At 64.7% G+C, this 893930-nt stretch carries 783 protein-coding genes, 4 tRNA genes, 7 pseudogenes and 2 riboswitches (2 of these 796 cut by a window edge); of the genes and pseudogenes, 391 read left to right on the forward strand and 403 right to left on the reverse strand.

Annotated features, from left to right (window positions below):
- Positions 1–554, reverse strand: the 5' portion of a protein-coding gene (locus KSS93_RS01640; protein ID WP_217886890.1) for a PA_0111/PP_0108 family redox-active disulfide protein. It extends 25 nt beyond the left edge of the window; 554 of the gene's 579 nt are visible here — the first part of the coding sequence; it begins with the start codon at positions 552–554; its stop codon lies off the left edge, out of view.
- Positions 520–1263 (reverse strand): SURF1 family protein, encoded by a 744-nt coding sequence (locus tag KSS93_RS01645; RefSeq protein ID WP_217886891.1) that lies wholly within the window; start codon positions 1261–1263, stop codon positions 520–522. The genes KSS93_RS01640 and KSS93_RS01645 overlap by 35 nt, the downstream gene beginning before the upstream one ends.
- Before the next feature lie 51 nt (positions 1264–1314).
- Between KSS93_RS01645 and KSS93_RS01650 the strand changes: the two genes are divergently transcribed.
- Complete coding sequence (locus tag KSS93_RS01650) at positions 1315–1518, forward strand: twin transmembrane helix small protein (protein WP_217886892.1); 204 nt, start codon at positions 1315–1317, stop codon at positions 1516–1518.
- Between the two features lie 147 nt (positions 1519–1665).
- Here the strand turns inward: KSS93_RS01650 and KSS93_RS01655 are convergent, their stop codons facing one another.
- Genes KSS93_RS01655 through coxB form a run of 4 tightly spaced genes read right to left on the reverse strand, consistent with a single transcriptional unit; the run spans position 1666 to position 5868 of the window.
- Positions 1666–2553, reverse strand: a complete 888-nt coding sequence (locus KSS93_RS01655; RefSeq protein WP_217886893.1) for a cytochrome c oxidase subunit 3 — start codon at positions 2551–2553, stop codon at positions 1666–1668.
- 16 nt (positions 2554–2569) lie between these two features.
- A complete protein-coding gene (locus tag KSS93_RS01660; RefSeq protein ID WP_217886894.1) occupies positions 2570–3118 on the reverse strand; it encodes a cytochrome c oxidase assembly protein in 549 nt (182 codons plus the stop codon).
- A gap of 10 nt (positions 3119–3128) precedes the next feature.
- Positions 3129–4712 (reverse strand): cytochrome c oxidase subunit I, encoded by a 1584-nt coding sequence (ctaD, locus tag KSS93_RS01665; RefSeq protein ID WP_217841131.1) that lies wholly within the window; start codon positions 4710–4712, stop codon positions 3129–3131.
- A gap of 28 nt (positions 4713–4740) precedes the next feature.
- Positions 4741–5868 (reverse strand): cytochrome c oxidase subunit II, encoded by a 1128-nt coding sequence (gene coxB, locus KSS93_RS01670; RefSeq protein WP_217886895.1) that lies wholly within the window; start codon positions 5866–5868, stop codon positions 4741–4743.
- Between the two features lie 383 nt (positions 5869–6251).
- Between coxB and KSS93_RS01675 the strand changes: the two genes are divergently transcribed.
- Complete coding sequence (locus KSS93_RS01675) at positions 6252–6893, forward strand: hypothetical protein (protein ID WP_217886896.1); 642 nt, start codon at positions 6252–6254, stop codon at positions 6891–6893.
- Positions 6894–7032: 139 nt separating this feature from the next.
- On the opposite strand, the gene KSS93_RS01680 is transcribed toward KSS93_RS01675, so the two are convergent.
- From KSS93_RS01680 to prlC, 6 genes are all read right to left on the reverse strand, one after another.
- A complete protein-coding gene (locus KSS93_RS01680) occupies positions 7033–8568 on the reverse strand; it encodes a SulP family inorganic anion transporter (protein ID WP_217886897.1) in 1536 nt (511 codons plus the stop codon).
- 188 nt (positions 8569–8756) lie between these two features.
- Positions 8757–9476, reverse strand: a complete 720-nt coding sequence (locus tag KSS93_RS01685) for a carbonic anhydrase (RefSeq protein ID WP_217841127.1) — start codon at positions 9474–9476, stop codon at positions 8757–8759.
- A 500-nt stretch (positions 9477–9976) separates the two neighbouring features.
- A complete protein-coding gene (locus KSS93_RS01690) occupies positions 9977–11035 on the reverse strand; it encodes a PA0069 family radical SAM protein (RefSeq protein ID WP_217886898.1) in 1059 nt (352 codons plus the stop codon).
- A gap of 80 nt (positions 11036–11115) precedes the next feature.
- Positions 11116–13131, reverse strand: coding sequence for a M3 family metallopeptidase (locus tag KSS93_RS01695; protein WP_217886899.1), 2016 nt, complete (start codon positions 13129–13131; stop codon positions 11116–11118).
- 133 nt (positions 13132–13264) lie between these two features.
- Positions 13265–13543 (reverse strand): YheV family putative zinc ribbon protein, encoded by a 279-nt coding sequence (locus KSS93_RS01700; RefSeq protein WP_217886900.1) that lies wholly within the window; start codon positions 13541–13543, stop codon positions 13265–13267.
- Positions 13540–15591 carry an oligopeptidase A gene (prlC, locus tag KSS93_RS01705; RefSeq protein ID WP_225917287.1) on the reverse strand — a complete coding sequence of 684 codons (2052 nt, stop codon included), beginning with the start codon at positions 15589–15591 and terminating at the stop codon, positions 13540–13542. Before prlC ends, KSS93_RS01700 begins: the two co-directional genes overlap by 4 nt.
- Before the next feature lie 102 nt (positions 15592–15693).
- On the opposite strand from prlC, the gene KSS93_RS01710 reads away from it, so the two are divergent.
- Together KSS93_RS01710 and KSS93_RS01715 are read left to right on the forward strand one after the other, a co-directional pair.
- Positions 15694–16242, forward strand: a complete 549-nt coding sequence (locus KSS93_RS01710) for a gamma carbonic anhydrase family protein (RefSeq protein ID WP_217886902.1) — start codon at positions 15694–15696, stop codon at positions 16240–16242.
- A 103-nt stretch (positions 16243–16345) separates the two neighbouring features.
- Positions 16346–16993, forward strand: a complete 648-nt coding sequence (locus tag KSS93_RS01715; RefSeq protein ID WP_217886903.1) for an HAD family hydrolase — start codon at positions 16346–16348, stop codon at positions 16991–16993.
- Positions 16994–17123: 130 nt separating this feature from the next.
- Here KSS93_RS01715 and KSS93_RS01720 read toward each other — a convergent pair whose 3' ends face one another.
- Positions 17124–18215 carry an aminopeptidase gene (locus tag KSS93_RS01720; protein WP_225917288.1) on the reverse strand — a complete coding sequence of 364 codons (1092 nt, stop codon included), beginning with the start codon at positions 18213–18215 and terminating at the stop codon, positions 17124–17126.
- A gap of 67 nt (positions 18216–18282) precedes the next feature.
- On the opposite strand from KSS93_RS01720, the gene KSS93_RS01725 reads away from it, so the two are divergent.
- Positions 18283–18696, forward strand: a complete 414-nt coding sequence (locus tag KSS93_RS01725; protein ID WP_217886905.1) for a PA0061/PA0062 family lipoprotein — start codon at positions 18283–18285, stop codon at positions 18694–18696.
- Positions 18697–18751: 55 nt separating this feature from the next.
- Positions 18752–19165: a PA0061/PA0062 family lipoprotein gene (locus tag KSS93_RS01730; RefSeq protein WP_217841119.1), complete on the forward strand. Its 414-nt coding sequence runs from the start codon at positions 18752–18754 to the stop codon at positions 19163–19165.
- A gap of 70 nt (positions 19166–19235) precedes the next feature.
- Here KSS93_RS01730 and KSS93_RS01735 read toward each other — a convergent pair whose 3' ends face one another.
- Together KSS93_RS01735 and KSS93_RS01740 are read right to left on the reverse strand one after the other, a co-directional pair.
- Positions 19236–19469: a DUF1161 domain-containing protein gene (locus KSS93_RS01735; protein ID WP_217841118.1), complete on the reverse strand. Its 234-nt coding sequence runs from the start codon at positions 19467–19469 to the stop codon at positions 19236–19238.
- Between the two features lie 73 nt (positions 19470–19542).
- The gene (locus tag KSS93_RS01740; RefSeq protein WP_217886906.1) at positions 19543–19968 is read right to left on the reverse strand and encodes an OsmC family protein; all 426 of its coding nucleotides are present in this window, start codon (positions 19966–19968) and stop codon (positions 19543–19545) included.
- 153 nt (positions 19969–20121) lie between these two features.
- Between KSS93_RS01740 and KSS93_RS01745 the strand changes: the two genes are divergently transcribed.
- Positions 20122–21126, forward strand: a complete 1005-nt coding sequence (locus KSS93_RS01745) for an LLM class flavin-dependent oxidoreductase (protein WP_217886907.1) — start codon at positions 20122–20124, stop codon at positions 21124–21126.
- Positions 21127–21206: 80 nt separating this feature from the next.
- On the opposite strand, the gene KSS93_RS01750 is transcribed toward KSS93_RS01745, so the two are convergent.
- Positions 21207–21428, reverse strand: coding sequence for a DUF1161 domain-containing protein (locus KSS93_RS01750; protein WP_217886908.1), 222 nt, complete (start codon positions 21426–21428; stop codon positions 21207–21209).
- A gap of 103 nt (positions 21429–21531) precedes the next feature.
- The gene (locus KSS93_RS01755) at positions 21532–21747 is read right to left on the reverse strand and encodes a dodecin (protein ID WP_003253076.1); all 216 of its coding nucleotides are present in this window, start codon (positions 21745–21747) and stop codon (positions 21532–21534) included.
- Positions 21748–21900: 153 nt separating this feature from the next.
- On the opposite strand from KSS93_RS01755, the gene KSS93_RS01760 reads away from it, so the two are divergent.
- Positions 21901–22224, forward strand: a complete 324-nt coding sequence (locus tag KSS93_RS01760; RefSeq protein WP_217886909.1) for an ElaB/YgaM/YqjD family protein — start codon at positions 21901–21903, stop codon at positions 22222–22224.
- Here the strand turns inward: KSS93_RS01760 and KSS93_RS01765 are convergent.
- Positions 22221–23117, reverse strand: a complete 897-nt coding sequence (locus tag KSS93_RS01765; RefSeq protein ID WP_217886910.1) for a LysR family transcriptional regulator — start codon at positions 23115–23117, stop codon at positions 22221–22223. The genes KSS93_RS01760 and KSS93_RS01765 overlap by 4 nt on opposite strands.
- Positions 23118–23341: 224 nt before the next feature.
- Here KSS93_RS01765 and trpB point away from each other — a divergent pair, with 224 nt between their 5' ends.
- Positions 23342–24559 (forward strand): tryptophan synthase subunit beta, encoded by a 1218-nt coding sequence (trpB, locus tag KSS93_RS01770; RefSeq protein ID WP_217841112.1) that lies wholly within the window; start codon positions 23342–23344, stop codon positions 24557–24559.
- Complete coding sequence (gene trpA / locus KSS93_RS01775; protein ID WP_217886911.1) at positions 24556–25365, forward strand: tryptophan synthase subunit alpha; 810 nt, start codon at positions 24556–24558, stop codon at positions 25363–25365. The genes trpB and trpA overlap by 4 nt, the downstream gene beginning before the upstream one ends.
- A 70-nt stretch (positions 25366–25435) precedes the next feature.
- On the opposite strand, the gene KSS93_RS01780 is transcribed toward trpA, so the two are convergent.
- Entirely contained in the window at positions 25436–25768 is a 333-nt protein-coding gene (locus tag KSS93_RS01780) for a DOPA 4,5-dioxygenase family protein (protein WP_217886912.1), read from the reverse strand.
- Positions 25769–25821: 53 nt separating this feature from the next.
- Between KSS93_RS01780 and KSS93_RS01785 the strand changes: the two genes are divergently transcribed.
- Positions 25822–26421: an NAD(P)H-binding protein gene (locus KSS93_RS01785; protein WP_217886913.1), complete on the forward strand. Its 600-nt coding sequence runs from the start codon at positions 25822–25824 to the stop codon at positions 26419–26421.
- Between the two features lie 15 nt (positions 26422–26436).
- On the opposite strand, the gene KSS93_RS01790 is transcribed toward KSS93_RS01785, so the two are convergent.
- Positions 26437–27336, reverse strand: a complete 900-nt coding sequence (locus KSS93_RS01790) for a choline sulfate utilization transcriptional regulator (RefSeq protein WP_217886914.1) — start codon at positions 27334–27336, stop codon at positions 26437–26439.
- A gap of 108 nt (positions 27337–27444) precedes the next feature.
- Between KSS93_RS01790 and betC the strand changes: the two genes are divergently transcribed.
- The 3 genes from betC (at position 27445) to KSS93_RS01805 (ending at position 31615) form a co-directional block, all read left to right on the forward strand.
- Positions 27445–28962 (forward strand): choline-sulfatase, encoded by a 1518-nt coding sequence (betC, locus tag KSS93_RS01795; RefSeq protein WP_437182097.1) that lies wholly within the window; start codon positions 27445–27447, stop codon positions 28960–28962.
- Positions 28963–28976: 14 nt separating this feature from the next.
- A complete protein-coding gene (choX, locus tag KSS93_RS01800) occupies positions 28977–29900 on the forward strand; it encodes a choline ABC transporter substrate-binding protein (RefSeq protein WP_217886916.1) in 924 nt (307 codons plus the stop codon).
- A gap of 149 nt (positions 29901–30049) precedes the next feature.
- Entirely contained in the window at positions 30050–31615 is a 1566-nt protein-coding gene (locus KSS93_RS01805; RefSeq protein WP_217886917.1) for a SulP family inorganic anion transporter, read from the forward strand.
- Between the two features lie 139 nt (positions 31616–31754).
- Here the strand turns inward: KSS93_RS01805 and aroE are convergent, their stop codons facing one another.
- Both aroE and hemF read right to left on the reverse strand, forming a co-directional pair.
- Complete coding sequence (gene aroE / locus KSS93_RS01810; protein ID WP_217886918.1) at positions 31755–32579, reverse strand: shikimate dehydrogenase; 825 nt, start codon at positions 32577–32579, stop codon at positions 31755–31757.
- Between the two features lie 25 nt (positions 32580–32604).
- Positions 32605–33516, reverse strand: coding sequence for an oxygen-dependent coproporphyrinogen oxidase (gene hemF, locus KSS93_RS01815; RefSeq protein WP_217886919.1), 912 nt, complete (start codon positions 33514–33516; stop codon positions 32605–32607).
- Between the two features lie 133 nt (positions 33517–33649).
- On the opposite strand from hemF, the gene KSS93_RS01820 reads away from it, so the two are divergent.
- Complete coding sequence (locus tag KSS93_RS01820) at positions 33650–34627, forward strand: NADPH:quinone reductase (protein WP_217886920.1); 978 nt, start codon at positions 33650–33652, stop codon at positions 34625–34627.
- A 7-nt stretch (positions 34628–34634) separates the two neighbouring features.
- Here the strand turns inward: KSS93_RS01820 and KSS93_RS01825 are convergent, their stop codons facing one another.
- The 4 genes from KSS93_RS01825 to dprA all read right to left on the reverse strand — a co-directional run bounded on the left by KSS93_RS01825 (position 34635) and on the right by dprA (position 37169).
- Positions 34635–34940: a Txe/YoeB family addiction module toxin gene (locus KSS93_RS01825; protein ID WP_302474051.1), complete on the reverse strand. Its 306-nt coding sequence runs from the start codon at positions 34938–34940 to the stop codon at positions 34635–34637.
- Entirely contained in the window at positions 34906–35190 is a 285-nt protein-coding gene (locus KSS93_RS01830) for a type II toxin-antitoxin system Phd/YefM family antitoxin (protein WP_217886921.1), read from the reverse strand. Before KSS93_RS01830 ends, KSS93_RS01825 begins: the two co-directional genes overlap by 35 nt.
- 282 nt (positions 35191–35472) lie before the next feature.
- Positions 35473–36030 (reverse strand): L-threonylcarbamoyladenylate synthase type 1 TsaC, encoded by a 558-nt coding sequence (tsaC, locus tag KSS93_RS01835; RefSeq protein ID WP_217841101.1) that lies wholly within the window; start codon positions 36028–36030, stop codon positions 35473–35475.
- A 41-nt stretch (positions 36031–36071) separates the two neighbouring features.
- On the reverse strand, positions 36072–37169 hold the full coding sequence (gene dprA, locus KSS93_RS01840; RefSeq protein WP_217886922.1) for a DNA-processing protein DprA: 1098 nt from the start codon (positions 37167–37169) through the stop codon (positions 36072–36074).
- A 208-nt stretch (positions 37170–37377) separates the two neighbouring features.
- On the opposite strand from dprA, the gene def reads away from it, so the two are divergent.
- Genes def through KSS93_RS01865 form a run of 5 tightly spaced genes read left to right on the forward strand, consistent with a single transcriptional unit; the run spans position 37378 to position 41909 of the window.
- The gene (gene def, locus KSS93_RS01845; protein ID WP_038707094.1) at positions 37378–37884 is read left to right on the forward strand and encodes a peptide deformylase; all 507 of its coding nucleotides are present in this window, start codon (positions 37378–37380) and stop codon (positions 37882–37884) included.
- 59 nt (positions 37885–37943) lie between these two features.
- The gene (gene fmt / locus KSS93_RS01850; RefSeq protein ID WP_217886923.1) at positions 37944–38876 is read left to right on the forward strand and encodes a methionyl-tRNA formyltransferase; all 933 of its coding nucleotides are present in this window, start codon (positions 37944–37946) and stop codon (positions 38874–38876) included.
- Positions 38873–40183, forward strand: coding sequence for a 16S rRNA (cytosine(967)-C(5))-methyltransferase RsmB (gene rsmB / locus KSS93_RS01855; protein WP_217886924.1), 1311 nt, complete (start codon positions 38873–38875; stop codon positions 40181–40183). Before fmt ends, rsmB begins: the two co-directional genes overlap by 4 nt.
- A 26-nt stretch (positions 40184–40209) precedes the next feature.
- The gene (trkA, locus tag KSS93_RS01860; RefSeq protein ID WP_217886925.1) at positions 40210–41583 is read left to right on the forward strand and encodes a Trk system potassium transporter TrkA; all 1374 of its coding nucleotides are present in this window, start codon (positions 40210–40212) and stop codon (positions 41581–41583) included.
- An 11-nt stretch (positions 41584–41594) separates the two neighbouring features.
- Complete coding sequence (locus tag KSS93_RS01865; protein WP_217886926.1) at positions 41595–41909, forward strand: tetratricopeptide repeat protein; 315 nt, start codon at positions 41595–41597, stop codon at positions 41907–41909.
- 154 nt (positions 41910–42063) lie between these two features.
- Here KSS93_RS01865 and KSS93_RS01870 read toward each other — a convergent pair whose 3' ends face one another.
- A complete protein-coding gene (locus tag KSS93_RS01870) occupies positions 42064–42951 on the reverse strand; it encodes a lysophospholipid acyltransferase (protein ID WP_217886927.1) in 888 nt (295 codons plus the stop codon).
- Positions 42952–42992: 41 nt separating this feature from the next.
- Positions 42993–43544 (reverse strand): DNA-3-methyladenine glycosylase I, encoded by a 552-nt coding sequence (locus tag KSS93_RS01875; RefSeq protein WP_217886928.1) that lies wholly within the window; start codon positions 43542–43544, stop codon positions 42993–42995.
- A gap of 83 nt (positions 43545–43627) precedes the next feature.
- Here KSS93_RS01875 and glyQ point away from each other — a divergent pair, with 83 nt between their 5' ends.
- From glyQ to KSS93_RS01895, 4 genes are all read left to right on the forward strand, one after another.
- Positions 43628–44575: a glycine--tRNA ligase subunit alpha gene (gene glyQ, locus KSS93_RS01880; RefSeq protein ID WP_217841093.1), complete on the forward strand. Its 948-nt coding sequence runs from the start codon at positions 43628–43630 to the stop codon at positions 44573–44575.
- Positions 44572–46626: a glycine--tRNA ligase subunit beta gene (glyS, locus tag KSS93_RS01885; RefSeq protein WP_217886929.1), complete on the forward strand. Its 2055-nt coding sequence runs from the start codon at positions 44572–44574 to the stop codon at positions 46624–46626. The genes glyQ and glyS overlap by 4 nt, the downstream gene beginning before the upstream one ends.
- A gap of 3 nt (positions 46627–46629) precedes the next feature.
- Positions 46630–47157 (forward strand): D-glycero-beta-D-manno-heptose 1,7-bisphosphate 7-phosphatase, encoded by a 528-nt coding sequence (gmhB, locus tag KSS93_RS01890; protein ID WP_217841091.1) that lies wholly within the window; start codon positions 46630–46632, stop codon positions 47155–47157.
- 65 nt (positions 47158–47222) lie between these two features.
- Positions 47223–47993 carry a lysophospholipid acyltransferase family protein gene (locus KSS93_RS01895; RefSeq protein WP_217886930.1) on the forward strand — a complete coding sequence of 257 codons (771 nt, stop codon included), beginning with the start codon at positions 47223–47225 and terminating at the stop codon, positions 47991–47993.
- Between the two features lie 213 nt (positions 47994–48206).
- Here KSS93_RS01895 and KSS93_RS01900 read toward each other — a convergent pair whose 3' ends face one another.
- A complete protein-coding gene (locus KSS93_RS01900; protein ID WP_217841089.1) occupies positions 48207–49826 on the reverse strand; it encodes an MFS transporter in 1620 nt (539 codons plus the stop codon).
- A gap of 97 nt (positions 49827–49923) precedes the next feature.
- Positions 49924–51573, reverse strand: coding sequence for a GMC family oxidoreductase (locus KSS93_RS01905; protein WP_217886931.1), 1650 nt, complete (start codon positions 51571–51573; stop codon positions 49924–49926).
- Between the two features lie 239 nt (positions 51574–51812).
- Between KSS93_RS01905 and KSS93_RS01910 the strand changes: the two genes are divergently transcribed.
- The gene (locus tag KSS93_RS01910; RefSeq protein ID WP_217886932.1) at positions 51813–52700 is read left to right on the forward strand and encodes a LysR family transcriptional regulator; all 888 of its coding nucleotides are present in this window, start codon (positions 51813–51815) and stop codon (positions 52698–52700) included.
- Here KSS93_RS01910 and KSS93_RS01915 read toward each other — a convergent pair.
- The 3 genes from KSS93_RS01915 to KSS93_RS01925 all read right to left on the reverse strand — a co-directional run bounded on the left by KSS93_RS01915 (position 52689) and on the right by KSS93_RS01925 (position 55836).
- Positions 52689–53507 carry a sulfite exporter TauE/SafE family protein gene (locus KSS93_RS01915; RefSeq protein WP_217886933.1) on the reverse strand — a complete coding sequence of 273 codons (819 nt, stop codon included), beginning with the start codon at positions 53505–53507 and terminating at the stop codon, positions 52689–52691. The two genes, KSS93_RS01910 and KSS93_RS01915, sit on opposite strands and share 12 nt — an antisense overlap.
- Complete coding sequence (locus KSS93_RS01920; protein WP_217886934.1) at positions 53504–54778, reverse strand: NAD(P)/FAD-dependent oxidoreductase; 1275 nt, start codon at positions 54776–54778, stop codon at positions 53504–53506. Before KSS93_RS01920 ends, KSS93_RS01915 begins: the two co-directional genes overlap by 4 nt.
- 173 nt (positions 54779–54951) lie before the next feature.
- The gene (locus KSS93_RS01925) at positions 54952–55836 is read right to left on the reverse strand and encodes an MBL fold metallo-hydrolase (protein WP_217886935.1); all 885 of its coding nucleotides are present in this window, start codon (positions 55834–55836) and stop codon (positions 54952–54954) included.
- Between the two features lie 369 nt (positions 55837–56205).
- On the opposite strand from KSS93_RS01925, the gene KSS93_RS01930 reads away from it, so the two are divergent.
- Entirely contained in the window at positions 56206–57519 is a 1314-nt protein-coding gene (locus KSS93_RS01930) for a sigma-54 interaction domain-containing protein (RefSeq protein ID WP_217886936.1), read from the forward strand.
- Between the two features lie 22 nt (positions 57520–57541).
- Here KSS93_RS01930 and KSS93_RS01935 read toward each other — a convergent pair whose 3' ends face one another.
- From KSS93_RS01935 to dnaA, 8 genes are all read right to left on the reverse strand, one after another.
- Complete coding sequence (locus KSS93_RS01935; protein WP_217886937.1) at positions 57542–58354, reverse strand: hypothetical protein; 813 nt, start codon at positions 58352–58354, stop codon at positions 57542–57544.
- Between the two features lie 30 nt (positions 58355–58384).
- Positions 58385–59971 (reverse strand): asparaginase domain-containing protein, encoded by a 1587-nt coding sequence (locus KSS93_RS01940; protein WP_217886938.1) that lies wholly within the window; start codon positions 59969–59971, stop codon positions 58385–58387.
- A gap of 22 nt (positions 59972–59993) precedes the next feature.
- Entirely contained in the window at positions 59994–60878 is an 885-nt protein-coding gene (locus KSS93_RS01945) for a hypothetical protein (protein ID WP_217886939.1), read from the reverse strand.
- On the reverse strand, positions 60875–61690 hold the full coding sequence (locus KSS93_RS01950; RefSeq protein ID WP_217886940.1) for a hypothetical protein: 816 nt from the start codon (positions 61688–61690) through the stop codon (positions 60875–60877). Before KSS93_RS01950 ends, KSS93_RS01945 begins: the two co-directional genes overlap by 4 nt.
- Before the next feature lie 418 nt (positions 61691–62108).
- Complete coding sequence (gene gyrB / locus KSS93_RS01955; protein WP_217886941.1) at positions 62109–64529, reverse strand: DNA topoisomerase (ATP-hydrolyzing) subunit B; 2421 nt, start codon at positions 64527–64529, stop codon at positions 62109–62111.
- A gap of 4 nt (positions 64530–64533) precedes the next feature.
- Positions 64534–65637: a DNA replication/repair protein RecF gene (recF, locus tag KSS93_RS01960; protein WP_217886942.1), complete on the reverse strand. Its 1104-nt coding sequence runs from the start codon at positions 65635–65637 to the stop codon at positions 64534–64536.
- Positions 65638–65652: 15 nt separating this feature from the next.
- On the reverse strand, positions 65653–66756 hold the full coding sequence (dnaN, locus tag KSS93_RS01965) for a DNA polymerase III subunit beta (protein ID WP_217886943.1): 1104 nt from the start codon (positions 66754–66756) through the stop codon (positions 65653–65655).
- A 40-nt stretch (positions 66757–66796) separates the two neighbouring features.
- Complete coding sequence (dnaA, locus tag KSS93_RS01970) at positions 66797–68326, reverse strand: chromosomal replication initiator protein DnaA (protein WP_217886944.1); 1530 nt, start codon at positions 68324–68326, stop codon at positions 66797–66799.
- Between the two features lie 580 nt (positions 68327–68906).
- On the opposite strand from dnaA, the gene rpmH reads away from it, so the two are divergent.
- The 22 genes from rpmH (at position 68907) to KSS93_RS02080 (ending at position 90893) form a co-directional block, all read left to right on the forward strand.
- Entirely contained in the window at positions 68907–69041 is a 135-nt protein-coding gene (rpmH, locus tag KSS93_RS01975) for a 50S ribosomal protein L34 (RefSeq protein ID WP_002551315.1), read from the forward strand.
- A gap of 13 nt (positions 69042–69054) precedes the next feature.
- A complete protein-coding gene (gene rnpA / locus KSS93_RS01980) occupies positions 69055–69459 on the forward strand; it encodes a ribonuclease P protein component (protein WP_217843679.1) in 405 nt (134 codons plus the stop codon).
- Positions 69452–69697 carry a membrane protein insertion efficiency factor YidD gene (gene yidD / locus KSS93_RS01985; protein WP_011536514.1) on the forward strand — a complete coding sequence of 82 codons (246 nt, stop codon included), beginning with the start codon at positions 69452–69454 and terminating at the stop codon, positions 69695–69697. The genes rnpA and yidD overlap by 8 nt, the downstream gene beginning before the upstream one ends.
- Before the next feature lie 2 nt (positions 69698–69699).
- Positions 69700–71382: a membrane protein insertase YidC gene (gene yidC / locus KSS93_RS01990; RefSeq protein WP_217886945.1), complete on the forward strand. Its 1683-nt coding sequence runs from the start codon at positions 69700–69702 to the stop codon at positions 71380–71382.
- Positions 71383–71466: 84 nt separating this feature from the next.
- A complete protein-coding gene (gene mnmE / locus KSS93_RS01995; protein ID WP_217886946.1) occupies positions 71467–72837 on the forward strand; it encodes a tRNA uridine-5-carboxymethylaminomethyl(34) synthesis GTPase MnmE in 1371 nt (456 codons plus the stop codon).
- Between the two features lie 512 nt (positions 72838–73349).
- Positions 73350–75242: a tRNA uridine-5-carboxymethylaminomethyl(34) synthesis enzyme MnmG gene (gene mnmG / locus KSS93_RS02000; protein WP_217841076.1), complete on the forward strand. Its 1893-nt coding sequence runs from the start codon at positions 73350–73352 to the stop codon at positions 75240–75242.
- A complete protein-coding gene (rsmG, locus tag KSS93_RS02005) occupies positions 75239–75883 on the forward strand; it encodes a 16S rRNA (guanine(527)-N(7))-methyltransferase RsmG (protein WP_217886947.1) in 645 nt (214 codons plus the stop codon). Before mnmG ends, rsmG begins: the two co-directional genes overlap by 4 nt.
- 18 nt (positions 75884–75901) lie before the next feature.
- On the forward strand, positions 75902–76693 hold the full coding sequence (locus KSS93_RS02010; RefSeq protein WP_217841075.1) for a ParA family protein: 792 nt from the start codon (positions 75902–75904) through the stop codon (positions 76691–76693).
- A gap of 9 nt (positions 76694–76702) precedes the next feature.
- Positions 76703–77575, forward strand: a complete 873-nt coding sequence (locus tag KSS93_RS02015) for a ParB/RepB/Spo0J family partition protein (protein ID WP_217886948.1) — start codon at positions 76703–76705, stop codon at positions 77573–77575.
- Between the two features lie 149 nt (positions 77576–77724).
- Positions 77725–78132 carry a F0F1 ATP synthase subunit I gene (locus tag KSS93_RS02020; RefSeq protein ID WP_217841073.1) on the forward strand — a complete coding sequence of 136 codons (408 nt, stop codon included), beginning with the start codon at positions 77725–77727 and terminating at the stop codon, positions 78130–78132.
- Positions 78133–78148: 16 nt separating this feature from the next.
- Positions 78149–79018, forward strand: coding sequence for a F0F1 ATP synthase subunit A (gene atpB / locus KSS93_RS02025; RefSeq protein WP_217841072.1), 870 nt, complete (start codon positions 78149–78151; stop codon positions 79016–79018).
- Positions 79019–79162: 144 nt separating this feature from the next.
- On the forward strand, positions 79163–79420 hold the full coding sequence (gene atpE, locus KSS93_RS02030; protein WP_003097235.1) for a F0F1 ATP synthase subunit C: 258 nt from the start codon (positions 79163–79165) through the stop codon (positions 79418–79420).
- Between the two features lie 59 nt (positions 79421–79479).
- Positions 79480–79950, forward strand: coding sequence for a F0F1 ATP synthase subunit B (locus KSS93_RS02035; RefSeq protein ID WP_217841071.1), 471 nt, complete (start codon positions 79480–79482; stop codon positions 79948–79950).
- A gap of 12 nt (positions 79951–79962) precedes the next feature.
- On the forward strand, positions 79963–80499 hold the full coding sequence (locus tag KSS93_RS02040) for a F0F1 ATP synthase subunit delta (RefSeq protein ID WP_217841070.1): 537 nt from the start codon (positions 79963–79965) through the stop codon (positions 80497–80499).
- 21 nt (positions 80500–80520) lie between these two features.
- The gene (atpA, locus tag KSS93_RS02045; RefSeq protein WP_217841069.1) at positions 80521–82065 is read left to right on the forward strand and encodes a F0F1 ATP synthase subunit alpha; all 1545 of its coding nucleotides are present in this window, start codon (positions 80521–80523) and stop codon (positions 82063–82065) included.
- A gap of 48 nt (positions 82066–82113) precedes the next feature.
- Entirely contained in the window at positions 82114–82974 is an 861-nt protein-coding gene (atpG, locus tag KSS93_RS02050; protein WP_003253195.1) for a F0F1 ATP synthase subunit gamma, read from the forward strand.
- Positions 82975–83001: 27 nt separating this feature from the next.
- Positions 83002–84378 (forward strand): F0F1 ATP synthase subunit beta, encoded by a 1377-nt coding sequence (atpD, locus tag KSS93_RS02055; RefSeq protein WP_016489910.1) that lies wholly within the window; start codon positions 83002–83004, stop codon positions 84376–84378.
- Positions 84379–84422: 44 nt separating this feature from the next.
- Positions 84423–84842, forward strand: a complete 420-nt coding sequence (locus KSS93_RS02060) for a F0F1 ATP synthase subunit epsilon (RefSeq protein WP_217841068.1) — start codon at positions 84423–84425, stop codon at positions 84840–84842.
- A gap of 121 nt (positions 84843–84963) precedes the next feature.
- Positions 84964–86331, forward strand: a complete 1368-nt coding sequence (glmU, locus tag KSS93_RS02065; protein WP_217886949.1) for a bifunctional UDP-N-acetylglucosamine diphosphorylase/glucosamine-1-phosphate N-acetyltransferase GlmU — start codon at positions 84964–84966, stop codon at positions 86329–86331.
- Between the two features lie 379 nt (positions 86332–86710).
- Positions 86711–87478: a DeoR/GlpR family DNA-binding transcription regulator gene (locus tag KSS93_RS02070; RefSeq protein ID WP_217886950.1), complete on the forward strand. Its 768-nt coding sequence runs from the start codon at positions 86711–86713 to the stop codon at positions 87476–87478.
- A 12-nt stretch (positions 87479–87490) separates the two neighbouring features.
- Positions 87491–89323 carry a glutamine--fructose-6-phosphate transaminase (isomerizing) gene (glmS, locus tag KSS93_RS02075; RefSeq protein ID WP_217886951.1) on the forward strand — a complete coding sequence of 611 codons (1833 nt, stop codon included), beginning with the start codon at positions 87491–87493 and terminating at the stop codon, positions 89321–89323.
- Positions 89324–89597: 274 nt separating this feature from the next.
- Positions 89598–90893, forward strand: coding sequence for an MFS transporter (locus KSS93_RS02080; protein WP_217886952.1), 1296 nt, complete (start codon positions 89598–89600; stop codon positions 90891–90893).
- Positions 90894–91040: 147 nt separating this feature from the next.
- On the opposite strand, the gene KSS93_RS02085 is transcribed toward KSS93_RS02080, so the two are convergent.
- The 8 genes from KSS93_RS02085 to KSS93_RS02120 all read right to left on the reverse strand — a co-directional run bounded on the left by KSS93_RS02085 (position 91041) and on the right by KSS93_RS02120 (position 99304).
- Entirely contained in the window at positions 91041–91904 is an 864-nt protein-coding gene (locus KSS93_RS02085; RefSeq protein WP_217886953.1) for an aldose 1-epimerase, read from the reverse strand.
- A gap of 24 nt (positions 91905–91928) precedes the next feature.
- A complete protein-coding gene (locus tag KSS93_RS02090) occupies positions 91929–92852 on the reverse strand; it encodes an EamA family transporter (protein WP_217886954.1) in 924 nt (307 codons plus the stop codon).
- Between the two features lie 190 nt (positions 92853–93042).
- A complete protein-coding gene (locus KSS93_RS02095; protein WP_217841050.1) occupies positions 93043–94323 on the reverse strand; it encodes a TRAP transporter large permease in 1281 nt (426 codons plus the stop codon).
- Positions 94324–94851, reverse strand: coding sequence for a TRAP transporter small permease (locus tag KSS93_RS02100; protein WP_217886955.1), 528 nt, complete (start codon positions 94849–94851; stop codon positions 94324–94326). It abuts the gene before it with no gap.
- Positions 94852–94917: 66 nt separating this feature from the next.
- A complete protein-coding gene (locus KSS93_RS02105) occupies positions 94918–95889 on the reverse strand; it encodes a TRAP transporter substrate-binding protein (protein WP_217841048.1) in 972 nt (323 codons plus the stop codon).
- 65 nt (positions 95890–95954) lie between these two features.
- The gene (locus KSS93_RS02110) at positions 95955–96836 is read right to left on the reverse strand and encodes a glucurono-1,5-lactonase (RefSeq protein WP_217886956.1); all 882 of its coding nucleotides are present in this window, start codon (positions 96834–96836) and stop codon (positions 95955–95957) included.
- 22 nt (positions 96837–96858) lie between these two features.
- Positions 96859–97665 (reverse strand): NAD-dependent epimerase/dehydratase family protein, encoded by an 807-nt coding sequence (locus KSS93_RS02115; RefSeq protein WP_217886957.1) that lies wholly within the window; start codon positions 97663–97665, stop codon positions 96859–96861.
- A 400-nt stretch (positions 97666–98065) separates the two neighbouring features.
- Positions 98066–99304 (reverse strand): OprD family porin, encoded by a 1239-nt coding sequence (locus KSS93_RS02120; RefSeq protein WP_217886958.1) that lies wholly within the window; start codon positions 99302–99304, stop codon positions 98066–98068.
- Positions 99305–99723: 419 nt separating this feature from the next.
- On the opposite strand from KSS93_RS02120, the gene hcnA reads away from it, so the two are divergent.
- From hcnA to hcnC, 3 genes are read left to right on the forward strand one after another with little or no spacing between them, the layout of a single operon-like run.
- The gene (gene hcnA / locus KSS93_RS02125) at positions 99724–100038 is read left to right on the forward strand and encodes a cyanide-forming glycine dehydrogenase subunit HcnA (RefSeq protein WP_217886959.1); all 315 of its coding nucleotides are present in this window, start codon (positions 99724–99726) and stop codon (positions 100036–100038) included.
- Entirely contained in the window at positions 100035–101429 is a 1395-nt protein-coding gene (gene hcnB, locus KSS93_RS02130) for a cyanide-forming glycine dehydrogenase subunit HcnB (protein WP_217886960.1), read from the forward strand. Before hcnA ends, hcnB begins: the two co-directional genes overlap by 4 nt.
- Positions 101430–101431: 2 nt before the next feature.
- Entirely contained in the window at positions 101432–102682 is a 1251-nt protein-coding gene (gene hcnC / locus KSS93_RS02135) for a cyanide-forming glycine dehydrogenase subunit HcnC (RefSeq protein WP_217886961.1), read from the forward strand.
- A gap of 114 nt (positions 102683–102796) precedes the next feature.
- Here the strand turns inward: hcnC and lpdA are convergent, their stop codons facing one another.
- Positions 102797–104197 (reverse strand): dihydrolipoyl dehydrogenase, encoded by a 1401-nt coding sequence (gene lpdA, locus KSS93_RS02140; protein WP_217886962.1) that lies wholly within the window; start codon positions 104195–104197, stop codon positions 102797–102799.
- A gap of 213 nt (positions 104198–104410) precedes the next feature.
- On the opposite strand from lpdA, the gene cfaB reads away from it, so the two are divergent.
- The gene (gene cfaB / locus KSS93_RS02145) at positions 104411–105595 is read left to right on the forward strand and encodes a C17 cyclopropane fatty acid synthase CfaB (protein WP_217886963.1); all 1185 of its coding nucleotides are present in this window, start codon (positions 104411–104413) and stop codon (positions 105593–105595) included.
- Positions 105596–105639: 44 nt separating this feature from the next.
- Here cfaB and cls read toward each other — a convergent pair whose 3' ends face one another.
- Complete coding sequence (gene cls / locus KSS93_RS02150) at positions 105640–107079, reverse strand: cardiolipin synthase (protein WP_217886964.1); 1440 nt, start codon at positions 107077–107079, stop codon at positions 105640–105642.
- A 130-nt stretch (positions 107080–107209) separates the two neighbouring features.
- On the opposite strand from cls, the gene KSS93_RS02155 reads away from it, so the two are divergent.
- On the forward strand, positions 107210–107737 hold the full coding sequence (locus KSS93_RS02155) for a DUF3617 domain-containing protein (RefSeq protein ID WP_217886965.1): 528 nt from the start codon (positions 107210–107212) through the stop codon (positions 107735–107737).
- Here the strand turns inward: KSS93_RS02155 and folE2 are convergent, their stop codons facing one another.
- Positions 107738–108619, reverse strand: a complete 882-nt coding sequence (gene folE2 / locus KSS93_RS02160) for a GTP cyclohydrolase FolE2 (RefSeq protein WP_217886966.1) — start codon at positions 108617–108619, stop codon at positions 107738–107740.
- A gap of 24 nt (positions 108620–108643) precedes the next feature.
- Complete coding sequence (locus tag KSS93_RS02165; RefSeq protein ID WP_217886967.1) at positions 108644–109021, reverse strand: glutamine synthetase; 378 nt, start codon at positions 109019–109021, stop codon at positions 108644–108646.
- Positions 109022–109135: 114 nt separating this feature from the next.
- Here KSS93_RS02165 and zigA point away from each other — a divergent pair, with 114 nt between their 5' ends.
- From zigA to KSS93_RS02180, 3 genes are all read left to right on the forward strand, one after another.
- Complete coding sequence (zigA, locus tag KSS93_RS02170) at positions 109136–110344, forward strand: zinc metallochaperone GTPase ZigA (protein WP_217886968.1); 1209 nt, start codon at positions 109136–109138, stop codon at positions 110342–110344.
- Positions 110341–110973, forward strand: a complete 633-nt coding sequence (locus KSS93_RS02175) for a DUF1826 domain-containing protein (RefSeq protein WP_217886969.1) — start codon at positions 110341–110343, stop codon at positions 110971–110973. The genes zigA and KSS93_RS02175 overlap by 4 nt, the downstream gene beginning before the upstream one ends.
- 130 nt (positions 110974–111103) lie before the next feature.
- Complete coding sequence (locus KSS93_RS02180; protein ID WP_217886970.1) at positions 111104–112075, forward strand: CobW family GTP-binding protein; 972 nt, start codon at positions 111104–111106, stop codon at positions 112073–112075.
- On the opposite strand, the gene KSS93_RS02185 is transcribed toward KSS93_RS02180, so the two are convergent.
- Positions 112076–112468, reverse strand: a complete 393-nt coding sequence (locus tag KSS93_RS02185) for a DUF3301 domain-containing protein (RefSeq protein WP_217841032.1) — start codon at positions 112466–112468, stop codon at positions 112076–112078.
- 119 nt (positions 112469–112587) lie between these two features.
- Between KSS93_RS02185 and pdxY the strand changes: the two genes are divergently transcribed.
- Complete coding sequence (gene pdxY, locus KSS93_RS02190; RefSeq protein ID WP_217886971.1) at positions 112588–113454, forward strand: pyridoxal kinase PdxY; 867 nt, start codon at positions 112588–112590, stop codon at positions 113452–113454.
- A 59-nt stretch (positions 113455–113513) separates the two neighbouring features.
- Here pdxY and KSS93_RS02195 read toward each other — a convergent pair whose 3' ends face one another.
- On the reverse strand, positions 113514–113999 hold the full coding sequence (locus KSS93_RS02195) for an acyl-CoA thioesterase (RefSeq protein ID WP_217886972.1): 486 nt from the start codon (positions 113997–113999) through the stop codon (positions 113514–113516).
- Positions 114000–114323: 324 nt separating this feature from the next.
- Here KSS93_RS02195 and KSS93_RS02200 point away from each other — a divergent pair, with 324 nt between their 5' ends.
- Positions 114324–116084 carry a cation:proton antiporter gene (locus KSS93_RS02200; protein WP_217886973.1) on the forward strand — a complete coding sequence of 587 codons (1761 nt, stop codon included), beginning with the start codon at positions 114324–114326 and terminating at the stop codon, positions 116082–116084.
- 366 nt (positions 116085–116450) lie between these two features.
- Here the strand turns inward: KSS93_RS02200 and KSS93_RS02205 are convergent, their stop codons facing one another.
- The 3 genes from KSS93_RS02205 to uvrD all read right to left on the reverse strand — a co-directional run bounded on the left by KSS93_RS02205 (position 116451) and on the right by uvrD (position 120259).
- Positions 116451–116858 carry an SMI1/KNR4 family protein gene (locus KSS93_RS02205; protein ID WP_217886974.1) on the reverse strand — a complete coding sequence of 136 codons (408 nt, stop codon included), beginning with the start codon at positions 116856–116858 and terminating at the stop codon, positions 116451–116453.
- A gap of 115 nt (positions 116859–116973) precedes the next feature.
- Complete coding sequence (locus KSS93_RS02210; protein ID WP_217886975.1) at positions 116974–117822, reverse strand: Tim44 domain-containing protein; 849 nt, start codon at positions 117820–117822, stop codon at positions 116974–116976.
- Positions 117823–118075: 253 nt separating this feature from the next.
- Complete coding sequence (uvrD, locus tag KSS93_RS02215; RefSeq protein WP_217841026.1) at positions 118076–120259, reverse strand: DNA helicase II; 2184 nt, start codon at positions 120257–120259, stop codon at positions 118076–118078.
- Between the two features lie 240 nt (positions 120260–120499).
- On the opposite strand from uvrD, the gene KSS93_RS02220 reads away from it, so the two are divergent.
- Positions 120500–123376 (forward strand): putative bifunctional diguanylate cyclase/phosphodiesterase, encoded by a 2877-nt coding sequence (locus tag KSS93_RS02220; protein WP_217886976.1) that lies wholly within the window; start codon positions 120500–120502, stop codon positions 123374–123376.
- Positions 123377–123397: 21 nt separating this feature from the next.
- On the opposite strand, the gene KSS93_RS02225 is transcribed toward KSS93_RS02220, so the two are convergent.
- Both KSS93_RS02225 and zwf read right to left on the reverse strand, forming a co-directional pair.
- Entirely contained in the window at positions 123398–123715 is a 318-nt protein-coding gene (locus KSS93_RS02225; protein WP_217886977.1) for a hypothetical protein, read from the reverse strand.
- An 88-nt stretch (positions 123716–123803) separates the two neighbouring features.
- Entirely contained in the window at positions 123804–125246 is a 1443-nt protein-coding gene (gene zwf / locus KSS93_RS02230; protein WP_217886978.1) for a glucose-6-phosphate dehydrogenase, read from the reverse strand.
- A gap of 103 nt (positions 125247–125349) precedes the next feature.
- Here zwf and hexR point away from each other — a divergent pair, with 103 nt between their 5' ends.
- Together hexR and KSS93_RS02240 are read left to right on the forward strand one after the other, a co-directional pair.
- A complete protein-coding gene (hexR, locus tag KSS93_RS02235) occupies positions 125350–126216 on the forward strand; it encodes a transcriptional regulator HexR (protein WP_217841022.1) in 867 nt (288 codons plus the stop codon).
- Positions 126217–126359: 143 nt separating this feature from the next.
- Positions 126360–126578 carry a PA3496 family putative envelope integrity protein gene (locus KSS93_RS02240; protein ID WP_217886979.1) on the forward strand — a complete coding sequence of 73 codons (219 nt, stop codon included), beginning with the start codon at positions 126360–126362 and terminating at the stop codon, positions 126576–126578.
- Here the strand turns inward: KSS93_RS02240 and KSS93_RS02245 are convergent.
- Positions 126520–127467: a LysR family transcriptional regulator gene (locus KSS93_RS02245; RefSeq protein ID WP_217888666.1), complete on the reverse strand. Its 948-nt coding sequence runs from the start codon at positions 127465–127467 to the stop codon at positions 126520–126522. The two genes, KSS93_RS02240 and KSS93_RS02245, sit on opposite strands and share 59 nt — an antisense overlap.
- A gap of 204 nt (positions 127468–127671) precedes the next feature.
- On the opposite strand from KSS93_RS02245, the gene KSS93_RS02250 reads away from it, so the two are divergent.
- The 4 genes from KSS93_RS02250 to KSS93_RS02265 all read left to right on the forward strand — a co-directional run bounded on the left by KSS93_RS02250 (position 127672) and on the right by KSS93_RS02265 (position 132726).
- Positions 127672–129087, forward strand: a complete 1416-nt coding sequence (locus tag KSS93_RS02250) for an acetyl-CoA carboxylase biotin carboxylase subunit (protein ID WP_217886980.1) — start codon at positions 127672–127674, stop codon at positions 129085–129087.
- Between the two features lie 11 nt (positions 129088–129098).
- Entirely contained in the window at positions 129099–130907 is a 1809-nt protein-coding gene (gene oadA / locus KSS93_RS02255) for a sodium-extruding oxaloacetate decarboxylase subunit alpha (RefSeq protein ID WP_217886981.1), read from the forward strand.
- 218 nt (positions 130908–131125) lie between these two features.
- Positions 131126–132451, forward strand: coding sequence for a type II toxin-antitoxin system HipA family toxin (locus KSS93_RS02260; RefSeq protein ID WP_217886982.1), 1326 nt, complete (start codon positions 131126–131128; stop codon positions 132449–132451).
- Entirely contained in the window at positions 132448–132726 is a 279-nt protein-coding gene (locus KSS93_RS02265; protein ID WP_217886983.1) for a helix-turn-helix domain-containing protein, read from the forward strand. The genes KSS93_RS02260 and KSS93_RS02265 overlap by 4 nt, the downstream gene beginning before the upstream one ends.
- A 281-nt stretch (positions 132727–133007) precedes the next feature.
- On the opposite strand, the gene KSS93_RS02270 is transcribed toward KSS93_RS02265, so the two are convergent.
- Genes KSS93_RS02270 through KSS93_RS02280 form a run of 3 tightly spaced genes read right to left on the reverse strand, consistent with a single transcriptional unit; the run spans position 133008 to position 134776 of the window.
- Entirely contained in the window at positions 133008–133682 is a 675-nt protein-coding gene (locus KSS93_RS02270; protein ID WP_217886984.1) for a GNAT family N-acetyltransferase, read from the reverse strand.
- 5 nt (positions 133683–133687) lie between these two features.
- Positions 133688–134134: a GNAT family N-acetyltransferase gene (locus KSS93_RS02275; RefSeq protein ID WP_217886985.1), complete on the reverse strand. Its 447-nt coding sequence runs from the start codon at positions 134132–134134 to the stop codon at positions 133688–133690.
- A 12-nt stretch (positions 134135–134146) separates the two neighbouring features.
- Entirely contained in the window at positions 134147–134776 is a 630-nt protein-coding gene (locus tag KSS93_RS02280) for an FMN-binding negative transcriptional regulator (RefSeq protein ID WP_217886986.1), read from the reverse strand.
- A gap of 90 nt (positions 134777–134866) precedes the next feature.
- Between KSS93_RS02280 and pdxR the strand changes: the two genes are divergently transcribed.
- Positions 134867–136399 carry a MocR-like pyridoxine biosynthesis transcription factor PdxR gene (gene pdxR / locus KSS93_RS02285; protein WP_217886987.1) on the forward strand — a complete coding sequence of 511 codons (1533 nt, stop codon included), beginning with the start codon at positions 134867–134869 and terminating at the stop codon, positions 136397–136399.
- A 164-nt stretch (positions 136400–136563) separates the two neighbouring features.
- On the opposite strand, the gene KSS93_RS02290 is transcribed toward pdxR, so the two are convergent.
- The 4 genes from KSS93_RS02290 to aspA form a co-directional block, all read right to left on the reverse strand.
- Entirely contained in the window at positions 136564–137667 is a 1104-nt protein-coding gene (locus tag KSS93_RS02290; RefSeq protein WP_217886988.1) for an extracellular solute-binding protein, read from the reverse strand.
- A 2-nt stretch (positions 137668–137669) separates the two neighbouring features.
- Complete coding sequence (locus KSS93_RS02295; protein ID WP_217886989.1) at positions 137670–138710, reverse strand: histone deacetylase family protein; 1041 nt, start codon at positions 138708–138710, stop codon at positions 137670–137672.
- Between the two features lie 215 nt (positions 138711–138925).
- Positions 138926–139918: an AraC family transcriptional regulator gene (locus KSS93_RS02300; protein WP_217886990.1), complete on the reverse strand. Its 993-nt coding sequence runs from the start codon at positions 139916–139918 to the stop codon at positions 138926–138928.
- Between the two features lie 242 nt (positions 139919–140160).
- On the reverse strand, positions 140161–141585 hold the full coding sequence (gene aspA / locus KSS93_RS02305) for an aspartate ammonia-lyase (RefSeq protein WP_217886991.1): 1425 nt from the start codon (positions 141583–141585) through the stop codon (positions 140161–140163).
- A gap of 182 nt (positions 141586–141767) precedes the next feature.
- Here aspA and KSS93_RS02310 point away from each other — a divergent pair, with 182 nt between their 5' ends.
- From KSS93_RS02310 to KSS93_RS02330, 5 genes are all read left to right on the forward strand, one after another.
- Complete coding sequence (locus KSS93_RS02310; RefSeq protein ID WP_217841009.1) at positions 141768–142703, forward strand: LysR substrate-binding domain-containing protein; 936 nt, start codon at positions 141768–141770, stop codon at positions 142701–142703.
- 171 nt (positions 142704–142874) lie between these two features.
- Positions 142875–143366: a 5-(carboxyamino)imidazole ribonucleotide mutase gene (gene purE, locus KSS93_RS02315; RefSeq protein WP_016489856.1), complete on the forward strand. Its 492-nt coding sequence runs from the start codon at positions 142875–142877 to the stop codon at positions 143364–143366.
- A 10-nt stretch (positions 143367–143376) separates the two neighbouring features.
- On the forward strand, positions 143377–144459 hold the full coding sequence (locus KSS93_RS02320; protein ID WP_217886992.1) for a 5-(carboxyamino)imidazole ribonucleotide synthase: 1083 nt from the start codon (positions 143377–143379) through the stop codon (positions 144457–144459).
- Between the two features lie 97 nt (positions 144460–144556).
- Positions 144557–144802: a GlsB/YeaQ/YmgE family stress response membrane protein gene (locus tag KSS93_RS02325; RefSeq protein ID WP_217886993.1), complete on the forward strand. Its 246-nt coding sequence runs from the start codon at positions 144557–144559 to the stop codon at positions 144800–144802.
- Positions 144803–144853: 51 nt separating this feature from the next.
- Positions 144854–145387 carry a DUF3299 domain-containing protein gene (locus tag KSS93_RS02330; RefSeq protein WP_217841007.1) on the forward strand — a complete coding sequence of 178 codons (534 nt, stop codon included), beginning with the start codon at positions 144854–144856 and terminating at the stop codon, positions 145385–145387.
- A gap of 120 nt (positions 145388–145507) precedes the next feature.
- Here KSS93_RS02330 and KSS93_RS02335 read toward each other — a convergent pair whose 3' ends face one another.
- Complete coding sequence (locus KSS93_RS02335) at positions 145508–146404, reverse strand: D-hexose-6-phosphate mutarotase (protein WP_217886994.1); 897 nt, start codon at positions 146402–146404, stop codon at positions 145508–145510.
- 70 nt (positions 146405–146474) lie between these two features.
- A complete protein-coding gene (locus KSS93_RS02340) occupies positions 146475–146873 on the reverse strand; it encodes an acyl-CoA thioesterase (protein ID WP_003253317.1) in 399 nt (132 codons plus the stop codon).
- 347 nt (positions 146874–147220) lie between these two features.
- Between KSS93_RS02340 and KSS93_RS02345 the strand changes: the two genes are divergently transcribed.
- From KSS93_RS02345 to KSS93_RS02380, 8 genes are all read left to right on the forward strand, one after another.
- A complete protein-coding gene (locus KSS93_RS02345; protein WP_217886995.1) occupies positions 147221–148510 on the forward strand; it encodes an MFS transporter in 1290 nt (429 codons plus the stop codon).
- Between the two features lie 189 nt (positions 148511–148699).
- The gene (locus tag KSS93_RS02350) at positions 148700–149698 is read left to right on the forward strand and encodes a phosphate ABC transporter substrate-binding protein PstS (protein WP_217886996.1); all 999 of its coding nucleotides are present in this window, start codon (positions 148700–148702) and stop codon (positions 149696–149698) included.
- A 148-nt stretch (positions 149699–149846) separates the two neighbouring features.
- Positions 149847–152135 carry an ABC transporter permease subunit gene (locus KSS93_RS02355; protein WP_217886997.1) on the forward strand — a complete coding sequence of 763 codons (2289 nt, stop codon included), beginning with the start codon at positions 149847–149849 and terminating at the stop codon, positions 152133–152135.
- 17 nt (positions 152136–152152) lie between these two features.
- Positions 152153–153823 (forward strand): phosphate ABC transporter permease PstA, encoded by a 1671-nt coding sequence (gene pstA, locus KSS93_RS02360; RefSeq protein ID WP_217841002.1) that lies wholly within the window; start codon positions 152153–152155, stop codon positions 153821–153823.
- A gap of 102 nt (positions 153824–153925) precedes the next feature.
- A complete protein-coding gene (gene pstB, locus KSS93_RS02365) occupies positions 153926–154759 on the forward strand; it encodes a phosphate ABC transporter ATP-binding protein PstB (RefSeq protein ID WP_217886998.1) in 834 nt (277 codons plus the stop codon).
- Between the two features lie 203 nt (positions 154760–154962).
- On the forward strand, positions 154963–155733 hold the full coding sequence (gene phoU / locus KSS93_RS02370; RefSeq protein ID WP_217841000.1) for a phosphate signaling complex protein PhoU: 771 nt from the start codon (positions 154963–154965) through the stop codon (positions 155731–155733).
- A gap of 162 nt (positions 155734–155895) precedes the next feature.
- On the forward strand, positions 155896–156804 hold the full coding sequence (locus KSS93_RS02375) for a response regulator (RefSeq protein WP_217886999.1): 909 nt from the start codon (positions 155896–155898) through the stop codon (positions 156802–156804).
- A 187-nt stretch (positions 156805–156991) separates the two neighbouring features.
- The gene (locus KSS93_RS02380) at positions 156992–157891 is read left to right on the forward strand and encodes a peptidoglycan DD-metalloendopeptidase family protein (protein ID WP_217888667.1); all 900 of its coding nucleotides are present in this window, start codon (positions 156992–156994) and stop codon (positions 157889–157891) included.
- A gap of 374 nt (positions 157892–158265) precedes the next feature.
- Here KSS93_RS02380 and KSS93_RS02385 read toward each other — a convergent pair whose 3' ends face one another.
- The 3 genes from KSS93_RS02385 to phoB all read right to left on the reverse strand — a co-directional run bounded on the left by KSS93_RS02385 (position 158266) and on the right by phoB (position 161779).
- The gene (locus tag KSS93_RS02385) at positions 158266–159606 is read right to left on the reverse strand and encodes a hemolysin family protein (RefSeq protein ID WP_217840997.1); all 1341 of its coding nucleotides are present in this window, start codon (positions 159604–159606) and stop codon (positions 158266–158268) included.
- A 138-nt stretch (positions 159607–159744) separates the two neighbouring features.
- Entirely contained in the window at positions 159745–161016 is a 1272-nt protein-coding gene (phoR, locus tag KSS93_RS02390; RefSeq protein WP_263975047.1) for a phosphate regulon sensor histidine kinase PhoR, read from the reverse strand.
- A 73-nt stretch (positions 161017–161089) separates the two neighbouring features.
- A complete protein-coding gene (gene phoB / locus KSS93_RS02395) occupies positions 161090–161779 on the reverse strand; it encodes a phosphate regulon transcriptional regulator PhoB (RefSeq protein WP_003253341.1) in 690 nt (229 codons plus the stop codon).
- 175 nt (positions 161780–161954) lie between these two features.
- On the opposite strand from phoB, the gene KSS93_RS02400 reads away from it, so the two are divergent.
- Positions 161955–162323 (forward strand): COG4315 family predicted lipoprotein, encoded by a 369-nt coding sequence (locus tag KSS93_RS02400; RefSeq protein WP_217887001.1) that lies wholly within the window; start codon positions 161955–161957, stop codon positions 162321–162323.
- A gap of 208 nt (positions 162324–162531) precedes the next feature.
- Here the strand turns inward: KSS93_RS02400 and ubiA are convergent, their stop codons facing one another.
- Positions 162532–163422, reverse strand: a complete 891-nt coding sequence (gene ubiA, locus KSS93_RS02405; protein WP_217887002.1) for a 4-hydroxybenzoate octaprenyltransferase — start codon at positions 163420–163422, stop codon at positions 162532–162534.
- Positions 163422–163979 (reverse strand): chorismate--pyruvate lyase family protein, encoded by a 558-nt coding sequence (locus tag KSS93_RS02410; RefSeq protein ID WP_217887003.1) that lies wholly within the window; start codon positions 163977–163979, stop codon positions 163422–163424. Before KSS93_RS02410 ends, ubiA begins: the two co-directional genes overlap by 1 nt.
- Before the next feature lie 158 nt (positions 163980–164137).
- Between KSS93_RS02410 and KSS93_RS02415 the strand changes: the two genes are divergently transcribed.
- From KSS93_RS02415 to KSS93_RS02430, 4 genes are all read left to right on the forward strand, one after another.
- Positions 164138–164305 (forward strand): rubredoxin, encoded by a 168-nt coding sequence (locus tag KSS93_RS02415; RefSeq protein WP_011536423.1) that lies wholly within the window; start codon positions 164138–164140, stop codon positions 164303–164305.
- A 33-nt stretch (positions 164306–164338) separates the two neighbouring features.
- Positions 164339–165487, forward strand: coding sequence for an NAD(P)/FAD-dependent oxidoreductase (locus tag KSS93_RS02420; RefSeq protein ID WP_217887004.1), 1149 nt, complete (start codon positions 164339–164341; stop codon positions 165485–165487).
- Between the two features lie 186 nt (positions 165488–165673).
- Positions 165674–165970 carry an HU family DNA-binding protein gene (locus KSS93_RS02425; protein ID WP_054884748.1) on the forward strand — a complete coding sequence of 99 codons (297 nt, stop codon included), beginning with the start codon at positions 165674–165676 and terminating at the stop codon, positions 165968–165970.
- A gap of 142 nt (positions 165971–166112) precedes the next feature.
- Positions 166113–166487, forward strand: coding sequence for a helicase (locus tag KSS93_RS02430; RefSeq protein WP_217887005.1), 375 nt, complete (start codon positions 166113–166115; stop codon positions 166485–166487).
- Between the two features lie 180 nt (positions 166488–166667).
- On the opposite strand, the gene KSS93_RS02435 is transcribed toward KSS93_RS02430, so the two are convergent.
- The 6 genes from KSS93_RS02435 to exbB all read right to left on the reverse strand — a co-directional run bounded on the left by KSS93_RS02435 (position 166668) and on the right by exbB (position 173387).
- Entirely contained in the window at positions 166668–168071 is a 1404-nt protein-coding gene (locus KSS93_RS02435; RefSeq protein WP_217887006.1) for an aminoacyl-tRNA deacylase and HDOD domain-containing protein, read from the reverse strand.
- A gap of 78 nt (positions 168072–168149) precedes the next feature.
- On the reverse strand, positions 168150–170228 hold the full coding sequence (gene recG / locus KSS93_RS02440; protein ID WP_217887007.1) for an ATP-dependent DNA helicase RecG: 2079 nt from the start codon (positions 170226–170228) through the stop codon (positions 168150–168152).
- Between the two features lie 3 nt (positions 170229–170231).
- Positions 170232–171158 carry a hydrogen peroxide-inducible genes activator gene (locus KSS93_RS02445; RefSeq protein WP_217840988.1) on the reverse strand — a complete coding sequence of 309 codons (927 nt, stop codon included), beginning with the start codon at positions 171156–171158 and terminating at the stop codon, positions 170232–170234.
- Between the two features lie 94 nt (positions 171159–171252).
- The gene (locus KSS93_RS02450) at positions 171253–171987 is read right to left on the reverse strand and encodes an energy transducer TonB (protein ID WP_217887008.1); all 735 of its coding nucleotides are present in this window, start codon (positions 171985–171987) and stop codon (positions 171253–171255) included.
- Entirely contained in the window at positions 171984–172412 is a 429-nt protein-coding gene (gene exbD, locus KSS93_RS02455) for a TonB system transport protein ExbD (RefSeq protein WP_217840986.1), read from the reverse strand. Before exbD ends, KSS93_RS02450 begins: the two co-directional genes overlap by 4 nt.
- A 3-nt stretch (positions 172413–172415) precedes the next feature.
- The gene (exbB, locus tag KSS93_RS02460; RefSeq protein ID WP_217887009.1) at positions 172416–173387 is read right to left on the reverse strand and encodes a tonB-system energizer ExbB; all 972 of its coding nucleotides are present in this window, start codon (positions 173385–173387) and stop codon (positions 172416–172418) included.
- Between the two features lie 192 nt (positions 173388–173579).
- On the opposite strand from exbB, the gene KSS93_RS02465 reads away from it, so the two are divergent.
- Positions 173580–174437 (forward strand): SDR family oxidoreductase, encoded by an 858-nt coding sequence (locus KSS93_RS02465; RefSeq protein ID WP_217887010.1) that lies wholly within the window; start codon positions 173580–173582, stop codon positions 174435–174437.
- Positions 174438–174510: 73 nt separating this feature from the next.
- Here the strand turns inward: KSS93_RS02465 and KSS93_RS02470 are convergent, their stop codons facing one another.
- The 5 genes from KSS93_RS02470 to KSS93_RS02490 all read right to left on the reverse strand — a co-directional run bounded on the left by KSS93_RS02470 (position 174511) and on the right by KSS93_RS02490 (position 179289).
- Positions 174511–175236, reverse strand: a complete 726-nt coding sequence (locus tag KSS93_RS02470) for a hypothetical protein (RefSeq protein WP_217887011.1) — start codon at positions 175234–175236, stop codon at positions 174511–174513.
- A 59-nt stretch (positions 175237–175295) separates the two neighbouring features.
- Positions 175296–175676 carry a RidA family protein gene (locus KSS93_RS02475; protein ID WP_217887012.1) on the reverse strand — a complete coding sequence of 127 codons (381 nt, stop codon included), beginning with the start codon at positions 175674–175676 and terminating at the stop codon, positions 175296–175298.
- Between the two features lie 24 nt (positions 175677–175700).
- Positions 175701–177809 carry a bifunctional GTP diphosphokinase/guanosine-3',5'-bis pyrophosphate 3'-pyrophosphohydrolase gene (spoT, locus tag KSS93_RS02480; RefSeq protein ID WP_217840982.1) on the reverse strand — a complete coding sequence of 703 codons (2109 nt, stop codon included), beginning with the start codon at positions 177807–177809 and terminating at the stop codon, positions 175701–175703.
- A gap of 59 nt (positions 177810–177868) precedes the next feature.
- Positions 177869–178132 (reverse strand): DNA-directed RNA polymerase subunit omega, encoded by a 264-nt coding sequence (rpoZ, locus tag KSS93_RS02485; protein ID WP_008091595.1) that lies wholly within the window; start codon positions 178130–178132, stop codon positions 177869–177871.
- Positions 178133–178416: 284 nt separating this feature from the next.
- On the reverse strand, positions 178417–179289 hold the full coding sequence (locus tag KSS93_RS02490) for a LysR family transcriptional regulator (RefSeq protein WP_217840981.1): 873 nt from the start codon (positions 179287–179289) through the stop codon (positions 178417–178419).
- 207 nt (positions 179290–179496) lie between these two features.
- Here KSS93_RS02490 and KSS93_RS02495 point away from each other — a divergent pair, with 207 nt between their 5' ends.
- The 3 genes from KSS93_RS02495 to KSS93_RS02505 all read left to right on the forward strand — a co-directional run bounded on the left by KSS93_RS02495 (position 179497) and on the right by KSS93_RS02505 (position 183306).
- Positions 179497–180879, forward strand: coding sequence for a glutamine synthetase family protein (locus tag KSS93_RS02495; protein ID WP_217887013.1), 1383 nt, complete (start codon positions 179497–179499; stop codon positions 180877–180879).
- Between the two features lie 4 nt (positions 180880–180883).
- Complete coding sequence (locus KSS93_RS02500; protein WP_217887014.1) at positions 180884–181660, forward strand: gamma-glutamyl-gamma-aminobutyrate hydrolase family protein; 777 nt, start codon at positions 180884–180886, stop codon at positions 181658–181660.
- Between the two features lie 107 nt (positions 181661–181767).
- Positions 181768–183306, forward strand: a complete 1539-nt coding sequence (locus KSS93_RS02505) for an APC family permease (RefSeq protein ID WP_217840978.1) — start codon at positions 181768–181770, stop codon at positions 183304–183306.
- A gap of 32 nt (positions 183307–183338) precedes the next feature.
- Here the strand turns inward: KSS93_RS02505 and gmk are convergent, their stop codons facing one another.
- On the reverse strand, positions 183339–183959 hold the full coding sequence (gmk, locus tag KSS93_RS02510) for a guanylate kinase (protein WP_217887015.1): 621 nt from the start codon (positions 183957–183959) through the stop codon (positions 183339–183341).
- 13 nt (positions 183960–183972) lie between these two features.
- Complete coding sequence (locus KSS93_RS02515; protein WP_217887016.1) at positions 183973–184836, reverse strand: YicC/YloC family endoribonuclease; 864 nt, start codon at positions 184834–184836, stop codon at positions 183973–183975.
- Positions 184837–185061: 225 nt separating this feature from the next.
- Here KSS93_RS02515 and rph point away from each other — a divergent pair, with 225 nt between their 5' ends.
- Both rph and KSS93_RS02525 read left to right on the forward strand, forming a co-directional pair.
- Positions 185062–185784: a ribonuclease PH gene (gene rph, locus KSS93_RS02520; RefSeq protein WP_217887017.1), complete on the forward strand. Its 723-nt coding sequence runs from the start codon at positions 185062–185064 to the stop codon at positions 185782–185784.
- Positions 185785–185810: 26 nt separating this feature from the next.
- Positions 185811–186176, forward strand: coding sequence for a DUF4870 domain-containing protein (locus tag KSS93_RS02525; RefSeq protein WP_217887018.1), 366 nt, complete (start codon positions 185811–185813; stop codon positions 186174–186176).
- Positions 186177–186294: 118 nt separating this feature from the next.
- Here KSS93_RS02525 and crc read toward each other — a convergent pair whose 3' ends face one another.
- Positions 186295–187074, reverse strand: coding sequence for a catabolite repression control protein Crc (gene crc, locus KSS93_RS02530; RefSeq protein ID WP_217840974.1), 780 nt, complete (start codon positions 187072–187074; stop codon positions 186295–186297).
- A gap of 80 nt (positions 187075–187154) precedes the next feature.
- Here crc and pyrE point away from each other — a divergent pair, with 80 nt between their 5' ends.
- On the forward strand, positions 187155–187796 hold the full coding sequence (gene pyrE / locus KSS93_RS02535; RefSeq protein ID WP_217887019.1) for an orotate phosphoribosyltransferase: 642 nt from the start codon (positions 187155–187157) through the stop codon (positions 187794–187796).
- A 66-nt stretch (positions 187797–187862) separates the two neighbouring features.
- Here pyrE and KSS93_RS02540 read toward each other — a convergent pair whose 3' ends face one another.
- From KSS93_RS02540 to coaBC, 7 genes and pseudogenes are all read right to left on the reverse strand, one after another.
- Positions 187863–188522 (reverse strand): DUF799 domain-containing protein, encoded by a 660-nt coding sequence (locus KSS93_RS02540; protein ID WP_217840971.1) that lies wholly within the window; start codon positions 188520–188522, stop codon positions 187863–187865.
- Positions 188519–188887 carry a DUF4810 domain-containing protein gene (locus tag KSS93_RS02545; protein WP_217887020.1) on the reverse strand — a complete coding sequence of 123 codons (369 nt, stop codon included), beginning with the start codon at positions 188885–188887 and terminating at the stop codon, positions 188519–188521. The genes KSS93_RS02540 and KSS93_RS02545 overlap by 4 nt, the downstream gene beginning before the upstream one ends.
- Before the next feature lie 30 nt (positions 188888–188917).
- Complete coding sequence (locus KSS93_RS02550) at positions 188918–189598, reverse strand: CsgG/HfaB family protein (RefSeq protein ID WP_217887021.1); 681 nt, start codon at positions 189596–189598, stop codon at positions 188918–188920.
- 111 nt (positions 189599–189709) lie between these two features.
- On the reverse strand, positions 189710–190615 hold the full coding sequence (gene argB / locus KSS93_RS02555) for an acetylglutamate kinase (RefSeq protein WP_217840968.1): 906 nt from the start codon (positions 190613–190615) through the stop codon (positions 189710–189712).
- Positions 190616–190645: 30 nt separating this feature from the next.
- A pseudogene (locus KSS93_RS02560) lies at positions 190646–192019 on the reverse strand (phosphomannomutase/phosphoglucomutase); the annotation flags it as partial.
- 134 nt (positions 192020–192153) lie between these two features.
- Positions 192154–192609: a dUTP diphosphatase gene (dut, locus tag KSS93_RS02565; protein ID WP_217840966.1), complete on the reverse strand. Its 456-nt coding sequence runs from the start codon at positions 192607–192609 to the stop codon at positions 192154–192156.
- 5 nt (positions 192610–192614) lie between these two features.
- Complete coding sequence (gene coaBC / locus KSS93_RS02570; protein ID WP_217840965.1) at positions 192615–193826, reverse strand: bifunctional phosphopantothenoylcysteine decarboxylase/phosphopantothenate--cysteine ligase CoaBC; 1212 nt, start codon at positions 193824–193826, stop codon at positions 192615–192617.
- A 129-nt stretch (positions 193827–193955) separates the two neighbouring features.
- On the opposite strand from coaBC, the gene radC reads away from it, so the two are divergent.
- A complete protein-coding gene (gene radC / locus KSS93_RS02575) occupies positions 193956–194636 on the forward strand; it encodes a RadC family protein (RefSeq protein WP_217887023.1) in 681 nt (226 codons plus the stop codon).
- An 83-nt stretch (positions 194637–194719) separates the two neighbouring features.
- Here radC and KSS93_RS02580 read toward each other — a convergent pair whose 3' ends face one another.
- Positions 194720–196309: an ABC transporter substrate-binding protein gene (locus KSS93_RS02580; protein WP_217887024.1), complete on the reverse strand. Its 1590-nt coding sequence runs from the start codon at positions 196307–196309 to the stop codon at positions 194720–194722.
- 363 nt (positions 196310–196672) lie between these two features.
- On the opposite strand from KSS93_RS02580, the gene rpmB reads away from it, so the two are divergent.
- Positions 196673–196909, forward strand: coding sequence for a 50S ribosomal protein L28 (gene rpmB, locus KSS93_RS02585; protein WP_054894119.1), 237 nt, complete (start codon positions 196673–196675; stop codon positions 196907–196909).
- Positions 196910–196920: 11 nt separating this feature from the next.
- Positions 196921–197076 (forward strand): 50S ribosomal protein L33, encoded by a 156-nt coding sequence (gene rpmG, locus KSS93_RS02590; RefSeq protein ID WP_003253507.1) that lies wholly within the window; start codon positions 196921–196923, stop codon positions 197074–197076.
- 74 nt (positions 197077–197150) lie between these two features.
- Here the strand turns inward: rpmG and KSS93_RS02595 are convergent, their stop codons facing one another.
- Together KSS93_RS02595 and KSS93_RS02600 are read right to left on the reverse strand one after the other, a co-directional pair.
- Positions 197151–197351 (reverse strand): I78 family peptidase inhibitor, encoded by a 201-nt coding sequence (locus tag KSS93_RS02595; protein WP_217840962.1) that lies wholly within the window; start codon positions 197349–197351, stop codon positions 197151–197153.
- An 80-nt stretch (positions 197352–197431) separates the two neighbouring features.
- Positions 197432–197791: a cupin domain-containing protein gene (locus tag KSS93_RS02600; protein WP_217840961.1), complete on the reverse strand. Its 360-nt coding sequence runs from the start codon at positions 197789–197791 to the stop codon at positions 197432–197434.
- Between the two features lie 196 nt (positions 197792–197987).
- On the opposite strand from KSS93_RS02600, the gene KSS93_RS02605 reads away from it, so the two are divergent.
- A complete protein-coding gene (locus tag KSS93_RS02605; protein ID WP_217887025.1) occupies positions 197988–199481 on the forward strand; it encodes an aldehyde dehydrogenase in 1494 nt (497 codons plus the stop codon).
- 200 nt (positions 199482–199681) lie between these two features.
- Complete coding sequence (locus KSS93_RS02610) at positions 199682–200821, forward strand: MFS transporter (RefSeq protein WP_217887026.1); 1140 nt, start codon at positions 199682–199684, stop codon at positions 200819–200821.
- Between the two features lie 166 nt (positions 200822–200987).
- Here the strand turns inward: KSS93_RS02610 and KSS93_RS02615 are convergent, their stop codons facing one another.
- Positions 200988–202544 carry a phospholipase D family protein gene (locus KSS93_RS02615; RefSeq protein WP_217887027.1) on the reverse strand — a complete coding sequence of 519 codons (1557 nt, stop codon included), beginning with the start codon at positions 202542–202544 and terminating at the stop codon, positions 200988–200990.
- Positions 202545–202604: 60 nt separating this feature from the next.
- A complete protein-coding gene (locus KSS93_RS02620; RefSeq protein WP_217887028.1) occupies positions 202605–204035 on the reverse strand; it encodes an aminotransferase-like domain-containing protein in 1431 nt (476 codons plus the stop codon).
- Between the two features lie 177 nt (positions 204036–204212).
- Here KSS93_RS02620 and KSS93_RS02625 point away from each other — a divergent pair, with 177 nt between their 5' ends.
- Entirely contained in the window at positions 204213–204443 is a 231-nt protein-coding gene (locus KSS93_RS02625) for a DUF1127 domain-containing protein (RefSeq protein ID WP_217887029.1), read from the forward strand.
- Positions 204444–204578: 135 nt separating this feature from the next.
- On the opposite strand, the gene KSS93_RS02630 is transcribed toward KSS93_RS02625, so the two are convergent.
- A complete protein-coding gene (locus KSS93_RS02630) occupies positions 204579–205871 on the reverse strand; it encodes an NAD(P)/FAD-dependent oxidoreductase (RefSeq protein ID WP_217887030.1) in 1293 nt (430 codons plus the stop codon).
- A gap of 152 nt (positions 205872–206023) precedes the next feature.
- Here KSS93_RS02630 and KSS93_RS02635 point away from each other — a divergent pair, with 152 nt between their 5' ends.
- A complete protein-coding gene (locus KSS93_RS02635) occupies positions 206024–206377 on the forward strand; it encodes a YkgJ family cysteine cluster protein (RefSeq protein ID WP_217840954.1) in 354 nt (117 codons plus the stop codon).
- Positions 206378–206495: 118 nt separating this feature from the next.
- Here the strand turns inward: KSS93_RS02635 and dadR are convergent, their stop codons facing one another.
- Entirely contained in the window at positions 206496–206984 is a 489-nt protein-coding gene (gene dadR / locus KSS93_RS02640; RefSeq protein WP_003258963.1) for a transcriptional regulator DadR, read from the reverse strand.
- A gap of 155 nt (positions 206985–207139) precedes the next feature.
- On the opposite strand from dadR, the gene dadA reads away from it, so the two are divergent.
- From dadA to KSS93_RS02665, 5 genes are all read left to right on the forward strand, one after another.
- A complete protein-coding gene (dadA, locus tag KSS93_RS02645; protein WP_217887031.1) occupies positions 207140–208441 on the forward strand; it encodes a D-amino acid dehydrogenase in 1302 nt (433 codons plus the stop codon).
- A 130-nt stretch (positions 208442–208571) separates the two neighbouring features.
- Positions 208572–209645: an alanine racemase gene (gene alr, locus KSS93_RS02650; RefSeq protein WP_217887032.1), complete on the forward strand. Its 1074-nt coding sequence runs from the start codon at positions 208572–208574 to the stop codon at positions 209643–209645.
- A 110-nt stretch (positions 209646–209755) separates the two neighbouring features.
- The gene (locus KSS93_RS02655) at positions 209756–210304 is read left to right on the forward strand and encodes a cupin domain-containing protein (RefSeq protein ID WP_039581939.1); all 549 of its coding nucleotides are present in this window, start codon (positions 209756–209758) and stop codon (positions 210302–210304) included.
- Positions 210305–210458: 154 nt separating this feature from the next.
- The gene (locus KSS93_RS02660; RefSeq protein ID WP_217843677.1) at positions 210459–210863 is read left to right on the forward strand and encodes a c-type cytochrome; all 405 of its coding nucleotides are present in this window, start codon (positions 210459–210461) and stop codon (positions 210861–210863) included.
- Between the two features lie 229 nt (positions 210864–211092).
- Positions 211093–212949 carry an acetyl-CoA hydrolase/transferase C-terminal domain-containing protein gene (locus tag KSS93_RS02665; protein WP_217887033.1) on the forward strand — a complete coding sequence of 619 codons (1857 nt, stop codon included), beginning with the start codon at positions 211093–211095 and terminating at the stop codon, positions 212947–212949.
- A 35-nt stretch (positions 212950–212984) separates the two neighbouring features.
- Here the strand turns inward: KSS93_RS02665 and KSS93_RS02670 are convergent, their stop codons facing one another.
- Entirely contained in the window at positions 212985–213557 is a 573-nt protein-coding gene (locus tag KSS93_RS02670) for a xanthine phosphoribosyltransferase (protein WP_217840949.1), read from the reverse strand.
- Between the two features lie 63 nt (positions 213558–213620).
- Positions 213621–215630 (reverse strand): DNA helicase Rep, encoded by a 2010-nt coding sequence (gene rep, locus KSS93_RS02675; RefSeq protein WP_217887034.1) that lies wholly within the window; start codon positions 215628–215630, stop codon positions 213621–213623.
- A 300-nt stretch (positions 215631–215930) separates the two neighbouring features.
- On the opposite strand from rep, the gene KSS93_RS02680 reads away from it, so the two are divergent.
- Positions 215931–217598, forward strand: a complete 1668-nt coding sequence (locus KSS93_RS02680; RefSeq protein ID WP_217887035.1) for a putative bifunctional diguanylate cyclase/phosphodiesterase — start codon at positions 215931–215933, stop codon at positions 217596–217598.
- Here the strand turns inward: KSS93_RS02680 and KSS93_RS02685 are convergent.
- The gene (locus tag KSS93_RS02685; RefSeq protein ID WP_437182101.1) at positions 217519–218979 is read right to left on the reverse strand and encodes a NorM family multidrug efflux MATE transporter; all 1461 of its coding nucleotides are present in this window, start codon (positions 218977–218979) and stop codon (positions 217519–217521) included. The two genes, KSS93_RS02680 and KSS93_RS02685, sit on opposite strands and share 80 nt — an antisense overlap.
- 153 nt (positions 218980–219132) lie before the next feature.
- Between KSS93_RS02685 and KSS93_RS02690 the strand changes: the two genes are divergently transcribed.
- On the forward strand, positions 219133–220062 hold the full coding sequence (locus KSS93_RS02690; protein WP_217887036.1) for a LysR substrate-binding domain-containing protein: 930 nt from the start codon (positions 219133–219135) through the stop codon (positions 220060–220062).
- 465 nt (positions 220063–220527) lie between these two features.
- Entirely contained in the window at positions 220528–222432 is a 1905-nt protein-coding gene (locus tag KSS93_RS02695; RefSeq protein WP_217887037.1) for a methyl-accepting chemotaxis protein, read from the forward strand.
- Between the two features lie 119 nt (positions 222433–222551).
- Here the strand turns inward: KSS93_RS02695 and hglS are convergent, their stop codons facing one another.
- A complete protein-coding gene (hglS, locus tag KSS93_RS02700; protein WP_217887038.1) occupies positions 222552–223937 on the reverse strand; it encodes a 2-oxoadipate dioxygenase/decarboxylase HglS in 1386 nt (461 codons plus the stop codon).
- A gap of 184 nt (positions 223938–224121) precedes the next feature.
- A complete protein-coding gene (locus KSS93_RS02705; protein ID WP_217887039.1) occupies positions 224122–225012 on the reverse strand; it encodes a LysR family transcriptional regulator in 891 nt (296 codons plus the stop codon).
- Between the two features lie 134 nt (positions 225013–225146).
- Between KSS93_RS02705 and amaB the strand changes: the two genes are divergently transcribed.
- Positions 225147–226637: an L-piperidine-6-carboxylate dehydrogenase gene (gene amaB / locus KSS93_RS02710; RefSeq protein WP_217840941.1), complete on the forward strand. Its 1491-nt coding sequence runs from the start codon at positions 225147–225149 to the stop codon at positions 226635–226637.
- Between the two features lie 147 nt (positions 226638–226784).
- A complete protein-coding gene (gene amaA / locus KSS93_RS02715) occupies positions 226785–228071 on the forward strand; it encodes an L-pipecolate oxidase (protein ID WP_217887040.1) in 1287 nt (428 codons plus the stop codon).
- Between the two features lie 375 nt (positions 228072–228446).
- On the opposite strand, the gene KSS93_RS02720 is transcribed toward amaA, so the two are convergent.
- On the reverse strand, positions 228447–229874 hold the full coding sequence (locus KSS93_RS02720) for a mechanosensitive ion channel family protein (protein WP_217887041.1): 1428 nt from the start codon (positions 229872–229874) through the stop codon (positions 228447–228449).
- A 338-nt stretch (positions 229875–230212) separates the two neighbouring features.
- On the opposite strand from KSS93_RS02720, the gene ycaC (KSS93_RS02725) reads away from it, so the two are divergent.
- From ycaC (KSS93_RS02725) to KSS93_RS02740, 4 genes are all read left to right on the forward strand, one after another.
- Positions 230213–230842, forward strand: coding sequence for an isochorismate family cysteine hydrolase YcaC (gene ycaC, locus KSS93_RS02725; protein ID WP_217887042.1), 630 nt, complete (start codon positions 230213–230215; stop codon positions 230840–230842).
- Between the two features lie 117 nt (positions 230843–230959).
- Complete coding sequence (locus tag KSS93_RS02730; RefSeq protein ID WP_217887043.1) at positions 230960–231526, forward strand: antibiotic biosynthesis monooxygenase; 567 nt, start codon at positions 230960–230962, stop codon at positions 231524–231526.
- Between the two features lie 41 nt (positions 231527–231567).
- Positions 231568–232386 carry an alpha/beta fold hydrolase gene (locus KSS93_RS02735; protein ID WP_217887044.1) on the forward strand — a complete coding sequence of 273 codons (819 nt, stop codon included), beginning with the start codon at positions 231568–231570 and terminating at the stop codon, positions 232384–232386.
- A 352-nt stretch (positions 232387–232738) separates the two neighbouring features.
- Entirely contained in the window at positions 232739–234580 is a 1842-nt protein-coding gene (locus KSS93_RS02740) for an amidohydrolase (protein ID WP_217888668.1), read from the forward strand.
- 185 nt (positions 234581–234765) lie between these two features.
- On the opposite strand, the pseudogene KSS93_RS02745 reads toward KSS93_RS02740, so the two are convergent.
- The 3 genes and pseudogenes from KSS93_RS02745 to KSS93_RS02755 form a co-directional block, all read right to left on the reverse strand.
- Positions 234766–234945, reverse strand: a pseudogene (locus KSS93_RS02745) (MFS transporter); the annotation flags it as partial.
- Between the two features lie 38 nt (positions 234946–234983).
- Positions 234984–236237, reverse strand: coding sequence for an OprD family porin (locus KSS93_RS02750; protein WP_217887045.1), 1254 nt, complete (start codon positions 236235–236237; stop codon positions 234984–234986).
- 367 nt (positions 236238–236604) lie between these two features.
- Positions 236605–237516: a LysR substrate-binding domain-containing protein gene (locus tag KSS93_RS02755; RefSeq protein ID WP_217887046.1), complete on the reverse strand. Its 912-nt coding sequence runs from the start codon at positions 237514–237516 to the stop codon at positions 236605–236607.
- Between the two features lie 273 nt (positions 237517–237789).
- Here KSS93_RS02755 and ycaC (KSS93_RS02760) point away from each other — a divergent pair, with 273 nt between their 5' ends.
- Complete coding sequence (ycaC, locus tag KSS93_RS02760) at positions 237790–238419, forward strand: isochorismate family cysteine hydrolase YcaC (RefSeq protein ID WP_111533157.1); 630 nt, start codon at positions 237790–237792, stop codon at positions 238417–238419.
- A gap of 83 nt (positions 238420–238502) precedes the next feature.
- On the opposite strand, the gene KSS93_RS02765 is transcribed toward ycaC (KSS93_RS02760), so the two are convergent.
- The 5 genes from KSS93_RS02765 to KSS93_RS02785 form a co-directional block, all read right to left on the reverse strand.
- Positions 238503–238880 carry a hypothetical protein gene (locus KSS93_RS02765; protein ID WP_217887047.1) on the reverse strand — a complete coding sequence of 126 codons (378 nt, stop codon included), beginning with the start codon at positions 238878–238880 and terminating at the stop codon, positions 238503–238505.
- A gap of 473 nt (positions 238881–239353) precedes the next feature.
- Entirely contained in the window at positions 239354–239503 is a 150-nt protein-coding gene (locus KSS93_RS02770; RefSeq protein ID WP_217888816.1) for a hypothetical protein, read from the reverse strand.
- Between the two features lie 177 nt (positions 239504–239680).
- Positions 239681–239977 carry a DUF6124 family protein gene (locus KSS93_RS02775; RefSeq protein ID WP_217887048.1) on the reverse strand — a complete coding sequence of 99 codons (297 nt, stop codon included), beginning with the start codon at positions 239975–239977 and terminating at the stop codon, positions 239681–239683.
- 841 nt (positions 239978–240818) lie between these two features.
- Positions 240819–242606, reverse strand: coding sequence for a monovalent cation:proton antiporter-2 (CPA2) family protein (locus KSS93_RS02780; RefSeq protein WP_217887049.1), 1788 nt, complete (start codon positions 242604–242606; stop codon positions 240819–240821).
- 176 nt (positions 242607–242782) lie between these two features.
- Positions 242783–243742, reverse strand: a complete 960-nt coding sequence (locus KSS93_RS02785) for a GlxA family transcriptional regulator (protein WP_217887050.1) — start codon at positions 243740–243742, stop codon at positions 242783–242785.
- A 231-nt stretch (positions 243743–243973) separates the two neighbouring features.
- On the opposite strand from KSS93_RS02785, the gene KSS93_RS02790 reads away from it, so the two are divergent.
- Positions 243974–244339, forward strand: coding sequence for a helix-turn-helix transcriptional regulator (locus KSS93_RS02790; RefSeq protein ID WP_217887051.1), 366 nt, complete (start codon positions 243974–243976; stop codon positions 244337–244339).
- A gap of 69 nt (positions 244340–244408) precedes the next feature.
- Positions 244409–245035, forward strand: a complete 627-nt coding sequence (ycaC, locus tag KSS93_RS02795; protein WP_217887052.1) for an isochorismate family cysteine hydrolase YcaC — start codon at positions 244409–244411, stop codon at positions 245033–245035.
- Positions 245036–245322: 287 nt separating this feature from the next.
- Here ycaC (KSS93_RS02795) and KSS93_RS02800 read toward each other — a convergent pair whose 3' ends face one another.
- The gene (locus tag KSS93_RS02800; protein WP_217887053.1) at positions 245323–250422 is read right to left on the reverse strand and encodes a trifunctional serine/threonine-protein kinase/ATP-binding protein/sensor histidine kinase; all 5100 of its coding nucleotides are present in this window, start codon (positions 250420–250422) and stop codon (positions 245323–245325) included.
- A 256-nt stretch (positions 250423–250678) separates the two neighbouring features.
- Between KSS93_RS02800 and KSS93_RS02805 the strand changes: the two genes are divergently transcribed.
- The 3 genes from KSS93_RS02805 to KSS93_RS02815 all read left to right on the forward strand — a co-directional run bounded on the left by KSS93_RS02805 (position 250679) and on the right by KSS93_RS02815 (position 252579).
- Positions 250679–251671 carry a response regulator gene (locus tag KSS93_RS02805; protein WP_217887054.1) on the forward strand — a complete coding sequence of 331 codons (993 nt, stop codon included), beginning with the start codon at positions 250679–250681 and terminating at the stop codon, positions 251669–251671.
- A gap of 23 nt (positions 251672–251694) precedes the next feature.
- Positions 251695–252045 carry a response regulator transcription factor gene (locus KSS93_RS02810; protein WP_217888669.1) on the forward strand — a complete coding sequence of 117 codons (351 nt, stop codon included), beginning with the start codon at positions 251695–251697 and terminating at the stop codon, positions 252043–252045.
- 132 nt (positions 252046–252177) lie between these two features.
- Positions 252178–252579 (forward strand): DoxX family protein, encoded by a 402-nt coding sequence (locus tag KSS93_RS02815; protein WP_217887055.1) that lies wholly within the window; start codon positions 252178–252180, stop codon positions 252577–252579.
- Positions 252580–252701: 122 nt separating this feature from the next.
- Here the strand turns inward: KSS93_RS02815 and KSS93_RS02820 are convergent, their stop codons facing one another.
- The 6 genes and pseudogenes from KSS93_RS02820 to KSS93_RS02845 form a co-directional block, all read right to left on the reverse strand.
- Positions 252702–253718, reverse strand: coding sequence for an alpha/beta hydrolase (locus tag KSS93_RS02820; RefSeq protein ID WP_217887056.1), 1017 nt, complete (start codon positions 253716–253718; stop codon positions 252702–252704).
- 31 nt (positions 253719–253749) lie between these two features.
- Positions 253750–253995, reverse strand: coding sequence for a DUF2790 domain-containing protein (locus KSS93_RS02825; protein WP_217887057.1), 246 nt, complete (start codon positions 253993–253995; stop codon positions 253750–253752).
- A gap of 191 nt (positions 253996–254186) precedes the next feature.
- Positions 254187–255674, reverse strand: coding sequence for a YifB family Mg chelatase-like AAA ATPase (locus KSS93_RS02830; RefSeq protein WP_217887058.1), 1488 nt, complete (start codon positions 255672–255674; stop codon positions 254187–254189).
- A gap of 388 nt (positions 255675–256062) precedes the next feature.
- A complete protein-coding gene (gene mgtA, locus KSS93_RS02835; protein ID WP_217887059.1) occupies positions 256063–258753 on the reverse strand; it encodes a magnesium-translocating P-type ATPase in 2691 nt (896 codons plus the stop codon).
- Between the two features lie 857 nt (positions 258754–259610).
- A pseudogene (locus tag KSS93_RS02840) lies at positions 259611–259862 on the reverse strand (TOBE domain-containing protein); the annotation flags it as partial.
- Between the two features lie 12 nt (positions 259863–259874).
- The gene (locus KSS93_RS02845) at positions 259875–260138 is read right to left on the reverse strand and encodes an accessory factor UbiK family protein (protein WP_217840914.1); all 264 of its coding nucleotides are present in this window, start codon (positions 260136–260138) and stop codon (positions 259875–259877) included.
- Between the two features lie 407 nt (positions 260139–260545).
- On the opposite strand from KSS93_RS02845, the gene glnK reads away from it, so the two are divergent.
- The 3 genes from glnK to sutA all read left to right on the forward strand — a co-directional run bounded on the left by glnK (position 260546) and on the right by sutA (position 263024).
- Positions 260546–260884, forward strand: a complete 339-nt coding sequence (gene glnK / locus KSS93_RS02850; protein WP_002555808.1) for a P-II family nitrogen regulator — start codon at positions 260546–260548, stop codon at positions 260882–260884.
- A 49-nt stretch (positions 260885–260933) separates the two neighbouring features.
- Positions 260934–262265 (forward strand): ammonium transporter, encoded by a 1332-nt coding sequence (locus tag KSS93_RS02855; protein WP_217887060.1) that lies wholly within the window; start codon positions 260934–260936, stop codon positions 262263–262265.
- 429 nt (positions 262266–262694) lie between these two features.
- Positions 262695–263024, forward strand: a complete 330-nt coding sequence (gene sutA, locus KSS93_RS02860) for a dormancy-specific transcriptional regulator SutA (RefSeq protein ID WP_217887061.1) — start codon at positions 262695–262697, stop codon at positions 263022–263024.
- A gap of 295 nt (positions 263025–263319) precedes the next feature.
- Here the strand turns inward: sutA and KSS93_RS02865 are convergent, their stop codons facing one another.
- From KSS93_RS02865 to lptM, 6 genes are read right to left on the reverse strand one after another with little or no spacing between them, the layout of a single operon-like run.
- Positions 263320–264015 carry an HAD family hydrolase gene (locus KSS93_RS02865; RefSeq protein WP_217887062.1) on the reverse strand — a complete coding sequence of 232 codons (696 nt, stop codon included), beginning with the start codon at positions 264013–264015 and terminating at the stop codon, positions 263320–263322.
- A complete protein-coding gene (gene xerC / locus KSS93_RS02870; RefSeq protein ID WP_217887063.1) occupies positions 264012–264911 on the reverse strand; it encodes a tyrosine recombinase XerC in 900 nt (299 codons plus the stop codon). The genes KSS93_RS02865 and xerC overlap by 4 nt, the downstream gene beginning before the upstream one ends.
- Complete coding sequence (locus tag KSS93_RS02875; RefSeq protein WP_217887064.1) at positions 264911–265609, reverse strand: DUF484 family protein; 699 nt, start codon at positions 265607–265609, stop codon at positions 264911–264913. The genes xerC and KSS93_RS02875 overlap by 1 nt, the downstream gene beginning before the upstream one ends.
- Before the next feature lie 13 nt (positions 265610–265622).
- Positions 265623–266453 (reverse strand): diaminopimelate epimerase, encoded by an 831-nt coding sequence (dapF, locus tag KSS93_RS02880; protein WP_217887065.1) that lies wholly within the window; start codon positions 266451–266453, stop codon positions 265623–265625.
- Between the two features lie 4 nt (positions 266454–266457).
- Positions 266458–267705: a diaminopimelate decarboxylase gene (lysA, locus tag KSS93_RS02885; RefSeq protein WP_217887066.1), complete on the reverse strand. Its 1248-nt coding sequence runs from the start codon at positions 267703–267705 to the stop codon at positions 266458–266460.
- A 9-nt stretch (positions 267706–267714) separates the two neighbouring features.
- Positions 267715–267909: an LPS translocon maturation chaperone LptM gene (gene lptM, locus KSS93_RS02890; RefSeq protein ID WP_217887067.1), complete on the reverse strand. Its 195-nt coding sequence runs from the start codon at positions 267907–267909 to the stop codon at positions 267715–267717.
- 235 nt (positions 267910–268144) lie between these two features.
- Here lptM and cyaY point away from each other — a divergent pair, with 235 nt between their 5' ends.
- From cyaY to rnk, 3 genes are all read left to right on the forward strand, one after another.
- The gene (gene cyaY / locus KSS93_RS02895; protein WP_016502185.1) at positions 268145–268477 is read left to right on the forward strand and encodes an iron donor protein CyaY; all 333 of its coding nucleotides are present in this window, start codon (positions 268145–268147) and stop codon (positions 268475–268477) included.
- Between the two features lies 1 nt (position 268478).
- A complete protein-coding gene (locus KSS93_RS02900; RefSeq protein WP_217840905.1) occupies positions 268479–268697 on the forward strand; it encodes a DUF1289 domain-containing protein in 219 nt (72 codons plus the stop codon).
- A gap of 149 nt (positions 268698–268846) precedes the next feature.
- Positions 268847–269257 (forward strand): nucleoside diphosphate kinase regulator, encoded by a 411-nt coding sequence (gene rnk / locus KSS93_RS02905; protein ID WP_011536336.1) that lies wholly within the window; start codon positions 268847–268849, stop codon positions 269255–269257.
- 386 nt (positions 269258–269643) lie between these two features.
- Here rnk and KSS93_RS02910 read toward each other — a convergent pair whose 3' ends face one another.
- The 3 genes from KSS93_RS02910 to KSS93_RS02920 all read right to left on the reverse strand — a co-directional run bounded on the left by KSS93_RS02910 (position 269644) and on the right by KSS93_RS02920 (position 273300).
- Positions 269644–272514: a class I adenylate cyclase gene (locus KSS93_RS02910; RefSeq protein ID WP_217887068.1), complete on the reverse strand. Its 2871-nt coding sequence runs from the start codon at positions 272512–272514 to the stop codon at positions 269644–269646.
- A 188-nt stretch (positions 272515–272702) separates the two neighbouring features.
- A complete protein-coding gene (locus tag KSS93_RS02915) occupies positions 272703–272948 on the reverse strand; it encodes a TIGR02647 family protein (RefSeq protein ID WP_217887069.1) in 246 nt (81 codons plus the stop codon).
- Between the two features lie 52 nt (positions 272949–273000).
- Positions 273001–273300, reverse strand: coding sequence for a hypothetical protein (locus KSS93_RS02920; protein WP_217840902.1), 300 nt, complete (start codon positions 273298–273300; stop codon positions 273001–273003).
- A 144-nt stretch (positions 273301–273444) separates the two neighbouring features.
- Here KSS93_RS02920 and KSS93_RS02925 point away from each other — a divergent pair, with 144 nt between their 5' ends.
- Positions 273445–274113 (forward strand): glutathione S-transferase, encoded by a 669-nt coding sequence (locus KSS93_RS02925; protein WP_217887070.1) that lies wholly within the window; start codon positions 273445–273447, stop codon positions 274111–274113.
- Between the two features lie 125 nt (positions 274114–274238).
- A complete protein-coding gene (locus tag KSS93_RS02930; RefSeq protein WP_217887071.1) occupies positions 274239–274910 on the forward strand; it encodes a glutathione S-transferase family protein in 672 nt (223 codons plus the stop codon).
- A 95-nt stretch (positions 274911–275005) separates the two neighbouring features.
- On the opposite strand, the gene argH is transcribed toward KSS93_RS02930, so the two are convergent.
- On the reverse strand, positions 275006–276400 hold the full coding sequence (argH, locus tag KSS93_RS02935; RefSeq protein ID WP_217887072.1) for an argininosuccinate lyase: 1395 nt from the start codon (positions 276398–276400) through the stop codon (positions 275006–275008).
- Positions 276401–276698: 298 nt separating this feature from the next.
- Here argH and KSS93_RS02940 point away from each other — a divergent pair, with 298 nt between their 5' ends.
- The 7 genes from KSS93_RS02940 (at position 276699) to rsd (ending at position 283050) form a co-directional block, all read left to right on the forward strand.
- The gene (locus KSS93_RS02940; RefSeq protein WP_217887073.1) at positions 276699–277445 is read left to right on the forward strand and encodes a LytR/AlgR family response regulator transcription factor; all 747 of its coding nucleotides are present in this window, start codon (positions 276699–276701) and stop codon (positions 277443–277445) included.
- 120 nt (positions 277446–277565) lie between these two features.
- The gene (hemC, locus tag KSS93_RS02945; RefSeq protein WP_217887074.1) at positions 277566–278507 is read left to right on the forward strand and encodes a hydroxymethylbilane synthase; all 942 of its coding nucleotides are present in this window, start codon (positions 277566–277568) and stop codon (positions 278505–278507) included.
- Positions 278504–279283: a uroporphyrinogen-III synthase gene (locus KSS93_RS02950; RefSeq protein WP_217887075.1), complete on the forward strand. Its 780-nt coding sequence runs from the start codon at positions 278504–278506 to the stop codon at positions 279281–279283. The genes hemC and KSS93_RS02950 overlap by 4 nt, the downstream gene beginning before the upstream one ends.
- 31 nt (positions 279284–279314) lie before the next feature.
- Positions 279315–280415: a uroporphyrinogen-III C-methyltransferase gene (locus tag KSS93_RS02955; protein ID WP_217887076.1), complete on the forward strand. Its 1101-nt coding sequence runs from the start codon at positions 279315–279317 to the stop codon at positions 280413–280415.
- Positions 280412–281650 (forward strand): heme biosynthesis HemY N-terminal domain-containing protein, encoded by a 1239-nt coding sequence (locus KSS93_RS02960; protein WP_217887077.1) that lies wholly within the window; start codon positions 280412–280414, stop codon positions 281648–281650. The genes KSS93_RS02955 and KSS93_RS02960 overlap by 4 nt, the downstream gene beginning before the upstream one ends.
- Positions 281651–281851: 201 nt before the next feature.
- Entirely contained in the window at positions 281852–282349 is a 498-nt protein-coding gene (locus KSS93_RS02965; protein WP_217887078.1) for a disulfide bond formation protein B, read from the forward strand.
- Positions 282350–282579: 230 nt separating this feature from the next.
- The gene (gene rsd / locus KSS93_RS02970; RefSeq protein WP_217887079.1) at positions 282580–283050 is read left to right on the forward strand and encodes a sigma D regulator; all 471 of its coding nucleotides are present in this window, start codon (positions 282580–282582) and stop codon (positions 283048–283050) included.
- Position 283051: 1 nt separating this feature from the next.
- On the opposite strand, the gene KSS93_RS02975 is transcribed toward rsd, so the two are convergent.
- On the reverse strand, positions 283052–283717 hold the full coding sequence (locus KSS93_RS02975) for an FKBP-type peptidyl-prolyl cis-trans isomerase (RefSeq protein WP_217887080.1): 666 nt from the start codon (positions 283715–283717) through the stop codon (positions 283052–283054).
- 224 nt (positions 283718–283941) lie between these two features.
- Between KSS93_RS02975 and KSS93_RS02980 the strand changes: the two genes are divergently transcribed.
- A complete protein-coding gene (locus KSS93_RS02980; RefSeq protein ID WP_217887081.1) occupies positions 283942–284991 on the forward strand; it encodes an AlgP family protein in 1050 nt (349 codons plus the stop codon).
- On the opposite strand, the gene KSS93_RS02985 is transcribed toward KSS93_RS02980, so the two are convergent.
- Entirely contained in the window at positions 284967–285446 is a 480-nt protein-coding gene (locus KSS93_RS02985) for a TIGR02444 family protein (protein WP_217887082.1), read from the reverse strand. The genes KSS93_RS02980 and KSS93_RS02985 overlap by 25 nt on opposite strands.
- A gap of 50 nt (positions 285447–285496) precedes the next feature.
- Between KSS93_RS02985 and KSS93_RS02990 the strand changes: the two genes are divergently transcribed.
- From KSS93_RS02990 to KSS93_RS03010, 5 genes are all read left to right on the forward strand, one after another.
- Positions 285497–287407 (forward strand): ATP-binding cassette domain-containing protein, encoded by a 1911-nt coding sequence (locus KSS93_RS02990; RefSeq protein ID WP_217887083.1) that lies wholly within the window; start codon positions 285497–285499, stop codon positions 287405–287407.
- Positions 287407–287991, forward strand: coding sequence for a mechanosensitive ion channel family protein (locus KSS93_RS02995; protein ID WP_217840888.1), 585 nt, complete (start codon positions 287407–287409; stop codon positions 287989–287991). The genes KSS93_RS02990 and KSS93_RS02995 overlap by 1 nt, the downstream gene beginning before the upstream one ends.
- A 160-nt stretch (positions 287992–288151) precedes the next feature.
- Positions 288152–288784 carry a LysE family transporter gene (locus KSS93_RS03000; RefSeq protein ID WP_217840887.1) on the forward strand — a complete coding sequence of 211 codons (633 nt, stop codon included), beginning with the start codon at positions 288152–288154 and terminating at the stop codon, positions 288782–288784.
- Positions 288785–289026: 242 nt separating this feature from the next.
- Positions 289027–289269 (forward strand): DUF2789 domain-containing protein, encoded by a 243-nt coding sequence (locus KSS93_RS03005; RefSeq protein WP_217840886.1) that lies wholly within the window; start codon positions 289027–289029, stop codon positions 289267–289269.
- A 70-nt stretch (positions 289270–289339) separates the two neighbouring features.
- Positions 289340–289978, forward strand: coding sequence for an NADH:ubiquinone oxidoreductase subunit N (locus tag KSS93_RS03010; protein ID WP_217840885.1), 639 nt, complete (start codon positions 289340–289342; stop codon positions 289976–289978).
- A gap of 6 nt (positions 289979–289984) precedes the next feature.
- Here the strand turns inward: KSS93_RS03010 and KSS93_RS03015 are convergent, their stop codons facing one another.
- The 7 genes from KSS93_RS03015 to KSS93_RS03050 form a co-directional block, all read right to left on the reverse strand.
- Positions 289985–290422: a CBS domain-containing protein gene (locus KSS93_RS03015; RefSeq protein WP_217887084.1), complete on the reverse strand. Its 438-nt coding sequence runs from the start codon at positions 290420–290422 to the stop codon at positions 289985–289987.
- A gap of 350 nt (positions 290423–290772) precedes the next feature.
- Positions 290773–291237: a DUF805 domain-containing protein gene (locus KSS93_RS03020; RefSeq protein ID WP_437182102.1), complete on the reverse strand. Its 465-nt coding sequence runs from the start codon at positions 291235–291237 to the stop codon at positions 290773–290775.
- Between the two features lie 21 nt (positions 291238–291258).
- Entirely contained in the window at positions 291259–291609 is a 351-nt protein-coding gene (locus tag KSS93_RS03025; RefSeq protein ID WP_217887085.1) for a DUF4190 domain-containing protein, read from the reverse strand.
- 175 nt (positions 291610–291784) lie between these two features.
- The gene (locus tag KSS93_RS03030) at positions 291785–292480 is read right to left on the reverse strand and encodes a protein phosphatase 2C domain-containing protein (protein ID WP_217887086.1); all 696 of its coding nucleotides are present in this window, start codon (positions 292478–292480) and stop codon (positions 291785–291787) included.
- Positions 292481–293185, reverse strand: a complete 705-nt coding sequence (locus KSS93_RS26440) for a hypothetical protein (RefSeq protein WP_225917289.1) — start codon at positions 293183–293185, stop codon at positions 292481–292483.
- The gene (locus tag KSS93_RS03045; protein ID WP_217888671.1) at positions 293182–293826 is read right to left on the reverse strand and encodes a hypothetical protein; all 645 of its coding nucleotides are present in this window, start codon (positions 293824–293826) and stop codon (positions 293182–293184) included. Before KSS93_RS03045 ends, KSS93_RS26440 begins: the two co-directional genes overlap by 4 nt.
- A 160-nt stretch (positions 293827–293986) precedes the next feature.
- Positions 293987–294063, reverse strand: a tRNA-Arg gene (locus tag KSS93_RS03050).
- A gap of 262 nt (positions 294064–294325) precedes the next feature.
- Here KSS93_RS03050 and KSS93_RS03055 point away from each other — a divergent pair.
- From KSS93_RS03055 to KSS93_RS03090, 8 genes are all read left to right on the forward strand, one after another.
- On the forward strand, positions 294326–295075 hold the full coding sequence (locus tag KSS93_RS03055; RefSeq protein WP_217887088.1) for a GntR family transcriptional regulator: 750 nt from the start codon (positions 294326–294328) through the stop codon (positions 295073–295075).
- A complete protein-coding gene (locus KSS93_RS03060) occupies positions 295072–296796 on the forward strand; it encodes a fumarate reductase/succinate dehydrogenase flavoprotein subunit (RefSeq protein WP_217887089.1) in 1725 nt (574 codons plus the stop codon). Before KSS93_RS03055 ends, KSS93_RS03060 begins: the two co-directional genes overlap by 4 nt.
- Positions 296797–296878: 82 nt before the next feature.
- Positions 296879–297124 (forward strand): 4Fe-4S dicluster domain-containing protein, encoded by a 246-nt coding sequence (locus KSS93_RS03065; protein ID WP_008096634.1) that lies wholly within the window; start codon positions 296879–296881, stop codon positions 297122–297124.
- A 119-nt stretch (positions 297125–297243) separates the two neighbouring features.
- Positions 297244–298650: an ABC transporter substrate-binding protein gene (locus tag KSS93_RS03070; protein WP_217887090.1), complete on the forward strand. Its 1407-nt coding sequence runs from the start codon at positions 297244–297246 to the stop codon at positions 298648–298650.
- A 15-nt stretch (positions 298651–298665) separates the two neighbouring features.
- Positions 298666–299448, forward strand: coding sequence for an ABC transporter permease (locus KSS93_RS03075; protein ID WP_217887091.1), 783 nt, complete (start codon positions 298666–298668; stop codon positions 299446–299448).
- Positions 299448–300299, forward strand: a complete 852-nt coding sequence (locus KSS93_RS03080; protein WP_217887092.1) for an ABC transporter ATP-binding protein — start codon at positions 299448–299450, stop codon at positions 300297–300299. The genes KSS93_RS03075 and KSS93_RS03080 overlap by 1 nt, the downstream gene beginning before the upstream one ends.
- Positions 300296–301261, forward strand: coding sequence for a HEAT repeat domain-containing protein (locus tag KSS93_RS03085; protein WP_217887093.1), 966 nt, complete (start codon positions 300296–300298; stop codon positions 301259–301261). Before KSS93_RS03080 ends, KSS93_RS03085 begins: the two co-directional genes overlap by 4 nt.
- Entirely contained in the window at positions 301261–301536 is a 276-nt protein-coding gene (locus tag KSS93_RS03090) for a DUF971 domain-containing protein (protein WP_217887094.1), read from the forward strand. The genes KSS93_RS03085 and KSS93_RS03090 overlap by 1 nt, the downstream gene beginning before the upstream one ends.
- A gap of 240 nt (positions 301537–301776) precedes the next feature.
- Here the strand turns inward: KSS93_RS03090 and KSS93_RS03095 are convergent, their stop codons facing one another.
- Positions 301777–302640 carry an ABC transporter ATP-binding protein gene (locus tag KSS93_RS03095; protein ID WP_217887095.1) on the reverse strand — a complete coding sequence of 288 codons (864 nt, stop codon included), beginning with the start codon at positions 302638–302640 and terminating at the stop codon, positions 301777–301779.
- Positions 302637–304223: an ABC transporter permease gene (locus tag KSS93_RS03100; protein ID WP_217887096.1), complete on the reverse strand. Its 1587-nt coding sequence runs from the start codon at positions 304221–304223 to the stop codon at positions 302637–302639. The genes KSS93_RS03095 and KSS93_RS03100 overlap by 4 nt, the downstream gene beginning before the upstream one ends.
- 301 nt (positions 304224–304524) lie before the next feature.
- Here KSS93_RS03100 and KSS93_RS03105 point away from each other — a divergent pair, with 301 nt between their 5' ends.
- Together KSS93_RS03105 and KSS93_RS03110 are read left to right on the forward strand one after the other, a co-directional pair.
- Entirely contained in the window at positions 304525–305568 is a 1044-nt protein-coding gene (locus tag KSS93_RS03105) for an ABC transporter substrate-binding protein (protein WP_217887097.1), read from the forward strand.
- Between the two features lie 28 nt (positions 305569–305596).
- Positions 305597–306502, forward strand: a complete 906-nt coding sequence (locus KSS93_RS03110) for a TauD/TfdA dioxygenase family protein (protein WP_217887098.1) — start codon at positions 305597–305599, stop codon at positions 306500–306502.
- 106 nt (positions 306503–306608) lie between these two features.
- Here KSS93_RS03110 and KSS93_RS03115 read toward each other — a convergent pair whose 3' ends face one another.
- On the reverse strand, positions 306609–307532 hold the full coding sequence (locus KSS93_RS03115) for a LysR family transcriptional regulator (protein WP_217887099.1): 924 nt from the start codon (positions 307530–307532) through the stop codon (positions 306609–306611).
- Between the two features lie 191 nt (positions 307533–307723).
- On the opposite strand from KSS93_RS03115, the gene KSS93_RS03120 reads away from it, so the two are divergent.
- The 5 genes from KSS93_RS03120 (at position 307724) to KSS93_RS03140 (ending at position 316522) form a co-directional block, all read left to right on the forward strand.
- The gene (locus tag KSS93_RS03120; protein ID WP_217887100.1) at positions 307724–310060 is read left to right on the forward strand and encodes a TonB-dependent receptor; all 2337 of its coding nucleotides are present in this window, start codon (positions 307724–307726) and stop codon (positions 310058–310060) included.
- A gap of 17 nt (positions 310061–310077) precedes the next feature.
- Positions 310078–311751 (forward strand): aryl-sulfate sulfotransferase, encoded by a 1674-nt coding sequence (locus KSS93_RS03125; protein ID WP_217887101.1) that lies wholly within the window; start codon positions 310078–310080, stop codon positions 311749–311751.
- Between the two features lie 376 nt (positions 311752–312127).
- Positions 312128–313570 (forward strand): NADP-dependent succinate-semialdehyde dehydrogenase, encoded by a 1443-nt coding sequence (gabD, locus tag KSS93_RS03130; RefSeq protein ID WP_217840868.1) that lies wholly within the window; start codon positions 312128–312130, stop codon positions 313568–313570.
- Positions 313571–313752: 182 nt separating this feature from the next.
- A complete protein-coding gene (gabT, locus tag KSS93_RS03135; protein ID WP_217887102.1) occupies positions 313753–315030 on the forward strand; it encodes a 4-aminobutyrate--2-oxoglutarate transaminase in 1278 nt (425 codons plus the stop codon).
- A 130-nt stretch (positions 315031–315160) separates the two neighbouring features.
- Positions 315161–316522 carry an HDOD domain-containing protein gene (locus KSS93_RS03140; RefSeq protein ID WP_217887103.1) on the forward strand — a complete coding sequence of 454 codons (1362 nt, stop codon included), beginning with the start codon at positions 315161–315163 and terminating at the stop codon, positions 316520–316522.
- 339 nt (positions 316523–316861) lie between these two features.
- On the opposite strand, the gene KSS93_RS03145 is transcribed toward KSS93_RS03140, so the two are convergent.
- Together KSS93_RS03145 and desA are read right to left on the reverse strand one after the other, a co-directional pair.
- Positions 316862–317845, reverse strand: coding sequence for a GGDEF domain-containing protein (locus tag KSS93_RS03145; protein WP_217888672.1), 984 nt, complete (start codon positions 317843–317845; stop codon positions 316862–316864).
- A 139-nt stretch (positions 317846–317984) separates the two neighbouring features.
- Positions 317985–319169, reverse strand: a complete 1185-nt coding sequence (desA, locus tag KSS93_RS03150; protein WP_217887104.1) for a delta-9 fatty acid desaturase DesA — start codon at positions 319167–319169, stop codon at positions 317985–317987.
- A gap of 150 nt (positions 319170–319319) precedes the next feature.
- Here desA and dibA point away from each other — a divergent pair, with 150 nt between their 5' ends.
- Entirely contained in the window at positions 319320–321215 is a 1896-nt protein-coding gene (gene dibA, locus KSS93_RS03155; RefSeq protein WP_217887105.1) for a phosphodiesterase DibA, read from the forward strand.
- 57 nt (positions 321216–321272) lie between these two features.
- Here dibA and KSS93_RS03160 read toward each other — a convergent pair whose 3' ends face one another.
- The 9 genes from KSS93_RS03160 to tcyJ all read right to left on the reverse strand — a co-directional run bounded on the left by KSS93_RS03160 (position 321273) and on the right by tcyJ (position 330206).
- Positions 321273–321917, reverse strand: coding sequence for a methionine ABC transporter permease (locus KSS93_RS03160; RefSeq protein ID WP_186731846.1), 645 nt, complete (start codon positions 321915–321917; stop codon positions 321273–321275).
- A complete protein-coding gene (locus KSS93_RS03165; protein WP_217887106.1) occupies positions 321907–323025 on the reverse strand; it encodes a methionine ABC transporter ATP-binding protein in 1119 nt (372 codons plus the stop codon). The genes KSS93_RS03160 and KSS93_RS03165 overlap by 11 nt, the downstream gene beginning before the upstream one ends.
- A 1-nt stretch (position 323026) precedes the next feature.
- On the reverse strand, positions 323027–323827 hold the full coding sequence (locus tag KSS93_RS03170; protein WP_217887107.1) for a MetQ/NlpA family ABC transporter substrate-binding protein: 801 nt from the start codon (positions 323825–323827) through the stop codon (positions 323027–323029).
- A complete protein-coding gene (locus tag KSS93_RS03175) occupies positions 323820–325208 on the reverse strand; it encodes an LLM class flavin-dependent oxidoreductase (protein WP_217887108.1) in 1389 nt (462 codons plus the stop codon). The genes KSS93_RS03170 and KSS93_RS03175 overlap by 8 nt, the downstream gene beginning before the upstream one ends.
- Positions 325208–326389, reverse strand: a complete 1182-nt coding sequence (locus tag KSS93_RS03180) for an SfnB family sulfur acquisition oxidoreductase (RefSeq protein WP_217887109.1) — start codon at positions 326387–326389, stop codon at positions 325208–325210. The genes KSS93_RS03175 and KSS93_RS03180 overlap by 1 nt, the downstream gene beginning before the upstream one ends.
- 91 nt (positions 326390–326480) lie before the next feature.
- Positions 326481–327722: an SfnB family sulfur acquisition oxidoreductase gene (locus KSS93_RS03185; RefSeq protein ID WP_217887110.1), complete on the reverse strand. Its 1242-nt coding sequence runs from the start codon at positions 327720–327722 to the stop codon at positions 326481–326483.
- Between the two features lie 262 nt (positions 327723–327984).
- Positions 327985–328743: an L-cystine ABC transporter ATP-binding protein TcyN gene (gene tcyN / locus KSS93_RS03190; protein WP_217887111.1), complete on the reverse strand. Its 759-nt coding sequence runs from the start codon at positions 328741–328743 to the stop codon at positions 327985–327987.
- Between the two features lie 3 nt (positions 328744–328746).
- Complete coding sequence (tcyL, locus tag KSS93_RS03195) at positions 328747–329415, reverse strand: cystine ABC transporter permease (protein WP_217887112.1); 669 nt, start codon at positions 329413–329415, stop codon at positions 328747–328749.
- Complete coding sequence (gene tcyJ, locus KSS93_RS03200; protein ID WP_217887113.1) at positions 329412–330206, reverse strand: cystine ABC transporter substrate-binding protein; 795 nt, start codon at positions 330204–330206, stop codon at positions 329412–329414. The genes tcyL and tcyJ overlap by 4 nt, the downstream gene beginning before the upstream one ends.
- A gap of 365 nt (positions 330207–330571) precedes the next feature.
- Here tcyJ and epsC point away from each other — a divergent pair, with 365 nt between their 5' ends.
- Both epsC and betT read left to right on the forward strand, forming a co-directional pair.
- A complete protein-coding gene (gene epsC, locus KSS93_RS03205; RefSeq protein WP_217887114.1) occupies positions 330572–331504 on the forward strand; it encodes a serine O-acetyltransferase EpsC in 933 nt (310 codons plus the stop codon).
- Positions 331505–331838: 334 nt separating this feature from the next.
- Entirely contained in the window at positions 331839–333800 is a 1962-nt protein-coding gene (gene betT, locus KSS93_RS03210) for a choline transporter BetT (protein ID WP_217888673.1), read from the forward strand.
- Between the two features lie 118 nt (positions 333801–333918).
- Here betT and tauD read toward each other — a convergent pair whose 3' ends face one another.
- From tauD to tauA, 4 genes are all read right to left on the reverse strand, one after another.
- Positions 333919–334752, reverse strand: coding sequence for a taurine dioxygenase (gene tauD, locus KSS93_RS03215; RefSeq protein WP_217887115.1), 834 nt, complete (start codon positions 334750–334752; stop codon positions 333919–333921).
- Between the two features lie 116 nt (positions 334753–334868).
- Positions 334869–335708 carry a taurine ABC transporter permease TauC gene (tauC, locus tag KSS93_RS03220; RefSeq protein ID WP_217887116.1) on the reverse strand — a complete coding sequence of 280 codons (840 nt, stop codon included), beginning with the start codon at positions 335706–335708 and terminating at the stop codon, positions 334869–334871.
- The gene (gene tauB, locus KSS93_RS03225; RefSeq protein ID WP_217887117.1) at positions 335705–336493 is read right to left on the reverse strand and encodes a taurine ABC transporter ATP-binding subunit; all 789 of its coding nucleotides are present in this window, start codon (positions 336491–336493) and stop codon (positions 335705–335707) included. Before tauB ends, tauC begins: the two co-directional genes overlap by 4 nt.
- A gap of 116 nt (positions 336494–336609) precedes the next feature.
- Entirely contained in the window at positions 336610–337581 is a 972-nt protein-coding gene (gene tauA, locus KSS93_RS03230; protein ID WP_217887118.1) for a taurine ABC transporter substrate-binding protein, read from the reverse strand.
- A gap of 547 nt (positions 337582–338128) precedes the next feature.
- Here tauA and KSS93_RS03235 point away from each other — a divergent pair.
- The 8 genes from KSS93_RS03235 (at position 338129) to KSS93_RS03270 (ending at position 345499) form a co-directional block, all read left to right on the forward strand.
- Positions 338129–339475, forward strand: a complete 1347-nt coding sequence (locus tag KSS93_RS03235; protein ID WP_217887119.1) for an OprD family porin — start codon at positions 338129–338131, stop codon at positions 339473–339475.
- Positions 339476–339640: 165 nt separating this feature from the next.
- Positions 339641–340279 carry a peroxiredoxin gene (locus KSS93_RS03240; RefSeq protein WP_217887120.1) on the forward strand — a complete coding sequence of 213 codons (639 nt, stop codon included), beginning with the start codon at positions 339641–339643 and terminating at the stop codon, positions 340277–340279.
- Between the two features lie 491 nt (positions 340280–340770).
- Positions 340771–341364, forward strand: a complete 594-nt coding sequence (gene ssuE / locus KSS93_RS03245) for an NADPH-dependent FMN reductase (protein WP_217887121.1) — start codon at positions 340771–340773, stop codon at positions 341362–341364.
- Positions 341365–341459: 95 nt separating this feature from the next.
- Positions 341460–342425: a sulfonate ABC transporter substrate-binding protein gene (locus tag KSS93_RS03250; RefSeq protein ID WP_217887122.1), complete on the forward strand. Its 966-nt coding sequence runs from the start codon at positions 341460–341462 to the stop codon at positions 342423–342425.
- A gap of 59 nt (positions 342426–342484) precedes the next feature.
- On the forward strand, positions 342485–343633 hold the full coding sequence (gene ssuD / locus KSS93_RS03255; RefSeq protein ID WP_217887123.1) for an FMNH2-dependent alkanesulfonate monooxygenase: 1149 nt from the start codon (positions 342485–342487) through the stop codon (positions 343631–343633).
- A 9-nt stretch (positions 343634–343642) separates the two neighbouring features.
- Entirely contained in the window at positions 343643–344440 is a 798-nt protein-coding gene (gene ssuC / locus KSS93_RS03260) for an aliphatic sulfonate ABC transporter permease SsuC (RefSeq protein ID WP_217887124.1), read from the forward strand.
- Positions 344440–345252, forward strand: a complete 813-nt coding sequence (gene ssuB / locus KSS93_RS03265) for an aliphatic sulfonates ABC transporter ATP-binding protein (protein ID WP_217888674.1) — start codon at positions 344440–344442, stop codon at positions 345250–345252. The genes ssuC and ssuB overlap by 1 nt, the downstream gene beginning before the upstream one ends.
- A 31-nt stretch (positions 345253–345283) precedes the next feature.
- Complete coding sequence (locus tag KSS93_RS03270; RefSeq protein WP_008095172.1) at positions 345284–345499, forward strand: TOBE domain-containing protein; 216 nt, start codon at positions 345284–345286, stop codon at positions 345497–345499.
- 42 nt (positions 345500–345541) lie between these two features.
- On the opposite strand, the gene KSS93_RS03275 is transcribed toward KSS93_RS03270, so the two are convergent.
- The 5 genes from KSS93_RS03275 to KSS93_RS03295 all read right to left on the reverse strand — a co-directional run bounded on the left by KSS93_RS03275 (position 345542) and on the right by KSS93_RS03295 (position 356238).
- Positions 345542–350989 carry a hypothetical protein gene (locus tag KSS93_RS03275; protein ID WP_217887125.1) on the reverse strand — a complete coding sequence of 1816 codons (5448 nt, stop codon included), beginning with the start codon at positions 350987–350989 and terminating at the stop codon, positions 345542–345544.
- Positions 350990–351071: 82 nt separating this feature from the next.
- On the reverse strand, positions 351072–351710 hold the full coding sequence (locus tag KSS93_RS03280) for a TetR/AcrR family transcriptional regulator (protein WP_217887126.1): 639 nt from the start codon (positions 351708–351710) through the stop codon (positions 351072–351074).
- A complete protein-coding gene (gshA, locus tag KSS93_RS03285; protein WP_437182104.1) occupies positions 351710–353287 on the reverse strand; it encodes a glutamate--cysteine ligase in 1578 nt (525 codons plus the stop codon). The genes KSS93_RS03280 and gshA overlap by 1 nt, the downstream gene beginning before the upstream one ends.
- Positions 353288–353527: 240 nt before the next feature.
- Complete coding sequence (locus KSS93_RS03290) at positions 353528–353911, reverse strand: PaaI family thioesterase (protein WP_217887128.1); 384 nt, start codon at positions 353909–353911, stop codon at positions 353528–353530.
- On the reverse strand, positions 353911–356238 hold the full coding sequence (locus KSS93_RS03295) for a Tex family protein (protein ID WP_217887129.1): 2328 nt from the start codon (positions 356236–356238) through the stop codon (positions 353911–353913). The genes KSS93_RS03290 and KSS93_RS03295 overlap by 1 nt, the downstream gene beginning before the upstream one ends.
- A 228-nt stretch (positions 356239–356466) precedes the next feature.
- Between KSS93_RS03295 and ompR the strand changes: the two genes are divergently transcribed.
- Positions 356467–357207 (forward strand): osmolarity response regulator transcription factor OmpR, encoded by a 741-nt coding sequence (gene ompR, locus KSS93_RS03300; protein WP_217887130.1) that lies wholly within the window; start codon positions 356467–356469, stop codon positions 357205–357207.
- A 104-nt stretch (positions 357208–357311) separates the two neighbouring features.
- The gene (locus KSS93_RS03305; RefSeq protein ID WP_217840836.1) at positions 357312–358625 is read left to right on the forward strand and encodes an ATP-binding protein; all 1314 of its coding nucleotides are present in this window, start codon (positions 357312–357314) and stop codon (positions 358623–358625) included.
- Positions 358626–359009: 384 nt separating this feature from the next.
- On the opposite strand, the gene rimK is transcribed toward KSS93_RS03305, so the two are convergent.
- Together rimK and rimB are read right to left on the reverse strand one after the other, a co-directional pair.
- Positions 359010–359915, reverse strand: coding sequence for a 30S ribosomal protein S6--L-glutamate ligase (gene rimK / locus KSS93_RS03310; protein ID WP_084942096.1), 906 nt, complete (start codon positions 359913–359915; stop codon positions 359010–359012).
- A complete protein-coding gene (gene rimB, locus KSS93_RS03315; RefSeq protein WP_217887131.1) occupies positions 359912–360394 on the reverse strand; it encodes a retropepsin-like aspartic endopeptidase RimB in 483 nt (160 codons plus the stop codon). The genes rimK and rimB overlap by 4 nt, the downstream gene beginning before the upstream one ends.
- A 109-nt stretch (positions 360395–360503) precedes the next feature.
- On the opposite strand from rimB, the gene KSS93_RS03320 reads away from it, so the two are divergent.
- Positions 360504–360905, forward strand: a complete 402-nt coding sequence (locus KSS93_RS03320; RefSeq protein ID WP_217887132.1) for an RNA-binding S4 domain-containing protein — start codon at positions 360504–360506, stop codon at positions 360903–360905.
- Positions 360906–361000: 95 nt separating this feature from the next.
- On the opposite strand, the gene KSS93_RS03325 is transcribed toward KSS93_RS03320, so the two are convergent.
- Positions 361001–361801, reverse strand: a complete 801-nt coding sequence (locus KSS93_RS03325) for a phosphatase PAP2 family protein (RefSeq protein WP_217887133.1) — start codon at positions 361799–361801, stop codon at positions 361001–361003.
- A gap of 109 nt (positions 361802–361910) precedes the next feature.
- On the opposite strand from KSS93_RS03325, the gene hslO reads away from it, so the two are divergent.
- From hslO to KSS93_RS03340, 3 genes are all read left to right on the forward strand, one after another.
- Entirely contained in the window at positions 361911–362810 is a 900-nt protein-coding gene (gene hslO, locus KSS93_RS03330) for an Hsp33 family molecular chaperone HslO (protein ID WP_217887134.1), read from the forward strand.
- Between the two features lie 179 nt (positions 362811–362989).
- Positions 362990–364537, forward strand: coding sequence for a phosphoenolpyruvate carboxykinase (locus KSS93_RS03335; RefSeq protein ID WP_217887135.1), 1548 nt, complete (start codon positions 362990–362992; stop codon positions 364535–364537).
- 395 nt (positions 364538–364932) lie between these two features.
- On the forward strand, positions 364933–365367 hold the full coding sequence (locus KSS93_RS03340) for an acyl-CoA thioesterase (protein ID WP_217887136.1): 435 nt from the start codon (positions 364933–364935) through the stop codon (positions 365365–365367).
- On the opposite strand, the gene KSS93_RS03345 is transcribed toward KSS93_RS03340, so the two are convergent.
- The 12 genes from KSS93_RS03345 to fdhD all read right to left on the reverse strand — a co-directional run bounded on the left by KSS93_RS03345 (position 365357) and on the right by fdhD (position 378475).
- Positions 365357–366010 (reverse strand): response regulator, encoded by a 654-nt coding sequence (locus tag KSS93_RS03345; RefSeq protein WP_217840827.1) that lies wholly within the window; start codon positions 366008–366010, stop codon positions 365357–365359. The two genes, KSS93_RS03340 and KSS93_RS03345, sit on opposite strands and share 11 nt — an antisense overlap.
- A gap of 152 nt (positions 366011–366162) precedes the next feature.
- Entirely contained in the window at positions 366163–367236 is a 1074-nt protein-coding gene (locus KSS93_RS03350; RefSeq protein WP_217887137.1) for a protein-glutamate methylesterase/protein-glutamine glutaminase, read from the reverse strand.
- Complete coding sequence (locus KSS93_RS03355; RefSeq protein ID WP_217887138.1) at positions 367233–368033, reverse strand: CheR family methyltransferase; 801 nt, start codon at positions 368031–368033, stop codon at positions 367233–367235. Before KSS93_RS03355 ends, KSS93_RS03350 begins: the two co-directional genes overlap by 4 nt.
- Positions 368034–368036: 3 nt before the next feature.
- Positions 368037–368549: a chemotaxis protein CheW gene (locus tag KSS93_RS03360; RefSeq protein WP_217887139.1), complete on the reverse strand. Its 513-nt coding sequence runs from the start codon at positions 368547–368549 to the stop codon at positions 368037–368039.
- A gap of 12 nt (positions 368550–368561) precedes the next feature.
- Positions 368562–370181, reverse strand: coding sequence for a methyl-accepting chemotaxis protein (locus KSS93_RS03365; RefSeq protein ID WP_217887140.1), 1620 nt, complete (start codon positions 370179–370181; stop codon positions 368562–368564).
- Positions 370160–372160, reverse strand: coding sequence for a chemotaxis protein CheA (locus tag KSS93_RS03370; protein WP_217887141.1), 2001 nt, complete (start codon positions 372158–372160; stop codon positions 370160–370162). The genes KSS93_RS03365 and KSS93_RS03370 overlap by 22 nt, the downstream gene beginning before the upstream one ends.
- A 4-nt stretch (positions 372161–372164) precedes the next feature.
- A complete protein-coding gene (locus tag KSS93_RS03375) occupies positions 372165–372494 on the reverse strand; it encodes an STAS domain-containing protein (RefSeq protein WP_217887142.1) in 330 nt (109 codons plus the stop codon).
- On the reverse strand, positions 372494–372859 hold the full coding sequence (locus KSS93_RS03380) for a response regulator (protein WP_217887143.1): 366 nt from the start codon (positions 372857–372859) through the stop codon (positions 372494–372496). Before KSS93_RS03380 ends, KSS93_RS03375 begins: the two co-directional genes overlap by 1 nt.
- Positions 372860–372880: 21 nt before the next feature.
- Positions 372881–373969, reverse strand: a complete 1089-nt coding sequence (locus tag KSS93_RS26625) for a methyl-accepting chemotaxis protein (protein ID WP_217887144.1) — start codon at positions 373967–373969, stop codon at positions 372881–372883.
- Between the two features lie 330 nt (positions 373970–374299).
- Entirely contained in the window at positions 374300–374779 is a 480-nt protein-coding gene (locus KSS93_RS03390; RefSeq protein ID WP_217887145.1) for a YMGG-like glycine zipper-containing protein, read from the reverse strand.
- Positions 374780–375293: 514 nt separating this feature from the next.
- On the reverse strand, positions 375294–377639 hold the full coding sequence (locus tag KSS93_RS03395) for an FdhF/YdeP family oxidoreductase (RefSeq protein ID WP_217887146.1): 2346 nt from the start codon (positions 377637–377639) through the stop codon (positions 375294–375296).
- An 8-nt stretch (positions 377640–377647) separates the two neighbouring features.
- Positions 377648–378475 (reverse strand): formate dehydrogenase accessory sulfurtransferase FdhD, encoded by an 828-nt coding sequence (fdhD, locus tag KSS93_RS03400; RefSeq protein ID WP_217887147.1) that lies wholly within the window; start codon positions 378473–378475, stop codon positions 377648–377650.
- Positions 378476–378650: 175 nt separating this feature from the next.
- On the opposite strand from fdhD, the gene lysM reads away from it, so the two are divergent.
- Complete coding sequence (lysM, locus tag KSS93_RS03405) at positions 378651–379091, forward strand: peptidoglycan-binding protein LysM (protein ID WP_217840815.1); 441 nt, start codon at positions 378651–378653, stop codon at positions 379089–379091.
- 112 nt (positions 379092–379203) lie between these two features.
- Here the strand turns inward: lysM and yrfG are convergent, their stop codons facing one another.
- Entirely contained in the window at positions 379204–379866 is a 663-nt protein-coding gene (yrfG, locus tag KSS93_RS03410) for a GMP/IMP nucleotidase (protein WP_217887148.1), read from the reverse strand.
- 64 nt (positions 379867–379930) lie between these two features.
- On the opposite strand from yrfG, the gene nudE reads away from it, so the two are divergent.
- Together nudE and cysQ are read left to right on the forward strand one after the other, a co-directional pair.
- Positions 379931–380497, forward strand: a complete 567-nt coding sequence (nudE, locus tag KSS93_RS03415) for an ADP compounds hydrolase NudE (RefSeq protein WP_217887149.1) — start codon at positions 379931–379933, stop codon at positions 380495–380497.
- Positions 380494–381327 (forward strand): 3'(2'),5'-bisphosphate nucleotidase CysQ, encoded by an 834-nt coding sequence (cysQ, locus tag KSS93_RS03420; RefSeq protein WP_217887150.1) that lies wholly within the window; start codon positions 380494–380496, stop codon positions 381325–381327. Before nudE ends, cysQ begins: the two co-directional genes overlap by 4 nt.
- Positions 381328–381558: 231 nt before the next feature.
- Here cysQ and KSS93_RS03425 read toward each other — a convergent pair whose 3' ends face one another.
- From KSS93_RS03425 to rfbB, 7 genes are read right to left on the reverse strand one after another with little or no spacing between them, the layout of a single operon-like run.
- Positions 381559–382014: a thioesterase domain-containing protein gene (locus KSS93_RS03425; RefSeq protein WP_217887151.1), complete on the reverse strand. Its 456-nt coding sequence runs from the start codon at positions 382012–382014 to the stop codon at positions 381559–381561.
- Positions 382011–383420 (reverse strand): sigma-54-dependent transcriptional regulator, encoded by a 1410-nt coding sequence (locus tag KSS93_RS03430; RefSeq protein ID WP_217887152.1) that lies wholly within the window; start codon positions 383418–383420, stop codon positions 382011–382013. Before KSS93_RS03430 ends, KSS93_RS03425 begins: the two co-directional genes overlap by 4 nt.
- Positions 383417–385231 carry a sensor histidine kinase gene (locus KSS93_RS03435; protein WP_217887153.1) on the reverse strand — a complete coding sequence of 605 codons (1815 nt, stop codon included), beginning with the start codon at positions 385229–385231 and terminating at the stop codon, positions 383417–383419. The genes KSS93_RS03430 and KSS93_RS03435 overlap by 4 nt, the downstream gene beginning before the upstream one ends.
- Before the next feature lie 38 nt (positions 385232–385269).
- Positions 385270–386130, reverse strand: coding sequence for a dTDP-4-dehydrorhamnose reductase (rfbD, locus tag KSS93_RS03440; RefSeq protein ID WP_217887154.1), 861 nt, complete (start codon positions 386128–386130; stop codon positions 385270–385272).
- On the reverse strand, positions 386127–386675 hold the full coding sequence (rfbC, locus tag KSS93_RS03445; protein ID WP_217887155.1) for a dTDP-4-dehydrorhamnose 3,5-epimerase: 549 nt from the start codon (positions 386673–386675) through the stop codon (positions 386127–386129). Before rfbC ends, rfbD begins: the two co-directional genes overlap by 4 nt.
- Positions 386662–387546 carry a glucose-1-phosphate thymidylyltransferase RfbA gene (gene rfbA, locus KSS93_RS03450; protein WP_217887156.1) on the reverse strand — a complete coding sequence of 295 codons (885 nt, stop codon included), beginning with the start codon at positions 387544–387546 and terminating at the stop codon, positions 386662–386664. Before rfbA ends, rfbC begins: the two co-directional genes overlap by 14 nt.
- Positions 387543–388622: a dTDP-glucose 4,6-dehydratase gene (rfbB, locus tag KSS93_RS03455; RefSeq protein WP_217887157.1), complete on the reverse strand. Its 1080-nt coding sequence runs from the start codon at positions 388620–388622 to the stop codon at positions 387543–387545. The genes rfbA and rfbB overlap by 4 nt, the downstream gene beginning before the upstream one ends.
- A 168-nt stretch (positions 388623–388790) precedes the next feature.
- On the opposite strand from rfbB, the gene KSS93_RS03460 reads away from it, so the two are divergent.
- Both KSS93_RS03460 and aguA read left to right on the forward strand, forming a co-directional pair.
- Entirely contained in the window at positions 388791–391691 is a 2901-nt protein-coding gene (locus KSS93_RS03460) for an aminotransferase (RefSeq protein WP_217887158.1), read from the forward strand.
- Positions 391692–392115: 424 nt separating this feature from the next.
- Positions 392116–393222, forward strand: a complete 1107-nt coding sequence (aguA, locus tag KSS93_RS03465) for an agmatine deiminase (RefSeq protein ID WP_217887159.1) — start codon at positions 392116–392118, stop codon at positions 393220–393222.
- Between the two features lie 494 nt (positions 393223–393716).
- Here the strand turns inward: aguA and KSS93_RS03470 are convergent, their stop codons facing one another.
- Positions 393717–395801, reverse strand: a complete 2085-nt coding sequence (locus KSS93_RS03470; protein WP_217887160.1) for a TonB-dependent receptor — start codon at positions 395799–395801, stop codon at positions 393717–393719.
- Positions 395802–396308: 507 nt separating this feature from the next.
- Between KSS93_RS03470 and KSS93_RS03475 the strand changes: the two genes are divergently transcribed.
- Positions 396309–397610, forward strand: coding sequence for an OprD family porin (locus KSS93_RS03475; RefSeq protein ID WP_217887161.1), 1302 nt, complete (start codon positions 396309–396311; stop codon positions 397608–397610).
- A 229-nt stretch (positions 397611–397839) separates the two neighbouring features.
- Here the strand turns inward: KSS93_RS03475 and KSS93_RS03480 are convergent, their stop codons facing one another.
- The 5 genes from KSS93_RS03480 to KSS93_RS03500 form a co-directional block, all read right to left on the reverse strand.
- A complete protein-coding gene (locus KSS93_RS03480) occupies positions 397840–398091 on the reverse strand; it encodes a YfhL family 4Fe-4S dicluster ferredoxin (protein ID WP_011531711.1) in 252 nt (83 codons plus the stop codon).
- Positions 398092–398212: 121 nt separating this feature from the next.
- On the reverse strand, positions 398213–398692 hold the full coding sequence (gene coaD / locus KSS93_RS03485) for a pantetheine-phosphate adenylyltransferase (RefSeq protein ID WP_217840800.1): 480 nt from the start codon (positions 398690–398692) through the stop codon (positions 398213–398215).
- A 111-nt stretch (positions 398693–398803) separates the two neighbouring features.
- On the reverse strand, positions 398804–400402 hold the full coding sequence (locus KSS93_RS03490) for a GMC family oxidoreductase (RefSeq protein ID WP_217887162.1): 1599 nt from the start codon (positions 400400–400402) through the stop codon (positions 398804–398806).
- Positions 400403–400522: 120 nt separating this feature from the next.
- Positions 400523–401008: a twin-arginine translocation pathway signal protein gene (locus tag KSS93_RS03495; protein WP_217887163.1), complete on the reverse strand. Its 486-nt coding sequence runs from the start codon at positions 401006–401008 to the stop codon at positions 400523–400525.
- A gap of 13 nt (positions 401009–401021) precedes the next feature.
- A complete protein-coding gene (locus KSS93_RS03500) occupies positions 401022–402446 on the reverse strand; it encodes a coniferyl aldehyde dehydrogenase (protein WP_217887164.1) in 1425 nt (474 codons plus the stop codon).
- A gap of 170 nt (positions 402447–402616) precedes the next feature.
- On the opposite strand from KSS93_RS03500, the gene KSS93_RS03505 reads away from it, so the two are divergent.
- Both KSS93_RS03505 and KSS93_RS03510 read left to right on the forward strand, forming a co-directional pair.
- Positions 402617–403282, forward strand: coding sequence for a TetR/AcrR family transcriptional regulator (locus tag KSS93_RS03505; RefSeq protein WP_217887165.1), 666 nt, complete (start codon positions 402617–402619; stop codon positions 403280–403282).
- A 35-nt stretch (positions 403283–403317) separates the two neighbouring features.
- Positions 403318–404172, forward strand: a complete 855-nt coding sequence (locus KSS93_RS03510) for a sulfurtransferase (protein WP_217887166.1) — start codon at positions 403318–403320, stop codon at positions 404170–404172.
- Positions 404173–404297: 125 nt separating this feature from the next.
- On the opposite strand, the gene KSS93_RS03515 is transcribed toward KSS93_RS03510, so the two are convergent.
- From KSS93_RS03515 to KSS93_RS03545, 7 genes are all read right to left on the reverse strand, one after another.
- Positions 404298–405545: an IS256 family transposase gene (locus tag KSS93_RS03515; protein ID WP_217884661.1), complete on the reverse strand. Its 1248-nt coding sequence runs from the start codon at positions 405543–405545 to the stop codon at positions 404298–404300.
- A 908-nt stretch (positions 405546–406453) separates the two neighbouring features.
- Positions 406454–407446: a hydrolase gene (locus tag KSS93_RS03520; RefSeq protein ID WP_217887167.1), complete on the reverse strand. Its 993-nt coding sequence runs from the start codon at positions 407444–407446 to the stop codon at positions 406454–406456.
- 60 nt (positions 407447–407506) lie between these two features.
- Positions 407507–408865 (reverse strand): M16 family metallopeptidase, encoded by a 1359-nt coding sequence (locus tag KSS93_RS03525; RefSeq protein ID WP_217887168.1) that lies wholly within the window; start codon positions 408863–408865, stop codon positions 407507–407509.
- Positions 408858–410138: a M16 family metallopeptidase gene (locus KSS93_RS03530; RefSeq protein ID WP_217887169.1), complete on the reverse strand. Its 1281-nt coding sequence runs from the start codon at positions 410136–410138 to the stop codon at positions 408858–408860. Before KSS93_RS03530 ends, KSS93_RS03525 begins: the two co-directional genes overlap by 8 nt.
- A 94-nt stretch (positions 410139–410232) precedes the next feature.
- Positions 410233–410826 (reverse strand): 16S rRNA (guanine(966)-N(2))-methyltransferase RsmD, encoded by a 594-nt coding sequence (rsmD, locus tag KSS93_RS03535; protein ID WP_217887170.1) that lies wholly within the window; start codon positions 410824–410826, stop codon positions 410233–410235.
- The gene (locus KSS93_RS03540; protein WP_217887171.1) at positions 410826–412319 is read right to left on the reverse strand and encodes a M16 family metallopeptidase; all 1494 of its coding nucleotides are present in this window, start codon (positions 412317–412319) and stop codon (positions 410826–410828) included. Before KSS93_RS03540 ends, rsmD begins: the two co-directional genes overlap by 1 nt.
- Positions 412312–413667: a M16 family metallopeptidase gene (locus KSS93_RS03545; protein WP_217887172.1), complete on the reverse strand. Its 1356-nt coding sequence runs from the start codon at positions 413665–413667 to the stop codon at positions 412312–412314. The genes KSS93_RS03540 and KSS93_RS03545 overlap by 8 nt, the downstream gene beginning before the upstream one ends.
- A 233-nt stretch (positions 413668–413900) precedes the next feature.
- Here KSS93_RS03545 and ftsY point away from each other — a divergent pair, with 233 nt between their 5' ends.
- The 4 genes from ftsY (at position 413901) to rpoH (ending at position 418057) form a co-directional block, all read left to right on the forward strand.
- Positions 413901–415400, forward strand: a complete 1500-nt coding sequence (ftsY, locus tag KSS93_RS03550; protein ID WP_217887173.1) for a signal recognition particle-docking protein FtsY — start codon at positions 413901–413903, stop codon at positions 415398–415400.
- The gene (ftsE, locus tag KSS93_RS03555) at positions 415397–416068 is read left to right on the forward strand and encodes a cell division ATP-binding protein FtsE (protein ID WP_011531723.1); all 672 of its coding nucleotides are present in this window, start codon (positions 415397–415399) and stop codon (positions 416066–416068) included. Before ftsY ends, ftsE begins: the two co-directional genes overlap by 4 nt.
- Positions 416065–417093: a permease-like cell division protein FtsX gene (gene ftsX / locus KSS93_RS03560; protein WP_217887174.1), complete on the forward strand. Its 1029-nt coding sequence runs from the start codon at positions 416065–416067 to the stop codon at positions 417091–417093. Before ftsE ends, ftsX begins: the two co-directional genes overlap by 4 nt.
- A 109-nt stretch (positions 417094–417202) precedes the next feature.
- Complete coding sequence (gene rpoH, locus KSS93_RS03565; protein WP_217887175.1) at positions 417203–418057, forward strand: RNA polymerase sigma factor RpoH; 855 nt, start codon at positions 417203–417205, stop codon at positions 418055–418057.
- 224 nt (positions 418058–418281) lie between these two features.
- On the opposite strand, the gene mtgA is transcribed toward rpoH, so the two are convergent.
- Positions 418282–419010, reverse strand: a complete 729-nt coding sequence (gene mtgA / locus KSS93_RS03570; protein WP_217887176.1) for a monofunctional biosynthetic peptidoglycan transglycosylase — start codon at positions 419008–419010, stop codon at positions 418282–418284.
- 64 nt (positions 419011–419074) lie between these two features.
- Between mtgA and KSS93_RS03575 the strand changes: the two genes are divergently transcribed.
- The 5 genes from KSS93_RS03575 to KSS93_RS03595 all read left to right on the forward strand — a co-directional run bounded on the left by KSS93_RS03575 (position 419075) and on the right by KSS93_RS03595 (position 422446).
- Positions 419075–419446 (forward strand): DUF423 domain-containing protein, encoded by a 372-nt coding sequence (locus KSS93_RS03575; RefSeq protein WP_217887177.1) that lies wholly within the window; start codon positions 419075–419077, stop codon positions 419444–419446.
- A gap of 103 nt (positions 419447–419549) precedes the next feature.
- The gene (gene thiS / locus KSS93_RS03580) at positions 419550–419750 is read left to right on the forward strand and encodes a sulfur carrier protein ThiS (protein ID WP_166885687.1); all 201 of its coding nucleotides are present in this window, start codon (positions 419550–419552) and stop codon (positions 419748–419750) included.
- A gap of 54 nt (positions 419751–419804) precedes the next feature.
- On the forward strand, positions 419805–420617 hold the full coding sequence (locus KSS93_RS03585) for a thiazole synthase (RefSeq protein ID WP_217887178.1): 813 nt from the start codon (positions 419805–419807) through the stop codon (positions 420615–420617).
- Between the two features lie 9 nt (positions 420618–420626).
- Positions 420627–421349, forward strand: coding sequence for a tRNA (guanosine(46)-N7)-methyltransferase TrmB (gene trmB / locus KSS93_RS03590; protein WP_217887179.1), 723 nt, complete (start codon positions 420627–420629; stop codon positions 421347–421349).
- 836 nt (positions 421350–422185) lie between these two features.
- Positions 422186–422446, forward strand: coding sequence for a hypothetical protein (locus tag KSS93_RS03595; protein ID WP_217887180.1), 261 nt, complete (start codon positions 422186–422188; stop codon positions 422444–422446).
- A gap of 55 nt (positions 422447–422501) precedes the next feature.
- On the opposite strand, the gene KSS93_RS03600 is transcribed toward KSS93_RS03595, so the two are convergent.
- The 9 genes from KSS93_RS03600 to KSS93_RS03640 all read right to left on the reverse strand — a co-directional run bounded on the left by KSS93_RS03600 (position 422502) and on the right by KSS93_RS03640 (position 429079).
- Positions 422502–422828 (reverse strand): DUF3392 family protein, encoded by a 327-nt coding sequence (locus KSS93_RS03600; RefSeq protein ID WP_217887181.1) that lies wholly within the window; start codon positions 422826–422828, stop codon positions 422502–422504.
- Between the two features lie 9 nt (positions 422829–422837).
- Entirely contained in the window at positions 422838–424016 is a 1179-nt protein-coding gene (hemW, locus tag KSS93_RS03605) for a radical SAM family heme chaperone HemW (RefSeq protein ID WP_217887182.1), read from the reverse strand.
- Positions 424013–424609 (reverse strand): RdgB/HAM1 family non-canonical purine NTP pyrophosphatase, encoded by a 597-nt coding sequence (rdgB, locus tag KSS93_RS03610; RefSeq protein ID WP_217887183.1) that lies wholly within the window; start codon positions 424607–424609, stop codon positions 424013–424015. Before rdgB ends, hemW begins: the two co-directional genes overlap by 4 nt.
- A complete protein-coding gene (locus tag KSS93_RS03615; RefSeq protein WP_217887184.1) occupies positions 424606–425040 on the reverse strand; it encodes a DUF4426 domain-containing protein in 435 nt (144 codons plus the stop codon). The genes rdgB and KSS93_RS03615 overlap by 4 nt, the downstream gene beginning before the upstream one ends.
- 25 nt (positions 425041–425065) lie before the next feature.
- A complete protein-coding gene (gene metW, locus KSS93_RS03620) occupies positions 425066–425686 on the reverse strand; it encodes a methionine biosynthesis protein MetW (protein ID WP_217840775.1) in 621 nt (206 codons plus the stop codon).
- Positions 425687–425693: 7 nt separating this feature from the next.
- Positions 425694–426833, reverse strand: coding sequence for a homoserine O-succinyltransferase MetX (gene metX, locus KSS93_RS03625; protein WP_217887185.1), 1140 nt, complete (start codon positions 426831–426833; stop codon positions 425694–425696).
- A gap of 88 nt (positions 426834–426921) precedes the next feature.
- On the reverse strand, positions 426922–427512 hold the full coding sequence (locus KSS93_RS03630) for a YggT family protein (protein WP_217887186.1): 591 nt from the start codon (positions 427510–427512) through the stop codon (positions 426922–426924).
- 23 nt (positions 427513–427535) lie between these two features.
- Entirely contained in the window at positions 427536–428354 is an 819-nt protein-coding gene (gene proC / locus KSS93_RS03635; protein ID WP_263975041.1) for a pyrroline-5-carboxylate reductase, read from the reverse strand.
- Positions 428355–428392: 38 nt separating this feature from the next.
- Positions 428393–429079 carry a YggS family pyridoxal phosphate-dependent enzyme gene (locus tag KSS93_RS03640; RefSeq protein ID WP_217887187.1) on the reverse strand — a complete coding sequence of 229 codons (687 nt, stop codon included), beginning with the start codon at positions 429077–429079 and terminating at the stop codon, positions 428393–428395.
- Positions 429080–429146: 67 nt separating this feature from the next.
- Here KSS93_RS03640 and KSS93_RS03645 point away from each other — a divergent pair, with 67 nt between their 5' ends.
- The gene (locus KSS93_RS03645) at positions 429147–430142 is read left to right on the forward strand and encodes a type IV pilus twitching motility protein PilT (protein WP_217887188.1); all 996 of its coding nucleotides are present in this window, start codon (positions 429147–429149) and stop codon (positions 430140–430142) included.
- A gap of 108 nt (positions 430143–430250) precedes the next feature.
- Here KSS93_RS03645 and KSS93_RS03650 read toward each other — a convergent pair whose 3' ends face one another.
- Entirely contained in the window at positions 430251–430895 is a 645-nt protein-coding gene (locus KSS93_RS03650) for a C40 family peptidase (protein ID WP_217887189.1), read from the reverse strand.
- Between the two features lie 157 nt (positions 430896–431052).
- Between KSS93_RS03650 and KSS93_RS03655 the strand changes: the two genes are divergently transcribed.
- Positions 431053–431478: an NINE protein gene (locus tag KSS93_RS03655; protein WP_217887190.1), complete on the forward strand. Its 426-nt coding sequence runs from the start codon at positions 431053–431055 to the stop codon at positions 431476–431478.
- A gap of 107 nt (positions 431479–431585) precedes the next feature.
- Here KSS93_RS03655 and KSS93_RS03660 read toward each other — a convergent pair whose 3' ends face one another.
- From KSS93_RS03660 to KSS93_RS03670, 3 genes are all read right to left on the reverse strand, one after another.
- Positions 431586–432278, reverse strand: a complete 693-nt coding sequence (locus KSS93_RS03660) for an SPOR domain-containing protein (RefSeq protein ID WP_217887191.1) — start codon at positions 432276–432278, stop codon at positions 431586–431588.
- A 1-nt stretch (position 432279) separates the two neighbouring features.
- On the reverse strand, positions 432280–434016 hold the full coding sequence (gene argS, locus KSS93_RS03665; RefSeq protein WP_217887192.1) for an arginine--tRNA ligase: 1737 nt from the start codon (positions 434014–434016) through the stop codon (positions 432280–432282).
- 189 nt (positions 434017–434205) lie between these two features.
- Positions 434206–436425: a primosomal protein N' gene (locus KSS93_RS03670; protein WP_217887193.1), complete on the reverse strand. Its 2220-nt coding sequence runs from the start codon at positions 436423–436425 to the stop codon at positions 434206–434208.
- A gap of 169 nt (positions 436426–436594) precedes the next feature.
- Between KSS93_RS03670 and rpmE the strand changes: the two genes are divergently transcribed.
- The 3 genes from rpmE (at position 436595) to KSS93_RS03685 (ending at position 439082) form a co-directional block, all read left to right on the forward strand.
- On the forward strand, positions 436595–436810 hold the full coding sequence (rpmE, locus tag KSS93_RS03675) for a 50S ribosomal protein L31 (RefSeq protein WP_054891182.1): 216 nt from the start codon (positions 436595–436597) through the stop codon (positions 436808–436810).
- Between the two features lie 2 nt (positions 436811–436812).
- Positions 436813–437634, forward strand: coding sequence for a thermonuclease family protein (locus KSS93_RS03680; protein WP_217887194.1), 822 nt, complete (start codon positions 436813–436815; stop codon positions 437632–437634).
- A gap of 179 nt (positions 437635–437813) precedes the next feature.
- Positions 437814–439082: a malic enzyme-like NAD(P)-binding protein gene (locus tag KSS93_RS03685; RefSeq protein ID WP_217887195.1), complete on the forward strand. Its 1269-nt coding sequence runs from the start codon at positions 437814–437816 to the stop codon at positions 439080–439082.
- Positions 439083–439186: 104 nt separating this feature from the next.
- Here KSS93_RS03685 and KSS93_RS03690 read toward each other — a convergent pair whose 3' ends face one another.
- The gene (locus KSS93_RS03690; protein ID WP_437182116.1) at positions 439187–441637 is read right to left on the reverse strand and encodes a penicillin-binding protein 1A; all 2451 of its coding nucleotides are present in this window, start codon (positions 441635–441637) and stop codon (positions 439187–439189) included.
- A 119-nt stretch (positions 441638–441756) separates the two neighbouring features.
- Here KSS93_RS03690 and pilM point away from each other — a divergent pair, with 119 nt between their 5' ends.
- The 11 genes from pilM to KSS93_RS03745 all read left to right on the forward strand — a co-directional run bounded on the left by pilM (position 441757) and on the right by KSS93_RS03745 (position 456847).
- Positions 441757–442677 carry a type IV pilus biogenesis protein PilM gene (gene pilM, locus KSS93_RS03695; RefSeq protein WP_217887197.1) on the forward strand — a complete coding sequence of 307 codons (921 nt, stop codon included), beginning with the start codon at positions 441757–441759 and terminating at the stop codon, positions 442675–442677.
- Positions 442677–443213 (forward strand): PilN domain-containing protein, encoded by a 537-nt coding sequence (locus KSS93_RS03700; protein WP_217887198.1) that lies wholly within the window; start codon positions 442677–442679, stop codon positions 443211–443213. Before pilM ends, KSS93_RS03700 begins: the two co-directional genes overlap by 1 nt.
- On the forward strand, positions 443210–444223 hold the full coding sequence (locus tag KSS93_RS03705) for a pilus assembly protein PilP (RefSeq protein WP_217887199.1): 1014 nt from the start codon (positions 443210–443212) through the stop codon (positions 444221–444223). Before KSS93_RS03700 ends, KSS93_RS03705 begins: the two co-directional genes overlap by 4 nt.
- Positions 444177–445400 carry a type IV pilus secretin PilQ gene (locus KSS93_RS03710; protein WP_437182117.1) on the forward strand — a complete coding sequence of 408 codons (1224 nt, stop codon included), beginning with the start codon at positions 444177–444179 and terminating at the stop codon, positions 445398–445400. Before KSS93_RS03705 ends, KSS93_RS03710 begins: the two co-directional genes overlap by 47 nt.
- Positions 445401–445404: 4 nt before the next feature.
- On the forward strand, positions 445405–445923 hold the full coding sequence (gene aroK, locus KSS93_RS03715; RefSeq protein ID WP_217840759.1) for a shikimate kinase AroK: 519 nt from the start codon (positions 445405–445407) through the stop codon (positions 445921–445923).
- Positions 445924–446022: 99 nt separating this feature from the next.
- Positions 446023–447120, forward strand: coding sequence for a 3-dehydroquinate synthase (gene aroB / locus KSS93_RS03720; RefSeq protein ID WP_217887201.1), 1098 nt, complete (start codon positions 446023–446025; stop codon positions 447118–447120).
- A gap of 15 nt (positions 447121–447135) precedes the next feature.
- A complete protein-coding gene (locus tag KSS93_RS03725) occupies positions 447136–448734 on the forward strand; it encodes an AAA family ATPase (protein ID WP_217887202.1) in 1599 nt (532 codons plus the stop codon).
- A 375-nt stretch (positions 448735–449109) separates the two neighbouring features.
- Positions 449110–453555, forward strand: a complete 4446-nt coding sequence (gltB, locus tag KSS93_RS03730; RefSeq protein WP_217887203.1) for a glutamate synthase large subunit — start codon at positions 449110–449112, stop codon at positions 453553–453555.
- 107 nt (positions 453556–453662) lie between these two features.
- Positions 453663–455081 (forward strand): FAD-dependent oxidoreductase, encoded by a 1419-nt coding sequence (locus KSS93_RS03735; protein ID WP_217887204.1) that lies wholly within the window; start codon positions 453663–453665, stop codon positions 455079–455081.
- A 238-nt stretch (positions 455082–455319) separates the two neighbouring features.
- Positions 455320–456384: a uroporphyrinogen decarboxylase gene (gene hemE / locus KSS93_RS03740; protein WP_217887205.1), complete on the forward strand. Its 1065-nt coding sequence runs from the start codon at positions 455320–455322 to the stop codon at positions 456382–456384.
- A gap of 115 nt (positions 456385–456499) precedes the next feature.
- Positions 456500–456847 (forward strand): NirD/YgiW/YdeI family stress tolerance protein, encoded by a 348-nt coding sequence (locus KSS93_RS03745; protein WP_217887206.1) that lies wholly within the window; start codon positions 456500–456502, stop codon positions 456845–456847.
- A 76-nt stretch (positions 456848–456923) separates the two neighbouring features.
- On the opposite strand, the gene KSS93_RS03750 is transcribed toward KSS93_RS03745, so the two are convergent.
- Positions 456924–458165 (reverse strand): MFS transporter, encoded by a 1242-nt coding sequence (locus KSS93_RS03750; protein ID WP_217887207.1) that lies wholly within the window; start codon positions 458163–458165, stop codon positions 456924–456926.
- 124 nt (positions 458166–458289) lie between these two features.
- Here KSS93_RS03750 and KSS93_RS03755 point away from each other — a divergent pair, with 124 nt between their 5' ends.
- Both KSS93_RS03755 and KSS93_RS03760 read left to right on the forward strand, forming a co-directional pair.
- On the forward strand, positions 458290–459195 hold the full coding sequence (locus KSS93_RS03755; RefSeq protein ID WP_217887208.1) for a LysR family transcriptional regulator: 906 nt from the start codon (positions 458290–458292) through the stop codon (positions 459193–459195).
- Positions 459196–459247: 52 nt separating this feature from the next.
- Positions 459248–460021, forward strand: coding sequence for a ParA family protein (locus KSS93_RS03760; protein WP_217887209.1), 774 nt, complete (start codon positions 459248–459250; stop codon positions 460019–460021).
- Between the two features lie 347 nt (positions 460022–460368).
- On the opposite strand, the gene trxC is transcribed toward KSS93_RS03760, so the two are convergent.
- The 7 genes from trxC to betI form a co-directional block, all read right to left on the reverse strand.
- A complete protein-coding gene (trxC, locus tag KSS93_RS03765; protein ID WP_217887210.1) occupies positions 460369–460803 on the reverse strand; it encodes a thioredoxin TrxC in 435 nt (144 codons plus the stop codon).
- A gap of 110 nt (positions 460804–460913) precedes the next feature.
- Positions 460914–462374, reverse strand: coding sequence for a protein adenylyltransferase SelO (gene selO / locus KSS93_RS03770; protein ID WP_217887211.1), 1461 nt, complete (start codon positions 462372–462374; stop codon positions 460914–460916).
- Positions 462375–462537: 163 nt separating this feature from the next.
- The gene (mscK, locus tag KSS93_RS03775) at positions 462538–465846 is read right to left on the reverse strand and encodes a mechanosensitive channel MscK (protein WP_217887212.1); all 3309 of its coding nucleotides are present in this window, start codon (positions 465844–465846) and stop codon (positions 462538–462540) included.
- Between the two features lie 35 nt (positions 465847–465881).
- Positions 465882–467624 (reverse strand): potassium/proton antiporter, encoded by a 1743-nt coding sequence (locus tag KSS93_RS03780; RefSeq protein ID WP_217887213.1) that lies wholly within the window; start codon positions 467622–467624, stop codon positions 465882–465884.
- A 249-nt stretch (positions 467625–467873) separates the two neighbouring features.
- Positions 467874–469571, reverse strand: coding sequence for a choline dehydrogenase (gene betA / locus KSS93_RS03785; RefSeq protein WP_217887214.1), 1698 nt, complete (start codon positions 469569–469571; stop codon positions 467874–467876).
- Between the two features lie 77 nt (positions 469572–469648).
- On the reverse strand, positions 469649–471121 hold the full coding sequence (gene betB, locus KSS93_RS03790) for a betaine-aldehyde dehydrogenase (protein ID WP_217887215.1): 1473 nt from the start codon (positions 471119–471121) through the stop codon (positions 469649–469651).
- A 38-nt stretch (positions 471122–471159) separates the two neighbouring features.
- Positions 471160–471816, reverse strand: a complete 657-nt coding sequence (betI, locus tag KSS93_RS03795) for a transcriptional regulator BetI (RefSeq protein WP_217887216.1) — start codon at positions 471814–471816, stop codon at positions 471160–471162.
- A 551-nt stretch (positions 471817–472367) separates the two neighbouring features.
- On the opposite strand from betI, the pseudogene KSS93_RS03800 reads away from it, so the two are divergent.
- Both KSS93_RS03800 and KSS93_RS26840 read left to right on the forward strand, forming a co-directional pair.
- Positions 472368–473893: pseudogene (locus tag KSS93_RS03800) on the forward strand (BCCT family transporter); the annotation flags it as partial.
- A gap of 46 nt (positions 473894–473939) precedes the next feature.
- The gene (locus KSS93_RS26840) at positions 473940–474296 is read left to right on the forward strand and encodes a hypothetical protein (protein WP_437182107.1); all 357 of its coding nucleotides are present in this window, start codon (positions 473940–473942) and stop codon (positions 474294–474296) included.
- A 219-nt stretch (positions 474297–474515) separates the two neighbouring features.
- On the opposite strand, the gene KSS93_RS03805 is transcribed toward KSS93_RS26840, so the two are convergent.
- The 4 genes from KSS93_RS03805 to gpmI all read right to left on the reverse strand — a co-directional run bounded on the left by KSS93_RS03805 (position 474516) and on the right by gpmI (position 479722).
- Entirely contained in the window at positions 474516–475277 is a 762-nt protein-coding gene (locus KSS93_RS03805; protein WP_217887218.1) for a divergent polysaccharide deacetylase family protein, read from the reverse strand.
- A 9-nt stretch (positions 475278–475286) separates the two neighbouring features.
- Positions 475287–476621 (reverse strand): S41 family peptidase, encoded by a 1335-nt coding sequence (locus KSS93_RS03810; RefSeq protein WP_217840725.1) that lies wholly within the window; start codon positions 476619–476621, stop codon positions 475287–475289.
- A gap of 86 nt (positions 476622–476707) precedes the next feature.
- A complete protein-coding gene (locus tag KSS93_RS03815) occupies positions 476708–478006 on the reverse strand; it encodes a murein hydrolase activator EnvC family protein (RefSeq protein ID WP_217887219.1) in 1299 nt (432 codons plus the stop codon).
- A gap of 180 nt (positions 478007–478186) precedes the next feature.
- The gene (gene gpmI / locus KSS93_RS03820; RefSeq protein WP_217887220.1) at positions 478187–479722 is read right to left on the reverse strand and encodes a 2,3-bisphosphoglycerate-independent phosphoglycerate mutase; all 1536 of its coding nucleotides are present in this window, start codon (positions 479720–479722) and stop codon (positions 478187–478189) included.
- Between the two features lie 206 nt (positions 479723–479928).
- Here gpmI and KSS93_RS03825 point away from each other — a divergent pair, with 206 nt between their 5' ends.
- Genes KSS93_RS03825 through secB form a run of 3 tightly spaced genes read left to right on the forward strand, consistent with a single transcriptional unit; the run spans position 479929 to position 481121 of the window.
- Positions 479929–480342 (forward strand): rhodanese-like domain-containing protein, encoded by a 414-nt coding sequence (locus KSS93_RS03825; RefSeq protein ID WP_217840722.1) that lies wholly within the window; start codon positions 479929–479931, stop codon positions 480340–480342.
- A 1-nt stretch (position 480343) separates the two neighbouring features.
- A complete protein-coding gene (grxC, locus tag KSS93_RS03830) occupies positions 480344–480598 on the forward strand; it encodes a glutaredoxin 3 (RefSeq protein ID WP_138220426.1) in 255 nt (84 codons plus the stop codon).
- A 40-nt stretch (positions 480599–480638) separates the two neighbouring features.
- The gene (secB, locus tag KSS93_RS03835; RefSeq protein ID WP_217840721.1) at positions 480639–481121 is read left to right on the forward strand and encodes a protein-export chaperone SecB; all 483 of its coding nucleotides are present in this window, start codon (positions 480639–480641) and stop codon (positions 481119–481121) included.
- A gap of 163 nt (positions 481122–481284) precedes the next feature.
- Here the strand turns inward: secB and trmL are convergent, their stop codons facing one another.
- On the reverse strand, positions 481285–481746 hold the full coding sequence (trmL, locus tag KSS93_RS03840; RefSeq protein WP_217887221.1) for a tRNA (uridine(34)/cytosine(34)/5-carboxymethylaminomethyluridine(34)-2'-O)-methyltransferase TrmL: 462 nt from the start codon (positions 481744–481746) through the stop codon (positions 481285–481287).
- On the opposite strand from trmL, the gene KSS93_RS03845 reads away from it, so the two are divergent.
- On the forward strand, positions 481745–482182 hold the full coding sequence (locus KSS93_RS03845; RefSeq protein WP_217887222.1) for a hypothetical protein: 438 nt from the start codon (positions 481745–481747) through the stop codon (positions 482180–482182). The genes trmL and KSS93_RS03845 overlap by 2 nt on opposite strands.
- Positions 482183–482601: 419 nt before the next feature.
- Here KSS93_RS03845 and ntrC read toward each other — a convergent pair whose 3' ends face one another.
- From ntrC to glnA, 4 genes are all read right to left on the reverse strand, one after another.
- Complete coding sequence (ntrC, locus tag KSS93_RS03850) at positions 482602–484038, reverse strand: nitrogen regulation protein NR(I) (RefSeq protein ID WP_217887223.1); 1437 nt, start codon at positions 484036–484038, stop codon at positions 482602–482604.
- Positions 484035–485120, reverse strand: a complete 1086-nt coding sequence (gene glnL / locus KSS93_RS03855) for a nitrogen regulation protein NR(II) (protein ID WP_217887224.1) — start codon at positions 485118–485120, stop codon at positions 484035–484037. Before glnL ends, ntrC begins: the two co-directional genes overlap by 4 nt.
- A 254-nt stretch (positions 485121–485374) precedes the next feature.
- Complete coding sequence (locus KSS93_RS03860; protein WP_217887225.1) at positions 485375–485617, reverse strand: chorismate mutase; 243 nt, start codon at positions 485615–485617, stop codon at positions 485375–485377.
- Between the two features lie 149 nt (positions 485618–485766).
- Positions 485767–487173: a type I glutamate--ammonia ligase gene (gene glnA, locus KSS93_RS03865; protein WP_217887226.1), complete on the reverse strand. Its 1407-nt coding sequence runs from the start codon at positions 487171–487173 to the stop codon at positions 485767–485769.
- Between the two features lie 492 nt (positions 487174–487665).
- Between glnA and thiI the strand changes: the two genes are divergently transcribed.
- The 3 genes from thiI to KSS93_RS03880 all read left to right on the forward strand — a co-directional run bounded on the left by thiI (position 487666) and on the right by KSS93_RS03880 (position 491830).
- Positions 487666–489120, forward strand: coding sequence for a tRNA uracil 4-sulfurtransferase ThiI (thiI, locus tag KSS93_RS03870; protein WP_217887227.1), 1455 nt, complete (start codon positions 487666–487668; stop codon positions 489118–489120).
- Positions 489121–489248: 128 nt separating this feature from the next.
- Entirely contained in the window at positions 489249–491069 is a 1821-nt protein-coding gene (typA, locus tag KSS93_RS03875) for a translational GTPase TypA (protein WP_217887228.1), read from the forward strand.
- A gap of 167 nt (positions 491070–491236) precedes the next feature.
- On the forward strand, positions 491237–491830 hold the full coding sequence (locus KSS93_RS03880; protein WP_217887229.1) for a YjaZ family protein: 594 nt from the start codon (positions 491237–491239) through the stop codon (positions 491828–491830).
- Positions 491831–492007: 177 nt separating this feature from the next.
- Here the strand turns inward: KSS93_RS03880 and KSS93_RS03885 are convergent, their stop codons facing one another.
- The gene (locus tag KSS93_RS03885; protein ID WP_016712459.1) at positions 492008–492412 is read right to left on the reverse strand and encodes a YkgJ family cysteine cluster protein; all 405 of its coding nucleotides are present in this window, start codon (positions 492410–492412) and stop codon (positions 492008–492010) included.
- A 184-nt stretch (positions 492413–492596) separates the two neighbouring features.
- Here KSS93_RS03885 and KSS93_RS03890 point away from each other — a divergent pair, with 184 nt between their 5' ends.
- From KSS93_RS03890 to KSS93_RS03900, 3 genes are all read left to right on the forward strand, one after another.
- Positions 492597–495062: a glycogen/starch/alpha-glucan phosphorylase gene (locus tag KSS93_RS03890; RefSeq protein ID WP_217887230.1), complete on the forward strand. Its 2466-nt coding sequence runs from the start codon at positions 492597–492599 to the stop codon at positions 495060–495062.
- A gap of 202 nt (positions 495063–495264) precedes the next feature.
- Positions 495265–496275, forward strand: a complete 1011-nt coding sequence (locus tag KSS93_RS03895) for a class 1 fructose-bisphosphatase (protein WP_217840709.1) — start codon at positions 495265–495267, stop codon at positions 496273–496275.
- A gap of 3 nt (positions 496276–496278) precedes the next feature.
- Complete coding sequence (locus KSS93_RS03900) at positions 496279–496875, forward strand: DUF924 family protein (protein ID WP_217840708.1); 597 nt, start codon at positions 496279–496281, stop codon at positions 496873–496875.
- Positions 496876–497000: 125 nt separating this feature from the next.
- Here the strand turns inward: KSS93_RS03900 and KSS93_RS26845 are convergent, their stop codons facing one another.
- Both KSS93_RS26845 and KSS93_RS26850 read right to left on the reverse strand, forming a co-directional pair.
- Positions 497001–497831, reverse strand: coding sequence for a methyl-accepting chemotaxis protein (locus tag KSS93_RS26845; RefSeq protein ID WP_404668583.1), 831 nt, complete (start codon positions 497829–497831; stop codon positions 497001–497003).
- A 24-nt stretch (positions 497832–497855) separates the two neighbouring features.
- Positions 497856–498938: pseudogene (locus tag KSS93_RS26850) on the reverse strand (HAMP domain-containing protein); the annotation flags it as partial.
- 180 nt (positions 498939–499118) lie between these two features.
- Here KSS93_RS26850 and bamE point away from each other — a divergent pair.
- Both bamE and KSS93_RS03915 read left to right on the forward strand, forming a co-directional pair.
- Positions 499119–499373: an outer membrane protein assembly factor BamE domain-containing protein gene (bamE, locus tag KSS93_RS03910; RefSeq protein WP_079230016.1), complete on the forward strand. Its 255-nt coding sequence runs from the start codon at positions 499119–499121 to the stop codon at positions 499371–499373.
- Complete coding sequence (locus tag KSS93_RS03915) at positions 499370–499942, forward strand: lipocalin family protein (RefSeq protein WP_217887232.1); 573 nt, start codon at positions 499370–499372, stop codon at positions 499940–499942. The genes bamE and KSS93_RS03915 overlap by 4 nt, the downstream gene beginning before the upstream one ends.
- A 220-nt stretch (positions 499943–500162) precedes the next feature.
- Here the strand turns inward: KSS93_RS03915 and KSS93_RS03920 are convergent, their stop codons facing one another.
- Positions 500163–501527 carry a formimidoylglutamate deiminase gene (locus KSS93_RS03920; RefSeq protein ID WP_217887233.1) on the reverse strand — a complete coding sequence of 455 codons (1365 nt, stop codon included), beginning with the start codon at positions 501525–501527 and terminating at the stop codon, positions 500163–500165.
- A gap of 144 nt (positions 501528–501671) precedes the next feature.
- Between KSS93_RS03920 and hutC the strand changes: the two genes are divergently transcribed.
- The 17 genes from hutC (at position 501672) to KSS93_RS04005 (ending at position 522297) form a co-directional block, all read left to right on the forward strand.
- The gene (gene hutC, locus KSS93_RS03925) at positions 501672–502382 is read left to right on the forward strand and encodes a histidine utilization transcriptional repressor HutC (RefSeq protein WP_217888676.1); all 711 of its coding nucleotides are present in this window, start codon (positions 501672–501674) and stop codon (positions 502380–502382) included.
- On the forward strand, positions 502379–502954 hold the full coding sequence (locus tag KSS93_RS03930) for a HutD/Ves family protein (protein WP_217887234.1): 576 nt from the start codon (positions 502379–502381) through the stop codon (positions 502952–502954). Before hutC ends, KSS93_RS03930 begins: the two co-directional genes overlap by 4 nt.
- Before the next feature lie 381 nt (positions 502955–503335).
- Positions 503336–505015, forward strand: coding sequence for a urocanate hydratase (hutU, locus tag KSS93_RS03935; RefSeq protein ID WP_217887235.1), 1680 nt, complete (start codon positions 503336–503338; stop codon positions 505013–505015).
- 91 nt (positions 505016–505106) lie between these two features.
- Positions 505107–506075, forward strand: coding sequence for an ABC transporter substrate-binding protein (locus tag KSS93_RS03940; RefSeq protein WP_217887236.1), 969 nt, complete (start codon positions 505107–505109; stop codon positions 506073–506075).
- Positions 506076–506101: 26 nt separating this feature from the next.
- Positions 506102–506953: an ABC transporter permease gene (locus KSS93_RS03945; protein WP_217887237.1), complete on the forward strand. Its 852-nt coding sequence runs from the start codon at positions 506102–506104 to the stop codon at positions 506951–506953.
- The gene (locus KSS93_RS03950; protein WP_217887238.1) at positions 506950–507780 is read left to right on the forward strand and encodes a quaternary amine ABC transporter ATP-binding protein; all 831 of its coding nucleotides are present in this window, start codon (positions 506950–506952) and stop codon (positions 507778–507780) included. The genes KSS93_RS03945 and KSS93_RS03950 overlap by 4 nt, the downstream gene beginning before the upstream one ends.
- Entirely contained in the window at positions 507777–509294 is a 1518-nt protein-coding gene (locus KSS93_RS03955; RefSeq protein WP_217887239.1) for an HAL/PAL/TAL family ammonia-lyase, read from the forward strand. Before KSS93_RS03950 ends, KSS93_RS03955 begins: the two co-directional genes overlap by 4 nt.
- A gap of 21 nt (positions 509295–509315) precedes the next feature.
- A complete protein-coding gene (gene hutH / locus KSS93_RS03960) occupies positions 509316–510848 on the forward strand; it encodes a histidine ammonia-lyase (RefSeq protein WP_217887240.1) in 1533 nt (510 codons plus the stop codon).
- Positions 510849–511060: 212 nt separating this feature from the next.
- The gene (gene hutI / locus KSS93_RS03965; RefSeq protein ID WP_217887241.1) at positions 511061–512266 is read left to right on the forward strand and encodes an imidazolonepropionase; all 1206 of its coding nucleotides are present in this window, start codon (positions 511061–511063) and stop codon (positions 512264–512266) included.
- A gap of 211 nt (positions 512267–512477) precedes the next feature.
- Entirely contained in the window at positions 512478–513281 is an 804-nt protein-coding gene (gene hutG / locus KSS93_RS03970; RefSeq protein ID WP_217887242.1) for an N-formylglutamate deformylase, read from the forward strand.
- A 103-nt stretch (positions 513282–513384) separates the two neighbouring features.
- Positions 513385–514356 (forward strand): prolyl aminopeptidase, encoded by a 972-nt coding sequence (gene pip, locus KSS93_RS03975; protein WP_217887243.1) that lies wholly within the window; start codon positions 513385–513387, stop codon positions 514354–514356.
- Positions 514353–514790, forward strand: a complete 438-nt coding sequence (dtd, locus tag KSS93_RS03980) for a D-aminoacyl-tRNA deacylase (RefSeq protein ID WP_217887244.1) — start codon at positions 514353–514355, stop codon at positions 514788–514790. The genes pip and dtd overlap by 4 nt, the downstream gene beginning before the upstream one ends.
- Positions 514791–515053: 263 nt before the next feature.
- Positions 515054–516781: a glucan biosynthesis protein G gene (locus tag KSS93_RS03985; RefSeq protein ID WP_217887245.1), complete on the forward strand. Its 1728-nt coding sequence runs from the start codon at positions 515054–515056 to the stop codon at positions 516779–516781.
- Positions 516774–519341, forward strand: a complete 2568-nt coding sequence (mdoH, locus tag KSS93_RS03990; protein ID WP_217887246.1) for a glucans biosynthesis glucosyltransferase MdoH — start codon at positions 516774–516776, stop codon at positions 519339–519341. The genes KSS93_RS03985 and mdoH overlap by 8 nt, the downstream gene beginning before the upstream one ends.
- A 236-nt stretch (positions 519342–519577) precedes the next feature.
- Positions 519578–520375, forward strand: coding sequence for a transporter substrate-binding domain-containing protein (locus tag KSS93_RS03995; RefSeq protein ID WP_217888677.1), 798 nt, complete (start codon positions 519578–519580; stop codon positions 520373–520375).
- Positions 520376–520607: 232 nt separating this feature from the next.
- Positions 520608–521570, forward strand: coding sequence for an amino acid ABC transporter permease (locus KSS93_RS04000; RefSeq protein ID WP_217887247.1), 963 nt, complete (start codon positions 520608–520610; stop codon positions 521568–521570).
- Positions 521563–522297 (forward strand): amino acid ABC transporter ATP-binding protein, encoded by a 735-nt coding sequence (locus tag KSS93_RS04005; protein WP_217888678.1) that lies wholly within the window; start codon positions 521563–521565, stop codon positions 522295–522297. The genes KSS93_RS04000 and KSS93_RS04005 overlap by 8 nt, the downstream gene beginning before the upstream one ends.
- A gap of 130 nt (positions 522298–522427) precedes the next feature.
- Here the strand turns inward: KSS93_RS04005 and KSS93_RS04010 are convergent, their stop codons facing one another.
- The 12 genes and pseudogenes from KSS93_RS04010 to ubiE all read right to left on the reverse strand — a co-directional run bounded on the left by KSS93_RS04010 (position 522428) and on the right by ubiE (position 532849).
- Positions 522428–524398 carry a methyl-accepting chemotaxis protein gene (locus tag KSS93_RS04010; protein WP_217887248.1) on the reverse strand — a complete coding sequence of 657 codons (1971 nt, stop codon included), beginning with the start codon at positions 524396–524398 and terminating at the stop codon, positions 522428–522430.
- A gap of 324 nt (positions 524399–524722) precedes the next feature.
- Complete coding sequence (locus tag KSS93_RS26855; protein WP_437182118.1) at positions 524723–525595, reverse strand: methyl-accepting chemotaxis protein; 873 nt, start codon at positions 525593–525595, stop codon at positions 524723–524725.
- Positions 525578–526639, reverse strand: a pseudogene (locus KSS93_RS26860) (methyl-accepting chemotaxis protein); the annotation flags it as partial. The gene KSS93_RS26855 and the pseudogene KSS93_RS26860, both read right to left, overlap by 18 nt.
- 98 nt (positions 526640–526737) lie before the next feature.
- Complete coding sequence (locus KSS93_RS04020; RefSeq protein WP_217887250.1) at positions 526738–527445, reverse strand: 16S rRNA (uracil(1498)-N(3))-methyltransferase; 708 nt, start codon at positions 527443–527445, stop codon at positions 526738–526740.
- Complete coding sequence (tatC, locus tag KSS93_RS04025; RefSeq protein WP_217840689.1) at positions 527442–528233, reverse strand: twin-arginine translocase subunit TatC; 792 nt, start codon at positions 528231–528233, stop codon at positions 527442–527444. The genes KSS93_RS04020 and tatC overlap by 4 nt, the downstream gene beginning before the upstream one ends.
- Positions 528230–528601 carry a Sec-independent protein translocase protein TatB gene (tatB, locus tag KSS93_RS04030; protein WP_217887251.1) on the reverse strand — a complete coding sequence of 124 codons (372 nt, stop codon included), beginning with the start codon at positions 528599–528601 and terminating at the stop codon, positions 528230–528232. Before tatB ends, tatC begins: the two co-directional genes overlap by 4 nt.
- Before the next feature lie 3 nt (positions 528602–528604).
- On the reverse strand, positions 528605–528880 hold the full coding sequence (locus tag KSS93_RS04035; RefSeq protein ID WP_217887252.1) for a twin-arginine translocase TatA/TatE family subunit: 276 nt from the start codon (positions 528878–528880) through the stop codon (positions 528605–528607).
- 161 nt (positions 528881–529041) lie between these two features.
- Positions 529042–529377, reverse strand: a complete 336-nt coding sequence (locus tag KSS93_RS04040; RefSeq protein ID WP_217887253.1) for a phosphoribosyl-ATP diphosphatase — start codon at positions 529375–529377, stop codon at positions 529042–529044.
- 2 nt (positions 529378–529379) lie between these two features.
- Positions 529380–529772, reverse strand: coding sequence for a phosphoribosyl-AMP cyclohydrolase (gene hisI, locus KSS93_RS04045; RefSeq protein ID WP_217887254.1), 393 nt, complete (start codon positions 529770–529772; stop codon positions 529380–529382).
- A 73-nt stretch (positions 529773–529845) separates the two neighbouring features.
- Positions 529846–531459, reverse strand: a complete 1614-nt coding sequence (gene ubiB, locus KSS93_RS04050) for a ubiquinone biosynthesis regulatory protein kinase UbiB (protein WP_217887255.1) — start codon at positions 531457–531459, stop codon at positions 529846–529848.
- Positions 531456–532079: a ubiquinone biosynthesis accessory factor UbiJ gene (locus KSS93_RS04055; protein WP_217887256.1), complete on the reverse strand. Its 624-nt coding sequence runs from the start codon at positions 532077–532079 to the stop codon at positions 531456–531458. Before KSS93_RS04055 ends, ubiB begins: the two co-directional genes overlap by 4 nt.
- On the reverse strand, positions 532079–532849 hold the full coding sequence (ubiE, locus tag KSS93_RS04060; RefSeq protein WP_217840682.1) for a bifunctional demethylmenaquinone methyltransferase/2-methoxy-6-polyprenyl-1,4-benzoquinol methylase UbiE: 771 nt from the start codon (positions 532847–532849) through the stop codon (positions 532079–532081). The genes KSS93_RS04055 and ubiE overlap by 1 nt, the downstream gene beginning before the upstream one ends.
- 125 nt (positions 532850–532974) lie before the next feature.
- Here ubiE and KSS93_RS04065 point away from each other — a divergent pair, with 125 nt between their 5' ends.
- From KSS93_RS04065 to KSS93_RS04075, 3 genes are all read left to right on the forward strand, one after another.
- Positions 532975–533250: a polyhydroxyalkanoic acid system family protein gene (locus tag KSS93_RS04065; protein ID WP_217887257.1), complete on the forward strand. Its 276-nt coding sequence runs from the start codon at positions 532975–532977 to the stop codon at positions 533248–533250.
- 271 nt (positions 533251–533521) lie between these two features.
- The gene (locus KSS93_RS04070; protein ID WP_217887258.1) at positions 533522–533941 is read left to right on the forward strand and encodes a phasin family protein; all 420 of its coding nucleotides are present in this window, start codon (positions 533522–533524) and stop codon (positions 533939–533941) included.
- Positions 533942–533951: 10 nt separating this feature from the next.
- Complete coding sequence (locus tag KSS93_RS04075) at positions 533952–534716, forward strand: phasin family protein (protein ID WP_217887259.1); 765 nt, start codon at positions 533952–533954, stop codon at positions 534714–534716.
- Positions 534717–534817: 101 nt separating this feature from the next.
- On the opposite strand, the gene KSS93_RS04080 is transcribed toward KSS93_RS04075, so the two are convergent.
- The 14 genes from KSS93_RS04080 to gshB form a co-directional block, all read right to left on the reverse strand.
- The gene (locus KSS93_RS04080) at positions 534818–535432 is read right to left on the reverse strand and encodes a TetR/AcrR family transcriptional regulator (RefSeq protein ID WP_217887260.1); all 615 of its coding nucleotides are present in this window, start codon (positions 535430–535432) and stop codon (positions 534818–534820) included.
- Positions 535433–535436: 4 nt separating this feature from the next.
- Entirely contained in the window at positions 535437–537119 is a 1683-nt protein-coding gene (gene phaC, locus KSS93_RS04085) for a class II poly(R)-hydroxyalkanoic acid synthase (RefSeq protein ID WP_217887261.1), read from the reverse strand.
- 171 nt (positions 537120–537290) lie between these two features.
- Positions 537291–538142 (reverse strand): poly(3-hydroxyalkanoate) depolymerase, encoded by an 852-nt coding sequence (gene phaZ / locus KSS93_RS04090; RefSeq protein ID WP_217887262.1) that lies wholly within the window; start codon positions 538140–538142, stop codon positions 537291–537293.
- Between the two features lie 61 nt (positions 538143–538203).
- On the reverse strand, positions 538204–539883 hold the full coding sequence (phaC, locus tag KSS93_RS04095) for a class II poly(R)-hydroxyalkanoic acid synthase (RefSeq protein WP_217840675.1): 1680 nt from the start codon (positions 539881–539883) through the stop codon (positions 538204–538206).
- Positions 539884–540220: 337 nt separating this feature from the next.
- Positions 540221–540598, reverse strand: coding sequence for a gamma-butyrobetaine hydroxylase family protein (locus tag KSS93_RS04100; protein ID WP_217887263.1), 378 nt, complete (start codon positions 540596–540598; stop codon positions 540221–540223).
- A gap of 175 nt (positions 540599–540773) precedes the next feature.
- Positions 540774–542117 carry an ATP-dependent protease ATPase subunit HslU gene (gene hslU, locus KSS93_RS04105; protein WP_217840673.1) on the reverse strand — a complete coding sequence of 448 codons (1344 nt, stop codon included), beginning with the start codon at positions 542115–542117 and terminating at the stop codon, positions 540774–540776.
- Between the two features lie 74 nt (positions 542118–542191).
- Positions 542192–542722 (reverse strand): ATP-dependent protease subunit HslV, encoded by a 531-nt coding sequence (gene hslV, locus KSS93_RS04110; protein ID WP_011536056.1) that lies wholly within the window; start codon positions 542720–542722, stop codon positions 542192–542194.
- A gap of 289 nt (positions 542723–543011) precedes the next feature.
- Positions 543012–544283 (reverse strand): dihydroorotase, encoded by a 1272-nt coding sequence (locus tag KSS93_RS04115; protein ID WP_217887264.1) that lies wholly within the window; start codon positions 544281–544283, stop codon positions 543012–543014.
- The gene (locus tag KSS93_RS04120; protein ID WP_217840671.1) at positions 544280–545284 is read right to left on the reverse strand and encodes an aspartate carbamoyltransferase catalytic subunit; all 1005 of its coding nucleotides are present in this window, start codon (positions 545282–545284) and stop codon (positions 544280–544282) included. The genes KSS93_RS04115 and KSS93_RS04120 overlap by 4 nt, the downstream gene beginning before the upstream one ends.
- A 12-nt stretch (positions 545285–545296) precedes the next feature.
- Positions 545297–545815, reverse strand: coding sequence for a bifunctional pyr operon transcriptional regulator/uracil phosphoribosyltransferase PyrR (pyrR, locus tag KSS93_RS04125; protein WP_217887265.1), 519 nt, complete (start codon positions 545813–545815; stop codon positions 545297–545299).
- 58 nt (positions 545816–545873) lie between these two features.
- Positions 545874–546299: a Holliday junction resolvase RuvX gene (ruvX, locus tag KSS93_RS04130; protein WP_217887266.1), complete on the reverse strand. Its 426-nt coding sequence runs from the start codon at positions 546297–546299 to the stop codon at positions 545874–545876.
- A complete protein-coding gene (locus KSS93_RS04135; RefSeq protein WP_217887267.1) occupies positions 546299–546868 on the reverse strand; it encodes a YqgE/AlgH family protein in 570 nt (189 codons plus the stop codon). The genes ruvX and KSS93_RS04135 overlap by 1 nt, the downstream gene beginning before the upstream one ends.
- 251 nt (positions 546869–547119) lie before the next feature.
- A complete protein-coding gene (locus KSS93_RS04140) occupies positions 547120–548025 on the reverse strand; it encodes an energy transducer TonB (protein WP_217887268.1) in 906 nt (301 codons plus the stop codon).
- Positions 548026–548116: 91 nt separating this feature from the next.
- Entirely contained in the window at positions 548117–549070 is a 954-nt protein-coding gene (gene gshB / locus KSS93_RS04145) for a glutathione synthase (RefSeq protein WP_217887269.1), read from the reverse strand.
- Between the two features lie 244 nt (positions 549071–549314).
- Here gshB and pilG point away from each other — a divergent pair, with 244 nt between their 5' ends.
- The 7 genes from pilG to trhA all read left to right on the forward strand — a co-directional run bounded on the left by pilG (position 549315) and on the right by trhA (position 559362).
- Positions 549315–549716, forward strand: coding sequence for a response regulator (gene pilG, locus KSS93_RS04150; protein ID WP_217840665.1), 402 nt, complete (start codon positions 549315–549317; stop codon positions 549714–549716).
- 47 nt (positions 549717–549763) lie between these two features.
- Positions 549764–550129 carry a response regulator gene (pilH, locus tag KSS93_RS04155; RefSeq protein WP_217840664.1) on the forward strand — a complete coding sequence of 122 codons (366 nt, stop codon included), beginning with the start codon at positions 549764–549766 and terminating at the stop codon, positions 550127–550129.
- Positions 550126–550680 carry a chemotaxis protein CheW gene (locus KSS93_RS04160; RefSeq protein WP_217887270.1) on the forward strand — a complete coding sequence of 185 codons (555 nt, stop codon included), beginning with the start codon at positions 550126–550128 and terminating at the stop codon, positions 550678–550680. Before pilH ends, KSS93_RS04160 begins: the two co-directional genes overlap by 4 nt.
- 48 nt (positions 550681–550728) lie before the next feature.
- Positions 550729–552750, forward strand: coding sequence for a methyl-accepting chemotaxis protein (locus tag KSS93_RS04165; protein ID WP_217843662.1), 2022 nt, complete (start codon positions 550729–550731; stop codon positions 552748–552750).
- 20 nt (positions 552751–552770) lie between these two features.
- Positions 552771–558038: an Hpt domain-containing protein gene (locus tag KSS93_RS04170; RefSeq protein ID WP_217888679.1), complete on the forward strand. Its 5268-nt coding sequence runs from the start codon at positions 552771–552773 to the stop codon at positions 558036–558038.
- Entirely contained in the window at positions 558031–558504 is a 474-nt protein-coding gene (locus KSS93_RS04175; protein WP_217887271.1) for a chemotaxis protein CheW, read from the forward strand. The genes KSS93_RS04170 and KSS93_RS04175 overlap by 8 nt, the downstream gene beginning before the upstream one ends.
- A 240-nt stretch (positions 558505–558744) precedes the next feature.
- Complete coding sequence (gene trhA, locus KSS93_RS04180) at positions 558745–559362, forward strand: PAQR family membrane homeostasis protein TrhA (protein WP_217840661.1); 618 nt, start codon at positions 558745–558747, stop codon at positions 559360–559362.
- Here trhA and KSS93_RS04185 read toward each other — a convergent pair.
- Both KSS93_RS04185 and KSS93_RS04190 read right to left on the reverse strand, forming a co-directional pair.
- Entirely contained in the window at positions 559359–560078 is a 720-nt protein-coding gene (locus tag KSS93_RS04185; RefSeq protein ID WP_217840660.1) for a 16S rRNA (uracil(1498)-N(3))-methyltransferase, read from the reverse strand. The genes trhA and KSS93_RS04185 overlap by 4 nt on opposite strands.
- A 160-nt stretch (positions 560079–560238) precedes the next feature.
- Complete coding sequence (locus tag KSS93_RS04190) at positions 560239–561645, reverse strand: adenosylmethionine--8-amino-7-oxononanoate transaminase (RefSeq protein ID WP_217887272.1); 1407 nt, start codon at positions 561643–561645, stop codon at positions 560239–560241.
- A 350-nt stretch (positions 561646–561995) separates the two neighbouring features.
- Between KSS93_RS04190 and KSS93_RS04195 the strand changes: the two genes are divergently transcribed.
- From KSS93_RS04195 to KSS93_RS04205, 3 genes are all read left to right on the forward strand, one after another.
- Positions 561996–563840, forward strand: a complete 1845-nt coding sequence (locus tag KSS93_RS04195) for a flavin monoamine oxidase family protein (protein ID WP_217887273.1) — start codon at positions 561996–561998, stop codon at positions 563838–563840.
- A gap of 223 nt (positions 563841–564063) precedes the next feature.
- Positions 564064–564615 carry a cytochrome b gene (locus KSS93_RS04200; protein WP_217887274.1) on the forward strand — a complete coding sequence of 184 codons (552 nt, stop codon included), beginning with the start codon at positions 564064–564066 and terminating at the stop codon, positions 564613–564615.
- Between the two features lie 34 nt (positions 564616–564649).
- Complete coding sequence (locus KSS93_RS04205; RefSeq protein ID WP_217840655.1) at positions 564650–565228, forward strand: YceI family protein; 579 nt, start codon at positions 564650–564652, stop codon at positions 565226–565228.
- A gap of 86 nt (positions 565229–565314) precedes the next feature.
- Here KSS93_RS04205 and rhlE2 read toward each other — a convergent pair whose 3' ends face one another.
- From rhlE2 to ahcY, 4 genes are all read right to left on the reverse strand, one after another.
- The gene (gene rhlE2, locus KSS93_RS04210; RefSeq protein WP_217887275.1) at positions 565315–567222 is read right to left on the reverse strand and encodes an RNA helicase RhlE2; all 1908 of its coding nucleotides are present in this window, start codon (positions 567220–567222) and stop codon (positions 565315–565317) included.
- Between the two features lie 223 nt (positions 567223–567445).
- Positions 567446–568225, reverse strand: a complete 780-nt coding sequence (locus tag KSS93_RS04215) for a substrate-binding periplasmic protein (protein WP_217887276.1) — start codon at positions 568223–568225, stop codon at positions 567446–567448.
- Between the two features lie 155 nt (positions 568226–568380).
- Positions 568381–569226: a methylenetetrahydrofolate reductase [NAD(P)H] gene (metF, locus tag KSS93_RS04220; protein WP_217887277.1), complete on the reverse strand. Its 846-nt coding sequence runs from the start codon at positions 569224–569226 to the stop codon at positions 568381–568383.
- A gap of 164 nt (positions 569227–569390) precedes the next feature.
- Complete coding sequence (gene ahcY, locus KSS93_RS04225) at positions 569391–570800, reverse strand: adenosylhomocysteinase (protein WP_217887278.1); 1410 nt, start codon at positions 570798–570800, stop codon at positions 569391–569393.
- A gap of 21 nt (positions 570801–570821) precedes the next feature.
- Positions 570822–570917: riboswitch (S-adenosyl-L-homocysteine riboswitch) on the reverse strand.
- Between the two features lie 180 nt (positions 570918–571097).
- Here ahcY and KSS93_RS04230 point away from each other — a divergent pair.
- The gene (locus tag KSS93_RS04230; protein WP_012274534.1) at positions 571098–571499 is read left to right on the forward strand and encodes an acyl-CoA thioesterase; all 402 of its coding nucleotides are present in this window, start codon (positions 571098–571100) and stop codon (positions 571497–571499) included.
- Between the two features lie 95 nt (positions 571500–571594).
- On the opposite strand, the gene KSS93_RS04235 is transcribed toward KSS93_RS04230, so the two are convergent.
- Positions 571595–572830, reverse strand: a complete 1236-nt coding sequence (locus KSS93_RS04235) for a cation:proton antiporter (RefSeq protein WP_217887279.1) — start codon at positions 572828–572830, stop codon at positions 571595–571597.
- A gap of 248 nt (positions 572831–573078) precedes the next feature.
- On the opposite strand from KSS93_RS04235, the gene KSS93_RS04240 reads away from it, so the two are divergent.
- Both KSS93_RS04240 and KSS93_RS04245 read left to right on the forward strand, forming a co-directional pair.
- The gene (locus KSS93_RS04240) at positions 573079–573912 is read left to right on the forward strand and encodes an EamA family transporter (RefSeq protein ID WP_217887280.1); all 834 of its coding nucleotides are present in this window, start codon (positions 573079–573081) and stop codon (positions 573910–573912) included.
- Positions 573913–573939: 27 nt separating this feature from the next.
- Positions 573940–574326 carry an MAPEG family protein gene (locus KSS93_RS04245; RefSeq protein WP_217887281.1) on the forward strand — a complete coding sequence of 129 codons (387 nt, stop codon included), beginning with the start codon at positions 573940–573942 and terminating at the stop codon, positions 574324–574326.
- A 279-nt stretch (positions 574327–574605) separates the two neighbouring features.
- Here KSS93_RS04245 and mltA read toward each other — a convergent pair whose 3' ends face one another.
- Positions 574606–575757 carry a murein transglycosylase A gene (gene mltA / locus KSS93_RS04250; RefSeq protein ID WP_217887282.1) on the reverse strand — a complete coding sequence of 384 codons (1152 nt, stop codon included), beginning with the start codon at positions 575755–575757 and terminating at the stop codon, positions 574606–574608.
- A gap of 119 nt (positions 575758–575876) precedes the next feature.
- Between mltA and KSS93_RS04255 the strand changes: the two genes are divergently transcribed.
- Positions 575877–576323: a c-type cytochrome gene (locus KSS93_RS04255; RefSeq protein WP_217887283.1), complete on the forward strand. Its 447-nt coding sequence runs from the start codon at positions 575877–575879 to the stop codon at positions 576321–576323.
- A gap of 45 nt (positions 576324–576368) precedes the next feature.
- On the opposite strand, the gene KSS93_RS04260 is transcribed toward KSS93_RS04255, so the two are convergent.
- The 4 genes from KSS93_RS04260 to KSS93_RS04275 form a co-directional block, all read right to left on the reverse strand.
- Entirely contained in the window at positions 576369–576764 is a 396-nt protein-coding gene (locus KSS93_RS04260) for a DUF1090 domain-containing protein (RefSeq protein WP_217840645.1), read from the reverse strand.
- 60 nt (positions 576765–576824) lie between these two features.
- Entirely contained in the window at positions 576825–578486 is a 1662-nt protein-coding gene (gene ligB, locus KSS93_RS04265) for an NAD-dependent DNA ligase LigB (RefSeq protein WP_217887284.1), read from the reverse strand.
- Between the two features lie 147 nt (positions 578487–578633).
- Positions 578634–579824 (reverse strand): methionine adenosyltransferase, encoded by a 1191-nt coding sequence (gene metK / locus KSS93_RS04270; RefSeq protein ID WP_217887285.1) that lies wholly within the window; start codon positions 579822–579824, stop codon positions 578634–578636.
- Positions 579825–579842: 18 nt separating this feature from the next.
- Complete coding sequence (locus KSS93_RS04275) at positions 579843–580835, reverse strand: ArsR/SmtB family transcription factor (protein WP_217887286.1); 993 nt, start codon at positions 580833–580835, stop codon at positions 579843–579845.
- A gap of 295 nt (positions 580836–581130) precedes the next feature.
- Between KSS93_RS04275 and tkt the strand changes: the two genes are divergently transcribed.
- The 9 genes from tkt to KSS93_RS04320 all read left to right on the forward strand — a co-directional run bounded on the left by tkt (position 581131) and on the right by KSS93_RS04320 (position 590592).
- The gene (tkt, locus tag KSS93_RS04280) at positions 581131–583128 is read left to right on the forward strand and encodes a transketolase (protein WP_217887287.1); all 1998 of its coding nucleotides are present in this window, start codon (positions 581131–581133) and stop codon (positions 583126–583128) included.
- 129 nt (positions 583129–583257) lie between these two features.
- Positions 583258–584319, forward strand: a complete 1062-nt coding sequence (gene epd / locus KSS93_RS04285; protein WP_217887288.1) for an erythrose-4-phosphate dehydrogenase — start codon at positions 583258–583260, stop codon at positions 584317–584319.
- 12 nt (positions 584320–584331) lie between these two features.
- Complete coding sequence (locus KSS93_RS04290; RefSeq protein ID WP_217840639.1) at positions 584332–585495, forward strand: phosphoglycerate kinase; 1164 nt, start codon at positions 584332–584334, stop codon at positions 585493–585495.
- A gap of 32 nt (positions 585496–585527) precedes the next feature.
- Positions 585528–585746 (forward strand): hypothetical protein, encoded by a 219-nt coding sequence (locus KSS93_RS04295; protein WP_217887289.1) that lies wholly within the window; start codon positions 585528–585530, stop codon positions 585744–585746.
- A gap of 161 nt (positions 585747–585907) precedes the next feature.
- Positions 585908–586237, forward strand: coding sequence for an MliC family protein (locus KSS93_RS04300; protein ID WP_217840637.1), 330 nt, complete (start codon positions 585908–585910; stop codon positions 586235–586237).
- Positions 586238–586337: 100 nt separating this feature from the next.
- Positions 586338–587402 (forward strand): class II fructose-bisphosphate aldolase, encoded by a 1065-nt coding sequence (fba, locus tag KSS93_RS04305; RefSeq protein WP_008093958.1) that lies wholly within the window; start codon positions 586338–586340, stop codon positions 587400–587402.
- Between the two features lie 215 nt (positions 587403–587617).
- A complete protein-coding gene (locus KSS93_RS04310; protein WP_217887290.1) occupies positions 587618–589735 on the forward strand; it encodes a putative bifunctional diguanylate cyclase/phosphodiesterase in 2118 nt (705 codons plus the stop codon).
- A gap of 39 nt (positions 589736–589774) precedes the next feature.
- A complete protein-coding gene (locus KSS93_RS04315) occupies positions 589775–590275 on the forward strand; it encodes a M48 metallopeptidase family protein (protein WP_217840626.1) in 501 nt (166 codons plus the stop codon).
- 14 nt (positions 590276–590289) lie between these two features.
- A complete protein-coding gene (locus tag KSS93_RS04320) occupies positions 590290–590592 on the forward strand; it encodes a winged helix-turn-helix domain-containing protein (protein ID WP_217840625.1) in 303 nt (100 codons plus the stop codon).
- An 11-nt stretch (positions 590593–590603) separates the two neighbouring features.
- Here KSS93_RS04320 and KSS93_RS04325 read toward each other — a convergent pair whose 3' ends face one another.
- Positions 590604–591056 carry a GNAT family N-acetyltransferase gene (locus tag KSS93_RS04325; protein ID WP_217887291.1) on the reverse strand — a complete coding sequence of 151 codons (453 nt, stop codon included), beginning with the start codon at positions 591054–591056 and terminating at the stop codon, positions 590604–590606.
- Between the two features lie 202 nt (positions 591057–591258).
- Here KSS93_RS04325 and KSS93_RS04330 point away from each other — a divergent pair, with 202 nt between their 5' ends.
- The gene (locus tag KSS93_RS04330; RefSeq protein WP_217887292.1) at positions 591259–591996 is read left to right on the forward strand and encodes a substrate-binding periplasmic protein; all 738 of its coding nucleotides are present in this window, start codon (positions 591259–591261) and stop codon (positions 591994–591996) included.
- 144 nt (positions 591997–592140) lie between these two features.
- Here the strand turns inward: KSS93_RS04330 and yccS are convergent, their stop codons facing one another.
- The 4 genes from yccS to mdtD form a co-directional block, all read right to left on the reverse strand.
- Positions 592141–594324, reverse strand: coding sequence for a YccS family putative transporter (gene yccS, locus KSS93_RS04335; RefSeq protein WP_217887293.1), 2184 nt, complete (start codon positions 594322–594324; stop codon positions 592141–592143).
- A gap of 228 nt (positions 594325–594552) precedes the next feature.
- On the reverse strand, positions 594553–595734 hold the full coding sequence (locus tag KSS93_RS04340; RefSeq protein WP_217887294.1) for a BaiN/RdsA family NAD(P)/FAD-dependent oxidoreductase: 1182 nt from the start codon (positions 595732–595734) through the stop codon (positions 594553–594555).
- Positions 595735–595870: 136 nt separating this feature from the next.
- The gene (gene dbpA / locus KSS93_RS04345) at positions 595871–597208 is read right to left on the reverse strand and encodes an ATP-dependent RNA helicase DbpA (RefSeq protein ID WP_263975049.1); all 1338 of its coding nucleotides are present in this window, start codon (positions 597206–597208) and stop codon (positions 595871–595873) included.
- A 109-nt stretch (positions 597209–597317) separates the two neighbouring features.
- Positions 597318–598745 carry a multidrug transporter subunit MdtD gene (gene mdtD, locus KSS93_RS04350; RefSeq protein ID WP_217887296.1) on the reverse strand — a complete coding sequence of 476 codons (1428 nt, stop codon included), beginning with the start codon at positions 598743–598745 and terminating at the stop codon, positions 597318–597320.
- Between the two features lie 120 nt (positions 598746–598865).
- On the opposite strand from mdtD, the gene KSS93_RS04355 reads away from it, so the two are divergent.
- The gene (locus tag KSS93_RS04355) at positions 598866–599102 is read left to right on the forward strand and encodes a hypothetical protein (protein ID WP_217887297.1); all 237 of its coding nucleotides are present in this window, start codon (positions 598866–598868) and stop codon (positions 599100–599102) included.
- A gap of 100 nt (positions 599103–599202) precedes the next feature.
- Here the strand turns inward: KSS93_RS04355 and KSS93_RS04360 are convergent, their stop codons facing one another.
- Genes KSS93_RS04360 through KSS93_RS04370 form a run of 3 tightly spaced genes read right to left on the reverse strand, consistent with a single transcriptional unit; the run spans position 599203 to position 603800 of the window.
- Positions 599203–600531, reverse strand: a complete 1329-nt coding sequence (locus KSS93_RS04360; RefSeq protein WP_217887298.1) for a TldD/PmbA family protein — start codon at positions 600529–600531, stop codon at positions 599203–599205.
- Positions 600531–601973, reverse strand: a complete 1443-nt coding sequence (locus tag KSS93_RS04365) for a TldD/PmbA family protein (protein ID WP_217887299.1) — start codon at positions 601971–601973, stop codon at positions 600531–600533. Before KSS93_RS04365 ends, KSS93_RS04360 begins: the two co-directional genes overlap by 1 nt.
- Before the next feature lie 30 nt (positions 601974–602003).
- A complete protein-coding gene (locus tag KSS93_RS04370; RefSeq protein WP_217887300.1) occupies positions 602004–603800 on the reverse strand; it encodes an acyl-CoA dehydrogenase in 1797 nt (598 codons plus the stop codon).
- Between the two features lie 221 nt (positions 603801–604021).
- Between KSS93_RS04370 and KSS93_RS04375 the strand changes: the two genes are divergently transcribed.
- From KSS93_RS04375 to KSS93_RS04385, 3 genes are all read left to right on the forward strand, one after another.
- The gene (locus KSS93_RS04375; RefSeq protein ID WP_217887301.1) at positions 604022–604378 is read left to right on the forward strand and encodes a type II toxin-antitoxin system RelE/ParE family toxin; all 357 of its coding nucleotides are present in this window, start codon (positions 604022–604024) and stop codon (positions 604376–604378) included.
- 29 nt (positions 604379–604407) lie between these two features.
- A complete protein-coding gene (locus tag KSS93_RS04380) occupies positions 604408–604692 on the forward strand; it encodes a helix-turn-helix domain-containing protein (protein WP_217887302.1) in 285 nt (94 codons plus the stop codon).
- 327 nt (positions 604693–605019) lie between these two features.
- A complete protein-coding gene (locus tag KSS93_RS04385; protein ID WP_217887303.1) occupies positions 605020–605256 on the forward strand; it encodes a hypothetical protein in 237 nt (78 codons plus the stop codon).
- Between the two features lie 162 nt (positions 605257–605418).
- Here the strand turns inward: KSS93_RS04385 and putA are convergent, their stop codons facing one another.
- Positions 605419–609372: a trifunctional transcriptional regulator/proline dehydrogenase/L-glutamate gamma-semialdehyde dehydrogenase gene (gene putA, locus KSS93_RS04390; protein WP_217887304.1), complete on the reverse strand. Its 3954-nt coding sequence runs from the start codon at positions 609370–609372 to the stop codon at positions 605419–605421.
- 359 nt (positions 609373–609731) lie between these two features.
- Here putA and putP point away from each other — a divergent pair, with 359 nt between their 5' ends.
- The 9 genes from putP (at position 609732) to KSS93_RS04435 (ending at position 620517) form a co-directional block, all read left to right on the forward strand.
- Entirely contained in the window at positions 609732–611207 is a 1476-nt protein-coding gene (gene putP, locus KSS93_RS04395; RefSeq protein ID WP_217887305.1) for a sodium/proline symporter PutP, read from the forward strand.
- 166 nt (positions 611208–611373) lie between these two features.
- Entirely contained in the window at positions 611374–612210 is an 837-nt protein-coding gene (locus KSS93_RS04400) for a 23S rRNA (adenine(2030)-N(6))-methyltransferase RlmJ (protein ID WP_217887306.1), read from the forward strand.
- Positions 612211–612412: 202 nt separating this feature from the next.
- A complete protein-coding gene (locus KSS93_RS04405; protein WP_217887307.1) occupies positions 612413–614170 on the forward strand; it encodes a carbamoyltransferase family protein in 1758 nt (585 codons plus the stop codon).
- Positions 614154–615284 carry a glycosyltransferase gene (locus KSS93_RS04410; protein WP_217887308.1) on the forward strand — a complete coding sequence of 377 codons (1131 nt, stop codon included), beginning with the start codon at positions 614154–614156 and terminating at the stop codon, positions 615282–615284. The genes KSS93_RS04405 and KSS93_RS04410 overlap by 17 nt, the downstream gene beginning before the upstream one ends.
- Positions 615284–616180, forward strand: coding sequence for an antimicrobial resistance protein Mig-14 (locus KSS93_RS04415; RefSeq protein ID WP_217887309.1), 897 nt, complete (start codon positions 615284–615286; stop codon positions 616178–616180). Before KSS93_RS04410 ends, KSS93_RS04415 begins: the two co-directional genes overlap by 1 nt.
- A gap of 2 nt (positions 616181–616182) precedes the next feature.
- Positions 616183–617610, forward strand: coding sequence for a PIG-L deacetylase family protein (locus KSS93_RS04420; RefSeq protein ID WP_217887310.1), 1428 nt, complete (start codon positions 616183–616185; stop codon positions 617608–617610).
- Positions 617607–618569, forward strand: coding sequence for a glycosyltransferase family protein (locus KSS93_RS04425; protein WP_217887311.1), 963 nt, complete (start codon positions 617607–617609; stop codon positions 618567–618569). The genes KSS93_RS04420 and KSS93_RS04425 overlap by 4 nt, the downstream gene beginning before the upstream one ends.
- A 24-nt stretch (positions 618570–618593) precedes the next feature.
- Positions 618594–619361: a glycosyltransferase family 2 protein gene (locus KSS93_RS04430; RefSeq protein WP_217887312.1), complete on the forward strand. Its 768-nt coding sequence runs from the start codon at positions 618594–618596 to the stop codon at positions 619359–619361.
- Entirely contained in the window at positions 619354–620517 is a 1164-nt protein-coding gene (locus tag KSS93_RS04435; protein WP_217887313.1) for an O-antigen ligase family protein, read from the forward strand. The genes KSS93_RS04430 and KSS93_RS04435 overlap by 8 nt, the downstream gene beginning before the upstream one ends.
- Positions 620518–620627: 110 nt before the next feature.
- Here the strand turns inward: KSS93_RS04435 and KSS93_RS04440 are convergent, their stop codons facing one another.
- Positions 620628–621260, reverse strand: a complete 633-nt coding sequence (locus tag KSS93_RS04440; protein WP_217887314.1) for a phosphotransferase — start codon at positions 621258–621260, stop codon at positions 620628–620630.
- 109 nt (positions 621261–621369) lie between these two features.
- On the opposite strand from KSS93_RS04440, the gene msbA reads away from it, so the two are divergent.
- Both msbA and hldE read left to right on the forward strand, forming a co-directional pair.
- Entirely contained in the window at positions 621370–623172 is a 1803-nt protein-coding gene (msbA, locus tag KSS93_RS04445; protein WP_217887315.1) for a lipid A export permease/ATP-binding protein MsbA, read from the forward strand.
- A gap of 130 nt (positions 623173–623302) precedes the next feature.
- Positions 623303–624724, forward strand: coding sequence for a bifunctional D-glycero-beta-D-manno-heptose-7-phosphate kinase/D-glycero-beta-D-manno-heptose 1-phosphate adenylyltransferase HldE (hldE, locus tag KSS93_RS04450; protein ID WP_217840598.1), 1422 nt, complete (start codon positions 623303–623305; stop codon positions 624722–624724).
- 391 nt (positions 624725–625115) lie between these two features.
- On the opposite strand, the gene KSS93_RS04455 is transcribed toward hldE, so the two are convergent.
- The 4 genes from KSS93_RS04455 to KSS93_RS04470 all read right to left on the reverse strand — a co-directional run bounded on the left by KSS93_RS04455 (position 625116) and on the right by KSS93_RS04470 (position 628625).
- Complete coding sequence (locus KSS93_RS04455; RefSeq protein WP_217887316.1) at positions 625116–626075, reverse strand: metal ABC transporter ATPase; 960 nt, start codon at positions 626073–626075, stop codon at positions 625116–625118.
- A 37-nt stretch (positions 626076–626112) separates the two neighbouring features.
- Positions 626113–626925, reverse strand: a complete 813-nt coding sequence (locus tag KSS93_RS04460) for an aldo/keto reductase (protein WP_217887317.1) — start codon at positions 626923–626925, stop codon at positions 626113–626115.
- Positions 626922–628097: an NAD(P)/FAD-dependent oxidoreductase gene (locus KSS93_RS04465; RefSeq protein ID WP_217887318.1), complete on the reverse strand. Its 1176-nt coding sequence runs from the start codon at positions 628095–628097 to the stop codon at positions 626922–626924. Before KSS93_RS04465 ends, KSS93_RS04460 begins: the two co-directional genes overlap by 4 nt.
- A 195-nt stretch (positions 628098–628292) precedes the next feature.
- Positions 628293–628625, reverse strand: coding sequence for a DMT family transporter (locus tag KSS93_RS04470; RefSeq protein WP_217887319.1), 333 nt, complete (start codon positions 628623–628625; stop codon positions 628293–628295).
- Positions 628626–628713: 88 nt separating this feature from the next.
- Between KSS93_RS04470 and KSS93_RS04475 the strand changes: the two genes are divergently transcribed.
- Together KSS93_RS04475 and waaA are read left to right on the forward strand one after the other, a co-directional pair.
- Positions 628714–629604 (forward strand): LysR family transcriptional regulator, encoded by an 891-nt coding sequence (locus KSS93_RS04475; protein WP_217840593.1) that lies wholly within the window; start codon positions 628714–628716, stop codon positions 629602–629604.
- 11 nt (positions 629605–629615) lie between these two features.
- On the forward strand, positions 629616–630887 hold the full coding sequence (waaA, locus tag KSS93_RS04480) for a lipid IV(A) 3-deoxy-D-manno-octulosonic acid transferase (RefSeq protein ID WP_217887320.1): 1272 nt from the start codon (positions 629616–629618) through the stop codon (positions 630885–630887).
- A gap of 96 nt (positions 630888–630983) precedes the next feature.
- On the opposite strand, the gene KSS93_RS04485 is transcribed toward waaA, so the two are convergent.
- Complete coding sequence (locus tag KSS93_RS04485; RefSeq protein WP_217887321.1) at positions 630984–632417, reverse strand: TolC family outer membrane protein; 1434 nt, start codon at positions 632415–632417, stop codon at positions 630984–630986.
- A gap of 160 nt (positions 632418–632577) precedes the next feature.
- Positions 632578–632684, forward strand: a riboswitch (TPP riboswitch).
- 153 nt (positions 632685–632837) lie between these two features.
- Here KSS93_RS04485 and thiC point away from each other — a divergent pair.
- Together thiC and cytX are read left to right on the forward strand one after the other, a co-directional pair.
- Complete coding sequence (gene thiC, locus KSS93_RS04490; RefSeq protein ID WP_217840590.1) at positions 632838–634718, forward strand: phosphomethylpyrimidine synthase ThiC; 1881 nt, start codon at positions 632838–632840, stop codon at positions 634716–634718.
- Between the two features lie 152 nt (positions 634719–634870).
- Positions 634871–636154, forward strand: coding sequence for a putative hydroxymethylpyrimidine transporter CytX (gene cytX / locus KSS93_RS04495; protein ID WP_217887322.1), 1284 nt, complete (start codon positions 634871–634873; stop codon positions 636152–636154).
- Here cytX and KSS93_RS04500 read toward each other — a convergent pair.
- A complete protein-coding gene (locus KSS93_RS04500; RefSeq protein ID WP_217887323.1) occupies positions 636123–636869 on the reverse strand; it encodes an RsiV family protein in 747 nt (248 codons plus the stop codon). The two genes, cytX and KSS93_RS04500, sit on opposite strands and share 32 nt — an antisense overlap.
- A 185-nt stretch (positions 636870–637054) precedes the next feature.
- Between KSS93_RS04500 and KSS93_RS04505 the strand changes: the two genes are divergently transcribed.
- The 9 genes from KSS93_RS04505 to KSS93_RS04545 all read left to right on the forward strand — a co-directional run bounded on the left by KSS93_RS04505 (position 637055) and on the right by KSS93_RS04545 (position 646418).
- Complete coding sequence (locus KSS93_RS04505; protein WP_217887324.1) at positions 637055–637672, forward strand: NUDIX domain-containing protein; 618 nt, start codon at positions 637055–637057, stop codon at positions 637670–637672.
- On the forward strand, positions 637663–638115 hold the full coding sequence (locus tag KSS93_RS04510) for a DUF1249 domain-containing protein (RefSeq protein WP_217887325.1): 453 nt from the start codon (positions 637663–637665) through the stop codon (positions 638113–638115). Before KSS93_RS04505 ends, KSS93_RS04510 begins: the two co-directional genes overlap by 10 nt.
- An 85-nt stretch (positions 638116–638200) precedes the next feature.
- Positions 638201–639004 (forward strand): 3',5'-cyclic-AMP phosphodiesterase, encoded by an 804-nt coding sequence (gene cpdA, locus KSS93_RS04515; RefSeq protein WP_217887326.1) that lies wholly within the window; start codon positions 638201–638203, stop codon positions 639002–639004.
- Positions 639005–639215: 211 nt separating this feature from the next.
- A complete protein-coding gene (locus KSS93_RS04520; RefSeq protein ID WP_217887327.1) occupies positions 639216–639824 on the forward strand; it encodes a YqiA/YcfP family alpha/beta fold hydrolase in 609 nt (202 codons plus the stop codon).
- 36 nt (positions 639825–639860) lie between these two features.
- On the forward strand, positions 639861–641765 hold the full coding sequence (gene parE, locus KSS93_RS04525; RefSeq protein ID WP_217887328.1) for a DNA topoisomerase IV subunit B: 1905 nt from the start codon (positions 639861–639863) through the stop codon (positions 641763–641765).
- Positions 641762–642748 carry an esterase-like activity of phytase family protein gene (locus KSS93_RS04530; protein WP_217887329.1) on the forward strand — a complete coding sequence of 329 codons (987 nt, stop codon included), beginning with the start codon at positions 641762–641764 and terminating at the stop codon, positions 642746–642748. Before parE ends, KSS93_RS04530 begins: the two co-directional genes overlap by 4 nt.
- Positions 642745–643263: a retropepsin-like aspartic protease family protein gene (locus KSS93_RS04535; RefSeq protein WP_217887330.1), complete on the forward strand. Its 519-nt coding sequence runs from the start codon at positions 642745–642747 to the stop codon at positions 643261–643263. The genes KSS93_RS04530 and KSS93_RS04535 overlap by 4 nt, the downstream gene beginning before the upstream one ends.
- Positions 643264–643273: 10 nt before the next feature.
- Positions 643274–645532 carry a DNA topoisomerase IV subunit A gene (parC, locus tag KSS93_RS04540; protein WP_217887331.1) on the forward strand — a complete coding sequence of 753 codons (2259 nt, stop codon included), beginning with the start codon at positions 643274–643276 and terminating at the stop codon, positions 645530–645532.
- A gap of 175 nt (positions 645533–645707) precedes the next feature.
- Positions 645708–646418: a PqiC family protein gene (locus KSS93_RS04545; RefSeq protein ID WP_217887332.1), complete on the forward strand. Its 711-nt coding sequence runs from the start codon at positions 645708–645710 to the stop codon at positions 646416–646418.
- 303 nt (positions 646419–646721) lie between these two features.
- Here KSS93_RS04545 and KSS93_RS04550 read toward each other — a convergent pair whose 3' ends face one another.
- Positions 646722–648170, reverse strand: a complete 1449-nt coding sequence (locus KSS93_RS04550) for a histidine kinase (RefSeq protein WP_217887333.1) — start codon at positions 648168–648170, stop codon at positions 646722–646724.
- Between the two features lie 136 nt (positions 648171–648306).
- On the opposite strand from KSS93_RS04550, the gene serB reads away from it, so the two are divergent.
- Complete coding sequence (gene serB, locus KSS93_RS04555; RefSeq protein ID WP_217887334.1) at positions 648307–649521, forward strand: phosphoserine phosphatase SerB; 1215 nt, start codon at positions 648307–648309, stop codon at positions 649519–649521.
- Between the two features lie 167 nt (positions 649522–649688).
- Here serB and asd read toward each other — a convergent pair whose 3' ends face one another.
- Genes asd through KSS93_RS04570 form a run of 3 tightly spaced genes read right to left on the reverse strand, consistent with a single transcriptional unit; the run spans position 649689 to position 652951 of the window.
- Entirely contained in the window at positions 649689–650552 is an 864-nt protein-coding gene (asd, locus tag KSS93_RS04560) for an archaetidylserine decarboxylase (protein WP_217887335.1), read from the reverse strand.
- Positions 650553–650561: 9 nt separating this feature from the next.
- Positions 650562–651371: a rhodanese-like domain-containing protein gene (locus KSS93_RS04565; protein WP_217887336.1), complete on the reverse strand. Its 810-nt coding sequence runs from the start codon at positions 651369–651371 to the stop codon at positions 650562–650564.
- Between the two features lie 44 nt (positions 651372–651415).
- A complete protein-coding gene (locus KSS93_RS04570) occupies positions 651416–652951 on the reverse strand; it encodes an HDOD domain-containing protein (RefSeq protein WP_217887337.1) in 1536 nt (511 codons plus the stop codon).
- 130 nt (positions 652952–653081) lie between these two features.
- On the opposite strand from KSS93_RS04570, the gene motA reads away from it, so the two are divergent.
- Positions 653082–653933, forward strand: coding sequence for a flagellar motor stator protein MotA (motA, locus tag KSS93_RS04575; RefSeq protein ID WP_217887338.1), 852 nt, complete (start codon positions 653082–653084; stop codon positions 653931–653933).
- 3 nt (positions 653934–653936) lie between these two features.
- A complete protein-coding gene (gene motB / locus KSS93_RS04580) occupies positions 653937–654971 on the forward strand; it encodes a flagellar motor protein MotB (protein ID WP_217887339.1) in 1035 nt (344 codons plus the stop codon).
- Positions 654972–655183: 212 nt separating this feature from the next.
- On the opposite strand, the gene KSS93_RS04585 is transcribed toward motB, so the two are convergent.
- Both KSS93_RS04585 and rsgA read right to left on the reverse strand, forming a co-directional pair.
- Positions 655184–655666: a TIR domain-containing protein gene (locus KSS93_RS04585; protein WP_217887340.1), complete on the reverse strand. Its 483-nt coding sequence runs from the start codon at positions 655664–655666 to the stop codon at positions 655184–655186.
- Between the two features lie 203 nt (positions 655667–655869).
- Positions 655870–656901 (reverse strand): small ribosomal subunit biogenesis GTPase RsgA, encoded by a 1032-nt coding sequence (gene rsgA, locus KSS93_RS04590; RefSeq protein WP_217887341.1) that lies wholly within the window; start codon positions 656899–656901, stop codon positions 655870–655872.
- A 105-nt stretch (positions 656902–657006) separates the two neighbouring features.
- Here rsgA and orn point away from each other — a divergent pair, with 105 nt between their 5' ends.
- Together orn and KSS93_RS04600 are read left to right on the forward strand one after the other, a co-directional pair.
- On the forward strand, positions 657007–657549 hold the full coding sequence (gene orn, locus KSS93_RS04595; protein ID WP_217840569.1) for an oligoribonuclease: 543 nt from the start codon (positions 657007–657009) through the stop codon (positions 657547–657549).
- Between the two features lie 92 nt (positions 657550–657641).
- Complete coding sequence (locus KSS93_RS04600; protein WP_217887342.1) at positions 657642–658253, forward strand: trimeric intracellular cation channel family protein; 612 nt, start codon at positions 657642–657644, stop codon at positions 658251–658253.
- Between the two features lie 112 nt (positions 658254–658365).
- Here KSS93_RS04600 and queG read toward each other — a convergent pair whose 3' ends face one another.
- Positions 658366–659430, reverse strand: coding sequence for a tRNA epoxyqueuosine(34) reductase QueG (gene queG, locus KSS93_RS04605; protein WP_217888680.1), 1065 nt, complete (start codon positions 659428–659430; stop codon positions 658366–658368).
- A gap of 65 nt (positions 659431–659495) precedes the next feature.
- Here queG and KSS93_RS04610 point away from each other — a divergent pair, with 65 nt between their 5' ends.
- The 13 genes and pseudogenes from KSS93_RS04610 to KSS93_RS26870 all read left to right on the forward strand — a co-directional run bounded on the left by KSS93_RS04610 (position 659496) and on the right by KSS93_RS26870 (position 673985).
- Positions 659496–660350, forward strand: a complete 855-nt coding sequence (locus KSS93_RS04610) for an NAD(P)H-hydrate dehydratase (RefSeq protein ID WP_217887343.1) — start codon at positions 659496–659498, stop codon at positions 660348–660350.
- Positions 660347–660796 (forward strand): tRNA (adenosine(37)-N6)-threonylcarbamoyltransferase complex ATPase subunit type 1 TsaE, encoded by a 450-nt coding sequence (gene tsaE, locus KSS93_RS04615; protein WP_369992299.1) that lies wholly within the window; start codon positions 660347–660349, stop codon positions 660794–660796. Before KSS93_RS04610 ends, tsaE begins: the two co-directional genes overlap by 4 nt.
- Positions 660797–660823: 27 nt before the next feature.
- Positions 660824–662254, forward strand: coding sequence for an N-acetylmuramoyl-L-alanine amidase (locus KSS93_RS04620; protein WP_217887344.1), 1431 nt, complete (start codon positions 660824–660826; stop codon positions 662252–662254).
- A complete protein-coding gene (gene mutL / locus KSS93_RS04625) occupies positions 662251–664155 on the forward strand; it encodes a DNA mismatch repair endonuclease MutL (protein WP_217887345.1) in 1905 nt (634 codons plus the stop codon). Before KSS93_RS04620 ends, mutL begins: the two co-directional genes overlap by 4 nt.
- 1 nt (position 664156) lies before the next feature.
- Positions 664157–665128, forward strand: a complete 972-nt coding sequence (gene miaA, locus KSS93_RS04630) for a tRNA (adenosine(37)-N6)-dimethylallyltransferase MiaA (RefSeq protein WP_217887346.1) — start codon at positions 664157–664159, stop codon at positions 665126–665128.
- 93 nt (positions 665129–665221) lie between these two features.
- Complete coding sequence (gene hfq, locus KSS93_RS04635) at positions 665222–665482, forward strand: RNA chaperone Hfq (RefSeq protein WP_023629894.1); 261 nt, start codon at positions 665222–665224, stop codon at positions 665480–665482.
- An 18-nt stretch (positions 665483–665500) separates the two neighbouring features.
- Positions 665501–666802: a ribosome rescue GTPase HflX gene (hflX, locus tag KSS93_RS04640; protein ID WP_217840563.1), complete on the forward strand. Its 1302-nt coding sequence runs from the start codon at positions 665501–665503 to the stop codon at positions 666800–666802.
- A 96-nt stretch (positions 666803–666898) separates the two neighbouring features.
- Complete coding sequence (gene hflK / locus KSS93_RS04645; protein WP_217887347.1) at positions 666899–668098, forward strand: FtsH protease activity modulator HflK; 1200 nt, start codon at positions 666899–666901, stop codon at positions 668096–668098.
- Positions 668098–668967: a protease modulator HflC gene (hflC, locus tag KSS93_RS04650; RefSeq protein ID WP_217887348.1), complete on the forward strand. Its 870-nt coding sequence runs from the start codon at positions 668098–668100 to the stop codon at positions 668965–668967. Before hflK ends, hflC begins: the two co-directional genes overlap by 1 nt.
- Positions 668968–669260: 293 nt before the next feature.
- Positions 669261–670448 (forward strand): ATP phosphoribosyltransferase regulatory subunit, encoded by a 1188-nt coding sequence (locus KSS93_RS04655; RefSeq protein WP_217887349.1) that lies wholly within the window; start codon positions 669261–669263, stop codon positions 670446–670448.
- Positions 670449–670504: 56 nt separating this feature from the next.
- Positions 670505–671797 carry an adenylosuccinate synthase gene (locus KSS93_RS04660; RefSeq protein ID WP_028688256.1) on the forward strand — a complete coding sequence of 431 codons (1293 nt, stop codon included), beginning with the start codon at positions 670505–670507 and terminating at the stop codon, positions 671795–671797.
- A 1069-nt stretch (positions 671798–672866) separates the two neighbouring features.
- A pseudogene (locus tag KSS93_RS26865) lies at positions 672867–673079 on the forward strand (methyl-accepting chemotaxis protein); the annotation flags it as partial.
- A gap of 201 nt (positions 673080–673280) precedes the next feature.
- On the forward strand, positions 673281–673985 hold the full coding sequence (locus tag KSS93_RS26870) for a methyl-accepting chemotaxis protein (protein WP_437182119.1): 705 nt from the start codon (positions 673281–673283) through the stop codon (positions 673983–673985).
- Between the two features lie 99 nt (positions 673986–674084).
- On the opposite strand, the gene KSS93_RS04670 is transcribed toward KSS93_RS26870, so the two are convergent.
- From KSS93_RS04670 to KSS93_RS04690, 5 genes are all read right to left on the reverse strand, one after another.
- Positions 674085–675650: an ABC transporter permease gene (locus tag KSS93_RS04670; RefSeq protein ID WP_217887351.1), complete on the reverse strand. Its 1566-nt coding sequence runs from the start codon at positions 675648–675650 to the stop codon at positions 674085–674087.
- Positions 675650–676666, reverse strand: coding sequence for an extracellular solute-binding protein (locus KSS93_RS04675; protein ID WP_217840557.1), 1017 nt, complete (start codon positions 676664–676666; stop codon positions 675650–675652). Before KSS93_RS04675 ends, KSS93_RS04670 begins: the two co-directional genes overlap by 1 nt.
- A 371-nt stretch (positions 676667–677037) precedes the next feature.
- Positions 677038–678063, reverse strand: coding sequence for a methyltransferase (locus KSS93_RS04680; RefSeq protein WP_217887352.1), 1026 nt, complete (start codon positions 678061–678063; stop codon positions 677038–677040).
- Positions 678064–678192: 129 nt separating this feature from the next.
- Positions 678193–678279: transfer RNA gene (locus KSS93_RS04685), tRNA-Leu, on the reverse strand.
- Between the two features lie 87 nt (positions 678280–678366).
- Positions 678367–678453, reverse strand: a tRNA-Leu gene (locus KSS93_RS04690).
- Between the two features lie 271 nt (positions 678454–678724).
- Between KSS93_RS04690 and rnr the strand changes: the two genes are divergently transcribed.
- The 8 genes from rnr (at position 678725) to KSS93_RS04730 (ending at position 688405) form a co-directional block, all read left to right on the forward strand.
- Positions 678725–681307, forward strand: coding sequence for a ribonuclease R (rnr, locus tag KSS93_RS04695; protein ID WP_217887353.1), 2583 nt, complete (start codon positions 678725–678727; stop codon positions 681305–681307).
- Positions 681304–682050 (forward strand): 23S rRNA (guanosine(2251)-2'-O)-methyltransferase RlmB, encoded by a 747-nt coding sequence (gene rlmB / locus KSS93_RS04700; RefSeq protein WP_217840554.1) that lies wholly within the window; start codon positions 681304–681306, stop codon positions 682048–682050. The genes rnr and rlmB overlap by 4 nt, the downstream gene beginning before the upstream one ends.
- Before the next feature lie 279 nt (positions 682051–682329).
- The gene (gene rpsF / locus KSS93_RS04705; RefSeq protein WP_194790233.1) at positions 682330–682755 is read left to right on the forward strand and encodes a 30S ribosomal protein S6; all 426 of its coding nucleotides are present in this window, start codon (positions 682330–682332) and stop codon (positions 682753–682755) included.
- Positions 682756–682783: 28 nt separating this feature from the next.
- A complete protein-coding gene (rpsR, locus tag KSS93_RS04710; RefSeq protein WP_003249563.1) occupies positions 682784–683014 on the forward strand; it encodes a 30S ribosomal protein S18 in 231 nt (76 codons plus the stop codon).
- Positions 683015–683047: 33 nt separating this feature from the next.
- The gene (locus KSS93_RS04715) at positions 683048–683914 is read left to right on the forward strand and encodes a hypothetical protein (protein ID WP_217887354.1); all 867 of its coding nucleotides are present in this window, start codon (positions 683048–683050) and stop codon (positions 683912–683914) included.
- A 20-nt stretch (positions 683915–683934) separates the two neighbouring features.
- Positions 683935–684381 (forward strand): 50S ribosomal protein L9, encoded by a 447-nt coding sequence (rplI, locus tag KSS93_RS04720; RefSeq protein ID WP_011535934.1) that lies wholly within the window; start codon positions 683935–683937, stop codon positions 684379–684381.
- A gap of 112 nt (positions 684382–684493) precedes the next feature.
- The gene (gene dnaB / locus KSS93_RS04725; protein ID WP_217840552.1) at positions 684494–685891 is read left to right on the forward strand and encodes a replicative DNA helicase; all 1398 of its coding nucleotides are present in this window, start codon (positions 684494–684496) and stop codon (positions 685889–685891) included.
- A gap of 213 nt (positions 685892–686104) precedes the next feature.
- Positions 686105–688405, forward strand: a complete 2301-nt coding sequence (locus KSS93_RS04730) for a YgiQ family radical SAM protein (RefSeq protein WP_217887355.1) — start codon at positions 686105–686107, stop codon at positions 688403–688405.
- A 31-nt stretch (positions 688406–688436) separates the two neighbouring features.
- Here the strand turns inward: KSS93_RS04730 and KSS93_RS04735 are convergent, their stop codons facing one another.
- Complete coding sequence (locus tag KSS93_RS04735; RefSeq protein WP_217887356.1) at positions 688437–689024, reverse strand: cytokinin riboside 5'-monophosphate phosphoribohydrolase; 588 nt, start codon at positions 689022–689024, stop codon at positions 688437–688439.
- 344 nt (positions 689025–689368) lie between these two features.
- On the opposite strand from KSS93_RS04735, the gene azu reads away from it, so the two are divergent.
- Entirely contained in the window at positions 689369–689815 is a 447-nt protein-coding gene (gene azu / locus KSS93_RS04740) for an azurin (protein ID WP_217887357.1), read from the forward strand.
- 96 nt (positions 689816–689911) lie between these two features.
- Here the strand turns inward: azu and nadE are convergent, their stop codons facing one another.
- A complete protein-coding gene (gene nadE / locus KSS93_RS04745) occupies positions 689912–690739 on the reverse strand; it encodes an NAD(+) synthase (protein ID WP_217887358.1) in 828 nt (275 codons plus the stop codon).
- Between the two features lie 3 nt (positions 690740–690742).
- On the reverse strand, positions 690743–691948 hold the full coding sequence (pncB, locus tag KSS93_RS04750) for a nicotinate phosphoribosyltransferase (protein WP_217887359.1): 1206 nt from the start codon (positions 691946–691948) through the stop codon (positions 690743–690745).
- A 527-nt stretch (positions 691949–692475) separates the two neighbouring features.
- Here pncB and KSS93_RS04755 point away from each other — a divergent pair.
- The 6 genes from KSS93_RS04755 (at position 692476) to KSS93_RS04780 (ending at position 698985) form a co-directional block, all read left to right on the forward strand.
- Complete coding sequence (locus KSS93_RS04755) at positions 692476–693612, forward strand: branched-chain amino acid ABC transporter substrate-binding protein (RefSeq protein WP_217887360.1); 1137 nt, start codon at positions 692476–692478, stop codon at positions 693610–693612.
- A gap of 154 nt (positions 693613–693766) precedes the next feature.
- Positions 693767–694681, forward strand: a complete 915-nt coding sequence (locus tag KSS93_RS04760; RefSeq protein WP_217887361.1) for an ABC transporter permease subunit — start codon at positions 693767–693769, stop codon at positions 694679–694681.
- A 2-nt stretch (positions 694682–694683) separates the two neighbouring features.
- Positions 694684–695985, forward strand: a complete 1302-nt coding sequence (gene livM / locus KSS93_RS04765; RefSeq protein ID WP_217887362.1) for a high-affinity branched-chain amino acid ABC transporter permease LivM — start codon at positions 694684–694686, stop codon at positions 695983–695985.
- A complete protein-coding gene (locus KSS93_RS04770) occupies positions 695982–696857 on the forward strand; it encodes an ABC transporter ATP-binding protein (RefSeq protein WP_217887363.1) in 876 nt (291 codons plus the stop codon). Before livM ends, KSS93_RS04770 begins: the two co-directional genes overlap by 4 nt.
- Complete coding sequence (locus KSS93_RS04775) at positions 696854–697570, forward strand: ABC transporter ATP-binding protein (RefSeq protein ID WP_009683302.1); 717 nt, start codon at positions 696854–696856, stop codon at positions 697568–697570. The genes KSS93_RS04770 and KSS93_RS04775 overlap by 4 nt, the downstream gene beginning before the upstream one ends.
- 647 nt (positions 697571–698217) lie before the next feature.
- Entirely contained in the window at positions 698218–698985 is a 768-nt protein-coding gene (locus KSS93_RS04780) for an SDR family oxidoreductase (RefSeq protein WP_217887364.1), read from the forward strand.
- An 82-nt stretch (positions 698986–699067) separates the two neighbouring features.
- Here the strand turns inward: KSS93_RS04780 and KSS93_RS04785 are convergent, their stop codons facing one another.
- The 3 genes from KSS93_RS04785 to KSS93_RS04795 form a co-directional block, all read right to left on the reverse strand.
- Positions 699068–700156, reverse strand: coding sequence for an AGE family epimerase/isomerase (locus KSS93_RS04785; protein ID WP_217887365.1), 1089 nt, complete (start codon positions 700154–700156; stop codon positions 699068–699070).
- 77 nt (positions 700157–700233) lie between these two features.
- Entirely contained in the window at positions 700234–700866 is a 633-nt protein-coding gene (locus KSS93_RS04790) for a TetR family transcriptional regulator (protein ID WP_217887366.1), read from the reverse strand.
- 123 nt (positions 700867–700989) lie between these two features.
- Positions 700990–701400: a phage infection protein gene (locus KSS93_RS04795; protein ID WP_217887367.1), complete on the reverse strand. Its 411-nt coding sequence runs from the start codon at positions 701398–701400 to the stop codon at positions 700990–700992.
- 338 nt (positions 701401–701738) lie between these two features.
- On the opposite strand from KSS93_RS04795, the gene KSS93_RS04800 reads away from it, so the two are divergent.
- On the forward strand, positions 701739–703805 hold the full coding sequence (locus KSS93_RS04800) for an AsmA family protein (protein ID WP_217887368.1): 2067 nt from the start codon (positions 701739–701741) through the stop codon (positions 703803–703805).
- Between the two features lie 111 nt (positions 703806–703916).
- On the opposite strand, the gene KSS93_RS04805 is transcribed toward KSS93_RS04800, so the two are convergent.
- Together KSS93_RS04805 and osmE are read right to left on the reverse strand one after the other, a co-directional pair.
- A complete protein-coding gene (locus KSS93_RS04805) occupies positions 703917–704444 on the reverse strand; it encodes a ferritin-like domain-containing protein (RefSeq protein WP_217840538.1) in 528 nt (175 codons plus the stop codon).
- Positions 704445–704479: 35 nt separating this feature from the next.
- Positions 704480–704821 (reverse strand): osmotically-inducible lipoprotein OsmE, encoded by a 342-nt coding sequence (gene osmE, locus KSS93_RS04810; RefSeq protein ID WP_217887369.1) that lies wholly within the window; start codon positions 704819–704821, stop codon positions 704480–704482.
- A gap of 124 nt (positions 704822–704945) precedes the next feature.
- Here osmE and KSS93_RS04815 point away from each other — a divergent pair, with 124 nt between their 5' ends.
- Entirely contained in the window at positions 704946–705836 is an 891-nt protein-coding gene (locus tag KSS93_RS04815; RefSeq protein ID WP_217887370.1) for an esterase/lipase family protein, read from the forward strand.
- 337 nt (positions 705837–706173) lie between these two features.
- Here the strand turns inward: KSS93_RS04815 and KSS93_RS04820 are convergent, their stop codons facing one another.
- Positions 706174–707052, reverse strand: coding sequence for a DMT family transporter (locus KSS93_RS04820; protein ID WP_217887371.1), 879 nt, complete (start codon positions 707050–707052; stop codon positions 706174–706176).
- A 128-nt stretch (positions 707053–707180) separates the two neighbouring features.
- Between KSS93_RS04820 and KSS93_RS04825 the strand changes: the two genes are divergently transcribed.
- Positions 707181–707465 (forward strand): PsiF family protein, encoded by a 285-nt coding sequence (locus tag KSS93_RS04825; protein WP_217887372.1) that lies wholly within the window; start codon positions 707181–707183, stop codon positions 707463–707465.
- A gap of 70 nt (positions 707466–707535) precedes the next feature.
- A complete protein-coding gene (locus tag KSS93_RS04830) occupies positions 707536–708543 on the forward strand; it encodes an AI-2E family transporter (RefSeq protein ID WP_217840533.1) in 1008 nt (335 codons plus the stop codon).
- Between the two features lie 164 nt (positions 708544–708707).
- Here KSS93_RS04830 and KSS93_RS04835 read toward each other — a convergent pair whose 3' ends face one another.
- Positions 708708–709979: an Hsp70 family protein gene (locus tag KSS93_RS04835; RefSeq protein ID WP_217887373.1), complete on the reverse strand. Its 1272-nt coding sequence runs from the start codon at positions 709977–709979 to the stop codon at positions 708708–708710.
- Between the two features lie 163 nt (positions 709980–710142).
- Here KSS93_RS04835 and cbpA point away from each other — a divergent pair, with 163 nt between their 5' ends.
- Together cbpA and KSS93_RS04845 are read left to right on the forward strand one after the other, a co-directional pair.
- The gene (gene cbpA, locus KSS93_RS04840) at positions 710143–711102 is read left to right on the forward strand and encodes a curved DNA-binding protein (protein ID WP_217840531.1); all 960 of its coding nucleotides are present in this window, start codon (positions 710143–710145) and stop codon (positions 711100–711102) included.
- Positions 711103–711104: 2 nt separating this feature from the next.
- Positions 711105–711410, forward strand: coding sequence for a chaperone modulator CbpM (locus KSS93_RS04845; RefSeq protein WP_217840530.1), 306 nt, complete (start codon positions 711105–711107; stop codon positions 711408–711410).
- A 195-nt stretch (positions 711411–711605) separates the two neighbouring features.
- Here the strand turns inward: KSS93_RS04845 and KSS93_RS04850 are convergent, their stop codons facing one another.
- The 6 genes from KSS93_RS04850 to urtA form a co-directional block, all read right to left on the reverse strand.
- Positions 711606–712121: a GNAT family N-acetyltransferase gene (locus KSS93_RS04850; RefSeq protein ID WP_217887374.1), complete on the reverse strand. Its 516-nt coding sequence runs from the start codon at positions 712119–712121 to the stop codon at positions 711606–711608.
- A 31-nt stretch (positions 712122–712152) separates the two neighbouring features.
- On the reverse strand, positions 712153–712851 hold the full coding sequence (gene urtE / locus KSS93_RS04855; RefSeq protein ID WP_217887375.1) for an urea ABC transporter ATP-binding subunit UrtE: 699 nt from the start codon (positions 712849–712851) through the stop codon (positions 712153–712155).
- A gap of 99 nt (positions 712852–712950) precedes the next feature.
- Entirely contained in the window at positions 712951–713808 is an 858-nt protein-coding gene (urtD, locus tag KSS93_RS04860) for an urea ABC transporter ATP-binding protein UrtD (protein WP_217887376.1), read from the reverse strand.
- Complete coding sequence (urtC, locus tag KSS93_RS04865; RefSeq protein ID WP_217887377.1) at positions 713805–714884, reverse strand: urea ABC transporter permease subunit UrtC; 1080 nt, start codon at positions 714882–714884, stop codon at positions 713805–713807. Before urtC ends, urtD begins: the two co-directional genes overlap by 4 nt.
- Positions 714884–716371 carry an urea ABC transporter permease subunit UrtB gene (gene urtB, locus KSS93_RS04870; RefSeq protein ID WP_217887378.1) on the reverse strand — a complete coding sequence of 496 codons (1488 nt, stop codon included), beginning with the start codon at positions 716369–716371 and terminating at the stop codon, positions 714884–714886. Before urtB ends, urtC begins: the two co-directional genes overlap by 1 nt.
- A gap of 139 nt (positions 716372–716510) precedes the next feature.
- Positions 716511–717776, reverse strand: coding sequence for an urea ABC transporter substrate-binding protein (gene urtA / locus KSS93_RS04875; RefSeq protein ID WP_217887379.1), 1266 nt, complete (start codon positions 717774–717776; stop codon positions 716511–716513).
- 527 nt (positions 717777–718303) lie between these two features.
- On the opposite strand from urtA, the gene KSS93_RS04880 reads away from it, so the two are divergent.
- Positions 718304–718603, forward strand: a complete 300-nt coding sequence (locus KSS93_RS04880; protein ID WP_217887380.1) for a hypothetical protein — start codon at positions 718304–718306, stop codon at positions 718601–718603.
- A 90-nt stretch (positions 718604–718693) separates the two neighbouring features.
- Here KSS93_RS04880 and KSS93_RS04885 read toward each other — a convergent pair whose 3' ends face one another.
- Positions 718694–725638, reverse strand: coding sequence for a Tc toxin subunit A-related protein (locus KSS93_RS04885; RefSeq protein ID WP_217887381.1), 6945 nt, complete (start codon positions 725636–725638; stop codon positions 718694–718696).
- Between the two features lie 437 nt (positions 725639–726075).
- Between KSS93_RS04885 and KSS93_RS04890 the strand changes: the two genes are divergently transcribed.
- Positions 726076–727551 (forward strand): zinc metalloprotease, encoded by a 1476-nt coding sequence (locus KSS93_RS04890; protein WP_217887382.1) that lies wholly within the window; start codon positions 726076–726078, stop codon positions 727549–727551.
- Between the two features lie 142 nt (positions 727552–727693).
- On the opposite strand, the gene cycA is transcribed toward KSS93_RS04890, so the two are convergent.
- From cycA to cbiE, 11 genes are all read right to left on the reverse strand, one after another.
- The gene (gene cycA, locus KSS93_RS04895) at positions 727694–729100 is read right to left on the reverse strand and encodes a D-serine/D-alanine/glycine transporter (RefSeq protein WP_217887383.1); all 1407 of its coding nucleotides are present in this window, start codon (positions 729098–729100) and stop codon (positions 727694–727696) included.
- 227 nt (positions 729101–729327) lie between these two features.
- A complete protein-coding gene (locus KSS93_RS04900; RefSeq protein ID WP_217887384.1) occupies positions 729328–730692 on the reverse strand; it encodes a PepSY-associated TM helix domain-containing protein in 1365 nt (454 codons plus the stop codon).
- Between the two features lie 55 nt (positions 730693–730747).
- Positions 730748–732814, reverse strand: a complete 2067-nt coding sequence (locus KSS93_RS04905) for a TonB-dependent copper receptor (RefSeq protein ID WP_217887385.1) — start codon at positions 732812–732814, stop codon at positions 730748–730750.
- Positions 732815–732883: 69 nt separating this feature from the next.
- Positions 732884–733333 (reverse strand): DUF2946 domain-containing protein, encoded by a 450-nt coding sequence (locus tag KSS93_RS04910; protein ID WP_217887386.1) that lies wholly within the window; start codon positions 733331–733333, stop codon positions 732884–732886.
- An 18-nt stretch (positions 733334–733351) separates the two neighbouring features.
- Positions 733352–733837: a copper chaperone PCu(A)C gene (locus KSS93_RS04915; RefSeq protein ID WP_217887387.1), complete on the reverse strand. Its 486-nt coding sequence runs from the start codon at positions 733835–733837 to the stop codon at positions 733352–733354.
- 49 nt (positions 733838–733886) lie between these two features.
- Positions 733887–734276 (reverse strand): DUF2946 domain-containing protein, encoded by a 390-nt coding sequence (locus KSS93_RS04920; RefSeq protein WP_217887388.1) that lies wholly within the window; start codon positions 734274–734276, stop codon positions 733887–733889.
- Positions 734277–734464: 188 nt separating this feature from the next.
- Positions 734465–735319 carry an SPFH domain-containing protein gene (locus KSS93_RS04925; RefSeq protein WP_217840517.1) on the reverse strand — a complete coding sequence of 285 codons (855 nt, stop codon included), beginning with the start codon at positions 735317–735319 and terminating at the stop codon, positions 734465–734467.
- A 27-nt stretch (positions 735320–735346) separates the two neighbouring features.
- Positions 735347–735784, reverse strand: coding sequence for an NfeD family protein (locus KSS93_RS04930; RefSeq protein ID WP_217887389.1), 438 nt, complete (start codon positions 735782–735784; stop codon positions 735347–735349).
- Positions 735785–736198: 414 nt separating this feature from the next.
- A complete protein-coding gene (locus tag KSS93_RS04935) occupies positions 736199–736921 on the reverse strand; it encodes a cobalt-precorrin-6A reductase (RefSeq protein ID WP_217887390.1) in 723 nt (240 codons plus the stop codon).
- Positions 736918–738012 (reverse strand): cobalt-precorrin-5B (C(1))-methyltransferase, encoded by a 1095-nt coding sequence (locus KSS93_RS04940; RefSeq protein WP_217887391.1) that lies wholly within the window; start codon positions 738010–738012, stop codon positions 736918–736920. Before KSS93_RS04940 ends, KSS93_RS04935 begins: the two co-directional genes overlap by 4 nt.
- Positions 738005–739216 (reverse strand): precorrin-6y C5,15-methyltransferase (decarboxylating) subunit CbiE, encoded by a 1212-nt coding sequence (gene cbiE / locus KSS93_RS04945; protein WP_217887392.1) that lies wholly within the window; start codon positions 739214–739216, stop codon positions 738005–738007. Before cbiE ends, KSS93_RS04940 begins: the two co-directional genes overlap by 8 nt.
- 212 nt (positions 739217–739428) lie before the next feature.
- On the opposite strand from cbiE, the gene cobG reads away from it, so the two are divergent.
- The 7 genes from cobG to KSS93_RS04980 all read left to right on the forward strand — a co-directional run bounded on the left by cobG (position 739429) and on the right by KSS93_RS04980 (position 746064).
- The gene (gene cobG / locus KSS93_RS04950; protein WP_225917291.1) at positions 739429–740754 is read left to right on the forward strand and encodes a precorrin-3B synthase; all 1326 of its coding nucleotides are present in this window, start codon (positions 739429–739431) and stop codon (positions 740752–740754) included.
- Positions 740747–741373, forward strand: a complete 627-nt coding sequence (locus tag KSS93_RS04955) for a precorrin-8X methylmutase (RefSeq protein ID WP_217887394.1) — start codon at positions 740747–740749, stop codon at positions 741371–741373. Before cobG ends, KSS93_RS04955 begins: the two co-directional genes overlap by 8 nt.
- Positions 741373–742104 (forward strand): precorrin-2 C(20)-methyltransferase, encoded by a 732-nt coding sequence (locus KSS93_RS04960; RefSeq protein WP_217888681.1) that lies wholly within the window; start codon positions 741373–741375, stop codon positions 742102–742104. Before KSS93_RS04955 ends, KSS93_RS04960 begins: the two co-directional genes overlap by 1 nt.
- On the forward strand, positions 742101–743792 hold the full coding sequence (cobJ, locus tag KSS93_RS04965; RefSeq protein ID WP_217888682.1) for a precorrin-3B C(17)-methyltransferase: 1692 nt from the start codon (positions 742101–742103) through the stop codon (positions 743790–743792). Before KSS93_RS04960 ends, cobJ begins: the two co-directional genes overlap by 4 nt.
- A 236-nt stretch (positions 743793–744028) precedes the next feature.
- On the forward strand, positions 744029–744709 hold the full coding sequence (locus KSS93_RS04970; RefSeq protein ID WP_217887395.1) for a hypothetical protein: 681 nt from the start codon (positions 744029–744031) through the stop codon (positions 744707–744709).
- A 58-nt stretch (positions 744710–744767) separates the two neighbouring features.
- Positions 744768–745448, forward strand: coding sequence for a hypothetical protein (locus tag KSS93_RS04975; protein ID WP_217887396.1), 681 nt, complete (start codon positions 744768–744770; stop codon positions 745446–745448).
- The gene (locus KSS93_RS04980; RefSeq protein WP_217887397.1) at positions 745441–746064 is read left to right on the forward strand and encodes a hypothetical protein; all 624 of its coding nucleotides are present in this window, start codon (positions 745441–745443) and stop codon (positions 746062–746064) included. The genes KSS93_RS04975 and KSS93_RS04980 overlap by 8 nt, the downstream gene beginning before the upstream one ends.
- On the opposite strand, the gene KSS93_RS04985 is transcribed toward KSS93_RS04980, so the two are convergent.
- From KSS93_RS04985 to prmA, 8 genes are all read right to left on the reverse strand, one after another.
- Positions 746061–746657, reverse strand: coding sequence for a MarC family protein (locus KSS93_RS04985; RefSeq protein WP_217840506.1), 597 nt, complete (start codon positions 746655–746657; stop codon positions 746061–746063). The two genes, KSS93_RS04980 and KSS93_RS04985, sit on opposite strands and share 4 nt — an antisense overlap.
- A 131-nt stretch (positions 746658–746788) precedes the next feature.
- Positions 746789–749551 carry a hybrid sensor histidine kinase/response regulator family protein gene (locus KSS93_RS04990; protein ID WP_217887398.1) on the reverse strand — a complete coding sequence of 921 codons (2763 nt, stop codon included), beginning with the start codon at positions 749549–749551 and terminating at the stop codon, positions 746789–746791.
- 135 nt (positions 749552–749686) lie between these two features.
- The gene (purD, locus tag KSS93_RS04995; RefSeq protein WP_217887399.1) at positions 749687–750982 is read right to left on the reverse strand and encodes a phosphoribosylamine--glycine ligase; all 1296 of its coding nucleotides are present in this window, start codon (positions 750980–750982) and stop codon (positions 749687–749689) included.
- Between the two features lie 147 nt (positions 750983–751129).
- On the reverse strand, positions 751130–752737 hold the full coding sequence (purH, locus tag KSS93_RS05000; RefSeq protein ID WP_217887400.1) for a bifunctional phosphoribosylaminoimidazolecarboxamide formyltransferase/IMP cyclohydrolase: 1608 nt from the start codon (positions 752735–752737) through the stop codon (positions 751130–751132).
- Between the two features lie 79 nt (positions 752738–752816).
- Positions 752817–753137 (reverse strand): DNA-binding transcriptional regulator Fis, encoded by a 321-nt coding sequence (gene fis / locus KSS93_RS05005; RefSeq protein WP_008093076.1) that lies wholly within the window; start codon positions 753135–753137, stop codon positions 752817–752819.
- Positions 753134–754147 carry a tRNA dihydrouridine synthase DusB gene (gene dusB / locus KSS93_RS05010; RefSeq protein ID WP_217887401.1) on the reverse strand — a complete coding sequence of 338 codons (1014 nt, stop codon included), beginning with the start codon at positions 754145–754147 and terminating at the stop codon, positions 753134–753136. Before dusB ends, fis begins: the two co-directional genes overlap by 4 nt.
- A gap of 175 nt (positions 754148–754322) precedes the next feature.
- Positions 754323–755633 (reverse strand): DUF3426 domain-containing protein, encoded by a 1311-nt coding sequence (locus KSS93_RS05015; RefSeq protein WP_217887402.1) that lies wholly within the window; start codon positions 755631–755633, stop codon positions 754323–754325.
- Between the two features lie 42 nt (positions 755634–755675).
- Entirely contained in the window at positions 755676–756554 is an 879-nt protein-coding gene (gene prmA, locus KSS93_RS05020; RefSeq protein ID WP_217887403.1) for a 50S ribosomal protein L11 methyltransferase, read from the reverse strand.
- Positions 756555–756741: 187 nt separating this feature from the next.
- Between prmA and KSS93_RS05025 the strand changes: the two genes are divergently transcribed.
- A complete protein-coding gene (locus KSS93_RS05025) occupies positions 756742–760629 on the forward strand; it encodes a dermonecrotic toxin domain-containing protein (protein ID WP_217887404.1) in 3888 nt (1295 codons plus the stop codon).
- A gap of 175 nt (positions 760630–760804) precedes the next feature.
- Here KSS93_RS05025 and accC read toward each other — a convergent pair whose 3' ends face one another.
- From accC to KSS93_RS05055, 6 genes are all read right to left on the reverse strand, one after another.
- Positions 760805–762160, reverse strand: coding sequence for an acetyl-CoA carboxylase biotin carboxylase subunit (gene accC / locus KSS93_RS05030; RefSeq protein ID WP_217840499.1), 1356 nt, complete (start codon positions 762158–762160; stop codon positions 760805–760807).
- 17 nt (positions 762161–762177) lie between these two features.
- The gene (gene accB, locus KSS93_RS05035; RefSeq protein ID WP_217887405.1) at positions 762178–762639 is read right to left on the reverse strand and encodes an acetyl-CoA carboxylase biotin carboxyl carrier protein; all 462 of its coding nucleotides are present in this window, start codon (positions 762637–762639) and stop codon (positions 762178–762180) included.
- 100 nt (positions 762640–762739) lie between these two features.
- Positions 762740–763192, reverse strand: coding sequence for a type II 3-dehydroquinate dehydratase (gene aroQ, locus KSS93_RS05040; protein WP_011535870.1), 453 nt, complete (start codon positions 763190–763192; stop codon positions 762740–762742).
- Between the two features lie 177 nt (positions 763193–763369).
- Positions 763370–765133, reverse strand: coding sequence for a protein-disulfide reductase DsbD (locus KSS93_RS05045; protein ID WP_217887406.1), 1764 nt, complete (start codon positions 765131–765133; stop codon positions 763370–763372).
- A 161-nt stretch (positions 765134–765294) separates the two neighbouring features.
- Positions 765295–767256: a methyl-accepting chemotaxis protein gene (locus KSS93_RS05050; protein WP_217887407.1), complete on the reverse strand. Its 1962-nt coding sequence runs from the start codon at positions 767254–767256 to the stop codon at positions 765295–765297.
- 175 nt (positions 767257–767431) lie between these two features.
- Positions 767432–769048 carry a response regulator gene (locus KSS93_RS05055; protein WP_217887408.1) on the reverse strand — a complete coding sequence of 539 codons (1617 nt, stop codon included), beginning with the start codon at positions 769046–769048 and terminating at the stop codon, positions 767432–767434.
- Between the two features lie 250 nt (positions 769049–769298).
- Between KSS93_RS05055 and KSS93_RS05060 the strand changes: the two genes are divergently transcribed.
- Together KSS93_RS05060 and KSS93_RS05065 are read left to right on the forward strand one after the other, a co-directional pair.
- On the forward strand, positions 769299–770366 hold the full coding sequence (locus KSS93_RS05060) for a DUF2333 family protein (protein WP_217887409.1): 1068 nt from the start codon (positions 769299–769301) through the stop codon (positions 770364–770366).
- 1 nt (position 770367) lies between these two features.
- Complete coding sequence (locus tag KSS93_RS05065) at positions 770368–770904, forward strand: NUDIX hydrolase (RefSeq protein ID WP_217887410.1); 537 nt, start codon at positions 770368–770370, stop codon at positions 770902–770904.
- A gap of 398 nt (positions 770905–771302) precedes the next feature.
- On the opposite strand, the gene aceF is transcribed toward KSS93_RS05065, so the two are convergent.
- The gene (gene aceF / locus KSS93_RS05070; RefSeq protein ID WP_217887411.1) at positions 771303–772940 is read right to left on the reverse strand and encodes a dihydrolipoyllysine-residue acetyltransferase; all 1638 of its coding nucleotides are present in this window, start codon (positions 772938–772940) and stop codon (positions 771303–771305) included.
- Positions 772941–772953: 13 nt separating this feature from the next.
- On the reverse strand, positions 772954–775599 hold the full coding sequence (gene aceE, locus KSS93_RS05075) for a pyruvate dehydrogenase (acetyl-transferring), homodimeric type (RefSeq protein WP_217887412.1): 2646 nt from the start codon (positions 775597–775599) through the stop codon (positions 772954–772956).
- Positions 775600–775982: 383 nt separating this feature from the next.
- Here aceE and glnE point away from each other — a divergent pair, with 383 nt between their 5' ends.
- The 8 genes from glnE (at position 775983) to KSS93_RS05115 (ending at position 786037) form a co-directional block, all read left to right on the forward strand.
- Complete coding sequence (gene glnE, locus KSS93_RS05080) at positions 775983–778916, forward strand: bifunctional [glutamate--ammonia ligase]-adenylyl-L-tyrosine phosphorylase/[glutamate--ammonia-ligase] adenylyltransferase (RefSeq protein ID WP_217887413.1); 2934 nt, start codon at positions 775983–775985, stop codon at positions 778914–778916.
- Positions 778917–779076: 160 nt separating this feature from the next.
- Positions 779077–780126 (forward strand): lipopolysaccharide heptosyltransferase II, encoded by a 1050-nt coding sequence (waaF, locus tag KSS93_RS05085; RefSeq protein ID WP_217887414.1) that lies wholly within the window; start codon positions 779077–779079, stop codon positions 780124–780126.
- Complete coding sequence (waaC, locus tag KSS93_RS05090; protein ID WP_217887415.1) at positions 780127–781185, forward strand: lipopolysaccharide heptosyltransferase I; 1059 nt, start codon at positions 780127–780129, stop codon at positions 781183–781185.
- Positions 781185–782309 carry a glycosyltransferase family 4 protein gene (locus KSS93_RS05095; RefSeq protein WP_217887416.1) on the forward strand — a complete coding sequence of 375 codons (1125 nt, stop codon included), beginning with the start codon at positions 781185–781187 and terminating at the stop codon, positions 782307–782309. The genes waaC and KSS93_RS05095 overlap by 1 nt, the downstream gene beginning before the upstream one ends.
- Positions 782306–783112, forward strand: a complete 807-nt coding sequence (gene rfaP, locus KSS93_RS05100) for a lipopolysaccharide core heptose(I) kinase RfaP (protein WP_217887417.1) — start codon at positions 782306–782308, stop codon at positions 783110–783112. Before KSS93_RS05095 ends, rfaP begins: the two co-directional genes overlap by 4 nt.
- Positions 783112–783846, forward strand: coding sequence for a lipopolysaccharide kinase InaA family protein (locus tag KSS93_RS05105; RefSeq protein WP_217887418.1), 735 nt, complete (start codon positions 783112–783114; stop codon positions 783844–783846). Before rfaP ends, KSS93_RS05105 begins: the two co-directional genes overlap by 1 nt.
- Positions 783843–784595, forward strand: a complete 753-nt coding sequence (locus KSS93_RS05110) for a lipopolysaccharide kinase InaA family protein (protein WP_217887419.1) — start codon at positions 783843–783845, stop codon at positions 784593–784595. The genes KSS93_RS05105 and KSS93_RS05110 overlap by 4 nt, the downstream gene beginning before the upstream one ends.
- Positions 784595–786037, forward strand: a complete 1443-nt coding sequence (locus KSS93_RS05115; protein ID WP_217887420.1) for a lipopolysaccharide kinase InaA family protein — start codon at positions 784595–784597, stop codon at positions 786035–786037. Before KSS93_RS05110 ends, KSS93_RS05115 begins: the two co-directional genes overlap by 1 nt.
- Positions 786038–786340: 303 nt before the next feature.
- On the opposite strand, the gene KSS93_RS05120 is transcribed toward KSS93_RS05115, so the two are convergent.
- The 8 genes from KSS93_RS05120 to KSS93_RS05155 all read right to left on the reverse strand — a co-directional run bounded on the left by KSS93_RS05120 (position 786341) and on the right by KSS93_RS05155 (position 797659).
- Entirely contained in the window at positions 786341–789097 is a 2757-nt protein-coding gene (locus KSS93_RS05120; protein WP_217887421.1) for a dermonecrotic toxin domain-containing protein, read from the reverse strand.
- A gap of 65 nt (positions 789098–789162) precedes the next feature.
- Complete coding sequence (locus tag KSS93_RS05125; RefSeq protein ID WP_217887422.1) at positions 789163–789339, reverse strand: DUF4175 domain-containing protein; 177 nt, start codon at positions 789337–789339, stop codon at positions 789163–789165.
- Entirely contained in the window at positions 789336–790448 is a 1113-nt protein-coding gene (locus tag KSS93_RS05130; protein WP_217887423.1) for a PepSY-associated TM helix domain-containing protein, read from the reverse strand. The genes KSS93_RS05125 and KSS93_RS05130 overlap by 4 nt, the downstream gene beginning before the upstream one ends.
- Positions 790449–790582: 134 nt before the next feature.
- Complete coding sequence (locus KSS93_RS05135; RefSeq protein ID WP_217887424.1) at positions 790583–792994, reverse strand: TonB-dependent siderophore receptor; 2412 nt, start codon at positions 792992–792994, stop codon at positions 790583–790585.
- A gap of 399 nt (positions 792995–793393) precedes the next feature.
- Positions 793394–794338, reverse strand: a complete 945-nt coding sequence (locus KSS93_RS05140; RefSeq protein WP_217887425.1) for a FecR domain-containing protein — start codon at positions 794336–794338, stop codon at positions 793394–793396.
- Positions 794335–794853, reverse strand: a complete 519-nt coding sequence (locus KSS93_RS05145; RefSeq protein WP_217887426.1) for an RNA polymerase sigma factor — start codon at positions 794851–794853, stop codon at positions 794335–794337. The genes KSS93_RS05140 and KSS93_RS05145 overlap by 4 nt, the downstream gene beginning before the upstream one ends.
- Before the next feature lie 161 nt (positions 794854–795014).
- Complete coding sequence (locus tag KSS93_RS05150; RefSeq protein WP_217887427.1) at positions 795015–795725, reverse strand: 3'-5' exonuclease; 711 nt, start codon at positions 795723–795725, stop codon at positions 795015–795017.
- Positions 795722–797659: a DUF294 nucleotidyltransferase-like domain-containing protein gene (locus tag KSS93_RS05155; RefSeq protein ID WP_217887428.1), complete on the reverse strand. Its 1938-nt coding sequence runs from the start codon at positions 797657–797659 to the stop codon at positions 795722–795724. Before KSS93_RS05155 ends, KSS93_RS05150 begins: the two co-directional genes overlap by 4 nt.
- A 211-nt stretch (positions 797660–797870) precedes the next feature.
- Between KSS93_RS05155 and KSS93_RS05160 the strand changes: the two genes are divergently transcribed.
- Complete coding sequence (locus KSS93_RS05160) at positions 797871–798314, forward strand: response regulator (RefSeq protein ID WP_217887429.1); 444 nt, start codon at positions 797871–797873, stop codon at positions 798312–798314.
- A gap of 122 nt (positions 798315–798436) precedes the next feature.
- Here KSS93_RS05160 and KSS93_RS05165 read toward each other — a convergent pair whose 3' ends face one another.
- Positions 798437–800614 carry a malate synthase G gene (locus KSS93_RS05165; RefSeq protein WP_217887430.1) on the reverse strand — a complete coding sequence of 726 codons (2178 nt, stop codon included), beginning with the start codon at positions 800612–800614 and terminating at the stop codon, positions 798437–798439.
- Between the two features lie 426 nt (positions 800615–801040).
- Here KSS93_RS05165 and KSS93_RS05170 point away from each other — a divergent pair, with 426 nt between their 5' ends.
- Complete coding sequence (locus KSS93_RS05170) at positions 801041–801559, forward strand: glycine cleavage system transcriptional repressor (RefSeq protein ID WP_217887431.1); 519 nt, start codon at positions 801041–801043, stop codon at positions 801557–801559.
- A 331-nt stretch (positions 801560–801890) separates the two neighbouring features.
- On the opposite strand, the gene rarD is transcribed toward KSS93_RS05170, so the two are convergent.
- Positions 801891–802778 carry an EamA family transporter RarD gene (rarD, locus tag KSS93_RS05175; protein ID WP_217887432.1) on the reverse strand — a complete coding sequence of 296 codons (888 nt, stop codon included), beginning with the start codon at positions 802776–802778 and terminating at the stop codon, positions 801891–801893.
- A 64-nt stretch (positions 802779–802842) separates the two neighbouring features.
- Positions 802843–803817, reverse strand: a complete 975-nt coding sequence (locus tag KSS93_RS05180) for a serine/threonine protein kinase (RefSeq protein ID WP_217887433.1) — start codon at positions 803815–803817, stop codon at positions 802843–802845.
- Between the two features lie 276 nt (positions 803818–804093).
- Here KSS93_RS05180 and KSS93_RS05185 point away from each other — a divergent pair, with 276 nt between their 5' ends.
- The gene (locus KSS93_RS05185) at positions 804094–808212 is read left to right on the forward strand and encodes a DUF1592 domain-containing protein (protein ID WP_217887434.1); all 4119 of its coding nucleotides are present in this window, start codon (positions 804094–804096) and stop codon (positions 808210–808212) included.
- Position 808213: 1 nt separating this feature from the next.
- On the forward strand, positions 808214–809557 hold the full coding sequence (locus KSS93_RS05190) for a DUF1552 domain-containing protein (RefSeq protein WP_217887435.1): 1344 nt from the start codon (positions 808214–808216) through the stop codon (positions 809555–809557).
- 1 nt (position 809558) lies between these two features.
- On the opposite strand, the gene KSS93_RS05195 is transcribed toward KSS93_RS05190, so the two are convergent.
- Together KSS93_RS05195 and KSS93_RS05200 are read right to left on the reverse strand one after the other, a co-directional pair.
- On the reverse strand, positions 809559–810323 hold the full coding sequence (locus KSS93_RS05195; protein ID WP_217887436.1) for a TOBE domain-containing protein: 765 nt from the start codon (positions 810321–810323) through the stop codon (positions 809559–809561).
- A gap of 57 nt (positions 810324–810380) precedes the next feature.
- A complete protein-coding gene (locus tag KSS93_RS05200; RefSeq protein WP_217887437.1) occupies positions 810381–811118 on the reverse strand; it encodes a ComFC family protein in 738 nt (245 codons plus the stop codon).
- A gap of 90 nt (positions 811119–811208) precedes the next feature.
- On the opposite strand from KSS93_RS05200, the gene bioB reads away from it, so the two are divergent.
- The 9 genes from bioB to KSS93_RS05245 all read left to right on the forward strand — a co-directional run bounded on the left by bioB (position 811209) and on the right by KSS93_RS05245 (position 821865).
- On the forward strand, positions 811209–812267 hold the full coding sequence (gene bioB, locus KSS93_RS05205) for a biotin synthase BioB (protein ID WP_217887438.1): 1059 nt from the start codon (positions 811209–811211) through the stop codon (positions 812265–812267).
- A 2-nt stretch (positions 812268–812269) separates the two neighbouring features.
- The gene (bioF, locus tag KSS93_RS05210) at positions 812270–813442 is read left to right on the forward strand and encodes an 8-amino-7-oxononanoate synthase (protein WP_217887439.1); all 1173 of its coding nucleotides are present in this window, start codon (positions 812270–812272) and stop codon (positions 813440–813442) included.
- Positions 813435–814166, forward strand: a complete 732-nt coding sequence (locus KSS93_RS05215) for an alpha/beta fold hydrolase (RefSeq protein WP_217887440.1) — start codon at positions 813435–813437, stop codon at positions 814164–814166. Before bioF ends, KSS93_RS05215 begins: the two co-directional genes overlap by 8 nt.
- A complete protein-coding gene (gene bioC, locus KSS93_RS05220) occupies positions 814159–814983 on the forward strand; it encodes a malonyl-ACP O-methyltransferase BioC (protein ID WP_217887441.1) in 825 nt (274 codons plus the stop codon). The genes KSS93_RS05215 and bioC overlap by 8 nt, the downstream gene beginning before the upstream one ends.
- 1 nt (position 814984) lies before the next feature.
- A complete protein-coding gene (gene bioD, locus KSS93_RS05225) occupies positions 814985–815665 on the forward strand; it encodes a dethiobiotin synthase (RefSeq protein ID WP_217887442.1) in 681 nt (226 codons plus the stop codon).
- 154 nt (positions 815666–815819) lie between these two features.
- Positions 815820–816098 (forward strand): pyrroloquinoline quinone biosynthesis protein PqqE, encoded by a 279-nt coding sequence (locus KSS93_RS05230; RefSeq protein WP_217841462.1) that lies wholly within the window; start codon positions 815820–815822, stop codon positions 816096–816098.
- A gap of 260 nt (positions 816099–816358) precedes the next feature.
- Entirely contained in the window at positions 816359–818164 is a 1806-nt protein-coding gene (locus KSS93_RS05235; RefSeq protein WP_217887443.1) for a phenylacyl-CoA dehydrogenase, read from the forward strand.
- A gap of 515 nt (positions 818165–818679) precedes the next feature.
- Positions 818680–819963 carry a GGDEF domain-containing protein gene (locus KSS93_RS05240; RefSeq protein WP_217887444.1) on the forward strand — a complete coding sequence of 428 codons (1284 nt, stop codon included), beginning with the start codon at positions 818680–818682 and terminating at the stop codon, positions 819961–819963.
- Between the two features lie 123 nt (positions 819964–820086).
- Positions 820087–821865: an acyl-CoA dehydrogenase C-terminal domain-containing protein gene (locus KSS93_RS05245; protein ID WP_217887445.1), complete on the forward strand. Its 1779-nt coding sequence runs from the start codon at positions 820087–820089 to the stop codon at positions 821863–821865.
- 329 nt (positions 821866–822194) lie between these two features.
- On the opposite strand, the gene KSS93_RS05250 is transcribed toward KSS93_RS05245, so the two are convergent.
- Complete coding sequence (locus tag KSS93_RS05250; RefSeq protein ID WP_217887446.1) at positions 822195–823118, reverse strand: LysR family transcriptional regulator; 924 nt, start codon at positions 823116–823118, stop codon at positions 822195–822197.
- Between the two features lie 210 nt (positions 823119–823328).
- Here KSS93_RS05250 and KSS93_RS05255 point away from each other — a divergent pair, with 210 nt between their 5' ends.
- Complete coding sequence (locus KSS93_RS05255; protein ID WP_217887447.1) at positions 823329–824600, forward strand: aspartate aminotransferase family protein; 1272 nt, start codon at positions 823329–823331, stop codon at positions 824598–824600.
- Between the two features lie 156 nt (positions 824601–824756).
- Complete coding sequence (locus KSS93_RS05260) at positions 824757–824915, forward strand: YqaE/Pmp3 family membrane protein (RefSeq protein ID WP_009681539.1); 159 nt, start codon at positions 824757–824759, stop codon at positions 824913–824915.
- 34 nt (positions 824916–824949) lie between these two features.
- Here KSS93_RS05260 and KSS93_RS05265 read toward each other — a convergent pair whose 3' ends face one another.
- The 12 genes from KSS93_RS05265 to KSS93_RS05320 form a co-directional block, all read right to left on the reverse strand.
- On the reverse strand, positions 824950–826758 hold the full coding sequence (locus KSS93_RS05265; RefSeq protein ID WP_225917292.1) for a S9 family peptidase: 1809 nt from the start codon (positions 826756–826758) through the stop codon (positions 824950–824952).
- Positions 826751–827899, reverse strand: a complete 1149-nt coding sequence (gene pqqE / locus KSS93_RS05270; RefSeq protein WP_217887448.1) for a pyrroloquinoline quinone biosynthesis protein PqqE — start codon at positions 827897–827899, stop codon at positions 826751–826753. Before pqqE ends, KSS93_RS05265 begins: the two co-directional genes overlap by 8 nt.
- Positions 827871–828146: a pyrroloquinoline quinone biosynthesis peptide chaperone PqqD gene (gene pqqD, locus KSS93_RS05275; protein WP_217887449.1), complete on the reverse strand. Its 276-nt coding sequence runs from the start codon at positions 828144–828146 to the stop codon at positions 827871–827873. Before pqqD ends, pqqE begins: the two co-directional genes overlap by 29 nt.
- On the reverse strand, positions 828143–828898 hold the full coding sequence (gene pqqC, locus KSS93_RS05280; protein ID WP_217887450.1) for a pyrroloquinoline-quinone synthase PqqC: 756 nt from the start codon (positions 828896–828898) through the stop codon (positions 828143–828145). The genes pqqD and pqqC overlap by 4 nt, the downstream gene beginning before the upstream one ends.
- 39 nt (positions 828899–828937) lie before the next feature.
- Complete coding sequence (gene pqqB / locus KSS93_RS05285; RefSeq protein WP_217841470.1) at positions 828938–829849, reverse strand: pyrroloquinoline quinone biosynthesis protein PqqB; 912 nt, start codon at positions 829847–829849, stop codon at positions 828938–828940.
- 84 nt (positions 829850–829933) lie between these two features.
- Positions 829934–830005 (reverse strand): pyrroloquinoline quinone precursor peptide PqqA, encoded by a 72-nt coding sequence (gene pqqA / locus KSS93_RS05290; RefSeq protein WP_003243383.1) that lies wholly within the window; start codon positions 830003–830005, stop codon positions 829934–829936.
- Positions 830006–830171: 166 nt separating this feature from the next.
- A complete protein-coding gene (gene pqqF / locus KSS93_RS05295; protein ID WP_217887451.1) occupies positions 830172–832475 on the reverse strand; it encodes a pyrroloquinoline quinone biosynthesis protein PqqF in 2304 nt (767 codons plus the stop codon).
- Positions 832476–832561: 86 nt separating this feature from the next.
- Positions 832562–833356 (reverse strand): carbon-nitrogen hydrolase family protein, encoded by a 795-nt coding sequence (locus KSS93_RS05300; protein WP_217887452.1) that lies wholly within the window; start codon positions 833354–833356, stop codon positions 832562–832564.
- A 16-nt stretch (positions 833357–833372) separates the two neighbouring features.
- Positions 833373–835055: a flavin monoamine oxidase family protein gene (locus KSS93_RS05305; RefSeq protein ID WP_217887453.1), complete on the reverse strand. Its 1683-nt coding sequence runs from the start codon at positions 835053–835055 to the stop codon at positions 833373–833375.
- A 162-nt stretch (positions 835056–835217) separates the two neighbouring features.
- Positions 835218–835532 carry a helix-turn-helix domain-containing protein gene (locus KSS93_RS05310; protein WP_217887454.1) on the reverse strand — a complete coding sequence of 105 codons (315 nt, stop codon included), beginning with the start codon at positions 835530–835532 and terminating at the stop codon, positions 835218–835220.
- Positions 835510–835872: a type II toxin-antitoxin system RelE/ParE family toxin gene (locus KSS93_RS05315; protein ID WP_217887455.1), complete on the reverse strand. Its 363-nt coding sequence runs from the start codon at positions 835870–835872 to the stop codon at positions 835510–835512. The genes KSS93_RS05310 and KSS93_RS05315 overlap by 23 nt, the downstream gene beginning before the upstream one ends.
- A 289-nt stretch (positions 835873–836161) precedes the next feature.
- Positions 836162–836623: an Lrp/AsnC family transcriptional regulator gene (locus KSS93_RS05320; protein ID WP_217887456.1), complete on the reverse strand. Its 462-nt coding sequence runs from the start codon at positions 836621–836623 to the stop codon at positions 836162–836164.
- Between the two features lie 147 nt (positions 836624–836770).
- Here KSS93_RS05320 and KSS93_RS05325 point away from each other — a divergent pair, with 147 nt between their 5' ends.
- Complete coding sequence (locus tag KSS93_RS05325; protein ID WP_217887457.1) at positions 836771–837460, forward strand: CatB-related O-acetyltransferase; 690 nt, start codon at positions 836771–836773, stop codon at positions 837458–837460.
- 363 nt (positions 837461–837823) lie between these two features.
- Here KSS93_RS05325 and KSS93_RS05330 read toward each other — a convergent pair whose 3' ends face one another.
- Positions 837824–838201, reverse strand: a complete 378-nt coding sequence (locus tag KSS93_RS05330; protein ID WP_217887458.1) for a hypothetical protein — start codon at positions 838199–838201, stop codon at positions 837824–837826.
- Between the two features lie 485 nt (positions 838202–838686).
- On the opposite strand from KSS93_RS05330, the gene KSS93_RS05335 reads away from it, so the two are divergent.
- Entirely contained in the window at positions 838687–839823 is a 1137-nt protein-coding gene (locus tag KSS93_RS05335; protein ID WP_217887459.1) for an RNA ligase RtcB family protein, read from the forward strand.
- The gene (prfH, locus tag KSS93_RS05340; RefSeq protein ID WP_217887460.1) at positions 839823–840443 is read left to right on the forward strand and encodes a peptide chain release factor H; all 621 of its coding nucleotides are present in this window, start codon (positions 839823–839825) and stop codon (positions 840441–840443) included. The genes KSS93_RS05335 and prfH overlap by 1 nt, the downstream gene beginning before the upstream one ends.
- Before the next feature lie 99 nt (positions 840444–840542).
- On the opposite strand, the gene KSS93_RS05345 is transcribed toward prfH, so the two are convergent.
- The 5 genes from KSS93_RS05345 to rpsU all read right to left on the reverse strand — a co-directional run bounded on the left by KSS93_RS05345 (position 840543) and on the right by rpsU (position 848880).
- Positions 840543–840619 (reverse strand) — tRNA-Ile (locus tag KSS93_RS05345).
- Between the two features lie 16 nt (positions 840620–840635).
- The gene (locus tag KSS93_RS05350) at positions 840636–844379 is read right to left on the reverse strand and encodes an EAL domain-containing protein (protein WP_217887461.1); all 3744 of its coding nucleotides are present in this window, start codon (positions 844377–844379) and stop codon (positions 840636–840638) included.
- Between the two features lie 106 nt (positions 844380–844485).
- Positions 844486–846336: an RNA polymerase sigma factor RpoD gene (rpoD, locus tag KSS93_RS05355; protein ID WP_217887462.1), complete on the reverse strand. Its 1851-nt coding sequence runs from the start codon at positions 846334–846336 to the stop codon at positions 844486–844488.
- A gap of 67 nt (positions 846337–846403) precedes the next feature.
- Positions 846404–848386, reverse strand: a complete 1983-nt coding sequence (gene dnaG / locus KSS93_RS05360; protein WP_217887463.1) for a DNA primase — start codon at positions 848384–848386, stop codon at positions 846404–846406.
- 278 nt (positions 848387–848664) lie between these two features.
- Positions 848665–848880 (reverse strand): 30S ribosomal protein S21, encoded by a 216-nt coding sequence (gene rpsU / locus KSS93_RS05365; RefSeq protein WP_003255575.1) that lies wholly within the window; start codon positions 848878–848880, stop codon positions 848665–848667.
- A 205-nt stretch (positions 848881–849085) separates the two neighbouring features.
- Here rpsU and tsaD point away from each other — a divergent pair, with 205 nt between their 5' ends.
- A complete protein-coding gene (tsaD, locus tag KSS93_RS05370; protein WP_217887464.1) occupies positions 849086–850111 on the forward strand; it encodes a tRNA (adenosine(37)-N6)-threonylcarbamoyltransferase complex transferase subunit TsaD in 1026 nt (341 codons plus the stop codon).
- A 26-nt stretch (positions 850112–850137) separates the two neighbouring features.
- Here tsaD and plsY read toward each other — a convergent pair whose 3' ends face one another.
- Positions 850138–850707 carry a glycerol-3-phosphate 1-O-acyltransferase PlsY gene (gene plsY / locus KSS93_RS05375; protein WP_217887465.1) on the reverse strand — a complete coding sequence of 190 codons (570 nt, stop codon included), beginning with the start codon at positions 850705–850707 and terminating at the stop codon, positions 850138–850140.
- Positions 850708–850781: 74 nt separating this feature from the next.
- On the opposite strand from plsY, the gene folB reads away from it, so the two are divergent.
- Both folB and folK read left to right on the forward strand, forming a co-directional pair.
- Positions 850782–851138, forward strand: a complete 357-nt coding sequence (folB, locus tag KSS93_RS05380) for a dihydroneopterin aldolase (RefSeq protein WP_217887466.1) — start codon at positions 850782–850784, stop codon at positions 851136–851138.
- The gene (gene folK / locus KSS93_RS05385; protein WP_217887467.1) at positions 851129–851638 is read left to right on the forward strand and encodes a 2-amino-4-hydroxy-6-hydroxymethyldihydropteridine diphosphokinase; all 510 of its coding nucleotides are present in this window, start codon (positions 851129–851131) and stop codon (positions 851636–851638) included. The genes folB and folK overlap by 10 nt, the downstream gene beginning before the upstream one ends.
- Positions 851639–851744: 106 nt before the next feature.
- Here folK and KSS93_RS05390 read toward each other — a convergent pair whose 3' ends face one another.
- From KSS93_RS05390 to KSS93_RS05440, 11 genes are all read right to left on the reverse strand, one after another.
- Positions 851745–852842: a tRNA nucleotidyltransferase/poly(A) polymerase-related protein gene (locus KSS93_RS05390; protein WP_217887468.1), complete on the reverse strand. Its 1098-nt coding sequence runs from the start codon at positions 852840–852842 to the stop codon at positions 851745–851747.
- A gap of 59 nt (positions 852843–852901) precedes the next feature.
- A complete protein-coding gene (locus KSS93_RS05395) occupies positions 852902–854470 on the reverse strand; it encodes a SpoVR family protein (protein ID WP_217887469.1) in 1569 nt (522 codons plus the stop codon).
- Entirely contained in the window at positions 854467–855738 is a 1272-nt protein-coding gene (locus tag KSS93_RS05400) for a YeaH/YhbH family protein (RefSeq protein WP_217841489.1), read from the reverse strand. The genes KSS93_RS05395 and KSS93_RS05400 overlap by 4 nt, the downstream gene beginning before the upstream one ends.
- A 118-nt stretch (positions 855739–855856) precedes the next feature.
- The gene (locus KSS93_RS05405) at positions 855857–857779 is read right to left on the reverse strand and encodes a PrkA family serine protein kinase (RefSeq protein ID WP_217841490.1); all 1923 of its coding nucleotides are present in this window, start codon (positions 857777–857779) and stop codon (positions 855857–855859) included.
- A gap of 281 nt (positions 857780–858060) precedes the next feature.
- The gene (glpE, locus tag KSS93_RS05410; protein WP_217887470.1) at positions 858061–858390 is read right to left on the reverse strand and encodes a thiosulfate sulfurtransferase GlpE; all 330 of its coding nucleotides are present in this window, start codon (positions 858388–858390) and stop codon (positions 858061–858063) included.
- Positions 858387–859259 (reverse strand): symmetrical bis(5'-nucleosyl)-tetraphosphatase, encoded by an 873-nt coding sequence (locus tag KSS93_RS05415; protein WP_217887471.1) that lies wholly within the window; start codon positions 859257–859259, stop codon positions 858387–858389. Before KSS93_RS05415 ends, glpE begins: the two co-directional genes overlap by 4 nt.
- A complete protein-coding gene (apaG, locus tag KSS93_RS05420; protein ID WP_217887472.1) occupies positions 859259–859639 on the reverse strand; it encodes a Co2+/Mg2+ efflux facilitator ApaG/CorD in 381 nt (126 codons plus the stop codon). Before apaG ends, KSS93_RS05415 begins: the two co-directional genes overlap by 1 nt.
- Before the next feature lie 177 nt (positions 859640–859816).
- Complete coding sequence (gene rsmA / locus KSS93_RS05425) at positions 859817–860617, reverse strand: 16S rRNA (adenine(1518)-N(6)/adenine(1519)-N(6))-dimethyltransferase RsmA (protein ID WP_217887473.1); 801 nt, start codon at positions 860615–860617, stop codon at positions 859817–859819.
- Positions 860614–861603 carry a 4-hydroxythreonine-4-phosphate dehydrogenase PdxA gene (gene pdxA / locus KSS93_RS05430; RefSeq protein WP_217887474.1) on the reverse strand — a complete coding sequence of 330 codons (990 nt, stop codon included), beginning with the start codon at positions 861601–861603 and terminating at the stop codon, positions 860614–860616. Before pdxA ends, rsmA begins: the two co-directional genes overlap by 4 nt.
- Positions 861600–862919: a peptidylprolyl isomerase SurA gene (surA, locus tag KSS93_RS05435; protein WP_217887475.1), complete on the reverse strand. Its 1320-nt coding sequence runs from the start codon at positions 862917–862919 to the stop codon at positions 861600–861602. The genes pdxA and surA overlap by 4 nt, the downstream gene beginning before the upstream one ends.
- On the reverse strand, positions 862900–865710 hold the full coding sequence (locus KSS93_RS05440; RefSeq protein WP_217887476.1) for an LPS-assembly protein LptD: 2811 nt from the start codon (positions 865708–865710) through the stop codon (positions 862900–862902). Before KSS93_RS05440 ends, surA begins: the two co-directional genes overlap by 20 nt.
- A 131-nt stretch (positions 865711–865841) precedes the next feature.
- Between KSS93_RS05440 and KSS93_RS05445 the strand changes: the two genes are divergently transcribed.
- Genes KSS93_RS05445 through KSS93_RS05455 form a run of 3 tightly spaced genes read left to right on the forward strand, consistent with a single transcriptional unit; the run spans position 865842 to position 868292 of the window.
- Positions 865842–866861: an aminoglycoside phosphotransferase family protein gene (locus KSS93_RS05445; RefSeq protein WP_217887477.1), complete on the forward strand. Its 1020-nt coding sequence runs from the start codon at positions 865842–865844 to the stop codon at positions 866859–866861.
- Positions 866858–867529: an N-acetylmuramate alpha-1-phosphate uridylyltransferase MurU gene (murU, locus tag KSS93_RS05450; RefSeq protein ID WP_217887478.1), complete on the forward strand. Its 672-nt coding sequence runs from the start codon at positions 866858–866860 to the stop codon at positions 867527–867529. Before KSS93_RS05445 ends, murU begins: the two co-directional genes overlap by 4 nt.
- Before the next feature lies 1 nt (position 867530).
- Positions 867531–868292: a TerB family tellurite resistance protein gene (locus tag KSS93_RS05455; protein WP_217887479.1), complete on the forward strand. Its 762-nt coding sequence runs from the start codon at positions 867531–867533 to the stop codon at positions 868290–868292.
- A gap of 85 nt (positions 868293–868377) precedes the next feature.
- Here the strand turns inward: KSS93_RS05455 and KSS93_RS05460 are convergent, their stop codons facing one another.
- Positions 868378–869376 carry an alpha/beta hydrolase family protein gene (locus tag KSS93_RS05460; RefSeq protein ID WP_217887480.1) on the reverse strand — a complete coding sequence of 333 codons (999 nt, stop codon included), beginning with the start codon at positions 869374–869376 and terminating at the stop codon, positions 868378–868380.
- 95 nt (positions 869377–869471) lie between these two features.
- On the opposite strand from KSS93_RS05460, the gene KSS93_RS05465 reads away from it, so the two are divergent.
- The 13 genes from KSS93_RS05465 to KSS93_RS05525 all read left to right on the forward strand — a co-directional run bounded on the left by KSS93_RS05465 (position 869472) and on the right by KSS93_RS05525 (position 883844).
- Entirely contained in the window at positions 869472–871874 is a 2403-nt protein-coding gene (locus KSS93_RS05465; protein WP_217887481.1) for a PAS domain-containing sensor histidine kinase, read from the forward strand.
- On the forward strand, positions 871871–872500 hold the full coding sequence (locus tag KSS93_RS05470) for a response regulator (protein ID WP_217887482.1): 630 nt from the start codon (positions 871871–871873) through the stop codon (positions 872498–872500). Before KSS93_RS05465 ends, KSS93_RS05470 begins: the two co-directional genes overlap by 4 nt.
- A gap of 282 nt (positions 872501–872782) precedes the next feature.
- Positions 872783–873895 carry an ABC transporter ATP-binding protein gene (locus KSS93_RS05475; protein ID WP_217841504.1) on the forward strand — a complete coding sequence of 371 codons (1113 nt, stop codon included), beginning with the start codon at positions 872783–872785 and terminating at the stop codon, positions 873893–873895.
- Between the two features lie 40 nt (positions 873896–873935).
- Positions 873936–874970: an ABC transporter substrate-binding protein gene (locus KSS93_RS05480; RefSeq protein WP_217887483.1), complete on the forward strand. Its 1035-nt coding sequence runs from the start codon at positions 873936–873938 to the stop codon at positions 874968–874970.
- 119 nt (positions 874971–875089) lie between these two features.
- On the forward strand, positions 875090–876337 hold the full coding sequence (locus tag KSS93_RS05485) for an ABC transporter permease (protein WP_217887484.1): 1248 nt from the start codon (positions 875090–875092) through the stop codon (positions 876335–876337).
- An 11-nt stretch (positions 876338–876348) separates the two neighbouring features.
- Positions 876349–877176: an ABC transporter permease gene (locus KSS93_RS05490; RefSeq protein ID WP_217887485.1), complete on the forward strand. Its 828-nt coding sequence runs from the start codon at positions 876349–876351 to the stop codon at positions 877174–877176.
- Positions 877177–877374: 198 nt separating this feature from the next.
- The gene (gene rpe / locus KSS93_RS05495) at positions 877375–878049 is read left to right on the forward strand and encodes a ribulose-phosphate 3-epimerase (RefSeq protein WP_217887486.1); all 675 of its coding nucleotides are present in this window, start codon (positions 877375–877377) and stop codon (positions 878047–878049) included.
- A complete protein-coding gene (locus KSS93_RS05500) occupies positions 878046–878864 on the forward strand; it encodes a phosphoglycolate phosphatase (RefSeq protein ID WP_217887487.1) in 819 nt (272 codons plus the stop codon). The genes rpe and KSS93_RS05500 overlap by 4 nt, the downstream gene beginning before the upstream one ends.
- A 70-nt stretch (positions 878865–878934) precedes the next feature.
- Positions 878935–880416: an anthranilate synthase component I gene (trpE, locus tag KSS93_RS05505; protein ID WP_217887488.1), complete on the forward strand. Its 1482-nt coding sequence runs from the start codon at positions 878935–878937 to the stop codon at positions 880414–880416.
- Positions 880417–880490: 74 nt separating this feature from the next.
- Positions 880491–881084 carry an aminodeoxychorismate/anthranilate synthase component II gene (locus tag KSS93_RS05510; RefSeq protein ID WP_217887489.1) on the forward strand — a complete coding sequence of 198 codons (594 nt, stop codon included), beginning with the start codon at positions 880491–880493 and terminating at the stop codon, positions 881082–881084.
- 9 nt (positions 881085–881093) lie between these two features.
- Positions 881094–882143, forward strand: a complete 1050-nt coding sequence (gene trpD / locus KSS93_RS05515; protein WP_217841512.1) for an anthranilate phosphoribosyltransferase — start codon at positions 881094–881096, stop codon at positions 882141–882143.
- On the forward strand, positions 882140–882973 hold the full coding sequence (gene trpC / locus KSS93_RS05520; protein WP_217887490.1) for an indole-3-glycerol phosphate synthase TrpC: 834 nt from the start codon (positions 882140–882142) through the stop codon (positions 882971–882973). The genes trpD and trpC overlap by 4 nt, the downstream gene beginning before the upstream one ends.
- A gap of 166 nt (positions 882974–883139) precedes the next feature.
- Positions 883140–883844: a lipoate--protein ligase family protein gene (locus KSS93_RS05525; protein ID WP_217887491.1), complete on the forward strand. Its 705-nt coding sequence runs from the start codon at positions 883140–883142 to the stop codon at positions 883842–883844.
- On the opposite strand, the gene crp is transcribed toward KSS93_RS05525, so the two are convergent.
- On the reverse strand, positions 883841–884488 hold the full coding sequence (gene crp / locus KSS93_RS05530) for a cAMP-activated global transcriptional regulator CRP (protein WP_217843504.1): 648 nt from the start codon (positions 884486–884488) through the stop codon (positions 883841–883843). The genes KSS93_RS05525 and crp overlap by 4 nt on opposite strands.
- Positions 884489–884676: 188 nt before the next feature.
- Between crp and KSS93_RS05535 the strand changes: the two genes are divergently transcribed.
- Positions 884677–885099, forward strand: a complete 423-nt coding sequence (locus KSS93_RS05535) for an OsmC family protein (RefSeq protein ID WP_016715792.1) — start codon at positions 884677–884679, stop codon at positions 885097–885099.
- A gap of 24 nt (positions 885100–885123) precedes the next feature.
- Here KSS93_RS05535 and KSS93_RS05540 read toward each other — a convergent pair whose 3' ends face one another.
- The 7 genes from KSS93_RS05540 to hemJ form a co-directional block, all read right to left on the reverse strand.
- Positions 885124–885552: a hypothetical protein gene (locus tag KSS93_RS05540; protein ID WP_225917293.1), complete on the reverse strand. Its 429-nt coding sequence runs from the start codon at positions 885550–885552 to the stop codon at positions 885124–885126.
- Positions 885549–886586 (reverse strand): DUF2157 domain-containing protein, encoded by a 1038-nt coding sequence (locus KSS93_RS05545; RefSeq protein ID WP_217887492.1) that lies wholly within the window; start codon positions 886584–886586, stop codon positions 885549–885551. Before KSS93_RS05545 ends, KSS93_RS05540 begins: the two co-directional genes overlap by 4 nt.
- Before the next feature lie 10 nt (positions 886587–886596).
- Positions 886597–887244: a 2-polyprenyl-3-methyl-6-methoxy-1,4-benzoquinone monooxygenase gene (gene coq7, locus KSS93_RS05550; RefSeq protein ID WP_217887493.1), complete on the reverse strand. Its 648-nt coding sequence runs from the start codon at positions 887242–887244 to the stop codon at positions 886597–886599.
- 66 nt (positions 887245–887310) lie between these two features.
- A complete protein-coding gene (locus tag KSS93_RS05555; protein ID WP_063542456.1) occupies positions 887311–887649 on the reverse strand; it encodes a histidine triad nucleotide-binding protein in 339 nt (112 codons plus the stop codon).
- Positions 887650–887713: 64 nt separating this feature from the next.
- Positions 887714–888490 carry an SDR family NAD(P)-dependent oxidoreductase gene (locus KSS93_RS05560; RefSeq protein ID WP_217887494.1) on the reverse strand — a complete coding sequence of 259 codons (777 nt, stop codon included), beginning with the start codon at positions 888488–888490 and terminating at the stop codon, positions 887714–887716.
- Between the two features lie 51 nt (positions 888491–888541).
- Positions 888542–889495, reverse strand: coding sequence for an NAD(P)H-dependent flavin oxidoreductase (locus tag KSS93_RS05565; protein WP_217887495.1), 954 nt, complete (start codon positions 889493–889495; stop codon positions 888542–888544).
- Between the two features lie 30 nt (positions 889496–889525).
- Complete coding sequence (hemJ, locus tag KSS93_RS05570; RefSeq protein WP_217887496.1) at positions 889526–889951, reverse strand: protoporphyrinogen oxidase HemJ; 426 nt, start codon at positions 889949–889951, stop codon at positions 889526–889528.
- A gap of 140 nt (positions 889952–890091) precedes the next feature.
- On the opposite strand from hemJ, the gene argC reads away from it, so the two are divergent.
- A complete protein-coding gene (argC, locus tag KSS93_RS05575) occupies positions 890092–891126 on the forward strand; it encodes an N-acetyl-gamma-glutamyl-phosphate reductase (RefSeq protein WP_217887497.1) in 1035 nt (344 codons plus the stop codon).
- Between the two features lie 145 nt (positions 891127–891271).
- Complete coding sequence (gene erpA, locus KSS93_RS05580; RefSeq protein WP_050703544.1) at positions 891272–891622, forward strand: iron-sulfur cluster insertion protein ErpA; 351 nt, start codon at positions 891272–891274, stop codon at positions 891620–891622.
- Positions 891623–891683: 61 nt separating this feature from the next.
- Here erpA and KSS93_RS05585 read toward each other — a convergent pair whose 3' ends face one another.
- Positions 891684–892775, reverse strand: a complete 1092-nt coding sequence (locus KSS93_RS05585) for an anhydro-N-acetylmuramic acid kinase (protein WP_217887498.1) — start codon at positions 892773–892775, stop codon at positions 891684–891686.
- 3 nt (positions 892776–892778) lie between these two features.
- A protein-coding gene (locus KSS93_RS05590; RefSeq protein WP_217887499.1) for a peptidoglycan DD-metalloendopeptidase family protein crosses the window boundary here: on the reverse strand, positions 892779–893930 show its 3' portion. The gene runs 264 nt beyond the window's last position; only the last 1152 of its 1416 coding nucleotides appear in the window; its start codon lies off the right edge, out of view; it ends in the stop codon at positions 892779–892781.

Here is an 893930-nt window from a genome sequence, read left to right on the forward strand (position 1 = left end):
AGGTGGCGCAGGTCGTCCAGCACCTGCTTGCCGTTGGCCTTGGCGTCGTAGCGCAGCACCAGGTTGCCGTGGGGGTCGACGATCCACAGCTGCGGGCCGGGCGCGCTGACGCCCTGGCGGTAGCGCTGGGTGTCCAGGCCATAGCGCTGCAGCTGCGGGTATTCGCGGCCCAGCAGCGCCTGGTAGTCGGCATCCAGCGGCTGCGCGGCGGCCAGGGCATGGCTGGCACGGCTGGCATCGCGGCCCAGGCCAATCTGGATCTGCCGGGCCAGGTACACCAGTTGCTGGCAGTCCGCGGCGCAGGCCTCCGGGGCGCTGACCAGCAGTTGCCAGCGCTGATCGTGGCCGTCGATGCCGATATCCGCCCGGCCCTGGCCGGTGCCGATCATCTCGCCGTGGTAGCTGCGCCCGTCGGGCACCCAGAAATTGAGCTTGTACATGCAGGTGGCGAGGACCATCGGCCCCAGCACCACCAGCAGAATCAGCAGCAGTTGCAGGCGCCCGCGGGCCCTGCGGCCCTCAGGCACGTTCAGCGGGGTGGTGGCGGCGGCCATGGCGGTTCTCCTTGTTGTGACGGTGCCAACCGAAGTACAGGTAAAGCAGCACCAGCGTGGTGGCCAGGGCGAACCACTGGGTGGCGTAGCCCAGGTGCTTTTCCGGGCCCATGGCGACCACCGGCCAGTCCAGCCGGTAGCTGGCCGGGCCCGCTTGCAGGCGCAGCTCGAAGGCAAAACCCTCGCGGCCCAACTGCTGCCACAGGCCGGCCGGGTCGATGGCGGTCAGCAGGTGTGGCCACTGGCCGCCTTCGGGGTCGGGGTGCAGCTGGAAGGTCTTGCCGGGGGCGACGTACACCGTGGCGTCCAGCGCCAGCGGCCGGGCAGGGGTGTCGAAGCGCACCGGGATGCGCCGGTCGGGCCAGGGCAGCCAGCCGCGGTTGACCAGCAGCCACTGGCCGCTGGCCTGGTCATGGAAGGGTTGCAGCAGCTCTACACCGGCCTTGCCGTCGCGCATCTGGTTGTCCAGCAGCAGGCTGTGTTCGCTGTCGAAACGGCCGTACAGGTGCACGGGGTAAAAAGCGGGGTCGGGCAATTGCCCAAGCTGCGCCGCCGCCACCGGCGCCTGCAGCTGGCGTTCGGTGTAGGCGTCCATCAGCGCGCGCTTTTCATCGGCGCGGCCGAGCTGCCAGCAGCCAAGGGCGATCAGCCCCGGCAGCAGCGCGAGCAGCACCAGCGTGGGTACCAACCCCGGGCGGAACGGCCTCACAGTGGCACCGCTATACTTGTGTTCATCCCCGCATCCCCCCGGAGTTTGGCCATGCTCAAGGCCGCGATCGTCCTGATGCTGCTGGCCACCATCGCCAGCCTGTTCAGTGGCCTGGTGTTTCTGGTCAAGGATGACGACCAGTCGACCCGGCTGCTCAAAGCCCTCACCGTGCGTGTAACCCTGGCGGTCCTGACCGTCGGGCTGGTGGCCTGGGGGTTCATCAGCGGGCAGCTGGTGTCCCACGCGCCGTTCTGAAGCGTTGCACTCCCTCTGTAGGAGCGGCCTTGCGCCGCGATGGGCTGCGCAGCGGCACCAGGATCTCAGCTTCGCCGCAAAGATTGCCCGGGCTGCTGCGCAGCCCATCGCGGCACAAGGCCGCTCCTACACGTACCGTGCTGCGCTTCAAAGCACGTACACGAAGATAAAGAGCCCCACCCACACCACATCGACGAAGTGCCAGTACCAGGTGGCCGCTTCAAAACCAAAGTGCTTGTCTGGCTGGAAATGCCCGCGCAACACCCGGCACAGCATCACGATCAGGATCACCGTACCCAGGGTCACGTGCGCGCCATGGAAGCCCGTGAGCATGAAGAAGGTCGCGCCATAGATGCCCGACCCCAAGGTCAGCCCGAGCTGGGTGTAGGCCTCGTGGTACTCGTAGGCCTGCAGCGCCAAAAAGCCCAGCGCCAGCAGGATGGTCAGCCCCAGCCACAGCTTCAGCGCCCCGCGGTGGCCCTTGCGCAGGGCGTGGTGGGCGATGGTCACGGTGACGCTGGAGCTCACCAGCAGGATGGTGTTGATCAGCGGCAGGTGCCACGGGTTGATCACCTCCTTGGGCGGCGGGAACAATTTCGGGTCGGGGGTGTGCAGCAGCGGCCAGACGAACTCGAAGTTCGGCCACAGCATGTGCGCCACGCCCTTGTGCCCTTCACCGCCCAACCACGGCCCGGCCAGCACCCGCACGTAGAACAGCGCGCCGAAGAAGGCCATGAAGAACATCACCTCGGAGAAGATGAACCAGCTCATGCCCCAGCGGAACGAGCGGTCCATCTGCGCGCTGTACAGCCCGGCGTCGCTCTCCTTGACCACCGCGCCGAACCAGCCGAACAGCATGTACGCCAAAAACAGCCCGCCGACGAAGAAGATCAGCGGCCCGTGGGATTCGGGGTGGCCGGCCTTGAGGTCGTTGAACCAGGTGCCCAGGCCGAACACGGTGATGAACAGGCCGATCGTGGCAATGATCGGCCACTTGCTCTGCGCCGGGACGTAGTAGTGCTCGTGGCTTGCCATGGCGGTTCTCCTTCCCTCAACGGGCGGCCTGGGTCGCGGCAGGGGCGACTGGCGGGTGGCGAGCGGTGATGTCGAACAGGGTGTAGGCCAGGGTCAGGTGTTTCACCGAGGCCGGCAGGTCGCGGTCGACGATGAAGCGCACCGGCATCTCGATGCGCTCGCCGGGCTGCAGCACCTGCTGGGTGAAGCAGAAGCATTCGGTCTTGTGAAAGTACGCCGCCGCCTCGGCCGGGGTAATGCTGGGGATGGCCTGGGCGCTCATGGGGTGTTTGGTCGGGTTGCGGGCGATGAAGATCATCTGGTTCACCGCCCCCGGGTTGACCTCGATCTGGTCGGCGGTGGAGTGGAACTCCCAGCTCATGTCGCCGGCGTTGGTCGACATGAACTGCACCCGCACCGCGCGGCTCGGGTCGCTGACCTGGCTGCCCTCGTACTGCCCGCCAGTCTTGCCGTTGATGCCGAAGGCACGGCACATCACGTCGTAGATCGGGACCAGGGCAAAGCCGAATGCGAACATCACCACCGTCAGCAGCAGCAGGCGGGTGACCAGGCGGTTCAACGACATCGGCAACCTCCTACTTCACGTCCGGCGGGGTCTGGAAGGTGTGGTACGGCGCTGGCGACGGCACCGTCCACTCCAGCCCGTCGGCGCCATCCCAGGGCTTGGCCGGGGCCGGCGCGCCGCCGCGGATGCACTTGATGACGATGAACAGGAAGAACACCTGGGTAGCGCCGAACAGGAAGGCGCCGATCGAGGAAACCATGTTGAAGTCGGCAAACTGCAGGTTGTAGTCGGGGATGCGCCGCGGCATGCCGGCCAGGCCGACGAAGTGCATGGGGAAGAAGGCCAGGTTCATGCCGATGAACGACAGCCAGAAGTGCAGCTTGGCCAGGGTTTCGTCGTACATGTGCCCGGTCCACTTGGGCAGCCAGTAGTAGGCCGAGGCGAAGATGCCGAAGATCGCCCCGGGCACCAGTACGTAGTGGAAGTGCGCCACCACGAAGTAGGTGTCGTGGTACTGGAAGTCGGCCGGGGCGATGGCCAGCATCAGCCCGGAGAAGCCGCCGATGGTGAACAGGATGACGAAGGCGATGGCGAACAGCATCGGCGCCTCGAAGGTCAGCGAGCCCTCCCACATGGTGCTCACCCAGTTGAACACCTTCACCCCGGTGGGCACGGCGATCAGCATGGTGGCGTACATGAAGAACAGCTCGCCCACCACCGGGATGCCGACCACGAACATGTGGTGGGCCCAGACGATGAACGACAAAAACGCAATGGCCCCGGTGGCGTACACCATCGAGGTGTAGCCGAACAGCGGCTTGCGCGAGAACGCCGGGATGATCGAGCTGACCGCGCCGAAGGCCGGCAGGATCATGATGTACACCTCGGGGTGGCCGAAGAACCAGAACACGTGCTGGAACAACACCGGGTCACCGCCACCTGCGGCGCTGAAGAAGCTGGTGCCGAAGTGGATGTCCATCAGCATCATGGTCACCACGCCGGCCAGCACCGGCATCACCGCAATCAGCAGGAACGCGGTGATCAGCCAGGTCCAGACGAACAGCGGCATTTTCATCAGGGTCATGCCAGGGGCGCGCAGGTTGAGAATGGTGGCGATCACATTGATCGCGCCCATGATCGAGCTGATGCCCATCAGGTGAATGGCAAAGATGAAGAAGGTCACGCTGGCCGGGGCATAGGTGGTCGACAGCGGCGCGTAGAAGGTCCAGCCGAAGTTCGGCCCGCCGCCCGGGCTGAACAGGGTCGAGACCAGCAGCAGGAAGGCCGCCGGCAGCAGCCAGAAGCTGAAGTTGTTCATCCGCGGCAGGGCCATGTCCGGCGCGCCGATCATCAGCGGGATCATCCAGTTGGCCAGCCCGACGAAGGCCGGCATCACCGCGCCGAACACCATGATCAGCCCGTGCATGGTGGTCATCTGGTTGAAGAACGCCGGCTCCACGATCTGCAGCCCCGGCTGGAACAACTCGGCGCGGATCACCATGGCGAACGAGCCGCCCAGCAGGAACATGCTGAAGGCAAACCACAGGTACATGGTGCCGATGTCCTTGTGGTTGGTGGTCAGCACCCAGCGCATCAGGCCCTTGGCCGGGCCGTGGGCGTGGTCATGGCTGTGGTCGTCGATCACTGCACTCATGTCCTGTCTCCTGCACTCTGGCCGCGGTTCATTGCGCTTCTGCCTGCTTGAGCGCGAGCACGTCTTTCGGCGTGACCATGTCGCCCTTGTTGTTGCCCCAGGCGTTGCGCTCGTAGGTCACCACCGCGGCGATATCGACTTCCGAGAGCTGCTTGCCGAACGCGGCCATGGCGGTGCCGGGCTTGCCGTGGAAGACGATGCTCAAGTGGCCTTCCTTCGGCCCGGTGGCGATCTTCGAGCCCTTGAGCGCCGGGAACATCGGCGGCAGGCCCTGGCCTTCGGCCTGGTGACAGGCCACGCAGGTGGTGTGGTAGACCTTGTCGCCACGCTCGACCAGCTCTTCGAGGGTCCACTCCTTGCTGGTCAGCTCCTTGAGCTTGGCGGCATCGGCCTTGCGCTCGGCCAGCCAGGTGTCGTAGTCGGCCTTGCTCTTGACCTCGACCACCACCGGCATGAAGCCGTGGTCCTTGCCGCACAGCTCGGTGCACTGGCCGCGGTAGATGCCGGGCTTCTCGATGCGGGTCCAGGCTTCGTTGACAAAGCCCGGGATGGCGTCGCGCTTGACCGCAAAGGCCGGCACCCACCAGGAATGGATCACGTCGGCAGCGGTCACCAGAAAGCGCACCTTGGCACCTACCGGCAGCACCAGCGGCTGGTCGACCTCCAGCAGGTAGTGCTCATCCTTCGGCGCCTTGTTGTGGATCTGCTCGGCGGGGGTGGCGAGGTTGCTGAAAAACTCCACGTCCTGGCCCAGATACTTGTAGTGCCACTTCCACTGGTAGCCGGTGACCTGGATATCGATGTCCGACTCGCTGGCGTCGTAGATGTCGATCAGGGTTTTCGTCGCCGGGATGGCCATGACCACCAGGATCAGGAAGGGCACCACCGTCCAGAGGATTTCCACCCAGGTGTGCTCGTGGAAATGCGCAGGCTGCTGGCCGGTGGAGCGGCGGTGTACCACCATCGACCAGAACATCGCGCCGAACACCACGACGCCGATGATCACGCAGATCCAGAAGATGGTCATGTGCAGGTCGAACACGGCGTGGGAGACGTCCGTCGCCCCGGGTGCCATGTTCACGGTCCATGCGGCATGTGCCTGACCGAACACCGACCACAGCAGGAGGCCCATCCAGACATGTGGATGTCGCATCATTGCGGGTTCCCCTTATCGTTCTTGTTGTCCCGGAGGCGTGGACGACCTGCTACGACGACAAAGGGGGAACGGTGGCCAAGACTGCCTGGCTTCGACGACCGAGCCCCCTGCTTAAGGCAGTCGGGCCTCATCAACGAATCACGTTTCAAGCGGAGTATAGACACCGACCAATGGCGCGCAACGCGGGGTATGAAATCATCTTAACCAAACCACACGTTCGCTCTGGAACCCTCGTGCTAGCTGGGCTGTGGCGCAGTAATGGCACATTGATATAACCGATTTCCTACCGCTGTGACCGGTTTATAACAAATGCGTCTTAGGTATTCCGTATACCGAGCTAACTTAGTGTCTTCCGTTTGTAACGCCTTGTCCCTGGAGTTGTCATGAACATCGCTGCTGTACGCGAGCAGATTAGCCAAGCCGAAAAACACGAAAAACAAACAGACCAACTGAAAACACGCCTCGCACAACAATTGCCGCACCTGCACCCTTCCATTCAACTCCCCCAGCAGGACGCCCAGGGAACCTTGGAACGCTTCGTCAGCGCCTACATCAACGAAGTACCCGAGTTGCTCGAAGCCGCACACAACGTTGCGCTGGAAGCCGGCATCGAATCGCAGATCAAGCCGGTGCTGAAAATCGCCGAAGCTTACTTCCTGCAGCCGCCCAGCGTGATGGCCGGGCATGTCGGCCTGGATTGCCTGCTGGACGAGGCCTACCTGGCGCACCGCCTGGTGGAAGAAGTCAACGACCTGTACATCCGCCACTTCCAGCAGCCGCTGATCCCGGTGGACACCACCGTGGCCAACCTGATCGCCCACCAGCTGATCGGCGAAAGCTTCGCCAACCAGCTCGATGAAGTGGTGCACCACTCGGTGGACGAGATGCTCGATGACGAAAGCTTTGCCGTGGAGTCGGTGGAAACCTACCGCGACAAGCTCAGCAGCCCGCAAACCGGCGCCGCCTGGAAACGCTGGCCGTGCCTGTCGCGCCAGCTGGGTGTGGAGTTGGGCCAGTCGGCCTGAACTTGAAGTCATCTGTCCCGGCCTCTTCGCGGGCAAGCCCGCTCCCACAGGTTCAGCGCTGCCCTTGAAGGTTGCGCATTACCTGTGGGAGCGGGCTTGCCCGCGATGGGGCCCTTTCAGGCAACCGAGCTGCCTGGTTTCAAGCCCCAACCCCCGCCGTGGTGCGCAACCTTCCCTCGACCCGGCGCTTCAACCGCCGCTGCTCAAGCACCAGCCGCGAGCCATTGGCCGCACCGCTGCGCCCCCAGTCTTCCAGCAGCTCCAGGCAGGAATGATCGATGTAGCTCAGGTTACTCAGCGGCACATGCAGCGTGGTCCCCGCCGGCACGGTGCCCAGCACCTGGGTCAGCGCCGGTACCTTGAGGAAAGTCGCCGCACCGCTCAGGCGCAGTTCCATGTGCCCCGGCTTGGCCAGCTCGACCAGGTTGATCTTCAGCCGCGCCGCCTTCAGCGCAAGCTTCAGCAAGGTCAGGGCAAAGCCCAGCAACACGCCGGTCAGCAGGTCGGTGAAGATGATCGCCAGCGCTGTCGCCGCATAGGTGAACATCGGCATGCGCCCATAGCGGCCCAGGCCGCGGAACGCCTTGAAGTCCACCAGCTTCACCCCGGTGTACACCAGCACCCCGGCCAGGCTCGCCACCGGGATCTGCTGCAGCACGCTGCTGAGCACCACCACGAACGCCAGCAGCCACACACCGTGCAGAATCGCCGAGGCGCGGGTTTGCGCGCCGGCCTGCACGTTGGCCGAGCTGCGCACGATCACCCCGGTCATGGGCAATGCACCGAGCACGCCGCAGAGCATGTTGCCGATACCCTGGGCCGACAGTTCACGGTCGAAGTCCGAGCGCTGGCCGCTGTGCATGCGGTCCACGGCAGCGGCCGACAGCAGGGTTTCGGCACTGGCGATGAAGGCCAGGGCGAAGGCCGCCACCAGCAGGGTCGGGTCGGCCAGCTTGAGCAGGTCGTCCGGGCGCAACCAGTCGATGGCCTCGGACAGGTCCGCCGGCACCTGCACCCGGTTCACCGGCAGCGCCAGCCACAGGCTGACAGCTGTCATCGCCGCTACCCCCAGCAAGGCGCCGGGGATGAACCTCAAGCGCTGCGGGCGCAAGCGCTCCCAGCCCCACATGATGGCGATGGTGCCCAGCCCCAGCGCGCCAGCCTGCCAGCCGACCCCCGGGGTCTCGATGGGCAGCGCCGCCGCCAGGGTGGCGGGGAAGCCCAGCAGGTTATCCACACCCGAAGGCTGCGGCGCGGTGTCGAACATCACATGCACCTGGGACAGCACGATCAGCACGCCAATACCCGCGAGCATGCCATACACCACAGCCGGCGCAGTGACGCGGAACCAGCAGCCCAGGCGCAAGCGCCCGGCCAGCAGTTGCAGCAACCCCGCCAGCAGCAAAATCGGCCCGAGCATGGCCATGCCGTGCTGGCGCACCAGCTCGAACACCAGCACCGCAAGGCCTGCCGCCGGGCCGCTGACCTGCAGCGGCGAGCCGGCCATGAAACCCACCACCAGGCCGCCGATGATGCCGGTGATCAGGCCCTTGGCCGGCGGCATACCCGAGGCGATGGCGATACCCATGCACAAGGGCAGGGCAACCAGAAAAACCACCACTGAGGCCAGCAACTCACGCGGCAGTGCCGCTTTGATCTGTGTCTTGTTCACCATGAAGCTCCTTTCTCAAACGCGGCCATCCTGCTGGCCGCTGGCACGGGGAACCCTGAATTGCGCCCACGGGCGGGCCGCCAGCGGTTTTGCCGGCAAGGCATTCAGGGAAATTCAAGGCAGGCGAAGGCCGCGCCGCACCCTGTGGGTGCAGCCGGCTATCAAGGTTTTACTAAAGCTGGACGGGTCGCTTAGTAGCGGCCTCTCGGAGTGGCGCTGGGGATCGGCTGGCCTGCGACCAGCGGCATGAAGCTGTCGCTGGCGGCGTCGTAGGCTTCGATCTGGCTGGTTTCGATGTCGTACAGCCAGCCATGGATATGCAGTTGGCCTGCGGCCAGGCGCGAAGCCACCGACGGGTGGGTGCGCAGGTGGTGCAACTGGGCGATGACGTTTTCCTTGGTCACCAGCTGCATGCTTTCGTGCTCGCTGCCGCAGGAGCAGTTGTCCTCGACCACGGTACGGGCCACTTCGGCGTGGCGCAGCCAGGCCGAAACGGTCGGCATCTTGTCCAGCGAATGCGGGTTGAGCACCGCGCGCATGGCGCCACAGTCGGAGTGGCCGCAAATGATGATGTGGTGAACGCCCAGGGCCAGCACCGCGTATTCGATGGCGCTGGAAACACCGCCGTTCATCTGGCCGTAAGGCGGTACCACGTTACCCACGTTACGGGTAACGAACAGGTCGCCCGGCGAGCTTTGGGTGATCAGCTCGGGGACGATGCGCGAGTCGGCACAGGTGATGAACATCGCGCGGGGCTTTTGCGCAGTGGCCAGCTTCTTGAACAGCTCTTGCTGCTCGGGGAAGACTTCGGTGTGGAACCGCAGGAAGCCGTCGACGATATGCTTCATGGCAGCATCGGCGCTTTCGGCGGGTGCAGCCGGGACGGCCTTGGTAGGGTCCTTGACGGGCATGATTCATCCTCTTGGCGGTTTGTTGGTACGTTCCATGTTACCGGGGAAAGATTATGGCTATGCGAGGATTTAGATGACACGCACAGGTAATTAATCACAGCCGCGGTGGACTGATTTCCTACGCTAGCGAAGAAAACTTAACTGAAACTTAATTGCGCAGGCTCTAGAACGGGCGTTCTAGATGAATAAGGCGGGAATTGGATAATAGCAAAAAAGCATCAAGTGCCAATACCCAGTAGTGGTTTTATTGGGTGGCATTAGTGGTGTTCGGGGGTAATTGTTTTTGTGCTGGCTGGCAAGCGGGCTCCTACAGGTGCAGCGCCTGATTCAGGCCCTGCGCGATCCTGTGGGAGCGGGCTTGCCCGCGAAGCAGGCAACGCAGTGCATGGCACCGGCTGCGCCGGTGTTCGCGGGCAAGCCCGCTCCCACAGGGATCGCACCAGCTTTTAGAAACTGAGCAAGACAGTTGCTCCTACAGGTTTTTGTGCTGGGCTCAAACATCAAAACAACGCCATCTGCCCACCCGGCGGGCAGAACGCCGTGCAATCCAGCGCCAGCGCTTCACGCCCTTCGAACCCCAGCTGCCGCGAGGCCTTGGCAAAACGTTGCGCCAGCAACTCGGCGAACACCCCTTCACCGCGCATGCGCGCGCCAAAGCGGCTGTCGTACAGCTCGCCGCCACGGCTCTGGCGCACCAGGCTGAGCACATGGGCGGCGCGCTGCGGGTAGTGATCGTGCAGCCACTGCTCGAACAGCGGCGCCACCTCCAGCGGAAGGCGCAGCATCATGTAGGCCGCGCTCTGCGCGCCGGCGCCCTTGGCGGCCTGCAGCAGGCGCTCCAGCTCGCTGTCATTGATCATCGGAATCATCGGCGAACACAGCACGCCCACCGGCACCCCGGCCTCACGCAGCACCCGTATCACCCGCAAGCGCGCCTTGGGCGCCGCCGCCCGGGGTTCGAGCACGCGCTTGAGCTCGTCATCCAGGGTGGTCAGGCTGATCATCACCCGCACCAGGCGCTGGCTGGCAAGTTCGGCCAGCAGGTCGAGGTCGCGCAGTATCAGCGCACCCTTGGTGACGACGGTGACCGGGTGGCGAAAACGCAGCAGCACCTCCAGCAGGCGCCGGGTGAGCTGCTGTTCGCGCTCGATGGGTTGATAAGGGTCGGTATTGGAGCCCAGGTTGATCGGCGCGCACACGTAGCCGGGCTTGCTCAGTTGCTGGGCGAGCACCTCGGCAGCGTTGGTCTTGGCGATCAGCCTGGTTTCGAAATCAAGGCCCGGGGAGAGGTCCCAGTAGGCGTGGCTGGGGCGGGCATAGCAGTAGATACAGCCATGCTCGCAGCCGCGGTAGGGGTTGATCGAGCGGTCGAAGGGCAGGTCAGGCGAGGTATTGCGGCTGATGATGGTCTTTGCCGTCTCGATCCGCACCTCGGTGCCTTGAGTGAGGGGCACTTCCTGATACCAGCCATCATCCTCTGCAACAGACTGGGTGGAGGCAAAGCGATTGTGCGGGTTGTTGGCAGTGCCACGGCCTTTGAGTGACGCTGGAGGAAACATGTGCCACCTCTGGATACTGTATTTACATACAGTAATCGAGGCGGCACCTGCGTTCCAGCGCCATCGGTCACCCGATCCGCTCAATCCAACCCATGAAAACGCATGAACCGCTCGGCACTCACCGGCCGCTCCAGAAACGCTTCAATACCCTCGAGCAGTGGCCGCGAGACGCCAGGAGCAAAGATTTGCTCAAACAACGCCCTCCCGGTGGCCGGGTCGAGCAGCCCTGCGGCTTCGAAGCGGGTGAACAGGTCCCAGGCATGCAACTCTGCCCAGAGATAGGCGTAATAGCCTGCGTCGTAACCGCTTGCCAGATAGTCGAAACCCTGTAGCGGTTTTTCAAAACCGGCCATCGGCCAGAGCCCCGCCTGTGCATGGCTGTGCAGCACACGCTGCTCGACAGAGCGCCCGTCCCTGGGGGTGTGGTGGATATCCAGATCGAGCAGGGCATGACTGAGCAACGTGGCACAACGGCTGCCATCGCTTGCCTGCATGTGCTCGAGCAAATCGGCAATCTCCTCGGCCTGCAAGGAGCCACCGTCCAGATAGTGCGAAGAGATACTGGCAAGGTAGTCGGCATTCCACACCCAGCACTCGAGCAGCTTGCCCGCCACCTCGACGCCATCACTGCCAAGGCGCCGCGCATCCGACAGCAGATGATTGCCTGTCTGCGCCAGCAGGTGCTGCAGGGCGTGGCCGAATTCGTGGAAGAGCTTCTTCAACGCCAAGTGATCGAGCAGTGGCTGCTGCCCGTCCACACCCGGCGGAACATCGCTGAATATTATCGACACCGCACGCTGGAAAATCCCCTCGGCATCGGTGCGCCGGTTCCACGGACTGACTGTCATCACCATGTCAGGGGTCTTGCCCTCATGCTGAACCACATCCAGATATAAAAAACCTATCGAGGCATGATCGCGCTGGACCTCGAAGGTGATTACCGACGGGTGCCATACCGACGCCTGTGGCAAGGCTTGCAGATGCAGGCCGAACAATGTCCGGGCCAGCTCGCTCAGTGCATCGATCACCTTGCCCAGAGCAAAGAATTCACGCATTCGCTGCTCGGACAAGCCTGCAGCCTCCCCGCGTTGCACCCGGCGCAGGTACTCAAGGTCCCAAGGCTGCGGATCGTCGAGCCCCTGAGTTGCGGCGAACGCACGAAGCCGGTCATTGGCCGCCAGCATCCGTGGCTGTATGCGCACCTGCAAATCATCGAGAAAAGCCAGTACCCGCTCCATTATCCTGCTGCTTTTGCGCTGCATGCTCATCTGCGGGTAATTATCGAAGCCCAGCAACTGTGCCTGGTCCTCGCGCACCTGGGCCAGTGCCTGCATCACCGGGCCGTTGTCAGCGGTCGGGTCGTCACTGGCACCGCGCGTCATATAAGCGCGATAGACCTGCTCACGCAGGCTGCGCACCTGCGCATGCGCCATGACGGTCTCGTAGGTGCCCTGATCACAAGGAATCAGCCAACCAGGCAGCGAGGCAGCAATGGCCTTGTCGCGAAACTCGGCGCACGTCTGTGCAGACAGGCCCGCCAGCCGCTGCTCGTCATCCACAACGATAACCGCCGCCTCCACCGAGAAACCAAGGTTGGCGAAAAACTGCCCTTCAAGTTCACGGATACGCTTCTCGTAACTTTCCAGAAGCAACTTGCCCGCGTCGTCGAGCAACGCGCCGCCCAGCCGGTACTCTTCAAGAATCAACCGCAGTGTGGTTTTTTTGTGCTGACCCAGTTGCCTGCCAATGTCGCTGTCGGCCAAGTCCTGATATAGCCGCAACAACGACACATTGCGCAGCTTGCCCTTGAAACAGGCATCGACCGGGCCCCGCCACGTCTGGATCACTGCGCGCCATTGCTCGCTGCGGCCCATCAACGGAATGAAGGAAAAGATCACACCCTGTAATCGGGCATCCAGCGCGTCCACCGCCAGCACCAGATCATCCCAGGTCGGCAATGACTGCTGATGCACGATCACTCGCTCGATACCATGCTGGTAATCGCTGACCGCGCGCTCGATGGTCGCATGAGCCTGTTCTGGGGTGATGTTCGTATAGTCCAGAAGCTGGTCTGGGCCGATCTCGACGATGCTCATAGGTAGGCAAGCCTGCAGGAAACGTGAGCACCCGGTAGAGGTGCCCGGTGCAGGCATGACACAGAAAAACCCCCACCCGTTGCAGGTGGAAGCGCGCCATCGGCAAGCTGCGGCTGCCGATGGCGCGATGAGCTTACTCGCTCGGTTTCTTGAGCTTCGGGTTGGGGAAGAACTGCACCGTCTGCACGGTCTGCGCCTTGACCGGGGTGGCCTTGGGCGCCAGCTGGTTGACCCGGGTGCCGATCTCCTTGGGTACCGACAGGCCCTGCTCGTTCAGGGTGTCGGTGAACCCGCAGGCCACGCACTCGCGGTGCGGCACGCCGTCCTCGTTCCACATCATCAGCTTGTCCATCTCGCTGCAGGCCGGGCACACGGCCCCGGCAATGAAGCGGCGCTTGGTCTTGTCGCTCATGCCGCCGCGCCCTCGCTCAGGCCGCAGTGGCGCAACAGTGCATCGATGGACGGCTCACGGCCACGGAAGTCGACGAACAGCACCATCGGCTCGCGGGAGCCGCCACGGGCCAGAATCGCCTCGCGGAACGCGCGGCCGGTTTCGGCATTCAGCACGCCTTCTTCTTCGAAGCGCGAGAAGGCATCAGCCGACAGCACTTCGGCCCACTTGTAGCTGTAGTAACCGGCCGCATAGCCGCCGGCGAAGATGTGCGCAAAGCTGTTGGGGAAGCGGTTGTACGCCGGCGGGCGCATCACCGACACCTCGTCGCGCACGCCTTCGAGCACCTGAAGAACGCCACGGCCATCGCCGTGGGTGGCGTGCAGTTCGAAGTCGAACAGCGAGAACTCCAGCTGGCGCACCATCATCATGCCGGACTGGAAGTTCTTCGCCGCCAACATCTTGTCCAGCAGGTCCTGGGGCAGCGGCTCGCCGGTCTCAAAGTGGCCAGAGATCAGCGCCAGGCCCTCGGGCTCCCAGCACCAGTTCTCCATGAACTGGCTCGGCAGCTCCACCGCATCCCACGCCACACCGTTGATGCCGGACACGCCGGCATGCTCGATGCGGGTCAGCAGGTGGTGCAGGCCATGGCCGAACTCGTGGAACAGCGTGGTGACTTCATCGTGGGTCAGCAGCGCCGGCTTGCCGGGCGCGGCCGGGGTGAAGTTGCACACAAGGTTGGCCACAGGGCTTTGCAGCGCGCCGGCCGCAGTGCGGCGACGGTCGCGGGCGCCGTCCATCCAGGCACCGCCACGCTTGTTGGCGCGGGCGTACAGGTCGAAGAAGAAGCGCCCGACGTGCTGGCCGTGCTCTTTGATTTCGAACAGGCGTACATCCGGGTGCCAGGCGTCGAAGCCCTTCAGTTCGGTGATTTCGATGCCGTACAGGCGCTGCACGATGCTGAACAGCCCGCCCAGTACCTTGTCGATCGGGAAGTAGGCGCGCAGGGCTTCCTGCGACACGCTGTAGCGCTGCTCGCGCAGCTTCTCGCCGAAGTAGCCGGCGTCCCAGCTGGCAAGCTCGGGGGTGCCTTGCTCGGCGGCATAGGCCTTGAGCTGCTCCAGGTCTTGGGCGGCGAACGGCTTGCTGCGCTTGGCCAGGTCGCGCAGGAAGCTCAGCACTTGGTCGCTGGACTCGGCCATCTTGGTGGCCAGGCTCAGCTCGGCGAAGTTCGGGTAACCCAGCAGGGCTGCCAGTTCCTGGCGCAGGTCGAGGATCTGCTCCATCACCGGGCCGTTGTCGAACTGGCCGGCGTTCGGGCCCTGGTCGGAGGCGCGGGTGCAGTAGGCGGCGTACAGCTCTTCGCGCAGGGCGCGGTCGCTGGCGTAGGTCATCACCGCGTAGTAGCTGGGGAATTCCAGGGTGATCAGCCAGCCGTCGAGGCCCTTGGCCTGGGCGGCGGCGGCCATCTGCGCCTTGGCCGAGTCGGTCAGGCCGGCCAGTTGCGCTTCGTCGGTGACGTGCTTGGTCCAGGCCTGGGTGGCATCCAGCAGCTGGTTGGAGAAGCGGCTGCCCAGCTCGCTGAGCGTGCTCTGCACCTCGGCGTAACGCTGCTGCTTGTCGGCCGGCAGGTCGATACCCGACAGGCGGAAGTCGCGCAGCGCATGGTCGATGATGGTTTTTTGCGCCACGTCGAAGCCTGCGGCTTCGGGGCTGGCGGCCAGGGCCTCATAGGCTGCGAACAGCGCACGGTTTTGCCCAAGCTCGGTGGAGTAGGCGCTCAGGGCCGGCAGGCACGATTCGTAAGCCTCGCGCAGCTCCTGGCTGTTGCACACCGCATTGAGGTGGCTGACCGGGCTCCAGGCAGCGCCCAGGCGGTCGTTGAGTTCGTCCATGGCCAGCACCAGGCCGGCCCAGGTGGGGTTGTTGCCCTGCTGTTCGAGGATGTCGGCGATGGCCTTGCGGTTGTCGGCAAGGATCTGCTCGATTGCCGGCAGCACGTGCTCGGCGCGGATCGCCGAGAAGGGCGGCAGATCATGGGGCTGCAGCAGCGGGTTGTTCGCACTCACGGTTCGGGTACCTTGGCAGGAGAAACACGGGACCATCTTAATTACAATCGACGCCGACCGCAGCAGGCAGCCTGCCTATCGGCATTGCAGAGGAACACTATCATGGCCCTTCGGACGTTCCGGGAACACACGCCGAAAGTTGGACCGCGCGCCTTCGTCGACCGTTCGGCGGTGGTCATCGGCGATGTCGAGATCGGCGAAGACAGCTCGATCTGGCCACTGACGGTGGTCCGCGGCGACATGCACCGCATCCGTATCGGCGCGCGCACCAGCGTGCAGGATGCCAGCGTGCTGCACATCACCCACGCCGGCCCCTTCAACCCCGACGGCTTCCCGCTGATCATCGGCGACGAGGTGACCATCGGCCACAAGGTGATGCTGCATGGCTGCACCCTGGGCAACCGCATTCTGGTGGGTATGGGCAGCACCATCATGGACGGCGCCATCGTCGAGGACGAGGTCATCATCGGCGCCGGCAGCCTGGTGCCGCCGGGCAAGCGCCTGGTCAGCGGCTACCTGTACATGGGCAGCCCGGTGAAGCAGATCCGCCCGCTGAGCGAGCAGGAACACAAGTTCTTCCCTTACACCGCCGGCAACTACGTCAAGCTCAAGGACCAGCACCTGGCCGAAGGCTACGACCAACCGCAATGACCGCATTCGCGGGTAAACCCGCTCCCACAGGCTCCACGAAACCCTGTGGGAGCGGGTTTACCCGCGAAGCAGGCAACACACGACTTCAGGTGGGACCCTTTACATGCACCAGCAAAACATCCTCTTCGACCTCGACGGCACCCTGACCGACCCGCGCCTGGGCATCACCCGCTCGATCCAGTACGCCCTGGCCAAGCTTGGCATCGACGAGCCGGACCTTACGCGCCTGGAGCACTTCATCGGCCCGCCCCTGTTGCAGGCGTTCATGCAGTTCTACGGTTTCGACGAGGCCAAGGCCTGGGAGGCGGTGAACTTCTACCGTGAGCGTTTCAAGGTTACCGGCCTATACGAAAACCAGGTGTTCGACGGCGTACCGCAGCTGCTGCAGGCCCTCAACGGCCAGGGCCGCACCTTGTATATCGCCACCTCCAAACCCTGGGAGTTCGCCCGCGAAATCGCCCGCCACTTCGCCTTCGACCAGCACTTCAAGGTGATCTATGGCAGCGAGCTGGACGGCACCCGCACCAACAAGGTCGAGCTGATTCGCCACCTGCTGGATGAACAAGGGCTGGACCCGGCGCAAACCCTGATGATCGGCGACCGCAAGCACGACCTGATCGGCGCTCGCAGCAATGGCTTGCAGGCGGTGGCGGTGGGCTATGGCTTCGGTAGCCGCGAGGAGCTGGAGGCCGAGGCGCCGGCGTTCCATTTCCAGACCCTGGCCGAGATGCACCAGGCGTTCGTGGGCTGAATATTCGGGGCCGCTTTGCGGCCATTCGCGGGCAAGCCCGCTCCCACAGGGTTGGTGGCGCTGCTGAAGTCGGCGCATTACCTGTGGGAGCGGGCTTGCCCGCGAAGGGCTGCAACGCAGCCCCAACCGCTCATGGGCTTGCCATCAGCTTGCCTAGCACGGCTTTCCTCTCGTCGATCGGCATCCCACCCAACGCCTCAACCCGCCGGTAAAACCCCTCCCAATCCCCACCCACCTCAGCAAACAACTGCGAAAACGCCGGCACCCACTGGTCATACAGCCCGAACGGCAGCAACTTGGCGTTGTTCATCGGCGCATACACCCAGGCATCGAAACGCCGGTCACCCTGCCAGTCGCGGTCCCGCACCTCACGGTATTCACTGCGCAAACGCTCGAACTCAGCCTGCTTGGCCGCCCGCTTGCCGGCCTCATCCAGAGGCCCGGCATAGATCGCCTGCAACCGCTCACGGCTGCCCAGCACCAGCCGGATGAACTGGTCACGCTGCGCCGAGCCGCCATCTACCGCCGCCGGCAGGCCACGGGCCGCGCGCCATTGGCGGGTGCCTTCCTGCTCGACGAACGAGGCGAACGACTCGTTGAACTCGGTATCGTCCTTCACATAAAAGCGCTGGTGCGCAAGCTCGTGGAAGATCACCGTGGCCAGACGCTCGTCACCCCAGCCGACCATGCTCGAGAGGATCGGGTCGTCGAACCAGCCCAGGGTCGAGTAGGCCTCCACACCACCCACATAGACATCCAGCCCCTGCTGGCGCATCAGCGCCGCCGCACCCCGGGCCGCGCCTGGCTGGTAATAGCCGCGATAGGCCACGCAGCCGGCGATGGGGAAGCAGTGGGTCACTGGCTGCAGCGACAGCTCCGGGGTGGCGAACACGTTCCACACCACATAAGGGCGGCCCAGTTCGGCATACACCCGGTAGCTGCCGTTATCCGGCAATTTCAGGTGTTCGCTCGCAAATACCCGCGCCTGCTCGGCGAACAGCAGGCGCTGGCGCAGTACCGGGGTGGTGGCGGGGTTGTCGATCACCTGTTGCACCGGCTGGCGGGCCCGCAACAGCTGCCACTGCCCGTCGGCCAGCTGGCCGTAATAGCCCAGGCTGGAACAACCGCTCAGCAGGGCGCCGAGGGCAACGGGAACCAAGCGGGTGAAAACGCGGTCGAGTGCCGGGCGGCCGGTACGCCTGAAAAGAAAAAGTCCATGCATCGAGGCTGTCTGTCTCGCTTGTCGGCCGAATGCCACCAAGACTATCTCGCCAAGGGGGAGCTTCGCCATGCGTACCCGGTTTGCCGTGGGCACACTGATGCTGCTGTCCGGTTGTACCACCTTGCCCGACCCGGACCCGAACCAGGCCTGGGTTGACCTGGCCGCGCACGACAACACTTCGCTGCACGCGGTGCAGGTGGACGAGCGCGACTGGGCCGACAACCGTTATTTCCAGGTTCAGCCCGGCAGCCACGAGCTGACCGTGCGCTACCAGTTCGCCGTGGCGCCCGGCAATATCGGCCCGGTCGACGAGCCGCTGTGGCGCGACTGCCAGCTCAACCTCACCTTCAAGGGCTTCGACGCCGGCCAGCGCTACCAGATGCAGGCCGGCAGCATCGGTTTCAGGCCCTGGGTGAAGCTGTACGACCAGCAGCGCAAGCTGATCGGCCAGGGCGAGCCGGCAGGCTGCCAGCGCACCTGAACCCCGTGAACGGCGCTATGCTTATGGCCTGTGAACCGCGAGCGGGAGTTTCACCATGCGCCAGCCAATGATGCTGATCGCCCTCAGTACCCTGGGGGCTTGCGCAAGCCCCTTGCCCCCCGTCGACCCCGGCAAGGCCTGGGTCGACCTCTACACCATCACCCCCGGCCGCACCATCATGGCCGACCGCCTGGACGGCAAGCGCCTGAACGATGGCCGCTACTTCCAGGTGACCCCGGGCAAGCACGAGCTGGTGGTGCGCTTCGATTTCGAGGTGTATTCCGGTGGTTTCACCACCGACCCCACCGAGCGCATCTGCTACCTCACCGTGCGCTACAACGACTTCAAGGCCGGCGAGCGCTACCGCCTCGAAGCCCGCGCCCCGGTGATGCAGCCTCAGCTGCTTATGTACGACGCCAGCCGCAAGGTGGTGGTGGACGAGCCGAGCGAGGTGTTCTGCATTCCCTGAAAACAATCGCCTGCAGGCCGGCACAGCCCCTGCAGGAGCCGGCTTGCCGGCGATGAGGCCCGCGAACGCTTTACCGATCGTTCTTCTGGTAAACGATCTTCTTGGTCCCGCCCTCACAGCTGCCAACGATCATGTTCGGGTCGCTGACCTCGGCGTTGGGCACGATCTCCAAGGTGTAGGAGGTCACCCCGCGCGCCTGGATCTTCGCTTCGATCTCGGCCTTGAGTTCCTCGCACGGCTTGGGTGCAGCCAGTGCAGCCGTGGCCAGCAACGAGGCCAGCACGGCAAATGCTACGCGAATCATGGGACGCTTCCTCAATGGGCAGGCGGCGCTGCCGACGCTGTTTAGACTACCGCACAGCACCGCCGTTGCGCCGCTACTGCAGCAAGCTGGCATCCAGGCTGATGGTCGCATTCAGCACCTTGGACACCGGGCAGCCGGCCTTGGCCTTGTTGGCGATCTCCTGAAACTGCGCCTCGCTGGCACCCGGCACCTTGGCCTTGAGGGTCAGGTGCACCGCGGTGATGGCAAAGCCGTCGGCCTGCTTGTCCAGGCTAACTTCGGCGTGGGTGTCGATGCGCTCGGGGGTGAGCCCGGCCTCGCCCAGCATCATCGACAGCGCCATGGAGAAACACCCGGCGTGGGCAGCGCCGATCAGCTCTTCCGGGTTGGTGCCCGGGGAGCCCTCGAAACGGGTGTTGAAGCCGTAGGGTGCGTCCTTGAGCGCGCCGCTTTCGGTGGAGATATGGCCCTTGCCTTCCTTCAGGCCGCCTTGCCAGACTGCCGATGCTGTCTTCTTCATGTTGCCTCCTGATCGCAGGTTGAATACCTCAAGTTGTGAGGCCAGCGCCTACGCCAAGTTCAGATCAATCTGCCAGCAGGCATTGAATAAGCCGAATGCGCCCATACAGAGTTCGTAGGGCCTGCGGGCCAACCATTCATTGCGGAGGCTCCGATGACGCACCTGCGAGACCTGAAAATTTCCACCCTCGACCTGGTGCCCGTGCGCGCCGACAGCGGCCCGGCGCAGTCGCTGCGCAACTCGCTGGACCTGGCGCAACATGCCGAACGCTTCGGTTACCACCGTTTCTGGGTGGCCGAGCACCACAACATGGACGGTATCGCCAGCTCCGCAACTGCGGTGCTGATCGGCTACCTGGCCGGCGGTACCTCGAGCATCCGCGTCGGCTCCGGCGGGGTGATGCTGCCCAACCATGCGCCATTGGTGGTCGCCGAGCAGTTCGGTACCCTGGCCAGCCTGTACCCGGGCCGCATCGACCTGGGCCTGGGCCGCGCCCCGGGCTCCGACCAGATGACCGCCCACGCCCTGCGCCGCGAGCGCTCCGGCAGCGCCGACGACTTCCCCGATGATGTCGAGGAGCTGTCGCGCTACCTGGGCCCGCGCACCGATGATCAAAAAGTGATCGCCGTGCCCGGCCACGACACCGAGGTGCCTATGTGGCTGCTCGGCTCCAGCCTGTTCAGCGCCCAGCTGGCCGGCATGCGCGGCATGCCCTACGCCTTCGCCTCGCACTTTGCGCCGCGCTACATGCACGAGGCCATTCGCATCTACCGCGACCACTTCAAGCCGTCCACCACCCTGGCCAAACCCTACGTGATGCTCGGCGTGCCGATGGTGGTGGCCGACACCGACGAAAAGGCCGAGTACCTGGCCACCTCGGTGTACCAGCGCATCCTCGCGCTGATGCGCGGCCAGAGCCTGATGCAGCGCCCGCCGGTAGAAAGCATGAACGGCCTGTGGCTGCCCCATGAGCGTCAGGCAGTGGGCGATTTTCTGGGCCTTGCGATGATTGGCAGCCCGCAGAAGGTACGGGCCAAGGTGGAGGTGTTGCTGGAGCAGACCGGCGCCGATGAACTGATCTTCACCAGCGACCTGTACGAGCATGCGGACCGTATCCGGTCCTATGAGCTGATGGCGCAGGCCCTCAAGGCCGAGTGAACGTCTTCGCGGGTAAACACGCTCCCACAGGCGATGCATGGCCATGTGGGAGCGGGTTTACCCGCGAAGAGCCCAACGCATCACTTGCGGTTGTAGACAATCTCTTTGGTCCCGGCCTCACAGCTGCCGATCACCTTGCCCGCCGGCGAGCCCTTCTCGACGATCTCCAGGGTGTAACCCTGCACGCCCTTGGCATCCAGCTTGGCGGCGATTTCCGCCTTGAGCTCTTCACAGGGCTTGCCCGCCGCCATCGCCCCACCGGCCAGCAGCATCAGCCCCGTCGCAACGATCAACTTCTTCATCTAGCGCATTCCTTGTACAGATCAAAGTCGAAAAGGGCGCAACCGTAGCGCCCTGTGCATCTATCTACCCCATCACAACGGGCAAAGCCAGCCCGGGCGGGTATCAGCTGTTGGCGATCCGGAAGCCCACCTTCAGCGTCACCTGAAAATGCGCGGCCTTGTTGTCGCGGATATGCCCGCGGGTATCGACCACTTCGAACCATTCCAGGTGCTTGATGCTCTTGCCGGCCTCGGCCAGGGCATTGTTGATCGCCTCTTCGATGCTGGTCGGCGAGGACCCTACCAGCTCGATCTTCTTGTAGGTGTGATGGTCAGTCATGGGTGCTCTCCTTACCGTGAAGTGTCCGTTGAGCCTAGCAGCGCAGGCCTGGTTTACCTGCGAGCCGGCACCTGGGGCGAAAGTTCGATCGCACTTTCGCCGCACCGCGCAGTCGCACCTTTTACAGCCAACCCACTGCGAAGGAGAGTCACCATGGCCCACAACTCGCTGCGCAAAGCGTCGCTTGAAAGCATGGAAGCCGAGATCGAGAGCCTGCTCAAGACCCTCGAACACCTCAAACACGATGCCTCGGAAGAAACCCACAAGACCATGAAGGCGCTGCGCGGCAATGCCGAAAACGCCCTCAAGCACTCGCGCAGCCTGCTTAGCGATGCTTATGAGGAAGTGAAGACCCGCACCCGCGAAACCGGCATCGCCACCCGCGACTATGCCCAGGAACACCCGTGGACCACTGCTGGCGTTGCCGTTGGCGCGCTGGGCCTGTTGGCCGCCTACCTGATGTGCCGCCGCAACTAACCCGCCTGCTGTTGCAGCTCTTGGCGCAGCCACTGCGCCAGCTGCTCGGCGCGCCCGTCGGCGGCGCGCCGCGGCACCCACAAGGCCAAGGCCGCGCGGGTGGGGGAAAAGCCCCACGGCGCGGCCAGCCGCCCGGCCTTCAGGTCATCCGCCACCAAAGGCTGTGGCGCGATGGCGACCCCCAAACCCGCCACCGCCGCTTCCAGCAGGTAGTACAGGTGCTCGAACGCCTGCCCGTACTGCAGCGCTTGCGGCGCCAGCCCATGCTGCTGCGCCCAGGTCGGCCAGGCCTGTGGCCGCGAGGTGGTATGAAGCACCGCCTCTCGTAGCAAAGCCACGGCTGGCGAGGCTTTCAAACGATCGTACCCCTCGAACAGCGGGCTCATTACCGGGCCGATGTGCTCTTCGGCAAGCACATGCACCTGCATGTCTGCAGGCCAAGGGGGCTCTGCATACACCAACAGCGCATCCAGCCCCGGGCGACGCGGGTCAAGGTCGCCCTCACCGGCAGACAGGTGCAGGCGCAACTGTGGCAGGTCGGCCTTCAGGCGCCCGAGCCGTGGAATGAACCAGCGCGCCAGCAGGCTGCCGGAGCAGCCGAGCACGAACGGCGCCTCGTCGGCATCGCGGGAAAGCTCGGCGCAGACACTGCGCAAGCGGTCGAAGGCCTCGAAACTGGCATCGCGCAGGCGCACGCCGGCATCTGTGAGTTTGACGCCACGCCCCTCCTTGGCGAACAGCGCCACCCCCAGGTGTTCTTCAAGCACCTTGATCTGCCGGCTGACGGCGCCATGGGTTACGTGCAGCGCTTCGGCCGCCTGGCTGACGCTGTTAAGCCGGGCGGTGGCCTCGAAGGCGCGCAGGGCGTTGAGCGGGGGGAGATCCTGGGCCATTTTACTTGTGAGTTTTCCTGACAGGTTTGCGCAATCTTATCGGTTTTCAGCAGGGCGTTGGGTAGTTAGAGTAAAGCGCATCGACGGTGTTGGATTCTTCGCGGGCAAGCCCGCTCCCACAGGTTCGGTTACAGCACCGGCATCCCACCTCTCCTGTGGGAGCGGGCTTGCCCGCGAAGAATCCAACACGGTCCCAATCTCTTAAACCGCCTATGGAGCGCCCCATGACCCAGTCCCAATACCGCCCCGGCCCCGACGCCAACGGCCTGTTCGGCTCGTTCGGCGGCCGCTACGTGGCCGAAACCTTGATGCCGCTGGTGCTCGACCTTGCCCGCGAATACGAAGCCGCCAAGGCCGACCCAGAGTTCCTCGAGCAACTGGCGTACTTCCAACGCGACTACATCGGCCGCCCCAACCCGCTGTACTTCGCCGAACGCCTGACCGAACACTGCGGCGGCGCGAAGATCTTCTTCAAGCGTGAAGAGCTCAACCACACCGGCGCGCACAAGGTGAACAACTGTATCGGCCAGGTGCTGCTGGCCAAGCGCATGGGCAAAAAGCGCCTGATCGCCGAAACCGGCGCCGGCATGCACGGCGTGGCCACCGCCACCGTGGCCGCGCGCTTCGGCCTGCCGTGTGTGATCTACATGGGCGCCACCGACATCGAGCGCCAACAGGCCAACGTGTTCCGCATGAAGCTCTTGGGCGCCGAGATCGTCCCGGTGACTGCCGGCACCGGCACCCTGAAGGACGCCATGAACGAGGCGCTACGCGACTGGGTCACCAACGTCGACGACACCTTCTACCTGATCGGTACCGTGGCCGGCCCGCACCCGTACCCGGCCATGGTCCGCGACTTCCAGTCGATCATCGGCAAGGAAACCCGCGCCCAGTTGCAGGAGAAGGAAGGGCGCCTGCCCGACAGCCTGATCGCCTGCGTCGGCGGCGGCTCCAACGCCATGGGCCTGTTCCATGAGTTCCTTGAAGAGCCGAGCGTGCAGATCATCGGCGTCGAAGCCGGCGGCCACGGCGTGCACACCGACAAGCACGCCGCCAGCCTGAACGGCGGCGTACCGGGCGTGCTGCACGGCAACCGCACCTACCTGCTGCAGGACGACGACGGCCAGATCACCGATGCCCACTCGATTTCCGCAGGCCTGGACTACCCCGGCATCGGCCCGGAGCACGCCTACCTGCACGAAGTGAAGCGCGTCGAATACGTCAGCATCACCGACGACGAGGCGCTGGATGCCTTCCACGCCACCTGCCGTCTCGAAGGCATCATCCCGGCGCTGGAAAGCTCCCACGCCCTTGCCGAGGCGATCAAGCGCGCCCCGACCCTGCCCAAGGACCACCTGATGGTGATCTGCCTGTCCGGTCGAGGCGACAAGGACATGCAAACCGTGATGAACCACATGGCCGCCCAGGAGAAACAGGCATGAGCCGTCTCGAACAACGCTTCGCCGAACTGAAAGCCGAAGGCCGCGCTGCCCTGGTCACCTTCGTCACCGCCGGCGACCCTGGCTATGACGCCTCCTTGCGCGTGCTCAAGGGCCTGCCCGCCGCCGGTGCCGACGTGATCGAGCTGGGCATGCCGTTCACCGACCCGATGGCCGACGGCGTGGCCATCCAGCTGGCTACCCTGCGCGCCCTGGAAGCCGGCCAGACCCTGGCCAAAACCCTGCAAATGGTGCGCGAATTCCGGGTGGACAACCACACCACGCCGATCGTGCTGATGGGTTACTACAACCCGATTCACCGTTTCGGCGTGGAAAAGTTCGTCGCCGAAGCGCAGCAAGCCGGCGTCGATGGCCTGATCATCGTCGACCTGCCGCCAGAGCACGACGCCGAGCTGGCCACCCCGGCCCAGGCTGCTGGCATCGACTTCATCCGCCTGACCACCCCGACCACCGACGACGCCCGCCTGCCGCGGGTGCTGGAGCGCAGCTCCGGGTTCGTCTACTACGTGTCGGTGGCCGGTGTGACCGGTGCCGGCTCGGCCACCACCGAACACGTCACCGAGGCTATCGCCCGCCTGCGCCGCCACACCGACCTGCCGGTCAGCGTCGGCTTCGGCATCCGCACCCCGGAGCAGGCCGCAGCCATCGCCCGCCTGGCCGATGGCGTGGTGGTAGGTTCGGCGCTGGTCGACAAGATCGCCCAGGCCAAAGATGCCGACCAGGCCGTGAACGACGTACTGAGCCTGTGCTCGGCCCTGGCCGAAGGCGTACGCGGCGCCCGCGGCTGACCTGTGGGAGCGGGCTTGCCCCGCGATGGTTTCAATGACGCCATCGCGGGGCAGGCCCGCTCCTACGGTTTCACTCGCAGAACACAGACAGATCCAACGGCCGCACCGCCCCCATCCAGATCGCATGTTCGCGGTGATCGGCCAGCTCATCCCCGGTCAGCGGGTGCAAAAACACCACCAGCCCCTTGCGATACAGCGCCAGCCACGGCAGCACCACCCCCACCAGTTCCGGCCCGAAGGCCAACTGGCAGCTCCAGTCCGGGTGCGGCCCCACAGGCTTCTGGTGCATGCGCCCCATGCTCACGCCAAACAGCCGGGTGGCTTCCTCGCACAATGCCCTGGCCTGTTCCAGGGTGCTTGCGTCGTAGTACACGTGGGCGTGGTAAGCCTTGATCCTTTGCACGATAACTCCTGAATGCGGTCCAACCATCACCCACCTGCAAAGGGAGTGATGCGGTGAAAAATGCCGAAACCCCAGTGTTGAAACTGGTCCTGCTCGGTGCCGAAAGGTGCCTGGGCAATGCCCTGACCGTCGAGTTGCTGGCACGCCAGCACGAGGTGACGGCCATAGTCGACGACCTCAACCGCCACGCCCCGCGCCCGGGCCTGCATTTGAAGATAGGCGGGCTGGGCAGCGCCGACCAGGCCGAACAGAGCGTGGCCGGTGGCTCGGCGGTGATCGCCTTGCTGCCACCGGGCGATCCGCCCGCGCAGCGGCGCATGAGCGAGGCGCTGCTGGCCGGGCTTGCGCGCACGACTATACGCCGGCTGTTGCTGGTGGGGGATTTTGCGCGGCTCGAAGGCTCAGCCTGTGAACAGCGCGAGTGCATGGAGCACATCGTCGATGGGTTGCAGCGCAGCGGGTTGCAGTGGACGGTGATCAACGCGCCGGACGAGGTGGCGGGGTTGAGCATTGAGCACTTTCGCAGTATCGAAGGCACACAGGAGCCAGGGCTGGCCGGGCCGTTGCGGCACCTGGCGCGGGTGGCGGCGGGGATGGTCGATATGCTGGAGCTGGGGCTGCACAAGGGCGAGCATGTGAACTTCGTATCCTAGGGCGCCATCGCGGGGTCACAGGCTACGCTCCTGCTCCAGCCAATCGACGAACCGCTCGATCAGCGCCCCACGCCGTTTGCGCGGCGGCAGCACCGCGTAATACCCGCGCTTGGAACGCAAACTCCCTTCCAGCGGCCGGCACAACAACCCTTGCTCCACCAGCCCGTCCACCAGGTGCCCCCAGCCGATCGCCACTCCTTGCCCGGCAATCGCCGCTTGAATCAGCAGGGTGTAGTTGTCAAAACGCAGCTGCCCGGCCGGCGGCGGGCTGTCCACGCCGAAGCCACGAAATACCCCCGCCCAGTCGAACCAGCGGCTGGCCTGCTCACCGCGCAAATGAAGCAACGGCAAACGTTGCAAAGCCACGGCTGACAAGGGTTTGCCATGGGTCAGCCGTGGGCTGCACACCGGAAACACTTCCTCGTCGAACAGCCAGCGGCTCTCACCCTGGTGAAAGCGCCCGTCACCGAACAGCACCGCCACATCGATGTCCGGGCGCAACATGGCCTGGCTGCGCTCACCGGTCACCAGGCTCACGTCCACCTGTGGATAAGCTTCATGAAAACGCTGCAAGCGCGGCATCAGCCAGAACGCGGCAAAGGCAAAGTCGGTGGCCACCTGCAGCACCTCGCGCTGGCCGCGGCCGCTGGCTTGGGCAATACCGTCTTCCATGGCCTGCAGCCCCTGGTGCACTTGCTCGAACAACAGCTGGCCAGCCTCGGTCAGCTCGATACCGCGGTAGATGCGGTCGAACAACCGCGTGCCCAGCTGCGCCTCCAGGCGCTTGACCTGCTGGCTCACCGCAGGCTGGGTGGTGCCCAGCTCCACGGCAGCGGCGGTAAAGCTGCGCAGGCGGGCGGCGGCCTCGAACACCCGTAGGGTATCCAGCGACAGCGCGGCAAGGTGTTCAAACATAAGCTTGGCTAATCCCAGTCATTGCCCGGCATGGGCTTTACCCATGTTATCCACAGTCGCATCTTGATAGGCAAGCGGTTCGCATAACCCTACAAGATGGAAGCCAGCATGCCTCGTCCGAATATCCTGTTCATCATGGCCGACCAGATGGCCGCGCCCCTGCTGCCGATCTACGGCCCCTCGCCGATCCTCATGACCCACCTGAGCCGCCTGGCCGAGCAGGCCGTGGTGTTCGACGCGGCCTACTGCAACAGCCCGCTGTGTGCGCCGTCGCGCTTCACCCTGGTCAGCGGCCAACTGCCCAGCCGCATCGGTGCCTTTGACAACGCGGCGGACTTCCCCGCCGACGTGCCCACCTACGCCCACTACCTGCGCCGCCTCGGCTACCGCACGGCGCTGTCGGGCAAGATGCACTTCTGCGGCCCGGACCAGTTGCACGGCTATGAAGAACGCCTGACCAGCGACATCTACCCGGCCGATTACGGCTGGGCGGTGAACTGGGATGAACCGGATGTGCGCCCGAGCTGGTACCACAACATGTCCTCGGTGCTGCAGGCCGGGCCCTGCGTGCGCACCAACCAGCTGGATTTCGACGAGGAAGTGGTGTTCAAGGCCCGCCAGTACCTCTACGACCATGTGCGCGAAGGCGATGGCCGGCCGTTCTGCCTGACCGTGTCGATGACCCACCCCCACGACCCCTACACCATCCCCAAGCGCTACTGGGACCGTTACGAGGCTGTGGATATCCCCATGCCCCGCGCCGAGTACGCCCAGCACGAACTCGACCCGCACTCGCAACGCCTGCTCAAGGTCTACGACCTGTGGGACAAACCGCTGCCTGTGGACAAGATTCGCGACGCCCGCCGCGCCTACTTCGGCGCCTGCAGCTACATCGACGACAACATCGGCCAGCTGCTGCAAACGCTGGAAGAGTGCGGCCTGGCCGACGATACGCTGATCGTGTTCTCCGGCGACCACGGCGACATGCTTGGCGAGCGCGGGCTCTGGTACAAGATGCACTGGTTCGAGATGTCGGCCCGGGTGCCGCTGCTGGTGCATGCGCCCAAACGCTTCAAGGCCGCGCGGGTTCAAGCCTGCGTGTCCACCTGCGACCTGCTGCCCACCCTGGTCGAGCTGGCCGGCGGGGCTGTGGATAACCAGCTGCATCTGGACGGCCGCTCGCTGCTTGGCCACCTGCAAGGGCAGGGCGGGCATGACGAGGTGATCGGCGAGTACCTGGCCGAAGGCACGGTCGGCCCGCTGATGATGATTCGCCGTGGCCCGTACAAGTTCGTGTACAGCGAGGACGACCCATGGCTACTCTTCGACCTGAGCCGCGACCCGCACGAGCGGGAGAACCTCACCGGCAGCCCGGACCACCAGGCGCTGCTGCAGGCATTTGTCGATGAGGCCAGGCAACGCTGGGACATCCCTGCGCTGCGCCAGCAGGTGCTGGCCAGCCAGCGTCGGCGCCGCCTGGTGGCCGAGGCACTGGCCATCGGCAAGCTGAAAAGCTGGGACCACCAACCGCTGGTGGACGCCAGCCAACAGTACATGCGCAACCATATCGATCTCGATGACCTCGAGCGCAAGGCACGTTATCCACAGCCCGCACCCATGGATTGAGAAGAGAGGCCGCCATGCAGAAGTTCTCCACCGCCGTGTTCGCCCTGGCCCTGAGCCTGGGCACGGCACACGCCGCCGACAGCGACGCGCAATGCAGCACCGTGAAGATGGCCGACCCCGGCTGGAGCGATATCGCCAGTACCAACGCCGTGGCCCGGCTGCTGCTGGAAAGCCTGGGTTACCAGGTGAAGATCGACAACCTGGCCGTGCCGATCATCTTCGGGGGCCTGAAGGACGGCCGGGTGGATGCCTTCCTCGGCAACTGGATGCCAGCGCAGCAGGGCTTCCATGACAAGTTCATCGCCAACGGCGATGTACAGCAGCTGGCACGCAACCTCGAAGGCACCGAGTTCACCCTGGCAGTGCCCGACTATGTTTGGAACGCAGGGGTAAAAGACTTCGCCGATTTGCAAAAGCATGCCGACCAGTTCGACAAAAAGCTCTATGGCATCGGCTCCGGCGCGCCGGCCAACCTGTCGCTGAAAGAGATCATCGACAAGAACGAATTCGAACTCGGCCAATGGAAGCTGGTCGAGTCCAGCGAGCAGGCGATGCTGGCCCAGGTGGACCGGGCGGTGAAGAAACAGCAGTTCATCACCTTCCTCGGCTGGACCCCGCACCCGATGAACGTGAAGCTGAAGATGCATTACCTCACCGGCGGCGAGAAATGGTTCGGCAGCAAGGGTGACGTGTTTACGCTGACCCGCAAGGGTTATGCACAGGCCTGCCCGAATGCGGCGAAGCTTTTGAGCAACCTTGAGTTCTCGCTGGAGATGGAGAACAGCATCATGGCCGAGGTTGTGGATAAGAAGGTGAGCTTCGATGATGCGGCCAAGGCGTGGGTGAAGACCCACCCTGAACTGCTGGATGGCTGGTTGGCGGGGGTGACGACCAAAGCAGGTGGCGATGCTGCCGACGCGGTCAAATCCAAGCTATGAGTTCCGTCTGATAGGCTGCTGGGGCCGCTTGGCGGCCCTTTCGCGGCACAAGGCCGCTCCTACAAGAGTGCGCGTTACCCTGTAGGAGCGGCCTCGTGCCGCGAAACGAGGGCAAAGCCCTCGCCTGCGATACTGAACAGGAACGATGCATGCCCCCTCTTCACCACCTGCTGCCCTTCCTGGCCTGGCTACCGCGCCAATCGGGCCGCAGCCTGCGCCAAGACCTACTGGTGGGCCTGAGCGGCGCCATCCTGGCCTTGCCGCAATCCATCGCCTACGCCCTGATCGCCGGCCTGCCCGCCGAGTACGGCCTGTACGCCGCCGTCGTGCCAGTGCTCATCGCCTGCCTGTGGGGCTCGTCCTGGCACCTGATCTGCGGGCCCACCGCAGCCATTTCCATCGTGCTCTACGCCAGCATCAGCCCGCTGGCGGTGGCCGGCAGCGCCGACTACGTAACCCTGGTGCTGCTGCTGACCTTCCTTGGCGGCATCTTCCAGCTGTTGCTCGGGCTGCTGCGCTTCGGCGCGCTGGTGAATTTCGTCTCCCATTCGGTGGTGCTGGGCTTCACCCTCGGCGCCGCCATCGTCATCGCCCTGGGCCAGTTGCCCAACCTCATGGGGCTGGACTTGCCGAGCCAGGCTACAGCATTGAAGACCGTGCAAGACCTGGCCGGGCATGCAGGTGAACTGGACCTGCCGTCGCTGGCCCTGGGCCTGGCCACCGTCATGCTCGGCGTGGCCCTCAAGCTTGTGCGCCCCCGCTGGCCAAGCCTGTTGACAAGCCTGCTGTTGGTCAGCCTGGTGGCCTGGCTGCTGCCGGGCTACTTCGGCCATGTGCCCCGGGTGGCTGCGTTCAGCGGGCAACTGCCGCCCTTCAGCCCGCTGCCGTTGCTGGATGTGGAACTGATACTGCGCCTGCTGCCCAGCGCCGTGGCGGTGGGCATGCTGGGGCTGGTGACCAGCCTGTCGATTGCCCGCTCGTTGTCGGCACGTTCGGAGCAGTTGATCGACCCTGACCAGGAGATCCGCGCCCAGGGCCTGTCGAACATCGGCGGGGCGTTTTTCTCCGGCTACCTGTCAGCCGGGTCCTTCACCCGCTCGGGCCTGAGCTTCGAGGCCGGCGCGCGTTCGCCCATGGCCGGGGTGTTTTCGGCGCTGTGGGTGGCGCTGTTCGCCGTGACCGGTGCCGGGCTGATCGCACAGCTGCCGATCCCGGCCATGGCTGGCAGCATTTTGCTGATCTGCTGGGGGCTGGTGGACCACCGCGGCATCCGCGCGCTGTTCCGGGTCAGCCGTTCGGAGTTCCTGGTGATGGCGCTGACCGCCGCCGCGACGCTGCTGCTGGAGTTGCAAACCGCAATCTACGCCGGGGTGCTGGCGTCGCTGTTCTTCTACCTCAAGCGCACGTCGCGCCCGCGAGTGCAGCAAAGCCGGGAAGGGCAGGCGGACGTGCTGCGGGTGGGCGGGTCGATCTTCTTCGGGGCGGCGCACTACCTGCAGGTGCGTTTGCAGCGCTGCCAGGGGCCGCATGTAGTGATCGATGCGCGGCAGGTGAACTTCATCGATTATTCGGGTGTGGATATGTTGCACCGTGAGGCGCGGCGGTTGCTGCGAGCGGGCGGCAGCCTGACGTTGCAGCGGGCCAGGCCCCAGGTGGTGGAGGAGTTGCAGAAGCTGGAGGGGGTGCAGGGGTGCCCGATCCGGTTTGAGGAGTGAGGTCGGGATCCTGGGGCTGCTTCGCAGCCCTTTCGCGGCACAAGGCCGCTCCTACAGAGAGCGCGTAATACCTGCTGACGCGGTCCTCTGTAGGAGCGGCCTTGTGCCGCGAAAGGCCGCAAAAGCGGCCCCGTCGATATCAGCCCCTAGCAAGTTGCCGGCGCAGCTCGTCCAGCACCGGCCCGGTCTCAGGCCGTACCCCACGCCAGATGAAGAAGGCTTCCGCCGCCTGCTCGGCCAGCATCCCCAACCCATCCAGCACCTTGGCCGCGCCCAGCTTGCTTGCCCACTGGCAGAACGGCGTCGGCTCCTTGCCATACATCATGTCGTAGCACACCGTGCGCCCGGCCTCGACCAGGCTGTCGGCAATCGGCGGCAGCTCGCCCGACAGGCTCGCCGAGGTGGCGTTGATGATCACGTCCACCGGCTCCTGCAACCAGGCAAAACCGCTGGCCACCACCGGGCCCAGTTCATCGAATTCGCGGGCCAGCTGCTCGGCCTTTTCCACCGTGCGGTTGGCGATCACCAGCGATTGCGGGCGGTGCGCCAGGATCGGCTCCAGCACACCGCGCACCGCGCCACCGGCGCCTAAAACAAGGATGCGCTTGCCGGCAAGGGTTACCCCGGCGTTCACCGTGAGGTCACGCACCAACCCGGCACCGTCGGTGTTGTCGCCCTGCAGCGTGCCATCGGCCAGCTTGCTCAGGGTGTTCACCGCGCCCGCCCGTTGCGCCCGCGGGGTGAGGCTGTCGCACAGGCGGTAGGCCTCTTCCTTGAACGGCACGGTAACGTTGGCACCGCTGCCTTGCTTGAAGAAACCCCGGGCGCAGTCGCTGAAGTCATCCAGCGGCGCCAGCAGGGTGGCGTACTCCAGGCTCTGGCCGGTCTGGTCGGCGAACAGGCGGTGAATCAGCGGCGACTTGCTGTGGCCGATGGGGTTACCGAAAACGACGTACTGGTCCATGGCGGCTCCTTGTTTATCCACAGGCTTACTGGCCGAGCCAGTCGCGGTCCTGCAGGAAGTACTCGGTCAGGCGTGCTTCCTCGCTGCCGGGCGCTGCCTTCCAGTCATAGCCCCAACGCACCTGCGGCGGCAGCGACATGAGGATCGACTCGGTGCGCCCGCCCGATTGCAGGCCGAACAGGGTCCCACGGTCGTAGACCAGGTTGAACTCCACGTAACGGCCACGGCGGTATTCCTGGAATTCGCGCTGCTGGGCGGTGTACGGGGTGTTCTTGCGGCGCTGGATGATCGGCAGGTAGGCGTTGACATAGGCATCGCCGATGGCGCGAATGAAGGCAAAGCAGGTGTCGAAGTCCCACTCGTTCAAGTCGTCGAAGAACAAACCGCCGATGCCACGCGGCTCGCCACGGTGCTTGAGGTGGAAGTAGCGGTCGCACCAGGCCTTGTAGCGCGGGTACACGTCGGCGCCGAACGGCGCGCAGGCCTGCTCGGCCACCCGGTGCCAGTGCACGCAGTCTTCTTCAACGCCGTAGTAGGGGGTCAGGTCGAAACCGCCGCCGAACCACCACACCGCCTCTTCGCCTTCTTTTTCGGCGATGAAAAACCGCACGTTGGCGTGGGAGGTGGGCACATGCGGGTTGTGCGGGTGGATCACCAGCGACACGCCCAGGGCCTCGAAGCCACGGCCCGCCAGCTCCGGGCGGTGGGCACTGGCCGAAGGTGGCAGCCCGCTGCCGAACACGTGGCTGAAGTTGACGCCGCCCTTCTCGATCACCTTGCCTTCACCGATCACCCGCGTGCGGCCCCCGCCACCGGCTTCGCGCACCCAGGCATCCTCGACGAAGCGGGCGCCGCCGTCTTCGTTCTCGAGGGCAGTGCAGATGCGGTCTTGCAGGTCGAGCAGGTAGGCTTTCACGGCCTCGGTGCGGCTGGTCATCGGGTCACCTGGAAGGAGCGGGTAAAATTCGCCGCGTAGCATACCACCGGCAAACCCCGCGCCGCAGTTGACGGCGATCAAGCAAAGGCGTCCGATAGAAGGCCCTTTGCATCCACGACGACAGGAGTGTGTGATGGCCAAGCGTATCCAGTTCAGCCAGCATGGCGGCCCGGAAGTCCTGCAACTAGTCGAGTTCGACCCGGCCCCGCCCGGCCCGCAGCAGGTGCGCGTGCGCAACCATGCGATCGGCCTGAATTTCATCGACACCTACTTTCGCAGCGGGCTGTATGCACCGCCTGCGCTGCCTTCCGGGCTAGGCACCGAGGCGGCCGGCGTGGTCGAGGCGGTGGGCGAGGGCGTCACCCGGCTGAAGGTCGGCGACCGCGTGGCCCACGCCGGCGGCCCGCTGGGTGCCTACAGCGAAGTGCACACGCTGCCCGAGGCCAACCTGGTCAAGCTGCCCGACAGCATCAGCTTCGAACAGGCGGCAGCCGTGATGCTCAAGGGCCTGACCACCCAGTACCTGCTCAAGCAGACCTACGCCGTGCAGCCAGGCGACTTCATCCTGTTCCATGCTGCCGCCGGTGGCGTGGGCTCGCTGGCCTGCCAATGGGCCAAAGCCTTGGGCGCCAAGCTGATCGGCACGGTCAGCTCTGCCGATAAGGCCGAGCGGGCCAAAGCCCTCGGCGCCTGGGCGACCATCGACTACAGCCATGAAGATGTGGCCAAGCGCGTGCTGGAACTGACCGACGGTCAGAAATGCCCGGTGGTGTATGACGGCGTCGGCGCCGATACCTGGCTGACTTCGCTGGATTGCCTCAAACCGCGCGGATTGATGGTGAGCTTCGGCAATGCCTCGGGAGCTGTGAGCGGGGTGAACCTGGGCATCCTGGCGCAGAAGGGCTCGCTGTACGTCACCCGGCCAACCCTTGCGACCTACGCCAACAATGCCGAGAACACCCAGGCCATGGCTGATGACCTGTTCGCCATGATCGCCAGCGGCAAGCTGGTGGTGGATATCCAGCAGCGCTACCCGCTGAGCGAGGCGGCCAAGGCGCAAAGTGAGCTTTCGGCGCGGCGGACCGTGGGGTCTACCGTGCTTTTGCCTTGAGCGTTACTCAGTCGTAGTGGAAGCGGCACTGAAGGACAGTCAGTTGCCCGCCTTCATAGAAATAAACCAATCGATGCTCCCTGGTAATGCGACGCGACCAGAACCCCGATAAATCTCCCTTCAGAGGCTCAGGCTTGCCAATGCCTCTGAAGGGCGTACGGCAACATTCGCAAATGAGCAGGTTAATTGCCTCGAAGATCGGCGGATCACTTTCCCGCCAATGATGGTAGTCCTCCCACCCCTGCGTGGTGAACGCAACACGCACTGAACCCCGGGCCTCAGTCTTGTTGCGTTGCTTTGACTTCATGTTCATCGATTTTCAGCTCATGGGTAGCAGGCTTACCCGACCGCAGCTGTTCGATAGACGCACGCAAGCGCTTGGCGTTAGCGGAGGACCCCAGCAGATAGAGAGTCTCCTGCATCCCGTTGTAGTCCTCGAGGGACAGCATGACCACGGGTTCACCTCGCTGGCGGGTGATGATGGCCGGCTCGTGATCCCGGCATACGTCATCCATCGTTTGCTTCAGATCGGCGCGGGCCTGGCTGAAAGTCAGTACATGCATTGGTTCAATCCTTCCAGGATTACAAAGGAGAGCTATGCGAACATTGTACAAAGTCACGTACAAACCTCAATGACCCGCTGTCGGTGTACTTGATACCGGCCCGCATGGAGCACTGCACCAAGCCCGAAAAGGGTAAATAAGAGGAACCTGAAGGAAAACGTGATGCATTCATCAAGCCAGGTAGGGCATTTCGCATGAACATGCCGGATAAGGCTTTGGGGGCGTAGATCAACACAAAAGCCCCTCAGGAAGGTTGAAGGGGCTCTTAGTGAACAGCAATAACTATCCCGGCCGAACGATCTCACCCGTGGCCAGGTTGCGGATCAAGCTAGGGTTCTTGCGCCCCCCCAGTGCCCCGCCCAGCACCATGTCCAACTCACCATGAAAATACTGCTCCACCCGCAACCGGCTCTTGGCCGCCGGGCGCCCGCCCGGGTTGCACGAGGTTGAGATCAGCGGCCCCACCAGCGCGCACAGCTCGCGCACCTGCGGGTGATCGCTGACCCGCAGCGCCACGGTGTCGTGCTGGCCGGTCACCCACTCGGGCAGCAGGTCCTGATGCGGCACCAGCCAGGTGTTGGGGCCTGGCCAGGTGGCGCTCATGCGGTCGATCCAGTCCTGGGGGAAATCCTCGAACAAAAAATCGAACTGGCGAATGTTGTCGGCGATCAGGATCAGGCCTTTATCCACAGGCCGCGACTTGAGCGCCAGCAGGCGGTACACCGCGTCCTCGTTCCACGGGTCGCAGCCCAGGCCCCAGACCGCTTCCGTCGGGTAGGCGATGACCGCGCCCGCCCGGATCTCACGTGCGGCTTGTTGCACACGAAAACTGCTCACCATTTTGCGTCTCTCCGCATCTAAACACCGTGCGCGCAGTGTACTTAGCCCGCCCGGGCAAACCAACGCCCGCCTTCACTGCTGACCCGGCCTTCGAGCTCCAGTTCGGTGAGGCTGGCCAGCACCTGGGCCAGCGGCTGGCCGCTGCTGTGGGCCAGGCCCTCGCTGGTTTGCGGCGCAGCATGCAGCAGGGCGAGCAACGGATGGGCGGGTTTATCCACAGCGGCAGGCGGCAGGTTTTGCCAGCCGCGCAGGGTTTCGAGAATCTGCCCGACGCTTTCCACCAGCAGCGCACCATCACGAATCAGCTGGTGACAGCCCTTGGCCCCGGGGTGGTGGATCGAGCCCGGGATCGCGTAAACCTCACGCCCCTGCTCGGCGGCCAGGCGGGCGGTGATCAACGAACCGCTGGCCAGGCTCGCCTCGACCACCAGCACACACAGCGACATGCCGCTGATGATGCGGTTGCGCCGCGGAAAGTTGCCGGGCAGGGGGCCAGCATCGAGCGGGTACTCAGAGACCAGCGCGCTGCCGCTGTCGAGCATCTGCCTGGCGAGCTCGCGGTGGCGCTGTGGATAAAGTTTTTGCAGGCCCGTGCCGAGCACCCCGATGGTCTGCCCGCCAGCCTTCAGTGCAGCCCGATGAGCGGCACCGTCAACGCCTAAAGCCAGCCCGCTGGTGATGGTGAAACCTGCCTGCGAAAGACTGCGGGCGAACCCGCCGGCAGTATCCAGTGCCGGGGGTGAAGCACGCCTGCTACCCACGATGGCCAGCTGCGGCTGGTCTAGCAGGGCGGGGTCGCCGGCGACGAACAGCAGCGGCGGCGGGTCGTCGATTTCTGCCAGCAGCGCCGGGTAGCCAGGGCTGTCCCACATCAGTAAATGCTGGCCCGGCCCCTCTAGCCAGGCCATTGCAGCCGCTGCACCGTCACGCACTTGCGGGCTGCGCCGGGCGTCTATACTGGCTGCCGGTATACCCAGCGCACGCCACGCACTGGCTGGCGCGCTGAGCGCCGAAGAGGCGCTGCCGAAGGCTTCGATAAGGGTGTGAAAGCGCCTCAGGCCGGTGTCCGGAAGGCGATGCAGACGCAATCGCGCTTCCAGTTCGGCGGGCGAGCAAGGCGACGAATGGAAAATACTCATAGGGATCATCCTTGATCAGAAGGGGGCCATCGGCGTGGCACAACCTGTGGATAACTGTGTTGATAACGCTTTGAAAAGCTGTCCATCAATTGCGCTATAAAGCGCCCTTTCACACCCTAGCCGAGCTTTCGCAGGTGCCTTGCCAACCTTTTCCCTTTATTATGTGTGCTCAGTTTTCAACCGACCGCACAGTGACTGCCTGACCCCTATGGCCATCTTGAACATCCTCGAATTCCCAGACCCGCGCCTGCGCACCATTGCCAAACCGGTAACGGTCTTTGACGACGCCCTGCGCCAACTGATCGACGACATGTTCGAGACCATGTACGAGGCCCCGGGCATCGGCCTTGCCGCCACCCAGGTGAACGTGCACCAGCAGGTGGTGGTAATGGACCTGAGCGAAGACCGCAGCGAGCCGCGGGTCTTCATCAACCCCAGCGTCGAAGAGCTGACCCACGACATGGGCCAGTACCAGGAAGGCTGCCTGTCGGTACCCGGCTTCTACGAGAACGTCGACCGCCCGCTGCGTGTGCGGGTCAAGGCCCAGGACCGCGACGGCAAGCCCTACGAGCTGGAATGCGAAGGCCTGCTGGCGGTGTGCGTGCAGCACGAGTTCGATCACCTGAACGGCAAGCTGTTCGTCGACTACCTGTCCCAGCTCAAACGCGACCGGATCAAGAAAAAGCTGGAAAAGCAGCACCGCCAGCAAGCCTGATCGCCACCTCCCAAAGGCTTGCTCCGGCAAGCCTTTTTCTTTTTTGCAGCGAGAACTCCATGCGCATCGTCTTTGCAGGCACTCCAGAGTTTGCCGCCGAACACCTCAAGGCCCTGCTCGACAGCCCGTACGAGATCGTGGCCGTCTACACCCAGCCCGACCGCCCCGCCGGCCGTGGCCAGAAGCTCATGCCCAGCGCGGTCAAGGCGCTGGCCGTGGCCCACGACATCCCGGTGTACCAGCCGCAGACCCTGCGCAACGCCGACGCCCAGGCCGAGCTCGCTGCGCTCAAGCCCGACCTGATGGTAGTGGTCGCCTACGGCCTGATCCTGCCGCAGGTGGTGCTGGATATCCCGCGCCTGGGTTGTATCAACAGCCACGCCTCCCTGCTGCCGCGCTGGCGCGGTGCGGCGCCGATCCAGCGCGCCGTCGAGGCCGGTGATGCCGAAAGCGGCGTGACCGTGATGCGCATGGAAGCGGGCCTGGACACCGGCCCCATGCTGCTCAAGGTGGTCACCCCGATCAGCGCCGACGACACCGGCGGCAGCCTGCATGACCGCCTCGCCGAAATGGGCCCGCCGGCCGTGGTGCAGGCCATCGCCGGCCTGGCCGACGGTTCGCTGCAAGGTGAAGTGCAGGACGATGCCCTGGCCACCTATGCCCACAAGCTGAACAAGGACGAGGCGCGCATCGACTGGAGCCGTCCGGCTGTGGAGCTGGAGCGCCTGATGCGTGCCTTCAACCCGTGGCCGGTGTGCCACAGCACCCTGGACGGCGAAACCGTGAAGGTGCTGGCCGCCAACTTGTCCACAGGCCAGGGCGCGCCCGGTGAAATTCTGTCCGCCAGCAAGGACGGCCTGGTGGTCGCCTGTGGTGAAGGCGCGCTGAGCCTCACCCGCCTGCAACTGCCCGGCGGCAAGGCGCTTAACTTCAGCGACCTGTTCAACAGCCGCCGCGAGAAGTTCGCCTGCGGCAAGGTACTTGGCCAATGAACCCACGCCTGGCCGCCGCCCGCGCCCTTGCCGCCGTGCTCAGCGGCAAGGCCTCGCTGAACAGTTCGTTGCCGGCGCAACTGGACAAGGTCGAGGAGCGCGACCGCGGCCTCACCCAGGACCTGGCCTTCGGCACCGCCCGCTGGCAACCGCGCCTGGACCTGCTGGCCGCACAGTTGCTGCAAAAGCCGTTCAAGGCCGCCGACGCCGACGTACAGGCGCTGCTGCTGGTAGGCCTGTACCAGCTGTTCTACACGCGCATTCCGGCGCATGCCGCCATCGGCGAAACCGTGGGCTGCGCCGACAAGCTGAAAAAGCCCTGGGCCAAGGGCCTGCTCAACGCCGTGCTGCGCCGCGCCCAGCGCGAAGGCGAAGCGCTGCTGGCCGGCATGGAGCGTGACCCGGTGGTGCGCACCGCCCACCCGCGCTGGCTGCAGAAGTCGCTCAAGGCCTTCTGGCCGGAGCAGTGGGAAGCCATCTGCGCCGCCAACAACGCCCACCCGCCGATGATCCTGCGGGTTAACCGCCGCCACCACAGCCGCGATGCCTACCTGGCGCTGCTGGCCGAGGCCGGCTTCCAGGCCAACGCCTGCGAATTCAGCCGTGACGGCATCGTGCTGGCCGAAGCCTGCGACGTGCGCGGCCTGCCGGGCTTCGCCGAAGGCTGGGTTAGCGTGCAGGACGAAGCCGCGCAGCTGTCGGCCGACCTGCTGGAACTGGCCCCCGGCCAGCGCGTGCTGGACGCCTGCTGCGCCCCGGGCGGCAAAACCTGCCACCTGCTTGAAGCAGAGCCGGGCCTTGCCCACATGGTCGCCATCGACCTCGAAGCCAAGCGCCTGGCCCGCGTGCGAGAAAACCTCGACCGCCTCAAGCTGGATGCCGAGCTGATCGCCTGCGACGCCCGCGACACCGCCAGCTGGTGGGACGGCAAAGCCTTCCAGCGCATCCTGCTCGACGCGCCGTGCTCGGCCACCGGGGTGATCCGCCGCCACCCGGACATCAAGCTGACCCGCCAGGCCGAGGACATCCCGGCCCTGGCCGCGCTGCAAGGCGAGCTGCTCGATGCCCTGTGGCCAACGCTCGAGGTGGGCGGCATGCTGCTGTATGCCACCTGCTCCAGCCTGCCCACCGAGAACACCGAAGTGATCAACGCCTTCCTTGCCCGCACCCCCGGTGCCCGCGAGCTGGACCTGGCCACCGAAGCCGGCCTGCGCCAGCCCCACGGCCGCCAGTTGCTGGCCCGCGAAGGCGGCCACGACGGCTTCTACTATGCCAAGCTGATCAAGATCGCCGCCTCGCGCGGGTAAGAACAAGAAAGGGTAGGGAGTAGCGGATGAAGATCATCATCCTGGGTGCAGGGCAGGTCGGCGGCACGCTGGCCGAGCACCTGGCCAGCGAAGCCAACGACATCACCGTGGTCGACACCGACGGCGACCGCCTGCGCGACCTCGGCGACCGCCTGGACATCCGCACCGTGCAAGGCCGCGGTTCGCTGCCGACGGTGCTGCGCCAGGCCGGCGCCGACGATGCCGACATGCTGGTGGCAGTGACCAACAGCGATGAAACCAACATGGTCGCCTGCCAGGTGGCCTATTCGCTGTTCCACACCCCGACCAAGATCGCCCGGGTGCGCGAATCGTCCTACCTCAGCCGCGAGGAGCTGTTCGACAACGACCATATCCCGGTCGATGTGCTGATCAGCCCCGAGCAAGTGGTGACCAACTACATCAAGCGCCTGATCGAGCACCCAGGCTCGCTGCAGGTGATCGACTTCGCCGAGGGCAAGGCCCAGCTGGTGGCGGTCAAGGCCTACTACGGCGGCCCGCTGGTAGGCCAGCAACTGCGCCAGATCCGCGCCCACATGCCCAACGTCGACACCCGCGTGGCGGCGATCTTCCGCCGCGACCGGCCGATCACACCGCGTGGCGACACGGTGATCGAAGCCGACGACGAGGTGTTCTTCATTGCCGCGAAGAAGGACATCCGCGCGGTGATGGGCGAGCTGAGGCGCATCGACGAGACCAACAAGCGCGTGGTCATCGCCGGTGGCGGGCAGATCGGCGAGCGCCTGGCCGAGGCCATCGAAAGCCGCTACCAGGTGAAGATCATCGAGATGAACCCGGCCCGCTGCCGCCAGCTCTCCGACACCCTGGAAAGCACCGTGGTGCTGCAGGGCAGCGCCTCGGACAAGGACCTGATGCTCGAAGAGAACATCGCCGACGCCGACATCTTCCTGGCCCTGACCAACGACGACGAGGCCAACATCATGTCCTCGCTGCTGGCCAAACGCCTGGGCGCGCGCAAAGTGATGACCATCATCAATAACCCGGCCTACGTCGACCTGGTGCAGGGCGGCGAGATTGACATCGCCATCAGCCCGCAGCTGGCCACCATCGGCACCCTGCTGGCCCACGTGCGCCGTGGCGATATCGTCAGCGTGCACTCGCTGCGCCGCGGTGCGGCCGAAGCCATCGAGGCGGTGGCGCACGGTGATGCGAAGTCGAGCAAGGTGGTGGGCAAGGCCATCGAAGATATCGCCCTGCCGCCGGGCACCACCATCGGCGCGATCATCCGCGAGGACGAGGTGCTGATCGCCCACGACGACACGCTGATCGAGTCGGGCGACCATGTGATCCTGTTCGTTGTGGATAAAAAGCATATTCGCGATGTGGAGAAGCTGTTCCACGTCGGCTTGAGTTTCTTCTAGAGGGCGGCAGGATGCGCGAATCGTTGGAAAAGATGCTGGCCAAGGGTGTGGATAACCCGCTGCTGCGCTTTGGCCTGGGCAAGGCCTGGCTGGACGAGGGCAATGGCGCTGAAGCGGCTGCGCACCTGGCGCGCTGTGTGGAGCAGGACCCGAAGTATTCGGCGGCGTGGAAGCTGCTGGGCAAGGCGTATCAGCTGATCGGTGACCTGGCGGCGGCGCGCAAGGCCTGGGAAGACGGGATCGTGGCGGCGCACGCCCATGGGGACAAGCAGGCCGAGAAAGAGATGACTGTTTTTCTGAAGAAGCTCAACAAGACCTCAAGCTGACGCTCCCCCTCAAGACACCGCAATCCCTGTGGGAGCGGGCTTGCCGGGGTGCCGGACCACCGCGAACACCGGCGAAGCCGGTGCCATGCACCGCGGTGCCTGCTTCGCGGGCAAGCCCGCTCCCACAAGGTTACCTGCTCCAGCAGGCAGAGGCTCAATACCAGCGCGCCTCGCCAGCCGGGCGCTTCTTGAAGCGCTTCATGCTCCACATGTACTGGCTCGGGTACTCGCGCACATAGCGCTCGACCACCTGGCTCATCGCCGCTGCCGATACGTTCACGTCGGTGCTGTACATCTCTTCCGGCGCCGCTTCGAGGAACACCTTGAAGCCCGAACCATCCGGCAGGCGCAGCGCGTGCAGGAACACCCCCACCGCCTTGCCGCCGGCCAGCATGTTCGGCACGAACTTGCTGGTCAGCGCCTGGGTACCCAGAAACGGCACGAACACACCCGCCGACTCGGCCGGCTCCGGGTCGGCCGGAATGCCCACCTGGCCGCCGCGGCGCACTTCCTTGATCACGCTGAGAATGCCTTCTTTGGTCGAAGGCGCCACGCGGTTGCCCATCTGCACCCGCTGCTCGCGCAGCAGGTCATCCACCGCCTTGAGCTTGGGCGGGCGGTAGAAGATGATCGGTTTGCACTGGTTGCAATAGAAGTGGTTGAGCACCTCCCAGTTGCCCAGGTGGCTGGTGATACCCACCACACCCTTGCCCGAGGCCAGGGCCTGCTCCAGCACCTCCAGCCCGTGCACTTCCTTGACCAGCTCCAGCGAACGCTGCGGCGGCCAGATCCAGGCGCAGGCGCTCTCGACGAACGACTTGCCGATGTCGCGCAGCGCACGGCCGACCAGTTGCTCACGCTCGGCAGGGTCCATCTGGGGGAAACACTTGGCCAGGTTGATGCGCACCACGTTGCGCGAACTGTTGGGCACTTTCCACATCAGCCAGCCGATACCGGCGCCAACGCGCTGCACAGCACCCCAGGGCAGCTTGGCGAACAGGCGCAGCACCCCGACCATCAGGGCGCCCTTGAACTTTTCCACAGGCGAATTCCTTATTTCAGCAAGGCGCGCATTGTACCGCGTCAGCGCAGCAGCGCGGCGTAGCGATCGCAGTCGGTGGTGTGGTCCATGACCATGCCGGTGGCCTGCATGAAGGCGTAGCAGATGGTCGGCCCGACGAAGGTGAAGCCGGCTTTCTGCAGCGCCTTGCTCATGGCCTTGGCCTCGTCGGTGACCGCCGGCACGTCGCTGCGGCCAGTGAAGTGGTTGATCTTTGGCGCCCCGCCGACGAACGACCACAGCCACTGCCCGGGGTTATCCACAGCCAGCCAGGCCTGGGCGTTGCGCCGCACGGCCTTGAGCTTGAGGCGGTTGCGGATGATGCCGGGGTCGTGCATCAGCTCCTCGATGTACTCGTCGCTCAAAGCCGCCAGCTTGACCGGGTCGAAGCCGTGCAGCACCTCACGGTAGCGCTCGCGCTTGCGTAAAACCGTGATCCACGACAGGCCCGCCTGGAACCCTTCGAGCAAAAGCATCTCGAACAGCAACGCCGGGTCACGCTGCGGCGTTCCCCACTCATGGTCGTGGTAGGCCTGGTACAACGGGTCGTCGGAACACCAAAAGCAGCGTGGCATAAGGCTCCAATACGTAGAGGGCGAGGCGAATCGGGTTATACTCCCGCTCTTTACATCCGCATCCCCAGATACAGGTGAATTTCGTGAGCCAGCCTACGCCAGCCGTGCGTACCTTCCAAGACCTGATCCTCGCCCTGCAGAACTACTGGGCAGCTCAAGGTTGTGTGGTGCTTCAGCCCTACGATATGGAAGTAGGCGCCGGCACTTTCCATACCGCGACCTTCCTGCGCGCCGTCGGCCCGGAAACCTGGAACGCCGCCTACGTGCAGCCCAGCCGTCGCCCGGGTGACGGTCGCTATGGCGAAAACCCCAACCGCCTGCAGCATTACTACCAGTTCCAGGTGGTTCTGAAGCCCAACCCGGCCAACTTCCAGGAGCTGTACCTCGGCTCGCTGAAAGCCATCGGCCTGGACCCGCTGGTTCACGACATCCGCTTCGTCGAAGACAACTGGGAATCGCCGACCCTCGGCGCCTGGGGCCTGGGCTGGGAGATCTGGCTGAACGGCATGGAGGTGACCCAGTTCACCTACTTCCAGCAGGTCGGCGGCATCGAGTGCTACCCGGTCACCGGTGAAATCACCTACGGCCTGGAGCGCCTGGCCATGTACATCCAGGGCGTCGACTCGGTGTACGACCTGGTGTGGGCCGACGGCCCGTTCGGCAAGGTCACCTACGGTGACGTGTTCCACCAGAACGAAGTGGAGCAGTCCACCTACAACTTCGAGCACGCCAACGTCGAGAAGCTGTTCGAACTGTTCGACTTCTACGAAAGCGAAGCCAACCGCCTGATCAAGCTGGAGCTGCCGCTGCCGACCTACGAAATGGTCCTGAAGGCCTCGCACACCTTCAACCTGCTGGATGCCCGCCGCGCCATCTCGGTGACCGAGCGCCAGCGTTACATCCTGCGCGTGCGCACGCTCGCCCGTGACGTCGCCCAAAGCTATCTGCAAGCCCGTGCCCGCCTGGGCTTCCCGATGGCCACCCCCGAACTGCGTGATGAAGTGTTGGCTAAGCTGGAGGCTGCACAATGAGTGCTCAAGATTTCCTGGTTGAACTGGGCACCGAAGAGCTGCCACCCAAAGCCCTGGCAACCCTGGGCGACGCCTTCCTGGCCGGCATCGAAAAAGGCCTGCAGGCCGCTGGCCTGAACTACACCGGCAAGCAGGTGTACGCCGCACCGCGCCGCCTGGCCGTGCTGATCCGCCAGCTGGACGTGCAGCAGCCGGACCGCAGCATCAACATCGACGGCCCGCCCCTGCAGGCCGCCTTCAACGCCGAAGGGCAACCGACCCAGGCTGCCCTGGGCTTTGCCAAGAAGTGCGGCGTGGAGCTTTCGGATATAGACCAGAGCGGCCCGAAGCTGCGTTTCTCCCAGCACATCCCGGGCAAGGCTACCGCCAGCCTGCTGCCAACCATCGTCGAAGACTCGCTGAACGACCTGCCGATTCCCAAGCGCATGCGCTGGGCCGCCAGCCGTGAAGAGTTCGTGCGCCCCACGCAATGGCTGGTGATGCTGCTGGGCGAGCAGGTGGTGGATTGCACCATCCTCTCGCAAAAAGCCGGCCGCGAGTCCCGTGGCCACCGCTTCCACCACCCGCAAAACGTCGCCATCACGGCGCCTGCCAACTACTGCGAAGACCTGCGCAAGGCCTACGTGCTGGCCGACTTCGCCGAGCGCCGCGAGCTGATCAGCAAGCGCACTGCAGAGCTCGCCATGCAGCAAGAAGGCAGCGCCATCGTGCCGCCGGCACTGCTGGACGAAGTGACCGCGCTGGTCGAGTGGCCAGTGCCGCTGGTGTGCTCGTTCGAGGAGCGTTTCCTCGAAGTGCCGCAAGAAGCCCTGATCACCACCATGCAGGACAACCAGAAGTACTTCTGCCTGCTGGACAGCGAAGGCAAGCTGCTGCCGCGCTTCATCACCGTGGCCAACGTCGAGAGCCGTGACCCCAAGCAGATCGTGCTGGGTAACGAGAAGGTCGTGCGCCCGCGCCTGACCGACGCCGAGTTCTTCTTCAAGCAGGACAAGAAGCAGCCGCTCGAGACCTTCAACGAGCGCCTGAAGAACGTGGTGTTCCAGGCCCAGCTGGGCACGGTGTTCGACAAGGCCGAGCGCGTCTCCAAGCTGGCCGCCTTCATTGCCCCGTACATCGGCGGCAGCGCTGCCAACGCCGGCCGTGCCGGCCTGCTGTCCAAGTGCGACCTGGCCTCGGAAATGGTCGGTGAATTCCCTGAAATGCAGGGCATCGCCGGCTACTACTACGCCCTCAATGACGGCGAGCCGGAAGACGTCGCCCTGGCCCTGAACGAGCAGTACATGCCGCGCGGTGCCGGCGCCGAGCTGCCGCACACCCTGACCGGTGCTGCCGTGGCCATCGCCGACAAGCTCGACACCCTGGTCGGCATCTTCGGCATCGGCATGCTGCCCACCGGCAGCAAGGACCCGTACGCCCTGCGCCGCGCCGCCCTGGGCGTGCTGCGCATCCTGATCGAGAAGCAGCTGGACCTGGACCTGACCGCCGCCGTCGATTTCGCGGTCAAGCAGTTCGGTGCCAAGGTCAAGGCCGCAGGCCTGGCCGAGCAGGTGCTGGAATTCATCTTCGACCGCCTGCGTGCGCGCTACGAAGACGAAGGCATCGACGTTGCCACCTACCTGTCGGTGCGTGCCCTGAAGCCGGGCTCCGCCCTGGACTTCGACCAGCGCGTGCAGGCGGTGCAGGCGTTCCGCAAGCTGCCCGAAGCCGAGGCCCTGGCCGCAGCCAACAAGCGCGTGTCGAACCTGCTGAGCAAGGCCGAGGGCGCGATTTCCGAGCAGGTCGAGCCGAAGTACTTCGACAACGCCAACGAGTTCTCGCTGTACTCGGCCATCCAGCAGGCCGACCAGGCCGTGCAACCGATGGCCGCTGCGCGCCAGTACAACGAAGCCCTGGCCCGCCTGGCGGCCCTGCGCGACCCGGTCGACGCCTTCTTCGAGGCGGTGCTGGTCAATGCCGAGGACGCCAAGGTACGTGCCAACCGTTATGCCCTGCTCAGCCGCCTGCGTGGCCTGTTCCTGGGCGTGGCCGACATTTCGCTGCTGGGGTAAGCCTTGAAACTGCTGATTCTCGACCGGGACGGGGTGATCAACTTCGACTCCGACGCCTACATCAAGTCGCTGGAAGAATGGCTGCCCATTCCCGGCTCGATCGAGGCCATCGCGCAGTTGAGCAAGGCCGGCTGGACGGTGGCCGTGGCCACCAACCAGTCCGGCATTGCCCGCGGCTACTACCCGCTGCAAACCCTCGAGGCCATGCATGCGCGTTTGCGCGCGCTGGTGGCCGAGCAGGGCGGTGAAGTCGGCTTGATCGTGCATTGCCCGCACGGCCCGGACGAGGGTTGCGATTGCCGCAAACCCAAGCCCGGCATGCTGCGGACAATCGCCGAGCACTACCAGGTACCCCTGGCCGGCGTGTGGTTTGTCGGTGACAGCAAAGGTGACCTGGAGGCGGCGCTGGCCGTCGATGCACAACCCGTGTTGGTTAAAACCGGCAAGGGCCAGAGGACCCTGGAAAAAGGTGTCCCGGAATCTACACTGATTTTCGACGATCTGGCGGCTATCGCCAGAGAACTTATTTAAAAGAGTGCGCCCAGGCGGCGCACTTTTCATTGGGCGGGCTTTGCCCCGCAACGGTACTTGCCACTATGTCGATCCTGCAGGCGATCAGAATCTTTCTTTTTTACCTGCTGTTGGGTACCAGCTCGGTACTCTGGTGCTCGCTGAGCTTCTTCATCGCGCCGTTCTTGCCGTTCGCCAAGCGCTACCGGTTCATCAACGTGTACTGGTGCCGCTGTGCGCTGTTCCTGGCGCGCACCATCCTTGGCATCAACTACAAGGTCACCGGTGCCGAGAACGTGCCGCAAGTGCCCTGTGTGATCCTGTCGAACCACCAGAGCACCTGGGAGACGTTCTTCCTGTCGGCGTACTTCTCGCCGCTGAGCCAGGTGCTCAAGCGCGAGCTGCTGTACATGCCGTTCTTCGGCTGGGCCATGGCCATGCTGCGGCCGATCGCCATCGACCGGAAAAACCCTAAAGAAGCGCTGCGCCAGGTCGCCAGCCAGGGCGACGAGCTGCTCAAGCAGGGCACCTGGGTGCTGATCTTCCCCGAAGGGACCCGTGTACCCCACGGCCAGATCGGCAAGTTCTCCCGCGGCGGTACTGCCTTGGCGGTGAACGCCGGCCTGCCGGTGCTGCCGATTGCCCACAATGCCGGCAAGTTCTGGCCCCGTGAGGGTTGGGGCAAGCGCCCGGGCACCATCGAGATCGTCATCGGCGAGCCGATGTACGCCGAAGGCAGCGGGCCGCGAGCCATTGCCGAGCTCAACGACCGCGCCCAGGCGTGGAACGAGGCCACCCAGCGGGCCATGGGTTCGCTGCCGCCGGTGGCGCAAAACCCCGAGCAGCAGAGCGCCTGAACATCTGTGGATAACTTGTTGACAATTTTTGGATTAAACGTCTCAAACCATAGCTAAGTAATTGAATTTGCTATTTATTTCTGTGTATGACGTTTTTCTGAAAATCGTGCATAAGTTTTTTCGCGCGATAAAAAAACCGGCTTTTACGCCGGTTTTTTTGTGCCTGTGCAGGTGAGGGAATCGTGGGAGCGGGCTTGCCCCGCTCCCACGCTGTCAGACCTTGTCGATATCCACATCCTTGGTTTCCTTCAGGCAGAAGATCCCCACCACCAGGCTCACCCCGGTAATCAGCACCGGGTACCACAGCCCGTAGAAGATATCCCCGGTGTACACCACCAGCGCGAACGACACCGTCGGCAGGAAGCCGCCGAACCAGCCGTTGCCGATGTGGTAGGGCAGGGACATCGAGGTGTAGCGGATGCGCGTGGGGAATAGCTCGACCATCACCGCCGCCAATGGCCCGTAGGTCATGGTGGCGATCAGGATCATCGCGACGATCAGCACCACCACCATGAATTCGTTGACGTTGGCCGGGTCTGCCTTGGCCGGGTAGCCGGCCGCCTCGATGGCGCTGCGCATGGCGGCTTCGTCAAAGCCATTGATGGTCTTGTCGCCGATGCTCACCGAAACATCGCTGCCAGCCACGCTCACCGAGCTGTACGGCAGGCCCTGCTTGACCAGGAAGGTCTTGACCTTGTCGCACGGGCTATCGAAGCGCGCCTTGCCCACCGGGTCGAACTGGAAGGTGCAGCCCTGCGGGTTGGCGTTGACCACGATCGGCGCCTGGCGGCTGGCGGCGTCGATCTGCGGGTTGGCGTAGTGGCTCAGGGCCTTGAACATCGGGAAGTAGCACACGGTCGCCAGCAGCAGGCCAAGCATCAGGATCGGCTTGCGCCCCACACGGTCCGACAGCCAGCCAAAGAACACGAAGAACGGCGCGCCGATCACCACGCTGATGATCAGCAGGGTGTTGGCCTGCGCCGGGTCCATCTTGAGCATCTGGGTCATGAAGAACAGCACGTAGAACTGCGCGGTGTAGAAGGTCACCGCCTGGCCTGCGTTGATGCTGAACAGCGCGGTGAGCACCACCTTGAGGTTGGGCCACGAGGTGAACGACTCACGGATCGGCGACTTGCTGACCTTGCCCTGGGCCTTCATTTTCACGAAGGCCGGCGACTCGTGCATGCTCATGCGAATCCAGGTGGAAATCGCCAGCAGGAAAATCGACAGCAGGAACGGCAGGCGCCAGCCCCAGGTTTCGAACTGGTCGCCACTGATGTAACGGCTGGCCAATACCACGATCAGCGACAGCAGCAAGCCAAGGGTGGCGGTGGACTGGATGAAGCCGGTATGAAAACCGCGCTTGCCGTGGGGGGCATGCTCGGCCACGTAGGTGGCAGCGCCGCCGTACTCGCCGCCCAGGGCCAGGCCCTGGAGCATGCGCAGCACCACCAGGATGATCGGCGCGGCGATGCCGATGCTGGCGTAGGTGGGCAGCAGGCCGACCGCGAAGGTCGACAGGCCCATCAGCACGATGGTCACCAGGAAGGTGTACTTGCGCCCGATCATGTCACCCAGCCGGCCGAACACCAGGGCGCCGAACGGGCGCACCAGAAAACCGGCGGCAAAGGCCATCAGGGCGAAGATGAAGGCGGTGGTGTCGTTGACCCCGGCGAAGAACTGCTTGCTGATGACCGCAGCCAGGGCGCCATAGAGAAAAAAGTCATACCACTCGAACACTGTCCCGAGGGATGACGCGAAAATGATCTTGCGTTCCTCACGACGGCTGCCGCTGGTGGCAGCCGCGCCTTGCTCTTGAATGTAATCCGACATCGTTGCTGTCCTCGGCCCGTGGGCCACAGTGATTATTCTTGTTGTTCCACTGTCGGCGGCTCTGACCGCGGGCCACCGGTGTTGCACGCACCCTGGGTCAGGGCGTCGGTATCGCGCTGGTGTCGCTGAGGTTGGTCTGGGTTTGCGCCCCCTTGAGAATCAACTGCGCCGCCTTTTCGGCGATCATCAATGTCGGTGAACAGGTATTGCCGGAGACGATCTGCGGCATGATCGAAGCATCGGCCACGCGCAGCCCGGGGATGCCGTGCACGCGCAGCTGGTTATCCACAACATCCAGTGCGCCACTGCCCATGCGGCAGGTGCCCACCGGGTGGAAGATGGTGGTGCCGATTTGCCCGGCAGCCTGGTGCAGGTCTTCTTCGCTCTGCAGGGCAGGGCCTGGCAGGTATTCGCGCGGGTCGAACGCGGCCAGCGCCGGGGCCTGGACGATGCGCCGGGTGATGCGGATGGCGTCGGCGGCCACGCGCAGGTCGGCGGGGTCGCTGAGGTAATTGGGGTCGATCAGCGGCGCGGCGTGCATGTCGGCCGAGCGGATGTCGATACGCCCGCGGCTGGCCGGGCGCAGGTTGCACACCGAGGCGGTGAACGCCGGGAAGCGGTGCAGCGGTTCACCAAAGCGTTCCAGCGACAGCGGCTGCACGTGGTACTGCAGGTTGGCGCTGGCCTGCTCGGGGCCCGAGCGCACGAACGCGCCCAGCTGGCTTGGCGCCATGGCCAGCGGGCCGCTGCGGTCGAAGGCATAGCGCAGGCCCATGCCCAGCTTGCCCCACAGGCTGTTGGCCATCTGGTTGAGGGTGCGGGTGTTGCGGATCTGGTAGATCAGGCGCAGTTGCAGGTGGTCCTGCAGGTTGCCGCCGACCCCGGGCATGTCGTGGCGCACGCCAATGCCCAAGCCTTCGAGCAGCTTGCGCGGGCCGATGCCGGAGCGCTGCAGGATGCCGGGCGAGCCGACAGAACCTGCGCAGAGGATGATCTCGCGGCGCGCGCCGAACTCGTGCCAGGCACCTTGCCAAAAGGCCTTCACCGCCCGGGCGCGGGTGTTGTTCAGCAATACCTGGTCCACCTGCACACCGGTGAGGATGGTCAGGTTGGGGCGTTGGAGGATGGGTTTGAGGAAGGCCTTGGCCGAGTTCCAGCGCACACCGCTGCGCTGGTTGACCTGAAAGTATCCACAGCCTGCGTTGTCGCCGGTATTGAAGTCATCGACCTTGCCGATGCCGCTCTGCTCGGCGGCATCACGGAAGGCATCGAGGATCGGCCAGCTGTAGCGCTGGCGCTCGACCCGCCACTCGCCGTCGGCGCCGTGGCTGTCGCTGGCGCCGGCGAAGTGGTTCTCGCTGGCCTTGAACAGCGGCAGTACGTCCTTCCACGCCCAGCCGTCGTTGCCTAACTCGGCCCAGCGGTCGTAGTCGGCGGCCTGGCCGCGCATGTAGATCATGCCGTTGATCGAGGAACAGCCACCGAGCACCTTGCCCCGTGGGTAGCCCAGGGCGCGTCCGTTCAGGCCGGCTTGTGGCTCGGTCTTGAAGCACCAGTCGGTACGGGGGTTGCCGATGCAGTAGAGGTAACCGACGGGGATGTGAATCCAGGGATAGTTGTCGCGACCGCCCGCTTCGAGCAGCAGTACGCGGCAGGAGGGGTCGGCGGACAAACGGTTGGCCAGCAGGCAACCGGCTGGCCCGGCACCCACGACCACGTAGTCGTAGACAGAATCGGCTGATGGCATGTGCAACCTCGCGCCTGATTATTATTCTTGTCCCGATCCATCTTATTGATTAATTTCGCGGAGGAAACACGAGATTTCGCGCAGCCGTTGTGCGTTTTAGCACAGTGGTGAACCTGTACCGGCCTCTTCGCGGGCAAGCCCGCTCCCACAGGGACCGCACAGCCTTCGGGAATAGCGACGCACCTGTAGGAGCCGGCTTGCCGGCGATAGGGCCTGAACGAACAGCCACAAGGATCAGCATGTTCGACTGGAACGATCTGCGGTTTTTCCTCGAGTTGCAGCGCAGCGGCCGCCTGCTCAGCGCAGCCAAGCGCCTCAACACCACCCACAGCACCGTGGCCCGGCATATCGAAAGCATCGAGCAGAGCCTGGGCACCGCGCTGTTCGTCCAGCATGCCCAGGGCTACGAGCTGACCCCTTCGGGCCAGGCCCTGCTCAAGCACGCAGAAGCCATGGAAAACGTCGCCCTGCTGGCGCAGGAAGAAATCACCCAGGCCATCACCCCGCTGGGCAAGATCCGCCTGGGGGTGACCGAAGGCATTGGCATCATGTTCTTCACCCCGCGCATGAAGGCGCTGTTTCAGCGTTACCCGGGGCTGGAGGTGGAGCTGGTGGCGGTGCCGCGCTTCGTCAGCATTCTCAACCGCGAAGCCGAAATCAGCATCCACCTGGAACGCCCCGGCGCCGACCTGTTGATCACCCGCAAGCTCACCGACTACCGCCTGGCGCTGTATGCAAGCCAGGATTACCTGGACCGCGCCCCACCGCTGAACACCCGCGAAGACCTGGCCCGGCACAGCTGGATCGGCTACGTCGACGACCTGCTGTTCAGCCAGGAGCTGCTGTTTCTCAACAGTTTCTGCCGGGCACCCAACGTGGTGTTTCGCAGCACCAGCGTGATCGCCCAGCAGCATGCCGCCCAGGCCGGGCTGGGCATCGCCGTGCTGCCCAACTACATGGCCCGCCACGATCCCAGGCTGGTGCGGGTGCTGCCCAGCGAGACCATCCAGCGCAGCTACTGGATCTGTACCCGGCGCGAGCTGCACAAGTCGGTGCGCCTGCGGGTGGTATGGGACTACCTGCTGGCGCTGTGCGCCGCCGAGCAGGACGAGCTGCTAGCCGAATAGCGCCTTGCCAGCCAGCAGCAGCGCCGCCGCCCAGCCCGCCACGGCGAACAACTGCTGCAGGCGCGGGCCGGCGATGCGTGCGGCCAGTGGGCGGGCCAGCAACAATCCGATGACCGCGCCCACGGCAAAGGGCGCGCCCACCTGCCAGTGCATCACCCCGGCCAAGCTGGCGCTGACCACGCTGCCGGTGGACACCAGGGCGATCACCGCCAGCGACGTGGAGACGATGCTCTTCATGCGCAGGTTGGTGTAGCGGTTCAACGCCGGAATGATCACGAAACCACCGCCCACCCCCAGCAGGCCCGACAACAGCCCGGACATCAGCCCGGTAAACGCCAGCGCCCGGGCGCAGGGCAGGGTCCAGCGCAAGCGGCCCTGCAACGGGTTGAGTACGCAGGGTTCGATGAAGCGGTGGGCATCATTGGCTTCACCGCGCAACTCCCTGGCCGCCTTGCGCCAGATGCGCAGGCAGGCGTACACCAGCACCCCGGCGAACACCAGCGCCAACGGTGTGTTGGGCAGCCGGTGCGCCAGCATCAGGCCGAAGGGCGCGGCAGCGATGCCGATCAGCGCAATGAACAGCGCGGCGCGGTAGCGTACCAACCCTTCACGCAACCCGAGTACGGCACCCACCATCGCCGCCATGCCCACGGCCAGCAGGCCGACCGGGGCCGCCTCGACCATGCTCAGGCCCAGCCCGAACACCAGCAGCGGCACCGCAAGAATTCCACCACCGGCGCCGGTCAGCGCCAGCACCGTGCCAATGATCGCGCCCAGCCCGGCGCCCAGCAGTTGCTGTTCGATCACGGCTTGGCCTCGGCCATCGGTTGTGGCCGCGCCAGCCACTCACGCCCCTTGAGCATGGCCTGCCAGTACAACGGCGGCAGCACTTGGGCCTTGAGCAGCCAGGCCAGGCGGGTCGGCTTGCGGCCATCGAGCAGCCAGCGCGGGAAGCTTGGTGCCAGCTTGCCGCCATAGGTGAACTCGGCCAGCACGATCTTGCCGCGCTCCACCGTCAACGGGCACGAACCGTAGCCATCGTAATGCGCCAGGGTAGGCAGCCGGCCAAGGGCCTGCAGCACATTGTTGGCCACTACCGGCGCCTGCTTGCGCGCCGCGGCGGCGGTCTTGGCGTTACTGGTGTTGGCCACATCGCCCAGCGCGTGAATATTGCCGAAGCTGCGGTGGCGCAGGGTATGCGGGTCGACATCGACCCAACCGGCGGCATCGGCCAGCGGGCTGTGGCGGATGAACTCCGGCGCCACTTGTGGCGGCACCACATGCAGCATGTCGAAGGACTCGACACGGGTTTCGCTGCTGCCATCGGGCAGGGTACGAACGAAGGTGGCGCGCTGGTTCGGGCCATCCACCGCAGCAAGGCGGTGCTGGTAATTGAGGTCGATGGCGTACTTGTCGATGTAGCTCATCAGCGCCGGCACGTAGTCGGGCACACCGAACAGCACGTTACCTGCGTTGAAGAAGCTGGCGCGTACATCGCCCAGCAGGCCGCTGCGCAGCCAGTGGTCGCACGACAGGTACAGGGCTTTCTGCGGTGCGCCGGCGCATTTGATCGGCATCGGCGGTTGGGTGAACAGGGCACGGCCCTGTTTCAGGTTTTGCACCAGTTGCCAGGTGTAAGGCGCCAGGTCGTAGCGGTAGTTGGAGGTGACGCCGTTGCGCCCGAGGGTTTCGTCCAGGCCTTCGATGGCATCCCAGTCCAGCTTCAAGCCGGGGCATACCACCAGTTGCTCGTAACCCACAGCGCGGCCACCTTCGAGCAGGACCTTATGCCCTTGCGGGTCGAAGCTTTCGACCCGGGCCTTGATCCAGTGCACGCCGCGGGGCAGGGTGGCAGCCATGGCACGGGCGGTGCTCGGAGCGTTGAATACACCGGCGCCGACCATGGTCCAGCCGGGCTGGTAGTAGTGCACCTCGGCGGGGTCGATCAGGGCGATATCCAGCGACGGGTCGCGCGCCCGAAGGCTCGCGGCGGTGGCGATACCGGCGGCACCGGCACCGACGATCAAGACCTTGTGGTGGCCGGTGGTGGGTGAGGTGGGGGACAGCGGGGCAGGCATGGCGGTGTTCCTTGGTGGATCTCGTTATGTGCGGATGCTGGCATGAACCTGTAGGAGCGGCTTCAGCCGCGAACACCGGCAAAGCCGGTGCCATCCAGCGCGTCGCCTGCTTCGCGGCTAAAGCCGCTACTACAGGCCATTGAGTACCGGTTTCTTTCCCGGCTAATAACGCTCTACAGCTTGTTCAATGGAATCTTCAGGTAGCTGACGCCGTTCGCTTCAGGTTCCGGCAACTGCCCGCTGCGCATGTTGACCTGCACCGATGGCAATATCAGCAACGGCATGTCGAGGGTCGCGTCGCGGGCTTCGCGCATGGCCACGAAGCTGTCTTCGCTGACCCCCTGGTGAATGTGCACGTTGCTGGCGCGCTGCTCGGCCACGGTGGTGTGGTACTGCAGCTCACGCCCGCCGGGCAGGTAGTCGTGGCACAGGAACAGGCGGGTAGGGTCGGGGAAGGCCAGCAGGCGACGGATCGAACGGTACAGGGTGCGGGCGCTGGCGCCGGGGAAGTCGCAGCGGGCGGTGCCGTAGTCTGGCGAAAACAAGGTGTCGCCGACGAACACGGCCTTTTCGCCTGCGTCCTCCACCAGGTAGCTCATGCAGGCTGGCGTGTGGCCGGGGGTGTGCAAGGCGCGAGCGTGCAGGTTGCCGATACGAAAGCCTTCCTCGTCTTCGAACAAGACGTCGAACTGGCTGCCATCCCGGGCAAAGCCTGGCGCTTCATTGAACAGGCTGGCGAAGGTCTTCTGCACCTGGGTGATCTGAGCGCCGATGCCGATATGGCCGCCCAGCTTGCTCTTCAGATAAGCCGCCGCCGACAGGTGATCGGCATGCACGTGGGTTTCCAGAATCCACTGCACCTTGGCATCCAGCTGCTCGACCAGGGCAATCAGCCGATCGGCCGAGGCCGTGCAGGTGCGCCCCGACTTTGGGTCGTAGTCCAGCACGCTGTCGATCAGCGCACACTGGCGCGTCTGGCCATCCATCACCAGGTAGCTGAGGGTCGAAGTCGCCTGGTCGAACAGGGCTTCGACGTGAAGGTTGTTGCCGATGATCATTGCACTCTCCAGTTATCCACCGGGCCTTGTTCAGGCTTAGGCAGTGAACACAGCTTTATCAAGATGCATGCCAGCGTTTCGGATGAGCAATCGTGCCTGGCGCTGGATATTTCATCGCCTTTTTTGCGGCTGCTTTGCAGCCCTTCGCGGGCAAGCCCGCTCCCACAGGGGCCTGCGCTAACCAAGGCTTTGCGCGGTCCTGTGGGAGCGGGCTTGCCCGCGAAGGGGCGCAAAGCAGCCCCTGGGCTCTGAAGGCCTGAGCCTGTATGTGTGTCAGCATAAGTGACACATTCTGGCAGTCGACTGTCAGCCAATGGCAGTGTTTGGCAGTCCTTGCTACCCTCGGCCGGTCACCCACCTGGTACTGCCATGCTCACCGCTGCCCACCCCGCGATCCTCGCGCTGGTGTCCTACCTCGAACACGATGCCCTGCCGAGCATCGTGCTGGATACCGACTACAACATCCTTGCCGCCAACGCCGCGTACCGCCGCCAGTTCGCAACCGGCGAGCAGGCGCCGCTGGGCGAAAAATGCCACCGCGTCTCGCACCACTATGCCGTGCCCTGCGACCAGGCCGGCGAACACTGCCCGCTGCGCAAGTCACTGGCCAGCAAGGTGCCCGAGCGCGTGCTGCACATTCACCACACCCCGCGCGGGCCGGAGCATGTGGATGTTGAGCTGCGCCCGATCCTCGACGAACAGGGCAGGGTGGTGGCCTTCGTCGAACGCCTGGCCAGCGTCACCCTGGCTTCGGCGCAGCCACAACAGAACGGCCTGGTGGGCCGGGCACCGGCGTTCAAGCAGGCGGTTGCCAGCCTGCAACGTGCGGCACCGGCACAGATTCCGGTGTTGCTGCAGGGCGAGTCGGGTACCGGCAAGGAACTGTTCGCCCGCGCCCTGCACCTGGGTAGCCCTCGGGCCAACGGCCCGCTGGTGGTGGTGGACTGCACCGGGTTGACCGAATCGCTGTTCGAAAGCGAGCTGTTCGGCTACGAGAAGGGCGCCTTCACCGGCGCCAGCCAACGCAAGATCGGCCTGGCCGAAGCCGCCCATGGCGGCACGCTGTTCCTCGACGAAATCGGCGAAGTGCCGCTGGCGATGCAGGTGAAGCTGCTGCGCCTGATCGAGTCGGGCAGCTTTCGCCCGGTGGGCAGCACGCGCACCGTGCACTCGGACTTTCGCCTGGTCTCGGCAACCCACAAACCGTTGAAGGCCATGGCCAGTGCCGGCACCTTCCGCGAAGACCTGTACTACCGCATCAGTGGTTTCCCTATCCGCCTGCCTGCCTTGCGCGAACGTATCGATGACCTGCCATTGCTGGTCGAAAGCCTGTTGCGGCGCATGGCCGGCAACACTGCGCCGTGCATCGATGATCAGGCACTGCAACGCCTGGCGTTGTATGGCTTCCCGGGGAACATTCGCGAACTGCGCAACATCCTCGAGCGCGCCCGGCTATTCGCCGATGACGGCGTGATTCGCCTTGAGCACCTGCCCGACGACATGCATGAAGCTGCAGCGGCAGCACCCGCCGAACGCCGGCCACGGGCGCGCCGGCAGCTGGGCGAACTGGCCGGGGCGCTGGAGCGTTTTGAAGGTTCACGCAGCGAGCTGGCGCAGCACCTGGGCATGAGCGAACGCACCCTGTACCGGCGGCTGAAGGCGCTGGGTATCCAGGAGCCCTGAATACCCGGCGCCAAGGGCGTGGTCAGATGATGTTCACACCTTGCTCAGGCACGAACATGAAGCAGTAGAAGTCGTACTCGGCGATCAGCGCACGGTCATCGGTTTTCGACACCGGGCCCTGGTTGACGGTCCAGTTGGCCTCCATCGGGTTGCTGATCGGTTTGCCGGCAAAGTCGAAGTTGGTGACCTGGTCACCACCATCTTTCTGCGACCACGAATTACAGGCAGCGGATGAGTTGTCGCAGCGCGCCCAGTGATAGTCGCCCGGCCAGCCGCCATCACCTGCCGGGGAAATCATCAACGCCACGAAGTGGCCACCGAGGTAACCGGCACCGAGACCGCCAGGGTTGGTACCCTGCTTGCTCGACTTGAACTGCATCAGTTCCTCGAATGTACGCCCGGCCAGTTGCAAGCCGTCCTTCACCGCATAGTCGCTGACCAGCTTGCCGATCTCGTCGAAGGGCTTCTTGAAGTCGTCACCCACCAGTTGGTAGCCACTGCGCCGGCCCGGCTGCGGGAAGGTGTTGGGGGTGATGTTGCAGCCATAGGCGTAGCAGTTGTTGTTGGGCTGGAATTTGTACGACATGAAATAGCCCTGGCAGTCGCCCGCCGGGTCGTAGCGCCCTGCGGCCTCACCCACCACCGTGTCGGCGTACTGCGGAATGTGGATGACCTTCTGCGTTGGATGGACAATGTTCACGTCCAACACCGTCGGGGCGATGAAGTGCACATCGGGGGCTGCGGCCAGGGCCGCTGTGCTGCCGATGAGCTGGTGAAACTGATCCTGGGGGGCGACCATGCCACTGAGCTTGAATTGCCGGTTGAATGCAGACATCGCTCGATCCTCTCGTAAGGTGTGATGGTGTCAGGCAGCGGGGTACAGCGTGGCGGCGATGCGGTTCGCCGAGTAGTTCAGCACCTGCAACTTCAAGGTGCTCGCCGATGGTGTTTCGGCGTTGTAGCGGCCACTGAGCAGCAGCCGTGAAGAAGCCCCGGCGGGGTTGCCGGTGTTGGTCGCCCACAACGGCTGGTTGTCGCGACCGTAGAACACCAGGTTGCCATCGTCCTGCATGACCAGGCGGCCGGGCAGGGCGCTGGCGGCAGGTGGGGTCGGCAGTTGCCATAGCGCGCCGGTGGTGCTGGCGCCGATCAGCAACGGGCCGCGCTGCGGGTCGTTGAGCAGGCGGGCGCTGCCGTCCAGGGCGCTGAGCGACTGGCCGGGCAGCAGGGTGGTGTTGCTGCGGCTGTCGAGCTGGTTGACGCTCTGCATCTCGCCGGCCAGGTTGGTCTGGAACAGGGTCTGCACCTGGTCGCGGTTCCAGCCTTGGGCCATGAGGATCATCAGCTTGGCCAGGGCGGCCATGGGTGTCATGTCTGCCGGAGCCAGCGCGCCGACTTCAGGCAGCCAGGCCCCGGCGGCATAGGCACTGTTGTTCACGGTGCCGGCGAGCACCTGGGTGCAGTCGACGATGTTCACCCCTTGCTCGTTGGCCATGGCCAATGCCTGGTAGATCGCACCTTGCTGCGGCTGGTCCGGGTTGCCTGAGGGGAAGTTGCCCTCGCCGTAGGACTCCAGAATCACCCCTTTGGCGCCAGCGCCCACCACTGCCTTGATCAGGTCGGCCATGAACGAGGTGGCCGGCGACTGGCTGTAGCGTGCAGGGAAAGCGTTGAGTTGCATCACCGGGTAGTGGTCGATTGCAGCACTGACTTTGGCCAGGGCAGCTTGCTGGCCCGCCAGTACCTCGGGGCTGTCGAGGCTGACCGAGCTGTGCACCGGCCCCGGCAACCACTGCGCGTTGAACAGCGACAGCTCCACCCCGTACTCGGCCAAGGCCGGGTAGTTGGGTGAGTGGAAGGCGTCGAATTCGCTGGCGTTGGTCTTCACCGCGCGGTTGCCACGGTACAGATGGTTCTGGAAGTACACCCCGACTTCCGGGATGCCGCTCTGCGCCAGGGCCACCGCACCACACACGTTCTGGAAGGCGTCGGTGTTGTAGTTCAGCGCCAGGTCGTCGCTGTCGGCACTGGCCTGGTAATACAGCGGCATCTGCGAGCCGGTGAGGATCACCGGTTTGCTCAACACTGCCGTGCCCACGCCACGACTGTCGAAACCGTTAAGCAGGAACGCCAGCGCCGTACCGGTGAAGTCCATGCTGTCGGTGCCGTGCAACACGACGAAACCATCGTAGGCGGCATAGTGGTCGAGGATGCCCTTGGCCATGATGCACCAGTCACTGGGTTGCAGGTTGGTGCTGTCGAGAGTTTGGGTGCTGGACTCGGGGAAGGTCACCGACGTCAGGTAGTCCACCTGCAGTTGGGGAAACTGCTGGCGCAGGATCGGGTCGATCAGTTGCTGGCTGGCGCTGGCAAAACGCTGGGCGGTCATGGGCGCCAACGGGCTGCCGACACAACTGATAGTACCGCCGGTATTGATGACTGCAATTTTCATGAGCGTGCGTCCTCTGCTCGGCTCAACGGCTTAACAACACCTTGCGCAAACGGGTGAAGGAAGGTGGCGTGGTCTTGCGCAGGTGCAGTTCGCTGAGGCTCACCACCGGTGCCATGGCAATGGCAAAGGCAGCGCCCAGCTTGAGCTGGTCAGAAAACCACGGAGCCTCATAAGCCGGGGTGGTCGACCAGTTCTGGCGAATCTCTTCGCTTTCCAGGTTGACGATGTTGGTGAACGCTGTGCCGGGGTCACTGGCATCCTTGCGGAACTGGATGGCGATCGAGGCCAGCTCGACCAGTTCCTGATGGGTGAAGGGCAGGCCGGCATCGCGGATTTGCCGCGGTGGCTGCTCCTGGCGGCGCATGATGCAGTAGACGGTCTGGCCACCGCAGCTGGGGTCGCGCTGGTACAGCTGCAGGGTGAACGGCTGGTTGCCGGCCACAGCGAGGTTGGCGCCATCATAGCTCAGGCCAAAACCCCCGCGGTTGTGCTCGCGGGGGTCACCCTGCAACAGCGAAAGCTCTGCGGTAGTGACCTTGAGGCCGAGGTTCTCCACACATAGCAGCAGCTGCGCGGCGTTCTGTTTCGAGGTTTCGTTGTCTGGCGGGTTGGCGCCCTGGGCGTAGATGCGATAGCTGTCGGCGGCCTGGGCCGCGACGATATCGAAGAAGCTGCTGATGCACGACGGGCTGTCGAGGTGGGCGAGGGTGACCGTGGTGCGATCACCATGGGTGGCGACCACTGCAGTGATGATGCACGAGGTGGCGCTGTCGGAGTAGCAGACCAGCGGCTGGCCCTGGTTCAGTTCGAAGGTCTGGTAGTTGCCCTGGTCGACATAGTCGAAGCCGTCGCTGGGTGGCAGCACCGAAGGGTTGTCGTTGAGGGCGAAGATCACATCGATGCTCATAGCCGGCCTCCGAACATGCGCAGTGGGTTGGTGCGTGGGTTGCCGTTGACCTGGTATTCGCACACCGCCTCATTTGCGCTGACGGTGAACACCGCTGTCGCCTGGGTGTGGAACTCGGTGCCGAGGTAATCCGTCTCGCGGCAGATCGACAGTTCGGTGCGGCCGTAGTACTGGTCCTTGAGCAACGTTTTCACACCGTTACCCGTCGGGTCGGCCTGCAGGATCTTTTCCGCCCGGTCCAGGCGCAGGTAGGTGCTGTGGTTGGCCGGGTAGTTCACCGAGTCCGGTTGCAGGCGGAAGTTGTTGGTGGAGGCGAAGAAACCATCGGTGCGCACGATCTGGCGTACCGATACCTGGTTGAACGGGTTGGGCATGTACTCGATGAAGATGGCGACCTGGCGGGTTTGCTGCGGGTCGGCCCAACCGCTGATCAAGGCAATGTCCGGAGCGGGGAAGGGCCTGCCGTTGCCCATGTCCTGGTAGAACTTCACCAGGCTGTTGGCGGCCTCGGTGGCGGTGATGTGGTTTTTAAGCGTGCCTTCATAGGCCTGGAACAACGCCGAGACCTGTTCGCCGCTGGCGTAGTAATTGGCCGCGGTGGTGGTATAGGCGTCAGCCGCAACGAAGGCCACGCCACGGCTGTTGAACCCGGCCCAGATGCCGTCACTGCCTTCCCGGGTCATTGCCAGGTAAGCGCCATCGAAGCTGCCGGGGCGTACCTGTGGCTCATTGAAGTGAGTAACCGGGATCAGGTCACACTGCTTGAAGGTGGTGATGCTGCCGCCGTTGAACACGGCTCCGATAGTGCACATTGCTACTGCTCCTCGTTGATGCGAGTGGAACAACAGAACCCTGCCGGGCAGCCGAAGGGCTGCCCGGCAAGACACAAAGCCGGTGGGAATACGCTTGCAGGAGGTCATCGACACGGCTTGGCCACGTCGGAGGGACGGCGAGATAGAGCGCGATCCTGCGCGAGTGATGGCATGATGATGACTTCCATTTCAGGTGTGCTCAGCCTAGTTCGCTTTTCAGCGTTTGCCAGGGCTGGGCAAGGTCATCCAACGCTATATTTTTGCGTTGCAACAGAGTGAATAACGGCAATTTCACCGGGCGATATAAGGACGTTCCACGTGGAACATTCAAAGTCGCTAGCGCCGGCAAGCCTTTTTACAAACAAAAAAAGGCCAACCCGGAGGTTGGCCTTTTCAACGCTGGTGGAGCGACGCTGGATCAGAAGTCCAGGTTGGCCACCGACAGGGCGTTGCTTTCGATGAAGTCACGACGCGGTTCAACGGCATCACCCATCAGGGTGTTGAACAGTTGGTCGGCGGCGATGGCGTCTTCGATGGTTACCTTGAGCATGCGGCGCACGGTCGGGTCCATGGTGGTTTCCCACAGCTGGTCCGGGTTCATCTCACCCAGCCCTTTGTATCGCTGGATGGTGTGGCGCTTGGTGCTTTCGTTCATCAGCCAGTCCAGGCCTTCCTTGAACTCGGTGACGGCCTTGCGGCGTTCGCCACGCTGCACGTAGGCACCTTCGCCCAGCAGGGTACCGAGCTTGGCGCCCAGGGCGACCACCGAACGGTAGTCGTTGCTGCCGAAGAACTCGCGGTTGAAGGTGACGTAGCTGGCCAGGCCGTGGGAGGTGGTTTCTACCACTGGCAGCCAGATATTACGTTCCTTGTCTTCGCGCAGGTCTGCCTTGTAGGTCAGGCCCGAGCGCTGGCTGTTGCCCAGGCGTGCCTGGAAGGCAGCCAGCCAGGCGTCCATCTTGCCCTTGTCGGCCAGTTGCTCCTGGGTGATTTCCGGCAGGTAGATGAAGTGCTCGGTCAGCTCTTCGGGGTACAGGCGCGACAGGCGCTTGAGGATCTTCATGACCGCACGGAACTCGTTCACCAGGGCTTCGAGCTGTACACCCGAAACGGCTGGCGCCGACTCGTCCAGGTGCAGGCTGGCATCTTCGAGGGCCGACTGGGTCATGTATTCTTCCATGGCCTCGTCGTCCTTGATGTACTGCTCCTGCTTGCCCTTTTTCACCTTGTACAGCGGCGGCTGGGCGATATAGATGTAGCCGCGCTCGACCAGCTCCGGCAGCTGACGGAAGAAGAAGGTCAGCAGCAGGGTACGGATGTGCGAACCGTCGACGTCAGCATCGGTCATGATGATGATGTTGTGATAGCGCAGCTTGTCGATGTTGTACTCTTCGCGGCCGATGCCACAGCCCAGGGCGGTGATCAGCGTGCCGACCTCCTGCGAGGAGATCATCTTGTCGAAGCGGGCCTTCTCGACGTTGAGGATCTTGCCCTTCAACGGCAGGATTGCCTGGGTGCGACGGTTACGGCCTTGCTTGGCCGAACCACCTGCGGAGTCACCCTCCACCAGGTACAGTTCGGAGAGGGCAGGGTCCTTCTCCTGGCAGTCGGCCAGTTTGCCTGGCAGGCCGGCGATGTCCAGCGCACCTTTGCGGCGAGTCATCTCACGGGCCTTGCGCGCCGCTTCACGGGCACGGGCAGCGTCGATCATCTTGCCGACCACGGCCTTGGCTTCGTTGGGGTTTTCCAACAAGAAGTCGGCGAAGTATTTGTTCATCTCCTGTTCCACGGCGGTCTTCACCTCCGAGGAAACCAGCTTGTCTTTGGTCTGCGAGCTGAACTTAGGGTCCGGCACCTTGACCGAGATGATCGCGGTCAGGCCTTCACGGGCGTCGTCGCCGGTGGTGGCGACCTTGTTCTTCTTCGCCAGGCCTTCCTGCTCGATGTAGCTGTTCAGGCTACGGGTAAGCGAGGAGCGGAAGCCGACCAGGTGGGTACCACCGTCGCGCTGGGGAATGTTGTTGGTGAAGCACAGCAGGTTTTCGTTGAAGCTGTCGTTCCACTGCAGGGCAACTTCGACACCCACGCCGTCGTCACGCTGGACGTTGAAGTGGAACACCTGGGAGTTGACCGGGGTCTTGTTGGTGTTCAGGTATTCAACGAATGCGCGCAGGCCACCTTCGTACTTGAAGAACTCTTCCTTGCCGCTGCGCTCGTCCTTCAGCAGGATGCCGACACCGGAGTTCAGGAACGACAGCTCGCGAATACGCTTGGCGAGGATGTCCCAGCTGAAGTGAATGTTCTTGAAAGTTTCAGCCGAAGGCTTGAAGTGGATGTGAGTACCGGTGGTTTCGCTTTCGCCGACCACAGCCATGGGCGCCTGTGGAACACCGTGGACGTAGGTCTGTTCCCAGATCTTGCCGCTGCGACGCACGGTCAGCACCAGCTGTTCGGACAGGGCGTTCACCACCGAAACACCTACACCGTGCAGGCCGCCGGAAACCTTGTAGGAGTTGTCGTCGAACTTACCGCCGGCGTGCAGCACGGTCATGATGACCTCGGCTGCGGATACGCCTTCCTCTTTGTGCACGTCGACCGGGATACCCCGGCCGTTGTCGCGGACGCTGATGGACTCGTCCGGGTGGATGATGACGGTGATGTCATCGCAGTGCCCGGCCAGGGCTTCGTCGATCGAGTTGTCGACCACTTCGAAGACCATGTGGTGCAGGCCGCTGCCGTCATCGGTGTCGCCAATGTACATGCCGGGACGTTTGCGTACGGCATCAAGCCCTTTCAGCACCTTGATGCTGGAGGAGTCGTACGTTTGATTTTCGCTCATGCCTTCACTCCCGATGGTCGTGGGTCTGGGTGATACGGCCCTGTTCCACGTGGAACAAAGCGACTGGCGTTTCCGTTTGCCAGCCTTCCCTCAGAAATTCGTGGTCTACACAGGTGATGAACACCTGGCAGTTCAATTCTTCAAGCAAGCGGCACAGGGCGCGGCGGTGCTGTTCGTCCAGCTCGGACGGCAAGTCATCCACCAGATAAATACACTGACCGCGACGGACCTGGCTCACCAGGTGCCCTTGGGCAATCCGCAGCGCACACACCACCAGCTTCTGCTGGCCCCGCGAGAGGATATCAGCGGCGTTGTTGGCGCCCAGTCGCAGGCGCAAATCGGCACGCTGTGGCCCGGCCTGGGTGTGGCCCATTTGCTGGTCGCGAAGAAGGGAAGTTGCGAGGACTTCGTTGAGTTCCCGGTCCTTGTCCCAGCCGCGGTAGTAGCTCAGGGTCAGCCCGTCCAGTTCGACCAGCTCGCTCAGGGTTCGCTCGAAGACGGGCTTCAAGGCCTTGATGTAATTGCGACGGTATTCATCTATTTCCGCACTGGCCAGACACAACTCCCGATCCCAGGCGGCTTGCGAAACGGCGTCAAGTGTACCATGCCGCAGCCATGAGTTCCGCTGCCGCAGGGCCTTCTGCAGCCTTTGCCAGGTGGCCATGAAGCGAGGTTCCACGTGGAACACACCCCAGTCGAGGAACTGCCGGCGAACCTTCGGCGCACCTTCGAGCAAGCGAAAACTGTCCGGGTTGATCAGTTGCAGCGGCAGCATCTCGGCCAGCTGAGCCGCGCTGCGGGCGTTTTGCCCGTCAATCCGAATGGTGAAATCCCCTTGCCGCTCCCGGGAAACACCCAGGTTGCTGGTGCCACCCTCAGCCAATTCGACCTGGCCAAACACCGTGCAGGTAGGCTGTTCGTACTGGATTACCGGGTTGAGCCGGGTGCTGCGGAACGAGCGCGCCAGCCCGAGCAGGTGTACCGCCTCAAGCACGCTGGTCTTGCCGCTGCCGTTGTCGCCGTAGAGGATGTTGATGCGGGGGGAGGGAGAGAGGGTCACCGGGTGCAGGTTGCGCACCGCGGTGACCGAAAGGCGTAGAAGGGACATTGGGCCTGCTACGAATTACAGACGCATCGGCATGACAACGTAGGAAGAGTCGTCATTGCCGGCTTCCTGCAACAGGGCGCTGCTGTTGGAGTCCGACAGAATCAGGCGAACCTGTTCAGTGGTCATTACACCCAACACGTCCAGCAGGTAGCTGACGTTGAAGCCGATCTCCAGCGAGCTGCCTTCGTAGTCGACGCTGATCTCTTCTTCCGCTTCTTCCTGCTCCGGGTTATTGGCCTGGATTTTCAGCTGGCCGGCGGCCAGTTGCAGGCGGATACCGCGGTACTTCTCGTTGGACAGAATGGCGGTACGGCTGAACGCTTCACGCAGGGCCTGGCGGTCGCCGACCACCAGCTTGTCGCCACCCTTGGGCAGCACGCGCTCGTAGTCCGGGAACTTGCCGTCGACCAGCTTGGAGGTGAAGGTGAACTCGCCGGTGGTCGCGCGAATGTGATGCTGGCCCAGTACGATGCTGACCATGCCTTCCGGGTCGGTGAGCAGGCGCGCCAGCTCGAGGATACCTTTGCGCGGCACGATCACCTGGTGGCGGTCGGCCTGGCCAATCGGTGCCTGCATGGCGCACAGCGCCAGGCGGTGACCGTCGGTGGACACGGCGCGCAGAGTGTCGGTGGACACTTCCAGCAGCATGCCGTTGAGGTAGTAGCGCACATCCTGCTGGGCCATGGCGAAGCTGGTGCGCTCGATCAGGCGGCGCAGCTTGCTTTGCTCCAGGTTACAGGTCAGCGAGCCCGGGCCTTCTTCCACGGTGGGGAAGTCGTTGGCCGGCAGGGTCGACAGGGTGAAGCGGCTACGGCCGGCCTTGACCAACAGTTTTTGCTCGTCGACCTTGATGTCGATCAGCACGTCGCTGGGCAGGCTCTTGCAGATGTCCATCAGCTTGCGCGCAGGGACGGTGATCTCGCCCGGCTCGGCGGGCTCTTCCAGTTGCACGCGGCCAACCAGTTCAACTTCCAGGTCGGTACCGGTCAACGACAGTTGCTGGCCTTGCACGACCAGCAGGACGTTGGACAGGACCGGCAAGGTCTGGCGGCGCTCGACGACGCCTGCGACCAGTTGCAGGGGTTTCAACAGGGCTTCGCGTTGAATGGTGAAATGCATGGTCTAGTCCCTTGCCTTCAATTAGCTGCGCCGACGGCCATCAGGTCGTCAGCGTACGCAGCAGGTTCTTGTAGTCCTCGCGGATGTCCGCGTCGGATTCCTTCAATTCGTTGATCTTGCGGCAGGCGTGCAGCACGGTGGTGTGGTCGCGGCCGCCAAACATGTCGCCGATTTCCGGCAGGCTGTGGTTGGTCAGCTCTTTGGACAACGCCATGGCTACCTGGCGCGGGCGCGCCACCGAGCGCGAACGGCGCTTGGACAACAGGTCGGCGATCTTGATCTTGTAGTACTCGGCCACGGTGCGCTGGATGTTATCCACACTGACCAGCTTGTCTTGCAGCGCCAGCAGGTCCTTCAGCGACTCGCGGATCAGCTCGATGGTGATGTCGCGACCCATGAAGTGCGAGTGGGCGATAACCCGCTTCAGGGCGCCTTCCAGTTCGCGTACGTTGGAGCGGATGCGCTGGGCGATGAAAAACGCAGCGTCGTGCGGCAGCTCGACCTTGGCCTGGTCGGCCTTCTTCATCAGGATGGCTACGCGGGTTTCCAGCTCTGGTGGCTCCACGGCCACCGTCAGGCCCCAGCCAAAGCGCGACTTCAGGCGCTCTTCCAGGCCTTCGATTTCCTTCGGGTAGCGGTCACTGGTGAGAATCACCTGCTGGCCGCCCTCGAGCAGGGCGTTGAAGGTGTGGAAAAACTCTTCCTGGGAACGCTCCTTGCGGGCGAAGAACTGGATATCGTCGATCAGCAGCGCGTCCACCGAGCGGTAGAAGCGTTTGAATTCGTTGATGGCGTTCAGCTGCAGCGCCTTGACCATGTCGGCGACGAAGCGCTCCGAATGCAGGTAGACCACCTTGGCGTTCGGGTTCTTCTTCAGCAGGTGGTTACCCACAGCGTGCATCAAGTGAGTCTTGCCCAAGCCGACGCCGCCATACAGGAACAGCGGGTTGTAACCGTGCTTTGGGTTGTCGGCCACCTGCCAGGCAGCAGCGCGCGCCAACTGGTTCGACTTGCCTTCGACGAAAGTTTCGAAGGTGAAGGTGCGGTTGAGGTAGCTGGTGTGCTTGAGCGCGCCTTCAACCTGCACCGTGCGCTGCTCGGTACGCGTGCTGGCGGCAGGTGGTGTGGCCACCTCGGCCATGCTGTCGAAGCTGTCACGGCTGGATGGCTCTTCGGCCTCCAGCACCAGCTGCGCGACCGGTGCTGCCACCGGTTCGCTCGCCACCTGCACTTGCGGGGCTGGCTGGGCTGGAACCTGCTGGGCCATGGACGCGGCCACTGCTGCACTGACCGGCGCGTTGGGGGCGGCGCGCGGGGCGGAGCTGCGGCGGCTACCTATTAATAAGGAAAGCGCGGGCGCGATGCCGTTGCCGTGTTCACCCAGCAGCTCGAGCAGACGACCCAGGTACTTTTCATTGACCCAGTCGAGCACGAACCGGTTGGGCGCGTAGACGCGCAACTCGTCGCCTTCGGCTTCGACCTGTAGCGGACGGATCCAGGTGTTGAATTGCTGGGCAGGCAGTTCATCGCGCAGAAGCTCCACGCACTGCTGCCAAAGTTCCACTGACACGGATATCCCCTGAGTTGAAAGCCGGATGAGGCAAAAACAAACCGCCATTGTACCGGGCAAGAGGTCAGTTATCCACATATCAGGGCCGATGCAACACCGACATACCCGCCAAAAATTGACGAATATGGCGCCAACCCATGTGAATAAGCCCTGTGGATAACGCTACATGAGGGCTATGCACAACCCTGGGCTCAGCCCTGTGGATAAATCACCTGTGGATAAACAGGCATTTCCTGCACAGCTTGTGCGCATGTCCAGCACAGCGGCCGCACCTGTTACCGACAAGGTTTTGAATCTCTGTACATGGCGAGAATATTGGGCTGAAGGTGGTTATCCACAGAAGGTTATCCACTTAAGCTTTATAAGTTCTTCAGAAAAGCTTTTTATATGCCTCTTTATTTTTTTCATGTTGAGCTGCGTCTCGTCTGCCAGGCAAGCGAAACCTTTCCGTCACCGTCGAACGTCTTCTTAAGGAAAGGCTGGTTGGAAATTGACCTATTGGCTTGCTTTCTCTAGAATCGCCGATCTCTTAAAAAGGGGGCCCTTCCGGCCCGTTGTCGACTAACCCAGGTAACACGCCATGAAACGTACTTTCCAACCAAGCACCATCAAGCGCGCCCGCACCCACGGTTTCCGTGCCCGTATGGCTACCAAGAACGGCCGTGCCGTTCTGTCGCGTCGTCGTGCCAAAGGCCGTAAGCGTCTGGCCGTTTGATTTTTCGGCACTGGTGGTGAGTCAGGACTTCAGTCGGGAAAAGCGACTGCTTACACCCCGACACTTCAAAGCGGTCTTCGACTCCCCAACCGGCAAGGTTCCAGGGAAAAACCTGCTTATCCTTGCCCGCGAGAACGGCCTTGATCACCCACGCCTCGGCTTGGTGATCGGCAAGAAGAGCGTCAAGCTCGCCGTTCAACGCAATCGCCTGAAACGCCTGATGCGCGATTCATTCCGCCTGAACCAGCAGTCGTTGGCGGGTCTGGATATCGTGATCGTTGCACGCAAGGGGTTGGGCGAAGTGGAAAACCCAGAATTGCACCAACACTTTGGCAAGCTCTGGAAGCGACTGGTCCGCAGTCGACCCTCTCCAGCGGCGAATGCCGATCCTGCAGGGGTAGACAGTCACGATGCGTAAACTGGCCCTCGTTCCGATCCAGTTCTACCGTTACGCCATCAGTCCTCTGATGGCCAGTCACTGTCGTTTCTATCCCAGCTGTTCCTGTTACGCATACGAAGCCATCGAAAACCATGGCTTGTTGCGTGGTGGGTGGCTGGCCGTTCGTCGCCTGGGGCGTTGTCATCCGTGGAACGACGGCGGTTTCGACCCTGTTCCACCAGCTCCTTCCTCCCGAACTTCTTCGATAGCCGAGTAATCATGGATATTAAACGCACGATCCTGATCGTCGCCCTGGCAATCGTGTCCTACGTCATGGTCCTCAAGTGGAACCAGGACTACGGCCAGGCTGCCCTGCCGACTCAGAATACTGCTGCCAGCACTGCTGCCCCGGCCCTGCCGGACACCGTCCCGGCCGGCAACGCCGGCGCCAGCGCCGATGTGCCGAGCGCCAATGCTGAATCCACCCCGGCGGAACTCGCCCCGGTCGCGGTCAGCAAGGACCTGATCCGGGTCAAGACCGACGTCCTGGAACTGGCTATCGACCCGGTCGGTGGTGACATCGTCCAGCTGACCCTGCCCAAGTACCCGCGTCGCCAGGACCACCCGGAGATTCCGTTCCAGCTGTTCGATAACGGCGGCGAGCGTGTCTACCTGGCCCAGTCCGGCCTGACCGGCGCCAACGGCCCGGATGCCCGCAGCAGCGGTCGCCCGCTGTATGCCGCCGAGGCCAAGAGCTTCCAGCTGGCCGACGGCCAGGAACAACTGGTCGTCGACCTGAAGTTCAGCGACAACGGCGTCAACTACATCAAGCGCTTCAGCTTCAAGCGCGGCGAGTACGACCTGAACGTCAGCTACCTGATCGACAACCAGAGCGGCCAGGCCTGGAACGGCAACCTGTTTGCCCAGCTCAAGCGTGACGCCAGCTCCGATCCGTCCTCGAGCACCGCTACCGGTACCGCTACCTACCTGGGCGCTGCCCTGTGGACAGCTTCCGAGCCGTACAAGAAAGTGTCGATGAAAGACATGGACAAGGGCGGTTTGAAAGAAAATGTGTCCGGCGGTTGGGTCGCCTGGCTGCAACACTACTTCGTGACTGCATGGATTCCGGCCAAGTCGGACAACAACGCCGTGCAGACCCGCAAGGACAGCCAGGGCAACTACATCATCGGCTACACCGGCCCGGCCATCAGCGTGCCTGCCGGCGCCAAGGCCGAAACCAGCGCCATGCTGTACGCCGGCCCGAAGATCCAGTCCAAGCTCAAGGAGTTGTCCCCAGGCCTGGAACTGACCGTCGACTACGGCTTCCTGTGGTTCATCGCCCAGCCGATCTTCTGGCTGCTGCAACATATCCACAGCCTGCTGGGTAACTGGGGCTGGTCGATCATCGTGCTGACCATGCTCATCAAGGGCCTGTTCTTCCCGCTGTCGGCTGCCAGCTACCGCTCGATGGCGCGCATGCGTGCCGTGGCGCCGAAGCTCGCCCAGCTCAAGGAACGCTTCGGTGACGATCGCCAGAAGCTGTCCCAGGCGATGATGGAGCTGTACAAGAAAGAGAAGATCAACCCGCTGGGCGGCTGCCTGCCGATCCTGGTGCAGATGCCGGTATTCCTGGCCCTGTACTGGGTACTGCTGGAAAGCGTGGAAATGCGCCAGGCCCCGTGGATGCTGTGGATCACCGACCTGTCGATCAAGGATCCGTTCTTCATCCTGCCGATCATCATGGGCGCCACCATGTTCATCCAGCAGCGCCTGAACCCGACGCCGCCGGACCCGATGCAGGCGAAGGTCATGAAAATGATGCCGATCATCTTCACCTTCTTCTTCCTGTGGTTCCCGGCCGGCCTGGTGCTGTACTGGGTTGTGAACAACTGCCTGTCGATTTCGCAGCAGTGGTTCATCACCCGTCGCATCGAAGCGGCCAGCAAGAACGCTGCTGCTTGACGGGCTGATCGTCTAGCCTGTGAATAAAACGCCCCCTCGTGGGGCGTTTTTGCTATCTGTCGTATTTGTTTAGAGGCTTCGAGCATGAACACTGTGCGTGAAACCATCGCCGCCATCGCCACCGCCCAGGGCCGCGGCGGTGTGGGTATCGTCCGTTTGTCGGGGGCGCTGGCCAACCAGGCCGGCCTTGCCATCACCGGCCGCAACCTGACCCCGCGCCACGCCCACTACGGCCCATTCCGCGACGCCGAAGGCCTGGTGCTGGACGAAGGCATCGCGCTGTTCTTCCCCGGGCCGAACTCGTTCACCGGCGAAGATGTGCTGGAACTGCAGGGCCACGGTGGCCCGGTGGTGATGGACATGCTGCTGCAGCGTTGCCTGCAGCTGGGTTGCCGCCTGGCACGCCCTGGGGAGTTCAGCGAACGCGCGTTCCTCAACGACAAGCTCGACCTGGCCCAGGCCGAAGCCATCGCCGACCTGATCGAAGCCAGCTCCACACAAGCCGCACGCAACGCCCTGCGCTCGCTGCAGGGGGCGTTCTCCAAGCGTGTGCATAACCTTACCGAAGCGTTGATTGCACTGCGCATCTACGTCGAGGCGGCCATCGACTTCCCGGAAGAAGAGATCGACTTCCTTGCCGACGGCCATGTGCTGGGCATGCTCGATGCGGTGCGTGAGGACTTGTCCACAGTGCAACGTGAAGCCGGGCAGGGCGCCTTGCTGCGCGATGGCATGACTGTGGTGATTGCCGGCCGTCCGAATGCCGGCAAATCCAGCCTGCTCAACCAGCTGGCCGGCCGTGAGGCGGCGATCGTTACCGATATCGCCGGTACCACCCGGGACATCCTGCGTGAACATATCCACATCGACGGCATGCCGCTGCACGTGGTGGATACCGCCGGCCTGCGCGATACCGACGACCATGTGGAAAAGATCGGTGTGGAACGCGCGCTGAAGGCCATCGGCGAGGCTGACCGGGTGTTGCTGGTGGTGGACTCCACCGCGCCTGAAGCCAGTGACCCGTTTGCCCTGTGGCCGGAATTTCTCGACCAACGGCCGGATCCTGCCAAAGTCACGCTGATCCGCAACAAGGCAGACCTCAGTGGCGAGGTGGTCGGGTTGCAGGAGAGCGAAGACGGTCATGTGACCATCACCTTAAGTGCCCGCGACAGCGACCAGGGCCTGGACCTGTTGCGCGATCACCTGAAGGCCTGCATGGGTTATGGACAGACCGCCGAGAGCAGTTTCAGTGCGCGCCGGCGGCACTTGGAGGCGTTGCGCCATGCCAGTGAGCACCTGGAGCACGGGCGGGCGCAGTTGACCTTGGCAGGGGCTGGGGAGCTGCTGGCTGAGGATTTGCGCCAGGCGCAGCAGGCGTTGGGGGAAATCACCGGGGCATTCAGCTCGGATGACCTGCTGGGGCGGATTTTCTCGAGCTTCTGTATCGGCAAGTGACGGCAAAGCAGTTCTGAACGGAACCGCTCCTGATGGGGCGGTTTTTTTTCGTCTGCAGAAAAGTTTGCCTGTGCTGGCCCTATCGCAGGCAAGCCTGCAGCTTCATCCACAGGCTGGAGCACGGGCGCGTGAGCTCTGTGGAAAACTAGCCATCAGCTCCGTTGATAACCGGGCTTTTTTTCTGAGGAGAACCTCGCCTGTGGGTAACAGGTACTTTCATCCACAGGTTAAACGCTGTTATCCATACCCCTCAACCCCCTTACGGCACAGGGTTATGAAATCCTGTAGGCATTGCCAATACTGGGCTAAAGGTACTTATCCACATGTGGATAGGTCCTTAAACATAAACATAAAAACAAAGCTTTTATGTATTTTTTCTCTTTGTTTACTTTTGCCGGCCATTCATCCACAGACTGGTCAAATTTTGCTCAGAAGGTTTCTTTGAAGGGGGCTAAGTCCCTATACTTGTCCGCTTACCTTCTCTATTCGCAAAAACAGGCACGAGGTGCGTGGTGGATTTCCCTTCCCGTTTTGAAGTGATCGTCATCGGCGGCGGCCATGCCGGTACCGAGGCTGCGCTTGCGTCTGCACGCATGGGTGCGAAAACCCTGCTGCTGACCCATAACGTGGAAACCCTCGGTCACATGAGCTGCAACCCGGCCATCGGTGGCATCGGCAAGAGCCACCTGGTCAAGGAAATCGATGCGCTCGGTGGCGCCATGGCGCTGGCCACCGACAAGAGCGGCATCCAGTTCCGCATTCTTAACAACCGCAAGGGCCCGGCAGTGCGCGCCACCCGCGCACAGGCCGACCGCGCCATCTACAAGGCAGTAGTGCGTGAAATCCTGGAAAACCAGCCGAACCTGTGGATATTCCAGCAGTCCTGCGACGACCTGATCGTCGAGCAGGACCAGGTCAAGGGCGTGGTCACGCAAATGGGCCTGCGCTTTCTCGCCGACTCGGTGGTACTGACCAGCGGCACCTTCCTCGGCGGGCTTATCCACATCGGCCTGCAGAACTACTCCGGTGGCCGCGCCGGCGACCCGCCCGCCAATGCCCTGGCCAACCGCATGCGTGAACTGCCGCTGCGCGTCGGTCGGCTGAAAACCGGCACCCCGCCGCGTATCGATGGCCGCTCGGTAGACTTCTCGGTGATGAGCGAGCAACCGGGTGACACGCCGATCCCGGTGATGTCGTTCATGGGCAACGCCCAGATGCACCCGCGCCAGGTGAGCTGCTGGATCACCCACACCAACGCGCGCACCCACGAAATCATTGCCTCGAACCTGGACCGCTCGCCGATGTACTCGGGCGTGATCGAAGGCGTTGGCCCGCGTTACTGCCCGTCGATCGAAGACAAGATCCACCGCTTTGCCGACAAGGAAAGCCATCAGGTGTTCATCGAGCCGGAAGGCCTGACCACCCACGAGCTATACCCCAACGGTATCTCGACCTCGCTGCCGTTCGACGTGCAGCTTGAGATCGTGCGCTCGATGCGCGGCCTGGAAAACGCCCACATCGTGCGCCCGGGTTACGCCATCGAATACGACTACTTCGACCCGCGCGACCTTAAGTACAGCCTCGAGACCAAGGTCATCGGCGGCCTGTTCTTCGCCGGCCAGATCAACGGCACCACCGGCTACGAAGAAGCCGGCGCACAGGGCCTTTTGGCCGGCACCAACGCAGCATTGCGCGCCCAGGGCCGCGAAAGCTGGTGCCCGCGCCGCGACGAGGCGTACATCGGCGTGCTGGTGGACGACCTGATCACCCTGGGCACCCAGGAGCCGTACCGCATGTTCACCTCGCGCGCCGAATACCGGCTGATCCTGCGCGAGGACAACGCCGACCTGCGCCTGACTGAGAAGGGCCGCGAGCTGGGCCTGATCGACGACGAGCGCTGGGCGGCGTTTTGCACCAAGCGCGAGGGCATCGAGCGCGAAGAGCAGCGCCTGAAAAGCACCTGGGTGCGCCCGAACACCGCGCAAGGCCAGGCCATTGTGGATAAGTTCGGCACGCCGCTGGCCCACGAATACAGCCTGCTCAACCTGCTGGCCCGCCCGGAAGTCGACTACGCTGGGCTGATCGAGGCGACCGGCGGCGAAGTGATCGACCCGCAAGTGGCCGAACAGGTCGAGATCAAGACCAAGTACGCCGGCTACATCGACCGCCAGCAGGAAGAAATCGCCCGCTTGCGCGCCAGCGAAGACACCCGCCTGCCTGTGGATATCGACTACACGACGATTTCCGGGCTGTCCAAGGAGATCCAGGGCAAGCTCGAGCAAACCCGCCCCGAGACCCTCGGCCAGGCTTCGCGTATTCCCGGCGTAACGCCAGCGGCGATCTCGCTGCTGCTGATTCACTTGAAAAAACGCGGCGCAGGCCGCGAATTGGAGCAAAGCGCTTGAGTGTCACCCCGCAACACGCCGAAGAGTTGTCCACAGGTGCGCGCCAGCTCGGTGTCGAGCTGAGCGCGCAGCAGCACGAGCTGCTGCTGGGATACCTGGCCCTGCTGATCAAATGGAACAAGGCCTACAACCTGACTGCCGTGCGCGACCCTGACGAGATGGTCTCGCGCCACCTGCTCGACAGCCTCAGCGTCATGCCGTTTATCCACAGCGACACCCAGCGTTGGCTGGATGTCGGCAGCGGCGGCGGCATGCCGGGCATCCCCCTGGCCATCCTGCACCCGCACAAGCAAGTGACCGTGCTCGACAGCAACGGCAAGAAGACCCGCTTCCTGACCCAGGTGAAGATGGAGCTGAAACTGGACAACCTCACGGTTATCCACAGCCGGGTCGAAGAGGTGCAGCCCGAGCAGCCGTTCTGCGGGATCATCTCCCGCGCCTTCAGCAGCATGGAGAATTTCACCAACTGGACCCGCCACCTGGGTGACGCCCGTACGCAATGGCTTGCAATGAAGGGGCTGCATCCTGCCGACGAACTGGTAGCATTGCCCGCAGACTTCACAGTGGAAAGCGAGCAGGCCCTGACCGTTCCAGGTTGCCAGGGCCAGCGCCATCTGCTGATACTGCGCCGCAAGGCATGACTGGGAACACACGCAACAATGGCTAAGGTATTCGCAATCGCGAACCAGAAAGGTGGTGTGGGCAAGACCACCACCTGTATCAATCTCGCCGCATCGCTGGCCGCGACCAAGCGTCGCGTGCTGCTGATCGACCTCGATCCACAGGGCAACGCCACCATGGGCAGCGGTGTGGATAAACACGAGCTCGAGCACTCGGTGTACGACCTGTTGATCGGGGAATGCGACCTGGCCCAGGCCATGCAGTACTCCGAACACGGCAACTTCCAGCTGCTGCCGGCCAACCGCGACCTGACCGCCGCCGAAGTGGTGCTGCTGGAAATGCAGATGAAGGAGAGCCGCCTGCGCAACGCACTGGCGCCGATCCGCGAGAACTACGACTACATCCTCATCGACTGCCCGCCGTCGCTGTCGATGCTGACGCTCAACGCCCTGGTCGCCTCCGATGGCGTGATCATCCCCATGCAGTGCGAGTACTACGCACTCGAGGGTTTGAGCGACCTTGTGGATAACATCAAGCGCATCGCTGCCCGGCTTAACCCGGAGCTGAAGATCGAAGGCCTGCTGCGCACCATGTACGACCCGCGCCTGAGCCTGAACAACGATGTTTCGGCGCAGCTCAAGGAGCACTTCGGCGAGCAGCTGTACGACACGGTGATCCCGCGCAACATCCGCCTGGCCGAGGCGCCGAGTTTCGGCATGCCGGCCCTGGCCTACGACAAGCAGTCCCGCGGTGCACTGGCCTATCTGGCCCTGGCCGGGGAACTGGTGCGTCGCCAGCGCCGTCCATCACGCACTGCACAAACAACTTAAGGAATCCGCATGGCCATCAAGAAACGCGGTCTCGGACGTGGGTTGGATGCTCTGCTCAGTGGTCCTTCCGTCAGCGCGCTCGAAGAGCAGGCGGTCAAGATCGACCAGAAAGAACTGCAACAGCTGCCGGTGGAGCTGATCCAGCGCGGCAAGTACCAGCCACGCCGCGACATGGACCCGCAGGCGCTCGAAGAACTGGCGCACTCGATCCGCACCCACGGCGTCATGCAACCGATCGTCGTGCGCCCGATCGGCGACAACCGCTACGAGATCATCGCCGGTGAACGCCGTTGGCGCGCCACCCAGCAGGCCGGCCTGGACACCGTCCCGGCCATGGTCCGCGAGGTGCCCGACGAAGCGGCCATCGCCATGGCGCTGATCGAGAACATCCAGCGCGAGGACCTCAACCCGCTGGAAGAGGCCCTGGCCCTGCAGCGCCTGCAGCAGGAGTTCGAACTTACCCAGCAGCAAGTGGCCGATGCCGTCGGCAAGTCGCGGGTGACCGTGGCCAACCTGCTGCGCCTGATCTCGCTGCCCGAGGCGATCAAGACCATGCTCGCCCACGGCGATCTGGAGATGGGCCACGCCCGTGCCTTGCTCGGCCTCGAGGAAGATCGGCAGGAGGAAGGGGCGCGTCATGTTGTCGCACGCGGCCTCACCGTGCGCCAAACCGAGGCACTGGTGCGCCAGTGGCTGAGCGGCAAACCTGAGCCGGTCGAAGCGAGCAAACCTGATCCGGACATCGCCCGCCTTGAACAGCGGCTGGCAGAGCGCCTGGGCTCTGCAGTACAGATTCGCCATGGCAACAAGGGCAAGGGCCAGTTGGTGATCCGTTACAACTCCCTCGATGAGCTGCAAGGCGTGCTTGCTCACATCCGCTGAAACAATTCCCGTTGTAGCGCGCAGTCGGAAATCACTACCCGATAGTTGAATAGGGGTTAATCCACCCCTATACTCTGCGCGCATTTTGTCGGCACAAATTATGCCAAGTCATAACTGACTAGGCGGTCGACTTTCGAGGAGCAGTTTTGATGGAAATCCGCACGCCAAACCGCCTGCCTTTCCATCGCTGGGCGGTTTTTCCGGTACTGCTGGCTCAATTTGTTGTTTTGCTGCTGGCAACCTTGGTGTTGTGGCAGTGGAAAGGGGCGGTCAGCGGATATTCAGGCCTCTGCGGAGGGCTGATCGGCTGGCTGCCCAATGTGTATTTCGCCTGGAAGGCTTTTCGCTTCAGCGGAGCCCGGGCGGCGCAGGCCATCGTCAAGTCGTTCTACGCAGGCGAGGCAGGCAAGATGATTTTGACGGCAGTGCTGTTTGCACTGACCTTCGCAGGAGTGAAGCCACTGGCGCCGCTGGCAGTATTCGGCGTCTTCGTGCTGACCCTTTTGGTCAGCTGGTTCGCGCCCCTGCTGATGAATAAAAGACTTTCGAGACCTTAGGGCGTTTGAGGCAACCATGGCAGAAGAAACCGCTTCGGGTTATATCCAGCACCACTTGCAGAACCTGACCTACGGTCAACTACCAGACGGCAGCTGGGGCTTGGCCCATTCGGCTGCAGAAGCCAAGGCAATGGGCTTCTGGGCGTTCCACCTGGACACCCTGGGCTGGTCCGTTGCGCTGGGTCTGATCTTCCTGTTCATCTTCCGCATGGCGGCCAAGAAGGCGACTTCCGGCCAGCCCGGTGCCCTGCAGAACTTCGTCGAAGTGCTGGTGGACTTCGTCCACGGCAGCGTGAAGGACTCCTTCCACGGCCGCAGCCCGGTGATCGCCCCACTGGCGCTGACCATCTTCGTCTGGGTCTTCCTGATGAACGCCATCGACCTGGTTCCGGTCGACTGGATTCCTCAGCTGGCCATCCTGATCTCCGGTGACCCGCACATTCCGTTCCGCGCGGTATCGACCACCGACCCGAACGCCACCCTGGGCATGGCCCTTAGCGTGTTCGCGCTGATCATCTTCTACAGCATCAAGGTCAAGGGCATCGGCGGCTTCATCGGCGAGCTGACCCTGCACCCGTTCGGCAGCAAGAACATCTTCGTTCAGATCCTGCTGATCCCGGTGAACTTCCTGCTCGAATTCGTCACCCTGATCGCCAAGCCGATCTCGCTGGCACTGCGTCTGTTCGGCAACATGTACGCCGGCGAGCTGGTGTTCATCCTGATCGCCGTGATGTTCGGTACCGGCATCCTCTGGCTCAGCGGCCTGGGTGTGGTGCTGCAGTGGGCGTGGGCTGTGTTCCACATCCTGATCATCACCCTGCAAGCTTTCATCTTCATGATGCTGACCATCGTCTACCTGTCGATGGCCCACGAAGATAACCATTAAGACCGCCTGGCGTGTCTGATAGCCTTCCCCGCCTGCTCGGGGGGAGGGCTTAAAAAGTCCGCAAGGGCATGCTGTACCAAACGATTTGTTTTACCGCTTCAAACTAAAAACCTAACCAATACGACGTAAAAGTCGGGAGGAAAGATGGAAACTGTAGTTGGTCTGACCGCTATCGCTGTTGCTCTGCTGATCGGCCTGGGTGCTCTGGGTACCGCCATTGGTTTCGGCCTGCTGGGCGGCAAGTTCCTGGAAGGCGCTGCTCGCCAGCCAGAAATGGTTCCAATGCTGCAGGTTAAAATGTTCATCGTTGCCGGTCTGCTCGACGCCGTAACCATGATCGGTGTTGGTATCGCTCTGTTCTTCACCTTCGCGAATCCGTTCGTTGGTCAAATCGCCGGCTAATCACTCGTTAACCACGAGTTGATAGCTGTGATGAACCAAAGACCGAGCGAGGTGTTGGCGTGAACATTAATGCAACCCTGATTGGCCAATCCGTTGCCTTCCTGATTTTTGTACTCTTCTGCATGAAGTATGTATGGCCTCCGGTCATCACTGCCCTGCAAGAGCGCCAAAAGAAGATTGCAGACGGCTTGGACGCTGCCAACCGCGCAGCTCGCGACCTGGAGCTGGCCCAAGAGAAAGCGGGTCAGCAACTGCGTGAAGCGAAAGCACAGGCAGCCGAAATCATTGAGCAAAGCAAGAAGCGCGCTGCTCAGCTTGTAGACGAGGCCCGTGAACAGGCTCGCGTCGAAGCTGACCGTGTGAAGGCTCAGGCTCAAGCCGAGATCGAACAGGAACTGAACAGCGTCAAAGACGCCCTGCGTGCCCAAGTGGGTGCCCTGGCCGTTGGCGGTGCTGAAAAGATCCTTGGCGCCACAATCGATCAAAACGCGCATGCGGAGCTGGTTAACAAACTGGCCGCTGAAATTTAAGCGAGGGCGATCATGGCAGAACTGACCACGTTGGCCCGACCTTACGCTAAGGCTGCCTTCGAGCACGCCCAGGCCCATCAGCAACTGGCCAATTGGTCAGCCATGCTCGGCCTGGCTGCTGCGGTGTCGCAAGACGACACCATGCAGCGCCTGCTCAAGGCCCCGCAACTGACTAGCGCAAACAAGGCCGCCGCATTCATTGAAGTGTGCGGTGACAAGTTCAATGCACAGGCACAGAATTTCATTCATGTTGCCGCGGAAAACGACCGTCTCCTGCTGTTGCCGGAGATTGCCGCTCTGTTCGACCTGTACAAGGCCGAGCAAGAGAAATCCGTGGACGTGGAAGTCACCAGTGCTTTTGCGTTGAACCAAGAACAGCAAGACAAACTCGCCAAGGTTCTCAGTGCACGGTTAGGCCAGGAAGTGCGCCTGCACGCGTCGGAGGATGCCAGCCTGATCGGCGGCGTCGTCATCCGCGCCGGCGACCTGGTAATCGATGGCTCGGTTCGCGGCAAGATCGCGAAACTGGCCGAAGCATTGAAATCTTGAGTTTGAAGGGGCAGCAGAGCAATGCAGCAACTCAATCCTTCCGAAATTAGTGAAATCATCAAGGGCCGCATCGACAACCTCGATGTCGGCTCCCAAGCCCGTAACGAAGGTACCGTTGTTTCGGTATCCGACGGTATCGTGCGGATCCACGGTCTGGCCGACGTCATGTACGGCGAAATGATCGAGTTCCCTGGCAGCGTGTTCGGCATGGCACTGAACCTGGAGCAAGACTCCGTAGGTGCAGTGATCCTGGGTGCCTATGACACCCTCGCCGAAGGCATGAGCGCCAAGTGCACCGGCCGCATCCTGGAAGTTCCGGTTGGTAAGGAACTGCTGGGTCGCGTCGTTGACGCACTGGGCAACCCGATTGACGGCAAAGGTCCTCTGGGCAACACCCAGACCGACGCGGTCGAAAAAGTAGCCCCGGGCGTGATCTGGCGTAAGTCGGTAGACCAGCCTGTACAGACTGGCTACAAGTCCGTCGACGCCATGATCCCAGTCGGCCGTGGCCAGCGCGAGCTGATCATCGGTGACCGTCAGATCGGCAAGACCGCCATGGCCATCGACGCCATCATCAACCAGAAAGACTCCGGTATTTTCTGTGTTTATGTTGCTGTCGGCCAGAAGCGTTCCACCGTTGCCAACATCGTTCGCAAGCTGGAAGAAGCCGGCGCCCTGGCCAACACCATCGTGGTCGTTGCCAGTGCTTCGGAATCCGCCGCACTGCAGTTCCTGGCGCCATACGCCGGCTGCACCATGGGCGAGTTCTTCCGTGACCGCGGTGAAGACGCGCTGATCGTTTACGATGACCTGTCCAAGCAGGCCGTTGCCTACCGTCAGATCTCCCTGCTGCTGCGCCGTCCACCAGGACGTGAAGCGTACCCAGGCGACGTGTTCTATCTCCACTCCCGTCTGCTGGAGCGTGCATCGCGCGTTTCGGAAGAGTACGTCGAGAAGTTCACCAACGGCGCAGTCACCGGCAAAACCGGTTCCCTGACCGCTCTGCCGATCATCGAAACCCAGGCTGGCGACGTTTCCGCGTTCGTTCCGACCAACGTGATCTCGATCACCGACGGTCAGATCTTCCTGGAATCGGCCATGTTCAACTCGGGCATCCGCCCTGCAGTGAACGCCGGTGTTTCGGTATCCCGCGTTGGTGGTGCCGCTCAGACCAAGATCATCAAGAAACTGTCCGGTGGTATCCGTACCGCTCTGGCTCAGTACCGTGAACTGGCAGCATTCGCCCAGTTCGCTTCCGATCTGGACGAAGCGACCCGCAAGCAGCTGGAGCATGGTCAGCGCGTAACCGAGCTGATGAAGCAGAAGCAGTACGCGCCAATGTCGATCGCCGACATGGCCCTGTCGCTGTACGCCGCTGAGCGTGGTTTCCTGACTGACGTAGAAGTCTCCAAGGTCGGCAGCTTCGAGCAAGCGCTGATCGCCTTCTTCAACCGTGATCACGCCGAACTGATGGCCAAGATCAACGTGAAGGGTGACTTCAACGACGAAATCGACGCTGGCATGAAAGCCGGTATCGAGAAGTTCAAGGCCACCCAGACCTGGTAAGCCGCAGCGGGGGCTCCGGCCCCCGCTTGCTAACCTGATAGGTGATACATGGCAGGCGCAAAAGAGATTCGCAGTAAGATTGCGAGCATCAAAAGCACGCAAAAAATTACCAGCGCCATGGAGAAAGTGGCGGTCAGCAAAATGCGCAAGGCACAAATGCGCATGGCTGCTAGCCGTCCTTACGCGGAGCGTATCCGCCAGGTGATCGGTCATCTGGCCAACGCCAACCCCGAATACCGCCACCCGTTCATGATCGAGCGCCCTGTAAAGCGCGCCGGTTATATCGTGGTGAGCAGTGACCGTGGTCTGTGCGGTGGCTTGAATACCAACCTGTTCAAGGCCCTGGTCAAGGACATGAGCGCAAACCGCGAACAGGGCGTGGAAATCGACCTGTGCGTGATCGGCAGCAAGGGTGCGACTTTCTTCCGCATCTTTGGCGGCAACGTCGTAGCCGCGATCAGCCACCTGGGCGAAGAGCCATCGATCAACGATCTGATCGGCTCCGTCAAAGTGATGCTGGACGCCTACCTGGACGGCCGTATCGATCGCCTTTCGGTGGTTTCGAACAAGTTCATCAACACCATGACCCAAAAACCGACGGTAGAGCAATTGGTACCGTTGGTGGCAACCCCGGATCAGGATCTCAAGCATCACTGGGATTACCTGTACGAACCCGACGCAAAAGAGCTGCTGGACGGCTTGATGGTGCGTTACGTGGAGTCGCAGGTGTACCAGGCGGTGGTCGAGAACAACGCTGCTGAACAAGCGGCCCGGATGATCGCCATGAAGAACGCCACAGACAACGCCGGTGATTTGATCAAAGAGCTGCAATTGATCTACAACAAGGCGCGTCAGGCTGCGATCACCCAGGAGATCTCGGAAATCGTCGGCGGCGCTGCCGCGGTTTAACGGTTCAAAAATTCAGAGGATCCAGCTATGAGTAGCGGACGTATCGTTCAAATCATCGGCGCCGTCATCGACGTGGAATTCCCACGTGACGTCGTGCCGAGTGTTTACAACGCGCTGAAAGTACAAGGCGCGGAAACCACCCTGGAAGTTCAGCAGCAGCTGGGCGACGGCGTGGTTCGTACCATTGCGATGGGCTCGACCGAAGGCCTGAAGCGTGGTCTGGATGTCGTCGATACCGGCGCTGCCATTTCCGTTCCTGTTGGTAAGGCCACCCTCGGCCGTATCATGGACGTACTGGGCAACCCGATCGACGAAGCCGGCCCGATCGGCGAAGAAGAGCGTCGCGGTATCCACCAGCCAGCGCCTTCGTTCGCTGACCAGGCAGGCGGCAACGACCTGCTGGAAACCGGCATCAAGGTTATCGACCTGGTTTGCCCGTTCGCCAAGGGTGGTAAGGTTGGTCTGTTCGGTGGTGCCGGTGTCGGCAAGACCGTAAACATGATGGAACTGATCCGTAACATCGCCATGGAACACAGCGGTTACTCCGTGTTCGCTGGTGTGGGTGAGCGTACTCGTGAGGGTAACGACTTCTACCACGAGATGAAGGACTCCAACGTTCTCGACAAGGTAGCGCTGGTCTACGGTCAGATGAACGAGCCACCAGGAAACCGTCTGCGCGTAGCGCTGACCGGCCTGACCATGGCTGAGAAGTTCCGTGACGAAGGTAACGACGTTCTGCTGTTCGTCGACAACATCTATCGTTACACCCTGGCCGGTACCGAAGTATCCGCACTGCTGGGCCGTATGCCTTCGGCAGTAGGTTACCAGCCGACCCTGGCCGAAGAGATGGGCGTTCTGCAAGAGCGCATCACTTCGACCAAAGAAGGCTCGATCACCTCCGTGCAGGCCGTATACGTACCTGCGGACGACCTGACCGACCCGTCGCCAGCCACTACCTTCGCCCACCTGGACGCCACCGTCGTTCTGTCCCGTGACATCGCCTCCCTGGGTATCTACCCAGCGGTCGACCCACTGGACTCGACTTCGCGCCAGCTGGACCCGAACGTGATCGGCAACGAGCACTACGACACCGCGCGTGGCGTTCAGTATGTTCTGCAGCGCTACAAAGAGCTGAAAGACATCATCGCCATCCTGGGTATGGACGAACTGTCCGAGACCGACAAGCAACTGGTAGCCCGCGCTCGTAAGATCCAGCGCTTCCTGTCGCAGCCGTTCTTCGTGGCCGAAGTCTTCACCGGTTCGCCAGGCAAGTACGTTTCGCTCAAGGACACCATCGCAGGCTTCAGCGGCATCCTCAAAGGTGACTACGACCACCTGCCAGAACAAGCGTTCTACATGGTCGGCAGCATCGACGAAGCGATCGAGAAAGCCAAGAAACTGTAATCCCGGCGCCCCGCAAGGGGCGCTAATCAGGTTGAGGCAAGCAGATGGCTATGACAGTCCATTGCGACATCGTCAGCGCGGAAGGAGAGATCTTCTCCGGCCTGGTCGAGATGGTAGTAGCGCACGGTAACCTGGGTGATCTTGGTATCGCTCCGGGCCACGCGCCACTGATCACCAATCTCAAGCCTGGTCCGATCACGCTGACCAAGCAGGGTGGCACTCAAGAGGTGTTCTACATCTCCGGTGGCTTCCTCGAAGTGCAGCCGAACATGGTCAAGGTTCTTGCCGACACCGTGCAACGTGCTGCCGACCTGGACGAAGCACAAGCTCAGGAAGCCCTCAAGGCTGCTGAGAACGCGCTGAACACCAAGGGCTCGGACTTCGACTACAGCGCTGCTGCTGCACGTCTGGCCGAGGCCGCAGCTCAGCTGCGTACTGTCCAGCAAATGCGCAGAGGCAAGTAACTGGCCACGGCCGGTCACCTGCGTTGCGATTGAGTTAAAGGGTAGCCTCGGCTACCCTTTTTCTTTTTCTGAATTTCCCCTCTTCGGTCACCTCTGACCGCCCAGGATCGGTAGCCAGCCAATGTCCCTCGATATCGTCATTCTCGCCGCAGGCCAAGGCACCCGCATGCGTTCTGCGCTGCCCAAGGTGCTGCACCCGGTGGCCGGCAATTCCATGCTTGGCCATGTTATCCACAGCGCCCGCCAGCTGCAGCCCAAGGGTATCCACGTGGTCATCGGCCACGGCGCGGAGCTGGTGCGCGAGCGCCTGGCTGCCGATGACCTGAACTTCGTCCTGCAGGACAAGCAACTGGGTACCGGCCACGCCGTGGCCCAGGCCCTGCCGGCCATCAGCGCCGACACCGTGCTGGTGCTGTATGGCGATGTACCGCTGATCGAGGTGGACACCCTGCAGCGCCTGCTGACCAAGGTCAGCGCCAGCCAGCTCGGCCTGCTGACGGTGAACCTTGATGACCCGACCGGCTACGGCCGTATTGTGCGTGACGCCCAGGGCCAGGTGCAGGCGATCGTCGAGCACAAAGACGCCAACGATGCGCAGAAGGCAATCAAGGAAGGCAACACCGGCATCCTCGCCATGCCCGCTGCGCGCCTGGCCGACTGGATGGGCCGGCTGTCCAACAACAATGCCCAGGGCGAGTACTACCTCACCGACGTGATCGCCATGGCCGTGGCCGATGGCCTGGTGGTGGCCACCGAGCAACCCCATGACGCCATGGAAGTGCAGGGCGCCAACGACCGCCGCCAGCTGGCAGAGCTTGAACGCCACTACCAGCTGCGCGAAGGCCGCCGCCTGATGGCCCAGGGCGTCACCCTGCGCGACCCGGCACGCTTCGATGTGCGCGGCGAGGTGAGCGTTGGCCGCGACGTGCTGATCGACATCAACGTGATTCTCGAAGGCAAGGTGGTCATCGAGGACGACGTGCAGATCGGCCCGAACTGCGTGATCAAGGACAGCACCCTGCGCAAGGGCGCGATCATCAAGGCCAACACTCACCTGGATGGCGCGGTGATGGGCGAGGGCAGCGATGCCGGCCCGTTTGCCCGCCTGCGCCCGGGCAGCGTGCTGGAGGCCAAGGCCCATGTGGGTAACTTCGTCGAGCTGAAGAACGCCCGCCTGGGTGAAGGCGCCAAGGCCGGCCACCTGACCTACCTGGGCGATGCCGAAATCGGCGCGCGCAGCAACATCGGCGCCGGCACCATCACCTGCAACTACGATGGCGCCAACAAGTTCAAGACCGTCATGGGCGAGGACGTGTTCATCGGCTCCAACAACTCGCTGGTGGCGCCTGTGGAAATCCAGGCCGGGGCCACCACTGCCGCGGGCTCGACCATCACCCAGGCGGTGCCGGCCGGGCAGTTGGGCGTGGCTCGCGCCCGCCAGCGCAACATCGAAGGCTGGAGGCGGCCAGAGAAAATCAAAAAGAGCTGAGTTATCCACAGCGCTTTTTGCACAGGCCGGCTGATGTGAATAAGCCGGCCTTTTTATTTGTCCACAGGCGCCAATCACCGGTAAGCCGGCTCTCATATAACAAACTACAACTCATTGATTTAACACGGTCTCTGTGGGAACCGGCCTTGTGTCGCGATGGGCTGCGCAGCAGCCCCGGCAATTTTGCATGAGGCCGAGGCCTTGGGGTCGTTTCGCGCCCCATCGCGACACAAGGCCGCTTCCCACAGGGACCGTGGTGCATCTGCGAGAGTAGTTCCCTGCACGAAAGCGCAGCCCCTACAGGGCAAGCACTTGACTAAACAGCGGCCTTAGGTTTTGATTGCACCACTTATCTTTCGAATCGAAACTTAAAGCCGAAATGTCGAAACGAAACACGCCCCAGCGCCGCCACAATATTCTCACCCTGCTCAACGAACAGGGCGAGGTGAGCGTCGACGCCCTGGCCAAGCGTTTCGAAACTTCCGAAGTGACCATTCGCAAGGATCTCGCCGCCCTGGAGGCCAACGGCCTGCTGCTGCGTCGCTACGGCGGCGCGGTGACCATGCCCCAGGAGCTGCTGGCCGAGGCCGTGCAGCCGGTGTCGCTGTACAAGCAGGCCATCGCCAAGGCCGCCGTTGAGCGCATACGCGAGCACGCCCGGATCATCATCGACAGCGGCAGCACCACCGCGGCAATGATCCCGCAACTGGGGCGCCAGCCTGGCCTGGTGGTGATGACCAACTCGCTCAACGTGGCCCGCGCCATCAGCGAGCAGGAGCACGAGCCGGTGCTGTTGATGACCGGCGGCACTTGGGACCCGCATTCGGAGTCGTTCCAGGGCCAAGTGGCCGAGCAGGTGCTGCGCTCTTATGATTTCGACCAGCTGTTCATCGGTGCCGACGGCATCGACCTGGAGCGTGGCACCACCACTTTCAACGAGCTGCTGGGCCTGAGCCGGGTCATGGCCGAAGTGGCCCGCGAGGTGGTCGTGATGGTCGAGTCCGACAAGGTCGGGCGCAAGATCCCCAACCTCGAGCTGCCCTGGGGCAGCGTCAATACCCTTATTACCGATGATCGCCTGCCCACGGAGGCACGCGACCGCATTCAAGCCCGCGGCATCAACCTGATCTGCGCCGCTATCAGCTAGGAGCAACATCTTATGTGTGGAATCGTGGGTGCCGTTGCCGAACGCAACATCACAGCCATTCTGATCGAAGGCCTCAAGCGCCTGGAATACCGCGGCTACGACAGCGCCGGCCTGGCCGTGCTGACGCAGCAGGGCCTGGAACGCCGCCGCCGTATCGGCAAGGTCGCCGAGCTGCAGGCCGCAGTCACCGCCGACCCGTTGGTGGGCCAGCTGGGCATCGCCCACACCCGTTGGGCCACCCACGGTGCGCCGACCGAAGGCAACGCCCATCCGCATTTCTCTGGCCATGAAGTGGCGGTGGTGCACAACGGCATCATCGAGAACCACGAAGAGCTGCGTGACGAGCTCAAGGGCCTGGGCTACGTGTTCGCCTCGCAGACCGACACCGAGGTGATCGTGCACCTGCTGCACCACCTGCTCAAAACCACCCCGGACCTGGCCGAAGCCCTCAAGGCCGCAGTCAAGCGCCTGCACGGCGCCTACGGCCTGGCGGTGATCAACGCCAACCAGCCCGACCGCCTGGTCGCAGCCCGCAGTGGCAGCCCGCTGGTGATCGGCCTGGGCCTGGGCGAGAACTTCCTGGCCTCTGACCAACTGGCCCTGCGCCAGGTCACCGACCGCTTCATGTACCTCGAAGAAGGCGATATCGCCGAAATCCGCCGTGACCAGGTGCAGGTCTGGGACCAGGCCGGCAAGCCGGTGCAGCGCGAGACCGTGCAGCACAGCGAAGGCGCCGAAGCCGCCGACAAGGGCCAGTACCGCCACTTCATGCTCAAGGAAATCCACGAGCAGCCCTCGGTGGTGCAGCGCACCCTGGAAGGCCGCCTGGGCAAGGACCACGTGATGGTCCAGGCCTTCGGCCCGCAGGCTGCAGAGTTGTTCGCCAAGGTGCGCAACGTGCAGATCGTCGCCTGTGGTACCAGCTACCACGCCGGCATGGTTGCCCGTTACTGGCTGGAAAGCCTGGCCGGCATCCCTTGCCAGGTCGAAGTGGCCAGCGAGTTCCGCTACCGCAAGGTGGTGGTGCAGCCAGACACCCTGTTCGTGTCCATCTCGCAGTCCGGTGAAACCGCCGACACCCTGGCCGCCCTGCGCAACGCCAAGGAGCTGGGCTTCCTCGGCAGCCTGGCGATCTGCAACGTCGGCATCAGCTCGCTGGTGCGCGAGTCCGACCTGACCCTGCTGACCCTGGCCGGCCCGGAAATCGGCGTGGCTTCGACCAAGGCCTTCACCACCCAGCTGGTATCGCTGATGCTGCTGACCCTGGCCTTGGGCCAGGTGCGTGGCACCCTCGAAGCCGGTGTCGAGGCCGAGCTGGTAGAAGAGCTGCGCCGCCTGCCAGCGCGTCTGGGCGAAGCCCTGGCCATGGACCAGGTGGTGGAGAAAACCGCCGAGCTGTTCGCCGACAAGCACCACACCCTGTTCCTCGGCCGTGGCGCCCAGTACCCGGTGGCGATGGAAGGCGCGCTGAAGCTCAAGGAGATCTCCTACATCCACGCCGAAGCCTACCCGGCCGGCGAGCTCAAGCACGGCCCGTTGGCCCTGGTGGACAGCGACATGCCGGTGGTCACCGTGGCGCCGAACAACGAGCTGCTGGAAAAGCTCAAGTCCAACCTGCAGGAAGTGCGTGCCCGTGGCGGTGAGCTGGTGGTGTTCGCCGACGAACAGGCTGGCATGAGCAATGGCGAAGGCACCCACGTGATCAAGGTGCCGCACATCATCGACGCCCTGACGCCGATTCTGTACACCATTCCGCTGCAGCTGCTTTCGTACTACGTGGCGGTGCTCAAGGGCACTGACGTGGACCAGCCGCGTAACCTGGCGAAGTCGGTGACGGTCGAATAATCCTGTCGCTGTTCACCCAAGCCCTCGGCCTTGCCGAGGGCTTTTTTGTTTAATCGAATGCCAACCACTCTGTAGGAGCCGGCTCCTACAGAGGTTGTGATCGTACAACCTTGGTATGGACGGCTTGGAAGTGCTGTAACGAACCGATAAGCAAGATTTAGTTGTACGACGACCTATGACATGGCACTCTCTGGCTTGAAACAATTTGTCTCAAATGGCCCTGCCGGCCCTTGAGCCAATCACCACACCTCTAAAAACAAAAGCCAGGTGAACCATGAAGATCAAAGGCATCCGTTGGTGGATGGTCAGCCTTGTCACGGCTGGGCTCGTCGTCAACTACCTCGCCCGCAACACGCTGTCGGTGGCCGCGCCCACCTTGATGAGCGACCTCTCCATCAGTACCGAGCAATACGCCAAGATCGTCGCCGCCTGGCAGGTGTGCTACGCGCTGATGCAGCCGATTGCCGGCTGGTTCATCGACTTCATCGGCACCAAGCTGGGCTTTGCGGTGTTTGCCATGGCCTGGTCGGTGGCCTGTGCCGGTGCGGCGCTGGCTACAGGCTGGCAGAGCATGGCGTTCGTGCGCGGGTTGTTGGGCATGACCGAGGCGGCGGGGCTGCCGGCCGGGGTCAAGGCCACCACCGAATGGTTCCCGGCCAAAGAACGTTCGGTGGCTATCGGCTGGTTCAACATCGGCTCATCGCTCGGTGCCTTGCTGGCGCCGCCGCTGGTGGTGTGGGCGATCCTGCACAGCGGCTGGCAGCTGGCGTTCGTGCTGGTGGGCGTTTCGGGCATTGTCTGGACCCTGCTGTGGATGCTGCTGTACAAGCACCCGCGGGACCAGAAGCGCCTGAGCCATGAAGAGCGCGACTACATCCTTGCCGGCCAGGAAGCGCACTTCAAGCAGCAGGCCCGCGAGAAGGGCGCCTGGAAGCGTATCTTCAAGACCCGCAACTTCTACGCCATCGCCTCGGCGCGGATTCTGTCCGAGCCGGCCTGGCAGACCTTCAATGCCTGGATACCGTTGTACCTGATGACCGAGCGGCACATGAACATCAAGGAAGTGGCGATGTTCGCCTGGCTGCCGTTCCTGGCCGCTGACATCGGCTGTGTGCTGGGCGGCTACCTGAGCCCGCTGTTCCACCGCTACTTCAAGGTGTCGCTGTTCACCTCGCGCAAGATGGTGCTGGTGTTCGGCGCCAGCTGCATGATCGGGCCTGCCTGCATCGGCCTGGTGCAAAGCCCCTATACCGCCATTTTGCTGCTGTGCATCGGCGGCTTTGCCCACCAGACGCTGTCGGGGGCGCTGTACTCGATCACCTCGGACTCGTTCAGCAAGGACCAGGTGGCCACAGCCACCGGCATGGGCGGGATGTGCGGTTACCTGGGGGCGGCGGTGTTCACCCTGGTGTTTGGCGTGCTGGTGACGCAAATCGGCTACAGCCCGCTGTTCGTGGTGCTGGCGGTGTTCGATGTGGTGGCTGCGGTGCTGGTGTGGAAGGTGGCGCGGGAGGTGTTGGCTGAGCCTGCCAAGCAGGCTGTGTCGGTGAATTCCGAGGTGCTGGCATAGCGCAGAGCGTTTCGCGCAACTGCCTTGTGTGGCCTGTGCCGGCCCCATCGCGGGCAAGCCCGCTCCTACAGGGATCGCATGGCCGTCTGGCCTGCGCTGCCCCTGTAGGAGCGGGCTTGCCCGCGATGGGCTGCAAAGCAGCCCCGGTTACATCGGCTGATACTGAACCTTGAACCCCAAACTCATCCCTTCCCCCGGCTGCAACAACCGCAACCCCGGCCTCCCCGGCAGGTGATGGGCATTGACCGGGTGGCTGACCGGCTCGAAGCAGAAGAAGTCCTTGCCCTCCGGGCAGAACAGCAAAAAGTGCTCGGTGCCGCTGGCACTGCACGCCAGCCGATAACCAGGCTGTTCGATGAGGCAACTGCCCGGCCAGCCACCGAACCCATGATCGACCTGCCGGCTGGGCAACGGCCCCATCCGCTCGAACTGCCAATCTTCAGGCAAAGCTGCCTGGCGCGACGGCAACTGCCCGTCATCCGCCAACCACACATGCTGCGCCGCCGCCTGCAACCGGGTCTCGGCATGGCGCGGAAAGTACGGGTGCAGCCCCAAGCCGAACCAGTTTGCCACCTCGCCCTGGTTGCTCACCTGCAACTCCAGGCTCAGGCAGCCCTCATGCAGCTCTATATCCAGCGTCGCCCGATAGGCGAACGGCAGGTCACTGTCGAGGGTCAGCCGTGCGCGTCGGTCGGTGTGGTGTTCCACCTGCCAGGCCTGTTGCCAGGCGCTGCCGTGGATGGGGTAGGGGTCATGGTCGGTGTTTGGCGCCAGCGCCTGCCAGCCCTCGGGGCGGGCAAAGCCACCCTCGGCAATACGGTTGGACCACGGCACCAGCGGGTAGCAGCCCAGCCGGCGCGGCGTGCCGGCGGCCAGCGCTGGTGCATCGCTGTGGCGCAGCAGCGCCTGGCCGGTGGCCTTCACCGTCCAGTTGACCAGGCTGGCGCCCACCTCGGGGGCCAGGCTCAGGCGGGTCAGGTGGTCTTGCAGGTGCAGCAGGGTCACGGCCATCGAAGGCTCCTTGTCACAAGCGGGTCAGCTGGCGCGGCGGTAGGTCAGCAGCACGATGCCGCACACCACCACGGCGCCGCCGAGCAATTGCAGGCCACCCAACTGCTGGTCGAGCAGGGCCCAGCCCAGCAGCAAGGTGGCAATGGGTTCGACGTTCATCACCGGCGCGTTTTGCGCCATGTTCAGCCGCGGTACGCAGACGAACAACAAGGTGAAGGCCACGCCGTACAGCACCACCAGGCAGGCCAATGCGGCCCAGCCGCCGGGGCTCGAAGGCGGCGACAGCCCGGCCGGCATCACCCCGCTGGCGCCGGCCACCAGCATGCTGCTAAACACCACCAGCAAGGTCAGCAGGCTGCGCACCGGGCCGCGTACCTCGGCCAGCTTGTGGTCGGTTACCCACAGGCCGCAGGCAAATGCGCAGGCGGCGCCGAAGGCCAGGCTGACGCCCAGCGCCCAGTGCGGGTTGGCCTCGCCGCCGTCGGCCAGGCGCGCCGGCACATCCAGCGCCAGCACCAGGCCGCAGAGGATCAACCCCATGAACAGCACGGTGCGGCCGGTGGGGCGTGCGCCGCCCAAGGCCCAGGTGAGCAGCGCCAGCAGCATCGGGAAGGTGTTGCCCACCAGCAATGCCAGGGCCACTGGAATGCGCGCCACCGCCGAGTACAGGCACAGGCTCTGGGTGGCGATCAACAGGCCCAGCAGCAGTTGCCAGCGCCGTGTGCCGCTGGGTAGGCCCAGGGCCTGGCGTTGCCACAGCAACAGGCAGGCCAGCACCAGGAAGGTGATGCCCGAGCGGCAGAGAATCGCCAGCAGCACGCCGGTGCCGTCATCGAAGGCGATGCGGGCGGCGACGTGGTTGGCGGCGAACGAGCAGGCCAGCAGCGCCAGCAGGGCGATGGCCAGCTTGCGCGGGAAGAGGGGTGGGGCAGATGAGGTTACAGCCATGTGCAGGGTCCATTTGCAGAAAGAGGCTCGCTGTTGCAGGCAGTGCCGTTCTTTTGAGCGTTGGGGCTGCTTTGCAGCCCTTCGCGGGCAAGCCCGCTCCCACAGGACCGCGCTGAATTCAGAACCTGCGCTGTACCTGTGGGAGCGGGCTTGCCCGCGATGGACCGCGGCGCGGTCCCCAGTCGGCGTGTTACAGCACCACGCTAGGCAACCACAGCGAGATGGCCGGAATGTAGGTCACCGCCATCAGCACCAGGAACAGCGCCAGGTAGAATGGCAGCAGCGCCTTCACCGTCGACTCGATACTCACCTTGCCGATGGCGGAACCCACGAACAACACCGCGCCCACCGGCGGGGTGATCAGCCCGATCCCCAGGTTCACCAGCATGATCATGCCGAAATGCACCGGGTCTACCCCGATGCCGGTGATCACCGGCAACAGAATCGGCGTGAGGATCAGAATCAGCGGCGCCATGTCCATGACCGTGCCCAGCAGCAGCAACATGAAGTTGATGCACATCAGGATCACGTAGCGGTTGTCCGACAGGGTCAGGAACGCCGTGGTGATCTTCGACGGGATCTGCATCAGCGTCATCACGTAGCCAAAGCTTGCGGCAAAGCCGATCAGGATCATCACGATGCTGATGGTACGTACCGTGCGGTGCATCAGCTTGGGCAGGTCGCGCCACTTGTAGTCGCGGTAGATGAACATGGTCACGAAGAACGACCACACCACCGCCACGGCCGCCGACTCGGTGGCGGTGAACACCCCCGACAGAATGCCGCCGAGGATGATCACCATGGCCATCAGGCCCCACAGCGCTTCGCCGGCGATCTTCAGCGCCTGGCGCAGCGGGATCACCTCGCCCTTGGGGTAGTTGCGCTTCTTCGCGAACACCAGGCACAGGCCCATCATCACCGCGCTCAGTAGCAGCCCGGGCATCACCCCGGCCATGAACAGCGAGGCGATCGACACCGTGCCGCCGGCGGCCAGCGAGTACAGCACCGAGTTGTGGCTGGGCGGGGTCAGCAGCGCCTGCACCGAGCCGCTGACCGTCACTGCGGTGGAGAACTCGCGCGGGTAGCCCTTGCGCTCCATTTCCGGGATCAGCACCGAGCCTACCGAGGCGGTGTCGGCCACCGACGAGCCGGAGATGGCCCCAAAGAAAGTCGAGGCCATGATGTTGACCAGCGACAGCCCGCCGCGCACGAAGCCCACCAGCACGCCGGCGAAGGCCACCAGCCGGCGTGACATGCCGCCTTCGGCCATGATCGCGCCGGCCAGCACGAAGAACGGAATGGCCAGCAGCGAGAACTTGTTAACCCCGCCGGCCACCTGAATCATCATCGCCTGCAGCGGGATGTCGATGTACCAGGCGCCGATCAGCGCCGACAGGCCCAGGGCATAGGCCACCGGCATGCCCAGCAGAATCAGCACGATGAAGCTGCCCAACAGAATGAGTGCATCCATTTATGCGGCTCCTTCGTTTTCTTCGAGCTGGTCGAAGCGCACCACCTTGCGGTGGCTCTGGTCGCCCAGCAGGAGTTTTTCCAGCACAAAAATCAGCGTCAGCACGCCGCCGATGGGGATCGGCGCGTAGGTCATGCCCACCCGCACCCCTGGCAGCGAGGCCAGCGACTGGTTCCAGGTGGTGATGCACAACTTGGCGCCGTACCAGGCCATGAACACGCATACCAGCACCATCAGCAGTTGCACCAGCACCGACACCAGCCTGCGCTGCAGCGGTGGCAGGCGGTCGGTGATCATCGCCACCGCCATGTGCGCGCCGGCGCGGTAGCTGGCGGCGGCGCCGACGAAGGTGAACACCACCATCAACAGGATGGCCACCGGCTCCGGCCAGCTGGAGCCGGTGCCCAGCACGTAGCGGGCGAAGATGCCCCAGGGGATGATCAGCGACATGGTCAGGATCGACAGGCCGGCGATCCAGATGCAGCTGCGGTACAGCGTGTCGTTCACGCTGAGAAAAAGCGATTTCATAGGCGTCACCAAAGCGGCAGGGCGGCGGGCGCTGCACTGCCGGGGTCGTCTGGGAAGGGGCCGGGGTTACTGGACCGCGTCGATACGCTTCATCAGGTCGGCGTACTGCGCGCCGTACTTCTCGCGTACCGGGGCGGTGGCGTCGTAGAACGGCTTGGTATCGACTGTGATGAACTCGACGCCGGCGGCCTTGAGCTTCTCTTCGCTGGCGGCAGACTTGGCGTCCCACAGCGCACGCTCTTCCATCTGCGCCTCGCGGGCGACCTTCTTCACCAGCGCCTGCTGGTCGGGGGTGAGCTTGTTCCAGGTGGTCTTGGACATCACCACCGGCTCCGGCAGGATCAGGTGGTTGGTCAGGGTGAAGTACTTGGCGCTCTGGTAGTGGTTGTGCTCGAGCAGGGTTGGCGGGTTGTTCTCGGCGCCGTCGATCACCCCGGTCTGCAGGGCGCTGAAGATTTCGCCGGTGTCCATGGCGATGCCGTTGCCGCCCATGGCGTTCATCATGTCGATGAACAGCGGGTTGCCTTGCACGCGGATCTTCATGCCCTTGAGGTCTGCCAGGCTGCGCACCGGCTTTTTCGTGTAGAGGCTGCGCGAGCCGCCATCCATCCAGGCCAGGGCCACCAGGTTGAATTCGGAATTGGTGATCTTGTCGAGGATCTCCTGGCCGATGTCACCGTCAATGACTTTGCGCATGTGGGCGTGGTCGCGGAACACGAACGGCATGTTGAACACGTTCACATCCGGCACCACCGGGCCGACGATGCCCAGGCTCACGCGGGTCATCTGCACGGCGCCGATCTGGGTCTGCTCGATCACTTCCTTCTCCGAACCCAGCACGCCGCCGGCGAACATCTTGAAGGTGATATCGCCATTGCTGGCCTGTTCGAGCTTCTTGCCCATGTTCTGCTCGGCTACCACGGTCGGGTAGCCGGCCGGGTGAATCTCGGCGAACTTGATGTCCAGCGCCGAGGCCGGCATGGCCAGGCTGAAGGTGAGGGGGAGTACGGCAAGAAGCAGCTTGCGTTTGAAGGTCATGGTGAAACTCCGTGTTTTTTATTATCCGGTTTCGTTTGTGCAAGTGTTTGGGGTGCCGGGGTGGTTCAGCCGTGCCAGGCAGGCTCCTCCAGGCCCTTGGTGCCAGGGTTGAGGGCAAACACCCCGCCGGCCAGCGGCTGGTCGCCAAGGTCGGTGTCGGCAGGGCGGATCGAGGTGACGTACAGGGTGTCCAGGCTGGCGCCGCCGAAGGCGCACATCGCCGGCTTTTTCACCGGTACTTCGAGGGAGCGGTCGAGGCGCCCGTCGGGGGTGAAGCGGTGGATGAGGCCTGCATCGTTGCCGCAGATCCAGTAGCAGCCGTCCTGGTCGACGGCGGCGCCATCGGGGCGGCCGGGGTGCTCGCGCATGTCGACGAACAACCGCTGGTTGTGCGGCGTGGCGCTGTCGATGTCGTAGTCGAAGGCCCAGATCTTCTGCACCTGGGGGTGCGAGTCGGACAGGTACATGCGCCTGCCGTCGGGGCTGAAGGCCAGGCCGTTGGGCACGATCATGCCGGCCTGTTGCAGGTGCAGGCGGCCTTCGCCCTCAAAGCGGTACAGCGCGCCGACGCTTGCGCCTTGCTGCATGTCCATCAGCATGGTGCCGGCCCAGAAGCGGCCCTGGCGGTCGCAGCGGCCATCGTTGAAACGCATGCCGCCCCGGGCGTGCTCGACGCCGCTCAGCAGGCGGCTGGCGAGGCTGCCGTCGGCCTGGGGTTGCAGTTCGAAGATGCCGCTTTGCATCCCCGCCACCCAACCCTGCGGGGCGCGGGCGATGCAGGCGAGCATTTCGTCGCCTTGCCACACCTGGTGCGCGGCGTCGGCCGGGCGCCAGCGGTGCAACTGGCGGGCGGGGATATCGACCCAATAAAGGGCCTGTTCGCCGGGGTGCCACACCGGGCTCTCGCCGGTGCCGTTGCGGGCGTCGATGATCAGTTCGCAGCTCATGGGCAGGCCCTTTGACGCAGGATCAGTTGAAGGGGCCGGCCACGGCGAAGGCGCCGCCCTGGTAGACCATGCTCGGGTCATCGGCGGCGGGTGCCGGCTGGGCCTCGACCGCTGCGCGGAACGGCTCGGAGCTGTCCTTGGGCGCGTAGCCCAGGTGCTCGGCGTAGCGGTTGTCCCACCACACGGTGCGGTTGTTCGAGGCGCCGTAGACGATGGTGTGGCCAACGTCCGGAGTGAACAGGCCGCGCTCGATCAGTTGCACCAGGTCGTCATAGCTGAGCCAGGTGCAGAGCATGCGCGGGTTCTGCGGCTGCGGGAACGACGAGCCGATGCGGATGCTCACGGTCTCGATGCCGTAGCGGTCGAAGTAGAAGCTGGCCATGTCCTCGCCGTAACACTTGGACAGCCCGTAGTAGCTGTCGGGGCGGCGCGGGGAGTGGGCGTCGATGCGCTCGTCCTGGCGGTAGAAGCCGATGGTGTGGTTGGAGCTGGCGAAGATGATGCGCTTGACCCCGTGCTTGCGCGCTGCCTCGTACACGTGGAACACGCCGCAGATGTTGGGGCCGAGGATGGCTTCGAAGGAGTGCTCGGTGGACACGCCGCCGAAATGGATGATGGCGTCCACGCCTTCGACCAGGGCGTGCACGGCTGCCTTGTCGGCCAGATCGCAGGTCACCACTTCTTCGTGGGGGCCGCGGCTGGGTTCCATGGGGCTGATGTCGGAAAGGCGCAGGACCTCGGCGTAGCCTTGCAGGCGTTCGCGAAGGACCTTGCCCAGGCCGCCTGCGGCTCCGGTGAGCAGCAGGCGCTTGAGGGGGGTAGTGGTCATGGCCGGCTCTTGTTGTTAATTGTTGTAAGTTGTCGTATGACTGCGAAGATTATCGGCAGGGGTTTTGGCTGTTGTCAATGCTGCCTTGGTGGTTATGCGCTCAGCTGCAGGATCGCGCAAAACCCGAAGCCTGCGCGGTACCTGTGGGAGCAACTGTCTTGTGCTGCCTGAACCGGCTTCATCGCCGGCAAGCTGGCTCCTACCGGTACAGCGCTTGATTCTGGCCTCGCGCAATCTTGTGGGAAGCGGCCTTGTGTCGCGATGGGCTGCGTAGCGGCCCCCAAAATCCCAACACATGCAAAATCGCCGGGGCTGCTACGCAGCCCATCGCGACACGGGGCCGCTTCCCACAGGTACCGCGCAGGCTTCACGTGTCGCGCCGACCCTATGGGAGTGGCCCTTACAACAACGACAACGGGTAGTTGAAGATCAACCGGTTCTCGTCGAACTCGTTGTTGCTGTAGTCCCGGCGAATCGACGAGTTGCGCCACTTCACGCTCAAGTCCTTGAACGGCCCGCTCTGGATCACGTAGGCCAGCTCGGTTTCGCGCACCCATTCCTTGCCGTCGGTCACCGTGCCGGTGTGCACGTTGTCGCCGCTGATGTAGCGGTTCATCAGGGTCAGCCCCGGCACCCCGACGGTGACGAAGTTGAAGTCATGGCGCACCTGCCACGAGCGCTCTTCTGCGTTGTCGAAGCTTGAGTTGTAGCTGTCGTTGGCCAGGGTGCCGCCGCTGGTGCCGTTGACCCGCATCCAGGTATCGCCGTCGACCCGCTGCAGGCCCACCCAGAACGTATGCCCCGCGTACTTGGCCGAGAACATCCCCGACCAGGTCTTGTTGTCCAGTTGCCCGGCCCGCGCGGCGCCGTCGTCATCACCGTGGAAGTAACCCAGGTTGGCGCCCAGGGTCCAGTCGCCCAGGGGCTGGCTGTGGGTTAACTGCACGTACTGCTGCTGGTAGACGTCTTTAAGCTCGGCATTCCACAGGCCGAGCATGGTGCGCTTCTGGTTGAAGGTGTATTCGCCACCGACGAAGTTGAAGCGGTCGGACACCCCGCCGCCGTAGCTCATGTCTTCCATGCTCGCGTCGTTGCGCGGGCTGTTGCCGCGGAACTGCCCGCCGTACAGGGTCAGCCCGGCCAGCTCGCTTGAGGTGATCTGCCCGCCGCGGAAGGTCTGCGGCAGCGAACGGCCATCGTCCGAACGCAATATCGGCAGCACCGGCATCCATTCGCCGATCTTCAGCTCGGTCTTGGAGATCCGCGCCTTGCCCGCCACCGCCAGGCGACCGTAGTCATCGGCCGGGCGGCCATCGTCATGGCGCGGCAGCAGCGCCGTGCCGTAGGTGCCGCCACCGCCATCGAGCTTCACCGACCACAGCCCGAGCACGTCCACGCCAAAGCCGACCGGCCCTTCGGTGAACCCGGAGCGGGCGTCGAGGATGAAGCTCTGGGTCCACTCCTCGGCCTTGCTCTGCGGGTTGGCGGGGTTGGTGAAGTTGCGGTTGATGTAGAAGTTGCGCAGCCCGAGCGTGGCTTTGGCGTCCTCGACGAAGCCCTCTGCCTGGCTGGTGGCTGGCAGGCCACCTAGAACGCTGACGCCAAGCAGGGCGAAGGGAAGGGTCTGGCCGATTTTCATTATTGTTGTGCTCCCTGAGGGTGTAGCAGCCCGTCCCCCGTGCGCGCGTTGGCACCGGAGGTTGAGGCGGTGGGTGTCCGGCCCGGGGTGGGCCAGCCGATGAATGCGTGGGGTGCCGGCGTCAGCTGCCCAGGAGTGGGCGCAACGAGCCGAAGGGGCTTGCCGGGGACAGAAGCGGGTGCAGGAGACGGATGTGTCGCGTGGCGGATGTCGACATGGTGGGTCACTCGTTGTTATTTTTGTTATCGGTTGTCGTACAACGTGGCGGATTATTATCAAGCGCTGATGGGGCTGTCAACGCTTGATCTGCTTCTGCGCCAGTGAAAATTTCGCGCGTGCCATCACGTCACAGGTCAATGGACCGCCGCTGCATTTGTCGTACTTTGCCAAGCCTCTGTATCACCAAGGAGGAGAAAGTCATGAAGACAATGAAACGTATCCGCGACATCCAACCCCTCGAACACCCCGACGTCACCCTGCAGCTCAACGGCCAACCAGTGGTTGCCGCAGCAGGCGAAACGGTACTCAGCGTGCTCAACGCGGTGGGCCTGCGCCAGGTGGCGCGCAACGACCACGGCCAGGCCAGCGGCGCCTTCTGCGGCATGGGCGTGTGCCACTGCTGCCTGGTGCAGATCGACGGCCGAGCCAAGCGCCGCGCCTGCCAGACCGTGGTACGGCCGGGCATGCAGGTGGTGACCCAGGTAAACCCGGTACACGGGGAGGGCCGCCCATGAGCCTGCGCCCTGTGATCGTCGGTGGCGGCTCGGCCGGCATGGGCGCTGCCATCGAACTGGCCGAGCACGGCGTCGACAGCCTGTTGTTCGATGAAGCCTCGCGCCCGGGTGGCGTGGTGTACCGTGGCCCGCTGCGCGCAGGCGTAGACCTGGGCTACCTGGGCCCGCGCTATGCCAAGGCCTTGAGCGCGCTGCAGGAGGATTTTGCCGCCAGCGCCGAGCACATCGACCTGCGCCTGAACCACCGCGTGGTGGGCGGCGACGAGCAACGCCTTATGGTGCTCGACGCCGACGAACAGCTGCACGAAATCGACTACAGCCACCTGCTGCTGGCTGCCGGTTGCCATGAACGCAACGTGCCATTCCCCGGCTGGACCCTGCCGGGGGTGATGCTGCTGGGCGGCCTGCAACTGCAGATCAAGAGCGGTGTGGTCAAACCCCTGGGCAGCACGCTGATCGCCGGCACCGGCCCGCTGCTACCGCTGGTGGCCTGCCAGCTGCATGCCGCTGGCGCCAAGGTGGCCGGCGTGTTCGAGGCCTGCGCGTTCAACCGCATTGCCCGGGAGAGCCTGGCGCTGATGAACAAGCCGCAGCTGTTCCTCGACGGCTTGAGCATGCTGGCCTACATGAAGCTCAACGGCATCCCCATGCATTACGGCTGGGGCGTGGTCGGCGCCAGCGGCGACGCTGAACTGCGCGAAGTCAGCGTGGCTCCCTACACCAAGGACTGGCAGCCGGACATGACCCGGGTGCAGCGCGAAACCGTGCAAACCCTGGCGGTGGGCTATGGCTTTATCCCGCGCACCCAGCTTAGCCAGCAACTGGGCCTGGCCCACGGCTTCAGCGAGGACGGCTATCTGCGCGCCGAATGCAACGTATGGCAGCAAAGCAGCCGGCCCAACGTGCATCTGGCTGGCGACATGGCTGGCATTCGCGGTGGCGAGGCGGCCATGCTGACCGGGCGCATCGCGGCGGTGTCGATACTGCTGCAGATGGGCAAGCTGGATGCCGAACAGGCCATCGAGCACCGCGAGCGCTACCTGGGCAAGCTTGCCGCGATCAAGCGCTTCCGCTCCGGGGTGGAGCGCTACACCGCCCGTGGCGCCGCGCAGATAGGCCTGCCCCAGGCCGACACGGTGATCTGCCGCTGCGAGCACGTGACCCGCGAGCAGATCGACCTGGCCCTGGAGCAGGGCGTGCAAGACATGGCCAGCCTGAAGATGCGCACCCGGGTGAGCATGGGCGACTGCCAGGGGCGCATGTGCGTCGGCTATTGCAGCGACCGCCTGCGCAGCGCCACCGGGCGCCAGGACGTGGGCTGGCTGCGCCCGCGCTTCCCGGTCGACCCGATCCCGTTCTCTGCATTTACCCAGCTGGCCACGGAGGCCTGAACATGACCAAGCACTACGACATCGTCATCGCCGGTGGCGGTGTGATCGGCGCCTCTTGCGCCTACCAGCTGTCCAAGCGCAAGAACCTGCGCATCGCGCTGATCGACAACAAGCGCCCGGGCAACGCCACCCGCGCCTCGGCCGGCGGCCTGTGGGCCATCGGCGAGTCGGTGGGGCTGGGCTGCGGGGTGATCTTCTTTCGCATGATGTCCTCACGCAGCAAGCGCGAGGCCAACGGCGCGGCGGTGGTGGTGGACTCCAGCACACCGCACATCCTGCCGCAGTGTTTCTTCGACTTCGCGTTGCAGTCCAACGCACTTTATCCACAGCTGCACCAGGAGCTGATCGAGCGCCATGGCATGGACTTCAAGTTCGAGCGCACCGGGCTCAAGTACGTCATTCAGGACGAAGAGGACCAGTTGTACGCCGAGCATATCGTGCGGCACATCCCGCACCTGGCCGACCAGGTGCGCTGGCTCGACCGCGCCGCGCTGCGTGCTGCGGAGCCGGCGGTGACGCCGCAGGCCACCGGCGCGCTGGAATTTCTCTGCGATCACCAGGTCAGCCCGTTCCGCCTGGGCGATGCGTTCATGGAGGCGGCGCGGCAGAACGGCGTACACCTGTACCCCAACGTCGATGTCACCGGTGTGTTGCACCAGGGCTCGCGGATCAAGGGCGTGCGCACCGCGCAGGCCGGCGAGTTCCATTGCGCCACGCTGATCAATGCCGCGGGCGCCTGGGCTGCCGAGTTGAGCGAGTGGGCCACCGGGCAGAGCATCCCGGTCAAGCCGGTGAAGGGCCAGATCGTGCTGACCGAGCGCCTGCCCAAGCTGCTGGATGGCTGCATCACCACCAGTGACTGCTACATGGCGCAAAAGGACAACGGCGAGATCCTGATCGGCAGCACCACCGAGGAGAAGGGTTTTGATGTAAGCAATACCTTCCCGGAGATCAGCGGATTGGTGCAGGGGGCGATCCGCTGCGTGCCGCAGCTGGCGCAGGTGAACCTCAAGCGCACCTGGGCCGGGCTGCGCCCGGGGTCGCCGGACGAGCTGCCGATTCTCGGGCCTGTGGATAACGTCGAAGGGTACTTCAATGCCTGCGGGCATTTCCGCACCGGCATTCTCACCTCGGCGATTACCGGAGTATTGCTGGATAAAGTTGTCCACAGCGAGGCGTTGCCGCTGGATATCACGCCGTTCCTGGCGTCGCGCTTCGCGGCTGTGGATAAAAAGCTGGCGAGCGGCTTGTAGCACCCGTGGGAGCGGGCTTGCCCCGCGATTACGTCAGCAGATTCAACGGTGTTGTCTGAACTGACGCTATCGAGGGCAAGCCCGCTCCCACGGTTTAATGTGTACAGCAGAACGTCAGATCTGCATCGCCATCCCGTCCACATTCATCGCCGCCTGGCGCAGGGCTTCGGAGCGGGTCGGGTGCGGGTGGCAGGTGAGGGCGATATCTTCGGCCGAGGCCGAGAACTCCATGGCCACGCAGAACTCGCCGATCATCTCGCTGACGCTCGGGCCCACCAGGTGCACGCCCAGCACCTCGTCGGTTTTGGCGTCGGCGAGCACCTTGGCGAAGCCTTCGGTCTCGTGGTTGATCTTGGCGCGGCTGTTGGCGGTGAAGGGGAACTTGCCGACTTTGTAGGCGCGGCCCTCGGCCTTGAGCTGCTCTTCGGTCTTGCCCACGCTGGCCAGTTCCGGGCGGGTGTAGATGACGCCCGGGATCAGGTTGTAGTTCACCTCATGGGGCTTGCCGTGGATGCGCTCGATGCAGGCTACCGCTTCGTCCTCGGCCTTGTGCGCCAGCATCGGGCCACTGGTGACGTCGCCGATCACCCAGATGCCCGGCACCTGGCTGCGGTGATGGTCGTTGACCAGCATGCCGCGCTTGTCGGTTTCAAGGCCCACGCTCTCCAGGTTCAAGCCCTTGGTGTACGGGCGGCGGCCGATGGCTACCAGCACATAGTCGGCCTGCAGGGTTTCGGCGGCGCCGCCGGCGGCCGGCTCGACGGTCAGGCTGACGCTGTCGGCCGAAGCTGTAGCCTGGGTCACCTTGCTACCCAGCTTGAACGCCATGCCTTGCTTGGCCAGGGCCTTTTGCAGGGTCTTGGCGGTTTCGTCATCGGTACCCGGGCAGATGCGGTCGAGGTACTCGATGACCGTCACCTGAGCACCCAGGCGGCGCCATACCGAGCCCAACTCCAGGCCGATCACCCCGGCGCCGATGACAATCAGGTGCTTGGGCACCTGGGGCAACGCCAGGGCGCCGGTGGAGTCGATGATGCGCTGGTTGTCGATGGTCACGCCCGGCAGCGGTGTGGGTTCGGAGCCGGTGGCGATGACGATGTCCTTGGCCTGCAGGGTGGTCTCGCTGCCGTCCTCGGCCTTGACGATCACCTTGCCGACACCGTCCAGGCGGCCCCAGCCCTTGACCCAGTCGACCTTGTTCTTCTTGAACAGGTACTCGATGCCCTTGGTCAGGCCGGTCACGCTTTGGTCTTTCTGCTTCATCATCTGCGCAAGGTTCAGGGTCGGCTTGACCTCGATGCCCAGGTGCGCAAATTCCTCACCGCTGGCGGCCTCATACAGCTCGGAGGCGTGCAGCAGCGCCTTGGAGGGCATGCAACCGACGTTCAGGCAGGTGCCGCCGAGGGTCGAGCGGCCTTCGACACAGGCCACGCTCAGGCCCAGCTGGCCGGCGCGGATCGCGGCGTTGTAACCGCCAGGGCCGGCGCCGATGATCACCACGTCATAGGATTTCATGGGGGTTGTCACTCCAGGGATGTGAGAAAGCGAGGAGGGCATAAGGTTAATCCCGGCGCAGCAAATTGTATACAATCTGCTGCGCTGTCGGTGGCAACACCCCTAGACCAAGGTCGTGATTACCGGAAACTTCGTACGAATGAACTACCCTCATCCGGTGGCGTCGCACATGTAAGGCCAGACGCCCCGTCTGATTGAATGGGAGGGTCATGAATGCTTGCGCAACTTCCACCCGCGTTGCAGAGCTTGCACTTGCCTTTGCGCGTCAAGCTGTGGGACGGCAACCAGTTCGACCTCGGGCCCAGCCCGCAGGTGACGATTCTGGTCAAGGAGCCCCAGCTGATCACCCAGCTCACCCACCCTAACCTGGATGAACTCGGCTCGGCCTTCGTCGAAGGCAAGCTGGAGCTGGAGGGCGATATCGGCGAGGTCATTCGCGTCTGCGACGAGCTGAGCGAGGCGTTGCTCAAGGATGAAGACGAGGTGCTGCCGGCCCGCATGGCCCATGACAAGCGCACCGACGCCGAGGCGATTTCCTACCACTACGACCTGTCCAACGATTTTTACCAGCTGTGGCTGGACCCGGACATGGCCTATTCCTGCGCCTACTTCAAGGAGCCGGACAACACGCTGGCCCAGGCCCAGCAGGACAAGTTCGATCACCTGTGCCGCAAGCTGCGTCTGCAGGCCGGTGACTACCTGCTGGATGTGGGCTGTGGCTGGGGCGGGCTGTCCCGCTTTGCTGCCCGCGAGTATGGCGCCAAGGTATTCGGCATCACCCTGAGCAAGGAGCAGTTGAAGCTCGGCCGTAAGCGGGTGAAGGAGGAGGGCCTGGCCGACAAGGTCGACCTGCAGATCCTCGACTACCGCGACCTGCCCCAGGATGGCCGCTTCGACAAGGTGGTCAGCGTCGGCATGTTCGAGCACGTCGGCCACGCCAACCTGGCGCTGTACTGCCAGCACCTGTTCGGTGCGGTACGGGAGGGTGGCTTGGTGATGAACCACGGCATCACCGCCAAGCATGTCGATGGCCGCCCCGTGGGCCGCGGTGCGGGCGAGTTCATCGACCGCTACGTGTTCCCCCATGGCGAGCTGCCGCACCTGTCGATGATCACTGCGAGCATCTGTGAAACCGGGTTGGAGGTGGTGGACGTGGAAAGCCTGCGCCTGCATTACGCCAAGACCCTCAACCACTGGAGCGAGAACCTGGAAAACCAGCTGCACCGCGCCGCCGCGCTGGTGCCGGAGAAGACCCTGCGTATCTGGCGGCTGTATCTGGCCGGCTGCGCCTATGCCTTCACCAAGGGCTGGATCAACCTGCACCAGATCCTCGCCGTCAAACCTTACGCCGATGGCCGTCACGAGTTGCCATGGACCCGTGAGGACCTGTATCGCTGAAACCTGCCCGCCGGTGTGTCCAGGTAGACGCACCGGCGTGTTGGCTACAGGATCGGTGAAATCAGCCGCGCGATACGCATGCCCAGTTGCTGCAGGCGGTGGGTGTCGCGGCTGTCTTCGGCGGTGATCTCCCGGGCCTGCTCGAAGTCCTGCAGCAGCATCTGCTCGACCTGGTCGGCGAAGGCGCGGTCGACGGTCAGCAGGGTGATCTCGAAGTTCAGGCGGAAGGAGCGGTTGTCCAGGTTGGCGCTGCCGATGGCGCTGACTTCGTCGTCCACCAGCACCACCTTCTGGTGCAGAAAACCCGGCTGATACCTGAACATGCGCACCCCCGCGCGTACCGCCTCGAAAGCGAACAGGCTGGAGGCGGCATAGACGATGCGGTGGTCGGGGCGCGACGGGATCAGAATGCGCACGTCCACACCCCTCAATACCGCCAGGCGCAGGGCCGCTAACACCGCCTCGTCCGGGATGAAATACGGGCTGGTGATCCACACCCGATGGCTGGCCGAGTGGATGGCTTCGACGAAGAACAGCGAGCAGGTTTCCTGCGGGTCGGCGGGGCCGGTGGCCAGGGCCTGGCACAGCACGCCGTCCTCGGGGTAGGTGTCGGGCAATATCAGCGGCGGCAGCTCGCGGGTGGCCCAGTACCAGTCCTCGGCGAACGACTCCTGCAGGCAGGCCAGCACCGGGCCGCTGACCTGCACATGGGTGTCGCGCCAGGGCGAAAGTTGCGGGTGCCCGCCGACATACTCGTCCCCTACATTGTGCCCGCCGAGGAAACCCGTCAGGCCATCGACCACCACGATCTTGCGGTGGTTGCGGAAGTTCACCTGGAAGCGGTTGAACAGGCCGCGGCGGGTGGCGAAGGCTTGAATCTGCACACCGCCGTCGCGCAGCACCTGGCTGTAGCGGGCCGGCAGGGCGTGGCTGCCGACCCGGTCGTACAGCACGAACACCCGCACCCCCTCGGCGGCCTTGCGCAGCAGCAGTTGCTGCAACTGCCGGCCCAGGGCGTCGTCGTGGATGATGAAGAACTGCACCAGCACCGTGTCGCGGGCCTGCTCGATGGCGGCGAAGATCGCCTCGAAGGTGGCCTGGCCGTTGATCAGCAACTTCACCTCGTTGTTGGCCAGGCACGGCATGCGCCCGAGCTTGGGCATGGCGCGCAGGGCGGCGTAGCTGTCCGACTCGCGGGCGGTCAGCGCCTCCTCCACCCAGGGCCGCCAGTTCAGGTTGGCCATGGCCACGTGCATTTCCTGGTTGGCCTGGCGCCGGGCCTGGATGTAGGCATAGAACGAGCGGGCGCCGAACACCAGGTAGGGGATCAGCGCCAGGTAAGGGATGAAGAACAGCGGCATGGCCCAGGCGATGGCGCCCTGGGCGGTACGCACGGTGAACACCGCATGCAGCGCGGCGATGATGCCGAGCAGGTGAATCAGGCCGAGCACGTAACCGAAAAAGTAGGGGCTGTGGAAATCCATATGCATCCTGCTTGCCGAGAGCACTGGCGCCTAACAGAGCATGTTCGTGGGGGGCTCTGCAACCCGGCGGCTAAAATGACGTCTAACGGCACAGTCCGGCTTGAGCCGGTATTTCCAGGAGCGTTGATCCATGAAGAATCGTCTGCCACTGCTTGCCCTGACCTTGGCCTTGGGCAGCCCGCTGGTCCATGCGCAGATGCTGCAACCCGGCTTGTGGGAGCTGACCACCAGCAACATGCAGGTCGATGGCAAGCCGCTGCCGGACATGGAGTTCATGCTTGGTCAGCTTAAGAACCTCGCGCCCGAGCAACGGGCGATGATGGAGGCCGCGCTGGCCAAGCAAGGCATCACCGTCGGCGGCAAGGGCGTGCGCTCGTGCCTGACCCCGGAGCAGGTCAAGACCGATGACATCCCGCTGCAGGACCCGCAGTCCGGCTGCACCCAGAAGATCACCGAGCGCAACGGCAATGTGTGGAAGTTCCAGTTCAGTTGCCCGAAAGCCCAAGGCCAGGGTCAGGCCACCTTCCTCAGCGACCGCGAGTTCCTCACCAAGGTCAACGGCACCTTCAACGCCTCGGGCGTTCAGCAACAAGGCAGCATGGACACCCGTGCGGTGTGGCTGGGCAGTGACTGTGGCACGGTGAAGCCGCGCAGCTGACTACCACTGCCAGCGGCTGGCGGCTACCGCGTCGTGGGCATGCAGGCTTTCTGCATGTTCCACGCGCAACTTGAAGCCCGTCACCCCCTGCGCTTGGCGCAAGGCCTGGTGCAGGCGGCGGGCAGCATCCTCGCAGAACATCAGGTTCTGGCCGTTGGCCAGGGCGAAGGCCTGCTCGTCGGCGCGCTTCACAGCGGTCTGTACCGCAGTGCCCAGGGCGCCTTCGGCGCGGTCGATCAGCTCGGTCAGGTGCAGTTCGCCGTGTGCCAGGCGTACCTGCAGCCTGGCATTGCTGCGCTGGCTGTGGGGCGTGGCGACGATGCCTTTGCTGCTGCCCAGCCATTGGCGCACGCTGTCGCGGCTCAGCGATGGGCCGGCAAAGTCCCGGTCGAACTGCTCCTGAATCAGTTGTCGCGCCAGTGCTGCCGAGCACGGGCAGGTGGAGGAGTAGGGAATATCCACCGATAGTTCCACGTGGAACATTTCTTCTTCCAGGTGTGCATCGATGCTGACCGGGTAGTGCTTCCAGCCGGCCAACGGGCTGACCAGGGCGGGGCGTTTGAGCAAATGATCAAACGCCAGGCGCAGGTAGGCGCGGCGGGACATGCCTTGGTGGCTATCGAGAAAGCGCTCCAGCACCTGGCGAATCAGCGCGGTGCTCAGGGGCTGTTGTTCCAGCATTTCCAGCGCCAGGTACAGGCGCGACATATGGATGCCGCGGGCGGTGCCATCGTCCAGGCTGACGCCGGCATCGGCCCAGGCGCTCAGGCTGCGCCCATCCAGCAGCAGCGGCAGGGCGATACCGCACATGCCCACCCAGTCCAGTGGCAGGGATTGCTCGCTGCTTTGTGCGGCGATGTCGGGGAGGGTGAGGCTGGTCATGGCAAGGGTCCTGAAATGGAGGGCTTAGCGGCAACCGCCGACGAGGCTGCAGTGCAGGTCGAAGCGCTGGCCGCTGGAACTGGAGACGCGGTTGAGGGTGGTCCAGCCAATGCGCCGGCTGTAGCCGACCCAGGCTTCGCCGTCGCTGGCCAAACCAGTGAAGAAGGTCAGTGCGCCGTAGCGGCTGTTGGTTTGCGCCCAAAGCCGCTTGCCGGCACTTTCGTAGCCGCGCAGGTAAAAGGTGCTGCCTTCGGTGCGCACGCTGTAGTAGTTGCCCTTGCTGTCTTGGCAGGCCAGCAGGGTGGCGCTGCGGGTGCACAGCGCCAGGTCGGTGCGCGGCATTGCCAACGCCGGCAGGGGCAAGGTGATCGACAGCAGCGCCAATGCGCAGAACAATTTCATGAATGACGCTCTCCGGGCGACCGTTCGGTCAGGACGGCTTGGCGAAATTGTAGTGTTATAATATAACATTGTGCAATGCATCGCTTCGAATGCGCCCGCCCGATGAGGTCCGTCATGCCCAACCGTCTTCCTGTCACCGTGCTGTCCGGCTTTCTCGGCGCCGGCAAGAGCACGCTGCTCAACCATGTGCTGCGCAACCGCGACGACTTGCGCGTCGCGGTGATCGTCAACGACATGAGCGAAATCAACATCGATGCCAGTGAGGTGCAGCGCAACGTCAGCCTGAACCGCGCCGAAGAAAAACTGGTGGAGATGAGCAACGGTTGCATCTGCTGCACCCTGCGCGAAGACCTGCTCGAAGAAGTGGCGCGGCTGGCCCACGAGGGCCGCTTTGACTACCTGCTGATCGAGTCCACCGGCATTTCCGAACCGCTGCCGGTGGCCGAGACTTTCACCTTCCGCGACGAGCAGGGCCGCAGCCTGTCGGACATGGCGCGCCTGGACACCATGGTCACGGTGGTCGATGGCCTGAACTTCTTGCGCGACTACCAGGCCGCCGACAGCCTGGCCAGCCGCGGCGAAACCCTGGGTGAGGAGGACGAGCGCTCCATCAGCGACCTGTTGATCGAACAGGTGGAGTTCGCCGACGTGCTGCTGTTGAGCAAGATTGACCTGATCAGCCAGCACGAACGCGAAGAGCTGACCGCCATACTGCGTAGCCTCAACGCCCGGGCGCAGATCGTGCCGATGGTGATGGGCGAGGTGGCGCTGTCGCGCATCCTCGACACCGGGCTGTTCGACTTCGACCAGGCGGCCCAGGCACCGGGTTGGCTGCAGGAGCTGCGTGGCGAGCACGTGCCGGAAACCGAGGAATACGGCATTGCCGCCACCACCTGGCAGGCGCGCCGACCGTTCCACCCGCAGCGCTTCTTCGACTTTATCAACAGGCCATGGAGCAATGGCCGCCTGCTGCGCTCCAAGGGTTTCTTCTGGCTGGCCAGCAAATACCAGGAGGCCGGCAGCTGGTCCCAGGCCGGCGGCATGATGCGCCATGGCCTGGCCGGGCGCTGGTGGCGCTTCGTGCCCCGTGAGCAGTGGCCCCAGGATGAAGAAAACACTGCAGCGATTCTCAAGCAATGGTCGGTGGAAACCGGTGATTGCCGGCAGGAGCTGGTATTTATCGGGCAGAACATCGACTTTGCGCAGTTATCCACAGAGCTGGATGCCTGCCTGCTCAGCGATGAAGAAATGGAGCTGGAGCCAATGGCCTGGCTGCGCCTGCCCGACCCGTTCGGCCCTTGGGTCGAGGAGGCGGCGGCATGATGCTGGCGCGCCAGGCTGTGGATATCTGCCAGGTGCATAGCCCGTCGCCGCAGGTGATGACCGATATCCTGCGCGACGGCGTCAACCTGGCGGTGTGGCAGCGGCAGTTGCCGCCGCAGGTGCAGGACTTCGCCACGCTGGTGCTAAGCCTGGGCCAGACGTTTGCCGATGAGCGGGTAGTCGATGTCGACGAGGGGCAACCGGTGCAATTGCCACAGCTTCTGCGCGAGGCGGCCGACCTGCACGGCTACGAAGGTTTCGTGGCGGATGTGGCATGGCTGGTAGACGCCTATACCTGCCTGCTTGGGGCGCGGCGCATCGGTTTGCGCCTGCGGGTGCTGGACGGTGCCATGTGCCCGCGGTTTCACGTGGACCATGTACCGCTGCGGCTGTTGAGTACCTATGGCGGGGTGGGCAGTGAATGGCTGGAAGAGGGGGTGATCGACCGGCAGCGCTTGCAGCACGATCAACCGCCTGTGGATAAAATTCAACACCTGGCAGTCGGTGACGTTGCGTTGCTCAAGGGTGAGAAGTGGCAAGGTAACGAGGGGTATGGGCTTATCCACAGGTCGCCGTTGACCCCTGTGGGTGAGCGGCGGTTGCTGCTGAGCCTGGATTGGCTGGCCTGAACCGAACGCTGTACCTGTAGGAGCGGCTTCAGCCGCGAACACCGGCGCAGCCGGTGCCATCCACCGCATAGCCCGCTCCCACGCTCTAGCGATGTAGACTGGCGAACACCTCTTCGACGATGCGCAAACCATGCTCCATAACATCCCCACCCACCTTGTCGCCGGCCCCCTGGGCGCCGGCAAGACCAGCCTGATTCGCCAGCTGCTGGCCCAGCGCCCGGCCAACGAGCGCTGGGCGGTGCTGGTCAACGAGTTCGGCCAGATCGGCCTGGACGCCGCACTGCTGGCGCGTGATGAGGACGGCATCGCCATCGGTGAGGTCGCCGGTGGCTGCCTGTGCTGCGTCAACGGCATGCCGTTCCAGGTGGGGCTGGGGCGCCTTTTGCGCAAGGCGAAGCCGGACCGGGTGTTCATCGAGCCGTCCGGCCTCGGCCACCCCCGACAGTTGCTGGAGCAACTGCAACAGGCGCCGTGGACGGGCGTGCTGGCGGTACAGCCCTTGCTGATGGTGCTGGATGCCAAGGCCCTGGCGCGTGGCGAGCCGCTGCCCGAAGCGCAGCAGGCGGCGTTGCCCGCCTGTGAATTGCTGGTTATCAACAAATCGGCGGCTGTGGACAGCGCATCGCGCCTGTTGATAACCGCGAAGCTTCCAACGGTTTCGGTGTTTTGGACGGAGCAAGGTGCTTTGCCGCTGCCTCAGTTGCCAGGTTTTTCCACAACCGGTAACGCCGAGGCGGCCGTTTCGAGGCGGCCTGTGGACAAAACACCTGCCGCCATCGAGGCCTTGTGGACAGATACCACACAGCCGATCTGCCAGGCTCAGCAAGGTGAAGGTGGCTGGAGCGTGGGCTGGCGCTGGCACCCCAGCCAGTGCTTTGATCGCGAACGGTTGGCCGTATTTCTGCAGGCCTGGCCATGGCGCCGGGCCAAAGGCGTTATCCACAGCGCGCAAGGCTGGCAGTCGTTCAATGGCCTTGACGGTGACCTTCAGTGGCAGCCAAGCGAATGGCGCAAGGACTCACGCCTGGAGTTCATCTTCGGCACTGCGCAACCCTTGCCAGCGCTGCAGGCCGCCTTGGCCGCCTGCCGCCTGCAAGGCTGATCAGTTACCCCAGCGGTTGTGCTCCTGGCGCCACTGCTGCATCTCGATCACGTTGTCGGCGCGGGGCGGGGTCTTGATCTCGAACGGGTAGGGCGCCAGTTCAATTTGCATGGTGTGGGCGCCGAACTGGGTGACGGTGCCGGGGTGGCGCTGTTCACCGGTCACGGTGAACTCGAAGTTGTAGATGCGTGCCAGGCGCTTCTTGCCGTTGGCATCGCGCACGAAACCGATGCGCTTGAGCGCCACGGCATCGTCGAGCAGTTCCAGGTCGAGCTTGGCGCAATGCTGCTTGACCCGCGCCAGGGCTTTTTCGCGCAGCCCATGGTTGTGCCACAGCCAGGCGCCTGCGGTCGCCACCAGCATCAGGACGAAGAGGTTTTCCAGGGTCAACATTTGGCTTAGCTCCAGACAGGTCGATCCAGCTTAACTGCGTCTCTGGCCTGTCGTACAGATGGCATTCGGGTTCATACTGCGCGCCGCACATTCGTTCAATGGTTTCGGAATTTTCCTGCATGAAACGCACGCCGCACTTGCTCGCCATCCAGTCCCACGTCGTCTTCGGACACGCCGGCAACAGTGCCGCGGTGTTTCCCATGCAGCGGGTAGGGGTGAACGTCTGGCCGCTCAATACCGTGCAGTTCTCCAACCACACTCAGTATGGACAGTGGGCAGGCGAAGTGCTTGCTCCGGCGCAAATTCCTGCGTTGGTGGAAGGCATTTCCAATATCGGTGAACTGGGCCACTGCGATGCGGTGTTGTCGGGCTACCTGGGCAGCGCCGAGCAGGGCCGGGCGATTCTTGCCGGCGTGGCGCGCATCAAAGCTGCCAACCCACGGGCGCTGTACCTGTGCGACCCGGTCATGGGGCATGCCGAGAAGGGCTGCATCGTGCCAGCCGAGGTGGGGGAGTTTTTGCTCGACGAGGCGGCGGCGCGGGCCGACATCCTCTGCCCCAACCAGCTGGAGCTGGACAGCTTCTGCGGGCGTCGCGCGCAGTCGCTTGAAGACTGTGTGGCCATGGCCCGCAGCCTGCTTGAGCGCGGGCCGAAGGTGGTGCAGGTCAAGCACCTGAGCTACCCCGGCCGCGCCGACGACACCTTCGAGATGTTATTGGTGACTGCCGAGGGCAGCTGGCACCTGCGCCGGCCACTGCTGGCCTTCCCGCGCCAGCCGGTGGGGGTGGGCGACCTGACCTCGGGGCTGTTCCTGGCCCGTGTGCTGTTGGGGGACAACTGGTTGCAGGCGTTCGAGTTCACCGCAGCTGCGGTGCATGAAGTGCTGCTGGAAACCCAGGCCAGTGCCAGCTACGAGCTGCAGCTGGTGCGGGCCCAGGACCGCATCGCCCACCCGCGGGTGCGGTTCGAGGCGCAGCGTTTGTAACCCCTGTTGGAGCCGGCAAGCCGGCTCCAACAGAGGTCGCGCGGGATCAGCAGCCGGCTTCAGATCGAATCGGTCTTGAGGTTCTGGTAGCGCTCTTCGAGCTCCTGGCGGATCTGCCGGCGCTGCTGGCCCTGCAGGAAGCGGCGTTTCTCCTCGCTGCTTTGCGGTTGGCGCGGCGGTACCGGCACCGGGCGGCGATTTTCGTCCACGGCCACCATGGTGAAGAAGCAACTGTTGGAATGGCGTACCGAGCGCTCACGGATGTTTTCGGTCACCACCTTGATGCCCACCTCCATCGAGGTGTTGCCGGTGTAGTTGACCGAGGCCAGGAAGGTCACCAGCTCACCCACGTGCACCGGCTCGCGGAAAATCACCTGGTCCACCGACAGTGTCACGCAATAGCTGCCGGCATAGCGGCTGGCGCAGGCATAGGCGACTTCGTCAAGGTATTTGAGCAGCGTGCCGCCGTGTACGTTGCCAGAGAAGTTGGCCATGTCCGGTGTCATCAGGACGGTCATCGACAACTGGGCGTTTCCAGGTTCCATAGTGAGCTCACGGTGTGGTTGCGCTGAAACGGGGCGGGTATCTGCTGACACTTCTGTTCCCCTCTTTGAGGTTTCCCATCCTGGTACGGGACGTCGCCTGACGCTCCATCGTCACGCCGATTCTGCCATCGGCGGCGCTGGCGTTGCCGATCTGTTTCCATATATTGCACGGACGATGTGCGGCAAGGCGCGATGTTAACCTGACAGCGCCCATGCAACGTGGGCTTTTCAACCTATCACTACAGTATGTGCCTGCTTCGGTTGTCAGCGTTTTCTGACAGAGGAGCGGTTCGCCCCGTGCATCGAGACAAGGAGTATCACGCCATGCATGCCATCAGCTTCATCCAGGACCTGGCCGTGATCATGCTGGTCGCCGGTGTGGTGACCATCCTCTTTCATCGTCTCAAGCAGCCAGTGGTGCTGGGCTACATCGTCGCCGGCTTCATCATCGGCCCGCACACCCCGCCGTTCGGCCTGATTCACGACGAAGACACCATCAAGACCCTGGCCGAGCTCGGGGTAATCTTCCTGATGTTCTGCCTGGGCCTGGAGTTCAGCCTGCGCAAACTGTTCAAGGTGGGGGCCACGGCGTTCATCGCGGCGTTCCTGGAAATCGTCCTGATGATCTGGATCGGTTTCGAGATCGGCCGCTGGTTCGGCTGGAACACCATGGACTCGCTGTTCCTCGGCGCCATCCTGGCCATCAGCTCGACCACCATCATCGTCAAGGCGCTCAACGACCTGAAGATGAAGAACGAGCGCTTCGCGCAACTGATTTTCGGCGTGCTGATCGTCGAGGACATTCTTGGCATCGGCATCATCGCCCTGCTGTCGGGCATCGCCGTCAGCGGCACGGTGAGCTCGGGCGAGGTGTTCTCCACGGTGGGCAAGCTGTCGCTGTTCATGATCGTCGCGCTGGTCATCGGCATCCTGCTGGTGCCGCGGCTGCTGGCCTACGTGGCCAAGTTCGAAAGCAACGAGATGCTGCTGATTACCGTGCTGGGGCTGTGCTTCGGCTTCTGCCTGCTGGTGGTCAAGCTTGAGTACAGCATGGTGCTGGGGGCCTTCCTGATCGGCGCGATCATGGCCGAATCGCGCCAGTTGCTGAAGATCGAGCGCCTGATCGAGCCGGTTCGTGACCTGTTCAGCGCCATCTTCTTCGTCGCCATTGGCCTGATGATCGACCCCAGCATCCTGGTCGAATACGCCTGGCCGATCGTGGTCATCACCCTGGCTGTGGTGCTGGGCAAGATGCTCTCCTGCGGCATGGGGGCGTTCATTGCCGGCAACGACGGGCGCACCTCGCTGCGGGTGGGCATGGGGCTTTCGCAGATCGGCGAGTTCTCGTTCATCATCGCCGCGCTGGGCATGACCCTGCAGGTGACCAGCGACTTCCTATACCCGGTGGCCGTGGCGGTATCAGCCATCACCACGCTGCTGACGCCCTACCTGATCCGCGCTGCCGACCCGCTGTCGATCAAGCTGGGCAAGGTGGTGCCCAGCCGCCTGTCGCGGGTGCTGTCGCTGTATGGCGAATGGCTGCGCAGCATCCAGCCCCAGGGTGAAGGGGCGATGCTGGCGGCGATGATCCGGCGCATCCTGTTACAGGTGGGGGTAAACCTTGCGCTGGTGATCGCGATCTTCTTCAGCGGTGGTTATTTTGCCGGGCGCATCGGTGAATGGCTCAGTGAGTGGGTGGCCGATGGTGGCCAGCAGAAGGCGTTGATCTGGGGCGCGGCATTGCTGTTGTCGCTGCCCTTCCTGATTGCCGCGTACCGCAAGCTCAAGGCGCTGTCGATGCTGCTGGCGGAGATGGGGGTCAAACCAGAGATGGCCGGGCGGCATACCCAGCGTGTACGGCGGGTGATTGCCGAGGTGATCCCGCTGCTGTCGCTGCTGGTGATCTTCCTGCTGCTGTCGGCGTTGTCGGCCAGCATCCTGCCCACCAGCGAGCTGTTGCTGGTGATCGTAGTGGTGGCGGCGGTGGTGGTGGCATTGCTTTGGCGCTGGCTGATCCGCGTGCATACCCGCATGCAGGTGGCGCTGTTGGAGACGCTGGAGAACAGCCGCGATCATTCGCACTGAAGAGGCGTCTTCTGCGCCCGATTGTTTGTAGGAGATCATCCAGCCCTTTGGGCTGCGCTGTCGCGCAGAGAACTGGTCTGGCAGATGCGCCACGATCTCGGTGGGAAGCGGCCTTGCCGGGGCGCCGTCCGGTCGAGATGGGGCGCGAAGCGGCCCCAAGGTCTCGGCCTTATGCAAAATTGCCGGGGCTGCTGCGCAGCCCATCGCGACACAAGGCCGCTTCCCACAGGTCCTTGCTAAATCAATGAGTTGAGTTGCAGTTTGTTCTATGAGAGCCGGCTTGCCGGCGATCTGGCCGGGCCTGTTGATAGAGCGCATGGCCCCATCGCCGGCAAGCCGGCTTCTACAAGGGATATGAAAACGGGCTCAGCTTTCCAGCCAGACGTCCCGCACCCAGTGCCACACCGATTCCCAGCTTTCTTCGGTGACGATCTCTTCCTCGCCGGACCACAGCACAACGGTGCCGTCTTCTTCGACGCAGTAGTAGTCGTCGCCGTCCTGGCAGATCGGGATCAGGTCGCGGGGCACGCCGGCATCCCAGGCGTTGGCCGCCACGTCCGGCAGGTAGGTATGCGATTGCGGGTCGGTGACGGTCACCGGCTCCAGCGAGCCGTAGATCACGTCGCTGACGGTGAGCAGGTATTCCTTGAACACAAATGGAATGTTGATGAACAGCTGTTCCTCGATCTCCACCAACTGATCTTCATCGGGAAGCTCCAGCGGCACTGGTACCGGCTCGTTTGCTTCACGGAGTTGCTCGATCACTTCTTCCACGGTTCACATCCTCTAGCCTTGATGACAACGCTGCGCGTTATACCCTAGTAGCCGACTGTGGCAAAAGCAAAAACCCCGGGCCAGGGCCCGGGGTTTTGTGTACAGCGTGCGGTTATCAGTCGTTTTGACGGATACCGGCCACCAGCCAAGGCTGGTTTTCGCCCTGGGCGCGAACCATGTGCCAGCTTTCGCTGAAGGCTTCGCCCTGGTCGAAGCGCGAGGTCTTCGACACGCCACGGAAGGTCAGGGTGGCGTCGGTGTGGTTGGCGCGATCTTCTACGCCGTCCAGCTGTACGTCGAGGTTGTCGATGTAGGTGGACTGGAAGCCATCGCCCAGCTCGGCGCGCTCACGCTTGAGGAACTCGAGCATTTGCGGGGTGACGAACTCGGAGATCTTGTCCATCTCGTTGGCGTCCCAGTGCTGCTGCAGGGTCTGGAAGTGCGAACGGGCGGCCGCCAGGAAGTTGGCTTCGTTGAACCAGGCCGGTGCGTTGACCGTTGGCGAAGGGGCAGCAGCGGCGGAGCCACCGAACACCGACTGTGGGGCAGCCTGCGGCTGGGCTTCACGCTGGTACGGGGCGTGGCCGGCGGCAGCGTGCTGCGGCTGCTGCTGGCGACGGCGCGCGGCGATGAAGCGGAACACCAGGAAGGCGATCAGGCCCATGATCAGGAAGTCGAGGATCTGCATGCCCTGGAAGCCGTCGCCCATGAACATGGAGGCCAGCAGGCCACCGGCGGCGATGCCGGCCAGCGGGCCCAGCCAGCGCGAAGCACCGCCAGCGGCGGCCGGGGCGCGGCCAGGTGCGGTCGGGGCGGCAGCAGGGGTAGTCGGGGATGCCTGGCGAGTCTGGTGCATAGGTGCGGCGCCCGAGCTCTTGCCGCCACCGAAGCGCTTGGCGTTGGCGTCGAGGCTCAGCGTCAGGCCGACGCAGAGCGCCAGAGCGATGCTAAGAAAACGTTGCATAAGTTGGGGGTTCCCATTTTGTGGATTGCACGCGCGTCATGGTGCACATGAAGCAGCAGACATGACCAGCGACAAGATGTTTCGAGCTTTTGCCTGATTGGTGAAGGAAAAGGCGACTTGTGTTGTGGGTAAGTGCCCTATCGTCAGCAAGCCGGCTCCTACAGAGATCGCGCAGCCTTCAAATCTGCGCTGTATCTGTAAGAGCCGGCTTGCCGGTGATGAGGCCGGCACAGCCAGCACAAGACAGTTGCTCCTACAGGGCCTCGAGTTTTGCGTAGCCAAGCATCAGCCACTTGCTGCCTTCGTCGAAGTTCACCTGCACCCGGGCCTGGGCGCCGGAGCCTTCGAAGTTGAGGATCACGCCCTCGCCGAACACCGCATGCTGCACGCGCTGGCCAAGGTTGAAGGCGGTCTGCGGAATGTTGGCGTTGGCGAACAGGCTGCTGGCCGGCGCCTTGGCGCCGCCGAACGGGCGGCTGACGGTGTTGGACAGGCGCACTTCCTGTACCAGCCCGGCCGGAATCTCGCGTACGAAGCGCGACACCTTGTTGTAGGTTTCGCTGCCATACAGCCGGCGGGTCTCGGCGTAGGTCATGATCAGCTGGCGCATGGCCCGGGTGATGCCGACGTAGGCCAGGCGGCGTTCCTCTTCAAGGCGGCCTGGCTCTTCCAGGCTCATCTTGTGCGGGAACAGCCCCTCTTCCATGCCCACCAGGAACACGTAGGGGAATTCCAGGCCCTTGGCGCTGTGCAGGGTCATCAGCTGGATGCTGTCTTCGTGCTCGTCGGCCTGGGTGTCGCCGGCCTCGAGCGAGGCGTGGCCGAGGAACGCCGACAGCGGCGACAGGTCGGCGTCTTCTTCGCTGGTTTCGAAGTTGCGCGCGGCACTGACCAGTTCCTCAAGGTTTTCTACCCGGGCCTGGCCTTTTTCGCCCTTTTCTTCCTGGTGGTAGATGATCAGCCCGGACTGCTCGATGACTGTCTGGGTCATCAGGTGCAGCGGCATGTCGGCGACCTTGCTGGCGAGGTTCTCGATCAGCTCGATGAACGCACCCAGGGCGCTGGCGGCGCGGCCTTTGAGGGCCTTGGCGGCCAGCAGCTGGCACATGGCTTGCCACATCGACAGCTGCGCGTGGCGGGCGTGGTCGCGGATGGCTTCGACGGTTTTTTCGCCGATGCCGCGTGGCGGCACGTTGATCACCCGCTCCAGTGCCGCGTCGTTGCCACGGCCCTCGAGCAGGCGCAGGTAGGCCATGGCGTTCTTGATTTCGGCGCGCTCGAAGAAGCGCTGGCCGCCATAGATGCGGTACGGGATGCGTTCGCGCAGCAGCGCCTCTTCAAGCACCCGCGACTGGGCGTTGGAGCGGTACAGGATGGCGATTTCGTTGCGCGCATTGCCCTGCTTGACCAGGCTTTCGATGGTTTCGACCACGTAGCGCGCTTCGTCGTGCTCGTTGTAGGCGGCGTACAGCGTCAGCGGCTCGCCTTCGCCCATGTCGGTCCACAGCTCCTTGCCCAGGCGCCCGCTGTTGTTGGCGATCAAGGCGTTGGCGGCCTTGAGGATGCCGCCGGTGGAGCGGTAGTTCTGCTCCAGGCGGATCATCTCGGCGTCGGGGAAGTCGGCCGTGTACTGGTGAATGTTCTCGATCTTGGCGCCGCGCCAGCCGTAGATCGACTGGTCGTCGTCGCCCACCGCCATCAGGCTCCGCCCGCCGGCACCGAGCAGGCGCAACCAGGCGTACTGAACGGCGTTGGTATCCTGGAATTCGTCCACCAGAATGTGCTGGAAGCGGCGCTGGTAGTGCTCCAGCAAACCGGGCTGGTCGCGCCACAGGTCCAGGGCACGCAGCAGCAGTTCGGAGAAGTCGATGACCCCGGCGCGCTCGCAGGCCTGCTCGTAGTTGGCGTAGATGTCGCGCATGGTGCCCAGGAACAGGTCGCCGCCGGCCTGGATATGGCGCGGGCGCAGGCCTTCGTCCTTCTGCCCGTTGATGAACCACTGGGCCTGGCGGGCAGGCCACTTTTGCTCATCCAGGCCCATTTCACGCATGACCCGCTTGATCAGGCGCTGCTGGTCGTCGCTGTCGAGAATCTGGAAGTTCTGCACCAGCCCGGCTTCCTGCCAGTGCGCGCGCAGCAGGCGGTGGGCCAGGCCGTGGAAGGTGCCCACCCACATACCGGCGGGGTTGATGCCCAGCAGTTGCTCGATACGCTGGCGCATTTCGGCGGCGGCTTTGTTGGTAAAGGTCACCGACAGGATCGAGTGCGGCGAGGCCCCTTCGACCTGAATCAGCCAGGCGATGCGGTGCACCAGCACGCGGGTCTTGCCGGAGCCGGCGCCGGCCAGCACCAGTTGGCGCCCCAGCGTGGCCGCTACGGCCTGGCGTTGGGCGTCGTTGAGGGAGTTCAGCAGGAGGGAGAGGTCATCGGTATGCATCCGCGCATTCTATGGCCGCGCGGGGGGCAGGGGCAAACGCCCGCCGTGCAAATCGCCGTCGGGCATGTTGACCGTTCATCGGCAAGCACGGCGCTGCCGCGTGGTTGAGCGGTCGCAGTACGACGCACAAGACATTTTCGAAATCATGACGCAGAGCAGTTTGGTCCGGGGCAACGCTTGTGTATCCTCCCAGCACATTTGCGGTCAGCCATAACAAGAACACAACAAGAAACCAGCCATATGACCCAGGAATGCAGGGCGATCGAGGCATCGCCGCAGGCGTTACGCAGCGTTCGCAGGCAATTTGCCACGGAACTGTCGATCGAGCGCACCCGCCTGCTTTATCAGGGCTCGCTGCTGCCCACACTGTTCATGCTGCTCAACGGCCTGCTCTGCGCCTGGCTGTTGTGGAGCCCTGCGCGCTATTTGCTGGTGAGCGTGTGGATGGTCTGGTTGCTGGCGCTGGTGGCGCTGCGGGTGATCCAGGTGGCTGCGTTCGAGGCCGCCACCCCGGCGCGCCAGGCCATGCCCGGTTGGCGGCGCATGTTCCTGCTCGGCTCGGGGTTCAGCGGGCTGACATTGGCCAGCGCGGCAATTGCCCTGGTGCCTGTGGATAACTTCGTACAGCAGGCGTGGGTGTTCGGCTTGCTGGGGGCGGCGGCGCTCTCGGCCAGTGTCGCCTATGCGGTCAGCCTGCCGGCCTTCCTGAGCTTTGCCTTGCCCTGCCTGCTGCCGCCGACCCTGTTCCTGTTCGTCTACGACGCCGGCCAGCAGCGTGGCTGGGGCTGGCTTGGGCTGATTCTGCTGGGGGCGCTGATGGTGGTGGCCTGGCAGGTCAACCGCCTGATCGAACGTGGCCTGCTGCGGCGCTTCCAGAACCAGGCGCTGATCGAGCACCTGCAAACTGCCCAGCGCCACGGCGAAGACCTCAACCACCAGCTCAGCGGTGAAGTGCGCCAGCGCCGCCAGGCCGAAGAAGAGCTGCGCAAGGCCCATGCCGGGCTCGAACAGCGCGTGGCCCAGCGCAGCCACGAGCTGGACCTGGCCAACCAGGCCCTGAGCAAGAGCGAACAGCGCCTGGCCTTGGCCCTGGAAGCCAGTGAGCTGGGGCTATGGGACTGGAACCTGGCCAGCGACGAGGTCCACCACACCCAACTGCACGCGCTGTTCGGCCTGGATGCCGAGCAGGTCCGCTCGGTGCGCGGCGACCTCAAGCCGCGCCTGCACCCCGACGACCTGCCCTTGCTGCGCCGCACCTTGGTCGAGCACCTCAAGGGCCGCACCGAGGATTACCGGGTGGAATACCGGGTGCGCCATGCTCAGGGTCACTGGTGCTGGATCGAGGACCGCGGCCGGGCCGTGGAGCGCGACGCCGAAGGCAAGGTGCTGCGCATGCTCGGCACCCGCCGCGACATCACCGCGCGCAAGCTGCAGGAAGAGCAGCAGCGCCTGGCCGCCACGGTATTCGAGGCCGCCAGCGAAGGCATTGCCATTCTGGATGCCGACTACGAACTGCTGGCGGTCAACCAGACCTTCTGCGATGTCACCGGCTACGGCCGCGCCGAGCTGATCGGGCGCAATGCCCTGGAGCTTTCGTGCAGCCGCGACGCCCGCCGCCACAGCCAGGCCATCGACCTGGCCCTGGAGCAGCAAGGCCGCTGGCAGGGCGAGCTGGTCGAGGCGCGCAAGAACGGCGAGCTCTACCCGCAGTGGCTGCAACTGAACAGTGTGCGTGACGCCCGTGGCCGCACCGCCAGCATTGTCGGCTTCTATACCGACCTGTCGGCCCGCCGCGAGTCGGAGGAGCGTTTGCGCTACCTGGCCCATTACGACGACCTCACCGGGCTGGCCAACCGCGCGCTGTTTCGCCTGCGCCTGCACGAAGGCGCCCAACGCATGCGCCTGAACGGGCGTAGCCTGGCCTTGCTGCATGTCGACCTGGACCGTTTCAAGCTGCTCAACGAAAGCCTTGGCCACGAATTGGCCGACCAGTTGCTGAAGAAGATGGCCCAGCGCATCGCCAATGCCGTGCCCGAGGCCGACACCGTGGCGCGGCTGTCGGGCGACGAGTTCGCCATCTTGTTCGACGGCTATACCAACCTGTCCAGCCTGGTGCGGGTCACCACGCGCCTGCTCGACAAGCTGCGGGTGCCGCAGCGCCTTGGTAGCCACGAAGTGGTGATCAGCGCCTCGGTGGGCATCAGCCTGCTGGCCGACGGCAATTTCGACCTGAACGCGCTGGTCAGCCAGGCCGACATGGCCAAGCAGCACGCCAAGCACCTGGGCGGCGACAATTTCCAGTTCTACACCGAGAGCCTGCGCGCCAGCACCCTGGAGCGGCTGCAACTGGAGAACGAGTTGCGCAAGGCCATCGACGAGGGGCAGTTGCTGGTCTACTACCAGCCCAAGCTGTGCTTGCGTACCGGCCAACTGCATGCCGCCGAGGCGCTGGTGCGTTGGCAGCACCCGGAACTGGGCATGGTGCCGCCGGGGGAGTTCATCGGGCTGGCGGAAGAAACCGGGCTGATCGCGCCCATGGGCGAGTTCGTGTTGCGCCAGGCGTGCTGGCAGGCCTGCCAGTGGCGGCGTCAGGGGCTGGAGATTCGCGTGTCGGTCAACCTCTCGGTGTACCAGTTGCGCCAGGGCAAGCTGGTCAGCCTGGTGCGCCAGGTGCTGGGGGAGTCCGGCCTGCCGGCGCACCTGCTGGAGCTGGAGCTGACCGAGAGCCAGTTGCTCGACAGCGTCGAGCACATCATCGCCACCTTCGAGCAGCTGCATGCGCTGGGGGTGAAGCTGGCCATCGACGATTTCGGTACCGGCTATTCCTCGCTCAGCTACCTCAAGCGCTTCCCGGTGGACTACGTGAAGATCGACCAGGCGTTCATCCGTGGCCTGCTCGAGGGCAGCCAGGACGCGGCGATCACCCGGGCGATCATCGCCATGGCCAAGAGCCTGCGCCTGCAGGTGGTGGCCGAAGGGGTGGAAACCCCGGAACAACTGGCGTTTTTGCGTGAGCATGGCTGCGATGAGGTGCAGGGCTACCTGATCAGCCGGCCGGTAGACCCTGCCGCCTTTGAGGCCTTGTTGCAGCGGCCGCCGAGCTACCTGAACGGCTGAGCGACCGACGCTTCAGGGCGGTCAGTAGGTGTCGATGATGTCGGTGATGCTGGTGATCAGCTTACGGTCGTGGATGATCTCCACCTTGGGGATATTGCTGTGATCGCCCGGCATCTGGAACGCCACCACTTTTTCGGTTACCACCTGCGGGTAGATGCCGTCCTGCTCTTGCAGCTTGAGTTCCAGTCGCAGGTTGAAAGACCGGTCCTGCAGGCCGGGCATGCTCAGCACAGGTTCAATGCCCGGGTGGGCAACGCACACCGTGCCGTATACGCGAAAACAGGCGTTGCCCGGCATCTTGTCGTTCTGGGCGACCCAGCCTTTGGTTTCGATGGTCATGTTGAAAGCCTCCTGAGTGCGGCGCGAAATGCACCGCTACAGGGGCCAGCTTCAGCTTCTGGCACAAGCCAAGGCAGCATGAAGCCTTTCAGCCATGCCACTTTCTACCTTGGTGGGCGAGCAGGCTGTTGGCTTGCTCGGGCCCGTTGCTGCCGGCGGGGTACGGGCGTGGTGCCTGGAAGTGCTCCTCCCAGCCCTGCACGATCGGGTCGATCCAGGCCCAGGCCGCCTCGACCTCGTCGCGGCGCATGAACAGGGTCGAGTCGCCCTCCAGCACATCCAGCAACAGGCGCTCGTAGGCCTCCCAGCGGCGGGTCTGGGCGAATGCCTGGGCCAGGTTCAGGTCCAGTTCCACGGGGGCCAGGCGCATGCCTTTGCCGGGGCTCTTGGTCATCATGCGCAGGCTGATGTGCTCGTCCGGCTGCAACTGGATCAGCAACTGGTTGACCTGGCCGCCGTTGAACAGCTCATGGGGCACCGGCTTGAACTGGATGACGATCTGCGAGGTGCGCCGCGCCATGCGCTTGCCGGTGCGCAGGTAAAACGGCACGCCGGCCCAGCGCCAGTTGTCGATGTGCGCCTGCACGGCGACGAAGGTCTCGGTGTCGCTGTCGTTGTCGACGTCTTTTTCGAAGTAGTAGGCCGGCACTTCCTGGCCGCCGATCTTGCCTGCGTGGTACTGGCCGCGCACGATCTTGTCCTGCACGTCCTGGCCGGTGATCGGTTTGAGCGCGCGCAATATCTTGACCTTTTCATCACGCACCGCTTCGGCCTCGAACTGCGCCGGCGGCTCCATGGCCACCAGGCACAGCAGCTGCAGCAGGTGGTTTTGCAGCATGTCGCGGGTGGCGCCGGCGCGGTCGTAGTAGCCGCCGCGGTTCTCCACGCCCAGGGTCTCGCAGACGCTGATCTGCACGTGGTCTACCTGGCTGTTGCGCCATACCGGCTCGAGCAAAGCGTTGGCGAAGCGCAGGGCCATGAGATTCTGCACGGTCTCCTTGCCTAGGTAATGGTCGATGCGAAACACCTGGGGCTCATCGAACACCGCGCCAATCGCCTCGTTGATGGCGGTGGCCGACTCCAGCGAATGGCCGATGGGCTTTTCAAGCACGATACGCGCTTCGCTATCGACCAGCCCGGCGATGCGCAGGTGGTTGGCGATGGGCACGAAAAGCGTAGGCGCGGTGGCGAGGTAGTAGATGCGCGTCAGCCCTCCAGGCTCGCCCAGATAGCGCGCCAGGCGGCCGAAATCGCCACTTTGCGAGGCGTCCATGGGGAAGTAGTCGAGCCGCGCCGAAAAGCGTTGCCACACTTCTTCGTCGAAGTCCTGGCGGGCGATTTGCGCCCGGCAGTGGCGTTCGGCAAGCCTGACGTAGTCGTTGCGCGGTAACGCCCGGCGGGCCAGGGAGATGATGCGCACGGCGTTGTGCAGGCGGTCCTCGCGATACAGGTGGTACAGCGCCGGCAGCAGCTTGTGCAGGGCCAGGTCGCCCGTGCCGCCGAAGACCAGAATGTCGCAAGGAATAGTCAAACCACCACTCTCCACGTTCGTTTAACTGGGCGGGTTGGCAAGCATGTAGTATAACTACAAGAAAGCTACATCCCGGCCAGCCGATCATAACCGAGTCCAGCCCGTGAATCTGTTGCAACATATCGCCCAATCGCGCCACCTGCTGCGCAAATCGGAACTGAAAGTAGCCGACCATGTGCTGCTGGACCCGGCTGCGGTCATGCACAGTTCCATGGCGGACCTTGCGCACAACGTCGGTATCAGCGAGCCGACCATCGTGCGTTTTTGCCGGGCGATCGGCTGTTCGGGCTTTCAGGACCTCAAGCTCAAGCTGGCGCAGAGCCTGGCCGCAGGCGCCAGTTTCGGCCAGTTCGCCATCCATGAAGACGACTCGGTAGCCGACTACAGCCTGAAGATCTTCGATACCACCCTGCACACCCTGATGGAGGTGCGCGAGCACCTCGACCCGCTGGCGTTGCAGCAGGCGGTGAGCGCCATGTCCCAGGCCCAACGCGTGGAGTTCTACGGCTTTGGTGCCTCAGGTGCGGTAGCGGCTGACGCCCAGCACAAGTTCTTCCGCCTGCTGCTCAGCGCGGCGGCGTACTCCGACCCGCACATGCAGGCCATGTCGGCGGTCACCTTGAAGCCTGGCGATGTGGCGGTGTGCATTTCGCAGTCGGGGCGCTCCAAAGACCTGCTGATCACCGCCAACCTGGTGCGTGAAAGCGGCGCCAACCTGATCACCCTGTGCCCCAGCCAAACCCCACTGGCGGAGCTGTCGACGGTGAACCTCGCCATCGACGTGCACGAGGACACCGAGATCTACACCCCGCTGACCTCGCGTATCGCCCACCTGGTGGTGATCGACGTGCTGGCCATGGGCGTTGCCATGGCCCGTGGGCCGAGCCTGGTCAACCACTTGAAGAGCGTGAAGCGCAGCTTGCGCAGCCTGCGTTTGTCGCCCAAGTCGATCAAGGCTACCGACGACTGACCTGCATGTTTTTCATGCATCGTCGAACGTGGGAGCGGGCTTGCCGCTCCCTCAAACTTCACGGTTTTGTCACCCAATCACCACCAAACCGTAAACCCCCAGGCCCACCCTGAAACTCCCGCATCCTATCTGGGAGACAGGCAATGGCTCACGATCACGACGGTTCGTACCAACCCAACGCCAAGGCTCGCAAGCAGCAGGAAAAGGACCAGCGCCGCATGGAATTCCGCCGCGCCATCGAAAGCTACTGCGACCAGCGCCAACTGCTGCGCGAAATTGCCGACTACCCCGACCTGCAAGCGGTCACGGTGTGGCAGGTGTCGGCGGCAACTTCCCCGAGAAACGCTCCCCAAGCCCGCTGATCTGCGCACGTTCGCCGCGGATGAACGCCTGGAAGGCCAAGGCCACCGGTGACTGGCGCTTGCTCCTGGACTGCACCAGGCACCAGCTGCGGTACAGCGGCAGCTCCTCCACCGGCAGCTCTTTGAGCACGCCGGTGGCCAGCTCCAGGTTGACCGCGTGGCGGGTCAGCAGGGCGATGCCAAGGCCCGCCACCACGCACTCGCGCTGCGAGTCGGTGGAGGCCACTTCCAGCGTCTGGGTGAAGTGCACGCGCTTTTCCTTGAAGAACTCCTCGCAGGCCTTGCGCGTGCCCGAACCCTGCTCGCGTACCAGCAGCGTATGAGGTTCCAGATCCTGCAGGCGCAACTGCGCAAGCTTGCACAGCGGGTGGTCGGGCGGCGCCACGGCGATGATCGGGTTGTTCAGAAACGGCAGAAACTCCAGGCCCATGTCCTGGGGCACCATCGACATCACCGTGAGGTCGTCGCGGTTGTCGGAAAGGCGCCGGATCGCCTGGGCGCGGTTGACCACGGTGAGGGTGAGGTTGACCTCCGGGTGACGTTGCTTGAAGGCGGCGAACAGGTGTGGCACGAAGTACTTGGCGCTGGACTCGATCGCCAGTTTCAGCTGCCCCTGCAGTGAGCCCTGCATGTCCGACAGCTGCATGTCGAGGTTCTCCAGGCGCCCGAAGATATCCCGGCTGGCACGCTGCAGCGCTTCGGCGGCTTCGGTCAGGTAGAGCTTCTTGCCGACGTACTCGAACAGCGGCTGCCCCACCAGCTCCTCGAGCTGGCGGATTTGTAGACTTACGGCGGGTTGCGTCAGTGCCATCTCTTCGGCTGCACGGCTGTAGGAGCGCAGATCGCACACTTCGTTGAACACCTGCAGTTGACGCAAAGTCATACGCATCAATGACTTACGCATTTTTATCCCACCATCGGCAATACCTTGTTACTCAACTATAAGCTTTTGCTTATGCAGCCTCTAACAAATATTGATTTTTGTTTATCGACCTTCAGCGCTAGGGTGATTGTGCGACTGGCCAGCAACGTCTGGTCACGCGCCGACCGGTAGAACCGGATCGTCTGTTCCTACGGCTTTGGGAAGAATCCAGTGATAAAAAAAATCCTGATCGCCAACCGGGGTGAAATCGCAGTTCGCATTGTGCGGGCCTGCGCCGAGATGGGCATTCGCTCTGTTGCGATCTATTCCGACGCCGACCGTCACGCCTTGCACGTCAAGCGCGCCGACGAGGCCTACAGCATCGGTGCCGAGCCCCTGGCCGGCTACCTGAACCCGCGCAAGCTGGTGAACCTGGCTGTGGAAACCGGCTGTGACGCCCTGCACCCGGGTTACGGTTTCCTGTCGGAAAACGCTGAACTGGCAGAAATCTGCGCCGAGCGCGGGATCAAGTTCATCGGCCCGGCCGCCGACGTGATTCGCCGCATGGGCGACAAGACCGAGGCCCGCCGCACCATGATCGCGGCCGGTGTACCGGTTACCCCCGGCACCGAAGGCAACGTTGCCGACATTCACGAAGCCCTGAGCGAGGGCGAGCGCATCGGTTACCCGGTGATGCTCAAGGCCACCTCCGGTGGTGGCGGGCGTGGTATCCGCCGCTGCAACAGCCGTGAGGAACTGGAACAGAACTTCCCGCGGGTCATCTCCGAGGCCACCAAGGCCTTCGGTTCGGCCGAAGTGTTTCTGGAAAAGTGCATCGTCAACCCCAAGCACATCGAGGCGCAGATCCTCGGTGACAGCTTTGGCAACGTGGTGCACCTGTTCGAGCGCGACTGTTCGATCCAGCGCCGCAACCAGAAGCTCATCGAGATCGCCCCAAGCCCGCAACTGACCCCCGAGCAGCGCGCCTACATCGGCGACCTGGCCGTGCGCGCAGCCAAGGCGGTGGACTACGAGAACGCCGGTACCGTGGAGTTTCTGCTCGCCGATGGCGAGGTGTACTTCATGGAGATGAACACCCGGGTGCAGGTGGAACACACCATCACCGAAGAGATCACCGGCATCGATATCGTCCGCGAGCAGATCCGCATCGCCTCCGGCCTGCCGCTGTCGATCAAGCAGGAAGACATCCAGCACCGCGGCTTCGCCTTGCAGTTTCGTATCAACGCCGAAGACCCGAAAAACAACTTTTTGCCCAGCTTCGGCAAGATCACCCGTTACTACGCCCCGGGCGGCCCGGGCGTGCGCACCGACACGGCGATCTACACCGGCTACACCATTCCACCGTTCTACGACTCCATGTGCCTGAAGCTGGTGGTCTGGGCGCTGACCTGGGAAGAAGCCATGGACCGCGGCCTGCGGGCCCTGGACGACATGCGCGTGCAGGGGGTGAAGACCACCGCCGCGTACTACCAGGAAATCCTGCGCAATCCGGAATTCCGTAGCGGCCAGTTCAATACCAGCTTCGTCGAAAGCCACCCCGAACTGACCAACTACTCGATCAAGCGCAAACCCGAAGAGCTGGCCCTGGCCATCGCCGCCGCCATCGCCGCCCACGCAGGCCTGTGAGGAACCGAATAATGTCCAAGAAAATCTTTGTTACCGACACGATCCTGCGCGACGCCCACCAGTCCCTGCTGGCCACCCGCATGCGCACCGAAGACATGCTGCCGATCTGCGACAAGCTCGACCAGGTGGGTTACTGGTCGCTGGAAGTCTGGGGCGGCGCCACCTTCGATGCCTGCGTGCGCTTCTTGAAGGAAGACCCGTGGGAGCGCCTGCGCAAACTGCGCAACGCACTGCCCAACACCCGCCTGCAGATGCTCCTGCGCGGCCAGAACCTGCTGGGCTACCGCCACTACAGCGACGATGTGGTCAAGGCCTTCGTCGCCAAGGCTGCGGTCAACGGTATCGATGTGTTCCGCATCTTCGATGCCATGAACGACGTGCGTAACCTGCGCGTGGCCATCGAAGCGGTGAAAGCCGCCGGCAAGCATGCCCAGGGCACCATCGCCTACACCGTGAGCCCGGTGCACACCATCGACGCCTTCGTCGCCCAGGCCAAGCAGATGGAAGCCATGGGTTGCGACTCGGTCGCGATCAAGGACATGGCCGGCCTGCTGACCCCGTTCGCCACCGGCGAGCTGGTGCGGGCGCTGAAGGCCGAGCAGTCGCTGCCGGTGTTCATCCACTCCCACGACACCGCCGGCCTGGCTGCCATGTGCCAGCTCAAGGCTGTTGAAAACGGTGCCGACCACATCGACACCGCCATCTCCAGCTTTGCCTGGGGCACCAGCCACCCGGGCACCGAGTCGATGGTCGCCGCGCTCAAGGGCAGCGAGTTCGACACCGGCCTGGACCTGCAACTGCTGCAGGAAATCGGCCTGTACTTCTACGCCGTGCGCAAGAAGTACCACCAGTTCGAGAGCGAATTCACCGCCGTGGATACCCGCGTGCAGGTCAACCAGGTGCCGGGCGGGATGATTTCCAACCTGGCCAACCAGCTCAAGGAGCAGGGCGCGCTCAGCCGCATGAACGAAGTGCTGGCGGAGATCCCGCGGGTGCGTGAAGACCTCGGCTTCCCGCCGCTGGTAACCCCCACCTCGCAGATCGTCGGCACCCAGGCGTTCTTCAACGTGCTGGCCGGCGAGCGCTACAAGACCATCACCAACGAGGTGAAGCTGTACCTGCAAGGCGGCTACGGCAAGGCTCCGGGTGTGGTCAACGAGCAACTGCGCCGCCAGGCCATCGGCAGCGAAGAGCTGATCGACGTGCGCCCGGCCGACCTGCTCAAGCCGGAAATGGCCAAGCTGCGTGCCGACATCGGCGCCCTGGCGCGCAGTGAAGAAGACGTGCTGACCTTCGCCATGTTCCCGGACATCGGGCGCAAGTTCCTTGAAGAGCGTGAAGCCGGCACCCTGACCCCCGAAACCCTGCTGCCGATCCCGGAAGCCGGCGCCGTGGCCTCGGCCGGCGGTGAAGGTGTACCGACCGAGTTCGTCATCGACGTGCACGGCGAAACCTACCGCGTCGACATCACCGGCGTGGGCGTCAAGGCCGAAGGCAAGCGCCACTTCTACCTGTCCATCGACGGCATGCCGGAAGAAGTGGTGTTCGAGCCGCTCAACGAGTTCGTCGGCGGCGGCAGCAGCAAGCGCAAGCAAGCCAGCGCGCCGGGCCACGTCAGCACCAGCATGCCGGGCAACATCGTCGATGTGCTGGTCAAGGAAGGCGATGTGGTCAAGGCCGGCCAGGCGGTGCTGATCACCGAGGCCATGAAGATGGAGACCGAGGTGCAGGCGGCCATCGCCGGCAAGGTCGTGGCCATCCACGTGGCCAAGGGCGACCGGGTCACCCCGGGCGAGATCCTGATCGAGATCGAGGGCTGATTAGCAGGCCCTCATCTGCAAGCGGTTAACCTCTGGGGAGCGAATGCTCCCCTTTTTTTGTTCTGTGAGTGTGCAATATTCTGCAGATTTCCCTTTTCTAAACTGGCCGCATCTGCATTTAAATGCGTAAACATTTTACGGTTACGAGAAAATCTGCACTATGCTGCAGAAGTGAAGGCGTTTCCGATCAATAACATGCAGTAAATTGCAGGTTGCCTATGTACCGACTCACCCTCCAGATCCACAACCAGGGAACGTGGCAAGACGCCGTGGCGCTGGCCTTTACACAGCCGGAACAAAACCTCGCCAGCCCATGTGAATTTGCTTATCTGTCCGATTACGTCAGGGCAAATCCGCAGAGCTATGACAGCCTCTTCTGCCAGGCCGTCAGCGCAAGACTGCCGGTGGACTTTGGCAGTCACCGGTTGGGTCAGGCGCCTGCGTTTCTTTACGACATTGCGCCGGCAGGTGCCGCCAAACGCTTTTTGCTCAAACACATCGGCCGAGAGAAACCGGCAGGCATGGGTGATGACCTGTTTCTGTTGGGGCGCTCTACCCCAGCGCCAGTCGGCAACCTGCGCATCAAGGAGTCTTGCGAGCAGCTGGATCTGGCCAATCCCATCGGTTTCACCCGCCAGGACGTCGTTTCCCGGGACCAGCGCTTTCTCGAATATGCCTACGAGCAAGGGGCCGCCATCGGTGGCGCGACCGGTGCGGGCGGAGAGGCGCCGAAGTTGCTGATGACCGAGGACGAAAGTGGGCAACTCTACCCGGACGCGGTGCTTGTCGATGAACACGCCCGCCGGCACTGGTTCATCAAATTCGCCAGGAACCAGGCACTGCTCGACGACCAGGAGATCCTGCGCGCCGAACACCTCTACTACAAAGCCTTGCAACGGCTAGGTCTAGACACGGTGGCAACCGCCCATATGGCATTGGAGGAGGGGCACAAACCCAGCCTGTGGATGGAGCGCTTCGACCGCCGGGTTTCTGCACAAGGCGTGCAGCGCCTTGCCGTGGAATCGGTGTACTCGTTGTGTGGCGTGACCGAGCCTGGCAGCCGCATGGGGCACCTGGAGGTGGTCGAGAGCCTGGTCGAGTTGTGGGACGAAGCCGGGCAGTCCGACGAAGTGCCCGGGCTGATCGCGGACTACCTTCGCCGTGACCTGATCAACAAGATCCTGGGCAACGCCGACAACCACGGGCGCAATACCGCGATCATCCGCAGCGCTGACGCATTGCGCCTGGCGCCGATCTACGATCTGGCACCGATGGTGATGGACCAGGAGGGGATCACCCGCACCACCAAATGGCCGGTGCCGATCGAGCGGGCCGGTGAAATCGACTGGCTGGCGGCATGCAACGCCTTGGCGCGTTTCATCGACCCGGAGCAGGCCTACCAGCGGTTGCGCGAGGATGCCAGGCAATTGCTGGCCTTGCCCGATATCCTCAGTGAGCTGGGTTTGGCGACCAGGGTCATGGATCACCCGGCGATTGCCCTGGGCAAGCTTGAGCGGCGCATGGCCGAATGGGGGTTGGCATGACGGTTTCCATCGATGCCCGCGGCTTGTTGATCGACAGCGTGCGTGATGCCATTGCCGATGGCAGCCTGGAGCTGGGTGCTGCGGTCAGGCGGCTGCGCACGGAGGTTGCGAAGATGCAGCAGACCCAGTTCGCGCAGATGTGCAAGATTTCGGTACGTACGCTGATCCAGATAGAGCAGGGCGAGGGTAACCCCACGCTGAAGTCGCTGAACGCCGTGTTCAAGCCGTTCGGCTTGCAGATGGGCCTGGTCAACCGCCCGCGCAAAATTCGATGAGGCCCCTGTAGGCGCCGGCTTGTCGGCGATCACCCGCGTAGCGGGTGCCATGTGTCGGGTTTGAGGGCCTCATCGCCGGCAAGCCGGCTCTCATAGAACAACACATAACTTATTGATTTAGCAGGGTCCTGTGGGAGCGGGCTTGCCCGCGAAGCAGGCGACGCGGTGTCGGGCACCGGCTTCGCCGGTGTTCGCGGGCAAGCCCGCTCCCACAGAGTCCGCGGCGGGCTCGTGCCCAGTTCTCTGCGCGACAGCGCAGCCCGAAAGGGCTGGGTGATCTCCTACAGTGGTTTGCGGCAGGCTTCAAGGGTTTGCAGTTGGCCTTGCGGCTGCTGGTTTTCATCGCTCAACCACCGCTCGAACCCCGCCGCCACCGCCGGCCACTCGCCATCGGTGATCGAATACCAGGCGGTATCGCGGTTACGGTCCTTCACCACCATGTGCTGGCGGAACACCCCTTCGAAGGCGAAACCAAAGCGTTCGGCAGCGCGTTTGGAGCGGGCGTTGGCGTCGTTGCACTTCCACTCCAGGCGGCGGTTGCCCAGCTCGAAGCCCAGCTTGCCCAGCAGGTACACCGCCTCGGTGCCTTTCGGGGTGCGCTGCATGGCCGCGCCAAAGGCGATGTGGCCGATTTCGAAGCGGCCCTGCTCGGGCACGATCGACATGTAGCTGAGAATGCCCTGCACCTGGCCACTGGCGCGGTCGATGACGCTGTAGAACAGCGGGTCGCGCCCGGCCGCGTTGCCTTCGAGCCAGCGGTCGAAGCTTGCGCGCTCGCTGAACGGGCCATAGGGCAGGTAGTCCCACAGCACCGGGTCGCAGCCCGGGCCTTGCAACACCTCCCAGAGGTCATCGCCGTGGCGCGCCGGGTCGAGTTTTTCCAGGCGGATGAAACGCCCGTCGAGGGGCTCGGCATTGGGCGTGCCGGCTGGTTTCCAGTTCAGTGCATCAGTCATGTGGCCTACAACCCTTTGCGAAATTGAATGAAGCCCGGGCGCTCGGCAACCTGCTCATACAGGCTGATGGCGGTGGCGTTGGTCTCGTGGGTCAGCCAGTGCACCTTGATGCAGCCGTCAGTCTTGGCGGTGGCGTACACGTGCTCGATCAACTGGCGGCCGATGCCCAGGCCGCGCACCTCGCTGTTCACGTACAGGTCCTGCAGGTAGCAGGAATTCTCGATGCTCCAGTTGGAACGATGGTAGATGAAGTTGACCATGCCAACCGCCTTGCCATCGACCCAGGCCAGGGTCGAGTGGGTGGGTTCGTTCGGGTCGAGCAGGCGTTGCCAGGTGCTGAGGCTGACGGCCTCGGCCAGTTCGGTCTGGTAGAAGCGCAGGTAGGCCTGCCACAGGGCCAGCCAGGCGGCGTGGTCTTCGGCGTTGACGGGGCGCAGGGTGATGTTGGGCATGGGCTTGTTCCTTCAGAGGTGGCGCATTTGCGCCGCCAGTTGGTTGTCCAGGTAATCGGGGCTGGCGGCCAGGCCCTCACGCACGCCGGCAATATCCTGCGCCGCGCGGTTCTGGCTGAGCTTGCGCGCGCCTTGCAGGCGGGCGATGGGCAGGCGAATGCCAACGATGGCGCGCAGCATGCCTTCGAGGTAATCCGCTGGCGCGTCGGCGACTTGCCAGGGTTTGTCGCGGCCCTGTTCGTGGCGTTCGGTCAGGCGGCTGACGATGTCCAGAAGCGGCGACGCTTCTTGGATGACCTCGGCCGGCCCGTAGGCGTGCACGGCGGTGTAGTTCCAGGTGGGCACCACCTTGGGGTTGTCGTCCTTGCTCGGGTAGAAGCCTGGGCTTACGTAGGCGTCGGCGCCGGGGAATACCAGCAGCGCCTCGGCGCCGTGCTGCAGGTCCTGCCATTGGCGGTTGGCCCGGGCCAGGTGGGCGTAAATGGTGCCGAACTCGCCTTCGTCGGTGGCTACCAGCACCGGCAGGTGGGTGGCCAGCAGGCCCTGCTCGCCATGGCTGACCAACATGGCCAGGCGCGTGTCGAGCATGTGCCGGTGCAACGCTTCAACGTTGTGTTCCTGGTGGGGTTTGCTGTTGTACATGCCGGTGTTCCTTGTGCTGTGGCGCCATCCTAGGCAGGCTATTGGCTCTGTGTAAGAGCCATTCATGACTGTTTTCATAGGGCCAATGCCATGAGCGAGCACACCCACGCGTTGCCCTTCGACCCGGCCGGTATCACCCTCGATCGCCGCCGTGGCCTCAGCCAGCAGCTGTACCAGGCGTTGCGCGCACGGGTGCTGGATGGCCGCCTGGGCAGCGGCACGCGGCTGCCGGCCACCCGTGACCTGGCGTTGGTGCTGGGTTTGTCGCGCAACAGCGTGGTGCGTGCCTACGACCAGCTGTACGCCGAAGGCTTCATTGAAAGCCGGGTGGGCGACGGCACTTATGTAAGCCAGCTACCAAAACTATCCACACAACTATCCACAGGGTTATCCCGTGGGTTATCAACAGAGTTATCCACATTTCGCACTTCTTATACTGAGGATTCATCCAGTTCAGAGGCTTTTTGTGAGCCTGTGCAGCGCCTGAAAAACCATCATCTACCGTTGCCTCGCACCGGCGCGCCACGGGCATTTCGAGTGGGGGTACCGGCCTTCGATCTGTTCCCGTTCGACGTGTGGGCCAAGCTGCAAGCGGGTTTCTGGCGAAAACCCGATGCCGCGCTGCTCGGCTACGGTGACCCGGCAGGGGAGTTGCCACTGCGTGAACTGATCGCCACCTACCTGCGCCGCTCCCGCGGCCTGACTTGCAGCGCTGAACAAATTGTGATCACCAGTGGCGCACAGCAGGCCATCAGCCTTTGTGCACAACTGCTCTTGCAGCCAGGTGACGGTGTGGCTGTGGAAAACCCTGGCTACCGCGCAGCCGGCAATGCTTTCGCCATGGGCGGTGCCCAGTTGCGCGGCGTGCCGGTGGACGACGAGGGCATGGATTGCGCGCGGCTGGCCGGGTTGAGCGATTGCCGGGTGGCTTATGTAACCCCTGCGCACCAGTACCCCACCGGGGTGACCATGAGCCTGGCCCGGCGCCTGGCGCTGCTGGCCTGGGCCGAGCGCCAGGAGGGCTGGGTGATTGAGGACGACTACGACGGCGAGTACCGCTACAGCGGCGCCCCACTGGCGCCGCTGGCGGCGCTGGATCGCCAGGGTCGGGTGCTGTACGTCGGCACCTTCAGCAAGGTTGCCTTTCCCGCATTACGCCTGGGCTACCTGGTGTTGCCGCGGCGCCTGGTGCAGGCCTTCAGCCAGGGCCGTGCGCTGTCGGTACGGCATTCGGAGGTGAGCACCCAGTGCGTGATGGCCGAGTTCATGGCCCAGGGGCACTTCCAGCGGCATATCCGGCGCATGCGCAAGGCCGCGCTGAGCCGGCGCAATGTGCTCAAGGCCGGGTGGCCTGCAGAGGTTGCCGGGCTGGGGGCAATGCCGGAGGTAGCGGCGGGGCTGCATGTGAAGGTGGCTGTGGATAACTTTGCGCGGGAGCAGGAGTTGGTGGCGCGGGCCGAGGCAGTGGGGGTGGAGGTCAACCCGTTGAGCGGTTACTGGTTGCCGGAAGGCGAGGTGCCTGTGGATGAAAGGGCGGGGCTGGTGTTGGGGTTTGCGGCAGTGCCGGAGGGGCAGATTGCCGAGGCGTTGATGAAATTGCGCAAGGCTTGGCGCAAAGGGTAGGGCTGCCGGCTTCTTCGCGGGCAAGCCCGCTCCCACAGGGATCGCGCCAGCTTTTAGAAATTGAGCAAGACAGTTGCTCCCACAGGTGCAATGCCTGCTTCAGGTTTGCGCAATCCTGTGGGAGCGGGCTTGCCGGAGTGCCGGACCACCGCGAAGAAGGCGCCTCAGGTCCCGGACTTGATCTTGGTCCAGGCCCGGGTGCGCGCCCGCTCGGCATCCCGCGGCAGCGGCTTGAGGGTGTACAGCTTGGCCATCGCCTCGGCAGTCGGGTACAGGTTGGGGTTGTTGCGGATCGCCGGGCTGACCTTGTCGGTGGCGTCCTTGTTCGGGTTCGGGTAGCCGACGAAGTCGCTGATCGGCGCGATCACTTCAGGGCGCAGCAGGTAGTTGATGAAGGTATGCGCATCCTCGGGGTTGGCGGCGTTTTTCGGGATTGCCAGCATGTCGAACCAGATCGGCGCGCCTTCCTTGGGCAGGCGCATGTCCACTACCACGCCGTTGTTCGCCTCCTTGGCCCGGTTGGCGGCCTGGGAGAAGCTGCCCGAGTAGCCCACCGCCACGCAGATGTCGCCGTTGGCGATGTCGGCCATGTACTTGGAGGAGTGGAAGTAGGTGACGTGCGGGCGAATCTTCAGCAGCAGGTCCTGGGCTTTCTGGTAGTCCGCCGGTTTACCGCTGTTGGGGTCCAGGCCCAGGTATGAAAGCGCCAGCGGCAAAATCTCCGACGGCGAGTCGAGCAGGGCCACGCCGCACTGCTTGAGCTTGGCGATGTTCTCTTCCTTGAAGATCAGGTCCCAGCTGTCCACCGGCGCATTTTCGCCCAGGGCCGCCTTTACCTTGGCCGGGTTGAAGCCGATCAGCACGGTACCGTACATGTACGGCACGGCAAACTTGTTGCCCGGGTCGTTGGCCTCGATCAGCTTCATCAGCGCCGGGTCCAGGTGCTGCCAGTTGGGCAGCTTGCTGCGGTCCAGCGGCTGGAATACCCCGGCCTCGATCTGCTTGGCGAGGAACACATTGGACGGCACCACCACGTCGTAGCCGGAATTGCCGGTCAAAAGCTTGGCCTCCAGCGCCTCGTTGGTGTCGAAGATGTCGTATACCAGCTTGACCCCGCTGTCCTTCTGGAAGGCGGTGAGGGTTTGCGGGGTGATGTAGTCGAACCAGTTGTACACCCGCAGGGTGCGCTGTTCGGCATGGGCGTTGAGGGCGCCGGCCAGCAGGCTGGCGGCGACGAGCGGGGCGAGCAGACGTTTGATGCGGACCATGTTCAGGCTCCTGGCTGGGCGCGCTGGAAGCCTTCCAGCACATTGACCGCGTTGATGCCGATTTCTTCCACAGCGTAGCCGCCTTCCATCACGAACAGGGTCGGCTTGCCGAGCTGGGCGATGCGTTTGCCCATCTCCAGGTAGTCGGGGCTGTCGAGCTTGAATTGCGAGATGGGGTCGTCTTTGAAGGTGTCCACGCCCAGGGACACCACCAGCACCTCGGCGTCATAGGCGTCGATGCGCTGGCAGGCCTGTTCCAGTGCGTTGCTCCAGGCAGCCCAGTCGCTGCCGGCCGGCAGCGGGTAGTTGATGTTGTAGCCAGCGCCTGCGCCCTCGCCGAGCTCATCGGCGTAACCGAGGAAGAACGGGAACTCGTCCTGCGGGTCGCCGTGGATCGAGGCGAAGAACACATCGTTGCGGGTATAGAAGATGTCCTGGGTGCCGTTGCCGTGGTGGTAGTCGACATCGAGGATGGCCACCTTGCGTCTGCCCTGGTCGAGGAAGGCCTGGGCGGCGATGGCGGCGTTGTTCAGGTAGCAGTAGCCGCCCATCACTTCGGCGGCGGCATGGTGCCCCGGCGGGCGGCACAGGGCGAAGGCCGAATGGGCGCCTTGCTGGATGGCGGCCTGGGCGGTCAGCGCCACTTGCGCCGCGCTGTAGGCGGCCTGCCAGGTGCCGGCGGTGATCGGTGCGCCGGCGTCGAAGCTGTAGTAGCCCAGCTCGCCATGCAGGCCGGTGGGCTTGACCTGGCGCAGGGTGCGCGCCGGCCAGGTGAAGGGCAGCAGGTCGCCGTCATGGCCCAGTGCGGCCCAGCGCGCCCAGGCGCCTTCGAAGAAGTTCAGGTAGTCGGCGCTGTGGATGCGCTGCAGCGGGGCGCGGCCAAAGTCGGTGGGGCCCTGGACTTCGCCGAGGTTGCGCTTTTTCACCTGCTCGAGCACATGATCGGCGCGCGAGGGCATCTCGAAGCAAGGCATCAGCTGGCCGTCGATCAGCTCGCAGCGGCCGTGGTGCAGGCGGTGGTCATCGGAATAGATCGTCAGCATTTGTTGTTCTCCGGGTAATCACTGGCGTGGGCCCATTCTGCTGGGCGGCCGGACTACCGGGGGACGTTGCAAACGGCCAAAAGGGGATAAATATGGCCAAGTACATCCTGTTCCGGCCTCTTCGCGGGCAAGCCCGCTCCCACAGGATTACCTCAGCCTTCATTGCTGCGCAGAACCTGCGGGAGCGGGCTTGCCCGCGATAGGGCCGGAACAGGTCAACCGCGAAAATGGCTCGGCGCCACGCCACTCCACCGCTGGAAGGCATGCCTGAAGCTTGCCGTCTCGCTGAACCCCAGGGTTTCGGCAATCCGGTAGATCGGCATCTGGTCCTCGGCCAGCAGCTGCTTGGCCCGCTCGAAGCGCAGCTCGTCCAGCAGCTGTTGATAACTGCTGCCCAGCGCCTGCAAATGCCGGCGCAAGGTGCGTGACGAGCAGTTCATCTGCCGCGCCAGCCCCTCAAGCCCGGGCGCGGCATCCAGCTGCTGCAGCAGCAACTGGCGAATGCGCCCAAGCCACGCCTGGCGCCCGGTGAACTCCAGGTTCAGGCGCCGGCAGCGTTCGCTCATGGCTTTGTGGGTGATGGGGTCGGCCAGCGGCAGCGGCATGTCCAGCCAGCGCCGTTCGAAGGCAAAGGCGTTGTCACCTGCCTCAAAGCCCAGCGGGCACTGGAATGCACCGGCGTAGAGCGCGTGGTAGCCCGGGCGGGCATGTTCGAAGCGCGCTGCCAGCAGGGGCAGCGGGCGGCCGAGCAGGTCGTCGCATATGACTTTCAGCGACACCAGGCAGAACTCGGCATTGAAGGCCGCCAGCGCCGGTGCGTCGTAATGCTCGCTGGCGCTGAGCCAGACCCGCTGGCCGTCATCCACCAGGCGCAGCTGAAAGACTGTTCCCAGCAGTGCCGGAAACTGCAGCGCCAGGCGCAGGGCGTCACCCAAAGTGGCACTGGAAAGCAGCGCGTAACCGAGCATGCCGTAGCACGACACATGCATGCGCCGGCCCAGTTCCAGGCCGATGTCCTCGCGCCGGGCCACGGCGTTGGCGCACACCTGCAGCTCCTGCTGGGTGGTGATGCGGGCATCGCTGTGGCCCAGGTCGGCCGGGCCTATGCCGCTGCCGGCGAGCATCTGCTGCGCGGCCACGCCGTCCTCCTGGAACACCTTGAGGATCAGCGATACCGCGTTGAGGGTGGTGAGGTGGCTGTGCAGCATGCTCGGTGTCCCGTTGGGCTGAGGGGCATTATGGAGCAAGTTGTGTGCCGGGCGGGGGAGTCAAGGCTTTGTGCCGGGTGTACCGGCCCTGTCGCCGGCAAGCCGGCTCCTGCAGGGGGCGCGTGACCTCCAGGCCGGTGCTGGCAGGCATAAAAAAAGGGCCCGTAGCGTGCGCTCGGGCCCTTGAAAGGCTGAGAGGTGTCTAGTCCCTCGACCTGGTGAGACTGTTTGCAGCGGCCGGGTTACGCCTTCAGCGGAACCAGACGTGGAGCGATCATGTTTTCCGGGCGCAGGATGTCGTTGAGCATCGCTTCGTCCAGCAGCTTCTCCTCGCGCACCAGTTCCAGCACGCCGCGGCCGGTTTCCAGGGCGACGCGGGCGATACGGGTGGCGTTTTCGTAGCCGATGTAAGGGTTCAGGGCGGTGACCAGGCCGATCGAGTGCTCGACCAGTTCACGGCAGCGCTGTTCGTTGGCAGTGATGCCGACGATGCAGTGCTCGCGCAGCATGTCCATGGCGCGTTGCAGCAGGCGGATCGAGTCGAAGATCTTGTAGGCGATCAGCGGCTCCATCACGTTCAGCTGCAGTTGGCCACCTTCGGCGGCGACGGTCAGGGCCAGGTCGTTGCCCATGATGGCGAAGGCCACCTGGTTGACGGCCTCAGGGATAACCGGGTTGACCTTGCCTGGCATGATCGAGCTGCCTGGCTGGCGCGCCGGCAGGTTGATCTCGTTGATGCCGGTGCGCGGGCCGCTGGACAGCAAACGCAGGTCGTTGCAGATCTTCGACAGCTTGACCGCGGTACGCTTGAGCATGCCGGAGAACAGCACGAAGGCGCCCATGTCGGAGGTGGCTTCGATCAGGTCGGCAGCCGGGACCAGCGGCTGGCCGCTGATGGTGGCCAGGCGCTGCACGGCCAGGGCCTGGTAGCCCGGGTCTGCGTTGATGCCGGTACCGATGGCGGTGCCGCCCAGGTTGATTTCGGTCAAAAGTTCCGGGGCCAGCGAGCGCAGGCGCTGCAGGTCTTCGGTCATGGTGGTGGCGAAGGCGCGGAATTCCTGGCCCAGGGTCATCGGCACGGCGTCCTGCAGCTGGGTGCGGCCCATCTTCAGAACGTGGTCGAACTCTTTACCTTTGGCAGCGAAGGCCTGGATCAGGCTTTCGAGGCTGGCCAGCAGGGCGTCGTGGCCCAGCAGCAGGCCCAGGCGGATGGCGGTCGGGTAGGCGTCGTTGGTCGACTGCGCCATGTTCACGTCGTTGTTCGGGTGCAGGTACTGGTACTCACCCTTCTGGTGGCCCATGGCCTCCAGCGCGATGTTGGCAATGACTTCGTTGGCGTTCATGTTGGTGGAAGTACCAGCACCGCCTTGAATCATGTCCACGACGAACTGCTCGTGGTAGTCGCCTTTGATCAGGCGCCCGCAGGCTGCGCTGATGGCAGCATGCTTGGCATCGCTCAGGTGCCCCAGCTCACGGTTGGCGTCAGCAGCAGCCTGCTTGACCATCGCCAGGCCCACTACCAGTTTCGGGTAGTGCGACAGCGGAACGCCGGAGAGGTGGAAGTTGTTGGCAGCGCGCAGGGTCTGGATGCCGTAGTAGGCATCGGCAGGGACTTCAAGGGTGCCAAGCAGATCTTTTTCGACGCGGAACGATGCAGCGGAGGACATGATGGATATCATCTCGATTTTGACCCGGCACATGCCGGAATGGCGCCAATCCTAGGCCTTAAGCCGATTTTGCGGCCAATGCTGTTGCACGCTAACCTATGCACAAACGGCATACGGTTTGGTGTGACGCCGATTGACAATCGAGCGTGTTCCATTTTGGTGCACGCGTTGCGGAGTAGTCGATGAACCTCGAAAGCAAATGGCTGGAGGACTTCAGTGCCTTGGCTTCCACGCGCAGTTTTTCGCAGGCTGCGGAGCGTCGTTTCGTCACCCAGCCGGCCTTCAGCCGGCGTATTCGCAGCCTTGAGGCAGCGTTGGGGCTGACCCTGGTCAACCGCTCGCGCACACCGATCGAACTGACCGAGGCCGGGCAGCTGTTTCTCGTCACCGCGCGCACCGTTGTCGACCAGTTGAGCGAAGTTCTCCGCCATTTGCATCATCTTGAAGGCGGCCAGGGCGAAGTTATCCAGGTGGCGGCGGCGCACTCGCTGGCATCGGGGTTTTTCCCGCGGTGGGTGGCGCAGTTGCGCAACGACGGTTTGAACATCGCCACGCGCCTGGTTGCGACTAACGTAGGGGATGCCGTGCACGCCCTGCGTGAGGGTGGCTGCGACCTGATGCTGGCGTTCTATGACCCGGACGCGGCGCTGCAGATGGACGCCGAGATCTTCCCGTCGCTGCACATGGGCACCACCGAGATGCTGCCGGTGTGCGCGGTGGGTGCCGACGGCAAGCCGATGTTCGACCTGGAAGGCGAGGGCAGCGTGCCGCTGCTGGCCTACAGCGCCGGGGCCTTCCTCGGGCGCTCGGTCAACCTGCTGCTGCGCCAGCGCAACCTGCGCTATACCACTGTGTATGAAACAGCCATGGCCGACAGCCTCAAGAGCATGGCGCTCGAAGGCATGGGCATCGCCTGGGTGCCGCGGTTGTCGATGCGCGGCGAGCTGGAGCGCGGCGAGCTGGTGATCTGCGGTGGTAGCCAGTGGCATGTGCCGCTGGAAATCCGCCTGTACCGCTGCGCGCTGGTGCGCAAGGCCAATGTGCGGCTGTTGTGGCGCAAGCTCGAAGGCGGGCCGGCGGCAGTTGACTCCAAAGTCAGCCAAACCCCCGAAAAATAAGGCCGACAGTTGGTCGCCGGGGGTGCCGTGACGGCGTCGCGTTACGCTATACTGCGCGGCCTTTCGACCGGACTGCTCCGGTCCGGATCAGCAAACAAGCCACGCCGGTCGTCCCGCGTGGCTTGTTGTTTTTTGACGCGCCTGCGGGCGCACAAGCGAAGAGGCTCGACGATGAGTGCACTGGTTGGCGTGATCATGGGCTCCAAGTCCGATTGGTCCACCCTTAGCCACACCGCCGATATGCTGGAAAAACTCGGCATTCCCTACGAAGTGAAGGTGGTTTCCGCCCACCGCACCCCGGACCTGCTGTTCCAGTACGCCGAAGAGGCCGAAGGCCGCGGCATCGAGGTGATCATCGCCGGTGCCGGTGGCGCCGCCCATCTGCCTGGCATGTGCGCCGCCAAGACCCACCTGCCGGTGCTGGGCGTACCGGTGCAGTCGTCGATGCTGTCGGGCGTCGATTCGCTGCTGTCGATCGTGCAGATGCCGGCCGGCGTACCGGTCGCCACCCTGGCCATCGGCCGGGCCGGTGCGATCAACGCCGCCTTGCTGTCGGCGAGCATCCTCGGTGCCAAGTACCCGCAGTATCACGCGGCGCTCAAGCAGTTCCGCACCGAGCAGACCGACACCGTGCTGGACAATCCAGACCCGCGCCAGGCTTGAGGCTGACTTTATGAAGATCGGTGTAATCGGTGGTGGCCAGCTGGGCCGCATGCTGGCCTTGGCGGGCACCCCGCTGGGCATGAACTTCGCCTTCCTCGACCCGGCGCCGGACGCCTGCGCAGCGCCCTTGGGCGAGCACCTGCGCGCCGACTACGGTGACCAGGGCCACCTGCGCCAGCTGGCCGACGAAGTCGACCTGGTAACCTTCGAGTTCGAAAGCGTGCCGGCCGAGACCGTCGCCTTCCTTTCGCAGTTCGTGCCGGTGTACCCCAGCGCCGAAGCCCTGCGCATCGCCCGCGACCGCTTGTTCGAAAAGAGCATGTTCCGCGACCTGGGCATCCCCACCCCGGCCTTTGCCGACATCCTCTCGCAAGCCGACCTGGACGCCGCAGTGGCCAGCATCGGCCTGCCGGCCGTGCTGAAAACCCGCACCCTGGGTTACGACGGCAAGGGCCAGAAGGTGTTGCGCAAGCCGGAAGATGTGGTCGACACCTTCGCCGAGCTGGGCAGCGTGCCGTGCCTGCTTGAAGGCTTCGTGCCGTTCACCGGCGAAGTGTCGCTGGTGGCCGTGCGTGCCCGCGATGGCGAAACCCGCTTCTACCCGCTGGTGCACAACACCCACGACAGCGGCATTCTCAAGCTGTCGGTGGCAAGCGACGCGCACCCGCTGCAGGCCCTGGCCGAAGACTACGTCGGCCGTGTGCTCAAGCAACTGGACTACGTTGGCGTGATGGCCTTCGAGTTCTTCGAGGTGGACGGTGGCCTGAAGGCCAACGAGATCGCCCCGCGGGTGCACAACTCCGGGCACTGGACCATCGAAGGCGCCGAGTGCAGCCAGTTCGAGAACCACCTGCGCGCCGTTGCCGGCCTGCCGCTGGGCTCGACCGCCAAGGTCGGCGAGAGCGCCATGCTCAACTTCATCGGCGAAGTGCCGGCGGTGGACAAGGTCGTGGCCATCGACGGCTGCCACCTGCACCACTACGGCAAGGCGTTCAAGCTTGGGCGCAAGGTTGGCCACGCCACCCTGCGTTGCCAGGATATGGCCACCCTCAAGGCCAAGATCGCCGAAGTAGAGGCGTTGATCGCCGGCTGATCGAACTTCTGTCGGTCTGTAGCCCTCTGAAATGGCAACTCGCCAAAGCGCTGTCTAGGCTTTGGCGTGTTCCATCTTCAATTATCGAGGGATTGCCATGGGCATCATTGGAACCATCTTCATCGGCCTGATCGTCGGCCTGCTGGCGCGTTTCCTGAAACCGGGCGACGACAGCATGGGCTGGATCATGACCATCCTGCTCGGTATCGCAGGCTCTTTGGTCGCCACCTATGGCGGGCAGGCGCTGGGCATCTACCAGGCGGGGCAGGCCGCGGGCTTCTTCGGGGCCCTGGTGGGCGCCATCCTGCTGTTGGTGATCTACGGCTTCATCAAGAAGAACTGAACACAGGCTAGAATGCCCGGCAATTCAATCCTGAGTTGCCGAGCATTTTTCATGCGAGCGTTATTTCTCATTCCCCTGCTGCTGGCCAGCACCCTTGCCCATGCCGAACTGCCCGAAACCGACTGGCTGGAGCTGATGCCCAAGTCGGACCAGAAGGCCCTCGAGCAGATGCCCGAAATCGACCACAACTCCCCGGAAGCCATGGGTACGTTCACCGACAAGGGTGGCTTGAAGCAGAGCAAGGGCTTGCCGGCGGTGATGTACTCGACCAAGACCGTGGCTGCCATGAACGGCAAGCAGATCCGCCTGGGCGGTTACCCGGTGCCGCTGGAAAGCGACGCCAAGGGCAACAGCACGCTGTTCTTCCTGGTGCCCTACCCGGGGGCGTGCATCCACGTGCCGCCGCCGCCGCCGAACCAGCTGGTGCTGGTGCGCTACCCCAAGGGGCTGAAGATCGACGACATCTACACGCCGCTGTGGGTTACCGGGCAGTTGAAGGTGGAGAAGGTCAGCAATGATTTGGCCGATGCAGCGTACGCGCTGGATGCCGGGAAGGTGAGGGTGGTGGAAGACGCCGACCTGTGATGCTTTACCGACCTCTTAGCGGGCAAGCCCGCTCCCACAGGTTATGCACAGGCCCGAAGGCAGTGATCAACCTGTGGGAGCGGGCTTGCCCGCGAAGAGGCCGGTGCAGCAAACCATGGCTTAGAGCATTTCACTGCCAATGCTGAGCCCCAAGGCGTGGCTGGCCCCAGGCTTGAGCTCCACCACGTCATCCCACACATTCGCCGTCTCGATGCACAGCATGCGCTGCCAGCCGTCGTCGGCCATGTCGGCCAGTTCCCTGGCCCGTTCGGTCCAGGGGTTCCAGATCACCGCCGAGCGCGAACCGCTGCTGGTCAGGGTGATGCGCCGCTGCCAGTGCGGGTCATCGATGCTCAAGGTTTGCGGGGTATCGAGGTAGATCCGGTCGGTCTCGCCGGCAAAGCCCAGCGCGCCTTGCTGCTGGCGCTGCTGCCAGTCGGCCAGGGTCTCGATGTAGCTGAGCCCCTCGACCCCTTCCACCTGCACCTGGCGCACGTCGCTGACGGCAAAGTAGCTGTGCAGGGCCTGGCTGATGGTCACCGGGCTGTCGCCCTGGTTGTGGCTGGTGAGGGTCAGCTTCAGGTCGCTTGCCAGCTCTACCTGCAGGGTCAGGGCCACGTTGTGGGCCCAGTCCGGCAGTTGGCCCTGTGCCTGGGGCAGGGTGAAGGTCACGCTCAGGCTCTCGCCTTGCTGGTCGGCAGCCAACAGTTGCCAGTCGCGGGTACGGGCCAGGCCATGCGCCGGCGCTTCGCTGCCGCTGTACATGGCCTGTACCGGCTCAGGGTTGCGTTGCAGGTTGCCGAACCAGGGCCAGCACACCGGCACGCCGGCACGTACCGACTTGCCCTGGCGGAAGATGGCGTCTTCGCTCAGCCACAGCAGCGGTGGCTCGCCCACGCGCTGATAACTGAGAATCTGCGCGCCCTGCTGGGCGATCAGCAGCTCGGCGTGGGCGGTGGTCAGGCGCCAGCAGTTCAGCTCGCCGTGTTGTTCGGTTTCGATCCGTGGGATAACCATGCGCTCGTCTCAAAGGTTGCAGTGAGGCGTTGGACCCCATGCCAGGCAACGAGTTTACCGCGCGGCTTTCTCAGCGACGAGGCACCGAACGGGTGCGGCCACTGCCGTCGATGGCGACGAACACGAACACCGCCTCGGTGACCTTGCGCCATTCGCTGGACAGCGGGTCGTCGCTCCACACCTCGACCATCATCTGGATCGAGCTGCGGCCGATTTCCAGGGTCTGGGTATAGAACGAAAGCTGCGCGCCCACCGCCACCGGTACCAAAAAGGCCATGCGGTCGATGGCCACCGTGGCCACCCGGCCACCGGCGACGCGGCTGGCCATGGCGGTGCCGGCCAGGTCCATCTGGGCGACCAGCCAGCCGCCGAAGATATCGCCGAAGCCGTTGGTCTCGCGCGGCAGCGCGGTGATCTGCAGGGCCAGGTCGCCCTGCGGGATAGGATCTTCTTGTTCGAGCTCAATCATGCCGTGGGGCCTCTGACCCGTGACGCTTCGTTGGTGGCGCAGTGGAGGACGCCGTGAAAACGCTTCAGCCGAACACTGACGTCGCTTCGGGGGCGGCCAAAGGGAGACTCTGCGAAACAGTCTGACAGTACTGACTTACGTTTTCGCACAACATCCCGTGATAAACGCAACCTTTTTCTACGAACGGCCAGTATATAGACCATCACAGCCAGCGACGACCGTGCATTGGTGAATATCTGTACGGACTTTGTATGCTATCGGCTGCACTTTGCAATTTGTTATCTTCACCGCCTGAACATTCCAGAAGCCGCACCCCAAGCGGCCTGCACTCCAACAAGAGAACGTCGATGACCTCCGTGCCCAGCAGTATCGAGCAGCCTTCCCGGCCGCTGACCCGCAGTGACTACAAGACCCTTTCGCTGTCTGCCCTGGGCGGTGCGCTGGAGTTCTACGACTTCATCATCTTCGTGTTCTTCGCAACGGTAGTCGGCAAACTGTTCTTCCCCGCCGACATGCCCGAGTGGCTGCGCCTGATGCAGACCTTCGGCATCTTCGCCGCCGGCTACCTGGCGCGGCCACTGGGCGGCATCGTCATGGCCCACTTCGGCGACCTGCTGGGGCGCAAGAAGATGTTCACTCTGAGCATCTTCATGATGGCCCTGCCGACCCTGGTGATGGGCCTGCTGCCGACTTATGCACAGATCGGCCTGTGGGCGCCGATTCTGCTGCTGCTGATGCGCGTCATCCAGGGCGCGGCCATTGGCGGCGAGGTGCCGGGCGCCTGGGTGTTCGTCTCCGAGCACGTGCCGGCGCGCAACACCGGTTACGCCTGCGGCACCCTGACCGCCGGCCTGACCTCGGGCATTTTGCTGGGCTCGATGGTGGCCACGCTGATCAACACGGTCTACACCCCCGAAGAAGTGGCCGACTATGCCTGGCGTATCCCGTTCCTGATGGGCGGGGTGTTCGGTTTGTTCTCGGTGTACCTGCGCCGCTGGCTGCACGAAACCCCGGTGTTCGCCGAAATGCAGCAGCGCAAGGCCCTGGCCGAAGAGCTGCCGCTGCGTGCGGTGCTGCGTGACCACCGCGGCGCGGTGATCCTGTCGATGCTGCTGACCTGGCTGCTGTCGGCCGGCATCGTGGTAGTGATCCTGATGACCCCGGCGTTGCTGCAGAGCCTCTACCACATCAGCCCCACCGACTCGCTCAAGGCCAACAGCCTGGCCATCGTGCTGCTGAGCGTCGGTTGCATCACCGCTGGCAGCCTGGCCGACCGCTTTGGCGCTGGCCGGGTGTTTGTGGTTGGCAGCTTGCTGCTGCTGGCAAGCTCGTGGAGCTTCTACCACAGCCTGCCGACCCGCCCGGACCTGCTGTTCCCGCTGTACGCCGTGACCGGCCTGTGCGTGGGCGTGATCGGCGCGGTGCCCTACGTGATGGTCAAGGCGTTCCCGGCGGTGGTGCGCTTCAGCGGCCTGTCGTTCTCCTACAACCTGGCCTACGCCATCTTCGGCGGCCTGACCCCGATGGTGGTTACCGGGCTGCTCAAGGTCAGCCCGATGGCGCCGGCGTATTACGTGGCGTGCCTGTGCGCGCTGGGGTTGTTGGTGGGGGTCTATCTGCTGGCGAAAAAGCGCTAGAAGCCCACGCAACCGTTTCCCCGTGAGGCGGTGCGTCCCTCCTGAAACATCCTGCAAAGGCCATCCCCGACTACCGGTGATGGCCTTTCATCCAATTGTCACATTCGAGTCATATCGTGTTCATGCGGCCTGCTGATACTTGGGCCCGTTCCATCACAACCCCTACGATATTCCTGCTAGGAGCAAGGCATGAAACTGAAGCGTTTGATGGCGGCCCTGACCTTTGCCGCCGCTGGCGTTGCCACCGCCAATGCGGTCGCCGCTGTCGACCCAGCAATCCCGACCTACACCAAGACCACCGGTGTATCGGGTAACCTCTCCAGCGTCGGTTCCGACACCCTCGCGAACCTGATGACCCTGTGGGCCGAGGCCTACAAGAAGGAATATCCGAACGTAAACATCCAGATCCAGGCTGCCGGCTCGTCCACCGCGCCACCCGCCCTGACCGAAGGCACCGCCAACCTAGGCCCGATGAGCCGCAAGATGAAGGACGTCGAGCTGCAGGCCTTCGAGCAGAAGTACGGCTACAAGCCTACCGCCATCCCGGTTGCCGTTGACGCCCTGGCTGTCTTCGTGCACAAGGATAACCCGATCAAAGGCCTGACCATGGCTCAGGTCGACGCGATCTTCTCCTCCACCCGCCTGTGCGGTGGCAGGGCTGAAATCAAGACCTGGGGCGACGTTGGCGTGAAGGGCGACCTGGCCAACAAGCCAATCCAGCTGTTCGGCCGCAACTCGGTATCGGGCACCTACGGCTACTTCAAGGAAGAAGCCCTGTGCAAAGGCGACTTCAAGCCTAACGTCAACGAACAGCCTGGCTCGGCTTCGGTCGTGCAGTCGATCAGCTCCTCGCTGAACGGCATCGGCTACTCGGGCATCGGCTACAAGACCGCTTCGGTCAAGACCGTCGCCCTGGCCAAGAAAGAAGGCGGCGAGTTCATCGAAGACAACGAAGCCAACGCCCTGAACGGCACCTACCCGCTGTCGCGCTTCCTGTACGTCTACGTCAACAAGGCGCCGAACAAGCCTCTGGCCCCGCTGGAAGCCGAGTTCGTCAAGCTGGTGCTGTCGCAAGCCGGCCAGCAAGTTGTCGTGAAAGACGGCTACATCCCGCTGCCTGCCAAAGTGGTCGACAAGACCCTGGCTGACCTGGGCCTGTCCCACGCCGGCAACGTTGCAAAGAAGTAATTAGGCAGTAACCGGAAGGGGCTGGCAGCCAATGCGCCGGCCCCTCTCCACGAATTCGTCAGTCCGAGGCCAGGGTACCTGCGCGTCGGGCTTTGTTGCGTCACTGCACTGTCATGTTTTTGTCATACGGGACCGCTAGGGTGTGCGCATGAATGATCTGGCCAACTCCACCATGACCCAAAATTCTCCTCCGGTGCGCATTGATTTCAATACGCCCGAGTTGCAACGCAAGCGCCGCATGCGCGCCCTCAAGGATCGCCTGACCCGCTGGTATGTACTGGTGGGCGGGCTTGCCGTGCTGGCAGCGATCACGCTGATCTTCTTCTACCTGGCCTATGTGGTGCTGCCGCTGTTCCAGGGCGCCACGCTCACCAGCAAGAAGGCCCTGGAGCCGACCTGGCTGCAGCAGGATGCCGGCAAGCCGCTGATGATCGCCCTCGAGGAGCAGAACCTCGTGGGCATGCGTGTTTCCGACAAGGGCCAGGCCCTGTTCTTCGATACCAAGACCGGTAACGAACTCAAGCGCGTCGACCTGCCGCTGCCCGCCGGCACCCAGGTCAGCTCGATCGGCAGCGACCAGCCGGGCAGCCCGCTGGTGGTGCTGGGCCTGTCCAACGGCCAGGCGATCGTGTTCCACCACACCTACAAGATCACCTACCCGGACAACAAGAAGACCATCGAGGCGGGTATCGACTACCCCTATGGTCAGGCGCCGTTCACCCTGAGTGACGAAGGCCGCGCGCTGGAGCACGTCAGCGTCAACGTCAACGGAGAAACCCTGCTGCTGGCCGGCTCCACTGGCGCGCAACTGCAGGTGGTCGAGCTGTCGCGCACCGAGAACATGATGACCGGTGAGGTGACCACCGAGCAGAACCGCATCGTCCTGCCGCAAATGACCGAGACGGTAAAAAACATCTTCATCGACCCGCGTCAGCAGTGGCTGTATGTGGTCAACGGCCGCGCCACCGCCGACGTGTTCAGCCTGCGCGAAAAAAGCCTCAACGGCCGCTACAAGCTGCTCGAAGACGGCAACGCCGAAATCACCGCCAGCGGTCAGCTGGTGGGCGGCATCTCGCTGATCTTCGGTGACTCCAAGGGTGGCCTGAGCCAGTGGTTCATGGCCCGTGACCCGGACGGCGAGCAACGCCTGAAACTGATCCGCAGCTTCCAGCTGGGCAAGGCTCCGGTGGTGCAGATCGACGCCGAAGAGCGCCGCAAGGGCTTCATCGCCCTGGACAGCGAAGGCAAGCTGGGTGTGTTCCACAGCACCGCGCACCGCACCCTGCTGGTAGAGCCGGTCGCCGAAGGCGCAGGCATTCTGGCACTGTCGCCGCGTGCCAACCGCATCATCGTCGAAGAGGGTGGCAAGCTGCTGCCCCTGAGCCTGCGCAACCCGCACCCGGAAATCTCCTTCAGCGCGCTGTGGGGCAAGGTTTGGTACGAGAACTACGATGAGCCCAAGTACGTTTGGCAGTCGACCGCCTCGAACACCGACTTCGAACCCAAGCTGAGCCTGTCGCCGCTGACCTTCGGTACGCTCAAGGCCGCGTTCTACGCGATGATTCTGGCCGCCCCGCTGGCGATTGCCGCCGCCATCTACACCGCCTACTTCATGGCCCCGGGCATGCGCCGCAAGGTCAAGCCGGTGATCGAGCTGATGGAAGCGATGCCGACGGTGATCCTCGGTTTCTTCGCCGGCCTGTTCCTGGCACCGTATCTTGAGGGCCACCTGCCGGGCGTGTTCAGCCTGCTGCTGATCCTGCCGGTGGGCATCCTGGTGGCGGGTTTTGCCTGGAGCCGCCTGCCGGAGTCGATCCGCCTGCGTATCCCGGACGGCTGGGAAGCGGCGATCCTGATCCCGGTGATCCTGGCCATCGGCTGGTTCGCTCTGTCCATGAGCCCGTTCCTGGAGAGCTGGTTCTTCGGCGGCGACATGCGCCTGTGGATCACCAACGATCTGGGCATCACCTACGACCAGCGCAACGCCCTGGTAGTGGGCATCGCCATGGGCTTTGCGGTCATCCCGAACATCTACTCGATCGCCGAAGACGCTGTGTTCAGCGTGCCGCGCAGCCTGACCCTGGGCTCGTTGGCACTCGGCGCTACGCCGTGGCAGACCCTGACCCGCGTGGTCATCCTCACCGCCAGCCCGGGTATCTTCTCGGCGCTGATGATCGGCATGGGCCGTGCGGTGGGCGAGACCATGATCGTGTTGATGGCCACCGGCAACACCCCGGTGATGGAACTGAACCTGTTCGAGGGCATGCGCACCCTGGCCGCCAACGTGGCCGTGGAAATGCCTGAATCGGAAGTCGGCGGCAGCCACTATCGTGTGCTGTTCCTCGCCGCCCTCGTGCTGCTGATGTTCACGTTCATCATGAACACCTTGGCCGAGCTGATTCGCCAGCGCCTGCGCAAGAAATACTCGTCGCTTTGATAGAAAGGTAGAGATCCGTGAAAAAGGATTCCCTCAAAGGCTGGTTCAAGAGCGGCGCCCCCGGCGTCTGGATCAGCGGTGGCGCGGTGGCCATGGCGGTCATCATGACCATTGGTCTGCTGTCCGTGATCGCCGTACGCGGTTTGGGCCACTTCTGGCCGGCCGACCTGATCCAGGCCACCTACAAGGTGCCTGGCCAGGCCGACCATGTGATCATCGGTGAAGTGGTACAGAAGGAAGAAGTACCGCGCGAACGCCTGAAGAGCGCCGGCTTGCCGGTGCCTGACCAGGGCCCGGAGTTCATGACCCGCGAGCTGGTCAAGATCGGTAACCGCGACCTCAACGGCAGCGACTTCACCTGGCTGGTCGGCGACTGGCTGGTGGACGAGCAAAAGCCCGCCGAGCTGATCGCCCTGGAGCGCCGCGAGTGGGGCAACTTCTACGGCTTCCTGGTCAGCGTCAAGGAAGAAGGCCGTGTGGTCGCCCAGGGCCCTGAGGCCTGGAACGAGCTGCAAACCCGCCTCAAGCGCGCCAGCGACCTCAACGACCAGTTGGTCAAGCTGGAGAAAAAGGACATCGGTGCCATCAACCATGGCCTGGAGCGCCTGCGCCTGCACAGCCGCAAGCTGGAGCTGGACGGCAAGCTGGACGCTGCCGCCCAGGCCGACATGGACGCCGAGCGTGCCGAGCTGAACAACCGCTACAAGGCCATCGAGGAGCGCCTCACCGGCCTGCACCAGGCGTTCGCCCGCGACAGCCTGGTAGCCCGCGACGGCAACGGCCGCGAAGTGGAGATCAACCTCAGCAAGGTGGTCCACGCGATCCAGCCGAACGCCATGTCCGGCATGACCAAGATGGGCACCTACTTCGCCAAGGTGTGGGAATTCCTCAGCGACGACCCGCGTGAAGCCAACACCGAAGGCGGTATTTTCCCGGCCATCTTCGGCACCGTGATGATGACCCTGATCATGGCCGTGATCGTCACCCCGTTCGGCGTGCTGGCGGCGGTGTACCTGCGCGAATATGCACGCCAGGGCCCGGTGACCCGCCTGATCCGCATCGCGGTGAACAACCTGGCGGGCGTTCCGGCGATCGTCTACGGCGTGTTCGGCCTGGGCTTCTTCGTCTACGTGCTGGGTGGCTCCATCGACCGGTTGTTCTTCCCCGAGTCGCTGCCGGCACCCACGCTGGGTACCCCGGGCCTGCTGTGGGCATCCTTGACCCTGGCGCTGCTGGCGGTACCGGTGGTGATCGTGGCCACCGAGGAAGGCCTGGCGCGCATCCCGCGGACCGTACGTGAAGGCTCCCTGGCCCTGGGCGCGACCAAGGCCGAGACCCTGTGGAAGATCGTCCTGCCGATGGCCAGCCCGGCCATGATGACCGGCATGATCCTCGCCGTGGCCCGCGCCGCCGGCGAAGTGGCCCCGCTGATGCTGGTGGGTGTGGTGAAGCTGGCGCCGTCGCTGCCGCTGGACGGCAACTACCCGTACCTGCACCTGGACCAGAAGATCATGCACCTGGGCTTCCATATCTACGACGTCGGCTTCCAGAGCCCCAACGTCGAGGCCGCGCGGCCGCTGGTGTACGCCACCGCGCTGCTGCTGGTGATGGTGATTGCCACCCTGAACCTCTCGGCGGTGTGGATTCGTAACCACCTGCGCGAGAAGTACAAGGCCCTCGACAGTTAACTTCAGCTTTAAGCCACAAGCGGCAAGCTCCAAGCAGATTGCCGCTTCGTCCAAACTTGCAGCTAGCAGCTTGAAGCTTGCAGCTTCAAATGGAGTAAGAACATGCAACACGAAACTCATACCCACGGCATCGACATGTCGGCCCTGGGCCGCGACAAGCAGAGCCTGCGCCTGGCCGAAGAGACCGTGGCCATCGAAGTGCCTGGCCTGTCGCTGTTCTACGGCGACAAGCAAGCGCTGTTCGACGTGCAGATGAACATCCCCAAGCAGCGCGTGACCGCCTTCATCGGCCCGTCCGGCTGCGGCAAGTCCACGCTGCTGCGTACCTTCAACCGCATGAACGACCTGGTTGACGGCTGCCGCGTCGAGGGCGCCATCAACCTGTACGGCAACAACATCTACCGCAAGGGCGAGGACGTGGCCGAATTGCGCCGCCGGGTGGGCATGGTGTTCCAGAAGCCCAACCCGTTCCCCAAGACCATCTACGAAAACGTGGTCTACGGCCTGCGCATCCAGGGCATCAACAAGAAGCGCACCCTCGACGAAGCCGTCGAGTGGGCCCTCAAGGGCGCGGCTTTGTGGGACGAGGTCAAGGACCGCCTGCACGATTCGGCACTGGGCCTGTCCGGTGGCCAGCAGCAGCGTCTGGTGATCGCCCGTACCATCGCCGTGGAGCCTGAAGTACTGCTGCTCGACGAACCCTGCTCGGCACTGGACCCGATCTCCACGCTGAAGGTCGAAGAGCTGATCTACGAACTGAAATCCAAGTACACCATCGTCATCGTGACCCACAACATGCAGCAGGCAGCCCGTGTTTCGGACTACACCGCATTCATGTACATGGGCAAACTGGTGGAATTCGGTGATACCGACACCCTGTTCACCAACCCGGCGAAGAAGCAGACCGAAGACTACATCACCGGTCGTTACGGCTAGCAGCTGGCTGCGTGGGGGCAGGTGACCCTGTGGGAGCGGGCTCGTCGGACCGCCGCACCGCCGCGAACACCGGCGAAGCCGGTGCCAGCCACCGCGGCGCCTGATTCGCGGGCAAGCCCGCTCCCACACGGTCCGGTAATGCCAGAAAGCCAGGGAACGATACGAACTACTTGAAGCTTGCAGCTTCTTCGCGGAGCGAAACGATGATCAACAAAGAAAGCCTTACCCATCACATCTCCCAGCAGTTCAACGCCGAGCTCGAAGAGGTGCGCAGCCACCTTCTGGCGATGGGCGGCCTGGTCGAGAAGCAGGTCAACGACGCGGTCACCGCGCTGATCGAGGCCGACTCGGGCCTGGCCCAGCAGGTGCGCGAGGTCGACGAGCAGATCAACCAGATGGAGCGCAACATCGACGAGGAGTGCGTGCGCATCCTCGCCCGTCGCCAGCCGGCGGCCTCCGACCTGCGCCTGATCATCAGCATTTCCAAGTCGGTGATCGACCTGGAGCGCATCGGTGACGAGTCGACCAAGATCGCCCGCCGCGCCATCCAGCTGTGCGAGGAAGGCGAGTCGCCACGCGGTTATGTGGAGGTGCGCCACATCGGCGACCAGGTGCGCAACATGGTGCGCGATGCCCTGGATGCCTTCGCCCGCTTCGACGCCGACCTTGCGCTGTCGGTGGCCCAGTACGACAAGACCATCGACCGCGAGTACAAGACCGCGCTGCGCGAACTGGTCACCTACATGATGGAAGACCCGCGCTCGATCTCCCGCGTGTTGAGCGTGATCTGGGCGCTGCGTTCGCTGGAGCGTATCGGCGACCACGCGCGCAACATCTCGGAGCTGGTGATCTATCTGGTGCGCGGCACCGACGTGCGCCACATGGGCCTCAAGCGCATGAAGGCCGAAGTTGAAGGCACTGCCTCCAACGAGGGCGAAAGCGCTAATGTTCCGGCTGAACCGGACGATAAATAAGATTGCTCCCGAGCATCACGCCCGGCTTGTGCCGGGCGTTTTCGTTTGTGGTCGAGCACCAGCAGGCACCCGCGAACGATCAGAGAAGTCCCGGCGTGACCAGTGGTTTGGCAAATTGCCATCAGTCGGCGGTATGCTAGTCGGGATTCAAGAGGAGTATCGATGAGTAAAGTCAATGTGCTGGTCGTGGACGATGCCCCGTTCATCCGCGATCTGGTAAGGAAGTGCCTGCGTAATGCCTTCCCGGGCATGGTGATCGAAGATGCGGTCAACGGCCGCAAGGCCATGGCCATGCTCGCCAAAGAGCGTTTCGACCTGGTCCTGTGCGACTGGGAGATGCCGGAAATGTCCGGCCTCGAACTGCTGACCTGGTGCCGCCAGCAGGAAGAAATGAAAGCCATGCAGTTCATCATGGTGACCAGCCGTGGTGACAAGGAGAACGTGATCCAGGCCATCCAGGCCGGCGTCTCCGACTTTGTCGGCAAGCCGTTCACCAACGAACAGCTGCTGACCAAGGTGAAAAAGTCCCTGACCAAGATCGGCAAGCTCGACAGCCTGATGGCCGGTGCCCAGGCCCGTGCCAACTCGGCCTTTGCCAACGACTCGCTCAGCGCCCTGACCGGCGGGCGCCCGGAGGCCGCCAAGGTGGCTGCGCCTGCCGCTGCCCCGGTTACCGCAGCCGCCAAGCCGCTGATCAACGCGCCGACGCCCAGAAGCCCTGCCGCCGGCCCGGCGGGCCGTGGCCAGGGCCAACTGCGCCTGGCCAGTGGCCCGCAGGCTTGCGTCATCAAGGCCCTGAGCCTGAAAGAGGCCCTGCTGGTGGTGCGCCGCAGCGCCAACCTGCCGCAGGTGCTCGAAGGCGCGGTACTGGACCTGGAGCAGGGCGATAACGCCGAGGTGGCGCGCCTGAACGGCTACCTGCATGCCATCGCCGCGCTGGAGCCAAAGCCTGAAAGCGACTGGCTGCAACTGACCTTCAAGTTCGTCGACCAGGATGCGCAGAAGCTCGACTACCTGTCGCGCCTGATCGCTCGCGGCACGACCCAGAAGCACTTCACGCCCGGGGCCTGAGCCTTCGCAGGTTAGGCGTGGGAGCGGGCTTGCCCCGCGATTGCGATGGTGGCTTTTCATCGCAATCGCGGGGCAAGCCCGCTCCCACGTGAATACCATCCGCCAGCACCTCCCGACCAACTGTCATACCCCTCTCAAAACCGGCTGCTAGGCTTCGATGGACGTTATCTGTCAAATGGCCACTATCATGCCCGCCGCCCGCCTGCTGCTGTTCTGCGTGTTGTTCACGGCCTCGGCGTCGAGCCTGGGCATGACCATCTACAAGACCACCGACAACTACGGCGTGGTGTCCTATTCCGACCGCCCCAGCCCTGGCGCCAAGGCTTTCGTGTTCCGCGAGCAGATGCTCGAGCGGGTGGATGGCAAGGTGCGCCTGCAGACCGAGTCGTTCCCCGGCGGGGTGCGCTTTCTGGCGCGTAACGAGTTGTATGTGCCGATGGAGGTAGAGCTGCGCCTGGACGGGCTGGCCAACGCCTTCGGCGGTAACGCACCGCGCATCGTGCGGCGGGTGGTGGCACCGCGCTCGACCTTGCTGCTCAGCGCCGTGCTCGCGGCCCCGGGCGGGCCGCTTAAGTACAAGAGCAACTTCCAGTACGCCATGGGCGACCCGGTGCAGCGTTCGCAGGCTTATCGTTACCCGTTCCCGTGGAAGGGCGGGCCGTTTCGCATCAGCCAGGGCCCCAACGGGCGCTTCAGCCACTTCGGGCCCAAGGGCCGCTATGCCATCGACATCGCCATGCCCGAAGGCACGCCGATCATCGCCGCCCGCGGCGGGGTGGTGGTGAAGATCGAGAACCTGCAGACCGGCCGCGGCACCAACCCGGCGGGCAACTTCGTGCGCATTCTGCACCCGGACGGCACCATGGGCGTGTACCTGCACCTGATGCGCGGGTCGGTGGTGGTGAAGGAGGGGCAGCAGGTGGTGGTGGGCCAGGCGCTGGCCAAGTCGGGCAACACCGGCAACAGCAGCGGGCCGCACCTGCATTTTGTGGTGCAGCGCAATGTGGGGCTGGCGCTCGAGTCGATCCCCTACCAGTTCGACCGGCCGATTGGCGGGATGCCGGACTTTACTGCGGGGAACCCTTGAGAGGGTTTACCTTAACCGACCTCATCGCCGGCAAGCCGGCTCCTACAGGTTCAGCGCAGGTTTGAAGGCTATGCGCCCCCTGTAGGAGATCACCCAGCCCTTCGGGCTGCGCTGTCGCGCAGAGAACTGGGCACGAACCCGCCGCGGCCCCTGTGGGAGCGGGCTTGCCCGCGAACACCGGCGAAGCCGGTGCCAGACACCGCGTCGCCTGCTTCGCGGGCAAGCCCGCTCCCACAGGTCCCTGCTAAATCAATGAGCTATGTGCAGTTCTATGAGAGCGGCTTTAGCCGCGAACACCGGCAAAGCCGGTGCCATGCACCGCGTCGCTTGCTTGGCGGCTAAAGCCGCCACATAGGATCGCGTAGAGGCCGGGCTCAATCCAGCTTGAGCACCTTGGCCAGCACGATCTTCGGCCCTTTCATCTTCTTGATGATGATGCGCAGGCCTTCGACCTCCATCACTTCCTCTTCCTCGGGCACGCGCTTGAGGCTTTCGTATACCAGCCCGGCGAGGGTTTCGGCTTCGATGTGGTCCAGGTCGATGCCCAGCAGGCGCTCCACCTTGAACAGCGGCGTGTCACCGCGTACCAGCAGCTTGCCCGGCTGGTAGGCGAGGATGCCGCGTTCGGTCTTGCGGTGCTCGTCCTGGATGTCGCCCACCAGCACTTCCAGCACGTCTTCCATGGTCAGGTAGCCGATCACCTTGCCGTCGGCCTCTTCGACCAGCACAAAGTGCGCGCCACCCTTGCGGAACTGCTCCAGCAACTGCGACAGCGGCATGTGCCGCGACACACGCTCCAGCGGGCGGGCCAGGTCTTCCAGGTCGATGGTTTCGGGCATCTGGTCCAGCTCGGCCAGCTCCAGCAGCAGGTCCTTGATGTGCAGCAGGCCGGTGAATTCCTCGCGCTCGGCGTCGTACACCGGGTAGCGGCTGAACTTGTGGCGGCGGAACAACGCGAGGATCTGCTTGAGCGGCGCGTTGGCATCGATGCTGACCATATCCTCGCGGGAGTTGGCCCAGTCGACCACCTCCAGCTCGCCCATCTCCACGGCCGATGCCAGCACGCGCATGCCCTGGTCGCTCGGGTCCTGGCCACGGCTGGAGTGCAGGATCAGCTTGAGCTCCTCACGGCTGTAGTGGTGCTCGTGGTGCGGGCCGGGCTCGCCTTGCCCGGCGATGCGCAGGATGGTGTTGGCGCTGGCGTTGAGCAGGTAGATGGCCGGGTACATCGCCCAGTAGAACAGGTACAGCGGCACCGCCGTCCACAGCGACAGCAGCTCGGGCTTGCGGATCGCCCAGGACTTGGGCGCCAGCTCGCCGACCACGATGTGCAGGTAGGAAATGACGAAGAACGCGACGAAGAACGAGATGCCCTTGATCAGCTCGGGCGAGTCGACGCCGAAGTAGGCCAGCAGCGGCTCGAGCAGGTGGGCGAAGGCCGGCTCGCCGACCCAGCCCAGGCCCAGCGAGGCCAGGGTGATGCCCAGCTGGCACGCCGACAGGTAGGCGTCGAGCTGGTTGTGCACCTTGCGCAGGATGCTGCCGCGCCAGCCATGCAGCTCGGCGATGGACTCGACGCGGGTGGCGCGCAGCTTGACCATGGCGAACTCGGCGGCAACGAAGAAGCCGTTGAGCAGCACCAGGAACAAGGCGAAGAGAATCATGCCGAAATCGGCGAACAACGAGGTGAGGCTGATACCAGGGGAAGGGTCCATGATGGGGTTTTTACAGGGTCCGTCGGTGAAATTAGGGGAAAAAAAGTGCCAGCGATTGCTGGCACAGGGGATCCAATGTAGCGGCTGGGGCGGCAAAAGCAAAGGGGCGCACTACCATCGCAGGGCAAGCCCGCAGGCTTATCCCTTGTTCAAGGCCAATTGTGCCGGCGCGAAATGACAGGTGAAGGTACTGCCGTGCCCCGGCACGCTGCTGATCTCCAGCTTGCCGCGGTGGCGCATCAGCACGTGCTTGACGATCGCCAGGCCCAGCCCGGTACCGCCTGTGTTGGAGGCGCGGCTGGAATCGACCCGGTAGAAGCGCTCGGTCAGGCGCGGCAGGTGCTTGGCCTCGATGCCCACCCCCGAATCCTGCACGCTCAAATGCGCCCCCTGCTCGTCGGCCCACCAGCGAATGCGGATATTGCCTTCGTCCTGGGTGTACTTGACGGCGTTGAACACCAGGTTGGAAAACGCGCTGCGCAGCTCCGACTCGCTGCCCTTGAGGCGAATGCCCGGCGCCGCTTCCAGGCTGATGCGCTGGTTGCGCGGGCCAGACAGCGCCTGGGCGTCGTTCTTGATGGCAGTCAGCAGGCCATCCACTGCCACTGGCTGGTTGTCCGAGGGGTAGTCGGTGGCTTCGAGCTTGGCCAGCAGCAGCAGGTCGTTGAGCAGGGTCTGCATGCGCGAACCCTGGGCGCTCATCTGTTGCAACGCACGGCCCCAGCGCGGGTTCACGCCTTCGACGTTGTCCAGCAGGGTTTCCAGGTAGCCGGTGATCACCGTCAGCGGCGTGCGCAGCTCGTGGGAGACGTTGGCGACGAAGTCCTTGCGCATCTGTTCGAGCTGGTGAATGCGGGTGACGTCGCGCACCAGCATCAGGTGCTCGTTGTTGCCGTAGCGGGTGAGTTGCAACTGCACCCGCAGGCGGTCATTGATCGGTGAGGGGATCTCGAGCGGTTCGGCATAGTTTTCCGCTTCGAAGTATTCCTTGAAGCGCGGGTGGCGCACCAGGTTGGTCACCGGCTGGCCGCCGTCCTGCGGGGTCTTGAGGCCCAGCAGGGTTTCGGCGGCGCGGTTCCACCACTCAAGGTTGCCTTCGCTGTCGAGCATGATCACCGCATCGCGCAGGGCGGCGGTGGACTCCTGCACCCGGTCGATCACCGCCTGCAGGCGCCCGCGCACGCGCTGGTCGCGGCGTTGCAGGTGGTAGATGCTGTCGAACACCTCGCCCCACAGGCCGTAGCCGTCGGGCGGGGCTTCGTCGGGCTGGTGGTTGCGCAGCCAGTCGTGCAGGCGCAGCAGTTGCTTGAGCGTCCAGCCCAGGTAGAACGCCAGGCCGACGGCCAGGCTCCAGCCGTAGTAACCGCTGACCAGGCCGCCGATCAGGCAGACGGTGATCAGCAGCAGCATGTGGCGAATCAGGGTCGCGTGCCAGTTCTGGTTCAATTGACAGTCCTTGTACTACGGGCGCCAGGGGCTTCGATCAGCTCTTGGTCGAGAAGCGATAGCCAGTGCCGCGGACGGTTTGTACCAGATTTTCGTAAGCTTCACCCAGTGCCTTGCGCAGGCGGCGGATGTGCACGTCCACCGTGCGCTCCTCCACGTACACGTTGCCGCCCCACACCTGGTCGAGCAGTTGGCCACGGGTGTAGGCGCGCTCCTGGTGGGTCATGAAGAACTGCAGCAGGCGGTATTCGGTGGGGCCCATCTCGGCCGGCTTGCCGTCGATGGTGACGCGGTGGCTGATCGGGTCGAGCAGCAGGCCGCCCACTTCGATCGGCGCTTCGCTGTCGCTCGGGCCGGTGCGGCGCAGCACGGCCTTCAGGCGCGCCACCAGCTCGCGTGGCGAGAACGGCTTGGTGATGTAGTCGTCGGCGCCCACCTCGAGCCCTTGGATCTTGTTGTCCTCTTCGCCCTTGGCGGTGAGCATGATGATCGGGATGTCCCCGGTCAGCTCATCGCGCTTCAGGCGCCGGGCCAGTTCGATGCCCGAGGTGCCTGGCAGCATCCAGTCGAGCAGGATCAGGTCTGGCTTGCGGTCGACGATGATGGCGTGGGCCTGTTGCGAATTTTCGGCCTCCAGGCAGTCATAGCCGGCCATTTCCAATGCAACGGCGATCATCTCGCGGATAGGCGCTTCGTCGTCGACGATCAGAATGTTTCTGCCAACCATGCTCAATTACCTCTCCCGGGAACGGTGTCTTGGCCCGCATTAGATAACGGAATTATTGCAGCTGTGTGACAGCTGATTGGCTGTTCTGGCGACATTCCATGACTGGACTAGGCTTCAAGAGGCCGCCGTGGCGGCAACCAGGACCCTTTCACCCCCCGAAACAATGGTGAATCCAATGACACGACATACGCTGAGCTGGATGGCCCTTTTCGCTGCATTGGCCTTGCCGGGGGTGGCGTTGGCCCATCACGCCATGGAGAAGGACGGCATGTGGGTCGACCATCAAGGCATGACCCTGTACACCTTCGACAAGGACGCCGGCGGCAAGTCCATGTGCAATGGCGAGTGCGCCGCCAACTGGCCGCCGCTGATGGTCAGTGACGGCGAAAAGGCCGAAGGCAAGTGGACGCAGATCAAGCGCGACGACGGCAAGATGCAGTGGGCCTATGACGGCAAGCCGCTGTACACCTTCGTCAAGGACAAGAAAGCCGGGGACATGACCGGCGACGGCATGAAGGACGTATGGCACGTGGCCAAGCCCTGAGACTGCAGCTCAATAGGTGAGAGGTTCCCTGTGGGAGCAGGTTTACCCGCGAATGCGATGTTGCAGCAGAAATTGCATTCGCGGGTAAACCCGCTCCCACAGCAATTGCATGAGCTTCAGACCAGTGCCGTACCTGTAGGAGCCGGCTTGCCGGCGATGAGGCCGGTTCAGGCAGCACAAGACAGTTGCTCCCAGGGGCGGTTAGCTTTCAACGCAGCGCGTAATCCAGCACCACGCCCACGAACACCAGCATCCCCGCCCAATGGTTGTGCAGGAACGCCTTGAAGCACGATTCGCGGTCCAGCTTGCGGGTCGACCAGAACTCCCAGGCAAAGCACGCCGCCGCCCCCAGAAGCCCTAAGTGGAACCAGCCACCCAGCTCGAAGCGGCTGCCGGCCAGCAGCAGGCAGCCCAGCGACAGCAGTTGCAGGGTCAGGATGATCACCCGGTCGGCTTCGCCGAACAGGATGGCGGTGGATTTCACCCCGATTTTCAGGTCGTCGTCACGGTCGACCATGGCGTAGTAGGTGTCGTAGCCCACGGTCCACAGCAGGTTGGCGATGTACAGCAGCCAGGCGCTGGCCGGCAGCTCGCCGCCGGCGGCGGTGAAGGCCATGGGGATGCCCCAGGAGTATGCCGCGCCCAGTACCACCTGCGGGTAGTAGGTGTAGCGCTTCATGAACGGGTAGCAGGCGGCCAGGGCCACGGCGCCGAACGACAGCCACACCGTGGCGGCGTTGGTGCACAGCACCAGCACGAAACTCACCGCCACCAGCACGGCGAACAGCGCCAGCGCCTCGCGCGGCTTGACCCGGCCGCTGGCCAGCGGCCGGTCGGCGGTGCGCTTTACGTGGCCGTCGACCTTGCGGTCGGCAAAATCATTGATGCAGCAGCCGGCAGCGCGCATCAGCACCACGCCCAGGCCGAAGATCAGCACGTTGGCCAAGGTCGGCGAGCCGTTGCCGGCGACCCACACCGCCGTCAGCGTCGGCCACAGCAGCAGGTAGATGCCGATCGGGCGGTCCATGCGGCTTAGCTGGACGAAGTCCCAGGCCCGTGGGTGCAGGCGGTTGAGCGACTTGAGCAGTTGCAGGTACATCAGCGGTTGGCCTCCTTGTCTGCCTGCCACAGTGCCGGCAGAAACACCTCGGCCACCAGCAGGTCGAGCCCGGCGCGCTCGAACCGCGAGCGGCGCCCCCATAGCCCGGCATGGGCTGCATCGGCGGGCAGCCAGGGCTGTGGATAACTGCACACCTCGATGGGGTGGCGGATGAACGCCTGGTCGCAGAACAGCAACTCGCCCAGCGAGCGGCTGCCGAGAGCCTCGAGGTCCAGTCCGCCACGCTGCAGCACGCTGCGCCCGGCCACGCTGCGGGCGAACACCCAGGGTTGGCCATGGCCGCGCAGGTACACCTCGCGCACCCAGCCCTCGGCGCCAGGCGCCAGGCCCAGGGCCGCGCATTCGTCGTCGCGCAGGGTTTGCCAGCCTTCGAGCAGCGGTGTGACGCTGAAGTTGCCGCCAGAGAGGCGGGTCAGGCGACGGGTGAGGGAGCCTTCGTCGAACAGCCAGTCGAGGGTGCGCTGGTCGAGTGTGTTCGCCAGCTGTGGATACGCCAGCCACGCGACAGCGGCTGCTTGCGGGGTTTCGTACGACACGTCGGTATGCTTGTGACAGCCAGAGAGGCGGCGAGCTTAGCACGATTGCCCCGGCGGCCAGCATGCCGTACAAAGCCTCAACGAGATTGCGCGGTGCGCCTGCTCCTACAGGACGGTGACCACCAGTTGCGACAAGACACCTGACCGAGGACCCCCCGATGAAAAAATGGCAATGCATTGTCTGTGGCCTGATCTACGACGAAGCCGAAGGCTGGCCGGACGACGGCATCGCACCCGGCACCCGCTGGGAAGATGTACCTGAAGACTGGCTGTGCCCGGACTGCGGCGTGGGCAAGAGCGACTTCGAAATGATCGCCATCGGCTGATCGCAACCTGTACTGACTTGAAGGAAGCACGACATGACGTCCCCTGTGGTGATCATCGGTACCGGCCTTGCCGGCTACAACCTGGCCCGCGAGTTTCGCAAGCTCGACAGCGAAACGCCGCTGCTGCTGATTACTGCCGACGACGGCCGCTCGTACTCCAAGCCCATGCTGTCGACCGGCTTTGCCAAGCACAAGGACGCCGACGGCCTGTGCATGGCCGAGCCCGGCGCCATGGCCGAGCAACTGAATGCCGAAATCCGCACCCACACCCGTATCAGCGGCATCGACCCGGGCCACAAACGCCTGTGGATCGGCGAGGAGGCGCTCGAGTACCGCGACCTGGTGCTGGCCTGGGGCGCGCAGACCGTGCAGGTGCCCATCGAGGGCGATGCCGGCGACCGGGTGTTCCCGATCAACGACCTTGAAGACTACGCGCGCTTTCGCGCTGCCGCCGCGGGCAAGCAGCGTGTGCTGATCCTCGGCGCCGGCCTGATCGGCTGCGAATTCGCCAACGACATGACCTTGGGCGGGTTCCAATGCGATGTGGTGGCACCCTGCGAACAGGTCATGCCGACCCTGTTGCACCCGGCGGCGGCCGCCGCCGTGCAGGCCGGCCTGCAGGGCCTGGGCGTGCGCTTTCACCTGGGGCCGGTGCTGACCCGCCTGCAACGGGCAGGTGATGCACTGCAGGCGCACCTGTCCGATGGCAGTGTGATTGCCTGCGACCTGGTGGTTTCGGCCATCGGCCTGCGCCCGCGCACTGACCTGGCTGCTGCTGCCGGCCTGCAGATCAACCGTGGGGTGGTGGTCGACCGCCAGTTGCGTACCTCCCACGCCAATATCTTCGCCCTGGGCGACTGCGCCGAGGTGCAGGGCATCAACCTGCTGTACGTGATGCCGCTGATGACCTGCGCCCGTGCCCTGGCGCAGACCTTGGCCGGCAACCCGACCACGGTCAGCTACGGGCCGATGCCGGTGACGGTAAAAACCCCGGCCTGCCCGCTGGTGGTGTCGCCACCGCCGCAAGGGCTTGAAGGCACCTGGCAGGTGGAGGGCGTTGGCGCCGACCTGAAAGTGCTGTGCCATGGGGCAGACGGCCAACTGCTGGGCTACGCGCTGACCGGCGCGGCAGTGATGGAGAAACTGGCGCTGAATCGCCAGTTGCCTCCGCTGATGGCGTAAATAGACGGCGTTCTGTCGGATTTATCCTGTTCTTGCCGCGACAATGGCCGCCCAGGTACTGGCGCGGCCCCCTACGGCGTGCCATTCTCACTTGCGTCTACCGCAGCCTAGAGCCTGCGGTGCCTTGAACGCTGCCCCCGGCAGCACGGCATAACAACAAAAAATCCCCGTCAAAGAGGCTTCACTATGCGTAAACCAGAACTCGCCGCAGTCATTGCCGAAAAGGCCGATCTGACCAAGGAAAAGGCCAACCAGGTCCTCAACGCGATTCTCGACAGCATCACCGGCGCGCTCGACAAGGACACCGTCACCCTGGTCGGTTTCGGCACCTTCGAAAAACGCCACCGCGGCGCGCGCACCGGCAAGAACCCGCAAACCGGTCAGCCAGTGAAGATCAAGGCCAGCAATACCGTTGCCTTCAAGCCCGGCAAGAACCTGCGTGACAGCGTCAACACCCCGGCCAAGCCAGCCAAGAAGAAGTAACGCGGCAACCTTAGCGGTTGATCAAACGGGCGCCTGAAGGCGCCCGTTGCGTTTGTGGCGGGAAAATGTGGCGAACTTGCGTAAATAAACCAATAAACGGATAAACTGCGCGCCTCAGTCATTTTTCAATCGAGGCGCGTTGATGAAGTTTCGCTTTCTTCTCTGGGCCATGGGCCTGCTGATGGCCAGGGCCAGCCGCAAGAACCCGGCCTTCCAGCAGCAGTTGCAGGGCAAAGACCTGGTGTTCCAGATGCAGACCCTCGACGGCAAGGTTGCCCGGCACTTCACGGTGAAGGATCAGCGCATCAGCAGCAAAGGCGGCCTGCACCCCCAGCCGGCTTTCGCCATCGCGTTCAAGGATGCCGCCTACGGCTTCGCCACCCTGCAGGCGGGCAACAAGCAGCTGGCGTTCATGCAGGGTATTCAGGAAAAGAGCATCCAGATCAAGGGCAACCCGGCGCTGGTGATCTGGTTCCAGGGTTTGATGAAGTACCTGAAGCCGAAGAAGAAAGCCTGATACCGCACTTGATCAGGGAAACACCCTCGCTGTAGGAGCGGCCTTGTGTCGCGATGGGCTGCGAAGCAGCCCCACGATCTCAGCTTCGCCGCATAATTCGCCGCATAAATTGCCGGGGCTGCTACGCAGCCCTTTCGCGGCACAAGGCCGCTCCTACAGGGGGCGCGGCGGTCCGTCAGGTCAATGCGGCGCCTGGAACTGCGAAGCCAGCTCGCGCAGCAGCGCTTCGGCTTCCAGCACCTTGTTCACCACCTCTTCGGCCTTGTCCCGGGTCAGCCCCAGGCGCTCGAGCAGCTCGTCCGGGATTTCATCCTGCGGGCCGGAGCCGATGCCGCGCGAGCGCAGCAGGCGCACGGCCAGGCACACCAGGTTGGGGAACTGCGAGAACTCGCCGTCGTAATGCGGGTCATGCTGGAAGCGCAGCGCAGCGGACAGCTCGTCCGGCATGTCCCACAGTTTCATCAGCCAGGCGCCGATCTGCTCGCGGCTGATGCCCAGCAGGTGTTGCTCCACGTAGCTGTGGCACAGGTGCGGGTTGACCTCCAGGTGGCGGCAGATCAGCGAGAAGTGCGGCGGGAACACGTGGGCCAGCAACAGGTAGCCGAAGTTGTGCAAGAGGCCTGCGAGGTAGGTCAGGCCGGCTTCAGGGCGTTCGGCACGCGGCATGGCGCGGGTCAGGCCCTCGATCACCGCAGCGGTATAGATCGACTGCTGCCAGTAGGGCGTTGCCTGTTGCGGGTGGTCCTTGGGCAGGCTCAGGGTCTTGCCCAGGGCCAGGCCCAGGGCCAGGTTGATCACCAGGTCAAAGCCCAGCACACGCACGATGGCGTCTTCCACCGAGCGGATCTTGCCGGGGGAGGCGTAGTAGGGCGAGGCCGCCCAGCTGACCACCTGCGCGGCCAGGGCCGGGTCGGTTTCGACCACACCGGTGATGTCGTCGATGCTGGCGTTGGGGTCGACGCGCAGCTTGATGATCTTTTGCGCGGTGTCGGCCAGCGGCGGGATTTCGATGGTTTCTTCAAGGCGCTTCTGGATGCGCCGGGCGGTAAAGGCTTCCACCGCCAGGGTGATTTCGTGGGAGTCGTCGCCTGGCCGGTCGAGGTTGGGGCGGATGTCGCGCACGGGCTGGCCGAACGCGCCGGCGCTGGCCTTGGCGAGCATGCGCTTGAAGTCGTCACGCTGGATCTTCAGCAGCAGCCCGGCTTCACCGGACTGGATCAGCAGGTACTCGGCCTCGAGCAGCTTGCCTTCGTACAGGCACGGCGAGCTGGTCAGTGCGGGAATGGCCGGCAGGGCCTTGAGCTGGTGCTTGTCGAGCATCTGCTTGAGACGCGGCAAGGGCACCGCCTTGAGCTTACGCCCGGTCAGCTCTTCGAGGCGGTTCAGGTCCAGCAGCTTGCTGTAGGGGAACAGCACCATCAGGGCGCCGATCTCGTCATCGAGCAGGATCGCCTGCACTCGCGAGGCGGCTGGCAGCTCGGGGTGTTCCGGCACCTCGACGAACGCCACGCCGAGTTTTTCTAGCAACAGCCGGATGACAGACGGTGCGTGTGGGGTTGCAGTGTCGAGGGCAACTTCAGTCATGGTCTGTATCCACTAATTCTTTTGAACGCGAAGTATAACCAGCCTGACCGGCAAGCTGGATCCATAATGGGACGAGCGTCACACCTGGCCATATTGCTGGCCGTGGCGCAGCCAGCGGTCGAGCAGCGGGCTGACGTGGTCCGGCCAGCGTGCCAGCAGGGCCTGGGCGGCGTCGCGCACGGCCGGCAGCAGGTCGGCGTCGCGCATCAGGTCGGCGACCTTGAACTGCAGCAGGCCGGTCTGGCGGGTCCCGAGCATCTCGCCGGGGCCGCGCAGCTCCAGGTCCTTTTCGGCGATGACGAAGCCGTCGTTGGTTTCCCGCATGATGCCCAGCCGTTCGCGGCCGATCTGCGACAGCGGCGGGTGGTACAGCAATACGCAATGGCTGGCCGCGCTGCCCCGGCCAACCCGGCCGCGCAGCTGGTGCAGCTGGGCCAGGCCCAGGCGCTCGGGGTTTTCGATGATCATCAGGCTGGCATTGGGTACGTCCACGCCAACCTCGATCACCGTGGTGGCCACCAGCAACTGCAGGTTGCCGGCCTTGAACTCGGCCATCACCGCCGCTTTTTCAACAGGCTTCATGCGCCCGTGGATCAGCCCCACGCGCAGTTCGCCCAGGGCGCTGCCAAGCTCTTCGAAGGTGCTTTCGGCGGCCTGGCAGGTAAGTTCTTCGGATTCCTCGATCAGCGTGCACACCCAGTAGGCCTGGCGCCCCTCGGCGCAGGCGGCGCGTACCCGTTCGACCACCTCGAAGCGGCGGCTGTCGGCCACCAGCACGGTGTTCACCGGGGTGCGCCCGGGGGGCAGTTCGTCGAGGATCGAGGTGTCCAGGTCGGCGTAGGCGCTCATGGCGAGGGTGCGCGGGATGGGGGTGGCGGTCATGATCAGCTGGTGCGGGCACAGTTGGCCCATCACGCCCTTCTTGCGCAGGGCCAGGCGCTGCTGCACGCCGAAGCGGTGCTGCTCGTCGATGATCGCCAGGGCCAGGTGCTTGAACTGCACCTCGTCCTGGAACAGCGCGTGGGTGCCGACCACCATCGGCGTACCGCCGGCGATCTGTTCCAGCGCGCTGGCGCGGGCCTTGCCCTTGAGCTTGCCGGCCAGCCAGGCCACTTCGATGCCCAGCGGCTCCAGCCAGCGCTTGAAGGTGATGTAGTGCTGTTCGGCGAGGATCTCGGTGGGCGCCATCAGCGCCACCTGGTAGCCGGCTTCCAGCGCCTGCAGCGCGGCCAGGGCGGCGACCACGGTCTTGCCGGCGCCCACGTCACCCTGCACCAGGCGCATCATCGGCTCGTGCTGGGCGAGGTCGTAGGCGATCTCGTTGCCCACCCGCTGTTGGGCGCCGGTGGGGTTGAAGCCGAGGTTGGCCAGGTACTGTGCCGGCAGGCGGCTGGCTTTGGGCAACACCGGCGCACGCAGGGCGCGCTGGCTTTCGCGCAGGCGCTGCTGCGACAGCTGGTGGGTCAGCAGCTCTTCGAAGGCCAGGCGGTGCTGGGCCCAGTGGTGGCCTTCGGCAAGTTCGTCCACATCGGCGTCGGCCGGCGGGTTGTGCAGGTAGCGGATGGCGTCGTCCAGCGGCGCCAATTGATAATCGCGGGCCAGTTCGTCGGGCAGCCAGTCGGGCAGGCTGCGCGGGCCAAGCATGCCCAGGCTCTGCTGGCACAAAAGGCGCAGGCGCTGTTGCGTCAGGCCTTCGGTGCTGGGGTAGATGGGCGTGAGGGTCTGTTCCACTGGCGGCGCCGGCTCGTCGCCGTTGAGCGCGCGGTATTCGGGGTGGTAGATCTCAAGCCCCGAGGCGCCGGGGCGGGCCTCGCCGTAGCAGCGCAGGTGGGTGCCGCGCTTGAGGCCTTCTTTTTGCGCATTGCTGAAATGGTAGAAGCGCAGGCTCAGCACGCCGGTGCCGTCACCCAGGCGCACGACCAAACTGCGGCGCTTGCCCATGGTCACGTCGGCGCCGCTGACCACGCCCTCGATCACCGCATCCTGCCCCGGGCGCAACTGGCCGATGGGCACCACGCGGGTGCGGTCCTGGTAGCGCAGGGGCAGGTGGAACAGTACGTCCTGCAGGTTTTCCAGGCCGACCTTGGCGAGCTTCTCTGCCATGGCTTCGCCAACGCCCTTGAGCGCGGTGACCGAGACGTTCGACAGCTCAGTCATGGCTCAGGCCGGTTCTTCCGTGGGTGCCTTGGCCACCGAGCACAGGCGGATCGAGTCGGCGAGGATTTCGATCGCCTTGGGCCGCGGGAAGCTGGCGCGCCAGGCAATGGCCACGGTGCGGAACGGCGCTGGCGCGGTGAGCGGGCGCACTTCGATCACGCCCGGGGCGTAGTGGTGGCTGTGCACCGCCGACAGCGGCAGGATCGACACGCCCAGGCCCGAGGCGACCATGTGGCGGATGGTTTCCAGCGAGCTGGACTCCACCGTAGTGTGCTTGGCACCTTCGCCGCCCTTGTTCAGCGTGGGGCAGGCCTCGAGCACCTGGTCGCGGAAGCAGTGGCCCTCACCGAGCAGCAGCAGGCTCTTGTCGTTGAGCAGGGCGGTGTCGATGGTCTTTTTCGCGGTCCACGGGTGGTCGGCCGGCATCAGTGCGCAGAACGGCTCGTCATACAGCGGCAGGGTGAGTACATCGGCTTCGTTGAAGGGCAGGGCGATGATCACCGCGTCCAGTTCGCCGTTGCGCAGTTTTTCGCGCAGCACGTGGGTGAAGTTTTCTTCGATGTACAGCGGCATCTGCGGGGCAACGCGGTGCAGTTGCGGAATGAGGTGCGGGAACAGGTACGGGCCGACGGTATAGATGGCGCCGACCTTGAGCGGGGCGGTGAGCTGGTTCTTGCCGGCCTGGGCCAGTTCGCGGATGCCCTGGGCCTGCTCGAGCACCTTTTGTGCCTGGGCGACGATGCTTTCACCCACCGGCGTCAGACGAACGGCGCTCTTGCTGCGTTCGAAGATCAGCACGCCAAGCTCGTCCTCGAGCTTCTTCACGCCGACCGACAGCGTGGGCTGGCTGACGTGGCAGCGTTCGGCGGCGTGGCCGAAGTGCTGCTCCTGGGCGAGGGTGACGATGTAGCGAAGTTCGGTGAGGGTCATAACGTGCGTCCATGAAGTTGCGGCCCCAGCATAGCGGCTGCAATCGATAGACGCACGTTATCAGACTTGCCGTTTTGTGACAGAAACAAAAACGTCAACGTCGGTCCAGCGAGTACACGAACGGTGCCACCACTTCGATGGTGCCGTTGTTCAGCAGCTCGGCCGGTGGCTTGGGCACCGTGCCTGCGCGGCGGATCATCTCCAGCGTGGCGCGGTCCAGCGCAGCGCTGCCTGAACCGCCGGCCAGCGAGTACGAGACCACCTTGCCTTCGGCGTCGACCACGAAGCGCAGGCGGTTGATGCCCTGCAGCCCGCGACGGCGAGCGTCCTCGGGGTACTTCTTGTACTTCGCCAAATGGCGCAGCAGGTCGCTCTGCCAGCTGGGCAGCGCATTGCTGTTGGAGGCGATGCTTGGCGCCGGCGCCGCAGATTTTTGCGCTGGTGCGTTGCTCGGCGGCGTATCGGCCACGTCCTGGTCGACCGGCGGTTCATCCTTCGGCGGCTCAGGCTTTTTCTCAGGCTTGGGCGGCTGCGGCTTGGCCTTTGGCTTGGGCGGCTTGGGGATGGCGATCTTCGGCTTCGGCGCCTCTACCAGCTTGGGCAGCGGCGGTTCCTCGATCGGCGTCGGCGGTTTTGGCGCGACTTTCGGCGGTGGTGGCGGCGCCGGCTCCGGCAGCGGTGCCAACTCGACCATCATGGCTGCCGGCGGCAGCTCGATGGCCTGGGGCACCGACCAGTTGAGCGTCAGCACCACGGCGACCACGTGCACGCCCAGCACGATGGCCAGGGCGGTGCCGTAGCGCGCCATGTTAGAGCGCGTTTTCGTCATTTCTTGGCTGCCGTCTCTAGCCCGACCAGGCCGACCTTGAGGTAACCGGCGGCGCGCATGGTGTTCATCACTTCCATCAGGTCGCCGTAGTCGACGCCCTTGTCAGCCTGGAAGAAGATGGTGGTTTCCTTGTCACCCTTGGTCTTGGCGTCCAGCAGGGCGCCGAGCTGGTCGGGTTGGGCCACTTCATCGTCGCCGACGTACAGCTTTTTGTCGGCCTTGACGCTGACGAACACTGGTTTTTCCGGCCTCGGCGCAGGTTTTGCGGTGGAGGCGGGCAGGTCGACCTTGATGTCGACCGTGGCCAGCGGCGCTGCGACCATGAAGATGATCAGCAGCACCAGCATCACGTCGATGAAGGGCGTGACGTTGATTTCGTGGTTTTCGGCGAGGTCGTCGCCACCTTCGTTGAGATGCAGGCCCATGGCTTACCCCACTTTCACCATGTGCGGGGCAGCGCGCTCGCCACCTTGATGGTCCAGGTCACGGCTGACCAGCAGCAGCACCTGGGCGGAGGCGTCGGAGACCTGCGCCTTGTAGCCGGCGATGGAGCGGGCGAAGACGTTGTAGATGACCACGGCAGGGATCGCCGCGACCAGGCCCAGGGCGGTGGCCAGCAGGGCTTCGGCGATGCCTGGGGCGACTACGGCCAGGTTGGTGGTCTGGGTTTTGGCGATGCCGATGAAGCTGTTCATGATGCCCCACACGGTGCCAAACAAACCGACGAAAGGCGCGGTGGAACCGATGGTGGCGAGTACGCCGGTGCCGCTGCTCATGTTACGGCCGCTGGCGTGTACCAGGCGCTCCAGGCGGAAGCTCACACGCTCCTTGATGCCTTCCTTCTCGCGGGCGTTGGCCGACAGGCGCATTTCTTCGAGGGCGTCGTGCACCAGGGTGTGGGCCAGGGTGCCTTCCTTGTTGGAGACTTCGCTGGCTTCCTTGAGGGTGACCGACTTCTTCAGGGCGGCGATTTCACCACGCAGGCGACGCTTGGCGCCCATCAGCTCGAAGCCTTTGGCGATCCAGATGGTCCAGGTGATGATCGAGGCGATGGCCAGGCCAATCATTACGGCTTTGACGACGATGTCGGCGTTCTTGTACATGCCCCATGGGGACAGGTCGTGGGCCATGCCGAGCGAGGTGTCTTCGACCAGCGCCTGCACGTCTTCGCCAGCCGGGGCCTGAGCGCCTGCGGCGGCTTCGGCCGGTGCGGTAGCCGGGGTCTGGCCTTCAGCAGCCGGAGCTGCCGGAGCGCTGGCGGCGGCCGGGGTGGCTGCGGCGTTGGCGGCCGGCTCATCGGCCATGGCCAGGGGGGCCAGCACCAGGCTGAACATCAGCGCGGCGATGGCGCGCCAGGCGCGCGACGGGGTTGGCGAAGCGGAAGGTTGAATACGTGTCATGCTGGCCGGACCTGATGAAGAAGAATGGGTTGAGTTCTCCAGGGCCTCGAAACAGGCCGAGAACAGACAAGACCGCCATTATTGCAAGTAATTCTTGTTAACAAAAGTAATGTCATTGCTTTTTTTGACCTTGGTATAGCCGTTGATCGCCTGGAACCTATAGCCTGCCCCTACAGAATGAGGAGAATTTGCATGTCAGGCGTTTCTGCTTTGATCGTGGGTTGTGGGGATGTGGGCGGGCGTCTGGCCCGCCAGTTGCTGGGCCTGGGCTGGCAGGTGAGTGGCCTGCGGCGCTCGGTGCAGCACTTGCCCGAGGGTGTGCAGCCGGTTGCCGCCGACCTTGCCGATCGGCGCATCCCGGCCGACTGGCCCGAGCGGGCGCCCGATTACCTGGTGTATTGCGTTGCTGCCAGCCAGCACGATGAGGCCGGTTACCAGGCCGCCTACGTCGATGGCCTGCGGCATGTGCTGGGGTGGCTCGAGCGCAGTGGCCAGCGCCCGCGCCGGCTTCTGTTCGTTTCCAGCAGCAGCGTGTTCGCGCAGAAGGATGGCGAGTGGATCGACGAAACCGCCGCCACCACGCCTGAAGGCTATTCCGGCAAGTTGATGCTCGAAGCCGAGCAGCTGGCGCTGCACAGCGGCATCCCGGCCAGCATCGTGCGCCTGACCGGCATCTATGGCCCCGGGCGCGAGTGGCTGTTGAGCCAGGTGCGCCAGGGTTACCGGGTGGCCGAGCAGCCGCCGCTGTACGGCAACCGTATTCATGCCGAGGATGCCGCCAGCCTGCTGGCGTTCCTGCTGCAGGCCGATGCGCGTGGCGTGGCGCTGGATGACTGCTATATCGGCGTTGATGACGACCCGGCGCCGCTGGCCGATGTGGTGGCCTGGTTGCGCGAGTACCTTGGGGTTACCGAGTGGTCGGACGAGCAGCGGGTGCGGCGCACCGGCAGCAAGCGCTGCAGCAATGCGCGGGCGCGGGCATTGGGCTGGGCGCCGGTGTATCCGAGTTACAAAGAGGGGTATGCGGCGATACTGCAGGGCCGCGGATAACCGTGCGGCCCTATCGCGGGGCAAGCCCGCTCCCACGGTCTGGCGTGGGAGCGGGCTTGCCCCGCGATGAGCTTCAATTCTTTTCCAGCACCCACTGCTGGGCACCGGCCGCCAGCTGCGGAACTTCATCCGGCTGCGCGGTATTCACGGCCTTGAAGATGGTCAGCTTGTCGCCATCACGCTTGAAGATGAACGGCGCACCGCGCTGGTCGCGCTCCAGCCACAGGCTGTCGTTGCCGCCGCCCATGCTGGCGCAGTCGCCTGCCAGGCACAGGGCGAAGCGGTCCGGGCCGGGCAGGCCGGTGACGCTGCCGGTGTCGCTGAAATGCACCGTGGCACCTTTGCCCTGGCCTTCGGTGATCTTCCAGTCGCCACCCAGGTAGGCCTGGTACAGCGCTTTCTCGAAACTGCTGCCCAGCGGCGCGGTGCCGGCGGCCCTGGCGCGGGCGAAGGTCTGCTGGTGGCCGGACGGGTCGCGGGCCTGCAGCTCGTCGCCGTCGAGCGTGAGTTGCTCGCTCTGGCCGCCTTCGAAGTCCACCTGCCAGTTGTTCTGGTTGGCGCTCAGGCGCCCGTCAGCGGCTTCAAAGCCGTTGCTGAAGCTGGCTTGCTGGTTCTTGACGTCGACTTTCCACTCGAACACCGGGCCGTGATCGGCCAGGGCCTGGCGCAGGCTGGTGCCTTTGGCGGCAGCGTCGATGGCCTCCTGGTTGATCCAGGTGCCGTTGAAATCTTCGGGTTTGTGGCTGGCGCAGCCGCCCAAAAGCAGGGCTGCCAGCACGAGGGGCAATGCATGGCGCATGGGGAAAACCTTGGGGCAGGGAGGGGGTGGTGACGGGCGCAGGGCCCGTCACCGGGGCATCACTCGAGGACCAGGATGGCGTCCATCTCGACCTGGGCGCCCTTGGGCAGCGCGGCTACGCCAATGGCGGCTCGGGCCGGGTATGGCTGCTCGAAGTAGCGGCCCATCACTTCGTTGACCTTGGCGAAGTGGCTCAGGTCGGTGAGGAAGATGTTCAGCTTGACGATGTCCTTGAACGAACCACCGGCCGCCTCGGCCACCGACTTGAGGTTCTCGAACACCTGCACGGTCTGGGCTTCGAAGCCTTCGACCAGTTCCATGGTTTTCGGGTCCAGCGGGATCTGGCCCGACATGTACACGGTGTTGCCGGCCTTGATCGCTTGCGAGTAGGTGCCGATAGCGGCAGGGGCCTTGTCGCTGTTGATGACGGTCTTGCTCATGAGTGACTCCTTGCGGTGGGCGGACTACGCACGCATGCGGGTGATGCGGACCACGCCGGTCAAGGTGCGCAGCTTCTTGATCACGCGGGCCAGGTGCACGCGGTCGTGCACGCTGACCACCAGTTGGACCACGCTGATACGGCCGTCGCGTTCGTCCATGCTGATTTTCTCGATGTTGCCGTCGGCGGCGTTGACGCTGCTGGCCAGCAGAGCGATCAGGCCGCGCTGGTGCTCAAGCTCAACGCGCAGTTCGACGTTGAACTCGCCGGTGACATCCTTGGCCCAGGAAAGCTGCAGGCACTTTTCAGGGTTGTGGCGGATTTCACTGATGTTGCGGCAGTCTTCCAGGTGCACGACCATGCCCTTGCCCGCCGACAGATGGCCGACGATCGGGTCGCCCGGGATCGGCGTGCAGCACTTGGCGTAGCTCATGACCAGGCCTTCGGTGCCGCGGATCGCCAGCGGGCCTTCCGGCGCCGGCAACTGCTCGCCTTCGGCGGACAGCAGGCGGCGGGCAACCACATAGGCCATGCGGTTGCCCAGGCCGATGTCCTCGAGCAGGTCTTCGATCAGCTCCAGGCGGTACTCGGCGAGGATCGGCTGAATGCGCTCCTGGGGAATTTTCTCCAGGCTGCTGTCAAAGCCGGTGAGCACCTTGTTCAGCAGGCGTTCGCCCAGGCTGATGGACTCGGAGCGGCGCTGCTGCTTGAGGGCGTGGCGGATGTGCGTGCGCGCCTTGCCGGTGACTACGAAGTTGAGCCACGCCGGGTTGGGGCGGGCGCCCGGGGCGCTGACGATCTCCACCGTGGAGCCGCTTTGCAGCGGCTCGGACAGCGGCGCCAGGCGGCGGTTGATGCGGCAGGCGATGCAGCTGTTGCCCACATCGGTGTGCACCGCGTAGGCGAAGTCGACTGCGGTGGAGCCTTTGGGCAGCTCCATGATGCGGCCTTTGGGGGTGAAGACGTAGACCTCGTCGGGGAACAGGTCGATCTTCACGCTCTCGATGAACTCCAGCGAGTTGCCGGCACGCTGCTGCAGCTCGAGGATGCCCTTGACCCATTGGCGGGCGCGGGCGTGGCTGCCCTTGGGCTGCTCCTCTTCGTTGGACTTGTACAGCCAGTGCGCGGCGATGCCGTTGTTGGCCAGCTCTTCCATCTCGCGGGTGCGGATCTGGATTTCGATCGGCACGCCGTGCATGCCGAACAGCGTGGTGTGCAACGACTGGTAGCCGTTGGCCTTGGGGATCGCGATGTAATCCTTGAAGCGGCCCGGCAGTGGCTTGTACAGATTGTGCACGGCGCCCAGCACGCGGTAGCAGGTGTCGACCTTGTCGACCACGATGCGGAAGGCGTACACGTCCATGATCTCGGTGAAGGCGCGGCGCTTGCCGCGCATCTTCTTGTAGATGCCATAGAGGTGCTTTTGCCGGCCGCTGACTTCGCCTTCGATGCCGTCGGCGGCCAGGCAGTTGGCCAGCGAGGTCTCGATCTTGGCCACCAGCTCCTTGCGGTTGCCGCGGGCGGCCTTGACTGCCCGGTGGATCAGCGACGAGCGCATCGGGTGCATGGCCTTGAAGCCCAGGTCCTCGAATTCCACGCGCACGTTGTGCATGCCCAGCCGGTTGGCGATGGGGGCGTAGATTTCGAGGGTTTCCTTGGCGATGCGCCGGCGTTTCTCGCCGGACAGTACTTCCAGGGTGCGCATGTTGTGCAGGCGGTCGGCCAGCTTGACCAGGATCACGCGGATGTCGCGGGCCATGGCCATGGCCATTTTCTGGAAGTTTTCCGCCTGCGCCTCGGCCTTGGTCTCGAAGTTCATCTGGGTCAGCTTGCTGACCCCGTCCACCAGCTCGGCGACGGTTTCGCCGAACTGCTGGCTCAAGGCTTCCTTGGCGATGCCGGTGTCTTCGATCACGTCGTGCAGCATGGCCGCCATCAGGCTCTGATGGTCCATGTGCATGTCGGCAAGGATGCTGGCGACCGCCAGCGGGTGCGTCACGTAGGGTTCGCCGCTGCGCCGGCGCTGGCCGTCGTGGGCTTGTTCTGCGTAGAAGTAGGCGCGACGGACCAGGTTGACCTGTTCCGGGCCCAGATAGGTCGACAGCCGTTCGGCGAGGGCTTCTATACCAGCCATGGGTTCACCCCTTGCAGAAGAAGAGGGCCTTGCGCCGCGCGACGTCGACCGGGCATGAATCAGACCGCCTCGTTGTTCTCGTCCTCGAATGCGGCGAACACCGGATCTTCGGTGACGATCTCTTCGGCGGCGATGAATTCAGGGGTGACGATACCTTCGGCGATTTCGCGCAGGGCAACGACGGTTGGCTTGTCGTTTTCCCATGCAACGCGCGGCTCTTTGCCGCCGGTCGCCAGCTGGCGAGCGCGCTTGGTCGAGAGCATGACCAGCTCGAAGCGGTTATCCACGTGTTCCAGGCAGTCTTCAACAGTTACGCGGGCCATGGTCTTCCTCAGTAGCAAATGCGGTGGGCGTGCAGCCCTATATGGGCAGGCGGACTCGATAGTTTAAAAAATCACCAGCCAATAGGGAAGGACTGTTTTGCCCAGTGGCAGCCTTTGCACCGCTGCCGGCCTGTTCGCGGGCAAGCCCGCTCCCACAAGGTTTGCATCATTCCCGAAAGCAACGCCCCTCCTGTGGGAGCGGGCTTGCCCGCGAAAGGGCCGTAACAGAAACCTTCACGCTTGGGCTTGAACATACCGCTTCCAATGTGGCGAACACAACCACCTCACAGCATCGCGTCACGCAACCGCGGCGTCAGCTCCTCGAACAACGTCTGCACCGAACGCAGCGCCCGGCAATCGGGCCGGGTCAGCAGCCACAGCTGGGTGTCGCAGCCCGGCAGTGGCCCGCTCAACGCCTCGACGCCCGGCAGGGCATGCACCATGTAGTCCGGCAGCGCCGCCACGCCCAGGCCGGTGGTCACCAGTTGGGCGATGGTCGACATGCCGCTGCACTGGTAGCGCGGGGTCAGCCCAGGGTGCTGCTGGTTGCGCCAGACCACCGTGGCGTGGTCCTGCATGGAGTCGTCGGGGGCGATCCACGGCACGCTGGTGGCTGCGGCGTCCAGCCGTTCGCGCAGCTCGGGGCGGCCGCAGATCACGTAGCTGGTGGAGCCCAGGCAGCGGCCCACCAGGTGTTCCGGCGGTGTGTTGGTCAGGCGCAGGGCAATGTCGGCGTCACGCCGGCTGAGGTTGGCGAAGGTGTTGGAGGTGCCCATCTCCAGCGACAGCGCCGGGTAGTTGGGCATGAACTCGGCCAGCGCCGGCAGCAGCAGGCTGTGCAAAACGGCTTCGGTGCAGGTCAGGCGCACGGTGCCGCTGACCACCTGCTCGCCGCAGGTCAGGGCGATGCGCGCGGCGTCCAGCGCCTGCTCGGCGCGCTCGGCCTGCTCGGCCAGGGCCTGGGCGGTGTCGGTGGGCAGGTAGCCCTTGCGGCTCTTGACGAACAGCGCGGTGCCTAGCGCCGACTCCAGCCGGCGGATCGAGCGAAACACCGTGGAAACGTCCACCTTGAGCAGTTCGGCAGCCTTTGCCAGTGACCGGCCGCGTTCCAGGGCCAGGACCAGAGACAGGTCCGCATGGGTGATCTGATATTGCATTGGTGCACGCTCTGCTTGCTGAATTGCCAATGTCTGTTGCGTTGGGGCCATTTTATAGTGAAACGGCCCGGGGGAATCAATGCACTCCGTCGCAAGCCTTGCCCCCCACGATGGGCCAGTGAAAAGAACAACAGCAGCACCATCGTCGCCTCCCGAGGCGTCATCCGCAGCTCCACATCGCCGCTCCGAATCAAAGGATGTACAGCCATGACGTCGGTCTCCCCGTGCGCCCGTTCTTCCCGCGAAATGAACGAATTCCTCGAAGCCCACCCGGACACCCAGTACGTTGACCTGCTGATCTCCGACATGAACGGGGTGGTGCGTGGCAAGCGCATCGAGCGCGCCAGCCTGCACAAGGTGTACGAGAAGGGCATCAACCTGCCGGCCTCGCTGTTCGCCCTGGACATCAACGGCTCCACCGTCGAAAGCACCGGGCTCGGCCTGGACATCGGCGACGCCGACCGCATCTGCTACCCGATCCCCGGCAGCCTGGCCGACGAGCCGTGGCAGAAGCGCCCCACCGCGCAGTTGCTGATGACCATGCACGAGCTTGAAGGCGAGCCGTTTTTCGCCGACCCGCGCGAGGTGCTGCGCCAGGTGGTGAGCAAGTTCGACGCCCTGGGCCTGGATATCTGCGCCGCGTTCGAGCTTGAGTTCTACCTGATCGACCAGGACAACCTCAACGGCCGCCCGCAGCCGCCGCGCTCGCCGATTTCGGGCAAGCGCCCGCAGTCGACCCAGGTGTACCTGATCGACGACCTCGACGAATACGCCGACTGCCTGCAGGACATGCTCGAAGCGGCCAAGGAGCAGGGCCTGCCGGCCGACGCCATCGTCAAGGAGAGCGCCCCGGCGCAGTTCGAGGTGAACCTGCACCACGTCGCCGACCCGCTCAAGGCCTGCGACTACGCGATCCTGCTCAAGCGCCTGATCAAGAACATCGCCTACGACCATGAAATGGACACCACCTTCATGGCCAAGCCCTACCCGGGCCAGGCCGGCAACGGCCTGCACGTGCACATTTCGCTGCTGGACAAGAAAACCGGCAAGAACATCTTCGCAAGCGATGACCCGCTTGAAAGCGACACCCTGCGCCACGCCATCGGTGGCGTGCTGCAGACCATGCCGGCATCGATGGCCTTCCTGTGCCCGAACATCAACTCGTACCGGCGCTTCGGTGCGCAGTTCTACGTGCCCAACGCGCCAAGCTGGGGCCTGGACAACCGCACCGTGGCCCTGCGCGTGCCCACCGACAGCAGCGACAACGTGCGCATCGAGCACCGTGTGGCCGGCGCCGACGCCAACCCCTACCTGATGCTTGCGGCAATCCTCGCCGGCATCCACCACGGCCTGACCAATCAGGTCGAGCCGGGTGCGCCGATCGAAGGCAACTCCTACGAGCAGCTGGAACAGAGCCTGCCGAACAACCTGCGCGACGCACTGCGCGCGCTGGATGACAGCGAAGTGCTCAACCAATACATCAGCCCGGACTACATCGATATCTTCGTGGCCTGCAAGGAAAGCGAGCTGGCCGAGTTCGAAGTGTCGATCTCCGACCTCGAGTACAACTGGTACCTGCACACGGTGTAAGCCCATGAGCGCAATTGCGGTCCCCTTGATCGGTGTCAGCGCCTGCCGCCAGCAGGTGGGGAAGAACTCGTCGCACACGGTGGGCGACAAGTATGTCGAGGCCGCAGGCTTTGCCGGGCTGCCGCTGATCCTGCCGGCCCGTGACGGCGGCAGCGATACCCAGGCGTTGCTGGCGCAACTCGATGGCATCCTGTTCACCGGCTCGCCTTCCAATGTCGAGCCGCATCATTACAATGGCGCCCCCAGCGCCGAAGGCACCCGCCACGACCTGGCCCGCGACCGCCTGACCTTGCCATTGCTGCAGGCGGCGATTGCGGCCGGGGTGCCGGTGTTGTGCATTTGCCGTGGCTTCCAGGAGCTCAACGTGGCCTTGGGTGGCAGCCTGCACCAGCGGGTGCACGAGGTGCCCGGCTACCTTGACCACCGCGAACCGCAGGATGCACCGCTTGAGGTGCAGTACAGCCCGCGTCACCCGGTCAGCATCGTGCCTGGCGGGCTGTTCGAGCAGTTGGGCCTGGCTGCGCAGTTCGAGGTCAACTCGCTGCACAGCCAGGGCATCGACCGCCTGGCCCCGGGCCTGCGGGTCGAGGCACGGGCCCCGGATGGCCTGATCGAAGCCGTATCGATGCCGGATGCGCCGGGCCTGGTGCTTGGCGTGCAATGGCACCCGGAATGGCGTTTCGCTGAAAACCCGGTCTCGCTGCGCCTGTTCGAGGCGTTTCGCGAGGCCTGCATTGCCCATGCTGCACGGGAAGGTGAACGTCGCCAAAAACCGACGTAAGCCGAAGGTCTGGGATGACCGTGCCCTACCGCGAGCTTTCAATGAGTGAAAGCGGGCCCTCTACGGCGGGCCTGTTAGAACAATTCCAATAGTTACGGCACAAACTCATGAACGATTACACAGACGCCGGCCGCCCACCCGATGCGGCCGACTCGGGCACTACTTCGCGCAGCAAAGGGTTGGCCAAGGGCCGCCTGGGCCTGCTGGCCAGCGTGGTGCTGGGCATTTCCACCATCGCCCCGGTCTACACCCTGACCGGCGCCCTCGGCCCGACCGTGCGCGAGGTCGGCGCCCACCTGCCGGCGGTGTTCATCGTCGGCTTTCTGCCGATGCTGCTGGTGGCCCTGGGTTACCGCGAGCTGAACTCTGCCGAGCCCGACAGCGGCACCTCGTTCACCTGGTCGGCGCGGGCATTCGGGCCGATGATCGGCTGGATCGGCGGCTGGGGGCTGGTGGTCGCCACCACCATCGTGCTGTCCAACCTGGCCGGTGTGGCGGTGGATTTCTTCTACCTGTTCCTGGCACAGATCACCGGTGAGCAGCAGTTGGCGGCACTGGCCGACAACCTGCTGGTGAACATCAGCACCTGCTGCGTGTTCATCGCCCTGGCGGTGTGGATCTGCTGTCGCGGCATGGCCACCACCATGACCGTGCAGTACGGGTTGGTGGCGTTGCAGCTGCTGGTGCTGATCGGCTTTGCCTTTGCTGCCTTCAGCGAAACCACCGCACCGCCGCCGCTGGCGTTCGACCTGGCCTGGTTCAACCCGTTCGGCGTCGAGTCGTTCTCGGCGTTCGCCGCTGGCCTGTCGCTGTCGATCTTCATCTTTTGGGGCTGGGATGTGTGCCTGACCGTCAGCGAAGAGTCGGTCGGCAGTGAAGAGGTGCCGGGCAAGGCCGCCACCTGGACCGTGCTGCTGATTCTCGGCCTGTACCTGGTCACCGCCATCGCCACCCTGCAGTTCGCCGGTATCAGCGACGAGGGCCTGGGCCTGAACAACCCGCGTATTCAGGAGAACGTCTTCGCCCACCTGGCCGGCCCGGTGATGGGGCCGCTGGCGATCCTGATGTCCATCGCCGTGCTGGCCAGCACTGCGGCGTCGCTGCAGTCGACCTTCGTTTCGCCGGCGCGCACCCTGCTTGCCATGGGTTACTACGGCGCGGTGCCGCAGCGTTTTGCCGAGGTTTGCCCGCGCTCGCAAACCCCGCGTTACGCGACCATCTGCGCAGGCGTTGCTGCTGCGTTGTTCTACGTGACCATGCGTACCCTGAGCGAGAACGTGCTGGCCGACACCATCACCGCCCTGGGCATGATGATCTGCTTCTACTATTCGCTGACCGCGTTTGCCTGCGTGTGGTACTTCCGCCACAGCCTGTTCACCAGCCTGCGCCACTTGTTCATGCGCGGCCTGTGCCCGCTGGTGGGTGGGGTGATCTTGTCGGTGATCTTCGTGCGCACCGCCATCGACAGCGCCTCGCCAGACTTCGGCAGTGGCTCGCATGTAGGGGGGCTGGGGCTGGTATTCGTGATTGCGGCGATCATCTCGGCGCTGGGCATCGTGCTGATGATGCTCTCGCGGCTGCGCCTGCCGGCGTACTTCCTGGGGGCGACGCTGCGTCAGCAGGCGACCATTCAGTTGCAGGAATAAAAGCTGGGGCCGCAGAGCGGCCCCTCGGTCTATTAGGCCAGCAGTTCTTTCAGCAGGCTGCCATGGCGCTGCTGCTGCTTGCCCAGCAACAACCGGTTCGAGGTGAACACGGCTTTCATCTCTTCCAGCGCCACGGCGAAGTCGTCATTGATGATGACGTACTCGTACTCGTCGTAATGCACCATCTCGCTGACCGCTTCCTTCATGCGCCCGGCGATGATCTCTTCGCTGTCCTGGCCACGGCCGTCCAGGCGCTGGCGCAGGGCCTGCTGGCTTGGCGGCAGGATGAAGATCGAACGCGCCTCGGGCATCAGCTTGCGCACCTGCTGGGCGCCTTGCCAGTCGATCTCGAGGATCAAGTCGTTGCCCTGGTCCAGCACTTGCTGCAGCGCGCTGCGCGAGGTGCCGTAGAAGTTGCCGAACACCTCGGCGTGCTCGAGGAAGTCGTCCTGGGCGATCAGCGCCTTGAAGTCTTCATGGCTGACGAAGTGGTAGTTCACCCCGTGTTCTTCGCCCGGGCGCATGTTGCGCGTGGTGTGCGATACCGAGACGCTGACCTTCGGGTCGTCCTTGATCAGGGCGGTGACCAGGCTGGTCTTGCCGGCGCCGGAGGGGGCCGAAACGATGTAGAGGGTGCCGCTGCTGTGGTTCATGGTGGGGGTGGCCTTACTCGATGTTCTGTACTTGTTCACGCATCTGCTCGATCAGCACCTTCAGGTTGACCGCCGCTTGCGTGCTGCGCGGGTCGAAGGCCTTGGAGCCCAGGGTATTGGCTTCGCGGTTGAGTTCCTGCATCAGGAAATCCAGGCGCCGGCCTGCAGCGCCGCCGGACTTGAGCACCCGGCGCACCTCGTTGACGTGGGTGCTGAGGCGGTCGAGCTCTTCGGCTACGTCGCTTTTCTGGGCCAGCAGCACCATCTCCTGCTCCAGGCGCTGCGGGTCCAGCTCGGCCTTCATGTCGGCGAAGCGGTCGAGGATTTTCTGGCGCTGCACTGCCAGCATCTGCGGCACCAGTGCGCGCAGGGTAGTGACCTCGCCGGCCATGCTGTCCAGGCGCTCGTTGATCAACCGCGCCAGTTCCGCGCCTTCGCGCTGCCGGCCAGCCTTGAGCTCGGCCAGGGCCTCGTCGAACAGCGCGACGGCTTCGGCGTTGAGCGCTTGCGGGTCGCTGGCGTCGGCCACCAGCACGCCGGGCCAGGCCAACACTTCAAGGGGGTTGAGCGGCGCCGGCTGCTTGATCAGGCTGGCCACGGTCTCGGCGGCGGCCACCAGCTGCGCGGCGCGCTCGCGGTCGACCTGCAACGGTTTGCCGGTGCTGTCCTCGGACAGGCGCAGGGTGCATTCAACCTTGCCTCGCGACAGGCCTTGGCGCAGGCCCTCGCGCACCGCGCCTTCGAGGTCGCGCAGGGCCTCGGGCAGGCGCAGGTGGGGTTCGAGGTAGCGATGGTTGACCGAGCGCAGCTCCCAGACCAGGGTGCCTTGGCTGCCGGCGCGCTCGGCGCGGGCGAAGGCGGTCATGCTGTGCACCATGGGGAGTACCTCGCGTAATCGGTTGGACGGGGAGCCTTTCGGCTGCAAGGCGCAGGATTGTAGCGCAGTGCGGCCCGGGCGCCCAATCCGCCCATGCTACAGGCGCAGAGGTGGCGCTTGGGAAAAGTCGACAGGCTGCGCCGGGCACGACGATAGGCATGTCCTCGCCGGGCCACGGGCTCTATAATGCTCGGCAGATTCAAAATCCCGGTACAGGTATCCCAGATGAAACGTCCAAGTGGTCGCGCCGCCGATCAGCTCCGCTCGATCCGCATTACCCGCAACTACACCAAGCACGCCGAGGGGTCGGTACTGGTCGAGTTCGGTGACACCAAGGTCATCTGCACGGTCAGCGTCGAAAATGGTGTTCCCCGCTTCCTCAAAGGCCAGGGCCAAGGCTGGCTGACCGCCGAATACGGCATGCTGCCGCGCTCCACCGGCGAGCGTAACCAGCGCGAAGCCAGCCGTGGCAAGCAAGGTGGCCGCACCCTCGAAATCCAGCGCCTGATCGGCCGCTCGCTGCGCGCCGCGCTGGACATGAGCAAGCTCGGCGACATCACCCTGTACGTCGACTGTGACGTGATCCAGGCCGATGGCGGCACCCGCACCGCGTCCATCACCGGTTCCATGGTCGCCCTGTGCGACGCCCTGGCAGTGATCAAGAAACGCGGCGGCCTGAAGGGCGGCAACCCGCTCAAACACATGATCGCCGCCGTGTCGGTGGGCATGTACCAGGGCGAAGCGGTACTGGACCTCGACTACCTCGAGGACTCCGCTGCCGAAACCGACCTGAACGTGGTCATGACCAGTGCCGGTGGTTTCATCGAAGTGCAGGGCACCGCCGAAGGCGCGCCGTTCCAGCCTGAAGACTTCAACGCCATGCTGGCGCTGGCGCAAAAAGGCATGAACGAAATCTTCGAGCTGCAACAGGCCGCACTGGCCGACTGATCCGCTTCGCCAGGGAGGTGCAGGACATGAACGAGCTCGACCCGGTCAACCTGCCCAGCGCCGATGTACGGCAATGGGCGATGTTCTGCCACCTCAGCGCGCTGCTCGGGCTGTTGATCCCGCTGGGCCATCTGCTCGGGCCGCTGGTGCTTTGGCACCTCAAGCGCGAGCAGGACGGCTTTATCGACGCCCAGGGCAAGGAGGCGCTGAACTTTCAGATCAGCGTCACCCTGGCCAGCTTTGCTTGCTTTGTGCTGATGTTCGTGTTCATCGGCATCGTGCTGTTCGCCATGCTGATGGTGGCGGTGCTGATCCTGATCATCCTGGCGGCGGTCAGGGCCAACGAGGGCAAGGCGTATCGCTATCCGCTGATCTGGCGGCCGATCAAATAAATTCGGGGCCGCTTTGCGGCCCTTTCGCGGCACAAGGCCGCTCCTACACGATCATGCGATTTACTGTAGGAGCGGCCTTGTGCCGCGAAAGGGCTGCGAAGCAGCCCCGATTTCATGCTCAGATGGTCAGCGTCCAGTCGTAATCGACGATCAGCGGCGCGTGGCGCGAGAAGCGCGGCTGGCGCGGCAGGCGGGCGTTGCGTACGAAGCGGCGCAGGCCTGGGGTGAGGATCTGGTAGTCGAACCGGAAGCCCAGGTTGAGCATCTCGGCCTGCTCGTTGTCTGGCCACCAGCTGTACTGGTCGCCTTCACGGCTGACTTCACGCAGCGCATCGACGTAGCCCATTTCGCCGGTGATGGCGTCCATCCAGGCACGTTCCGGCGGCAGGAAGCCCACCGACTGCTGGCTGTCGCGCCAGTTCTTGATGTCGAGCTTCTGCTGCGCCACGTAGAACGAGCCGCAGTAGATGTATTCGCGACGCTTGCGACGCTGCTTGTCCAGGTACTTGGCGAAGTCGTCCATCAACTTGAATTTCTGGTTCAAGTCTTCGTCGCCGTTCATGCCCGAGGGCAGCAGCAGGGTAGCGATACTGACTTTGTCGAAATCTGCCTGCAGGTAGCGCCCGTAACGGTCGGCTGTCTCGAAGCCCAGGCCGGTGATGACTGCCTTGGGCTGCATGCGCGAGTACAGTGCCACGCCACCTTGGGTGGGCACCTCCGCGTCGCAGGCGTAAAGGAAATAGCCATCGAGCTGGAAAGCTGGGTCGTCGAGTTCAAAGGCCGAGGCGCGGGTATCCTGAAGGCAGATGACGTCGGCATTCTGGGCTTGTAGCCAGCTGAGCAAACCACGCTCGGCCGCAGCCTGAATGCCATTAACGTTCACACTGATGATCCGCATAAATGGCCCCAAAAATCTCGTGCGTGTATGATACCCGAGCTCAACACATTTAGCTAAATCCGTGGTGTCCGGGACCTTTCATGCAGCCGTATCAGCGCGACTTCATCCGTTTTGCCATCGATCGCGGCGTTCTGCGCTTCGGTGAGTTCACCCTGAAATCAGGGCGTACCAGCCCGTACTTCTTCAATGCCGGCCTGTTCAACACGGCATCGGCCCTGGCCCAGCTGGGGCGTTGCTATGCGGCGGCCATCGTCGACAGCAAGATCCCGTTCGACGTGCTGTTCGGCCCGGCCTACAAGGGCATCCCGCTGGCCGCGGCCACCGCGGTGCAACTGGCCGAGCAGCATCAGCTCGACGTGCCGTGGTGCTTCAACCGCAAAGAGGCCAAGGACCACGGCGAGGGTGGCAGCCTGGTCGGCGCACCGCTGGCCGGTGACGTGCTGATCATCGACGACGTGATCACCGCCGGTACCGCCATCCGCGAAGTGATGCAGATCATCAACGCCCAGCAGGCCAAGGCCGCCGGCGTGCTGATTGCGCTGAACCGCGAAGAGCGTGGCAATGGCGAGCTGTCGGCGATCCAGGAAGTCGAGCGCGACTTCAACATCCCGGTAGTCAGCATCGTCTCGCTCACGCAAGTGCTGGAGTTCCTGGCGGACGACCCGCAGCTCAAGCAGCATTTGCCGGCGGTTGAAGCTTATCGGGCGCAGTACGGGATCTGACCCCGGCCCGGTAACGAAAAAGGCGGCCTTCGAGAGAAGGTCGCCTTTTTTCTGTCTGTGCCGGCCTCAGTCCGTACCGTACTTCGGCGAACGCGGCCCATACAGAATGCCGCCGTTGGGGTAAGGCGACAGCAACCTGGCACTGGTCATGCCGGCAATCGGGTAGCCGGCATCGTCCTGCACACTGCTGATGATCTGGTTGATTGCCGCCGACACCAGCATGCCGATCAGCCCGCCCTGGTTCTGCCGGCCTTCTTCGCTAGAGGCGGTGGCGCTGCCGGTCCACAGGGTGGTGCCGGTTTTCAGGTCGACCAGCTTGGCGTTGGCGGTGACGATGGTGGCGCTGCTCAGGATCATGTAGCGGGTGCCGTAGTCGCTGACGGTCACGTACAGCCCGGCATCGGCGCCGAAGATTTCCTGCAGCTTGGCCGGCGGCAACTGATGGATGTCGGCCGGGGTGGTCATGCCGTTCTGGCGGAAGGTCTCGTCCACCAGCGCCACCGGCATCACGTAGTAGCCGGCTTCGGCCAGCGGGTAGGTGACCTGCGACAGCATGCTGTAGGTGGCCTTCACATCCGGCGACTCGTTCAGCGGCGGCAAGATCAGGATCGACTTCGGCCGGCTTTGCTTGTAGGCCGAGTAGTCGATGGTCTTGCGCTCGGCACAGCCGGCGAACAGGGCCAGCACGCAGGCGCCGACCAGCAATTGGGTGATGCGCTTGATCATTGCTTGGCCCCCTTGCTGGCGTTGCTCATCAGAAAGTCCATGTACGCCGCCGACTCGGGGAACAGCGCTTTTTCGGTGCGAAACTGCTGGATCATCTGGTCATCCTTGCCCAGGCCCGAGTACAGCAGCCCCAACTGGGCGTGATAGCCCGGCGGTACGGCGCCATTCTTGGCCTTGATTTTCTCCAGGTCGCGCTCAAGGGCAGCGGCCTGTTCTTCCTTCGAATCGCCCTTGAGGTAGCCATACACCTGGGGTTGGTAGCTTTCCCACTGGTACAGGGTCTTGGGGCCGGAGCAGCCGGCGAGCAGTGCGCCGGCCAGCAGCAGGCCGGCGCCGGTGCGCCAGGCCGAAATGCGGGTATTCATGGTGCGAGCATCCTTGTCGTATGGGGTGGGTTACTGCGCCTGTGGTTTCCACTGGCCGCTCTCGACAGCGCCCACCAGCTTGTTCACCGCTTCACGCATGGCCAGGTCGAGGACCTTGCCGTTAAGCGTCGAGTCATAGCTGGCGGTGCCGCCGAAGCCGATGATCTCGCGGTTGGACAGCGCGTACTCACCCGCGCCCTGGCTGGAATAGACCACTTCCGAGGTGCTGATGTTGACGATGTTCAGCGCCACCTTGGCGTAGGCGATCTGGGTCTTGCCGCGGCCGAGAATGCCGAACAGCTGGTGGTCGCCCACCTCTTTGCGGCCGAACTCGGTGACATCGCCGGTCACCACGTAATCGGCGCCTTTCAGGCGCTGGGCCTGGCCCTTGATTGCCGCTTCCTGCTGGATCTCGCCCATGTTGTCGCGGTCCAGCACGTTGAACCGGTTGGTCTGCTGCAGGTGGGTGATGAGGATGGTCTTGGCCTGGCCGCCGAGGCGGTCGACGCCGTCGGAGAAGATCCCGCGCATGTAGCTGGAGCGGTTGTCGAACTTGCCTACGGCAATAGGGGTACGCAGGCCGCTGTAGGGGCGGTTGACGCTTTCGACTTGCTGCACGGCGACAGCGGTGGAGGTTTCTGTGGCACAGCCGGCAAGGGACCCGACAGCCAGGGCGGCTGCCAGCACGAGTCCATGTGATGCGTATTTCACGCGCGTTCTCCAGGTAACTGAAACTTTTCAGTGCCGGAGAATACTGGCTGAGGGGGTGTGATGCCAGTGTAAGTATCGCGGGGCGAGCCCCGCGATGAGGTCAAAAACTGATCAGGAGCGCTTGCGGTTGGTGATCAGAGTGCCCACGCCGCTGTCGGTGAAGATCTCCAGCAGCACAGCGTTCGGCACGCGGCCGTCGATGATGTGCGAGCTGTTGACGCCACCTTGCACTGCATCCAGCGCGCACTTGATCTTCGGCAGCATGCCGCCGTAGATGGTGCCGTCGGCGATCAGCGCGTTGACCTGCTCGGTGGTCAGGCCGGTCAGTACCTGGCCCTGCTTGTCCATCAGGCCGGCGATGTTGGTCAGCAGCATCAGCTTCTCGGCTTTCAGCGCCTCGGCCACCTTGCCGGCCACCAGGTCGGCGTTGATGTTGTACGACTCACCGTTGGCGCCCACGCCGATCGGCGCGATCACCGGGATGAAGTCGCCCTTCACCAGCATGTTCAGCAGGTCGGTATTGACGCTGACCACCTCGCCGACGTGGCCGATGTCGATGATTTCCGGCTGGGTCATCTCCGGGGTCTGGCGGCTGACGGTGAGCTTTTTCGCGCGGATCAGCTCGGCGTCCTTGCCGGTCAGGCCGATGGCGCTGCCGCCGTGGCGGTTGATCAGGTTGACGATATCCTTGTTCACCTGGCCGCCCAGCACCATCTCCACCACGTCCATGGTCGCCGAGTCGGTGACGCGCATGCCGTCGATGAAGTGGCTCTCGATCGACAGGCGCTTGAGCAGGTCGCCGATCTGCGGGCCGCCGCCGTGCACGACCACCGGGTTGATGCCCACGGCCTTCATCAGCACGATGTCACGGGCGAAGCCGGTTTTGAGCTCTTCGCTCTCCATCGCGTTGCCGCCGTACTTGATCACCAGGGTCTTGCCGACGAAACGGCGGATGTAGGGCAGTGCTTCGGACAAAACCTCGGCTACATGGGAAGCGGCATCGCGATCGAGGGTCATGCAGGGCTCCAGGTAAGGAACGGATAGTCGTCAGAACGGCAGTTGCAGGCCGGGTTGGACCCGCAGCAGCTGCGCGCGGAATACAGCCTTGATACGGTCGAGTTCGGCAGCGCTGTCGGCTTCGAAACGCAGCACCAGCACCGGTGTGGTGTTGGAGGCGCGGACCAGGCCCCAGCCGTGCGGGTAGTCCACCCGCACACCGTCGATGGTGGTGAGGTTGGCCTGGCCCCAGTCGGCGTCGCGTTGCAGAGCATCAATGATGCTGAATTTACCCTCGTCGGTCACATCAATGTTGATTTCCGGCGTGGAAATATCATTGGGGAAGGCAGCGAACAGACTTTCGGCATCCTGGTCGGCCTTGCTGAGGATCTCCAGCAGGCGTGCGGCGCTGTAGATACCGTCATCGAAACCGTACCAGCGCTCCTTGATGAAGATGTGACCGCTCATCTCGCCGGCCAGCAGGGAGCCGGTCTGTTTCATCTTCTTCTTGATCAACGAGTGGCCGGTCTTCCACATTAGCGCGCGGCCGCCGTCCTGTTCGATCAGCGGGGTGAGGCGGCGGGTGCATTTGACGTCGAAGATGATCTCGGCGCCCGGGTTGCGCGACAGCACGTCCTGGGCAAACAGCATCAGCAGGCGGTCGGGGTAGACGATGTTGCCGGTGTTGGTCACAACGCCCACACGGTCGCCGTCGCCGTCGAAGGCCAGGCCGATGTCGGCGCCGATTTCCTTCACCTTGGCGATCAGGTCTTCAAGGTTTTCAGGCTTGCCCGGGTCCGGGTGGTGGTTGGGGAAGTTGCCGTCGACCTCGCAGAACAGCGGGGTCACCTCGCAGCCCAGGGCTTCGATCAGTTGCGGGGCGATCACGCCGGCGGCGCCGTTGCCGCAGTCCACCACCACTTTCAGCGGCTTGGCCAGCTTCACGTCGCCGGTGATCTGCTGGAAGTAGCGCTCGAGGATCTCGACTTTTTGCACGCTGCCTTCAGCGCGAGTGAGGTCGTTGGTCTTCAGGCGGGTCAGCAGGGCCTGGATCTGTTCGTTGGCCAAGGTGTCGCCGGCGATGACGATCTTGAAACCGTTGTAGTCCGACGGGTTGTGGCTGCCGGTGAGCATCACCCCCGACTTGCCGGCCAGCACGTTGGCTGCGTAGTACAGCGCAGGCGTGGGCACCAGGCCGACGTCGGTCACCTCGCAGCCGGCCTCGACCAGGCCTTTGATCAGTTGCTCGACCAGCATTGGGCCGGACAGGCGGCCGTCACGGCCCACCGAGATCTGCGGTTCGCCCTGGGCGAGGGTCTGTGCGCCGATGGCGCGGCCGATCCAGTAGGCGGTTTCGCCGTGCAGGGTCTTGCCCACCACGCCGCGGATGTCATAGGCGCGGAAGATGCTGTCGGGCAGTGCGGGGACCAGCTGGGCCATGTCGTTCATCTCTGGGACTCCAAGTATTCAAAGGCTTCTGGGCAGGCACAAACTGAACGCTTGGACGGTGGAATGCCCCGAGAGTTCGCCATCCATGGCCCGAATGGTCGGTGTTCGGCTCAGCGGGTGCCGGAGTGGCCGAAGCCGCCAGCACCGCGCTGGGTCTCGTCGAACTGCTCGACCAGCTCGAAATGCGCCTGCACCACCGGCACCAGAATCAGCTGCGCGATGCGCTCGCCGACGGTGATGGTGAAGGGCGTGTTGCCGCGGTTCCAGCAGCTGACCATCAGCTCGCCCTGGTAGTCCGAGTCGATCAGGCCGACCAGGTTGCCCAGCACGATGCCGTGCTTGTGGCCCAGGCCCGAGCGCGGCAGGATCATCGCCGCCAGGCCCGGGTCGCCGATGTACACCGACAGGCCGGTAGGGATCAGCAGGGTCTGGCCCGGCTCGAGGACGGTGTCCTCTTTGAGCAGGGCGCGCAGGTCAAGGCCGGCGGAGCCTGGGGTGGCGTATTGCGGCAGCGGGAATTCGCTACCCAGGCGGGGGTCGAGGATCTTGGCTTGAAGAGCGTGCATGTAACTTATTGAACCTGATTGAGCCGTTCGGCGATGAAGGCAACCAGCTGGCGGGCGATCTTGCCCTTGCTGGTCTGCGCAAAGAGGGTCTGGTGCTGCTGGCGGTCGATCACGGTCAGGGCGTTTTCCTCGCTGTTGAAGCCGATGCTGGGGTTGGCCACATCATTGGCGACGATCAGGTCGAGGTTCTTGTCCTTGAGCTTGCGCGTGGCGTAGTCGAGCAGGTGCTCGGTCTCGGCGGCGAAGCCTACGCTGAACGGGCGGTCGGGCCGGCCGGCAATGGTCGCAAGGATATCGGGATTGCGCACCATCTGCAGCAGCATGCCGTCGCCGGTGGTGGGATCTTTCTTCAATTTTTGCGGGGCGACGACCTCCGGGCGGTAGTCTGCGACTGCAGCCGAGGCAATGAACAAGTCGCAGCCCATGGCCGCTTCGCAGGCCGCGAGCATGTCCCGCGCGCTGACCACGTCGATGCGGCTGACCCGGTCAGGGGTGGGCAGGTGCACCGGGCCGGTGACCAGGGTCACCCGGGCCCCGGCTTCGGCGGCGGCCTCTGCCAGGGCGAAGCCCATCTTCCCTGAACTATGGTTGGTGATGTAGCGCACCGGGTCGATGTTTTCTTGCGTAGGGCCGGCGGTGATCAGCACGTGCTTGCCGGTGAGGGCCTCGCGCTTGAAGCTTTCGGCGGCGCACCAGGCAAGGTCGGTGGCCTCGAGCATGCGGCCCAGGCCCACGTCGCCACAGGCCTGGCTGCCCGAAGCCGGGCCGAACACCTGGATGCCGCGGCGCTTGAGCAGGTCGAGGTTGTCCTGGGTGGCCGGGTCGCGCCACATGGCCTGGTTCATCGCCGGGGCCACGGCCACGGTGGCGTCGGTGGCCAGTACCAGGGTGGTCAGCAGGTCGTCGGCCATGCCTTGGGCCAGGCGCGCCATCAGGTCGGCGGTGGCCGGGGCGATCAGCACCAGGTCGGCCCACTTGGCCAGTTCGATGTGGCCCATGGCCGCTTCGGCGGCGGGGTCGAGCAAGTCCATGTGTACCGGGTGGCCGGACAGCGCCTGCAGGGTGAGCGGGGTGATGAATTCGGCACCGCCGCGGGTCATGACCACGCGCACCTGTGCGCCATGTTCCAGGAGTCGGCGAATCAGCTCGGCGCTCTTGTAGGCGGCAATGCCGCCACCCACGCCGAGAACGATGCGCTTGCGATACAGCCGCTGCATAGGCTTGCCTTTATCCAGTGAAAGCGGGCGGCGACGTTCACAACTGCCTGCGGCAGAACGTCGCATTTTCGAAGCGAACTAGATTAACACAGCGGTCAAATTCGCCGCAGTACCACGCAAGGAGGGGGGATGAACATCAGGGAGTGGCCGCTCGAGGAGCGGCCGAGGGAGAAACTGTTGCAGCGTGGCGCGGGCAGCTTGTCGGATGCCGAGCTGCTGGCGGTGTTTCTTGGTTCGGGGGTGAAAGGCCGTAACGTGCTGGACCTGGCGCGCGGGCTGCTGATGAAGTTCGGTGGCTTGCGCCAGGTGCTCGAGGCCGACCGGCAGGCTTTCGTCAGCGAGCTGGGGTTGGGGCCGGTGCGCTATAGCCAGCTGCAGGCTTTGCTGGAAATCGGCCGTCGGCACCTGGCCATGTCCATCGAGCGCGAGTCGGCCCTGGACAGCCCGCAGGCCGTGCGCCGTTACCTGAAAGCCATGTTGCGGCACGAGGTCAGTGAGGTATTCGGCTGCCTGTTCCTCGACACCAAACACCGGCCGCTGGCGTTCGAGATCTTGTTCCGCGGCACCATCGACCGGGCCAGCATCTACCCGCGTGAAGTGGTGCGCCGAGCCTTGCTGCACAACGCGGCGGCGCTGATCCTGTGCCACAACCACCCGTCAGGCAACTGCGAACCGAGCCAGGATGACGTGCACCTGACCCAGGTGCTCAAGCGTTCACTGGCGCTGATCGATGTGCGGGTGATGGACCATGTGATCGTCGGCGACGGCGAGCCGCTGTCGATGGTCGAGCGGGGGTGGTTGGCAGGGTAGGGCTGTACAGGTTGTGCCGGCCTCTTCGCGGGCTTGTCGGAATGCCGAACCACCGCGAAGAGGCCGCTGCAGGTTGCAGATAATCAGCGCCCCACTGAAACCTTGCTGAAATCCAACCGCCCGAACGGGCTGGCCTGGTACCCCTGCACGTCCTGGCGCAACAGCGTCGCTGCGGTCGGGTGCGCCAGCGGCACCCACAGCGCCTGTTGCTGGATCAGCGTCTGCGCTTGCTGGTACAGCCGGCTGCGCACGCTCTGGTCGTTGGTGGTACGCCCGGCGTTGATCAGCTGGTCCAGGCGGTTGTCGCAGAACCGCGCGAAGTTGGTCCCGGACTGTACCGCCGCGCAGGAAAACTGCGGGCTGAGGAAGTTGTCCGGGTCGCCGTTGTCGCCGGCCCAGCCCATGAACAGCAAATCATGCTCGCCCGCTTTGGCCCGGCGGATCAGTTCGCCCCATTCGATGGTGCGGATCTCGGCCTTGATGCCGACCTTGGCAAGGTCTGCCTGCAGCATCTGTGCGCCCAGCGCCGGGTTGGGGTTGAGCAGGCTGCCCGACGGGCGGGTCCAGATGGTCGTTTCGAAGCCTTTGGCAAGGCCGGCCTTGTTCAGCAGCGCCTTGGCCTTCTTCTGGTCCATGGCGTAGCCCGGCAGGTCCTTGGCGTAGCTCCAGGTGTTCGGCGGGTAGGGGCCATTGGCGGCAGTGGCGGTGTCTTCGAACACGGCCTTGATGTAGGCCTGCTTGTCGAAGGCCAGGTTGATTGCCTGGCGCACCTCTGGCTTGTCCAGCGGCGGGTGCTGGCTGTTGATGGCCACGAACGCGGTCATGAACGCAGGCGTTGTTGCCACCTTGAGGTTGCCGTCCTTGCCGGCTTCGGCCACATCCAGCGGCTTGGGCGACAGCGCCACCTGGCACTCGCCGCGCTTGAGCTTTTGCAGGCGCACGTTGGCGTCGGTGGTGATGGCGAAGATCAGCGGGTCGACCGCGGGCTTACCGGCGAAGTAGTCGGGGTTGGCGCGGTAGCGCACCACGGCGTCCTTCTGGAAACGCTGGAACACGAACGGGCCAGTACCGATCGGCTGGCTGTTGAGCTTCTCCGGGGTGCCGGCCTTGAGCAGCTTGTCGGCGTATTCGGCCGAATAAATCGAGGCAAAGCCCATGCTCAGGGTGGCCAGGAAGGTGGCGTCCGGGTGAGTGAGGGTGAAGCGCACGGTGTGCGGCTCGGGGGCGTCGATCGACTTGATCAGGCTGCCCAGTTGCAGCGACTGGGCGTGCGGGTAGCCGCCAGGGGCGGTCTTGTGCCAGGCATGGGCGGGGTAAAGCATGCGCTGGAAGCTGAACAGCACGTCATCGGCGTCCAGCTCGCGGCTGGGCTTGAAGTACGCCGTGCTGTGGAATTTCACGTCTTTACGCAGCTGGAAGTCGTAGATCAGCCCGTCAGGCGACACGCTCCAGCGCTCGGCCAGGCTCGGTACCACCTTGCCCTGCTGGGCATCGAACTCGACCAGGCGGTTCATCAGCACGTCGGCCGAGGCGTTGGTGGTGGTCAGCGAGTTGTACTGCACCACGTCGAAGCCTTCAGGGCTGGCTTCGGTGCACACCGACAGCGGCGCAGCCTGAGCCAGGCCGGTGGCGCACAACGCGGTGAATAACAAGGAAAGGGCGGCGGCACGCATGGTGGCTCCTTGGCTGGTCAGATGGCCCATCTGCCGGTGCAGTCTGGAAATGGCCCTACCCTAGTGTGCGTAACAGCAAATGACCACCCTCTTTTTCAGACGCTTGGCGACGAGCGGTCGACAGTGCGGCGAGCGAGTCGCTATGCTGCTCGGCCGCGATTGGCAGTACGTGGATGCTCACTTTCTGTTGTTGCGGCGTAGTCTTTCTGGTATAAAGCAGCGCTCTTTTCTAGGGGCTCGGCCTGTCGCATCAGCGGATCCGGTCGATAAGACCTCCAGAATCACGGCGCCTGGCGCCAAAGACTGAGAGATTAAGCGGCCAACCCATGCCGGGTTGGGCATGTGGTTTTAGAGGGCTGAGTCATGTCGAGAGTCTGTCAAGTTACTGGTAAGGGTCCAGTAACCGGGAACAACATTTCCCACGCAAACAACAAAACCCGTCGTCGTTTCCTGCCGAACCTGCAGCACCACCGTTTCTGGGTTGAATCCGAGAACCGTTTCGTGCGTCTGCGTGTATCCGCCAAAGGCATGCGTATCATCGACAAGCGCGGCATCGATGCCGTTCTGGTTGACATCCGCAAAGCTGGCGCCAAGGTTTAAGGGAGAACATCATGCGTGAATTGATCCGTCTGGTTTCGAGTGCCGGTACCGGCCACTTCTACACCACCGACAAGAACAAGCGCACCACCCCGGACAAGATCGAGATCAAGAAGTACGATCCGGTTGTTCGCAAGCACGTGGTGTACAAGGAAGCCAAGATCAAGTAATTGATCGGCAACCTGAAAAAAACCCGCAACCGAAAGGTCGCGGGTTTTTTTATGCCTGAAGTCGACGGTTGGCTTCAGCTGAAGTGCAGGCCAAGGATGCGCTGCTCATCGACGATGATGTGGATACGCTGCGCGTTGAAGTCGTGGGTGTGCATATCCCCTGGGCCCAGCACCAGCGCACGGCCGCTCATTTCCTGGATGTAGGCCCGCACGCTTGGAACGTAGCGAGTGCCGTTGAGGTGTTTCAGTTCATCGATGATCTGGTCGTTGGTCATGGTGTCCACCTTTTCAGGAATGGCCCGACATTGGGCCGCGCCATCCTTGCGCGCAGCTCCATGACCCGTGCGTTACATAGCTACTTCTGCTCGAACAGCACATAGATCTTGCGGCACGGCTCCAGCACTTCCCAGGTGCCCTTGAAGCCTGCGGGGATGACGAAGCGGTCGCCAACGCGCAGGGTCTTGGCATTGCCGTCCTGGTCGCGCAGCACCGAAACACCCTGCACGATCTCGCAGTACTCATGCTCGGTGTAGTTCACCGTCCACTGCCCCACCTCACCTTCCCACACACCCGCGGCAAACTGCCCGCAGGGGCTGGAGTAATGGTTGTAGACGGCCTGGTCCGGCTCGCCCTTGAGGATTTTCTCGGCGGCCGGGCGGTAGCGTTCGGCCTCGGTAAGCACCTGGGCGAAGTCGACGATGCTGGCAATGCTCATGCTGGATACCCTGTGATTGTTTAATAAAATGAACATCAGTAGGCGTTTGGGCCTTGAGTGTCAAATATATTGATAGTTTGGCTGGCCTGGTTTAGGGTGTCGGATGCCGGTGTACGTGCGTCGCCCGGCCAGAATTTCTGACAGCGCCCGTGAATCCTCAGTGCGGTGCTGCACTTTGACAAGAGAGGAGTTTCCTATGACCACCCTGACTCGTGCGGACTGGGAACAGCGTGCCCAGCAACTGAAGATCGAAGGCCGCGCCTTCATCAACGGCGAATACACCGATGCCGCATCCGGTGAAACCTTCGACTGCCTGAGCCCGGTGGACGGACGCTTCCTGGCCAAGGTTGCCAGCTGTGACCTGGCCGATGCCAACCACGCCGTCGACAACGCCCGTGCCGTGTTCGACTCCGGCGTCTGGTCGCGCCTGGCCCCGGCCAAGCGCAAGGCTACCCTGATTCGCTTCGCAGACCTCTTGCGCAAGAACGTCGAAGAGCTGGCCCTGCTGGAAACCCTCGACATGGGCAAGCCGATCGGCGACTCGTCGACCATCGACATCCCGGGTGCTGCCAACGCCATTCACTGGACCGCCGAAGCCATCGACAAGGTCTACGACGAAGTTGCCCCCACCCCGCACGACCAGCTCGGCCTGGTTACCCGCGAGCCGGTGGGTGTGGTCGGTGCCATCGTACCTTGGAACTTCCCGCTGCTGATGGCTTGCTGGAAGCTGGGCCCGGCCCTGGCCACCGGTAACTCCATCGTCCTCAAACCGTCAGAAAAGTCCCCGCTGACTGCCATCCGCATCGCCCAGCTGGCCATTGAGGCCGGCATCCCGAAAGGCGTGCTGAACGTGCTGCCAGGCTACGGCCACACCGTGGGCAAGGCCCTGGCCCTGCATATGGATGTCGACACCCTGGTGTTCACCGGCTCCACCAAGATCGCCAAGCAGCTGATGGTGTACGCGGGCGAATCGAACATGAAGCGCGTGTGGCTGGAAGCCGGCGGCAAGAGCCCGAACATCGTGTTTGCCGACGCCCCGGACCTGCAAGCTGCCGCCGAAGCGGCTGCCAGCGCCATTGCCTTCAACCAGGGCGAGGTCTGCACCGCAGGTTCGCGCCTGCTGGTGGAGCGTTCGATCAAGGACAAGTTCCTGCCCATGGTGGTCGAGGCCCTCAAGGGCTGGAAGCCAGGCAACCCGCTGGACCCGCAGACCACCGTCGGCGCGCTGGTCGACACCCAGCAGATGAACACCGTGCTGTCGTACATCGACGCCGGCCACCAGGACGGCGCCAAGCTGCTGGCCGGTGGCAAGCGCACCCTCGAAGAGACCGGCGGCACCTATGTCGAGCCGACCATCTTCGACGGCGTGACCAACGCCATGCGCATCGCCAAGGAAGAGATCTTCGGCCCGGTGCTGTCGGTGATCACCTTCGATACCGCCGAAGAAGCCGTGGCCATTGCCAACGACACCCCGTACGGCCTGGCCGCCGGCATCTGGACCTCGGACATCTCCAAGGCCCACAAGACTGCCCGCGCCGTGCGTGCCGGCAGCGTCTGGGTCAACCAGTACGACGGCGGCGACATGACCGCGCCGTTCGGTGGCTTCAAGCAGTCGGGCAACGGCCGTGACAAGTCGCTGCACGCCCTGGAGAAGTACACCGAGCTGAAGGCGACCTGGATCAAGCTGTAATCCAGAGGGCCGCTCTGCGGCCCATTCGCGGGCAAGCCCGCTCCCACAGGTTCTGCGCTGCTTTCTAGGCCAGCGGCGGCCCTGTGGGAGCGGGCTTGCCCGCGAATGGGCTGCACAGCAGCCCCAGCCATAGCCGGGTCGGCCATGCTGCCCCGGCTTTGTTGTTTCTGCTGTTCAAGCATTCTGCCTGGGAGGCTTTCATGCGTTGGGGAACCTACTTTGCCGTACTGGCGTCGGTGCTCAGTGTCGGGCTCGCGCTCGGCGTGAGCATGCCGCTGGTGTCCCTGCGCCTGGAGGGCTGGGGCTACGGCGGGTTCGCCATCGGCGTCATGGCTGCGATGCCGGCGGTCGGCGTGCTGATCGGTGCCAGCCTGGCCAGCCGCCTGGCCGGCTGGGTCGGGGTGCCCATGGCCATGCGCCTGTGCCTGTGGGGCGGGGCATTGTCGATCGGCTTGGTGGCGCTGTTGCCCAGTTACCCGTTGTGGCTGGCGTTGCGCCTGCTGATCGGCATGTCGCTGACGGTGGTGTTCATCCTTGGCGAAAGCTGGATCAACCAGTTGGTGGTCGAGCACTGGCGCGGCCGCCTGGTGGCCTTGTACGGCAGCAGCTATGCGCTGAGCCAGCTGGCCGGGCCGTTGGTGCTGGGTTTTCTCGGGTCGGACGACGACTTCGGCTTCTGGGCCGCCACCGGCCTTTTGCTGCTGGCGCCCCTGATACTGCTGGGCCGCGGCGGCGCGCCGACCACCGAGGCCTGCAGCGTCACCCTTAGCGACCTGGTGGGCTTTTGCCGACGCCTGCCGGTGATCGCCTGGGCCATCGCCCTGTTCGCTGCCTTCGAGGCGATGATTCTCACCCTGCTGCCGGTGTACTGCCTGCAGCAAGGTTTTACCACCGAGCTTGCGCTGTTCATGGTCAGCACCGTGGTGGTGGGCGATGCGGTGCTGCAGTTGCCCATCGGTGCGTTGGCCGACCGCATGTCGCGGCGCACGCTGTTCAGCGGCTGTGCCTTGACCTTGATGGTGTCCAGCCTGGCCATTCCGCTGTTACTGCACACGCCGGTGATCTGGCCGTTGTGGGTGCTGTTCGGCGCCAGTGCCGGCGGGCTTTTCACCCTGTCGCTGGTATTGATCGGCGAGCGTTATCGGGATGATGCGCTGGTACGGGCCAATGCCCATGTGGCGCAACTGTGGGGCATTGGCTGCCTGATCGGGCCGCTGCTGGCCGGTGCCGGCAGCCAGTGGATCAGCGGGCATGCCTTGCCGCTGCTGATGGCGGCGGGGGCTGCGGGGCTGGTGCTGCTGACCCGGCGCAAGGGTGCTTTCGAGCCGGAACCGGCCTGAGCCCTGTAGGAGCCGGCTTGCCGGCTCTCATAGAACTGCACATAACTCATTGATTTAGCAGGGGCCTGTGGGAGCGGGCTTGCCCGCGAACACCGGCGAAGCCGGTGCCAGCCTCCGCGTCGCCTGCTTCGCGGGCAAGCCCGCTCCCACAGGGGCCGCGATAGGTCTACAACATTTTCTCCAGGCCCACCGCCTTGCTCACCCAGGCATTGAAGCGCCGCCACCAGCCGCCTGGCTCGGTCAGCAGCACATGCCGCTGACCGTTGTCCTCGGTCACCCACACCATCTTGCCGTCCACCAGTTGCGGCTGGTAGCTCAGCGCCGGGGCCATGCCCTGCAGCGCCAGCTCGCGGGTGTACTCGGCCAGCTCCGGGCTGTCCACCAGCACCCCCACCTCGGTGTTCCACAGCACCGAGCGCGGGTCGAAGTTGAACGAGCCGATGAAGGTCTTGTGGCGGTCGAACACCATCGCCTTGCTGTGCAGGCTGGAGTCGGAGCTGCCGTGGAAGGTCAGGCCGCGCCGGGTAATCGCATCGCCCGGCTGGCGACGCAACTCGTACAGCTGCACGCCATGCTCCAGCAAGGCGCGCCGGTAGGGTGCGTAGCCGCCATGCACTGCCGGCACGTCAGTGGCCTCCAGCGAGTTGGTCAAAAGCTTCACCGAAGTGCCGGCGTCGGCGCGGCTGGTCAGGTACAGCAAGCCCGGCTGGCCCGGCACGAAATAGGCCGATACCAGAATCAGCTCGCGGTGCACGCCGTTCAGCTCCGGTGCCAACTGGTGGCTCATCAGCAACTGCGGGTCGGGCTCGTCGTCCGCCAGCACCTTGCTCGGTGCATCCCACAGCGCCTGGCTGTGGGCCCAGATCAGCTCGTTGCGCCACACGTCCAGGCGCGGCTGGGTCTGGTAGGCCATCAGCCGCTCGTAGGCCGCCTTGCGCTCGGTGCGCGCCCGGGCCAGCCAGGTTTCCAGGCGCTGGCGGCTGGCGTGCAGGTCGGCCGCATCGGGTTGCCACCACAGGTAGTCGCTGATCGGCCGGCTCAGGGCGCTGTTCCAGTACTGGTCGAAGCTGTGCCCCAGCTGCTCGGCCACCGGCCCCACCCCCAGCAGGTCGATGTCGGTGAAGTTCAGGTTGGGCTCGGCATCGAAGTACTCGTCGCCCAGGTTGCGCCCGCCGACGATGGCCATGCTGTTGTCCACCAAAAACAGCTTGTTGTGCATGCGCCGGTGCTGGCGCGACAGGTTGAACAGCCGCCCGGCCGCGCGGGTGAAGCCGGTGCTGCGGCCCAGGTGCAGCGGGTTGAACACGCGGATCTGGATGTTCGGGTGGGCGGCGAGGGTGCCGATCAGGCTGTCCAGGCCGTCGCTGGCGGTGTCGTCCAGCAGCACCCGCACGCGTACCCCGCGGTCGGCGGCGCGCAGCAGTTCATGCACCAGGGCGCGGGTGCTCAGGCCATCGTGGACAATGTAGTACTGCACATCGATGCTGGCCTGGGCGTTGCGGATCAGTTCGGCGCGGGCGCGGAACGCCTCGTTGCTGTTGGGCAGCAGGCGAAAGCCCGAGCGGCCCTCGTAGGGCGCGGCCTGGCGCTGCACCGAGCGGCCGAACGCCGAGTCGCTTGCCGGCAAGGCCTGGCTCACGTCGCGGGGCGTGTTGACGCTGGCGCAGCCCGAAAGGCCAAGCAGCAGCGCCAGCAGCAGGGGCAGAGTGCGCTGGAGTCTCAAGGGTGGAGCGTCCTGTGCGGCAAGGGCTTATGGGGTTGGACCGTGGCAGGCGGGGCAAAGTTACGCGGCGGGCTGTTCCTGATCCAGTAGACGAACGGCGGTTTGCCCCACCTTGCGCACGGCCTCCTCGATTTGCGGCGTCGGCCGCGCGGCGAAGTTCATGCGCAGGCAGTTGCGGTACTTGCCCGAGGCCGAAAAGATGCTGCCCACGGCAATCTGCACGCCCTGCTCCAGTAAAGCCCGGTTCAGGCGCAGCGTATCGAAACTTTCCGGCAGTTCCACCCACAGCATGAAGCCGCCCTGGGGCCGGCTGGCACGGGTGCCCGGCGGAAAGTACTGGGTCACCCAGTCGCACATCTGGTCGCGGCCGCGCTGGTACTGGCTGCGCATGCGCCGCAGGTGCGGTTGGTAATGGCCGTCGGCGATGAAGTCGGCAATCGCCAGTTGCGGCTGGCAGGCGGTGCTGCCGGTGCTGATGTACTTCATGTGCAGCACCCGTTCCAGGTAGCGCCCCGGCGCCACCCAGCCGACCCGCAGGCCCGGGGCCAGGGTTTTGGAGAACGAGCTGCACAGCAACACGCGGCCATCGTCGTCGAACGACTTCACCGTGCTTGGGCGCGGGTAGGTGTAGGCCAGGTCGCCGTACACATCGTCTTCCAGAATCGCCACGTCGTAGCGCTGGGCCAGGGTCAGCAGGGCCTTCTTGCGCGCCTCGGGCATGATGTAGCCGAGCGGGTTGTTGCAGTTGGGGGTGATCTGGATGAGCTTGATCGGCCACTGTTCCAGGGCCAGCTCCAGGGCTTCGAGGCTGATGCCGGTGATCGGGTCGGTGGGGATCTCCAGGGCCTTCATACCCAAGCCCTTGAGGGTCTGCATGGCGCCGTGGAAGCTCGGCGAGTCCACCGCGACGATATCGCCGGGCTGGCACACCGCGCGGATGCTGCACGACAGCGCCTCGTGGCAGCCGGTGGTCACCACCAGGTTGGCCGGGCCCAGGCGGCAGCCGGAGTCGAGCATCAGCCGGGCGATCTGTTCGCGCAACTGTAGGTTTCCGTGGATGTTGTCGTAATACAGCCCGGGCATGTCCATGCGCCGGCTGATCTGCGCCAGGCTGCGCAAAAGCGGCTTGAGGGTCGGGCTGTCGACGTCGGGCATGCCGCGTCCGAGCTGTATCACATCGCGCTGCGGGGTGCTGCGCACCAGCTCCAGCACCTGCTCCCACTGGGAGATATCCACAGGCCGCTGGGCCGGCCGGCTGATGTCGGGCAGCGCCGGCAACTGGCGGTCTTCGGCGACGAAGTAGCCAGACTTGGGCCTGGGCGAGACCAGGCCGTTGTCCTCCAGCATGCGGTAGGCCTGCTGCACGGTGCTCAGGCTGACGCCGTGCTCCACGCTCAGTGCCCGCACCGACGGCAGGCGTTGCCCGGGGCGGTACAGGCCCTGCTCGATGCGCGAGCCGAGCAGTTCTGCCAGGTTGAGGTAGAGAGTCACGGCATACTCCGGGGGTTTTGTAGGAAGCGACCAATACAGATCGTAGGAAAATACTCCATTCAGCCCACTTTTCGCCAATTCTGTATGGAAATAATAAACAGCGGTTGAATCTGTATTGCAGAAGGCTGCAAAGCGCAAGCTGTCCCCACAGTATCAACCGAGTGGGAGTACGCAGTGATGGGCAGCTTGACCGATGTGCGTGTGCAACTGTTGGCCAAGGAACTGGAGGCCGGGCAACGAACCAGAATCTACGACCCGCTGGCCAACCTCAGCCGCTGGGGCCTCATGCTGCATCGCTGGCGCACCCGCAAGGCGTTGCTGGAGCTGGATGCACGCCAGCTGCGCGATATCGGCCTGAGCTGGGAGCAGGCGCGGGAGGAGGGGTGCAAGCCGTTCTGGCGCGAGTGACGGGGTCTTATGGAACAAACTACGACTCATTGATTTAACACGGTCCTCGTGGGAAGCGGCCGCAGTGCATCTGTGAGATCAGTTCTCTGTGCGACAGCGCAGCCCGAAAGAACTGGGTAATCTCCTACAGGTGCCTCACATCAATTCCTTGAGCCGATACCACAACATCCCCAACGCCAGCACCGGCGAGCGCAGCAGCTTGCCGCCCGGGAAGGTCGGGTGCGGCACCTTGGCGAACAGGTCGAAGCGCCCACCCTGCTGCCCGCAAATCGCCTCGCCCAGCAGCCGCCCGGCCAGGTGGGTGGCGTTCAGCCCATGCCCGGAATAGGCCTGGGCGTAATACACGTTCGGCTGGCTGGCTAGCCGGCCGATCTGCGGCAGGCGGTTGGCGCCGATGCCGATCATGCCGCCCCACTGGTAGTCGATGCGCACATCGGCCAGTTGCGGGAACACCTTGAGCATCTTCGGGCGCATGTACGCGGCGATATCCTTGGGGTCGCGCCCGGAGTAATGACAGGCACCGCCGAACAGCAGGCGACCGTCGGCCGACAGCCGGTAGTAGTCCAGCGCCACGCGCTGGTCGCATACCGCCATGTTCTGTGGCAGCAACTGGCGCGCGCGTTCCTCGCCCAGCGGCTCGGTGGCGATGATGTAGCTGCCGGCGGGCAGCACCTTGCCGCCCAGCTCGCGGTTGAGGTCGTTGTGGTAGGCGTTGCAGCACAGCACCAGGGTGTTGGCGCGCACCTGGCCCTGGGCGGTGTGCACCTTCACCTGCGCGCCGTAGTCGATGCGGGTGACCTCGGACTGCTCGAACAGGCGCACCCCCAGGCGGGCGGCGGCAGCGGCTTCGCCGAGGGCCAGGTTGAGCGGGTGCAGGTGGCCCGAGCCCATGTCGACCAGGCCGCCGACGTACTGGTCAGAGCCGACCACGCTGTGGATAGCGTCCTTGGCCACCAGGCGCAGCTCGTGGCGGTAGCCCAGGCTGCGCAGGGCGTCGGCCTCTTCGGCGAAGCCGTTGAGTTCGTCGGGCTTGTTGGCCAGGTCGCAGTAGCCCCAGGTCAGGTCGCAGGCGATGGCGTGGCGTTCGATGCGTTCGCGGACGATCTCCACCGCTTCCAGGCCCATGAGTTTCATGGCCCGCACACCGTCCTCGCCGATCACCGGCAAAAACTGCTCAAGGCCATGGCCGACGCCGCGAATCAGTTGCCCGCCGTTGCGCCCGCTGGCGCCCCAGCCAAGCTTGCGCGCCTCCAGCAAAATCACTGACAGGCCGCGCTCGGCCAGCTCGATGGCGGTGTTCAGGCCCGAATAGCCGCCGCCGACGATGCACACATCGGCGCTGTGCTCGCCCTGCAGGAAGGCGTGGTCGGGGTGTGGCGCGCTGCTGGCGGCGTAATAGGAGGCGGCGTGCTGCGCGCTGTGGACCATGGGGCGATTCCTGGGTGTGGGGCGAGGAAGGGGAGGATAGGCATCAGGCCAATCGCGGGGCAAGCCCGCTCCCACGACCAGTCTTGCGTGGGAGCGGGCTTGCCCCGCGATTGGGCCTATAATCCAGCATCAAAATTCCAGATGCACCGCCCATGCCCTGCAACCGCCACAAGATCCACTTCCTGCGTGAACTCATCCCCTCGTTCGAGTGCGAGCCCGGCTGCCACGACTGCTGCGGCCCGGTCACCACCTCGTCCGAAGAGATGGCCCGCCTGCCGCGCAAGAGCCAGGCCGAACAGGACGCGGCGCTGGAACACCTGAACTGCGTACACCTGGGCCCCAACGGCTGCACCGTCTACGAAGAACGCCCGATGATCTGCCGCCTGTTCGGCACCACCCCGCGCCTGGCCTGCCCCCGGGGCCGCGGCCCGGCGCAGCCGATCGACCCGGGCGCCGAGCAACTGGTGCATCAGTTCATCGCCACCACCCGCCAAGTGCTGGTCTGAACCCGCCGTACCCATTCGCAATTGCCGGGGCCGCTTCGCGCCCCATTCGCGGCACAAGGCCGCTCCTACAGGAAACCGCGGTCGCCTGTAGGAGCGGCCTTGCGCCGCGAAAGGGCCATCAATCCGGAATCGGCAGGCAAAGGCTCTCTTTCACCTCTTCCATCACGATGTAGCTCTTCGACTCGCGCACGTGCGGCAGCTTCAGCAGGATGTCGCCGAGCAGCTTGCGGTACGAGGCCATCTCCGAAATACGTGCCTTCACCAGGTAGTCGAAGTCACCCGACACCAGGTGGCACTCCAGCACGTGGGGCAGCTTGAGCACCGCGCGGCGGAACTCCTCGAAGGTGTCGCCCGACTTGTAGTCCAGGCTGATTTCGACGAACACCAGCAGGCTGCCCTTGAGGTGCTGCGGGTTCAGTCGGGCGTTGTAGCCCATGATGATCCCCTCGCGCTCCAGGCGGCGCACGCGCTCGGTACACGGGGTGGTCGACAGCCCGACTTTCTCGCCCAGTTCGGTGAACGAGATACGGCCGTCATTCTGCAGGATCCGCAGGATGTTGCGGTCGATCTTGTCCAGTTCACGCTTGCTCTGGTGCTGGGTTCTCATAGGGGATGCCGCTCCGTCAAAGGCGTTTTTGCCGAGAATTCTCGCCAAATATAGGCATTTATATAGTGAATTGCACTGGGCTCGGATTCATATACTGCGCGCATCCATGCCATTTCAACAAAAGACTGCGGTGCGCCGCGTGCGAGGGATAAACAATGCGAGTTCTGGTACTTGGTAGCGGTGTGATCGGAACCGCCAGTGCCTATTACCTGGCCCGGCAAGGTTTCGAAGTGACGGTGGTCGACCGCCAGCCGGCGGTGGCCATGGAAACCAGTTTTGCCAACGCCGGCCAGATCTCGCCGGGCTATGCCTCGCCCTGGGCCGCCCCGGGCGTGCCGCTCAAAGCCATCAAGTGGCTGCTGGAGCGCCACGCGCCTTTGGCCATCAAGCTGACCGGCGACATCGACCAGTACCTGTGGATGGCGCAGATGCTGCGCAACTGCACCGCCAGTCGCTATGCGGTGAACAAGGAGCGCATGGTGCGCCTGTCCGAGTACAGCCGCGACTGCCTCGACGAGCTGCGCGCCGAAACCGGCATCGCTTACGAAGCCCGTACCCTGGGCACCACCCAGCTGTTCCGCACCCAGGCCCAGGTGGACGCCGCCGCCAAGGATATCGCCGTGCTGGAGCAGTCCGGCGTGCCTTACGAGCTGCTCGACCGCGACGGCATTGCCCGTGTGGAGCCGGCCCTGGCCAGTGTCAAAGGCATCCTCGCCGGCGCCCTGCGCTTGCCCAACGACCAGACCGGCGACTGCCAGCTGTTCACCACCAAGCTGGCGGAGCTGGCGATCAAGGAAGGCGTCGAGTTCCGCTTTGGCCAGGACATCCAGCGCCTGGACTTTGCCGGCGACCGCATCAACGGTGTGTGGGTCGACGGCAAGCTGGAAACCGCCGACCGCTACGTGCTGGCCCTGGGCAGCTACTCGCCGCAGATGCTCAAGCCGCTGGGCATCAAGGCGCCGGTGTACCCGCTCAAAGGCTATTCGCTGACCGTACCGATCACCGATGCCGCCATGGCACCGACCTCGACCATTCTCGACGAAACCTACAAGGTCGCCATTACCCGTTTCGACAACCGCATCCGCGTCGGCGGCATGGCCGAAATCGCAGGTTTCGACCTGTCGCTGAACCCGCGCCGGCGTGAAACGCTGGAGATGATCGTCAACGACCTTTATCCTCGCGGCGGCGACCTGAGCCAGGCCGATTTCTGGACCGGCTTGCGCCCGGCCACCCCCGACGGCACCCCGATCGTCGGCGCCACCCGGTACCGCAACCTGTTCCTCAACACCGGCCACGGCACCCTGGGCTGGACCATGGCCTGCGGCTCCGGCCGCCTGCTGGCGGACCTGATCGCACGCAAGAAGCCGCAGATCAGCGCCGCAGGCCTGGATATTTCCCGCTACGGCAACGAACCGGAAGTGGCCAAGCAGGGTCATACGGCGCCTGCTCACCAGTAAGCAGGCACCTGTACCGGCCCTTTCGCGGCTAAAGCCGCTCCCACAGCAAGCGCGACCCCTGTGGGAGCGGCTTTAGCCGCGAAGAAGCAAACAGCGTTTTCAACCTGAACCACCATAAGGCAAAGCCGCCATGCGCCCCGCCCGCGCCCTGATCGATCTCCAGGCCCTGCGCCACAATTACCGCCTTGCCCGTGAACTGACTGGCGCCAAGGCCCTCGCCGTGGTCAAGGCCGACGCCTACGGCCATGGCGCGGTGCGCTGTGCCCTGGCCCTGGAGCCCGAAGCCGACGGCTTTGCCGTGGCCTGCATCGAAGAGGCGCTGGAGTTGCGTGCAGCCGGCATCAAGGCCCCGGTGCTGCTGCTCGAAGGCTTTTTCGAGGCCAGCGAGCTGGCGCTGATCGCCGAGCACGACCTGTGGTGCGTGGTGCATTCGCCGTGGCAGCTCGAAGCCATCGAAAAGACCCCTGTGCGCAAGCCGCTGACCCTGTGGCTGAAGATGGACACCGGCATGCACCGCGTCGGCATCCACCCCAGGGACTACCACGACGCCTACCAGCGCCTGCTGGCCAGCGGCAAGGTGTCGCGCATCGTGCTGATGAGCCACTTCGCCCGCGCCGACGAGTTGGACGCCGCCGCCACCGAGCAGCAGGTGGCCGTGTTCGAGGCTGCCCGCGAGGGCCTGAAGGCCGAATGCAGCCTGCGCAACTCGCCGGCGGTACTGGGCTGGCCGAGCATTCAGAGTGACTGGGTGCGCCCGGGCATCATGCTCTACGGTGCCACCCCTTTCGAGGCCGAGCAGGCCCAGGCCAGCCGCCTGCAACCGGTAATGACCCTGCAATCGCGGGTCATCAGCGTGCGCGAGCTGCCTGCCGGCGAGCCGGTGGGTTACGGCGCCAAGTTCATCAGCCCGCGCCCCACCCGGGTGGGCGTGGTTGCCATGGGCTACGCCGACGGCTACCCGCGCCAGGCGCCCACCGGCACCCCGGTGGTGGTGGCCGGCAAGCGCGCCCAACTGATCGGCCGGGTGTCGATGGACATGCTCTGCATCGACCTCACCGAGGTGCCCGAAGCCACCGTCGGCAGCCCGGTGGAGCTGTGGGGCAAGCAGGTGCTGGCCAGCGATGTGGCGCAGCAGGCCGGGACCATTCCCTACCAGATCTTCTGCAACCTTAAGCGCGTGCCGCGGGACTATATCGGCGAATAACGCCGTGAAGCGGACAGGCTGTGGGGCGGTGTGTTGTAAATACTGAACGGCATTGCCATCATATCGTTCACACTTTCCCCCCACCTCGACCGTTTCTGGAGGCGCACGCTTTGGACGTCGGTGAACGACTGCAAGCCATCCGCAAGCTCAAGGGCCTGTCCCAGCGCGAACTCGCCAAACGCGCCGGGGTGACCAACAGCACCATCTCGATGATCGAGAAGAACAGCGTGAGCCCGTCCATCAGCTCCCTGCGCAAGGTGCTCAGCGGCATCCCCATGTCCATGGTCGAGTTCTTCTCGGTGGAACTGGCGCCGGAAAGCCCCACGCAGATCGTCTACAAGGCCCACGAGCTGATCGACATCTCCGATGGTGCCGTGACCATGAAGCTGGTCGGCAAGTCGCACCCCAACCGCGCCATCGCTTTTCTCAACGAGGTCTATCCGCCAGGCGCCGACACCGGTGAAGAAATGCTCACCCACGACGGCGAAGAGACCGGCATCCTGCTTGAAGGCCGCCTGGAGCTGGTGGTCGGCACCGAGACCTTCCTGCTCGAAGCCGGCGACAGCTACTACTTCGAAAGCACCCGCCCGCACCGTTTTCGCAACCCGTTCGACGAGCCGGCACGCCTGATCAGCGCGGCTACCCCGTCGAACTTTTGATCCAGCGCAGTGCATTGATTCGCCAATACCCTTTCGCCAAGTAGGGTCGTTTCACGCCTTCCGGGTTCCCGCTATACTTTTCAACGCTCGCAATTCCGTGGCCGCGGGCGTGATTAGCCACCATGAGGGTGTTCGCGTGAACCAAATCAAGAAGATGCTGGCCGTACCAGCAGCCGTATTCGCCCTATGGGCAATCAGCGCAACCGCTGCGACCAACGACGACCTCGCCAAGCGCCTCGAGCCAGTCGGCCAGGTGTGCGTGCAGGGCCAGGAGTGCAAGGGCATGGAAGTGGCGGCCTCGGCCGGCGGCGGCGGCGCCAAGACCCCTGACGAGATCATCGCCAAGCACTGCAACGCCTGCCATGGCAGCGGCCTTCTGGGCGCGCCGAAGATCGGCGACACCGCGGCCTGGAAAGAACGCGCCGACCACCAGGGCGGCCTGGACGGCATTCTGGCCAAGGCCATTACCGGCCTGAACGCCATGCCTCCCAAAGGCACCTGCGCGGACTGCTCGGATGATGACCTGAAGGGTGCAATCAAGAAAATGTCGGGGCTGTGAGCCGCAGTTGAATTGCACAGGGCCCGCCTTTGATGGCGGGCTTTGTTTTTGTGTTGTCAGTTCCGGCCCTATCGCGGGCAAGCCCGCTCCCACAGGACCGCGCAAGGTCCGAATTCAGCGCCGTCACCTGTGGGAGCGGGCTTGCCCGCGAAGGGGCCCGAACAGGCAACCAAACCACCCAAGTTCATGTCCAACCTCTGAACCCAAGGACGACTCAGGAGGCCCCCGCATGCACCTCTGCTCCATCGACCTGGCTGTCGAACAGGCCCTGGCGCGCCTGCCCGCCCATATCCACATGGGCCTGCCCCTGGGCCTGGGTAAGCCCAATGCCTTCGTCAACGCGCTGTACGCGCGCATCCGCGAGCTGCCCGAGCGCCGGCTGACCATCTACACCGCCCTGTCCCTAGGCCGCCCGCCACTGGGCGATGGCCTGCAACGGCGCTTCCTCGAGCCCTTCGTCGAGCGCGTGTTCGCCGACTACGAAGAACTCACCTACCTCGCCGACCTGCGTGCCGACAGGCTGCCGGCCAACATCCGCATCGAGCAGTTCTTCATGCAGCCCGGCAGCCTGCTGCACAGCGAGGCCGCGCAGCAAGGCTACGTCAGCAGCAACTACAGCCACGCCGCCCGCGACATCAACGCCAAGGGCCTGAACCTGGTGGCGCAGCTGGTTGCGGCCAGCCCCGAGCGCCCCGGCCACCTGAGCCTGGCCTGCAACCCCGACATCACCCTAGACTTGCTGCCGATGATCGAAAAGCGCCGCGCAGCCGGTGAAACCATCCTGCTGCTCGGCCAGGTGCACAGCGAGCTGCCCTACATGCCGGGTGATTCAGAGCTGGCCATCGACGACTTCGACCTGTTGATCGACAGCCCCGAGCAGCGCCGGTTGTTCAGCACCCCGAACATGCCGGTGTCCACCCAGGACCACTGCATCGGCCTGCACGCCAGCACCCTGGTGCGCGACGGCGGCACCTTGCAGATCGGCATCGGTGCCATGGGTGACGCCGTGGCAGCCGCGTTGCTGGCGCGCCAGGGCGACAACGAGGGTTACCGGGCGCTGCTCGCCGAGCTGGATTACGCCCCGTGGCAAACGCTGATCGAGCGCGAAGGCGGCCTGGATGCCTTTGCCCAAGGCCTGTACGGCTGCAGCGAGATGTTCGTCAACGGCCTCTTGGCCCTGGCCGAGGCCGGCGTGGTGCGGCGCCCGGCAAACGAGCAGGGCGTGTTGGTGCATGGCGGCTTCTTCCTCGGCCCGCAGGCGTTCTACCAGCGCCTGCGCGACATGCCGCTGGCGCAGCGCGCGCAGTTCGCCATGACCCGCATCAGCTTCATCAACGAGCTGTACGGGCAGGAGGACCTGAAACGCCGCCAGCGCCGTGATGCGCGCTTCGTCAACACGGTGTTCGGCATGACCCTGCTCGGCGCCGGTGTTGCCGACCAGTTGGAAGACGGTCGCGTGCTTAGCGGTGTGGGCGGGCAGTACAACTTCGTCGCCCAGGGCCATGCCTTGGACGGGGCGAGGTCGATCCTGCTGCTGCGCAGCTGGCGCGAGGCGGGCGGGGAGGTCAGCTCCAACCTGTACTGGGCCTACGGCCACTGCACCATCCCGCGGCATTTGCGCGACATCGTCATCACCGAATACGGCATCGCCGACCTGCGCGGGCAGACCGACAGCGAATGCATCGCCCGGCTGCTGGCGATCAGTGATTCACGTTTTCAGGGTGAGCTGATGGCGCAAGCCAAGGCGGCCGGCAAGCTGGCGAAGGATTTCGAGTTGGATGAGCGCTACTGCGACAACACCGCCGAGCGCCTGGAGGCCGTCCGCACGCGGCATGCGCGGCTGTTCCCCGAGTACCCGCTGGGCAGTGATTTCACCGTTGAGGAGCGCGACCTGTTGCGGGCGCTGAACTGGCTCAAGAGCAAGTTCAAGCTGAGCGAGGTGCTGGAGCTGGGCAAGGCGGCATTCGAGGCGCCCGGCCCTGAAGGGTATGAGGCGCACCTGGCGCGCATGCAGCTGGACCGGCCGAAGGGGCTGAAGGAGGAGCTGTACCAGCGGTTGTTGCTGGCGGGGTTGGCGGCGACCTGATGAAAGCCGGGGCCGCAAAGCGGCCCCAATGGCCATCACTCGATGAAGGTCACCACACCACCTTCCAGCGACTTGACCCGGGCCAGCGATTCAACGCGATAACCCTGGCTGTCCAGCTCGGCGCGGCCGCCCTGGAACGACTTCTCGATGACGATGCCCAGGCCCGCCACGGTGGCGCCGGCCTGCTTGATGATCGAGATCAGCGCCTGCGACGCCTTGCCGTTGGCCAGGAAGTCGTCGATCACCAGCACGCGGTCGCTGCTGTTGAGGTGGCGCGGCGAAATGGCCACGGTGTTTTCGGTCTGCTTGGTGAAGGAGTACACCTTGGCGGTCAGCAGGTTCTCGGTCAGGGTCAGCGACTGGTGCTTGCGCGCGAAGATCACCGGCACGCCCAGCTTCAGGCCCGCCATCACCGCCGGGGCAATCCCCGAGGCTTCGATGGTGACGATCTTGGTCACACCGGAGTCGGCGAACAGGCGGGCGAATTCGTCACCGATCAGTTGCATCAGCGCAGGGTCGATCTGGTGGTTGAGAAACGCGTCGACTTTCAGAACCTGATCGGAAAGCACGATGCCTTCTTCGCGAATTTTCTGCTGCAGTGCTTCCACTGTGTATCTCCGATGTAACAAAGGTGGCCGCATCAAAGCGGCAACGTTAAGAGTAAGGGTTGATCAGCGTTTGAGCATTGCCCGAATATCGGCCAGGGCGTTGTTGCCCCGGGCGGCTTTCACTTCCACGGGCGCATCGTCCAGGCCTTCCCAGGCCAGGTCGTCCGGCGGCAGCTCGTCGAGGAAGCGGCTTGGCGTGCAGTCGATGATTTCACCGTACTGCTTGCGCTTGGCGGCAAAGGTGAAGGCCAGGGTCTGGCGCGCGCGGGTGATGCCCACGTAGGCCAGGCGGCGTTCCTCTTCGATGGTGTCGGCCTCGATGCTCGAGCGGTGCGGGAGGATCTCCTCCTCCATGCCCATGATGAACACGTAAGGGAATTCCAGGCCCTTGGAGGCATGCAGGGTCATCATCTGCACACCCTCGGCGTTCTCTTCCTCTTCCTGCTGGCGCTCGAGCATGTCGCGCAGCACCAGCTTGCCGATGGCATCCTCGATGGTCATCTCACCCTCTTCGTCCTTCTCGAGGGTGTTCTTCAGCGCTTCGACCAGGAACCAGACGTTGCTGATGCGGAACTCGGCCGCCTTGTCGCTGGCGGTCTGCTGGCGAATCCAGTTTTCGTAGTCGATGTCGCGGATCATTTCGTGCAGCGCGGCGATCGGGTCTTCCAGCGCCACTTTGTGGCGCACTCCGTCCAGCCAGTGCTTGAAGCGCTGCAGGCGCTCGGTGTAGCGGGCGTCCAGGTGCTCGCCAAGGCCCATCTCGTCGCTGGCGGCGTACATCGAAATGCCGCGCTCGGTGGAGTAGTTGCCGAGTTTTTCCAAGGTGGTCGAGCCGATTTCCCGGCGCGGCACGTTGATTACCCGCAGGTACGCGTTGTCGTCGTCCGGGTTCACCAGCAGGCGCAGGTAGGCCATCAGGTCCTTCACTTCCTGGCGGCCGAAGAAGCTGTTGCCGCCCGACAGACGATACGGCACTTGGTGGTGCTGCAGCTTCAGTTCGATCAGCTTGGCCTGGTAGTTGCCCCGGTAAAGGATGGCGAAGTCGCTGTACGGGCGGTTGGTGCGCAGGTGCAGGGTGAGGATTTCCATGGCCACGCGCTCGGCCTCGGCTTCCTCGTTCTTGCAACGGATCACGCGGATCTCGTCGCCCACGCCCATCTCGCTCCACAGCTGCTTTTCGAAGGCGTGCGGGTTGTTGGCGATCAGCACGTTGGCGCAGCGCAGGATGCGGCTGGTGGAGCGGTAGTTCTGCTCCAGCATGACGATCTTCAGGGAGGGGTAGTCCTCCTTGAGCAGCATCAGGTTCTCGGGGCGCGCACCACGCCAAGCGTAGATCGACTGGTCGTCGTCGCCCACCACGGTGAACTGGTTGCGCATGCCGATCAGCATCTTCACCAGCAGGTACTGGCTGGCGTTGGTGTCCTGGTATTCGTCCACCAGCAGGTAGCGCACGCGGTTCTGCCAGCGCTCCAGCACGTCGGGGTGTTCCTGGAACAGTTTGACCGGCTGCAGGATCAAATCGTCGAAGTCCACTGCGTTGAACGCCTTGAGCGTGCGCTGGTAGTGGGTGTAGACGATGGCGGCGGTCTGTTCGCGCGGGTTGCGTGCTTTTTCAAGCGCCTCGGGCGGCAGGATCAGGTCGTTCTTCCAGGCACCGATCATGTTCTTGATCTCGTCGATGCCGTCGTCGCCGGAGTATTCCTTCTGCATGATGTCCGACAGCAGCGCCTTGATGTCGGACTCGTCGAAGATCGAGAAGCCCGGCTTGTAGCCCAGGCGCTCGTGCTCCTTGCGGATGATGTTCAACCCCAGGTTGTGGAAGGTGCACACCGTCAGGCCCCGGCCCTCGCCCGGGCGCAGCAGGGTGGCGACCCGTTCCTTCATCTCGCGCGCGGCCTTGTTGGTGAAGGTCATCGCGACGATGTACTGGGCACGGATGCCGCAGTTCTGGATCAGGTGGGCAATCTTGCGCGTGATCACGCTGGTCTTGCCGGAGCCTGCACCAGCGAGCACCAAAAGAGGGCCGCCGACGTAGTCACGGGCTTCCTGTTGCCGGGGGTTGAGTCGGGACATGCTAGAAACCGGGGGTCGCCAGAAAATAGCCGCGCATTCTAGCAGGCATGAGGGGCTTGTGGCGTGACCGTCTGACGCGAGAGTCAAGGTTTTTGCCCGATTGCCATGGCTTGCAGGCAATGTCCGTGCAGATCGCCGAAATCCCGTTTGCTGCCCGCGCCGCTTTCGAGCAGGATGCACGTCAAAATGCGTCGGGTAGCCACCACGGAAGGTTTGCGACTAAAAGTGAAAATCATTTTTATTTGTTGCGGTAGGATAGCCCGTGCCCTTCGATACACCGCCCACGCCTAAGGAGCCCGCTTGTCCACGCCCGCCGAACCCCTGCGTCTGCTGCTGTTGGCCGATGAGCCCGAGTGGGCCGCGCGTCTGCGCGAGTGTTTGCAGCCGCTGGCGGGCAGCGCGGTGCTGTTGACCGCGCCGGACTGGGCGGCGGTCGACAGCCTGTTCGCCAACGACCGCCAGGCCGTGGTGCTGGCAACCCCGGCCTTGCAGCCGGCGCCCGGGCGCTGCGAGCTGCCGACCATCCTGCTGCTGGAGCAGGAACCGGCCAGCGCCCCGGTGGGGGTCAGCGACTGGCTGGTGCTGGCGCAACTGACCAGCGACACCCTGCGCCGCTCGCTGCGCCACGTACGCGAACGCGGCGTGCTGGTGGCAACCCTGCAGCGTCTGGCCGAACAGGACCCACTCACCGGCATCGCCAACCGCCAGGGCTTCCAGGCCCTGCTGAGCGCACGCCTGGCCGAGAACGACGGCCGTGGCGTGGCCCTGGGCCACCTGGACCTGGACAACTTCCGCCACGTCAACGACGCCCTCGGCCACCAGGGCGGCGACCGCCTGATCCTGCAGGTGGTGGCACGGCTGCAGAAGCAGCTGGAGGCCGGCGACCAGCTGGCGCGCCTGGGCAGTGACGAGTTCGCCCTGCTGATCGACACCCGCCGCGACGCCAACCGCGCCGAGTGGCTGGCCGAGCGCATCGTCGAGGCCCTGGCCGAAGCCTACTGGATCGACGGCGAAAGCCTGCTGCTGGGCTGCAGCCTGGGCCTGGCCCACGCCCGCGCCCAGGCCGGCGCCGACCCGTTGATGTGGCATGCGCACATCGCCATGCGCCAGGCCAAGGGCAGCCAGGGCTGCACCTTCCACGTGTTCAACGAGCGCATCAACCGCAACGCGCGCAGCCTCGCCGACCTGGAAAGCGAGCTGCGCCGCGCCCTGCGCCGTGACGAGCTGGAGCTGCATTACCAGCCACGTTTGAACCTGGCCGATGGCCGCATCGTCGGCCTCGAAGCCCTGGTGCGCTGGAACCACCCCGAACGCGGCCTGCTGCCGCCCAGCGAGTTCGTGCCGCTGGCCGAGCAGAGCGGGCTGATCGTGCCGCTGGGCTACTGGGTGATCGCGCGCGCCTTGAAAGCCATGCAGGCCCTGCGCGAAAGCGGCCTGGCGCCGCTGCACATGGCGGTGAACCTGAGCTTCCGGCAGTTCCAGGACAGCCAGCTGCTGGCCACCCTGAGCCGCTTGATCGTCGAGCACGGCGTGGATGCGCGCTGGCTGGAGTTCGAGCTGACCGAAACCGCAGTGATGCGCCGCAACGAGCTGGTGCGCCAGACCATGGACGCACTGGGTCGCCTGGGCGTGCGTTTTTCGCTGGATGACTTCGGTACCGGGTTCTCATCGTTCGTGCACCTGAACAGCCTGCCGATCACCCTGCTCAAGGTCGACCGCAGCTTCGTCGGCGGCATGGAGCAGCGTGAAGAGAACCGCAAGCTGGTGCACGCGATGATCAACCTGGCCCACAACCTCAACCTCGAAGTGGTCGCCGAAGGGGTCGAGAGCGACGAGCAGATGGCGCTGCTGCGCGGGTTCGGTTGCGATCAGGTGCAGGGCTTTCTGGTCAGCCGCCCGCTGCCGGTGGCCGAGTTGATCGAGTACCTGCAGCAGGCCGCAAAGCCCCGCCTGGTAGAGAGCCTGTAGGAGCGGCGGCGGTCTTCATGGCTTGGGCGCGGCCAATCATCCGCTTCATCCGCCATTCGAAGGCAAAGGTCAGCGCAACCGAAGCACAGGCCAGCCCCAACGCCAGCCCCCACCAGATCCCCGGCGCCCCGCCCCCCAGGGTAAAGGCGAACAGCCAGGCCGCCGGCGCGCCCACCAGCCAGTAGCACACCGCACCGATCAGGAAGGTGGTGCGCGCATCCTTGAGCCCGCGGATCGAGCCCATGGCGATGGTCTGCACGCCATCGAACAGCTCGAACCACGCCGCCACCATCACCAGTTGCACCGCCAACTGGAAGATCGCCGCAAAGGCCGGGTCGTCGCGGTTCACCAGCAGGCCCACCAGGTTGTCCGGCAGTACCAGGAACAACCCGGCGAACACCAGCATCAGCACCGCGCCAAAGCTGATGCCCACGCGCCCGGCGCTGCGTGCCGCCAGCAGGTTGCCGGCGCCGTAGTAAAGGCCCACGCGCATGGTTACCGCATACGAAAGCCCGGTCGGCACCATGAACGCGGTAGAGACGATCTGCAGGGCGATCTGGTGCGCCGCAAGCTCGGTACTGCCCAGCACGCCCATGCACAGTGCGGCGAAGGCGAACAGGCCGACCTCGACCATGTAGGTGCCACCGATCGGCAGCCCCAGCCGCCACAGCTCGCGCAGCGCCGCCAGCGAAGGCCGCGACAGGCCCTTGCGCAGCGGGTAGTCGGCATAGGCCTTGTGCCAGCGGATATACAGTGCCAGCGACACCGCCATGCCCAGCGACACCACCGCCGTCACCAGGCCGATACCCATCAGCCCCAGCTTGGGCAGGCCGAAGATGCCCTCGATCAGCGCGTGGTTGAACAGATAGTTGAGCACCGTGCCCACCAGGCTGATGACCATCACCGGGGTCGAACGCCCCAGGGCGCTGGTGAAACCGCGCAGGGCCATGAACGTCAGGTAGCCGGGCAGGGCCAGCGGCAGCAGGGTAAGGAACTGCATGGCCGCCTCGACGTTGTCCGGCTGCTGGCCGAACAGCAGCAGCGCAGGCTTGAGGTTCCACAGCACCAGCGCCGCCGCCAGGGCCAGGCCCCAGGCCAGCCACAGGCCGTTCTGCGCCAGGCGCGTAGCGCCCTCGGTGTCGTTGGCGCCCTTGCGGATCGCCACCAGGGTGCCCACGGCCGCGATTATGCCTAAGCAGAAAATCGACACGAACGAATAGCTCGCAGCCCCCAGGCCGCCGCCGGCCAGGGCCTGGGGGCTGATGCGGGCCATCATCAAGGTGTCGGTCAGCACCATCAGCATGTGCGCCAGTTGCGAGGCGATCAGCGGCCCGGCCAGGCGCAGCAGAGCCTTGAGTTCGGTGGTGGGCGCGACATGCATGGGGTGGTCCTTGTTCCGGGTGTGGGCGAGCGGTCGATTCTGAAGCCTGGGTCAACTTTGCACAAAAGGATAAAAGCGATCCTTGCCATGAGTTTGACTCATGCCGGTATGATTCTGCCAAAGGCCGCCACGGCCCCCTATGACAGGTGCGCCATGTCCCGAAAACTGCCCCCGCTGTATGCGCTGCGCGCATTCGAAGCTGCCGCCAGGCTGAGTTCCTTCACCCGCGCCGGTGACGAGCTGTCGATCACCCAGAGCGCGGTCAGCCGGCATATCCGCACGCTGGAGCAGCACTTCGCCTGCCGCTTGTTCGTGCGCAACGGCCGCACCCTGCAGCTCACCGAAGCCGCGCGCATGCTGCTGCCTGGCGTGCGTGACGGCTTCGCCGCGCTGGAGCGGGCCTGCGATACCTTGCGCGGTGAAGATGACATCCTGCGCATGAAGGCGCCCTCGACCCTGACCATGCGCTGGCTGCTGGCCCGGTTGAGCCGCTTTCGCCACTTGCAACCGGGCAACGAGGTACAGCTGACCAGCGCCTGGATGGACGTCGACCATGTGGACTTCAACCAGGAGCCGTTCGACTGCGCGGTGTTGCTCAGTGACGGGGTGTTCCCGGCGGACTGGGAGGTGCGCCGGCTGTTCAGTGAGCTGCTGATCCCGGTGGGGGCGCCGGACCTGCTGGACGACGCGCCCTGGGACGAACGGCGCCTGGCCGGCATCGAACTGCTGCACCCCACCCCCGACAAGCGCGACTGGCGCGCCTGGCTTGCGCGCATGGGGCTTGGCGATGCGGTATCGCTCAAGGGCGGGCAGGTGTTCGACACCCTGGAGCTGGGCATGATTGCCGCCGCACGGGGGTATGGCATCTCCATGGGCGACCTGCTGATGGTCGCCGAGGACGTCGCCCAGCGCCGCCTGAGCCTGCCCTGGCCAACGGCGGTGGCCAGCGGCATGGACTACTACCTGGTGTGGCCGCGCACCCGGCCGGGCGGCGAGCGCTTGCGGCGCTTGAGCCTGTTCTTGCAGGACGAGGCGGCGGCGATGGATTTGCCGGATGTGCAGATTCTGTCGGCACAGGGTTGAGGGTCGCCCTGTAGGAGATCACCCAGCCCTGCGGGCTGCGCTGTCGCGCAGAGAACTGGTCTCGCAGATGCGCCATGGCCCCTGTGGGAAGCGGCCTTGCCGGGGCGCCGTCCGGTCGAGATGGGCTGCGCAGCAGCCCCGGCAATTTTGCATGAGGTCGAGGCCTTGGGGCCGCTTCGCGCCCCATCTCGACCGGACGGCGCCCCGGCAAGGCCCCTTCCCACAGGGACCGTGTAAATCAATGAGTTGCAGTTTGTTCTATAAGCCGGCTTGCCGGCGATAGGGCCCTCAACCCAAATTCACATCGCAAAGGTTTGCGAATACCCCCCTCCGACACTCAAGTATTCGCAAGCGCCGCCGATCCACTGGCACCAGCGTCCCGGAAGAGGACGCGATTACCCGTTCATATGAAGCGGGCGGTCAGCGTGATCAGGATGATCCCGGCCTCTTGCCAGGAGCCTTTCAATGTCTCAACCGCGTGTCCGAATCGCCTCGCAGCTGGGTGTCGCCCTCGCCATCGTGCTGGCGCTGGTGATCACCGGCAGTACCCTGTTCGCCCTGCGTTCGCTGGACGATGCCAACCTCGCCACCCGCCAGCAGCACCTTGGCAGTGAAGCGCGCCTGTTGGCCGACCAGCTCGACACCTTCCACGGTTCGCTCAAGGACAACACCCAGCGCCTGAGCGGCCTGTTCGAGCGACGTTTCGCCACCGGCCTTAACCTGCACGCGGGCGAGACGGTCAACGTGGCCGGCGCCGCCACCCCGGCGCTGTACCTGGGCGACAAGCTCTTGAACAACGACTTCCAGGTGGTCGACGAATTCCAGCAGATGACCGCGGGCATCGCCACGCTGTTCGTGCGCAGCGGCGATGACTTCGTGCGCATCAGCACCAACCTGAAGAAGCAGGACGGCAGCCGTGCCATCGGCACCCAGCTGGACCGCCAGCACCCGGCCTACACCAAGCTGCTGGCCGGGCAGATGTACGTTGGCCGTGCGGTACTGTTCGAGCGCAACTACATGACCCGTTACGTGCCAGTGAGCGACAGCAGCGGGCGGGTGATCGCGGTATTGTTCGTCGGTTTCGACTACACCGACGCGCAGAACGCCCAGTTCGCCAACCTCAAGCGCTTCCGTATCGGCGAAACCGGCTCGCTGGCCATTCGTGACGACCAGGGCCAGTGGCTGGTGCCGCCGGCCAACGCCGAGCAGGACTTGTTCAGTGTCAGCGCGCCGTTCGCCGAAGGCCCCTGGACCGTGGTGGCCAGCATGCCCAAGGCAGAGATCCGCGAAGTGACCTGGAGCGTCGGTACGCGCCTGGCCATCGGCAGCCTGCTGGCCATGCTGCTGGCCGTGGCCGCCACACTGTGGCTGCTGCGCCGCAAGCTGCGCCCGCTGGACGACCTGGTGCGCCAGGCCGAAGCTCTGGGCGCCGGCGACCTGAACGCGCGCCTGAACGTCACCAGCCACGACGAGATCGGCCAGCTGGCGCGCAGCTTCAACAAGATGGGCGACGCCCTGGCGACCATGGTCGAGCACATTCGCAGCGCCTCCGAGCAGGTGGCCAGCCGCGCCCGTTCGCTGTCGGGTCTGTCGTCCGGCGCCTGCGAAGGCATGGAGCAGCAGTCCGGCGAGATCACCAGCATGGCCGGTGCGGTGGAGGAGTTCAGCGCCACCTCGTCGAACATCGCCGACAACATGGCCGGCACCGAGCGCATGGCCCGCGACAACGCCCAGCAGACCCGCATCGGCCGCAGCGCCATGGACGAAGCCTCGGCCTCGCTCAAGCAGATCGCCGAGTCCCTCGGTGGCACCGCCACGGTGATGGACACCCTGGGTGCCCGCTCGCAGGAGATCGGCGGCATCGTCGGTACCATTACCGCGATTGCCGAGCAAACCAACCTGCTGGCGCTCAACGCCGCCATCGAGGCCGCGCGTGCCGGCGAGCAGGGCCGTGGCTTTGCCGTGGTGGCCGACGAGGTGCGTGGCCTGGCTGCGCGTACTCGCCAGGCCACCGACGAGATCTCTGGCATGATCGCCAGCATCCAGCAGCAGACCGGCCACGCCATCAGCACGCTGGAGCAGGGCAACAAGCTGATGCAGGAGGGGCTGACGCGCAACGACAAGGTGGCCGAGGCGCTGGCGCGCATCGACGAGCAGAGCCGCGCCGCCGGCGAGCAGTTCACCGCCATCAGCACCGCCACCCAGGAGCAGAGCAGCACCGCCACGGTGCTTAGCCGCAACCTGCAAAGCATCGCCCAGGCCAACAGCGAGCAGCGTGATGTGGCCAATGAGCTGGCCAATACCGCCCGTGAGCTGGAAGGTTTGGCCGGGCAGTTGCGCCAGGAAGTGGACCGGTTCCGGGTCAGGTAAGCGCGGTTCAGCCTGTTCTGGCCCTTTCGCGGGCAAGCCCGCTCCCACAGGATTTGTGCAGACCTCTCGGTCGTCCCTATCCCTGTGGGAGCGGGCTTGCCCGCGAAGCGGACATCACTTTATAAACCTGCTAACCCCAACGCCTGCGCACACGCCTGCAACGACCGTTGCTCGCTCTGCGCATACAGCGCCAGCTCATCCTGCACCTTGAGCCCCAGCGCCGCCTCGAACGCCTCGCGGTTGGCATTGCTGCCGTACTGCGCCTGGCTTTCATCACCCAGGTTGGACTGGAAGATCCCCGCCGCACTCACCGGCAAGAAGTCCTCGTACACCAGCGCCTCGTAATGCACGTGCCCGGCGTCGATCAGCCCCTGCAGAGTGCTCGGCCGACCCTGCTGCCCACGGGCTGCCAGGCCCTTGTCAGTGGCGAAATAGCGGAAGTACGCCAACCCCTGCTCACGCATCTGCGCCAGGTCATCCGGGAACTCGCTGAAGATTTGCGCCAGCAGCGCGTTGTAGCGCTCGGCATTGGCCTCTGCCGGTACACCGCCCAGGGCTGCACGGGTTGCATCCAGCAAGCGGTCGTACAGCTGGCGGCCCTTGGGCGTCAGCGCCGCGCCGCGTTGTTCGATCTCGCCAAAGCGCGCAGTGTGGCTGCCTTGCGCGTCGCTGAAGGCAACCTTCTCCTGCAAGGCCTTGAAGCTGGTCTGGCGCAGCAGAATCGCATGCCGGCGGGTGGGTGGCCCCTCGACCACGGCCTTGGGCGGGATGCCCTTGGCCGGCATGCCCAGCTGGATGGCGTCGATATCCAGGGTGCGCGGGGTCAGGTGGTTGATGTGCGGACCCTTGAACGCCACCACGTCGGCGATCAGCCGGTGCTGGTCGTGCAACTGCTGGTACTGCTCGGCGCTGACTGTGGCCTGCTGGTGCCAGCGGAAGGTGTGCAGGGCCTCCTGCACGAAGGTTTCGGCGTCGCTGGCATTCAGGCCGCCGTCGCGCTCGCATTGGGCGATCAGTGCCAGTGCCCGCGGGGTGAAGATCTGCCGCTGGCTCAGGATGCTCTGGGCCAGTTCACGCAGCTGCGGGTTGTCGATCAGTTCCAGGCGCAGCAGCGAGGTGAACACGCGGAACGGGCTGATGTGCAGCGACTGTTCATGCACCGCGCGAAACGCCGTGGAATGCACAGGCACCCCGGCCGAGCTCAAGTCGTAGTAACCCACCGGCTGCATGCCCATCACCGCGAACAGCCGGGCGATGGTGGCCAGCTCCTCGGCCGTGCCGACGCGGATGGCGCCGTGGCGCTCCTGGTCCAGGCGCTCGACCTCGCCGGTCCAGCGCAGGGCCTCGGCCACCTTGGGCTGCTCGGCCATGACCTGCTGGTTGATCTCGCTCACCAGCTCAAGCAGCGTGCCGTACAGGGGCACTTCCTGTTTGTACATGAGCGACATGGCGGCAGAGAACTGCGCGCGGATGCTGTCGGGGCTGACGAAATCGAGGGCGGGCATCGCAAGCTTCCTGGTTGGGTTCGGACCACTACATGAAAGCTGGGAATGGAGTTGCCGTACAAGCGAAAAAAAGTGGGCCATTCATTCCTTTTTTGATCGACCTGTAGGGCCCTTTCGCGGGTAAACCCGCTCCCACGGGGCTGTCGCATAACCTGTGGGAGCGGGTTTACCCGCGAAGAGGCCCTCACATGGGCAATTGTTCGCGCACCCACTCCACCAACGCCCGCACCTTTGGCACCTCCGCCGCATGCTCGGCATACGCCAGGTAATGCGCGCCACTGCTGCGCATCGCATGGTCCCAGGCCACCACCAGGCTGCCTTCGGCCAGCTCCTTGGCTACCAGGTAACGCGGCACCAATGCCACCCCACAGCCCGACTGCGCCGCGCTCAAGGCCATATAGAAGGTATCGAAACGCGGCCCGTGGTAGCTGTTGTCGGTGTGCAGCCCTTGATCGAGGAACCACTCGTGCCAGGCCTCTGGCCGCGAGGTGCTTTGCAGCAACACCAGCTGCGCCACCTCCGCAGCCCCTGAAAGGCTGCGCTCCTGCAACAGCTCCGGTGCGCATACCGGCACCACCTCCTCACCGAACAGCTCCACACAGGTGGCCCCCGGCCAGGTGCCCTGGCCATAGAAAAACACCACGTCGGCCGAGCCCTGCAGCAGGGCGAACGGCTCCATTTCGTTGCGGATGTCGAGGTGGATGTTCGGGTGACGCTTGCCGAAGCCTTTCAGGTGCGGGATCAACCAGCGCACGCCGAAACTCGGTTGAGTGGCTACCTTCAATACTTCGGTCTGCGTGCCGTAGGTCTGCACGTAGCGGCTCGACATGTCGACCTGGGTGAGGATCTTGTTCACCTCGGCCAGGTACAAGGCGCCTGCCGGCGTCAGTTGCAGGCGCCGGCGAATGCGCAGGAACAGGTGATGGCGCAGCATCTCTTCAAGCTGCGCCACCTGCTTGCTCACTGCGCTCTGGGTCAGGTGCAGCTCTTCGGCGGCGCGGGTGAAGCTCAAGTGGCGCGCTGCAGCCTCGAAGCACTGCAGGGCGGTCATGGAAGGTACCAGGCGTTTGGACATGGCGGTCTCTGCGGTTCGAATCATTACCTGGCGGAATGATATGCGGAATAAAGGTCGTTTGTTGCACCTGTGTAATCGGATTAATACTGACCCACGTCATTTTCCAACCCTTCACCGATGAAAGGAGAAGCACAATGGTTGCTGCATTGCTCGAGCGTCTTGGCGTTGCCGCCGCGGCTCACACCCAGGGCGACTACCCTGTCCACACCCCGATCGACGGCAGCCAGATCGCCTCGGTGAAACTGCTCGGCAAGGCCGAGACCATTGCCCGCATCGACCAGGCGCAGCAGGCCTTCGAAGCCTGGCGCAGCGTGCCGGCCCCGCGCCGCGGCGAGCTGGTGCGCCTGTTCGGCGAAGTGTTGCGCGAGCACAAGGCCGACCTCGGCGAGCTGGTGTCCATCGAAGCCGGCAAGATCACCCAGGAAGGCCTGGGCGAAGTGCAGGAAATGATCGACATCTGCGACTTCGCCGTGGGCCTGTCGCGCCAGCTGTACGGCCTGACCATCGCCTCCGAGCGCCCCGGCCACCACATGCGTGAAAGCTGGCACCCGCTGGGCGTGGTAGGGGTAATCAGCGCCTTTAACTTCCCGGTTGCCGTGTGGGCCTGGAACACCGCACTGGCCCTGGTGGCCGGCAACTCGGTGGTGTGGAAGCCGTCGGAGAAAACCCCGCTCACCGCCCTGGCCTGCCAGGCCCTGTTCGAAAAGGCCCTGAAGGCCTTCGGTGATGCCCCGGCCGGCCTCAGCCAGCTGGTGATCGGTGGCCGCGAAGCCGGCGAAGCCCTGGTCGATGACCCGCGCGTGCCGCTGGTCAGCGCCACCGGCAGTACCCGCATGGGCCGTGAAGTGGGCCCGCGTGTGGCGGCGCGTTTTGGCCGCAGCATCCTCGAGCTGGGCGGCAACAACGCGATGATCCTGGCCCCCAGCGCCGACCTCGACCTGGCCGTGCGCGGCATCCTGTTCTCCGCCGTCGGCACCGCCGGCCAGCGCTGCACCACCCTGCGCCGGCTGATCGTGCACCGTTCGATCAAGGACGAAGTAGTGGCCCGGGTCAAAGCTGCCTACGCCAAGGTGCGCATCGGCGACCCGCGCAAGGACAACCTGGTCGGCCCGCTGATCGACAAGCTGTCGTTCGACGCCATGCAGGGCGCGCTGGCCAAGGCCCGCGACGAAGGCGGCCAGGTATTCGGCGGCGAACGCCAGCTGGCAGGCCAATACCCCAACGCCTACTACGTGACCCCGGCCATCGCCGAAATGCCGGCGCAAAGCGACGTGGTGCGCCACGAAACCTTCGCGCCGATCCTCTACGTGCTGGCTTACGATGACTTCGAAGAGGCCCTGCGCTTGAACAACGAAGTGCCGCAAGGCCTGTCGTCGTGCATCTTCACCACCGACATTCGTGAGGCCGAGCGCTTCCAGAGCGCCTCGGGCAGCGACTGCGGCATCGCCAACGTCAACATCGGCACCAGCGGCGCCGAGATCGGCGGGGCGTTCGGTGGCGAGAAAGAGACCGGCGGTGGCCGTGAGTCGGGGTCGGATGCCTGGAAGGGCTACATGCGTCGGCAGACCAACACCGTGAACTACTCGCGCGAGCTGCCGCTGGCGCAGGGAATTGTGTTCGACTGATGAACGCAGGCGGGGGCTTTGCCCCCGTTTCGCGGCACAAGGCCGCTCCTACAGGGAATTGCGTCGCTTCTGTAGGAGCGGCCTTGCGCCGCGAAAGGGCCGCGCAGCGGCCCCATAGGCAATAAGAACAATAGCTGGAGCCGGGCCATGTCCGAACTGCGTCAAGAATGTCTGTGGGAACACGTCACCCAACCGGCCGTCGCCGCCCAGGCCCTGGCTGGTGAGCACAAGGCCGATGTCTGTGTGATCGGCGGCGGCATCACCGGGCTGTCGGCGGCCATCCACCTGCTCGAACAGGGCAAGTCGGTGATTGTGCTGGAGGCCTGGAAGATCGGCCACGGCGGCTCCGGGCGCAACGTCGGGCTGGTCAACGCCGGCACCTGGATCCGCCCCGACGACGTTGAAGCCACCCTGGGCCACAAGCAGGGCAGCCGCTTGAACCAGGTGCTCGGCGAAGCCCCGGGCGAGGTGTTCGCGATGATTCAGCGCTTAGGCATCGACTGCCAGGCGCAGCACAAGGGCACCCTGCACATGGCGCACAACGCCACCGGCATCGCCGACCTTGAAGCCCGCCACCAGCAATGGTCGCGCCGGGGTGCCGATGTCGAGCTGCTGACCGGCGCGCAGTGCCAGGAATACTGCGGTACCGACAAGATTTCTGCCGCACTGCTCGACCGCCGCGCCGGCACCATCAACCCCATGGGTTACACCCAGGGCCTGGCCGCTGCGGTAACCCGGCTGGGCGGCAAGCTGTTCCAGCAGTCCGCCGTCGAAGGGCTGCAGCGTGACGGCGATGCCTGGCAGGTGAAGACTGCGCGCGGCACGGTACGTGCCGACAAGGTGGTGATCTCCACTGGCGCTTACACCGAAGGCGACTGGAGCAGCCTGCAAAAGCACTTCTTCCGGGGTTACTACTACCAGGTGGCCTCCAAGCCGCTGCACGGCGCAGCAGCCGACAAGGTGCTGCCCCATGGCCAGGGCTCGTGGGACACCCGCACCGTGCTCAGCAGCATCCGCCGCGACGACCAGGGCCGCCTGCTGCTGGGTAGCCTGGGCCGGGTCGACAACAAGCCTGCGTGGTTCGTGCGCAGTTGGGCCGACCGCATCCAGAGCCATTACTACCCCGAGCTTGGCAAGGTGGAGTGGGAGATGCACTGGACCGGCTGCATCGACTTCACCCCCGACCACCTGATGCGCCTGTTCGAACCGGCGCCGGGGCTGGTTGCGGTGACCGGTTACAACGGCCGCGGCAACACCACCGGCACGGTGATCGGCCGGGCGTTTGCCGAGTTTCTGCTCAAGGACGAGCCGGACAGCCTGCCGCTGCCGTTCTCGCCGATGAAGCCGGTGAGTGCGCCATCGTTGCGTACGGCGTTCTATGAGTCGGGGTTCTCGCTGTACCACGCCGGGCAGTGTTTGCGCGTGGTCCTTTAGTCAGCGCCGACACGTTCCCTGCAGGAGATTACCCAGCCCTGCGGGTTGCGCTGTCGCGCAGAGAACTGGTCTCGCAGATGCGCCACGGTCTCTGTGGGAAGCGGCCTTGTGTCGCGATGGGGCGCGAAGCGGCCCCAAGGTCTCGGCCTCATGCAAGATTGCCGGGGCTGCTGCGCAGCCCATCGCGACACAAGGCCGCTTCCCACAGGGACCGTGTTAAATCAATGAGTTGCAGTTTGTTCTATGAGAGCGGCCTTGTGCCGCGAAAGGGGTGCGCAGCGCCCCGGCGATGTGCATGAGATCGAGATCCTGGGGCTGCTGCGCAGCCCTTTCGCGGCACAAGGCCGCTCCTACAGGGGGCGCATTGCTGGCGGGCTACTTGTGCAACCAGCTCAAGAACCCACCCTTCTTCACCGCGACCGGCCTTTGCAGCAACAGCGACTCGCGGTTCTGCTGGCGGAAACGCTGCAACTTCACCAACGCCGTCTGCACATCGCCACGCTGCTCCAGGCAACTGCGCACCTGCTCCTTGTCGATGCGGTACAACAGGCAACTGGTCAGGGTGCGGAACTCGGCCTGCGAGTCGTCCTCATCCACCAGCCCCTCGATCCCCAGCACCTCGCCCGGCCCCATGCGCCCGGCCTCAAGCAGCTTGTCGCCATTGCGCACCGAGGCCTGAATCACACCGCTGCCAATCACCAGCAGGTGGTCGGAGTTGTCGCCGATCTCGAGGATCACCTGGTCGGCCAGGTACTCCACCGCCGTCATGCGCTGGCTCAGCGCATCACGCTCCTCGCTGCTGAGCGAACGGAACACCCGCACCTCATCCAGCAGTTCGCGCTGACGGCTGCGCGGGGCCAGCGCCAGGTCGACGTTCCACATCACGCCGCTGGCCTCGAGGTGGCGGTGGGCCAGGTCGAACAGCTGGTTGCGCACCTCGGTCTTGATTGCCGCGTCGGCGACAAAGCCACTGGCCTCGTACTCCACCGATTCGAGTGTGGAGGCCTTGACCGTGACCTTGGGCGCGGGTGAGGCGAGCAGGGCGCTGGTGCCTTGCAGTGCCTTTTCCAGGGCGTCGAACACCCGCTTGGGCCGCACCTTGGCCGGCACCACGACGCTGATTGCCAGGCCGTGGCGGTCGGCCGGGCGGCTGTGGTTGAGCAGTCGCGCCTTGGCCGCCACCGAGTTGGGGATCACCGCCAGGCTGCCGGTGCCGGTAATCAGCCGGGTGGCGCGCCAGTCGATGTCCACCACCTTGCCTTCGGTGCCGTCGATGGAGATGGAATCGCCGATCTGGTAGGGCCGCGTGGTGTTCAGCACGATGCCGCTGAACACGTCGCTGAGGGTGCTCTGCAGCGCCAGGCCGATGACGATGGCCATCACCCCCGAGGTGGCCAGCAGGCCCTTGACCGGCAGTTGCATCACATAGGCCGCCGCCGCCACCACCGCGGCGAGGAAGATCAACGCGCCGATCACATCCTGCAGCAGGCGCCCGCCGTGGCTGCCACGGGCCACCAGCAGCAGGCCGAACACCACCGTGACCGTGCGCGCGCCGAACAGCCACCAGGCGATCGACAGCACCGTGGCCATCAGGTTGCGCGCCGCATCGTCGGCCCACGGCGGCGGCTGCAGCGGGCTCAAGCCTGCGGCCAGCAGCAGGGCGCTGAACAGCAGGAAGATCCCCAGCCGCGAGGCGATGCGCCAGGCCCGGCGTTCGAGCGGGATCAGCTGCCACAGCAGCAGGTCGAGGAAGATCAGGAAGAAGCCGAGCAGCAAAGGGTAGGACTGGATGAGGGCCAGCATGGAGGTCTCGGTGCGAGGGGGAGGGCTGGAGGGCTGGAGGGTAGTAATAGAGCAGGTTGCGGGGGCAGGCAATCAGTTCGGATGTTTTGTTTTTGCCGATGGCCTCTTCGCGGGTAAACCCGCTCCCACAGGGATCGCGCCTGTTTTGGCAACGGCGCCAAACCTGTGGGAGCGGGTTTACCCGCGAAGAATCCAACGCAAATCTATCGTTCATAAAATGGAACGCTAAAGCCAATTTTTGCTATCTACCGCACCAAAGGTCTTGGTTTTAATCTTCTCCCATCAACGCGAAACACCCAACGCACTGAACGAATTCATAACCCTTAGGAGCTACGACCATGACCAACTTCAAATACAACCGCCTGAACAAAGACGACGCCGCCGTACTGCTGGTTGACCACCAGGCCGGCCTGCTGTCCCTGGTACGCGACATCGAGCCGGACCGCTTCAAGAACAACGTGCTGGCCCTGGCGGACCTGGCCAAGTTCTTCAACCTGCCGACCATCCTCACCACCAGCTTCGAGCAAGGCCCCAACGGCCCGCTGGTGCCAGAGCTGAAAGAGCTGTTCCCGGACGCCCCGTACATCGCCCGCCCAGGCCAGATCAACGCCTGGGACAACGAAGACTTCGTCAAGGCAGTGAAGGCCACCGGCAAGAAGCAGCTGATCATCGCCGGCGTGGTCACCGAGGTCTGCGTCGCCTTCCCGGCCCTGGCCGCCCTTGAAGAAGAGTTCGAGGTGTTCGTGGTCACCGACGCCTCCGGCACCTTCAACGAAATGACCCGCGACGCCGCCCACGACCGCATGAGCCGCGCCGGCGCGCAACTGATGACCTGGTTCGGCGTGGCCTGCGAGCTGCACCGCGACTGGCGCAACGACATCGAAGGCCTGGCCGCGCTGTGCTCCAACCACATCCCGGACTACCGCAACCTGATGACCAGCTACAACGCCCTGACCGCCGCCAAGTAAGCGACAGCGCCCGGGCACCGCCAGTCGGTGCCCGCCACCGCGCAGCACACCCGTTCAATCCCCAGCCCGTTCGCCGTTGCACAGTGGATGCGGGCAAGCTCATCCCAAGGAACGCCGATGAACACCGCAACCCAAGCCAACCGCAACGTCGTGACGCTGGTGATCCAGCACAAGGTCCGCGCCCAGGCTCTGGCCGAGTACGAAAGCTGGCTCAAGCGCACCGTCAGCGCTGCGCGCCACCAGCCCGGCCACCTGGACGTCAACGTGATCCGCCCCGACGACGGTGGCCGCCATTTCACCACCGTGGTGCGCTTCGCCGACGCAAGCTTGCTGCAGGCCTGGGTCAACTCCGCCGAACGCCAGGCGCTGGTCAGCCAGGTGCTGCCACTGCTCGAGGACGGCGACCACACCCAGGTGCACGACGACCCGGAATTCTGGTTCACCCCGCCAAGCACCAGCGCTGCGCAACCGCCCCGCTGGAAGCAGGCATTGCTGACCTACCTGGTGATCTGCCCGATGACCATGGTCATCCCGCAACTGCTGGCGCCGTTGTTCGTCCGCTACCCTCAGTTGGGCGGCCCGATCACCGGCAACCTGATCGTCAACCTGTTCGTCATTCTGCCCGTGGTGTTCTACATCATGCCTTGGGTAACCCGCCGCTGCGCCAACTGGCTGCGCGGCTGACCGCTGCACCACTCACTCGTCACTTTTCAGGAGATACCGATATGAGCACGCTCGTCACCCGCGATGGCACCTCGATCTACTTCAAGGACTGGGGCAGCGGCAAACCCGTGCTGTTCAGCCACGGCTGGCCGCTGGACGCCGACATGTGGGACTCGCAGATGGAGTACCTGGCCAGCCGCGGCTATCGCACCATCGCCTTCGACCGTCGCGGTTTCGGCCGCTCGGACCAGCCGTGGACCGGTTACGACTACGACACCTTCGCCGATGACATCGCCCAGCTGATCGAACACCTCGACCTGCGCGACGTCACCCTGGTGGGCTTCTCGATGGGTGGCGGCGACGTCAGCCGCTACATCGCCAGACATGGCAGCGAGCGGGTTGCCGGGCTGGTGCTGCTGGGCGCGGTAACTCCGGTGTTCGGCAAGCGTGATGACAACCCCGAGGGCGTCGAGCTGTCGGTGTTCGAAGGCATCCAGGCCGGCCTGCGCGCTGATCGTGCGCAGTTCATCGCCGACTTCGCTGCGCCGTTCTACGGCATCAACCACGGGCAAAAGGTCTCGCAAGGCGTACAGGCACAAACCCTGAACATCGCCCTGATGGCCTCGATCAAGGGCACCCTGGATTGCGTCACGGCGTTCAGCCAGACCGACTTCCGCCCGGACATGGCCAAGATCGACGTGCCCACCCTGGTGATCCACGGCGACGACGACCAGATCGTGCCGTTCGAGACCACCGGCAAAAAAGCCGCCGAGCTGATTAGCGGGGCTGAGCTGAAGGTATACAAAGGCGCGCCCCACGGCTTCGCCGTGACCCATGCGCAGCAGCTGAACGAGGACCTGCTGGCGTTCCTGCAGAAATGACGGTGTGAGGCATTCGCGGGCAAGCCCGCTCCCACAGGGCAGGCACAGTACCTGTGGGAGCGGGCTTGCCCGCGAAGAGGCCCGTCCAGGCAACACAGCTGTTCGACAGGGCTGACCTTCTGTAGCCCCACCGCACATCCATCCAAGCCCTGAGCCAGGGTCAACCGGCATGCTGCGCCGTTGCGCCTGCCGCCCCCCGATGGAGAACACCATGTCCCAGGACCCGAACGACAAGAGCCGTCGCCAGTTCCTCGCCACCAGCACCGTGCTCGGTGCCGCCGGGGCGTTGTGGGCGGCACTGCCCTTCACCGGCGACGCCGGTTCCGCCCATGCATCCACCCAAGGAGGCTCCATGACCGCCGATCTGATCCTGTTCAACGGCAAGCTGCACACCGTTGACCGCGAAAACCCCACCGCCACTGCCGTCGCCATCAAGGACGGCCGTTTCATCGCCGTGGGCAACGACGCCGAAGCCATGGCCCACAAGGGCAGCGCCACGCAGATCATCGACCTCAAGCAGCGCACGGTGATCCCGGGCCTGAACGACTCGCACCTGCACCTGATCCGCGGAGGCCTGAACTACAACCTGGAGCTGCGCTGGGAAGGCGTGCCGTCGGTGGCCGACGCCCTGCGCATGCTCAAGGACCAGGCCGCGCGCACCCCGACCCCGCAGTGGGTACGTGTGGTCGGTGGCTGGAACGAATTCCAGTTCGCCGAAAAACGCATGCCAACCCTTGAAGAGATCAACCAGGCCGCCCCGGACACCCCGGTGTTCCTGCTGCACCTGTACGACCGCGCACTGCTCAACCGCGCCGCGCTCAAGGCCGTGGGCTACGACAAGAGCACGCCGAACCCGCCGGGTGGCGAGATCCAGCGCGACAAGTTCGGCAACCCCACCGGCATGCTGATCGCCCGCCCCAACGCGATGATCCTCTACGCCACCCTGGCCAAGGGGCCGAAGCTGCCGCTGGAGTACCAGGTCAACTCCACCCGCCAGTTCATGCGTGAACTCAACCGCCTGGGCCTGACCAGCGCCATCGACGCCGGCGGCGGCTACCAGAACTTCCCCGACGACTACTCGGTGATCCAGGAGCTGGCCGACAACAACCAGCTGACCGTGCGCATCGCCTACAACCTGTTCACCCAGAAGCCCAAGGAAGAGCTGGACGACTTCCGCAAGTGGACCTCCAGCGTAAAGCTGCACAGCGGCACGGACTTTTTGCGCCACAACGGCGCCGGCGAAATGCTGGTGTTCTCCGCTGCCGACTTCGAGGACTTCCTCGAGCCGCGCCCGGACCTGCCGCAAACCATGGAAGAAGAGCTGGAGCCGGTGGTGCGCCACCTGGTGGAACAGCGCTGGCCGTTCCGCCTGCACGCCACCTACAACGAATCGATCACGCGCATGCTCGATGTGTTCGAGAAGGTCAACCGCGACATCCCGTTCAATGGCCTGCCGTGGTTCTTCGACCATGCCGAAACCATCACCCCGCAGAACATCGAACGCGTGCGTGCCCTGGGCGGCGGTATCGCCATCCAGGACCGCATGGCCTTCCAGGGTGAGTACTTCGTCGACCGCTACGGCGCCAAGGCTGCCGAGCAGACCCCGCCGATCAAGCGCATGCTCGAGATGGGCGTGCCGGTAGGTGCCGGTACCGACGCCACCCGGGTGTCCAGCTACAACCCGTGGACCTCGCTGTACTGGCTGGTCAGCGGCAAGACCGTTGGCGGCATGGAGCTGTACCGCGAAGGCCTGGACCGCGATACCGCGCTGCAGCTGTTCACCCAGGGCAGCGCCTGGTTCTCCAGCGAGCAGGGCAAGAAGGGCCAGCTCAAGGTCGGCCAGCTGGCCGACCTGGCGGCGCTGTCGCTGGACTTCTTCAGTGTTGAAGAAGAAGCGATCAAGGGCATCGAGTCGGTGCTGACCATCGTCGACGGCAAGGTGGTGTACGGCGCTGGCGAGTTCGACCGCTTTGGCCCGCCGCAGGTGCCGGTGCTGCCGGAATGGTCGCCGGTGGCCAAGGTGCCGGGGCACTGGCGCGTGGGTACGCCGTCGCTGGCCGCCGCCGTGCACCAGTGTTCGGGGCCGTGCGGGGTGCATGCCCATAGTCACGACAAGGCGCGCCAGTCCAAGGTGCCGGTCAGCGACTTCCAAGGGTTCTGGGGGGCGTTGGGTTGTTCGTGCTTTGCTTTCTAAGCTGAGCTGATGTGAAGAAGGGGCCAGTGATGGCCCCTTTTTTGTGTTCCAGCCTTACGCAATTCCCTGTAGGAGCGGCCTTGTGCCGCGATGGGGCGCGCCAGCGGCCCCAAGGGTCTCGGCAACATGCAACATTGCCGGGGCTGCTTTGCAGCCCTTTCGCGGCACAAGGCCGCTCCTACAAATCAGTGTTGCTTGCCGTCCAACAGATGCCGAATCTTCACCTCGACCCCCTCGCTCTGCAGCATCCGCACCCGCGCCTCGATCTTCAGTTCGCCACGGGTCACCCGGTGGTGATGGCGCAGATGCTCCAGCCACGATTCCTCAAAGAAGAACTCCAGCCACAGGCACGGGTCGCTGCTGTCGGGGGCTCCAGGCGCCGGAGGTGCTTGCGGTGCTCATGTCAGAAGCTGCCTTTGAGAGGGTACTCGAGGATCACGTAGATACGGTCGATATCATCGCCCGCCTGGGCGTCGTTGCCCCGGTGGCTGACGTGGGACAGCGACAGGGTGAGGTCCTTGGCCTTGCCTGACTGCACCACGTACTTAAGGTCGATATCCCGCTCCCAGTGCTTGCCGCCATCGCCGTACTGCCCGGCGTAGGCGCCGTTTGCCGGGGCGTGGCTGCCATCGATGCCACGGCCGCTGACGTAGCGGCCCATCAGGCTCAGGCCGGGCACGCCGAGGGTGGCGAAATTGAGGTCGTAGCGCAGCTGCCAGGAGCGCTCGCCAGGGCCGTTGAAGTCGGCGAACTTGATCGAGTTGGCCAGGTAGATGGAGTCGCCGCCGGCGAAGTCGAACGGGGTGTCGCCGCGCACCTTCTGGTAGGCCAGGGTCACAGCCTGGGCACCGAAGGCGTATTTGGCCGCCAGGCTGTAGGCCAGGGTGTCGATGTCGCCAGCACTGGCCTTGCCGCTGTCGCGGGTGCGGTACAGGTTGCCGTCCAGGCGCCAGTTGCCCTGGGCCAGGTTGAGGTTCAGGTAGGCCTGGCCCCAGGTGTCTTCCAGCTGCGATACATACAGCGCGCCGCCCAAGGGCCCGGCCGGGGCGAAGCTGGCACCGGCCAGGCTGATGGCGTGGCCTTGGGTGCTGGCGCCGTAGCCGGCGAAGTCGTCGTGGGTGGAGCTGTTGTCCTGGTTGTTGAACGCGGTGAAGCGCCCGGCCTGCAGGTGCCAGTCGGGCAGGCTGGTGTTGTCCAGCAGCCAGCCGGTGGCGTATTCGGAGTGCAGGCGCTTGTCGCCGGTGTCGAACACCGGGGTTTCCACCATCATCTCGCCATAGCGCAACTGGGTGTTGCCCAGGCGCAGCTTCAGCACGGCGCCCGCGCTGGAGTAGTCGGGCTCGGCGCGCCCGTCGCTGTCGCGCGGTAGCAGGCCGGTGCCGGCGTGGCCACGGCCACCGTCGAGCTTCAGGCCGACGAAACCGTGGGCGTCGATGCCCACGCCCACTGTGCCCTCGGTGAAGCCCGAGCGGATTTCGCCGATGAAACCCTGGGCCCATTCCTGGCGGTAGCTCTGGCCGTTGCCGGACGGGGTGCGGTAGTCGTTGTGCAGGAAGTAGTTGCGGCTGAGCAGCGACCAGCCCGGCTCGTCGGCCAGCGCAAGCGCAGGGCCGAGGGCGAACAAGGTGGCCAGCAGGGCGCGAGGGGAATAAGGCATGGGCGCTCCGGTGTGCATGAGCCGGGACTGTGCGCCATCTGGTGTGCAAGGGTCTTGTAAGGGTGTGCGCAACCTGGCTGCGCACGATCCCCTGTAGGAGCCGGGAAGTCGGCTCCTCATAGAACAAACTACAAACTATTGATTTAAAGCGGTCCCTGTGGGAAGCGGCCTTGCCGGGGCGCCGTCCGGTCGAGATGGGCTGCGCAGCAGCCCCGGCAATTTTGCATGAAGCCGAGACCTTGGGGGCGCTTCGCGTCCCATCGCGACACAAGGCCGCTTCCCACAGGGGCGCTGTGCATCTGCGAGACTAGTTCACTGCGCGACAGCGCAGCCCCAAGGGCTGGGCGATCTCCTACAGGGATTGTGATCAAGCCATGTCGCTGCTGGCGAACTCTTCGGCAAGGTGATCGATCAGCGAACGCACCGACGGCAGCAGGCCGCGGCGCGACGGGAAGATCGCATGCACGATGCCGCAGCGCGGATGCCAGTCCGGGATCAGCTCCACCAGGCGGCCTTCGGCCAGGTCTTCACGCACCGCCACCCGCGGCAGGTGGGCGATGCCCACGCCGGCCACCACGAAGTGGCGCAGGGCGAACAGGTCGTCGGTGACCATGCGCGGCTTGTGCGCGATGACGATGCTGCGGCTGGTGTCCTCGCCCTGGAACAGCTCCCACTGGTACTCACGCTGGGCGCTGCCCCAGTGCAGGCTGGGCAGTTGGCTCAGCTGTTGCGGGTCGAAGCCTGGGGGCAATTGGTCGAGGTAGGAGGGGTGGCCCACCAGGCACTGGGTGCTGTTGCTCAGCACCTTCATCACCATGTCGGTGTTCTCCAGCGGCGGGAAGCGCACCCGCAGCGCCACGTCGAAGCCCTCGTGCAGCAGGTCGACGCGGCGGTTGGTGCTCTCGATGAACAGCTCCACCTGCGGGTACTTGAGCATGTAGCGGGTCAGCATCGGCCCCACCCAGGAGTTGAGCAGGGTGGTCGGGCAGCTGATGCGCACCAGCCCGCGCGGCTCGCTGCGGTTGCGCTCGATGATCTCGGCGGCGCCCTCGGCCTCCACGCGCATGGCCAGGCAACGGTTGTAGTAGGCCTGGCCGATTTCGGTCAACGAGCAGTGCCGGCTGGTGCGGTGCAGCAGGCGCACGCCCAGGCGGTCTTCAAGGTCGGCGATGCGCCGGCTGAGCTTGGACTTGGGCATGTCCAGCGCCCGCCCGGCCGGGGCGAAGCCGCCGTGCTCCACCACCTGGGTGAAGAAGTAGAGGGAGTTGAGGTCTTCCAAAAGGGTGCTCTCCGAGCTTTGTGCCGACCTGTACGGGCCCTTTCGCGGGTAAACCCGCTCCCACAGGGAGCGCGCTTGTCTCGGCAACGGCGCCAAACCTGTGGGAGCGGGTTTACCCGCGAAGAATCCAACGCAAATCTATCGTTCCAAAAACGGAACGCTAAGGCCAATTTTCGCAGTCTACCGCTTCAAAGGTGATGAATCTAATCTTTGCTCATCAACGCGAAACACCCAACGCACCGAACAAACTCAAAACCTTTAGGAGCAACAACCATGACCAACTTCAAATACAACCGCCTGAACAAAGACGACGCCGCCGTACTGCTGGTTGACCACCAGGCCGGCCTGCTGTCCCTGGTCCGCGACATCGAACCGGACCGCTTCAAGAACAACGTGCTGGCCCTGGCGGACCTGGCCAAGTTCTTCAACCTGCCGACCATCCTCACCACCAGCTTCGAGCAAGGCCCCAACGGCCCGCTGGTACCGGAGCTGAAAGAGCTGTTCCCGGACGCCCCGTACATCGCCCGCCCAGGCCAGATCAACGCCTGGGACAACGAAGACTTCGTCAAGGCAGTGAAGGCCACCGGCAAGAAGCAGCTGATCATCGCCGGCGTGGTCACCGAAGTGTGCGTCGCCTTCCCGGCCCTGGCCGCGCTTGAAGAAGAGTTCGAGGTGTTCGTGGTCACCGATGCCTCCGGCACTTTCAACGAAATGACCCGCGACGCTGCCCACGACCGCATGAGCCGCGCCGGTGCGCAACTGATGACCTGGTTCGGCGTGGCCTGCGAGCTGCACCGCGACTGGCGCAACGACATCGAAGGCCTGGCCGCGCTGTGCTCCAACCACATCCCGGATTACCGCAACCTGATGACCAGCTATAACGCGCTGACTGCTGGCAAGTAATAGCAGTTGCAAAAGCCAGAAGTCCTACCCATTCGAAATGGGTAGGGCTTCTGGCTTTTTGACGTTTGTTCTACGTCTTCTGACTATATGAAGTAAATCAGCGGAAGCGAAGCAATTCCTGAGTACAGGAGTGTGTTGCCGAGCAAGAATATTCTTTTCAGGTTTTTGGGGAAATTTTCTACGTCTGCTGGATCCAGTTTTTTCTTGCGGATGTGGAGGTTCTTAATTGGCCAGAAGACAACGCTACTCATCATGATGGTTATGTTAAGTCTGCCCCAGAGGGTTATATCGTTGTGCATTAAGTAGCTTATTCCCAGCCAGTAGCTACTGGGTAATGCTATGACCATGGATTCGAAGTGTTCGGAAGCAGCAACCCAACCGTAGACACATAATGCCGAGAGGATAATCAACCAAGGTGTGCATAAGAAAATTAACTTGAGCGCGCTTGGAGTCAACGTCATGGCTTTTGCCGCTTTGGAGTGAAAGGGTTGTGGGTTTTCATAGGTAGCACCGCAAATATTTTTTTCATGAAAAGAGGGTGTGTTTTACGTGGCAGCCTATGAGTTGGTGAAATGGGAGGCTGTTAGACCCAGAGCGCCCATCAAAAGCAGCCAGATCGAGATGCAAAGGCGCTTTTTTATGGGGAGGGGAAGTTGTTTTATATCGTCAGGGTGAAGTAGCTTTCGTTTGATAAAGTGCTGAGGGCAAAAGGCGAGTGCGGCAATACTGCTGACTAGCGAGAGCCGAGAGTAGAAGCCATGTTCACCCCACATAAATTTGAGGCGTTCAAGGGCGAGGCTCCTTTCTAGTGATTTTATGATTGTCGGGTAGTGGCGTGAGCAGGCAAGTTGAACCTGTAGGGCTACACCTGAAAGCCCAATCAAAAATGGAAGGATTCTTAGTGTAATTTCCCATGCCAATTGCCAGGAGTTGTTCATGGGGCGATGTGCTCGTAGACGATTTCGCCAAGGGTCTCGCCCGCGCTCATGCCAACCTTCGGCGATGATGCAATGCAGGTTGCACCGGTTGTGGTGAGGTCGCCGTCCAGCGCTTGTCCTTTGCCAGCAAGATCGACTCGTTGCATGCAGGTTGCTCCCTATAAAACCCAGGAAACTACCTCTGTGAAGCCGGAAATTGGGTGGTCAAAGTGGGGTTGGGAAAGGTCCTACAGAATATTGGGAGCGTTCATGCGTAGAGGGCGCGGTAACAGGTGGATGGCCGTAATCCAAATGTGGATTGCGGCCATCCACAGAAGCTTTGCTTATGAGGTGGTGGCGCCATCCTCGATCCCATCCAGCATCGCCTCGGCCAGCCCTTCGGCCATTTCGACGGCATGCAGGTTGGCCCACAGCAGGCTTCTGCCGACTTCGTCCATATGGTCGAGCGCCTTGTATCCGACGTTGTAGGCACTGCGCAGGTACTCGATGACGTGCACCAGGGCGTCATGGGCGTTGATATCGGGGTTTACCGAGAACAGCGGCGGGTGGCCGGCGTCGCATTTGCCGAAGGGGCGATGTTTGGTGTCGGGGAGGGGTGGGTCGGGGACAATCTTTTTCATTGCAGATTCCTCTAGGAGTTGAACTGCAACCGCCCGTTTCCACGCAGAGGGTGGCAGCCGTACGCGGGGTGGAAACCGGTTAGAGGTCAACCCGGCAGGCCAGACGGCCTCCCGCGCACAACTGCCATTGAAGGCAACAACCCTAACCGGATTTCCACGTCCGATCGCTGAATTGACAGCGACCGGGAGAGCCTAGGGGGCATGGTTTCCCGGGACAATCAGAAGGGAGTCGACAGGGTTCGTAGGATATTTACCGAGTTGTAGGATGCCCAGTGAGAAAGGTCTGAGGATGCTGTGGGACTTTGCTAGGTCTGGTGGCTTCGGTCGGATAGAAAGCCGTTTCTTTCCAGTTTTTCGGAAGCGCGACAATTGCGCCGGATCGGCGCTCTTGTAAGGCTTGCACTTGAGTAACGGCGGCGATTTTTGGGGCCGCTTTGCGGCCCATCGCGACACAAGGCCGCTCCCACAGGTACGGCGCAGCAGGTCGCCATGCACGTTTTCCTGTGGTGAGCGGCCTTGTGTCGCGATGGGCTGCGCAGCAGCCCCAAAATCTAAAAATGAATGCCAGCCGTTCGACTGATCGGACTATCACCAGAAGGCTGAAAGCATTCGTTATCGGCCACAGCCTTCACTACCATTGAGATTCAGTTTGATATCTATTTACCAAAATGGCCGTATAGGACCCTTTGTGAAGCACTTTGGCCTCTAATTGGTCATGTGTAACCTTTAGCTGGAGCTTGAGGTTGGCAATGTCCTTTATGCATCTATGCGGGGTATGCGGTGATGTGCCCTGAAACACACACTGTCCTGAACAATGGTGCGATGGTCGGAACCTCTCACCTCAATCGGCATCCGACTCAAACAACCGCTCCAGCTCCACCCGCGCCTCCTTGGCCGTCTGCATCACCTTGGCCCGGTCATCGCGCACCTGCCCCTGGGCCTCGAGCACCTGCTCGTCGTGCTCGGTAAAGCGCGCAATCCGGTCGGCTGCCTGCTCGTCGCTCAAGCCCAACCCCACCAGCGCCCGGCGGCTCATCTCAAGGCTTGAGTAGAACGTCTCGCGAATCGGCTCGGCGCCCACGTCCATCAACTTGTGCACATGCTGGCGGTTGCGCGCCCGGGCGATGACCTTCAGGTGCGGGTACTGGCGCTTGACCCGTTCGGCCGTGCGGGTGGCGACTTCCGGGTCGTCGATGGTGATGATGAAGTACTCGGCCTCACCGACCTTTGCCGCATGCAGCACCTCGGGGCGCAGCGGGTCGCCGTAGAACACCGGCACCTGCTCGAACATGCGGGTCATCTCGATGGTGTCCACCGAGGTTTCCAGGGCGACGAAGGGGATCTTCTGAGCCCGCAGAATGCGCGCGACGATCTGGCCCATGCGGCCCATGCCGACGATCACCGCCCGTGGCGTGCCGGCGTCGATGGTCTTGTACTGCTCGGGCACCTCGCGCGCAGGTTGCGGGCGCTTCAGGGCGCGGGCGCAGCCAAGCATCAGCAGCGGGGTGACGGCCATCGACAGGGTGATGGTCATCAGCAGCAAGTCGTAGGTGTGGGTGTCGAACAGGCCCTGGTCCTTGCCCAGCTTGAACACCACGAAGGCGAACTCGCCACCGGCGGCCAGCACCATCCCCAAGCGCAGCGCGCTGGCGCTGTTCAGCCCGCCGGCCAGGCGGCCGACGCCGATCAGCAGCACCAGTTTCACGGCAATCAGCAGCAGGGTCAGGCCCAGCAGTACCAGCGGCATTTCCAGCAGCAGGCTGAGGTTGGCGCCCATGCCCACGCTGATGAAGAACAGCCCCAGCAGCAGGCCCTTGAACGGCTCGATCTGCGATTCCAGCTCGTGGCGGTACTCCGAGTCGGCCAGCAGCAGGCCGGCCAGGAAGGCGCCCAGTGCCATGGAGATACCGGCTTCTTCCATCAGCCAGGCGGTGCCGATCACCACCAGCAGCGCGGTGGCGGTGGACACCTCGGGCAGGCCGGTGCGGGCCACGGTACGGAACAGCGGGCGCAGCAGGTAACGGCCGCCGACGATCACCACGGCAATGCTGGCGAACACCTTCAGGCCGTGTTCCAGGCTGTCGCTGTGGCTTGTGTCCGGGCCGCTGGCGGCAAGCAGCGGCACCAGGGCGATCAGCGGAATGGCGGCGATGTCCTGGAACAGCAAGATGGCGAAGGCCAGGCGCCCATGGGGCGCGTTGAGCTGTTTGCTTTCGGCCAGGCTCTGCAGGCCCAGGGCGGTGGACGAAAGCGCCAGGCCCAGGCCCAGCACGATGGCCGCCGGCAGCGTCTGGCTGAAGCCGAACAGGGCGATGGCGCCGATCACCGCGCCAGTCAGCAGCACCTGCGCGGTGCCCACGCCGAACACCGACTTGCGCATCAGCCACAGCCGGCGTGGCGACAGTTCAAGGCCGATGATGAACAGCAGCAGAACCACGCCCAGCTCGGAGATGTGCGCGACGCTTTCGGTGTCGCGAATCAGCCCCAGGGCCTGCGGGCCGATGGCAACGCCAGCCAGCAGGTAGCCAATCACGGCCCCCAGTTGCAGGCGTTTGGCGAGAGGGACGGCGATGACGGCGGCGAGCAGGAAGATCACCGCGGTTTGAAGAAGGCTGCCTTCGTGTGGCATGGGTTCTGGCTCCGTGAACTGCCGGGGCAGCGGTTATGTCATTTGGGTCGGCCATTTTCGGCAATGGGGCATGCCGGGACAATCCGCTTTATGGGCGACACATTGTCTCCTCTTGGGCGACAGTTTCATGACCCTAGAGGGGCGTGGGAGCGGGCTTGCCCCGCGATGGGGCCCCATCAGCCCCCACCAAACTGCGCCCGGTACTGGTTCGGCGTCATGCCGATACGCTCGCAGAACACCTTGCGCATGTGCCGGTCGCTGCCGAACCCGCTGCGCGCCGCCACCACTTTCAAGGGTAAATCAGACCCTTCCAGCAGCTTGCGCGCATGGTCGATGCGAGCGTTCTGCAGGTACTGCAACGGCGTGACGCCGACATCGCGCTGGAACGCCCGGGCGAAGTTGCGCGCGCTCATGGCCACCAGCTCGGCCATCTTCTGCACGGTGAAGGCCTCGTCGATATGGTCGACGATGTACGCCTGCACCCGCGCCACCGGGCTGCCGTCCCGCGGTACCGCGGCCAGCAGCGGGCCGTAGGGCAACTGCCCGCCCTGGCGGTGGCGGGCCACCAGCAGCACCTTGGCCACTTCCAGCGCCAGGTCCTTGCCGTGGTCTTCGGCCACCACCGCCAACGCCAAGTCGATGCCGGCGGTGATGCCGCCCGAGGTGATCAGGTCGCGGTCGACCACGTAGATCTGCTCGGTTTCAACCTTGGCCTCGGGGAATTGCCGGGCCAGGCGCTCTACGTAGTTCCAGTGGGTCGTGCAGCGGTAGCCACCCAGCAGCCCGGCCCGGCCGAGCAGAAACACCCCGGTGCAGATCGCGCCGAAGCGCTTTGCATTGCGCGCAGCCTGGGGCAGCCAGCGTTCCAGAACCGGCAGCGACAGGTCGTAGGCGCCGGGGCCGCCGGGCACCAGCAGCAGGTCGACTGCCGGCGGCAGGTCCTCCAGGCGCCCGTCGGCCAGCACCCTCAGGCCGCAGGAGCCACGTACCGGCGCGTCGCCTTCGGCGAGGGTGACCAGGTGATAGCGCTGCTCGGTCGGCAGGAAGCGGTTGGCGATGGCAAACGCGTCCAGGGGGCCGGTGACGTCCAGCATCAGCACATCATTGAAAAGCACCATCGCCACTGTTTTCTGCATACCCACTCACCCTGGTGGCCGCCGCTCAAGGGCGGCCCGAAACCGATCATGGCAGGCATCTTAAGGTATCGGTATAGCGTGCAGGGCCAGCAAATTCGCGAAATGCCGGGCGGCCCCGGGCAAACCCCCGTGGCGTCGGGGCGAAGCAGGATTAATAACTATTAAGGTTCGGCTCAGGACTTTGTCATGGCTGGCCAGCCAGACTTTCCCCATCGAAACAGGAGAGTCGACATGGTCCGTGACCCCGCCCTCGACCACCGCCACAACACCCCTGGCGCGCTGACCGCGCAGCGCCTGCGCCAGGCCAAGGAGCTGATGTTGCACAGCCCGCTGTCGATCATCGAGATCGCCGGCCTGTGCCACCTCACCCGCAGCCACTTCTCGCGCGCGTTCAAGGTGGCCACCGGCCTGTCGCCCCAGGCCTGGCGCCTGCTGGCACGCATGGAAAAGGCCAAGCGTCTGCTGGCCACCGAAGTACCGATCACCCACGTTAGCCTGGAGTGCGGCTTTTGCGACCAGTCGCATTTCACCCGCGCCTTCAGCCGCATGGTCGGCCAGCCGCCCAAGGCCTGGCGCCAGGCGGTGCGGCACCCTTAACGCGATGTCATCCCCTGGTATAGGCCCAAAGGCCAATGCCGCCCCATCCCCACCCAAGGAGTCACTCTCGTGAGCCAACCTGACTACAAGCGCTTGAACAAAGACGATGCCGTTGTGTTGCTGGTGGACCACCAGACCGGCCTGATCTCGCTGGTACAGGACTTCTCGCCCAACGAGTTCAAGAACAACGTGCTGGCCCTGGGCGACCTGGCCAAGTTCTTCGGCCTGCCGACCATCCTCACCACCAGCTTCGAGCAAGGCCCCAACGGCCCGCTGGTGCCGGAGCTCAAGGAGATGTTCCCGGACGCGCCGTACATCGCCCGCCCAGGCCAGATCAACGCCTGGGACAACGAAGACTTCGTCAAGGCGATCAAGGCCACCGGCCGCAAGCAACTGATCATTGCTGGCGTGGTGACCGATGTGTGCGTGGCCTTCCCGACCCTGTCGGCGCTGGCCGAAGGCTTTGAAGTGTTCGTCGTCACCGACGCTTCGGGCACCTTCAACCAGACCGTGCAGCAAGCTGCCTGGGTGCGCATGACCCAGGCCGGCGCGCAGATGATGAACTGGTTCTCGGTGGCCTGTGAGCTGCACCGCGACTGGCGCAACGACATCGAAGGCCTGGGCAACCTGCTGTCCCAGCGCATTCCCAACTACCGCAACCTGATGAACAGCTACGCGGCGTTGACCGCGCGCTGATCGCAAGCAGGCAAGCCGCGTTCCGGCCGCGGAGCGCGGCTTCCTGTAGGAGATCTGCGCTTTCGCGCAGAGAGCTGGTCTCGTAGATGCGCCACGATCTCTGTGGGAAGCGGCCTTGTGTCGCGTTGGGCTGCGAAGCGGCCCCAAGGTCTCGGCTTCATGCAAAATTGCCGGGGCTGCTTCGCAGCCCATCTCGACCGGACGGCGCCCCGGCAAGGCCGCTTCCCACAGGGACCGTGTTAAATCAATACGTTGTAGTGTGTTCCATGAGCGCCGGCAGCCGGCTCCTACAGAGTGGCAGCAATCGGGATGCTGAAGCGGATGCAACACCCGCCCAGCTCCGACCCCAGCGCCTGCAACTGCCCGCCATGGGCCTGCACCACCGAACGGCAAATCGCCAAACCCATGCCCAGCCCGCTGCTCTTGGTGCTGTGGAACGCCTCGAAAACCTGCTCGCGGGCCTCGGCCGGGATTCCCGGGCCGTTGTCGTCCACCCGCACCTGCACCTCACCAGCGGCCACCGTCGAGCTGATGCGCACCACGCCGTCGCCGCGAAAACCTGCCAGCGCCTCCAGCGCGTTGGTGATCAGGTTGAACACCAGCTGCTGGATCTGCACCGGGTCGGCCTGCACGCAGGCGTTGGCGTCCAGCTGTGCCTGCACCTTCACCGCACTCTTTTGCGCATCGGCCGAGGCCAGGCGGATCACCTGCAGGATCACCTCGTCCAGCTTCAACGGTTTGAGCTGCATCGGCGCCTGTCTTGCCAGCGAGCGCAGGGCGCGGACGATGTTGGCTGCGCGTTCGCTGTCGGCGCGGATGTCTTGCAGCCCGGCGATGGCCTCGTTCAAATCGGGCTGCTCGCGCTTGAGCCAGCGCAGGCTGGCCGCAGCGTTGGAAGCAATGCCCAGCAGCGGCTGGCTGATTTCGTGGGCGATGGACGCCGACAGCTCGTTCATCACCTGCAAATGCGCGCTGCGCGCAAGCTCGCTGCGCGAACGGCGCAGCTCGGCTTCCATCTGCGCGCGGGTCTGGTGGTCTTCGGCCAGGCGCGTATAAAACTTGGCGGTTTGCAACGACACCGCCGCCTGGGCGGCAAGAATTTCCAGCATGGCCAGGCGTTGGCCGCCGAACAGGTTGGGTACCAGGCGGTTTTCCAGATACACCAGGCCAATCAGCACCCCCTGGATCACCAGCGGCAGGCACAGCACCGAGCGTGCGCCGCGGGCCTGCAGGTCGTGGCGGAAAGCCTCCGGGCACTCGGCCTGGGCATCGTGCAGCAGCAGCGGCTTCTTGGTGCGCAGTGTGGCGTTGACGATCGAGCGCGGCGCTTGGGTCATGAACTTCTGGCACTGCTCCATGCTCACCCGCAGGCCGTTGTCGTCGATGTCGGCCAGGGCCGCCATCTGGAACTCCGCACCACTGACGATCAGCAGCGCGCCATGGTCGGCGCCGGCGTGCTGGGTGAGCTGGCCCATCAGGGTTTCGATCAGGCCTTCGAGCAGGGTTTCCTCAGACAGCGCGCGCGCGGCCTCGATGCCGGCTTCAAGGTCGAGGCTGGCCTGGGAGCTGGCGCGGAAGGTCTCCTGGATCGGCAGGGTACGCAGGAACGGGTGCAAGGTTTCAAGCTGACGCACCTTGCCGGCCGCGCCCCAGATGTGGAAGCAGTCGCGGGCGATGCGCAGGTGCAGGTTGGCGCCCGATATCAGCCCGCTGGGGATGCACACCTCGGCCAACTGCTCGTGGGCGATGGCCTGCTCGTGGATGAAGCCTGCGGCGGTGGCGGCGATCTGCGCCTGGTCGAAGCAGCGGATGGCCGACAGCCCGTCGCCTTGCAAGCGCGCCACCAGCCCTTCGATCAACAGCACCTTGTTGCGGAAGGTGACCGGGTTGAACTGCGCCCAGCGGCTGAACAGCTGGTGCAACTGGCCCAGCCGTTCGAGCTTATCGTCCAGCGTGCCGGGGGCCTCCGGGCTGCCGAGGGTGAGGGCCTGGAACAAGTGGAAGTCGGCCAGGTTGATGTGTGCCGGGGCCGCCCAGGCATGCTCGCCAGCCTGGGCCAGCTGGGCGCCGGCCTGGCGGATATCACCCAGGTAGAACGCCGCCATGCCGGCGAACAGGCACTGGAAGAAGCGCGTGGTAGACGAGCTGACGGCAACGGCCAGCGCCTGGTGCAGTAACGCCTCGCTGCTGTCGCGCTCGGCCCGCGAGCGGGCGCCGGGCGCGTCGCACAGGTCGGCGACGAAGGCTTGCTGGGCCAGCAAAATGTGCTCGATATCGCGGTAGCCATAACCGCGCACGGTGGCCAGGCCGCGCTCGATCTCCTGGCCCACCTCGCCCAGGTGCTGGCCCATCACCAAGGCGTCGGACACCGCGTGGTTGCAGGCGTAGCAGGCCATGGCCAGGTCGCCGGAAAGGCCCGCCGAATCGATGGCCTCCAGTGCCGTGCGCCGGGCAAAGGCCATGGGTGAGGTCCAGGCACTGACCTGGTCCAGGGCCAGCAGGCTGCTGGTCAGGTCGCATTCGAAACCATGCCGCTCAATCAGCCGCAGCGCTGCCAGGCAATAGGCGTGGCCGTCGTGGTAGGCGCCGAAGCGCTCGGCGCACATCACCCCGAACCAGGCCAGGCCGTAGGTACTGCCAGGTGCCACGCCGTGGGTCAGGGTCAGTTCGAGGATGTGCGCCAGGTGCAGGAAGCGGATGTCGTCGGGCACGAAGAACGACGACGACAGGGTGGCGAGCAGGGCGATGGCCACTTCCACTTCTTCGTCCTGCGCGTGGGGCAGTGCCTCCAGGCAGTGGCGGCCCCGTTGCTCGATCTGTGCGCGCACCTGCGTGTAGCGGGCCTCGACCTGCTGCGGCTGGTCACCGCGGGGCAGGTCCAGGCCCAGCAGGCGCAGGCCTCTGAGGGCGTCGTCGATGGCGCCCTGGTAATCCGAGCGCAGGGTCTTGAAGCGGGCCTGTAGCTGGTAGGCGTTGGCGCGTTCCAGCGGCGTGCGGGCGCACTGGTGGCATTGGCCGATACCGGCCTCGGCCTCGGCCATGCGCGAGCGCAGCATGTTGCATTCGGCGGCCATGCGGGCGAGGGCGAAGGCGTGGGGCGCAGTTGGCGGGCAGCGCTGCTGCAGGGCTTGTGCGGTTTGCAGGTAGCCGGCGGCCTGCTCGTGGGACACCGCATCGCGGGCGCGGGTGGCGGCGCTCAGCAGCAGCGGCAGCAAGGCTGCGCATTCTGCGCGGCTGAAACTGTCGGGGGCGGCGCGTTGCAGCTGGTTGGCCAGCTCGAACAGGCCATCGTGCGGGGTATCGCCCCAGGCCTGCCACATGGCCCGGGCGATGCGCGCATGTTGCGCTGCGCGCTCATGGGCCGGGGTGAGCTGGTAGGCGGCTTCCTGCACGCGGTCGTGGGCAAAGCCCAGGCCCTGGGCGCTGGATGACAGAAAGCCTGCATCCAGCAAGGCTTTGAGCCGGCCGTCCAGGCGTTCCAACGGGTGGGCGATCAGCCGGCGCAACAGTTGCGTGTCGAAGCGCCCGCCTGCCGCTCCGGCCACGCGCAGCAGCTCGCGCTGGCCTGACGGCAAGCGGGCCAGGCGCTGGACCATCAAGTCGGCGACGTTATCGGCGTAGCGGTGGCGGGCCACCGCTTCCAGCGACCAGCACCAGCGCATGGCCTGGGTGTCGAAGGCGAACAGGCGGTCCTCGACCATCGCCCGCAGTATCTGGCGGACGAAGAACGGGTTGCCGGCGGTCTTGGCGTGCACCAGCTCGGCCACCTGCTGCGCCTCGCTGGCGCTGACGTGGTAGCGCGTGGCAATCAGCTCGACGATGGCGGTAACCGGCAGTGGCTGCAGGTTCAGGCTCTGGCAGCGCAGCGCCGTGGGGGTGGCGGGCAGCTCGGCGAAAGGCGCAGCGGCATCATCTGCTTCGCGGCGGCTGGCCAGGATCAGCAGCAGGCCGCGTGGGGGCCGGGCTAGCAGCGCGTGCAGCAAGTGGCGGCTGGCATCGTCGGCCCATTGCAGGTCGTCGAGGAAGATCGCCAGCGGCCGCCCCGGGCTGCTGAACACTTCGAGGAAGTCGACGATGGCGCGGTGTTGTTTTTCCAGGGCCAGGCGCGAGGGTTTTTCCGGCAGGCCGCTGCTCGGGCCGATGATCAGTTGCAGGTCCGGGGCCAAGGTATTCAACAACTGGCCAGAGCCTTTGACCCGCTGGCGGATGTCCCGGCCAATGGCGTCCAACTGCTGGCTGCCTTGCGCCAGCAGTTGGGTGGTCAGGGTGCCGAGGATCTCGATCCACGGCGCATAGGGCACGGCCTGTTCCAGGCTGTTGCACTTGCCGCTGGCCCAGTGGCCGTTGGCGTGGGCTTTCAGTGCGGCCAGCACCAGGCTCGACTTGCCCATGCCGGCGGCGCCGCTGACCAGCAGGCCGCGGGCGCTGCGTTCGCGGCGCAGCTCGTCGAGCAGGCGGGCAATGAGGCGTTGTTCGTCGGCGCGCCCGTACAAGCGCTCGCCGGTGGCCGGCACCAGGTCGGCGCAGCCTGGGGTGAAGGGCGCGATAGCGGCGTTGGCGGCCCATTGCCGCTGGCAGTGCGCCAGGTCGATGGCCAGCGCTTCGGCGCTTTGGTAGCGGGCATCGGGCTCTTTGGCCAGGGCCTTGGCGAGGATCTGGCTGATGGGCGCGGGCAGTGTCGGGTCGATGTCGCAGGCCGGCTTTGGCTGCACGCCGGCGTGCAACTGGCGCCAGTGCTGGGTGTCGCGCCCGGCCAGTGGCAATTCGCCGAGCAATAGCTGATAGAGGATTGCCGCCAGGGCATAGATGTCGCTGCGCCGGTCGGTGCTGGTGCCGTGGGGGCAGATCTGCTCCGGGGCCAGGTATGCCCAGCCGTCAGCCTGGGCGCTGCCGATTTCGCTGGGGTCGGCGCGAAAACCGCCGATGCGCACCTGGCCGTTGTCGTCGAGCAACAGGTGGCGCGGTTGCAAGGCGCCGTGCAGGGCATTGCCCTGATGGGCCAGAGCCAGGGTGCGGGCGGCGTTCACCGCCAGCGGCAAAAACCGTTCAAGGCCTGCACGGCCCTGGGCGATCAGGTCGGCCAGTGACTGGCCTGCCGGGTATACCAGCAGGGGGCCTTCTGGTGAGCGCACAAAGGCTGCGGGGAGCACGGCCCAGGCCGGGTCCAGCGCCAGCCGGTAGTCGCGCTCCAGGCGCTGGCAGGCGGCCGGGGACTCCACCGGCGCGCGGATCGCCAGCCAGGCCTGGCCGGCCGTGGCGTCGAGCAGGTGAAAGTGGCAGAGCTCACCGTCCTGGCGCAATGGCACCGGGGTGCAGCGGCTCAGCCAGTGTTCGTCTATCGACGGATCGTTATCGATGGACACGTGAACGAGGCGTTCATCGAGCATCATGGCACCCCTTTGCAACCGACATCCTGGCCGCGAGTATACGGAGCGCTCGGGCGACGAAATGCGGCGCAGGGAGGCTTGGCAGGAACGGGAACCATTCTGACTGTTATCGCCCCCTCGTGCGCCGGCATGGTGCGCGGGGCTGTGTATAGTCCAATGACCCTGTTATCCCTCGGGATAATTGTGCCTGCGCGCCTGTCGGCACTAGAGTGCCCCGGGCCACACAACCGCCCAGCCCGCGAGAGTCGAGGACGCGATGATCCGAATAGGCAAAGCCATGGTGTCGCTGGAGCGGCGCGAAGCCTTCCGTGACGGCCAGCCGATCCCGTTGGGCGGCCGTGCCTTCGAGGTGCTGGCCACTTTGGTCCGGGCCAATGGCCGGGTGGTGAGCAAGGACGAGCTGTTCAGCCAGGTGTGGGCGGGTACGGTGGTCGAGGACAACAACCTGCAGGTGCAGGTGTCGCTGCTGCGCAAATGGCTGGGCGACAAGAAGGTGATCCAGACCGTGCCGCGGCGCGGTTACCGGCTGCTGGCCGACCTGGCGCCGGATGCCTCGATGCTGGCCTCGGGCCGCAGCGGCTACAGCCTCGACTGCGAGGCGCCGGAGCCCGACGGCGCAGCCGTGCACGTGCTGGTGGTGGACGATGACGTGTCGGTGCGTACCGCCCTGGGCCGCCTGCTGCGCGCCGAAAATATCCCGCATCGCCTGTATGCCTCGGCCGAAGAGCTGCTGGAGCAACAGTGGGACAACCCGTACGCCTGCCTGTTGCTGGACATCAACCTGCCGGCCGCCTCGGGCTTGGAGCTGCAGCACGCGCTGCGCCGCCTCGACCTGCCCTGGCCGATCGTGTTCATGACCGGCTACGGCACCATCCCGCTCACCGTGCAGGCCATGCGCGCCGGGGCGTTCGAGTTTCTGACCAAGCCTTTCGACGAGCATCAGTTGCTGGCGTTGCTGGACAGCGTGCGCGCCCGGGCGGTGCTTGCCGGGCGTGACTGGCGCCAGGCCCGCCAGGTGCGCGTCAAGTACCAGCGCCTGACCCCCCGTGAGCGCGAGGTGTTCGCACTGGTGGTGGAGGGGCTGTCGCACAAGCAGATCGCCCGGCAGATCGGCACCAGCGAAGTGACCACCAAGGTGCACAAGAAGAACATCATGAACAAGATGCAGTCCCGCTCGCTGGTGGAGCTGGTGGCCATGCACCAGGTCGTCGCGGGTGATGACCAGGCTGCCGACCAGGGCGCGGCATGAACACAGCGGGCGCCAAGCTGCGGGTGTGCATCGTCGACGATGACGCCTCGGTGCGCAAAAGCCTGTGCAACCTGCTGCGCTCGCTGGGCTTCGAGGCATACCCGTTCGCCGATGGCGAGGCGTTTCTGGCCTCGCCCCTGGCGGGCGAGGCCGATTGTGCACTGGTGGACCTGAAGATGCCCGGGCGCAGCGGCCAGCAGGTGCAGCGCGAGTTGGCCCGGCGCGGTTACCGGCTGCCGGTGATCGGCATGTCGGCGCACTGGGACCCGGCGGCGCGGGAGCTGACGATGAGGCAGGGGGCGGTGGTGTGCCTGGGCAAGCCGTTCAGTGAAGAGGCGTTGTTGCGCGCGGTGGAGTTGGCGTTGCAGCAGTAAGGTCAAGCCAAGGTTCGTTGGTTTGACGCGGTCCCCTGTAGGAGCGGCCTTGTGCAACTTGAGCACATCTGCTCAAGCCTTCATCCTGCCTTGCGGGCACAGTCGGTCGTTTCGACTGCCGAGCCCACCGCCATGCCCACCTTTGACTCCCCCAGGCTCACCGCCTTTGGCCTGCTGTTCATGCGCACCGCTGCAGCGGTGTTGCTGCTGTTGATCCATGGCCTGCCCAAGCTGCTCAACTGGTCCACCGAGCTGCAGCACATCGAAGACCCGTTCGGCTTGGGCGCCACCCTCACCTTGAGCCTTGCGGTATTCGCCGAGGTGCTGTGCCCGATCCTGCTGATCCTGGGCGTGTTCGCCCGGCTGGCCTGCCTGCCGGTGCTTGCCGTGCTGCTGGTGGCGCTGGTGGTGGTGCACCCGGACTGGAGCCTGGAGCAGGGGCAGTTCGCCTGGTTGCTGCTGGTGTTGTTTGGCGGGTTGGCGTTGACCGGGCCGGGGGCGTGGTCGGTGGGCGGGGTGCTGGCGCGGCGTTGATCCACCTAGCTGGGGCTGCTCTGCAGCCCTTCGCGGGTAAACCCGCTCCCACAGGGATATCGCAGTACCTGTGGGAGCGGGTTTACCCGCGAAGGGCCGCAGGGCGGCCCCAATATGGCGGGCTATTGAAGGTGTTTTTTCAGCGCCTGCGCTGCCTGGTCCATCGCACTGCGCGTGCCCGGCACCTCGCTCAGCACATTGAGCAAGCCAAAGTCATGGATCATCCCGTTGTAGCGCACTGCCGTCACCGGTACCCCGGCAGCGCCGAGCTTGCGGGCATAGGCTTCGCCTTCGTCGCGCAGCACGTCCATTTCGGCCGTTTGCACCAGCGCCGGCGGCAGGCCTTGCAACTGCTCCAGGGTGGCCCGCAGCGGCGAAGCATGGATGTCATCACGCTGGCGCGGGTCGGTGGTGTAGCTGTTCCAGAACCACTGCATCATGTTGCGGGTGAGGAAGTGCCCCTCGGCAAACTGGTTGTACGAGCCATTGTTGAAGTTGGCGTCGGTGACCGGCCACAGCAGGGCCTGGAAGCGCAGCTTCGGTGTACCGGCTTCTTTCGCCTTGATTGCCACTACCGCAGCCATGTTGCCGCCGACGCTGTTGCCGGCCACCGCCAGGCGGCTGCCGTCCACGCCGATCTGCTGGCCGTGCTCGGCAACCCAGCGGGTGGCGGCGTAGGCCTGGTTGATGGCGGTGGGGAATTTCGCCTCTGGCGATGGCGTGTAATCGACGTACACCGCCGCCGCACCAGAGCCCACCACCAGGTCGTGGATCAGCCGCTCGTGGGTGGGGTAGTCGCCCAGCACCCAGCCGCCGCCGTGGAAGAACATGAACACCGGCAGCTCGCCCTTGGCCCCCTGTGGCCGCACCACGCGGATTTCCAGCGGCTGGCCATCGGCCTGGATGGTGCGGCGTTCTACCTGAATGCCTGCCAGGTCAACCTTGACCCCGGCCTGGGCGCCGCTGAGCACGGCCCGGGCGTCTTTTGGTGCCAGGGTTTCCAGCGGCTTGCCGCCACCGGCGGCGAGGGCCTCGAGGAAGCCCTGGGTGGTGGGCTCGACACCGGGGCTGCCGGCGGCGAAGGCGCTGTTCACGGCCAGGGCCAGCAGGCCGGCGGTCAGGGTGCGGGACAGGTTCATGTTCTTGCTCCTTTGCTTGTGAGCCGGCGGCTCAGTTCTGGTTGCTGGCGGTGGTGGGTTGGCTGTAGCTCACGGTGCGCAGCTGGCCGCTGCTGTCGCGGTAGGTAAGGGTGGCGCGGCTGGCGTGGCCTTGGCTGGTGGCCGGGGTGTCGACGGCGATCACCTGGGCGATGTCCAGGTCCATGCCGTAGTGGTACGGCGTGGCTTCGATGGCGAAGGCACTGGCGCTGGTGGCGAGGGTCAGGGTGGCGGCGGCGAGGATTTTGTTGAAGGTCATGATGGTTCTCCAGAAGGTGCTGAGTAGGTTTGGCGACTGCTTGCTGCGTGAGTTGAATATTGCGCGCAAATAGTTAGTGCGCAAAATATATTTCAACTATCAGCCCCATAGAGCCCCCTGTAGGCGCCGGCTTGCCGGCGACCACCGCCAACGGCGGTGCCAGGCTTGGCAGCAGTTTGGGTTGTGCGGGCCTAGGATCCGGGGCGGTACTGCAACGCCTCTGCCAGATGAGCCCGGGTAATGCCCTCGACCCCTTCAAGGTCTGCCAGCGTGCGCGCCACCTTCAGCAACCGGTGCGCCGCCCGCAGCGACAGGGTCAGGCGCTCGCACGCAGTCTCCAGCCAGGCCTGGTCGGTGGGCGCCAGGGCGCAGTGTCGGCGCAGGCCATCGAGTGCCAGAAAGGCATTGGCGCAGCCTTGGCGGCGTTGCTGCAGCTCGCGGGCCGCAGCTACCACTTTGGCGACGCTGGCGCTGGTTTCGCCGCTGGGCTGGTTGCCCAGCACGGTGTTCTCCCGGGCCACGGTCAGGTGCAGGTCGATGCGGTCGAGCAGTGGCCCGGACAGTTTGTTGCGGTAGCGCTGGATCTGCTCCGGGCTGCACCGGCAGCGGCCGGTTGGGTCGCCGAAGTAGCCGCAGGGGCAGGGGTTCATCGCCGCCACCAGCTGGAAGCGGGCCGGGAAGCGCACCCGGTCGCGGGCCCTGGCCACCACGATTTCGCCCGACTCCAGCGGCTCGCGCAGTACTTCAAGTACCCGCCGCTCGAACTCCGGCAACTCATCGAGAAACAGCACCCCGTGGTGCGCCAGCGTGATTTCGCCCGGTTGCGGGCGGCTGCCGCCGCCGACCAGCGCCGGGCCCGAGGCGGAGTGGTGCGGATGGCGAAACGGCCGCTGCGGCCAGCTGTCGAGCGGGGCGTGGCCGCTGACCGAGCGGATCGCCGCCACTTCCAGTGCCTCGCGCTCGTCCAGCGGTGGCAGCAGGCCGGGCAAGCGGCTGGCCAGTAGCGTCTTGCCGGTACCTGGGGGGCCGGTGAACAACAGGTTGTGCGCGCCAGCGGCGGCCACCAGCAGCGCGCGTTTGGCGGCGGCCTGGCCCTGCACTTCGCACAGGTCGGGGTAGGGGCGATGCTCCAGCAGCAGGCCGTTGGCAGCATAGGGCGGCAACGGCAGCTGTCCGCTCAGGTGAGCCACCAGTTCCTGCAGGTGCCCCACGGCATACACCACCAGCCCGCCCGCCAGGCTGGCCTCTTCGGCATTCTCCCGCGGCACCACCAGCGCCCGCCCGGCATCCCGCGCGGCCAGCGCGGCGGGCAGCACCCCCTGCACCGGGCGCAGGGCGCCAGACAGCGCCAGCTCGCCCAGGCATTCGATGTCTTCGAGGGTGGCCAGCGGCACCTGGCCGTTGGCGGCGAGTATCCCCAGGGCGATGGCCAGGTCGTAGCGCCCGCCGTCCTTGGGCAGGTCGGCGGGGGCGAGGTTCTGGGTGATGCGCCGGGCCGGGTAGTCCAGCCCCGAGTTGACGATGGCGCTGCGCACCCGGTCCTTCGATTCCTTGACCGTGGCCTCCGGCAGGCCGACCAGGGTGAGTGCGGGCAGGCCGTTGGCCAGGTGGGTTTCGACGCTGACAGCAGGCGCCAGCACGCCGACCTGGGCGCGGCTGTGGACGAGGGCGAGGGACATGGGCACTCCGTGGTTTGCCAGAAGGGGCCGCTTCCTGCGGCTGGCAAAGCTTAGTGCTGCTGGGGGGCGGCAAGCCGGAAAGAGTGCTTCGAGGTTTTGCTGGCGGGTAAACAGATGAGTGGTTGCATGAATTCTGACTATGCCGGCCTAGACAAACGCGTGGGCTGGGCCAAAACGTAGCCACGTTGTAGCTACAAAATGCCAGGAGGAACCAGGGCCCACACCGAAGTCGTCCGTATACGCATCGGCAATTGGTTTTCGAGGTCTTCGCAGAACACGGTGAGTTAGTTGAATGCGCGGGCTTGCGCCAGTTCACGCAGAAGCCCGCGCGGTGCGTAAAGCATGCACGGCGCGGGCTAAGGGTTTTCACAATGCCCTCGGGGTCAGCTCAGAACCACTGGCCGAAGCGACGGATGTACAGGGTCTTCATGCCCTGGGCCACCAGGCAGTAGCCCAGCAGGGTGGCCACCAGCCAAGGGAAGTATTCCCACGGCAGCGGCACCAGCCCGACCATCGCCCCCAGCGGCGAGAACGGGATGTACAGCCCCAGGGCAATCACCAGCCCGGTGGCGAGGATCACCGGCAGCGCTGCGGTGCTCTGGAAGAACGGCACCTTGCGGGTGCGCAGCATGTGTACCACCAGGGTTTGCGACAGCAGCCCCTCGACGAACCAGCCCGACTGGAACAGTGCCTGCATTTCCACGCTGTTGGCGGCGAACACGTACCACATCAGGGCGAAGGTGGTGATGTCGAAAATCGACGAGGTAGGCCCGATCCACAGCATGAAGCGGCCGATGTTGCCGGCATCCCACTTGCGGGGCTGGCGCAGGAATTCCTTGTCCATGCGGTCCCAGGGCAGCGACAGCTGCGAGAAGTCGTACAGCAGGTTTTGCAGCAGCAGGTGAATCGCCAGCATCGGCATGAACGGGATGAACGCGCTGGCCACCAGCACCGAGAACACGTTGCCGAAGTTGGAGCTGGCGGTCATGCACAGGTACTTCATGATGTTGCCGAAGGTTTCGCGGCCTTTGAGCACGCCTTCTTCGAGCACCATCAGGCTCTTTTCCAGCAGGATGATATCGGCTGATTCCTTGGCGATATCGGTGCCGCTGTCCACCGAAATACCTACGTCGGCGTCACGCAAGGCCGGGGCGTCGTTGATGCCGTCACCGAGAAAACCGACGGTGTGGCCGTTGGCTTGCAGTGCTTTGAGTACCCGCGACTTCTGCAGCGGGGTGAGCTTGGCGAACACTGTGCGTTCTTCCGCTAGCACCTGCAGCTGGCTGTCATCCAGTTGTTCGATGTCCTGGCCGAGCAGCGGCTGGCCGGGCTCCAGGCCCACTTCGCGGCACACCTTGGTGGTGACCACCGGATTGTCGCCGGTGAGCACTTTCACCCTTACACCCATCTCGCGCAGGGCAGCGATGGCGGGGCCTGCGGTTTCCTTTGGCGGGTCGAGGAAGGTCAGCAGGCCACGGATCACCAGCTCGCGCTCGTCGTCGGCGTGATACTGCGCCTTGCGCTCGCCAGCCGGGATCTTGCGTGTGCCCACCAGCAGCACGCGAAAACCGTTCTGGTTGTAACGGCTGGCGCTGGCCAGCAGCTGTTCGCGGCGCGCAGCATCCAGGGGCAGGTGCAGGCCGTCATCCTCCACGTGGGTCGCGATGGCGAGCATCTCTTCCACTGCACCCTTGCTCACCAGCAAGTGCTCGCCCAGGGCATCCTTGACGATCACCGACAGGCGCCGGCGGATGAAGTCGAACGGCAGCTCATCGACCTTGGCGTAGGCGAAGGGTGGTTGGAACTGGCTGTTTTCGCCGGCAAAGTGCAGCACGGCCTGGTCCATCAGGTTTTTCACGCCGCTCTGGTGGTGGCTGTTGAGCCAGGCCAGTTCCAGCAGGTGCGGGTTGCTTTGGCCGTCGAGGCCGACGTGGTGTTCGAGGATGATGCGGTCCTGGGTCAGGGTGCCGGTCTTGTCGGTGCACAGCACGTCCATCGAGCCGAAGTTCTGGATGGCGTTCAGGCGTTTGACCACCACTTTGCGCCGGGCCATGGCCACGGCGCCCTTGGCCAGGTTGGCGCTGACGATCATCGGCAGCATTTCCGGGGTCAGGCCCACGGCCACGGCCAGGGCGAACAGGAAGGCATCGCTCCAGTCGCCCTTGACCACCCCGTTGAGCACGAATACCACCGGCACCATCACCAGCATGAAGCGGATCAACAGGGCGCTGACGCTGTTCACCCCGCGGTCGAAGGCGGTCTGGCTGCGTGAGCCGGCGATGGCCTTGGCCAGCGAGCCGAAGTAGGTGCGTTTGCCGGTAGCCACCACCACGGCGCGGGCACGGCCGCTGACCACGTTGGTGCCCATGAAGCCGACGTTGGGCAGTTCGAGCAGGTTGCCGTCGCCGCTGCTGCTGCCTTCAGCGGACTTCTGCGCCACATGGCCGAGGGTGTCGTACTTCTCGACCGGCAGCGCCTCGCCGGTGAGCACGGCCTGGCTGATGAACAGGTCGCGGGACTCGATCAGGCGGATGTCGGCGGGGATCATGTCGCCGGCGGCCAACTGCACGATGTCACCGGCCACCAGTTCGTTCATGGGCACTTCGCGCAAGTGGGCAGGGCGGTCGATGCGTTCGCGGCGCAGCACTGTGGCGGTGGTGCGGACCATCGCCTTCAGGGCTTCGGCGGCCTTGCCCGAACGGTACTCCTGCCAGAAGCGCAGCAGGCCGCTGAGGCTGACCATGGTCAGGATGATGATCACCTTGGTCAGGTCGAGGTCGTCGGTGTCGCCGGCCTGCAGGGGCAGCCAGTAGTCGGTGACGAAGCTGATGGCGGCCAGGGTCAGCAGTACATAGATGAAGGGGTTGTGCAGCGCCTTGAGCAGTTGCACCAGGGCAGGTTGGGGTTTGTCGTGGGCGACTTCGTTGGCGCCGTCGCGCAGCAGGCGCTTGGCGGCTTCGTGTTCGGTCAGGCCGAACTCGCTGGTATCGAGGTTGGCGAAGGTCACGCCCAGGCCGTTGCGGGCTTCGCGGGCGGCGTGGACTTCGCAGGCTTTGGTGTTGCGGTCTTTTACGGTCATTTGGCTGTGCTCCTGCCGCAGGAGGCGGCACGACACACAGCGGGCTCACTGCTGTGAGATGGCGTGGGTCGGGCCGCGATCGTTCGATCGGTTTTTTGTCCGGCGTTTTCGGGTTCGCTGGCGAAGGCCGGGTTTGTTGTCGGCAGCGAACTTTCTACTGGCTGAGTCCATGGTGTTTCGGGTTCCTTTTAAAAGTTTCAGGCAATAAGTTTCCTGCGAACTTACAAAATAAAAAGTTCGGGCTTATATATGGCTTGTTCAGTTTTTATCGGGCACCGCGCGCGTAGCCGATTACGCTATGAGCGCGGCTTATCGATTTGGAGGTTCCGGGTTGTCGTCGGCGTGGCACCGCCATGCGACGTGCAGCCGTGGGCCGCGCGCAGAGGGCAGGTAGTCGGACGGCGTGGCATGGCGCGGCGCAAGAGGCGCGCGGGGCCGGCGATGTATGCAGGTGTTGAAGTTCATGAGCTTGCCTCCGTCCGGGCTGGCACCCGGGGCGGCAAGCTACGGCGGAGCATCAGGCTCTGGCGCGGCTTGCCCGACCTTGGGGGCGGGCCCGGTATTGCGGTTCAGGTGCCTGGCAGCCGGGGGCGGCCAGGCAGCGACTAGATACTGTGTCCATTGAATTCTTCGTGAGTTGAAATAAAGGCCCGTTTCAAGGGCGGTGGAACTTTATGCAAAGCATAGCGGGTGAGTCAACAGGCAAGTTGTAATTTAAAGAAGTTTCATCTTGTGTGTGCGGGGGATATATATGTAGGAAATTTCATACTTCATTTGCGGGCATCATCGCCGGCAAGCCGGCCCCTACAAGGGCGGTGGGCCGTTTTGCAGGAGCCGGGGCAGGTAAACGCATCAAATCAGGGCTTTGCACCCAGAATGATGTGCGAGGCCTTGATCAGCGCGGTGGCCTTCACACCTGATGCCAGGCCGAGCTCTTGTACCGCCTCGCGGGTGACGATGGCGAACACTTCGGTGCCACCGGCCAGCTTCAGTACCACTTCGGCGTTGACTGCACCGTCGCCTACACGCACCACCTCACCGTCCAGTGCGTTGCGCGCCGACAGGCGATAACCGTCGGCATCGGTCATCACTACCACCCAGGGTGCCTTGTGTATCGGTTGTTATTCCGCGGGTGGCGGCGCCAGCCGGGCTTCCAGCTCGGCAAATTGCTGCTCCAGCGCCTCCAGGCGGGCGCGGGTGCGGGCCAGCACTACCATCTGGCTGTCGAATTCGTCGCGGCTGACCAGGTCGAGCTTGCTGAAAGCGCCCTGCATCAACACCTTGAACTGGCTTTCCAGTTCGGCGCGAGGCTGTGCGGTGTCACCGCTGAACAGGCGCGACGCCTGGTCGCTCAGGGCATCGAGAAAGGCTTTGGGCGCGAGCATGTGTGGCTATCCGCTGATCTGTGAAAGGGCAGCAGTGTAGCACGCAGCCTTTTTGCACCGTGCCTGCACACTTTTTGCGCAGCGTGGCCAAAGGTCGCGCACCGAAGTTGTGCAGCTTTGCCTTGCTGGCGACTGGCCAATCCCGAGTGTTTCACGCAACTACCTGTTTTTTGGCGTTTTCCAGTACCTGGCAAGGTTTCTGCAAAGACCTGTTCAAGCCGTGCACTGATGCAGTCCATCGACAGCAAGCAGTGCGCAGGCCGAGCCGCGAGGCCCACCGTTACAGCCGCATCGTGTCGTGGCGGGGAGGATGGAGCCGACGATGCGTTACAAAGCCAGGCGCTGCGCTTAGACTTGAGACGGGTTTGTTTTCCTGGGGCAAGTCCACCAAATCGGGAGAGAGTTTCATGAAGCTAGTCACTGCCATCATCAAGCCGTTCAAGCTGGACGACGTGCGCGAGTCGCTGTCGGAAATCGGCGTGCAGGGCATCACCGTGACCGAGGTCAAGGGCTTCGGCCGTCAGAAGGGTCACACCGAGCTGTATCGCGGCGCCGAATACGTGGTCGATTTCCTGCCCAAGGTAAAGATCGATGTCGCCATCGACGACAAGGACCTTGATCGGGTAATCGAAGCCATCACCAAGGCGGCCAACACCGGCAAGATCGGTGACGGCAAAATCTTCGTGGTCAATCTGGAGCAGGCGATCCGCATCCGTACCGGCGAAACCGATACCGACGCGATCTAAGCGCTACAAAAAAAGCCTCACCAAACCCAACGCCCCAGGAGAAAACAACATGACTCTGCGCAAGATCGCAGGGCTAGGAGCCCTATTGTCCCTCGTAATGCCAGGGCTGGCCCTGGCCGAGGAAGCTGCCCCGGCGCTGAACTCCGGTGATACCGCCTGGATGCTCACCGCCACGGCGCTGGTGCTGTTCATGACCATCCCGGGCCTGGCCCTGTTCTATGGCGGCATGGTGCGTTCGAAGAACGTGCTGTCGGTGATGATGCAGTGCTTCGCCATCACTGGCCTGATGAGCCTCCTGTGGGTGATCTTCGGCTACAGCCTGGCCTTCGATACCACCGGTATGGAAAAGGGCGTACTCAACTTCAATTCCTTCGTCGGCGGCCTGAACAAGGCGTTTCTCAGCGGCGTCACGCCTGACAGCCTGACATCGGCCTCCGCGTTGTTCCCGGAAGCGGTGTTCATCACCTTCCAGATGACCTTCGCCATCATCACCCCGGCGCTGATCGTCGGTGCCTTCGCCGAGCGCATGAAGTTCTCGGCCATGCTGATCTTCATGGCCATCTGGTTCGTGCTGGTCTACGCACCGATCGCGCACATGGTCTGGAGCGGTGACGGCGCGCTGATGTGGGACTGGGGCGTGCTGGACTTCGCCGGCGGCACCGTGGTGCACATCAACGCCGGTATCGCAGGCCTGGTCTGCTGCCTGGTACTGGGCAAGCGCAAGGGCTACCCGACCACCCCGATGGCCCCGCACAACCTGGGCTACACCCTGATCGGCGCGGCCATGCTGTGGATCGGCTGGTTCGGCTTCAACGCAGGCTCCGCCGCTGCCGCCAACGGCACCGCCGGCATGGCCATGCTGGTGACCCAGATCGCCACCGCCGCCGCTGCCCTGGGCTGGATGTTCGCCGAGTGGATCGGCCACGGCAAACCCAGCGCACTGGGCATCGCTTCGGGTGTGGTCGCAGGCCTGGTGGCGATCACTCCGGCTGCCGGTACCGTGGGCCCGATGGGCGCCCTGGTGATCGGCCTGGTGTCGGGTGTGGTGTGCTACTTCTGCGCCACCAGCCTCAAGCGCAAGCTGGGCTATGACGACTCCCTCGACGCCTTCGGCGTGCACGGCATCGGCGGTATCGTCGGCGCCCTGCTCACCGGCGTGTTCGCGGCACCTGCCCTGGGCGGCTTCGGCGCGGTCACCGACATCGGTGCGCAGTTCTGGATCCAGGCCAAGGGCGTGATCTTCACCGTGGTCTACACCGCCATCGTCACCTACATCATCCTCAAGGTGCTGGATGTGCTGATGGGCCTGCGGGTCAACGAAGAAGAAGAGTCGGTCGGCCTCGACCTGGCTCAGCACAACGAGCGCGGCTACAACCTGTAACCGCCACGCTGGAAAACTTGCCCGGTTCGCCGGGCATTTTTTTGCCCGTAATTTGCCGTTTTGCCTGGGGCAAACGGTTTCTATGGCCTGTTCGCGACGCGGGCACAAAACTTACAATGTATCGGGCATTTCTGGTGCTTTGCTTTTTCTGCGAGCGCGCTAGAATGCGCGCCGAAGGGTGCTGCACAGGTTGTCCGCACACTTCGCTACCCTTTGCTAGGCTTGCAGTAGCCTGTTGCCAGCAAGGGTTCAAGCATTTTGGTAAGGCTCTGCTTCGAGCAGGGCCTGTTGGGTGCCGGGCTCCCATCAGGAGGCGGGCACTGGAGGCAGTGGCCAACCCACGGCCAGTTGAATTTTCACCGGTAGCAGCCGGTCTACGGCTGCACCGGTCTATAACTAACCTGCTTTTCGCAAGTCATGAGGTAGAACATGAGCGACGATGATCTGGAAAACGACGACCTCGAAGTAGGTGACGAAGACGAGGGTGATGAGGGCATGGAGGCTGCGGCTGACGACGGCGCCGAAGATTCCGGCGACGACGACAGCAGCCCGGCACCCGCTGCCAAGGGCAAATCCAAGGCGGCGGTCTCGGTAGACGAGATGCCGAGCATGGAAGCCAAGCAGAAAGAGCGTGATGCCCTGGCCAAGGCGATGGAAGAGTTCCTTTCGCGCGGTGGCAAGGTGCAGGAAGTCGAGGCCAACGTGGTCGCCGACCCGCCCAAGAAGCCGGACAACAAGTACGGCAGCCGCCCTATCTGAGTGGCTGAATGCAAAAAAGCCCGCCGTCGCTGCGGGCTTTTTTGTGGGCGGTGGGATCGTGTGGCCTGCAAGCCGGTGCTGATCTGCAGGAGATCACCCAGCCCTTTCGGGCTGCGCTGTCGCGCAGAGAACTGAGCGCGAGCCCGCCGCGGCACCTGTGGGAGCGGGCTTGCCCGCGAAGCAGGCGACGCGGTGTCTGGCACCGGCTGCGCCGGTGATCGCGGGCAAGCCCGCTCCTACAGGGATCGCGCCAGCTGTTCGAAATTGAGCAAGACGCTTGTTCCCGCGTTCGCGCTCAGCGCCAGCGGGCGAGCACGTCGGGCAGTTGCGACAGGCGCTGGATCTCGGCATCCGGTGCCTGCTCGCCCGTCCAGGCCAAGCCCCGCGGGTTGAACCATACCGCGCGCAAACCGGCGCGCTGGGCCCCGGCAATGTCATCGCCCGGGTGGTCGCCGATATGCACTGCGGCATCGGCCTGCACTTCACCGCGCTTGAGCGCCTCCAGGAACGGCGCCGGGTCAGGCTTGCCAATACCTAAGTCCTCGGCGCACAGGGCGAAGCGGAAGTAATCCGCCAGGCCGATCCGGCGCACGTCGGCGTTGCCGTTGGTGACCACGCCCAGGGTGTAGTGATGGCGCAGGATCTCCAGCACCGGCTGCACCTCGGGGAACACCTCGACCTGGTGGCGGGCGTGCAGGAACACCTCGAAGCCTTCGTTGGCCAGCTCCAGGGCGTGTTTCTCGCTGTAGCCGACTTCTTCCAGGGCATGGAACAGCACCCGCCGGCGCAGGGCGCTGATGCGGTGCTTGAGGCCCGGCTCGGCCTGCACCAGGCGCTCGCGGATGGCGAACAGGTGCTCGACCGGCACCCCGCCCAGAACCGGTGCGTTGGCTTCGAGCCAGTCGCGTAATACCACTTCGGCGCTGGCGATCACCGGCGCGGTGTCCCACAGGGTGTCGTCGAGGTCGAAGGTGATCAGCTTGATGCTCATGAGTCTGTGCCTTTGCTGCGTTTGGCCCGGGGGTGGGCGCTGTCGTACACCGCGGCCAGGTGCTGGAAGTCCAGGTGGGTGTAGATCTGCGTGGTGCTGATGTCGGCGTGGCCGAGCATCTCTTGCACCGCGCGCAGGTCCTGGGACGATTCCAGCAGGTGGCTGGCGAAGGAATGGCGAAGCATGTGCGGGTGCAGGTGCTGGCCGAGCTCGCGCTCGCCAGCGGTCTTCACCCGCAGCTGGATGGCCCGTGGGCTCAGGCGTTTGCCCTGGCGGGTGATGAACACCGCGCCATCCTGCGGGCTGCCGATGCCGCGTAGCCGCAACCAGGCTTGCAGTGCCTCGCGGGCCTTGCGCCCGACCGGCAGCACGCGGCTTTTGCCGCCCTTGCCGAGCACCTGCACCAGGCCGCCGGCAAGGTCCAGCTGTTCGAGGTCCAGGCCGGTCAGCTCCGACAGGCGCAGGCCCGAGGAGTAGAACAGCTCGAGGATGGCCTGGTCGCGGCGGGCAATGAAGTCGTCGTCCACGCCGCCGTCGAGCAGCTGCAGGGCGCGGTCGGTGTCCAGTGCCTTGGGCAGGCGGCGCTCGCCCTTGGGTGGCGACAGGCCGGTGGCCGGGTCGTGCTGGCACAGCCCTTCGCGGTTGAGGTAACGGTATAGCCCGCGCACCGCCGACAGCAGCCGCGCCAGGCTGCGCGAGGACTGGCCGTGGTGGTGCTGGCGCGCAACCAGCTGGCGCAATTGCTGCACCTGCAGAGCGCCCCAGCCGGCGATGCCCTGGGTGTTGCAGAATTCGACGACCTTCTCCAGGTCGCGGCGGTAGCCCTTGAGGGTGTGGTCGGACACCTGGCGCTCGTTGCGCAGGTGTGCGCAATAAGCCTCCAGCTGGCGTTCCATCAGCGTACCGGGCGTAGCGTGTTGGTGAAGCGCGGCACCACGCGGCCAAGCACTTCGGCGATGTAGCTGAGGAACAGGGTGCCGACGCTGCTTTTGTAGTGCTGCGGGTCGCGGCTGCCGATCGCCAGCACACCGTGCAGGCCCTGGTACTCCAGGGTGGCCACGGCGCTGGAGCCGACCTCCTTGTGCTGGTCGCTGCCGAACAGGAAGGCCAGCTCGTGCTCGCGCAGGCTGCCGCTGATGGTCTTGCCGCCGCCGATCAGCCCGCCAATGGCTTGCTGCGCCTCGGCGCCGGACACCCAGCGGCCCACCGGGGCTGCATTTTCGCCAAACAGGATCAGGCTGACGAAGGGCACCTGGAATTCCTGGCGCAGGCTGTCTTCTACGGCCATCACCACTTCTTCCAGGCTGGCGGCGTCGAGCAGGTCGAGGATCAGCCGGCGGGTCTTGTCGAACAGCCGGTCGTTGTCGCGGGCCACGTCCATCAGTTGCGACAGGCGGTGGCGCATCTCGATGTTGCGGTCACGCAGCAGCTTGAGCTGGCGCTCCACCAGCGACACGCTGTCGCCGCGCTGGTGGGGGATGCGCTGCTCGACCAGCAGCTCGTCATGCTCGGCGAAGAACGTGGGGTGGGCGCGCAGGTAGGCGACCACCGCGTCGGCGTCGAACTCGGGTACTGCTTTGGGCTGATCGGTCATGGCGGATACTCGCTTAGAGACGAACCTGTCCTTCGAAAACGCGTACGGCAGGGCCGGTCATCAACACCGGTTTGCCTGGGCCGCCCCATTCGATGCTCAGGCGCCCGCCCGGCAGGTCGATGGACACCGGCGAGTCCATCCAGCCCTGGGCGATGGCTGCCACGGCAGCGGCGCAGGCGCCGGTACCGCAGGCCTGGGTTTCACCGGCACCGCGCTCCCAGACCCGCAGGTTGGCGCGGTGGCGGTCGATCACCTGGATGAAGCCGGCATTGACCCGCTGCGGGAAGCGCGGGTGGTGCTCGATCTTGGGCCCCAGCTCATGCACCGGTGCGCTGTTTATGTCGTCGACGCGCAACACCGAGTGCGGGTTGCCCATGGACACGGCGGCGATCGGGTAGACCTGGCCGTCGACTTCCAGCGGGTAGCTCAGCGCCTGCTGGTCGGCAACGAAGGGGATATCGGCCGGCACCAGGCGCGGCGGGCCCATGTCGACGCAGACCTGGCCATCGTTGCGCACGTCCAGCTCGATGATGCCGCCCTTGGTTTCGACGCGGATGCGCTTCTTGGCGGTCAGGCGCTTGTCCAGCACAAAGCGGGCGAAGCAGCGCGCGCCGTTGCCGCACTGCTCGACCTCCGAGCCGTCGGCGTTGAAGATGCGATAGCGGAAGTCCACCTCGGGGTTGCTTGGCGCCTCGACGATCAGCAGCTGGTCGAAGCCGACGCCGGTGTTGCGGTCACCCCATTGCTTGGCGTGCTTGGGCTGGATGTGCGCGTGCTGGCTGACCAGGTCGAGGACCATGAAGTCGTTGCCCAGCCCGTGCATCTTGGTAAAACGCAGCAGCATGGGCTTACTCCGGCAGCAGGCTTTCGCCAGCAAACAGTTCTGCGACGGTCTCGCGGCGGCGCACTTCGAAGGCCTGGTCACCATCGACCAGCACTTCGGCGCAGCGGCCACGGGTGTTGTAGTTGGAGCTCATGACGAAACCATAGGCGCCTGCCGACTGCACGGCCAGCAGGTCGCCCTCGGCGAGGTTGAGCACGCGCTCCTTGGCGAGGAAGTCGCCGGTCTCGCAGATCGGCCCGACCACGTCATAGCTGCGGCCTTCGCCTTCGCGCGGGGTGACGGCGCTGACGCCCATCCAGGCCTGGTACAGGGCCGGGCGGATCAGGTCGTTCATCGCCGCGTCGACGATGGCGAAGTCCTTGTGCTCGGTGTGCTTGAGGTATTCCACGCGGGTCAGCAGCACGCCGGCGTTGGCCACGATGTAGCGGCCCGGCTCGAATACCAGGGCCAGGTCGCGCTCGCCCAGGCGCGCGCGAATGGCCTGGATGTAGTCGGCCAGCAGCGGCGGCTGTTCGTCGCGGTAGCGCACGCCCACGCCGCCGCCCAGGTCGAGGTGGCGCAGGTGAATGCCGCACTCGGCCAGGCGGTCGACCAGCACCAGCAGGCGGTCGAGGGCGTCGAGGAAGGGTTCGACCGTGGTCAGCTGCGAGCCGATGTGGCAGTCGACACCGACCACCTCGAGGTTGGGCAGCTGTGCGGCGCGCACGTAGATGGCTTCGGCGTCGCTGATGGCGATGCCGAACTTGTTCTCTTTAAGCCCGGTGGAGATGTACGGGTGGGTGCCGGCGTCGACGTCGGGGTTGACCCGCAGCGATACCGGGGCAACCTTGCCCATCTCGGCCGCCACCACTTGCAGGCGTTCGAGTTCATCGGTGGACTCGACGTTGAAGCAGTGCACGCCCACTTCGAGGGCGCGGCGCATGTCTTCGCGGGTTTTGCCGACGCCGGAGAACACCACGCAGTCGGCGCGCCCGCCAGCGGCCAGTACACGCTCCAGTTCACCGCCGGAGACGATGTCGAAGCCTGCGCCAAGGCGCGCCAGCAGGTTCAGCACGCCCAGGTTGGAGTTGGCCTTGACCGCGAAGCACACCAGGTGCTCGCTGCCTTGCAGGGCGTCGGTGTAGCTGCGGTACTGGGCCTCGATGTGGGCGCGCGAGTACACGTAGGTGGGGGTGCCGAAACGCTCGGCGATGGCCGACAGGCTCACCCCTTCCGCGTGCAGCTGGCCGCCGCGGTAGTTGAATGCGTCCATCGGACTTCCTTATTCCTCGGGCTGCGCTTGTTCCGCGTCGTCCTGCTGCTCGGCCGGGTGCGCGTGCTGGTGCTGGTGGGCGCTTTTCGGGGCTTTGCCGTCCTTGCCGTCTTCAGGCAGGTACAGCGGGCCTTTCTGGCCGCAGGCCGAAACGAGGCAGGCAACCGCGATCAGGGCGGCGAGGGAGGAAGTCAGGCGTTTCATGAAGTGAAATCCTTGGAAATATGCAGTATTGCGACCGAGTATACCGAGCGCCCGGCATATTGCCTATGTGAGGGCCGGGCCGCCTGGCGGGGGCTGTGTTGGCAGTGCCGGCCTCATCGCCGGCAAGCCGGCTCCTACAGCAGTTGGGCGATTGGCGCTAGTCTTTGCATTCGACGGCAACCCGCCTTATCGTGCCCGGCTTGCGTGTGTGCAGCCATTTTTCGAGGTCCTAGCAATGAGTTTGAGCGAAGCGCGTTTCCATGACCTGGTCGACGCGACCCAACAGGCGCTGGAAGACCTGTTCGACGAGAGCGGCATGGACCTGGACATGGAGAACTCCGCCGGGGTGCTGACCGTCAAGTTCGAAGGCGGCGCCCAACTGATCTTCAGCCGCCAGGAGCCGCTGCGCCAGCTGTGGCTGGCCGACCGTTCCGGCGGTTTCCACTTCGACTACGACGAAGAAAGCGGCAAGTGGGTGTGCGAAAAGAGCGAAGAGCTGCTGGGCGAGATGCTCGAGCGCATCGTCTGGGAACGTGCCGGCGAAAAGCTGGACTTCGACGAGATCTGAGATGACCACCGCCCCGCGGCCACCGAAGCCGCTGTACAGCAACGTCAGCCCGGCGGTGCCATCACCTTGTATCAGCGTATGTCGGCTGGATGAGCACAAGGTGTGCACCGGCTGCCACCGTCATGTCGAGCATATCCGCGAGTGGCGGGCAGCCGACGACGAACGGCGCCGGCAGATCTGCCGCGAGGCCCTGGCCTTGAAAGCGCGGGCGCAGGCATAGCCAGGCTGTGGGCTTGAGTATTTACTGCGCTGTGGTAGTGTCAGGTTCTGCGTCGATGACGCACAAGCATTCGCAAACCCCGCCCTTGGGCGGGGTTTTGCTTTATCTGCCCCAGGAAAACCGCCCCGTTCAAGGAGTCTGACCGGATCATGAGCACCAAGCCTTCCCTCATCCTCACCCGCCTGGATGTCCAGCGTCTCGAGCGCCTGCTCGACAGCCTCGATGAAAGCACCCCAGGTGTGCTCGCCCTGCAGGACGAGCTGGACCGCGCCGAGCAGGTGGTCGGGCATGAAGAGGTGCCGGCAGGTGTGGTGACCATGAATTCGCGGGTGCACTGCCGCGAGATCGCCAGCGGCAAGGATTACCACCTGACCCTGGTGTACCCGAAAGACGCCGGCCCTGAGGGCAATGTGTCGATTCTTGCGCCGATTGGCTGCGCCTTGCTGGGGCTGTCGGTGGGTGACCAGATCGACTGGCCGGCGCCGGGTGGCAAGACCCTCAAGCTTGAACTGCTGGCGGTCGAGTACCAGCCTGAGGCCGCTGGCGATTTCGATCTCTGACCCCACAGGGGCATTCGCCCCACTGCAGGCCTAAAGGCTTTGAGGGACCTGTGGGAGCGGGCTTGCCCGCGAACAGGCCGGTGCAGGCCGGACATCTCGATTGCCTGTGGCGGCCCTATCGCCGGCAAGCCGGCTCTCATAGAACAAACTGCAACTCATTGATTTAAAACGGTTTCTGTGGGAAGCGGCCTTGCCGGGGCGCCGTCCGGTCGAGATGGGGCGCGAAGCGGCCCCATGATCTCGACTTCATGCGAAATTGCCGGGGCTGCTGCGCAGCCCATCTCGACCGGACGGCGCCCCGGCAAGGCCGCTTCCCACAGGGCGCGGTGCATCTGCAGAGACTCGTTCTCTGCGCGACAGCGCAGCCCGCAGGGCTGGGTGATCTCCTACAGGGATCGTGTCGGGGCGTGAAGCTCCTGCTCCAGCCCATCATTCAGCGCCTGCTCCAGCTCACGCTTGTAGCGCAGGCACAGGCTGGTTGAACCAGGCTCGTCGCCGAGCAGCTCGGACAGGTCGACGTCGGTGATGTAGCAGCGGTAATTGCCGGCACTGCGCCGCTGGCGCAGGATCTGCCGGGCGACCACGGTGTACAGCTGGTCGCCATGCTCCAGTTCCGAGTACTCCTGCTGGTCGCAATACAGCGTGACGTGCACCGCCCCAGCGGCACCGCTCTGCACAATTGCCTGCACTTCGTAGCAAGGCTGGCTCGGGCTCTCCTGTGGTGCCGGGCGCGGCTCCAGGCTGCGCGCCTTGCCGACGCCACTGGGCAGCAACTGCTGGTAGACGATTTCCAGCGCTGCCTGCGGCAGGCTGTCCAGCGGCAAATGGGCGTCGCGGCGCATCACCGTCGACTGCAAGAAGCGTTGCAACGGCAGCAGCAGGTGCTGCTCGTCCTGCATCGGCAGGCGCTGTTGCCACAGCGCATTGTGCTCGTCGAGCACATACAGGTCGGCCCAGCCATCGAGCAGGCGGTAGAACACCTGGATGCAACCGGGCTGGCCCTGCTCCAGCACCAGCGGCAGGTCGTGGTCCTGCAGGGCATTGGCGTCCAGATGCAGCGGGCTGTAGCTGTTGCGCTCCTCGCCCAGGGCCGCCAGCACGGCGTCGTGGTTGTCGTGGGTGGCCAGCGTCACCTGCCCGGCCAGCAGTTCGAGCACGTGGGTGTGCTGGGCGACCTGTAGCAGGTAGCGGTGGTTCAGGCCCTGGTCGAGCAGCAATTGCGCCGTGTCGAAGATCTCCTCGACCCGTTGGCTGATGGCCTGGGCGCGGTTGTGGCAGTAGCAGCGCACCCGTACCCGCGGGCGGTGGCTGCGCTGGCCCAGGCTGTTGAGGAAGTCGCGCAGGCAACGTACCAGCGCATGCTCGCCGTCGTAGCGCTGCACCAGCACTTCGTTCCAGCTGTTGAGGGTGACCTGGTCGAGGGTCAGCACCAGGTTTTCGCGCACCCCGGCATAGCTCAGCGAATCAGTGCGCTCGGTGGTCATCAGGATGTTCAGGTCGCGGTGGTGGCGCAGCGGGTCCACCGCCACATTCACCAGCAGCAGGATTTCGTCGGCCACGCTCGGCTGCAGCAGGCGAACCTCGCTGACCGGCTCCAGCGGCAGCGCAATGGCCTGTTGCAGGCTGCCGAGCAGGTTGAACAGCTCGAAGTCGCTGAGGTCGCTGGCGCCCGGGTGCAGGGCGATACGCGTGCTGCTGTCGATGACGCCGTTGCGATGGGCCCAGGTCAGCAGTTCGATCAGCTCGCGGCAGCGCTTGAGCGGGCTGAAATGCTCCCACTCGTGCACCCCCAGGCTGCCGTTGTACAGCCCCCAGAGGAAGGTGCCGGGCTCCTTGCGGTTGGGCGATTGCACCAGGGTCAGGGTGTCTTCGGCCATGTCCGGGGCGATGCCGGGGTTGATCACCTCGATCTTGCCGGCGCGGCGCTCGAAGGCTGCATACAGGCGCCGGCCGAGCACGTTGAGGTCGCGCTGGTCGGCGCGGCTGTCGGCGTTCTGGCGCTTGGCGAACTGGGTCAGGAAGCGGTAGCTGTGGTTCAGCTCGGCCACCAGCTCGCGGCGCTCGACCGCCACCTGGCGCACCTTCCACTGGCTGCGGCTGTCCAGCAAGGCCAGTTGGCGCTCGTCCCAGCCCCATTCTGCGGCCAGGCGCGCCAGCAGGCGGCGCTGCCAGCCATCGCTGCGGGCCCGGCCCAGGCCGCTGAGCTTCTTGTTCACTTTCAGGTACAGGCTGCGCCGCACCAGCTCAAGGCGGGTGTGCTCGCCGCGCTGTTGCAGGTACTGCTCGATGCGCCGGTAGACCATTACGTACGGGTCCAGCTCGTCGAGGTCCAGGCGGTTGGCGAACACCGCCTGCTTGTAGGCCAGGCTCAGGCAGCGCACGTCGGGGTGCTCGCTGGCGTAGACCTCGGTCAGCAGCAGCTTGAGCAGCGACTTGTAGGGCGAATCGAGCCCCTTGAACAGCTGCCACAGCCCGGCGCCTACGTATTCCCCCGGCGGGATGTGCGCCAGGTGGCCGAGGTCAAGGTCGTCGCGTGCGCGGATGAAGCGCTTGGACAGCAGGGTCTGGGTGTAGGCGCGATAGTTATGCTCCTGATACACCGGCACCAGCCACCACAGCGGCGTTCGCCCGGCCAGCCACAGTGCGGTGCGGTAGAATTCGTCCAGCAGCAGGTAGTGCTGGGTGGTGCCGCAGTCGTCGGAGCTGAGCTGGCTGTCCCGTTCACCCTGCACGAAGCCCTGCGGTTCGATCAGGAAGAAGTGCGCCTCGGCGCCCAGGCTGGCCGCCCAGGTTTCCAGCAGCTGGCATTTGCGCCGCAGCTCTGCCAGTGCCTGCTCGCCGAGGTCTGGCGCGTGGCATACCCAAAAGTCCATGTCGCTCTGCTCGGCCTGGGCCAGGGTGCCCAGGCTGCCCATCAGGAACAGGCCGTGAATCGGCTGCGGCAGGTTGCCCAGGCGCGGCTTGTGGGTGAACGAGCGGGCCAGGCGCTGGGCGTCGGCCAGCAGGTCTGCGTCTGGCTCGAAGCCCGATACGCCGGCCGGCGTGCTGCCGGACACATAGCCTGGCAGCAACGGGTGGTTGACGTGAAACAGCAGCGGCAACAGCGTCAGTACCTGTTGCTGGCGGCTGGACAGCCCCTCCATCGCCCGCGCCAGCCGCCCCTGGTTGAGCTTGAGAAAGCGTGCGCGCAGGCGCGACAGCTCCTTGCGGTCGATACCCTGGTCGATATCGGGGCGGATTTCGTGGGGGTGGTTCATGGGGCACTCAGGCAGGCCGGTAAGCAACTGCGAGTTTAGCCTGAGTGCGCAGGTCGGATAAGTGGGTAGTGGTTTTTTGGCGTCAGTTAGTCAACGCCTGACGCATTGTGGGAGCGGGCTTGCCCCGCGATGTTCTGGCACCGGCTGCGCCGGGATTCCCGGGGCAAGCCCGCTCCCACGAAGTGATTTCAGGCAGGCTGTGGCGACTTGAGAACGTTCAGCAGCAGTTGCACGCTTTCAACCGCGTCATGCCCCAGGCTGGTCAGGTAGCCGCCATCGGGTTGGTCGGTCAGTTGCTTGTCGTGCAGGCGCCTGGCTGCGGCGACCAGCGTGGGGGAGGCGTTGGCGTGAATCTTGATGCCTTCCTGGCTGCTGTCCAGGTTGAACAGGGCAAGGACTTCCAGTTCGGCGATCAGATCGGGGGTGAAGGACATGGTGCGACTCCTGACTTCCAGACAAGGATGGAAGTCAGGAGTGTAGTCACGCTTATTCGATATCGCCTTGATCCGCCTCAGGAGGCAGCTCCGGCAGGGCGCGCAGGGCGGTTTCGTACCATTCGGTGTCGAACGCGCGGTCCTGGTCCAGCATGGCGTCGATCTCGATGGCCAGCACGTGGGCCATGAGGTTGAGGATGTCCTCGCGTTCATAGCCGACCAGGGTCAGCTTGTTGAGCGTGGCCTTGGCCGCCGGCGGTTCGCCGCTCTCGATCTGGTTCTCGATGGCCTGGGTGAGGGTGGCCTCGGCGAAATCTTCGTCGTCATTTTCGATATCGGTGGGCTCGCTCATCGCGCTACTCCTGTGGTGAGGCGCACAGTGTGCCATGCCCGTGGCGGCAATGCCCGGTCATCGACGCCGGGCATGACGCTGGCCAAGGGTAGGGAAGGGGGCTATAAAAGCCGGGCCATCCCCACACGGCCTGGAGGCTGTTCAATGCTCAAGCTTCATGGATTTGCAGTCAGCAACTACTACAACATGGTCAAGCTGGCCCTGCTGGAAAAGGGTCTGCCGTTCGAGGAGGTCGAATTCTTCGGTGGCCAGACGCCCCAGGCGCTGGAGGTCAGCCCGCGCGGCAAGGTACCGGTGCTTGAGACCGAACACGGCTTCATCAGTGAAACCAACGTGATCCTCGACTACATCGAACAAACCCAGCCGGGCAAGGCGTTGCTGCCAGCGGACCCCTTTGGCCAGGCCAAGGTGCGCGAGTTGCTCAAGGAGATCGAGCTGTACATCGAGTTGCCGGCACGCACCTGCTACGCCGAGTCGTTCTTTGGCATGGCGGTGGAGCCTGTGATCAAGGAGCGTGCGCGCGCCGACCTGCTGGCCGGCTTTGCCACCCTCAAGCGCAATGGCCGTTTCGCGCCCTACGTGGCTGGCGAGCAGTTGACCGTCGCCGACCTGATGTTCTGCTTCTCGGTGGACCTGGCCTGCGTGGTGGGCAAGAAAGTGTTGAACATCGACTTGCTGGCGGACTTCCCGCAGGCGGCCAAGTTGCTCAAGAAGCTGGGTGAGAACCCGCACATGGCGCGGATCATTGCCGACAAAGAGAAAATCATGCCGACTTTCATCGAGAAAATTCGTGCCGCACGCGGTAATGGCTGACAGCTGTATGGCCAGCAGCCTGCCTGCGGTTCGGAAATTTCAGCGCCAGCAGCGGATCTGCCTGCCATCCGGGGCCAAGAGCAGGTTGTAGCCTCGACGCTTTCATTAGCGCCAGAGGTGCCCCAATGCTGCGTCTTCACGGTTTTGCTGCCAGCAATTACTACAACATGGTCAAGCTTGCCTTGCTGCTCAAGGCCCTGCCCTTCGAGGAAGTGCCTTTGCATGGCTGTCGCAACCCCAGAACGCTGGCCATGAGCCCCAGGGGCAAGGTGCCCGTACTGGAAACGGCGCAAGGCTTCCTGAGCGAAACCGATGCGATCCTCGACTATCTCGAGGAGTGTGCCGCAGGTTGCCGGTTATTGCCCGGGGATGCCTTTGCCCGGGCCTGCACGCGGGCTCTGGCCAAGGAGATAGAGCTGTATATCGAGTTGCCGGCCCGCTACTGCTACGCCGAAGTGTTCTTTGGCGGGCGGCCGACGCCAGATGCGCTCAAGGCGAAGGCCAGGCGGGACCTGGACAAAGGCTTCGAAGCATTGGCTGCGCGTGGGCGCTTCAGCCCGTATGTGGCGGGGGAGCAGTTTACCCTGGCGGATATCTACTTCCTTTACAGCGTAGATCTGGCGCGTGTTGTGGGGCAGCAGCTGTTCGGGGTCGATTACCTGGCCAGCTTGCCTGGGGCTGTGGAACTGCTTGAGCGGCTTGGCAACTTGCCTGAGGCCCAGCGTGTAGCCCGGGACCGGGCGCAGGACATCCCGGCGTTTCGCGAGCGCTTGCGCGTCGCTACCCAGCAGCCTTGAGCGCTGTGCCTGCGCGTTGGCCTGAAACGAGCGCGGGGCAAATTGCACAGGTGCACCCATGCGACTTGCCCCGCGATCTGGCTACTTGCAGTTGCTTAACGCGAAGCCAGCAGCGCTTTGCCGCGAACCACGGCAGCCCGCACCTGCGCAGGCGCGGTACCACCGATGTGGTTACGGGCATTCACCGAGCCTTCGAGGGTCAGCACGGCAAACACGTCCTGCTCGATCTGGTCGCTGAACTGGCGCAGTTCGTCCAGGCTCATCTCGGCCAGGTCCTTGCCGGTGTCGACGCCATACTTCACCGCATGGCCGACGATCTCGTGGCAGTCACGGAACGGCAGGCCACGGCGCACCAGGTAGTCGGCAAGGTCGGTGGCGGTGGAGAAGCCGCGCAGGGCCGCTTCACGCATGATGGCGTGCTTGGGCTTGATCGCCGGGATCATGTCGGCGAAGGCGCGCAGCGAGTCGCGCAGGGTGTCGGCGGCGTCGAACAGCGGCTCCTTGTCTTCCTGGTTGTCCTTGTTGTAGGCCAGCGGCTGGCCTTTCATCAGGGTAAGCAGGCCGGTCAGGGCGCCGAACACGCGGCCGCTCTTGCCGCGAACCAGCTCCGGTACGTCCGGGTTCTTCTTTTGCGGCATGATCGAGCTGCCGGTGCAGAAGCGGTCGGGCAGGTCGATGAACTGGAACTGCGCGCTGGTCCACAGCACCAGCTCTTCGGAGAAGCGCGACAGGTGCATCATGGCGATGCTGGCGGCGGCGCAGAATTCGATGGCGAAGTCACGGTCCGAAACGCTGTCCAGCGAGTTGCCGCCCACGGCCTCGAAGCCCAGCAGCTTGCAGGTGAGCTCGCGGTCGATCGGGTAGGTGGTGCCGGCCAGCGCGGCGCTGCCCAGGGGCATGCGGTTGGCGCGCTTGCGGCAGTCGACCAGGCGCTCGTAGTCGCGGCTGAGCATTTCGAACCAGGCCAGCAGGTGGTGGCCGAAGGTGACGGGCTGGGCGGTCTGCAGGTGGGTGAAGCCAGGCATGATGGTTTCGGCTTCACGCTCGGCCTGCTCCAGCAGGCCCTGCTGCAGGCGGGTGATTTCGGCCAGAATCAGGTCGATCTCGTCGCGCAGCCACAGGCGGATGTCGGTGGCTACCTGGTCGTTGCGGCTGCGGCCGGTGTGCAATTTTTTGCCGGTGATGCCGATGCGGTCGGTGAGGCGCGCCTCGATGTTCATGTGCACGTCTTCGAGGTCGACGCGCCAGTCGAAGGTGCCGGCCTCGATTTCGCCCTGGATGGTGTTCAGGCCATCGATGATGGTGTCGCGCTCGGCGTCGCTGAGTACGCCGACCTGCGCCAGCATGGTGGCGTGGGCGATCGAACCCATGATGTCGTGGCGGTACAGGCGCTTGTCGAAGTCGACCGAGGCGGTGAAGCGGGCGACGAAGGCGTCGACGGGCTCACTGAAGCGGCCGCCCCAGGACTGATTGGTCTTGTCGGTGCTCATGGATTCACTCGTTGAAGGCGTGAACGGAAAAAGTGGCGCCGATCATAGCAGGGTTGGGCCTGCCGCCGCAGGGCGCCGGTCGCCAGAATCGTCCGGTAACAAGGGCGCAAGGCTTATTCAACGATTGAACGGCAGTGTTCCACGGACCGTCTACAGTTGGACAAAGGGCTGGCGGTGAATCTGCCAGGCCAGTGAATCTTTGGCCTTCGCATCGGTCTGTAGCGTGACCGCGTTACGGTCACACCACACCTGTCTACGCTATACCCGTGCGAGACTCACTCAGGAATCCAGCGCAATTATGAATGTCCTGATCGTTGATGACGAACCCCAAGCCCGCGAACGCCTGAGCCGGATGCTCGGCGAGCTGGAGGGCTACACCGTGATGGAGCCCAGCGCCACCAACGGCGAAGAAGCCCTGGCGCTGATCGAAAGCCTCAAACCCGACGTGGTGCTGCTGGACATCGGCATGCCGGGGCTCGATGGCCTGCAGGTCGCTGCCCGGCTGTGCGAGCGCGAGGCGCCGCCGGCGGTGGTGTTTTGCACCGGTGATGATGAATACGGCAGCCAGGCGTTTCGCGACAGCACCTTGAGCCATGTCGACAAGCCCATCCAGCCCCAGGCCCTGCGCGACGCCCTGCGCCGCGCCGAAAAACCCAACCGCACCCAGCTGGCAGCCTTGACCCGGCCAGCCGGCGACACTGGTGGTGGTCCGCGCAGCCATATCAGCGCCCGTACCCGCAAAGGCATCGAGCTGATTCCCCTGCCGCAGGTGATCTACTTCATCGCCGATCACAAGTACGTGACCCTGCGCCACGAGGCTGGCGAGGTGTTGCTGGACGAGCCGCTCAAGGCGCTGGAAGACGAGTTCGGCGAGCGCTTCGTGCGCATCCACCGCAACGCCCTGGTAGCCCGTGAACGTATCGAGCGCCTGCAGCGCACCCCGCTTGGGCACTTCCAGCTGTATCTGAAGGGGTTGGATGGCGACGCCCTGACCGTCAGCCGTCGCCACGTGGCCGGTGTACGCAAGATGATGCAGACGCTCTGAGAACATCCGGTATGCCGGGGCGCCCGTGGCAGCGGGCTTGCCCCGCGATTGACCCACATCTGCTTGCCTGCCCGGCGATGCTGTTATGATCGACAGTATTTCTCTGCCTCGGGGCGTTTCATGTCCACTCGCGAAATCCGCATTGCCACCCGTAAAAGTGCCTTGGCCCTTTGGCAGGCCGAGTATGTCAAAGCCCGCCTGGAGCAGGCCCACCCGGGCCTGCTGGTAACGCTTGTGCCCATGGTCAGCCGCGGCGACAAGCTGCTCGACGCCCCGCTGGCGAAAATCGGCGGCAAGGGCCTGTTCGTCAAAGAGCTGGAAACCGCCCTGCTCGACAACGAAGCCGACATTGCCGTGCACTCGATGAAAGACGTGCCCATGGACTTCCCCGAAGGCCTGGGCCTGTATTGCATCTGCGAGCGTGAAGACCCGCGCGACGCCTTCGTTTCCAACACCTTCGAAAGCCTTGAAGCGCTGCCGGCCGGCAGCGTGGTCGGTACCTCCAGCCTGCGCCGCCAGGCCCAACTGCTGGCGCGCCGCCCTGACCTGAAAATCCAGTTCCTGCGCGGTAACGTCAACACCCGCCTGGCCAAGCTCGATGCCGGCGAGTACGACGCCATCATTCTTGCCGCCGCCGGGCTGATTCGCCTGGGCTTCGAAAACCGCATCACCTCGAGCATCAGCGTCGACGACAGCCTGCCGGCGGGCGGGCAGGGCGCGGTGGGCATCGAATGCCGCAGCGCCGACAGCGAAATCCATGCGTTGCTCGCGCCGCTGCACCATGTCGATACCGCCGACCGTGTTGTCGCCGAGCGCGCCCTGAACAAACGCCTGAACGGCGGCTGCCAGGTGCCGATTGCCTGCTACGCGGTGCTCGAAGGCCAGCAGCTGTGGCTACGTGGCCTGGTTGGCCAGCCCTGCGGCGGTACCTTGCTGGTGGCCGATGCCCGCGCCCCGCGCGGTGACGCCGAAGCGCTCGGCGTGCAGGTGGCCGAGGCGCTGCTGGCCCAGGGCGCCGAGGCAATCCTGAAGGAAGTCTACGGCGAGGCCGGCCACCCGTGAGCCCCTGGCGCCTGCTGCTGACCCGCCCTGAAGAGGACTGTGCGGCACTGGCGCAGACCTTGGCCGAGGCCGGCATCGCCAGCGCCAGCCTGCCGTTGCTGGCCATCGAGCCCTTGCAACCGGGCCCGACGCTGCAGCAGCTGGCGCAGGTGAACCAGGCCCAGGCCATCATCGTGGTCAGCAAGCCGGCGGCGCGTTTGTTGCTTGAACAGCTCGACCAGGCCGGTATCCAACCCCCGCCTTCGGGCTGGTTCAGCGTCGGCGAGGCGACTGCCGGCATCTTGCAGGCGCGCGGGCTGGTGGTGAGTTGCCCGGCCTCGGGCGATGACAGCGAAGCACTGCTCGGCCTGCCGGCCCTGCGCCAGGCCTTGGCCGGCGTGGCACCACGGGTGTTGATCGCCCGTGGCGAGGGAGGTCGCGAACTGCTGGCCGAGCGTCTTGCAGAGCAAGGTGCTAGTGTCGAATATCTGGAACTGTATCGTCGCTGCCTGCCGGAGTATCCGGCGGGCAGCCTGGCGCGCCGTGTCGATGGGGAACGCCTCAACGGCCTGGTGGTCAGCAGTGGGCAAGGTCTTGCACACTTGCAGCAAATAGCGGGTACGGATTGGCCGCGGCTTTCACGCCTGACGCTGTTCGTACCCAGCCCGCGGGTTGCCGAACAGGCCCGCGTGCTGGGCGCCCGCCAGATTGTGGATTGCCGTGGCGCCAGTGCCGCGGCCTTGCTGGCAGCCGTGCAGCGAACCGCTGCGCCTGCCCCCCAAGGCACCACGCCCTAGCGCGATGGGCCACCATGCAAAGGATGGATACGTGAGCGAAACTGTCTTGCCCCACACCGAACAGCCTGCGGCGCCCGAGGCGCCGGAACCCTCCACCGCCACTCCTGCCCGCCGTTCCGGCACGGGCCTGGCGCTGCTGGCCCTGCTGGTCGGCGCTGCCGGCGTCGCGGTGGGCGGTTGGGGCGTCTGGCAAGTACGCCAGTTACAGGGCAGCGAGCAGGGCCAGGGCGAGCACCTGCAAGCCCTCAACCAGCGCGCCGATGCCCTGCAGCAGCGCGAACAGCAGCTCACCACGCAACTGGCCAGCCTGCCGCCGGCCAGCGAGTTGGAAGACCGCCGGCGCCTAGTGGCGCAATTACAGGGCGACCAGCAGCGCCTCAGCCAGCGTCTTGAAACCGTACTCGGCGAGAGCCGCAAGGAATGGCGCCTGGCCGAGGCCGAACACCTGCTGCGCCTGGCCACCCTGCGCCTGTCGGCGCTGCAGGACATCGCCAGCGCCAAGGCCCTGGTCGAAGGCGCCGACGAGATCCTGCGCGAGCAGAGCGACCCGGGCGCCTTCGCTGCCCGCGAGCAGCTGGCGCGCAGCATGGCCACCCTCGCCAGCACCCAGCAACCGGACCGCACCGGCCTGTTCCTCAAGCTTGCCGCCCAACGTGAGCTGGTGCAGCAGCTAAGCGCCCAGTCACCGGAGTTCGACAGCAACGCCGATGCCCTGGGCGCGCTGACCGCAGACGGCGACGGCGCCAGCCGCTGGTCGCAGTGGTGGGCCGAGATCTCCAAGTACTTCCAGATCGAATTCAACGCCGACGACAACGTGCGCCCGCTGCTTTCGGGGCAGTCGCTCAACCAGCTGCGCCTGGCCCTGAGCCTGACCATCGAGCAGGCCCAGTGGGCCGCGCTCAACGGCGAGGCCAAGGTCTACAACCAGGCCCTGGACGATGCCCGCAGCGTGTTGCTGGCCAACTTCAACGCCGACAACCCGCAAAGCAAGGCGATGCTCGCCAGCCTCAACGAACTGGCCGCGCAGCCGGTGTCGGTGGTTACCCCTGACCTCAGCGAAAGCCTGGCCGCAGTACAGGCATACATCCAGCGCCGCCACCTGCCGGCCGAAGCCGAGGGGGCCAAGCCATGAAGCGCGTCTACCTGCTGGCGGTGCTGGCGATCGTGATCGCCGCGGCACTGGGTATCGCCATCGCCAAGCACAGCGGCTACGTGCTGGTTGCCTACGGCAGCTTCCGCTACCAGTCGGGGTTGTGGGCAGCGCTGGGTGCCCTGGTTGGCCTGGTATTGCTGCTGTTGCTGCTGCGTTATGTGCTGGGCCTGGTGCTGACCTCCAGCGGTGTGGTCAACCCCTGGTCGCGGCGCAACCGCAGCCGGCGTACCCGCATTGCCGTCGAGCAGGGCCAGCTGGACCTCGCCGAAGGCCGCTGGGCCAGCGCCCAGCGCCACCTGCAGCGGGCTGCCGAGTCTGACCGCCAGCCGCTGTTGTACTACCTCGGCGCGGCCCGCGCGGCCAACGAGCTGGGCCGTGTGGAAGACCGCGACAACCTGCTGGAGCGTGCCCTGGAGCGTCAGCCCCAGGCCGAGCTGGCGGTGGCCCTGACCCATGCGCAGTTGCAGATGGACCGCGGCGAAACCGAAGGCGCGCTCGAAGCCCTGCAGGCCATGCAGGAGCGCCACCCGAACAACGCCCAGGTACTGCGCCTGTTGCAGCGCCTGCACATGGAACGCGGTGATTGGCCGGCGCTGATCCGCCTGCTGCCCGACCTGCGCAAGCACAAGGTGCTGCCGGGCAATGAGTTGGCTGCACTCGAGCAGCGCGCCTGGGGCCAGAACCTCGGCCTGGCAGCTACCCGTGGTGAAGACCAGCAGGCCGCACGCCAGGCGCTGGAGCGTGCCTGGCAACAGCTCACCGCGGCCCAGCGCCAGGAGCCGCAACTGGTGCTGGCCTATGCCGAGCAACTGCGCCAGGTGGGCGCCCAGGGTGAAGCCGAGCAGGCACTGCGCACCGCGCTCAAGCGTGGCTACGAAAGCCATCTGGCCCGGCTGTACGGCCTGGTGCGCGGTGATGACCCGGCTCGCCAGCTGCAAACTGCCGAAGGTTGGCTCAAAGATCACCCGCAGGACCCGAGCCTGCTGCTCACCCTTGGCCGCCTGAGCCTGCAGAACCGCCTGTGGGGCAAGGCCCGCGATTACTTCGAAAGCAGCCTGCGCATGGAGCGCAACCCCGAGGCCTGCGCCGAGCTGGCCCGCCTGCTGGCCGGCATGGGCGAGACCGAGCGCAGCAACCAACTGTTCCAGGAAGGCCTCGGGCTGCTCGACGAGCGCCTGCTGGCTCTGCCGCTGCCGGAAGGCGTGCGCGCCTGAGCCTGCGTTGGCCCGTGCCGAAGCGCGGGCCAGCGGCCTCCCTGGCGAACGTTGAAACTTCCTTCGTCGCCATCAGAATGTTCCTACTTCGATTAGCTTCGATTCGCTGCTGAACAGCGACGAATCCGCACTGTAGCGCCTTGATACAAAGCGCGCGTTTCCTCTACCGTTCAGAACCATTTACTTACTTGCGGACACCCCATGTCGCCGGCCCGCCTGCGCAGCTTTTTCTTCCCCGCCCTGCTGGCCTCGTTGGCCGTGCTGGTTGCATCGTTCGGCCTGGAGCCGGTGGTGGGCCTGCAACCGTGCGCCTTGTGCCTGAGCCAACGGCTGATGCTCGGCTTGTACGCGTTGGTGTGCCTGCTGGCGTTGCTGCAACGGCCGGGTGGGCGCGGCCGGCGCGGCTACCTGTGGTTGGCGCTGGCATGCGCATCGGCGGGGGCGCTGCTGGCCGCGCGGCATGTATGGCTGCAGGGTGGCCCCCTGCCGTCGCCAGGCTGCCCGCTGCCACTGCTGGAGCAGCCGTTGGCCGATGTGCTGACCGGTTTGCTGTGGGGCAGCGCCGACTGCGTGTCGATCAGCTGGAGCTTTCTTGACCTGACCCTGCCTGAATGGAGCCTGCTGGCTTTCGTGCTCCTGGCCCTGCCGCCCCTGACGGCGCTGCTGGCGTATCGTTTCCGCGAACTGGCCGCCGTTTGACCCAAGGCAATACGCAGGGCATTGCACGACCAGCGGTTTGTAGGAAAGGGATTAAACGCTTGTATGAACTTAGTACGCTGCGTACCTTGATGGGCAGGGCGCTCGGGAATAATCTCCCAGCACGCATACCGAAAACACACCTGTTCGATGCCGTCCTGCTGACGTCACTTTTGTGCCACGGCTTGTGCCACGAAGTGCAGCGGCATCTATCCAGAAGGGAAGAGATCGCCATGCTCGATAGTTGCCAGAACGCCCAGGAACGCTGGGGCGGTGTTCACAAGCTGATCGACCGTTGGCTGCAGGAGCGCAAGGAACTGGTGCAAGCCTTCCGTGCGCTGCGCGATGCCAAGCCGGCGTTTGCCGACAAGGAAAAGAACCGTGATTTCTGCGCGGTGCTGGTCGATTACGTATCGGCCTGGCACTTCGAGGTCAGTGAGCAACTGGTGACCGAGGCCAAGGCTTTCGGTGACGAAAAAGCTTTGAAACTGGCCGAAGAAATCAACCCGCGTATCAACGACATCACCCAGATCGCGCTGGCGTTCAACGACCACTGCGAGAAAGGCGAGTGCACCGACACCGAGCGCTTTGCCGACAAGCTCGGCAAGCTCGGCGGCCTGCTGCACGAGCGCTTCGAGCTGGAAGACTGCCTGATCGAAGTGCTGCACAACGCGCACAAGGAAGAGGGCGCGGTGCCGGCCTGATTCAGTCGGCCACCGCCAGCAGTTCGATTTCGAATACCAGGGGGGTGTAGGGCGCGATCAGGTCGCCCGCACCTTCCGCGCCATAAGCTTGCGCCGAAGGGATCACCAGGCGCCATTTCGCGCCCGCCTTCATGTTCGGCAACGCCACCCGCCAGCCCTCGATCACCGAGTCCAGCTTGAACCATTGCGGTTGCTGGTTCTGGTCGAACACCGTGCCGTCCGGCAGCCTCCCCACATAACGCACCTGCACGCTGCCGCTGGCTTTTGGCTGGGCACCGGTGCCGCCGGCCAGCTCGCTGTAGAGGATACCTTCGGGCAGTTCGTGCACGCCGGCGCGGGCGCGTTCGGTGGCCATGAAGCGTTTTTCGGCGGCTGTCAGTTTGTCCACTTCGGCCTGCTCGGCTGCGCTGCTTGCCTGTTCATCGTGCTGTTGCAAGATGGCCTGCATGCGTGACTTTTCGATGCGTGGCGGCTGGCCCTGATAAGCCTGGCGCAGGCCTTCGAGCAGTTGCTCCAGTTGCAGGCCGGGCACTTCCTGGCGCAGCCGGTCACCCAGGCTTGCGCCGATGCTGTAGGCCAGGTCGTCGCTGTTGGCGGGGGCGTTTTGCGCTGCGGCCAGTGACAGTGGCGCCACCAGGCACAGGCCGAGAATCAGGTAACGGGGCATGCTCGACTCCTGCGGCAATGAGGGCGAAGTATGCCAGCGTTGTTGGCGGCTGATGTGTAAATATCAGCAATACATTAATCGGCAACTACACTTGTTTTCTGCTGCAAGACAACAACTTTGCCCAGGCATGCAACGCGGCGCTACTGATACTGTCAACATGCCCTAGCGGCGGTAGCAGCAGAAGCATAGTATGAGCCGCACTCTCGTCAGCCAGGAGGTAAACCATGTCGGCCAAAAAGAAGCCAGTAAGTACGCCGTTGCACCTGCTCCAGCAACTTTCGGGCAGCCTGCTCGAACATTTGGAAGATGCCTGCTCTCAAGCGCTGGCGGATGCCGAGAAACTCTTGGCCAAGTTGGAAAAACAACGCGGCAAGGCGCAGGAAAAACTGCACAACGCCCGCCTGAAGTTGCAAGACGCCGCCAAGGCCGGCAAAGCCAAGGCCCAAGGCAAGGCGCAAAAAGCCGCAGGCGAACTTGAGTCCTTGCTTGATTCGCTCAAAGAGCGCCAGACGCAAACTCGCACCTATATCCAGCAACTCAAGCGTGACGCCCAGGAAAGCCTGAAACTGGCCCAGGGTGTTGGCAAGGTTCGTGAAGCCGCCGCCAAGGCGCTGGACACCCGCGCCGCAGCCCCGAAAGCTGCCGCCAAGCCAGCCGCCAAGCCAGCTGCCAAAGCAGCCGCCAAGCCTGCGGCCGCCAAGCCCGCTGCCAGGCCAGCTGCTGCCAAGTCGGCTGCGAAACCCGCTGCTGCCAAAGCCCCGGCCAAGACCGCCGCTGCCAAACCTGCCGCCAAACCAGCAGCCAAACCAGCAGCCAAACCAGCAGCCAAACCGGTAGCAGCCAAAGCGCCAGCCAAGCCTGCTGCAAAAGCCGCTGCCACCAAGGCCCCAGCCAAGCCCGCTACCAAACCTGTTGCTGCCAAAGCCCCGGCCAAGCCCGCCGCCAAGCCCGCAGTTGCCGCTGCTGCAAAACCCGCTGCAGCCAAGCCTGCTGCAAAACCGGTAGCGGCCAAAGCGCCAGCCAAACCGGCAGCCGCCAAGCCAGCCGCCAAGCCGGCAGCGGCAAAGCCAGTCGCGGCTAAACCCGCAGCGGCCAAGGCCGCAGCAAAACCTGCTGCCAAACCCGCAGCCGCCAAGCCTGCCGCCAGCAAGCCTGCCGCCAGCAAGCCCGCCGCACCGGCCAGCAGCTCCGCCGCAGCACCGGCTGCCAGCCCGGCTACCCCGGCAGCACCTGCCAGCACCACCTCGGCTCAGGCACCGTCCTCGGCCTCCTGAAGCTGTCGGGCCGCGGCGCGCAGCTGATGCAGCGCGTCGTGTGCCTGGGCCCGGTCCGGCGCCAGCCGGGCCAGCCAGTCTTCGCCGTTGCCCGTCCCGTCGGGCCACGCACTCGCCAGTGTTTCCAGGCGCTCCAGCAAGGTGCGCTCAGCCTGTAACTCCAAGCCCTTCACCTGTTCACGCAGCACCGCCAGCTGCGGGTCGGCCAAGGCGTGCTCGCGCCACCGCCGGCGCAGTGCACGCAGCGGCGTTATCACGTCCCGCTGCCAGGGCTCGGCAAGCTGGCGCAGGGCGGCGATGCGCTGCCCTTGCGGTGCTACTCCGCGGGCTTGCAGCCAAGTGCCGCAAAGCAGCAGGCAGACATCGCCGCCTGCGCCTTGCAAGGCCAGGCAGGCGGCTTCTACACCTGGCCGCGCGTACAGGGCCAGGGCATGGTTCCACAGGTCGGTGTGCATGGTTTCGCTCGCGCCAGTGATCGGGGAAGCTGGTAGACTCCGCGACCATCATGATCAGACTATCCAACCTCACTTTACAGCGTGGTCCGCAGCGCCTGCTAGAAGGCGCCGAGATGACCCTGCACACCGGTCACAAGGCCGGCCTGATCGGCGCCAACGGCGCCGGCAAATCCAGCCTGTTCGCGCTGCTGCGCGGCGAGTTGTCGCCCGATGGCGGCGACTGCCTGCTGCCCGGTGACTGGCGCATCGCCCATATGCGCCAGGAGGTCGACACCCTCGAGCGCATCGCCGTGGACTATGTGCTCGATGGCGACGCGCGCCTGCGCAAGGTGCAGGCCGAGCTTGCCGCTGCCGAGCAGGCCCACGACGGCACCGCCCTGGCGCGCCTGCACAGCGAGCTGGACAGCGCCGACGGCTACACCGCCGATGCCCGCGCGCGCAAGCTGCTGGCTGGCCTTGGCTTCAGCAACGAGCAGATGGACCGCCGCGTCGGCGACTTCTCCGGTGGCTGGCGGATGCGCCTGAACCTGGCCCAGGCCTTGATGTGCCCGTCCGACCTGCTGCTGCTCGACGAGCCCACCAACCACCTGGACCTCGACGCCATCCTGTGGCTGGAAGACTGGCTCAAGGGCTACCCGGGCACGCTGCTGCTGATCTCCCACGACCGCGACTTCCTCGACGCGGTGGTCGACCATGTGCTGCATGTCGAGCAACGCAAGCTGAACCTCTACAAGGGCGGCTACACGGCCTTCGAGCGCACCCGTGCCGAGCGCCTGGCGCAGCAGCAGCAGGCCTACGAGAAGCAGCAGGCGCAGCGCGCCCACATGGAAAAGTACATCGCCCGCTTCAAGGCCCAGGCCACCAAGGCACGCCAGGCGCAGAGCCGGATCAAGGCCCTGGAGCGCATGGAGGAGCTGTCGGCGGCGCACGTGGATTCGCCGTTCGACTTCGTCTTCCGCGAATCGCAGAAAATCTCCAGCCCGCTGCTGAGCCTGTCCGAAGGCTGCCTGGGCTACGGCGACAAGGCCATCCTCGACAAGGTCAAGCTGCAGCTGGTGCCCGGTGCGCGCATCGGCCTGCTCGGCCCCAACGGCGCCGGCAAGTCGACCCTGATCAAGAACCTCGCCGGCGAGCTGCAGCCGCTGTCCGGCCGCTTGGTGCGTGGCGAGAACCTGGCCGTGGGCTACTTTGCCCAGCACCAGCTCGACTCGCTGGATGACAAGGCCAGCCCGCTTTTGCACCTGCAACGCATCGCCCCCGCCGAGCGCGAGCAGACGCTGCGCGACTTCCTCGGTGGCTTCGACTTCCACGGTGAGCGTGTCGACGAGCCGGTGGTGAACTTCTCCGGCGGCGAAAAGGCCCGCCTGGCCCTGGCACTGATTGCCTGGGAGCGGCCGAACCTGCTGCTGCTGGACGAACCGACCAACCACCTCGACCTCGAGATGCGCCTGGCCCTGACAATGGCGCTGCAGGAGTTCGCCGGTGCCGTGGTGGTGGTGTCCCACGACCGTCACCTGCTCAAGAGCACCACCGACGAGTTCCTGCTGGTGGCCGACGGCAAGGTCGACGTTTTCGATGGCGACCTCGACGACTACAGCCGTTGGCTGGTCGAGTACCGCCAGCGCAGCGCCCCGGCCAGCAGCGCGCCGGTCAACCCGGACAAGACCGACAAGAAGGCCCAGCGCCAGGCTGCCGCCGCGCTGCGCCAGCAACTGGCCCCGCACAAGAAGGCTGCCGACAAGCTTGAAGCCGAGCTGAACCAGTTGCACAAGGAACTGGCCGAGGTCGAGGCCGCGCTGGGTGACAGCGGTGTCTACGAGGCGGTGCGCAAGGACGAGCTGCGCGACCTGCTGGCCCGCCAGACCAAGCTCAAGCAGCGCGAAGGCGAGCTGGAAGAGGCCTGGATGGAGGCCCTGGAAACCCTCGAAAGCATGCAGGCCGAACTCGAGGCGCTGTCCTGATGGAAGAGTTGCGCTCGCTGCTGCCGGGGCAATGGATGGACACCTTCTGGCTGGGCTTGCAGATCGTACTCATCCTGATGATCGCCTTCGTGCTGCAGCGCATGGTCGGCCGCGGCCTGAAAAGCCTGGGCGAGCGCTACCCGCTGCCCCACGAATTGCTGGTGCCGGTGCGCGGTGCCTTGCGCTGGTTGATCATGGGCAGTGCACTGCTGTTCGTGCTAGAGCGCCTCGGGGTGTCGGCCACGGTGCTGTGGACCGCGCTGTCGGGCTTCGTCGCCGTGGCGGCGGTAGCGTTCTTCGCCATCTGGAGCGTGCTTTCCAACCTGTTGTGCGCGGTGCTTATCTTCACCGTCGGGCCGTTTCGCATCGGCGATGTGGTGGAGCTGGTCGACACCCTCGACAAGCCGGGGGTGAAGGGCCGGGTGATCGCCATCAACCTGCTGTACACCACGCTGATGGAAACGCCCGAGGCCGGTGGGGCGCTGGTGCAGGTGCCGAACAGCCAGTTCTTCCAGAAGGCGGTGCGGCGTTGGCGTGGGGCCGAGGCCAGTGTTGCGTTGCAGGAGCCGGTGGCGCACGACTGACCGCTGCGGCAGTTGTAATCGCGGGGCAAGCCCGCTCCCACGGTGATGTGGGAGCGGGCTTGCCCCGCGATCGTTTTGCGCCGCCCAAAAAACCGCTGGTTATTTTTTCGCCAAAACCTTAGCTTAACGTTTTGCAACATTTGCTCGAGCGAGGTGTGTGATGTCGATGGAAACCTGGTTGGCCTTTTTTGCCGCGTGCTGGGTGATCAGCCTGTCGCCGGGCGCAGGGGCCATTGCCTCGATGTCCAGCGGTTTGCAATACGGTTTCTGGCGTGGCTACTGGAACGCCCTGGGCCTGCAGCTGGGCCTGATCGTGCAGATCGCCATCATCGCCGCCGGCGTCGGCGCCATCCTCGCAGCCTCCGCTACCGCCTTCCAGGTCATCAAGTGGTTCGGCGTTGCCTACCTCGTGTACCTCGCCTATCGCCAGTGGCGCGCGCTGCCCATGGACATGAGCGAGGAGTCCGCCGTGCGGCCGATCGGCAAGCCGCTGAGCCTGGTGTTCCGAGGCTTCCTGGTCAACGTCAGCAACCCCAAGGCGTTGGTGTTCATGCTCGCGGTGCTGCCGCAGTTCATCAACCCGCACCAGCCGCTGCTGGCGCAGTACGTGGCGATCACCGTAACCATGATCAGCGTCGACATGCTGGTGATGGCCGGTTACACCGGGCTTGCGTCCAAGGTGCTGCGCCTGCTGCGCACACCCAAGCAGCAGAAGCGCCTGAACCGTACCTTTGCCGGGCTGTTCATCGGTGCGGCGACCTTCCTCGCCACCCTGCGCCGCGCGCCGCTCTGATTCAAGGTTAAAAGCCCATCGCGGGGCAAGCCCGCTCCCACGCTGTGTTATCGCAGGCCGTGGGAGCGGGCTTGCCCCGCGATGCTTTCTGCGCACCCCAACTAAACTTCAGAGGGCCCGGCTGGAGTCTTGTTCGCCAGGGCGCGGTCTACATCGAGGCAGGTGACCACGATCACCGCTGATATACGCAACCAACGCCGGCCCGGCGTCGTGGACGGCCTGCCCGGCATTCAGGAGGAACCATGGAAGCGCCGATTCATCCCTTCGCCGAACTGTTCAAGCAACTGGGCCTGCCGGACGATGCGGTCAGCATCGACCAGTTCATCGCCAGCCACTCACCGCTGAAGAACGAGATCAAGCTGGTGGATGCGCCGTTCTGGAGCGACTCGCAGCGCGCCTTTCTCAAGGACAGCATCATCGAGGATGCCGACTGGGCGGTGCCTTTCGACCAGCTCAACGAGGCGCTGCGTCGCCCCCGAAAATAAAGCGCCGAGCGGCACCTGATGGGTGATCGGGCCGTTGCTATGCTCAGGAAAACAATAAGGGGATGGCGCGATGAAAGATCCCTACGCACCAGGTTTCTGGTGCACCGTGACGATCCTGGGCACCCTGACCACCGGTTACTTCTACGGTATCCGGCACACCCAGCAGATGAACCAGGCCGTGCAGTTTCTGTACGCCGCTGCCGCGGTCACTGCCGCGGTGGCGTTGTGCGGGCTGGCGTGGATCGCCTGGGAGTACCTGCACCTGAACCGCCGCGAAGTGGCCCAGGGGCGAACGCTTTTGACCATCTGGAACACCAAGGTGGCGCTGCGCCGGGTCGAGACCGTGTTCGACCGCTACTTCTGGGGCAGCTACTGGCACTCCGGGCGCACTTTCGAAGAAGTCATGGGCGAGCTCAAGGGCACGCCGCTGGAGCAGAGCCTGGATGCGCTGAAACGCCAGTGCCGTGAACTCGACCGCGAAACCCACGACCACCACCACCACTGGCTGGCCAACGCCCGTGACCTGTCCAGCGTGGCCACGGCCATGGCCCGCGAGCGCTACCAGCTTGACCTGTGCGATGCCCCGGCGCGCGACGGCGGCAACACCGCCGTGCTCAACCGCGACCTGGAAGTGCTGGTGTACACCTGGTCGGCGCGGTTGCGCAGCTTTGACCACCAGTTGGACGAGCTGGAGCGCGGCTACCACTAGCCGGCGTCATTCGCCGCGGATGTACTGCTCCAGCTGGGCGATCAGGCTGGCCTGTTCGGCGATGGTCTCTTTCACCAGGTCGCCGATCGACAGCAACCCCAGCAGCTCGCCGTTGTTCACCACCGGCAGGTGGCGCAGGTGGCGGTTGGTCATCAGGTTCATGCAGTACTCAAGGTTCTGCTTGGGCTCCACGGTGACCACCGGTGCGCTCATGATGGCGCGTACGGGGGTGGCGGCCGAGGAGCGCCCCTGGAGCACCAGCTTGCGCGCATAGTCCCGTTCGCTGACGATCCCCACCACCTGATTGTTCTCCACCACCGGCAGCGCGCCGACGTTCTTCTCCGCCAGCAGCTTCAGGGCATCGAGCACCGAATCGTCGGGGCCGATGGTGTACACGGTTTGGTGCTGCGACTTGGCTTTGAGAATTTGTTCGACGTTCTTCATACAGGCCTCGGTGGGTGGAAAACGCGATGTACCGGAGTAAATAAAGCATCCGGCACCGCGCTCTGCACGGCAATGCAGGAAACGGCATCGAGGCGATTGAAAAACGTCATGGCCGGGCCTTTTTTGCCGGGCATCAAAAAGGCGGCCCGCAGGCTAACGCCAGCCAGTTAGCGCAATTGGGGCCGCTGTGCGGCCCTTCGCGGGCAAGCCCGCTCCCACAGGTACAGCGCCAGCTCGAGACTTTGCGCATTCCTGTGGGAGCGGGCTTGCCCGCGAAGGGCTGCACAGCAGCCCTATTTGTAACGCTGACTGACAGGCATTAGCCCGCAGGCCGCCTTTTACTGGGCTGTTTACCGACCCTTGGGGTTCGGGCCGAAACGATTGTTGCCCGGGGTGCTGTCGAAGAACATGAACACGATGTTGACGATCGGCACCAGGATCCACCAGCCGCTGTGGTCGGTGTCATGCAGGCGGCGTACGGCAACGGCGATGGCTGGAATCATGATGGCCAGGCTGAACAGCAGGCTGACGATCGGCGCAAGGCCCAGAAGGCCCTCGACGAAACCGATCAGGAACGCGATCAGGTTGATCACCAAGGCGAACAGCCAGTATTCCTTGCGACGCGCACGGCCCTGGAAGGTGGCGTACTTTTTCATGACTTCGAAGAACACATTGCCGAAGGTGATGGTCGAGACGCCCGCTGCGCCAGTCGATACCCCGCTTGCGCCGCCATTCTGGGTGGCACCGCAACCCGGGCAGCTCACGGCCGATTCGTGGATCTGTTTGGCGCAGCCGCGGCAGAACACCATGCTCATTTGTTTTCCCTCACGTTTGGATTAGCTGGCTGAGAGGCCGATAAGGCACAGCAGCGAAATGACTGCCATGATCACGCCGGCGATGGCCATGCCATTGCCGGAATTTTTCTGGTGGATGCTGAGGATGCCGAGCAGCAGGCCGACACCCGCGAACAGGCCAAGGCCGGTCAGGGTGTCGTTGTCCCATTCGGAGTCATCGAACAGCGTCAGCACGCAGAGAATGCCGAGAATCAGGGAAGTGATCGCTTTCCATGAGGAGCCAGCGCCGGCCGGGGTGGCGGGGGCGGCAAATTGCGGTGCACCGCATTGCGGGCAGGTGTGGGCGGTTTCGTGCAGCTGCCTGGCGCAGCCGCGGCAATAGACCATTGCCATCGCAAGTCCTTTTGGGCGTTCGTCGAACGCTTCCCTGTTCGATAAAAGTGCTGCCCATCGTGGCAGCGGGCGCAGAGGTTACCAAACATTTCACGGATGGCGAAACAGTGGCGCCAAAAAATAGCCAGGCTCTCAGCGGCGGTTTCGAGTCAATGTGATTGAGGGCGCTCGCAAATCATATCGCAGGGCAGGTCGTAACCTCGCTGAGCCTCAGGCAACTGATGTCGTCATCGATGGCAAAGGTGGAGAGGTGGCCATCGCGTAAGAATGTCTGTTGTTGCGAAGGGTCGAGGCCAGCCCAGAAGCCGTCACTCGCCAGCAACCAGTGCTGAGTTGAGCTAAAGCTCCAATGAGTGATCTCGGGGTTGCTTTGACGCCTGACGCTGAAGCAACGACTGAGTGTGTGGCGTGATGGCAACTTGGCGATTTCTGCATGGCTGAGATTGCCCTGCCAGTTGGCAGCGCAATGAACAGTACTCAGCCAACGGATCTGGCCGTCACTTTCGACACATCCAAGGCAGCAGTCGCCTTCGTGAATACTGAAGGCTGTATTTGCAAGTACGCATAGCAGCAGATAGCTGCAGGCTGCGCGAGGATAGACGTGGTGCAGCGATTCACGGTAGCGGGTGATACTTCGTGCCATCGCGTGTGCCAGTTTTTCAGGGTTTGCCTCGAACGCCTGTAGCTCGCTGAATACCTGCAGGAGCTTGCCAAGCAGGGCATTGGCAAGCTCGCCGCTCAGTGGGTGGCGGCTACTGCCATCGGCAATCAGGTAGAGGCTGGCATGTGCATGCTCGACATAGGCAAAAATGTCCCGGTTGTCGGTTGTGATCGAGCCGGCTTGGGAGAGCCAGTGCACGCTCAGGTTCATTCAATCTGTGACCTGGGCAATGCAGCGCAAGCGTTGCCATATGATCTGCTCGCGATCGTTATCGTCTTGTGCAGTGCTCTGCACCAGATAACCGAAGTCGTTGCTGGTCAGCAGTGCGGCGACTGATTCTGCCAGATAAGCACGCAGTTCAGGGGCTGTGCCCTTGACTTCTTGCGTCAGTTCTTCGCGTCCGTTAACCACGTTGAGAATATCTTCGAGGTCCTGGCTGCTCAGGGGGTTCTGTGCGCCCCGGCCCGCGTAGGCTTCTAATTTGCTGCCGAGGAAGTAGGGTGGTGTGAACAGCCGAATTCGACAGCCGCTCGGTAATTCATGCCATTGTGCGTTGGCCAGACCTTCTTCGAACCAACGGTTGTTGCAACCCAGCAGGTTGGCGGTCTCAGCATCTGCCGGCATGAAGTCGACCCTTAGCTCTCCAAGGCGCATGCGGCAAATCACCTCGTCCTGCGGCGACTGGATGAAGCCTAGCTGGCGCAAGCGCTCGACCATGTTCTGCCACTGGGCGTAGCCGGTCAGGTGCACGACCAGGTCCACATCGTCCGTATAGCGGACTTCCTCCTGGCTAAGCTCGTCGGTCAGTAGCAAAGCGGTGGTACAGCCGCCGACGAAGGCCACCTCTTCGCACAAGCCGCGCCCGAGAGCCTGTGCAACCACCTCAAGCATTTCTATGTTTCGTGCGCGGCTCATGCTTGTAACACCTTGCTGCGTAGAAGCTCGTTGGCCAGATTGGCTTCGCGGGCATTGCCCAGACGGATAGCGTCCACAAGGGCCAGGTACTCGTACAGGCGCGGATCTTTCTTGACCGCTCCAGGAACTGTCCTGAACAAGGGGGTAATGGATTGGCCCTTGCGGTTGCCGTATGCATCCGGCCAGACCTGGATCAAATCGCCACCGCTCATGAGCTTGTCCTGAAGTACCGGGGCGCTGAAGCCAGTGGGGATGCCCCGAACGATTTCTGCTGGCTTGACCGGGAAGACATAGCGCAGGCCATGTTCGATGAATCCCAGCAACGCTTTGCTGTTGACTCTTGGCAGCAGGGAATTCGGGTCTGTACGCAGGAGGCCGATCTGCTGGCAGCGCTTCAGTGCAGCGGCAATCTCGGTCTTGCTGATGCCAAGTGATGCTTGCAGGGCTCGCACGGAGTAACTGTCACGATGGACGGGAGGGTCTTGTTCCGTGTCATCCTCCCAGCCTTGCCACTGAACCGATGCGCTGACATCGTTTTGATTGATCAGCGCAGCAGTCTCGTGGTTGAGCTTTTGTTGAAGGCGCTCTTGCTGTTCAAGGCAGATCAATTTGATCAGCAACAGTAGATCTTGACTCTTCATGGCTGCCTCGTTCATGGAGCGTCCTTTGTCCTAGGACTGAGGACAGTTTATCCATTGCGCAGGGCTCGCTGTCAATCGGTCTGAAACATTGTCGATTGGCGTGCAGCAATGAAAAAGCCCCGTCAGGCATAACCTGACGGGGCTTGATAACGCTGAATCTTGGCGCACTCGGCGGGATTCGAACCCACGACCCCTGCCTTCGGAGGGCAGTACTCTATCCAGCTGAGCTACGAGTGCAACGGGCCGCATGATACCCATCTGTGCCGGTGGCGTCTATCGGCTTGATCCACGGGCGTTTTTCCCGGTCTTGTAGGAGCCGGCTTGCCGGCGATTGGCCTTCAAATCTGTGCCTGGGCGGTCGACTGCTATCGCCGGCAAGCCGGCTCCTACAAGGGGACGTCTAACCATATGCGATATCGGTATTTCACGGGCCAGGCTTATGCCCGTTATCTTCTGGTCACAACTTGTTATAACAAGTCAGCCAACAGCGAAGATGACCATGGCCGAACTGCTCCCCCTGTCCCCGGTACCGCTCTACACCCAGCTCAAGGACCTGCTGCGCGAGCGCATCCTTGACGGCACCTACGCCCCGCACAGCCGCATGCCCTCGGAAAACGAGCTGGGCAAATCTTTCGACGTCAGCCGCATCACCGTGCGCCAGGCGTTGGGCGACCTGCAAAAGGAAGGGCTGATCTTCAAGATCCACGGCAAAGGCACCTTCGTTGCCAAGCCCAAGGCGTTCCAGAACGTCAGCACCCTGCAGGGCCTGGCCGAGTCGATGACGCAGATGGGCTACGAGGTGATCAACCGCCTGCGCAGCCTGCGCCATGTGCCGGCCAACACCCTGGTGGCGGCGCGCCTGCAGGTGGAGGAGGGCAGCCTGGTCACCGAGATCCGCCGGGTGCGCCTGATCAACCGCGAGCCGGTGTCGCTGGAGATCACCTGGCTGCCCCACGCGGTTGGCGAAAAACTCGAGAAGGCCGACCTGGTCACCCGCGACATCTTCCTGCTGCTGGAAAACGACTGCGGCATCGCCCTGGGCCATGCCGACCTTGCCATCGACGCGGTGCTCGCCGACAGCGACCTGACCCAGGCGCTGGAGGTGGAAGAAGGCTCGCCGATCATGCGCATCGAGCGCCTTACCCACACCGCCGACGGCACCCCGCTGGACTTCGAACACCTCTACTACCGCGGCGATGCCTTCCAGTACCGCCTGCGCATCGACCGCCAGAAAGGGGCCAAGGCATGAGCATCCAGACCCAGGACTACGACATCGTGGTGATCGGCGGCGGCACCGCCGGCCCCATGGCCGCGATCAAGGCCAAGGAGCACAACAAGAACCTGCGCGTGCTGTTGCTGGACAAGGCCAACGTCAAGCGCAGCGGCGCCATCAGCATGGGCATGGATGGCCTGAACAACGCCATCATCCCCGGCCACGCCACCCCCGAGCAGTACACCAAGGAAATCACCGTGGCCAACGACGGCATCGTCAACCAGGCCGCGGTGTACGCCTATGCGACAAAAAGCTTCGAGACCATCGAGCAGCTCGACCGCTGGGGGGTGAAGTTCGAGAAGGACGAAACCGGCGACTACGCGGTGAAGAAGGTCCACCACATGGGTGCCTACGTGCTGCCGATGCCCGAGGGCCACGACATCAAGAAGGTGCTGTACCGCCAGCTCAAGCGCGCCCGGGTCGAGATCAGCAACCGCATGGTTTGCACCCGCGTGCTGCTCGATGGCGAAGGCGCCGCAGCCGGGGTACTGGGCTTTGACTGCCGCTCCGGCGAGTTCCGGGTGATCCGCGCCAAGGCGGTGATCCTCGCCTGCGGCGCTGCCGGGCGCCTGGGCCTGCCGTCGTCGGGCTACCTGATGGGCACCTACGAGAACCCGACCAACGCCGGCGACGGCTACGCCATGGCCTACCACGCCGGGGCGGAGCTGGCGAACCTTGAGTGCTTCCAGATCAACCCGCTGATCAAGGACTACAACGGCCCGGCCTGCGCCTACGTTACCGGCCCCTTGGGTGGCTACACCGCCAACAGCAAGGGCGAGCGCTTCATCGAGTGCGACTACTGGAGCGGGCAGATGATGTGGGAGTTCCACCAGGAGCTCGAGGGCGGCAACGGCCCGGTGTTTCTCAAGCTCGACCACCTGGCCGAGGAGACCATCCAGAACATCGAGGAGATCCTGCACAGCAACGAACGCCCGAGCCGCGGCCAGTTCCACGCCGGGCGCGGTACCGACTATCGCCAGCACATGGTCGAGATGCACATCTCCGAAATCGGCTTCTGCTCCGGGCATTCGGCCTCGGGGGTGTGGGTCAACGAAAAGGCCGAGACCAGCGTCAAGGGCCTGTACGCCGCTGGCGACATGGCCGCGGTGCCGCACAACTACATGCTCGGGGCCTTCACCTACGGCTGGTTCGCCGGCGCCAACGCGGCGCAGTACGTGGCCGGGCGTGAGTTCGCCGAGGTCGATGCGCAGCAGGTCGAGCGCGAGCAGGCCCGGGTGTTCGCGCCGCTGCGCCGCGAGCACGGCCTGCCGCCTGCGCAGGTGGAGTACAAGCTGCGGCGCATGGTCAACGACTACCTGCAGCCGCCCAAGGTGACCAAGAAAATGGAAATCGGCCTGGCGCGTTTTGCCGAGATCGAGCGCGACCTTGAGCAGATGAAGGCCAGCAACCCCCATGAGCTGATGCGGGCGATGGAAGTGGCGGTGATCCGCGATTGCGCCGAAATGGCCGCACGCGCGTCGTTGTTCCGCGAGGAGAGCCGCTGGGGGCTGTACCACCACCGGGTCGATTTCCCCGAGCGCAACGATGGCGAGTGGTTCGTGCATTGCCACCTGAAGAAGGGCGAGGACGGTGAGATGACCAGCTTCAAGAAAGCCGTCGAGCCGTACCTGATAGCCCTGGATGCCGAAGAACAGACCGCCTATGACCGGCTGCGGGTAAAAGCCAACGCGGCATAGGCAACACCGAACCCGCTCCCACAGTGACTTGTGCAAGCTTCCAGATAAAGGGCGCCCAAGAAGGCCCCAAGGACCCCGTGAAATGGCCTACCAGCCCCAGGAAATCTTCTTTCGCAGCAGCGCCCCGGTGACCATCGACGAAGACAAGTGCATCGCCGAAAAAGGCTGCACCGTCTGCGTCGAGGTATGCCCCATGGACCTGCTGGCCATCAACCCGGCCACGCAGAAGGCCTACATGGCCTTCGACGAATGCTGGTACTGCATGCCCTGCGAAAAGGACTGCCCCACCGGCGCGGTCAAGGTCGATATCCCGTACCTGCTGCGCTGAAACACCCGCCATCCGGCCGAACCACCGGACGCCCTCCCGCACTGCCCCTCGTTTCCCACCACCCATGCCGGGCGGCGGAGACGACTCTGATACCTATAAACGATTCGAGGGGAACACCCATGCGCCTTGTAGCAACCGTGGCCGGCCTTGCGCTGGCAATCACTGGCCTGAACGCCAGCGCCGAAACCATCCGCATCGCCATCGGCACCCAGGACACCACCATCAACTGCGCCACCGGCGGCCTGTTGATCCGCGAGCTGGGCCTGCTCGACAAGTACCTGCCCCATGACGGCAAGTACAAGGACGCCCAGTACCAGGTGGAGTGGAAAAACTTCACCAGCGGCGCGCCGCTGACCAACGAGATGGTCGCCGGCAAGCTCGACTTCGGCGCCATGGCCGACTTCCCCGGCTCGTTCAACGGCGTTGCCCACCTGGACGCCGGCAAGCGCAGCCTGTTCATCAGCGTGCTGTCCGGCAGCGTGCATGGCAGCGGCAATGGCATCGTGGTGCCGGCCGCCTCCAGCGTGCAGTCGCTGGCCGAGCTCAAGGGCAAGACCATTTCCGTGCCGTTTGCCTCCACCGCCCACGGCATGCTGCTGCGCGCCGTGGCGGCGCAAGGCTGGGACCCGCAAAAAGATGTGCGCATCATCGCCCAGGCACCGGAAATCGCCGGTTCCGCCCTGCGCAGCAACCGCATCGAGGCCCACGCCGACTTTGTGCCGTTCGCCGAGCTGTTCCCCAACCGCGGCTTCGCCCGCAAGATCTACGACGGCGCCCAGGCCAACGCGCCGACCTTCCATGGCGCGCTGGTGGATGCCGATTACGCGAAAAAATACCCCGAGGTGGTCACCGCCTACCTGCGTGCAAGCCTTGAGGCCGACCGCCTGATCGCCGCCGAGCCCGAGAAGTACAGCGAGCTTATCGAGAAGGTCACCGGCATCGAGGCCGAGGTGAACTACCTGTTCCACGGCCCCCTCGGCCTGCAGACCCGCGACCTGACCTGGAAGCCCGAATACCGCCAGGCCGTGGCCACCTCCATCGACACCCTCAAGCTGCTGAAGAAGACCGACCGCGGCCTGGACACCGCCGGGTTCATCGACGACCAGTACATCCGCGCCGCCTTCAAGCAAGCCGGGCAGGACTACGACAAGGCATTGAAGAACTACGACCCGCTGCCGCTCAAGGCCAATGACGCCACCACCGGCAAGCCGATCACCGACTTCAGCCGCCTGGCGCAGATCTGGGTACGCGGTGAGGACAAGGTGCGCCACTACGCCTCCCCGGAAGCGGCGCTTGCCGCCCTGGCCCAGCTGGAGCAGGAGGGCAAGGATATCCGCGCCATCTACGCCCAGGCCGCCGACAGCGGCATCAAGCTGCTGGCCAACCAGGCCTGGTTCGTGCGCAACGGCAAGGGTGAGCTGGCGGCGTTCCTGCTCAAGGGCCAGGCCGAGCAGTACGCCAAGGCCAACGGCGGCGAGGCGCTGGACTTCGTCCACGCCAACCAGAAGCTGCTCGCCCAGCGCTGACCGGAGCCCGCCACCGTGACCCACGACCTCAAACGCTGGCCGTTGCGCCTGGCGTCGTTGCTGGCCTGCCTGTTGTTCTGGCAACTGGCGGCCAGCCACAAGCTCAACCTGCTGCTGTTCACCTTCACCTACGTGCCCACCCCGGGCGCGGTGCTCGACGCCGCCTGGCAATTGCTGGCGTCCAACGCATTGCTGGCTCACCTGGGCAGCAGCCTGGCGCGGGTGTTTGCCGGTTACGCTGCAGCGGCGCTGCTGGGGGTGTCGCTGGGCCTGCTGATCGGCCGCTGGCGCTGGCTTGAGGACACCCTGATGCCGCCGCTGGAAGTGCTGCGGCCGATCCCGGCAGTGGCGTGGATTCCGCTGGCGATTCTGATGTTCCCGTCCTCGGAGTTGTCGATGGTGTTCATCACCTTCACCGGGGCGTTGTTTCCGATCCTGCTCAACACGGTGCACGGCGTGGAGGCGGTTGACCCGCGTCTGGTGGCCTCGGCGCGCAGCCTTGGCGCCGGGCGCGGGGCGATCCTGCGCGAGGTGGTGCTGCCCGGCGCCTTGCCCAGCATCGTTACCGGGCTTGCCATCGGCATGGGCACCTCGTGGTTCTGCCTGGTTACCGCCGAGATGATTTCCGGGCAGTTCGGCATTGGTTACTACACCTGGGAGTCCTACACCTTGCAGAACTACCCCGACATCATCGTCGGCATGCTGCTGATCGGCGTGCTGGGCATGGGCAGCAGCGCCCTGGTCAAGCGCCTGGGTGCCCTGGCCACGCCTTGGTACCGGGCGGGGAGGCGCGGCTGATGAACCGTTATCAACAGCTGCCCGGGCGCATCGAGGCCCAGGGCTTGTCGATTCGCCTGGGCCAGGGCCGCGAGGCCTTCGAGGCGGTGCAGGCGCTGGACTTCAGCATCGCCCCGGGCGAGTTCGTGTGCATTCTCGGGCCGTCCGGCTGTGGCAAGTCGACCCTGCTCGGCGCCCTGGCCGGGCACCTTACGCCAGCCAGCGGGCAACTGCGGGTGGATGGCCTGCCGATACCCGGCCCTTCACCCGAGCGCGGCATGGTGTTCCAGCACCACACCTTGCTGCCTTGGCGCAGCGTGCTCGACAACGTCGCCTTTGGCTTGAAGATGCAGGGGCTGGGCAAGGCCGAGCGTCAGCGCAAGGCCGCCGAGATGCTGCAACTGGTGGGCCTGGGCGACTTTGCCGAGCGCTGGCCCAGCCAGTTGTCCGGTGGCATGCAGCAACGCGCCGAGATCGCCCGGGTGCTGATCAACCACCCGCGCCTGCTGCTGATGGACGAGCCCTTTGGTGCACTGGATGCCCAGACCCGCTCGCGCATGCAGGAGCTGCTGCTGGATATCTGGGCGCGCATCCGCACCACCGTGGTGTTCGTCACCCATGACATCGATGAAGCGCTGTTCCTGGCCGACCGCATCCTGGTTATGAGCCCGCGCCCCGGGCGCTTCATTGAAGACCTGCGCCTGGACTTTGCCCGCCCGCGCCGCGCAAGCCTGCTGACCAGCCCCGAATTCACCCACCTGAAACGCCATTGCCTGGCGCTGCTGCGCCATGAAGAAGGCCGCGAACTGCCGCGCCTGACACCGTTGGGCCTGCCCGACGCCGACCATCCTCCGCTGCGGATTGCGCTATGACCGAACGAAGCACCGACAACCCCGACATTCTCGAGCTGCTGCCGCGGCTGGGTGACAGCGACGCCGGTGTGCGGCGTATTGCCCTGATTGCGCTGGCCGACCTGGAAGACCCGGATGGCCTGGCGTGGCTGACCGATGCACTGCTGGTCGATGCCAGTGCCGAAGTGCGCGCCGAGGCCGCGCGCCTGCTTGAAGCCTGGGAAGAGCCCGAAGTGGTGCAGGGCTTGTGCGCCGCTTTGGCCGACCCGGCCGAGCCGGTGCGCCTGGCGGCCGCGCAGAGCCTGAGCGAGCTCAAGACCCAGGAAGCCGGCCAACTGATTCTGCCCTGGGTTGTGCATGCCGACGCCTTCGTGCGGGCCAGCGCCCTGCGGGCACTGCGTGAGCTGCGCCTGGAAGATGCCGCCGGGCCGGCCTTGCGGGCCTTGGTTGACCCGGATGCCGGGGTGCGCCGCGAGGCGGTGGGTATTCTCGGCTGGCTCAAGCATGAGCCAGCCTTGCCCGCCCTGGCCGAGCTGGCCGCCGGCGAGCCGGACACCGAGGTGCGCCGCGCCGCGATCGGCGCCTTGGGCCTGGCCCGCAATACCAGCGTGCTGCCGGCCTTGATCGACGCCTTGGCCGACCCGGCCTGGCAGGTACGCGAGGAGGCCGCCACCACGCTGGGCAAGGTGGGCCATGGCGAGGCCGGTCACGCTTTGATAGCAGCCCTGTCCGACAGCTATTGGCAGGTACGCCTGCGCGCCGCCCGGGCGCTGGGCCGGCTGCGCCACGCCGCTGCCCTGGACGGCCTGGCCGAGCTGCTTGGGCATGGCATCGCCAACCTGCGCAAGGAAGCCGCCCTGGCCCTGGGTGAACTGGGCCAGGCCCGCGCCTTGCCAGCCTTGCAGGCGGCCGAGGCCGACAGCGACCCCGAGGTGCGCAAAGCCGTGCGCATTGCCTTGGCGCAGTTGCAGGGAGCGGTGTGATGCAAGCGCCCAGCGCGCTGCGCAACCGCCGCGAGGCCGGGGAGCTGCAGGTGCAGTGGGGCGGGGCGTGGCAGGTGATCAGCCACGCCCGGCTGCGCGGTGCCTGCCCCTGTTCACAGTGCCGCGCCGCAAGGCTCAAAGGTGCGATCAGCCTGGTGCGCGAGGATGTACGGGTGGAGCGTATCGAGGCCCAGGGGTATGGCTTGCAGCTGGTGTTCAGCGATGGGCATGAGCGGGGGATCTACCCCTGGGAGTACCTGCGCGAATTGGGCTAGCTGACGCTATGTGAGCTCAAATTCTCGAGATTGGCGCGATCCCTGTGGGAAGCGGCCTTGTGTCGCGATGGGCTGCGTAGCAGCCCCGGCGATTTTGTATGAGGTTACAATCCTGGGGCCGCTACGCAGCCCATCGCGACACAAGGCCGCTTCCCACATAGACCGCATGACCTTCAATACGGCGCTGTACCTGTAGGAGCCGGCTTGCCGGCGATAGGGCCGGTTCAGGCAACCCACCCGCTAAAGCGCAATCAACTCCGGCCGCAACCCCTCCACCCGCTGCGTCACCGGTCGCAGGTACCCGCCATCCCCGGTAATCTGGTGCAGCACCCTTTCCCTGAACCCATGCAGCGCCACCCCGGTACGCTGGCGCGGGTGCGGCAAGTCAACTTCCACTACCGCCTTGATCCGCCCCGGCCGCGGCTCCAGCACCACCACCCGGTCGGCCAGGTAGGTGGCCTCTTCGGCGTCATGGGTCACCAGCAAAATGGTCACCCCCGAGCGTTCGCGAATGGCCAGCAACTCGTCCTGCAATTGCTGGCGGGTCAGCGCATCCAGTGCACCGAACGGCTCGTCCAGCAGCAGGATGCGCGGGCTGGACACCAGCCCCCGGGCAATCGCCACGCGCTGGGCCATGCCGCCAGACAGCTGGTGCGGGTAGGCCGACTCGAAGCCCACCAAACCCACCAGTTGCACGAACTCGTGCACCCGCCGGGCGCGCTCACCTTGGGTGAGCTTGTCGTTGGCCAGCCCCAGGCCGATGTTCTGCTCGACCGTCAGCCACGGGAACAGGCGGTGTTCCTGGAACACGATGCCGCGCTCGCCGCCGATGCCACTGACCACCTGGCCATCGACGCGTATGTGACCGCTGTAGTCGTTGTCCAGCCCCACCAGCAGGCGCAGCAGGGTGGACTTGCCGCAGCCCGAAGAGCCGACGATGGCGATGAGCTCGCCCTCGTTGATCGACAGGTCGAAATTGCGGATGGCCTCGAACGCCTGGCCGTCGACGCTGAAGGTCTTGCCGACCCCTTCGAAGCTGACCAGCGGCGGGGTGGCGTCGGGTTGGTTGGCCGCGTGCAGGGCCGGTGTAATGAAGGCGTTCATGCGGATCTCCAGCGCGTGGCGCGTGATTCGAGGCGTTGGCCAAGGTGGCCGAGCAGGGCGCCGACCAGGCCGATCAAGACCATCGCGGCCATCACCTGGTCCATGCGGAACAACTGTTGGGCGCCGATCATCAGGCTGGCGATGCCGCCGTCCGAGGGCATGAAGTATTCGGCGCCAATGGTGCCGAGCCAGGCATAGATCAGCGAAAGGCGCAGCCCGGCGAAAATCGCCGGTGCCGCCCCCGGCAGCACCAGCAGGCGCAGGCGTTGCAACAGGTTCAGGCGCAGCGCCAGGGCGGCCTCGCCCAGTTGTGGCGAAAGGCTGGCGATGCCGCGCTGGGTGGCGATCAGCAGCGGGAAGAACGCCGCCAGGGCGACGAACACCAGCTTGGCCCCTTCACCCAGGCCAAACCAGGCGGTCAGCAGCGGCACCCAGGCGAACAGCGCCACCTGGCGCAGCGCCGACAGGCTCGGGCCGAACACGCGTTCGGCACTGTGCGACAAGCCCAGCAGCAAGCCAACGGCAAAGCCTGCGCCGCCGCCCAGCAGCAGGCCGGCCAGGGTGCGTTGCAGGCTCAGGCGCATGGCATCGGGCAGTGAGCCATCCTGCACACCGGCATACAGGCTGCGCAGCACGTCCAAGGGTGAGCTGAGGATGTTGGCATCGACCCAGCCAAAGCGGTTGGCCGCCTGCCACAGCACCAGCAGCGCCGCTGGCAGCAGCAGGCTCTGCCAGCCCCGTGGAATTTCGCCGCGGCGCTGTTCGCCGGTGGGTGGCTGCGGCCAGTACAGCAGCTTGCGTTCCAGGCGGCTGAAACCCCGGTCCATCAGTGCGCCCACCAGGCCGATCAGCACGATGCACAGCAACACCAGGTCGAGCATGAACAGCTGGCGGCCCCACACCATCAGGTAACCGATGCCTTCGCTGGAGGCCAGCAGCTCGACCGCCAGCAACGAGGTCCAACCGGCAGCCAGAGCCAGGCGTGTACCGGCCAGGAAGGCGGGCAGGGCGGCCGGCAGCAGCAGGCGCCAGAACAACAGGTGCGGTGGCAGGCGCAGGGTGGCGGCGGCTTCGCGCAGCTTGGGCTGGGCATCGCGTACGCCCACCAAGGTGTGCAGGGTTACCGGCACCACCACGGCTTTGACCAGCACCACCAGCTTGAGCAACTCGCCGATGCCGAAGAACAGCATGAACAGCGGAATCCAGGCCAAGGTAGGGATTTGCGCCAGGGCCACGAAGCTGGGCAGCACCAGGGTTTGCGCCCGCCGTGAGCCACCTAGCCAGGTCCCCAGCAGCAGGCCGCTGGCAATGCCCGCCAACAGGCCCCAGAGCAGCCGCTGCAGGCTTATCCACAGGTGCCCCCAGATCTCGCCCGCGCCAAATTCCAGCGCGCTCTGCCACACCAGCGCCGGTGCCGGCAGAATCTGCTCGCTCATCCAGTGCTCGCGGCTGGCCACCACCCAAAGCGTCAGCACCAGCAACGGCACCAGCCAGGGCAAGGCGTGGGAGCGGGCTTGCCCCGCGATGGGGCCGCGCGCCAACCCGGCAAGACGCCAAGCATTGCCCCCGAGAACTCCACTCATCGGCCCATCTCCCAAAGCGTTCCTTGATTATTCTTTTATGGAATTAAAAATTCACATAAATAACGATCAAGAGATAAGAGCATGCGTTCCCTGCATGCGCAAAGCCCGTTTCATTGCGTTTTGCTCATATTTTTCATGCGCTTTCTGCAAGCCGCCCGCAGGCCCGCAGTGCGCCTGATTTATGCATTTCAGTTACTACAAAATCAGCTTTCGGTCTTTGTAGGTTCTAACCCCGTCCGCCTAGCTTCTGGCCAAACAGCGCCGGCCTTTTGCCGGTGGCAGCCTGCCAAGGAGCCTTGCCATGCACACCCCGTTGCGTCACCTGTTCACCGCCCTGGGCCTGTTCGGCGCGTTGCTGCTGAACGCCAACGCCGCCGAACTGGCCAAACCCGAAAGCATCCGCATTGCCGTGCCCGACCTGAGCGCCGGCAGCAAGCACAGCGCTGGCGGGGTGGTCGATGTGCTGCGTGACCAGCAACTGCTGGAAAAGGAGTTCGCCAAGGACGGTATCCGTATCGACTGGCTGTTCTTCAAAGGCGCCGGCCCGGTGGTGAATGAGGCCCTGGCCAACGGCCAGGCCGACTTCGCCTACCTGGGCGACCTGGCGGCCATCGTCGGCAAGGCCAACGGGCTCGATACCCGTGTGCTCAGCGCCGGGGTGCGCAACGTGAAGAGCTACCTGGGCGTGGTACCGGGCTCGGGCATCCACAGCCTGCAAGACCTCAAGGGCAAGCGCGTGGCGGTGTTCCGCGGCACCGCCAACCAGCTGTCGTTCGCCAGTGCGCTGGCCAGCCAGGGGCTGTCGGAGCGCGACCTGAAGGTAATCAACCTCGACTTCAATGCCTCCAACGCCGCCCTGGCGGCCAAGCAGATCGATGCCGCCTGGGGCCTTTCCAACCTGCTGTCGCTGCGCGAGCGCGGCCTGGTGGAACTGCCGGTGAACTCCCGCGACCTCAAGGGCGCCGGCAGCACCCAGGCGGTGTTGCTGGGCACCGGTGCGTTCATCCGCCAATACCCCGAGCTGGTGCAGCGCCTGGTCAACGCCCAGCAGCAAGCCACCGACTGGTTGCGTGACGAACACAACCGCGAGGCTTTCGTGGAACTGGTGGCCAGCAATGCCAACTGGCCACGCAGCATCCTCAGTGAGGACCTGGCCAAGGAGGACCTGGCCAATTACTTCGACCCGCGCCTGGACCCAGGCTTCATCGCCCAACTGCAGCAAGGCGTGGACCTGGCCGCCAAGGAGCGCCTGATACGCCGTGGCTTCCAGGTGGCCGACTGGGTCGAACCGCGTTTTCTTGATGCTGCCCTGAAACAGGAACAGGCCGCCCAGGCCGCCCGCTGACCCGACAACAACCGTGAGGACCACGACCATGAGCAACGCCGCACTGGCCACCGCGCCGCAAGCAATCGAACTGGACATTCACCCCGTCGCCGGGCGCATCGGCGCCGAGATTCGCGGGGTCAAGCTGTCCGCCGACCTCGACCCCGCCACCCTCGATGCCATCCAGGCCGCGTTGGTGCAGCACAAGGTGATCTTCTTCCGCGGCCAGACTCACCTGGACGACGTTGGCCAGGAAGCCTTCGCCCAACTGCTCGGCGAGCCCATCGCCCACCCCACCGTGCCGGTGGTCGACGGCACCAGCTACCTGCTGCAGCTGGACGGCGCCGAAGGCCAGCGGGCCAACTCGTGGCATACCGACGTGACCTTCGTCGATGCCTACCCCAAGGCTTCGATCCTGCGTAGCGTGGTGGCCCCGGCCTCTGGCGGCGACACGGTGTGGGCCAACACCGCCACCGCCTACCAGGAGTTGCCCGAGCCGCTGCGCGCCCTGGCCGACCAGCTGTGGGCGGTGCACAGCAACGAATACGACTACGCCAGCGTCAAGCCCGACGTCGACCCGGCCAAGCTTGAGCGTTACCGCAAGGTGTTCACCTCGACCGTGTACGAAACCGAGCACCCGGTGGTGCGGGTGCACCCGATCAGCGGTGAGCGGGTGCTGCAGTTGGGGCACTTCGTCAAACGCATCAAGGGGTATTCGCAGGCAGACTCGCAGCACCTGTTCAGCGTGTTGCAGGGCCATGTGACGCGCCTGGAAAACACCGTGCGCTGGCGCTGGCAGGCCGGTGACGTGGCGATCTGGGACAACCGCGCGACCCAGCATTACGCGGTTGACGACTACGGCACCCAGCCACGTGTGGTACGCCGGGTAACCCTGGCCGGCGAGGTGCCGGTGGGGGTGGATGGGCAGTTGAGCCGGACAACGCGTAAAGGTTGAAGGCTGTCAATCAACCTCTGAGAGCCATACATACCCTGTAGGAGCGGCCTTGTGCCGCGATGGGCTGCGCAAGGCCGCTCCTACAGGCTATAGGTTCAGGTTCCTGCTAGATCGGCTCGACCTGCGCATCACACGCAATCAACTGCCTCACCAACCCCTGCGCCAGCGGTGACAGTCCATACCCTACCCGGCTCACCACCCCGTAGCGGGTGTAGAACGCCTCTTCCTGCTCCGGCGCAAGGTCCGCAAGCTTCAGTGCCACCAACCCCCGCTCCATCTGGTACGGCCGCAGGTTGGCGCTGCAGGCGATGCCGATGGTGTCCGAATGCAGCACCACGTTCAGCAGCGCATAACCATGCTCGCACTCCACGCTCGGCAAGAAGTCCTGGCGCCCGCTCAGGTCGCTGAGGATCTTGCGGATGTTCGGCGGGCGGAAGGTGGTGGCCAGCGGGTAGTCGAACAGATCGCGGGCGCGCACCTCGCTGCGTTCGGTCAGCGGGTGCCCGGCGCGGCAGCAGAAGTGCCAGCGCTGCGGCGCCAGCTTGTGCACCTGGTAATCCGGGTCGGCCTCGAACTGGCGGGTGTCGGCAACGAAGAACTCGATCTCTTCGGCCACCAGCTTGCGGTTCAGCGCCTGCCAGTTGTCCACCTGAAAGCAGGTGCGCGCCGCCGGGTATTCGGCCACGAAGCGCGCCACCGCCCGGGGTACCAGGCCGCCGGCCGGGGCCGGCCCCGAGCCGAAGCGCACCACACCGGTGGTGGCGCCATTGAACTGGTTGATCTCGTTGACCAGGTTGTGCGCCCCGTGCACCAGCCGGCGTGAATGCTCCAGCACCAACAGGCCCTGGCGGGTCGGTGCCAGCTCCTTGCTGGCGCGGTCCACCAGGCGGCAGCCGATGTTGTGCTCGAGCGTCTGGATGCTGCGGCTGAACGCCGATTGCGAGAGGTTCACCGCGGCAGCCGCGGCCACGAAGCTGCGGTGTTCAACCAAGGCGATGTAGTGGCGAAGCTGGCGCAGGTCGATATGCATTTTCTACATGGAAACTTTCGGTGGAATGCAATTGCCGGGAAGGGTTGAGGCTTTTATAAAGGGTGTTACTTATTCCACAAAATATGAATTACAAATATTTATATCTCATAAAAGAATAAAGCCCCGCTGATCGCGATTCGGTTCCGCCAACGGAAATGCTCGCCAGGGCCCATGCCTCAAGGAGCATCTGCATGTCCGGAGTTTTCCGTTGGCCGACGCGTGCGTCGTTGTTTGCCCTTCAACCCCTGGCCGCTGGTGTGCTGCTGGCCACCTCCGGCGCAAGTTTTGCCGAGCAGGCCGCCCCGGCCACCCCGGCTGCGTCCCAGGAAGCCAAGCTCGGTACCGTCACGGTCAATGCACGGCGCCGCGAGGAAACGGCGCAAAGCGTGCCCACGCCGATCAGCGTGCTCGACAGCGAAACCCTGGAAACCCAGCGCATCTACCGGGTGCAGGACTTGCAGCAACTGGTGCCCAGCACCAACGTGGCCTACGTGCATGCCCGCCAGTCGAGCATCTCCATCCGTGGCCTGGGCAACAACCCGGCCAGCGACGGCCTGGAGGGCAGCGTCGGCATCTACCTGGACAACGTCTACCTGGGGCGCCCGGGCATGGCGGTGTTCGACTTGCTCGACGTCGAGCAACTGGAGGTGCTGCGTGGCCCGCAAGGCACGCTGTTCGGCAAGAACACCACCGCCGGGGTACTCAACATCACTACCCGCAAGCCCACCTTCCACCAGGAAGGCAGCGTGCAGTCGTCGCTGGGCGAGGACGGCTACTGGCAGACCCAGGGGAGTTTTTCCGGGCCGCTCACCGATACCCTCGCCGGGCGCATCAGCGCCTACCACACCGAGGACGATGGCTATGTGAAGAACATCTACAACGGCCACGACCTCAACGGCGGCCAGCGCCAGGGCTTTCGCACCCAGCTGCTGTTCAAGCCCGACGACAACTTCAACCTGCGCTGGATCGGCGAGTACAACGAGGAGGACTCGGACAACGGCATCCTCAGCCTGTACAGCACCGGGCCGACCATCAATGGCGTGAACCGCTACGAAAGCCTGGCGGCGCAGGCCGGCGCTACTTTGGTGTCGGGCAAGGACCGCAAGGTCAACTTCGACGCCGACCAGCGGGTGACGGTGTTCCAGGGCGGCACCTCGGTGGAGGCCAACTGGACCCTGCCCAACGACTTCACCCTGACCTCGATCAGCGCCTACCGCTGGTGGGACTTCACCCCGCGCAACGATGACGGCTTGAACGTACCGGTGTTCAGCAGCGCCGGGGTGTCGGTGCGCGACAAACAGTATTCCCAGGAAATCCGCCTGGCATCGCCCACCGGCGGCTTCTTCGACTATGTGCTGGGCGCCTACTACTTCAAGCAGGACCTGGACAACAAGTCGTTCACTTACTACGGCGCGCAAGCCGATATCTGGAACGCCACCCCGGCCGGCGCCCTGGCCAACGTCAGCACCATCGGCAACGGCCACATCGACACCGACAGCTACGCCCTGTTCGGCCAGGCTACCTGGCACCTTACCGAGCGCCTGGACTTCACCGCAGGCGTACGTGGCACCTACGAAGAGAAAAACGCCTGGGTAACCCGCGATGCCCCGGTGGGCGGTGCTGCGGTGACCGGCGCTGCGGCTGCGGCGCGCCAGGGCCGGGTGGGGGCCTACGATTCGGGCGACCTCAGCCAGTACAGTTTTTCGCCGTCCGGGCTGCTGAGCCTGAGTTACCGCTTCACCGACCAGTTGCTCGGCTATGCCAGCCTGACCCACGGCGAGAAGTCCGGTGGCGTCAACCTCACCGTCGGCGCGGCGCCGCGGCTGGGCACCGATTCGCTGCTGGTGGGCACCGAGCGGGCCAACAACGCCGAACTGGGGCTCAAGAGCACCTGGTTCGACGACCGCCTGCAGCTCAACAGCAACCTGTTCTGGACCGAGGTGCACGGCTACCAGGCCAACGTCTACGACCAGGTCAACCGCGTGCAGTACCTGGCCAACGCCGGCAACGTGCGCTCCCGCGGGCTTGAGTTCGAGGCCACGGCGCTGCCGGTACGCGGCCTGACGTTGAACTTCAACGGTTCGTGGAACGACGTGCGCTACACCCAATACGATGACGCCCCGTGCCCGCCGGAAGTGAGCCTGGCCAATGCCACCGCTACTTGCGACCTGTCTGGCCACCAGGTGGTCGGCGCCTCCAAGTACATCGCCAACCTCAACGGCCAGTACAAGTGGCAACTGGCCGAGCACATCGAGCCCTACGTCACCGCCAGCTACGCCTTCCGCTCGAAGGCGGTGGGCACCATCGACGACTCCGACTACGGCCAGATCCCCAGCTACGCCATCGTCAACCTGTCTACCGGCGTGCGCCTGGACCAGGGCGACGGCGTGCTCGACCTGTCGCTGTGGGTGAAGAACGCCGGCGACAAGACCTATTTCACCAGCCTGTGGAACTCGGCCAACGGCGGCTATGCCGGCGTGCTGGGCACTCCGCGCACCGTGGGCGCCACCGCCCGTTACGACTTCTGAGCACAAGGAGCTTTGCCATGAATGCCAAGACCCAGCCCCACGACCTGCCCGAAGGCGCCTGCGTCAGTGCCCGGGTGCCCGACCACAGCGAAGCCCTGCTGGGCGATGTGGTGGTCAACCCCTACCGCCTGGCACCCCTGACCGCCATCGTGCGCGACGGAGGCCGCAACCTGAGCGCCGCCCATGTGCGGGTGCTGGGGCGCGGCGAGCGGGGTGTGGCCATCAGCTATGAGGTTTCGCAGCAATCGCTGTGGACTTACGGCGGCATCCCGGTGTTCGGTTTGTACCCCGACCACGTCAACCAGGTGGAGGTGAGCTACAAGCTGGACGGTGAGCGCATCCGCGAGCGCTATGAAATCTACGCCCCGGCGGTGCGCCTGCCGGTGGTGGCCAAACAGACCGCCGCGTTGCCCGAGGTGGAGCCGGTTACCGTGGCGCCGGGCTTCGAGCAGCGCCTGTACCTGTTCAACCACCTGCTGGCTGATATCCCAGGGGCCAAGGCTTTCAAGTGGAACGGCCTGGGTGGGGCGGCGGAGTGGGACTCGGTGGGCAACAACTGGATCGCCGACAGCAATGGTGATGTGCGCTGGTACCTGGACATTGAGCAGATCCACGATTCCAACCGCCGCGACGGCCTGGGCGGCACCATGGGCTTTCACCAGACCCGCGACGGCAAGCTGATCTGGGGCCAGGGCCAGACCTACTCCAAGTACGACCTGCTGGGCCGGCGCATCTGGCAGCGCAACCTGCCGGACAAGTTCGCCGATTTTTCCCACGAAATCCGCGAGACCAGCAACGGCACCTACCTGCTGCGGGTAGGCACCAGCGACTACCGGCGCCCCGACGGCAAGCGCGTGCGCTCGATACGCGACCACATCATCGAGCTCAACGAAGCCGGTGACGTGCTGGACTTCTGGGACCTCAACCAGATCCTCGACCCGTACCGCGGCGAGCTGCTTGAGACCCTGGGCAAGGCGGCCATCCAGCTGCCGGCCGGGGTGCAACGCCAGGAAGAGCGCCTGGCCAACGAGCTGGCCGAAGGCGACCTGCCGTTCGGCGATACCCCGGGCGTAGGCACCGGGCGCAACTGGGCCCATGTGAATGCCATCGACTACGATGCCGATGACGACAGCATCATCGTTTCAGCACGCCACCAGGGTGTGGTGAAAATTGGCCGTGACAAACAGGTGAAGTGGATCCTCGCTGCACCGCAAGGCTGGCCCGCGCGCCTGCAGGACAAGGTGCTCAAGCCGGTGGGCGAGGGCTTTGAGTGGTCCTGGACCCAGCACACCGCCTGGCTGACCGGGCGCGGCACGCTGACCGTGTTCGACAACGGCTGGGGGCGCGACTTCGGGCCGACCAAGCTCAGCGGCAACTACAGCCGGGCGGTGGAGTACAAGGTCGACGAAACCAACGGCACGGTCGAGCAGTTGTGGCAGTACGGCAAGGAGCGCGGCGATGAGTGGTACAGCCCGATCACATCGGTGGTGGCGTACCGGGCCGATACCGACACCCAGTTCATCTATAGCGCGTCGGTGAACTACCTGACGCCGCAGAAACTCACCACCACGGTGCTCAACGAAGTGCGCCGGGGTACGCAGGAGGTGGTGGTGGAGCTGAAAGTGCACAGCCGCCAGCCGGGGAGCGTGGGGTACCGGGCGTTGGTGATCGATCTGGAAAAGGCGTTCTGAGTTGTTCCTGCCGGGAGGGCCGTCGGTCCTCCCTTCATCATTCCCCCCGCATCTTCGTCTAACCTTCGAGGGCCCTTTCGCGGGCACGCCCGCTCCCACAGGTTCAGTGCTGTGCTTCAAACCAGCGCTGAACCTGTGCAAGCGGGCTTGCCCGCGAATGGCCATACAGTGGTTTTCGGACGGGGTGTTCAACCATTCGTTCTTTTTTTCGAACAGGCTATTGTCCAACACCCCAGCTGCCGCTTAGCATTCTGTTTGAGATTTCAAACGCTCAGCGCCCAGGCGTCGAACACCCTGGTGCACGAATTCCTGACGGCCGCCCCCTATTGGGGGCGCCTTTTCATCAATCAATAATTCGCAGTAAAGGGAAGCCGACATGCAGCTCAAAGACGCTCAGTTGTTCCGCCAGCAAGCCTTCATCAACGGTGAGTGGCTGGATGCGGACAGCGGTCAGACCATCAAGGTGACCAACCCGGCTACCGGTGAAGTGATCGGTACCGTGCCGAAGATGGGCGCCGCCGAAACCCGCCGCGCCATCGAGGCCGCCGACAAGGCCCTGCCAGCCTGGCGTGCACTGACCGCCAAAGAGCGTGCCGGCAAGCTGCGCCGCTGGTTCGAGCTGATGATCGAGCACCAGGACGACCTGGCCCGCCTGATGACCACCGAACAGGGCAAGCCGCTGGCCGAAGCCAAGGGCGAAATCGCCTATGCCGCCTCGTTCATCGAGTGGTTCGCCGAAGAAGCCAAGCGCGTTTACGGCGATGTCATCCCGGGCCACCAGCCAGACAAGCGCCTGATCGTCATCAAGCAGCCGATCGGCGTTACCGCTGCCATCACCCCGTGGAACTTCCCTGCGGCAATGATCACCCGTAAAGCCGGCCCGGCCCTGGCCGCCGGTTGCACCATGGTGCTCAAGCCTGCTTCGCAGACCCCGTACTCCGCCCTGGCCCTGGTCGAGCTGGCTACCCGTGCCGGCATCCCGGCTGGCGTGCTCAGCGTCATCACCGGCAGCGCCGGCGAAGTGGGTTCGGAGCTGACCGGCAACTCCCTGGTACGCAAGCTGTCCTTCACCGGCTCCACCGAAATCGGTCGCCAGCTGATGGAAGAGTGCGCCAAGGACATCAAGAAGGTCTCGCTGGAGCTGGGTGGCAACGCCCCGTTCATCGTGTTCGACGACGCCGACCTGGACAAGGCGGTCGAGGGCGCGATCATCTCCAAGTACCGCAACAACGGCCAGACCTGCGTTTGCGCCAACCGTATCTACGTGCAGGACGGCGTCTATGACGCGTTCGCCGAGAAGCTGGCCGCTGCTGTTGCCAAGCTCAAAATCGGTAACGGCCTGGAAGAAGGCACCACCACCGGCCCGCTGATCGACGGCAAGGCCGTGGCCAAGGTCCAGGAGCACATCCAGGACGCGGTCTCCAAAGGCGCCAAGGTGCTGTCCGGCGGCAAGCTGATCGAAGGCAACTTCTTCGAGCCGACCATTCTGGTCGACGTGCCGAAAACCGCCGCTGTCGCCAAGGAAGAGACCTTCGGCCCACTGGCGCCGCTGTTCCGCTTCAAGGACGAGGCTGAAGTCATCGCCATGTCCAACGACACCGAGTTCGGCCTGGCCTCGTACTTCTACGCCCGCGACATGAGCCGCGTGTTCCGCGTTGCCGAAGCCCTGGAATACGGCATGGTGGGTATCAACACCGGCCTGATCTCCAACGAAGTGGCGCCGTTCGGTGGCATCAAGGCCTCGGGCCTGGGCCGCGAAGGTTCCAAGTACGGCATCGAGGACTACCTCGAAATCAAATACCTGTGCCTGAGCATCTGATCCGGCACTAGCGGTTTTTACCTCTGCCAGCGGGGCGCGAGAGCGACGCCTCGCTGGTCTTTTTGACACTGCAGTACCTGGTGGCTAGGGCGTTCACGACAGTCGATCAACGAATACTGACCGTGCACCTTCCAGCCACCCCCGAATAAAAGCGCCGTCAGAGTCGGCGCAATGAGGGCATTATGAGCAAGACCAACGAATCCTTGATGCAACGCCGTGTCGCCGCCGTCCCGCGTGGCGTTGGCCAGATTCACCCGATCTTCGTCGAGAGCGCGAAGAACGCTACGGTGATCGACGTTGAAGGCCGCGAACTGATCGACTTCGCTGGCGGCATCGCAGTACTGAACACCGGCCACCTGCACCCGAAAGTGGTTGCCGCTGTGCAAGAGCAACTGACCAAGGTCAGCCACACCTGCTTCCAGGTGCTGGCCTACGAGCCTTACGTCGAGCTGTGCGAGAAGATCAACAAGCTGGTCCCGGGCGACTTCGACAAGAAGACCCTGCTGGTCACCTCTGGCTCCGAAGCCGTTGAAAACGCCGTGAAAATCGCCCGTGCCGCCACCGGCCGCGCCGGCGTGATCGCCTTCACCGGCGGCTACCACGGCCGTACCATGATGACCCTGGGCCTGACCGGCAAGGTCGTGCCGTACTCCGCTGGCATGGGCCTGATGCCAGGCGGCGTGTTCCGCGCGCTGTTCCCGAGCGAGCTGCACGGTGTCAGCGTTGACGACGCCATCGCTTCGGTCGAGCGCATCTTCAAGAACGACGCCGAGCCGCGTGACATCGCTGCAATCATCCTTGAGCCGGTACAAGGCGAAGGCGGCTTCCTGCCAGCCCCTAAAGAGCTGATGAAGCGCCTGCGCGAGCTGTGCGACAAGCACGGCATCCTGCTGATCGCCGACGAAGTGCAGACCGGCGCTGGCCGTACCGGCACCTTCTTCGCCATGGAGCAGATGGGCGTTTCGCCTGACCTGACCACCTTCGCCAAGTCCATCGCTGGCGGCTTCCCGCTGGCCGGTGTGTGCGGCAAGGCCGAGTATATGGACGCCATCGCCCCGGGCGGCCTGGGCGGTACCTACGCAGGTTCGCCAATCGCTTGCGCCGCAGCCCTGGCGGTTATCGACGTGTTCGAAGAAGAGAAACTGCTGGACCGCAGCAAGGCTGTTGGCGAGCGCCTGACCGCCGGCCTGCGTGAAATCCAGAAGAAGCACCCGATCATCGGTGACGTCCGTGGTCTGGGCTCGATGATCGCCGTGGAAGTCTTCGAAAAAGGCACCCACACCCCGAACGCCGCTGCCGTTGCACAGGTTGTGGCCAAGGCGCGCGACAAGGGCCTGATCCTGCTGTCCTGCGGTACCTACGGCAACGTTCTGCGCATCCTGGTGCCGCTGACCGCCGAAGACACCCTGCTGGACAAAGGCCTGGCCATCATCGAAGAGTGCTTCGCTGAACTCGCGTGATGTGACCCGCTGCAGAAAAAACCCGCCTCGGCGGGTTTTTTTGTGCCGTTTGTAGCCTTATGGCGCTAAGGTTGTAGGAGGATTCCGAGGAAGCTGCGATGGATCGTGCGTCATTACTGGAGAGTCGCTCATGAGCGCTGTCGACCCCGTCCCCCCTAGCGTGCTGATTGTCGAAGGTGACCCCTGGGTGCGCGACATGCTGCGCGAGATGCTGCTGAGCGTGCGCTGCGATGCCCGCCTGCAGGTTTGCGCCGACGGCTCCCAGGCACTGAGCGCGCTTTCGAGCAAACCGGACCTGATCATCGCGGCCCGTGAACTGCCCAGTGGTGATGGCCTGGACCTGCTGCGCAAGGTGCGCACCGGCACCGAAAAACCAAGTTTGCCGTTCATCCTGCTGAGCGAGCGCAGCGACCCGGCGAGTGTGAAGGAGACCCTGCGCTTTCACCCGACCGAGTACCTCAGCAAACCGGTGAACCTGGACAAGCTGCGCAAGCGCCTGGAGGTGTTGCTGGTGGGCGAGGGCGAGGCGGTCGTCTGCCCGGTGCCGGCGTTGTCGCCCGGGGCCAGGCTGGCGGATTACCTGGAGCAGCGCCGCGCCACGGCCGATGGCGGCCCGCTGTTCGCCGATGTGCAAAAAGCCATCAAACGCGCGCTCGACCCTCAGGGGCTCAACCTCAAGGTGCTCGAAGAGGAAGTGCGCGACGACCCGCAGATCACCGCCGTGCTGATTGCCGCAGCCAACAGCGCAGCCCTGCACCGCGACGCCCCCGCGCAGACCCTGTTGCAGGCACTGAACAAGCTGGGCAGCACCCAGAGCATGAACCTCATCCTCGGCCTGACCCTCAAGCGCAGTGCGCGCCTGAGCGACCCGCTGCTGTCGCGGCATGCCGCGCATTACTGGAACCTGTCGCTGCACACCGCCGAGTACGGCCGCACCCTGGCGCGCCTGCTGGAAGTGGATGAAGGCCGCTGTTATTGCGCCGGGCTGTTGCATTGCCTGGGCGATTTGGCGGTGCTGCGTACCTTGCAGGAATGGCGCCTGGCAGGGGGCGAGCTGGACGAGGACCAGGTGCATCTGTCGCTCAACGAGTTCGGCGCGCCGTTCGGTTCGGCGCTGCGTACCCGCTGGCGCCTGCCGCTGAACCTGCGCGAGCTGATCGCCGCGGTGTACCAGCTTGGTGGCGGGGTGTATTCCCGGGAGATCCTGGCCATGAACCTGTCCGGGCAGATGGCCCGGCTCAAGCCCAGCGAAGGGCTGGAGAAGGTCGCCGGTAGCAAGACTGCGCGGTTGCTCAAGCTTGGCCTGCCGGAATTGACCCGCATGCGCAAGGTCAACCCCCATGCGGTGGCCGAGGAAGAAGCGGCCAAGGCCAAGGCGGCGGCTGGGGAAGAGGCAGCGCGGTTGGCCCAGGCTGCTGAGCCGGAGGTGGCTGAGACGCCGCCGCCTCAAGCTGCGTCAACGCCCGAAGAAGGGGACGGCAAGCAGGTGTGAGGATGCAAAAAAACCGGCCATGGCCGTAATGCTGTTCACTTAGAATTGCCGGGGCCGCTTTGCGGCCCATCGCGACACAAGGCCGCTTCCCACAGGTACTGCGCATGGCTTGGTAATTCAGCCTTGCTCAGTACCTGTGGGAAGCAGCCCCAACCCAGGCAACGCCTCTGTTAAGTGAACAGCATTAGGCCATGGCCGGGTTTTTTGTAAGTCCCTCAAGGGGAGGTAAAACGCTCAGTGCCTCGGTGGGCTACGGGGCAACGATGGAAAATCCAGATAAGGCTGTCAAACCTTTAGTGAGCTCGCAGGTCAGTTCTCATGCCTGTCTGCTTGTAGTCATCAGCCTCTGATGATCTGGTTCTTGCCCTGTCGTTTGGCCTGGTACATCGCCGCATCGGCCCGGGCGAACAGGGTGTCGAGGGTTTCGTCGTCGTCGGTCAGCCCGGTCAACCCCTGGCTCACCGTAACACCGTAGGTCTGCTGCCCGTGGGTAAAGCTCAGGCGCTGGATTTCGCGCTGCAGGCGTTCGGCGATCTGCTCGGCCACCTGGGCGGTGCAGCCCGGGAAGACGGCCGCGAACTCTTCGCCGCCAATGCGCCCGAACAGGTCGCCACGGCGTAGCACGGCCTTGCCACTGTCGGCGATGCGTTGCAGCACCTGGTCGCCTTCCTGGTGGCCGTAGCTGTCGTTGATTTGCTTGAAGTCGTCGATGTCCAGCAGCAGGAACGCCATGGGCGTGCCGTCTTCGCGGGCGCTGTCGAAGGCTTGCTGGGCGCATTCGAAAAAGTGCCGGCGGTTGCTGCTCTGGGTGAGGACGTCGGTGGTGGCCAGGCGCTGCAGCTCGCCTTCGAGCTGTTTCTTTTCGGTGATGTCCTCGGCGATGCCGACGATGATCACCCGCTGGTCACCTTCACGCTGCTGGTTGATGTAGCACTTGTCGCTGAGCCAACGCACCTCGCCGGCGGCATTGAGAATGCGGTACTCGCGGTCCTCGACGGTGCCCTTGACCAGCACCTGGGCCAGGCTGCGTTCGGCGTATTCGAGGTCGTCCGGGTAGATCGCGTCGCGCCACTCGTTGTAGTCGGCCAGCACCAGGCTGGCCGGGCGGCCGAAAATGCGTTCGAAGGCCGGGCTCACGTAGAGCACTTGGCGGGTTTCCCAGTCGAAGGCCCACAACACGGCGTTGACGCTGTCGAGCAGCGAGGAATACAGCTGTTCGCGTTCGCTCAGGCGCGCCACTTCGCCTTGGGCGTGGAGCAGGGCGAGCAGGGTCTGGGCGGCTTCCGGGCGGGGAGTGCCGGTGGTGGGGTGGTCTTTGGCCATGAGCACGAAACAGGTCTCGACAAAGGGCGTGCGGCCCTGACCGGCCCGCCACGCTGGGCGATATGCCGAGTTTGAGTCGTATTTCGCGGGGGAAGTTCCGCTTGGCACGCCCCAGGACGGGGCGTGCCGATCAACGGCGTCAGGCGCCGGTGGGGCGTAGAGAGTAGGTTTTAAGCTGGGCGGCGAAGTCGCGCAGCGACTGGATGCCACTGGCCTCTGCCTCGTGAACCCAGTCTTTGATGGCCGCGAGCATGTCGTGGCCGTTGGCGCTGGTACGGGCCCATATCTGCTGCAGCGCCAGGCGTTTCTCGTAGATGGTCTTGAGTGCCTGGCTGTGGGCCAGCATCGACTCGATGCGCAGGTGGTGGCGGTCTTGCAGCAGGCTGGTTTCCCGCGACAGCAGGCGCTTGGCGCGGCGGAAACGGTGGCGCACCGATGCATCGACCTTGTCCAGCTCCTGCTTCACCAGCGGGCCGATCACCAGCTTGCGGTACTGGGCCATGATCTGGAAGCGGTTGTTGAGGATGGCCATGGCGGTGTCCATGTCCAGCGAAGCCTTGCCCTCGACCCGGTGGGCGATGGGCGCGACACGCTGCACCTTGGCCAGGCGCAGCAGGCTCAGCAGACGGATCCACATCCAGCCCATGTCGAACTCCCAGCGCCGCACCGACAGCTTGGCCGAGTTGGGGTAAGTGTGGTGGTTGTTGTGCAGCTCTTCACCACCAATGATGATGCCCCAGGGCACCAGGTTGGTGGCGGCATCGCGGCACTCGAAGTTGCGATAGCCCACCGCGTGGCCCAAGCCATTGACCACGCCTGCGGCCCAGAACGGGATCCAGGCCATTTGCACTGCCCAGATGGTGATGCCGATGGTGCCGAACAGCAGCAGGTCGATCACCGCCATCAGCGCGATGCCGCCGAGCTTGTAGCGCGAGTAGACATTGCGCTCGAGCCAGTCATCCGGGCAGTTCTTGCCGTAGATGCGCAGGGTTTCTTCGTTGCGAGCCTCTTCGCGGTACAGCTCGGCGCCCTTGCGCAGCACTGTGGCCAGGCCTTTGTGAACCGGGCTGTGTGGGTCGTCAGGGGTTTCGCACTTGGCGTGGTGCTTGCGGTGGACGGCGGTCCACTCGCGGGTGTTCTGCGCCGTGGTCAGCCACAGCCAGAAGCGGAAGAAATGCTTGAGGCCTGCATTGAGCTCCAGCGCGCGGTGCGCCGAATAGCGGTGCAGGTAGATGGTCACGCTGACGATGGTCAGGTGAGTCATCAGCAGGGTGACGCCGACCAGTTGCCAGGCCGACAAGTCGAGCAAACCGTAGTACCACATGGCGGGAAAAACCCTCGAAAACACAGGGAAACAACGTCGGCATTATCCCTTGGCAGGCAAATAAAACCAGTCGCCCTTTTTGATAGGAAGTCACAGGGTGTTTCAGCCTTTATAATGCCCCTTCCTTTTTAATGGGCTCATCCACCCGACATGTCTGTTTCCGTTCGCGACGCCTTGCGCATGGCTGCGCTTTACCTGGTGCTTTCGATGCTCTGGCTGGGGCTGTCCGAGCTTGTGTTGCAGAGCATGTCCGATGACCCGTTGGCGCTTACCGTCGGTCGGCAGATCAACGTGGTGGTGTGGGTGCTGCTCAGCACCTTGCTGATTTTTGTCTCGCGCGCGCGCCTGCTCAACTTCATCGGCATCGGTGCGCGCCTGCGCAGCGAGGACCGTGAGCGCCTGCGCATGGCCGCAGCGGTGTTCGACAGCACGCTGGAAGGCGTGCTGGTGACCGACCGCAACGGCCTGATCGTGCACGTCAACCGCGCCTTCATGCGCATCACCGGCTACCAGCAGGACGAAGTCATCGGCCAGCGGCCGAACAAGTTCAAGTCGGGCCGCCATGGCGCGCCGTTCTACCAGCAGATCTACGCCACCCTGACCGAGAAGGGAGAATGGAGCGGCGAAATCTGGAACCGCCGCAAAAGCGGCGAGATCTACCCGCAATGGCAGACGATCTGCGCCATTCGCGACGATGGCGGCGACCTCAGCCACTACGTGGCGGTGTTCAGCGACATCAGCGCGATCAAGCACAGCGAGGAAGAGCTGGCCTACCTGGCCCACCACGACCCGCTGACCGGGCTGCCCAACCGCCTGCTGTTCAACGACCGGGTCGAGCAGGCACTGGCTGCGGCGCAAGCGAACAAGCGCGGTTGCGCCTTGCTACTGCTTGACCTCGACCATTTCCAGAGCATCAACGACGGCCTTGGCCACACCATTGGCGACCAGTTGCTCAAGCAGGTGGGCGAGCGCCTGCGCGAGGTGCTGGGCACCGGTGTGACCCTGGCCCGGCTCGGCGGCGACGAATTCGGCGTGCTGGCCGAGAACTGCCAGCAGGTGGGCCATGCCGGCAAGCTGGCCCAGGCCATCATCGAGCGGCTGCGCGAACCCTTCGAATGCGACGACCACCGCCTGTTCATCAGCGCCAGCATCGGTATCAGCCTGTTCCCCAGTGACGCGCTGGGCGCCGAGCAGCTGCTGCGCAACGCCGACTCGGCGCTGTTCAAGGCCAAGGGCAATGGCCGCGCCTGCTATGCGCTGTACACCGAAGAACTGACCGCCCACGCCCAGCACCGGGTAGAAACCGCCGGCGAGCTGCGCCGGGCGCTGGAGCAGGAGGAGCTGCGGGTGTTCTTCCAGCCGGTGCACGACCTGCACAGCGCCAAGATGATCGGCGTCGAGGCCCTGGTGCGCTGGCAGCACCCCTCACGCGGGCTGGTGCCGCCGGGTGAGTTCATCCCGATCGCCGAGCGCACCGGGCTGATTGCCGAGATCGATGCCTGGGTACTGCGCCAGTCGTGCCGGCAGATGGTGCGCTGGCAGGCTGAAGGCAAGCGCCTGGACTTCGTGGCGGTGAACATTTCCAGCCGCCTGTTCGGCCAGCACGAGCTGTACCGCCAGGTGGCCGAGGTGCTGCACGAAACCGGCCTGGCGCCGGCTTTGCTGGAGCTGGAAGTTACCGAAAGTGCGGTAATGGAGGAGCCCGAGGTGGCTCTGGAGCAGCTGCACCGCCTGCGCGAACTGGGCATTAACCTGGCCATCGACGACTTTGGCACCGGTTATTCGTCGCTACTGCGGCTCAAGCGCCTGCCGGTGCAGAAGCTCAAGATCGACCAGGGCTTCGTCGCCGGCCTGCCCTTCGACGATGACGACATCGCCATTGTGCGGGTGATCATCGCCCTGGCCCGCAGCATGGGCATGCAGGTGCATGCCGAGGGGATCGAGCAGGCCGAGCAGGCCAGTTTCCTGCTGGAGCAGCACTGCCAGCTGGGGCAGGGCTACTGGTTCGGGCCGCCGGTGCCGGCTGCGGAGCTGCACTGGGGCTGAGGGCGCCATCGCCGGCAAGCCGGCTCCTACAAGGGCCGCGTAAAGCCAACTGGCCGGTCAGCGCTTGTTCAACCCTTTGGCCAACCGGTCCCCGCCCAGCTGGATCAGCGCCACCAGGGCCACCAGCATGACGATCACGGTCAGCATGATCTGGCTGTCGAAGCGCTGGTAGCCATAACGGTAGGCGATGTCCCCCAGCCCGCCGGCGCCGATCGCCCCGGCCATGGCCGAGGAGTTGATCAGGGTCACCAGGGTGATGGTGAAACCGCCGACGATACCCGGCAGCGCCTCGGGCAACAGCACATGCCAGACGATATGCCAGCGCCGGCAGCCCATGGCCTGGGCGGCTTCGATCAGGCCGTGGTCGACCTCGCGCAGGCTCACTTCGGCAATGCGCGCAAAGAACGGCGTGGCAGCGATGGTCAACGGCACCACTGCCGCCCACACGCCATAGGTGGTGCCGACCACCAGGCGGGTGAAGGGGATCAGCGCCACCATCAGGATCAGGAACGGGATCGAGCGGAACAGGTTGACGATGGCGCCCAGCACCCGGTTCAGGGCCGGCGCCTCGAAGATGCCGCCCTTGTCGCTGGTGACCAGCAGCACCGCCATGGGCACGCCCACCAGCAATGCCACCAATGACGACACCCCGACCATCAGCAGGGTATCGAGCAAGCCTTGCAGCAAGCGGTCAATCCACATGGCCCAGCACCTCCACATCGGCCGCTTGGCGGCGCGCGCGTTCGAGTAATTGATGAGCGGCCAGCGGCGAGCCGCGTACCGACAGGATCAGTTGCCCCAGGGCGTGCTCGCCGATGGTCTCCACGCCACCCTGCAGCAGGCGCACCTGGCCGCCGAGGTCGCTGAACAGGGCGCCCAGGTCAGGTTCGCCGAGCACCTTCAGGCGCAGCACCACGGCCGCGTCGCGGCTGACCGGGCTTGCCCGCAGGCTGGCCTGCAAGGCTGCCGGCAGTTTCGCCTGCAGCGGCGCCAGCAGGGTGCGGGTGACCTCGTGGCGCGGTGTGCCGAACACCTGCCACACCTCGCCTTGCTCCACCACTTCACCGCGCTCCAGTACCACCACGCGGTGGCAAATGTCGCGGATCACCGCCATCTCGTGGGTGATCAGCACCACGGTAAGGCCCAGGCGCTGGTTGATGTCGCGCAGCAGGTCAAGAATGGAGGCCGTGGTTTCCGGGTCGAGCGCCGAGGTGGCCTCGTCGCACAGCAGAATCTCGGGGTCGTGCACCAGCGCGCGGGCGATGCCGACGCGCTGCTTTTGCCCGCCGGACAACTGCGCCGGGTACACCTGATGCTTGTCGCCCAACCCCACCAGCTCGAGCAGTTCACGCACCTTGCGCTGGCGCTCGGGCTTGCCGACGCCGGCCACCTTCAGCGGCAACTCGACGTTCTGCCACACGGTCTTGGCCGACATCAGGTTGAAGTGCTGGAAGATCATGCCGATGCGCCGGCGCAGGGCCACCAGTTGGTCTTCGTTGAACGGCGCGATGTCCACCTGGTCGATCAGCACCCGGCCCTGGCTGGGTTGCTCCAGGCGGTTGATGGTGCGCAGCAGCGACGACTTGCCGGCGCCGCTGCGGCCGATGATGCCGAATATCTCGCCGCGTCGGATGTTCAGGTCGATGCCGTGCAGCGCAGGCTGCGCCTGGCCGGGGTAGGTCTTGCCCAGGCCGATGAAGCGCACCTGGGCTTCATTGACCTCAGGGCGCAGGGCTTGCCCGGCCGCCTTGGCCGGCGCGGTGTGCGCGATGTGCGCGGAGGGCGCCCGCAGGGCGCTGGCCTGGCTCATGTCAGCCTTCCCAGCCGGCCTGGTAGAGCTTGCCATGGGCCTTGTCGAGGGCGGCGCGCACGGCGGGCGAGTGCTGGTAGATGTCGACGAACTTGGCCAGCCGCGGATCGTTCTTCTCTTGTGGGCGGATCACGAACTGGATCACGTACTCCTTGTTTTCCAGGCCGTCGAACAGCAGCGCCGAGGTGGCATCGAAGGTGTTGGCCAGGCGGATGTAGGCGGGGTAGCCCTGCACCAGGTCGGCGTCATCGTAGGCGCGCACCAGTTGCACGGCCTCGACCTGCAGAATTTTGATTTTCTTCGGGTTGGCGACGATGTCGTCCTCGGTGGCCTTGTAGCCGACACCCGGCTTGAGGGTGATCAGCCCGGCCTTGGCCAACAGTTGCAGGCCGCGGCCGCTGTTGATCGGGTCGTTGGCGATGGCCACGCTGGCACCTTCGGGCAGTTCGGCGAAGCTTTTGTACTTTTTCGAGTACAGGCCGACGTTGTTGATGATGCCGGGGGCGTAGGGCACCAAGTCGAAGCCTGCGGCGGCCTTGGCGTTTTCCAGGAACGGGATGTGCTGGAAGTAGTTCACGTCGATGTCGCCGCTGTTGAGGCTGACGTTGGGCGCGATCCAGTCGCTGAACTCGATCAGCTTCACCTCAAGGCCCTGCTTGTGGGCCTCTTCGACTGCGGCCTCCAGCGGGATGGCGAAGGCGGCGGTGGTGCCGATCTTCAGCGGTTCGGCCGCCAGCGCAGTGGCGGACAGGCCGAGGGTCAGGGCGATGGCCGCGACGGGCCGGAACAGTTTTTCAAGCATGGCGCAGGGCTCCAGTCGGGGCAGGGGTATGGGTGTTGCGGTATCGGGCGCCGGGGTGGCCGGCGGGCAGGTGCGGTTGGCTCGCGAACAGCTTTTCGCGCAGGGTGCCTTCGGCATAGGCGGTCTTGTAGCGGCCGCGCTGCTGCAGTTGCGGCACCACCAGGTCGATGAAGGCTTCGAAGCTTTCCGGGGTGACTGTGCGGGTCAGGTTGAAGCCGTCCAGGCCGGTGTCGTCGACCCAGCCGATCAGTTGCTCGGCCACCTGTTCGGGGGCGCCGACCAGGGTCACGTAGCGCCCGCCCAGGGCGTGCTGTTGCAGCAGGCGGCGGCGGGTCCAGGCGTTGTCCTGCAGCTGGCGGGTGGCCGACTGGATGGCGTTGCCCTGGCTGAAGCCGATCGGCTCGTCCAGGCCGTAGGCGGCGAAATCGATACCGGTAGAGGCGGCGAAGTGGGCGACGCCGGCCTCGGGGCTGGCATGGCGCAGGTACTCGGCATGCAGCGCCTGGGCCTCGTGTTCGGTGGGCGCGACGATCACCGTGATACCCATGAACACCTTGACCGCCTGCGGGTCGCGGCCGGCTGCCGCAGCAGCGGCGCGCACCTTGTCGACCTGGGCGCGGGTGGCGGCCTTGTCCTGGCCGCTGATGAACACGCACTCGGCGTGGTTGCCGGCAAACGCCAGCCCGCGCGCCGAGCTGCCGGCCTGGAACAGCACCGGGGTGCGCTGCGGCGAGGGCTCGCACAGGTGGTAGCCCTCGACGTCGTAGAACTCGCCGTGGTGGCTGACCTTGTGCACCTTGTCGGGCCGGGCGTACACCCGTTGCGCGCGGTCGGCCACCACGGCGTCGTCTTCCCAGCTGCCTTCGAGCAGCTTGTACAGCACCTGCAGGTACTCGTCGGCCTGGTCGTAGCGCCGGTCGTGCTCGGGCTGCTGGTGCAGGCCCATGGCCCGGGCGGCGCTGTCGAGGTAGCCGGTGACGATGTTCCAGCCCACCCGGCCGTTGCTCAGGTGGTCGAGGGTGGAGAGGCGCCGGGCGAACAGGTAGGGCGCCTCATACGTGAGGTTGGCGGTCAGGCCGAAACCCAGGTGCCGGGTAACCGCCGCCATCGCCGACACCAGCAGCAGCGGGTCGTTGACCGGCAACTGGATCGATTCCTTCAGCGTCACGTCCAGCGACTGGCCGTAGATGTCGTAGGTGCCGACGATATCGGCGATGAACAGCCCGTCGAACAGCCCGCGCTCCAGCAGCCGGGCCAGGTTGGTCCAGTAATCGAGGGTCTTGTACTGGGTCGAGGTGTCCCGCGGGTGGGTCCACAGGCCGTGGTTGATGTGCCCGATGCAGTTCATGTTGAAGGCATTGAGCAGTATCTGCCTGGCCATCAGATGGTCCCCCGACGCGGCGGCTTCTCGTCGTTGAGGTAGTAGTTGCCGATGGCGTGGTACTTCCAGCGCACCGGGTCGTGCAGGGTGTGCACCCGGGCGTTGCGCCAGTGGCGGTCGAGGTTGTGCTCGGCCAGGGTGGCTTGGCTTCCGGCCAGTTCGAACAAGGTGGTGCCGGCCGCAAGCGAAATCTCGGTGCTGATCGCCCGGGCTTCTGCCACGGCGACGGATGCAGCGGCGAGGGTCTCGGCGTTGCTGTCGGCCTGGGCCACATCGAGTATTTCACCGGCCCGTTCCAGCAGCGCTTCGGCCGCGTGCAGGCGGATGGCCAGGTGGCCGAAGCTCTTGAGCGTCAGCGGGTCGTCGCTGGCTTTCTCGAGCCCCGAGTCGACCCAGGGCCGACTGCGGGTGCGCACGAAGTGCAGGGCATCTTCGAAGGCGGCGCGGGCGATGCCGGTGTCGATGGCGGCGTGGAGAATCTGCGCCAGCGGGCCGACCGTGGTCGGGCGCTCGAAGGCGCTGCCGAACGGCACCACGTCTTCGGCGGCCACCGCCACGTTGTCGAACACCACCGAGCCGCTGCCGGTGGTGCGCTGGCCGAAGCCGCTCCAGTCGTCGATCACTTCAAGCCCCGGGCTTTCGGCAGGCACGAAGGCCAGGTGCTGGGCATCGTGCTCGTCCAGCACCAGGGTGGGGATGCGCTGGGCGTACAGTGCGCCGGTGCAGTAGAACTTGCGGCCGTTGATGCGAAAACCTTCGCCGTCGCGGGTCAGGCGGGTGCTGCGGTCGTGGGCGGTCTTGGTGCCGATTTCGGCCAGGGCGTTGCCAAAGCGCCGGCCGGCCAGCACCTCGGCGTACAGGCGCCGTTGCTGCTCGGGGCTGGCATTCACCCGCAGCACTTCCAGGGCGTAGTAGTGGTTCTGCGGAATCTGCCCGATCGAGGCGTCGGCCTGGGCAATGCGTGCGACCACCTTGGCCAGGGTGGCGCTGGACACGCCCGCACCGCCAAAGGCCTTGGGCACGCTGATGCCCCATAGCCCGGACTGCACGAACAGGTCGAGCTCGGCGTGGGGCAGGCGGCGTTCGCGGTCGCGGGTGGCGCTTTCGGTGCGCAGCTGCTTGGCGATTTCTTCGGCGACTTCCAGGGCCTGGGCGTCGCTGGTGATAAGGGATGCGGTCATGGTGCTCTCCGAAGGCCCCATCGCGGGGCAAGCCCGCTCCCACGCATCATTCTGCGTGGGAGCGGGCTTGCCCCGCGATGGGGCCAAAAAATCAGATCCAGGAATGGCGGGCGGGCAGGGTGCCGTTGAGGTAGTAGGCGCCGACCGCGTGGTACTTCCAGCGCACCGGGTCGTGCAGGGTGTGCACCCGGGCGTTGCGCCAGTGCCGGTCGAGGTTGAACTCGGCGAGGGTCGCGCGGCTGCCGGCCAGTTCGAACAGTTTTTCGCTGGCCTGCAGCGCAATCTCGGTGGTGAGCACCTTGGCTTCGGCCACGGCAATCGAGGCGCGGGCGGCGGCAGCGGCATCGACCGGGCCTGCGTTGACTTCGTCGAGCACCCGCGCGGCCTTGCGCAGCAGCGCCTGGGCGGCATGCAGGTCGAGCTTCAGGCGGCCGATGTCGGCGATCACGTAGGGGTCATCGCTGGCGCGCTCGACCTTGGCTTCGATCCATGGCCGGGATTTTTCCCGCACGAAATGGATGGCATCGTCGATGGCGGCCTCGGCAATGCCGGCATCGATGGCGGCCTGCACCAGCTGCGAGGTGGCGCCCTGGATGTTCGGCACATCGCGCTGGCGCCAGTTGTCCAGTACCAGGTCGGCATCCACCGGCACCTGGTCCAGCAGCACGGTGCCGCTGGCGGTGGTGCGCTGGCCGAAGCCCGACCAGTCGTCGACGATGCGCAGCCCCGGGCTGCCCCGGCGCACGAATGCCAGGCGCTGGCGGCCTTCATCGTCCAGTGCCTTGACCGTCACCCAGTGGGCGAACAGGGCGCCGGTGGAATAGAACTTTTCACCGCTGATGGCAAAGCCTTCGCCCTTGCGGGTGATGCGGGCTTTGAGCGTGAGGGTGTCCTTGGTGCCGCGCTCGGGCCCGGCATTGCCGATGCGCCAGCCGTCGAGCACGGTGCGGAAGATGGCTTCTTTCTGCGCTTCGGTGGCAGTCAGGCGCACCAGTTGCAGCATGCCGAAGTGGTTCTGCGGGATCTGCCCCAAGGCCGGGTCGGCGGCGCTGATCAGGCGGAATACCTCGGCGGTGGTTTCGAAGGAGACTTCCGGGCCGCCATAGGCCTTGGGCACGCTGATGCTGCCCAGGCCACTGCGGGTGAACTGCTCGATTTCAGCCCAGGGCAGTTTGCGTTGCTGGTCGCGGCGGGCCGCCTGCTGACGGGCGACTTCGGCCAGTTCGCGGGCGGCCTGCAGGGCTTCGGCGTCGTTGCGCAGCACCTTGGCCGGCAGCAGCAGGGGCGAGCTGTCGATATCGCTGGTAAACGGGGTAGTGGGTTGGCTGGACATCAGTGCCGCTCCCTGGCTGCACTCAATGCCCTGGCGTTGCGCACTGGGGTGATTGTGATCCTGACCATCGGTGACCTCACAAAATAGTTGGCGTCGCCTTGTGGTGGCGACGGACGATTGGTGGTCCGGTGGTCCGGTTTATATACCCTAATGGCTTATTAAAAGTTTATGAATTAACTTTTTGGAATATTGATAGAAGGGGGAGTGGTATTCGCTGTGAGGGCCAAATCGCCGGCAAGCCGGCGATGAGGACGGTACAGGTTTACTCGGAGGCGGCGGTGCCGAGGAACTTGCTGAGGAACTGCCGGGTACGCTCTTGCTGCGGGTTGGCGAACAGCGCCTTGGCCTCGCCCTGCTCGACGATCACGCCCTTGTCGAAGAAGATCACCCGGTTGGCCACATCCCGGGCAAAGCTCATTTCGTGGGTGACGATGACCATGGTGCGTTTTTCTTCGGCCAGGCCGCGGATGGTCGCCAGCACCTCACCCACCAGCTCCGGGTCCAGCGCCGAGGTGGGTTCGTCGAACAGGATCACCTCCGGCTCCATGGCCAGCGCCCGGGCAATTGCCACGCGCTGTTGCTGGCCGCCGGACAGGCGCCGCGGGTAGGCGTCTTCGCGCCCGGCCAGGCCGACCTTGGCCAGCAGCTGCCGGCCAAGGGCGATGGCTTTTTCGCGGGGCGTCTTCTTGACGATCACCGGGCCCTCGATGACGTTGTCCAGGGCGGTGCGGTGGGGGAACAGGTTGAAGTTCTGGAACACGAACCCGGCCTGCTGGCGCAGGCGGCGGATTGCGTTCTGCTGGCCGCCCAGCGGGCGGTTGGCATCGATGCTGATGTCGCCGATCCGGATACGCCCGGCGTCGGGGGTTTCCAGCAGGTTCAGGCAGCGCAGGAAGGTGGTCTTGCCCGAGCCGCTGGGGCCGATGATGGCCACCACTTCGCCGGGCTGCACGGTCAGGTCGATGCCGTTGAGCACGGTCTGGCCCTTGAACCGCTTGGTCAGGCCTTCTACTACGATCATCTGTCAGTGCTCCTGGTCGTGCTGGTTGACCCGCGCTTCCATGCGGTTCTGCAAGTGCGCGAGGATGCTGCAGAGGATCCAGTAGATCACTGCCACCGCCACGTACATGGTGAACACTTCGAAGGTGCGCGCGGTAATCAGCTGGGCCTGGCGGAACAGCTCGGGCACCTGGATGGTGGCCGCCAGGGCGGTATCCTTGACCAGCGAGATGAAGCTGTTACCCAGCGGCGGCAGCGCGGTGCGCAGCGCCTGGGGCAAAATCGCCCGGCGCATCGCCTGGGTGCGGGTCATGCCGATGCTGGCGGCGGCTTCCCACTGGCCGCGGTCGATCGAGGAGATCGCCGCCCGCAGGATTTCGCAGATGTACGCAGCCATGTTGAGCGACAGGCCGATCAGCGACGCCGGGATCGGGTCGAGTTCGATACCGATCTGCGGCATGCCGAAGTAGATCACGAACAGTTGCACCAGCAGCGGCGTACCGCGAAAGAACGACACGTAAATACGCGCCAGCCAGTCCAGCGGCAGGATCTTCGACAGGCGCATCAGTGCCAGGGCAAAGCCCAGCAGCAGGCCGAAGAACATGCCGCCGACGCTGAGCAGCACCGTGTAGCCCGCGCCCTTGAGCAAAAAGGGCGCGGAGTCTTGAACGAGTTGCAGGCTCTCAGCAATCATTTGGTGACATCGGCACCAAAGTATTTCTCGGACAGCTTGGCCAGGGTGCCGTCAGCCTTGAGCTTGTCGATGGCCTTGTTGATGGCCGCCAGCAGCTCAGGCTCGCCCTTGCGCAGGGCCACGCCGCTTTCCAGGCGCGAGAAGGCTTCGCCGGCAAGCTGGGTGTCCTTGGCTTTTTGTGCGTATTCCAGCGCGGCCAGGCGGTCGATCAGGATGGCGTCGATACGGCCGTTGCGCAGGTCGGCGAACTTGCTCGGGTCGTCTTCGTAGGTGCGCACGTCAGCTTGCGGCACGTCTTTTTTCACCCACTGCTCGTAGTTGGTGCCCAGGCCCACACCGACCTTCTTGCCGGCCAGGTCCTGGGCGGTCTTGATGTTCAGTTGCTCGGCCTTTTTCTTCAGGATCAGCGCCTGGATGCCGGAGATGGTGTAGGGCTCGGAGAAGTCGTACTTCTTCTTGCGCTCATCCGAGATAGTCACCTGGTTGATCACCACGTCCAGGCGCTTGGACTCGAGCGCGGCAAGGATGCCGTCCCACTTGGTCGGCTGAACCTTGGCCTTGACCCCCAGCTCCTTGGCCAGCAGCTGCGACAGTTCCACTTCGAAGCCGGTCAGCTTGCCGTTTTCGTCCTGGAAGCTGAACGGTGGGTAGGTGCCTTCCAGGCCGACGTTGATCACGCCCTTTTCCTGGATGGTCTTGAGCTGTTCGCCGGCGAAGGCCTGGCCGAGCAGGCCGGTGCCCAGCAACAGGGCGAGGCTGGCGTTGAGAAGAGGTTTGGCGAATCTGGACATGTGTGGCCCCGCGCTTGTTGTGGAAGTAGTGGGTGGCAACTATAAAGCTGGGCCCTATAGGCCCGGAAATAATAAAAAAACCGGTTGTTATTCCGTAGCTGCAGATTGCCATCCCGTGGCAGGGTTGAGGGTAGCCACGAATGGGCGCCCCGTCAGCGTTGCTTATGCCTGACTTAGCGCAGGATGGAATAAAGCGTTGTTTTTTCCAAGGGGGGGATTTGACGTATCGTGCATTGCATGTGGCCAGTTCCGGCCCTTTCGCGGGCAAGCCCGCTCCCACAGGGATCGTGTGGAAGCGGGCTTGCCCGCGAAAAGGCCGGTACAGGCAATAACAAGACAGATTGCCCACCCGGCAGGAGAACACCGTGAGCGAACACCCATCAACCGGCCAATGGCAGTTGCCCGGCATCGTCAGTGGCCTGCGCAGCGCCCGTGAGCAGTGGCGCAGCCGCAATGGCCGCAGCAGCGGCGAGCAGGGCGGGCGCGAGCTGCCCTCGCGCGAGGCGCTGCGCCAGATCCTCGAGCAACTGTGCGGCGCGCTGTTCCCCATGCGCCTGGGCCCGGTGGACCTGCGCGAAGAGAGCGAAGACTTCTACGTCGGCCACACACTGGACACCGCGCTTACCGCGTTGTTGGCCCAGGCGCGCCTGGAGCTGCGTTATGCCGCCCGCCACGGCAACACCGAGGTGGCAGATGTGGACGCCCACGCCCTGCGCCTGATCCAGGATTTTGCCGCCGCCCTGCCGGGCCTGCGCGTGCTGCTGGACACCGACGTACTGGCCGCCTACCACGGCGACCCGGCGGCGCGCAGCGTCGACGAGGTGCTGCTGTGCTACCCGGGCATTCTGGCGATCATCCACCACCGCCTGGCGCACCACCTGTACCGCGCCGGCCTGCCGCTGCTGGCGCGCATCAGCTCGGAGCTGGCGCATTCGGCCACCGGCATCGACATTCACCCCGGCGCGCAGATCGGCCAGAGCTTCTTCATCGACCATGGCACCGGCGTGGTGATCGGCGAGACCGCGATCATCGGTGAGCGGGTGCGCATCTACCAGGCCGTCACCCTGGGCGCCAAGCGCTTCCCAAGCGACGAGTCGGGCACCCTGCACAAGGGCCTGGCGCGCCACCCGATCGTCGAGGACGACGTGGTGATCTATGCCGGTGCGACCATCCTTGGGCGCATCACCATCGGCCAGCGTTCGACCATTGGCGGCAACGTGTGGCTGACCCGCAGCGTGCCGGCAGACAGCAACATTACCCAGGCCAATTTGCAGCTGGATTGTCAGGACAAGAATTGACCTGAGTTTTGCGGCGCTTGTGCTGGCCTCTTCGCGGGCAAGCCCGCTCCCACAGGGACTGCGCATTATCAAGACGCTGCGCGATCTCTGTGGGAGCGGGCTTGCCCGCGAAGAGGCCGCAACAGGTGGATGCCGATCAGCGCCCCGGTTCGCATTGAAATCCATTCCATGTTTAACTTGAACGCTTGTTCAATGAAAAACGCTGGTCCATTGCCGGTGTTCAACAGGAGGGATTGCCTTTGCTGAACCCGTTCAATCCGTACCTTACGTCTCTCGACGGGGTGCGCCACCCATGAGTGCACCAACCCCATCCCTTGCCAATGGCAAGATCCGCATGAACCCCCCGGTGTTCTACTTCGCGGCAAGCTTCATCCTCATCTTCGGCCTGGTGGTCATCGCCTTCCCGCAAGCTTCCGGCGAGTGGTTGCTGGCCGCGCAAAACTGGGCGGCCAACACGGTCGGCTGGTACTACATGCTGGCCATGACCCTGTACCTGGTGTTCGTGGTGGTCACCGCGCTGTCCGGCTACGGCAAGATCAAGCTGGGCGCCGACCATGACGAACCCGAGTTCAGCTACCTGTCCTGGGCCGGCATGCTGTTCGCCGCCGGTATCAGCATCACGCTGTTCTTCTTCTGCGTGTCGGAACCTTTGACCCACATGCTGCAGCCGCCGGTGGGCGAGGCCGGCACGGCCGAGGCCGGGCGCCAGGCGATGCAGATCCTGTTCCTGCACTGGGGCCTGCACGGCTGGGGCGTGTTCGCCTTCGTCGGCATGGCCCTGGCCTACTTCGCCTACCGCCACAACCTGCCGCTGGCACTGCGCTCGGCGCTGTACCCGCTGATCGGCAAGCGCATCAACGGGCCGATCGGCTACGCGGTGGACGGCTTTGGCATCATTGCCACGGTGTTCGGCCTGGGCGCCGACATGGGCTTTGGTGTGTTGCACCTGAACGCAGGCCTGGACTACCTGTTCGGCATCAGCCACAGCCAGTGGGTGCAGGTGCTGCTGATCACCCTGATGATGGGCGCGGCGGTGGCGGTTGCCGTGGCCGGGGTCGAGAAGGGCGTGCGGGTGATGAGCGACATCAACTTGTTCCTGGCCTGCGCGCTGCTGCTGTTCGTGCTGTTTGCCGGGCCCACACAGCACCTGTTCAATACCCTGATCCAGAACCTCGGTGACTACCTCGGTGCCTTGCCGCGCAAGAGCTTCGATGTGTACGCCTATGGCGAACAACGCGACTGGCTGGGCGGCTGGACAGTGTTCTACTGGGCCTGGTGGATTGCCTGGGCGCCGTTCGTGGGGCTGTTCATCGCGCGTATTTCCCGCGGGCGCACCATCCGCGAGTTCGTTTTCGGCGTGCTGCTGATCCCGCTGGGCTTCACCCTGGCGTGGATGTCGATCTTCGGCAACAGCGCCCTGGACCAGGTGATCAACCACGGCATGACCGCGCTGGGCCAGTCGGCCCTCGACAACCCGTCGATGAGCCTGTACCTGCTGCTGGAAACCTACCCCTGGAGCAAGACGGTGATCGCCGTGACGGTGTTCATCAGCTTCGTGTTCTTCGTCACCTCGGCCGACTCCGGCACGGTGGTGCTGTCGACGCTGTCGGCCAAGGGCGGTGGCGCGGATGAAGACGGCCCGAACTGGCTGCGCATCTTCTGGGGCGCGATGACCGCGCTGGTCACCAGCGGCTTGCTGTTTGCCGGCAGCATCGATTCGCTGAAATCTGCCGTGGTGCTGACCTCGCTGCCGTTCTCGTTGATTTTGCTGTGCATGATGTGGGGGCTGCACAAGGCCTTTTATCTGGAGAGCCAGCGGCAGATTGCGCAGATGCACTCGCTGGCGCCGTTCGCCCAATCGCGGCGCGGCCGTGGCGGCTGGCGCCAGCGCCTGAGCCAGGCGGTGCACTTCCCGTCACGGGACGAGGTGTACCGCTTCATGGACGATGTGGTGCGCCCGGCGATTACCGAGGTGCGCGAGGTGTTCGAGCAGAAGGGCCTGGTGCTGGTGACCCAGGACGACCCGAGCCATGACAACGTCAGCCTGAAGGTTGGCCATGGCGAGGAGCAGCCGTTCATCTACCAGGTGCAGATGCGCGGGTATTTCACCCCGTCGTTCGCCCTCGGTGGGTTGGGTACCCAGGACTTGAAGAACCGCCGCTATTACCGCGCCGAGGTGCATCTGAGCGAAGGCAGCCAGAACTACGACCTGGTGGGCTACAGCAAGGAGCAGATCATCAACGACATCCTCGACCAGTACGAGCGGCATATGCAGTATCTGCATCTGGTCCGTTAATACCTGTTCCGGCCTCTTCGCGGGCAAGCCCGCTCCCACAGGTACTGCGCAATATTCGACGCTGCGCGATCTCTGTGGGAGCGGGCTTGCCCGCGAAGAGGCCGGAACAGGAAACGCTTCAGAACGGCGCATCCCCCAGAATCGTCGCCCTGTGCATCACCCGCCGGTTCGGCCGGTAGTCATCCACCGCAAAATGCTGGGTCACGCGGTTGTCCCAGAACGCCACGTCGTTCTCCTGCCAACGCCAGCGAATGCTGAACTCCGGCCGCGCGGCGTGGGTGAACAGCAGCTTCAGCAACGCCTCGCTTTCCAGCTCGCTCAACTCGTTGATACGTGTGGTGAACCCCTCGTTGACGAACAACGCCTTGCGCCCGCTCACCGGGTGGGTGCGCACCACCGGGTGCGACAGCGGCGGGTTGTTGCGCCGGGTGGCTTCCCAGCGCGCCAGGTCTTCGGCGGTGGTGCCGAAGCGCTCCAGCGGGAACGACTTGGTGAAGTCGTGGGTGGCGGTCAGCCCGTCGAGCAGTTGCCGTAGCGGTGCCGACAACGCCTCGAACGCCGCGATGCCGCTGGCCCACAGGGTGTCGCCGCCAAAGGCTGGCAGTTGCTTGGCGCTGAGCACCGCACCCAGCGCCGGGGTTGGCAGGAAGGTCACGTCGGTGTGCCACACGGCGTTGTCGCGCACGTCGGTCACTGCGGTGTCCAGGATCAGCACCTGGGGCGTTTCCGGCACGTTGGGATAGATCGGGTGAATGTGCAGGTCGCCAAAGCGGGCGGCGAAGCGTGCCTGTTGCTCAGGGGTGATCGGCTGGTCGCGGAAGAACAGCACCTGGTGCTGCAGCAACGCCTGTTCGATGGCGTCGCGCTGGGCAGCGGTGATCTCGCGGCTGATGTCGACGCCGCTGATCTGTGCGCCGAGGGCGGGGCTAAGAGGAGTGATGGTCAGACTCATGGTGTTTTCTCGCTTGAGAATTCGTGTCCCGTTATCGGGCAATATCGCGGGGCAAGCCCGCTCCCACGCAAAGTGAGTTCGTGGGAGCGGGCTTGCCCCGCGATGGGTTGGAAACTTCAATGGCTCTGGCCGTGCCAGGGCACCAGCTTGCGCTGCAGGGCGCGCAGGCCCATTTCCAGGGCGAAGGCGATCAGGGCAATCAGCAGGATGCCCAGCACCACCACGTCGGTAACCAGAAACTGCGCCGCCGACTGCACCATGAAGCCAAGGCCGCTGGTGGCGGCGATCAGCTCGGCGGCCACCAGGGTCGACCAGCCCACACCCAGGCCGATGCGGATGCCGGTGAGAATGTCGGGCAAAGCGCTGGGCAGGATCACATGGCGGATCATCTGCGCCTTGCTGGCGCCCAGCGACTGCGCGGCGCGCAGCTTGGCCGGGTCGACCGTGCGTACGCCGGTGGCGGTGGCGATGGCGATCGGGGCGAAGATCGCCAGATAAATCAGCAGCACCTTCGACAGCTCGCCGATGCCGCACCAGATCACGATCAGCGGCAGGTAGGCCAGCGGCGGGATCGGCCGGTAGAACTCGATCAGCGGGTCGAGGATGCCGCGGGCCACGCGGTTGTAGCCGATGGCGATGCCCACCGGGATGGCAGTCAAGGTTGCGGCTATCAGCGCCAGGCCGATGCGCCCAAGGCTTGCGCCCAGGTGCTGCCACAGGCTTGCATCCATGTAGCCCTGGGTGAGCAGGCTCCAGCCCTTGGCGGCGATGTCGGCGGGCGAGGGCAGGAACAGCGGCTCGACCCAGCCGGCGGCGGTCACCAGCCACCAGGCCGCCAGCAGGCCGGCCAGGGTCAGGGTGCTGATCCAGCGGGTGGGCAGGCTGCGCGCCGGCTTGGCGGCAGGCGGCAGGTGGGGTTCGGGTTTGCCGGCAACCGGCAGGTCCAGGCTGCTCATGGGCGCTCCTGCAGGCTTTGGCGTTGGGAGAACACGCGGGCCAGTACGTGCTCGCGGGTTTCGATGAAGCGCGGGTCGGACTTGATCGCCCGGGCCGGCTCACCGGCGGCGTAGCGCTGGCCGAAGTCCAGTTGCAGGCGCTCGACCACGCGCCCGGGGTTGGGCGCCAGCAGCACCATTTCGGTGGCCAGGAACACCGCCTCTTCGATGTCGTGGGTAATCAGGAACACGGGCTTTGCGGTGCGCTGCCACACCTGCAGCAGCAGCTCTTGCATCTGCTCGCGGGTGAAGGCGTCGAGGGCGCCGAACGGCTCGTCCATCAGCAGCACCCGCGGGTCGGCGGCCAGCGCCCGGGCCAGGCCCACGCGTTGGCGCTGCCCACCGGACAACTGCCAGATGCGCCGCTCGGCGAAGCCGTCCAGGTCAACCAGCTTGAGCATGTCGCGGGCCTTGGCTTCGCGCTGCGGGCGGGGCACGCCGGCAAGCTCCAGGCCGAAGGCCACGTTACCCAGCACGTTCTGCCAGGGCAGCAGGGCGTCGTCCTGGAACACCACGCCGCGTTCGGCGCCGGGGCCTTGCACCGGCACGCCGTCCAGGCTGATGCGCCCGGCGCTGGGGCTGACGAAACCGGCGATCAGGTTGAGCAGCGAGGTCTTGCCGCTGCCGGAGGGGCCGAGGGCCACCAGCAACTGGCGGGGGCCCAGGGCGAGGTTGATGTCGGCCAGCACCGGGGTGCTGGCGCCGGGGTACTGTGCGCTGATGCGCTCCAGCTCGAGCAAGGCCATGACGGGCTCCGGTCTTCGGGCGAAAGGTCGCCGGTCTGAAATGATTTCAAGGGGGCTGCCTTGCAGCCCTTTCGCGGCGCAAGGCCGCTGCTACATCAGGCCGTCGCGGCCTGGGTTCAGTTGGGCAGGTACTGCTTGCTGACGTAGGGCGCGTAGTCCGGCAGCACCGCATCGACCTTGCCCTGTTGCTTGAGGAAGGTGGCGGTGTCGGTCAGCGCCTGGGTGGTCGGCGCGCCGAGGGCGTTGGCCTGGTCGGCGGCCAGCGGGTAGACGTTGCCTTGCAGCAGCACCGGGATGTCTGCCGGCTTGGCACCGGACAGCTTGGCCAGCTTGGCGACGTTGTCCGGGTTGGCCAGCCAGGCTTGCGGGTCTTTGCGGTAGTCGGCGTAGGCGTCGAGGGTCACCTTGGCGAACGCCTTGACCACGTCCGGGTGCTTGGCGGCGAAGTCCTTGCGCACGATCCAGGCATCGAAGGTGGGCGCGCCTTTGGCGGCCAGCTCGCCCGAGGTGATCAGCACCTTGCCGTTCTCCTTGGCCACGCCCAGGGCCGGGTCCCACACGTAAGTGGCGTCGATGTCGCCGCGCTTCCAGGCGGCGATGATCGCCGGTGGGGCCAGGTTGAGGATCTGCACCTTGGACGGGTCGATGTTCCAGCTCTTCAGCGCAGCCAGCAGGCTGTAGTGGCCGGTGGAGACGAAGGGCACGGCGACCTTCTTGCCGATCAGGTCCTGTGGGGTCTTGATGCTGTCGCGGGCTACCAGTGCTTCGCCGGCGCCAATCTGCGTGGCGATCAGGAAGGTTTCCACCGGCAGCTTGCGGGTGGCGGCGGCGGCCAGGGGGCTGGAGCCGAGGTAGCCGATCTGCACGTCGCCGCTGGCTACAGCGGTGATCACATCGGCGCCGTTGTCGAATTTGCGCCAGTCGATGCTGGCCTTGCTGGCTTTTTCGTAGTCGCCGTCCACCTGGGCCACCTTGGCCGGGTCGACGGTGGTCTGGTAGGCGACGGTCAGCTCGGCCGCCTGGGCCAGCCAGCTGGCGCTGGCGAGGGTCAGGGCAGCGAACAGGCGCAGCGGGGTGTGCGGGATCATGGTGGACCTCTCGTCAGGCAATCGGGTTGAATGACGAAAAGGCTAAATGATCTAAGAAATGTAAAATAAATAACTTTTTTGCATTAGCTTAAAAGGCATTCGTTGTAGCGTGCAGCCTGAACCCGGCGATGCCTGCACTGACGCAATCGCGGGCAAGCCCGCTCCTACAGGTGAGGCGTTGCCTGGCGAAATGGTGACTTTCTGCTAGTGTCCCTCGGCCGTGCCTTGGGGCTTCTGGCGCACGCCAGGCAGGCAAACGTTTTCACATAACCTAAAGGTATGATTGACCTCGTCGATACAACTTCAGGTAGTAAAGGTTCCAAAGTTATTCCGTAAAAATCTTAGAGATTCACAAAACGGTCATTTTGGATTTATAGGATTGTCATTATCCTGTAGCGCAGGTGGCGGGTTAGACCAAAGTCGCGAATCGACCGCTAGCGGTTGACTAAGCGGTCACGCTTTTGGGCTAAATCGCCAATCCGGGTGAGCGGGGCTTCAGATCCTGCCACTTGAGACGCACAAAAATTAGAACGTAGAGGAGCAAAGCATGTACAAGTCCAGCCTGGCCCTGGCCGTGGCACTGGGGGTTCTCGCCCAACAAGCAGGCGCTGCCGGTTTCATCGAGGACAGCAAAGTGTCCTTGAGCTCGCGCACCATGTATTTCGACAACAACGCCCGCGAAGGCCATGCTACCGCGACGACTGAGCGCCCGGACCAGCGTGAAACCGGTCAGGGCTTCAAGCTCGACTACATCTCCGGCTTCACCCAAGGCACCGTAGGTTTCGGTGTTGATGCCCAAGCATTGTGGGGTATTCATCTGGATGGCGGTCGTGGTTACCACAAAGCCGGCTTCATGCCAGACGATAGCGATGGTTCGTCGGTAAGCCAGTGGGCCCGTGTGGGTGCAAACGCCAAGGCTCGCTTCTCGAAGACCGAAGCTCACTTCGGTAGCGCTCTGGCACCAATGCTGCCAATCCTCGTTTCCAACGATGGTCGTCTGCTGCCGCAAACCTTCGAAGGTGCAACCATCACCTCGAAAGAAATCGACAACCTGACCATCAACGCCGGTCAGCTGACCCACGCCATGGGCCGTGCTTCGAGCAACCGTACTGGCCTGTCGGTCAACGGCGCCACTGCCGACAGCAACAAGTTCCGCTACGGCGGCCTGGACTACAAGCTCACTCCAGACCTGACCCTGCAGTACTACTATTCGAACCTGGAAGACTTCTACAAGCAGCACTTCCTGGGCGCGACCCACGTCTTCAAGATCGCCGACGACCAGTCCTTCAAGACTGACCTGCGCTATTTCGATAGCAGCAGCGATGGCCGTAACGGTGACGGCGGTGGTTACAACTTCAACAACAACGGTGGCTATGCCAAGAATACCGGTGAAGTTGACAACAAAACCTGGTCCGCCATGTTCACCTACACCCTGGGCGGCCACGCGCTCATGCTGGGTCACCAGCGTGTCAGCGACGACGGCGGCTTCGTCTGGCTGAACCAAGGCTCCGTGCGCGACGGTAACGGCCGTCCGGAAGGCGCCGGCGGCGCGAGCTTCTACCTGTTCACCGACAGCATGATCAACCAGTTCGCCAAGGCCGGTGAAAACACCACCTTCGGTCAGTACTCGTATGACTTCGCTGGCCTGGGCGTACCTGGCCTGAAGGCTTCGGTTGCCTACCTGCGTGGTGAAGACGGCCGCAATGCCAACGGCAACGGTACCTTCAGCGAGTGGGAACGCGACGCGCGTATCGACTACGTGCTGCAGCAAGGCACCCTCAAAGGCCTGGGCTTCAGCCTGCGTCAGGGCGTCTACCGTGGTACTGGCGCCAGCTCCCTGGCTGACCAGGACCAGACCCGCTTCATCGTGAACTACACTTACAGCTTCCTGTAAGCCGTAGCTGCACACAAAGAGCCTCGCCTAGTGCGAGGCTTTTTTGTGCCCGTCATCTCGTATGCATTCCAGTTATAAATAAATCGATATTTATTCTTTTTATTCCGCATCGAAAACAGGCACATTCAACCCATACAGGCCAGACACAGCACAGGAGCCGCTTCCATGAGCCTCAAACTCGGCGACATCGCCCCAGACTTCGAACAGGATTCCAGCGAAGGCAAGATCCGTTTCCATGAGTGGCTGGGCAACAGCTGGGGCGTGCTGTTCTCCCACCCGGCCGACTTCACCCCGGTGTGCACCACCGAGCTGGGCCTGACCGCCAAGCTCAAGGATGAGTTTGCCAAGCGTGGGGTCAAGGCAATCGCCCTGTCGGTGGACCCGGTGGACTCGCATCACAAGTGGATCGAGGATATCAACGAGACCCAGAACACCGTGGTCAACTTCCCGATCATCGCCGACGCCGACCGCAAGGTGTCCGACCTTTACGACCTGATCCACCCCAACGCCAGCGACACCCTCACGGTGCGCTCGCTGTTCGTCATCGACCCGAACAAGAAGGTGCGCCTGACCATCACCTACCCGGCCAGTACCGGGCGCAACTTCAACGAGATCTTGCGGGTGATCGACTCGCTGCAACTGACCGACAACCACAAGGTGGCCACGCCAGGTAACTGGCAGGACGGCGACGACGTGGTGATCGTGCCGTCGCTCAAGGACGAAGACGAAATCAAGCAGCGCTTCCCGAAAGGTTACCGGGCGGTGAAACCCTACCTGCGGCTGACCCCGCAACCGAATCGTTGATGCATTCCTCGTTGTATTGCTCTTAGCCATAGCAGGGATTTTCGGGCCGTTTCGACGGCCCTTTTTTGTGGCTGGACGCCGGGCCTTCTGTAGGAGATCACCCCGCCCTACGGGCTTCGCTGTCGCGCAGAGAACTGGGCACGAACCCGCCGCGACCCCTGTGGGAGCGGGCTTGCCCGCGAACACCGGCGAAGCCGGTGCCAGACACCGCGTCGCCTGCTTCGCGGGCAAGCCCGCTCCCACAGGTCCCTGCTAAATCAATGAGTTATGTGCAGTTCTATAAGAGCGGCCTTGTGCCGCGAAAGGGCAGCTTTGCGGCCCTTTCGCGGCACAAGGCCGCTCTTACAGTGATTGATTCGCATAGTCTGTAATCGAATAAACAAATGAAAAAATATGATTTATAGATATATGTGACGAGCTGTTAATGTCACTTACATCCAGCGGGGCCAACCCCTCGCGGCCCTGCAAACGAATCGAAGGAAGCGCTTTCAATGCTGGTTGTTTCTGTCGGTGGTAGCCCCAGTCTTCGTTCACGCTCCGGCGTGCTGCTCGAGCGTTCGCGCGACTGGCTGCAAGAGCGCGGCGTCGAGGTGGTGACCTTCCAGGTGCGCGAATTCAGCGCCGAAGACCTGCTGCACGCGCGCTTCGACAGCCCGCAGGTGCGCCACTTCAACGAACTGGTAGCCCAGGCCGACGGCCTGGTGGTCGCCACCCCGGTGTACAAGGCCTCGTTCGCCGGCGCCCTGAAGACCCTGCTTGACCTGCTGCCCGAGCGCGCCCTGGAGCACAAGATAGTGCTGCCGGTGGCCACCGGCGGCAGCATCGCCCACATGCTCGCCGTGGACTACGCCCTCAAGCCCGTGCTGTCGGCCCTCAAGGCGCAAGAGACCCTGCAAGGGATCTTCGCCGACGACAGCCAGATCGCCTACGGCGAGGCCGGCAAGCCTGCACAGTTGTCGCAAGCGCTGGAGCAGCGCCTGCTGGATTCGCTGGAAACCTTCCACAGCGCCCTGGCGCGCCGGCCCAAGCCGGTTGCCCCGGGCGTGTTGAACGAACGCCTGCTCAGCGCCCGCTGGAGCATCTGAGCCACCGCCGCACACGCTTTACCGTTGTCCCACCTTACTCGCCCGTCAACGAGGCAAGCAGGTGCTACCCGAACCCACTCGCACAGGAGAGCGCCATGCGCACAGTCTTCTTGCGTCGCGGTCTGGTCGCCCTGTTTGCGGCGGCTGTGTCCTTCGGCGCCATCACCCAAGCCCAGGCCGAGAGCCTGCGTATCGGGTACCAGAAATACGGCACCCTGGTGCTGCTCAAGGCCAAGGGCTCGCTGGAAAAGCGCCTGAAAGAACAAGGCATCGACGTGCAATGGACCGAGTTCCCCGGCGGCCCGCAGCTGCTCGAAGGGCTCAACGTCGGCTCCATCGACTTCGGCGTTACCGGTGAAACTCCGCCGGTGTTCGCCCAGGCTGCCGGTGCCGACCTGCTGTACGTCGCCTATGAGCCGCCAGCGCCCCACAGCGAGGCGATCCTGGTACCCAAAGGTTCGCCGATCCAGTCGGTGAAAGAGCTCAAGGGCAAGAAGGTCGCCCTGAACAAGGGCTCCAACGTGCACTACCTGCTGGTGCGTGCCCTGGAAGACGCGGGCCTGAAATACAGCGACATCCAGCCCGTGTACCTGCCGCCGGCCGATGCCCGCGCCGCCTTCGAGCGCGGCAGCGTCGATGCCTGGGTGATCTGGGACCCGTACCAGGCCGCCGCCGAGCAGCAGCTGCAGGCGCGCACCCTGCGTGACGGCAAGGGCCTGGTCGACAACCACCAGTTCTACCTCGCCACCCGCAACTACGCCACCCAGCACCCGGCGGTCATCAGTGCGCTGATCGATGAAGTGCGTGCCGTGGGCGAATGGTCCCAGGCCAACCCGCAGCAGGTCACCGACCAGGTGGCGCCGCTGCTCGGCCTGCCCGCCGACATCACCCTGACCTCGGTGAAACGCCAGGGCTACGGCGCCGCGCCGCTGACCCCGGAGGTGATCGCCGCGCAGCAGAAGATCGCCGACACCTTCCAGGCCCTGAAGCTGATTCCCAAACCCTTGAGCATCAAGGACGTGATCTGGACACCCCCGGCCAAGGTCGCCAGCGCGCCTTGAACCCCTTGCCTGCGCCGGGGCGCCGCCCCGGCCTTGCCACCCTTGAGGAGACAACTCCAATGAGCCTGAACATCTTCTGGTTTCTTCCCACCCACGGTGACGGCAAGTACCTGGGCACCAACGAAGGCGCCCGCGCCGTCGACCATGGCTACCTGACGCAGATCGCCCAGGCCGCCGACCGCCTTGGTTTTGGTGGCGTGCTGATCCCCACCGGGCGTTCCTGCGAGGACTCCTGGCTGGTTGCCGCGTCATTGATCCCGGTGACCGAGCGCCTGAAATTCCTCGTGGCCCTGCGCCCGGGCATCATTTCGCCGACCGTGGCCGCGCGCCAGGCCGCGACGCTTGACCGCCTGTCCAATGGCCGCGCGCTGTTCAACCTGGTGACCGGCGGCGACCCGGACGAGCTGGCCGGCGACGGCCTGCACCTTAACCACCAGGAGCGCTACGAAGCATCGGTCGAGTTCACCCGTATCTGGCGCAAGGTGCTCGAAGGCGAAGTAGTCGACTACGACGGCAAGCACATCCAGGTGCAGGGCGCCAAGCTGCTCTACCCGCCGATCCAGCAACCGCGACCGCCGCTGTACTTTGGTGGCTCCTCCGAAGCCGCACAGGACCTGGCTGCCGAGCAGGTCGAGCTGTACCTGACCTGGGGCGAGCCGCCGGCCGCCGTGGCCGAGAAGATCGCCCAGGTACGCGAGAAGGCCGCAGCCCAGGGCCGTGAAGTGCGCTTTGGCATTCGCCTGCACGTGATCGTGCGCGAAACCAACGAAGAAGCCTGGGCCGCCGCCGACAAGCTGATATCGCACTTGGACGACGACACCATCGCCCGCGCCCAGGCCTCGCTTGCACGGTTCGACTCGGTAGGCCAGCAGCGTATGGCTGCCCTGCATGGCGGCAACCGCGACAAGCTGGAAGTCAGCCCCAACCTGTGGGCCGGCGTCGGCCTGGTACGCGGCGGTGCCGGCACCGCGCTGGTGGGCGATGGCCCGACCGTGGCGGCGCGGGTCAAGGAATACGCAGCCCTGGGCATCGATACCTTCATCTTCTCCGGCTACCCGCACCTGGAAGAGTCGTACCGCGTGGCCGAGCTGTTGTTCCCGCACATCGACGTGAACCGCCCGGAACAACCCAAGACCGGTGGCTATGTGAGCCCGTTCGGCGAAATGGTCGCCAACGACATCCTGCCCAAAGCCGTGTCGCAGAGCTGAGGGCAGGTCATGAGCCATTCAACCCCTAACACCTGGTCCAAGCGCCTGGCGCCCTGGGCCCTGCCATTGGCGCTGCTGGCGGTCTGGCAACTGGCCGTGAGCGCCGGCTGGCTGTCCACGCGCATTCTGCCGGCCCCAAGCGCCGTGATCAGCGCTGGCGTCGAGCTGGTGCGCAGCGGCGAAATCTGGACCCACCTGGCCATCAGTGGCTGGCGTGCCGGCGTCGGCTTTGTCATCGGTGGCAGCCTGGGGCTGCTGCTGGGCTTCATCACCGGCCTGTCGAACTGGGGCGAGCGCCTGCTCGACAGCTCGGTGCAGATGATCCGCAACGTGCCGCACCTGGCGCTGATCCCGTTGGTGATCCTGTGGTTCGGCATCGACGAGTCGGCAAAAATCTTCCTGGTGGCGCTGGGTACCTTGTTCCCCATCTACCTCAACACCTACCACGGCATCCGTAACGTCGACCCGGCGCTGGTGGAGATGGCGCGCAGCTACGGGCTGTCGGGCTTCTCGCTGTTCCGCCAGGTGATCCTGCCCGGCGCGTTGCCCTCGATTCTGGTGGGCGTGCGCTTTGCCCTGGGCTTCATGTGGCTGACGTTGATCGTGGCCGAGACCATTTCGGCCAGCTCCGGCATCGGCTACCTGGCGATGAACGCCCGTGAGTTCCTGCAAACCGACGTGGTGGTGCTGGCCATCGTGCTGTACGCCGTGCTCGGCAAGCTGGCTGACCTTGCCGCCCGCGGCCTTGAGCGTGTGTGGTTGCGCTGGCACCCGGCGTACCAGGTGGCGAAGAAGGAGGGCGCATGATGACCGTGCTCAACGAACAGCCGCCACGCCTGCTGCGTGGCATCCCGCTGGCCGCCAATGGCCTGCGCAAGACCTTCGGCCAGCGTGAAGTGCTACGCGGTATCGACCTGCACATCCCGGCCGGGCAATTCGTCGCCATCGTCGGGCGCAGCGGCTGCGGCAAGAGCACCTTGCTGCGTTTGCTGGCCGGGCTCGACCAGCCCAGCGCCGGCGAGTTGCTGGCCGGTGCTGCGCCACTGGACGAGGCCCGCGAGGAAACCCGCCTGATGTTCCAGGACGCACGCCTGCTGCCGTGGAAGAAGGTGATCGACAACGTTGGCCTGGGCTTGTCTGGCAACTGGCGCCAGCGCGCCCTGGACGCCCTGGAAGCCGTCGGCCTGGCTGACCGCGCCAATGAGTGGCCGGCTGCGCTTTCCGGCGGCCAGAAGCAGCGCGTGGCCCTGGCCCGGGCGTTGATTCACCAGCCGCGCCTGCTGTTGCTGGACGAGCCGCTGGGGGCGCTGGATGCCCTGACTCGTATCGAGATGCAGCAATTGATCGAGCGCCTGTGGCGCCAGCACGGCTTCACCGTGCTGCTGGTCACCCACGACGTCAGCGAAGCCGTCGCCGTGGCCGACCGGGTGATCCTGATCGAGGACGGCGCCGTCGGCCTGGACCTCACCGTCGACCTGGCAAGGCCCAGGGCGCGTGGTTCGCACCGCCTGGCTGCGCTGGAAAGCGAAGTGCTCAACCGTGTTCTGTCCGCCCCGGGCACCCCGCCCGAGCCGGAACCTGTAGCCCCTTTGCCCACGCAGCTGCGTTGGGCCCACTGAACCCCCGAAGCCAAAGAGAAGGAATCACACCATGACCATCAAAGCCATCAACGTGCGCAACCAGTTCAAAGGCACCGTGAAAGAAATCCTCGAAGGCCCGGTACTGTCGGAAATCGACGTGCAGACCGCCTCCGGCATCGTCACCTCGGTGATCACCACCCGTTCGGTGAAAGAGCTGGAACTGCAAGTGGGTAGCGAAGTGATCGCCTTCGTCAAATCCACCGAAGTGTCGATCGCCAAGCTGTAAGCCTGTTTCCCCCGGGCTGCCTGGCAGCCCGGGGGTGTCACCTCACGCAGCCGGTCGCAGGTTGCCGAACAGTTGGGTGGCCTGCGCCTCGCTCAGGCTCCCGCGCCACGCGCCTTCGCCCAGGTCGCGTTCACTTGCCAGCTTCAAATGCCCGGCTTCCAGCTTCCTGAAGCCTTGTGCAGGTTGCTTGCGGAAGTGGAAATGCGCGTACCACAAAACCTGCTGGGTCGTGCGGTCCCGCACAAGGTATTCCTCCAGGTATTCGGCAGGGTTGCCCTGACGGTCGAGCTTGGGCTTCAAGACGCGCGACCAGGCCAGCTGCACCTCTTGTTGCTCGACCAGGTATTGCAGATGACCGACGGCTGGTTTGCCGGTGGCCTTGGTCTGCGCGATGCGCAGCTGGCGGCCAAGCGCCTTCATCTGCTCGGCGCCGGCCTCCAGCCTTTGCGTCAGCGCGGTGTGTTCGGCGCTGATTGCGCTGCCGGCCTTGAGCCGGATTTGCCCGGCGATGAAGCGCAGCCGCTGTGCGTGCCCTTGCGCGATGTCTTCCAGGTCGGCAGGGATGGCTTGTGGCGTCTGGTATCGGCGTAACTTGGCCTGCTGCGGCAGGAGGTCGTTCAGCTGCGCAGTGGCGACCCCGACCAGGTTCTGCAGCGTCTCGCTCGGTGCCGTGCGTGCTGGCGCATAGGGCTGCCACTGGTCTGCCGCGTTGCGGGTGTAGAGGCTGTGCGGCTGGTCGGAGTTCGGCTGGTTGATGCGCATGTGCAAATGCCCGCGCTCGACATGCTCGATGCCGATCATCGGCCCCTCCACGGTGTCGAACAGGCGTGGGCGAGAGGCGCCGCGGGCCGGGCCAGGGGCTGGGCGCTGTTGTGCGGCAGCTCTGGCAAGCGTGGCCTCGATGTCATCGTTAAGCTGGCGCAGCAGTTGGCGCAAAGCTTGGGCTTCATCTGCCGACAGCATGTCCTGGAAGCTGTCTTCCCAGGCCGTGACAATGTTCAGGTAGCGCGCATAGTGGGTTTTTGCACTGCTCAGGAACTGGCGCTCCTGGGCGCGGGTCAGGTTGGCATTCGGCATCTCGATGTGGCTGAAGAGGGTGCTGCTCAACGCGTTGGTTTGCTCGTTCAACAGCGGCATGAATACACCCAACTGTGGATGTTCCGCGGCGCTGGCCTTGATCAGCGTCTTCGAGAGTATTGACGCCCTGGTCAGTTGCAGTTCGCGGAGATCCACAGTCAACTTGGTGTCGTCAACGTCTTTGAGGTAAGCGGTCTTGGCCGACTGCGGCATGGTTGCGAGCCTGGCGTGATGGCGAATGGCTATGTGCTCCACCTCCGTTAAAGTCTCGATCATCTCCTTGTTCGCCAGCAGGATGTCCTGTATCAGGCGTTTTGCCATTACGCTCGTCATCGTATGGCCGGTTTGGGCCTGCAGAACCTTGGTGGCGACTGTGACCTGCAGTACGTCGAGGGCCAGACGTGTCGACACCAGATTCATCTCGAGCACGCTCATGTCGCGAATGCTCTGTTGACAATATGCAATGTGTGCTTTCGCTTCTGCCCTGCCCAGCGTCGAGCGGTGCGTCTGCGCGTAGGCAATGGTGCGCTCGTAGAATTCGATGTTGCGCGTGAGTTCCTCGCTCAACGGTTGCCGGGCCTGGGCAATCGCCGCCCTCTGCTGCGCGAGGTCCGCTTGCGCGTCGTTGGCTACCGCCTCTGTCGCCGCCTTGTAGGCCGCTCGCCGGGCCTTCAGGCGCAATGGGATGCGCTCCAGTTCGTCGTTGATGTCCTGCGCGGTCAGCGCCGGGGGTTGGCGACGCAGCACAGCGCGCCAGTAGGCAACGCCGTGGTTGTACAGCGTGGTCAGTGCCCCGCCGCCGCCCTGCAGGCCCGTGTCGACCAGCAGGCCGTTCAGCCTGCCCGGGGTTTCCCATGCGCCTTGGGCACTGAGCCTCACCGGTTGACGGTAGGTAAGGCCACCTTGTGGCTTGAGCCGCCAGGTGGCGTAGGTCGGGTCCCAATCGACCGCATACCAGGCCGTGTTACGCAGGATGTAGCTTTGCTGGGTGGCGCGGTGTTCGAATACGCCAGCACCCTGGGCCAGGCTGGACGGCAGCAGCGGGCCGGCGGGCAGCTCGGCCTCATAGCCGGCGAAGGGGCTGGGGCGCGCCTTGGGCGCTGCGCTCATGGGCGTCAGTGGTGCCAGGTGTTGACGTTGCCGGGCCAGCAGGCGTGGCGTGAGCACAGGCTTGCCGGCGCTGGCGGCCAGGGGCGCAAGGGTCAGAATGGCATCGCTCAAGGACTGCAGCAGGCTGGTCAGGTGCAGCAGGCCTTGCTGCACATCACCCTGACCGAACGCGTTGACCGCCGCCTGCGCCGTCTGCCAGCCGTCGTACATTGCCACGGCCGTACTCGCGCCGGGCAGTACGCCGAGCGCCAGCCGCAGGCCAAGGAAGAAATAGTGGTCGAATACCTGCGGGGCCGCCAAGGCCAGGTCGGCCTGGCTGCGCGATGAGGCGCGATGCTTGCGCACCCTTTCGCCCATCTCCAGGCGCGACGCATAGGTGGGCAAGCTTTCGCTACGTGTAGTACCCAGTGCGATAAAGGCGTTGAAGCCTTTTTGCAGCGCCATGTCGATGTAGCTTGCATGCTCGTCGGGGTTGCCGGACTGGGTGCGGCTGGCCAGGTAACTGGCCATCGAGCGGTCCAGCGCCATGTTTTGCAACGCCTCGCATGCCGCGCTGCCGCTGGCGTGCTGGCTGATGACCTGGCCATTGGGCGCTTCCGGCAGGTACAGCAGCGCAGGGCCGCCCGCGTCTTCGATGACGGTAATGCCGGACAACCCCACTTGATCGCTGGAGCCGTCGGCGGCCGCGCCTGGCCTGAGTGCCAGGGTGTGATAGGCGATCGACCTGGGCGCTTCGGCCTCGACCTGTTCTCGGCAGAACCTTTCCAGCAGTCGCTGGCCATCGGCGCTGAGGCTGGCCGGCCTGCTCAGTGCCAGGAGCCGCAGGCGGTGCTCGTAAGGCCTGCGCAGCACTTCCTGACGCCATTGCACCTGCCAGTCGGTCTCCTGCTCGAGGCCCAGGTAGGCCTGGGTGATGCACTGCTCGTAGCGGCCAGCGGCATCCAGCTGGGTGATCAGCGAGGCGATATAGGCCGGCGTGAGGGCTTGCTCCAGCACAGGGTTTGCCGGGTTGAAGCGGATAATCGCATTGCCCAGCCGCAACCGCCGGCTGTCATCCAGGGCTGTCAGGATGAAGGCCTCCAGGCTCACGTCACTGCGCGCCTTGCTGAAAACTGGAACGTCCCTGGACCCGGCCCCACTCAATGCCGACTGGCCAGTGACCTCTTTCTCCAGAGTGACGCTGTCGGCGATATTCAGGGTGATCTGCGGCATGTGCTGCACACCGAATGCCTGGCGCAAGTGTTCATCCAGCAACTGTCGGGTGAACAGGGTGCGTGACGGCAGGCTGCGGCTGAGCAAGCTGGCCGAGGCCAGCAGGGCGCCTTGCAGCGCGTCGACCTCGGCGGCCAATTCGGCGAGCTGGTCGGCACCGAGGTGTTTCAAGGGGGTGAGTTGGGCCTGGAAATGGCTGCTGCGGTTGCTGTGGGCGAGCCTTGCGAAAGCGATGCTCCTGGCACGGTTCTCGCTGACACACAGGCGTTGGCGGACGAGCTCCCGGGGTGTGGCAGCAGGCAAGGTATCGATGATGCCCTTTACGCAATGCGCCATGAAATGCGCTGCAATGGTCGGGTGATTGAAGGAGAACGGTGCGGGGTGGGTGAGCAGTGCCTGCAGTTGAGCGTCATCGCCCGTCCCTGCCGTTTCCAGCAGCGCATCGGGCCAGGCGCCTTGCAGCGTCGCTTGCAGGCTGCGGACAAGCGACGGTTCATCCGCGAAGGCCATCAGCCCGCCACGTTGCCCAGGCCGGTACAGCAGCACCGAAGGCTCTGCGGTTTCATCGTCCTCACCCGGCAGTGCCCGGAAGGTCATGTAGCCGCTCAACGGCCATGTACGGTCGGCGCCGACCAGCTCCAGGGCGCAGGCCTGCACGGGGCGTTGCAGGCTTGCCTCAGGCCGGTCGACGAGGTGCTCGACCCAGCTCAGGTGAACATCAGACAACTCGCCCACGGCATGCTGCAGGCGGGCCTCCTGCAGCAAGGCCTGGCACAGGCGTTCGCTGAGCGGGTCAAGCTGCGCCTGCAGCTCGTCAGGCGTTCCCCCTTCGGGTCGCTCAAGCAGTGCGGTGTCCTGCGCATCCTGCAACTGCTCCAGCGCCGCCTGGCGCTCGCGCAGTGAGGTGACCTTGGCCGAAGAGGGGTCTGTCTGCCCGTCCAGGTACTGCTCGAGCAAGGCTTCCTGGCGCTCGATCAGGTGCTGGCGCCAGCCCACAGGCAGGTGCGTGGGCAGGCAGGCGAAGTGGACCTCCTCCAGCGCAAGGGCGGTATCGTCGGCAACCACCGCTTCGATGGCGGCTTCGAGCGTGGTCGACAGGCCCTGCCGAACGACCGACTGGCGCTGTGCTTCCCAGGTTTGCAGCGCCAGCCAGTCCAACGGGTCGGTTTTGCTGAGCTGGCAGGCTTGCAGCAGATGATGCTCGGCAATCTCCTCTTGCTGGCTGTGCAACACCTGCAGCCAGGCCTCGAAGCCATCGGCTTGCTGCTCGGTGATCAGTACGTCGTCGAGGCTGCCGGTGGGGATCGGCGAGCGAGGGTCTGACCATAGGAATGAACGGTTTTCAAATACCCAGCCGCACAGCCGCTCGCGGGTTTCGAAGGCAAGCACGCTGTTCGAAAGGCTCGGCAGGTAGATCAGCCAGCCGGGCGCGTCGGGCCCGGGGCCGATCAGCAATGCTGCGGTACTGGGCAATTTGGCGCCTGACGGCAGTTGCCATTCCAGCAGCGCGTAGCGCGGTTCAGGCTGGCCGCCTTGCAGCCAGTGGTTGTTGTCCAGCGTGCCCAGGCCGTAGGCAAGGTCCAGGCTGCGCTTGAAGTGCTGGCGCAACAGCTCGCAGGTGTGAGCGTGGCGTGAAACCCAGCTGCCGGGCATGCGGGCCTCCCAGTAGTTGCGCAGTGCCTGGGCGTGGCTGGCATTCACCAGCGGGGCCAGTACCTGCACCCAGTCGGCTGCACTCAGCGTGGCGTATGGCGAGGTGTCGGCAAAACCCCAGGTCGACCAGCCGAGGAAGGGGTTGGCGTACACCGGGCTGGCCATGATGCGGGCGGCGAATGTCAGCAGGCTCACCTGGCTGTCAGCGTGACGCAAACCGCATTGGGTCGGGTCCGCCTGCAGATGGGCTTGCAGCCTGTCGTGCAGGGTCTGGCGCAGGCTGGGGGCCTGGTTGAACAGGCTGCGTAACTGTTGCGTACAGTCCGCCAGGGGCTGGCGTACGGCCATGAGCAGGTTGCTTTTGCCGGCCAGTTGCTGGCGCAGGGCGTCGGGCAGTGTTGTTACCAGATCGAGCGGGTTGGGGGCTATCGAGGGCATGCGCGGTGATCCTTTCGAGGGTGGCAGGTGAAGCCACCATTGAAGTGATCCGGGCGCCTCAGCAGGCGGTATAAGTTTATGTTCAGCCCTGGCTGCGCAGGGGCAGGAAGGGCGGCAGGTAAAGCGACAGGTAGGCCTCGAACACGCGCATGCCTTCTTCGGCCATGCGCGGGGTTATCTGCTCGAACAGTTGCATGGAGCGTGCGTAGACGCGGTCGCTCAGTTGCATGGCCAGGGCGAACACATCGACGTCAGCCGGCAGGCTCGGTAGCTGGAAATGCTGCTCGAACAGGCGCTGCATCAGCTCGCCCAGTTCCAGGTCGTGCTGACGGTCGGCCTGCACCACTTCACTGAGCCCGTGCTGGGCGAGGATCAGCTGGCGCGCCGCGGCGTCCCCGTTGTAGATGTCCAGCATGCGCTGCTCGATAAGTCGCGACAGGCCGTGCCAGGTGCTGAACGCGGCGCTGTCGATGGGCGCGCTCAGTGCCTCGCGGAAGGCCCGGTGGACATCGGCAGTCAGCGCCTCGAGCAACGCCGGCACGCTGGCGAAAAAGTGGTACACCGACGACGGCGGGATCTGCGCCCGTTCCGCCACGCTGTAGATCGACAGCCCCGCCACCCCTTGCCCGGCCAAAAGCTCGCGCGCGGCCGCCAGGATCGCCTCGATCCTGGCCTGGCTGCTGGCGCGCGGTTTGCGCGGGGTGGGGGCAGGGCGGTTCATCAGTTGCTGATGGCCAGGATGCTGGCCTGGTAGGCACCGACGAACAGGTCGAAGTCACCGACTTCTTCCTGCTCAAGCTCCGACTGCTTGGCCAGCGATTCGCGGGCCAGGGTTTCGAAAGCCTGTTGCTGCTCGGTGCTCAGTGGCTGCTCGCGGAAGGTCTCGGCATGCAGGCGGCTCTGGCGCAGGGAGAACTGCACGAAGGTCTCGTCGTGTTCGGTCATGCGCGCCAGTACCTGGGCCGACGGAGTCAGCGAAGCGTCGTCGACCTTGGCTTGCTGGGCTTGCAGGGCCTTGGCGTGTTCGTTGCCGCCTTGTGCCTGGTCGAGCAGGTCGGCCAGCTGGCCAATGCGCGTGATCAGCTCGCTGGCCCACTGCTTGAGCGCCACCGGTTGGCCGTCACGCTGCAGCGCAAGGCCCGGGCGGCGGCCTTCCTTGACCACGGTCAGGAAGTTGTTGGTGCACTGGCCGCATTCGCCGTTGTCCAGCTGCGGGCTGTCTTCCAGCGCGCAGAACAGCAGGAAGGCGTCGAGGAAGCGCGCCTCGGTGATATCGATACCCACCGGCAAGAACGGGTTGATGTCCAGGCAGCGCACTTCGACGTACTGCACGCCGCGCGAGGTCAGGGCCTGGATCGGCCGCTCGCCGGTGTAGGTGACGCGCTTGGGGCGGATGTTCGAGTAGTACTCGTTCTCGATCTGCAGGATGTTGGTGTTCAGCTGCACCCACTCGCCATCCACGTGCGTGCCAACCTCGACATACGGCGGGTACGGCGTGCCGACGGCCTTGCGCAGGCTGTCGGTGTAGCTGGCCAGGTTGTTGTAGCAAGGCGTCAGGCCCGCCTGGGCGTTGCTCTGGTAACCCAGGTCGCTCATGCGCAGGCTGGTGGCGTAGGGCAGGTACAGGGTTTCGCCGTCCAGCTCTTCGAGCTGGTGCGGGCGGCCACGCAGGAAGCCTTTGTCCAGCGTGGGCGAGGCGCCGAACAGGTACATCAACAGCCAGCTGTAGCGGCGGAAGTTGCGGATCAGCGCGATGTACGCCGAGGACTGGTAGTCGCGGTCGTCATCGGTGCTGCCTTCTTCGGCGCGCAGCAATGGCCACAGCGCTTCGGGCAGCGAGAAGTTGTAGTGAATACCGGCGATGCACTGCATGGTGCGCCCGTAACGCAGGGCCAGGCCCTTGCGGTACACGTGCTTTAGCTTGCCGATGTTGGAGGTGCCGTACTCGGCGATCGGGATGTCCTCCTCGGCCGGCAGCGCGCACGGCATCGACGGGCTCCACAGGTATTCGTCGCCCAGCTTGCTGTAGACGAAGCGGTGCACTTGCTCGAGGCTTTCGATCACCTGGGCGGGGTCGGCCAGGGCCGGGGTGATGAACTCCAGCAGCGACTCGGAGTAGTCGGTGGTGATCTGTTCGTTGGTCAGCGCCGAACCCAGGGCTTCGGGGTGCGGGGTCTGGGCCAGGCGACCTTCGTCGGTCACGCGCAGGCATTCGCGCTCAATGCCGTGCAGGCACTGCTTGAGCAGGTCGAGGTTGTCGCCGAGCAAGCTCAGGCGGCGGTTGAGGAGGTCGCTCAAGATGGATTCCTTCACGCGTCAGTCGCCCCAATATGGGGGTGGAGGTGACGGTCTACAAGGGTAGTTGGGAAAGGAACTGGCGTTGTCGCCTGGTTTACGCGGTTCCGGCAACGGGCCGGGTCGCAGCCATCGCCGGCAAGCCGGCTCCTACAGGGGGCGTGTAGGAGCCGGCTTGCCGGCGATGGGCCGCAAAGCGGCCCCACAATGCTGCTGAAAATACCGCAGATTCTGCTAAAGGAGCTAGAGAACCGCGAAGGTTCCCTGCGCCTTGGCCACCAGCTTGTCGCCCTGGAGCACGTCGGCGTCGACCACCAGGGTGCGGCGCCCGGCGTGCAGCACCCGCGCAGTGCAGACCACCTCGCCTTCACTGACCGCACGCATGTAGTTGATCTTGCACTCGATGGTCACGCTCTGCTGGTCGAAACCATGGCTGGCCGAGCAGGCCAGGCCCATGGCGATGTCCACCAGGCTGAAGATCGCCCCGCCGTGCAGCTTCTGGCCGCGGTTGCGCAGGTGCGGCTCGAGCGCCAGGGCCACCTCGGCGACGCCTGTGTCCAGGCGTTGCAGGCGGCAGCCCAGCAACTGGCTGAAGGCGCTCTGGACGTACTCCTTCGGTACGTCCATCACTTCTTCTTCAGCTGCTTGGCGTTGGCGAACAGCGCGGCCATGGCATTGTTGGCCGGGGCGGCGGCGGTGGTTTCACGCGGGCGTGGCGTCTGCTGCTGGCGGTTGCCGCCATTGCCGCCACGGTTACCGCCGCGGTTGCCCTCGACCTTCTCGCCCGGGGTGTCGCCCATGCGCATCGACAGGCCCACGCGCTTGCGCGGGATGTCCACTTCCATGACCTTGACCTTGACCACGTCGCCGGCCTTGACCGCCTCACGCGGGTCCTTGACGAACTTCTCCGACAGCGCCGAGATGTGCACCAGGCCGTCCTGGTGCACGCCGATGTCGACGAAGGCGCCAAAGTTGGTGACGTTGGTCACCACGCCTTCGAGGATCATGCCCGGCTCCAGGTCCTTGAGGTCCTCGACGCCGTCCTGGAAGGTGGCGGTCTTGAACTCCGGGCGCGGGTCGCGGCCGGGCTTGTCCAGTTCCTGCAGGATGTCGGTGACGGTCGGCAGGCCGAAGGTCTCGTCGGTGAACTTTTTAGGGTCCAGGCGTTTGAGGAAGCTGCTGTCGCCGATCAGCGAGCGGATATCGCGGTCGGTGCCAGCGGCGATGCGCTGTACCAGCGGGTAGGCCTCCGGGTGCACCGCCGAGGCGTCCAGCGGGTTGTCGCCGTTCATCACACGCAGGAAACCCGCGGCCTGTTCGAAGGTTTTCTCGCCCAGGCGGCTGACCTTTTTCAGTGCCGCGCGGGTGGCGAACGGGCCGTTGGCGTCGCGGTGGGCGACGATGTTCTGCGCAAGTGTGGCGTTCAGGCCGGAGATGCGGGTCAGCAGCGCTACAGAGGCAGTGTTGACGTCCACGCCCACGGCGTTCACGCAGTCCTCGACCACCGCGTCCAGGCCGCGGGCCAGCTTCACCTGCGACACGTCATGCTGATACTGGCCGACGCCGATGGATTTCGGGTCGATCTTCACCAGCTCCGCCAGCGGGTCCTGCAGGCGGCGGGCGATGGACACCGCACCGCGGATCGACACGTCCAGGTCGGGGAATTCGCGGGCGGCCAGTTCCGAGGCCGAGTACACCGAAGCGCCGGCCTCGGAGACCATGATCTTGGTGATTTTCAGGGCTGGATATTTTTTAACCAGCTCGGCCACCAGCTTGTCGCTCTCGCGGCTGGCGGTGCCGTTGCCGATGGCGATCAGCTCCACCGAGTGCTTGGCGCACAGCGCGGCCATGATCGAGATTGTGCGGTCCCAGTCGTTCTTCGGTGCGTGCGGGTACACCGTGGTGTGGTCCAGCAGCTTGCCGGTGGCATCGACCACGGCGATCTTGCAGCCGGTGCGCAGGCCCGGGTCGAAACCGAGGGTGGCGCGCGGGCCGGCCGGGGCGGCCAGCAGCAGGTCGTGCAGGTTGTGGGCGAAGACGTTGATCGCCTCGCCTTCGGCGTTGTCGCGCAGTTCGCCGAACAGGTCGGTCTCAAGGTGGGTGTACAGCTTGACCTTCCAGGTCCAGCGCACCACCTCGCCCAGCCACTTGTCGGCGGGGCGGTTGCGGTTTTCGATGCCGACGTGGTTGCTGATCATCAGCTCGCACGGGTGCAGCGTGCCCGGCAGTTCCTCACCGACCTTCAGCGAGGCGCTCAGCACGCCTTCGTTGCGCCCGCGGAAAATCGCCAGGGCGCGGTGCGACGGGGCGCTGCGCAGCAGTTCGTCATGGGCGAAGTAGTCGCGGAACTTGGCGCCTTCTTCTTCCTTGCCGGCCACCACGCGGGCGCTGAGCACGGCTTCCTGCTTGAGGAAGTTGCGCAGTTTTTCCAGCAGGGCGGCATCTTCGGCGAAGCGCTCCATGAGGATGTACTTGGCGCCTTCGAGCGCTGCCTTGACGTCGGCCACGCCTTTTTCGGCGTCGACGAAGCGCGCGGCTTCGACCTCTGGGGCCAGTTGCGGGTCGTTGAACAGACCATCGGCCAGCTCGCCCAGGCCGGCTTCCAGGGCGATCTGGCCCTTGGTGCGGCGCTTTTGCTTGTACGGCAGGTACAGGTCTTCGAGGCGGGTCTTGGTGTCGGCCAGCTTGATTTCCCGGGCCAGTTCCGGGGTCAGCTTGCCCTGTTCCTCGATGCTCGAGAGGATGCTGGCGCGGCGCTCGTCGAGTTCGCGCAGGTAGCGCAGGCGCTCTTCCAGGTGGCGCAGTTGCGTGTCGTCCAGGCTGCCGGTCACTTCCTTGCGGTAACGGGCGATGAAGGGCACGGTCGAGCCTTCGTCCAACAGGCCCACGGCCGCCTCGACCTGTTGTGGGCGAACGCCCAGTTCCTCGGCGATACGGCTGTTGATGCTGTCCATGTAAACCACCTGACAATTGTGAAAACGGGGGCCGCAAGAGGGGCCTGGGCCCGGCGGCGCTGGATGAAAGCCGCGCATTATACCCATCGCGCCGGGGTTGCGGTGATAGCCCGGCGCCAGCGGGCAGTGGCATGGAAGTGGCAGCGTGGGAAAAATCTGCTAACAATGCACACGGCACGCGTTGCAATGGCTACGCCATAATGCGCGGCGATCTTAGAGGAGTGACAGATGACCAGCACCGCAAACAACGCTGAAGGCGAAAAGATTCTCATCGTCGATGATGACCCGGGCCTGAGCAGCCTGCTGGACCGTTTCTTCACCAGCAAGGGCTACCGCGTGCGCACCGTGCCCAACGTCGAACAGATGGACCGCCTGCTGGCCCGCGAAGTGTTCAACTTGGTGGTGCTCGACCTGATGCTGCCCGGCGAGGACGGCCTGTCCGCGTGCAAGCGCCTGCGCGCCTCCAACAACCAGATCCCGATCATCATGCTCACCGCCAAGGGCGATGAGCTCAGCCGCATCAAGGGCCTCGAACTGGGTGCCGACGACTACCTGGCCAAACCGTTCAACCCCGACGAGCTGGTGGCCCGGGTCAAGGCCGTGCTGCGCCGCCAGGCCCCGAGCGTACCGGGCGCGCCCGGCAGCGAGGAAGAGACCGTCACCTTCGGCGACTACGAGCTGTCGCTGGCCACTCGCGAGCTCAAGCGCGGCGACGAGACGCACATGCTGACCACCGGCGAGTTCGCCGTGCTCAAAGCCCTGGTGATGCACGCCCGCGAGCCACTGACCCGCGACAAGCTGATGAACCTGGCCCGTGGCCGCGAATGGGACGCCCTGGAGCGCTCCATCGATGTGCAGATTTCGCGCCTGCGCCGCATGATCGAACCCGACCCGTCCAAGCCGCGATACATCCAGACCGTATGGGGCGTGGGCTACGTCTTCGTGCCGGACGGAAACGCCGCCAAATGAGCCTGTCGGCTCGGCATGGCGCAACAGGGCGGCTCCACGGGGTCGCCCTGTTTTCGTCTGTGTCGCCCGGCTTTTTCGCTGCCCTTGCAAGCTAGTAGTCATCGATGAAAACCCCTCTCTGGTTCCCGCAAAGCTTCTTCGCCCGCACCCTGTGGCTGGTACTGATCGTCGTGCTGTTCTCCAAGGCGCTGACCTTGGTGTACCTGCTGATGAACGAAGACGTGCTGGTGGACCGCCAGTACAGCCACGGCGTGGCGCTGACCCTGCGCGCCTACTGGGCGGCGGATGAAGAAAACCGCGACCAGATCGCCGAGGCCGCCGGGCTGATCCGGGTGACCGGCTCGGGCGTGCCTGAAGGTGAGCAGCATTGGCCCTACAGCGAGATCTACCAGCGCCAGATGCAGGCCGAGCTGGGCGAGGACACCGAGGTGCGCCTGCGCATCCACGCGCCGCCGGCGCTGTGGGTCAACGCGCCGAGCCTGGGCCCGGGCTGGCTGAAGGTGCCGCTGTACCCGCACCCGCTGCGCGGGCAAAAAATCTGGAACGTGCTGGGCTGGTTCCTGGCCATCGGCCTGTTGTCCACCGCCTCGGCGTGGATTTTCGTGCGCCAGCTCAACCAGCCGCTCAAGCGCCTGGTGTTCGCCGCCCGCCAGCTGGGCCAGGGGCGCAGCGTGCGCCTGCCGATCAGCGACACCCCCAGCGAAATGACCGAGGTGTATCGCGCCTTCAACCAGATGGCCGAGGATGTCGAGCAGGCCGGGCGTGAGCGCGAGCTGATGCTGGCGGGGGTCTCCCACGACCTGCGCACGCCCCTGACCCGCTTGCGCCTGTCGTTGTCGCTGATGGACCACGAGAGCGACCTGAGCGATGACATGGTGCGCGACATCGAGGACATGGACGCGATCCTCGACCAGTTTCTGGCTTTCATCCGCGACGGGCGTGACGAGCCGGTGGAGGAGGTCGATTTCAACGAGCTGATCCGCGAGGTGGTGGCGCCCTACAACCAGCCCGACGAGCGGGTGCGCCTGTGCCTGGAGCCGATCCCGCCGTTCCCGCTGCGCCGGGTGTCGCTCAAGCGCATGCTCGGCAACCTGATCGGCAACGCCCTGCACCATGCTGGCAAAGGTGTGGAAGTGGCGGCCTATGTGTCGGGTGAGCAAAGCGCGCCGTACGTGGTGCTCAGCGTGCTGGACCGCGGCACCGGTATCGACGAGTCGGAGCTTGAAACCATCTTCAACCCGTTCATCCGTGGCGACCGTGCCCGTGGCGGCAAGGGCACCGGGCTGGGGCTGGCGATCGTCAAGCGCATTGCTGCGCAGCATGGCGGCAATGTCGAGCTGCGCAACCGTTCTGGTGGCGGCATCGAGGCGCGGGTGCGCTTGCCGTTGGGGTTGTTGCTGCCGCGCGATGCTGTCTGATCGTTGTTGCTTGTGTCGGCCTCTTCGCGGCTAAAGCCGCTCCCACAGGCTTGAAGGCTTCGCGATCCCTGTGGGAAGCGGCCTTGTGTCGCGATTGGGCTGCATAGCAGCCCCAGGGGCTCGACCTCATGCAAAATCGCCGGGGCTGCTGCGCAGCCCAATCGCGACACAAGGCCGCTCACCACAGGGATTGCATCAGCTTCAGGTCAGTGCCGTACCTGTAGGAGCCGGCTTGCCGGCGATCACCGGCACAGCCGGTGCCACCATTCGCCTGTGCCGGCCCTGTCGCCGGCAAGCCGGCTCCTACAGGTACGGTGCTGGCCTCAAGCTTATGCAGTCCCTGTGGGAGCGGCTTTAGCCGCGAAGAGGCCGGTACAGACACCATCAGCCCTTGCCTTTGGTCCGGGTCTGATTAGGCCCGCCGTTCTTTTCCAGATGCTCGATGATCATCCCGGCCACATCCTTGCCGGTGGTTACCTCGATGCCCTCAAGCCCGGGTGAAGAGTTCACTTCCATCACCAGCGGCCCGTGGTTGGAACGCAAGATATCCACCCCGGCCACGCTCAGCCCCATTACCTTGGCCGCGCGGATGGCGGTCATGCGCTCTTCGGGGGTGATCTTGATCAGGCTGGCCACGCCGCCGCGGTGCAGGTTGGAGCGAAACTCGCCCGGCTTGGCCTGGCGCTTCATCGAGGCGATCACCTTGTCGCCGACCACGAAGCAGCGAATGTCGGCGCCGCCGGCCTCCTTGATGTACTCCTGCACCATGATGTTCTGCTTCAGGCCCATGAATGCCTCGATCACCGATTCGGCGGCCTTGGTGGTTTCGCACAGCACCACGCCGATGCCCTGGGTGCCTTCGAGCACCTTGATCACCAGCGGCGCGCCGTTGACCATCTGGATCAGGTCGGGGATGTCGTCTGGCGAGTGGGCAAAGCCTGTGATCGGCAAGCCGATGCCGCGACGCGACAGCAGTTGCAGCGAGCGCAGCTTGTCCCTCGAGCGGGCGATGGCCACCGACTCGTTGAGCGGGTAGACGCCCATCATCTCGAACTGGCGCAGCACCGCGCAGCCATAGAAGGTCACCGAGGCGCCAATGCGCGGAATGACCGCATCGAAGCCCTCCAGCGGCTTGCCGCGGTAGTGGATCTGCGGCTTGTGGCTGGCGATGTTCATATAGGCCCGCAGCGTGTCGATCACCACCACTTCGTGGCCCCGTTGGGTGCCGGCCTCGACCAGGCGGCGGGTGGAATACAGACGCGGATTACGCGAAAGCACAGCGATCTTCATGCAGCACCTGTGACAGGGGAAAGGGTGGCCGGGAAGGCCGGTTTGTCCTGGACGTACTTGACGCCGGGGTTGACCACCAGTTGACCGTGGACCAGGGCCTTCGATCCCAGCAACAGGCGGTAGCGCATGCTCTTGCGACAAGCCAGGGTGAATTCCACCTCCCATACCCGGTCGCCCAGCGCCAGCGGGGTGCGGATCACGTAGCGGGTCTGGGCGTGGCCGTTGGAGCTCTTGATGGTCTTGATGGTTACCAGCGGCGCTTCGCAGCGGCGGTGGCGCAGTTGCACCACGGTGCCCAGGTGCGCATTGAAGCGCACCCACGGCTGGCCGTCGCGTTCGAAGGTTTCGATTTCGGTGGCATGCAGGCTGGAGGTGCTGGCACCGGTGTCGATCTTGGCCCTCAGGCCGGCGACACCGAGGTCGGGCAGGGCGACCCACTCGCGCAGGCCGATCACAGTCAGGTGGTCAAATGTCTTCACTAGGCGTGCCCTGCGGATGAGGTGGTGAACTGTAATGACGGCACGGATTTTTTGCATCCGTCAGTCACGGTAGTACAGTTCCGTGAAAGACAGAATGCGAGGAAAAAACATGGCACAAAAGCCTGAAGACGACGACAAGGTGCGCCTGGACAAATGGCTGTGGGCGGCGCGTTTCTACAAGACCCGCGCGTTGGCCAAGGCGGCCATCGAGAGCGGCAAGGTGCACTGGCGCGGCGAGCGTTGCAAGCCCGGCAAGGAGCCGCGGGTGGGGGATGAATATGTGCTGCGCACCGGCTTTGACGAACGCACGGTGGTGGTCAAGGCGTTGTCAGTGGTGCGCCGTGGCGCGCCTGAGGCGCAAGCGCTGTATGAAGAAACACCGCAAAGCGTGAAGCGCCGCGAGCAGGCGGCCGAGTTGCGCAAGGCGGGGGCGTTGGGCATGACCACCGACGGGCGGCCGAACAAGAAGCAGCGCCGGCAGATTCACCAGCTGCATGGCAGTTTCGAGTGAAAGTATCGCGGGGCAAGCCCGCTCCCACAGGGATCGCATAAGCCTCAGGCATTTGCTGTCCCTGTAGGGGCCGGCTTGCCGGCGATGAGGCCGTGTCAGGCTGCGCGAATCACGCTCATCCGCCCGACCAGCGGCAGCTTGCCGAGCAAAGCGAACAGCGGCGCGGTCCAGCGCACCAGTGCCGAGCTTGCATGGGCCGCCAGCGGCGTATGGCAGCTCCAGCCCAGGGCCAGCACGGCCATCAGCAGGCCGCCGATGTAGTCGTCCTGGCCCCAGTGGGCGCCGGCCACCAGGCGCGGCATCATGAACAGCAAGGCCAGCGCCCAGATCACCAGGTGCTGCATCAGGCGGCGGCTGAACAGGCTCATGAACAGCGCCCAGATCAGCAGCACCGAGGCGTGGTCACCCGGGAAACTCTGACTGGAACGGTCCTTGAGCTCCCACTTGGCTTCCAGGTTCGGGTAGTAGTCGCTCAGGTGCACGGCGTCGTCGAAATTCATCGACGGGCTGCTGTGTTGCCAGCCCATTGCACTGACCCACTTGGAAAACAGCGCGCGAATCACCACTAAGAGCAACAGCGTGACCAAAAACCCGAAAAACGCCTGGCGCACCTGTACCGCCTTGAACACCCAGTCGCCGCGAACCAGCAGCGCCAGCATGATCAGGCCGACCAGGATGTCGAACGGGCGCAGGCTGCCGATGGCCCAGATGTTGCGCCAGGCGACGTTGTCGGCCAGCGGGGCGTTGAGGCTGTGGAACAGCCATTCGTCGAAAGTCAGGCAGAGGATCTGGCCAACAGGCCATAACCAGAAACACAGTAGTGCGATGGGCAGCAGCGTGCAGGCTGCCAGGGGTCCCCAGGACCACCTCGCTTGGAACAGTGGTCGATTGTCCATAAGATACCTCGATCTCCTAAAGGGCTTGAGCGCGCTGAAGGCGCTCTGCAGCGGGGCTTTTTAGCCGCCTGTTATTATTTTGTCATCATTTTCTGATACCCGGACACCCATGAGCGACTTGCCAGATACCGATTTCACCCAACGTTTCATCTTCGACGAGCGCGATGTGCGCGGCGAGTGGGTGTCTCTCGACGAAAGCTACGCCGCAGTGCTGGCCCGCCACGCCTACCCGAAACCGGTGCAGGCGCTGCTCGGCGAGCTGATGGCCGCGACCTCCCTGCTGGTGGGCGCGCTCAAGTTCGACGGCCTGCTGATTTTGCAGGCGCGTTCTTCCGGGCCGATTCCGCTGCTGATGGTCGAGTGCTCTGGTGATCGTGAAATCCGTGGCATGGCGCGCTACGAGGCCGAGCAGATTGCAGACGATGCCACCCTGGAGCAACTGATGCCCGGTGGTCACCTGACCCTGACCATCGACCCGATCAAGGGCCAGCGCTACCAGGGTACCGTCGACCTCGACGGCGCCGACCTGTCGGAGTGCTTCACCAACTATTTCGTCCAGTCGCAGCAGCTCAACACGCGTTTCTGGCTCAACGCCGAAGGCGGCAAGGCCCGCGGCCTGCTGCTGCAGCAACTGCCGCGTGACCGCCAGCCGGACGATGAAGAGCGCGAAGAAAGCTGGCAGCACGTGGTTGCACTGGCCAGGACCCTCAAGCCCGAGGAGTGGGCCGAAGGCAACGAAACCCTGCTGCACCGCCTCTACCACGAAGACGCCGTGCGCCTGTTCGACATCCAGCCACTGCGCTTCAACTGCAGCTGCTCGCGCGAACGTTCCGGCAATGCGCTGGTCAGTCTTGGCGAGCAGGACGCCAAGGCGCTGGTCGAGGAATGCGGTGGCACGGTCGAGATCGATTGCCAGTTCTGCAACGAGCGCTATTTCTTCGATGCCAGCGATGTGGCGCAACTGTTTGCCGGTGGTGGCACTGACTCGGCGTCAGAAACTCGTCACTGAAACGTTAAAGCTCAGGGGAATCTCCTGTCGAATTGCGCAAAAACGCAGTTCTGACAGGAGGGGCCTACTTTTTTTGGGCGTTTCTGGCATAATCCGGCCACTTTTTTCGCTGTAGTAGTTTTTTCAAAGCAACTACAAAACGTTTGGAGCACTCGGCCTCGGGCCGGATGGGGTATCTCATGACGCAAGCCAACAACACCGTGTACACCGACCTGAGCGTCGATGAGCTGGTAAAAGAAGCGCTGTCCCGCGGTGAAGGCGTGCTGGCCGATACTGGCGCACTGGTGGTCGAAACCGGTCACCGTACTGGCCGTTCGCCGGCTGACCGTTTCATCGTCGAAGAACCTTCCACCCAGGACCAGATTGGCTGGGGCCCGATCAACCGCAAGTTCCCGGCCGACAAGTTCGATGCCCTGTGGGACCGCGTCGAGGCGTTCAACAACGCCCAGGATCACTTCGTTTCCTACGTTCACGTAGGGGCCGCGGCCGAGCACTACCTGCCGGTGAAGATGACCACCCAGACCGCCTGGCAGAACCTGTTCGGCCGTTGCCTGTTCATCAACCCGGAGCAGGGCCAGTTCAACCCGGCCAAGCGCGATCAGTGGCAGATCCTCAACGTCGCCAACTTCGTGTGCGAGCCTGAGCGTGACGGCACCAACTCCGATGGCTGCGTGATCATCAACTTCGCCCAGAAGAAGGTGCTGATCGCCGGCATGCGCTACGCCGGTGAAATGAAGAAAGCCATGTTCTCGGTGCAGAACTTCCTGCTGCCGGCCGCTGACGTGCTGCCGATGCACTGCGCCGCCAACATCGGCGAAGCGGGCGACGTGACCCTGTTCTTCGGCCTGTCCGGCACCGGCAAGACCACCCTGTCGGCCGACGAAAGCCGTTACCTGATCGGTGACGACGAGCACGCTTGGGGTGAGGGCGTGGTCTTCAACATCGAAGGCGGTTGCTATGCCAAGTGCATCGACCTGTCCGAGAAGAACGAGCCGGTCATCTGGAAAGCCATCAAGCACGGCGCGGTGCTGGAAAACGTCGTCATCGACGATGCCAAGCACGCCGACTACGCCGATGTCAGCCTGACCCAGAACAGCCGTGCAGCCTACCCGCTGAGCCACGTAGCCAAGGTTTCCGAGAAGAACCTGGGCGGCGAGCCTAACGCGGTCATCTTCCTGACCTGCGACCTGACCGGCGTACTGCCGCCGGTGTCGATCCTGAACAACGAGCAGGCGGCCTACCACTTCCTGTCCGGCTACACCGCGCTGGTCGGTTCCACCGAAATGGGCTCGGGCAGCGGCATCAAGTCGACCTTCTCCACCTGCTTCGGCGCGCCGTTCTTCCCGCGCCCGGCTGGCGTTTACGCCGAGCTGCTGATCAAGCGCATCAACGCTTTCGGCTCCAAGGTGTACCTGGTCAACACCGGCTGGACCGGCGGTGGCTACGGCGTTGGCAAGCGCTTCAGCATCCCGACCACCCGTGGCGTGATCGCTGCCATCCAGAGCGGTGCTCTGGTGGGCGCCGAAACCGAGCACCTGGACATCATCAACCTGGACGTGCCGAAGGCCGTTCCGGGCGTCGACACCGAGCTGCTCAACCCGCGCAACACCTGGGCTGACCAGGCTGCCTACGACGAAGCCGCCAAGGGCCTGGCCAAGCTGTTCACCGAGAACTTCAAGAAGTTCGACGTTTCCGACGCCATCAAGGCCGCTGGCCCGCAGCTGTAAGCTGCTAGCCGGTACGGAACAAGAAACCGCCCCTCGGGGCGGTTTTTTTGTGCCTGGCTATTACCTGCTTTGCGGGTAAGCCGGGGCGCCGAGCCCTGCACATGCAGCAACTGTCTTGTGCTGGCTGCGCCGGCCTCATCGCCGACAAGCCGGCTCCTACAGGTACAGCGCAGGCATGAGAGCTATGCGATCCCTGTAGGAGCGGCTTTAGCCGCGAACACCGGCAAAGCCGGTGCCATCTATCGCGTCGCCTGCTTCGCGGCTAAAGCCGCTCCCACAGGGGGCGCGAATCGGTGTAGGAGCCGGCTTGCCGGCGATTGGGCCAGCCCATGTGACACAGAACCGACAGAATCTGATTCACTTGCAAGGCACTCTTTCGAACAAGCAGGCACCCCATGACCGAATCCCCCCAACGCTCCGCCTTCTGCCATTTTCACCCCATCCTCACCCGCCCCCAGGACAACGGCCTCAACGGCCACCTGACGGGTTCCACGGTGCATGGCTTCTTCGAAACTGCCATCCAGGCTTTTCTGGTGGAGCAGGCCGAGCTGGACTTGCGCGATGGGGAATTGGCGGCGTTCGTGGTCAGTTCGGCGGCCGACTTTTTCGCCTTGCCGGCGTTCCCGGATGTGCTCGAAGTGGGCCTGGGCGTGACCCGGCTGGTCGGCAGCACGGTGGAGTTTCGCCTGGCGCTGTTCCGCCCGGGTGATGCCGAGGCCTGTGCGGCCGGCACCCTGGTGCAGGTGTTCATCGAGCGGGCCTCGGGGCGGCCAGTGGCGCTGCCGGAAACCTTGCGCCTGATCCTGGCGGGGCTGTCGCTCAATCGTTGAGGCGGATGATGCCCTCGCGCACGGCAAACAGCACAAGGCCCGGAACGTCGTGAATCTGCAGGCGGTGCATGATCTGCGCGCGGTGCGCCTCCACGGTTTTGACGCTCAGGCCCAGGCCGTCGGCGATCGAGCGGGTGCTCTCGCCGCGGGCGATCAGGCGCAGGATTTCCAACTGGCGCGTGGTCAACTGCGTGGCCGGGTTACTCGCCGAGTGCTGGCGGGTGTGCTTCACCGCCTGGCCGATGACCAACGGCAATACCGCCGAGCACAGGTATTGGCCACCCGCCTGCAGTGACTGCAGGGCCAGCTCCAGCTCCAGCACCGTCGCGCTTTTCAGCAGAAACCCCTGGGCGCCCTGGCGCAGGCACTTCATCACGAAGTCCAGCTCGGAGCGTGACGACAGCATCAGCACCGCGCTTTCCGGGGCGCGTACCGACAGCTCGCGCAGGGTCTGTTCGCCCTTGGAGGCAAGCGCGACGTCGAGCAGAATGATCTGCGGCCTGAACTGTTCGGCCAGAGCGACCGTCCCCAGGCTGTCACCCGCTTCGCCGACCACGGCATATTCTTGTTTTTGTTCCAGCAGCGCTCGCAGGCCTGCTCTGAACAGTGGCGAGTCGTCAGCAAGGAGTACACGGCAACGCATAGGCTGTAACCTGTCTTGCAAAATAGAGGGGGCGTTGTTGGCAGGGCTCTGGCGGCTGCACTGCGCACAGCCGGTGGGGTTGCGCTCGCTTGTGGTGTGCCCGGGTTCCCTTGGCAACAGTCGGTTGAACGTTCGGTATGGCGCCGCCCCTGTCATTCCTGGCCTGCAGGTTCGGCAAACTGGCAGATCACCGCAGGCAAACGCTGCAGCGGCTCGACCTGCTGCGCCGCCCCCATCCTGATGGCTTCCTTGGGCATGCCGAAAACCACGCAGCTGGCTTCGTCCTGGGCAACGGTACAGGCGCCGTGTTCACGCATGGCGAGCAAGCCGCGTGCGCCGTCATCACCCATTCCGGTCATGATGATGCCCAGCGCCTGGCTGCCTGCATGGCGCGCAGCGGAGCGAAACAAAACGTCTACTGAAGGCTTGTGGCGATTGACCGCAGGGCCATCGATCACTTCGACCAGAAACTGCGAACCGCTGCGCTTGAGCTGCATGTGCAGGCCGCCGGGAGCGAGCAGTGCCAACCCGCTCTGCACACGGTCCAGGTGCCTGGCTTCGCGTACTTCGATCTGGCAGAGGCTGTTGAGCCTGCGGGCAAAATCGGCGGTGAACTTCTCTGGCATGTGTTGAACGATCACAATGCCGGGGCAGTTGCCTGGCAAGCGTCTGAGAATGTACTCCAGCGCCAGGGTGCCGCCTGTCGAACAGCCAAGTGTAACGATTCGCTCACAGCTTTTGAGCCCATACGTCGCAGCGGCCGCAGTTTTTTTTTCGTCCTTTGGCTTGTTGGCAGGTGCGCGTGCCGGCAGCACACGCGCGGCATTCTCGACACTGCTCACAAGCTCGCCCTCGAGGTCTTCGAGGGCCTTGCGCAAGCCCAGCCGGGCCTTGGTGAAGATGCCGGCCGCACCGGCCTTCAGGGCCTGCTCGACCAGCGCCGTACCGGGCTCGGCCAGGCTTGAGCAGATGATGGTTGGCGTGGCGCGCTCGCTCATTACCTGGCGCAGAAAGGTCAGCCCGTCCATACGCGGCATTTCGAGGTCGAGGATCAGCACGTCGGGCCAGTCCTTGCGTAGCTTGTCGATAGCGTACAGCGGGTCGGCGGCCATGCCGATGACGCGAATGTGCGGGTGTTTCTCCAGCAGTTGCGTGAGCACCTGGCGCACCAGTGCCGAGTCATCGACGATGAAGACGCGGATCGGCTCCTTGCCTCGTGTACTCATACCCGCTCGAACACCGATGGCTGCGCCAGGCGCAAGGGCAGGTCGAAGCCGTGAATGCTTTCGGCGTGGCCGATGAACAACAGCCCGCCCACGCGCAGTTGCCCGACGATCCGCCGGACGATCTCCTGCTTTTGCGCAGGCTCGAAGTAGATCAGCAGGTTACGCAGAAAAATCACGTCGAAGGTGCCCAGGTCTTCGGGCAGTGGCCGAACCACATTGACCTCGCGAAAGCGCACCCGCGAGCGCAGGTTGGCCTGGATGCGCATACGCCCCTCCATGTCGCCGACACCGCACTGGGCATGGCGGCGCAGCCAGCCATCGGGGAAGTAGCGGCTCTGCTCCATGCTGTAGATGCCGCGCTCGGCCAGCGCCAGCATGCTTTGGCTGAGGTCGCTGGCCAGCACCGACCATTCACCGCCCAGGTGTTCGGCGGCCACCATGGCCAGGCTGTAGGGCTCCTCGCCCGATGAGCAGGCCGCACTCCACAGGCGCACCGGCGCGCGCTGCTTGGCCAGCCACTGGCCGAGAAACTCGAAGTGCGGGTGCTCGCGAAAGAAGTAGGTTTCGTTGGTGGTCAGCAAGTCCACCACCAGGCGGCGCTCGCGCTGGTGGGCCGGCTCGGCGATCAGCGCCAGATACTGGTCGTAGTTGGTGAACTGAAAGTGCCGCAGGCGGCGCATCAGGCGCCCGGCCACCAGCGTGCGCTTGTTGCTGGCCAGGTGAATGCCCGAGGCTTCCTGCATCAGGCGTTGCAATTGCTTGAACTGGGCTTCGCCAAGCTTGGGCAGGCTGAGCATGGGTCAGTCTGCCGCCCTGGCCTGGGCCAGATCCAGCAGGTCCTGGGTCGACAGCACCTGCAGCAGGTTGAGAATGATCAGAAAACCCTGCTCCTGCTGGGCCATGCCGGCAATGAAGTCGACGCGGATCTGCGCACCGAAGGGCGGTGGTGGCAGTACCTGGCGGGTGTCGATGTCATGCACGGCGTCCACGGCATCGACCACCAGGCCGAGCCGCTGGCTGGTGTCTTCCAGGGCCAGCTCGGTGATCACGATACAGGTGCGTTTGCCCGGCGCGGTGCGGCTCAGGCCAAAGCGCGCCGCAAGGTCCAGCACCGGGACGACGTTGCCGCGCAGGTTGATCACCCCGTGGATGTACTCCGGCATCATTGGTACCCGGGTAACTTCGGCGTACTCGATGATCTCGCGCACCAGGTCGATGGGCAGGGCGTAGCCGGCCTGGCGCACCCGAAAGCTCAGGTGCTGGATGCATTGGGCTTCGGCCAGGTTGCCGAACGAGGCTTGCAGTGCGGTCATGGCACGCTCCGGTCAGGAGAAATTGACGAACTGGTGGTCGTCCAGGCTGGCCTTGCGCATGGCGTGCAGCGGCTCGGGCAGCGGCTCGACGGGCCGTTGCAGGCGCGCCAAGCCGTCCTGTTGGAAGCGGAAGAAGGCGATCAGTTCCTGCAACTGCCCGGCCTGGGCGTTCATTTCCTCGGCGGTGGCGGCCAGCTCTTCGGAGGCCGAGGCGTTCTGCTGGGTGATCTGGTTCATCTGGCCCATGGCGATGTTGACCTGGCCGGCTGCGCTGCTTTGCTCCTGGGACGCTGCAGTGATTTCCTGCACAAGGTCGGAGGTGCGCTGAATGTTGGGGACGATTTCGCCCAGCAGCACGCCGGCCTTTTCGGCCAGTTGCACGCTGCTGGAGGCCACTTGGCCGATTTCCTGGGCGGCGATCTGGCTGCGTTCGGCCAGCTTGCGCACTTCTGCGGCTACCACCGCGAAGCCCTTGCCGTGCTCGCCGGCGCGTGCGGCTTCGATGGCCGCGTTGAGGGCCAGCAGGTTGGTCTGGTAGGCGATGTCATCGATGATGCCGATCTTGTCGGCGATCTGCTTCATTGCCAGCACCGTGTCGCCGACTGCAGTGCCGCCCTGGCCGGCATCGTTGGCGGCCTTGCCGGCGATGTCGTCGGTGAGCTTGGCGCTTTCGGTGTTCTGGGCGATGGAGGCCGACATCTGCTCGATCGAGGCGCTGGTCTGCTCGACGCTGGCGGCCTGTTCGCTGGCGGCCTGGCTGAGCGACTGGGAGGTCGAGCTGACTTCGGCCGAGGCCGACGACAGCGCATCGGCGGCGCTGCGCACATCACCGAGGATGCTGCGCAGGCGCACCGTCATGTTCTGCATCGAGCCCAGCAATTGCCCGGTTTCGTCGCGGCGGTTGACCACCAGGTCGTGGCTCAGGTCGCCGGCGGCCATGCGGTCGGCGGCCAGCACCGCGCCACTGAGCGGGCGGGTGATGCTGCGGGTCACCAGCACGCCGATCAACAAGCCGGCCAGGGTGGCGACCGCGACCAGGGTGATCATCTGCACCCGCGAACTATCGGCAATTGCGGTGATGTCGTTGTTGGCTTCGCCCGCCCGGTCCTGCTTGGTCTGGCTGGCCGTGCCCAGCAGTTGGTCCAGCTCGGTTGCCGCGGCGATGACCCGTGGCAGCAGTTCGAGGGTCGGGCTGCTGATTTGCAGCTCGCCAGACTGCTGGTGGGTGGCGAGCAGCAGGGTGGCGGCGTTGACGTAGTCCTGCAGGCGCGTGGTGATGTTGTCGACGCTGGCCTTGCCCTCGGGCGTCAGGTGGTAGTCCTTGGCCTTGAGCAGTTGCTCACGGGTCTTGTCCAGGGCCGCGCGGGTATCAGCCGCTGCTTTGTCGCGCTCCTCGCGGGATACCGCCAGCAGGCTCTGGCGCAGCGAGCGCCCGGCGGTGACCAGCTGGATATTGGCGTTTTGCAGGGTGCTCAGGCCCTGGATATCGACGTCGAACATGCGGTCCGAGAGCTGGTCGACCTGGTCCAGGTTACGAATCCCGATGAGGCCGATGATGGCGGTGAGCGCCACTACCACGATGAAACCCAGGGTCAGGCGTGCCCCGATTTTCATGTTGCTGATCCACTGCATGTCTCGTCTCCGGAAAGGGTTGTCATCGCCGCCGAGGGGCGATGCTTGGGTTCGTTGCGCTGTTGCAGGTCGCGGAACAGGCTGGCGATGTCGAGGATCAGCGCCACCTGGCCTGAACCGAGGATGGTCGAGCCACTGATGCCATTGAGGTGGCGAAACAACTGCCCGAGCGGTTTGATCACGGTTTGCAGCTCGCCATACAGGCGGTCGACGATCAGGCCGACCTGTTGCCGGCCCTGGCTGACCACCACGATGTTGCGCCGGCTGGCCGGTGGCACGCCCAGCGCAAAATGCGTGGTCAGGTCGATGCACGGCAGCGGCTTGCCGCGCAGGTTGAGCGGCCCGCTGGTATCTGAAGGGGCCTCCATGCACTCGGTGACCATGTCCAGCGGGATGACGAAGCGCTCAAGGCCGGCCCCCACCAGAAAGCCATCGATGATCGCCAGGGTCAGCGGCAGGCGGATGCGGAACAGGCAGCCCTGGCCCTGCGCCGACTCGATTTCGATGGTGCCGCGCAGCTCGTCGATGGCGCTGCGCACCACATCCATGCCGACCCCGCGCCCGGACAGGTTGGACACCTGTTCGGCGGTGGAAAAACCGGCCTCGAAGATGAGCATGTGGATATCGCTGTCCGGCAGCAGGCTGTCGGCATCGAGCATGCCGCGGGCAATGGCTTTTTCGCGGATTCTGGCGGTGTTCAGGCCGCGCCCGTCGTCCTGGATTTCCAGCACGATCATCCCCGAGTCATGGCCGGCCCGCAGGCTCAGGTTGCCCTGCGCCGGCTTGCCGGCGGCCAGGCGTTCCTCGGCGCCTTCGATGCCGTGGTCGATGGCGTTGCGCACCAGGTGGATCAGCGGGTCGGCGATGCGGTCGATCAGCGTCTTGTCCAGCTCGGTGTCGCCGCCATGCAGGTGCAGCTGGATCTGCTTGTTCAACGTCAGGCTGACGTCACGCACGACCCGGTGGAAGCGATTGAAGGTTTCGCCGATTTCGACCATGCGCAGCTTCAAGGCGCGCTCGCGGATCTGCTCGACATGCTGGTGCACCGCCTGCACCCGCTCGATGCAGTCGCTGTCACCGCTGTGCATGGCCTGCATGTGCGCACCGGCGGTGCTGATGACCAACTCGCCGACCAGGTTGATCAGCTCGTCGAGCTTGTGCGCCGCAACCTTCACCAGGCCGCTGGCGGCATGAACCGTGCGCGGCTCTTCAGCGGCCTGGGTGGATGACAACGTTTGCGCAGGCAGGCTTGCAAGCGCTATTTCGGGCAGTGCCTCGGGCGCTGTCTGGCAGGCCAGGCTCAGTTGGTAAAACCCATCGGCGAGGCTGAACACCTCTTGCAGCTCCTCGCGGCTGGCGAGGGTGCTCAGGGTGATGTCGAAATCCAGGTAGCACTGCTCGGGGTCCATCTGCTCGAGCGGGGGCAGTGCGTCAGTCAGCGTGTGCACGGCAAGCAGGTCGCCCAGCCGTGCCAGGTAGCGGATGAACGCGCAGGGGTCGAAACCGTTGCGCAGCAGTTCAGCATCCAGGCGCAGGCTCAACTGCCATACAGCCGGGCTTTCGACGGCTGGTACCGGGGGGCTGTCAGCTGCTTCGAGCGCAGCCAGCAGCTCGGCCTGGCGGGGTGTATGCGGCGCCAGGGTGGCGCTGTGCGGGTCGATGCTGCGCACCATGCTATTGAGCTCGTCCATGCACTGCAGCATCAGCGAGGTGAGGCTGTCACTGAGCGCGCACTCGCCGTCGCGCACCTGCATCAGGCGGTTTTCCAGTTGGTGGGCCAGGGCTACCAGAGGCTCCAGCGAGAAGATCCCGGCCGAGCCCTTGAGGGTGTGCACCGAACGGAACAAGGCGTTGATCGCCTCGCTGTCGCCGGGGCTGCGCTCAAGGATCAGCAGGCAGTCTTCGGCCTCCCTGAGCAGGTCATTGGCTTCTTCGAGAAAACCCTGGAGTAACTGCTGCCACTGTTGTGCGTCGAGCATGGGGTCATCCTGCGCAGGCAGCTTGGAGGTCGAGCGCCAGCTCTGTCGGGCGCAACAGGTCAATAACAGCGGCGGCTTGCTCGGACAGCGCCACCACCTGCAGCGCGTGGGCTTCGCCACCGAACTGCCTGGCCAAGGCCAGCAGCAACTGCAGCCCGGCACTGTCGAGCTCGCCCAGCGCACCGAGGTCGAGCGCCCAGGGGCCCGGGTGTTCGGCCAGCAGTGCCAGCAGGGCGGTGTGGGTGTCGCGCGCCTCGAAAATGGTCAGGTCACCGGCAATGGCCAGGCACGCAGGCAGGTTTTCGGTGCCGGGGCGCAGCGTGAGGCTGGCCATCAGCCCACCAGCTTTTCTACGGCAGCCAGTAACTGCTGTGGCTGGAACGGCTTGACCATCCAGGCCTTGGCACCTGCGGCCTGGCCCTCGGCTTTCTTGCTCTGCTCGCTTTCGGTGGTGAGCATCATGATCGGCGTGAAGCGGTATTCGCTACGCGCTTTCAGTGCCTTGACCAGGCCGATGCCGTCCAACCGGGGCATGTTCACGTCGCTGATGATCAGGTTGACCTTCTGCCCGGTCAGCTTGGCCAGCGCATCCTGCCCGTCGCACGCTTCTATGATGGTGTGGCCGGCGCCAGCGAGGCTGATGCGCACCAGTTGGCGCATGGAGGCCGAGTCGTCGACGATCAGAATGGTTTTGGCCATGGTCGTGGTTACCTGAGAGGGTTAGAAGAAGGTGAGTTCGGCAGCATCGCTCGGGGAGTGCTGGCCGCTGCGCTCTTCACGGGTGGTGAAGCGCTCGCGCTGGCCGCGTAGCCAGGCGTCGATGTCGGCCAGCTTCGGGTCATTGGCCGCGAGGGCGGCCAGCAGTTCGCCAAGGTCGATGGCGACATGGTCGAGCACCTGGTCCACGCGGTCCTGGAACTGCAGGTTGACCAGAATCGCCTGGATGTCCTGTTGGGTGGTGCGGGTGTCCTGCTGCAATTCCCTGGAGGCCTGGTCGAGGGCCTTGAGGTTGCCGCCCAGGCCTTCGATCACCTCGTCGAGCAGTTGCTGCAGGTGCGCAAGGTCTGCCTGGTCATGGGCGCTGAGCGCCTCGGCCGATTCGATGCTGGTCTGGATGGCGTGGTTGATTTCGCCGACCTTGGCGTCCATCGACTGCCCGGTGGTGGCCGACAGTTGCGACAGTTTGCGCACTTCGTCGGCCACCACCGAGAAGCCCCGGCCATAGTCGCCGGCGCGGGCCGCTTCGATGGCGGCGTTGAGGGCCAGCAGGTTGGTCTGGTTGGCGATTTCCTGGACATGCCGTGCCATCTGCTGCAACTGGCCGGTGTAGCTGTCCAGGTGGCTGATGCTTTGCAGCACGGCGCTTTGGCGTTGGCCGCGGCTGGCAAAGGCGTCGGTCACCTGCTGCAGTTGCCCGCTGCAGCGGCGCAGGCCGTCGCCGACACCGTCCTGCTCGGTGCTGCGGGCGGCAGCATCGAGCGACGCGTCCAGGCGTTGGTGGATGGCCGCAAAGCGCTCCAGCAGCCCGCCGATGTTGTCGGCCACCAGCAAACGGCTTTGTTGCAGGCCGTCGGTCCAGGCAGCGGCAGCTTGCGGCAGCAGCTGTAACAGCGGGTGTTGATGGCCAGGGCTGGCCTCAGGCGGCGTGTTTTCCTGGGCGGGGATGGCGCAGGCCACCGGGCGGGGGCGCAGCAGCAGGGTCGCAAGCACGATGGCGGCCAGCGCCAACAGGCCCAGCCAGAGCATGCCGGTGAACAGTGCCGTGGCGCATAGCGCTGTGCCGATCCATATGACGAGATACATCCGCATTCCGCTGCGCTGCCTTTTTCAGGTTACGAGCGCAGATGGTACTAGCTGACTTTTGACGTCAAAATCGGGACAGCCCTTAATCCGACCGTTAAGTCATGCAGGCATGCCTGGCCAGGGGAGCGCCTTTTATTTGATTGAGTGGTCAGGTAAACCAGAGAAGAGCGCCAGTGGCTGCGGAGTACGGGCTGTCGCGTTTTGTCGCAGGGTAGGGGGCAAGATCGCTTAAGGGTTAGGAGTATGGCTTAAGCCATTGGTGTGGTGGCAATGTGCCTGGCCACTTAAGCAAAACGCCTGCGGTGGGCGCCGCAGGCGTTCGTGACAACCGGCCGATCAGTCGCGCCAGTGGCGCTTGTGCTTGCGGTGGCCGTAGTGATGGCCGCGGTCGTAGTGGCGACGGTCGTCGTAGCCGCGGCGGTAGCGGCGGTCGTCGCGGCGCTCGTCTTCGTCGGCCTTGTTGCCCATGTAGTTACCCAGCGCGCCACCGGCGCCGCCGCCTGCTGCTGCACCGATGTAGCTGCCGGTGGTACCGCCTATGGAGCGGCCGACCACGTTACCGCCTGCGGCGCCCAGCGCGCCACCGATGGCGGCCTCGCCACGCTGGCGCTTGTCGGCACCCAGGGCACCGCCGGCCGCACCACCCAGGCCGGCACCGATGGCACCGCCTGTGCTGCCACCGATGGAGTTGCCCACCACGGAGCCCAGTACCCCACCCAATGCGCCGCCAATGCCGGCCTCGGTGGTGCCGCCTGCCATGGCCACGCCGCTGAGCAAGCTGAAAGACAACAACAGAATCGAGGAGTACTTCTTCATCAAGAGAGCCTCAAATGGATGACGAGGCGGAATTTGAGGCCGGGCGAGGCGGCTGGCAACGGAAATCCGACGAGTAGCACGAGTTGTACACAATTCTCTAAGTTATTGAATTATGTATGAAACTTTCTCGAAAATCGGCTGTCCGAGGTATTTATGACAAAGCCCTGATCCGTTGCGGACAGGGCTTTTTTTGTGTGTTTCTGGCAAGGGCCCCATCGCCGGCAAGCCGGCTCTCATGAACAAACTGCAACTCATTGATTTAACACCGTCCCTGTGGGAAGCGGCCTTGTGTCGCGATGGGCTGCGCAGCAGCCCCGGCAATTTTGCATGAGGCCGAGACCTTGGGGCCGCTTCGCGCCCCATCGCGACACAAGGCCGCTTCCCACGAGACCGTGGCGCATCTGCGAGACCCGTTCTCTGCGCAACAGCGCAGCCCTACAGGGCTGTGTGGTCTCCTACAGGGAAATGCATAGCCTGTAGGAGCCAGCTTGCCGGCGATGGGGCCCTTGTTCTTTCAGATGATCCGCCCGTCGTCCCGCGCCCGCTCCAGCTTGATGGCGATGAACTTTGAAGTTGGCGTATGGCTGCCGTCGCCGATGCTCTCCAGCGGCACCAGCGGGTTCACCTCGGGGTAATAGGCGGCGGCCTGGCCGGCGGGTATGTCGAAGGCCAGCAGGGTGAAACCATGCACCCGGCGTACATGCTCGTCGCCCCACAGCGAGACGATGTCGACCTTCTGCCCCGGCTGGAAGCCCAGGCGGATGATGTCGGCCTCGTTGGCGAACAGCACGTCACGCTGGCCGCGTACCCCGCGATAGCGGTCGTCCATGCCGTAGATGGTGGTGTTGTACTGATCGTGAGAGCGCATCGACTGCATGATCAGGTCCGGCAACTGGCCGCTGGCGCGTACTCGCTCGTCCAGCAGACTGTCGGGCAGCAGGTTGGCCTTGAAGTTGGCGCGGCCGGTGGCGGTCTTCCACTGGCGGCTGCCGGCACTGTTGCCCAGGTAGAAGCCGCCCGGCAGTTCCAGGCGCTGGTTGAAGTCGGCAAAGCCCGGGATGGTGTCGGCGATCAGGTCGCGGATGCGCGCGTAGTCGGCCACCAGCCAGTGCCAGTCCACCGGTTGCTTGCCCAGGGTGGCGGCGGCAATGCCGGCCACCACCGCAGGCTCCGAGCGCATCTGCCGCGACAGTGGCTTGAGCTGGCCGTTGGAGGCGTGAACCATGCTGAACGAGTCTTCCACGGTCACTGCCTGCGGGCCTTCGCCCTGCTGGTCGATGTCGGTGCGGCCCAGGCACGGCAGAATCAGCGCCTGCTTGCCGTGGATCAGGTGGCTGCGGTTGAGCTTGGTGCTGATCTGCACGGTCAGCTCGCAGTTGCGCAGGGCCTGGGCGGTGCGCTCGGTGTCCGGGGTGGCCTGGGCAAAGTTGCCGCCCAGCCCGATGAACACCTTGGCCCGGCCTTCTAGCATCGCGTGGATCGCCTCGACGGTGTTATGGCCGTTGTGGCGTGGCACCTGGAAGCCAAAGCGCTTTTCGATGGCATCGAGCAGGAACACCGGCGGGCGCTCGTTGATGCCCATGGTGCGGTCGCCCTGCACGTTGCTGTGGCCGCGCACCGGGCACAGGCCGGCACCCGGTGCGCCGATGTTGCCGCGCAGCATCTGCAGGTTGACGATTTCCTGGATGGTCGGCACCGAGTGGCGGTGCTGGGTGATACCCATGGCCCAGCACATGATTACCCGCTTGCCCTTGCAGTACATGCGCGCCGACAGCTCGATGTCGGCCAGGGTCAGGCCCGACTGCGCCTGGATCTGCTCCCACGAGGTGGCGTCGACCGCTGCCAGGTATTCATCGACCCCATGGCCGTGCTCGGCGATGAAGGCGTGATCGAAGATCGCCGGCTCGCCTGCGGCCTGGGCTTCACGTTCCCACTGCAGCACGAACTTGGCCATGCCGCGCAGCAGCGCCATGTCGCCGCCCAGGGCCGGGCGGAAGAACGCCGTGTTGGTCGGGCGGTCGCTGTTGGTGAGCATTTCCAGCGGGTTTTGTGGGTGCTGGAAGCGCTCCAAGCCACGTTCTTTCAGCGGGTTCACGCACACCACCTGGGCGCCGCGTTTTACCGCATCGCGCAGCGGGTCGAGCATGCGCGGGTGGTTGGTGCCGGGGTTCTGGCCCCAGACGAAGATCGCATCGGCGTGTTCGAAGTCGTCATAGGTGACCGTGCCCTTGCCCACCCCGACGCTCTGGCCCAGGGCCACGCCGCTGGCCTCGTGGCACATGTTCGAGCAGTCGGGGAAGTTGTTGGTGCCATAGGCACGCACGAACAGCTGGTACAGGTAGGCCGCCTCGTTACTGGCGCGGCCCGAGGTGTAGAACTCGGCCTGGTCGGGGGATTCGAGGCGGTTCAGGTGCTCGGCAATCAGCGCAAAGGCGGCGTCCCAGGCGATCGGCTGGTAGCGGTCGCTGGCCGGGTCGTAGACCATCGGCTCGGTCAGGCGGCCCTGGTATTCGAGCCAGTAGTCGCTCTGCCCGAGCAGCGCGCTGACGCTGTAGCGGGCGAAGAACGCCGCATCCACCCGGCGCTTGGTGGCTTCCCAGTTGACCGCCTTGGCGCCGTTTTCACAGAACTTGACCATGCCGCTTTCGGGTGAGTCGCCCCAGGCGCAGCCCGGGCAGTCGAAGCCGCCGTTCTGGTTGGTCTTGAGCAGGGCGCGGATGTTCTTCAGCGCGTTGTCGCTGCCAACCCAGGCCTTGGCCACGCTCTTGAGCGCGCCCCAGCCGCCGGCAGGGCCGGGGTAGGGCTGGTAGCGAGGGGTGGAGGCGGGGGCGTTGTCCGGCAGTTTTTCGTAGGAGGTCACGGCTTTTACTACTCCGCCGCTGGGCTGAACACCCGCGGTGCACTGTGTTTGGGCAAATGAATGAGGTTGAGGTTGTGCTTGCGCGCCCACTGCAGGGCAAGGCCGGTGGGGGCCGAGAGGCTGACCAGGGTCTGGATACCGGCGCGCAGCACTTTCTGGATCAGCTCCAGGCTGCAGCGGCTGGTGACGATGGCCAGGCCCCCGGCAGTGTCGATGCGCTGGCGCAGCAGGGCGCCGATCAGCTTGTCCAGGGCGTTGTGCCGGCCAATGTCCTCGCGGCCCAGCAGCAGTTGGCCGTCGCGGTCCATGAACAGCGCCGCGTGTACCGCGCCGCAGTGCTGGCCCAGGGGCTGGAAGGCATCGATGCGCTGGCGCAGGTCCTTGAGCCAATGCACCGGTGGCAGGGGCGCGCCGGGCAGCACGTTCAGCTCCGGCAGGGCCTGCTCCAGGGCCTCGACACCGCACAGGCCGCAGCCACTGGTGCCGGCCAGCTGGCGGCGCTGGTCCTTGAGGTTCCAGAAGGCGCGGCTGGAGATTTCCAGGTCGGCGTACAACGCCGAACCGCTGCCGGACAGCTTCACGTCATAGATTTCGTCGGTGCTGCCGACGATGCCGCTGCCCACGCTGAAACCCACGGCAAAGTCTTCGAGGTCGGTGGGGCTGACCAGCATCACCGCCTGGTTGAGGCCGTTGTAGACGATGGCCAGGGCCACTTCCTCGGCCAGCGGCGTGCTGCTGCGCTCAGCATCGTCGAGCTGCACGTAGTCGTAGGTGTTGCTGGCAGCGGGCAGGGCCAGTGGCGTGGAGGCTGCGCAGACCGGGGGTTTGCTTTGCATCGGGCGAAGTGACCGGCGGCTATTTGATAGCACCAGCCTAGGCCGCCAGGGGGCGCGCGTCTAATCGCTAGGGTCTATGCCTTGATAGACCGCGTCGATTGGTCGCAGTGGGGCGGGTTCGGCCAGTCTGGCCTAGACTTCTGCTTCCATTGATCCAGCATCCAGGGAGCGCCACATGAGCCTGTTCAGTTTCGTAAAGGAAGCCGGCGAGAAGTTGATCGACCTGCTGACCCCCGGCAACGCCAATGCCGAAGAACAGTTGAAGAAGCACGTCGAGAGCGTCGGGCTGGGCAACCCGAACATCAGCGCCACTGTAGAGGGTGACAAGGTCATCCTCAAGGGCGAGGTGGCCAGCCAGGAGGAGAAGGAGAAGATCATCCTCGCGGCCGGCAACATCGCCGGGGTGGCCTCGGTCGAGGACCAGATCACCGTGACCGGGCCGGTCGTGGCGGCGGCGCGCTTCGTGACCGTGAAAAAGGGTGACACGCTGTCGGCGATCGCAGTGGTGGTGTATGGCAATGCCGGGCAGTACAACAAGATCTTCGAAGCCAACAAACCGATGCTCAAGCACCCGGACAAGATCTACCCGGGGCAGGTGTTGCGTATTCCGGATTGATCGTTACTTGTTGTGATGGATTCTTCGCGGGCAAGCCCGCTCCCACAGGTACTGCACAACTCTCAAGGTTGGTGGAGCACCTGTGGGAGCGGGCTTGCCCGCGAAAGGGCCATTACAAGCCAGCCAAAAGCTCCCGGTAATCCTCCACCGCCGCAAACTCTTGGGTATCGCGAACGGCCCCCCGGCTATCCGGCTGCCTCACCGCCAACAGATGCCCCACCCCAAAACGCTGCGCGCTGCGCAAGATCGCCAGGGTGTCATCGATGAACAGGCTGCGCGCCGGGTCGAAGCCGATGTCTGCTTGCAACGCATCCCAGAACTGCGGGCTCTCTTTCGGGAAGCCGTAATCGTGCGAGCTGATCAGGCGCTCGAAGTACGGCGCCAGCTCTACACGCTCCAGCTTCAGCGACAGCGAATCGCGGTGCGCGTTGGTGATCATCACCACGCGCTTGCCGGCCTGGCGAATGGCCGCCAGGAAGGTGTCGGCGTCGGGCTTCAGGGCGATCAACTCGGCGATTTCCTGCTTGAGCTCGCGGATCGGCAGGCGCAGCTCGCGGCTCCAGAAGTCCAGGCAGTACCAGTTGAGGGTGCCGGCATGCTGCTCGAACAGCGGCTGCAGCTCCATTTCGGCCATGGCCCGGCTCACCCCGTGCAGCTCGGCATAGCGCTGGGGCAGGTGCTCCAGCCAGAAGCGGTTGTCGTAGTGCAGGTCGAGCAGGGTACCGTCCATGTCGAGCAACACGGTGTCGATGGCGGACCAGGGAAGAACAGGCATGGGAAACTCTCGATCGGTCGGCAAGCCACGGTATAGTAACCCGTTCACGCCAAGGAGCTGCCCCATGCGCCAGAAACCCACCGTCCTCAGCCGCGAAATCGTCGCCAGCAGCCGCCTGTTCCGGGTCGAGGCGGTGCAGTTGCGCTTCTCCAACGGCACGGAGCGCACTTATGAACGGCTGGTGGGGCGCGGCAACGGCTATGGCGCGGTGATGATCGTCGCCATGCTCGATGCCGAGCATGCGGTGCTGGTGGAAGAATACTGCGGCGGTACCGACGAGTACGAGCTGTCGCTGCCCAAGGGCCTGATCGAGCCGGGCGAGGACGTGCTGGCTGCCGCCGACCGCGAACTCAAGGAAGAAGCAGGCTTCGGCGCCCGCCAGCTGGAGCACCTGACCGAGCTTTCGCTGTCGCCCGGCTACATGAGCCAGAAGATCCAGGTGGTGCTGGCCACCGACCTGTACGAGGAGCGCCTGGAGGGCGATGAGCCCGAGCCGATGCGGGTCGACAAGGTCAACCTGCGCGAGCTCTCGGCCCTGGCCATGCACCCGCAGTTCACCGAAGGCCGCGCCCTGGCGGCGCTGTACCTGGCCCGCGACCTGCTGATCCAGCGCGGGGTGCTCAGCGCATGAACGACCTGCAATTGCTGCACGAGGTGGTCAAGCTCGCCCAACTGGCCGGCGAGGCGATCTTGCCGTTCTGGCGCGCTGACGTGGCGGTGACCAATAAAGCCGACGATTCCCCGGTGACCGCCGCCGACCTGGCCGCACACCGAGTCATTGCCGATGGCCTGCTGGCGCTGGCGCCGCATATCCCGGTGCTGTCTGAAGAAGATTGCGACATCCCGCAGGCCGTGCGCGAAGGCTGGCAGCGTTGGTGGCTGGTAGACCCGCTGGACGGCACCAAGGAGTTCATCGCCGGCAGCAAGGAGTTCACCGTCAACATTGCGTTGGTCGAGAACGGCGAGGTGGTGTTCGGTGTGGTGGCGATGCCGACCAATGGCCGCTGCTACTTTGGCGGGCGTGAGCTGGGCGCCTGGCGCCGCGATGCCGATAGCCCTGCGCAGCCGATTCAGGTGCGCACCGCGCCACCGGCCGATGGCCGCTTCACTGTGGTTGCCAGCCGTCGCCACTCCAGCCCGCAGCAGGAGGCCCTGCTGGCCGGCCTTGGTGCGGCGGTGGGTGAGCTTGAGCTTGCCAATATCGGCAGCTCGCTGAAGTTCTGCCTGCTGGCCGAAGGCAGTGCCGATTGCTACCCGCGCCTGGCGCCGACTTCACAGTGGGATACCGCCGCTGCGCAAGGGGTGCTGGAGGGTGCCGGGGGCGAGGTGATTGGTTTGGACGGGCAGGCATTCCGCTACCCGCCGCGCGAATCGTTGCTCAACCCGTTCTTCCTGGCCTTGCCGGCTGCTGCCGGGTGGCGGCAGGCGTTGGTGGCGCTGGCTCTCGCGATCGACGCCTGAGGCCCGATCGCCGGCAAGCCGGCTCCTACAAGTACGGCGCAGGTTTGAAGGCTATGCGATCCCTGTGGGAGCGGCTTTAGCCGCGAAGCAGGCGCCGCGGTAGATGGCACCGGCTTCGCCGGTGTTCGCGGGTAAACCCGGTCTCACAGGACCCTGCTAAAACAATGAGTAATCTGTTGTTCCCTGAGAGCCCGCTTGCCGGCGCTAGGCTTTGGGCAGGCAACACACCCCTCAACGATGCAACACGTACTGCCCGCTGAACTTCACCGCCGGCTCGTCACTGCCTTCGTTGCTCACCGTCGTCTCCAGCGTCAGCCGCGCCCGTCCGCGACGCTGGTACATCGCCAGGAAGCGCTCCCAGGCTTTCTCGTCCGGCGCCGGGCAGCGCGCCACCGCCGTGCCGGTCACCGGCAACGGGTAACTGATCTGCCCCTCCTGGATGACGATATGCCCGTCATCGATACCCAGCTCGCGCAACCTCAGGTGCAGCCAGCCCCAGCCCGCCAGCACCGCGCCGCAGTACAGGCTGCCGCCGAACATGGTGCTCTTGTGGTTGACGTTGGGCGCCAGCGGCAATTGCAGGCGCAGGCATTGCCCGTGCCAGTCGAGCACCTGCATGCCCATCTCGCGGGTCAGGGGGATATCGCTGTGCAGCACGGCTTGCAGGTACTGGTTGTCGCGGCTCATGGGCGCGGTTCCTCATGCTCGTCGTGCCCGCCGCTGGCGCCGTCGAAGTTCAGGCCATGCTTGCGCAGCTTGTCGTGCAGGGTCTTGCGCGGGATGCCCAGGGCCTCGGCAAGGCTGCGCATCGAGCTGTGCGGCTGGGCCAGTTCGGCGGCGATCAGCGAGCGCTCGAACTGCTCGACCTGCTCGCTGAGGTTGCCGCTGGGTACGGGTAGCTGCACCTGTGCGCTGGCCGCCGGGGCCTGGCCATCGAGGGCCAGCTCCAAGCCCAGGGCGAAGCGCTCGGCGGCGTTTTGCAGCTCGCGCACGTTGCCTGGCCAGTCGTGGCGCAGCAGCAGCGCGCGCTGGGCCGGTTGCAGGCTGTGCGGGGGCAGGCCGTGGCGCTGGCTGGCGGCATCGGCGAAGTGCTGGAACAGCACCAGAATGTCGTCACCGCGCTCGCGCAGGGCCGGAATGCGCAGCGGCGCAACGTTCAGGCGGTAGTAAAGGTCGGCACGGAAGCGCCCCTGGTCGGCCGAGTGGCGCAGGTCTTCCTTGGTGGCGGCGATGATGCGGATATCCAGCGGGATCAACTGGTTGCCGCCCAGGCGCTCGACCACCCGCTCCTGCAGCAGGCGCAGCAGCTTCACCTGCACGTCCAGGCTCATGCTCTCGATTTCGTCGAGGAACAGCGTGCCGCCGTTGGCGAACTCGAACTTGCCGATGCGCCGCTTTTGCGCGCCGGTGAAGGCTCCGGGCTCATGGCCGAACAGCTCGCTTTCGACCACCGACTCGGCCAGGGCTCCGGCGTTGATCGCCACGAACGGCCCGTCACGGCGGCTCGACAAGTCGTGCAGGGCGCGGGCCACCACCTCCTTGCCGGCACCGGTCTCGCCGAGGATCAGCACATCGGCGCGGGTACCGGCCAGCGCGCCGATCTGCTCGCGCAGGCGCTGCATCGACGGCGACTGGCCCACCAGGCGGGTGGCCAGCTGCTGGCGGTCGCTCAGGGCCAGGCGCAGGCTGCGGTTGTCCAGCACCAGCCGGCGCAGGGCCAGGGCGCGGCGCACGCTGTCCAGCAGGGCATCGGTGGCAAAGGGTTTTTCGAGAAAATCATAGGCCCCGGCGCGCATGGCCTGCACCGCCAGCGGTACATCGCCATGGCCGGTGATCAGCAGCACCGGCAGCTCGCTGTCGCGGGCATGCAGTTGCTCCAGCAGTTGCAGGCCGTCGATGCCCGGCATGCGGATATCGCTGACCACCACCCCCGGCCAGTCGGCCTCGATGCGCCCGGCCAGGCCCTGGGCGTCGGCCAGCGTCACCACCTTGAGCCCGGCCAGGTCGAGGGTCTGGCTCAGGGCCTGGCGCAGGTGCGGGTCGTCATCGACCAGGACTACCTGGGCGCGGCTGTCGATCAGTGTCTCGGTCATGCCGAGGTGTCCTCCGAAGATTGCAGGTTGGCGCCGGGCGTGGCCACGCGCAGTTGCAGGGTCAGCAGGGCGCCGCCTTCCGGGTGGTTGGCCAGCAGCAGTTCACCGCCCAGGGCGCGCATCAGGCTTTCGCAGATGGCCAGGCCCAGGCCCAGGCCCTGGGTGCGGGTCTTGGTGGTGAAGAACGGCTCCTTGGCGTGCTCCAGGGCCTGGCGGCTGAAGCCCGGGCCGTTGTCGCGGATGTACAGGTAGACGCAGTCCTCGACGCGCTCGGCACTCAGCCACAGCTTGCGCGGGTTGGCTTTTTCGGTGAGGGCGTCCAGGGCGTTGGCCAGCAGGTTGCCCAGCACCTGGCGCAGGCGGGTTTCGCCGGCCTGCACCCACAAGGTGGCCTCGGGCAGGTCGCGCACCAGCTCCACCGCCATCGCCCGGCGGCGCTTGGCCAGCAGCGCCAGGGCGTCGTCCAGCGCCGGTTGCAGGGCCACGCTTTCGGGGGCGTGGCGGTCGCGACGGGCAAAGGCGCGCAGGTGGGCGATGATCGAGGCCATGCGCCCGGTCAGCTCGCCGATCAGCTTGAGGTTGCCGCGCACATCCTCGGTGCGCTCATGGTCGAGCAGAATCTCGGCGTTTTCGGCGTAGCTGCGGATCGCCGCCAACGGCTGGTTGAGCTCGTGGCTGATGCTCGCCGACATGGTGCCCAGCACCGACAGCTTGCCGGCCTGCACCAGTTCGTCCTGGGCGCGTACCAGCTCCTGCTGGGCGTTCTCGCGCTCCAGCACCGCGCTTTTCAGGCGGGTATTGAGGCCTTCGAGGGCGGCGGTACGTTCGGCCACGCGTTTTTCCAGCTCTTGCCGGGCATGGGCTTCGAAGTCGATACGGTCGATGTAGTGGCGCCGGCGCTGCATCACCAGGCCGGCCAGCAGCATGGCCACCAGCAGGGCGCCGGCGCCGATGGCCATCACCGTTTGCACCGAGCGGTCGACCAGGATGCGCGGGGCGAGGATGCTCACCTGCCAGCCGGTTTCCTTGATGTCGCGGGTCTGGGTGATCCAGGCATCGGCGGGCAGGGTCAGCGGCTGCGGGGCCTGGGTCGGGTAGGGCTGGATGGCGATGATCGCCTGGCGTTCGGCATCGGTCAGCTCGCGGGTGGCGCGAAAACGCCAGTCCGGGCGTGAAGTCAGCACCACCACGCCGTTCTGGTCGGTCAGCAGCAATTGCTCGGGGGTGCGGCCCCACAGGGTTTCGGTGTGGTCGAGGTCGACCTTGACCACCAGCACGCCGATCACCCGCTCGCGGTCGCGCACGGCGGCGGCGAAGAAGTAGCCGCGCTTGGCCGAGGTGGTGCCCTGGCCGAAGAAGCGCCCCAGGCGCCCGGCCATGGCCTCGTTGAAGTACGGGCGGAAGGCGAAGTTGCGGCCAACGAAGCTGTCTTGCTTGTCCCAGTTGGACGCCGCCAGGGTATTGCCGCTGACGTCCATCAGGTACATCACCTCGGCACCGGTCTGGTGGGTGATGTCCTTGAGCAGGCGGTTGGCGTTGGTCACCGCCTCGAGCTTGAACGGGTCGGCCAGGGCTCCACGCAGCGCCGGCAGGTCGCCGAGAATCTGCGGCAATACCTCGTAGCGGTGCAGGGTGCCGAGCAGGTTGGCGACGTACAGGTCGAGAGTCTGGCGGTTCTGCGAGGCCAGCTGGTCCTGATAGTAGCGCTCGGCCAGGTGGTGCAGTGGCCACAGCAGCGGCGTCAGGCACACGGCCAGCAGGGCGAGGCTGCGCCAGCGGGGGCGGCGGGGAGGCGTCGGTTTTGGAATCATCGAGTCATTGCGCCAGAAAAGTCTGGCGCAATTATGCGCTACTTCAGGCAGTCGATCAGCGCTTGATGCCAGTGCGGCTGGCTGACCTGCCACTGTTCGGCGAGCCGGGTGCAGTCCAGGCGCGAATTGAGCGGGCGCCGGGCCGGGGTCGGGTACTCGCTGGAGGGGATCGGCAGCAGTTCGGCGCAGGGCAAGCCGCGGGCCTTGAGCTGCTCGCCGATGGCCTGGGCGAAGCCGAACCACGACGTTTCACCCTGGGCTGTCAGGTGGTAGGTGCCCCAGGCGCCAGCCTGGCCCTGCTGCCAACGCTCGATCAGGGCGCGGGTGCTGGCAGCGATGGTGCCGGCCCAGGTAGGGGCGCCGATCTGGTCGGCCACCACTTTGAGCTGGGGTTTTTCTTGCAGCAGGCGCTGCATGGTCAGCAGGAAGTTGCGCCCATGCTGCGAATAAACCCAGCTGGTACGCAGGATCAGGTGCTCAGCGGCCACCGCACCAATCGCCTGCTCGCCGGCCAGCTTGCTGCGCCCGTACACGCCCAGCGGGTTGGGGGCGTCGTCTTCGCTGTAGGGCGTGGCCTTGCTGCCGTCGAACACATAGTCGGTGGAGTAGTGGATCAGCGGCACGCCTAGGTGTGCGGCCTCTTCGGCCAGCACCCGGGGGGCGTCGGCGTTGATCGCGAAGGCGAGTTCGGCCTCGCTCTCGGCAAGGTCCACGGCAGTGTGGGCGGCGGCGTTGATGATCAGGTCCGCTGCCAGGTCGCGCAACGGCACACGTAACTGCTCGGGCCTGGCCAGGTCGAGTTGGTCGCGACCAAGCAGCAGCACCTCGCCCAGCCCCGCCAGCGAGCGGCCCAGCGCCTGGGCCACCTGGCCGTTATGGCCGCACACCAGGATTTTCATGGGAACAGCTCCGCGTCCTTGAGCAGCACTGCGGCCTGGTCCTTGGCCGACAGCTGCGGCTGCAGCCCGTCCAACTGCCAGTCGATGGCCAACTGCGGGTCGTCCCAGCGGATGCTGCGCTCGGCGGCAGGGTTGTAGTAGTCGGTGGTCTTGTACAGAAATTCGGCCGACTCGCTGAGCACCACAAAACCATGGGCGAAACCGGCCGGGATCCACAGCTGCCGGTGGTTGTCGGCACTCAGCCGCTCGGCCACCCACCGGCCGAAGGTCGGCGAGCTGCGGCGAATGTCCACCGCCACGTCCAGCACCTCGCCCTGTACCACCCGCACCAGCTTGCCCTGAGGGTTCTGCACCTGATAGTGCAGCCCGCGCAGCACGCCGCGCTGGGAGCGCGAGTGGTTGTCCTGGACGAACTCGGCCTGCACCCCGGTGCACTCGATGAAGGCACGGGCATTGAAGCTTTCGTAGAAGAACCCGCGGCTGTCGCCGAAGACCTTGGGTTCGATGATCAGTACATCGGGGATTGCGCTTTCAACGATTTTCATGGGTCTCTTCAGCCAACTTGCTCAAGTACTGGCCGTATCCGGTTTTTTTCAAATCCGCAGCCTTGGCCAGCAGGCGTTCGCGGCTGATCCAGCCTTCCTGGAAGGCAATTTCTTCCAGGCAGGCGACTTTCAGGCCCTGGCGGTTCTCGATGGTCTGCACGTACTGCGAAGCCTCCAGCAGGCTCTCGTGGGTACCGGTGTCGAGCCAGGCAAAACCTCGACCGAAGCGTTCGACACGCAGGTCGCCACGCTTGAGGTAGGCATTGTTGACGTCGGTGATCTCCAGCTCGCCCCGGGCCGAGGGGCGAATGCCCTTGGCGATCTGCACCACGTCGTTGTCGTAGAAGTACAGGCCGGTCACCGCGTAGCTGGACTTGGGCTGCTGCGGTTTTTCCTCGATCGACAGGGCCCGGCCTTCGGCGTCGTACTCGATCACGCCGAAGCGCTCCGGGTCCTTGACCCAGTAGCCGAATACGGTGGCGCCGCTGGTGTGGCTGGCGGCGCGTTGCAACTGCCCGGTGAAGCCCTGGCCGTGGAAAATGTTGTCGCCCAGAATCAGGCACACCGAGTCGTCGCCGATGAACTCCTCGCCAATCAGGAACGCCTGGGCCAGGCCGTCGGGGGAGGGCTGTTCGGCGTAGCTTAAGTTGATGCCGAACTGGCTGCCATCGCCGAACAGCTGGCGGTACTGCGGCAGGTCCTGGGGGGTGGAAATCAGCAGGATGTCGCGAATGCCGGCGAGCATCAGCACCGAGATCGGGTAGTAGATCATCGGCTTGTCGTAGATCGGCAGCAGTTGCTTGGACACCCCGAGGGTGATCGGGTGCAGGCGGGTGCCGGAGCCACCGGCCAGGACGATACCTTTGGTCATGCGATCAGGTCCTTGAAGTCGGAGTTGCCCAGCCGTTGCCCTTGGTAGCTGCCATCCTGGACGTGTTTGCACCAGTCTAGATTGGCCAGATACCACTGGACGGTCTTGCGCAGCCCTGTGAAGAAAGTTTCATCGGGTACCCAGCCCAGCTCGCGTTCGATCTTGCTGGCATCGATGGCGTAGCGCAGGTCGTGGCCGGGGCGGTCCTTGACGAAGGTGATCAAGCTGGCATAGCCGCTTGCGGGGCGCTGTTCGGGCGCCAGTTCCTCGAGCAGCTCGCACAAGGTGCGCACCACGTCGATGTTCTTCTGCTCGTTGTGCCCGCCGATGTTGTAGGTTTCGCCGACCTTGCCGGTGGTCACCACGCTCAGCAGCGCGCGGGCGTGGTCCTCGACGTACAGCCAGTCACGCACCTGCTCGCCATTGCCGTACACCGGCAGCGGCTTGCCGGCCAGGGCGTTGAGGATCATCAGCGGGATGAGCTTTTCGGGGAAGTGGTACGGGCCGTAGTTGTTCGAGCAGTTGGTGATCAGCACCGGCAGGCCGTAAGTGCGCTGCCAGGCGCGTACCAGGTGATCGGAGGCCGCCTTGCTGGCCGAGTAGGGCGAGCTTGGCGCGTAGGGGGTGGTTTCGGTGAACAGCTCGTCGGCGCCGTGCAGGTCGCCGTACACCTCGTCGGTGGAGATATGGTGGAAGCGAAACGCCGAGCGTTTTTCGGCCGGCAGTTTGCTCCACCAGGCGCGGGTGGCCTCCAGCAGCGCATAGGTGCCGACGATGTTGGTGTGGATGAACGCGGCCGGCCCGTCGATCGAGCGGTCGACATGGGATTCGGCGGCCAGGTGCATGATGGCGTCCGGCTGGAAACGCTCGAGCACCGCGCTGACCGCCGGCTGGTCGGCAATATCCGCCTGGACGAACTCGTAGCGCGTATTGCCGGCAATGCCCTGCAGCGACTCCAGGTTGCCGGCATAGGTCAGCTTGTCGAGGTTCAGCACCTGGTGCCCGGTGTGGTCGATCAACTGGCGGACCAGGGCCGAACCGATGAAACCGGCGCCGCCGGTAACGAGAATGCGCATGTACGGTTGCCTGTGCTGGAAAGTGATGGCAATAGCGTAGCCTGTCGGCTGCGTTCACCCATGGCAAGTACGACGGCGCCCTTGAGGGCTGCGGACTTTTATGGGGGGCTACTTGTTTATCGGCTGCAGTAGTGGCGATATAAGCGAAAAAAACGAGGTCCGCTGCAAATGCCCCTGAGTACCCTGATCCAGCGTTCGAGCCAGCCCAGCCCAATACTCGGCGAAGCCCAGGCCCATGCCTTGCTGCGCTCGCACTACGATTTGCAGGGCAGCCTGCAGGCGCTGGGCAGCCAGCAGGACCTGAACTTTCGTGTCGACACCGGTCAGGGACGCTTCGTGCTCAAGGCCTGCCACGCCAGCTACGCCGAAGCAGAGCTGCAGGCCCAGCATGCAGCGCTGGCCTACCTGCGCCAGCACGGCGTGCCGGCGCCGAAAGTGCGCCCGGCGAAGGGCGGCGATGAACTGCTGGCGCTGGAGGTCGATGGCCAGCCACTGCGTATACGCCTGCTCGACTACATCGACGGTGAGCCGCTGACCCGCCTCAAATACATGCCAGCGCGCCTGATGGCCGAGCTGGGTGCGTTATGTGCACGTCTCGACCAGGCCCTGGCAGGCTTCGATCACCCAGGGCTGGAGCGCACCCTGCAATGGGACCCGCGCCATGCCGTGGCGCTGGTCGAGCACCTGTTGCCGGTAATCAGCGACCCGCAGCGCCGCGCACAGCTCGCCGCGCTGGCCGCCCAGGCGGCGCAGACGCTGGCTCCGCTGGTGGCGCAGCTGCCGGTACAGGCGGTGCACCTGGACATCACCGACGACAACGTGGTCTGGGCCCGTGACGGGCAGCGCGAGTGGCAGGTGCAGGGGGTGATCGACTTCGGCGACCTGCTGCGCACCTGGCGCATCGCCGACCTGTCGGTGACCTGCTCGGCCTTGCTGCACCACGCCGAAGGCGACCCGCTACGCATTCTTGCGGCCGTTTCGGCCTATCACGCCGTGAACCCGCTGCAAACCGCCGAATTGCGCGCCCTGTGGCCATTGGTGCAACTGCGCGCCGCAGTGCTGGTGCTGAGTAGCGAGCAGCAACTGACGGTCGACCCGGGCAACCAGTACACCCGCGACAACATCGCCCATGAATGGCAGATCTTCGATACCGCCAACGCCGTGCCGGCGGCACTGATGGAGGCGGCGATCCTGCAGGCCGCAGGCCAGGTACCGGCGCAAGCGGGCTTGAGCGGTTGTGTGCCGTTGCTGGCGTCCATCGCCGGGCAGGCAGTGCGGCGTGTCGACCTTGGGGTGCTCAGCCCGCACTGCGAAGCGGGCAATTGGCAGGAGCCGGGTTTCGATCAGCGCCTGCTGGCTGCGCAGCCCGCGCCGGCCTGCAGCCTGCATGGCCAATACCGCCTGTCGCAGACCCATATCGACCGAGCCGATGAGCCGGCCACCTGCGCCTTGGGCGTTGAGCTGCACGTGCTGCCGGGCAGCGCCTTGCAAGCCCCGCAGGACGGCGTATGGCAACGCGTGGACGCCCAGCGCGGCTGCCTGCGCACCGAAGCCTGGAGCCTCTGGCTCGATGGCCTCGAAGAGGCCCCGGCCGACGGCCTGGTGCTGCAGCGTGGCCAGGCGCTGGGCGCCACCTGCGGTTATCTGCGGGTGCAGCTGTGCCTGGGTAGCGAGGCCCGGCCGCCGTTTTTCGCAACGCCGTCCCACGCTGCGGCCTGGCTGGCGCTGTGCCCGTCGCCGGCCGCATTGCTGGGTTTTGACTGCGACGCCGAACCCCTGGCCGACCCGCAGGCGCTGCTGGCCCGGCGTGACGCAAGCTTCGCCCGCTCGCAGAAGCACTACTACGCCCAGCCGCCGCACATCGAGCGCGGCTGGCGCAACTACCTGATCGACATGCAGGGCCGCTCGTACCTCGACATGCTCAACAACGTCGCGGTGCTTGGCCATGGCCACCCGCGCATGGCCGCCGAGTCGGCGCGCCAGTGGTCGTTGGTCAACACCAACTCGCGCTTTCATTACGCGGCCATCGCCGAATTTTCCGAGCGCTTGCTCGAGGTGGCGCCAGAAGGCTTCGACCGGGTGTTTCTGGTCAACAGCGGTACCGAGGCCAACGACCTGGCGATCCGCCTGGCCTGGGCCTACAGCGGCGGTCGTGACCTGCTCAGCGTGCTGGAGGCGTATCACGGCTGGTCGGTGGCCACCGATGCCATCTCCACATCGATTGCCGACAACCCGCAGGCGCTGGAAACCCGCCCCGATTGGGTGCACCCGGTCGAGGCGCCGAACACCTTCCGCGGGCGTTTCCGTGGTGCAGGCAGTGCGGCTGACTACCTGCGTGACGTCGACGCCAAGCTGGCCGCCATCGATGCCAGCGGGCGCCCGCTGGCCGGCATGATCTGCGAGCCGGTGTACGGCAACGCCGGCGGCATTTCGCTGCCGCCGGGCTACCTGCAGCAGGCCTACGCCAAGGTGCGCCAGCGCGGCGGGGTGTGCATCGCCGACGAGGTGCAGGTGGGCTATGGGCGCCTGGGCGAGTACTTCTGGGGCTTCGAGGAGCAGGGCGTGGTGCCGGACATCATCACCATGGCCAAGGGCATGGGCAACGGTCAGCCGTTGGGCGCGGTGATCACCCGCCGCGAGATTGCCGAAGCGCTGGAGGCCGAGGGCTACTTCTTCTCGTCGGCCGGCGGCAGCCCGGTGAGCTGCCGCATCGGCATGGCGGTACTCGAGGTGATGCGCGACGAGGGCCTGTGGGACAACGCCCGTGATGTGGGCCGTTACTTCAAGGCGCGCCTGGAGGCACTGGTAGATAAACATCCGCTTGCCGGCGCTGCCCATGGCTCGGGCTTCTACCTGGGCCTGGAACTGGTGCGTGACCGCAGCACCCTGGAGCCTGCCAGCGAGGAAACCATGGCCTTGTGCAACCGCCTGCGCGAGCTGGGGATCTTCATGCAGCCGACCGGCGACTACCTGAACATTCTCAAGATCAAGCCACCGATGTGCACTACCCGGGCCAGCGTGGACTATTTCGTCGACAGCGTGGACCGCGTTCTGGGTGAGGGGTTGTAAGGGCCCATTGGCAGTAACGGGGCTTGCTCACTTTCCAAAAGCTGGCGCGATCCCTGTGGGAGCGGGCTTGCCGGAGTGCCGGACCACCGCGAACACCGGCGCAGCCGGTGCCAGCCATCGCGTCGCCTGCTTCGCGGGCAAGCCCGCTCCCACAGGGATCGCTCCAGCTTTGAGAGATTGAGCAGACAGTTGCTCCTACAAGACTTGCATCGCTCCCATGATCACCCCTTTGAACTGAATATCGATTGATATCGGCTTTAATGTGGCCTTATAAGAAAATATTTTCTTAATCGCTATTTAAAGCCGATATTTATCGGTTGTAATATCGACTTCCTCACCGCCTGCCTATACTGGCAGGCCTGCTCGCACCCTATTCGTTCAACGACCTGGCGCCCCTGGCCCCGGGCCTTCGCAGAGGTTACCCATGAAGACCCTCAATTCGACCCCGCGCGCCGACGGCTTCCACATGCCCGCCGAATGGGCCCCGCAAACCCAGGTCTGGATGGTCTGGCCGGAGCGCCCGGACAACTGGCGCCTGGGCGGCAAGCCGGCGCAGGCGGCCCACGTGACCCTGGCCAAGGCCATCGCGCGCTTCGAGCCGGTCACCGTGGCGGTGTCCGCCGGGCAGTACGAAAACGCCCGTCGCCAACTGGGCATGCCCAACATCCGCGTGGTCGAAATCAGCAACGACGACGCCTGGGTACGTGACACCGGGCCGACCTTCGTGATCAACGATCACGGCGAAGTGCGCGGCGTGGACTGGGGCTTCAATGCCTGGGGCGGCTTCGATGGCGGCCTGTATGCGCCATGGAACCGTGATGAAGAACTGGCCGCCAAGGTCATGGAAATGGAACGCGTGCAGCGCTACCACACCGAGGGCTTCGTGCTCGAGGGCGGCTCGATCCACGTCGATGGCGAGGGCACCCTGATCACCACCGAGGAATGCCTGCTCAACCGCAACCGCAACCCGCACCTGAACCGCGAGCAGATCGAAGAGGTGCTGCGCGAGCACCTGGCGGTGGACACCATCATCTGGCTGCCGGACGGCCTGTACAACGACGAGACCGACGGCCACGTCGACAACTTCTGCTGTTACGTGAGCCCGGGCGAAGTGTTACTGGCCTGGACTGATGATTCCAACGACCCCAACTACGCGCGCTGCCACGCGGCTTTTGAAGTGCTGAAAAACAGCCGCGATGCCAAAGGGCGCGAGTTTGTGGTGCACAAGATGCCCATCCCCGGCCCGCTGTTCGCCACCGAAGAAGAATGCGCCGGTGTCGACCAGGTAGCCGGCAGCCAGGAGCGCGACCCTTCGGTGCGCCTGGCCGGCTCCTACGTGAACTTCCTGATCGTCAACGGCGGCATCATTGCGCCGAGCTTCGATGACCCGGCAGATGCGCAGGCCAGAGCCATCCTGGCGAAGATCTTCCCCGACCATGAGGTGGTGATGATCCCAGGCCGCGAGCTGTTGCTGGGCGGTGGCAACATCCACTGCCTGACCCAGCAGCAACCGGCGCCCGCCAAGCGCTGAACCCTGGCAAAGCAAAAGCCCGTCCTTGTGACGGGCTTTTTTGTGGGCGACGACGGGCTGCAGGGCAGGATGGCACACCTCTTGTATTGTTTTTTCATTGTGTTTCAGCGGGATAGGTCTACGCCGTTCTGTAACAAACCTTACGTAAGTTAGCCGCTCACGGGCCTAGGGAGTGCGTGTGGAAATGAATGCAGCAAGTGAGTCGGCTATGCCCCCATCGGCAGTAAACCATGAATCGCTCAAAATTCTGGCGCAGTGGCTTAAGCACCATGGAAGCATCCGGGTCAGGACGACCGACCCACGACGTCTGCTGAATGGGCGATACCCTCAGGGGCTGATCAGCGATGCAGAGCTCGATGCGCTGCTGGCTGTGTGGCACTGAAACGGGACGCAGCCTTTGCGTAAAAAAACGCCAGCGCATTTGCGCTGGCGTTTTTGTTTGCCCGCCGTGACGCAGGCCGCTCCTACAGGGCGCGCGTGTCTGGCGCGGGCAATCAGAAGCTATAGCTCCCGGTCACCACCAGGTTGCGCGGGTCGCCGAACTGGATCTGCGCCGCACTGGTGGCCGAGCTGTAGTAGGTCTTGTCGGCGATGTTGTTCAGCGCCGCACGTACATCCCAGTCGCGGGTGCGGTAACCGGCCAGGGCATCCCAGCGGCCATAGCCCGGCAGCTTGATGGTGTTCTGGTTATCGGCGAAACGCTCGCCCACCAGGGTCAGCCCGGTTTCGGCGTACCAGCCAAGCTCAGGCTTCCAGGTCACGAACAGGCTGGCGTTGCGCCGGGCCACGTCGTTGATGCGGTTGCCTTCCTGGCCGTTGTTGTCCTTGACGATGGTGGCGTCCTGCAGGCCGATGCCGCCGCGCACGTACCAGTTGCCCACCACGTGGCCGTTGGCGGTCAGTTCGATGCCGCGCGAGCGCTGCAGGCCCGACAGCAGGGTGATGGTCGGGTCGTTCGGGTCGCGGGTGCGGCGGTTGTACAGCTCCAGCTCGTAGATCGCCAGGGTGGTGGTCAGGCGCTCGTCGAGCCAGTCGCTCTTGACCCCGATCTCCTTCTGCCGTGTCTGCTCCGGGGCGGTCTGGTTGGTGTTGCCGGCCGCCCCCGGGGTGATGCCGATCAGCCCGCCGCCCACCGGCGAGTAGGTCTTGCTCCAGGACGCGTAGAACGAATGTTCGCGCCACGGTGTATAGACCACCCCCAGGCGCGGGCTGACGCTGTTGTCGTCCTGCTTTTCGCTGAGGCCGCGCAGCCTGTTGGTGGTCTCTACCTCGAACTGGTCGAAGCGCACGCCGGCCAGCAGTTGCCACTGCTCGTTCAGGCGAATCTGGTCCTGCAGGTAGACGCCGTGGCTCTCGACCACGGTGTGGTTGTTGCTGGACACCAGCATCGGGCCGTTGTGTTGCAGGCCGCGGTCGGGGTTGTTCAGGTCAACCAAGGGTACCGTACCGTTGCGGGCGCTGCGCAGCACCGGGTCGCGGCGCTGGTTGCCGAACTCCAGGCCCAACAGCAGGGTGTGCTCCAGGCCCCAGGTGGCGAAGTCGCCTTCGGCCTCGAGGTTGTTGAACAGGTTGCGGGTGTGCAGGTCCTGCTGCCAGCGCTGACGGGTGACCCGGTTGGTGCGCGGGTTGTAGGCGGTCTGGTAGGTGTTGTCGAACTCGCTGTCGAGCTTGAACAGGCCCAGGGTGTGGCGCAGCTGCCAGTGCTCGTTCAACTGGTAGTTCAGGCGTGAGCGCAGCGACTCGGCGCGGTCGTCGATGTAGTCGCGCTGGGTATCGCCGTACGTTGTACTGCGGCTGACATCCGCCGGGCGCCCGGTCAGCGCGTTGCCCGGGATGCCGCGGTCGGGGGTGCGGTTGTAGCGGCTGTACTCGTACTGCACCAGCCAGTCCAGGTCGGGGCTCAGTTGCCAGCGCATGGACGGGGCGAACAGCTGGCGGTTGCCGTCGATGCCGTGGCGCAAGCTGTTGCTGTCCTCGTTGCCCATGTTCAGGCGCAGGCTGAGGGTGTCGCTGGGGTCGGCGCTGAGGTCGGCATAGAGGCTGCGCAGGTCCTGGCTGCCGGCCTGGGCCTCGATGCTCGAGCGGCGCCCATGCTCGGGGGCCTTGCTCACCCGGTTGACGATACCTCCCTGGCTGCCACGGCCATACAGCACGGCAGCCGGGCCCTTGAGCACCTCGACCCGCTCGATGTTGTGCAGGTCGCGGGTGTACTGGCTGTCGTCGCGGATGCCGTCCAGGTAGAAGTCGTTGCTGGCGTCGAAGCCGCGGATGCGCAGGCTGTCGAAGCGGGTATCGGCGCCGCTGCTGACGTTGGGTATGCCTTCGAGTGCCTTGCCCAGGCTGCTGTTGCCGTAGTCCAGGGCGGTGCGCGCCTTGACCGTATCGATGGCCTGGGGCACGTAGCGCACCGGCGTCGAGGTGCGGGTTGCGGTGCTGACTTCGCGCACGCGGGGGTTGTCTTCCTCGCGTTCGGTGTCAGCGGTTACCGAGGTTTCCGGCAGGGTGGTGGCAGCACTGGCCAGGCTGGCGCCGAGCAGCAGCGTAAGGCCCAGGGGTGATAGGTGGCGGGGGGCAGGCATTGCAGGTGTCCGGATAGTGGGATGAGAAACCGGCGCGGATGTTAATGCGATGTATTCGCTATTGCATGCCTATTTGTAAAGCCTTGTCTTTACATATGTATCCACTTGTAACGTGGATCCCGTTCGAAATCGCTCATCGCTAGCGCTTTTTCCCGGCCTGTGTCTGTCAGGCGTATATGACAGCTGTGCGGTTTTTTTCTGCAATTCATGAAAGAGATAAAAATGCGCTGACTCAGGGCATTAAGGCGTGAAAATGCACTATCACTGACCTAGTTTTTGGTTATATCAACCTGCAATTCACGATTTTTTGACATGTATAAGCAGGCACGGATAGGATTCGGCCTCTACGCCTGCTGGCCATGACCTGGCCATGAGGCTCAAAGGCGCGCCGCAGACACTCTGCAGGCCTTTGAGCCGGATCCGCATAGCGTCGAACCTACGAAGGGGCGTTGGTTCCTGGCGTTTTTATGCAGCGCGTTTTTGAACTAGCAATAAGGAAAATAAACAATGTTGAAAACCAGGATCAGCCTGGTCGCCCTGGCGATGATCGCCGCGACCCAGGCACAGGCCAATGAGCAGGCCGAAAGCAAGGGCTTCATCGAAGACAGCCACGCCAACGTGCTGCTGCGCAACGCCTACATCAACCGTGACAAGAAGCACGGTACCGATGACCAGATCGAATGGGGCCAGGCTTTCATCGGCAACTTCTCCTCCGGCTTCACCCAGGGCACCGTCGGTGTCGGCGTCGACGCATTCGGCCTGTACGCCGTGCGTCTGGATGGCGGCAAGGGCCACAACGGTGGCGGTGGTGTCGACTTCTTCAAGCCGCACAACACCAAGAACGCCGATGGCAACGCCAGCAGCCCGCACGACCTCGCCCGTGCCGGCGCCGCGGTCAAGTTCCGTATCTCCAACACCGTGCTCAAGTACGGTGACCAGATGCCGGCCCTGCCGGTGCTGAACTACGATGACGGCCGCCTGCTGCCAGAAAGCTTCACCGGTACCCTGATCACCTCCAAGGAGATCAAGGGCCTCGAGCTGAACGCCGGTCGCTTCACCCAGGAAGCGCGCAAGAGCGCCGAAGGGCGTGACAGCGGCGGCCTGAAGTCGATCAACGTGCTCGGCGGCAGCTACAAGTTCACCGACAACTTCACAGCTTCCCTGTACACAGCCGACAACGAAGATGTGATGAAGAAGCACTACCTGGGCCTGAACTACGTCTTCCCGATCGCGGCAGACCAGTCCCTGACCCTGGACTTCAACGGCTACAAGACCGACATCGACAAGAAGTTCGTGCGTGACGCCGAGCTGACCGGCGACTCCAACACCATCTGGAGCCTGGCGGCGACCTACGCCTACGGCCCGCACTCGTTCACCCTGGCGCACCAGCGCAGCACTGGCAACACCGGCTACAACTACAGCGGCTACCAGAGCGCTGGCGGTGTGGGTGACGGCGGTTCGACCATCTACCTGGCCAACTCCTACTGGTCCGACTTCAACGCCGAAGACGAGCGCTCCTGGCAGCTGGGCTACGGCCTGGACTTCGGCGCCTTTGGCGTGCCGGGCCTGACCTACAAGGTCGCTTACGTGGTGGGTGACAACATCAACACCCGTGGCTTCGGCGAAGGCAAGGAGCGCGAGATCTTCAACCAGGTGCGTTACGTGGTGCAGGAAGGCCCGGCCAAGGACCTGTCGATCAAGCTGCGCAGCTCGTTCCTGCGTACCAACACCGCAGTTCGCCAGAGCGAGTACAACGACGACGGCAACGAAGTCCGCGTGTTCGTCGAGTACCCGATCAGCATCTTCTGATACTGACCTGGCGTCTCCAGCAACCCCGGCCTTGGCCGGGGTTGTTCGTTTCTGGCTCTGCAAAGGTGGCACTGTTCGTGCGGGAGCAGCTGTCTTGGGCTGCCTTAGCCGGCCTGCTCGCCGGCAAGCCGGCTCCTGCAGGTGCAGCGCAGGCCTGAGGCTAATGCGACCCGTGTGTGCGCGGGGGAACGGCAGCTTGTCGTCATCACCTTGGTGCGCGGGAGCGCTGTCAGGCCTTGCCGGTGATGCGGCGGTACTTGGCCATCAGCTCGTCTTCGGTCTCGGGGTGGGCTTCATCCAGAGGAATGCAGTCAACCGGGCAGACCTGCTGGCATTGCGGCTCGTCGTAGTGGCCTACGCACTGGGTGCACAGGTTGGGGTCGATCACGTAGATCTCTTCGCCTTGCGAGATGGCGGCGTTCGGGCACTCGGGTTCGCAGACGTCGCAGTTGATGCAATCGTCGGTGATGATCAGGGACATGGGGACTCCGGCCGGGGCGTCGGGCCCGGGCATGTTTCAAAGCGATGTGCGCAATTGTGCCGCATTCGGGCCCGCAGTGCACGCGGGCGCGACCAGCAGGCCGCGCCGTTGCGGCTAAAGCTTACTTGCGAAAGCGCTCGGTCAGCGCATCGGCCACCGCCGGGTGGACGAACTTGGTGATATCACCGCCCAACGCTGCGATTTCCCGCACCAGCGTCGAGGAAATGAACGAATAGCGCTCGGAGGGGGTGAGGAACAGGCTTTCGACGTCCGGGGCCAGTTGGCGGTTCATGTTGGCCAGCTGGAATTCGTACTCGAAGTCGGACACCGCGCGCAGGCCGCGCAGGAACACGTTGGCACCCTGTTCCTTGGCGAAATGCGCCAGCAGCGAGGAGAAGCCGATGACTTCGACATTGGGCAGGTGCTTGGTGACCTCGCGGGCCAGCTCGACCCGTTGTTCCAGCGGGAACAGCGGGTTTTTCTTGGGGCTGGCCGCCACGGCGATGATCACGTGGTCGAACAGCCGCGAGGCGCGCTCTACCAGGTCGCCATGGCCTTTGGTAATGGGGTCGAAAGTACCCGGGTACAACACTCGGTTCATCGCGTCTTCCTGGCTGGAGTGCGTTGGGGACTCGGATGGTAGCGCAGCGACTGCGCCCGGCCAAGTCGTGCGGCCGCCCGATGGCACTATAGACAGGGCATGCGCGGGCTGTCATGCCCCGGGTGCCAGGCGGCCGAGCAGCCCATCGCTGAGCCGTGCGGCCAGGGCATACACCGACAATTGCGGGTTGGCGCCAATGCTGGTGGGGAACAGCGAGCCATCGTGGATCGACAGGTTGGCCAACTGGTGGTGCCGGCCGAGGCTGTCGCAGACCGCCTGGCGCGGGTCTTCGCCCATGGCGCAGCCGCCCATCACGTGGGCGCTGCCCAGGCGCATGCGCAAGGTGTCCAGGGCCAGGCCGTCGATCATCGCCTGTGCCCGCTCGCCGCTTGCGGCATAGCCAGCGTCGCCGTGGACCGGCATCACCTGGCGGGCGCCTGCGGCGAACTGGATCTGCGCCATGCTGTGCCAGGCCCGGCGCAGGCCGTCACGCAGGTAGTCGTTGACGGGGTAGTCGAGCACCGGCGAGCCGTCGCCGCGCAGTTGCACCTGGCCGCCCTGGCTTTGCGGGTGGAAGCCGTCGCGCAGCAGCGCCAGCATCACGTGGGTGTGCGGCAGTTCGGCCATGCGCAGGGCGTTGCCGCGGCCATGACCGCCGAGCAGGGTGCTGGCCAGAGCCGGGTGCAGCGGCGGTACCTCCAGCTTGTAGCCCACCGGGCCGTCGACGCCGTGCTGCCACTGGAACTGGTCGCTGTAGATCGATTGCGGTGCGCCGTAGTAGGGGTCGATTTTTTCCTCGAACTGCGCGGCGCTGAAGTTCACCAGGTGCAGGAAGGTGCGTTTGCCCAGGCGTTGGTGCGGGTCGGGCGCCTGGGAGCGCAGCAGCAGGGCCGGGCTGTTGATGCCGCCGCCGGCCAGTACGTAGTGGCCGGCCTGGACCCGGATTTGCCGGCCGGTCGGGTGCACGCCCTTGGCGTCCAGGGCCTGGCAATGCAACTGCGAGATGCGCTCGCCGTCATGGCTCAAATGCATCGCGCGGGCCAGGTAGAGCAGTTCGCCGCCGTGCTCGAGGGTTGCCGGGATGCTGGTCACCAGCATCGACTGCTTGGCGTTCACCGGGCAGCCCATGCCGCAATAGCCCAGGTTCCAGCAGCCGCGCACGTTGCGTGGGATCACCGCCCAGCGGTGGCCGAGGGCTTCGCAGCCGCGGCGCAGCACGTCGTTGTTGGGGTTGGGCGGCATGGCCCAGGGGCTGATGCCCAGGCGCTGCTCCATGCGCTCGAACCAGGGCGCCATGCTGGCCTGGTCCAGGCCCTTCACCCCGTGCGCCTGGGCCCAGTGCTGCAGGGTTTGCGCCGGGGTGCGGAAGCTCGAGGTCCAGTTGACCAGGGTAGTGCCGCCCACCGCCCGGCCCTGCAGGATGGTGATGGCGCCGTCCTTGCTGAGCCGGCCGAGGCCCTCCTGGTACAGGTCGGCGTAGGCTTCGCTTTCCAGCAGGTGGAAGTCGCTGCTGGTCTTCAGTGGGCCTTCTTCGATCAGCAGCACCTTCAGCCCGGCAGCGCTGAGGATTTCGGCCGTGGTGGCGCCGCCTGCGCCGCTGCCGATGATGGCGACGTCGGCCTCAAGGGCCAGGTCCTGGTCCAGGCGCGAGCCATCGTGGGTGATCCAGCCTCGTTCGAGGCCTTGGCGAAACGGGTCGGGGACGGGCATCGGGACGGTATTCCTCATGGAGAAACGATAGGTGGCTGGCCTGGCAAGAACCCTGTAGCCGGCTTGCCGGCGATGAGGCCGGTACAGCCAGCCCAAGGCAGTTGCCCCTACGCAAAACCCTCAGATTTTCGGCGGGCCTGGGTAGCCGCACGCAGCCCAGGCTTCGGGCCGTTCATACCAGGCCATCAGCAGCAGTTGCAGCAGCGACGCATGCCCCTGGCGCAGCATTTCCAGTGAACTGGTCCGCCAGCGCTCAAGAAACGCCTCGACCTGCTTACTGCTCGCATTACCCCAGCTACCCCACACCCCGGTCAGCGGCCCGCGGGTCACCGGCAGGCTGAGCACGTCGAGCAACTGCCGGGTGAGCTTGAGCATGGCCGGCGATAGCGCCGCGACTTTGCCGTCGAGGCTGCTCAGCACTGTTTGAACGCTAGCCTGGGTGCCCGCCAGCACCATGGGTATCAAGGCTTCGAGCAACGGCAGGTCGTCATCGCGCAGCACCTGGTAGCCGGCTGCGGCCTGCTGCTTGCTGCAGCCGACCAGGCTGGCGGTACCGAGGAACAGGCTGGCGCCCAGGCTGAATTTGAGCAGCTCGCGTCGTTGCATGGGCAGCCCCTTTTCAACGGATGAACAGCTTGTACACCAAGCGTTGCAGGGCTTTGCCGTAGGGCGGGTAGATCAGCCGGGCGGCGTTCAGGCGCTGCTTGGCCAGCACCGCCTTGGCCTTGCTGAAGGTCTGGAAACCCTCGCGCCCGTGGTAATGGCCCATGCCCGAAGGGCCGATGCCGCCGAACGGCAGGTCGTCCTGGGCCACGTGCAGCAAGGTGTCGTTGAGGCAGACGCCGCCGGAGTGGGTGTCGCGCAGCACCCGCGCCTGCTCGCTGCGGTCGTAGCCGAAGTAGTAGAGCGCCAGCGGGCGAGGGCGCTGGTTGATGTAGGCCAGTGCTTCATCGAGGCTGTCGTAGGGCACCAGAGGCAGCAGCGGGCCAAATATTTCTTCCTGCATCACCTGCATGTGCTCGTTCACCTCCAGCAGCAGGTGTGGCGGCAGGCGCCGGCCCTGGCGGGGCTGGTCAGGGTACAGGTCGCGCACTTCGGCGCCTTGTTCGCGGGCATCGCTCAACAGCCGCTCCAGGCGCTCCAGCTGGCGCGGGTTGATGATCGCGCTGTAGTCGGGGTTGTCGGCAACGCGTGGGTATAGCCGGTGCACTGCCTGGCGGTAGGCCTCGGCGAAGGCGCCCAGGCGCTCGCGGGGCACCAGCACATAGTCGGGGGCGACGCAGGTCTGCCCGGCGTTGAGGGTCTTGCCGAAGGCGATGCGCTCGGCGGCGGTGGCCAGCGGCACGTCCTGCGAAACGATGGCCGGCGACTTGCCGCCCAGCTCCAGGGTCACCGGGGTGAGGTTTTGCGCTGCGGCCAGCATTACCTGGCGGCCGACGCCGGTGGCGCCGGTGAACAGCAGGTGGTCGAACGGCAGGCGGGCGAAGGCCTGGCCCACCTGCACATCGCCCAGCACCACGCTCACCAGGTCTTCGGGGAATACCTGCCCCAGCATCGCCTTGAGCGCTTGCCCGGTAGCCGGGGTGGCTTCGCTGAGCTTGAGCATTACCCGGTTGCCGGCGGCCAGGGCGCAGGTCAGCGGGCCGATGGCGAGAAACAGCGGGTAGTTCCACGGCACGATGATGCCCACCACCCCCAGTGGCTGGTACAGCACCCGTGCGCTGGCCGGCTGGAAGGCCAGGCCGGCGCGGCGCTTGGCAGGGCGCATCCAGCGCTGCAGGTGGCGCTCGGCATGGCGCAGGCCCTGCACCGATGGCAGCAGTTCGGCCAGCAGGGTTTCGTCCGCACTGCGCCCGTCGAAGTCACGGTCGATGGCTTCAATCAGTGCCTGCTGCCCGTTCACCAGCGCTTGGCGCAGGCTTTTCAGCCACTGCCGGCGCTGCGCAGCGGGTGGCATGGGGTGGCTGGCAAAAGCCCGGTGCAGGTCGGCGAACGTCGCCTCCAGGCCGAGGTCCGAACAGACAGGGGGCAGGGTCGAGGTCATGGCGCGGGCACCGGCGATCAAAGGTGAATAGAGCCTATACTCTAATTCGCTGCCCGGTGAGGGGTTTTTCCGCCCAACCTGCGGACTTTTACGCAGCCTTCACCTGACGCATCGCGGTGGCAAACCGTATGATGCCTACTTGACCGTGAGCCTGGAGACTGGAGCTGAGCATGGCCCCGCGCATCAAGACCCGTGAGCGCATCGTGCAGAACAGCCTGGAGCTGTTCAACCAGCAGGGCGAGCGCAGTGTCAGTACCAACCACATCGCCGCGCACATGGAAATTTCGCCCGGCAACCTCTACTACCACTTCCCCAACAAGCAGGCGATCATCGCCGTACTGTTCAGCCAGTACGAAGAGCTGGTCGACAGTTTTCTGCGCCCGCCCCAGGGCCGTGGCGCCACGGTCGAGGACAAGCGTTTTTATTTGAAAGCACTGCTGGCGGCGATGTGGAACTACCGCTTCCTGCACCGCGACCTCGAGCACCTGCTGGACAGCGACCCCGAGCTTGCCGCGCGCTACCGGCGTTTCTCGCAGCGCTGCCTGCAGCAGGGCCAGGCGATCTACCGTGGCTTCGTCGAGGCCGGCATCCTGGCCATGGACACCACGCAGATCGAATCGCTGACCATCAACGCCTGGATCGTGCTGACGTCCTGGGTGCGTTTTCTCAGCACTACCCGCGAGCATTCCGCGCACCTGGGTGAAGAAGCCTTCAAGCGCGGCGTCTATCAGGTGTTGGTGCTGGAGCTGGGTTTCGTTACGCCCGGCTCGCGCGTCGCGGTCGACAGCTTGTGCGACGAATTCCACATACCCTTCAACCAGGCGCTGGAGCACTGAGCCGGCGCCCTTGAGCCACCCATCAGGAGATTGTCATGCCCCTTGCGCAACTGATCACCCCGCAGCAGCTGGCCGAGCGCCTGGATGCGCCTGGCCTGGTGATCCTCGATTGCCGTTTTGCCCTGGAAGACGTCGACTATGGTCAGCGCAGCTATGCCCTGGGGCATATCGCCGGTGCGCATTTCGCCGACCTTGAGCGCGACCTCAGCGGGCCGGTGGTCAAGGGCCGTACCGGGCGGCACCCGCTGCCTGAGCCTGGGCACTTGGTCGAGCGCCTGCGTGAGTGGGGGGTAGATGCCGACAGTGAAGTGGTGCTGTATGACGACGGCCCGGGCGCGTTTGCCGCGAGGGCCTGGTGGTTGCTGGCGTGGTTGGGCAAGCGCGACGGCGTGTTCATTCTGGATGGCGGCCTGAAGGCCTGGCACGCGGCGCACCTGCCATTGAGCCTGGACCCGCCGGTGCGCCGCGAGGGCACCTTCAGCGGTGAGCCGGACATGAAATTGCTGATCGATGCCCAGCACCTGGCCAAGCGCCTGGACGACCCGGCGATGACCTTGCTCGATGCCCGGGCGTTGCCGCGGTTTCGCGGTGAAGTGGAGCCGATCGACCCGGTGGCCGGGCATATTCCGGGGGCGCAGTGTGCGGCGTTTACCGACAACCTGGGGGCGGATGGGCGGTTTTTGCCGGCCGAGCAGTTGGCTGCGCGGTTTGCCGAGAAGCTGGGTGGGCGTGAGCCCGAGCAACTGGTGGCTTATTGCGGGTCGGGGGTGACGGCTTGCCATAACCTGTTTGCCCTGGCGTTGGCGGGGTATCCGTTGGGGCGGTTATATGCGGGGTCTTGGAGTGAGTGGATCAATGATTCTTCGCGGGGGGTTGTTAAGGGGGATTGAGTGGGGGACGTTGGTTGTTTGGTTGTTTGGTTTGTGTTGGAAGTTGGATGCGCATTCATTATTGGGAGTGTCAGTTTTTTTGTGTGCGGGCCGGTAGCGGCCTGCCGTCAAGCAGGCCCTGATTTTCACCAGGTTGGCCTGATGAATCGATCCCCGTACAAAATCGCGAATTGATTCATCGCACTTTTCCAATCATGCGCCGCTGAGCCCCAGTTCGCCGTGATGTTTCTCAGACCCAGCCAGATCAGCTTGGTGGCTGCTTCATCGTTCGGGAAATGACCCCGGGTCTTGATGATCTTGCGCAGCTGGGCATTGATGCTTTCGATGGCATTGGTGGTGTAAATCACTTTCCGGATGGCCGGCGGGAAGACAAAGAAGGGGATCACTCGATCCCAAGCGCGTCTCCAGGCCGCAACGACCGTTGGATATTGCTTGCCCCAAGGCCCACTTTCAAACTCATCGAGCGCCTGCTCAGCCGCTTCGGCATTGATGGCCTGGTAGATCGGCTTGAGCGCCTTGGCCAGTGCCCGCCGCTTGTCCCAGGCTGCAAAGTCCAGGCTGTTGCGGATCAGGTGGACGATGCACGTCTGTAGCGTCGTCTCTGGAAACACTGCGCTGAGGGCCTCTGGCATGCCTTTAAGACCATCGGTCACGGCAATAAGGACATCGTCGACACCTCGCGTCTTGAGGTCGTTGAACACCTTCATCCAGAACTTCGCACCCTCGGTGTTCTCAATCCAGATGCCCAAGATATCGCGCGTCCCGTCCGGCAGAACGCCCAGCGCCAGGTAAATGGCCTTGTTGCGCACCAGGCCTTCCTCACGGATCTTCACCCGCAATGCATCAAAGAAAATGACCGGGTACATAGGCTCAAGCGGCCGCTGCTGCCACGCGCCGATTTCTTCCATGACCTCGGCGGTCACAGAGCTGATGAAATCGGGTGAAACATCCGTCCCGTACTGCTCGGACAAAAAGGCGCGGATCTCTCTGACCGTCATCCCACGTGCATACATGGCGATGATCTTGTCATCGAAACCGGTGTAACGCCGCTCATGCTTGGGAATCAGAATGGGCGCAAAACTGCCGTCTCGGTCACGGGGGATATCCAGCCGCAATGGGCCGTCCCCGGTTAAAACAGTCTTGCCACTCTTGCCGTTACGTTGATTGGTTTCATCCTCTGGGCGCTGCGCGCCCGGCGGATAACCCAGGTGATGGCCCAGCTCGGCACTCAGGGCGCGTTCGATCAGGGCCTTCTTGAACGCCGCAGAGGCATCCTCGATAGCTTCGGCAGTCATCAGGCCCTCACCGAACTGCTCTAGCAGCTCTTTGGGGATTTGGGGCAGGTCACGCAGGGGTTTCTTTTTGGTTGGCATACATGCACCTCTTACTCATGTTATGCCCGAACACAAAATTTCTGACACCCTCTCATTATTTGTATTGACGCTTATTCACCTTTCCGCCCTTACGGCGGCTTACTTTTGTCTTGGCAAAAGTAAGCAAAACCGCTCGCTCCCATCATCCGGCCCCTGCGCTTCGCTCCGGGGTTCCCTCACTCCGGGCTTGCTCCGGGGGTACGCGCCGACGGGCCGTCCCTGGCCCGATCGGCGCTCGACCGGCATCCATGCCGGTCGCCCCCCTACGCAATCCCTGCGTTCGGCCTCCTGAAGTCGCGAAGTTAGGGGCGGCGCCTGTAAGTACGCAGCTCGGTCGCTAGTTGCCACCGTGGGACCTCAGGATTTAATCGCGGGGCAAGCCCGCTCCCACGCTAGAACTTGGTGCGCACAACTAACGTGAGAACGGGCTTGCCCCGCGATTGCGTCAGAACAAACATCACATCAATAACAATTAAACCAACATCCCAGCTCTTGATCTGGCTCTTGATCTGGCTCTTGATCTGGCTCTTGATCTGGCTCTTGATCTTGCTTCTAAGCGCGCAATAGCCCAGGCAACACAAATCGCGACTTCAGGAGGCCGAGCGTAGGGATTGCGTAGGAGGGCGACCGGCATGGATGCCGGTCGAGCGCCGATCGGGCCAGGGACGGCCCGTCGGCGCGTACCTCCGGAGCAAGCCCGGAGCGAGGGAACCCCCGAAGCGCAGCGTAGGGGGCCGGATGATGGGAGCAGGCGGTTTTGCTTACTTTTGCCAAGACAAAAGTAAGCCGCCGTAAGGGCGGAAAGGTGACGAAAAGCGCATATCGTCAACGAATGCGCATACATCTCCCAAAGCAATCACCCTAAAGCCCCGAACCCGAACCCGAACCCGAACCCGAACCCGAACCCCTTACCCCCCACCCATCAAAAACCCAGGAATCCGCCGCTCCAGATAATACCCAGGCCTACGCAAACTCCCCTCGACAAACCCCACATGCCCACCCCGCTCAAGCAGCTCAAGCCGCGTCTGCGCCGCCAGTTCATCAGCGCCGGGTACGCTATGCCCAAACACAAACGGATCATCGCTGGCCTGAATGATCAAGGTCGGCGTGCGATTGCCCCCCAGGTAATACCGGCTGGACGCCCGCCGATAATAATCGTGGGCATCGCGAAACCCGTTGAGCGGGGCAGTCACCTTGCCATCGAAGTCCCAGAACGTGCGCAGGTTGCGCAGCGGCCCCAGGCGCTCGATCTCGGCCAGGCGCTCATGGTGCCCATGGGCAAGGAAATGCCGCTGCTTGCTCTGCACATAGGCCAGCATCTCGCGCATGAAATGCGCCTGATAAACCCTGGAAAACCCAAGGCCAATGCGGTCTGCGCACTGGTCCAGGCGAAACGGCACCGAAACCGCCACCGCCGCTTCCAGCTGGCTCGCCGAGCCACTTTCGCCCAGGTACTTGAGCAGGATGTTGCCCCCCAGCGAATAGCCGACCGCATACAGCGGCGCCAGCGGGCGCTTGGCGCGCAGATGGCGGATGGTCTCGGCCAGGTCTTCGCTGGCACCTGAGTGGTAACTGCGCGCCAGCAGGTTCGGCTCGCCCGAGCAGCCGCGCCAGTTCACCGCGACACTTGCCCAGCCCTGGGTTTGCAGCGCCTGCTGCAAGCCTTTGACGTAGGGCGAGCTGGAAGAGCCGGTCAGCCCGTGCAGTACCAGCACCAGCGGTGCGTCGACCTGGTGCGGGCCATGCCAGTCGAGGTCGAGAAAATCACCGTCGGCCAGCCATAGCCGCTCGCGCTCGCGGGCAAGCTCCGGCAGCTTGCGCCATAGCGGGCCCCACAGGGTTTGCAGGTGCGGGTTGGAAAGGCCGGTGGCCGGGCGAAAGGGGGCGGTGAGGCTGGGCATGCTGGGCGGCTCGTGATTTGCCCGCCTAGAGTGCCATGAAACACCGCCCCTGTACCTGCGCTATTGGTCGGGCACCGGCGCCAGTGCGGCTTGCGCGACGCTGGGCCCGACGCTGACCCTCACCAAGCGGTTCAAGTCGAGGTTCGACAGGCTCAGCTCGCGTACCTGCCGTGGGCCGATCGCGGCCAGCCGAGGCAAGTAGGTGTTCAGGTGATCGTCTGGCAGCCCCTGGTGGCCCAGTTCGGCGAGCAGCTCAGCCAGGCGGCCGTTCTGGGCGATGTTGCGCACCAGCAGCCCTGCGATCTGCTGGCGGGCATGGCTCAGTTCGGCTTCGCTCGGCCCTTGGCGGATGAACGCCTCCAGCGTTTCACGTACCAGTACCACAGAAGCCTCGACTTGGTCCGAGGCCACGTCCCATTGCACCACGAACAACGCGCCGCCTTGTAACGGTCGCAGCTTGGCGCGCACGTCATAGGTCAGCCCGTGACGCTGGCGCAGCACCTGCATCAGGCGGCTCTGCGGCCCCGCGCCCAGTACCTCGCAGGCGAGCACCAGGCTCAAGTATTCGGGAGCCTCGACAGATATTGCGACAGGAAGTGCCAGCGCGACCGTATTGCTTGCGCCGCCTTGCTCGATATGAATCTTGCCGGGCCGTGATTTGGGGAGTGTTGGCAACTGCGCCGCACGCCAGCCTTGCGGCAGGGCTTGGCTGAGTTGCTCGGCGATGGCCTGGGCCTGGCCTTGCGGCAGGTCACCCACCAGCACCATTTGCAGGTTGCTCGCTGCATAGGCCATGCGGTGGAACGCCTTCAGATCGTCACGGCCAGTAGCCCCCACGCCCTCTGTGCTGGAGCCCTCGGGCAAGCCGTAGGAGTGGCCTTCGAACAGGTATCGGTAGACCTCGCCGATCACCCGGGTGGGCGCCTGGGAGCGGCGGCTGGCGTGCTCGGCAAGCAGCTGCCCCTTGACCTTTTTCAGGGCCTCGGCGGGAAAGTCCGGGCGGGCGACCAGGTCGGTGAACAAGGCAATGGCCGGTTCGAGGATGCCCGGCGCGCTGAGTGTGCGCAGGCTTAGTTGGGCGTAATCGAGGCGAACACGTTTGTCCACCACGGCCCCTAGCCGCTCAAGGCGATCGGCGTGCTCGAGGGCGCTCAGGCCTGCGCTGCCTTCATCCAGGTTGTACAGGGTCAGCGCAGCGACGCCGCTGTGGTGAGTATCCTGAACGCTGCCGGCCCTGAAGCGCAGGGTCAGGTCGACCATTGGCAACCCGCGTGCCTCGACGAAGCTTACCTGCGTGCCAGCGCTGGTTTGCCAGGACTGAACCCGCGTGTCGATGGGTGTTGGCGCTTGCAGGTCCAGGCCTTGGGCGCTGAGCAATCGGCTCGCCAGGTCCAGTGACAAGGGCGTGTGGTCAGTCATCAGCATTCTCCTGGCCGTGCATCAAGGTGGTGGTCATGCGTGCTTCGTGCAGGTACTGCGCCGCTGCCTGGCGCACCTGCTCGGCAGTCACGGCTTGCACGGCCTGGCGCTCGGCGCCTATCAAGGTGGGGTCGAGCCCGCTGGCTGCACGTTGGCCGATGGCATGGGCCTGTCCGGCGATGTCGTCCTGGGCGAATACCTGTCTTGCCAGCAGGCGGGCCTTTGCCCGGGCGAGCTCGTGCGCTTCGGGCGGGTTTTGCCCCAGCGCGCCGAGTGCGTCGAGGATGCGCTGTGCAACGGCGTCGGGGGTGGTGGCCCCGGCGTTTGTGAAGGCGTAGATGTTGATGAGGCTGTCGCCCCGTTTGAGCGGGTCATAGCCGCAACTCAAGGCCTGGAGCAGGTTTTCCTTGTGCAGCAGCTGTTGTTTGAGACGGGCGCTGCTGCCTTTGGCGAGCAAGTCAGGGATCAGGGCCAGGGCCATTTGCGGGTTGGCGGCAGTGGCTGCGCTGGGCACGTTGAAGCTCATCAGCAAGCCTTCGCGTAATCCGCGCTGGCGTATGACCAGGCTGCGCCTTGAGAGCCCGGCGCCTGCCCTGGGGGGCTCGGTGGCGGGTAGCGGTTGGGCAAGGATGGCGGTGAAGTGGCGGCTGACCAGGGTTTTCAGGCGCTCCAGGCTTACGGCGCCAGCCACGGCTAGGGTCGCGTTGTTGGGGTGATACCAGTCCTGGTACCAACTGCGGGCCGCTGCCGGGGTCAGGCGCTGCAGGTCGGCCAGGTGGCCGATGACAGGGTTGGCGTAGGGGCTTGGGCCATGGGCCAGGCTGTTATGCCGCTCCAGGGCAAGCGCTAGCGGGTAGTTGTCGACCTGGCTGCGGCGTTCGGCCATGACCACCTTGAGTTCACGCTCGAACGGCGCTGTTTCGAGGGTTGCGCTGGCCATGGCGTCGGCCATGGCTTCCAGGCCGATTTCCAGGCGGTTGGCGGGCAGGGTGAGTGGGTAGACCGTGGCGTCATCGACGGTGAAGGCGTTCGGTGCGGCGCCGATACGGGTCATCAGGGCCGAGTACTCGCCGGGCGCCAGCTTGCTGCTGCCCTCGAACATCAGGTGTTCCAGCATGTGCGAAAGGCCAGTCTGGCCATCGCGCTCGTGGCTGGCGCCGACGTGGTACCACAGCTGTGCACTGACCAGCGGGGCGCGGTGGTCTTCGCGAAGGTACACCTGCAGCCCGTTGGCCAGGGTGAAATGGTGCAGTGAAGCGGGTGGAAGGCTCATGACTGAAACGCTCCGGTGTTTGGAGCGGAGCAGTTTCAGTCTTGAGCGGGGCTTGCCCGTGGTAACTATCTACCGGACTACCGAATGGCTGGCCTCAGCCGCGCTGCCACAGGGCGTAGTGCACCTGGCCGGTCTTCTTCTCGCGGTGCAGGCGCCAGTTGCCGGGCATCGGCAGGGTGGACGGGGCGGCCTCGCTTTCGGTGTAGACCCACGCTTGCTCGCGCAGCCACTGGCCCTGTTCCAGCAGGTTGCAGGTGTCGGCCAGCAAGTCCTTGTGGAAGGGCGGGTCGAGAAACACCACATCGAACTGCTGCTTGGTCGGGCCTTGCAGGTAGCGCAGGGCGTCGGTCTGCAGAATCTGCCCACGTGGGCAGCGCAGCAGTTCGAGGTTGTGCTTGAGGTTGGCGATGGCGGCCGGGTTGCTGTCCAGCGCCACGGCATTCTCGGCGCCGCGGGACAGCGCCTCGAGCACCAGCGCGCCACTGCCGGTGAAGGCGTCGAGCACCTGGGCGCCTTCGATGTAGGGCGCCAGCCAGTTGAACAGGGTTTCGCGCACGCGGTCCGGGGTGGGGCGCAGGCCTTCGCCTTCGGGCACCGCCAGGCGGCGGCTGCGCCACTCGCCGGCGATGATGCGCAGCTGGCCTGCCCCTTTGCTGGGGGCCGGGTTGGGGGTGGAGGGTCGTGCCATCAGTGCTCCGGTACACCGAGCGGTTGCTCGGCGGGTTTGTCAGTGGGGGCAGGCAGCGGCTTCTGCTCGACCTTGGGGCCGGCGGTGACGATCACCAGCTTGTCTGCCGCCAGGTGCTTGTTCATGGCCGCCTTGACCTGCTCGACGGTCAGCGCCTGGGACTGCTGCATGAAGTCTTCCAGCCAGGTCAGCGGCAGGTTGTAGAAACCGATGGCGCCCAGTTGCCCGACGATGCTGGCGTTGCTGGCATTGGACAGCGGGAAGCTGCCGGCCAGCTCGCGCTTGGCGTCGTCCAGCTCCTGCTGCGTGGGGCCGGTTTTCAGGTAGTCGGCGAGGATGCTTTGGACCAGCTTGAGGGTGCCTTCGCTGAGCTCGGCGCGGGTCTGCAGGTTGATCATGAACGGGCCGCGCACCTGCATCGGGCTGAACACCGAGTACACGCCGTAGGTGAGGCCGCGCTTCTCGCGCACTTCGCTCATCAGCCGGGTGCCGAAGGCGCCACCGCCAAGGATCTGGTTACCCAGCGACAGTGCGGCCCAGTCCGGATCGTTACGGTCGATGCCCAGCTCGGCCAGCATCAGGTGGGTTTGCTTGCTGGGGAAGTCGATGTGGGTCACGCCCGGTTTCGGTTCGACCGGTTGCACCGGCTTGGCCAGTGCCGGGCCCTTGGGCAGGCCGGCGGACACCTGGGCGGCGATGGCTTCGGCCTCGCTGCGGCTGAGGTCGCCGACCAGTGCGATCACCACGTTGCCGGCGGTGTAGGCCTTGGCGTGGAAGGCGCGCAGTTGCTCCAGGGTGATGCCGGGAATGCTTTGTGCGGTGCCGTCGCTGGGGTGGGCGTAGGGGTGGTTGCCGTACAGGTTGGCGAACAGTGCCTTGCCGGCGATCTTGCCGGGCTGCTGCTTTTCATATTCGAAGCCGGCCAGCAGTTGGTTCTTGATGCGCTTAAGGGCATCTTCGGGGAAGCTCGGCTTGCCGACCACCTCGGTGAACAGCTTGAGCGCCGGCTCGCGCTTGTCGGCGGCACTGAGGCTGCGCAGCGAGGCCACAGCCATGTCGCGGTACGAGCCGTTGCCGAAGTCGGCACCCAGGCCCTCGAAGCCCTCGGCAATGGCGGTGACGTCCTTGCCGGCCACGCCCTCGTTGAGCATCGCGTTGGTCAGGGTGGCCAGGCCTGGCGTGGCGCCATCCTGGCTGCTGCCGGCGGCGAAGGTCAGGCGCAGGTCGAACATCGGCAGCTCGCGGGCTTCGACGAACAGTACCCGGGCACCTTCGGCGGTGGCCCAGTTTTGAATGTTCAACTGGCGGCGGCTGGGGGCCTTGCCGTCCAGTTCGGCCAGCGACTGCAGCGAGTTGGCCGGGCGTGCGGCGCTTTGCGCCTGGCTGGTGTTTTCGGACTGGGCCGGGCGCGCCAGCAGCAGGGCGGCGCCTACCACTGCGGCGATGAGGGTCAGGCCGAACAGGGTATAGCGGGGTGCGCTGCGATCACTCATGAGCGGACTCCTCGGGCAGTACGTGGGCAACGCTCAGGCGTTCGCGGGTGAAGTAGGTGCGGGCAGCGCTCTGGATATCTTGCGGGGTGACGCGCTTGAGGTCGTCCAGTTCGCTGTCGATGAGTTTCCACGACAGGCCGACGGTCTCCAGCTGGCCGATGGTGGTGGCCTGGCTGCTGATGGAGTCGCGGTCGTAGACCAGGCCGGCGATTACCTGGGCGCGCACGCGCTCGAGTTCTTCGGCGGTTGGCGGAGTGTTCTTGAGCTCGTCGAGCAGTTGCCACACGCCTTTTTCGACGTCGGCGAGGGTCTTTTGCTTTTGCACGTTGGGGGTGGCGGAGATCAGGAACAGGCTGTCGCCGCGGGTGAAGGCGTTGTAGCTGGACGAGGCACCTGCCACCAGCTCCTGGCCGCGCTCCAGGCGTGCCGGCATGCGCGCGCTGTAGCCGCCGTCGAGCAGGGCCGAGATCAGGCGCAAGGCGTTGACCGTGCGTGGGTCCTTGGCGGTGGCCATGGCCGGCACGTTGAAGCCGTAGATCAGGCTCGGCAGCTGGGTGCGCACGTGCAGGGTCAGCTGGCGCTGGCCGGGCTCGGCCAGTTCCAGCGGCAGTTTGCTCGGCGGCACGGCGCGCTTGGGGATGGGGCCGAAGTACTTCTGTGCGAGGGTTTTCACCTCGTCAGGGGTAACGTCACCCACCACCACCAGCGTTGCGTTGTTCGGCGCGTACCAGGATTCGTACCAATGGCGCAGCTCTTCGACCTTCATGCGTTCGAGGTCGGCCATCCAGCCGATGGTCGGGGTGTGGTAGCCGCTGGCCGGGTAGGCCATGGCGCGGAACAGCTCGAAGGCCTTGGCGCCGGGCTGGTCGTCGGTGCGCAGGCGGCGCTCCTCCTTGATGACCTCGATTTCACGGCTGAACTCGTCGGCCGGCAGGCGCAGGCTGGCCAGGCGGTCGGCTTCCAGCTCGAAGGCCACCGGCAGGCGGTCGCGGGCCAGCACCTGGTAGTAGGCGGTGTAGTCGTCGCTGGTGAAGGCGTTCTCTTCGGCGCCCAGGTCACGCAGGATGCGCGAGGCTTCGCCCGGGCCAACCTTGGCGCTGCCCTTGAACATCATGTGCTCCAGGGCATGCGAGAGGCCGGTCTGGCCGGGTGTTTCGTAGCTGGAACCGACCTTGTACCAGATCTGCGAGACCACCACCGGGGCGCGGTGGTCCTCGCGCACGACCACTTTCAGGCCGTTGTCGAGGATGAATTCGTGGGTGGGTTGCACATCGGCGGCCAGGGCCGCAAGCGGCAGGCACAGCGTGCCGAGCAACAGGCCAGCGGCGCGGCGGGCTAGAGCATTCATACGGTGTTTAACCTGTTCGGCGGCCCGCTTGGGTTTAGCGTCGGCGGGCCAGGAGGTGCTAGGATACTGATCCGGTTGCCTGGCGACCATGCCTGCCGCCGTTCTGGCCCGCAGGTCCTTACGACAAAACGTTGCGCATGAACCAGCCGGATACAAAGTAGTCTGTTCTGCGTGAGTGAGAATTCCCGATGTGCCGCTGCTGGCCCATCGCTACCCTGAGATAGCCGTCTTCCATGTTTGGTTCCAACGACGACAAAAAAGCGCCGGCCGCGGCTGGCGAGAAGAAAGGCCTGTTCAGCTGGTTCCGCAAGAAGCCGGAACAAACAGTCGCCGAACAGCCACAAGCCCCCGAAGCACAGGCCCCGGAGCCGGTTGCGCCGCAGGTTGCCGTCGAGCCGTCCGCTCCGGTCGAGCCTGTTGCACCGGTGGTCCAGGCGCCTGAGTCTGAGCCGCCTGCGCCTGAACCGGTGGCGTCTACCCCTGAGCAGACGCCAGCGCCCGAACCGCTGGTATCCGAGCCGCTGCAGTTGCCTGTGGTCGAGCCTGCTCCTGCTGCAGAGCCCGCAGGTGTCGTGCCTGCCGAGGTTGCGCCAGTCGAAGCCGCGCCAGCACCGGTAAGCAACCTGGTGCTGCCGGTGGCCGAAGAGCCGGTTGCCCTGGTACCGGACCTGGAACCCAAGGCGCCGCCTGCCATCCCGGAGCGCCCGGCTGTCGAAGCTGCGGCCGAGCCAGGGCCTGCCGTTGCGGTCGAGGCAGAAGTGGCACCTGTCGCCGCTGCGCCGGTGCCTGCCGAAGCCGCCAAGACCGGCTTCTTCGCCCGCCTCAAGCAGGGCCTTTCGAAAACCAGCGCCAGCATCGGCGAGGGCATGGCCAGCCTGTTCCTGGGCAAGAAGGCCATCGACGACGACCTGCTGGATGAAATCGAAACCCGCCTGCTGACCGCTGACGTGGGTGTCGAGGCCACCTCCGCGATCGTCCAGAACCTCACGCAGAAGGTCGCCCGCAAGCAACTGGCCGACGCCGATGCGCTGTACAAGTCGTTGCAGGACGAGTTGGCCGCGCTGCTGCGCCCGGTCGAGCAGCCGCTGAAAATCGAGTCGCAGACCAAGCCCTACGTCATTCTGGTGGTCGGCGTGAACGGCGCCGGCAAGACCACCACCATCGGCAAGCTGGCCAAGAAGCTGCAGCTCGAAGGCAAGAAGGTCATGCTGGCTGCCGGCGACACGTTCCGTGCCGCTGCGGTGGAGCAATTGCAGGTGTGGGGCGAGCGCAACCAGATCCCGGTGATCGCCCAGCACACCGGCGCCGACTCGGCCTCGGTGATCTTCGACGCCGTGCAGGCCGCCAAGGCCCGTAACGTCGATGTGCTGATCGCCGACACCGCCGGGCGCCTGCACACCAAGGATAACCTGATGGAAGAGCTGAAAAAGGTCCGTCGGGTGATCGGCAAGCTCGACGTCGAGGCGCCCCACGAGGTGCTGTTGGTGCTCGATGCCGGCACCGGGCAAAACGCCATCAGCCAGGCCAAGTACTTCAACCAGAGTGTCGAGCTGACTGGCCTTGCCCTGACCAAGCTCGACGGCACCGCCAAGGGCGGGGTGATCTTCGCCCTGGCCAAGCAGTTCAACATTCCGATCCGCTTCATTGGTGTGGGCGAGGGTATCGACGACCTGCGCACTTTCGAGGCCGATTCCTTCGTCAAGGCGCTGTTCGCCGAGCGAGAGCCTGCATGATCCGATTCGAACAGGTCGCCAAGCGCTACCCCAACGGCCACGTCGGCCTGCACGAGCTGAGCTTTCGGGCGCGCCGTGGCGAGTTCCTGTTCGTCACCGGCCACTCCGGCGCCGGCAAGAGCACCCTGCTGCGCCTGCTGCTGGCCATGGAGCGCCCGACCAGCGGCAAGCTGCTGCTGGCCGGCCAGGACCTGGGACAGATCAGCAACGCGCAGATCCCGTTCCTGCGCCGGCAGATCGGCGTGGTGTTCCAGAACCACCAGTTGCTGTTCGACCGCACGGTGTTCAACAACATCGCCCTGCCCCTGCAGATTCTCGGGCTGTCCAAGGCCGAAATCGCCAAGCGCGTGGATTCGGCGCTGGAGCGCGTATCGCTGAGCGACAAGGGCGAGCTGTTCCCGGCCGACCTGTCCACCGGCCAGCAGCAGCGGGTCGGCATTGCCCGCGCCATCGTCCATCAGCCGGCCCTGCTGCTGGCCGACGAACCCACCGGTAACCTCGACCCGCGCCTGGCGGCCGAAATCATGGGCGTGTTCGAAGATATCAACCGCCTGGGCACCACGGTTTTGATCGCCAGCCACGACCTGGCGCTGATCGCACGCATGCGCCACCGCATGTTGACGCTGCAACGCGGCCGCTTGATCGGCGATGGGGAGGCCGGGCAATGAGCACCATACGTACACCAAAGGTTTCCGAGCGCGTTGCGCCCAAGGCCGCCGACCCGCAGCCGGCGAAGAAAAAACGCGGCGAGCCTGACGACGACGGCCCGGATTTTCGCACCCTGCTGCACGCCTGGCTGGAAAGCCACCGTGCCAGCCTGGCCGACAGCCTGCGCCGGCTGGGCAAGCAGCCGATCGGCAGCTTCTTCACCTGCCTGGTGATGGCTGTGGCGCTGAGCATGCCCATGGGCCTGTCGCTGCTGCTGAAGAACGTCGAGAAGCTCGGCGGTTCGTGGCAGCGCGCGGCGCAGATTTCGCTGTACCTCAAGCTGGATGCCAGCAGCCGCGACGGCGAGGCCCTGCGCGACGAGATCAGGGGCATGGCCGGTGTGGCCGAGGCCCAGTACGTCAGCCGCGAGCAGGCGCTGGAAGAATTCCAGCAGCAGTCCGGGCTGGGCGAGGCGCTGCGCGAATTGCCGGACAACCCGTTGCCGGGCGTGGTGGTGGTGACCCCGACCGAGGTCGACAAGCCGGCCCTGGAAGCCCTTCGTCAGCGCCTGGCGGAGCTGCCACGGGTCGAGGCGGCGCAGCTGGACCTGGTGTGGGTGGAGCGCCTGGCGGCCATCCTCAAGCTCGGTGACCGTTTCGTCTTCGGCCTGGCGGTGATGCTGATTTCTGCCTTGCTGTTGGTAATTGGTAACACCATTCGTCTACATATCGAGAACCGCCGTGTCGAGATCGAAGTGATCAAACTGGTGGGCGGTACCGACAGCTACGTGCGCCGGCCTTTCCTCTACATGGGGGCGCTTTACGGCCTGGGCGCCGGCGTGCTTGCCTGGGGCATCCTGGCGTTCGGTCTGAACTGGCTCAACGACGCGGTGGTGGGGCTTTCCGGCCTGTACGGCAGTGATTTCTCGCTGGGTGGGGTGCCGGGCTCTGACGGAGTTTCCCTCTTGATCGGCGCGGTATTGTTAGGGTATATCGGTGCATGGATCGCAGTGGCACGCCACCTCAACGAGCTTGCCCCGCGATAATGTTTGTTCGCCAGCATTGACTTTTTTCATTCAGGAACTTGTTTCGCGGTTCCGGGTCTATGCTGGCAGTGCCCACAAGGCACGAGTCCAGTGAGTCGGAGGTACTTGAATGACCACTTCGTTGCAACCTGCCTATGCCCTGGTTCCCGGTGCAAACCTGGAAGCCTATGTGCACACGGTCAACAGCATACCCCTGCTGACGATCGAGCAGGAGCGTGATCTGGGCGAGCGTCTCTATTACGAGCAGGATGTAGAAGCCGCTCGGCAAATGGTGATGGCCCATCTGCGTTTTGTCGTACATATCGCCCGTAGCTACGCAGGCTACGGGCTGGCCCAGGCCGACCTGATCCAGGAAGGCAACGTCGGCCTGATGAAAGCGGTCAAGCGTTTCAACCCGGAAATGGGCGTGCGCCTGGTATCGTTCGCGGTGCACTGGATCAAGGCCGAGATCCACGAGTTCATCCTGCGCAACTGGCGCATCGTCAAGGTGGCTACCACCAAGGCCCAGCGCAAGCTGTTCTTCAACCTGCGCAGCCAGAAGAAGCGCCTGGCCTGGCTGAACAATGACGAAGTGCATCGTGTGGCCGAAAGCCTGGGCGTGGAGCCTCGTGAAGTACGCGAAATGGAAAGCCGCCTGAGTGGCCAGGACATGGCCTTCGACCCGGCCGCCGAGGCTGACGACGACAGCGCCTTCCAGTCGCCTGCGCACTACCTGGAAGACCACCGCTACGACCCGGCCCTGCAACTTGAAGATGCCGACTGGAGCGACAACTCCACCAGCAACCTGCACGAAGCGCTGCAGGGGCTGGATGACCGCAGCCGCGACATCCTCTACCAGCGCTGGCTGGCCGAAGAAAAGGCCACCCTGCACGAGCTGGCCGAGAAGTACAGCGTATCTGCCGAGCGTATTCGCCAGCTCGAGAAGAACGCGATGAACAAGGTGAAGGCACTGATCGCCATCTGATCGGCCTTGGCCTCACGAAAAAGCCGCTGTTCTTGCAAGAGACAGCGGCTTTTTCATTGGTTTTGTTCCAGTGTGGGCAACAATCTTGCTCGACTTCCAATGGCTGGCGCGATCTCTGTAGGAGCGGCCTTGTGCCGCGATGGGCCGCATGGCGGCCCCAGGGTTTCAGCATCATGCAAGATTGCCGGGGCTGCTTTGCAGCCCATCGCGGCACAAGGCCGCTCCTACAGGCGATTGCTGTCTTGCGGCCTGCGCGAAGCGTCCAGTTGCATCAGGTAGCTCGGCCCGCCCAGCTGGCTCATCTGCCGGCGGATCCACCCGGCGCGGCTGGCCACATAGGCGCTGGGGCGGCTGGCGCTCCACTTGATCGGGCTCGGCAGCACCGCGGCCAGTTGCGCGGCCTGTTGCCGGGTCAGGCGGCTGGCGTCCACGCCGAAGTGATAGCGCGCGGCGGCCTGGGCGCCGAATACGCCCTTGCCCCATTCGGCGCTGTTCAAATACACCTCAAGAATGCGCTCCTTGGGCCAGAACAGCTCGATCAGCGCTGTGAACCAGGCCTCCAGGCCCTTGCGCAGCCAGCTGCGGCCCGACCACAGGAACAGGTTCTTTGCCACTTGTTGCGTGAGCGTGCTGGCGCCGCGCACCTTGCCGCCTCGCTCGTTGTAGGCCAGCGCCGCCTGGATGGCCGGGATGTCGAAGCCCCAGTGGCTGGCGAACTTCTGGTCTTCACCGGCGATCACCGCCACCTTGAGCTCATCGGAGATACCTTCCCAGGGCGTCCAGTCGCGCTGCAGGTCGATCGGCTCGCCACTGGCCCACGACTGCACCTTGCGCTCGACCATCAGCGCCGTGCCAGGTGGCGGCACCCAGCGCAGTACCAGGACCACGGCGATGCTGCCGGCGGCGAACCAGAGCAGGGCGCGGGTGAGGCGACGCAGAATGGATGACAGCATGGTGATGGCTTGGCCCGACGGATGGAACGGGCCATTATACAGACCCCTTTCGAGGAGTCGTCCCATGCTTCGCAGCTTCCTGATGCTTGCCGCGTTCTTCGGCTTTACCGGTGTCGCCCTGGGGGCGTTCGCCGCCCATGGCTTGAAAAACCGCCTGACGGCCGATTACCTGGCGATCTTCCATACCGGCGTCACCTATCAGCTGGTGCATGCCCTGGCGATCTTCGGCGTGGCCGTGCTCGCCGCGCACTTGCCTGGCCGCCTTGTGGGCTGGGCCGGCGGTTTGTTCGCCTTAGGGATAGTGCTGTTTTCCGGCAGCCTCTACCTGCTCACCCTCACCGGTGTGGGCAAGCTCGGCATCATCACCCCCTTCGGCGGCCTGTGCTTCCTTGCCGGCTGGCTGTGCCTGGGGCTGGCCGCCTGGCGCCTGGGCTGACCGAGCGGTCCACAATCGCGACTAATGGCGTCAGCTGCCCTTGGGTTGCGGGGTGGATCGGGGCTAGAATGCGTGCCCCCAAAGAACAATGGTGGCCGTGCGCATGCGCATCCAATTGAACGGTGAGCCTTACGAACTGCCCGCAGGCGAGAGCGTCGCGGCGCTGCTGGGCCGGCTGGAGCTGGCCGGCCGCCGGGTGGCGGTGGAACTGAACCTGGACATCGTGCCGCGCAGCCAGCACGAAAGTACGCTGTTGAGCGAAGGCGACCAGGTCGAAGTGGTCCACGCCATTGGCGGCGGTTGAGCAATTACCCGGCGCTTCACCCGATAGCCCCGTAACCTTTGCAGAGGAACATCGATGAGCAACGTTCGCAGCGACAAGCCTTTCATCCTGGCCGGGCGCACTTTCCAGTCGCGCCTGCTGGTCGGTACCGGCAAATACCGTGACATGGAAGAAACCCGCCTGGCCACTGAAGCCTCGGGTTCCGAGATCGTCACCGTAGCCGTGCGCCGCACCAACCTGGGCCAGAATGCCGGTGAGCCGAACCTGCTCGATGTGCTGTCGCCCGACAAGTACACCATCCTGCCAAACACCGCCGGTTGCTTTGATGCGGTTGAAGCGGTGCGCACCTGCCGCCTGGCCCGTGAGCTACTCGAGGGCCACAAGTCCCACGAGACCCGCACCCTGGTGAAGCTGGAAGTGCTGGCCGATCAGAAAACCCTGTTCCCCAACGTGATCGAGACCCTCAAGGCCGCCGAAGTGCTGGTCAAGGAAGGTTTCGACGTGATGGTCTACACCAGCGACGACCCGATCATCGCACGCCAGCTGGCCGAAGCCGGCTGCATCGCGGTCATGCCGCTGGCCGGCCTGATCGGTACCGGCCTGGGTATCTGCAACCCCTACAACCTGCAGATCATCCTCGAAGAATCGAAAGTGCCGGTGCTGGTCGATGCCGGCGTGGGTACCGCCTCCGACGCCACCATCGCCATGGAAATGGGCTGCGAGGCGGTGCTGATGAACTCGGCGATCGCCCATGCCCAGCAACCGGTCGTGATGGCCGAGGCCATGAAGCACGCCATTCTCGCCGGCCGCATGGCGTACCTCGCCGGACGCATGCCGAAGAAACTCTATGCCAGCGCGTCCTCGCCGCTGGAAGGTCTGATCAAGTAAGAGCCCCCGATGACTGACTCGCAAGAAACGCCGATCACCGCCGAAGGCGAAGAGCGCCCGCACCGCCGCATCAAGAGCTTCGTGATGCGCGCCGGGCGCATGACCGAAGGCCAGCAACGCGGCCTGGACCAGGGCGGCCCGCAGTTCATCCTGCCGTTGGCCGACAGCCCGGTGGACTACGACCAAGTGTTCGGCCGTTCGGCGCCGCGCACCCTGGAGATCGGTTTCGGCATGGGCCACTCGCTGCTGGAAATGGCCGCGGCCTCGCCCGAGCTGGACTTCATCGGTGTGGAAGTGCACCGCCCGGGTGTCGGTGCACTGCTCAACGGTGTGCTGACGCAAGGCCTTACGAACCTGCGGGTGTACGACTGCGATGCCATTGAGGTGCTGAACCGCTGCGTGGCCGACAACAGCCTTGACCGGCTGATGCTGTTCTTCCCCGACCCGTGGCACAAGGCGCGCCACCACAAGCGCCGTATCGTGCAGGCAGGCTTTGCCGAGCTGGTACGCAGCAAGCTCAAGGTGGGCGGCGTGTTCCACATGGCCACCGACTGGGAGCCCTATGCCGAGTACATGCTGGAAGTGATGAGCGTGGCGCCGGGCTATCGCAACCAGGCCGCCGATGGCGCTTACGTGCCACGCCCTGAAGAGCGCCCGGTCACCAAGTTCGAGCGCCGTGGCGAGCGCCTTGGGCATGGTGTGTGGGACCTGAAGTTCGAGAAGGTCGACTGAGCTGCCGACGCCCAGCGTCTTTTGCCCGGGCCTGCAAAACTGCAGGCGAAAAAAAAACCGCCTGCGAAGGGCGGTTTTTTTATGCGGGCTTCGGGTTACGAATCCTCAGCCTGCGGACTTTGGTTCCACTGGATACCATCCACAGACGAAATACTAGGGCTGCGTTCGAACCGCGTCAATCGAGGAAGTATCCGGCATTAGGTGTGACTGAGTCGGTAACAGCCTTGAGCGTTCCGCTGACCTATGATCACTCCGCTCTCGTGTGAGTATTTCCAGTGGCGGGCCGGGAACCGAATTCGTTCTGTTGTCTCGGCCCCTTCGACGCGGCCCACGAACCGCGCCGGTAGTCATTTCGAAGGGCCATCTACCTGGCCACTTCACTGGATATCATCCACACGATCTCCGAAGGTGTCGAAGTGCCGGTCAGACACTGGAAGATTGGCCCAGCCAACACGGAGGCCAAGGCTTATGAAGCGTTTGCTTGATACGCTGAGCCGCGCCTGGAAGCTCATCCGAGCCCTGATCTTTTTCAGGACGGTATGGGATTTTTTGCGCGATCACTTCGATGATGCCCGCTAAGGGTTGATCGGGTGAGAGGCCGCCGCGGCTAGCCGGGGCGGCCTTTTAGTAATCTTCAAAGTCGGCAGCGGCAAACCAGGCTTTGTATACAACCACGACGCTGTACCAGGCCAAGCTCGCCCAGTGGCCGGACCAATGCGAGCAGGGCGATGGCTATGGCCCGGCGCAAGTATCGGGCAGCCCGATCAATGTCCTGATCGAGGGCTTCAGCTTGGCGCGGGGAACCCGACAGTGCTGGCTCAGCCAGTCAACCGGAGTTGAAAATCGACCCGCCATACGAGGATTTGAAAGGCCGCAATGCCTATCTTGTGACTGTCGAGCCTGAGCAGATCCTGTTCCGGCGGGTCGAGCTCAAGAGCGGCCCGTGGAATATCACTGACTGTGTTGACGAGTCAGGCTACCGGGCCTTGGCCGGGACGCGAAAGTTGGCGGTGACGGAAGATATCCGGCTGTGCGCGGTCGGCGTTGATTACGCGGGGCAGCGTTCGCAACCGCTGCAGATGAAATTGTTGCAGTGACGCATACCTGCAACCCATGAGTACCGCCGCGCAAGAGGCGGTTTTCAATTGGCGATCAGCCGCGCCTGTCGGCCACCACACCAATCAGCACCAGCACCACCAGCAGCACCGGTGCCAGCGCATAGTTATTGAACTGCCCCAGCCCTCTGACCACCCATGGCGTTGCGTAGATCAGCGCTGCGCCGCTGCCGATCATCACCAGCAGCGCCATGAACGGCACGCGCAGGGCGCCGGCCAGGCCGCCCAGGCGTGCTTCCACCCAGCTTTTGATGTCGGTGCCGAACAGCACCAGCAGGCAGCCCACCAAGGCCAGCGAAATCTCCGACAGGTTGCTGCGGCTCCAGCGGGAAACGGTCGAGAGCAGGTCAAGTACCAGGTCCATGGGTCATCCTTAATTCAAGAAGTACTGCAGCAGGTCGTTGAGGAACAGCTGGCCTCTGGGCGTTGCCGCCAGCCGATCCGGTTCGACCTGCAAAAGGCCTTTTTGTTCGGCGTCACGGCGTGCCTGGGCCAGCTGCGCCAGGGGCAGGCCGGTGCGCTGGGTGAACAGCTCGGCTTCCACGCCATCGGTGAGGCGCAGGGCGTTCATCAGGAACTCGAACGGCAGCTCGTCGGCCGGCAGCAGCTTTTCACCGGCTTTGAACGGCTTGGCCGGGTTCAGGTAGTCCTTGGGCAGGCGGGTCTTCCAGGTACGCAAAATGCGCCCGTCCGGGAACGACAGCTTGCCGTGGGCGCCCGCGCCAATACCGATGAAGTCGCCAAAGCGCCAGTAATTGAGGTTGTGCCGCGCCGCGCGGTCTGCTTGCGCGTAGGCCGACACCTCGTACTGGCGATAGCCATGCTCGGCCATCAGCGCCTGGCCGGCTTCCTGGATATCCCAGAGGATGTCGTCCTCGGGCAGTTCGGGGGGCTGGTTCCAGAATACGGTGTTGGGTTCGACGGTCAGTTGATACCAGGACAGGTGCGTCGGCGCCAGGCCGATGGCGGTGCGCAGGTCACCCAGGGCGTCCTCGAGCGACTGGTCCGGCAGGCCGTGCATCAGGTCCATGTTGAAGTTGTCGAAGCCCGCCGCACGCGCCATGTCGGCGGCGCGTATCGCTTCGTCACCGTTGTGGATGCGCCCGAGCTTTTCCAGTTTGGCGGGCTGGAAGCTCTGCACGCCGATCGACAGCCGATTGATGCCGGTCTGCCGGTAGGCCTTGAACTTGTCCTGCTCGAACGTGCCGGGGTTGGCCTCGAGGGTGATCTCGATGTCCGGGGCGAACGCTATGCGCTGCTCCACACCCCGCAGCAGGCGCCCCAGGGCATCGGCACTGAACAGACTCGGAGTGCCGCCGCCAAAGAAGATGGTGCTGATCGGGCGCCCCTGCACGGCAGGCAGTTCCTGCTCCAGATCAGCCAGCAGGGCGTCGATGTACTCGTTTTCAGGCAGCGTTGGCCCGGCCTGGTGCGAGTTGAAGTCGCAGTAGGGGCACTTGCGCACGCACCAAGGGATATGGATGTACAGCGACAGTGGCGGCAGCTCGGGAAGGATCAGCCCCGCCGACTGTGGGGACGGCTTTACGGTCATGCCAGGCCCAGGCGTTGACGCAGCAGGGCCATGGCGCGGGCGCGGTGGCTGAGCTGGTTCTTGTCGACAGGGGCGAGGTCGGCGCTGGAGCACTTGCGCTCCGGCACCCAGAACAGCGGGTCGTACCCAAAACCATGCTCGCCGCTGGCCTCGAACAGGATGCTGCCGTGCCACAGGCCTTCGCAGAGGATCGGCAGCGGGTCGTCGGCGTGGCGCACCAGGGCCAGCACGCAGACGAACTGGGCACCGCGCTGCTCTGCCGGCACGTCTTTCAGCGCTTCGAGCAGCTTGGCGTTGTTCGCCGCATCACCCTTGCCATCGGCGTAGCGCGCCGAATAGATGCCAGGGGCACCGCCCAGGAAGTCCACCGCCAGGCCCGAGTCGTCGGCCAGTGCCGGCAGGCCGGAAATACGTGCGGCGTTGCGCGCCTTGAGGATGGCGTTCTCGACGAACGACAGGCCGGTTTCTTCCGGCTCCACCTGGCTGAACTCGCCGATCGAGCGCAGTTGCACGGCCTCGCCGAGCATGGCCTGCAGTTCCTTGAGCTTGCCGGCGTTGTGGCTGGCCAATACGAGTTGGGTAAGGTTCATCATTCGCCTGGGAATACTTCCTGGTTGAAGCTGAGTTTATGACTGATGCCGCCGCTTTCGACGTTCAGGTCGAAGGTCAGGGTTTCGGCCTGGTCGATCTTGAACTGGGCGATGTAGTACACCGCACCTTGGTCAGTGATCTGCCTGAACGACAGCGGGCTGCTGCGCCCGGTAAGGTCCTTGACCGTGCCGCTGACCACGGCCATTGCCGGTTTGTCGGCCTTGAGCACGGCGACGTTGAGCACGCCCTGGTTCTTGCTGCGGGTGAGCCCCGTGGCCGCCGCGATATCGGGCTGCAACATGCTCGAGGTGAAGGCGCTGTAGTGGACCGTCACATCGCCGAACGCTTCCTTGCGCTCGGGCCTGGCGGCATCGGCAGCCAGTACCGGCAAGGCCAGGCACAGGCTGATCAGAAACAGTGCAATACGACGCATGATGCCATTCCTCCGTTCGCGAAGGTCAGACCGCGAGCTGGTGCTCCTGCAGGCCCGGGCTGCTGACCCGATAGATACCGATTTCACCTAGAAGATTAGGCCAAAGCCGGCCGCCCAACCCGTTACGGTGCAGGTGGTCGACGGCCAGGCGGTCGAGCACCTTGGCGTTGCGGTCGTGGCACAGGTTCTCGAAGTCTTCGAAGGTGCAGAAGTGGATGTTCGGGGTGTTGTACCAGGTGTACGGCATGAAGTCGGACACCGGCATGCGCCCCTTGGTGGCCAGGTACCAGCGGCAGCGCCAGTGGCCGAAATTGGGGAAGGTGATGATGCACTGGCGGCCGACGCGCAGCATTTCGTCGAGGATCCGGTCGGGGTACTCCACGGCCTGCAGGGCCTGGGTCATGACCACCACGTCGAAGCTGTTGCTGGCGAAGTTGCCTAGGCCCTTGTCCAGGTCCTGCTCGATGACGTTGACGCCCTTGGCCACGCACTCGGCGATGTTGTCGGCGTCGATTTCCAGGCCGTAGCCGGTGACGTTCTTGCGCTCGCGTAGCGAGGCCAGCAGTTCGCCGTTGCCGCAGCCAAGGTCGAGTACCCGGCTGCCGGCGGGGATCCAGTCGTGGATGATTTCCAGGTCGGCTCTCATGGGGCCCTCAGACGCTGATGCGGTTCATGTAGTTGGCGAAACCCTGCATGTAGCGAGGCGTCGGGATGAGGAAGGCGTCGTGGCCGTAGGGCGAGTCGATGTCCAGGTAGCAGACGTTCTTGCGCGCAGCCATCAGCGCATCGACGATCTCCCGCGAGCGGGCCGGCGAGAAGCGCCAGTCGGTGGTGAACGACATGATGCAGAAGTCCGCCGTGACGTGGGCCAGGGTGGCGGCCAGGTCGCCGCCGTGGGCGGCTGCCGGGTCGTAGTAATCCAGCGCTTTGGTCATCAGCAGGTAGGTGTTGGCGTCGAAGCGCCCGGAGAACTCCTCGCCCTGGTAGCGCAGGTAGCTTTCGACCTGGAACTCGACGCTGTGGAAGTCGTAGTTGAGCTTGTCGCTTTTCAGTTCGCGGCCGAATTTCTCGCCCATCGAGTCATCCGACAGGTAGGTGATGTGGCCGACCATGCGCGCCAGCATCAACCCGCGCTTGGGGATCACGCCCTGGTCCTGGAACGAGCCGCCGTGGAACTCGGGGTCGGTGAGGATGGCCTGGCGCGCCACTTCGTTGAAGGCGATGTTCTGCGCCGACAGCTTGGGCGCCGAGGCGATGTCCACGCAGTGGCGCACGCGGTCCGGGTAGGTCATGGTCCATTGCAGCGCCTGCATGCCGCCCAGGCTGCCGCCGACGATGGCGGCCCAGGTGTGGATGCCCAGGCGGTCGGCCAGGCGTGCCTGGCTGTGCACCCAGTCGACCACGGTGAGCACCGGGAAATCGGCGCCATAAGGCTTGCCGGTGGCCGGGTTGACGCTGCTGGGGCCGGTGCTGCCGTTGCAGCCGCCAAGGTTGTTCAGGCTGACCACGAAGAAGCGGTTGGTGTCGATCGGCTTGCCCGGGCCGATGCAGCTGTCCCACCAGCCCGGCTTGCGGTCGCTGGCGGCATGGTAGCCGGCGGCATGATGGTGGCCGGACAGCGCGTGGCAGATCAGCACGGCGTTGCTGGCAGTGGCGTTGAGCTGACCGTAGGTTTCGTAGATGAGCTCGTACGAGGCCAGCGAGCGGCCACAGGCCAGGGCCAACGATTCATCGAACCGGGCGATCTGGGGGGTTACCAGACCGACGGAATCTTCGGGAAAGACAGTGGACATCGACCCTGCTCACGCTTGACGGAGGCGTAAGTCTAAAGAGCGCTACCCCCTGCGGCAAGCAATGGCTTGCCGCAGGGGGGCAGGTGGGTCAGATCATCCGCCACAGCTCTTGCGGCATGCCGGCGTAGGCAGCCAGTTGCGGCATGAGGAAGGACTGGATCACCTGGATGGCGATGAAGGCGAAGATCGGCGAAATATCCATGCCGCCCAGGTTCGGCACGATGCGCCGGAACGGTGCCAACACCGGCTCGCTGATCTGGTAGGCCAGCTCTGCCGCGGGGTTGTGGCTGTTGGGGGCGACCCACGAGACGATCACCATCACGATCATCGCCACCCAGAAGATCTTCAGGAACAGCGAGGTGATGCCGAGGATGGCCCACATCAGCAGGTGCAGCACATCGCCGAAGGTGCCGTAGGTGACCATCAGCACGAAGGCCATCAGCAGCGCCTGGATGACGATCGACAGCAGCAGCGACGAGGTATCCAGGCCGGCGATGCTGGGGATCACCCGGCGCAGTGGCTTGAGCAGCGGCTGGGTGGCGCGCACCGCGAACTGGCTCACCGGGTTGTAGAAGTCGGCCTTGACCAGCTGCAGCACAAAGCGCAGCAGGACGATCACCAGATACAGGCTGACCAGGGTTTGCACCACGAAAATCGCGGCGCCGGACAGTGCATTCATTCAACGGCTCCTTATTGGCCCGGTTATTTGCCCAGTTGTTCGGCCAGCTCCGCAGAGCGGTGGGCGGCGGCTTGCAGTGCCTGTTCGACGATGGCCTCGAAACCGCTGGCCTGGAACGACTTGATCGCCGCTTCCGTTGTACCGGCGGGCGAGGTGACGCGGCGGCGCAGCTCGGCGGCGTCGACGTCGCTGGCTACCGCCATGTGCGCGGCGCCCAGGGCGGTCTGCAGGGTCAGTTGCGAGGCGGTTTCACGCGGCAGGCCGAGTTTTTCGCCCGCTGCGGTCATGGCCTCGATCAGCAGGAAGAAGTACGCCGGGCCACTGCCGGAAACGGCGGTGACGGCGTCCAGCTGCTGCTCCTGCTCAAGCCACAGGGCGCTGCCCACGGCCGAGAGCAACTGGCCGGCTTGCTCGCGCTGCTGGGCAGTCACTTCTGCAGTGGCGTACAGGCCGCTGACCCCCTGGCGCAGCAGCGCCGGGGTGTTGGGCATGCAGCGCACCACCGGGATGGCGCCCAGCCAGGCCTGCAGGCTGGCGCAGGTGATGCCGGCGGCGATCGAAACGACCAGTTGGCCAGGCTTGAGGCTTGGCTTGAGGGTTTCGCAGACCGCCTTCATGACCTGCGGCTTGACCGCCAGCACGATCACATCAGCGCCATCGATGGCCTGGGCGTTGCTTTCGAATGCTTCGATGCCGTGTTCGGCCTGCACCCGTGCGCGGGTCTCGGCGCCCGGGTCGCTGGCGCGGATCTGCGCGGCGTCCAGGCCCTGGGCGCGCAGGCCGCCGATCAGGCTGGCGGCCATGTTGCCGGCGCCGATAAAGGCAATACGAGTCTTGCTCATGTCAGGTCCTTTCAGGAAAGCGTGAGTTAAGCATGGAATCAGGGCTGGCCGTAATCGCGCGCACCGAACAGCGCGGTGCCGATGCGTACCCAGGTCGCGCCCTGGGCAATGGCGGCTTCGAGGTCGTGGCTCATGCCCATCGACAAGGTGTCCAGGCCCAGGCCCAGTTGCGTTTGCAACTGGCGCAGGGTGGCGAAGGCGGCCTCTTGTTCGGCGCGCTGGTCAGTCGGCTCCGGGATTGCCATCAACCCGCGCAGGCGCAGGTTGGGCAGGCTGGCGACAGCCTGGGCAAGTGCTGGCAGGTCGGCCGGGGCGCAGCCGGATTTGCTGGCCTCGCCGCTGACGTTGACCTGTAGGCAGATGTTCAGCGGCGCCAGGTTGGCAGGCCGCTGTTCGGAGAGGCGTTGGGCGATCTTCAGGCGGTCCACGGAATGTACCCAGTCGAAATGCTCGGCGATGGCCTTGGTCTTGTTCGACTGGATGGGGCCGATGAAGTGCCAGATCAAGGGCAGGTCAGACAGTTCCTGCTGTTTTGTCAGCGCTTCCTGAAGGTAGTTCTCGCCGAAATCGGCCAGCCCGGCCGCGTGGGCCTCGCGGATGGCGCTGGCGGGCTTGGTCTTGCTCACGGCCAGCAGCTGCACGCTGGCCGGATCGCGGCCGGCAGCCCTGGCCGCACCCTGGATGCGGTCGCTGATGGCGCTAATGTTGTCTGCTAGGGTGGACATGGATCGTCGCCGTGCGGCTTTTGGGGTCTGCGGCATTCTACCTGCTTGATGGCTGTTGGGGAGTCTCATGGATGTGACCGACCTGCTGGCCCGCGCCGTGGCGGCCGGGGCCAGCGACTTGCACCTGGCGAGCGGCGAAAGCCCGCTGCAACGCCTGGATGGCGAACTGCGCCGCATGGGCCTGCCGCCCATGCAGCCTGAGGCCCTCGAGCGTGGGCTGGGCGAATGGCTCGACGCCGGGCAGCGCGAGCAATGGGCGCGCGGCGACGAACTCGATTTGGCACTGAGCCTGCCTGCGCTTGGGCGCTTTCGTTTGAATCTGTACCGTCAACGTAATGGCCCAGCCGCCAGTGCGCGGGTGATACCGGCACGGCTTGCCTGCATCGAAGAGCTTGATCTGAATGAAGTGTTTCAAAGCATTGCGCGGCAGCGGGATGGGCTGGTGCTGGTGTGTGGGGCTACCGGCAGCGGCAAGTCCAGCACCCTGGCGGCGCTGATCGACGGGCTGAACCGTGAGCAGGCGCTGCACATCGTCACACTCGAAGACCCCATCGAGTTCATTCATTCCGGCCAGCGCAGCCTGGTCAACCAGCGTGAGATCGGCACCCACAGCCGAGACTTTGCCCAAGGGCTGCGCAGCGCCCTGCGCCAGGACCCGGATGTGATCATGATCGGTGAGCTGCGCGACCTGGAGAGTATCCGGCTGGCCCTGCGTGCTGCCGAGACCGGGCACTTGGTGCTGGCCACGGTGCATGCACGTTCGGCGGTAAGTTGTCTCGAGCGGCTGGTGGAGGTGTTTGCCGCTGAGGAAAAGGCGCTGGTGCGGGCGATGCTGGCCGAGTCGTTGCGGCTGGTGGTGGCGCAGCAACTGGTGCGGCGCACGGGTGGCGGGCGCGTTGCGGCGCGGGAGGTGCTGGTGGCGACGCCGGCGCTGCGTAACCTGATCCGCGAAGGGCGCATGGCGCAGGTACCGTCGCTGATGCAGACGGGCGCGGGGCAGGGGATGATTACCATGGAGGGAGCGATGCAGGCCTTGCGATCCAATGGCCTGCTGGCAGGGTGAGCGCTGCATGGCACCGGCTGCGCCGGTGTTCGCGGCTGAAGCCGCTCCCACAGGGACCGCATGATAGTCAGGCTAGTGCCGAACCTGTGGGAGCCGGCTTGGCTGGCCTCAGCGCTTGGCCAGGCGCAGCGCCTGTTGTTGCTGCTCTTTGGGCAGCACGCGCTTGGCCACGACGTAGTGCTTCTGCCAGTAGGGTTTGTTGAGGTTGTCGATGCTCACCCGCTTGCCGGTGCGCGGCGCGTGGATGAAGCGGTCGTTGCCCAGGTAGATGGCAACATGGTTGACCCGGCGGCTCTTGATGTTGAAGAAGATCAGGTCGCCGGGCTTGAGGTCGCCCTTCGCCACCTTGACGCCTTGGCCTTGCGCCATGGCGTTGGAAGTGCGCGGCAGGTCGACATCGGCCACATCGTTGAAGGCGTATTTCACCAGGCCACTGCAGTCGAAGCCCTTTTTCGGGCTGCTGCCGCCCCAGCGGTAAGGGGTGCCGAGCACGTTGACGGCGCGGCTGAGCACTTCGCTGCTCTGCTTGGGCGACATGGCCACGGCTTGCAGCCCCTGTTGCCGGGCGGCGTTGTTCGGGCGGGCATGCACCGTGGCGTTGCGGTACTGAACAGATGCGCGCTTCACCGAGGCATCGGCGTTGGCCGTGTAGCCGGTGAAACCGCTGGGAAGACGTTGCTCACGATTGGTGGCGTGGGCGGCCAGGGGCAAAAGAAGGCAGAGGGTCAGCCATGTCTTGAAGAAAGGCGGCATAGTTGAAGCTCTTATAAGTGTTGGCGCGCAACTTTATAACAGCTTTTTGATCAAATTCTGATCCGTTGGTCGTCTTGCTGCGTACCATATGTCGGGCAGACACGGAAAAGTCACATTTTTCGTTAGAAAATTTTCGGCTAACCCTCGAGGGCTACGAATGAATGGTTATCAACAGGGTGGGGCGGTGAACGACACCCACAGCAAGGTTCTCGGCTACCTGCTGTGGATCTTCGGCTTCACCGGCGCCCACCGCTTCTACTACGGCAAACCTATTACCGGCACCCTCTGGTTCTTCACCTTCGGCCTGTTCGGTATCGGCTGGCTGATCGACCTTTTCCTGATCCCGTCGATGGACCGCGAGGCGGACATGCGCTTCCAGTCGGGCAGCGTCGACTACAACCTGGCGTGGGTGTTCCTGACGTTTCTGGGGGTATTCGGTGTGCACCGCCTGTACCAGGGCAAGTGGATCAGTGCACTGATCTACCTGTTCACCGGTGGCTTGTTCCTGCTGGGGGTGCTGTATGACTTCTGGACCCTGAACAGCCAGGTGTCCGAGGTTAACGCCGAGCGGCGCAGGGCGTAACCAGAGATGCGCACCTTGTAGGAGCCGGCTTGCCGGCGATGGCGCCTGACCTGCCTGGCGCCGAGGCTGATGGCCTCATCGCCGGCAAGCCGGATCCTGCAAGGGTTTCAGGGGCGACGCTGCTGCAGCAGCAGGTTGCTGAAGCCCGCCCCGGCCAATTGCTTCTGCGCCACGGTCAGTTGCTCGCGGTTGCTGTACGGGCCGACCATCACGCGGTACCAGGTTTCTTCTTTCACCGTCCCCGACTCCACCTTCACCGCCTGGCCGAGCAGGATGATCTGCGCGCGTACCTTGTCGGCGTCGGCCTGCTTGCGGAACGAGCCGGCCTGCAGGAAGAACTGCGTGGTGGCCGCCGGCTTGATCACCGGTGGTGCCGGTGGCGGGGTTTGCCCCAGCAGCGCGGCCTGGGCGCGAGCGGTGTCGATTTTCGCCGCTTCCGCTGGCGTTACCGGGGTGGTCGGCACCACGGGCACTGGCGGTGTTTTCTCCGGCACCGCTTCAGGCGGCACTATCACTTCCGATTCCGGCAGCAGGGTGTAGAAGTCGTACTTCGGCTTCACCGGCTGCTGGGTGGCCGTGGCGGTGTTCTTGCTGGCCTCGGCGACTTTTTCGGGTTTCTGCTGCTCGGGCTTGGTGCGCTTGATGTCGCTACCGCCCGGTTCGAGCTTCATCAGGAAGACGATGAAGGCGCCCACGGTCAGGCCGACCGCCAGCCATACCCAGCCGGGTATCGGCTGCTTGGCTGGGGCGGTCTGGCGGCTGGCGCCGCGCTTGGGTGCAGGTTTTTTCTTGGCAGCCAACTTACATGCGCTCCAGGGTTTCCAGGCCCAGCAGCTCCAGGCCCTGCTTGAGGGTGCGGCCGGTCAGGGCAGCCAGGCGCAGACGGCTTTGCTGCTGCTGCGGGGTTTCGGCAGACAGGATCGGGCAGTTCTCGTAGAAGCTGGAGAACAGGCCGGCCAGGTCGTACAGGTAGCTGCACAGCACGTGCGGGGTGCCTTTGTCAGCCACGTTGTTGAGGATCTCGCCGAACTGCGCCAGGCGCGCGGCCAGGTCCTGCTCGTGGGCGGCCTGCAGCACGATGCTGCCATCGACCTCGTCGAAGCCCTTGCCGAGCTTGCGGAATACGCCGGCCACACGGGTGTAGGCGTACAGCAGGTAAGGTGCAGTGTTGCCTTCGAAGTTGAGCATCAGCTCGAAGTTGAAGCTGTAGTCGCTGGTGCGGTGCTTGGACAGGTCGGCATACTTGACCGCGCCGATACCCACCACTTCACCAATCTTGCGCAGATCGTCCTCGGCCAGGCTCGGGTTCTTCTCCTTGACCAGCGCGTAGGCGCGTTCCTTGGCTTCGGTGAGCAGGTCGATCAGCTTGACGGTGCCACCGTCGCGGGTCTTGAACGGGCGGCCATCGGCGCCGTTCATGGTGCCGAAGCCCATGTGCTCCATTTGCATCGGGTGGCCGACGAAGCCTGCGCGACGCGCCACCTCGAACACTTGGTTGAAGTGCAGCGCCTGGCGCTGGTCAACGAAGTACAGGGCGCGGTCGGCCTTGAGCACGTTGCTGCGGTAGCGCACGGCAGCCAGGTCGGTGGTGGCGTACAGGTAGCCGCCGTCAGCCTTCTGCACGATGACCGGCAGCGGGTCGCCGTCGCTGTTCTTGAACTCTTCGAGGAACACGCACTGTGCGCCCTGGTCTTCGACGAGCAGGCCCTTGGCCTTGAGGTCGGCGACCACGTTGGCCAGGTCTGCGTTGTAGGCGCTTTCGCCCATCACGTCGGCCATGGTCAGCTTGACGTTGAGCAGCTCGTAAGTCTTTTGGCAGTGGGACAGCGAAATGTCCTTGAAACGCGTCCACAGCGCCATGCACTCGGGGTCGCCTGCCTGCAGCTTGACCACCAGGCTGCGGGCGCGGGTGGCGAAGTCTTCGGACTCGTCGAAGCGCTTCTTGGCGGCGCGGTAGAAGTTCTCCAGGTCCGACAGCTCGTCGCTGGTGATCGGGTTTTCTTCCAGATAGGCCAGCAGCATGCCGAACTGGGTGCCCCAGTCGCCCACGTGGTTCTGGCGGATCACGTCGTCGCCGAGGAACTCCAGCACGCGCGCCACGCTGTCACCGATGATGGTCGAGCGCAGGTGGCCGACGTGCATTTCCTTGGCAAGGTTGGGTGCCGACATGTCGATCACCACCTTTTGCGCAGCACCGGCCTTGCGCACGCCCAGGTGGCCGTCGGCCAGGGCGGCGTCCAGGCGGCTGGCCAGGGCGTCGGTGTTCTGGAAGAAGTTCAGGAAGCCGGGGCCGGCGATCTCGACCTTGCTGATGTCGGCGCTGGCCGGCAGGGCATCGATGAGTTTTTCAGCCAGATCGCGCGGCTTCATGCCGGCGGGCTTTGCCAGCATCATGGCGATGTTGCTGGCGAAGTCGCCGTGGGTCTTGTCCCGGGCGTTTTCCACCTGGATCGCCGGCGCCAGCCCGTCAGGCAGCACACCGTCGGTGACGAGTTGGGTGAGGGCTTGCTGGATCAGCTGGCGAATGGTGTCTTTCATGGGGATCTCTTTTCGACCGCAAGCGCGGTGGGGCGCTTCGATGCGCAGGTGGAAAAACTGGGCATTATCCGTTGCCGGGGGCGGGTTGCCAACCTTTTGGCCGGTATCACTGGCCAGGCGTGGGAGCGGGCTTGCCCCGCGATGGGTTCAATCGCGTGGCAAGCCCGCTCCCACGGACCGCTCAATCGCTCAGTACAGGTCTACCGGGTCCACATCCAGCGACCAGCGTACTTGGCGCCCGGAAGGCATCTGTTCCAACACTAGCAACCAGGCACTGATCAGTCGATGCAGGTGCGCCCGGGCATTGGCCTGGAGCAACAGTTGTGCGCGAAAACGCCCCGCCCGTCGCTCCATCGGCGCCGGAACCGGGCCCAGCAGTTCGATACCGCGCAGCCCCTGCTCGTTCAGCAGGCGTTCGGCTGCGGCGCAGGCTTCGTCCAGGAAACTTTCGGCCTGGCCTGGCTTGTGCGCGTCGGCGCGCAGCAGGGCCAGGTGGGCGAACGGCGGCAGCCCGGCGGCGCGGCGTTCGTCCAGGGCCTGCTCGGCAAAGGCGAAGTAGCCTTGCTCGGTGAGTTGCACCAGCAACGGGTGGTCGGCCAGATGGGTCTGCACGATCACCTTGCCCGGCTCTTCGGCGCGGCCTGCGCGGCCCGCCACCTGCACGATCAGCTGAGCCATGCGCTCGCCGGCGCGAAAATCCCCGGAGAACAGCCCGCCGTCGGCATCGAGGATGGCCACCAGGGTAACCCGCGGGAAGTGGTGCCCCTTGGCTAGCATCTGGGTGCCCACCAGGATGCTCGGCTGGCCGCGCTGGATGGTGGTGAACAGGTTGTGCATGGCGTCCTTGCGCGAGGTGCTGTCGCGGTCCACGCGCAGGATCGGGTAGTCGGGGAACAGCACTTTCAGGCGTTCCTCGGCGCGTTCGGTGCCGGCGCCCACCGGGCGCAGGTCGACGTGGGCGCACTGCGGGCATTGCAGTGGCAGGTGTTCGTCGTAGCCGCAGTGGTGGCAGCGCAAAACCGCCGAACGCTGGTGCACGGTCATGCGCGCGTCGCAGCGCGGGCATTCGCTGAGCCAGCCGCAGTCGTGGCACAGCAGGGTGGGGGCGAAGCCGCGGCGGTTGAGGAACACCAGCACCTGCTGGCCGGCTTCCAGCGTCTGGCGAATGGCCTGCTGCAGCGGGCCGCTGATGCCACTGTCCAGCGGCAGGCTGCGCACGTCCAGGCGCAAAAAGCGCGGGGCGCGGGCGCCGCCGGCGCGCTGGTTCATGCGCAGCAGGCCGTAGCGGCCGCTGTGGGCGTTGTGCAGGCTCTCCAGTGACGGGGTGGCCGAGCCCAGCAGGATCGGGATGTTCTCCTGACGCGCGCGCACCACCGCCAGGTCGCGGGCGTGGTAGCGCAGGCCTTCCTGCTGTTTATAGGAGCCGTCGTGCTCTTCGTCGATGATGATCAGGCCGGGGTTTTTCATCGGCGTGAACAGCGCCGAACGGGTGCCGATGATGATGTCGGCCTCGCCGTCGCGCGCCGCCAGCCAGGCGTCCAGCCGCTCGCGGTCGGCCACTGCCGAGTGCAGCAGGGCGATGCGCGCGTTGAAGCGCTGCTCGAAGCGCTGCAGGGTCTGTGGCCCGAGGTTGATCTCGGGGATCAGGATCAGCGCCTGCTTGCCGGCCTCGAGGGTTTCGCGGATCAGCTGCAGGTAGACCTCGGTCTTGCCGCTGCCGGTCACCCCGGCGAGCAAAAAGGCGTGGAACGCCCCGAAGCCCGAGCGCACCGCCTCGAAAGCGGCGCGTTGCTCTTCGTTGAGCGGCAGTTCCGGCTGCGCCAGCCAGTGCTCGTGGCGCGCAGTCGGCAGGTGACGGCGCACTTCGATGCTCACCAGGTCCTTGGCCAGCAGCAAGTCCAGGCTGTCCTTGTTCAGGCCGAGCTTGCCCAGCAGGCTGTGGGCCACGCCGTGGGGGTGTTGCGACAAGGTCTTGAGCGCCTCGCGCTGGCGCGGTGCGCGGGCGATGCGCGGGTCTTCCAGACGTGCGCCGGGGGCCACGTGCCAGAAGCGCTCCTGGCGGGCTTCGGCGGCCTCGCCCTGGCGCAGCAGGGTGGGTAGGGCCCAGCTCAAGGTGTCGCCGAGGCTGTGCTGGTAGTACTGCGCGGTCCACAGGCACAGCTTGAACAGCGCCGGCGGAATAGGCGAAATCGGGTCGAGCAGGGCGACAGCGGGCTTGAGCTTGTCGGCGGGTACTTCGCTGCTTTGCGCCACTTCCACCAGCACGCCGATCATCTCGCGGCGGCCAAACGGCACGCGGATGCGCATGCCCGGGGTCAGCACCTGGCGCGCCATGCTCGCCGGGGCCTGGTAGTCGAACAGGCGACGCAGCGGCGAGGGTAGGGCAAGGCGCAGGATGACGTCGGACACGCGGAAGGTCTCTGGAGGGCGTTTCGGTAATCGGGCGAGCCTAGCAGACGACGGCCGGTGCAAGCGACAACTTGCGCTGGCCCCGTGCTCTGGTATTATTCGCCGCCTAATTACGTGCGGTATTCAACAATAGGTGTTGGGTGGCGGCACGCAGCTCGAGGAAGTGACCATGAAAGCAGATATTCATCCGAACTACGAAGCAGTTGCCGTCACCTGCAGCTGCGGCAACAAGTTCGAAACTCGTTCGACCCTGGGCAACACCCTGGCGATCGACGTTTGCAACCTGTGCCACCCGTTCTACACCGGTAAGCAAAAAGTCCTGGACACCGGTGGTCGCGTACAGAAGTTCGCCGATCGCTTCGGTATGTTCGGTACCAAGAAGTAATCATGCGCATGGCGAATCTCTCGAGGTTCGCGTTGCTGCAAAAAAAAGCGCCCCTTGCGGGCGCTTTTTTTATGGGTGTTTTCTGGCAACTGCCGGCCCTGGCGTTTTGCCCGTTGCCCGAGCGGGCGCAGCAGGTGGCTGTGCGCCATGTGGTCGATGGCGATACCGTTCGACTGGTTGACGGCCGCAGCGTGCGCCTGATCGGCATCAATGCGCCGGAGCTTGCGCGCAAGGGGCGCCCCGCAGAGCCCCACGCCGAGGCTGCGAAAAAGCGCCTGCAGGCACTGGTCAAGGCCAGTGGTGGCAAAGTCGGGCTGGTCACCGGCACAGAGCCCAAAGACAAGTACGGGCGCACCCTGGCGCACATTTACAGCCGCACTGGCAACAATCTGGAAGCACAACTGCTCAGCGAAGGGTTGGGTTATCAGGTTGCCTTCGCGCCCAATGTGCACCTGGCCGGCTGTCAGGCTCAGGCCGAACAGGTGGCGCGCCAGCGTCGGCTGGGGGTCTGGCGCCATTCGCCGGTGCAGCCGGCATGGCGAGTGCGGCAGGCCGGTTTTGCGGTGATCAGCGGCAAAGTCGGCAATATAGAGCGCAATCGTGGTGGCATCTGGCTGCATCTGGATGGCGCCGTCACGCTTCAGGTCCCCGCTCGTCTGCAGCGCCACTTCCCGGCCAGCTTCTTGGCTACCCTCAAGGGACGCCAGGTCGAGGCGCGCGGCTGGGTAGTGGACCGCTCCCGCAAGGGTGCGCTCAAGCCGGGGCAGCGGCGCTGGCTGTTGCCATTGACCGACCCGAGCATGCTCAAAGCTGTTTCCGGCTAAATAGTTGTAGACAGTTTGATGTTGGATTGTACACACTGGGTTTTCCCAAACCCCGTGGGTCATAGCGTAAAGTCGTAGGCCAAAGGCCTTGACACTAGTGACCGGGCAGTCTTGTCGCCCCCCGGCACTTTGCGTATCCTCGGCGGTCCGTCAGAACAGTAAATAGCGGAATGCCCATCATGTCAGACCTGAAAACCGCCGCTCTCGAATACCATGCTCAGCCTCGCCCGGGGAAACTGAGCGTCGAGCTCACCAAGCCAACCGCCACTGCCCGTGACCTCGCCCTGGCCTACAGCCCAGGCGTCGCCGAACCAGTACGCGAAATCGGCCGTGACCCAGAGTTGGCTTACAAGTACACCGGCAAGGGCAACCTGGTCGCGGTAATCTCCGATGGCACCGCTATCCTGGGTCTGGGTGACCTGGGCCCGCTGGCCTCCAAGCCGGTCATGGAAGGCAAGGGCGTTCTGTTCAAGCGTTTCGCCGGTATCGACGTGTTCGACATCGAAGTCGAGTCGGAAAGCCCGCAGGCCTTCATCGACACCGTGCGTCGCATCTCCATCACCTTCGGTGGCATCAACCTCGAAGATATCAAGGCACCTGAGTGCTTCGAGATCGAGCGCACCCTGATCGAGCAGTGCGACATCCCGGTATTCCACGATGACCAGCACGGCACCGCCATCGTCACCGCGGCCGGCATGATCAACGCCCTGGAAATCGCCGGCAAGAAGCTCGAAGAAGCCAAGATCGTCTGCCTGGGCGCCGGCGCTGCCGCCATCTCCTGCATGAAGCTGCTGGTGAGCATGGGTGCCAAGGTCGAGAACATCTTCATGATCGACCGCAGCGGCGTGATCCACGCTGGCCGTGACGACCTGAACCAGTACAAGGCCCAGTTCGCCCACGCCACCGACAAGCGCACCCTGGCCGACGCCCTCGATGGCGCCGACGTGTTCGTTGGCCTGTCCGGCCCGAACCTGCTGAGCCCGGAAGGCCTGAAGTCGATGGCTGCCAACCCGATCGTGTTCGCCTGCTCGAACCCGGACCCGGAAATCTCGCCAGAGCTGGCCCACGCCACCCGCAACGACGTGATCATGGCTACCGGTCGTTCCGACTACCCGAACCAGGTCAACAACGTACTGGGCTTCCCGTTCATCTTCCGTGGTGCCCTGGACGTTCGCGCCAAGCGCATCAACGAAGAAATGAAGATCGCCGCCGCCATCGCCCTGAAGGACCTGGCCAAGCTGCCGGTTCCGAAAGAAGTCTGCGACGCCTATGGCGTACAGGCGCTGGAGTTCGGCCGTGAGTACATCATTCCGAAGCCGCTGGACGCCCGCCTGATCACCGTCGTTTCCGACGCGGTGGCCAAGGCCGCCATCGAATCCGGTGTGGCTACCCTGCCGTATCCGAAGCACTACCCGCTGACCAGCGTGGATGATGTGTTCAACGGCTGATTTGCCGTAGCGTCATGCAAAAGCCCCGGCTTGTGAGAGCCGGGGCTTTTTTGTTGTTGTAAGACCATTCTGCTTATCAGGTGCGACGCGCCAGGAGTCCCTGCTCAGAACAAGTCCATCGGCGCCGCTTCATCCGCCGGCAGCGGGCTGCCCGGTGCTGCTCCGTTGCCCAGTTCATCCACCGACGGTGGCGAGTCTTCGGCCTTGAACAGCTCGAAGTAGGCGTTCGGCGTGCTCGGCGTGGCGGCGCGGCCGCTGACCGGGTCGACGCGCAGGCTGAGGATGCCTTCGGGTTCGGCCGGGGCATGCTCGGGCTTGCCCTTGAGCGCCGGGCCCATGAAGTTCATCCAGATCGGCAGCGCAACGGTACCGCCGTACTCGCGCCGGCCGAGGGTTTCCGGCTGGTCGAAGCCCACCCACACCGTGGTGACGTAGTCGGCGTTGTAGCCGGAGAACCAGGCATCCTTGGACTCGTTGGTGGTGCCGGTCTTGCCCGCCAGGTCGCCACGGCCCAGGGCCAGGGCGCGGCGTCCGGTACCGCGCTTGATCACATCCTGCAGCATGCTGGTGAGGATGTAGGTGGTGCGGCCGTCGACGATTTGCTCGGCCACCGCCGGTGCCTGTGGTGCCGGGGCGGTCTGGCCCAGGGCCGACGGCGCCTCGCCTGGCATCGCCGCGACGCTGATCGGCTGTTCGGGCGCGGCAAGGCCGGCCTGGTCCTGGTTGCCCTGCGGTACCCGCGCCGGGTTGGCGGTGAACAGGGTTTCGCCGTTACGGCTCTCGATACGCTGGATCAGGTACGGGTTGATCTTGTAGCCGCCGTTGGCAAAGGTGCTCCAGCCCGTGGCGATTTCCATCGGCGTCAGGGTGGCGGTGCCCAAGGCCAGTGACAGGTTGCGCGGCAGGTCCTGCTTGTTGAAGCCGAACTTGGCGATGTAGTCGATGGTGCGGTCTACGCCCATGGCCTGCAGCAGGCGGATCGACACCAGGTTGCGCGACTTGTACAGCGCCTCGCGCATGCGGATCGGGCCGAGGAAGGTGTTGGTGTCGTTCTTTGGCCGCCAGACCTTGTCCAGGTACTCGTCGACGAACACGATCGGCGCATCGTTGACCAGGCTGGCGGCGGTGTAGCCGCTGTCCAGTGCTGCGCTGTAGACGAACGGCTTGAAGCTCGAGCCCGGCTGGCGCTTGGCCTGCATGGCGCGGTTGTAGTTGCTCTGCTCGAACGAGAAGCCGCCCACCAGCGCGCGGATTGCGCCGTCGGACGGGTCGAGGGTGACCAGTGCGCTCTGGGCGCCCGGTACCTGGCTGAACTTGAGCTTGCCGTCGTCCAGGCGCTGCAGGCGTACCAGGTCGCCGACCTGGGCCACATCGGCCGGCGATTGCGGCGCGCGGCCCTGCGAGTTGCTGTTCAGGTAGGGGCGGGCCCACTTCATGGTGTCCCAGGCCACGGTTTCTTCAAGGCCGGCGCGGGTCATGACCTTGAGGCCGGTTTTCTCGACCTGGGTGACGATGGCCGGTTCCAGGCCGCCGAGTGGGCGCTGCTTGCCCAGCTCCTGCAGCCAGGCAGCGCGGGTCTTGCCCGGGAAGCGCGACTCCGGGCCGCGGTAGCCGTGGCGTTCGTCGTATTCGGACAGACCGTTGAGCACGGCGCTGTTGGCCATCTGCTGCATGTCGCTCGGCACCGTGGTAGTGACCCGGAAGCCCTCGGTGTAGGCCTCGCTGCCGTAGCGGCCAACCATCTCGGCGCGGGCCATTTCGGCAACGTAAGGCGCGTTCACTTCCGGTGCCGGCACGTGGTAGCTGGCGTTCAGCGGCTCGGCGAGGGCCGCCTGGTAGCTGGCTTCGTCGATCTTGCCGAGCTTGTACATGCGCCCCAGGATCCAGTCGCGGCGCTCCTTGGCGCGTACCGGGTTGGCCAGCGGGTTGAAGCGCGACGGCGCTTTTGGCAGGCCGGCGATCATGGCCATCTGCGCCAGGCTCACGTCGCGGATCGACTTGCCGTAGTACACCTGTGCGGCTGCGTCGATGCCGTAGGCGCGGTTGCCCAGGTAAATCTTGTTGACGTACAGCTCGAGGATTTCGTCCTTGGTCAGTTCGCGCTCGATCTGCAGGGCCAGCAGGATTTCGTTGGTCTTGCGCGAGAAACTGCGTTCGCTGGAGAGGAAGAAGTTCTTCGCCACCTGCATGGTGATGGTGCTGCCGCCGCTCTGGATATGCCCGGACTTGACCAGTTGCGTGGCCGCACGCATCAGGCTGCTGGGGTCGACACCGTAGTGGTTGAGGAAATTGTCGTCCTCAGCCGACAGAAGCGCCTGAATGAACTGTGGGGGAATTTCCTGGAACTTGATCGGCGAGCGGCGCATTTCGCCGAACTCGGCAATCAGCTTGCCGTCGCTGCTGTACACCCTCAGGGGGATTTGCAACTGGACGCTTCTGAGCGAATCGACCGACGGGAGGTTGGGGCTAAGATACAGAAACGCACCGCTCACACCGAGTACGAGCGCGCAGATGACTGCGACGAAAGACCACCAGAAGAACTTCAGCAGGCGTATCAAGGCTTTTGGGTGTCCAGGTTGAGGGGTGGATTGCACGCGGGGCCAGCGGACAGGGAAAAATCGCTGGGCATTATAAGCATTTTTCGCCCCGCCGGGTGACCGGCCGGGCTGCTGCCTTGACCGTCCGTGCCGCAACGGCGCGGCTTTCGGGCGGCCACGAAGGAATAGCCATGCTTGGACGTTTTGGCAGGGATGCCGGTTCACTGCTGGGGGTGGAAATCACCTCTGGCGGCATAAGAATGATGCAGGCTCGCCAGCAGGCCGGCCAATATCGGGTTATCGGTTGGGCATGCGAGAAACTCGAGTTGCCGCGGCCCGGCGGCCCGGACCCGATGGTGAACGCGCTGCGCCAGGCCCACCGCCGGTGTGCGACCCGTCAGCGGCAGGTGGCCGTGGCGCTACCGGCCTCTCAGGTGATCTGCAAGGTCTGCCAGGTGCCGCAAGGGGCATGTGCGCAGGCGATCGAAACCCAGTTGCTGGCAGAGGCTGGCCAACTGTTCCCGTTCCCCCTTGATGACCTTGCCCTGGACTTCCAGGTGCTGCAGCCCTCGGCAAGCCAACCCGAAGCTGTCGATGTATTGGTCGCGGCATGCCGCCAGAGCCAGCTCGACCCGCTCGAGCAACAGTTTGCCGAGGCCGGCCTTGAACTGGTGGCCGTGGAGGTCGACAGCTTTGCCTTGCGGCGGGTGCTGGGGCCTGCGCCCTCGGTTGGCGTGGCGCTGTTGCAGATGGAGCGTGAAGAGCTGGTGTTGCATCGCTGGCAGCCTGACCAACTGCCCCAGCGTCAGCACCTGCCGTTGGCCGCATCTGGACAGTGGTGCGAAGCGGTGTCGGGCTTGCTGCAATTGAACGGCGACAAAATCGATGAATTGGTGCTTAGCGGCGTTGCCGCCGATGCCGCAACAGCCAGGCGGCTGAGTGAGCAGTCGGGGGTCAGCTGTCGGGTTGTGGCGTTGCCTTTGGCTAATCTCCCGGCCGGGTTCTCGAGCGCCGCGATGGCATTGGCTTGCGGGCTGGCAATGGGTGGGCTGCGGTGATGGTGCGTCTGAACCTGATGCCGTGGCGCGAACGGCGACGCGCCCAGGTGCTGCGGCACTTTTGCATGATGCTGGTTGGCAGTTGTGTGTTGGCGTTGGCTGGCCTGCTGCTGCTCGATCAACTGGCCCGCGCGCGGCTGGCGCAGCAGGTCGCAGCTACCGCGCTGTATCAGGTGCAATTGAATCACTTCGATAGCCAGCAGCTAACCGTCACTGAGTTGCGTAACGAACGCGAGGCCTTGCAGCAGCAACAGGCGGCACTGATGCAGTTGAGGGCTGGCCAGGCGACGCTTGTCAGTCTGTTCCAGGGTTTGGAAAAAGCCATGCCCGACGGCGCCCGATTTACCGAGCTGAATCTTGAGAACGGGCGCCTGCGGCTGGCCGGGTTGGCGGCCTCGGCTGCGGTAGTAGCCCAGTTGATGCGCGATCTGGAGGCCATGCAGGTACTGAGTGGGCTGGAACTGGTGTTCCTGCGTCATGAGGCTGCCGGGGATGCTTTCTTGATCACTGCCGAACTGTCGGCGGGCTGGTCATGACCCCTGTACTTTCTTTCGACTGGCAGTCACTGGCTACCCGCTCAAGGCTGTTGCGGGTACTGGCCATACTGCTTGCGGTGCTTTTGATCATGCTGCTTGGCTGGTTCGCTGCTTTGCGAGAAACGCAAAGTGCCTATCGGCGTGCCGGTGAGCAGGCGCGCGATGCATTGCAGGTAATGGCGACGCGCGAGGCCGAGGTTGCCGGGCTCGAGCCTGAGCGTGCCGCCTTGGCAAGTGCCCGCTTGCAGTTGCAGGAAACCCGCTGGCGGTTGGATGCCGGCGAAGGCATGAGCGAGCTGCTCGAGCAGTTGGCGGTGTCCGGGCATGAGCACGGCTTGCTCTTCGAGCACATCGAAGTGCTGCAGGAGGGCCAGTCGACGGCGGCTTATCGGCGGGTGCCGCTGGATATCCGGGTGCTTGGCCACTATCCCGCGTTACGAGGTTGGCTTGAGCAGTGGCAGCAACAGTTGCGTTTGCTGCAGGTTGCCCAGCTCAACCTGGGGCAGGTGATCGGCAAGCCCGGGCTGGTGCGTGCGCAATTGCGCGTACACGCCTATCACGCTGGCGAGCCGCTGCCCGTGCCGCCTTCGCTTGCCGACGAACCTTCGCGCCCTCCTTTGGCCAGCAGCGCGTTCGACCCCTTCCAGCCCTGGTCCAGCGGGCCGAGCGCGGATGGGCTGGGGCGGGTTCCGCTGGAGCAGATGAAAATGGTCGGCAGCCTGTCTACTGCCGGGCGATATCAGGCGCTGGTGTCTGTGGCCGGGCACCTGCACCGAGTCAGCGAGGGGCAGCGGCTGGGCCGTGACGAAGGGGTAGTGGTGCGTATCGACGAGCAACGCATGGAAGTGCGCGAGCGCTTGTACATGGCCGGAGGCTGGCAGCAGCGCCTCCGGTATCTGGCGCTCGGGAAGGGCGCGCGTGGAGAGGGCATGGATGGTGAGGATGAAACTGGCAATAGTCTGGATGTCGGTGTTGCTGATGGCGATCTACCCGGCGCAGGCAGCGCCTAAGAAGGGTGAGCCGATGTCGCTGAATTTTCAGGATGTCGAAGTTCGTTCAGTGTTGCAGGTGATGGCCGATTTTGCCGGCATCAACCTGGTGGCCAGCGATACGGTGCAGGGCCGCATTACTTTGCGCCTGGAGTCGGTGCCCTGGGAGCAGGCGCTCGACCTGGTGCTGCGCAGCAAGGGGCTGGGCCGGCGCATGGAAGGCTCGGTGATGGTGGTGGCGCCGCTTGCCGAGCTGGCCGGGCAGGGTGTGGAGCTGGAGCAGGCGCCGTTGCAGCGGGAACTGCTGGCCATCCATCACGCCAATGCCAGCGAATTGGCCGAACTGTTGCTGGCCAGCCTGGCCGACGAGAGTGTTTTCGCCGTGCGCGGCAGTGTCGGCGTGGACGCGCGGACCAACACGCTGGTGGTGGTACAGCCGCCAGGCCGGTTGGCCGAGCTGCGCGAGCTGGTGGCGAGGCTGGATGTGCCCGTTCGTCAGGTAATGATCGAAGCGCGCATCGTCGAAGCTGGGGTGGATTACGAAAAAGTCCTTGGGGTGCGCTGGGGGCGTCAGTTGTATGGGGGGAATGCCCGCCTGGGCCATGAACTGTTCGTCGACCTGGGGGTGGAGCGGGCTACGTCAGGTGTTGGTGTGGGGTTGCTGCGCAGCGATATCCTGCTGGATCTGGAGCTGAGCGCCATGGAGAAGAGCGGCCATGGCGAGATCATCTCGCAACCCAAGGTGGTCACCGCCGACAAGGAAACCGCGCGCATCATCAAGGGCACCGAGGTGCCGTACCAGGAAACCACCAAAAGCGGCGCCACCTCGATTTCCTTTCGCGAGGCCTCGCTGTCGCTGGAGGTGACGCCGCAGATCACCCCCGACGGCAAGGTGGTCATGGAGGTGCGGGTGACCAAGGACGAGCCTGACTTCGTCAATGCCCTGAACAACGTCCCGCCGATCCGCAAGAACGAGGTCAATGCCAAGGTGCGGGTGGCCGATGGCGAAACCATTGTGATTGGTGGCGTGTACTCGACGTCGCAGAACAAAGTGGTGGATAAGGTGCCATTTTTCGGCGATCTGCCGTATGTTGGGCGGCTGTTTCGACGCGATGCATTACAAGAGAAAAAATCCGAGCTGCTGGTCTTCCTGACTCCGCGTATCATGAATGACCAGGCGATTGCTGTGAGTCGTTGATTCTGTGCGAAATTTGATACTTGTAGGGCCCATGGGCGCTGGTAAAAGCACCATCGGGCGCCTGTTGGCCAAAGAGCTGCGCCTGTTGTTCAAAGATTCCGACAAGGAAATCGAACTGCGGTCCGGCGCCAATATCCCGTGGATCTTCGACAAGGAAGGCGAGCCGGGCTTCCGTGACCGTGAGCAGGCGATGATCGCCGAGCTCAGCGCGCTCGATGGCGTGGTGCTGGCCACCGGTGGTGGCGCGGTGATGCGCGAAGCCAACCGCGCAGCGCTGCATGCTGGCGGGCGGGTAATCTACCTGCACGCCTCCGTCGAGCAGCAGGTCGGGCGCACTGCCCGTGACCGCAATCGGCCCTTGCTGCGCACCGCCAACCCGGAGGCCACCCTGCGCGCCCTGCTCGAGGCGCGCGACCCGCTTTACCGGGAAATCGCCGACCTGGTGGTAGAAACCGACGAACGGCCACCGCGCATGGTGGTGCTCGACATTCTCGAGCGTTTGCAGAAGTTGCCGCCCCGCTAAGCCGGGGTCTATCCTCGGCGACCAACGCCGGGGCGGGGTTGAACGTCACCGCGCGGCGCCGCACCGTCGGCACCGCGCCCAAGTACATTGTGGGGATACATGCAGACACTGAAGGTCGACCTGGGCGAGCGCAGCTACCCCATCTACATTGGCGAAGGCCTGCTGGACCAGCCCGAACTGCTGGCGCCGCACATCCGCGGCCGGCAGGTGGCCATCGTTTCCAACGAAACCGTCGCGCCTCTGTATCTCGAACGCCTGAGCAAGACCCTGGGTGCCTACTCGGTGCAGCCGGTGATCCTGCCGGACGGCGAAGCCCACAAGAACTGGGAAACCCTGCAACTGATCTTCGACGGGCTGCTGACCGCCCGCCACGACCGCCGCACCACCGTGGTCGCCCTTGGTGGCGGGGTAATCGGCGACATGGCCGGTTTTGCTGCGGCCTGCTACCAGCGCGGTGTGGACTTCATCCAGGTGCCGACCACGTTGTTGTCCCAGGTGGACTCGTCGGTGGGCGGCAAGACTGGCATCAACCACCCGCTGGGCAAGAACATGGTCGGGGCTTTTTACCAGCCCAACGCCGTACTCATCGACACCACCAGCCTGAAAACACTGCCTGCGCGTGAACTGTCCGCCGGGCTTGCCGAAGTGATCAAGTACGGGCTGATCTGCGACGAGCCGTTCCTTGGCTGGCTCGAAGACAACATGCAGGCCCTGCGTTCGCTGGAGCCTGCTGCCCTGACCGAAGCCATCCGCCGTTCCTGCGCTGCCAAAGCGGCAGTGGTGGGCGCCGATGAGCGCGAGTCGGGGGTGCGTGCCACCCTCAACCTCGGCCACACCTTCGGCCACGCCATCGAGACCCACATGGGCTATGGCGTCTGGCTGCATGGCGAGGCCGTGTCGGCAGGTACGGTGATGGCCCTGGAGATGTCCATGCGCCTGGGCTGGATCGACCAGGCCGGGCGTGATCGCGCAATTCGCCTGCTGCAGGACGCAGGATTGCCGGTGGTGCCACCACAGGAAATGACCCCGGCGCATTTCATGGAGCACATGGCGGTCGACAAGAAAGTGCTCGATGGCCGCCTGCGCCTGGTGCTGCTGCGCCAGATGGGCGAGGCCGTCGTCACCGACGACTATCCGAAAGAGATTCTTCAGGCCACGCTGGCGGCGGATTACCGCGCGATCGTGGCCCAGCTTTGAGGTTGTGACAACGCAATGAGCACTCTGCATGCCGATGAGGCGTTCCTCGAACATTATCAACTGACCCACGACCCGTTCGCCCCGCGGGTGCCGGGCTTCAAGTTCTTCCCGGCCCAGCGCAAGCCGGTGCTGGGCCAACTGCATCACCTGGCGCGCTACAGCCAGCTGATGCTGGTGGTCACCGGCCCCGTGGGCAGTGGCAAGACCTTGCTGCGCCAGGCGTTGGTGGCCAGCACCAACAAGCAGTCGGTGCAAAGCGTGGTGGTGTCCGCCCGTGGTGCTGCCGATGCCGCCAGCGTGCTCGGGCAGGTGGCCCAGTCGCTGAACGTGGCGCAGCCCGAAGTACAGGCGATCCTGTCGCAGGTGGTGCAGCTGGCGCTGACCGGCCAGGAAGTCTATTTGCTGGTGGACGATGCGGAACAACTCGACGAGTCGGCACTCCAAGCGTTGCTGGAGTTGGCGGCGGGCGTGGCCGAAGGCCGTCCGCACGTGTTCCTGTTCGGTGAGCCTTCGCTGATCGCCGGGCTCGATGAGCTCAGCATCGAGGAAGAGCGCTTCCACATCATCGAGCTTGCGCCTTACAGCGAGGAAGAAACCCGCGAGTACCTGGAGCAGCGCCTGGATGGTGCAGGCCGGGGCATCGAGGTGTTCACCCGCGAACAGATCGTCGACATCCACGAAAACTCCGACGGGTGGCCTGGCACCATCAACCAGGTCGCTCGCGATACCTTGATCGAAGCCATGATCGCCAGCCGGACCACGGCCAAGCGACCATCCATGGGGTTCAAAATGCCTAAGAAACACGTGCTTGCGCTGTCCGCTGTGGTCGTGGTCGCCGTTGGTGCTGCGGTGCTGATGCCGAAGAAGGGCGACAAGGCACCTACCGAGGCGCCTGCCGCCCAGGCCCAGCTGCCCTTGGGCCAGCAAGGTGGTGCGGCGCCGAACATCGAGTTCTCTGGCTCGTCGCAGCCGATGCCGCTGCCGCTGGTCGGCCAGTCGCAGCCGGTAATGCGCGAACCGCTGGCGCAAGCCGCTGGCATGGGGGATGGCGAAGAGGCAAGCCCTGCGGGCAACACTGCACTGCAGCCGGCAGCGCCATCAGCCGCTGTGCCGCCAACCGTGACCACCATCGCGCCGCCACAGGGGGCCACGGCCAGCGTTGCGCCGGCACCGGCCCAGCCAGTGACCAACGCTCCGGTTGCGCCTGTGCAAAAGCCTGTCGCAACCCAGCCAGCCAAGCCGGTTGCGCCTGCCAAGCCGGCTGCGGCACCGACCCAGGTCGCCACTGCCAAGCCAGCCGAAAAACCGGCCGCCGGCGGCGCTGGCAACAGCAGCTGGTACGCCGGGCAAAAAGCCGGTAATTACGTGGTGCAGATCTTCGGCACCAGCTCCGAGGCGTCGGCCCAGGCCTTCGTCAAGGCACAGGGTGGCGACTATCGCTACTTCCGCAAGAACCTCCAGGGCAAGCCGCTTTACGTGGTCACTTACGGCAATTTCGCCAACCGCGACGCAGCCGCTGCGGCAATCAAGAACTTGCCAGCCAAGGTCCAGGCTGGTAAACCTTGGCCACGAACCGTCGGCAGCGTCCAACAAGAGCTGGCCACGGCCCGCTGATACCTTCCGGGCGGCATCACCCCGCCGCCCAGTTGCCGAGCGACTTCCAGCTTTTCAACTAGCCTGCTGCGCCTGAGCGCGGCAGGCTTTTCTGTCCCAGACTGCCGGCCACAAGCCCTCTGTTGCAGTCATGGCTGAAACGCTTCAGACTCGAGCCAAGCCGCTATCACGGCGCATGGCGCAAAAACATTCAAAATTGCGACATAAATTTTCAATGGCGAGACATGAAAATTTGTGGGCGTCGCTGTCCCTGTGCAACAATGGTTTTCCATGGCCACCGCAAAAAAGCTGGCGTTTGATCGGCGTGGATGGTAAGTGGTTGTTAAAAAAGAGATTTGCCTCCGGCTGAGGGGCGAACCTGGTGAGAAAGTGTCTATGAAAACAGGTCTGTACCATCCCGAAGAATTCAAGGACAACTGTGGTTTTGGCCTGATCGCCCATATGACGGGCGAGCCAAGTCACCACCTTCTGCAAACCGCCATGCAGGCCCTGACCTGCATGACCCACCGCGGCGGTATCAACGCCGACGGCAAGACCGGTGACGGTTGCGGTCTGCTCATGCAGAAGCCCGATCAATTCCTGCGTGCCGTGGCCCAGGAACATTTTGCCGTCGAACTGCCCAAGCAGTACGCCGTTGGCATGGTGTTCTTCAACCAGGACCCGGTCAAAGCCGAAGCCGCCCGCGCCAACATGGACCGCGAGATCGTCAACGCCGGCCTCAAGCTGGTCGGCTGGCGCAAAGTCCCGATCGACACCAGCGTGCTCGGCCGCCTGGCACTTGAGCGTCTGCCGCAGATCGAACAGGTGTTCATCGGCGCCGAAGGCCTGAGCGATCAGGAATTCGCCATCAAGCTGTTCAGTGCCCGTCGCCGTTCGTCCGTGGCCAACGCCCATGACGCCGACCACTACATCTGCAGCTTCTCGCACAAGACCATCATCTACAAAGGCCTGATGATGCCGCGCGATCTGGCGGCCTTCTATCCGGACCTCGGTGACGAGCGCCTGCAAACCGCGATCTGCGTGTTCCACCAGCGCTTCTCCACCAACACCCTGCCGAAATGGCCGCTGGCCCAGCCGTTCCGCTTCCTCGCCCACAACGGCGAAATCAACACCATCACCGGCAACCGCAACTGGGCCATGGCCCGTCGCACCAAGTTCGCCAACGACCAGATCCCCGACCTCGAAGAGCTCGGCCCGCTGGTCAACCGCGTCGGTTCCGACTCCTCGAGCATGGACAACATGCTCGAGCTGATGGTCACCGGCGGCATCGACCTGTTCCGCGGCGTGCGCATGCTGGTACCGCCAGCCTGGCAGAACGTCGAGACCATGGACGCCGACCTGCGCGCCTTCTACGAGTACAACTCCATGCACATGGAGCCGTGGGACGGCCCGGCCGGTATCGTCATGACCGAAGGCCGCCACGCGGTGTGCCTGCTCGACCGCAACGGCCTGCGTCCGGCACGTTGGGTGACCACCACCAACGGCTACATCACCATCGCCTCGGAAATCGGCGTTTGGGGCTACCAGCCTGATGAAGTGGTCGCCAAGGGTCGTGTCGGCCCTGGCCAGATCCTCGCCGTCGACACCGAGACCGGCCAGGTCCTCGACACCGACGCCATCGACAACCGCCTGAAGTCGCGCCACCCGTACAAGCGCTGGCTGCGCCAGCACGCCACGCGCATCCAGGCGACCCTGACCGACGACCAGGGCGTGGCCAGCTACGACGCCGACCAGCTCAAGCAATACATGAAGATGTTCCAGGTCACCTTCGAGGAGCGCGACCAGGTGCTGCGCCCACTGGGTGAGCAGGGCCAGGAAGCGGTCGGCTCGATGGGGGACGACACGCCGATGGCCGTGTTGTCGCAGCGCGTGCGTTCGCCGTACGACTTCTTCCGCCAGCAGTTCGCCCAGGTGACCAACCCGCCGATCGACCCGCTGCGCGAAGCGATCGTGATGTCGCTGGAAATCTGCCTGGGCGCCGAGCGCAACATCTTCCAGGAATCCCCCGAGCACGCCTCGCGGGTGATCCTCAGCTCGCCAGTCATCTCGCCCGCCAAGTGGCGCTCGCTGATGAACCTGGAGCGCGAAGGTTTCGACCGTCAACTGATCGACCTCAACTACGACGAGAGCCTCGGCCTCGAAGCGGCCGTACGCAACATCGCCGACCAGGCTGAAGAAGCCGTGCGCGGCGGCAAGACCCAGCTGGTGCTGAGCGACCGCTACATCGCCCCGGGCAAGCTGCCGGTGCATGCGTCGCTGGCCGTCGGCGCGGTGCACCACCGCCTCACCGAGCAGGGCCTGCGCTGCGACAGCAACATCCTGGTCGAGACCGCTACCGCCCGCGACCCGCACCACTTCGCCGTGCTGCTGGGCTTCGGCGCCTCGGCCGTCTACCCGTACCTGGCCTACGAAGTGCTGGCCGACCTGATCCGCACCGGCGAAGTGCTGGGCGATCTGGACGAAGTCTTCAAGTACTACCGCAAAGGCATCTCCAAGGGCCTGCTGAAGATCCTGTCGAAGATGGGTATCTCCACCATCGCCTCGTACCGTGGCGCGCAGCTGTTCGAAGCCATTGGCCTGGCCGAAGAAGTGGTCGGCCTGAGCTTCAAGGGCGTGTCCAGCCGCATCAAGGGCGCACGCTTCGTCGATCTTGAGAGCGACCAGAAGCTGCTGGCCGCCGAAGCCTGGAGCGCGCGCAAGCCGATCCAGCAAGGTGGCCTGCTGAAGTTCGTCCACGGTGGCGAATACCACGCCTACAACCCGGATGTGGTCAACACCCTGCAGGCCGCCGTGCAGCAGGGCGACTACGCCAAGTTCAAGGAATACACCACGCTGGTCGACCAGCGCCCGGTGTCGATGATCCGCGACCTGCTCAAGGTCAAGGTGGCCGACCAGGCCCTGCCGCTGGAGCAGGTCGAGCCGCTGGAGGCCATCCTCAAGCGCTTCGACTCCGCTGGCATTTCGCTGGGTGCGTTGTCGCCAGAAGCCCACGAAGCCCTGGCCGAGGCGATGAATCGCCTGGGCGCGCGCTCCAACTCCGGTGAGGGCGGTGAAGACCCGTCGCGCTACGGCACCATCCGCAGCTCGAAGATCAAGCAGGTGGCCACCGGCCGCTTTGGCGTGACCCCGGAATACCTGGTCAACGCCGAAGTGCTGCAGATCAAGGTTGCCCAGGGCGCCAAGCCCGGCGAAGGCGGCCAGCTGCCAGGTGGCAAGGTCAACGGCCTGATCGCCAAGCTGCGCTATGCGGTACCGGGCGTGACTCTGATCTCGCCACCGCCGCACCACGACATCTACTCGATCGAAGACCTGGCCCAGCTGATCTACGACCTCAAGCAGGTCAACCCGCAGGCGCTGGTCTCGGTCAAGCTGGTGGCAGAAGCCGGCGTCGGCACCATCGCCGCAGGCGTTGCCAAGGCTTACGCTGACCTGATCACCATCTCCGGCTACGACGGCGGCACCGGCGCTTCGCCGCTGACCTCGATCAAGTACGCCGGCGCCCCGTGGGAGCTGGGCCTGGCCGAAACCCACCAGACCCTGCGCGGCAACGACCTGCGCGGCAAGGTGCGGGTACAGACCGACGGCGGCCTGAAAACCGGCCTGGACGTGATCAAGGCAGCCATTCTCGGCGCCGAGAGCTTCGGCTTCGGCACCGCGCCTATGATCGCCCTGGGCTGCAAGTACCTGCGCATCTGCCACCTGAACAACTGCGCCACCGGCGTTGCCACCCAGAACGACAAGCTGCGCAAGGACCACTACATCGGCACCGTCGACATGGTGATCAACTTCTTCACCTTCGTCGCCGAAGAGACCCGCGAGTGGCTGGCCAAGCTGGGCGTGCGCAGCCTCGGCGAGCTGATCGGCCGCACCGACCTGCTCGACGTACTGCCAGGTGACACCGAGCGCCAGCAGTACCTCGACTTGTCGCCGCTGCTGGGCAGCTCGCACATTCCGGCCGACAAGCCGCAGTTCTGCGAAGTGGACAAGAACCCGCCGTTCGACAAGGGCGAGCTGGCCGAGAAAATGGTCGAGATGGCCCTGCCGGCCATCCGCGACCAGGCCGGTGGCGAGTTCAGCCTCGACATCTGTAACTGCGACCGTTCCATCGGTGCCCGTATCTCTGGCGAAATCGCCAAGCTGTACGGCAACCAGGGCATGGCCGCCAAGCCGATCACCTTCCGCTTCAAGGGCACTGCCGGGCAGAGCTTCGGCGTGTGGAACGCCGGTGGCCTGAACCTGCACCTGGAAGGCGACGCCAACGACTACGTCGGCAAGGGCATGACCGGCGGCAAAGTGACCATCGTGCCACCGGCCGGCAGCCCGTTCGAAACCCAGCACAGCGCCATCGTCGGCAACACCTGCCTGTACGGCGCCACTGGCGGCAGGCTGTTCGCCGCCGGTACCGCTGGCGAGCGCTTCGCTGTACGTAACTCCGGCGCCCACGCTGTGGTCGAGGGCACCGGCGATCACTGCTGTGAATACATGACCGGCGGCTTTGTCTGCGTTCTGGGCAAGACCGGTTACAACTTCGGTTCTGGCATGACTGGCGGCTTCGCCTACGTGCTCGACATGGACAACACCTTCGTCGACAAACTCAACCATGAGCTGGTGGAAATCCAGCGCATCAGTGGTGAGGCGATGGAGGCCTACCGCAGCCACCTGGCGCGGGTCCTGGGCGAGTACGTCGAAGAAACCGGCAGCGCGTGGGGGCGTGAGCTCTTCGACAACCTGGACGACTACGTGCGGCGCTTCTGGCTGGTCAAGCCCAAGGCGGCCAACCTCAAGCAACTGCTGTCCAGCACCCGTGCCAACCCGCAGTAAAAGCAGCTGCAAGTGGCAGGCCCCGTGCGCGGGGCCCGTCCGGCTTAAGTGATCGTCTTGCGGCTTGCAGCTTTTAGCTTGCAGCTGCTGTTAAGAGGTTTTGAAAAATGGCTGAACGTCTGAACAACGACTTCCAGTTCATCGAAGTGGGCCGCAAGGACCCGAAGAAAAAGCTGCTGCGCCAGCGCAAGAAGGAGTTCGTCGAGATCTACGAACCCTTCAAGCCGCAGCAGTCCGTCGAGCAGGCACACCGCTGCCTGGGCTGCGGCAACCCGTACTGCGAATGGAAGTGCCCGGTACACAATTTCATCCCCAACTGGCTGAAGCTGGTGTCCGAGGGCAACATCCTGGCTGCGGCGGAGCTTTCGCACCAGACCAACACCCTGCCGGAAGTGTGCGGCCGCGTGTGCCCGCAAGACCGCCTGTGTGAAGGTGCCTGCACCCTGAACGACGGCTTTGGCGCGGTAACCATCGGCTCGGTGGAGAAGTACATCACCGACACCGCCTTCGCTATGGGCTGGCGCCCGGACATGTCCAAGGTCAAGCCCACCGGCAAGCGCGTCGCCATCATCGGCGCCGGCCCCGCGGGCCTGGGCTGTGCTGACGTACTGGTGCGTGGCGGCGTAACCCCGGTGGTGTTCGACAAGAACCCCGAGATCGGCGGCCTGCTGACCTTCGGCATCCCCGAGTTCAAGCTGGAAAAGACCGTGCTCAGCAACCGCCGTGAAGTGTTCACCGGCATGGGCATCGAGTTCCGCCTGAACACCGAGGTGGGCAAGGACATCAGCATGGAACAGCTGCTCGCCGAGTACGACGCCGTGTTCATGGGCATGGGTACCTATACCTACATGAAGGGCGGCTTCCCCGGTGAAGACCTGCCAGGCGTGCACGACGCGCTGGACTTCCTGATCGCCAACGTCAACCGCAACCTGGGCTTTGAAAAGTCGCCGGAAGACTTCGTCGACATGCAGGGCAAGAAGGTCGTTGTGCTGGGTGGTGGTGACACCGCGATGGACTGCAACCGCACCTCGATCCGCCAGGGCGCCAAGTCGGTGACCTGCGCCTATCGCCGCGACGAGGCCAACATGCCGGGCTCGCGCAAAGAGGTGAAGAACGCCAAGGAAGAGGGCGTGAAGTTCCTCTACAACCGCCAGCCCATCGCCATCGTCGGCGAGGACAAGGTCGAAGGCGTGAAGGTGGTCGAGACCCGTCTCGGCGAGCCGGATGCCCGTGGCCGCCGTAGCCCCGAGCCGATCCCGGGCTCCGAAGAGATCCTGCCGGCCGACGCCGTGGTGATTGCCTTCGGATTCCGCCCAAGCCCGGCGCCGTGGTTCGAGCAGCATGGTATCCAGCTGGACAGCCAGGGCCGCGTGGTGGCACCGGAGAAGGCCAAATTCAAGCACCAGACCAGCAACCCGAAAGTGTTTGCGGGTGGCGACATGGTGCGCGGTTCGGACCTGGTGGTGACGGCTATCTTCGAAGGGCGCAACGCCGCTGAAGGTATTCTGGACTACCTGGAAGTCTGATGGATTGTTGGGGCCGCTTTGCGGCCCTTTCGCGGCACAAGGCCGCTCCTACAGGAGAATGCGATCCTCTGTAGGAGCGGCCTTGTGCCGCGAAGGGTCGCGAAGCGGCCCCAGCAGTACTTTTTTGTATACAAAATCGTTTGACCTGTGGCACCCAATAGACAAAACGCATGGCCATGGCCGTGCCTTTTGCGCTGGCGTCTGAGAAAATGCCCGCACTTTTTTTCCGGATGCCGACATGACTGCCCTGAAGAACGATCGTTTCCTGCGTGCGCTGCTCAAGCAACCCGTAGACGTCACCCCGGTCTGGATGATGCGCCAGGCCGGCCGCTACCTGCCGGAGTACCGTGCCAGCCGCGCCAAGGCCGGCGACTTCATGAGCCTGTGCATGAACCCGCAGTTCGCCTGCGAGGTCACCCTGCAGCCGCTGGAGCGCTACCCGCTGGACGCGGCGATCCTGTTCTCGGACATCCTCACCATCCCTGATGCCATGGGCCAGGGCCTGTACTTCGAAACCGGCGAAGGCCCGCGCTTCAAGAAGGTCATCAGCACCTTGGCCGACATCGAGGCGCTGCCGATCCCCGACCCGCAAAAAGACCTGGGCTATGTGATGGACGCCGTCAGCACCATCCGCCGCGAGCTCAACGGTCGCGTGCCGCTGATCGGCTTCTCCGGCAGCCCCTGGACCCTTGCCACTTACATGGTCGAAGGCGGCTCGTCGAAGGATTTTCGCAAGACCAAGGCCATGGCCTACGACAACCCCGAGGCCCTGCACCTGTTGCTGGACAAGCTCGCCCAGTCGGTTACCAGCTACCTCAACGGGCAGATCCTTGCCGGCGCACAAGCGGTGCAGATCTTCGACACTTGGGGCGGCAACCTATCGGCGGCGGCGTATCAGGAGTTTTCGCTCAGCTACATGCGCAAGATCGTCAGCGGGCTGATCCGCGAGCACGAAGGGCGCAAGGTGCCGGTCATTCTCTTCACCAAGAACGGCGGCCTGTGGCTGGAAAGCATCGCCGAAGCTGGCGCCGATGCACTGGGCCTGGACTGGACCTGCGAAATCGGCGACGCCCGCCGCCGCGTCGGTGACAAGGTGGCCCTGCAGGGCAACATGGACCCGACCGTGCTGTACGCCAAGCCCGAAGCCATCCGCAAGGAAGTTGCGCGCATCCTGGCCAGCTATGGCCAGGGCACCGGCCATGTGTTCAACCTCGGTCACGGCATTACCCCGGAAGTCGACCCGGAACACGCCGGCGTGTTCATCAATGCTGTGCACGAGTTGTCGGCGCAGTATCACCAGTAATTCACGTCTGCTTCAGAAGCCCGGCCAAGTGCCGGGCTTTTTTGTCGCATTAAGTTTGAATTCAGCGATCGTCGGTAATCTGGCCCCATCAAAACGCAAACAGGACCCGATCCCCATGAAAGCCCGTTACCTGTCCCTGATTCTCGCCCCGCTGTTCAGCACCGCCGCCCTGGCTGCCGGCTATACCGGCCCAGGCGCCCAGTCGGTGACCACCGTTGCCGCCGCCAACGGCGCCGCCGATGACACCCCGGTGGTGCTGCAGGGCTACGTGACCAAGAAGATCAACAACGACGACAAGTACGAGTTCAAGGACAACACCGGCACCATCACCGTCGAGATCGACAACGAAGACCTGCCGCCGACCCCGTTCAACGAAAAGACCAAGGTCAAGCTGACCGGCGAGGTGGAGAAGCACCTGATGAGCCGTGAGGTGGATGTGGATATCGTCGAAATCATCAACTGATCCAAAAACCAGATCGCCGGCAAGCCGGCTCCTACAGAGATCCGTGTAGGAGCCGGCTTGCCGGCGATTTGGCCCCTCAGGCGACCTTGGGTGGCAACCGGCTAAGGTGCAGCGCCACCAGCAACGCCACAGCCAGCAAGCTGCCAATGAACAAGCCGATGCCGTTCCAGCCCCATTGGTGCCAGAACATCCCGCCAGCGGTGCCCGCCACACTCGACCCCGCGTAGTAGCAGAACAGGTACAGCGACGAGGCCTGCCCCTTGGCCTTCAATGCCCGCCGGCCGATCCAACTGCTGGCCACCGAGTGCGCGCCGAAAAAGCCGAAGGTGAACACCAGCATGCCGACGATGATCATCGCCAGGGGGCTGGCCAGGGTCAGCAGCAGACCGCCGCTCATCACCAGGATGCTCGCCCAGAACACCTTGCGCCGGCCCAGCTTGTCGGCCAGCGCACCCACCTGTGCCGAACTGTAGATGCCCGACAGGTATACCACCGACAGCAAGCCAACCAGCGCCTGGTTCATGTGATAAGGGCCGGCCAGCAGGCGGTAGCCGATGTAGTTGAACAGGGTGACGAAGGCGCCCATCAGCAAGAAGGCTTCAAGGAACAGCCAGGGCAGGCCGGCATCCTTGAAGTGCTGGGTGAAACCGTCCAGCAGGCTGCGCGGGTTCAGTGCCTGGGGGCGGAAGTTGCGCGACTCGGGCAGCACCTTCCAGAACACCAGCGCTGCCGCCAGGGCCAGGCCGCCAATCACCAGCATCGCCGTGTGCCAGCTGACGAAGTCGATCAGCACGCCGGTGATCAGCCGCCCGCTCATACCGCCAATGGCGTTGCCGCCAATGTACAGGCCCATGGCCAGGCCGATGTGCTGCGGGTGTATCTCCTCACTGAGGTAGGTCATCGCCACCGCCGCCAGGCCGCTCAGCGACAACCCCACCAGCGCGCGGGTGGCCAGCACCAGCTCCCAGCTCGGCATCACTGCACTGGCCAGCGTGGCCAGGGCTGCGCTGGCCAAGGCAAAGACCATCACCGGCTTGCGCCCGATACGGTCGGAAACCGGCCCGGTAATCAGCAAACCGATGGCCAGCATGGCGGTGGCCACCGACAGCACCAGGCTGCTTTGCGCCGCGTTGATGGCGAACTCCTGCGACAGCAGCGGCATCATCGGCTGCACGCAGTACAGCAGGGCAAAGGTGGCGAAGCCGCCGCTGAACAGGGCCAGCACGGTCTTCATGAAGGCGGGGGTGCCTTTTTCGATCCAGCTGTCGTTGCAGACGGGGTCGGGTTCGGCGGGCAGGGGGGCGACGGCAGATCTCACGGATGGGTACCTCGGGCGCGGGGGCCGGTGCTGCGATTGAAAAATCATATAGCTGGCTAATTATTAGATCCAATATATTGTTCGACCTGTTTAAGACGTTTTACGACCTATTGAGAGGCTGATAATGGAACTGCGCCACCTGCGTTACTTCATCGCCGTGGCCGAGGAACTGCATTTCGGTCGCGCGGCCCAGCAACTGGGGATTTCGCAGCCGCCCCTGAGCCAGCAGATCCAGGCGCTGGAGCAGGAGCTGGGGGCGCGCTTGTTCGAGCGCACCAACCGTCGGGTCGAGCTCAGCGAAGCCGGCCGGTTGTTCCTGGATGAGGCGCGCCAAGTGTTGGCGCAGGTAGACAAGGCCGCCGACGTGGCGCGTCGTGCGCAGTTGGGGGAGCTGGGCGAGATGAAGATCGGCTTCACCTCCTCGGCGCCTTTCACTTCGCGCATTCCCCAGGCGATCCACGCCTTCCGCCAACGCTTCCCCTCGGTGCACCTGAACCTCAAGGAAATGAGCAGCCGCGACGTGGTGGAGGCGGTGTACGACGAGTCCATCGAAGTGGGCCTGATGCGGCCGATGCCGCTGCCCGAAGGCATTCTTTGCACTGAGCTGTTCCGCGAACCGCTGGTGGCCGTGCTCAACGCCTCGCACCCGCTGGCGGCAGGCAGCGAGCAGGGGATCTACATGCAGGCGCTGGCCCATGAGCCGTTCGTGTTCTTCCCGCGCAGCTATGGCAGCGGCTTGCATGCGCAGTTGCTGAGCCTGGCGCGCCAGGCCGGTTTCAGCCCGCATTTCGCCCAGGAAGCCGGCGAGGCGATGACCATCATCGGGCTGGTCTCGGCGGGGCTTGGGGTGTCGGTGCTGCCGGCCTCGTTCCAACGCATGCGCATCGAGGGCGTGGTGTACCGCACCCTGCTGGACGAGGAGGCCATGACCGCGGTGTGGCTGGTGCGCCGCGAGGCCTCGAGCTCGGCGATGGCCAATGCCTTCGCAGCCCTGCTGGCCGGGCTGCAAATGCCCGAAGGTGCTGGCTAAACCGCTGCGCTGGTCACATACTCGGGCATTCGTTGATACACGGAGGTCTGACATGCGGCGCGTGGTATTCAATCAGAAAGGTGGCGTGGGCAAGTCGAGCATTGCCTGCAACCTGGCGGCGGTGAGCGCCAGTGAAGGCTACCGGACCCTGCTGATCGACCTGGATGCCCAGGCCAACTCCACCCAGTACCTCACCGGCCTGACCGGCGACGACATCCCCATGGGCATTGCCGACTTCTTCAAGCAGTCGCTGTCCAGCGGCCCGTTCGCCAAGAAGAACAAGGTCGATATCTACGAAACCCCGTTCGACAACCTGCATGTGGTCACCGCCACGGCGGAGCTGGCCGACCTGCAGCCCAAGCTTGAGGCCAAGCACAAGATCAACAAGCTGCGCAAACTGCTCGAAGAGCTGGACGATGACTACGACCGGATCTACATCGATACTCCGCCGGCCCTTAATTTTTACGCAGTTTCTGCGCTGATCGCCGCTGATCGCGTGCTGATTCCCTTCGACTGCGACAGTTTCTCGCGCCAGGCGCTGTACGGCCTGCTGGCCGAAATCGATGAATTGAAGGAAGACCACAACGACGAGCTGGTGGTCGAGGGCATCGTGGTCAACCAGTTCCAGTCACGGGCCAGCCTGCCCCAGCAGATGCTCGACGAGCTGCTGGCCGAGGGTTTGCCGGTGTTGCCGGTGTACCTGGGTAGCTCGGTGAAGATGCGCGAATCGCACCATGCCAGCCTGCCGCTGATTCATCTGGAGCCACGGCACAAGCTGACCCAGCAGTTTGTCGAGTTGCATGATTTGCTGGAGAGGAGTGCTTGAGGATTTTCAGGTGTTCGCCGAAGGTTTTTTAGCGCCTATGAAATCGAGCGCCGCCCGCGCGGCGCTTCGCGGGCAAGCCCGCTCCCACAGTTTGTTTCGGGCCAGATATTCCTGTGAAAGTACTGCTGTGCACCCCGGTGCATGCCCTGCGTCATGTGGGGCAGTCTTGGCGCACATGCTGCTATGGCGGCGAACCAACAGGGCGGTCCCTCTACCGGAACAGGAGAGACTGGCCTGAAATAAACTGTGGGAGCGGGCTTGCCCGCGAAGCGCCGCGCGGGCGGCGCTCGATCTGACAGGCGCTGCAAGGCTTTTGCCGAACACCTGTCAGCCCCAACGCAATCCCCTCAAACCCCTTGCCCGCGCAACCACTCCAGCAGCGACTGTAACGGAAACGCCCCCGCCTGACGCGCCACTTCGCGCCCGTTCCTGAACAGGATCAAACTGGGGATCGAGCGAATGCCCAATTGCCCGGCCAGGTTGCGGTTGGCTTCGCTGTCCAGCTTGGCCAGCCGGCAGCGGCCGCTGAGCTGGCGCGCGGCCTGCTCGAACACCGGGGCGAAGCTCTTGCACGGCCCGCACCAGTCGGCCCACACATCCAGCAGCAGCGGCAGGTCGCCCTTGATCTGGGCGCTGTAGTTGGCTTCGCTGAGGTCGAAGGGGCGGGGCAGCAGCATGTCCTGCTTGCAGCGGCCGCATTTCGGGTTGTCGCCCAGGCGTTCGGCGGGCAGGCGGCTGAGGCCATTGCAGTGGGGGCAGGGGATAACCAAGGGTGCAGTCATGTATAGCTCCTTTGGCCATCGTGGGAGCGGGCTTGCCCCGCGATGGCGTCAGATCAGGCAGTGTTGTTGTAGCGGCTGACGCTATCGCGGGGCAAGCCCGCTCCTACAGGTCAGGATGAGCAGCTGATTTCCAGGTGCTTGCCCCACTCCGGTGGCCGCTCTGCATATGCCTGCATGCCTTCCTGCTCGTCGAACGGCTTGCTCAGCACCTGGTGCAAGCGCCGCACCTCACTGTAATCACCCCCCTCAGCCGCCTCGATGGCCTTCTGCGCCAGGTAGTTGCGCAGCACGTACAGCGGGTTCACCCCATGCATGCGTTCGCGTCGGCCTTCGGCATTATCTGGCTCGCGCTGGCAGCGCGCCAGGTAATCGGCGCCCCAGGCATCGAACCCGGCCAGGTCGATGAAGTCGTCACGCACCACCTGCAACGCCTCTGCCACCGGCTGCTCGCCAAGGCGGCGGAAGAACAGCGTGTAATCCACGCCGCCGCTCTGCATGCACTGCAACAGGCGCTCCACCAGCGCCATGTCGTCGTCCTCGGCGCAGGTCAGGCCCAGCCGGCGGCGCATCAGGTCGAGGTAATGGGCCTGGTACAGCGGCAAAAACAGCCCCAGTGCCTCTTTGAGCGGCTCAACCTCGATGACTGTGGTCAGGGCCTGGGCCAGGGCGCTTAGGTTCCAGTGGGCGATGGGCACCTGGTTGGCGTAGCTGTAGCGGCCACGGTCGTCGGAGTGGTTGCAGATGAAGTTGGCGTCGAAGTCGTCGAGGAAGGCGTAGGGGCCGAAGTCGAAGGTGATGCCCAGGATCGACATGTTGTCGGTGTTCATCACCCCATGGCAGAAGCCGTAGGCCTGCCAGCGGGCGATCAGCTCGGCGTTGCGCTCGACGATGCTGCGGAACATGGCCAGGTACGGCTGCTCGGCATCAGCGCACTCGGGGTAGTGCTCGCGCAGCACATGGTCGATCAGCACGCGCTGCTGCTCGGGCTGCTGGGTGTAGTAGAAGTACTCGAAGTGGCCGAAACGCACATGGCTCTGCGCCAGGCGCAGCAGCATGGCCGCGCTCTCGCGGGTTTCGCGCCATACCGGGGTGCTCGAGCCGATCACGCACAGCGCCCGGCTGCTGGGGATGCCGAGGGCGTGCAGCGCTTCGCTTGCGAGGAATTCGCGGATCGACGAGCGCAACACGGCGCGGCCATCGCCCATGCGCGAGTAAGGGGTCTGGCCGGCGCCCTTGAGGTGCAGGTCCCAGTGCTCGCCGGCGTCGTTGACCACCTCGCCCAGCAGCAGCCCGCGGCCATCGCCCAGGCGCGGGTTGTACGAGCCGAACTGGTGGCCGGAGTAGACCATCGCCCGCGGCTCGGCTTCGGCCCACAGCTTGTGGCCGCTGAACAGCTCGGCGAATACCGGCTCATGGGCCTGGGCCGGGTCGAGGTCGAGCAGGGCCATGGCCGACTCGCTCGCCACCACCAGGCGCGGCTCGGCGATGGGGTCGGGCAGAACCTCGGTGGAGAAGGCATCGCCCAGGCGGGCGAAGCGGTTGTCGAAGCTGAGGTGGTCGAGGGACTTCACGGGGCCGGCTCCTGGGTGTCGTGCCATTGGGGCCGCTTTGCGGCCCTTCGCGGGTAAACCCGCTCCCACAGGGATATTGCCAAGCCTGTGGGAGCGGGTTTACCCGCGAACGAGGGCGAAGCCCTCGCGGGGATTGTGCACAGAATAAAGTATCCGAGCCTGTTCAGGCCGAACCCGTGCCATCCGATTTCGGCTGTTCCATCGGAATCAACTGCTGCTTGCCACCCTGGGTGTCCATCAGGAACACCTCCACCTGGCGCACCGAGATCTTGATGCCGTGGGCCTTGAACTCGCGGTCGATGTAGCGGTTGACCTCGTCCAGGGTCGGGTTGCGGTCGCCCAGGTCGCGCACGTGCATGCGCAGCTCGTGGTCCAGCGCGCTTTCGCCGAAGTTGAGGAAGTACACGATCGGCTCCGGGTCCTTGAGTACCCGCGGGTTGTCGTGGGCGCCTTTGAGCAGCAGGGCGCGCACCAGGTCCAGGTCCGAGCCGTAGTCGATACCCAGCTTCAGCGTCACCCGGGTGACGGTGTCGGTCAGCGACCAGTTGATCAGCTGGCCGGTGATGAAGGTCTTGTTGGGGACGATGATGTCCTTGCGGTCGAAGTCGGTGATGGTGGTGGCGCGGATGCGGATCTTGCTCACCGTGCCGGACAGGTTGCCGATGGTGATGGTGTCGCCGATGCGCACCGGGCGTTCGAACAAAATCATGATGCCGGAGATGAAGTTGGCGAAGATCTCCTGCATGCCGAAACCCAGCCCCAGCGACAGCGCGGCCACCAGCCATTGCAGCTTGTCCCAGCTCACCCCGAGTGTTGCCAGGGTGCTGACGATGCCCACCCCGACGATCACGTACGACAGCAGCGTAGTGATGGCGTAGGCACTGCCCTGGGCCAGGCTCAGGCGCGACAGCACCAGCACCTCCAGCAGGCCCGGCAGGTTGCTGGCCAGGGCAATGGTGATGCCGGCGATCACCAGCGCGCCGAGCAGGTCGCCGAGGCTGATCGGCACCATGCTGGCGGTGGCGCCGGTGCCGCTGCTGTACTCGTACAGGGTGACGTTGTTGAGGTAGGAGAACACGCTGATCAGGTCGGCCCATACCCAGTACAGCCCGGCGATGAAGCCGCCGAGCAGGGCCAGGCGAATCAGGCGCAGCGACTGCTGGTTGACCTGTTCGATGTCCAGCGTCGGCTCCTCGATCACCACCTCGCCATCCAAACCTTCCTTGGCGGCCTGGCGCTTGCTCAGCGCACGCTGGTAGGCCAGGCGCCGCGCCGCCACCGACAGGCCGCGCACGAATGCGGCCTCGATCACCAGCCAGAACAGCAGCAGGTACAGGGTGTAGATGAGCCGGTCGGTGAGCTTCAGGGCCGTGTAGTAGTAGCCGAAGCACACCGCCACGAACAACGCGATGGGCAGGGCGGTGAAGGCCACCCCGACCGCCTTGCGAAACAGCGAGGTGTCACGGTGCGCCGGGCTGCTCAGCAGCAGGCGGCTGAGCAGCCAGGCCATCAGCGCATAGCAGGTCAGCACCACGCCGATGCCCAGCACGTCGTCGGCCAGCGCCGAGGGCTGGTGCTCGGCCACTGCCACCACGCCCACCAGGGCCAGCACCACGGTGCCCAGGCGGCGCACCCAGCCGCGCAGGAATTCGACCTGCGGCTTGTGCCAGCGGAAGTGGATTTCGGCCACCCCGCCCGGGGCGAGGATGCGATACGCGGTATAGAACACCAGCCAGGCCTGGGCCAGTTGCCACAGGGCGGCGCCCAGGTTGGCGTTCTGCCCGCGGGCGTCGATCTGCAGGGCGTAGCTGCCCAGGGCCAGGGCCAGCGCCAGGGGCATCGCCAGCAGGATGTTGACCAGGATCGCCTGGGGCGTGTGCCACTGGCTGTCGCGCTTGAAGTGGCCGATGTCCTGGTGGACCTTGCCCAGGCGCCGGTACAGCGCCTTGCGCCGCCACAGCAGCGCGCCGATCACCAGCAGTAGCGGCAGGAACAGCAGCGGGCGCTGGATCAGCCCGTCGGCCACTTCGCTTATGCCCGAGCCCCAGGGCAGGCTGGCGACCTGGTCGGCCAGGCGCTGCGGCACAAACTGCAGCCATTCCCAGTCCAGCGGCTTGTTGCTGGGGATCCAGAACATCTGCTCTTCGAGGGTGGTGCGCAGGTTCTGCGCGGTACCCAGCAGCTGCTTCTGGTTCAGCTGCAGGGTGATCGATTCGTTGAGCAGCGCCGAGAGTTCGCGGTTGAGCCGCTCGAGCAGGTCGCTGCGGGTGATCGCCACCTCCAGCAGAGCTTTGCGCAGGGCAGGGCTTGCATCCTCTTGGGGCTGGCTGGCGAGCAGCTTGTCGACGTAACTGGACGGGCTGCTCATCTGCTCGCGCTGCTGGTTGATCTCGAACTGGTACAGGCGGATGTCGGCGATCTGGTCGGCCAGGTCGCGGTCCAGCTTGAGGTGCGGCAGGGCCTGCTTCTGCTTGTAGAGGATCTTGGACAGCAGCAGGCTGCCCTTGAGCACGTTGATCTGCTCGTCCAGCGCCTGGTCGGCCTGGGTCAGGCTGTCGAGCTGCTGCTTGGCGCGCAAGTTCTGCTGGGTCAGCTCGTTGAGCCGGTCGGTGCTCTTGAGCAGGTAGTCGGAGAGCTTGAGGTTGGCCGCGCTTTCGTTGGCCAGCAGGGTGCTGCCACCGGCCTTCTGCGCCTCGATCGACTGCTGGGTGACGGTTTGCTGGGACTGTGCCAGGCGCTTGTTGTTGATCAGCGTCTGCAGGTCCTGGATCTCCTGCTCCAGGCGCGCGGCGCGCTCGATCAGCAGGTCGTGCTGGGCGCTGCCCAGGTCCTGCAGCAGGCTGTTGCCGGCCAGTTCCTGGCGGCGCAGCAGGGTCAGGGCGTTGAGCGAGGCCTGCTCGGCGTTGAGCTGGTTGCGCAGGTCGCTGGTCAGCGGCTTGCCATTGTCCTTGCCGGCCTTGAGCGCGTTGCTGATCTGCTGGATGCGCGTCTGGTTGTTGCTGATTTCGGCCTGGGCGCGCTCGGGGCGGGTCTGGGCGTTGATGATCAGGCTGTTGGCTTCGCTCAGGGCCTTCTGCAGCTCGCCCTGCTGGGTGCTGCGTTCGCTGAGCATCTGCTCGAGCTGCGGCACGTTGAGGTTGGCATAGCGCTGGGTCACCGGTGCGCTGCTGCTGCCCTTGAGCTTGATCAGTTCACGCTGGCTGTCGCGGATCTGCTGGGGTGCGCCGGTCAGCTGCTGCTTGAGGGCGGCGAGCTTGTTCTCGCTATCCTGCTTGCTGGCCAGCAGCGCCAGGGTCTGTTCCAGCACCTGCTGCACGGCCTTCTGCTCGGCTTCGGGCAGCTTGCGCTCGGCGATCTTGTCGAGGCTGGTCTGGATACCGGGGGTGGTGGGTACTTCTGCCGCGCCGGCGGCGAACGACAGGGTCAGGCACAGCCCCAGCAGGGCTGCGCGGCTATACACGCGCAGGGACATAGGCAGAATTCTTGTGCGACGAGGCAAATCGGAGTTTAGAGGAACAACCCAGGGCTCGGCCGGGTTCCTTCGGGGAATCTGACGCCCACTTTCTGGATCTTGTTCCCGTCCATGACCGCGACAGTCCAGATCGTGCTGTGCCATTCGATCTGGTCGCCTACTACTGGAGCGCCTCCGACCTTCTGTCGGATGAACTGCGCCAGCGGCATTTTCGCGTCCAGCCCATCGAGTTTCAGGCCATAAAGCGTGGCTACCGCACCCAGCTCGGCATCGCCTTCGAGTACGAAATCGCCGAAGAAGCGCAGGTCCAGGCCGCGTTGCGGCGCCTGGCTGAACAGCTTGCCCAGCGCCGGCAGGTTGTGTTCGTGGCCGATCACGCAAAGCATGTCGCCCACCTCCAGCACCGTGCTGCCCGAGGGGTGCAGCAGCTGCTCGCCACGAAACAGCGCGGCGATACGCGTGCCTTCGGGCATTTTCAGCTCGCGCAGGGCGGCGCCGATGCACCATTTTTCGGCGCCCAGGCGGTAGACGAACAACTCCCACTCGCTGGTGATGTGTACCTCCAGTGCCGAGCGCGAGATCGGCGCAGGGTCCGGCGGTACGGTGACTTTCAGCAGCTTGGCCATCCACGGCAGGCTCGTGCCCTGCACCAGCAGCGACACCAGCACGATGAAGAATGCCAGGTTGAAGAACAGCTGGGCGTCCGGCAGGCCGGCCATCAGCGGGAACACCGCCAGAATGATCGGCACCGCGCCGCGCAGCCCGACCCAGCTGATAAAGCCTTTTTCGCGACCATGGAACGCCTTGAACGGCAGCAGGGCGGCCACCACCGACAGCGGCCGCGCCACCAGGATCATCCAAAGTGCCAGGCCCAGCGCCGGCACGGCGATGGGCAGCAGGTCGTGGGGGGTGACCAGCAGGCCCAACACCAGGAACATGCCGATCTGCGCAAGCCAGGCCATGCCGTCGAGCATGTGCAAAATGCCGTGGCGGCTGCGGATCGGCTTGTTGCCCAGCACCAGGCCGCACAGGTAAACGGCGAGGAAGCCGCTGCCGTGCAGGGCGTTGGTCAGCGAGAACACCGCCAGCCCCCCGGCCACCACCAGAATCGGGTACAGGCCACCGGCCAGGTTGATGCGGTTGACCAGTTGCAGCATCAGCCAGCCGCCGCCCAGGCCCAGCAGGCTGCCGATGCCGAACTCGCGCAGCAGGTGGGTGAGCAGGCTCCAGTGCAGGCCGGTCTGGCCGCTGGCGATCATGTCGATCAAGGTGACGGTGAGGAACACCGCCATCGGGTCGTTGCTGCCCGACTCGATCTCAAGCGTGGCCGTGACCCGCTCGTTCAGGCCCTTGCCGCCGAGCAGCGAGAACACCGCCGCAGCGTCGGTAGAGCCGACGATGGCGCCGATCAAAAGGCCCTGGATCAGGCTCAGGTCGAACAGCCAGGCGGCGACCATGCCGGTCAGCCCGGTGGTGATCAGCACCCCGACCGTGGCCAGCGACAGCGCCGGCCACAGCGCCACGCGAAAACTTGCCACCCGGGTGCGCAGGCCGCCGTCCAGCAGAATCACGGCCAGTGCCAGGTTGCCCACCAGGTAGGCGGTCGGGTAGTTGTTGAAGATGATGCCGCCACCGTCGACGCCGGCGACCATGCCGACGGCGAGAATGATGACCAGAATCGGGATGCCCAGGCGCGAGGACAGCGAGCTGACCAGGATACTGGCCCCGACCAGCAGAGCGCCGATCAGGAACAGACTGTTGATGGTGCTCGCATCCAAAGGCGTTACTCCGGTACATCGCGGGGGAAAAAGGACCTTGAAAGCGTAGAGCTAGCAGGTCGCGTGCCAATCGATTCTAACCTGATGAATTGGCAGGCTGTAAAGCGTTTCTGCATATGAAAAAAGGCACCTCGAGAGGTGCCTTTTCTTGTGTTGCCGGTGTGGGCCCTTTCGCGGGCAAGCCCGCTCCCACAGGGATAGCTCTGGCCTCAAGGGCAGCGCAGTACCCGCGAAGAGGCCGGTGCAGGCTTACCCCTGCTTCACTTCACGCATCGGCTTGCCCTTCACCGGGGCATCACCGGCCACGTAGTACTTGGCGGTGCTGCGCGGCAATGGCTTGCGGCCACGGATCTTGTCGGAGATTTTCTCGGCGATCATGATCGTGGTGGCGTTGAGGTTGCCGGTGATGATCAGCGGCATGATCGAGGCGTCGACCACGCGCAGGCCCTGCATGCCGTGCACGCGGCCTTCGCCATCGACCACGGCCATGTCGTCGGTGCCCATCTTGCACGAGCAGGACGGGTGGAAGGCGGTTTCGGCGTGCTCGCGGATGAACTTGTCCAGCTGTTCGTCGGTTTGCACGTCGGCGCCCGGGCTGATTTCGCGGCCGCGGTACGGGTCCAGCGCCGGCTGGGCCATGATTTCGCGGGTCAGGCGGATGCCGTCACGGAACTCCTGCCAGTCCTGCTCGGTGGACATGTAGTTGAACAGGATGCTTGGGTGCTGGCGCGGGTTCTTCGACTTGGCCTGGATGCGGCCACGGGCCGGCGAGCGCATCGAGCCCATGTGCGCCTGGAAGCCGTGTTCTTTCACACCGTTCGAGCCGTTGTAGTTAATCGCAACCGGCAGGAAGTGGTACTGGATGTTCGGCCACTTGAACTCGGGGCGGGTACGGATGAAACCGCCAGCCTCGAACTGGTTGCTGGCGCCGATGCCGGTGCCTTTGAACATCCACTCGGCGCCGATGGCCGGCTGGTTCCACCACAGCAGCGACGGGTACAGCGACACCGGCTGGGTGCAGGCGTACTGCAGGTACAGCTCCAGGTGGTCCTGCAGGTTTTCGCCGACGCCCGGCAGATCGTGGACCACCGGGATGTCGAGGCTTTCCAGCAGGGCGCGCGGGCCGACGCCGGAGCGCTGCAGCAGCTGTGGCGAAGCGATGGCGCCGGAGCTGACGATGACTTCCTTGCGGGCGCGGGCTTCGACGCGCTCTTCGCTGTCACCCACCAGGTAGGTCACACCCACGGCGCGCTTGCCGTCGAACAGCACGCGGTCGCTCAGGGCGTGGGTGACGATGGTCAGGTTGGGGCGCTTCTTGGCCTGGTCCAGGTAGCCGCGGGCGGTGCTGGAGCGGCGGCCGTTCTTGGTCACCGAACGGTCCATCGGGCCGAAGCCTTCCTGCTGGTAGCCGTTCAGGTCTTCAGTGCGTGGGTAGCCGGCTTGCACGCCGGCCTCGACCATGGCGTGGAACAGCGGGTTGTTGCCGGCTTTTGGCGTGGCCACGCTGACCGGGCCTTCGCCGCCGTGGTAGTCGTTGGGGCCGATGTCGCGGGTTTCCGCTTTGCGGAAGTACGGCAGGCAGTCGAGGTAGGTCCAGTCTTCCAGGCCCGGCAGTTCAGCCCAGCCGTCGAAGTCCATGGCGTTGCCGCGGATGTAGCACATGCCGTTGATCAGCGACGAGCCACCCAGGCCCTTGCCGCGGCCACACTCCATGCGGCGGCCGTTCATGTGCGGCTCCGGGTCGGTCTCGTAGGCCCAGTTGTAGCGCCGGCCCTGCAGCGGGAAGGCCAAGGCGGCCGGCATCTGGGTGCGGAAGTCGAAGCGGTAGTCGGGGCCACCGGCTTCCAGCAGCAGTACCGTGACGTCGGCGTCTTCGGTCAGGCGGGTGGCCAGGGTGTTACCGGCAGAGCCGGCACCGACGATGATGTAATCGAATTCTTGGGACATGCAAGTACCCTCGTGTTGGCGGTGATCAGGGAGCGGGAACGCCCGTGCGCAGCGGCACGGGCGTGGCTATACGCGGCTTAGAAAACCGAGTTGTAGCCGCCCAGCTCGACCTGGACCGACTTGATGCGAGTGTATTGAGCCAGCGAGCTGACACCGTTCTCACGGCCGACACCCGACTGCTTGTAGCCGCCGACCGGCATTTCGGCTGGCGATTCGCCCCAGGCGTTGATCCAGCAGATACCGGCTTCGAGCTTGTGGATGATGCGGTGGGCGCGGGTGATGTCGTTGGTGCACACGCCGGCGGCCAGGCCGTACTCGGTATCGTTGGCGCGGCGGATGACTTCTTCTTCGGTCTCGTAGGACAGAATGCTCATCACTGGGCCGAAGATCTCTTCCTTGACGATGGTCATGTCGTCGGAGCAGTCGGTGAACACGGTCGGGGCAACGAAGGCGCCCTTGGCGAAATCACCGGCGGTCAGGCGCTCGCCACCGCACAGTACGCGGGCGCCTTCTTCTTTGCCCTTGGCGATGTAGCTGAGCACGCTTTCCATGTGCTGGAAGCTGACCAGCGGGCCAAAGTTGGTGTTCTCGTCTTCCGGGTTGCCGACGCGGATGCGCGCAACGCGCTCGGCGATCTTGGCTTCGAAGGCGGCTTTCATCGAGGCCGGGATGAACACGCGGGTGCCGTTGGTGCACACCTGGCCGGAGCTGTAGAAGTTGGCCATCATGGCGATGTCGGCGGCCTTGTCCAGGTCGGCGTCGTCGCAAATGATCAGCGGCGACTTGCCGCCCAGTTCCATGGTGACTTCCTTGAGCGAGGAGCTCGAGGCGCTGGCCATGACTTTTTTACCGGTGGTGGTGCCGCCGGTGAACGAGACTTTCTCGATGCGCGGGTGCTCGGTCAGCCAGGTGCCGACTTCACGGCCACTGCCGGTCAACACGTTGAACACGCCGTTCGGCAGGCCCGCTTCGGTGTAGATCTCGGCCAGTTTCAGGGTGGTCAGCGAGGTGACTTCCGAAGGTTTGAAGATCATCGCGTTGCCGGCGGCCAGGGCCGGGGCGGACTTCCACAGGGCGATCTGGATCGGGTAGTTCCAGGCGCCGATACCCACGGTCACGCCCAGCGGCTCGCGGCGGGTGTAAACGAAGGACGATTCGCGCAGCGGGATCTGCTCGCCTTCGATGGCCGGTACCAGGCCTGCGTAGTATTCCAGCACGTCGGCGCCGGTGACGATGTCGACGTAGCGGGTTTCGGAGTACGACTTGCCGGTGTCCAGGGTTTCCAGCTGGGCCAGCTCGTCGTTGCGCTCACGCAGGATGTCGACGGCGCGGCGCAGGATGCGCGAACGCTGCATGGCGGTCATGGCGGCCCAGATTTTCTGGCCGCGCTCGGCGCTTTCGACGGCCTTTTCGACGTCGGCCTGGGTGGCACGCTGTACGTGGGCGAGGACTTCGCCGGTGGCCGGGTTGATGGCCTCGAAGGTGGCATCGCTGCCAGCGTCGACGTAAGCGCCATCAATGTAGAGTTTTTGCGTTCCGAAACGGGCCATAAAGTCCTCGCAAGTGCAGTGTGTGGTTGGCTGTCGCGTCACGCCCCCGCCGGTTGGCCGGTGGCTGCGCGCGGCTTGGCTGCGGCCTGGTCTTGTGTGCCCAGGGTCAGCTGTTTAGCCAGTTGTAGATCCATGTATTCGTTAGCAATGCGTATCGCCTGTTCGGTGTCGAATGCATCTCCCGACAGGGCGCCACGCAACCACAGGCCGTCGATCAGGGCTGCCAGGCCGCGGGCTGCCTTGCGCGCATGGTAAAGCGGCAGGGCGCGGCGGAACTGGCAGCACAGGTTGGAATACAGGCGGTGATCGTTGATCCGCTGCAACCTGTGCAAAGACGGCTGGTGCATGCTGGAGGCCCAGAAGGCCAACCAGGTTTTCATTGCCGGGCCGTTCACCTGGCTTGCATCGAAGTTGCCCTCGATGATCGCCTGCAGGTGGGCTCGCGGGCCATCGTCCTCAAGTGCTGCGCGGCGTGCGACAACGCCGTCGCTGAGCATTTTCATGATGTAGCTCATGGTCGCTGCGATCAGGCCGTTCTTGTCCTGAAAGTAGTGACTGATGATGCCGTTCGACACACCGGCCAAACGGGCAATCAGCGCAATGCTGGCGTCCCCCAGTCCCACCTGATCGACCGCCTGCAGGGTGGCTTCGATCAACTGCTGGCGGCGGATGGGTTGCATACCGACCTTGGGCATCTTGCTTTCTCCTCAGGCCTGCGAGCAGACGACAAGCGGCTGACTCGGCGAAGGCCAGTCTATTTTGTTTTGATTGAACGTTCAATCAATAAAGAATAAGCTCTGCGACAATTTGTGCCATTGACAGTTTTTCAGGCGGTCAAAGACGCACGGATTGGCACCCCAGGAAATCGCGTAACCCCCGGAATACAAGGCGTTGACGGGCACGGGCGATGCAAAGGCAGATTCTGCCGCGCGGTCACAGGCTGCGCGGTCGGCCCTTGGAGCGGGCCTGGCGGCTGTGGCGAATGCGCGCACTTCTGACGGATTGCGCAGGTCGAACACGGCTCACCGGTCTGCTTTTTTGCAGCGTTTCGATTCGGGATCACGGTTTCCAGGGTGCTTTTATAACACCTGTAGCAGTGGGGCTATTGCACCAATTGCGCGGGAAATGACTGATTAGCCTCCACTGCCGCACTCCCCGGAGCATTCGTGCAATGAGTTCTGCCTCCCTGACAAAGCCCCCCGCCGAGCGGGTACGGGTCAACCGCGTGGTGTTCTACACCTCGGCGATGATGATCCTCGTTCTGACTGCCCTGCTGATCGCTGTACCTGAAACCGCCGGCGAAGTGCTCGGTGTCGCCCAGAAGTGGCTGACCCGCACCTTCGGCTGGTACTACATGCTGGTGATCTGCAGCTACCTGCTGTTCGTCATCTACCTGGCTTTCTCCGACTTCGGCAAGCTCAAGCTCGGTGGCAAGGACGACACTCCGGACTTCAGCTACGGCGCCTGGGCCGGCATGCTGTTCTCCTCGGGCATCGGTATTTCGCTGCTGTACTTCGGTGCGTCCGAGCCGCTGGACCACTACTTCAACCCGCCTGAAGGCACCCCGGCCAGCCTGGAAGCTGCGCGCCAGGGCCTGCAGCTGACCTTCCTGCACTGGGGCCTGCACGGCTGGGCGATCTACGCCCTGGTGGGCTTGGCCGTGGGTTACTTCGCCTACCGCCACAACCAGCCGCTGGCACTGCGCTCGGCGCTTTACCCGCTGGTCGGTGAGCGCTGGGTCAAGGGCGCCGGTGGCAACGCGGTGGACATCTTCGGCATGTTCGTCACCCTGCTGGGCCTGGTGACCAACCTGGGTATCGGTTCGATGCAGGTAGCCTCGGGCCTGGAATACCTGTTTGGCATGGACCACAGCAAGACCAACCTGCTGGTGGTGATCCTGGTGATGGCCGGCGTTGCCACCGTCGCTGCGGTGTCGGGCGTGGAGAACGGCATTCGCCGCCTGTCCAACCTGAACATCCTGCTGTTCAGCGGCCTTTTGATCTTCGTGCTGCTGGCCGGCAACACCCTGCACCTGTTCAACGGCTTCGTGCAGAACGTCGGCGACTACCTGAACGGCTTCGTGCTCAAGACCTTCGACCTGTACGTGTACGAAGGCGCAGGCGACAAGTCCGAGCGCTGGCTGGGCCTGTGGACCGTGTTCTACTGGGCCTGGTGGATCTCCTGGGGCCCGTTTGTGGGTATGTTCATTGCCCGTATCTCCAAGGGCCGTACCGTGCGCCAGCTGGTCAGCGGCGTGCTGCTGATTCCGCTGGGCTTCACCCTGGCCTGGCTGTCGATCTTCGGCAACACCGCCCTGGACCTGGTGATGAACCACGGCGCCGTGGAGCTGGGCAAGACCGCGCTCGAGCAGCCCTCGATGTCGATCTACCAGCTGCTGGAATACTTCCCGGCGGCGAAGATCGTCATTGGCGTGGCGATTTTCGTCGGCTTCGTGCTGTTCCTTACCCCGGCCGACTCGGGCGCGGTGATGATGGCCAACCTGTCGTGCAAAGGCGGCCAGGTGGACGAAGACGCCCCGCACTGGATGGTGGTGTTCTGGTCGGTGGTGATCACCCTGGTGACCATCGGCCTGCTGTTTGCCGGTAACTTCGAAGCCATGCAAACCATGGTGGTGCTGGCGGGCCTGCCGTTCTCGGTGGTGCTGGTGCTGTTCATGTTCGGCCTGCTCAAGGCCATGAAGCAGGACACGGCGGTGGAGAACGAGCGCGCCGAACTGGCCGCCCGTGGCCGGCGCGGCTTCAGCGAGCGGCTGAGCCAGCTGGACCTGCAACCCACTCAGGCGCTGGTACAGCGCTTCATGGACAAGCAGGTCAGCCCGGCGCTTAAAGAAGCCGCCGAGCAACTGGGCACCCTGGGCTTCGAGGTGGAAACCCGGGTAGGCCAGTCGCGCAACATGATGGGCCTGCGGGTGATGATGGAAGAGGGCAACCCGTTCGTCTACGAGGTGTGTCTGGACGGCTACCTGGCCGCGCCGAGCGAGGCGCCGGTGGAAGGCGAGCCTGAAGTGCGCCAGCGTTTCTACCGCGCCGAGGTGTACCTGCACGATGGCAGCCAGGAATACGACCTGATGGGCTTCACCCGCGAGCAGATCGTGCGTGACGTGCTGGATCAGTTCGAAAGCCAGCGCCAGCTGCTGGGGCGTGTGTACAGCTGATGCTGTGCTGAGGTGCCAGAGGGGCCCGGTTCGCAAGAGCCGGGCCCTTTTTTCGTGGTGCAGGTCAGCGAACGCTTCGACCAGTATTTGCTGGCAGGGGCATGCTGCTGTGGAAATCACGCCGGGCGTGGTGCGCGCGTCTCAGGAGTGGATCGAAATCTACCGTGGCGACCTGCGGGCGGAGCAGATGGAGGGGGCATCTGCTTCGACTGAGCCGGCTCAGCGGTAGCGGCCATGGCTGCCATGGGCGGGCATGGCCTGGTTGCCACGCTGGGCGATCATCTGGCGGATCGGTATCCACTCGATGCCCTGGCTTTTCAGCCGGGGCAGCTCACGCTCCAGCACCTCCAGCGTTTGCGGGTAGGGGTGGCCGATCAGCACCGCCGAGCCCTGCTTGCGCGCCAGGGCGATGCCCTGCTGCAACTGCGCGGTAATGGCTTCAGGGGTGCGCACGTCATCCAGGAACACGTCCCGCGACACATGGGCCAGGCCGATGTCCTGAGCCTTGGCCGCCGCCACGGTGGCAGCGCTGGTGCGGCTGTCGACGAAGAACAGGTGGCGGCGCTGCAACTCGGCCATGAGCCAGGCCATGGGCTCGGGCTGAGAGGTCATGCGGCTGCCCATGTGGTTGTTGATGCCGGCGGCGTACGGCACCTTGGCCAGGGCGCTGTCCAGGCGTTTGCCCAGCTCTTCGATGGGCGTGCCGGGGTGCCAGGCGTAGGGGCCGGTGGCCGGGTCCATGGGCATGTGCAGGATCACCGTCTTGCCGGCCTTGTGGGCCTGGCGGGCGAAGTCGGTGGCGTGGGGAGTGTCGGGCATGATCGCCAGGGTCACCGGCCCGGGCAGCGCGAGGGTGCGGCTGTCGCGTTCGGGGCTTTGCCCCAGGTCGTCGATGATGATGCTCAGGTAGGCCTTGTTGGCCGGCGCCGCTTGCGCGACTCCGGCCAACAGGCAACACAGCAGGAACAACAGATAACGCATGGCCGCAGGTCAATCGCCCTTGGTGATGTTCAGGCCCTTGAGCAGGCTCAGCGCCTGGCTCAGCTGGAAGTCGTTGTCCTGCGGGCGTTCCTTGCGCTTGCTGCTGCCGGTGGGGCGGTCGGCGCCGCCGTTGCCGTTGCCCAGGTGGCCTTGCAGGTCGGCCTCTTTGAAGGTGTCGTTGTCGGCTTCGGCGGTGAGCTTGGCCGGGCGCACTTCGATGTCCGGGACGATGCCCTGGGCCTGGATCGAGCGGCCGTTGGGGGTGAAGTACAGCGCGGTGGTGAGCTTGAGCGCACGGTCGTTGGCCAGCGGCAGCACGGTTTGCACCGAGCCCTTGCCGAAGCTGTCGGTGCCCATCAGCACGGCGCGTTTCTGGTCTTGCAGGGCGCCGGCGACGATTTCCGAGGCCGAGGCGCTGCCGCCGTTGATCAGCACCACCAGCGGTACGCCTTCGCTGGCGTCGGCAGGGTCGGCCGAGAAGCGCAGTTCGGAGTTGGCAATACGGCCCTTGGTGTAGACGATCAGGCCCTTGGTCAGGAAGTGGTCAGCCACTTCCACGGCCGACTGCAGCACGCCGCCGGGGTTGTTGCGCAAATCCAGCACCACGCCACGCAGTTTCTTGCCGTTGTCCTTGCGCAGCTTGGCCAGGGCCTTGCCCACTTCGTCGCCGGTCTTGACCTGGAACTGGGTGATGCGGATGTAGCCGTAGTCGTTCTCCAGCAGCTGGCTCTTCACGCTCTTGACCTGAATCACCGCGCGGGTGAGGGTCACGTCGAACGGCGTGCCGCCGTCGCGTACCAAGGTGAGGGTGATCTTGTCGCCAACCTTGCCGCGCATCTTGTCGACTGCTTCGGTCATGGTCTGGCCGCGGGTCGGGGCGCCGTTGATCTTGACGATCAGGTCACCGGCCTGCACGCCTGCGCGCGAAGCCGGGGTGTCATCGATGGGCGAGACCACCTTGATGAAGCCGTCTTCCTGGCCCACTTCGATGCCGAGGCCGCCGAACTCGCCGCTGGTGCTTTCCTGCAGCTCCTGGAAGTCTTCCGGGCCAAGGTAGGCGGAGTGCGGGTCAAGGTTGCTGAGCATGCCCTTGATGGCGTTCTCCAGCAGGGTCTTGTCGTCCACAGGCTCCACGTACGCGGCCTTGATGCGGTCCATCACTTCGGCGAAGGTGCGCAGCTCTTCCAGCGGCAGCGGTGCCTTGGCGGTCACCTCGGTGGCCGGTACCGCGGCCGGCTTGGCGGCGACGGCTGGCTTGGCCGGCTCGGCGGCAATGGCCAAGGGCGCGCCGATGACCAGGGCGATGGTCAGGGCCAGCTGGGTGAGGCGAGGCGAGTGCAGCATGTCGAACGAACTCCTGATCCTGTTGGCGCCCCCTGGGGGAGCATCGGCGCAGCCTTATATCACCGCGCCGTAAAAGTAGTCGGTACCTAGCCTCGGCACCATTGCGCAGGGTCGGCGGGCCGGCCCTGCTGGCGAATCGCGAAGTACAGCCCGGCGCTGTCCTGGCCACCACTGTCGCCGACGGTGGAGATGGCCTCACCGGCCTTGACCACGTCGCCGGCGCTCTTGAGCAGGCTCTGGTTGTGCCCGTACAGGCTCAGGTAACCGTTGCCATGGTCGAGAATGACCAGAAGTCCGGCGCCGCGCAACCAGTCGGCGAACACCACGCGCCCGCCATGCACGGCGCGCACCTGGGTGCCGGCGCTGGCGCTGATCATCACCCCGTCCCACTTGGCCCGGGCATCGCTGCCGCGCGCATCACCGAAGCGTGCCAGCAATCGACCATTGACCGGCCATGGAAGTTTTCCGCGCGCTGCAGAAAATGCACCGCCATAGTTGGCGCCGTCGCTGGAAACCACCGGGCCCAGGGTGGTGCGGGCCTTTTTCGGCGGCTCTTCGGGTTGTTCGTCGCGGGCGGCGGCCAGGGCCTGCTCCTTGCGGCGTTTTTCTTCTTCCTGCCTGGCCAGCAGCGCACGCTGGCGGGCTTCTTCAGCTTCGCGGGCCTGGCGGGCGAGGGTCTCTTCGATGGTTTTCAGCACCTTGGCCAGATCAGCCTGGTCCTGTTCGCGGGCCTGCAGCTTCTGGTCGCGCTCTTTCAGGTCGCTGTTGAGCTTGGCCAGCACCTGCTGGCGCTTGTCGCGCTCGCTGAGCAGGGCCTGGCGGCGGCTGTCGAGGTCGGCTTGCTGGGTGAGCAGCTGTTCCTGCTGGCGGCCGATGTCCTGCTCGACGTTGGCCAACTGGCGCAGGGTTTCGTTGAATGCCCGCAGTTGCTCGGTGCGGGCCTTGCTGAGGTAGTCGTAGTAGGTCAGGGTGCGGGCAAATTTCTCGGGGTTCTGCTGGTTGAGCAGCAGCTTGAGATATTCCTCGCGGCCGTTGTTCTGGTAGGCCGAACGGGCCTGGATGGCAATCAGGCGTTGTTGTTCAACGCGGGCGCTCTGGAGTTTTTTTTTCTCGTGGTCAAGGCGCTCCAGCTCGCCCTCGGTCTTTTTTAGCTCTTGCTGCAACGCCTCCACCTGCTTTTCGAGGTTGCCGATGTCGGTCTCGGTGCTCTTGAGGTCTTTTTGCACGCCGGACTTTTCGTCCTGGAGCTTGCCCAGCATCTTTTTCAGCTCGGCGATGTCCTGGCGGGTGGCGTCCAGCTGCTGCTGGGTCTGTGCGCGATCGTCGGCGGCGAAGGCCGGGGCGAGCAAGCATGACAGGGCGAGTAATAAAAGGGCGCGAAGCATGGGGTTGGGCGTACCAGGGATGGAGACCGGCCTAGTATGCCCGCCCGTCGCGGCAAAAAAAACGCCCCGCGGCAGATGCGGCGGGGCGTTTGTCTGGAATTCACCTGCTTTGTGAGCCAATCGCCGGCAAGCCGGCTTCTACAGGCGCGCATTCACTTGTGGGAGCCGGCTTGCCGGCGATCAGGCGTCGACCAGAATCGAAGTGCCGGTCATTTCAGCAGGCTTTTCCAGGCCCAGCAGCTTGAGCATGGTCGGTGCCACGTCGGCCAGCACGCCGCCGTCGCGTACCTTGACCTTGCGCTTGCCAACATAGATGAACGGCACAGGCTCGGTGGTGTGGGCGGTGTGGGCCTGGCCGGTGCTTTCGTCTTCCATCTGCTCGACGTTGCCGTGGTCGGCGGTGATCAGCGCTTCGCCGTCGACCTTGGCCAGCGCCTCGACGATGCGCCCGACGCAGGTGTCCAGCGCCTCGACGGCCTTCACCGCCGCCGAGAACACGCCGGTGTGGCCGACCATGTCGCCGTTGGCGTAGTTGACCACGATCACGTCGTAACGCTGCTGCTCGATGGCCTCGACGATGCGGTCGGTCACCTCGGGGGCGTTCATTTCCGGCTGCAGGTCGTAGGTGGCGACCTTCGGCGACGGAATCAGGATGCGCTCTTCACCTTCGAACGGCTCTTCGCGCCCGCCGGAGAAGAAGAACGTCACGTGGGCGTACTTCTCGGTTTCGGCGATGCGCAGCTGGGTCTTGCCGTTTTTCGCCAGGTATTCGCCGAGCACGTTGTCCAGGCTGGCCGGGGCGAACGCGGCCGGGGCCGGGATTTTTGCCGAGTACTGGGTCAGGCCGATGAAGGCTGCGACTTTTGGCAGGCGCGCGCGGGGGAATTCGTTGAAATCGGGCTCGACGAACACGCGGGACAGCTCGCGAGCACGGTCGGCGCGGAAGTTCATGAACACCACTGCGTCGCCGTCTTCAACCTTGACCGCATCGCCGATGCGCGTGGCCTTGACGAATTCGTCGCTCTCGTCGCGGGCGTAGGCGGCTTCAAGGCCGGACAGGGCGGTGGGTGCGGTGAATTCGGCGGTGCTGTCGACGATCAGGTTGTACGCGGCGCTGACACGGTCCCAGCGGTTGTCGCGGTCCATGGCGAAGTAGCGGCCGATCAGGCTGGCGATGCGGCCCTTGCCGAGCTTGGCGAAGGTGGCGTCGAGCAGTTCGATGGACGACTGCGCGCTGCGCGGCGGGGTGTCGCGGCCGTCGAGGAAGGCGTGCAGGTAGATTTTTTCGGCGCCACGTTGCGCCGCCAGCTCGGCCATGGCCACCAAGTGGTCCTGATGGCTGTGCACGCCACCATCGGACAGCAGGCCAAGAATGTGCACGGCTTTGCCGGCACCTACGGCCTTGTCCACGGCGCCGGTGAGTACCGGGTTTTCGAAGAACTCGCCGTCGCGGATGGCCTTGGTGACCCGGGTGAAGTCCTGGTACACCACACGGCCGGCGCCCAGGTTCATGTGACCGACTTCGGAGTTGCCCATTTGCCCGTCTGGCAGGCCGACATCCATGCCGGAACCGGAGATCAAACCATGCGGCTGGGTGGCGCGCAGGCGGTCGTAGACCGGTGTGTTGGCGGCGTAGATGGCATTGTATTCGGGGCTTTCGCTATGACCGAAGCCATCCAGGATGATCAGAACCAGAGGTTTAGGCGTACTCGTCATCAATCAAACTCACGGTTGTTCAAAGATGATAAAGACACGCATTTTAGGGCAAATACGCCACCTGCGGCGAATATTCCTCCCCTTGCCCGACCAGTGCAGTCGGATTTGCAGCATGAAGCCTGCCATCCCTCCGGCCTGCCGGGCTTTGGCGGTCATGGGGGGCTGTGTATACTGGCCGCCATTTTCAATCGCCTGGAACACCCCCGATGGTTGCTCACCTGATTCAATTCGCGACAGATCACTTCATCCTGGTGGCGATCTTCGTCGTTCTGCTGGTACTGCTGCTGATCAACGAAGTGCGTCGTGGCGGCCAGAGCCTGAGCACCGGCCAGCTGACCGCGCTGGTCAACGCCGACAAGGCCCTGGTGATCGATATCCGCCCTGCCAAGGAGTATTCCGCCGGGCACATCGTCGGTGCGGTGAACATCCCGCAGGACAAGCTGGTCAGCCGTATGGCCGAGCTGGAAAAGCACAAAGAGAAGACCCTGATCGTCGTCGACGCGATGGGCCAGCAGTCCGGCACCATCTGCCGCGAGCTGCTCAAGGCTGGTTACACCGCTGCCAAGCTCAGCGGTGGCGTATCCAGCTGGAAAGCCGATAACCTGCCCCTGGTGAAGTGATATGAAGCCCGTCATCGTCTACTCCAGCGACTACTGCCCCTACTGCATGCGCGCCAAACACTTGCTCCAGAGCAAGGGCGTGGCGTTCGAGGAGATCAAGGTCGACGGCAAACCGCAGGTTCGCGCCGAAATGAGCCAAAAGGCCGGCCGTACCTCGGTGCCGCAGATCTGGATCGGCAGCACGCATGTCGGTGGTTGCGATGACCTCTATGCCCTGGAGCGCGCCGGCAAGCTCGACGCGCTGCTGGCGGCCTGATTTCGCACTGCATTCAAGAACATTAGGAAAAGGATCTGCCATGACTGATCAACAGAACAACGGCGCCGCCGAAGCCAACGGCCCGCAATTTTCCCTGCAGCGCATCTACGTGCGCGACCTCTCGTTCGAGGCCCCGAAAAGCCCGCAGATCTTCCGTCAGCAGTGGGAACCGAGCGTTTCGCTGGACCTGAATACCCGTCAGAAAGCCCTGGAAGGCGACTTCCACGAAGTGGTGCTGACCCTGTCGGTGACCGTCAAGAACGGTGACGAAGTGGCCTTCATCGCCGAAGTGCAGCAGGCCGGCATCTTCCTGATCTCGGGCCTGGACGCCGCGTCCATGAGCCACACCCTCGGCGCGTTCTGCCCCAACATCCTGTTCCCGTACGCCCGCGAGACCCTGGACAGCCTGGTGACCCGTGGTTCGTTCCCGGCGCTGATGCTGTCGCCGGTCAACTTCGACGCCCTGTACGCGCAAGAGATGCAGCGCATGCAGGAAGCTGGCGAAGCGCCGACTGTGCAGTAAGACTGCCGGTCTTGAAAAAGCGCCTCTCGGGGGCGCTTTTTTGTTGCTTGTACCGGCCCTTTCACGGGCAAGCCCGCTCCCACAGGTACTGCACAGGTTTCAAGGTTGATGCAGTCCTTGTGGGAGCGGGCTTGCCCGCGAAGAGGCCATGACAGGCTAAAGATCAGCTCCCGGCAAAGCCGTTCTGCCGCCAGGCCTCGTACACCGTCACCGCCACGGTATTGGACAGGTTCAGGCTGCGACAGCCCGGGCGCATCGGCAGGCGCAGGCGCTGCTCGGCCGGCAGGCTGTCCAGCACCTCTGCCGGCAGGCCGCGGCTCTCGGGGCCGAACACGAAGGCATCGCCGGGTTGGTAGGCGACTTCGTGGAACGGGTGCGAACCCTTGGTGGTGAAGGCGAACAGCCGCGGGTTGCCGAGGCTTTCAAGGCAGGCGGCCAGGCTTTCGTGGCGCTTGAGCGTGGCATACTCGTGGTAGTCCAGCCCGGCGCGGCGCAGGCGCTTGTCGTCCAGTTCGAAGCTGATCGGCTCGATCAGGTGCAGGGCGCAGCCGCTGTTGGCGCACAGGCGGATGATGTTGCCGGTATTCGGCGGAATTTCTGGTTGAAAAAGGATGACGTGAAACATGCACGGCTCCAAGCATGAAGATGACGGGCATTCTACCTCCGAACCCGATGTGCGTTCGAAGGCCATGCCGCGGATGATCCTGTCGCTGGCGCTGGTCGGGGTGATGGTCGGGCTGATGATCGGCCGCCTGACCGCGCCGGACGAGCTGGTGCTCGAGCAGGTGGCGGTGGTGCAGGACGGGTTGGATCTGTGGTTCAACGAAGAACCACCGCTGCATGGCGAGAATGTCGAGGGTACCGTGGCCGTGGTGTTCCAGGCCGAGGGCAAGAGCCAGCGCGGGCAGTTGATGCTGCAGGGCAAGCCGGTGGGGTGGCGTTTGCAGAAGAGCCAGGAGGGTCTGCTGCTGACCCTGATTGCCGCGCGCCCCCTGCGTGGCGAGTGGGCCGGTGCAGAGGACGCGGGGCGCTGGAAGGTGCAGGTGAGGCTGCACGAATAAAAGAGGGGAATTCCCGGCCTGCCTGTACCGAGGTCCCCAAAGCAGGTGTTGCTTGAATAAAAAGGGGATTTCCCGGCCTGCCTGTACCAGGGTCCCCGAAGCGGGTGCATTGCTGCGAATAAAAAGGGGATTTCCTGGCCTGCCTGTACCAAGGTCCCCGAAGTGGGTGTCGCTACGAATAAAGAGGGGGGATATCCCGGCCTGCCTGTACCGAGGCCCCCGAAACTGGAGATGTATTACTTATTGCAGGGGGCGTGCCAGTTTTGTGAAGCCCGTAAATAAAGGGCTTTGAGGGGGATTTGGCCGGTTTTTCAGGGGGTTTTTGCCTTCGCGAGGTGCAGCAGGCACAGGAACGGTGCATGGGCTCGAAACGACTGGGGCCGCAAAGCGGCCCCAGTGGTGATGAAGTCTGGCTAAGATCAGTGCTCGTCGCCGTCATCATCCTCGGCGCCGTCCACCTTCATGCCCAGCTCCTTGATCTTGCGGGTCAGGGTGTTGCGGCCCCAGCCCAGCAGCACGGCGGCATCGCGGCGCCGGCCTGCGGTGTGCTTGAGGGCGGTCTCGATCATGATCCGCTCGAAGCTGGGCACGGCGCTGTCGAGCAGGCTCGACTGGCCGCGGGCCAAGGCCTGGTCGGCCCACTGGCGCAGGGCCTGCTCCCAGTTGGTGACCGGTGCGGCGTCCGATGGCAGGTTGAGCAGCTCTGGGGGCAGGTCGCCCACCAGCACCTCGCGGCTCGAGGCCATCACGGTGATCCAGCGGCAGGTGTTTTCCAGCTGGCGCACGTTGCCCGGCCACGGCAGGTTGCGGATGAACTCTTCGGTTTCCGGCTTGAGCAGCTTGGGCTCTACCGCCAGTTCCTGGGCGGCGCGGCCGAGGAAGTGACGGGCCAGGGCCGGGATGTCCTCGCGCCGGTCAGCCAGGCGCGGGATATGAATGCGGATTACGTTCAGGCGGTGGAACAAGTCCTCACGGAACTTGCCGGCTTGCACCAGCGATTCGAGGTTCTGGTGGGTGGCGGCGATGATGCGCACGTCCACCTTCACCGGCACGTGGCCACCGACGCGGTAGAACTCGCCATCGGCCAGCACCCGCAGCAGGCGGGTCTGGGTATCGGCCGGCATGTCGCCGATCTCGTCGAGGAACAGGGTGCCGCCGTCGGCCTGCTCGAAGCGCCCGCGGCGCAGGTTGGCGGCACCGGTGAAGGCGCCCTTTTCATGGCCGAACAGCTCGGACTCCATCAGGTCCTTGGGGATCGCCGCCATGTTCAGGGCGATGAACGGCGACGCTGCCCGCGGGCTGTGGCGGTGCAGGGCGTGGGCCACCAGCTCCTTGCCGGTACCGGATTCACCGTTGATCAGCACGGTGATGTTGGAGTGGCTCAGGCGGCCGATAGCGCGGAACACCTCCTGCATCGCCGGCGCTTCGCCGATGATCTCGGGCGTGCGGGTGAGGGCCTGGGGCACGTCCAGCCCCTGCTGCTCCTGGGCATGCTGGTTGGCACGCTTGACCAGCGACACCGCCTCGTCCACGTCGAACGGCTTGGGCAGGTACTCGAAGGCGCCGCCCTGGTACGAGGCTACGGCGCTGTCCAGGTCGGAATGGGCGGTCATGATGATCACCGGCAGGCGCGGGTGCTGCTCGCGGATCTGCGCCAGCAGGTCGAGGCCGCTGGCCCCCGGCATGCGAATGTCGGAGATGATCACGTCCGGCTGCTGGCGCGCCAGGCGGCCCATGACGCCGTCGGCGCTGTCGAAGCTCTGGGTGTTCATGCCCTCTTGCTGCAGGGCTTTTTCCAGCACCCAGCGGATGGAGCGATCATCATCGACGATCCAGACGGTTTCACTTCGGCTCATGAGGCGTTGGCTCCTTGTTCCAGCGGCAGGTAGATCGAGAACGCGGTGTGGCCAGGGTGGCTTTCGCACTCGATCAGCCCCTGGTGCTGGCTGATGATGTTCTGGGTGATGGCCAGGCCCAGCCCGGTACCGTCCGGGCGGCCGCTGACCATGGGGTAGAAGAGGGTGTCCTGCAGCTCGGCGGGGATGCCGGGGCCGTTGTCGATGATCTCGACCCGCGCCACCAGGCGGTGGCGCACATGGCCGATGGTGAACTGGCGTACTGCACGGCTGCGCAGGCTGATGCGCCCCAGGCGCAGTTCGTTCTGGCCGCTGATGGCCTGCATGGCGTTGCGCACGATGTTGAGCACGGCCTGGATCATCTGCTCGCGGTCGATCAGCACGTCGGGCAGGCTTGGGTCGTAGTCGCGCACCAACGTGATGCCGCCCTGGGTTTCGGCCTCCACCAGGCTGCACACGCGTTCCAGCACTTCGTGGATGTTGGTCATGGCCAGCGACGGCAGCTTGTTCGAGCCGAGCATGCGGTCGACCAGGTTACGCAGGCGGTCGGCCTCTTCGATGATCACGTTGGTGTAGTCGCGCAGGCCGTCGCTGGGCAGCTCGCGGGCCAGCAACTGCGCGGCGCCGCGAATGCCGCCCAGCGGGTTCTTGATTTCGTGGGCCAGGCCGCGCACCAACATCTTGGTGGTTTCCTGCTTGCTCAGCTGGGCCTCTTCCTTGGTGATGCGCAGCAGGCGGTCACGCGGGTGCACCTCCAGCAACAGCAGGGTGTTGCCCTGGTGCAGGATCGGCGTCACGGCGTAGTCGACGGTGATCGCCTGGCCGGTCAGCGAGGTCAGCTGGGCTTCGCGCTTGGTGAACGGGTGCGCCTGCTCCACCGCCTGGCGCAATGAGTTGAGCGCCTCGGTCGATTCGGTGAACAGTTCGCTGATGAACTGCCCATGGCTGCGCTGGCCGCTGACGGCCAGAAGCATCTCGGCGGCCGGGTTCATGTACTCAAGGCGCAGCTCGGCATTTAGCAAGAGCGTGGCCGTGGTCAGGTTGTCCAGAAGCAGACGGTGCTGTGCATCGCTGATGGTCATAAGGCGTCGTTGACCTCTTTTGGCGCCTGCCTGCCCGGTGCATGCCCGGGGCAGGGGCGCTATGGATCCGCTGATGCGAGAAAAATGCAAGAAACAAACCAAGGCTCCGAAAAGAAGCGGAATTTCCTGATAAAGACCTTGAAGTGCGCAAATTCGGCTCAGAATTCACGGGTTTATCGTTTCACTTGACCCGTTTTGGTGTGCAGGGCGGGTGCATGAATGGATTAGTGCACCAATATAGAGCATTGCATGCATTACTGTTTTCGGCACACCTGCCCGGTGGCGCGAACCTGTGCCAGCACATCGGCCTCCCGTACAGGGACCTGCACCGGTATGTCGTGCGCCCATTTGTGTCGGGCAACCGAGCTTGCCAGCTCCAGGCGCTTTTCGATGGCGCTGAGCAAGGGGGCGAATTCGACATGGGAGGACGGTGGGGCGCTGCATCCTGGCAGGGCAAGGGCCAGGCACAGCGAAAACAGGGCAGGGGTGTGGCGCATGATGATCTCCTTATACCGGGAGACCACAGTGTTGGGCAGCAGGGGGCAGGCCGCTTGCAGGACGCTTCTGAAACAAAGGAGCGAACAAACAAAAACGGCCTTCCGAAGAAGGCCGTCTCAGAGGTTATCGACGCCAGGCGCCGATCACATCAGCAGCTGTAGTACAGCTCGTATTCCAGCGGGTGCACGAAGGTGCGGACCTTGATTTCTTCTTCGCTCTTCAGCTCGATGAAGGCATCGATGAAGTCGTCGGAGAACACGCCGCCCTTGGTCAGGAACGCACGGCCTTTGTCCAGCTCTTCCAGGGCCTCTTTGAGGCTGCCGCAAACCTGCGGGATGTCCTTGGCCTCTTCTGGCGGCAGGTCATACAGGTTCTTGTCGGCGGCATCGCCTGGGTGGATCTTGTTCTGGATGCCGTCCAGGCCAGCCATCAGCAGGGCCGCGAAGGCCAGGTACGGGTTGGCCGATGGGTCCGGGAAGCGCGCTTCGATACGGCGGGCTTTCGGGCTGCCGACGTAAGGAATGCGGATCGAGGCGGAACGGTTGCGGGCCGAGTAGGCCAGCATGACCGGGGCTTCGAAGCCTGGGACCAGACGCTTGTACGAGTTGGTCGACGGGTTGGTGAAGCCGTTCAGGGCCTTACCGTGCTTGATGATGCCGCCGATGAAGTACAGGGCGGTGTCGGACAGGCCGGCATAGCCTTCGCCGGAGAAGGTGTTCTTGCCTTCTTTCCAGATCGACATGTGCACGTGCATGCCCGAGCCGTTGTCTCCGTACAGCGGTTTCGGCATGAAGGTGGCGGTGCGGCCGTAGGCGTCGGCAACGTTGTGCACGACGTATTTCAGGGCCTGTACTTCGTCAGCCTTCTTCACCAGGGTGTTGAACTTGACGCCGATTTCGTTCTGGCCGGCAGTTGCCACTTCGTGGTGGTGAACTTCGACGGTCTGACCCATTTCTTCCAGTGCGTTGCACATGGCAGTACGGATTTCGTGGTCGTGGTCGAACGGCGGAACCGGGAAGTAGCCGCCTTTGACGCCCGGGCGGTGGCCTTTGTTGCCGCCTTCGACGTCAGCACCGGTCATCCACGAGCCTTGCTCGGAGAAGATCTTGAACATCGAGCCGGAGATGTCCGACTGGAACTTCACTTCGTCGAAGATGAAGAACTCAGGCTCTGGGCCTGCGAAGACGGTGTCACCGATGCCGGTGCTCTTCAGATACTCTTCGGCGCGCTTGGCGATCGCACGTGGGTCGCGATCGTAGCCCTGCATGCTCGACGGGTCGACGATGTCGCAGGTGATGATCAGGGTCGGTTCTTCGGTGAACGGGTCCAGTACGGCGGTTTCGTCGACCGGCATCAGGATCATGTCCGATGCTTCGATGCCTTTCCAGCCAGCGATGGAGGAGCCGTCGAACATCTTGCCGACTTCGAAGAAGTCTTCATCCAGGCCATCACGCGCCGGCATGGTCACGTGATGCTGAGTGCCTTTGGTGTCCGTGAAACGCAGATCAATCCACTTGACGTCATGATCTTTGATGAGTTGAACCGACTTCGACATGTTGTCCTCCGGATGGTCTAGGGTGCGTCACAACGCTGCCCTGGAAAAAGGGTGTCGCCGGGCGCGGATAGTCGGCCAAGCTTACCTGCCTCACAAGGGAGCAAATTGCATGCCAGTGCCCGAAAATGGCGAGGGCGGGATAAAAGGGGGCGTTTGCGGGCATTTGGCGGTGGGCGGCAGAGGAAAAGCGCACCGCAAAGATGCGTTATTTGGCGTTAAGGCACCATTATGGTGCACTCCTTGAGTGGTGTGCTTCGTTTGAGGGCCCTTTCGCGGGCAAGCTCGCTCCCACAGGGTCTGGCATGGCCTAGAGAAGTTGCACGGTCCCTGTAGGAGCGGGCTTGCCCGCGAAAGGGCCGGAACAGGCGGCACAAAACGCAACCCCTGCATTTATCTCAACGCTCCTGTACAAAAGTTGCTCAAAACCTGAGCAATTTCCGCTATAATTCGCGCCCCCTATTTTTGGCAGGCCCTGCGCGCGCTGTTAAACCAATGAAACTTATCGTCAAAGTCTTCCCAGAGATCACCATCAAGAGCCGACCGGTGCGCAAGCGCTTCATTCGCCAGCTCGGCAAGAACATCCGCAACGTGCTCAAGGACCTTGACCCTGAGCTCGCGGTCGATGGTGTCTGGGACAATCTCGAGGTGGTCAGCCGCATCGAGGACGAGAAGATCCAGCGCGAGATGATCGAGCGCCTCACCTGCACCCCGGGTATTACCCACTTCCTGCAGGTCGAGGAATACCCGCTGGGCGACTTTGACGACATCGTCGCCAAGTGCAAGCAGCACTTCGGCCACCTGCTGGCCGGCAAGCGCTTCTCGGTGCGCTGCAAGCGCGGCGGCCACCATGACTTCACCTCGATGGACGTCGACCGCTACGTCGGCAGCCAGCTGCGCCAGCAGTGCGGCGCCGCCGGCATCGACCTGAAGACGCCTGAAGTCGTGGTGCGCATGGAAATCCGCGACCAGCGCCTGTACGTGATCCACAACCAGCACAACGGCATCGGCGGCTACCCGCTGGGCGCCCTGGAGCAAACCCTGGTGCTGATGTCCGGCGGTTTCGACTCCACCGTGGCGGCCTACCAGATGATGCGCCGCGGCCTGATGACCCACTTCTGCTTCTTCAACCTCGGCGGGCGTGCCCACGAGCTGGGCGTGATGGAAGTGGCGCACTTCTTGTGGAAGAAGTACGGCAGCAGCCAGCGCGTGCTGTTCATCAGCGTGCCGTTCGAAGAAGTGGTCGGCGAGATTCTGAACAAGGTCGACAACAGCTACATGGGCGTGACCCTCAAGCGCATGATGCTGCGCGGCGCCGCGCACATGGCCGAGCGCCTGCAGATCGACGCCCTGGTTACCGGCGAGGCGATCTCGCAAGTGTCCAGCCAGACCCTGCCGAACCTGTCGATCATCGATTCGGCCACCGACAAGCTGGTGCTGCGCCCGCTGCTGGCCAGCCACAAGCAGGACATCATCGACCAGGCAACCGAAATCGGCACCGCCGACTTCGCCAAGCACATGCCTGAATACTGCGGCGTGATTTCGGTGAACCCCACCACCCATGCCAAGCGTCACCGCATGGAGCACGAAGAAAAGCAGTTCGACATGGCCGTGCTGGAACGTGCCTTGGAGCGCGCCAAGTTCATCTCCATCGACCACGTGATCGACGAGTTGGGCAAGGATATCGAAATCGAGGAAGTGGCCGAGGCACTGCCTGGCCAGATCGTCATCGACATCCGTCACCCCGATGCCCAGGAAGACCAACCCTTGGCGCTGGACGGTATCGAAGTCCAGGCCATGCCGTTCTACGCCATCAACAGCAAGTTCAAGCACCTGGACCCTACGCGCCAGTACTTGCTGTATTGCGACAAAGGTGTGATGAGCCGTTTGCACGCACACCACCTGCTCAGTGAGGGACATGCCAATGTGCGTGTTTATCGTCCGGCATAAGACGCCAGGGCTGTATGGCGGCAGCATCCGCCATCGCCCTCCCGACCACCGGGCCCGCTGAGCCTAAAAGCGTACATATTCGCCGCCTACACTAGGTGGCAACCGAATCCTCTGATCGAGATACAGTTGTGATCGAAAAACTGCGTAACATCGCCATCATCGCCCACGTTGACCATGGTAAAACCACCCTGGTCGACAAACTGCTGCGCCAGTCCGGCACCCTGGAACGTAACGAGCTCAACGACGAGCGCGTCATGGACTCCAACGACCAGGAAAAAGAGCGCGGCATTACCATTCTGGCGAAAAACACCGCCATCAACTGGAACGGCTACCACATCAACATCGTCGACACCCCCGGCCACGCCGACTTCGGTGGCGAGGTTGAGCGTGTAATGTCGATGGTCGACTCGGTGCTGCTGCTGGTCGACGCCCAGGACGGCCCTATGCCGCAAACCCGCTTCGTAACCAAAAAAGCCTTCGAAGCAGGCCTGAAGCCAATCGTCGTGATCAACAAGGTTGACCGTCCGGGCGCGCGTCCTGACTGGGTTCTGGACCAGATCTTCGACCTGTTCGACAACCTCGGTGCCACCGACGAACAGCTGGACTTCAAAGTCGTCTACGCCTCGGCCCTGAACGGCATCGCCGGCCTGGACCACACCGAAATGGGCGAAGACATGACCGCCCTGTACCAGTCGATCGTCGACAACGTACCGGCTCCGGACGTTGACCGTGAAGGCTCGTTCCAGATGCAGATCTCCGCTCTGGACTACAACAGCTTCCTGGGTGTTATCGGCGTTGGCCGTATCGCCCGTGGCCGCATCAAGCCGAACACCCCGGTGGTTGCCATCGACGTTGACGGCAAGAAGCGTAACGGCCGTATCCTGAAACTGATGGGCCACCACGGCCTGCACCGCGTCGACGTCGAAGAAGCCCAGGCTGGCGACATCGTTTGCATCAGCGGTTTCGACGAGCTGTTCATCTCCGACACCCTGTGCGCCCCGGACGCGGTAGAGGCCATGAAGCCGCTGACCGTCGACGAACCGACCGTTTCGATGACCTTCCAGGTCAACGACTCGCCGTTCTGCGGTAAAGAAGGCAAGTTCGTCACCAGCCGCAACATCAAGGACCGTCTGGACAAGGAGCTGCTGTACAACGTAGCCCTGCGCGTTCAGGAAACCGATTCCCCTGACAAGTTCAAGGTATCGGGCCGTGGTGAGCTGCACCTGTCGGTGCTGATCGAAACCATGCGCCGTGAAGGCTTCGAGATGGCCGTAGGCCGCCCTGAAGTGATCATCCGCGAAGTCGACGGCGTGAAGCAGGAACCGTTCGAGAACGTCACCATCGACATCCCTGAAGAATCCCAGGGCAAGGTCATGGAAGAGATGGGCCTGCGTAAGGGCGACCTGACCAACATGGTTCCGGATGGCAAGGGCCGTGTGCGCCTTGAGTACAACATCCCGGCCCGTGGCCTGATCGGTTTCCGTAACCAGTTCCTGACCCTGACCAACGGCGCAGGCATCCTGACCTCGATCTTCGATCGCTACGACACCATGAAGTCGGGCCAGATGTCCGGCCGTCTGAACGGCGTTCTGGTTTCGGTCGAGACCGGCAAGGCCCTGACCTACTCGCTGGAAACCCTGCAGGCGCGCGGCAAGCTGTTCGTCGAGCACGGCCAGGAGATCTACAACGGTCAGATCATCGGCCTGAACAGCCGCGACAACGACCTGGGCGTTAACCCGACCAAAGGCAAGAAGCTCGACAACATGCGTGCTTCGGGCAAAGACGAAGTCATCGCCCTGGTACCGCCAGTTCGCCACACCCTCGAGCAGGCCCTGGAATTCATCCAGGACGACGAGCTGTGCGAAGTGACGCCGAAGTCGATCCGTCTGCGCAAGAAAATCCTGGACGAAGGCGAGCGTACCCGCGCTGCCAAGAAAGCCAAGAACTGAGTCATTAGTTCCGGCTGAATGAAAACGCCCCCGGTCGAAAGGCCGGGGGCGTTTTTGTTTGTATTGCATTTCTTGGTATTGCTGTTGAAGCACTTGCTCACGAAGCCTTTTTGGCAGCGCGATCTGCGCTCAGTAGCCTGTCTGTTCGAGGTGCTACGGAGAAGTGCATGAAAGGCAAGGCGTGGCGTGAACATTTGGCTGCCGGAAGGATCGAGGCCGCCGGCAGGTCATGGTGCCTGCAGCATCTTCAGGCGCATACCCATGGATTGTTGCTGCCAGGGGTGCCAGTGGCCATCGAGGCGACACTGCACTTCGAATACTCGAGCCACTGCGTCAGCCATGGCCCGCCTCACGGGCAGGCGTTGGACTTTCAGGCCATCGGCCTTGACAGGTTGGTGATTGACAGCAGAGGGATTAGCCGGGCGTTCTGCCCGGTTCGGTATGGCTTGTCATTGCAGTTGCCAAGCATCATGAGCACCTTGGCCGACAGACAGTGCCTGTTCACCGGTCACAGCAACTGGTTGACAGTCGAAGGCAATCAATTCGGTTTTCCCGAGGGTACTCAGTACGAGGTGTATTTCAATATGCGCCGCGAATCGACAAAAGTCCTCAAGGTCCATGTCGAGAGCGCGTACGTGCGAGACCCTGAGCACCCATCGGCGGGCAAGGGAAGGTTCAAGCGGCATGAGAAGATCAAAGGCTGGTTGCTGATGCTGAAGAAGCTGAGAAACGAACCTGTGCGCAGGCCCGCACGTCGGTAAGCTTCCCCCAGAAATACGAAACCCCCAATGAAGGGGGTCGTATCGCGAATGCCCTTAGGGATTGCTCCCATCAACCGGCACGGCCGGAACCACATGGCGGCGTCTGGACACTTGCCCGAAGGAAAGCTCCGTGTATATCCAGACAAGCCGGATTTTATAGGGCATGCAGTGACAGCGTCAACGCCCGACCACCTTGGGCTTGTACGCACAGTACCCCGGCCGCGGCCCGACCTTGGGGTGGTTGCGGCAGGTATCCGGGCGCTTGTCGTAGATGGTGCACAGGCGGCTCTTGCGATCCAGATACATGCAGTCATCGTTGCTCATCCGGGTCAGGGTGAAGATTCCCGACTTCTGGTTGAAGCGTTCGATGATGCCTTCCTTCTGCAGGCGCTTGGCCACGTTCTTCGGTGGCTCGTCCTTTTCGAATTCATCTACCACGCCAATGCGGATCAGATCCTTGATCTTCACCTCCACCGGCAGGGTGCAGCAGGTCGAATGGCAGCCACCGCACATGTGGCTGGCATAGCGCTGCCAGGTCTCCAGGCGGTCGACTTCGGCGGCGGCGATCAGGGTCGTTTTCATTTTTTGGGGGCGAATCACGGTCTTTGGGCGCGCGATCATACCGGAGTTGTTCAAAATGTGAACAACCTTTCGCCTGATTCGCCGCCGCTTGATGAAAACCGCGAACCGCCACTGTCGCTCCGTGTCAGAGCGTCTAGGCTGAACAATCTCCCTGCGCTTTCGCCTACTTGCCCGAGGATGCCGCATGTCCCAGGAAAACAAGGCCCGTGAGGCCAAAGCTCGTGATGTAGAGGTGGCGGAATTTCGCGCCGCCGTGCTGGCCAAGCTGACCTACGCGGTCGGCAAGGACCCTGAACACGCCTTCGACCACGACTGGTTCGAGGCCATTGCCCTGGCTGCCCGCGACCACATGGTCGACCACTGGATGGACCACACCCGCCAGGCCTACCGCCGCAGCCAGAAGCGGGTGTACTACCTCTCCCTCGAATTTCTCATCGGCCGGCTGCTGTACGACAGCCTGAGCAACCTCGGCTACCTGGATATCGCCCGCGAGGCGCTCGAAGGGCTGGACGTGGACCTTGAGCGCATCCGCCTGCTGGAGCCCGACGCGGCGCTGGGCAACGGTGGCCTTGGCCGCTTGGCGGCGTGCTTCATGGAGAGCATGTCGACCCTGGGTATCGCCGCCCACGGCTACGGCATCCGCTACGAGCACGGCCTGTTCCGCCAGGCGGTGGTAGACGGCTGGCAACAGGAACAGACCGAGAACTGGCTGGATTTTGGCAACCCCTGGGAGTTCGAGCGGGCCGAGGTGATCTACCCGATCAGCTTTGGCGGCAGTGTCGAGACCGTGGTCGAAACCAGCGGCCAGCAGCGCCAGGTATGGACGCCGGGCGAGACGGTGCGGGCGGTGGCCTACGACACGCCGGTGGTCGGCTGGCGCGGCTCCAGCGTCAACACCCTGCGCCTGTGGCGTGCCCGGGCGCTGGAAGAGCTGCACCTGGAGCGCTTCAACGCCGGTGACCACCTGGGTGCGGTGGCCGAGGTGGCCCGCGCCGAAAGCATCTCGCGGGTACTGTACCCGGCCGACAGCACCGAGGCCGGCCAGGAACTGCGCCTGCGCCAGGAGTACTTCTTCGTGTCGGCGTCGCTGCAGGACCTGCTGCGACGCCACCTGAACATGCACGACAACCTGCTCAACCTGCCCGATGCTGCGGCCATCCAGCTCAACGACACCCACCCTTCGATCGCCGTGGCCGAGCTGATGCGCCTGCTGGTGGACCAGCACGAAATCCCCTGGGACACCGCTTGGGAGCTGACCGTCGGCACCCTGGCCTACACCAACCACACGTTGTTGCCCGAAGCGCTGGAAACCTGGCCAGTGGCGCTGATGGAGCGCATGCTGCCGCGGCACATGCAGATCATCTACCTGATCAATGCCTACCACATCGACGCCCTGCGGGCGAAGGGCCTGCACGACTTCGACGTGCTGCGCGCGGTTTCGCTGATCGAAGAAGACAACGGCCGCCGGGTGCGCATGGGCAACCTGGCGTTTCTCGGCTCGCACAGCGTCAACGGCGTGTCGGCGCTGCACAGCAAGCTGATGAAAAGCACGGTGTTCGCCGAGCTGCACAAGCTCTACCCGCAGCGCATCAACAACAAGACCAACGGCATCACCTTCCGCCGCTGGCTGTACCAGGCCAACCCGCAACTCACGGCGATGCTGGTGGAGGCCCTGGGCGAGGGCGTGCTGGACGACCCCGAAGGCAAGCTCAAGGGCCTGGCGCCGTTCGCCGACAAGGCCAGCTTTCGCAAGCAGTTCGCCGCCCAGCGCCTGCACAGCAAGCGCGCCCTGGCCAGCATCATCCAGGACCGCATAGGCGTCACGGTCAACCCCGAGGCGCTGTTCGACGTGCAGGTCAAGCGCATCCACGAATACAAGCGCCAGTTGCTCAACCTGCTGCACACCGTGGCGCTGTACCAGGCCATGCGCAACGACCCGGGTACCGACTGGGTGCCGCGGGTGAAGATCTTCGCCGGCAAGGCTGCGGCCAGCTACCACCAGGCCAAGCTGATCATCAAGCTGGCCAACGACATCGCCCGGGTGGTCAACAACGACCCCACCGTGCGCGGCCTGCTGAAAGTGGTGTTTCTGCCCAACTACAACGTCAGCCTGGCCGAAAGCATCATCCCGGCGGCGGACCTGTCCGAGCAGATCTCCACCGCAGGCTACGAGGCGTCCGGCACCAGCAACATGAAGTTCGCCCTCAACGGCGCGCTGACCATCGGTACCCTGGACGGCGCCAACGTCGAGATGTGCGAGCAGGTGGGTGCTGAGAACATGTTCATCTTCGGCCTGACCGCCCAGCAGGTGGGCGCCCGGGGCAAGGCCGGCGACTTCGGCGCCAATGCCGCAATCGCCGCCTCCAGCCGCCTGGGCGATGTGCTGCAGGCGATCCGCAGCGGGGTGTTCTCGCCAGACGACCCGTCGCGCTATACCGCGCTGGTGGATGGCCTGGTGGCCTACGACCGCTTCCTGCTGTGCGCCGACTTCGACGCCTATTGGGATGCCCAGCGCCGGGTCGAGGAGTTGTGGCATTCGCCCCAGGACTGGTGGCGCATGGCGGTGCTCAACACCGCGCGGATGGGCTGGTTCTCGTCGGACCGGACCATCCGCGAGTACGCCAGCGAGATCTGGAAGGCGCTGGATTGAGGCGAGTCCGTCGCGGGGCAAGCCCGCTCCCACGGTCTGCAAGTCGTGGGAGCGGGCTTGCCCCGCGATGGGGCGCTCAGCCGACCACTGGCCAGGCCTCTGCTGAACCTAACCCCTTCAGGCGAGTCTCTTTGCTCGCTAGCCCGCAACACTCCCTGTAAACTGCGGGGGTTTTTTCCCCCTATCCTTTTCGGAGCCATACATGTCCCGCGTTACCCTGAGTCGCTATCTGATTGAGCAGACCCGCAGCAACAATACCCCTGCCGATCTGCGCTTCCTGATCGAAGTGGTGGCGCGTGCATGCAAGGAGATCAGCCACCACGTGTCCAAGGGCGCCCTGGGCGGCGTGCTGGGCAGCATGGGCACCGAAAACGTGCAGGGCGAAGTGCAGAAGAAGCTCGACGTGATCTCCAACGACATCCTGCTCGAAGCCAACGAGTGGGGCGGCCACCTGGCCGGCATGGCGTCCGAAGAAATGGACAACGCCTACCAGATCCCGGGCAAATACCCCAAAGGCGCCTACCTGCTGGTCTTCGACCCGCTGGACGGCTCGTCGAACATCGACGTCAACGTGTCGGTCGGCACCATCTTCTCGGTACTGCGTTGCCCCAACGAGTACCTGAGCCAGAACGAAACCCTGAACGAAAACGCCTTCCTGCAGCCAGGCACCCAGCAGGTTGCCGCCGGTTATGCCATCTACGGCCCGCAGACCATGCTCATTCTGACCCTGGGCAACGGCGTCAAGGGCTTCACCCTGGACCGCGAGCTGGGCAGCTTCGTGCTCACCCACGAGAACATCCGCGTGCCGGAAAGCACCGCCGAGTTCGCCATCAACATGTCCAACCAGCGCCACTGGGAAGCCCCGATCCAGCGCTACGTAGGCGAGTTGCTGGCGGGCGAGACCGGCCCGCTGAAAAAGAACTACAACATGCGCTGGATCGCCTCGATGGTGGCCGACGTGCACCGCATCCTCACCCGTGGCGGCCTGTTCATGTACCCGCGCGATGCCCGTGACCCAAGCAAGCCGGGCAAGCTGCGCCTGATGTACGAAGCCAACCCGATGTCGTTCATCATCGAACAGGCCGGCGGCGTGTCCACCGATGGTTACCAGCGCATCCTCGACATCCAGCCTGAAGGCCTGCACCAGCGCGTGTCGGTGATTCTCGGCTCGAAGGAAGAAGTGGAACGCGTCACCGCCTACCACAAGGAGTAACCCATGCTCGCACCTTGGCAGCCGTTGCTGGAATGGTGGTTCGGTTGGGGCACCAGTGCCCAGGCCGTGGCTGACGAGAAGAACACGCTGTGGTTCGGCAAGCATCACGATGCCGAGGCCCACGCGCAGTTTGGCGACCTGGTCGAGCAAGCCCTGGCGGGCGGGCTCGACGAGTGGCAGCAAAGCCCGCAGGGCTGGCTGGGCCTGTTGATTTTGCTGGACCAGCTGCCGCGCATGCTCTACCGCGACACGCCGCGCGCCTTCGACGGCGACCGGCGTGCGCAGGTGGTGGCGATGCAGGGTTTGCAGAAGGGCTGGGACTACCAGTTGCTGCCGATCCAGCGGGTGTTCGTGCTGCTGGTGCTGGAGCATGCCGAGGTGCTGGACTGGCAGAACCTGTGCGTCGAGCGCTACCAACTGCTGCTCGCTGAGCAGCCCGAGGCCAACCGCCGGTTGTTCGAAGGTTTCCTCGACTACGCCGAGCAGCACCAGCGGGTGATCGCCCGCTTCGGCCGCTTCCCGCACCGCAACCTGGTGCTGGGCCGGCCGAGCACCAGTGACGAGATGGACTTCCTGCTGGAACCTGGGTCCAGGTTCTGATCTGAGAGCCTATTCGCGGGCAAGTCGGGTCGCCGCACCGCCGCTCCCACAGGGGCAGCACAGCCTTTGAAATCTGTGCAGTCCCTGTGGGAGCGGGCTTGCCCGCGAAGCAGGCGCCGCAGATATCAGATCCTGAAGCTGCCCACCAGATGCTTCAACCGTTCCACCTGGCGTTCCAGGTCGGTGCAGGCACGCAAGGTGCTCTGCAGGTTCTGCACCCCTTCCTGATTCAGCGTATTGATTTCGGTGATGTCGACATTGATCGACTCGACCACGGCTGTCTGCTCTTCGGTGGCGGTCGCCACCGACTGGTTCATGCCGTCGATCTCGCCAATACGCTGGGTGACGCTGCCAAGGCGCTCGCCGGCCTGGTTGGCGATGCCCACGCTGCGGTCGCTGTGCTGCTGGCTCTGGCCCATGGTGCTCACCGCCATTTGCGCGCCGGCCTGCAGTTCCTCGATCAGGCGCTGTACCTGCTGCGCCGAATCCTGGGTGCGGTGGGCCAGGTTGCGTACTTCGTCGGCAACCACGGCAAAGCCACGCCCGGCTTCGCCGGCACGGGCTGCCTCGATGGCCGCGTTGAGCGCCAGCAGGTTGGTCTGCTGGGAGATGCCGCTGATCACGTCGAGAATCTGGCCGATGTTCACCGTGTGGCCGTTCAGCGTCTCGATGTTGCCGCTGGCATCGCTGATGCGCGCCGACAGCTGGTTCATCACCTCGATGGTCTCGCCGACCACCTGCTGGCCTTCTTCGGCCAGGCCACGGGCGGCGCTGGAGTGCTGCGAGGCCAGGGCGGCGTTCTGGGCGATTTCCTGGGCGGCGGCGCCCAGCTGGTTGATCGCCGCGGCCACGCTGCTGGTGCGGCTGGACTGTTGGTCGGCGTTGTGGATCGACGCATTGGAGGCGCTGATCACCTGGCCGGCCACGGTGTTCACTTGCCCGGTAGCCGAAGCCACCTCGCGGATCGACTCGTGGATACGCTCGACGAAACGGTTGAACGACTGCGCCAGGCTGCCGAACTCGTCCTGGGCGTGGATTTTCAGGCGCCGGGTCAGGTCGCCTTCGCCTTCGGCGATGTCATGCATGGCGCGGCCCATCATGTGCAGCGGCTCCATCAGCACACGAATCAGCAGGCCCAGCAGGGCGATGATCACCAGCACCGCAATCAGCGTGGCCACCACCGCCGAGGTGCGCAGCTCGCCCAGCATGGCGAAGGCCGCGTCCTGGTCCAGCACCAGCGCCACGTACCAGTCCGCCGACGGCACGCCGTCGACGTGGGTGAAGCTGATGAACTGCTTGCGGCCATCGACCCCGACCTCTTTCAGGCCGCTGCCGATGCGCGGGGTGTTGTCGGGGTACACATCGGCCAATGCCTTGAGTGCCAGCTCGCCCTTGGGGTGGATGAGGATCTTGCCTTCGCCGTTGACGATGAAGGCATGACCATGGCCGTCGAAGTCCAGGGTGTTGATCAGGTTGCTGATGGTTTGCAGGTCGGTGTCGACGCCGCTGACGCCGATCACCCGGCCGGCCTGCTGCACCGGCGTTGCCAGGGTGATCACCAGCTTGCCGGCCGAGGCCGAGATGTACGGCTCGGTGACGATGGTCTGGCCGGCGGCGGTGGCCGCCTTGTACCAGCCGCGTACCCGCGGGTCGTAGTCGGCGGCGCGGCTGCCCACCGGTACCGACTGCATGCTGCCGTCCTGGCCACCGAAGTAGGTGAGCATGAAGTTGCTGGCGTACACCGGCAGCGCCAGGCTGCGGTCCAGGCTGGCCTTGCCCGGGCCGTCGACGGCCACCTGCTGGGCGAAGGTGTTGAGCAGCTGGATGCGGCTGTCGAGCCAGTTGCGGATATTGCCGGCGGTCAGGTTGCCCAGGTCCTGCAGAGTGGCCTCCGTGTCACTGCGCAGGGACTGGCGTTGTCGATAATCGTTGAACAGCACGAAACAGGTGAAGGCAACGGCCACCACGAGGGCGGCGGCCAACAGGATCTTGTGGCTGAACTTGAGGTTCTTGGTCATTTTTGAAGGTCTGCGCACGGGCACGGAGGAGGGCGGATGCGGCATAAGGCCACATCCTCGACGACTGTTTCGTCACGCCGGGCAAAAACATTAACCGTTTGCGCAACAGCCGACCGACGGCAAGCGACGAAAACCTCGGCGGGCAGGGAACCGAGGACCCTTTTTCCCTTCTAAGCTCCCTGCAGGCCCTCGTACCTGTGTATCTACCTCCAGGAGTGTCCCTTCATGTCGTTGCGTTCCCTCGCCCTGTTGTCCTTGTGCGTCGTCCTGACTGCCTGCAGCAAGATCAACCAGGAAAACTATTCCAAGCTCAAGGCCGGCATGAACAAGGCCGAGGTCGAGCAGCTGCTCGGCACGCCCACCGAGTGCTCCGGCGCACTGGGCATGAGCAGTTGCACCTGGGGTGACGAGAAGAGCTTCATCAGCGTGCAGTACGCGGCCGACAAGGTATTGATGTATTCCGGGCAGGGCCTCAAATGAGGCGTCTGCACCTGCTGCTGGGCGTGTGCCTGGTGATGCTGCTGGGTGGCTGCGCCACCTCTGCCACCGACCCGCTGGCGCCGAAGACCGCAGGTGCGGTCGACCTCAAGCGTTACCAAGGCAAGTGGTTCGAGCTGGCCCGGCTGCCGATGAAGTACCAGGACGGCTGCGCCCAGGCCGAGGCCCACTACAACCTCAAACCCGACGGCACGGTGGGGGTGCTCAACCGCTGCCGCACCCTGGGTGACGAGTGGCTGCGCGCCGAGGGCCATGCCTCCATTCAGCAGGCCGGGCACACCGACAAGCTGTGGGTGGAGTTCGACAACTGGTTCACCCGCCTGGTGCCGGGTGTGGCCAGGGGTGACTACTGGATCCTCTACGTCGACGAGCGCTACCGCACCGCGATTGTCGGCAGCCCCGACCGCAAGTACCTGTGGATTCTGTCGCGCACGCCGTCGATGCCGGTGTGGGAGCGCGAGAGCCTGATGTCCAAGGCCCGCCAGCAGGGCTACGACACCCGCCGGCTGATCTGGCGCACGCCCGACAAGGACATCGTCGCCCGGCATTGAAGCCTGTTGCCTGGGCCTGTGGCGCTTTGCGAGCCTGACTCTCGATAAGCCTGTGGGAAGCGGCCTTGCCGGGGCGCCGTCCGGTCGCGATTGGGCTGCAAAGCAGCCCCCGGCAGTTTTGCATGATGCTGAAATTCTGGGGCTGCTACGCAGCCCAATCGCGACCGGACGGCGCCCCGGCAAGGCCGCTTCCCACAACGACCGCGTCGCGCTGGGCTTTTCAGCCCAGCAACTGGCGCAACACCTGGACAAACGCCCCGGCACTCTCTTCTTCCTGCCCGTGCCGCCCCTGGCGCACCACCCACTGGCCATTGACCATCACATCACGCACCTGGCGGTCGCCCCCGGCAAACAGCCAGCGGTTGAGAATGGCATCACCCTCGGCCACGGCCAGGTACGGGTCGTGCCCGTCCAGTACCAGCCAGTCGGCGCGCTTGCCCACCGCCAGCTCACCCACCGGCTGCCCCAGCGCCTGGGCGCCGCCCAGCAATGCCGCGTCGTACAGGGTGCGGCCGACCATCGGCTGGTCAGCGCGGTACAGCCGGTTGCGCCGCTGGTCACGCAGGCGCTGGCCATACTCCAGCCAGCGCAGTTCTTCCACCACGCTCAACGACACATGGCTGTCCGAGCCGATGCCCAGGCGCCCGCCCTGGGCCAGGTAATCCACCGCCGGGAAAATACCGTCGCCCAGGTTGGCCTCGGTGGTCAGGCACAGGCCGGCCACCGCACCACTGCGGGCCATGGCGCGGACCTCGTCGGGCTCGGCATGGGTGGCGTGCACCAGGCACCAGCGCCGGTCGACATCGGCGTTCTCGTACAGCCACTGCAATGGCCGCCGGCCGCTCCAGGCCAGGCAGTCATCGACTTCTTTCTGCTGTTCGGCGATATGAATATGCACCGGGCACTGGGCATCGCTGGCGCCCAGCACTTCGGTGATCTGACCGGGCATTACCGCGCGCAGCGAGTGGAAACACAGCCCCAGTTGCTGCGCCGGCTGCGCGCCGAGCAACGGCCCAAGCTGCTGTTGCAGGCGCAGGTACTGTTCGGTGGAGTTGATGAAGCGCCGCTGGCCGTCATTGGGCGCCTGGCCGCCAAAGCCCGAGTGGCTGTAGAGCACCGGCAGCAAAGTCAGGCCGATGCCCGTGGCGGCGGCAGCGGCGCTCAAGCGCAGCGACAATTCGGCCGGGTCGGCGTACGGGCGGCCGTCCTTGTCGTGGTGCACATAGTGGAATTCGGCCACCGAGGTGTAGCCAGCCTTGAGCATTTCGATGTACAGCTGGCGGGCGATCACCTGCAACTGCTCAGGGGTGACGTTGCCGGCCAGCCGGTACATCAGTTCGCGCCAGGTCCAGAAGCTGTCGTTGGGGTTGCCGACCACTTCCGCCAGCCCTGCCATGGCCCGTTGGAACGCGTGCGAGTGCAGGTTGGGCATGCCCGGCAGCACGGGCCCTGCCAGACGCTCGGCGCCTTCGGCGTCGGCATCGGCCATGACCGCTGTCAGCCGGCCATCGGCGGCGACTTCAAGGCGGACGTTGCGGGCCCAGCCCGTGGGCAGCAGAGCGCGTTCGGCAAAATAGACGGGCATCGGTGGCTTCCTGTTGTTGTCATGCTTGTATATACATATACAGCCGTTTGCCTGCCGGGTAAACTCCGGCAAGCTACCGTTCACTCCAACCGCACAAGGACCAACGCCGTGCCGACACCTCCTGTCTCCGAGCTGGTTGCCCAGATGGGCGAAGGGCCGGCGCCGCTCTATGCCCGGGTGAAACAGATGATCATCCAGCAGATCGAGAGCGGCAGCTGGCCGCCCCATCACCGGGTACCCTCGGAGAGCGAGCTGGTCGCCGAGCTGGGCTTCAGCCGTATGACCATCAACCGCGCCCTGCGCGAGTTGACCGCCGAGGGCCTTTTGGTGCGCATGCAAGGCGTCGGCACCTTCGTCGCCGAGCCCAAGACTCGCTCGGCGCTGTTCGAGGTCAACAACATAGCCGACGAGATCGCCGGGCGCGGCCACCAGCATAGCTGCCAGGTGATCAAGCTGGTCGAGGAGGCCGCCGGTTCCGAGCGCGCGCTGGCCCTGGACATGCGCGAAGGCCAGCGGGTGTTCCACTCGCTGATCGTGCACTTTGAAAACGGCGTGCCGGTGCAGATCGAGGACCGCTACGTCAACGCAGCCATCGCCCCGGACTACCTCAAGCAGGACTTCACCCGGCAGACGCCCTACGAGTACCTGTCCCAGGTGGCGCCGCTCACCGAGGGCGAGCACGTGGTCGAGGCCATTCTTGCCGAGCCTGACGAATGCCGCCTGTTGCAGATCGAGCGCGGCGAGCCGTGCCTGCTGATCCGCAGGCGTACCTGGTCAGGCCGCCAGCCGGTGACCGCGGCGCGGCTGATCCACCCCGGTTCCCGACATCGCCTGGAAGGACGTTTCAGCAAATGAGCCCGTTGCAGTTGTTGCGTGCCTGCGACTACCCGCGCATGCCCTGGAAGAATGGTGGGGGTTTCACCGAAGAGATCACCCGCGATAGCGGCGCAGGCCTTGAGGGTTTCGGCTGGCGCCTGTCGATCGCCGACATCGAGGCGTCCGGCGGTTTTTCCAGCTTTGCCGGCTACCAGCGGATCATCACCGTGCTGCAGGGCGACGGCATGCGCCTGAACGTGGACGGTCGCGACAGCCGGCCGTTGCTGCCCTTAGATGCCTTTGCCTTCAGCGGCGAGAGCCAGGTGGGCTGCACGCTGCTGGGCGGGCCCATTCGCGACTTCAACCTGATCTATGCCCCCGAGCGTTATCGTGCCCGCTTGCAGTGGTTCAATGGCGGCACCCGCTTTTACAGCGCTGCCGGCACGGTGCTGGTGTTCAGTGCGCAAGCGGACCTGCAGGTGGGTATCGATGGGCAACTGCAGCCGCCGCTGGGGTTGTACGACTGCCTGCAACTGAGCAGCAACGAGCGCCTGCTGGAGGTGGATGTGGTCGGGCGTTGCTGTGTGATCGAACTGACCGGGATTCACTGATTTTTTCGCCTGTCACCGCTCCCACAGGGGCGGTGTCGTTGCTGAGGACTGAGTTACACAGGTAACGCTTCCAAACGAGGCGCCCTGTTACCGAACGCCCCAGGATGGCGCAATGCCTTCTTGCCCCGATGGGCGCCCTGGCCACACCTCCCTGATTTTTCTTCCTCCTGAACCCCTTGCCCTTCGCGGCTTTCAGCGCACGCGCGCGGATCGTTTGCAACCCCCCACCCAGAACTTGGCATTTCAATTGCCTATGCTTGTATGTACAAGTAAAGCAGAGTGCGTGATAGTGGATAGGCCGTCCCCTTTCGCGTTGTACGAACCGCCCCATTGGCCCGCCGATCGCGCCGGGTTTGAATAGATCGCTCAAGGAGCACCTTCGTGACTGACAACAAGCTCAACAAATTCCGTGACGTCGAGATCCGCGCCCCGCGTGGCAACAAGCTCACCGCCAAGAGCTGGCTGACCGAAGCGCCGCTGCGCATGCTGATGAACAACCTCGACCCGCAAGTGGCGGAGAACCCCAAGGAGCTGGTGGTATACGGCGGCATCGGCCGCGCGGCGCGTAACTGGGAGTGCTACGACAAGATCGTCGCCACCCTCAAGGAGCTCAACGACGACGAAACCCTGCTGGTGCAGTCGGGCAAGCCGGTCGGCGTGTTCAAGACCCACAGCAACGCCCCGCGGGTGCTGATCGCCAACTCCAACCTGGTGCCGCACTGGGCCAACTGGGAGCACTTCAACGAACTGGACGCCAAAGGCCTGGCCATGTACGGCCAGATGACCGCCGGCAGCTGGATCTACATCGGCAGCCAGGGCATCGTCCAAGGCACCTATGAAACCTTCGTCGAAGCCGGCCGCCAGCACTACGGTGGCAGCCTCAAAGGCAAGTGGGTACTGACCGCAGGCCTGGGTGGCATGGGCGGCGCCCAGCCGCTGGCCGCGACCCTGGCCGGCGCCTGCTCGCTGAACATCGAGTGCCAGCAGAGCCGCATCGACTTCCGCCTGCAAACCCGCTATGTCGACGAGCAGGCCAAGGACCTCGACGACGCCCTGGCGCGCATCGCCAAGTACACCGCCGAAGGCAAGGCCATCTCCATTGCCCTGCACGGCAACGCTGCCGAAATTCTGCCCGAGCTGGTCAAGCGTGGCGTGCGCCCGGACATGGTTACCGACCAGACCAGCGCCCACGACCCACTGAATGGCTACCTGCCGGCCGGCTGGACCTGGGAGCAGTACCGCGACCGCGCCCAGACCGAGCCGGCCGCAGTGGTCAAGGCTGCCAAGCAGTCGATGGCCGTGCATGTGCAAGCCATGCTCGACTTCCAGAAGCAGGGCATCCCGACCTTCGACTACGGCAACAACATCCGCCAGATGGCCAAGGAAGAGGGCGTAGCCAACGCCTTCGACTTCCCGGGCTTCGTGCCGGCCTATATCCGCCCGCTGTTCTGCCGCGGCATTGGCCCGTTCCGCTGGGCGGCGCTGTCGGGTAACGCCGAAGACATCTACAAGACCGACGCCAAGGTGAAGGAGCTGATCCCGGACGATGCCCACCTGCACCGCTGGCTGGACATGGCTCGCGAGCGAATCGCCTTCCAGGGACTGCCGGCGCGTATCTGCTGGGTTGGCCTGGGCCTGCGCGCCAAGCTGGGCCTGGCGTTCAACGAAATGGTGCGCAGCGGCGAGCTGTCGGCGCCGATCGTGATCGGCCGTGACCACCTGGACTCGGGCTCGGTGTCCAGCCCCAACCGTGAAACCGAAGCCATGCGCGATGGCTCGGATGCGGTGTCCGACTGGCCGCTGCTCAACGCCCTGCTGAACACCGCCAGCGGTGCCACCTGGGTGTCGCTGCACCACGGCGGCGGGGTCGGCATGGGCTTCTCGCAGCACTCTGGCATGGTGATTGTGTGCGACGGTACCGACGAGGCCGCCGCGCGTATCGCCCGGGTGCTGACCAACGACCCGGCCACCGGGGTAATGCGCCATGCCGATGCCGGTTACCAGATCGCCATCGACTGCGCCAAAGAGCAGGGCTTGAACCTGCCGATGATTACTGGCTGACGGGCCTTTGGGGCCGCACAGCGGCCCCAACGTACCAATTTCTTGCACGGACTGCCGATTTCCACTTCAAAAAGTTTGGGAGCGTCACGCAATGAAAACCAACAAGACCTTGCTTGCTTCGCTGTTCGCCCTCGGCCTGCTCGGCGCCTCGGGTGCCAGCCAGGCCGCCGGCTGGTGCGAATCCGGCAAGCCGGTGAAGTTCGCCGGGCTGAACTGGGAAAGCGGCATGCTGCTGACCGATGTCATGCAGTTCGTGCTCAAGGAAGGCTACGGCTGCAAGGTCGACAGCCTGCCGGGCAACTCCATCACCATGGAGAACGCCCTGGGCAGCAACGATATCCAGGTATTCGCCGAGGAGTGGGTGGGCCGCAGCGAGGTGTGGAAAAAGGCCGAGGCCGCCGGCAAGGTGGTCGGTGTCGGCGCACCGGTGGTGGGGGCGGTCGAAGGCTGGTACGTGCCGCGTTACGTGGTCGAGGGCGATGCCAAGCGCAAGCTCGAAGCCAAGGCGCCTGAGCTCAAGAGCGTCGCCGATCTGGCCAAGTACGCCAGTGTGTTCAAAGACCCGGAAGAACCGAGCAAGGGCCGGTTCTACAACTGCCCGGCCGGCTGGACCTGCGAGCTGGACAACACCCAGATGCTCAAGGACTACGGCCTGGAAGACAAATTCACCAACTTCCGCCCGGGTACCGGCCCGGCGCTGGATGCCGCGGCGCTGTCGAGCTACAAGCGCGGCGAGCCTATCCTCTTCTATTACTGGACCCCAACCCCGCTGATGGGCCAGGTAGACCTGGTCAAGCTCGAAGAAAAGCCAGGTGTGGACAAGACCGTGTCGATCAAGGTCGGCCTGTCGAAGACCTTCCACGACGAGGCGCCAGAGCTGGTCGGCGTGCTGGAAAAGGTCAACATCCCGATCGACCTGCTCAACCAGAACCTGGGGCGCATGACCAAGGAGCGGATCGAGTCGCCCAAGCTGGCCAGGATCTTCCTCAAGGAACATCCTGAGGTGTGGCAGGCATGGGTCAGCGACGAGGCTGCCAAGAAGATCAACGCGGCGCTCTGAGCGTCCTCACCTGATGAGTGCACCCTATGTTTCCTGACAACCTGACATTCTCCATCGCCGACTGGGTCAATGGCTGGGTCGATGCGTTGGTGACCAACTACGGCGATGTGTTCCGGCACATCTCCGACACCCTGTTGTGGGCCATCGTCAGCCTCGAAGGCGCGCTGCGCGCCACGCCCTGGTGGCTGATGCTCGGCGTGGTGGCGCTGATCGCCTGGCATGCCACCCGGCGCATTCTGCCAAGTGTGGTGATCGTCGGCCTGCTGTTCCTGGTGGGCGCCGTCGGCCTGTGGGACAAACTGATGCAAACCCTGGCGCTGATGCTGGTGGCCACGTTGATCTCGGTGCTGGTGGGCATCCCGCTGGGCATCTTGTCGGCGCGCAGCGACCGCCTGCGCGCGGTATTGATGCCGCTGCTGGACATCATGCAAACCATGCCCAGCTTCGTGTACCTGATCCCGGTGCTGATGTTGTTCGGCCTGGGCAAGGTGCCGGCGATCTTCGCCACGGTGATTTACGCCGCACCGCCGTTGATCCGCCTGACCGACCTTGGTATCCGCCAGGTCGACGGCGAGGTGATGGAGGCGATCAACGCCTTTGGCGCCAACCGCTGGCAGCAGCTGTTCGGCGTGCAGTTGCCGCTGGCGCTGCCGAGCATCATGGCCGGCATCAACCAGACCACCATGATGGCCCTGTCGATGGTGGTGATCGCCTCGATGATCGGCGCCCGCGGCCTGGGCGAGGATGTGCTGGTGGGCATCCAGACTCTCAACGTCGGACGCGGCCTTGAAGCGGGCCTGGCCATCGTCATTCTCGCGGTGGTGATCGACCGCATTACCCAGGCCTATGGCCGGCCACGGCACGAGGTGAGCAAATGAGCACCCAGGCGATCAGCAAGATCGAAGTGAAGAACGTCTTCAAGATTTTCGGCGACCGCGCCGAAGAGGCCCTGGCGCTGATCCACAAGCAGCAGGGCAAGGAGCAGGTGCTGGCGCAGACCGGCTGCGTGGTGGGGGTCAATGATCTGTCGTTGTCCATCGGCAGTGGCGAGATCTTCGTCATCATGGGCCTGTCCGGCTCGGGCAAGTCGACCCTGGTGCGCCATTTCAACCGCCTGATCGACCCCACCAGCGGGCAGATCCTGGTGGATGGCGAAGACATCCTGCAGTACGACATGGACGCATTGCGCGAATTTCGCCGGCGCAAGATCAGCATGGTGTTCCAGAGCTTCGGCCTGCTGCCGCACCGCAACGTGCTGGACAACGTCGCCTACGGCCTGAAGGTGCGCGGCGAGAGCAAGGCGCTGTGCGCCGAGCGCGCCCAGCAGTGGGTCGAGACCGTGGGCCTGAAGGGCTACGAGAAGAAGTACCCGCACCAGTTGTCTGGCGGCATGCGCCAGCGCGTGGGCCTGGCCCGGGCCCTGGCGGCCGACACCGATATCATCCTCATGGACGAGGCCTTCAGCGCCCTCGACCCGCTGATCCGCGCCGAGATGCAGGACCAGTTGCTGGAACTGCAGAAAACCCTGCACAAGACCATCGTGTTCATCACCCACGACCTGGACGAGGCCGTGCGCATCGGCAACCGCATCGCCATCCTCAAGGACGGCCGGTTGATCCAGGTGGGCACCCCGCACCAGATCCTCCACTCGCCGGCCGACGAGTACGTCGACCGCTTCGTCCAGCGCCGGGCGGTGGCCGTATGAGCCAGGTGGTCACCTTCGGCGAGGCGCCGCTGCGCTGGCAGGACATCGCCGCCGTCGCCCGGCATGGCGCGCGCCTGGAGCTGTCGCCAGCGGTGTGGGCGCGTATCGACAACGCCCAGGCCATCGTTCGCCACCTGGTGGACAGCGGTGAGCGCGCCTATGGCGTCAACACCGGGCTCGGCGCGCTGTGCAACGTCTCCTTGCAGGGCGAACAGCTCAGCCAGCTGTCGCGCAACACCCTGCTCAGCCACGCCTGCGGCGTCGGCCCGGCACTGCCCGACGAGCAAACCCGGGCGATCATCTGCGCGGCCATCGCCAACTACAGCCATGGCAAGTCGGGCATTCACCGCCGGGTGGTCGAGGCGCTGCTGGCGCTGCTCGAGCGCGGCATCACCCCGCAGGTGCCCTCACAAGGTTCGGTGGGCTACCTGACCCACATGGCCCATGTCGGCGTGTGCCTGCTGGGCATCGGCCAGGTGAGCTACCGCGGGCAGTTGGTCGATGCCGCCCAGGCCTTGGCCGCCGAAGGGCTGGAACCGGTGCAACTGGGCGCCAAGGACGGCCTGTGCCTGGTCAACGGCACGCCGTGCATGACTGGCCTGGCCTGCCTGGCGCTGGATGATGCCGGGCGCCTGCTGCAATGGGCCGACGTGATCGGCGCCATGAGCTTCGAGGCCCTGCGCGGCCAGCTCGATGCCTTCGACCCCGAGATCATCGCGCTCAAGCCGCACCCTGGCATGCAAGTGGTCGGCGCCAACCTGCGCGCGCTGCTGGGCGGCAGCGAGGTGATCGCCAGTAGCCAGGGCATGCGCACCCAGGATGCCCTGAGCATCCGCTCCATCCCGCAAGTACACGGCGCTGCCCGCGACCAGCTGGCCCATGCCGCCCTGCAGGTGCAGGCCGAACTTAATGGTGCCAATGACAACCCGTTGCTGTTGGGTACGCCCGAGGCCTTCCGGGTGGTGTCCCAGGCCAACCCGCACGGCCAGTCGGTAGCCCTGGCCGCCGATGTGCTGGCGATTGCCATGGCCGAGATCGGCGCCATCGCCGAGCGCCGCCTGGACCGCCTGGTCAACCCGCTGGTCAGCGGCCTGCCGGCGTTTCTGGTGAGCAACCCCGGGGTCAACTCGGGGATGATGATCGCCCAGTACGTGGCCGCCGCGCTGTGTGCACAAAATCGCCAACTGGCCCAGCCCGCAGTGCTCGACAACTACGTCACTTCGGGCCTGCAGGAAGACCACCTGAGCCTGGGCACCAACGCTGCGCTCAAGCTGCACAAGGTGCTGGCCAACTGCACGCAGATCCTCGCCATCGAGTACCTGCTGGCCGCCCAGGCCTTCGAGTTTTTCAAAGGCCAGCGCTTGGGCGTCGGCACCGACGCCGCCTGGCGCCTGCTGCGTGAGCAGGTGCCGGCCTACCTGGAAGACCGCTGGCTGGCGCCGGACATCGCCCGCGCCGCCGCGCTGCTCAACGACCCCCGGCTGCCGCAGCCCGTGCTGCCGGCGCTGCACTGAACAACGACAAGGAGCTCGAACATGGAAGCCCTCAACCTGCTGCCCGGCCAACTGACCCTGGCCCAGCTGCGCGCCATTCACCAGGCTCCCGTGCGCCTGCAACTGGACGCCAGCGCGGACGCGGCGATCGACGCCAGCGTTGCCTGCGTCGAGCGCATCATCGCCGAAGACCGCACCGCCTACGGCATCAACACAGGGTTCGGCCTGCTGGCCTCGACCCGCATCGCCAGCCATGACCTGGAGAACCTGCAGCGCTCGCTGGTGTTGTCGCATGCCGCCGGTATCGGCGCGCCGCTGGACGATGCCCTGGTGCGGCTGATCATGGTGCTCAAGATCAACAGCCTGAGCCGCGGTTTTTCGGGCATCCGGCGCAAGGTCATCGATGCGCTGATCACCCTGGTCAACGCCGAGGTGTACCCGCACATTCCGCTCAAGGGTTCGGTGGGCGCCTCCGGCGACCTGGCGCCGCTGGCGCACATGTCGCTGGTGCTGCTGGGCGAGGGCAAGGCGCGTTACAAGGGCCAGTGGCTCCCCGCCAGTGAAGCCCTGGCGGTCGCCGGCCTGCAGCCGCTGACCCTGGCCGCCAAGGAGGGCCTGGCGCTGCTCAACGGCACCCAGGCCTCCACCGCCTACGCCCTGCGCGGGCTGTTCCAGGCCGAAGACCTGTACGCCGCCGCCATTGCCTGCGGCGCCTTGAGTGTCGAGGCGGCGCTGGGCTCGCGGGCACCGTTCGATGCGCGCATCCACGCCGTACGTGGCCAGCGCGGGCAGATCGACAGCGCCGCGTGTTTCCGCGACCTGCTGGGCGAGGCCAGCGAGGTGTCGCTGTCGCACAAGAACTGCGACAAGGTGCAAGACCCGTACTCGCTGCGCTGCCAGCCGCAGGTGATGGGCGCCTGCCTGACCCAGTTGCGCCAGGCCGCCGAGGTGCTGGGCATCGAGGCCAACGCGGTGTCGGACAACCCGCTGGTGTTCGCCGCCGAGGGTGATGTGGTGTCCGGTGGCAACTTCCACGCAGAGCCGGTGGCCATGGCCGCCGACAACCTGGCCCTGGCGATTGCCGAGATCGGCTCGCTGAGCGAGCGACGCATCTCGTTGATGATGGACAAGCACATGTCGCAGTTGCCGCCGTTTCTGGTGGAGAACGGCGGGGTCAATTCAGGCTTCATGATCGCCCAGGTCACAGCTGCAGCGTTGGCCAGCGAAAACAAGGCGCTGTCGCACCCGCACAGCGTCGACAGCCTGCCGACCTCGGCCAACCAGGAGGACCACGTGTCCATGGCCCCGGCCGCCGGCAAACGCCTGTGGGAAATGGCCGAGAACACCCGGGGGGTGCTGGCCATCGAATGGCTGGGTGCCTGCCAGGGCCTGGACCTGCGCAAGGGCCTGAAGACCTCGGTGAAGCTTGAACAGGCGCGCCAGGCGCTGCGCCGCGAGGTGCCGCATTACGACCGCGACCGTTTCTTTGCGCCGGACATCGAAGTGGCGACCGAACTGCTGGCCAAAGGCACCCTGACCGGGCTGCTGCCAGCGGGTGTTTTGCCCAGCCTGTGATTTGCAAACCCTGTGGGAGCAACTGTCTTACTCAATTTCTAGAAGCTGGCGCGATCCCTGGGGGAGCGGGCTTGCCCGCGAACACGGGCGAAGCCCGTGCCAAGCACCGCGTTGCCTGCTTCGCGGCTGAAGCCGCTCCCACAGGTGCTGTGTAAACCGACATGAGCGCGGGCCGGGCCCGCGATGCTTTGCAAAGAAACAAGGAGCCCCTGATGAGAACCCTCTGGCAGCACTGCCACGTCGCGACCATGGCCGGCGGCCGCTACTCGGTCATCGAGGACGCCGCCATCGTCACCAGCGCAGGCTTGATCGAATGGATCGGCCCGCGCGACGACGTTCCACCGGTGGCCGCTGATCGTATCGTCGACCTGGGCGGCGCCTGGGTCACCCCGGGGCTGATCGACTGCCACACCCACGCGGTGTTCGGCGGCAACCGCAGCGGCGAATTCGAACAGCGCCTGCAGGGTGTGAGCTATGCCGAGACCGCCGCCCAGGGCGGCGGCATCGCCAGCACCGTGCGCGCCACCCGGGCCGCCAGCGAGGATGAGCTGTTCGCCAGCGCCCGCCAGCGCGTACAGGCGCTGATGCGTGACGGGCTGACCTGCATCGAGATCAAGTCCGGCTACGGCCTGGACTTGGCCTGTGAACGCAAGATGCTGCGCGTGGCCCGGCGCCTGGGCGAAGAGCTGCCGATCAGCGTGCGCACCACCTGCCTGGCGGCCCACGCGTTGCCGCCGGAGTACGCTGGGCGGGCGGATGACTACATCAGCCACATCTGCGAGCAGATGCTCCCGGTATTGGCCGCGGAGGGTTTGGTGGATGCGGTGGACGCGTTCTGCGAGCACCTGGCGTTCTCCCCGGCGCAGGTCGAGCGGGTGTTCATCAAGGCCCATGAGCTGGGCTTGCCGGTCAAGCTGCACGCTGAGCAGCTGTCGTCTTTGCACGGCTCGAGTCTAGCGGCGCGCTACCAGGCGCTGTCGGCCGACCACCTGGAGTTCATGACCGAAGAAGACGCCATTGCCATGGCCAAGGCCGGCACCGTCGCTGTGCTGCTGCCCGGCGCTTTCTACTTTTTGCGTGAAACCCAGCTGCCGCCGATGGACGCGCTGCGCCGCCACGGGGTGAAGATCGCCTTGGCCACCGACCTCAATCCGGGCACTTCGCCGGGCTTGTCGCTGCGCCTGATGCTGAACATGGGCTGCACGTTGTTCCGCATGACCCCGGAAGAGGCCCTGGCTGGCGTCACCCTGCATGCCGCCACGGCGCTGGGCATGGGTGACAGCCATGGCTCGCTGGAGGAGGGCAAGGTGGCCGACTTCATCGCCTGGCAAATCGACCGCCCCGCCGATCTGGCTTACTGGCTCGGCGGCGAACTGCCCAAGCGTGTGGTGCGCCTGGGCCATGAAATCTCCAACTGAATGCTGCGTACTCACAGGTGTTCCGCGCAGTCTGTGGGAGCGGCTTTAGCCGCGAAGCAGGCGGCGCGGTGGATGGCACCGGCTATGCCGGTGTTCGCGGCTAAAGCCGCTCCTACAGGCCCCTGCCAAGCCAGCAAACCATGTGCAGCCCCATGAGAGCCGACTTTTCGGCACTGGGGCTGCAGGGTTCAACACCTTAATAGGAAGCCCGATGAACAAGGTATTGAATTTTCACCAAGGCCGGTTGCCCCTGCTGATCAGCATGCCCCACGCAGGCCTGACCCTGACCGACGCCGTGCGCGACGGGCTGGTACCGCCTGCACGCAGTCTGCCGGACACCGACTGGCACATCCCGCGCCTGTACGACTTTGCCCGCGAACTGGGCGCCAGCGTGGTGGCAGCGGAGTATTCGCGTTTCGTCATCGACCTCAACCGGCCGGACGACGACAAACCCTTGTATGCCGGGGCCACCACCGGGCTGTACCCGGCAACGCTGTTCGAGGGCGAGCCGCTGTTCATGGAGGGCAAGGCGCCCACTGCCGATCAGCGGGCGCAATACCTGGAGCAGATCTGGCGCCCTTACCACGACACGATCCGTCGCGAACTGGCGCGGATGCGTAAGGAGTTTGGTTATGCGTTGCTGTGGGATGCGCACTCCATCCGGTCGGTGATCCCGCATCTGTTCGAAGGCAAGCTGCCTGACTTCAACCTGGGCACCTTCAATGGCGCCAGTTGCGACCCCGAGCTGGCCGAGCGCCTGAAGGGCGTGTGCGCCGGCTTCCCGGGTTACAGCCATGTGCTCAACGGACGCTTCAAGGGCGGGCACATCACCCGCCACTATGGCGACCCGGCCCAGCACATTCATGCGGTGCAGCTGGAGCTGGCGCAGAGTACCTATATGCAAGAGGTGGAGCCCTTCGCATACCGCGAAGACCTGGCGCAGCCGACGCAGCAAGTGCTGCGCGGGTTGCTGGAGACTTTGCTGGGGTGGGCGCGCGAGCGCTACGGCCGCTAGGCCGAAGCGCCAATACCCCGGCAAATGACACGGGTACATGCTCTTCGCGCAATTCAGGTTTATGATGCCCAACGGCAGATTAAATCCTCACACGGAGTGCGCAATGCAGACCCTGTACCCGCAGATCAAACCCTACGCCCGGCACGATCTGGCCGTGGAAGCGCCGCATGTGCTGTACGTCGATGAAAGCGGTTCGCCGGAAGGTCTGCCTGTGGTGTTCATCCACGGGGGGCCGGGTGCCGGTTGCGATGCCCAGAGCCGCTGCTACTTCGACCCCAACCTGTACCGCATCGTCACCTTCGACCAGCGCGGCTGCGGGCGCTCCACGCCCCACGCCAGCCTGGAGAACAACACCACCTGGCACCTGGTCGAAGACCTCGAGCGCATCCGCGAGCACCTCGGTATCGACAAGTGGGTGCTGTTCGGCGGCTCCTGGGGCTCCACCCTGGCCCTGGCCTATGCGCAAAAGCACCCCGAGCGCGTGCACGGGCTGATCCTGCGCGGCATCTTCCTGTGCCGCCCCCAGGAAATCAGCTGGTTCTACCAGGAAGGCGCCAGCCGCCTGTTCCCCGACTACTGGCAGGACTACATCGCGCCGATCCCGGCAGAGGAGCGTGGCGACCTGGTGGGCGCCTTCCACAAGCGCCTGACCGGCAACGACCAGATCGCCCAGATGCACGCGGCCAAGGCCTGGTCCACCTGGGAGGGCCGCACCGCCACGCTGCGCCCCAACCCGCTGGTGGTCGACCGCTTCTCCGAGCCGCAGCGCGCGCTGTCGATCGCCCGTATCGAGTGCCACTACTTCACCAACAATGCCTTCCTCGAGCCAGACCAGCTGATCCGCGACATGCCCAAGATCGCCCACCTGCCGGCGGTGATCGTGCATGGCCGCTACGACGTGATCTGCCCGCTGGACAACGCCTGGGAACTGCACCAGGCCTGGCCCAACAGCGAGCTGAAAGTGATCCGCGACGCCGGCCACGCCGCCTCGGAGCCTGGCATCACCGACGCCCTGGTGCGCGCGGCCGACCAGATGGCCCGGCGTCTGCTCGACCTGCCCCTGGAAGAAGCATGAAGGCGCTGATCCAGCGCGTGCGCGGGGCCAGGGTGGACGTTGCCGGCGAAACCGTCGGCGCCATCGACCAGGGCTTGCTGGCGCTGGTGGCGGTAGAGCCTGAAGATTCTCCCGAGCATGCCGACAAGCTGTTGCACAAGCTGCTCAACTACCGGGTGTTCAGCGACGAGCAGGGCAAGATGAACCGCTCGCTCAAGGATGTCGGCGGCGGCCTGCTGCTGGTTTCGCAGTTCACCCTGGCGGCCGACACCCGCAGCGGCATGCGCCCGAGCTTCTCGACCGCAGCGCCGCCGGCCCTGGGCGCCGAATTGTTCGACTACTTGCTGGCGCAGGCGACGCGCCAGCATGCTGATGTGGCGAGCGGGCGTTTTGGCGCCGACATGCAGGTGCATCTGGTCAATGATGGCCCGGTAACATTTATGTTACAAATATGAGGTCAAAAAACCCCTTGTTTGTAGGAAAACAAGGGGTTTTGTACGATAAATAGTTGGTTCAGCCTGATGCGTTGTAACGCGACCTGCTGGATAATCGCGCGCTGCGTGAACCTGCGTTCGCAGGTTCGATCCACTTTGACACGAGCATTGTCTGGGTCCGTTTGGGGAATCATTACGCCCTCACGGGGTCCGAACAGTGCTCGCCAACCCGGCTTTGTCGCTGGCCGTTGGTTTCATGATCTGTTTTTCGGCGAGGATTGCTCGTGATTGTAAGCCCCTGTATTGCACCAAGAATCCCCGGCACCCGGCTGCGCAAGGCAGTGTTGGCTGGCGTTGCGCTGGTTGGCCTGATGAGCGCCGGCCAGCTGTGGGCATTCAATCTGGACGATGTTGCAGCCAAGGCAAAGGATCTGGCCGGCCAGAAGTACGAGGCACCGAAGAGCAACCTGCCGCCGGTGTTCCGTGACATGAAGTACGCCGACTACCAGAAGATCCACTTCATTCAGGAAAAGGCCGAGTGGGCCAAGGACAAGACGCCGTTCAAGCTGTCCTTCTACCATCAGGGCATGCACTTCGACACGCCGGTGAAAATCAACGAAATCACCGCTAAAAAAGTCGAAGAGATCAAGTACGACCCAAGCCGCTTCGAGTTCGGCGACGTACCGCATGACGCCGAGGCCACCAAGAATCTGGGTTACGCCGGTTTCCGCGTGCTCTACCCGATCAACAAGGCCGACAAGCAGGATGAGATCATGACCCTGCTTGGCGCCAGCTACTTCCGCGTGGTCGGCAAGGGCCACCGCTACGGCCTGTCGGCCCGTGGCCTGGCCATCGACACCGCGCTGCCGTCGGGCGAAGAGTTCCCGCGCTTCCGTGAGTTCTGGATCGAAAAACCCAAGCCCAACGACAAGCACCTGGTGATCTACGCGCTGCTCGACTCGCCACGCTCCACCGGCGCCTACAAGCTGACCCTGCGCCCGGGCGAAGACACCCTGGTCGACGTCAAGTCGCGGGTGTACCTGCGTGACCACGTCAGCCGCCTGGGCGTTGCCCCGCTGACCAGCATGTTCCTGTTCGGCCCCAACCAGCCGTCCAAGGTGCAGAACTACCGCCCGGCCCTGCACGACTCCGAAGGCCTGAGCATCCATGCCGGCAACGGCGAATGGCTGTGGCGCCCGCTGAACAACCCGAAGCACCTGGCAGTGAGCAACTTCAGCGTCGAGAACCCGCGTGGTTTCGGCCTGCTGCAGCGCCAGCGCGCCTTCAGCGACTTCGAAGACCTCGACGACGAATACGAAAAGCGCCCGAGCGCCTGGATCGAGCCTAAAGGCGACTGGGGCAAAGGCACCGTAGACCTGGTCGAGATCCCGACCGCCGACGAGACCAACGACAATATCGTTGCGTTCTGGAGCCCGGAAACCCTGCCTGAGCCTGGCAAACCGTTCGAATACGACTACCGTCTGCGTTGGACCATCAAGGAAGACCAGCTGCACGCCCAGGACCTGGGCTGGGTCAAGCAGACCCTGCGCTCCAGCGGTGACGTCAAGCAGGCCAACCTGATCCGTCAGCTCGATGGCAGCGTGGCCCTGCTGGTCGATTTCGTCGGCACCAACCTGGCGGCCCTGCCGGCCGATGCCAATGTGCGCAGCCAGGTCAGCACCGGCGACAACGCCGAGGTGGTCGAGAACAACCTGCGCTACAACCCAGAGACCAAAGGCTGGCGCCTGACCCTGCGGTTGAAGATCAAGGACCCGAAAAAGTCCACCGAAATGCGTGCCGCGCTGGTGCGTGACGTGCCGGTCGAGCAGCCCAAGCCTGTCAAGGAAACCAAGGCCGCAACCAAGCAGGCCCACGCCAAGGCTGAAAAAGCCAAGGCCGAGAAACCAGCCGAGCAACCAGCCGCCGATGCGGCATCCACCACCGAGGCCCCGGCCACTACTGAAAAAGTGCTGACCGAGACCTGGAGCTATCAGTTGCCTGCCGATGAGTAATTCAAGCCCAAGGCCAGAATCGCTTGGCGAATACCTGGCCCACCTGCCCCTGAGCGATGAGCAGCGCGCGGAACTCGCCAGCTGCACCTCGTTCGGCGAGCTGCACCAACGCCTGGCGGCGCAACCTGCCGCCAGTACCGCCGAGGCCGTGCAGGCCTCGGTGGGTTCGCGCCTGACCGTCGGCAGCGCCGCCGAGCTTGAGGACGCCGAGATGCTCGGCGTCGATGGCAGCGGCCGGCTGTGCCTGAAGATCGCCCCGCCGATCAAGCGCACCAAGGTCGTGCCCGAGCCGTGGCGCACCAACGTGCTGATTCGTATCTGGCGGCGCATGACCGGCCGCACCAACGCCCCGCAGCCGCCCAAGCGCGAGCTGCCACCGGCGCGCTGGCGCACGGTCGGTTCGATCCGTCGGTATATCCTGCTGACGCTGATGATCGGCCAGACCATCGTCGCCGGCTGGTACATGAAGGGCATCCTGCCGTACCAGGGCTGGTCGTTCGTCGACTTCGACGAAATCCTCAACCAGCCGCTGTGGGACACCGTGGTGCAGGTGTGGCCGTATGCGCTGCAAACCTCCATCCTGGTGCTGTTCGGCATCCTGTTCTGCTGGGTCTCGGCGGGCTTCTGGACCGCGCTGATGGGCTTCCTCGAACTGCTCACCGGGCGTGACAAGTACCGCATCTCCGGCAGCAGCGCCGGCAACGAGCCGATCGCCCCCGAAGCGCGCACCGCGCTGGTGATGCCGATCTGCAACGAAGACGTGCCGCGGGTGTTCGCAGGCCTGCGCGCCACCTTCGAGTCGGTGGCTGCCAGCGGCAACCTCGACCGCTTCGACTTCTTCGTCCTCAGCGACACCAACGACCCGGACATCGCCGTTGCCGAGCAACAGGCGTGGCTGGATGTATGCCGCGAGACCAAAGGCTTTGGCCGTATCTTCTACCGCCGCCGCCGGCGCCGGGTGAAGCGCAAGAGCGGCAACCTCGACGACTTCTGCCGTCGCTGGGGTGGCGAGTACAAGTACATGGTCGTGCTCGACGCCGACAGCGTCATGACCGGCGAGTGCCTGAGCAGCCTGGTGCGCCTGATGGAGGCCAACCCGGACGCCGGTATCATCCAGACCGGCCCGAAAGCCTCGGGCATGGACACCCTGTATGCGCGCATGCAGCAGTTCGCCACCCGCGTGTACGGCCCGCTGTTCACCGCCGGCCTGCACTTCTGGCAACTGGGCGAGTCGCACTACTGGGGCCACAACGCGATCATCCGCATGAAGCCGTTCATCGAGCACTGCGCCCTGGCGCCGTTGCCGGGCAAGGGTGCGTTTGCCGGGGCCATTCTGTCCCACGACTTCGTCGAAGCCGCGCTGATGCGCCGCGCCGGCTGGGGCGTGTGGATCGCCTATGACCTGCCGGGCAGTTACGAAGAGCTGCCGCCGAACCTGCTGGACGAGCTCAAGCGCGACCGCCGCTGGTGCCACGGCAACCTGATGAACTTCCGCCTGTTCCTGGTCAAGGGCATGCACCCGGTGCACCGCGCGGTGTTCCTCACCGGCGTCATGTCGTACCTGTCAGCCCCGCTGTGGTTCCTGTTCCTGGTGCTGTCCACCGCGTTGCTGGCAACCAACACGCTGATGGAGCCGCAGTACTTCATCGAGCCGTTCCAGCTCTACCCGCTGTGGCCGCAGTGGCACCCGGAAAAAGCCATTGCGCTGTTCTCCACCACCATCGTGCTGCTGTTCCTGCCCAAGCTGCTCAGCGTCATCCTGATCTGGGCCAAGGGCGCGGTGGAGTTCGGCGGGCGCTTCAAGGTCACGCTGTCGATGCTGATGGAGATGCTGTTCTCCATGCTGCTGGCGCCGGTGCGGATGATCTTCCACACCCGTTTCGTGCTGGCCGCATTCCTCGGCTGGGCCGCGACCTGGAACTCGCCGCAGCGTGACGACGACTCCACCCCATGGAGCGAAGCGATTCGCCGGCATGGCCCGCAGACCCTGCTGGGCTTTGCCTGGGCCGCTCTGGTGGCCTGGCTGAACCCAAGCTTCCTGTGGTGGCTGGCGCCGATCGTCGGTTCGCTGCTGCTGTCGATCCCGGTGTCGGTGATTTCCAGCCGCACCGGCCTGGGCCTGGCGGCTCGCGACGAGAAGCTGTTCCTCATCCCCGAGGAATACGCCACCCCGCAGGCGCTGCTGGCCACCGACCAGTACACCCACGAGAACCGCTGGCATGCCCTGCATGACGGCTTCGTGCGGGCTGTGGTCGACCCGCGGCAGAACGCCCTGGCCTGCGCCATGGCCACTGCCCGTCACGGCCAGTCCACGGCGATCGAGTCGCTGCGCGCCGAGCGCGTGGCCAAGGCCCTGGAAGTCGGGCCCAAGGGCCTGGATGGCAACACCCGCCTGGCGCTGCTGAGCGACCCGGTGGCGCTGTCGCGCCTGCACGAGCAGGTCTGGGCCGGGCATCACTCGGCGTGGATCGACCTGTGGCGGGCCTCGATCGACAACGACCCGCACTCGCCGCTGTTGCCGCTGCACCCGGAGAACCAGGCGCAGCCAGCCCTGGCATAAGCCTGTACGGCCGACATCGCGGGGCAAGCCCGCTCCCACGTGATACTGCGTGGGAGCGGGTTTGCCCCGCGATGCTTTTTACTGCACCTGTCACCGATTTTGGCCAACAAAGTCCCCCCCGGCACTAGGTCCCGGGCCCTGCATGCGTTAGCATCCCTCCCGACAAATCGCACAGGTCGGTACGACCGTGCCTACAAGAAAATCTGCGTACTCTTTTCTCAGGGGACTTGGTGATGATGAAGAAATACCTGTCGCGACTGCTGCTCGGCGTGACCGCGCTGGTTGCGGTAACCGCCGCCCAGGCCGGCGCCATCGACGATGCGGTCAAGCGCGGCACCCTGCGTGTGGGCATGGACCCGACCTACATGCCGTTCGAGATGACCAACAAGCGTGGCGAGATCATCGGCTTCGAAGTCGACATCCTCAAGGCCATGGCCAAGTCCATGGGCGTCAAGCTGGAGATGGTATCCACCGCCTACGACGGCATCATCCCGGCCCTTATGACCAACAAGTTCGACTTCATCGGCAGCGGCATGACCCTGACCCAGGAGCGCAACCTGCGCCTGAACTTCAGCGAGCCCTTCATCGTGGTCGGTCAGACCCTGCTGATCCGCAAGGAACTGGCCGGTGAGATCAAGTCGTACAAGGACCTGAACAACGAGAAGTACCGCCTGACCTCCAAGCTGGGCACCACCGGCGAAATGGTTGCCAAGAAGCTCATCAGCAAAGCCAAGTACCACGGCTATGACAACGAGCAGGAAGGCGTGATGGACGTGGTCAATGGCAAGGCTGACGCCTTCGTCTACGACTCGCCCTACAACGTGGTGGCCGTTGAGAAAGCCGGCGCCGGCAAGCTGGTGTTCCTCGAAGAACCCTTCACCTACGAGCCGCTGGCCTTCGGCCTGAAGAAAGGCGACTACGACAGCATCAACTACATCAACAACTTCCTGCACCAGATCAAGCATGACGGGACTTACGATCGTATCCACGACAAGTGGTTCAAGAACAAGGACTGGCTGAAGGAAATGGAATAAGGCCCGGGCCACAAGCCCAGGCTCGACCCCGACGCGCAGGCGGCGCCAAGGGTGGTGTGCACAGGACAGCGGATGTAGCTGCTCGCCCCTTCGCGGGTAAACCCGCTCCCACAGCGATTGCAGTACCTGTGGGAGCGGGTTTACCCGCGAAGAGGCCAGGAGCCTCAGCGGCAACCTTGCCTTCCACCACCAGTGCCCATCCTGCGCGTTTCGCTTTTACGGAAGTACCCACGTGATCAAACACAAGAAAGCCCAGTGGCCCTGGCATGGGCTGACCGCGCTGGTCCTGGTGGGCCTGGCGCTCAGCCTGTACATGGCCACCTCGATGATTTCCTACGAGTGGCGCTGGAACCGCGTTCCGCAATACTTCGCCTACAAGGCCGAGGAAACCCAACGGGCCGCCAACTATGGCTCGGTCGAGCAAATCGTGGTGTCCGGCGACAACGCCCGGGTCACCCTGAAAGATGAAAGCGGCGACACCCAGGTCATCGAAGTGGCGGCCGACAGCCTGCAACTGTCCCGTGGCGACGACGTGGCCGAAGGCGATGCCATCGGCGTCACCCGCCATTGGGCGGCAGGCCCGCTGGCCTGGGGCCTGTGGACCACCTTGTGGATCTCGGTGATTTCCGGTGCCCTGGGCCTTTTGATCGGCCTGTTCGCAGGGCTGTGCCGGCTGTCCAGCAACCCGACCCTGCGCGATTTGTCCACGGTGTACGTGGAGCTGGTGCGCGGCACGCCGCTGCTGGTGCAGATTTTCATCTTCTACTTCTTCATCGGCACTGTGCTCAACCTGTCCCGCGAGTTCGCAGGCGTTGCCGCGCTGGCCTTGTTCACCGGTGCTTATGTGGCCGAGATCGTCCGCGCCGGCGTGCAGTCGATCGCCAAGGGCCAGAACGAAGCCGCGCGCTCGCTGGGCCTGAACGGCAGCCAGTCGATGCGCCACGTGATCCTGCCGCAGGCCTTCAAGCGCGTGTTGCCGCCGCTGGCCGGGCAGTTCATCAGCCTGGTCAAGGACACCTCGCTGGTGTCGGTGATCGCCATCACCGAGCTGACCAAGAGTGGCCGCGAAGCCATTACCACCTCGTTCTCGACCTTCGAGATCTGGTTCTGCGTGGCAGGCCTGTACCTGCTGATCAACCTGCCGCTGTCGCACATCGCCAGCCGGCTCGAGCGGAGGCTTGCGCAAAGTGATTGAAGTCCGTGACCTGCTGAAAGTCTTCGACACCCGCGGCCTGGTGGTGCGCGCGGTGGACAACGTCAGCACCCGCGTGGCCAAGGGCGAGGTGGTGGTGGTGCTGGGCCCTTCGGGCTCGGGCAAGTCGACCTTCCTGCGCTGCCTCAACGGCCTGGAGCACTTCGATGCCGGCCATGTCGCCATCGACGGCCTGCAACTGGACGACCCGAAGACCGACATCAACGCCTACCGCCGCGAAGTGGGCATGGTGTTCCAGCACTTCAACCTGTTCCCGCACATGACCGTGCTGGAGAACCTGTGCCTGGCGCAGAAGGTGGTGCGCAAGCGCAACAAGGCCGAACGCGAGGCCAAGGCCCACGCCTTGCTGAAGAAGGTCGGCATTGCCGAGAAGGCCAACGAGTACCCGTCGCGTCTGTCTGGCGGCCAGCAGCAGCGGGTGGCGATTGCCCGGGCCCTGGCGATGGAGCCGAAGGTGATGCTGTTCGACGAACCCACCTCGGCGCTGGACCCGGAAATGGTCGGCGAGGTGCTGGACGTGATGAAGACCCTGGCGCAAGAGGGCATGACCATGGTCTGCGTCACCCACGAAATGGGCTTTGCCCGTGAAGTGGCCGACCGCGTGCTGTTCTTCGACCACGGCAAGCTGCTGGAAGACTCGGCGCCGCAGGCGTTCTTCGATTCGCCGAAAGACCCCCGCGCCCAGGCGTTCCTGCGCCAGGTGCTATAACGGCTTTCAACGCTTGAAGTCATGCTGTGGGAGCGGGCTTGCCCCGCGATAGCGATGGTCAGGCTGATGCCGCCATCGCGGGGCAAGCCCGCTCCCACGCTGTTATCGCACAGCGCTCAAAAACCGCTGTTTACAGGCTGAAGCGCCCCACCATCCCCCGCAGCTCCCGCCCCAACTGCCCCAGCTCGTCGCTTGAGGCCGCCGTGCGCTCACTGGCCAGGCTGGTCTGGTCCGACACATCACGCACGTTCATCACGCTGCGGTTGATCTGCTCGGCCACCACGCTCTGCTGCTCGCTGGCGGTGGCGATCTGCTGGTTCATGCCTTGAATGGTCGACACCGTTTCGGTGATTTCGCCAAGCGCCGCGCCGGCCTTGCGGCTTAGCTCCACGCTCTGCTCGGTCAGGCGCTTGCTGTCGCCCAGCAGGGTCATGACCTGGTCGGTGCCGCCGTGCAGGCTGTCGATCAGCTCCTCGATTTCCTCGGTGGACTGCTGGGTGCGCTGGGCCAAGCCGCGCACTTCGTCGGCGACTACCGCAAAGCCACGCCCGGCCTCGCCGGCGCGGGCCGCTTCGATGGCGGCGTTGAGTGCCAGCAGGTTGGTCTGCTCCGACACCGACTTGATCACATCGAGAATCGAGCCGATGCGCTGGCTCTCGCCGGCCAGGTGGCCCATGGCGGCCAGGTGGCCCATGGCGGCCAGGCAGTGGTCCATCTGCCCGGCCAGCTGTTCGATCTGGCCGATGGCCTCGGCCACCACCTGGTCGCCCAACTGCGCCTGCTGGTCGGCAGTGGTCGCGGCCTGGGAGGCCTGCTCGGCGTTTTGCGCCACCTCCTGCACGGTGGCGCTCATCTGGTTCATCGCCGTGGCCACCTGGTCGGTTTCTTCCTTTTGCTGGCCGACCCGTTGCTGGGTCTGCTCGCTGACCGTGCCCAACTCGTCGACCGCCTCCGACAGCCGGCTGACCCCGTGTTCGATACCGCCCAGCAACTCGCGCAGGCTCAGGGTCATGGCGCGCATGCTGCCCTGCAGTTGGCCCAACTCGTCGCGGCGGTTCACCTCGTCCACCTTGCTGAGGTCGCCGCTGGCGATGCGTTCGGCCTGGCGCAAGGTCTGGCGTAGCGGGGTGGTTATCTGCTGGCTGATCAGCCAGGCGGCCAGGCTGCCCAGCAGCAAGGCAAGCAGGGCCACGCTGGTCATTTGGCTGCGAGCGGCCCGGGCCTGTTCGTCACGCAGAGCGACCTGGTTGTCGCTGAGCTCGCGGCTGCTGGCGGTGATCTGGTCGCCCAGGCTTTCCATGTCGTTCTGCAGCAGCTCGACGGCGATGGCGGCGCGCGCATAGGCGCGCAGTTGTTCGCGGTAACCTGCCAGTTGCTCGACCACAGGCGCGGTCAACTCCCGGGCAGGCTTGACCCGTTCGATTAGCGCACGTAGCTCATCAAGGCTGGTTTGCGCTGAGGAGATGGCCGGCTGGCCAACCTGTTCGTAGCTCTGCAGCGGCTCGCTGTAGTAAGCCTGGATGGCGGCACGCTGGTTGGCCATTTCGACATTGCGGGCCAGCCTGTCCAGCAGGTCGAAGGCCTGGCGCTGGGTGGCAGGCTGGTCGAGCGCATCCAGATGGGCCAGCAGTTGGCCCTGCAATTGGCTGAGCGTGGTATCCAGCGTGGCCTCCCGGGCCAGCAGCACCTGGCGCTGCTGCTGGCGGGTGAGGGCGGCCTGGCGCAGCTTGTCGAAGTCCGCGCGATAGCGGCTGATGAGGTCGCGCTTGCCGGCCAGCAGGCGCACGCTCTGCGGGCTCTGGTAGTGGGGCGCCATGGCGTCGATCAGGGTTTGCAGCTGCTTGAGGGTGAGCTCGAGCTGATTGAGGCTGTGTTCGTCGTCCAGCACGCGGAAGGTGATGCGTTCGGCGCGCAGGTCCTTGGCCAGGTCGTTCAGGTTGGCAATTTGCGTGAGCTTTTCCGAGCGTTCGATAGCGTCACCCAGGGCCAGCCAGCCGGCCAGGGTGGTGAGCAGGGTAAGCAGCAGTACCACGGCGAAGCCGAGGGCAAGTTTAAGGCGCACGCTGAGGTGGCCGAGCAGGCGGTTGAGCGGTCCGAGCATGGTGGAACTCCGGTAAGTGATGACAGAGTGCTCATCGGCCGGAGGGCGGTCGGACTGGACCTGCAAATCGTGTGGGAAATTTCCTAGCAAGAGCTAGGAAATTTCATTTCGCAAATTAACGCGATCCCACAGGTACGGCGCCTGATCATGGCTCTGCGCAATCCTGTGGGAGCGGGCTTGCCGGGGTGCCGGACCACCGCGAACACGGGCAAAGCCCGTGCCATACACTGTGTCGCCTTTTTCGCGGGCAAGCGCGCTCCCACAGGTATCGCGCCAGCTTTAGCAATTGAGCAAGACAGTTGCCCCTACAGGTCGCGGTCGGCCTTACAAGCGGAACTTGCCCACCAACCCCTGCAGGTGGGTGCCCAGGCGCGCCAGCTCGACGCTGGAGCTTGCGGTCTCCTCGCTGGCGGCGGAGGTCTGGTCGGAAATATCGCGCACGTTCATCACGCTGCGGTTGATCTCCTCGGCCACCGCGCTCTGCTGCTCGGCGGCGGTAGCGATCTGCTGGTTCATCGCCTGGATCGACGACACGGTGCGGGTGATGGTGTCCAGCGAACCGCCGGCGCGGCGGGTCAGCTCGACACTGCTGTCGGTCAGCGCGCGGCTGTTGTCCATCACGCTGGCCACCCGTTGGGTGCCGCTTTGCAGGCCGGCGATCAGCTCTTCGATCTCTTCGGTGGACTGCTGGGTGCGTTGGGCCAGGCTGCGCACCTCGTCGGCCACCACGGCAAAGCCACGGCCGGCTTCACCGGCGCGGGCGGCTTCGATAGCGGCGTTCAGCGCCAGCAGGTTGGTTTGCTGGGCCACCGACTTGATCACATCGAGCACGCTGCCGATCTTGTCGCTTTCGGCCTTGAGCTGGTTCATCGCTTCGCTGGAGTTGACCACCTCGCCGGCCAGGCGCTCGATCTGGGCGATGGCTTCGCCCACCACCTTGTCACCCTCGCGGGCCTGCTGGTCGGCCATCAGCGCGGCTTCCGAGGCCTGCTCGGCGTTGCGCGCCACTTCCTGCACGGTGGCGGCCATCTCGTTCATGGCGGTGGCCACCTGGTCGGTCTCGACCTTTTGGTTGTTCACCCCGGCGCTGGTCTGCTCGGTCACCGCCGACAGCTCTTCAGCGGCGCTGGCAATTTGCGTGACGCCGTCGCCGATGCCGCCGATCAGCTGGCGCAGGCCATGGGTCATGCGCTGCATGCTGGCCTGCAACTGGCCGAGCTCGTCGCGACGCTCTACCACCAGGTCCTGACGCAGGTCGCCGTTGGCCACGCGCTCGGCGGCGGCCAGGGTCTGGCGCAGCGGCACGATGATCTGGCGGGTGATGGCGAAGGCGGCGAGTACCCCCAGCAGCAGGGCCACGGTAGTGGCACCGGCGAGCAGGGTCTTGGCTTGCCGGGTGCCGCGGTCGCGCACTTCGGTCTGCGACTGAGTCATCGCGGCGGCGGTGTCGAGCAGCATCTGGCCTTGCACCGTCATGCGCTGCAGGGTCTGCTCGCTGGTGGCCTGGGCGTTGCCGAACTGGGTCACCGCATCGCGGTAGGCAGCCATGGCAGTGGCTGAGTCGTCCAGGCTGGCAGCGTATTCGGCGGGCAGTCGTGCCGGCAGTGCCTTGAGCAGGGCCACGGCCTGGTCGATGGCGTTCAGCGCGGTCTGCTGGAACTCGGCCTTGCCGCTGTAGGTATAGCCGCGTACCTGGAAGCGCGCCTGTTGCAGCAGGGCGCTGGCCTGCACGGCCTGTTCGTACTGCTGGATATCACCGGCCTGCAGCAGGCGCTGCTGGATCTTGCCGATCAGCGCGGCGGCCTTGTCGGCGCTGTCGCCAAGTACGCCGCGACTCGCCTCGCGACGCTGGCCGGCCTGGCGCAGCTCGGCGAAGGCCTGCTGGTACTGGCGCACGGCGTCCTGCTGCTGGGTCAGGCGCTGGTGGTCCTGGGGCTGCTCGATCTGCCCAAGCATCAACTGTACCTGGCGCTCGAGGTTGCCCAGGGCCTTTTCCAGCTCGGCCACGGAGGCCTCGTCAGGGCTGCGCTGGTAGTCCTGGCGGGCGATGCGCAGCTCCTGGGTGTATTGGTGGATCACCGAGATGTTGCCCAGCTTGTCGCCGCGACCGGTCACCTGATCGATGCCCATCCAGCCGGTGAAGGTGATGCCCAGGGTGAGCAGCAGCACCAGGCCGAAACCGATCCCCAACTTGCGATTGACGCTTACATTCCCCAGCGACTGGGCAACCCAACGGTACATAGACGACTCCCCGGCTTCGGCAGTGCAGATTTTTGTTTTGTTGCACAGGCCATCGGCGCGGGGCGGGGAAACTTGATGGTAAAAACCTGACCCGTTCGTCAGAAAATCCGCGACAGCAACGCGGTGACGGCGGTCTCGACCCGCAGAATGCGATCGCCCAGTTGCACCGGTTGCAGGCCGGCCTTGGCCAGCAGCTCGACTTCGTACGGGATCCAGCCGCCTTCAGGGCCGATTGCCAGGGTTACCGGGCCTTCGACGGCGCGCGGGCAGGCGGGGTAGGGGCCGGGGTGGCCGACCAGGCCGAGGGTGTCGGCGGCGATGGCGGGCAGGCGGTCTTCGACGAACGGCTTGAAGCGCTTTTCGATGATCACCTCGGGCAGCACCGTGTCGCGTGCCTGCTCAAGGCCGAGGATGAGGTTCTCGCGGATCGCCTCGGGGGCCAGGAACGGCGTTTGCCAGAAGCTCTTTTCGACCTTGTAGCTATTGACCAGAATCAGCCGCGGCACGCCCAGGGTGGCGATGGTCTGGAACAGCCGGCGCAGCATCTTCGGGCGCGGCACGGCCAGCACCAGGGTTAGCGGCAGCTTGGCCGGCGGCGCCTGGTCGAAGGCCACTTGCAGTTCGGCTTCGTGGCCTTCGAGGCGCACCACCTCGGCCTTGCCCATCAGCCCGCCGATGCGCCCCACGCGCAGGCTGTCACCCACCGCCACACGGTGGATCTCCTGCATGTGGGTGAAGCGCCGGTCGGCCAGCACCACACGGTCGGCCGCGACAAAGTCGGCCTCCTCGAGCAACAGCAGGTTCACGGCTGGGTAGCTGGCGGTTGGTCGTTGTGGTCGTCCGCAGCCTCGTCGCGCCCGTGGCTGCGCTTGCGGATCAGGCTGCCGCACAGTACGCCGACCTCGAACAGCATCCACATGGGCACGGCCAGCAGGGTCTGCGAGAAGATATCCGGCGGGGTAAGGATCATGCCGACCACGAAGCAGCCGATGATCACGTACGGGCGGACCTTTTTCAGGTACTGCACGTCGACCACGCCGATCCACACCAGCAGCACCACCGCCACCGGGATCTCGAAGGCCACCCCGAAGGCGAAGAACAGGGTCATGACGAAGTCGAGGTAGCTGGCGATGTCGGTCATCATCGACACGCCTTCGGGCGTGGCGCTGGCGAAGAAGCCGAACATCAGCGGGAACACCAGAAAATAGGCAAACGCCATGCCGGCGTAGAACAACAGGATGCTCGACACCAGCAGCGGAATGGCGATGCGCTTTTCGTGGCGGTACAGCCCCGGCGCGATGAAGCCCCAGATCTGCTGCAGGATGAACGGGATCGCCAAAAACAGCGCGACGATCATGGTCAACTTGAACGGCGTGAGGAACGGCGAGGCCACGTCGGTGGCGATCATCGTCGCGTTGGCCGGCAAGTGGTCGCGCAGCGGCGCCGATACCAGGGTGTAGATCTGCTGGGCGAAGCTGAACAGCCCGGCAAAGATCAAGAAGATGGCGGCAACGCAGCGCAGCAGGCGCGTACGCAGCTCGGTCAGGTGCGAGACCAGCGGCATCGGCTGGTCATGTTCCGGGTTCTCGCTCATGGCGCTCGCGGTGGTTGTGGCGGCTCGGAGGGTGGCGCTGCGGCCGGCTGCTCGGCAGCGGCTGCAGGTGCTGCAGGTGTTTCAGCGCTGGCCGGGGTGGCGGCGGGCGGTGTTGCCGGCGCTTGCGGGTTGAGGATGCGCTTGGCTTCTTCTTCCATTTGCAGGATGTGCTCGTTGTGCAACTGCCGGCGGATGTCGTCGGCGCCGATTTCGCGCTCCACTTCCATCTTGATGGCGTTGAAGCTGCGCTTGAGGCGGCCGATCCACAGGCCCGCCGTGCGCGCGGCACCGGGCAGGCGCTCGGGGCCGAGCACCAGCAACGCCACCAGGCCGACGAGCAGCAGTTCGCTGAAGCTGATGCCGAACATGGGTCAGTCTTTCCGTTGTGGCTCTTGGACCGGCTGGGCCTGGCCTTCGATGGTGTGGCCCTGGGTTGGCTGGGCGGTGTTCTGCTGCACCGGCGGCACGGGTTGCGCGGGCGGCGGGGTCTGTTCGGCGGGTTTGGTCTCTTCTTCGTTCATGGCCTTGCGAAAGCCCTTGATCGACTCGCCCAGGTCGCTACCGAAGTTCTTCAGTTTTTTGGTGCCGAACACCAGCACCACGACGACCAGCAGGACGATCCAGTGTTTCCAGTCAAAAATACCCATTTCAAGCTCCTGAAAATGTGTGTCGGCCACAGGGCGCTAACCAGGCGCCCTCTGTGGGAGCGGGCTTGCCCGCGAACACCGGCGAAGCCGGTGCCATACACTGTGTTGCGTTCTTCGCGGGCAAGCCCGCTCCCACAGGGGGCATGGTACCCCCAGATACATCAGACCGACGGCTGCCGCGCGGCCTTCTCGTCATGCCCGGACAACCCGAAGCGGCGGTCCAGTTCGTCCAGCACCGCCTGCGGGTGTTGGCCCAGCGCGCTGAGCATCACCAGGCTATGGAACCACAGGTCGGCGGTTTCGTAGATGACATCGCTGCAATCTTTGCTGATCGCAGCATCCTTGGCGGCGATGATGGTCTCGACGGACTCTTCGCCGAGCTTCTCGAGAATCTTGTTCAGGCCTTTATGATAGAGGCTGGCCACGTAGCTGCTGTCGGGTGCGGCGTTTTTACGTTGCTCCAGCACTTCGGCCAGGCGGTCGAGGGTGTCGCTCATGTTCAGTGCCCTGCGCTGTAGATGGCGTGGGGGTCCTTGAGGACCGGGTCGACGGTTTTCCACTGGCCGTTGTCGAAGACGCGGTAGAAGCAGCTTTCACGGCCGGTATGGCAGGCAATATGGCCCAGTTGCTCGACCATCAGGATGATCACGTCGGCGTCGCAGTCCAGGCGCATTTCGTGCAGTTTTTGCACGTGGCCCGACTCTTCGCCCTTGCGCCACAGCTTGCCCCGCGAGCGCGACCAGTAGATGGCGCGTTGCTCGGTGGCGGTCAGGGCGAGGGATTCACGGTTCATCCAGGCCATCATCAGCACGCGCCCGGTCTTGTGGTCCTGGGCGATTGCCGGTACCAGGCCATCGTCGTTCCACTTGATCTCGTCCAGCCAGTCTTTCATCGTCGACTCCAAACCAGGCCCGCTCCCGTACCGGGCCCCTGTGCCCTAGTGTGCCAGCCAGCGGCGCGGCTGGCTATCGGCGCACGATCAGGTACAACCCGGCGGCCAGCATCAGCCAGGCCGGCCAGGCGGCCGGGGCGCTCAGGCTGGCCGCACCGGCGGCCAGGGTGGCACCACCGGCGAGCAGGCCGGCGCCCAGCAGGCGCAGCGCCCAGTTGTCGCCGCCACGGCGTCGCTCGGGCAGTTGCGGGTCGTGCAGGTGCGGCTGCGACAGGCGCTCGAGCAGGTCGCGGGTCATGTCGGCCAGGTGCGGCAGTTGCTCGGCCTGGCTGTACAGGTTGCCGATCACCGCCTTCGGGCTCATGCGCTCGCGCATCCAGCGTTCGAGGAACGGTTTGGCGGTGCTCCACAGGTCCAGGTCGGGGTACAGCTGACGGCCCAGGCCTTCGATGTTGAGCAGGGTCTTCTGCAGCAGCACCAGTTGCGGCTGCACTTCCATGTTGAAGCGCCGCGCGGTCTGGAACAGGCGCATCAGCACCTGGCCGAAGGAGATGTCCTTCAGCGGTTTTTCGAAGATCGGCTCGCACACGGTGCGGATCGCCGCCTCGAACTCGTTGACCTTGGTCTGCGCCGGCACCCAGCCCGAATCGATGTGCAACTGGGCCACGCGGCGATAGTCGCGCTTGAAGAAGGCGATCAGGTTGCGCGCCAGATAGTCCTGGTCCTCTGCGGTGAGGCTGCCGACGATGCCGCAGTCGATGGCGATGTACTGCGGGCTCCACGGCTTGACCGTGCTGACGAAGATATTGCCCGGGTGCATGTCGGCGTGGAAGAAGCTGTCGCGGAACACCTGGGTGAAGAACACCTCGACGCCGCGCTCGGCGAGCAGCTTCATGTCGGTGCGCTGGTCGGCCAAGGTTGCCATGTCGGTGACCGGCACGCCGTAGATGCGCTCCATCACCAGCACCTTGGGCCGGCAGAAGTCCCAGTACACCTGGGGCACGTACATCAGCTCCGAGCCTTCGAAGTTGCGCCGCAGCTGGCTGGCGTTGGCCGCCTCGCGCAGCAGGTCGAGTTCGTCGTAGATGGTCTTTTCGTAGTCGCCGACAATCTCTACCGGGTGCAGGCGGCGGGCATCGGCCGAGGCGCGCTCGGCGGCCTTGGCGATCAGGAACAGCCAGGCCAGGTCCTGGGCGATCACAGGCTTGAGGCCCGGGCGCACCACCTTGACCACCACCTCTTCGCCGCTCTTGAGCCGTGCTGCATGTACCTGGGCCACCGAGGCCGAGGCCAGCGGCTCGACGTCGAAGCGGCTGAACACTTCGCTGACCTTTGCCCCGAGTTGCGCCTCGATCAGCGCCACGGCCTGCTTGGGGTCGAACGGCGGCACGCGGTCCTGCAGCAGCATCAGCTCGTCGGCGATGTCGGTGGGCAGCAGGTCGCGGCGGGTCGACAGCAACTGGCCGAACTTGATGAAAATCGGCCCCAGGTCCTGCAGCGCCAGGCGCATGCGTGCACCGCGGCTCAGTTCCAGCGGCTTGCGCGGCAGCCAGCGCCAGGGCATCAGCAGGCGCAGGCTGGCCAGCCACCAGGGCAGCAGGGGTTGTTCGAACAGCAAATCATCGAGGCGGTAGCGGATCACGACGCGCTGGATGCGCAACAGACGGCGGACGGCGAGCAGCTTCATGCGTTATCGCTGGTATCAAGAGTGTGGGCGAGGCGGCGCAGGCGCGCCTCGAGGCGGTCGAGGTCGACTTTCAGCGCATCGAGTTCGCTGAATGCCGCTTCGGCTTCACGTTTGCCGACCAGAGTGCGCGATTCTTCGGCCAGGTATTCGGAGAGGTTCTGGCTGAACCGCGCCAGGCCCTGTTGGGTCCAGCGGGCGCGCAGGCGCACGTGGCTGGCCAGAAGTGCGGTGGGTACCGGGCCGAGCATGCGTTGCAGTTCGTATTCCCAGTCCAGCTCAAGGTCCTGCAGCACGCCGACCAGGTCCAGCAGCACGGCGCTGTCGCCGTGCAGTTGCACCTGCGGGCTGTGCAGCACGGCGTTCTTGTCCTTGGCCAGGGCCAGCTGCGCCAGGCGCCCGGCGGGGGCGCGCAGGGTGCAATCGACCTCGCCCTCCCAGTGGGCGGCGAGCATCAGGCCCTCTTCGTCGGGCAGCACGAACAGCTTCAGGGCCGGCTGCAGGCAGTCGATCTCGACTACCTTGCCTTCCAGCGCGGCCAGGCGCGGCAGCGCCGTGCTGTCCATGCGCAGTACACGGTTGAGGCCGTGTTCGGCGCTGGCGAGAAGGCCGGCCAGCAGCATCAGGGTTTGATTCCCCGGTGCACGGCGACGATACCGCTGGTCATGTTGTGGTAGGTGACGCGGTCGAAACCGGCCTCGACCATCATGCTCTTGAGCGTTTCCTGGTCGGGGTGCATGCGGATCGACTCGGCGAGGTAACGGTAGCTTTCGGAGTCGTTGGTGATCAGCTTGCCGGCCAGCGGCATGAAGGCGAACGAGTAGGCGTCGTAGGCCTTGGACATCAGCTTGTTGGTAGGTTTGGAGAACTCCAGCACCAGCAGGCGGCCACCGGGTTTGAGCACGCGGAGCATCGAGCGGATGGCCTCGTCCTTGTGCGTCACGTTGCGCAGGCCGAAGGCGATGGTCACGCAATCGAAGTGGTTGTCGGGGAAGGGCAGCTTCTCGGCGTCGGCCTGGACGAACTCGATGTTGCCGGCAACACCGCGGTCGAGCAGGCGGTCACGGCCGACCTTGAGCATCGATTCGTTGATGTCGGCCAGCACCACCTGGCCGGTCGGGCCGACCAGGCGCGAGAACTTGGCAGCCAGATCACCGGTACCACCGGCGATATCCAGCACCCGGTTGCCGGTGCGCACGCCGGACAGCTCGATGGTGAAGCGCTTCCACAGGCGATGCATGCCACCGGACAGCACGTCGTTCATCAGGTCGTACTTGGCGGCGACGGAGTGGAACACCTCGGCGACTTTCTTCGCTTTCTGGCTTTCAGGCACGTCCTGGTAGCCGAAATGTGTGGTGGGTTCGGCGTGGTCGCCTTTGCGCTGGTCGGTCATATCGCTTCACCGGTAAAAAATTACCGCCATTCTATGGGCTGCGGGCGGTTTTGTCTTGGCGGGGTGTGTCGCCGGGCGGGCGGGGGCATAATGCGGCCATTGTCTTCATATCCAGGAACACCCGCATGACCCAGATCAGCGTCGAACGCAAACACAGCCTCGGCCGCGAGGCCGCCCGGGCCAAGGCCGAAGCACTGGTGGACAAGCTCAGCCGCGAGTACGACCTCAAGGCCAGCTGGAACGGCGACCGCGTCGAGGTGGCGCGCAGCGGCGCCAACGGCAGCGTGCACATCGGTGATGACAGCATTCGCGTGGAGCTCAAGCTGGGCATGATGCTGTCGATGATGAGCGGCACCATCAAGGGCGAAATCGAGCGGGCTCTGGATAAAGCCCTGGCCTGACGGCCAAGCGCTGTCTCTGTAGGAGCGGCCTTGTGTCGCGATCGGGCTGCGCAGCAGCCCCTGGATCTCGGCATCATGCAAAATCGCCGGGGCTGCTGCGCAGCCCGATCGCGACACAAGGCCGCTCCTACAGGGGCTGCATGCCATTCAAGCCTCCCACGCCCAGCACCCACCTTAGGGTGAGAATTCTAATTTCCTTCCCTACCTTATGCTCCAGGCCCGAATCCATGGGCAGTTCCTCCCTCCCCCGAACGAGCATGAGGTGCAGAGCATGGCCAAAGCGAACCTGAAGCAAAAAGACGACACCCAGGGCACCCTGGGCGAAGTGCGCGGCTACGCGCGCAAGATCTGGCTGGCGGGCATCGGTGCTTACGCCCGTGTTGGCCAGGAAGGCTCCGACTACTTCAAGGAGCTGGTAAAAGCCGGCGAAGGCGTCGAGAAACGCGGCAAGAAGCGCCTGGACAAGGCCGTTGACGCTGCCAACACGCAAATCGACGAAGCCACCCAGGAAGTCACCCGGGTACCTGGCCGGGTCGAGGCCCAGCTGGACAAAATCGAGAAAGCCTTCGACGAGCGCGTAGGGCGCGCCTTGAATCGCCTCGGCATTCCGTCTAAACATGACGTTGAGGCGTTGTCCATCAAGCTTGAACAGCTGCACGAGCTGCTCGAGCGCGTCGCGCACAAACCATAAGGAGAGCAGGATGGCTGGCAAGAAGAATTCCGACAAAGAAGGCAGCTCCTGGGTCGGCGGGATCGAGAAGTACTCCCGCAAGATCTGGCTGGCAGGGCTGGGTATCTACTCCAAGATCGACCAGGACGGCCCGAAGCTGTTCGACTCGCTGGTAAAAGATGGCGAGAAGGCCGAAAAAACCGCGAAGAAAACCGCCGAAGACGTGGCCGAAACCGCCAAGTCGTCGACCACCTCGCGGGTATCTGGCGTCAAGGACCGTGCCCTGGGCAAGTGGAGCGAGCTCGAAGAAGCCTTCGACAAGCGCCTGAACAGCGCCATCTCGCGCCTGGGCGTACCTAGCCGCAACGAGATCAAGGCCCTGCACCAGCAGGTCGACACCCTGACCAAGCAGATCGAAAAACTCACCGGCGCGTCGGTGACCCCGGTCTCCAAGGCCGCTGCCAGCAAGACCGCAGCCAAGCCATTGGCCAAGGCGCCGGCCAAGCCTGCGGCGAAAACCGCAGCGGCCAAGCCTGCAGCCAAGCCAGCTGCTAAAACTGCGGCGGCAAAACCCGCTGCCAAGCCTGCGGCAAAACCGGCCGCCAAGCCTGTTGCCGCAAAACCTGCAGCGGCCAAGAAACCTGCCGTGAAAAAGGCGCCGGCCAAACCGGCAGCAGCCAAGCCAGCCGCAGCCAAACCGGCAGCGACCCCGGCAGCCACTGCCGCCCCGGCGCCAAGCGCGGCCCCGGCCAGCAGCACCCCCTCGGCACCGGTGAACGCGGCCACCCAGGCCTGATACCGCGTCGCCCCCTTCGCGGGTAAACCCGCTCCCACAGGATGTGCAAAACCTGTGGAAGCGGGTTTACCCGCGAATGCCGCAACACAAATCTTCCAGGCTCAGCCCTCCAGATACCTCATCGCCAACTGCTCCGCCGCTGCACGCGCCGGTGCCTGCAGGTGCGGCGCCACCAGCATCATGATCTGGTACACCACCACCCCCACATCCCCCTCACGGCCCAGCACCCGCTGATAGTCCAGCGAGCACATCAGGGTGAGCGTTATCTGCTCCACCAATTGCCCCAGCGCCTGGGTTTCGCTGGTCACCAGGCCCTGGCGCTTGAGGCTGGCCAGCAGCGCGGCCAGGGTGCGCTTGAGCGCGTTGATCAGGCTGCGCATGCCCCGGGCCAGCTTGGGCAGGCGGCCGGTGAGGTTGGACAGGTCCTGGAACAGGAAGCGGTACTGGGCCATGCGCTCGACGATCAGGTGCAGGAACAGCCAGTAGTCCTCAGCGTCCAGGCGCACGTCCAGCGGCGGGTCGAGCAGCGGCATCAGCTGTTCTTCGAAGCGCTCGAACAGGCCGATCACCAACGGCTCCTTGCCGTGGAAGTGGTAGTACAGGTTGCCGGGGCTGATGCCCATCTCGTTGGCGATTTCCAAGGTCGAGACGTTCGGCTCGCCCTGCTGGTTGAACAGCGCCAGGGCGCACTCAAGAATGCGGTCGCGGGTTTTCATTCGCTCAGCGTGCCAGTACGTAGGTGCCGGGCGCAGGGCCCAGCGGTGGATAGGTGGCGTTGCCAAGCTCGGTGCGCGGCGCTTTCAAGCTGCCCGAGCGCGGCCCGATCCAGTCCAGCCACAGCGGCCACCAACTGCCGTCGCGGCGCTGGGCGTCGTGGAACCAGGCGCGTGGGTCGCTGGAAAGCCGCGGGTTCTCCAGGTAGTAGGCCTTGGGGTTGCCGGGCGGGTTGATGATGCTCTGGATATGCCCGCTGTTGGCCAGCACGAAACGCCGCTCGCCACCCAGCAGCAAGGCCGAACGGTACACCGCGTCCCACGGCGTGATGTGGTCGTTGCTGCCGGCCACGGTGAAGCTGTCCACCGCCACCTGTTTGAGGTCGATGGGCGTGCCGCACACCTCCAGGCCGTCGGCGAAGGTCAGCGGGTTGAGCTTGAAGAAGTCCAGCAGGTCGCCGTGCAGCGCCGCTGGCAGGCGGGTGTTGTCGGCGTTCCAGTAGAGGATGTCGAAGGCCGGCGGCGCCTTGCCCAGCAGGTAGTTGTTGACCCAGTAGTTCCAGATCAGGTCGTTGGGCCGCATCCAGGCGAAGATCCGCGCCACCTCGCCGCCATCGAGCACGCCGCGCTGGTACGAGCGGCGCTTGGCGGCCTCGATGGTCTGCTCGTCGGCGAACAGGCTGGCGGGGCTGTCGAACTGGCTGTCCAGCAGGCTTACCAGGTAGGTGGCGCTGCGCACCTTGCGCAGTTGCTGCTTGGCGTTCAGGTGGCCCTGCAGCGCGGCCATGGTCAGGCCGCCGGCGCAGGCGCCCATCAGGTTGGGGTCGCGGCTGCCGCTGATGCTGCGGCAGGCGTTGAGTGCTTCTTCCAGCGCCTGCACGTAGCTCGACAGGCCCCATTCGCGGTGGCGCGGGTCGGGGTTGCGCCAGCTGACCATGAACACCTGCAGGCCGTGCTTGAGCATGTATTGCACGAAGCTGTTGGTCGGGCCCAGGTCGAAGATGTAGAACTTGTTGATTTGCGGTGGCACCACCAGCAGCGGGCGGGCGTACTGTTTTTCGCTGAGCGGCTTGTACTGGATCAGTTCCAGCAGGTCGTTGCGAAACACCACGGCGCCCGGGGTGGTGGCCAGGTTGCCGCCCACTTCGAAGGCGCGCTCGTCCACCTGGCGCGGCAGGCCGTCGTTGTGGCGCAGGTCGTCGAGCAGGTGGCTGGCGCCGCGCAGCAGGCTCTGGCCGCCGGTGTTGAGCAGCTCTTTCACCGCCAGCGGGTTGAGCAGCGAGTTGCTGGGGGACAGGGCGTCGTTGATCAGGTTGAACAGAAACTGCGCGCGGGCGCGGTCGTCATGGCTCAGCGAGCTCTCTTCGATCCACAGGCGGGTCTGCTTCTGCCAGGCCAGGTACGCCTGCAGGCCGCGGCGGTAGAGCGGGTTCTGGCTCCAGGTCGGGTCGCTGAAGCGGTTGTCGCGCGGGTGCGGCTGGTAGGGGGTGTCACCCAGCATCACCCGGCCGAGCGTCCCGCCCAGCTCGAGCAGGTGGCGGGCGGTGTGCAGCGGGTGGCGCAGGCCGTGGCGGCCGACATGGCGCAAGGTCGAGAGCAGGTCGCGACCGCGCAGGCCGGTGATGGCGTTCTGCACGTTCATGCTGGTGGCGGGGGCCGGGGCCGTCCCGGGTGCCGGTTTGTCTTTCATGCCAACACTCCATCGTTGAGCAATCGGGCCATCTTGCTGGTCGAGCCAGCAGGGGGCCTGTGGGAGCGGGCTTGCCCGCGAACACGGGCACAGCCCGTGCCATGCACCGAGTCGCCTGTTTCGCGGGCAAGCCCGCTCCCACAAGGGCCGAGGTGCGTTTGAGCGTCAATCTCAGGCGCCCGAAGCCGGGCGCGGGTGCATGACCGCGCGTTGGCGTTCCTGCTGGAGGAATTTCATGATGATCGGGGCGACGGCTTCGGCCCGGGTGATCAGGAACAGGTGGCCGTCGTCGATTATGTGTAGCTGTGCATTGGGAATCCGCCAGGCCAAAAGGCGCATGTTCACCAGCGGGATCAGCGGGTCGTCGTCACCGGCCAGCACCAGGGTTGGCTGGTGGATCTTGTGCAGCCAGTGGATGCTGGTCCAGCCAAGGCCTGCGAACAGCTGCCAGTAATAGCCCATCTTGCCGCCGGAGCGCACCTTCGAGGCGTGGTGCAGGGCCAGGTCCGGGTCGCGGCGAAAGCCGCCGCCGTAGATCATCGGGGCAATGCGGATGACATGCGACGGCTGGATGTAACGCCTTGGGCTTGCCATCATCCACAGCACCTTGGGCTTGCCCGGCACCATCACCGCACCTGCGGCGGTGGCGGCCAGCACCAGCTTCTTGCAGCGCTCGGGGTAGTCGTGGGCGAACTGCTGGGCCAGCGCGCCGCCCCAGGACACGCCGATCACGTTGACCTGGCCGTAGTCCAGGTAGTCGAGCATGCGCGCGGTGAGCTTGGCCAGGCCCGGAAAACGGTACGGGTGGCGCGGCGTCGACGAGCCGCCGACACCGGGTACGTCGAAGGCGATCACTTCAAGGTCCGGGTCCAGCGCCTCGATGAACGGGAACACCAGCTCCAGGTTGGCGCCGATGCCGTTGAAAATCAGCAGCGGCGTCAGGTGCGGCTTGCCCGGGCGGACCGCGGTGCGGATCGACTGGTCGTCCAGCTCGACGGTCCTGAACAGGTACGGTTGCGACATGCGCGTGGCTCTTTAGGTGAGTGGGCGCGCTGCGCCCGCAGGCGCAACGCAGCACGGGCACTCAGCGTTCGTGGACGTAGGTACCGGGGGAGGCTTCGCCGGCGGCGTAGGCGCGGTTGCCCAGGCGCGTGGGGGCCTTTTTCAACTCGCCGCCGCGCTCGCCCAGCCAGGCTTGCCAGTGCAGCCACCAGGAGTCGGCGTGCTTGATCGCGTTCTCCTGCCAGGCCACCGGGTCGTCCGGGCGGTCCTCGCCGGTCATGAAGCGCGCCTTGGGGTTGCCCGGCGGGTTGAGGATGCTTTGGATGTGCCCGCTGTTGGACAGCACGAACTCGATCTTGCCACCGAACAGGTGCGCCGAGCGGTAGCACGACTGCCACGGGGTGATGTGGTCGGCGGTGCCGGCAACGCTGTAGATGTCGCAGTCGACGGTCTTCAGGTCGATGGCGGTGCCGCACACCTCCAGGGCGTTGGAGCGGGTCAGCGGATTGTTCTTGAACATCTCGATCAAATCGCCGTGGAAGGCGGCCGGCAGGCGCGTGGTGTCGTTGTTCCAGAACAGGATGTCGAACACGGGCGGCGCGTTGCCCAGCAGGTAGTTGTTGACCCAGTAGTTCCAGATCAGGTCGTTGGGGCGCATCCAGGCGAACACCTTGGCCATGTCGCTGCCTTCGAGCACGCCCGACTGATACGAGTGGCGCTTGGCGGCTTCCAGGGTCTGCTCGTCGACGAACAGCGCCACCTGGGTTTCCATGGTGGTGTCGAGCACGCTCACCAGCAACGTGAGGGCGTTGACCTTCTTCTCGCCCAGGGCTGCATAGTGGCCCACCAGCGCGGTGCAGGTGATGCCGCCGGAGCAGGCACCGAGCATGTTCAAATCCTTGCTGCCGGTGATCGCCAGCACCGCATCGACTGCTTCCTTGAGCGCGTCGATGTAGGTTGACAGGCCCCACTCGCGCTGGGCCTTGGTGGGGTTGCGCCAGCTGATGATGAAGGTCTGCTGCTGCGAGCGCAGACAGAAGCGCGCCAGGCTCTTTTCCGGGCTCAGATCGAACACGTAGAACTTGTTGATTTGCGGTGGCACCACCAGTAGCGGGCGGCTGTGCACCTGCTCGGTGATCGGCTTGTACTGGATCAGCTCCAGCACGTCGTTGCGGTACACCACCGCGCCTTCGCTGGTGCCGAGGTTCTTGCCCACCTCGAACGCCTCCATGTTCACCTGGCTGGGCATGCCGCCGTTGTTGACCATGTCCTTGGCCAGGTTGGACAGGCCGTCGAGCAGGCTCTTGCCGCCGGTCTCGAAGAAGCGCTTGATCGCCGCCGGGTTGGAGAGGGTGTTGGTGGGGGCCATGGCTTCGGTCATCAGGTTGATGACGAACTGCCCGCGGCTGATGTCCTGGGGCGACAGGTCGCTGCTGCTGACCCAGTCGTTGAGCTCCTTGCGCCAGGCCAGGTACGTCTGCAGGTAGCGGCGGTACAGCGGGTTCTGGCTCCAGGCCGGGTCGGCGAAGCGGCGGTCGTCGCCTTCGGGCTGCAGGCTCGACTTGCCCAGCAGCACGTTCTTCAGTTCCAGGCCGAAATGCGCCACGTGCTTGGCGCTGTGCAAGGGCTGGCGTACCGCCTGGCGCAATACCGTGCGCGCCGAGGTCAGCAGGTCCTTGCGGCGAATACCGATGACCGGGTTCAGCCCCAGGGTGTTTTCCGAGGCCTGCCGCTGCAACTCATCGTTGTTCTTGTTACTCATCTACGACGCTCCGTTGTCCTGAGACGAGTACCGGCGTGCTGTGACAGCCCGGTACTGCTACTCGGGTGACCAGTGATAAGGAACAGCGGTGCTGCGACCGGTTGCGCGGGGGTGATGAGCTGCGGGGTGTTCTGCGTGTGAAGACAGCCTGCGCTTTCTCGCGACCACTACGTACCGGCCTGGCCCTGCTTGCCCATGAAACGATGCAGGGAACTTGCCAGCTCCATTGGTTACCCGACTTTCATGTAATGCGCAAGACAGCCCGTCACTGGGCTGTCTGTAAGGCATTCAAGCAGATGAGATTAGAAAATGCGCTCTAACTCGTAGGACCCTTGCGCTAGAGCATCAGTTTAACGACCGATTCGGCCGGGTCGCGGGACTTGCCGGCCTTGTGCAGGTCGTCCAGGTACTCGGCCCACAGCTGCTCCTGGCGCAGGCACAGCTGCTCGAGGTATTCCCAGGTGAACAGGCCTGAGTCATGGCCGTCGTCGAAGGTCAGTTTCAGTGCATATTGGCCGGCAGGCTCCAGGCCCGAGAGTCCTACGTTGATCTTGCCAAATTGCAGGATGGGATTGCCGTGGCCCTGGACCTCGGCAGAGGGGGAGTGCACCCGCAGGAATTCGGCAGGCAGGTGGTAGACCTCGCCGGGGGCGTAGGTGAGGGTGAGGGTTTTCGAGGCTTTGTGCAGGTTGATGGCGGTGGGCAGGCGGGCCATTGTGGGAATCTCTCGGCAGCTGATGGGGTTAGCTTCGAGGTTCTTGTGATGGGATTCAAGGGCCCTTTCGCGGCGGTTCGGCGCCCCGACAAGCTCGCTCCCACAGGGATCATGCAGTCCCTGTGGGATCGGGCTTGTCGGGGCGCCGAACCGCCGCGAAGAAGGCGACGCGGTCTTACAGGATGTAGCGCGACAAGTCTTCGTTCTGTGCCAGCTCGCCCAGGTGGCTGTTCACGTACGCAGCGTCGATGTTGATCGGCGTCTCGTCGTGGGCGCTGGCCAGGTCGCCGGCGCTGAACGACACCTCTTCGAGCAGGCGCTCGAGCAGGGTGTGCAGGCGGCGGGCACCGATGTTCTCGGTCTTTTCGTTGACCTGGAAGGCGATCTCGGCCAGGCGCTTGATGCCCTCGTCGGCGAACGCGATGTTCAAGCCCTCGGTCTTGAGCAGGGCGCTGTACTGCTCGGTCAGCGAGGCGTGCGGCTCTTTGAGGATGCGCTCGAAGTCTTCCGGGGTCAGCGCCTTGAGCTCGACACGGATCGGCAGGCGGCCCTGCAGTTCAGGTACCAGGTCGCTCGGCTTGCTCAGGTGGAAGGCGCCCGAGGCGATGAACAGGATGTGGTCGGTCTTGACCATGCCCAGCTTGGTGTTGACGGTGCAGCCCTCGATCAGCGGCAGCAGGTCGCGCTGCACGCCTTCACGGGACACATCGGCGCCGCCGACGTTGCCGCGCTTGGCCACCTTGTCGATCTCGTCGATGAACACGATACCGTGCTGCTCGACCGCCTCCAGGGCCTTGGCCTTGAGCTCTTCCTCGTTGACCAGGCGGCTGGCCTCTTCTTCGCGCACCATCTTCAGCGCATCCTTGACCTTCAGCTTGCGCGCCTTGCGCTTGCCCTTGCCCATGTTGGCGAACAGGCTCTGCAGCTGGTTGGTCATTTCTTCCATGCCGGGGGGCGCGGCGATTTCGACGCCAGTGTTTTCGGCCACTTCGATCTCGATTTCCTTGTCGTCCAGCTGGCCTTCGCGCAGGCGCTTGCGGAACAGCTGGCGGGTGTTGGAGTCGCTGCTGGTCTGCTGGGCTTCTTCGGCAAAGCTGCTGGTGCGCGCCTGCGGCAGCAGGGCGTCGAGGATGCGGTCTTCGGCGGCGTCTTCGGCGCGGTGGCGCACGCGGACGATTTCCTGCTCGCGCAGCATCTTCAGCGCGGCATCGGCCAGGTCGCGGATGATCGACTCGACGTCACGGCCAACGTAGCCGACTTCGGTGAACTTGGTCGCTTCGACCTTGATGAACGGCGCATTGGCCAGCTTGGCCAGGCGACGGGCGATTTCGGTCTTGCCCACGCCGGTGGGGCCGATCATCAGGATGTTCTTCGGGGTCACTTCCTGGCGCAGCTCGGCCGGCAGTTGCATGCGCCGCCAGCGGTTGCGCAGGGCAATGGCCACGGCGCGTTTGGCGTCGTCCTGGCCGATGATGTGGCGGTTGAGTTCGTGGACGATTTCGCGGGGGGTCATGGACATGGTGAATACGGTCCTTGGTCGAAGTGGGTCAGCGTGGAAAAGTCCCGCACCGGGCGGGACGCCAGAACAGCTGATTACTCGGCCAGGTCCTGCTCCTCGATGGTCAGGTTGTGGTTGGTGAACACGCAGATGTCACCGGCGATGTTCAGCGCGGCCTCGGTGATTTCCCGGGCCGACAGGTCGGTCTTGTTCAGCAGGGCGCGGGCTGCGGCCTGGGCGTAGCCACCGCCGGAACCCATGGCGATCAGGCCGTCTTCGGGTTCGACCACATCACCATTGCCGGTGATGATCAGCGAGGCGTCCTTGTTGGCCACGGCCAGCATCGCCTCCAGGCGGCTCAGGGAGCGGTCGGTGCGCCACTCTTTGGCCAGCTCCACGGCGGCACGCACCAGGTGGCCGGAGTGTTTCTGCAACTGGGCTTCGAAGCGCTCGAACAGGGTGAAGGCATCGGCGGTGGCACCGGCAAAGCCGGCGATGACCTGGCCGTTGTACAGGCGGCGCACTTTTTTTGCGTTGCCTTTCATCACGGTGTTGCCCAGGGATACCTGGCCATCGCCGCCCATGACGACTTTGCCGTTACGGCGGACAGAAACGATGGTAGTCAAGGGAGTGTCTCCACGCAGCGGGGCGAAAATGCCTGTTGCAGAGACATATGGGGGTGGGGGGAAGGATTTCAACCAGGGGGGATGAGCGGTCGGCGTCGAGCAGGCTCATCGGTGTTGCTGCATTCGCGGGTAAACCCGCTCCCACAGGGGGCTGCATATGCTGTGGGAACGTCTTGTGCAGCCTGAACCTGCCTCATCGCCGGCAAGCTCCTACAGGTACTGCACTGGCTTGAAGCTTGTGCAATCCCTGTGGGAGCGGGTTTACCCGCGAAACGGGCGGTGCGGTCTGTCAGGCCTCGTGGCAGATGTGCCCATCGACCAAGGTACAACGCACCGCACCCGGCAGGCAGTGGCCGATGAACGGGCAGTTCTCGCCGCGCGAGAACCACTGCTCGCCCGCCACGGTGGAGGCTTGCGGGTCGAACAGCACCAGGTCAGCGGCAGCGCCCACCTTCAGCTCGCCGGCCGGCAGGCGCAGCGCGCCGGCAGGGCCGCTGGAGAGGCGTGCCAGCAGGGTCGGCAGGTCGAGCAGGCCGTCCTCGACCAGGGTCATGGCCAGTGGCAGTAGCAGTTCGACGCTGCTGATACCCGGCTCGGTGGCGCCGAACGGGGCCAGCTTGGCGTCACGCTCGTGGGGCTGGTGGTGGCTGGAGATGGCCTGGATCACCCCGGCCTTCACGGCCTCGCGCAGGCCGTCACGGTCGGCGGCGGTGCGCAGCGGCGGCTGCACGTGGTACAGGCTTGAGAAGTCGCGCAGCGATTCGTCGGTGAGGATCAGTTGGTACAGCGCCACGTCAGCGGTAACCGGCAGCCCCAACTGCTGGGCCTGGGCGATCAGCCGGGCGCCACGGGCGCTGGTGATCTGGCTGAAGTGCGCACGCACGCCGCTCTGCTCGACCAGCAGCAGGTTGCGCGCCAGGGCCACGGTCTCGGCGCTCTCGGGGATGCCGGGCAGGCCGAGGAAGCTGGCCATCGGCCCTTCGTGGGCCAGGCCACCCTGCGACAGGTCGCTGTCCTGGGAGTGGAACACCACGGTCAGGTCGAAGGTGGCGGCGTATTCCAGCGCCCGGGCCAGGGTGCGGTTGTTGGGGATTTGTTTCAGGCCGTTGCCAAACGCTACGCAACCGGTATCGCGCAGGGCCACCAGTTCGGCCAGTTGCTCGCCTTCCAGGCCCTTGGTCAGGGCGCCGATCGGGTAGACCTTGCTGTTGGCCGCCTCGCGGGCACGGTCGAGAATCAGCTCGGCCACTGCCGGGGTGTCCAGCACCGGTTTGGTCTGCGGCGGGCAGCACAGGCTGGTGACGCCACCGGCGACCGCTGCGCGGGTTTCGCTGGCAATGTTGCCCTTGCGGCTGTAGCCCGGCTCGCGCAGCGACACGCCAAGGTCTACCAGGCCAGGTGCTGCCACCAGGCCGTCGGCCTGGATCGTGCGGCTGGCGCTGAAGCCTGCCGGTGCTGCGCCGATGGCGGCAATGCGCCCACCGTCCAGGTGCAGGTCGGTGACGCGGTCCAGGCCGCTGGCAGGGTCGATCACCCGGGCGCCGATAATGCTGAGGGTCACTGGGCGTTCTCCTGGTCGAGTTGACGTTGCGCGTTCTGCCCGCTCATGGCCATGGACAGCACCGCCATGCGCACGGCGATGCCGTAGGTGACCTGGTTGAGAATCACCGAGTGTTTGCCGTCGGCCACTGCCGATTCGATCTCCACGCCCCGGTTGATCGGGCCCGGGTGCATGACGATGGCATCGGGCTTGGCCCCGGCCAGGCGTGCGGTGGTCAGGCCGAACAAGCGGTAGAACTCGCCTTCGCTGGGCAGCAGGCCGCCGGCCATGCGCTCGCGCTGCAGGCGCAGCATGATCACCACGTCGACGTCTTTCAGGCCTTCGGCCATGTCGGTGTAGACCTTCACCCCGTACTGCTCGATGCCGATCGGGATCAGGGTTTTCGGGCCGATCACGCGGATGTCCGGGCAGCCCAGCGCCTTGAGCGCGAGCATGTCCGAGCGGGCCACGCGCGAATGCAGGATGTCGCCGACGATGGCCACCGAGAGGTTCTCGAAGCTGCCCTTGTGGCGGCGGATGGTCAGCATGTCGAGCATGCCCTGGGTGGGGTGCGCGTGGCGGCCGTCACCGCCGTTGATCACCGCCACATCCGGGCACACGTGCTCGGCGATGAAGTGCGCGGCGCCGGAGTCGGAGTGGCGCACCACGAACATGTCGGCGGCCATGGCCTCGAGGTTGCGCAGGGTATCGAACAGGGTCTCGCCCTTGCTGGTCGAGGAGGTCGACACGTTCAGGCTGATCACGTCGGCCGACAGGCGCTGGGCGGCCAGTTCGAAGGTGGTGCGGGTGCGGGTGGAGTTCTCGAAGAACACGTTGCACACGGTTTTGCCGCGCAGCAACGGGACCTTCTTCACGGCCCGGGCGCCGACTTCGAGGAACGAGTCGGCGGTGTCGAGGATTTCGGTCAGCAGTTCGCGGGGCAAACCGTCGAGCGAGAGAAAGTGGCGTAGCTGGCCCTGATCATTGAGCTGCAGCGGGCGCTTGGCGTCGAATGGCGTCATCGCGGGGGACTCTTAAAGGGCGGATGCGGGGGCGAGGTCCTGGCGCTCGAGGGCGAGCGGGGCGGGTCCGGTCAATTTTACCCGTTCATGGGCGGCCAGCGACAGGGTGGCACCGAGCACGTTCGGGCGGATCGGCAGTTCGCCGGCATCCAGGTCCAGCAGGCACACCAGCGTCACGCTGGCCGGGCGGCCGTAGTCGAACAGTTCGTTGAGGGCGGCGCGGATGGTGCGCCCGCTCATCAGCACGTCGTCGATCAGCACCAGGTGCTGGCCTTCGATCTCGAACGGCAGCTCCGACGGGCGCACCTGCGGGTGCAAGCCGTTCTGGCTGAAATCGTCGCGGTAGAACGACACGTCCAGAGTGCCCAGCGGGCTGTCATCGCCAAGCTCCGCCTGCAGGGCCTGGGCAACCCAGACGCCGCCGGTGCGGATGCCGATGTAGCGTGGTTCGGTGATGGCGCGGCGGGCCAGATGGGCGCGAAGGTCGACGGCCATCTGCCGGATCAGTTCGGCGGGATCGGGTAGGCTCATTGCGGGTCTCCTGGGGGCGCCGGGGCGTGGTGGTGGCCCCGGCGTGAACGCGGAAAAGTCAGGTATTGGCCTCCAGCCAGCCTTGCAGCAGCAGGGCGGCGGCGATGGCGTCGACCGGGTTGTCGCGGAAGCTGCCATGGCGGTTTCCACGGGCCATCTGCTCGCCCTTGGCTTCAAAGGTGGTCAGGCGTTCGTCGTGGGTGTGTACCGGCAGGTTGTAACGGCCGTTCAGGCGGCGGGCGAACTTTTCGGCGCGCTCGCTCATTTCGCTGGGGGTGCCGTCCATGTTCAGCGGCAGGCCGACGACGATGGCGTCGGGCTTCCACTCCTTGATGAGTTTTTCCACCTGGTTCCAGTCCGGCACGCCGTTCTGTGCTTTCAGCGTGCACAGCTCGCGGGCCTGGCCGGTGATCACCTGGCCGACGGCGACGCCGATCTGTTTGGTGCCGTAGTCGAAGCCCAGCAGCAGGCGCAGCTCGGCCATCAGGCGTGCCCCGCCTGGCTGGTCAGCAGGCTCAGGTTGATACCCAGGCTCTTGGCGGCCTGGGCCAGGCGCATGTCACTGGCCATGCCGAACAGGATGTCGGCGTCGAACGGGCAGTTGAGCCAGGCGTTGTCGGCCAGCTCCGCTTCCAGCTGCCCGGCTTCCCAGCCGGCGTAACCCAGGGTGATCAGGCTCTGCTTGGGGCCGACGCCGGCGGCGATGGCCAGCAGCACGTCCTGCGAGGTGGTCAGCGACAAACCTTCGAGCGCGACGGTGGCCTGGAAGCTGCACTCGTTGCTGTGCAGCACGAAACCGCGGTCGGTCTGCACCGGCCCGCCCTGGTAGATGGGTACGTGCAGGGTGCTGGGCGGCGGTGTTTCGTCGGGGCGCAGTTGCTCGAGGATGTCGGCCAGGTTCAGCTCTTGCGGGCGGTTGATCACCAGCCCCATGGCGCCGTTCTCGTTGTGTTCGACGATGTACGTCAGCGTTTGCGCGAAGTTCGGATCGGCCATGTGCGGCATGGCGATCAGGAACTGGTGCTTGAGGTAGCTGGGGCTGAAGGTTTTCATGAGCGCTAGTGTGGCGCCAGGTGAGGAGGCTGACAAGGTGCTGTGCGGCTGTCGGTGACCCTTGTAGGAGCAACTGTCTTGCTGAAAATCTAGAAGCGGGAGTGATTCCTGTGGGAGCGGCTTTAGCCGCGAAGCAGGCAGCGCGGTGGCTGGCACCGGCTTTGCCGGTGTTCGCGGGCAAGCCCGCTCCCACAGGATCGTGCAAAGCCTGAATCCAGCGCTGTACCTGTAGGAGCGGGGATGCCTGGAGGCTAGTTGCTCGACAGCTTGTCACCCCGGGCAAAGCGCCAGGTGCGGATGATCTCCAGCCGGTCGAACTCGGCCAGGTCGCCGGTGAAAGGCGCGAACGGCGCGGCCAGGCGCACGATACGCTGGGCCGCCTGGTCCAGCACCGGCTGGCCGGACGACTCGAGCACCAGCACCTCATACAGCGAACCGTCGCGGTTGATCGACACCATCATCCGCAGGCTGCCGTACATCTGCTGGCGCCGGGCTTCTTCGGGGTAGTTGAGGTTGCCGATGCGCTCGACCTTCTTGCGCCACTCTTCCTTGTACCAGGCGCCCTTGTCGCGCATGGTCGAGGCGGCGTTCAGCCGGTGGATGCGCGGGCGCTTGGCGTAGCGCTGCTGTTCGTTGGACAGCTCCGCCTCGAGGCTTGCGATCTGGCTGGACAGCTGCGAGCTGTCGAAGTCCGGCACCTTGGCCTCGGCCTGCGGCTGGGGCTTGGTTTCTTTGGGCTTGGGCTCGACCTTCTGCGCCTTGGGTGCCTGGGTGGTCACGGCAGACTTTTGCTGCACCGGCGGGGGCGGCACCTCCTGGCGGGCGGCAGGCGGCGGGGTGACCTTGTTGATCTTGCTGTCCTGGAACGGCGCCACTTCGGTGGTCTTGGGCACTGCTTTCTTGTCCAGGGTGCCGCTGCCCTGCTGGTTGTCCTGGGCCTGGAAGTCGGCCTTTTCAGGCGGCTTCTCGCTCTTGAAGGTGGCTAGGGTGATATCCATGGTGTGGCGGATATCAGCCGGCTTGACCACGGAAAAACCCACCCCCAGGATCAGCGCCAGGTGCACCAGGGCGGCCAGGAACAGGGTAAAGCCCAGCCGGTCCACCGGGCGAACGCGGGGTGGCAGCAGGTCGGCGGGGATGTCAGCGGGGAGCGTCATCGAATATCCAGCAACCGCTGGGTGGGGCAGCGGCTCAGTCGAAATGGACCGGCATCATACCCCACTGCGCGGTGTTGCCACCTGTCCTCGGTCAGCGCGCCGTTAGCTTGCGATCAATGGCATCCATCAGCTTGGCGCCGATGTTGGTGTTGTAGGCAGCGTCGATCTCGCGGATGCAGGTCGGGCTGGTGACGTTGATTTCGGTCAGGTAGTCGCCGATCACGTCCAGGCCGACGAACAGCAGGCCCTTTTCGCGCAAGGTCGGGCCCACCTGGGCGGCGATCCAGCGGTCGCGCTCGCTCAGCGGGCGGGCTTCGCCACGGCCACCGGCGGCCAGGTTGCCGCGGGTTTCACCACTGGCCGGGATGCGCGCCAGGCAGTAGTCCACCGGCTCGCCGTCGATCATCAGGATGCGCTTGTCGCCGTCCTTGATCGCCGGCAGGTAGGCCTGCGCCATGATCTGCTGGGCGCCCAGTGCGGTCAGCGTCTCCAGGATCACCGAGAGGTTCGGGTCGCCTACGCGGTGGCGGAAGATCGAGGTGCCGCCCATGCCGTCCAGCGGCTTGAGGATCACATCACCGTGCTTGGCGGCGAACTCGCGGATGATGTCCGGGCGGCGGCTTACCAGGGTGGGTGGGGTGCACTGCGGGAACAGCGTGGCGAAGAGTTTTTCGTTGCAGTCGCGCAGGCTTTGCGGGCGGTTCACCACCAGCACGCCTTCGGCTTCGGCCTGCTCCAGCAGGTAGGTGCTGTAGACGAACTCCATGTCGAAGGGCGGGTCCTTGCGCATCAGGATCACGTCCAGCTCGGCCAGCGGGGCGTCCTGCTCGTCACCCAGCTCGAACCAGCGCGCCGGGTCGGCGAACACCTTGAGCGGGCGGCGGCGTGCGCGGGCCCTGCCTTCGCCTTGATACAGGTCGCGCTGCTCCATGTAGAACAGCTCCCAGCCACGGGCCTGGGCGGCCAGCAGCATGGCCAGCGAGCTGTCCTTTTTGTAGGAGATGGACGCGATGGGGTCCATGACAATCCCGAGGCGAACGCTCATGGGGTAATTCCTCTTGGCGGCAGGTGGCCGCGATGGCACGAAAATGAAAGTGGCTCAGGGTGGCGCCGGGCGCGCGCCGGGTCAAGGGGGCGGGCAGATGGAATGGCTACCTTGAGTGTGCTAAAAAGGCCCCATCAAGCCGCTAGCGACAAGCTTTAAGCTGCAAGCCGGCAGTCCGTGCACTGTCCGCTTTTTCTTGCAGCTTGCGGCTCGCAGCTTGCAGCTCCCAGAGGTGGCGAATCATATGGAACAACCCCTGAAGGTGATGGTGATCGACGATTCCCGCACGATCCGCCGCACCGCGCAGATGTTGCTCGGCGAGGCCGGCTGCGAGGTGATCACCGCCAGCGACGGCTTCGATGCCCTGGCAAAAATCGTCGACCACAAGCCACGCATCATCTTCGTCGATGTGCTGATGCCGCGCCTGGACGGTTACCAGACCTGCGCGGTGATCAAGCACAACAGCGAATTCAAGGACACCCCGGTCATCCTGCTCTCGTCCCGCGACGGCCTGTTCGACAAGGCCCGCGGCCGGGTAGTGGGCTCTGATCAGTTTCTGACCAAACCGTTCAGCAAGGACGAACTGCTCGACGCGATCCGCGCCCACGTGCCCGGCTTCGCCGCGCAGGACCCGCACGTAACCTGACGCTGCCTCGAAACGGCGGCGCCCAACGTTCCTCATGGGGAAACAGCATGGCCCGAGTTCTGATTGTCGACGACTCGCCGACAGAGATGTACCGCTTGACCGAATGGCTGGAAAAGCACGGCCACCAGGTGCTCAAGGCCGACAACGGCGCCGATGGCGTGGCCCTGGCCCGGCAGGAGAAGCCTGACGCTGTGCTGATGGACATCGTCATGCCCGGCATGAACGGCTTCCAGGCCACCCGCCAGCTCAGCAAAGACCCTGAAACCAGTGCCATCCCGGTGGTAGTGGTGACCACCAAGGACCAGGAAACCGACCGTATCTGGGCCACCCGCCAGGGCGCCCGGGACTTTCTCACCAAGCCGGTGGAAGAAGACGCCCTGATCGCCAAGCTCATCGAGGTGCTCGGCGCTTGACCACCCGCCCCCAGGGCGCGTCGCTGACCGCCTTCGAGCTGTTGCTGGACATCGACCGGCGCTGCCGCCTGCTGGTGGCCGACCAGCCGCTGCAGGACACCCGTCTGCAGCAGTGGAGCGGCATCGGTTTTCGCATTGCCGGGCAATGGTTCGTCGCGCCCATGGGCGAAGTCGCCGAGGTGCTGCGCGAGCCGCGCAGCAGCCGTGTGCCGGGGGTTCAGCCCTGGGTATGCGGGGTGGCCAACCTGCGCGGGCGGCTGCTGCCGGTGATGGACCTGTGTGCCTTTTTCGGTCTGGGCCCGGCCACCCCGGGCAAGCAGCGCCGGGTGCTGGTGCTGGACCATGAAGAACTGTTTGCCGGGTTGCTGGTGGACGAGGTGGTGGGCCTGCAGCACTTTGCCCTGAGCAGCCTCGAGCTGTCGCCGCCGCAACCGTTGATTCGCGCCGCAGCGCCGTTCGTGCAGGGGCATTTCCCCCGCGAGCGCAACTGGGCGATTTTCAGCCCGTTCGCCCTGGCCCAGGCGCCGGGGTTTCTCGATGTGGCGTTGTAGAGGAATATCGCCGTGACCAAGCCGGGCCCTACCGTATCCCCCGCCGCCGTGGCCCAGCGCCCGCGCAGTACCGCGCAGATCACCGTGCTGTTCGTGGTGCTGATCCTGTCGATCGTGCTGCTGTTCGCCAACTTTGCCTACCTCAACACCCAGGCCAACCACGACAAGCAGTACATCGGCCACGCCGGCGAGCTGCGCGTGCTGTCGCAGCGCATCGCCAAGAACGCCACCGAGGCCGCCGCCGGCAAGGCCCTGGCGTTCCGCCAACTGAGCGATGCACGCAACGACTTCGAGCGGCGCTGGGACTACCTGCGCCATGGCGACAAGAGCACCGGCCTGCCCTCGGCGCCGGCAGCGGTGCGCGACGAAATGGACGCAGTGCGCCAGGACTGGGAAAACCTGCGCAAGAACACCGACACCATCCTTGGTAGCGAACAGACCGTACTGTCGCTGCACCAGGTGGCGGCGACCCTGGCCGAAACCGTGCCGCAGTTGCAGGTCGAGTACGAAAAGGTGGTGGAAATCCTGCTGCAGAGCGGCGCCCCGGCCAGCCAGGTAGCCGTGGCCCAGCGCCAGTTGCTGCTGGCCGAGCGTATTCTGGGGTCGGTCAACACGGTGCTTTCCGGCGAAGACACCTCGGTGCAGGCGGCCGATACCTTCGGCCGCGACGCCAGCCGTTTCGGCCAGGTGCTCGAAGGCATGCTGGCCGGTAACCCGGCGATCCAGGTGACCCGGGTCGAGGACGCAGATGCCCGCGCGCGGCTGGCTGAAATCGCCGAACTGTTCCAGTTCGTTGCCGGCTCCGTGGACGAGATTCTTGAAACCTCGCCGGAGCTTTTGCGCGTGCGCGAGGCCGCCGGCAACATCTTCAGCCTGTCGCAAACCCTGCTCGATGAGGCCTCGCACCTGGCTAACGGCTTCGAGAACCTGGCCGGCGGGCGCACCCTCGACACCGTCGGTGGCTACGCCCTGGGCCTGCTGGCGCTGGCCTCGATCATCCTCATCGGCCTGGTGATGGTGCGCGCCACCCACCGCCAGCTGCGCGAGACCGCCGAAAAGAACGAACGCAACCAGCAGGCGATCATGCGCCTGCTGGATGAAATCGAAGAGCTGGCCGACGGCGACCTGACCGTCACCGTGTCGGTCACCGAAGACTTCACCGGGGCCATCGCCGATTCGATCAACTACTCGGTCGACCAGTTGCGCGACCTGGTGGCTACCATCAACCACAGCGCCGAGCAGGTGGCCGCAGCGGTGCAGGACACCCAGAACACCTCGCGCCAGCTGGCCAAGGCCTCCGAGCACCAGGCCGAGCAGATCAGCGAGGCCTCCGAGGCGGTGGGCGACATGGTCGAGTCCATCGACCGGGTGTCGGCCCACGCCTACGAGTCGGCCAAGGTGGCCGAGCGTTCGGTGGCCATCGCCAACAAGGGTAACGAGGTGGTGCACAACACCATCAACGGCATGAACAACATTCGCGAGCAGATCCAGGACACCGCCAAGCGGATCAAGCGCCTGGGTGAGTCTTCGCAAGAGATCGGCGACATCGTCAGCCTGATCGACGACATTGCCGACCAGACCAACATCCTCGCCCTCAACGCGGCAATCCAGGCCTCGCTGGCCGGCGAGGCCGGGCGCGGTTTTGCCGTGGTCGCCGACGAGGTGCAGCGCCTGGCCGAGCGCTCGTCCTCGGCGACGCGGCAGATCGAAGCGCTGGTGCGCACCATCCAGGCCGACACCAACGAAGCAGTGATCTCCATGGAGCAGACCACCGCCGAGGTGGTGCGTGGCGCGCGCCTGGCCCAGGATGCCGGGGTGGCGCTGGCCGAGATCGAGGGCGTGTCGCAGACCCTGGCCGAACTGATCCACAGCATCTCGGACGCGGCCCAGTTGCAGACCTCCTCGGCCGGGCAAATTTCCCACACCATGGCGGTGATCCAGCAGATCACCGCGCAGACGTCCACCGGCTCCAGCGCTACCGCCGACAGCATTCGCCACCTGGCGCGCATGGCCAGCGAGATGCGCCGCTCGGTGTCGGGCTTCACCCTGCCCAAGGTCGAGCGCCCGTGAGCCAGCCCAGCATCACCGGCATGCGCCACGACACCGTGGCCCTGGCCTGGGCCAAGGCGCCCATGCTCGACTGCCTGGGCCAGGCGCGCCAGGCCCTGGAGCGCTTTGCCGGGGAAACCGGCGACCTGTCGCTGCTGGCGTTCGTGGTGGACAACCTGCACCAGGTGCACGGTTGCCTGCGCATGCTCGAGCTGCCCGGGGCCATGCGCCTGGCCGAAGAGCTGGAGCTGCTGGGCCAAGCCATGGCCGACGGCCAGGTAGCGCCCCGCGGCGACTGCCTGGGTGCGCTGTTCCGCGGCCTCGAGCAGCTGCCGCCGTACCTTGACCGGCTGCGCGGTGCGCGCCATGACCTGCCGCTGGTGGTGCTGCCGCTGCTCAACCAGCTGCGCGCCTGCCGCGGCGCCGAGCCACTGGCCCAAGGCAGCCTGCTCGGTGAGCTCGGCCAGCGCCTGGCGGGTGCGGCCGACCTTGCCGACCTCGACCTGTCGCTGGGCAACTGGCGCGAGCACATGCAGGCCGGCCCCGGGCGCGATGCGCTGCGCTCGGTGGTGATGGCGCTGTGCGACGACCTGATGCGCATCAAGGAACGCCTGGACCCGTTCGTCGCTGGCGAGCACACCCCGCGCGAGCCATTGGAGGCCCTGCTGGCGCCGTTGCGGCATGTGGCCGACACCCTGGCGGTGCTGGGTTTCCAGCAGCCGCGACGGGTAATCATCGACCAGGTGCTGGCGTTGCAGGCACTGGTGGAGCAGGGCGATGCGGTGGATGAAGCGGTGCTGATGGATGTGGCCGGGGCGCTGCTGTACGTCGAGGCGACCCTCAACGGCATGGTCGGCCCGCTGGAAGAGACCGAACCCGGCAGCCTGCCCGGAGCCGACCTGGCCGATACCCGCCAACTGGTGCTCAACGAATCGCTGAACGTGCTGCAGCAGGCCAAGGACCTGATTGGCGACTGCCTGGAGTCGGACTGGTCGCGCCAGCGCTTGCAAGCCCTGCCCGGGCTGCTGCAACAGGTGCGCGGGGCCTTGGCGATGCTGATGCTGCCGGCCGCCGCCGAGGTGTTCGCCGGCGCCGCCGGCTACGTGCAGGGCTGGCTGGGGCACCTGGAAGAAGAGCCGCTGCCCGATGAGCTGGCGCACCTGGCCGACGCCCTGTGCGCCATCGAAGCCTACCTGCAATGGCGCCTGGCCGACCCCTTGGCCGACGCGCAAGCGTTCATCGACATGGCCCATGCCGGCCTGTCGGCCCTTGGCGTGCATTGCCGGCACCCGGAAACCGCAGCCATCGCCGGCTTGGCGGTGGACGGCATCGACGACGAGCTGCGCGAGGTCTTCCTTGAAGAGGCCGGCGAGCTGCTGCCGGAGATCGAGCGCCACTGGCTGCGCTGGCGCGCCGACAACAGCTTGCGTGATGCCCTGGTGGAGGTGCGCCGGGCCTTGCATACCCTCAAGGGCAGCGGGCGCATGGTGCATGCACAGGCTGTGGCCGAACTGGCCTGGGGCGCCGAACACCTGCTCAACCGTGTGCTCGAAGGGCGCATCGTGCTCAGCGCCGAAGGGCTGGTGGCCTTGCAGCAGGTGTTCGTGCGCCTGCCCGACCTGCTGGCCGACTTCGCCGCCGGCCTGGTGCCGGCCACGGCAGAAATCGAGCAACTGGCGGGCCACCTGCATGCCCTGGCGCTCAACGATGCCGCGCCTGCCGCCAGCATCGACGGGCTCGACCCGAACCTGCTGGAGATCTTCCGCAACGAAGCCCAAGGCCACCTGGCTGCGCTCGAAGCTTGGCTGCAGGCTGCCGACCCCCGGGGCGCGCCGGTCAGCGACGGCCTGCAGCGTGCCCTGCATACCCTCAAGGGCAGCGCGGCGATGGCCGGGGTGATGCCGGTGGCTGAGCTGGCCACCGCCCTCGACCGCCTGGTGCGTGAATACAAAGGCCATGAGCAGCCGCTGCTGCTGGTGGAAATCGAACTGCTGGAAGCGGCCCGGGCCTTGTTCCACCTGGGGCTGGCGCAACTTGACAGCACACCGCTGGCGCCGATCCCGGACGCTGCCGAGCTGATCGAACAGGTCGGCCAGACCGTCGATGCGCGCCTTGCGCAGCAGCAGGCCGATTCGCCGCAGCCGCGGCGCAACCGGCGTGACCCGCAGCTGATTGCCAGCTTCCTTGGCCAGGCAATGGACACCCTGCTCGACGCCGACAACCTGCTCGCTCACTGGCAGCAGCAGCCGGCCGCCCGCCAGGGGCTGGAAACCCTGCTCGACGACATGACCAGCCTCGGCCATGCCGCGCACCAGGCCGAGCTGTGGCAGGTGGATGAAATCTGCGAGGGCCTGCTGGACCTGTACGGTGCGGTGGAGGAGGGCAGCCTGCCGGCGAACGAGCGCCTCTTCGCCGTTGCCCGCGACGCCCATGAAACCCTGTTCGACCTGCTCGACGAAATTGCCGCAGGCCAAGACCTGAGCGCCCGGCCCGAATGCCTGGCAGCGCTGCGCGGGGTGCTCGACGACGCGCTGGCCCCGGACGCGCTCGGGGTGGTCGGCGCCCAGGGGGTGCAAGCCTTGGCCAGCCCCGGCCCGTTGCCGGCCCAGGCGGTGGTCGAGCTGTTCCTCGATGAGGCCGCCGATATTCTTGAAAGCGCAGCCGACGCCTTGCGCCAGTGGCAGCAGGAGCCCGACAGCGTCTCGGCGCTGTCAGCGTTGCAGCACGATGTGCAGACGCTCAAAGGCGGCGCTCAAATGGCCGCCATCGGTGCGGTTGAGGTGCTGGCCCAGGAGCTGGCGCTGCTTTACGAAGGCTTGGTAGACCGCCGCCTGGGCGCCAGCGAGGCGCTGTTCGCGCTGCTGTGGCACAGCCATGCAGCCTTGGCCGACATGCTGCAAAGCCTGCGTGACGGCCAGGCACCAGTGTCGGCGGTGGCGCTGCTGGGTGAGCTGCGCGAGTTCCGTCACAGCGCACCGCCGCCGGCTGCGGTAGCTGTTCCGGAAGACTTGGAAGAGGCAGCAGGCGACAAGGAGCTGCTGGAAGTCTTCCTCGAAGAAAGCTCGGACATCGTCGAGAGCGCCGCCGAGTCCCTGGCTCGCTGGCAGGCCGACCCGCGCAGCACGGTGGAGGTAGAGAACCTGCTGCGCGACCTGCACACCCTCAAGGGCGGTGCGCGCATGGTCGAGATCACCGCCATCGGCGACCTGGCCCACGAGCTGGAGTTTCTCTACGAGCTGCTGGCCGCCGGGCGCCTGCCGCCGACGCCGGCGCTGTTCAGCCTGCTGCAGAACTGCCACGACCGCCTGGCGCACATGCTCGATGCGGTGCGCATGGGCCAGCAACTGCACGCCGCCACCGCGCTGATCGACTACATTCGCAACTTCTCCAGCGCCGCCCTCACCGACAGCGCTGCCGGCCAGGCAGCGGTCGAGCCGGTACCGCTGGAAGTGCCTGCCACCGCACCTGAGCGGGCGGGGGACATGGTCAAGGTGGATGCCGAGCTGCTCGACGACCTGGGCAACCTGGCCGGCGAGCACGCGGTGATTCGCGGGCGTATCGAGCAGCAGGTCAACGACGCGCAGTTTGCCCTGAACGAGATGGAAACCACCTTGGAGCGCATGCGCGACCAGTTGCTGCGCCTGGATATCGAAACCCAGGGGCGTATCTCCAGCCGCCAGCAGTTCGAAGGCGACGCCTACGACGATTTCGACCCGCTGGAGATGGACCGCCACTCACAGCTGCAGCAGCTGTCGCGGGCGCTGTTCGAGTCGGCCTCCGACCTGCTCGATCTGCGTGAAACACTGCTGCAGCGCTCCCAGGAAACCCACGGCCTGCTGCAGCAGCAGGCGCGGGTCAACAGCCAGTTGCAAGAAGGCCTGACCGCTACCCTGATGGTGCCGTTCGAGCGCCTGGTGCCGCGCCTGCAACGTGTGGTGCGCCAGGTGGCCAGCGAGCTGGGCAAGCAGGTCGAACTGGTGGTTGGCAACGCCGAGGGCGAGTTGGACCGCAGTGTGCTGGAGCGCATGGTGGCGCCGCTTGAGCACATGCTGCGCAACGCCGTCGACCACGGCCTGGAGTCGCGCGAGGCGCGCCTGGCTGCCGGCAAGCCGGAGCTGGGCACCATTGCCCTGAACCTGTTGCACGAAGGCGCCGACATCGTCATCGAAATGAGCGACGACGGTGCCGGCGTGCCGCTGGAGGCGGTGCGCAAAAAGGCCATCAAGCGCGGCCTGCTCGACCCGCAGGCGCAGTTGAGCGACCACGAGATCCTGCAGTTCATCTTGCGCCCAGGGTTTTCCACGGCCGAGAAGATCACCCAGATTTCCGGGCGTGGCCTGGGCATGGACGTGGTGCATGAAGAGGTCAAGCAGCTCGGCGGCTCGATGAGCATCGAGTCCAGCCCCGGGCGCGGCGCGCGCTTCTTGATTCGCCTGCCGTTCACCGTGTCGGTGAACCGGGCGCTGATGGTGCACCTGGGCGATGAGCAATACGCGATTCCGCTGAACACCATCGAAGGCATCGTGCGGGTGCCGCCGGCGGAGCTGAAGGCCTGCTATCGCCTCGACCCGCCACGCTACACCTACGCCGGGCACGACTATGCGTTGCGCTACCTGGGCGAGCTGGTTCAGGGCTGCGGCCAGCCGGCCCTGCTGGGGCAGAGCGTGCCTCTGCCAGTGCTGCTGACCCACTCCCACGAGCAGTCGTTCGCCATCCAGGTCGACAGCCTGTCGCCCAGCCGCGAGATCGTGGTCAAGAGCCTGGGGCCGCAGTTCGCCGCCGTGCCGGGGCTGTCCGGCGCGACCTTGCTCGGCGATGGCCGGGTGGTGCTGATTCTCGACCTGCTCGGCCAGTTGCGCGGCCAGCAGCGGCGCCTGGCACGCCTGCCGGGTGGCGGCGATGGCCAGCGCGCGCTGATCGGCCCGGTGCCGCGCCGGCCGTTGCTGGTGATGGTGGTGGACGACTCGGTGACGGTGCGCAAGGTCACCAGCCGCCTGCTCGAGCGCCACGGCATCAGCGTACTGACCGCCAAGGACGGGGTCGACGCCATGGCCTTGCTCGAGGAGCACCGCCCCGACGTGTTGTTGCTGGACATCGAGATGCCGCGCATGGACGGCTTCGAGGTGGCCACGCGCATCCGCCGCGACGAGCGCCTGAAGGCGCTGCCGATCATCATGATCACCTCACGTACCGGGCAGAAGCACCGCGAGCGGGCCATGGCCATCGGCGTCAACGAATACCTGGGCAAGCCGTATCAGGAATCGGTCCTGCTGCAGAGCATCGCCCACTGGAGTCAGCAGCATGCTTGAACATATGGCCGGCCAGCGCAGCAGCCTGACCGGGCTGCTGCTGCCCCTGGGCGACCGCACTCTGGTACTGCCCAACGTGGCGGTGGCCGAACTGATCGGCCAGCGCAGCGTGGCCTGTGAAGAGGGCGAGGTGGACTGGCACATGGGCTGGGTGGACTGGCGCCAGCAGCGCCTGCCGCTGATCGGTTTCGAGGCCGCCTGCGGCGGGCACACGCCTTGCGGCGAGCGGGCGCGGGTGGTGGTGCTCAATGCTCTGGGCGATACCGGGCTGCGCTACCTGGCGTTGCTGCTGCAGGGCATTCCGCGCTCGTGCAAGCTGGACAGCCAGCTCAATTATGTGGATGTGCCGCTGGCCACCCTGGAAATGGCGGCGGTGCAGGTGGGCGAGCAGGTGGCGCGGGTGCCGGACCTGGCCGGGCTGGAGCGGCTGGTACGTGACGCGCAATTGCAACCTTGGCCGGGTTAGGCTCAAGGGCGCGCGGTCTCTGTAGGAGCCACTGTCTTGCTCAATTTCTAAAAGCTGGTGCGATCCCTGTGGGAGCGGGCTTGCCCGCGAAGCAGTCGGCGCGGTGGCTGGCACCGGCTACGCCGGTGTTCGCGGGCAAGCCCGCTCCCACAGGGCCGCGCCAGCTCTTGGCCATTGAGCAAGACAGCTGTTCCTACCGGGGCGGGGGAACCTGATTACTGTCGGGAGGTCTGTGTTTGCATGTACTACGGTGAACGCTTCAACGCCTGGACCCACCTGGTGGGCGCGGTACTGGCCTGTATCGGCGCGGTCTGGCTGATCGTCGTGGCGGGCTTGCAGGGTGACCCCTGGAAGATCGTCAGCTTCTCCATCTACGGCTTCACCCTGCTGTTGCTCTACAGCATCTCGACCCTTTACCACAGCACCCGCGGCCGGGCGAAACGGGTCATGCGCAAGCTTGACCACCTGTCGATCTACCTGCTGATTGCCGGCAGCTACACGCCGTTCTGCCTGGTCAGCCTGCGCGGGCCCTGGGGCTGGAGCCTGTTCGGGGTGGTCTGGGGGCTGGCGCTGATCGGCATGCTGCAGGAGATCAAGCCGCGCTCGGAGGCGCGCATTCTGTCGATCATCATCTACGCGGTGATGGGCTGGATCGTGCTGGTGGCGGTCAAGCCGCTGCTGCACAGCCTGGGCGGCGCAGGGTTTGCCTGGCTGGCGGCCGGTGGTGCGTTCTACACCATCGGCATCATCTTCTTCGCGCTCGACAGCCGCTTGCGCCACGCCCACGGCATCTGGCACCTGTTCGTGATCGTCGGCAGCCTGATGCACTTCGTCGCGGTGTACTTCTACGTGCGTTAAAAGTCGCCCCACAACTGCTGCGCCACCGACAACGCCACCACCGGCGCGGTCTCGGTGCGCAGCACCCGTGGGCCCAGGCGTGCGGCGTGGTAGCCGGCAGCTTTGGCCTGCTCCACTTCGGCGTCGCTCAGGCCGCCTTCGGGGCCGATCAGGAAGGCCAGGCGCGCGGGCTTTTCGTGGCTGGTCAGCGGCTCGGCCACCGGGTGCAGCACAAGCTTCAGGTCGGCCTCGGTGCTTTTGAGCCATTCGGCCAGGGTGACCGGCGGGTGGATGACCGGCAGGGTGGAGCGGCCGCACTGCTCACAGGCGCTGATCGCCACCTGGCGCCAATGGGCCAGGCGCTTGTCGGCGCGCTCGTCTTTCAGGCGCACCTCGCAGCGTTCGCTGACGATCGGGGTGATTTGGTTGGCGCCCAGTTCGGTGGCCTTTTGAATGGCCCAGTCCATGCGCTCGCCGCGCGACAGGCCCTGGCCCAGGTGCACGTGCAAGGGCGAATCGGCCTGGCCGGGCAGGGCCTGGTCGAGCTGCACGCGCACGCTTTTCTTGCCCACCTCGAGCAACTGGCCGAGGTATTCCTGGCCGCTGCCGTCGAACAGCTGCACGGCATCGCCTGCGGCCATGCGCAGCACGCGGCCGATGTAGTGGGCCTGGGCTTCGGGGAGCTCGTGCTCGCCGACAGAAAGGGGGGCGTCGATGAAGAAGCGGGACAGTCTCATGGTTTTGCTCGGAATGTGGGTAGACATCGACCCTGTAGGAGCGGCCTTTGTGCCGCGAAAGGGCCGCAACGCGGCCCCAGCTAGCTGAAGGCCTGGGGCCGCTTCGCGACCCTTTCGCGGCACAAGGCCGCTCCTACAGGGGACTGGCGAATTTGCGGGCTTAGCCCGGGTCGCGGAAGTCGGGGTGGAAGTTGGCCGGCACCGCCACGCTGACGCTTTCGCGGGTGGCGATGTCGATGCCTTCGCTGGCCACTTCGGCGAGGAAGTCGATCTGCTCGGGGGTGATCACGTACGGCGGCAGGAAGTACACCACGCTGCCCAGCGGGCGCAGCAGGGCGCCGCGGGTCAGGGCGTGCTCGAACACCTTCAGGCCACGGCGCTCCTGCCACGGGTAGGCAGTTTTGCTGGTTTTGTCCTTGACCATCTCGATGGCCAGGGCCATGCCGGTCTGGCGGATTTCGGCAACATGGGCGTGGTCGGCCAGGTGCGCGGTGGCGCTGGCCATGCGCGTGGCCAGGGCCTTGTTGGCTTCGATCACGTTGTCCTGCTCGAAGATATCCAGGGTCGCCAGGGCTGCGGCGCAGGCCAGCGGGTTGCCGGTGTAGCTGTGCGAGTGGAGGAAGGCGCGCAGGGTCGGGTAGTCGTCGTAGAACGCCTGGTACACCTTGTCGGTGGTCAGGCAGGCGGCCAGCGGCAGGTAGCCACCGGTCAGCGCCTTGGACAAACACAGGAAGTCCGGGCGGATGCCGGCCTGTTCGCAGGCGAACATCGTGCCGGTGCGGCCGAAGCCCACGGCGATCTCGTCGTGGATCAGATGCACGTCGTAGCGGTCGCAGGCCTCGCGCAGCAGCTTGAGGTACACCGGGTGGTACATGCGCATGCCGCCGGCACCCTGGATCAGCGGCTCGATGATCACTGCCGAGATCGTCTGGTGGTGCTCGGCCAGGGTCTGCTCCATGGCGGCGAACATGTTGCGCGAGTGCTCTTCCCAACCCATGCCTTCGGGGCGGTGGTAGCAGTCGGGGCTGGGCACCTTGATGGTGTCCAGCAGCAGGGCTTTGTAGGTTTCGGTGAACAGCGGCACGTCGCCTACCGACATCGCGGCGATGGTCTCGCCGTGGTAGCTGTTGGTCAGGGTGACGAAGCGCTTTTTCTGTGGTTTGCCGGTGTTGTGCCAGTAGTGGAAGCTCATCTTCAGCGCCACTTCGATGCACGACGAGCCGTTGTCGGCGTAGAACACCCGGTCAAGGCCCGCCGGGGTCATGGCCACCAGGCGCTCGGACAGCTCGATCACCGGCTGGTGGCTGAAGCCTGCGAGGATCACGTGCTCCAGCTGGTCGACCTGGTCCTTGATGCGCTGGTTGATGCGCGGGTTGGCATGGCCGAACACGTTGACCCACCAGGAGCTGACCGCGTCGAGATAACGCTTGCCTTCGAAGTCCTCGAGCCACACGCCTTCGCCGCGGCGGATCGGGATCAGCGGCAGCTGCTCGTGGTCTTTCATCTGGGTGCAGGGGTGCCACAGGACCTTGAGGTCGCGTTGCATCCACTGATCGTTGAGGCCCATGGGCACTTCTCCTGGCGCTACGGCTTGGTTTGACCGCGTAAGCCTAAGCAATGCCGGGGGGCAGGACAACCGCTGCTGTCAGTACGCCGAGCTGGCGGCCAGAAACTGCGGGGTGATGTGTTGAAGCATTCCTGACAGGTCATGGCAAGGCCTCTTTGCGGGCGCTCTGGGGGCAGGCGCGCGCATGGCCTGTGGCCGTACATCCGGCTACTGAAAAAAATGCCAGTTGCCAAGGGCACTTGTTGTCGCTGAGCTGGCGGGCCAGGTGGGGCTGACGTATTCTTAGCGCACTTTTTCCGGGGCGTTCCTCCCCCCTTTTCATCTGCCTTTTTGAACCGGAGTTTGCCGATATGGCTGCTGCTTGGGTGCGCCTGTGCGCGTTGGTATTGATTGGTGTGTCCAGCGCTGCGGCGCAGGCCGTGGACAAGACGCCGACGGCGATCGTCGTCGGTGGCGGCCTGGCGGGCCTGACCGCGGCCTATGAGCTGCAGGGCAAGGGCTGGCAGGTGACCCTGCTGGAGGCCAAACCGGGTATCGGCGGGCGTTCGGGCCTGGCCACCAGCGAGTGGATCGGCAACGGCAAGACCCAGCCTGTGCTGAACCAGTATCTGGAGCGCTTCAAGCTCGGCACCCTGCCGGCGCCTGAGTTCGTGCGCACCCCGGGCTACCTGATCGACGGCGAATACTTCAGCGCCGCCGACCTGACCACCAAGCAGCCGGCCACCGCCGAGGCGCTCAAGCGCTACGAGAAGACCCTCGACGACCTGGCCCGCTCCATCGAAGACCCGCTCAACCCTGCGGCCAACAGCACCCTGTTCGCCCTTGACCAGATGAACGTGTCCACCTGGCTGGACAAACTGCAACTGCCGGCCACCGCCCGCCAGCTGGTGAACCAGCAGATCCGCAGCCGTTACGACGAGCCGTCGCGTCTGTCGCTGTTGTACTTCGCCCAGCAGAGCCGGGTGTACCGCAATGTCAGCGACCGGGACCTGCGCGCCGCGCGCCTGCCGGGCGGCAGCCCGGTGCTGGCCCAGGCGTTCGTCAAGCAGCTCAAGACCATCAGGACCAACTCACCGGTGACTGCCATCGTGCAGGACAAGGACGGCGTAACGGTCAAGGTCGGTGCCGTCGGCTACCAGGCGGACTACCTGGTAATGGCCGTGCCGCTGCGGGCGCTGGCCAGGATCCAGATCACCCCAGGCCTGGACAACCAGCACCTGGCGGCGCTCAAGGGCACCAACTACGGCTGGCGCGACCAGCTGATGCTGAAGTTCAAGAACCCGGTGTGGGAGAGCCGCGCGCGCATGTCGGGCGAGATCTTCAGCAACACCGGCCTGGGCATGCTGTGGATCGAGCCGGCCCTCAAGGGTGGCGCCAACGTGGTGATCAACCTGTCCGGCGACAACGCCCGCCTGTTGCAGGCGTTTGGTGACAAACAGATGGTCGACCAGGTGCTGATCCGCCTGCACGCCTTCTACCCGCAGGCCCGTGGCGCCTTCACCGGCTACGAGGTGCGCCGCTACAGCACCGACGCCGGTACCGGCGGTGCCTACCTGGCCTACGGCCCAGGCCAGATCAGCAAGTTCTGGCGCCTTTGGGAGCGCCCGGTGCAGCGTATCGCCTTTGCCGGCGAGCACACCGACGCGCTGTACCCGGGCACCCTGGAAGGCGCCCTGCGCAGTGGCCAGCGCGCCGCCAGCCAAGTGCAGGATCTGGCCGCCGGCAAGTCGTTCGACCCGGCCAAGGCCGCTGCCGTGGCTGGCGCCGCTGCAGCGGGCGCGGCAGGTGCCGCAGCCGCCAAGGACAAGGGCGGGTTCTTCTCCAACCTGTTCGGCGGCTCGTCCGACAAGGCGCCGGCCAAGGCCGAAGCGCCGAAGCAGGACAAACCCGGCTTCTTCTCGCGCCTGTTCGGGGGCGGTGACAAGGAGGTCAAGGCTGCACCAGAAGCCAAGGTTGAGCCGGTAGCGCCGGCCGCAGCTCCAGCCCCGGCCCCGGCTGCACCAGCTGCCGTGGCCCAGGAAGAGCCAGCCAAGCCAGCACCTGCCAAGGCTGCCCCGGCCAAGCCGGCCGCACACAAGCCGGCTGCAAAGCCTGCGCACAAACCTGCCGCCAAGGCCGCGCCGGCGAAGAAGGCCGCCGCCAAGGGTGAGCCTGCGAAGAAACCAGCGGCCAACAGCCAGGCCAAGGCCAACTGACACGGCCCTGTCGCTCCTACGAGACCCTGTAGGAGCCGGCTTGCCGGCGATGCTTTTCAAGCCCTGACATACTTTCTCAATACGTCTATCGTTAATGTTTCCTTAATAGGATGCGCACACACTAAACATCGGATTTCTCGATGATCCGAAGCAATTTTTTCCGCTTTTCTTCGATACATTACGCGTTAGTCTGTGCACAGCTTTCACGGGGAAATACGCCAACATGCAACTGCGCAATTCATCTTCACGCTATGGCGTTGTCAGCATCGTCCTGCACTGGGGCGTGGCGCTGGCGGTTTTCGGGTTGTTCGGCCTGGGCCTGTGGATGGTTGGCCTGGATTACTACAGCCCATGGCGCAAGTCCGGCCCCGACCTGCACAAGAGCATCGGCCTGGTGTTGCTGGCGGTGATGGTGCTGCGGGTACTCTGGCGTTTCGTCAGCCCGCCGCCACCGGCACCGGCCAACCACGGCCCGCTTACCCGGGTGGCTGCCAAGCTTGGGCACCTGGCACTGTATGCAGGTTTGTTCGCGGTCATGGCCGCGGGCTACCTGATTTCCACCGCCGACGGCGTGGGCATTCCGGTATTCGGCCTGTTCGAGGTGCCGGCGCTTGTCAGCGACCTGCCTGACCAGGCTGACACCGCCGGGGTGATCCACTTGTGGCTGGCCTGGGGCCTGGTGATCTTTGCCGTGTTGCACGGCCTGGCCGCTCTCAAGCACCATTTCATCGACCGTGACGCGACCCTCACCCGCATGCTGGGCCGCAAAGCTTGACTCTCAACCTCAATTGCAAAGGAAGGAAGTAAGGATGTTGAAAAAGACTTTTGCCGCCCTGGCGCTCGGTACCGCTCTGTTCACCGCCGGTCAGGCCATGGCCGCCGAGTACAAGATCGACAAGGAAGGCCAGCACGCGTTCGTCGACTGGAAGATCAGCCACCTGGGTTACAGCTTCATTCACGGCACTTTCAAGGATTTCGACGGCAACTTCAGCTGGGACAGCGCCAAGCCTGAAGCCAGCAAGATCAGCGTCGACCTGAAAACCGCCAGCCTGTGGTCCAACCATGCCGAGCGTGACAAGCACATCGCCAGCGCCGACTTCCTCGACGTGAAGAAGTACCCGGACGCCAAGTTCGTCTCCACCGCCGTCAAGTCGACTGGCGAGAAGACTGCTGACGTGACCGGCGACCTGACCCTGCACGGCGTGACCAAGCCGGTCACCTTCAAGGCTGTGTTCAACGGCGAAGGCAAGGACCCATGGGGTGGCGAGCGCGCAGGCTTCAACGCCAAGACCACGCTGAACCTGAATGACTTCGGCATCAAGGGCCCAGGCCCGACTTCGCAGACTCTCGACCTGGACATCAGCGTCGAAGGTGTGAAGCAGAAGTAACTCACGTCAGAAACGAAAAAGCCGCCCGATGGGCGGCTTTTTCGTACCTGTAGGAGCCGGCTTGCCGGCTCCTGCAGGGGCGCTGCTTAGCCCTTGCGGGTCAGCAAGGCCGGGCGTTCACCGCGTGGGCGGCTTGGCAGGTCGTCCAGTTGCTCGGGCGTCGGGTAACGGTCGAGCTTGGATTCCTTGCGGATGATCACCGGTGCAGGTTGCGAGTCGCGCGGGTTGCGCACGGCAGGCTCCTGGCGGGCAGTGTCGTCACGGCGGTTGCGGCCAGCGTTGTTGTCGCGGCGCGCGCCGCCACCGTTGCTGCCACCGCCATTGCGGGCGCGTTTCTCGCCGGAACCCTGACGCTGCTGGCCGCCGTTGCTACGGCCCTGGCCTTGACCCTGGCCACCACCGTTGCGTTGGCCTTGCCCCTGGCTCTGGCCGCCATTGCCACCATTACCGCCCGGGCGGCGATTACGGCCGTTCTTGGCGTTCTGGTAGGGGCTGACGTAGTCGGCGCGGTTACCGAAGTTATCCACGTCGTCGTCGAGGAACTCTTCCGGGTCACGGTTGGCTGCAGGCTTTGGAATGGCACTCTGGCCCTGTGCGGCCTGCTGCTGGCGCGGCTTCTTGTCACGCGGCTTGCGCTGCTGGCCTTGCTGCTGCTTGTTGTCGCCGGACTTCTCCTTGTCGGCAGGCTTTTCGGCCGCAGGCTTGCTTTTGCCTTTGTCCTTGCCCTTGTCCTTGCGACCGCCGCTGCCGTCTTTGCTGCCTTCGCCGCGGGCCTGCTGGTTGCGACCGCCACGGCCGTTGTTCTGCGGGCGCTCGCGCACTTCTGGCTTTTCTGCCTCGACTTGCGATGCGTCAAAGCCCATCAGGTCGCCATCAGGGATGCGCTGCTTGGTGACCCGCTCGATGCTCTTGAGCAGTTTTTCTTCGTCTGGAGCCACCAGCGAGATGGCCTCGCCCGAGCGGCCGGCACGGCCGGTACGGCCGATGCGGTGTACGTAGTCTTCCTCGACGTTGGGCAGCTCGAAGTTGACCACGTGGGGCAACTGGTCGATGTCCAGGCCGCGGGCGGCGATGTCGGTGGCCACCAGCACGCGCACACTGTTGGCCTTGAAGTCGGCCAGCGCCTTGGTGCGGGCGTTCTGGCTCTTGTTGCCGTGGATCGCGGCAGCGGTCAGGCCGTGTTTTTCGAGGTACTCGGCCAGGCGGTTGGCGCCGTGCTTGGTGCGGGTGAACACCAGCACCTGTTCCCAGGCACCCATGGTGATCAGGTGCGCCAGCAGTGCGCGCTTGTGGCTGGCCGGCAGGCGGAACACGCGCTGCTCGATACGCTCGACGGTGGTGTTCGGCGGCGTGACCTCGATGCGCTCGGGGTTGTGCAGCAGCTTGTCGGCGAGGTCGGTGATGTCCTTGGAGAAAGTGGCCGAGAACAGCAGGTTCTGGCGCTTGGCCGGCAGGCGGGCCAGGACTTTCTTCACGTCATGGATGAAGCCCATGTCGAGCATGCGGTCGGCTTCGTCCAGCACCAGGATTTCGACCTTGGACAGGTCGACGCTGCCTTGGCCGGCTAGGTCGAGCAGGCGGCCCGGGCAGGCGACCAGCACGTCGACACCCTTGGCCATGGCCTGCACCTGCGGGTTCATGCCAACGCCGCCGAAAATGCAGGCGCTGATGAAGTTCAGGTCGCGGGCGTACACCTTGAAGCTGTCGTGTACCTGGGCGGCCAGCTCGCGGGTGGGGGTGAGCACCAGCACGCGGGGTTGGCGCGGGCCGTGGCGCTGCGATTTGTCAGGGTGGCCGCCGGGGAACAGGCGCTCGAGAATCGGCAGTGCGAAACCGCCGGTCTTGCCAGTACCTGTCTGGGCGGCAACCATCAGGTCGCGGCCTTGCAACACGGCGGGAATAGCCCGCTGTTGCACCGGAGTGGGCTGGGTATAGCCCGCAGCCTCGATAGCGCGGACTAGAGCCTCGGAGAGACCGAGGGAAGCAAAGGACATGGGCGATCCTGTTCTCGTGAGGGCTGGGCCCTATGGGGGTGTTCTGCCTGGCGCGACGGGCATCGGAGGGATGCGATCGCGTCCGGTCCAGCTGGGCGGTCACGGCGCATCCGGAAGGCGGCGGGCGGGCACTGAGCGTGTGCTGCCGCGGGTCTGGAAGGCTGTGGCGAGGCCGAGCGTCCGGGCGTGAGCCGGGCGGGAAGGCCCGAGTATAACAGAGCAATCAGCGTGTGCTGCGTTCCTGCTGCTCAACGGCGAAAGGAAAATCATCCGCGCCCTCGTAGCGGGCCTGGATGGCAGCATAGGCCGGCTCCTGGCGAAAGCGCTGCAACTCCTCGGAAAACGCGCGGGCCAAGGCTTCGCGCCCAGGTTTGCGGGCCAGCCCCAGGTACTGCTGCTGGCGGCTGACCACCAGTGGCAGCTCCTCGATGCTCTGCCCCAGCCCCAGTTGCCGGCGCAAGAAGCGGCCCACCCGGCGGTCGGTCAGCAGCAGGTCGATGCGCCCCAGGGCGAGCTTGCCGAAATTGGCTTCATGGCTGGGGGCAGGCTCGCGGCGAAACAGCGCCGACTCATTGAACGCCTCGCCATAGGTGTAGCCAGGCGAGGTGCCGATAGTCAGGCCGGCCAGGTCCTCCAGGCGTTCGACCCGGTGACGGCGGGCGCTGGCCTGGTACAAGACGAACTCCACCTCGGACATGGGCTCGTCCGGGTAGACCAGAAAACCTTCGCGGGCCTCGATCTTGAATATATCCAGCACGCCGTCGGCCAAACCCTGCTGAACCATCGCCAGGCAGCGCTTCCACGGCATGAAGTCCCACTGCACCTCGACGCCCAGGCGGTTGAACACCGCGCTGGCCACTTCGTAATCGACGCCCTTGGGCTGGCCGTTTTCCAGGTACAGGTAGGGCGCCCATTCGTCACTGACCAGGCGCAGGCGTTCGGCCTGGGCCAACGGGCTCAGGCAGGTCAGCAACAGGATCAGGAGCAGGCGGGTCAGGGGCATGGGGTGAGATTACCCGCTTGGCTGGGCGCCAGCCAGTGAAGACGGGCTTGAGTTGTGAACACCGGCACAGCCGGTGCCATGCGTTGCGATGTTGGACAGCAGACAAAAAAAAGGGCCTGGGTCGCTGAACCAAGGCCCTCGAAGGTGCGCAGCGTTTAGCGCGGCAGCTTCAGGTTGTTCCAGATCGCCAGGCTCGGCTCCGCCTGGTTCAGGGTGTAGAAGTGCAGGCCCGGTGCGCCGCCTTGCAGCAGTTGTTCGCACATGCGGGTTATCACCTCTTCACCGAAGGCCTGAATGCTGGCGGTATCGTCGGCATAGGCTTCCAGCTGCTTGCGGATCCAGCGCGGAATCTCGGCGCCGCAGGCGTCGGAGAAGCGCGCCAGCTTGCTGTAGTTGGTGATCGGCATGATGCCCGGCACCACCGGGATGTCCACGCCCAGCTTCTGCGCGCGCTCGACGAAGTAGAAGTAGCTGTCGGCGTTGAAGAAGTACTGGGTGATGGCGCTGTCGGCACCGGCCTTGACCTTGTGCGCGAAGTTGGCCAGGTCCGCTTCGAAGTTGCGCGCCTGGGGGTGCATCTCGGGGTAGGCGGCGACTTCCAGGTGGAAGTGCTCGGCGGTTTCTTCGCGGATGAACTCGACCAGGTCGCTGGCGTAGCGCAGCTCGCCGCTGGCCATGCCCATGCCCGACGGCAGGTCGCCGCGCAGGGCGACGATGCGTTTGATACCGGCGGCCTTGTACTCGGCCAGCAGGGCGCGCAAGTCGGCCTTGCTGTCGCCGACGCAGGACAGGTGCGGGGCGGCTGGCACCTTCACTTCGTTTTCCAGCTGCAGCACGGTGTTCAGCGTGCGGTCGCGGGTCGAGCCGCCGGCACCGTAGGTGCAGGAGAAGAAGTCCGGGTTGTAGCTGGCCAGCTGGCGGGCGACGCCCATCAGTTTTTCGTGGCCGGCGTCGGTCTTGGTGGGGAAGAACTCGAAACTGTAGCGGCGTTCTTGTGACATCACTCGTTCCTCAAGCAGCAAGCGGCGAGCTACAAGCTGCAAGTAAAAGCCAGATCGGTGAAGGCCGATCTGGCTTGGCATCGTTCAAGATCGTGGTGCTTGAGCTGCAAGTAGCAATCACGTGGACTGCTGGTTCTTGCAGCTTGCAGCTCAAAGCTTGCCGCTTAGTAGCGGTAGGCGTGCGGCTTGAACGGGCCTTCGACGGTCACGCCGATGTAGTCGGCCTGCTGCTTGGTCAGCTTGGTGACCACGCCACCGAAGCCGCGGACCATTTCCAGGGCCACTTCTTCGTCGAGCTTCTTCGGCAGTACTTCAACGGTCAGACGCTCGGCTTTCTTTTCAGCCGACAGGTCAGCGTACTTCTGCTCGAACAGGAAGATCTGCGCCAGCACCTGGTTGGCGAACGAGCCGTCCATGATGCGGCTTGGGTGGCCAGTGGCGTTGCCCAGGTTCACCAGGCGGCCTTCGGCCAGCAGGATCAGGTAGTCGTCGTTCTGCGGGTCGAACTCGCCAGCGCCGGTACGGTGGATCTTGTGTACCTGCGGCTTGACCTCTTCCCATGCCCAGTTCTTGCGCATGAAAGCGGTGTCGATTTCGTTGTCGAAGTGGCCGATGTTGCACACCACGGCGCGCTTTTTCAGGGCCTTGAGCATGTTGGCGTCGCAGACGTTGACGTTACCGGTGGTGGTGACGATCAGGTCGATCTTGCCCAGCAGGGCCTTGTCGATGCTCGCCTCGGTGCCGTCGTTGAGGCCGTCGATGAACGGCGAGACCAGCTCGAAGCCGTCCATGCAGGCCTGCATGGCGCAGATCGGGTCGACTTCGGTGACCTTGACGATCATGCCTTCCTGACGCAGCGACTGGGCCGAGCCCTTGCCCACGTCACCGTAGCCGATCACCAGGGCCTGCTTGCCCGACAGCAGGTGGTCGGTACCACGCTTGATGGCGTCGTTCAGGCTGTGACGGCAGCCGTACTTGTTGTCGTTCTTGCTCTTGGTGACCGAGTCGTTGACGTTGATCGCCGGGACCTTCAGCTCGCCTTTGGCCAGCATGTCCAGCAGGCGGTGCACGCCGGTGGTGGTTTCTTCGGTCACGCCGTGCACGCGGTCCAGTACCTGCGGGTACTTCTTGTGCAGCAGCTCGGTCAGGTCACCGCCGTCGTCGAGGATCATGTTGGCGTCCCATGGCTGGCCATCCTTGAGGATGGTCTGCTCCAGGCACCACTCGTACTCTTCTTCGGTTTCGCCTTTCCAGGCAAACACCGGGATGCCGGCAGCGGCGATGGAGGCTGCGGCCTGGTCTTGAGTCGAGAAGATGTTGCAGGACGACCAGCGCACTTCGGCACCCAGGGCAACCAGGGTTTCGATCAGCACGGCAGTCTGGATGGTCATGTGGATGCAGCCCAGGATCTTCGCACCCTTGAGCGGCTGCTCGGTCAGGTACTTGCGACGCAGGCCCATCAGTGCTGGCATTTCCGATTCGGCGATGATGGTTTCGCGACGACCCCAGGCGGCCAGGGAGATGTCAGCGACTTTGAAATCGGTAAAACCGGCAGGCGTGTTTACAGCGCTCATGAAGAGCCTCCATTCGTAGTGTGCGAATGGGCGCCGTTGTGCGTTGAGCGTCCGCGTGGCGGACAACGCCCCGACCGAGCCTGACAGGACGAACCTGCTGCAGCGCCCCTCGGCCGGGTGGCGGGAGGGTTGCCGCTGTGGGCCACCCTTGGAAACGGCAGGGATTATAGCCGCGGCTGTGTGACAGGCCAAAGGCTTTCTGTCGATTAATCGAGACGATAGTCGATGCTCAATGGAACAGTGACCCGCCGGTCTGCCATCATTAGCGCACGTCTAACACGCAGGTCAGGAGTACAGATGAACTTTCACACCCGCAAGTGGGTAAAACCCGAAGACCTCAACCCCAACGGTACGCTGTTCGGCGGCAGCCTGCTGCGCTGGATCGACGAAGAAGCGGCGATCTATGCCATCGTCCAGCTGGGCAACCAGCGCGTGGTGACCAAGTACATGTCGGAGATCAACTTCGTCAGCGCCTCGCGCCAGGGCGACATCATCGAGCTGGGCATCACCGCCACCGAGTTCGGCCGCACCTCCATCACCCTCAAGTGCGAAGTGCGCAACAAGATCACCCGCAAGAGCATCCTCACCGTCGACAAGATGGTGTTCGTCAACCTGGGTGAAGATGGCTTGCCGGCGGCCCACGGGCGTACCGAGATCAAGTACGTGCAGGACCAGTTCCCGGATTCTGCGGTGGAGTAAGGGCTGCTGGCCCCTTCGCGGGCAAGCCCGCTCCCACAGAGGTCTGTGTTACGGCTGTGGGAGCGGGCTTGCCCGCGAAGGGGTACATGCCGATTTCAGGCCTGCTGGCTGACCCGGCGCACCACCTTGCCGATGGTCAGGCCCTGCACCAGGATCGACGACAGCACCACGATGTAGGTGATCGACAGCAGCAGGTCACGTTCCTCGCCCATCGGCAGCGACAGCGCCAGGGCCACCGACACACCGCCACGCAGGCCACCCCAGGTCAGCACACGCACCGTACCCTGGGGTACCGCTCGCCAGCGGCGCAGCAGCACGATTGCCGGGGCCACGGTCAGCAGCCGCGACAGCAGCACCGCCACTGCCAGCACGCTACCGGCCGCCAGGTGCATCCAGTTGAACGGCAGCAGCAACAGCTCCAGGCCGATCAGGGCGAACAGCAGGGCGTTGAGCATGTCGTCGATCAGCTCCCAGAAACCGTCCATGTAGCGACGGGTCATGTCGTTCATCGCAAGGTTACGCCCCAGGTTGCCGATAATCAGGCCGGCCACCACCATGGCGATCGGCGCCGACACATGCAACTCGTAGCACATGGCCGAGCCGCCGATCACCAGCGCCAGGGTCAGCATTACCTCCACTTGGTATTGCTCGACGCTCTTGATCATGCGGTAGGTGGCGTAGCCGATCAGGCCGCCGAACACCACGCCGCCAATGGCCTCGCGGGCAAACAGCACCGCGGTGTCGTAGGCACTGGGCGTCTCGCCCAGCTGGATGATGCCCAGCAGCACGGTGAACACCACCACCGCGGTGCCGTCGTTGAACAGCGACTCGCCGACGATGGTGGTCTTCAGTGGCTTGGGCGCGTTGGCGGTACGCAGCGCACCCAGCACGGCGATCGGGTCGGTGGGCGAAATCAGCGCACCGAACAGCAGGCAGTAGATCATCGGCACGTTCCAGCCGAACATCGCGAACACCCAGTGCGCCAGGTAGCCGATCACCACGGTGGCGATCAGTACGCCAATGGTGGCCAGCAGGCCGATCGGCCAGCGGTAGCTGCGAAGGTCCGTCAGGTTGACGTGCAGGGCGCCGGCGAACAGCAGGAACGACAGCATCCAGTGCATTAGCAGGTCGTTGAAGTCGATCTGGTTCATCAGCCCTTCGACGCGCTCTTCAAGCCCAGGGAAGCCGATCAGGCTCAACCCCTGCAGAATCAGCGAGAACAACAGCGCCGTGACCATCACGCCGATGGCCGGCGGCAAGCCGATGAAGCGGTAGTTGACGTAGGTGAGAAGGGTGGTGAGGCAAATAAACGCGGCAACTAATTCAAGCATCCCGAATCCTGTGCAGTGGCTTCCAAGTCGTTACCCGAATTGCTCGGGCAGTTCTTTGATGACCTGGCGGGCGGTTCGGGACACACCTTATGACCGGATTTCTGTAATTGGTTCACGCACGCCAAAGCCGGCAAGCCTGCTCCAACAGGGGTGGCGGCTGTGTAAAACCTGTAGGAGCCGGCTTGCCGGCGATGAGGCCGGTACAGGATAGTGACCACCTCGAACCCCTGCTCCAAGGACCCCAAGGCGTGCTGGCAACCTCCCTCGTACTGGTCGCAGCCCTGCTGCACGCTACCTGGAACACCCTGATCAAGTTCAGCGCCGAGCGCCTGCTGGTGATCGCCAGCATGGACGTGGTGGCACTGGTGTTCGCCGTGGCGGCGGTGGCCTTCACCGAGTTTCCACCGGCCGAAATCTGGCCCTGGCTGCTGGCCTCGGCGTTTGCCGAGCAGTTGTACCGCTTTTTGCTGATTCAGGCCTACCGGGTTGGTGACCTGGGCCTGGTCTACCCGCTGATGCGCGGCCTGTCGCCGCTGGTGGTGCTGGGCCTGACCTTGGCTTTTGCCGGCGAAACGCTGAGCAGCCAGCAGATCATCGGCATCCTGCTGATCCCCTGCGGCATGGCCTGCCTGCTGTGGCAGGGCGGTGGCGGCGACCGCCTGCCGTGGTCGATGCTGCCGGTGGTGGCGCTGATCGGCCTGTGCATCGGCTGCTACACCTGGTTTGACGGCCAGGCTGTGCGCCTGTGGGGCAAGCCGTGGGATTACCTGGTGTGGCTGACCCTGCTCAGTGCCTGGCCGTTCCCGTTGCTGGCCAGCATTGCCCGGCGCGCGCCGTTCGTGCTGTTCTGGCGCACCCAGTGGAAGCTGGGCCTGGCGGTGGGCTTTTGCGTACTGTTCAGCTACGCCCTGGTGCTGTGGGCCATGCACCTGGGCTCGGTGGCCGAGGCGGCCGCCCTGCGCGAGCTGAGCGTTATCCTGGTGGTGCTGCTGGGCATGCGCTACCTCAAAGAACCTTTTGGCGGCCCGAGACTCCTAGCTTGCGGGCTGGTACTGGCCGGCATGCTGGTGATGAAGCTCTAACCTCACGATTGAAAGGAGTCCTGTGAAATGACCGTTGCCCTTTGGTGCATTCTGATCGCTCTGGTCCTGCCGCCGCTTTGCGCGTTGATCGCCAAGGTCAGCAGCGGCCGTTTTGGTCTCAAGGACAATCACGATCCGCGTGCTTTCCTCGACACGCTGTCGGGTTTGCCGAGGCGTGCCCATGCCGCGCAGCAGAACAGCTACGAGGCCTTTCCGGCGTTTGCCGCTGCGGTGCTGGTGGCGGATATCGTGGGCAATGCCGAGCAGGTGACCCAGGACGTGCTCGGGGTGCTGTATATCACCAGCCGCTTGCTTTACATCATCTGCTACCTGGCGGACTGGGCGGCGCTGCGTTCGGTGGTGTGGTTTGCCGGGCTGGCGTTGATTGTGTCGTTCTTCGTGGTTTCGGTCTGAGAACGAGCCGCCCTGCATTCTGCGTAGGAGATCACCCAGCCCTTTCGGGCTGCGCTGTCGCGCAGATGCACCGCGCGCCTGTGGGAAGCGGCCTTGCCGGGGCGCCGTCCGGTCGAGATGGGTCGCGAAGCGGCCCCAAGGCCTCATGCAAGATTGCCGGGGCTGCTGCGCAGCCCATCGCGACACGAGGCCGCTTCCCACAGAGACCGTGTTAAATCAATGAGTTGTCGTTTGTTCTATGAGGAGCGGCCTTGTGCCGCTCTACAGGAACGCGTGCTGTCACGGCACTTTGGGCACCTCCGGCAGCGGTTTGCCCTTGGGCCACAGCATCCAGATCTGCCCCTGCTGCTTCATGTTGCCGGCCAGCTCGCCGGCCTCGGGGCCGGTGCCCCAGAACAGGTCGGCGCGTACCTCGCCGGTAATCGCGCCGCCAGTGTCCTGGGCCCCCACCGGGCGTACCACCGGGCTGCCGTCCGGGCGGGTGGTGGCCAGCCACAGCAGGCTGCCCAGGGGGATCACCTTGCGGTCGATGGCCACGCTGTAACCGGCCGTCAGCGGTACGTTGAGCGAGCCGCGCGGGCCTTCGTTGCTGTCCGGGCGGGCGCTGAAAAACACATAGCTGGGGTTGCTGGCCAGCAACTCCGGCACCCGTTGCGGGTTGGCCATGGCCCAGGCGTGGATGCTGCCCATGGTCACGTCTTCTTTTTTCAGCTGGCCCTGCTCCACCAGCCAGCGGCCGATGGGGCGGTAGGGGTGGCCGTTCTGGTCGGCATAGCCCAGGCGCAGTTGGCGCCCGCCATCCAGTTGCACCCGGCCCGAGCCCTGGATCTGCAAGAACTGCAAATCCATCGGGTCGGTCAGCCAGGCCAGTACCGGTGCCTTGGCGCCGTCACGGTTGATCACCTCGGCGGTGTCGTAGGGTTTGAGCACCCGGCCTTCGAGGCGCCCGCGCAGCCGCTTGCCCTTGAGCTCGGGGTACACGCTGGCCAGGTCCACCACGATCATGTCCTCGGGCACGCCGTACACCGGCACCTGGGCTGCGTCGGTGCGCTTGAGGCTGCCGGGGTAGACCGGTTCGTAGTAGCCGGTGATCAGGCCGTTGGGGCTGTTTTCGGCCGAGCGCAGGCCGTGCACCTGCAGGTTCTGCTGCAAAAAGCCGCGCACTTGCGCAGGGTCTGGCGGCACGCCGGCAGCTGCGCTGCAGGTGTCGGCCCAGACCGGGTCGCGGCTGAGTTTTTCACAGCCGTTGCGCCAGGCCTGGAAGCCGGCCAGCAGGTCGGCATCGCTCACCGGCGGCAGGTCCTGCCAGGTGGCGTCGGCGTAGGTGGCGATGGCGTGGGGCTCGGGCTTGGCGCTTTCGCCGCCGTTGCAGCCGGCCAGCAGGGCCAGGGCGGGCAGGGCCCAGGCGAGGTGGCGCAATGCAGATGTCATGGGTGCAGTCCTGTAGCGGGCGAACATGAAGATTCAGCCCTGTTTTTTGTATGGCTATTGGTCTTTGGCCGACGGGCGGTGATACTGGCCGCCCGATTGTGCTGGCCGAAGAGACCGTGATGTTCAAGCGATTGATCGTAGTACTGCTGGCTGCCCTGGCCCTTACCGCCTGCGACGGTGTCGACCCCAACTCGCCGCTGGGCCAGCGCAAGGCGATCTTCAAGGCGATGCTCAAGACCAGCGAAGACATGGGCGGCATGCTGCGTGGCCGGGTGCCGTTCGACGGGGCGCAGTTTGCCGATGGCGCGGTGAGGCTCGATGGGTTGTCCCACCAGCCCTGGCAGCATTTTCCGCAGGTACGCGACGAGGGCGACAGCAGTGCCCGGGCCGATGTCTGGGAGCGCCAGGCGCGTTTTCATGACCTGGCCCGGCAGTTGGAGGGCGTGACCGGCGAACTGGTTGGCGCAACCCGCACCCAGCCGCTGGATGCGGCGCAGCTCAAGGGGCCGATGGACAAGGTCGAGGCGGCGTGCAAGGCGTGTCATACGGAGTTTCGCAACCACTGAGCTTAAGATTGAGCGGTGCTTGGATGGCACCGCTCCCACACAGCCTCAGCGCTCGAGTTGATCCACTGCGTCCTGCAGTTCTTTCTTGGCCTCGGCCAGCTTGTCCTTGCGCTTGTTGATCTTCTCCGGGTCGCCCTTTTTCATGGCTTTGTCCAGGTCCTTGGTGCGCTGGTTAACTTCGTGGCGGGCGTCGAGCACCTTCTGCTCGCGCTCCTTGCGCAGGCCGCTGTCGGTGCAGTGTTCGGTCACTTCGGCCAGGGCCTTTTCCAGCCCGGCCTGCTGGTCGGCATTGCCATGGGCGCGGGCCTGTTCGATCTGCTCGCTGATGGCCTGGCGCTTGGCTGCGCAACCGGTCAGCGCCGGCTGCTCTTCGGCAGCCAGCAACGGGCCTGCGGCAAAGCCCAGCAGGGTGGACAGGGCGAGGGACGAAAGCAGTTTCATCGGGGGCTCCATTTCGGGGCAGGTCAGCAGAAAACGAAATGCTGCCCTGATCTGCGCAAATTAGAAACCCTCGATTTGCTGGTTGCGCAGGCGCAAGGCCAGGGCCTGGACCTGCTCGTGGTTGAAAAAGGCCACCAATTGGCCGGCCCGGGTGGGGCCGATGTCGGGCTCGGCAATCCATTGCTCGATGTTTCGCGAAGCCAGGCTGCCCCAGTCAGAGTCCAGGGCAAGGCCGCTGGGCGCCGGTACACCCAATGCGCGCAGCCAGCGGGCGAAGGGTTGCTGGCGGCTTTGGGCGAAGCTGTGCAGCAGTTTTTCGGCGCGGGCCTGGCCGATGCCCGGGACCTCGTGCAGGTGCTCGTGGGTCAGCCCCAGCCAGTCATCCAGGCTGCTGACCAGGCCGCTTTGCACCAGGCTGCGCCAGGTCCCGGGCCCGAGGCCTGGCATACCCAGGCCTTGTTTGCCCCCTAGCCAGGCCAACCTTGCGAGGAATTGCTCCTGGCAACCTTCGCTGGCCTGCCAGCAACTGAGGGCGTGATAATCGTCGGCTTGCGGCGCCGCCACTGCCGTGCGGTGCGGGCTGCGGTGTACCACGCTTTCCAGGCGGGGGATGGTCAGGCCGGCCAGGCTCACTGCCACCTGGCCCCCGGGGCGCACGTCCAGCGCCTGCCAGCGGGCCAGCGACCCCAGGCTGACCTGGCTGATGCGCCGGTCATCGAGCTGCACAGGCTGCAGATGCAGCAGTGGCGTGATGCGCCCGGTGCGCCCGATGCGAAAGCTCACCTCGCGCACCTCGGCCAGGGCCTGGCTGAACGGGTGCTTCCAGGCGGCGATCCAATAGGGTGGCTGGGCCCGCCAGCGTGCGGCCGGCGGGCGGTTGCCCTGGCGCAGAATCACCCCGTCGGTGGCGAAGGGCAGCGGCGTGCGGTACCAGTGCTCGCGCCATTGCACGGCCTGCTCGAGCGAGTCGATGGCCTCGCTGAAGCGACGGCTGTCGGGGAAGCCCAGTTCCTCGAGCCCGGCCAGGCGCTCGTGTTGCGTTGCCGGCCCGGCAGGCCAGTCCCAGACCAGCAGGCCGATGCCCGCAGCCTCGGCCGGGCTCAACTGCTTGCGTGCCATCAACCCGGCAACGATGCTGCGGGCGTTGCGGCTGCCGTCGGTGGCCTGCACATGGTCTTCCAGGCGCCAGTAAAGCTCGCCCTGGAACACCGCATCCAGGGCCTGCGGCAACTGTTGCGGTATACGTTGCAGCAGCGGGATGTGCCGGCTCCAGTCATGGCCCAGGGTGCCATCGCCGCGGCTGAGCAGTTGCTGCAGGCGGCCGTTGCGGTACACCAGCGATACCGCCACACCATCCACCTTGGGCTGTATCCACACCCCGTGTTTGCCCTTGAGCCACTGGCCCACGGCGCTTTCATCGGCAAGCTTGGCAACCCCGGTATGCGCGACCGGGTGAGCAATGGTGCCGCCTGCGCTGGCCAGCGGGTTGTCCTGGCCTGGCAGCTCGAAGCAGCCCTGCAGGTGCTGCAGGCGCTGGCGGCTCTGGTCATAGAGCTCGTCAGCGACCAGCGCGATGCCCTGGCGGTGATAGTGGTCGTCCCAGCGGGCGAGGGCCTGGCGCAATTGCGCGACTTCGTCGGCGGCACGCTGGGCGGGCCAGTCGGGGCAGGCTTCGGCATGAGCCAGGGGGGTGAACAGCAGTAGCACTAACCAGTACGGCATGGCCGGGCATCCTTGCGGGGCGATGGGGAATGCTCAGCCTAGGCAGGGATGATCGATGGCGTGGCAGGCGCATTGTCAGGCGATATTTCATGAAAAAAGCCCCTGCCGATTACTCGGCAGGGGCTTTCCTGTACTGCTGTAGGACGCTTACAGGCCGGCGGCGTCGCGCAGGGCGGCGGCGCGGTCGGTGCGCTCCCAGGTGAAGGTGGTGAAGGTGTCGTCACCCACGGTCTTCTGCTGCGGCTCGCGGCCGAAGTGGCCGTAGGCTGCGGTTTCCTGGTACATCGGGTGCAGCAGGTCGAGCATGGTGGTGATGGCGTACGGACGCAGGTCGAAGCACTCGCGCACCAGCTGGATGATCTTGTCGTCGGAAACCTTGCCGGTGCCGAAGGTGTTGATCGAGATGGAGGTCGGCTGGGCCACGCCGATGGCGTAGGACACCTGGATCTCGCAACGCTCGGCAAGGCCTGCGGCAACGATGTTCTTGGCCACGTAACGGCCGGCGTAGGCTGCCGAACGGTCGACCTTGGACGGGTCCTTGCCGGAGAACGCGCCGCCACCGTGGCGCGCCATGCCGCCGTAGGAGTCGACGATGATCTTGCGGCCGGTCAGGCCGCAGTCGCCCACCGGGCCACCGATGATGAAGTTGCCGGTCGGGTTGATGTGGTACTGGGTACCCTTGTGCAGCAGTTCGGCTGGCAGGGTGTGCTTGACGATCAGCTCCATCACCGCTTCCTGCAGGTCTTTTTGCGAGACCTCAGGGTTGTGCTGGGTCGACAGCACCACGGCGTCGATGCCCACCACCTTGCCGTTTTCGTAGCGGCAGGTGACTTGCGACTTGGCATCCGGGCGCAGCCACGGCAGCAGGCCGGACTTGCGCGCTTCGGCCTGGCGCTCGACCAGACGGTGCGAGAAGCAGATCGGCGCTGGCATCAGCACTTCGGTTTCGTTGCTGGCGTAGCCGAACATCAGGCCCTGGTCACCCGCGCCCTGGTCTTCCGGCTTGGAGCGGTCGACGCCCTGGGCGATGTCCACCGACTGCTTGCCGATGATGTTCATCACCGCGCAAGTGGCGCCGTCGAAGCCGACGTCGGAGCTGTTGTAGCCGATGTCGATGATGACTTTGCGCACCAGGTCTTCCAGGTCGACCCAGGCCGAGGTGGTGACTTCGCCGGCGATGATGGCGACACCGGTCTTGACCAGGGTTTCACAGGCCACGCGGGCGTATTTGTCCTGGGCGATGATCGCGTCCAGTACCGCGTCGGAAATCTGGTCGGCGATCTTGTCCGGATGCCCTTCGGACACGGACTCGGAGGTGAAAAGGGAGTATTCGCTCATCTCGAGGGGTTCCTGAATTTACCGATGTTGTGTGTCGCCAGTGGCCCGCAGGAAATGGCGAACCTGAATCTGGAAACCGTTACGCAAGCCCACGTAGAGGCTGTCTTGCGGGGACAGCCCCGCCGCTGTGGCCCAACGGGCCAGGTCTTCCTGTTCGAAACCAAGCCACAGGTCGCCGCACGCTTCGCGGGCCCACCCCTGGTCATGGCTGCACAGTTCGGTGACCAGCAGGCTGCCGCCCGCCTTCACCCGGGTGGCCAGCTGGCGCAGGGCCAGGGCCGGGTCGCTGAAATGGTGCAGGACCATGTTCAGCACCACGCAGTCGGCGTTTGCACCCGTTGCACCCAGTGCATCGGCCAACTGCAGGTTTACGTTATGCAAATTTTCCCGCTCGCACACCTGGCGGGCCAGCTCGAGCATTGTCGGGCTGTTGTCCATGGCCGTGACCTGGGCAAAGCGCCGGGCAAGGTCCGGCAGAAAACCGCCATCGCCCGGGCCGACTTCCAGCGCACAGGCTTCGGGCCCGAAGCTGAGCTTGTCGAGCAGCGCCAGCAGGCTTTCGCGGTACTGCGGCAGGCCGGCGATCAGGTCCTGCTGGGCGCGGAATTTTTCTTCCACGCGCAGGAAGAAGTCCTGGCTGGTGGCCGCGCGGCGCTGTTGTACCTGGGCGATGCGCGCCAGCACGTCTTGCGCCAGGGCCAGTTCGTCGACTTCTTCGAGCAGCGCCGAATGCAGGCGCCCGCCCAGGCGTTGGCTGTCCGGCAGGGCGCGGCGGTAGAATATCGCGTTGCCTTCGCGACGGGTGGCCACAAGCTCGGCCTGGGCCAGCACCTTCAGGTGGTGGCTCATGCCGGATTGGCCGATGTCGAAGATCTGCGCCAGCTCCAGTACGCCGAACGAGTCGTTGGCCAGAGCGCGCAAGACGTTCAGGCGCAACTCGTCGCCACTGGCCTTGCACAGGGCGGCCAGTGCGTCGCTTTGCTGGGGAATCGATTGCGCACGCAGGTTCATGACGCGGCAGTCTAGTCAGGTGATGTTGCCCCTGCAAGGCCAATATCAAAAAGTTTTGATATTGGCTGATCGGCGGGCTGGAGTGGCGTTCAGGGAGAGCTCCGTGGGAGCGGGTTTGCCCCGCGATAGCGTCATCGCGGGGCAAGCCCGCTCCCACGTTTTCTCCTTTTTTGCCGGTAAAACACAGGAAAAATGCCCGACTGCGACCATCCGTCATTGCCCCCGGCCCCCGCAGTGGGCGAAAATGGCCGCCTTTTTTCGTTTCACCACCTATTCAAGCCCCAGGAGATCAGCGATGCCCAGCCGTCGTGAACGTGCCAACGCCATTCGTGCCCTCAGCATGGATGCCGTGCAAAAGGCCAACAGCGGCCACCCAGGTGCCCCCATGGGCATGGCGGATATCGCCGAAGTGCTTTGGCGCGACTACCTGAAGCACAACCCGAGCAACCCGAGCTTCGCTGACCGTGACCGCTTCGTGCTGTCCAACGGCCACGGCTCGATGCTGATCTACTCGCTGCTGCACCTGACCGGCTACGACGTCACCATCGATGACCTCAAGGGCTTCCGCCAGCTGCACAGCCGCACCCCGGGCCACCCGGAATACGGCTACACCCCAGGCGTCGAGACCACTACCGGCCCGCTCGGCCAGGGTATCGCCAACGCCGTGGGCTTTGCCCTGGCAGAAAAGGTCCTGGCAGCCCAGTTCAACCGTGACGGCCACAACATCGTCGACCACAACACCTACGTGTTCCTGGGCGATGGCTGCATGATGGAAGGCATTTCCCACGAAGTCGCCTCGCTGGCCGGCACCCTTGGCCTGAACAAGCTGGTCGCCTTCTACGACGACAACGGCATCTCCATCGACGGTGAAGTGCACGGCTGGTTCACCGACAATACCCCGGCGCGTTTCGAGGCCTACAACTGGCTGGTGATCCGCAACGTCAACGGCCACGATGCCGACGAGATCAAGACCGCCATCGAGACCGCGCGCAAAAGCGACCGCCCGACCCTGATCTGCTGCAAGACCATCATCGGCTTCGGTTCGCCGAACAAGCAGGGTAAAGAAGACTGCCACGGCGCACCGCTGGGCAACGACGAAATCGCCCTGGCCCGCAAAGAGCTGAACTGGAACCACGGCCCGTTCGAAGTCCCCGCCGACATCTACGCCGAGTGGGACGCCAAGGCCGCCGGTGCCAAGGCCGAAGCCGAGTGGAACCAGCGCTTCGACGCCTACGCCAAGGCCTACCCGGAGCTGGCTGCCGAATTCAAGCGCCGCGCCGCCGGTGACCTGCCAGCCGACTTCAGCGAGAAGGCCCAGCAGTACATCAACGAAGTGGCCGCCAAGGGCGAAACCATCGCCAGCCGCAAGGCCAGCCAGAACACCCTGAACGCCTTCGGCCCGCTGCTGCCCGAGTTCCTCGGCGGCTCCGCGGACCTGGCCGGTTCCAACCTGACCCTGTGGAAAGGTTGCAAGGGCGTCGAAGCCGATGACGCCAGCGGCAACTACGTGTTCTACGGCGTGCGCGAGTTCGGCATGACCGCGATCATGAACGGCGTCGCCCTGCACGGCGGCCTGGTGCCGTACGGCGCGACCTTCCTGATGTTCATGGAATACGCGCGCAACGCCGTGCGCATGTCGGCCCTGATGAAGCAGCGCGTGATCCACGTCTACACCCACGACTCCATCGGCCTTGGCGAAGACGGCCCGACCCACCAGCCGATCGAGCAGCTGACCAGCCTGCGCAGCACCCCGAACCTGGACACCTGGCGCCCGGCCGACGCGGTGGAATCCGCCGTGTCCTGGAAGCACGCCCTGGAGCGCAAGGACGGCCCATCGGCGCTGATCTTCTCGCGCCAGAACCTGCAGCACCAGGACCGCGACGCCCAGCAGATCGCCGATATCGCCCGTGGCGGTTACGTGCTCAAGGACTGCGCCGGCGAGCCTGAGCTGATCCTGATCGCCACCGGCTCCGAAGTGGGCCTGGCGGTGCAGGCGTTCGACAAGCTGAGCGAGCAGGGCCGCAAGGTCCGCGTAGTGTCGATGCCCAGCACCAGCGTGTTCGACGCCCAGGACGCTGCGTACAAGCAGTCGGTACTGCCGCTGCAAGTCGGTGCGCGCATCGCCATCGAAGCTGCCCATGCCGACTTCTGGTACAAGTACGTCGGCCTCGAAGGCCGCGTCATCGGCATGACCACCTACGGCGAGTCGGCCCCGGCCCCTGCGCTGTTCGAGGAATTCGGCTTCACCCTGGACAACATCCTGGGTACCGCTGAAGAGCTGCTGGAAGACTGATAGACCTATGCGGCCTTGATGGCCTCATCGCGGGCAAGCCCGCTCCTACCGGGTCATGCGATCCCTGTAGGAGCGGGCTTGCCCGCGATGGGGCGCAAAGCGGCCCCCATTGCGCTAGCGAGCCCTCGAATGCCCCACCCGCGTCCCTACAAAGTTGCACTCAACGGTTACGGCCGCATCGGCCGCTGTGTCCTGCGCGCACTGTTCGAGCGGGGGGCGAAGGCCGGTTTCGAGATCGTCGCGCTGAACGACCTGGCCGACCAGGCCAGCATCGAATACCTGACACGCTTCGACTCCACCCACGGGCGTTTCCCCGGCGAGGTGAAGGTCGACGGCGATTGTCTGCATATCAATGGCGACTGCGTGAAAGTGCTGCGCAGCGCCACCCCCGAGGGCGTCGACTGGGCAGCCCTGGACATCGACCTGGTGCTGGAGTGCTCCGGCGCCTACAACACCCGCGCCGAAGGCCAGCGCTTTCTTGATGCCGGCGCGCCGCGGGTGCTGTTCTCCCAGCCCATGGCCAGCGAGGCCGACGTTGATGCCACCGTGGTCTACGGCATCAACCAGGCTTGCCTGAGTGGCGAGGAGCGCCTGGTGTCCAACGCCTCCTGCACCACCAACTGCGGCGTGCCGCTGCTGCGGGTGCTGGACCAGGCGTTCGGCATCGAGTACGTGCAGATCACCACCATCCACTCGGCGATGAACGACCAGCCGGTGATCGATGCCTATCACCACGAAGACCTGCGCCGCACCCGTTCGGCGTTCCAGTCGGTGATTCCGGTGTCCACCGGCCTTGCCCGCGGTATCGAGCGCCTGCTCCCGGAACTTGCCGGAAGAATCCAGGCCAAAGCCGTACGCGTGCCGACCGTCAACGTCTCGTGCCTGGATATCACCCTGCAGACCGCCCGCGACACCAGTGCCGCCGAGGTCAACCAGGTACTGCGCGAGGCCGCGCTGGATGGCCCGCTCAAAGGCTTGCTGGCCTACACCGAGCTGCCCCACGCCAGCTGTGATTTCAACCATGACCCGCATTCGGCCATCGTCGATGCCAGCCAGACCCGCGTCTGCGGCCCCCGCCTTGTGAACCTGCTGGCCTGGTTCGACAACGAATGGGGGTTTGCCAACCGTATGCTCGACGTTGCCCAGCATTACCTGCACGTCGTAAACCCTACCCGCAGCAAACAGCCCTGAAGGACTGCATTCATGACCGTGTTGAAGATGACCGACCTCGACCTGCAAGGTAAGCGCGTACTGATCCGCGAAGACCTCAACGTACCTGTGAAGGACGCTGTGGTAACCAGCGATGCGCGTATCCTGGCAGCGCTGCCGACCATCAAGCTGGCCCTGGAAAAGGGCGCGGCGGTAATGGTCTGCTCGCACCTGGGCCGCCCGACCGAAGGCGAATTCTCTGCCGAGAACAGCCTCAAGCCGGTCGCCGACTACCTGAGCAAAGCCCTGGGCCGCGACGTACCGCTGGTGGCCGACTACCTGGGCGGCGTCGAGGTCAAGGCCGGTGACCTGGTGCTGTTCGAGAACGTGCGCTTCAACAAGGGCGAGAAGAAGAACAGCGACGAGCTGGCGCAGCAGTACGCGGCCCTGTGCGACGTGTTCGTGATGGACGCCTTCGGCACCGCCCACCGCGCCGAGGGTTCCACCCATGGCGTGGCCAAGTTCGCCAAAGTCGCCGCTGCAGGCCCGCTGCTGGCTGCCGAGCTGGACGCCCTGGGCAAGGCCCTGAAGGCCCCGGCCAAGCCGATGGCCGCCATCGTCGCCGGCTCCAAGGTATCGACCAAGCTGGACGTACTGAACAGCCTGAGCTCGGTGTGCGACCAGCTGATCGTCGGTGGCGGCATCGCCAACACCTTCCTCGCCGCTGCCGGCCACCCGGTGGGCAAGTCGCTGTACGAGCCTGACCTGGTCGAGACCGCCAAGGCCATCGCCGCCAAGGTCAGCGTGCCGCTGCCGGTGGACGTCGTTGTTGCCAAGGAATTCGCCGAAAGCGCCGAAGCCACCGTCAAGGCCATCGCCGACGTGGCGGCTGATGACATGATCCTGGACATCGGCCCGCAAACCGCCGCCAACTTCGCCGAGCTGCTGAAGTCGTCGAAGACCATCCTGTGGAACGGCCCGGTCGGCGTGTTCGAGTTCGACCAGTTCGGCAACGGCACCAAGGTGCTGGCCAAGGCCATCGCCGACAGCGCGGCGTTCTCCATCGCCGGCGGTGGCGACACCCTGGCGGCCATCGACAAGTATGGGGTGAGCAAGGATATCTCCTACATTTCTACCGGTGGCGGTGCCTTCCTCGAGTTCGTCGAAGGCAAGGTGCTGCCGGCCGTGGCGATCCTGGAAGAGCGGGCAAAAGCCTGACAAGGGCAGCGCCTGGCAAAGGGAGCGACCTGATGGTCAAGCAATTGCCTGTGATGATCGTGGCCTTGTTGCTGGGCGCCTGCGCAAGCAACAAGGGCGCCGATGGCGAACCGTCGCAGCCGCCCAGGGGCGGTTGCTACCAATCGCAGTGGCAGGCCGAGACGGCCCCGGTGATCAACAAGCGCCTGGGCCCGGACGGCCTGGAAAAGTACGACGACGAACACCAGCGCAAGGCCCCCGGCTGCCCTTGATCGGGCCCAGGGCAACCAAGCGTGGGTTTTGTGGTCTTGGATTCAGGGGCTGCTGCGCAGCCCTTCGCGGGTAAACCCGCTCCCACAGGCGTATGTGATCGCTGTGGGAACGGTTTTACCCGCGAAGGGCCGCGCAGCGGGCCCAACACGAGGTTTAACGGATGAAAGCACTACTGGCCCTGATGGCCCTGGCAACCCTGGCGGGCTGCTCGCTGCTGCAACCCGCCAAGCCCGCCCCGGCGGACAACTGGACCCGCTGGGTCTGCGACAGCCAGGCCGAGGTGCTGTGGCGCTTCGCCGACGCCAAACAGGACACGGTCGACGTGCGCCTGGGTGGCGGCGACCAGGTCTACCGGCTCAAGGCCGAGCCGGGCGCCTCGGGCGCGCTGTACAGCGATGGCGTGCTGGCCTTCCACACCAAGGGCGAAGAAGGCCTGGTGTACTGGGTGGCGACCGACGATCTGATTGGGCGGGGCTGCAAGGCACCGTGACTGGCCGGGCCGCCACGGTGGCCCACACTACTTGAACAGCAACCGCCCCTGCGGCAGGCTTGCATGAAACAAACGACGCTTGTCGGGAGAGAGATACACAATGGCACTCATTAGCATGCGCCAGATGCTGGACCACGCCGCCGAGTTCGGTTACGGCGTTCCGGCTTTCAACGTCAACAACCTCGAGCAGATGCGCGCCATCATGGAAGCGGCTGACAAGACCGACTCCCCGGTGATCGTCCAGGCTTCGGCCGGCGCTCGCAAATACGCCGGTGCCCCGTTCCTGCGCCACCTGATCCTGGCCGCCATCGAAGAATTCCCGCACATCCCGGTGTGCATGCACCAGGACCACGGCACCAGCCCTGACGTGTGCCAGCGCTCCATCCAGCTGGGCTTCAGCTCGGTGATGATGGACGGCTCGCTGGGCGAAGACGGCAAGACCCCGACCGACTACGAGTACAACGTGCGCGTGACCCAGCAGACCGTGGCCATGGCCCACGCCTGCGGCGTTTCGGTAGAGGGCGAGCTGGGCTGCCTGGGTTCGCTGGAAACCGGCATGGCCGGCGAAGAAGACGGCATCGGCGCCGAAGGCGTGCTGGACCACAGCCAGATGCTGACCGACCCGGAAGAGGCCGCCGACTTCGTCAAGAAGACCCAGGTCGACGCCCTGGCCATCGCCATCGGCACCAGCCACGGCGCCTACAAGTTCACCAAGCCGCCTACCGGCGACGTGCTGGCGATCGACCGCATCAAGGAAATCCACAAGCGCATCCCCAACACCCACCTGGTGATGCACGGTTCTTCCTCGGTCCCGCAAGAGTGGCTGGCGATCATCAACCAGTACGGTGGTGACATCAAAGAAACCTACGGCGTACCGGTTGAAGAAATCGTCGAAGGCATCAAGCACGGCGTGCGCAAGGTCAACATCGACACCGACCTGCGCCTGGCCTCCACCGGTGCCATGCGTCGCCTGATGGCGCAGAACCCGAGCGAGTTCGACCCGCGCAAGTTCTTCGGTGAAACCGTCAAGGCCATGCGCGACGTGTGCATCGCCCGCTACGAAGCCTTCGGCACCGCCGGCAACGCCTCGAAGATCAAGCCGATCTCCCTGGAAGGCATGTTCCAGCGCTACCTGAAAGGCGAACTGGCTGCCAAGGTCAACTGACCCAGGCTTAGTCGCACGAAAAACCCGCACAGATGCGGGTTTTTTTGTGCCCGATCACCGGGCAGGACAAGTTGCACGGCGCTTTTACCGTTAGTCGGCTAACATCAGGTTCATGGCGTATAGCCACCGGTTGATTGTTGCGTCTTCGGGCGCCCTGACTAGAGTAACTATCGGATCCAATCTGATGTAGCAGTCGGTCCTACAAGAGAAGCAGCATGGATGTCGCTCACACACAACAGTCGGACAACCGCTCGACACTACTGGTCGTAGATGACTATCCGGAAAACCTCATCAGCATGCGGGCCTTGCTGTCGCGCCAGGATTGGCAGGTGCTGACCGCAAGTTCCGGCATGGAAGCCTTGAGCACCCTGCTGGAGCATGAGGTGGATCTGGTCCTGCTCGACGTGCAGATGCCCGAGATGGACGGCTTCGAGGTGGCCCGGCTGATGCGCGGCAGCCAGCGCACGCGGCTGACCCCGATCATCTTCCTGACTGCCAACGAACAATCCGAAGCCGCCGTGCTCAAGGGCTATGCCAGCGGCGCGGTGGACTACCTGTTCAAACCCTTCGACCCGCAAATCCTCAAGCCCAAGGTACAGGCGCTGCTGGAACAGCAGCACAACCGGCGCATGCTCCAGCGCCTGACCCGCGAGCTCGAGTCGGCGCGGGCCTTCAACGCCTCCATTCTGGAGAACGCCGCCGAAGGCATCCTGGTGGTGGACGAGTCAGGCACCATCGGCTTCGCCAACCCGGCCATCTCGCGGCTGCTGGAAACCCCGGTGGACGAGCTGCAGGGCGCCCACGTGCTGGACCTGATCCAACTGCCCTGCGCCAGCCTGTGGCGTGAGTCGGACTTCTACCAGGCCTACCTGGGGCGGCAGATCTTTCGTGTGCACGATGCCCAACTGCGTACCCAGCACGGCCAGCTGGTGCCGGTGGCGCTGTCTTGTGCGCCGCTGCCGGCCGAGCAGAAGGCCATGGTAGTGACGGTGCTGGACATGTCGGTGGTGCGCAGCCTGCACCAGCAGCTGGAGTACCAGGCGGTGACCGACCCGCTGACCGGCCTGCTCAACCGCCGCGGCTTTTACCAGACTGCCGAGAGCGCGTTGCTGCGCAACGAACGTTCGGGCAAGGCCAAGGCCCTGATGTACATGGACCTGGACGGCTTCAAGCGCATCAACGACCTGCTTGGCCACGAGGCCGGCGACCAGGTGCTGCGCTGGGTTGCCGAGCAGCTCAAGGATTGCCTGGGCAGCGCCGCGCTGCTGGCACGTATGGGCGGCGACGAGTTCACCGCGTTGTTCGACGGCCTGCCGTACCCCGAGCAGGCCGGGCGCTTCGCCGAGCAGTTGCTGGAGCGCATGTCGGGCTTCAAGGAAGTGGACGGGCTGGAGGTCAGCCTGGGGGTGAGCATCGGCATTGCCACCTACCCTGATTGCGGTGCCAACGTCGAAGGCCTGCTGCGCGCAGCGGATGCAGCGATGTATGCGGCCAAGCAGGCCGGGCGCCAGCAGTACCGCTTCTATGACGAGGAACTCAACGGCCGCGCCCGCTCGCGCCTGATGCTCGAGGACAGCGTGCGCGCCGCCATCGAGCAGAACGACTTCACCCTGGTCTACCAGCCGCAGGTGGCCTTTGCCGACGGCCGCCTGCGCGGCTTCGAGGCGCTGCTGCGCTGGAAGCACCCCAGCGTCGGCGACGTGCCGCCGGGGCTGTTCATCCCATTGCTGGAAGAGGCCCGGCTGATCAACCGCCTGGCCAGCTGGATCTACCGCAAGGGCGCCGACCAGCGCCGTGGCTGGGGCGCACGCTTTGGCCCCGAGCTGGTGCTGGGCATCAGCCTGAGCCGCGCGCAGTTCGCCATGCCGGGGCTGGCCGACGAATTGGCGCGGGTCATCGATGAATACGGCCTGCTGGGGCATCAGCTGGAAGTGGAAGTGGCCGAAACCTCGCTGATGTACAACATCGATGCGGCGGTGAAGCAGGTCAACCGCCTGCGCGAGCTGGGCATCCGCGTGGCGCTGGACGACTTTGGCGCCGGCGACTGCTCGCTGCGCATGCTGCGCGATTTGCCCATCGACACCCTCAAGCTCGACCGCCACCTGGTAGCGCGGTTGCCCGAGTCGGCGCCCGACATTGCCCTTGTGCGCAGCGTCATCGCCCTGTGCGCGGCCTACGACATCACTGTCATCGCCGAGGGTGTCGAGACCCAGGCCCAGGCCGAATGGCTCAAGGCTGCCGGTTGCGCCTACGTGCAGGGCTTTCTGGTGGCGCGCCCGATGACCGCGGCCGATGCCGGCGACTTCCCGGCGGTTTTCCCCTGGGGCACATGATTGGCTAAACTCGCGCATCCTCGTGCCGATGCGCCAGCCATGACTGCCTTACGTTACCTGCAAGCCTACCCGCCACACCTTCAGGAACAGGTGCGCCAGATGATCGCCAGCGACCGCCTGGGCGCCTACCTGCAACAGCGCTACCCCGAGCGCCACGGGGTGCAGAACGACAAGGCGCTGTATGCATACGCCCAGGACCTCAAGCAGTCATTCCTGCGCAGCGCCCCGCCGCTGGACAAGGTGCTGTTCGACAACCGCCTGGACCTCACCCACCGGGCGTTGGGGCTGAACACTGCGGTATCGCGGGTGCAGGGCGGCAAGCTCAAGGCCAAGAAGGAAATCCGCATCGCCTCGCTGTTCAAGGAGGCGGCGCCGCAGTTCTTGCGCATGATCGTGGTGCATGAACTTGCACACCTGCGCGAGCGTGACCACAACAAGGCGTTCTACCAGCTCTGCCAGCACATGGAGCCGGACTACCATCAACTGGAATTCGACCTGCGCGTCTACCTGACCTATCGGGAGCTGCCGGGCAACACCTGAGGGACAAGCACCCCATGACCACGGAAGTGAGCAAGACCCGCAGCAGCTTTTACCGCCGCCTGTATGTGGCCTGGCTGATCGACAGCCAGACCGCCGCCAGCGTGCCGGCGCTGATGGAGGCCACCGGCATGCCCCGGCGCACCGCCCAGGACACCATCGCCGCCCTGGCCGACCTGGATATAGTTTGCGAGTTCGAACAACAGGCCGGCGCGCGCAACCATGCCGGCAGCTACCGCATTCGCGACTGGGGGGCGATCGACAAGCAGTGGATCACCCGCAACCTGCGCCAGTTGCGCGAAGTCCTCGGCTATCCCTGACACGCCTCTGCTCAGGCCTTGCGCATGCCGATGTGCGGAATATCGTCTTCCAGATATTCCTCGCCCACCGCAACGAACCCGTGCCTGGCGTAATACCCCTGCAAGTGCGCCTGCGCCGACAGGTACACCGGCGTGCCCGCCCAGCAGTGTGCGGCGCACTCCAGCCCCTTGAGCAACAAGGTGTGGCCCAGGCCACCGCCACGCGCCGCAGGTGAGGTCACCACCCGGCCAATCACCACATCACCGCCTTGCGACTGCGGGTCGAGCAGGCGCAGGTAGGCCACCAGCTTGCCGTCCTGCCAGCCCATCAGGTGCAGGGTGTCACCCACCAGGTCCTGCCCGTCGACCTCCTGGTAGGCGCAGCGTTGCTCGACCACGAACACCTCGGTGCGCAGTTGCAGCATGGCGTACAGCTGATCTTTGTCGAGGTCGGTATGGTGCTTGCAGATCCATTCGAGGGTCATGGCGGGCTCCTGTGGGCTGGGCCGTGGATGATCGCAAATCCCGCCGCCGAGCACGAGCGTCAATCCATACGGCCAAAATAGAGGCTAAATGACATGATTGCCCGCTGTGGCCGGCGGGCGGCTTGTGTAATCTGCAAGGCGCGTTACGGATAAAGATCGCCAGACTTCAGCGTGGGCTCCCCAACTGCAAAGGGACTTGAGCATGCGGCCACTGCTTTGCGTTCTTGGAATACTGGGCGTGTTGTATACGCTTCCGGCCCTCGGCCAGGAGCGTTTGCGCCTGGTGGCCGACAGCTGGCCGCCGTTCACCGACAGCAGCATGCCCGGCGGTGGCCTGGCCACCAGCCTGGTCACCACCGCGCTGAACCGCGCGGGCTTCACCACGGTGTTCGAGGAGGTGCCCTGGGCGCGGGCGCTGATGGGTATCGGCGAGGGGCGCTACGACGTGCTGGTGAACGCCTGGTACAACACCGAGCGCGAGCGTATCGGCCAGTTCTCCGGCACTTACCTGACCAACCGCATCCGCCTGCTCAAGCGCCAGGGCCAGGCCTTCAGCTACCGGCGCCAGGCCGACCTTTACCCCTACAGCATCGCCGTTGTGCGCGATTACGCCTATTCACCGGTATTCGACAGCGACCCGCGGCTGAACAAGGTGGTGGTGCGCAACTTTTCATCGGCCGTGCGCATGCTGGCGGCGGGCAGGGTCAACCTGGCGGTGGAGGACGAGTACGTGGCCCGCTACAACCTGCAGCGTGAGCCCCAGGCGGTGCGCGACTCGATCACCTTCGTCGAACGGCCGCTGGGGGAGAACAGCCTGCACATTCTGGTCAGCCTCAAGCACCCGGAGCACGGGGTGATCGTGGCGCGGTTCGAGAAGGCCATTGTGGCGATGAAGGCTGATGGCAGCTATGAGCGGCTGTTACGCCAGCATGGGTTCTGACGACCTGATCCGACGCGATCCCTGTAGGAGCGGCCTTGTGCCGCGATGGGCTGCGCAGCAGCCCGGGGATTTTGCATGATGCCAAGATCGTAGGGCCGCTACGCGCCCCATCGCGACACAAGGCCGCTCCTACAGAATGCGCGTTTAGCTTGGCTGGCCTTCCTTGATCAAATGCCCGGCCAGGGTGCGCAGCGGGCCCAGTTGCCGGCAAATCAGCGCCAACTGGGTCTGCACCAGCCGCTGATGCTCGTCCAGCTCTTCAGGCATCTGCTCCAGCGCATTGGCCAGCGCTTCCTCGGCATCACTGTGAATCGCCACCGGCAGCCGCGCCGCCAAACCATTGGCCAACTCGTCCAGGCTGCTGGCCAGGGTACGCCCGGCGCCATCAATCAACTGCTCATGCACCTCGGCCGGCAACGCGGTGTCACGGTGCGCGCCCAACCCCGACAGGTAGCTGAGCAGGGTGTGCGACAGCACCAGGAAGCGAAAGCCCACGTCGGCCTCCTTACGGAAGTGCCCCGGCTCCATGAGCATGTTGGCCAGGGTGGTGGACAGCGCCGCGTCGGCGTTGTGGGCGTTGCGCCGGGCCAGGCGGTAGGCCAGGTCGTCGCGCTTGCCGTGGGCGTACTGCTGCATGATCTGGCGCAGGTACTCGCTGGCGCAGGCCAGGGTGTTGGCCAGCACCTTGTTCAGCCGCCGGCCCTGCCAGTCGGGCAGGAACAGGAATACCGCCAGGATGGCGATCAGGCTGCCCACCAGGGTGTCGAACAGGCGCGGCAGGAACAATCCGTAGCCATCGCCGATCTGGTTGAAGCAGAACAGCACCATCAGGGTGATCGCCGCCGTGGCCAAGGTATAGCGGGTGGTGCGATTGACGAAGAACACCACCCCGGCCACCACCGCAAACGCCGACTGCACCAGCGGGTTGGGGAACAGGTCGAACAGCGCCCAGCCCACGGTCAGGCCGATCGCCGTGCCGAATACCCGCTGCACCAGCTTGCGCCGGGTCGCCCCGTAGTTGGGCTGGCAGACGAACAGCGTGGTGAGGATGATCCAGTAGCCTTGGGTCGGGTGGATCAGGTGCACCATGCCGTAGCCCACCGACAGCGCCAGCGACAGGCGCAGGGCATGGCGGAACAGCAGCGAGGTGGGGGTGAGCTGGGTGCGCAGGCGCTTCCACACATCCTTGAGGTTGCGTGGCGAGCGGTCCAGCAGGCTGCTGTCGCTGGCATCGGCCAGGGTGTCGGGGTTGCTGGCGGCGCTGAGCAGGCGGTCAAGGGTCGACAGGTTGGCCGCCAGGGCCCGCAGTGAGCGCAGCAGCCCGCGCCAGGCCGGGTTGCTCTGGACGCGCAGGTGCTCGAGCGATGCGTTGAGGTCTTCCAGCGCCTCGGGGTAACCGCTGGCCAGCACGAATGGCTGGCGCAGGCGGATCGAGCGCGCCAGCTCCTGGCACGACGAGCCCTGTTTGCGCAGCAGGCGTTGGCAACGGAACATCACGTCGCTGTGGAAAAACGCCTCGGTCAGGGCGTTGTAGGGGTAGTGCGAGGCACTGACCCGCTCGTGGATGTCCTGGGCCAGGAAGTACAGCTTGAGGTAGCGGCTGACCTTGGAGTTGGGCTGGCTGTTGCCGACCCGGTGCAGGATGATTTCTTTGGCTGCGTTGAGCGCCGCCACCACCTTGCCGTTCTGCCGCGCCAGCTCCAGGCGCGTGGCCTCGACGTCCAGGGTGCGCACCGGCTCGAACAGGCTGGCTTTGAGCTTGAGGTAGCTGCCCAGCTCGAAAAACAGCTTGGCCAGGCTTTGCTGCACCGGCTGGTTGGAGAACAGCGCCTGCCACAGCACCGAGAGCAACCCGTACCAGGCCGCGCCGGCTACCAGCAGCAGCGGTTCGTGCCAGAAGTCGGTGACCTCGCCGCCGCGCTGGTCGACGCCGATCATGGTGTACACCGAGAGAATCAAGGTGGCCGAGGCGATCGCCCCGTAGCGCTCGCCCAGCGCCCCGAGCATGGTCAGGCCGAAGGCCGCCAGGGCCATCGAGGCGGCGAAGATCCAGGGGTAGGGGAACAACAGCTCCACCGACAGGGCGGCGATGGCGAAGCAGGTCAGGGTCACCGCCAGGGCGCTGAGGCGGCCCTGCCAGCCGTCGTCGGTCTCGGCCAGGGCGCTGGCGATGATGCCCAGGAACAGCGGGATGAGCAGGCTCATCTCGTTCTGGTACCAGCACCAGGCCATGCTGCCGGTCAGGGCGATGGTGACCCGGATGGCATAGCTGAACTTGTCTTGACCCCACAGGCGACGCAATGAATGGCGAAACGAGCTGGATGACATGATGGCCTGCTGGGCAGAATTCGAGTGAGAACCTTGGGTCGCAGGTTTGACCGGGGCTGCTGCGCAGCCCTTCGCGGGCAAGCCCGCTCCCACAGGGACCGCGCCGTTCTATGGCCAGCGTTATCCTGTGGGAGCGGGCTTGCCCGCGAAGGGGCCGTAGCGGCCCCGCTCAAACCTTCCCAGCACAGACCAGCAAGAAGCGTTCCGTGCTGCTGAATGGATTCTACTCTACACGAACTGCGCTGCGGCGTTGGCCGAAGCCCACGCCCACTGGAAGTTGAAACCCCCCAGGTGGCCGCTCACATCCAGCACTTCGCCGATGAAGTACAGCCCTGGGCTTTTCAGCGATTCCATGGTCTTGGACGACACTTCGCGGGTGTCCACGCCACCCAGGGTGACCTCGGCGGTGCGGTAGCCCTCGGTGCCGGCCGGCACCACCTGCCAGGCCGCCAGTTTGTCGGCTATCTGCACAAGCTCTGCCGGTGTGTACTGCTTGAGCGGTTTCGACACAAACCACTGCTCGGCCAGCAGGTTGGCCAGCTTGCGGGTGAACACCTCGCCCAGCACGGTCTTAAGCTCTGTGTTGGGGCGCTCGACCTGTTGGCCTTGCAGCCACTCCAGCGCGTCGCGGTCGGGCAAAAGGTTGATCTCGACTGTGTCACCGGCCTCCCAGAACGACGAAATCTGCAGGATCGCCGGGCCGCTGAGGCCGCGGTGGGTGAACAGCAGGTTCTCGCGAAAACTCACCCCGTTGCAGCTGGCCACGCAGTCCAGCGAGGTGCCGGACAGCTCGGTGCACAGCGCCTTGAGCTGGGGCTCGGTGATGGTGAATGGCACAAGCCCCGCGCGGGTCGGCAGCAGTTCATGGCCGAACTGGCGGGCCACCTGGTAGCCAAAGCCGGTGGCGCCCAGGGTCGGGATCGACAGGCCGCCGGTGGCGATCACCAGCGACTGGCAGGCGAACGCGCCGGCGCTGGTTTGCAACACGTAGCCGGCGTCGGTCTTTTCGATCTGCTCGATGCTGGTGTTCATGCGCAGCTCGGCGCCGGCCTGGTCGCATTCGGCGAGCAGCATGTCGAGGATGTCGCTGGCCTTGTTGTCGCAGAACAGCTGGCCGAGCTTTTTCTCGTGGTACGGCACGCCGTGCTTGCATACAAGCTCGATGAAGTCCCACTGGGTGTAGCGGGCCAGCGCCGACTTGCAGAAGTGCGGGTTGTGCGAGAGGAAGTTGGCAGGCTCGGTGTACATGTTGGTGAAGTTGCAGCGCCCGCCGCCGGACATGAGGATCTTCTTGCCCGGTTTGTTGGCGTGGTCGAGCAGCAGCACCCGGCGCCCGCGGCGGGCGCTGAGCTGGGCGCACATCAGGCCGGCGGCGCCGGCGCCGAGGATGATCACGTCGGTGGAGTGCACGGTGTAAACCTTTAGAAAATGAACACTGAACCCTGTGGGAGCGGGTTGATCGGAGCGCCGAACCGCCGCGAATACGATGGTGGGTTCACTGCCGCATTCGCGGGTAAACCCGCTCCCACAGGGGCTTTGCGTGGCTTCAAATAATGCGAACTTTCAGGGCTCGGCCCTTGATCTTGCCGCTGTTCAGCCGCTGCATGGCCTGCTTGGCCACCGCGCGCTCCACCGCCACGAAGGCGACGAAGTCGAAGATGGCGATCTTGCCCACCTGCTTGCCCGGCAGCCCGGCATCGCCAGTCAGCGCGCCGAGGATGTCGCCCGGGCGCAGCTTGTCCTTGCGCCCGGCGCCGATGCACAGGGTGCTCATCGGTGGCAGCAGCGGTTCGCCGCCCTTGCTCTTGAGGCTGTCCAGCTGCTCCCAGCGCAGCGGTTGCTTTTGCAGGTCTTCGATGGCCTGGGCGCGGTGGCCCTCGGCCGGGGCCACCAGGCTGATCGCCGTGCCCTTTTCGCCGGCGCGGCCGGTGCGGCCAACGCGGTGCACGTGGATCTCGGCGTCACGGGCCAGCTCGACGTTGATCACCAGGTCCAGGCCGTCGATGTCCAGGCCGCGGGCGGCCACATCGGTGGCCACCAGCACCGAGCTGCTGCGGTTGGCGAACATGGTCAGCACCTGGTCGCGGTCGCGTTGCTCCAGGTCGCCGTGCAGGGCCTGGGCATGAATGCCCTTGGCGGTCAGGTGGGTCACCAGGTCTTCGCACTGCTGCTTGGTGAAGCAGAACGCCACGCAGGACTGCGGGCGGAAGTGGCCGAGCACGCGGGTGACCGCCTCCAGGCGCTGCTGCGGGTCGATCTCGATGAAGCGCTGTTCGATCTGGTTGTCGCTGTGCAGCGCCTCGACCTTCACCTGCTGCGGCTGGCGCATGAAGTCCTTGGCCAGCTGCTCGATGCCGGCCGGGTAGGTGGCCGAGAACAGCAGGGTCTGGCGGCGCGACGGGGTCTTGCCGATGATCGCGGCGATGGCGTCGAAGAAGCCCATGTCGAGCATGCGGTCGGCTTCATCGAGCACCAGGGTGTTGAGACCATCAAGTTTCAGGGTGCCTTTGTCCAGGTGCTGCTGGATGCGCCCAGGGGTGCCGACGATGATGTGCGCGCCGTGTTCCAGCGAGGCGATTTGCGGGCCCAGCGACACGCCACCGCAGAGGGTGAGGATCTTGATGTTGTCCTCGGCGCGGGCCAGGCGGCGCAGTTCTTTGGCCACCTGGTCGGCCAGCTCGCGGGTGGGGCACAGCACCAGGGCCTGGCAGCCGAAGTAGCGCGGGTTGATCGGGTTGAGCAGGCCGATGCCGAAGGCGGCGGTCTTGCCGCTGCCGGTCTTGGCCTGGGCGATCAGGTCCTGGCCTTTGAGGATGACCGGCAGGCTCTGGGCCTGGATCGGCGTCATCGAGGCGTAGCCCAGCGCGTCCAGGTTGGCCAGCATGGCGTTGGACAGCGGAAGGGTGGCAAAGGCGGTGGTTTCGAGGGTCACGAGGCGGGCCTGCTGCAATGCAAAAATGCCGCACAGTCTACCAGCCTCGTGGCCATTCGCCCTACGACTCGACGTGATGTTCCGGACGACGGGCGCGCCTTCCGTCCGTCGGCGACAGTTGCAGGAAGATCGCCGCTGCCAGCATGGCCATCAGGCCGATGGTGACGAAGGTCAGCTGGAACGCCCCCAGGGTGGTTTCCACGCCATCGGCGCTGCCGGCGGCGGTGAAGCCGCCCAGCAGCGCACCGGCGCAGGCCACGCCCAGGCTCAGCGACAGCTGCGCCACCACCGACAGCAGGCTGTTGCCGCTGCTGGCGCTGGCGTCGTCCAGGTCGATCAGGGTCACCGTGTTCATCGCCGTGAACTGCATCGAGTTCACCGCCCCCAGCAACGCCAACTGCACCAGCAACAGGGTGTAGGGCGTCTGCTCGGTCACCAGCCCCAGGCTTGCCAGCAATATGCCCAGCAGCAGGGTGTTGCCGGTGAGCACGATGCGATAACCCAGGCGCTCGATCAGTGGCCGCGCCACCGACTTGGCGACCATCGCCGCTGCCGCCAGCGGGATCATGCTCATGCCGGCCTGGGCCGGCGAGTAGCCCAGCGCCACCTGCAGCAGCAACGGCACCAGAAAGGGCAGGGCGCCGCTGCCCAGGCGGGCGAACAGGTTGCCGAGGATGCCGATGGCGAAGGTGCGCACCCGGAACAGCGACGGTGAGAACAAAGGCTCCGGGTCGCGCCCGGCGCGCAACCAGTAGGCGGCCAGGCAGGCCATGCCGGCGAACAGCAGCAACATCACCCGCAGGTGCGGCAGGTGCAGCTCGCCCAGGCCCTCCATGGCGATGGTGATCAGCACCATCGCCGCGCCGAACAGCAAAAAGCCCGGGGTATCGAAGCGGGTGCGCTCGCTGCCGCGCAGGTCGGGGATGAACTTCCACACCGCGTAGCAGCCCAGCGCGCCCACCGGCAGGTTGAGCAAAAAGATCCAGTGCCAGCTGAGTATCTCCACCAGCCAGCCGCCGAGGGTCGGGCCCAGCAGCGGGCCGAGCAGGCCGGGGATGGTGATAAAACTCATGATCCGCACCAGTTCGGTGCGCGGGTAGGCGCGCAGCACCACCAGCCTGCCGACCGGCAGCATCAGTGCGCCGCCCAGGCCCTGGACGATGCGCGCGAAGATCAGGAAGCCCAGGCTGTTGGCCATGGCGCACAGCAACGAGCCGAAGCTGAACAGCAAGATGGCGCCGAAGAAGATGCGCTTGGTGCCGAAGCGGTCGGCGATCCAGCCCGAGGCCGGGATCAGCAGGGCCACGGTGAGCATGTAGGCGATGATCACCCCCTGCATGCGCAGCGGGTCCTCGGCCAGCGAGCGGGCCATGGCCGGCAGCGCGGTGTTGAGGATGGTGCCGTCCAGCGACTGCATGAAGAAGGCGATGGCCACCACCCAGGGCAGCCAGCGGGCGGTGACGGGGTCCAGCGGGGCACGGTCGGGCATGGGGTCCTCGGAGCGGGTGGGCGACTGTCCCTTTGCAGGGTGTTGGTGGCGCGTGAACGTTGCCTCGGGTTGCCGGCGCCTCTACCGTGGGCGCCTGGCGGTGGTCATGGAGAACACATCATGCCTTTTTTGGCACGCCTGCGCAGGCTGTTGCGGCCCGAGCCGCAGGAGCAGGTGCTCGGTTATTCCATCGAGCAATTGAAGACCCAGTTCGGCGGTAAGGCGAGCCCGGATGTGCCGGCTCCGTGCTCAGGCTTTACCTTGGACCTGATGGAAAGGGGTTTGGCGCCCGGTATTGGCATTGAGGTTGGTGGTGCTTGGCGCAAGTGGTTGGAGGAGCGATATGAAGCTGATTGAGGGTGGCCTGTGATGGCCCAATCGCCGGCAAACCGGCTCCTACAGGGGGCGCGCTTTTCTGTAGGAGCCGGCTTGCCGGCGATAGCGTCAGACCTGCCAATCACAAGGTCAGGGTCAACCCCTTGACCAACGCCCCCGGCAGGTGGCTCGACCCGGTACTGCGCTGCCCGTAGGTGCTGGTGGACAGGATCATCTCCCGCTCGCAGGTCAGCGCCTCCAGCTGGCTGCCCAGCAGGTTGTACAGGCTGTCATCGAAACGCATGGTGCTCACCGGCCCCTGGATCTGGCCGTTTTCCACCCAGAAGGTGGCGAAGCGGGTCAGCCCGGTCATCCGCGCAGCCGGCAGGTCCGAATAGTTCAGGTACCACAGGTTGCTGATGTACAGCCCGGTGCCCAGGCGTTCGAGGATCTGCGCACTGGGCAGGTTGCCCGGCGCCAGGCTCAGTGCGCACGGCGATTCGTAGCTGTCGGCGCCATTGGCCTGAAGTGTGAACTCGGCGGCGCTGCGGGCGCTCACCAGCCGTTCCAGCCCCCGGCCTTCACCGATCAGCAGCAGGTCGCGACGCGGCGAGCCTTCGTCGGAGAACGCCGGGCTCAGCGAGCCGCTGACCTGTTCGCTGAAACTCACCAGCGGGCTCAGTCGTGTATCGCTGTTGTACAGGCGTTGCAGCGAGCTGTTCCCCGTGGCCAGTGCCTGGGCAGAGAAACCACCCCAGCAGAGCATCCCGGCAATCTCGTCCATCGCCCCTGGCGCCAGGTAGGCGCGGTAGCTGCCGGGCTTGAGGGTAATGGTCGGGCGGCCCAGGTGCTCCAGCTGTTCGCGCGCCAGGCGCAGGCGCGCGGCAAAGGCTTCGCCGCTCCAGACCTGGCCTGCGTAGTTGGCTTTGACCGCCTGACCGTTGGCGTGGAACAGGCTCCAGTCGAAGTTGAAACTATTGGCCTGGTGCCAGCCGAAGGCGCCGAACGAGCTGGCGAAGCCTCGGCAGATGGGGCCGGCGGCGTAGATGCCGACCAGGTCCAGGTCGTTGGCCTCGCGCTCGACCAGGGCCAGCACTTCATCCAGCTCGGGCAGTGGCTGCTCCAGCAGGCTGTGGCTGCGCCAGGCACTCTCATCGAGGCTCAGGTACGGATCGACCGGCAGCAGCGGCAAGGTTTGACGCAGTTGCCCGAGGCCATCGTGCAGGCGCTGGCGATCCAGCTCGGTGTCATCGCCCAGGGTGATCTGCTGCTCTGCCTGGCGGCCATCGTGAATCAGCCGCAGCTGCACGCTGGCCTGGCTGACCAGCCCGGCCTGGCGCACCTTGGCGTGGTTCAGGCGCACGAACTGCGACTGCTCGGCGCTGTAGCCGAGGGTGAACTGCTCGCCCGGCTGAAGCGCTGTACGCAGGGCGGCGAGCAGGGCTTCGAAACGTTGTTGGTACAGGCTCATCAGGCGTCCCCTCCGAATACATCGATCTGGCGGAACACGCAGGCCGGCGAGGCATGGCCGACCCGCACCACCTGGTTGGGTTCGCCCTTGCCGCAGTTGGGCGTGCCCAGCACCTGGAAGGTGCTGCGGTCGCCCACCGCCGACAGGTTGCGCCAGAAGTCGGCGGAGATGCCGCGGTAGTTCGGGTTTTTCACCACGCCCTTGAGCTCGCCGTTTTCGATCAGCTGGCCCCATTCGCAGCCGAACTGGAACTTGTTGCGTGCATCGTCAATCGACCAGGAGCGGTTGGTGCGCATCAGGATGCCGTGCTCGATGCCGCCGATCAGCTGTGCGAGCGGCTGGTCGCCCGGTTCGATGTTGAGGTTGGCCATGCGGTCGATGGGCGCGCGGTTCCAGCCGCAGGCGCGGCTGTTGGCCACCCCGTCCAGGCCCGAGCGCAGTTGCGACAGCGCACCGCCCAGCGGGCGCAGCAGGCGGCCCTCGCGAATCAGGTACTGCTTGCTGGCCGGGGTGCCGTCGTCGTCGAAGCTGTAGCTGGCCAGCTCTTCGCTGATGCCCGGGTCGAAGGTCACGTTGAGCAGGTTCGAGCCGTATTGCAGGTGGCCGAAGTCGCTGGCTTTGACGAAGCTGGTGCCGGCGTAGTTGCGCTCGTCACCGAGAATGCGGTCCATCTCCAGCGGGTGACCGATGGACTCGTGAATCTGCAGCATCATCTGGTCGGGCATCAGCAACAGGTCGCGCACGCCGCTGGGGGTGTTGGGCGCCAGCAGCAGTTGCAGGGCCTCGTCGGCCACGCGGCGGGCGGCGCCCACCAGGGCGCAGCGTTCGATCACCTCGAAGCCACCCTGCTGGCCGAAGTTTTCCCGGCCCAGGGTGCGGCTCTGGCTGTCCTGGCCGTTGCTGGCGGTTACCCCAAGGCCCGGGAAGACGAAGCGCTGGGCGTGGCGCAGCTCGGCGCCGGCGCTGTTCAGGTAGGTTTGCTCGACCTGGGTGATGCCCAGGCTCGCCTGCCAGTCCACCAGGCGGCTGTCCTTGGGCACGCTGGCGGATTCTGCAGCCAGCAGGGCCAGGCAGTCGGCCAGGTTCGGCAGCGGCTGGTCGAGGTTGGGCGAGAGGTGGTCATGGCGCTGGCTGGGGGCCGGCTGGCCGCTCAAGTCGAGCAGGCTGTGGGGCTTGATGCGCCGGGCCAGCGCTTCGGCTTGCTCCAGAGCGCGTTGCAGGCCGGCTTGCGACAGGTCGGCGGTGGCCGCGTAGGCCTCGACGCCGTTCACCCGCACGCTGAGCATGGCGCCTTCGTCCTGGCTCAAGTGCGGCGGCTCGGCGACGTTGCGCCGAACCGAAAGTGACTGGTGCGACTGCTTCACATGGCGAAGCGAGAACAGTTCGGCCGTGCTGCGCAGCGCGGCGAAGCGCTGGCGCAACAGGGCGCTGGAATCGAACATGCGGGAACCTCCATTATGTGGCGGCTCCCCCTAGAACCACCCCTCTTGCATCCCCAGGCACGTGTCGTCGCGGGCCTCGAGCAATGCGAGGTCATTATGGCAGGGCGGTACTTCCCAGGTCAGGAAATAACGCGCCGCCTGCAGCTTGCCCAGGTAGAAGTCGCGGTCATGCCCTTTCAACAGCCCGACCTCGGCGTGGATGGCCTGCTCCAGCCAGCGCCAGCCGATCACGCAGTGGCCGAAGGCTTTCAGGTACAGCGCCGAGTTGGCCAGGGCACCGGCGACCTTGCCCTGGGCCAGGTCGCCGAGCAGGGCCAGGGTGACTGCTTGCAGGCGGTTGACCAGTTGCTCCAGCGGCTGGAGCAGCGGGTCGAGGTTGGGGTGGTGGCTGGCGCGCTCGCAGGTGCCGGCAATCAGGCGGACCAGTTGCTTGAGGCCGGCGCCGTTGTTTTGCGCAAGCTTGCGCCCCAGCAGGTCGAGGGACTGGATGCCCTCGGTGCCTTCGTGGATCGGGTTCAGGCGGTTGTCGCGGTAGTACTGCTCCACCGGGTACTCGCGGGTGTAGCCGTGGCCGCCAAGAATCTGGATTGCCAGCTCGTTGGCCTTCAGGCAATACGCCGAGGGCCAGGATTTGACGATCGGGGTCAGCAGGTCGAGCAGTTGCTGGGCCTGATTGCGGGCGGATTCGTCTGCGGCGGTGTGGGTGTCGTCGAACAGCCGGGCGGCGTACAGGCCCAGGTCGAAGGCGCCTTCCACGTAGGCTTTCTGTGCCAACAGCATGCGCTTCACATCACTGTGCTCGATGATCGGCACCGCCGGGCTGTGCGGGTCCTTGTTGTCCGGCAGGCGGCCTTGCGGGCGCTGGCGGGCGTACTCCAGCGAATACAGGTAGCCGGCGTAGCCAAGCATCACCGCGCCCATGCCCACGCCGATGCGCGCCTCGTTCATCATCTGGAACATGCAGGCCAGGCCCTGGTGCGGCTGGCCCACCAGGTAGCCTACGCATTGGCCGTTGTCGCCGAAGTTCAGCGCGGTGGAGGTGGTGCCGCGCCAGCCCATCTTGTGGAACAGCCCGGCCAGCAGCACGTCGTTGCGCGGGCCCAGGCTGCCGTCTTGTGCAACCAGATACTTGGGCACGATGAACAGCGAGATGCCCTTGACCCCTGCCGGGGCGCCCGGCAGCTTGGCCAGCACCATGTGCACGATGTTTTCCGAAAGCTCGTGGTCGCCGCCGGAGATGAAGATCTTGTTGCCCTTGAGCCGGTAGCTGCCGTCGCCGGCAGGTTCTGCACGGGTGCGGATATCGGCGAGCGAGGAGCCTGCGTGAGGTTCGGTGAGGGCCATGGTGCCGAAGTAGCGGCCTTCGATCATCGGTTGCAGGTACAGGCGTTTTTGCTCGTCTGTGCCGAAACTCTCGATCAGGTTGGCCGCGCCCATGGTCAGGAACGGGTAGGCCGTGGTGCCGGCGTTGGCCGCCTGAAAGTGTGCGAAACAGGCTTGCGATACCAGGCTCGGCAGTTGCATGCCGCCCACCTCGAAGTCGCGGTTGGCGTTGAGAAAGCCTGCTTCGAGGAACGCATCGACTGCCGGTTTCACCTCCGGGATCAGCTCGGCGCGGCCGTCCACGTAGCGCGGCTCGTGTTCATCGCCCTTGCGGTTGTGCGGGGCGAAGTACTTTTCGGCGATGGTGCGGGCGGTGGTGAGCGCTGCGTCAAAGGTCTCGCGGCTGTGCTCGGCGAAGCGCGGGCGCTGGGTGAGGGCTTCGGCGTCGAGCACTTCGTAGAGCTCGAAGGCGAGGTTGCGGGGGCTGAGTAGGGTCTCGGGCATGGTGGCGGTCCTGATGCGGGATGCAGCGAGTCTAGGTGGCGGTGTTGGGTGGGGGACAGGTTAATAGGTTTGGGTGATATGACCTCAGAAGGCGCTCTGAAAAATGGTGTCATGTAATTGAACTTATATCGATATCGATATAGTTTTAACCTTGCTGCTCATGGAATGCACCGCCCCGAAGTGATCACCTGAGGGCGGGCGTGCAAGGAGGAGCAGGCAAGATGCTAGGTGGGCAGAAACCGATCGAGTGGGTGGGGAGCAGCAAGCAGGACCTGCGGGATTTTCCCCTTGTTGCAAGGCAGCGGGCTGGCTACCAGTTGGAGCTGATTCAGGAGGGCGAGGAGCCTGCCGACTGGAAGCCGATGGAGAGTGTCGGGCCGGGCGCGCGCGAGATTCGAATACGCTGCAAGGACGGTGCATTTCGCGTGTTTTACGTAGTGAGTCGACCTGAGGCGGTCTACGTCCTGCATGCGTTTCGCAAGACCACCGAAAAGACGGAAAAGCGCGATATCGATCTGGCCAAGGCCCGTTACAGGTCGCTGGACACACGCCCCACCCAGCATGGCGGGACGGTATGACACATAGTGATTCATAGAGGGAATTTGAAATGACGAACGAACGCTCTAGCTCGGTTTGGGATGCGTTGGTCGATACGCCCGAAGAGGCCGAAAACCTGCGCCTTCGCGCTAAGTTGATGCGGGTCTTGACCCGGATCGTCCAGTCCTGGGAGCTTTCGCAGAAAGATGCGGCTAGCCGCCTGCATCTGACTCAGCCGCGATTGAGTGATCTGCTCAATGGCAAGATCGACAAGTTTTCGCTTGATGCCTTGGTGAACATTCTGGCGAACGCGGACCTGGAAGTTGATCTTACGGTGAAGAAGAGATCTGCCTGAGCGCGCTTAAAGATTACGATTTGTGTGTGTTTTTTAAGCTTTTCCCTATTGCTTGTAGTCCATTTCCCAAACATGCTCCCGGCCCCTTTCAAGCCATTGCGGTGTGCTGGGTTGGCCCCTAGTCTCGGGCGGTCGTTGCGAAACAGCGACCGGCTTTGACAGGCCGATTAGTCAAACCACATGGCTTCGCCTTTATGGCGGCTGTGCATGGGGCGCTTCGTGTGCGCCGGGTTTTTTGGTTTGCCTACCGGTCTGTCAACCCATGTACAGCTGTCACCCTCTTGTTTGACAGCAAGCGTGTAGTGGCCCCTAAAGAGGCAGACCCACATGCTGAAGATTGTCCCCGACCCACCCCGCCATCCCCATTCCCTCGAAGACACCCTGGTCCAGGCCTCGGAGTACGTTATGTGCGCCCTGACCGTGGCCCATCAGGCCGTACTGCACAAACCTCGAACACCGGCCACGGTGCTGATGATGGCGTCCATGCACGAAATGGAGTCGCTGCAAGCGTTGCTTGAACTGGCTCAGATGCAGATGCCCCAGCAGGCGCGGGTGATGCACTAGGCCGCAAGGCTTATGTTGCCTGGGCGGGCCCTATCGCCGGCAAGCCGGCTCCTACACGGGAGCGCGATCAGCTGTAGGAGCCGGCTTGCCGGCGATAGTGTCCGCCGAACAAACCACAAAAAAGGAGAGCCGAAGCTCTCCTTTTCATTCTCCCCATCACCATCAACCGATGGTCATCAAGCTGGCGTTACCCCCCGCCGCTGCGGTGTTCACACTCACCGCCCGCTCGATCACCAGCCGCTCCAGGGCAATCTGGTAATCGCCGCTGGACAGCCCGTTGACCCCAACGATAGCCCCGGCACGCTTGGCCACCTGCTCGCAGATGCCGCGCAGCTGGTCCGAGTCGCCGTGGTGGATGACCGCGTCGAACGCCACTTCATCCTTGCTCCAGTCGGCCACCAGCTTGACCTTGGCCTGCAGCTCTTTCGGCAGGCGACCGCGCAGGCTCTTGGCCGGCTCGCCGTCCTGGAACACCGCCGAGCTACCCACCGCCAGCACCGCTGCCAGCTGCGCCAGCAGGTCGGCTTCGTTGTCGGCCAGGCACAGCACGTGCTCGCGTGGCAGCACGGTGTAGGTGTTGCGCTCGCCGGTAGGGCCCGGCAGCACGCGGGTGATGCCGCTCTGGGTCTGCTCGGCGAATTGCGCGCACAGGGCGGCAAGCTCGGCTTGCTGGCTGCCCTCGGCCCAGCTCTTGAGCAGGGTCAGCGGCTTGAGCTGCTGGTCGCGCAGGGCGGTGTCCAGCTTGGCATCGGCGTCGGTGCGGGCGAAGTGGCGGGCGATGGCGTCGGCCGGGCGGGTCGACAGCAGGCGGTACAGGTACAGCGGGCCGCCGGCTTTCGGGCCGGTGCCGGACAGGCCTTCACCGCCGAACGGCTGCACGCCGACCACGGCACCGACGATGTTGCGGTTGACGTACATGTTGCCGGCGTTGACGTTGCCCACCACCTTGGCAATGGTCTCGTCGATGCGGGTGTGCACGCCCAGGGTCAGGCCGTAGCCGCTGGCGTTGATCTGCTCGATCAGCTGGTCGAGGTTCTTGCGGTTGTAGCGCACCACGTGCAGCACCGGGCCAAAGATCTCGCGCTGCAGCTCGTCGAAGCTTTCCAGCTCGATCAGGGTTGGCATCACGAAGGTGCCGCGCTTGACCTCGGCGCCATCGGCGATGGCCACCTGGTACACGCTGCGGCCTTTGTCGCGCATGCCCTGGATGTGCTTCTCGATACCAGCCTTGGCTTCGGCGTCGATCACCGGGCCAATGTCCACCGACAGGCGCTCGGGGTTGCCCAGGCGGCTTTCGGCCATGGCGCCCTTGAGCATTTCGATCACGCGGTCGGCGGAATCTTCCTGCAGGCACAGCACGCGCAGGGCCGAGCAACGCTGGCCGGCGCTGTCGAAGGCCGAGGACACCACGTCGATCACCACCTGCTCGGTCAGCGCCGAGGAGTCGACGATCATGGCGTTCTGCCCGCCAGTCTCGGCAATCAGCGGAATCGGCCGGCCCTGGTTGTCCAGGCGCCCGGCGATGTTGCGCTGCAGCAGGCGGGCGACTTCGGTGGAGCCGGTGAACATCACGCCCTTGACCCGCTCGTCACCGACCAGACCGGCACCGACGGTTTCGCCGCGCCCTGGCAGCAATTGCAGCACGCCTTCGGGGATGCCGGCTTCGAGCAGCAGGCGCACGGCCTGGGCTGCGATCAGCGGGGTCTGCTCGGCCGGCTTTGCCAGCACCGGGTTGCCGGCGGCCAGGGCCGCGGCCACCTGGCCGGAGAAGATCGCCAGCGGGAAGTTCCACGGGCTGATGCACACCACCGGGCCCAGCGGGCGGCAGTTGTCGTTGCGCAGGTCGTTGCGTGCCTGCACCGCGTAGTAGCGCAGGAAGTCCACGGCCTCGCGCACTTCGGCGATGGCGTTGGCGTAGGTCTTGCCGGCCTCGCGCACCAGCAGGCCCATCAGCGGCTGGATCTCGGCCTCCATCAGGTCGGCGGCGCGCTCCAGAATGGCGGCGCGCTCGGCCGGTGGGGTGGCCTGCCAGATAGGGGCGGCGTTCACTGCGCACTGCACGGCGTTGCTGGCGTCGGCGACGCTAGCCTCTTGCACCTGGCCGACCACATCGCGGTGATCGGACGGGTTGAGTACCGGCGCTGCGGCTTGCTCGCTGGTGGCGCAGGCCAGCAGCGGGGCGGCCTTCCAGTCATTGTGGGCAGTCGCCAGCAGGGCGCAGGACAGCGAGGCCAGGCGGTGTTCGTTGGCCATGTCGATGCCGGCCGAGTTGGCCCGTTCGCTGCCATACAGTTCACGCGGCATGGGGATGCGCGGGTGCGGCAGGCCGATACCGCCTTCTTGCGTAGCCATGCGCTCGATGCTCGCCACCGGGTCGGCGACCAGCTCCTGAATGGAGATCGAATGGTCGGCAATGCGGTTGACGAACGAGGTGTTGGCGCCGTTTTCCAGCAGGCGGCGCACCAGGTAGGCCAGCAGGGTTTCGTGGGTGCCGACCGGGGCGTACACGCGGCACGGGCGGTTCAGCTTGCCTTCGGCAACCTTGCCCACCACCTGCTCGTACAGCGGCTCGCCCATGCCGTGCAGGCACTGGAACTCGTACTGGCCCGGGTAGTAGTTCTGCCCGGCGAGGGTATAGATGGCCGACAGGGTGTGGGCGTTGTGGGTGGCGAACTGTGGGTAGATGGCTTCCGGTACGGCCAGCAGCTTGCGCGCACAGGCTATATAGGAGACGTCGGTGTAGACCTTGCGGGTGTACACCGGGTAACCCTCCAGGCCCTCGACCTGGGCGCGCTTGATCTCGCTGTCCCAGTAGGCGCCTTTTACCAGGCGGATCATCAGGCGGTGGCGGCTGCGCTTGGCCAGGTCGATAACGTAGTCGATCACGTACGGGCAGCGCTTCTGGTAGGCCTGGATGACGAACCCGATGCCGTTCCAGCCGGCCAGCGACGGCTCGAAGCACAGGCGCTCGAGCAAATCCAGCGACAGCTCCAGGCGGTCGGCTTCTTCGGCGTCGATGTTCAGGCCGATGTCGTACTGCTTGGCCAGCAGGGTCAGCGACAGCAGGCGCGGGTACAGCTCGTTCATCACCCGCTCGTATTGGGCGCGGCTGTAGCGCGGGTGCAGGGCCGAGAGCTTGATCGAGATGCCCGGGCCTTCATAGATGCCACGGCCATGGGAGGCCTTGCCGATGGAGTGGATCGCCTGCTCGTAGGAGGCCAGGTACTTCTGCGCGTCGTGCTCGGTCAGCGCGGCTTCGCCGAGCATGTCGTAGCTGTAGCGGAAGCCCTTGGACTCGAACTTGCTGGCGTTGGCCAGGGCCTCGGCGATGGTTTCGCCGGTGACGAACTGCTCGCCCATCAGGCGCATGGCCATGTCGACGCCCTTGCGAATCATCGGCTCGCCGCTCTTGCCGATGATGCGGGTGAGCGAGGAGGTTAGGCCGGATTCGTTGTGGGTGCTGACCAGCTTGCCGGTCAGCAGCAGGCCCCAGGTGGCGGCGTTGACGAACAGCGACGGGCTGTTGCCCAGGTGCGGCTGCCAGTTGCCGGTGCTGATCTTGTCGCGGATCAGCGCATCACGGGTGCCTTTGTCGGGGATGCGCAGCAGGGCTTCGGCCAGGCACATCAGCGCCACGCCTTCTTGCGAGGACAGCGAGAACTCCTGCAGCAGGCCCTGGACGATGCCGGCACGGCCGCCGGCGCTCTTCTGGTTGCGCAGCTTGTCGGCAAGGGTTGCGGCCAGATTGTTGGTGGCGTCTGCTTGTGCGGCCGGCAGGCGCGCCTGTTCCAGCAGCATCGGCACCACTTCCTGCTCGGGGCGCCGGTACGCGGCGGTGATCGCCGAACGCAGCACCGACTGCGGCAGGATGCTTTCGGCGAATTCCAGGAAGCATTGATGGGCATGGTCGGTGGCTACCTCGCCGGCGTCGTCGCCCAGCGCGGCGGCATGACCGTTGAGGTCGTTCAGGGTGGCACCACCCTCGAGCTTCTCGAGATAGTTGAAGATCGCTTGCTTGATCAACCAGTGCGGCGTGCGGTCGATGGACTGCGCAGCGGCCTTGAGTCGCTCACGGGTAGGGTCGTCGAGTTTGACCCCAAGGGTGGTCGTCGCCATTTCTTATCCTCATTATTGCCACGGGTGTGGCCTCAGCTGAGAGCAAGATTAGCCTGTAGGACATTTGGGGTGCAACCGGGTGCAACCCGATTTTTCTCGGGAAAAGGTGCAACTCGTCTGGCAGGCCCTGGGTAGCACATCAAAGGTGCCTTGTTGGTGCGGTTTATTCTGAAAAACGTAACGTTTGCTCCGAAATGGAGCAAAAAATCGGTATTTGTCGGAAGATCACCGAATGGTGCAACTGGTAAATGAAAAGTGGTTGCGCCTGGTTCGTGTTGTTGCATAGCATGCGCCGCCTGGGTGCAACCTCCGCCTCGCCGGAGGTCGCAAGAGATAAAAACAAACGCCAGGGCACACATATGGGCAACCCACTAACGATCACCTTCGTGGTCTACATCGCGGCAATGGTGCTGATCGGCTTCGCCGCCTATCGCTCTACCAAGAACCTTTCCGACTACATCCTCGGCGGTCGCAGCCTGGGCAGCGTTGTAACCGCGCTGTCTGCCGGCGCCTCCGACATGAGCGGCTGGCTGCTGATGGGCCTGCCGGGCGCCATCTACTTCGCCGGCCTGTCCGAGGCCTGGATCGCCATCGGCCTGACCGTCGGCGCCTACCTGAACTGGCTGTTCGTTGCCGGCCGTCTGCGCGTGCAGACCGAGCACAACGGCGATGCACTGACCCTGCCGGACTACTTCGCCAGCCGTTTCGAAGACAGCAGCGGCCTGCTGCGGATCATCTCGGCCGTGGTCATCCTGGTGTTCTTCACCATCTATTGCGCCTCGGGCATCGTCGCCGGCGCCCGCCTGTTCGAAAGCACCTTCGGCATGTCCTACGAGACCGCGCTGTGGGCCGGTGCTGCTGCCACCATCGCCTACACCTTCGTTGGCGGTTTCCTGGCGGTTAGCTGGACCGACACCGTGCAGGCCTCGCTGATGATCTTCGCGCTGATCCTGACCCCGGTGATCGTGCTGATTTCCACCGGCGGCTTCGACCAGACCTTCGCCGCCATCGATGCGGTCAACCCGGCGCATTTCGACATGTTCAAGGGCGCTACCTTCATCGGCATCATCTCGCTGATGGGCTGGGGCCTGGGCTACTTCGGCCAGCCGCACATCCTGGCGCGCTTCATGGCCGCCGACTCGGTGAAGTCGATCGCCAATGCCCGCCGCATTTCCATGGCCTGGATGATCCTGTGCCTGGCCGGTACCTGCGCCGTGGGCTTCTTCGGCATCGCCTACTTCTCGGCGCACCCTGACCAGGCGGGCCCGGTGACCGAGAACCACGAGCGTGTGTTCATCGAACTGGCCAAGATCCTGTTCAACCCATGGATCGCCGGCGTGCTGCTGTCGGCCATCCTGGCAGCGGTGATGAGTACCCTGAGCTGCCAACTGCTGGTGTGCTCCAGCGCCCTGACCGAGGACTTCTACAAGACCTTCCTGCGCAAGAACGCTTCGCAGAAGGAGCTGGTGTGGGTCGGCCGGTTGATGGTGCTGGCTGTGGCGCTGATCGCCATTGCCATGGCCGCCAACCCGGAAAACCGCGTATTGGGCCTGGTGGCCTACGCCTGGGCCGGCTTCGGCGCGGCCTTCGGCCCGGTGGTGCTGCTGTCGGTGCTGTGGAAGGGCATGACCCGTAACGGCGCCTTGGCCGGTATCGTGGTCGGCGCGCTGACGGTGATCTTCTGGAAGCAGTTGAACACCGGCCTGTACGAAATCATCCCGGGCTTCCTGCTCGCGACTATCGCCATCGTGCTGGTGAGCAAGCTGGGCCGCCCGTCGGGCAGCATGGTTTCGCGCTTCGAAGTGGCCGACAAGGCGTATCACGCTGACAAGTAACGCCTGACAGGCCTGCTTCTGCTGCTTCGCGGGTAAACCCGCTCCCACAGGTCATGCATTGCCCTGTGGGAGCGGGTTTACCCGCGAATGCGCTAGCGCTGATCGGTTGGCATACCTGACGCCGCCTGCAAGGCAAGGTAAACTTGCCGCCTTAGCAGGAGCCACCATGAACTATCGCCACGCCTTCCACGCCGGCAACCACGCCGACGTCCTCAAGCACATCGTGCTCACCCGCCTCATTGCCCTGATGTCGCGCAAGGAGCAGCCGTTCGCCTACATCGACACCCACGCAGGCCTGGGCCTTTATGATCTGCAGGGCGACCAGGCGACCCGCACCGGCGAGTACCTGGAGGGCGTTGCCCGCCTGTGGAACCGCGACGACCTGCCGCAAGCCTGCGCCGACTACCTGCGCATCATCAAGCGCCTGAACCCGGACGGCGAGCTGCGCTACTACCCGGGCTCGCCCGAACTTGCCCGGCGCCTGATGCGCCAGCAGGACCGCGCGCTGCTCAACGAAAAGCACCCTGAAGACGGCGCGCTGCTCAAAGAGAACATGAAGAAGGACCCGCGCGTCACCGTGCACCTGGGCGAAGGCTGGCACATCGCCCGGGCCTTGCTGCCGGTGCAGGAAAAGCGCGCGATCATGCTGATCGACCCGCCGTTCGAGCAGGCCGACGAGCTCAAGCGCTGCTGCGTGGCCATGAAAGAGGCGATTGGCCGCATGCGCCAGACCGTCGCAGCCATCTGGTACCCGATCAAGGACCAGCGCTCGCTGACCCGCTTCTACCAGGACCTGACCAGCACCGGCGCGCCCAAGCTGCTGCGGGTGGAGCTGTACGTGCATCACCAGGACAGCCCGCAGGGCCTGAACGGCTCGGGCCTGGCCATCGCCAACCCGCCGTGGGGCCTTGAGGACGAGCTCAAGTCCCTGCTGCCGTGGCTGGCGAAAGAGCTGGCGCAGACTGCCGGAAGCTCGCGCATGGACTGGTTGATCGCCGAGTAATCCGTTTGCCTGTACCGGCCTTATCGCCGGCAAGCCGGCTCCTGCAGCTTGACGCCAATCCTGCAGGAGCCGGCTTGCCGGCGATAGGGCCGGTACAGGTTGCCGCGTTGCGCCAATCTTTGCGTTATAATCCCGCCCCTTTAGCCGCCATCCGCCCGCATGGCCCGGTGGCGCACTCCTATCGATTTGAGAGGCTAGACCCTTGGCACTGACGATTCTTGGCCTGTCCGGCGCCCTTAGTCATGACCCTTCCGCGGCCCTGTACATCGACGGCAAGCTGATTGCCGCCGCCGAAGAAGAGCGCTTCGTGCGTGACAAGCATGCGAAGAACCGCATGCCCTACGAGTCGGCGAAGTTCTGCCTGGAGCAGGCTGGCATCAAGCCGTCGGATGTCGATGTGGTGGCCATTCCGTTCGCCCCCATCAGCCTGTTCGGCAAGGCTCGCTGGCACTACGCCAAGCGCTACTGGTACGCCCCGGACCGCGCCCTCGACGCGCTGCTGATGGGCAACCGCCGCTACAAGCGCTACCGCAAGAAGATCGTCTGGTGCCTGGAGCAGCTGGGCTTCGACCCGAAAAAGATCAAGATCGAGCCGGTCGAGCACCACTTGGCCCACGCCTCCAGCGCCTACCACTGCTCGGGCTTCAAAGAGAAAACCGCGATCCTGGGCATCGACGGCAAGGGCGAGTACGCCACGACTTTCTTTGGGTATGGCGAAAACGGCAAGATCCACAAGATCAAGGAATTCTTCGACCCGGACTCGCTGGGCGGCCTGTACGGCGCGATCACCGAGTTCCTCGGCTTCGAGATGCTCGACGGCGAGTTCAAGGTCATGGGCATGGCGCCGTACGGCGATGCCAGCAAGTACGATTTCTCGCGCCTGGCCAGCTTCGAAAACGGCGAGCTGGTGATCAATACCGAGTACGCCAACGTCATCGGCCTGCGCCGCTATAAAGAGCAGGGCAAGGGCTTCTACTTCTCGCCCAAGCTGATCGAGTGGCTGGGCCCGAAACGCGAAGGCGACATTGCCGACGAGCCGTACATCCACTACGCGGCCAGCATGCAGGCGCTGTTCGAGAAGCTCGCCCTGCAGATGATCGACCACTATCTGGGCGACACGCTGAAAGAGACCGGCAAGCTGGCCTTCGCCGGCGGCTGCGCGCTGAACGTCAAGCTGAACCAGAAGATCATCGCCCGCGACGACGTCAAAGAGCTGTTCGTCCAGCCGGCCTCCGGCGATGCCGGTACTGCGGTAGGCGCTGCGGCCTATGTATCCCACGCCCGCGGCGTGCCGGTCGAGAAGATGGAGCACGTCTACCTCGGCCCTGCGTACTCCAACGAGGACGTGATCGCCGCCTGCGCCGGCCACCCGAGCCAGCCTGTATGGCGCAAGCTCGACAACATGCCCGAGCAGATCGCCAAGATCATGGTCGACGGCAACCCGGTGGCCTGGTTCCAGGGCCGCATGGAGTTCGGCCCGCGCGCCCTGGGTGGCCGTTCGATCATCGGTTGCCCGAGCGTCGAAGGCGTGGCTGACCGCATCAACCACCAGATCAAGTTCCGCGAGCGCTGGAGACCTTTCTGCCCGTCGATGCTCGACACCGTGGCGCCGCAGATGATCAAGATCGACCACCCGGCACCCTTCATGACCTTCACCTTCGAAGTGGCTGAAGAGTGGAAGACCCGCGTGCCGGAAGTGGTGCATGAAGACGGCACCTCCCGCGCCCAGGTGCTCAAGCGCGAGTACAACCCGCGCTACTACGACATGATGAAGGCACTGGAAGTGCTTACCGGCAACGGCGTGTCGCTGAACACCTCGCTCAACCGCCGTGGCGAACCGATGATCTGCTCGCCGACCGATGCGCTGAACATGTTCTTCGGCTCGGACCTGCAGTACCTGATCATGGAAGACATCCTGGTGGTGAAGGACGGCGCTGCGCCTTATGACCAACCGCTCTGAGCCGCGCATCCTGCAGTTCTGCCATGGCTACGACGGGCCATTTCTCGATTGCGCCCGTCAGTACGCCAGCCTGTTCCAGGGCAGCGGCTACAAAGTCACCACTGTGTTCCTCACCGGGGCAGCCGACGCGCAGGTCGCGGCCGGCTGCGCCTCGGACGAGGTGCTGTTCATGGAGTTCAGCTCGGCCGCCGTGCGCGGCCTGAAGCTGGGCGCCATCCGCGCGCTGCGCAAAATCGCCGCGCAGCGTGATTTCAGCTTTTGCATCGCCCACCGCTTCAAGCCGATCTACGTCGCTCTGCTGGGCACTGGCTTGCCGGTGATCGGCGTGCACCATGCGTTCAGCGATTACCAGCGCAAGGGGCGGCGCCTGTTCGCCAACCTGTTCCGCCAGCGCCTGAGCCTGCTGGGTGTGTCGGATGCGGTGCGCGACGACATGCGCGGTTGCCTGCCGCAGTGGCCGGCCGAACGCATCCAGACCCTGTACAACCGCATCGATGTCGAGGCGCTGCAGGCCAGCCTGGTGCCCCGTGACGAAGCGCGTCGTGTATTGGGGCTGGGTAGCGATGCCTGGGTAGTCGCCAATGTCGGCCGCCTGCACCCTGACAAAGACCAGGCCACCCTGCTGCGCGGCTTTGCCCAGGCGTTGCCGGGCCTGCCGGCCGGTGCGCGCCTGGCAATCCTCGGCAAGGGCCGGCTGGAGGGCAAGCTCAAGGCGCTGGCCGGCGAGCTGGGCATCGAAGGCCAGGTGGACTTCCTCGGCCAGGTGCCGGATGCCCGCCGTTACTTCCAAGCCTTTGACGTGTTCGCCCTGAGCTCCGACCACGAGCCGTTCGGCATGGTGCTGCTGGAGGCCATGGTCGCCGGTGTGCCGCTGCTGGCAACTGCTTGTGGCGGCGCTCGCGAAGTGGTCGAAGGGGTCGGCGTACTGTTCCCGCTGGGGGACGCCGGGCAACTGGCCCAGGGCCTGCAGCACATGGCCGGGCTCGATGCCGGCCAGCGCGCCGCCTGCGCGCAGCACATGCTGCAGCGCCTGGGCGAACGCTTCAGCGACCAGGCGGTACGTGACACCTTCTGGCAATTGCCGCAAATACGCGCGCTGGTCGCGGAGGCCTGATGCTCAACCATATCCAGGCCTGGCGCGAACGCGGCTGGGAGGTCATCGATGCGGCGGCCTACAGCCAGGCGTGGCAGCAATTCGGTGGCAGCGTCGCCACCCATCCGCTGGTAGTCGAGCAACTGGCCGATCTTGCGCAGATTCCGGTGCGCTACCTGGGCTGGGTGCAGGGCGGTGAAGTGAAGGCGGCGGTACCGGCCTGGGGGCGCCACCTGGCGTTGTCCAAGGACGTGCTCAAGCGCCAGGGCAAGAAGGGCCTGTTCGACCTGGGCAATGCCGAGATCATCCTGCCGGCCGCAGCGGATGCGCAGGCGCCGCTGCGTCATGCCGGGCGCTTTCTGTCGGAACTGAACCAGGGGCGTTTCGCCGGCCTCAAGTCCCAGCCTGAGCAATTGGCCATGGCGCGCCCGCACGAAGACCTTTCGAAGAAGTTTCGCTACAACCAGCGCCGCGAGCTGCGCCTGCTGGAAGAGGCGGGCGGGGTGGTACGGCCGATCGGCGAATTCACCCCGGCGCAGATCGCTGCGATGTACTGTGACCTGTTCCAGCGCCGCTGGGGCTTCCCTGCAGTGGGTGCCGAGCGTCTGGCCGAGGTGCTCGAGCGTATCGGCCACCTGCTGATCGGCTCGGTGCTGTTGCTCGACGGCGCGCCGATCGCGATTCAGCTGGTGTATCGTGTCGAGGCGCCGGGTTGGGTCAGCGTCGAGTACGTCAACGGCGGTGTCGACCCCGAGACCCGGGCGTTCAGCCCAGGCAGCGTGCTGAGTTTCCTCAATACCCAGCTGGCCTGGGATGAGGCGCGAGCTGCCGGCAAGCCTCTGCGGTTCTCGTTCGGCCAGGCTGATCGTGAGTACAAGGACCGCTGGTGCAACCCCGTTAACGTTTACCAGGTCTGAACATGAGTGCGCGCAAGCAGCAACTGCTCCAACGCCACCGCAAACGCAAGCGCGTCACCCTGCTGGTGGTGTTGCTGGTACTGCTGGCCACCGCCGTGTGGGCCTGGTGGCTGCCGCCATTGTTGGCCGTGCTGGCCTGGGTGGCCCATGAAGCCTGGTTTTCCGACCACTTGTTCTATGTGCCGGGCAGCGACTACGAGTACGACCTTAAGGCCTGCGAGCGCCATCGGCTGAGCATTCAGGGCGGGCGCCTGGCGCTGCCCGGTGGCTGCCTGCTGGAGGGCAACGAGACCTTATTGCTGCAGGTGACCCTGCGCGCCAGCTGGTTGGGCCGCCTGTTTGACCCGGCGGTGCGTATCGAAGGCGGCCTCAGCGATTGCCAGGCCTTCGAGCGTGGCGTGCACGGGGTACGCTACCTCAACCTGACCGGCCAGGCCGAGGCGCTGGCTGCCGGGCAGTTGCGCCTGGTCGGGCGGCATTGCCGCATGGCGCCCGAGGTGGAACTGCTGGTGGTGCGCCACCCCGACTACCTGGCCGGGCCGATGATGGTCATCGCACCCCATGCCGACGATGCCGAGCTGGCGGCCTTCGCCGCCTATGCTCAGGCCGACAGCAGCTGGATCGTGACCCTGACCGCCGGCGAAATCGAAAACGAATACTACCGCAAGGCTTTTGCTCTGGATGTGGTCGAAGCTGCCCGCCTGAAGGGCGAACTGCGCAGCTGGGACAGCGTCGCGGTGCCGCGCTGGGCCGGTGTGCCGGCTGCGCAATGCGTGCAGTTGGGTTACTTCTGCATGCAGCTACCGGCGATGCAGGCCGACCCACAGGCGCCGATCGCCTCACGCGAGGCGGACCTTGCCGATACCCGGCCGTTTCGCCGGTTCAACGAAACCACCCTGCAAAGCGACGCCGACGGCCAACCGACCTGGGCCAACCTGGTGCAGGATTTGCGCGAGCTGATCGAGCGCGCCCGCCCAGCCACTATCGTGATGCCGCACCCGGCCCTGGACCCGCACCCGGACCACGTGTGCGCCCATGACGCCCTGCAGCAGGCCCTGGCAGGCGCGCAATGGCGCCCCGAGGCGTTGTTGTTCTACGCCAACCACTTGCACGACAACGACCGCTGGCCGATGGGCGATGCCGGCACCGGCGTGCCCCTGCCGCCGTTCTTCGATGCCGGGCAGCCGCTGCGCCCCTGGGTGCTGGGCGTCTCGCCGCAAGTGCAGCGGCAAAAGGCCACTGCCTTGGGTATGATGCACGATCTGCAGCCCGCCGCGCCGCTCAAGCGCCGCCTGCGCCGGCTGCTGCAACGCTGCCTGGCTGCCCGTCGCTGGCCGACATTCGGTGAAAATGAATTCTTCCGCAAGGCAGTGCGGCGGCACGAGCTGTTCTGGGTCGGCACGCCGAACGACAAGAGAGAGCCCCGGTGAAAGTCCTGTTTCTGGTCCAGAAAGAGCAACGCGCGATCCTCGACCGCCTTTACGACGGCATCGCGGCCGATTGCGAATGTGATATCCGCTGGCTGAGCGACGCCGAGCAGGACGACCTGCGCGGTTATTTCCGCCAGCATGTGCAGGCCGAGCAGTACGACCGCATCCTGTTCTTCCTGCGCTTCAAGAAGGAAATCCGTCAGGTGCGGTTCATCCGCACCATCCCCAACCTGGTGATCCTCGAACACGACGCCTACCAGAACTACATCCCGTGCAAATACACCGGCGAGTTCAGCGCCTATTACCGGCGCTTGCCGTGGGCGCGGATTATCACCTCGGGCGCGGTGGTCACCCGCCGCCTGCGTGACGAGGGGTTCGATGCGGTGTTCGTGCCCAAAGGCTACGACCAGGCACTGCTGCGCTACGAAAGCCGCGAGCGCGACATCGAGCTGGCCTTCGTCGGCAGCCTGCGCAGCTTGGCGTACTCCGGGCGCAAGGCGATGCTCGAGTCGATCGCTGCCGTTGAAAACCTGCTGATCACCCGCACCAAGTCCGGCGACGAATACAGTCAGACCTTGAGCCGCATTCGCTACTTCGTCAGTGCCGACGTGGGCATGGGCGAGTACATGATCAAGAACTTCGAAGCCATGGCCTGCGGCTGCGTGCTGTTCGCCTTCGATCAGGGCGAGGAAGAGAACCAGGCGCTGGGCTTCGTCGACATGCACAATATCGTGCTCTACCGTGATGTGGCGCAGTTGCGCGAAAAGCTCGCGCTGCTGCGCGCCGACCCGGCGCTGGCCGAGCGCATTTCGCTCAACGGCCGGCAACTGGCCGAACAGCGCTATACCTTCCACGCCCTCGGGCAGGCGATCGTCGAGGCCATGCGCGCACCGCTGCGCAAGGCCCAGGCACCGGGCCTGCTGGATCGGTTGCTGCTGGCCGTCGGCCTCACGCGTTGAGCCCCAAACCCCATCGAGGAAGCTATGGTCTTCAGTGAAAACAGCGAGATCACACTGGTAGTGACCAGCTGTGGTCGATTCGAGCTGCTCAAGCGCACGCTCGAGAGCTTTGATCGTTACAACACCGCACCGATCCGTGAGGTGTTCATCACCGAAGACTCCGGTGACGAGGCGGTGCGCGAGTGCATCCCTGCGCACTGGCGCGAGCACACCACCTTCATCGTCAACAATCCCAAGCTTGGGCAGTTGCGCTCGGTGGACGCCGCCTACGCGCAAATCAAGACGTTCTGGGTGTTCCACTGCGAAGACGACTGGGCCTTTTACCGCCCGGGCTTCATCGAGCAATCCCAGGCCCTGCTGGAGGCCGACCCCCAGGCCCTGCAGGTATGGCTGCGCAGCTTCAACCACGACCTGCAGGTGCACAGCCCCTATGTGTTCCTGGAGGAGCGCCAGGTGCACGAGGGTATCGCCTTTTACAAGCTGGGCTCGCACAAGGCCGAGTGGCAGGGGTTCTCGTTCAACCCGGGCCTGCGCCGGCTGGCCGACTACCAGGCGCACGCACCCTACGCCTCGCACTCCGGTGAAAAGAGCCTGTCGCGGCTGTACGCCGAAAACAATCGTTATGCGCTGATTCTGGAAAGCGACGCAGTGCTGCACACAGGTTTTGGCGAGCACGTGGAAATGCCGGAAGAGAAAATCAAGAAGGCACGACGTAAACGCATGGATCGCATCCGCTTGCTGGGTGTGCTGGTCATTGGACTTTTGCTTGGATGGGTATTGAAGGATGTTTGAAAGGATTGGTAACGACAACAGCAGAAGCCGGGTGTACTTCAGTGCGGCGCTAGTGGTTTTTCTGCTGAGCTACGTGCTGATGGCCTCGGCGAAATGGACCAACAATATCTTTTATGCGTTCATCGCCCTGCCGGGGCTGGTGTGGTTGATCAAGGAGCGTGGTGCGGGCCTGCTGGGTGACAAGCTCGCTATGGCCTGGCTGGTGTTCCTGCTGTGGTTCCTGGTACCTGCGGTCGTGGCCGGTGATGGCCAGTTCTACAAGCACATCCTCTATGTAGCGTTGTTCGTGTTCATTCTGGCGGCGCTGGTCGAGCCCGAATTCTTCCGCTCACAAGCTTTCGCCCGCGGGCAGTTCTGGGTGTTGTGCCTGTACGTCTTCGGCTTTGCCGCTTATGCCTACCTGAGCGGGATCTACAGCTTCGGCTCGCGTGTGGCGTTGCTGCCGGCGCGTCTGGAAAACGTGATCTACACCAGCATCTGGCTGCTTTGTGCCCTGGCATTGGCCATGCCGCTGTGGCTGCGTGGCAAGTGCTGGTTTGAGGCTTTTTCCGCCGTTGTGCTGTCGTTGGTGGCGGTCAGTTTCGTGATGCAGACCCGGACCGCCTTTGTGGGCGCGGCATTTCTCTTTGCCGTTTGGGCGTGCTGGGGGCTGTGGCGTTTCCCTCGGGTTGCTGTCCCTGGTTTGCTGGTGTGTGCCGTGGCGGGGGCTGTGGTCCTGTGGCTGGTCAAGGATGCGGTCTGGTTCCATTCGCTGTTTGCGCGGGGTGATTCATTCCGTGGCGAGCTGTTCCGGGTCATGGTCGGTGAGTGGCAGAACTGTGGCTGGGCCTTGGGTTGCGGCGTTGAGTTCCACACCGACAAGCTGCTGGCCGGTACCATGCCGATCCAGCACCCGCACAACATCTTCGTGGCCCTGGGCCTTTACACCGGCGGTGTATCGCTGGTGCTGTTCCTGATCATCGTGGTCATGACCCTGGTCCAGGCCTTGCGCTTGCGCGACCCTTGGGGCATGTTCCTGGCGTGCGCGCTGGTGATGCTCAACTTCGACGGCAGCAAGCTGGTGGGCAACCCGGACGAGCTGTGGCCGCTGGTGCTGATGCCGGCTGCGCTGGTGATGGGGCGCGCTTTGCAGCATAAGCGCCGTTCCAGCTTGTAATTGCGTTAAAGCGTAGCTTGGAAGCGGGCTTGCCCCGCGATGTGCACGGCCCGGCCATGGTGTTGCGGGGCCGGCCGCCATCGCGGGGCAAGCCCGCTTTTGCGTTGCTTTCAGGCCAGGGCGCTGGCCAGATCTTGCGGGCCGCAGACCTGCTGGCTGGCCAGGTAGGCTTCGACGAAGCTGCCGTCGGCCAGCAACCACTGGCGGTCTTGGGCGTAGCGCAGCATGTGGCGGAAGTTGCGCTGGCGTTGCGACCTGCGCAGCGATGCGCGGCCAATACGCATGTCGGCGACGTCGATCAGGCCCAGCGCGCCCTCGGGGGTCAGCACCACGTTGCCCATGTGCGCCGAGCGAAAGTACACGCCGGTATCGTGCAGGCGGGCGATGAAACGCCCCAGTTGCGCGCGCAGCTCTGCGGGTTGGTCAGGCTGCTCCAGCACCTGGCGCAGGGTATCGCCGGGCAGCGGGTCGTAGTGCACCGCGTCGCGGGCGATCTCGGCGATGCGGTACACCGCCAGCACCTGCGGGCAGGGGATGGCGCGTTCGGCCAGGGCCTGGCAGTTGTCGGCAAAGCGCTGGGCATAGGGGTACCAGGCCGCCGAACTGATCAGGCGCTTGCGGCGGAACAGCTTGAGCATCGAGCCATCGCGCAGGCGCAGTACCTTGTCGCCGGTGCCGTCGGCTTCCAGCACGTGGGCACCCTCGCGCAGGGCGAGGTAGCGGGCGTGGTCAAGAGCTTGCATCAAGCCTCCGGGGCAGGGGTTGCGGACAGCCGCCTATGTTACCTGCTGCGGGCGGTGCGAAACACCGCGTGTGGTATAATCCCGACTCTTTTTGACCCGACGGATTGTCATGACTGTCCCTGAATCGTCCGCCCCTGCCAGCCTGAAGATCTATTTCCGCCTGCTGGGCTACGTCAAACCCTATGTCGGCATCTTCCTGCTGAGCATCGTCGGCTTCGTGATCTTCGCCTCCACCCAGCCGATGCTGGCGGGGATCCTCAAGTATTTCGTCGATGGCCTGAGCAATCCGCAGGCAGTGCTGTTCCCCAACGTGCCCTACCTGCGCGACCTGCAACTGCTGCAGGCGGTGCCGCTGCTGATCATCCTGATCGCGGCCTGGCAGGGCCTGGGTTCGTTCCTGGGTAACTACTACCTGTCCAAGGTTTCGCTGTGCCTGGTGCACGACCTGCGGGTGGAGCTGTTCAACAAGCTGCTGGTCCTGCCCAACCGCTACTTCGACAGCAACAACTCCGGGCACCTGATCTCGCGCATCACCTTCAACGTGACCATGGTCACCGGCGCCGCCACCGATGCCATCAAGGTGGTGATCCGTGAAGGCCTGACCGTGGTGTTTCTGTTCGCCTACCTGCTGTGGATGAACTGGAAGCTCACCCTGGTGATGGTGGCGATCCTGCCGTTGATCGCGGTGATGGTGAGCACTGCCAGCAAGAAATTCCGCAAGCAGAGCAAGAAGATCCAGGTGGCCATGGGTGATGTTACCCACGTGGCCTCCGAAACCATCCAGGGCTACCGCGTGGTGCGCAGCTTTGGTGGCGAAAGCTACGAGCAGCGCCGCTTCAACGCTGCCAGCCAGAGCAACACTGACAAGCAGCTGCGCATGACCAAGACTGGCGCGCTGTACACCCCGCTGCTGCAGCTGGTGATCTACAGCGCCATGGCGGCGCTGATGTTCCTGGTGCTGTTCCTGCGTGGCGAGGCATCGGCGGGCGACCTGGTGGCCTACATCACCGCCGCCGGCCTGCTGCCCAAGCCGATCCGCCAGCTGTCGGAAGTCAGTTCGACCATCCAGAAGGGCCTGGCCGGCGCCGAGAGCATCTTCGAGCAACTGGACGAAAAAAACGAGGAAGATACCGGCACGGTGGAAAAGGCGCGGGTGGAAGGACGCCTGGAAGTGCGCAACCTCAGCTTCACCTACCCCGGCACCGAGCGTGAAGTGCTCAGCGACATCAGCTTCGTCGCCGAGCCCGGGCAGATGATCGCCCTGGTGGGCCGTTCGGGCAGCGGCAAGTCGACCCTGGCCGGGCTGATTCCGCGTTTCTACCACCACAGCAAGGGCGAAATTTTGCTGGATGGCGTGGAGATCGAGCAGTACCGCCTGCGTAACCTGCGCCAGCACGTGGCTCAGGTGACCCAGCACGTGACCCTGTTCAACGACACCGTGGCCAACAACATCGCCTATGGCGACCTGGCCGGCGCACCGCGCGAAGCCATCGAGGCCGCCGCCGCCGATGCTTACGCCAAGGAGTTCGTCGACCAGCTGCCGCAGGGTTTCGATACCGAGGTGGGCGAAAACGGCGTGCTGCTTTCCGGTGGCCAGCGCCAGCGCCTGGCAATTGCCCGGGCACTGCTGAAGAACGCACCGCTGCTGATTCTCGACGAGGCCACCTCGGCGCTGGACACCGAGTCCGAGCGGCATATCCAGGCGGCACTCGACCACGTGATGGAGGGCCGCACCACCCTGGTGATCGCCCACCGCCTGTCGACCATCGAGAAGGCCGACCAGATCCTGGTCATGGACCAGGGCCGGCTGGTGGAGCGCGGCACCCACGCCGAGCTGCTCGCCGCCAACGGCCACTACGCCCGGCTGCATGCCATGGGCCTGGATGAGCCGGCCAAGGCCAATATCACCTGAACCCCGCCACGGCGGGGCCTCGACGGCCTCGCCGCTCAATCGATAAAGTCTGGCCACAGTTGGCATTAAAGCCCTCCGTGGCCCTGTGCTAATATCCTGCCCCTGTTCACTTTTCCAATTCAGGTTGCCCATGAAGTTGTCCATGCCGCGTTTCGATCAAGCTCCGGTACTGGTGGTCGGCGATGTCATGCTCGATCGCTACTGGCATGGCGGTACTTCACGTATTTCGCCTGAAGCACCGGTGCCGGTGGTCAAGGTCGACCAGATCGAGGACCGCCCAGGTGGCGCAGCCAACGTCGCGCTCAACATCGCTGCATTGGGCGCGCCAGCTGCGCTGGTCGGTGTCACCGGCCAGGACGAGGCTGCCGACAGCCTGGCCAACAGCCTGCAAGCCGCTGGCGTGCGTTCGATCTTCCAGCGCATCGCCCACCAGCCGACCATCGTCAAGCTGCGGGTCATGAGCCGCCACCAGCAACTGCTGCGCATCGATTTCGAAGAACCCTTCGCCACCGACCCGCTGTCGCTGGGCGCGGAGGTCGACGGCCTGCTCGAAGGGGTCAAGGTGCTGGTGCTGTCCGACTACGGCAAGGGCGCGTTGAAGAACCACCAGTCGCTGATCGAAGCGGCCCGCGCCAAGGGCATTCCGGTGCTGGCTGACCCCAAGGGCAAGGACTTCTCCATCTACCGTGGCGCCAGCCTGATCACCCCGAACCTCAGCGAGTTCGAAACCATCGTCGGCCGCTGCGCGGACGAGGCCGAGCTGGTGGCCAAGGGCCTCAAGCTGCTCGAAGAGCTCGACCTGGGTGCCTTGCTGGTGACCCGCGGCGAGCACGGCATGACCTTGCTGCGCAGCGGCCACCCGGCGTTCCACCTTCCGGCCCGGGCCCGTGAAGTGTTCGATGTCACCGGTGCCGGCGATACGGTCATTTCCACCCTGGCCGCCGCCATCGCCGCCGGTGAAGACCTGCCCCACGCTGTAGCCCTGGCCAACCTGGCCGCCGGCATCGTGGTCGGCAAGCTGGGTACCGCGGCCATCAGCGCCCCTGAACTGCGCCGGGCCATCCAGCGCGAAGAGGGCTCCGAGCGCGGTGTACTGGGCCTGGAGCAACTGCTGCTGGCCATCGACGATGCCCGCGCGCACAACGAGAAGATCGTCTTCACCAATGGCTGCTTCGACATCCTGCATGCCGGCCACGTGACTTACCTGGAGCAGGCCCGCGCCCAAGGCGACCGCCTGATCGTCGCGATCAACGACGACGCCTCGGTCAGCCGCCTGAAAGGGCCAGGCAGGCCGATCAACAGCGTCGACCGGCGCATGGCCGTGCTGGCGGGCCTGGGGGCGGTGGACTGGGTTATCAGCTTCCCTGAAGACACCCCCGAGAACCTGCTGCGCCAGGTCAAGCCGGATGTACTGGTGAAGGGCGGTGACTACGGCATCGACCAGGTGGTCGGGGCCGATATCGTCAAGGCTTACGGCGGTACCGTGAAGGTGCTGGGGTTGGTGGAAAACAGCTCGACCACGGCGATTGTCGAGAAGATCCGCAAGCACTGAGTGCGGTCCATCGTGGGGAAGTGCCTGGCACCGGCTGCGCCGGTGTTCGCGGTGGTCCGGCACTCCGGCAAGCCCGCTCCTACATGAATCGCATTAGCATCCGGCGTGCGCTGTACCTGTAGGAGATCACCCAGCCCTCGGGGCTGCGCGGTCGCGCAGAGAACTAGTCTCGCAGATGCAACGCGCCCTGTGGGAAGCGGCCTTGTGTCGCGATGGGCTGCGGAGCAGCCCCGGCAATTTTGCATGAAGCCGAGATCTTGGGCCGCTTCGCGCCCCATCTCGACCGGACGGCGCCCCGGCAAGGCCGCTTCCCCCAGGAACCGTGTTAAATCAATAGCTTGTAGTTTTTTCTATGAGAGCCGGCTTGCCGGCGATGCCTTTGATGGCGGCGCTATTTGTGCAGGGCCCGCTCCAGCAACGCCTTGGCCTTGTCACTGAAGCGTTGCAAGTGCCCCACCGGCTTGCGCTTTTCCTGCACCAGCCCCTGTTGCTTCAGCCAGTCCTTCCAGCGTACCCGCTCTTCACGCACCACCCAGCCGTCCTGGCGGGCGAAGCTTTCGGCCAGCCATAGCCCACGGGTGCTCGCCGGCAGCAACTGGTCCTTCTTCAACGTGTACAACTCGGCCAGCGGTTGGCCGTCCTGCAACGGCATCAGGTAGAGGTCGGGGCGCTTGCGGTCCAGGCGGGCCACCAGTTGCCCGCTTTCAAGCCGTTCATCGACATGGAACAGGCTCAGTGGCTTGGCCTCCCGCGGCACCTGCAGGCGCAGGTCGTAGATCAGTTGCAGCGAGGCGGTGGGCAGGTGCACATAGGCGCGCGGGCGCTCCATCAGCATCAGGTTGGCGCAGTGCACCGGGCGCGCGGCGCCCGATTGCGGCGTCAACACGAAGGGCGGGGTTTCGCGGTAGTGCAGGGCAGCGGCATAGGGCGTCGGCAGCCAGGTGTCGTTGAAACGCCCGCCCAGCCAGCCTTCGGGGGTTTCCAGCAGGCACTCCTCGGCCACCTCCTGAATGGCGGTGAGCAGCGGCAGGTTCAGCTCGTGGGCCGGCACGTAGCCGGAGATCAGCTTGAGCACCACATCGCCGCGGTCCTGCCGGCGCTGGCGCACCAGTACCCAGTAGTCGCGGCCCTGCCAGGTGAGGGTGAGGCGCACCGACACCCCGAGGTTGGCCAACTCGACCACGAAGCGTTGGGTGTCTGGCAGCTGTATGGCCTTGCGCCGTTGCAGGGTCTGGGCGAAGTTCTGCGGCACGCCGATGCTCTGGTAGGTGAGGCCATCGGCGCTGGCCTCGACGTGCAGGGGCAGGGTCTTGAAGTTGCTCGGGTTCTTGCGGATCAGCGTACGCGGCACGAGGCTCCTCCTTGCGTTGGGCCCCCGCACGGGCGGCTCAGGGGCGGCCCAGGATGCGGGCGACGGTGGCCACGTTGTGGGCCAGGTGCACCGGGTTGATGGTGCCGACGATGGCACTGTTCACGCCCGGGTGGGCAAACAGCAATTCGAAACTGGCCTGCACCGGGTCAACCCCTGGCGCCAGGCAGGCATGGCCGCTGGCCAGGGCCTTTTTCACCAGGATGGCCTTGCCGTGCTCGGCAGCGTAGTCCAGCACCGGGCGCTCCGCCTGCTCGTTGAGGTTGTAGGTGACCATGGCGCAGTCGCCCTGCTCCAGGGCTTTCAGGCCGCCGGCGACAGTCTTGCCGGAGAAACCATAGCCGAGGATCTTGCCTTCCTGCTTGAGGGCGGCGAGGGTTTGGTACACGCCTTCCTGCTCGAGGATGTGCAGGTCGTTGCCGTCGGAGTGCACCAGCACCAGCTCGATGCGGTCGGTTTGCAGGCGCTTGAGGCTGCGTTCCACCGAGCGGCGGGTGTGGGCGGCGCTGAAGTCGAAGTGCGACAGGCCGTTGTCGAACTCTTCACCCACCTTGCTGACGATCACCCATTCATCACGCTGGCCGCGCAGCAGCGGGCCCAGGCGTTCTTCGCTGCGCCCGTAGGCCGGCGCGGTGTCGAGCAGGTTGATGCCAAGTTCGCGCGCCTGGCCCAGCAGCAGGCGCGCGGCGTCATCATCGGGGATGGTGAAACCGTTGGGGTATTTCACGCCCTGGTCGCGGCCCAGCTTGACGGTGCCCAAGCCCAGGGGGGAGACGCGCAGGCCGGTGCTGCCCAGGGCGCGGTGATGGTCGTGCAAGGTCGGCAGGCTCATGGCAGCAGTTGCTCCCAGGCCGGCACGCCCAGCGGCGGGCGGGGCAGGCCGGCGAGGTCGGCGTGGGCGGCGGGGCGGATGCCGTCGCGTTCGAAGCTGGCCAGCACGCGGTCGGTAAAGTCCGGGGCCAGGGCCAGCTTGGTCGGCCAGCCCACCAGCAGACGCTGTTGTTCGGCCAAAAAGGCGTTGTCGGGGCGCACCAGGCCCGATTGCGCGGGCTCGGCACGGTCAACCCGCAGGGTGGCCCAGCGCACCAGGCTCTGATCGACCCAGGGCAGCAGGCCGGCGACTTCTTTTTGCGCGGCGGCGATTTGCGCTGCCGGGTCACGGGCTACGCCCTCGGCTTCGGCCAGGTCGCCGCCCAGGTACCACACCCACTGGCCGTCGGCGGCCGGATGGGTGGTCACGGTGATGCGCGGCTTGGGCCCGCCGCCCAGGCAGTGGGCGTACAGCGGCTTCAGGTTGGGGCCCTTGGCCAGGACCATGTGCAGCGGCCGGCGCTGCATGGCTGGCTGGCTCAGGCCCAGGGCCTGCAGCAGGCCTTCGGTGCCGCCGCCGGCGCTGAGCACCACGCGCTGGGCGCGGATCTCGCGCCCGTCCACCACCAGGCCAAGCAGTTCGCCGCCCTCGCGCAACGGTTCGATGTGCTCGCTGGCCAGCAGGCTGTCACCGGCCAGTTGCGCCAGGTTGGCCAGCAGGCTGGGCACGTCGATGACCAGTTCGGCCAGGCGGTACACCTTGCCCTTGAAGGCGCGGTCCTGCAGGGCTGGGGGCAGTTGCTCGCCCTTGACCTGATCGACCCGGCCGCGCACGGCCTTGCTGGCGAAGAAGCTGGTGAGGTTGCCGGCCAGGGTGCCTGGGCTCCACAGGTAGTGGGCGTCGGACAGCAGACGGGTGCCGCTGAGGTCGAGCTCGCCGCTGCCGGCCAGCGCTTCGCGCCAGCGCCGTGGCATGTCGGCGATGGCCTCGGAGGCGCCGGTCAGGGCGCCGTGCAGGGCATACTTGGTGCCGCCGTGGATGATGCCCTGGGACTTGATGGTCTGCTCGCCACCGAGGGTCGCGCGCTCCACCAGCACCGTCGAGTAGCCCAGGCGACGCAGGCGGGCGTTGAGCCAAAGGCCTGCGACCCCGGCGCCGACGATCAGCACGTCAGTGGAAATGGCAGATGGCATGCGGGCACCTCGAAAGCTGGGACAGGTGCGCAGTATACAGGGGTGGGGGCGGACGTCATTGGGGCTGCGTGCAGCTACCTGTAGGAGCTGGCTTGCCAGCGATGAGGGCGGGCCTGTTCTTTGCGGTGCGGCTCATGGCCCCATCGCCGGCAAGTCGGCTGCTACAGGGTTTTGCGTTGTGGCAGTGGGCGGCGATCAATGCCCGGCAGTATTGGAAAACACCTGGATCACCACCACGCCGCCGACGATCATGGCCATGCCGAGCATGGCCGGCAGGTCGAGTTTCTGGCCGTAGATCACCAGCGCGGCCACGCTGATCAGCACGATGCCCAGCCCCGACCAGATGGCATAGGCGATACCCACCGGGATGCTGCGCACCACAAGCGTCAGCATCCAGAACGCCACCCCGTAACCGCACACCATCAACAGCAGCGGCAACGGCGTGCTGAGGCCCTTGACCGCCTTCATGGAGGCAGTGGCGATGACTTCGGCGCAGATGGCGATGGCGAGATAGGTATAGGCGTTCATGGCGGGTCCTCCGTTGCTGGTCGGGCATTCTAGGGCAAGCACAAATGCGGTAAAGTCATTAGCTATCTGAATTTGAGATAGGTTGCCCATGACCGAACACTGGAGCCTCGAACACCTGCGCCTGTTCGTGCGCACTGCCGAACTGCGCTCGTTTTCTGCGGTAGCCCGCGAGCAGCGCAAGGCGCAGTCGGCGGTGAGCAGCGCCATTGCGCTGCTGGAGGCGGACCTTGGGGTGACCCTGTTCGAGCGCAGCAGCGGCCGTCAGCCGCAACTGACAGAAAGCGGCGCAGCCCTGCTGGAGGACGCCCGTGAAGTGCTGCGCCAGTGCGAGCGCCTGGATGGCCGGGCGCTGGCGCTGATGCGCGGCCAGGAGGCGCTGTTGCGGGTGGCCCAGGACGAGGCCATGCCCTACCAGCCGGTGATCGACAGCCTCGACGAGTTGGCCGAGCGCTACCCTTACCTGGAAGTGCAGCTGGCCAGCGGCGCCCAAGGCGATGTGGCGCGCAAGCTGGTGGAGCGGCGCGCCGACCTGGGCCTGTTCTTCCACCACGAAAGCATCCCGGCCTCGCTTGAGCGCCGTGCCCTGGGCAGCGTCGAGATGGTCACGGTGTGTGCCATCGACCACCCGCTGGCGCACCTGGCCAAGGTCAGCCGGCAACAGCTGGCGCGCCACCGGCAACTGCTGATCACCCCGCAACAGAGCGGCTACCCAGGCGGTGAGGCGATCAGCCCGCAGGTGTGGCGCGCCGACAGCTTCTACGCCATGGCCGAATTGCTGATGCGCGGGCTGGGCTGGGCCTGGCTGCCACGCCATGTGGTGCAGTACCCCACCTACCAGACGCAGATGGTCGAACTGGACAGCGAATGGCGCCCGCCGGCACTGGTGGCCGAGCTTGCCTGGCGCCGCGACGAGCCGCTGGGCCCGGCCGCGCAATGGCTGGCCGAGCGCTTTGCGGTGCACCTGCGCGCGATCGGGTAAACTCCGCCGCCATGAACAGAACCCTCTATACCCTGCTGTTTCACCTGGGCCTGCCGCTGGTCGCGCTGCGCCTGTACCTGCGCGGGCGCAAGGCGCCGGCTTATCGTGCGCGCATCGCCGAGCGCTTTGCCTGCAAGCTGGCGCCGATGCGCCAGGGCGGTATCTGGGTGCATGCCGTGTCGGTGGGCGAAAGCATTGCCGCAGCCCCCATGGTGCGTGCGCTGCTCAAGCAGTACCCGGACCTGCCGATCACCCTGACCTGCATGACCCCGACCGGCTCGGAGCGTATCCGCGCCATGTTCGAGGGCGAGCCGCGGGTGCAGCACTGCTACCTGCCCTACGACCTGCCGTGGGCGGCGGGGCGCTTTCTTGACCATGTGCGCCCGAAACTTGGCGTGATCATGGAAACCGAGCTTTGGCCGAACCACATTCACCAGTGCGCCAAGCGGGGTATTCCGGTGGCGCTGGCCAACGCGCGGCTTTCCGAGCGTTCGGCCCGGGGCTACGCGCGTTTCGCCGGGCTGACCCGGCCGATGCTTGAAGAGATGAGCCTGATCGCCGTGCAGACCGAAACCGAAGCCGAGCGCTTCCGCAGCCTGGGCGCGCGGACTGAATGCGTGCAGGTGACCGGTTCGATCAAGTTCGACCTTAAGGTGGACGACGAGCTGTTGCCCCGTGCCCGCCAACTGCGCGAGCAATGGAGGACGAGCCAGCGCCCGGTGTGGATCGCCGCCAGCACCCATGATGGCGAGGATGCGCAGGTGCTCGAGGCCCATCGTCGCTTGCTCGAGGTGCACAGTGATGCGCTGCTGATTCTGGTGCCGCGCCACCCAGAGCGTTTCAACGCCGTGCATGCCCTGTGCACCGAACAGTTCGCCACGGTGCGCCGCTCTGCCGGCGATGCCGTTGCCGCGCACACCCAGGTGCTGTTGGGCGATACCATGGGTGAACTGCTGTTCCTCTATGCCTTGGCCGACATCGCCTTCGTCGGCGGCAGCCTGGTGGCCACCGGCGGGCACAACCCGCTGGAGCCGGCAGCGCTGGCATTGCCGGTGATAATGGGGCCGCAGGTGTTCAACTTCCTCGAAATCAGCGCGATGTTGCGCGATGCCGGGGCGCTGCGCCATGTCGATGATGCCGAGGGGCTGGCCGGGGAAGTGCGCCGGTTGGTGGAGCTGCCCCAGGATGCCCGGCGCATGGGCGAGGCGGGCAGGGCGGTGATGCAGGCCAACCAGGGGGCGCTGCAGCGGTTGCTGGATGGGTTGGGGCGGCTCGTCAGCTGACAGGCTCTGCGGCCTCTTCGCGGGTAAACCCGCTCCCACAGGTTCGGCGTTATCGCTGTGGAAGCGGGTTTACCCGCGAAGAAGTCTGTGCCGATATCACGGCCGACGTTCGAAATTCTTCGCCGCTGCCGCCGCCAGGTCCGGTGGCAGGAAGTCCTTGTCCGGGTTGTAGTCGGCCTTCAGGTAACGCCCCAGGTCCTGAAGGTCCTGCGGGCTCAAGGTGCCGGCGGCCTGCTTCAGTCGCAGGTTGTCGAGGATGTAGTCGTAGCGGCTGTTGTTGTAGTCGCGCACCGAGGTATACAGCTGGCGCTGGGCATCCAGCACGTCGACGATGTTGCGGGTGCCCACCTGGTAGCCGATCTCGGTGGCCTCCAGCGCGCTCTGGTTGGAGATGATCGACTGCTTGCGCGCCTGCACCTGCTCCACGTCGGTGTTCACCGCGCGGTGCAGGTTGCGGGTGTTTTCCACCACCTGGCGGCGCAGGCTTTCGCGCTGCTGCTCGCTCTGGCTCAGCCGTGCATAGGCCTCGCGCACCTGCGAGCTGGTCAGCCCGCCGCTGTAGATCGGGATGTTCAATTGCAGGCCGACGCTGGTCTGCTCCACGTCGCCGCCGTAGCGCACGCCGTTTTGCGAAGGGTTGGTGAAGCCCAGGCTATCGTTGTCGCCCTTTTGATACTTGGCCACCGCATCCAGGGTTGGCGCATGGCCGGCCTTGCGCTGGCGCAGGGTTTCTTCTGCTGCGGTGACGGCGTGGTTGGTGGCCAGCAGGTTGAGGTTTTGGCGCCCGGCGGTCTCGACCCAGGCCTTGGCATCGTTGGGGGTCGGCACCTGCACCGGCAGGGTATGCACCACGCCCTGGATCGAGCTGTACTGGCGGTTGGTCAGGGTGATCAAGGCTTCGAACGCATCCTGCACCTGGCGCTCGGCGATGATCCGGTTGGCCCGGGCGGTATCGTAGCTGGCCTGGGATTGCAGCACGTCGGTCTTGTCCGACAGGCCCACATCGAAGCGTTCGTTGGACTGGTCCAGCTGGCGCTTGAAGGCGGCCTCTTCTGCCTTGGTCGAGGCCAGGTTGTCCTGAGCGCGCAGCACGCTGAAGTAGTTTTCGGCGGTTTGCAGAATGAGGTTCTGCTCGGTAGCCGACAGCTCCAGCGCTGCCTGCTCGTTGACGGCTTCGGCGGCCTGCAACTGGAACCAGCGGTCGGCGCGGAAGATCGGCTGGGCCAGTGTGGCGCTCCACGAGTTGCCACTGCGGTTGGAGGTGATCGACGGCTCATCGAGCTTGGTGCGGGTGTTCATCATGTCGGCGCCGGCCGAAAGGTTGGGCAACAGCCCGGCGCGGGCCTGGGGCACCACTTCGCGGCGGGCGCCGTAGTCGGCGCGGGCGGCGGCCAGGTCGGCGTTGTTGTCGACCGCTTCCTGGTAGACGCTGACCAGGTCGGTGCGGACCGTGGTGGGCGCATCCGCTGCCCAGGCTACTGCGTTGGACGCACAAGACACGGCAATCGCCAGTGAGAGTTTGCGCAGCATAGGGCAATCCTTGATCTGATTTTATTTACTGTACTGTCGAGTACCGAGCGATGCGCCAGTGTAGTGCCGCGCGCGGCGGCGGACAATCCGCCTCTTGTGCCATTTGTCATGCCTGGTTCAAGCCGCTTGGCTTTGCCGACCACTCCAGTCTAGACTGCGCATGTTCTTGTCGGGGTGCCTTGAAGCAAAGGCTGAGATCGCATAGGTGCGGATCCCGTTGAACCTGATCAGGTTAGCGCCTGCGTAGGGAACAAGATTGCTCTCATTCCCGGGAGCCTCTTGTGCCAGGTCCGGGATTGTCGCAGCTCATGCTCGATGGCACTCCACGGCTTTGGCACTGCACCCGTCAAGGGGTGCGTCCATGCTTTTCAGGTTCTTCCCCGACATTCCGCCCGCTGGAAGCCGTCTGGAGAGCCTGTGATGACCAAACAAGAAAAAACGATCCACCTCAGCGAGTCGGCGCAAGTCGACCAGCAGTCCGTGCAACCGCTGCCCAATTCCCGCAAGGTTTACGTTCAGGGTTCGCGCCCGGACATTCGCGTGCCCATGCGCGAAATCAGCCTGCACGACACCCCCACCGACTTCGGCGGCGAAAAGAACGCCCCGGTGCTGGTGTACGATACCTCCGGCCCCTACACCGACCCCAACGTCATCATCGACGTGCGCAAGGGCCTGGGCGATGTGCGTTCGGCGTGGATCGACGCCCGTGGCGACACCGAGCGCCTCGCGGGCCTGAGCTCGAACTTCGGCCAGCAGCGCCTGAGCGATGCCGAGCTGACCAAGCTGCGTTTTGCCCACGTGCGCAACCCGCGCCGGGCCAAGGCTGGCGCCAACGTTTCGCAGATGCACTACGCCCGCCAGGGCATCATCACCGCCGAGATGGAATACGTCGCCATCCGCGAGAACATGAAGCTGCAGGAAGCCCGCGCCGCCGGCCTGCTCGACCAGCAGCACGCCGGCCACAGCTTCGGTGCCAGCATCCCGAAAGAGATCACCCCGGAGTTCGTGCGCGAAGAAATTGCCCGCGGCCGCGCGATCATCCCTGCCAACATCAACCACACCGAACTCGAGCCGATGATCATCGGCCGCAACTTCCTGGTGAAGATCAACGGCAACATCGGCAACAGCGCACTGGGCTCCTCGATCGAGGAAGAAGTGGCCAAGCTGACCTGGGGTATCCGCTGGGGCTCTGACACGGTCATGGACCTGTCCACCGGCAAGCACATCCACGAAACCCGCGAGTGGATCATCCGCAACTCGCCGGTACCGATCGGCACCGTGCCGATCTACCAAGCGCTGGAGAAAGTTGGCGGCGTGGCCGAAGACCTCACCTGGGAGCTGTTCCGCGACACCCTGATCGAACAGGCCGAGCAGGGCGTGGACTACTTCACCATCCACGCAGGCGTGCTGCTGCGCTACGTGCCGCTGACCGCCAAGCGGGTGACCGGCATCGTCAGCCGCGGCGGCTCGATCATGGCCAAGTGGTGCCTGGCGCACCATAAAGAGAACTTCCTGTACACGCACTTCGACGAGATCTGCGAAATCATGAAGGCCTACGACGTCAGCTTCTCGCTGGGCGACGGCCTGCGCCCGGGCTCGATCGCCGACGCCAACGACGCCGCGCAGTTCGGTGAACTGGAAACCCTCGGCGAACTGACCAAGATCGCCTGGAAGCACGACGTGCAGTGCATGATCGAAGGCCCCGGCCACGTGCCGATGCAGCTGATCAAAGAGAACATGGACAAGCAGCTCGAGTGCTGCGACGAGGCGCCGTTCTACACCCTCGGCCCGCTGACCACCGACATTGCGCCGGGCTATGACCACATCACCTCCGGCATTGGCGCGGCGATGATCGGCTGGTTCGGTTGCGCCATGCTTTGCTACGTCACGCCCAAGGAGCACCTGGGCCTGCCGAACAAGGATGACGTGAAGACCGGCATCATCACCTACAAGATCGCCGCCCATGCCGCCGACCTTGCCAAGGGCCACCCGGGCGCGCAGATCCGTGACAACGCGCTGTCCAAGGCGCGCTTCGAGTTCCGCTGGGAAGACCAGTTCAACCTTGGCCTGGACCCGGACACCGCGCGCTCGTTCCACGACGAGACCCTGCCCAAGGAGTCGGCCAAGGTGGCGCACTTCTGCTCGATGTGCGGGCCGAAGTTCTGCTCGATGAAGATCACCCAGGAAGTACGCGAGTACGCCGCCAAGATCGACACCGTCGATGTGACGGCCGAACAGGGCATGCGCGAGCAGGCCGAGCGGTTCCGCCAGGAAGGCAGCCAGCTTTACCAGAAGGTGTAACAAGAAAAGCGGGGCCGCTGTGCGACCCCTTCGCGGCACAAGGCCGCTCCTACAGGGGATCTCGGTCTCTTGTAGGAGCGGCCTTGTGCCGCGAAACGAGGACGCAGTCCTCGCCAACGACACCCACAATAATTGATTCGGCGAGCGCGATCATGAGCACCCCCAGCCACTTCTCCCCCGACCACCCGGTCCCCATCCATCACCGCCAGTTCGGCGCCCGTGACCTGTTCTCGCTATGGTTCTCCCTGGGCATCGGCCTGATGGTGCTGCAGGTCGGCGGCCTGCTGGCGCCTGGGCTGGGCCTGGCCGGGTCGATCCTGGCGATCGTGCTGGGCACGGCGGTGGGCGTGCTGCTGCTGGCCTCGGCCGGGGTGATCGGCAGCGACACCGGGCTTTCGGCCATGGGCACCCTGCGCCTGATCCTGGGCAGCCATGGCGCGCGCCTGCCGGCCTTGCTCAACCTGCTGCAACTGGTGGGCTGGGGCTCGTTCGAGATCATCGTCATGCGCGATGCCGCAAGCCTGTTGGGTGCGCGGGCCTTCGGCGAGGGCAGCGGCTGGAGCAGCCCGCTGTTGTGGACTCTGTGCTTCGGCGCACTGGCCACTTTGCTGGCGGTCAGCGGGCCGCTGGCGTTCGTGCGCAAGGTGCTGCGCAAATGGGGCATATGGCTGTTGCTGGGCGCCTGCGCCTGGCTGACCTGGAACCTGTTCGCCAAGGCCGACCTTGCCGACCTCTGGCGCCGCCCCGGGGATGGCTCGCTGTCGCTGGCGCTGGGGTTTGACATCGTCATCGCCATGCCGCTGTCGTGGCTGCCGCTGATCGCCGACTATTCGCGTTTCGGCCAGCGCGCCAGCCGGGTGTTTGGCGGCACGGCGCTGGGCTTCTTCATTGGCAACGCCTGGCTGATGAGCCTGGGCGTGGCCTACACCCTGGCCTTCGCCCCAAGTGGCGAAGTGAATGCGCTGCTGCTGGCCCTGGCCGGCGCCGGGCTGGGCATCCCGCTGCTGCTGATCCTGCTGGATGAATCGGAAAACGCCTTTGCCGACATTCACTCGGCGGCGGTGTCCAGCGGGCTGCTGGTCAAGGCCAAGGTCGAGCACCTGGCCCTGGCCATCGGTGTGCTGTGCACCCTGATCGCGCTGCTGGCGCCACTGGCCCAGTACCAGAACTTCCTGTTGCTGATCGGTTCGGTGTTCGCGCCGCTGTTCGGCGTGGTGCTGATGGACCACTTCGTGATCCGCCGCCGGCGCCTGCCGGTACGGGTCGACGGGCTGCACTGGCAGGCGCTGCTGGCCTGGGCGGTGGGGGTGGCGACTTATCACCTGCTGGCGGCCGAGGCGCCGGAGCTTGGGGCGACCCTGCCGGCACTGCTGCTGGCAGGGGTGTTGCACGGGCTGCTATCGCTTAGCCGCGGCCGGGAAACAGCTCGGGCCTGAGTACCCCGTTCAGGCGCGGGTAGGGGATTTTCAGCTCGACGTGGCCCATGGAGTAGGGCGCGATGGCGTACACCTCGTACTTCACCACCACCGCGCCGTAGGTCAGGGCGATGTGGGGCGAGCGCTTGAATGGCCAGGTCTTGACGAACTCGGGGTCCTTGTCCACGCCGGTGCTGATCTGCCAGGCGCGGTGGGACTCCTCGACGGTCTTCCAGAAGGTCTCCTGCTGCCCGGGCAGCAGCATGTCGTCCAAAGTCAGTACCTTGTCCAGCTTGCGCGAATAGTTGATGAAGCCGCGCCCGGGCATGCCGTGGGCGCCGCCGGTGTCGAGGTAGCTCGACAATTCGACGATCACCAGGCCGTCATGCTGCTCGCGTACCTTGGCTTGCAGGTAGCTGCTGTTGCGCTTGTCGGCGTTGGCCAGGTACTGCTGTTCATAGGCTTTCAGCGAGGCCGGCGGGGTACCGCGCTGGTTGTCCTCGGTCAGTTGCAGCAGGCGTTTTTCGACAATGGCGTCGAGCTTGGGCAGGGCCGGGAAGTGCACGGTGTCGATGTTCACCAGCGGGCAGTCTCTTTCGCTGCAGCCGGGCTTGATGTGCTCCCAGGCGTCGCGCTTGACCTCCAGCGGGGCCCGGTAGTTGGGGGTGAACAGGCTTTGGCAGGCGCCGAGGGCGAGCGCCAGTACGGCCACGGAAGTCAGTTTGACGAGGGTCATGTCGGCTCTTTGAAAGCGGTGATGATCGGCCTTGGACCGCCTGCGCGGCCTTCAGTTCGCCACTAAGCTATCAGAGAGCGCGGCGCCTGTCCCGGCTGCGCGAACGGTCGGCACAAGGGGGTGAAACCGGGCGGCACGCAGAGTAGGATTGCGCGATGCGGTAAACGAGGTAATGAGGAGTTTGCATGACGGACACGTTGAATTCGGCACCGACCCAGGTCGAGATCGCCAAGCGCGAGCAGCTGTTCAAGGGCTTTTACAAGCTCGACAAGCTGCACCTGCGCCATGAGCTGTTTGCCGGTGGCATGAGCCGCGAGTTTACCCGCGAGCTGTTCGTGCGCCACGACGCGGTGTGCGTGCTGCCCTACGATCCGCAGCGCGACGAGGTGGTGCTGATCGAGCAGTTTCGCGTCGGCGCCATGGGCAAGGTGGCCAACCCCTGGTTGATCGAGATGGTCGCCGGGCTGATCGACAAGGACGAGCAACCCGAAGAGGTCGCCCACCGCGAAGCCGAGGAAGAAGCCGGCCTGACCTTCAGCGCGCTGTGGCCAATGACCAAGTATTTCCCGTCACCGGGCGGCAGCGACGAGTATGTGCACCTGTTCCTGGGCCGTTGCGTCAGCGAGGGTGCTGGCGGCCTGCACGGCCTGGAAGAAGAGAGCGAAGACATTCGCGTGCGGGTGTGGTCGTTCGAAGACGCCCTGCAGGCGGTACGTGACGGGCGCATCTGCAACGCTGCGGCGATCATCGGCCTGCAGTGGCTGGCGCTGAACCGTGATGAAGTTCGAGGTATGTGGAAGTGAACCTGCTACGCGAGCGTTATCGGGTCGACCTGGTCGGGCTGCAGACGGCTTGCGAGGCCAACTACGCCCGGCTGATGCGCCTGCTGCCAGACATGCGCACCACGCAAAGCTCACGGCGCATCGGCATGACCCAGGGCGACCAGATGCTCGGCGTGCTGGTGCTGGAAGTGGCGCTTGCCTGCCCGTACACCACTACATTGAAAGTGCGCCAGGAGCACAGCCTGCCGTGGCTGCCGGTACCGGAGCTGGAGGTGCAGGTGTACCACGACGCGCGCATGGCCGAGGTGGTCAGTGCCGAGCACACCCGCCGGCTGCGCAGCATCTACCCGTACCCCAATACCGCCATGCACCAGCCGGACGAAAAGGCCCAGCTCAACCTGTTCCTCGGTGAATGGCTGAGCCACTGCCTGGCCTGCGGCCACGAGTTGGAAGCGGTGCGTTAAAATGTGACGCGGTTTGGGTTGGAGTATTTGCTCCAGAACGATCCGCCGCCATAATCCGTGCTGAATCCGCCTGAGGAGACGGCCGTTGCCGCGACAACATTCCTTCCCGTCACCCGTTCATGTGGTGCAACTGACCGACGCTCACCTGTACGCCGACCCGGCAGGCAGCCTGTTGGGCCTGAAAACCCGCGACAGCCTGGCCCACGTGATCGGCCAGGTGCGCCGCGAGCAGCCGCGCATCGACCTGCTGCTGTGCACTGGCGACCTGTCCCAGGATGCCAGCGTGGCCTCCTATGAAGCCTTTCGCGATTTGACCTCGGTGTTCGACGCGCCCGCGCGCTGGCTGCCGGGCAACCATGACGAGGCGCAGGTGATGGCTGCTGTGGCGCCGGAGCTGGTGCAGGCAGTCACTGATATCGGCGCCTGGCGCATCGTCATGCTCGACTCGGCGGTGCTGGGTTCGACCTTTGGCCTGCTGGCCGAGGATCAGTTGGCGGTGCTGGACGAGGCTTTGAGTGCAGCAGGCGAGCGCCACTGCCTGCTGTGCTGCCACCACCAGCCGGTGGATATCGGTTGCGCCTGGATGGCGCCGATCGGCTTGCGCAATGCCGACGCCCTGCTGGCGCGGGTAAGAAGTTATCCACAGGTCAAGGCGGTGCTCTGGGGGCATGTGCACCAGCACTGGGACCAGTTGCGCGATGGTGTGCGCTACCTGGCCACACCGTCCACCTGCATCCAGTTCGCCCCGGGCAGCGCGGACTTCAAGGTCAGCGAAGAGCAGCCGGGCTACCGCTGGTTGCGCCTGCACGATGACGGGCGGTTGGAAACCGGCGTGGAGCGGGCGCTGGATTATGTGGTGAAGCTGGACTTCGACAGCCCGGGTTATTGAGGGCCTCGCTAATCCCCTGTGGGGCTTTAGCCGCGAAGCAGGCGCCGCGGTGGATGGCACCGGCTTGGCCGGTGTCCGCGGCTGAAGCCGCTCCTACAGGGGGGCGTGTTCAATCAGGCGTGCTTCTTGAAGAATTTGTGTCGAAAATCGCGCCGCTGAACCAATGCCCCTCGAACAGGCTACACTGCGCGTCTTTGCGCGCGGGGGCAGCATGTCGGGTTCCATCCTTTATATCCATGGTTTCAACAGCTCGCCGCTGTCGACCAAGGCGCGCCAGCTCGAGGCGGTGATGGGCCAGCTTGGCCTGGCTGACCGGCTGCGTGTGCCGGCCCTGCACCACCACCCGCGTCAGGCCATGCAACAGCTCGAAGCGGCTATCGCCGAGCTGGGCGCGCCCTTGCTGGTCGGCAGCTCCCTGGGCGGCTACTATGCCACCCACCTGGCCGAGCGCCACGGGCTCAAGGCCCTGCTGGTCAACCCGGCAGTCGCCCCGCACCGGCTGTTCGACGGCTACCTCGGCACCCAGCGCAACCTCTACACCGACGAAGCCTGGGAGCTGACCCACGACCATGTGGATGCCCTGGCCGAGCTTGAGGTGCCGCCGCCGGTGGATGCCGCCCGCTATCAAGTGTGGTTGCAGACCGCCGATGAAACACTGGACTATCGCCAGGCTCAGCACTACTACCGGGCCTGCGCCCTGCGTATTCAGGCCGGTGGCGACCACAGCTACCAGGGCTTTGCCGCGCAGTTGGCAGCGCTGCTGGCCTTCGCCGGTATTGCCCGCGGGCAGTATGCGGCGCTGGATTTTTCTGTATTTTGAGCTTTTTCGCATTCACCAGACTGACGACGAGACCCCATGGCCAATCCCAGCGCTAGCGCCTATAACGCAGACGCCATCGAAGTCCTCTCGGGCCTTGACCCGGTCCGCAAGCGGCCGGGCATGTACACCGACACCAGCCGGCCCAACCACTTGGCCCAGGAAGTCATCGACAACAGCGTCGACGAAGCCCTGGCCGGCCACGCCCGCTCGGTGCAGGTGATCCTGCACGCAGACCACTCGCTTGAAGTGTGCGACGACGGTCGCGGCATGCCGGTGGACATCCACCCTGAAGAGGGCGTGTCGGGTGTCGAGCTGATCCTCACCAAGCTGCACGCCGGCGGCAAGTTCTCCAACAAGAACTACCAGTTCTCCGGCGGCCTGCACGGCGTGGGCATTTCGGTGGTCAACGCCCTGTCGACCCAGGTGCGCGTGCGCGTCAAGCGTGACGGCAACGAGTACCAGATGACCTTCGCCGACGGTTTCAAGGCCAGCGAGTTGGAGGTGGTGGGCACGGTGGGCAAGCGCAACACCGGTACCAGTGTGTACTTCAGCCCCGACCCCAAGTACTTCGATTCGCCGAAATTTTCCATCAGCCGCCTCAAGCATGTGCTCAAGGCCAAGGCCGTTCTGTGCCCGGGGCTGTCGATCAGCTTTGAAGACAAAGGCACCGGCGAGAAGATCGAGTGGCACTACGAGGACGGCCTGCGTTCGTACCTGGTCGACTCGGTCAGCGAGTTCCAGCGCCTGCCCGACGAGCCCTTCTGCGGCAGCCTTGCCGGCAACAAAGAGGCGGTCGACTGGGCCCTGCTGTGGCTGCCCGAAGGCGGTGACAGCATCCAGGAAAGCTACGTCAACCTGATCCCTACCGCCCAGGGCGGCACCCACGTCAACGGCCTGCGCCAGGGCCTGCTGGATGCCATGCGCGAGTTCTGCGAGTTCCGCAACCTGCTGCCGCGCGGCGTGAAGCTGGCCCCCGAGGATGTGTGGGAGCGCATCTGCTTCGTGCTGTCGATGAAGATGCAGGAGCCGCAGTTCTCGGGCCAGACCAAAGAGCGCCTGTCCTCCCGCGAGGCGGCGGCGTTCGTCTCGGGTGTGGTCAAGGACGCCTTCAGCCTGTGGCTCAACGCCCACCCCGAGGTGGGCATGCAACTGGCGGAACTGGCCATCAGCAACGCCGGCCGGCGCCTGAAGGCCAGCAAGAAGGTCGAGCGCAAGCGCATTACCCAGGGCCCGGCACTACCCGGCAAGCTGGCTGACTGCGCAGGCCAGGACCCGATGCGCGCCGAGCTGTTCCTGGTCGAGGGCGACTCGGCCGGTGGCTCGGCCAAGCAGGCCCGGGACAAGGAATTCCAGGCGATCCTGCCGCTACGCGGCAAAATCCTCAACACTTGGGAAGTCGACGGCGGCGAAGTGCTGGCCAGCCAGGAAGTGCACAACATCGCCGTGGCCATTGGCGTCGACCCAGGCGCCACCGACCTGTCGCAGCTGCGCTATGGCAAGGTGTGCATCCTCGCCGACGCCGACTCCGACGGCCTGCACATCGCCACCTTGCTGTGCGCGTTGTTCGTCCAGCACTTCCGCCCGCTGGTGGAGGCCGGGCACGTGTACGTGGCCATGCCGCCGCTGTACCGCATCGACCTGGGCAAGGAAATCTACTACGCCCTGGACGAAGCCGAGCGTGACGGCATTCTCGACCGCCTGGTGGCCGAGAAGAAACGCGGCAAGCCGCAGGTCACCCGATTCAAGGGCCTGGGCGAGATGAACCCGCCGCAGCTGCGTGAAACCACCATGGACCCGAACACCCGCCGGTTGGTCCAGCTCACCCTGGACGACCTGCAAGGCACCACCGAGATCATGGATATGCTGCTGGCCAAAAAACGTGCGGGCGACCGCAAGAACTGGCTGGAGACCAAGGGCAACCTGGCCGAGGTTCTGGTTTGATGCGTCCGTTGCTGGCAGCCTGCCTGGCGCTGTGCGCCTTGCCGGCGCTGGCCGGCGACTGGCCGGAGCTCAAGCTCACCAGCGAGCATGTGGTGGACGGCATGCGTGGCGGCAACCTGTCGGGGCTGGCGCAGTGCCGTGGCGCGCTGTGGGCGGTGTCCGACCGCGATGACGACCGCATCTACCGCCTGGACCAGGCTGCAAACGCCTGGCAGGCCGAGCCGCTGGTGTTCAGTGCACCACCAGCGCCCGACAGCGGCCTGCCCTGGGGGGTGAAAATCCGCACCTGGGCGGCCTCGTTCGTGCGCGGTGGGGCGCTGGACTTCGAAGGCCTGGCGTGTGACCAGGCCGGCAACTTCTATGTGGTCAGCGAAGCGCAGACGGCGGTGTTGCAATTGCCGCTCGAGGGCGAGCCTGACTGGCTGAAGATCGACCAGGCCATGCTGCGACAGGCCCGAGCCAGCGGCATGCTGCTGAACTTCAACGCGTTGTTCGAAGGCCTGGCAATCAGCCCGGCGGGTGACCGCCTGTGGTTGGCTGCCGAGCGCGAACGCCGCGGCCTGCTGGCGGTGCAACGCCAGCAGTCGGTATGGACCTGCGCTGCCAGCTGCGTGCTGCTCAGCGAGGCGGGCCTTGAAATGCAGCCGGCGCAATTCCCCGGTGCCCGCCCGGTGTCGCGGGATTTCGCCGACCTGGCGTGGTTCGAGCACAAGCTGTTCACCCTTGAACGCAACGCCTATCGCATTTGCCGGCGTGACGCCGACAGCGGCGTGGTGGAGCGCTGCTGGTCGTTCGCCGCCGATGCGCTGGTGGAGTCGCGGCGTTACAGCCAGCCCTACGGCCTGGCCGAGGCGCTGGTGATCGACAAGGACGGCGCCTGGGTCGGGGTGGACAACAACGACCAGCCGCGCGCCGATGGCGAGGTCCGCCCGGTCGTCTGGCGCTTCGCAGCGCCTGCCGGCGGTTGGAGCGCCAACCCTTGAGCCAGCCACCGGGCAAGCGTGCGGGCAAGGTACTGATGGTCGTCGCCTGGGCGGCGGCGATGTTCCTTGCCACGCGCTTTTTCGGCCAGTGGGAAGACCGCCAGCAAAACCCCAACAGCGTGGTGCAGAGCCAGCAGGGCGACGGTTACATCGAGGTGCGCCTGCTGAGCAACGGCCAGGGCCACTTCGTCGCCGACGGCGCGATCAACGGCCAGGTGGTGCATTTCATGCTCGACACCGGTGCCACTGACGTGGCCATCCCCGAGACGCTGGCCCGCGACCTTGACCTGGCGCGCGGTGCGCCGGTGGTGCTGAGTACCGCCAACGGCCGTACCGAGGGCTACCGCACCCGGCTGGACACCCTCCAGTTGGGCGATATCCAGCTGCGCGACGTGCGTGCTCTTGTAGTCCCCGGCCTCGATGGCCAGGCGGTGCTGCTGGGCATGAGCGCCCTGAAACAACTTGAATTCACCCAGCGCGGCGGCACCATGCTGCTGCGCCAGAACCTGAAATGACGAGGCCCGCATGAGCGACTCACTGGAACTCAGCCTTGACGGCGTGGAACGCCGCTCCCTGGCTGACTTCACCGAACAGGCCTACCTCAACTACTCCATGTACGTGATCATGGACCGTGCGCTGCCGCATATCGGTGACGGCCTCAAGCCCGTGCAGCGGCGCATCGTCTATGCCATGAGCGAGTTGGGTCTGGACGCCGACTCCAAGCACAAGAAGTCGGCGCGTACCGTCGGCGACGTGCTCGGCAAGTTCCACCCCCACGGCGATTCGGCCTGCTATGAGGCCATGGTGCTGATGGCCCAGCCATTCAGCTACCGCTACACGCTGGTGGACGGCCAGGGCAACTGGGGTGCGCCGGACGATCCGAAGTCGTTCGCCGCCATGCGTTACACCGAGGCGCGCCTGTCGCGCTACTCCGAGGTGCTGCTCAGCGAGCTGGGCCAGGGCACCGTGGACTGGGTGCCGAACTTTGACGGCACTCTTCAGGAGCCGGCAGTGCTGCCGGCGCGCCTGCCGAACATCCTGCTCAACGGCACCACCGGCATTGCCGTGGGCATGGCCACCGACGTGCCGCCGCACAACCTGCGCGAAGTGGCCAGCGCCTGCGTGCGCTTGCTCGACGAGCCCAAGGCCACCCTCGAGCAGTTGTGCGAACACATTCAGGGCCCGGACTACCCGACCGAGGCCGAGATCGTCACCCCGCGTGCCGATATCCTGAAAATTTACGAAACCGGCAAGGGCTCGATCCGCATGCGTGCGGTGTACCGCGTCGAGGATGGCGACATTGTCGTCACCGCGCTGCCGCATCAGGTTTCCGGGGCCAAGGTGCTGGAGCAGATTGCCGCACAGATGCAGGCCAAGAAGCTGCCGATGGTCGCCGACCTGCGCGACGAGTCGGACCACGAGAACCCGTGCCGCATCGTGATCATTCCGCGCTCCAACCGCGTGGATGCCGCCGAGCTGATGCAGCACCTGTTCGCCACCACCGACCTTGAAAGCACCTACCGGGTCAACGTCAACATCATCGGCCTGGACGGGCGCCCGCAGCTGAAAAACCTGCGCGCGCTGTTGCTGGAATGGCTGGAGTACCGCATTGGTACCGTCCGTCGCCGCCTGCAGCACCGCCTGGACAAGGTCGAGCGGCGCCTGCACCTGTTGGACGGCTTGCTCACCGCGTTCCTCAACCTGGATGAAGTGATCCACATCATCCGCACCGAGGAACACCCCAAGCAGGCCCTGATCGCCCGTTTCGACCTGACCGAAATCCAGGCCGACTACATCCTCGAGACCCGCCTGCGCCAGCTGGCCCGCTTGGAAGAGATGAAAATCCGTGGCGAGCAGGACGAGTTGCTGAAAGAACAGAAGCGCCTGACCACCCTGCTGGGCAGCGACGCCAAGCTGCGCAAGCTGGTACGCAGCGAGCTGATCGAGGACGCCGAGACCTACGGCGACGACCGTCGCTCGCCGATCGTCGAGCGTGCCGAGGCCAAGGCCCTGTCGGAAAACGAGCTGATGCCGACCGAGCCGGTCACCGTGGTGCTATCGGAAAAGGGCTGGGTGCGTTGCGCCAAGGGCCACGATATCGACGCTACGGGGCTTTCGTACAAGGCCGGTGACGGCTTCAAGGCCGCCGCAGCCGGGCGCTCCAACCAGTTTGCCGTACTCATCGACTCCACCGGCCGCAGTTACTCGCTGGCCGCCCACAGCCTGCCGTCGGCCCGTGGCCAGGGCGAGCCGTTGACTGGCCGCCTGACCCCGCCGCCGGGCGCTACCTTCGAGTGCGTGCTGCTGCCTGAGGATGACGCGCTGTATGTGGTGGCTTCCGATGCCGGCTACGGCTTCGTGGTCAAGGGCGAGGACCTGCAGGCCAAGAACAAGGCCGGCAAGGGCCTGCTCAGCCTGCCCAACGGCGCCAAGGTGATGACCCCGCGCCCGGTGGCCAGCCGCGAGCAGGATTGGCTGGCTGCTGTTACCACCGAAGGGCGCCTGTTGGTGTTCAAGGTGGCCGACCTGCCGCAATTGGGCAAGGGCAAGGGCAACAAGATCATCGGCGTGCCGGGCGACCGGGTGGCCAGCCGTGAAGAATTCGTCACCGATCTTGCCGTGATCAGTGAGGGATCGACCCTTGTATTGCAGGCTGGCAAGCGTACCCTGTCTCTCAAGCCGGATGATCTTGAACACTACAAAGGTGAGCGGGGTCGTCGTGGTAGCAAATTGCCGCGAGGCTTCCAGCGCGTGGACGCCCTGATGGTCGAGAGCCCGGCTTAAGCGGGCGAGAAGTCTGGATCGGCGCTTTCAGCGCCGTTTCGGGCGGAAATACTGGAGTCGGGCGGTTATTTCGCGGATGATAGGCCCCCTGCGGCGCCGGCGTGGCCGAGTGCCCGAATGAATCTACACGAGTATCACTGCGGTCAGTCTTGTGACGGCCGCCTGGATGGGATGAATGAAATTTCTGCGCCTTCCATTTGCGCTGCTGATGACCGGCCTGCTGGGCCTGAGCGGCTGCAGCATGCACCAGCCGGTCGCGCTGTATCAGCTCGACAGCGGTGATCCCGGCCAGCCTTCACAGGCGTCGGGTATGGCGGTGGTGCTCGGCCCGATATCGGTGGCCGACTACCTGCAACGCGAGACGTTTTTGCAGCGTCAAGCCGATGGCAGCCTGACTGCGGCGACCGACGGTCGCTGGGCCGGCAGCCTTTCGTCGGATATCGACCAGTTGCTGGTTCGCCAGCTGGCCTGGCGCCTGGACAGCCAGCGCGTGGTATTGGCACCGGCCAGTGCCGGTTTCAGCCCGGACGTACAGGTGCTGCTGACCATCACCCGCCTGGACTCGGGCAAGAACCAACCGGCCATCCTGGATGCGCAGTGGCGCGTGCTGGACCGCCGTGGCCAGGTGCGTGACAACCGCATCGTCCACCTCGAGCAGCCTCACGCAGGCAGCGAGTCGGCCCAGGTACAGGCCCAGGGTCAGCTGCTGCAAAAACTCGCCGAGCAGCTCAGCACCACGGTCAAGCCGCTGGCCAACCAGCCAGCCATTGCCGAAACAGCGCCACGCAAGCAGGCCGCGCCGGTGCAGGTGAAGAAAGAGCCCGAGAAGCCGAAGATTCCGATGGCTTCGCCGATCCGTACCGATATGGAAGTCTATCGGTTCTGATCTTGCACACATGAAAAAGCCCGCAGCGATGCGGGCTTTTTTGTGGGCGTTGTCCCGTCCGAGCGCCACCTCTCATAGAACAACACATAACTCATTGATTTAGCAGGGACCTGTGGGAGCGGGCTTGCCCGCGAATACCGGCGAAGCCGGTGCCAAACACCGCGTCGCCTGCTTCGCGGTGGTTCGGCACCCCGACAAGCCCGCTCCCACAGGGGTCGCGGTACATCTGCGAGACTAGTTCTCTGCGCGACAGCGCAGCCCGAAAGGGCTGGGTGATCTCCTACAGGAGGCGGGCCCCTTGGGTCAGATCCTGCGTTCGTGCATGCGCGCCAGCTGGCGTTCGAGCATTGACGGGTAGGGCTCCATCAGCCGCTCCACGCAGCAGGCGCCTTCGGGGCTGGCGATCGGGCGGATGCGTGCGCGCTGGCGGATCAGGGCATCGTCGCTGATGCGCCGTTCCACCAGCAGCAGGTTGCGGCTGTGCTGCGACAGCGCCAGGGCATCCTGGGCCTGTTCGGTCATCAGCAGGTCGACCTGCTCCAACCCCTGCAGGTCGTCGGCCAGTACCAGGCCCAGTTGCAGTTGCAGGGTGATGCCGCTGTCGGCCACCTCGATCTGCAGGGCATGGCCCAGGGCACGCAGCAGCTCGCCGCAGCAGATGGCGTTGGTCAGGTAGTCCTCGCCGCAGTCACGGCTATGGAACAGCAACAGGGTGCTGCCATCGTTCAGCGTGTGCACTTCGCCTTCATACAGCGAGGCGGCCTGGTCGAGGCAGTCGCGGTAGCGCTCCAGCAACTCGGTCAGGCGAGTGCGCGGCAGGCGGCGCAACTGTTCCTGCGAGCCCAGTTGCACGGCCAGTACCGCGCTGCTTTGTGGCTCGTCCGACTCGGCAATGGCCGGTTTCGCCGGGGCGGCTTCGTCGTCCATCAGGCCGGCGAAGGCGTCGTCATCGTCGTCGTGGTCCTGGGCGACGACCTGGCTGCGCGGCGCGGGCTTGGCCGGCGCTGGCGCGTCGTCGTAGTCGTCCTCTTCGTACTCTTCTTCCGGTTCTGGCGGCGGCGGCGGGGCAAGACGGGCGTGCAGCTGGCGGGCCAGGTCGCCGATCTCGTCCTGGCGGTCGATCGCCGGAGTGTAGGGGTGCGGGTCGCGCAGCCATACCCGCAGTTGCAGCAGCGGGGTGGAGATGAAGCGGCCCAGGCGCAGGCTGAGGGTCAAGGCCAGGGCCAGCAGGATGGCGGCAAGGATGCCCATGCTCTGCAGGCTGATCAGCATGGGTTGCTGGAACTGGCTCATGTCCAGGCTGATGCGCAGTTGGCCGGCGGTCACGTCCTGGAAGGTGATCTTGGTCTGGTACAGGCCTTCGGCCTCACCCAGCAGGCTGTTGCGCGGGCGCTGCCCGGCCTCGGCGAGGATGCGGTTGTCGACGCTGTAGATGGCGGCATGGGCCACCAGCGGGTTCTTCACCAGGTTGCCGAGCAGCACGTTGAGGCTGAGGATGTCGTTGGACACCAGCAGTTCGGTGGCTGAGGTGGCGGTCTGCGTGGTCAGGCTCTGGCCCACGGCATCGGCCTGCTCATGCATGGCCTGTTTGAACTGTAAACCCATCACGCAGGCATAGATCACCAGGGCCAGGGCCACCAGGAAGATGTTATGGCTGGCAATGCGCAACGCCAGGGGGATACGGCGCTGGCTCAGGGCTCGATAGATCATCAGGAAGAAATTATCGGTTTTGACGGGCGTGGGCCGGTTCACAGAGCGCGGCTCTTTATGGCGAGTTAGGTGCTGCGCAGTATAGCGACCGGAGTTTTGTCGGCAAAGTATCGTTGGTGCCCGATGGTCACGGAAAGTCGGTAGAATGCGCATTTTTCATCGAAGTCGGAGCCAGGTTGTGCGCGAAATCGTTCTGATCAACATCACCGGTGAGGACCGTCCAGGTCTTACCGCGGCCATCACCGGCGTCCTGCTCCAGGGCGGTGTGAACATTCTCGACATCGGCCTGGCAGTCATGCACGGCACCCTGTCGTTCGGCATCCTGGTCGACATCCCCGACAACGAAGTAGCCACCGCACTGCTGCAAAGCGTGCAGTCCAAGGCCCACGAGCTGAACCTGCAGGCCCGCTACACGCCGATTTCTGAAGCCGACTACCAGCACTGGGCAGACAGCCAGGGTGAGCCGCGCCAGATCATCACCTTGCTCAGCCGCAAAATCACCCCCGAGCAGTTGCAGCGCGTCAGTGCGGTGATCAGCCAGTACGGCCTGACCATCGAGCGCATCGAGCGCCTGTCGGCCCGCGTGGTGCTGGATGCCCAGCAGGACAAGGGCAAGGCGGCGCTGGAAATTTCCGTGCGCGGCGAGCCAAGCGACGGCCAGGCGCTGCGTGCGGCGTTCTTTGCGCTGTCTGACGAGCTGAGCATCGACATCGCCTTCCAGAAGGACGACTTGTTCCGCCGCAACCGTCGCCTGGCGGTGTTCGACATGGACTCCACGCTGATCGAGGCCGAAGTCATCGACGAGCTGGCCAAGGCTGCCGGCGTGGGCGAGCAGGTGGCGGCAATCACCGAGCGGGCGATGCGTGGCGAGCTGGATTTCCGTGCCAGCTTCAAGGAGCGCATGGCGCTGCTCAAGGGCCTGGATGTGGGTGTGCTCGACCAGATCGGTGCCTCGCTGCGCCTGACCGAGGGCGCCGAGCACCTGTTCGCCGAGCTCAAGCGCCTGGGTTACAAGACCGCCATTCTGTCTGGCGGCTTCACCTACTTCGCCAAGCAGGTGCAGGCGCGCCTGGGCATCGATTACGTGTTCGCCAACGAGCTGGAAGTGGTCGACGGCAAGGTCACTGGTGTTGCCGTGGAGCCGATTGTCGACGCCCAGCGCAAGGCTGACCTGCTGCAGCAACTGGCCAGCGAAGAAGGGCTGCAACTGGAGCAGACCATCGCTGTGGGCGATGGCGCCAACGACCTGCCGATGCTGTCGCTGGCCGGCCTGGGCGTGGCCTTCCGCGCCAAGCCGCTGGTGCGCCAGTCGGCCCGCCAGGCCATCTCGACCCTGGGGCTGGATGGCGTGCTGTACCTGCTGGGCGTGCGCGACCGCGACGCGCGCGGCTGAGCGCTACCTGTGTAGGAGCCGGCTTGCCGGCGATGAGGCCCGATTGGGCGCTGTAAGTCCCCGCTGGATGGCACCGGCTTTGCCGGTGATCGCCGGCAAGCCGGCTCCTTCAGGGGGCGGCGGTAAAGCAAAAAAAAGCCCTGCATGTGCAGGGCTTTTTTGGTTCGTCAGGCCTGCGCTGGCACCGCCAGCAGCTCGCCCATGCGTACTGCGGAACCGGCTCCCAGGCTTTGCGCCCACTTCACCTGCTCGGGGCCAAACAGCACGATGGCGGTGGAGCCCAGCTTGAAACGCCCCAGTTCGGCGCCCTTTTCCAGGTGGATCGGCGCACGGCTGGCTTCGTCGTAGCGGAAGGTCTTCAGCTCGCGCTTGGGTGGGGTGACCAGGCCGGCCCAGACGGTCTCGATCGAGGCGACGATCATTGCACCCACCAGCACCACGGCCATCGGCCCGCGCTCGGTGTCGAACAGGCACACCACGCGCTCGTTGCGGGCGAACAGCTCAGGGACGTTCTCGGCGGTAGTCTGGTTGACCGAGAACAGCCGGCCAGGCACGTAGACCATCTCGCGCAGGGTACCGGCCAGCGGCATGTGCACGCGGTGGTAGTCCTTGGGCGACAGGTAGATGGTGGCAAACTCGCCGCCCATGAACGGCGCAGCCAGTGCCGGGTCGCCGCCCAGCAGCTCGAGGGCGCTGAAGCTGTGGCCCTTGGCCTGGAAGATGCGGCCGTGCTCGATCGGGCCGAGCTGGCTGACGGCGCCGTCGGCCGGGCACAGGATGGCCCCCGGGGTTTCGTCCAGCGGGCGTGCGCCAGGCTTGAGGGCGCGGGTGAAGAACGCGTTGAAGTGCTCGTAGGCAGTGAGGTCTTCGACCAGCGCCTCGGCCATGTTTACCTGGTAGCGCTTGGCGAACCAGGCGGTGAAGGCGTTCTTGAACCAGCGTGCGCGGCACTCTGCGACGCAGCCGGCCAGGCGCGACAGCAGGTGGTGCGGCAGCAGGTACTGGCTGATGATGAACAGACGGGATTTCATGCAGGTTCCTTAGACTTCTACAGGCGTGTCCGGGTGGTTGCCCCATTCGCTCCACGAACCGGCGTAGGCCTTGATGCGTGGGTAGCCGAGGGCCTTGGCCACCAGGTAGGTGAAACCGGAGCGGCGGTGGGTCTGGCAGTGGGTGATCACTTCCTTGTCGGGGGTGATGCCCAATTGCCGGAGAACGTCGGCGATGTCTGCGCGTATGCGCAGGTGGTCGTTGAGGTCCATGCCGGCGGTCCACTCGAAGTTGATCGCGCCGGGAATGTGCCCGCCCTTGGCGGCCAGGACCTTCTCGCCGGTGAATTCCTGCGGGCCGCGGGCGTCCCAGATGACTAGGTCGTCGGCGCCCAGGCGGCTTTGCAGGTACTCGCGGGTGGCGGTGGGGGCGCTGCTGAGTTGCAGGCGCACCGGGGTGGTGCCGGGGGCCGGTACGTCGGTGGACAGTTTGTCTGCCGGCCAGGCCTGGATGCCGCCGTTGAGGTAGTGGTAGTGGCGGTGGCCGATGACGTCGAGCAGCCAGATGAAACGCCCGGCCCAGCCGCCGCCTTCGTCGTCATACACAACGTACACCGCGTCATCGCGGTGGCCGAGCTCGCTGAACAGTTTTTCGAGGTCCGCCTGGGCTGGCAGCAGGCCGGGGGCCGGGGGCTGGCCGAGCTGGGTACGCTTGCCTTCGACGAAGCGCGCCCCGGGGATGTGCCCGCTGACATAGCGGTTGGCGCTGCTCAGGTCGACCAGGATCAGCCGGGGCGAGCCCAGGCGCGGCAACAGGTCGGCGGCTTCGATCACCAGGGGCAAGCCGGAAAAGTCAGTCATCCACGGTCTCCGGGGTGGAAAGAGGGGCGATTGTAGCGCAAGGCTCACGCATTGCGACTGGCAAACAGGGCCAGGGCGCGCTCGATGCATTGCGCGGTTTTGCCGAAGGCTTGCACGCTGACATCGGCCAGTGGCTTGCCGCCCTGGTCGGCCACCGCCAGCATCAGCACCTGGCCGCCTACTGCCAGTGAGCGCAGCAGCAGGTGCTCGCCACTGAAGAACGCCCGCAGCGGCGCCGGCAGCAAGGCTGCGAGTTGGGCGTGGTTGTCTGGCGTAACCCGCAACTGCCCGGCCTGGGCCATGAGCTTTTGCAGCAGTTTGTTCTGCTGCACTGGCAGGGCCATGGCGCCTGCTTCGGCGGGCAGGCCGACGGTTTGTTGCACGCGCAGGTAATCGCTGGCCTTGTCCAGGCTCAGCAGCATGACCCGTTGCATGCCGCACGCCTGCAGGGCTTCACGGGCCTGCGCCGACAAGTGCACGGCGTTGCTGAACGGACTGGGCTGGGCCAGCAGCTCCTGGCACGCCGAGCGCCAGTGGGCGAGGTCTTCGCTGCTGGGCGGCGGCGGGGTAAGCATGTCCGGGTGCGGGCGGCGCTGGTCCCAGGGCCAGATCAACGCCTCGGCCGGGTGGAACAGGGCATGGCGGGCATGGTGGCGGGCGCTGGCGGCAGCCTGCTGGTGGACCTGCTGCTGCACATCGTCCAGCGAGGTTTGCAGGTACAGCGCGGTCAGCAATTGCCAGCGCAGCAGGTGCGGGTTGTCCCAGCCCACCTGGGCGGCCAGGGCCAGGCCGTTGGCCAGCAGCACGGTATTAGGTGGCTGGTTGAACCAGCGGCGCAGCGCCGGCTCTTCGTCCAGGCGGTGCTGTTGCTCCAGCGGGTCGGGCTCGCGGGCGATGTTCAGCACCTGGGCCAGTTGCTCGCGCTCCTCGGTCAGCAGGCGGTAGCCCTGGGTGACCCAGCCCGGCAGGCGCCAGTGCTCGGCCACGGCCTGGCACAGCTGCATGATGCGCACGCCGAACAGCTGCTGCTCGACAACGCCTGCGTCCTCGCCCTTGTGGATAACCCGCAGTTCCCAGGCATCCAGCAGCTTGGGGTAGGCCACGGCCATGGCCCACATGGGCGAGAGGAACAGCAGGCTGCCCCAGTGGATCTCCTGCCACAGGCGCGCCAGGCGGCTGGCGAACAGGCCGTTGGCCTGCTGCGTGGCGTGCTGGCTGATCAGCAGGAACTGGCGCAGCACCGGCGGCAGGTTGTCGCTGTGCAGTGAGGGCAGGCGCGCCAGCAGTTGTGAAATGCGTTCAAGGCCCAGGCGGTTGAGGGCGATTTCCAGGCTTTCGGCGGGCTCGGCCTGGCTGGCGTTGGCCGAATGGTTGGCCTCGCGCATGACGCACAGCACCAGCGCAGGGCTGTCCTGCATCAGTTCGGCGATGTCACGCAGCGAGCGGCGGCTGTCGTTGATGGCCTGCACGACGCGGTCGTGGCTCTCTTTGGGCACGGGTATGCGTACGCCGTCGAGCAGTTTGACCCAGGCGTCAAGACTTGACGGGGGCTGACTTGGCACCTTGGTTTCAATTGGCATATTGACATCAGTCCAAACTGGCTTTTCGCTTTGAGTGGCTATAGTCTGGCGCAGTTCTGCCGATAAGTAGAAGAAGAGTTTTAAGGCTCCCGTCCCCGACCCTGACCACGACAGCAAGTGCTCTGAACCTATGGCTAAAATTATCGGCATCATCGTCGTATTCGCGAGCGTGCTCGGCGGCTACGTACTTTCCCACGGCAAGATCGCGGCACTGATTCAGCCGTTCGAAGTGCTGATCATCGGTGGCGCGGCCTTCGGTGCGTTTCTTCAGGCGAACCCTGGTTACATGACCCTGCATGTGGTCAAGAAGTCGCTGAAGATGTTCGGCAGCCGTTTCACCCACACCTTCTATCTGGAGGTGCTGGGCCTGGTGTACGAGATCCTCAACAAGAGCCGCCGCGAAGGCATGATGGCCATCGAGGGCGACATCGAGGACGCCGCTGCCAGCCCGATCTTCGCCAAGTACCCTGCGGTACTGGGCGATGAGCGCATGACCGCATACATCTGCGACTACTTGCGCATCATGTCCACCGGCAACATGGCTCCCCACGAGCTCGAAGGCCTGTTCGACATGGAACTGCTGAGCATGAAGGAAGAGCTCGAGCATCCCTCCCACGCGGTCAACGGCATTGCCGACGGCATGCCCGGCTTCGGTATCGTCGCGGCGGTACTGGGTATCGTGGTGACCATGGCTTCGCTGGGCGAAGGCGACCAGGCCTCCATCGGCCTGCACGTCGGCGCGGCGCTGGTCGGTACCTTCTTCGGTATTCTGGCGGCCTACGGCTTCTTCGGCCCGCTGGCCAAGTGCCTGGAGCACGACGCCAAGGAAGAGATCAACCTGTACGAATCGATCAAGGCCTCGCTGGTGGCTTCGGCCTCGGGCATGCCGCCTTCGCTGGCCGTGGAATTCGGGCGCAAGGTGCTGTATCCGAAGCACCGTCCGAGCTTCGCCGAGCTGGAACAAGCGGTTCGCGGTCGCTGAGTCATGGAGAACAATCAGCCGATAATCATCAAGCGCGTCAAGCGCTTCGGTGGCGGGCACCATGGCGGTGCCTGGAAAATCGCCTTTGCCGACTTCGCCACGGCGATGATGGCGTTCTTCCTCGTGTTGTGGCTGCTGTCCACCGCCACGCCCGAGCAGAAGATCGCCATCGCCGGCTACTTCAAGGACCCGATCGGCTTCTCCGAGAGCGGCACGCCCTACATCATCGACCTGGGTGGCTCGCCGCAGCTGGCACCGGAAAAGACCATCAACCCTGAGACCAAGTCCGAACCGACCCCTGACACCAGCATCCAGCTGGACAAGGACAAGGTCGAGACCATGGCCGAGCAGGTTGAGCGCGAGCGCCTCGAGTTGCTGCTGCAGGAGCTGCAGAACAAGGTCGAGGAAAACCCCGAACTGCAGAAGTTCAAGGACCAGATCCTGTTCGAGATCACCCAGGACGGCCTGCGCATCCAGATCATGGACGCCGAAAACCGGCCGATGTTCGACCTGGGCAGCGCGCGCCTGCAGCCGTACTTTGAAGACATTCTGCTGGCCATGGCCGACACCATCAAGGCGGTGCCGAACAAGATCAGCGTCAGCGGCCACACCGATGCCAAGCCTTATTCGGGCACTGGCGACTTCGGCAACTGGGAGCTTTCGGCCAACCGTGCCAACGCCGCGCGCCGCGCGCTGGTTGCCGGTGGCTACCCGGACAGCCAGGTGGCGCGGGTGGTGGGCTACGCCTCGTCGTCGCTGTTCGACCGCAAGAACCCGCTCAACCCGGTCAACCGCCGTATCGACATCATCGTGCTGACCAAGAAGGCCCAGCGTGATATCGAGGGCGAGCAGGGCGCGCCTGACGCCCAGCCCGGGGCTGCACCGCCCGCCGGCGGTACGCCGGGCGCTGCTGCTCCGGGTGTGCCACCGGCAGGCGCCGCGGCGCCTCAGGACCCGATGCAACCGCGAGAGCTGCGCCAGAAGCTGAACATCTTCGAGGATGGCGTGTTGAAGATGGACGAGCAGAAGAACCAGTGACCGAACAAGGGCCGTGCAAGCGTCAGACCGGTCGGTTAGCAATTGGGGCTGCTTTGCAGCCCTTCGCGGGCAAGCCCGCTCCCACAGGTACTGCGCCAGCTTGAGGCTTGGCGCGTTCCTGTGGGAGCGGGCTTGCCCGCGAAGGGCCGCATTGCGGCCCCAATTTCGTTAAAGGACTGGCATTGCGCGCAAGCGGCCCTTTTTCTTTGTGCTCAGAACCCTCGGCGGATCTTGGCCTTCAGGTCGGTATGGAAGAAGTCGGCGTTGTCCCGGTCATGGGCGTGGTGCCCCTCACGGGCCGGCGCCATGGCCCGGTGGAAGGTGCACTCTTCGTGGTAGGCACGCACGAACAGGTCGATGTGTTCGCGCTCATGCAGCAGCGGCCAACGTTCCAGATAGCCCGGCAACGGCGCCGGCCCGCTGCGGTAGAGGCTGATACGCCGGTTGCTGGTGGCGGCGGCGCCCAGTTGCCAGGCCACCCACCAGTTCTCGGCGGCCTGCTGCGACAGCACGCAGATCAGGTGGGTGCTGTCGGCCAGATACTGGCGCAGGCTCACGCAGATGTCGTCGAAGGTCTGGCAGGTGGCATCGTCGTAGCGCGTCAGCTGGGTGGGGATGCCTTCGAGCAGCAGGCGCTCGTTGAGGATGAACGCGTCAAGGCGCTGGTCGTGCTGGTAGCTGATAAAAACAGGCATCAGGCGCGCCCTCCCGTTGCGTGGGGGAGGTGATGCGGGGCGGGTTTCGTCATTGTGTGTCCTTCCATGCCGCAGGCTGATGGGCCGCCAATGCATGCGGCCCGTAGCCTGGACAATCCATGAAGGACAGGTCCTTCAACAACACCTGACGCAAAAATCAGAAGGGTCCTACAGGCGAATGTAATTTGCCCTACGCAGCGACCTCAGTAAGTGTCTTCCGGCAGGCTGGCGATGATCGAGCGGTAGCTGTTCATTCGCTGTTGCGACACACGCCCCTCGTCCAGCGCCTTGAGCAGTGCGCAGCCCGGTTCGCGGTCGTGCTTGCAGTCGCGGAAGCGGCAGTGGCCGATCAGCTCGCGGAACTCGATGAAACCGTCCTCGACGTCAGCGCGGCTGACATGGCCCAGGCCGAACTCGCGGATGCCCGGCGAGTCGATCAGGTCGCCGCCGTTGGGGAAGTGGTACAGGCGTGCGGTGGTGGTGGTGTGGGTGCCCTGGCCGGACCATTCAGACAAGTCGCCCACGCGCGTGCCGGCATCCGGCAACAGGCTGTTGACCAGCGACGACTTGCCCACGCCCGACTGGCCGACGAACACACTGATGTGGCCATCCAGCGTCTGCTGCAGGCGCTGCATGCCGTCGCCCTGGTGCGCGGACACCTCCAGCAGCGGGTAGCCCAGGGCGCGGTACACCTCGAGCATGGCGTGCAGGGTCGGGCCGTTTTCATCGTTGATCAGGTCGGCCTTGTTCAGCAGCAGCAGCGGGCGTATGCCGGCGTGCTCGGCGGCCACCAGGTAGCGGTCGATCAGGTTGGGGTGCGGCTCGGGCGCCGGGGCGAAAACGATGACGATCAGATCGACGTTGGCCGCCACCGGCTTGAGCTGGCCATGGTTGTTCGGCCGGCACAGCTCGGTGCTGCGCGGCATCTGCGCGACGATCACGCCGATGCCCTGGTTGCCGGCGCGCCACACGACCCGGTCACCGGTCACCAGTGCCGGCAGGTTGGCCCGCAGGTGGCAGCGGAACACCTGGCCTGCGGCTTCGCCGTCCTGGGCCTCGACCTCCACCTGCACGCCAAAGTGGGCGATCACCAGGCCCAGCTGCTCCGGCCCCAGGTCGCCGCCTTCCAGCTCCTGCAGCGCGTGCTGCTCGCGTTTGGCGGCGCGGGCGGCGCGTTCACCCTGGATCTTTTCGATGCGCCAGTTCTGGCGGCGGTTGAGCTGGCGTTTGGCCATGAAGGTTCCGTGCAGGAGGGAATGAAAACGGGCCGCAGTTTAGCACGCTGCGCCCATCGGCCGCCGCGCTAGGCTAATATGACCGGCTACTTGAGGAGCACACCCATGCAGAACCCACAGAACCTGATCTGGATCGATCTGGAAATGACCGGCCTGGATCCGGACAGCGATGTCATCATCGAGATGGCCACCATCGTCACCGACAGCGAGCTGAACACCCTGGCCGAAGGCCCGGTGATCGCCATCCACCACAGCGACGAAGTGCTGGCGCGCATGGACGAGTGGAACACCCGCACCCACGGCGGCTCGGGCCTGACCCAGCGCGTGCGCGAAAGCAAGGTGAGCATGGCCGAGGCCGAGGCGCAGACCATCGCCTTCCTCGAGCAGTGGGTGCCCAAGGGCAAGTCGCCGATCTGCGGCAACAGCATCTGCCAGGACCGGCGTTTTCTGTACCGCCACATGCGCGGGCTGGAGAACTACTTCCACTACCGCAACCTCGATGTGTCGACCTTGAAAGAGCTGGCTGCGCGCTGGGCGCCGGATGTACGTGACAGTTTCAAGAAGGGCAGCACTCACCTGGCGCTTGACGACATTCGCGAGTCGATCGCCGAGCTGCGTCACTATCGCGAGCATTTCATCAAGTTCTGACCCTGCCGTGCGCCGGCGATCGTCGGCGCGCCCTCTTTTGGTGCCCCGCGCTACTGGGTAGACTGCGCGCCTTTCCCGCACGGACCTGCACCATGTTGCTGATGCTCTACCTCATCGCCATCACCGCCGAAGCCATGACCGGGGCGCTGTCTGCCGGCCGCCGGGGCATGGACTGGTTCGGCGTGGTGCTGATCGCCTGCGTTACCGCACTGGGTGGCGGCTCGGTACGCGACGTGCTGCTTGGGCACTATCCGCTGACCTGGGTGAAGCACCCCGAATACCTGGTGCTGACCAGTTTCGCCGCCTTGCTGACCATCTTCATCGCCCCGCTGATGCGCCACCTGCGCTCGCTGTTTCTGGTGCTCGATGCTCTGGGGCTGGTGGCGTTCACCCTGATTGGCTGCATGACCGCGCTGGAAATGGGCCAGGGCATGCTGGTGGCGTCGATCAGCGGGGTGATCACCGGGGTGTTTGGCGGCATCCTGCGGGATATCTTCTGCAACGACATCCCGCTGGTGTTTCGCCGTGAGTTGTATGCCAGCGTTTCGTTTGCCGCAGCGTGGTTCTACCTGGGCTGCGTGTACTTCAAGGTCCCGGCGGAGCAGGCCATGTTGTTGACCCTGTTCGGCGGGTTTCTGGTGCGCTTGCTGGCGATTCGTTTCCACTGGGAAATGCCCAAGTTTCACTACAACGACCAGCAATAATCTGCAGCGAGCCTCTCTGTAAGCGCGGGCTCGCCCGCGATCACCTGCGTAGCGGGTGGCAGGCCATCCTGATGTAGTGCCTGCTCCGGCCTCATCGCCGGCAAGCCGGCGCCTACAGGGCGCCGTGCCGCTCCAGTGCCCACTCCACATGCTCGCGGACCAGCTCCGACGGGTCGTCCCTGCGGGCTTTGAGCGCCTCCAGCACCGGTATGGTGGTGGGCGCGTTGCCCAGCCCCACCGCCAGGTTGCGTGAAAACCGCTCGTAACCGGCGCGCCGCAGCGGCGAGCCTTCGGTGCGGGCGAGGAAGCGCTTCTCATCCCACAGGAACAGTTCGGCCAGCTCGATGTTGTCCAGCCCGCGCCGGGGCATGAAGTCGTCTTCGTTGGTGGTCTTGGCGAAGCGGTTCCACGGGCATACCAGCTGGCAGTCGTCACAGCCGAACACGCGGTTGCCGATCAGCGGGCGCAGCTCAACCGGGATGGCATGGCGCAGCTCGATGGTCAGGTACGAGATGCAGCGCCGCGCATCGAGCTGGTAGGGGCCGACGAAGGCCTGGGTCGGGCAGATGTCCAGGCAGGCCTGGCAGCGGCCACAGTGGTCGCTGCCCTGGATGCCGTCGATGGGTAGTGGCAGGTCGACGAACAGCTCGGCGAGGAAGAAATAGCTGCCGGCCTTGCGGTTGAGCAGCAGGGTGTTCTTGCCGATCCAGCCAAGGCCTGCCTCTTGCGCCAGGGCCTTTTCCAGCACCGGGGCGCTGTCGACGAAGGCGCGGTAGCCGAACGGGCCGATGGCCTCCTGAATACGGTCGGCGAAGTGCTGCACGCGCTTGCGCACCAGCTTGTGGTAGTCGCGGCCCAGGGCATAGCGGGCGATATAGGCTTTTTCCGGTTCGGCCAGGCGTTTGGCCATTTCGGTGTCGCCGGGCAGATAGTCCATGCGCAGCGAAATCACCCGGATGGTGCCGGGGATCAACTGGTCGGGGTGCGAGCGCTTGCTGCCGTGCTCGCCCATGTATTCCATTTCGCCGTTGTAACCGGCGGCCAGCCAACGCTGCAGGTGTTGTTCGTGTTCGCCAAGGTCGACCCCGGCGATGCCGACGTGGGCAAAACCGAGTTCCTGGCCCCAGTCCTTGATGGATTGGGCCAGTGCGGCGATGTCTGGAGTGTTGGCGGGCATGGAAGGGGCAAGCATTACAGGACTAGGTGCGTATAATTCTGCCAGACATCGGAGCCTTTGACCCCATGCCTCAGACCAAACACCCCAACAGCAGCCCGCAGATACTCGACCGCCAAACCCTGGCAGGCCTGGCGCCACGCCCGCTCGACGCACACAAGGCCGACTTCGGCCATGTGCTGGTGATCGGCGGCGACCTGGGCACCGGCGGCGCGGTGCTGCTCAGCGCCGAGGCGGCGTTGCGCTGCGGTGCAGGATTGGTCAGCGTGGCGACGCGCCCTGAGCACGTGGCGGCGGGGCTGGCGCGGTTGCCCGAAACCATGTGGCTGGGGGTGCATTCGGCCAACCAGCTGATGGGTGTGCTGCCGCGGGCCTCGGTGCTGGTGGTGGGGCCGGGCCTGGGCCAGGCCGCCTGGGGGCGCAGCCTGCTGTCGGCGGTAACCCACGCGCGCCTGCCGCAGGTGTGGGACGCCGATGCGCTCAACCTGCTGGCCGGGGCGCCGCTGGCGCTGCCCAGTGGCAGTGTGCTTACCCCGCACCCGGGCGAAGCGGCGCGCTTGCTGGGCATCTCCACCGAGGCAGTGCAGGCCGACCGCCCGGGGGCTGCGCGCAAGTTGGCGCGCCGCTATGCCAGCGTTTGTGTGCTCAAGGGCGCCGGCACGCTGGTGGCCGACCCTGCCGGGCGCCTGGCGCTGTGCGAGCGCGGCCACCCGGCCATGGCTGGTGCCGGCTTGGGCGATGTGCTCACCGGCGTTGTCGCGGCGCTGCTGGCCCAGGGCCTGGAGGCCTGGCCTGCGGCGTGCCTGGCGGTGTGGTTGCATGCCCGCGCCGGCGAGCGCCTGGGGCGGGGCGGAAGAGGGCTGGCGGCCAGTGATCTGGTACCGGTCATAAGAGAGTTGTTGGAGGAGCATTGCCCGTGTTGAACCTGTTTCTGGCCGACGAACCGGCCACCGTCGCCTTTGGCGCCAAGCTCGCCGAGGTGACCGGCGGCCATGGCGTGATTTTTCTGGAGGGCGACCTGGGCGCCGGCAAGACCACCCTGTCGCGCGGGCTGATCCGCGGCCTGGGCCATGAAGGGGCGGTGAAGAGCCCGACCTTCACGCTGGTCGAACCCTACGAGATCGGCGCCATTCGCGCCTACCACTTCGACCTGTACCGCCTGGCCGACCCGGAAGAACTCGAGTTCATGGGCATCCGCGATTATTTCGAGGATGACGCCCTGTGCCTGTTCGAATGGCCTCAGAAAGGTGCGGGCGTTTTGCCAAAGCCCGACCTGACCATTACCATAAGCCCGCAAGCGGGCGGGCGTTCGCTGTGCCTTGCGCCACAGAGCGCGCGCGGCGAGGCCTGGTGCAAAAAACTGGGTTAAGAATTCATACAGTAAGTGGGGAAAGGTATGCGCATACGCGCACTGGTCGCTGTGGTTGGGCTGCTGCTGACAGCGGTGACCGTTGACGCTCTGGCCGTCACTCAAGTCAAGAGCGTGCGCCTGTGGCGCGCGCCGGACAACACGCGGCTGGTATTCGACCTGTCCGGGCCGGTGCAGCACAGCGTCTTCACCCTGACCGCACCTGATCGGCTGGTCATCGACATCAACGGTGCCACGCTCGGCGGGCCGTTGAACGTGGCCACCTCGAACACGCCGATCACCAGCGTGCGTTCGGCCCAGCGCACCCCCACCGACCTGCGCGTGGTGGTCGACCTTAAAAAGTCGGTGACGCCCAAAAGCTTCACCCTGGCGCCCAACGCCCAGTACGGCAACCGCCTGGTGGTCGACCTGTACGACCAGGAAGCCGACGCCATCGCCGCCAGCAGCCCGACCCCGCCACCGGCTCCGCAAGCGCCGGCCACCACCCCGGCAGTGCCGGTAAGCCCGGCGCAACCGGCGATCAAGCTGCCGCCAGCCCCTTCCGGCAAGCGTGACATCGTGGTGGCCATCGATGCCGGCCACGGCGGTGAAGACCCGGGCGCCTCCGGCTCGCGTGGCCAGCACGAAAAAGACATCGTGCTGCAGATCGCCAAGGAGCTGCAGCGCCAGATCAACAGCGAGAAGGGCTACCGCGCCGAACTGACCCGTACCGGCGACTATTTCATCCCGCTGCGCAAGCGCACCGAGATCGCCCGCAAGAAGGGCGCAGACCTGTTCGTTTCGATCCACGCCGACGCCGCGCCGTCCAAGGCCGCCTTCGGCGCCTCGGTGTTTGCACTGTCTGACCGTGGAGCAACCTCCGAGACCGCGCGCTGGCTAGCCGACACGGAAAACCGCTCCGACCTGATCGGTGGTGCCGGCAACGTCAGCCTCGACGACAAGGACCGCATGCTGGCCGGTGTACTGCTCGACCTGTCGATGACCGCCACACTCAGCTCCAGCCTGAACGTGGGGCAAAAGGTGCTGGGCAACATGGGCCGGGTCACGCCGCTGCACAAGCAGCGTGTCGAGCAGGCCGGCTTCATGGTGCTAAAGTCCCCGGATATCCCGTCGATTCTGGTGGAAACCGGGTTCATCTCCAACGCCAACGAGGCCGCCAAGCTGGCCACCGCCAGCCACCAGCAGGCCCTGGCGCGCTCCATCCACACCGGCGTGCGGCAGTTCTTCCAGCAGAACCCGCCGCCTGGCACCTACATCGCCTGGCTGCGCGACAGCGGCAAGATCGCCCAGGGCCCGCGTGACCACACCGTGCGCTCGGGCGAAACCCTGGCGATGATCGCCGTGCGCTACCAGGTCAGCGTTGCCAGCCTGCGCAGCACCAACAGCCTGAAAACCGATGAGCTGAAGATCGGCCAGCATCTGGACATTCCGGCCACCACCCTGGCGTCCCAGCAATGAGTGGTGGTTCGCGCATCCAGCTGCTCAGCCCGCGGCTGGCCAACCAGATCGCTGCCGGCGAGGTGGTCGAGCGCCCGGCCTCGGTGGCCAAGGAGCTGCTGGAAAACAGCCTGGACTCCGGCGCCCGGCGCATCGAGGTCGAGGTGGAACAGGGCGGCGTGAAGCTGCTGCGGGTACGTGACAACGGCAGCGGCATCGCCCCGGATGATCTGCCGCTGGCCCTGGCCCGCCACGCCACCAGCAAGATTCGCGAGCTGGAAGACCTCGAAGGCGTACTGAGCCTTGGCTTTCGTGGTGAAGCTCTGGCGTCGATCAGCTCGGTGGCGCGGCTCACCCTGACCTCGCGCACCCAGGATGCCAGCGAAGCCTGGCAGGTGGAAACCGAAGGTCGCGACATGCTGCCGCGGGTGCAGCCCGCCGCGCACCCGGTCGGCACCTCGGTGGAGGTGCGCGACCTGTTCTTCAACACCCCGGCCCGGCGCAAGTTCCTCAAGGCCGAGAAGACCGAATTCGACCACCTGCAGGAGGTCATCCGGCGCCTGGCGCTGGCGCGTTTCGACGTGGGCTTTCACCTGCGCCATAACGGCAAGACTGTCTTCAGCCTGCACGAGGCCGCCGACGATATGGCCCGCGCGCGCCGGGTCGGCACCATTTGCGGGCCGGGCTTTCTCGAGCAGGCGCTGCCCATCGATGTAGAGCGCAACGGCCTGCGCCTGTGGGGTTGGGTCGGCTTGCCGACCTTCTCGCGCAGCCAGGCCGATTTGCAGTACTTCTTCGTCAATGGCCGCGCCGTGCGCGACAAGCTGGTGGCCCACGCGGTGCGCCAGGCCTATCGCGACGTGCTGTTCAACGGCCGCCACCCGACCTTTGTGCTGTTTCTGGAGTGCGACCCGACCGGGGTGGACGTCAACGTGCACCCGACCAAGCACGAAGTGCGTTTCCGTGAGGGGCGTACAGTCCACGACTTCCTGTATGGCACGTTGCACCGGGCATTGGCCGATGTGCGCCCGGAAGACCAGTTGGCCGCGCCGGCGGCGACCACCGAGATGCTCCGCCCCACCGGCCAGCAGGCTGGTGAGTTCGGCCCGCAAGGCGAGATGCGCCTGGCCTCGCCCGTGCTCGAGCAACCCCAGGGCGAGCAGCGCCCGGCGTTCAGCAACAACGGCGCGGGCGCCGGTTATCAGTACCAGTACACCCCGCGCCCGGCGCAGCCGGTGAATGTCGGCGAAGCGCAAGCGGTGTACCGCGAGTTCTACGCCCCACTGGACAACGCCCAGGCAGCATCATCGGGCGCGCTGCCGGAAAGCCAGGGCGACATCCCGCCGCTGGGCTACGCCCTGGCTCAGCTCAAGGGCATCTATATCCTCGCCGAGAACGCCATTGGCCTGGTGCTGGTGGACATGCACGCCGCCCATGAGCGGATCATGTACGAGCGCTTGAAAGTGGCGATGGCCAGCGAAGGCCTGAGCGGCCAGCCGCTGCTGGTGCCCGAGTCGCTGGCCCTGAGCCAGCGCGAGGCCGACTGCGCCGAGGAGCACGCCCAGTGGTTCCAGCGCCTGGGCTTCGAGCTGCAGCGCCTGGGCCCCGAAACCCTGGCGATTAGGCAGATCCCGGCACTGCTCAAGCAGGCCGAGGCCAACCGCCTGGTGATGGACGTGCTGGCCGACTTGATGGAGTACGGCACCAGCGACCGTATCCAGGCGCACCTGAACGAGCTGCTGGGCACCATGGCCTGCCACGGAGCAGTGCGCGCCAACCGGCGCCTGGCCATCCCCGAGATGAACGCGCTGCTGCGCGACATGGAAAACACCGAGCGCAGCGGCCAGTGCAACCACGGCCGCCCGACCTGGACCCAGATGGGTCTGGACGACCTCGACAAGTTGTTCCTGCGGGGGCGATGAAATGAGCGGCAAACCCCCGGCGATATTCCTCATGGGCCCGACCGCGGCCGGCAAGACCGACCTTGCCATCGAGCTGACCAAGGTCTTGCCCTGCGAGCTGATCAGCGTCGATTCGGCGCTGGTCTACCGCGGCATGGACATCGGCACTGCCAAGCCGTCGCAAGAGATTCTTGCGCAGTACCCGCACCGACTGGTCGACATTCTCGACCCGGCCGAGAGCTATTCGGCCAAGCAGTTCTGCACCGATGCCCTGGCGGCCATGGCCGAGATCACCGCGCGCGGCAAGGTCCCGCTGCTGGTCGGCGGCACCATGCTCTATTACAAGGCGTTGATCGATGGCCTGGCCGACATGCCGCCGGCCGACGCCGAGGTGCGCGCGGCGCTCGAGGCCGAGGCCAGCGCCCTGGGCCTGGCCGAGCTGCATCGGCAACTGGCCGAGGTGGACCCTGAGTCGGCGGCGCGCATCCATCCGAATGACCCGCAGCGGTTGATTCGCGCGCTCGAGGTGTTCCGCGTCAGCGGCCAGAGCATGACCGCCCACCGCCAGCGTCAATTGGCGCAAAGTAGCGGCGCAGACGCAGGCGCGGGCGGGCATTTGCCCTATACTGTCGCCAGCCTGGCCATCGCGCCTACGGATCGTCACATTTTGCATCAGCGAATTGCGCTACGATTTTCGCAGATGCTGGAACAGGGCTTCGTCGACGAGGTCCGATCGCTGCGAGCCAGAAGTGACTTGCACGTGGGGCTGCCGTCTATACGGGCAGTGGGGTATCGGCAGGTCTGGGACTACCTCGACGGCGCATTAAATGAGAATGAGATGCAAGAACGAGGTATCATTGCCACGCGTCAACTTGCCAAGCGCCAGTTCACCTGGTTGCGCAGTTGGTCCGACGTGCACTGGCTTGACAGCCTGGCCTGCGACAATCTGTCCCGCACCTTGAAATACCTGGGGGCCGTCTCCATATTGAGCTGAGTCCCTGCTTATTGCCGTCTATTCTTGCGAAGGGCGGCATGAATTACCGAATTTATTGTTTTTTTACTATTGATCCTTACAGGAGTGCGGCATATGTCAAAAGGGCATTCGCTACAAGACCCTTACTTGAACACCTTGAGAAAAGAAAAAGTCCCGGTTTCGATCTATCTGGTCAACGGGATCAAGCTGCAGGGCCAGATCGAATCGTTCGACCAGTTCGTCGTACTGCTGAAGAACACCGTCAGCCAGATGGTCTACAAGCACGCGATCTCGACCGTCGTACCTGCCCGCCCTGTTCGTCTGCCAAGCCCGACCGACGGTGAGCACGGCGACAGCGAGCCAGGCAACGCTTGATAAAAGTAGGAGCCTGCATTGTTCTTTGAGCGCCACGGTGGTGGTGAGCGAGCGCTGCTCGTTCACTTGGAAGGTCAGAACCCTGAGGCGCGCGAAGACCCGCAGGAGTTTCAGGAGCTGGCGCTGTCGGCCGGAGCCGATATCGTTTCGCTGGTAACAGTGGCGCGGCATCAGCCCACCGCCAAGTTTCTGATCGGCAGCGGCAAGGTCGAGGAATTACGCGACCTGGTCAAATCTGCCGAAGCCGACCTTGTGATTTTCAATCACACCCTCACGCCCAGCCAGGAACGCAACCTCGAGCGCGTCTTCGAGTGTCGCGTGCTGGACCGTACCGGGCTGATCCTCGATATCTTCGCCCAGCGGGCGCGTACTCACGAAGGCAAGCTGCAGGTCGAACTGGCTCAGCTCGAGCACATGAGCACGCGGCTGGTACGCGGCTGGACCCACCTCGAGCGGCAAAAGGGCGGTATCGGCCTGCGCGGCCCGGGTGAAACCCAGCTGGAAACCGACCGCCGTCTGCTGCGGGTACGCCTGCGCCAGATCAAGGGCCGCCTGGAGAAAGTGCGCAGCCAGCGCGAGCAGGCTCGCCGCGGGCGCAAGCGCGCGGACATTCCGTCGGTGTCGCTGGTGGGGTACACCAACGCCGGCAAGTCGACTCTGTTCAACGCCCTCACGCAATCGGACGTATACGCCGCCGACCAGCTGTTCGCCACCCTTGACCCCACGCTGCGCCGGCTGGAGTTGGCCGACCTGGGGCCGATCGTGCTGGCCGACACGGTGGGGTTCATTCGCCATCTGCCGCACAAGCTGGTCGAGGCATTTAGGGCTACGCTCGAGGAATCGAGCAACTCCGACCTGCTGCTGCACGTGATCGACGCCCATGAGCCTGAGCGCATGGAACAGATCGAGCAGGTGCTGGCGGTACTGGGCGAGATCGGTGCCGAAGGCTTGCCGATCCTCGAGGTCTATAACAAACTCGACCTGCTCGAAGGTGTCGAGCCGCAGATTCAGCGCGATGCCGACGGCAAGCCGCAGCGGGTCTGGGTTTCGGCCCGTGACGGGCGAGGCCTGGAGCTGGTTGGCCAGGCGGTTGCCGAGTTGCTGGGGGATGATCTGTTTGTCGGTACCCTGTGTCTGGAGCAGCGTTTTGCCCGCTTGCGCGCGCAATTCTTTGCCCTGGGTGCCGTGCAGAGTGAAGAGCATGATGAAGAAGGGCGCAGCCTGTTGAGTGTGCGACTGCCCAGGACCGAGTTGAATCGCCTGGTCAGCCGTGAAGGCATGGAGCCGCAAGTGTTTGTCGAGCAACACACTTTGCAATAAATGCTCGTCGAGGTCGCCGGGCAGCCGTGACAGGCATTCTGTAGCATTGGACGGCGCGCCGTGGGCGCGTCTTTGCTTTATCAGATGGAGAGCGCTATGGCTTGGAATGAGCCGGGTGGCAACTCGAACAATCAGGACCCCTGGGGCGGTCGTCGCGGTGGCGGCGGCAGTGGCGGCGGTGGCGGTGGCGACAAAAAAGGCCCACCGGATCTGGACGAGGCCTTCCGCAAGCTGCAGGACAGCCTGAACGGCATGTTCGGCAGTGGCAAAAAACGTGGCGGCGGCGGTGACCGCAATATCGGCAAGGGCGGCGGCTATGGCCTGCTGGGCATCGGCCTGGCTGTGCTGGCGGCTATCTGGCTGTACAACGCCGTGTACGTGGTGGACGAGCAGGAGCAGGCCGTGGTGCTGCGCTTCGGCAAGTACTACGAAACCGTTGGTCCCGGCCTGAATATCTATTTCCCGCCGATCGACCGCAAGTACATGGAAAACGTGACCCGCGAGCGGGCCTACACCAAGCAGGGCCAGATGCTCACCGAAGACGAGAACATCGTCGAGGTGCCGCTGACCGTGCAGTACCGCATCAGCAACCTGCAGGACTTCGTGCTCAACGTCGACCAGCCGGAAGTCAGCCTGCAGCATGCCACCGACAGCGCCCTGCGCCACGTGGTGGGCTCTACGTCCATGGACCAGGTGCTGACCGAAGGCCGTGAGCAGATGGCTGTGGATATCCGCGAACGCCTGCAGCGCTTCCTCGACACCTACCGCACCGGTATCACCGTCACCCAGGTGAACGTACAGAGCGCGGCAGCCCCGCGCGAAGTGCAGGAAGCCTTCGACGACGTGATCCGTGCCCGTGAAGACGAGCAGCGCGCCCGCAACCAGGCCGAGTCCTACGCCAACGGCGTGGTGCCGGAGGCCCGTGGTCAGGCGCAGCGCATCATCGAGGACGCCAACGGCTACCGCGACGAAGTCATCGCCCGCGCCAAGGGTGAGGCTGACCGCTTCACCAAGCTGTACGGCGAGTATCGCAAGGCGCCGGACGTGACCCGTCAGCGTCTGTACCTCGAGACCATGCAGGAGGTTTACAGCAACTCCAGCAAAGTCATGGTGGCCACCAAGGACGGGCAGAACAACCTGCTCTACCTGCCGCTGGACAAGATGGTCGAAAGCAGCCGCAACAACCCTGCAGCCCCGGCCAGCAGCGTATCGCCGTCGGTCAATGACGCCGCCGCGCGTGCCGCCCAGGACCTGCAACAGCAACAACCGCCGCTGCGTTCCAGGGAGAGCCGCTGATGAGCAATAAATCGCTGTTCGCCCTGATCGGCGCCGTGGTGCTGGCGATCGTCGCCTGGAACTGCTTCTACATCGTTTCGCAAACCGAACGTGCGGTTTTGCTGCAGTTCGGTCGCGTGGTCAAGGCCGATGTCCAGCCTGGCCTGCATGTGAAGGTTCCGTACGTGAACCAGGTGCGCAAGTTCGACGCCCGCCTGATGACCCTCGATGCCCCGACCCAGCGCTTCCTTACGCTGGAGAAAAAGGCCGTGATGGTCGATGCCTACGCCAAGTGGCGGGTGAAGGACGCCGAGCGTTTCTACACCGCCACCTCCGGCATGAAGCAGATCGCCGACGAGCGTCTGTCGCGTCGCCTGGAAAGCGGCCTGCGTGACCAGTTCGGTAAACGTACCCTGCATGAAGTGGTATCGGGCGAGCGCGACGCGCTGATGGCCGACATCACCGCCTCGCTCAATCGCATGGCGAGCAAGGAGCTGGGTATCGAGGTTATCGACGTTCGCGTCAAGGCCATCGACCTGCCGAAGGAAGTCAACCGCAGCGTGTTCGACCGCATGAGCACCGAGCGTGAGCGTGAAGCCCGTGAGCACCGTGCCAAGGGTAACGAGCTGGCCGAAGGTATTCGTGCCGATGCCGACCGTCAGCGCCGTGTACTGCTGGCAGAGGCTTATCGCGAGGCGGAAGAAACCCGCGGTGATGGCGACGCCCAGGCGGCTGCCATTTACGCCAAGGCCTACACCCAGGACGCCGACTTCTATGCGTTCTACCGTAGCCTGCAGGCCTACCGCGAAAGCTTCTCCAGCAAGAGCGACGTACTGGTCCTGGACCCGAAGAACGAGTTCTTCCGTTACCTGGACAAGAGCAAGCCCTGATGCTGCCCTCATGAAGGGCGCACCCCGCCTGGCAGCTAAAACACCAGGCGGGGTGCATCCTGAATGAAAAGGGGTGTATGATGCGGCAGCCGGGAAATTTCCCGGCTTTTTTGCGTCTGAAAGGTTGATTGGCAAACCGCCAGTTGACGGTTTGGTCAAGTCGCAAGGCAATTCGAGGGTATCGGGTACGGTGGCTGCGCTGGGATCAGTGCTGCCCGCTGCTGTGCGCGATACCGGCTTTTCTGACGGCTCGCCTGCTGGCAAGCCGCCCGGACCAGAGGGGATATGGCGTAATGGCAACGGTAGACCGCTGGCTGCTGCCAGATGGCATCGAGGAAGTACTGCCACCTGAGGCAGCGCGCATCGAGATCGCGCGCCGCCAGGTGTTGGACCTGTTCCAGAGTTGGGGTTACGAACTGGTCGTTACCCCGCATATCGAGTACCTGGAGTCGCTGCTTACCGGCGCCGGCCAGGACCTGGACCAGCGCACCTTCAAGGTGGTCGACCCGCAGTCTGGCCGTTTGATGGGCTTTCGTGCCGACTTCACCCCGCAGGTAGCGCGCATCGACGCCCACACCCTGCGCCGTGAAGGCCCAAGCCGCCTGTGCTACGCCGGCAGCGTGCTGCATGCCCAGCCGCGCGCCCTGTCCACCTCGCGCAGCCCGATCCAGCTGGGCGCCGAGCTGTACGGCGACGCCAGCCCCACCAGCGATGTCGAAGTCATCAGCCTGATGCTGACCACGCTGCAACTGACGGATGTTGCGGATGTGCACATGGACCTCGGCCATGTCGGTATCTACCGCGGCCTGGCCCGCGCCGCAGGCCTGTCCGGTGCAGTCGAGCAGCAGCTGTTCGACGCCCTGCAGCGCAAGGCCGTCGATGAAGTGCAGGCGCTGACCGCCGACCTGCCGAAAGACCTGGGCAACATGCTGCGCGCCCTGTGCGAGTTGTGCGGTGGCCGCGAAGTGCTGGCCGAAGCCCGCGTGCGCCTGGGCCGTGCCCCGGCCAGCGTGCTGGCAGCGCTGGACGACCTGCTGGCGATCGCCGACCGCCTGGCCGCGCGCTACCCGGACCTGCCGCTGTACTTCGACCTGGGCGAGCTGCGCGGCTACCACTATCACACCGGCGTGGTGTTCGCCGTGTTCGTCCCGGGGGTCGGTTCGTCGATCGCCCAGGGCGGGCGCTACGACGACATCGGCGCCGACTTTGGCCGGGCGCGCCCGGCCACTGGTTTTTCCACGGATTTGAAGACCCTGGTCACACTGGGGCGAGCGGAGGTCGTATTGCCTGCCGGCGGCATCTGGATGCCCGACAGCAGCGATGCGGCCCTCTGGCAGCAAGTCTGCCAGTTGCGCAACGAAGGCCAGCGTGTGGTCCAGGCCCTGCCTGGCCAGCCGTTGAGTGCTGCCTTCGAGGCGGATTGTGATCGTCAATTGATTCAGCAAGACGGGCGCTGGCAGGTTCTGCCGCTGGCCCAGTGAGTTTCTGCGTCGGCAACAGGCCGGCAACCAAGTTTGCGTGAATGAGGACCAATGTAATGGGTAAGAATGTCGTCGTCCTGGGCACCCAGTGGGGTGATGAGGGCAAAGGCAAGATCGTCGATCTGCTGACCGAACATGCTGCCGCCGTCGTGCGCTACCAAGGTGGTCACAACGCGGGCCACACCCTGGTGATCAACGGTGAGAAGACCGTTCTGCACCTGATTCCATCCGGCATCCTGCGTGAAGGCGTGCAATGCCTGATCGGCAACGGCGTGGTCGTTGCCCCGGATGCGCTGATGCGCGAAATCACCAAGCTGGAAGAGAAGGGCGTACCGGTGCGCGAGCGCCTGCGCATCAGCCCGGCTGCCCCGCTGATCCTGTCCTACCACGTGGCCCTCGACCAAGCTCGTGAAAAAGCCCGTGGCGAAGCCAAGATCGGCACCACCGGCCGCGGCATCGGCCCGGCCTACGAAGACAAGGTCGCGCGCCGCGGCCTGCGCGTGGGCGACCTGTTCCACCGCGAGCGTTTCGCCGCCAAGCTCGGTGAGCTGCTGGATTACCACAACTTCCAGCTGGTCAATTACTACAAAGAGCCCGCCATCGACTTCCAGCAGACCCTGGACGAGTGCATGGCCTACGCCGAGCAGCTCAAGCCGATGATGCTCGACGTCACCGCCGAGCTGCACAACCTGCGCCGCGCCGGCAAGGACATCATGTTCGAAGGCGCTCAGGGCTCGCTGCTGGACATCGACCACGGCACCTACCCGTACGTCACCAGCTCCAACACCACCGCCGGCGGCATCTCCACCGGTTCCGGCGTTGGCCCGATGTACCTGGACTACATCCTGGGTATCACCAAGGCCTACACCACCCGCGTTGGTTCCGGCCCGTTCCCGACCGAACTGTTCGATGAAACCGGTGCAACCCTGGCCAAGCGTGGCCACGAGTTCGGTTCGACCACCGGCCGTGCCCGCCGTTGCGGCTGGTTCGATGCCGTCATCCTGCGCCGCGCCATCGACGTCAACAGCATCTCGGGCATCTGCCTGACCAAGCTGGACGTGCTGGACGGCCTGGAAACCATCAACATCTGCGTGGGCTACAAGAACGAGAACGGCGCTGTTATCGACGCACCTTCCGATGCCGACAGCTACATCGGCCTGGAGCCGGTGTACGAAGAGATGCCAGGCTGGAGCGAGTCGACCCTGGGCGTGAAAACCCTGGAAGAGCTGCCCCAGGCCGCGCGCAACTACATCAAGCGCATCGAAGAGCTGGTTGGCGCACCGATCGATATCATTTCGACCGGCCCGGACCGCAACGAGACCATCGTGCTGCGTCACCCGTTCGCCTGATCGGCGTTTCGTGCTGACCTGACGCCGTGGCCCTGAAAGGGGCCACGGCGTTTTCATTTGTGCTGCCGCGGGTGCATGCCATTCCCCGCGCATACCCAGCCCTTGTAGCCGGCTTGCCGGCGATAGCGCCCGTCCAAGCAACCCCTTGCTAGCTATTGGCACATATGCCTGCTGTTTCAGGCATAACCCTTGCTGTAAGAAGTTTCTGTAGATGCCATCAAAGTAATGGCGCCAGAAACACGAGGGTTATGACGTGTCAGCCATCCTTTCACTGTTACGAAGCCGCCTGTTGCGGCCTGTGTTTGTTGCGCTTGGTATCGCTCTTCTGGTGCAGGTGCTGGTCGCCGTTGCCCTGACCCGGAGCACGGTCACGGCGCTGGAGGCCGACCTGGGCCAGCGCCTGGGCAACGACAGCCGGCAACTGGCCGCAGAGCTGGAGCAGGCCGGGCAGGATGTGCGCTCCGGGCTCGACAGCCTTTCGGCCAGCACCCGCCAGCGCCTCAGTGCCGGTTTGTCCGCGCGCCTGCATGACGAGCAGCAACAATTGCGCACCACCTTGGAGCAGACCCTCAAGGACTCGGCCAACGACATGGCCGAGCTGTTGGCCTCGGTGGCGCCCCGGGCAATCTGGGATAACGACGTGCCGATGCTCTCGGACTTCGCCCGCCGCGCCCAGCGCAACCCCAACGTGTTGTTCGTGATCTACGACGACGCCCAGGGCCAGCACCTGACCCGCTACCTCAACCGGCAGAACCCGATCAACGAGGCGCTGTTGGCCAAGGGGCAGGGTGAGCGGGCCCTGGACAAGGTGCTCGATGCCGCCCGCAAGGACCCGTCGGTGTACTTCGTCGAAGCGCCGATCAGCCCCAATGGCGAGGTGATCGGCAAGGTGCTGATGGGCGTGTCCACTGCCAGTGTCGACCAGCAGCTCAAGGCCCTCGACCAACGCTTCGCGGCGCTGATCGCCAGTGGCGAGCAACTGGTGGGTGACAGCCTGGTGGCCGCCGCCGCCGACAGCGGCAAGGCCCTGCGCGCGCGCCTGGAAACCGCGCAGAACAGCGCCACGGCAATGCAGGCCAACACCGCGCAAACCGTGCGTGATGCTGCCGGCGAGCTGCGCTGGCGCATTGGCCTGGGCCTGGTGCTGGTGGGCCTGGGTGTACTGCTGGTGGTGGCTGTGGTGCTGGGGCGCCGGGTGCTGAGCAAGCTGCGCCTGCTGATCACCGCGCTGGACGACCTGGCGGCCGGGGAGGGCGACCTGACCAAGCGGGTCAAGCTCGACAGCCGTGATGAAATCGGCGACATGGCCTCGGCGGTGAACCGTTTCGTCGACAAGCTGCAGCCCATTGTCCGCGAGGCCGGCGAGGTGGCCCAGCGCACTGGCGTGGAGATCGGTTCCATGGCCCAGCGCAATGCCGGTGCCGATGCCGCCGCTGCCTTGCAGCGCGACGAGGTGGCCGCCAGCCTGCGCGACCTGTCGAGCATGGCGGATGAAGCCCAGGCCGAAAGCCACGCCATGCAGGCGGCATTGCAGCAGGTGGTGGACATCCGCCAGGCGACCGACGAGAACAGCCAGGCCACCACGCAACTGGCGCGGCTGATCGAGAACCTGGCCGGCGAGGTGGAAACCGGCTCCCAGGTGATCGAGCGGCTGGCCAAGCAGAGCGAGCAGATCGAGGTGGTGCTGACGGTGATTCATGGCATCGCCGAGCAGACCAACCTGCTGGCGCTCAACGCCGCCATCGAGGCGGCACGGGCCGGCGAGACCGGGCGGGGCTTTGCCGTGGTGGCGGACGAAGTGCGGGCGCTGGCGAGCAAGACGCAGAGCTCGACCGGGGATATCCAGTCGCACATCACCGCCTTGCAGCAGGGCGCCAAGGAGGCTGTGGCAACCATCAGTCAGGCCGGGCGCCAGGCCAGCGAAGGTTTGCTGGTGCTGCGTGACAACGAGCGACGCCAGCAGTCGGTGCAGGCTGCTGTGGAGCAGGTGCATTCGGCCATTGGCCTGGCCACCCGCGCGGCTGAGCAGCAGGCCAGTGGCGCCCAGGCCGTGCGGGGGAGGGTGGAGAACATCCACGCCCAGGCCGAGCGTTCGGCGCAAGTGGTGGCGCAGACTACGGCTAGCAGCAAGGTGCTGGATGACTTGGCGGCACAGTTGCGGGCAAGCCTGGGCCAGTTCAGGGCCTGATACGCAGGCTCAGGTAGTCTCTGTGGGAAGCGGCCTTGTATCGCGATGGGCTGCGCAGCAGCCCCGGCGAGGCCGCTCACCACATGGACCGCATACCCCTTACGCCTTGTTCAGATACATCCGCGTGGTCAACAGATACACCGGCAACCCCGATACCACGATCAACAGCGCCGCATAAGGCGCTGCCGCCGCGAACTCGACGTTGGCCGTATGCGCCCACACCTCGGTGGCCAGGGTGGTCATGCCGGTCGGGCTGAGCAGCAGGGTCGCGGTCAGCTCCTTCATGGCATCCAGGAACACCAGGGCGAACGCCGCCGCCATGGCTGGGAAGATGATCGGCAGTGTCACCCGGCAAAACGCCGCAAAACTGCTCGCGCCCAAGGTGCGGGCAGCCTCTTCAAGGGTTGGCGAGGCCTTGTTCAGCGCCGTGCGTACCGGCGACTGGGCCAGCGGCAGGAACAACAGCGCGTAGGCCAGAATCAGCAGCGCGGTGGTCTGGTACAGCGCCGGCACATAGTGCAGGGCGAAGAACACCAGGGTCAGGGCGATCACCAGGCCCGGCAGGGCATGCAGCAGATACGGCAGGCGCTCGGCCCAGATCGCCAGGCGGCCCTTGTAGCGCACCACCAGGAAGCTGATCGGCAGGGCCAGCAGCACGCAGAACCCGGCGCCGCCCAGCGATACCGACAGCGAAGTCAGCAAGGCCTTGCTGATTGCCGCCACCGGGAAGGCCGCCGACGAGCCGACGCTCAGCCAGTAACCCAGCATGGCCAGCGGGATGCCGCTGCCCAGAATCGCCAGCGCCAGGCAGAACAACTGCGCCAATGGCATCCAGCCGCGCAGGCGCACCGGTTGGGCGCGGCGTGCCACGCCCTGGCCGATGCGCACGTGGCGGGCCTTGCCGCGCACTTTCAGCTCCAGCCACAGCATCACCAGGCACAGCGCCAGCAGCACCGCCGAGAGCATGGCGGCGTTGGCGTTGCTGAACTCCAGCTCGAACTGCTGGTAGATCGCCGTGGTAAAGGTCTGCAGGCCGAGGATCGACAGCGCGCCGAACTCCACCAGCATATGCAGGGCAATCAGCAGCGCGCCGCCGAGCATCGACGGCCACAGCAGCGGCAGGGTGACCTTGGCGAACACGCCCCAGCGCCCGCACCCCAAGGTGCGCGCCGACTCCTCGAGCGAGGTGTCGAGGTTACGCAGGGTGGCAGCCACCGGCAGGAACACCAGCGGGTATTTGGACAGCGCCATCACCAGGATCGCCCCGCCCAGGCCTTCGAAATCCGAGCTCAGCGACACCCAGGTGAAGCTGCTGACGAACGACGGCACCGCGAACGGCAGGCACAGCACCACGCCCCACAGCCGGCGGCCCGGCAGGTTGCTGCGCTCCAGCAACCACGCCAGGGCCATGCCGACCACCATGCACACCAGCGTCACCCCGACCATCAGCAGCATGGTGTTGCGCAGCAGGCCCCAGACGAACGGGCGCCACAGCAGGTGCAGGGCTTCGCGCCAGCCGGCCTCCCAGGCCTTGATGGCAACGTACAGCAGCGGCAGCAAGCTCATCGCCACCAGGAACAACACAGGCAGCACCACCCAGATGGACGGGCGCTTGCGCTTGGGCACGAAGCGCGGCAGGGCGGGCGTGGACAGGGCGGCGGTCATCAGAGCAGGCCAACCTCACGTTCGAGCTCGATGGCTTCCTCGGCATTGCCAAGGTCAGCCGGCGAGATCTTCGGCGGGCGCAGCTCTTCGAACGGCTTCAGGCCACGGTCGGAAACCATGCCCTTGTGCAGCGGGTATTCGGCGGTGGTCTGGGTGATCACGCGCTGGCCTTCTTCGCTGGCCATCCAGTTGAGCAGGGCCTGGGCCTCTTTCGGGTGCTTGCTGGCCTTCACGGCCGCAGCGCCGGAGATGGTCACCAGGTTACCGGCGTCGCCGTCGGCCAGGTAGTACAGCTTGGAGTCGAGCTTGCCGCGCTCGCGCTCCAGGGCGTACCAGTAGTAGTTGTTCACCAGCACGGCGGCCACTTCGCCTTTTTCCACGGCTTTGAGGGCAACCATGTTGTTGGTGTAGGTCTTGCCGAAGGCCTTGAGGCCCGTCAGCCATTCTTCGGTGGCTTCACGGCCATGCATCTTGAGGATGGCCACGGCCTGCTCCTGGAAGGCGCCGCTGGTGGGCACGTAGCCGACACGGCCTTCCCACTCGGGGCCGGCGAAATCCATCACCGTGGTGGGCAGGTCTTTTTCGTCGATTTTCTTCGGGTTGAACACCACTACGCGGGTGCGAGCGGTGACGCCCATCCAGGTGCCGTTGGCGCCCACGTATTCTTTGGGCAGCATGTTCAGGGTGGCGTCGTCGATCTTCGCCAGCAGGCCCAGTTCGCCCAGGTTGTTCAGCGGCGGGGATTCTTCGGTGTAGATGATGTCGGCCGGCGAGCGGTCGCCTTCCTCGATGATCTGGCTGGCCAGCTGGTTACTGCTGCCCTTGCGGATATTGATGTGGATACCGGTCTTGGCCTCGTAGGCCTTGGCGATGGCTTCGCCGATTTCCTTGTGCTGGCCGTTGTACATGGTCAGGTTTTTGACCGGTTCGTCTGCCAGGGCGGCCGGAGCGCCGATCACCAGGCTCAGAACAGCGGCGGCCAGGGTGCGCATCAGCGGTTGCGGGCGGATCGTCATGCGGGTACTTCCTCGCTTACGGCTACATATTTGGAAACAATGGTAAACGAAATCGTTTCTCAAGTGGCCGGGTGACGGGAAATTCATGGATGTGCGATGGGCTTGGGTTTTCCTGTCAGGGCCCTATCGCCGGCAAGGCCGGCTTTCATAGAACAAAATACAACTCGGTGATTTGACACGGAATCTGTGGGAAGCGGCCTTGTGTCGCGACGGGCTGCGTAGCGGCCCCAGGGTCTTTGCATCATGCAAGATCTTCGGGGCTGCTGCGCAGCCCGTCGCGACACAAGGCCGCTTCCAACAGGGTTGCGTAGCCTGCAAACCTGTACCTTACCTGTAGGAGCCAGCTTGCCGGCGATAGGGCCCTGACAGGCTCATGCTTTCCTGGCAACCACTGCGGTAACCGGCGCCACCGGATAGCGCAGCCCACCCTGCTGTTCCACATCCACAAAACCAACATTGCGAAGCTTCTGCGCCAGTTCCCCGGCCGGCAGCACATGCCGCCCCTGCATGCGCATGTGCAGGTAATAAGGCAGCACCCGGGCAGCGGCCTGCCTTTCTTCGGGCACTTCGGCATGGCAACACACCAGCACCCCGCCCGGGTTCAGTGCCCCGTGCAAGCGCTGCAACAGGCCGTCCAGGTCGCTGGCGAAGTGCAGCACTGATGAACACCAGATCAGGTCGTAGCCGCTACCGAAATCATCCTGGTCCAGGTCGCCGCCCATGCTGCCAAGGCGCTGCTCAAGCCCGGCGCGCAGGATGTTCTCCTTAGCCACCGCCGCTGTTTCGGCGAAATCGAACACTGTGCCGTGCAGGTCGGGCAGCTGGCGCGCCAGGGCAATGGCCACCAGGCCGGGGCCGCCACCGAGATCGAGCATGCGTTGCAGGCCGGGTGCCTCGGGCAGGCGCTCGATCAGCGCGCAGGCCACCTCGACCGTCACTGCCTGCTGCTCCTGGGCAATCTGCACCCGCGCCGCCTCGGCCCAGCGCCGGGCCATTTCCGCTGAAGGTGCGCCGGCGGCCGGCAAGCCGTTGCGCAGGGCCTGCTCCAGTGGCTGGCCCGCCTGGCGCAACACCTGGTGACGGAACAGCAGGGCGTCGCCGCAATAGTTGCCGCTACTGCGCACCAGGTGGCGGCGGGCGGTTTCACCGTTGCGGTAGTGGCTGCCCTGTTCGTCGCGCTCGAGCAGGCCCTGGGCCCAGAGCATCTCCAGCAGGTAGCCGGTGTTGAAGGGTTCGAGGTCGAGGGTCTTGGCCAGTTGGGCGGGGGCGGTGTGCTGTTCGAGGTGTTCGAACAGGTCGATGGTCAGTGCCACGCGCAGGGCATCGGCGGCCAGGCCTGCGAGTTGCAAGTCCCAGCAGGCTTGCAGCGGGTGAGGGGTGGTCAGCTCCATGCTCATCGTTCGCTCGCTCCATGAGAGAAAGCCATCACGATAGATGAGAGTCATTCCTGATTGCAATGAGGCGGGCGGGCGATGCAAAAATCGCAGGCAAGAAAAAACCCACTAGCAAGCTAGTGGGTTTTTGTATGGTGCCCAGGAGAAGACTCGAACTTCCACGACCGTTAAGTCACTGATACCTGAAACCAGCGCGTCTACCAATTCCGCCACCTGGGCAAAGCTTTGCATCATCTGCTGAAAGTGACATCGTCTGCTTTCACACAGTAGTAACAGATCCTTGGTCATCTGTTACTTGGAAAAACTTGGTGCCCAGGAGAAGACTCGAACTTCCACGACCGTTAAGTCACTGATACCTGAAACCAGCGCGTCTACCAATTCCGCCACCTGGGCACACATTCGAGACTACAAGATGCTTTACAGCGCCCTTCATCTCTACTACAACTTCGGGGTTGTCCGTCGTTGTGGTGCGCACTATACGGACGGCTCAGAGGGCTGTAAAGCCCCCGAACGAAAAAAATTTCAAAAAATTCAACTTGTTGATTACATGGGCCTATTGCCGCTCGCCGGACCCTTCTGTGGGGCTGTCCAAGGCTGACATTTCCGGTTTCAATACGCCTATGCCAGAATTCATATCTATATACCCCAAGGTGAACCCCTTCTGATGGCCGATTGGCAATCCCTCGATCCCGAGGCCGCTCGCGAAGCGGAAAAATACGATAATCCCATCCCCAGCCGTGAGCTGATCCTGCAGCGCCTCGCCGACCGTGGCGAGCCGGCAGCCCGTGAACAGCTGGCCGAAGAATTCGGTCTTTACGAAGAAGACCAGATCGAAGCCCTGCGCCGCCGCCTGCGCGCCATGGAGCGCGACGGTCAGCTTATCTATACCCGGCGCGGCACCTATGCCCCGGTAGACAAGCTTGACCTGATCTGCGGCCGCGTCTCCGGCCACCGTGACGGCTTCGGCTTCCTGATCCCCGACGACGGCAGCGAAGACCTGTTCTTGAGCCCCGCGCAGATGCGCCTGGTGTTCGACGGCGACCGCGGCCTGGCCCGGGTGTCCGGCGTCGACCGCCGTGGCCGGCGCGAGGGCGTGCTGGTCGAAGTCATCTCCCGCGCCCACGAAAGCGTGGTCGGCCGCTACTTCGAAGAAGGCGGCATCGGCTACGTGACCCCGGACAACCCGAAGATCCAGCAGGAAGTGCTGGTGACTGCCGGGCGTAACGGCGGCGCCAAGATCGGCCAGTTCGTCTCGATCAAGATCACCCACTGGCCGACCCCGCGCTTCCAGCCGCAGGGTGACGTGATCGAGGTGATCGGCAACTACATGGCGCCGGGCATGGAGATCGACATCGCCCTGCGCAGCTATGACATTCCGCACGTCTGGCCGAAGGACGTGATCAAGGAGGCGCGCAAGTTCCGTTCCGAAGTCGAGGAGAAGGACAAGGAGAAGCGCATCGACCTGCGCCACCTGCCGTTCGTCACCATCGACGGCGAGGACGCCCGCGACTTCGACGACGCCGTCTACTGCGAGCCGCTGGGCAAGCTGCGCCTGTTCTCCGGCGGCTGGCGCCTGTACGTGGCCATTGCTGATGTGTCCAGCTACGTGCGCCTGGGCTCGGCCCTGGACGTCGAGGCCCAGCAGCGCGGCAACTCGGTGTACTTCCCCGAGCGCGTGGTGCCGATGCTCCCCGAGGAGCTGTCCAACGGCCTGTGCTCGCTGAACCCGCACGTCGATCGCCTGGCCATGGTCTGCGAGATGACCATCAACAAAGCCGGCCAGATGGTCGACTACCAGTTCTACGAAGGCCTGATCCACTCCCACGCGCGCCTGACCTACAACAAGGTCAGCAGCATGCTGGAGCACGCCCGTACCCGCGAAGGCAAGGCCCTGCGCGAGGAGTACAGCGAGGTGCTGCCGGACCTCAAACACCTGTACGCGCTGTACAAGGCGCTGGTGGCGGCCCGTCACACCCGTGGCGCGATCGACTTCGAAACCCAGGAAACCCGGATTATTTTCGGTGAAGACCGCAAGATCGCCGAAATCCGCCCGACGGTGCGCAACGACGCCCACAAGCTGATCGAGGAATGCATGCTGGCGGCCAACGTCGCCACGGCCGAGTTCCTGCAAAAGCACAACGTGCCGTCGCTGTACCGCGTGCATGACGGCCCGCCGCCGGAGCGCCTGGAAAAACTGCGCGCCTTCCTCGGCGAGCTGGGCCTGACCCTGCACAAGGGCAAGGACCCGTCACCGAAGGATTATCAGGCCCTGCTGGCGAGCATCGCCGGGCGCCCGGACTTCCACCTGATCCAGACCGTCATGCTGCGCTCGCTCAGCCAGGCGGTGTACAGCACCGAGAACAATGGCCACTTCGGCCTGAACTACGAGGCGTACACCCACTTCACCTCGCCGATCCGTCGTTACCCCGACCTGCTGGTGCACCGTGCCATCCGCAGTGTGATCCGTTCGAAGATGGACACCACGCACGTCAAGCGTGCCGGCGCCCTGAGCATTCCCAAGGCGCGCATCTACCCGTACGACGAGAACAGCCTGGAGCAGATGGGCGAGCAGTGCTCGATGACCGAGCGGCGCGCCGACGAGGCCACCCGCGACGTGGTCAACTGGCTCAAGTGCGAATACATGCGTGACCGCGTGGGCGAAACCTTCCCCGGCGTGATCACTGCAGTGACCGGTTTTGGCCTGTTCATCGAGCTGACCGACATCTACGTCGAAGGCCTGGTGCACGTCAGTGCGCTGCCGGGCGACTACTACCACTTCGACCCGGTGCACCACCGTCTGTCGGGTGAGCGCAGCGGGCGCAGCTTCCGCCTGGGCGATACGGTCGAGGTCAAGGTCATGCGCGTCGACCTCGAGCAGCGCAAGATCGACTTCGAGATGTCCGAAGCCACCGTCAACGCCCCGGTCGGCCGCAAGCCGCGTGCCGCCGGTGCCAGCGAAGCGGCGCCAGCGCCAGCCCAGGCCCCGGTGCAGGAAGCGAAAATTTCGCCCAAGCCGCGCAGCCGCAAGAGCGAAACCGCTGATGCGTACTTCCCCAAGGACGCCGTGCAGCGCAACGCCGAGGTGCGCAAGAGCCGCGAAATGAAAAAGGCGCTGATGGGTGAGGCGCGCTCCAGCCATGCAGGCAGCAAGGCGGACAAGGGCAGCAAAGCGTCCGGCAAGCCGACCAAGCATCGCAAGGGGCCGCCGAAGTCCGGTGCGCCACGTAAAGGCAAGAACAAGTCATGAGCCAGCTGGAAAAAATCTACGGCGTGCACGCGGTTCAGGCACTGCTGCAGCACCATCCCAAGCGGGTCAAGCAGATCTGGCTGTCGGAAGGGCGCAGCGAGCCGCGTATTCAGGCCCTGCTGGAGCTGGCTGCGCAGAACCGCGTACAGGTCGGCCAGGCCGAGCGCCGCGAGCTCGACGCCTGGGTCGAGGGTGTGCACCAGGGCGTGGTTGCCGAGGTGAGCCCGAGCCAGGTGTGGGGCGAGGCGATGCTCGACGAGCTGCTCGAGCGCACTGAAACGCCGCCGCTGATTCTGGTGCTCGATGGCGTCACCGACCCGCACAACCTCGGCGCCTGCCTGCGCACCGCCGATGCTGCCGGTGCCACTGCCGTGGTCATCCCCAAGGACAAGTCGGCCACGCTCACCGGCGTGGTGCGTAAAGTCGCCTGCGGTGCTGCCGAAGTGATGCCGCTGGTGGCTGTCACCAACCTGGCCCGCACCCTGGAAAAACTCCAGCAACGCGGGTTGTGGGTGGTCGGTACCGCCGGTGAGGCCGAACAGGAGATCTACCAGCAGGACCTGACCGGCCCGCTGGTGATGATCATGGGCGCCGAAGGCAAGGGCATGCGCCGCCTGACCCGCGAGCACTGCGACTTTCTGGTGAAGCTGCCGATGGGCGGCAGCGTCAGCAGCCTGAACGTTTCGGTGGCCACCGGCGTTTGCCTGTTCGAGGCAGTGCGCCAGCGCCAGGCCAAGCGCTGATTCGCTGAGCTTTTGTGGGAGCGGGCTTGCCCCGCGATGGGCTTCAAAGCGCATCGCAGGGCAAGCCCGCTCCCACATTGCGTTTCCCTTGGCGCAATTGTTTCTGACTGTTCAAATATTCGCCAATTACCTTGCTTGTCCCCCCGGCCTTCTCTACAATTGCGCCCCTTGCCGAGCTGGCAGGCGCGCATGCGTCTCCCCTCAGGGCAAGACATACAGTGTCATTCACTCCTTGTCTGACCAGGTTGCTGGCAGACTACTAACCCGTAAGGAGCATTCATGCGTCATTACGAAATCATCTTCCTGGTTCACCCGGACCAGAGCGAGCAAGTCGGCGGCATGGTTGAGCGTTACACCAAGCTGATCGAAGAAGATGGTGGCAAGATCCACCGCCTGGAAGACTGGGGCCGTCGTCAACTGGCCTACGCAATCAACAATGTTCACAAGGCTCACTACGTGATGCTGAACGTTGAGTGCACCGGCAAGGCCCTGGCCGAGCTGGAAGACAACTTCCGCTACAACGATGCCGTGATCCGTAACCTGGTCATCCGTCGTGACGAAGCCGTTACCGGCCCGTCCGAGATGCTCAAGGCCGAAGAAAACCGCAGCGAGCGCCGTGAGCGTCGTGAACGTCCTGACAATGCCGACGGCGCCGATGGCGACGACAGCAATGACAGCGACAACAGCGACAACGCTGACGAGTAATCCACGGACTTTTTGAGGAGCCAATCACATGGCACGTTTCTTCCGTCGTCGTAAATTCTGCCGCTTCACTGCTGAAGACGTGAAAGAGATCGACTTCAAAGATCTCAACACCCTGAAAGCTTACGTATCCGAAACCGGCAAGATCGTTCCAAGCCGCATCACCGGTACCAAAGCTCGTTATCAGCGTCAGCTGGCTACCGCTATCAAGCGCGCCCGCTTCCTGGCCCTGCTGCCCTACACCGACAGCCACGGCCGCTGAGACCGGGTCGTCGACAAGCAGTAAGGGATAGGCATGCGAGCGTTGGCAAGTTTCATCATGCGCGGTCGTGTGCAGGCCACCCTGGTGGTGGTCATCAGCGCGGTACTGCCGCTGCTGTTCTGGTTGAGTGCCGCCGCCGGTAGCCTTGTGCTGCTGCGCCACGGGTTCAGGAATGCTTCAACGGTCATCGCCGGCGGCCTGCTGGCCGGTTTGGCCGTCTGGTTGATGGGTGACCCGATCACCTTCATGGTGACCGCCGGTGCCCTGGGCCTGGCTGCGCTGTTGCGCGCCGAGCATCCCTGGAGTCGTGTGCTGGTGTTCAGTGCCGTGTTCGCCGTGGTGTTCAGCCTCGTGCTGGACCAGGCGCTGGCACAGACCTTCGATGTGCTGGCCAAGGCGTTTGCCGAAGCCATGCCGAAGATCGAAGGGCAGCCGATGCTCTCCGGTGAGTTGATCCGCCCCGTGCTGGTCGCCTCCACAGCAGTGACGGTGCAGTTGTTCAGCGTGTTGGCCCTGGTGCTGGCGCGTTATTGGCAGGCAGCGTTGTACAACCCTGGAGGCTTCGGTCGCGAGTTTCGCGCGCTGAAGTTGCCGAAACAGACCATGGCGGTCTTGGTGGCAGTGATGGTGGTGGCCCCGTTCATCGGGCCGCAGTTCATCATCCTGGCATCGGCCTCGAGCCTGGTTCTGGTGCTGGCCGGCATCGCCTTGATGCACGGGCTGGTGGGGCAGGGTCGACTGGCCGGTTTCTGGCTGGTGGGCATGTACGTGACGTTGCCGCTGATCTTGCAGCTGATTTACCCGTTGCTGATGGTCCTGGCCATTGTCGACAGCCTGATTGATTTTCGCGGTCGCAAGTCCCCCTCACAGGGTGACGACTCCGCGAACGGTGAAGGTTAAAAGTTAAGAGGTTTTACCAAATGGAACTGATCCTGCTGGAAAAAGTCGCTAACCTGGGCAACCTGGGCGACAAAGTAAATGTTAAGGCCGGTTACGGCCGTAACTTCCTGCTGCCGTTCGGCAAGGCCACCGTTGCCAACGCCGCCAACCTGGCCGCGTTCGAAGAGCGCCGCGCCGAGCTGGAAAAAGCTGCTGCAGACAAGAAAGCTTCGGCTGAAAGCCGCGCTGCCCAACTGGCCGAGCTGGAAGTGACCATCACTGCCACCGCTGGCGACGAAGGCAAGCTGTTCGGTTCGATCGGCACCCACGACATCGCTGACGCCCTGACCGCCTCCGGCGTTGAAGTGGCCAAAGCTGAAGTTCGTCTGCCGAACGGCACCATCCGTCAGGTTGGCGAATACGACGTAGCCGTGCACCTGCACAGCGACGTTGAAGCCACCGTACGTGTGGTCGTCGTAGCTGCCTAAGCTGCGCTGACCGGTTGGCTCCCTGGGAGCCAGCCGGTTAACATCGGGCACGGTCCTGTTTTACAGGCCGTGCCCTTTGTCTTTTTCGTCCCCCCAGAATTCTTGCGTGGCCATGAACGAGATCACCAGCTCCGAACAGCTCGACCTGCAAACCGCAGCGCTGAAAGTACCGCCGCATTCCATCGAGGCCGAACAGGCCGTGCTCGGTGGCCTGATGCTGGACAACAACGCCTGGGAGCGGGTGCTGGACCAGGTCTCGGACGGTGACTTCTACCGGCATGACCACCGCCTGATCTTCCGCGCCATTCACAAGCTGGCCGACCTGAACCAGCCGTTCGACGTGGTGACCCTGCACGAGCAGCTGGACAAAGAAGGCATGTCGACCCAGATCGGCGGCCTGGCTTACCTCGCGGAGCTGGCCAAGAACACCCCGTCGGTGGCCAACATCAAGGCTTATGCCGCGATCATTCGCGAGCGGGCCACGCTGCGCCAACTGATCAGCATCAGTACCGACATCGCCGACAACGCCTTCAACCCGCAAGGGCGCAACGCCGAAGAGATCCTCGACGACGCCGAGCGGCAGATCTTCCAGATCGCCGAGGCGCGGCCGAAGACCGGCGGCCCGGTGGGGGTCAACGAGCTGTTGACCATGGCCATCGACCGTATCGACACGCTGTTCAACTCCGACAGCGACATCACCGGTATCTCCACCGGCTACACCGACCTGGACGAGAAGACCAGCGGCCTGCAACCGGCTGACTTGATCATCGTTGCCGGCCGTCCGTCGATGGGCAAGACCACCTTCGCCATGAACCTGGTGGAAAACGCCGTGTTGCGCAGCGACAAGGTGGTGCTGGTGTTCTCCCTAGAGATGCCCGGCGAATCGCTGGTCATGCGTATGCTCTCGTCGCTGGGCCGCATCGACCAGACCAAGGTGCGTTCCGGCCAGCTGGACGACGACGACTGGCCGCGCCTGACGTCTGCGGTGAACCTGCTCAACGACCGCAAGCTGTTCATCGACGATACCGCTGGTATCAGCCCGTCCGAAATGCGCGCCCGTACCCGCCGCCTGGCCCGTGAGCACGGCGAGATCGCCATGATCATGGTCGACTACCTGCAATTGATGCAGATCCCGGGTTCGGCAGGTGACAACCGGACCAACGAGATTTCCGAGATCTCCCGCTCGTTGAAAGCCCTGGCCAAGGAATTCAACTGCCCTGTCATCGCCCTGTCCCAGCTCAACCGCTCTCTGGAGCAGCGCCCCAACAAGCGCCCGGTCAACTCCGACTTGCGTGAATCCGGTGCAATCGAGCAGGACGCTGACGTGATCATGTTCGTGTACCGCGACGAGGTGTATCACCCCGAAACCGAGCACAAGGGCGTGGCCGAAATCATCATCGGTAAGCAGCGTAACGGCCCGATCGGCTTCATCCGCCTGGCGTTCATCGGCAAGTACACCCGCTTCGAGAACCTCGCGCCGGGCATGTACAACTTCGACGACGACGAATAAAACCACCAGGGTTGAACCGGCCCCTGTGGGAGCGGGTTTACCCGCGAATGCGATGTTGATTGCAGCATCGCATTCGCGGGTAAACCCGCTCCCACAGGGGTCGGTTTTTTCCTTGGGGATCTTATGAATCCGACCACCACCGTCGGATTTGGTCAAAATTTGTGCTATATTCCGCGCCCGCGATTTCCCTGCACACCAGAACCGGTCACTGACATGCAAGCAGCCAAACCACTCTACGACTATCCCAAGTACTGGGCCGAATGCTTCGGGCCAGCGCCGTTCCTGCCGATGAGCAGGGAGGAGATGGATCAGCTCGGCTGGGATTCCTGCGACATCATCATCGTGACCGGTGACGCCTACGTCGACCACGCCTCGTTCGGCATGGCCATCATCGGCCGCCTGCTCGAGGCCCAGGGCTTTCGCGTCGGCATCATCGCCCAGCCCAACTGGCAGTCCAAAGACGACTTCATGAAGCTCGGCGAGCCGAACCTGTTCTTCGGCGTCGCGGCCGGCAACATGGACTCGATGATCAACCGCTACACCGCCGACAAGAAGATCCGCTCCGACGACGCCTACACCCCCGGCGGCCTGGCCGGCAAGCGCCCGGACCGCGCCAGCCTGGTGTACAGCCAGCGTTGCAAGGAAGCCTACAAGCACGTGCCGATCGTGCTCGGCGGCATCGAGGCCTCGCTGCGCCGCATCGCCCACTACGACTACTGGCAGGACAAGGTCCGCCATTCCATCCTGGTGGACGCCAGCGCCGACATCCTGCTGTACGGCAACGCCGAGCGGGCCATCGTCGAGGTGGCCCAGCGCTTGTCGCAGGGCGAGCGCATCGAGCACATCACCGACGTGCGCGGTACCGCGTTCATCCGCCGTGACACGCCCCAGGGCTGGTACGAGATCGACTCCACGCGCATCGACCGCCCGGGCCGGGTCGACAAGATCATCAACCCGTACGTCAACACCCAGGACACCCAGGCCTGCGCCATCGAGCAGGCCAAGGGCGAGCAGGAAGACCCGAACGAAGCCAAGGTGGTGCAGATTCTCGACAGCCCCAGCGTCACCCGCGAAAAGTCGGTGATCCGCCTGCCGTCGTTCGAGAAGGTGCGCAACGACCCGGTGCTGTATGCCCACGCCAACCGCGTCCTGCACCTGGAGACCAACCCGGGCAACGCCCGCGCCCTGGTGCAGAAGCACGGCGAGGTGGATGTGTGGTTCAACCCGCCACCCATCCCCATGACCACCGAAGAGATGGACTACGTGTTCGGCATGCCCTACGCGCGCATCCCGCACCCGGCCTACGGCAAGGAACGCATCCCGGCCTACGAGATGATCCGTTTTTCGGTGAACATCATGCGTGGCTGCTTTGGCGGCTGCACCTTCTGCTCGATCACCGAACACGAAGGGCGGATCATCCAGAACCGCTCCCACGAGTCGATCCTGCACGAAATCGAAGAGATGCGTGACAAGGTGCCGGGCTTCACCGGCGTGGTCTCCGACCTGGGTGGCCCGACTGCCAACATGTACCGCATCGCCTGCAAGAGCCACGACATCGAGAAGCACTGCCGCAAGCCGTCGTGCGTGTTCCCGGGCATTTGCGAGAACCTCAACACCGACCACAGCTCGCTGATCGAGCTGTACCGCAAGGCCCGCGCCTTGCCAGGGGTGAAGAAGATCCTGATCGCCTCGGGGCTGCGCTACGACCTGGCGGTGGAATCGCCGGAGTACGTGCGCGAGCTGGTCACCCACCACGTTGGCGGCTACCTGAAGATTGCCCCGGAGCACACCGAGCGTGGCCCGCTGGACAAGATGATGAAGCCGGGCATCGGCACCTACGACCGCTTCAAGCGCATGTTCGAGAAGTTCTCGAAAGAAGCGGGCAAGGAGCAGTACCTGATCCCGTACTTCATCGCCGCGCACCCTGGCACCACCGACGAAGACATGATGAACCTGGCCCTGTGGCTCAAGGGCAATGGCTTCCGCGCCGACCAGGTGCAGGCGTTCTACCCCTCGCCAATGGCTTCGGCCACGGCCATGTACCACTCGGGCAAGAACCCGCTGCGCAAGGTGACGTACAAGAGCGAAGGGGTGGAGATCGTCAAGAGCGAGGAGCAGCGCCGCCTGCACAAGGCGTTTTTGCGCTACCACGACCCGAAAGGCTGGCCGATGCTGCGTGAAGCGCTGCAGCGCATGGGCCGCGCCGACCTGATCGGCCCGGGCAAGCACCAGCTGATCCCGCTGCACCAGCCGCAGACCGACAGCTACCAGAGTGCCCGGCGCAAGAACTCGACCCCGGCCGGCAGCCACAAGGTGGCCAAGGAACAGAAGATCCTCACCCAGCACACCGGCCTGCCGCCGCGCGCCAGCGATGGCAGCAAGCCGTGGGACAAGCGCGAGAAGGCCAAGGCCGAAGCGTTCGCCCGCAACCAGCAGGCGGCCAAGGAGCGTAAAGAGGCAGCTAAGGGCGGCAAGGGCAACAAGAAGCCGCGTCAGCCAGTAGTTCCGCGCTGATCACTGCAGGGGCCGCGAAGCGGCCCCTGACTCAATCAGGCTTCTTGTCGACCCACTTCGGCGCCACCGGCGCAACAAAACTGTCCATCCCATCCAGCAGCTCATCCGGCTGCTGCGCCAGTTGCAACATCGCCCGATGCTGCGGCCGCACAAAGCCCTCTTCGACCACATGGTCGAGGAACCCGCCCAGCTTTTCATAAAAGCCGTTCACATCCAGCAGCCCCAGCGGCTTGGCGTGATAGCCCAACTGCCCCCAGGTCCACACCTCGAACAATTCTTCCAGCGTACCCAGCCCGCCCGGCAGGGCGATGAAGGCATCGCTGAGCTCGGCCATGCGCGCCTTGCGCGCGTGCATGCCGTTCACCACCTCCAGGCGGCTCAGGCCTTTGTGGCCGACTTCTGCGTCCAGCAGGCTCTGGGGGATGATGCCGATCACTTCGCCACCGGCGGCCATGGCTGCATCGGCGACGATGCCCATCAGGCCGACCGCACCGCCACCGTACACCAGCGTCAGGCCGCGGCCGGCGATGGCCTGGCCAAGGGCGATGGCTGCTTCACGGTAGGCGGGGTTGGCGCCGGTGCTGGCGCCGCAGAACACACAAACGGAACGTACTGGCATTGCTTGTCTCCCTTCACAGGGCTGACAGGGTAAGGCGCAAGGCCGTGACTTGAAAGCCCGATCACTCCGGGCGGGAGAACTCGCAGGCCGCACCAGTGGCGCCCTGGGCGTAGGCGGCGAGCAAGCTGTTGATGAAACTTGAGAGGGACATTTCAATTACTCCTAAATGAAAGGTTGTCCCATCGTCTATCAAGAGGGCAAGATGTGCTCTTAGATTGGTTGTATACAATCCATTGAACAATTCAACTGGCTGGCCACTTGACAGCCCTTGACCCACATCAGGAGGGGGCAAGGTGGTTTCAGGCAGTCTCGCAATTGATAAAACCCTGCCAAGGAGATTCATGATGTTTGCGAAAGCTGTAGCGGTATCCCTGCTGACCCTCGCCAGCGCCTCGGTGTTCGCCGCTGAATGCAAGGTGACGGTCGATTCGACCGACCAGATGTTGTTCAACACCAAGGAACTCGCCATCGACAAGAGCTGCAAAACCGTCGAAGTCGAATTGACTCACAGTGGCAGCCTGCCGAAGAACGCCATGGGCCACAACCTGGTGATCAGCAAGACTGCCGACATGCAGGGCATCGCCACCGAGGGCATGTCCCAAGGGCTGGACAAGGACTACATCAAGGCCGACAACGCGGCGATCATCGGCCACACCAAGATGATCGGTGCCGGCGAGAAGAGCTCCTTCACCTTGGATACTTCCAAGCTGGAAGCCGGTGGCGACTACAGCTTCTTCTGCAGCTTCCCGGGCCACATCTCGATGATGAAGGGCAAGGTTGTAGTCAAGTAAGCTAAGCTGCGCAGGCCTTCAGGGCCTATTCGCGGGCAAGCCCGCTCCTAAGGGTATTCACAGGCCCTGTAGGAGCGGGCTTGCCCGCGATGCTTTTTACGGCGCGAACGGCAGTTCGCGCTTGTGCTGGGTCTTGCGGTAGGTGGCGACGATGATGTCGAACGCCTGCTGATCCACCGGCAGCCCGTGCAGGAAGGCATCGATCTGCTGGTAGGTCACGCCGTGCGACGCTTCGTCCGGCTTGCCTGGCTCGAGGTCTTCAAGGTCGGCAGTCGGTATTTTTTCCACCAGCGCTTGCGGCGCGCCGAAGCTGCGCGCAATGGCCCGCACCTGGTTTTTCACCAGCCCGCTCAGCGGCGCCAGGTCGCAGGCACCATCACCGAATTTGGTAAAGAAGCCCATCACCGCCTCGGCGGCGTGGTCGGTGCCGATCACCAGGCCCGCGCGGGCGCCGGCGATGGTGTACTGGGCGACCATGCGGGTGCGTGCCTTGACGTTGCCGACCACGAAGTCCACCAGGGTCGGCGAGCCGGTCTTCAGTTCCTGTACCTCGGCCGCCAGGGCTTTTACCGCCGGGGCGATGTCGATGGTGTGCACTTCGTCGGCCTTGATCACGTCCAGGCAGGCCTGGGCGTCGTGCTCGTCATGCTGCACCTGGTACGGCAGGCGCACGGCGATGAAGGTATAGGCCTTGTCGCCGGTCTCGGCGCGCAGCTCGTTGATGGCGCGCTGGGCGAGCAGGGCGGCGGTCAGCGAGTCGACGCCACCGCTGATGCCCAGCACCAGGGTCTTGAGCCGGGCGTTGGCCAGGCAGTCCTTGATGAACGCCACGCGCCGGGCCACGTCGGCCTCCAGCGCTGCGGCATCTGCGAACGGCGGCTGTACCTTCAGCGCCTGGGCAATCTCTTGCTGAACCGCTTGCATGGGTTACTCCTTGCTGGGGACTTTGAATACATGACGCATGTAGGCGACGAAATTCTCGTCGCGGCACTGGGTCTTGGCGGCTTCATCGGAAATTTTCGCCACCGGCGAGCCGTTGCAGTCGGTCATTTTAAGCACGATGCTCATCGGCGCCACACCGGGGATGTCGCAGGTCAGGTTGGTGCCGATGCCAAAGCTGACGTTGATGCGACCGCGCAAGGCACGGAAGATTTCCAGCGAGCGGGTCAGGTTCAGGCCATCGGAGAACACCAGGGTCTTGGTCATCGGGTCGATGCCCAGTTTCTGGTAGTGGGCGATGGCCTTTTCGGCCCAGGCCACCGGCTCGCCCGAGTCGTGGCGCAGGCCATCGAAAAGCTTGGCGAAGTACAGGTCGAAATCCTTGAGAAACGCATCCATGGTGATGCAGTCGGTCAGGGCAATGCCCAGCAGGCCGCGGTATTCGCGTACCCAGCAGTCCAGCGCGGCGATCTGGCTGTCGATCAGCCGCGGGCCCAGCTGCTGGTGGGCCATGATCCACTCATGGGCCATGGTGCCCAGCGGCTTGATGTCCAGCTTCCAGGCCAGGTCGACGTTGCTGGTGCCGACGAAGCGGCCCGGGAACTCGTCGCGCAGTACCCGCACCACCTCTTCCTGCACGCGGCCCGAAAAGCGCCGGCGGGTGCCGAAGTCGGCCACCTGCAGCTCGGCCAACTCCTCGGTGCTTGCGTGGGCGCGCAGCCAGTCGAACTTGCGCAGCAACTGGTCGCGGGCCTCTGCCAGGCGCATGTGCGGGTGCAAGTGACGGTTGCGCACTTCGCTGATGATCGCCAGCAGCGGCACTTCGAAGAGGATCACGTGCAGCCAAGGGCCTTTCAGGCGCAGGCACAGCTGGTCGTTCTCGATGCCAAGGCGCACATAGCGCAGGTTGAAGCGGAACAGGCGCAGAAAGCGCAGAAAGTCTGGCTTGAGGAAGCTGATGCGCTCGAGGAAGGCCAGCTGGCCGTCGTCCAGGGTGAGTTCGCAGAGCAGTTCGAGCTGCTGGCGGATATCGCCGAGGTAGGGGCGCAGGTCCTCGCCGTTGCGGCAGCGGAACTCCCATTCGACGTCGGCGTCCGGGTAGTTGTGCAGCACGCCCTGCATCATCGTCAGCTTGTAGAAGTCGGTGTCGAGCAGGTTGTGCACGATGCGCTCGGCGAATGCGCTCTCGCTCATCAGGGGGAAGCTCCAAGGCGGGCAATGGGCGGTATTGTGCCAGCCTTTTCGGCCTTGATGTGCCTGCACTGGCCTCTTCGCGGGCAAGCCCGCTTCCACAAGTACGACGCAAGCCTCCAGAGCGGCGCTGTACCTGTGGGAGCGGGCTTGCCCGCGAAGGAGGCCGGAACAGCCAAAACAGGTGCTTTTCCTGTGCAGCAGCTAGCCTTGTATCGGTGCCCCGTGTAGCAGTCGCGCACCAGCGGTGTGCACTTCGGTGACGGTGCGCGGTTACAGGGTGGTTGCACGTTAACACTCGCAAGGGTTGCAATGATGGCACTTGATGGTTGCGACTTGCCCAGGCGGCCGGTGGCGCCTGCCCCGTGGCAGACGGTTGCACGCTCAATAAAGAAAAGGCCGCCGGTCGCCTCGCCAAACCCTTCACCGCGTGTTTTCCCGGAACACAAAACCAATGGCACGGCCCTTGCTCAGAGCACAGGGCTGAGAAGTTGTAGTGCCAACCAAAAAAACTCTAGGAGCACCACCTCATGTCGCAGACGTTTTACAAGAAAGGTTTCCTGGCACTGGCGGTAGCCACCGCACTGGGTGTTTCTTCGTATGTTCAGGCCGACGTCAAGATCGGTGTCGCGGGGCCCATGACCGGGGCCAACGCAGCGTTTGGCGAGCAGTACATGAAAGGTGCGCAGGCAGCGGCCGACAAGATCAACGCCGCCGGCGGCGTCAACGGCGAGAAGATCGTCCTGGTCAAGGGCGATGACGCCTGCGAACCCAAGCAGGCCGTGGCTGTGGCCAACCGCCTGGTCGACCAGGACAAGGTCATCGGCGTGGTCGGGCACTTCTGCTCCTCCAACACCATCCCCGCCTCCGAGGTGTACGACGAGGCCGGCGTGATCGCCATCACCCCAGGCTCCACCAACCCGCAGGTTACCGAGCGCGGCCTGTCGGCGATGTTCCGCATGTGCGGGCGCGACGACCAGCAGGGCATCGTTGCCGGCGACTACATCGTCGATGTGCTCAAGGGCAAGAAGGTCGTGGTGCTGCACGACAAGGACACCTACGGCCAGGGCCTGGCCGACGCCACCAAGGCGCAGCTGGAGAAACGCGGCGTCAAGCCTGTGCTGTACGAGGGCCTGACCCGTGGCGAGAAGGACTTCAGCGCCGTGGTCACCAAGATCCGCGCCGCCGGTGCCGACGTCGTCTACTTCGGCGGCCTGCACCCGGAAGCCGGCCCGCTGGTGCGCCAGCTGCGCGAGCAGGGCCTGAAGGACGTCAAGTTCATGTCCGACGACGGTATCGTCACCGACGAACTGGTTACCACCGCAGGCGGTGCGCAGTACGTTGACGGCGTGTACATGACCTTCGGCGCCGACCCGCGCCTGCTGCCAGACAGCAAGGCGGTGGTGGAGGAGTTCCGCAAGGCCGGTACCGAGCCTGAAGGCTACACCCTGTACGCCTACGCCTCGCTGCAAGCCCTGGCCGCCGCGTTCAACGGCGCCAAGTCGAACAAGGGCGAAGACGCCGCCAAGTGGCTCAAGGCCAACCCGGTCAAGACCGTCATGGGCGAGAAGAAGTGGGACAACAAGGGCGACCTGACCGTCTCCGATTACGTGGTCTACCAGTGGGACAAGGACGGCAAGTACCACCAGCTGGAAAAACAAAAATAACAACGGCATCCGGCCCGGGCACAAGCCCGGGCCATTGCCCCCGCGGTACCTGTCCTTTTTCGGAGACCTGCACGGTTCTGCGCTGCTGGGGCCGCTTCATCCGTGGCTTTACGTGGTCGGCGCTCGTGCAGTCTCGCTCAGGTGAGATTGCGTTATGGATGGTATTTTCCTGCAGCAACTGGTCAACGGCCTGACCCTCGGGTCGGTCTACGGCCTGATCGCCATCGGCTACACAATGGTCTATGGCATCATCGGCATGATCAACTTCGCGCACGGCGAGGTGTACATGATCTCCGCGTACCTCGCGGCGATCAGCCTGGCATTGCTGGCTTATTTCGGTATCGAATCCTTCCCGCTGCTGATGCTCGGCACGCTGCTGTTCACCGTGGTGGTCACCGGCGTTTATGGTTTCACCATCGAGCGCATCGCCTACAAGCCCCTGCGCAACTCCACCCGCCTGGCCCCGCTGATCAGTGCCATCGGCATTTCGCTGATCCTGCAGAACTACGCGCAGCTCAGCCAGGGCGCGCGCCAGCAAGGGGTACCGACCCTGCTCGAAGGAGCCATGCGCATCGATGTCGGCAGCGGCTTCGTGCAGCTCACCTACACCAAGATCTTCATTCTGGTGGCCGCCTTCGTCGGCATGGGCCTGCTCACCTACGTCATCAAGTACACCAAGCTCGGGCGCATGTGCCGGGCCACTCAGCAAGACCGCAAGATGGCCTCGATCCTGGGCATCAACACCGACCGGGTGATCTCCTACGTGTTCGTCATCGGCGCGGTGATGGCCGCCCTGGCCGGCGTGCTGATCACCATGAACTACGGCACCTTCGACTTCTACGCAGGCTTCATCATCGGCATCAAGGCCTTCACCGCCGCGGTGCTCGGCGGTATCGGCTCGCTGCCGGGGGCCATGCTCGGCGGGATCATCCTGGGCATTTCCGAATCGCTGTTCTCGGGCATGATCAACTCCGACTACAAGGACGTGTTCAGCTTCTCGCTGCTGGTGATCATCCTCATCTTCCGTCCACAAGGCCTGCTGGGCCGCCCACTCGTGGCTAAGGTGTGAACATGTCCGTTGCCAATACTGCCCAAGCAACACAAACCAAGGGGCTTGACCTCAAACGCAGCCTGATCGAAACCGTCGTCGCCGGCCTGCTGGCGCTGATCGTGTTCGGCCCGGTAGTCGGCGTGGTACTCGACGGCTACAGCTTCAATGCCGAGCCCCGCCGCGTGGCCTGGCTGGTGGGTGCGGTGATGGTCGGGCGCTTCGTGCTCAGCCTGTTCCTGCAGAGCGCCGCCGGCCAGCGTATCCAGCAGGGCTTCGACAGCGGCGGCTCCGGCGTGCACGTGCTGGCGCCCGACTACAAGACCCGCCTGCGCTACATCATCCCGGCGCTGATCGTGATCGCCATCGTGTTCCCGATCTTCGCCAACAAGTACCTGCTGACCGTGGTCATCCTCGGCCTGATCTACGTGCTGCTGGGCCTGGGCCTGAACATCGTGGTGGGCCTGGCCGGGTTGCTCGACCTGGGCTACGTGGCGTTCTACGCCATCGGCGCATACGGCCTGGCGCTGGGTTACCAGTACCTGGGCCTGGGCTTCTGGAGCGTGCTGCCGCTGGCGGCCATCGCGGCGGCGTTGGCCGGGTGCATATTGGGCTTCCCGGTGCTGCGCATGCACGGTGACTACCTGGCCATCGTCACCTTGGGCTTCGGCGAAATCATCCGCCTGGTGCTGAACAACTGGCTGTCGTTCACCGGTGGCCCCAACGGCATGCCGGCGCCGGCGCCGACTTTCTTTGGCCTGGAATTCGGCCGTCGGGCCAAGGATGGCGGGGTGCCGATACACGAGTTCTTCGGCTTCGAATACAACGCCAACCTCAAGTTCGTGTTCATCTACGCCGTGCTGTTCATGGTCGTGCTGGCGGTGCTGTACATCAAGCACCGCCTGACCCGCATGCCGGTCGGCCGGGCCTGGGAGGCGCTGCGCGAAGACGAGATCGCCTGCCGCTCCATGGGCCTGAACCACGTGCTGGTCAAGCTTTCGGCCTTCACCCTGGGTGCCTCTACCGCCGGCCTTGCCGGGGTGTTCTTCGCCACCTACCAAGGCTTCGTCAACCCGTCCTCGTTCACCTTCTTCGAATCGGCGCTGATCCTCGCCATCGTGGTGCTGGGTGGTATGGGTTCGACCGTGGGCGTAGTGATCGCAGCCTTCGTGCTGACCGTGGCGCCGGAGCTGTTGCGCAGCTTCTCCGAATACCGTGTGCTGCTGTTCGGCGTGCTGATGGTACTGATGATGATCTGGCGACCGCGGGGGCTGATCCGCATCAGCCGTACCGGTGTGGTCCCGCGTAAAGGAGTGGCGCCATGAGCGATGAAGTCATCCTGTCGGTCGACAACCTGATGATGCAGTTCGGCGGCATCAAGGCGCTCAGCGACGTGAGCCTGAAGGTCAAACGCAACCAGATCTTCGCCCTGATCGGCCCCAACGGCGCCGGCAAAACCACGGTGTTCAACTGCCTCACCGGCTTTTACAAGGCCAGTGGCGGGCGCATCGAGCTGAACGTGCGCGGCAGCCACACCAACGTCATCCAGCTGCTCGGCGAGCGCTTCCAGCCGGCCGACTTCGTGTCGCCGGCACGCTTTGCCAACCGCCTGTACTACAAGATGTTCGGCGGCACTCACCTGGTCAACCGCGCAGGCCTTGCGCGCACCTTCCAGAACATTCGCCTGTTCAAGGAAATGTCGGTGGTGGAAAACCTGCTGGTGGCACAGCACATGTGGGTCAACCGCAACCTGCTGGCCGGGGTGCTCAACACCAAGGGCTACCGCCAGGCCGAAAGCGATGCGCTGGACCACGCCTTCTACTGGCTTGAGGTGGTCGACCTGGTGGACTGCGCCAACCGCCTGGCTGGCGAGCTGTCGTACGGGCAGCAGCGCCGCCTGGAAATCGCCCGGGCCATGTGCACGCGGCCGAAGATCATCTGCCTGGACGAACCGGCCGCCGGCCTGAACCCGCAGGAGACCGAAGCCCTCAGCCGCATGATCCGCGTGCTGCGTGACGAGCACGACATCACCGTGGTGCTGATCGAACACGACATGGGCATGGTCATGAGCATTTCCGATCACATCGTCGTGCTCGACCACGGCAACGTGATCGCCGAAGGCGCCCCGCAGGAAATCCGCAACAACCCGACGGTGATCGCCGCCTACCTGGGTGCCGACGAAGAGGAACTGGTATGAGTGCACCCATTCTCGAGCTCAAGGACCTGGACGTGTTCTACGGGCCGATCCAGGCGCTGAAAAAGGTCTCGATGCATATCAACGAAGGCGAGACGGTGAGCCTGATCGGCGCCAACGGCGCCGGCAAGTCGACCCTCTTGATGTCGATTTTCGGCCAGCCCCGGGCGGCCTCCGGGCAGATCGTCTACCGCGGCACCGACATCACCCGCAAGTCGTCGCACTACATCGCCTCCAACGGCATCGCCCAGTCGCCGGAAGGGCGCCGGGTGTTCCCCGACATGAGCGTCGAGGAAAACCTGATGATGGGCACCATCCCCATCGGCGACAAGCATGCCGACGAAGACATGCAGCGCATGTACGAGCTGTTCCCGCGGCTCAAGGAGCGGCGCAACCAGCGGGCCATGACCATGTCCGGCGGCGAGCAGCAGATGCTCGCCATCGCCCGGGCGCTGATGAGCCGGCCCAAGTTGCTGTTGCTGGACGAGCCGTCGCTCGGGCTGGCGCCGATCGTGGTCAAGCAGATCTTTTCGACCTTGCGTGAGCTGGCCAAGACCGGCATGACCATCTTCCTGGTGGAGCAGAACGCCAACCATGCGCTGAAGCTGTCGGACCGTGCCTATGTGATGGTCAACGGGCAGATCCGCATGACCGGTACCGGGCAGGAGTTGCTGGTCAATGAAGAGGTGCGTAGCGCTTATCTCGGCGGGCATTGAGCCAGTCAAGGCGGGGCAAGCCCGTTCCCACGCGGTTCAATGCGTGGGAGCGGGCTTGCCCCGCGATGCGTTTTATGCTGCCTTCGCACATGTGGACAACTTGTCGCATATCTTTCCAGCAACGTCCCACAACCCCCACGCAACCCCTTGTTTGCACAGCAACAAATCTTTCCACGAAATATGTGGAACCGCCTGTGGAAAACATGGTGGCATGTCGCGCTACGCCACGTACATCAAGGTCTCCAGCGTGCTGATCAATATTTGACCATCTAGCGCTTGTGCATGATTTCCCTACACTTTTCGGCCTGCAAACGCCTCATCCACAGCTCACGATTTTCTGTGGATAACTCTGTGAAAAACCCTTGGACATACCGCCGCAACCGGCATGGTTGAAAGCGTTGCGCCATCAGCGAAAGATTTCCACAGATTTCCCCATGGCGATTCGGTTCCCTGAGCCCGACGAGTTGCCCCCAATCCATGGGGAAAGCCTTGTGGATAACATGCGCATAGCCTGGCCAGGCCCATCTATTACGGGGCTTTGCCGGGGTTGCTCATTTTTTGAGCATACGCTGAAACGGTTGTCGCCAACGCCCGCGCCGGGCATGCTGCAAGGCCTGCCGACGATTACCCACTGCGAGGAGCAACGCATGACGTCCACCGTATTCATCACTGGCGCAACTTCCGGTTTCGGTGAGGCCACTGCCCGCCGCTTTGCCGAGGCGGGCTGGAAACTGGTCCTCACCGGCCGTCGCAAAGAGCGCCTGGACGCGCTGTGCGCCGAGCTGTCGGCCAAGACCGAAGTGCACAGCCTGGTGGTCGATGTGCGCGACCGCAAGGCCATGGAAGAAGCCATCGCCAGCCTGCCGCCGGCCTTCGACAAGCTCCAGGCCCTGGTCAACAACGCAGGCCTGGCCCTGGGTGTGGATGCGGCGCAAAACTGCAGCCTGGATGACTGGGAGACCATGGTCGATACCAACATCAAGGGCCTGATGTACACCACCCGCCTGCTGCTGCCACGCCTGATCGCCCACGGCCGCGGTGCGTCGATCCTCAACGTGGGCTCGGTAGCGGGCAACTACCCGTACCCGGGCAGCAACGTTTATGGCGGCACCAAGGCCTTTGTCGGCCAGTTCTCCCTGAGCCTGCGCTGCGACCTGCGCGGTACTGGCGTGCGGGTCAGCAACATCGAGCCGGGGCTGTGCGAGAGCGAGTTCTCGCTGGTGCGCTTCGGTGGCGACCAGGCCAAGTACGATGCCACCTACGCCGGCGCCGAGCCGATCCAGCCGCAGGACATCGCCGAGACCATCTTCTGGATTCTCAACCAGCCGGCCCACGTCAACATCAACAGCCTCGAACTGATGCCGGTGAGCCAGGACTGGGCAGGGTTCTCCATCGACCGGTCGGCCAAGGGCTGAATTCAAGGGCCAGATCGCCGGCAAGCCGGCTCCTGCATGGGGGCCCGATCAACCTGTAGGAGCCGGCTTGCCGGCGATGGCGTCAGCTCAGGCCCTGCAAGCCTTCCAGGCAGGTCGCCAGGTGATAGGGCGTGGTCGAAGGCATGTCATGCCGGCTGACGGCGCCTGCGCCATCGCGGCACTCATGCCAACCGCCTTCATGCAGAAAGCGCGACTCCAGCGCCTGCAACTGCTTGGCCAGCTTGCCCTCATTGCCCGAGCGCAAAGCCAATGCCCGCAGGTACTCGGCCTGCGCCCAGATGCGCTGAGTGGCATCGAGCACCTTGCCATCGCTATCGAGCATTGCCAGTACTGCCGAATCCTTCACCCCGTGCTGCTCGGCGTAGCTGAACCCACTTTCGATAGAGCTGTGCAATGCAGTACCGCGCAGCAGCGGTGAGGTTTCCAGCAGGTAAAACCATTCAAACTGGTGCCCCGGCTCGAACCAGTTATCCACAGCCCCGCGTGGTTTCTCCAGCATCAGCCCGTGCTGCGGCTCGACAAAATGCTCCTGAAGCGCTTCACACAGTTGCAGCAGCGCCTGCTGTACTTCGTCGTCCTCACGCACGGCAAGCACCTGCAGGAAGGCTTCGGCCAGGTGCATCTGCGGGTTCTGCAACGGGCCGCTGCCAAGGTCTGCCCAGTCTTCACCCAGGCTGGCTTCGAACAAGCCATCGTCGCGGGCGAACTGCTCGCTGACCACTTCCAGCGCGGCATTCAGGGTCGCCTCGACCAGCCCCTCGCCGACCTTGCCCCAGTAGTGCGCGCAGGCGAACACGATGAAGGCGTGGGTGTAGAGGTCCTTGCGCCGGTCCAGCGGTTTGCCGTCGGCGTCGATGCTGTAGAACCAGCCGCCGTGCTCGGCGTCGTGGAAGTGCTTTTGCAGCGAGCGGAACAGCGCTGCTGCCCGTTCGGCCGCGCCCGGCTGGCCGATGCGGCTGCTGAACAGGTACAGCTGGCGGGCGCAGGCCATGGCCCGGTAGCGCTGCACGGGCAGGGGGCGGTGGTTTGCGTCCAGTGCCTCGTAGGGCAGGGCCAGGTCGGCGTTCCAGCCCGGGCCTTGCCACAGCGGCACGATGCGCTCGGCGAAATGCTGGCGGAAACGGGTCAATGCAGGGCGGGGGTCGGACATGCTGGCGCTCGTGGACGGTCGGTCGGGCAGGGCGCCATGTTAGCAGAAGTGTAGGGAGGTTCGTGGGAGCCTGGGTATCACCCCGGGCCACCCAACCCCTGCCAATGCCGCGCGCCGACGAAGATGAAGCGCAACTGCTGGGTGATCTTCTCCTGCGCGCTCATGGCCTGGGAGCCACTGAAGTCATCGCTGTCGATCAACTCGGGCAGGGTGGCGAACACGGTCTTGACCACCAGGTCGGCCATCACCGCCAGGGCCGCAGCATCCAGGTGCTGCCAGCGCGGCATGCGCGCAAGGTCGGTGGCCAGGTCGTTGCTGATGTCGTGGCGCAGCCGCGCGATAGCCTGGCGCACAGCCTGCGAGCCGCCGTACTGCTCGCGGGCGAGAAACAGGAACTGCGCGCGGTGGGCGGTCACCACGTCGAGGAAGATGCGCACCGAGGCGTCGGTAATGCCGCCCAGTTCGAATTCGTTTTGCCGCACCAGGCGGATGGTCTGGCGGAAGGTGGTATCGACCTCGTGCACCAGGGCCAGGCCCAGGGCGTCCATGTCGGGGAAGTGGCGGTAAAAACCGGTGGGCACGATACCCGCGGCCTTGGCCACCTCACGCAGGCTGATGCTGCCGAAACCACGGCCGCTTTCCATGAGCAGGCAGGCGGCATCCAGCAGGGCCTGGCGGGTTTGCAGCTTCTGTTCGGCACGCGGCAGCATGGGGGCGCAGTCTTGTGGTGGTGAAGCTGGGCATTCTGGATAAAAAAACAAAGCCCGGTCAATGGACCGGGCTTGGAGGGGAGCAGGCGCAGTGGGGCGGGTTGTTGTTCTCGGCCATGGTGATCAGCTCACGCGGCTGAGTTCAACCAGACGGTCCGAGCCACCTTCGGCTACACGGTCATTACGCTCGATCAGGCGATCAGAGCCACCTTCGGCGACGCGGTCATTACGTTCGATCAGACGGTCCGAACCACCTTCGGCGACGCGGTCGTTACGTTCGATCAGGCGGTCCGAACCACCTTCGGCGAAGCGGTCGTTACGTTCGATCAGGCGGTCCGAGCCACCTTCGGCCAGGCGGCCAGCGCGTTCCTGCAGGCGTTCTGCGCCGCCTTCGGCCAGCGTGTTCAGGGGCTGGGCGACAGTGGCAGCACTGGAGCGCGATTCGGCGGTCAGGTGCTGGTCGGCGGCCGGCAGGGCGAAGGCGTTGGCGGCCAGTACGGAAAGGGTCAGGCTCAGCAGCAGATGGCGTTTCATGATTCGGTGCTCCTCTCGGGGGCTGGAAAGTGGGTACGAGGGCAATGCTACGCCGCGTAACGCCAGAGAGAAGTTCATCCGGGTAATGGTAACAATCGACGTTATTGATACTCTGCTGAGAAGGCTCTGGATCAATGTTTTCAGGGGTGAGAGTGGCATTTTGCCAAGCCGTTCTGGCAGTGACACGCAGGTGTTCAAAAGGCGCAAACCTGGGCAAGGCATCAGGAAAAACTTGGTTATGATGGCAGCCGGATTAAACCCGACGGGTTTTCATCAGTCCCACCTTTTAAGTGCCACCGTTACGCCGCCCCGTGCCACGCAGTCAGGAGAGCCACGCAATGACGCGCCCAGCCAGAATCCTCGTCTGGACCTTCGCCACCCTCGCCACGCTACTGGCTATCCTGGTGGTGGTGATCGCCACCTTCGACTGGAACCGGGTCAAGCCGTTGCTCAACGAGAAGGTCTCCGAGGCCTTGCACCGGCCGTTCGCGATCAACGGCAACCTGGCCGTGCACTGGCGCACCGAATCTGAAGAAAGCGGCTGGCGTGCCTATGTGCCGTGGCCGCATTTCAGCGCCGAAGACCTGACTCTGGGCAACCCCGACTGGCTCAAGGAGCCGCGCATGGTGGGCCTTGAGCGTGTGGAGTTTCGCCTGGCGCCGCTGCCGCTGATCGTGCAGCGCATCAGTATCCCGCGCATCGACCTGGTCAAGCCCACCGCCAGCCTGACGCGCCTGGCCGATGGCCGGGCCAACTGGACTTTCGACTTTGGCCCCAAGGATGACACCGCCGAGCCGTCGAAGTGGGAGCTGGATATCGGTGCCATCGGCTTTGACCAAGGCAATGTCAGCTTCGACGACCAGACCCTCAAAGCCAGCATGAAGGTGCAGATCGACCCGCTGGGCAAGCCCATCCCGTTCAGCGATATCGTCGGCAAGGCCCGCGCGGAAAAAGCCGGCGGCGCCCAGGACTATGCCTTCGCCATCAAGGCCCAGGGCCGCTACAAGGACCAGCCGGTGGCGGCCACCGGCAAGATCGGCGGCCTGCTGGCGCTGCAGGACGCCCGCCAGCCGTTCCCGCTGCAGGCCGATGCGCGTATTGGCGACACCCACGTGGTGCTGGCCGGTACCCTCACCGACCCGCGCAACCTCGGCGCCCTCGACCTGCGCCTGAAGCTGTCCGGCAGCAGCCTGGGCAACCTCTACCCGCTGACCGGCGTCACCCTGCCGGACACCCCGGCGTACTCCACCGACGGCCACCTCAACGCCAACCTGCATGCCGCAGGTGGTGCGCAGTTCCGCTATGAGGGCTTCAACGGCAAGATCGGCGACAGCGACATCCACGGCGACCTGGCCTTCGTCGCCAGCCAGCCGCGGCCCAAGTTGTCGGGCAACCTGGTGTCCAACCAGCTGCTGTTCAAGGATTTGGCACCGCTGATCGGCGCCGACTCCAACAGCGAGCAGAAGGCCCGTGGCGGCGCCAGCAAGCAGCCCACCGGCAAGGTGCTGCCGGTGGAGGAGTTCCGTACCGAGCGCTGGCGCGCCATGGACGCCGACGTGACCTTTGCCGGCAAGCGCATCGTGCACAGCGAAAAACTGCCGTTCAACGACCTGTCGGCCCACGTGATTCTCGACGACGGCCTGCTGCGCCTGGAGCCGCTGCGCTTTGGCGTGGCCGGCGGCAACCTCGATTCGAACATCCGCCTGGACGGGCGCAGCACGCCGATGCAGGGCCGTGCGCAGCTCACCGCCCGGGGCTTCAAGCTCAAGGAACTGTTCCCCACCTTCGCGCCCATGCAGACCAGCTTCGGCCAGCTCAACGGCGATGCCGACATCAGCGGCCGCGGCAACTCGGTGGCGGCGCTGCTGGGCACCTCCAACGGCGACCTGCGCCTGTTGATCAACGATGGCGCCATCAGCCGCAGCCTGATGGAGATCGCCGGGCTCAACGTGGGCAACTACGTGATCGGCAAGTTGTTCGGTGACGAGGACGTGAAGATCAACTGCGCGGCGGCCAACGTCGGCATCAAGGACGGCCTGGCCACCACCCGCCTGTTCGTTTTCGATACCGAGAACGCGATCATCTACATCGACGGCACGGCCAATTTTGCCAGCGAGCAACTGGACCTGAAGATCACCCCCGAGTCCAAGGGCCTGCGCCTGTTCTCGCTGCGCTCGCCGCTGTACGTGCGCGGGCCGTTCGCCAAGCCCAATGCCGGGGTGCAGGCGGTGCCGCTTGCACTGCGTGGCGCGGGCATGGTGGCGCTGGGGGTGGTGGCCGGGCCTGCGGCCGGGCTGCTGGCGCTGATCGCACCGAGCAGTGGGGATGCGCCCAACCAGTGCACGCCGTTGTTGCAGCAGATGAAGGCCGGCAAGGCGCCGGCGGCGGTGAAAAAGCACAAATAGCAGAGGGCCGCTGTGCGGCCCTTTAGCGCCACAAGGCCGCTCCTACAGGGGATTGCATTCTCCTTGTAGGAGCGGCCTTGTGTCGCGATGGCTGCAAAGCAGCCCCAGCAATTACAGACCTTGAAGCAAATCCGACATATCGTCCGCGTGCTCTTCTTCCTGGGCCAGGATGTCTTCGAAGATGCGCCGCGTGGTCGGGTCTTTATCCCCGATGTACTGGATGATCTCGCGGTAGCTGTCGATGGCGATGCGCTCGGCCACCAGATCTTCCAGCACCATCTCCTTCAGCGTGCTGCCGGCCACGTATTGGGCGTGGGAGTTCTTCGTCAGGTTGTCGGGGTTGAAGTCCGGCTCACCGCCCAGCTGCACGATGCGCTCGGCCAGCTTGTCGGCGTGCTCGGCTTCCTGGTTGGCGTGCTCGAGAAACTCGGCCGCAGCGACGCTGGCCTTGATGCCGCTGGCCATGAAGTAGTGGCGCTTGTAGCGCAGTACACACACAAGCTCAGTGGCCAGCGACTCGTTCAGCAGGCGCAGGATCTTCTCGCGGTCGGCGTGGTAACCCTCGGTCACCGCGCCTTGCTCGACATGTTGGCGGGCACGTTCGCGCAGGGTCTTCACATCGGTCAGTTCAACGCTCATGTTCATCTCCGAAAGCATCAGGGTGGTCATCGGTGTCATGCGCCGTGGGCGGCGTCGCGGTCTTCTTCACGTTGCTTGCAGGTTTTGAAGCCCTTGGCATCGACATGGCCGGTGGCGTCGAAGCGCACGTAGTAGGGCTGCTGGTGGCCGTCGCGGTTGAGGATGTAGTCGTTGCAGGTGCCGCCATGGGGCAGGTCGACCACGCTGGACGGGCTGCCGCCGATGGCTATGACCTTCTGCATGGTCATGCCGTTTTCCACCTGCTTGACCAGCGGCTCGTCACGGTAGGTGACGTAGTCCACCGGGTTTTCCGGGCGGCTGCCGCAGGCGGCGAGGGTGGCGCTTGCCAGAAGGATGGCCAGGGTCTGCTTGTACATGGTCCCGCTCCTTGCTCAAGGGGTGTTCTGCTTGGAACCGCACGGCGCGCCGAGAGTTCGATTGCGGTGCTCACCGGGGGCGCTGTAGTGTTGGCTGATCGTCCATGGACAAGGGGCTGGGGCTATGGCGCAGGAATTGGCCACGCGGTATCCGTTGGTGCTGGTGCCGGGGATGTTCGGCTTTGTGCGGCTGGTGCTGTACCCCTACTGGTTCGGCATTGTCCCGGCGTTGCGTCGGGGTGGGGCCGAGGTGTTCCCGGTGCAGGTGTCGCCGCTGCATTCCAGCGAGGTGCGCGGCGAGCAGTTGCTGGCGATCATCGAGGATATTTGCCAGCGCACGGGGGCTGCCAAGGTCAACCTCATTGGCCATAGCCAGGGTGCCCTCAGCGCCCGCTATGCAGCCGCCAAACGCCCCGACCGGGTGGCCTCGGTAACTTCGGTGGCCGGCCCCAACCATGGTTCGGAGCTGGCCGACCATCTGGAGCGCACGGCGCCGGGCGACTCACCTCAAGGGCGCATCCTCAAGGCGATCCTGCACGGTTTGGCGGTGTTGATGGGCTGGCTGGAAACCGGCTGGCGCCGGGAGCGCTTGCCGGTGGATGTACACGCTTCGCACCAGTCGCTCACCACCTGGGGTGTGGACAAGTTCAACCAGGCTTACCCACAGGGGTTGCCCGAGGTGTGGGGCGGGGAGGGGCCGGGCGAGGTGAACGGGGTGCGTTACTACTCGTGGTCCGGCACCTTGCAGCCGGGGCTGACCGACCAGGGGCGTAACCGTTTCGATGGCAGCAACCGCTTCTGCCGGCTGTTCGCCCGCAGCTTCGTGCGCGAGAAGGGCCAGTGCGACGGCATGGTCGGGCGGTTCAGCTCGCACCTTGGGCAGGTGATTGGTGATGACTACCCGTTGGACCATCTGGATATCGTCAACCAGTCCCTAGGCGCCGTGGGCAAGGGCGCCGAGCCGGTGCGGCTGTTCACAGAGCATGCCGCGCGGCTGAAGGCGGCGGGGTTGTGAGCGACAAGGCCGAAATGAATTTTGCCGCTTTCTAGCGTCTCCTGTGGGGGGCAACTGTCTTGCGCTGCATGACCCGGCCTTATCGCCGGCAAGCCGGCTCTCATAGAACTGCACACACCTCATTGATTTAGCAGGAACCTGTGGGAAGCGGCCTTGTGTCGCGATGGGCTGCGCAGCAGCCCCGGCAATTTTGCATAAGGCCGAGACCTTGGGGCCGCTTCGCGCCCCATCTCGACCGGACGGCGCCCCGGCAAGGCCGCTTCCCACAGAGATCGTGGCGCATCTGCGAGACCAGTTCTCTGCGCGACAGCGCAGCCCGAAAGGGCTGGGTAATCTCCTACAGGGCGCGGCGCACTGGCGTGGTCCAGCGCTCGGCCAGCAGTACGCCGGCCAGGGTCAGCAGCCCGCCATACAGGTGGTAGCTGGCCAGTTGTTCATCGAGCACCGCCGCGGCGATGACCGCCGTCACCACCGGCAGCAGGTTGAAGAATAGTGTGGTGCGGCTCGGCCCCACGCGGTGCACGGCCTGCATCCACACCAGCGGCGCAACCATCGAGGCCAGCACGCAGGCGTACAGCACAAGGCCGGTGTTGTGGCCGTTCAGGCCGGTCTTGTCCGACAGCACGAACAGCGGCAGCAGCACCACGATCGCCACCAGCACCTGCAGGTACAGCAGTTGCAGCGGCGGCAGGCGCAGCTGCCATTTCTTCAGCAAGAAGCTGTACAGCGCATACGCCAGGGTGGCCAGCAGCATCATCAGGTCGCCGCGGTTAAGGCCCTGGTGCAGCAGCGCCGCCGGCTGCCCGGCAGAAACCACCTCGAGCACCCCGAAAAACGACACCAGCGCCCCCAGCAAGGCGCCGTAGCTCAGGCGCTGGCCCAGCCAGGCGATGGACAGCGCCAGCGACATCAACGGCATCAGCGACAGAATGATGCCCATGTTGGTGGCGCTGGTGATGCTGGCAGCGAAGTACGCCAGGCTCTGGTACATGGCCATGCCCAGTACTCCGAGCACGAACACCTTGCCCAGGTGCGGGCCAATGGCGGCGCGGTTACGCCATACCTGCGGCAGCAGGAACGGGGTGAACAGCAGGCCGGCCAGCAGCCAGCGGTAAAAGCCGATCTCGGCCGGGTGGATGGCGCCGGCGGACATCTTGGTGACCACGGTGTTGCCGGCCCAGATGAGGATGGCGATCAGGGGGAACAGGTAATTCATGTAGCGTCCAGGGTTGCAGTGTTCGTAGCGTGGGCAGGCATTATCCCGTGCCGACAGAGGTGCAACAAATCTTGTCTACACTCAGCTCGACAGGCGCGCACCGGGCGCGCAGGCAAGGAGACCACTCCATGAAGATGCTGCACGTACCCCTGCTGGTGCTGGGCCTGATGCTCGCCGGGCAAGGTTTTGCCGCCACCGCGCAACAGGAAAAGATGAAAACCTGCAACGCCGACGCCACCGCCAAGGCGCTCAAGGGCGATGAGCGCAAGGCGTTCATGAGCACCTGCCTGAAGAAAGACGTGCCAAAGACCCAGCAGGAGAAAATGAAGAGCTGCAACGCCGACGCCACCACCAAGGCGCTCAAGGGCGACGAGCGCAAGGCGTACATGAGCGACTGCCTGAAGAAGAAGTGACCGGCGCCTATGCCTGCGCCTTGAAGGCTGGCAGACTGCGGGTCTTTCCGCTGTCTGCCGTCGAGGCTGTATGACCTTCACCCCCCGCCAGATCTCCCTTGCCAGCCTGGTCATCGTCATGGGCGGGCTGCTGTTGGCCCTGCCGCTGAAACTGCTGCCCAGCCTGCTGGCGGGCCTGTTGGTGTTCGAGCTGGTCAACATGCTCACTCCGCGGCTGCAGCCGTTGATTGCCGGGCAGCGTGCACGCTGGCTGGCCGTGGCGCTGCTCGGCACCCTGGTGGTCAGCACCCTGACCCTGCTGATTGCCGGCGCGTTCAGCTTCTTGCTGCACGAAGCCGAGAACCCCGGCGCCTCGCTGGACAAGTTCATGGGCCTGGTGGAGCGCGCCCGCAGCCAGCTGCCGCCGTTCATCGAAGGCTACCTGCCGGCCAGCGCTGCCGAGTTCAAGGTGGCCATCGGCGACTGGATCAAGAGCCACCTGAGCGACCTGCAACTGGTCGGCAAGGGCATGGCGCACATGTTCGTCACCTTGCTGATCGGCATGATTCTGGGGGCCATCATCGCCCTGCAGCGCATCCCCGACCTGTCCCGGCGCAAGCCGCTGGCCGCGGCGCTGTTCGAGCGCCTGAACCTGCTGGTGCAGGCGTTTCGCAACATCGTCTTCGCGCAGATCAAGATCTCGCTGCTCAACACCGCGTTCACCGGCATCTTCCTGGCCGTGGTGCTGCCGCTGTTCGGCGTGCATTTGCCGCTGACCAAGACGCTGATCGTGCTGACCTTCCTGCTCGGGCTGCTGCCGGTGATCGGCAACCTGATGTCCAACACCCTGATCACCATCGTCGGGCTGTCGTTGTCGCTGTGGGTGGCGGCGGCGGCGCTGGGTTACCTGATCGTGATCCACAAGGTCGAGTACTTCCTCAACGCACGCATCGTCGGCGGGCAGATCAGTGCCAAGTCGTGGGAGCTGCTGCTGGCGATGCTGGTGTGCGAGGCGGCGTTCGGTTTGCCGGGTGTGGTGGCGGGGCCGATCTACTATGCGTACCTGAAGAGTGAGTTGAAGCGGATGGAGTTGGTCTGAAGGCGTACTTCTGCCTGCACCGGCCTCTTCGCGGTGGTTCGGCACCCCGACAAGCCCGCTCCCACAGGTTCTCTGCTGCCTTGGGGCATAGGTAATCCTGTGGGAGCGGGCTTGTCGGGGTGCCGAACCACCGCGAAGAGGCCAGTACAGGTTTTAAATGGCGGTCAAACGGCGCCGTAGCGTTTACGCGCCTCGATCGCCAGCCCGCTGCCGATGCTGCCGAAGATATTGCCTTCCACATGCCGGGCATTGGGCAGCATCGCCGCCACGCTGTTGCGCAGCGCCGGGATGCCGCTGGAGCCGCCGGTGAAGAACACCGTATCCACCTGCCCTTCGCTCACCCCGGCCTTGGCCAGCAGCTCGGTCACGCTGGCGCGCACCCGCTCCAGCAAACCGTCGATGGCCTCCTCGAACAGCGCCCGGGTCAGCTCGGCGGCCAGCTCCGGCTCCACCCGGCCCAGGTCGATGCGGCGGCTGTCGCGGTCGGTCAGCTCGATCTTGCTGGCTTCCACTTCCATCGCCAGCCAGTGGCCGGCACGCTGCTCGATCAGGTTGAACAGGCGGTCTATACCGAGCGTATCCTCGATGTCGTAGCGCATGTTGCCCAGGGCCAACTGCGACTTTTGCGCGTACAGGGCGTTGATGGTGTGCCAGGTGGCCAGGTTCAGGTGGTAGCTGGTGGGCATCAGCGCGCCGCTTTTCATCCGGCTGCCGTAGCCGAACAGCGGCATCACGCCCTGCAGGCTAAGCTGCTTGTCGAAGTCGGTACCGCCAATGTGCACGCCGCCGGTGGCGAGGATGTCATCCTGGCGTTCATCCACCAGGTGGCGCTCCGGCGACAGGCGGATCAGGGTAAAGTCCGAGGTACCGCCGCCGATATCGACAATCAGCACCAGCTCTTCGCGGCTGATGCCCGACTCGTAGTCGAAGGCCGCAGCGATGGGCTCGTACTGGAACGACACGTCCTTGAAGCCGATTTTGCGGGTTACCTCTGCCAGCGTATCCTCGGCCTCCTGGTCGGCAGCCGGGTCTTCGTCGACGAAGAACACCGGGCGGCCCAGTACCACCTGGTCAAAGTCGCGTTGGGCAGCGGTTTCGGCGCGCTTTTTCAGCTCGCCGATGAACATGCCCAGCAGGTCCTTGAACGGCAGGGCGCTGCCCAGCACGCTGGTATCGTGCTTGATCAGCTTGGAGCCCAGCAGGCTCTTGAGCGAGCGCATCAGGCGGCCTTCGTAGCCCTCGAGGTATTCGTGCAGGGCCAGGCGGCCGTACACCGGGCGACGCTCCTCGATGTTGAAGAACACCACCGATGGCAGGGTGATCTTGCCGTCTTCCAGGGCGATCAGCGACTCCATGCCCGGGCGGTGCCAGCCGACCGTGGAGTTGGAGGTGCCGAAGTCGATGCCGAGGGCACGAGCCGGGGATACGTCAGACATTTGCGAGGGCTTCCGGAGGTAAAACGGCCGCGCAGTTTATGCCAGTTACCGGCTAAATCAAGACCGGCCGTCTGCCATGGCGCAAGGCCACGGGAACCTTGAAAGGCTATGCTTGACCCCAATCTTCAGTGGCAACACGCACATTCTTACTGGTGATCCATAAATGGACTTCAAAGACTATTACAAGATACTCGGCGTAGAGCCGGGCGCGGACGACAAGGCGATCAAGGCCGCGTACCGCAAGCTCGCCCGCAAGTATCACCCCGACGTCAGCAAGGAGCGCGACGCCGAGGACAAGTTCAAGGAGGCCAACGAGGCCTACGAAGTGCTGGGCGACAAGGACAAGCGCGCCGAGTACGACGAAATTCGCAAGTACGGCGGCCAGCACGGCCGGCCGTTCCAGGCCCCGCCTGGCTGGCAGGGCCGTGGCGGCAACGCCGGCGGTGGTTTCGAGGGCGGTGATTTTTCCGACTTCTTCAGCTCGATCTTCGGCGCGCGCGGCTCCAACCCGTTCGGCGGTGCCCGGCAACAACAACGCAGCGCCGGCAGGCGAGGGCAGGACGTGGAACTGGAACTGGCGGTGTTTCTTGAAGAGACCCTGAGCAAGGAGTCCAAGCAGATCAGCTTCCAGGTGCCGCAAACCAACGCCGCCGGGCAGCGCACCGGTTTCACCACGAAAACGCTGAACGTGAAGATCCCTGCCGGGGTGACCGACGGCGAGCGCATCCGCCTCAAGGGCCAGGGCGCCCCGGGCGTGGGCGGCGGCGCCAACGGCGATTTGTTCCTGACCATTCGCATGGCGCCGCACCCGCTGTTCGATGTCGAAGGTCATGATTTGATCATCACCGTGCCATTGGCGCCGTGGGAAGCTGCACTGGGCGCCAAGGTGGCCGTGCCGACCCTGACTGGCAAGATCAACCTGACCATCCGCCCCGACAGCCAGAGCGGCCAGCGCCTGCGGGTAAAGGGCATGGGCCTTTTGAACAAGCAAGGCGAGCGTGGCGACCTGTACGCCCAGCTCAAGGTGGTGATGCCGGCCCAGTCCGACGCCAGCACCCGCGAGCTGTGGGGCAAGCTGGCTGAAAAAGCCGCGTTCGACCCGAGGACTCAATGGAGTAAGTGACCATGAGCAGCACCCTGATCGTTCAACTGGATATGCGAACCCTGTGTCGAGAGGCCGATGTAACGGCCGACTGCGTGATCGAGATTGTCGAGCACGGCATTGTTGAACCATCGGGGCGAACGCCCGAGGAGTGGCTGTTCGACGACCTCGCGCCGGTGACCCTCAAACGTGCGGTGAAGCTGCATCAGCAGCTGGAGCTGGAGTGGGAAGGGGTGGCGCTGGCGCTGGAGTTGCTGGAAGAGGTGCAGCAACTGCGCAGCGAGAACAGCATGCTGAGGCAGCGGTTGGGCAGGTTTACCCAGATGTAAGGCTTGGATGTAAGCCCTGACGCAGGGCCGTTTGTGGGAGCGGCCTCGTGTCGCGATGGGCTGCGCAGCAGCCCCAAGTTCTCGGCATCATGCAAAATTGCCGGGGCTGCTGCGCAGCCCATCGCGACACAAGGCCGCTCCCACAGGGATCGCATAACCTTCAGGCTTGAGCCTGACTTGCCGGCGATAGGGCGCTCAGCCCGGCTCCGCCCCCGGGTTCAACACCAACTGCATGAAGGTCAAATCCAGCCAGCGGCCGAACTTCACCCCCACCTGCGGCATCTGCCCGGTCACCACGAAGCCCTGGCGTTCGTGCAGGCGCACCGACGCGGCATTGCCGCTCTCGATGGCCGCCACCATCACATGCTTGCCGCAGCCCCGCGCCCGTTCGATCAGCTCGGCCATCAGCACCGGCCCCAGGCCCTTGCCGCGCTGGTCGCCACGGATGTACACCGAATGCTCCACTGTCAGCCGAAAACCCTCGAACGGCCGCCAGTCGCCGAACGAGGCGTAGCCCAGCACGCCGCTGTCATCCACCGCCACCAGAATCGGGTAGCCCTGCTGCGCGCGGGCCTCGAACCAGGCCTGGCGGTTGGCCAGGTCCACCGGGGTTTCGTTCCAGATCGCCGTGGTGTTGCGCACGGCGTCGTTGTAGATGTCGAGGATGCCCGGCACGTCGGTGGGCAGGGCGTCGCGGATTTGGTAACTCATGACAGCGTCTCGCAAGGTCGTTGCTGGCAGATTAAATGGTTACCAGCCCGCGCACACCTTCGGCCTGCATGTTTTCGCCCCGGCCGCGCTGGATGATCTCGCCACGGGCCATCACCAGGTACTGGTCGGCCAGCTCTTCGGCAAAATCGTAGAACTGCTCCACCAGCAAAATCGCCATGTCGCCGCGGTCGGCCAGCTTGCGGATCACCGCACCGATCTCCTTGATCACCGAGGGCTGGATGCCTTCGGTCGGCTCATCGAGAATCAGCAGCCGCGGGCGGCTGGCCAGGGCGCGGCCGATGGCCAGCTGTTGCTGCTGCCCACCCGACAGGTCGCCGCCACGGCGCTGCTTCATCTGTTCCAGCACCGGGAACAGCTCGTAGATGAACGCCGGCACCTCGCGGGCCTCGCGGGTGGCAAAGCGCGACAGGCCCATCAGCAGGTTTTCTTCGACGCTCAGGCGCGGGAAGATCTCGCGGCCCTGGGGCACGTAGGCGATGCCGGCCTGCACCCGCTGCTGGGGCTTGAGCGCGGTGATCGGCTTGCCCTCCCATTCCACCCGGCCCTCGCGGGCCGGCAGCAGGCCCATCAGGCAACGCAGCAGGGTGGTCTTGCCCACGCCATTGCGGCCCAGCAGGCAGGTGACCTCGCCGATGTTGGCCTCGAAAGACAAGCCGCGCAGGATGTGGCTGCCGCCGTAGTATTGGTGCAGGGTGTCGATCTTGAGCATCTGAATGTTCCTGAAAGAGTTGCTGTGCCTGCACCGGCCTCTTCGCGGGCTTGTCGGGGTGCCGAACCACCGCGAAGAGGCCGGTGCAGGTGCCCATGTCTACCGGCCCAGATACACCTCGACCACCCGCTCATCCGCCTGCACCTGGGCCAGCGACCCTTCGGCCAGCACACTGCCCTGGTGCAGCACGGTGACATGGTCGGCAATGCTGCCGACAAAGCCCATGTCATGCTCCACCACCATCAGCGAATGCTTGCGCGCCAGCGACTTGAAAAGCTCGGCGGTGAACTCGGTCTCGGCGTCGGTCATGCCGGCCACCGGCTCGTCCAGCAGCAGCAACTGCGGCTCCTGCACCAGCAGCATGCCGATCTCCAGAAACTGCTTCTGGCCATGGGACAGCAAGCCCGCCTGGCGCTGCGCCAGGGGCAGCAGGCGCAGGGTGGTGAGCACCTCTTCGATGCGCTGGCGCTGCTCGCTGCCAAGGCGCGACGCAAGGCTGGCCCACACCGACTTGTCGGCCTTGAGTGCCAGCTCGAGGTTTTCGAACACCGTCAGCGCCTCGAACACCGTGGGCTTCTGGAACTTGCGGCCAATGCCGGCCTGGGCGATCTGGCATTCGCTCATGCGGGTCAGGTCGAGGGTGTCGCCAAAGTACGCACTGCCGGTGTCGGGGCGGGTCTTGCCGGTGATCACGTCCATCATGGTGGTCTTGCCGGCGCCGTTGGGGCCGATGATGCAGCGCAGTTCACCCACGCCGATGTACAGGTTCAGGGCGTTGAGCGCCTTGAAACCGTCGAAGCTGACGCTGATGTCTTCAAGGCTCAGCACCGTACCGTGGCGGGTGTCCAGCCCGGCCTTGCGCGGCTGGCCCAGGCCGATGGCGTCACGGCTGCTGCCGAGATTGTCGAATACCGGCTCCAGCATGAATTCCGGGTGTACCGGGGGCACGCCTCTCATGGCTGGCTCCTTTTCTTCACAAGCCCGACCACGCCCTTGGGCAGGTACAGGGTGACGACGATGAACAGCGCACCGAGGAAGAACAGCCAGAACTCGGGGAACGCCACGGTGAACCAGCTCTTCATGCCGTTGACCAGCCCGGCACCGAGCAGCGGCCCGATCAGCGTGCCGCGCCCGCCCAGGGCCACCCACACGGCGGCCTCGATGGAGTTGGTCGGCGACATCTCGCCGGGGTTGATGATGCCCACCTGGGGCACGTACAGGGCGCCGGCCAGGCCGCACAGCACGGCGCTGAGCACCCACACCAGCAGCTTGAAACCGCGTGGGTCGTAGCCGCAGAACATCAAACGGTTCTCGGCGTCGCGCACGGCGGTGAGCAGGCGGCCGAACTTGCTTTGGGTAAGCCGCCAGCACAGGTACAGGCTGCCCAGCAACAACAGCACAGTCAGGCTGAACAGCACCGCCCGGGTGCCGGGCGCGGCCACATCGAAGCCAAGGATGGTGCGAAAGCTGGTGAAGCCGTTGTTGCCGCCAAAGCCGGTCTCGTTGCGAAAGAACAGCAGCATGGCGGCAAAGGTCAGGGCCTGGGTCATGATCGAGAAGTACACGCCCTTGATTCGCGAGCGGAACGCGAACCAGCCGAACACCAGCGCCAGCAGCCCCGGTGCCAGCACCACCAGGCACAGCGCCCAGGCAAAATGCTGGGTGCCGGCCCAGTACCAGGGCAGCTCGTTCCACGACAGGAAGGTCATGAACCCTGGCAGGCCGTCGCCGGCCGCCTGGCGCATCAGGTACATGCCCATGGCGTAGCCGCCCAGGGCGAAGAACAGCCCGTGCCCCAGCGACAGCAGCCCGGCGTAGCCCCACACCAGGTCCAGGGCCAGGGCGACGATGGCGTAGCAGAGGATCTTGCCCACCAGGGTGAGGGTGTAGGCCGACACCTGCAGCGGGTTGTCGGCCGGTAGCAGCGACAGCAGCGGCAGGGCCAGCAGCACCAGAACCACGGCGGCGCCGAGGGCCAGCGATACCCGCGGCCCGGCCTTTTGTGCGGCAGTGACAAGCAGTGGCTGGTTCATCAGTCGATTACCCGTCCCTTGAGGGCGAACAGGCCTTGCGGGCGCTTCTGGATGAACAGAATGATCAACGCAAGGATGAGGATCTTGCCGAGCACCGCACCAATCTGCGGCTCCAGCAGCTTGTTGGCGATGCCCAGGCCGAACGCGGCCCAGAGGCTGCCGGCCAGTTGCCCGACGCCGCCGAGCACCACCACCAGGAACGAGTCGATGATGTAGCTCTGACCCAGGTCCGGCCCCACGTTGCCGACCTGGCTCAGGGCTACGCCGCCCAGCCCGGCGATGCCCGAGCCCAGGCCAAAGGCGAGCATGTCGACGCGCCCGGTGTGCACCCCGCAGCAGGCGGCCATGTTGCGGTTCTGGGTGACCGCACGCACGTTCAGCCCCAGCCGCGTGCGGTTGAGCAGCAGCCAGGTCAGCAGCACCACGGCCAGGGCGAAGCCGATGATGACGATGCGGTTGTACGGCAGCACCAGATTGGGCAACAACTGGATGCCGCCGGACAGCCAGGCCGGGTTGCTCACTTCGACGTTCTGCGCGCCGAACAGCAGGCGCACCGCCTGGATCAGGATCAGGCTGATGCCCCAGGTGGCCAGCAGGGTTTCCAGTGGCCGGCCGTACAGGTGGCGGATCACCGTGCGTTCCAGTGCCATGCCCACCCCGGCGCTGACGGCGAAGGCCACCGGCAGGGCGATCAGCGGGTAGAACTCGATGGCGCCCGGCGCGTAGCGCTGCACCAGCACCTGGACCATGTAGGTGCTGTAGGCGCCGAGCATGAGCATCTCGCCATGGGCCATGTTGATCACCCCGAGCAGGCCGAAGGTGATGGCCAGGCCCAGCGCCGCCAGCAGCAGGATCGAGCCCAGCGACAGGCCGCTGAAGGCCTGGCCAAGCAGCTCGCCCATCAGCAGCTTGCGCTGCACCTGGGCCAGGCTGGTTTCGGCGGCAGTGCGCACCGCGGCGTCGCTTTCGGCGCCGGGTTGCAGCAGGGCTTCGAGGCGGGTGCGGGCCAGCGGGTCGCCGGTTTCGCCAAGCAGGCGCACGGCGGCCAGGCGCACGGCAGGTTCGCTGGCGCCCAGTTGCAGGTTGGCCAAAGCCAGGCCCAGGGCGGCGTGCACGGCGGCGTCCGGTTCGGCGGCGAAGCGCCGGTCGAGGAAGGCCATCTGTGCGGGCTGTGCGGATTTTTGCAGTTGCTGGGCGGCGGCCAGGCGAATGTCCGCCCGCTCGCTGAGCAGTTGATGGCTGGCCAGGGCGTTGTCGATCAGCCCGCGCAGGCGGTTGTTCAGGCGCAGCTTGCGCGTGTCGCCCTCGGCGATGCGGCCTTGGCGCAGGTTTTCCAGCAGCGCCAGGCGTGCAGCATCGGGTTGTGCGGCCCAGCCTTCGAGCAGGCGGGCCTGCTCGGCGGGCTTGGCGCCGATAAAGAATTCGCCCTCGCTGGCCTGGGATACCAAGGGCAGCAGGAGCAGGAGGGTTAGCAGGAGTCTGAGCATGCGCGTAATCCTGGGAATCGGCGGTGGATTCTTCGCGGGTAAACCCGCTCCCACAGGGACCGCGCCGGTTTCAGACCTTGCACCGAACCTGTGGGAGCCGGCTTGCCGGCGATTGGGCCGCAAAGCGGCCCCAGTGCACTCAGTTACCTTTCACCGCGTAATCAGGCCGCTTGTCATTGCCCGGAATGAACGGGCTCCACGGCTGCGCCCGCAGTGGTTGCTCGGTTTCCCACACCACGCTGAACTGCCCGTCGTCCTGGATCTCGCCGATCATCACCGGCTTGTGCAGGTGGTGGTTGGTCTTGTCCATCGTCAGGGTGTAGCCGGACGGCGCCTTGAAGCTTTGCCCGGCCAGTGCCTCGCGCACCTTGTCCACGTCCGTGGACTTGGCTTTCTCGGCTGCCTGCGCCCACATATGGATGCCCACGTAGGTGGCCTCCATCGGGTCGTTGGTCACCGCCTTGTCGGCGCCCGGCAGGCCCTTGGCCTTGGCGTAGGCCTTCCAGTCGGCGACGAACTTCTGGTTCACCGGGTTATCCACCGACTCGAAGTAGTTCCACGCCGCCAGGTGGCCCACCAGCGGCTTGGTGTCGATGCCGCGCAGCTCTTCTTCGCCCACGGAGAACGCCACCACCGGCACCTCGGTGGCCTTCAGGCCCTGGTTGGCCAGCTCTTTGTAGAACGGCACGTTGGAGTCGCCGTTGACCGTGGAGATAACTGCGGTTTTGCCGCCGGCGGAGAACTTCTTGATGTTGGCGACGATGGTCTGGTAATCGGCATGGCCGAACGGGGTGTAGACCTCTTCGATATCCTTGTCGGCCACGCCCTTGCTGTGCAGGAAGGCGCGCAGGATCTTGTTGGTGGTGCGCGGGTAGACGTAGTCGGTCCCCAACAGGAAGAAGCGCTTGGCGCTGCCGCCGTCTTCGCTCATCAGGTATTCCACCGCCGGGATGGCCTGCTGGTTGGGCGCAGCGCCGGTGTAGAACACGTTCGGCGACATTTCTTCACCCTCGTACTGCACCGGGTAGAACAGTAGGCCGTTGAGCTCCTCGAACACCGGCAGCACCGACTTGCGCGACACCGAGGTCCAGCAGCCGAACACCACCGCGACCTTGTCCTGGGTGAGCAACTGGCGGCTCTTCTCGGCGAACAGCGGCCAGTTGGACGCCGGGTCCACCACCACCGCTTCGAGCATCTTGCCGTTGACCCCGCCCTTGGCGTTGATCTCGTCGATGGTCATCAGCGCCATGTCCTTGAGCGAGGTCTCGGAAATCGCCATGGTGCCCGACAGCGAATGCAGGATGCCGACCTTGATGGTCTCGGCGGCCTGGATGCTCCAGCTCAGGCCCATCGCCGCGATCGATGCGCTGAGGGTGAAGGCCTTGATCAGACTGCGTCGCTTCATGTGCTCTCTCCGATGAGGTGTTTGTTATTGGCAGGACGGAGATTGCAAAGGCTGTGCCGGGCGGCGTAAGGCCTGTGATAGAGCAGCTGTGCGACGAATCGGGGCGTTGGGTGTGTCCAGGATGGTGCTTGCGGGATTGGCTTGCACAGGAATGGGGCCGGGGCTTGTGAACACTTTTGACACATAAGCGGTACTTGAGTACCGTGCCGTGCCGCAGTAGTTTCTGCGGTTCGGGATTGGCGTCCCGCTGTCAGAACCGGACACATCGCACTTGCGATAGCGTGTCCTGCATGGTTGCACCCGTTATGGGCGGAGCCGTGTGTGGGAGCCTTCGGGCTCACCGGAACTTCTGACCGGCAACGCCAACCCGCACGGCTCCGTCCACCCACATTGGCGTGTGGGCACGGAGAAATACTTCAGAAGGCTGCAAGGAGTAGCACCATGCTCAAGAAGATCGTTCCAGATCCACCGTTCGCGCCTGTCACCGGCGCACCTCTCATCGATGCCCCCCACCGAGAGGTGCAACCATGAGCCCGGAATCGCGGGTCAACCCCGCCATTTGCAAGCCCCGCCACGTTACCGCCTGTTCACAGTTCGGCACCTGCAATCACGCCCACGCCCCGATGCTCTCGGTACATGCCGGGGTGGACAGCGAGGATGCGCTGGTGTGCGCCGTGGCGGCGTTGAAGGCGGCGTATGAAACCAATGCCACGGCATTGGAAAAGGCGGACGAGCCGTTGCGCAGTTTGCTGACGGCTACCGAAAACTCGCTGGAAAAGGGGTTGGCGTTGGCCGAGGCGGTGCTTGAGGGGCTGGAGCACGGCTGAACCGCTCAGGCCACTTTGCGACCCTTCGCGGCATAAGCCGGCGAAGGGTCGCAGGGGAAGCTAAAGGAACGAAGGCGCCCCTGGTTACTGTTAACTTTCGCTGGCCGGGGCGGCCTTTTGCCTGGCATCGCCGAGCGCCTTGATGAAGGTTTCATCCCCGGCCTTGGCGGTGTAGACCATGTTGAACTTTATGTCCTCGATGACCGAGAGGTCCTTTAGCAGGCCCTCGTCGCCCAGCAGCTCGAGTGTCCATTGCGAGATGGCGCCAGTACCCTCGAAAGGCAGGTAGCGGCCATCGTGGAACATCAGTTCGTAGACCCAGGTGCCCGCATCGTACCCAAGCCCGTCTTCGGCCACCGTCGACGACAACGCTATCTGCTGGTTTTCGCGGGGGTTGCGCAGCACCAGCCTGGGGTTTTCGCGGGCCGCTTTTGCATTGGCGTCGTCGTTGCTCTCGGGGTAGAGCGAGAACGCTGCGCTCGCGTCGGGCTCAAGCAGCGTTGTACTGCCGGTCTGCTTGAGCAGTGCACACAACTCTTCCACCGGTTTGCCCGATTTGAGCACGAGGGTGACAGACACATACTTGAGTTGGCGCAGGTATTGGCCTGGGTAACTCTTGTCAAAGTCGTCTGCCGTGAACGCGAATGTGTGGATCAGCGGCTTGGTGCGCTTGGCGTCGGTTGTGAAAATGCTGGCCCACTTTTTTTCTGCCGTGGCCGGGGTGCTATCCAGTTTTTTCTTGAGGCTGAACGACTTCTTGATCGTCAACCGCCGCTCGTTTCTGGCAAGGTATTCGTTCTCCATCTGCTGCAAGTTCACCAGCAGCGACTCGCCCGTCAACATGCCTTTGTAATTGTCGCGCCAAGCGGTGGTATCAATGAAACTGTCACACCGGTAGTCACCGATTTCGTAGCGCCAGGCGGCTTCTGCGCTCATGCACAGCGAGCGTACAGCGTCGTAGGCGGCGCCGTAGATATGTTCCTGGCGGGCCACCAGCCAGTTATAGACGGGGATGATGGTGAAGCCGGTGGTCATGGACACGTAGGCTTCCTTCAGGTTGACGCGTTCTTGCTCGCACTGGGCAAGGGAGATGGTGTTGGCGTTGAGCTCGATGTTGGTTTCCTTGATTTGCTGATCGAGTATTTTCAGGTCCCATTCGACCTGGCTTTTGTTGAACGTCCACTCGGCGGCGCGGCGGTTATAGGCTGCTTGAATCACCAGTTCTTCGGCGATGACTTTGCTGATGTCGGAGGCCATCTCGAAGCCTTGGCCAAGCCAAACGTTTATGGCTTCAGGGTCGGTCCCACCCACTGCCATCCCATAGATAGTGGGGACCGTAGCGCCCAGTGCGCCCGCCATTGCAAAGTTATAGATGGCTGCCGCCTTGCTGGTGTTCGAGATCCAAGTTAAGGCGGTGGCTGCTTCTTCTTCTGGAGAGCGACCGACATCAATGAGTTCGCTGAAATAGTCTTTCTGCGCCAGCGCTTTGTCGCGGCTGAGCAGAAACACCCTTTTCTTGGCTTCAACGCCGCTAATGGCCTCCTTCTGCAGGCGAATCGCAAAGTCGGCCATCTTGATATCCTGCTCTTTGAGCTGCACCGACAAGCTGGTGTTGAACTCTTCTTCCATCAAGCTCATGTAGTGCCGGCCGAAGTCCGACAACTGCTGGGCGGCTGCCTTGGCGAGGGGTAACAGTTGACGGAAGCGGTAGTGCGGAATGTCAACCTGGCCACTTTGGTAGGGGAGCGGCAGGTTGCTCACGCCGCCTCGTCCATTGTCGAAGGCGTCCAGGCTTTCGCTGTTCCAGTCCAGTGCCGGGAGCTTCTTGCCATCAAGGGTAAGCCCGTGGCGCAGGTTGTACAGGCGGCTTTGCAGGGTCTGCTGCAGTTTGAGCACGCGGCCATTAAGCGGCCGACGGAACCCGCTGGGGTCGACCGCAGCCAGGGCCACAGGGTTCCAGCGCGAAGCATCGCTGCCCTGGGGTAACGGGCCGAGCAATTGCTGGGCCTGCTGGTAGCACAACCAGGCCTGGTTCAGCGAACTGAGGGTGAGCTGGCGGTAGAAGTGATCGCCCTGCAACTGCCAGTTCTCCAGCAGCGCCAGGTAAATCGCCTGTTGGTAGTGGCGCGACAAGGTGAATACCCGGGTGATGGGGTCGACACCCTTGCGCAGGGTCGAACTCAATGTCCCTACCTGCGACAGTGGCCGCGTACCCCAAGGAGCCGGTCGCCCTTCCTCGTCGGGTTCGGTCCGGTAAGGGTTGAACAGGTAACGCAGGTACCAGTCCTCGGCTTCTTCGAACTGTTGCTGCTCGGTCAGGCGCATGGCCACCAGGGCGGGTAAATGCAGGAACAGCTCACGCAAATAAAGCGCGTTGGCGCCGTGGAGGTCCATCTCGACCGGCATGTCCGACTCAAGCCCCGGTTCTTGCAGTTTCTGCGTTTCCCAAGCCAGCACCTGCTTGACCCCTTGGCTGGCGCGTGCGACCAAATTCTTGCCGAAGAGCGTATTGAGGCGGATCGCGAGCATTGGCAAGGTAGGTTCAAGTTCTTTAACCTGGCTAAGGTCGAGATACTGAGCCTGGTTGGCATTCGAAGCAATAGACACCGTCCAAGGCTCGTCAGCGCCGGAAATGACTACGTTGTATTCTGCCAAATCTAGCCCCGCTTCCTGAGGGTGGCCATCCAAGGGATGCGCAATATAAAGTGTGACAAATATATTTATTTTTTTATAGTCTTTGGCTTCGATTTCGAGTGGGGTGAGATTCTCGCCAGGGTTAAAATTCGATATTGCTTGTTTGATTGATATATTATCTGCAGTAATTTCTGTGCAAGCGGTTGCTTTGCCATTGCTGAAGGGGGAGTGGGGTGTTTTACCAGTGTCTGTGCCTGCTCGAATGTTAATGCTAATTTTGTCATTCTTGGGCGAAGAGAATTTTGCAATAATTTCAAAATGTTCCATGGAGGATCTTGCGAGGGACAAATGTCCTGGTCTGCCGTCGTAAGGATGCTGGATGTCGTACGTATTTTTGTAAGAAGCCAGCAGTGAGGTGCAGAGCGTCTTGGCTTCTTCGTCATTGATTTCCTTGTTTTCTAGCAGCAGGAGGTCTCGCGCTTCAAGGTAGTAGTCGGTATTCCGGATAAGTTTATTTTCTTCGCCTTCCTTCAATGGCTTGGTGCTGTCATGCAACAGCGCCGTCAGCCACAGTCCATTTTCGCTGGTTTCCTGAACAACCACGATCAAGCCGGGCATGAAATCCACGTTCTTTGTGAGCTTTTCATCCCATATTCCGTCTTTATAGCCATTCAGGCAGAACAGTTCATTACTGGTGCTCCAGGTGTCATCGCTCTGCTGAAATGCGAAATTCACTGACAGCTTGCGTTTGTTATGTAACGTCCTGTTAGGCCGTGCGCCATCAGGCAGGTCGGTGCTGCCACGCTCCACCCAGAACACATAGCGTCGACCGGCAATCACCACCGGGCGGACAGCGTCCTGAAGGTGGCCGCCCGACTTGCTTCGGGCAATTTCACCCGTGGCCACCAGGTCGATTTTCTCCCACTCGCTCCATGCCAGCGGGCTCAGCCGGTTCTTGTCGTCACGCAGGCGCATGTCGAGTGTCCGCCAGTAATACTCATATGGCGTGGTATTGGTCTTGGCGATCAGGTGATAGGTGTCCTGATTGGGGTTATGCCCATCCAGGTAACCGCTGATCACTTGCAGGTTACTGACCCGTTCGAACTTGGCCAGGTAGGTGCAAATGGCGGTGTGCAGCAGCGAGGTGTCCATCTTGCCCTGGTTCAGGGCCACCTCCAGCTCCTGGAACGCCACGCTCTTGTTGGGCCGGTTGGCGTAGTAGATCAGGTTGGCGGGGTGGTTGTAGCGGTCGGTCAGGCGTTTCCAGGTGCCGTATTGCCCCAAGCCATTTTGCCATTCGGCCTGGGCGTCGCCGGTCGGGGCTGTGTCGCCGTACCCCGGCTCAAGCCGTGCAAACAGCCGCGAAAGGTAGTGCTGCAGGCTACTTATGGCTTGGTTGAGCAGCGTCGTGGTGACCTCGCTGCTGACCTGGATATCGCTCAGGCAGTAACTCGACAGGTCATCGAAGCAGGCCACGCTGGCCTGCGCGTCCGGTTCTGGTGGTGCCCAGTGCCCAATCAGGTAACCGGCCAGTGCGTCGCGCCACTGTTCGCGCAGCTGCTTGTCGACCACTTCCCGCAGGGCGTCATCGGCGCTGGCCATCAGCAGTTGGCTGGCGCCTTCAAACTCCTGGTAAGGCGAGGCCTCGTTGAGCTCGCTGAGGCTCAGCAGCGAGTTGCAGGCCAACCCGGTTTTATCGCATAGCCGTTTCAGCCTCAGAATAAAGTCGATATCGCTGATTGTGCTGGGCACACAGGGGGTGCCGACCAGGCGATTGACCGTGCCAGGCCGGTCAGCCAGCGCTTCCATGGCAATAGGGTAATAACCAAAATCGCTGTTCGTTTTCTTCGCCTCCCAGCGCTCTCTCCATTCATCAGGTTTATACCCTTGGGCGTATTGGGCCTGCGTGAGCAGCAACGGTCCTGGGTTGTTATTTAGAAACTCACTCAGTTTGCCAACAAAACTTTGGAGTGTTCTGTTTAAGTAGATAGCGAAACCCGTTGCGCGAACGGTAAAGAACCCGAGTAATTGACGGATGCCATGTGCATTGTAGTAAGACAATTCCGGCTCTGAGAGCGTTTTCAGAAAGTCATCAAAGGTTGGCCTTGTATCTTCAATCGCCTGAATTTCCATGATGTTTGGACAGGCTACTTCCACTTCGCTCTCGCTCCAGCCTGTCAGGGCGGCTAAAGCGCGGGCAGCTTGGTGAACTTTATTTGAGTCAGTCGTGTAACGGTTCTTGGTCAAATAATCGGCGGCATCACATTCATCGCCGCCATTTGCCCTGCACACCTCGACCCAAGCCCGGAAGCGACTGAGCTGATAGCACAGGTCGAGGTTAATGGCCTCGTCAGGCGTTTTCTCCAGGTCGAACCATTGCGGATTGTCACACAGCGCCCGCAGCGCGCCGGGGCTCAAACGCAGCAAGACAACAAGAGCGCAGCAGTGCTCAAGTTTGAACCACAGCTGCATTGCAGCTGATCGGGTAGTAGCGTCGGCCTTGCTCTTGCTGTTCTTGGCCAATACCCGGGTTGCTGCCTGCAGCACCTCTACTGCAGTCGTACCGGCCCAGCCCAACAGCGGCGGCACATGCTGCAGGCTCAGGCCGGCTTGAGCGGGCTGGTTGCCAAAAACGATCATCAGCAGGGTAGCGGCCGTGTCTTGCTGTTGGTTTTGCGTCGCTTCGGGCTGCAGCGCATCCTCGATAAACTCTTGTTGCCCCTGGAGGGCGTCCATCAGCTTGCTGCCCAGCACATCCTGCGTTGCGGGCACTGGCGTCAGCGCCCCTAGCAAAACGCTGGGCAGGATCTGCTGCTGGCGCAGCCATTGGTCCAGGTTGCTCAGCCCGACCAGGATGTCGAGTACATCGCCACCGCGGATATCACTGATCTGCGGGGTGCCGGCCAACTGGGCGAGCACGTCGGTGCCGGTTGTTGCCAACAGTGCAACCAATGCGCTTGCCTCGCGGGCGGAGCGCCGGAACAGGCGATGCAAACGGCTGAGGCGATACAGCGAGGAGAGCAACGCCAGCGAGACACTGAGCGTTTCCCAGCCTTGTGCCTGCTTGACCTGCGCGAGGTACGCCTGTGTCGCCTGCTCATCCACGCCTAAGGCCATCGCCAGTGCTGGCACCACCTTGAACTGGCCGTCCAGGCCATCTGTCGGGTCGAATTCGCGGTCGTCGAGAATCAGTGAGTTGAGCGGGTCGAGCTGCCCGGCACCCGGGCCATCGAGTACTCGATCAAGCATTGGCACTTGCTCGCCAATGGCGTACGGGTTTACTTCGCACACCAGGGCGGCGAACTGCTCGGCGCTGATTCCGTAGGCTTCGTTCAAGTAGCGGAAAACCCCCAAGGCACGAAGGGTAACGGGCGTCAGGTGCCAGTTATCGAACTGTCCTTCGGCACGCAAGATCGAGGTCAACAGCAGATCGACGTCGTTGAAGGGCAGCGCCAGCGCCCGTTGCAGGTGGATCATCTGGTACATGCGCGACAAGGCGTCGTGATTGAGCATGTCGAACTGCGGTTTGATACCCGCTCCGGCCAAGGCATCCTTGATCGTCACTGGCTTGCTTCGACGCGCATTGATGTACGCCGCGCCGTAGTGGAATTTTTTCAGTTTTGGCTCACCCGTCGGGCGGTAGGCATTGGACTTGTGCACCAGGCTGTAACTGGCGTCGGCATTGTCATCGACCCCGGCAACGGCCAGCATCTGCAGTATCTGCTCGAAGCTCAGCCCGGTGCGGCGCCCGAATGTTTCGACATCGAGCAACGAAGCGATGGCCTTTTTGGCATCGATATCGGCCATGCCATACCACTTGCGCCAGTCGTTTCCGCTGCTGCGCAGGGGCTTTTCTTCCAATAGCAACGCTTGCAGGGCCGGGCTGAAACCGCTGGCGTTACGCATGACCTGGCGCAGCTCATCGCTGCGCAACCCCTCGTAGCAGAAGCTGGGGTAGCTGTACTGCGTTTGTTGCAGCAGTTCGAAGAGCGGGATTTTCTTGTGTGAGAGCACCGCCTTGGCTTGCTCGTGGGCGTAGTTGAACGGCAGGCAGGCGTGCAGGCCAGCGCTCGCCAGGACTTCGGGCAGGTAAGTCGTGGCCCCGGCATGTTCCTGGGCATGATGGGTGAGGGCGCGTATGGCCAGGGTCAGGGCGCTGATGGGTTGTTCCAGTGTGCTGGGATCGAGCAGCAGTTCGCCGATATCCGGGCGGCGCTTGGCGAGCGTCAGGCGCGTTGTGGCTGTGCTTGCCTCTTCCAGCGTTCTGGCCTTCTGGTAGAGCGCATGCAGGTAAGCGATGGGCCCTGTGTTCGATTCAGGCGCATCGGGGCTGCAGGGGTTGGCCAATTGTTCGGGGAACAGTTTGGCGTAGGTGTGGGCGGAGGCGGACTGCTCGGTCATGTGGGCATGCTCCCGGAACGGTGACGATGGTCATTGCCATGCATTGCGGTCTGGGACTATTTGAGGGCTAAGGCCGGGCCGTCACAACTGGCAAAAATATCAGGCCGACACTGGACAGAAGATCGTTGCAGATACACCGTTTGGCGCAACGCCCATTGATGCCCTTGCGCGAGAGGTGCTCCCATGAACCCGCAATCACGGGTCAACCCCGCCAATTGCAAACCCCGCCCCGTTACCGCCCGTAGTTTGCTGACGGCGACCGAGAACTTGCTGGAAAAGGGGGTTGGCGTTGGCCGGCCCGGCGCCCCGGCAAGGCCGCTTCTACAGGGGGCGCGATCGTCAGCAGGAGCCGGCTGTACCTGAAATATCTGCCAGTAGGCGCAAGGGCATGGCGACCCTATCGTGCTGACTCGAATCCCTATCTGGAGATGGTCAGCATGAAAGGCACAACCTACAAAGCTGCAAAACCCATGGTGTTCACGGCATCACTGCTCCTGCTGCTGGGCGGCTGTACGCAGGATGCAAAGCTGGCGCCGGGTGAAAGCCCGGCGGTGGCGGCGGTTACAAAGGAACTGGGCGGCAGCCGCTTCTTGAAAGCCCATTCGCAGCGCAACGCCCAGGGTTATACGATCGAGAGCGGTAAACTCACAGACTCCCTGAAGGGTACGGTTGTTGGCGCCTTGGTCATGGTCACTGACAAGGATGGGGCGATCACCGCCTTTATCGACCGAGATGGGCAGCGGGGGATTTTGCGACTCGATGCCAAGGGTAAGAAGATGTTCAGCCCCGATGCCGAGCTGGCCTTCCCGGATCACGATTCAATTGAAACAACCGAAGCTGCGACAGTGGGTGATACGCACAATACCTCCAATGTCGTCACCTCCAATGCCGTCACTTACATCGATGCCTTGGTCGGTTTCACTGCCAAGGCACTGGCAGCCAGAGAGGTCGACCCCATCGCGTTTGCCCTGGGGCAGATGGAATGGGTCAACCTGAGCCTGCGTAACTCCAGGGTGAACAACATCGAACTGCGCCTGGCGGGGGTGCGAGTAACCGATCAGGACATTCCGGTGACAGGGGGTGGTCTGTCCACTTGGCAGACCCAGTTGAGGGCCCAACGGGCGAACTACTTGAGCGATATCAATGTGGGCTTCTCGGTAGGTGGCGATGCCAGTGGGTGGGCTTACCGGCCAGGCTATTCCAGCGTCAATTCCATCCTGGGTACATCGCCATTCAAGCACGAGTTGGGGCACAACGTAGGCGGAGCTCACTGTTATCCCAATGCAGGGGATAACTACAGGCATGGTTTCAACGCCGGCGGCGGGTTTACCACCAACCTCTGTGGCAATGGCAGGCCCTATTATTCGACACCCGATGTCACGGTCGACGGCAAGGTCATTGGCAACGCCGAAAAGGCCGACATGGCCAGGCTCTGGCGGGAGCAGGCGGGGCGGTTGAGTCGTTACAGCCCGGCGTTTGAAGGAAAGCGGATGATCTACACCTCTTACCAGCAAGATGCGAGCCTGTCCTTCCAGTTCAATTCGCAGCGCAGTATGGGCGGGGTGGTTGCCTTGTCGTCAGAAGTTGGGCCGACCTCCCTGACCTATGGAGGGCCGGGGGGCACGACACTCAAAGTCAAGCTACAAGGTGGCGATGGCAACGAGCGGCTGGTCAATTTCCGTGCGGTTCTGCAGATCGAGGGGTGCCCGGAGAGCACCACCATGAACAGTTATGTCGTGTGCCACCCAGACTTTTTAGGTGCCGAGAAGAGACTGACGCTTAGTTACCATGCCGAAGACAATCCGGAACTGCCGCAAGGATGGTATAGCGGTGCGGTGCAACTCAAGGCCCTGGCTACGGACGATCCGGATTGGTCGCTGCCTATTCTGGTTTCATTGGCAGTCAAGCGTTGACCCGCCTGGTTTGAACGCTTTTGAAGTGACAATTGTGGTGCTGGGCAATGGGTGATTGCGCAGGTGTTGCGTGCTGCGCCCTCATCGCCGGCAAGCCGGTTCCTACAGGCGACTCAGGAACCAGCTTGCCGGGTTTGGGGCGTCAACCGTTGCGCAATGCTGTACGCGGCTGGCGCTTGCTACGCACAAACTGGTAAGTCACCGCCAGCAGCACAAACCAGATCGGCGTCACCACCAGCGCCGAGCGGGTGTCGGCCTCCAGGCTCAGCAGCACCAGAATGCCGGCGAAGAACGCCAGGCACACGTAGCACATGAAGCGCCCGCCGGGCATCTTGTAGCTCGACGCTTCGTGCAGCGCCGCGCGGTTTTTGCGGTAGCTCAGGTACGACAGCAAAATCAGCGTCCAGACGAACATGAACAGCACCGCCGACACCGTGGTCACCAGGGTGAACGCCTCGACCACGTCGGGCACCAGGTAGATCAGCACCGCGCCCAGCAGCAGGCAGGTGCAGGAGAAGTACAGGCCGTTGGCCGGCACCGAGCGGCGCGAGAGTTTTTCGAATGCCTTGGGCGCATCGCCTTCCTGGGCCAGGCCGAACAGCATGCGGCTGGTGGAGAACACCCCGCTGTTGGCCGACGAGGCCGCCGAGGTGAGCACCACGAAGTTGATGATGCTCGCCGCTGCCGGCAGGCCAGCCAGCACGAACAGCTCGACGAACGGGCTCTTGCCCGGCACCACGTCACGCCATGGGGTGACCGCCATGATGGCGATCAGCGCCAGCACGTAGAACACGATGATGCGGATCGGGATCGAGTTGATCGCCCGTGGCAGGGTGCGCTCGGGGTTCTTCGCTTCAGCGGCGGTGGTGCCCACCAGCTCGATGCCGACGAAGGCGAACACGGCAATCTGGAAGCCCGCGAAGAAGCCCATCAGGCCGTGGGGGAACATGCCGCCGTCGTTCCACAGGTTGGCCAGCGACGCGGTGTCACCGTTGGGCGACTGGAAGCCGGTGATGACCATGTACAGGCCGGTGGCGACCAGGCCGAGGATGGCGACGATCTTGATCAGGGCGAACCAGAACTCCATTTCGCCGAACAGCTTCACCGTCACCAGGTTCAGCGACAGCAGCACCGCCACGCAGGTCAGCGCCGGTATCCACTGCGGCAGCTCCGGGAACCAGAACTGCGTGTAGGCGGCGATCGCCACCACGTCGGCGATGCCGGTGACCACCCAGCAGAACCAGTAGGTCCAGCCGGTGAAGTAGCCGGCCCAGGGGCCGAGCAGGTCGGCGGAGAAGTCGATGAACGACTTGTAGTTGAGGTTCGACAGCAGCAGTTCGCCCATGGCGCGCATGACGAAGAACAGCATGAAGCCGATGATCATGTAGACGAAGATGATCGAAGGGCCGGCCAGGCTGATGGTCTTGCCCGAGCCCATGAACAGGCCGGTGCCGATGGCACCGCCAATGGCGATGAGCTGGATGTGGCGGTTGGTCAGGTTGCGTTGCAGGTGCTGCTCGTCAGCCTGCGTTGGAGTGGGTTGGGTCATTGGCTGCATTCCGTTGAGTGTCAGTCTTCTTGTGCGAGGTAGCCGGGTAGGCTAACACGCCCGTCCCAGATGGGGGCGTGACAGATCGACACTGGTTTTGCAGTGCAGTGTTGTGCCTGTTCCGGCCTCTTCGCGGGCAAGCCCGCTCCCACAGGTACGGTACAGCCCTTCAGGGTGGTGGGTATCCTGTGGGAGCGGGCTTGCCCGCGAAGAGGCCAGAACAGGTATCAGGCGCTGGCCATCACCCGGCGCCGCACCACCAGGCTATCCACCACCCACATCACCACCATCGACACCCCCACCAGCGGGAACGCCGCGCCCAGCACCAGCATCACCCCCACGGCGGCCTTCCAGCGCGGCAGGTCATGGCGCAGCGGCGGCACGCCCAGCCCGCTTGCCGGCTTGCGCTTCCACCACATCACCAGCCCGCTCACCGAGCCCAGCAGGATCATCAGGCACACCAGCAGGACGATGATCTGGTTCAGCGGCCCGAACATCTTGCCCTCGTGCAGCATCACCCCAAGCTCGGTGGCGCGGGCCACCGGGCTGTAGTCCTGCCAGCGCACATCGGCCAGCACCTTGCCGGTGTACTGGTCGACATGCAGGGTGGCGTCGTTGCGCGGGTCGTCGGCGAACACGGCGATGGTGAACACACCTTCGGCGCTGGTCGGGATAGTGATGCTGTAGCCCGGTTCGACCTTGCGCAGGGTGGCCACGTCCTCGACCTGCTGCAGGGTCACCAGCGGCGCGGCGGGTGCCTGGTCCAGCATGTGGTGGCCGGCGTGCTCTGCGTGGGCGCCGGACACCGGCATCGGGGTGTTCTCCAGCGCCCAGGGCACGGTCTGGCGGTGGGCGCTGTTGAGTTCGCGCGCCTCTTTGTCGGACTTCGGCACATCGTTCCACATGGCCGCCGGAAAGCGGTTCCACAGCTCGGCGTACTGCTTGCCCCACATGCCGGTCCAGGTCATGCCGCTGATCAGCATCAGCAGCAACAGGGCCGAACCCCAAAACCCGGTGACCGCATGCAGGTCGCGCCACAGCAGGCGCCCGCGCGCACTGAAGCGTGGCCACAGCACCCCGGCGCTGCTGCGCCCGCGCGGCCACCACAGGTACAAGCCCGACACCACCAGCACGATGCCCCAGCCGGCGGCCAGTTCTACCAGGCGGTCGCCAACGGTGCCGACCATCAGCTCGCCGTGCAGGGCGCGGGCGATGGCCTGCAGGTTCTGCTTGGCGTCCTGCTGGCCCAGCCATCTGCCGCTGTAGGGGTCGATGAATACGTTCAGTTCGCGCCCGCCTTCATGCACCACGAACTGCGCGCTGCGTTCGGCGTTCAGCGGTGGCAGGTACTGGCCGATGTGGCCTTTGGGGTACACCTGTTGCACCGTGGCCAGCAGGCTGTCGGCGCTCTGCCGATGCTCGCCGGCCTGCACCACCATCAGGTCGCGGTACAGCAGCGGGTCGAGCTGCGGCTTGAACAGGTAGATGATCCCGGTGATCGCCAGCAGGATCATGAACGGCGCGACGAACAGCCCGGCATAGAAATGCCAGCGCCAGGCCAGGTTGTAGAACGATGCCTTTGGTTTGCTCATGGAGCCTCCCGTGTTGCTGGTTGGGCGCGGTCAGGCCCGCGCCCGTTTGTTGTTGTCAGAAGCTGAAGTCGACCTTGGTCCACAAGGTGCGGCCGGGTTCGTTCACGGGTTGCGGGTCGGCCGCCGGGTAGCCGAAGCCTGCGTTGCCGGCCAGGTTCAGGTGCTCGGCGTAGGCCTTGTCGAACAGGTTGTCGACGCCGGCGCTGAGCTTGAGGTTGCGGTTGACCTTGTACGCCCCGTTAAGCGAGAACACGCCGAAGCCGCCGCTCTTCTGGTAGTCCTTGCCCACCACGTTGCCCTGGTTCTCGACGATGCGGTTCTGCGCCGCCACCACCCGCCACAGGCTGCCGACGCTCCAGGCGTCGCGGCTGTAGGTCAGGCCCAGGCGGCTTTCCAGCGGTGGCATCTGCGGCAGCGCCTTGCCGTCGCTGCTGTTCTTGCCCCAGGCATAGGCCAGGGTGGCATCGGCCTTCCAGTTTTCGCTCAGCTTGTAGGCCGCGCCCAGTTCGCCGCCCATGATGCGCGCGTCGATGTTCTGCGCCTGGGTGCTGCTCATGCCCATCATGCCGGTGCGGTAGTCGAACAGGATGTAGTCGCGCACCTGCCCGACGTAGCCCGAGGCCCAGGCCTCCAGGCGCTCGCCCTGGTACTGGATGCCGAAGTCCAGCTGGGTGGTTTTCTCTGGCTTGATGCTGTCGAAGGCGTTGGTACTGCCCGCCGGGCCCTGGTCGGGGGAGAACAGCTCCCAGTAGTCGGGGAAGCGCTGGGCGTGGCCGAGGCCGATATAGGTGGTGGCCGGCAGGGCCGCCAGGTCGTGCTCGTAGCGCACGAAGCCGCTGGGCAGGGTGTCGGCGCGGGTGTTGCCGTTTGTCGCGCTGTCGCTGCGGTAGTCCTTGGCCGAGGCGCGGTCCAGGCGGGCGCCGGTGATCAGGCGGTTATCGCCTGCGAGGTACCAGGTGAGCTCGCCGAAGGCGCCGTAGTTGTGAAAATCGGCGTCCTTGTCCCAGGGCTTGTCCTTGTAGGTGTCGATGCCCATGGCGCTGCGCGCGCGGTGCTCGTTGGTCTGCGCGTCGATGCCGCTGACCAGTTGCACATCCGCCCAGCGCCAGGTGGCCTTGATGCGCGCGCCCAGGGTGCGGCGGTCGACGGCGGCGGCCATGGGGCCGGCCATCATGCCGGTGCCCGACGGGGTGCGCAGGCTGTAGTTGTCCATCACGTGGTCGGCGTAATTGTAGTAGACCTGCGCCTCGAGCTTGTCGAGCACCTCGCCGAGGCTGGACTTTTCAAAGCGCAGGCCCAGGCTTTCGCGCTTGAACTGCGCACCGTCCATGCCACGCCCGGCGTAGCGGGCCTCGCCATCGCCCTTGCCGGCGGTGAGTTCCAGCAGGGTGTCGGCGTCCGGGGTCCAGCCCAGGGCGACGTCGCCGTTCCATTTGTTCCAGCGCGAGGGCACGGTGTTGCCGTTGCCATCCTCATAGTCATCGGAGTGCGACTGGTTGCCGACGAAGCGGGCGTAACCCAGGCGGTTGCCGGCGGCGGCGTCCAGCACCTTGTCGAAGCGGCCGTTGGAGCCTGCCATCAGGCTGGCGTTGACCCGGCTGCCCAGCTCACCGAACTTCTCCGGCTCGCGCTCGAAGAGGATGGTGCCGGCCGAACCGCCGGGGCCCCAGATCACGCTTTGCGGGCCCTTGATCACGGTGAGGCGGTCGTAGGTTTCTGGCGAGATATAGGACGTCGGGGCGTCCATGCGGTTGGGGCAGGCGCCAAGCATCACGCCGCCGTTGGTGAGGATGTTCAGGCGCGAGCCGAACATGCCGCGCAGCACCGGGTCGCCGTTGGTGCCACCGGCGCGAATGGCCGAGAACCCGGGGATGGTCTTGAGGTAGTCGGCGCCGTCGCTGGCGGGCACTGGCTGGCGCGGGTCTTTGGGGTTGGTGACCACGGTCAGCGGCGAGCTGGGCGCCACGGCGGTGATCACTGTGGGGCTGAGCTCGGGCGCATCGACGTCATGGCCTTCGTGGCCGGTTTCGGCGGCCAGGGCCAGGGGCGCGAGCAGCGAGCCGCAGAGCACGGCGAGGGTGCCGCGCAGCGAAAGCGCGGATACAGGGGTACAGCTGGACATAGTGGTTCCAGTCGATCAGTCAGGCACAGGCACGAAGCCTTCGTGGCTTCGGGCGTTCAAGGTGTGGCTTCAGGCGCTGATCGGGCGGGGTGGCGCGCGGCTGCGCGCGCCGGGGAATACAGCCTGCCGGGCATGGCCCTGGCGCGTGGCATTGGTGAGGTGAACGGGGGGGAGCACGCTGCCCGCGCTGAGCGGGCTGAGGGTTTGCGGCAGGGCGGGGCAGTTGAACAGCAGGCTGCAGTAACCGCATTTTTCCCACATCACATGCAGCTGGCCATCGTTGCCGTGGCCCTGGTGATGGTCGTGCTCGCTGCCATGGGCGTGGCTGGCGGGCATGGGCATGGGCATGCTCATGTCCATGGACATGTTCATGCCGGCGTGGTGCTCCATCGGCATTGACTGAGAAATCAGTGGGCCGATGAAGATCATCCACATGGCGAACAGGCTCAGCCAGCCGCCACCGACGCGCCTGCGGTCAGGGCGGGTGCTGCGGGCGGAGCTGTTGCGCGGCAGGCTCATGGCGAGCGCGAGTCAGGGTCAGTGTGCGTGTTCGTGCGACGCTGGCTGGTCGGCCGGGGGCTGCTTCTGCACGGCGACGTCGACGGTGACGTCACCGGCTTTTTCGAAGTGCAGGGTCAGCGGGAAGCGCTTGCCGTCGGCCAGCAGGCTGCGGTCCTTCGGCTGCAGGATCATCACGTGGTAAGCGCTGGGGGCGAACACCACGTCCTTGCCGGCGGGTACCGGCACGCTGGCAACTTGTTGCATCTTCATGGTGCCGCCGGCGGTCATGGCGTGCTCGTGCAACTGGGCCTCGCTGCTGATCGGGGTGTCCACCGAGAGCAGGCGGTCGTCGCTCTTGCCGTTGTTGTGCACGATGAAGTAGGCCGCCACGTTGGGTGCGTTGGGCGGCAGTTCCAGCGACCAGGGGTGGGCGATGTGCAGCTCGCCGACGCTGTATTCATGGGCGTTGGCGTAGGCGCCGGGCAGCAGCAGGGCGGCCAGTACGAGGGCTTGCTTGAGCATGGTGGGTCTCCGGTCTGTCGAGGTTCAGGCAGCAGAAAGCTTGGCGAACTCAGGCCAGCGGAGAGGCACGGGGGTTGAGCGCGGGCCATAGCTGGCGCGGCGTGGGCTGGTAGTCGGCGAGGGTTGGCGCTTCGCCTGCCGGCAGCTGCGGCGGGTTGTGCAGCTGTGGCGGGTAGCCGGGCAGGGCCAGCAGGGGGGCTGCGCCCGAGCAGCACCAGCAGTTCATCATGCTGGCGCTGTCGTCGCTTTGCGGGCCCAGGTCGATCTTGGCCAGGGCCTGGACATCGACCTTGGCCTTGTTCGCCATGCTCGAACAGAAAGCCCCCCATAGCAGCTGCTCGGCCGGGCCCTTGGGCGCGGCAGAGGAGAGCGGCATGGCCAGCAGGTTGAACAGCACTGCAAGGCAGGCTATCCAGGCAATGTGCCGACGTGGGGGCATGGAGAGATCCGGTCAGGAATCGTGGTGGCTATTGTACGGCGGAGTATAGGAAAAAATGCCGGGGTGCGGTGAAGTGCCGCACCTGGGGCTTTGAGACCTGCGCTGGCCTCTTCGCGGGCAAGCCCGCTCCCACAGAAGATGCAAACCCTGTGGGAGCGGGCTTGCCCGCGAAGAAGTTGACACAGATATCAGGCCTTGCCGCGGCCCATCAGCCCGCGCACGGTCTCCTGCAGGTCGGCGGGCAACACCACCACCTTGGCGTTGTCGCTGCCGGCCAGGTTTTCCATGGCGCCGATGTAGCGCTCGCCCAGCAGGTACATGGCCGGCACGGTCTCGCTACCCACCGCATCCTTGACCAGGGTGATGGCCCGCGCCGAGGCTTCGGCCAGGTTGACCTGGGCTTCGGCATCCAGCTTGGCGGCTTGCAGGCGCGCTTCGGCTTCCAGAATGGCCGCCTGCTTGTTGCCCTCGGCGCGGGTCACGTCGGCTTTACGCTCACGCTCGGCTGCAGCCTGGCGCTCCATGGCGGTCTGCATGCTTGGCGAGGGCTTGATGTCCTGGATTTCCACCGAGCGCACGGTCACGCCCCAGTCTTCGGTCTGCTCGGACATCGCTTCGCGCAGGCGTGCCTTGATCTGTTCGCGGCTGGACAGCGCTTCGTCCAGGTCCATGGCGCCGACGATGGCGCGCAGCGAGGTCATGGTCAGGCTGGTGACGGCGAACGAGAAGTTCTGCACGCCGTACGAGGCTTTTTGCGGGTCGACCACTTTGGCGAAGCACAGGGCGTTGGCGACGATCACCGCGTTGTCCTTGGTGATGATTTCCTGCTGCTGCACGTCGAGGATGATGTCTTTGGTCGGCAGGCGGTAGGCGACCACGTCCATGTACGGGATGACGATGTTAAGGCCGGGCTTGAGGGTGCTGTGGTAGCGGCCCAAGCGCTCGACGATCCATTCTTCGCCCTGGGGCACGATGCGCACGCCCTTGAACACGGTGATCAGTACGAATGCGGCGAGGGTGCCGACGACGATGAGGCTGGTCATGTTTGCAAACTTCCTTTTAATGCGGATTCAGGCCCGGGTGATGCGGGCGGTATTGCCTTCGATGGCGGCCAGGCGCACGCGCTCGCCGGCGGGGATGTCGCTGTCGGCGACGCAGGTCCATTCCTCGTTGCCCAGGATCGGCTTCTGGAAGCGCACCCGGCCCTTCTGGAACGGCGACACGCTCACGGTCAACAGGCCGACCTCGCCGATCACGCTGTCGGCGGTCCAGCGCACGTCAGGTTTCTTGCTGCGGAACACTTTGAACCACAGCAGCGTGGTGATAGACGAGAACACCACCCACAGCAGGCCCTGCATGTCGAGTTGCAGGCTGGGGGCAAGCAGGGCGATGAACGACACCAGCACGGCACCGATGCCGAACCAGAGAATGAAGAATGTGGGCAGGACCAGTTCCAGCAAGATCAGAGCTACGCCGAAGACGAGCCAGATCCACCATTGCATTTCCATATGGGTGGGGCCTTCCAGTAGAGGGGAGGTGAGTTTACGGCAAGGTCACGGCTCAGGGCCATCGGTTGCGTGTTGCTTTGGATGAGGGGGGAGCGAGGTTTGCTGTTCGGCAGGTTGATCCCGGTTGATGATGTAGTCCTCGCTCACGCCATCGGCAGCGAACCACAGATTCCAGTCAGAGTCGGTGGAGGAGGGTGTTGGTTGCTCGGGGAATATGGAGTGGTTTGACATGGCTGCTGCTCTGCTGTCGAGGGTTAGCGGTCTTGTTATGGTGCTCGCGTCAGGGCTACCAGGTGTTCAACGAAAGGCCTGCACTTGGTGGCCCTGATGCGATCAACTCGATGCAGGTGGCACCTTGCCTCATGACGCACACCGCAGAAAGCAGCAATGTGTGTCCAGGAATTCCGGCAAGTTTCAGCTTGTTGCCAGCGCCTCCAGCAACGCTTCGGGATCTTCAAAAACCCGATCCACGTCCGGCAACCGGGGCCGCCTGAGCACCAACACCGGCACCCCCCGCTCCCGCGCCACTTCAAGCTTAGGCTCGGTGGCCGCGCTGCCGCTGTTCTTGCTCACCAGCACATCGACCTGGCGGCGCTCGAACAGCGCACGTTCGTCGTCGATGTTGAATGGCCCGCGGGCGGCGATTACCTCGCAGCGCTCGTTGCCAGGGCAAGCCTCGAGGGCTCGCAGGGTCCAGAACTGGTGCGGCGGGATTTCGTCCAGATGCTGCAACGGCTCACGGCCCAGGGTGAACAGCGGTCGCTGGAACGCTGTCAGCGCCTCTATCAATTGCTCCCAGCCCTCTACCTCGCGCCAGTCATCACCGGCCTGCGCCTGCCAGGCCGGTCGGCGCAGGGCCCAGCAGGCCACCCCGGCACTGCGCGCTGCCTGGGCGGCGTTGGCGCTGATCTGCGCGGCGTAGGGGTGGGTGGCGTCGATCAGCAAGTCGATACCTTGCTCACGCAGGTAAGCCGCCAGGCCCTCGGCGCCGCCGTAGCCACCAACCCGCACCTGGCAGGTGAGGTCGCCGGGCACCCGGCCAATGCCGGCCAGGCTGTACACGTGTTGCGGGCCGAGCTTGCGGGCGACGGCCAGGGCCTCGGTGATGCCGCCCAGCAGCAGGATACGCCCGCTCATGACACACCTGCCTGGCCGACGATGCCACCCTGGCGGTCGATGGCGAACACCTCAACCTGCACCTGGGCCGGCACCACGCTGCGGGCGAAGGCCAGGGCGTGGCGGCACACTTCATCGCCCAGGCCGATACCGGCGGCGTGGGCCAGGGCCAGGGCCTGCTGGCTGGTGTTGGCAGCGATGATCGCCTGTTGCAGCGTGGCATCGGCACCGATGCCAGACGCCCAGGCGGCCAATTGTGGCAGGTCGATGCTGGAATGGCGGCTGTGCAGGTCCATGTGCCCGGCGGCGAGCTTGCTGATTTTGCCGAAGCCACCGCACAGGGTGAGGCGCGCCACCGGTACCTTGCGCAGGTGCTTGAGCACCGCGCCGACGAAGTCGCCCATCTCGATCAGGGCAATCTCGGGCAGGCCGTAGACCCGGCGCATGGTGTCTTCGCTGGCGTTGCCGGTGCAGGCGGCGATGTGTGTGTAGCCGTTGGTATGGGCAACGTCGATGCCTTGGTGAATCGAGGCGATGTAGGCCGAGCAGGAGAACGGCCGGACGATGCCGCTGGTGCCCAGAATCGACAGCCCGCCGAGGATGCCCAGGCGCGGGTTCATGGTCTTCAGTGCCAGGGCCTCGCCATCGCGCACGTTCACCGTTACCTCGAAACCACCGGCATAGCCGCATTCGCTGGCCAGTTGCCGCAGGTGGTCGCCGATCATCTTGCGCGGTACCGGGTTGATCGCCGGCTCGCCGACCCCTAATACCAGCCCGGGGCGGGTCACGGTGCCGACGCCTGTGCCTGCGACAAAGCGCACGCCGGGCTCGGCAATCAGCCGTACCTGGCTGTACAGCAGGGCGCCGTGGGTGACATCGGGGTCGTCGCCGGCATCCTTGAGGGTGCCGGCTTCGGCGCCGTCGCCGAGCAGGTGGCAGAACTCCAGGCGCATCTGCACCACCTTGCCCTTGGGCAGGGTGATGGCCACGGCGTCGTTGTGCTGGCCGCTCAGCAGCAGGCGCGCCGCTGCCAGGCTGGTGGCGGTGGCGCAACTGCCGGTGGTCAGGCCGCTGCGCAGCGGCGCGGGCTGTTCGCGGGTTTCTTCACGCATCGGCGGGCTTCACCACGTCCAGCAGGGTGATAGGCAGGGCCTGGCGCCAGGTATCGAAAGCCCCCAGCGGTTGGGTGTGGGCGATGTGGATGCGGGTCAGCTCGCCGCCGTGGGCCTCGCGAAACTGCGCCAGCATCACCTCGCTTTGCAGGGTGACGGCGTTGGCCACCAGCCGCCCGCCCGGGCGCAGGCGTTCCCAGCACAGGGCCAGCACGCCTTCGCCGGTGACGCCGCCGCCGATGAAGATCGCATCGGGCTGTTCGAGCTCTTGCAACGCCTGCGGTGCCTTGCCGCGCACCAGTTGCAGGCCGGGCACGCCCAGCGCATCGCGGTTGTGTTCGACAAAGCCCTGGCGCCCTTGGTCGGCCTCGATGGCCAGGGTGCGGCAGCTGGGGTGGGCGCGCATCCATTCGATGCCGATCGAGCCGCAGCCGGCGCCCACGTCCCACAGCAGCTCGCCGGGTTGTGGCGCCAGGCGCGCCAGGGTGATGGCGCGCACGTCGCGCTTGGTCAGCTGGCCATCGTGGCGAAACGCGCTGTCGGGCAGGCCGCTGGTGCGATGCAGGCGCGGGGCGTCGGGGCTGGCCAGGCACTCGATGGCAACCAGGTTGAGCGCGGCGATATCGGTATGCGGCCAGTCATCGGCGCTGCCGGCCAGTTGGCGTTCATCGGCGCCGCCCAGGTGCTCGAACACCCGCAGCTGGCTTGGGCCGAAGCCGCGTTCGCGCAGCAAGGCGGCGATGGCGGCGGGGCTGTGCTGGTCGTTACTCAGCACCAGCAGGCGCAGGCCGCTGTAAAGATGGGCGTTGAGCGCAGCCAACGGGCGGGCCACCAGCGACACCACCTGCACGTCCTGCAGCGGCCAACCCAGGCGGGCGGCAGCCAGGGCGCAGGAGGAGGGCATCGACAGCACCTGCATTTCGTCGGGCGCTACCTGGCGTGCAAGGCTGGCGCCGACGCCGTAGAACATCGGGTCGCCGCTGGCCAGCACACACACCGGCTCGCCGCGCAGGGCCAGCACGCCGGCCAGGGAGAACGGGCTTGGCCAGGGCAGGCGCTCGCCGGTGACGCAGCGTGGCAGCAGGGCCAGCTGGCGCGGGCTGCCGAAGATGCGCGTGGCCGACAGCAGTGCGCGCCGGGCCTGTTTGCCCAGGCCGCTGAAGCCGTCTTCGCCGATGCCTGTAACTGTGAGCCAGGGGGCCATGGTGTCCTCATGTACCGAGTGGGGGCGCTGTGCGCCCCTTTCGCGGCACAAGGCCGCTCCTACAGAGTGCGCGCAGCCTGTAGGAGCGGCCTTGCGCCGCGAAAGGGCTGCGCAGCAGCCCCCGGAGTTCAACGTTCGACCGCCGGTTTTTCATGCCGCCGGACAAAGCAGGCATAATACCGCGCCTTCTACACTCAAGCGCACTTTCACGATTGCTGGACGCCCCCTTGACGCAACCCCTGACCCCCGCCGTTTCGCCCCGCCCCTCGGCCTGCCCGGGGTTGTGGCGCATCGTTGCCGCGCGCGATGGCGGCATCTGCCGCATCAAGCTGCCCGGCGGGTTGCTGCTGGCCGAGCAGGCCGAGGCGGTGGCAGACGCGGCAGAGCGTTTTGCCGGTGGCGTGATCGAGGCGACCAACCGCGCCAATTTGCAGATCCGCGGCATTGGCGCCGACCACGCGGGCCTGGTCGAGCACCTGCTGGCGTCGGGGTTGGGCCCCCGCGATGCGGCTGGCGATGATGTGCGCAACCTGATGCTCAGCCCGCTGGCCGGGCTCGATGCGGCGATGCTGCTGGATACCCGACCGTTGGCCGGGCAGATCCTTCAATTGCTGGAATCCACGCCGCGTTTTCATCAGCTGTCGGCCAAGTTCGCCGTGCAGTTGGACGGTGGCGAAGGCCTGGCCATGCTCGAACACCCCCATGACCTTTGGCTGTCTGCCCTGGTGCACGGCCAGCGCACCTGGCTGGCATTCGGTTTGGCTGGCTGCCCGGCCCGTGACCTGGCACTGGGCATGGTGCCGGTCGAGCAGGGCCTGGCGCTGGTGCGTGCGGTGCTGGAGCGCTTTCTGGACCTGGCCGGCGCCGAGCAGTCGCGCATGCGCCAATTGCTGGCGAGTTGCCCGGCGCAGCGCTTTGTCGACGGGCTGGCGGTTCGCTTTGTCGATGCACCGCCCGGTTGGCGCCGCCCGGCCGCTGCCACGCCCTGGCTGGGCGTGTTGCGCCAGCAGCAGGGTATCGCCCTTGGCGTGGCGCCGCCGCTGGGCCGCCTGACCCCGGCCATGCTGCGCGCGGTTGCCGCTATCGCCCGGCAGTGGGGCGACGCCAGCCTGCGCCTGAGCCCGTGGCAGGGGCTGGTGATCACCTCGCTGGCCCCTGCCCATATACACCAGGCCCAGGCCGAACTGCAGGCGCTCGGCATGCTGTGTGATACCGACCACCCCCTGGCCCGGGTAGCAGCCTGCACCGGTTCGGCCGGCTGCGCCAAGGCTCTGGCCGACACCAAGGCCGATGCCATCACCCTGGCCACGTGCCTGCAGCATGGCGCCCCCGGCAGCGTGCACCTGTCGGCCTGCCAACGTTCCTGCGCCGTGGCTCATGTTGCCCCGGCCACCTTGCTGGCCCGGGCCCCGGGCCGCTACGACCTTTACTTGCGCGACGCGCGCCTGCCGGGCTTCGGCCGGCTGCACGCGAGCGACCTTACCCCAGAAGAAGCAGGCGCCATGCTCGACCTGCCGACGGAGCACCTTGATGATTGACTACATCCGCGATGGTCAGGAGATCTATCGCAATTCCTTCCGCATCATCCGTGAGGAGGCCCGCCTCGAGCGGATTCCCGCCGACCTGGAAAAACTCGCTGTGCGGGTGATCCATGCCTGCGGCATGGTCGAGGCCATCGATGGCCTGCAGTTCTCCGAAGGCGCCGGCACCGCCGGCCGTGAGGCCCTGAAGAACGGTGCGCCGATCCTGTGCGATGCGCACATGGTCGCCGAAGGCATCACCCGTGCCCGCCTGCCAGCCAACAACCCGGTGATCTGCACCCTGCGCGACCCCAGCGTGCCGGGCCTGGCACAAGAGGTGGGCAACACCCGCTCGGCGGTGGCCCTGGAGCTGTGGCGCCCGCACCTGGAAGGCAGTGTGGTGGTGATCGGCAACGCACCCACCGCGCTGTTCTACCTGCTGGAGATGATCGATGCTGGCGCGCCCAAGCCTGCGCTGATTCTCGGCTTCCCGGTGGGCTTCGTCGGCGCGGCCGAGTCCAAGGCGATGCTCGCTGCCGACAGCCGCGGCGTGCCGTTCGTGATCATGCAGGGCCGCCTGGGCGGCAGCGCCATGGCGGCGGCTGCGGTCAACGCCCTGGCCACGGAGGTGGAATGATGCACGCACGCGGACGACTGCTGGGCCTGGGCGTAGGCCCTGGCGACCCTGAGCTGATCACGCTCAAGGCCCTGCGCCTGCTGCGCGAAGCGCCGGTGGTGGCGTACTTCGTGGCCAAGGGCAAGCGCGGCAATGCCTTCGGCATTATCGAGGCGCACCTGCAGGCCGAGCAGACCCTGCTGCCACTGGTGTACCCGGTGACCACCGAAGCGCTGCCGGCGCCGCTGTCCTACGAACAGGTGATCAGCGACTTCTACGACGAAGCCGGCGTGCAGGTGGCCGAACACCTGGATGCCGGGCGCGATGTGGCGGTGATCTGCGAGGGCGACCCGTTCTTCTACGGCTCCTACATGTACCTGCACGACCGCCTGGCCTCGCGTTATGAGGCGCAGGTGATCCCGGGGGTGTGCTCGATGCTCGGTGGCGCCTCGGTGCTGGGCGCGCCGCTGGTGTACCGCAACCAGACCCTGACCGTGCTCTCCGGCGTGCTGCCGCATGAAGAGCTCAAGCGCCGCCTGGCCGACGCCGACGCGGCGGTGATCATGAAGCTTGGGCGCAACTTCCCCAAGGTGCGCCAGGTGCTGGGCGAGCTGGGCCTGGAGCAGCGCGCGCTGTACGTGGAGCGCGCGACCATGGCCAACCAGAAGATCGTCGCGCTGGATGCGGTCGACCCGCAGTCTTCGCCGTACTTCTCGCTGATCATCGTGCCGGGTGAAAAATGGCAGGGATGAACATGGCCCCGGCGATCGTCATTCTCGGCCCGGGCAGCCAGGCCACCGCGCGGCGTATCCAGCAGCGTTATCCACAGGCGCAGATTCATGGCCTGCAAGGGCGCGTGGAGCAGGCCGAGCGCTTCTACGCGTCGTTCGGCGACACCCTGCGCGCGCTGTACCAGCAGGGCACGCCGATCATTGCCTTGTGCGCGGCCGGTATCGTCATTCGTACCCTGGCGCCGTTGCTGGGCGAGAAGGGCGACGAGCCGCCGGTACTGGCGGTGGCCGAGGACGGCAGCGCAGTGGTGCCGCTGCTGGGCGGGCTGGCCGGGGTCAATGTCATGGCCCGTGAAATGGCCGAGGCGCTTGGGGTGAACGCGGCGATCACCACCAGCGGCGAGCTGCGTTTCGGCACCTGCCTACTGAACCCGCCGCAGGGCTATGCGCTGGCCGACCTTGAGCAGGGCAAGCGCTTTGTTTCCGACCTGTTGGCGGGCGAGGCGGTACGCATCGAGGGCCATGCGCCGTGGCTGGCACAGGCGCAGTTGCCGGCTAGCGACAGCGCACAACGGACCATTCACGTGGGGTGCTCGGTGCGTGCTGCCAGCCGTGACGAGCTGTTGATCCACGCTCGCTGCGTGGTGGTGGCGGTGGCTGGCGGGAGTGCCGATGTGGCACTGCAGGTGCGTGAAAGCTTGCACGCTGCGGGTATCGCCGAAGCTTCGCTGGCCGCTCTTTTGGCCAGCGAAGCCGACATGGCCGAGCCTGCGCTGCACGAGGCCGCCCGGGCATTGAATGTGGGCCTGCGCTTTGCGCCTGGTGCCGATAACCTGCAAGCCATGCTTGCGCAGGCGCTACCGCAGGCCAGTGTGCAAACGGTCGGCGGCGTGGGTATCGCCATCGCCGACGCGCCGGTGGATGTGCGCCTGGTTGGCCGCAAGCGCGGTCGCCTGGCGGTGATCGGCCTTGGCCCCGGCGCTGCCGAGCTGATGGTCCCTGCGGTGCGCGCCGAGCTGGACCGCGCCGAGGATGTGCTTGGCTACGAAACCTATGTGCGCATGGCCGGCCCGTTGCGTGACGACCAGGTGCAGCACTGCACCGACAACCGCGAAGAAATGCAGCGCGCCCGGCATGCTTTCGAATTGGCCGCGCAAGGGCGTTCGGTGGTTGTGGTCTCCTCGGGTGACCCTGGGGTGTTCGCCATGGCAGCTGCAGTGCTCGAGGCGCTGCATGAGTCCACCGACCCGGCCTGGCACCGGGTCGACCTTGAGATCCTGCCGGGTGTTTCGGCGTCCTTGGCCACTGCTGCGCAGGCCGGCGCACCGTTGGGGCACGACTTCTGCGTGATGTCGCTGTCGGACAACCTCAAGCCCTGGTCGATCATCGAGAAACGCCTGGACCTGGCCTGCCAGGCCGACCTGGTGCTGGCGTTCTACAACCCGATCTCCAAGTCCCGCCCGCACCAGCTGGGGGTGGCGCTGGAGGTGGTGCGCCGACACCGCGACGGGAATACGCCTGTAGTCCTTGGCCGTGATATCGGCAGGCCTGGGCAAACGCTCAGGGTCGTCACCCTGGCCGAGCTGGTGCCGGATATGGTCGACATGCGCACCATGGTGCTGGTGGGCTCGTCGACAACCTGCACATTCCCGCGCCTGGCGGGGGGTGTATGGGCCTACACGCCGCGCTGGTACCCTTCGGCAACCTAGGCTTTGTACGAAAAGTGCCTGCGCGACGATCATGCTGCGTTGAAAACAGGCTCGGAATGCTCATTTACAACCCGTAAACTCCGCTTCCTCGCCTGTTTTCGCCTTGCCTGATCGCCGCTCGGCGACTTTTCGTAGAAACCCTAGCCTATTGGGAAATCCTTCAAGGTTCTGCACCCATGGCGCGCTGGCTATGGTGGCAGCCCCTAATCCAGGGGCTACCTTGAAGGATTATCCCAATGTCCGAGCAAACCCAGGTCACCGCCAACGACAGCGCGATACTGGTCGAGGGCAACCTGCTCGCCTGCGGCGCAGGCATGTCTTCGCAGAGCCGTCATGACGTCAAGAACGCCTACCATTTTGCAACACTGGTGGCCGACAAGGCTTTCGATGCCGAAACCCAGAGCCGCGAATGGTACGACCAGTTCATCGATGTCATGCGTGATGTTGGCTTCACCATCCCCCGGCGCACCTACGAGCTGGAAACCTCTGCAGAGTTCTCTGTCACCGTAGGCGCCGTTGCAGTGCGCACCATCGGTGTGGTCGGCAATGCCCTGCTGGGCGGCACGGCGCTGGGCGAGTTGGCCAAGAGCGCGTTCGACAAGCTGACCACGGTCGAGAACGACGCCCGCATCATTGAGCACAAGCGCAAGAACAAGGCCCGCGGCATGGTTGGCCTGGCGGCTTGCATCGAAACCGAAAGCAACGATGTGGTCATGGTGGTCAGCTGCATCAAGGCCCGTGCACCTGAGTTCGACGGCGATGTGCTGGGCATCCAGTGGACCCTGGACAAGTCCGAGTACTACGCGGGTACCGCCGTGCTCACGCTCAATAATTTCGTCTACGACAAGGTCCGCGAAACCGTGGAAAACAAACTTGGCGTGCGCAGCGTCGAGAACGTTCTGCAGTACGACATCTGAGCGTGCGGCGGCGTCGTCAGGGCGCCGCCCTTTTCGGACCTTCTGATGAGGCCAAGTGATGGACAGAGCAATCGAGCCACTGATGTTGATTGGTGCAACGGCGTTGCTGCATTCCCCCCACGCCTTGAGCGAACAACGCCAAGCCGCCTTCGATTCGGTCCTGTACGCCCAACTGGTGGCGAACAAGCAAGCCGGGTCACGTTTTGCCAACCATGAAAGCTGGTACCGGGCCTATCGAAACGCCTACCAGCAGCTGGGTTGGATCAAGCTGGCGCAAACCCATGATTTCAAGCGGTTGGGGCAAACCCTCGACGGCAGCCGGACGCAACCCCTGGAGGCCTGGATGCGAATGCGCTCGATCAAGCACGAGGCCGTGCTGGCTGCGGTCAAGACGAAACTGAGCGGGTCGGCCGAGGGCTTTGCCCACCTGTTCAAGTTTGCCGTGCAGGGCAACCGGGTGGCGGTCGAAATCGGGGTACTCAAGACGGGGCCGGTGCTCGACCTTTGCAGCATCACCCTGCAACGCGAGGCATCGATCCCGAAAATCAGCCTGGACGCGCTGTTGCGCGAGCAATTGCTCGGCGGCGAAATCGAGTTCTACGGGGTTTCGCTGGCGTTGGACAATGGGCGGTTCCAAAGCCAGCGCCAAGCGTTGCGCGCGCTGATGAAAGACCGGAATGAGCAGGGGGCGTGGTGCTTCGAACTGGGGGCCGGCGCGGCAGGGGGCGAACATGGTTGAGGCCACCTCTGCGGTGATAGGCGCCGGGATCGTTTCATTTCTGCCGGGCATTACCACGGCGCGCAAGGAGTCAGTGAAACTTGCGCTGGCCATGGCCGAGCGTGCTGCCGAGTCGGTCAGCAAGGAGGGTTTGCTCGACGACTGGTTCACTTACTACCGTAACCAGCTCAGGTTCATGGGCTGGGATTCGGTGTCGCCGGAGCAGGTGCACTGGCCGGACGAGGGCCGTGCACGCCAGGTCGATCAGGTGCTGCAGACCATAGCGGCAACCGCTGGCGAGCATTTTGCCGAGGCCTGCAGCCTTTCCATGGGCAGGCTGCCTGGTAGCGCAGCGGCGCTGCTGGCGCTGGAGCAGCATGCCTACGAACGCCAGCACTTTCAGTTACTGCCCTGTGCGCCGGCGGGCGGTGGCCGGGTGGACATGGTGCTTTACCACGAGACGGATACCCAGTCGGCGTTCCGTGCAGGCTTCATCAGCCGCAAGCGCAGCCATCGCAATGTGCGTGCGGAGCTGGTGCGCTTCAATATCCAGGCGTTCGAGCAAAGTTACCTGCCCAAGGTTCAGGAACGCGTTGTTCAGCTCTGCCGGGCGCGGGTGCTGGATTACGACGGCTAGCTAACCAGGTAGCCCTTGATCCCGGTGAAGATTATCTGCGCAGCCAGGGCACAGACGAACAGCCCCATCAGGCGGCTGACGATCTGCAAGCCCTGGTCACCCAGAATGCGTTCGATACGGTGCGAGAGGTACAGCACCAGGCCCACGGTGAAGCTGGCCAGGGCGATGCTGACGATGGCCAGCAGCTTGTCATCCCAGTGCGGCTGGCTGACGCCCATCACCAGCAGTGCACCGATGGTGCCCGGGCCCACGGTCAGCGGGATGGTCAGCGGCACGATGGTCACGTCCTGCTGCACGTTGTCGGTCTGGATCGCCGACTTGCCCTGGGCCATACCCAGGGCCGAGATGAACAGCACCGAGCCTGCGCCGATGCGAAAGGCGTCGGCGGTGATGCCGAACACGCCGAAGATCACCCGCCCGAACAGGTACAGCAGCACGCTGGCCACCAGCGTGGCGATCGCCACCCGCCAGGCCAACTGCTTGCGCTCCTTGCCGGAGTAGCCGCGGGTCAGGCTGATGAAGCACGAAAGCACGAAGAACGGGCTGTAGAGCACGAGCATCTTCAGGTAGACGCTGAACAACTCATGGAGCATGGGGGTGGTCCGCGGCGGGGGGAGTGGCAACTGTATAGCACAGGCCCTGCCGGCAACCAGGGGGCTTGGCCTTGTAGGAGCGGCCTTGTGCCGCGATGGGCCGCTCCTACAGGGTTAGGCGGCGCCTCATTTCAAGGCGTGAGGCTGTCCGATACCACTTGCCGCTGCCCCGCCCAGTACTGGATGACTTCGCGCAGTTGCGAAAGCTCCACCGGCTTGGCCATGTGCCCGTCCATGCCGGCCAGGCGTGCGCGTTCCTTGTGCTCGGCCAGAATGTGCGCGGTCAGCGCCACCACCGGTGTGCGTGGGCGTTGGTTGGCAGATTCCCAGGCACGCAGCTGCTGGGTGGCGCTGAAGCCGTCCAGCACCGGCATTTCGCAGTCCATCAGTACCAGGTCGTAGCGCTTGGCCTTCATCGCCTGCAGCGCTTCTTCACCGTTGCTGGCGGTGTCGGGTTCAAGGTCCAGCTTGCCGAGCATGCCGCGGATGACCTTGGTCGAGATGCTGTTATCTTCGGCCACCAGGATGCGGAAGTCGCCCGGCAGGTGCAGCGGTTGCGCTGTGCTGCTGGGTGGCAATGCCATGGCCTGTTCGCGGCCGCGTTGGGCCAGCTCTTCGGCCAGGGTGGTCTTGAGGGTGTAGCCGGCCACGGGCTTGGCGAGGATGCGCTTGATCCCGGCGTTGCGCGCGATGATCTTGCTCGGGGCATTGCTGATGCCTGTGAGCATGACCACCAGGATATCGTGGTTCAGGCTCGGGTCTTCCTTGATCTTGGCGGCCAGTTGCATGCCGGTCATGCCAGGCATGTTCTGGTCAAGCAGCACCACGTCGAAGTAGTCGCGCAGGTGCGCCTTGGTGCGCAGCAGCGCCAGCGCTTCCTTGCCCGACGGCACGGCGCTGACGTTCATGCCCCAGGCACTGCACTGCTGCACCAGCACCTTGCGGCAGGTGTCGTTGTCGTCCACCACCAGCACCCGTGCCTCGCGCAGCGGGCCTTCGAAGTCGGCCGGCGGTTGCTCCAGGCGTTGAGGGTCCAGCGGCAGGGTCAGCCACAGGGTGTTGCCCATGCTGGTGCTGGTCTTGATGCCGAACTCGCCTTGCATCAGGGCGATCAGTTGTTTGGCGATCACCAGGCCCAGGTGGCCGCCGAGCTTGTTGCTGGAGAGGAAGTGGCGGCTGTGCAATTCGGCCTGCAGCAGGGCATCGCGCTCGGCCGGTGGCATGGGCGCGCCGCTGTCCTGCACGGCAATGCGCAGGCGGGGCGTGTCGCCGCGCTGGTCGAGGGCCACCACCAGCAGGATCTCGCCCTGGTCGGTGTTTTTCAGGGCGTTGTCGAGCAGGCTCGACAGGGCCTGGCGCAGGCGTGTCGGGTCACCGCTGACCACCCGCGGGACCTGCGGCTGGGTGAAGCTGATCAGCTCGATGTTCTGCTGCTCGGCCTTGGCCCGGAAGATGTTCAGGCAGTCCTCGATCAGCGCATTGAGGTCGAACTGTACGTCGTCCAGCTCGATCTGCCGCGATTCGAGCTTGGAGATGTCGAGGATCTCGTTGATCAGGGTGAGCAGTTCGTTGCCGGCGCTGTGGATGGTCTGCACGTAGTCGCGCTGCTTGACCGACAGCGGCGTGCCCAGCAGCAGCTCGGTCATGCCCAGCACGCCGTTCATCGGGGTGCGGATTTCGTGGCTGATCTTGGCCAGGAACTCGGCCTTGGCGTTGATCTCGGCGTCGCTGGCGGCCAGGGCGCGGCTGGCGCGGAAGCGCTCCTCGCTCATGCGCCGCAGCCGTTCGCTCACCGACAGGTTGAGCAGCAGGCCGCTGGCCAGGGTCAGCACCATCAGCACGCACAGCAGCCAGGGGGTGGGGGTGCGGGTGAGGCCGAGCAGCGCCGGCAGCAGCACCAGGCCGCCGAGGTTGAACACCAGCATGGCCAGGGCAAACAGCCGCGCCGGCAAGAAACCCTTGTGCCAGTGGTAGGCGCTGACCAGCAACATGCTCAGGCTGCCAAGGGCCATCAGGGCGTAAGTCATCAGGTTCAGCGGCAGGGTGTCGACGAACAGCAGCACCAGGCCGCTGACCGCCACCACCAGCATCTCGCCCTGCAGCAGGCGGTTGAGCCGCGCCGAATTGCAGCGGGCAAAGAAGTGCTGGGTGAAATACAGGCCGGCCAGCCCGGCCAGCACCAGGGTGAGGTAGGCGGTCTGGGTTTGTGCGCTGTACCACAGGTGCGACCAGGGCCCGCTGAGGTTGAGCAGAATCAATGCGCTGAGCAGCATCAGGCCGTGGTACAGGGCCAGGATCAGCGTGGTGCTGGAGCGGGTGTAGGCGAAGCGGATCAGGTTGTGCACGATCAGCATCGCCAGGCCGCCGAACAGCACGCCGAACAGCAACGGCAGGCGCTGGTCGGCTGCGGCCGTGGCGGCAGGCTCAAGGCTTACAGCCGGGCGCAGCTGGTGCTCGGACACCAGGCGCAGGTAGATATCCACCGGTTGCTTGCTGTGGGGTAGCGGCAGGATGTGGTCGCTGCCGTGCAGGTCGGAGCTCTCGCCCTGGCGCCCGTGGTGCAGCTGGCGCAGCAGCTTGCCGTCTTCGAGGGCATAGAGGTCCAGGCGTGACAGGTCGGGGGCGAAGATGCGCACCAGTTGCTCACTGTCGCTGGGCAGCAGGCGATAGTGCAGCCACAGGGCCTGGTCGGGCAGGGCGGCATCCAGTTCTTCGAGGGTGACGGGGCTGAACTGGTTGCGGTAACGCTCGGAGCGTACGTCGGAAAGCTGCAGGCTGGCCTGCTCATCGAGCAGCGCAGACCAGCCTGCGGCCTGTTCGGCATGGGCCGGGAGCAGGCAGAGCAGGGCCAGCAAGCTGACGATAAGGGCTGTGGCAATCCGAAGCCGACGCACGACGAAATCCTTTCTTAGCGAATGAGCCAGGCAATAACTATGCGCGGCGGGCCAAGGCGAAGGCAAGGCCCCGAGGGGCCTTGTCGACGAGCCGAAGGCCGCGCACGCAAGGCTGCGCGGCCGTTCGGTACAACATTACTGCTGCTTTTCACCGCGCTCGCGGGCAATGGCCCGGTAGCCGATGTCGGTGCGGTAGAAGCTACCGTTCCAGCTGACTTCCTTGGCCAGGCGGTAGGCTTGCTGCTGCGCGTCGGCCACGCTGGCGCCCATGGCAGTGGCGCAGAGCACGCGGCCACCGTTGGTGACCACCTGGCCATCCTTGAGCGAAGTGCCGGCATGGAACACCTTGCCTTCGATCTTTGCCGCTGCGTCCAGGCCGCTGATGGCATCACCTTTGGCGTAGTCGCCCGGGTAGCCACCGGCAGCCAGTACCACGCCCAGGCTCGGACGCGGGTCCCACTGGGCCTCGACCTTGTCCAGTGCCTTGGCGAAGGCGGCTTCGATCAACAGTACCAGGCTCGACTCCAGGCGCAGCATGACCGGCTGGGTCTCAGGGTCGCCGAAGCGGCAGTTGAACTCGATGACCTTGGGGTTGCCCGCCTTGTCGATCATCAGGCCGGCGTACAGGAAGCCGGTGTAGACGTTGCCTTCCTCGGCCATGCCGCGCACGGTCGGCCAGATCACCTGGTCCATGACGCGCTGGTGCACGTCGGGGGTGACCACCGGGGCAGGCGAGTAGGCACCCATGCCGCCGGTGTTCGGGCCGGTGTCTTTATCGCCGACGCGCTTGTGGTCCTGGCTGGTGGCCATGGGCAGCACGTTGTGGCCGTCGACCATGACGATGAAGCTGGCTTCTTCGCCGTCGAGGAATTCCTCGATGACCACGCGCGAACCTGCTTCGCCAAAGGCGTTGCCGGCGAGCATGTCGCGCACGGCGTCCTCGGCTTCCTGCAGGGTCATGGCGACGATCACGCCCTTGCCCGCAGCCAGGCCGTCGGCCTTGATCACGATCGGTGCGCCTTTTTCACGCAGGTAGGCCAGGGCCGGCTCGATCTCGGTGAAGTTCTGGTAGTCGGCGGTGGGGATCTTGTGGCGGGCCAGGAAATCCTTGGTGAAGGCCTTGGAACCTTCCAGCTGGGCTGCGCCCTTGGTTGGGCCGAAGCAGGCAAGGTTGCGGCTGCGGAACAGATCGACCACGCCGATGACCAGCGGTGCTTCAGGGCCGACGATGGTCAGGTCGACGTTTTTCTCGGCGAAGTCGGCCAGTTGTTCCAGGGCGCAAACGTCGATGGCGACGTTCTCGCACTTGGGCTCGATGGCGGTGCCGGCGTTGCCGGGGGCCACGAAGACTTTCTCCACACGTGGGTCCTGGGCGACTTTCCAGGCCAGGGCGTGCTCGCGGCCGCCGCTGCCGATGATCAAAACTTTCATGTCAAAACCTCGAAATCAGATGGTCCTGAGGCGGGCGGTGAACCCTGTGGGAGCGGGCTTGCCCGCGAATGCGGCGGTGCATGCACCATCGTATTCGCGGGCAAGCCCGCTCCCACAGGATCTCGGCTCGCCTCGGGATCCGCGTAATTAGTGGCGGAAGTGGCGCATACCGGTGAACACCATCGCGATACCGGCTTCGTCGGCTGCAGCGATGACTTCGGCATCACGCATCGAACCACCCGGCTGGATCACGGCGCTGATACCCACTTTAGCTGCGTTGTCGATGCCGTCACGGAACGGGAAGAACGCGTCCGAGGCCATGACCGCGCCCTGTACCTGCAGGCCAGCATGCTCGGCCTTGATCGCAGCAATGCGCGCGGAGTTGACGCGGCTCATCTGGCCGGCGCCGACGCCGATGGTCTGGCGCTGCTTGGCGTAGACGATGGCGTTGGACTTGACGAACTTGGCGACTTTCCAGGCGAATACCAGGTCGTGGATTTCTTGCTCGGTCGGGGCGCGCTTGGTGACGATTTTCAGGTCATCGGCGCTGATCATGCCGATATCGCGGCTCTGCACCAGCAGGCCACCGTTGACCCGCTTGAAGTCCCAGCCGGCAGCACGCTCGGCTGGCCATTCGCCGCATTCCAGCAGGCGTACGTTCTGCTTGGCAGCGACCACGTCGCGGGCGGCCTGGGAGATTTTCGGGGCGATGATCACTTCGACGAACTGGCGCTCGACGATGGCCTGGGCGGTTGCGCCGTCCAGCTCGCGGTTGAAGGCGATGATGCCGCCGAAGGCCGACTCGGTGTCGGTGGCGTAGGCCAGGTCGTAGGCCTTGCGGATGCCGCCTTCGTCTTCCGGTACCACGGCCACGCCGCACGGGTTGGCGTGCTTGACGATGACGCAGGCCGGCTTGACGAAGCTTTTGACGCACTCAAGGGCTGCGTCGGTGTCGGCCACGTTGTTGAACGACAGCTCTTTACCCTGCAGCTGGATGGCGGTGGAGATGCTGGCTTCGCCTTTTTTGGCTTCAACGTAGAACGCCGCGCTCTGGTGCGGGTTCTCGCCGTAGCGCATTTCCTGGGCCTTGACGAACTGGCTGTTGAAGGTGCGCGGGAATTCGCTGCGCGCTTCGGTGGACAGGGTGTCCTTGGCCTGGTCGATGGTGCCCATGTAGTTGGCGATCATGCCGTCGTAGGCGGCAGTGTGCTCGAACGCCTTGAGCATCAGGTCAAAGCGCTGGGCGTAGGTCAGGCCGCCGGCTTTCAGGCCTTCGACGATACCGGCGTAGTCGCCGGCGTTGACCACGATGGCGACGTCTTTGTGGTTCTTGGCCGCCGAGCGGACCATGGTCGGGCCGCCGATGTCGATGTTCTCGATGGCGGTCGGCAGGTCGCAGCCTGGCTTGCTGATGGTGGCTTCGAACGGGTACAGGTTGACCGCGACCAGGTCGATCGGCTTGATGCCGTGCTCGTTCATGATGGCGTCGTCAGTGCCGCGACGGCCAAGGATGCCACCGTGGATCTTCGGGTGCAGGGTCTTGACCCGGCCGTCCATCATTTCGGCGAAGCCTGTGTAGTCAGCCACTTCCACCGCGTTCACGCCATTGTCCTTGAGCAGCTTGTAGGTGCCGCCGGTGGACAGGATCTCGACACCGAGCTGTTGCAGCTCACGGGCGAATTCGAGGATACCGGTCTTGTCGGAGACGCTGATCAGGGCGCGGCGGACTGGCAGGCGGGTAGTCTGGTCGGTCATTTCGGGTTCCATAACGCGGTGGATTCAGCAAAAAAGGCGCCTCTTTGCATGAGCGCCTTTTTTGTCGGGGGTTCTGGCCTTACAACAGATCGTACTGCTTGAGCTTCTTGCGCAGCGTGCCTCGGTTGAGCCCGAGCATCTCGCTGGCCTTGGTCTGGTTGCCCTTGACGTAGTTCATCACGCTTTCGAGCAGGGGCGCCTCGACCTCCGAGAGCACCAGGTTGTACACGTCCGTGACGGTTGCGCCTTCCAGATGGGCGAAGTAGTTGTGCAGCGCCTTCTCGACGCTGTCGCGCAGGGTCTGGCCCTCCTCGCTCGGCGTGTTCAGGTGCTGCTTGAGGTTGGCGTTGTCGCTCACGGGCGTTGTTCCACTCACTAATGTCTCGGTCATCATCGTCATGCGGCCACCCCTTGTTCGTCCTCTGTACCAAGGCTCTGTCGACGTTCGGCGAAATAGGCCTGAACGTTGGCGCACTGCGCTTGTGTGTCTTGCAACGCGTTGAACTGGCTGCGGAACTCCTTGCCGCCAGGCCGGGTTGCCAGGTACCAGCCGACGTGCTTGCGGGCGATCCGCACGCCCATCACATCGCCGTAGAAGGCATGCAACGCGGCCAGGTGTTCCAGCAGAATGCGTTCCACTTCATCCAGCGTCGGTGCGGGAAAATGCTCGCCCGTGCGCAGGTAATGCTCGATCTCGCGGAAAATCCACGGCCGCCCCTGGGCGGCACGGCCGATCAAGAGGCCGTCGACCCCGGTGGCGTCCAGCACCGCCCGGGCCTTTTCCGGCGAGGTGATATCGCCGTTGGCGAATACCGGGATCGACACCGCCTGCTTGATCGCGGCGATGGTGTCGTACTCGGCTTCACCGGTGTACAGGTCGGCGCGTGTGCGGCCATGCACCGCCAGCGCCTGAATGCCAGCCTGTTCGGCGATCTTCGCCACGTTCAGGCCGTTCTTGTTCGCCCGGTCCCAGCCGGTGCGAATCTTCAGCGTCACCGGAACCTCCACTGCGCCGACCACGGCATGGAGGATCTCGCTGACCAAGGCTTCGTCTCTCAATAAAGCAGAGCCGGCGGCCTTGTTGCAGACTTTTTTTGCCGGGCAACCCATGTTGATGTCGATGATCTGCGCGCCGGCGGCGACATTCGCCTGGGCTGCGGCGGCCATCATCTGCGCATCACCGCCGGCGATCTGTACCGAACGCGGCTCTGGATCACCTTCGTGAATGCGGCGCAGGCTTGACTTGCGGCTGTTCCACAGGCTCATGTCGCTGCTGACCATTTCCGACACCACCATGCCTGCGCCCAGGCGCTTGCACAGCGTACGGAAAGGCTGGTCCGTCACCCCGGCCATGGGCGCAAGGATCAGGTTGTTGTGCAGTGTGTATGGGCCGATGCGTACCGCCGACATAGGTGTTCCCTGTTGTGGGGCCGGATCATTGGAGTTCGAAAAAGGGTTGGCATGATACCCGCTCTCGGTGACCGGATAAAGATGAATCTGGATAAAATCTGAACAACTGCGGCGTTATGCCTGGGGGTTCGCAACAGCCGATTGGCGCCGGCTGGCCGGCGCCTTGAAGGGGGGGTTACTCGGGTGAACGGAAGCTCAGGCTGTAGTTCACCGCCTTCGGGCCTGGGTCGAGGATGTCCAGGGCGATGTGGATCGGTGTCTGGCTGGGCATTTCGCCACGCCCGGCCAGTTCGCCCGACAGGTACTCGCTGGGCTTGAAGCGACGACTGGCGATCAACTGGCCGTTGAGGTCGGCAAAGCGCAGCTCCAGCAGCGGGAAGGGCTGGGCGAACGGGGCGCGGTTGTAGATGATCGCGTCGACGATCAGCGCACCCTTGAAGTCCGGGTGGCTGCGCACCACCAGGTTGCTGCTCTTGATCCGCGAGATGTCGACACGGGTCGGCACTTCGCAGCCGAGCATCGGGCACAGCTGCTGGAACCACGGGCGGTACTGGTCCTGGCGGGCCATTTCGTCGAAGTGGTACCAGACGTACTGGAATACCAGCAGGCCGGCGGCCAGCAGGGTCAGCAGGCCCCACAGCAGGCGTTTGCCCCAGTTCGGTGCAGGTTTTTCCCAACCCAGTTGCAACGGGTCATCGACCACGTCGACCAGTGGCTCCTTGCGCGGGCGTGCAGGCCTGGTGGTCAGGCTCGGCTCCAGGCGCTCGTCGGCAGGCTCGTCGAGGGTCTGCTCGTCGCGCGCCGAGAGGCGCTCGCTGCGCACGTCGTCGTCCAGAGCCGACAGCCCCTTTGCAGGCTTGGGTTCATCATCGTCTGCCTGGCGCTCGAATGGCGGTTCCAGCTCGTCATCAGCAGGCTGCTGGCGCACTGGCGGCTCGTCGTCCAGCTCGAGGTCGGCGTTGCCGAGGGTGGGCTCGGTTCGCTCGTCTGCGGTTTCGGGCGCCGGTAGTTCTTGCTCGATCAGCACCGGGGCATCGCTGCGCTCGGCCTCGGGGTGATCGTCGGTGGCGGTGCCGAACGGCACGTCGTCGGTGTGCTCGTCGCTGGCCTGTTCGTCACGCCGCGCGTGCAGGGCAGGTTCTGCCGTGGCGGCGCGGCGATCACCGGGGCGGCGGCGTTCCAGGCGGGCCAGCTCGTGGTCGAGGTCCAGGGCGTCCAGCGCCTCGGTGGTGCTGGCCAGGTCCTCGACCGGCGCGGCCGGGGGCTGCTCAACCGCTGCTGGTGCTGGTGTCGGCGCTGCAGCCGGTTCAGGCGCAGGAGCCTGGGCGTTGGCTGCGCGGTTCTGCTCCAGCAGTTGCTTGGCCGCATTGAACACCTGCAGGCAGTTGCCGCAGCGCACCACGCCACGGGCCACGCTCAATTGGTGGTGGGTGACGCGAAAGCTGGTCTGGCAATGCGGGCACTGGGTGACGAAACTGTCGGTCATGCGGCGGTCCGGGGGCTGTGCAGCGGTTGAGTCTAGTTTGACCTAGCGGCGGCGGCCACTGATCCGTACCCAGCCGTCGCGTACGACGATCGGGTTCAGGTCGAAGTCGGCAGCATAAGCGTCAGCCACTTCCTCACCCTGTTCGGCGAGGATGCCCGACAACGCCAGCAGGCCACCAGGGCGCACCAGGCCGGACAGTTGCGGGGCCAGCGAAACCAGGGGGCCGGCGAGGATATTGGCCACCAGCACGTCGGCTTGCATGGCCGGCATCTGCTCAGGCAGGTACAGGTCGAACGTTTCGTCGGCAATGCCGTTGCGCTGGGCGTTGTCACGGGAGGCTTCGATGGCCTGCACGTCGATGTCGGTGCCGACCGCGTGGCGAGCTCCCAGCAGCAGTGCAGCGATAGCCAGAATGCCCGAGCCGCAGCCGAAGTCCAGCACCTGGGTGCCTTCGAGCTGTTGGCCGTCGAGCCATTCCAGGCACAGTGCGGTGGTGGGGTGGGTGCCGGTACCGAAGGCCAGGCCGGGGTCGAGCAGCAGGTTGACTGCGTCCTTTTCCGGGGCTTCGTGCCAGCTCGGTACGATCCACAGGCGCTGGCCGAAACGCATGGGCTGGAAGTTGTCCATCCAGCTGCGCTCCCAGTCCTGGTCCTCGATCACCTCGGCTTCGTGCTCGGGCAGCTCATTGCCGGTCAGCAGTTGCAGGTGGGCGAACACTTGCTCTGGCTGGGCATCGGCTTCGAACAGCGCCAGCAGGTGGGTGTGCGACCACAGCGGGGTGGTGTTGAGGTCCGGTTCGAAGATCGGCTGGTCTTCGGCATCCATGAAAGTCACCGACACCGCGCCCACTTCAAGCAGGGCATCTTCGTAGGTTTCGGCTTGTTCCGGGCTGATGGCCAGGCGTACTTGCAGCCAGGGCATGGCGGGCACCTTAAATGTGGTTCGGTGTAATTAGAAGTGGCAGTCTGTGACTGCCAAAACGAGCATTTTACGCGAGCACGCCCTGTACGGACAGGCCGCAGGGTGATCCGTCGAACAAATAACTACCGCTGGTCGTGCCGCGGCGCTACCTAGAATCCGGGCCCCCAAGCCTACAAGGTATAGCGTCATGAACGACCAGCCTGCTACCCATTCTCGCATTGACGATTCGTCGGCCCACGCCATCATTGAGCGACTCGGGCGCTGGAGTGCGGCCTTCGAGCAGCGACGCCACTCCCAACTGAGCTTTATCGAGGCAATCGAAAGCGACGCGCTTGTGCAACTGCGCACCTACTACGCCGAAGATATCGACCCGAATTTCATCCAGGACCTGCTGGATGCTGCTTTGCAGCGCATGGTCACCCAGAAGTCGGTGCTCTATGACGAAGCGGAGCATGGCATCTATCACATCAGCGACGGGGAGCCGCGTGAAGTGCCGCTAGAACGGCGCCAGCAGGTGGAACAACTGGCGGAGAGCATCGGTGGGCGCATGGTTGAAACCTACCGGGATTACCTCACCCGCCACTGGGGGACGAAGCCCCATGGCATAAGTGATGTGCTCGAGTATCAGAAGCGAATCAGCCAACGTTGCGAGCAGCACTGCATTGATCTTGAAGCCGCGCTGGGCGCGCCGCAAGTCGCCGTGATGACCAGTGCCCAGGTGCGGGCGCTGATTCGGGAGCAGGGGCGGGACTGGCATGCACAGCCTGCGCTATTGCTCCTCGCCGATGACGATGAGAAGCAAGTGATCGACAGGCTCGTTCGCAAGCACCTGCCGCAGTGGTATCGCAATTTGAATGCCGAGGACGCCGCGGTGCTCAGTGCCGCTCAGGGCGCTTGCGACGGAGCACAGTCAACACTCGAAAATTTGCTGGGTAGTGCGCGCTCGCTGCGTGAGCATGCGGGCAGCCTGGCGTGCGCCTATCTGCATGAGCGTTTCGACCTGCCATTGTCTGCCGACCTCATCACCGTCAAATGCGAACCGTCAGCTACGGAAAACGGGAGCGTGAGGACGCTGACGCTTACCGAGCTGGTGATGGAAGGCGCAATTGACGTGACACAGGTGTACAAGCCGCTGCAGGTGAGCATGCCGTTACTGCATTGCAAGCCGCCTTCGGCTGAGCAACTACAGGGTTTGTTGAGCGAACTCGATGCACCGCACAGCTACGTTGCGACCCTCAAGCAACGTCATCAGGACGCTGAAGTCGGGTTGGCGCAGCTAGAGCTCTATGACTTGCAATTGCGCTACAGCCTGCTGCTTGCCAGCAAGAAAGGGCACGTGTCGGGCGCGCATCATGATCAGGTCATGGCACTGCTCGCCCAGGAGCTGCCAGGCGATGAGATCTGTCCTCTGCAATTGTGGGTGGGCGCAGATTGCAGTGACTTGTTGTTGTTCGCTGTAGCAGATGACGCCTTTGTGCTGTATGCCCCCGGTAAACCCGATGGCCAGGAGTGGATAGAGCTGGTATCACAGCGCGCGCTCAACAGTGAAATCGGTGGTTGGCTGGCGGAAGAAACGGGTCGTCATTATCTGTTGAGCCAGGTTCCCTTCGATCAACGAGCCACGGTCAGCGCATCCATCCTGAGCATCGTGGAAAAACCTTCCGAGTGGTCCTTGAGTCTGGATCGCAGGCGAGCCCTGACGGGGTACCAGGCATGCCTGGCCGAGCGGGTGCGCTTGAGCAATAAAAAGGTCGAGGATGAGGTCGAGGCGGCCATTGCACCGCATTACGCACTCAACCTGAACATTGGCCCAAAGCGCGTGATCAACCTGGAAAAGCAGGTGGCGTCGCAAGCTGAGCACGTGTTTGCCGCGTCGATGCAGGATTATGAAGGTTTTCACGCGTTTGCTCGACGTACGGTCGAGGCTGCCATCAAGCCTTATCTGGCCGACAAAGGCATTACCGAGCAAGTCGACCCGGAGTCAATTCTGTTCGATCTGCCGTCCACTGACACGCATACGCCGCTGACGATGAACCTGGTCGATCTGGTCTGCTATGGATATGACGACAACTCTGGTCTGGACAACCCGAAAAAGGGCGTGCGCTCCCTGGTTGGCCAGGACCTGAGCGCTCTGCGCAGCCACGATTTTACGCGCTATGCACGTCGCGCTTACGTTGGCGAGAAGTACATCACACACATACGCGAACACTATCTGGACGAGTCCTCGGCGGATTACGCGGCTCGTCGGCGGATGTTCGGTCGTGCGCTGATCTCGGCGATGGATCGCGATTTGCGTCTGGCCAGTATCAAGGCCGAACTCGACCAAGCGACCTATATGAAACTGATTGCACTGGTAACGGCGCTGGGGCGGACGCTGAGCCAGCCCGACATCGTCAGTGAGTCGGAAACGGTGGTCGAAAGTTCGGGGGTGTTTCGCTTGTCGATCGACGGCTGTTTCGTACTGGGCGTCTATGTCCTGCGCGATGTGACAGGCGAAGTGGCGACTGACTGGCTGTATACCCCGGACGCCCCGGATAGTGTTCTGCTGCGCCCTTATCAATCCCTGAATGCTACAGGTACGGGTGTGCTCTACGATTACCTGCTCAACCGCGTTACGTTGGCCTCCAGAGCCAAAGTCAGCACGCGTCTGAAGAGGTTGGCCAGTGGCGATAGTCATCGTGATTCCCTGCGTGGGCTCAACCAGGTGGTGACGGTTGCCGGGGAGTACAACGCGTTCATCGAGCATGCGCTCGCCGATGTCGAAGATGCGACCCTTGGCAAAGCCGAAGTCATTCGCGCCCAGGTATTCAAAGGCGTTTTGTTCAGCGCACTGCCATTGCTGGTGTATCCACCGTTCGCCATAGCGTTTACTGCCTTCATGACCGCCTCCGCTTTGAAAAAGGCCATCATCGCCCATACCCGATGGGAAACCGCAGTGGCCCTGCAGAACTGGCTTGAAGCGTCGTGGAGTTTGTTGGGGGCGGTGTTGAGTGTGCCGGGAGTGAGCCTGGGAATGCTCAAGTCAGCGCTTGTGCCCTTGCGCCAGGCAGTTGTTCGCCGCCCTCAGGTGACGGGGGCGACACGAACCCCCTCCCTGCAGTTCGACAAGTCCTGGGCAGTCAAGAGCAAGCCTGGCGATCTGCACAAGGTGACCGAGGACGGCATCTGGAAGGGCACCTACCGCAGCGGCGCCGAGGGCGCTACCGACGCAGAGCATTTCATCCATTCGGGCGGTCGTTACTACAAGGTCACACACGACGTCGAGCAGGCTACCTTACGGGTGCTCAAGGCCAATCGCCCGCAGAGCTACCATCGCCAGGCAGTGCGATTGCATGAAGATGGCCGATGGGTTGCCAACAGCACGGGCCTTCGCGGCGGCGATCATGTGCAGGATGCTGGAACCCTGACGCAGGCGCGGCAAATTACCAACGGTGAAGGTGCGCCATCGCAGATACGTGGCGCTCTGCAGGGCGAGGCCGTGGTGGCGCGATACGCGGGAGCGGCGGATGATTACCTGTATACCGTCAATGCACAGTCCTGTGTGGCGGTATCCTTGTACAACCCGGCAACGCGTGCAGGTGCGGTGCTGCATGTCGATCACAATGTCCGCAGCCTGATCGAGCCCGCGCTGCGGCAAGTGCTGACGGAGATTGGCGCTGCGCACAATGGCGCGGGCGTCAGGGCAGTCATGGCCGGCGGCGACTGGTTGGGTGGTGTGGATGTCGGCGGCGTCGTGCGGGCGTTGCTCAGGCGCCAGGGAATCCAGGCAAGCTGGCAGCACTGGTCGTTCTCGTCGTGTTTTGGCGGCAGCTATGGCATGACGCTGAACCTGGGGAGCGGGGTTACGCGTGTCTACCGAACGCCTGCGAGGTTGGTCGAGCAAGTGCTTGATCCGATCATGAGGCAGGCCAATTTCCGGGTGCCGGGTGTGCCCGCTCGTGCCTTCAGATTCAAAAGCCGTTTCCGCGCCGGCCCACTGTATGAGCGGTCAGGCGGAGTCGTGGAAGATGCTGCCGGATTGGCGCCTGCCCCGGACGAACTCGCCTTGCAGGCGATCTCCGTGGTGAGCGTCTGACAACCAGGTACCACGCTCATGCGAGTCAGGGTGACCTGCTCGATACTGCGCAGGTGGCAAAAAAAAACCGATGCCAGATTCTGGCATCGGTTTTTTTGTGGCAATCCCCGGTTTTTTCTGAAAGGCCAGTGGCTGGCATCGCAGCGGTTGCCGGGCGTGCTACCTCAACAAGCGATCACTCCTGGTTGGCCAGTTTGTGCTCGAGGTAGTGGATGTTGACGCCGCCTTTGCAGAAACCTTCATCACGCACCAGGTCGCGGTGCAGCGGGATGTTGGTCTTGATGCCGTCGACGACGATCTCGTCCAGGGCATTGCGCATGCGCGCCATGGCTTCGTCACGGTCCTTGCCGTAGGTGATCAGCTTGCCGATCAGCGAGTCGTAGTTCGGCGGAACCGAATAACCGCTGTACAGGTGCGAATCGACGCGCACGCCGTTGCCACCCGGGGCGTGGAAGTGCTTGACCTTGCCTGGGCTCGGGATGAACTTCTTCGGGTCTTCGGCGTTGATCCGGCACTCCAGGGAGTGGCCGCGAATCACCACGTCTTCCTGGCGGAACGACAGCTTGTTGCCAGCGGCGATGCTGAGCATCTCCTTGACGATGTCGATGCCGGTGACCATTTCCGAGACCGGGTGCTCGACCTGGACGCGGGTGTTCATCTCGATGAAGTAGAAACGGCCGTTCTCGTACAGGAACTCGAAGGTACCTGCACCGCGGTAGCCGATCTCGACACAGGCGTCGACGCAACGCTTGAAGACTTCCTGGCGGGCCTTCTCGTCGATGCCCGGGGCCGGGGCTTCTTCGAGCACCTTCTGGTGGCGGCGCTGCAGCGAGCAGTCACGGTCACCCAGGTGAATGGCATTGCCCTGGCCGTCGGACAGCACCTGAACTTCCACGTGGCGTGGGTTGGTCAGGAACTTCTCCAGGTACACCATCGGGTTGCCGAACGCAGCACCGGCTTCGGTACGGGTCAGCTTGGCCGAGGAAATCAGGTCTTCTTCCTTGTGCACCACGCGCATGCCGCGACCACCACCGCCACCGGCGGCCTTGATGATCACCGGGTAGCCAACCTCACGGGCGATGGCCAGTGCGGTTTCTTCGTCTTCCGGCAGCGGGCCGTCGGAGCCCGGTACGGTCGGAACGCCCGACTTGATCATCGCGTCCTTGGCCGAAACCTTGTCGCCCATCAGGCGAATGGTGTCGGCTTTCGGGCCGATGAAGGCGAAGCCTGAGTTTTCCACCTGTTCGGCAAAGTCGGCGTTTTCCGCGAGGAAGCCGTAGCCCGGGTGGATGGCGGTTGCGCCTGTCACTTCGGCGGCAGCGATGATTGCCGGAATGTGCAGGTAGGAATCCTTGGACGATGCAGGGCCGATGCAGACCGACTCGTCTGCCAGGCCCAGGTGCATCAGTTCACGGTCGGCCGTGGAGTGCACGGCGACGGTCTTGATACCCAGCTCTTTGCAGGCACGCAGGATCCGCAGGGCAATTTCCCCGCGGTTGGCGATCAGAACTTTTTCGAGCTTCCCAGACATCGTTGGCTCTCCGCGAATCAAACGATGGTGAACAGCGGCTGGTCGAACTCAACCGGCTGGCCGTCTTCCACCAGGATGGCGTCGATCACACCGCCGATTTCGGCTTCGATGTGGTTCATCATCTTCATGGCTTCGACGATGCACAGGGTGTCGCCTTTCTTCACGGCCTGGCCCACTTCAGCGAAGTTCGGCGAGGTCGGCGACGGCTTGCGGTAGAAGGTACCGACCATCGGCGAGCGGACCACGGTGCCTTTCAGGGCCGGGGCTGCAGCAGCGGCTTCGGCGGCAGGCGCTGCAGCGGCGACTGGAGCGGCGGCAACCGGGGCGGCCATCGGAGCTGGTGCGTAGAACTGTTGAGCGGCCGGAGTCTTGCTGTTACGGCTGATGCGAACGGACTCTTCGCCTTCCTTGATCTCCAGTTCGTCGATGCCGGACTCTTCCAGCAGTTCGATCAGCTTCTTGACTTTACGGATATCCATTAATCAGCAACTCCCAGTGTTTGGTCGGGGATGTAATTTGAAAACGTGTCGAAAACGTTTCTTCCAAGCCTCGGCCCATTGGGGCCAAAGCCTTGTGTCATCAGGGCTGTGCGTTGGCAGCCAGGTGTTCCAGTGCAGACTCCAGGGCCAACCGGTAACCGGTGGCGCCCAGGCCGCAGATCACCCCCACGGCAACATCGGAGAAGTACGAGTGGTGACGGAACGGTTCACGCTTGTGCACGTTGGACAGGTGCACTTCGATGAATGGGATGCTCACCGCAAGCAACGCGTCACGTAATGCGACGCTGGTGTGTGTGAAAGCGGCCGGATTGATCAGGATGAAGTCCACACCTTCGTTGCGCGCGGCATGGATGCGGTCGATCAATTCGTATTCGGCATTGCTCTGCAGGTATTGCAGGTGGTGGCCGGCGGCGCGGGCGCGTTGCTCCAGGTCCTGGTTGATCTGGGCGAGGGTGGCTGCGCCATAGTGGCCCGGCTCGCGGGTGCCCAGCAGGTTCAGGTTGGGGCCGTGCAGCACCAGTAGGGTTGCCATCTGCGATTCCTTGGTTTTGTAGGGCAATTCGACATAGCGCGGCGATATTGCCGCAACGGGCGTCGAGTGTCCAGTTCCCGGCAATAGCCAGCACGTTGCCCGAGGTTCGCGCAAAGTATGTGACCAGATGATTGACTCTGGTCACTTGCAACGAGATTTTTCACAAGTCGCGGGAAGTTATAGACCGAGTTGGCCGCGCACGCGCGAAAGAACCGCAGCAAAATCGCCGGCGTTTATCTCGCCGATCACCCGATCAGCGGTCAGTTCGCTGCCGTTCGCGGCAAACAACATCAGCGCCGGTGGCCCGAACAGCTGGTAGCGGTCGAGCAGGGCGCGCTGCTCGGCGTTGCTGTCGGTGATGTCGAAGCGCAGCAGGCGTAAACCGCCCAGTTGCGCCTGAACCTGCGGTGCGTTCAGCACTTGGTGCTCGATCACCTTGCAACTGATGCACCAGTCGGCGTACCAGTCCAGCAGCACCGGCTGGCCGGCGGCCTTGGCCTCGGCCAGCGCGGCATCGAGGGCGGCGGGGGTGGTGAGGGTTTGCCAGGCATCAGCCTTGGCCGGTGCCGCGCTGCCGGCGGCGATTGGCGCCGGCAGCGGGCGCAGCGGGTCGCCCTGGCCACTGAGGGCGCCGTACCAGCAGGCCAGGGCGTACACCAGCAGGGCCAGGCCGAGCAGTTGCGCCAGGCGCTGGCGAGGCGTTTTGACCACCAACTCCAATGTGCCGAGGAACAGCGCCACCCCGGCAGCCAGCAGGCCGACCAGCAGCAAGGTGGCAGGCCCCGGCAGTACGCGGCTGAGCAGGCCTATGGCCAGGCCCAGCAACAGCACGCCGATGGCGTTCTTCACGGTGTACATCCACGGCCCGCTTTTGGGCAGCCAGGCGGCACCGCCGGTGGCCACCAGCAGCAGCGGTGCGCCCATGCCCAGGCCCAGTGCGAACAGCTTCAAGGCGCCACCGATGGCATCGCCGCTGGCGCTGATGTACAGCAAGGCGCCGGCCAGGGGCGCCGACACACAGGGCGACACCAGCAGGCTGGAGAGCACGCCGAGCACTGCGGCGCCCAGCAGCGAGCCGCCTTGAGTGCGGTTGGCGACCTTGTCCAGGCGGTTGCTCAGGGCCTGGGGCAGCTTGAGCTCGAACAGGCCGAACATGGCCAGGGCGAACAGCACGAAAAACGCCGCGAACGGCACCAGCACCCAGGCCGACTGCAGCCGCGCTTGCAGGTTGAGCCCTGCACCGAACAGCCCCATCAGCGCGCCGAGCACGGCGAAGCTGGCGGCCATCGGCAACACGTAGGCCAGCGACAGCGACAGCCCGCGCAGGCCGCCGACCTGGCCGCGCAACACCACGCCGGAGAGGATCGGCAGCATCGGCAGCACGCAGGGGGTAAAGGTCAGGCCGATGCCTGCGAGGAAGAACAACGCCAGCGATTTCCAGCTCCAGCCTTGTTCGGTGCTGCCGGTGCTGACCGCACCTTCGCCATCGATGCTCAGGCGCTCTGTTTCCGGCGGGTAGCACAGGCCCTTGTCGGCGCAGCCCTGGTAGCCCACCAGCAGGGTGAAGGCACGCGGGTCGTTGCGCGGCAGGTCGATGTCGACCACGCCGTGGTACACCTCGACGTCGCCGAAGAATTCGTCGTGCTTGGGCTCGCCCTGGGGGATGTTCGGCGTGCCCAGCTTGATGTCGGCAGGCTCGGTGCGGAACTGGAAGCGGTGGCGATACAGGTAGTAGCCGTCAGTGGCGACCAGGCGCAGCTTGATGCTTTGCGCATCAGCCTGCACCAGGCTCAGCTTGAAGGCCTCGCGCACCGGCAGGAAGTCGCCATTGTTGGCTGTCGAGGCGGCGCCAAGGGTGGCGCTGGGGCGGTTGTCGAGCAGGCCGCTGGCGAAGGCGGGGCTGGCCAGCAGCAGGAGAAACAGGAAAAACAGGCGGCGCATGGCGGACTCGCGAGGTGGAACCTGGTGCGCATCATAGCGGAGTTGGCAGGCCAACAGGGCCGTTGTGGGCTGTGCGGGCCCTATCGCCGGCAAGCCGGCATCCTACAGGATGCACGCAGGCTCTACAGGAGCCGGCTTGCCGGCGATAGGGCCCGCGAAGGTTACAAGCGGAACGCGCGCACCGCGGTATTGAGCTCACCGCCCAGCTTGAGCAGTTGCTCCCCCTGCTCACGCCCCTCGCCAATGCGTTGCAGGTTGTCCCCGCCCAGCTCGTGAATGCGCTCGCTGTGGTCGCGAATCTCGCTCACTGCGCCGGTCTGCTGCGCGGTCACGTCGGCAATCCGCACGGCGGTATCGGCGATGGTGCGGATGGCGGTGACGATCTCGTCCAGCGCGCCGTCGGCCGACTGCGCCTGCTCGGCGGTGGCCTCGGCGTGCTCGAGCTGGGTGCGCATGCCTTCAACCGAATCGCGAGCAGCTTGCTGCAGGCGGTCGATCAGCGCCTGGATTTCGCCGGTGGCCCCGGTGGTGCGCTGGGCCAGCGAGCGTACTTCGTCGGCGACCACGGCAAAGCCGCGGCCCATCTCGCCGGCCCGGGCTGCCTCGATGGCTGCGTTCAATGCCAGCAGGTTGGTCTGTTCGGCAATCGAGCGGATCACCGTCAGCACCCCGCCGATGGTGGCCGACTCCTCGGCCAGTTGTTCGATCATGCGCGCGTTGCCCTGCACCTCGTCCACCAGCGAACGCAGGCCCGACAGGCTCTGGCCGATCACCGCCTGGCCCTGCTCGACGGCGCGGCCGGCATCGCGGCTGGCGTCGGCGGCGGCGCTGGCATCGCCGGCCACCTGCTGGATGGTCGCCTCCAGCTCGCCCAGGGCGTCGCGAATCTGCGCGGTATCGCCGGCCTGGCGCTCGGCGCCGTCGTGCAGGGCGCTGCTCATGCCGGCCAGGGCGTGGCTGCTGCCGGCCACTTGCTCGGCGTTGTGGCGGATGGTGCCGACCAGCTCCACCAGGTACTGGCGCAGGCGGTTGAGCGACTCCTGGATGTCGTGCAGCTCGCGGTTGGTCTTGCCCAGGGCGATGGCCTGGGCGAAGTCGCCCTCGGCCCAGCGCGACAGGGCCGGGGCCAGGCCTGTGAGGGTGCGCGCCAGGCGCCGCTGCAGGGTGTCGATCAGCAGCGCGATCAGCAGGATCAGGCCGATCATCAGCCCCTGCATGATGCGCACCTCGGCGGCGATCTTCGCATGCTGGCCGCGTACTTCGGGCTCAAGGCCGGCGATGGCCTGTTGCACGGCGTCCAGGCGCTGGTTGGTGCTGGCGGCCAGTTCGGTGCGCCGTTCGATCTGCTCGCGGGTGCGTTGCAGTTCGGCCGGGTAGCGGTTGACCAGGCTCTGTAGTTCGCGCTTCAGGCCCACGGCGACGTCTTCCTGCTGGGTGCTGGCCTGGGATTCCAGGCCCATCATGGCGGCGAAGTCGTCGGCGTTGGATTCGGCGGCGCGGGTCACCCCCAGCAGCGGCAGGCCGTCGATGACCTGAGCCTGGGCGGCGATCAGTTGCAGTTCACGTTCAACCTCGGCGGCCAGTTCGGCGCGGCCACTGCTGACCAGCTTGTCGCGGGCCAGTGACAGGCGGCTCAGGTGCAGGGCGGCGTCGAACAGCGGGGTGAGGTAGCGAATGGCCTCGCTGCTGCCGCTGTCGCGGGCGTAGCTGGCCAGTTGCTCGAAGTTCGCCCCCAGCTCACGCTCAGCCTGCAGCAGCAGGGCCTGCGGGTCGCCGGCCAGCTTGCCGGCGGCCAGCAGTTCGTTGCCGGTGAAGGCTTGCAGGCTGTCCAGGCTTGGGCGCAGCTTGCCGGCCAGCTCGTCCGGCCAGTCGGCCAGGGCGGCTTGCAGGCGGGTGTTGGCCTCCATCGCCGCAGAGTGGCGCAAGGCGTCACCGCTGTTCAGGTACGCCTGGATATTGCGCGCACCTTCGTTCTGGAACTGCTGGGACAGGCCCAGGTAGCGCTCCATCAACTGGTAGGGGCGTTCGAGGGCGCGTTGCGACCACCACAGGGTCACGCCCAGGGCGATACACACGGTTACCAGCAACAGGGTATTGAAATTGGTCAGCCACTTCAGGCGCATAGCCGCGAACTTCCTGCGGGGGAGTGGAGAGGTCGGGGCCTGAAGTTATTGCTGTTTTGTGACGAGGTGATGACGACGGGGGCTTGGCGCCATAAAAAAAGTGGCACTGTGCCGGTATGGTTTACCAATACTCGGCTCCTACAGGGGCCGCGTTGGTCAATGCGTTGTGACAGGTTTAAAGGTCCACCCGCACCACGCAGTTGCGCCCGGCATGTTTGGCCCGGTACAGCGCCTCGTCGGCCGCGCTGGCCATGCTCGGTGCATCCAGCTCGCCGTCCAGCTGCACCACCCCGGCGCTGAAGGTGCATTGCAGGTCGTGGGGCTGGGCCGGGTAGTGGATTTCGGCGAAGCGCCGGCGGATTTCGTCCAGCACCTTGTGCGCCGCCTCCAGCGTGGTGTTGGGCATGACGATGGCGAATTCCTCGCCGCCGTAGCGGCCGATGAAGTCGGTCTTGCGCAGGCGCTGCTTGAGGAACAGCGCCAGGCTTTTGATTACCCGGTCGCCCATGGGGTGACCGTGGCGGTCGTTGATCTTCTTGAAGTGGTCGATGTCGAGCATGGCAAAGCTCAGCGGCTGCGCTTCGCGGCGGGCGCGGAAGCTGCAGTCCTCGAGCAGTTGCAGGATATGGGTGTGGTTGTACAGCCCGGTAAGGCTGTCGCGGACCATGCGCGCCTTGAGGTGGCGGGCGCGGGCGGCGCGGTTGCGCACGGTGGTGACCAGGTGGCGGGCGCGGATCGGCTTGGTGAGAAAGTCGTCGCCACCCTCGCTCATGGCATCCAGCTGCTTGTCCAGGTCGTCCTCGGCCGACAGGTAGATGATCGGCACGCTGACATAGCGGTCGTTGTGGCGGATCACCTTGGCAAGCTCGGTGCCGGTGCACTCGGGCATGTACATGTCGAGGATGATCAGGTCGGGCTGAAAGTCCGCCAGCTCGCTCATGGTGCGGATCGGCTCGGTGAGGGTGCGGGTGATGATGCCGGCGCTGTTGAGCGTGCGCTCGGTGTGCAGGGCCTGGGCGCGGGAGTCGTCGATCACCAGCACGCGAAACGGCTCGTACTGGGTGGCGCTGGTCAGCAGCTCGACCTTTTCCAGCAGGCTCGAGGCTTCCAGGGTGCCGGTGAGAAACTCCTGGCCACCCGCGCGCACCGCCGCCAGGCGGGTGCTGGTGTCGGTTTCGTGCAGGCTGAAGAACAGTAGCGGGATGTGCTGCTCCAGCCCTTGCTGGGCTTGGGCCGCCAGCTGCAGGCCGACGCCCGGGCCGCTGAAGTCGACATCCATGACGATGGCTGACGGCAACCGCTCGCTCATCGACGCCTGGAACGCCTCGGCGCTGTACAGCGCCTGCACGCCCAAGCCGAAGAACTCCAGCTGCTGGGCCAGGCGCTCGGCGCGGTCGTGATCCTGCAACACGATGTACACCGGCTTGCGCAGTGGCGGCAGCGGTACGTTGTCGAGCTGGTCGCCCTTGCGCAGGCCGGTGCGCGACAGGCGTTGCATCAGGCGGTTGAGCTCGCCGATCAGTTCGGAGTTCAGCCGCGCGCTGTTGGCCTCGATGGCCCGCAGCGTGTGGCCGATGGCCTGCGACAGGCTGCCGTGCTCGGGCTGTTCGAAGCGTTCGGCGTAGCGTTGCAGGCGCAGGTTGGCTTCGCACAGCTCGCCCAGGTCGGCGCTCGACCATTCGCCACGCTGTAGGCGCTGCCAGATCTCGAGAATCTGCCGGGCCTGGTGGATGACCCGTTGGGCGAAATGCTGCTTGAGGCGCTCGTGGCTCGGCTCGGCTGGCTGGGTCATGTCCTGACTACTTATTAGAGGAGGGGTGCAGGTTCGATGATGGCTGTATGCTAGCACTGCTTTTCCGACAAGCGAGTGCCTGGCGTCAACAAAGTGTCCCGGGCCCATTATTCAGTTAATGACCTGTTGGTCGCTTATACGAAAGGCGACGTCTGCTTTATAGTGCTGGCACGCGGGCTTGCCGTGGCACCCTGGCCATGGGCTGTGGTCAAAGCCCCTGAACCCGTCAAGACTGATCAAGGACAACGCCATGCTGGACTGGAAAAACCGCGAGGCCAAAGCCGAGCCCCGTGAGCGGGCCGAAACCCGTACCTCCGCCACCCGCAGCTACCTAGGTGGCCTGTGGAGCCGCGCCCTGGGCACGCTGATCGGCCTGTACCTGCTGGTGTGCATCGGCCTTGGCTGGTACTGGAGCGAAGAGCCTGCGCTGTTCCCGGTGCAGCAGAACGCCCAGGCCGCCGCCGAGCGCAACGGCCAGCAGATGGTGGTGGGCTACACCACCATCGAGACTCTCAAGAACGTCGCCGGCACCCTGCTCGACAAGCCGGGCGGCTACATTTCCAACGACCGCTTCCCGCCGGGCCTGTGGATGGACAACATGCCCAGCTGGGAGTACGGCGTGCTGGTGCAGGTGCGCGACCTGTCCCGCGCCCTGCGCAAGGACTTCGCCCGCTCGCAGTCGCAGTCCACCGAAGACGCCGACCTAGCCAAGGCCGAGCCGCGCTTCAACTTCGACAACAAGAGCTGGATCCTGCCGTCCAGCGAGTCGGAGTTCGAAGAGGGCATCAAGTCGCTGAACCGCTACCAGGTGCGCCTGGCCAAGGGCGACCAGGGCGCGATCTTCTACACCCGCGCCGACAACCTCAACAATTGGCTGGGTGACGTGGCCACCCGCCTGGGCTCGCTTTCGCAGCGCCTGTCGGCCAGCGTCGGCCGGGTCAAGCTCAACAGCAACCTGAAAACCGAAACCGTGGTCGCCGGCCAAGCGCCGCAGGTGGACGAAGAGGTGGTCGAGACGCCGTGGCTGCAGATCGACAACGTGTTCTACGAAGCCCGTGGCCAGGCATGGGCGCTGTCGCACCTGCTGCGCGCCATCGAGGTGGATTTTGCCGACGTGCTGGCGAAGAAGAACGCCACGGTCAGCGTGCGGCAGATCATCCGCGAACTGGAAGCCTCGCAGGAGCCGCTGTGGAGCCCGATGGTGCTCAACGGCAGCGGCTTTGGCATGTGGGCCAACCACTCGCTGGTGATGGCCAACTACATCTCCCGCGCCAACGCCGCAGTGATCGACCTGCGCCAGCTGCTGTCGCAAGGCTGACATGGCCATCAGCCCAGCCGAGGTCGCGCACCGCGCGGCCTCCGACGCAGAGCTGGTCGCCTGGGTGGATGAACACGACCAACCCCTTGGCGCCCTGCCGCGGGCCGAGCTGCGCGAGCGCGGCCTGATCGGGCGCTGCACGTTCATCCTGCTGTTCAACGGCAAGGGCGAGCTGTGCGTGCACCGGCGCACCATGAGCAAGGCGCTGTACCCCGGTTACTGGGATGTGGCGGCAGGGGGCATGGTGACCTGCGGGGAAAGCTACGAAGACTCGGCGGCGCGTGAGCTGCAGGAAGAGCTGGGCGTGGGCGGCGTGCCGCTGCGCTTTCACGAGAAGTTCTACTTCGACCAGCCGGGCAACCGGCTGTGGTGCGCGGTGTTTTCGGCGGTGTGGGACGGGCCGTTGCGCCTGCAGCCTGAAGAGGTGATGGAGGCGCGCTTCGTGCCGGTGATGCAGGCCGAGCAGGAAAGCCAGAAGCTGCGCTATTGCCCGGATTCGCTGGTGGCGTTGCAGCGCTACCAGGCGAGCCTCGCCTGAACGCCGACACACGTCTGTAGGAGATCACCCAGCCCTTTCGGGCTGCGCTGTCGCGCAGAGAACTAGTCTCGCCGATGCACCGCGCCCCCTGTGGGAAGCGGCCTTGCCGGGGCGCCGTCCGGTCGAGATGGGCTGCGCAGCAGCCCCGGCAATTTTGCATGAGGCCGAGGCCTTGGGGCCGCTTCGCGCCCCATCTCGACCGGACGGCGCCCCGGCAAGGCCGCTTCCCACAGGAACCGTGTTAAATCAATGAGTTGCAGTTTGTTATATGAGAGCCGGTTTGCCGGCGATAAGGCCTGCGCAGGCAAAAAAAGCCCCGCCATGGGGCGGGGTTGAGGTACGAGCGTGGCAGCTCGAAAACGGTGCCGCCCCTGCGTGCAGAGGCGGCTGGTGCAGCGTTACAGCAGCATGGTGCGGATGTCGCCCAGCACGTCGCCCAGGCGCTTGGTGAAGCGCGCGGCGGCAGCGCCGTTGATCACACGGTGATCGTAGGACAGCGACAGCGGCAGCATCAGCTTCGGCTGGAAGGCCTTGCCATCCCAGACCGGCTGCATGGTCGCCTTGGAGACGCCCAGGATAGCCACCTCAGGCGCGTTGACGATCGGCGTGAAACCGGTGCCGCCAATGTGGCCGAGGCTGGAGATGGTGAAGCAGGCACCCTGCATGTCGTCGGCCGACAGCTTCTTGGTACGCGCCTTCTCTGCCAGGGCTGCAGCTTCGGCAGCCAGTTGCAGCAGGCTCTTCTGGTCTACGTTCTTGATCACAGGGACCAGCAGGCCGTCCGGGGTGTCCACGGCGAAGCCGATGTGCACGTACTTCTTGCGGATGATGGCCTTGCCGCTTGGCGCCAGCGAGCTGTTGAAGTCCGGCAGTTCCTTGAGCAGGAAGGCGCAGGCCTTGAGCAGCAGCGGCAGCACGGTCAGCTTCACGCCGGCCTTTTCAGCCACCGCTTTTTGCGCAACGCGGAAGGCTTCCAGCTCGGTGATGTCGGCGGAGTCGAACTGGGTCACGTGCGGCACGTTCAGCCAGCTGCGGTGCAGGTTGGCGGCACCGACCTGCATCAGGCGGGTCAGGGCCACTTCTTCCACTTCACCGAACTTGCTGAAGTCCACGGCAGGGATCGGCGGGATGCCGGCGCCGCCGGTTGCGCCAGCAGCTGCCGGTGCCTCCTTGGCCTTCTGCATCATTGCCTTGACGTAAACCTGCACGTCTTCTTTCAGAATGCGGCCGTGCGGGCCGGTAGCAGCCACTGCGCCCAGATCGACACCGAACTCGCGGGCCAGCTGGCGAACTGCCGGGCCTGCGTGAACCTTGGCGTTGTTGCCGGCAGCCGGTGCGGTAGCGACCGGAGCAGGTGCAGCAGCCGGGGCAGCAGCAGCAGGTGCGGCAGCCGGAGCCGCCTCAGCCTTGGCCGGGGCAGCAGCGGCCGGAGCCGGGGCAGCAGCCTGAGCTGCGCCTGCGACTTTCAGCTTGAAGATCAGGTCGCCAGTGCCGACTTCGTCTTCGAGCTTGCACAGGACTTCTTCGACCACGCCGGCAGCCGGCGAAGGGATCTCCATGGAGGCCTTGTCGGACTCCAGGGTGATCAGCGACTGGTCGGCTTCGACGGTGTCGCCGACCTTGACCAGCACTTCGATGATCTTGGCCTTGCCCGACGAGCCGATGTCCGGCACGTGGATGTCCTGCACGCTGGCTGCAGCCGGGGCTGCGGCCGCAGCTGGGGCAGCTTCGGCGGCCGGAGCCGGCGCAGCAGCTTGAGCGGGAGCGGCGGCAGCCGGAGCCTCAGGGGCCGCAGCAGCGGCGCCCTCGGCTTCCAGAACCAGCAGCTCGTCACCTTCTTTGAGGCGGTCGCCCAGCTTGACCTTCAGTTCCTTGATGACGCCGGCCTTGGGGGCCGGGATCTCCATGGAGGCCTTGTCGGACTCCAGGGTCAGCAGGCTCTGGTCAGCCTCGATACGGTCACCGACCTTGACGAACAGCTCGATGATTTCACCTTCACCGCTGCCGATGTCAGGTACGCGAATGAGTTCGCTCACTTAAAAATACTCCTCAGCAGTCCAGTGGGTTGCGCTTGTCCGGGTCGATGCCGAACTTGACGATGGCGTCAGCCACAACCTTGGGTTCGATCTCGCCACGGTCGGCCAGGGCTTCCAGGGCAGCCAGCACCACGAAGTGGCGGTCGACTTCGAAGAAGTGACGCAGCTTCTTGCGGCTGTCGCTGCGACCGTAACCGTCGGTACCCAGGACTTTGAACTCTTTGCTTGGCACCCACTGGCGAATCTGCTCGGCGAACAGCTTCATGTAGTCGGTGGAGGCTACAACCGGGCCCTTGCGGCCGGCCAGGCACTGCTCGACGTAGGTCTGCTGTGGCTTCTGGTTCGGCTTCAGGCGGTTGGCGCGTTCCACGGCCAGGCCGTCGCGACGCAGTTCGTTGAAGCTGGTGACGCTCCACACGTCGGCGCCGACGTTGAACTCTTCACGCAGGATCTTCGCGGCTTCGCGGACTTCGCGCAGGATGGTGCCGGAGCCCATCAGCTGTACGTGGTGCGCGGCATCGCGGGTGTCTTCTTCGAGCAGGTACATGCCCTTGATGATGCCTTCCTCTACACCGGCCGGCATGGCTGGCTGCTGGTAGGATTCGTTCATCACGGTGATGTAGTAGAAGATGTCCTGTTGCTCTTCGGTCATCTTCTTCATACCGTCCTGGATGATCACCGCCAGCTCGTAGCCGTAGGTCGGATCATAGGTGCGGCAGTTCGGGATGGTGCCCGCCATCATGTGGCTGTGACCGTCTTCGTGCTGCAGGCCTTCACCGTTGAGCGTGGTACGGCCGGCGGTACCGCCGATCAGGAAGCCACGGGTACGGCTGTCGCCAGCGGCCCAGGCCAGGTCGCCAATGCGCTGGAAGCCGAACATCGAGTAGAAGATGTAGAACGGCAGCATCGGCTGGTTGTGGCAGCTGTACGAAGTACCGGCAGCGATGAACGACGACATGGCGCCGGCTTCGTTGATGCCTTCTTCGAGAATCTGGCCCTTCTTGTCTTCGCGGTAGAACATCACCTGGTCTTTATCGACCGGCTCGTAGAGCTGACCGACCGACGAGTAGATGCCCAACTGGCGGAACATGCCTTCCATACCGAAGGTACGGGCTTCGTCCGGGATGATCGGGACGATGCGCTGGCCGATGTCCTTGTCCTTGACCAGCTGCGCCAGAATACGCACGAAGGCCATGGTGGTGGAGATTTCGCGGTCGCCCGAGCCGTCCAGGATCGCTTTCAGGGTTTCCAGCGGCGGGGTTGGCACGCTGAAGCTCTTGGCACGGCGCTGCGGCACGAAACCGCCCAGGGCAGCACGGCGCTCGGCCAGGTACTTGGCTTCGGCAGAACCTTCTTCTGGTTTGAAGAACGGCAGGTTCTCGAGGTCGGCATCCTTTACCGGGATGTCGAAGCGGTCACGGAAGTGACGCAGGCTGTCGACGTCGACCTTTTTGGTGTTGTGCGCGGTGTTCTTGGCTTCGCCGGCACCGGTACCGTAACCCTTGATGGTCTTGGCCAGGATGACGGTTGGCTGTTCTTTGTGGTTAACAGCCTGGTGGTATGCCGCGTAGACCTTGTACGGGTCGTGGCCGCCACGGTTGAGCTTCCAGATCTCGTCGTCGGACAGGTCTTCGACCATGGCCTTGAGCTCTGGGGTGTTGAAGAAGTTTTCACGAACGTACGCGCCGTCTTTGGCTTTGTAGTTCTGGTACTCGCCGTCGATGACTTCGTCCATGCGGCGCTGCAGGGCACCGTTGGTGTCCTTGGCCAGCAGTGGGTCCCAGAAGCGGCCCCAGACGACTTTGTTGACGTTCCAGCCACCGCCACGGAACACGCCTTCGAGTTCCTGGATGATCTTGCCGTTGCCGCGAACCGGGCCGTCGAGGCGCTGCAGGTTGCAGTTGATGACGAAGATCAGGTTGTCCAGCTTCTCGCGGCCGGCCAGGGCGATTGCGCCCAGGGATTCCGGCTCGTCGCACTCGCCGTCGCCCATGAAGCACCAGACCTTCTGCTTGCCGGCCGGGATGAAGCCGCGGGCTTCGAGGTACTTCATGAAGCGCGCCTGGTAAATGGCCTGGATCGGGCCCAGACCCATCGAAACGGTCGGGAACTGCCAGAAATCAGGCATCAGCCATGGGTGCGGGTACGAAGACAGGCCGTTGCCGTCCACTTCCTGACGGAAGTTGTTCATCTGCTCTTCGCTGATGCGGCCTTCCATGAAGGCACGGGCGTAAACGCCTGGCGAAGCGTGGCCCTGGAAGAACACCAGATCGCCGCCGTGTTCGTCGGTCGGGGCCTGGAAGAAGTAATTGAAGCCGATGTCGTACAGCGTGGCGCTGGAGGCGAAGCTCGAGATGTGGCCACCCAGGTCCGAGTCTTTCAGGTTGGTACGCATGACCATGGCCAGGGCGTTCCAACGCACCATCGAGCGAATGCGGCGTTCCATGAACAGATCGCCAGGCATGCGTGCTTCGTGGGTGACAGGGATGGTGTTGCGGTATGGCGTGGTGATGGCATACGGCAGCTGCGAGCCACTGCGGGTGGCCAGCTCGCCCATGCGGGTCATCAGGTAATGAGCGCGGTCTTCGCCTTCTTTGTCGAGGACCGACTCCAGGGCATCCAGCCATTCCTGGGTTTCGATTGGATCGAGGTCTTGCATGGCTTGCTCCAGGGCGGAAAGGCCACCAGAATCGATGGCCTGAGTTTGCGACTGGCCTTATGGGCAGACGTCGTGAATTCTTGGATTACCGGACAGTCATCCGGCGCGGTGTAGTTTTACTACAAATGGTTTCGCATTTCATGCTTTTGCGCGCCGTGGGTAGTAGTAAAACTACACAAATGCGACGTTTGGTCGCACTCCGGGTTGTGGAGAAAAACGTTCCTGTTGGTTGGCGATGTGCCGCGATCGGGTGATTCTTGATGTTTTCAACCAGGTTTTCGCTTTTTTCAGCTATTTACAACTTTTGTATGACAGTCCAACTGTCATTCAGCTGTGTTTTTTCTGCCACAACCCCTCTCTTTCACGCCGATCAAGGATAGACCATGCGCCTGCCTTTGCCGCTCGATCTGCCTGCCACCCTGCAACCGCTGGTCGCCCGTAACCGCCAATTCCTGGCCGATGCCCTGGCCGCCCACCCGGAATTGACCCCCAGTACCTGGAGCGCCGCCCATCAGCAGCAGTTCGACCAGGTGTGTGCAGCCAGCGAGTTCGCCCTCACCCAGGCCCAGCGCGCACCGGCGGTGCTGTTCGAGTTGCTGGCCAGCGGCCAGATGGACCGCGGGTACGCCCCGGGCGAACTGCGCGGGCAGATAAAGGCCGCAGCCGATGCCGCGCAAAGCGAAGACGAGCTGGCGCGCAACCTGCGTCGCGAGCGCAACCGCCAGCAACTGCGCATCATCTGGCGCGACATCACCCGCCAGGCAGCCCTTGGCGAAACCTGCCGCGACCTCTCCGACCTTGCCGACGCCAGCATCGATGAAGCCTACCAGTGGCTGTACCCGCGCCACTGCCAGCAGTTCGGCACGCCGATGGGCAACCGCAGCGGCCAGCCGCAGCACATGGTGGTGCTGGGCATGGGCAAGCTGGGGGCGGTGGAGCTGAACCTGTCGTCGGACATCGACCTGATTTTCGCCTTCCCCGAAGGCGGCGAAACCGAGGGGGTGAAGCGCTCGCTGGAAAACCAGGAGTTCTTCACCCGCCTGGGCCAGCGCCTGATCAAGGCGCTGGACCCGGTGACCGTCGACGGCTTCGTGTTCCGCGTCGACATGCGCCTGCGCCCCTACGGTTCGGCCGGCGCACTGGTGCTCAGCTTTAACGCGCTGGAGCAGTACTATCAGGACCAGGGCCGCGACTGGGAACGCTACGCCATGATCAAGGCGCGGGTGGTGGCCGGCGACCAGGCGGCTGGCGCGCAGTTGCAGGAGATGCTGCGCCCGTTCGTGTACCGGCGTTACCTGGACTTCTCGGCCATCGAGGCGCTGCGCACCATGAAGCAGCTGATCCAGCAGGAAGTGCGGCGCAAGGGCATGGCCGACAACATCAAGCTGGGCGCCGGCGGCATCCGCGAGGTGGAGTTCATCGCCCAGGCCTTCCAGCTGATTCACGGCGGGCGCGACCTGAGCCTGCAACAGCGGCCGCTGCTTAAAGTTCTGGCCACCCTGGAGGGCCAGGGCTACCTGCCACCGGCAGTGGTTGCCGAGCTGCGCGAGGGCTATGAGTTCTTGCGCTACACCGAGCATGCCATCCAGGCCATCGCCGACCAGCAGACGCAGATGCTGCCCGATGGCGACACTGACCGCGAGCGCATCGCCTACATGCTCGGCTTTGCCGACTGGGCTGCGTTCCACACACAGCTTATGCACTGGCGCGGGCGTATCGACTGGCACTTCCGCCAGGTGATCGCCGACCCCGACGAGGACGAAGCCGAAGGCGAGCTGGTGGTGGGCGGCGAGTGGTCGCCGTTGTGGGAGCAGGCCCAGGATGAAGAAGCGGCCTGCCGGCAGTTGGAGGAGGCTGGCTTCAAGGCGCCGGCCGAGGCCCTGCGACGCCTGGCCGCCCTGCGCGTGAGCCCGGCGCTGCGCTCGATGCAGCGCATTGGCCGCGAGCGCCTGGATGCCTTCATCCCCCGGCTGCTGGCCCAGGCCGTGGAACACGCCAACCCGGACCTGGTGTTGGAGCGGGTGCTGCCGCTGGTGGAGGCCGTGGCCCGGCGCTCGGCCTACCTGGTGCTGCTCACCGAAAACCCCGGCGCCCTGCGCCGCCTGCTGACCCTGTGCGCCGCCAGCCCGTGGATCGCCGAGCAGATCGCCCGCTACCCGCTGCTGCTCGACGAGCTGCTCAACGAAGGCCGGCTGTTCAGCCCGCCGCTGGCGCCGGAGCTTGCGGCCGAGCTGCGCGAGCGGCTGACGCGCATCCCCGAGGACGACCTGGAACAGCAGATGGAGGCCCTGCGTCACTTCAAGCTGGCCCACAGCCTGCGGGTGGCCGCCTCGGAGATCACCGGCAACCTGCCGCTGATGAAGGTCAGCGACTACCTCACCTGGCTGGCCGAGGCGATTCTCGACCAGGTGCTGGCCCTGGCCTGGCGCCACACCGTGGCGCGCTACGGCCAGCCGCAGCGCAGCGATGGCAGCCTGTGCGACCCGGGCTTCGTGATTGTCGGCTACGGCAAGGTTGGCGGTATCGAGCTGGGCCATGGCTCGGACCTGGACCTGGTGTTCATCCACGACGGCGACCCCAATGCCGAAACCGACGGCGCCAAGCCCATCGACGGCGCGCAGTTCTTCACCCGCCTGGGCCAGCGCATCATCCACCTGCTGACCACCCAGACCAACTCCGGCCAGCTGTACGAGGTGGACATGCGCCTGCGCCCCTCCGGCGCCTCGGGGCTGCTGGTGAGTTCGCTGGGCGCCTTCGAGCGCTACCAGCAGGCCGAGGCCTGGACCTGGGAGCACCAGGCGCTGGTGCGGGCGCGGGTGCTGGTGGGCTGCCAGCAGGTGGCCGCAGCGTTCGAGGGTGTGCGCGCACGGGTGCTTGGCCAGGCCCGCGACCTCGACAAGCTGCGCGCCGAGGTGAGCGAGATGCGCGCCAAGATGCGCGACAACCTGGGCAGCAAGGGCACCGGCGCAGGCCTTGCCGGCAACGCCTTCGAGGCCGGCCAGCCGTTCGATATCAAGCAGGATGCCGGCGGTATCGTGGATATCGAATTTATGGTGCAATACGCCGCTTTGGCCTGGTCCCACGGCCACCCCGAACTGCTGCGCTGGACCGACAACATCCGCATCCTCGAAGAGCTGGAGCAGGCCGGGCTGATGCCCGCCAGCGACGCCGTGCTGCTGCGCGAGGTGTACAAGGCGTTCCGCGCCGCCTCGCACCGCCAGGCGCTGCAGAAGCAGGCCGGGGTAATCGATGCCGGGCAGTTTGTCGACGAGCGCCGCGAGGTGCGGCGGGTGTGGGGTGAGCTGGGCCTGACCTGATTCATCGCGGGGCAAGCCCGCTCCCACAGCGCGTGGGAGCGGGCTTGCCCCGCGATCAGGAACCCAGGTGGTACACTGTCCGCCACATAGCCTGAATATAAAGAGGGGAGGCCAGGTTGCAGATCAGCCTGCAGCCTCCCCGAATGTTTCTGGATAAAGCATGAGAATACTGATCATTGGCCCCAGCTGGGTCGGCGACATGGTGATGGCGCAGACCCTGTTCCAGTGCCTGAAACAGCAGCACCCCGAGTGCGCGATCGACGTGCTGGCCCCCGAGTGGAGCCGGCCGATGCTCGAGCGCATGCCCGAGGTGCGCCAGGCCTTGAGCTTCCCGCTCGGCCACGGCGCGCTGGAGCTGGCCACGCGCCGGCGCATCGGCAAGTCGCTGGCCGGCCAGTACGACCAGGCGATCCTGCTGCCCAACTCGCTCAAATCGGCGCTGGTGCCGTACTTTGCCGGCATCCCCAAGCGCACCGGCTGGCGTGGCGAAATGCGCTATCTGCTGCTCAATGACGTGCGCAAGCTGGACAAGGCCCGCTACCCGCTGATGATCGAGCGCTTCATGGCCCTGGCCTACGCGCCGGGCACTGAATTGCCGCAGCCTTACCCGCGCCCCAACCTGCAGATCGAGGCCGTCAGCCGCGACGCCGCCCTGGCCAAGTTTGCCCTGGAGCTGGACCGCCCGGTGCTTGCGCTGTGCCCCGGCGCCGAGTTTGGCGAGGCCAAGCGCTGGCCGGCCGAGCACTACGCGCAAGTGGCCGAGGCGATGATTCGCCAGGGCTGGCAGGTGTGGCTGTTCGGCTCCAAGAACGACCACCCGGTGGGCGAGCAGATTCGTGACCGGCTGATCCCGGGCCTGCGTGAAGAGTCGTACAACCTGGCCGGCGAAACCTCGCTGGCCGAGGCCATCGACCTGATGTCCTGCGCCCAGGCGGTGGTGTCCAACGACTCCGGCCTGATGCACGTGGCCGCGGCGCTGAACCGCCCGCTGGTGGCGGTGTACGGCTCGACTTCGCCAGGCTTCACCCCGCCGCTGGCCGACCAGGTCGAGGTGGTGCGCACCGGCATCGAGTGCAGCCCGTGCTTCGAGCGCACCTGCCGCTTCGGCCACTACAACTGCCTGCGCCTGCTGGACCCTGCAAAAGTCATCGCCGCCCTGCACAGCCTGGGCGGGCCGAACCTGATCGATACCGTGGCCGAGGTTGACTGAGTGCGGGTTCTGATCATCAAGACGTCGTCGCTGGGCGACGTCATTCACACCCTCCCGGCGCTCACCGACGCAGCCCACGCCATCCCCGGCATCCGTTTCGACTGGGTGGTGGAAGAAGGCTTCGCCGAGATCCCCGGCTGGCACCCGGCGGTCGACCAGGTGATCCCGGTGGCCATTCGGCGCTGGCGCAAGAACCTTTGGCAAACCCTCAAGAGCGGCGAGTGGAAGGCGTTCAAGCAGCGCCTGCGCGAGCGCAAGTACGACCTGGTGATCGACGCCCAGGGCCTGGTCAAGTCGGCCTGGCTGACCCGCTACGTGAAAGCGCCGGTGGCCGGGCTCGACCGTTATTCGGCCCGCGAGGGCCTGGCCAGCCGTTTTTATGACCGGCGCCTGTCGGTTGCGGTCGGCCAGCACGCGGTGGAGCGGGTGCGCCAGCTGTTCGCCCTGGCCCTGGCCTACGACATTCCCGAAGGCCTGGGCGACTACGGCCTGGACCTTGCGCGCCTGCAACTGCCGCCCACCGCGCCCTACGTGGTGTTTTTGCATGGCACCACCTGGGCCACCAAACACTGGCCCGAGGCCTACTGGCGCGAGCTGGCCGAGCGCATGGGCCGGCGCCAGTTGCAGGTGCTGCTGCCCTGGGGCAACCCGGCGGAGAAGGCCCGCGCCGAGCGCATCGCCCAAGGCTTGAGCAACTGCCAGGTGCTCCCCAAATTGAACCTGGCAGGGGTTGCCCGGGTACTGGCCGCTGCCAAGGCCTGTGTGGCCGTGGACACCGGCCTCGGCCACCTGGCTGCTGCCCTGGATGTGCCGACCATTTCGCTGTTCGGCCCCACCAATCCTGGTTTGACCGGCGCCTACGGACGCGCCCAGGTTCACCAGGCCAGCAACTTCCCCTGCGCCCCGTGCCTGCAGAAGAAGTGCACCTACAAACCGAGCGCCGAGGACCTGCGCCGGTTCGATCTCAAACGCGAGTGGCCGCTGTGCTTCACTCGCCTGAATCCCGAGCATGTGGCGGGCCGCTTGAGCGCGCTGCTGCTGGCTGAGGATGTTCGTTGATGCAACTGGCTTTCGTGCTCTACAAATACTTCCCCTTCGGCGGGCTGCAGCGCGACTTCATGCGCATCGCCCTGGAGTGCCAGAAGCGTGGCCACCAGATCCGCGTGTACACGCTGATCTGGGAAGGCGACATTCCGCCGGGCTTCGAGGTGCTGGTGGCGCCGGTCAAGGCGCTGTTCAACCACCGCCGTAACGAGAAGCTCAGCGCCTGGATGGAAGCGGACCTGGCCAAGCGCCCGGTCGACCGCCTGATCGGCTTCAACAAGATGCCGGGGCTGGACGTGTACTACGCCGCCGACGGTTGCTTTGAAGACAAGGCCCAGACCCTGCGCGGCGGCCTGTACCGCCGCTGGGGCCGCTACCGGCACTTTGCCGAGTACGAGCGGGCAGTGTTCGCCCGCGATGCGCGCACCGAGATCCTGATGATCTCCGAGGTGCAGCAGCCGCTGTTCATCAAGCATTACGGAACGCCCGAGCGGCGCTTTCACCTGCTGCCGCCGGGTATCTCGCATGACCGCCGGCGCCCTGCCGACGCCGACGCCATCCGCGCGCAGTTCCGCCAGGAGTTCGGCCTGGGCGATGACGATCTGCTGCTGGTGCAGATCGGTTCGGGCTTCAAGACCAAGGGCGTGGACCGCAGCCTCAAGGCCCTGGCGGCCTTGCCTGCGGCGCTGCGCAAGCGCACCCGGCTGATGGTCATCGGCCAGGACGACCCCAAGCTGTTCCAGGTGCAGGCCGCCGCGCTTGGCTTAAGCGAGCAGGTGCAGTTCCTCAAGGGGCGCAGCGATATCCCGCGCTTTTTACTGGGCGCCGATTTGCTGATTCACCCGGCGTACAACGAAAACACCGGCACCGTGCTGCTCGAAGCGCTGGTGGCCGGCTTGCCGGTGCTGGTATCGAAGGTGTGCGGCTACGCCCATTACATCGCCGAGGCCGACAGCGGCCTGGTGCTGGACGACCCGTTCGAGCAGGACCAGCTCAACGGCTACCTGCAACGCATGCTCGAAGATAACCACGCCCGCGCGGCCTGGTCGCGCAATGGCGTGGCCTTTGCCGACAGCGCCGACCTGTACAGCATGCCGCAGCATGCCGCCGACGTGATCCTGGCCGGGGGGCAGGCATGAAGCTGATTTTGGCCGAGCCGTTTAAGCGCCTGTGGGCCGGGCGCGACCCGTTCGAGGCGGTGGAGCAACTGCAGGGCGAGGTGTACCGCGAGCTGGAAGGCCGCCGTACCCTGCGCACCGAAGTCGCTGGCGAGGGTTTTTTCGTCAAGATCCACCGTGGCATTGGCTGGGGCGAGATCTTCAAGAACCTGTTCAGCGCCAAGCTGCCGGTACTTGGTGCCGGCCAGGAGTGGCGGGCCATCCAGCGCCTGCACGAAGTCGGCGTGCCGACCATGACCGCCGTCGCCTACGGCGAGCGTGGCAGCAACCCGGCTACCCAGCACTCGTTCATCGTCACCGAGGAGCTGGCGCCCACCGTCAGCCTGGAAGACTTCAGCCTGAACTGGCTCAAGCAGCCGCCCGAGCCGCGCCTGAAGCACGCGCTGATCGCCGAGGTGGCTAAGATGACCGGCGGCATGCACCGCGCTGGGGTCAACCACCGCGACTGCTACATCTGCCACTTCCTGCTGCACACCGACCGCCCGGTGACGGCGGATGACTTCAAGCTGTCGGTGATCGACCTGCACCGCGCGCAAACCCGCGCAACAATTACCCGCCGCTGGCGCGACAAGGACTTGGCCGCGCTGTATTTCTCGGCCCTGGACATCGGCCTGACCCGCCGCGACAAGCTACGCTTCCTGCGCGGCTACTTCCGCCAGCCGCTGCGCCAGGTGCTCAAGGACGAGGCGGCGCTGCTCGCCTGGCTGGAGCGCAAGGCGCAGAAACTCTACGACCGTAAACAACGCTATGGGGATGCACTCTGATGGCGGGTTGGACACTGGCGCCAGGCTATACACACCTGGCGGCGGACTTCGGCAGCATTGATGCGGTGTTCGCCCTGCAGGGCGAGCGCCTGACCCGTGACCCGCTGAGCGAGGTCATTCGCATCCAGCGTGACGGGGTCAATTACTACGTCAAGCGCTACACCGGCGCCGGCAAGCACATGCGCCGCTACCTGGGGCGCCCGCGGATCAAGGCCGAATGGCAGAACCTCAAGCAGTTCGCCAAGTGGGGCATCCCCACCGCCGAAGTGGTGGCCTGGGGCCTGGAGCGCAACGGCCTGGCCTTTGGCCGTGGCGCGATGATCACCCGCGAGCTGCCCAACACCGAGGACCTCTCGGCGCTGGCCGAGCGCAACGACCCACGCTTGAAAGACCGTGCCTGGGTTGAGCATGTCAGCCGTCAGCTGGCCCGGCATACCCGCGAGATGCACGACCACCACTTTGCCCACAACGACCTGAAGTGGCGCAACCTGCTGGTGGATGACCAGGGCACGCTGTTCTTCATCGACTGCCCCACCGGCGACTTCTGGCGCGGCTTCATGCTGCGCCACCGGCTGATCAAGGACCTGGCGTGCCTGGACAAGGTCGCCAAATACCACTTGTCGGCGACCCAGCGCCTGCGCTTCTACCTGCAATACCGCCGGCATGACCGCCTGACCGCCCGCGACAAGCGGCGCATTCGCCAGGTGCTGAGTTTTTTCGAGGGAAGGGAATGACCGACTACCTGGCCGGCGCCGACAAGGCGCTGCTGACACGCCATGGCCTGGGCGATTTCGAGGCGCTGTGGGCACTGCAACTGGATGCGGTGGACGAGCCCAACACTGGCCGCGGCGGCTGGAGCAGCGTGTTCCGCCTGGAGCTGGAGGGTAAGGGCTACTACCTCAAGCGCCAGAGCGACTACCTGACGCGTACCCTGCACAGCCCGTTCGGCGAACCCACCTTCGCCCGCGAGTTTCGCAACATCAGCCGCTACCAGAAGCTCGGCATTCCGGCCCTGCAGGCGGTGTTTTACGGCGAGCGCAAGCAGGGCGGCCAGCACCGCGCGGTGCTGCTGACCCGCGCCCTGGACGAGTGGACCGATCTCGACCAACTGCTGGCCCAATGGGCGCAGCTGCCTGCCGCGCAGCGCCAGGGCATTCTGCAGGCCTGCGGCCAGCTGGCGCGCACCCTGCACGGCGCCGGGCAGATGCACGGCTGCTTCTACCCCAAGCACATCTTCCTGCGTGAGCGCCGCGAAGGCTGGCAGGCGCAGTTGATCGACCTGGAGAAAACCCGCCCGTTGCTGTTTGGCATGCGTGACCGGGTCAAGGACCTGGAGCCGCTGCTGCGCCGCGCTGCGGTTTGGAGCGAGGCTGATGTGCGGGTGCTGCTGGGCGCCTACCTCGGGCAGCCACAAGACAGCGCGGTGGTGGGCACCTGGCTGCAACGCCTGACCCAACGCCGCCGCCACAAGGAGGCCCGCTGATGCGCCTGTCCGAACTCAAGGCCGCCGGGCGCAGCCCGGCGCTGCCGCTCAGCATCACCTTGGCCGATGCCGCCGGGCCGGCCGACCTGCAGCTGCTGAGCCTGCTGCGGGTGCTGCCGGGCCAGCGCTATGTCGGCGCCGGTATCTGGCGCGGCACCAAGGTGCTGGCCAAGCTGCTGGTGGGCAGTAACGCCGCGCGGCATTTCCAGCGTGAGCTGGAGGGTGCGCGGCTGTTGGCCGGGCAGGGCCTGAGCACGCCGCGCCTGCTGGCCGACGGGTTGAAGGAAGGCGAGGGCGGCTGGCTGCTGTTCGAGTTTCTGGACGACGCCCAGAGCCTGGCCGACGCCTGGGCCGAGGTTGAGCACCTGCCGATGCTGGCTGACGAGCAGCATCAGGTGCTGGGCGAGGCGCTCACGGCGGTGGCGCACATGCACGCCAAGGGCCTGTGGCAGGAAGACCTGCACCTGGACAACCTGCTGCGCCAGCGCGGTGAGCTGTACCTGATCGACGGTGCCGGCATCAAGGCCGAAACCCCCGGCCAGCAGCTGTCGCGCCAGCGCGTGCTGGAAAACCTCGGGGTGTTGTTCGCCCAGTTGCCCAAGCGCCTGGAGCCGTTCATCGAAGAGGCGCTGGTGCACTACGTGATGGCCAACGCCGAGCATGCGCTGCCGCTGGAAGCCTTGCAAAAGCAGGTGGACAAGGTGCGCAACTGGCGCCTGAAGGACTACCTGGCCAAGGCCGGGCGTGAGTGCACGCTGTTCAGCGTCGAGCGCAACCTGTCGGGCCTGCGGGCGATTCGCCGGGGCGAAGTGCAGGCCATGCTGCCGGTATTGCAGCAAGCCGATGCGCTGCTTGACCAGGGCCACCTGTACAAGACCGGCGGCGCAGCCAGCGTGGCGCGCATCGAGGTCGATGGCCGGCCGCTGGTGCTAAAGCGCTACAACATCAAGAACACCGCCCACTGGTTCAAGCGCTTCTGGCGCCCGAGCCGCGCCTGGCATTCGTGGATCGAAGGCCACCGTTTAGGCTTTCTCGACATCGCCACGCCGCGCCCGCTGGCGGTGCTGGAAACCCGTACCCTGGGCCTGCGCAACCGCGCCTACCTGGTCACTGAATACATCGACGGGCCGGACCTGGCGGCGTGCTTTGCGGCCTTCGTCGATAGCGGCGAGGCGCCGGACGAGATGGTCGAGGCCTTGGTGCAACTGATGCAGCAGCTGATTCGCGAACGCATCAGCCATGGTGATTTCAAGGGCCACAACCTGTTTTGGGTAGATGGCCAGTGGTCGCTGATCGACCTCGACGCCATGTGCCAGCACGCCACCCAGCTGAGCTTCGCCCCGGCCTTCGCCCGCGACCGGGCGCGGTTGCTGCGCAACTGGCCGAGCAGCAGTGCGTTGCATCAGCGGTTGGACCAGGTGCTGCCCAAGCTGGCGGACTGAGCCATTGTCTTGCTCAATTCCCAAGCGCTGACGCAATCCCTGTAGGAGATTACCCAGCCCTGCGGGCTGCGCTGTCGCGCAGAGAACTGGGTACGAACCCGCCGCGGCCCCTGTGGGAGCGGGCTTGCCCGCGAACACCGGCGAAGCCGGTGCCAGACACCGCGTCGCCTGCTTCGTGGTGGTTTGGCACCCCGACAAGCCCGCTCCCTCAGGTCCCTGCTAAATCAATGAGTTATGTGCAGTTCTATGAGAGCCGGCTTGCCGGCGATGAGGCCGGTACAGCCGACACAAAAAAGGGCCGCTTCAACCTGGTATTGCCAGCCACTCACTGCTGAGCCCCGCCTGGCGCACGCGGATGCGCCACTGTTCATCCATCTTGCGCAACACCACCCACACCTGGACCGTGCTGGCAGCCACCTGCAAGTGGTAGTGCCCGGCCAGCAAGTGCCGGCGTACCGGCAGGCGCCAGGTGCCAACCTGCAGTTGCAACTGCCCGCCATCAGCGAACAACCCGGCCTCGCCCCCGACCGCTGTGGCCCCCGCCGTTGCCGGCAGTTGGCAACCCTCCAGCAACTGCCGCAGGTCTGGCAGCCCGTCATGCCAGCGCAGCGCCGAGTCCACCACCCACTCGCCATCGGCTTGCCTGCGCAGTGGCAGCTTGAGGTAGGCGTCGGGCTGGCGCGGGTCGATGGCCCGCCAGCGCTGGCCGTCGAAGGCCACCTGGTAGTGGCGGCCCAGCTTGTCGCGGATGAAGTACTGGGACAGGCCCGGGTCGGTGCCGGTCATTTCGTAGATAACATCCCCCTGAGGGCCGATGTTGCGCAGGCGCAGGCGGCCGAGTTCGGGCCTGGCCACGTAGTGGTCGGCCAGCGGCACGGGTGGCTGGTGCGGCAAGCCGCGAAAGGCACGGCGCAACACGGCCGAGCCTGCAAAACTGTTGATGCCGTCGACGCTATGGCTCAACGCGCCGAGCGCATGGTGAAGGGCTGCTTCGTGGTCATCCTGGCGCATCGCCTCGAAACCGTCCCAGATGCTGATGGCCGCGCGCCCGAAGGCCAGGGCCGAAAGTGCCGGAAAGGGCAGCACCAGCCCCACCAGGTCGAGCAGCAGGTGCAGGGCGTTGAGCCCGGCCTGGCCAAGCAGCTCGCGGTTGCTGCGGGTCCCGGCATCGACCTCGGCAAGCAGGGCGTGCACCTCGGCGCGGTATAGCGCAGTGAACAATTCGCCGGTAATCGCCGGGGTGGCGAGTTCCGGACCCAGTCGGCCCTTGCGCAGCAGTTTGTCGACCTGTGCGGCGTCGGCGTGGGGCATGCGTTCGCTGACATAGTCACGCAGCCCCTGGCTGGCGCGCAGGGCCTTGAGCAGCGCGCGGGTGTTGCGGTAGTCGCGCCACGGGCGGCGGTCGGGGGCATCGGGGGTGTAGAGCAGCAGTGCCGGCCTGCCGGCCTTTGCGCTGTCGATCAGCAGCACGCCCTGCACGGTGTGGCCCTGGATCACCAGTTGGCGCACGGTCAGTTGCGGTAGCTCGGCTGGTACAGGCTGGCCGATGACTGCCAGCGCCCAGTGGTAGCTGCGCTCGAACGGGTCTGGCAGCAGATGGCCTGCATAGCGGGCCTTGACCAGCTCGGCGTGCATCCGCGCGCGGTTGATCAGGCCGTGGGCCCACTGGCGCCAGGCGCCCTCGGGTGAGTCGAGCAGTTGCCGGCGCAGGTGGCGTTGGTAGCCGCTGCCGGCGTCCAGCTCGCGCACCATGGCTTTGACCCGTTGCGCGGTGAGGGTGGGCAGGGGGGTACCGTCCTTGTGCTGCACACGTGCGGTCAACCAGTAGTCGGTGTCGAACCAGGCGATGTTGTACAGGGCCAGTTCGTCCAGCTGATAGGTGACCTGCACCAGCTCGACGGTGCCACCCGGGCGCGGGTTGCTGGAGACCGCGATGTACGCCGAAGGCAGCAAGGGGTTTACCAGCGGGCCGAGCTGCCGGGCCAGGGTGACGCTGATCTGGATGTCTTCGGGGGCGATGTGCAGGCCGGGGTCGCGGCGCAGGCGTTCGCGCAGGCGCTGGCGGGTCCAGCCCAGCAGGGTGTCGCGCTGGCGAAACTGCTCAAGGGTGAGAATGCCGGGAGCCGCAGCTTGGGTGATGGCTGCTGCCAGTGCCTGGAGCGTCTGCATGACGTGGCTGAGGGCCTGAGGTGAGGCGTTCTGCTGCCAGGCCGGCAGGTGTTTTTCCAGCAGCAGGGCGTAACGGGTGGCCAAGGCGTGGCGGCTGTCCATCAGCGGGGCGAGCTCCAGCGCCCGGGTGAGCGCGGTGCCCAGCGTTTGGGTATCGGGAGCCACGCCATGCTGCCAGGCAACGGTCCAGGCTTGGGTCAGGCGTTGCTGTTGCACATCGACCACGGCTTGGGCCTGGTACTGCACCAGGTCTTCGTCGAAGTGCTCGTAGCGCAGGCGGTCGGCGTGGGCCAGCTGTTCGCGCTGCTGCGGGTCGCCCAGCAAGCCGAGCAGCGACTGGCCCTGCACCGGGTCGTCGATACGCTCGCACAGCTCCTGGTGCAGTTCGGCCAGGCTGGCGAAGGCTTCGACGCCATTGCCCAGGCCGCACAGCAGGGCCTTGCCGGGGGTCTGGCCGGGCAGCGCTGCGCTATCGGCCGAGGCTCCGGCAACCAGTACCAGCAGCCCCGGGACCTGTAGCCTGCGGTTGGGGCTGAGGGTGCTGAAAACAGGGCGGAAGATTTGCGGGCGTGATGCCGCGGGCAGGTGATTGCGTTGCCAGCCCAGCGGCAGTTCCAGGCAGGTGCGCAGCAGGGCGATATGGTCGTCGTGCAGGGTCTGGTCGGCCAGGCGCAGCTCGATTTCTGCCAGCAGTTGCTGGCGGCGCAAGCGTTGCAGTTGTTCGCGACGTGAGGGCTCTGCTGCCGGCGTGTCGCTCCAGAAGCCTGCCAGGTCGTTGAACAGCTGCCGGCGCATCTGCGGGCCAGGCAGGTCTGGCTGCAACCTGGGCATGTGCTGTTGCAGGTCGGTGAGTTGTTGGTCGAGTTGTTCAAAGCGATGCAAGGGCGTCATGGTCCGGCTCCAGGCGAAGGGAGCCGGACCATGCCTTGGCGTTCAGAGGCTGCGGTGGTAGCCGGTTACCGCCGCCAGAAACCACTCAGGCCCAGGGCGGCCGACAGCCCCAGCCCAACCCAGGCCAGCACATCCCAGGCGCCATCGCCCAGCAGCGCGGCGAACAGCCCGGCGAGGCTGAGCACGGCCACCAGCGCCGGCCAGGCGAAGATCCTGCGGGTGCTTTGCGACTTGTGGCTCATGCTCGTGCCTCCTTCGGCCGGCGCTGCTTGCCCCACCACAGGTACAGGCCGCTGCCGAGCACGATGATGGTCAGTACATCGAGCACCGCCCAGAGCACCTGCATTGGCCGGCCGCCGTAGTCGCCGAAGTGCAAGGGTTGCGACAGCCCCATGACATCCATGTACCAGGGCCGTTCGCCGACGGCGGTGACGGCCAGGCTGCGGGCGTCGATCAGCACCGGTGTGAACAGGTGCGAGGTCAGCGGCGTGCTGCCGTTCATGAACACCGCGTAGTGGTGCTCGCTGGAAAAGCGCGTGCCGGGGAAGGCGATAAAGTCCGGGCGCATGCCAGGGGCGGACTGCTCAGCGATGTGCAGCAGCTGCGTGGCCGGTGCGCGCTCGGTGAGCGGCGGGGCATCGCGGTAGGGGGCGACCATGGCGGCCAGGCTGTCGTTGCGCCAGGCGGCGATGACCAGGTCGGACAGCGCGCTGACCACCCCGGTAACGCCCACCACCAACGCCCAGCTCAGCGTCACCACGCCGATCAGGTTGTGCAGGTCGAGCCAGCGCAGCCGGCGCGACTTTTCGTGGCGCACGCTGGCGAACTTCAGGCGGCGCATGAACGGGGCGTAGAGCACCGTGCCGGAAACCATCGCCACCACGAACAACAGGCCCATGAAGGCCAGCAGCAGCTTGCCGGGCAGGCCGGCGAACATGTCTACGTGCAGGCGCAGCATGAGCATCATGAAGCCGCCGTTGGCCGCCGGCATGGCCACAGCTTCGCCGCTGCGGGCATCGAGCATGAAGGTGTGCGAGGCGTTGGGCTCGGTGCCTGCGGTGGCGGCGGTGATCGCCAGCACGCCGTCGGGTTCGTCCTTGTCGAAGCCCAAGTACTGCACCACCTCGCCCGGGCGGTGCTGCTCGGCCTTGAGCACCAGCTGCTGCAGGTTCAGGTGCGGGGTGCCGGCGGGCATCTGGCGCAGCTCGGCGGCATCGCCCAGCAGGTGCTCCAGTTCGTGGTGGAAGATCAGCGGCAGGCCGGTGAGGGCCAACAACAGCAGGAACAGCGTGCACACCAGGCTGCTCCAGGTGTGGATGAAGGACCAGCGGCGGATGGTTTGGCTTTTCATCGGCAATCTCTATGCCTGAATGGCCAGGGGCTGCTGCGCAGCCCATCGCGGGGCAAGCCCGCTCCTACAGGCGATGCGCATTCGCTGTAGGAGCGGGCTTGCCCCGCGATGGGCCGCACAGCGGCCCCGGTCACTCAGAACTTGTAGTTCACGCTGGCCACGACATTGCGCTCGTCGCCGTAGTAGCACCAGAAACCATCACAGTTGGCCAGGTAGTCCTTGTTGAACAGGTTCTTGGCTTCCACGGCCACGCTCAGGCCTTTCATGCTGTTGGAGAGGCGGCCCATGTCGTAATGCATCGAGGCGTCGTACACGGTGTACGAACCCACGTGGGCAACCTCGGTGTTTGCGGTGTTGCCATAGGTGTCGCCGACATAGCGCACACCGCCGCCCACGCCGAAGCCGTCCAGCAGGCCGCTGTGCCAGGTGTAGTCGGCCCACAGGGTTGCCTGGTTGCGCGGGATCAGCGCCATGCGGTTGCCTTTCTCGGTGGCCAGGCCTTCGAGAATTTCGGTGTCGGTGTAGGTGTAGGAGGCAATGGCCTTGAGGTTTTCGGTGACCTGGGTGCTGGCTTCCAGTTCCAGGCCGCGCACCTGCAGTTCGCCGACCTGGCGGGTGACGCTGCCTTCGGTGACGCGTACGTTCTTCTGGCGCAGGTCATAGACCGCTGCGGTGAGCAGGGTCTGGCTGCCGACCGGCTGGAACTTCACGCCCACTTCGTACTGGCGGCCTTCGGTCGGGTCGAACGATTGCGCAGCGGCGACGTTGGCGCCCATGGCCGGCTGGAACGACTCGGTGTAGGAGATGTAAGGGGTAATGCCGTTGTCGAACACGTAGCTCAGCCCGACGTTGCCACTGAAGGCCTTGTCGCGCTGGGTGCTGGTGGCGTCGCCGAAGTTGTGGAACACGGTACCGGTATGGACCCAGTCCTCACGCCCACCCAAGGTCAGGCGCCAGTTGTCCAGGCTCATCTGGTCCTGCACGTAGACGCCGGTTTGCCGGGTTTTCTGGCCGAAGTCCTGCATCGCGAAGTAGCTGACGCCGGACATGTCCGCGCCGTACACCGGCTGCACCACGTTGATCGGGGCAACGCCAGAGCCGTACAGCCACTGGTAGTTGGTATTCGAACGCTGGTGGTCCAGGCCCAGCAGCAGGGTATGGCTGATGGCGCCGGTCTGGAAGTCGCCCTGGAAGTTGTTGTCGACGGCGAACTGGCTGATGTCTTCGTTGACGATGCCCGACTCGCGGTTGACGTTGCCGTCGGCATCCACGGTGTTGAAGGTCGCTACCTGAACAGCCTGGAACGACAGGTCGCTCTTTGTGTAGCGCAGGTTCTGGCGGAACTGCCAGGTGTCGTTCAGGCGGGTTTCGAAGGCATAACCCAGGGCGTAGTAGGTGCGGTCGTAGAAGTCCCAGTCCGGCTCGCCAAGGTTCTTGTGGTGGGAGATCTTGCCCACCGAAGAGCCCAGCTGGGTGCCTTGCAGCGGCAGGAACTGGCCGGTGATGCCGGTATCGTCGCGGGTGTATTGCGAGATGAAGGTCAGCTTGGTGTCGTCGTTGATGTTCCAGGTCAGGCTCGGCGCGATGTTGTAGCGCTTGTCCGGGATATGGTCGATGGGCGAGTTGCTGTCACGCACGGTACCGCTGACCCGGTAGAGAAACTGGCCTTGTTCGTCGATCTTGCCGGTGCTGTCGAAGTTGATCTGCTTGTGTTCGTTACTGCCGACCTGGGCTTCGACCTGGTGTGCGCTTTCGGCCTGAGGGCGGCGGCTGACCATGTCGAGCATGCCGCCGGGGGGCGTCTGGCCGTACACCGACGAGGCGGGGCCGCGCAGTACGGTGATGCGCTCGAGGTTCCAGGGTTCGATCTTGGGGTTGGCGAACGAGCCCTTGGGCAGTGGCAGGCCGTCGAGGAACTGGGTCGGGTCGAAGCCGCGTACCCGCAGCCAGTCGGCGCGCGAGTCAGAGCCGTAGCCGCTGCTCTGTACGCCGGCGGTATAGCGCAGGGCGTCGTTGAGGTTCAGCACCTGGCGGTCATCCAGTTGCTGGCGGGTGATCACGGTCATCGAGCGTGGCGCTTCGACGATCGGGGTGTCGGTCTTGCTGCCTGCCGCCGTGCGCGTGGCCACGTAGCCGCTGGACGGCCCCCAGGCACTTTCGCTGTCGCTGCTGGCATTGATGCTGGTTTCCGGCAGGGCCAGGCTGCCGTCGGGCACGGCCACCAGGCTGTAGCTGCCGGCGCTGCCCTGCTGCAGTTGCAGGCCGGTGCCGCGCAGGGCCGCCTGCAAGGCGTTGACGCCGTTGTACTGGCCCTGCACCGGCGCCGAGGTACGGCCGCTGGCCAGTGCCGGGTCCAGTGCCAGGGCGATGCCGGCCTGGCTGGCAATCTGGTTCAAGGTGCTGGCCAGGGGGCCTGCGGGCAGGTCATAGGCGCGCACCGTGGACTGTTCGGCGGCGAACAGGGCAGGGCTGGCAAGCGGGGTGGCCAGGCCGATGGCCAGGGCCATCAGGCTGGGGCGAAGCAAAGCATCAACGGCACGGGACATGCAGCGTCTCCTCGACGAATATGTGCTGGTTGCTTCCTTGCCGAGCGAGATTGGGAAAGTGACAGGGGTGGCGATAAGAAATTTTTGATTTTTTTGTGGGGTGGGGCTGAGGGCCTGATCGCCGGCAAGCCGGCTCTCATAGAACTGCACATAACTCATTGATTTAGCAGGGACTTGTGGGAGCGGGCTTGCCCGCGAACACCGGCGAAGCCGGTGCCAGACACCGCGTCGCCTGCTTCGCGGGCAAGCCCGCTCCCACAGGGGCCGCGGTGGGCTCCTGCCCAGTTCTCTGTGCGACAGCGCAGCCCTAGAGGGCTGGGTGATCTCATACAGGTACGGCACAGGCCTGACGGTTATGTGATTGCTGTGGGAGCGGCTCATCGCGCGAATCGATGCGTATCAGCGGGCGCTTACGGTGACCCACCATGGCGTGTGCCGCTCGATCTTCACCGGCAGGGCCGGCAGCAGCGAGGCCAGGGCCAGGTCGGTGTCGGTCAGCGGGAAGCTGCCGCTGACGCGCAGGTCGGCGACTTCGTCGCTGACGCCAAGGTGGCCGTTGCGGTACTGGCCGAGGGTGGCCAGCAGGTCTTTCAGGCGCACGTTGTCGACCACCAGCATGCCGCGGGTCCAGGCGTCGGCACCTGCCGCTACCGGCTCTACCGGCCCCAGGCCATCAGCGCTCATCAGCACCTGGCGGCCTTCGCCGAGTACCTGTTCGTCGCCGCTGTTGTGCGGCTTGGCCGCCACCTGCGACTGCAACACTTCAAGGCGCGTGCCGGCGGCCTCACGCTTGACCAGAAAGCGCGTGCCCAGCGGGCGCAGGCGGCCATCGTCGGTGCGCACCTGCAGCGGGCGCGGGTCGTCGTGGCCGGTCTCGACCGAGATCTCGCCCTGGTGCAGCACGATCACCCGTTCGTCGCCCTGGTAGTTAATGTCTACGGCGGTGTGGGTGTTCAGGCTGAGCAGGGTGCCGTCTTCCAGGCGCAGGGTGCGCAGCTCGCCGGTGCCGGTGCGCTGGTCGGCCAGCCAGTAGCTGGCCGAGAGGCTCGGTAACCCCGCCCAGGCCAGCAGGCCACCAAGCATCAGCATGCCGGCCAGGCCGCCGAGGCGCTGGCGCATGCCACTGCGCGATTGCAGCAGGGCGTTGCGCGCGGGGCCGGCGGCGGCGCTGACGCGCTGGTCGAGCAGGCCCAGTTGCAGCCAGGCACGGGCGTGCTCTTCGTGGGCGGCGTGCCAGCGCATGAATTCGTTGCGTTCGTCCGGGGTGCCGCTGCCCTGGTCCAGGCATAGCTTCCAGGCAATCGCCGCTTCCAGCACCTGGCTGGAAACCGGGGCGTTGCTCATGTCGGTTCACCGTACAGGGCGATGTAGCACTGGCGCATGCCTTGGGCGATGTACTGGCGTACCCGCGATACCGACACCCCCAGGCGCTCGGCGATTTCGGCGTGGCCCATGGCGTCCAGGCGGTTGTGCAGGAAGGCGGCGCGGGCCTTGCTCGACAGCTTGCCGAGCAGGCGGTCGATGGCCTTGAGGTCTTCGAGGATCAGGTGTTGCAGCTCGGGCGAGGGGTGTTCGGCTTCGGGCAGTTGGGCCAGCTCGTTCAGGTAGGCCTGCTCGAGGGCGGCGCGGCGAAAGTGATCGAACAGCAGGCCCTTGGCCACGGCGACCAAAAACGCGCGGGGTTCGCGGGGGGCGTCCAGGCGATCACGGCCAAGCAGGCGCACGAAGGTGTCCTGGCTCAGGTCCTCGGCACGTTGGCGGCAGGCGGTACTGCGCTGCAGCCAGGCCAGCAGCCAGCTGCGGTGGTCGCGGTACAGCGCTGTGACCAGATCGGCATGTGGGCTGTGTGAGGGGGTCAAGGCCGCCTCCCGAAAAGAATGCGTTAACTAACGATAATTATTCGCGATTCTGGCAGAGGCGGGGGTGAGGATGCAATTGACGCTTATCGGATTGCCATCATCCAAGAGCAGACATTGCAGGCGCGCCGCTCCTACAGGTTCCGGGTTTTTCCGGCGAGATGTTACAGCCCGTGGCCCTGGACCTTGCGCCGGCGCCACTGTTTGAGGCGCTGTTCCAGTTGCAGCGGGCTGTCGAGCTGCTGGCGGCGGGCCTGGCTGAACAGGATCAGGGCCAGTTCCGCGGTCACCTGGGCGTCGGCGCTGGCGTGGTGGCGGGCAGCGACTTCCAGGCCGAAGCGGGCGATCCAGTCGTCCAGCCCGGCTTCGCGCAGCACGGTGTCGGGGTTGAGCAGCGGGGCCAGCTCGGCCACGTCGAAGAACGGGTGCTGCAGGCGCAGGCCCAGGCTGTCCTTCAACGCGCGGGCCAGCATGCGCTGGTCGAACGGGGCGTGAAAGGCCAGCACCGGGCTGTCGCCGATGAACGTCAGCAGTTCCAGCAGCGCCTCGGCGGGGTCTTCGCCTGCGGCCAGGGCACTGGGCCCAAGGCCGTGGATGAGCACGCTGGGGTTGGTCTTCTGCTCGGGGCGGCACAGGGTGCGCTCGAACGGGTGGCCGAGGTCGATGGCACCGTCTTCGATGGCCACCGCGCCAATCGACAGCACCTGGTCGCGGTTCAGGTTCAGGCCGCTGGTTTCGAGGTCCAGCACCACCCAGCGCTGTTCACGCAGCGAGCACACCGCCAGCGGCGCCGGGGCAGGCAGGGCCTTGATGCGCTGGCGCAGGCTATCGGGCAGTTCAGGGGCAGGCGGGCGCAGCCAGGCGAGCAGGTTCATAGCTGATACCGCAGGGCCAGGCTGGCTTGCAGGCGCTGGGCCTGGCGCAGCGACTCGCGCAGGATGCGCCGGTCGAGGTGGTTGAGGCTGTCCGGGTCGAGGCGGTTGGAGTACGGCAGGTTGTAGCGGGTCTGGCGCTGGTGTTGCTGCATGCGGGTTTGCTGGATGAAGTGGTAGGCCTCTTCATAGGCGGCGCCGTCCAGCGGCTCGATCACGCCCTTGGCGATCAGCTGGCGCAGGCGCTCGAGGGTGTTGCAGGCGCCGATGCCGTTGGCCAGGGCCAGCAGCCGCGCGCCGTCGACGAAGGGCGTCAGGCCCTGCACCTTGAGGTCGAGGGTGGCGGCCTTGTCGTCGCCCTGGCGGGTCAGCACGAACTCGCGCAGGCGCCCCACCGGCGGGCGCTGGCGCAGGGCGTTGTCGGCCAGCATGCGCTGGAAGATGCGGTTGTCGGCCACCTGCTCGAGCAGGGCGCGGCGCAGTTGCTCGCAGCCCTGCTCGTCGCCCCATACCACCCGCAGGTCGAAATAGATGCTCGAACCCAGCAGGTTCTCGGGGCTGGCTTCACGCACAAAACCTGCAAAGCGCCGGGCCCATTCGCTGCGCGACAGGCACAGCTCGGGGTTGCCGGCCATCACGTTGCCCTTGCACAGGGTAAAGCCGCACTGCGCGAGATTGTGGTTGATGTGTTGGGCCAGGGGTAGCAGTTTGGCGCGGATGGCATCGGCCTCGGCGCTGCTTTGCGCCTCGAACAGGATGCCGTTGTCCTGGTCGGTGTGCAGGGTCTGCTCGCGGCGGCCTTCGCTGCCGAAGCACAGCCAGCTGAATGGCACGCCGGGGTCGCCGCGCTCGGCGATGGCCAGCTCGATCACCCGGCACACGGTGTGGTCGTTGAGCAGGGTGATGATCTGGGTGATCTGGGTGGACGAGGCGCCGTGGGCGAGCATGCGCTCGACCAGCTGGCCGATCTCGCCGCGCAGCGACACCAGGCTTTCCAGCCGCGGGGCATGGCGGATGGTGCGCGCCAGGTGCACCAGGTCGACCCGCTGCAGCGAGAACAAATCGCGCTCGGAAATCACTCCGCACAGGCGTTGGTTGTCTACCAGGCACACGTGGGCGATGTGCCGCTCGGTCATTGCCATGGCCGCATCGAAGGCGCTGGCCTGGGGGCTCAGGTGGAACGGCCGGGCGGTCATGTAGCGCTCGATCGGTGCGGTCAGCTCGGCGCTGGCATCGGCCACCACCTGGCGCAGGTCGCGCAGGGTGAAGATGCCGAGCGGGGCGCGCTCTGGGTCGACGATGACGATGCTGCCGACCTGCTGCTCGTGCATCAGGCTTACGGCTTCGCGCAGCGGGGTGTCGGGGCTGCAAACGACTGGGTGGCGCAGCGCCAGTTCGCCCAGCGGGGTGTTCAGCGAGTACTGGGTGCCGAGGGTTTCGACCGCGCGCTGGCGCACCTGCTGGTTGACCTGGTCGAGCAGGCTGCTGACCCCGCGCAGGGCGAAGTCGCGGAACACCTCGGACATGGAGAACACGCGGATGAACGCGGCCTTGTCCAGTTGCAGGCAGAAGGTATCCTCGCCGGCCAGGTGTTCGGTGCGGGTGGCCCGTTCGCCCAGCAGGGCGGCCAGTGGGAAGCACTCGCCACCTGCGATTTCGAAGGTGGTCTCGGTGCCGGGGCGGGTGACGTGCTGGCGCTCGCCCACCACGCGGCCCTGCTTGACGATGTAGAAGTGCTCCACCGGGCCGTCAGCAGGTTTGATGATGCTTTCGCCACTGGCATAAAAGCGCAGCTGGCACTGTTCCACCAGATAGGCCAGGTGCCCCTGTTCCATCTGGTTGAACGGCGGGAAGCGCTGCAGAAACTGCAACGTGCCCTGGATGTTCTGCAGTACCGCAGTTCTGCCGGCCTGGGTGTAGGCGTCCTTTTTGCTCATGAAGCTGACCGTATCGCTACGCCGAACTATATATATCTATCTATAGGGCTCGGCTTTGTTGTTCTGGCCCCCATGGTCGGCTGGCCGGTGGACGGTGCCCATTGGACGTAAGTCTAGAAATGCAGCTGTCAAATTGCCGACGAAAGGTAGGCCGGGTAGCCCGGCTTTTGTGGTCCAACCGCGTGAGCGAGATATTTTTGACGAGATGGCCATGGTTGAGCATGACGATATTCTGAGTGACGCCGAGCGTGCGGCGTTGGCTGTGGTCAGTGCACCCGTGGCGCCGAGCCCGATCGTGCTGGTGGTGGATGACAACCCGGTGAACAGCGAGGCGCTGCGCCTGTACCTGAAAAGCCGGGGCATCGAGTGCATGAGTGCCGATGGCGCTCAGGAGGCGATGTTCAAGCTGCATTACGAACCGCGCATCGCGTTGATGATTACCGATCTGCGCATGCAGCCCAGCGATGGCATTGACCTGATTCGACAGATTCGCGAGTCGGAACGGGCGGCGTTGTCGATCATCGTGGTGTCGGGCGACACCGATGTGAAGGAAGCGGTGGACGTGATGCACCTGGGGGTGGTGGATTTTCTGCTTAAACCGGTGGACCTGGGCAAGTTGCTGGAGCTGGTTAAAAGAGAGTTACGCCTCGAATAGTAGCGTTGGTGCATTCGCGGGCAAGCCCGCTCCCACAGGATTTGCGCAGCCATTGAAAGCAGCGCAGTACCTGTGGGAGCGGGCTTGCCCGCGAATGGGCCGCAGCGCGGCCCTGTTGATGCTTACAGCCCGTTGCGCGCCTTGAACTCGCGGCGACGGCGGTGCAGTACCGGCTCGGTGTAACCGTTCGGTTGCTTGGCGCCTTCGATCACCAGCTCGACGGCGGCCTGGAACGCGATGTTGTCATCGAAGTTCGGCGCCATCGGGCGGTACTGGGCGTCGCCGGCGTTCTGCTTGTCGACCACGGCGGCCATGCGCTTGAGGCTTTCGAGCACCTGCTCCTGGCTGACCACGCCGTGGCGCAGCCAGTTGGCCAGCAACTGGGCCGAAATGCGCAGGGTGGCGCGGTCTTCCATCAGGCCGACATCGTTGATGTCCGGCACCTTCGAGCAACCCACACCCTGGTCGATCCAGCGCACCACGTAGCCGAGGATGCCCTGGGCGTTGTTGTCCAGCTCGTTGCGGATCTCGTCGGCAGTCCAGTTGGTGTCGGCAGCCAGCGGGATGGTCAGGATGTCGTCCACCGAGGCCGGGGTGCGCGAGGCCAGTTCGCGCTGACGGGCCTGCACATCGACCTTGTGGTAGTGCAGGGCGTGCAGGGTGGCGGCGGTCGGCGACGGTACCCAGGCGGTGTTGGCACCGGCCAGCGGGTGGGCGATTTTCTGCTCGAGCATCGCGGCCATCAGGTCAGGCATGGCCCACATGCCCTTGCCGATCTGCGCACGGCCTTGCAGGCCGGTAGCCAGGCCCACGTCGACGTTGTTGTTCTCGTAGGCGCCGATCCACTTCTCGTTCTTCATGGCGCCCTTGCGCACCACAGCGCCGGCTTCCATCGAGGTGTGGATTTCGTCACCGGTGCGGTCGAGGAAGCCGGTGTTGATGAACACCACGCGCTCGGCGGCGGCCTTGATGCACGACTTGAGGTTGACCGTGGTGCGGCGCTCCTCGTCCATGATGCCGACCTTGACGGTGTTGCGCTGCATGCCCAGCAGGTCTTCGACGCGGCTGAAAATTTCGGCGGCGAAGGCCACTTCTTCCGGGCCGTGCATCTTCGGCTTGACGATGTACACGCTGCCCTGGCGGGTGTTCTTGCGGCTGGTGTTGCCGTTGAGGTTGTGCAGGGCGATCAGGTTGGTGAACAGCCCGTCCTGGATACCTTCGGGGATTTCGTTGCCCTGGGCGTCGAGGATCGCCGGGTTGGTCATCAGGTGGCCGACGTTGCGCACGAACAGCAGCGAACGGCCGTGCAGGGTAACGCTGCCGCCGTTGGGCGCGGCGTACTCGCGGTCCGGGTTCATGGTGCGGGTGAAGGTCTTGCCGCCCTTGCTCACGCTTTCGGCCAGGTCGCCCTTCATCAGGCCCAGCCAGTTGCGGTAGACGATGACCTTGTCGTCGGCATCGACTGCGGCGACCGAGTCTTCGCAGTCCATGATGGTGGTCAGCGCCGATTCCATCAGGATGTCTTTGACGCCGGCGGCGTCGGTGCTGCCGACCGGGGTGCTGGCATCGACCTGGATTTCGAAGTGCAGGCCGTTGTGCTTGAGCAGCACGGCGGTGGGGGCTGCGGCGTCGCCATGGAAGCCGACCAGCTGGGCGTCGTCACGCAGGCCGCTGTTGCTGCCGCCCTTGAGGGCGACCACCAGCTTGCCGGCTTCGATGCGGTAGCCGGTGGAATCGACGTGGGAGCCGGCAGCCAGGGGCGCGGCCTGGTCGAGGAAGGCGCGGGCGAAGGCGATGACCTTGTCGCCACGCACCTTGTTGTAACCCTGGCCTTTTTCGGCGCCGCCTTCATCGCTGATGGCGTCGGTGCCGTACAGCGCATCGTACAGCGAGCCCCAGCGGGCGTTGGCGGCGTTCAGGGCGAAGCGGGCGTTCATCACCGGCACCACCAGCTGCGGGCCGGCCATCACGGCGATTTCTTCGTCGACGTTCTGGGTGGTGGCCTGGAAATCGTCGGCTTGTGGCAGCAGGTAGCCGATTTCCTGGAGGAAGCTCTTGTAGGCGGCGGCGTCGTGGGCCTGGCCCTGGCGTGCCTGGTGCCAGGCATCGATCTTGGCTTGCAGCTCGTCGCGCTTGGCGAGCAGGGCTTTGTTCTTGGGGGCGAGGTCGTTGATGATTTTCTCTGCCCCGGCCCAGAACGCATCGGCCTTGAGGCCGGTTCCAGGGATCGCTTCGTCGTTGACGAAGTCGTACAGGGCCTTGGCGACCTGAAGGCCACCGACTTGAACGTATCCAGTCATTGCTTGCCTCACCTCTGCTCAGCTATTTCGCTTTCGCGCATCGTATTAAGCCTGTAGCGCTTCTCTAAACACGGCCAGTGCGTGCCCTGAAGGGCGGCTGGGTGCGGCTCGCCAGGCAGGCTGGCGGGCGTTTGGCGTATTTTCACAGGCGCCTTGGCAGACATCCAGACGACGTTTTGTAGTCCGCGCCGGCGCATACTACATGAAGCAGCAGGCAGGTGAACATCAGACTAAAAGCGTCGCCGCGCGACCGGTTGGTCGCATGGGGTCATGCTGGGAAACGGTATGTTCGCAAAAAACGGGTAGATTGTTCCAGATAAATCTTGAAACAGTACACGATTGCCTGCGTGGACTGCCCTGCGGCAGGTTGCCGCGCCTTGCCTATACTGACCCGGTTACGTTTACGGCTTGCAGAAGGAGTGGCCTGTGGACCATCTCGTACTTACCGTGATCGCCCCCGACAAGGCCGGGCAGGTCGAACGCATTGCCCAGTGCATCGCCGATCACAACGGCAACTGGCTGGAAAGCCGCATGTCGCGCATGGCCGGGCAGTTCGCCGGCATTTTGCGGGTGGCGGTGCCGGCCGAGAACTATGACGAGCTGGTGGCCTCGCTGCAGAAGCTGGCCAACCACGGCATTCGCGTGCTCATTGCCGAAAGCGGCATCGAGCCGTCGTGCACCTGGAAGCCGATTGCCATGGAGCTGGTGGGTAATGACCGGCCCGGTATCGTCCGTGATATCACCCGCTTGCTGGCAGAGCTTGGGGTCAATCTGGAACGCTTCACCACCGAGGTGCGCCCGGCGCCGATGAGCAGCGAGCTGCTGTTCCATGCCGATGCGCTGCTGGCGTTGCCGCTGACTTTGTCGCTGGAGGATTTGCAGCAACGGCTGGAAAGCCTGGCGGATGATTTGATGGTGGAGTTGCGCTTGCGGCCCCAGGAGTGATTCGAAATTGCCGGGGTTGCTGCGCAACCCTTTCGCGACACAAGGCCGCTCCTACAGAGGTAACGCGATCCCCTGTAAGCGGCCTTGTGCCGCGATGGGGCGCGCAGCGGCCCCTTGGGGTTATCCCGGTTTAACGGGGACGGCCCTGTGGATAACCTGAGGGCTTCAGGCTGCAGGCCAAAGAATTCAAGCCTTGCAGCCATTTGAGCAAAAAACGCCCAGTTTTCAGTGGCTTGTGCACAAACGCCGGGGACGAGGGTGTGGATAACCTCTGGAGACCTCGCTGCAGGCCACGGTTCACGTGGCCTGCAGGGTGTTGATCAATAAATGATCAGGCGCGCTTGCGCAGCGACAGCCACGCGTCCACGCTGTACACCGCCAACCCCGCCCAAATGCAGGCGAACGCCAGCAGGTTGCTAGAGGTCAGGTGCTCGTCGAACAGCAGCACCGCCTGCAGCAGCACCAGGGTTGGCGCCAGGTACTGCAGAAAGCCCAGGGTGGTGTAGGGCAGGTGGCGGGCGGCGGCGTTGAAGCACACCAGCGGCACCAGGGTCACCGGCCCTGCCGCCATCAGCCACAGCGCCTCGCTGCTGCTGAAGAACGCCGGGCTGGCGCTGTTGGCATCCGGGTGCAGCAGCAGCCAGCCAATGGCCAGCGGCACCAGCATCCAGGTTTCCACCACCAGCCCTGGCAATGCTGCCACCGGCGCCTGCTTGCGAATCAGCCCGTAGAAGCCGAAGGTCAGCGCCAGCGCCAACGACACCCATGGCAGGCTGCCCACCTGCCACACCTGTTGGGCCACGCCCAGCCCGGCCAGGCCCACAGCCAGCCACTGCAGGCGGCGCAGGCGCTCGCCGAGCAGCAGCATGCCCAGCAGCACGTTGATCAGCGGGTTGATGTAGTAGCCAAGGCTGGCCTCGAGCATGCGCCCGTTGTTCACCGCCCACACGTAGGTCAGCCAGTTGCCGGCGATCAGCGTGCCGCTGAGGGCGAGAATCGCCAGGCGCCGGGGGTTGTCGCGCAGCTCGCGCCACCAGCCGGGGTGTTTCCACACCAGCAGCAACAGTGAGCCGAACAGCGCCGACCAGAGCACCCGGTGGACGATGATCTCTACCGCCGGCACGCTCTGGATGGCTTTGAAGTACAGGGGGAACAGGCCCCAGATGATGTAGGCGCCGAGGCCCAAGAGGTACCCGCGGCGCGGGTTGGCGGCGTGCATGCAGAATCCTTGCTTAGGTAGCTAAATAACGCGGCGCCTATTGTAGACAGAGCGCGGCGCGCAGCTAGAACAATTTCAGCGGCGCTTCGTCCAGTGCGGCGGTCTGTTCGCGCAGCGCGAGGATCTGGTCGCCCCAGTAACGCGGCTGGCCGAACCACGGGAAGCTCGGCGGGAACGCCGGCTCGTCCCAGCGCCGCGCCAGCCAGGCGCTGTAGTGCAGTTGGCGCAAGGCGCGCAGCGGTTCGATCAGGGCCAGCTCGCGCGGGTCGAAATCGTGGAACTCGTTGTAGCCGTCGATCAGCTCGGCGAGCTGGCCGAGGCGTTCTTCGCGGCTGCCGGCGAGCATCATCCACAAGTCCTGCACCGCCGGGCCCATGCGGCAGTCGTCGAGGTCGACCACGTGGTAGGCCTCGTCGCGGTGCATCAGGTTGCCGGGGTGCAGGTCACCGTGCAGGCGGATCGGCTTGTGCGCGGTGCGGGCGTAGATCGCCTCGACCCTTGCCAGCAGGTCGCGGGCCACCGACTCGAAGGCGGGCAGCAGTTCACGCGGGACGAAATTACCCTCGAGCAGGGTGTTCAGCGAGGCGTGGCCGAAGTTGTCCACAGCCAGGGTTTCGCGGTGTTCGAACGGGCGCGTGGCACCCACTGCGTGCAGGCGGCCAAGCAGTTGGCCCAGGCGGTACAGCTGGTCGAGGTTACCGGGTTCCGGGGCGTGGCCGCCGCGGCGCGGGAACAGCGCAAAGCGAAAGCCTGCGTGTTCGAACAACGACCGGCCTGCGTGCTGCATGGGCGCCACCACCGGTACTTCGCAGTCGGCAAGTTCTGCGCTGAAGGCGTGTTCTTCGAGAATGGCGGCGTCGCTCCAGCGCCCGGGGCGGTAGAACTTGGCAATCAGCGGCAGGTTGTCCTCGATACCCACCTGGTACACGCGGTTCTCGTAGCTGTTGAGCGCCAGCACCCGGGCGTCACTGAGAAAGCCGAGGCTTTCGACGGCATCCAGCACGAGGTCGGGAGTGAGGGTATCGAAGGGGTGGGACATGGAGGCTCCAGGCACGGGACGGCGTGGGCGCATGGTAGCGCATCCTGCCCCTTGGGCGGCGCTGCAGGCCGCTGCCACATCCCATGTTCCGCACGGCAATCCCTGGGGGGGACCTGACATTTTTGCCAGTTTTCACATTCCCCGTGCTGGCTTAGCGTGTTCACCAATCGCTCGCGCATATCGGCAGTGGCGCATGAACGGTCCGGGGCCCGGCATGAGCCGGGCGCTTGCCAGCTTCGCGCCGCGCGCAAGGTGGCTTCGACTGGGAGAACGAAGATGCGCCGTATTCACGGGTATTGCCTTGCTGTGCTGACTGCCGGGGTTCTGGGGTACTGGGCGTTCAATCCTGCTTTCAGCGCCTACTCGCCAGGGGATTCACCGCCAGCAACGAAACCCGCAGCTGCGCAGCCGGCGCCCGGCCAGGCCACCCCGGAGCAGTGCCAGGCGGATGCCTACTCGACGCCTCCGGCAGAGGAACTCAAGTACCGCTATGGCGACTTGGTCACCAACGTCGAGCACGCGTTCTCGTGCAAGGAGGCTGGTTGGTGCAACCAGGGGCCGTATGCGCCCGGTGTACCCTTCAACGGCCAGGAAATCTGGAAAGATGCCTGGACCGACCTTGGCGCTTGCCCGTCTGGCCCTCAGGCCAACACCCTGAAACTTTCCTTTGCCACCGTCACCGGCGAGGTACCGTTCAAGACGACGGTCAAGGGTGTCGGCCCGCAGCCCCAACGCAACTTGCAGGTGACCGGGCTGCTGCGCTGCAAGGACGAGGAAATTCCGTTCTCGACCCCGGCCGACCAGGAACTGACCCTGAGCGACCTCAAACCTTGCCGCTACGACTTGATCGTGAATGAGGCGCAAGGCTATTTGCCGCTGAATACACCGACCCGTATTGAGTTCACTGAAGGCAAGCCGGAAAAGATCAGCCTGGATGTAAAGTTCCGTCAACCGCTTGATCTGAACCAGTTGATAACGCTGCCGGGAGTAAAGGTGGAAGTATTCGCCAGCGGCATTTCTCAGCCAAGACAAATGGTAATGGGAAATAATGTGCTGTATGTCGGCTCCAGCGCTATTCCAAATTACTCTTACGATTATCGCATCGCAGGATTCATCTATGCGATTCCACTGGAGAATGGTAAACCAAAAGGTATCTATCTAATCGACAGCGATCTGGAGGAGCCTCATGGCGTAGCATATCGTGATGGGACTCTCTACTACTCGACCACGGGCAAGTTGTATCGGGTGCCCGATGTTGATAATAACTACCGTGATCCTCATCGTGAGGAAGTCTTCAGCTTTCCTCCCGATGAGGGGTTGTTCCCCTTGCCTCATACCGGTGTCACGCGGATTTGGCATATGAAACATCCTTTACAGTTTAATCCTCACGACAAAGAGGATGATGGACTTTACACCGCTGTGGGGGTGCCATGTAACCTTTGCATGATTCCCGCTGACCCTCGTTATGGCAGCATTCTGCGTTATGATCTGGGGACCGGGCAGGCAAGGGTGGTGGCTGATGGTGTGCGCAACTCCGTGGGCCTGGCATGGGCAAAGGATGGAAAACTGTGGTTCAGTGACAATAATCGGCAGGGTTTCCCCAACGATGACGAAATCAACCGCATCGATCCGCAGGGGAATACACATTTTGGGGTGCCTTACTTCTTTGGCAGGGACACTCCCGGATTTACCCAGCAGGAGTATCTGGAACCCGGCAGTGCAATCACCCCCCCTTTGGTGTCTGGTGCGATCGTATCCGACAGGCCGCTCCATCAGTTGCGTCCAGAAGATTATCAGCCGCCGGCCTACGGCTTAGGCAGTAATACCGCGCCGCTTGGATTGACTTTCTGGCAAGGCATGTCAGATGGCTCTGACGAACTTGAGCATCTGGTTGTCGCGGTGCACGGTACCGGAACACCGAGCAGTCCAGGGATGGAGTTACGGATGCTTACCGTTGAGGATGGATCAAAGGTCGTCAACCAGATTCCTCTGGTAACTGGCTGGGCCAGCCCTGATGGTAATTTCGATGTCTACTGTCTTGATGGCTCTTGCCTTGGCCGCCCTGCAGACGTCTTGCAGCTGGACGACAACTCGCTGCTCGTATCCGACGACCTTGCCAGTGTGATCTATCGCATTACCTTTGATAGCGCGGCGCTGAAAACCTGGTTGTACCTCCAGCCGACTGAAGCCCCGGCCCCGGCAGTTGCGCCTTTGATGATCAGCGGAACGCTGGTCGACGAGCAAAGTCGCAGCCGTCGTTTCGATGTGGCTTGGGGGGCAACCCCTATGAAAATCCGGGGGCTTGCGCCAGGCAAATACACCATCAACCTGAACGATGTCGGCGACTACGTGCCCGTGGCCCGGCATCAGCAAATAACGCTCGATGATTCGCCTGTGCCATCAACGATCAATCTTTCCTACATCGAACGTCCCCCTTTCGAGCCGATCAAGGTGACCTTGGTCGCGCCGGAAAAACCCGCCGGGAGTGATGCCGGCGAGCAGTGGGAGGTCAATCTGGTGAGCGATGGCAAGCCCATGATCGTCAAAGTACCGTGGGGCGCGCGCGAGGAGTTGCGCTTGTCTCTCGGTAAACATGCATTCAACTTCCCTTATTATCAAAACTCACTGCCTGTGCCGAACCAGGAAGTAGTGAATGTGGAAGAGCAGGGCATGCCACCGGTCACTGTGCAAATGCATTATCAGCAGGTGCCAGAGCTTGGAAAGCACCTTGTCGCAACCAGCTGTGCAATCTGTCATACCGTTCAGTATTTCCAGGATGCCAACAAAGCCATCAACTGGAGCCTGGCGGGCAGAGATGCCCTGATTCAACAGATTCGCGGAATGTCCGTCATTGGTCACTGCGATGCGTCCTGCGCCGGGCAGATTGCGGATTACCTGAATTCGGACCTGTGGGCGGAATACCTCGAGCCGGGCAATGCCTACGGCAAACGCCAGGTGCGTCTGCTGACCCGGGACGAATACGTCAACAGCGTGCGCGACCTGTTCGGCGTCGAGTTGCAAGCCGACGAACTGCCGGCCAACAAGTTCGATCGGCACTTCAAGTACCCCGGCGAGGCTGACCGAGGGGTGATTCAGTCAGAAGACCTGAAGACCCTGTACGACGTCGCCTGGAAAGTGGCCCAGGCGGCCGACGACCGCGTGGCCAACCTGAGCGTGGAGACGTTGGGGCACCGGGTGTTCCGCAGGCCGCTGACCAGTGATGAGCGCAGTCGCTATGAGCGCTTGCTGGCCGAACATGACCGGGCCTCGTTGGTGGCCGCGATGTTGTTGTCGCCGTACTTCCTCTATCGCTCCGAACTTGGGGTCGCTGCTGGCAAGGAGGCCAGTTACCCGTTGACGGCGAACGAGCGGGCAACCGCGCTCTCCTACACCCTGTTGGGTACTACCCCCAGTGACGAGCTGATGAGACAGGCAGAGCAGGGGCAGCTGGAAACGCCCGCGCAAATCGGTGCGGCGGCCGAGCAACTGCTGAAAAGCCCGCAGGGGGCCGTACAGTTCAACCGCTTCATCAGCTACTACCTGAAAACCGACCGTGGCAGCCAGGAAAAGCCCGGGCTGAGCGAGGATGTGGTCAAGAGCATGCAGGCCGAACAGGCGAAGCTGGTGCAGCAGGTGATTGCCGATGGTGGCTCGTTCGAGGCGCTGTTCAACCCCGGTTACACTTTTGTCGACAAGGGGCTGGCCCAGCATTACGGGCTGCCCAGCCCGACAGGCGACGGTATGCAGCGGGTTACGGTGGACGCCAAGCGAGGTGGGCTGCTGCACCTGGGCATCACCCAGGCGGCCAACTCCGACTACCAGGCCACCTCGCTGGTCAAGCGCGGCATCATGATCCGTGAGCAACTGCTGTGCCGCGAGTTTGGGGCACCGGTGGATGCCGACCCGGTGGAGCCGCAGTACCCGCCCAGAGCCATCAGTACGCGTGAGCGGTGGGACATGGTCAATGGCGAGCAGGCCTCCGAGGGCCGCTGCTGGCAGTGCCACAAGTACATGAATGACACGGGTTCGAGCATGGAGCACTACGACGCTGCCGGGCGTTACCGAGACCAGGAACAGGCCTACAACCACGCCCAGTACCCGGTCAATGTGCCGATCAACGCCGCTGGCCCATTCATCAGCAACACCGGCGCCGAGGAGTGGGGGCCGGTAGGCAACGTGCGCGATATTGCCCGCCTGCTACCGGGTAGCAGCACGGCGCAAACCTGCATGGCCGACAGTTACTTCCGCTTCATGTTCGGCAACAAGGTTTCGGCGGGCTCGGTGGGCACCCTGAAGTCTGCGTCGCAAACACTTAACGCCAATGGCTCGTTGATCCAGATGATCCGCGAACTGGCCACTTCACCTGTGTTCCTCAACCGTCACGAGGAGAACTGACATGGACCTTCTCAAGAGTCGCCGGCGTTTCCTGATGCAACTGGCCGCGGCCGGCACCTTGCTGCCACTGAGCAGCAGCGGCTTCGCGCAGTTTCTGTTGCAAGGGCAGCGGCAGGAGCCACGGTTGAAGGTGGTGTTTTTCATCGTCCCGGACGGATTGGCTGTGGACAGCTACAGCGGCGCCGAGCACAACGGCAACGGCTTGTGGTTTCCAAAGGCCCGAGCTGACGACACTGCCGATTTCGAGCTCAACGAGGTCAGCAAGGAGCTGGCGGACTATCGTGCGCAGTCGTTGTACTTGCAGGGCATCATCCTGGCGACAGGGACCGGTGGGCACAATGGTTGGCTGTATGCGATGCGCGACAACCAGGGAAAGATGGACTCCATCGACCGTATCCTCGGCGATGCCATGCCTGGTACCCAACCGGTTCATCGCAGCTTGTTCGCCGGGCCCCATGCAGGCACCGACGGTACGCCTTGGTATGTTTCATGGGAGGGTGAAAAAATCCGTACACCACAACAGAACCCGGTGCGCCTGTATGAGTCGGTGTTTGGTGGTGCCACCCGTGAGGTTCGTGACCGGCAGTTGCGCAATGCTCATGTTTTCGACCCGATCCGCACCGATATCGCCGAGTTACGCGGGCGCGTGGTGGGTGCCCAGCGTGGGAAACTGGACGCGCATCTGGATGCACTGGAGCAAGTGGCCAAGGATCTGGAGGATGCCGTGCCATCGGTGTGCGAACCGTTGGCGCTGGAAGATCACCCGATCAGTTCTGCGCAATATCGCAACCAGGTCCAGGCAGCCCATCACCAGGTGGTGGCAGCAGCCTTGGGTTGCGGTGTCACCCGTGTAGCCACGATTCAGGTCGGGCGTTCGGCGGAGTCGCTGAACATTCTGGATGTGAGCGCCAGCACAAACCCTCACGACTGCGCTCATCGGTATGCAGGAGAGGAGGTCTGGAGGGGATCCCGGCAATGGTATGTGCACCAGGCCAAGTTGTTCATGGATGAGCTGGGCAAGCACTCCGACCCCGATGTGCCAGGCGACAGCCTGCTCAAGCACACGCTGGTGGTGCTGACCAGCGAGATGGCCGACGGTGCGCCTGAGCACATGCTCAACATGCCCATCGTGTTGATGGGCGGCGCCAGTGGCCTGCTGCGCAACGGCACCGGCAATGGCCGCTACTTCAACATCAAGGCCCAGGGTGACCGCCCCCATTGGACCGGTGGCAAGTACGTGGACATGCAACGCATTTGGTCGACCATTGCCAGAGCCTCCGGCACAACGGTGCCCTATGCCGGGGATGTGTCGCCGGTGACCGGCATCTTCAGCAACGTCACCTGAGTCAGGCCGGCACCCCCAGCAGCACGAACGAGGGATGGAACTGCACGCGCACTGCGCTGCCAGCGCCAAGCCCTCGCTCGGCCAGCCAGCCGGCTTCGGCGAAGGCGCACAGGGTCTGGCCGTTGCCCAGGGCCAGGCGCACTTCACTGGGGCCTGAATCGCCGGCCAGCACCTCGTCGATGGTCGCGGCCATGCAGTTGCTGCCTGGCTCGGGCGCCTCGTCCGCACCCAGCAGGTGTACCCAGCCGGCCTTGAGCAAGGCCACCACCGTGGTGCCCAGGGTCAGCCCCAGGCGCTCGGTACTGTCCAGGGTGATCAGGGCTTCGATTTGAAGACCGCCGCCCAAGGCCAGGCTGACGCGATCATGCCGGCCTTCGCGGCGCAGGCCGCTGACCTGCCCTTGCAGCTGGTTGCGCGCACTGGTGCGCAGCATCAGGCGGCCGAGCAGGTCGAGGTCGCTGCTGTGCTCGGCGGCCTCCAGCAGTTCGGTCTGCAACGCTTGCAGGCGCTGGTACAGGCGCAATACCCGTTCACCCTCTGCCGACAACCGTGCGCCACCACCGCCGCGCCCGCCGGTGCTGCGCTCCACCAGCGGCTGCGCGGCCAGGTTGTTGAGCTCGTCGATGGCATCCCAGGCGGCCTTGTAGCTGATGCCGGCGGCCTTGGCGGCGCGGGTGATCGAGCCTTGTTCGGCCACGTGCTGCAGCAGGGCGATGCGCTGCGGGCGGCGGGCGATGTGCTGGGTGAGCAGGGCGGGCAGGGACATGGGCGGGTATCGGGGGTTGTGAAGGTCTGGCGACGTTGCCGCTGGCGGCCTTCCAAGTCAAGCCTGGCCGGGCCTTGGGGTGCGCGCCAGGCAATAGATGTCGACCCGCCGCGCCCCGTGGCGGCGCAGCAGGCTGGCGATGGCTTGGGCGGTGGCGCCGGTGGTCAGCACATCATCGACGATAGCCAGGTGCAGGCCTTTCACCTCGGCCGAGCCTGCCAGGGCGAAGGCGTGGCGCAAGTTGCGCTGCCGGGCCCTGGCGCCCAGAGCCTGCTGGGCCTGGGTGTCGCGGGTGCGTTCGAGCAGGTGTTCGGCGCATCGCAGGTGCAGGCGGCTGGCCAGCCAGCCGGCGAGCATTGCCGCCTGGTTGAAGCCGCGCTGGCGCAGTCGACCTTTGGCCAGCGGTACCGGCAACAGCAAATGCGGGCGCGGCAGGCCTTCGCTGTAATGATGCTCCAGCGCCTGGCCGAGCAGCTCGGCCAGCAGCCTGCCCAGCGGCCATTGGCTGTTGTGCTTGAAGCGGCTGATCAGGGTGTCCACCGGGAACCCGTAGTGCCAGGGCACGATCACTTTGCGGAAGGCCGGCGGGCGGCGCTTGCAGCTGGCGCACAGCAAACCGTCCAGCGCCAGCGGCAGGGCGCAGCGCCGGCATTGTTCGCCAAGCCATGGCAGCTCGTGCTCGCACGCGCTGCACAACGGCCAGGGTTGCCTGGCGGGTTCGTCGCAGAGCAAACAGGTTTGGTTATTATTTATACAGTTGTAAACCTGAGCTTTTGACATTGGTTGACAGTTCATGGGCCTTCCGTGACTATGCGTGCTATCCGTGATGCGCTCGTGGGCTGTTGTTGTCCCGGCGTCAGAAAGACCCTAGATAAGGAAACGCCGATGAGCGCCAGCACAATTGCAACCACACGTCACGACTGGGCCCTGGGCGAGGTCAAGGCGCTGTTCCAGCAGCCGTTCAACGACCTGCTGTTCCAGGCGCAGACCGTGCACCGCGCGCACTTCGACCCCAACCGCGTGCAAGTGTCGACCCTGCTGTCGATCAAGACCGGCGCTTGCCCTGAAGATTGCAAATATTGTCCGCAGTCCGGCCACTACAACACCGGGCTGGAAAAACAGAAGCTGATGGAAGTGCAGAAGGTGCTGGAAGAGGCCGCCCGGGCCAAGGCCATCGGCTCGACCCGTTTCTGCATGGGCGCGGCGTGGAAGCACCCGTCGGCCAAGGACATGCCCTACGTGCTGGAGATGGTCAAAGGGGTCAAGGCCCTGGGCCTTGAAACCTGCATGACCCTGGGCAAGCTCGACCGCGATCAAACCGCGGCGCTGGCCCAGGCGGGCCTGGACTACTACAACCACAACCTCGACACCTCGCCGGACTTCTACACCAGCATCATCACCACCCGCACCTACAGCGAGCGCCTGCAGACCCTGGCCTACGTGCGTGATGCCGGCATGAAGATCTGCTCCGGCGGCATCCTCGGCATGGGCGAGTCGCTGGACGACCGCGCAGGCCTGTTGATCCAGCTGGCCAACCTGCCGGAGCACCCGGAGTCGGTGCCGATCAACATGCTGGTGAAAGTCGCCGGCACGCCGCTTGCCAACGAAGAGGATGTCGACCCGTTCGATTTCATCCGCATGCTGGCCGTGGCCCGTATTCTCATGCCCAAGTCCCACGTGCGGCTGTCGGCCGGCCGCGAGCAGATGAACGAGCAAATGCAGGCCCTGGCCTTCATGGCCGGTGCCAACTCGATCTTCTACGGTGAAAAACTGCTGACCACTGCCAACCCGCAGGCCGACAAGGACATGCAGCTGTTCGCCCGCCTGGGCATCAAGCCCGAGGCCCGTGAAGAGCACGCCGACGAAGTGCACCAGGCGGCCATCGAGCAGGCCCTGGTCGAACAACGCAGCAGCGAGCTGTTCTACGACGCAGCTTCGGCCTGAGGATGGCCTTCGACCTCGCCGCGCGGCTGGCCGAACGGCGCGCCGCCGACCTGTACCGCCAGCGGCCACTGCTCCAGAGCCCGCAGGGGCCCGAGGTGGTGGTCGACGGCAAGCCGCTTTTGGCGTTTTGCAGCAACGACTACCTGGGCCTGGCCAACCACCCCGAAGTGATCAAGGCCTGGCGCGACGGCGCCGAGCGCTGGGGCGTGGGCGGTGGCGCTTCGCACCTGGTGATCGGCCACAGCACCCCGCACCATGCGGTGGAAGAAGCCCTGGCCGAACTGACCGGGCGCCCGCGGGCGCTGTTGTTCTCTACCGGCTACATGGCCAACCTCGGCGCCATCACCGCGCTGGTGGGGCAGGGCGACACGGTGCTGCAAGACCGCCTCAACCATGCCTCGTTGCTGGACGGCGGGCTGCTCAGTGGCGCGCGTTTCAGCCGCTACCTGCACAACGACCCGGCCAGCCTTGCCAGCCGCCTGGACAAGGCGACCGGCAATACCCTGGTGGTTACCGATGGCGTGTTCAGCATGGACGGCGATTGTGCCGACCTGCCGGCGCTGGCTGCGGTTGCCAGGGCGCGGGGTGCCTGGCTGATGGTCGACGACGCCCACGGCCTGGGCACCCTCGGCACCCATGGCGGCGGGCTGGTGGAGCAGCACGGTCTGGGCGTCGATGACGTGCCGGTGCTGATCGGCACCCTGGGCAAGGCCTGTGGTACCTCCGGCGCGTTCGTTGCCGGCAGCGAAGAGCTGATCGAGGCGCTGGTGCAGTTCGCCCGCCCGTACATCTACACCACCAGCCAGCCACCGGCGCTGGCCTGCGCCACGCTCAAGGCGCTGGCGTTGCTGCGCGAAGAGCGCTGGCGCCGCGAGCACCTGACGGCGTTGATTCGCCAGTTCCGCGAAGGTGCGCAGCAGTTGGGGCTGACCCTGATGGACAGCCACACGGCCATCCAGCCGATCCTGATCGGTGATGCCGCGCAGGCCATGGCGCTGTCGCGCATGCTGCGCGAGCGCGGGCTGCTGGTGACCGCCATTCGCCCGCCCACCGTTCCGGCAGGCAGTGCCCGCTTGCGGGTGACCTTGAGCGCGGCCCACAGCGCGGCGCAGGTCCAGCTATTGTTGAATGCATTGGCCGAGTGTTACCCACAACTGGAGTCCGCCGATGCGTAACCGACTGATCCTTCTGCCCGGCTGGGGCCTGGGCACCGCGTCGCTGGAGCCGCTGGCCGCCAGCCTGCGGGCCCAGGACCCGCGCCTGCACATCGACCTGATGCCGCTGCCGGAGCTGGCCGACAGCGACCCTGCCGCCTGGGTCGAGCACCTGGACCGAAAGCTGCCGACCGACGCCTGGCTGGGCGGCTGGTCGCTGGGCGGCATGCTCGCCAGTGCTTTGGCGCACAAGCGCGGCGACCATTGCTGCGGCCTGCTGACCCTGGCCAGCAACCCGAGCTTCGTGGCCCGCGCGGACTGGCCCCACGGCATGGCCCCGGACACCTTTGGCACCTTCCTCGATGGTTGTCGCAGCCACACCCAGGTCACCCTCAAGCGTTTTTGCACCCTGTGCAGCGACGGCGCGCAACAGCCGCGTACCTTGCTGCGCCAGTTGGGCGTAGGCGTGCCGGACACCGACCCGCTGTACCTGGCCTGCGGGCTTGAAGTGCTGGCGGCGCTGGACACGCGCAATGCCCTGGAGCACTACGGCGGCCCGCAGCTGCACTTGTTCGCCGGCAGCGATGCGCTGGTGCCGGCCAGTGCGGCCAAGGCCCTGAGCGACCTGTTGCCCGACGTGGAAGTCGGCCTGGTCGAAGACAGTTCCCACGCCTTCCTGCTGGAATACCCCCAGGAGCTGGCAGCGGGCATCAAGAGTTTCCTGCATGAGAGTGGCGATGACTGACCTTTCCCACCCAACCCTGCCCGGCAGCCTGCCGGACAAGCGCCAGGTGGCGGCTTCCTTCTCCCGCGCGGCGGCCAGCTACGACAGCGTCGCGGCGCTGCAGCGGGCGGTTGGCCTGGCGCTGCTTGGGCAGTTGCCCGATGCGCTGGCGCCTGCGCGCTGGCTCGACATGGGCAGTGGTACAGGGCATTTCAGCCGGGTGTTGGCCGAGCGTTTCAGCAATGCCGAAGGCGTGGCGGTGGATATCGCCGAGGGCATGCTGCGCCATGCCCGCGAACAGGGTGGGGCGCTGCACCATGTGGCGGGGGACGCCGAGCGCTTGCCGCTGCGTGAGGCCAGCATCGACCTGCTGTTCAGCAGCCTGGCGGTACAGTGGTGTGGCCAGTTCGCCAGCGTGCTGGGCGAGGCTCGGCGGGTACTGCGCCCGGGTGGGGTGATGGCCTTCAGCAGCCTGTGCGTCGGCACCCTGGATGAGCTGCGCGCCAGCTGGCAGGCGGTGGATGGCATGGTGCACGTCAACCGCTTCCGGCGTTTTGAGGATTACCAGCGGTTGTGTGCTGAAAGTGGCCTGGAACTGATCGGGCTGCAGTGCCGCCCGCACGTGCTGTACTACCCCGATGTACGCAGCCTGACCCACGAGCTCAAGGCCCTTGGCGCGCACAACCTCAACCCCGGGCGGCCTTCGGGGCTGACCGGGCGCGCGCGCATGCAGGGCCTGTTGCAGGCTTATGAGCAGTTCCGACGGCCCCAGGGCCTGCCGGCCACCTACCAGGTGGTCTATGGTGTGTTGCGCAAACCCATGGCAGAGGGGCTGTGAGATGAGCCAGGCGTATTTTATCGCCGGTACCGACACCGATGTCGGCAAGACCACCATCGCCGCCGGCCTGCTGCGCGCGGCGCGGCTGCAGAACCTCAGCACCCTGGCGGCCAAGCCGGTAGCTTCGGGGTGCGTGAACACGCCCAAAGGGCTGCGCAATAGCGACGCCCTGGCGCTGATCGACGAGAGTTCGGTCAAGCTGGCTTATGAAGAGGTCAACCCCTACGCCTTCGAGCCGGCCATCGCGCCGCACGTGGCTGCCCGTGAGGCGGGGGTGGCGCTGGAGGTGCCGGTACTGCTCAGGGCCATGCAGCATGTGCTGGGCCAGCAGGCTGACTTCACTTTGGTTGAAGGCGCGGGGGGCTGGCGCGTGCCGCTTTCCGGCCACGCCAACCTGTCTGACCTGGCGATTGCCCTGAAACTGCCAGTGATACTGGTGGTGGGGGTGCGGCTGGGGTGCATCAACCATGCGCTGCTCAGTGCCGAGGCCATCGCCCGGGACGGGCTGCAGCTGGCCGGCTGGGTGGCGAACATCGTCGACCCACGCACCTCGCGGCTTGAAGAAAACCTCGCCAGCCTGGCCGAGCGCCTGCCGGCGCCATGCCTGGGGCGGGTGCCGTGGCTGAAGCAGGCCACCGCCGAGGCGGTGGCCGAGCACCTGCAATTGGACCTGCTGGATTAGCAGCGCCTCTGTAGGAGCCGGCAAGCGGGCTCCCGCTGGTATCACTTGTCTCTATTAGCTGGCACAGGGCTATTAGTGATTTAAACGGGCCTTTTGCCCGGCGCCCTGCTTTAATTGCCACTGTTCAATTCATCCAGCGTCACGGAGTACTGACATGGACATCAACACCAGCTCCGCCTTCTACGCGGGCCTCGGTGCCATCCAGGCCGGGCAGAACCGCGTCGATCAGGCCGCCCAGCAGATCGCCAGCAGCACCAGCCAGTCCACCGACTACCAGGCCGAGCGCCTGCGTGGCGTCGACCGCAGCCAGCAGATGGACCTTGCCACCAGCACCGTCGAACTGGCGTTGGGCAAGCAGGAAGTCGAGCTGGGTGTGAAAGTCGCCAAGGCATCCGACGAACTGCTCGGTCGGTTCATCGACACCTACGCCTGATTCAAGCCGTTACCACTCGCGGGGCGAGCCCGCCCCCATGCCTGCCTTGCTGCAGTTGCGTGGGAGCAGGCTTGCCCCGCGATGCTTTTGGCTGGAAGTGGCATAAATGCCATGTTCGGCGGCGTAAATGTCGCTATTCCCTCTCCTTGACAAGACTGCCCCCTAAACGTAAGTTTCAAACAACTGTTTGACCGAAAGCCACCAAGAGCTGGTCGGTATCCGCGGTCTCCCTACCGAACTCATCACAGAGGTTCATCGCAATGCCTGATTACAAAGCCCCCTTGCGTGATATCCGCTTCGTCCGCGACGAACTGCTCGGCTATGAGGCGCACTATCAGAGCCTGCCGGGCTGCCAGGACGCAACGCCGGACATGGTCGATGCGATCCTCGAAGAAGGCGCGAAATTCTGTGAGCAGGTGCTGGCACCGCTGAACCGCGTCGGCGACCAGGAAGGCTGCACCTGGAGCGAGTCTGGCGTGAAGACCCCGACCGGCTTCAAGCAAGCCTACGAGCAGTTCGTTGAAGGTGGCTGGCCGAGCCTGGCCCATGACGTCGAACACGGCGGCCAGGGCCTGCCGGAGTCGCTGGGCCTGGCCCTGAGCGAAATGGTCGGCGAGTCGAACTGGTCGTGGGGCATGTACCCGGGCCTGTCCCATGGCGCGATGAACACCATCTCCGCCCACGGTACCCCTGAGCAACAGCACACCTACCTGACCAAACTGGTATCGGGTGAGTGGACCGGCACCATGTGCCTGACCGAGCCGCACTGCGGCACCGACCTAGGCATGCTGCGCACCAAGGCCGAACCCCAGGCCGACGGCAGCTACAAGGTGTCCGGCACCAAGATCTTCATCTCGGCCGGTGAGCACGACATGGCCGACAACATCGTCCACATCGTCCTGGCCCGCCTGCCCGATGCACCGGCCGGCACCAAAGGCATTTCGCTGTTCATCGTGCCGAAGTTCCTGCCCAACGCCGAAGGCGGCGTGGGCGAGCGCAACGGCGTGAGCTGCGGCTCCATCGAGCACAAGATGGGCATCCACGGCAACGCCACCTGCGTGATGAACTTCGACGCCGCCACCGGCTACCTGATCGGCCCGGCCAACAAGGGCCTGAACTGCATGTTCACCTTCATGAACACTGCACGCCTGGGTACCGCGCTGCAGGGCCTGGCCCACGCTGAAGTGGCCTTCCAGGGTGGCCTGAAGTACGCCCGCGAGCGCCTGCAGATGCGCGCCCTGACCGGCCCGAAAGCCCCGGACAAGGCCGCCGACCCGATCATCGTCCACCCGGACGTGCGCCGCATGCTGCTGACCATGAAAGCCTTCGCCGAAGGCAACCGCGCGATGGTGTACTTCACCGCCAAGCAGGTGGACATCGTCAAGTACAGCCAGGACGAAGAAGAGCGCAAGAAGGCTGACGCCCTGCTGGCGTTCCTCACCCCGATCGCCAAGGCGTTCATGACCGAAGTCGGTTTCGAGTCCGCCAACCATGGCGTGCAGATTTACGGTGGCCACGGTTTCATTGCCGAGTGGGGCATGGAGCAGAACGTGCGCGACAGCCGTATCTCGATGCTGTACGAAGGCACCACCGGCATTCAGGCCCTCGACCTGCTGGGCCGCAAGGTGCTGATGACCCAGGGCGAGGCGCTCAAGGGCTTCACCAAGATCGTGCACAAGTTCTGCCAGGGCCAGGAAGGCAACGAAGCCACCCGTGAGTTCGTCGAGCCGCTGGCCGCGATCAACAAGGAGTGGGGCGAGCTGACCATGAAGATCGGCATGGCCGCCATGAAGGACCGCGAAGAAGTCGGCGCGGCGTCGGTGGACTACCTGATGTACTCGGGTTACGCCTGCCTTGCCTACTTCTGGGCCGACATCGCCCGCCTGGCCGCCGAGAAGCTGGCTGCCGGCACCAGCGAAGAGGCGTTCTACACCGCCAAGCTGCAGACCGCGCGCTTCTACTTCCAGCGCATCCTGCCGCGCACCCGCACCCACGTGGCGAGCATGCTGTCGGGCGCCGACAACCTGATGGCGATGAAGGACGAAGACTTCGGTCTGTCCTACTGAGCCTGACGGCTGTACAGAAAACCGCCTGCCCTCACCGGCAGGCGGTTTTTTTGCTTTGGGCACTGGGGCGTGGAGCAACTGTCTTGTGCTGCCTGCGCTGGCCTCATCGCCGGCAAGCCGGCTCTCATAGAACAAACTAGAACTCATTGATTTAACACGGTCCCTGTGGGAAGCGGCCTTGTGTCGCGATGGGGCGCGAAGCGGCCCCAAGGCCTCGACCTCATGCGAAATTGCCGGGGCTGCTGCGCAGCCCATCGCGACACAAGGCCGCTTCCCACAAGGGCCGTGGCGCATCTGCGAGACCAGTTCTCTGCGCGACAGCGCAGCCCGCAGGGCTGCTCCCTACCCTCTGCAACATGAAATATGTGCCAGCCCGACGCATCCGGTAACGATCACCCCTCAAGCATCCCGCCCGACCTGCCGTTAAACCGACGTCAAAATTTATCTATTCATGTGCGCTGCCGATGAAGTAAGGGCACAATGCCATTATTGATCTGCCGGGTCGGAGATTACCCTTGTTTCGTTTATCCGCTGTACGCCCGAGCCACTTCCTGCCTTCGCTGTTGCTGTTGGTGGCGGGGCTTGCCGCAGCCTATGTAAGAGACCTCAGCGTCTTCTTCACTTCACTGTTCAACGTGCTGCCAACCTTGGTGCTGCTGCTCGGCGGCGCCTATTGCGCGGTGTACCGTCGCCAGCGCGAGCTGTTCTTGATGGTCACGGTGTACATCGCCTATTTTTTGCTCGACACCCAGACCGACTATTACCGCGACAACGGCCGGGTGCGCGAGGACGCGGCGGTGATCTTCCACCTGGTGTGCCTGCTGTTGCCGGCGCTGTTCGGCTTGTACGCGGCCTGGCAGGAGCGCACCCACCTGGCTCAGGACATGCTCGCCCGCTTTGCCGTGCTGTTCGCCGTGGGCAGCGTGGCGGTAGCGCTGGAGCAGAGTTTCCCGGAGGCGCTGCTGGGCTGGCTGGCGGAGATCCGCTGGCCGTCGCTGCATGGCCAGTGGATGAGCCTGATCCAGTTGGCCTACCCGTTGTTTCTGGTGGTATTCATCCTGCTGGTGGTGCAGTACCTGCGTGAGCCGCGGCCACTGCATGCGGCGCAGGTCATCGGCCTGCTTGGCATCTTCTGGATGCTGCCCAAAACGTTCATTCTGCCGTTCACCCTGAACATCATGTGCAGCCAGGTGATGCTGATGATCGCCGCCGCGGTGTCCCACGAGGCTTATCAGATGGCCTTCCGCGACGAGTTGACCGGCCTGCCGGGCCGGCGTGCGCTGAACGAGCGCATGCAGCGCCTGGGGCGCAACTACGTGATCGCCATGACCGACGTCGACCACTTCAAGAAATTCAACGACACCCATGGCCATGATGTCGGCGACCAGGTGCTGCGCCTGGTCGCCAGCCGGCTGTCCAAGGTGACCGGGGGCGGGCGCGCCTACCGCTACGGTGGTGAGGAGTTCGCCTTGGTGTTCGCCGGCAAGACCATCGAGGAATGCCTGCCGCACCTGGAAGCGGTGCGCGAAATGATCGCCAACTACGCCATTCAGCTGCGCGACCAGAACAGCCGCCCGCAGGATGATTCGGCCGGGCGCCAGCGGCGTAATGGCAGCGCCAACACCACGGTGTCGGTGACCATCAGTATCGGGGTGGCCGAACGGCTGGTGGATCACCGCAACCCTGAAGAGGTGCTCAAGTCTGCCGACCAGGCGCTGTACAGCGCCAAGGGCGCCGGGCGCAACTGCGTGATGGCCTACGGTCAGCAATCACGCCGTGGAGCCGTTCGCATGGCGTGACTGTGGCTGACTATTCAGTCGAATGATGACCCTATGTCTCGTAAAAGTTGTTCGGTTACACTGCTTCCAACCCAGTGCCGCGGTCCTGCCGGACCGCCCCGACCCTTATAGCGAGAGGTTGTCATGGCTGACTATAAAGCGCCCCTGCGCGATATGCGCTTCGTCCTCAACGAAGTCTTCAACGTGGCCGAACTCTGGTCGCAACTGCCGGGCCTTGCCGAGGTGGTGGACGCCGATACCGCCATGGCCGTGCTCGAGGAGGCCGGCAAGGTCACCAGCAAGAGCATCGCCCCGCTGAGCCGCGCCGCCGACGAAGAAGGTTGCCACTGGGACAACGGCGCAGTGCGCACCCCGGCAGGCTTCATCGAGGCCTACAACACCTACGCCGAAGGCGGCTGGGTGGGTGTTGGCGGCGACCCGCAGTTCGGTGGCATGGGCATGCCCAAGGCCATCTCGGCGCAGGTCGAGGAAATGGTCAACGCCTCCAGCCTGGCCTTCGGCCTGTACCCGATGCTCACCGCCGGCGCCTGCCTGTCGATAAACGCCCACGCCAGTGAAGCGCTGAAGGAGCAATACCTGCCGAACATGTACGCCGGCGTCTGGGCCGGGTCCATGTGCCTGACCGAACCCCACGCCGGCACCGACCTGGGCATCATCCGCACCAAGGCCGAACCCCAGGCCGACGGCAGCTACAAGGTCAGCGGCACCAAGATCTTCATAACCGGCGGCGAACACGACCTTACCGAGAACATCATCCACCTGGTGCTGGCCAAGCTACCCGACGCCCCGGCGGGCCCCAAGGGCATCTCGCTGTTTCTGGTGCCCAAGTTCCTGGTCAACGCCGACGGCAGCCTGGGTGCGCGCAACCCGGCGACCTGCGGCTCGATTGAACACAAGATGGGCATCCAGGCTTCGGCCACCTGCGTGATGAACTTCGACGAGGCGGTGGGTTACATCGTCGGTGAGCCGAACAAGGGCCTTGCGGCCATGTTCACCATGATGAACTACGAGCGCCTGGGGGTCGGCATTCAGGGCCTGGCCTCGGCCGAGCGCTCCTACCAGAACGCCGTGGAGTACGCCCGCGACCGCTTGCAGAGCCGTGCCCCGACCGGCCCGCAGGCCAAGGACAAGGTCGCCGACCCGATCATCGTCCACCCCGACGTGCGGCGCATGCTGCTGACCATGAAAGCCCTGATCGAGGGCGGCCGGGCGTTTTCCACCTACGTGGCGATGCAACTGGACAGCGCCAAATACAGCGAAGACCCGGCCACCCGCAAGCGCAGCGAAGAGCTGGTGGCATTGCTGACCCCGGTGGCCAAGGCGTTCCTCACCGACCTGGGCCTGGAATGCACCGTGCACGGCCAGCAGGTATTCGGCGGCCATGGTTACATCCGTGAATGGGGCCAGGAGCAACTGGTGCGCGATGTACGCATCACCCAGATCTACGAAGGCACCAACGGTATCCAGGCCCTGGACCTGGTGGGGCGCAAGGTGGTGGCCAGCGGCGGTGCGTATTACAAGCTGTTCGCCGATGAGATCCGCCAGTTCATCGCCAGTGCCGGTGCCGAGCAGGGCGAGTTCACCCAGCCGCTGGAGCAGGCGCTGGGCCAGCTTGACGAGCTGACCGATTGGGTGCTGCACAAGGCTAAGGGTAACCCTGATGAGATCGGAGCGGCTTCGGTGGAGTATCTGCACGCCTTCGGTTATGTGGCATATGCCTACATGTGGGCGCTGATGGCCCGGGCGGCGCAGGCCGGTGAGGGCGATGAAGAGTTCTATGGCGCCAAGCTTGGTACTGCGCGGTTCTACTTTGCACGCCTGCTGCCGCGGGTACAGTCGCTGGTGACGTCGGTAAAAGCCGGGAGCGAGTCGCTTTACCTGCTGGATGCTGCGCAGTTCTGAGGACGTAAACACCGTTGGTAAGCCGGTTCCTACAGGCGAGTGCAGCCTTGTCGCAGCCGGCTTGCCGGCGATGCTGTCGGGGCTCAGGGAATGTATGAGAACACCACGTCCGTGTAAGCTTTTTCCTACATTACGCGGTGACTTTTCTCCTCTTTCCTACAATTGGATCCACGGTTACTCTTTCTTACATGGACGGAGCGCAGGAAGCGCAATGGACAGAACAGGGACACACGTAGGATTTCCTGCCAGGACGGCGGGGCGAAAGGGATGTCACAAGGGAAACAGTCTGGGAAACCCCGCTTCGGCGGGGTTTTCTTTGTGCGCGTGTTTTAGCCCAGCACATCCAGCGGCGAGCCGGTGGGCTGGCGCGGCTCGGTTTCTGCCTCCAGCAGCGTGCGCAGCAGCTCCACCGAAGCCTGCTGGCGCTGGGCATCACGAAACACCAGCCCGACCTTGAGCGGCACCCGCGGCTCGCTCAGCGGCTTCCACAAAAGCTCATGGTCATCCTCGGCGGCATCCTTGGCCCGCCCGGGCAAAATCGTCGCCAGCGAGGTGTGCGCCAGGCTGTCGAGAATCCCCGCCATGTTGTTCATCTCGGCTTGCACCTGTGGCCTGCGGCCCTGGTTGGCCAGCTGTTCTTTCCAGATCTGGCGGATCTGGAACTCCTCACCCAGCATCAGCATCGGCAGCTCAGCGGCCTGGCGAATCGAGACCTTCTTGAAGTCCTTCAGCGGGTGGGTATTGGGGATGACAAGTTGCAGTTCGTCTTCGTACAGCAGCAGGCCGTGCAGGCCTGGCTGGCGTGGCGGCAGGTAGCTGATGCCGATGTCCAGGTTGCCGTTGAGCAGGCGCCGTTCGATCTCCAGCCCCGACAGTTCATAGATTTGCACCACCAGGTGCGGCTGGGCCTTGCGTACCCGCTCGAGCAACTGCGGCACCAGGCTCGGGCGTACGGTTTGCAGCACGCCGATGGCCAGGGTGCGCAGGGCCTGGCCCTTGAAGTTGCGCATGGCCTCGTGGGCCCGTTGCAGGCCGTCGAGCAGCGGCTGGGCGTGGTTGTACAGGGTGTGGGCGGCCAGGGTTGGCAGCAGGCGCTTGTTGCTGCGCTCGAACAGGCTCAGGTCGAGGCTGTGCTCGAGCTGGCGGATCTGCTGCGACAGGGCCGGCTGCGACAGTGAAAGGCGTTCGGCGGCGCGGCCCACATGGCCTTCTTCATAGACCGCGACGAAATAGCGCAGTTGGCGAAAATCCATAAGTATTACTTATTGAAAAAGCTGTTAAAACGAAATGGCCCGCACGGCCGTTGAAGCCTAGTCTAGCGCCGTACTACAGCAGGTTACAGCGCTGCACAGCGTGATTGTTACCCCGCATGAAAAACACTTTTGATAGGCAAGGCAAAATAACCACCTGGCGCTCGACCGGGGGGCCTTGACCGCCGCTGACCGTGATTGGCTGGAGCCCCGATGAACCTGTTCAAGCTGCGCCGCCCGGCGCCTGCCGCTGCCGAGCCCAAGCCTGCCCCGGCCGTGGCCGCCGCGCAGCCTTCCGGCCAGCGGCTGATGCCTGGTGCTCAGCAGGCACCGCACGTGTTCGTGCGTGGCCAAGGCTCCTGGCTGTGGGACAACGCTGGCCACGCCTACCTGGACTTCAGCCAGGGCTGTGCGGTCAACAGCCTCGGCCATAGCCCGAGCGTGCTGGTCAAGGCGCTGGCCAGCCAGGCCCAGGCGCTGATCAACCCCGGTGCAGGCTTTGCCAGCCATGCCCTGCTGGGCCTGGCCGAGCGCTTGTGCCAAAGCACTGGCAGCGACCAGGCCTACCTGCTCAACAGCGGCTCCGAAGCCTGCGAGGGGGCGATCCGCCTGGCGCGCAAGTGGGGCCAGCTGCACCGAGGCGGCGCCTATCACATCATCACCGCCAGCCAGGCCTGCCATGGCCGCAGCCTGGGTGCGCTGTCGGCGTCCGACCCGCTGCCGTGCAACCGCTGCGAACCGGGCCTGCCAGGTTTCAGCAAGGTGCCGTTCAACGACCTGGCGGCGCTGCATGCCGAGGTCGACTCGCGCACCGTGGCGATCATGCTCGAACCGATCCAGGGCGCGGCCGGGGTGATCCCGGCCACCCGCGAGTACCTGCAAGGGGTGCAGCAGTTGTGCCGTGAACTGGGCATCCTGCTGATCCTCGATGAAGTGCAGACCGGGGCAGGGCGCTGCGGTGCACTGCTGGCAGAAGAAACCTACGGCGTGCGCGCTGACATCATCACCCTGGGCAAGGGCCTGGGCGGCGGGGTGCCCCTGGCGGCGCTGCTGGCCCGTGGCAGCGCCTGCTGCGCCGAGCCCGGCGAGCTGCAGGGCAGCCACCATGGCAACGCACTGATGAGCGCGGCGGGCCTGGCAGTGCTGGACACCGTGCTGGCGCCGGGCTTCTTCGAGCAGGTGCAGGACAACGGGCGCCACCTGCGTGACGGCCTCAGCCGCCTGGCGGGCCGTTACGGCCAGGGCGAGGTGCGTGGGCAAGGTTTGCTGTGGGCCATGCAACTGCGCGAAAACGATGCCCAGGCGCTGCTGGCCGAGGCCCTGCACGAGGGGCTGCTGCTCAGCGCACCGCAGGCCGACGTGCTGCGGTTTTCGCCGGCGCTGACGGTCAGTCGGGGCAGCATCGACGAGATGCTGCTGCGCCTGGCCCGGGCCTTCGCCCGCCTGCATGCCCGGCAACACGACCGCCAAGCGGTGACCGCCTGACAGGGCACCCCGGCAACTGAATTTTCAACGAACCGTCTCGCGTTTCTGCGCACCGCCCCTGGCCAAGAGGTATTTGGCTCGGGGCGTTTTTTTTGCCTGTGGAACCTCTGGGCAGCGCGGCGAGTCTTTGTTTTAACCCTTCAAGGAGCGCTTCGTATGGACTTCATCCGCATCATCATCGCGATCATTCTGCCGCCACTGGGGGTGTTCCTTCAGGTCGGCTTCGGTGGGGCGTTCTGGCTGAACATTCTGCTGACGCTGCTGGGGTACATCCCGGGGATCGTGCATGCGGTGTACATCATCGCCAAGCGTTAGAGCCATACCTCTGTAGGAGCCGGCTCGCCGGCTCCTACAGAGGGGGCGTCTTTTCAGCCAGCACCTGGCAATAGAACTTCCACTCCTCCTCCAGCGCATGGGCCAGGTTCGCCGCCTGGCGAAAGCCATGGCGCTCACCCTGGTAAAAATGCCCGACCGCCTCGATACCGTTGGCCTTTAACGCGGCCAGCATCGAGCGGGTCTGCTCCGGCACCACCACCGCATCCAGCTCGCCCTGGAAGAAGATCACCGGCACGCGAATGTGCTCGGCATGCAGCAGCGGCGTGCGCTGGCGGTAACGCTCGGCATCCTGCACCGGGTCGCCGATCAGCCAGTCGAGGTAGTCGCCTTCGAACTTGTGGGTTGCCCGGCCCAGCGCCAGCGGATCGCTGACGCCATACAGGCTGGCGCCGGCGCGGAACACATCGTGGAAGGCCAGGGCGCAGAGGGTGGTGTAGCCACCGGCACTGCCGCCGCGAATGAAGGCTTTGCCCGGGTCGATCAACCCTTGCCCGGCCAGGTGGTTCACCACCGCGCAGGCATCCTCCACGTCGGCTTCGCCCCAGCGCAGGTGCAGCGCCTGGCGATAGGCACGGCCATAGCCGCTACTGCCGCGGTAGTTGAGGTCGGCCACGGCGAAGCCGCGCTGCGTCCAGTACTGGATGCGCGGGTCGAGCACCGGGTAGCAGGCCGAGGTGGGGCCGCCGTGGATGAACAGCACCAGTGGCGATGGGCCCTTGCCGGCCATGGCCGGGTAGAAGAAACCATGGGCCTCGCCATCACCGCTGGGGTAGCGCAGCGGCTGCGGCTGGCTGATACGTGCGGCTGGCAGCACTTCAGCGCCGCCAGCAAGGATGCTGACTGCGTGGCTGTACCGGTCGATGGCGATAACGGCTGGCGGGCTGATGGGCGAGGCGGCGATGGCGTAAAGCTGGTCGGCGTCCATCGCCAGGCTGCGAAAGCGGGTGTAGGCGCTGGCGTAGCGTGCCATTTCGCCGTCACTTGTGCGCAGGCCCAACTGGCCGAAGCCGTTCTCGAACCAGCTGGCCAGGTAGCTTGCCGGGCCCAAGGGCAGCCAGGTGCTGGCGCCCAGTTGCCAAGGCGCCGCGGCGTGGTCGGCGGCTGCGGCGGGCAGGGCCTGCCAGTGGCCATCGACTTCACCCCAGGGCTGCCAGTGGCCGTTGCGGTCGGACAGGCAGTACAGCCGGCCGGCTGCATCGAAGCGGGGTTGTTGCAGTGACTCGTCAGCACCGGCTATGCAGCGTGCCGGGCCCCAGCCTTCGCCAGCGCGCTCGCGGCACATCAGGCGGGTGACGGTCCACGGCTGCGCTGGGCGGTCCCATTCGACCCAGGCCAGGCGCTGGCCATCCGGGCTGAGGGTTGGCGAGGCGTAAAAGTCCGCACCTTCAGCCAGCACCTGGCTCACGCCGTCGGCCAATGCCACCAGGCGGTGCTCCACCTGTTCTGTGTGGCGCTCCTCGACCATCAGCAGCATGCCGTCGTGCCACTGCAGGTCGCCGTAGCGGCAGGCGCTGTCGCAGGTCACGGGGGTGGGGGCCGAGCCGTCCAGTGCCTGGGTGTACACCTGCTGATCCTTTTCGTTGACGAACAACAGCCCGTCGCCGCCCAGGCAAAAGCTGCCGCCGCCGTATTCGTACACCCGGCTGCGCACGCTGAAGCCCTCGGGGGTGAGGCAGCGGGCCTGGTGATAGAGCCAGTGCCAGATGCGGCAGGCGCCGTCGGCGGGGCGGAATTCGACCCAGAACAGGCCATCGATGCTGACCTTCAGTTCGGCGAAGTCGGTACCGGCGGCCACCGCCTGGGCGGCGCTGAACTCAGCCACGGGCGATGACCTGGGAATTGCGTTCGTTGCGGAAGGTCATCTGCTCGATCTTGAGCGTGGCGTGTTCGGCCTCTTCGCGGGCCTTGAGGATGATGCCGTGGTCCGGCGACTTGCCGCACACCGGGTCCGCCTTGCTGGCGTCGCCGGTGAGCATGAAGGCCTGGCAGCGGCAGCCGCCGAAGTCCTTTTCTTTTTCGTCGCACGAGCGGCACGGCTCGGGCATCCAGTCGAAACCGCGGAAGCGGTTGAAGCCGAAAGAGTCGTACCAGATGTGCTGCAGGTCGTGGTCGCGCACGTTGGGGAACTGCACCGGCAACTGGCGCGCACCATGGCAGGGCAGGGCGGTGCCGTCGGGGGTGATGGTCAGGAACAGGCTGCCCCAGCCGTTCATGCAGGCCTTGGGGCGCTCCTCGTAGTAGTCCGGGGTGACGAAGATCAGCTTGCAGGCGCTGCCGGCGGCCTTGAGCTTTTCGCGGTACTGGTTGGTGATGTGCTCGGCCCGCTCCAGTTGTTCGCGGGTTGGTAACAGGCCCAACCGGTTGAGGTGCGCCCAGCCGTAGAACTGGCAGGTGGCGAGCTCGACGAAGTCGGCTTCTAGGGCAATGCACAGCTCGATGATGCGGTCGATCTTGTCGATGTTGTGCCGGTGGGTGACGAAGTTCAGCACCATGGGGTAGCCATGGGCTTTGACCGCCCGGGCCATCTCCAGCTTTTGCGCGAAGGCCTTTTTCGAGCCGGCCAGCAGGTTGTTCACCTGCTCGTCGCTGGCCTGGAAGCTGATCTGGATATGGTCCAGCCCGGCTTGCTTGAAGGCGGCGATCTTCTGCTCGGTGAGGCCGATGCCAGAGGTGATCAGGTTGGTGTAGTAGCCCAGGCGCCGGGCTTCGCCGATCAGTTCGGCGAGGTCCTGGCGCACCAGCGGCTCGCCGCCGGAAAAGCCGATTTGCGCGGCGCCCATTTCACGGGCTTGGGCCATTACCTTGAACCACTGTTCGGTGCTCAGTTCCTTGCCCTGTTTGGCGAAGTCCAGGGGGTTGGAGCAGTACGGGCATTGCAGCGGGCAGCGGTAGGTGAGTTCGGCCAGCAGCCACAGCGGCAGGCCGACCGGCGCCTCAGGCGAGGCTGATCCAGTGTTCGGCACGGGCCACCTCCATGAATTGCTCGATGTCATCGCCGACTTCGGGCACGTCGGGGAATTGCTGTTGCAGCGCATCGATGATCGCCGCGACGCTGCGCTGGCCGTCGATCAGCCCGCCGATCAGGCCGGCGCTGTCGTTGAGCTTGATCATGCCTTCGGGGTACAGCAGCACGTGGCCTTTTTGTGCCGGTTCGTACTGGAAGCGATAGCCGGGGCGCCAGTTGGGTGTGAGGTTGCGGTCGAAACTCATAGGGCGATCCCCTTGTGCCATACCCGTTGATCGGTGACGGTGTGATAAGGCGGGCGGTTCAGCTCGTAGGCCATGCTCATGGCGTCGAGCATGCTCCACAGGATATCCAGCTTGAACTGCAGGATTTCCAGCATACGCTCCTGGCCCGCGCGGGTGGTGTAGTGCTGCAGGGTGATCGCCAGGCCGTGCTCCACGTCACGTCGTGCCTGGCCCAGGCGGGTGCGGAAGTACTCGTAGCCGGCCGGGTCGATCCACGGGTAGTGCTGCGGCCAGCTGTCCAGGCGCGACTGGTGAATTTGCGGGGCGAACAGTTCGGTCAGCGAACTGCTGGCCGCCTCCTGCCAGCTGGCGCGGCGGGCGAAGTTGACGTAGGCGTCCACCGCAAAGCGCACGCCGGGCAGCACCAGCTCTTGGCTGCGCAACTGGTCGGGGTCCAGGCCCACGGCCTGGCCCAGGCGCAGCCAGGCTTCGATGCCACCGTCCTCGCCGGGGGCGCCGTCGTGGTCGAGCAGGCGCTGGATCCACTCGCGGCGGATTTCGCGGTCCGGGCAGTTGGCCAGGATCGCGGCATCCTTCAGCGGGATGTTGACCTGGTAGTAGAAGCGGTTGGCCACCCAGCCCTGGATTTGCTCGCGGCTGGCGCGGCCTTCGTACATCGCCACGTGGTAGGGGTGGTGGATGTGGTAGAAGGCGCCCTTGGCGCGCAGGGCCTGCTCGAATTCGGCAGGGGACAGGGGCATTGCATCGCTCATGGGGGGCTCCTGTGAGGGGTGGTTGTGCAAGGGCAGCCTTTACAACTCGATACTCATGCCGTCGAAGGCCACTTCCACACCCCGGCGCTGCACCTCGGCCCGCTCGGGCGAGTCTTCATCGAGGATCGGGTTGGTGTTGTTGATGTGGATAAGCACCTTGCGCTGGCGCGCGAAGCCGTCCAGCACCTCGAGCATGCCGCCTGGGCCGTTCTGTGCCAGGTGGCCCATTTCGCGGCCGGTGCGGGTGCCGACGCCGCGGCGCTGCATCTCGTCATCCTCCCACAGGGTGCCGTCCACCAGCAGGCAGTCGGCGCCGTGCATCATCGCCAGCAGCTTGTCGTCCACCTGGCCCAGGCCCGGGGCGTAGAACAGCTTGCCGCCGGTGCGGGTGTCCTCCACCAGCAGGCCGAGGTTGTCGCCCGGGTGCGGGTCGAAGCGGTGCGGCGAGTAGGGCGGCGCGGCGCTGCGCAGCGGGAAGGGGGTGAAACGCAGGTTGGGGCAGGCGTCGATGACGAAGCTGCCTTCAAGCTCGATGCGGTTCCACTCAAGGCCGCCGTTCCAGTGGCTGAGCATGTTGAACAGCGGAAAACCGGTGGTCAGGTCCTGGTGGACCATGTCGGTGCACCACACCTTGTGCGGGCAACCTTCACGCAGGCTGAGCAGGCCGGTGGTGTGGTCGATCTGGCTGTCCAGCAGCACGATGGCGTCGATGCCGGTATCACGCAGGGCGCGGGCCGGTTGCATCGGGGCAAAGGCCTGCAACTGGGCGCGGATATCCGGCGAGGCGTTGCACAAGATCCAGTGCTCGCCGTCGTCGGAAAGCGCGATGGACGACTGGGTGCGGGCCGTGGCGCGCAGGGTGCCGTCGCGGTAACCCTTGCAGTTGACGCAGTTGCAGTTCCACTGCGGGAACCCGCCACCGGCGGCAGAGCCGAGAATCTGGATGTGCATGGCCACTCTCTATCTATGCAATTAACCGTAACTGAAAACAAAAACGCCCCGGCGGGCCGAGGCGTTGAACCGCAGAACGGCTGATCAGCGGTTGGCGAAGTACATGGTGACTTCGAAGCCGATACGCAGGTCGGTGTAAGCAGGTTTGGTCCACATGGGATGTCTCCTTCCGGATGGGGTGGGTTGAACAACTGTTCATTGGGTACCGCCTGGTGCAGGAGGTTCCCTGAAAGGGGTTGCGCTATCTTACAAGAATTATTTGTACTAAAAGGTTAATTCTTCGAAAAGCGCTGTTACGTTTCAGGTAACAATCCACCTGCACCTACTGCCAGCGAGCTTCCGGTGCTGCGGCATTGGCCAGGCAGAGCCAGCCGTGGCGGGCGCTGATCAGTTGCTGCAACAAAACGTCCAGAGAGTGCTGCTCGACTTTCAGAATAGACCAGCGTGTGTAGGAAAGGTCCGAATTGTGTTTCGCGATATGCGCCTGCCACAGCCATTCGCTGACCTCGGCATTGGCCATGGCGTTTTCGTCGAACTGCTCGGCCAGTTGCTGGCGCGCCGTGGCGTTCAGGCGTACGCCTTGCTGCAGCAGTTCGAGCACATGGTCGAGGATCTGCCTGTGGCTGGCGTGGGGCGACTGCACGCCGAACAGCAGCCCGCCAACCCCTTCGACCTGACGAAAGGCACTGAACACCGCATAGCCCAGTTGCAGCTCGACCCGCAGGCGCTGATACACAGGCCCTTGCAGCAGGTGCGCAAGCAGGCGCCCGGCAGCTTGCAAGGCCTCTGGCAGCGGGCAGAACAGCAGCAGCGCCGCTTCGCTGGCCGAGGTATCGACCTGCCTCCAGTGCTTGCCCCGCAAGGGCGGTGGCGGGGCGAGGTTGCCCGGCTGGCCCATGATGCCTTGCAGCGCGGCGCCCAGTGCGCCGAGCTGGCTGCTGTCGAAGCCACTCGCCAGGCCTCGCCAGCGGGCATGCTGCCAAAGGCTGTCAAGCAAGGGTTGCTCGAGCAGGCAGGCGGGTTGTGGGTGCTTATCAACAGGTTGCAGGGCGCCCGGCAGTGCCTTGAGCAATGCCCTGAGCGGGATCAGCGCTGGTTCGGTGGCAAGGGGGGCATGCCAGTGTTCGGTGGCCGGGCAGCGCAGTAGCGCGAGCGCCTCGTGCACAGCCTTGATTACCGGCTCGGGTTGCCCGGCGATACGCAATTGCCAGAATTGCCCGACGCAGCTCAGCCCCAGTTGCAGCGAGGCCCGCTCGGCACGCGCCTGCAGTGGCTGCAGGGCGCGTTCGAGTATCGGCCAGAAGCGTGCGCGCAGCGGCGAACTGACTTGCCAGCGCAGGTACAGCGCGGCGAACTGGCGGGTGGCGGGCACATCGCCGCTGACCGTCAGGGCGGCTGGCAACGCGGCGGCTGCCGTGCTGAGGGTGTTGTCCAGCAGGGGCTCATCCGCTGGCAGCTGCCACTGGCCTGAGTGGGTGTGGGGCAGGCCGTCCAGTAATGCGTCAAGCGCCGCCAGGCTTTGCGAGCCCGGCCCGTCGAAGGTTTGGCCGGCGCTGTCGCGGCGCGCCAGCTCCAGGGCGCTGGCGGTTTGTTCCTGGCGCTGTTGCAGGCGGGCGTAGCTGTGGTTGAGGCGTTGGTGATCTTGCTGGCGCAAGAAACCCAACCAGCCATACAGCAGCGCGTGGGCCTGGTCACGGTTGGCGGCCTCGGCCAGTTGCAGCTTGAGGTGCCACAGCAACTGCCCGGCGTGGGCATGCAGCAGTTGCGCCTTGCAGTCACGCAGCCAGCCGCGCTGGCGCAGTTCGGCCAGCCAGGTGCCGGCACGGGTGTCGGTGAGGTGGCTGAGCAGCAGGCCCAGGGCCTGCTCGGCGCCGGCTGGCAGGCCGTCATGGGCGAACAATTGGTCGTCACCCTGGGCGGGCGCCAATGGCTGGTCGAGCAGTGGTGGCGGGGCTTGTTGCGCAACCCGCTGCCCTTTGACGAACAGCGCGGCGAACTGCCGGCCGAGCTGTTCCAGTTGTTCCACAGGTTGCGGGCCGGCCAGGCTCAGGATGATCTGCCCGCCGTGGTAGAAGCCTTGGTGAAATTGCGTCAGGGCTTGCTGGAAGGCGGGGTTGCCCAGCGCCAGGCTGTAGCGGTTGCCGGCATGAAAGGCGCTGAGCGGGTGACGTGGCGATACCCGTTGCAGCAGGGCGAACTGCTGTTGCGCTTCGGGGTTGCGTGACCAGGCGATGAACTCGGCATGGATCACCTCCCGTTCGCGGCGCTGACGGGCAAGCCCCAGGTCCGGTTCGGCGAGCATCTGGCACAAGCGCTGCAGGCCACCGGCGAGGGCGGCGGTGGGCACTTCGAAGAAGTAGTCGGTGGTGCGTTCGCGGGTGCTGGCATTGACCTGGCCGCCGAGGCCCTGCACGTAGCGCATCAGGCCGTCTTCCAAGGGAAAGCGCGGGGTGCCGAGGAAGACCAGGTGTTCGAGAAAGTGGGCCAGGCCCGGCCAGTTGGGCGGCGCGTCGTGGCTGCCGGCGTGTACCCGCAGGGCCGCAGCGGCGCGCTTCAGGCGCGGGGCGTGGCGCAGGGTGAGGTGCAGGCCGTTGGGCAGGGTGAGGTGCTTGAGGGTGTCGGGCATGGGGCAATGCTAGCGCGGTATGGCGGGGTTGTCTGTGCCGGCCCCATCGCGGGGCAAGCCCGCTCCCACGGTACCGCGCTTGCGGTTCAGGTTTTGTGAGGGTGCAAATCGGTGCGCAGGTCCGCCAGGTACGGGAACGCCAGGCGACCCTTGAGCATTTGCTCATGCTCAAGGTCCGCCAGCAACTGGCATTCTTCGCGCCCGGCCATCGCCAGCAGGCTGCCGTCCGGCCCGACGATGCTGCTCTGCCCGCAGTAGTGGATATCCCCTTCGCTGGCGCAGTAGTTGGCGTACACCAGGTAGCACTGGTTCTCTTGCGCCCGCGAGCGCACGGTCACCTGGCAGACGAAGTCGTAAGGGGTCATGTTGGCGGTCGGCACCAGAATCAGCTCGGCGCCGGCCAGGGCCAGGCGCCGGGCGTTCTCGGGGAACTCGATGTCGTAGCAGATCAGCAGGCCGACCTTCCAGCCATCCAGCTCGACCACCGGGAAGTGGTCGGCGCCTGGGCTGAACATGGCGCGGTCGAGCTCACCGAACAGGTGGGTCTTGCGGTAGTTGCACAGGCTGCGGCCGTGGGCGTCGATCAGTTGCACGCTGTTGTACAGCGCACCGTCGTCGCCGCGCTCGGGGTAGCCGTAGGCGATGGCGATGCGCTGCGCCTGGGCGATCTGCACCACGCGCATGGCTGCCGGGCCATCGCTGGCCTCGGCCAGGCGGCTGGCTTGCTCCAGGCCGATGTTGTAACCGCTGAGGAACATCTCCGGGCACACCAGCAGTTGTGCGCCGCGGCCGGCGGCCAGCTCGGCCTGGCGTTGCAGGCGTTCGAGGTTGCCGGGCACATCCAGCGGGCCGGGGGTGCCTTGGTACAGGGCGATGCGCATGTTGCTGCTCCTTCGCTCAGTCGGCCAGGGCGATGGGGCCGATGTCGTGGAACACATCGCCCGGGCCTGGGTTGTCCGGGTGGGTGTGGCCACCGAAGTGGTTGATGATACCCCACACCGCATTCAGCGAGGTCTGCACCGCGCCTTCGACCCAGGCTGGGGTCCACGACACGTCGTCGCCGGCGATGAACATGCCGCGCTGTTCGGCGGGCATGTCCTGCTGCATGAAGTGCGCGTACATGCGCTGGTTGTAGCGGTAGTGGCCCGGCAGCGCACCTTTGAAGGCGCCGAGAAAATGCGGGTCGGCCTCCCACGAGATGGTGATCGGGTCGCCGATGATGTGCCCGGCGATATCGGTTTTCGGGTAGATCTTCTTCAGCGCGTCTAGGGCCAGTTGCACGCGCTTTTCGGTGGGGTGCGGGAGCATTTTCAGGGCGTCGCTCATCCAGGCGTAGGACAGGCAGATGACCCCGGGCTTGTCGTCGCCGTTGTCGAACAGGTAGGTGCCGCGGGTGAGGCGGTCGGTGAGGGTCATGCTCAGCAGGTCGCGGCCGGTTTGCGGGTCTTTGTCCTTCCAGAACGGCCGGTCGACCATGACGAAGGTTTTCGACGACTGCATGTAGCGGGTGCGGTCCAGGGCCATCCACATCTTTTGCGAGAACAGCGCTTCCTCGCAGTCGATCTGGGTGGTCAGCAGCCAGCTCTGGCAGGTGGTGAGCACCGCCGCGTAATGGCGCACATCGCCGTAGTTATCGGTGACTGCCAGGCGCCCGTCGCTGGCGCGGGCGATGCGCTTGACCCCGGTGCGCGGCGCGCCGCCATGCAGGCCGCTGAGGCTGGTGCCGGCCGGCCAGTGGGCGCAGTGTTGCGGCACATGGCGCCAGATGCCCTGGGGCACCTGCTCGACGCCACCGACCACCAGGTGCTGGTGGTCGTCGCAGTTGGTCATCACCACGCGGAAGATTTCCAGCATCGAGTTGGGGAAGTCCGAGTCCCAGCCGCCAGTGCCGAAGCCCACCTGGCCGAACACCTCACGGTGCTGGAAGCTCAGCTTGGCGAACGAACGCGAGGTGGCGACGAAATCGTAGAAAGTGCGGTCGTCCCACAGCGGCACCAGTTTGTTCCACAGCTCCTTGAGGCGTGGCACATCGCGATCGCGGATGGCCTGCTGGATGTCGCCGAACTGCGCGCCGCTCTCCAGGGCGTCGGCCCAGGCCTCGGCCACTTCGTGGAACAGTTGCGGCAGGTCGGCGGCTTTCTCGGCGTAGTAGGTCTGGCCTTCGAGGTCGATCACCGTGCTGCCCGAGGCCGGGGTCAGCGGGTTGGGGAAGGGCTTGGTCTGAAGGCCCAGCTTGTCGACGTAGTGATAGAAGGCGGTGGACGATACCGGGAAACGCATGCCGCCCAGTTCGGCGACGATGCCGTCGGTGCCGTTGAAGGCCTGCGAGCGCAGCCGGCCGCCCAGCTTGGAGGCCTCGTACACCACGGGCTTGAGGCCCAGCTTCATCAGCTCGTAGGCCGCCACCAGCCCGGCGATGCCGCCCCCGACGATGGCCACTTCTTCGCCGTGCCGTTCGGCGGGGATGCTACCCAGGCCGGCAGGGTGTTCAAGCCAGTCGTCGAAGGCGAAGGGGAAGTCCGGGCCGAAGATGGTGATCGGCTTTTTACCGTCGGCGGGGTGGCGGTTGTTCTTGTTCATGGGGTGACCTTGCCAGAGGGGCTGCGCTGCGGGCGGAGCCTGAGTATAGGAAATGCCTGGCGGTCATTTTAGGGAGCGGGGCGTTCGTAAATAAGATGCAGAGTGTGGTCGATTTGCCTTGTATGTGGTCATTAAGTATAGGGTTTAGGTAGATATGACGATTCAGGTCAAAGTAGCCAGGTGATCTACGGTCTGCGGGTATTTCTGCACCAGGCGAATCAGCGCTATGGCCTGGGCATTGGGCTGCGAGCGACCTTGTTCCCAGTTTTCCAGGGTGCGTACGTTGGTGCGCAGGTAAGCGGCGAACACCGCGCGTGACATGTTCAGGCGCTGGCGCAGTTCGATCAATTCATTCGGGGCCAGGGGGGCCAGTTCTGCGAAGCTGACCTTGTGCGAGCGCAGGGTGAGCTTGCCGGTGCGCTCGCCGGCGAGAGCGTCGAAGCCTTCGGTGAGCTCAGTGAAGATGTTGCGTGGCATTGTTTGTTCTCCTCAGGTACTCGCATTCGAGCAGTTGCTTCAGGGCTTGGCGTTGCGGTGGGCTCAGGTCGTCCCGGATTTGCTTGCCGTACAGCGTGAACAGCCAGAACTGCTGGCCGGCTGTCCACCAGTAGTAGATGACCCGGGTGCCGCCTCGCTTTCCCTTATGGCGGTGCGCATCTGCGAAACGTAACTTTCTCAGGCCGCCCGTACCCTTGATCAGGTCACCAGCATGCGGATGCAGCAGTAACAGCCGTTGCAGCAGCCTGAAATCTTCGTCGTCCAGATACTGGGGGCGATAGCGCTCGAAAGCGGGCAATTCAACAAATCGGGCATCCATGCTGTGTACGTTACCTGCGTATATTTTAGGTGGAATAGACGGTCCGTCAATGGGGCGGACAGAGCTGGGCCTAAATGGGATTGGCAGGTAGTACGGGGGTGGGGAGAGTTGCCGGATATGTCGCTAAACAGAAGGTTCTTGAGGTTCCTGAGGTACTAGAAGGGCTTAAAGCAGCAGGCTGAGTGTTGGCCGCTGCTTCTTTCCTACAGACCCGGCGCAAACTAAGAATTGTCTTACGCAGCCTGTCGCCAGTGCTCATGGAGGGCCTGGTTTAAGCAATGGTATGCAGTCAGCCCGGCTGCCCCCGGTCCACCTTGCTGCTGAGGATGATCGAGGTGGTGGTCTTCTCCACCCCCTCCAGGCTGCCGATCTGGTCGAGCAACTGGTCCAGTTGCTCCGGCGAGTCGCTGTGCAGCCAGGCTACATAATCGAACTCGCCACTGACTGCACACAGTTGCTGCACCTGGCCCATGGCGCTGAGGTGGCGCACGATCTCCTTGCCCGAGCGCGGCTGCGCCTTTATGCCGACATAGGCCTGCAGGCCGCCGCCGATCAGGCGCTGGCCCAGGCGTACGCCGTAGCCGGTGATGACCTTGTGCCGCTCCAGGCGCTCCAGGCGCGAGTTCACCGTGGTGCGGGCGATGCCCAGCTGGCGGGCAAGGGTGGCGACGCTTTCGCGGGCGTTGATCTGCAGCAGGGCGATCAACTGGCGGTCGATGTCGTCGAGGGCGATGGTGGAGGTGGCCGGCATGGTAGGTCCCTTGGGTCGAGCCGCTAGCCTATTGAACCCCGGCCGGGCTGCGCAAGGCCTGGCCGGCACTGGCTTTCCGCCGGCGAGGCGGTACGATAGCGCCCAGCTGCAATCGGGCAGCCCGGACGATGGCAGGGTGAAAGACACATGAGTCTCAAGGACTGGTACTGGCGGCGCTGGATCCGCCAACACGGCTGCAAGGTCAGCACCGGCGTTTCGGCGTTCGGCAAGCGCGCCCGGCTGACGCTGGAGGGCGATGTGCGCCTGGGTGACGTGCAGGTGAGCGTGGCCACCCTCGAGGTATCGATTGGCGCCAACACCTACATGCGCAGTGGCGGGTCGTTGCAGGTGGTCGGTTCGATCGGCCGCTATTGCTCGATCGGCAGCGGCGTGGTGATCGGCCAGGAGAAACACGCCCACCCCACCGACTGGCTGAGCACCCACCCGTTCCAGTTCACCGGCACCCAGTGGCAGTACGAGCCGCCGAGCCGCCCGGCCCGGGTGGGGCATGACGTGTGGATCGGCGAGGGCGCGATGATCATGGAGGGTGTCGAGGTAGGCACCGGCGCGATCATTGCCACCCGTGCCTTGGTGACCCGCGATGTGCCGCCCTATGCGGTGGTGGCCGGGTTCCCGGCCAAGGTGATGCGCTACCGCTACCCTGAAGACATGATCGAACGCCTGCTGGCATCGCGCTGGTGGGAGAAGGACACCCGGCAATTGCTCGAGCTGCCGCTGAACGACCCGGCGGCCTGCCTTGAGCGCATCGATGCGCTGGAGCAGGCGCAGTACGCACGTATCGAGATTTCGCGGCGGGGCGGGAAGGTGTTGGCGTAGAAGGTAAGCGAGTTGCTGGGCGGCTTGGCAGCTATCGTTGGGCGTTAGGCTACACGCATCCCGCAGCGCTGTTTGGTGCCTGTAGGAGCGGCTTTAGCCGCGAACACCGGCAAAGCCGGTGCCATCCACCGCAGTGCCTGCTTCGCGGCTAAAGCCGCTCCCACAGGGACCGCATAGGCTTCAGGCAAGTGTTGCCCCTGTAGCAGCCGGCTTGCCGGCGATGGGCTCGGTACAGCCAACAGACACTTGCTGCCCCTCGCTGTGATGCATTTGCAAAATTCATTTCTCCGGGGCTTGAGTGCCTTTAACCGCGAGCACCGGCGCAGCCGGTGCCATGCATCGCCGTTATGCGGTAAGCCGGGTTCAACGCGAGGCGCTGGTCTGCCCGGCCGCTGCCGTGCAAGGCGAAGCGCTGCTTCCCGACAGGCTAGCCAGCTGGTCCATCATCTGGTTGCCCTTCTCGACCTTCTGCGCGCTTTCGGCTGCCTTCACCCGCTGTGCGTAGGTGGTCGAATCGCCGCTCAGGTTCTGCTTGGTCTCCAGTACCGAGTTGGCGATGCTGAGCAGGCTGCGCCCGGTGGAGATCAGATTGTCGCTGGCCGATGGTGTGCAGGGCGAGTTGGCGTTGGCCGCCTGAGTGCTGCCAAAACCTTGCTGCTGCCCGCCAGGCGCTACGCAACCGCCAAGCGCGGCCAGCAGGGGTGCAACGAGCAGAGCCCCGATCATTCCCTTGGTGTTCATGTGACGTTCCCTCGGATGCTGGGCTTCGACCCGGTGCCGAAGCAGTGCACGGGATTCTGGGGCGGTGCCGCGAGGGAGAAAATAGGACGGGTGTGCTAAAGGCACATTGCCTGTGTGCCGATGGCGCAGGGGCCAGAAACGCAAAAGCCGCGCAATAGCGCGGCTTTTTGGTTGTTGCTGGGCCCACACGGGCTCGAACCGTGGACCAAAGGACCATGAATTGCCTGGAGACGCTGCAAACCCAGTGAACCGCCAGTGAATTGTTTTTGTGATCAAGGTTGTTGCAAGGTGGCAATTACACACCTAAGATGCCCGCCTTCTCTCACCCGACAGCAAAGGAGGTACATCATGCAACAGTCGATCACCCTTTGCAGGTCGCGCCTGGCTTGAACGCATTCGCCGCTACTGGTTAGCGGTACCGCAACGCCCGGCCTCTGGCCTGCCAATCCGAACATTTTTTTGTTTCAACCCATCAGGATTGGACTATGGGCACTTGCATTCGCAATTTGTCCGACGGCGCCGTATTGGTTGCTGCGGACGATACCTGGATCGAAGGAAAAGCGATCCAACAACTCGAAACCACCGCTCGCCTAAGGGGCATGCATCGGGTGGCCGGCATGCCGGACCTGCATCCGGGGCGTGGCTATCCGGTCGGCGCGGCATTCTTTTGCGTGGGGCGTTTGTACCCGGCGCTGGTCGGCAATGACATCGGCTGTGGCATGGCGCTGTGGCGCACGGACATCCCGACCGCCAAGCTGCATCTGGACAAGCTGGAGAAACGCCTTGGCAACCTCGACCTGCCGCTCGACGAGACGTGGCAGGAGGCCGTCGCCAGCTTCGGTTTGCCTGCCACTGGGCACGAGCGCTCTCTCGGCACCATTGGTGGTGGAAACCACTTCGCCGAGCTGCAGCAACTCGATGCAAGCTACGACGATGCGGCCCTGGCAGCCTTGGGCGTCGAGCGCAAACACCTGCTGTTGCTGGTGCACAGCGGCTCGCGTGGTTTGGGCGAGGCGATCTTGCGTGAGCAGGTCGACCTGTTCGGTCATCACGGGCTGGAGGCGGGCAGCGAGACCAGCACTCATTACCTGGGCCGGCACGACGGCGCGCTGCGTTTTGCCGAAGCCAACCGTCAGTTGATTGCCCGGCGCATGCTCGACCGCCTGCGCGGCGATGGCGATGTACTGCTCGACATCAACCACAACCTTGTGTCGCCAGCGCAGGTCGACGGGCTCGATGGTTGGCTGCATCGCAAAGGCGCCACACCGTCGGATCAGGGGGCTGTGGTGATCCCTGGTTCGCGCGGCGACTACAGCTATTTGGTACAGCCGATCGCCGACGAGCGCAGCCTGTTGTCCCTGGCCCATGGCGCCGGACGCAAATGGATGCGCAGCGAGTGCAAGGACCGCCTCGCCTCGCGCTACAGCGTCGAGCAACTGAGTCGTACGGCACTAGGCAGCCGCGTGATCTGCGCCGACCGGGCGCTGATCTACGAGGAAGCGCCGGAGGCCTACAAGGCTATCGACTCGGTGGTGGGTGCCTTGCGTGAAGCGGGGTTGGTTCGCGTGCTGGCACGACTGAAACCGGTGCTCACCTACAAGACGCGCGGAGGGTGCTGCTGATGATTCTGCTGCAACTCTCGGCGGCTCAGGGGCCGGAAGAATGTGCCCTGGCAGTGGCCCAGGCATTGCTCAGGCTGCAGGCCGAAGCGGATGCCCAGGCCGTGGCGGTACGGGTACTCGAAGAAGAGCCGGGGCCGCGGCGCGGTACCTTGCGCTCGGTGTTGCTGGCACTGGATGGCGAGCAGGCCGAGCGCCTGGCAGATCACTGGACGGGCTCGCTGCAATGGACGTGCAGCAGCCCCTACCGGCCGGGGCATGCGCGCAAGAACTGGTTCTTTGGGGGCGCACGGTTTGCGCCACCGGCACCGGAATTGGCCAGCGAGATCCACTTCGAGACCTTGCGTTCGTCCGGGCCGGGTGGTCAGCATGTCAACACCACCGACTCGGCAGTGCGTGCCACGCACTTGGCCAGCGGTGTCAGCGTCAAGGTACAGAGCGAGCGTAGCCAGCACGCCAACAAACGCTTGGCGCTGCTGCTCATCGGTCAACGCCTGGCGCAACAGGCAGAGCAGCTCGACAGCGAACTGCGCGCGCAGCGGCGGTTGTTCCATCACCGCATCGAGCGTGGCAATCCACGTCGGGTGTTTCGTGGTGAGCGCTTCGAGCCGGCTGACGAGTAGATTGTGTGCCAATAGTCGCCGAGCAAAAGTCAGGCCGGGCGACGTAGGCGATCCCGCCAAAAACGCAAAAGCCGCGCAATAGCGCGGCTTTTTGGTTTTTGGTGGGCCCACACGGACTCGAACCGTGGACCAAAGGATTATGAGTCCTCTGCTCTAACCGACTGAGCTATAGGCCCTCAGAAGGTGGCCGGATTATAACGATGGTTTCGATACCGTGCCATCTGAAAGATCCGATAGTGCTATGCGCAGGAAGGTTGCGGCGAATTCGGCGGGGGGCAGCGGCAGGCTGACGATGTAGCCCTGGATCTGCTCGCAGCCTTCGGCGGCGAGAAAACGCTGCTGGGCCTGGTTCTCCACGCCCTCGGCGATGATGGTCAATTGCATGCTGCGCCCGAGCGCGATGATGGCGCGGGCGATGGCGGCGTCGTGGGGGTCGTCGGGCAGGCCGCGGATGAACGACTGGTCGATCTTCAGGATGTCCAGCGGCAGGCGCTTGAGGTAGCTGAGCGAAGAATAACCGGTGCCGAAGTCGTCGATGGCCAGCTGCACACCCAGTTGCTTGAGCTGGTGGAGGATCGCCAGGGCCTCTTCGGCCTGGCTCATGATGAAGTTTTCGGTGATCTCCAGTTGCAGGTCGCCGGCCTTGAGCTGGTAGGTCTTGAGCAACTGTTCGATACGTTTGGCCAGGCTGGGCTGGCGCAGCTGGGCGCCGGCCAGGTTGATCGACAGCGGGCCGAAGGCGTGGTACGCGCGCTTCCAGGCGTGCATCTGCCGGCAGGCCTGCTCCAGCACCCAGTCGCCGATCTGCAGGATGCTGCCGTTCTCTTCGGCCAGGTGGATGAACTGCTCGGGCGGCACTTCGCCCAAGCTTGGGTGGGTCCAGCGGATCAGCGCTTCGGCGCCCACCAGGCTTTGGGTCTTGAGGCTGAACTTGGGCTGGAAGTTCAGGCTCAGCTCGTTGCGCTCGATGGCGCGGCGCAGCTCGTGCTCCAGGGCGATGCGCTCGCTGGCCTGGGCGGTGAGGTCGCGGGTGTAGGCTTCGACGCGGTTGCGGCCCTTGGCCTTGGAGCGGTACATGGCGGCGTCGGCATTGCGGATCAGCTCGGCGGTGTCGCTGCCGTCCTGCGGATACAGGCTGATGCCGATGCTGGCGCTGGTGAAGAACTCGTGCTCGCCAGCCTGGAATGGCGCATGGAAGCAGGCCAGCAGTTTGTTGGCGATGGCGCTGGCGTCGCTGGGCTTGTGCAGGCCGGGCAGCAGGATGATGAACTCGTCGCCGCCCAGGCGGGCCACGGTGTCGACGTCGCGTACCTGCTCCTTCAGGCGTTGGGCGATGCCCTTGAGCAGCAGGTCGCCGACCGGGTGGCCGAGGCTGTCGTTGATGTGCTTGAAGCGGTCGAGGTCGAGGAACAGCACCGCGCCCTGGCGGTTGGACAGTTGCGCGCAGCTCAGGGCCGCCTGCAGGCGGTTTTCGAACAGGGTGCGGTTGGGCAGGCCGGTCAGCGGGTCGTGGTGGGCCTGGTAGTCGAGCTTGGCCTGGGCGTGCTTGAGGCTGGAGATGTCGGCGAACACGGCGACGAAGTGGGTGATCTCGCGCTCGTTGTTACGTACCGCGCTGATGGTCAGCCAGCCTGGGTACAGCTCGCCGTTCTTGCGCTTGTTGTAGATTTCGCCCTGCCAGTGGCCTTCGGCGGTGAGCTGGTGCCACATGGCCGCATAAAAGGCGCTGTCGTGCTGGCCGGAGGCGAGCAGGCGCGGGGTTTGTCCGAGGGCTTCGATTTCGCTGTAGCCGGTGATCTCGCTGAAGGCGCGGTTGACCGCGCTGATGCGCTGGTCGGTGTCGGTGATCAGCACGCCTTCGGCGGTGTTCTCGAACACCGTGGCGGCCAGTTGCAGTTTTTCCTGCATCAGGTGGCGCTCGGTGATGTCGCGGGCGATGGTCAGCATGCAGTCCTCGTCACCGATCGGCAGGGGCCGGGCGGAGAGTTCGCACAGGCGTATCTGGCCGTCGCTGCGACGAATATGGCAGCTCAAGTCGCGTACGAAGCCGTCGCGGTGCAGCAGTTCGATCAGTTGCTGGCGCTCGTTGAGGTCGACCCATATGCCTAAGTCCAGCGCGGTCTGGTCGATGCCGGGGCTGATGTCGTAGCCGGTCAGGCGGCGGAAGCCCTCGTTGACCTCCACCAGCATGCCGTCGCGCAGGCGCGACAGCAGCAGGCCATCGGGCGAGGCGTGGAAGGCCTTGGCGAACTTCTCCTCGGAGGTTTGCAACTGCTGCTGGGTTTCCTTGAGCTGGCTGATGTCGCGCACCGCCACTACCAGCGCCAGGGTGCCGTCGAGTTCGAAGGTTTCGACCGAGGTGAGGCCGGTGAACAACTGGCCGTTGCTGCGCCGGAAGGTCATTTCCATGTTGCGGATACCGCCGCGGTGCAGGCGTTCGAGCAGTGCCGGGCCAGTGCCGCCGACGCCCCACAGCCCAAGCTCGGTGGCCGTGCGGCCCAGCACCTGCGCCGGGCTCAGGCCGATCTGCTCCTCGAACGCTTCGTTTACCTCCAGCAGGCAGCCGTCGCTGTGCCGGGCAATGACCAAAATGTCCGGGCATTGCTGGAACACCGAGGCGAACTTCTGCTCGGACAGGCGCAGGGCGCCCTCGGCGTTTTTGGTCTCGCTGATGTCGATCATCAGGCCGCGCATCAGTGGCTTGTGACCGTGCTGGATCATGCTGACGATATTGCGCACCCACAGGCTGTGGCCGTCGGCGCGCAGCACCCGGTAGTCCAGGCTGTGGTCGCGGCCGGCTGCGGTTTCGCTGTCGCAGAAGGCTTGCGCCCACAGCGCATCTTCAGGGTGCAGGATGCTGCGCCAGAAGCCGGGCTTGAGCCACTCGCTCAAGGGGTAGCCGAGCAGGTCCTCGGCGTGGGGCGACACGTAGCTGTAGGTGAAGTCGTTGGCGTCGGCCTCCCAGGCGATTGCCGAGAGGCTTTCGATCAGGCCGCGGTAGTGGTATTCGCTGCTGCGCAGTTCCTGCTCGAGGGCGATGCGCCGGGAAATTTCCGAGCTTAAGCGGCGGTTGATGCGGATCACCACGGCGAGGATGGTCACCAGCAGCAGTATGGCGGGCAGGCCGTACAGCAGCATGTCGTGCCAGAAACTGCGCTGGTCGACCACGTTGCCCACCCAGCGCTGCTGGATATGGCTGATCTCGCCGCTGCTCATGTCGGCCATGACCTTGTCGAGGATGCCGACCAGGATCTTCTGCTCCCGCGGGGCGGCCATGGCCAGCTGGTAGCGGTAGGGCGTCTCGCCGCTGACGTAAAGGCCGTCGAGCTTGAGCTGGCGCAGGCTCCAGATGCTCGAGGCAAGGTCGCCGACCACCGCGTCCACCTCGTCGGTGGCCAGCGCCTGCAGTGCGGAGCTGACGTTGGGCATGGCCACCAGGTTGAGGTCGGGGTGGTGGGTACGCAGTAGCTCGTGGGGTGCGTAGTTCTCCACCACGGCGATCTTCAGGCCGTACAGGTCGTTGAGGTTGCGCGGTTGCGGGCCGCCGGAGTGGGCGAGGATGACGATCGGGAAGTCGAGGTAGGGGCGGGTGAAGGACAGGTAGTTCTGCCGTTCGGGAGTGGACATGATGCCGGGCAGCAGGTCGAGGCCGTTATTGCGCGCCTGCTCGAGCACCTCGGTCCAGCTGCTGGGCTCGACCGGCTTGAGGGTAACCCCCAGCCGCTCCTGTATGAGCGCGATGTAGTCGGCGGCCAATCCCTGGTAGCGACCTTCCTGGTCGCGAAACTCGAACGGCGGCCAAGACGCATCCACGCCCAGGCGCAGTTGCGGGTGGGCAGCCAGCCAGGCTTTTTCTTCGTCAGTCAGGGTCAGCGCGCCGGCGGTCGTGTGCCACAGGCACAGCAACAGCAACAGAAGGGCCGGCATCAGGGGCATAGCGGCCTCTCGATTCAGTGGGTCTGAAAACGAGTGTAGACGGGCCGGCGCTGCCCAGAGCCGTTTCGCAGGCAAGAAAAACCCCGGCCTGGGCCGGGGTTCGTCATCACTCGTCGAGGAAGGAGCGCAGGTGCTCGCTTCGCGTCGGGTGGCGCAGCTTGCGCAGCGCCTTGGCTTCGATCTGACGGATCCGCTCACGGGTCACGTCAAACTGCTTGCCGACTTCTTCGAGGGTGTGGTCGGTGTTCATGTCGATACCGAAACGCATGCGCAGCACCTTGGCTTCGCGTGCGGTCAGGCCCGAGAGCACGTCGCGGGTGGCTTCCTTGAGGCTTTCGACCGTGGCTACGTCGATCGGGGACTGCATGGTGGAGTCCTCGATGAAGTCGCCCAGGTGCGAATCTTCGTCGTCGCCGATCGGGGTTTCCATGGAGATCGGCTCTTTAGCGATCTTCAATACCTTGCGGATCTTGTCCTCAGGCATTTCCATGCGCTCACCCAGCTCTTCCGGGGTCGGTTCACGGCCCATTTCCTGCAGCATCTGGCGGGAAATACGGTTGAGCTTGTTGATCGTCTCGATCATGTGCACCGGAATACGGATGGTGCGTGCCTGGTCGGCGATCGAACGGGTGATCGCCTGGCGGATCCACCAGGTGGCGTAGGTCGAGAACTTGTAACCGCGACGGTATTCGAACTTGTCCACCGCCTTCATCAGGCCGATGTTGCCTTCCTGGATCAGGTCGAGGAACTGCAGACCACGGTTGGTGTACTTCTTCGCAATGGAAATCACCAGACGCAGGTTGGCCTCGACCATTTCCTTCTTGGCGCGACGGGCTTTCGCCTCGCCGATGGACATGCGACGGTTGACTTCCTTGATTTCGGCGACGGTCAGGCCGGTTTCGGTCTCAAGGTCGATCAGTTTCTGCTGACAGGCGACGATGGCGGCGTCTTTCTCACCCAGGGCGGCAGCCCACTTGGTGTTGCGCTTGGCCAGGTCACCGGACCAGGTCTGGTCGGTCTCGTTGCTCGGGAACAGACGCAGGAAGTCGGCACGCGGCATGCGCGCATCACGCACGCACAGCTGCATGATTGCACGCTCTTGCTGGCGCAGGCGGTTCAGGGCGTCGCGCACGCGCTCGACCAGTACGTCGAACTGCTTGGGCACCAGTTTGATCGGCATGAACAGGTCTGCCAGGGCCTGCAGGGCAGCGATGCTGTCCTTGGCGCTGCGACCGTTTTTCTTCACGACCTTGAGGGTGGCCTGGAGCTGATCGGCAACGGCGCCGAAACGCTGGGCTGCAACCACTGGGTCGGGACCGCTTTCGGTCTCTTCCTCGTCGTCGCTGCCTTCGCTTTCTTCTTCCTCGTCGTCCGACTCTTCCTTGGCTGCCGGGGCTTTGGCACCCGGCACCGGCACTTCTTCGGTCGGCGCGGCAATGTTGTCATCGGGGTCGATGTAGCCGCTCAGCACGTCGGACAGGCGGCCGCCTTCGGCGGTGACGCGGTCGTATTCGCCGAGGATGTAATCGACGGTGCCCGGGAAGTGGGCGATGGCGCCCATGACTTCACGGATGCCTTCCTCGATGCGCTTGGCGATTTCGATCTCGCCTTCGCGGGTCAGCAGCTCGACAGTACCCATTTCACGCATGTACATGCGCACCGGGTCGGTCGTGCGGCCGATATCGGTTTCGACTGCTGCCAACGCGGCAGCGGCTTCTTCGGCCGCCGCTTCGTCGGTGTCGGCTTCCGCCAACAGCAGGGCATCCGCATCCGGAGCACTCTCGAATACGTTGATCCCCATGTCGTTGATCATGCGGATGATGTCTTCCACCTGTTCCGGATCTGAAATATCCTCAGGCAGGTGGTCGTTGACCTCCGCGTAAGTCAGGTAGCCCTGCTCACGACCGCGGGTGATCAACTCTTTGATACGAGATTGCTGTTGCGCTTTTCCGGACATAACACCCTATCCACTGAAGGTCTTGGCGGGCAAAAAACAAGCCGAGGATTATACCCGAGCATGGGCCTCACGCGCCAGATGAGGTCGGCGTTTGTGCGGGAACATTCCGGCTCAGCAGGGCGAGGAGCTGGGTTTTTTCCTCGCTGGTCAATTCACTTTGACGTGATTTCCTGAGCAGTTGTTCCAGGCTGCGCTCGCGTTGGCGGGCGGACAAGCTAGTTATAGTGTCGAAAAACTGTTGTTCAAGGTTGTCGGCCACGATCAGCCATTCCTTTTCCGCCAGGGCCCGTAGCAAGCGGCCTTGCTCGGTGCCATGCCAGCGTGCAATCAGCTGCATTGAGCTTAGCTTAGGATTTTTCTGCGCGGCTTCGATCAGCGCCACCAGCAGCTGGCTGTACAGGTGCTCTTCGTCGGCGAAGTGGCTGGCATCCTCGACCTTGCCGGCCAGCAGCGGGTGGTGCAGCAGGGTGCGCAGCGCGGCCAATGCCGGTGGCTCGACAGGTGCCGGCACCCGTGGCGGCGCTTCGTCGCGCTGCTGCCAGGGCTTGCCGCCCTTGCGGTTCTTGTCCCAGGGCTTGTCGCTCCAAGGCTTCTTGCCACCGCCTTTGTTCGGTTTCCACTCCGGCTCCTGGTGCGCAGGGGCGTAGTCGTGCTGCGGCATGTCGCCGTAGTCCGGGGTGTAGCTGGCCATGGCGTCGTAGTCGTAGCCAGGGTCGTAGTCCGGCACGCTGCCGGGCGCCGGCGCCTGTTGCGCCAGTTGCTCGGCCTGCTGCGTGTCGAGGCCGGTGATTTCCTTCAGGCGGTTGCGCATCAGCTGGCGCAGGTTGGCGCCGGGGACCTTTTCGATCAGCGGTGCGGCCAGGGTCGCCATGTGCGCCTTGCCTTCCAGCGAGCGCGGGTCGGCTTCGGCGCTCAGTTGCTCGAAGAAGTAGTCGGCCAGCGGCTGGGCGTGCTGGTTGATGCGCGCGCGGAAGGCGTCGGTGCCCTCGGCACGCACCAGGCTATCGGGGTCTTCGCCTTCGGGCAGGAACAAAAAGCGCGCGCGGCGCCCGTCCTGCAGCGCCGACAGGGTCGACTCCAGGGCGCGCCAGGCGGCCTTGCGCCCGGCCTGGTCGCCGTCGAAGCAGAACAATACGCTGGGCACCACGCGGAACAGGCGCTTGAGGTGCTCTTCGCTGGTGGCGGTGCCGAGGGTGGCCACGGCATTGCGCAGCCCTTGCTGGGCCAGGGCGATGACGTCCATGTAGCCCTCGACGACGATGATCTCGTCGAGGTTGCGGTTGTGCTTGCGCGCTTCGTACAGCCCGTAAAGCTCCTGGCCCTTGTGGAATACCGGGGTTTCCGGGGAGTTCAGGTACTTGGGCTTGTCGTCGCCCAGTACCCGGCCGCCGAAGGCGATGATGCGCCCGCGGCTGTCGCGGATCGGGAACATCACCCGGTCACGGAAGCGGTCGTAGCGCTTGCCGCTCTCGGCGTTTTCGATCAGCAGGCCGGCGTCGATCATCACCTTTTGCTGCAGCGAGTCGGCACCCAGGTGCTTGAGCAGGTTGTCCCAGCCCGGCGGGGCGAAGCCCAGGCCGAAGTCGCGGGCGATCTCGCCAGACAAGCCCCGGCCCTTGAGGTAGTCCACTGCGGCCTTGCGCGTGGGGTGGCCGCGCAGGGCCTGGCGATAGAACTCGGATGCGGCTTCGAGCAGCGGGTACAGTGGCGAGTCGGTGGGCTGGCGCGGCTTGTGGTCACGTCGGCCCTGCTCGCGGGGCACTTCCATGCCCGCGGCGCGGGCCAGTTCCTCGACGGCCTGGGGGAAGTCCAGGTTGTCGTGGTCCATGACGAAGCCCAGGGCGTTGCCACCGGCGCCGCAACCGAAGCAGTAGTAGAACTGCTTGTCGGGGCTGACCGTGAAGGAGGGGGTCTTCTCCTTGTGGAACGGGCAGCAGGCGGAGTAGTTCTTGCCGGTCTTTTTCAGCTGGACGCGCGAACTCACCACATCGACGATATCGAGGCGGTTGATCAGGTCGTCAATGAAGCTCTGGGGAATCAGCCCGGCCATGGCAGCCTCGTCATCTGGCAACTGGCAAGTCTAAACGCTTGTGCGCGGGTATGGGTGCGGGGTGTTGCGGGAAGAGGTGTTGTGCTCGTCACAGCCGGTTAGGGCTCGTCAGAAAGGACGTGCACGACTGGTCAAAAACCAGTTCTGACGCGTTGCAGCAGGTTGCCCGTGGCTTTTGCCGGGGCACCCATGGCGCATGGCCAAGGGCTTGAAACGACCGCTGCCATCAGCCCGGCACGAGGCCGGGCGGGGCAGAAGCTTTGCGTAGAACGCCTGTATCAGTACAGACGAACGGCGCGGCGCTGTTCGCGCTGAACTTTCTTGGCGTGACGCTTAACAGCAGCAGCTGCTTTGCGCTTACGCTCTGCGGTCGGCTTCTCGTAAAACTCGCGGCTACGAACTTCAGCCAGTACACCGGCTTTTTCGCAGGAGCGCTTGAAACGACGCAGAGCTACGTCGAAGGGTTCGTTCTCTTTAACTTTGACGGCTGGCATCCAGGGCTACCTTAATTCATTACCGGGGTAGACGTGCTCCTGGCAAAACATAAGGTGTGCTGGAGAACGTCGGTTTTCAAGGGTTGCGGATGTTAACCCTTAGCTGGCCGGAATGCAAAGCCTCTGATCGAAAACCGCTGGTCGGCACTGGGTACGGGGACTATCATGCGCGGCTTCGAATTCAGCCTCTACAAGGCACGGACCCATGCTAGTACTGGGATTGGAAACATCCTGCGACGAAACTGGCGTCGCATTATACGACAGTGAACGCGGCCTGTTGGCCGACGCGCTGTTCAGCCAGATCGACCTGCACCGCGCCTTTGGCGGCGTGGTACCCGAGCTTGCCTCGCGCGATCACGTCAAGCGCATGCTGCCGCTGATCCGCCAGGTGCTGCAGGAGGCCGACTGCGTCGCCACCGACATCGACGCCATCGCCTACACCGCAGGCCCAGGCCTGGTGGGCGCGCTGCTGGTGGGCGCCTCCTGCGCCCAGGCGCTGGCGTTCGCCTGGGGCATACCGTCCATCGGCGTGCACCATATGGAAGGCCACCTGCTGGCGCCGATGCTCGAAGAGCAGCCGCCGGAATTTCCGTTCGTCGCCTTGTTGGTGTCGGGCGGCCATACGCAGCTGGTGAAGGTCGACGGCATCGGCCAGTACGAACTGCTGGGCGAAAGCCTGGACGACGCCGCTGGCGAGGCCTTCGACAAGACCGCCAAGCTGATCGGCCTGAACTACCCGGGCGGGCCGGAAATCGCCCGCCTGGCCGAGCAGGGTACGCCTGGGCGCTTTACCTTCCCGCGGCCGATGTGCGACCGCCCGGGCCTGCAGTTCAGTTTCAGCGGCCTGAAAACCTTCGCCCTGAACACCTGGCAGCAGTGCCGTGACGCCGGGGACGACAACGAGCAAACCCGTTGCGACGTGTCGCTGGCGTTCCAGCAGGCGGTGGTGGAGACTTTGACCTTCAAGTGCAAGCGCGCCCTCAAGCAGACTGGCCTCAAGCGCCTGGTCATTGCCGGTGGCGTGAGCGCCAACAAGGCCTTGCGCGAAGCACTGGAAGACATGCTGGCGAGCATCAAGGGCAACGTTTATTACGCCCGCCCGCGGTTTTGCACCGATAACGGCGCCATGATCGCCTACGCCGGTTGCCAGCGCCTGCTGGCCGGCCAGCAGCAGGACCTGGCAATCAGCGTGCAGGCGCGCTGGCCGATGGAGCAGCTGCCGCCGGTCTGAAACTTTGCCGGGCCGTGGCGGGCGCGCTAGAAATGCCGCTCGCGCCCGGCGAACAGGTCGCGCAGGTTGCTGCGGTGGCGCCACACGATCATCAGCGTCAGCACGGTCATCGGTAGTAGCGCCGAAGGTTCGCGCCAAGCCAGCAGGGGCAGTGTCAGCGGGGTGGCGATCAGCGCCGCGAGCGAGCTGGTGCGGGTGAGGCGGAAGGTCAGCAGCCAGGCGCCGATGGCCAGCAGCGCCGCCGGGAAGTACAGGGCCATGAGCATGCCGGCCGCAGTGGCCACGCCCTTGCCGCCCTGGAAGCGAAAGTACAGCGGCAGCAGGTGGCCGAGCACGGCGCAGACGCCGACCCAGGCTTGCTCCTGCAGGTCGAGCCCGGCCAGGCGAGCCAGCAGCACCGGCAGCATGCCCTTGCACAGATCGCCCAGCAGGGTGAGGATCGCCAGCTTGCGCCCTGCCAGGCGCAGCATGTTGGTGGCGCCGGCGTTGCCCGAACCGCTGGAGCGCGGGTCGGGGCTGCCGCTGAGGCGGCTCAGGACGATGGCGAAAGACACGGAGCCAAGCAGGTAGGCAAGCAGCGCCAGTGACCAAAACATGCTAACTATTCCGGGCGAGGACGCCCCGATTCTAACGGCGCCCGTCGCCCTTGTCGTGCTGTGGAGAGAAGTGCTTGGACAGAGTGTTCATCGAAGGCCTGGAAGTCGATACCGTCATCGGTGCCTATGACTGGGAGCGGGATATTCGCCAGTGCCTGCGCCTGGACCTGAATTTTGCCTGGGACAACCGCCCGGCCGCCGCCGGTGACGACCTGGCCCTGGCGCTGGACTACGCCAGCGTGACTGCGCGTATCCAGGCATTTGCCGAGCAGGCCCGCTTCGAACTGGTGGAGACCTTCGCCGAGCGCCTGGTGGCGGTGCTGATGGCCGAATTCAACATTCCCTGGGTGCGGCTGAAACTGACCAAGCCGGGCGCGGTACCGGCGGCGCGTGGCGGCGTGGGCGTGGAGATCGAGCGCGGATGCCTTTGAGTACGGTTTACCTCGGGCTTGGCAGCAATATCGACCGCGAACGGCACCTGTGCGCGGGGCTCGATGCGCTGGCGGCGATACTCACCGACATGCGCTGCTCGCCGGCGTTCGAGAGCCAGGCGGTGGGGATCAAGAGCGGGCCGTTCATCAATTTCGTGGTGACCGGCAAGACCGACCTGCCGCTGCTGGAGCTGGACCGCCGGCTCAAGTTCATCGAGGCCGACAATGGCCGCTACGCACCGGACCGCAAGGGCTTGCCGCTGGATATCGACGTGCTGATGTACGACGGGCTGCACGGCACCTTCGATGGTTTGGTGCTGCCACGGGCAGAGATTCTGAAGAACGCCTTCGTGCTGTGGCCGCTGGCGCTGCTGGCGCCGGACCTGCTGCACCCGGGGGCGGGCAAGCCCATGGCGCAGCTGTGGCACGAGGCGAGCATCGACCAGGTGCTGGCACCGGTGGCGTTCGAATGGCGGGGGTTGCAGCTGACTCAGGTGTGAGTCTGTGCCGGCCTATTCGCGGGCAAGCCCGCTCCCACAGGGGCGGTGCTGTTGCAGGCACAGGTTTAAATCTGAGCTGGCCTCATCGCCGGCAAGCCACCTGGAATCAACCTGCCGTGTAGGCCTCTAGCGCTTTCAGGCGCTCACCCTTTAGCGCTTCGCCCAAGCCCTGGCCGGTCAGCCCTTGTTCCACCAAGGGCTTCACATCCACCGCCCGTGCAGCCTCAGCCGCGCCGCGCAGGTACTGGCCCTGTGGATAGCCTGAGCCCAGCGCCGCCATTTCACAGGCGGCGATAAAATCCTCGAAACGCTGCGGGCGCCGGTACACATCGAACTTCTGCAGCATTTCCAGCAGGTCGGCTGGCGCCAGTGCCAGCGCATGGTCGGCACGCTCGGCGAACTCACCCACCAATACCGCCAACTCCTGGCATTCACGCGGGGCCTTGAAGCGCTGGTTGAGCGCCTTGATCGCCGCAGCCTCACGCCCACGCAGCAGGCACGCCCAACGCACCGGCAGCGTTTGCTGGCGCTGTGCGGCCTGGTGCAGCGCGGCCAGGCTATCGGTGCTTTGCGCAAGCTCCGGCATCAGTTCTTGCAGTGCGCCACAACTGCGCAGCACTTCTATGAACACCTGTGGCTCGCTTTCCATCAGCGCCCGCTCGATCTCCTTCCAGCTGCGTTCGGCGGTCAGTGCCTGCAATTCGCCCGATTCGGCGATCTGGCGCATCAGTGCCAGCGTTTCGTCGGCTACCTTGAAGCCCAGCGGCGCGTAGCGGGCAGCGAAGCGGGCAACGCGCAGCACGCGCAGGGGATCTTCGGCGAACGCCGGGGAAACATGGCGCAGAATGCGTTGATCGAGATCGTGCTTGCCGTGGTACGGGTCGTACAGCGTGCCCTGTTCGTCTTCGGCCATGGCGTTGATGGTCAGGTCACGACGAATCAGGTCTTCTTCGAGGGTGACATCAGGGCTTGCGTGGAAGGTGAAGCCGCCGTAGCCGCGGCCACTCTTGCGCTCGGTGCGGGCCAGGGCGTATTCCTCGCCGGTGTGCGGGTGCAGGAACACCGGAAAATCGGCACCCACCGGGCGATAACCTTCGGCCTGCATCTGTTCGACGGTGGCGCCGACCACCAGCCAGTCGACGTCGCTGACCGGGCGGCCGAGCAGGCGGTCGCGCACGGCGCCGCCAACCTTGTAGATCTGCATGTGAAACCTCCATTTCTGCCGACAGGATACCTTGTCGGCAGAAACGGGGCAGGCTTGCGCTAGAGGTGGTGCACCACGGCCAGGTCCATCCGCCCATACTCACTGGTGTCGCCGTGTTCGTTGCGCGGCGGCATGTGGTGGGTCTTCATCACCTGATCGCCCTGTACGGTCTCCAGGTGGATGTCGAAGCCCCACAGGCGGTGCAGGTGCTTGAGCACTTCGTCGGTGGAGTCGCCCAGCGGCTTGCGGTTGTGCTGCTGGTGGCGAAGGGTGAGGGAGCGGTCGCCGCGCCGGTCGACGCTCCAGATCTGCACGTTGGGCTCGCGGTTGCCCAGGTTGTACTGCGCGGCCAGCTGTTCGCGAATGGTGCGGTAGCCGTCTTCGTCGTGGATTGCCGGTACCAGCAGGTCATCGCGCTGGTCGTCGTCAAGGATGCTGAACAGCTTGAGGTCGCGGATCACCTTCGGGGAAAGGTACTGCAGAATGAAGCTCTCATCCTTGAAGCTGCTCATGGCGAACTTGATGGTCGACAGCCAGTCGCTGCCGGCAATGTCTGGGAACCAGCGGCGGTCTTCCTCGGTGGGGTTTTCGCACATGCGGCGGATGTCGGTGTACATGGCAAAGCCCAGGGCATAGGGGTTGATGCCGCTGTAGTACGGGCTGTCGAAGCCGGGCTGGAAGACCACGCTGGTGTGCGACTGCAAGAACTCCATCATGAAGCCTTCGGTGATCAGCCCCTCGTCGTACAGGTCGTTCATCAGGGTGTAGTGCCAGAAGGTCGCCCAACCTTCGTTCATTACTTGGGTTTGCCGCTGCGGGTAGAAGTACTGGGCGATCTTGCGCACGATGCGCACCACTTCGCGTTGCCAGGGTTCGAGCAGCGGGGCGTTCTTCTCGATGAAATAGAGGATGTTTTCCTGCGGTTCGGAAGGAAACCGCGCATCGTCGCGCTCCCCGCCTTTTTCGGCGCTCTTGGGGATGGTGCGCCACAGGTCGTTGATCTGGCGCTGCAGGTGCTCTTCACGGTCTTTCTGGCGCCGCCGTTCTTCTTCGGCGGAGATCGGATAGGGGCGCTTGTAGCGGTCGACGCCGTAGTTCATCAGCGCGTGGCAGGAGTCGATCAGGTCTTCCACGGCATCGATACCGTGGCGCTCTTCACACTGGGCGATGTACTGCTTGGCGAACACCAGGTAATCGATGATCGAGGTGGCGTCGGTCCAGGTGCGGAACAGGTAGTTGCCCTTGAAGAAACTGTTGTGGCCGTAGCAGGCGTGGGCGATCACCAGTGCCTGCATGCACATGGTGTTTTCTTCCATCAGGTAGGCGATGCAGGGGTCGGAGTTGATCACGATCTCGTAAGCCAGGCCCATCTGGCCGCGGCTGTAGGACTTTTCGGTGCTGAGGAACTGCTTGCCGTAAGACCAGTGGTGGTAGCCCAGCGGCATGCCCACCGAGGCGTAGGCGTCCATCATCTGCTCGGCGGTGATCACCTCGATCTGGTTGGGGTAGGTATCCAGTGCGTAGCGCGCGGCCAGGCGGCTGATTTCGCGGTCGTACGTCTGGATCAGCTCGAAGGTCCACTCCGAGCCGACTGAAATGGGCTGGCGTCTCTGTGCTCTGGCGGTCATGTGGCTAACCTGCGCTGGAAGAGTTCACGGAAGACCGGGTAGATGTCGCCGGCCGATACCAACTGTTGCTGGGCGAAGGTGTCGGGGAAGCTCTCGCCGATACGCTCGTATTCGTACCACAGCGCCTGATGCTCACGCGGCGTGATCTCGACGTAAGTGTAGTACTGCACGTGAGGCATGATCTGCTTGGACAGAATGTCGCGGCAGATCGGCGAATCGTCGTTCCAGTTGTCGCCGTCGGAGGCCTGGGCTGCGTAGATGTTCCAGTCGCTGGCCGGGTAGCGTTCGGCCATGATCTCCTGCATCAGCTTGAGCGCGCTGGAAACGATGGTGCCGCCGGTCTCGCGGGAGTAGAAGAACTCTTCCTCGTCCACTTCGCGTGCGCTGGTGTGGTGGCGGATGAACACCACTTCGATGCGGTCGTAGTTCCGTTTGAGGAACAGGTACAAGAGGATGAAGAAGCGCTTGGCGATATCCTTGGTGGCCTGGGTCATCGAGCCGGAAACATCCATCAGGCAGAACATCACGGCTTTCGAGCTGGGGTTGGGCTGCTTGACCAGCAGGTTGTACTTGAGGTCGAAGGTGTCGAGGAACGGCAGGCGGTTGATGCGTGCCTTCAGCCGCACGATCTCGGCTTCGGTCTCCTGAATGTCGGTGAAGTTGTCAGGTTCTTCGACCCGCAGGCGCTCAAGCTCCTTTTGCGCCTCGCGCAACAGTGCGCGGCTGCTGCCGGTCAGGGCGATACGCCGGGCATGGGCTGAACGCAGCGTGCGCACGATGTTGATGCGTGACGGGTTGCCTTCGTTGGCGATGCCGGCGCGCACGGTTTTGAAGGTGTCGGCGCCGGTGAGGTGGCGCTTGACCAGGTTCGGCAGCTCGAGGTCCTCGAACATGAATTCGAGGAACTCTTCCTGGGTGATCTGGAAGACGAACTCGTCCATGCCTTCGCCGGAGTTGCCGGCCTTGCCGCGCCCGCCGCCACCACCGCCACCCTGCGGGCGGGCGATGTGCTCTCCGGCGGTGAATTCCTTGTTGCCGGGATGAACCACGGTCTGCTTGCCGCCGCGGCCGTGGTGCAGCACCGGCTCGTCGATGTCGCGGCCAGGGATGCTGATCTGTTCGCCATGCTCCATGTCCATGATGGAGCGGCGGCTTACGGCTTCTTCGACGGCTTTCTTGATGTGCTCACGGTAGCGCCGCAAGAAGCGCTGGCGGTTGACCGTGCTCTTGTTCTTGCCGTTCAGGCGTCGGTCGATTACGTAGCTCATGGGCCCTCCGATAGCGGGTTACAGCTGCAAGCTTCAAGCTACGAGCTGCAAGCAAAAGCGCTGGCTGCCGCCACGGCTGCGGGGGCGCCTGCGCGCACCCGCCCGTGACGTTTCGCTTTTACTGCGATTTGCGGACCCGCAGGTACCATTCCGACAGCAGGCGTACCTGTTTGTCGGTGTAGCCGCGTTCGACCATCCGGGTGACGAAGTCGTTGTGCTTCTGTTGATCCTCCTTGCTGGCCTTGGCGTTGAAACTGATGACCGGCAGCAGGTCCTCGGTGTTGGAGAACATTTTCTTCTCGATCACCACCCGCAGCTTCTCGTAGCTGAGCCAGCTGGGGTTCTTGCCGTTGTTGTTGGCGCGGGCACGCAGCACGAAGTTGACGATCTCGTTGCGGAAGTCCTTCGGGTTGCTGATACCGGCCGGTTTCTCGATTTTTTCCAGCTCTTCGTTGAGGGCGATGCGGTTGAGGATTTCGCCGGTTTCCGGGTCGCGGTATTCCTGGTCCTGGATCCAGAAGTCGGCGTACAGCACGTAGCGGTCGAAGATGTTCTGGCCGTACTCGCTGTAGGATTCCAGGTATGCAGTCTGGATTTCTTTGCCGATGAACTCGATGTAGCGCGGGGCCAGGTACTCTTTCAGGTAGCGCAGGTAGCGCTCGCGCACCTCGGCCGGGAACTGCTCCTGCTCGATCTGCTGCTCCAGCACATACAGCAGGTGCACCGGGTTGGCGGCCACTTCATGGGGGTCGAAGTTGAACACCTTGGAGAGGATCTTGAAGGCGAAACGGGTCGACAGGCCGTTCATGCCCTCGTCTACGCCGGCGGAGTCGCGGTACTCCTGGATCGACTTGGCCTTGGGGTCGGTGTCCTTGAGGTTCTCGCCGTCATACACGCGCATTTTCGAATAGATGTTCGAGTTTTCCGGCTCCTTGAGCCGCGACAGCACGGTGAACTGGGCGAGCATCTTGAGGGTGTCGGGCGCGCAATGGGCCTTGGCCAGCGAGCTGTTGATCAGCAGCTTGTCGTAGATCTTGATCTCGTCGCTGACCCGCAGGCAGTACGGCACCTTGACGATGTAGATACGGTCGATGAAGGCTTCGTTGTTCTTGTTGTTGCGGAAGGTGTGCCACTCCGATTCGTTGGAGTGGGCCAGCAGGATGCCGGTATAGGGAATCGCCCCGAGGCCCTCGGTGCTGTTGTAGTTGCCTTCCTGTGTGGCGGTAAGCAACGGGTGCAGCACTTTGATGGGGGCCTTGAACATCTCGACGAATTCCATCAGGCCCTGGTTGGCCCGGCACAGCGCGCCCGAGTAGCTGTAGGCGTCGGCGTCGTTCTGCGGGAATTCCTCGAGCTTGCGGATATCCACCTTGCCCACCAGTGCCGAGATATCCTGGTTGTTCTCGTCACCGGGTTCGGTCTTGGCGATGGCAATCTGGTTGAGGATGGACGGGTAGAGCTTGACCACCCGGAACTTGCTGATGTCGCCGCCGAATTCCTGCAGGCGCTTGGTGGCCCAGGGCGACATGATGGTGTTGAGGTAGCGCCGCGAGATGCCGTATTCCTCTTCGAGGATCGCCCCGTCTTCGGTGGCGTTGAACAGGCCCAAGGGCGATTCGAATACCGGTGAGCCCTTGATGGCGTAGAAGGGCACCTTTTCCATCAGCTGCTTGAGTTTTTCGGCCAACGACGACTTGCCGCCGCCTACCGGGCCCAGCAGATAAAGGATTTGTTTCTTCTCTTCCAGGCCTTGGGCGGCGTGGCGGAAGTAGGAGACGATCTGGTCGATGCACTCTTCCATGCCATGGAAGTCGGCAAAGGCCGGATAGCGGCGAATCACCTTGTTGGAGAAGATCCGCGACAGCCTGGAGTTGCTTGAGGTGTCGATCAGTTCCGGCTCACCGATGGCCAGCAACAGCCGTTCAGCCGCCGATGCGTAGGCACTGCGATCCTCTTTGCACAGCTCGAGGTACTCCTGCAGCGAGAGTTCTTCCTGGCGCGTGGACTCGAAGCGTTGTTGGAAGTGGCTAAAAATACTCATGACGTCACCTCGCTCGATACGTGGAGACGACGCCGGATCAGTCAGCTGATGCTGGCATGCAATCGGCAAACCGACTGCTGTGTACCCCCCAGAACACCCTGAAACGCTACCGATGACCCGCACGCCGGTGTACCGGCTCTCCCCTTTTTTGGATGGCCTGTGCTTAAGAGTAGTTGGTTCTGGGCAAGGTCAAGGGCGGGGAGCCAAGAAGACGCCTGCGACCGTTCGTCAGGTCAGGCGCGAGCCCGCAGGGAATGCGGGCTGCAGTAAAAATGAAAAAATTACTCGGCGCTGCCCTGGGCGGTTTCGCCCGGGTAGGTGGCGCGCCACAGCTCGAAGCCGCCGTCCACGCTGTAGACGTCGGAGAAGCCCTGGCCGGCCAGGTAGGCGGCGGCGCTCTGGCTGGAATTGCCGTGGTAGCAGACCACCAGCGTCGGGGCATCGAGGTCGGCGTTGCGGATGAAATCGGCCACCGAGTGGTTGTCCAGATGCCGGGCACCGGTGATGTGGCCGGCGGCGAAAGCCTGCGAGTCGCGGATGTCGACCACGACGGCGCCTTGAGCGCGCAGGGCCAGGGCCTGTTCAGGGGGGATGCGCTTGAATTCGCTCATGGGGTGGTTCCTTCAGAACTGATCGAGGGGGCAGCCGGCGGGCGCGGGGTGCCTTCGCGGGTGCAGTCACAGCGGTGGTATTCGCCGCTGTCGACGTTGTACAGGGTCATGGCGCCGCCCCACACGCAGCCGGTGTCGAGGGCGATCACGCCGGGTACGTCAACGCGGCCTTCAAGGGCAGCCCAGTGGCCGAAGATGATCTTCACGTGGCGTGAGCGGCGCTCGGGGTGGTCGAACCAGGGTTTGTAGCCTTTCGGTGCGCTGTCCAGGCCCTCTTTGCTCTTGAGGTCGAGCTTGCCGGTGGCGGTGCAGAAGCGCATGCGGGTGAAGTAGTTGGTGATCACCCGCAGGCGCTCGATGCCGGCGAGGTCCTTGCTCCACTTGTTCGGCTCGTTGCCGTACATGCCATCGAGGTAAGGCTGCAGGCGGTTGTCGTCGCGCAGCACCTGCTCGACCTCAGCCGCCAGCTCCAGGGCCCGGCCCAGGGTCCACTGCGGCGGGATGCCGGCGTGGGCCATGGCGATGCCGCGGGCTTCGTCGTAGTGCAGCAGCTTTTGATGGCGCAGCCAGTCGAACAGGCGGTCGGCGTCGGGGGCTTCGATGATCTCGCGCAGGGTGTCGCTTTTTTTCAGGCGCTCGACGTTGTGCCAGGCGGCCAGCAGGTGCAGGTCGTGGTTGCCCAGCACGCAGACCAGCGCGTGGCGGATCGAATACAGGTAGCGCAGGGTTTCCAGTGACTCGGGGCCACGGTTGACCAGATCGCCCACCAGCCACAGGCGGTCGACGGCCGGGTCGAAGCGCACGCGTTCGAGCAGGCATTTGAGCGGCTGCAGGCAGCCCTGCAGGTCACCGACCGCGTAAGTGGCCATCAGTGCAGCGCCCCGGGTACAGCAAGGCGGAACGGGGCGACCTTCGCGTCGAAGCGTTTGCCGTCTTCGGCGAACATCTGGTAGCTGCCCTGCATGGTGCCGACCCGGGTGCCGATCACTGCGCCGCTGCTGTAGGTGTGGCTTTGGCCAGGCTCGATCAGCGGTTGCTGGCCGATCACCCCGGCGCCGCGCACTTCTTCGACCTCGCCGTCACCGTTGGTGATCAGCCAGTGGCGGGACATCAGCTTGGCGGTGACCGTGCCGTTGTTCTGCACGGTGATGGTGTACGCGAAGGCGAAACGATTGCTTTCGGGGTCGGATTGGTCTTTGAGGTAGCGGGTCACGACGCTGACGTCGATCTGGTAGCGGGGGTCGGACATGCAAGGGCCTTGGGGAACTTACGCAATAACGCAGTCTAGGCCATTGGGAGGGGGGAGGGCCAGCGGTGTAGGGGGAGGGTGATGAGTGTTGTCAGTTTGCCGGCCTCTTCGCGGGCAAGCCCGCTCCTACAGGGATTGCATGAGTTTCTGTAGGAGCTGGCTTGCCGGCGATGGCTTTTACTGCTGCTGTTCGGCCAGCTTGTCGGCCAGGCGCACGAATGCGGCCAGGTCGAGCTGCTCGGGGCGCAGGCTGCCGTCGACGCCGGCGGCTTCGATGGCCTGGCTGTCGAGCACGCCCTTGAGCGTGTTGCGCAGCGTCTTGCGGCGCTGGTTGAAAGCTTCGCGGACCACGTGCTCCAGCAGTTTCGGGTTTTTCGCCGGGTGCGGCAGCACTTCGTGGGGCACCAGGCGCACGATGGCCGAGTCGACCTTCGGTGGCGGGTTGAAGGCACCAGGCCCGACGTTGAACAGGTGCTCCACACGGCAGTGGTACTGCACCATGATCGACAGCCGTCCCCAGTCGCCGCCGCCCGGGCCTGCGGCCATGCGCTCGACCACTTCCTTTTGCAGCATGAAGTGCATGTCGCGGATCAGGTGGGCGTGATCGAGCAGGTGGAAGATCAGCGGCGTGGAGATATTGTAGGGCAGGTTGCCGACCACCTTGAGGCTGCGCTCAGGCACGCCCAGCTGGTTGAAGTCGAACTTCAGGGCATCGCCCTGGTGCAGGCGGAAGTTGTCACGGCCGGCGAACTTGTGTTGCAGGATCGGCACCAGGTCCTTGTCCAGCTCCACCACGTCCAGCTGTGCGCCGCTGCCCAGCAGGCCCTCGGTCAGGGCGCCCTGGCCCGGGCCGATTTCCAGCAGGTGTTCGCCGGCCTTGGCGTTGATCGCCCGCAGAATGCGGTCGATGATCCCTGCATCGTGCAGGAAGTTCTGGCCGAAGCGCTTGCGCGCCCGGTGTTGGTATTGCTCGTTCATGGTCGGTTCTCGGCCATCTGGTAGGCGGTGTTCAGGGCGACGCGCAGGCTGCCGGTGTCGACCTTGCCGCTGCCGGCCAGGTCCAGGGCGGTGCCGTGGTCGACCGAGGTGCGGATGATCGGCAGGCCCAGCGTCACGTTGACCGCAGCGCCGAAGCCTTTGTACTTGAGTACCGGCAGGCCCTGGTCGTGGTACATCGCCAGCACCGCGTCGCAGTGCTCCAGATATTTGGGGGTAAACAGGGTATCGGCCGGCAGCGGGCCGCGCAGGTCCATGCCTTCGGCGCGCAGACGCTCAAGCGCAGGCTCGATGATGTCGATTTCTTCGCGGCCCAGGTGGCCGCCTTCTCCGGCGTGGGGGTTGAGCCCGCAGACCAGGATGCGTGGGTTGGCGATACCGAACTTGTCGCGCATGTCTGCGTGCAGGATGCGGGTGACCCGTTCCAGGCGCTCAGGGGTGATGGCGTCGGCGATATCACGCAGGGGCAGGTGGGTGGTGACCAGGGCCACGCGCAGGCCATGGGTGGCCAGCATCATTACCACCTGCTGGGTGTGGGTGAGGTCGGCGAGGAATTCGGTATGCCCGGAGAAGGCGATACCGCTCTCGTTGATCACGCCCTTGTGCACCGGCGCTGTGATCATCCCGGCGAAATCGCCGTTCAGGCAGCCGTTGCCGGCGCGAGTGAGGGTCTCGAGGACGAACGCGGCGTTGGCGTTGTCCAGCTGACCGGCGGTTACCGGTTTGGCCAGTGCTGTGTCCCACACGTACAAGCTGCCCGCAGGCGCAGGCTGGTCGGGGAACTGGCCGGGGGCAACCGGCAGCAGGCTGACGGCCAGCCCCAGCTGCGTGGCCCGCTCGGCGAGCAGGTCACGGCTGGTGATGGCGATCAGGGGGTGGGGCTGGGCCTCGGCGGCGAGCAGCAGGCACAGGTCGGGGCCTATGCCGGCCGGTTCGCCGGGAGTAACGGCGAAGCGCAGGGGCTTCACTGGGCGGCCTGGTCAGCGCCAGGCAGCTTGATTTCAACGTAGGCTTCGTCGCGGATCTGGCGCAGCCAGGTCTGCAGCTCTTCGTCGTACTTGCGGTTGCGCAACACGCCCATGGCCTGCTGCTCACGGGCCTGCTCGGTGCTGTCGGTGGCGCGGCGGCCCAGTACTTCCAGTACGTGCCAGCCGTATTGGGTCTGGAACGGCTTGGTCACGACGCCTTGCTGGGCATTGGCCATCTGCTCGCGGAACTCCGGCACCAGGCTGTTCGGGTCGACCCAGTTGAGGTCGCCACCGTTGAGTGCCGAGCCCGGGTCTTCCGAGAAGCTCTTCGCAAGTTCTGCGAAGTCTTCGCCGTTCTCGATACGCTCGTAGATACGCTCGGCCAATTGCTTGGTGGCGGCTTCGTTGCGGATCTCGCTTGGCTTGATCAGGATGTGGCGCACATGCACTTCGTCACGCAGCACGCTTTCGCTGCCACCACGCTTCTCTTCCAGCTTGAGGATGATGAAGCCGTTGGGGATGCGGATTGGCTGGGTGATGTCGCCGATGGCCATGCTGCTGAGCATCTTGGCGAAGTCAGGTGGCAGCTGGCCGGCCTTGCGCCAGCCCATCTCGCCGCCTTCCAGGGCGTTTTCACTGGCCGAGTTGGCGATTGCCAGCTGGCCGAAGTCGGCACCCTGGCGCAGTTGCTGGTAGACGTCACCGACCTTGCGCGCAGCTTTCTGGATGTCTTCGGAGTTGGCAGCTTCCGGGGTGGGGATGAGGATGTTGGCGAGGCGGTACTCTTCCGACATCTGCATCTTGCCCAAGTCCGAGTTGAGGAAGTTCTTCACTTCCTGCTCGGACACCTGGATGCGCTCGGCCACGCGGCGCTGACGCACGCGGCTGATGATCATCTCGCGCTTGACCTGCTCGCGGGCGTCGTCGAACGACAGCCCGTCGTGGGCCAGTGCGGCGCGGAACTGCTCCAGCGACATGCCGTTGCGCTGGGCAATGGTGCTGATGGCCTGGTTCAACTCTTCGTCGGTGATGCGAATGCCGGAGCGCTCGCCGATCTGCAACTGCAGGTTCTCGACGATCAGGCGCTCCAGCACCTGTTGTTCCAGGGCGCCGGAGGGCGGCACACCACCACCGCGCTTGGCGATGGTCTGCTGCACTTCGCGCACGCGCTGGTCCAACTGGCTTTGCATGACCACGTCGTTGTCGACGATGGCCACCACGCGGTCAAGGGGTTGCGGGGCGGCATGCACCGCGCCGCTCAGCATTACAGCGCCCAGCAACACCGGGCGCAGTCGATCAATAAGCTTGGTCTTCACGTGTACGATAACCTTGAATGCCTTGGTCCAGGAACGACTCGACCTTGTTGCCCATGACGCCGCCGAGGCCCTTGAGCACGATTTGCAGGAAGACGCCATGGTCGCCCTTCTCGTTTGCCGGGGTGGCCTGGCTGAAGTCGTCGTAGTCGACCCAGTAACGGTTGATCAGACGCAGTTTCCAGCAGCAGCTGTCGTACTCGAAGCCACCGAAGGCTTCCAGGGTGCGGTTGCGGTTGTAGTCGTGCTGCCAGCGCGCGATGGCGTTCCACTGGGGAACGATCGGCCAGATGACCGAGAAGTCATGCTGCTGGATCTTGTAGTAATCCTTGATGTAGTTCGCATCACCCGGGGTGCCGTAGTCGCCGCCACCCACTTTCCACGTACCGGTAACCGAGTCGTAGTTGATGGTGTCGTTGCGGTAGCGGTAGCCGAGGTTGACGATCTTGTTCGGATTGTCCTCAGGCTGGTAGTGGAACATTGCACTGGCCGAACGGGTGCTGCTGCTGTCCTGGTCCCAGTTGAAGTCCGAGTTGAAGCGCCAGTCGCGGTTGAAGGCGTATTCGTACTCCAGTGCATAAGGTGACGCGCTGGACTGGCTGTCCCTGCGGGTGCGGTAGTCGATGCCCGGCAGCTGGACCTTGCGGTCTTCGAAGTAGTAGGCCTGGCCGATGCTGAAACGCTGACGCTGGAAGCCGTCGGGCTCGATCCAGCGGCTGGTCACGCCCAGCGACAGCTTGTTCTCGTCACCGATGCGGTCGGTCCCGGAGAAGCGGTTGTCGCGGAACAGCGAGCTGTAGTTGAACAAGGTCTCGCTGGTGTCGAACAGCGGGATGTCCGACTGGTCCTTGTTCGGGACGTAGAGGTAGAACAGGCGCGGTTCGAGGGTCTGGCGGTAGTCCTTGCCGAACAGCTGGGTGTTGCGATCGAAGTACAGGCCGCTGTCGACGCTGAAGATCGGGATGTCGCGGTTGATCGAGCTGCTGTAGCTGCCGTAGCCAGGTTGCGACGCGAGGGCCGCCGCCTGTGCCCGACCTTGGCTGTCCAGGTCGAGGTTGTAGTTGGTGTAGACGTACTTGAGCTTCGGCGTGATATAGCCGTAGCTGGCTTCCATCGGCAGACTGATGGCAGGTGCCAGGTTCAGGCGCGTGCCGTTGGCCCGGGCGATGCCGGCGATGTTCTGGTCAAGGCGGCGGCCGTCGAGACCGGCTGTGGTGTCCAGCTCGCCGTCCTCGTTGAATACCGGGCCGTGCTTGAGGTCACGTTCGAAGCGCACGGCTTCGGTTTCGTAGCTCAGGTCGAAGCCGCTTGGATGGAACGGCAGCATGCCGTTCAAGGTGACCTGAGGCAGGCGATCGTACGGCGTGATCTGCGACAGCGTGGCCATTTCATAGGCATGCGCGTTCAGGCGGGCGGTGTAGGTGTCGCCACGGTAGGTCAGCGCGCCTTGCTGGTCGACCACATCCTTGCTCTGAACGCCGATCTGGTCGGACTCCAGGTCCTGGAAGTAGAACGGGTCGCTGATGTCGGTGTAGTTCACCTCGGTCATCAGGCGCTCGTCCAGGCCGCCTTTGTGCTGCCAGTTGATCATCCAGCGATCTTTCTGGTAGTCGGTCTGGTCCTTGCGGTCGTCGTTCTCGTCGTTGAGGAACGCACCGCCGAACTGGCCTTCGCTGGACTTGGTCAGGTAGCGGAACTCACCTTCCATCAGCAGGCCGCGCTTGCTCATGTAGCGCGGGTACAACGTGGCGTCGTAGTTAGGCGCCAGGTTGAAGTAGTAGGGCGTGACCAGCGTGAAGCCGGAGTCGCCGCCGGTGCTGAACGACGGCGGCAGGAAACCGGACTGGCGACGGTCGTCGATCGGGAAGTAGATATACGGTGTGTACAGCACCGGAATATCCTTGACCCGCAGGGTGACGTTGGTCGCGGTACCGAAACCGGTGGCCGGGTTCAGGGTGATGTTGTTGCCCTTGAGCTGCCATGCGTTGCTGCCCGGCTCACAGGTGGTATAGGTACCGTCCTTGAGGCGGATGATGGCGTTCTCGGCGCGCTTGGCGTACAGCGCGTTGCCGCGGATGTGCGACTTGTGCATCACGTATTCGGCGTTGTCGACCCGGGCTTCGCCGGTGTCGAGCTGGATCTGCGCTTCGTCGCCGACTACCAGGGTGCCGTTGTCGCGGATCTTGACGTTGCCCTTGAGCTCGCCGCGGTTTTCGGTCTGGTACAGGTTGGCCTCGTCGGCTTCGGCCTGCATGCTGCCCTGGCGCATGACCACGTTACCGGCGAGCGTGGCAATTTGCTGCTCCTGCTGGTACTTGGACACCTTGGCGTTGATGTAGGTCGGCGACTCGTCCTTGGGCGTGGAGTCGTTCATGCCCGGGCGGACAGGCTCGATGTAGGCGCCACCGCAGTACGGGCCGGTTTCGGCCAGTTGCGCAGGGGTGAGCTTGTCACGCGGGACCCAGTCGAGGTGGCTGTAGTCTTCGCTGCGCGACTTCAGGCCACGGCCCTTGCTCTCGGTGACCTGCACAGGCTTGTCGGCCTGGGCTTCGGCGACCTCGCCACCGGCTACCGGCGCATCGGCGCTGGCAGCGGCTGCACCTGGGTGCACCGGGCGTGGCGGCAGGTTGTTGGTGGTCTTGGGCTTGCAGTCCCAGCCACCGGCGGCGGACACTTGGCAGTCGAACTGCTCGGCTGCCATCACATACGACGAGGCCAGAGGCTGCAATGCCAGCAGACTGCCAGTCACCAGCAACGGAAACTTTCTACGAAACGCGGGGGATTTCAATGCCATCTTATTAGTCCGGGCTTCCTGCGTGCCATCTGCCCGCGTGTGGGGGCCGCACGCCTCTCGATGGTCTGAAAAAGATGCTGGATAATAAAGCATGACCCGCTTGACGGCTAGGGCCGTCGGAGACCCTTGTAATGCCCGACCACGATGTACGCCTGCAACAACTGAGCGCCTGGCTGGACCAGCAGCTGGCCAACCTGTTCCGCAACAACGGCTGGGGTGACGTGCCCGAGGGCACGCTTGCCGCGGCCAGCAGCGATGCCAGTTTCCGCCGTTACTTCCGCTGGGAGGGCGCCGGCCACAGCTTCGTGATCATGGATGCACCGCCACCGCAGGAAAACTGCGCCCCGTTCGTCGCCATCGACCATTTGCTGGCCAGTGCCGCTGTGCATGTGCCGCAGGTGCTCGCCCAGGACCTTGAACGAGGCTTTCTGCTGCTGGGTGACCTGGGTCGCCAGACGTATCTGGACATCATTACTGCCGACAACGCCGACAGCCTGTTCGCCGATGCCATAGAGGCGTTGCTGAAGCTTCAGCGCCTGCCGATGGACGCTGTGCTGCCCAGCTATGACGATGCCCTGCTGCGCCGCGAAGTCGAGCTGTTCCCGCAGTGGTACGTGGGCCGCGAGCTGGGCCTGCAACTCAACGACACGCAAAAAGCAACCTGGCAACGAGTCAGCCAGTTGCTGATCGACAGCGCCCTGGCCCAGCCCAAAGTGCTGGTGCACCGCGACTACATGCCGCGCAACCTGATGCAGAGCACACCCAACCCCGGCGTGCTGGACTTCCAGGATGCGGTCTATGGCCCGGTGACCTACGACATCACCTGCCTGTTCAAGGACGCCTTCGTCAGTTGGCCGCAGGCGCGGGTCGAGGGCTGGCTGCGTGACTATTGGCACAAGGCACAGGCTGCCGGCATCCCGGTGCAGGCCGACTTCGAGGCCTTCCAGCGTGCCAGCGACCTGATGGGCGTGCAGCGCCACCTGAAAGTGATCGGCATTTTCGCCCGTATTTGCCACCGCGACGGCAAGCCGCGCTACCTGGCCGATGTGCCGCGGTTCTTCTCTTATATAGAAGAAGTGATCAGCCGCCGGCCGGAGCTGGCCGAGCTGGGCCAGCTGATTGCCGAACTGCAGGCCGGGGCGCGCCGATGAAGGCGATGATTCTGGCGGCAGGCAAGGGCGAGCGCATGCGCCCGCTTACCCTGCATACCCCCAAGCCGCTGGTGCAAGCCGCCGGCAAACCACTGATCGAGTACCACCTGGAGGCGCTGGCCCGGGCCGGTTTCACCGAGGTGGTGATCAACCATGCCTGGCTGGGCGAGCAGATCGAGGCCCACCTGGGCGATGGTCAGCGCTTCGGCCTGAGCATCCGCTACTCGCCGGAGGGCGAGCCGTTGGAAACCGGCGGCGGCATCTTCAAGGCGCTGGCGCTGCTGGGGGATGAGCCGTTCCTGCTGGTCAACGGCGACATCTGGACCGACTACGACTTTGCCGGGCTGCGTGCACCACTGGGCGGCCTGGCGCACCTGGTGCTGGTGGACAACCCCGGGCACCACGGCTGGGGCGACTTCCGCCTGCTGGACGGGCAGGTGGTGGACGGTGACGACGCCCCTGGCACCCTGACCTTCAGCGGCATTTCGGTACTGCACCCGGCGTTGTTCGAAGGCTGCCAGCCTGGTGCCTTCAAGCTGGCGCCGTTGCTGCGCCGGGCCATGGTCGAAGGCCGGGTGAGCGGCGAGCGCCACAGCGGCCTGTGGGTCGATGTCGGCACCCTCGAGCGGCTGGCGGATGTCGAACGCCTGATTGCCGGGCGCGCCTGATATGTGGTGGCCGAGCACATTGATTGGTGCCGGGGCCGGGTTTGTCGTGGCCAGCATCCCCGGGGCTTTGCTCGGGGCGCTGCTGGGCCAGGCCATGGATCGGCGCCTGCGCCTGCAGGGGTGGGATGATATGCGCGAGCGCCTGGGCGGGCGCCCGGCGCTGCGTGACGATGAGTTGCTGTTCGTGCTGCTGGGGCGCCTGGCCAAGAGCGATGGCCGGGTGCTGGACGGGCATATCCAGCAGGCGCGCCAGGAGATGACCCGCCTTGACCTGACTGAGCCGGCGCGCCTGCGGGCGATTGCCGCCTTCAACCGTGGCAAGGCAGGCAAGGACCGGCTCAAAGCCCACCTGCGGCGGATCCGCCTGCAGCCGCATGCCGCCGAGGGCACCTTGCGCGCCTGCTGGCGCATGGTCTGGGCCGACGGCAAGGCCGGGCGCCATGAACGTGACTTGTTGATGGGCTGGGGCGAGCTGCTGGGGCTGAGCCGCAACCAGGTGCACGCGTTGTCGCTGGAGTATGAGCCGCGCAAGGCGGCGGTCCAGGGCAGCATGACCTATGCCGCTGCGCTGCGCTTGCTGGGGGTGGAGCCGGATACTGCGGGCGACCAGGTCAAGCAGGCTTATCGCCGGCTGGTCAGCCGCCATCACCCTGACAAACTGGTGGGCAACGGCGCCAGCGAGGCGCAGGTGCGTGAGGCCACCGAGCTGACCCGCGACCTGCACCAGGCCTATGCCATGATCCGCAAGCGCCGGGGTTTCTGAAATGCTAGAACCCTGCGCGCTACCTGTAGGAGCCGGCAAGCCGGCTCTTACAGGGTTCAGTGCAGGCCTTGGGTTCAGGTGGGCTTTACTCTTCCTGCGGTGACAACCAGCCACGCACCCGGCGCAGCAACTGCTCTTGTTCGGCAGCCTTGTTGCCCGGCATGGCGATCAGCGACAGCTGGCGGTACTGGTTGTCCTTCTGCCGTTTGCTGGCTTGCAGGCGTTCTTGCGCTGCCAGGCGGTCCTGGGTGCGGGTGGCGTAATAGATGTCGGCAGCCGGCACTTTCAGGGTCGGGGTCAGGCTCAGCAGGTCATGCTCGACCCGGGCCGGGGTTTGCGCGGCCACCATCACCAGCTTTTGCACTTGCGGTGGCTGCTTCTCGCTGAGGTAGCGCGCCGCCCAGTAGGCACCGCTGCCATTGCCCAGCAGCACGATGCTGCGCGCTTTTTGCTGCTGGGCGTAGGCCACGGCGGCATCCAGTCGGGCGAAGATGCGCTCGGCGTCGCTCTCGTCGTTGTGTTCGTCGGCCTCCACCGCGTCGGTGCTTTCGGCAGTGTCGGCCTCGGGGGCGGTGGCCTGGGCGACGTTGGCGTTGGCATCTGCCGGGGTATCCTTGGCCGGGGCCGATTCACCCTTGGGTGCTGCAGGCTCCGCTGCGGGCTTGGCTTCTACCCGCGCCTGGGGGCGTTCGGCCAGCAAGTCCGGCAGGCTGACGCTCAGGGTGTGCCAGCCGACATCGGGGAAGCCGCGGCGCAGCGGCCCGACGGTGTTCGGCCAGTCGGCGTTCTCGCCGGCACCCGGCACAATGATGATCGCGCCCTTGGGGTCGCTGTCGTTGGCCGGTTTCCACAGCGCCAGAAAGCTTTCGCCATCGGCCTGCAGCATTTGCTGTTCGGCCTTGGGCACCCGGCGCTCCAGCGCCAAGGCATCGTCGGCACTGCGTTCGGCCAGCGGCGCACGCGGGGCCGGGGCGGCGGCTTCGGGCGCGGGCTCGGTTTTTTCTGCGTCGGCTGCCTGGGCGGCCAGCGGCAGGAGCGAGGCGAGGCAGATCATTGCCAGCTTCGTGCGATAAAGTGTGAACATGGATCGGTCCAGGGCCATAGAGATACCGGCAGCCTAATAGTATTTGTCCGCGACGGCCATGTTGTGCGGCCATCCTTGCCAAGACGAGGGTATAGATGAAGCGAGTGCGTTGCCTGTGGGTTATCGGCTGGTTGTGTCTGCCCTTGATTGCCCTGGCCGGGCCGGGCATGCCGGTGGCGGTTGTGCTGGAGCCTGCGCAGCAGCAGTGGCTGGATGCACACCGCAGCCTGCGCGTGGGGCTGGTGCTGCAGGCACCCTACGCCCAGTTCGACCGGCGCCTGCAGCAGTTCTACGGGGCGAATGTCGAGCTGGTCAGCGCCCTGGCGCAAAACCTCAAGCTTGACCTGACCTGGCGCGGCTTCAACGACGAGGCGGCGCTGGAGCATGCCTTGCTGGCCGGCGAGATCGATTTTGCCCCGGGCCTGACCCAGACCCCGGCCAGCCTGCGCAACTGGCTGTTCAGCGACCCCTACATGCGCGTGCCGCAACTGGTGGTGGGCATGCGCAGCGGCGCGGTGGCGGTGGAGCTGGAAAAACTCGGTGTCAACGACCGGGTGGCGGTGCGCATGCCGTCGCGCCTGGCCGACTACTTGCGCGGTAACTATGCCAACCTCAACCTGCAGGGCGTGCCCAACGAGCGTGAGGCGCTGCAACTGGTGCTGGGCGGGCAGGCCGGCTTTGCCGTGGTGGACGAGGCGCAGCTTAGCCGGTTGTCCCGCGAGAACGAATTCGCTGACCTGGCGGTGGTCGGCGATATCGGCCTGCCGCAGTTGCTGCGGGTGGGCTCGCGCCGTGACTGGCCGCTGCTGGCCGATGTGCTCGAACGCGGTTTGCAGGCGTTGCCGGCCAAGCAGCTCGAACAGATGCACCAGCGTTGGCTGCAACCCAAATATCCGCGGTTCTCCGAGTCGGCCGGGTTCTGGCAGAACCTGGCGCTGCTGTTCGGCCTGCTGCTGCTCTGCGCCATGGCCACCCTGGTGTGGCAGCGCCGCCAGCAGCGCGGGCTTGAGCGCGGCTTGCTGGCCGCGCGCGAAAGCCTGGCCGAACGGCAAACCCGCGAAGAGGCGCTGCGCCTGAGCCAGTTCTCCATCGACCAGAGCACCGTGGGTATTCTGTGGGTCAACTGGGACAGCCATATCCGCTACGCCAATCACGCCGCCGAGCGCATGCTCGGGTTCGCCGAGGGCGTTTTGCTCGACCGGCCGCTGATCGATATCGAGCCGAACCTGAGCATGGACCGCTGGCTTGAGCTGTGGAAGCGCGCCCGCTCGGGCGAGGGCGGCGACCTGCAGTTCGAAAGCCAGGTGCGCAGCGCCGGCGGCGAGCTGCTGCCGGTGGACCTTTCGCTGTCGTTCTTGCGCTTTCGCGACGCCGAGTACCTGGTGGTGTTCGTCACCGACGTCACCGAGCGCCGCCGCGCCCTGGCCGCCCTGCGCGAGAGCGAGGCGCGGCTCAAGGGTATTGCCGGCAACGTGCCGGGGCTGGTGTTTCGCCTGGAGCGCGACGCGGCCGAGGGCGAGCTGGAATTCCCCTACATCAGCGAGGGCAGCGAGGCTCTGGTGGGTTACGCCCCGGCGGCGATCCAGCACCCGGACATGGGCCTGCGCAACCTGGTGCACCCCGAGGACCGCGCCGATTACCACCGGGTGCAGGATATCGCCCTGGCCGGCGACCAGGACTGGTCGTGGCAGGGCCGCATCCTTACCCGCGAGGGCGAGCAGCGCTGGGCCGACATCAAGGCCACCACCCGCCGCCTGGGTGATGGCCGGGTGGTATGGGACGGAGTGGTGTGGGACATCACCCAGGGCAAGCAAGCCGAACTGGCCCTGGCCGGTTCACAAGAGCAGTTGCGCGAGCTGTCGGCGCACCTGGAAAGCGTGCGTGAGGAAGAAAAGGCGCGCATCGCCCGCGAGGTGCATGACGAGCTGGGGCAGATGCTTACTGTGCTCAAGCTCGAGGTGTCGATGTGCGAGCTGGCCTACGCCGAGCTGGATGCCGGGCTGAACGAGCGCCTGGCCAGCATGAAGCGCCTGATTGCCCAGCTGTTCCAGCTGGTGCGCGATGTGGCTACCGCATTGCGCCCGCCGATCCTTGATGCCGGCATCGCTTCGGCCATCGAATGGCAGGCCCGGCGCTTCGAGGCGCGCACGCAGATCCCGTGCCTGGTGCAGGTGCCGGATAATCTGCCACCCTTGAGCGATGCCAAGGCCACCGGGCTGTTCCGTATTTTGCAGGAGGCGCTGACCAACGTGATGCGCCACGCCCAGGCGCACACCGTGCAGATCGAGCTGGTGCGCGAGGGGCAGCAGTTGCGCCTGACGGTGATCGACGACGGTGCAGGCTTTGCCATCGATGCCGCGCGGCCTGCATCGTTCGGCCTGGTGGGGGTAAGGGAGCGGGTATTGATGCTGGGCGGCAGCATGACCCTGGACAGCGAGCCGGGCGAGGGCACCAGCCTGAGCGTGGCGATTCCATTGATGCAGGAGAGACAGTCGTGATTCGAGTGCTGGTGGCCGAAGACCACACCATCGTCCGTGAGGGCATCAAGCAGTTGATCGGCCTGGCCAAGGACATGCAGGTGGCCGGCGAGGCGGGAAATGGCGAGCAGCTGCTGGACACCCTGCGGCATACGCACTGCGAGGTGGTGTTGCTGGATATCTCGATGCCCGGGGTCAACGGCCTGGAGGCGATCCCGCGTATCCGCGCGCTGAACAACCCGCCGGCGATCCTGATGCTGTCGATGCACGACGAGGCGCAGATGGCGGCACGGGCGCTGAAGGCCGGGGCGGCGGGCTATGCCACCAAGGACAGCGACCCGGCGCTGCTGCTGACCGCCATACGCCGGGTGGCGGGGGGAGGGCGCTATATCGACCCGGCCCTGGCCGACCGCATGGTGTTCGAGGTGGGCCTGACCGAGACCCGGCCGTTGCATACGTTGTTGTCCGAGCGCGAATTCTCGGTGTTCGAGCGCCTGGCCCAAGGCGCCAACGTCAACGACATCGCCCTGCAGCTGGCGCTGTCGAACAAGACCATCAGCACCCACAAGGCGCGGCTGATGCAGAAGCTCAAGGTGAACTCGCTGGCGGAGCTGGTGAAGTACGCCATGGAGCACAAGCTGGTGTGAGTGTTCTGGTTGCGACCCTGTACTGCCGAGCCCTTGTGGGAGCGGGCTTGCCCGCGAAAGGGCCTGGCCTGCTGATCTCGGTGGCTGCACCGGCCTCTTCGCGGGCAAGCCCGCTCCCACAGGGATGGGCGTACGGTCTGAAAACGCCACTCGTGTAGGGATTGCCCTACAGCAACTCTTCCACCCGGATGATGGCATTCTCTCAGCACCGCCGATTTCCGCACCCTCGCCGCTCTTCTACGCTGTTGCCTACGCAGTCATTCCAACAAGAAGGTGCAGGGCATGAGCGAGGCGAATTCGAACGAGACGCTGGTCAGCTTCCGTGGTGTGCAGAAGAGCTACGACGGCGAATCGCTGATCGTCAAAGACCTCAACCTGGACATTCGTAAGGGCGAGTTCCTCACCCTGCTCGGCCCTTCCGGCTCGGGCAAGACCACCAGCCTGATGATGCTGGCCGGCTTCGAGACCCCCACCGCCGGCGAGATCCAGCTGGCCGGGCGCTCGATCAACAACGTGCCGCCGCACAAGCGCGACATCGGTATGGTGTTCCAGAACTACGCGCTGTTCCCGCACATGACCGTGGCCGAAAACCTGGCCTTCCCCTTGAGCGTGCGCAACCTGAGCAAGACCGACATCAGCGAGCGGGTCAAGCGCGTGCTCAACATGGTCCAGCTGGATGCCTTCGCCAAGCGCTACCCCGGCCAGCTGTCCGGCGGCCAGCAGCAGCGCGTGGCGCTGGCCCGGGCCTTGGTGTTCGAGCCGCAGCTGGTGCTGATGGACGAACCGCTGGGGGCGCTGGACAAACAACTGCGTGAACACATGCAGATGGAGATCAAGCACATCCACCAGCGCCTGGGCGTGACCGTGGTGTACGTGACCCACGACCAGGGCGAGGCGCTGACCATGTCTGACCGGGTGGCGGTGTTCCACCAGGGCGAGATCCAGCAGATCGCCGACCCGCGCACCCTCTACGAAGAACCCTGCAACACCTTCGTCGCCAACTTCATCGGCGAGAACAACCGCATCAACGGCACCCTGCTGGCCAGCGACGGCAAGCGCTGCCAGGTGCAACTGGGCCGTGGCGAGCGGGTCGAGGCGCTGGCGGTGAACGTCGGCCAGGCCGGCGAGCCGGTGACCCTGTCGATTCGCCCCGAGCGGGTACGCCTGAACGGCCACAGCGAGAACTGCGCAAACCGCTTCTCTGGCCGGGTGGCCGAGTTCATCTACCTGGGCGACCACGTGCGGGTGCGCCTGGAAGTCTGCGGCAAGGCTGATTTTTTCGTGAAACAGCCGATTGCCGAGCTCGACCCGGCCCTGGCCGTGGGCGATGTGGTACCGCTGGGCTGGGAGGTGGAGCACGCCCGCGCGCTCGATCCGATTGCACAAGCCCACTGATGGATTGCTTCACCAACCCTGTACTGTGGAGAGAATAATAATGCGCAAGCAGTTGAAACTGACCGCCCTGGCCCTCGGCCTGTGCGTCGCCGGGCAGGCCCTGGCCGCCGACCTCACCGTGGTGTCGTTCGGTGGTGCCAACAAGGCGGCCCAGGTGAAGGCGTTCTACGAGCCATGGGAGAAGGCCGGCAAGGGCAAGATTGTCGCCGGTGAGTACAACGGCGAAATGGCCAAGGTCAAAGCCATGGTCGACACCAACAGCGTGTCCTGGAACCTGGTGGAAGTGGAGTCGCCGGAGCTGGCCCGCGGTTGCGACGAGGGCATGTTCGAAGAACTTGACCCTGCGCTGTTCGGCAACGAGTCGGACTACGTCAAGGGCGCCATCCAGCCATGCGGCGTGGGCTTCTTCGTGTGGTCCACGGTGCTGGCCTACAACGCCGACAAACTCAAGACCGCACCGACCAGCTGGGCAGATTTCTGGGACACCGAGAAATTCCCGGGCAAGCGCGGCCTGCGCAAGGGCGCCAAGTACACCCTGGAGTTCGCCCTGATGGCCGACGGCGTGGCGCCGAAGGACGTGTATCAGGTGCTGGGCACCAAAGAGGGCCAGGACCGCGCGTTCAAGAAGCTCGACCAGCTCAAACCGAGCATCCAGTGGTGGGAAGCCGGCGCCCAGCCGCCGCAGTACCTGGCCTCGGGTGACGTGGTCATGAGCTCGGCCTACAACGGGCGCATTGCCGCGGTGCAGAAAGAGAGCAACCTCAAGGTGGTGTGGAACGGCGGCATCTACGACTTCGACGCCTGGGCCATCCCCAAAGGCGCCAAGAATGCCGACGAGGCGAAGAAGTTCATCGCCTACACCGTGCAGCCCGAGCAGCAGAAGACCTACTCCGAGAACATCGCCTACGGCCCGGCCAACTCCAAGGCGGTACCGCTGCTGGCGGACGCGGTGAAGAAGGACATGCCGACCACGCCTGAGAACATCGCCAACCAGGTGCAGATCGACGTGGCCTTCTGGGCCGACAACAGCGAACAGCTGGAGCAACGCTTCAACGCCTGGGCGGCGAAGAAGTAACCAGCCGATAGACGGGGCCGCGTTGCGGCCCAATCGCTGGCAAGCCAGCTCCTGCAGGGTTTTGTGCAGGAGCCGGCTTGCCGGCGATAGCCCCCACCCCAGTTTTCCCGGAGTTCGCCATGGCCATTGCAGTGCCAACCCAAGAAGGCGCAGGCCCAAGCCTGAAACAGCGCCTCAAGCATGCCGAGCGGGTCAACCGCTGGAAGGCCCAGGCGTTGATCGCGCCGCTGGCGCTGTTCCTGTTGCTGGTGTTCCTGGTGCCGATTGCGGCGCTGTTGTACAAGAGCGTCGGCAACCCCGAGGTGGTCGCCGGCCTGCCGCGCACCGTCGAGGCGGTGGCGCAGTGGGATGGCAAGAGCCTGCCCGGCGAGGAGGTCTACAAGGCCCTGAGCCAGGACCTGGCCGAGTCACGCAAGAACCAGACCCTGGGCGATTTGTCCAAGCGCCTGAACATGGAGCTGGCCGGCTACCGCAGCCTGCTGGCCAAGACTGCGCGGGCGCTGCCGTTCAAGGCAGAACCTGCTTCTTATAAAGATGCGCTGCAAAGCCTCGACGAGCGCTGGGGCGACCCGGCCTACTGGCAGGCGATCCGCCGCAATACCAGCACGGTGACCTCGTTCTACCTGCTGGCCTCGGTCGACCACCGTATCGACGACCTGGGCGAACTAGCCAAGGCCACCCCGGACCAGGCCATCTACCTGGATATCTTTGCCCGCACCCTGTGGATGGGCGTGGTGATCACAGCCATCTGCCTGGTGCTGGCGTACCCGCTGGCCTACCTGCTGGCCAACCTGCCGACCCGTCAGAGCAACCTGCTGATGATTCTGGTGCTGCTGCCGTTCTGGACTTCGATTCTGGTGCGGGTTGCGGCGTGGATCGTGCTGTTGCAGTCCGGCGGGCTCATCAACAGTGCGCTGATGGCCATGGGCATCATCGACCAGCCGCTGGAACTGGTGTTCAACCGCACCGGGGTGTACATCTCGATGGTGCACATCCTGCTGCCGTTCATGATCCTGCCGCTGTACAGCGTGATGAAGGGCATCTCGCCCAGCTACATGCGCGCGGCGATCTCGCTGGGCTGCCACCCGTTCGCCAGCTTCTGGCGGGTGTACTTCCCGCAGACTTACGCAGGCGTGGGCGCCGGCTGCCTGCTGGTATTCATCCTTGCCATCGGCTACTACATCACCCCGGCGCTGCTGGGCAGCCCCAACGACCAGATGGTCAGCTACTTCGTCGCCTTCTATACCAACACCAGCATCAACTGGGGCATGGCCACCGCCCTGGGCGGGCTGTTGCTGCTGGCGACCGTGCTGCTGTACCTGATCTATAGCTGGCTGGTCGGCGCCAGCCGCCTGCGCCTGAGCTGAGGAGCCTTGTCATGCTGAGCCCCTACATGTCGCCTGTAGAGCGGGTGTGGTTCTACACCCTGCGCATTCTCTGCGGTTTGATTCTGCTGTTTCTGGTGTTGCCGGTGCTGGTGATCGTGCCGCTGTCGTTCAACAGCGGGAGTTTTCTGGTGTACCCGCTGCAGGGCTTTTCGCTGCACTGGTACCAGGATTTCTTTGCCTCGGCCGAGTGGATGCGTGCGCTGAAGAACAGCATCATCGTCGCCCCGGCGGCCACCGTGCTGGCCATGGTGTTCGGCACCCTGGCCTCGATCGGCCTGACCCGCAGCGACTTCCCCGGCAAGTCGCTGGTGATGGCGCTGGTGATTTCGCCGATGGTGGTGCCGGTGGTGATCATCGGCGTGGCCAGCTACCTGTTCTTCGCCCCGCTGGGGCTGGGCAACAGCTTCACTTCGCTGATTCTGGTGCATGCGGTGCTGGGCGTGCCGTTCGTCATCATCACCGTGTCGGCCACCCTGCAGGGCTTCAACTACAACCTGGTGCGCGCGGCAGCCAGCCTGGGTGCCTCGCCGCTGCTGGCTTTTCGCCGGGTGACCCTGCCGCTGATCGCGCCCGGGGTGATCTCGGGGGCGTTGTTCGCCTTTGCCACCTCGTTCGATGAAGTGGTGGTGACGCTGTTCCTCGCAGGCCCTGAGCAGGCCACCCTGCCGCGGCAGATGTTCAGCGGTATTCGCGAGAACCTGAGCCCGACCATTGCGGCGGCAGCGACCTTGCTGATCGCGTTTTCGGTGGTGTTGTTGCTGACCCTGGAGTGGTTGCGCGGGCGTAGCGAGAAGCTGCGGACCCAGCAGCCGGGCTGATTTGCATGCTTTGAAGCGGCCCGTGGGAGCGGGCTTGCACCGCGATGGCGGCGGTGGGTTTACCATCGCCATCGCGGGGCAAGCCCGCTCCCACGCGGCGTGAGTTGTCGACCGACGCACACCCTTGATACCAATCAGCCCTCATCGCATTCCCTGAGTTACAATGCGCGCCACCGTGATTCTGCCAACAGGTGCGCCATGCAGCCCTACGCTATTGCCCCCTCCATTCTTTCCGCCGATTTCGCCCGCCTGGGCGAGGATGTGGACAAGGTTCTGGCCGCCGGGGCCGACATCGTCCACTTCGATGTCATGGACAACCACTACGTGCCCAACCTGACCATCGGCCCGATGGTCTGCACCGCACTGCGTAAGTACGGCGTGACTGCGCCGATCGATGTGCACCTGATGGTCAGCCCGGTCGACCGCATCATCGGCGACTTCATCGAGGCCGGCGCCAGCTACATCACCTTCCACCCGGAAGCCTCGCAGCACATCGACCGTTCGCTGCAACTGATCAAGGACGGCGGCTGCAAGGCCGGCCTGGTGTTCAACCCGGCCACCAGCCTGGACGCCCTGAAATACGTGATGGACAAGGTCGACATGGTGCTGCTGATGAGCGTCAACCCAGGCTTTGGCGGGCAGAAGTTCATCCCCGGCACCCTCGACAAGTTGCGCGAGGCCCGCGCCCTGATCGACGCCAGCGGCCGTGACATCCGCCTGGAGATCGACGGCGGCGTCAACGTCAACAACATCCGCGAGATCGCCGCCGCTGGCGCCGATACCTTCGTGGCCGGCTCGGCGATCTTCAACGCTCCGGACTACAAAGAAGTCATCGACAAGATGCGGGCCGAACTGGCGCTGGCACGCCCATGAGCGGCTTCGAGCAGCTGTTCCCGGGGACGCTGCCCAGGCTGGTGATGTTCGATCTGGATGGCACCTTGATCGACTCGGTACCGGACCTGGCTGCAGCGGTCGACCGCATGCTGCTCGAACTCGGGCGCGAGCCCGCAGGGCTTGAAGCCGTGCGCCGCTGGGTGGGCAACGGCGCCCAGGTGCTGGTGCGCCGCGCCCTGGCCGGTGGTATCGAACACGACAGCGTGGACGATGAGCTGGCCGAGCGCGCCCTGGCGCTGTTCATGGAGGCCTACGCCGAAAGCCACGAGCTGACGGTGGTTTACCCCGGCGTGCAGGACACCCTGCGCTGGCTGAGCAAGCAGGGCGTGGAGATGGCGCTGATCACCAACAAGCCGGAGCGCTTCGTCGCCCCGCTGCTGGACCAGATGAAGATCGGCCGTTATTTCCGCTGGATCATCGGCGGCGACACCCTGCCACAGAAAAAACCCGACCCGGCGGCGCTGCTGTTTGTCATGAAGATGGCCGGTGTGTCCCCCGCCGAGTCGCTGTTCGTCGGCGATTCGCGCAGCGACGTACTGGCGGCCAAGGCCGCCGGGGTGCAGTGCGTGGGCCTGAGCTATGGCTACAACCACGGCCGCCCGATCGACGAAGAGCACCCCAGCCTGGTACTCAGTGACCTGCGGCTGCTGTTGCCTGGTTGCTTAGTCACCGACACTGGGATAACGTTGGCGGACCTTCAAGCCCCGCACAGCAGAGACAACGACGTGGTGGTTACCGGCAAATTCTGGATGAAAGTCATCAAGGCCCTGGCCCGCTGGCGCTGGCGCGCCTGACTTATGCCCGCCGGCGCCTGCCGGCCCGTCCGCTTGCCCGACCCCATTGCTGCTTGCCACGAGGCTACCCATGACCCGCGAAGAATTCCTGCGCCTGGCCGCTGCCGGCTATAACCGCATCCCTTTGGCCTGTGAAACCCTGGCCGATTTCGACACGCCGCTGTCGATCTACCTCAAACTTGCCGATCAACCCAACTCGTACCTGCTCGAATCCGTGCAGGGTGGCGAGAAGTGGGGCCGCTACTCGATGATCGGCCTGCCGTCGCGCACCGTACTGCGCGTGCACGGCTACCACGTCAGCATCCTGCAGGATGGCGTCGAGGTAGAAAGCCATGACGTCGAAGACCCGCTGGCCTTCGTCGAGGCGTTCAAGGACCGTTACAAGGTCGCCGACATCCCGGGCCTGCCGCGCTTCAACGGTGGCCTGGTCGGCTACTTCGGCTACGACTGCGTGCGTTATGTGGAAAAACGCCTGGGCGCCAGCCCCAACCCGGACCCGCTGGGGGTGCCGGACATCCTGCTGATGGTTTCCGACGCGGTGGTGGTGTTCGACAACCTGGCCGGCAAGATGCACGCCATCGTGTTGGCCGACCCCAGCGACGAGCAGGCCTTCGAACAGGGCCAGGCCCAGCTGCAGGGCCTGCTTGAGAAACTGCGCCAGCCGATTACCCCGCGCCGTGGCCTTGACTTGGGTGGCCCGCAGGCCGCTGAACCTGAGTTTCGCTCCAGCTACACCCGCGAGGATTACGAGAACGCGGTCGGCCGTATCAAGGAATACATCCTGGCCGGTGATTGCATGCAGGTGGTGCCGTCGCAGCGCATGTCGATCGACTTCAAGGCAGCGCCCATCGACCTGTACCGCGCCCTGCGCTGCTTCAACCCGACCCCTTACATGTACTTCTTCAACTTCGGTGACTTCCACGTGGTGGGCAGCTCGCCGGAGGTATTGGTGCGGGTCGAGGACAATCTGGTCACCGTACGCCCGATCGCCGGTACCCGCCCGCGCGGCGCCACCGAAGAAGCCGACCGTGCGCTGGAAGACGACCTGCTGTCGGACGACAAGGAGATCGCCGAGCACCTGATGCTGATTGACCTGGGCCGCAACGACGTGGGCCGGGTGTCCTCCACCGGCAGCGTGCGCCTGACCGAGAAGATGGTGATAGAGCGCTACTCGAACGTGATGCACATCGTCTCCAACGTCACCGGCCAGTTGGCCGAAGGGCTGACGGCGATGGACGCGCTGCGGGCTATCCTGCCGGCCGGCACCTTGTCGGGGGCGCCGAAGATTCGCGCCATGGAAATCATCGATGAACTGGAACCGGTCAAGCGTGGCGTCTACGGCGGTGCCGTGGGCTACCTGGCCTGGAACGGCAACATGGACACCGCCATCGCCATCCGCACTGCAGTGATCAAGGATGGCGAGCTGCACGTGCAGGCCGGCGGCGGCATTGTCGCCGACTCGGTGCCAGCCCTGGAATGGGAAGAAACCATCAACAAGCGTCGGGCGATGTTCCGCGCGGTGGCCCTTGCCGAGCAAACCTGCAAGGGCTGAACAGGCTGTGGTCCATGAACCCGGCGGGCCGCCAAAGGCCGCCGGAGCCCCCGTATTCAAGAGGTTCGTTCCAGATGCTACTGATGATCGACAACTACGACTCGTTCACCTACAACGTCGTGCAATACCTCGGCGAGCTGGGTGCAGCGGTCAAGGTCATCCGCAATGACGAGATGACCATCGAACAGATCGAAGCGCTCAACCCCGAGCGCATCGTGGTTTCCCCCGGCCCTTGCACCCCCAGCGAAGCGGGCGTGTCCATCGAGGCGATCCTGCACTTTGCCGGCAAGCTGCCGATTCTGGGTGTTTGCCTGGGCCACCAGTCCATCGGCCAGGCTTTTGGTGGTGACGTGGTGCGTGCCCGCCAGGTGATGCACGGCAAGACCAGCCCGGTGGTGCACCGCGACCTGGGCGTGTTCGAAGGGCTGAACAACCCGCTGACCGTAACCCGCTACCATTCGTTGGTGGTCAAGCGCGAAACGCTGCCTGATTGCCTGGAAGTGACCGCCTGGACCGCCCATGCCGACGGTTCGGTGGACGAGATCATGGGCCTGCGCCACAAGACACTGAACATCGAGGGGGTGCAGTTCCACCCCGAGTCGATCCTCACCGAGCAGGGCCACGAGCTGTTCGCCAACTTCCTCAAGCAGACCGGCGGCCGCCGTTAAGGAACGAGCATGGATATCAAGACTGCGTTGAGTCGTATCGTCGGCCACCTGGACCTTTCCACCGACGAGATGCGTGACGTGATGCGCCAGATCATGACCGGCCAGTGCAGCGAGGCGCAGATCGGCGCCTTTCTGATGGGCATGCGCATGAAGAGCGAGAGCATCGACGAGATCGTCGGCGCGGTGTCGGTGATGCGTGAGCTGGCCGACAAGGTCGAACTCAAGAGCCTTGACGGCGTGGTCGACATCGTCGGCACCGGTGGCGATGGCGCCAACATCTTCAACGTTTCCACCGCTTCGTCGTTTGTGCTGGCGGCGGCCGGTTGCACCGTGGCCAAGCATGGCAACCGTGCGGTGTCGGGCAAGAGCGGCAGCGCCGACTTGCTGGAGGCCGCCGGCATTTACCTGAACCTGACGCCGGTGCAGGTAGCCCGCTGCATCGACAGCCTTGGCATCGGCTTCATGTTCGCCCAGACCCACCACAGCGCCATGAAGCACGCCGCAGGCCCGCGCCGGGACTTGGGCCTGCGTACCCTGTTCAACATGCTCGGCCCGCTTACGAATCCGGCTGGGGTCAAGCACCAGGTGGTCGGGGTGTTTACCCAGGCCCTGTGCCGCCCGCTGGCCGAGGTGCTGCAGCGCCTGGGCAGCAAGCATGTGCTGGTGGTGCATTCCAAGGACGGCCTGGACGAGTTCAGCCTGGCGGCGCCAACCTTCGTGGCCGAGCTCAAGAACGGTGAAATCACTGAGTATTGGGTCGAGCCCGAAGACCTCGGCATGAAGAGCCAGAGCCTGCACGGCCTGGCGGTGGAGAACCCGCAAGCCTCGCTTGAGCTGATTCGCGATGCGCTGGGCCGACGCAAGACCGAGAACGGCCAGAAGGCTGCCGAAATGATCGTACTGAACGCCGGCGCCGCACTGTACGCCGCCGACCATGCCATGACCCTGGCCCAGGGTGTGGAACTGGCCCACGATGTGCTGCACACCGGGCTGGCCTGGGAAAAACTGCAGGAGCTGGGCGCCTTTACTGCGGTATTCAAGGTGGAGAACGAAGCATGAGTGTCCCGACGGTGCTGGAAAGGATTATCGCCCGCAAGTTTCAGGAAGTGGCCGAGCGCAGTGCGCGTGTGAGCCTGGCCGAGCTTGAGCGCCTGGCGAAAACCGCCGATGCCCCCCGAGGTTTTGCCAATGCGCTGATCGAGCAGGCCAAGCTGAAAAAGCCGGCGGTGATTGCCGAAATCAAGAAAGCCTCGCCGAGCAAGGGCGTGATTCGCGAGAACTTCGTGCCGGCAGAGATTGCCGTCAGTTACGAGAAGGGCGGGGCGACTTGCCTGTCGGTGCTCACCGACGTGGATTACTTCCAGGGCGCAGACCAATACCTGCAGCAGGCCCGCGCGGCGGTTTCGCTGCCGGTGATCCGCAAGGACTTCATGGTCGACCCGTACCAGATCGTCGAGGCCCGGGCCCTGGGCGCCGATTGTGTGCTGCTGATCGTCTCGGCGCTGGATGACGTGAAGATGGCCGAGCTGGCCGCCACCGCCAAGGACGTCGGCCTCGACGTGCTGGTGGAAGTACACGACGGCGACGAGCTGGAGCGCGCGCTGAAAACCCTCGACACCCCGCTGGTCGGCGTCAACAACCGTAACCTGCACACCTTCGAAGTCAGCCTGGAAACCACCCTCGACCTGCTGCCGCGCATTCCGCGCGACCGCCTGGCGATCACCGAGAGCGGCATTCTCAACCGTGCCGATGTCGAGCTGATGGAAATCAACGAGGTGTATTCGTTCCTGGTCGGTGAGGCATTCATGCGTGCCGAGCAGCCGGGGCTGGAGCTGCAGCGGTTGTTCTTCCCTGACCAGGTGAAGAAGACCGTTCAGCCACTGGACTGAGCGAACCAAGCCGGCGTATCTGCCGGCTTTTTTATATGCCTGCAATGGCCCTTTCGCGGGTAAACCCGCTCCCACAGGATGCGCGTCGCTTTCAATCCTGTGAAAGACCTGTGGGAGCGGGTTCACCCGCGAAGAGGCCGGCAAAGATAACAACATAGGTGGATCAATGACCGATCAACCCCTGGCCCTCACCGTCGAGCAGGGCCTGCACGCCGAACAGGAACTGCTGGCCGCCGTCTGCCGTGGCGAGCGTGAGGCTGGCGTATTGTTCTGGCGCCCCATCGACCACGCCCTGGTGATGCCGCGGCGCATGAGCCGGCGGGATAACTTCGAGGCCGCCTGCGCTGAGCTTGCCATCGCCGGCTGGCCGGTGCTGCTGCGTGAAACCGGCGGCGAGCCGGTACCGCAGTCGCACTCGACGGTAAACGTGGCGCTGGTCTATGTGGCGCCGCGTAGCGAAGGCGATCATGGTCGTATCGAAAATGCCTACGAACGCCTGTGCCTGCCGCTGTGCGAGGTGCTGCGCGAATGGGGTGGGGTGGCTTCGGTGGGGGAGATCGACGGCGCCTTCTGCGATGGCCGCTACAACGTCAACCTCAATGGCCGCAAGCTGGTGGGCACGGCCCAGCGCTGGCGCCAGGGCTTGGGCGGCAAGCGCCCGGTGGTGCTGGTGCATGGTGCGCTGTTGCTGGACAACGAGCGCGAGTCGATGGTGGCGGCGGTCAACCGCTTCAACGAGTGCTGCGAGCTGGAGCAGCGTTGCCGGGCAGACAGCCATATCGCCCTGCACGAAGTGTCCCCTGCAGCGCCCTGGTTCGAGCGCCTGTCACAGGCTTATGCCGAAGTCATCGCAGCGCTGCCTGCCGATTAACGGGTGCCGTAGACCACCATGGTCTTGCCCTTGACCTGCACCAGGCTGCGTTCTTCGAGGTCCTTGAGTACGCGGCCGACCATCTCCCGCGAGCAACCGACGATACGGCCGATTTCCTGGCGGGTGATCTTGATCTGCATGCCGTCGGGGTGGGTCATGGCGTCGGGCTGCTTGCACAGGTCGAGCAGGCAGCGGGCCACGCGCCCGGTGACATCGAAAAAGGCCAGATCGCCGACCTTGCGCGTGGTGTTGCGCAGGCGCTGAGCCATCTGGCTGCCCAGGGCGTAGAGGATGTCCGGGTCCTGGCGGCCGAGTTCGCGGAACTTGTCGTAGCTGATCTCGGCCACTTCGCATTCGGTCTTGGCCCGCACCCAGGCGCTGCGCTGGTGCTCCTGGCCGGCCGGCTCGAACAACCCCAGCTCGCCGAAGAAGTCGCCGCTGTTGAGGTAGGCGATGATCATTTCGTGGCCGTCGTCGTCTTCGATGACGATGGTCACCGAGCCCTTGAGGATGAACGACAGCGTCTCTGCCCGGTCGCCGGCGCAGATGATGTTGCTCTTGGCGGCATAGCGACGGCGCTGGCAGTGGGCCAGGAGCTTGTCGATATTCTTGATCTTGGCGGGGAGAAGGACTGGGGAGACCATCACGAAATCCTGTTCGATGCGACGCATGGGCTTTTTATGGGCTGCCTGGCGGTGCATGCCAGCCAATTGGCGCCAGCTTATCAGACAGTACCGGGGGTATCGGCATAAAAGCGCCTTCTCTTGAGCTTTTCCGACAGCCTTACAAGGACTAAGCTGGCAGCCTTTTACGAATTGTGGAGTGCGGGTAGATGAAGGCACGTATCCAATGGGCCGGTGAAGCGATGTTCCTCGGCGAGTCGGGGAGCGGCCACGTGGTGGTCATGGACGGCCCGCCCGAAGCCGGTGGACGCAACCTGGGCGTGCGCCCGATGGAGATGCTGCTGCTTGGCCTGGGTGGTTGCAGCAGCTTCGACGTGGTGAGCATCTTGAAGAAATCGCGCCAGGCGGTGGAAAGCTGCGAAGCCTTCCTTGAGGCCGAGCGTGCCAGCGAAGACCCGAAGGTGTTCACCAAGATCCACATGAACTTCGTGGTCAAGGGCCGTGCTTTGAAAGAAGCCCAGGTCAAGCGCGCGGTGGAGCTGTCGGCCGAGAAGTATTGCTCGGCGTCGATCATGCTCGAGCGGGCCGGGGTGGAAATTACCCACGGCTACGAGATCGTCGAACTGGGTTGAGCGGTGCTGGCACCTGGCGGTCGGTCAGGTGCCTTGTTGACGGCGTGGCTCGGCAACCAGAAGCAGTGCCAGCCCGGGGACAAGGGCGAGCAGCAACCAGTGCAGGTTGTAACCCAGTAGCCCGGCGATTTCTGTTGTGTTCCAGGTGTTGCCGAACGCGTCGGCGAACAGCAGGCACTGCAGCCAGGCGACTAGCGTGGCGCACAACGCGAACAGGCCGAGCAGCCAGCGGCGGTTTTTGCAGAAACTGCCCGGCAGCATGAACAGCAATTGGCCCGGCACGGTGAAGATCAGCAGCTCCACCAGGCTGTTGCCATCGGGGGCGGCGATGTCGGGCAGCCTCAGACTGAACGCTTCACCGAAGCTTGCGCTCAGCAAACAAACGAACAGGTAGGCCACGGGTATCAGCCCGAGGCTTTGCAGTGCCCGGGTGGCGAGCAAACGCAGGGTCACCGCTGCAATGCTGGCAGCAGGCGCAGCAGGCCGGCGGGCATTTTCGCGCGCAGCCTGGCGCTCAGCGCTTCACGGTGTTTCTGGTAGCGCACACCCAGTGCGATGACGCCCAGGCCGATCACCGTCAGTACCAGCGGGAACAGCAAGGAGTCGGCGAACACGTCGTAGGAAAGGTAGCCCAGGTAGGCGGCCACGCCCATGGCGCCGAACACCATGAACACCGGCCGGCGCAACAGCACGGCCAGGGCCATCAGCCCCAGGTTGATCAGGCAGTAGAACAACTTGCCCCATTGGCTACCGCTGTCCATCAGCGTCAGCCCGCCCCAGAACGCGGCCAGCCCGGCCAGGTAACCCCAGAACGCATAGTCACGCTCGGTGCGCCCGTCCACGGCAATGAATACCAGCAGCAGGCCCAGGCCGAACCATAACGACACCGTGCGGCGCTGGTCCCAGCTGAACAACTCGCCGTAGACCCATTCGCTCAAGTCCATGGACATGAACCACAGGGCCACGGCGATGGGCATGACGATGAACGGGAAGGGGATCAGGCGCAGCATCAGCAGGCCGGCCACCACGGTGGCGGCTTCCATCAGCAGCCAGCCGCCCTGCACGTAGGTGTAGTACTGGTGATAGTCGCCTTGCGCATCGTCCAGTGGCCACCAGCCGACCAGGCGTTGCACGGCAAACACCGCCAGCGGCACGATGCTCACGGCCACGGCGGCCAGCACCCCGGCGGCAATCGGCTGCTGGCGCCGTTGCAAGGCCAGGGCGTACAGGGTGATGCCGGCAATGTAGAGCAGGGCAACGGCGAGCAAGGCGATGTCGCCGATGCTCATCCAGGCCAGGGTCAGCAGCCAGCCCATGGCGCCCATGATCAGCAGGGCGCCGAAGTAGAAGGCCACGTGGGCGAGCTGGAAGCTGCCCGCAGTTGCCGGTTGCTGGCGCAGGAAGTCCAGCAGGGCACGGTCCTGGCCCGGTTGCAAAACACCTGCGCTTACCGCGCGTGCCAGGTCCTTGGCGTCGAAGCGTTCCATGCCGTGTGCCTCAGATGCGGTAGGTGCTCTTGGTCATGACCTTGGCCAGCAGGCTCATGCCGAAGCGCACCGGGGCGGGGAAGCGGTAGCCACCGGCCTCGAGAGCGGATTCGGCGTGGTGTTCTTCATCCACGCGCATCTGCTCGAGAATCGCCCGCGATTTGTTGTCGTTCTCGGGGATCTGCTCCAGGTGCTCGTCAAGGTGCTTGCACACCTGGTGCTCGGTGGCGGCGACGAAGCCCAGGCTGACCTTGTCGCTGACCAGCCCGGCGAGGGCGCCGATGCCGAACGACATGCCATAGAACAGTGGGTTGAGCACGCTGGGGTGGCTGTTGAGCTGGCGAATGCGTTGCTCGCACCAGGCCAGGTGGTCGATTTCTTCTTCTGCGGCATGCTCCATGGCCTTGCGTACCTGGGGCAGCTTGGCGGTCAGGGCCTGGCCCTGGTAGAGCGCCTGGGCGCAGACTTCACCGGTGTGGTTGATGCGCATCAACCCTGCGATGTGGCGGGACTGTTGCTCGTCGAACTCGGCATCGGGCTGGATGATCGCCGGCGACGGGCGAGAAGGTTGGCCGCTGAAGGGCAGCAAGGTGCGCATGGCGGTATCGGCCTGCAGCAACAAGCGGTCGAGCGGGGAGTAGTGACGTTCGGTGGCCATCGGGCACCTCCGCTGAAGTGATGCCCGACAGTCTACCTCAAACCCTGTGAGGGGGCTTGCCCTGGGTCAGCCCGGCGGCCAGTTCATCTGGCGCTGGCCAAGCACGTGCATGTGGATGTGGTAGACGGTCTGGCCGCCCTTGGGGTTGCAGTTCATGACCACGCGGAAGCCCTCTTCGCAGCCTTGCTCGACGGCCAGGCGCTGGGCGGTGAACAGGATGTGGCCGGCCAGGGCCTTGTCCTCTTCGGTCAGGTCATTGAGGGTGGGGATGTGCTTCTTGGGGATGACCAGGAAGTGGACCGGCGCCGCGGGGGCGATATCCTTGAAGGCGAGGATCTGGTCGTCTTCGTAGATGATATCCGCCGGGATTTCCCGGTTGATGATTTTGAGGAATAGATCGTCCACAGCACGTGCTCCATGGTGAGTGTGGGCCCGAGTGTACTTAAGGCGGGGGGCGCTCGCCCAGTGCTTATTCCAGGCCTTCCGGGCAGTAGCGGCGGTGGATGCGGCCTGCCAGCTTGCGTGCCAGCCAGCGTGGCAGCAGGCGCGGGGCGAAGGCCAGCCAGCGGTTGCGCCGGCCGGGGATTATGAACGCGCGGTTCTTGGCCAGGGCGCGCACGGTGTACAGCGCGATCTCCTCGGGGCTGGGGCTGCTGGCATCCAGGCGCGGAATGGGGCGCTTCGCCGAGCGCACCGGGCCGGGGCACAGCACTGAAACCTTGATGCCAGTGCGGCGCAGTTCTTCGCGCAGCGCTTCGCTGAAGCTCAGCACGTAGGCCTTGCTTGCCGCGTAGGCGGCCATCCACGGGCCCGGCGCCACCCCGGCAAGCCCCGCGACGTTGAGGATCTGCCCGCCACCCTGTACCGCCATCAGGTTGCCGATGGCATGGCAGAGGCGGCTCAAGGCGAGGATGTTGACCTCCAGCAGGTCCTGCTCGTCGGCCCATTCGTGGGCGAGGAACGGGCCGTAGGTGCGCTGGCCGGCGCAGTTGACCAGCAGGTCGATGCGCCGTTCGCCTTCTTCCAGCTCGAGCACGAAGCCGGACAGGCGCAGCGGCTGGCTGAGGTCGCAGGCGCGCAGCAGCACCTCGACGCCGAAGCGTTGCGCCAGTTCGATGGCCACCGGCTCAAGCGTTTCGCGCTGGCGTGCCACCAGGATCAGGTTGCGCCCGCGCCGCGCCAGGGCTTCCGCCAGGGCCAGGCCCAGGCCGCTGGAAGCACCGGTGATCATGGCGTAACGGGTCATGCGCGGCTCCTGGGGGGCGTGGGGCGCCTAGTGTACAGGCTGGCGTTTTTGCTACAAGACGTTGCTGCCCAGCTGGCTGGTACGTTTCAGCGCGGCCTGGTATTCGCCCTCCAGGCGCCGGATCAGCTCTTTTGTGGTGGGCAGGTCATCGATGCCGCCGACGCCCTGGCCGGCAGACCACACGGTTTTCCAGGCCTTGGCTTCTTCGTCCAGCGGCTTGAGTTTGCCAGCCTCGTGGCTTTTCAACGTGGTCAGGTCGTAGCCGGCCTGCTCCAGGCTTTGGCGCAGGAAGCTGGCGGGGATGCCCGACACTGCGGGGGTGTGCACGATGTCGGCGGCAGCCGCGCCGAGAATCATCTGTTTGTACTCGTCCTGCGCGTGGCTTTCGCGGGTGGCGATAAAGCGTGTGCCCATGTAGCCCAGGTCGGCGCCCAGCAACTGGGCGGCGAGCAGCTCATGGCCGTGGTTCAGGCAGCCGGCCAGCAGCAGGGTCTTGTCGAAGAACTGGCGGATTTCGGCCACCAGGGCGAACGGGCTCCAGGTGCCGGCATGGCCACCGGCACCGGCGGCGACGGCAATCAGCCCGTCGACGCCGGCTTCGGCGGCCTTTTCGGCGTGGCGGCGGGTAGTCACATCGTGGAACACCAGGCCGCCATAGGCATGCACGGCGTCGACCACCTCCTTCACGGCGCCCAGGCTGGTGATCACGATGGGAACCTGATGCTCGACACACAGTGCCAGGTCGGCCTGCAACCTGGGGTTGCTGGGGTGCACGATCAGGTTGACGGCATAGGGGGCTGGCGCCTGCAACTGCGCCAGGCCCGCCTCGATTTCCTCCAGCCAGGCCTTGAAACCTGCGCTGTCGCGCTGGTTGAGGGCCGGGAAACTGCCCACCACACCATGGGCGCAGCAGGCCAGTACCAGTTGCGGGTTGGAGATCAGGAACATCGGCGCGGCCACCAGGGGCAGGCGCAGGCGCTGTTCGAGCGAGGCGGGCAAGGGCATGGGGTTACTCCTGTAAACGGCGGGGAATGTTCAGAACGGCTTGACCACCACCAGGATGGCGATGCCCAGCAGGATCAGTACCGGCGCCTCGTTGAACCAGCGGTAGTACACGTGGCTGCGGGTGTTGGTGCCGGCGGCGAAGCGTTTGCGCTGGGCGCCGCACATGTGATGGTAGACGGTGAGCACGGCCACCAGGGTGAGCTTGGCGTGCAGCCAGCCCTGGCTCAACCAGCCGGGGTTGAGGTAGAGCATCCAGCCGCCGAACACGTAGGTGGCGATCATCGCCGGGTTCATGATGCCGCGGTACAGCTTGCGTTCCATGGTGATGAAGCGGTCCAGGCTGATGCTGTCGCTGCTCTGGGCGTGATAGACGAACAGGCGCGGCAGGTAGAACAGGCCGGCGAACCAGCAGACCACGCTGACGATATGCAGCGCTTTGATCCATAGATAAAGCATGAACGGTTCCTTCAGGTTTTCACGGTCGTCCGAATAGTAGTGGCCAGGCGCCGAAGGGTCATGCAGAGAGTTGTTACAGACGCCTTGCGCCCCTATTATCGTGCGCTTTCCAGTCGGCTCGTTGATAAGGGGCAAGCGTTATGATCAAGGTCGGTATCGTCGGCGGCACGGGTTACACCGGTGTCGAACTGCTGCGTCTGCTGGCGCAGCACCCACAGGCGGAAGTTGCGGTCATCACCTCGCGTTCCGAGGCGGGCGTGGCGGTTGCCGACATGTACCCGAACCTGCGCGGCCATTATGACGGGCTGTGCTTCAGCGTGCCGGACAGCCAGGCCCTCGGCGCTTGCGACGTGGTGTTCTTCGCCACCCCGCACGGCGTGGCCCATGCCCTGGCCGGCGAGCTGCTGGCGGCTGGCACCAAGGTCATCGACCTGTCTGCGGACTTCCGCCTGCAGGATGCGGTGGAGTGGGGCAAGTGGTACGGCCAGCCCCATGGCGCACCGGAGCTACTGGCTGACGCGGTGTACGGCCTGCCGGAGGTCAACCGCGAGAAAATCCGCCAGGCGCGCCTGATTGCCGTGCCGGGCTGCTACCCGACCGCCACCCAGCTGGGCTTCCTGCCGCTGCTGGAAGCGGGCCTGGCCGACCCGTCCCGGCTGATTGCCGACTGCAAGTCGGGTGTCAGTGGTGCCGGCCGTGGTGCTGCGGTGGGTTCGCTGTTCTGCGAAGCTGGCGAGAGCATGAAGGCCTATGCGGTCAAGGGCCACCGCCACCTGCCGGAAATCAGCCAGGGCCTGCGCCTGGCCGCAGGCAAGGATATCGGCCTGACCTTCGTGCCGCACCTGACGCCGATGATCCGTGGCATCCACGCCACGCTGTACGCCAACGTCGTCGACACCTCGGTGGACCTGCAGGCGCTGTTCGAGAAGCGTTATGCCAATGAACCGTTCGTCGATGTGATGCCGGCCGGCAGCCACCCGGAAACCCGCAGCGTGCGCGGTGCCAACGTGTGCCGTATCGCCGTGCACCGTCCGCAAGGTGGTGACCTGGTGGTGGTGCTGTCGGTCATCGACAACCTGGTCAAGGGCGCGTCGGGCCAGGCGGTGCAGAACCTCAACATCCTGTTCGGGCTGGACGAGCGCATGGGCTTGTCACACGCCGGCCTGCTGCCGTAAGCGCAGGTTGAACGAGAAGGCCCGCCGCGTGCGGGCCTTTTCATTGGGGGCGACCAAAGCCGCACAATTCTTGACCGATTTTCTCGGACAAGCGGATAATACGCCTTATCGAGTTTTATGGCGGCACCACGCCGGGAGAATCAGCATGAGCGTCGAAACCTTCACCCCCACGGCTTTGGAGTTCACCCCAGGCGCTGCCCACAAGGTGAAGACCCTGGTCAGCGAAGAGGGCAATGAGCGCCTTAAACTGCGCGTCTTCGTCACCGGCGGCGGTTGCTCGGGCTTCCAGTACGGCTTCACCTTCGATGAAGACGTGGCCGATGACGACACCATCGTCGAGCGCGAAGGCGTGGCGTTGGTGGTCGACCCGATGAGCTACCAGTACCTGGCTGGCGCCGAAGTGGACTACCAGGAAGGCCTGGAAGGTTCGCGCTTCGTGATCAAGAACCCGAACGCCACCACCACCTGCGGGTGCGGTTCGTCGTTCTCGATCTGATCAGCAGGCTGTAATGCAAAACGCCGCGCTATTGCGCGGCGTTTTGCATTCTGCGGTTTGCTTACGCGGGGTAGATGGCGCCGAGCACGCGCAGGCCCCGGGCGGCGGTGACGCTGGGGCGGTTGGCGGGGATGCCTTCGAGGCAGCAGTGGGCCAGCCAGGCAAAGGCCATGCCCTCGACCCAGTCCGGGTCGACGCCGTGGGCGGCGGTGCTCGCGACCTGGGTTGCCGGTAGCAGCGCGTCCAGGCGGGTCATCAAGGCGCCGTTACGCGCGCCGCCGCCACATACCAGCAGCGCTTCGGTGCCCTGCTGGGCCTGGCGCAACGAGTCGACGATGCTGCGTGCGGTGAGCTCGAGCAGGGTGGCCTGTACGTCCTCGTCGCGGTACTGGGGCAGCCGCGCGAGGTGGCCGTCCAGCCAGGGCAGGTTGAATACCTCGCGGCCGGTGCTCTTGGGGCCGCTGCCGGCGAAGAAGGGGTCGCTTAGCAGGCTGTTCAGCAGGTCGGCTTGCGGGGTGCCGCTGGCCGCCCAGCTACCATTGGCGTCGTATGCCTGGCCGCGCTTGCGCTCGATCCAGGTATCCATCAGTACGTTGCCAGGGCCGCAGTCGAAGCCGTGCACCGGTTGGTCCTGTTCGATCAGGCTGAGGTTGCTGAAACCACCTACGTTCAATACTGCCAGGCGTTGGCCGATGTGGCCGAACAGCGCTTCATGGAAGGCTGGCACCAAGGGTGCACCCTGGCCGCCGGCTGCCACGTCGCGCCGACGGAAGTCACCGACTACGCAGATGCCGGTCAGCTCGGCCAGCAGGGCCGGGTTGCCGATTTGCACGGTGAAACCGCGGGCCGGTTCGTGGCGGATGGTCTGGCCGTGGCTGCCGATGGCGCGGATGGCGCCGGCCTGCAGGCCTTGTTCGCCCAGTAGGTGATTGATGCCTTCGGCTGCCAGGGTTGCCCAGCGGTTTTCTGCCAGGGCTGCGCGGGCGATCTCGTCCGGGCCGCTGGCGCACAGGGCGAGCAGGGCCTGGCGCAGATCGGCCGGCATGGGGATGTAGTGGGTGGCGAGCAGCCGGGGCTGCTCGTGCTGTTCGATCAGGGCAATGTCCAGGCCGTCGAGGCTGGTGCCGGACATCACCCCTATATAAAGCGCCATGGGTCAGCGCTTGTTGGCGGCGAGCAGGGTGGCCTTTTCCTGGTCCATACGGGCGATCAGGGGCTGGCTCTGCTGGTTGAAGCGGGCGCGTTCGGCCTTGGCGATCGGGTCGGCCATCGGCACCTTCTGGCTCAGCGGGTCGACGTGCACACCGTTGACCTGGAACTCGTAGTGCAGGTGCGGGCCGGTAGACAGGCCGGTGGTGCCGATGTAGCCGATTACCTGGCCCTGCTTGACCATGCTGCCGGTCTTGATGCCCTTGGCGAAGCCTTGCATGTGGCCGTACAGCGTCTTGTAGGAGTTGCCGTGGGCGATGATTACGGTGTTGCCGTAACCGCCACGGCGGCCGGCCAGCTCGATGCGGCCATCGCCGGCTGCCTTGATCGGTGTGCCGCGAGGGGCGGCGTAGTCGACGCCCTTGTGGGCGCGGATCTTGTTCAGGATCGGGTGCTTGCGGCCTGCGGAGAAACGCGAGCTGATGCGGGCGAAGTCTACCGGGGTGCGGATGAATGCCTTGCGCAGGCTGTTGCCGTCGGCGGTGTAGTAGTTGGTGTTGCCCTGCTTGTTGGTGTAGCGCACGGCGGTGTAGGTCTTGCCGCGGTTGGTGAAGCGCGCGGAGAGGATGTTGCCGGTACCGACCACCTTGTCGTCGATCATCTTCTGCTCGTAGACCACGTCGAATTCGTCGCCAGGGCGGATGTCCTGAGCGAAGTCGATGTCGTAACCGAGGATGCGCGCCATATCCATGGTCATGCTGTGGGACAGGCCGGCGCGCTGGGCAGAGGCCGACAGCGAGCTTTTGATCACACCATGGGCGTAGGCAGTACGCACCACAGGCTTGGTGACTTCGCGATCGAAGCTGTAGCCCTTGTCGGTGCGGGTCAGTCGGATGCTCTCGAGGGTGCTGACCTGGCTGTGCAGGCTGGCCAGTTGGCCGTCCTTGTCCAGTTCGAACTGCAGCACCTGGCCATGCTTGAGCTGGCTGAACTGCTTGGCTTGCTTGTTGCTGGCCAGCACGTCGTGTACCACGTTGGCAGGCAGGCCGACCTTGTTGAACAGAGTCGAAAGGGTGTCGCCACGGGCAACCACCACTTCGCGGTGGCCGGGGGCCTGCTCTTGCTGCTTGGCGACTGCTGCCGGCTCGGCTTTGCTATC

Origin of the sequence: Pseudomonas xanthosomatis (assembly GCF_019139835.1) — a bacterium.
Classification (GTDB): Bacteria; Pseudomonadota; Gammaproteobacteria; order Pseudomonadales; family Pseudomonadaceae; genus Aquipseudomonas; species Aquipseudomonas fakonensis.

Excerpts from the sequence above, each read along its gene's own strand:
- KSS93_RS01650 (WP_217886892.1), top strand. The coding sequence starts at position 1,315 with ATGCTCAAGGCCGCGATCGTCCTGATGCTGCTGGCCACCATCGCCAGC.
- KSS93_RS01655 (WP_217886893.1), bottom strand. The coding sequence starts at position 2,553 with ATGGCAAGCCACGAGCACTACTACGTCCCGGCGCAGAGCAAGTGGCCG.
- KSS93_RS01660 (WP_217886894.1), bottom strand. The coding sequence starts at position 3,118 with ATGTCGTTGAACCGCCTGGTCACCCGCCTGCTGCTGCTGACGGTGGTG.
- ctaD (WP_217841131.1), bottom strand. The coding sequence starts at position 4,712 with ATGAGTGCAGTGATCGACGACCACAGCCATGACCACGCCCACGGCCCG.
- coxB (WP_217886895.1), bottom strand. The coding sequence starts at position 5,868 with ATGATGCGACATCCACATGTCTGGATGGGCCTCCTGCTGTGGTCGGTG.
- KSS93_RS01675 (WP_217886896.1), top strand. The coding sequence starts at position 6,252 with ATGAACATCGCTGCTGTACGCGAGCAGATTAGCCAAGCCGAAAAACAC.
- KSS93_RS01680 (WP_217886897.1), bottom strand. The coding sequence starts at position 8,568 with ATGGTGAACAAGACACAGATCAAAGCGGCACTGCCGCGTGAGTTGCTG.
- KSS93_RS01685 (WP_217841127.1), bottom strand. The coding sequence starts at position 9,476 with ATGCCCGTCAAGGACCCTACCAAGGCCGTCCCGGCTGCACCCGCCGAA.
- KSS93_RS01690 (WP_217886898.1), bottom strand. The coding sequence starts at position 11,035 with ATGTTTCCTCCAGCGTCACTCAAAGGCCGTGGCACTGCCAACAACCCG.
- KSS93_RS01695 (WP_217886899.1), bottom strand. The coding sequence starts at position 13,131 with ATGAGCATCGTCGAGATCGGCCCAGACCAGCTTCTGGACTATACGAAC.
- KSS93_RS01700 (WP_217886900.1), bottom strand. The coding sequence starts at position 13,543 with ATGAGCGACAAGACCAAGCGCCGCTTCATTGCCGGGGCCGTGTGCCCG.
- KSS93_RS01710 (WP_217886902.1), top strand. The coding sequence starts at position 15,694 with ATGGCCCTTCGGACGTTCCGGGAACACACGCCGAAAGTTGGACCGCGC.
- KSS93_RS01715 (WP_217886903.1), top strand. The coding sequence starts at position 16,346 with ATGCACCAGCAAAACATCCTCTTCGACCTCGACGGCACCCTGACCGAC.
- KSS93_RS01720 (WP_225917288.1), bottom strand. The coding sequence starts at position 18,215 with ATGCATGGACTTTTTCTTTTCAGGCGTACCGGCCGCCCGGCACTCGAC.
- KSS93_RS01725 (WP_217886905.1), top strand. The coding sequence starts at position 18,283 with ATGCGTACCCGGTTTGCCGTGGGCACACTGATGCTGCTGTCCGGTTGT.
- KSS93_RS01730 (WP_217841119.1), top strand. The coding sequence starts at position 18,752 with ATGCGCCAGCCAATGATGCTGATCGCCCTCAGTACCCTGGGGGCTTGC.
- KSS93_RS01735 (WP_217841118.1), bottom strand. The coding sequence starts at position 19,469 with ATGATTCGCGTAGCATTTGCCGTGCTGGCCTCGTTGCTGGCCACGGCT.
- KSS93_RS01740 (WP_217886906.1), bottom strand. The coding sequence starts at position 19,968 with ATGAAGAAGACAGCATCGGCAGTCTGGCAAGGCGGCCTGAAGGAAGGC.
- KSS93_RS01745 (WP_217886907.1), top strand. The coding sequence starts at position 20,122 with ATGACGCACCTGCGAGACCTGAAAATTTCCACCCTCGACCTGGTGCCC.
- KSS93_RS01750 (WP_217886908.1), bottom strand. The coding sequence starts at position 21,428 with ATGAAGAAGTTGATCGTTGCGACGGGGCTGATGCTGCTGGCCGGTGGG.
- KSS93_RS01755 (WP_003253076.1), bottom strand. The coding sequence starts at position 21,747 with ATGACTGACCATCACACCTACAAGAAGATCGAGCTGGTAGGGTCCTCG.
- KSS93_RS01760 (WP_217886909.1), top strand. The coding sequence starts at position 21,901 with ATGGCCCACAACTCGCTGCGCAAAGCGTCGCTTGAAAGCATGGAAGCC.
- KSS93_RS01765 (WP_217886910.1), bottom strand. The coding sequence starts at position 23,117 with ATGGCCCAGGATCTCCCCCCGCTCAACGCCCTGCGCGCCTTCGAGGCC.
- trpB (WP_217841112.1), top strand. The coding sequence starts at position 23,342 with ATGACCCAGTCCCAATACCGCCCCGGCCCCGACGCCAACGGCCTGTTC.
- trpA (WP_217886911.1), top strand. The coding sequence starts at position 24,556 with ATGAGCCGTCTCGAACAACGCTTCGCCGAACTGAAAGCCGAAGGCCGC.
- KSS93_RS01790 (WP_217886914.1), bottom strand. The coding sequence starts at position 27,336 with ATGTTTGAACACCTTGCCGCGCTGTCGCTGGATACCCTACGGGTGTTC.
- betC (WP_437182097.1), top strand. The coding sequence starts at position 27,445 with ATGCCTCGTCCGAATATCCTGTTCATCATGGCCGACCAGATGGCCGCG.
- choX (WP_217886916.1), top strand. The coding sequence starts at position 28,977 with ATGCAGAAGTTCTCCACCGCCGTGTTCGCCCTGGCCCTGAGCCTGGGC.
- KSS93_RS01805 (WP_217886917.1), top strand. The coding sequence starts at position 30,050 with ATGCCCCCTCTTCACCACCTGCTGCCCTTCCTGGCCTGGCTACCGCGC.
- aroE (WP_217886918.1), bottom strand. The coding sequence starts at position 32,579 with ATGGACCAGTACGTCGTTTTCGGTAACCCCATCGGCCACAGCAAGTCG.
- hemF (WP_217886919.1), bottom strand. The coding sequence starts at position 33,516 with ATGACCAGCCGCACCGAGGCCGTGAAAGCCTACCTGCTCGACCTGCAA.
- KSS93_RS01820 (WP_217886920.1), top strand. The coding sequence starts at position 33,650 with ATGGCCAAGCGTATCCAGTTCAGCCAGCATGGCGGCCCGGAAGTCCTG.
- KSS93_RS01825 (WP_302474051.1), bottom strand. The coding sequence starts at position 34,940 with ATGAACATGAAGTCAAAGCAACGCAACAAGACTGAGGCCCGGGGTTCA.
- KSS93_RS01830 (WP_217886921.1), bottom strand. The coding sequence starts at position 35,190 with ATGCATGTACTGACTTTCAGCCAGGCCCGCGCCGATCTGAAGCAAACG.
- tsaC (WP_217841101.1), bottom strand. The coding sequence starts at position 36,030 with ATGGTGAGCAGTTTTCGTGTGCAACAAGCCGCACGTGAGATCCGGGCG.
- dprA (WP_217886922.1), bottom strand. The coding sequence starts at position 37,169 with ATGAGTATTTTCCATTCGTCGCCTTGCTCGCCCGCCGAACTGGAAGCG.
- def (WP_038707094.1), top strand. The coding sequence starts at position 37,378 with ATGGCCATCTTGAACATCCTCGAATTCCCAGACCCGCGCCTGCGCACC.
- fmt (WP_217886923.1), top strand. The coding sequence starts at position 37,944 with ATGCGCATCGTCTTTGCAGGCACTCCAGAGTTTGCCGCCGAACACCTC.
- rsmB (WP_217886924.1), top strand. The coding sequence starts at position 38,873 with ATGAACCCACGCCTGGCCGCCGCCCGCGCCCTTGCCGCCGTGCTCAGC.
- trkA (WP_217886925.1), top strand. The coding sequence starts at position 40,210 with ATGAAGATCATCATCCTGGGTGCAGGGCAGGTCGGCGGCACGCTGGCC.
- KSS93_RS01865 (WP_217886926.1), top strand. The coding sequence starts at position 41,595 with ATGCGCGAATCGTTGGAAAAGATGCTGGCCAAGGGTGTGGATAACCCG.
- KSS93_RS01875 (WP_217886928.1), bottom strand. The coding sequence starts at position 43,544 with ATGCCACGCTGCTTTTGGTGTTCCGACGACCCGTTGTACCAGGCCTAC.
- glyS (WP_217886929.1), top strand. The coding sequence starts at position 44,572 with ATGAGTGCTCAAGATTTCCTGGTTGAACTGGGCACCGAAGAGCTGCCA.
- KSS93_RS01895 (WP_217886930.1), top strand. The coding sequence starts at position 47,223 with ATGTCGATCCTGCAGGCGATCAGAATCTTTCTTTTTTACCTGCTGTTG.
- KSS93_RS01900 (WP_217841089.1), bottom strand. The coding sequence starts at position 49,826 with ATGTCGGATTACATTCAAGAGCAAGGCGCGGCTGCCACCAGCGGCAGC.
- KSS93_RS01905 (WP_217886931.1), bottom strand. The coding sequence starts at position 51,573 with ATGCCATCAGCCGATTCTGTCTACGACTACGTGGTCGTGGGTGCCGGG.
- KSS93_RS01910 (WP_217886932.1), top strand. The coding sequence starts at position 51,813 with ATGTTCGACTGGAACGATCTGCGGTTTTTCCTCGAGTTGCAGCGCAGC.
- KSS93_RS01920 (WP_217886934.1), bottom strand. The coding sequence starts at position 54,778 with ATGCCTGCCCCGCTGTCCCCCACCTCACCCACCACCGGCCACCACAAG.
- KSS93_RS01925 (WP_217886935.1), bottom strand. The coding sequence starts at position 55,836 with ATGATCATCGGCAACAACCTTCACGTCGAAGCCCTGTTCGACCAGGCG.
- KSS93_RS01930 (WP_217886936.1), top strand. The coding sequence starts at position 56,206 with ATGCTCACCGCTGCCCACCCCGCGATCCTCGCGCTGGTGTCCTACCTC.
- KSS93_RS01935 (WP_217886937.1), bottom strand. The coding sequence starts at position 58,354 with ATGTCTGCATTCAACCGGCAATTCAAGCTCAGTGGCATGGTCGCCCCC.
- KSS93_RS01940 (WP_217886938.1), bottom strand. The coding sequence starts at position 59,971 with ATGAAAATTGCAGTCATCAATACCGGCGGTACTATCAGTTGTGTCGGC.
- KSS93_RS01945 (WP_217886939.1), bottom strand. The coding sequence starts at position 60,878 with ATGAGCATCGATGTGATCTTCGCCCTCAACGACAACCCTTCGGTGCTG.
- KSS93_RS01950 (WP_217886940.1), bottom strand. The coding sequence starts at position 61,690 with ATGTGCACTATCGGAGCCGTGTTCAACGGCGGCAGCATCACCACCTTC.
- gyrB (WP_217886941.1), bottom strand. The coding sequence starts at position 64,529 with ATGAGCGAAAATCAAACGTACGACTCCTCCAGCATCAAGGTGCTGAAA.
- recF (WP_217886942.1), bottom strand. The coding sequence starts at position 65,637 with ATGTCCCTTCTACGCCTTTCGGTCACCGCGGTGCGCAACCTGCACCCG.
- dnaN (WP_217886943.1), bottom strand. The coding sequence starts at position 66,756 with ATGCATTTCACCATTCAACGCGAAGCCCTGTTGAAACCCCTGCAACTG.
- rpmH (WP_002551315.1), top strand. The coding sequence starts at position 68,907 with ATGAAACGTACTTTCCAACCAAGCACCATCAAGCGCGCCCGCACCCAC.
- yidD (WP_011536514.1), top strand. The coding sequence starts at position 69,452 with ATGCGTAAACTGGCCCTCGTTCCGATCCAGTTCTACCGTTACGCCATC.
- yidC (WP_217886945.1), top strand. The coding sequence starts at position 69,700 with ATGGATATTAAACGCACGATCCTGATCGTCGCCCTGGCAATCGTGTCC.
- mnmE (WP_217886946.1), top strand. The coding sequence starts at position 71,467 with ATGAACACTGTGCGTGAAACCATCGCCGCCATCGCCACCGCCCAGGGC.
- KSS93_RS02010 (WP_217841075.1), top strand. The coding sequence starts at position 75,902 with ATGGCTAAGGTATTCGCAATCGCGAACCAGAAAGGTGGTGTGGGCAAG.
- KSS93_RS02015 (WP_217886948.1), top strand. The coding sequence starts at position 76,703 with ATGGCCATCAAGAAACGCGGTCTCGGACGTGGGTTGGATGCTCTGCTC.
- KSS93_RS02020 (WP_217841073.1), top strand. The coding sequence starts at position 77,725 with ATGGAAATCCGCACGCCAAACCGCCTGCCTTTCCATCGCTGGGCGGTT.
- atpB (WP_217841072.1), top strand. The coding sequence starts at position 78,149 with ATGGCAGAAGAAACCGCTTCGGGTTATATCCAGCACCACTTGCAGAAC.
- atpE (WP_003097235.1), top strand. The coding sequence starts at position 79,163 with ATGGAAACTGTAGTTGGTCTGACCGCTATCGCTGTTGCTCTGCTGATC.
- KSS93_RS02040 (WP_217841070.1), top strand. The coding sequence starts at position 79,963 with ATGGCAGAACTGACCACGTTGGCCCGACCTTACGCTAAGGCTGCCTTC.
- atpA (WP_217841069.1), top strand. The coding sequence starts at position 80,521 with ATGCAGCAACTCAATCCTTCCGAAATTAGTGAAATCATCAAGGGCCGC.
- atpG (WP_003253195.1), top strand. The coding sequence starts at position 82,114 with ATGGCAGGCGCAAAAGAGATTCGCAGTAAGATTGCGAGCATCAAAAGC.
- atpD (WP_016489910.1), top strand. The coding sequence starts at position 83,002 with ATGAGTAGCGGACGTATCGTTCAAATCATCGGCGCCGTCATCGACGTG.
- KSS93_RS02060 (WP_217841068.1), top strand. The coding sequence starts at position 84,423 with ATGGCTATGACAGTCCATTGCGACATCGTCAGCGCGGAAGGAGAGATC.
- glmU (WP_217886949.1), top strand. The coding sequence starts at position 84,964 with ATGTCCCTCGATATCGTCATTCTCGCCGCAGGCCAAGGCACCCGCATG.
- KSS93_RS02070 (WP_217886950.1), top strand. The coding sequence starts at position 86,711 with ATGTCGAAACGAAACACGCCCCAGCGCCGCCACAATATTCTCACCCTG.
- glmS (WP_217886951.1), top strand. The coding sequence starts at position 87,491 with ATGTGTGGAATCGTGGGTGCCGTTGCCGAACGCAACATCACAGCCATT.
- KSS93_RS02080 (WP_217886952.1), top strand. The coding sequence starts at position 89,598 with ATGAAGATCAAAGGCATCCGTTGGTGGATGGTCAGCCTTGTCACGGCT.
- KSS93_RS02085 (WP_217886953.1), bottom strand. The coding sequence starts at position 91,904 with ATGGCCGTGACCCTGCTGCACCTGCAAGACCACCTGACCCGCCTGAGC.
- KSS93_RS02090 (WP_217886954.1), bottom strand. The coding sequence starts at position 92,852 with ATGGCTGTAACCTCATCTGCCCCACCCCTCTTCCCGCGCAAGCTGGCC.
- KSS93_RS02095 (WP_217841050.1), bottom strand. The coding sequence starts at position 94,323 with ATGGATGCACTCATTCTGTTGGGCAGCTTCATCGTGCTGATTCTGCTG.
- KSS93_RS02100 (WP_217886955.1), bottom strand. The coding sequence starts at position 94,851 with ATGAAATCGCTTTTTCTCAGCGTGAACGACACGCTGTACCGCAGCTGC.
- KSS93_RS02105 (WP_217841048.1), bottom strand. The coding sequence starts at position 95,889 with ATGACCTTCAAACGCAAGCTGCTTCTTGCCGTACTCCCCCTCACCTTC.
- KSS93_RS02110 (WP_217886956.1), bottom strand. The coding sequence starts at position 96,836 with ATGAGCTGCGAACTGATCATCGACGCCCGCAACGGCACCGGCGAGAGC.
- KSS93_RS02115 (WP_217886957.1), bottom strand. The coding sequence starts at position 97,665 with ATGACCACTACCCCCCTCAAGCGCCTGCTGCTCACCGGAGCCGCAGGC.
- KSS93_RS02120 (WP_217886958.1), bottom strand. The coding sequence starts at position 99,304 with ATGAAAATCGGCCAGACCCTTCCCTTCGCCCTGCTTGGCGTCAGCGTT.
- hcnA (WP_217886959.1), top strand. The coding sequence starts at position 99,724 with ATGAAGACAATGAAACGTATCCGCGACATCCAACCCCTCGAACACCCC.
- hcnB (WP_217886960.1), top strand. The coding sequence starts at position 100,035 with ATGAGCCTGCGCCCTGTGATCGTCGGTGGCGGCTCGGCCGGCATGGGC.
- hcnC (WP_217886961.1), top strand. The coding sequence starts at position 101,432 with ATGACCAAGCACTACGACATCGTCATCGCCGGTGGCGGTGTGATCGGC.
- lpdA (WP_217886962.1), bottom strand. The coding sequence starts at position 104,197 with ATGAAATCCTATGACGTGGTGATCATCGGCGCCGGCCCTGGCGGTTAC.
- cfaB (WP_217886963.1), top strand. The coding sequence starts at position 104,411 with ATGCTTGCGCAACTTCCACCCGCGTTGCAGAGCTTGCACTTGCCTTTG.
- cls (WP_217886964.1), bottom strand. The coding sequence starts at position 107,079 with ATGGATTTCCACAGCCCCTACTTTTTCGGTTACGTGCTCGGCCTGATT.
- KSS93_RS02155 (WP_217886965.1), top strand. The coding sequence starts at position 107,210 with ATGAAGAATCGTCTGCCACTGCTTGCCCTGACCTTGGCCTTGGGCAGC.
- folE2 (WP_217886966.1), bottom strand. The coding sequence starts at position 108,619 with ATGACCAGCCTCACCCTCCCCGACATCGCCGCACAAAGCAGCGAGCAA.
- KSS93_RS02165 (WP_217886967.1), bottom strand. The coding sequence starts at position 109,021 with ATGAAATTGTTCTGCGCATTGGCGCTGCTGTCGATCACCTTGCCCCTG.
- zigA (WP_217886968.1), top strand. The coding sequence starts at position 109,136 with ATGCCCAACCGTCTTCCTGTCACCGTGCTGTCCGGCTTTCTCGGCGCC.
- KSS93_RS02175 (WP_217886969.1), top strand. The coding sequence starts at position 110,341 with ATGATGCTGGCGCGCCAGGCTGTGGATATCTGCCAGGTGCATAGCCCG.
- KSS93_RS02180 (WP_217886970.1), top strand. The coding sequence starts at position 111,104 with ATGCTCCATAACATCCCCACCCACCTTGTCGCCGGCCCCCTGGGCGCC.
- KSS93_RS02185 (WP_217841032.1), bottom strand. The coding sequence starts at position 112,468 with ATGTTGACCCTGGAAAACCTCTTCGTCCTGATGCTGGTGGCGACCGCA.
- pdxY (WP_217886971.1), top strand. The coding sequence starts at position 112,588 with ATGAAACGCACGCCGCACTTGCTCGCCATCCAGTCCCACGTCGTCTTC.
- KSS93_RS02195 (WP_217886972.1), bottom strand. The coding sequence starts at position 113,999 with ATGGAACCTGGAAACGCCCAGTTGTCGATGACCGTCCTGATGACACCG.
- KSS93_RS02200 (WP_217886973.1), top strand. The coding sequence starts at position 114,324 with ATGCATGCCATCAGCTTCATCCAGGACCTGGCCGTGATCATGCTGGTC.
- KSS93_RS02210 (WP_217886975.1), bottom strand. The coding sequence starts at position 117,822 with ATGCAACGTTTTCTTAGCATCGCTCTGGCGCTCTGCGTCGGCCTGACG.
- uvrD (WP_217841026.1), bottom strand. The coding sequence starts at position 120,259 with ATGCATACCGATGACCTCTCCCTCCTGCTGAACTCCCTCAACGACGCC.
- KSS93_RS02220 (WP_217886976.1), top strand. The coding sequence starts at position 120,500 with ATGACCCAGGAATGCAGGGCGATCGAGGCATCGCCGCAGGCGTTACGC.
- KSS93_RS02225 (WP_217886977.1), bottom strand. The coding sequence starts at position 123,715 with ATGACCATCGAAACCAAAGGCTGGGTCGCCCAGAACGACAAGATGCCG.
- KSS93_RS02240 (WP_217886979.1), top strand. The coding sequence starts at position 126,360 with ATGGCTCACGATCACGACGGTTCGTACCAACCCAACGCCAAGGCTCGC.
- KSS93_RS02245 (WP_217888666.1), bottom strand. The coding sequence starts at position 127,467 with ATGCGTATGACTTTGCGTCAACTGCAGGTGTTCAACGAAGTGTGCGAT.
- oadA (WP_217886981.1), top strand. The coding sequence starts at position 129,099 with ATGTCCAAGAAAATCTTTGTTACCGACACGATCCTGCGCGACGCCCAC.
- KSS93_RS02260 (WP_217886982.1), top strand. The coding sequence starts at position 131,126 with ATGTACCGACTCACCCTCCAGATCCACAACCAGGGAACGTGGCAAGAC.
- KSS93_RS02265 (WP_217886983.1), top strand. The coding sequence starts at position 132,448 with ATGACGGTTTCCATCGATGCCCGCGGCTTGTTGATCGACAGCGTGCGT.
- KSS93_RS02270 (WP_217886984.1), bottom strand. The coding sequence starts at position 133,682 with ATGACTGATGCACTGAACTGGAAACCAGCCGGCACGCCCAATGCCGAG.
- KSS93_RS02275 (WP_217886985.1), bottom strand. The coding sequence starts at position 134,134 with ATGCCCAACATCACCCTGCGCCCCGTCAACGCCGAAGACCACGCCGCC.
- KSS93_RS02280 (WP_217886986.1), bottom strand. The coding sequence starts at position 134,776 with ATGTACAACAGCAAACCCCACCAGGAACACAACGTTGAAGCGTTGCAC.
- pdxR (WP_217886987.1), top strand. The coding sequence starts at position 134,867 with ATGAGCGAGCACACCCACGCGTTGCCCTTCGACCCGGCCGGTATCACC.
- KSS93_RS02290 (WP_217886988.1), bottom strand. The coding sequence starts at position 137,667 with ATGGTCCGCATCAAACGTCTGCTCGCCCCGCTCGTCGCCGCCAGCCTG.
- KSS93_RS02295 (WP_217886989.1), bottom strand. The coding sequence starts at position 138,710 with ATGCTGACGATCTATTCCGATGACCACCGCCTGCACCACGGCCGCTGC.
- KSS93_RS02300 (WP_217886990.1), bottom strand. The coding sequence starts at position 139,918 with ATGCTGCACAGCCACCTCACCACCCTCAACGCGGTATCGCTGATCCTC.
- aspA (WP_217886991.1), bottom strand. The coding sequence starts at position 141,585 with ATGTCCTCCGCTGCATCGTTCCGCGTCGAAAAAGATCTGCTTGGCACC.
- KSS93_RS02310 (WP_217841009.1), top strand. The coding sequence starts at position 141,768 with ATGAACCTCGAAAGCAAATGGCTGGAGGACTTCAGTGCCTTGGCTTCC.
- purE (WP_016489856.1), top strand. The coding sequence starts at position 142,875 with ATGAGTGCACTGGTTGGCGTGATCATGGGCTCCAAGTCCGATTGGTCC.
- KSS93_RS02320 (WP_217886992.1), top strand. The coding sequence starts at position 143,377 with ATGAAGATCGGTGTAATCGGTGGTGGCCAGCTGGGCCGCATGCTGGCC.
- KSS93_RS02325 (WP_217886993.1), top strand. The coding sequence starts at position 144,557 with ATGGGCATCATTGGAACCATCTTCATCGGCCTGATCGTCGGCCTGCTG.
- KSS93_RS02330 (WP_217841007.1), top strand. The coding sequence starts at position 144,854 with ATGCGAGCGTTATTTCTCATTCCCCTGCTGCTGGCCAGCACCCTTGCC.
- KSS93_RS02335 (WP_217886994.1), bottom strand. The coding sequence starts at position 146,404 with ATGGTTATCCCACGGATCGAAACCGAACAACACGGCGAGCTGAACTGC.
- KSS93_RS02340 (WP_003253317.1), bottom strand. The coding sequence starts at position 146,873 with ATGATTGAGCTCGAACAAGAAGATCCTATCCCGCAGGGCGACCTGGCC.
- KSS93_RS02345 (WP_217886995.1), top strand. The coding sequence starts at position 147,221 with ATGACCTCCGTGCCCAGCAGTATCGAGCAGCCTTCCCGGCCGCTGACC.
- KSS93_RS02350 (WP_217886996.1), top strand. The coding sequence starts at position 148,700 with ATGAAACTGAAGCGTTTGATGGCGGCCCTGACCTTTGCCGCCGCTGGC.
- KSS93_RS02355 (WP_217886997.1), top strand. The coding sequence starts at position 149,847 with ATGAATGATCTGGCCAACTCCACCATGACCCAAAATTCTCCTCCGGTG.
- pstB (WP_217886998.1), top strand. The coding sequence starts at position 153,926 with ATGCAACACGAAACTCATACCCACGGCATCGACATGTCGGCCCTGGGC.
- phoU (WP_217841000.1), top strand. The coding sequence starts at position 154,963 with ATGATCAACAAAGAAAGCCTTACCCATCACATCTCCCAGCAGTTCAAC.
- KSS93_RS02375 (WP_217886999.1), top strand. The coding sequence starts at position 155,896 with ATGAGTAAAGTCAATGTGCTGGTCGTGGACGATGCCCCGTTCATCCGC.
- KSS93_RS02380 (WP_217888667.1), top strand. The coding sequence starts at position 156,992 with ATGCCCGCCGCCCGCCTGCTGCTGTTCTGCGTGTTGTTCACGGCCTCG.
- KSS93_RS02385 (WP_217840997.1), bottom strand. The coding sequence starts at position 159,606 with ATGGACCCTTCCCCTGGTATCAGCCTCACCTCGTTGTTCGCCGATTTC.
- phoR (WP_263975047.1), bottom strand. The coding sequence starts at position 161,016 with ATGCTGCTGCTGATCACCGTCTGCCTGATCGGCGGCCTGGTCAGCGGT.
- phoB (WP_003253341.1), bottom strand. The coding sequence starts at position 161,779 with ATGGTTGGCAGAAACATTCTGATCGTCGACGACGAAGCGCCTATCCGC.
- KSS93_RS02400 (WP_217887001.1), top strand. The coding sequence starts at position 161,955 with ATGACACGACATACGCTGAGCTGGATGGCCCTTTTCGCTGCATTGGCC.
- ubiA (WP_217887002.1), bottom strand. The coding sequence starts at position 163,422 with ATGTACCTGCAACTGCTCAAGTCGCTCAACCGCCTGCACCCACGGGCC.
- KSS93_RS02415 (WP_011536423.1), top strand. The coding sequence starts at position 164,138 with ATGAAAAAATGGCAATGCATTGTCTGTGGCCTGATCTACGACGAAGCC.
- KSS93_RS02420 (WP_217887004.1), top strand. The coding sequence starts at position 164,339 with ATGACGTCCCCTGTGGTGATCATCGGTACCGGCCTTGCCGGCTACAAC.
- KSS93_RS02425 (WP_054884748.1), top strand. The coding sequence starts at position 165,674 with ATGCGTAAACCAGAACTCGCCGCAGTCATTGCCGAAAAGGCCGATCTG.
- KSS93_RS02430 (WP_217887005.1), top strand. The coding sequence starts at position 166,113 with ATGAAGTTTCGCTTTCTTCTCTGGGCCATGGGCCTGCTGATGGCCAGG.
- KSS93_RS02435 (WP_217887006.1), bottom strand. The coding sequence starts at position 168,071 with ATGACTGAAGTTGCCCTCGACACTGCAACCCCACACGCACCGTCTGTC.
- recG (WP_217887007.1), bottom strand. The coding sequence starts at position 170,228 with ATGACTGAGCTGTCGAACGTCTCGGTCACCGCGCTCAAGGGCGTTGGC.
- KSS93_RS02445 (WP_217840988.1), bottom strand. The coding sequence starts at position 171,158 with ATGACCCTCACCGAACTTCGCTACATCGTCACCCTCGCCCAGGAGCAG.
- KSS93_RS02450 (WP_217887008.1), bottom strand. The coding sequence starts at position 171,987 with ATGACGAAAACGCGCTCTAACATGGCGCGCTACGGCACCGCCCTGGCC.
- exbD (WP_217840986.1), bottom strand. The coding sequence starts at position 172,412 with ATGGGCCTGCATCTCAACGAAGGTGGCGACGACCTCGCCGAAAACCAC.
- exbB (WP_217887009.1), bottom strand. The coding sequence starts at position 173,387 with ATGACACGTATTCAACCTTCCGCTTCGCCAACCCCGTCGCGCGCCTGG.
- KSS93_RS02465 (WP_217887010.1), top strand. The coding sequence starts at position 173,580 with ATGTCAGGCGTTTCTGCTTTGATCGTGGGTTGTGGGGATGTGGGCGGG.
- KSS93_RS02470 (WP_217887011.1), bottom strand. The coding sequence starts at position 175,236 with ATGCGCCATGCATTGCCCCTCGTGCTGGCAGCCCTGCTTTTGGGCGGC.
- KSS93_RS02475 (WP_217887012.1), bottom strand. The coding sequence starts at position 175,676 with ATGAGCAAGACCGTCATCAACAGCGACAAGGCCCCTGCCGCTATCGGC.
- spoT (WP_217840982.1), bottom strand. The coding sequence starts at position 177,809 with ATGGCTGGTATAGAAGCCCTCGCCGAACGGCTGTCGACCTATCTGGGC.
- rpoZ (WP_008091595.1), bottom strand. The coding sequence starts at position 178,132 with ATGGCCCGCGTAACTGTTGAAGACTGCCTGGAACACGTGGATAACCGC.
- KSS93_RS02490 (WP_217840981.1), bottom strand. The coding sequence starts at position 179,289 with ATGCAATATCAGATCACCCATGCGGACCTGTCTCTGGTCCTGGCCCTG.
- KSS93_RS02495 (WP_217887013.1), top strand. The coding sequence starts at position 179,497 with ATGACGTCGGTCTCCCCGTGCGCCCGTTCTTCCCGCGAAATGAACGAA.
- KSS93_RS02500 (WP_217887014.1), top strand. The coding sequence starts at position 180,884 with ATGAGCGCAATTGCGGTCCCCTTGATCGGTGTCAGCGCCTGCCGCCAG.
- KSS93_RS02505 (WP_217840978.1), top strand. The coding sequence starts at position 181,768 with ATGAACGATTACACAGACGCCGGCCGCCCACCCGATGCGGCCGACTCG.
- gmk (WP_217887015.1), bottom strand. The coding sequence starts at position 183,959 with ATGAACCACAGCAGCGGCACCCTCTACATCGTTTCGGCCCCCTCCGGC.
- KSS93_RS02515 (WP_217887016.1), bottom strand. The coding sequence starts at position 184,836 with ATGGTGCACAGCATGACCGCCTTCGCCCGCGCCGAGCGCGCCGGCAGC.
- rph (WP_217887017.1), top strand. The coding sequence starts at position 185,062 with ATGAAACGTCCAAGTGGTCGCGCCGCCGATCAGCTCCGCTCGATCCGC.
- KSS93_RS02525 (WP_217887018.1), top strand. The coding sequence starts at position 185,811 with ATGAACGAGCTCGACCCGGTCAACCTGCCCAGCGCCGATGTACGGCAA.
- crc (WP_217840974.1), bottom strand. The coding sequence starts at position 187,074 with ATGCGGATCATCAGTGTGAACGTTAATGGCATTCAGGCTGCGGCCGAG.
- pyrE (WP_217887019.1), top strand. The coding sequence starts at position 187,155 with ATGCAGCCGTATCAGCGCGACTTCATCCGTTTTGCCATCGATCGCGGC.
- KSS93_RS02540 (WP_217840971.1), bottom strand. The coding sequence starts at position 188,522 with ATGATCAAGCGCATCACCCAATTGCTGGTCGGCGCCTGCGTGCTGGCC.
- KSS93_RS02545 (WP_217887020.1), bottom strand. The coding sequence starts at position 188,887 with ATGAATACCCGCATTTCGGCCTGGCGCACCGGCGCCGGCCTGCTGCTG.
- argB (WP_217840968.1), bottom strand. The coding sequence starts at position 190,615 with ATGACCCTCGATCGCGATGCCGCTTCCCATGTAGCCGAGGTTTTGTCC.
- dut (WP_217840966.1), bottom strand. The coding sequence starts at position 192,609 with ATGCACGCTCTTCAAGCCAAGATCCTCGACCCCCGCCTGGGTAGCGAA.
- coaBC (WP_217840965.1), bottom strand. The coding sequence starts at position 193,826 with ATGCAGCGGCTGTATCGCAAGCGCATCGTTCTCGGCGTGGGTGGCGGC.
- radC (WP_217887023.1), top strand. The coding sequence starts at position 193,956 with ATGAACATCAGGGAGTGGCCGCTCGAGGAGCGGCCGAGGGAGAAACTG.
- KSS93_RS02580 (WP_217887024.1), bottom strand. The coding sequence starts at position 196,309 with ATGCGTGCCGCCGCCCTTTCCTTGTTATTCACCGCGTTGTGCGCCACC.
- rpmB (WP_054894119.1), top strand. The coding sequence starts at position 196,673 with ATGTCGAGAGTCTGTCAAGTTACTGGTAAGGGTCCAGTAACCGGGAAC.
- rpmG (WP_003253507.1), top strand. The coding sequence starts at position 196,921 with ATGCGTGAATTGATCCGTCTGGTTTCGAGTGCCGGTACCGGCCACTTC.
- KSS93_RS02595 (WP_217840962.1), bottom strand. The coding sequence starts at position 197,351 with ATGACCAACGACCAGATCATCGATGAACTGAAACACCTCAACGGCACT.
- KSS93_RS02600 (WP_217840961.1), bottom strand. The coding sequence starts at position 197,791 with ATGAGCATTGCCAGCATCGTCGACTTCGCCCAGGTGCTTACCGAGGCC.
- KSS93_RS02605 (WP_217887025.1), top strand. The coding sequence starts at position 197,988 with ATGACCACCCTGACTCGTGCGGACTGGGAACAGCGTGCCCAGCAACTG.
- KSS93_RS02610 (WP_217887026.1), top strand. The coding sequence starts at position 199,682 with ATGCGTTGGGGAACCTACTTTGCCGTACTGGCGTCGGTGCTCAGTGTC.
- KSS93_RS02625 (WP_217887029.1), top strand. The coding sequence starts at position 204,213 with ATGGGCAGCTTGACCGATGTGCGTGTGCAACTGTTGGCCAAGGAACTG.
- KSS93_RS02630 (WP_217887030.1), bottom strand. The coding sequence starts at position 205,871 with ATGGTCCACAGCGCGCAGCACGCCGCCTCCTATTACGCCGCCAGCAGC.
- KSS93_RS02635 (WP_217840954.1), top strand. The coding sequence starts at position 206,024 with ATGCCCTGCAACCGCCACAAGATCCACTTCCTGCGTGAACTCATCCCC.
- dadR (WP_003258963.1), bottom strand. The coding sequence starts at position 206,984 with ATGAGAACCCAGCACCAGAGCAAGCGTGAACTGGACAAGATCGACCGC.
- dadA (WP_217887031.1), top strand. The coding sequence starts at position 207,140 with ATGCGAGTTCTGGTACTTGGTAGCGGTGTGATCGGAACCGCCAGTGCC.
- alr (WP_217887032.1), top strand. The coding sequence starts at position 208,572 with ATGCGCCCCGCCCGCGCCCTGATCGATCTCCAGGCCCTGCGCCACAAT.
- KSS93_RS02660 (WP_217843677.1), top strand. The coding sequence starts at position 210,459 with ATGCTGGCCGTACCAGCAGCCGTATTCGCCCTATGGGCAATCAGCGCA.
- KSS93_RS02665 (WP_217887033.1), top strand. The coding sequence starts at position 211,093 with ATGCACCTCTGCTCCATCGACCTGGCTGTCGAACAGGCCCTGGCGCGC.
- rep (WP_217887034.1), bottom strand. The coding sequence starts at position 215,630 with ATGTCCCGACTCAACCCCCGGCAACAGGAAGCCCGTGACTACGTCGGC.
- KSS93_RS02685 (WP_437182101.1), bottom strand. The coding sequence starts at position 218,979 with ATGCATGTCGCGCCCACCACCGAACTCAAGGCTCTGCTGCGCCTGGCC.
- KSS93_RS02690 (WP_217887036.1), top strand. The coding sequence starts at position 219,133 with ATGTCCCGAAAACTGCCCCCGCTGTATGCGCTGCGCGCATTCGAAGCT.
- KSS93_RS02695 (WP_217887037.1), top strand. The coding sequence starts at position 220,528 with ATGTCTCAACCGCGTGTCCGAATCGCCTCGCAGCTGGGTGTCGCCCTC.
- hglS (WP_217887038.1), bottom strand. The coding sequence starts at position 223,937 with ATGCCCGCCCTCGATTTCGTCAGCCCCGACAGCATCCGCGCGCAGTTC.
- KSS93_RS02705 (WP_217887039.1), bottom strand. The coding sequence starts at position 225,012 with ATGTCCAAACGCCTGGTACCTTCCATGACCGCCCTGCAGTGCTTCGAG.
- amaB (WP_217840941.1), top strand. The coding sequence starts at position 225,147 with ATGGTTGCTGCATTGCTCGAGCGTCTTGGCGTTGCCGCCGCGGCTCAC.
- amaA (WP_217887040.1), top strand. The coding sequence starts at position 226,785 with ATGTCCGAACTGCGTCAAGAATGTCTGTGGGAACACGTCACCCAACCG.
- KSS93_RS02720 (WP_217887041.1), bottom strand. The coding sequence starts at position 229,874 with ATGCTGGCCCTCATCCAGTCCTACCCTTTGCTGCTCGGCTTCTTCCTG.
- ycaC (WP_217887042.1), top strand. The coding sequence starts at position 230,213 with ATGACCAACTTCAAATACAACCGCCTGAACAAAGACGACGCCGCCGTA.
- KSS93_RS02730 (WP_217887043.1), top strand. The coding sequence starts at position 230,960 with ATGAACACCGCAACCCAAGCCAACCGCAACGTCGTGACGCTGGTGATC.
- KSS93_RS02735 (WP_217887044.1), top strand. The coding sequence starts at position 231,568 with ATGAGCACGCTCGTCACCCGCGATGGCACCTCGATCTACTTCAAGGAC.
- KSS93_RS02740 (WP_217888668.1), top strand. The coding sequence starts at position 232,739 with ATGACCGCCGATCTGATCCTGTTCAACGGCAAGCTGCACACCGTTGAC.
- KSS93_RS02750 (WP_217887045.1), bottom strand. The coding sequence starts at position 236,237 with ATGCCTTATTCCCCTCGCGCCCTGCTGGCCACCTTGTTCGCCCTCGGC.
- ycaC (WP_111533157.1), top strand. The coding sequence starts at position 237,790 with ATGACCAACTTCAAATACAACCGCCTGAACAAAGACGACGCCGCCGTA.
- KSS93_RS02765 (WP_217887047.1), bottom strand. The coding sequence starts at position 238,880 with ATGACGTTGACTCCAAGCGCGCTCAAGTTAATTTTCTTATGCACACCT.
- KSS93_RS02770 (WP_217888816.1), bottom strand. The coding sequence starts at position 239,503 with ATGCAACGAGTCGATCTTGCTGGCAAAGGACAAGCGCTGGACGGCGAC.
- KSS93_RS02775 (WP_217887048.1), bottom strand. The coding sequence starts at position 239,977 with ATGAAAAAGATTGTCCCCGACCCACCCCTCCCCGACACCAAACATCGC.
- KSS93_RS02780 (WP_217887049.1), bottom strand. The coding sequence starts at position 242,606 with ATGCCACACGAAGGCAGCCTTCTTCAAACCGCGGTGATCTTCCTGCTC.
- KSS93_RS02785 (WP_217887050.1), bottom strand. The coding sequence starts at position 243,742 with ATGCAGAAAACAGTGGCGATGGTGCTTTTCAATGATGTGCTGATGCTG.
- KSS93_RS02790 (WP_217887051.1), top strand. The coding sequence starts at position 243,974 with ATGGTCCGTGACCCCGCCCTCGACCACCGCCACAACACCCCTGGCGCG.
- KSS93_RS02800 (WP_217887053.1), bottom strand. The coding sequence starts at position 250,422 with ATGCTCGATGAACGCCTCGTTCACGTGTCCATCGATAACGATCCGTCG.
- KSS93_RS02805 (WP_217887054.1), top strand. The coding sequence starts at position 250,679 with ATGATCCGAATAGGCAAAGCCATGGTGTCGCTGGAGCGGCGCGAAGCC.
- KSS93_RS02815 (WP_217887055.1), top strand. The coding sequence starts at position 252,178 with ATGCCCACCTTTGACTCCCCCAGGCTCACCGCCTTTGGCCTGCTGTTC.
- KSS93_RS02820 (WP_217887056.1), bottom strand. The coding sequence starts at position 253,718 with ATGAACCTGTCCCGCACCCTGACCGCCGGCCTGCTGGCCCTGGCCGTG.
- KSS93_RS02825 (WP_217887057.1), bottom strand. The coding sequence starts at position 253,995 with ATGACCTTCAACAAAATCCTCGCCGCCGCCACCCTGACCCTCGCCACC.
- KSS93_RS02830 (WP_217887058.1), bottom strand. The coding sequence starts at position 255,674 with ATGTCCCTCGCCCTCGTCCACAGCCGCGCCCAGGTCGGCGTGCTGGCG.
- mgtA (WP_217887059.1), bottom strand. The coding sequence starts at position 258,753 with ATGACCGTAAAAGACCGCAACACCAAAGCCTGCGAAGTCCACGCCGCC.
- KSS93_RS02845 (WP_217840914.1), bottom strand. The coding sequence starts at position 260,138 with ATGCTCGCGCCCAAAGCCTTTCTCGATGCCCTGAGCGACCAGGCGTCG.
- glnK (WP_002555808.1), top strand. The coding sequence starts at position 260,546 with ATGAAGCTAGTCACTGCCATCATCAAGCCGTTCAAGCTGGACGACGTG.
- KSS93_RS02855 (WP_217887060.1), top strand. The coding sequence starts at position 260,934 with ATGACTCTGCGCAAGATCGCAGGGCTAGGAGCCCTATTGTCCCTCGTA.
- sutA (WP_217887061.1), top strand. The coding sequence starts at position 262,695 with ATGAGCGACGATGATCTGGAAAACGACGACCTCGAAGTAGGTGACGAA.
- KSS93_RS02865 (WP_217887062.1), bottom strand. The coding sequence starts at position 264,015 with ATGAGCATCAAGCTGATCACCTTCGACCTCGACGACACCCTGTGGGAC.
- xerC (WP_217887063.1), bottom strand. The coding sequence starts at position 264,911 with ATGGAACGCCAGCTGGAGGCTTATTGCGCACACCTGCGCAACGAGCGC.
- KSS93_RS02875 (WP_217887064.1), bottom strand. The coding sequence starts at position 265,609 with ATGACCGATCAGCCCAAAGCAGTACCCGAGTTCGACGCCGACGCGGTG.
- dapF (WP_217887065.1), bottom strand. The coding sequence starts at position 266,453 with ATGCTGCTGCGTTTTACCAAGATGCACGGGCTGGGCAACGACTTCATG.
- lysA (WP_217887066.1), bottom strand. The coding sequence starts at position 267,705 with ATGGACGCATTCAACTACCGCGGCGGCCAGCTGCACGCGGAAGGGGTG.
- lptM (WP_217887067.1), bottom strand. The coding sequence starts at position 267,909 with ATGAAACGCCTGACTTCCTCCCTCGCCGCCCTGATCGCGGTTGCCTGC.
- cyaY (WP_016502185.1), top strand. The coding sequence starts at position 268,145 with ATGAGTTTGAGCGAAGCGCGTTTCCATGACCTGGTCGACGCGACCCAA.
- KSS93_RS02900 (WP_217840905.1), top strand. The coding sequence starts at position 268,479 with ATGACCACCGCCCCGCGGCCACCGAAGCCGCTGTACAGCAACGTCAGC.
- rnk (WP_011536336.1), top strand. The coding sequence starts at position 268,847 with ATGAGCACCAAGCCTTCCCTCATCCTCACCCGCCTGGATGTCCAGCGT.
- KSS93_RS02910 (WP_217887068.1), bottom strand. The coding sequence starts at position 272,514 with ATGAACCACCCCCACGAAATCCGCCCCGATATCGACCAGGGTATCGAC.
- KSS93_RS02915 (WP_217887069.1), bottom strand. The coding sequence starts at position 272,948 with ATGTCCTTCACCCCCGATCTGATCGCCGAACTGGAAGTCCTTGCCCTG.
- KSS93_RS02920 (WP_217840902.1), bottom strand. The coding sequence starts at position 273,300 with ATGAGCGAGCCCACCGATATCGAAAATGACGACGAAGATTTCGCCGAG.
- KSS93_RS02925 (WP_217887070.1), top strand. The coding sequence starts at position 273,445 with ATGCTCAAGCTTCATGGATTTGCAGTCAGCAACTACTACAACATGGTC.
- KSS93_RS02930 (WP_217887071.1), top strand. The coding sequence starts at position 274,239 with ATGCTGCGTCTTCACGGTTTTGCTGCCAGCAATTACTACAACATGGTC.
- argH (WP_217887072.1), bottom strand. The coding sequence starts at position 276,400 with ATGAGCACCGACAAGACCAATCAGTCCTGGGGCGGCCGCTTCAGTGAG.
- KSS93_RS02940 (WP_217887073.1), top strand. The coding sequence starts at position 276,699 with ATGAATGTCCTGATCGTTGATGACGAACCCCAAGCCCGCGAACGCCTG.
- hemC (WP_217887074.1), top strand. The coding sequence starts at position 277,566 with ATGTCCACTCGCGAAATCCGCATTGCCACCCGTAAAAGTGCCTTGGCC.
- KSS93_RS02960 (WP_217887077.1), top strand. The coding sequence starts at position 280,412 with ATGAAGCGCGTCTACCTGCTGGCGGTGCTGGCGATCGTGATCGCCGCG.
- KSS93_RS02965 (WP_217887078.1), top strand. The coding sequence starts at position 281,852 with ATGTCGCCGGCCCGCCTGCGCAGCTTTTTCTTCCCCGCCCTGCTGGCC.
- rsd (WP_217887079.1), top strand. The coding sequence starts at position 282,580 with ATGCTCGATAGTTGCCAGAACGCCCAGGAACGCTGGGGCGGTGTTCAC.
- KSS93_RS02975 (WP_217887080.1), bottom strand. The coding sequence starts at position 283,717 with ATGCCCCGTTACCTGATTCTCGGCCTGTGCCTGGTGGCGCCACTGTCA.
- KSS93_RS02980 (WP_217887081.1), top strand. The coding sequence starts at position 283,942 with ATGTCGGCCAAAAAGAAGCCAGTAAGTACGCCGTTGCACCTGCTCCAG.
- KSS93_RS02985 (WP_217887082.1), bottom strand. The coding sequence starts at position 285,446 with ATGCACACCGACCTGTGGAACCATGCCCTGGCCCTGTACGCGCGGCCA.
- KSS93_RS02990 (WP_217887083.1), top strand. The coding sequence starts at position 285,497 with ATGATCAGACTATCCAACCTCACTTTACAGCGTGGTCCGCAGCGCCTG.
- KSS93_RS02995 (WP_217840888.1), top strand. The coding sequence starts at position 287,407 with ATGGAAGAGTTGCGCTCGCTGCTGCCGGGGCAATGGATGGACACCTTC.
- KSS93_RS03000 (WP_217840887.1), top strand. The coding sequence starts at position 288,152 with ATGTCGATGGAAACCTGGTTGGCCTTTTTTGCCGCGTGCTGGGTGATC.
- KSS93_RS03005 (WP_217840886.1), top strand. The coding sequence starts at position 289,027 with ATGGAAGCGCCGATTCATCCCTTCGCCGAACTGTTCAAGCAACTGGGC.
- KSS93_RS03010 (WP_217840885.1), top strand. The coding sequence starts at position 289,340 with ATGAAAGATCCCTACGCACCAGGTTTCTGGTGCACCGTGACGATCCTG.
- KSS93_RS03015 (WP_217887084.1), bottom strand. The coding sequence starts at position 290,422 with ATGAAGAACGTCGAACAAATTCTCAAAGCCAAGTCGCAGCACCAAACC.
- KSS93_RS03020 (WP_437182102.1), bottom strand. The coding sequence starts at position 291,237 with ATGAGCATGGTGTTCTGCCGCGGCTGCGCCAAACAGATCCACGAATCG.
- KSS93_RS03025 (WP_217887085.1), bottom strand. The coding sequence starts at position 291,609 with ATGGCAATGGTCTATTGCCGCGGCTGCGCCAGGCAGCTGCACGAAACC.
- KSS93_RS03030 (WP_217887086.1), bottom strand. The coding sequence starts at position 292,480 with ATGAACCTGAGCGTGCACTGGCTCTCCCAAGCCGGCTCGATCACAACC.
- KSS93_RS26440 (WP_225917289.1), bottom strand. The coding sequence starts at position 293,185 with ATGAGCCGCGCACGAAACATAGAAATGCTTGAGGTGGTTGCACAGGCT.
- KSS93_RS03045 (WP_217888671.1), bottom strand. The coding sequence starts at position 293,826 with ATGAAGAGTCAAGATCTACTGTTGCTGATCAAATTGATCTGCCTTGAA.
- KSS93_RS03055 (WP_217887088.1), top strand. The coding sequence starts at position 294,326 with ATGGCCGAACTGCTCCCCCTGTCCCCGGTACCGCTCTACACCCAGCTC.
- KSS93_RS03060 (WP_217887089.1), top strand. The coding sequence starts at position 295,072 with ATGAGCATCCAGACCCAGGACTACGACATCGTGGTGATCGGCGGCGGC.
- KSS93_RS03065 (WP_008096634.1), top strand. The coding sequence starts at position 296,879 with ATGGCCTACCAGCCCCAGGAAATCTTCTTTCGCAGCAGCGCCCCGGTG.
- KSS93_RS03070 (WP_217887090.1), top strand. The coding sequence starts at position 297,244 with ATGCGCCTTGTAGCAACCGTGGCCGGCCTTGCGCTGGCAATCACTGGC.
- KSS93_RS03080 (WP_217887092.1), top strand. The coding sequence starts at position 299,448 with ATGAACCGTTATCAACAGCTGCCCGGGCGCATCGAGGCCCAGGGCTTG.
- KSS93_RS03085 (WP_217887093.1), top strand. The coding sequence starts at position 300,296 with ATGACCGAACGAAGCACCGACAACCCCGACATTCTCGAGCTGCTGCCG.
- KSS93_RS03090 (WP_217887094.1), top strand. The coding sequence starts at position 301,261 with ATGCAAGCGCCCAGCGCGCTGCGCAACCGCCGCGAGGCCGGGGAGCTG.
- KSS93_RS03095 (WP_217887095.1), bottom strand. The coding sequence starts at position 302,640 with ATGAACGCCTTCATTACACCGGCCCTGCACGCGGCCAACCAACCCGAC.
- KSS93_RS03100 (WP_217887096.1), bottom strand. The coding sequence starts at position 304,223 with ATGAGTGGAGTTCTCGGGGGCAATGCTTGGCGTCTTGCCGGGTTGGCG.
- KSS93_RS03105 (WP_217887097.1), top strand. The coding sequence starts at position 304,525 with ATGCACACCCCGTTGCGTCACCTGTTCACCGCCCTGGGCCTGTTCGGC.
- KSS93_RS03110 (WP_217887098.1), top strand. The coding sequence starts at position 305,597 with ATGAGCAACGCCGCACTGGCCACCGCGCCGCAAGCAATCGAACTGGAC.
- KSS93_RS03115 (WP_217887099.1), bottom strand. The coding sequence starts at position 307,532 with ATGCATATCGACCTGCGCCAGCTTCGCCACTACATCGCCTTGGTTGAA.
- KSS93_RS03120 (WP_217887100.1), top strand. The coding sequence starts at position 307,724 with ATGTCCGGAGTTTTCCGTTGGCCGACGCGTGCGTCGTTGTTTGCCCTT.
- KSS93_RS03125 (WP_217887101.1), top strand. The coding sequence starts at position 310,078 with ATGAATGCCAAGACCCAGCCCCACGACCTGCCCGAAGGCGCCTGCGTC.
- gabD (WP_217840868.1), top strand. The coding sequence starts at position 312,128 with ATGCAGCTCAAAGACGCTCAGTTGTTCCGCCAGCAAGCCTTCATCAAC.
- gabT (WP_217887102.1), top strand. The coding sequence starts at position 313,753 with ATGAGCAAGACCAACGAATCCTTGATGCAACGCCGTGTCGCCGCCGTC.
- KSS93_RS03140 (WP_217887103.1), top strand. The coding sequence starts at position 315,161 with ATGAGCGCTGTCGACCCCGTCCCCCCTAGCGTGCTGATTGTCGAAGGT.
- KSS93_RS03145 (WP_217888672.1), bottom strand. The coding sequence starts at position 317,845 with ATGGCCAAAGACCACCCCACCACCGGCACTCCCCGCCCGGAAGCCGCC.
- desA (WP_217887104.1), bottom strand. The coding sequence starts at position 319,169 with ATGTGGTACTACGGTTTGCTCGACTTGTCGGCCTGGCAACTGGTCGGC.
- dibA (WP_217887105.1), top strand. The coding sequence starts at position 319,320 with ATGTCTGTTTCCGTTCGCGACGCCTTGCGCATGGCTGCGCTTTACCTG.
- KSS93_RS03160 (WP_186731846.1), bottom strand. The coding sequence starts at position 321,917 with ATGTGGATTGACCGCTTGCTGCAAGGCTTGCTCGATACCCTGCTGATG.
- KSS93_RS03165 (WP_217887106.1), bottom strand. The coding sequence starts at position 323,025 with ATGAGCCAGGCCAGCGCCCTGCGGGCGCCCTCCGCGCACATCGCGCAC.
- KSS93_RS03170 (WP_217887107.1), bottom strand. The coding sequence starts at position 323,827 with ATGCTTGAAAAACTGTTCCGGCCCGTCGCGGCCATCGCCCTGACCCTC.
- KSS93_RS03175 (WP_217887108.1), bottom strand. The coding sequence starts at position 325,208 with ATGGCCAGGCAGATACTGCTCAATGCCTTCAACATGAACTGCATCGGG.
- KSS93_RS03180 (WP_217887109.1), bottom strand. The coding sequence starts at position 326,389 with ATGACCGCATCCCTTATCACCAGCGACGCCCAGGCCCTGGAAGTCGCC.
- KSS93_RS03185 (WP_217887110.1), bottom strand. The coding sequence starts at position 327,722 with ATGTCCAGCCAACCCACTACCCCGTTTACCAGCGATATCGACAGCTCG.
- tcyN (WP_217887111.1), bottom strand. The coding sequence starts at position 328,743 with ATGATCGTAGTAGAAGGCCTGACCAAGCGGTTCAAGGGCCAGACCGTG.
- tcyL (WP_217887112.1), bottom strand. The coding sequence starts at position 329,415 with ATGATTGCTGAGAGCCTGCAACTCGTTCAAGACTCCGCGCCCTTTTTG.
- tcyJ (WP_217887113.1), bottom strand. The coding sequence starts at position 330,206 with ATGTCCAGATTCGCCAAACCTCTTCTCAACGCCAGCCTCGCCCTGTTG.
- betT (WP_217888673.1), top strand. The coding sequence starts at position 331,839 with ATGAACCCCCCGGTGTTCTACTTCGCGGCAAGCTTCATCCTCATCTTC.
- tauD (WP_217887115.1), bottom strand. The coding sequence starts at position 334,752 with ATGAGTCTGACCATCACTCCTCTTAGCCCCGCCCTCGGCGCACAGATC.
- tauC (WP_217887116.1), bottom strand. The coding sequence starts at position 335,708 with ATGAGCAGCCTGGACCTGCCGGTTGCCGGCAAACCCGAACCCCACCTG.
- tauB (WP_217887117.1), bottom strand. The coding sequence starts at position 336,493 with ATGGCCTTGCTCGAGCTGGAGCGCATCAGCGCACAGTACCCCGGCGCC.
- tauA (WP_217887118.1), bottom strand. The coding sequence starts at position 337,581 with ATGATCCCGCACACCCCGCTGCGCCTGTTCGCTGCCCTGACCCTCGCC.
- KSS93_RS03235 (WP_217887119.1), top strand. The coding sequence starts at position 338,129 with ATGTACAAGTCCAGCCTGGCCCTGGCCGTGGCACTGGGGGTTCTCGCC.
- KSS93_RS03240 (WP_217887120.1), top strand. The coding sequence starts at position 339,641 with ATGAGCCTCAAACTCGGCGACATCGCCCCAGACTTCGAACAGGATTCC.
- ssuE (WP_217887121.1), top strand. The coding sequence starts at position 340,771 with ATGCTGGTTGTTTCTGTCGGTGGTAGCCCCAGTCTTCGTTCACGCTCC.
- KSS93_RS03250 (WP_217887122.1), top strand. The coding sequence starts at position 341,460 with ATGCGCACAGTCTTCTTGCGTCGCGGTCTGGTCGCCCTGTTTGCGGCG.
- ssuD (WP_217887123.1), top strand. The coding sequence starts at position 342,485 with ATGAGCCTGAACATCTTCTGGTTTCTTCCCACCCACGGTGACGGCAAG.
- ssuC (WP_217887124.1), top strand. The coding sequence starts at position 343,643 with ATGAGCCATTCAACCCCTAACACCTGGTCCAAGCGCCTGGCGCCCTGG.
- ssuB (WP_217888674.1), top strand. The coding sequence starts at position 344,440 with ATGACCGTGCTCAACGAACAGCCGCCACGCCTGCTGCGTGGCATCCCG.
- KSS93_RS03270 (WP_008095172.1), top strand. The coding sequence starts at position 345,284 with ATGACCATCAAAGCCATCAACGTGCGCAACCAGTTCAAAGGCACCGTG.
- KSS93_RS03275 (WP_217887125.1), bottom strand. The coding sequence starts at position 350,989 with ATGCCCTCGATAGCCCCCAACCCGCTCGATCTGGTAACAACACTGCCC.
- KSS93_RS03280 (WP_217887126.1), bottom strand. The coding sequence starts at position 351,710 with ATGAACCGCCCTGCCCCCACCCCGCGCAAACCGCGCGCCAGCAGCCAG.
- KSS93_RS03290 (WP_217887128.1), bottom strand. The coding sequence starts at position 353,911 with ATGGACGTACCGAAGGAGTACGTCCAGAGCGCCTTCAGCCAGTTGCTG.
- KSS93_RS03295 (WP_217887129.1), bottom strand. The coding sequence starts at position 356,238 with ATGGACAGCATCAACAGCCGTATCGCCGAGGAACTGGGCGTTCGCCCA.
- ompR (WP_217887130.1), top strand. The coding sequence starts at position 356,467 with ATGACCAGCACCGCAAACAACGCTGAAGGCGAAAAGATTCTCATCGTC.
- KSS93_RS03305 (WP_217840836.1), top strand. The coding sequence starts at position 357,312 with ATGAAAACCCCTCTCTGGTTCCCGCAAAGCTTCTTCGCCCGCACCCTG.
- rimK (WP_084942096.1), bottom strand. The coding sequence starts at position 359,915 with ATGAAGATCGCTGTGCTTTCGCGTAATCCGCGTCTGTATTCCACCCGC.
- KSS93_RS03320 (WP_217887132.1), top strand. The coding sequence starts at position 360,504 with ATGGCACAAAAGCCTGAAGACGACGACAAGGTGCGCCTGGACAAATGG.
- KSS93_RS03325 (WP_217887133.1), bottom strand. The coding sequence starts at position 361,801 with ATGGACAATCGACCACTGTTCCAAGCGAGGTGGTCCTGGGGACCCCTG.
- hslO (WP_217887134.1), top strand. The coding sequence starts at position 361,911 with ATGAGCGACTTGCCAGATACCGATTTCACCCAACGTTTCATCTTCGAC.
- KSS93_RS03335 (WP_217887135.1), top strand. The coding sequence starts at position 362,990 with ATGACGCAAGCCAACAACACCGTGTACACCGACCTGAGCGTCGATGAG.
- KSS93_RS03340 (WP_217887136.1), top strand. The coding sequence starts at position 364,933 with ATGACCGAATCCCCCCAACGCTCCGCCTTCTGCCATTTTCACCCCATC.
- KSS93_RS03345 (WP_217840827.1), bottom strand. The coding sequence starts at position 366,010 with ATGCGTTGCCGTGTACTCCTTGCTGACGACTCGCCACTGTTCAGAGCA.
- KSS93_RS03350 (WP_217887137.1), bottom strand. The coding sequence starts at position 367,236 with ATGAGTACACGAGGCAAGGAGCCGATCCGCGTCTTCATCGTCGATGAC.
- KSS93_RS03355 (WP_217887138.1), bottom strand. The coding sequence starts at position 368,033 with ATGCTCAGCCTGCCCAAGCTTGGCGAAGCCCAGTTCAAGCAATTGCAA.
- KSS93_RS03360 (WP_217887139.1), bottom strand. The coding sequence starts at position 368,549 with ATGACCGCACTGCAAGCCTCGTTCGGCAACCTGGCCGAAGCCCAATGC.
- KSS93_RS03365 (WP_217887140.1), bottom strand. The coding sequence starts at position 370,181 with ATGCAGTGGATCAGCAACATGAAAATCGGGGCACGCCTGACCCTGGGT.
- KSS93_RS03370 (WP_217887141.1), bottom strand. The coding sequence starts at position 372,160 with ATGCTCGACGCACAACAGTGGCAGCAGTTACTCCAGGGTTTTCTCGAA.
- KSS93_RS03375 (WP_217887142.1), bottom strand. The coding sequence starts at position 372,494 with ATGGCCAGCCTCACGCTGCGCCCCGGCACCGAAAACCTGCCTGCGTGC.
- KSS93_RS03380 (WP_217887143.1), bottom strand. The coding sequence starts at position 372,859 with ATGGCCAAAACCATTCTGATCGTCGACGACTCGGCCTCCATGCGCCAA.
- KSS93_RS26625 (WP_217887144.1), bottom strand. The coding sequence starts at position 373,969 with ATGCGGATGTATCTCGTCATATGGATCGGCACAGCGCTATGCGCCACG.
- KSS93_RS03390 (WP_217887145.1), bottom strand. The coding sequence starts at position 374,779 with ATGAAGAAGTACTCCTCGATTCTGTTGTTGTCTTTCAGCTTGCTCAGC.
- fdhD (WP_217887147.1), bottom strand. The coding sequence starts at position 378,475 with ATGCAAAGCAAACCCCCGGTCTGCGCAGCCTCCACGCCACTGGCCCTG.
- lysM (WP_217840815.1), top strand. The coding sequence starts at position 378,651 with ATGAGCCTGTTCAGTTTCGTAAAGGAAGCCGGCGAGAAGTTGATCGAC.
- yrfG (WP_217887148.1), bottom strand. The coding sequence starts at position 379,866 with ATGCCTGTTCTTCCCTGGTCCGCCATCGACACCGTGTTGCTCGACATG.
- nudE (WP_217887149.1), top strand. The coding sequence starts at position 379,931 with ATGCGCCAGAAACCCACCGTCCTCAGCCGCGAAATCGTCGCCAGCAGC.
- cysQ (WP_217887150.1), top strand. The coding sequence starts at position 380,494 with ATGAACGACCTGCAATTGCTGCACGAGGTGGTCAAGCTCGCCCAACTG.
- KSS93_RS03425 (WP_217887151.1), bottom strand. The coding sequence starts at position 382,014 with ATGAGCCGCGACAACCAGTACCTGCAAGCCGTGCTGCACAGCGATATC.
- KSS93_RS03430 (WP_217887152.1), bottom strand. The coding sequence starts at position 383,420 with ATGACCGAGACACTGATCGACAGCCGCGCCCAGGTAGTCCTGGTCGAT.
- KSS93_RS03435 (WP_217887153.1), bottom strand. The coding sequence starts at position 385,231 with ATGATTCCAAAACCGACGCCTCCCCGCCGCCCCCGCTGGCGCAGCCTC.
- rfbD (WP_217887154.1), bottom strand. The coding sequence starts at position 386,130 with ATGAAAATCCTGGTGTGCGGCCATAACGGCCAGGTGGCCCAGGCGCTG.
- rfbC (WP_217887155.1), bottom strand. The coding sequence starts at position 386,675 with ATGAAAATCGTTGAAAGCGCAATCCCCGATGTACTGATCATCGAACCC.
- rfbA (WP_217887156.1), bottom strand. The coding sequence starts at position 387,546 with ATGACCAAAGGTATCGTCCTGGCCGGTGGCTCCGGCACCCGCCTGCAC.
- rfbB (WP_217887157.1), bottom strand. The coding sequence starts at position 388,622 with ATGCGCATTCTCGTTACCGGCGGCGCCGGTTTCATCGGTTCGGCCCTG.
- KSS93_RS03460 (WP_217887158.1), top strand. The coding sequence starts at position 388,791 with ATGCCCCTGAGTACCCTGATCCAGCGTTCGAGCCAGCCCAGCCCAATA.
- aguA (WP_217887159.1), top strand. The coding sequence starts at position 392,116 with ATGAAGACCCTCAATTCGACCCCGCGCGCCGACGGCTTCCACATGCCC.
- KSS93_RS03470 (WP_217887160.1), bottom strand. The coding sequence starts at position 395,801 with ATGCCTGCCCCCCGCCACCTATCACCCCTGGGCCTTACGCTGCTGCTC.
- KSS93_RS03475 (WP_217887161.1), top strand. The coding sequence starts at position 396,309 with ATGTTGAAAACCAGGATCAGCCTGGTCGCCCTGGCGATGATCGCCGCG.
- KSS93_RS03480 (WP_011531711.1), bottom strand. The coding sequence starts at position 398,091 with ATGTCCCTGATCATCACCGACGATTGCATCAACTGCGACGTCTGCGAA.
- coaD (WP_217840800.1), bottom strand. The coding sequence starts at position 398,692 with ATGAACCGAGTGTTGTACCCGGGTACTTTCGACCCCATTACCAAAGGC.
- KSS93_RS03490 (WP_217887162.1), bottom strand. The coding sequence starts at position 400,402 with ATGCCCGTCCCCGACCCGTTTCGCCAAGGCCTCGAACGAGGCTGGATC.
- KSS93_RS03495 (WP_217887163.1), bottom strand. The coding sequence starts at position 401,008 with ATGCAACGACGCGAGCTGCTCAAATTCAGCCTGGGCGCCAGCCTGTTC.
- KSS93_RS03500 (WP_217887164.1), bottom strand. The coding sequence starts at position 402,446 with ATGACCTCGACCCTGCCCCCTGTCTGTTCGGACCTCGGCCTGGAGGCG.
- KSS93_RS03505 (WP_217887165.1), top strand. The coding sequence starts at position 402,617 with ATGGCCCCGCGCATCAAGACCCGTGAGCGCATCGTGCAGAACAGCCTG.
- KSS93_RS03510 (WP_217887166.1), top strand. The coding sequence starts at position 403,318 with ATGCCCCTTGCGCAACTGATCACCCCGCAGCAGCTGGCCGAGCGCCTG.
- KSS93_RS03515 (WP_217884661.1), bottom strand. The coding sequence starts at position 405,545 with ATGCCAACCAAAAAGAAACCCCTGCGTGACCTGCCCCAAATCCCCAAA.
- KSS93_RS03520 (WP_217887167.1), bottom strand. The coding sequence starts at position 407,446 with ATGCCCAGCCTCACCGCCCCCTTTCGCCCGGCCACCGGCCTTTCCAAC.
- KSS93_RS03525 (WP_217887168.1), bottom strand. The coding sequence starts at position 408,865 with ATGACTGACCACACGCCCTTGTCACTGGACCTGGCGAGCCGATTGCTC.
- KSS93_RS03530 (WP_217887169.1), bottom strand. The coding sequence starts at position 410,138 with ATGAGCCTTCCACCCGCTTCACTGCACCATTTCACCCTGGCCAACGGG.
- rsmD (WP_217887170.1), bottom strand. The coding sequence starts at position 410,826 with ATGGCACGACCCTCCACCCCCAACCCGGCCCCCAGCAAAGGGGCAGGC.
- KSS93_RS03540 (WP_217887171.1), bottom strand. The coding sequence starts at position 412,319 with ATGAGTGATCGCAGCGCACCCCGCTATACCCTGTTCGGCCTGACCCTC.
- KSS93_RS03545 (WP_217887172.1), bottom strand. The coding sequence starts at position 413,667 with ATGAATGCTCTAGCCCGCCGCGCCGCTGGCCTGTTGCTCGGCACGCTG.
- ftsY (WP_217887173.1), top strand. The coding sequence starts at position 413,901 with ATGTTTGGTTCCAACGACGACAAAAAAGCGCCGGCCGCGGCTGGCGAG.
- ftsE (WP_011531723.1), top strand. The coding sequence starts at position 415,397 with ATGATCCGATTCGAACAGGTCGCCAAGCGCTACCCCAACGGCCACGTC.
- ftsX (WP_217887174.1), top strand. The coding sequence starts at position 416,065 with ATGAGCACCATACGTACACCAAAGGTTTCCGAGCGCGTTGCGCCCAAG.
- rpoH (WP_217887175.1), top strand. The coding sequence starts at position 417,203 with ATGACCACTTCGTTGCAACCTGCCTATGCCCTGGTTCCCGGTGCAAAC.
- mtgA (WP_217887176.1), bottom strand. The coding sequence starts at position 419,010 with ATGCTGTCATCCATTCTGCGTCGCCTCACCCGCGCCCTGCTCTGGTTC.
- KSS93_RS03575 (WP_217887177.1), top strand. The coding sequence starts at position 419,075 with ATGCTTCGCAGCTTCCTGATGCTTGCCGCGTTCTTCGGCTTTACCGGT.
- thiS (WP_166885687.1), top strand. The coding sequence starts at position 419,550 with ATGCGCATCCAATTGAACGGTGAGCCTTACGAACTGCCCGCAGGCGAG.
- KSS93_RS03585 (WP_217887178.1), top strand. The coding sequence starts at position 419,805 with ATGAGCAACGTTCGCAGCGACAAGCCTTTCATCCTGGCCGGGCGCACT.
- trmB (WP_217887179.1), top strand. The coding sequence starts at position 420,627 with ATGACTGACTCGCAAGAAACGCCGATCACCGCCGAAGGCGAAGAGCGC.
- KSS93_RS03600 (WP_217887181.1), bottom strand. The coding sequence starts at position 422,828 with ATGGACCTGGTACTTGACCTGCTCTCGACCGTTTCCCGCTGGAGCCGC.
- hemW (WP_217887182.1), bottom strand. The coding sequence starts at position 424,016 with ATGACCGTAAAGCCGTCCCCACAGTCGGCGGGGCTGATCCTTCCCGAG.
- rdgB (WP_217887183.1), bottom strand. The coding sequence starts at position 424,609 with ATGATGAACCTTACCCAACTCGTATTGGCCAGCCACAACGCCGGCAAG.
- KSS93_RS03615 (WP_217887184.1), bottom strand. The coding sequence starts at position 425,040 with ATGCGTCGTATTGCACTGTTTCTGATCAGCCTGTGCCTGGCCTTGCCG.
- metW (WP_217840775.1), bottom strand. The coding sequence starts at position 425,686 with ATGAGAGCCGACCTGGAAATCATCCACGACTGGATCCCCGCCGGCAGC.
- metX (WP_217887185.1), bottom strand. The coding sequence starts at position 426,833 with ATGTCCACTGTCTTTCCCGAAGATTCCGTCGGTCTGGTAACCCCCCAG.
- KSS93_RS03630 (WP_217887186.1), bottom strand. The coding sequence starts at position 427,512 with ATGAATGCACTGTCCGGCGCCGCGATTTTCGTGGTGCAAACCCTGGTC.
- proC (WP_263975041.1), bottom strand. The coding sequence starts at position 428,354 with ATGAGCAAGACTCGTATTGCCTTTATCGGCGCCGGCAACATGGCCGCC.
- KSS93_RS03640 (WP_217887187.1), bottom strand. The coding sequence starts at position 429,079 with ATGTCCACCCTAGCAGACAACATTAGCGCCATCAGCGACCGCATCCAG.
- KSS93_RS03645 (WP_217887188.1), top strand. The coding sequence starts at position 429,147 with ATGGATGTGACCGACCTGCTGGCCCGCGCCGTGGCGGCCGGGGCCAGC.
- KSS93_RS03650 (WP_217887189.1), bottom strand. The coding sequence starts at position 430,895 with ATGCCGCCTTTCTTCAAGACATGGCTGACCCTCTGCCTTCTTTTGCCC.
- KSS93_RS03655 (WP_217887190.1), top strand. The coding sequence starts at position 431,053 with ATGAATGGTTATCAACAGGGTGGGGCGGTGAACGACACCCACAGCAAG.
- argS (WP_217887192.1), bottom strand. The coding sequence starts at position 434,016 with ATGAAAGACACCATTCGCCAGCTGATCCAGCAAGCCCTCACCCAACTC.
- rpmE (WP_054891182.1), top strand. The coding sequence starts at position 436,595 with ATGAAAGCAGATATTCATCCGAACTACGAAGCAGTTGCCGTCACCTGC.
- KSS93_RS03680 (WP_217887194.1), top strand. The coding sequence starts at position 436,813 with ATGCGCATGGCGAATCTCTCGAGGTTCGCGTTGCTGCAAAAAAAAGCG.
- KSS93_RS03685 (WP_217887195.1), top strand. The coding sequence starts at position 437,814 with ATGTCAGACCTGAAAACCGCCGCTCTCGAATACCATGCTCAGCCTCGC.
- KSS93_RS03700 (WP_217887198.1), top strand. The coding sequence starts at position 442,677 with ATGGTGCGTCTGAACCTGATGCCGTGGCGCGAACGGCGACGCGCCCAG.
- KSS93_RS03705 (WP_217887199.1), top strand. The coding sequence starts at position 443,210 with ATGACCCCTGTACTTTCTTTCGACTGGCAGTCACTGGCTACCCGCTCA.
- KSS93_RS03710 (WP_437182117.1), top strand. The coding sequence starts at position 444,177 with ATGTCGGTGTTGCTGATGGCGATCTACCCGGCGCAGGCAGCGCCTAAG.
- aroB (WP_217887201.1), top strand. The coding sequence starts at position 446,023 with ATGCAGACACTGAAGGTCGACCTGGGCGAGCGCAGCTACCCCATCTAC.
- KSS93_RS03725 (WP_217887202.1), top strand. The coding sequence starts at position 447,136 with ATGAGCACTCTGCATGCCGATGAGGCGTTCCTCGAACATTATCAACTG.
- gltB (WP_217887203.1), top strand. The coding sequence starts at position 449,110 with ATGAAAACAGGTCTGTACCATCCCGAAGAATTCAAGGACAACTGTGGT.
- KSS93_RS03735 (WP_217887204.1), top strand. The coding sequence starts at position 453,663 with ATGGCTGAACGTCTGAACAACGACTTCCAGTTCATCGAAGTGGGCCGC.
- hemE (WP_217887205.1), top strand. The coding sequence starts at position 455,320 with ATGACTGCCCTGAAGAACGATCGTTTCCTGCGTGCGCTGCTCAAGCAA.
- KSS93_RS03745 (WP_217887206.1), top strand. The coding sequence starts at position 456,500 with ATGAAAGCCCGTTACCTGTCCCTGATTCTCGCCCCGCTGTTCAGCACC.
- KSS93_RS03755 (WP_217887208.1), top strand. The coding sequence starts at position 458,290 with ATGGAACTGCGCCACCTGCGTTACTTCATCGCCGTGGCCGAGGAACTG.
- KSS93_RS03760 (WP_217887209.1), top strand. The coding sequence starts at position 459,248 with ATGCGGCGCGTGGTATTCAATCAGAAAGGTGGCGTGGGCAAGTCGAGC.
- trxC (WP_217887210.1), bottom strand. The coding sequence starts at position 460,803 with ATGACTGCACCCTTGGTTATCCCCTGCCCCCACTGCAATGGCCTCAGC.
- mscK (WP_217887212.1), bottom strand. The coding sequence starts at position 465,846 with ATGTCCCTGCGCGTGTATAGCCGCGCAGCCCTGCTGGGGCTGTGCCTG.
- betA (WP_217887214.1), bottom strand. The coding sequence starts at position 469,571 with ATGTCCCAAGAATTCGATTACATCATCGTCGGTGCCGGCTCTGCCGGT.
- betB (WP_217887215.1), bottom strand. The coding sequence starts at position 471,121 with ATGGCCCGTTTCGGAACGCAAAAACTCTACATTGATGGCGCTTACGTC.
- betI (WP_217887216.1), bottom strand. The coding sequence starts at position 471,816 with ATGCCCAAGGTCGGTATGCAACCCATCCGCCGCCAGCAGTTGATCGAA.
- KSS93_RS26840 (WP_437182107.1), top strand. The coding sequence starts at position 473,940 with ATGGACAAGCAGGTCAGCCCGGCGCTTAAAGAAGCCGCCGAGCAACTG.
- KSS93_RS03805 (WP_217887218.1), bottom strand. The coding sequence starts at position 475,277 with ATGCGTTATCTGTTGTTCCTGCTGTGTTGCCTGTTGGCCGGAGTCGCG.
- KSS93_RS03810 (WP_217840725.1), bottom strand. The coding sequence starts at position 476,621 with ATGCTGCACTCGCCTCGCCTCACCCAGCTGGCCCTGACCATCGCCCTG.
- KSS93_RS03815 (WP_217887219.1), bottom strand. The coding sequence starts at position 478,006 with ATGCTTCGCGCCCTTTTATTACTCGCCCTGTCATGCTTGCTCGCCCCG.
- gpmI (WP_217887220.1), bottom strand. The coding sequence starts at position 479,722 with ATGACGAGTACGCCTAAACCTCTGGTTCTGATCATCCTGGATGGCTTC.
- KSS93_RS03825 (WP_217840722.1), top strand. The coding sequence starts at position 479,929 with ATGGTTGCTCACCTGATTCAATTCGCGACAGATCACTTCATCCTGGTG.
- grxC (WP_138220426.1), top strand. The coding sequence starts at position 480,344 with ATGAAGCCCGTCATCGTCTACTCCAGCGACTACTGCCCCTACTGCATG.
- secB (WP_217840721.1), top strand. The coding sequence starts at position 480,639 with ATGACTGATCAACAGAACAACGGCGCCGCCGAAGCCAACGGCCCGCAA.
- KSS93_RS03845 (WP_217887222.1), top strand. The coding sequence starts at position 481,745 with ATGCACGGCTCCAAGCATGAAGATGACGGGCATTCTACCTCCGAACCC.
- trmL (WP_217887221.1), bottom strand. The coding sequence starts at position 481,746 with ATGTTTCACGTCATCCTTTTTCAACCAGAAATTCCGCCGAATACCGGC.
- ntrC (WP_217887223.1), bottom strand. The coding sequence starts at position 484,038 with ATGAGCCGAAGTGAAACCGTCTGGATCGTCGATGATGATCGCTCCATC.
- glnL (WP_217887224.1), bottom strand. The coding sequence starts at position 485,120 with ATGACCATCAGCGATGCACAGCACCGTCTGCTTCTGGACAACCTGACC.
- KSS93_RS03860 (WP_217887225.1), bottom strand. The coding sequence starts at position 485,617 with ATGCGCCACACCCCTGCCCTGTTTTCGCTGTGCCTGGCCCTTGCCCTG.
- glnA (WP_217887226.1), bottom strand. The coding sequence starts at position 487,173 with ATGTCGAAGTCGGTTCAACTCATCAAAGATCATGACGTCAAGTGGATT.
- thiI (WP_217887227.1), top strand. The coding sequence starts at position 487,666 with ATGAAACTTATCGTCAAAGTCTTCCCAGAGATCACCATCAAGAGCCGA.
- KSS93_RS03880 (WP_217887229.1), top strand. The coding sequence starts at position 491,237 with ATGAAAGGCAAGGCGTGGCGTGAACATTTGGCTGCCGGAAGGATCGAG.
- KSS93_RS03885 (WP_016712459.1), bottom strand. The coding sequence starts at position 492,412 with ATGAAAACGACCCTGATCGCCGCCGCCGAAGTCGACCGCCTGGAGACC.
- KSS93_RS03890 (WP_217887230.1), top strand. The coding sequence starts at position 492,597 with ATGTCCCAGGAAAACAAGGCCCGTGAGGCCAAAGCTCGTGATGTAGAG.
- KSS93_RS03895 (WP_217840709.1), top strand. The coding sequence starts at position 495,265 with ATGTCCCGCGTTACCCTGAGTCGCTATCTGATTGAGCAGACCCGCAGC.
- KSS93_RS03900 (WP_217840708.1), top strand. The coding sequence starts at position 496,279 with ATGCTCGCACCTTGGCAGCCGTTGCTGGAATGGTGGTTCGGTTGGGGC.
- bamE (WP_079230016.1), top strand. The coding sequence starts at position 499,119 with ATGTCGTTGCGTTCCCTCGCCCTGTTGTCCTTGTGCGTCGTCCTGACT.
- KSS93_RS03915 (WP_217887232.1), top strand. The coding sequence starts at position 499,370 with ATGAGGCGTCTGCACCTGCTGCTGGGCGTGTGCCTGGTGATGCTGCTG.
- KSS93_RS03920 (WP_217887233.1), bottom strand. The coding sequence starts at position 501,527 with ATGCCCGTCTATTTTGCCGAACGCGCTCTGCTGCCCACGGGCTGGGCC.
- hutC (WP_217888676.1), top strand. The coding sequence starts at position 501,672 with ATGGGCGAAGGGCCGGCGCCGCTCTATGCCCGGGTGAAACAGATGATC.
- KSS93_RS03930 (WP_217887234.1), top strand. The coding sequence starts at position 502,379 with ATGAGCCCGTTGCAGTTGTTGCGTGCCTGCGACTACCCGCGCATGCCC.
- KSS93_RS03940 (WP_217887236.1), top strand. The coding sequence starts at position 505,107 with ATGAAAACCAACAAGACCTTGCTTGCTTCGCTGTTCGCCCTCGGCCTG.
- KSS93_RS03945 (WP_217887237.1), top strand. The coding sequence starts at position 506,102 with ATGTTTCCTGACAACCTGACATTCTCCATCGCCGACTGGGTCAATGGC.
- KSS93_RS03950 (WP_217887238.1), top strand. The coding sequence starts at position 506,950 with ATGAGCACCCAGGCGATCAGCAAGATCGAAGTGAAGAACGTCTTCAAG.
- KSS93_RS03955 (WP_217887239.1), top strand. The coding sequence starts at position 507,777 with ATGAGCCAGGTGGTCACCTTCGGCGAGGCGCCGCTGCGCTGGCAGGAC.
- hutH (WP_217887240.1), top strand. The coding sequence starts at position 509,316 with ATGGAAGCCCTCAACCTGCTGCCCGGCCAACTGACCCTGGCCCAGCTG.
- hutI (WP_217887241.1), top strand. The coding sequence starts at position 511,061 with ATGAGAACCCTCTGGCAGCACTGCCACGTCGCGACCATGGCCGGCGGC.
- hutG (WP_217887242.1), top strand. The coding sequence starts at position 512,478 with ATGAACAAGGTATTGAATTTTCACCAAGGCCGGTTGCCCCTGCTGATC.
- pip (WP_217887243.1), top strand. The coding sequence starts at position 513,385 with ATGCAGACCCTGTACCCGCAGATCAAACCCTACGCCCGGCACGATCTG.
- dtd (WP_217887244.1), top strand. The coding sequence starts at position 514,353 with ATGAAGGCGCTGATCCAGCGCGTGCGCGGGGCCAGGGTGGACGTTGCC.
- mdoH (WP_217887246.1), top strand. The coding sequence starts at position 516,774 with ATGAGTAATTCAAGCCCAAGGCCAGAATCGCTTGGCGAATACCTGGCC.
- KSS93_RS03995 (WP_217888677.1), top strand. The coding sequence starts at position 519,578 with ATGAAGAAATACCTGTCGCGACTGCTGCTCGGCGTGACCGCGCTGGTT.
- KSS93_RS04010 (WP_217887248.1), bottom strand. The coding sequence starts at position 524,398 with ATGCTCGGACCGCTCAACCGCCTGCTCGGCCACCTCAGCGTGCGCCTT.
- KSS93_RS26855 (WP_437182118.1), bottom strand. The coding sequence starts at position 525,595 with ATGCAGCGCATGACCCATGGCCTGCGCCAGCTGATCGGCGGCATCGGC.
- tatC (WP_217840689.1), bottom strand. The coding sequence starts at position 528,233 with ATGAGCGAGAACCCGGAACATGACCAGCCGATGCCGCTGGTCTCGCAC.
- tatB (WP_217887251.1), bottom strand. The coding sequence starts at position 528,601 with ATGTTCGGCATCAGCTTCAGCGAACTGCTGCTCGTCGGCCTGGTGGCG.
- KSS93_RS04035 (WP_217887252.1), bottom strand. The coding sequence starts at position 528,880 with ATGGGTATTTTTGACTGGAAACACTGGATCGTCCTGCTGGTCGTCGTG.
- KSS93_RS04040 (WP_217887253.1), bottom strand. The coding sequence starts at position 529,377 with ATGAGCGACACCCTCGACCGCCTGGCCGAAGTGCTGGAGCAACGTAAA.
- hisI (WP_217887254.1), bottom strand. The coding sequence starts at position 529,772 with ATGAAAGACTGGCTGGACGAGATCAAGTGGAACGACGATGGCCTGGTA.
- ubiB (WP_217887255.1), bottom strand. The coding sequence starts at position 531,459 with ATGAAGCTGCTCGCCGTCCGCCGTCTGTTGCGCATCCAGCGCGTCGTG.
- KSS93_RS04055 (WP_217887256.1), bottom strand. The coding sequence starts at position 532,079 with ATGCTGCTGGCCGGCCTTCTCGCCAGCGCCGAACACGGCCTCAACCGT.
- ubiE (WP_217840682.1), bottom strand. The coding sequence starts at position 532,849 with ATGACCGACCAGCGCAAAGGCGACCACGCCGAACCCACCACACATTTC.
- KSS93_RS04065 (WP_217887257.1), top strand. The coding sequence starts at position 532,975 with ATGACCCAGATCAGCGTCGAACGCAAACACAGCCTCGGCCGCGAGGCC.
- KSS93_RS04070 (WP_217887258.1), top strand. The coding sequence starts at position 533,522 with ATGGCCAAAGCGAACCTGAAGCAAAAAGACGACACCCAGGGCACCCTG.
- KSS93_RS04075 (WP_217887259.1), top strand. The coding sequence starts at position 533,952 with ATGGCTGGCAAGAAGAATTCCGACAAAGAAGGCAGCTCCTGGGTCGGC.
- KSS93_RS04080 (WP_217887260.1), bottom strand. The coding sequence starts at position 535,432 with ATGAAAACCCGCGACCGCATTCTTGAGTGCGCCCTGGCGCTGTTCAAC.
- phaC (WP_217887261.1), bottom strand. The coding sequence starts at position 537,119 with ATGAAAGACAAACCGGCACCCGGGACGGCCCCGGCCCCCGCCACCAGC.
- phaZ (WP_217887262.1), bottom strand. The coding sequence starts at position 538,142 with ATGTCGCAACCGTACCTGTTCAGGACCGTCGAGCTGGACGACCAGTCG.
- phaC (WP_217840675.1), bottom strand. The coding sequence starts at position 539,883 with ATGAGTAACAAGAACAACGATGAGTTGCAGCGGCAGGCCTCGGAAAAC.
- KSS93_RS04100 (WP_217887263.1), bottom strand. The coding sequence starts at position 540,598 with ATGGCCCGCCTGCCCACCGCCATCAACCTGCACAAAGCCTCGAAAACC.
- hslU (WP_217840673.1), bottom strand. The coding sequence starts at position 542,117 with ATGTCCATGACCCCCCGCGAAATCGTCCACGAACTCAACCGCCACATC.
- KSS93_RS04120 (WP_217840671.1), bottom strand. The coding sequence starts at position 545,284 with ATGACGCCATTCGACGCCAAGCGCCCGCTGCAGCTCAATGATCAGGGC.
- pyrR (WP_217887265.1), bottom strand. The coding sequence starts at position 545,815 with ATGAGCCTACCCGATCCCGCCGAACTGATCCGGCAGATGGCCGTCGAC.
- ruvX (WP_217887266.1), bottom strand. The coding sequence starts at position 546,299 with ATGGCCGAGCTGCGCCTGCTGCTGGGCTTCGACTACGGCACCAAACAG.
- KSS93_RS04135 (WP_217887267.1), bottom strand. The coding sequence starts at position 546,868 with ATGAAAACCTTCAGCCCCAGCTACCTCAAGCACCAGTTCCTGATCGCC.
- KSS93_RS04140 (WP_217887268.1), bottom strand. The coding sequence starts at position 548,025 with ATGACGCTCCCCGCTGACATCCCCGCCGACCTGCTGCCACCCCGCGTT.
- gshB (WP_217887269.1), bottom strand. The coding sequence starts at position 549,070 with ATGAGCGTTCGCCTCGGGATTGTCATGGACCCCATCGCGTCCATCTCC.
- pilG (WP_217840665.1), top strand. The coding sequence starts at position 549,315 with ATGGAACAACCCCTGAAGGTGATGGTGATCGACGATTCCCGCACGATC.
- pilH (WP_217840664.1), top strand. The coding sequence starts at position 549,764 with ATGGCCCGAGTTCTGATTGTCGACGACTCGCCGACAGAGATGTACCGC.
- KSS93_RS04170 (WP_217888679.1), top strand. The coding sequence starts at position 552,771 with ATGCGCCACGACACCGTGGCCCTGGCCTGGGCCAAGGCGCCCATGCTC.
- KSS93_RS04175 (WP_217887271.1), top strand. The coding sequence starts at position 558,031 with ATGCTTGAACATATGGCCGGCCAGCGCAGCAGCCTGACCGGGCTGCTG.
- trhA (WP_217840661.1), top strand. The coding sequence starts at position 558,745 with ATGTACTACGGTGAACGCTTCAACGCCTGGACCCACCTGGTGGGCGCG.
- KSS93_RS04185 (WP_217840660.1), bottom strand. The coding sequence starts at position 560,078 with ATGAGACTGTCCCGCTTCTTCATCGACGCCCCCCTTTCTGTCGGCGAG.
- KSS93_RS04190 (WP_217887272.1), bottom strand. The coding sequence starts at position 561,645 with ATGGGCCTCAACGATCAGTGGATGCAACGCGACCTCAAGGTCCTGTGG.
- KSS93_RS04195 (WP_217887273.1), top strand. The coding sequence starts at position 561,996 with ATGGCTGCTGCTTGGGTGCGCCTGTGCGCGTTGGTATTGATTGGTGTG.
- KSS93_RS04200 (WP_217887274.1), top strand. The coding sequence starts at position 564,064 with ATGCAACTGCGCAATTCATCTTCACGCTATGGCGTTGTCAGCATCGTC.
- KSS93_RS04205 (WP_217840655.1), top strand. The coding sequence starts at position 564,650 with ATGTTGAAAAAGACTTTTGCCGCCCTGGCGCTCGGTACCGCTCTGTTC.
- rhlE2 (WP_217887275.1), bottom strand. The coding sequence starts at position 567,222 with ATGTCCTTTGCTTCCCTCGGTCTCTCCGAGGCTCTAGTCCGCGCTATC.
- KSS93_RS04215 (WP_217887276.1), bottom strand. The coding sequence starts at position 568,225 with ATGCCCCTGACCCGCCTGCTCCTGATCCTGTTGCTGACCTGCCTGAGC.
- metF (WP_217887277.1), bottom strand. The coding sequence starts at position 569,226 with ATGTCACAAGAACGCCGCTACAGTTTCGAGTTCTTCCCCACCAAGACC.
- ahcY (WP_217887278.1), bottom strand. The coding sequence starts at position 570,800 with ATGAGCGCTGTAAACACGCCTGCCGGTTTTACCGATTTCAAAGTCGCT.
- KSS93_RS04230 (WP_012274534.1), top strand. The coding sequence starts at position 571,098 with ATGAACTTTCACACCCGCAAGTGGGTAAAACCCGAAGACCTCAACCCC.
- KSS93_RS04235 (WP_217887279.1), bottom strand. The coding sequence starts at position 572,830 with ATGCTTGAATTAGTTGCCGCGTTTATTTGCCTCACCACCCTTCTCACC.
- KSS93_RS04245 (WP_217887281.1), top strand. The coding sequence starts at position 573,940 with ATGACCGTTGCCCTTTGGTGCATTCTGATCGCTCTGGTCCTGCCGCCG.
- mltA (WP_217887282.1), bottom strand. The coding sequence starts at position 575,757 with ATGACATCTGCATTGCGCCACCTCGCCTGGGCCCTGCCCGCCCTGGCC.
- KSS93_RS04255 (WP_217887283.1), top strand. The coding sequence starts at position 575,877 with ATGTTCAAGCGATTGATCGTAGTACTGCTGGCTGCCCTGGCCCTTACC.
- KSS93_RS04260 (WP_217840645.1), bottom strand. The coding sequence starts at position 576,764 with ATGAAACTGCTTTCGTCCCTCGCCCTGTCCACCCTGCTGGGCTTTGCC.
- ligB (WP_217887284.1), bottom strand. The coding sequence starts at position 578,486 with ATGCCGTACTGGTTAGTGCTACTGCTGTTCACCCCCCTGGCTCATGCC.
- metK (WP_217887285.1), bottom strand. The coding sequence starts at position 579,824 with ATGAGCGAATACTCCCTTTTCACCTCCGAGTCCGTGTCCGAAGGGCAT.
- KSS93_RS04275 (WP_217887286.1), bottom strand. The coding sequence starts at position 580,835 with ATGAACCTGCGTGCGCAATCGATTCCCCAGCAAAGCGACGCACTGGCC.
- tkt (WP_217887287.1), top strand. The coding sequence starts at position 581,131 with ATGCCCAGCCGTCGTGAACGTGCCAACGCCATTCGTGCCCTCAGCATG.
- epd (WP_217887288.1), top strand. The coding sequence starts at position 583,258 with ATGCCCCACCCGCGTCCCTACAAAGTTGCACTCAACGGTTACGGCCGC.
- KSS93_RS04290 (WP_217840639.1), top strand. The coding sequence starts at position 584,332 with ATGACCGTGTTGAAGATGACCGACCTCGACCTGCAAGGTAAGCGCGTA.
- KSS93_RS04295 (WP_217887289.1), top strand. The coding sequence starts at position 585,528 with ATGGTCAAGCAATTGCCTGTGATGATCGTGGCCTTGTTGCTGGGCGCC.
- KSS93_RS04300 (WP_217840637.1), top strand. The coding sequence starts at position 585,908 with ATGAAAGCACTACTGGCCCTGATGGCCCTGGCAACCCTGGCGGGCTGC.
- fba (WP_008093958.1), top strand. The coding sequence starts at position 586,338 with ATGGCACTCATTAGCATGCGCCAGATGCTGGACCACGCCGCCGAGTTC.
- KSS93_RS04310 (WP_217887290.1), top strand. The coding sequence starts at position 587,618 with ATGGATGTCGCTCACACACAACAGTCGGACAACCGCTCGACACTACTG.
- KSS93_RS04315 (WP_217840626.1), top strand. The coding sequence starts at position 589,775 with ATGACTGCCTTACGTTACCTGCAAGCCTACCCGCCACACCTTCAGGAA.
- KSS93_RS04320 (WP_217840625.1), top strand. The coding sequence starts at position 590,290 with ATGACCACGGAAGTGAGCAAGACCCGCAGCAGCTTTTACCGCCGCCTG.
- KSS93_RS04325 (WP_217887291.1), bottom strand. The coding sequence starts at position 591,056 with ATGACCCTCGAATGGATCTGCAAGCACCATACCGACCTCGACAAAGAT.
- KSS93_RS04330 (WP_217887292.1), top strand. The coding sequence starts at position 591,259 with ATGCGGCCACTGCTTTGCGTTCTTGGAATACTGGGCGTGTTGTATACG.
- yccS (WP_217887293.1), bottom strand. The coding sequence starts at position 594,324 with ATGTCATCCAGCTCGTTTCGCCATTCATTGCGTCGCCTGTGGGGTCAA.
- dbpA (WP_263975049.1), bottom strand. The coding sequence starts at position 597,208 with ATGCTGGCCAACCTGGACGCGCTGGGCTACGCCTCGATGACGCCGATC.
- mdtD (WP_217887296.1), bottom strand. The coding sequence starts at position 598,745 with ATGCCCGACCGTGCCCCGCTGGACCCCGTCACCGCCCGCTGGCTGCCC.
- KSS93_RS04355 (WP_217887297.1), top strand. The coding sequence starts at position 598,866 with ATGCCTTTTTTGGCACGCCTGCGCAGGCTGTTGCGGCCCGAGCCGCAG.
- KSS93_RS04360 (WP_217887298.1), bottom strand. The coding sequence starts at position 600,531 with ATGAGCCTGTACCAACAACGTTTCGAAGCCCTGCTCGCCGCCCTGCGT.
- KSS93_RS04365 (WP_217887299.1), bottom strand. The coding sequence starts at position 601,973 with ATGTTCGATTCCAGCGCCCTGTTGCGCCAGCGCTTCGCCGCGCTGCGC.
- KSS93_RS04370 (WP_217887300.1), bottom strand. The coding sequence starts at position 603,800 with ATGCCCGAGACCCTACTCAGCCCCCGCAACCTCGCCTTCGAGCTCTAC.
- KSS93_RS04375 (WP_217887301.1), top strand. The coding sequence starts at position 604,022 with ATGCTAGGTGGGCAGAAACCGATCGAGTGGGTGGGGAGCAGCAAGCAG.
- KSS93_RS04380 (WP_217887302.1), top strand. The coding sequence starts at position 604,408 with ATGACGAACGAACGCTCTAGCTCGGTTTGGGATGCGTTGGTCGATACG.
- KSS93_RS04385 (WP_217887303.1), top strand. The coding sequence starts at position 605,020 with ATGCTGAAGATTGTCCCCGACCCACCCCGCCATCCCCATTCCCTCGAA.
- putA (WP_217887304.1), bottom strand. The coding sequence starts at position 609,372 with ATGGCGACGACCACCCTTGGGGTCAAACTCGACGACCCTACCCGTGAG.
- putP (WP_217887305.1), top strand. The coding sequence starts at position 609,732 with ATGGGCAACCCACTAACGATCACCTTCGTGGTCTACATCGCGGCAATG.
- KSS93_RS04400 (WP_217887306.1), top strand. The coding sequence starts at position 611,374 with ATGAACTATCGCCACGCCTTCCACGCCGGCAACCACGCCGACGTCCTC.
- KSS93_RS04410 (WP_217887308.1), top strand. The coding sequence starts at position 614,154 with ATGACCAACCGCTCTGAGCCGCGCATCCTGCAGTTCTGCCATGGCTAC.
- KSS93_RS04415 (WP_217887309.1), top strand. The coding sequence starts at position 615,284 with ATGCTCAACCATATCCAGGCCTGGCGCGAACGCGGCTGGGAGGTCATC.
- KSS93_RS04420 (WP_217887310.1), top strand. The coding sequence starts at position 616,183 with ATGAGTGCGCGCAAGCAGCAACTGCTCCAACGCCACCGCAAACGCAAG.
- KSS93_RS04430 (WP_217887312.1), top strand. The coding sequence starts at position 618,594 with ATGGTCTTCAGTGAAAACAGCGAGATCACACTGGTAGTGACCAGCTGT.
- KSS93_RS04435 (WP_217887313.1), top strand. The coding sequence starts at position 619,354 with ATGTTTGAAAGGATTGGTAACGACAACAGCAGAAGCCGGGTGTACTTC.
- KSS93_RS04440 (WP_217887314.1), bottom strand. The coding sequence starts at position 621,260 with ATGCAAGCTCTTGACCACGCCCGCTACCTCGCCCTGCGCGAGGGTGCC.
- msbA (WP_217887315.1), top strand. The coding sequence starts at position 621,370 with ATGACTGTCCCTGAATCGTCCGCCCCTGCCAGCCTGAAGATCTATTTC.
- hldE (WP_217840598.1), top strand. The coding sequence starts at position 623,303 with ATGAAGTTGTCCATGCCGCGTTTCGATCAAGCTCCGGTACTGGTGGTC.
- KSS93_RS04460 (WP_217887317.1), bottom strand. The coding sequence starts at position 626,925 with ATGAGCCTGCCGACCTTGCACGACCATCACCGCGCCCTGGGCAGCACC.
- KSS93_RS04465 (WP_217887318.1), bottom strand. The coding sequence starts at position 628,097 with ATGCCATCTGCCATTTCCACTGACGTGCTGATCGTCGGCGCCGGGGTC.
- KSS93_RS04470 (WP_217887319.1), bottom strand. The coding sequence starts at position 628,625 with ATGAACGCCTATACCTATCTCGCCATCGCCATCTGCGCCGAAGTCATC.
- KSS93_RS04475 (WP_217840593.1), top strand. The coding sequence starts at position 628,714 with ATGACCGAACACTGGAGCCTCGAACACCTGCGCCTGTTCGTGCGCACT.
- waaA (WP_217887320.1), top strand. The coding sequence starts at position 629,616 with ATGAACAGAACCCTCTATACCCTGCTGTTTCACCTGGGCCTGCCGCTG.
- KSS93_RS04485 (WP_217887321.1), bottom strand. The coding sequence starts at position 632,417 with ATGCTGCGCAAACTCTCACTGGCGATTGCCGTGTCTTGTGCGTCCAAC.
- thiC (WP_217840590.1), top strand. The coding sequence starts at position 632,838 with ATGACCAAACAAGAAAAAACGATCCACCTCAGCGAGTCGGCGCAAGTC.
- cytX (WP_217887322.1), top strand. The coding sequence starts at position 634,871 with ATGAGCACCCCCAGCCACTTCTCCCCCGACCACCCGGTCCCCATCCAT.
- KSS93_RS04500 (WP_217887323.1), bottom strand. The coding sequence starts at position 636,869 with ATGACCCTCGTCAAACTGACTTCCGTGGCCGTACTGGCGCTCGCCCTC.
- KSS93_RS04505 (WP_217887324.1), top strand. The coding sequence starts at position 637,055 with ATGACGGACACGTTGAATTCGGCACCGACCCAGGTCGAGATCGCCAAG.
- KSS93_RS04520 (WP_217887327.1), top strand. The coding sequence starts at position 639,216 with ATGTCGGGTTCCATCCTTTATATCCATGGTTTCAACAGCTCGCCGCTG.
- parE (WP_217887328.1), top strand. The coding sequence starts at position 639,861 with ATGGCCAATCCCAGCGCTAGCGCCTATAACGCAGACGCCATCGAAGTC.
- parC (WP_217887331.1), top strand. The coding sequence starts at position 643,274 with ATGAGCGACTCACTGGAACTCAGCCTTGACGGCGTGGAACGCCGCTCC.
- KSS93_RS04545 (WP_217887332.1), top strand. The coding sequence starts at position 645,708 with ATGAAATTTCTGCGCCTTCCATTTGCGCTGCTGATGACCGGCCTGCTG.
- asd (WP_217887335.1), bottom strand. The coding sequence starts at position 650,552 with ATGAAATCCCGTCTGTTCATCATCAGCCAGTACCTGCTGCCGCACCAC.
- KSS93_RS04565 (WP_217887336.1), bottom strand. The coding sequence starts at position 651,371 with ATGACTGACTTTTCCGGCTTGCCCCTGGTGATCGAAGCCGCCGACCTG.
- KSS93_RS04570 (WP_217887337.1), bottom strand. The coding sequence starts at position 652,951 with ATGCCAATTGAAACCAAGGTGCCAAGTCAGCCCCCGTCAAGTCTTGAC.
- motA (WP_217887338.1), top strand. The coding sequence starts at position 653,082 with ATGGCTAAAATTATCGGCATCATCGTCGTATTCGCGAGCGTGCTCGGC.
- motB (WP_217887339.1), top strand. The coding sequence starts at position 653,937 with ATGGAGAACAATCAGCCGATAATCATCAAGCGCGTCAAGCGCTTCGGT.
- KSS93_RS04585 (WP_217887340.1), bottom strand. The coding sequence starts at position 655,666 with ATGCCTGTTTTTATCAGCTACCAGCACGACCAGCGCCTTGACGCGTTC.
- rsgA (WP_217887341.1), bottom strand. The coding sequence starts at position 656,901 with ATGGCCAAACGCCAGCTCAACCGCCGCCAGAACTGGCGCATCGAAAAG.
- orn (WP_217840569.1), top strand. The coding sequence starts at position 657,007 with ATGCAGAACCCACAGAACCTGATCTGGATCGATCTGGAAATGACCGGC.
- KSS93_RS04600 (WP_217887342.1), top strand. The coding sequence starts at position 657,642 with ATGTTGCTGATGCTCTACCTCATCGCCATCACCGCCGAAGCCATGACC.
- queG (WP_217888680.1), bottom strand. The coding sequence starts at position 659,430 with ATGCCCGCCAACACTCCAGACATCGCCGCACTGGCCCAATCCATCAAG.
- KSS93_RS04610 (WP_217887343.1), top strand. The coding sequence starts at position 659,496 with ATGCCTCAGACCAAACACCCCAACAGCAGCCCGCAGATACTCGACCGC.
- KSS93_RS04620 (WP_217887344.1), top strand. The coding sequence starts at position 660,824 with ATGCGCATACGCGCACTGGTCGCTGTGGTTGGGCTGCTGCTGACAGCG.
- mutL (WP_217887345.1), top strand. The coding sequence starts at position 662,251 with ATGAGTGGTGGTTCGCGCATCCAGCTGCTCAGCCCGCGGCTGGCCAAC.
- miaA (WP_217887346.1), top strand. The coding sequence starts at position 664,157 with ATGAGCGGCAAACCCCCGGCGATATTCCTCATGGGCCCGACCGCGGCC.
- hfq (WP_023629894.1), top strand. The coding sequence starts at position 665,222 with ATGTCAAAAGGGCATTCGCTACAAGACCCTTACTTGAACACCTTGAGA.
- hflK (WP_217887347.1), top strand. The coding sequence starts at position 666,899 with ATGGCTTGGAATGAGCCGGGTGGCAACTCGAACAATCAGGACCCCTGG.
- hflC (WP_217887348.1), top strand. The coding sequence starts at position 668,098 with ATGAGCAATAAATCGCTGTTCGCCCTGATCGGCGCCGTGGTGCTGGCG.
- KSS93_RS04655 (WP_217887349.1), top strand. The coding sequence starts at position 669,261 with ATGGCAACGGTAGACCGCTGGCTGCTGCCAGATGGCATCGAGGAAGTA.
- KSS93_RS04660 (WP_028688256.1), top strand. The coding sequence starts at position 670,505 with ATGGGTAAGAATGTCGTCGTCCTGGGCACCCAGTGGGGTGATGAGGGC.
- KSS93_RS26870 (WP_437182119.1), top strand. The coding sequence starts at position 673,281 with ATGGCGGATGAAGCCCAGGCCGAAAGCCACGCCATGCAGGCGGCATTG.
- KSS93_RS04670 (WP_217887351.1), bottom strand. The coding sequence starts at position 675,650 with ATGACCGCCGCCCTGTCCACGCCCGCCCTGCCGCGCTTCGTGCCCAAG.
- KSS93_RS04675 (WP_217840557.1), bottom strand. The coding sequence starts at position 676,666 with ATGACGATCCGCCCGCAACCGCTGATGCGCACCCTGGCCGCCGCTGTT.
- KSS93_RS04680 (WP_217887352.1), bottom strand. The coding sequence starts at position 678,063 with ATGAGCATGGAGCTGACCACCCCTCACCCGCTGCAAGCCTGCTGGGAC.
- rnr (WP_217887353.1), top strand. The coding sequence starts at position 678,725 with ATGGCCGATTGGCAATCCCTCGATCCCGAGGCCGCTCGCGAAGCGGAA.
- rlmB (WP_217840554.1), top strand. The coding sequence starts at position 681,304 with ATGAGCCAGCTGGAAAAAATCTACGGCGTGCACGCGGTTCAGGCACTG.
- rpsF (WP_194790233.1), top strand. The coding sequence starts at position 682,330 with ATGCGTCATTACGAAATCATCTTCCTGGTTCACCCGGACCAGAGCGAG.
- rpsR (WP_003249563.1), top strand. The coding sequence starts at position 682,784 with ATGGCACGTTTCTTCCGTCGTCGTAAATTCTGCCGCTTCACTGCTGAA.
- KSS93_RS04715 (WP_217887354.1), top strand. The coding sequence starts at position 683,048 with ATGCGAGCGTTGGCAAGTTTCATCATGCGCGGTCGTGTGCAGGCCACC.
- rplI (WP_011535934.1), top strand. The coding sequence starts at position 683,935 with ATGGAACTGATCCTGCTGGAAAAAGTCGCTAACCTGGGCAACCTGGGC.
- dnaB (WP_217840552.1), top strand. The coding sequence starts at position 684,494 with ATGAACGAGATCACCAGCTCCGAACAGCTCGACCTGCAAACCGCAGCG.
- KSS93_RS04730 (WP_217887355.1), top strand. The coding sequence starts at position 686,105 with ATGCAAGCAGCCAAACCACTCTACGACTATCCCAAGTACTGGGCCGAA.
- KSS93_RS04735 (WP_217887356.1), bottom strand. The coding sequence starts at position 689,024 with ATGCCAGTACGTTCCGTTTGTGTGTTCTGCGGCGCCAGCACCGGCGCC.
- azu (WP_217887357.1), top strand. The coding sequence starts at position 689,369 with ATGTTTGCGAAAGCTGTAGCGGTATCCCTGCTGACCCTCGCCAGCGCC.
- nadE (WP_217887358.1), bottom strand. The coding sequence starts at position 690,739 with ATGCAAGCGGTTCAGCAAGAGATTGCCCAGGCGCTGAAGGTACAGCCG.
- pncB (WP_217887359.1), bottom strand. The coding sequence starts at position 691,948 with ATGAGCGAGAGCGCATTCGCCGAGCGCATCGTGCACAACCTGCTCGAC.
- KSS93_RS04755 (WP_217887360.1), top strand. The coding sequence starts at position 692,476 with ATGTCGCAGACGTTTTACAAGAAAGGTTTCCTGGCACTGGCGGTAGCC.
- KSS93_RS04760 (WP_217887361.1), top strand. The coding sequence starts at position 693,767 with ATGGATGGTATTTTCCTGCAGCAACTGGTCAACGGCCTGACCCTCGGG.
- livM (WP_217887362.1), top strand. The coding sequence starts at position 694,684 with ATGTCCGTTGCCAATACTGCCCAAGCAACACAAACCAAGGGGCTTGAC.
- KSS93_RS04770 (WP_217887363.1), top strand. The coding sequence starts at position 695,982 with ATGAGCGATGAAGTCATCCTGTCGGTCGACAACCTGATGATGCAGTTC.
- KSS93_RS04775 (WP_009683302.1), top strand. The coding sequence starts at position 696,854 with ATGAGTGCACCCATTCTCGAGCTCAAGGACCTGGACGTGTTCTACGGG.
- KSS93_RS04780 (WP_217887364.1), top strand. The coding sequence starts at position 698,218 with ATGACGTCCACCGTATTCATCACTGGCGCAACTTCCGGTTTCGGTGAG.
- KSS93_RS04785 (WP_217887365.1), bottom strand. The coding sequence starts at position 700,156 with ATGTCCGACCCCCGCCCTGCATTGACCCGTTTCCGCCAGCATTTCGCC.
- KSS93_RS04790 (WP_217887366.1), bottom strand. The coding sequence starts at position 700,866 with ATGCTGCCGCGTGCCGAACAGAAGCTGCAAACCCGCCAGGCCCTGCTG.
- KSS93_RS04795 (WP_217887367.1), bottom strand. The coding sequence starts at position 701,400 with ATGAAACGCCATCTGCTGCTGAGCCTGACCCTTTCCGTACTGGCCGCC.
- KSS93_RS04800 (WP_217887368.1), top strand. The coding sequence starts at position 701,739 with ATGACGCGCCCAGCCAGAATCCTCGTCTGGACCTTCGCCACCCTCGCC.
- KSS93_RS04805 (WP_217840538.1), bottom strand. The coding sequence starts at position 704,444 with ATGAGCGTTGAACTGACCGATGTGAAGACCCTGCGCGAACGTGCCCGC.
- osmE (WP_217887369.1), bottom strand. The coding sequence starts at position 704,821 with ATGTACAAGCAGACCCTGGCCATCCTTCTGGCAAGCGCCACCCTCGCC.
- KSS93_RS04815 (WP_217887370.1), top strand. The coding sequence starts at position 704,946 with ATGGCGCAGGAATTGGCCACGCGGTATCCGTTGGTGCTGGTGCCGGGG.
- KSS93_RS04820 (WP_217887371.1), bottom strand. The coding sequence starts at position 707,052 with ATGAATTACCTGTTCCCCCTGATCGCCATCCTCATCTGGGCCGGCAAC.
- KSS93_RS04825 (WP_217887372.1), top strand. The coding sequence starts at position 707,181 with ATGAAGATGCTGCACGTACCCCTGCTGGTGCTGGGCCTGATGCTCGCC.
- KSS93_RS04830 (WP_217840533.1), top strand. The coding sequence starts at position 707,536 with ATGACCTTCACCCCCCGCCAGATCTCCCTTGCCAGCCTGGTCATCGTC.
- KSS93_RS04835 (WP_217887373.1), bottom strand. The coding sequence starts at position 709,979 with ATGTCTGACGTATCCCCGGCTCGTGCCCTCGGCATCGACTTCGGCACC.
- cbpA (WP_217840531.1), top strand. The coding sequence starts at position 710,143 with ATGGACTTCAAAGACTATTACAAGATACTCGGCGTAGAGCCGGGCGCG.
- KSS93_RS04845 (WP_217840530.1), top strand. The coding sequence starts at position 711,105 with ATGAGCAGCACCCTGATCGTTCAACTGGATATGCGAACCCTGTGTCGA.
- KSS93_RS04850 (WP_217887374.1), bottom strand. The coding sequence starts at position 712,121 with ATGAGTTACCAAATCCGCGACGCCCTGCCCACCGACGTGCCGGGCATC.
- urtE (WP_217887375.1), bottom strand. The coding sequence starts at position 712,851 with ATGCTCAAGATCGACACCCTGCACCAATACTACGGCGGCAGCCACATC.
- urtD (WP_217887376.1), bottom strand. The coding sequence starts at position 713,808 with ATGAGAGGCGTGCCCCCGGTACACCCGGAATTCATGCTGGAGCCGGTA.
- urtC (WP_217887377.1), bottom strand. The coding sequence starts at position 714,884 with ATGAACCAGCCACTGCTTGTCACTGCCGCACAAAAGGCCGGGCCGCGG.
- urtB (WP_217887378.1), bottom strand. The coding sequence starts at position 716,371 with ATGCTCAGACTCCTGCTAACCCTCCTGCTCCTGCTGCCCTTGGTATCC.
- urtA (WP_217887379.1), bottom strand. The coding sequence starts at position 717,776 with ATGAAGCGACGCAGTCTGATCAAGGCCTTCACCCTCAGCGCATCGATC.
- KSS93_RS04880 (WP_217887380.1), top strand. The coding sequence starts at position 718,304 with ATGAGCCCGGAATCGCGGGTCAACCCCGCCATTTGCAAGCCCCGCCAC.
- KSS93_RS04885 (WP_217887381.1), bottom strand. The coding sequence starts at position 725,638 with ATGACCGAGCAGTCCGCCTCCGCCCACACCTACGCCAAACTGTTCCCC.
- KSS93_RS04890 (WP_217887382.1), top strand. The coding sequence starts at position 726,076 with ATGAAAGGCACAACCTACAAAGCTGCAAAACCCATGGTGTTCACGGCA.
- cycA (WP_217887383.1), bottom strand. The coding sequence starts at position 729,100 with ATGACCCAACCCACTCCAACGCAGGCTGACGAGCAGCACCTGCAACGC.
- KSS93_RS04900 (WP_217887384.1), bottom strand. The coding sequence starts at position 730,692 with ATGAGCAAACCAAAGGCATCGTTCTACAACCTGGCCTGGCGCTGGCAT.
- KSS93_RS04905 (WP_217887385.1), bottom strand. The coding sequence starts at position 732,814 with ATGTCCAGCTGTACCCCTGTATCCGCGCTTTCGCTGCGCGGCACCCTC.
- KSS93_RS04910 (WP_217887386.1), bottom strand. The coding sequence starts at position 733,333 with ATGAGCCTGCCGCGCAACAGCTCCGCCCGCAGCACCCGCCCTGACCGC.
- KSS93_RS04915 (WP_217887387.1), bottom strand. The coding sequence starts at position 733,837 with ATGCTCAAGCAAGCCCTCGTACTGGCCGCCCTGCTGCTGCCCGGCGCC.
- KSS93_RS04920 (WP_217887388.1), bottom strand. The coding sequence starts at position 734,276 with ATGCCCCCACGTCGGCACATTGCCTGGATAGCCTGCCTTGCAGTGCTG.
- KSS93_RS04925 (WP_217840517.1), bottom strand. The coding sequence starts at position 735,319 with ATGACCAGCCTCATCGTCGTCGGCACCCTCGCCGCATTCGTACTGATC.
- KSS93_RS04930 (WP_217887389.1), bottom strand. The coding sequence starts at position 735,784 with ATGGAAATGCAATGGTGGATCTGGCTCGTCTTCGGCGTAGCTCTGATC.
- KSS93_RS04935 (WP_217887390.1), bottom strand. The coding sequence starts at position 736,921 with ATGAGCGGGCGTATCCTGCTGCTGGGCGGCATCACCGAGGCCCTGGCC.
- KSS93_RS04940 (WP_217887391.1), bottom strand. The coding sequence starts at position 738,012 with ATGCGTGAAGAAACCCGCGAACAGCCCGCGCCGCTGCGCAGCGGCCTG.
- cbiE (WP_217887392.1), bottom strand. The coding sequence starts at position 739,216 with ATGGCCCCCTGGCTCACAGTTACAGGCATCGGCGAAGACGGCTTCAGC.
- KSS93_RS04955 (WP_217887394.1), top strand. The coding sequence starts at position 740,747 with ATGATTGACTACATCCGCGATGGTCAGGAGATCTATCGCAATTCCTTC.
- KSS93_RS04960 (WP_217888681.1), top strand. The coding sequence starts at position 741,373 with ATGCACGCACGCGGACGACTGCTGGGCCTGGGCGTAGGCCCTGGCGAC.
- cobJ (WP_217888682.1), top strand. The coding sequence starts at position 742,101 with ATGAACATGGCCCCGGCGATCGTCATTCTCGGCCCGGGCAGCCAGGCC.
- KSS93_RS04970 (WP_217887395.1), top strand. The coding sequence starts at position 744,029 with ATGTCCGAGCAAACCCAGGTCACCGCCAACGACAGCGCGATACTGGTC.
- KSS93_RS04975 (WP_217887396.1), top strand. The coding sequence starts at position 744,768 with ATGGACAGAGCAATCGAGCCACTGATGTTGATTGGTGCAACGGCGTTG.
- KSS93_RS04980 (WP_217887397.1), top strand. The coding sequence starts at position 745,441 with ATGGTTGAGGCCACCTCTGCGGTGATAGGCGCCGGGATCGTTTCATTT.
- KSS93_RS04985 (WP_217840506.1), bottom strand. The coding sequence starts at position 746,657 with ATGCTCCATGAGTTGTTCAGCGTCTACCTGAAGATGCTCGTGCTCTAC.
- purD (WP_217887399.1), bottom strand. The coding sequence starts at position 750,982 with ATGAAAGTTTTGATCATCGGCAGCGGCGGCCGCGAGCACGCCCTGGCC.
- purH (WP_217887400.1), bottom strand. The coding sequence starts at position 752,737 with ATGACCGACCAGACTACCCGCCTGCCAGTCCGCCGCGCCCTGATCAGC.
- fis (WP_008093076.1), bottom strand. The coding sequence starts at position 753,137 with ATGACGATGATGACCGAGACATTAGTGAGTGGAACAACGCCCGTGAGC.
- dusB (WP_217887401.1), bottom strand. The coding sequence starts at position 754,147 with ATGTCGGCGGTACGCATCGGCCCATACACACTGCACAACAACCTGATC.
- KSS93_RS05015 (WP_217887402.1), bottom strand. The coding sequence starts at position 755,633 with ATGACCGACAGTTTCGTCACCCAGTGCCCGCATTGCCAGACCAGCTTT.
- prmA (WP_217887403.1), bottom strand. The coding sequence starts at position 756,554 with ATGCCCTGGCTGCAAGTACGCCTGGCCATCAGCCCGGAACAAGCCGAA.
- KSS93_RS05025 (WP_217887404.1), top strand. The coding sequence starts at position 756,742 with ATGAACGACCAGCCTGCTACCCATTCTCGCATTGACGATTCGTCGGCC.
- accC (WP_217840499.1), bottom strand. The coding sequence starts at position 762,160 with ATGTCTGGGAAGCTCGAAAAAGTTCTGATCGCCAACCGCGGGGAAATT.
- accB (WP_217887405.1), bottom strand. The coding sequence starts at position 762,639 with ATGGATATCCGTAAAGTCAAGAAGCTGATCGAACTGCTGGAAGAGTCC.
- aroQ (WP_011535870.1), bottom strand. The coding sequence starts at position 763,192 with ATGGCAACCCTACTGGTGCTGCACGGCCCCAACCTGAACCTGCTGGGC.
- KSS93_RS05045 (WP_217887406.1), bottom strand. The coding sequence starts at position 765,133 with ATGCGCCGCCTGTTTTTCCTGTTTCTCCTGCTGCTGGCCAGCCCCGCC.
- KSS93_RS05050 (WP_217887407.1), bottom strand. The coding sequence starts at position 767,256 with ATGCGCCTGAAGTGGCTGACCAATTTCAATACCCTGTTGCTGGTAACC.
- KSS93_RS05055 (WP_217887408.1), bottom strand. The coding sequence starts at position 769,048 with ATGACCCAGCCAGCCGAGCCGAGCCACGAGCGCCTCAAGCAGCATTTC.
- KSS93_RS05060 (WP_217887409.1), top strand. The coding sequence starts at position 769,299 with ATGCTGGACTGGAAAAACCGCGAGGCCAAAGCCGAGCCCCGTGAGCGG.
- KSS93_RS05065 (WP_217887410.1), top strand. The coding sequence starts at position 770,368 with ATGGCCATCAGCCCAGCCGAGGTCGCGCACCGCGCGGCCTCCGACGCA.
- aceE (WP_217887412.1), bottom strand. The coding sequence starts at position 775,599 with ATGCAAGACCTCGATCCAATCGAAACCCAGGAATGGCTGGATGCCCTG.
- glnE (WP_217887413.1), top strand. The coding sequence starts at position 775,983 with ATGCGCCTGCCTTTGCCGCTCGATCTGCCTGCCACCCTGCAACCGCTG.
- waaF (WP_217887414.1), top strand. The coding sequence starts at position 779,077 with ATGAGAATACTGATCATTGGCCCCAGCTGGGTCGGCGACATGGTGATG.
- KSS93_RS05095 (WP_217887416.1), top strand. The coding sequence starts at position 781,185 with ATGCAACTGGCTTTCGTGCTCTACAAATACTTCCCCTTCGGCGGGCTG.
- rfaP (WP_217887417.1), top strand. The coding sequence starts at position 782,306 with ATGAAGCTGATTTTGGCCGAGCCGTTTAAGCGCCTGTGGGCCGGGCGC.
- KSS93_RS05105 (WP_217887418.1), top strand. The coding sequence starts at position 783,112 with ATGGCGGGTTGGACACTGGCGCCAGGCTATACACACCTGGCGGCGGAC.
- KSS93_RS05110 (WP_217887419.1), top strand. The coding sequence starts at position 783,843 with ATGACCGACTACCTGGCCGGCGCCGACAAGGCGCTGCTGACACGCCAT.
- KSS93_RS05115 (WP_217887420.1), top strand. The coding sequence starts at position 784,595 with ATGCGCCTGTCCGAACTCAAGGCCGCCGGGCGCAGCCCGGCGCTGCCG.
- KSS93_RS05120 (WP_217887421.1), bottom strand. The coding sequence starts at position 789,097 with ATGACGCCCTTGCATCGCTTTGAACAACTCGACCAACAACTCACCGAC.
- KSS93_RS05125 (WP_217887422.1), bottom strand. The coding sequence starts at position 789,339 with ATGAGCCACAAGTCGCAAAGCACCCGCAGGATCTTCGCCTGGCCGGCG.
- KSS93_RS05130 (WP_217887423.1), bottom strand. The coding sequence starts at position 790,448 with ATGAAAAGCCAAACCATCCGCCGCTGGTCCTTCATCCACACCTGGAGC.
- KSS93_RS05135 (WP_217887424.1), bottom strand. The coding sequence starts at position 792,994 with ATGTCCCGTGCCGTTGATGCTTTGCTTCGCCCCAGCCTGATGGCCCTG.
- KSS93_RS05140 (WP_217887425.1), bottom strand. The coding sequence starts at position 794,338 with ATGAGCAACGCCCCGGTTTCCAGCCAGGTGCTGGAAGCGGCGATTGCC.
- KSS93_RS05150 (WP_217887427.1), bottom strand. The coding sequence starts at position 795,725 with ATGAACCTGCTCGCCTGGCTGCGCCCGCCTGCCCCTGAACTGCCCGAT.
- KSS93_RS05155 (WP_217887428.1), bottom strand. The coding sequence starts at position 797,659 with ATGAGCAAAAAGGACGCCTACACCCAGGCCGGCAGAACTGCGGTACTG.
- KSS93_RS05160 (WP_217887429.1), top strand. The coding sequence starts at position 797,871 with ATGGTTGAGCATGACGATATTCTGAGTGACGCCGAGCGTGCGGCGTTG.
- KSS93_RS05165 (WP_217887430.1), bottom strand. The coding sequence starts at position 800,614 with ATGACTGGATACGTTCAAGTCGGTGGCCTTCAGGTCGCCAAGGCCCTG.
- rarD (WP_217887432.1), bottom strand. The coding sequence starts at position 802,778 with ATGCACGCCGCCAACCCGCGCCGCGGGTACCTCTTGGGCCTCGGCGCC.
- KSS93_RS05180 (WP_217887433.1), bottom strand. The coding sequence starts at position 803,817 with ATGTCCCACCCCTTCGATACCCTCACTCCCGACCTCGTGCTGGATGCC.
- KSS93_RS05185 (WP_217887434.1), top strand. The coding sequence starts at position 804,094 with ATGCGCCGTATTCACGGGTATTGCCTTGCTGTGCTGACTGCCGGGGTT.
- KSS93_RS05190 (WP_217887435.1), top strand. The coding sequence starts at position 808,214 with ATGGACCTTCTCAAGAGTCGCCGGCGTTTCCTGATGCAACTGGCCGCG.
- KSS93_RS05195 (WP_217887436.1), bottom strand. The coding sequence starts at position 810,323 with ATGTCCCTGCCCGCCCTGCTCACCCAGCACATCGCCCGCCGCCCGCAG.
- KSS93_RS05200 (WP_217887437.1), bottom strand. The coding sequence starts at position 811,118 with ATGAACTGTCAACCAATGTCAAAAGCTCAGGTTTACAACTGTATAAAT.
- bioB (WP_217887438.1), top strand. The coding sequence starts at position 811,209 with ATGAGCGCCAGCACAATTGCAACCACACGTCACGACTGGGCCCTGGGC.
- bioF (WP_217887439.1), top strand. The coding sequence starts at position 812,270 with ATGGCCTTCGACCTCGCCGCGCGGCTGGCCGAACGGCGCGCCGCCGAC.
- KSS93_RS05215 (WP_217887440.1), top strand. The coding sequence starts at position 813,435 with ATGCGTAACCGACTGATCCTTCTGCCCGGCTGGGGCCTGGGCACCGCG.
- bioC (WP_217887441.1), top strand. The coding sequence starts at position 814,159 with ATGACTGACCTTTCCCACCCAACCCTGCCCGGCAGCCTGCCGGACAAG.
- bioD (WP_217887442.1), top strand. The coding sequence starts at position 814,985 with ATGAGCCAGGCGTATTTTATCGCCGGTACCGACACCGATGTCGGCAAG.
- KSS93_RS05230 (WP_217841462.1), top strand. The coding sequence starts at position 815,820 with ATGGACATCAACACCAGCTCCGCCTTCTACGCGGGCCTCGGTGCCATC.
- KSS93_RS05235 (WP_217887443.1), top strand. The coding sequence starts at position 816,359 with ATGCCTGATTACAAAGCCCCCTTGCGTGATATCCGCTTCGTCCGCGAC.
- KSS93_RS05245 (WP_217887445.1), top strand. The coding sequence starts at position 820,087 with ATGGCTGACTATAAAGCGCCCCTGCGCGATATGCGCTTCGTCCTCAAC.
- KSS93_RS05250 (WP_217887446.1), bottom strand. The coding sequence starts at position 823,118 with ATGGATTTTCGCCAACTGCGCTATTTCGTCGCGGTCTATGAAGAAGGC.
- KSS93_RS05255 (WP_217887447.1), top strand. The coding sequence starts at position 823,329 with ATGAACCTGTTCAAGCTGCGCCGCCCGGCGCCTGCCGCTGCCGAGCCC.
- KSS93_RS05260 (WP_009681539.1), top strand. The coding sequence starts at position 824,757 with ATGGACTTCATCCGCATCATCATCGCGATCATTCTGCCGCCACTGGGG.
- pqqD (WP_217887449.1), bottom strand. The coding sequence starts at position 828,146 with ATGAGTTTCGACCGCAACCTCACACCCAACTGGCGCCCCGGCTATCGC.
- pqqC (WP_217887450.1), bottom strand. The coding sequence starts at position 828,898 with ATGAGCGATGCAATGCCCCTGTCCCCTGCCGAATTCGAGCAGGCCCTG.
- pqqB (WP_217841470.1), bottom strand. The coding sequence starts at position 829,849 with ATGCACATCCAGATTCTCGGCTCTGCCGCCGGTGGCGGGTTCCCGCAG.
- pqqF (WP_217887451.1), bottom strand. The coding sequence starts at position 832,475 with ATGCCCGACACCCTCAAGCACCTCACCCTGCCCAACGGCCTGCACCTC.
- KSS93_RS05300 (WP_217887452.1), bottom strand. The coding sequence starts at position 833,356 with ATGCGCATCGCCCTGTACCAAGGCACCCCCGGCCCGCTGGATGTGCCC.
- KSS93_RS05305 (WP_217887453.1), bottom strand. The coding sequence starts at position 835,055 with ATGAACAAGAACAACCGCCACCCCGCCGACGGTAAAAAGCCGATCACC.
- KSS93_RS05310 (WP_217887454.1), bottom strand. The coding sequence starts at position 835,532 with ATGCCACGCAACATCTTCACTGAGCTCACCGAAGGCTTCGACGCTCTC.
- KSS93_RS05315 (WP_217887455.1), bottom strand. The coding sequence starts at position 835,872 with ATGGATGCCCGATTTGTTGAATTGCCCGCTTTCGAGCGCTATCGCCCC.
- KSS93_RS05320 (WP_217887456.1), bottom strand. The coding sequence starts at position 836,623 with ATGCCGGCCACCTCCACCATCGCCCTCGACGACATCGACCGCCAGTTG.
- KSS93_RS05325 (WP_217887457.1), top strand. The coding sequence starts at position 836,771 with ATGAGTCTCAAGGACTGGTACTGGCGGCGCTGGATCCGCCAACACGGC.
- KSS93_RS05330 (WP_217887458.1), bottom strand. The coding sequence starts at position 838,201 with ATGAACACCAAGGGAATGATCGGGGCTCTGCTCGTTGCACCCCTGCTG.
- KSS93_RS05335 (WP_217887459.1), top strand. The coding sequence starts at position 838,687 with ATGGGCACTTGCATTCGCAATTTGTCCGACGGCGCCGTATTGGTTGCT.
- prfH (WP_217887460.1), top strand. The coding sequence starts at position 839,823 with ATGATTCTGCTGCAACTCTCGGCGGCTCAGGGGCCGGAAGAATGTGCC.
- KSS93_RS05350 (WP_217887461.1), bottom strand. The coding sequence starts at position 844,379 with ATGCCCCTGATGCCGGCCCTTCTGTTGCTGTTGCTGTGCCTGTGGCAC.
- rpoD (WP_217887462.1), bottom strand. The coding sequence starts at position 846,336 with ATGTCCGGAAAAGCGCAACAGCAATCTCGTATCAAAGAGTTGATCACC.
- dnaG (WP_217887463.1), bottom strand. The coding sequence starts at position 848,386 with ATGGCCGGGCTGATTCCCCAGAGCTTCATTGACGACCTGATCAACCGC.
- rpsU (WP_003255575.1), bottom strand. The coding sequence starts at position 848,880 with ATGCCAGCCGTCAAAGTTAAAGAGAACGAACCCTTCGACGTAGCTCTG.
- tsaD (WP_217887464.1), top strand. The coding sequence starts at position 849,086 with ATGCTAGTACTGGGATTGGAAACATCCTGCGACGAAACTGGCGTCGCA.
- plsY (WP_217887465.1), bottom strand. The coding sequence starts at position 850,707 with ATGTTTTGGTCACTGGCGCTGCTTGCCTACCTGCTTGGCTCCGTGTCT.
- folK (WP_217887467.1), top strand. The coding sequence starts at position 851,129 with ATGCCTTTGAGTACGGTTTACCTCGGGCTTGGCAGCAATATCGACCGC.
- KSS93_RS05390 (WP_217887468.1), bottom strand. The coding sequence starts at position 852,842 with ATGCAGATCTACAAGGTTGGCGGCGCCGTGCGCGACCGCCTGCTCGGC.
- KSS93_RS05395 (WP_217887469.1), bottom strand. The coding sequence starts at position 854,470 with ATGACCGCCAGAGCACAGAGACGCCAGCCCATTTCAGTCGGCTCGGAG.
- KSS93_RS05400 (WP_217841489.1), bottom strand. The coding sequence starts at position 855,738 with ATGAGCTACGTAATCGACCGACGCCTGAACGGCAAGAACAAGAGCACG.
- KSS93_RS05405 (WP_217841490.1), bottom strand. The coding sequence starts at position 857,779 with ATGAGTATTTTTAGCCACTTCCAACAACGCTTCGAGTCCACGCGCCAG.
- glpE (WP_217887470.1), bottom strand. The coding sequence starts at position 858,390 with ATGAGCGAATTCAAGCGCATCCCCCCTGAACAGGCCCTGGCCCTGCGC.
- KSS93_RS05415 (WP_217887471.1), bottom strand. The coding sequence starts at position 859,259 with ATGGCCACTTACGCGGTCGGTGACCTGCAGGGCTGCCTGCAGCCGCTC.
- apaG (WP_217887472.1), bottom strand. The coding sequence starts at position 859,639 with ATGTCCGACCCCCGCTACCAGATCGACGTCAGCGTCGTGACCCGCTAC.
- rsmA (WP_217887473.1), bottom strand. The coding sequence starts at position 860,617 with ATGAACGAGCAATACCAACACCGGGCGCGCAAGCGCTTCGGCCAGAAC.
- KSS93_RS05440 (WP_217887476.1), bottom strand. The coding sequence starts at position 865,710 with ATGGCATTGAAATCCCCCGCGTTTCGTAGAAAGTTTCCGTTGCTGGTG.
- KSS93_RS05445 (WP_217887477.1), top strand. The coding sequence starts at position 865,842 with ATGCCCGACCACGATGTACGCCTGCAACAACTGAGCGCCTGGCTGGAC.
- murU (WP_217887478.1), top strand. The coding sequence starts at position 866,858 with ATGAAGGCGATGATTCTGGCGGCAGGCAAGGGCGAGCGCATGCGCCCG.
- KSS93_RS05455 (WP_217887479.1), top strand. The coding sequence starts at position 867,531 with ATGTGGTGGCCGAGCACATTGATTGGTGCCGGGGCCGGGTTTGTCGTG.
- KSS93_RS05460 (WP_217887480.1), bottom strand. The coding sequence starts at position 869,376 with ATGTTCACACTTTATCGCACGAAGCTGGCAATGATCTGCCTCGCCTCG.
- KSS93_RS05465 (WP_217887481.1), top strand. The coding sequence starts at position 869,472 with ATGAAGCGAGTGCGTTGCCTGTGGGTTATCGGCTGGTTGTGTCTGCCC.
- KSS93_RS05475 (WP_217841504.1), top strand. The coding sequence starts at position 872,783 with ATGAGCGAGGCGAATTCGAACGAGACGCTGGTCAGCTTCCGTGGTGTG.
- KSS93_RS05480 (WP_217887483.1), top strand. The coding sequence starts at position 873,936 with ATGCGCAAGCAGTTGAAACTGACCGCCCTGGCCCTCGGCCTGTGCGTC.
- KSS93_RS05485 (WP_217887484.1), top strand. The coding sequence starts at position 875,090 with ATGGCCATTGCAGTGCCAACCCAAGAAGGCGCAGGCCCAAGCCTGAAA.
- KSS93_RS05490 (WP_217887485.1), top strand. The coding sequence starts at position 876,349 with ATGCTGAGCCCCTACATGTCGCCTGTAGAGCGGGTGTGGTTCTACACC.
- rpe (WP_217887486.1), top strand. The coding sequence starts at position 877,375 with ATGCAGCCCTACGCTATTGCCCCCTCCATTCTTTCCGCCGATTTCGCC.
- KSS93_RS05500 (WP_217887487.1), top strand. The coding sequence starts at position 878,046 with ATGAGCGGCTTCGAGCAGCTGTTCCCGGGGACGCTGCCCAGGCTGGTG.
- trpE (WP_217887488.1), top strand. The coding sequence starts at position 878,935 with ATGACCCGCGAAGAATTCCTGCGCCTGGCCGCTGCCGGCTATAACCGC.
- KSS93_RS05510 (WP_217887489.1), top strand. The coding sequence starts at position 880,491 with ATGCTACTGATGATCGACAACTACGACTCGTTCACCTACAACGTCGTG.
- trpD (WP_217841512.1), top strand. The coding sequence starts at position 881,094 with ATGGATATCAAGACTGCGTTGAGTCGTATCGTCGGCCACCTGGACCTT.
- trpC (WP_217887490.1), top strand. The coding sequence starts at position 882,140 with ATGAGTGTCCCGACGGTGCTGGAAAGGATTATCGCCCGCAAGTTTCAG.
- KSS93_RS05525 (WP_217887491.1), top strand. The coding sequence starts at position 883,140 with ATGACCGATCAACCCCTGGCCCTCACCGTCGAGCAGGGCCTGCACGCC.
- crp (WP_217843504.1), bottom strand. The coding sequence starts at position 884,488 with ATGGTCTCCCCAGTCCTTCTCCCCGCCAAGATCAAGAATATCGACAAG.
- KSS93_RS05535 (WP_016715792.1), top strand. The coding sequence starts at position 884,677 with ATGAAGGCACGTATCCAATGGGCCGGTGAAGCGATGTTCCTCGGCGAG.
- KSS93_RS05545 (WP_217887492.1), bottom strand. The coding sequence starts at position 886,586 with ATGGAACGCTTCGACGCCAAGGACCTGGCACGCGCGGTAAGCGCAGGT.
- coq7 (WP_217887493.1), bottom strand. The coding sequence starts at position 887,244 with ATGGCCACCGAACGTCACTACTCCCCGCTCGACCGCTTGTTGCTGCAG.
- KSS93_RS05560 (WP_217887494.1), bottom strand. The coding sequence starts at position 888,490 with ATGACCCGTTACGCCATGATCACCGGTGCTTCCAGCGGCCTGGGCCTG.
- KSS93_RS05565 (WP_217887495.1), bottom strand. The coding sequence starts at position 889,495 with ATGCCCTTGCCCGCCTCGCTCGAACAGCGCCTGCGCCTGCCCCTGGTG.
- hemJ (WP_217887496.1), bottom strand. The coding sequence starts at position 889,951 with ATGCTTTATCTATGGATCAAAGCGCTGCATATCGTCAGCGTGGTCTGC.
- argC (WP_217887497.1), top strand. The coding sequence starts at position 890,092 with ATGATCAAGGTCGGTATCGTCGGCGGCACGGGTTACACCGGTGTCGAA.
- erpA (WP_050703544.1), top strand. The coding sequence starts at position 891,272 with ATGAGCGTCGAAACCTTCACCCCCACGGCTTTGGAGTTCACCCCAGGC.
- KSS93_RS05585 (WP_217887498.1), bottom strand. The coding sequence starts at position 892,775 with ATGGCGCTTTATATAGGGGTGATGTCCGGCACCAGCCTCGACGGCCTG.